The organism is Pseudomonas guariconensis (genome assembly GCF_040822035.1).
In the GTDB taxonomy this organism is placed as follows: domain Bacteria; phylum Pseudomonadota; class Gammaproteobacteria; order Pseudomonadales; family Pseudomonadaceae; genus Aquipseudomonas; species Aquipseudomonas guariconensis.
The window spans coordinates 3,231,190-4,131,193 of record NZ_CP162012.1 but is presented as its reverse complement, the minus strand read 5'-3'; the positions used below and the strand labels follow the sequence as shown (position 1 = coordinate 4,131,193).

Below are 900,004 nucleotides of genomic sequence, written 5' to 3'. Positions count from 1 at the left end.
CTCGGAGTTCCAGTTCGGCTCGCGCGATCGTGGACCGTTCTGGCCGGGGCCGGTGGAGGTCGCAAGGGAGGAGGACCGTGGGCCGGCCTATGGCAACTTCCTCAAGGCGGCTCTGGGCCAGCCGATGATCGTCGGTGCGCACTGGTTCCAGTACCTTGATCAGCCAGCCAGCGGGCGCCTGCTCGATGGGGAAAACGGCCACCTTGGCCTGGTCGCCATCACCGACGTGCCGTATCCGGGGTTTGTGGAGGCGGTGCGCAAGAGCAACCAGCAGGCGCTCGAGCACCTACGCAAAGGCCTGGAGCAGCCTGTGCAATGAGGGCAGGGCCGCTAGGCGGCTATATGGCAGTACCAACAGAGCGTAGCGGCCCCGTGCCACGTATGACCATCCGGCCACATTCAGTTTGCAAATTGGCCAACTACTGGAACAATGCACAACTTTCGTTGAGATGAGTCGTACGGAGAGCTGTCGGGTGCAGATCCAGGGTCACTATGAGCTGAAGTTCGAGGCGGTGCGAGAAGCCTTCGCCGCGTTGTTCGACGATCCCCAGGAGCGTGGTGCGGGACTGTGCATCCAGGTTGGCGGCGAAACCGTGGTGGATCTGTGGGCCGGCAGTGCCGACAAGGACGGCCGCGAGGCCTGGCACAGCGACACCATCGCCAACTTGTTCTCGTGCACCAAGACCTTCACTGCCGTCACCGCGTTGCAACTGGTCGGGGAGGGCAAGCTCAGCCTGGATGCTCCTGTGGTGCGCTACTGGGCTGAGTTCGGCCAGGCCGGCAAAGCGTCCGTGACCTTACGCCAATTGCTCAGCCACCGGGCTGGCCTACCGGCCATTCGCGAACTGCTGCCGGCCGAGGCGCTTTACGACTGGCAAGCCATGGTCGACGTCTTGGCAGCCGAAGCCCCCTGGTGGACGCCGGGCACCGAGCACGGTTATGCCGCTATCACCTATGGCTGGCTGATCGGTGAGCTCATCCGGCGTGTCGATGGGCGTGGCCCAGGCGAGTCGATCGTCGCCCGTACTGCTCGTCCCCTGGGGCTGGATTTCCATGTCGGTCTGGCCGACGAAGAGTTCCATCGCGTGGCGCACATCGCCCGCGGCAAGGGTAACCCCGGCGACGCGGCGGCCCAGCGCCTGCTACAGGTGACCCTGCGTGAGCCCGAGGCCTTGTCCACTCGTGCCTTCACCAATCCCCCGGCCATTCTCACCAGCACCAACAAACCTGAGTGGCGACGCATGCAGCAGCCAGCGGCCAATGGCCATGGCAATGCCCGTAGCCTCGCGGGGTTTTACGCCGGCCTGCTCGACGGCAGCTTGCTGGAGTCGGAACTGCTCGATGAGCTGACCCGTGAGCACAGCCTTGGCCAGGACCGAACCTTGTTGACCCAGACACGCTTCGGCCTGGGTTGCATGCTCGACCAGCCTGATGTGGCCAACGCGACGTTCGGATTGGGCGCCCGGGCCTTCGGTCACCCAGGGGCCGGCGGTTCGGTCGGATTTGCCGATCCGGAGTACGACGTAGCCTTTGGTTTCGTGACCAATACGCTGGGCCCCTATGTGCTGATGGACCCTCGTGCCCAGAAGCTGGTACGCGTTCTTGGCACTTGCCTTTGATCGGGTAGTGCGGGTAATGCCCAGGCCCTTTGACTATCCTCAATGCCAACGCCTGATGTGTGTTGGCAAAATTTCTTTCTATTTCATGGTGTATCGCTGATGTCTTCACATAAAACCTTAGCACTCGCTCTGTGCCTGGCCGTTACCGGCTGTGCCCAGCATTCGCAAAATGCGTCGAGCGACGCAGGCCACAGCTGGTGGCCGTTCGGCTCGGACAAAGTGGCCGAGCAGGAAGTGAAGGAAGCCGTGACTGAAAAGGTGGCCAAGGCCGATGCCAAGTCCGAGAGCGGCAGCCGCTGGTGGTGGCCGTTTGGCGGGGACGACAAGCAGGCCAAGGGCCCGGTTGCACCCAAGATCGACCAGAAGGCCACCCAGGCCTGGCTCGATGAATACGAGCCAAAGCTGCGTGAAGCCATCAAAGACAGCAAGTTCGAGTTGGAACGCCGTGACAACGTGCTCGCGGTGACCATCCCCGTGGACGGCTCCTACAACCCGGATCGCCCTAACATGCTGCTACCGATGACCCTGGGCCCGATCACTCGCGTGGCCAAGACCGTCGAAACCGACCCCAAGACCGCCGTGCTGATTCTCGGTCACGCCGACACCAGCGGCGCCGCCGCAGCCAATCAGAAGCTCAGCCTGGAGCGCGCAGCTTCGGTATCGGCGATTTTCCGCCTCAGCGGCCTGCAGCGTGACCGCTTGACCCTCAAGGGCATGGGCTCGGTAATGCCACGTGCTGCTAACGACAGCGCCGAAGGCCGCGCTCTGAACCGCCGCGTTGAAATGCTGCTGACCCCGCAGAACACCATGGTTGCGCTGCTGGCCAAGTACCAACAGGCAGCGCCTGCACCTGCGCCTGCGTCGATGGTTGCCACCCAGGACGCTCCGGCTCCCGCAGCCAAGGCAGCCGCCGGCAAGCCTGCGGCGAAGGCAGCCGCCAAGCCGGCCGCCAAAAAGCCAGCCGCCAAGGCCAAGGCTCCTGCCAAAGCTACTGCGAAAAAGAAAGCCGCACCGGCCAAGCCGGTTGCAAAGAAGGCCACGACTGAAAAGAAAGTAGCCTCTGCGAAGACCAATTGATCGTCAAGGAAACGCAGTCATGACCCAATCTCTGGCCGATATGCGGCGCGACTACACCCGTGATGGCCTGGCCGAAGCCCAGGCACCGGGTGAGCCGTTCGCCTTGTTCCACCAGTGGTTCGGCGAAGCCGTGAAAACCGAGCAGGCACCGGTTGAGGCGAACGCCATGACCCTGGCCACTGTCGATGAGCAAGGGCGTCCCCATTGCCGGGTGCTGTTGCTAAAGGGGCTCGACGAGCGTGGTTTCACCTTTTTCACCAACTACGACAGTGCCAAAGGCCAGCAACTGCTGGCCAATCCATACGCTGCCATGACGTTTTTCTGGCCGGCGCTGGAACGCCAGGTGCGTATCGAGGGGCGGGTGGAAAAGGTTACGGCCAAGGAGTCTGACGACTATTACCAGGTGCGTCCGCTGGGGAGTCGCCTGGGGGCCTGGGCTTCGCCGCAGAGCCGAGTGATTGCCGGTCGTGAGGAACTCGAAGGCCTGGTCAAGGCTACCGAGGCGCGATTCTCCGATACTCAGCCCCACTGTCCCGAGCATTGGGGGGGGTATCGCCTGCTGCCTGAGCGTATCGAGTTCTGGCAGGGGCGCGCCAGCCGGCTGCATGATCGTTTGAACTATCGATGGGTAGAGGGTCAGTGGCTGCGTGAGCGCCTGGCGCCTTAACCTGTGTAAGCGGCGGCCTGGCGTTCAAGCCAGGCTGCCAATTCCTTCCGCTTGATCTTCTGTCCCCGCGCCTGCTCCAGGCAATCAAGCATGTAGGCCCGTTTGACCGGGTCCTCGCCCGCCAGTGACAAGGCCAGGTCGCGGTCCATCCAGCGGCGCATGCGCACATACAGCCACCAATGGAAGTACAGGCCTGTAACAGTCACCACAACGACGATGAAGTAATCCATGGCTATCCTTGGTTTTCGATAGTCGAGCCCGCAATGGGGTGTGCAGGCTGTACTGCAGCTGAATAAAAGCAAATTTGTAACGTCTGTGTCGTGACAGTCATCAACGCGCGGGGTCTAATGGACACCTGACTTATGGAGAGTTTCCCATGCGTAAATCCGTTTTGCTGGTGGCGAGTTTCACCACCATGTCGCTGCTGCTCGGCGGTTGTGCTTCCAGTCTGACCGGCGACAGCTATTCCCGAGATGAGGCCCGTCGCGTACAGACCGTGCGTATGGGCACCATCGAGTCCCTGCGTCCGGTGAAAATCGAAGGCACCAAGACCCCTATCGGTGGTGGTGCAGGTGCCGTGGTCGGCGGCGTGGCGGGTAGCGCCATTGGTGGCGGTCGCGGCAGCATCGTCGCCGCCGTGATCGGTGCCGTGGCCGGTGGCCTGGCAGGCTCCGCCGCCGAAGAAGGCCTGACCCGCACCCAGGGTGTGGAAATCACCGTTCGTGAAGACGATGGCAGCATGCGTGCCTATGTGCAGCAAGTGCAGCAGAACGAAATCTTCCGTGTGGGTGAGCGCGTGCGCATCATGACCGTCGATGGCACTAGCCGTGTGACGCACTGATCGTTCTGTGGCAATGAAAAACCCCGACTCGGTTTACGCCGGTCGGGGTTTTTTATTGCCGTAGTGTTCAGTTGATGGGCTTGCGACTGGCCATCGCAGTCATTGCGTAACCGATCAGGGCCGCGAACAGGGAGCCGGTCAGGATGCCCATGCGGTCCATGCCGGCGAACTCGCTGTCCCCAGGTACGAAGGCCAGGGAGCCGACGAACAAGCTCATGGTGAAGCCGATGCCACACAGGGTCGCAACACCCAGCACCTGCCCCCAGTTTGCGCCTGCAGGCAGCGCAGCCAGGCGCAGCTTGACCGCAAGCCAAGTCAGGCCGAACACGCCGACCGTCTTGCCCAACACCAGGCCGACGGCGATACCCATGGGAACCGGATGAGTGAAGCTGTCCAGGTTCATGCCCGCGAGAGAGACACCGGCATTGGCAAAGGCGAACAGAGGCAGGATGGCATAGGCGACCCAGGGATGCAGGGCGTGCTCCAGTCGCAGCAGTGGCGAGGAGGCGGCGTGGCGAGTGCGCAGTGGAATGCACAGGGCCAGGGCCACTCCGGCCAGGGTCGCGTGGACGCCGCTCTTGAGCACGCAGACCCAGAGGATCAGGCCCACCAGCAGGTAGGGTGTCAGCTTGATCACGCCCAGCCGGTTCATCGCCAGCAGGGTCAGCAGGCAAGCACCCGCCAGCATCAGCGAAACGTTCGACAGGGTACCGGAGTAGAACAGGGCGATGATGACGATGGCGCCCAGGTCGTCGATGATCGCCAGGGTCATCAGGAACAGTTTCAGCGACACCGGTACCCGCTTGCCGAGCAGCGCCAGCACGCCCAGGGCGAACGCGATATCGGTGGCGGTGGGAATGGCCCAGCCGGCGATGGCAGCCGGGTTGTCCCGGTTGATCAGCCAATAGATCAGCGCGGGCACCACCATGCCGCCAATGGCTGCGGTGGCCGGGAGGATCACCTGGGAAGGTTTGGACAACTGTCCCTCGATGACTTCGCGCTTGACCTCCAGACCGATCAGCAGGAAGAACAGCGCCATCAGGCCATCGTTGATCCACAGCAGCAGAGGCTTGGCGATCTGCAGGGCGCCGACCTGCACGGCGACCGGCACGTCGAGCAGGCCGCCATACAGATACGAAAGGGGAGAATTGTTGATGATCAGGGCAAGGACCGCCGCGGCGATCAGTAGCAGGCCACCGGCGGCCTCCAGCTGGAGAAAACGGGTAATGAGGGTACGCACGGCCTGACGGGTCTCCATGAACGGGCTCGGATGAAAAAGACGTACACCCTAGCGTGGGGGCGTGGGGTATTGGAACAAAAACGCCCTGCGCTTTTGTTATAGGTTTTTACGGCTCGATCTGCGAAGCCTAAAGGGCTTTTGCCGGACACGGTGATGGAAAAAGTCTGGCGGGTGTGAGGGTTCTTTCTGATCTTTGAACTCAGTTGAGGGCTGTGCTGCAGCCCTCGTTTCCATTTGAGTCAGGCATCGAGACCGAGCATGTCCCGTGCCACGGCTTCGGCGATACGAATGCCATCGACGCCTGCGGAAAGGATGCCGCCGGCATAGCCTGCGCCTTCACCTGCCGGGAACAACCCCTTCAGGTTGAGGCTTTGGTAGTCCGCACCTCGCGTGATACGCACCGGCGAGGACGTGCGTGTCTCGATGCCGGTCAGCACGGCGTCGTGCAGGTTGTAGCCCTTGATTTGGCGATCGAACGCCGGCAGCGCTTCGCGGATGGCCTCGATGGCGAAGTCCGGCAGGCTCGGCGCCAAGTCGCCCAGGGTCACACCTGGCTTGTAGGAAGGTTCAACGCTGCCCAGTTCAGTAGAGGGACGGCCGGCGACGAAATCGCCTACCAACTGCGCAGGCGCCTGATAATTGCTGCCGCCCATCACGTAGGCATGGGACTCTAGGCGTTCCTGCAGTTCGATACCCGCCAGCGGGCCGCCCGGGTAATCGCGCTCCGGATCGATGCCGACAACGATGCCGGAGTTGGCGTTGCGCTCGTTACGCGAGTACTGGCTCATGCCGTTGGTGACCACTCGGCCCGGCTCGCTGGTGGCGGCGACCACGGTGCCGCCCGGGCACATGCAGAAGCTGTAGACCGAGCGGCCGTTCTTGGCATGGTGCACCAGCTTGTAGTCGGCAGCGCCCAGCTTCGGGTGCCCGGCATATTTACCCAGGCGCGCCTTGTCGATCAGTGACTGCGGGTGTTCGATGCGGAAGCCGACCGAGAACGGCTTGGCTTCCATGTAGATGCCTTTGGCATGGAGCATGCGGAAGGTATCGCGAGCACTGTGGCCCAAGGCCAGGACCACATGGCGCGAGTGCAGTTGTTCGCCGCTCTCCAAGACCACGCCGGTCAGTTGACCGTCATCGATCAGCAGGTCGGTGACCTTTTGCTCGAAGCGGACTTCCGCGCCCAGGGCAATCATGTCCTGACGCATCTGCTCGACCATGCCGGTCAGTCGGAAGGTGCCGATGTGCGGTTTGTTGATGTAGAGGATTTCTTCTGGCGCACCGGCCTTGACGAATTCTTCCAGGACCTTGCGGCCATGGTGGTTCGGATCCTTGATCTGGCTGTACAGCTTGCCGTCGGAGAAGGTGCCGGCGCCGCCTTCACCGAACTGGACGTTGGACTCGGGGTTGAGCACGCTCTTGCGCCACAGGCCCCAGGTATCCTTGGTGCGCTGGCGTACTTCCTTGCCACGCTCCAGGATGATCGGGCGAAAGCCCATCTGCGCCAGCAAAAGGCCTGCGAAGATGCCGCAAGGGCCGAAGCCGACCACGATCGGCCGTTCCTGCAGGTCGGTAGGTGCATGACCGACGAACTTGTAGCTGACATCGGGGGCAACGCCGATGTTGCGATCGTCAGCGAACTTGCGCAGCAGTTGCGCTTCGTTGCTCGCTTCCAGGTCGATGGTGTAGATGAACAGCATTTCGCTGTTCTTCTTGCGGGCATCGTAGCTGCGCTTGAACAGGGTGAAGCTGAGCAGTTGTTCATCGGTGATGCCCAGGCGCTCGACGATCGCGTCACGCAGGGCTTCATCGGAGTGGTCCAGGGGCAGCTTCAGTTCGGTGATTCGTAGCATGGCAGGGTCCAGTATCCCGGCCATGGGGCGGCCGGCGGCTTTACACAAACCGCCAAGTATAAGCTGTTAGCCTTCCTGACTGGAGGATAAAAGCGCCCCGGTGATCAGTTGTCGCGGGCACCGCCGTAGTAGCCGCAGCCTTGCAGTGTCTGGCCATCGATACGCAGCTCGGCGCGCAGATGGCGAACAGCTCCGGTGGCGCCATCGATGCAGCGTTGCGGGGCGACCCACAGCTCGATGCGTTGGCCGTTGGCTTCGCTGGACAGGCTCAAGCCACCGCCAGGCATCTGCTCTTCCAGGTAAGGTAGAGGCAGTGGGTCCTTGCCGACACGCTCCAGCACCATGCCCTTGCCGCTGGCCTTGATCGCCCAGTCCGGCTCGTGGCCGTCGGCGCGCAGGGTCAGTTGCTTGAAGTTGGGGTCTTCGCAGGCCTGTGTGGAAGGTTCGAGGCGATACAGGCGTTGCACTTCCAGGCGGCCGTCGTTGTTGGCCTGCTTGGTGCCGGTCAGGCTGCCGCGCACATCGGCGAACAGCTTGTCGCCTGCGTCGTCGGCCAGATTGGCAGCCTCCTGCAGGATGCCGGTGCCGGCAGCATCGCTGACCACGAAACGGCGGGCTTCATTGCAGGGTTTGAACAGCAACTGGCCGCCCCCGGCGCTCAGCTCGCCCTGCATGCGGGTGGTGCCGATATTCGGATCGACCGGCTTGTCCGCCATGAGCTGACAGCCGGCGAACAGCGGCAGCAGGGTGACGAGCAGCAGGGGAGGGGTCAGACGCATGGGGCGGGCTCCGAAAACGTTGCAAAAGAGCTGGCCACGTTACTCAGGCTGGACGTCTATCACAAGCGTGGGGTTGATTGTGCCGGCTCGTTCGTGGGTAAAACGGGAGGGCATGCCCGGTGGATGAGGCGCCTGCCTTTCAGTGTCTAGTCCTGAAATAGGTTTACACCTGTTCAGGTAGGCCGGTAGGCCTCAAAACGCCCGATGCACCGCATCGGGCGTTTTGTGTTTCAGGGCCATGTGAGGCCGCTCCGTGTTATAGATCTGCACGGCCTCATCAACCATCTTCCGTGCCTGCTCCAGATCTTCTGGGTTACTCAGCAACAGCTCTGTTTTGAGGATTCCGTTGATGCGCTCGGCTAGAGCGTTCTGGTAGCAGTCGTACCCGTCAGTCATCGAGCAATGAACTCCGTGCCTTGTATGCAGCGACTGGTATAGCGCTGAGCAGTATTGAATACCGCGGTCGGAGTGATGGACTAACGGCTGGTGGCGCCGCCGCTTGCGCAGGGCCTGTCTAAAGGCTTGTGCAACCGACTCGGCATGTAGGCTTTCATGGACATGATGGCCAACAATCTTTCTGGAATATGCATCCGTTACCAGGCTCAGGTACAGCGGGCCGCTTCTGGAGGGCAGGTAGGTAATATCCGCCACCCAGACGTGCTCTGGCCCTGACGGAACTACCTGATTTGGGCCTGCTTTGAGAAGATTGGGATGACGGTAGAAGCGATGATAGCTTTGGGTTGTCTTGTGATACGCCCGCTTGGGCAGCACCAGCAAGCGGCGCTCGCCCAAAACCTCAAACAGCCGGTCTCGGCCAACTTGGACTCGTTTATCAGGCTGGCAATGCAGCAGATAGTGCAGTTTCCGTGTTCCCAGTCGCGGCTGACGCATCCGGATTTTCTGAACAAACTCGACAACCCGATCTGCCTGATGCGCTTTACTGTCGGCAGCTCGATTGCGCTTGTAATAAGCCTGCCGGCTAATGCCTAGAAACTGACAAGCCCTGGCAATGCTCAGTCCTGCGACTTGACCTTGCGAGAGGACTTGCCGGATCGCTTTTTTACGACCGATACACCGTAGTCATTCTTCAGGACATCAACGACGGTCTCAAAGAACTGAGCCTTCTGGCTCATCAGCTCAAGCTGCTGCTCAAGCTCTTTGATCCGCTGCTCTGGAGTGAGCGTTTTGGGGTCGGACATCGCGAAGCTCCTCTCGGCCCGGATCGACGCCCCTTGGCTCCAATCCTGCCGACCATGCTTACGCAACCATACCAGAACTGTAGATTTGCCCTGGATACCGTACCGCTCCTGGGCCTGAGTACAGGTCAATTCACCTTTTTCGACCTGATCCACTACAGCCAATTTAAAAGTCAGCGAGTAATCACGCTGTGTTCGCTTCACACCATGCACCATCGAGGTCTCCAGATTCTCGGGGGAAAGGTGTAAACCTTATTCAGGACGGGACACAGGCATGAAAAAAGGGCCCGAAGGCCCTTTTTCAATCGTAGGTCGATCAGCCGCCCAGATAGGCGTCGCGCACCTTCGGGTCGACCAGCAGCGCTTCACCGGTACCCTGCATCACTACCTTGCCGTTCTCCAGCACATAGGCGCGGTCGGCGATCTTCAACGCCTGGTTGGCGTTCTGCTCGACCAGGAACACCGTCACGCCGTCACGGCGCAGTTGTTCGATGATGTCGAAGATCTGCTGGATGATGATCGGCGCCAGGCCCAGCGAAGGCTCATCGAGCAGCAGCAGCTTGGGCTTGCTCATCAGCGCCCGGCCGATGGCCAGCATTTGCTGCTCGCCACCGGACATGGTGCCGCCTCGCTGTACGTAGCGTTCCTTCAGGCGCGGGAACAGCTGCAGAACCTTGTCCAACTGCTCCTGGTAATCGCCCTTGTTGGTGAAGAAACCGCCCATTGCCAGGTTCTCCTCCACGGTCAGGCGGGCGAACACACGGCGGCCTTCCGGCACCACCGCGATGCTCTTGCGCATGATGTGCGAGGAGGGCTGGCCGACCAGTTCCTCACCCAGGTACTTGATGCTGCCGCTGTGGGCCTGGGGCGAGCCGCAGAGGGTCATCAGCAGGGTGGATTTGCCGGCGCCGTTGGCGCCGATCAAGGTGACGATCTCGCCCTGGTTGATCTCCACGTTGACGCTGTGCAGCGCCTGGATCTTGCCGTAGAAGGTGGAAACGTTCTCGAACTTCAGCATTTACGCCTCCCCCAGGTAGGCCTTGATCACATCAGGGTTGCCGCGAATTTCTTCCGGCGTGCCATCGGCCAGGGGCGTGCCCTGGTTGATCACCACGATGTGGTCGGAAATGCTCATCACCAGTTTCATGTCGTGCTCGATCAGCAGCACGGTCACGTTATGGGATTCGCGCAGGTAGGCGATCAGGGCCTTGAGGTCCTCGGTCTCCTTGGGGTTCAGGCCGGCGGCTGGTTCGTCGAGCATGATGATCCGAGGCTGGGTCATCATGCAGCGGGCGATCTCCAGCCGGCGTTGCTGGCCGTAGGCCAGGGTGCCGGCGGTACGGTTGGCGAACTCGGTCAGGTTGACCTTCTCCAGCCAGTACTGTGCGCGCTCCATGGCCTCCTTCTCGCTGCGGCGGAAGCTCGGGGTCTTGAACAGGCCTGCGAAGAAGTTGGTGTTCAGGTGGCGGTGCTGGGCGATCAGCAGGTTTTCCAGGGCGGTCATTTCCTTGAACAGACGCACGTTCTGGAAGGTCCGTACCACGCCTTTGCGAGCGATCTCATGGCCGGCCAAGCCCTGGATCGGCTGGCCGTCGAGCAGGATGGTGCCACCGCTGGGCTTGTAGAAGCCGGTCAGGCAGTTGAAGACGGTGGTCTTGCCGGCGCCGTTCGGGCCGATCAGCGCCACCACTTGTTTCTCCTTGACGGTCAGGCCCACGCCGTTGACCGCCAACAAGCCGCCGAAGCGCATGCTCAGGCCGCTGACTTGCAGAATTTCGCGGCTCATCGACGCAGCTCCATATGGGGACGTTGCATAGGCAGAAGGCCTTGCGGACGCCAGATCATCATCAACACCATCAGGGCACCGAACATCAACATCCGGTACTCGCTGAACTCACGCATCAGCTCCGGCAGCAGGATCATCACGATGGCCGCGAGGATCACGCCCAGCTGCGAACCCATGCCGCCCAGCACGACGATGGCGAGGATGATCGCCGACTCGATGAAGGTGAACGACTCCGGTGTCACCAGACCCTGACGGGCGGCGAAGAAGCTTCCGGCGAAACCTGCGAAGCACGCGCCGAGGGTGAAGGCCGACAGCTTGATCACGGTCGGGTTCAGGCCCAGTGCACGGCAGGCGATCTCGTCCTCGCGCAACGCTTCCCAGGCGCGGCCGATCGGCATGCGCAGCAGGCGGTTGATGACGAACAGCGCCAGCAACGCCAGCAGCAGGGCCACCAGGTAGAGGAAGATGACCTTGTTGATCGAGTTGTACGGCAGGCCGAAGAACTCATGGAAGGTCTGCATTCCCTCGGCGGCGCGGCGTTCGAAGGTCAGGCCGAAGAACTCCGGCTTGGGGATGTTGCTGATGCCGTTGGGGCCGCCGGTCCAGTCGGTGAGGTTACGCAGGAACAGGCGGATGATCTCGCCGAAGCCGAGGGTCACGATCGCCAGGTAGTCACCGCGTAGGCGCAGCACCGGGAAACCGAGCAGGAAGCCGAACGTGGCGGCCATCAAGCCGGCGATCGGCAAGCATACCCAGAAGCTCCAGCCCAGATAGTGCGAGAGCATGGCGTAGCTGTAGGCGCCGACGGCGTAGAAGCCGACATAACCCAGGTCGAGCAGTCCAGCCAAGCCGACCACGATGTTCAGGCCAAGGCCCAGCAACACGTAGATCAGGATCAGTGTGGCGATGTCGACCGCGCCGCGCGAGCCGAAGAACGGCCATACGAGCGCCGCGACGATCAAACCCATGATCACATAGCGCTGGGTTTTGGGCAGGGTCAGGTAGTTGCTGACGGCCGGAGGGATCAGTTTGCGATCCGAGCGGCGGCCCATCACCGAGTTCCATTGCTTGTCGAACAACACGCGCAGGAACATCAGTACCGAGCACACGGCGATGATGCTGATGGTGAACGAGCCCTGGCTGTGCACGGCCAGGCTGATGCCGTCGATGCTCAGTTTCAGGCCCAGTACCGGGAAGGCCACCGCCCATACCAGCAAGGCGCTGAAGAACGCCTGTTTGAGATTTCTGTTCATACTTTTTCAACCTCCGGACGGCCCAGGATGCCGGTCGGCCGGAACAGCAGGACAAGAACCAACAAGCCGAACGCCACGACGTCCTTGTACTGGTCGCCGAAGATATCGGCACCAAACGCTTCGGCCACGCCCAGCACCAGCCCGCCGAGCATGGCGCCCGGGATGCTGCCGATGCCGCCCAGTACCGCCGCGGTGAAGGCTTTGAGGCCCACCAAGAAGCCGGCGTTGGGGTTGATAACCCCGTACTGCATGCTCAGCAGCACGGCCGCCACCGCCGCCAGCGCGGCGCCGATGACGAAGGTCAGGGCGATGATGTTGTTGGTGTTGATGCCCAGCAGGTTGGCCATCTTGATGTCCTCGGCGCAGGCACGGCAGGCGCGCCCCAGACGGGAACGGGAGATGAACAGGGTCAGGCAGGTCATGGCCACCAATGTGACCACGAACACCAGGATCTGCATGTAGGACACCAGGACTTCCTCCGCACCGCCCGGCCCGAACGAGAAAGCGCCCGGAATCAGGTTGGGGATAGATTTGTCCTTGGAGTCCTGGGAAAGCAGGACAGTGTTTTGCAGGAAGATCGACATACCGATGGCAGAGATCAGCGGGATCAGGCGGTTGCTGTTGCGCAGCGGCCGGTAGGCGACCCGTTCGATGCTATAGCCATAGGCACTGGTGACGAAGATCGTCGCGACGAAAGCGACGGTCATCAGGATCGGCAGCGAATGGATACCCATCATGGCCAGGCCCGCAAGGGCGATGAAGGCCACGTAGGAACCGATCATGTACACCTCGCCGTGGGCGAAGTTGATCATGCCAATGATGCCGTACACCATCGTGTAGCCGATGGCGATCAAGGCATAGGTGCTGCCGATGGTCAATCCATTAACCAGTTGTTGGAAGAAATGGTAGATCTCAGGCATTACAGCGCTCCTAAAAACCTGATTTGCATTCGCTGGCGGGTGGTGAACCCGTCCCGCATCGTGGGCTTGGCAACGATGACAGGCACGGCCAGGGAACCGCGGGTGACGGTTTTAAGATTTTCAGGTGAACCCCCTCCCGGATCGCGGGAATCGGGCCCATGAACCTCGTAAAACAAAGCCCACTGCTCACACAGTGGGCTTTCGGTTAGCTAGTCACGCTGTTACTGGGGGGAGACTTCGGTCTTCGGCTTGCCGAAGTGCCATTCGTAAACCACGAACTTGAAGTCCTTCAGGTCGCCCTTGTCGTCGAACGACAGGTCGCCGGTCGGGGTCTTGAAGGTGCCTTTGTGGATTTCGGCCGCGACTTTCTCGGCGTCGTCGCTGGTGCCGGCGGCCTTGATGCCGTCAGCGATCACCTGGACGGCGGAGTAAGCCGGGAACACGAACGGGCCGCTCGGATCCTGGTTCTTGGCCTTGATGCCGTCGACGATGGCCTTGTTCGCAGGGTCGGCGTCGAAGGACTTGGGCAGGGTGACCAGCAGGCCTTCGGAGGCATTCTGGGCAATCTGCGAGATGGAATCGTTGCCGACGCCTTCTGGACCCATGAACTTGGCTTTCAGGCCTTTTTCCTGGGCTTGGCGCAGGATCAGGCCCAGTTCTGGGTGATAGCCACCGTAGTAGACGAAGTCGACGTTGTTCTGCTTGAGCTTCTGGATGATCGAGGAGAAGTCCTTGTCACCAGCGTTCAGGCCTTCGAAGACAGCGACCTTGACGTTCTTGCCTTCCAGGGTCTGCTTGACCGCGGTGGCGATGCCTTCGCCGTACTGCTGCTTGTCGTGCAGGACCGCGACGACCTTCGGTTTGACGTGGTCGGCAATGTAGTTGCCGGCGGCAGGGCCCTGGGCGCTGTCCAGGCCGATGGTGCGGAAGATCAGCTTGTAGCCACGGGCGGTGATTTCCGGGCTGGTGGCAGCCGGGGTGATCATGATCACGCCTTCGTCTTCGTAGATATCCGACGCAGGCTGAGTGGAGCTGGAGCACAGGTGGCCGACCACGAACTTGACGCCATCGTTGACCACTTTGTTGGCGACCGCAACGGCCTGTTTAGGGTCGCACGCGTCGTCGTATTCCTTGGCCTCGAGCATCTTGCCGTCGATACCGCCTTTGGCGTTGATGTCCTCGATGGCTTTTTTCGCGCCGATGAACTGCATGTCGCCATACTGGGTGACCGGACCGGTCTTAGGGCCGGCGATACCAATCTTGATGGTGTCGGCGGCAAACGAATGGCTGGCAACCCCGGCCAGAACCATTGCGGCGAACAGCTTGGAAATCTTGATCATAGTGCTCCACTCATTCTGTTGTAATTCTTATAGTCCTGGCGGCCAGGGCTACAGATCGGGCGGCTCCGGCATGGCCACGCCATGTCGCAAGCCTACCTTCCCCCGGAACATGTCCCGGAACTGTACCGGTACAGTGTAGAGCGCCCTTCGAGCGCTTGAAAAGCGGGCGAAAAGCGCGACTTTCTCCGGGTGTCGCCTGATCGAAACAAAGATACAGAAAAGCGCCATTACTTTGCCTGCATCCTTGGCCCCACCCCACAACTTCGGGACTGATCGACCAATTTACGTATTTGAAACCGGGTTTTTCTGCAAAAATGCCGGCCTTTTCAAATGCCACATTTCTGCCGGTAGGAACCCATGACTGATCAAGCAAGCACCCTCTATGCCAAATTGCTCGGCGAGACGGCAATCATCGAGTGGAAAGCATTGGAGCGTTTCTGGGCCAAAGGTGACCTGATTTGGGTCGACCCCAGCCTGGACCTGATCGCTGTTGCCGAGGCGATGGCCGAGAATCGCAGCGAGATCTTTGCCAAGTGGCGCAATGATGGCACTGTGGCGCCCGTCACCGCAGAGCAGGCGCTGGACCTGCAAAGCCGCGATCCAGAGATCTGGGCGGTGGTCGTTTCGCCGTTTATCGTGATCCAGGTAAAAAAACCGGAATAAGCACGGGCGTTTTTAGTGCGCAAAAACGCACAGCGCGCCACAAGGGTGCGCATTGACGCTCACGTAAGGTGGAAACAAGTAACAACGGCGCCGTGGTTCGGCGTGGCGGTAACAGTTTACGGCATGCGTAATGCACATCCCGCTTCAGCCTTGGCCAGCGCCAGTTGAATCCCTGGAGCTGGCCAAGCCTGCGATGGGCCGCGACGCGGCCCCAAGCGGTCCGTTAGTAATCTACCCGCCCGGTATGGTTGTTCAGAGAGATGACCCGGGTCTTGCCAATCCGGTGGCGGAAGATCTCGCGCAGGTATTTCACTGCTTTCTTCACGCACTCGCGTGACAGGCGGATGTCGTTGATCGAGACGAAGCGGCTCTTGTCGTTGATCAACTCGCGGTACTTCTTCTCGTACATCGGTTTGATCGCGTACCAGTTGGTGTCGAGGATCTTGGCCGGGTTTTCGAACTCGTTGAGCAGGTCGTCGATGCGTTCTTCGGCGAAGTGCTCGCTGGTGATGAATTCGAGGATGGCGTTGTCCAGCGTGTCGTCGAAGCGGTACGGGGTACGCGCGAAGCAGCGCTTGATGAAGGCCACGATCAGTGTCAGGAAGTCGTCCGACAGGCACGGACTCTTGGCGATCAGGGTGGTCAGCGACAGATTCGCCGAGGCGCCGATGACCAGCGCGTAGCGCTTGAGCGTGGTATTGGGGAACAGGCTGTTGAGGTGGGTCTTGAGCCGGTTCAGGTCCATGTACGACAGCTTGTAGTCCTTGGGCAGCGACACGATCGACACCACCGAGGAGCAGTTCTTGAAGAAGTGCAGGTCATGCAGGGCCGCGGCGTCATAGCCGGAGGCTTGGTATTGCTCGAGCGCCGCGCGGTAGCGACGCGATTCGATCGGCAGCAGGCTGATCCCTTCGATGGCTTGGGTCTGCTTGTTGAAGTGCGGCAGGTCGATGGAGCGGAAGAACAGATCGTCGATGTCCAGCCGCGGGCTTTCTTTCTCGAACACCTTGAACTTGTCCGAAGCCGGCGCAGGGCGCTCCGGCACCACCGACTCGGCATAGGCGATGGCGACCGGGCCTGCCAGGCTCATGAACAGGTCGTTGGCGTCCAGGCGAATGGTTTCGCCAATGTCGATGCCGGCGCGACGGAAGTAGTTCTGGTCGTAGTCGGTGGTCACGGCCTGGGCCGTAAGGATGTTGAAGATCTGCTGGGAGATGTACTGGTTGGCGTGCTTCTCCATGGCGTTGACGTCGATGTTCTGGATCGTGCCGTCGTCGCTTTCCTCGGCGTAGCGCATGATGTCGTTGGAGATGAGCATCATGGCATTCCAGGGGCGGATGCGCCCCATGACGCTGGCTTCGCTGCTGTCTTCGTTATCGAAGTTGTACGAGAAGTCCCATTCTTCCGACAGGTACTTGCACAACAGGCGCCCGGCATTGATGTGCAATGCCTCGGACATCTCGCTGCGGTGGTCGGAGATATTCGGCAGCACGCAGATGCCGCTGGTGAAGATCGGTTCGAAGACGAACGAGTGACCGCTCTTGCCGTCGTTCTCGTCGGCTGGCTTGGTATCGAAGGTCTTGTTCATGTACGAGTACTGCTGGGCCAGGCCGAATTCCGAGGCCATGCCCGAGCCGGTACCGCCGCCGGCGCTGAAGATGTAGAAATACAGGCGCGACTGGTTGGCTTTGATGCCGCAGGAGTCGATCAGGTACGAGTGGATCAGTTTCCAGTCGGCGCTGGAGAAACGCTGGGTGTCCTTGTTGAGGATGATTTTGGCCAGGTACTGGCCTAGGATCGGCGCATTACCGGCCCCGCCGGCGTGGACCTCGGACAGATCCATGATTTTCATCTTGCTGTAGTCACGCAAGAATCCACCGCGCTCGCCTTGGCGGGAGAAGCGGATGCGCCCGGCAATGTCCTTGTCCAGGTCACCGAGCATCACCAGCGGCTCCACCAGAAACACCGGCTTCATGGCCTTGTTCTGTACCAGACGCAGGTTCTGGCGGATCCAGCGCGCTGGGCTGTAGCCAGTTTCGCCTTTGTGCCGATCCTCGTTGTTGAACTCGTTGAGGAAGAATGTCCGGGCGTTGTAGACCAGCTCGGCCACGTCAAGGGCGATGTTCGAGCCACAGCGGCCCAGGCCGATCAAGCACACCGAAGGGAACTGCTGCTCCAGGCGCAGCTGGTTCTCATCCTCGGCATGCAGGTTCTGCGGAAACACCAGATCGCGCAGGCCATCGAGATTATCGAGGATGCGTTGGATGTCCGGTTCGGTGTAGTACAGGTATTGCTGCGTGGGCACACTGCGCAACGGCGCGAGGTCCCGGGCGGCACCCGTGGGCAGGGGGGAGGGGATCGACGACTCGGGCACCGCATTGGCAGAAGTAGTTGTTAGGGTCATAGTGCGCCATTTGCCTTGGGTGGTGGGCCGTCGGACAAGTTATGTCATCTAGCCATCACGGGTGGGATTACGCGACTGTATCGTCTGTTTGTCATGCTTCTTTAATCGTCTGCTTGGAGTAGTTCATGAGTACTGCATTGCCTTCGCTGGGGTTCGCCGGAATCGGACTGATGGGATTGCCGATGTGCCAGCGCTTGCTGGCGGCGGGTTACCCGTTGACGGTCTGGAACCGCAACCGGCAAAAGTGCGCCGAACTGGTGGCGGCCGGTGCGCGCCAAGCCGCCAGCCCCGCCGAGTTGTGCCGCGACACGGATATCGTGCTGCTGTGTCTGGCCGATACGGCTGTGGTGCGGGAGGTGGTATTCGGCGAGCAAGGTATTGCCCAGGGCGGACGTGCCGGCCAGCTATTGGTGGATTTCTCCAGCCTGGAGCCGACCGCTACCCGTGAGATGGCGGCCGAGCTTGCCGCGCTGTGCGGCATGGCCTGGCTGGATGCGCCGGTCTCCGGCGGTACTCCGGGCGCCGAGGCCGGCACGCTGGCGATCATGGTGGGAGGCGAGGCGCAGGATCTGGAGCGCGTGCGCCCAGTGTTGTTGACCCTGGGGCAGCGGGTCACGCACATGGGCGGTGTGGGGGCAGGCCAGGTGACCAAGGCCTGCAACCAGATGATCGTGGCGTGCAACGCGCTGGTCATCGCCGAGGTTGTCGCGCTGGCCGAGCAATCGGGCGTTGACGCTCGCCTGATCGCCGAGGCCCTGGCCGGGGGCTTTGCCGACTCCAAGCCACTGCAGATCCTGGCGCCTCAAATGGCTGAGAGTCGGTTCGAGCCGATCAAGTGGCATGTGCGCACGCTACTCAAGGACCTGGATACCGCAGTGAAATTCTCGCGCGAGCAGGGTTCGGCGACACCGGTCAGTGGCCTGGCTGCGCAACTGATGCGCTTGCACGGTAGCCAGGGGTATCTGCAAAAAGATCCGGCGACACTGGTAGAGCTGTATCGCAACAAGGACTGAACGTTGGCGCTTGGCCGTCGAGGCGCTCGAGGATCGGCTGAAGTTCGGCCAGGGGCACCGGGCGGCTGAGCAGGTAGCCCTGCAGGAAATCACAACCGTGGGCGGCGAGGAAGGCATGCTGCTCGGTGGTCTCGACGCCCTCGGTGACGACCTGCAGGTGCAGGGTGTGGGCCATGATGATGATCGCCTGGACAATCTCGCGATCCTTCTGGCTCCCCGGCACGTCCTGGATAAACGACCGATCGATCTTGAGTACGTCCAGCGGCAGGCGCCTGAGGTAGGCCAGTGATGAATATCCAGTGCCGAAATCATCGATCGACAGGGCTACGCCTTGGGCGCGGATGCGCTTGAGCAGGCTGACGACCCGCTGGATATCGCCCATCAAGGCATTCTCGGTAACTTCCAGCTCCAGTTGACGAGCGGACACGCCGGCCTGGAACAGCGCCCTTTCCACTTCATTGGGCAACTCCTCGCGGCCAAGGGTCACCGCCGAGCAATTGACCGTGACCTTGAGGTTGCTATAGCCGTGGTGATTGAGCTGCGCCAGGTCATGACACGCCCGGCGCAGTACCCACAAGTCCAGGTCGGCGATCAAACCGTTGGTTTCGGCGATACCGATGAAACGGTCCGGGCTGAGCAGGCCGTGCTGGGGGTGCTGCCAGCGCACCAGGGCTTCGAGCTTTGCGACCTGGCCATTGTGCAGGTCGAAGATCGGCTGGTAGTGAACGCACAGTCCTCGCTCTTCGAGCAGGGCCACGCGCAGCTCTTCTTCCAGTTGCAACTCCAGTGTCGCGCGCGTCTTCAGGCTGCTGTTGAAGAAGTTCAGGCTGTTGCGCCCGCAACCCTTGGATTGGTACAGCGCCAGATCGGCATTCTTGAGCAGCTCTTCGGCCGTGCGTCCGTCATCAGGGAAGATGCTGATGCCGATGCTGGTGGTCATGACCATGCGCCGGCCGCCTAGGTCGATCGGGTCCTTCATTCTCTGCATGATGCGCTGGGCCAGGTGGCGTGCTTCGTCGCGGTTGTTGAGGCTGGTGACGATGCAGAACTCGTCTCCGCCAAAACGGGCTACCAGATCCTGGTTACGGGTTGCGGCCTTGATGTGGCCGGCGATGACCTTGAGCAGCTCGTCGCCTGCGGCGTGGCCAAGGCTGTCGTTGATCCGTTTGAAATGATCGATGTCCAGGAACATCACCGCCAGCCGGTTTTCGCTGTTGGCGTGTTCACACAGGCGTTCGGCGAAGACTTGGTTGAAACCGCGGCGGTTGACCAGGTTGGTAAGGGCATCGTAATGGGCGGCCTGCTGCAGGGAGGCGCGCGCCTGGTCCAATTGGCTGAGCAGGACATTGACCCGACGCAGGTCGTGCTCTTTGCTCTGCAGTTTTCTGTCGGACAAGGCGGCGCTGATGCTGCTACCGCTGATCAGAAGGGTAATCAAGGCGACGGTCAGGCCCAATTGCAGACTGTTGTCGGCCGAAGGCAGACGCAAGGCAGTGTCGACGGGAACCACCAGCGTCATGGCAGCCATGTTGATGAAATGCGTGCCGATCAGGCCGCCTGCTATCAGCAGGCTGGCGGCGTACTTGCTGGCCAGATGCAGGGTGCCGCTGCCTCGGCTGAAAAAACGTCCCATCGACAGCACCAGCAGGCTGGCGCCGAGGGTGACGGCCAGCGCCAGGAACGTCAGGACGGGTTCGTAGAATTGGTTGGCGTTGATCTTAAGGCCCGCCATCCCCGCGAAATGCATGAGCACGATGCCCAGCCCGGTCAGCAGGGCGCTTTGCACGTAATGGCCCAGACGCATTTCGTCCCGATCGAGACTGTTCATCGCGAACCAGGCGGTGAGCAGGGCGATCAGCAGTGACAAGCCGGTCATCGGCACGTCGTAGCGAATATCGACCGGTGCCTGCAAGGCCAGTGTGCTGATGAAGTGCAGCGCCCAAATGCCGGCGGCCAGACAACAGGCGCCCAGCACACGCCATTGCCGTCGGGCCATGGGGTCTTCGCTCTGGCTCTGGCGTTCGGCCATGTCCAGCGTCGCGAAACAGGCAATGCAGGCCACCCCATAGGCCAGCAGAACCAGCAGGGGGTCATGGCGGCAGTCCAGGAAGATCTGGCCGGTAGTTGGCAGCTTGGCGAACAATTGCAGTCCCAACCACTCCATTGCATGCCTCTTCGTCGAGTTCGCACTCGTCCCCAAAAAAGCCGGTGGAGACCGTTCTGCAGCAGTATAGAAATGAGTGGTTAAGCCTTCCTGATTAATGGCACTTTGATTTCAACCATTTGGATATTGGCTTAATAGCGCGCGGATCTAAGCTTGGCGGTGAGCGCCAGCGCCTACAGGTCGTCGAAACACGGTAGGCGCTGGCGAAGCCTGCGCGAGGATGCAGATCAGCCCGCGACCAAGACGCGGATCGCCTCCAGGCGCAGGGCGGCTTTTTCCAGCATGGCCAGGCCTTCTTCGCGCTGCTTGCGCAGGGCGTCGATTTCGCTGTCGCGTACGCTCGGGTTGACGGCCTTGAGTGCGGTCAGGCGGGCCAGTTCTTCGTCAGCTTCGGCGGCCAGGCGGCGCTGCGCCTCGGCCACGCGCTCTACATGGCTAGGCATGACCTTGGCTTCGCCGCTGGCGATGCGCTTGGCCAGTACATCGCGCTGGGCTTGGACGAACTTGTTGGCGCTGGCCTTGGGCACGCTTTCCAACTGGTCATTGAGGGTTTCGAAAGCCACACGAGGGCTCAGGTCGTTGCCGTTGGCATCGAGCAGGCAGCGCAGGGCCGCCGAAGGCAGGTAACGACCCAGCTGCAGGCTGCGAGGGGCGACCACTTCACTGACATAGAGCAGCTCGAGCAGCACGGTGCCAGGCTTGAGCGCCTTGTTCTTGATCAGCGCCACCGCGGTATTGCCCATGGAACCGGACAGCACCAGATCCATGCCGCCCTGGACCATCGGGTGTTCCCAGGTCAGGAACTGCATGTCCTCGCGCGAGAGCGCCTGGTTGCGGTCATAGGTGATGGTCACGCCTTCGTCGTCGCCCAGCGGGAAGCTGGCGTCGAGCATCTTCTCGCTCGGCTTGAGGATCAGCGCGTTTTCCGAGTGGTCTTCGCTGTCGATGCCAAAGGCGTCGAACAGGGTTTCCATATAGATCGGCAGGGCGAACTGGTCGTCCTGTTCGAGAATCGCCTCCACCAGCGCCTGACCTTCGCCCGCACCACCGGAGTTGAGCTCCAGTAGCCGATCGCGGCCGCTGTGCAGCTCGGCTTCCAGACGCTCGCGCTCTGCACGGGCTTCATCTACCAGCGCCTCCCAGGCCTTGCTGTCGCCCCCTTCGAGCAGCTGCAGCAGGCGCGGGCCGAACTGGTGCTGCAAGGCGTTACCCGTCGGGCAGGTGGCCAGGAAGGCGTTAAGGCCCTGGTGGTACCACTGGAACAGGCGCTCCTGCGGGCTGTCCTGCAGGTAGGGGATGTGCAGCTCGATGGTGTGTTTCTGGCCGATACGGTCCAGGCGGCCGATGCGCTGCTCGAGCAGATCGGGGTGGGCCGGCAGATCGAACATTACCAGGTGGTGGGCGAACTGGAAGTTGCGGCCTTCGCTGCCGATTTCCGAGCAGATCAGCACCTGGGCGCCAAACTCTTCGTCGGCGAAGTAGGCAGCGGCGCGGTCGCGCTCCAGGATACTCATACCCTCGTGGAACACCGTGGCCGGAATGCCGGAGCGCACGCGCAGAGCGTCTTCCAGGTCCATGGCGGTCTCGGCGTGGGCGCAGATCACCAAAACTTTGGTGCGCTTGAGCATCTTGAGGGTGTCGATCAGCCAGTCGACCCGCGGATCGAAGCGCCACCAACGCTCGTCGTCGCTGGTTTCGCCCTGGGCCTGGAAGGCCACTTCCGGATAGAGCTCGGCACGTTCGCCGCTCGGCAGATCGTGGTATTGCGCCGGATTGGCCAATGGGTAGGGGTGCAGCTGGCGCTCCGGGAAGCCCTGGATCGCCGCGCGAGTGTTACGGAACAGCACGCGGCCGGTACCGTGGCGATCGAGCAGCTCACGGATCAGGCGTGCGCTGGCCTGGCTGTCGCCGTCGGTGACAGCGGCCAGCAGCGCTTCGCCCTCGGCACCGAGGAAGCCTTCGATGGTGGCGTGGGCCTTGGGTGACAGACGGCCTTCGTCGAGCAGTTCCTGAACGGCTTCGGCAACCGGGCGATAGTGCTCGCTCTCGGCGCGGAAGGCGGCCAGGTCATGGAAACGGTTGGGGTCGAGCAGGCGCAGGCGGGCGAAGTGGCTGTCCTGGCCCAATTGCTCGGGAGTGGCGGTGAGCAGCAGCACGCCCGGGATGACTTGGGCCAGTTGCTCGACCAAGGCGTACTCGGGGCTTGCCTGTTCTTCGTGCCAGACCAGGTGGTGCGCTTCGTCGACGACCATCAGGTCCCAGCCAGCGGCGAACAGAGCGTCCTGGGCCTTCTCGTCTTCGACCAGCCACTCCAGCGCCACCAGCGCGAGCTGGGCGTCTTCGAACGGGTTGCTGGCGTCGCTTTCGATGAAGCGCTCCGCATCGAACAGCGCCACTTGCAGGTTGAAGCGCCGACGCATTTCCACCAGCCACTGATGCTGCAGGTTTTCCGGCACCAGGATCAGCACGCGGCTGGCGCGCCCGCAGAGCAGCTGGCGATGGATCACCAGGCCTGCTTCGATGGTCTTGCCCAGGCCTACTTCGTCGGCCAGCAGTACCCGTGGCGCAATGCGGTCAGCCACTTCACGGGCGATGTGCAACTGGTGCGCGATCGGCTGGGCGCGGCAGCCGCCCAGACCCCACAGGGTCGAGAGCATCTGTTTGCTGGTGTGCTGCAAGGTGTTGTAGCGCAGGGAGAACCACGACAGCGGGTCGATCTGCCCGGCGAACAGGCGGTCGCTGGCCAGACGGAACTGGATGAAGTTGGACAGCTGGGTCTCCGGCAGGACTCGCGCTTGGTTCTGGCCGTCGAGGCCGTGGTAGACCAGAAGGCCATCGGCGTCCTCGACCTCGCGCACGGTCAGCTTCCAACCCTCGAAATGAGTGATCTGGTCGCCAGGCGAGAAGCGCACGCGGGTCAGCGGCGCATTGCGCAGGGAATACTGGCGGGTGTCGCCAGTGGCCGGGTAGAGCACGGTCAGCAGGCGGCCATCCTGCGCCAGGATGGTCCCCAGGCCGAGCTCGGCTTCGCTGTCACTGATCCAGCGTTGCCCCGGTTGATACTGCTGCGCCATACTGCCTGAACTCCCGCGATGAAAAGCCGGCTATGTTAACGGATAGGGCCGGTTAGACCAAAGAGTCTAGCTGTTCATCGACGAATACCGTTGCACAACGAGGGCCCCACGCCACCATGCTTGCCAAGCACCGCTGGTTGTATGCCTCCCTGGCCCTGAGCAGTTTGTTGCTGGCTGCCTGTGACCAGAAAAACTTCGAGACCTTGCCGCCGATTCCCGCCGAGCAGCTGGAAGTGCTGGGCGTGCAGACCCCGATCAAGAGCGTGCATTTCCGTGACCGTGACGGCGAAGGCCTGCTGGTGCTCAGCCGAACCGACGGCCAGGCCACCGACGCCGAAACCGAGCAGGAAGTCGACAAGGTGGTGCTCAAGGCCACCCTCTATGGGCGTAGCGCGCAGGCGGATGCGTTCAAGTCCCGCTGGCAGATTGAACAGGAGACCAGTTGCCCGGGGTTGGATCTGGACGTGGACTTCTACACCGATGTCAGTGATGTCAGCGACCTGAACAAAGATGGCGTCGCCGAACTGACCGTGGCCAGCCATGCCTTCTGTGGTGGCGGTATCGATCCCCATGACATCGCCATCGAGATGCGCGAAGGGCAGGCGGTCTACAGCATTACCGGCCAGTCACTGATCACGCCGGCCGGTGAGGAACCAGTCGGCGGCGAGCGCGAGGACAGCGCCTCGCTCAAGAGTGCGCCGCAGGTGTTGCGCGATCATATGGATGCGGTGTGGCAGCAGGTCTACAAGCGGCCCTGGAGCGAAACCAGTCCATCGGCCGATGAGCCGACCGAAGATGACGTCGAGGTCCAATGAAGGCGGTGTCCTATACTCCGGGCACCTGACCATGAAGGGGCTTGCGAGCGGTCGCTCAAGGCGGCCGGGCGTTGGCCGATACAAGGGTAACAGGAGACGATTTCCATGCTGCCGCCCATCATTCCGCTCAGCGCCGCACCGGTGACTTCGCAACAGGATCCGGTCAAACAGACCCCGCCCATTCCGCCGGTGGTCCCCGCGCAGCCCAGCTCGAGCGACGGCACCATCGATCTGCGTCACCAGCGCGACCCGCAGGAGCAGGCCCTGTTGTTGCGCGAAGAGCAACGCCGGCAACAACAGCAGCGTCAGCAAAAAGGTCAGGACGAGCCGTTCAGCGCCGTGCCGGATGATGAGCTTAACGCCGACAACACTGTACCGGTATCGCCGCTGGGCGAGCGACCGCGCCAGGGGCTGCTGGTGGATATCGAAGTCTGAGCTGGTCAGCATCGGCGTCAGGCTTCATCATGCAAGCCTCTGCTGTCAGTCGAGCCTGCCATGAGCCAAGACAACCTGATCGATTTCGATGCCGAGCGCAGCAAGCGCATCCATGACCTCAAGGAAAAGCGCCTGAACGAAGTGCGCCAGGCCTTCGAACAGGCCATGCCGTTGGGCAAATCCAAGAAGAAGCCCAAGGGCAAGCCGAAAAAACGCTGAAATTTGACGCATGTCAAATCTGTACACGCCTCGCGTGCCCGCCCCCGGGCACCATTGACGCCCGTCAATTTTTTCCACTCCCGCATTCGTTACCTTGCATCCATCGGACAACGGCAAACGAACGGGAGGCCGACATGTTCTTCGACAACGTGGTTATCGCCGGTGTGGTAACGGTCGGGTTGATGTTGGTGTTCTTCGCCGGTCTGGGCATTTTCATCTGGAAGGACTCGAGCAAGCGCAAGTCGCGCTGATCCTTCCCGATTCACGAGCACGCAAGGCATTTAGGGCGACTTCGGTCGCCCATTTTTTTGCCTGTGTTTTCGCTATCCGCGTAACTGCTGATGCAGATGGAGCGGGAGTGGATCCAGAATGATGCTTAGCTAGCTAATCAAACGATTCCGCTTTATCCTTGCGCCGTTGTCTATCTTTCATCCATTACCGCTGCGCAAGGCCCGATTCCGTGCCCATCACCCTCACGGCCCTTTTTGCTCCCACCCCCCTCGCTGTCAAGTTCGCCATCAAGACCTTGCTCGGTGGGGGGCTGGCGCTGTGGCTGGCCATGCGTTGGGGCCTGGAGCAGCCTTCCTGGGCGTTGATGACGGCTTTCATCGTGGCCCAGCCGCTGTCTGGCATGCTGGTGCAGAAGGGCTTGGCCCGGTTGGCCGGGACCTTGGTAGGCACGTTCATGTCGGTGGTGTTCATGGGGCTGTTCGCCCAGACACCGTGGTTGTTCCTGCTCACTTTGGCGTTGTGGCTGGCGCTGTGTACGGCGGCGTCCACTCAATTACGTAGCGCCTGGGCTTACGCCTTCGTGCTGGCCGGCTATACCGTTGCGATCATCGCCTTGCCGGCGATCAACCATCCGCTGCAAGTGTTCGACCAGGCGGTGGCACGCTGCACGGAGATCTGCCTGGGGATCGTCTGCGCCACCGCCACCAGCGCCTTGCTCTGGCCGCTGCGGGTCGAACAGCAGCTCGCAGGCCAGGCACGCCAGGCCTGGCAGAACGGCCTGCAGGCGTGCAGTGCCATGCTCGGTGGCGAAGACGAAGCGCGTAAGGGGCTGTTGGAAATTCTGGGACGAATCGTTGCCATCGATGCCCAGCGCGAACACGCCTGGTTCGAAGGACACCGCGGCCGTCAGCGCGCCCGGGCCATTCGTGGATTGAGCCAGAAATTGATGATGCTGCTGCGTATTTCGCGATCGGTGCGGCGCCAATGGAGCCAGCTTGACGAGACCGAGGCCGGTCGGCTGGCGCCATGGCTGGATGAGGTTCGCGCACAGTTGATCACGCCTGAACCCGCGAACCTGCTGCTGTTGCGCCAGCGCCTCTGGGATGCAGCTCATGACGGGCAGATCAGCTCTGCCGAGCATTACTGCCTGGCGCGCCTGACTCTGTTGCTGGATTTTGCCATGGCTGCGACCCAGGCTTTGCAGGACGTGGAGCAGGGCAGGGCTCCCAAAGAAGTGTCCCAGAGCCTGGCCGCTCACCGGGATTTGCCGTTGGCGCTGTTGTTTGGGTCGCGCAGCGCCTTGGCGTTCCTGGCCATGAGCAGTTTCTGGCTGGCCACTGCATGGCCGGCGGCACCGGGTGGATTGGTGCTCACTTGTGTGGTCTGCAGTTTGTTCGCCAGCCGTGAGAACGGTGCGCAGATCGGGCTGAGTTTCCTGCGCGGGATTCTCCTGGCAATCCCAGTGGCGTTTCTGGTGGGACAGATCCTCCTGCCACAGTGGAGCAGCTTCGCGATGCTATGCCTCGGGATGGGCGTGCCGCTGTTCTTCGGTGCTTTGGGCATGGCGCACCCGCGCACAGGCGCCACGGCGACCTCTTATTGCCTGCATTTCATCGTGCTGGTGGCGCCACTGAACACCATGCATTTCGATGTGGCTGCCATGCTCAACAGCGCCCAGGCCATGTTGATCGGTGTGGGGGCGGCGGTGTTGGCGTTTCGGCTGCTGGTGCTGCGTCATCCGGCCTGGCTCGGTCGGCGCCTGCGCAAGGCGACTCAGGGCGATCTGGTGCGCCTGACCCGCCGTGACCTGCGGGGAGCCGATAGCTGGTTCGGCGGGCGCATGGCCGACCGTCTGATGCAGCTGGCGCGACACGCCAGCGAGCTGCCGGAGGCTGAGCGCAAGCGTTGGGACGATGGGTTGCACGGCCTGGATATCGGCGATGAGCTGGTGCATCTGCGCATGTGCCTTGCCGTCGCTCAGGCGCCGTTGGCTGCAGCCGAGCGTCATTACTTGCAACAGTTGGAAGCAGTGCTCGCCAGCGGCCCGGCGCCGGGCCGTGGTCAGCGCCTGGACGCGGCCAGCGAGCAATTCATCGAGGCCCTGCGTCGCCAGCCGCCAAGCGACCCGCTGCACCTGGCTATTGGCGCGGTGCTGCAACTGCAAAGAAGCTGGGGCAAGTGGTGCCGCCGGCAGGAGGAAATCCATGGGCTTGCGTGAGTGGGCGCTGGGCGGCGTGTTGCTCAGCCCGTTTCTGGTCTATGTGCTGATGGCCCTGGCGCTTACCGGATTGCTGCGTCTGGTGGTGCAGGCCACGCCTTTGGGGCGCTGGATCTGGCACGAAGCATTGTTCGATGCCGCATTGTTCGTTTGTGTTCTGTCCCTGGTGGTGCACCTGCTAGGGCCTTTGTAAGGAGTGAAGTCCATGCGTACAGCCGTACGTACCCTGGTCACCCTGTGTGTGGTGGCGCTGGCGGTGTTCGCCGGTTACCAGCTCTGGCAGTACTACATGCTCACCCCCTGGACGCGGGACGCACGGGTCCGCGCGGACGTGGTGGTCATCGCCCCGGACGTCTCCGGATGGGTACGCGAGCTGAAGGTCCATGATAATCAGCAGGTCAAGGCCGGCGATGTGCTAATGAACATCGACCGCGAGCGCTTCCAGGCCGCCTACGACCAAGCCAGCGCTGTGGCCGAAACCCGTGCCCAGCAATTGCGCCTGCGTGAGCGCGAGGCGGCCCGGCGTACTGCGCTCGGCCCAGAGGCCATCAGCGCTGAGCTGCGCGAGAACGCCCAGATCAACGCGGCGATCGCCCGTGGTGAACTGCACGAAGCCCAGGCACAGCTGCAGGTGGCCAAGATAAACCTGGACCGCAGCGAAGTGCGTGCGCCGCGCAGCGGGCACATCACCAACCTGCGTCTGGCCCAGGGCAACTACGTTAACACCGGGCAATCGGTGATGGCCTTGGTGGACGACTCGACTTTTTATATCCAGGCCTATTTCGAGGAGACCAAGCTGCCGCGCATTCGCGTGGGCGACCCGGTCAAAGTCTGGTTGATGGGCGCAGGTGAGTCGATCGATGGGCACGTGGAAAGCATCAGCCGCGGCATCACCGACAGCAACAGCAATCCCGACAGCCAGTTGCTGCCGGAGGTCGAGCCGACCTTCAACTGGGTGCGCCTGGCCCAACGGATCCCGGTGCGCATTCGTCTTGACCAGATCCCGGAGGGCATGAACCTGAGCGCGGGCATGACGGCCAGCGTGCAGGTTCATGAGCAGGCGCAGCGCTGAGCGCCGGCTTAGAGGAACATGCCGCCGGATACTTCCAGCCGTTGGCCGGTAATCCAGCCGTTGCCGTCTTCGAGCAGCAGGGCGATTGCCGCGCCGATGTCATCGGGCAGACCGACCCGGCCCAGGGCTGTGTTACCGGCAATGAAGTCATTGACCTGCTGGTTGTCGCGAACCACGCCACCGCCGAAGTCTGTCTCGATCGCCCCAGGGGCCAGGATGTTCACACGAATGCCCCGGGCTCCTAGCTCCTTGGCCTGGTAGCGGGTGAGCACCTCCATCGCACCTTTCATGGCCGCGTAGGCGGCATAGCCAGGCAGGGCGAAGCGGGTCAGGCCGGTGGAGATATTGACGATGCGCCCGCCATCGACCATCAGCGGCAACAGGCGCTGGGTCAGGAAGAACGGCCCTTTGAGCTGGATGTTGAGCAACTGGTCGAACTGGGCCTCGCTGGTCTCGGTGAACGGCACGTTCAGCCCGATGCCGGCATTGTTCACAAGAAAGTCGAAACGCTCCCGGCCAAAGTGCTGTCGCAGGGTCTGGTCTACACGCTCGGCGAAGGTCGCGAAACTGGCGTTGTCACTCACATCCAATTGCAGCATGGCGGCTTTCACTCCGGCCTGTTCCAGGCGGCGTGCGAGCGCTTGGGCTTCGTCGGCCTTGCTGTGGAAGGTGCCGATGATGTCGATGCCTCGCGCGGCCAAGTGTTCTGCGGTGTTCTTGCCCAGGCCTCGGCTGGCGCCGGTGATCAAAGCGAGTTTGCGGGTCATGTCGGTTACCTCGTTGATGGCTGTGGGTAACAGACTATTGGTCTGCACAGGGGTGATAAATCCGGTATTTATGGAAATACTGTTCGAATGTTTTGGACAATGAGCGACGTTTCAATGAACAAGCTGGAGCTGCTGCGCACTTTCGTCAGGGTCAGTGAACTGTCCAGTTTCACCCTGGCCGGCGACAGCCTGGGGTTGCCGCGATCAACAGTGTCTGAGCAGATTCGGGCGCTAGAGCATCTGCTGGGCACCCGGCTGTTCAACCGCACCACCCGACGTGTGCAGGCCACTCAGGACGGCATGCTGTTGTATGAGCGCAGCAAGAATCTGCTGTCGGGCATGGAAGAAATCGAGGGGCTGTTTCGTGCTGACGATGTTGATCTGACGGGGCGTTTGCGCATCGATTTGCCGACCATGATGGCCAGGCAAGTGATCATTCCGGCGCTGCCTGGGTTCCTGGATCGCTACCCGCGTCTGGAGGTCGAGATCAGTTGCACCGACCGGCGGGTTGATCTACTGCGCGAAGGCTTCGACTGTGTGCTGCGAATTGGTGTGCTGAACGACCTGGACGTGGTGGCGCGACCGGTTGGCCAATTGAGCATGCGCAACTGCGTAAGCCCAGGGTACCTGGCGCGTTACGGTGAGCCGCGCAGCCTCGAGGATCTGGCTGAGCATCGCCTGGTTCATTACGTCGGCACCCTGGGCGCGCGCAGCCCAGGGTTCGAATACGAGCGCAACGGACAAGTGCATGTCCAGGCCATGACGGGTGCCGTGACCGTGAACAACGCCGAAGCCTACTCGGCGGCCTGTCTGGCAGGCCTGGGGCTGATCCAGGTGCCCGCTGTGGGCGTCGCCAACCATCTGCGCAGTGGTGCGCTGGTCTGTGTGCTGGAAGGGTTTCAGGCCCAAGCCATGCCGGTGTCGTTGCTGTACGCCCGGCAGCGGCATGTACCGCGCCGAGTCCAGGTGTTCATGAACTGGCTGGCCCAGGTGCTGGCGTCCCAGGTCGATCCACAGGCAGACGAAAACTGAACAGCGTCCCCGTCTGCGGGTTGGACACGACGTCCATACGCCCACCGTGGGCCAGAGCAATCTGGTTGGCGATGTACAGCCCAAGGCCCAGCCCTTGTTGCGGCCTGTTGGAGAGCGGCCGGGAAAACGGCTGGAACAATTGCGCCAGGGTATGCGCCGGGATCGGCTCGCCCAAGTTGTGCACGCTGAGCACGAAATTGCCGTCACGTACGGCGGCGGTGATGGTCACCGGCCCATCGGGGGCGCCGTGGGTCAGGGCATTGGCAATCAGATTGGAAAGTAGCTGCATCACTCGTTCCCGGTCGCAATACAGTCCGCCCAGATCGCCGATGTTCAGCACCATCTGGCGCTGCGGATGGACACGCTGCAATTCCGAGGCGACGTGGCTGAGCGCGCCATGCAGATCGTGGCAGGGCTGCACGTTAAGTGTGATGCCGGCACCGAGGCGACCACGGGCAAAGTCCAGCACATCACGCACCAACTGCGAGGCACGTTTGCCGGAGGTTAGGATGTGTCGTGCGATGACACGGTTACGCTCATCCTGCAGGCGCTGGATGAGCAGTTCGGCACCGGCGGTGATGGCGAACAGCGGATTGCGCAGATCATGACCGAGGACGGCGATGAACTGCTCGCGCACTTCGGCCATGGCCCGTTCCTTCTGAAGGGCGCGCTCGGTGCGCTGGGCGCTTTGTTCGCTTTCTATCTGGATCGCCAGCAGCCGGGCAAAGGACTCCATCATGGGCTGGATTGCGCTGCCTTTGAGCGGTGCGGGCTGTGAGTCGAAGGCGATGATGGTGCCGAAGAAACTGCCATCGGTGCGCAGCACCGGCACCGAGATGTAGCTTTCGAAGCGGTAGATCCGCGGTGCGTGATGCTGGCAGTACTGCTCGTCCAGGCTGGCTTGGTCGATCACGATGGTCTGCTGGCTGCTGCGGGTTTCCTGGCACAGGGTAGTGGTCACGTCCAGTTCATCACCAGGTCGCAGGCCCATGCCCAGGTTGTCCAGCACGGCGCAGGCGACCCAATTGTTCTCGGTGACCCGTGCTACGGCAGCAAAACGCAGGCCTGTGGTCTCGCAGATCACTTGCAGGATGGCCGGAACGGCGTTGATGCGGCCAATGATGGCGATGTCGGCACTGAGGTCGATGGCCATGACGGTCCGATGTCCGTGGCGGTAGGAAGATCAGTCTAGCGGGCCGATGGTGGGAGCATGGAAAAACTTGGCGAACGGTCTGCCACTTGCGCTAGGCTGGCCGTGCGCGTCGCCCGAGAAGAGGCGACCGCTCCCGCCCGGCGTGCGTCCTTTCGACATCAATTGCGAGGTACGTATGACCATCACATCCCTGGATATCTGCAATGCCGCCGACCAGCTCATCGGCTTCGTCGGCTACCACGGCAAGCGCGGCACCCATATCGTGCGCTTTAGCGAAGACGCCTTCGGCATGGATGTGGCCGATGAAAGCATCACACCCTGCAGCGAATTCGTCTGGCGCCCTGTGCAAGGCGCCCGCATGGCCCTGTGCCGCGAGCGCCTGGCACTGTTGTTGGCCCAGCATGTGGATGATCGGCTTAATATCGGCGAGCCGCTGCGCCTCTACCTGCGTCGTGGGGATCTTCCGGAGATCATCGCCGAGCGCCGGTTGCGTTGAATGCAAGGCTCAGAGCGCGCCACGCTGGTCGCTGCGCGCCTTGAGCAAACACTCGAAATGCTGGCGATCCAGCGGGCGGCTCAGGTAGTAGCCCTGGACTTCGTCACAGCGATCCTTGGCCAGCAGCTTGAGCTGTTGCTCGGTTTCCACTCCTTCGGCGGTCACCTCCAGGCCCATGGCCCGGCCCAGGTTGATGATTGCCTGAACCACGGCGCGATCGTTGCCGCTCGGGTTGCCTAGGCCTGCGATGAATCGCTTGTCGATCTTGATGCTGTCGAACGGGTAAGTCCGCAAGTAGCCCAGGGAAGAATAGCCGGTGCCGAAATCGTCCATGTTCAGGCGTACGCCGAGCTCCTTGAGGGCGAGCATGGTGCCTAGGGCGCCCTCGATGTCGTTGAGCATGACGTTTTCGGTGATTTCCAGCTCCAGGCGCTGGGCCGGAAAACCCGTGTCCAACAGGATTTCGCGTACATCCGCCACTACGTTGCTACGGGAAAACTGCGCCGGCGAAAGATTGACCGAAACCAGCAGGTCCTGGGGCCAGTCTCGGGCGCTTTGGCAGGCCTCGCGCAGTACCCATCGGCCGAGGGCGACAATGAGATCGCTTTGTTCGGCTAGAGGAATGAAGGTATCCGGGCCGAGCAGACCTTCCTGGGGATGCTGCCAGCGCAGGAGCGCTTCGACCGAAACGATCTGAAGGTCCCGCAGGCGATACCGGGGTTGATAGTGAAGCACGAATTCTTCGTGTTTCAGGGCGCGGCGAAGGTCGTTCTCCAATTGGCGGCGATACTGGATCTGCTGATTCATCTGCGCATCGAAGTAACGCCAAGTGTGCTTGCCTTCGCCTTTGGCCTGGTAAAGGGCGATGTCGGCGCAGCGTATCAGCTCCCCGGCATCGTAGCCTTGGGCGCGGCTCTGGGCGATGCCGAGGCTGGCGCCGATGTGCAGTGCTTGGTCTTCGAATAGGATGGGCTGCTGCAGCAGATCGATCAGTCGGGCACAGAAGCGATCGACTTCGCTGTGATTGTCCAGTCCACTGAGTACCAATACGAACTCGTCTCCGCCCAGGCGTGCTACCAGGTCACCTTCGCGGGTGGTATCGCGCAGGCGCGTGGCGACTTCCAGCAGCACGGCATCGCCAGCGGCATGGCCAAGGGCGTCGTTGATCGGCTTGAAGTTGTCCAGATCCAACAACAGCAAAGTCAGTGGCGGCGCGTCGCTGCCACGCAGCAGCGCCTGTTCCAGGTGGCGGGCGAGCTTGTTGCGATTGGCAAGGCCGGTGAGGGCATCGTGCATCGAAAGGTGCTGGATACGCGCATGGGCGTCCACTTCGTCGGTGATATCGCTGGCGGTACCGCGAAAACCGTTGTGCTTGCCCTCGAACAGGATCGGCCGAGCCGAGATCCGGCAATAACGGTTCTGGCCGTTGTGATCCCGGTAGGCGCAACGCAGGTTGGCCAGCTGCTGCGGGTCGGCCTGCGCCTGGCTGTCCAGCCAGGAGGAGAGGGGAGTGGTGTCGCAAGACAGTAGTTGGTTCAGCGGCTGGCCCAGCCAATCTTCGACGGCGTAGCCGGTGACTCGCACGAAGCGTTGGGACAGGTAGGTCAGGCGCTGTTGGCGATCGGTTTCCCAGATCCAATCGGACGCTGCCTCAGCGACGGCGCGAAAACGCTGCTCGCTGGCCTCCAAGGCCTGGTTGCTCTGCTGCAGGCGTTGCAGGCTCAGCTCGACGGCACGCGAGCCCTGCAACACCTGGCGAAACAGGTAGAGCATCACCAGCCCCAGTACCAGCAATGCCCCAGACAGAGGTGGGAGTACCGCCCAGAGCAATTGCCTGCCCGGTTGCGGGCTGCTCCAAGCCAGGCTGTAGCCGGTGTCGCCCAGCGTGATGCGAGGATGGCTGCGGGCATCGATCGCGTCCTTTTCCAGGTGCAGGTCGGTCAGGCCGGCGCCTTTACCGAGCTGGGAGAGCTTCGGTCCGGTCAGTTCATCGACGAACAGCATCACCGGTGCGTCGTCCACCTCGCTTGGCTCGACGTCTTTGTCCGGGCGTACGGCGGCGGCGCTGAGCACGGCCGGTGAACCGTCGAGCAACACAAACTGGGTCACCTGTTCCCGAGCAGGGGCCGCCGCGCGGGCCTCGGTGATAATCGCCGCCAAAGGTCCATCGATGAGGGCGCTGGCCGGCGAGTCGGTCGGCTTTCCTCTGAGCAGGGCATAAGTGGTGCGCTGGTCGTCCACCACGAAGACACCTTCGTAACCACTGGCGGTGTACAGTGAATCGCCGATGTTCTTCTCTTCGTAAGCCCAATGCCAATCGACCTGGCCGGCCAAGTGCTGGTAGGCGGCATCCCACACCGCATAACTGGACAGGAACTGACGCGAAGCCTGCAGTCGTTGTTCCAAGGCCTGGGTAGCCTGGAACGTGCTGCGTTCCTGCTCCTGTCGATCGAGAATTCGGGCAATGTTAAACAGTGCGCCTAGAGTGACCAGAGCGGCGAGTATAAACAGCAGGGAAAAACCAATGATCAGGCGACGAACCTGCAAGCGCGGAGCAGGGGTGCTGGGCGAAGAGTCGACATGCCTGTCCATGCGCGAGAGCTCCTTGATGAACTGCATCCCTGGTGCGCGGCGGCCTGGGGCAGGTTCAGTCAGGATAGGCCAGCTTGCGCGTGGCAGCGCCGTCCTGGGAGAAATTCACTTGGTCACGTTTTTCGCGCTTGGCTGCACTGTTCGGGAGACTTGGGGTCGGCTGTACAGGGGCCCAGCCCGCTACTGTTGTGTGTGGGGCACGTTTATCGCATAAGCCGCATTAATGTTGTTCAGCATCAATTCATCGATGAAAAATGGCCTCGCAGGCTATTTCACGGTTAAGCCAATCACTGTGGAGTACCATGAACGCCTTGCTTTTGGTCGGAGTGCTACTGCTCATGTTGCCCCTTGACTCTAACGCTGGTGGGGCGGCGCCCCATCGGGATGGGCGTTTTCATAACCAGGCCATCCTGCCTCAGGACGGCGCTCTGAAAAAACTGCGTATTGGCTTGAAGTACCTGTTCCTGCGCAAGCCCCCCGGAACACGCCCGACCGCATCCATCAGCCTGCAGCCGATGACCCGTCAACAAGTGCTTGATGCGCCGGACCACAGCCTCTGGCGCCTAGGGCATTCGACGGTACTGCTCAAGCTGCGCGGACGCTTCTTTATTACTGACCCGGTGTTCGCCGAGCGCGCCTCGCCCGTGCAATGGGCTGGGCCGCTACGTTTCCATGCTCCGCCCCTGAGCCTGGAGGAGCTGCCGCCGTTGACCGCAGTGATTCTTTCCCATGACCACTTCGATCACCTCGATGAACAGACGATTCGCCAGCTGGCGCCACGTACCGGGTTGTTTCTGACACCGCTTGGCGTGGGAGATCTCTTGATCAGTTGGGGGGTGCCTGCAGCCAAGGTGCGTCAGCTGGATTGGTGGCAGGAAATCGAGGTTGAAGGCATTCGCTTGGCGGCAACCCCGGCGCAGCACTTTTCAGGACGTGGTCTGTTCGACAGCAATCGCAGGTTGTGGGCGTCCTGGGTGGTAATGGATGAAGCGTTGCGTCTGTTCTTCAGTGGAGATACCGGCTATTTCGACGGCTTCCGTCGGATTGGCGAGCGCTACGGGCCGTTCGATCTGACGTTGATTGAAACCGGTGCCTACAACCTGGCCTGGCCCAACGTGCACATGCAGCCGGAGCAGAGCTTACAGGCCCACCTTGACCTGCGCGGGCGCTGGTTGCTGCCAATTCATAATGGAACCTTTGACTTGTCCATCCATGGATGGCAGGAGCCATTCGAGCGCATTGTTGCCCTGGCCTCGCAAGCGCAGGTGCGTTTGTCCACGCCACAAATGGGTGAGCGGGTCAGCCTGGATTCCCCGCATGAGGGACAGAACTGGTGGCAGCCGCGGCCGGTTCGTGAGCGGGGCAGGATGATCGAACGAGATGTTGTGACACGCTAAGGACATTGTTTTGAAGTTTTTGTGAAATAACTGTTGACGGGGTTTCGAATCCCCTTATAATGCGCCCCACTTCCGACGCAGTCGAAACGCAAAACTCCTTGATAATCAACGAGTTGAACGCTTCAGGTAGTATCGGAAAGGGCTTCGGTCTTCTGATCGGTAGCGGTGAAAAAGGCAGTTGACAGCAGGTTTTAACGCTGTATGATTCGCCTCCCGCTACGAGAGATCGCAGCGAGTTAAGCGGTTGAAGTTGAACGGGTTTCTCGGAAAAAACTTCAAAATAAACGCTTGACAGACTTAGAGGAAAGCGTAGAATGCGCGGCCTCGGTTGAGCAAAGCGCTTAACCAAATCGCTCTTTAACAATCGAATCAAGCAATTCGTGTGGGTGCTTGTGAGTATGGACTGATCGTCGCCAAGATTATCAGCATCACAAGTGGCCATGCGAGAAATCACATAGTCATTTGAGATTGCTGAGCCAAGTTTAGGGTTTCTTAAAAACCCAAGCAGTATTGAACTGAAGAGTTTGATCATGGCTCAGATTGAACGCTGGCGGCAGGCCTAACACATGCAAGTCGAGCGGATGACGGGAGCTTGCTCCTTGATTCAGCGGCGGACGGGTGAGTAATGCCTAGGAATCTGCCTGGTAGTGGGGGACAACGTTCCGAAAGGAGCGCTAATACCGCATACGTCCTACGGGAGAAAGTGGGGGATCTTCGGACCTCACGCTATCAGATGAGCCTAGGTCGGATTAGCTAGTTGGTGAGGTAAAGGCTCACCAAGGCGACGATCCGTAACTGGTCTGAGAGGATGATCAGTCACACTGGAACTGAGACACGGTCCAGACTCCTACGGGAGGCAGCAGTGGGGAATATTGGACAATGGGCGAAAGCCTGATCCAGCCATGCCGCGTGTGTGAAGAAGGTCTTCGGATTGTAAAGCACTTTAAGTTGGGAGGAAGGGCAGTAAGTTAATACCTTGCTGTTTTGACGTTACCGACAGAATAAGCACCGGCTAACTCTGTGCCAGCAGCCGCGGTAATACAGAGGGTGCAAGCGTTAATCGGAATTACTGGGCGTAAAGCGCGCGTAGGTGGTTCGTTAAGTTGGATGTGAAAGCCCCGGGCTCAACCTGGGAACTGCATCCAAAACTGGCGAGCTAGAGTATGGTAGAGGGTGGTGGAATTTCCTGTGTAGCGGTGAAATGCGTAGATATAGGAAGGAACACCAGTGGCGAAGGCGACCACCTGGACTGATACTGACACTGAGGTGCGAAAGCGTGGGGAGCAAACAGGATTAGATACCCTGGTAGTCCACGCCGTAAACGATGTCAACTAGCCGTTGGAATCCTTGAGATTTTAGTGGCGCAGCTAACGCATTAAGTTGACCGCCTGGGGAGTACGGCCGCAAGGTTAAAACTCAAATGAATTGACGGGGGCCCGCACAAGCGGTGGAGCATGTGGTTTAATTCGAAGCAACGCGAAGAACCTTACCAGGCCTTGACATGCAGAGAACTTTCCAGAGATGGATTGGTGCCTTCGGGAACTCTGACACAGGTGCTGCATGGCTGTCGTCAGCTCGTGTCGTGAGATGTTGGGTTAAGTCCCGTAACGAGCGCAACCCTTGTCCTTAGTTACCAGCACGTCATGGTGGGCACTCTAAGGAGACTGCCGGTGACAAACCGGAGGAAGGTGGGGATGACGTCAAGTCATCATGGCCCTTACGGCCTGGGCTACACACGTGCTACAATGGTCGGTACAGAGGGTTGCCAAGCCGCGAGGTGGAGCTAATCTCACAAAACCGATCGTAGTCCGGATCGCAGTCTGCAACTCGACTGCGTGAAGTCGGAATCGCTAGTAATCGCGAATCAGAATGTCGCGGTGAATACGTTCCCGGGCCTTGTACACACCGCCCGTCACACCATGGGAGTGGGTTGCACCAGAAGTAGCTAGTCTAACCTTCGGGGGGACGGTTACCACGGTGTGATTCATGACTGGGGTGAAGTCGTAACAAGGTAGCCGTAGGGGAACCTGCGGCTGGATCACCTCCTTAATCGAAGACATCAGCCTGCTGATGAGCTCCCACACGAATTGCTTGATTCCTTGAAGAAGACGATGCTGTAACGCGACCCTGTTATAGGTCTGTAGCTCAGTTGGTTAGAGCGCACCCCTGATAAGGGTGAGGTCGGCAGTTCAAATCTGCCCAGACCTACCATTAGCTTGGTGCAGATGACTACGGGGCCATAGCTCAGCTGGGAGAGCGCCTGCCTTGCACGCAGGAGGTCAGCGGTTCGATCCCGCTTGGCTCCACCACTTGCCGTTACCTGCAGAACTTAGAAATGAACATTCCAATGTGAATGTTGATTTCTGACTTTTGTCAGATCGTTCTTTAAAAATTCGGATATGTGATAGATAGACTGATGACCACTTTCACTGGTGGGCCATCAGGCTAAGGTAAAATTTGTGAGTTCTGCTCTTTATTGAGCAACATGCGAATTTTCGGCGAATGTCGTCTTCACAGTATAACCAGATTGCTTGGGGTTATATGGTCAAGTGAAGAAGCGCATACGGTGGATGCCTTGGCAGTCAGAGGCGATGAAAGACGTGGTAGCCTGCGATAAGCTTTGGGGAGTCGGCAAACAGACTGTGATCCAGAGATCTCTGAATGGGGGAACCCACCTAGGATAACCTAGGTATCTTGTACTGAATCCATAGGTGCAAGAGGCGAACCAGGGGAACTGAAACATCTAAGTACCCTGAGGAAAAGAAATCAACCGAGATTCCCTTAGTAGTGGCGAGCGAACGGGGACCAGCCCTTAAGTTGATTTGAGATTAGTGGAACGCTCTGGAAAGTGCGGCCATAGTGGGTGATAGCCCCGTACACGAAAGTCTCTTATCAATGAAATCGAGTAGGACGGAGCACGAGAAACTTTGTCTGAACATGGGGGGACCATCCTCCAAGGCTAAATACTACTGACTGACCGATAGTGAACCAGTACCGTGAGGGAAAGGCGAAAAGAACCCCGGAGAGGGGAGTGAAATAGAACCTGAAACCGTATGCGTACAAGCAGTGGGAGCCTACTTTGTTAGGTGACTGCGTACCTTTTGTATAATGGGTCAGCGACTTATATTCAGTGGCGAGCTTAACCGAATAGGGGAGGCGTAGCGAAAGCGAGTCTTAATAGGGCGTTTAGTCGCTGGGTATAGACCCGAAACCGGGCGATCTATCCATGGGCAGGTTGAAGGTTAGGTAACACTGACTGGAGGACCGAACCGACTACCGTTGAAAAGTTAGCGGATGACCTGTGGATCGGAGTGAAAGGCTAATCAAGCTCGGAGATAGCTGGTTCTCCTCGAAAGCTATTTAGGTAGCGCCTCATGTATCACTCCAGGGGGTAGAGCACTGTTTCGGCTAGGGGGTCATCCCGACCAAACCGATGCAAACTCCGAATACCTGGAAGTGCCGAGCATGGGAGACACACGGCGGGTGCTAACGTCCGTCGTGAAAAGGGAAACAACCCAGACCGTCAGCTAAGGTCCCAAAGTCATGGTTAAGTGGGAAACGATGTGGGAAGGCTTAGACAGCTAGGAGGTTGGCTTAGAAGCAGCCATCCTTTAAAGAAAGCGTAATAGCTCACTAGTCGAGTCGGCCTGCGCGGAAGATGTAACGGGGCTCAAACCATGCACCGAAGCTACGGGTATCACTTAGGTGATGCGGTAGAGGAGCGTTCTGTAAGCCTGTGAAGGTGAGTTGAGAAGCTTGCTGGAGGTATCAGAAGTGCGAATGCTGACATGAGTAACGACAATGCGAGTGAAAAACTCGCACGCCGAAAGACCAAGGTTTCCTGCGCAACGTTAATCGACGCAGGGTTAGTCGGTCCCTAAGGCGAGGCTGAAAAGCGTAGTCGATGGAAAACAGGTTAATATTCCTGTACTTCCAGTTATTGCGATGGAGGGACGGAGAAGGCTAGGCCAGCTTGGCGTTGGTTGTCCAAGTTTAAGGTGGTAGGCTGAAATCTTAGGCAAATCCGGGATTTCAAGGCCGAGAGCTGATGACGAGTTGCCTTTAGGCGACGAAGTGGTTGATGCCATGCTTCCAAGAAAAGCTCCTAAGCTTCAGATAACTGGGAACCGTACCCCAAACCGACACAGGTGGTCGGGTAGAGAATACCAAGGCGCTTGAGAGAACTCGGGTGAAGGAACTAGGCAAAATGGCACCGTAACTTCGGGAGAAGGTGCGCCGGCGAGGGTGAAGGACTTGCTCCGTAAGCCCATGCCGGTCGAAGATACCAGGCCGCTGCGACTGTTTATTAAAAACACAGCACTCTGCAAACACGAAAGTGGACGTATAGGGTGTGACGCCTGCCCGGTGCCGGAAGGTTAATTGATGGGGTTAGCGCAAGCGAAGCTCTTGATCGAAGCCCCGGTAAACGGCGGCCGTAACTATAACGGTCCTAAGGTAGCGAAATTCCTTGTCGGGTAAGTTCCGACCTGCACGAATGGCGTAACGATGGCGGCGCTGTCTCCACCCGAGACTCAGTGAAATTGAAATCGCTGTGAAGATGCAGTGTATCCGCGGCTAGACGGAAAGACCCCGTGAACCTTTACTATAGCTTTGCACTGGACTTTGAGCTTGCTTGTGTAGGATAGGTGGGAGGCTTTGAAGTGGGGACGCCAGTTCTCATGGAGCCATCCTTGAAATACCACCCTGGCAACCTTGAGGTTCTAACTCAGGTCCGTGATCCGGATCGAGGACAGTGTATGGTGGGTAGTTTGACTGGGGCGGTCTCCTCCCAAAGAGTAACGGAGGAGTACGAAGGTGCGCTCAGACCGGTCGGAAATCGGTCGCAGAGTATAAAGGCAAAAGCGCGCTTGACTGCGAGACCCACACGTCGAGCAGGTACGAAAGTAGGTCTTAGTGATCCGGTGGTTCTGTATGGAAGGGCCATCGCTCAACGGATAAAAGGTACTCCGGGGATAACAGGCTGATACCGCCCAAGAGTTCATATCGACGGCGGTGTTTGGCACCTCGATGTCGGCTCATCACATCCTGGGGCTGAAGCCGGTCCCAAGGGTATGGCTGTTCGCCATTTAAAGTGGTACGCGAGCTGGGTTTAGAACGTCGTGAGACAGTTCGGTCCCTATCTGCCGTGGACGTTTGAGATTTGAGAGGGGCTGCTCCTAGTACGAGAGGACCGGAGTGGACGAACCTCTGGTGTTCCGGTTGTCACGCCAGTGGCATTGCCGGGTAGCTATGTTCGGAAGAGATAACCGCTGAAAGCATCTAAGCGGGAAACTTGCCTCAAGATGAGATCTCACTGGGATCTTGAATCCCCTAAAGGGCCGTCGAAGACTACGACGTTGATAGGTCGGGTGTGTAAGCGCTGTGAGGCGTTGAGCTAACCGATACTAATTGCCCGTGAGGCTTGACCATATAACACCCAAGCAATTTGCTTCTGCAGATTGCGGTGGTGAAGACGAAAGAACCGAAAGTTCGCAACCACAACGATCACATATCCGAATTGGCTGGAGTGTCATAAGACAGTCTGGCAACAGAATTTCTTGACGACCATAGAGCATTGGAACCACCTGATCCCATCCCGAACTCAGCAGTGAAACGATGCATCGCCGATGGTAGTGTGGGGCTTCCCCATGTGAGAGTAGGTCATCGTCAAGATTCATTTCGCAAAACCCCTATCTGCGCGAGCAGGTAGGGGTTTTGTCTTTGCGCTGCTGCACATGTACCACCTAAGGGTTCGCATAAGGCCCGCTCCTACAGGTGCTAACTCTGTCCTCACAGCAAATATCTTTTGCTCGTCGGCTACCTCACGTCGCTTCATTGTAAGTGCGACAATATTGCTGCCACATTAAGTGACTTCCCCGTACCTACCCTGCGTCAAGGCTTAGGTTCGGGGCAATCCTGGCACCCGGACCGAGCGATGCCAGCGCACCGTGCTGCGCATTCCTGGACTTCACCACCGTCCTATCACTTGAGGTAGCAAGCAAGATGGCCAAGGCCGCCGATGTCGTTGTGCAATGCCTGGAAAACGAAGGCGTCGAGTATGTGTTCGGCATTCCCGGCGAGGAGAACCTCGACCTGCTGGAATCCCTGCGCAAATCGAAGATCAAGCTGGTTCTGACCCGCCATGAGCAGTCCGCGGGCTTCATGGCCGCCACCTACGGCCGCCTGACCGGCAAGACCGGCGTCAGCCTGTCGACTCTCGGCCCAGGTGCCACCAACCTGGTGACCGCCAGCGCCTACGCCTACCTGGGCGGTATGCCGATGATGATGATCACCGGCCAAAAGCCGATCAAGAAGTCCAAGCAGGGCCGCTTCCAGATCATCGATGTGTGCGGCATGATGGACCCCATCACCAAGTACACCCACCAGTTCGCCTCGGCCGACAACATCCCGGCCCGCATGCGCGAAGCCTTCCGCCTGGCTGAAGAAGAAAAACCCGGCGCTGTGCACCTGGAACTGCCGGAAGACATCGCCGCCGAGCAGACCGATGCCATGCCGATCCAGCCCAGCCTGCACCGCCGCCCGTTGGCCGAGCACGTGGCCATCGAAGCGGCCATCGAGAAGCTGCGCAACGCCCGCAGCCCGATCCTGGTGATCGGTGCCGGCGCCAACCGCAAGATGACCGCCAAGGTCCTCAAGCAACTGATCGACAAGACCGGCATTCCATTCGTCACCACCCAGCTGGGTAAAGGTGTGGTGGATGAGCGCCATCCGAGCTTCCTGGGCAACGCCGCGCTGTCGTCCGGTGACTTCGTGCATCGCGCTATCGAAGCGGCCGATCTGATCATCAACATCGGCCACGACGTCATCGAGAAGCCGCCATTCTTCATGGTGCGTGGCGGTACCGAAGTCATCCACGTCAACTTCCGCTCCGCAGAAGTCGACGCCGTGTACTTCCCGCAGATCGAAGTGATCGGCGACATCGCCAATGCCGTCTGGCAGATCGGCGAAGGCTTGGGCGACACCTCGCACTGGGACTTCACCCGCCTGCTGGCGATTCGCGAAGCCAATGAAGCGCAGATCGCCGAAGGCAAGGACGATGACCGCTTCCCGGTCTACCCGCAGCGTCTGGTCGCCGACATCCGCCGCGTCCTGCCGTCCGAAGGCATCGTGGCCCTGGACAACGGCATCTACAAGATCTGGTTCGCCCGCAACTACAAGGCCCACAAGCCCAACACCGTGCTTCTGGACAATGCCCTGGCGACCATGGGCGCCGGTCTGCCGTCGGCCATGGCGGCGCATCTGGTGTACCCAGACCGCCCGGTCATCTCGGTGTGCGGTGATGGCGGCTTCATGATGAACAGCCAGGAGCTGGAGACTGCAGTACGTCTGGGCATGCACATCACCGTAGTGATCCTGCGTGACGACGGCTACGGCATGATCCGCTGGAAGCAGGCCAACATGGGCTTCACCGACTTCGGCCTGGACTACGGCAACCCGGACTTCGTCAAATACGCCGAAGCCTACGGTGCCAACGGTCACCGCGTCGAAAGCGCCGAAGGCCTGCTGCCGCTGCTCGAGCACTGCATCAAGACCCCGGGCGTACACGTGATCGACTGCCCGGTGGACTACAGCGAAAACGACCGCATCCTGAACCAGGAACTGCGTGAACGCGCACTGGCGGTCTAACGACTGACGGTCTGCCGCGGGCAAGCCCCGCTCCCATGGCATTACAGCTTTTGGGAGCGGGATTGACCCGCGATTACTGTCGTTCTGCCCACAATTCCCGCTATACCTTTCCCCATGTGCTAGGGTGCACCCAGACTTCTGCCCTAGGACACTCATGATGCTCCCCGCCCTCAGCGAAAAAGAACTCGACCGTCTCGAAGATCTGTTGATCACCTACGGCAACGACTATTCGGTACTCAACCTGGCTGAACTCAACGGCTTTTTCACCGCCCTGGCCAGCTCACCGAATGCCGTCATGCCTGAGCAGTGGCTGCCTTCGGTCGCTGGTGGAAAAGTCCCCAAGTTCAAGAAACCCGCCCATGAGGAGGCCTACACCGCACTGATGCTGCGTTACGCCAACCAGGTGGCTGAATCCTTGGCCGATGATCTTGAGCACTTCGAGCCGCTGTTCGAAGAGAGCGAAGGCGAAGAGGGGTCGTCGATCATTCTCGAGGAGTGGTGCTTCGGCTACATGCGCGGTACCCAGGTGGCCGAGTGGAGCGAGTTGCCGCCGGAGCAGGACCGCCTGCTCAAGGCCATTTCCCTGCATGGGTTGGAGGATAATTTCGAGCTGCTCGACGCGATGAGTTTCGACGAGCTCCAGGCATGCGTGCCACAGGTGGTCGAGGCGGCGCGGGGGTTGTATCTATATCAAAAGCGACAGCGGCACTGAGCATGGATCTATCCGACGCCTGCGATAGCGCGGTTCCCACGATTATTCCACCAGCCGAAATACTGGATTGCTCACAGCACTGATTCTGCTGCTCACCGATCAGGTGCAGCATGTCCTCCAGCAGCGCCACTCCCGGCGCTGATCCGGAGCCCAGAACATGCCAAGCCCGATCAAACTCTACAACTTTCCAAAGTCCGGCCATGCTCACCGCATCGAGCTGATGCTGTCGCTGCTCGAACTGCCCACCGAACTGGTCTTCGTCGACTTGGCCAAGGGCGAGCACAAGCAGCCCGATTTCCTGGCCATCAACCCATTCGGCCAGGTGCCGGTGATCGACGACAACGGTACTGTCATCGCTGACTCCAATGCCATTCTGGTGTATCTCGCCAAGGCCTATGGTGGTTCGCGTTGGCTGCCTGAGGATCCGGTCGGTGCCGCTCGCGTGCAACGTTGGTTGTCGGTAGCGGCCGGTCCTCTGGCCTTCGGCCCAGCGGCTGCGCGCCTGGTGACCGTGTTCGGTGCTTCGTTCAACACCGATGAAGTCATCGGCCGCGCCCACACCCTACTCAAGGTGATCGATGCCGAGCTGGCCAAGGGCCCGTTCCTGGTCGGCGACCAGGCGACCATCGCCGATATCGCCAACTACTCGTACATCGCCCATGCACCGGAAGGTAACGTGTCGCTCGAGCCGTACCCCAACGTGCGTGCCTGGCTGGCCCGTATCGAGGCGCTGCCAGGCTTCGTGCCGATGCCGCGCACCGTTATCGGTTTGCAGACCACTCTCTGAGTCCAGAGGAATGCCGCCATGCGATCACCCTGGCATGCAGGTGAGAAACGGCTGCAGGAGCAAGCCGGTGTTGCAGAGCGCATGGAGGTATTTGGGCAAAAAGTCATCCGCGACTACATGCCCGACCAGCATCGCGCGTTCTACCATCAGTTGCCGTTCATGGTGGTCGGTGCCGTGGATGCCGAGGGCAAACCCTGGGCGACGCTACTCGAAGGCCCCGAGGGCTTCGTCAGCTCGCCTGATCCGCGGCAGTTGCTGATCGGCACCGAGCTTGCCGCCGACGATCCGGCAACGCCGGGATTGGTGGCTGGCGGTGCCGTCGGTCTGTTGGGGATCGAGTTGCACACCCGCCGGCGCAATCGCCTCAATGGCATGATTCGCAGGGCCAGTGCCGGCCAGTTGGAGGTGGAGGTCGAGCAGTCGTTCGGCAACTGCCCGCAGTACATTCAATTGCGCGAATACACCCGTGTCGACGTACCGTCGCAAGGGCGTCAGGATTCAACGGCGATCGATGCCAGGGCTCGCGCCATGATCGAGAGCACGGATACATTCTTCGTGGCCAGCTACGTCGAACATGAAAGCGGCCAACGCTCGGTGGATGTCTCCCACCGCGGTGGTCGGGCCGGATTCGTGCGGGTCGAAGGCAACCGCCTGACCGTCCCCGATTATGCCGGCAATCTGCATTTCAACACCCTCGGCAACTTGTTGGTGAACCCTGTCGCAGGCCTGCTGTTCGTTGACTTCGCCACTGGCGACATGCTTCAGGTGGTCGGGCAGGCCCAGGTCATTCTCGACAGCCCACTGATCAGTGCTTTCGAAGGTGCCGAGCGAATCTGGACCCTGGATGTCGAACAGGTAGTGTTGCGTCCAGCTGCCGTGTCGCTGCGCTGGGCATTCCATGAGTACGCCCCCACCAGCCTGGCGACCGGCACCTGGGCCGAAGCCGAGCTGCGCCTGCAACAGCGTGAACGGCAACGTCAATGGTTGAGCTGGCGAGTATCGCGGATCGAGCAGGAGAGCCGTGATATCCGCTCGTTCTACCTGCAACCTGGGGACGGCGCCGCCGTAACCTTTGCGCCCGGCCAGCATATTCCCGTGCGTTTGCGGACCGAAGGGCAGACGCCACTTATCCGCACCTATAGTTTGTCCAGCGCGCCGTCCGACGGTTACTTGCGTATCAGTGTCAAGGCGCAGGGGCCGGCTTCATGGCATCTGCACCGAGCGTTGAAGGTCGGTGATCTTTTAGATGTACGCCTGCCTATGGGCAGCTTCACGCTGGACCAAGACAGCGAACGCCCCCTCGTGCTGATTGGCGCGGGCGTCGGCATCACGCCGCTGATCGCCATGCTCCGTGAGCAACTGGCCAGCGGGCAGGGCCGGCGCATTTATCTGTTCCATGGCGGACGTACCTTGGCTGACCTGCCGTTCCAGCAGGAGCTAGGCGCACTCCAAAAGCAATCCGCTGGCCTGCTGAATATCCATCGTGCCCTGAGTCAGCCGGAAGCGCATGCGGTGCAGGGCCGTGACTACACCTTCGCCAGCCGCCTGGGCATCGACCAGATCAAGACCACACTGGCACTGGACGACTACGACTTCTACCTCTGTGGTCCGGCCAGCTTCACCCAGGATCTGTACGAAGGCCTGCGCAGCGTGCATGTGCCCGATTCGCGCATTCATGCCGAAGCCTTTGGCCCTTCGACCTTGCGTCGCCACACCGACGACAATCAGCCCACGCTGCAACAGCCTCCGCCCGCCAAAGAACCTGTGCCGGTGTACTTCGCCAGCTCTGCCAAGGAGGCCCGCTGGGCACCGGACAGTGGCACGCTGCTAGAACTGGCGGAGCGCCGTGGCCTGTCGCCGGAGTTCAGTTGCCGAGGCGGCTCCTGCGGCACCTGCAAGACCCGACTGGTCAGTGGGCAGGTCCACTACCCGAACCCGCCCGCCGAACTGCCTGAACCTGGTAGCGTACTGATCTGCTGCGCCATTCCGGCTCAGGCTGAAGAAGGTGTGCAGCCCTTGGTGCTGGAGCTCTAGCGTCAGCGCTGGAATAATCGCCCTATGACAACGCATGGGGCGCGGCATGGACCAGATTCACCTAATGAAAGTGTTCGTGGCCGTGGGCGAGCAGGAAAGCTTCGCCGCCGCTGCCCGCCGCCTGGCGATTTCGCCTGCTGCCGTGACCCGGGCGGTCACCGCGCTGGAGGAGCAACTTGGCGTCAAGCTGCTCTTGCGCACCACCCGCAGCGTGCGTCTGACCGAGGCCGGTGGCCGTTACCTGGAAGATACGCGGCACATTCTGGCCAGCATCGTCGAAGCCAATGAAGCCGCTGCCGGCATCAACGCCGCGCCCAAGGGCGACCTGGCGGTTACCGCGCCGATCCTGTTCGGCAAGAAGTTCGTCATGCCCTGCATCGTCCGTTACCTGCAGCAGTACCCCGAGGTGGACGTGTCGGCGTATTTTCTCGACCGTGTGGTGAATCTGGTGGAGGAGGGCCTGGACGTGGCTGTACGCATCGGGCAGTTGCCGGATTCTGGGCTCAAGGCACTGCGCGTGGGCCAGATGCGCCGCTTACTGTGCGCCTCGCCGGAGTATCTGGAGCGCCACGGCACACCGCGCCATCCTTCGGAATTGCACAGGCATCAGATCATCGCTGCCGGGGCGCTGTCGCCGCGCACGGACTGGCGCTTCGGCGCGATCGACGAGCCGACGCTGGTACGCATGAAGCCGCGCCTGACCGTGACCAGCAACGACGCTGCAATCGCCGCCGCCAGCGCTGGCCTCGGCATCGCCCGGCTGCTGTCCTATCAGGTGGCTGATGAACTGGCGGACGGGCGCCTGCAGGTGATCTTGGCCGAGTACGAGGAGGCGTCCTGGCCGATCCACATCCTGCACCGCGAAAGCAAATACGGCTCGACCAAGGTGCGCACCTTCATCGACATGCTGGCCGAGCATCTGCGCAGCCAGTCGCATCTGGCCTGACTGTTGGCACGCGAGCGGTCCCAGAGGTATCAACTCAAAATAAAAAGGCTGCCCGGAGGCAGCCTTTTCTAAGTGGCTGGACAATCAGTCCCAGCTCAGCGCACCACCGGTCTGGTACTCGATAACGCGAGTCTCGAAGAAGTTCTTCTCCTTCTTCAAGTCCATGATCTCGCTCATCCACGGGAACGGGTTGGTGGTCCCTGGATATTCTTCTTTCAGACCGATCTGGGTCAGGCGACGGTTGGCGATGAACTTGAGGTAGTCCTCCATCATCGCGGCGTTCATGCCCAGTACGCCGCGTGGCATGGTGTCACGGGCATATTCGATCTCCAGCTGGGTCCCTTGCAGGATCATCTGGGTCGCTTCTTCCTTCATCGCGGCATCCCACAGGTGCGGGTTTTCGATCTTGATCTGGTTGATCACGTCGATGCCGAAGTTCAGGTGCATGGATTCGTCACGCAGGATGTACTGGAACTGCTCGGCGACGCCGGTCATCTTGTTGCGGCGGCCCATGGAGAGGATCTGGGTGAAACCGCAGTAGAAGAAGATGCCTTCCAGGACGCAGTAGTAGGCGATCAGGTTGCGCAGCAGTTCTTTGTCGGTCTCGACGGTGCCGGTGTTGAACTCGGGGTCGGAGATGGCGCGGGTGTACTTCAAGCCCCAGGCTGCCTTTTTAGCGACCGATGGGATCTCGTGGTACATGTTGAAGATCTCGCCTTCATCCATGCCCAGCGACTCGATGCAGTACTGGTAGGCGTGGGTGTGGATCGCCTCTTCGAAGGCTTGGCGCAGGATGTACTGGCGGCACTCGGGGTTGGTGATCAGGCGGTACACGGCCAGGGCCAGGTTGTTGGCCACCAGGGAGTCGGCGGTGGAGAAGAAGCCGAGGTTGCGCATGACGATGCGGCGCTCGTCTTCGGTCAGGCCGTCCATGCTCTTCCACAGGGCGATGTCGGCGGTCATGTTGACCTCTTGCGGCATCCAGTGGTTGGCGCAGCCGTCGAGGTATTTCTGCCAGGCCCAGTCGTACTTGAACGGAACCAGCTGGTTGAGGTCGGCGCGGCAGTTGATCATGCGCTTTTCGTCAACGCGCACGCGGGCGGAGGAGCCTTCGAGTTCGGCCAGGCCTTCGGCGATGTCGAGCTCGTTCAGGGCGGCCTTGGCGCGCTTGACGGCGTCGGAGTCGTCGGCGGTCGCTGCGCGGGCTTCCTGGGCGGCGGCGTCACCGGCGCTGTCGAGTTTGTCGAGGGTGGCGGCGGCGTTGGCCTGTGCGGGGGTGGCGCCTTTGGCGGCGACTTCACCGTCTTCCTTGTCGAATTCGTCCCAGCTCAGCATGGTCCTGGCTCCTGCTAGAGGGTTGCGCGGGGCAACCGATTGGATTTTAAAAGGTGACGCCTGCAAGGCCCCAAGGGTGATACGGCAGGCAGTGAGCGCGCGCGCTCGTCACGTTTGAAGGTGTCGGATCAGCGCCTGTCCATGCCTCGCAGGAGGGGCCAGGACGCCTGAATACAGTGTGGCAACGATAAAACGTGCGGGCTGGCCAAGCGGTTGGGTACGGCTTGTGTCACGCAGTCGATCATTGGCTAAACCCTTTTTCGAGGGGGGCGAAGTATAACGGAATTCGCTACCGATCGGAGCGACGCTAGGCCGGTCTGCTGTAATTTTTCGACCGGTATCAGGCGCGTCCGTTCACGAATCACGCGTCGTTTCCACGGGGAAGGAGTTTAGCGGAAAAATCGCAGATGTGGTGTTTGATTTTTTGATCTAACACAAAATATTGTGTTTTCGAGGTGGGATTGTCAGCGTCGAAAAACCGCACCCGGAGGGCCTTGGCCTTCCGGGCGGGTCTTAGCGGCAGCGGTTGCGCAGCGTCTGGACGATGTGCGTCCTGGGGTTGTTGCGCGCCTCTTCGACCGTGGTGAAACGGCCGGTTTCGGCATTGCGGCCAATCTTGCGAGTTGCAGGTTTCTTCCGAGCCATCGTGATGTCTTCCGTGTGGGTCAGTGAAGCCCGTGTCCTGGCGTCCAGGGCACGGAGCAGTACTGTTTTATCCCTTCGCGAAAGCGACGTGCAGAGGGCAGAGTCTCTCGATGACGCGGATACAAAAATGCCGCAAGCGGCGCCTTAAGGCGCCTCCCACGGCATGGGGTGTTACTGGCAGGCTTCGCAGTCTGGCTCGTCGATCGCGCAGGCCTTAGGTACCGGGGCTGGGCCCGCTGCCTGGACCGGGGCGCTGTCGCCGCCGCTGGAAACAGCGTTGAGCTTGCCGGTGTTGATGGTCGACTTCTCGGTGCTGGTGGCGGCCAGGGCACGGAGGTAGTAGGTGGTCTTCAGACCACGGTACCAGGCCATGCGGTAGGTCACGTCCAGCTTCTTGCCCGAGGCGCCGGCGATGTACAGGTTCAGCGACTGGGCCTGGTCGATCCACTTCTGGCGACGGGAGGCGGCATCGACGATCCACTTGGTCTCGACTTCGAACGCGGTGGCGTACAGGTCCTTGAGCTCTTGCGGAATACGCTCGATCTGCTGCACAGAACCGTCGTAGTACTTCAGGTCATTGATCATGACCGAGTCCCACAGGCCGCGAGCCTTGAGGTCACGGACCAGGTACGGGTTGATCACGGTGAACTCGCCCGACAGGTTCGATTTGACGTACAGGTTCTGGTAGGTCGGCTCGATCGACTGCGAAACGCCGGTGATGTTGGCGATGGTCGCGGTCGGCGCGATGGCCATGATGTTCGAGTTGCGGATGCCTTTCTTGACGCGCTCGCGGACAGGGGCCCAGTCCAGGGACTCTTCCAGGTTGACGTCGATGTACTTGGCGCCACGGGCTTCGATCAGGATCTGCTGGCTGTCCAGCGGCAGGATGCCCTTGGACCACAGGGAGCCTTCGAAGGTCTGGTATGCGCCGCGCTCGTCGGCCAGGTCACAGGATGCCTGGATGGCGTAGTAGCTGACCGCTTCCATCGACTTGTCGGCGAACTCGACCGCAGCGTCCGAGCCGTAGGGGATGTGCTGCAGGTACAGTGCGTCCTGGAAGCCCATGATGCCCAGGCCGACCGGACGGTGCTTGAAGTTCGAGTTCTGCGCCTGGGGCACCGAGTAGTAGTTGATGTCGATCACGTTGTCGAGCATGCGCACGGCAGTCTTGACGGTACGCGCCAGTTTCGCGGTGTCCAGCTTGCCGTCGACGATGTGGTTCGGCAGGTTGATCGAACCCAGGTTGCACACGGCGATTTCATCGGCGTTGGTGTTCAGGGTGATCTCGGTGCACAGGTTCGAGCTGTGGACCACGCCCACGTGCTGCTGCGGCGAACGCAGGTTGCACGGGTCCTTGAAGGTCAGCCATGGGTGGCCGGTCTCGAACAGCATCGACAGCATCTTGCGCCACAGGTCTTTGGCCTGGACAGTCTTGAACACCTTGATCTTGTTGTACTCGGTCAGGGCTTCGTAGTACTCGTAGCGCTCTTCGAAGGCCTTGCCGGTCAGGTCGTGCAGATCAGGCACTTCCGAAGGCGAGAACAGGGTCCACTTGCCGTCGTCGAAGACGCGCTTCATGAACAGGTCCGGGATCCAGTTGGCGGTGTTCATGTCGTGGGTGCGACGACGGTCGTCACCGGTGTTCTTGCGCAGCTCGAGGAATTCCTCGATGTCCAGGTGCCAGGTTTCCAGGTAGGCGCAGACCGCGCCCTTGCGCTTGCCGCCCTGGTTGACCGCGACGGCGGTGTCGTTGACGACTTTCAGGAACGGCACGACGCCTTGCGACTTGCCGTTGGTGCCCTTGATGTACGAACCCAGGGCGCGTACCGGAGTCCAGTCATTGCCCAGGCCACCCGCAAACTTCGACAGCATGGCGTTGTCGTGGATGGCTTTGTAGATGCCCGACAGGTCATCCGGCACGGTGGTCAGGTAGCAGCTCGACAGCTGCGGACGCAGGGTACCGGCGTTGAACAGGGTCGGGGTCGAAGCCATGTAATCGAACGAGGAGAGCAGGTTGTAGAACTCGATCGCACGGGCTTCTTTGTCTTTTTCCTGCAGCGCCAGGCCCATGGCCACGCGCATGAAGAACACCTGTGGCAGCTCGAAACGTACGCCATCCTTGTGGATGAAGTAGCGGTCGTACAGGGTCTGCAGGCCCAGGTAGGTGAACTGTTGGTCACGCTCGTGCTCGATGGCCTTGCCCAGACGCTCCAGGTCGTAGCCTTTGAGGGCAGGGTCGAGCAGCTCGAACTCGACGCCTTTCTCGACGTAGGCCGGCAGGGCCTTGGCGTACAAGTCGGCCATTTCGTGGTGGGTGGCGCTGTCGGCCACGCCCAGGAAGCCCAGGGCCTCGGCACGCAGGGTGTCCATCAGCAGGCGCGCGGTGACGAAGGAGTAGTTCGGCTCGCGCTCGACCAGGGTACGGGCGGTCATAACCAGGGCGGTGTTGACGTCCTTGATGGCCACGCCGTCGTACAGGTTCTTCAGGGTGTCGCGCTGGATCAGCTCGCCATCGACTTCGGCCAGGCCTTCGCAGGCTTCGCTGATGATGGTGTTCAGGCGCGCCATGTCCAGCGGCGCCAGGCTGCCGTCGGCCAGGGTGATGCGGATGCTTGGGTGCGGCTCGACCACGGATTCGGTGTTGGCGCGGGTGGCACGCTCCTTGGCGCGCTGTTCGCGGTAGATCACATAGTCACGGGCGACTTTTTGCTCGCCGGCGCGCATCAGGGCCAGTTCGACCTGGTCCTGGATTTCCTCGATGTGGATGGTGCCACCCGATGGCATGCGACGTTTGAAGGTCGCGGTGACCTGCTCGGTCAGGCGAGCGACGGTGTCGTGGATGCGCGACGAGGCAGCGGCGGTGCCGCCTTCAACTGCGAGGAACGCCTTGGTGATGGCCACGGTGATCTTGTCGTCGGTGTAGGGAACGACAGTACCGTTACGCTTGATCACGCGCAGTTGACCGGGTGCGGTCGCGGCCAGATCCTGGTTCGAATCGGCGGCCTGCGGCACCTTGGCCTGCGGGTTCTCGCGAGTTGTGTCGGTTTGCATGGGTGGGTGTCTCCACAGTTTCTATATTGTTCAGGCGCCTTTGGGGCGCCCACCGTTCCATCCACTAGCCTGATGGCCACGCGCGGGGACGCGCATGCACGCGCATCCGCCCGCTCGGGCGTACCGACTTCGGGACAGACTCAGGAATAAGGGGCAATAACCTGCCGCTCCCTGGCCGAAGTCAAAGGTTTTGGGCTGAGCCCAAAAACTGTTGCTGATGAGTGCCAGGCCTGGCCTGCAACACCCATGCCCGAACAAGTCCCTGGATGGGCTTGCCTCGGTCGCCTCCGCAGGAGCGGTTTGGCTGTTGGAATCACGTTAAGTTCAGCCAGACAAATCGCTTGAACTTCTCTGTTGACTTGTGTTTGTGATTTTGCTCGAACCCCAATATCTAGTGGTTCGCTGCGATGGGGATACAAGATAATGCGGTATCAGGGGCTTTGCAAGGTGAGCGCCTGTGGATAACTTGTGCGTACTTTGTGTGTGATCCGTGGGTATTCGCTGTAGGCCTTGTCCTAGCTGGCCTTCACTTTTTTTCTGCGTTCCCATGCCCTGTCGCTGATTTTTTCGGGCGCGAACCCTATCACAAAAATCGTCTTGGCCGAGGGCCTGCGACAGGCGGCTTGGCGTGGTTGGCAGGGGCGAGGGTGGGACGTAGTATCCGGGGGCAATGTTGCCTTTTGGTGAACGGTGGCTGACGGGCCCGATGCCATCGCCGGTTGTACACTGCAACGCCAGCAGGCGGCTCCAGAACAAGAATAATCAGTGAAGGCGGACCATGGACCAGCCCAACAATCGGATTTTGATCGTCGAGGACGACCAGCGACTGGCGGAACTCACCGCCGAGTATCTGCAGGCCAACGGCTACGAGGTGGCAGTGGAGGGCGATGGCGGTCGGGCGGCGCGGCGTATCATCGACAGCCAGCCGGACCTTGTGATCCTCGACCTGATGCTGCCCGGCGAAGATGGCCTGAGCATCTGTCGACGCGTCCGCGGGCAATACGCCGGCCCCATCCTCATGCTCACCGCTCGCAGCGATGAACTCGATCAGGTCCAGGGCCTGGACATGGGCGCCGATGACTATGTGTGCAAACCGGTGCGTCCACGCTTGCTGCTGGCGCGCATCACCGCCTTGCTGCGGCGCAGCGAAGCCCCGCAGAGCAAGCGTCAGGAGCTGCAGTTCGGTGCATTGCGCATCGACAGCCGCGTGCGCGAGGCCTGGTTGGGCGAGCAGGCGATCGAACTGACCGGCGCCGAGTTCGACCTGCTCTGGTTGTTGAGCAGCAATGCCGGGCGGGTGTTGTCTCGCGAAGAGATCTTCACCTCCTTGCGTGGCGTCGGCTACGACGGCCAGGACCGCTCGATCGATGTGCGTATTTCCAAGATCCGCCCCAAGATAGGTGATGACCCGATCCACCCGCGTCTGATCAAGACCCTGCGTAGCAAGGGCTACCTGTTCGTCGGCGAGACCGCCCAGGCAGCGGCCCCGTGAATTCGATCTTCTTGCGCATTTACGGTGGCATGCTCGCCGTGCTGGTGCTGGTGGCAGTGCTTGGGGTGCTCAGCCTGCATCTGGTCAACCAGGTGCGCGCTGAACGGCACCGCGAGGGACTGGCCCAAGGCACCTTCAGCCTCATGGCGGACAACCTGGCCCTGCAAGATCCGGTCGAGCGCAAGCGCTCGCTGTTGATCTGGGAGCGCTTGCTCGGCGTGCCGCTGGACTTGCAGCCGGCCTCGGCCTTCACCTTGGATGGTGGCCAGCGCACGCGCCTTCGTCGGGGCCTGGTGGTGGTGGAAAAGACCGGCCCGCATGCCGTGCGCGTCTTGCGCCAGATCGGCGATGAAGACCAGCTGTTGGTGGCCCAGGTCAAGCAGGTCAGTGAACAGTTGGCCCGCGCGACGCTCTATCTACTGGCCGATGAGCTGGTGCGCTACCCGGTCGCCGAACAGCAGCGACGTCTGGCCGAGATCAGCAAGAGCAAGGGCTTTGGTTTCGACATCGCCCTGCAGCGCCTGGAGCGGGCAGGGCTGGACGACGACCAGCGGCGCCGGGTGGAGGAGGGCGACACGGTGATGGCGTTGGGCAAAGATGGCGATTCGGTGCGGGTGTTTTCCGGATTGACTGGCTCGCCCTGGGTGCTGGAGATCGGGCCGTTGCATCAGCTCAACCCGTATCCGCCGCAGTTGCTGGTCCTCATCGCCTTCCTTGGTTTGTGCCTGATCGGCCTGGTGGTGTACCTGCTGGTGCGCCAGCTGGAGCGACGCCTGTCGGGGCTGGAGGTCGCGGCCACGCGCATTGCCCAGGGCAGCCTGGAGACCCGCGTGCCCGAGGGGGACGCCGACTCGGTGGGGCGCCTGGCCGAGGCCTTCAATGGCATGGCCGAGCATCTGCAGCGTTCCTTGACCATGCAGCGCGAGCTGGTGCGGGCGGTGTCCCATGAGTTGCGTACACCCGTGGCGCGCCTGCGCTTTGGCCTGGAAATGATCGAAAGCGCCAGCAACGAGCAGGCCAGGGCCAAGCACCTGGCTGGGATGGACAGCGACATCCAGGACCTGGACAAACTGGTGGACGAGATGCTGACCTACGCCCGCCTGGAGCAGGGCACACCGGCCTTGAAATTCCAGGCGGTGGACCTCGACGCCCTGCTCGAGCGCGTGATCCAGGAGCTGTCGCCGTTGCGGGTCGAGGTCAAGGTGGTACGCGGCGACTGCCAGGGTGCGGATGCGGCAGGCGCCTGGGTCGATGCCGAACCCCGCTACCTGCACCGGGCGCTGCAGAACCTGGTGGGCAATGCCATGCGGCACGCCGAATCCCAGGTCAGGTTGAGCTATCAATTGGGCCTGGAGCGCTGCCGCATTGATGTGGAAGACGATGGGCCCGGAATTCCCGAAGGGGTCTGGGATCGCATCTTCACCCCTTTCACCCGCCTCGACGACAGCCGTACCCGCGCCTCCGGCGGGCATGGCCTGGGGTTGTCGATCGTGCGCCGGATCATCTACTGGCACGGGGGCCGGGCAATGGTCGGACGCAGCGAGGCGTTGGGCGGGGCCTGCTTCAGCCTGATCTGGCCGAGCCACCGGCCGTAGGTCTAGGGGTTATACGTTGATCAGGCTGAGCAGGTAGCCATCCTGGACACAGAACTGACCTTCCAGCTCGCGGCCAGCCTGCCAGTCGGCTGAAAGGTCGGTGAGCAGGCGCAGGCGGGCATAACCCTCGACAGACCATTCCAGCAGCTCGGCGTGTTCGAAGTAGAAGCGCTGCCGGGTCAAGGGGTAGAGCGCTTTGAACAGGCTTTCCTTGAGTGAGAACGTCAACGTCACGCCCAGGCCGAGCTGGCTATAGTCCAGGCGCTGGAGCTCGGCGGGGGTGAGGATCTCGCCAGCCAGGCGTTCGGCGCGTTCGTCGTTCAGCAAGGATTCCTGGTCCAGGCCCAGGCCAGCGCTGTCGCCATCGGCCGCAACCACAGCGGCGGCCCAGCCTTTGCCATGGGTGATCGAGCCGTGAATGCCGGCCGGCCAGATCGGCGAACGGTCCTCATGGGTGGCGGGCACGTAGTCGCGTCCATCCAGCGCATGCAGCGCCGCACGTGCGCAGACCCGGCCTGCCAGGTACTCGGCCTGGCGCTTGGCCACCGAGCGCTGCAGGCTGGCGCTTTGTTCGATGCCGGCGCGCTGGAAGTCGTCCGGCGCCAGGCGCGCGGGGTCGAAGGTGCAACTGACCAGCACCGCGCCGGGAACCGGGCGGGGCAGGGGCCAGTGGTGCTTGAGGGGGGAGCAGCAGGTGGGGTGTCTGGTCATGGTGAGTATTGTGCCAGTGGCGCCCTGATGCGCAAACCAGGCGAGTGCCGCACCCTTGACTGCCACCCCGACAGTCTTCAGTCGAAGGATTTCTTGAGGAAGGCCTGCATGTCCGCCCACGAGCGGTCATCCGCCTCTTTGTTATAGCCAATGTCCGGCCCGCCATGGTCGCCGTGGCTCAAGCGGTCGGCATCGGGGTTGGTGAATCCATGCTTGGCTCCGGCAATGGAGACGAATGTCATGTCGGCGCCGGCGCTTTGCATTTCCTGCTTGAACGCTGCCACTTGCGCTGGCGGGATCATGCTGTCGGCCTCGCCGTGCTCTACCAGGATTTTCGCCCTGATCACACCCGGCTTGGCTGGCGTCTGAGTGGCCAGTGGGCCATGGAAGCTCACCACGGCGTCGAGTTTCTCGCCTCGGCGCGCGGCATCGAGCACTACCTTGCCGCCGAAGCAGTAACCCACCGCCGCCAACTGATGTTTATTGGTGTTGGGCTGGATTTTCAGCAGCTCAAGCCCCGCATCGAAGCGCCGTGCAGCAGCCTTGGGGTCCTTCGTCGCCGCCGCCATGAACGCTTGGGCGTCCTTCGGATGTTCGGTGTGCTTGCCATCGCCATACATGTCGATGGCCAGGGCGTTGTAACCCAGCGCCGCCAGGTCCCGGGCCCGGCGCTTGGCATAGCCGTTCAGCCCCCACCATTCATGCACCACGATAATGCCGGGGCGCTTGCCCTCGACTGCATCGTCGTAAGCGTAGTAGCCCACCAGGCGCTGGCCATCGGCGTCCTGATAGGGAATTTCGCGGGTCTGCACCGCCGCCTGGGCGACGGCAGCGCTGCACAACAGGGCCAGGGCAAGCAGGGAACGCATGGTCGGTACTCCTTGGGCAAAGGGTGCGATTCGTTCAGCCGGGGTTCAGTCAGGGTTCAGCCGCGGTTCAGGGCTCACTCCCTACTCTAGCCACCAGACACAGACATCGCATCCAACTGGAGTATCCCACCATGAAAACACTCAATACCTTGATGGTCGCCATGGCCGTATGTGCCGCCAGTCTCACCGCCCAGGCCGCCGATGACACCTTCGCCAGCCTCACCTATGGCCAGACCAGCGACAAGGTCCGCAAGTCCGGCCTGCTGCAACGCAACACCGATCACCTGAACGCCGACGGCATCATCGGCAAGGACGGCACCTGGGGCGTGCGCGTGGGCAAGATCAATGACGATGCCCGCTATTACCTGACCTACGACAATGTCTCGGGCGACCACAGTGGCATCAAGCTGCGCCAGGAAAACCTGCTTGGCAGCTACGATGCGTTCTTGCCGGTGGGCGACACCACCAAGCTGTTCGGTGGCGGCAGCCTGGGCTTGACCAAACTGTCCCAGGAATCCTCCGGTTACAGCCGTGACACCGATGTGGGTTATGCCGTAGGCCTGCAGGCCGGCGTTCTGCAGCAGATCACCAACAACGCCTCGGTGGAGCTGGGCTACCGTTACCTGCGCAGCAACGCCAGCACCGAACTGGCCGAACATGGCGGTCCCAAGGCAGGCACCCTGCGTCTGACCAGCAGCGCCCAGACCTACCTGTCGGCCAACTACACCTTCTGACCCACAGGAGGGGCCAGGGCAACGCTGGTATGCTGCACCGGTCCCTCCGCGACCAAGCCCGCTCCTGCCGCCAGGCGTCGTGCAGAAGCGGGCTTGACCGGCACGGGAGGCGGATACAGGTATGAATCAAGGAGAGTGACATGAAGCTGCTGGTGGTCGAGGACGAGGCGCTGCTACGCCACCACCTGTACACGCGCCTGGGCGAGAGCGGGCATGTGGTCGAGGCGGTGGCCAATGCCGAAGAGGCGCTCTACCAGGCCGAGCAATACAACCACGATTTGGCCGTGGTCGACCTCGGGCTGCCGGGCATGAGCGGTCTGGACCTGATCCGCCAGTTGCGCAGTCAGGGCAAGACCTTCCCGATCCTGATCCTCACCGCCCGCGGCAACTGGCAGGACAAGGTCGAAGGCCTGGCTGCCGGGGCCGACGACTATGTGGTCAAGCCGTTCCAGTTCGAAGAGCTGGAGGCGCGCCTGAATGCCTTGCTGCGCCGCTCCAGCGGTTTCACCCAGTCGACCATCGCGGCAGGGCCCCTGGTGCTGGACCTCAATCGCAAGCAGGCGACCTTGGACGAGCAACCGCTTGCCCTGACCGCCTATGAATACCGCATCCTCGAATACCTCATGCGCCATCACCAGCAAGTGGTGGCCAAGGATCGTCTGATGGAGCAGCTCTACCCCGATGACGAGGAGCGCGATCCGAATGTCATCGAGGTGCTGGTCGGTCGTCTGCGACGCAAGCTCGAGGGCGACCGTGGTTTCAAACCGATCGACACGGTGCGTGGCCTGGGTTACCTGTTCACCGAGCGCTGCCGATGATCCGCTCCCTGCGGGTGCGCCTGATGCTGGCGGCGGCGCTGTTGGCGTTGTTGTTCATGCTGGCGCTGCTACCGGCCCTGCAAAAGACCTTCAGCCTGGCGTTGCAGGAGTCGATCGAACAGCGCTTGGCCTCGGATGTGACCACCTTGATTTCCGCCGCGCGGATCGAGCAGGGGCGGCTGCAGATGCCCGAGCAGTTGCCCGACGAGCGCTACAACCTGCCCTACACCGGCCTGCTCGGCTACATCTTCGATCGCCAGGGTGCTCTGGTGTGGCGTTCGCGCGCCACCAACGGGCAGAACATCAACTACCGCCCCCGATATGACGGGCGCGGCAATGAGTTCGCCCGGATCCACCAGGATGACGGCGAGGAATTCTTCGTCTACGACGTGGAGGTCAAGCTGCTCGGGGGCAAGAGTGCCGCATTCAGTATCGTGGCGCTGCAGCCGGTGCGTGAGTACCAGCACACCCTCGATGGCCTGCGTGAAAAACTCTACTTGGGTTTCGGGGCGGCCCTGCTGGCGCTGATGGTGCTGTTATGGGCCGGCCTGACCTGGGGGCTTCGTTCGTTGCGCAGGCTGAGCCTGGAGCTTGACGAAGTGGAAGCGGGTGCGCGTGATGGCCTGAGCGGCGAGCACCCGCGTGAACTGCTGCGCCTGACCGGCTCGCTCAACCGCCTGCTGCGCAGCGAACGTGAGCAGCGCCAGCGCTACCGCGATTCGCTCGATGACCTGGCGCACAGCCTCAAGACGCCCCTTGCGGTGCTGCAGGGCGTCGGTGAAAGCCTCGGCCAGGGTGACAGCGAACGCGAGCAGGCGCGGGTGCTGCAAAGCCAGATCGAACGCATGAGCCAGCAGATCGACTACCAACTGCAGCGCGCCAGCCTGCGCAAGAGCGGTCTGGTCCGTCATCGGGTGCAACTACGACCGGTGCTCGACAGCCTGTGCAACACGCTGGACAAGGTCTATCGCGACAAGCGCGTGGCCGTCAGCCTCGACATGCCCCCGGATGCTTGGGTGCCGATGGAGCAAGGGGCAGCGCTGGAGCTGTTCGGCAACCTGCTGGAGAACGCTTATCGGCTGAGCCTCGGCCAGGTGCGTGTGAGCCTGCAACAAGCGCCTGGGCAGTTGGTGCTATGCGTCGAAGACGATGGCCCTGGCGTACCGGGCAGTCAGCGTGAGCGCATTCTCAAACGGGGCGAACGGCTCGATCGGCAGCATCCGGGGCAGGGCATCGGCCTGGCGGTGGTCAAGGACATCATCGACAGCTATGACGCCGAGCTGAGCCTGGATGATTCGACACTGGGAGGCGCGGCGTTCCGGATCGTGTTCCATCTGGACTGAAACCCACTGAGGCGCTACGCGGCACGTCCCAAGGCCTCACCCACCCTGGGGCTTGTGGATCCTGTGGGATTTACTCCGAAGTTAACGCCACAGGGCGAGCCGGCCGGGGTACGTTCTCCCTTCCTGGGCGGATTCCCGCCAACAGCCTTGTTCCAAACCCGCCAATGGGCGGAAATCCGCCAACCTCAAACTGCGCGCCTGCCCCGCCATGGGGCGCCGAAAGCCCCGAAATCCGCGGGCTGCACTGATTGCGAGCATTTTGGCATCGGCCTTGCTATCGACCTGGCAGAGGCCTGTCACAAGGCAGCTCGAACACAACGACAAATCCCTCCAAGTGCAGGAGGGTTCGCGCTTTAGGTGCCCCAACGCCCTGGGAAGGGTGGGCTCGGCACACTTGAGGAAAAACTAGCCATGACGACACGTCAGCCGTTGTACAAATCCCTGTATGTCCAGGTGTTGGTCGCCATCACCATCGGTATCCTGCTCGGTCACTACTACCCGGAAACCGGCGTAGCCCTCAAACCCCTGGGCGACGGGTTCGTCAAACTGATCAAGATGGTCATCGCCCCGATCATCTTCTGCACCGTCGTCAGCGGCATCGCTGGCATGCAGAGCATGAAGTCGGTCGGCAAGACCGGTGGCTATGCGCTGCTGTACTTCGAGATCGTTTCCACCATCGCCTTGATCATCGGCCTGGTCGTGGTCAACGTGGTCCAGCCCGGTGCCGGCATGCATGTCGACGTCAGCACCCTGAACGCCAGCAGCGTCGCCGCCTACGCCGCCGCAGGCGCGCAGCAGACCACCGTGGGCTTCCTGCTCAACATCATCCCCAACACCGTGGTGGGCGCATTCGCCAATGGCGATATCCTGCAGGTGCTGATGTTCTCCGTGCTGTTCGGCTTTGCCCTGCACCGCCTGGGCAGCTACGGCAAGCCGGTGCTGGACCTGATCGACCGCTTCGCCCATGTCATGTTCAACATCATCAACATGATCATGAAGCTGGCTCCGGTCGGCGCTTTCGGCGCCATGGCCTTCACCATCGGCCAGTATGGTGTGGGCTCGTTGGTGCAGCTGAGCTACCTGATGATCTGCTTCTACGTCACCTGCCTGCTGTTCATCCTGGTGGTGCTGGGCGGTATCTGCCGGTTCCATGGCTTCAGCGTACTCAAGCTGATCCGCTACATTCGTGAAGAGCTGATGATCGTGCTCGGCACCTCCTCCTCGGAATCGGCCCTGCCACGCATGCTGGCCAAGATGGAGCGCCTGGGTGCCAAGAAGTCGGTGGTCGGCCTGGTGATCCCTACCGGCTACTCGTTCAACCTGGATGGCACCTCGATCTACCTGACCATGGCTGCGGTGTTCATCGCCCAGGCTACCGACACCACCATGGATATCACCCACCAGATCACCCTGCTGCTGGTGCTGCTGATCGCCTCCAAGGGTGCAGCAGGCGTCACCGGTTCCGGCTTCATCGTGCTGGCCGCGACCCTGTCCGCCGTGGGCCACCTGCCGGTGGCAGGCCTGGCGCTGATCCTGGGTATCGACCGCTTCATGTCCGAGGCGCGTGCGCTGACCAACCTGATCGGCAACGCCGTGGCCACGGTAGTCGTGGCCAAGTGGGTCAACGAGCTGGACACCGACACGCTGCAGGCCGAGCTGGCCTCCGGTGGTTCGCCGCTGGTCGACCCTCGTCCGGTCGATGACTTGGGCGTGGCTGAAGGCCCGGCGCGCTGATTGCGTTGTGAAATCGAAGAAGGCGACCCTCGGGTCGCCTTCTTTATTTGTAATGCCTGCCGGCCTGTTCGCAGGTAGACCCGCTTGCACAGGTTTGGCGCAAGCCTTGTGGGGGCGGGGTTAGCCGCGAATGCTGTTTGTCATTCGATGCGGGTCTCGCCGCTGTAAACCAGGATCTCACGACACCGCCTGCACAGATAGCGTCGCCCCTGGCGCACCAGCTTGTGCCGCTGGGCAGTGAACGGGAAGTCACTTTCCGGGCAGGGGCAGCGGTAGATGTAGCGGGTGGCCACGCGCCGCTTCACTTCATAGTTGTGGCAACGGTTCGGTGGCAATTCATACACGCCCCGCATGATCAGTTGCCATTCCTCGCCATGGGCCTGGATCTTGTCGCCGAACAGCTGGTGCGCCACCAAGTGTGCCACTTCGTGGGCAACGGTCTGACGCAGGAAGTCTTCCTGGTTCTCCCGGTACAGCTGCAGATTGAAGCGCAGCAGGTTTTCGTGCAGATGAGCGACGCCGGCCTTCTGGCCGCGCAGCTTGAAGCTGACTTGCGGGCGAGGGAAGGTGCGTTTGAAGAAGGCTTCAGCTTGCTGGTAACAGGTTTCGACGCGTTGTTTGAGCAGCTCGGGCATGGCGGGGTGGTTCTCCTGAGCGGGCAATTATGCCGCAAGCGCCAGGTGCCTGCCGGGCCATCTGTCAGCACACAGCCAGAGGCCGCCTTGCGGCGGCCCCGGGGTGACGCTCCTATGTTGCGTTGGATCTAGTTGGTATAGACAGGCCCCACACCCAGCCCCCAGATGATCACCGTGGAGGCCATGATCGCCACCAGCACCACCAGGCCTACCGCCAGCACGGAGCTGGAGAACAGGAAGCCTTCGTCGGTGGGGATATTCATGAAGGTCGGCAGGCCGACATAGAGCAGGTAGACCGTGTAGCAAATGGCCGCCGTGCCCACCAGCATGCCAAGCCAGAGGTGCGGGTAGAGCGCCGCCAGGCCGCCGATGAACAGCGGGGTGGCGGTGTAGGTGGCAAACGCCACGCATTGCGCCATGGATGGGGTGGCATCGTAGGTGCGGGCCATCCAGTGGATGAAAGCCCCCATGACCGCGACCCCGGCGAGCATCGCCAGGTAGGACATGATGCTCATCCATAGTGCGCTTTCCATCGTCAGCATCACCGCCGGTCGATCGCCTATGACCCAGCCGACCTGGGTGGTGCCGATGAACGCCGACACAGCCGGGATCGCGGCGAGTATCAGCGTGTGGGTCAGGTACATGTGGCTGATGCTTTCGTCCTCGCCACGAATCTCCTTCCACTCCTGGTCAGGGTGGGTAAACAGCCCCAGAACGTGATGGATCATGCCGGTCACTCCTATCGTCGTTGTCAAACGCCCCCCAAGTGGAGCGCTTGCGGCCCGAGGCCTGGACACCGATGCAAGCGGTCGTGTGGCCTTATCTCGCAGTATAGGAAGCCGTTACCTACATAAACCTGGGTTTTTAGAGCAAATTGCGCTGTCAGATGCGCGCTTGATTCTTTATCGGAATGGCCTACGCCCCCGCTCGGTTTGTGCGTAAAATAGCTCGCTTTTGTCACACCTCGCGGATCCAAGCGCTATGGGCACCCTCTCGGTCAACCAGAACAAACTGCAAAAACGCCTGCGTCGCCTCGCTGGCGAAGCCATCACCGACTACAACATGATCGAGGATGGCGACAAGGTCATGGTCTGCCTGTCCGGCGGCAAGGACAGTTACACCATGCTCGACGTTCTGTTGCACCTGCAGAAGGTGGCGCCGATCAAGTTCGAGATCGTCGCTGTGAACATGGACCAGAAGCAGCCAGGCTTCCCTGAGCACGTGTTGCCGGCCTATCTCAAGGAGCTGGGCGTCGAGTACCACATCGTCGAGAAGGACACCTACTCGGTGGTCAAGGAGCTGGTTCCGGAAGGCAAGACCACCTGCTCGCTGTGTTCGCGCCTGCGCCGCGGCACGCTGTACACCTTCGCCGACGAGATCGGTGCGACCAAGATGGCCCTCGGGCACCATCGCGACGACATCGTCGAGACCTTCTTCCTCAACATGTTCTTCAACGGCTCGCTCAAGGGCATGCCGCCGAAGCTGCGCGCCGACGACGGTCGCAACGTGGTGATCCGCCCGCTGGCCTACTGCAGCGAGAAGGACATCCAGGCCTACTCGGACATGAAGGGCTTTCCGATCATCCCTTGCAACCTGTGCGGCTCTCAGGAAAACCTGCAGCGCCAGGTGGTCAAGGACATGCTGGTGGAATGGGAACGCAAGCACCCGGGCCGCACCGAGAGCATCTTCCGCGCTCTGCAGAACGTCGCGCCATCGCAGCTGGCCGATCGCAACCTGTTCGATTTCACCAGCCTCAAGATCGACGAAAGCGCCACTCCGCGTTTTCTCGATGTACTGAACATCTGACCCATGCGCGACTACCAATGGCTGCATGAGTACTGCCTGAACCGCTTCGGCTCGGCACAGGCCCTGGAGGCCTTCCTGCCGCAGCCGCGCACGCCAGCGCAATTGCGTGACATCAGCGATGACCGCTACCTGTCGACGCTGGCCCTGCGGGTGTTCCGTGCAGGGCTCAAGCACAGCCTGGTGGACGCCAAGTGGCCGGCCTTCGAGCAGGTGTTCTTCGGCTTCGATCCGGAAAAGGTCGTGCTGATGGGCGCCGAGCACCTTGAGCGGTTAATGCAGGACGAGCGGATCATCCGCCATTTGGGCAAGCTCAAGAGCGTGCCACGCAATGCGCAGATGATTCTCGATGTGGCGAAGGAGCGGGGCAGTTTCGGAGCGTTCATCGCCGATTGGCCGGTGACCGACATCGTCGGACTATGGAAGTACCTGGCCAAGCATGGCAATCAGTTGGGCGGGTTGTCGGCGCCGCGTTTCTTGCGCATGGTCGGCAAGGACACGTTCATTCCCACCGATGACATGAGCGCAGCCCTCATCGCCCAGGGCGTGATCGACAAGCAGCCGACCAGCCAGCGCGATTTGGCGCTGGTGCAGCAGGCGTTCAATCAGTGGCATGAGCAGAGCGGGCGACCGCTGTGCCAGCTGTCGGTGATGCTGGCGCATACCGTCAATCATTGAGAGGTGCGACGCGTGCTTCGCGGCTAAACCCGCTGCCACAGGGGCGGTGCAGTACTTGTGGCAGCGGGTTTACCCGCGAAAAGGCCGCCGCTTCTACTGCCCTTCACCGGCCACACGCCGCTCATGCTGGAACTTCCAGCGCACATACAGCAGGGCACTGACGAACAGCCCCAGGCTCACCAGCACCTCCATCCAGCCGAACACCGCCCGTGCCGGGTCGAACGCCGCCAGCACTCCCTTGATGAAATAGATATTCACCACGAAGCACGTCCAGGCATGGGCCCGGGCGCTGCCCGTCAGCATGCCCGGCACCAGCAGCAACAGAGGGATCAGCTCGATGGCCAGGATCACTTCGACCCGTGCCCCATGCAGGTCCGCGAACCACAGGTTGTTGACCGCCAGCAGGGCGATCAGGCCAAAAAAGCAAGCCAGGCTCAGCGCCCGGGTGACGCGCACCCGTGGCGTGAGCCATTCCAGCGGTGGCAATACCTTGGGCTTTCTAGCCACGCTCGCCCCCCAAAGCCTTGGCGGTGCTCGCCAGGCGTTGGCCCAGGGCGCGGCACAGGGCGATTTCGTGCGGGTCGAGTTCGCGCTTGCCATCAGCTCCAGCGTGGTGGCTGGCGCCATAGGGGGTGCCGCCGCCACGGGTCTCGAGCAGCGCCGACTCACTGTATGGCAGGCCAAGCACCAGCATGCCGTGGTGCATCAGCGGCAGCATCATCGACAGCAGCGTGGTCTCCTGACCGCCATGCAGGCTGGCGGTCGAGGTGAACACTGCCGCGGGCTTGCCGACCAGCTCTCCGCCCAGCCACAAGCTGCTGGTGCCGTCGAGGAAGTACTTGAGCGGCGCGGCCATGTTGCCGAATCGGGTCGGGCTGCCCAGCGCCAGGCCCGCGCAGTGGCGCAGATCGTCGAGGGTGGCGTAGAGCGCGCCGCTGGCCGGGATGTCCGGGGCCACGGCTTCGCATTCGGTGGAGATCGCCGGCACAGTGCGCAGGCGCGCCTCCAGGCCGGCCATCTCGACGCCGCGGGCGATATGCCTGGCCATCTCGCTGGTCGAGCCGTGGCGGCTGTAATAGAGCACTAGAACGTAGGGATCGCTCACGGCAGGATCTCCAGTACTTTCTCCGGCGGACGGCCAATCACCGCCTTGTCACCGGCGACCAGGATCGGACGCTCGATCAGCTTGGGGTGCTGGACCATCGCGTCGATCAGTTGCGCGTCGCTCAGGGCGGGGTTGGCCAGATCCAGGGCCTTGTATTCTTCTTCACCGGTGCGCAGTAGCTGGCGCGGGGCGATGCCCAGCTTGCCGAGCAGGGTTTTCAGGGTGACGGCATCCGGCGGGGTGTCCAGGTAGCGCACGATGGTCGGGGCCAGGCCGCGCGCTTCGAGCAGTTCCAGGGCGCCGCGGGATTTCGAACAGCGCGGGTTATGATAGAGGGTCAGATCAGTCATGACGGGTCGCATCCAGCTGGGTGTGGCGGCTATTCTAACCGCAGCGACTGTGTCGTTTGCTTGAAACTTCTAGAAGGATTGACCCATGGCAAGGCGTTTGGCAGCAGTACTGGCCATCACCGCGAGCCTGTTGCTCGGCGGTTGCGGTGCGGACTACGGCGTGGACCAGCACGGCAACACGGTAAAGGCCGAGCAGATCGACGGGCACTGGCTGGTGCTCAACTACTGGGCCGAGTGGTGCGGCCCGTGCCGTACGGAAATTCCCGAGCTCAACGCTGCGGCCAAGCAGTGGGAGGCCCAGGGTATCAAGGTGGTCGGGGTGAACTTCGATGGGTTGCAGGGCCAGGATCTCAAGCAGGCCGCCGAAACTCTCGGCATCGCCTTTACCGTCCTCGCCCAGGACCCGGCCGAGCGCTACGAGCTGCCGCGCAGCGAGGCGCTGCCGGTGACCTACATCATCGATGACAAAGGCAAAGTGCGTGAGCAGTTGATGGGGGAGCAGACCCTCGAAGGACTGCAAGCCAAGATCAAGGCCCTCAAGGGCGCTTAAGCGCTTCGAGCTGCAAGCTTCAAGAAAGAGCGGACCGTGTCGGGCTTGCTTTTCTTGCAGCTTGCAGCTGCTCTTAACCTTCCTCAGGCCAGAAGCGCAGTGGCTTGCCCTCGGCCGGCCAGAAGCGAATCTGCTCGATCGATGAGACGTCCCAGCGTTGCACGGTCTCCAGCGCCTGAAGGAAGCGTTTTTCCTGGTCCATCAATGCAGGGGCGCACAGTTTGCGGGTCTTGCCGACCTTGCCGAAGCTGATGCGGTCGCCTTGCAGGGTGTAGGACGCGAACCAGTGATTGCAGCCAGCATTGCCATAAGCACGGCCGTCCTCGCCGAGGATCAGGGTCAGGTGGCTGTAGTCGATCAACGGGCGCTCGCCGATCCACTCCAGCACATAGCTTTGCTCCGGTTGCAATTTCGAAGGCTCCGATGCGCAGCCGAGCAGGCCGACGGCAATCAGTGCACCGGTCAACAGATGCTTCACTGCGCGCTCCCTTGGCAGGCCGGGCACAGGTGCTGGTCGCCACGGCTGGCCCAACCCAGCTCGGCGATGCGGGCGCTGGCCGCGGGCTGGCGGGCCTTGTTGCCGAGCTTGCCGTCGACGGCGAACTCGAAGTCCAGCTCAGCCTGGCAACTGTTGCACTTGACCTTCCAGTTGAGGATCTCCAGCTCGTTGAAGATCGGGCCGCTGGCCACGGCGACCCATTGGCCGCGCGGGTTGATCAGGTGGCGCACGCTCTCCACGGTAAGGCGCATGGAAAGATCCTTGCTGCCTTTTAGAGTCACAAGCAGGACATCGTCCTTCTGGATCGAGCCACCGTTGCCAGTCACCTGATAGCGGCCCGGCACCAGGGCGCGGCATTCGATCAGGGTGTGTTGCGGGTTGAAAAGGGTGTAGCGGAAATCGTGTTCGACCATGGGTCCTCCAAAATTGCCGCGTATCCTAGCATCAACCGTTCACCAGATTCTGCGGATCGCCCTCCGTCCAGCGGATGATGTTGTCCAGGGTGGTCGAGGCGATGGCCGCCAGCGCTTCATGGTTGAGAAACGCCTGGTGTGCGGTGACGATCACGTTGTGGAAGGTCAGCAGCCGTGCGAGCACGTCATCCTGCAGCGGCAGGTCGGAACGGTCCTCGAAGAACAGCTGCGCCTCCTCTTCATAGACATCCAGCCCCAGGTAGCCGAGCTGGCCACACTTGAGCGCGTCGATCAGGGCCGGCGTGTCGACCAGCGCGCCGCGCCCGGTATTGATCAGCATGGCGCCGGGTTGCAGGGTGGCCAGGCTCTGGGCGTTGATCAGATGGCGGGTGTGCTCGGTCAGCGGGCAGTGCAGGCTGATGATGCGGGCCTGGCTCAGCAGTTCGGGCAATTCCACGTAGCGGGCGCCCAGGGCAAGCAGTTCAGGGTTGGGGTAGGGGTCGTAGGCCAGCAACTGGCAGCCGAAACCGGCCATGATGTGGGCGAAGGCGGCGCCGATCTGGCCGGTGCCGACCACGCCGACCGTCTTGCCGTGCAGGTCGAAGCCGGTCAGGCCATGCAGGGTGAAATCACCTTCGCGGGTGCGGTTGTAGGCCCGGTGCAGGCGTCGGTTGAGCGCCAGGATCAAGGCCACGGCATGCTCGGCCACGGCATGGGGTGAATAGGCCGGTACCCGCACCACCGACAGTCCCAGGCGCCGGGCGGCGGCCAGATCGACGTGGTTGTAGCCTGCTGAGCGCAAGGCGATCAGACGGGTCCCGCCGGCAGCCAGGCGTTCGAGCACCGTGGCATCGAGCTCATCGTTGATGAACGCGCAGACCACCTCGAAATCCTGGGCCAAAGCGACGGTGTCCTGGGTCAGCCGGGCCGACTGGTAGTGCAGCTCCAGGCTACTGTCGCGGGAGGCCTGGGTGAAGCTTTCCTGGTCGTAGTGCTGGCTGCTGAACAACAGGACACGCATGGTGTGAATCTCCAGGTTTCGTCATCGCGGCAGTGTAGACAGCCTGCGAAGAAGGACGTTGATCTTGCTCAGTGGCGTCACTGTTCGGATAGTGCAACGCCCCCGATTTTGGGGCCGTCCTGCGGCCCCAGGGCTTTGCGCTCAGGCGCTCAGCCGAGCCTGAGCCGCGAGCCGCACGATGGCCCGGTCCAGCTCGTCCAGGGCTTGCGCCGCCTGGGGGCTGTCCTGTTTGAGCAAGGTCTCGCTGCGCTGGCAGGCCGCGCGCAGTTGCGGCACGCCACAGTAGCGCGATGCGCCGTTGAGGCGATGGACCCGTTCGATCATCGCCGTGCGATCACCCAGCTCGCGGGCGACGCGGATCGATTCACGGTCGGTCTCAAGAGACGCCAGCAGCATGGCCAGCATGTCCGCGGCCAGGTCCGGCTTGCCGGCGGCCAGGCGCAGGCCTTCCTCAGGGTCGAGCACCTTCAGCTCGTTACTGTCGATGGCCCGTTCGCTGCCGCGCTCCTGCATGGACGGCACCAGGCTCATTCCGGTCCATTTCATCACCACCTGGGACAGCTGGCGCTCGCTGATCGGCTTGGTCAGGTAATCGTCCATGCCGCTGTGCAGCAAGGCCCGTTTCTCGTTGGCCATGGCGTGTGCGGTGAGCGCGACGATGGGCAGCGGGCTGCCGCTCTGGCTGGCTTCCCAACGGCGGATCTGCTCGGTGCAGGCGCGTCCGTCCATTCCCGGCATCTGCACATCCATCAGCACCAGGTCGAAAGGCTCGTCCTGCACTGCCTTGACTGCGGCATAGCCGTTGTCCAGCGCCAACACCTCGGCGCCCAGGCCTTCGAGCAGGGTCTGCACCAACAACAGATTGGCAGGGTTGTCGTCCACGCAGAGAATCCTCGGCGCCCGGGTATTGCCGCTGGCGCGCGCGTCGTTGGTCGCTCGGCGCGGTTGCACCAGTTCGAGCAGCAGGCGGCGCAGTTTGCGCGTGCAGGTGGGCTTGGACAGCAACTGGCCATGGGGATTGGGCAGGTAGGGGTGATAGAGCGCCTGCTCGGTAGTCGGGCAAAGCACCACGCACAGGCAGCCCAGGCGTTCCAATTGCTGGTGATAATGGCCCAGTTGCTCCGGCGAGAGCGTGCTCAGGTTGGCCCCCAGCACCGCGAACTCGAAGGGTTGGCCTGCCTGGCTCGCCGCCTGCACGCCTTGCAGCAACTGGTCGAAGGAGGCGAACAGGCTGACGCTCAGACCGCAATCTTCCAACTGGTGCTCCAGGGCTTGGCGCGCCAGCTCGTGGCCATCGACGATGGCGGCGCGGCGCCCGAGCAACGGTTGCAGCGGTTGCTCCTGCGCGTCGTCATGAGCGCGCGGCAGGCTGAGGCTGATCCAGAACTGCGAACCTTCGCCTGGGGTGCTGTCCACGCCGATCTCGCCACCCATCTGCTCGATCAGGCGCTTGGAGATCACCAGGCCCAGGCCGGTACCGCCGGGCTGGCGTGACAACGAGTTATCGGCCTGGCTGAAGGCCTGGAACAAGGTGCGCACATCCTGGGGCGAGAGGCCGATGCCTGTGTCTTGCACGCTGATGCGCAGTTGTACGCTGTCCTCCTGTTCATCCTCGATCATGGCACGCACGACGATGGTGCCTTCGCGCGTGAACTTGATGGCGTTGCTCACCAGATTGGTGAGGATCTGCTTGAGCCGCAGCGGGTCACCGATCAGCGACAGCGGGGTATCGCGGTAGACCAGGCTGAGCAGCTCCAGCTGCTTGGCGTGGGCCGCAGGGGCGAGGATGGTCAGCGTGTCCTGGATCAGATCGCGCAGGTTGAACGGGATGCTGTCGAGCACCAGTTTGCCGGCCTCGATCTTGGAGAAGTCGAGGATCTCGTTGATGATCCCCAGCAGGTTGTCGGCGGACTTCTCGATGGTATTGAGGTAGTCGAGCTGGCGCGGGGTCATCTCGCTGCGTTGCAAAAGGTGGGTGAAGCCGAGGATGCCGTTGAGCGGTGTGCGGATCTCGTGGCTCATGTTGGCCAGGAACTCGGACTTGATGCGGCTGGCCTCCAGCGCCTCCTTGCGCGCCATGTCCAGTTCGATGTTCTGGATCTCGATGGTTTCTAGGTTCTGGCGCACGTCTTCGGTGGCCTGGTCGATACTGTGCTGCAGTTCCTCATGGGCATTTTGCAGGGTCTCGGCCATGCGGTTGATGCCCGCCGCCAGTTCATCCAGCTCATGGCTGCCCATCGCCGGCAGGCGCTGTTCCAGGTTGCCTTCCTTGAGTTGGGTGACGGCGTGCTTGATGCGACTGAGCGGATCGTTGATCGTCCGGCTCATGCGCAGTGCGAGCAACACGGTGAGCGACAGGCAGCCGAAGATTAACAACAGGCTGGTGAACAGGTTGCGATAGCCGCGCAGCAAGGTGCCGTCGTGGGACAGTTCGATTTCGACCCAGCCGAGCAGGCGCTCGGCTTCGGCGGGGACCGCCTGGGAGGCCAGGTCACGATGATGGCCGAAGACGGGCATCAGGTAGCGAGTAGCGTCATTGCCGGTGCGTTGCAGCAATTGAGTGCCGGTGCCCCCGGTCGGCGCCTGGTTGAGCATGCTCGGGCCGGCATGGGCCAGGCGCGAGCGGTCGGGGGCCAGGAATGCCACGGCGCGCACATCGGCTTGCTCCAGGGCTTGGGCGGCGATGCGTTCGAGCAGCTCCTGGGCTTGGGCCGGGTTGGCCAGGGAGGGCGCTGCCAAGGGCGCGAGCTGCTCGGCGAGCATCTTGCCGCGCTGGAGCAACTGAGTCCGCAGCTCGTTTTGCTGTAGCCAGTTGAAATAACTTCCCAGCACCAGGGCCATCAGGCTGGCTGGCAGCAGGGCCAACAGCAGGACCCGGCTTCTGATTCCCAAACGATCGAGCACATTTGTCTCCTGTCATGTGCTTGCCTGCCGTCAGCATAAAGACGGCCCCAGGCGGAACGTTACTCTCCAGGGCCGTCTGATGCACTTCTTTGTAACTCTTTTTGCGGTTCCCAGCCTTGGCGGCCTGAATCATCAGTGGCGCCTGCGTTGGCCTCAGGTCATCGGCGAGCGCGACCCGGTTGCCTTGGCCGGATGCATGGCCAATAATCGCGCAGTTGAGAATTAATGTCAGAAGCCAATGAATCCCGAAGCTATTCACCCGTCTACCATTCTGGCCATCGAGGACGACCCGGTGCTGGGTGCCTACCTGCACGACGAGTTGCAGCGCGACGGCTTCCTGGTGACTTGGTGCCGTAACGGCCTCGAAGGCCTGGAGGCCGCCAGCCGCCAGGCCTTCGATGTGGTGTTGATGGATATCCTGTTGCCCGGCCTCAATGGTCTGGACGCCTTGGCCCGGCTGCGCAAGCACAGCAGCACCCCGGTGATTCTGATGTCCGCGCTGGGCGCCGAGTCCGATCGCATCAGCGGTTTCAAGCGCGGCGCCGATGACTACCTGCCCAAACCCTTCAGCATGGCCGAATTGCGGGTACGCATCGAAGCGATCCTGCGACGGGTGGCGCTGGAGCGCCGGCACCAGGCGCCACGGGAGGTGGTCAGCGGGCAGCTGCGTTTCGACGAAGCGGCTTGCGATGTCTGGCTCGACGGCCGTTCGGCAGGGCTCACACCCAGCGAGTACCGCCTGCTCGAGACGCTGCATCGCAGCCAGGACGAAGTGCTCAGCAAACCCTTCCTTTATCAACAGGTCTTGCAGCGGGGTTATTCCCGCCATGACCGTAGCCTTGACATGCATGTCAGCCAGATACGTCGCAAGCTCAAGGCGCTCGGCTATCACGAACGGCAAATCCGTACTGTCTGGGGCAAGGGCTATACCTTGTGCGCCGGCGAGGCCGAATGACAGTGCTGGATCGGCATTCGCTGTTCTGGAAGCTGGCCATTCTGCTGGTGGGCTTCTGCCTGTTGATGATTGGCCTGAGCTACACCTGGGGCCGGCACATGGAAACCCGCAACGCCTTCCTCGACGCGCCGGCCCAGGCACAGCTGATCGGTTATGCCGCCGAAGCCGAGCAGGCCTGGCGCCAAGAAGGCAGGGCGGGGGTGGACCGCTGGCTAGCCGGCATGCACCAGCGCGAGCCCGGCTGGGCGAATGTGCTCGATGCCCAACTGCGCCCTTTGGGCAGCGCCACGCTGTCCACCGATGAAATCCAGCAACTGACACGTCTGCGTGGAGTCGACTGGCCCATGAGCCGACGCAGCATCACCCAGCCTTGGCTGCGCCTGCCGTTTCCCGAGGCGCCGGAGCAGGGCATGTTGGTGATCGAGTTGCCGCAGCGGCTGAATCCCGGGCGGTACCTGCTGTTCTGGCAGATCCTGACCAACGGCGTGATTCCTGGCCTGTTCACCTTGTTGTTGTGTGTCGGTCTGTACCGGATGCTGATCGTGCCGCTGAACCAGTTGCGCGAGCAGGCCAACGCCTGGCGTGCCGACCAGCTGTCGGCCCGTCTGGATTCGCGTACCGTTGGGCGGCATGACGAGCTGGGCGAGCTGGCCAGGGCGTTCGATCAGATGGCCGAGCGCCTGCAGGAGAGCGTGGCCATGCAACAGCAGATGCTGCGCGACCTTTCCCATGAGATGCGCACGCCCTTGAGCCGCTTGCGCGTGGCCTGCGACGGCGAGACCGATCATCAATGCCTGCGCGAGCGGGTGGCGCGGGAAATCGACTGCATGCAGCAATTGGTCGAAAACACCCTGCAACTGGCCTGGCAGGATGCCGAGCGGGCACCGATGAACCTCGAGCCGATCCAGCTCCAGGCCCTGTGGGACATGCTCGCCGAGGATGCCTGCTACGAAAGCGGCTGGCCGCCTGAACGCTTGCGCTGTGAATTGCCCGTCCAATGCTGGGTGCAAAGCAACCTCAACCACCTGGCCCAGGCACTGGAGAACATGCTGCGCAATGCGATCCGCCATTCGCCCGAACACGGGCTGGTGCGCTTGGGCGGTTACCGCGAAGGCAATTATTGGCGGCTATCGCTGGAAGATCAGGGGGGAGGCGTGGACGAGGCGGATCTGGATCGGATCTTCGCGCCGTTCTCCCGCCTCGATGGCTCCCGACCCGGGGATGGCGGCTTCGGCCTGGGGCTGAGCATTGCTCGCAGTGCGATTCAGCGCCAAGGTGGCACGTTGTGGGCCGAAAATGGCAAGCAAGGGCTACGCCTGTGCATGCGTTTGCCGGCGCATGTGGCGTCGGATCGCGAGGCAGGTCCGCGCGTTCAGGTTTGGACCGGTACGAGCTTATAGCTTGTAGCTATAGCGACTACAGATTGCGTGATATGGCGAGCAAAGGTTTGCCGGTATGATAGTCGCCCCTGCCGTCCGGATTGCGAACAACGCCATGACCTTGCAGTACCCAACCATCGCCGATTGCGTCGGCAATACGCCTCTGGTTCGCCTGCAGCGTATCGCCGGCGAGACCACCAACACCCTCCTGCTCAAGCTCGAAGGCAACAATCCCGCGGGTTCGGTCAAGGACCGCCCAGCGCTGTCGATGATCACCCGCGCCGAGTTGCGTGGCCAGATCAAACCGGGCGACACGCTCATCGAAGCCACGTCCGGCAACACCGGCATCGCCCTGGCCATGGCGGCGGCGATCAAGGGTTACAAGATGATCCTGATCATGCCGGACAACTCGACCGCCGAGCGCAAGGCGGCGATGACCGCCTACGGTGCCGAACTGATCCTGGTCACCAAGGAAGAGGGCATGGAAGGGGCGCGAGACTTGGCCGAGAAGCTGCAGGCCGAAGGTCGCGGCCTGGTGCTCGACCAGTTCGCCAACGGCGACAACCCGATTGCCCATTATTCCAGCACTGGCCCTGAGATCTGGCAGCAGACGCACGGCACCATCACCCATTTCATCAGCTCCATGGGCACCACCGGGACCATCATGGGCTGCTCCCAATACCTCAAGGAGCAGAACCCGGCAGTGCAGATCGTTGGCCTGCAACCGATGGAAGGCTCGGCCATCCCTGGCATTCGCCGCTGGCCCGAGGAGTACCTGCCGAAGATCTTCGACGCCACCCGGGTCGACCGCGTGGTCGATATGTCCCAAGACGAAGCCGAGCAGACCACCCGTCGTCTTGCTCGTGAAGAAGGGATTTTCTGCGGCGTTTCTTCCGGTGGTGCGGTCGCGGCAATGTTGCGCCTGTCCCGCGAGGTCGAGAACGCGGTCATGGTGGCGATCATCTGCGACCGTGGCGACCGCTATCTGTCCACTGGCCTGTTCGACGCAACCTGATGTCCAGAAAGAAAAGCAACAGCGGCCTGCGCTTCCAGCCGGCCGGCGGCAATCGTGCGCCACAAGTGCCGGTCGGCAAGAAACAACGCCTGCAAATCGAGCGCCTGGCCGGTGACGGTCGTGGCATCGCCTTTGTCGAGGGACGCACTTGGTTCGTCAGTGGCGCTTTGGCTGGGGAGTCCGTCGAGGCCCGCGTGCTGGGCGCCCGTGGCAAGGTGGTCGATGCACGCTTGGAGCGGGTGCTGCAGGCCAGCCCCGAACGGCGCGAGGCGCCGTGCCAGTATTATGAGCGTTGCGGAGGCTGCAACCTGCAGCACCTGCCTCACGACGGTCAATTGACACTCAAGCAGCGGATGCTCGCCGAGCAACTGCAGCGGGTGGCCGGCGTACAACCCGAGCAATGGGCCACGCCACTGGTCGGCCCTGAATTCGGCTATCGGCGCCGGGCCCGGATCGCCGTGCGCTGGGACCCGAAGGCGCGTCATCTGGACGTGGGCTTTCGGGCCGAGGCCAGCCAGGACATCGTCGCCATCGACGAATGCCTGGTGCTGGTACAGCCCTTGCAGGCGATTTTCCGCCATCTGCCGACGGTGCTGCGCAGCCTGAGCAAACCTCAGGCGTTGGGGCATGTCGAGCTGTTCAGCGGCACCGCGCAAGCGGTTCTGGTGCGGCATGTGGCGCCGTTGCCGGCGGAGGATCTGGCGCGCCTGGAGGCCTTCTGCAAGCAGGCTGACGCCCAGCTGTGGTTGCAGGGCGACGGCGAACCGGCGCCGGTCGAGGCCGGTCAGACACTTGGTTTTGCACTCGAGCCTTGGGGGCTGGAGTTGGCCTGGCGGCCGGGGGATTTCGTCCAGGTCAATGCTCAGGTCAATACGTTGATGATCGAGCAGGCGCTGGCGTGGCTGGCCCCTCAACCCGAGGATCGGGTGCTGGATTTGTTCTGCGGCTTGGGCAACTTTGCCCTGCCGCTGGCCCGGCGGGCCCGGGAAGTGGTGGCCGTGGAAGGTGTACAGGCCATGGTCGAACGGGCCGAGGCCAATGCCCGTAGCAACAATGTGCATAATGCACGGTTTTTTCAGGCCGATTTATCGCAGCCTTTGGCGGGCGCCGGATGGGCCGCCGAGGGCTTTTCTGCGGTACTCTTGGATCCACCGCGCGACGGTGCTTTCGAGGTGGTGCAAGGCATCGCACGCCTCAAGGCCAAGCGGCTGGTCTATGTGTCCTGCAACCCGGCCACGCTGGCGCGAGACGCCCAGGTTCTGGTCGGGCAGGGGTACCGGTTAACAAGGGCCGGGATCCTCGACATGTTTCCTCAGACGGCACATGTCGAGGCCATGGCGTTATTCGAAGCGGGCTAGCCAGGCTGGCCCCTTGGTGCGGCGTCCAGGGACTGGGCGGCGTACGGTGATTGCCAGCGCACCCGCGTGGTGCGCTGTATGGAAAGGTAAAAGAAAGATGGTACAGGTGAGAGTGCACCAGCCGGTCAATACCGACGGTAGTATCAATCTCGAAGCATGGCTGGATCATGTGGTGAGCGTCGACTCGGCGCTGGACCGCAAGGCGCTCAAGGAGGCCTGCGATTTCGCCCAGGAGGTCGAGAAGAAGGGCAACCCGGCCAAGCATTCCTGGGCCGACGGTACGTCCAGCTTCCAGGCGGGTCTGGAGATCGCCGAAATCCTCGCCGACCTCAAGCTCGACCAGGATTCCCTGGTGGCTGCGGTGATCTATCGCTCGGTTCGCGAGGGCAAGGTGACCCTGGCCGAGGTCGGCCAGCGCTTTGGCCCGGTGGTGTCCAAGTTGATCGACGGCGTGCTGCGCATGGCCGCCATCAGCGCCAGCCTCAGCCCGCGCCAGTCGCTGGTGCTCGGTTCCCAGGCGCAAGTCGAGAACCTGCGCAAGATGCTGGTGGCCATGGTCGACGACGTGCGCGTTGCCCTGATCAAGCTGGCCGAACGTACCTGCGCCATTCGGGCGGTCAAGGCCGCCGATGACGAGAAGCGCCTGCGTGTGGCGCGCGAAGTGTTCGACATCTATGCTCCGCTCGCCCACCGCCTGGGCATCGGTCACATCAAATGGGAGCTGGAGGACTTGTCCTTCCGCTACCTCGAACCCGACCAGTACAAGCAGATCGCCAAGCTGTTGCATGAGCGCCGGCTCGACCGCGAGCGCTTCATCAGCGACGTGATGAACCAACTGCAGAACGAGCTGCTGGCCACGGGCGTCAAGGCCGACATCAGCGGCCGGGCAAAACACATCTATTCCATTTGGCGCAAGATGCAGCGCAAGGGCCTGGAGTTCAGCCAGATCTACGACGTGCGCGCCGTGCGTGTACTGGTCCCGGAGATCCGCGACTGCTACACCGCGTTGGGCATCGTCCATACCCTGTGGCGGCACATCCCCAAGGAATTCGACGACTACATCGCCAACCCCAAGGAGAACGGCTACCGCTCCCTGCACACCGCAGTGATCGGCCCCGAGGGCAAGGTGCTGGAAGTGCAGATCCGCACCCATTCCATGCACGAGGAAGCCGAGCTCGGTGTGTGCGCCCACTGGCGCTACAAGGGCACCGACGTCAAGTCCAGTTCCAACCACTACGAAGAGAAGATCTCCTGGCTGCGCCAGGTGCTCGAGTGGCACGAGGAACTGGGCGATATCGGCGGCCTGGCCGAGCAACTGCGGGTGGACATCGAGCCGGACCGGGTCTATGTGTTCACCCCCGATGGCCATGCCATCGACCTGCCCAAGGGCGCCACGCCGCTGGACTTTGCCTACCGTGTGCACACCGAGATCGGCCACAACTGCCGCGGCGCCAAGATCAACGGGCGTATCGTCCCGCTCAACTACAGCCTGCAGACCGGCGAGCAGGTGGAGATCATCACCAGCAAGCACGGCAGCCCGAGCCGTGACTGGCTGAACTCCAACCTCGGCTACGTCACCACGTCCCGCGCACGGGCCAAGATCGTCCACTGGTTCAAGCTGCAGGCCCGCGACCAGAACGTCGCTGCCGGCAAGACCCTGCTCGAGCGTGAGCTTAGCCGCCTGGGCCTGCCCCAGGTGGACTTCGAACGCCTGGCCGAAAAAGCCAACGTCAAGACCGCCGAGGACATGTTCGCTGCCCTGGGCGCAGGCGACCTGCGCCTGGCGCATATGGTCAACGCGGCCCAGCAGTTGCTCGAGCCGGAGCGCAGCGAGCAGATCGAACTGATCCCACGCAAGGCCAGCGGTACCCGCTCCGGCAAACGTGGCGATATCCAGATCCAGGGTGTCGGCAACCTGCTCACCCAGATGGCCGGCTGCTGCCAGCCGCTGCCGGGCGACGCCATCGTCGGCTATATCACCCAGGGTCGCGGGGTGAGCATTCACCGCCAGGACTGCGCCTCGGTGCTGCAATTGGCCGGCAAGGAGCCGGAGCGGATGATCCAGGTCAGCTGGGGGCCGATCCCGGTGCAGACGTATCCGGTCGACATCATCATTCGCGCCTATGACCGTCCGGGGTTGCTGCGCGACGTGTCGCAGGTGCTGCTCAACGAGAAGATCAACGTGCTGGCGGTCAACACCCGCTCGAACAAGGAAGACAATACCGCGCTGATGTCCTTGACCATCGAGATCCCAGGCCTGGACGCCCTCGGGCGTTTGCTGGGCAGAATCTCGCAGTTGCCGAACATCATCGAGACGCGGCGTAACCGTACCCCTTGAGATCGAGGCGCCTTTTTCGCGGGTGAACCCGCTCCCACAGCGATTTCACCCCGCTTGTGGAAGCCGGTTCAACCGCCAGAAGCCGCCGCCGAAGGACCTGCCCGATGACCTACACTGTCGATGACCTGCTGCACCTGATGGCCCGTCTGCGCGACCCGCAATACGGCTGTCCGTGGGACCTGAAGCAGGACTACGCGAGCATTGTCCCGCATACCCTTGAAGAGGCCTACGAGGTCGCCGACACCATCGAGCGTGGCGATTTCGAGCACTTGCAGGGCGAGCTGGGCGACCTGTTGTTCCAGGTGGTCTACTACAGCCAGCTGGCGCGGGAGGAGGAGCGTTTCGAGTTCGCAGGCGTGGTCGACGCGATTACCCGCAAGCTGATTCGCCGTCACCCCCATGTGTTTCCTACCGGCGACCTGTATGCCCCGCTGGACACTCCGCGTCTGGACGAGGCGCAGGTCAAGGCGCGCTGGGAAGAGATCAAGGCCCAGGAGCGTGCCGAAAAGAGCGAGCCCGAACAGTTGTCGTTGCTCGACGACGTGCCGGCGGCCCTGCCGGCCTTGTCCCGTGCGGCCAAGCTGCAAAAGCGCGCGGCCACGGTCGGTTTCGACTGGCCGGATGCCCTGCCGGTGCTGGACAAGGTCCGTGAGGAACTGGACGAAGTGCTGCAGGCCATGGCCGATGGCGAAGCTGATGCACTGGAAGATGAAATCGGCGATTTGCTGTTCGCCGCGGTCAACCTGGCCCGCCATCTCAAGCAAGACCCGGAAAACGCCCTGCGCCGGGCCAACCGCAAGTTCGAGCGGCGTTTTCGTTTCATCGAACAGGCATTGCGCGACAATGGCCGGCCGATCGAAGATTGTACCCTCGATGAACTGGACGCCCTGTGGGGCGAAGCCAAGCGTCAGGAAAAGAACCTGCCCAGCTGCGGCTGAGCTGTTGCATAAGTGAGTGAATACATGAGCCTTTCCCTTCGCGACCAATTGCTCAAGGCCGGTCTGGTCAACCAGAAACAGGTCAAGCAGGTCAACAAAGCCGAGAAGAAACAAAAGCGTCTGGAGCACAAAGGCCAGGCCGAGGTCGACGACACCCAGCAGCGCCTGGCCAAGGAGGCCATGGCCGAAAAGGCCAAGAAAGACCAGGAGCTGAACCGCCAGCTTCAGGAAAAGGCCGAGCAGAAGGCCCGCGCCGCGCAGATCAAGCAACTGATCGAGGCGACCCGTCTGCCCAAGCTCAATACCGAGGACTACTACAACTTTGTCGACGACAAGAAGGTCAAGCGCATCGCCGTCAACGCCTTGATGCGCAGCAAACTGAGCAACGGCGCCCTGGCCATCGTGTCTTTCGGCGGCGGTTACGAAGTGATCCCGCGTGAAGCGGCGGTGAAGATCCAGGAGCGTGACCCCAATCGTATCCTGCTGCTCAACACCCATGTCGAAGAAGCGGACGAGGACGATCCGTACGCGGCCTACAAGATCCCAGACGATTTGATGTGGTAAAAGACGAAAACCCCGCTCAGGCGGGGTTTTTCGTGGGCAGTGCGGTCATTGCGGGCTGTGCTGGTTCTCCAGGCATTCCAGCTCGCTGCGGTACTGTTGGGCTTCGTGTTCGGAGTGGAACATCCCCACCAGCTCGCCCTGCTGATGCACATCCCAGATCCGCAGGCCGTGGGCCTGGCTTTCGTGGGACATTTTCGATTCGTCGCGTTCGGTTACTTGGACAGTCATCGTTAAACTCCACTTTCGGTTGGCTGCGGCAACATGTCGCAGGCCTTCTTTATAGAGTTAGTTAGCAGGCTAAGTAAATAAAACGACGATGAAACAAAGTTCATGAAGGGCTGTTTGCGGCTAAACCCGCTCCCCTAGGTAAACAGTGTTTATAGGAAGCGGGTTTGCCCGCAAGCCGGCGGGACAGGCAACAAAAAGCCCCGCACTAGGCGGGGCTTCGGGGGCTCACAACGGTGATCAGTTGCCCTTCACCGACTTGCCGTCGACCGTGCCATCCTGCAGCACGATCACGTATTCCTTGCCATCGGTCTCGACCTGGCGCAGTTGCACCAGCAAATAGTCCCACTCTTTGGCGAACCACAGCTCGGTGATGCGCTTGCTCTGGCTCGGGTCGCGGACGCGCTCGACCTTCACGGCATCGACCTGGCCGGTCTTGGTGGTGACTTTCTCGGTACCGAGCACGCGGAAGTCATAGGTGTCGATCTCGTCACCGTCGACGACCTGGTAGGTCATGCTCTTCTTGCCTGCGGCCACGTCATGCTGCAGGGCCAGCTGATAGGACGATTTGTCCAGCACGCCGCGGTTGAGCGGCAGGTTGATCGCATCGCCACGGTCGGTGCCGGTGACCTTCTTGCTGTTCCAGTCGAAATCCAAGTCGACTTTCTTCGCCTTGCCCAGGCCGCCGCGTTCGAAGTGATACTTCTGCGGCAGCAGGGTGTCGTTGTCCAGGCGCAGGGTACTTTGCTCGGTCAGGCTGGCGATCATCATGGACGCCTTGAAGTTCAGGCTCCAGGTACCGTTGGCGTTTTTTTCCAGGCTGCGCTCGGCGGTGCCGCTCATGGGCAGCTGCTTCCAGTCGGCGGTGTAGCTGGCCGAGAAAGGCTTCAGATCAGCTGCCTGGAGGGGCAGGGCGAGCACGGCGAGAGCCAAGAGCAGGGCACGACGCATAAATTCTCCTAGGGTCGAATCAAGTGACCGCTGGCCGCCAGGGGCTGGCCATCCAGTAGTGCACCTTGTTCGCCCAGACGCAAGCGTCCTTCGGCGAACCAGCGCACCGCCAGCGGGTAGATCTGGTGTTCCTGGCGATGAACGCGCTGTGCCAGGCTGTCGGCTGTATCGCCTGGCTCCACCGGTACCACAGCCTGTACGACCAGAGGGCCGCCATCGAGTTCCTCGGTGACGAAGTGTACGCTGCAACCATGCTCCGCGTCGCCCGCCTCCAACGCACGCTGGTGGGTGTGCAGGCCCTTGTACTTGGGCAGCAGCGACGGGTGGATGTTCAGCAGGCGGCCTTGGTAGTGGCGCACGAAGCCGCCGCTGAGGATGCGCATGAAGCCCGCCAGCACCACCAGATCGGGCTTGAAGCCGTCGATCAACGCCATCAGCGCCGCGTCGAAGGCTTCACGGCCATCGAAGCCACCGTGCGCGAGCACGGCGGTCTCGATGCCCGCTGCCTGGGCCCGTTGCAGGCCATAGGCATCGGCGCGATTGGAGATCACGCCACGGATGCGCACCGGGCTGTCTTCGCCACGGCTGTTGTCGATCAGCGCTTGCAGGTTGCTGCCGGAGCCCGACAGCAGTACTACGACATTGCAGGTCTTGCTTGGCATCAGTGCGCCTTGAGGTTCTGCAATTCGACCTGGGCGGCGCCAGCCGGCGCTTCGGCGATGCGGCCGATGACCCATGGCTGTTCGCCGGCGTCACGCAGCACTTGCAGGGCGCTGTCGACTTTGTCCTGGGCCACGCAAATGACCATGCCCACGCCGCAGTTCAGCACGCGGTGCATCTCGTGCTCGTCGACGTTGCCTTTTTGCTGCAGGAAGTCGAATACCGCCGGGCGCTGCCAGCTGGCCACGTCGATGATGGCCTGGGCGTTGTCGGGCAGGACGCGTGGGATGTTGTCCAGCAGGCCACCGCCGGTGATGTGGGCCATCGCCTTGACTGCGCCGGTGTCCTTGATCAGCTTGAGCAGCGGCTTGACGTAGATGCGGGTCGGAGCCATCAGCAGATCGGCCAGAGGCTTGCCGTCGAGCTGGGTATTCTCGATGTCGGTGCCGGAGACTTCGAGGATCTTGCGAATCAGCGAGTAACCGTTGGAATGCGGGCCGGAGGATGGCAGGGCGATCAGGGCGTCGCCGGTGACGACCTTGGAGCCGTCGATGATTTCGGATTTTTCCACCACGCCGACGCAGAAGCCGGCCAGGTCGTAATCCTCGCCTTCATACATGCCAGGCATCTCGGCGGTTTCGCCACCGACCAGCGAGCAGCCGGCCAGTTCGCAGCCGGCGCCAATGCCGGTGACCACGGTGGCGGCCACGTCGACGTTGAGCTTGCCAGTGGCGTAGTAATCGAGGAAGAACAGCGGTTCGGCACCGCAGACCACCAGGTCGTTGACGCACATGGCGACCAGGTCCTGGCCGATGCTGTCGTGCTTGTTCAGGTTCAGCGCCAGGCGCAGCTTGGTGCCGACGCCGTCCGTGCCGGAGACCAGAACCGGCTGCTTGTAGCCGGCCGGGATCTCGCAAAGGGCGCCGAAGCCGCCCAGGCCACCCATGACTTCAGGGCGTGCGGTGCGCTTGGCCACGCCCTTGATGCGTTCGACCAGTGCTTCGCCGGCGTCGATGTCTACACCGGCGTCCTTGTAGCTCAGGGAGGGTTGCTTGCTCATTGATCCAGGCCTTTAAGAGGGAGGGATTCGGGAAAACGACCGCGACGGCCAAGGCCGGCTCGAAGGGCGGCGGCTGCCTGTACGTCACTGGTCTGCGAAGGCGCGCGATTTTATCAGGGTTGCCGGGCAGCGGCCATCCTCAGGCCGACGGGCAGGCCGCGAATCTGGCAAAAAACATCCTTTCACAGGCCGCGACTGGTTGCCGCGCCAGTGCCTGTATAAGGTAATAGCAATGGCGGCGGGCCGAATCTGTCCGGCATGGCGGAGCGTTTTGCGCGGTGTCGTGGTCACAGCAGCAGATTCGGGGCTCGGTGCCCCTTGGTCATCTGGACAGGAATCCTCCATGCGTTTTCTCAATTACCTGGCTGCCGCCTGCCTGATCGCGGGCAGTGTCGTCGCACAGGCCGAGCCGGTTTCCGGGCTCTACCAAGTCCGTGAACCGATCGAAGGGCAGGGCAGCGACGCCCGCGCCCAAGCCACTGGCAAAGCTTTGGACACACTGGTGCTGCGTTTGACCGGCGATCCCAAGGCCGCGCAAAGCCCAGCCCTGGCGGCCCTGCGCAAGGACCCGCAACAAATCATCAACCAGGTGGGCTCCGAAGCCGGTCCGCCTGAAACCCTGTTGGTGGAATTCGACCCCGGCAGCACCGAGCGTGCCCTACGCCAGGCTGGCCTGGCACTGTGGGGCAGCAACCGTCCCTCGATACTCGGCTGGTGGCTGAACGACAGTGCCGAGGGCAGCAACCTGGTCGGCGACGGCCAGTCGACAGCTGCGCCACTGCGCCGCGCCGCCCAGCACCGAGGTTTGCCGCTGCGCCTGCCTTTGGCCGATCTGCAGGAGCAACTGGTCGCCAACGCCAAGCAGCTCGAAGGCAGCGACCCTGCGCCGCTGCGCGAGGCATCCGAGCGCTACGGCGCCGATGCGTTGCTGGCTGTGCATGCCCACGAGGCCGATGGCAAGTGGCAGGGCAAATGGCAGTTGTGGCTGGGCGACCAGCGTGAGCAAGGCACTGCCGAAGGCGCCGACCAGGCCGCCCTGGCCGATGCGGTGATGCTGGCGATCAGCACGCGTCTGGCGCCGCGCTACGTCACCCGCCCGGGCGCCAGCAGCGAGCTGCAACTGCAGGTGCAGGGCATGAACCTGCAGCATTATGCAGAGCTCAGTCGGGTACTCGAACCCTACGCCCCGCGTTTGCGGCAAGTCGACGGCGGTACCCTGACCTACAGCGTCACCGGTAACCGCGAACAGTTGCGTGCTCAGCTGGGGCTGGCCAAGTTGCAGGAGTTGCCCCCTGAGCAGTCCTCTGCTCCGGCACCTGCTCCGGCGGCAGATGGACAACCCGCCGCCGCCCAGCCGGCTGCGCCCAAGCCGTTCGACGGCCTGCGTTTTCGCTGGTAAGGAGTGCCAGGCATGATCGAGGTTCGCCGTTGGGCGTGGCTGGGTGTGGCGCTGCTGGTCGCTGCGCTGCTTTATTTCCTGCACAACATCTTGTCGCCGTTTTTGGTAGGCATTCTTTTAGCGTATCTGGCCGACCCGCTGGTCGATCGGCTGGAGCGCATGGGGCTGTCGCGCACCTGGGGCGTGGTGGTGGTGTTCAGCCTGTTCACGCTCATTTTCCTGGCCTTGCTGCTGGTGCTGGTTCCGATGCTGGCCAAGCAGCTGGTGCGCCTGTACGAACTGACACCACAGATGCTCGACTGGTTGCAGCATGTCGCCTTGCCCTGGGTGCAGAGCCGCCTGGGCCTGGCCGATGGGTTCTGGAAGTTCGACAAGATCAAGGCCGCCATCGGTGCGCACATGGGCCAGACCACCGATATCGTCGGCATGCTGTTGTCCCAGGCCACTGCCTCGGGCCTGGCATTGCTCGCCTGGCTGGCCAATCTGGTGCTGATTCCGGTGGTGGGCTTCTACCTGCTGCGCGATTGGGACCTGATGATGGCCAAGCTGCGCAGCCTGCTGCCGCGTCAGCGTGAGCGCCAGGTGATGGGGCTGGCGGGCGAGTGCCATGAAGTGCTGGGGGCGTTCGTGCGTGGCCAGTTGCTTGTAATGCTGGCGCTTGGTTTGATCTATGCAGGAGGTCTGATGCTGGTAGGCCTGGAGCTGGGCCTGTTGATCGGCCTTCTGGCAGGGCTTGCGGCCATCGTGCCATACATGGGCTTCATCATCGGTATCGGTGCGGCCTTGATCGCCGGTCTATTCCAGTTTGGCGGCGACCTGTACCCGATGTTGGGCATCGTTGCGGTGTTCATGGTCGGCCAGGCTCTCGAGGGGATGGTGCTTACGCCACTGTTGGTGGGCGATCGAATCGGGCTGCACCCGGTAGCGGTGATTTTCGCCATCCTGGCCGGGGGCGAGCTGTTCGGCTTTACCGGTGTGCTGCTCGCGCTGCCAGTGGCGGCGGTGATCATGGTGCTGTTGCGCCATGTGCACGACCTCTACAAGGAGTCGGACATGTATGCGGGGGATATCGATCCGCAGCTTTGATGCGAGAGGGCTGCTTTGCGGCCCTTTTCGTAGGCAAGGGGGGCGATGGGCTTCAAACGGTAAAATGCTCTCGCAACTCCTTGATTTTCCTTATGCTCTTACCCTCGCGCATTGTGCCGCCCGCGCTGCGGGTATAGACTTTGCACACTGTTCACCAAAGGCCCCCTGTGGTCCTCGCGACCGCCCGCCAGCATGAAACCGATCCAGTTGCCCCTGGGTGTGCGCCTGCGCGATGACGCCACCTTCATCAACTATTATCCGGGCGCCAATGCCGCGGCATTGGGCTACGTCGAGCGGCTATGCGAAGCCGACGCCGGCTGGACCGAGAGCCTCATCTACTTGTGGGGCAAGCAGGGCGTGGGTCGTACCCATCTGCTCCAGGCCGCCACCCACCGCTTCCAGCAGTTGGGTGAACCTGCGGTCTACCTCCCTCTGGCACAACTGCTCGACCGAGGCGTGGAATTGCTCGATTACCTTGAGCAGTACGAGCTGGTGTGCATCGACGATCTGCATGTCATCGCGGGCAAGGCGGATTGGGAAGAGTCCATGTTCCATCTGTTCAACCGCCTGCGCGATAGCGGTCGACGCCTATTGCTCGCGGCCTCCGCCTCGCCGCGCGAGCTGCCGATCAAACTCCCTGACCTCAAATCCCGGCTGACCTTGGCGCTGATCTTCCAGATGCGCGGATTGTCCGACGAGGACAAGCTGCGCGCTTTGCAACTGCGCGCTTCCCGGCGCGGTCTGCACCTTACCGATGAGGTCGGTCATTTCATCCTGACACGCGGTGCGCGCAGCATGAGCGCGCTGTTCGACCTGCTCGAGCGTCTCGACCAGGCTTCGCTTCAGGCCCAGCGCAAGCTGACCATTCCGTTTCTCAAGGAAACCTTGGGCTGGTAACCCCCGAAAAGCGCGGGCCAGAGCCCGAAAACAGAAAAGTCACATTTTTTTCGATAAAATTTGCAAATGGCCATGATAGAGGGCATAGTTTCACCCTTCTAAAGGATTACAGACACGGTCGTGCCCATGCTGAAGCGCTTCGCACCCCTCGTGCCACTTGCACTCGTGACCCTGCTTTTTGGCTGCGCCTCCCAAGGCCCCGTTTCCCAGCCGCAGGATCAACACTCGATCGCCGCGCACTCCGCGAGCCTGATCAAACCCTCTGCCTCTTCCGTCTTCGGTGAAGAGCCGCTGGCCACTGAAGAAGACCTGGAAGCCTTTTCCAGCAACAGCAAGCCCTACGAGCTGCCAGCCCTGGCCGACAGCATCCTGGAGCGTGGCATGTCGCTGATCGGCACCCGTTACCGTTTTGGCGGTACTTCGGAGAAGTCCGGCTTCGATTGCAGTGGTTTCATTGGTTATCTGTTCCGCGAAGAAGCCGGTCTGAACCTGCCGCGCTCGACGCGTGAAATGATCAACGTCGATGCGCCGAAGGTGTCCCGCAACAAGCTCAAGCCTGGCGACCTGCTGTTCTTCAGCACCAACGGCCGTGGCCGTGTCAGCCATGCCGGCATCTACCTGGGTGACAACCAGTTCATCCACTCCAGCAGCCGCCGCAGCGGCGGTGTACGCATCGACAGCCTTGGCGATCGTTACTGGAGCAAGACCTTCATTGAAGCCAAGCGCGCCTTGGCGATGGCGCCGACCACAATCTCGCGCAACTGATATTAAAATGATGTACCCTGCCGCGGCGGCGATGCTGAAAAGCTCGCCGCCGTGCGCATTTACAGAAAGCGTCTAATCTAAATTCTCACCACTTTTGGCTTCGGCTGCGGCCGAACGGTTCCAGACAGGATGTTCTGACCATGGCGATGTTGGCGCGCTTCGCATTCCTTTCCCTGGCGGCACTGCTCGCGGCCTGCTCCAGCCATGCTCCGGCACCGGCTCCGGTGGTCAAGCCGAAGGTCATCTTCAATCAGCAAGGGTCGTCTTCGCCCATGGCCGAGGACGTGCTGTTCCGTGCGATCGGCCTGGTAGGCACGCCGTATCGCTGGGGCGGCAACACGCCGGATTCGGGGTTCGATTGCAGTGGCCTGATCGGCTACGTCTATCGGGACGCCGCCGGGATCAGCCTGCCGCGTTCGACCCGCGAGATGATCGTCATGCGGGCGCCCAATGTGGACATCAACGCCCTGCAGTCCGGAGATCTGGTGTTCTTCGCCACCAGCGGCGGGTCGCAGGTCAGCCACGCCGGGATCTACGTGGGGGAGGGGCGTTTCGTGCATGCGCCATCCACAGGCGGCACGGTGCGCTTGGATTACCTCTCCAACAGCTACTGGTCCCGGGCCTATCTGCAGGCCAAACGCGTATTGCCAACCGGGCATCTGGCTCAAAATCCCTGAGCTGCGCTCACTTTCGGCTCACGCGCCAAACCACATTGCCCACATCATCTGCCACCAAGAGCCCGCCTCGGTCATTGACCACGCCCACCGGGCGTCCCATGGCCTTGCCCTTGCCATCGAGAAAACCGGTCAACAGGTCGATCGGTTTGCCTGCGGGCTTACCCTCGCTGTCGAACGGCACGAAGATCACCTTGTAGCCACTGTGCGGCTTGCGGTTCCAAGACCCATGCTGGCCCACGAAGGCTCCCTGCTCGAAGGGCGGCGGCAACGCGCCGGCCTGGGCAAACGCCAGCCCCAGCGATGCGGTATGGGCCCCCACTGCGTAGTCTGGGACGATCGCCTGGGCGACTTTGCCAGGATCCTGCGGCTCGACCCGTTGATCCACATGCTGCCCGTAGTAACTGAAAGGCCAGCCATAGAAGCCGCCGTCCTTCACCGAGGTGATGTAGTCGGGCACCAAGTCGCTGCCGATCTCGTCGCGTTCATTGACCGCCGTCCATAGCGCGCCGGTACGGGGCTCCCACGCCAGCCCGTTGGGGTTGCGCAGGCCTGAGGCGAAGATGCGGTGTTCACCGCTGGCCGGGGCCACCTCCCAGATCGCGGCGCGGCCTTGTTCCTTTTCCAGGCCGTTCTCGCCGACATTGCTGTTGGAACCCACGGTAACGTAAAGCTTCTTGCCATCGGGGCTGGCGATGACGTTTTTGGTCCAGTGGTGATTCAACGGGCCGCCGGGCAGGTCGGTGACCGGGCGTCCTTCGGCGCGGATCTGCATCGCGCCTTCCTCGTAGTGAAAGCGCAACAGCCGGTCAGTGTCGGCCACATAGAGGTCCTTGCCTACCAAGGTCATGCCGAAGGGGGAGTTGAGCCCTTCGATGAACGTACTGCGCACCTCGGCGACACCATCATGGTCGGCATCGCGCAGCAGGGTGATGCGATTGGCGCTGGGGACCCCGGCACCGGCACGCTCCATGACTTTGCCCATTACCCAGCCGCGCAGGCCCTTGCCGTCCTCGGGCTTGGGCGGGGCATTGGTTTCGGCCACCAAGACATCGCCATTGGGCAGTACGTAGAGCCAGCGTGGGTGATCGAGGTCCCTGGCGAAGGCCACCACTCGGGTGCCCGCGGCGGCCGTCGGCGTGGCGCCGTCCGGCCAGCCGGTCGCCGGGGCGATGTTGACGGTCGGGATCAGGGTCTTGTTGGGCTCGGGCAGGCGAGGCGAGGGGCCGAAGCCGTCGCTGACCTCCAGGCGCGCGGACTCGCCGCAGGCGCTTAGGCTGGCACTCAGGGCCAACACCATCGCGATACGCATCCTGTCCATGCTCGCAATCCTCATTGGCTTGTGAGAATTGAGAGTCGGATGCGTCGGGGTAGGTTCACTCCAGGCGAATGGGCCTAGCGACCGCCGGATGGCTTCCGCGTGGGCTCATCGGCTTGCCTACGCCTGCTTGAGCAACAATGCCACCCCAGGGAAATACTGCCCCAGTTCGTTGTGCAGCGAACGGTAGGCGTAGGGGAAATGCCAGGCGATGGCGCAGGCTGTGTGTTTTTGCAGGTCGTCGACCAAGTCTTGCAGCTCCTCGGGACTGGCGTGCTGCCCGGCCTTCCAGGGGCTGACGAACAACGCGCCGGCCTTGAGCTGGCTGGGGTAGGCGATCGGGCGGGCGAGAGTGGCGGTTTCCTGCAGGGCAGTGGCCAGGTCCAGGCGGGCGATGCGCGGCCAGCGTTGGCTGACATGTAGATGAACGGATTGCTCGGCGGTGCTGATCGACAGGTCGCAGCGGCCTTCGCGTTCGCCTTCGTCGCGTTGCTTCTTGCTGGGATAGTGCGCCAAGGCGACCTGTTCGGCCTGCCAGGCGGCGGCTGCGAGCAGTCCGCTGTTGGTGGCCGCGCCGTGCCAGTAGGGCGCCTCGCTATCGCCATGTACCTGGTTGAAGCGGTCGATGCACTCGATCCAGCCTTCCAGGGCCGGTCGCAGGAATTCCAGGTTCTGGTTGTTGATGATCAGGCCTCGCATGCTGCGCTCTCCTTATAGTTTCGATCGCATTGCCGAACACTGATGGCTATGTGATATCACTGCTGCACGTCCGGCACAAGCCATGAAGTCGAGCATTGCCTCGGGCGCGCTTCATTGACGCTCCCGCCCCAACCCTCTAACCTTCGCGGCGTGTTTCAGGTGCTCTGCCAGCCTTCGGTTGGGCAGGGTGAAACTGGGAAGCCGGTGGGCGCCAGCAAGGCGCGAATCCGGCGCTGCCCCCGCAACGGTAGGTGAGTCAAAGGTCGTGCAGGGCCACTGGATACAGGTATCCGGGAAGGCGCGCGATCCATGGGCCAAGGCCCTGCTCACGAGCCCGGAGACCGGCCTGTCACTGCCAACGGCATCACGGAGGGTGATGCGCGGTGCACCGTGGCCTTCTGCCGCGGCCTCTGCGCGTTCTCCGTCTGCCTGTCTATCGACCTGTCGTCGCCTTCCGTGCGCGTCGACAGCTTGCGGAGAATCCTGATGAGCGAATCCACCGAACGCGACGAACGCCACCTGGCGCGCATGCAGCGCAAGAAGGCGATCATCGACGAGCGCATCGCCAATGCCCCCAATGAATGCGGCCTGCTGCTGGTGCTCACCGGCAATGGCAAAGGCAAGAGCAGCTCGGCCTTCGGCATGCTCGCCCGCGCCATGGGGCATGGCATGCAGTGCGGCGTGGTGCAGTTCATCAAGGGCCGTGACAGCACAGGCGAAGAGCTGTTCTTCCGCCGCTTCCCCGAACAGGTGCGCTACCACGTCATGGGAGAGGGCTTCACCTGGGAGACCCAGGATCGCCAACGTGACATCGCCGCCGCCGAAGCCGCCTGGGCGGTGTCGCGCCAGCTGTTGCAGGACCCTTCGGTACAGTTCGTGGTGCTGGACGAGCTGAACATCGCCCTCAAGCACGGCTACCTGGACCTCGACCAAGTGCTGTCGGATCTGCAGGCCCGCCCGCCGATGCAACACGTGATCGTCACCGGCCGCGCCGCCAAGCCCGAAATGATCGAGCTGGCCGACACCGTCACCGAGATGGGCGTGATCAAGCACGCCTTCCAGGCTGGCATCCGTGCCCAGAAGGGCGTGGAGCTATGAGCCAGCCCCGGTATTGTCCGGCGGTGCTGATCGCGGCACCCGCTTCTGGCCAGGGCAAGACTACTGTCACCGCTGCCCTGGCGCGCCTGCACCGCAACCTTGGCCGTAAGGTCCGAGTGTTCAAGTGCGGGCCAGATTTTCTCGACCCGATGATCCTCGAGCGCGCCAGCGGCGCGCCGGTGTACCAACTCGACCTGTGGATGATCGGGGCTGACGAGAGTCGGCGTCTGCTCTGGGAGGCGGCAGGCGATGCCGACCTGATCCTGATCGAAGGGGTCATGGGGTTGTTCGATGGCACGCCATCGAGCGCGGACCTTGCGCGCCACTTCGGCGTACCAGTGCTCGCGGTGATCGATGGCACAGCCATGGCGCAGACCTTCGGTGCCCTGGCCCTGGGCCTTGCGCACTACCAGCGCGACCTGCCCTTTGCCGGCGTGCTGGCCAACCGGGTCGGCAGCCTGCGTCATGCACAGTTGCTCGAAGGCAGCCTCACTGAAGGCTTGCGCTGGTATGGCGGGCTGTCCCGCGAGCGCGGCATCGAGCTGCCCAGCCGTCACCTGGGATTGGTCCAGGCCAGTGAACTCAACGATCTGGACCTGCGCCTGGACGCCGCTGCTCAGGCCCTGGGCGAAAGCTGTGATGCCGCCTTGCCGCCCCCGGTGGTATTCGCCGCCCCCACAACTGCACAGGCGCTGCCGTGCATGGCGGGTGTGCGCATTGGCGTGGCCCGGGATGAAGCCTTTGCCTTCACCTATGGCGCCAACCTCGATTTGCTGCGTGCGCTGGGTGCGGAGTTGGTGTTTTTTTCTCCTGTACACGATCAGGCGTTGCCGTCCGTGGACAGCCTTTACCTGCCTGGCGGCTATCCCGAACTGCACCACCACGCCCTGGCCAGCAACGCGCCGATGCGCGAGGCGATCCGCGCCCATCACGTCCAGGGCAAGCCTTTGCTGGCCGAATGCGGCGGCATGCTCTATTTGCTCGACGCCCTGACTGATGTGGCAGGCGAGCGCGCCGAGTTGCTGGGTCTGCTGCCGGGTGAAGCGGTGATGCAAAAGCGCCTGGCTGCCCTTGCCCTGCAAGCGGTGGAATTGCCGGAGGGCACCTTGCGCGGCCACACCTATCATCACTCCTTGACCGAGACGGCGCTCGAGCCGATCGCCCGAGGCCAGAGCCCCAACGGTGGGCGCGGCAACGAGGCGGTCTATCGGATCGGGCGCCTGACTGCGTCGTACGTACACTTCTATTTCCCCTCCAACCCCCACGCGACGGCGGCGCTGCTGCGACCATGAGCGAACATGCCTTTTCCGCTGCCGAGCGCGCCGCGGTCTACCGCGCTATCGGCGAGCGTCGCGACATGCGCCATTTCGCAGGCGGCGAGGTCGCGCCCGAGCTGCTCGCCCGCCTGCTGGCCGCTGCCCATCAGGCGCCCAGTGTCGGATTGATGCAGCCTTGGCGCTTCATCCGCATCAGTGATCGCGCCTTGCGTGGCCAAGTCCAGGCGCTGGTGGAACAGGAGCGAGCCTGCACCGCCCAGGCCCTTGGAGAGCGCTCCGATGAATTCATGAAGCTCAAGGTCGAAGGTATCCAGGATTGTGCCGAGGTATTGGTGGCGGCACTGATGGACCACCGCGAAGCGCACATCTTCGGCCGCAGGACCTTGCCGGAGATGGACCTGGCATCGCTGGCCTGCGCCATTCAGAACCTTTGGCTGGCAGCCCGTGCCGAGGGCCTGGGCATGGGGTGGGTGTCGTTGTTCGACCCGCAGGCACTGGGCGATCTGCTGGGCATGCCGGCGGGCGCCAAGCCGATGGCCGTGCTGTGCCTGGGGCCAGTGGTCGAGTTCTACCCGGCGCCAATGCTGGTGCTGGAGCAATGGGCCCAGGAGCGGCCGCTGAGTGAAATGCTCTATGAGAACCATTGGGGAGAGCGGCAATGAGCGTGGCTTTGCTGACTGTGGCCGGGGTGGCCCTGGATGCCTTGCTGGGCGAGCCGAGACGGCGTCATCCGCTGGTGGGGTTCGGCAACTTCGCCGCGCGCCTGGAGCAGCGGCTGAACGCGGGCGGTCGGGGTTGGCGCAGCCATGGCGTCAGTGCCTGGCTGCTTGCCGTGGTGCCGTTGACTCTGCTGGCGCTGGTGCTCTCCTGGTTGCCCTTTATCGGCTGGCTGGTGGATGTGCTGGCGCTGTATTGCGCCCTGGGGCTACGCAGCCTGGGCGAGCATGTTCAGCCGGTGGCTGAAGCTCTGCGTCGGGGGGATCTGGACGAGGCGCGGCGGCGGGTGGGGTATCTGGTGAGCCGTGAAACCCGCGAGCTGGATGAGCCCGCCGTGGCCCGCGCCGCCACCGAATCGGTACTGGAGAACGGCAGTGATGCGGTCTTTGCGGCGTTGTTCTGGTTTGTCGTGGCCGGTGCGCCCGGGGTGGTGCTGTATCGCCTGAGCAATACCCTCGATGCCATGTGGGGCTATCGCAATCAACGCTTCGAACGCTTCGGCTGGGCCGCGGCGCGTATCGACGATGTCCTGAACTACATTCCAGCCCGGCTGGTGGCGCTGACCTACGCGCTGCTGGGCAAGACCCGCCTGGCCCTGGCCTGCTGGCGCAACCAGGCGCCGTTGTGGGACAGCCCGAATGCCGGCCCGGTGATGGCAGCGGGTGCAGGTGCCCTGGGTGTCGAGCTGGGCGGACCTGCGGTGTACCACGGCGAGTTGCACGAGCGTGCGCGCCTGGGGGAGGGGCCTGTGGCCGACGCCGAGGCCATCGAACGAGGTTGGAGCCTGGTGCAGCGCGGGGTATGGCTGTGGTTGCTGGTGATCTGCCTGGGAGCGTATTGGAATGCTTGAACATGGTGGTCGTCTGCTGCGCGCAGTGCGGCAGTACGGCATTGCCCGTGAACACTGGCTAGACCTTTCCAGCGGCATCGCCCCGTGGCCCTACGCCATCCCGGCGATTGCGGTGGAGGCTTGGGCGCGCCTGCCCGAGGTCGAAGATGGCCTGGAGCAGGCAGCGCGCACCTACTATGGCGTCGACAGCCTGCTGGCGGTGGCCGGCTCCCAGGCGGCGATCCAAGGCTTGCCGTCCCTGCGGCCCGCCGGACGGGTTGGCGTGCTCGCGCCTTGCTATGCCGAGCACCCTCACGCCTGGCGGCGTGCAGGACACCAAGTGGTCGAACTGGCCGATGAGCAGGTCGAACAGGCCCTGGACAGCCTCGATGTGCTGGTGCTGGTCAACCCCAACAACCCTACGGGGCGGTGCGTACCGCGCGAGCGCTTGCTCGACTGGCACGCTCGCCTGACGCGTCGTGGCGGTTGGTTGTTGGTCGACGAAGCCTTCATGGACAACACCCCCGCCCAGAGCATCGTTGATTGCGCCGATCGCGCGGGCCTGATCGTGTTGCGCTCGTTCGGCAAGTTCTTTGGCTTGGCGGGGGTGCGACTAGGCTTCGTCATGGCCGAGCAGGCCCTGTTGCAGCGCTTGGCCGAACTGCTCGGCCCCTGGACCATCAGCGGACCGACGCGGGTTTTGGGGCAGTCTTGCTTCAATGACGCAGCGGCCCATCGCACCCAGACCAGCCGTTGTGCTCAAGCCAGTCAGCGTCTGGCGGCGCTGCTCGAAGAGGCGGGGCTGATGCCCAGCGGCGGCTGCGATCTGTTCCAGTACGTGCGTACGCCGCAAGCCGCGCACCTGCATGAGTTTCTCGCCCGTCGGGGCATCCTGGTGCGGCTGTTCGAACAGCCTCAGGCCGTGCGTCTGGGGCTACCGGCCAACGAAGCGGACGAACAGCGCCTGCGCCAGGCGCTGGCGCAATACCAGAAGGAATCGGCATGACCACGCTCATGGTGCAAGGCACCACCTCCGATGCCGGCAAAAGCACGCTGGTCACCGCCTTGTGCCGCTGGCTGTTGCGCCAAGGCATCGGTGTGGTGCCGTTCAAGCCGCAGAACATGGCGCTCAACAGCGCGGTGACTGCCGACGGCGGCGAGATCGGTCGCGCCCAGGCGGTACAGGCCCAGGCCTGCCGCCTGGCGCCACACACCGACATGAACCCGGTACTGCTCAAACCCAACAGCGACACCGGGGCCCAGGTAATCGTCCATGGCCGTGCCGTCACGTGCATGAATGCCGTGGCCTACCACGACTACAAGGCCATCGCCATGCAAGCGGTGCTGCAATCCCACCAGCGCCTGAGCTCCGCCTATCCGGTGGTGATGGTCGAGGGCGCGGGCTCGCCGGCGGAAATCAACCTGCGTGCGGGTGATATCGCCAACATGGGCTTTGCCGAAGCGGTGGACTGCCCAGTGATTCTGGTGGCGGATATCAATCGTGGCGGTGTGTTCGCCCACCTGGTCGGTACCCTGGAGCTGCTGTCGCCGAGCGAGCAGGCGCGGGTCAAGGGCTTCGTCATCAATCGTTTTCGCGGTGACATCGCCTTGCTGCAGCCGGGCCTGGACTGGCTGGAGCAGCGCACCGGCAAGCCGGTACTGGGCGTGTTGCCGTACGTGACCGACCTGCATCTGGAAGCCGAGGATGCCATCGATGCACGGCAGGCGACCCAGGCCGGGCGCCTGTTCAAGGTGATCGTCCCGGTGTTGCCGCGCATCAGCAATCACACCGACTTCGACCCGCTGCGCCTGCACCCGCAGGTCGACCTGCAGTTCGTCGGCCCTGGTCAGCCGATCCCTGCGGCGGACCTGATCATCCTGCCCGGCTCCAAGAGCGTGCGGGGCGATCTGGCGCAATTGCGCGCGCGCGGCTGGGACACTGCCATCGCCCGGCACCTGCGCTATGGCGGCAAGCTCATCGGTATCTGTGGTGGGCTACAGATGCTCGGCCGTGAAGTTCACGATCCGCTTGGCCTGGAAGGCCCGGCAGGCTCGAGCCCGGGGTTGGGTCTGCTGGATTACGTCACGCAGCTGGAGGCTGAAAAGCAACTGCGTAACGTACGCGGCACCCTGAGCCTGGAGCAGGCTGAGGTAGGGGGATATGAAATCCACGCAGGCGTCACCCGCGGCCCGGCCCTGGAGCACCCCGCCGTGCACCTGGAAGATGGCCGTTGTGACGGCGCGATCAGCGCCGACGGACAGGTGCTCGCTACCTACCTGCACGGCCTGTTCGAGGGCAGCCACTCGTGTGCGGCGCTGCTGCGTTGGGCCGGGCTGGAAGACGCCCAGACCATCGACTACGACGCCCTGCGCGAGCGGGACATCGAGCGCCTGGCCGACCTCGTGGAACAACATCTGGACACCGCGCGCCTGCGCCAACTGTGTGGAGTCGCCTGACATGCGCAACCTGATCCTGGGCGGTGCCCGCTCCGGCAAGAGCCGCCTGGCCGAGCAATTGGCCCAGGCCAGCGGCCTGCCGGTGACCTACATTGCCACCAGCGAGCCGCTGGACGGTGAGATGAACGAGCGCGTGCAACTGCATCGCCAACGTCGCCCCGCCGATTGGGGGCTGATCGAAGAGCCCTTGGCCTTGGCCAGCGTGCTGCGTGCCGAAGCCGCCGAAGGGCGCTGCCTGCTGGTGGACTGCCTGACCCTGTGGCTGACCAACCTGCTGATGCTGGACGACCACACACGCCTGGCCCAGGAGCGCGATGCGCTGCTCGAATGCCTGCAGACACTGCCAGGCACCATCATCCTGGTCAGCAACGAAACCGGCCTGGGCGTGGTGCCTATGGGCGAGCTGACCCGTCGCTATGTCGACCAGGCCGGCTGGCTGCACCAGGCGGTGGCCGAGCGCTGCGAGCGCGTGGTACTGACGGTGGCTGGCCTTCCTCTCATGCTCAAAGGACCCTCCCTATGACTCAACCTTGGTGGCGTGACGCCTGCCAACCCCTCGACAGCGCCGCCATGGAGCAGGCCCGTGCCCGTCAGCAGCAACTGACCAAGCCGGCCGGCTCGCTCGGTCAACTGGAAGGCCTGGCTGTGCAACTGGCGGGCCTGCAAGGCTGTGAACGGCCGACCCTGGAACGGGTGGCCATCACGATCTTCGCAGGTGACCACGGGGTGGTGGAGGAGGGCATCTCCGCGTATCCACAAGCGGTGACCGGCCAGATGCTGCGCAATTTCGTCGGGGGGGGCGCTGCGATCAGCGTACTGGCGCGCCAACTTCAGGCCACTTTGGACGTGGTCGATCTGGGCACCATCGACCTTGAGCTTGCCTTGCCTGGGGTACGCCATCTGCGCCTGGGCGCCGGCACGGCCAACTTCGCCCGCCAACCGGCGATGACCGAGGCGCAATGGCAGGCGGCGCTCGCTGCCGGGCGCGACAGTGCGTTGCGTGCCGCCGAACAGGGCGCCACGTTGTTCATCGGTGGCGAAATGGGCATCGGCAACACCACCGCCGCAGCTGCGTTGGCCAGTGTCCTGTTGGAGTGCTCGGCGCAGGCCCTGAGCGGTCCAGGTACCGGTCTGGATGCTGTCGGCGTGCGGCACAAGGCGCAGGTGATCGAGCGTGCCCTGGCGCTGCACGGCTTGCGTGCCGACGACCCGCTGCAGGCCCTGGCCTGCGTCGGTGGTTTTGAAATCACCGCGCTGGTCGGTGCTTATCTGGCCTGTGCCCAGCAGGGGGTGGCGGTGTTGGTGGACGGCTTCATCTGCAGTGTCGCTGCCCTGGTGGCGGTGCGCCTGAACCCTGACTGCCGACCTTGGCTGCTGTTCGCTCACCAGGGCGCGGAACCGGGACATCGGGCCTTGCTCGAAGCGCTGCAAGCGACCCCCTTGCTCGCCCTCGGCTTGCGGCTGGGCGAGGGCAGCGGTGCGGCATTGGCCGTGCCGCTGATGCGTCTGGCCTGCGCCTTGCACGGGCAGATGGCGACCTTCGCCGAAGCCGCCGTGGCGGATCGCTCGGTATGAGGCTCGACCTGCTGCGCCACGGCGAAACCGAATTGGGCGGTGGCCTGCGCGGTAGCCTGGACGACGCCTTGACCGAGCGCGGTTGGGCACAGATGCGCGAAGCGGTAGCCGAGGCGGGGCCCTGGGACGTGCTGGTCAGTTCCCCCCTGCGTCGCTGCGCACAGTTTGCCGATGAGCTCGGCACGCGACTGGCGCTGCCGGTGCAACGCGAAGCTGGCGTGCGTGAGCTGCACTTTGGGGATTGGGAAGGGCGCAGTGCCGCGCAGATCATGCAGGAACAAGCGGATGACCTGGGGCGCTTCTGGGCCGACCCGTATGGCTACACGCCGCCCAATGGCGAGCCAGTGAGTGCATTTGCCGAGCGGGTGCTCGCGGCCGTCGACGACTTGGCCAGGCAGCATCAGGGCAAGCGCGTACTGCTGATCACCCATGGCGGCGTGATGCGGCTGCTGCTGGCACGTGCCCGCGGCCTGCCGCGTGAACAGCTGCTTCAAATCGAGGTCGGGCACGGGGCGTTGCGGCGCCTGAACCTGGCGAGCGATGGCCAACTGCGAGAGGAGGGCTGAAGTGCTGCCGTTCTGGATCGCCCTGCAGTTTCTCAGCAGTTTGCCGGTGCGCTTGCCGGGGATGCCGGAGCCTCGGCAGATGGGCCGTTCGTTATTGTTTTACCCGGTGATCGGCCTGCTGTTCGGCCTGCTGCTATGGTTGGCCAGTCAGTGGCTCGCAGGTGTCGCCGCGCCCTTGCACGCGGCCTTGCTGCTCACACTGTGGGTGCTGCTCAGTGGTGCGCTGCACCTGGATGGCCTGGCCGACACCGCCGACGCGTGGCTGGGGGGCTTTGGTGATCGCGAGCGCACCTTGCAGATCATGAAGGACCCACGCAGCGGACCGATTGCTGTCGTTACTGTGGTGTTGGTGCTGTTGCTCAAGTTCTGCGCTCTCTGGGTGCTGGTGGAGCGCGACGCAGGTGCCTGGCTGGTATTGGGCCCGGTGGTCGGGCGCGCTGCCTTGCTGGGGCTGTTCATGGGCACCCCTTATGTGCGCCCGGGAGGGCTTGGACAAGCGCTGGCCGATCACCTGCCCAGACAGGCGGCGGGTTGGACGCTGGTTGGCAGTGCGCTGGTCTGCGTGCTGCTCGGTGGCTTGACGGTACTTTGGGTGCTGCTGGTGTCGGTCGTGGTCTTTTTCTGGATTCGTCACCTGATGTGCCGGCGCCTGGGCGGGACAACAGGGGACACCGCCGGAGCCCTGTTGGAGCTATTGGAGCTGACGGTGGTATTGGGGCTGGCGTTGTCTGGGCATTGAGGTCTCTGTTGTCAAAGCTGGACTTTTCGCGTGCAAAGGCCTGACACAACGACACCATGCAACTTCCCGCAATGTTGCTGAACGGTTTCCCTGGCGAGGCGGGCGTATGCTCACGGGCCGACCCATGCATCAGGGAGCCCTCGCATGCGCCACTGGATGTTCGCCAGCCTCTTGGCGCTGGCAAGCCTGCCGGCCAACGCTGCAGACCTCATCGATTTCTGGAACAGCCCCCGCCATGGCGGCAACAGTTTCAACCGTTTGCCTCCCGATCGATCCTACTTCCAGGCATTGAGTGGCTACGGCGCCACCTGGGTACGGTTGTCTTACGACAAGTGGAAGCCTCAGGGGCGTGATTTCCTGCTCGGCGATGCTGACGCCTACAAGGGGCTTTCGCCCCAAGACCTGGCGCAGTTGAAGACCGTGCTGGACAACGCCCACGCCGCGGGACTGAAGGTTGTGATCGCCCCGCTTTCGTTGCCGGGCATGCGCTGGTCACAAAACAACCAAGGCCAGTTCGACGACCGGCTCTGGCGGGACAAACGCTACTGGACCCAGGCGGCAACCTTTTGGCATGACCTTGCCCAAGAACTGAAAGATCACCCCGCCGTGGCGGCCTACAACTTGATCAACGAGCCGGCGCCAGAGCGCCATGGCGGCCTGGCCGAGCATGCCGAGCTGCAACGTATGCAGCAGTGGTACGCCGGTGAGCAAGGCGGCCCGCGTGATTTGCCGGCCTTGTATCGCGAGCTGGTCGCGGCAATTCGTGAGGTGGATGCGACCACCCCGATCATGGTCGATGCCGGCTGGTACGCAGCAGCCGATGCCTTCGGTTATTGGCCGACGGCGTTGCCAGATCGGCGAGTGCTCTACAGCGTGCATATGTACGAGCCCTATTCGGCTACCAGTGCGCCGAATATGGCGCGCAAGCAGCCGATTCCCTATCCGGGGCCGGCACCCTTCGGCGGCAAGCGTGAACGATGGGATGGTGAACGGGTAGCGGCTTATCTTCAAAAGCCGCTGGAATGGGCGGATGCGGTGGGGGTTCCCCGCTCTCGTCTGGTGGTGGGGGAGTTCGGCTGCATGCGACGACTGGCCGGGTGCAAGCAATACCTCGAGGATGTCCTCACTGTCTTGGACAAGCAGCAACTGCACTGGGCCTTCTACAGCTTCCGGGAAGACAACTGGGACGGCATGGACTACGAACTGGGCGCGGCCAAGGTGCCCTGGCGCTACTGGCAGGCGATCGAAAAGGGTGAGCCTGATCCGCTGGCGCGCCAGGCTACGGCTGAGTTCGAGCCGATTCGCCGGCGGTTGGCGCCATAACATCAGATTTGAAATTTATTGCAACATTTCGGTTGCGGGTATATACACGCATTCATGCTGACCAGTGAATGCATCTGTACCCATCTTCGCCGAGCCGCCCGTGGGGTGAGCCGACACTACGACGAAGCCCTTGCCGGCTTCGGCGTCAATGTCGCGCAGTTTTCCCTGCTACGTCACCTGCAGCGGCTCGATCGGCCAAGCATCACCACCTTGGCCGAAGCCATGGGCCTGGATCGCAGCACCCTAGGGCGCAACTTGCGCGTACTGGAGGCTGAAGGGCTGGTGAAACTGTCCGATGGCGACGACCAGCGCAATCGCCTGGTGCTCCTGAGTGCGGCGGGCGAAGCGTTATTGCGCGCTGCGCATCCCGCATGGGAACAGGCTCAGCGGAAATTGATCGAGCGATTGGGCGAAGGGCAGCGGGACGTGCTGATTGCGCTGCTGGAACGCCTGGCCTGATGTTTTACAACTAAAAGTGGGTATATACCCGCATGAACCTTGCGATGTGCTGGAGAGAACGACGATGACCTCGGTATGGCGAACCAGCGGGTGGGTGTTGTTGGGGGCGGCGCTGATTCTGGCGTTGTCCCTGGGGGTGCGGCATGGCTTTGGCCTGTTCCTGGCGCCCATGAGTGCCGAGTTCGGCTGGGGGAGGGAAGTGTTCGCCTTTGCCATCGCCCTGCAGAACCTTATCTGGGGTCTGGCCCAGCCGTTTGCCGGAGCCTTGGCTGACCGCTTGGGCGCCGCGCGGGTCGTGATCATCGGCGGGATTCTCTACACCGTTGGGCTGGTATTGATGGGCATGGCCGACTCGGCTTGGTCGCTCTCGCTCAGCGCCGGTCTGCTGATCGGCATTGGGCTGTCTGGCACATCCTTCTCGGTCATTCTCGGTGTTGTGGGACGCGCAGTCCCGGCGGAAAAACGCAGCTTGGCCATGGGTATCGCCAGTGCCGCCGGCTCATTCGGCCAATTTGCCATGCTGCCGGGGACGCTCGGCCTGATCCAGTGGTTGGGTTGGTCGGCGGCCTTGCTGGTACTGGGCTTGCTGGTGGCCTTGATCGTGCCGTTCGTGGGCCTGTTGCGTGATCGACCACTTCCGAATCACGGTACCGAGCAGACACTCGGCCAGGCGCTGCGCGAGGCGTGTTCGCATTCAGGGTTCTGGTTGCTGGCGCTGGGCTTTTTCGTCTGCGGTTTCCAAGTGGTGTTCATCGGCGTACATCTGCCGGCCTACCTGGTGGACCAGCATCTGCCGGCGACCACCGGCACCACCGTGCTGGCGTTGGTCGGGCTGTTCAATATCGTCGGTACCTACACCGCCGGTTGGTTGGGCGGGCGCATGTCCAAACCGCGTTTGCTCACGGGCTTGTACCTGTTGCGGGCGGTGGTGATCGTGTTGTTCCTATGGGCGCCGGTGACTCAGGTCAGTGCTTATCTGTTTGGCGTCGCCATGGGGCTTTTGTGGTTGTCCACGGTCCCGCTGACCAATGGCACCGTGGCCACAGTATTCGGTGTACGTAACCTGTCCATGCTCGGTGGCATCGTCTTCCTGTTCCATCAGTTGGGCGCCTTCCTCGGTGGTTGGCTGGGCGGCGTGGTGTACGACCGTACCGGCAGCTACGAGCTGGTCTGGCAGATCTCGATTCTGTTGAGCGTGTTGGCTGCTGCCTTGAACTGGCCCGTGCGCGAGCGTCCTGTGGCACGCCTGCAGGCCCAGCCGGCATGAACCGCTCCCTGACGCGTGGGTTGCTGGCAGCGGGCGCGCTCGTGCTGCTGGCGCTGGCGTGGTGGGGCTGGCATGAGGGTGGTCTGGCGTTGATGCAGTTGGGCATGGGTGTTTGTTAGGCGCTACCCTGCAGGTAACGGATTTTCATCTTGCAGGAGTGCCGTACGATGTCTTTACGCAGGTTTACCCTTTCGTTACTGGTTCTTGCCGCCGCTTCGTCCAGTTGGGCGGCCGATTGCCCCGCCTTGCTGCAAGGTAGCCTGCCCGAACTGCGTGGCAAGGAGCAGATCGATTTGTGCGAGCGCTTTGCCGGCAAACCGCTGGTGGTGGTCAATACCGCCAGCTATTGCGGTTTTGCCCCGCAGTTCGAGGGCTTGGAATCGACCTACAAGGCTTACCACGAAAAGGGCCTGGAAATGCTCGGCGTGCCTTCGAACGACTTCAAGCAGGAAGATGCCGACAGTGAGAAGACCGCCAAGGTGTGCTACGCCAACTATGGCGTGACCTTCACCATGACCAAGGCCCAGGCTGTGCGTGGCAAGGATGCGGTGCCCTTGTTCGTTGAGTTGGCGCGTCAGAGCAGTGCGCCGAAATGGAATTTCTACAAATACGTGATCGATCGCCAGGGCAAGGTGATCGCCAACTTCTCCAGCCTGACCAAGCCTGACGACCCCGCCTTCCAGGCAGCGATCGAAAAAGCCATCGCTTCCCAGCCATGATGTTCAGTGCGCGTGGGGTCGTTGATCCCACGTTGGCCGAGCCTTGGTTGGTACAGGCATGAAAAAACCGCCACGAGGGCGGTCTCTTCATGTAGCGGGTGCAACTCAGAAGCGGTAGGTGAGGGATGCACCGATGCCGTGAGCGCTGTTTTCGTACTTGGCCTGGTAGCTGCCCTTCAAAGCGCCTTCCTGCAGGGAGTCCGGACGATTGTTGACCTTGGTGTCTTCTTCCCACAGGTAGGAGTAAGCCACGTCGATGGTCATGTCGTCGTTCGGGCTCCAGCCAGCACCGAAGCTGACCGCCTTGCGATCGCCAGTCGGGATACGTGGCGAACGGTCGTGGTTGTTGGTTGGCGACTGGTCGACGGAGAAGCCTGCGCGCAGGGTCCACTCCTTGTTCACCTTGTAGGCTGCGCCAATGGCGTGGGCCCAGGTGTCGTGCCAGTTCTGCTCTTCGGTGATGGTCTTGAGCGGATAGCCTGCGGGAGCCTCGTTCTCGACGGTAATGTTTTCCAGACGGCTCCAACGAGTCCAGGTGCTACCGGCATACAGCGTCCAGTTGTCATCCAGTTCGTGAGTAATCGAGAAATCTACCGACTCAGGGGTCTTGATCTTCAGACTGGCGTCGAACTTGCCGCTCAGGCCGATGGGCAGAGGGTATGAAACGCGGGTGTTGCCTTCGAGCTTGTAGTCGACCATCGAATGGTAGGTCAGGCCCAGGCGGGTGCGATCAGTGGCCTGTACCAGTACACCGATGTTGTAGCCCACGGCGGTATCGTCGCCCTTGATCTTGACTTCGCCATCGCGAGAGCCCGGGCCAGCAAAGGCCTGGCTGCTGAGGTTCGAACCCAGTTCACCCTTGATGCGGTTGATGGTCGGGCCAAAGCCAATCGACACCTTGTCGTTGAATGCATAGCTGACGGTCGGCTGGAATGTTACGACCTCGACTTTGCTCTTCTTGCCCCAGTAACGTGCGGCATCATCTCCACCGTAGTCGGTGATCAGGCCGAAGGGTACATACACACCGAAGCCTACGCTCCAGTGGTCATCGATCGGCTTGACGTAGTAACCCATTGGTACGCCGACGGTTGGCACCATGTCACCGTCAGTCTCACCCCCGTAGTTACTTCCGCGACCCGAGATATCGGTCTTGGCGATGACGGCAGCACCGCCGACGGTAACTTGTTCACGCTTCAGGCGCGACATGCCGGCAGGGTTGCCATAGACAGTGCTGGCATCTTCGGCAGAAGACGAACGCCCTGCGAAACCTGTCCCCATACCGCTGACGCTTTGTTCGTTGAGGGCGAAACCTGCTGCGAACAGTTGGCTGGATGCGAGGGCGACAGCTACACCGAGGGAGGTTTTGAGCATTGCTTTTTTCATTATTGTGAAACTCCTTGGGTTCTCCGGGGCGAAAAGCTACCAACAATTTACGTGCTGCGCTATAGGCTCAATCGCAGCAGTTCGTGTAGTTTTGTAGGACAATCCGACCAAAATTCCCTTTTTTCCGGTTAATTTGTAAGGCACCTCTTAAGATGCTTCCGAAAGAATGGGGTTCACACAAAGATGCCAAGCGTGGGTGAAATCGCGCAGGCGCCCTTGGGGGTGGAAGATTTGGCGCCAGACGCGCGCCAGTCCCAACAGGTCATCGGCAGCTGGCAATCGAGGGGCCTGCTCTTCGATGAGCATCCAGGCGATCGCGGTGGAATAACGCAGGTTGACTGCAAGTTCTAGGTGAGGACCGCGAAGGAATGCATGCTGGCTGGCCAGGCCGCGGACCAGGCTCGCCAGATCCGGATCGCGTGCCAGGTAGTCGTCCCAGAGGGCCTGATGGCGAGTTTCGCCGATTCGGTAGAGGCCGTGACCACGCCTGTCGTGCAATGCCGAGCCGAGTGCCGACTGGCTAGCGGCCACGCCCAGCAGCAAGGCTTCGGCGCTTTCGCAATGACGATCCAGGTAGATCAGGGTCGGTCGGATCACATACTGACACAACTCTTTCGCTGCGATGCCCATGATGCCCTCGATCAGTTAAGGGCCGACGGGCGCTGGAGCTTGGCAGCTGGTGAATTGATCAGGCCCGCCGGAAGCGGCTCGCACCGCTCGAGTTGAAGTGTAGTGTGATAATCGTGGTGTAAAGGGCTGTTTTTAAATCGATTGCTGCCGGACGCCCCGGCGTATATGCCTTGTAGCAATTACGCCAAGAACGATCAGGCTGGCAAGCGAAGGGGTTACCGAGCGTGTGAATACATGGGTATATGTCGTTCACGCGGCCAACGACTGGCGAGTGCGCTCGATGATGGCCTGCAGCGGCGCGCTGCGGTTGTACTGCTCAGGGTACAGGCGTTCGGTATGGCATGCGACGCCATGCTCGTCGACCAGAGTGAAACTGAAGCTGCCCTTGCGAGGTGCGACGATGAGGCACTTCAAGGGTGCGAAGGCCTGGGACAGGGTGCCGATGGCGGATTGGATCTGATGATGAGTATTCATATTGTTTGGATGTTCCTGCATTTAACACGGGGTTCGATCCGTGCATCTTAGAAACGTTCCAGTGACGCCTTTATTAAGGGACGAAGAACCTGACTGGAACAGGGCAGCCAGAGGAGGCGCAAGCAAATATGGGCGCTGGGCTGACTGGTAGGTACATCAGAAGGCGGGCAAGGCACGCCAGGGCCAAGGTTCGAGGCCTCTGGGTGAAAAATCCCGATCAATCTGTTACGTGATTCGTGATGGAGCAGCGGGGCTGCCTGGGAATCATCGAAAGGGCCGGTCCTGGTTTCAGCAATGGCTACTCGTTGGGTCGAGCGAGGCACTGCAAGGACACTGTTGGCCAGAATTGACTTTCAGCTGGGTACTAACGGTGAGCACCCTACCCTAAACATCTGTACCTGGCAAGCGATTTCGTGTTTTACCAGGCTAGCCGAGCAGTATGGCGTTTAATTGATTGACTGTGAAGTGGGGCGCAGACCGGCAGTGGGGACGATGCCTACACCGGTGGCATCCAAATGGCTGTAAATCGCTCACTTGTGCACACACTGACAACGACTTGTAACAACTTGGCAACAGCCTACGGGAGCCTCGCCAATGACTTGACTGTGCGCTTAAGTCAATGAAAAAAAACACTAATTTTTGCTGGTGAAAAAATCGACAGTTTGACCAAAAGCCCCATTTCATGGGGCTTTGCGGCCACGTCGGGGGGGTTGTCCACCGAGTTATCCACAGCTTCTGTGGATTGTCCCGAGCGCTTGCTCTAGGACGGGCGTGCCAGCTGTTTTTCGAATTGTCCGACAATCATGAGGCAGCCCAGAAGCGATACCATGGCTTCAAAAAACGTCAAGAAAAGATCGTAGAAATTTTTTTTACTTCGCCCCAAAAGCACCGGGTCATCCGAATAAAAAAAGAGTACAGTGGCGCGCCTCTCGAGTTGCCTTCGCTGTTGGTCATGAAGTTTCGCGGTAAACACCTCGCCAGTCCCCCTGTCTCTTCGTCAGAGCCTTATTCCAAGCGCTTTTCCTTGAAAGTCGCCCTGTGGCTGCTCGACAGTCCACGCCTGGGGGACAAGACGCACGTCAAGCACCTGGCCGGCCGCCTGTTAAAGCAACCCGCGCGCCAGGGTGTGGTAGTGGCCCAGAGCCGCCTGGGGCAGATGCTTTGCCGGGAGTGCGGCAATGCCCGCGACCGGCGCATCGGTCATGACCTGTTGCGCCAGGCTGCGCGCGCGGGCGATCGTCGTGCGCAACTCGAATATGGTCGCCTGTGTCAGGCCAGCGAGCCGGAGCAGGCCCGTTATTGGTTGGAGTTGGCGGCAGGGCAGGGGTCGCAAGAGGCGCGGCGGTTGCTCCGACAGCTGCTTCCGGTTTGAGTGCCTATCGCAGGAGAGTCCTGCTACGCCCGCGATGGAGCAGGCTTTACCCTTGTGGCAGGAGCGGTAAAGCCACCCAAAGCATCAACTGGTAAGCTCACGGCATTGTCGAACATCGATTGGAGTCGCTATGGCAGTGGATCTTGCCAGTATCCTGCTGGGCCTCGTCGCCGCAGCCGTCCCTTGCCTGGGTTGGGCATTGCAGTTGCAGCGACAACTGTCGGCCAGGCAATCGGAGCTGGCGTTGGTGCAAGAGCGCCTATCCAGCGCCCAACTTGCCCACGAAGGTCTGCAAGCGCAACTGGAGGCTTGCCGTGATGAGATCAGCGACCTGAGCGAGGCGAACGTGGTCAAGCAGACCACTTTGGCGGCCCAGGCCCGAGAACTCGAGTTATTGCAGATCGATCGCGACAACGCCCGTGATGCCGCCCACGCCTGGCAGCTCGAGCGGGCCAATCGGGAAGCCGAGCAGCGTCGCCTGGAGGCCCAGGCCGCACGCCTGGAGGCAGAGCTGCGGGAACAGCAGGAAAGCCACCAACAGCGTCTCGAAGACCTGCAGGAGGCGCGCGATTCCTTGCGTGCCCAGTTCGCCGAGATGGCTACCAAGATCTTCGATGAGCGTGAACAACGTTTCACCCAGACCAGCCAGCAGCACCTGGGCCAGTTGCTCGACCCACTCAAGGAACGCATCCAGGCGTTTGAGAAGCGCGTTGAGGAAAGCTACCAGCAAGAGGCGCGCGAGCGCTTTTCCCTGGGCAAGGAGCTCGAGCGCCTACAGCAGCTCAACTTGCGCCTGTCGGATGAAGCCACGAACCTGACTCAGGCCTTGAAGGGCCAGAAGACCCAGGGCAACTGGGGGGAGCTGATTCTCGAGCGGGTGCTGGAGCATGCGGGGCTGGAGAAGGGGCGGGAGTACCAAACCCAGGTCAGCCTCAAGAGTGCCGACGGGGAGCGTTACCAGCCCGATGTGCTGATCATGCTGCCAGGCAACAAACAGGTCGTGGTCGATGCCAAGGTCAGCCTCACGGCCTACCAACAGTTTGTGGCTGACACCGATGCCGAACGCGCCCAGGCTGCCCTCAAGCAGCACGTTCAATCCCTGCGCAGTCATGTCAAAGGGCTATCGAGCAAGGATTACAATCGTTTGGACGGTTTGCACAGCCTGGATTTCGTCCTGCTGTTCGTGCCCATAGAAGCGGCGTTCTCGGCAGCCTTGCAGGCCGAGCCCAACCTGTTCCAGGAAGCCTTCGATCGGCAGATCGTGATTGTCAGCCCGACCACCTTGCTGGCGACTTTGCGGGTCATAGACAGCCTGTGGAAGCAGGAGCGCCAGAGCCAGAATGCGCGGGAAATCGCCGAGCGAGCCGGGTGGCTATACGACAAGTTCGTCTTGTTCATCCAGGACCTGGACGAGCTGGGCAGTCGCCTGCAGCAGGTGGACAAGGCCTATGCCGCTGCGCGCAACAAACTGTGCGAAGGTCGCGGCAACCTGGTCAGCCGCAGCGAGCAACTCAAGCTGCTTGGCGCCCGGGCCAGCAAAAGTCTGCCGGGCGAATTGCTCGAGCGGGCGCTTGCCGAGGGCGTGCCGGCTGGCGAAGCGCTTACTGAACAAGGCTCAGATGGCGATTGAGCAAGGCGCGCAAGGCCGCCGGCTTGACTGGTTTGGCCAGGTAATCGAGGCCGGCGGCGTGCACCATGGCGATGGTTTCGTTGCGCCCGTCCGCGCTGATCACCACGCCAGGCACCGGCTCGCCCAGGCGGGTGCGTAGCCAGGCCATCAGCTCGGTACCGGTCTCGCCATCGTCCAAGTGGAAATCCACCAGCGCCAGGTGCGGGCGCATGCCTTGGGCCAGCAACGCTTCGCATTCCTCGCGGTTGCGCGCTGTCCAGACCTGGCAGCCCCAGCGGCTGAGCAGGCTGTTCATGCCCAGGAGAATGCTGTCTTCGTTGTCCACGCACAGCACCTGCAAGCCGGCCAGGGGCTGGCTGACCTGTTCCACGGGCGTGCGGGTCTCGGGCGCCGGGGCCCGGGCGATCGGCACGCTGACCCTGAAGACACTGCCCTTGCCTGGCCAGGAGCGCACTTGCAGTGGATGCCCCAGCACCCGGCACAGGCCATCGGCGATCGCCAGGCCCAGGCCCAGGCCTTTTTCAGCGCGGGTCTGGTGGCTGTCCAGGCGCTTGAATTCTTGAAAGATCACCTGCAACTTGTCGTCGGCGATACCCGGGCCTCGATCCCAAACCTCCAGCCACAGGCGCTCGCCCTGGCGGCGCACGCCGAGCAGCAGCGGACTCTTGCCGTATCGTAGGGCGTTGGTCAGGAAGTTCTGCAAGACCCGTCGCAGTAGTTTCATGTCGCTCTCGACCCGCAGCCGGCTGCCCCGCAGGCGGAACTCCAACCCCTTCTCCGCCGCCAGCACCTTGAATTCGGTACCCAGGGTATCGAACAGTTCGTTGAGGGCGAACGGCTTGGGATCGGGCGTGATCTTGCCGTTTTCCAGCCGTGAGATGTCCAGCAGGTCGCTGATCAGTTCCTCCGCCGAGCGCAGAGAGCTGTCCATGTGCTGCACCAGTTGCCGGGCCTCTTCGTTCATGCCTTCAGCCTGTTGCGACAGGGCGGCGGAGAACAGCCGCGCAGCATTGAGCGGCTGCATCAGGTCATGGCTGACCGCGGCCAGGAAGCGGGTCTTGGACTGACTGACCGCTTCGGCACGGCTCTTGGCTTCCGTTAACGCCTGGTTGAGCTGGGAGAGTTCTTGGGTCCGTTCGGCTACCCGTTGCTCCAGGCTTTCGTTGGCATCCTTGAGCGCCTGTTCGGCTTCGCGGAAGGGCGTGATGTCGGTGAAGCTCATGACAAAGCCCCCGCCTGGCATGGGGTTGCCGATCAACTCGATGACCCGGCCGTTGGGGAACAACCGCTCGGAGGTGTGTGCTCGGCCCTGGCGCATCCAGTGCAGACGGCGTGCGACATGCACCTGCGCCTCGCCAGGGCCGCACAGGCCGCGTTCGGCGTTGTAGCGGATGATGTCGGCAATCGGCCGACCCACGCTGATCAGCCCGTCGGGGTAGTTGAACAACTCCAGGTAGCGGCGGTTCCAGGCCACCAAGTGCAGGTTCTGGTCCACCACGCTGATGCCCTGGTTGATGTTCTCGATGGCGCCTTGCAGCAGGGCGCGGTTGAACTGCAGCACCTCGCTGGCTTCGTCGGCGATGCGCACCACGTCTTCAAGCTGCATCTCTCGGCCTTCGATGGCCGCCTTGACCACTGCGCGGGTCGAAGAGGTGCCAAGCACACCCGCCAACAGCCGCTCGGTGTGCTCGATCCAGTCGCCGTCGGCGTTCTGGTTGGGGTTGAAGCCCTTGCCCTGGCGATAGGCGAAACGAATGAAGCTCTGTCGCGCCCGCTCTTCGCCCACAAAGCGCGCAGCCAGCTTGAGCAGATCGTCGATCTGTACCGCCAGCAGCGACCGGTTGCTGGGCCTGGCGCTGCTCTGTTGACCGATGAAGCGGCCTGCCTGCCAGTGCTCCGAGACGCGTGTGCGCGACAGGATCGAGACCCAGGCGAACAGGATGAAATTACCCGCCAGGGACAGCACCACACCCTGGGTCAGTGGGGTGATCGGCAGGTTCAGCGGGTTGCCGTGCAGCCAGGCAAGGCCGGGGAACAGTTGCAGCGACCATCCCAGGCTGTGGGCGGCGATCGGCAACACCAGGGTGTAGAACCATAGGAATATCCCGGCCGCGAGGCCTGCGAATACGCCGCGGCGGTTGGCCTGCTTCCAATACAGCGCCCCCAGCATGGCTGGCGTCAATTGGGTTACGGCGGCGAAGGCGATCTGGCCGATGGTCGCCAGGCTCGCGGTGGAACCCAGCAGACGGTAGCTGACATAGGCCAGCAGGAGAATGGCGACGATGGTCACTCGGCGCACCGAGAGCATCCAGTGGCGGAACGCCTCGAACGGCCGTTCGGCGTTCTTGCGACGCAGCAGCCACGGCAACAGCATGTCGTTGGATACCATGGTCGACAAGGCCACCGCCTCGACGATCACCATGCCGGTGGCGGCCGATGCACCGCCGATGAACGCCAGCAATGCCAGGCTCGGGTGGGCCTCGGCCAAGGGCAGGCTGATGACGAAGGAGTCGGAGATCACCGTGCCTGGCAGCAACATCTGCCCGGCCAGGGCGATCGGTACCACGAACAGCGCGGCCAGGGCCAGGTACAGGGGGAACACCCAGCGGGCCATGCGCATGTCCTGGGGCTCGATGTTTTCCACCACAGTGACATGGAACTGGCGGGGTAGGCAGATGATGGCCATCATCGCCACGGCAGTCTGCACCACCATCGAAGGCCAGTTGACGGTTTCCTGCCAGTAGGTTTCCAGATGCACCGACTGTCGCGCCTGAGTGAACAGATCATCGAAGCCGTCGTACAGATTGAACACGACGAACGCGCCAACGGCGAGGAAGGCCAGCAGCTTGACCAGAGATTCGAAGGCAATCGCCAGGACCATCCCCCGGTGGTGTTCGGTGACGTCAAGGCTGCGCGTGCCGAAGACGATGGCGAACAATGCCAGCACCAGCGAAATCACCAGTGCGGTGTCCTGCACTCGGGGGCCAGTGGCGTCGGCGTTGGCACCGATCAGCAGATTGACACCGAGCACGATGCCCTTGAGCTGCAAGGCGATGTAAGGCAGCACGCCGACCAGGCAGATCAGCGCCACCACCACCGCCAGCGACTGTGACTTGCCGTAACGTGCAGCGATGAAGTCGGCAATCGAGGTGATGTTCTCTTGCTTGCTGATCAGCACCATCTTCTGCACCACCCAGGGCGCGAAGACCAGCAGCAGCACAGGCCCCAGATAGATGGGCAGGAACGCCCAGAGCTGTTCGGCAGCCTGGCCGACCGCGCCGAAGAAGGTCCAGCTTGTGCAGTACACCGCCAGCGACAGGCTGTACACCCAGGCGCGCAGGCGTGGCGGCAATGGCGTGCTGCGACGGTCGCCATAGAAGGCGATGGCGAACATGATGGCCATATAGGCCAGGGCGACCACGGCGATCAGCCCACTGGACAACGACATGCAAACTCCGGAGCAAAAAAGGAAACGCGGTCCCGATCAATCAGTCTGGCACGCAGTCTGGGGTTCGTCAGCGCAGACGATGGTCGCAGTGGCAGGACGCCGCAGGCCTGGGCTTTGTCACGACCCTGTCGGCGCCGGCTTGGCGCAGCAGGGGGCGTATTAAGGCGTCATGGCCGCTCCATCGCACCCCTTGTCCCCAGGTAATAGAACCCTGCCGCCAGTATCACCGACAACACCAGCAGGTAGAAGATCGCCACCGGCACCATCAGCCCCAGGGCGAATCCGACGAGCACAGGTCCCAGGGCCGCGCCGAGGTTGGAGAGGTTCTGCGCGCCATAATAGACCCCGCGCAGGTGCTCCGGCGCGATCAGGTCGATGAACATGTATTCGGCCGGAATCACGATGATCTCGCCCAAGGTGAACACCAGCATCGCCAGGCACCAGGCCATGACCGAGCCTGCCAGGGAAAAGCCCAGCAGACCGAGAACGAACAGTGTCATGCCGGCCATCAGCCAAGGCATCAGGCGCTGGCGGTCGATGCGGCGGCCCACCAGGTACTGCAGTGCGATCACCGTGGTGGCGTTGGTGGTCACAAGGTACCCCACCAACCTCGCTGCCTCGCTGGCGCTGGCGGTGACCACCAGGTATTGGGAGAGGTAGGCGGTGAACTGCCCGAACACCACGGCACTGAGCACGCCGCCTAGGGTGAAACACACCAGCCGACGGTCCCGCGCCAGTTGCAGACCGACCTGGGCAAAGCCGGCGCCGGGCTGGCGTGGCTCGCTTATCTTCAGTTGTCGCTCGCCCAGGCGCTGGTACAAAAGGGCCATGCCCAAGCCGATCGCTGCGGACATTACAAAAGGCAGGTGATCATTCAGCTCGAGCAGGGCCACCCCGAGCAGAGGGCCTGCTGCATAGGCGATGTTGCTCAAGGTGTACTTTATGGCGAATACCTCGGCCCGCTCGGACACTGGCAGTAATGTGCAAAAGCCTGCCTTGGCGGCGATGTCGACCACCGCCAGGGCCAGGTTGATCAGCACCAGGCACAGGAAGAACAATGCTGCCCAGCGGCTGGCGATGGCGCCGACGAAGGCCAGGGCGAACGTCAGCATGGCGCCGATCAGCAGGGCATAGTTGCTCAGGGTGTCGACCAGATGTCCGCCATACAGGCTCAGCAATGACGCCAGGATCAGCGCGCCGCCGATCAGCAGCCCGATGTGGCTGACCGGCAACTGGAAGTTGTCCGCCAGGTAAACCACCAGGTAAGGCAGGGTGATCGCCCGGGCCAAGGTCAGTGCGAACGTGATCGCAAGCAGCAGGCGCACAGGGGGGGGGTAGCGATGGAGGGCGGCGAGCATCGGACATCCTTGTTGTCGAGTAGTGCCAGTGGCCAAGCATAAGGACAGGCACACGGTTTGTCGTGTGTCCGGTGGAGGAGGGCGTGGCGGTCGCAAATAGCCGCACGCATTCTTCCGGTTGCCAGCGAGCCCCATTCCCATGCAGATTTGTGGCTTCTCGCGCTGTGCGTGCCTCCAATGAAAAAGCCCAATCAGGTACACGGACGATGAGTCACCCCTCGCAATTCACCCTGCTCGGCAAGCGGCGTTTTCTGCCGTTCTTCATTACCCAGTCGTTGGGTGCCTTCAACGACAATCTGTTCAAACAGTCGCTGATCCTGGCGATCTTGTACAAGCTCAGCCTGGAGGGCGATCGCTCGATTTGGGTCAATCTCTGCGCGCTGCTGTTCATCCTGCCGTTCTTTCTGTTCTCGGCACTGGCCGGGCAGTTCGGCGAGAAGTTCGCCAAGGATGCGTTGATCCGCGCGATCAAGTTGGCAGAGATCGTCATCATGGCCATTGGCGCGACCGGATTTGTCACCGGACACCTGCACCTGATGTTGCTGGCGTTGTTCGCGATGGGCACCCATTCGGCGCTGTTCGGCCCGGTGAAGTACTCGATCCTGCCCCAGGCTTTGCGTGAAGAGGAACTGGTCGGCGGAAATGGCCTGGTGGAAATGGGCACCTTCCTGGCGATCCTGGCCGGAACCATCGGGGCTGGGGTGATGATGTCCTCTGGCAGTTATGCTGCGGTGGTCGCAGGGGGAGTGGTCGGCACCGCGGTGCTCGGCTACCTGGCCAGCCGCTGGATCCCTCGGGCGGCCGCCGCTGCCCCGCAGATGAAGCTGGACTGGAACATCTTCAAGCAATCCTGGGCCACCTTGCGCCTGGGGCTGGGGCAAACGCCAGCGGTGTCGCGCTCGATCGTCGGCAACTCCTGGTTCTGGTTCGTCGGTGCCATTTACCTGACCCAGATCCCGGCCTATGCGAAGGACTGGTTGCACGGCGATGAGACCGTGGTGACGCTGGTGCTGACGTTGTTCTCGGTGGGTATCGCCTTGGGGTCGCTGCTCTGTGAGCGTTTGAGCGGGCGCAAGGTGGAGATCGGCCTGGTGCCGTTCGGCTCCTTCGGCCTGACCCTGTTCGGCCTGCTGTGGTGGTGGCACTCGGGCGATGTGCCGGCAGGGGAGGTGCCCCATGACTGGCTGGCGCTGCTTGGCATGGGCCAGGCTTGGTGGATCCTGCTTTCGATCGTGGGCCTGGGGGTGTTCGGTGGCTTCTATATCGTGCCGCTGTACGCCTTGATCCAGGCGCGTACGCCCGAAGACCAGCGGGCCCGGGTGATCGCTGCCAACAACATCCTAAATGCGCTGTTCATGGTGGTCTCGGCGATCATCACCATCGTGCTGTTGAGCGTGGCAAAACTGAGTATCCCTCAGCTGTTTCTGGTGGTGTCGTTGCTCAACGTCGCGGTCAACGCCTATATCTTCCGCATCGTGCCCGAATTCACCATGCGTTTCCTGATCTGGCTGCTCAGCCACTCCATGTACCGCGTCGAACATCGGGACCTGCAGTGCATCCCCGATGAGGGCCCGGCGTTGCTGGTGTGCAACCATGTGTCTTTCGTCGATGCACTGCTCATCGGCGGCGCCATTCGCAGGCCGATACGCTTTGTCATGTACTACAAGATCTATAACCTCCCGGTGCTCAATTTCGTGTTCCGCACCGCCGGGGCCATCCCCATCGCCGGACGCAGCGAAGACGAGGCCACCTATGAGCGCGCCTTTGCGCGAATTGCCGAGTACCTGGCCGATGGCGAACTGGTCTGCATCTTCCCTGAAGGAAAGCTGAGCGCCGATGGCGAGATAGATGTATTCAAGGGAGGGGTGAGCCGCATCCTGCAGGAAACACCCGTGCCGGTGATTCCGCTGGCCTTGCAAGGGCTCTGGGGCAGCTTCTTCAGCCGCGATCCGAACAAGGGCTTTTTCAAGCGTCTTTGGTCGAGGGTGACGTTGGTGGCTGGCGCCGCCATCCCGGTGGAGGCGGCGCAGCCCAATGCACTACGCGAGAAGGTCAGTGCCCTGCGTGGCGATGTGCGTTGAGTGATGAGGGCGCAAGGTCAGCTAGTGCTGACCTTCAGGCCGATCAGGCCAGCGATGATCAGTGCAACACTGATTAGGCGCATGATCGCCATGGATTCGCCGAACAGGATGATGCCAGCGATGACGGTGCCGACGGCGCCGACGCCGGTCCATACGGCATACGCCGTGCCCAGCGGCAGCTCCTTCATGGCCAGACCCAGCAGGCCCAAGCTCACGGCCATGGCGGCAACAGTCAGTGCGGTGGGGAGTGGACGGGTGAAACCGTCGGTGTACTTCAGGCCTACGGCCCAGCCGACTTCGAACAGGCCAGCGAAGAACAGGATGATCCAGGACATGGTGGGTCTCCATCGTTGTTAAGGATGGGGCCGTCCCCCTGAATGATCACGCAGAGCGTCGTGAGGTCGTCCTCACAGTGCGCACTATACTGCCCATTTCCAGAAAACAGGGCAAGTCCGACGGACTCACGGTGTCGCAGCTTCAAGCTCCAAGCCTTAAGTGAAGCAGCACGGTGCTGGCCGCACCGCGCTGTCGCTTTTGACTTTCTTCTTGCAGCTTGTGACCGCTCTTAGACCCCCTGCGGGATCTCCTCGCCACCCAGGGCTTCGAACAGCGCCGGCAGGAACTCGGTGAAGGTCATCATCATCAGGGTGAAGCTGGCATCGAACTGTTGCTGAGCTTCTTCCCCTCCATCCTGCTCGGCTTGCTCTTGCAGCAACTCCTCGAATTTCAGGCGCTTGATCACGGTCTTGTCGTCGAGCACGAACGACAGCTTGTCCTGCCAGGCCAAGGCCAACTGGGTGACTACCTTGCCGGTGCCCAGATGGAGCTGGATCTCTTCGCTGGCCAGATCCTGACGCTTGCAACGAACGATGCCGCCGTCCTCGTGGGTATCGCGCAGCTCGCACTCGTCCAGGACGAAGAAGTCTGGTGCAGGTGCTTGAGACTTGACCCAGTCGGTCATGGTCGCGCTCGGGGCGATCTTCACGGTGACCGGACGCACCGGCAGCGAACCCATGACTTCACGCAGGGTCGACAGCAGGTCTTCAGCGCGCTTGGCGCTGGCCGAATTGACCAGGATCAGGCCTAGGCGCGGGGCGATGGCGGCGAAGATCATCGAACGGCGGATGAAGGCACGGGGCAGGAACGATTGGATGATGTCGTCCTTGATCTGGTCGCGCTCCTTCTTGTAGACCTTGCGCATCTGTTCGGTCTCGATCTCCTCGATCTTTTCCTTGACCGCATCGTTGACCACGCTGCTTGGCAGGATGCGCTCTTCCTTGCGCGCGGCGATCAGCAGGAAGTCACCGCTGACGTGCACCAGAGGAGCATCCTCGCCCTTGCCGAATGGGGCGACGAAACCGTAGGTGGTCAGCTCCTGGCTGGCACAAGGGCGGGCCGGCTTGCTGGCCAAGGCGGCCTCCAGCGCCTCGGGTTCGAACGGGATGTCCTGGGTCAGGCGGTAGGTCAGCAGGTTCTTGAACCACATGAGGGGGAATCTCTCCTTAATGCATAAGGCGGGCATTATTCTCCGAGGGGCGGTCACAGGCCAACCCTGTCAGAGGGCCACCAGACACTTATTCATAAGGAAAAGCCTGGTTGTGCTAGGTCTTTGAAAGATCTGAAAAATTTTTTTAAAAAAGTGCTTGCCAGGGTGGCAGGTCCTCCGTAGAATGCGCGCCACACCGAGACGTTGGGTGATTAGCTCAGCCGGGAGAGCATCTGCCTTACAAGCAGAGGGTCGGCGGTTCGATCCCGTCATCACCCACCACTTCTCGATGTTTAGCGCAGCGGTAGTTCAGTCGGTTAGAATACCGGCCTGTCACGCCGGGGGTCGCGGGTTCGAGTCCCGTCCGCTGCGCCATATTCCAGCTTCCAGGGCCCACTGAACACCCGGAAGCCACAAAAAAAGCGACCTTAGGGTCGCTTTTTTTGTTTCTGCTCTTCTCATCCAGGCTTCGCGAGCGTTGGCGCTCGGCATCGTGATTGGGGCGCCCCTTACGCCCCTTCCCGGTCAAGCCATCGCGGTTGCCCAGGCCTTTTCTTCCTCGCGCAGCGTCAGCACTTCCACGCCAGTCTCTGTCACGGCCACGGTATGTTCCCACTGGGCCGACAGCGAATGATCGCGGGTAATCACGGTCCAGCCATCGCGCAATGTACGCGTACCACGCCCACCCTGGTTGATCATCGGTTCGATGGTAAAGACCATGCCAGGCTTGAGTTTCATGCCCATGCCCGGCTGGCCGAAGTGCAGCACTTCAGGGCCTTCGTGCATTTGCTGGCCGATACCATGGCCGCAGTACTCCCGGACCACGCTGTAGCCTGCCGCCTCGGCATGAACCTGGATGGCATGGCCAATATCGCCGAGGGTTGCGCCGGGGCGTACCTGGGCGATACCTTTCCAGAGCGCCGCATAGGTGGTATCCACCAGGCGCCGGGCGTCATCGCTGACCTGGCCGAGACAGTACATTTTCGATGAGTCGGCAATATAGCCGCCCTGTTCCAGGGTGATGTCGACGTTGATGATCGACCCCACCCTAAGCACCTCATCGGCCTTTGGCATGCCATGGCACACCACATGGTCCACGGAGGTGTTCAGCGCATAGGGAAAGCCGTACTGCCCCTTGCTCGCCGGCCGCGCTTTGAGCGTCTGGACGATGAAGGCCTCGGCGCGGTCGTTGATCTGCAGGGTGGTCACGCCAGGGCGAATGAAGCTGTCCAGGTCAGCGAACACCTGGGCCAGCAGTTGACCTGCCCGGCGCATGAGGTCGAGTTGGGCCGGGGTCTTGAAGATCACTTGGGACATGGGCAGGGCTAGGATCACAATGGCAAAGAGTCGCCAGAATAGCCCTGCGGACGATACATGCGCCACCGCTTGCCAGGGAGGGCGAACAGGTGCTTGAAGCGCGAGGCCCGAAGCTGCAAGCTGCCGGGCATGAACCTCGATACCCGCATCAAGTACCGCCATCTGTTGTGTTTTCTGGAGATTGCCCGCCAGGGTAGCCTGGCCAGGGCTGCCGATGTATTGGCGATCAGCCAGCCGGCGATATCCAAGACGTTGCGCGAGCTCGAAGAGCTGCTCGAAACCCGCCTGTTCGAGCGCACCCGGCAAGGCGTCGAACTGACCGCAGCTGGCACCTTGTTCATGCGTTACGCCGGGCCCAGCGTCCACGCTCTACGCGAAGGCGTGGGAAGTGTGCGCGGCGAGGCGCGGGCGCCGTCGCAGGTGCGCATCGGTGTGTTATCGACGGTCGAGAGCCTGCTCATGCCGGAGGTGCTTTGCCGGCTACACCAGCGGCATTCGGCATTGGTGATCGAAGTGGTGACTGGTGCCAGTGCTCAGCTGCTTGGGCAGTTGCGTCTGGGTGAGCTGGAGCTGGTCGTAGGGCGTATGACCGACAGCCCCCAGATTCAGGGGTTGTCCTTCGAACATTTATACAGCGAGTCGATGAGTTTGGTGGTACGGCCCGGCCATCCTTTGCTGGCGCGCCACCCCGTCGAACGCGCGCGGGTTGGCGACTACCCGCTGGTCCTGCCGCCCCAGGGCACGACCATCCGCCAGCACGCCGACAGCTTGTTCGTGCAGTGCGCGATCCAGATGCCAGCCCAGCGCCTGGAGACCTTGTCCTTGGCCTTGAGCCGTCGTTACCTGCTCGGCAGCGATGCGGTCTGGGTGGCGCCGCGTGACGCGGTCTTGATCGACCTGGGGCGTGGCGAGCTGGTCGAGCTCGATCTCGGTGTACGCGAGCCTGGTGGTTCGGTGGGTATCTGTCGTAATGCCGCGTTGCCCCAGGGTGTGCCTGGACAATGGGTATGCGAGGTGATGCGTGAAGTCGCAGGGCAGTACCGGGATGGCCTGTATCCGTGAGCGTGCAGGCCTTTGGCCATGCCGGAGGTGCACGGGCAGCTCGAATCTGACGTACGTAGGGACAATGACACCTTCAATTGATCGGAAATATCCGTGAACTTATCGGACATTCCCTGCTCTCATGCCGGTAGCCATTGGTCACGGCCGCCTGCTAAGCTCGCGGCTTTACCTGATTGCCCTTATGGCGCATGAACAAGGAACTAGCATGAAACAGCATCGTTTGGCGGCTGCGGTTGCCCTGGTTGGCCTGGTCCTGGCGGGCTGCGACGCTCAGACCAGCAGCGTCGAGCTGAAGACTCCGGCACAGAAAGCCTCCTACGGTATCGGCCTGAACATGGGCAAGAGTCTGGCTCAGGAAGGCATGGAAGACCTTGATTCCAAAGCAGTAGCTCTCGGTATCGAGGATGCGGTTGCCAAGAAAGAGCAACGCATCAAGGACGAAGAGTTGGTCGAGGCGTTCACCGCGCTGCAGAAGCGCGCCGAAGAACGCCTGGCCAAGGCCAGCGAGGAAGCGGCTAGCGCCGGCAAGAAATTCCTCGAAGAAAACGCCAAGAAGCCAGGCGTGGTCACCACTGCGTCGGGCCTGCAGTATGAAGTGGTCAAGAAAGCCGACGGCCCGCAGCCCAAGCCTACCGACGTGGTGACTGTCCACTATGAAGGCAAGCTGATCGATGGCAAGGTCTTCGACAGCTCCGTCGAGCGCGGCAGCCCGATCGACCTGCCTGTCAGCGGTGTGATCCCAGGCTGGGTAGAAGGCCTGCAACTGATGCACGTCGGCGAGAAGTACAAGTTGTACATCCCGGCTGACTTGGCTTACGGCGCCCAGAGCCCGAGCCCGTTGATCCCGGCCAACTCGGTCCTGGTGTTCGACCTGGAACTGATCGGTATCAAGGATCCGTCCAAGGCAGAAGGCGAGGCCGAGGCTCCGGAAGCTGAAGCACCTGCCAAGTAATCGCGCTGTTCACAACGCCCCGTCTCGACGGGGCGTTGTCGTTTCTGGGGTTTGACGAAGGCGAACCTCGGCGCGGCTGTACGGTCGTAGCAGGAGTAGGGCAGCCCCGTAGCAAAACGTTTGCGGTTATGAAACGACTGTGTAAAAAACGCCCGATCTGAGCGAGACCCTTGCCCAGTGGGCGCCTCGCGTCGGAAACTGCACCCTGTTCACAAGGTTATCCACAATAAATGTGGATAACCTTCCCTGCCGATATGGAGGCCTCATGAGCGCACCCTGGAATTTTGCCCGCTTCCTGCCCTTGGCGGAGCGTCTGCTCAGCCGTGGCCGTCTGCCAGCCCTGTTGTTCGCCGTCGCGCGCAAGGGGCCGAAGCTGGGCCAATTGCGTGAGGATGTGCGTCTGCTGCAGGCCCTGTGCCTGGCGTGGTGGCGTGGTGAGTACCGGGCCATCAGCCCCAAGGCGCTGGTCACGGTGGTGGCTGGCCTGCTGTATTTCGTAAGCCCGCTGGACGCCATTCCCGATTGGCTGGTGGGCGTTGGTTTTCTCGATGACATCGCCGTGCTCGGCTGGGTGCTCAAGACCGTGGCCGATGAGTTGAACCGCTTCAAGGCCTGGCGCGACAGCCAGGCGCCCGAGCGGCTGAGGGTGGTGGAACGGCTGCCGGATTCCCCTGAAAGCCTGCGCCTGGAGCGTCGCGCCCCCTGAGGATGGCACCGGATTCCTTGCCTGAACCTATTTCGTCATGCAAAACGCTGATCTGCCCGACCTGCACAGACGCCCGCGCTTGGACATATAATTGGCATAAGGATTATGCCTACGGATTACATGCTGTAATCCTACGTAAAGGGGGTTGTAATGGGTATTCAGGTCATCAGCCGGGACGGTCAACCCGAGTACGCCGTAGTTCCCTGGGAGCAATATCAGGCGTTGCTCAAGGCGGCCGGGCAGGCGCCTGCCAGCGTTGAACCAAAAGCCACTGTGGCTGCCCAGGCGCCGAGCCTGGCATCGTTGAGCGATTTGACGCGATTGCGTGAGGCCAAGGGGCTGGCGCCGGAACAACTGGCACGCAATGTCGGTATCAGCCCGGCCTATCTGGGCATGATCGAGTCCGGCGAGCGCCAACCAGACGCTGCGATCCTGCGCAGCCTGGCCTGGCATCTGGGTATCGCGGGCTGGAGCGAGCCATCATGAGCCAGGTCAGGATCAGCCGACAGCATTGGGAGAGCCTGCTGGGCGAACTGGATGTGGCCCGGCGTCAACGTCACCTGCTCACGTACCGTGCCTTGATCGAACGCCTGCAGCTTCCCAGCCCGGCCATGCAGACCTTGACCGCTGCTCTGGAGTACCTCGCTGTCCTCGATGCCCGTGCCGATCAGCCATTGCGCAGCTCGTTGGTGATCAGCCAAGGTGCTAGCCGCCTACCGCGTACCGGCTTTTTCGAGTGTGTCGAGCGCCTGGGGCGTTTCTCCGGGCCAGTCGATGGTCTGGAAGCGGCGTCTTGGCATGCCTCCGAAGTGGTACGGGTGTTCGAGTACAGCTATCCGGAACACGCCTGACGCAGCAGCACGTTCAGGCTGCGGTCTGTTCGGTGATCAACCTCAGCAGGTCCAGTACGCGTCCTATGCCCTGATAACGGCCGTTGTGGGTGATGACGAAGTCCTCATCGAGGCGTTGGCGAACCCGGCTGGTGATCAGGCGGCTGGCCTGGCGTAGTGAGTGCAGACGCTCCATGGCCAGAAACTCTACGCTCATCAGTTGCGTAACCGCCTTGCCCGGAGTGATCAACAAGTCCTGGCGATGGATAAGGCCGCAGGGTCTGCCATGATCATCCAGCACAGCCAGGGAATTGACCCCGGCGCAGGCCTTGAAGGCATCGAGCACCTCTTCAATCTCGCTATCAACCCTCACTGCCCGCTGCTCGATCAGCAACGCGCGCAAATCGTCAGGCCTGGCCCTGGCGGCAGGCGCCTCGCTGTCCTTCTGCAACAGCGGCTGGAAGTCTTCGCGTAGCGGATACTCCTGTGGGCGGCCGAGCAGATAGCCCTGAACCAGATCCACGCCCATTTCCCCAAGTACCGTCAGTTCTTCGGCCAGCTCGATGCCTTCGGCGATCACTTGGGCCTTTGAGGCGCGGGCGATCTGCAGGATGGAACCAACGAATTCGCGCTTGAGCGAGTCCAGGTGGATACCGTCGATGAAATGCCGATCGATCTTCACGTAGTCCGGGCGCAGCTCCGACCACAGCCGCAGGCTCGAATAGCCTGCGCCCAAATCGTCCAAGGCGATGGAGAAGCCCATGTCGCGGTAGTGGTGCAAAGCGTTGGACAACAACTGGAAATCGTCGGTCGGGGTGTGTTCGGTCAGCTCGATGACCACTCGGCTCGGCGGCAACCCGACTTGCTCCAATAGCTTGAGGGTGCGACCGGAGGGGTAGTTGGGTTCGAGCAGCGACTCGGGTGAGACGTTGAGAAACAGCTTGCCCTCCAGTGCCTGGTCGCAGAACCGCCGGCAGGCACTGTCGCGGCAGGCTTCTTCCAGTTCAGTGAGGCGACCGGCCTGATGGGCGATGGCGAACAGGTTCAGGGGCGCGTGCAACGGGCTGTTGGAGGGGCCGCGACTGAGTGCCTCGTAACCAAGGACGCGGCGTTCGGAAAGACAGATGATCGGCTGGAACAGGCTGTGGATGCTGCGTTGAGCCAGGATGGCGCTCAATGCGCTGAGCTGTTCGGTGACGGTCATGGACTGCTTCCTGAAAGAAAAAGGGCCGGGCGCTTGCGCGTCCGGCCCTTCTATTTCACGACAACCGAATGACTATTTGATGACAGGTCGCATTATTCTGCCATCACGCTCTCAGTGCTTGGCCACCTGCGAATTGAGGCTCAGGTAGTCGAGCAGGATGCGCCCTGTCTCGGACAGGTAGGCATCGTCTTCCGGCTTGGTGTCCTCGTCCTCGGTGGGCAAGGCGTCCTCGTCTTCCTTCTTGAGCTCTTTGAGTGGCTCTTCGCCCTTGGCTTTGCGACGGATGTTCTCCAGTGCCAGTTGCTTGGCTTCGATCTCGTCGTGGCGGGCGCGGCGCTCCTGCTCGTTGAGGCTGACGGTCTTTTCGTTCATCAGCTTCTGGGTCAGGGCCAGGCGATCGCGGATATAGGCGAACTCTGGATCCTTGGCGCTACGCGCATCGTGACGTGCCTTGAGCTCGGCCAGGAACGGCTTGAACGGGTCCACGGCCGGGCGCACGACAGGGCGGATGGTATCCCACGGCATGGCTTCGGGCAGGGCGCTTTCGCCGATTTCCTTGGTGTCGATGATCGACGGGTAGTCGATGTCCGGCAGCACTCCTTGGTGTTGAGTGCTCTGCCCGGAAACCCGGTAGAACTTGGCCAAAGTCAGTTTCAGCTCGCCATGATTGAGCGGCTGGATGGTCTGTACGGTGCCTTTGCCGAAGGTCTGGCCGCCGATGATCAAGGCGCGATGGTAGTCCTGCATGGCACCGGCGAAGATTTCCGAGGCCGACGCCGAGAGACGGTTGACCAGCAGGGCCAGCGGGCCTTTGTAGAAGGCGCCGGGATTTTCGTCCTCGAGCACGTCGACACGGCCGTCGCTGTTGCGCACCAGCACCGTCGGGCCTTTCTCGATGAACAGGCTGGTCAGCTCGGTGGCTTCCTGCAGGGAGCCGCCACCGTTGTTGCGAAGGTCGATGACCACACCGTCGACTTTTTCTTTCTGCAGCTCAGTGAGCAGCTTCTTCACGTCGCGGGTCGTGCTCTTGTAGTCCGGATCGCCTGCGCGATAGGCCTTGAAGTCCAGATAGAAGGCCGGAATCTCGATGATGCCCAGCTTGTACTCGCGCCCATCCTGCTTGAGTTTGAGCACCGACTTCTTGGCGGCCTGCTCCTCGAGCTTCACCGCCTCGCGGGTGATCGACACGATCTTGCTGGTCTGGTCGTTGGGCGCGTTGCTGGCCGGGATGATCTCCAGGCGCACCACCGAGCCTTTCGGGCCGCGGATCAGCTTGACCACTTCGTCAAGGCGCCAGCCGACCACGTCGACCATTTCCTTGTTGCCTTGGGCCACGCCGATGATCTTGTCGGCAGGTGCCACCTGCTTGGTCTTGGCTGCCGGGCCTGCTGGTACCAGGCGCACGATCTTGACCTGGTCGTTGTCGCTTTGCAGCACGGCGCCGATGCCTTCGAGCGACAGGCTCATGTTGATATCGAAGTTTTCGGCGTTATCTGGCGACAGGTAGTTGGTGTGCGGATCGTACGACTGGGCGAAGGTATTGATGTAGGCCTGGAAGATATCCTCGGCACGGGTCTGGTCCAGGCGCGAAAGTTGGTTCTTGTAGCGCTTGGTCAGGGTTTCCTGGATCTGCTTGGGATCTTTGCCTGCGATCTTCTGACGCAAGACTTCATCTTTGACGCGCTTGCGCCACAGGTCGTCGAGCTCGGCCTCGTTCTTCATCCACGGGGCATCCTTGCGGTCGACCAGCAAGGTTTCGCGGGTGGTGAAGTCCATTTTGTCGACGCCCTTGTCCAGCTCTGCGAGCGCGAAGTCCAGGCGCGATTTCACGCGGTCCAGGTAGCGCTTGTAGATGGTGAAGCCAGGCTCCAGGTTGCCGCTTTTGAGGAAGTCGTCGAACTGGGTCTTCCACTTGTCGAACTGGGCGATGTCGGCGGCGGTGAAGTAGCTGCGCGAAGGATCGAGCAGCTTGATGTAGCTGTCGTAGATGATGATCGAACGGGCGTCGTCCAGCGGCGGCTTGCTGTAGTGGTGGCGCTTGAGCAGCTCCACTACGTTGAGACTGGCGACGATCTCGTCGCGGTCAGGTTGCAGGCTGTCCCACTTGTTGGCGGCCGATGCATTGCCGCCGAGCGTGAGACTGCCGAGGCCGATCATGAGGGCGAGGGCTGTGCTGGGCAGGAAATGCTTCATGCTGATTCGACGTAAAGGCAATTGATCACGCATAGTAGGCCGTCTTTTCCGTTCGCCGGCTCCAGGAGAGCCGGACGCATACTGCAAAAAGCCCGGGACATGGCGATCCCGGGCTCAGTCATGACTCAACTATGGAGGCACTGTGAAGGCATTGCAAGGCGTTGACGGACATGTGGCCTGGGTAGAAGCCGAGCGCCCGGCCTGTGATGCGGGTCAGGTCCGGATCCGTGTGGCTGCAGCGGGACTCAACCGTGCCGACCTGCTCCAGCGCGCAGGCTTGTACCCGCCGCCCCCCGGTGCCAGCCCGTACCTTGGCCTGGAATGCGCGGGAGTGATCGCGGAGGTCGGCCCGGGCGCCGACTGGCGTGTTGGCGACCGGGTTTGCGCATTGCTCGCAGGTGGGGGCATGGCCGAAGAAGTGGTGGTCGATGCCCGCCATGTCCTGCCGGTCCCAGAAGGCCTGAGCCTGCACGAGGCGGCGGCGATCCCCGAGGTGTATGCCACGGCATGGCTGAACCTGTTCCAGCTGGCAGGCCTGCGGGCCGGTGAAAAGGTCTTGGTGCATGCCGGGGCCAGCGGAGTGGGCTCGGCGGCGATCCAGCTGTGCAAGGCGTTCGGCAACCCCGTGTGGGTCAGTGTCGGCTCGCAGGATCGTCTGGCCTACTGCCAGGCGCTGGGGGCGGCCGGTGGCGTGGTGCGCAACGAGAATCTGGAAACACTGGAAGGTTTCGGCCCGTTCGATGCGATCCTCGATCCGGTGGGGGCCAGCTACGGGCCACTCAACCTCAAGCTACTGGCCCGGGACGGGCGTTGGGTGATCATCGGCCTGATGGGCGGGCGCAAGGCCGAGCTGGACCTGGCGCAACTGCTGGCCAAACGGGTGCAAGTCACAGGCTCCACGCTGCGCAACCGTGACGATACCTTCAAGGCTGAACTGTTGCGAGACCTGGGCCAGCAGGTGTGGCCGCTGTTCAGCGAAGGTCGGCTTTCACCGCAACTGGTGGACACCTACCCGGTGGCCTTTGCCGAGGCGGCATTTGCGGAGCTGGCGAGCAACCAGGTGTCGGGCAAGCTGGTGCTGGTGATCGATCCTGCCTTGGTGTAAGCCGGGCTGGCCTGTTCGCAGGTAAGCCGCTCCCACTGGTGTTGTGGGAGCGTTTTTACCCGCGAACAGGCTGAAAATCAGCTCCAGCTCAGGATCGGCCACCCATTGATCTGCGCATGCTCACGCAACACCGGGTCCGGGTTGACCACATGCGGGTAGTCGACTTTCAGCAGCAGCGGCAGGTCATTGCGCGAGTCCGAATAGAAGCTGGCGCCTTCGAGGTTCTCCTGCTCTTGGTCCAGCCACTCCAGCAGGCGGGTGATCTTGCCTTCACGGTAGGTCAGCACCCCGTGGGTCTTGCCGGTGTACACGCCATTCACCGCTTCCAGCTCGATGGCCAGGTATTCGTCCACGCCCAGACGCGCCGCGATCGGTCCCACCAGGTGAGTTCCCGAGGCGGAGATGATCAAGATGCGGTCGCCACGCTTGCGGTGTTCGGCGATGCAGCGGCAGGCGTCGCCAAAGATGATCGGTTCGATCACGTCTTCGACCCAGGGCTCGATCAGGTGTTCGACCTCCTCGAGGGTACGTCCTGCTATCGGCTCCAGGCTGAAGGCCATGTACTCCTCCATCTGCAGGTGGCCTTTGCCATAGGCTTCCATCAATTCCTGGTCGCGTCGCAGGAATTCCTTGCCGTCGACCCAGCCCAACTGAGCCATCTGCTTGCTCCACAGCGAGGCGCAGTCACCGTGGATCAGGGTTTCGTCCAGATCGAATATTGCCAATGCCATTGTTGTTCTCCTTAGGCCACTTCTCGTAGCGCCGTGGGGTCGATCGACAGGGACACCCGCTGGCCATCGGCATGCAGGTCGGCCGATGAGCGGTTGAGTACGTCCACCACCAGTTCCACGCCACGCACCTGCACCCGGTAGCGGATGACGTTGCCCAGCAGGCTGTGGCTGCGAACCTGGCCTTCGAGCTCGCCGTCCAGGTGCAGGCTGATGGCTTCCGGGCGGATCGCCAGGCGGGCGGCCACCGGGCGTTGCAACAGGCGGCTGGCGGCGTCCGGGTCGAGCAGGTTGTAGTTGCCGATGAAACCTGCGGCGAACAGGTCCACGGGTGCTGTATAGAGGGTTTCGGCATCGCCGCTCTGGACAATGCGTCCTTGGTTCATCAGGAAGATTCGATCGGACATCGTCAGCGCTTCTTCCTGGTCGTGGGTGACGAAAATGGTGGTCAGCCCCAGCTCGCGCTGGATCGCGCGGATCTGCTCGCGCAGGTGCTTGCGGATACGCGCGTCCAGGGCCGACAGTGGTTCGTCGAGCAACAGCAGACGAGGGCGGGTCACCAGCGATCGGGCCAGGGCCACGCGCTGGCATTGACCACCGGAGAGCTGGTGCGGATAGCGCCCGGCAAAACTGCCCAGCTCCACCAGCTCCAAAGCCTCGAGAACCCGGGCCTTGCTCTCGTCGGCCTTGGTCTTCTGCATGCGCAGGCCGAAGGCGACATTCTGCTCCACGGTCATGTTGGGGAACAGCGCGTAGCTCTGGAAGACCATGCCGATGCCGCGCTTCTGCGGGCTGACGGGCACCAGGTCTTGGCCATCGAGCAGGATCCGGCCACTGTCCACGGGGGTGAGGCCGGCGATGCAACGCAGCAGGGTCGACTTGCCGCAGCCGGATGGACCCAGCAGTGTGACGAACTCGCCGCGTTCGATCTGACAGTCGATGTCGTGGAACACCGGGCTGCCGGCATAGCTTTTGTGCAGTTTCTGTACGCTGACGAAGCTCATGTCAGGATTTGTCCTTGTTCAGGCGATTGGCGACCCAGGTCAGCACCAGCACGAAGGCGAAGTAGGAGATTACCAGTGCACTGTTGAAATGGCCGCTGCTGTTGCGCATGTTGTTCAGGTACACCTGCAAGGTCTCGTAGCGTGTACCCACCAGCAGGTTGGCGAAGACGAACTCGCCGAACAGGAAGGAGAACGACAGCAGCAGTGCCACCATCAGGCCCTTGCGCAAGTTCGGCAGCACCACCAGGAACGCTGCCTGCCAGGTGCTGGCACCGAGCAGTTGGGCGGCGTCCATCAGGTCGCGCAGGTTGATCGCCTGCAGGTTGTTGGTGATCGCCCGGTACATGAAGGGCAGGGCGATGGTGAAGTAGCAGCCGATCAGGATCCAAGGCGTACCGACCATGGCCATCGGGCCGCTGCCATACAGCTGCAGCAGGCCCACCGAAGACACCACCGGTGGCACGGCGAACGGCAGGAGGATGAGGATATTCATCAGCGCGTCCAGCCGCGGAAAGTGGTAATGCACCACGAACAGCAAAGGCAGGATCAGCACCACCGATAGCACCAGCGCACCTACGCACACCAGCAGCGACTGGCCGAAGGCCGCGAGAAAGCGCGGCTCGCTCCACAACGCCAGGTACCACTTGAAGGTCAGGCCGCTGGGCAGCAGGCTCGCCGACCAACTGGTGGCCAAGGAGTAGAGCAGGGTGCCGGCCAGCGGCAACAGCAGGATGATGAACAACAGGTACACCACGACCCGGTGATAGAGGCTGGTTCGAGGTTCAGCGCGCATGGTAGCTCCTCTTGAGCAGCCATTGATGGACCACGGTGACCAATGTCATCAGCCCCACCAGCACCATGGCCAGGGCGCTGGCCAGGTTCGGATCCAGGGTGATGTCACCGGCCACCAGGGCGGCGATGCGGATCGGCAGTACGTTGAAGTTGCCGGTGGTCAGGGCGTAGACGGTGGCGTAGGCGCCCAGAGCGTTGGCCAGCAGGATCACGAACGTGCCCAGCAACGCCGGAGCCAGCACCGGCAGGCCGATGTGCCGCCAGAACTGCCAATGACTGGCACCCAGCAGGGCTGCCGACTCGCGCCAGTCTTCCCGCAGGGCGTCGAAAGCCGGGTAGAGCAGCAGCACGCCGAGGGGAATCTGGAAGTAGGTGTACACCAGGATCAGGCCGCTCTTGGAATAGATACTGAAATCCTCGAGCAGGCCCACCTGCTTGAGCAGCAGGGTCAGGGCGCCGTTGAAGCCGAGCAGGATGATGAAGGCGAAGGCCAGCGGTACGCCAGCGAAGTTACTGGTCATGTTGGCGAAGGCACTGACGAAATCACGCAAGCGTGAATCCACCTGGCGCAGGGAGTAGGCGCCGAGGGTCGCGATGACGATGCCGAACAGGCTCGACCAGAAGCTGATTTCCAGACTGCGTTGCAGCGCCTGCAAGTAGAACTTCGAGGCGAAGACCTTGCTGAAATTGGCAAGTCCCCAGCCGCTTTCACTCTGCAGGCTGTTGATGGCCACCCAGGCCAAGGGCGCGATCTGGAAAACAATGAAGAACACGGCAAACGGGAGCAGGCAGAGCAGGGCCAGGTAGCGGCCACGTTGGCTGGCATTCACTTGAGCAGCTCCCGGCAGACTGGCTTGTCATGCGGCGCGCCGAGCAGCTCGCAGATCGTGCCGCACAATTCGGTCTGCAGGGGCGTGGCCGCAGGGTCCAGGCTGAATGCCTCGCCGAACACGAACAACGGCACTTCGCGCTCCTCGGCCAGCAAACCATTGTGCGAGCGGTCGTTGTTCATGCCATGGTCGGCGGTCACCAGCACCTGATAGCCCTCCTGCAGCCACAGCGGTAGGTAGTCGGCCAGCAGGATGTCGGCGCTGCGAGCGGCATTGCGGTACTGGCTGCTGTCCAGGCCATGGCGGTGCCCGGCGTCATCGATGTTCATCGGATGGACCAGCAGGAAGTTCGGCGCATGGCGCCGACGCAGGTATTCGGCATCGGCCAGCAAATGCGAGTCAGGGTAGTGGTCGGCGTAGTAGAACAGGCCGTGTTGGATCGGCAGCTTCGGCGCGTGGGTGTGACGGTCGCGCAACGGGTCGAAGGGCGAGCGGTTGTACAGCTCGCTAAACCAGTGATATGCCGCCGCCGCGGTCCCTAGGCCCGCTTCTCGGGCATAGTGGAAGACACTGCGCTGGGTGGACAGACGATTGATGTTGTTGTGCACGATGCCGCTGTCGATGGGCGGGACACCGGTGAGAATGCATTCGTACAGCGGGCGTGACAGCGATGGCAGCTCGCACTCTACGCGGTACAGGGCGGCACGGTCGGCCTCGACATAGGCATGCAGATGACCCATGGCGTGGTGGGCCACCTGATGGTTGAGGCCGTCGAGCAGGACCAGGATGACGTTGTGTTGCATGGTGGCTCCCAGTGGAGCTGCAAGCTGCAAGCTACAAGCGACAAGAAGAAGCAGGCATGTCGATCACCTGCTTTGACTTGAAGCTTGCAGCTTGGCACTTGAAGCTTTTTATTCCATCTCGATGATCACTTGCTCTTGCCACATCTGCGGCAGCTTTTTGGAAGTGGCCTCCCAGGCCTCGGCATTCTTGATCGGTTGGGCGGCGCTGTACTGCTCGTTCGGCAGCAGCTTGGCCTGCACCTCGGCCGGCAGCTTCAGGTGCTCGGCGCGAATCGGACGGGCGTGCCCGATGGCCAGGTTGGTCTGGCCGGCGTCACTGAAAATGTACTCACGCGTCAACTTGGCCGCGTTGGGGTGCTTGGCGTACTTGTTGATGATAGTGGTGTAGCCGGAGATCACTGAGCCATCGGACGGGATCAGCACCTCGAAACGCTTGGGATCGATCTGCTCCCGGTAGCTCAGACCGTTGAAGTCCCATACCACGCCGACTTCCACTTCACCTTTTTCCAGAGTCTGGATGGTCGGGTTGGCCAGCGACAGGCGCTTTTGCTGGGCGAGTTTGGTGAACAGTTGCAGGCCGGGTTGCAGGTTGCTCTCGTCGCCCTTGTAGGCGATGGCTGCGGCGAGCACGCCATTGGCGGCCTGGGCGGCGGTGCCTACGTCGCCGATGGCGACCTTGTACTTGCCTTTTTCCAGGTCGTGCCAGGTTTTCGGGCGTTCACTTTCCTTGACCAGGTCCTTGTTGATGATGAACGCGATGGTACCGGTATAGGCCAAGGCCCAGTGGCCATCCTTGTCTTTGGCCCATTCTGGAACTTGATCCCACGTACTGGGTTTGTACGGTTGGGTCACACCTTTGGTGGCGGCGATGGGGCCGAAGGCGGCGCCCACGTCACCGATGTCGGCACTGGCGTTGTCCTTCTCGGCATCGAACTTGGCGATCTCCTGGGCCGAGCTCATGTCCGTGTCGCTGTGCTTGAGCCCGTATTTGCTGGCAAGGTCCGCCCAGGTGCCTTTCCAGTTAGCCCAGGCATCGGGCATGCCCACGCTATTGACGGTGCCTTCCTTGCGAGCGGCCTCTTCCAGGGCCTTGAGATCGGTATCGGCGGCCATGGCCGAGGTGCACAGGGCGATGGCCGAGCCCAGCAGTGACGCCATGAAGAACTTTTTCATCCGAAGCTCCTTTGGTGGGGCCTTGCAGTGTTGTTGTAGGAAAACCGTTCGTTTGCGAACCTTTGGTCTAGGTCAGCAATCCTCGAGCCAAGGTAGGCCGGTTGCGTGACAGTTTGATGTACGAGCAGGCCCGCAACCCTGCGATGCAGGCCCTGGCACTACAGCGTAGACCAGATCGCAGGCCTTTATTCGCAAGGCCTTGCTCGTTTCCCAGGCCAGCACTGGTAGTCTTTGTCACAGGATGTTCATCAGCCCTCCCTAGGCTTGCACTATTCTCCAATTGCCCAACATTGGGGCTGGACTAGTCCATACAGGTAACCTTGATGCACTCGACGCCACCGCGCGCGGTAACAGCCATCTGCCATGCCCTGCAGGAGCAGATCGAACACGGTCTGCTGGCGCCGGGCGGCAAGCTGCCGGCCGAACGCAAGCTCAGTGAGGTGTTCGACACCACACGTATCACCCTGCGCGAGGCCTTGGTGCAGCTGGAGGCACAGGGGCTGATTTATCGCGAGGAGCGGCGGGGTTGGTTCGTGGCGCCGGAGCGGCTGACTTATGACCTGATCGAGCGCAGCCACTTCCATGCCATGGTCCGAGAGCAGGGGAGGGTGCCCAGTACCGAGCTGCTGTCTGCTCGGTTGCAACCGGCCTCGGCGGCGATCTGTGCGCGGTTGCGCTTGCCGGCGTTGTCCAGCGTGGTGCAGATCTGCCGCTTGCGGCGTATCGACGGGCGCGCGGTGCTGTATGCCGAGCATTATCTGAACCCTAGGTATTTTCCTGGGATCCTGGAGTTGGATCTTGGTCAGTCGCTGACCGAGATCTATGCCAGAGCCTATGGGATCGCTTATGGCCGGGTATGCTTCGAGATCCTGCCGACCGCGTTGCCGGCTCCGGCTGCCGCAGCCCTCAAGGTCTCGGCGGGTAGTCCGGGGTTACATGTCACCCGGGTCAACAGCGACCAGCATGGGCATCTGATCGACTGTGACCTGGAATATTGGCGTCATGATGCGATACGGATTCGGGCTGAGGCGGGGTGAGTTCAGGCATTGGGGTACCGCCGGTCTTGCATGCAGCAGACCGGCGGGGCCGGTTGTTGAGATCGCTTAAGTACGAAATTTTTTTTCGTACTTAACGTACAGTTCGTTAAGTTTATCCAGTTCGGCCAAGGCTGCCTGGTAAGGCTTCTCGACCTCCGATCTTCCCACCCATGCATCAGGGTTGAACGGGTCATTATTCAATGTAATGGAAAGCTCTCGTGGGCCATCGGGTATGAACGGCCTCAACAGGCTTTTACGGCTGCGCATGCTGCTGAGCTTACCGAATTGCGCGTCTATCTTTGAGTAAATGGCATGAAGGGCACCTTTTGCATTCTCTACTTGAGCAGGTATTGCCCCGGCTACTGCATGTTTTGTGGTAACGGTTATTGATTTTTCCACTTCTGTGGCGACTTTTATCGCTTTTGATACGGGAAGGGTAAGAGGGTATTGTGGTAAACCCACGCCTGTCGCCACTTTGTTTGCATCGTTGGTCATTTGATCATCGGTTATTTTTTCACGGAGCTTTTCCATGGTTATTTCTTTTTCTAGGAAATGTTTGATTTTATGCCCAAGGCCGCCTTCGGCCGTTTCGTTTATTTTTTTTGTCATGTCGAGGTCTGGCGTCAACTCAGCCTGCGGGAGTATTTTCTCTGCCGCTTTCTTTACAACGGTTTTCCCGACGAGCCCTCCTACGCTAGCCCCCCAGGTTGCGCCTACAGCGGCTCCTGGAACGTTGGCGATAACCCCTCCTACAGCGCCTCCTATAGCCCCTCCCGCCGCACCGCCCAGGAGGCCGCCGGCCATGCCAATGGTCGTAGCGAGCGCTTCCAAAACGATCGACATCAACACGTAAATAATCCGGCTTTCGGTTTGGCTTCGCATATAATCTTGAATTTGAAGCCTGGTGTTACGGATCATACTGGGTGCGCTCTTCAGCGCTTGGAACTCATGGTAATACCCTTCGGCATTCAATCCGTTGTTGTCTTTTAAGGCAATGGGGTTGTTTCGTACCATTCGATAAAGATTAAGTCCATCGACCGTACCGGCAGGGTCTGCACTGAGCCAGCGCCCGACCCAGGGTTGGTAATACCGGTGACCGTAATAATAGAGCCCCGTGCCATCGCGTTCTTTCCCTGAATAACGCACGGTCTTGTAATCGGCTTCTGTCTGGCTGCGAGCGGCCCATACCGCAGAGCCGCCGTAGGGGTAGTACTCTTCATAGCTGATGATTTGACCGTCGCTATCGAGTTCGAGCCCGACGCTGTCTATGAGATTGGAATAGCCGTAGCGCAGCGAGTCATTGCTGACACTTGGCGGTGTGCCGGTTTCCCAGTGCAGTAATCGCACTTGAGCATTACCGGCTTCGCCGATGGTGATCACGTGAAGCAGTTCTTTTATCGCATCGTCCCTGAAACGGGCGCGCACCTCCAACCCTGGCAAATAAAGTACGTATCCCGTTTGGGCGCCTGCCTGTTGGGAGTTGTATTTGGCGATCCGTTGGCCGTCTGCACCGTAGCGATAGCTTTCCTGGTCAACAGCGCTGTCATCACCTGCCTGTGACACGAACTTGCCGAGCTGCCCGCGCGGTGTCCAATGAAGGGATTGGCCAGGTTGCAGTTGTAACTGATTGCCCGCTGCATCGAAGAGGGCATCGACCTTGGCAGGATCGTCGGCGAGAGTATGCAATACCGCCCGATTGCTGCGGTTGGACACTGTCATGTCCAGGGTATAGCTGTTGTTGGAGGCGGGTGCGCTGTGTGAGATACGCGTCAGGTTGCCAGCGCGATCGTATTGGTAACGACGTGTGTAGTTGGTGTAGGCCCCGTCGTTGGTCGGGAGTGGAATGGTGGGGGAGGGAGGCTTAGGGCCTTGGCGGGGCATATCGGCCATTTCACGGCCGCTGGCTGAGATCAGTTGATAGAGGCTGTCATATGCATAGCGATTGACCGGTACGATCTTCTGATTACGCCAGAACCGCGTCGCCTCCGCATCATTGTGCACACTCAGGATATTACCGACTGGGTCATATTCGTACCGTATGTCTTGCAGGACTTTCGCCTCGCTGCGCCCGGCACGTCGTTCGATCTTGCTGCCTAGGAGGCGCTGAGTCCGCTGTTCGTAGGTGTAGGTGGTAATGACGCCGTTGCCCTGTTCTTCCCGCAGCTTTTGTCCGAACGCGGAGTATTCCACAGCCTTCAAGATAACCCGCGTCGTTCCACCTTTCATGATCAGCCGAGTGCTACGCAGCATGCCCGCTATGTCATAGGCCTGGCATTGGGTATGGCCGAGCGCATCGCGTTGCTCGATGGAAGCTCCCGTCGCGTCGATACGATATGAGGTCGTGAACGCATCCGGTGCTAGTAGCTTGTCCCAGACTGCCGCGTCTTCTCCCTGCCAATCGGCTTCGGTGCCTTCCGCCAGCAACTTTTGGGTGGCGGAAAGTACGCTTGCGGCCAAGCCGGCGCTGTCCATCTGCCAACAACCTGCCGTGTCATAGTGGCGCACGCATCGGCCTGCAAGATTCTGATCCTTCGCAGTCTGGGTGTTGTCGCCCCAGACCAAGCGTTCTGTGATGCGCGGATTTGCTTCGGCGATATGCTCACTCACGTGTAGCAATCGCCCTGCAAGCGGTGGGGTTTCATAGTGCCAGCGATGGAGCACGCCTGTGGCGCCAATGCTCAGGCACTGGCGGCCGTGAACATCGTTGAGCGAGAGCGTGACGCCCGCGTCGGCACTGTCGCTACGCAGGACATCGCCCGTCAGCGAATTATGAAATTTGTAATTGGGTTGGGTCGTCGCGTCCACGGCTTGGCGTTCATGGAGGCGAGGATCGATGCTTTGCTCAAGCTGCGCAAGGGCGTTAAACCGGTGGCGGGTGATGCGTTCGTCGAGTTGTTCGGGTGTATCGGGATGGCGATGATAAGCGATATCGCGGATGCCTAATCCTCGGTTGTCTCGGACGGTGACCGTAGGCGTTCCGTTATGAAGTGAAAAGTCTATGTGTCCCAACTTGCAGTTACCTTGATCATGTTGATTTTTCGCCACCCCCAGAGGGGAGTGAAGAATCAGCTTGATTTGGCTGTATGGCTGACTGCTAGTCGGAAAGCGCTGTTTGACGTATCGGAAAAGCCGCCAGGCATGGCGGCATCCCTGTCGTACTCAGATGAGTATCAATCGGCGGTCGTGCCTCCACCCGCCGTCACCACCTGCACCGACAACCGTGGCGTCGCCAGATCCAGCCCGGCTTCATCGAGCTGGCGCTTCAAGGCCAGATTGAATGCCCGCGACACCTCCCATTGCTTGATAGGCGCCGTCTTGAACCGCGCCCGCAAGATAGCCGACCCTGATTCGAAGCTCTCTACCCCCTGCAGCTCCAGAGGGGACCAGATGTTGCGCCGCATCAGCGGGTCGTTGCGCAGCTTCTGCCCGACCTCGCGAATCAAGGTGATCGCTTGGTCGATCGCCATGCTGTGGGGAATGGCCACCCTGAAGATCGCATAGCCGAATTCGCGCGAGTAGTTCTTGATGCTCTTGATCTCGCTGAACGGAATCGTATGCACGATGCCGTCAATGTCTCGCAGCCGCACGGTGCGTATGGTCAGGCCTTCGACCGTGCCCAGGTGACCACCGACATCCACATAGTCATCGATGGCCAAGGAGTCCTCGATGATGATGAACAGGCCGGTGATCAGATCGGCTACCAGCGACTGGGCGCCGAAACCGATCGCCAGGCCGATGACACCGGCACCGGCGAGCAGCGGAGTGACATTCATGCCCATGTTCGCCAGGGCGACGATCACTGCGATGATGAAGATCGCCACGAACATCACGTTGCGGATCAGCGGCATCATGGTTTGTGCGCGAGCGTTGGCCAGGCCCCGGCGTGAGCGCACCAGAGCGTGGTGTACCGCCGTGTCGGCCAGGATCCACACCAGCCAGGCTGCGATCATGGTTCCTGCCAGACCCACCAGGCGCATGCTCACTTCATGGCCATCGCCCTCGGCGAAATTGATCATCGACAGCCCCCAGACCCGCAGGCCCAGTTCGATGAACACCAACCAGATGAACAGGTGCACCAGAGCGTAGCCAAAGTTGCGCAGGCGCTCGGCGTATACCTCCTGGCGTCGGTTGGCGCGCTTGGGGTTGGCCGCGTGACGACGCACCAGGCCGTTGAGCACCATGCACACCACCACCAGCACGGTGCACATCAGCGACTGGCGCAGGGCCGTGCTGGTGTCACCGGCCGAGACGAACGTGGCGAACAACGAGACAGCTACCAAGAGCAGCGCCGGTACGAACCAGAAGCTGCCGAGGATCTCGATGGTGTCGCTCAGGGTTCGCCGGGTCAGGCGTCGGGACAACGGCTGGTTGCGAATCAAGTGAGCGATGGGGCGGCGAAAGCGCAGGATGAACAGGCCGGTGCACATCGCCGCCACCACATTGGCCAGTGTTGCCAGGGCATGGGCCAAGTGGCTGCCCAGGGCGGTCGTCATGCGCGGGTCGCTCATCGCCTCGCCGAACGCAGCGAAGCTGCCGATCAGCCACAGCGGGCGGAACGCCTGATGGCGCAGGATGTACAGGGCGCGATGACGGTGTGGGCCGTCGAGCAGTGAGAAGGCGATCACGCAGATCGCCGAGAACAGGGTGCCGACCACCAAGGCGTAGGCCAGGACCATGGCCAGTGATTTGCCCAGGGAAGAGGGCAGGGCGAAGCTCAGGTAGACCGTGAACACCAGTGCAACCATCCAAGGCCCCAGCTTGCGCAAGGCAAAGCGGACCAAGTCCCAGGTGCGCGGGTGTTGGGGCAGTTCTTCGGTCAGGCCGAAGCGCAGGCGCACGCGATGGCCGATCCAGTTGAAGGCATACGCCAGCAGGCTCCAGACCGCGATGATCGCCGCGAAGCCGAACAGGATCGCCGGCCATTGATGCACGGGAACGATCAGGGCCGCCAGCTCCTGCTGGGCCTGGTCGATTTCCAGGGACCAGCGCCGGAATGGGCTGGCGTCGCCGCTGAATTGCTTTTCCAGGTCGTGCAACGCGCCGCCGATCAGCCCGAGCACGCCCTGTTCGACGGTCGGTTGCGACTGTTTGGTGGCATCGCGCAGTTTTTTCAGGTCGGCCAGCAGCTTGGCGCGTTGCTGGTCGTTTTCCAGGTTCTTGATCACCTCATCGAGCGACTTGCCCAAAGGCTCGGTCGCCTCCGGCTGCGCTGGCGCGCTCGATCCGAGCAGACTTGGCAGGCCCGCGGCCTGGACCGGGGTGATGAACAGGAACAACAGCAGGAACAGGCAACGCAGGAGTGCAGGCACCGGGAAATCTACCTCAGGTCAAACGATTGACCGAGTGTAGAGGTTTATGAGGGCAGTTGCTCCAGGATCTTCCAGCAAGTGAGGCCGAAGATACCCAGGGTTCCGATCCACATCATCAGCACGCCGATATTGCGTTCGCGCAGGCTGAAACCAATGGTTAGCAGCAGCAGGAACAGGAAGACCGGCAGGAACAGCGACAGGAACGTCATGGACAGGAATCCTTCTGAAAGATAGGGCCATGCTTTAAGCATAGCGGCTCGGGACGCAGGCGAGATTGATCAAGGACAGGCATCGAGCATGCCGACAGGGCATCGGTGGGTGCTGGCGATGCCGGGAAAAGGGCCGCAAAGCGGCCCTTGGGCCACTCAGGGCAGTTCGCGGCTACGGTAGAACGCGGTGAGCACCTTCACCAGGTGCGCCAGGTCATGGCTGCCGCATAGCTCGCGGATCGAGTGCATGGCGAAGGTCGGCAGGCCGATGTCCACCGTGCGCACGCCCAGATGGCTGGCGGCGATCGGGCCGATGGTCGAGCCACACCCCATGTCGCTGCGTACCACGAAGCTCTGCACCGGCACTTCCTCGGCCATGCACAGGTGGCGGAAGAAGCCTGCGGTTTCGCTGTTGGTGGCGTAGCGCTGGTTGTTGTTGACCTTGATGACGGGGCCCGCGTTGAGCTTCGGCCCATGGTTGCCGTCGTGCTTGTCGGCATAGTTGGGGTGCACGCCGTGGGCGTTGTCGGCCGAGACCATCAGCGAGCGCTGGATGGTTCGCACATAGTCGTCGCCATCGGGTAGCAGGCGCTGCAGGGTCTGTTCGAGCATTGGACCGTCGGCGCCGCAGGCTGAGCAGGAACCGACTTCCTCGTGGTCGTTGCATACCAGCACGCAGGTTTCGTCGCTGTCCGCCGCCAACAGGGCCTGCAGACCGGCATAGCAGGAAAGCAGGTTGTCCAGGCGGGCAGCAGCGATGAAGTCGCCATTGAGGCCGATCAGCGCAGCATCCTGTGTGTCGTAGAAGCTCAGCTCGTAATCCAGCACCACGTCGGCATTGAGGTCGTGCTCGCGGGCCAATTGCTCGGTGAGCAGGGCCCGGAAGTCCACGCGCTCGTCACCGGCCACCTGGGCCAGGATGGGGGGCAGTTCGAGCTGAGGGTTGATCGCCCAGCCTTCGTTGGCGGTGCGGTTGAGGTGGATAGCCAGGTTCGGGATCACCGCGATCGGCAGCTTGAAGTCCACCAGTTGGCTCTCGACCTTGCCGTCGCGACGGAAGGTGACCCGGCCGGCCAACGACAGGTCGCGGTCGAACCAAGGCGCGAGCAGCGCGCCGCCGTAGACCTCGACGCCCAGTTGCAGAAAACCGTGGCGCTGCAGTTCAGGCTGCGGCTTGACGCGCAGGCACGGGCTGTCGGTATGGGCGCCGACCATGCGGATACCGCCGAGCAATGGCGATTGCTTGCCCAGCTTGATAGCGATGATCGAGGAGTCGTTGCGGGTCACGTAATAGCGGCCACCCGGCACCGTCGCCCAGCTGTCGCGCTCGTCCAGGCGCTGATAGCCGGCGGCCTCCAGGCGTTGGGCGAGGCTCGCGGTCGCATGAAAAGGCGTTGGGGAGGCCTTGAGGAAATCGATCAGGCCAGCATTCAGGGAATCGCGCATAACTCACTCCGGTTCGAGCTTCAAGCTTTAAGCTGCAAGCTTCAAGCAAGAGCGGCAGCTTGGGCAAGTTCCACGCCATCCGCTTTGGCTATTTCTTGCAACTTGTCGCTTGAAGCTTGTAGCTCAAAAAGGTGCCGGGCACTCGAACTTCAACCGCTCGCCCGTCACCGGGTGGGTGAAGCTCAGCATGCTCGCATGCAGGCACAGTCGATCGTGGGCGGCCAGGGCTTGGGGGTTGGCGTACAGGCGGTCGCCCAGCAGTGGGTGGCCGATCGAGAGCATGTGCACGCGCAATTGGTGCGAGCGCCCGGTGATTGGGGTCAGCTCCACCCGGCAGTGATCGCCGCAACGCTCGAGGATGCGCCAGAAGGTCAGGGCATGCTTGCCCTGTTCGTGGTCCACCACATGACGGGGTTTGGTCGGTGGGTCGTAGCGCAGGGGAAGATCGATGCTGCCGCTGTCCAGCGCCGGTTGACCCCAGCACAACGCGGTGTAGGCCTTTTCGGTCTCGCGGTCATGGAACTGTCGCGAAAGCTCGCGGTGGCTGTCGGCATCGCGGGCCAGCAGGATGATCCCGGAAGTTTCCCAGTCCAGTCGATGAACGATCAGCGCATCAGGATAGCCGTTGTGCTGCAGGCGGGTGATCAGGCAGTCCTTGTTGTCCTCGGCGCGACCTGGCACCGACAGCAACAGTGTCGGCTTGTTGACCACCAGGATGGCAGCGTCTTCATGGAGGATCTGGACGTTCGACAGCGGCATTGCAAAGTCTCTTTGGAAAGCACTGTGGGAGCGGCTTGTCCAATGGTTGCGTCAGCCTGGGCTGGCACGATCATCGGACAAGCCGCTCCCACAGGGGCGACCCGAAATAGCTGGATCAGCGATCGGGCAGGGTGATGTTCAGCTCCAGGATCGAGCAGCTACCCTGGTTCTCAAGCTCGATATGCACGTCGTCGCTGCCGATGTTCACGTACTTGCGGATCACTTCCAGCAGTTCTTTCTGCAGGGCTGGGAGGTAGTCCGGCTCGCTACGCTGGCCGCGTTCGTGCGCCACGATGATCTGTAGACGCTCTTTCGCTACCGACGCGCTGCTTTGTTTCTGTCTGCCACGAAAGAAGTCAAAAAGGTTCATGGTTTACTTGCCTCCAAACAGGCGCGCGAAGAATCCTTGCTTCTGCACATCGATGAACCGCAGTGGCTTCTCTTTGCCCAGCAGGCGGTCGACAGTGTCGCTGTATGCCTGACCGGCATCGCTCTGGTCATCCAGGATCACTGGAATACCTTGGTTGGAGGCCTTGAGCACGGCTTGGGATTCAGGGATCACACCCTTGAGCTTGATCGCCAGGATCTCTTCGACGTCGGCGATGCTGAGCATTTCGCCCTTTTCGACGCGCTCAGGATGGTAACGGGTGATCAGCAGGTGTTCCTTGATCGGCTCTTCGCCGTTCTCGGAGCGGCGCGACTTGCTCGACAGGATGCCCAGCATGCGGTCGGAGTCACGAACCGAGGAAACTTCCGGGTTGGTCACCACGATGGCTTCGTCGGCGAAGTACATCGCCAAGTGAGCGCCCTTCTCGATGCCGGCCGGGGAGTCGCAGATAACGAAGTCGAAGGACTCCTTGAGCTCCATCAGGACCTTCTCGACGCCTTCCTGGGTCAGGGCGTCCTTGTCGCGGGTCTGGCTGGCAGCCAGCACGAACAGGTTTTCCAGGCGCTTGTCCTTGATCAGGGCTTGCTGCAGGTTGGCTTCGCCGTTGACCACGTTGACGAAGTCATACACTACGCGGCGCTCGCAGCCCATGATCAGGTCGAGGTTACGCAGGCCCACGTCGAAGTCGACGATGACAGTCTTGTAGCCACGCAGTGCGAGGCCGGTACCGATAGCGGCGCTGGTGGTGGTCTTGCCCACACCCCCCTTGCCGGAAGTAACCACGAGAATCTTGGCCAAGGTGTTTCACCCCTAAATAAACGGGACGCGTGTCCCTGCAAATACAAAAAACGGCAACGGGAAAAAAGTTGCGCTAAAAATGCCGGCAAGTATCCGTTAAAGACGGGTGATGTTCAACACATCGCCGGACAGGCTGATCTGCACGCCAGCCCCCCACAGCGGGTCGCGACGCAGGTCTTCGCACACCTTGTACTGACCGGCGATGGAGACCATCTCCGCCGTCATCTGCTGGCAGAAGATACGGGCCCGGGTGTTGCCCTTGATGCCTGCAAGCGCGCGACCGCGCATGGCGCCGTACACATGGATGTTGCCATCGGCGAGAAGTTCCGCGCCGGGGCTGACCGAGGCAGTGACGATCAGGTCGCCGCCTTGGGCGTAGATCTGCTGGCCGCCGCGTACCGGCGTCGTGATGATGCGGGTGGGGCGCACTTCCGGTTCGGCCGGTGGTGGTGGCGGAGCTGGTGCGGGTTCGGGTTTCTTCACCTCGGGCTCCGGCTCCAATGGCCGCTCACGCGCACCGGAGGGCGGCAACACGGGCAGATCGATGGCGATCGCCGCGGCGATGTCCTCGATTCGGCTGGCGCGCACGGCCAGGGTACGCAGGCCATGGTGGCGACAGACGCGCATCAAGCCGGGCAGGTCGATCGTCCCACAGTCGGCCGGCAGCTTGTCCAGGGCCAGTACCAAGGGGGTATTGCTGAAGAAATTGGGGGCCTGGGCCACTTTCGCCGCCAGTTGCCGGTCGAGGGCTTCGAGGTCGTTGCGCGCCAGTTCCAGCACAGTGATGGCAAGCATGCTGCCTTTGAGCTGGAAGACGGGTGCGGTATCGGAGGTCGGGTTGAGGCTCATGGTCTGCATAGACGGCTTGTTGCGAAAAAAGTGCCCTGACTTATAACGATAAGACCCGTTGGCCGCAACCGCAGCCGAACCGATGTAGAATGGCCACCTTTGTCTTGCCGGAAGCTTCAATGGAACGCCCGCGTTTTCGTCCGTATTTTCTTCACCCACGATTTTGGGGCCTTTGGTTGGGCCTTGGCCTGCTGTGGCTGGTCGCCCAGTTGCCATACCGTGCCCTGTTGGCCTTGGGCCGTGCCTTGGGCGCGCTGATGTACCGGGTCGCCGGTGAGCGCCGGCGTATTGCCGCGCGCAACCTGGAGCTGTGTTTTCCGGAGCTGTCGCGCGACGAACGGCAACATCTGCTCAAGGAAAACTTCGCTTCGACCGGCATCGCCTTCTTCGAGATGGCCATGAGCTGGTGGTGGCCCAAGCCGCGTTTGGCACGCCTGGCCCATATCGAGGGCCTTGAGCACCTGCAGGCCGCCCAGCGGGAGGGGCAGGGTGCCATCCTGATGGCTGTGCATTTCACCACTTTGGAGATCGGCGCCGCCCTGCTGGGCCAGGCCCATACCATCGATGGCATGTACCGAGAGCACGGTAACCCGCTGTTCGACTACATCCAGCGCCGTGGTCGCGAGCGCCACAACCTCGATTCGCTGGCGGTGGAGCGCGACGATGTGCGCGGCATGCTCAAGCTGCTGCGCGGCGGCCGCGCCATCTGGTACGCGCCGGACCAGGACTACGGCGCCAAGCAGAGCATCTTCGTGCCGTTGTTCGGCATTCAGGCCGCAACCGTCACGGCGACCACCAAGTTCGCCCGCCTGGGCAAGGCCCGGGTGATCCCTTTCACCCAGAAGCGCCTGGAGGATGGCAGCGGCTATCGTTTGGTCGTTCACCCACCACTGGAGGACTTCCCCGGCGAGACCGAAGAGGCCGATTGCCTGCGTATCAACCAATGGGTCGAAGGTGTGCTGCGGGAATGTCCGGAGCAGTACCTGTGGGCCCACCGGCGTTTCAAGTCGCGTCCGCCGGGAGAGCCGCGGCTTTATGACAAGAAAAAGCGCTGATCGCGAGTGACAACGATGGCGCCACTCCCCACCACAGGCCTGATTCTCTCCGGCGGCGGCGCCCGTGCTGCCTACCAGGTGGGGGTGCTGGCTGGTATCGCCGAGTTGCTGCCGCCGGGCGCGGCCAACCCGTTCCCCGTGATCGTCGGGACCTCGGCTGGCGCCATCAACGCCGTCACCCTGGCCAGCGGGGCTACGCGCTTCACCGAGGCGGTACAGCGGCTGACGACCTTCTGGCAGAACTTTCGCAGCCACCTTGTGCTGCGCAGCGACTGGCCCGGTGTCATCCGCCAGGCCAGCCGCTTCGTCAGCCACAATTTGTTGGGGGTCGGCGGTCAGGTCCCGGTGGCGCTGCTCGACAGCAGCCCCTTGCGGGGCCTGCTGCAATCACATCTGGATCTTGATGGAATCGGCCATTCCCTGGCTGCCGAGCAACTCAGGGCGGTGGCCATCACTGCCTTCGGCTATGAGTCCGGCCAGGCGGTGACGTTCTATCAGGGGCGCGGCACCATCGAGCCCTGGTTGCGCCATCGGCGCATTGGCGTCCCGACTTCCCTGACCATCGAGCACCTGTTGGCGAGCTCGGCGATTCCGTTGCTGTTCGCCCCGGTCAAGCTCGACGAGGAGTACTTCGGCGATGGCGCGGTGCGCCAGTCGGCGCCGATCAGCCCAGCGCTGCATCTTGGCGCCAGCCGGGTGCTGGTGGTAGGGGTCAGTGGCAACCCGCAGCGGCCTTCGGCACCGATGCCAAACCAGCGGGTATTCAGTGGCCAGCAGCCCAGCCTTGCGCAAATCGGCGCGCACATGCTCAACAGCACGTTCATCGACAGCCTCGAGGATGACATCGAGCTGCTCCAACGCCTGAACCACCTCAGCCACCTGCTGCCGGCACACCTCAATGCCCGGCGCCTGGGTCTGGCACCGATCGATGTGTTGGTGGTAGCGCCCAGTCAGCCGCTGGACGAAATCGCAGCGCGCCATCGCCGCGAACTGCCGGCGGCGCTGCGTCTGTTCCTGCGTGGGCCGGGGGCGACCCGTACCAGTGGCGCGGGAGTGTTGAGCTACTTGTTGTTCGAGGCCAGCTATTGCAGTGAACTGATCGAGCTTGGGCGTAAAGATGCTTTGGCCAAGCGGCGGGAACTGTGTCAATTCCTGGGGTTGAATCCGCCTTGATGCCGACGAGGGCCGCGCCCACCAGTTTCCTACGTGTGGGCGCGGGTTTGCCCGCGAAGGGGTGAAGGATCTACTCGGCGATCTGCAGCTTGCGTGCCTGGGTGTATACGTAGCGCACCTTCTCGTACTCGAAAGGTGAGTTCAGCTGCCCGTAGCGGAAGTTGGTGGTGTAGCGCTTGTCCACTGCCCGCAGCACAGTGATTTCCGGGTGATCGCTGCTGGCATCGGCAACATTGAGGAAGTTCGCCTCCCGTTCACCCACATAGTCCACCGCCAGCCCGGCAGTGTCGCGCAGGTTCGACGGCCCCAGGATCGGCAGCATGATGTAAGGCCCGTCAGGCACCCCATAGAACCCAAGGGTCTGGCCGAAGTCTTCGCTCTGGCGCGGCAGGCCCATCTTGGTCGCCGGATCCCACAACCCACCTACGCCTATGAGGGTGTTGAACATCAGACGTGCGGTGATCTCGGCCGAGCGCTTGGCCTTGAGTTGCAACAGACTGTTGAACAGGTTGGGCACATCGCCCAGGTTGTTGAAGAAGTTGCTTACCCCGGTGCGTACGAAGCGTGGAGTGACGTAGCGATAGCCGTCGACCACCGGCAGCATCACCCACTGGTCGAAGCGGTAGTTGAAGTGATACACGCGCCGGTTCATCGACTCCAGCGGGTCATAGACATTCAGCGCGGTCAGGGTGGAGCGTTCGAACTCGCGCTGGTCGAGCCCTGGGTTGAATTTCAGTTCGCGCAGCGGGTCGAGGAAGCCGTCGGGCTCGACCGTCGGGGAGTCGGCCTTGTCGGCTTCCACCACGCTGGTGCGGGGCGCTGTCTCGGCTGCCAGGGCGTTGCCGGCGACGAGCAGGGCGGTGACGAGCAGCAATTTGTTAACCACGGAAGAACTCCAGCATCGCATCGCTGTTGACGCGGTAGTTGAGGTTGCCGCAATGGCCGCCATGAGGGTAGAGCGTCAGGCGATCACCGAACACCTTGCGCAGGAAGCCGATATCGCCAGGGCCGAGGATGACGTCGTCGGCGTTGTGCATCACGGCGATCTTGGGGCTCTCCCGCAGGTAGTCGGCCAGTGCGTAGAGGCTCACCTGGTCGATCAGTTGCAGCACGCTGCCGCCATCGGTGCGGGCTCGCCACATCGGGATCACCTGCTCGGTGATGTAGCACTCGAAATCGCACTGCAGCGCACGCTTGAAGAACGGCGTGAGGCTGCTGCCTTCGGTGATCGGGAATTTCGGCGGAGTGATCAGACCACGGCGGTTGACCAAGTCGGAGGTGAAGGCGATGTCGGCCGCCGAGAAGCGGAACGAGGTGCCGATCAGCATGGCCATCTGCTCGTTGGACAAGTGTTGGCGCGACTTCTGGAAGTCGTAGAGTAGCGCCTCGTTGAGGTCGATGTAGCCCTTCTGCTGGAAGTACAGGGTGAGCTTTTCGAGCATCAGCTCATAGAACGTGGTGCTGCGATCGATGCCTTTGACCCGGGTTTGCACCAGCTTGTCCAGGTTGCTGACCGAGGTGTAGAGGTTGACCGGGGGGTTGAGCAGCAGCACCCGCTTGAAGTTGAAGCTGCGCCGGGTCTCGTCCAGGTGGCTGACGAAGGCTGCGTCGAGGGCTCCGAGGCTGTACCCGGTGAGGTAGAACTCGCTCACCGGCAGGCGCGGGTGTTGGGCACGCACGGCCTGCATGACGCGATACAGATCCTCGGCATCGTCCTTGCTCACGCCCGGCGTGGCAAAGCGCGAGGCAGCGCTCATGAAGTCCCAACTGGTGGGCGAGGACAGTTGCACCACATGGAAGCCCGCCTGGTAGAAGAGCTTTTTGAGGTATTCGTTGATGCTGCTGGAATAGGGCGCGCCGGTGCCGGCGATGAGGAAGATCAGCGGTGCTTCGTGATCCTGGCGGGCCAGACGGTACTTGAGCTTGCGCACGGGCCAGAAGTTGTCCGGCAGCGTGAAGGCTCGCTCCGGTCGCAGGTTGAGGCTGTAGTCGGATTGGCTGATGTCCTCGTCGTTGGGCAGCGTCGGGCGCTGCTCTGGCGGCGTGGTGGCGATGGTGGCCTCGAACGGATTGGTCAGCGGATAGCCATAGCTCGCGGCGTCGATATCCCGCGCCGAGGCGGCTGTGGCCAGGAGCAGGCCGCAGAGCGAGGCGACGAGGCACAAGGGTCGAAGCATGGGATCCCCCAAGAAAGTACGTAAGGCAAATCGCTACCTAGGACCATGATAGGCAGGGCAAAGTTGCCTGCCGCAGTGTTCTTTGTCGTGCCAGATGTTGCCGCGACAGTCTACGGCGCGGCAAACGGTCATCCTTGGAACATAGCCGTCATGCGCGGATTTTGCCTTGCAAGGTAGGCACGGGCGTTTATGCTGGCGTTTGTTTTCAACCCGTTGGAGTTCCCATGGCCCGCTCGTTGCCCATCGCCCTGTTCCTGCTGTTGCTGTCGGCGTGGCTGGCGGCCAGCTATGGAGTGCGTTACGGGCTGATGGAGGATGCCCGCTGGGTCGGGCTGTGCAGCGCGGCGCAGGGGTACTGGCAATGCCAGGCCCGCTCGTTGCTGGGATTGGGCATCCATCATCAGGTGCTGGCCTGGGGCGCGCTGGGTATTTCGCTGCTGGCGCAGTGGGTGCCGGGGCGGGGCGGGTGGGGGCTGGCGGTGCTGGGGCTGTTGTTCGGGATTCCTGCTTTGGTGTTGTATACCGCGAGCATTGCAGTATTCGCGGTGGTGCTGGCGGGGTTGCGGTTGGTTCGGCAGCCTGCGAACTAGACCCGGGATTTTGTTCGTGGGTAAACCCGCTCCCGTACGAATCACCGCGGGCGTTGCGGGAGCGGGTTTACCGTGAAGGCACCTCTTGGTTTTTGCGCAGACTGCGCCACAACGCTGCGACCATCGCCGCGCTGACAACCGCCCAGCCCCACGCCTGGACATTGTTCACTCCTTCTATGAACAACTGCGGTGCGATCCCGGCCCCTACAATGAGCGCCAGCAACGCGATCTCAGCCCTGGGCGCCGCCACGGGGCGCGCCAGGTAGACCACTGCCGGCAGCACCAGTGCCGCCGTTGGGAAGCTGCGATAACGCGGGTCGAACACCATCGCCAGCATGCTCACCGCCGCCGCGAAACCCGCCGCCAGCAGCCACCATCGGGCGTGACGTTCCAGCCAGGCGAACAGACGCTCGCGCCAGCCGCCGCGAGCGGCCAGTGCCAGCGCGCCATGGGCCAGCACTACCAGGTTGAGCCCGGCCAGCCATCCTGCCCACACCCACTCGCCGGTGAAGCGTGCGTTCGTGCGCACCAGCTCGCCCCACAACCCCAGGCTTGCCGCGCCCAGCGCGGCCAGCAGCGGCAGCAGCGTGGCCGCGTGCCGATTGCCAGGTCGTCCAGCCAGCAGCAAGGTGGCCGCAAACAGCAGCACACCTGCCAGCCACCACTGCGGCCAGTACGGCAGGTTGCTCACCGGTCCTTCGAGCACGCCCTTATCCTGACGGTCGGCGTCGTACAGCCCCCAGTAACCGCCAACTGCTCCCTCGCTGGCGCGCTTCCAGGGCTGGTCAAAGGCTTCGATCAGGTTGTAGCGCCAACCGTTGGCTTCGGCCAATGCAACGAAACCACGGATGAAGCGTGCTTCGTTGGCTCGGCTTGGTGTGGCGGTTTCACGCTGGCGCCCTTCGCTGGGCCAGCCGGTCTCGCCGATGAGAATGTCCTTGGGGGCAAAGCGTGCGCCGAACTGTCGGCGCACATCGGCCACATGGGCCAAGGCATCGTCGATGCCGCGGGGGTCGTCCTCCCAGTAGGGCAGCAGGTGGATGGTGAGAAAATCCACCTCCGGTGCTATCTGCGGATGCTGCAGCCAGAATTCCCAGACGTCGGCATAGGTCACCGGTACCTTCACCTGGCTTTTGACCCGAGCGATCAAGCCAGCCAGGCGGTCGCCGGTCACTTCCTTGCGCAGTAATGCCTCGTTACCAACGATCACGGCGCTGACCACATCCGGATTGGCGTTGGCCGAGGCAATCAGCGCGTCGACTTCCTTATCGGTGTCCACCGGGTTGGCATTGACCCAGGCGCCAAGCATCACCTTCAGCCCATGTTTGCGCGCCAGGCCCGGAATCGCCTCGAGACCGGTCATCGAGTAGGTGCGGATGCACTCAAATCGCTCGGCCAGCAGCGCAAGGTCCGCGTCCATGCGGGCCGGACGCAAGCGGAAGGGGTGGTCAAACGGCGACTGGTCCTTGTCGAACGGCGTATAGGAGGCGCACTGCAATTTGTGTGTAGGGCTGGCCGCATCGGGCAGGTGCACAGGCTTGCCAAGCCCGTACCAGAGCGACCCGAGCCCGATCAGGGCGAACAAGCAGGCGATCAGATAGAGGGGCAGAAGGCGTGTGCTGCTGGGCATCGGGCGGTCCGTCGTCAGGTGCAAAGGGCTAGATGATAGCCGCAAACGCTCTAGATCAAGCATTCACCATGCAAGGATCACGCAGGGCGCATGATGGCTCAGTGATTGATGGCGATTTGCTGTCGTTTATCGGTCGGTAAAGGTCGTGCTCAGAGCAGGTCGGCTATGGTGTGAGGATGATGATGCAACTTCCGAGACCTGACGAGGGGATGCTTTGATGGCTACGTTTACAAAAATGCGACGTTTCCTGGGTGTGGGGACAGCCCTGGTTTTGGCCGTGAGCGCTGCACAGGCAATGGCCAAAGAAGTAAGCATAGGTTACGTGGATGGTTGGTCCGACAGTGTGGCAACCACCTATGTGGCCGCCGAAGTGATCAAGCAGAAACTCGGTTATGACGTGGACCTCAAGCCCGTCGCCACCGGCATCATGTGGCAGGGTGTGGCCACCGGTAAGCTCGACGCCATGCTGTCGGCCTGGCTGCCGGTCACCCATGGGGAATACTGGGGCAAGAACAAGGACAAGGTGGTCGACTACGGCCCTAATTTCAAGGATGCCAAGATCGGCCTGATCGTGCCGGAGTACGTCAAGGCTGCCAGCATTGCCGACCTCAAGACCGATGAAAGCTTCAAGCACAAGATCGTTGGCATCGACGCCGGTTCCGGCGTGATGCTCAAGACCGACCAGGCCATCAAGGACTACGCCCTGGACGGTTACAAACTGCAGGCCAGCTCCGGCGCGGCGATGACTGCCGAACTGGGCCGCGCCTACGCCAAGCAGCAATCCATCGCCGTGACCGGCTGGGTGCCGCACTGGATGTTCGCCAAATGGAAACTCAAGTTCCTTGAAGATCCGAAAGGTGTGTACGGTGCCGCCGAAACCGTCAACAGCATCGGCAGCAAGGAACTGGCGACCAAGGCGCCAGAAGTGGCCGAGTTCCTGAAGAACTTCCACTGGCAGTCCAAGGATGAGATCGGCGAGGTCATGCTGGCCATCCAGGAAGGTGCCAAGCCCGATGCCGCGGCCAAGGATTGGGTTGCCAAGCACCCAGAGCGCGTGAAGGAGTGGACCGGCAAGTAATCAGACTCTGTAGTCGACTCTGCTGTTTTCGCGGGTAAACCCGCTCCTACAGGTATTGCACAGGCCTGTATGAGCGGGTTTACCCGCGAATTTGTTACGCAATCTGTAAAACACCGTTGCATCTAAGACTAAGGTCGTCTGGTTGGTGTCCATCGGCAGAATAAAGTAAGGGCGGGTTCTCCCTTATTTGCGTTGCTGCTAGGACAAAAACAATGAACGACAGCATCTACCAATCGATACAGAACAGTCCGCGCTTCAAGGAACTGGTCACCAAGCGCGAGCGTTTCGCCTGGATTCTTTCGGCGATCATGCTCGGTCTCTACTGCGGCTTCATCCTCCTCATCGCCTATGGCCCGCAGATCCTGGGCTCCAAACTCAGCCCTGACTCGTCGATCACCTGGGGCATTCCCTTGGGCGTCGGCCTGATCGTTGCGGCATTTGTCCTGACCGCTATCTACGTGCGTCGCGCCAATGGCGAATTCGATGAGCTGAACAAAGAGATCCTCAAGGAGGCGCAACAATGATCCGCCAAGCCAAAGCCCTGGCCGTCCTGGCCTGCGGCGCTTTCGCACCCGCCGTGTGGGCCGCCGATGCCCTGACCGGCGAGGTGCACAAGCAGCCGCTCAACGTCTCGGCGATCGCGATGTTCGTCGCCTTCGTCGCCTTTACCCTGGGTATTACCTACTGGGCCTCCAAGCGCAACAAGTCGGCCTCGGACTACTATGCCGCGGGCGGTCGCATCACGGGCTTCCAGAACGGCCTGGCGATTGCCGGTGACTACATGTCGGCAGCCTCCTTCCTGGGGATTTCCGCGCTGGTGTTCACCTCCGGCTATGACGGCCTGATCTACTCGATCGGCTTTTTGGTCGGCTGGCCGATCATCCTGTTCCTGATTGCCGAACGCCTGCGCAACCTGGGCAAGTACACCTTCGCCGACGTGGCTTCCTATCGCCTCGGGCAGAAGGAAATCCGCACGCTGTCGGCTTCCGGTTCTCTGGTGGTCGTGGCGTTCTACCTGATCGCCCAGATGGTCGGTGCCGGTAAGCTGATCCAGCTACTGTTCGGCCTGGACTACCACGTCGCGGTGATTCTGGTGGGTATCCTGATGTGCCTGTATGTGCTGTTCGGCGGCATGCTGGCCACTACCTGGGTACAGATCATCAAGGCCGTGCTGCTGCTCTCCGGCGCAAGCTTCATGGCGCTGATGGTGATGAAGCACGTAGGCTTTGACTTCAATACCCTGTTCTCCGAGGCGATCAAGGTCCACGCCAAGGGCGAGGCGATCATGAGCCCGGGCGGACTGGTCAAGGACCCGATTTCGGCGTTCTCCCTGGGTCTGGCGCTGATGTTCGGCACTGCCGGCCTGCCGCACATCCTGATGCGCTTCTTCACCGTCAGCGACGCCAAGGAAGCGCGCAAGAGCGTGCTCTACGCCACCGGTTTCATCGGTTACTTCTACATCCTGACCTTCATCATCGGCTTCGGCGCGATCCTGCTGGTGAGCACCAACCCGGACTTCAAGGACGCTGCTGGCGCCCTGATCGGCGGCAACAACATGGCGGCGGTGCACCTGGCCAATGCCGTAGGCGGCAGCGTGTTCCTGGGCTTCATCTCCGCAGTGGCCTTCGCCACCATCCTGGCGGTAGTGGCGGGTCTGACCTTGGCCGGCGCCTCGGCGGTGTCCCATGACCTGTACGCCAGCGTATGGCGCAAGGGCAAGGCCAACGACAAGGACGAGATCCGTGTGTCGAAGATCACCACCATCGCCCTGGGCGTACTGGCGATCGGCCTGGGCATCCTGTTCGAGAACCAGAACATCGCCTTCATGGTGGGCCTGGCCTTCTCCATCGCCGCCAGCTGCAACTTCCCTGTGTTGCTGCTCTCGATGTACTGGAAGAAGCTGACCACCCGCGGCGCCATGATCGGTGGTTGGATGGGCCTGGTCAGCGCGGTCGGCTTGATGATCCTTGGCCCAACCATCTGGGTGCAAATCCTCGGCCATGAAAAAGCCATCTACCCGTACGAGTACCCGGCGCTGTTCTCCATGCTCATCGCCTTTGCCGGTATCTGGTTCTTCTCGGTGACCGACAAGTCCAAGGCTGCCGAAGACGAGCGCGCGCTGTTCTTCCCGCAGTTCGTCCGTTCGCAGACCGGTCTGGGGGCCAGTGGCGCGGTTTCCCACTAAGGTCTTGCTTCTGCCAATGACGCCCCGCCAGTCGGGGCGTTTTTATTGGCTATGAGAAATTTCACAATCCCATAGGACGTTTCGCAGTTTCATTGGGACCAGTCTCGTTAAAAAGGTAAGCCAGATTGCCCACACTTCCCGCTTCGACCCCGTACTTCCGGCAAGGCCGATTGACGACCTCATGGGGCGCTTTTACACGTTGAAGCCCGTTGCATGACTGATGCTTGGATGTAGGTTTCGTCTGACACGCCAAGCGGATGTTTCCTATTACGTTTGGGAGGTGGCCGAGGCGCATGAACAGCAGGTGATGGTCCATGCCCACGTCGATGCGATGTGCGTGGCGCATGTGCTTTCGGGCTGGACCGGAATCCCACTTGGCAAGCTCAAGGAACGCACGCAAGCCAGCGAAACGACGTTGCTCGGCCAGCTGCAAACCTACGTGGCCGGTCAGGAACCGGCATTGAAGGCGCTGGCCCGCAAACTGTTCATCACCCGAGCGGGGCTGCAGGCACCGGACAAGCCGGCTGGAGTGTTCATGCTGGCCGGCCCCTCGGGGGTGGGCAAGACAGAAACGGCATTGGCATTGGCACAGGTGTATGGCTCAGGGCCAGAGAGCCTGATCACGCTGAACATGTCCGAATTTCAAGAGGCGCATACGGTCTCTGCACTCAAAGGGGCACCGGCCGGCTACGTAGGCTATGGCAAAGGCGGAAGATTGACCGAAGCGGTCAGGAAGAGACCGCACTGCGTGCTGTTGCTGGACGAATTCGAAAAAGCTCACCCCGACGTACGCGAGATGTTCTACCAGGTCCTGGATAAGGGCTGGATGGAAGACGCCGAAGGGCAACGCGTGAGTTTCCATGATGCCTGGGTGGTGATGACCACTAATGTGGGATCGGAACTGCTGACTGAATGTCGTGCGGACGATGAGGTGATGTCGCATGTTCGCCAAGCCTGTGCCCAGGTGTTCAAGCCGGCCTTCATGGGGCGTGTGAATCTACAGGTCTATCAACCGCTGTGCCTCGAACAGTTAATGGCAATTGCCCGGCTCAAACTGGACAAGATCGTTGATCGCGTCGGTGAAGCCTCCCGAGGGCATATACAGTGAAGTTCTCGTCGTGGGCAGGCCGGGATTCAAGTTGCACTACGCAATGACCAAGCCCATCAAGGTCGTCGGTATTCTCCACCATCAGAATTGCGAGTTGTCTTTGCGTGACCTGCCTTGGGAAAGGGTTGCGTTACTGCGAAGGTTGTGTGAGTTAAATCCGACGTTGCCGCTTAGTGTTGTTTAAGACTGTCGAGACGTGATCAATCGCCGATCAATCGAAGTGGCGAATGGTCGAATATTATCTGTTTGAACAAAATCTGAAAGTGAGAGACTCATGACTGATTTGAAGTCCAAGTTGGCAACTGCTACGTCGTCTTTGCTGCGGCGGCGCCCCGCCAATACCAAGGTCAATATGCATGGCAAGGCATGCACGCCAAAATATTCCCTCGACCCCAAATTGGAACAGCGATTGACAACGTGGGAAGACCTGGATGATCGCGACCTTTTCTTGGCACATCCCGTGACGCTGGAGTGTTTCTTGAGCAGTGATCTGAGTCGGCGAACAGCGGAGGATGTTATCGGGGAGTGCGATGTGTTTTCCACCTCATTGGCTTCGTATGGCAACCCTGCCTCGGTACCGTGGACTCGCGGGGTTGGCCTGATTCTGGACATAAATCCTCAAAATATTCTCGGGACGTTTACTCGGCCTGTCGGGCTGCCGTTTCATGGACGGACCTCTAAGTATCAGTTGGCCCACAGCATAGAGGCGGGTATTAGCCAGAGCGGAAAGATAATCAAAGGCGGGTATCGCAAAATTATGACGCCGGAGGAGCTGCTCAAGTACAAAAATGTTGGCAATGAAGTACTGGTCATTGGTCGGCCCAACACGCATGTGCATTTTGCCCAGACGCGCAAAATCAACGTAAAGGGTGTGGTAATTGTCAATCGGAACGATAGTGAAAAACTGCGTGAAGATTTTAATTTGATTAGGCTGCTGCGAGTGCAGAATCCAGGCCTTGAAGTCTATTCCATGTAAGACCTTGTTGAGGAATTGTAGAGGTGCGGTGCGTTCATACATGCTGACGTGCCATCATATACGAACGGGCACTTGAACTATCGATGGGCAGGTTGAGCGACGTGGGGCGGCTGCACCCCAAATACTCTTATGATAAAAGTGTCGAGCACGCCCTGGGTCAATGGGAGCGACTGGCGGAGCAGAACAGATTTCTCGTGCATGCTTTCGACCTGGATAAGTTCGAAAGAGGCGACCTTTCAAAGAGACGGGCCGAAGACGTTTTCAAGTCGTGGGATGTCTTCTCCACCAGTCTGGTGGACTCCCTGCGGGTCTTCAGGTACAGACGCCGCTATAACAATACAGGATCAGCCATTCCAACCCAGGTGTTCGGCGAGCTGGGTTTCATTCTGGAAGTGCCGCCGCAAAATATTCTGGGAACCTTCCCGGAAGATGTCATGTTTCCGACGCACCTTCCCAGTAAGGATTTTAAGTTTGCCGATGCAATACTCAATGGTGTCTCCAAGCTATTTTCGCAAAGGCTGGTGGAGAAATATAATAAGGTCGTTCCGCCAAGCGACATCATTGGGCGAACGGCGTTTCATAATGAAGTGCTGGTCGTCGGCAAACCTAATGTGAATATATATTGCACGATGACGCAACCGATCAGGGTGCGCGGTATTCTTTATGCGCCTAAATTCGAGGTTGCGGAAAATAATCGGGACCGATCGAGTTTCGAACGGTTGGATTTTATAAGTCGCCTTCGTCAGTTGAATCCAGGGCTTGGTGTTGTACAGGTCTAAGGCGTGGGCTAATACGAGGTGTCATGTGGGGTGGTTGAATAAAATACGCGTCAGTTCGAGATTCGAAGCGCTATCGGGAAAGGATTCCAAAGCTGCTTTTACCTTCAAACCGGCGACTGCCTATCCAGCATATTCTTTTGACAAGAAAGTCGAAAAAAATTTGCAAAAATGGGGGCGTATTTCCGAGATGGGGCTGTGCTTGGTGCATGCCGTGGGCGAGCACGCGCTGGACGACAGTGAGCTGTTCCAAGGGCGCGCACAGCACGTCTTGAGCGGGTGGGATGTCATTTCAACGTCGTTGATCAGTCGCAGACGGCCATGGGCGCAAGTGCAGATCCGCAATCGGGATCCAAAGATCGCCCGGCTGCTAAGGAAGCCTCCGACGATGTATGCAAATGTCGCGTTGATTCTACAGGTACCGCCAGAAAATATTCTGGGAACCTTCCCAACGGACGTCTTCTTCCCAACGCATGAACCGGCAAAAGACTACAGGTTTGCGAGTGCAGTTTTAGGCGACAGAAGTACAGCGCGTCCGGTATTAGGAGGGGCATATACTCAGATTGAGTCGCCGCGCAGGATAATGGAAAGGACCGGGAAAGAGATGCCGGGTACTAAGTATAACGAGATTCTCGTGGTGACCCGCCCTCATGTCAGGTTGCACTTTTCGGAAACGAAGAACGTTGAAGTGAAGGGTATTATTTACACTCAAGGAAGTTGTGGTCTCAGTCCGTCGGAAGCCGAGGTGCTTCAGCGCTTGCGCGAATTGAATCCCGATCTTCCAGTCGAGGAAGGGTAAGCCTGACTTGGCGAGCAGTGTGAATCTGAGCGATGGTTTCAAAAGCGAAAGAGCGAAAACTATATTCCAATCACACCGCGATGCAGCAGGTTTTATCGCAGTGGGAGAATCTCGACCGCCAAGGCATGATGCTGGTGTGCCCCTTCACCTCCATCACGGCTTTATGTGGCTATGAATTGCCAGTCATCCAACAGTGGATTGATCGTCATTGGGTACTGTCCACGTCATTGGTCAATCCGAGCGACATCGAAAAGCAACGGAAAAGCTATCGGCGAATGAATAGGGACGGGCATTTATTTTCCGGTATGCCGGAGGAACTTGGTATTGTGCTCGACGTGCCGCCGCAAAATATCCTACGTGCTGCGGCGGCACCGATGATGACTCGTACCCGAATCAATCAGCAAAAATTCATATTGGCAAACAATGGGTTATTCAGTGTTGAAGGTCCAGATATCACGTCTCAGACGGATGCCTCCTTCAACGTTGTTACACCCAAAACGCTAATGAAATCGACCCGTTGGCAGCATAATGAAGTTTTGATCATGGGCAAACCCAACCAACATGTACATGGTGTTGTCACGCAGAGAGTCATCGCCAAAGATATCGTGGTGCTTTCGAAGGACACGCAGTCCGAGTTTTCCCATGAAAATCGGAAGTTGTGGTTGGGTTTTCATACGGCGAATTACTTCAGGGGGCCCTATGCGCCAGCGAGGCGTTAAAGGTCGGAAGAAAGCTAATGATGGTGCGGGGCGCCGTACTGCCGCCTGAAACTCCGGTGTGGACATTGTGTGTTTGAAGTTTGGGCACGTTTGATGCCTTTGCATAGTATTCTTGAGAGGTTGGATGAAAGTATCCCAGGTTATACGAAGACTGAATTGCCTTTCGGTTGCAGAGCCCAAGACGGCTTTCAGTTCAACGCGAGCATCCTTTACGCCTAGATTCTCTTTCGACGAAAAAGTGGAAAGTGATTTGGAGGCGTGGGGGGATATTTCGAAATATGGGCTGTGTCTGGTGCATGCTTTGGGCATTAGCTCTTTTGGGGGCGAGTTATTCCAAAGAAGAGCGCAGGATGTGTTGAGGGGGTGGGACGTAATTTCCACGTCCATGATTGCACGTAATCGTATCCGGCGACAGGCCCAAGCACACAATCTCCCAAACCGGATTCTTCGACAGATCGATAGCTGCAATTGTCTGTACGCCAACCTGGGGCTGATTTTAAAAGTACCTCCCCAAAATATATTAGGTACTCACGAGTATGATGTTTTCTTTCCGACTCATGCGCCGGCGGCACACTACGAATTTGCATCTCGAATACTGGCAAGGCGAACGGCAAAAGGAAAACTTTTCAATGAAGACCTGTTTACCAAGATTGAGTCACCTGCCGAGATCCTGAAGAAAACCATCACGCCAAGTGCCGTGTACAACGAGATATTGGTCGTTACCCGACCCAATGTCAGGGTGCACTTTTCGGCGACGGAAGAGGTTAGGGTGCAAGGCATTATTTACTCGCAGCATGGAAACGCTTTCATCCGAGACAAAAGGCGGGATCAGTTTATGCTAGACAGGTTGTGTCAGGTTAATCCGGATTTAGCTGTCGAATACATATGAGTCTGGTTGTCGGCCTCGATTTTCCTCGCCGCTGGTTGTTTTCATACACCGCCATACTCGATCTGTCAGTGTACATACCATTTGCGCAAAATCTTGCTAGTAGGCTCTTCGCATGGGATGTTTCAGATTTCGATCGCGCGCAGAGTCTCTCTCTGCGGGCTTGGCGAAGGCGGCATTCAAGCCACGGTCGTCGTGTTCATCGCCGTTGTATTCCTTCGACGAGCAGGTCGAGCGCGATTTACGTGAGTGGGGACGGCTTTCAGAATATGGCCTATGCCTGGTTCATACGCTCTGTTTGAATGGATTTCAGGCAGGCGCGCTGTCAGCGGGCAGGGCACAGGATGTCTTTAGATCCTGGGATGTGATTTCAACGTCTTTGGTCATACGCAGGCGTCTGTGGGCACACAGTATGATGCGCAGGAACCGTGCAGGCTTTGTGCAGATTTCGTCTCAGGTGACACCCATGTGTCATTCGGTGGGTTTTATATTGGATGTGCCGCCTGAAAATATCCTCGGCACGTTCTCGCGGGATGTACTTTTTCCTACCCATGCATCAGCCGATGGATACGAGTTTTCCGATGCAGTGCTTAATGGGTTCGAACAAAACATGATGTGGGCGGGTGGCTTCAGACACATCGAGCCGCCGTTCGAGATATTGCACCATACCCGAGGTCACGGTGTTTTTTCGGATTATAACGAAATCCTTGTGGTGACCCGACCGTGCGCCAAAATACATTTTACGATGACGAAAGAAGTTGGCGTCACCGGGATCTTGTATTCCCCAGACAATAGAGGCGCTGATGCCACTGATGACATCAGACTATTACATGCAATGCTTGCATTGAATCCTGAATTACAAATCGAGCTGGCCTGAGAACTTCTGCGGTTGCGATGGAACGGTAACCCCTGAGAGCCCTCCATGCTTTGCTTCCGCCTCCGTTATGCTATGCGTCGTTCAAATGGGCTGGATGACCGGTGTGATCAATTACCTATGGTTTTTCTTGGCGGCGCTGTTCGAGATTGGCGGCTGCTATGCATTTTATCTCTGGCTGCGCCTGGGCAAGAGCGCTTGGTGGGTAGCGCCTGCGCTGGCCAGCCTGACGGTGTTCGGGCTGATTCTCACCCGTGTCGAAGCGGCGTATGCCGGCCGTGCCTATGCCGCCTATGGCGGTATCTATATCGTTGCCTCATTGCTATGGCTGGCGCTGGTGGAGCGGGCTCGGCCGATGGCCAGCGACTGGCTAGGGGCACTGCTCTGCGTGGCCGGTGCAACCCTCATTGTGTTCGGGCCGCGGTTGCAGCAAGGGTGATGCAGACAAGGCTGTAGGTGGAATCGCGTGTTTGTGTGGGATGCGTCTATTTCACCTGCGTAACGTTGTGCGGTTGAAGGCGCCACAGGCAGTCTCTGGTTTTCCGTTGGATTGGAGGGTCAGACATGTTGGTGATAGGGCGTCAGGTGGGGCAGGCGATCAAGATCCGGGACGACATCACGATTCGGGTGTTGTCCGTGCAAGGGAGTGAACAGGTGCGTCTGGGCATCAAGGCACCTGCTGATATCACGGTAAACCGGGAAGAGATCAGCGACAGCGTCAAACAAGCCCTGGCGCAGCGGCGCCAGGGCAAGCAGTCAGTCGAATAGCTCCCTGGGCACTTCGTGCTTGGCCAGCAATTGGCATTGCTGACTTTCAAGATCGAACAAAATGAACGCCTGACCTTTGGCCAGTGCCTGGCGGACCCGCAGTACGCGGGTTTCCAAGGGCGTGTCGTCGCCGTTATCGGTGCCGTCGCGGGTTACGAAGTCCTCGATCAAACGGGTGAGGGTTTCGGCTTCGAGTTGGTCGTAGGGGATCAGCATGGTCACAAAGTCTTGGCTGGGATGGGGGCATGCTACGCCAATCGCGCAGGGCTTGCCTCAGGTGCTGTGCCTCCTCGCGCCAAGCGCTCAAGGCTTGTTGCCAACCAGGCTGTCCACCGCCGGCACCCTTGTCTCGCTTTCCATCTGGGCATCATGCTCCAGCTGATGGCTGAAGCGCTCGAGCGATGCATTTGCAGGGTGCGAATCGCTGGCGAATACCGGTGGACTGAGCAGATAAGCCGCCAACAAGCGGCTCAGGGCAGCCAGGCTATCGATGTGGGTCCGCTCATACCCGTGGGTGGCATCGCAACCAAACGCCACCAGCGCGGTGCGGATATCGTGGCCGGCCGTGACGGCCGAATGGGCATCGCTGAAGTAATAGCGGAAGAGGTCACGACGCACCGGTAGGTCGTGGTCGCCAGCCAGTTTCAGAAGGTGCCGTGAGAGGTGGTAATCATAAGGGCCTGAGGAGTCCTGCATGGCCACGCTCACGGCATGTTCGCTTGAGGCCTGCCCGGGTGCCACCGGAGCGATGTCGATGCCGACGAACTCGCTCACGTCCCAAGGCAGCGCTGCCGCGGCACCAGAGCCTGTTTCTTCGGTGATGGTGAACAGCGGGTGGCAGTCGATCAACGGTTGCTGGCCGCACTCCACCACGGCCTTGAGTGCTGCCAGCAGTGCTGCCACGCCAGCCTTGTCGTCCAGGTGACGCGCGCTGATATGACCGCTTTCAGTGAACTCCGGTAGCGGATCGAAGGCGACGAAGTCGCCGATGGCTATCCCCAGTGCCTCGCAGTCGGCGCGGGTAGCGCAGTAAGCGTCCAGACGCACTTCCACATGCTCCCAACTGATCGGCATCTGATCGATGGCCGTGTTGAAGGCATGCCCGCTCGCCATCAGCGGCAGCACACTGCCGCGGTACACGCCTGTATCGGTGAACACGCTGACGCGACTGCCTTCGGCGAATCGACTGGACCAGCAGCCCACCGGGGCCAGGGCCAGACGGCCGTTATCGAGCAGTTGGCGCACGCTGGCGCCGATGGTGTCCAGATGCGCCGAGACGGCGCGGTCGGGCGTGTTCTGACGGCCTTTTAGCGTCGCGCGGATGGTGCCGCGGCGGGTCAGTTCGAAGGGGATGCCCAATTCGTCCAGGCGTTCGGCCACGTAGCGTACGATGGTGTCGGTAAAACCGGTGGGGCTAGGAATGGCGAGCATTTCCAACAGCACGCGTTTGAGGTACTCGAGATCGGGTTCGGGGTGTCCGTTAGACATCAGGTACTCCTTGGGTTAACGCTGTTCTCTCGCGGGTAAGCCCGCTCCCACAGAGCTGCGCCGAGCCCAATGGGAGCCGGTTTACCTTGTGCACGGTTTCATGTCGGTGCTTGGCTGTGGGGAAAGAGCAGGTCGACGAAGCGCTCGGCGGTCGGTTGCGGTTCGTGGTTGGCCAGGCCCACCCGCTCGTTGGCTTCGATGATCACGTAGTCCGGCTGCTCGGCATCGCGCACCATCAGGTCCAGGCCCACCACAGGAATGTCCAGGGCGCGCGCGGCGCGCACGGCGGCGTCTGCCAGCACCGGATGCAGGCGCTCGGTGACGTCTTCGAGCGTGCCGCCGGTGTGCAGGTTGGCGGTGCGGCGCACGGCAAGGCGTTGTCCAGCCGGCAACACGCTGTCGTAGTCCAGGCCCGACGCACGCAAGGTGCGTTCGGTCTCCTCATCGAGCGGGATACGGCTTTCGCCTCCGGTGGCAGCCTGGCGCCGTCTGCTTTGGGCTTCGATCAAGGCCTGAATGCTGTGTTTGCCGTCTCCAATCACCTGGGCCGGGTGACGGATCGCTGCCGCCACCACTTCGAAGCCGATCACCACGATGCGCAGGTCCAGACCAGGGTGATAGCTTTCGAGCAGTACCCGGCTGTCGAAGCGTTGAGCCTGCTCGACGGCCTGGTTGATCTCCTCCAGAGTGCCCAGGTTGACTGCGACACCTTGGCCTTGTTCGCCATCCACCGGCTTGACCACCACCGCGCCGTGCTCTTCGAGAAAAGCCAGGTTGTCATCGGCATTACCGGCCAACTGTTGAACCGGCACGCGCAGACCGGCGGCGTCCAGAACGTGCTGGGTGAGACGTTTGTCCTGGCACAAGGTCATGCTCACGGCACTGGTCAGATCGCTCAAGGATTCGCGGCAACGGACACGGCGCCCGCCCAGGCTCAGGGTGAACAGGCCTGCGCTGGCGTCGTCGACTTGCACGTCAATGCCGCGCCGGTAGGCCTCGTCGACGATCAGACGGGCGTAGGGGTTGAGCGAAGCCTCTGGGCCAGGGCCGAGGAACAGTGGCTGGTTGATGCCGTTCTTGCGCTTGACTGCAAAGGTCGGGAGGTTGCGAAAGCCCAGCTTCTTGTACAGGCGCTTGGCTTGGCGGTTGTCGTGCAACACCGACAGGTCCAGGTAGGCCAGGCCGCGGCTCATGAAGTGCTCGACCAAATGACGCACCAGGACTTCGCCTACGCCTGGGCGGGTGCATTGCGGGTCGACGGCCAGGCACCACAGGCTGCTGCCGTGTTCAGGGTCATCGAAGGCCTTGCTGTGGTTCAGCCCCATGACGCTGCCGATCACAGCGCCCGTGTCCTCGTCCTCGGCCAGCCAGTACACCGGCCCGCCCAGGTGATGGGGGGTGAGCAGCTCTGGGTTGACCGGCAGCATGCCGCGTCCTTGGTAAAGGGCGTTGATGGCATGCCAGTCAGCGTCGGCCTGGGCCCGGCGGATGCGAAATCCGCGGAACACGCGTTGCGCAGGGCGGTAGTCGGTGAACCACAGGCGCAGGGTGTCCGAAGGATCGAGGAACAACTGTTGCGGGGCCTGGGCCAGCACTTGTTGGGGAGCGGCCACATACAGAGCGATGTCTCGCTCGCCGGGGCGCTCGTCGAGCAATGCCTCGGCGAGCACGGCCGGGTCCGGGTAGGTGTGGCCGATCAGCAGCCGGCCCCAGCCGCAATGTACCGCACGGGGTTGGCCGTGGGGTTCGCTGCCGTCACCGGCCAATTGCGCCTGCAGGCGCTCGTAGGAGGGGGCTTGTCCGCGGAGCAGGCGCTGGCCATAGGCTGTTTGCGCTTTCATCGGTCAGATTCCTTGTTCGCTGAGCCAGAGGTTCAGGGCGGCCAACTGCCAAAGCTTGGAGCCTCGCAGCGGCGTCAGTTGACCCTGAGGATTGCTCAGCAGGCGATCGAGCATGGCCGGTTTGAACAGACCTCGGTCTTGGCTTGGGTCGGTCAGCAGTTCACGAACCCAGTCCAGCGTGGCGCCTTGCAGGTGCTTCAGACCCGGCACCGGGAAGTAGCCCTTCTTGCGGTCGATCACCTCATGTGGGATTACCCGTCTCGCCGCGGCCTTGAGCACGTGTTTGCCACCGTCGGGCAGTTTGAATCGGGCCGGGATGCGCGCCGACAGTTCCGCCAGTCGGTAATCGAGAAACGGTGTGCGGGCTTCCAGGCCCCAGGCCATGGTCATGTTGTCGACGCGTTTGACCGGGTCGTCGACCAGCATCACGGTGCTGTCCAGGCGCAGGGCCTTGTCCACAGCCTCGCTGGCGCCAGGGCGGGCGAAGTGTTCGCGAACGAACTCGCCGGCCGCGTCGCTTTCCAGCAGCCACGGGGCCTGGACCGTGTCGCGATACTCGGCATGGTCGCGGTCGAAGAACGCGGTGCGATAGGCCTCATACGCATCGTCGGCGCCGTCCACCTGCGGGTACCAATGGTAGCCGGCGAACAATTCGTCGGCGCCTTGGCCGCTCTGCACCCCCTTGCAGTGCTTGGCCACTTCCCGCGAGAGCAGGTAGAAGGCGATGCAGTCATGGCTGACCATCGGCTCGCTCATGGCGCGGAACGCCGCCGGCAGCTGTTCGAGGATCTCGCGCTCGTCGATACGCAATTGATGGTGGCGCGTGCCATAGTGGCGGGCGATCAGGTCCGAATACTGGAACTCGTCCCCGCGCTCGCCGCCGGCATCTTCGAAACCGATGGAGAAGGTCGACAGATCGTCCACCCCTACTTCGCGCAGCAGGCCGACCAACAGGCTGGAATCGACGCCGCCGGAGAGCAGCACGCCGACGTCCACCGCCGCCCGTTGGCGGATGGCTACGGCGTCGCGGGTGGCGTCGAGCACGCGTGTGGTCCAGTCTTCCAGGTCCAGGTGCTGTTCATCCGGACGCGGACCGTAGTGCAACTGCCACCAAGTCTCACGCTGCACCTCGCCGTGGCGGTCGATGCGCATCCAGGTCCCGGGTTCGAGCTTCTGCACGTTGGCCAGCAGGGTACGAGGCGCGGGCACTACGGCGTGGAAATTCAGATAGTGGTTGAGCGCCACCGGGTCGATCACCGGATCGATATCGCCGCCCTTGAGCAGCGCCGGGAGTGTGGAGGCGAAGCGCAGACGCTCACCGTTGCGCGACAGGTACAACGGTTTGACGCCGAGACGGTCGCGGGCCAGGAATAGGCGCTGGGCGTCGCGTTCCCAGATGGCCAGGGCGAACATGCCGTTGAGCTTGGGCAGCAAGGCTGCGCCCCAGGCGTGATAGCCCTTGAGCAACACTTCGGTGTCGCCGTCGGAGAAGAAGCGGTAGCCCAGGGCTTTGAGCTCTTCGCGCAGTTCGGGATAGTTGTAGATGGCGCCATTGAAGACCATCGACAGGCCCAAAGTGTTGTCGACCATGGGCTGAGCCGAGGCGTCGGACAGGTCCATGATTTTCAGACGCCGGTGGCCGAGGGCGATCGGGCCCTGGCTGTGGAAGCCCCAGGCGTCGGGGCCGCGAGGCGCCAGGTGATGGGTGATGCGCTCTACCGCGGCGAGGTCCGCCGGGCGAGGGGCTTGGTCGATGGGGGTGAAACGTAACTCTCCTGCTAATCCGCACATAGGTCCTTACCGGTTTTGCCGTTGGGGAATATGCGCCCCGAAATGGGGCACATAAGGAACTGACCCATGGGGGTTGTGAGAGTTTTAGATCAATCCGTTATATAGGTTGAGCGGCCCCGTTGCCGGTGAACCCGGCCTATCTATTTGCCGCGAATCAACCGACGCAACGCAAACCGGTTCGGATGACACGCCTGCGCCACCGTGCGCGGCAGCGGCAGCGGTTCACCGCACACCCAGGCTGCGACCAGCTCGCCGCTCAAGGGCGCGGTGATCAACCCTCGCGAACCATGGCCGCTGTTCACGTACAACCCGTCGAGCCAAGGACAGGGCGTGTCCGGGACTTGTCGAGCGTCTTTAGCGAGCACCGCATAGGCGTCGGTGAACGCTTGCGCATCCGCCACGGGCCCTACGATCGGCAGGTAGTCTGGACTTGTGCAGCGGAACGCCGCTCGGCCTCGCAACCGGGCGGGGTCCAGCACGCTGGTATTGAGCCGCTCGGCCAGGTCCGTGGAGATTTCATCGAGCAGGGACAAGTTGCCCTGGTGTTCGGCGACAGTCGGTGCTAAGTCGTCGTTATGGAAGTCGAAGCTTGCGCCCAAGGTGTGCTCATCGCCACGCGGCGGCGCGACGTAGCCTTCGGCACACACCACGGTGCGCAAGGCGCGGCTGGCCTCGGTGGCTGGCAGGCGGGTGATCTGCCCGCGGATGCGCTTGAGCGGCAGCTCGGCGCAGGCCTCGAAGCGGCGGATCTCGGCGGCACCGGCGAGCACCACCACTGGCGCGCTCGCCAGCAGGCGCTCACCGTCCCACGCTTGCCAACGGCCATCGACTTTGCGCAGTTCGATTACCTCCTGGTGGGTCAGCAACTCGATGTGCGGATGTTGCAGCTGCGCCTGGCACAGCGCTGGCGGATGCACCCAGCCGCCTTCGGGATAGAACAACCCACCGGCAGGCAGTGCCACACCTGCGACCGACTCGGCCTGGGCCTGATCGAGCACGTGCAGCAATGTGCTGTCGAAGGCCTCGGCCAGCTTGGCCTGGCGCTGTGCTTCCTTGTCGTCGAAGGCCAATTGCAGCACACCGCAGTCGTCCCAGTCCTGTCCGCGTTGCAGCTGTTGCAGCCAACGGCGGGTGTAGCCGAAGCCCGAGAGGATCATCTGCGACAGCGTCGTGCCGTGGGCCGAGAGTTTCAGGTAGAGCACGCCCTGGGGGTTGCCCGAGGCTTCCTGGGCCGGGGCGTCGTGGCGCTCCAGCACGCTGACCTGCCAGCCACGGGCCGCGAGGCTGGCAGCCGTGGCGCTACCGGCAAGGCCGGCACCGATGACCACGGCATGCCGCGGGCCTTGCACAGGGGCAGGGCGGGCATACCAAGGTTCGGGTTCGGCTGGGGCGGGTTGCTCAGCGGGCCAGCCCTGGAACTGGCCGTGCATGACCTCCCATTTTTTACCGATACCCGGCACCTTGCGCATGGCAAAGCCTGCAGCGATCAGGCCACGACGCACCCAGCCGGTGGTAGTGAAGGTGCCCAGTGTGGTGCCGGGCCGGGACAGCCGGGCCAGTTGCGCGAACAGCTCCGGCGTCCACATGTCGGGGTTCTTCGCCGGGGCGAAGCCGTCGAGGAACCACACATCGACCTGCGCATCGAGCGTAGGCAATTGCGCCAGGGCATCGCCCACCATCAGGGTCAGGGTCACCCGCCCATGGTCGAAGCTGAACTGCTGGAAGCCGCCATGCACCGCCACGTACTGTGCCAGCAGCGGCTGCCAGTAAGGTTCGAGTTGCGGCCACAGCTGTACCGCGCGGGCGAGGTCTTCGCGGGTGAGCGGGTACTTTTCGACGCTGACAAAATGCAGGCGCGCACCCCGCGGGGCGTGTTCGGCGAACAACTGCCAGGCACAGTAGAAATTCATGCCCGTGCCGAAGCCGGTCTCGCCGATCACCAGGCAGTCCTGGGGCGTCAGGGCGGTGCAGCGTTCACGCAGGCGGTTCTGTTCGAGGAAGACATGCTGGGTTTCCTCGATGCCTTCGTTCTTGGAAAAGTAGATGTCGTCGTACTGCCGCGAGTGAGGGCGGCCCTGGTCGTCCCAGTCGATCTGGGCGTGCTGTAAGAAGGTGTCAGGCATGGTTGGCTCAGCATGTCGCGGGAGGACGATTTTAAGCCATTTACGCACCTGTCGCTGCGCCAACCGAACAGAACCGAACGTGGCCAGCGATTGGACCTGAAGCCTGGCGCACAATCCGCTAGTCTTGGTTATCCATTGAAGGAGCCAAGGCAACTCATGTTCGAATCCGCCGAAATTGGTCACAGCATCGACAAGGAGGCTTTCGAGGCCGAAGTACCCGCCCTGCGCGAGGCGCTGCTCGAAGCCCAGTACGAACTCAAGCAGCAGGCGCGCTTTCCGGTGATCGTGTTGATCAACGGCATCGAGGGCGCCGGCAAGGGCGAGACGGTCAAACTGCTTAACGAGTGGATGGACCCGCGTCTGATCGAGGTACGCACCTTCGACCAGCAGACCGATGAGGAACTGGCCCGTCCGCCGGCCTGGCGCTACTGGCGGGCGTTGCCGCCCAAAGGGCGCATGGGTGTGTTCTTCGGCAACTGGTACAGCCAGATGCTGCAGGGACGGGTCCATGGTCTGTTCAAGGATGCGGTGCTCGACCAGGCCATCACCGGGGCCGAGCGTCTGGAGCAGATGCTTTGCGACGAGGGCGCGCTGATCATCAAGTTCTGGTTCCATCTGTCCAAGAAACAGATGAAGGCGCGTCTTAAGGCGCTCAAGGACGACCCTTTGCACAGCTGGCGCATTAGCCCGCTGGACTGGCAGCAATCGCAAACCTATGACCGCTTCGTGCGTTTCGGCGAGCGTGTGTTGCGTCGCACCAGCCGCGACTACGCGCCCTGGCATGTGATCGAGGGGGTCGATCCGTACTACCGCAGCCTGGCGGTGGGGCGCATTCTCCTGGAGAGCCTGCAAGCGGCGCTGGCCAACGATCCGAGTAGCAAGCACAAAGGCAACGTGGCGCCATTGGGGCGCAGCATCGACCAGAAGAGCCTGCTCGGCGCGTTGGACCTGAGCCGGCGCCTGGACAAACACGATTACCAAGAGCAACTGGTCACCGAACAAGCCCGCCTTGCAGGGCTGCTGCGCAACAAGCAGATGCGCCGCCATGCATTGGTGGCGGTGTTCGAAGGCAATGACGCGGCAGGCAAGGGCGGCGCTATCCGCCGGGTGGCCGCGGCGCTCGACCCCCGTCAGTACCGCATCGTACCGGTCGCCGCGCCCACCGAGGAGGAGCGGGCCCAGCCTTACCTGTGGCGTTTCTGGCGGCATATTCCGGCGCGAGGCAAGTTCACCATCTTCGACCGTTCTTGGTATGGCCGGGTGCTGGTGGAGCGGGTGGAGGGCTTTTGCACCCCGGCCGACTGGATGCGTGCCTATGGCGAGATCAACGATTTCGAGGAGCAACTGACCAACGCGGGCGTCGTGGTGGTGAAGTTCTGGCTGGCGATCGACCAGCAAACGCAGCTGGAGCGCTTCGAGGAACGCGAGCAGATCCCGTTCAAGCGCTACAAGATCACCGAGGACGATTGGCGCAACCGCGACAAGTGGGACCTATACGTAGAGGCGGTGGGGGACATGGTCGACCGCACCAGTACCGAGATCGCGCCCTGGACCTTGGTCGAGGCCAACGACAAGCGTTGGGCACGGGTGAAGGTGCTCAAGACCATCAACGAGGCGCTGGAAGCGGCATTTCATAAATCCCGCAAGTAAGTGCTTGGCTGTCACCTATTTTGGCGAGCGAACCCGCTTCCACAGACTAGCGGTGCACTTGTGGCAGCGGGTTTGCCGGCGAAAAGGCCAGCGTAGGCGACAGGGGAAATCCTGGCATGCCCGCAAGGAATGACCCGATGAATTCTTTTCCCGCGACTTTTCCCCAGCCCTGTACTCCAAGCCCTTAGAATTTCCAGTACCCCCACCCGCAGGGCCTGATTCGAGGACGCTATGCACATTTCTTCCGGACGCTGGGGCTACGGCCTGTTCCTGGCACTGCTGACCGCGTTTCTCTGGGGCATTCTGCCGATCAAGCTCAAGCAAGTCCTGCAGGTGATGGACCCGATCACCGTCACCTGGTATCGCCTCACGGTTTCTGGCTGCCTGCTGTTCGCCTGGCTGGCGGTCAATCGGCGCTTGCCGGCTGTCGGCAAGCTTGGACGCAAGGGCGCAGGCCTGATCGCCGTGGCGGTGTTCGGCCTGATGGGCAATTACGTGCTGTACCTGATCGGGCTCAACCTGCTCAGCCCTGGCACCGCACAATTGGTGGTGCAGATTGGCCCGGTGTTGTTGCTGGTGGCCAGCGTGTTCGTCTTCAAGGAGCGCTTCAGCCTTGGACAGGGGCTTGGGTTGTTGGTGCTGCTGGCTGGATTCGGGCTGTTCTTCAACCAGCGGCTCGAAGAGCTGCTGACCTCGTTGGGCGTTTATACCACCGGCGTGTTGACCATTCTGCTGGCCACGAGCATCTGGGTGTTCTATGCCCTGAGCCAGAAGCAACTGCTCACGGTGTGGCATTCACAGCAGGTGATGATGGTGATGTACCTGAGCTGTGCGCTGTTGCTGATGCCCTGGGCGCATCCATTGGAGGCATTGCAGTTGAGCCCGCTGCAAGGCTGGCTGTTGCTGGCGTGTTGCCTCAATACCCTGGTGGCGTACGGAGCGTTCGCCGAGGCGCTGGCCCATTGGGAGGCCTCGCGAGTGAGCGCGACCTTGGCGCTCACACCTTTGGTGACTTTCCTCGCCGTGGCCGCGGCGGCCGTGCTGTGGCCGGATCATGTCCAGGCCGAAGACATCAACGCCCTGGGATACGTCGGGGCGGTGACGGTGGTGGTGGGGTCGGCCCTCGTGGCGTTGGGACCTTCATTGATGGCCGGCTGGCGTGCGCGGCGTGCGCGATTGGCACAGGTTCAGTGAACCAGACGTGGCTGCGCCAGCTCCCGTAAAAGAGCTGGCGCAAACGGGGCTGCATGGACTGACGGTCAGCCTTTTGCACCGGGCGCCAGCATGTTCTCTGGCCGCACCCATTGGTCGAACTGCTCGTTGGTCAGGTACTTGAGCTCAAGCGCCGCCTCACGCAGTGTCTTGCCCTCGCTGTAGGCCTTCTTGGCGATCTCGGCAGCCTTGTCGTAACCGATGTGCGGGTTGAGCGCGGTGACCAGCATCAGCCCTCGCTCCAGATGCGCCGCCATCTGCTCTGCATCCGGCTCGATCCCGGCCACGCAGTGCTGCTGGAAGTTGCGGCAGCCGTCGGCCAGCAACTCGATCGATTGCAGCAGGTTGTGGATGATCACCGGCTTGAACACGTTCAACTGCAGATGCCCTTGGCTGGCGGCAAAGCCGATCGCCGCGTCGTTGCCCAGCACCTGGCAGGCAAGCATCGACAAGGCCTCGCATTGGGTCGGGTTGACCTTGCCGGGCATGATCGAACTGCCCGGTTCGTTGGCCGGCAGGCGTACTTCGGCGAGCCCCGCCCGTGGGCCGGAGCCGAGCAGGCGCAGGTCGTTGGCGATTTTCATCAAGGCCACGGCCAGGGTCTTGAGGGCGCCGGCCAGGGTGGTCAGCGGCTCATGGCCGGCCAGGGCGGCGAACTTGTTCGGTGCGGTGACGAAGGGCAGGCCCGAAAGCGCCGCCAGCTCTGCGGCGATGGCTTCGGCGAAGCCGTGCGGAGCATTGAGCCCGGTACCGACCGCAGTCCCGCCCTGGGCCAGCTCGCACACTGCCGGCAGGCTGGCACGAATGGCGCGCTGGGCATAGTCAAGCTGGGCGACGAACGCCGAGACTTCCTGGCCGAAGGTGATGGGTGTGGCGTCCATCATGTGGGTACGGCCGGTCTTGACCAGGTGCTGGTGACGCGCCGACAGCTCGGCCAGTCCCGCCGAGAGTTCGGCGATCGCTGGCAGCAGTTTGTCGTGCACGGCCTGTGCAGCGGCGATGTGCATGGCGGTGGGGAAGCAGTCGTTGGAGCTCTGCGAGCGGTTGACGTGGTCGTTGGGGTGTACCGGCGCCTTGCCGCCTCGACCCTTGCCGGCCAGCTCGTTGGCGCGCCCGGCGATGACTTCGTTGACGTTCATGTTGCTCTGGGTGCCGCTGCCGGTCTGCCAGACGACGAGCGGGAACTGGTCGTCATGTTCGCCTTGGAGCACTTCATCGGCGGCCTGTTCGATAAGACGGGCGATGTCGGCCGGCAGGTCGCCATTGCGGTCGTTGACCCGCGCTGCAGCTTTCTTGATCAGCGCCAGGGCGTGCAGTACAGCCAGGGGCATGCGCTCCTTGCCGATGGCGAAGTTGATCAGCGAACGCTGGGTCTGCGCGCCCCAGTAGGCGTCCTCTGGAACTTCGACCGGGCCCAGGCTGTCTGTCTCGATACGGCTCATGCTGCGTTCACTCCTTTGTCAGTCCGAAACCGCAGTTTAGGCCCTGATTCGCTCGAGCGGTTCCGTCGCTCGTCATGCCACTTGAGCACTATGGCGCCACGGCGCAGAATGCTCTCCCCGAGGTACCCGCCTCCCTTTCTTTCATGAAGGAAATGCAATGACTCGTCTTCGCGTCCTCTGTGCCGCCGTCGTCCTGGCTTGCGCCAGCGGCCAGGTACTCGCCGCCACTGCCAGCCACAACGCTGCCGCCGAGAAATTCCTGACTCTGGTCAATGCCGACAAGCTGGGCACCCCGGTGTACATGCAAGTCCAGCAGATGTTCGCCCAGCGTTTCGCCCAGACCAAAGCGCCTGAGTCCAAGAAAAACGTGCTCGACAGCTACCAGGCCAAGGCCAATGCCGCCCTGGACAACGCCATCGGCTGGAAGAAGATCAAGCCGAAGATGGTCGACCTGTATACCCAGACCTTCACCGAGCAGGAGCTCAAGGACCTGGTCAAATTCTACGAATCGTCGCTGGGCAAGAAGGTCCTGCGCGAGATGCCCCGCGTGACCCAGCAGTCGGCCCAGCTGACCCAGCAGAGCCTGGAGCCGGCGGTGCCAGTGGTCAACAAGCTGCTTGACGACATGACCAAGGAACTGGACCCGAACGCCGGCAAGGCCCCAGCCAAGAAGTGAGTGACGCCCCGATGAACATGCAGCAACGCATCGAACAGCAGTTGGCCGCCCTGGCCCCGGCGCACCTTGAGGTGCTCAACGAGAGCCACATGCATAGCCGTGGCCAGGAGACCCACTACAAGGCGGTGATCGTCAGCGAGCAGTTCGCCGGACTCAATAGCGTCAAGCGCCACCAGAAGGTCTACGCCACCATGGGTGAGCTGATGGGCCAGATCCACGCCCTGGCGATCCATACCTATACATCCGAGGAATGGGCCAAAGTCGGTGCGGCGCCGGCCTCCCCGGTCTGTGCCGGCGGGGGGCACTGAATCCCTTCCGTCGTTCTGGTACAATCCGCGTCATCCGGGGGCCGCTACAGCGGCCCCCTGCTTTTTGTCAAACCCGGTCCGCCCCTTACGAGGGTGACCACCTGGAGAGTTGTTTCATGTCCCAAGCTATCGTCGTGGCGGCCTTGTACAAGTTCGTCACTCTGGAAGACTACGTCGAGCTGCGCGAGCCGCTGCTCCAGACCATGGTCGACAACGGCGTCAAAGGCACCTTGCTGTTGGCCCTGGAAGGCATCAACGGTACTGTCTCGGGCACCCGTGAAGGTATCGACGGGCTGCTCACCTGGCTGCGCAACGACCCGCGCCTGGTCGATATCGACCACAAGGAATCCTACTGCGACGAGCAGCCGTTCTACCGCACCAAGGTCAAGCTCAAGAAAGAGATCGTCACCCTGGGCGTGCCGGGCGTGGACCCGAACCACAAGGTCGGTACCTACGTCGAGCCCAAGGACTGGAACGCCCTGATCAGCGACCCGGAAGTGCTGCTGATCGACACCCGCAACGACTATGAAGTGGCCATCGGCACGTTCAAGGGCGCCATCGACCCGAAGACCGAGACCTTCCGCCAGTTTCCCGACTACATCAAGGCCAACTTCGATCCGAGCAAGCACAAAAAGGTTGCGATGTTCTGCACCGGCGGCATCCGTTGCGAAAAAGCCTCCAGCTACATGCTCGGTGAAGGCTTCGAGGAGGTCTATCATCTTAAGGGTGGGATCCTGAAGTACTTCGAGGAAGTGCCTCAGGAGCAGAGCCTGTGGGATGGCGACTGCTTCGTCTTCGACAATCGCGTCACGGTGCGTCATGACCTGACCGAGGGCGAATACGACCAGTGCCATGCCTGCCGCCACCCGATCAGCGTGGAGGACCGTGCGTCCGAGCACTATTCGCCAGGCGTGAGCTGCCCGCATTGCTGGGACAGCCTGAGCGAGAAGACCCGGCGCAGCGCCATCGACCGGCAGAAGCAGATCGAACTGGCCAAGGCGCGCAACCAGCCCCACCCGATCGGTTACAACTACAAAGCCGAGGCTTGATGCATGTCCGCACGCCTGCTGTATGTGATGGACCCGATGTGTTCCTGGTGCTGGGGCTTCGCCCCGGTGGCCGAGGCGTTGATCGCCCAGGCGCGTGAGGCTGGCGTGCCGACGCGCCTAGTGCTGGGTGGCCTGCGCTCGGGCAGCAGCGCCCTGGATGCCTCGACCCGTCGCTACATCCTCGAACATTGGCAGGCGGTGGCCGAAGCCACCGGCCAGGCGTTTCGCTTCGAAGGTGCCATGCCGGACGGCTTCGTCTACGACACCGAGCCCGCTTGCCGCGCCCTGGTGGCAGCGCGCGAGCTGGACGCCGAGCGGGTCTGGCCTCTGCTGGGATTGATTCAGCGGGCGTTCTACGAGCAGGGGGTGGACGTTACCCGCGCTCCGCAACTGGTGGAGCTTGCCGAGCAGGCAGGTTTTGACCGAGGTCATTTCGCCGAGGCGTTTTCCCGGGCCGATACCCGTGCCGCCACCGCGGCCGATTTCAGTTGGGTGCAGGACCTGGGCATTGCCGGCTTTCCGACGCTGCTGGCCGAGCGCAACGGCCAGCTGGCCTTGCTGACCAACGGCTACCAGCCGCTGGACCGGCTGCAACCCTTGCTCGGCCGCTGGCTGCAGCAGGCCGCCTGTGCTTGACCTGCCAGGGTCATCCGACCCTGTGCCGGGGAAGGCCCCCGCCGTGGCCGATCGTCTGAGCTGGGCGGAGATCCGCCGCCTGGCGTTGCATCACAAGAAGGCCCTGTGGTCCGCCAACCTTGTGGCCGTGCTCGCGGCTTTGTGCAGCGTGCCGATCCCTTTGCTGCTGCCATTGCTGGTGGACGAAGTGTTGCTCGGCCATGGCGATGCGGCGCTCAAGTGGATGAACCGCTTCCTGCCGGACAACTGGCAGGTGGCGGCCGGCTACATCGGCCTGATGCTGATCGCGACCCTTGGCCTGCGCCTGGCTGCACTGGCCTTCAACGTGTTGCAGGCCAAGTTGTTCGCGGGCCTTGCCAAGGACATCGTCTACCGCCTGCGCATTCGCCTGATCGAACGGCTCAAGCGGATCTCCCTCAAGGAATACGAAAGCCTGGGCAGCGGCACCGTGACCACGCATCTGGTGACTGACCTGGACACCCTGGACAAGTTCGTCGGCGAGACCTTGAGCCGCTTCCTGGTGGCCGTCCTGACCTTGACCGGTACGGCCGCCATCCTGATCTGGATGCACTGGCAGCTGGCACTGTTGATCCTGCTGTTCAACCCACTGGTGATCTACTTCACCGTGCAACTGGGCAAGCGGGTCAAGCACCTGAAGAAGCTCGAAAACGACAGCACCGCACGCTTTACCCAGGCTTTGGCCGAGACCCTGGACGCCATTCAGGAGATCCGCGCCGGCAACCGTCAGGGTTATTTTCTCGGTCGCCTCGGGCTGCGTGCCCGGGAAGTGCGCGACTATGCCGTGGCCTCGCAGTGGAAGAGCGACGCCAGCGGTCGTGCCAGCGGGCTGTTGTTCCAGTTCGGTATCGATATCTTCCGCGCCGCGGCCATGCTCACGGTGCTGTTCTCCGACCTGTCCATTGGCCAGATGCTGGCTGTATTCAGCTACTTGTGGTTCATGATCGGGCCGGTGGAGCAACTGCTCAATCTGCAATACGCCTACTATGCCGCCGGCGGCGCCCTGAGCCGGCTCAATGAGCTGCTGGCGCGGGCCGACGAGCCGCAGTATCCGGCGGCGGTCGACCCCTTCGCCGGGCGCGACACGGTCGGCATCGAAGTGCGCGACCTGCGCTTTGCCTATGCCGACGAGCCTGTGCTCGAGCATCTGGATCTTTCCATCGCCCCGGGCGAGAAAGTGGCTATCGTCGGGGCCAGCGGTGGCGGCAAGAGCACCTTGGTACAGCTGCTGCTGGGCCTGTACAGCGCCCAGGCCGGGACCATCCGCTTCGGTGGGGCGAGCCTTCAGGAGATCGGCCTTGAGGCGCTGCGCGAGAATGTCGCGGTGGTGCTACAGCACCCATCGCTGTTCAACGATAGCGTGCGCGCCAACCTGACGCTGGGCCGTGACTGCACCGACGAGGCCTGCTGGCAGGCTCTGCGCATCGCCCAGCTCGATGCCACCATCGCCGCGCTGCCCCAGGGCCTGGACAGCGTGGTGGGGCGCTCCGGCGTCCGTCTGTCCGGTGGCCAGCGCCAGCGCCTGGCCATTGCCCGAATGATCCTCGCCGAGCCCAAGGTGGTGATTCTCGACGAGGCCACCTCGGCCCTGGACGCTGCCACCGAATACAACCTGCATCAGGCCATGGCGCGGTTTCTCAATGGCCGTACCACATTGATCATCGCCCACCGGCTGTCGGCGGTGAAACAGGCAGACCGGGTGCTGGTGTTCGATGGCGGGCATGTGGCCGAGGATGGCGGTCACCAGCAGTTGATTGCCGAGGGCGGGTTGTACGCCAAGCTGTATGGGCATTTGCAGCAGAGCTGAACGTGCCTGGGGGCGCTGCGGGAAAGCGCGCCTCGTCGCGAGCACTGCCACGGCCGGTGCCATTGCCCAGCAACGCTTGATCCAGGCCAGTACCGGTAACGCGGTAATCCACTTCAATTCCCATCAAAAACCCCGTCGTCCCGCTGGCAAATGACCTACGCTGTGCTTGTCTGGGTCGACATGCGCCTTTCTGCTCAGTGACAGGGATTACATGAAGGGAAATCGGACTCTCGAAGCGCCAAGGCTGCTGGGCATCATCTGGCCCTTCATCGCCGTTGTGATTTTCCAGATGCTGTTGGGCAGCATGAGTCTCTACGCATTGTCTGCCGTACGCGCCTATGTGGCAGGCGAAAGCCTGTGGTCCAAGGCCCAGAAGGACGCCATCTACTACCTGAGCCTGTACGCCGATACCCGTGACGAACGTTCTTACCAGCGTTACCTGCAGGCAATCGACGTGCCCAAAGGTGACTACCAGCTGCGTCTGGCGCTGGACCGACCCGATCCTGACATTGAGGCGGCGCGCAAAGGTGTCCTGCAAGGCGGCAACCACCCGGACGATGCCTCCCGGATCATCTGGTTCTACCGCAATTTTCGCCACGTCAGCTATATGGAAACCGCCATCGCCTATTGGGACATCGGCGATAACTATCTGCGCTTGCTCGATGACGTGGCTCGGGAGATGCGCGAGGGGTTTGTCACTGGAGAGGTCACTGCCGGCGACGTGGACCGCTGGCGTGCGCGCATCGTCTCCATCAACGAGGGTGTGACCCCGGCGGCCAAGGCCTTCAGCGATGCACTGGGCGAAGGGTCGCGGATGTTGCTCAGGATGCTGATGATCACCAACCTGGCGACGGCGCTGTTTCTCATCAGTATCGCCTGGCGTCGTTCGAGCAAGCTGCTGGCCCAGCGCCAAGCGTTTGCCCAGGCCCTGCAGGCCGAACGGGAGCGGGCGCAGATCACCTTGCAGTCCATTGGCGATGCGGTGATTACCACTGACGTCGAAGGCTGCATCGTCTACATGAACCCGGCCGCCGAGCTGCTCACCCACTGGCAGGCCAGCCAGGCCCAGGGCATGCCGCTGGCGGCGTTGTTCAGCCTGGTGGACGAGCATGCCGAGCACGACAACCGCACCCTGGTCGAGCAGGTGCTCAGCGGCAGTCTCAAGGGTGGCTCCGAGCATGCCCGGCTGATACAGCGGCTTGATGGCAGCACGGTGTCGATCAACCTAGTCGGCTCGCCGATCGTCAGCGATGGCCAGGTCAGTGGCCTGGTGCTGGCGTTGCATGACATGACCCAGGAGCGCCAGTACATCGCCAGCCTTTCCTGGCAGGCGACTCACGACGCTTTGACGGGCCTGGCCAACCGCCGCGAGTTCGAGTATCGCCTCGAGCAGGCCCTCAACAGCCTGGCACGCCAGCCCGGGCGGCATTCGCTGATGTTCCTGGACCTGGACCAGTTCAAGCTGGTCAACGACACCAGCGGCCATGCCGCTGGCGATGAGTTGTTGCGCCACATTTGCGCGGTATTGCAGGCTGGCCTGCGTGAGGGGGACACCTTGGCGCGGCTGGGGGGCGACGAGTTCGGCGTGCTGCTGGAGAACTGCCCGCCCGAACAGGCCGAGCGTATTGCCGAGCAACTGCGCCAGACCGTGCAGAGCCTACATTTTGTGTGGAAAGGCCGGCCGTTCGTCACCACCGTGAGTGTGGGCCTTGTGCATATCGCCCAACCGGCCGGCACCCTGGAAGCCTCGCTGCGTGCGGCCGACATGGCCTGCTACATGGCCAAGGAGAAAGGCCGCAACCGGGTCCAGGTGTACCACGCCGACGACACTGAACTGTCCCTGCGCTTTGGCGAAATGGCGTGGATCCAGCGTCTGCACGTAGCCTTGGAGGAGAATCGCTTCTGCCTCTATGCCCAGGAAATCGCGCCGCTTTCGTCTATGGAAGGGCCTGGCCATCTGGAGATCCTGCTGCGCCTGCACGATGAAAGCGGCCGCACCATCCTGCCCAGCACCTTTATTCCGGCCGCCGAACGCTACGGCTTGATGACTGCCCTGGATCGCTGGGTGGTGCGCAACGTGTTCCAGGTCATTCGCCAATGCCTGGACGAAGGCAGGGAAGGGCCGCTGGCCATGTGCGCGATCAACTTATCCGGATCGAGCATTGGCGACGACAAGTTCCTGGAGTACCTGCGCTCATTGTTTGGCGAGTATTCGATTCCACCGCGGCTGGTCTGTTTCGAGATCACCGAAACCAGCGCCATCGCCAACCTGGGCAGTGCGATTCGTTTTATCAACGAGTTGAAGGGGCTGGGCTGCAAGTTCTCGTTGGATGACTTCTGCGCGGGTATGTCGTCATTCGCGTATTTAAAACATTTGCCTGTAGACTTCCTGAAGATCGACGGAAGTTTCGTAAAAGACATGCTCGACGATCCGATCAACCGCGCCATGGTCGAGGTGATCAATCATATCGGGCATGTGATGGGCAAACGGACCATTGCCGAATTCGTCGAAACGCCGTTGATTGAACAGGCGTTGCAGGAGATCGGCGTGGATTATGCCCAGGGTTACCTCATCGAGCGGCCGCAGGTGTTCACCTGCGACAGCCTGCAACGCCAACGAATAGCCGCAAGGCCCCTGTTGCACCGGGCGCCTGGGACCTTTCGTTGAAGAAGGTGTCGTCCGGAAATCACATGGATTCAAGGAGCAGAAAGTGATTGATACCTTCGTACGAATCGGCCCATTGATGGATGCCGCCAGTTACCCCGATTGGGCTCAGCAATTGATCGAAGAGTGCCGCGAAAGCAAGCGGCGGGTGGTGGAGCATGAGTTCTACCAGCGCTTGCGAGACGGCCAGCTCAAGCAGGCCACTATCCGCCAGTACCTGATCGGTGGCTGGCCGGTGGTCGAGCAGTTCTCCCTCTATATGGCCCACAACCTGACCAAGACCCGCTTTGCCCGGCACCCAGGCGAAGACATGGCGAGGCGCTGGCTGATGCGCAACATCCGCGTCGAGCTCAACCACGCCGACTACTGGCTGCACTGGTGCCAGGCCCACGGGATCACCTTGGCTGACCTGCAGGCCCAGGAGGTCCCGCCGGAGCTCAATGGCCTCAATGACTGGTGCTGGCGGGTTTGTGCCACCGAGTCGCTGGCGCTGTCGATGGCCGCGACCAACTATGCGATCGAAGGCGCGACAGGTGAGTGGGCGGCGCTGGTGTGTTCCACCGACACCTATGCCTTGAGCTTCCCCGAGGACATCCGCAAGCGCGCGATGAAATGGCTGAAGATGCATGCTCAATACGATGATGCGCATCCGTGGGAGGCGCTGGAGATCATCTGTACGCTGGCTGGCGAGCACCCGACTCCGGGCTTGCGGGCCGAGCTGCGCAGGACGATCTGCAAAAGCTATGACTGCATGTTCCTGTTCCTGGAGCGATGCATGCAGCTGGAGCATCGTCAGCCAGGGCGTCTGCGGCCGGCGCTGGCGATAGGGTAAGGTCTGGGGCCTTGCGCCCCATCGCAGGCTGCGCCAGCTCTTACAGGGGCAACACGTTACCTGTAGGAGCTGGCCTGGCCTCTGATCGTGTCAGGCTGGACGGCCCTGTTACTGGGCGTCGAACGCCTGCCCGTTCACCCCGGCACTGTCCGGACCCATCAGATACAAGTACAGCGGCATGATCTCTTCGGGCAGCGGATTGTTCTGCGGGTTCTCGCTCGGGTAGGCCTGGGCACGCATCGCGGTGCGGGTGGCGCCAGGGTTGATGCTGTTGGCGCGCACCGGCGCTACGCCGTCCAGTTCGTCGGCCAGGGTCTGCATCAGCCCTTCGGTGGCAAACTTCGAGACACCATAGGCGCCCCAGTATGCGCGGCCCTTGCGCCCGACGCTGCTGGAGGTGAACACCACCGACGCGTCCTCCGACAGTTTGAGCAGCGGCAACAGCGTGCTGGTCAGCATGAAGGTGGCATTGACGTTTATGTGCATCACGCGCATGAAGTTTTCGCCCGAAAGCTGCTCCAGCGGCGTGCGCGGGCCAATGATCGAGGCATTGTTGAGCAGGCCGTCGAGGCGGCCGAACTGCTCTTCGATCATCACGGCCAGTTCGTTGTACTGGTGGGGCAGGGCGGTCTCGAGGTTGAACGGGATCACTACCGGTTGCGGATGGCCGGCCGCCTCGATCTGGTCGTAGACCTCGTTGAGGTTGGCCTCGGTCTTGCCCAGCAACAGCACGGTCGCCCCCAGGGCGGCATAGGCCTTGGCGGCGGCAGCACCGATACCACGGCCAGCGCCTGTGACCAGAATGATCCGGCCTTTGAGCAGGTCGGGGCGGGCGGTGTAGTCGTACATCGGTCGGTCCTTTGAAGTCAGTTGCGATCAACGGGGAGCGCTATGCCCTCCCCAAACCCGGTTGTATCAGGTCAGCAGCCGCACAGCGCGCTGTCGATCACCTTGCGCAGTTCCAGGGGGTGGTCCACCACCACGTCTGCTCCCCAGTTGTTGGGATTGTCCTGAGGATGAATATAGCCATAGCGCACCGCCGCCGTGCGGGTACCGGCATCACGGCCGGACTCGATGTCGCGCAGGTCATCGCCGACGAACAGGACACTGGCCGGGTCCAGGTTCAGGGTCTTGCAGGCGAGAATCAGCGGCTCGGGGTCGGGCTTGCTGTTTTTCACGTGGTCCGGGCAGATGAGCAAGGCCGAGCGCTCGGCCAGGCCCAGGCGCTGCATGATCGGCTCGGCGAAGCGCACGGGCTTGTTGGTGACCACGCCCCACAGCAGGTTGCCTTTCTCGATGTCCTCGAGCAGCTCGGCCATGCCGTCGAACAGCTTGCTGTGCACCGCGCAGTCGCGCTGGTAGCGCTCGAGGAATTCCAGGCGCAGGGCTTCGAAGCCTTCTGCGTCCGGGTCCATGGCGAAGGTGGCCGCGACCATGGCCCGGGCGCCGCCGGAAATCACGTCGCGAATGCGCTGGTCATCGATGGCCGGCAGGCCACGGTCGGCCAGCATGGCCTGGCAGATGGCAATGAAATCCGGCGCCGTGTCCAGCAGGGTGCCGTCCATGTCGAAGAGTACTGCTCGCAAACGCATGCTCATTCCTCGCGCAGGGTCTGGATCATGTAGTTGACGTCGACGTCGCTGCTGAGCTTGTAGTGCTTGGTCAGCGGGTTGTAGGTCAGGCCGATGATGTCTTTCACCTCGAGGCCCGCGACGCGGCTCCAGGCGCCCAGCTCCGACGGGCGGATGAACTTCTTGAAGTCGTGGGTGCCGCGCGGCAGCATCTTGAGCACGTACTCGGCACCGATGATCGCCAGCAGGTAGGCCTTGGGGTTGCGGTTGATGGTCGAGAAGAAGACCTGGCCGCCCGGCTTGACCAGGCGATGGCAGGCGCGAATCACCGAGGAGGGGTCAGGCACGTGTTCGAGCATTTCAAGGCAGGTGACCACGTCGAACTGCCCGGCCATTTCCTCGGCCATCTCTTCGGCGGTGATGCGGCGGTATTCGACCTCGACGCCGGACTCCAGCTGGTGCAGTTGGGCCACGGCCAATGGTGCCTCGCCCATGTCGATGCCGGTGACGCTGGCGCCACGCAGGGCCATGGCTTCGCTGAGGATGCCGCCGCCGCAGCCGACGTCCAGCACCTTCTTGCCGGCCAGGCCCACGCGCTCGTCGATCCAGTTGACCCGCAGCGGGTTGATGTCGTGCAGCGGCTTGAACTCGCTCTCGCGGTCCCACCAGCGGTGAGCCAGGGCTTCGAACTTGGCGATTTCGGCGTGGTCGACGTTGCTCATGGAACAATCCTCTGAATCTTCGATAAAAGTGTTACAGGCGCAAACCCAAGGCTTGCGGCCGTCATTCGTGGCCTGCGATGCGCGCGCCCCAGGCGCGGGCCGTGGTCGTCAAAGCTTGTTCGTCCATCTGCGTCAGGCGTCGGTCGTCGAGCAGTTGGTGGCCGGCGACCCAGACATGCCGTGCGCAGTCGCGGCCTGTGGCGTAAATCAGTTGCGAAACCGGGTCGTGCACGGGCTGCTGGGCCAGCCCCGAGAGGTCGAAAGCCACCAGGTCAGCGGCCTTGCCCAGCTCCAGCGAGCCGGTGACCGCCTCAAGACCCAGGGCGCGGGCACCATTCAAGGTGGCCATGCGCAGGGCTCGGTGGGCATCCAGGGCTGTGGCGGAGCCGGCGACCGCCTTGGCCAGCAGGGCCGCGGTGCGGGTTTCGCCGAGCAGATCCAGGTCGTTGTTGCTGGCCGCCCCGTCGGTGCCCACCGCCACGTTGACCCCGGCCTGCCATAGCCGTTCCACCGGGCAGAAGCCACTGGCCAGCTTGAGGTTGGATTCGGGGCAATGGACAACGCTGGTGTCGCTTTCTACCAACAGAGTGAGGTCATCGTCGCTGATCTGGGTCATGTGCACCGCCTGCAGCCTTGGGCCCAGCAGGCCGATACGGGCCAGGCGCGCCAGCGGGCGCTCGCCGTTCTCGGCCAGGGCTTGTTCGACTTCGCCGGCGGTCTCGTGGATATGCATGTGCAGCGGGGCGTCGAGCTGGTCGGCGATGACGCGGATCTTCTCAAGGCTCTGATCGCTGACCGTATAGGGCGCGTGAGGCCCCAGGGCGACACTGATGCGTGGGTGGTGGCGCAGGTCATCGAACAGCTCGATGGCCAGGTGCAGGCCTTCGTCGGGCGTGCGGGCGCCAGGGACGGGGAAATCCAGCAAAGGCACGGCGATCTGGGCGCGAATACCGCTGCGGTGCACTCGGTCGCAGGCCTCCCGCGGGAAGAAATACATATCGGCAAAGCAGGTGATGCCGCCCTTGAGCTGCTCGGCGATGGCCAGGTCCGTGCCATCGCGCACGAAGGCTTCATCCACCCGGCGGCCTTCGGCCGGCCAGATGTGCTCTTTGAGCCAGGTCATCAACGGCAGGTCGTCGGCCAGCCCGCGCAGCAGGGTCATGGCGGCGTGGCCATGGGCGTTGATCAGGCCGGGGCACAGCAGACAGTCGGGCAGCTCGCGTATTTCCCGTGCAGCCGGTGCCCGTTCACGCGGGCCGAGCCAGGCGATCAGCCCGTCACGGATGCCCAGGGCGTGCTCCTTGAGTACCACGCCGGCCGGCTCCACGGGGACCAGCCAGCCCGGTACGAGCAGCAGGTCGAGGGGGGAGGGGGCTGTGGGCATGCGAAGGGCACCTGGTTCGGTTGAGTCAAGCGCGCAGTATACCCGAGCGTCCAGGGCTGAGGCTCGCTATAATCGGCCGCTTTTGATCAGCGAACGACGGGGAGAGGCGATGCGCGAGCGACTTTTGGCGGCGGAGAAGGTGACCGGCATCCAGTGGCGTAATGGCACCTTGCATCTGCTCGACCAGCGCCTGCTGCCTGTTCGTGAGCATTGGTTGGCCTGCACCGACGTGACGGCGGTGGTCGACGCGATCCGCCAGATGGCGGTGCGCGGTGCGCCGGCCATCGGTATCAGCGCCGCCTATGGCCTGGTGCTTGCCCTGCGCCAGCGCCTGGCCGAGGGAGAGGACTGGGAGCACGCGCTGGAGGAAGATTTCCTTGCCCTTGCCGAAGCCCGGCCTACGGCGGCCAACCTGTTCTGGTCGCTCAACCGCATGCGCGAGCGTCTGCAGCGTCTGCGTGCGGATGAAGACGTGCTGGCGGTCATGGAGGCCGAAGCGGTGGCAATCCATGAAAGCGACCGCGAAGCCAACCTGACCATGGCCCAGCACGGCCTGGAGCTGATTCGCCGCCAGCAGGGCAACGCGCAGACCATCCTCACCTACGGCAACGCTGGTGCCTTGGCCAGTGGCGGCTTCGGCACTGCGCTGGGGGTGATCCGCGCGGCCTACCTCGAAGGCATGGTGGAGCGGGTCTACGCCGGCGAAACCCGGCCCTGGCTGCACGGCTCGCGCATCACCGCCTGGGAGCTGGCCCACGAAGGCATCCCGGCGACCCTGTGCGCGGATTCGGCGATGGCCCACCTGATGAAGACCAAGGGCATCACCTGGGTGGTGGTGGGCGCTGACTGCATCGCCGCCAATGGCGATGTGGCTGGCAAGATCGGGACTTACCAACTGGCGGTCGCGGCCATGCACCATGGCGTGCGCTTCATGGTGGTGGCGCCGAGCACCACCATCGACCTGAACCTGGCTACCGGCGAGGACATTCCCCTCGAGGAGCGCGAGGCCGACGAGCTGCTGGATGTGGCGGGTAACCGTGTGGCAGCCGAGGTGGAGGTGTTCAATCCGGTATTCGATGTGACGCCAGCGGACCTGGTCGATGTGATCGTGACCGAGCGAGGCGTGGTAGAACGGCCTGATACCGCCAAGATTGCCCAGTTGATTTGTCGCAAGCGTTTGCACTGATCGTTCAGGATTTTACGATGGCCTCATCGTGGGGCAGGAAAAACGGCGTTTTTACAGGCGCAGCGGCAACCTGCCATATCTCCCACGCCCCACGCCTTTGTGATACCATCCGGCAGTTTCCAGGGCCGCTCGTTGAAGCGGCCTTCATTGCGCAGATCCATGGCTCAACTCATTGATTTGTCGTAAGTCGTCGCACCCCTTTGCGTGCGGCGGCGAGCTTCGTTCGTCCTACGAGGGAAACGACGAAGTTTCACCAGAAAAAGGAATCAGGCTTCTCATGGGCGAACTGGCCAAAGAAATCCTCCCGGTCAATATCGAAGACGAACTGAGACAGTCTTACCTCGACTACGCGATGAGCGTGATTGTCGGGCGTGCGCTGCCCGATGCGCGTGACGGCTTGAAGCCCGTGCATCGCCGCGTTCTCTACGCGATGAGCGAACTGGGCAACGACTGGAACAAGCCGTACAAGAAGTCCGCGCGTGTGGTCGGTGACGTCATCGGTAAGTACCACCCCCACGGCGACACTGCGGTCTACGACACCATCGTGCGTATGGCCCAGCCCTTCTCGCTGCGTTATCTGCTGGTCGATGGCCAGGGCAACTTCGGTTCGGTCGACGGCGACAACGCCGCAGCCATGCGATACACTGAAGTGCGCATGGCCAAGCTGGCCCACGAGCTGCTGGCCGACCTGCACAAGGAAACCGTCGACTGGGTGCCCAACTATGACGGCACCGAGCAAATCCCGGCGGTCATGCCGACCAAGATCCCCAACCTGCTGGTCAATGGTTCCAGCGGTATCGCCGTGGGCATGGCAACCAACATCCCGCCGCACAACCTGGGCGAGGTCATCGACGGCTGCCTGGCGCTGATCGACAATCCCGAGGTGTCGATCGATGAACTGATGCAGTTCATCCCCGGTCCCGACTTCCCCACTGCCGGCCTTATCAACGGCCGCCAGGGCATCATCGAGGCCTACCGCACCGGCCGTGGCCGCATCTACATGCGCGCCCGCTCCGAGATCGAGGACATCGACAAGGACAAGACCGGCGGTCGCCAGCAGATCGTCGTCACCGAGCTGCCGTACCAGCTGAACAAGGCGCGGTTGATCGAAAAAATCGCCGAGCTGGTCAAAGAGAAGAAGATCGAAGGCATCACCGAGCTGCGTGATGAGTCCGACAAGGACGGCATGCGCATCGTCATCGAGCTGCGTCGCGGCGAGGTGCCGGAAGTGGTGCTCAACAACCTCTATTCGCAGACCCAGCTGCAGAGCGTGTTCGGCATCAACATGGTCGCGCTGATCGACGGCCGTCCGCGTCTGCTCAACCTCAAGGACCTGCTCGAGGCGTTCGTCCGTCACCGTCGTGAAGTGGTGACCCGCCGTACCGTGTTCGAGCTGCGCAAGGCGCGCGAGCGTGGTCACATTCTTGAAGGCCAGGCCGTTGCGCTGTCCAACATCGACCCGGTGATCGCCCTGATCAAGGCCTCGCCGACCCCTTCCGAGGCGAAGGAAGCCCTGATCAGCACGGCCTGGGAGTCCAGCGCCGTACAGGTCATGGTCGAGCGTGCCGGTGCCGACTCCTGCCGTCCGGAAGACCTGCCGGAGCAGTACGGCCTGCGTGATGGTAAGTACTACCTCTCGCCGGAACAGGCCCAGGCCATCCTCGACCTGCGCCTGCACCGCCTGACCGGCCTTGAGCACGAGAAGCTGCTGGCCGAGTACCAGGAGATCCTCGAGCAGATCGGTGAGCTGATCCGCATCCTGAGCAGCGCTGAGCGCCTGATGGAAGTGATCCGCGAAGAACTCGAAGCGATCCGCGCCGAGTACGGCGATGCCCGTCGCACCGAAATCCTCAACGCCACCCACGACCTCAGCTACGGCGACATGATCCCGGAAGAAGAGCGCGTGGTGACCATTTCCCACGGTGGCTATGCCAAGACCCAGCCGCTGTCCGCCTATCAGGCACAGCGCCGTGGCGGCAAAGGCAAGTCGGCCACTGGCGTGAAGGACGAGGACTACATCGAACACCTGCTGGTCGCCAACAGCCACGCCACGCTGCTGCTGTTCTCCAGCAAGGGCAAGGTTTACTGGCTCAAGACCTACGAGATTCCCGAAGCGTCCCGCGCCGCCCGTGGCCGTCCGCTGGTCAACCTGCTGCCATTGGAAGAAGGTGAGCGCATCACCGCCATGCTGCAGATTGACCTCGAAGCCCTTCAGCAGAACGCCGATGGCGACGAAGAACTGGAGGATGCCGACGACACCGTGCTCGAAGGGGAAGTGATCGAGGCCGAGGAAGTCGACGAAGAAGACGGCGACACCCCGGAATGGGTGGCAGAGCCGACCGGCGCGTACATCTTCATGGCGACCGCCTCCGGTACCGTTAAGAAGACCCCGCTGGCCCAGTTCGCCCGTCCGCGTTCCAGCGGTCTGATCGCCCTGAAGCTCAAGGAAGGTGACACCCTGATTGCCGCGGCCATCACCGACGGCGCCAAGGAAGTCATGATGTTCTCCGACGCCGGCAAGGTGATCCGCTTCGCCGAGAGCGTGGTGCGCGAAATGGGCCGTACCGCCCGTGGTGTTCGCGGCATGAAACTGGGCAAAGGGCAGCAGGTGATCTCCATGCTGATTCCTGAGTCCGGCGCGCAGATCCTCACGGCTTCCGAGCGTGGCTTCGGCAAGCGTACCCCGCTGTCCAAGTTCCCTCGTCGCGGCCGTGGCGGCCAGGGCGTCATCGCCATGGGTACCAAGGGGCGTAACGGTCTGTTGATCGGTGCGATCCAGGTGCAGGAAGGCGAAGAGATCATGTTGATCTCTGACCAGGGCACCTTGGTGCGTACCCGTGTGGGTGAGGTCTCCAGCCTGGGCCGTAACACCCAGGGTGTGACCCTCATCAAGCTGGCGACCGACGAGACGCTGGTGGGGCTGGAGCGGATTCAGGAGCCGTCCGAAGATCCCGACGAACTGATCGACGGGGACGAGGAGGGCGTCGAGGTCGATGCGCTGGACGCAGTCGACGACGACGGTGGTGTCGCCGAAGAGGCGCCACAGGAGTAACTCAGCGCAACACCCCCGAACGGGGCGACCATGGTCGCCCCGTTTGACTGATTACGGCAGGCAGCGTCCTCAAGGACGGTGCACTACCTGTGGAAGCGGGTAAACCCGCTTCCCAGGGTGCTCGGCAGTATCGAAGATTGTAGATTTGTACTATTTGGCAGAGCGAGAGTGGATGTGAGCAAACGAGCCTTTAACTTCTGCGCAGGCCCTGCCGCGCTTCCTGACGCTGTCCTGCAGCGTGCCCAGGCCGAAATGCTGGATTGGCGTGGCAAGGGCTTGTCCGTGATGGAGATGAGCCATCGCAGCGATGACTACGTGGCCATCGCCGAAAAGGCCGAGCAGGACCTGCGCGACCTGCTGTCCGTCCCCTCCAACTACAAAGTCCTGTTCCTGCAGGGTGGTGCCAGCCAGCAGTTTGCTGAGATCCCGCTGAACCTGCTGCCGGAAAACGCTACGGCCGACTACATCGAGACTGGCATCTGGTCGAAGAAGGCCATCGAAGAGGCGCGCCGCTTCGGTCATGTCAACGTCGCCGCTAGTGCCAAGCCCTACGATTATTTGGCTATTCCGGGACAGAACGAGTGGAACCTGACCAAGAACGCTGCCTATGTCCATTATGCCTCCAACGAGACCATTGGTGGCCTGCAGTTCGACTGGGTTCCGCAGACCGGTGACGTTCCTCTGGTGGTCGACATGTCGTCCGACATCCTGTCGCGCCCGATCGACGTCTCCCAGTACGGCCTGATCTATGCCGGTGCGCAGAAGAACATCGGTCCGAGCGGCCTGGTGGTGGTGATCGTGCGCGAAGACCTGCTCGGTCGCGCCCGTAGCCATTGCCCAACCATGCTCGACTACAAGGTCGCGGCCGACAACGGCTCGATGTACAACACTCCTGCCACCTATTCCTGGTACCTCTCGGGCCTGGTGTTCGAATGGCTCAAGGAGCAGGGCGGCGTCGAGGCCATGGAGCAGCGCAACCGCGTCAAGAAGGACCGCCTGTACGGTTTCATCGATGGTAGCGAGTTCTACACCAACCCGATCAGTCACAATGCCCGCTCGTGGATGAACGTGCCGTTCCGCCTGGCCGACGAGCGCCTGGACAAGGCCTTCCTGGCCGGCGCCGATGCCCGTGGTCTGCTCAACCTCAAGGGCCATCGTTCGGTCGGCGGCATGCGCGCCTCGATCTACAACGCCCTGGGCCTGGAAGCGGTCGATGCCTTGGTGGCCTACATGGCCGAGTTCGAGAAGGAGCACGCTTGATGTCCGATCAGGAACTCAAGGCGCTGCGCGTACGCATCGACAGTCTCGACGAGAAGATCCTCGAGCTGATAAGCGAGCGCGCCCGTTGCGCCCAGGAGGTGGCGAAGGTCAAGACCGCCTCCCTGGCCGAAGGCGAGAAGCCGGTATTCTACCGGCCCGAGCGTGAGGCTGCTGTGCTCAAGCGCGTCATGGAGCGCAACAAGGGCCCGCTGGACAACGAAGAGATGGCGCGGTTGTTCCGCGAAATCATGTCCTCCTGCCTGGCCCTGGAAGAGCCGCTCAAGGTTGCCTACCTCGGCCCTGAAGGCACCTTCACCCAGGCCGCGGCCATGAAGCACTTCGGTCATGCCGTGGTCAGCCGTCCGATGGCTGCCATCGATGAAGTGTTCCGTGAAGTGGCGGCAGGTGCCGTCAACTTCGGTGTGGTGCCGGTGGAAAACTCCACCGAAGGCGCGGTGAGCCACACTCTGGACAGCTTCCTCGAGCATGACATGGTGATTTGCGGCGAAGTCGAGCTGCGCATCCACCATCATCTGCTGGTGGGCGAGAACACCAAGACCGACAGCATCACGCGCATCTATTCCCACGCTCAGTCCCTGGCCCAATGCCGCAAGTGGCTGGACGCGCACTACCCGAATGTCGAGCGCGTGGCGGTGTCCAGCAACGCCGAGGCCGCCAAACGGGTCAAGGGCGAGTGGAATTCGGCGGCCATCGCCGGCGATATGGCGGCCAATCTGTACGGCCTGACCCGCCTGGCCGAGAAGATCGAGGACCGCCCGGATAACTCCACGCGCTTCCTCATGATCGGCAACCAGGAAGTGCCGCCGACCGGCGATGACAAGACCTCGATCATCGTCTCGATGAGCAACAAGCCAGGTGCCCTGCACGAGCTGCTGGTGCCTTTCCATGAAAACGGCATCGACCTGACCCGTATCGAGACCCGCCCGTCGCGCAGCGGCAAATGGACCTACGTGTTCTTCATCGATTTCGTCGGCCATCACCGCGACCCGCTGATTAAGGCGGTGCTGGAGAAGATCAGCCAGGAGGCTGTGGCGCTCAAGGTGCTGGGGTCCTATCCGAAGGCGGTCCTTTGATCGAAAACCTTTGGTTTTCGCGCGGTACCTGTGGGAGCGGCCTCGTGTCGCGATGGGCTGCCCGGCAGCCCCCTGCGGTCTCACTGACTGGCATAGTTTCTAAACAGGGTTCGCACTCGTGCTAGATGCAGTTACAACCAAACCCGCGCCGATCATCGGCCGCCTGGTCGTCGTAGGCCTAGGCCTGATCGGCGGGTCATTCGCCAAGGGCCTGCGCGAAAGCGGCCTGTGCCGGGAAGTGGTCGGCGTCGATCTGGATGCCCAGTCGCGCAAGCTGGCCGTTTCGCTCGGCGTGGTCGATCGCTGCGAGCAAGACCTCGACGTGGCCTGCGTCGGCGCCGACGTGATCCAGTTGGCCGTGCCCATCCTGGCGATGGAAAAGGTCCTGGCCCATCTCGCGCGCCTGGACCTGGGCGATGCAGTGATCACCGATGTGGGCAGCGCCAAGGGCAATGTGGTGCGTGCCGCACGTGAGGCCTTTGCCGGACGTCTGTCGCGTTTCGTCCCGGGCCACCCGATCGCAGGCTCCGAGCAGAGCGGCGTGGAGGCCTCCAACGCCGCACTGTTCCGCCGCCACAAGGTCATCCTCACGCCACTGCCGGAAACCGATCCGGCCGCCGCGGCCGTGGTCGACCGCCTGTGGCGCGCGCTGGGTGCCGATGTGGAGCACATGCCGGTGGAGCGCCATGACGAAGTCCTGGCCGCCACCAGCCACCTGCCGCACCTGCTGGCGTTCGGTCTGGTCGATTCCCTGGCCAAGCGCAATGAAAACCTGGAGATCTTCCGGTACGCTGCGGGAGGCTTCCGCGATTTCACGAGAATCGCCGGCAGCGACCCGATCATGTGGCACGACATCTTCCTCGCCAACCGCGAGGCTGTCCTGCGCACCCTGGATACATTTCGCAGCGATCTCGACGCCTTGCGCGACGCGGTCGATGCAGGGGACGGGCACCAGCTGCTGGGTGTATTCACCCGCGCCCGGGCTGCCCGCGAGCATTTCAGTAAAATCCTGGCCCGCCGGGCCTATGTGGACGCTATGAACGCCAACGATCTGATTTTCCTGGCCCAACCTGGTGGCCGCCTGTCCGGACGGATCCGCGTTCCGGGCGACAAATCGATTTCCCATCGCTCGATCATGCTTGGCTCGCTGGCCGAAGGTACCACCGAGGTCGAAGGTTTCCTCGAAGGCGAGGACGCCTTGGCGACCTTGCAGGCCTTCCGGGACATGGGTGTGGTCATCGAAGGCCCGCACCATGGTCGTGTGACCATCCATGGCGTCGGCTTGCACGGCCTCAAACCGCCACCTGGCCCGATCTACCTGGGTAACTCCGGTACCTCGATGCGCCTGCTGTCGGGCCTGCTGGCCGGCCAGCCGTTCGATGTCACCATGACCGGCGATGCCTCGCTGTCCAAGCGCCCAATGAACCGTGTGGCCAACCCGCTGCGCGAGATGGGTGCAGTGGTCGAGACCGGTCCTGAAGGCCGTCCGCCGCTGACCATCCGTGGCGGCCACAAGCTCAAGGCGCTCAACTACACGCTGCCGATGGCCAGTGCCCAGGTCAAATCCTGCCTGCTGCTGGCTGGCCTGTATGCTGAAGGCACCACTACCGTCACCGAGCCTGCGCCGACCCGCGACCATACCGAGCGCATGCTGCGCGGCTTTGGTTATGCGGTCGAGACCAACGGCCCGGTCGCTTCGCTCAAGTCGGGTGGCAAGCTCAGTGCAACCCGCATCGAGGTGCCGGCGGATATCTCCTCGGCGGCGTTCTTCTTGGTCGCGGCTTCGATCGCCGAGGGTTCGGAGCTGGTGCTCGAGCATGTCGGCATCAACCCGACCCGTACCGGCGTCATTGATATCCTGCGCCTGATGGGCGGCGACATTACCCTGGAAAACCAGCGTGAAGTTGGCGGTGAGCCGGTCGCGGACCTGCGCGTGCGCGGTGCCAAGCTCAAGGGGATCGAGATCCCCGAGCACCTCGTGCCGCTGGCTATCGATGAATTCCCGGTGCTGTTCGTGGCTGCCGCCTGCGCCGAAGGGCGTACCGTGCTGCGCGGCGCCGAGGAACTGCGCGTCAAAGAATCCGATCGCATCCAGGTCATGGCTGACGGCCTGCTGACCCTGGGCGTGAAGTGCGAGCCGACCCCCGATGGCATCATCATCGATGGCGGCCAGATCGGCGGCGGCGAAGTGCACGGTCACGGTGACCACCGGATCGCCATGGCCTTCAGCGTTGCCTCGCTGCGTGCTAGCGCGCCGATTCGCATCCATGACTGCGCCAACGTCGCCACGTCCTTCCCGAACTTCCTGGCGCTGTGCGCCGAGGTTGGCATTCGGGTCGCAGAAGAGGGCAAATCGTGAGTTCGCAAGCGCCAGTCATCACCATCGATGGGCCAAGCGGTTCGGGCAAGGGTACGGTCGCGGGCATTCTGGCCCGCGAGTTGGGCTGGAAGCTGCTTGATTCCGGCGCCCTGTACCGCCTGCTGGCGTTCAATGCCGTCAACCACGGCGTCGACCTGACCAACGAAGAGTTGCTCAAGGCCTTGGCCGCCCATCTGGATGTGCAATTCGTCGCCGCGGAACCGGGTAAGCTGCAACAGATCATCCTCGAGGGTGAGGATGTCAGCAACGTGATCCGCACCGAAACCGTCGGCGCCGGCGCCTCCATGGTCGCTTCGCTGCCCGCAGTGCGCGAAGCGTTGCTGCAGCGTCAGCGCGCCTTCCGCGAAGCGCCTGGCCTGATCGCTGACGGTCGCGACATGGGCACCGTGGTCTTCCCGGACGCGCCCTTGAAAGTGTTCCTCACCGCCAGCGCGGAGGAGCGGGCACGGCGTCGCTATTTGCAGTTGAAGGGCAAGGGCGATGATGTTAGTCTGGCGAGTCTGCTAGATGAGATTCGTGCGCGCGATGAGCGCGACACCCAGCGCGCGGTGGCCCCGCTGAAACCAGCGGCCGATGCCATCCAACTGGACTCCACCGAGTTGTCCATCGAGCAGGTGTTGCAACGTATCAGGAGCGAGCTCGCCCAGCGCGATCTGCTCTGATAGCCAGGAGAACAGGCAGGGGCACCAGTCAACGTCCTGCCGGTTTTCCTTTATATGAACGAAACCCACATTGTCTGGAATGTGGCTATGGGCGTCTGTTTCGCCCGAATCTACAGGAATTAAAATGAGCGAAAGCTTTGCAGAACTCTTTGAAGAAAGCCTGAAAACCCTCAATCTGCAGCCGGGCGCGATCATCACCGGTATCGTTGTCGACATCGACGGCGACTGGGTTACCGTTCACGCTGGTCTGAAGTCCGAGGGCGTCATCCCGCTCGAGCAGTTCATCAACGAAGCTGGCGAGCTGACCATCAAGGTCGGTGACGAAGTTCACGTTGCGCTGGACGCGGTCGAAGACGGCTTTGGCGAAACCAAGCTGTCCCGTGAAAAAGCCAAGCGCGCCGAGTGCTGGATTGTTCTGGAAGCAGCTTTCGCCGCCGAAGAAGTGGTCAAGGGCGTTATCAACGGTAAGGTTAAGGGCGGCTTCACTGTCGACGTTAACGGCATCCGTGCGTTCCTGCCGGGCTCCCTGGTTGATGTCCGCCCAGTGCGCGACACCACCCACCTGGAAGGCAAAGAGCTGGAATTCAAGGTCATCAAGCTGGACCAGAAGCGCAACAACGTTGTTGTTTCCCGTCGCAGCGTGCTGGAAGCCGAGAACAGCGCCGAGCGCGAAGCCCTGTTGGAAACCCTGCAGGAAGGCCAACAGGTCAAGGGTATCGTCAAGAACCTCACCGACTACGGCGCCTTCGTGGACCTGGGCGGTATCGACGGCCTGCTGCACATCACCGACATGGCTTGGAAGCGCATCAAGCACCCGTCGGAAATCGTCAACGTTGGTGACGAAGTCGACGTTCGCGTCCTGAAGTTCGACCGTGAGCGCAACCGCGTTTCCCTGGGTCTGAAGCAAATGGGCGAAGATCCGTGGGTTGCCATCACCTCGCGCTACCCAGAAGGTACTCGCGTACAGGCTCGCGTTACCAACCTGACCGACTACGGCTGCTTCGCTGAGCTGGAAGAAGGCGTTGAAGGTCTGGTACACGTTTCCGAAATGGACTGGACCAACAAGAACATCCACCCGTCGAAAGTCGTTCAGGTTGGCGACGAAGTGGAAGTCATGGTTCTGGACATCGACGAAGAGCGTCGTCGTATCTCCCTGGGCATCAAGCAGTGCAAGTCCAACCCATGGGAAGACTTCTCCAGCCAGTTCAACAAAGGTGACAAGATCACCGGTACCATCAAGTCGATCACCGACTTCGGTATCTTCATTGGCCTGGACGGCGGCATCGACGGTCTGGTTCACCTGTCCGACATCTCCTGGAACGAGTCCGGCGAAGAAGCCGTACGTCGCTTCAAGAAGGGCGACGAGCTGGAAACCGTCATCCTGTCGGTTGACCCAGAGCGCGAGCGCATCTCCCTGGGTATCAAGCAACTGGAAGACGATCCGTTCTCCAACTTCGTTGCTCTGAACGACAAGGGTGCAATCGTCAAGGGTATCGTCAAGGAAGTTGACGCCAAAGGCGCCATCGTTACCTTGGCCGACGACATCGAAGCTACTCTGAAAGCTTCCGAAATCAGCCGTGACCGCGTTGAAGACGCGCGTAACGTCCTGAAGGAAGGCGAAGAGATCGAAGCCAAGATCATCAGCGTCGATCGCAAGTCCCGCGTTATCAGCCTGTCCATCAAGTCGAAGGACGACGCTGAAGAGCGCGAAGCTATCCAGAGCCTGAAAAACGCCGCTCCGGAAGCTGCTGCCGACACCACCATGGCTGCGCTGCTGCGCGAAGCGATGGCCAAGCAGAACTAAGTTCTGTTTGATCGGTAAAAAAGGGCGACTTCGGTCGCCCTTTTTTGTGCCTGTTTGAAAACAAGCAGATACCGCCCTCGCGTCGCGTGCCGCTTCTGTAGGCGCTGACGAAGCCTGCAAAGCGGCGCTAGCTCCCCCTGAATCAATTCACTGCGTCTCGCCTGGTTATTCGGCCATTCCCTACTGCTCATCTCGCTTCCCAGTCTCCTGCAATCTTGAATTTTTTTATTAAGTCAAGATCCACCCTGTTCAAATCCGTCGGGGCGTGCTACAAACTGGTTAAGCAATGATCTAGCTGCTTGATAACGAAGGGAAAAATATGACGAAGTCGGAGCTGATCGAACGTATTGTCACCCATCAAGGGCTGCTCTCGTCCAAGGACGTGGAGTTGGCCATCAAGACCATGCTTGAACAGATGTCACAATGCCTAGCCACCGGTGATCGCATCGAAATCCGTGGTTTTGGCAGCTTTTCCTTGCACTACCGCTCACCACGGGTAGGGCGTAACCCCAAGACCGGCCAGTCGGTGAATCTTGAAGGCAAGTACGTACCGCACTTCAAGCCCGGCAAGGAACTGCGCGATCGCGTCAACGAAGAAGACCAGGTCCCGCACTGATAAAGGAACAGCCTGATGCGTAACCTCAAGCGTGCCTTGGCGGCACTCTTCGTGCTGCTGCTGGCGGCGGTGGTCCTGTTCTTCGTTCTGGAGAATCAGCAAGCCGTCTCCTTGGTCTTGTTCGGTTGGACTGCACCGGCGGTCCCTGTAGCGATACTGGTGATCGCCGCATTGGTCGTTGGCCTGGCTGTCGGTCCGCTGCTCGGCGCTTACGGCGTGCTGCGCAGCAAGCGCAAGATCCGTGCTTCTGCCCGCCAGGCGGCCCTCTCTGGCAACTGAGGATTTTTCCTTCCAGGGGCGGCGAATCCTGCCCTGTATCCTCCAGCTGAATGAATGAAGTAATAGCGCGCTTCAATTCAGACTTTGGAGGTTCAGCAGCATGCAATTCCCTACGCTTTCACACCACGGTGCTATCCGTGGTGTGACCGGCTCATGCCATCAACTTCACCTCGACAGCGCGACCAGCCTGTTGATCGACTGCGGCCTCGAGCAGGGCGGTGATGCCGCTCTGAAAGGTGAGAGCGCTTCGCTCGGTTTCGCCATCGATGGAATCCAGGCGCTGATCGTTACCCATGTGCACCTGGACCACGTCGGGCGTATTCCCGCCTTGCTCGCCGCCGGCTACCGCGGCCCGATCATTTGCAGCGAGCCCTCTGCGCGCTTGTTACCTTTGGTGCTGGAAGATGCCTATAAGCTCAGCGTCACTGCCGAGCCTACCCAGGTCGAGCGATACCTGGAATTCCTCGAGAAATTGATAACCCCCGTACCCTTCGAACAATGGCACACCATCGTAGATCGAGAAGGACTCGTATGCCGCATCCGGCTGCAGCGCGCCGGGCATCTGCTCGGTTCTGCCTATGTCGAGTGCGATGTATGTAAAGCGGATTCGCCCAGCAGCACGCGTGTCGTATTTTCCGGAGACCTGGGTGCTGCGCATAATCCATTGCTCAAGCCCGTACAGCCACCAGAGCGAGCGGACGTGTTGGTGCTCGCAAGCACCTACGGCGATCGCCTGCACGCGGACCGCAGCGAACGCCAGCAACGACTGGAAGCGGCCATCGATCGCGCGTTGTCCGATCACGGCACCCTCATGATCCCCGCCTTCAGCCTCGGGCGTACCCAAGAGTTGCTCTACGAGCTCGAAGACATCCTGCACCGCAAAGCCCTGCTCGCGCCCCGCAGCGAGAATACCGGGAGTGATCCCCTTGATTGGTCGCAACTCCCCATCATCCTCGATTCGCCCCTGGCCCAGCGCATTACCCGCGCGTACCAAGACCTGCATCAGTTCTGGAACGCCGAAGCCCGGCAACGTTTATATGAAGGCCGCAACCCCTTGAGCTTTGAACAACTGATATGCGTGGATACACACGCTAAACATCAGCAAGTGGTCAATTACCTTAAAAGTACGGGACGTCCCGCTATTGTGATCGCCGGTAATGGCATGTGCTCCGCCGGGCGCATCGTCAATTACCTCAAGGCTATGGTGGGCGATCCCAGACATGAAGTGATGTTTGTCGGTTATCAGGCAAAAGGTACACCCGGTGCCGTCATCCAAGCGAGTCAGGGGGCGGAAGGTTTTGTGCAAATTGACCTAGACGGCAGAATGTATGAAGTGCGGGCGAAAGTGATGAGTTTGGAGGGTTATTCGGCTCATGCGGATCAGGTGGGGTTGATCAGGTTTGCGTTGGGGTGCAAGGCGCGGAGGGTAGTGTTGGTGCATGGGGAGAGGCGCTCGAAGCAGCTGTTGGCTCAAGTCTTGGCCAGTCTTTTCAAGCAAGCTGATTATGATGCTGAGGTGGAGGTTGCGGGGTAATCGGTGCGCGCCGTGAGCGCATTAGTCGAGGTTGCCAGGTCCGCCTGGCACCCTGGCTGATGGGCGGGTATGGCTGGGCGTTGTTGTCAGCTACGTTAGGTGTAACAATGTATGCCCGTCGCCTAGGTAACAACATGGGTTTTTCATCTCCCTCCGAGGCTTTTCTCGGCTATCGTCAGGGATCCGAATTTCCCCGTGGCTCGCTTCTGCTTGCTATCAAATGCCAAAAAATTGAGGTCAGTGCGGATGTATCGTTCCGTGCGAACAAATGTCTGTCGGTTGTTTGGCGCTCCCGTCTGTCTATCGGGTGATGTTCCGAGTCGTATCGTTACCGATAGTTGAACGAGCGATTTATGATAGCTCACTCGTCCGGAGTCAGTACCTAGAGAGGAAAAATTGATATTTTTAGCCGTCTTCAGGGCTTGGTGTTGGTGTCAGCTGCAGAGCTTTTGGTTAGGGATTGCATGGCTCTTGGGGCGGTGCGTTGAGTGAGCGCAGAGCATCTTGGGTGTATCTCTCGGGTTGAAAACTTCGATGGATCCGTGAGGCCTAACCGCCTATGATTGGTCGGCCTTTCCACATCGGCAGCTGGCTGCTCTCCAGATGGGGTGGGTGAGCGCTTTTCGACAGAGTGGGAGCTTCCACGTTGTTATTAATGGATTCACTCGTTGGCGAATGAATCGTGAAGGATCAATAACCCGTTGTGCCGTCATGGAACGGGCATGTACATCAAGGTGAGTTGGAAAGCATGACAGATATAAACACGGTGGTAGAAAAGTATAAAAGCCGGCAGGCCTTGATTGGTATCGTAGGGCTCGGATATGTCGGGTTACCACTGATGCTGCGTTATAATGCGATTGGCTTTAATGTTTTAGGTATTGATATTGATCAATCCAAGGTCGATAAACTTAACGCTGGCCAAAGCTATATCGAGCATATCCCGGCTGCCAATATCGCCAAGGCTCGTCAGTCGGGCTTCGAGGCAACCATTGATTTTGAGCGTGCCAGTGAGTGCGACGCGCTGATTCTGTGCGTGCCTACGCCGCTGAATAAGTATCGCGAGCCGGACCTGAGCTTCGTGATCAACACCACCGATGCGCTCAAACCTTACTTGCGCGCTGGCCAAGTGGTTTCCCTCGAAAGCACCACTTACCCAGGTACTACCGAAGAAGAGCTGCTGCCTCGCGTGCAGGAAGGCGGTTTGGTTGTCGGCGAGAATATCTTCCTCGTTTACTCGCCGGAGCGTGAAGATCCGGGTAATCCGAACTTCGAAACCCGCACCATCCCGAAAGTGATCGGCGGACATACACCGAAATGCCTTGATGTGGGTATCGCACTTTACGAGCAGGCCATTGATCAGGTTGTTCCGGTAAGCTCCACCAAGGCTGCTGAGATGACCAAGCTGCTGGAGAACATCCACCGAGCGGTCAACATTGGCCTCGTCAACGAGATGAAGATCGTCGCAGATCGCATGGGTATCGACATCTTCGAAGTGGTTGATGCCGCCGCCACCAAGCCGTTCGGCTTCACGCCCTATTACCCAGGTCCCGGTCTGGGCGGTCACTGCATTCCAATCGACCCCTTCTACCTCACCTGGAAGGCACGTGAGTACGGTCTCCATACTCGGTTCATCGAATTGTCTGGAGAGGTCAACCAAGCGATGCCCGAATACGTGCTGGGCAAGCTTATGGACGGCCTGAACGAATCGGGGAAAGCGCTCAAGGGAAGCCGGGTGCTGGTCCTCGGTATCGCCTATAAGAAGAACGTCGACGACATGCGTGAGTCGCCTTCCGTGGAAATCATGGAACTCATTGAAGCCAAAGGCGGTATGGTTGCCTACAGCGACCCGCATGTACCGGTGTTCCCGAAGATGCGTGAACACCACTTCGAGATGAGCAGCGAACCGCTTACCGCTTCGAACCTGGCTGGTTTCGATGCCGTGGTGCTTGCCACTGATCACGACGATTTCGACTATGCCCTCATCAAATCCAACGCCAAGTTGATCGTCGATAGCCGCGGTAAATACCGCACGCCTGCTGCGCATATCATCAGGGCCTGATTGGCGTACTAGCAAATTGATCCGCCTGTGCCCTCCGGCCAGGCGGATTCATTCGTTTTTCAAAGGAAGCTTCATGAAAAATTTTGCTCTCATCGGTGCTGCAGGCTACATCGCCCCTCGTCATATGCGCGCCATCAAGGATACCGGCAACCGCCTGGTTTCTGCGTATGACATCAATGACTCGGTAGGCGTCATCGACAGTATTTCGCCGCAGAGCGAATTCTTCACCGAGTTCGAGTTTTTCCTCGACCATGCCCATGGTCTCAAGCGTGACCCAGCCACGGCTCTGGATTACGTGGCAATCTGCTCGCCGAACTACCTGCACCACCCGCACATCGCGGCAGGCTTGCGTCTGGGGTGCGACGTGATCTGCGAAAAACCGCTGGTTCCAACCCCCCAGCAGTTGGATGAACTGGCCTTGATCGAGCAGGAAACCGGCAAGCGCCTATTCAACATCCTGCAGCTTCGCCATCACCAAGCGATCATTGCCCTGAAGGACAAGGTTGCCCGTGAAAACAACCCGCACAAATACGAAGTCGATCTGACGTACATCACCTCCCGCGGCAAGTGGTACCTGCAAAGCTGGAAAGGCGATCCACGCAAGTCGTTCGGTGTGGCGACGAACATTGGCGTGCATTTCTACGACATGTTGCACTTCATCTTCGGCAAGCTGCAGCGTAACGTCGTGCACTTCACGTCCGAACACAAGGCGGCTGGCTATCTTGAGTATGAAAAAGCGCGTGTGCGCTGGTTCCTGTCCGTAGATGCCAACGACTTGCCAGAGTCTGTGAAGGGCAAGAAACCCACCTATCGCTCGATTACGGTCAACGGGGACGAAATGGAGTTCTCCGAAGGCTTCACCGACCTGCACACCACCAGCTACGAAGAAATTCTGGCTGGCCGGGGTTACGGTATCGAGGACGCACGCCATTGCGTGGAAACGGTAAACACGATTCGTAGCGCGGCCATCGTTACAGCGGCCGACAACGAAGCGCACCCGTTTGTGCAGGCTCTTTATCGCTGAACAGTTGGATGTGACTTGGGTGGCATTGGGCCACCCATTTTTGTGTTTTTGCAGGATCGTGAGCCAGCGTGTCGACTGATAATTACAGCAAGCCAAACGATACCGATGCGATGACTTCAGCCCGTGGTATCCGCCTCGATGTACAAGGCTTGCGCGCCATCGCTGTGTTCGCGGTCATGCTCTACCACGCGGATGAACGCTTTCTGAAAGCAGGCTTCATCGGGGTCGACGTCTTTTTTGTCATTTCCGGTTTTATTATCACTGCGTTGCTGACAGAATGGACCGAGAAGTTCAGTCTGCCCGGGTTCTACATCAGTCGAGCCAAGCGAATCCTTCCTGCTTATTTCGTCATGTTAGTGGTGGTGTGCTTACTCTCGGCCGTCCTCTTCCTGCCGTATGACTTCAATGTCTTCCAGAAGAGCTTGAGCTCGGCAGCCACGTTCACCAGTAATCATTATTTCTCAAGTTTTGGCAGTTACTTCGCACCACGGGTCGACGAGTTGCCGCTTTTGCATACATGGTCACTGGCCATTGAAATGCAGTTTTATCTGTTTTTCCCAGTATTGGTCATATGTGTGCCTACACGCTGGCGGTGCTGCGTGTTCGCTTCCCTCGCGGTCGGCTTCTTTATGCTGAGCGGCTACCAAGCGTTGGCTGCAACCCCGGATAAACTCTATTTTTCTTTGATAGCCAGGATCCCGGAGTTCATGCTGGGTGCCGTGGTAGCGTTGCTGATCCGTCAACGTGAACTGCCCATGGCGCTTGCAACCGCGCTGGGAGCGCTGGGCGCGTCGATGCTGGTCGTGTCACTGGTAACGATAGACAAACGGTATTTCCCAGGCTTTTGGTCTGCCGTGCCTTGCGTGGGGGCGGCGCTGCTGATCGCTGCTCGAAGAGGTCCAGTCAACGCGGCCCTTGCCACCCGGCCGATGGTCTGGTTTGGGGGGCTGTCCTACTCGCTCTATCTCTGGCATTGGCCGGTCCTGGCGTTTCTGCGCTATTACTCCGGGCACTACACACTCCCCACCCTCTGGCTGGTTGCATATGGGGCCAGCTCGTTGGTGCTGGCGTGGCTTTCTTACCGTTTCGTGGAGACACCGGCAAGAAACGCTACCGGTATGTGGCGCCAAGCGACGGCGTGGACTGCAGCGGCTGCTGTGGTCGGCCTGGCGATGTGGGGCGGGCAACGGCTTAACGCGTCTCTGGTTGCGCCTCTACCCGTTGAGATGACCCGCTATGCCAACCCGAAGTTGATTTGCCATGGCGTTCAAGTTGGGGGCTGCAAGCGCGGTAATCCGGATGCCGAGCCATCCGTGCTGGTCATTGGTGACAGCCATGCGGCCCAGTTGAACTACTTCTTCGATGAAGTCGGTAAACGTCAGGGAACTGCTTATCGAGTGCTGACCGCCAGCAGCTGCGTACCGATACCGGGTTTTGACGTGGAGCGACTACCCGCTTGGGCGCATGCGCCTTGCCGGGCACAAATCGAAGCAGTATCCCGTGAGCTGCCCAATGTCGACCAAATAATTATTGCCGGTATGTGGCAATATCAAATGCAAAGCCAGGCGTTCGCCAAAGCATTTGCCGAGTTTCTTTCTGACAGCATCAAGGCCCATAAGCGGGTGCTCGTCCTTGCGCAGGTGCCCATGTTCGAAACGGATGTGCAGCGAGTCAGACGTTTCACCGAGATCGGCCTGGCGGCACCTTTGGAATTCAACCGTGAGTGGCAGGCCACCAATCAGCAAGTCAGAGAAATAACCCAGCGCATGCCTGGAGTGCAGTTTCTCGATTTTTCCGACAGCGAATTCTTCGGCTCTGCTCCTTATCAGCAGGGCACGCTCATCTACCGTGACAGGCATCACCTCAACGAGGTGGGTGCCATTCGTTACGGGCAATACGCTGCGAACGAGCTGCTGCGTACTTTCGATCAACCTCAGTCCAATGTGAGTCTGAAGCCATGAATTACTATCAACATCCAAGTGCGATTGTCGATGAGGGTGCGCAAATAGGTGCGAACTCCCGTGTGTGGCATTTCGTTCATATTTGCGGTGGCGCGCGAATCGGAGCGGGCGTTTCGCTCGGCCAGAATGTGTTCGTTGGCAACCGGGTGTTGATAGGCGACCACTGCAAAATTCAGAACAATGTGTCGGTCTACGATAACGTGACCCTCGAAGAGGGCGTGTTTTGTGGGCCAAGTATGGTTTTCACCAATGTCTATAACCCACGTTCGCTTATCGAACGCAAAGATCAATACCGTGACACGTTGGTGAAAAAGGGCGCGACCTTGGGTGCCAACTGCACGATCGTCTGCGGCGTCACCGTAGGTGAGTATGCGTTTGTCGGCGCAGGTGCGGTAATTAACAAGGACGTGCCGGCCTATGCGCTCATGGTCGGTGTGCCGGCGCGTCAGATCGGTTGGATGAGTGAATTCGGTGAGCAACTGCAGCTTGACGAACAGGGCCAAGCTGTCTGCACGCATACTGGGGCGCGCTATGTGTTGCGCGAAAATACTTTGATCAAAGAGGCTGTTTGACCATGATTGAATTCATTGACCTAAAGAGCCAGCAGTCTCGCATCAAGGACAAGATTGATGCCGGCATCCAGCGTGTGCTTTCTCACGGCCAGTACATCCTTGGTCCTGAAGTACAGGAGCTGGAGGATCGGTTGGCCGAGTTCGTCGGCGCCAAGTACTGCATCACCTGTGCGAATGGCACCGATGCCTTGCAAATTGCGCAAATGGCCTTGGGCATTGGGCCAGGTGATGAGGTCATCACCCCTGGCTTCACTTACATTGCAACTGCCGAAACCGTTGCGCTGTTGGGTGCAAAGCCGGTCTATGTGGATGTTGACCCGCGTACCTACAATATTGATCCCGCACTGCTCGAGCAAGCGATCACTGACCGTACCAAGGCGATCATCCCTGTATCGCTTTATGGGCAGTGCGCCGATTTTGATGCAATTAATGCCATTGCTGCCAAGCACGGTATTCCAGTGATCGAAGATGCTGCGCAGAGCTTCGGCGCCTCGTATAAAGGCAAGCGTTCCTGCAACCTGACAACCATCGCCTGTACTAGCTTCTTCCCGAGCAAACCTCTTGGATGCTACGGCGATGGCGGTGCCATCTTCACCAACGACGAAGAGCTGGCGAAAGTGATTCGCCAGATTGCTCGTCATGGTCAGGATCGCCGCTATCACCACGTTCGCGTAGGTGTGAACAGCCGGTTGGATACGCTGCAGGCAGCCATTCTTCTACCAAAGCTTGAAATTTTCGCTGAAGAATTGAGGTTGCGTCAGGGAGTTGCCCAGCGTTATTCCGATATGTTAGCCGACGCGGGTATTACGCCACCGTTCATCGAAGCGCACAATCAAAGCGCTTGGGCGCAGTTCACTGTGCAAGTTGATGACCGCGACCTGGTTCAAGAAAAACTCAAAATCGCCGGCGTACCGACCGCCGTGCATTATCCAATCCCCCTGAACAAGCAGCCAGCGGTGGCGGATGGGTCGGTTGACTTGCCGGTAGGTGATGCTGTGGCGCAGCGTGTGATGAGTCTGCCGATGCACCCGTATCTGGGCGAGGCGGACAGCGAGAAAGTGGTTAGCGCATTGAGGGACATGTGGGTTTAAAACCCACTTGCATCTCGGTCAGCGACACAAAATTATAGAGCGGCCGAGATGAATTAGGAGCGTTGTAAGGATCAACAGATGAAAAATATTGGGTATCGTTACAGAAAAAAGTTGGGGCTCACCCGCACCGATTTGGTGAAGCTTTTCCAAGGGATCGTCCGCGGCGATGCTCGATTAGTTGCTATTAAGGCTAAGCTTGAAGCCTTGGAAGCTTATTCGACCAAAAAAAACCATAAAATCGAAAGTCTTCAGGAGTATGTCGAACGGAACCGTTCAAAAATTGAGCGGCTTAAACAGGCGGCCAAAGAGCGCCACGGAAAGTTAACAGCACTTCAGACTTCGCATAAGCTAAAAGTCGAGGCGTTGAGAAAGATGGCGCAGGAGCATCGTGGGAAGTATGAAGCACTACAGTCACTGTATCGAACTAAAATTGACGCACTGAAAGAGAGTGCTGTTCAACGTCATCAGAAACTTCAGCAGATTCAAAGATTCTATCGGGCAGCGCGCACCTATTTCGCGCTGTACTTCCAAGGGTTTTTGGCAGAAGCTGTTGCCCGGCGTTCGGAAGAGCTCAAGTCGGAATGTTATATCGCGTTGTTGCCGAACAGTTTGCCCGCGGCTTATGAACTGAGAAGGCTGAACGGCGAAGGTACCGTTTTCTGTGATAACGTCGAAAATGTTGACGTTCACAGACGGTCCGCTGCTCCTCGCTGGTCACCCGTTACATTGGGGATGGTGAACCACGCAGCCTATGGGGCAATGATGGATGCCGATGGCTTGCTGACCATTGGGGACGCACTTGCTAAAACCTTGACCCGTTTTGGGCCTCCTGTGCATGTTGTAAAAAATTTCCGTGAGTACGCGACGACAGAGCGCAACTCGGAACTTAGGGAAATGTGCAGTATTTCAGATGATGCTACACTGCTGTTTGCCAGTGGTAACGTCGTCATTGGATTTGAGCCTGTGATGCAGGCGTTGGCAGCGCTTCCTGAGAGTTATCACCTCGCAGCGTTTGTAAGGCTGAAGCCAGTCGAGTACCACCAGCGAATCCTCACGTTGATTGAGGAGTTGGGTATCGCTGATCGAGTACATCTTTTCGAATTTGTAAACTACGAACGTCTTGCCCATCTCGCGGCGGGAGCCGATATCGGTCTGATTACCAGCGATATTGCCAATCCAAACGGTGCAGTTGGTCTGCCAAACAGATGCTTTGATTACATAGCCGCCGGTTTGCCTGTTGTTGCGCCTGCGATGCCGGATGTCAAAGCATTGGTCGATACCTACGGGTTCGGCCGGATTCTTGACAGCACTACGGCTGAGTCGTGGATCGAATGCATCTTGGATGTTAAAGCAAAAATTAACGAATACCGTTCGAAGTCAGACTACGCTCGCAGTGCATTAACGTGGGAGAGCCAGGAGGATGCGCTCTATAAATTCCTGGGTGAACCGAAGTCCGTGACGTTGATCGCATTCCGTGACTTGACGCGATATCAGCGTTACAAGCGGCTCTCTAGGACGTTGATCAGCCGTGGGTGTCGCGTAAAGGCGGCATTTGTTTCTATCGATCCTGATCTCGATCATCTGGTGAGCGGAGTAGAGTACTACGTTACCGGTGAGCGGCACTTTGTGGACGTCGGTTTGCAGAAGCTCTGAGTCGAAAAGGATAAACAATGTTTTTGAATGATCAGCCTGTTCTAGTTCTCGCTCCCCATACGGATGATGGTGAGTTGGGATGTGGTGCCACTATCTCCAAGCTCGCCAGGCTAGGATATAAGATTAATTACGTCGCTTTCTGTAGCTGTGACGAGAGTCTCCCGAGGAATTTTGAACCCGGCTCGTTGCGGCGAGAGCTTTTTGAAGCTACCGGCGTCTTAGGTATCCCGCCTGAGAATGTTACAGTGCATGACTTTGCTGTAAGAAAGTTGTCTTATAGTCGTCAGGATGTGCTTGAGGAATTGGTTAGATTAAACAGAAGTTTGCAGCCTCAAATGGTGTTCTGCCCGACTTTAGGTGATCTGCACCAAGATCATTCGGTGGTGGCTCAAGAAGCCCTTCGTGCATTCAAAACCAAAACGATTTTGGGCTATGAGGTACCTTGGAATACGATCGAGTTTCATGCGAATTATCTGATCACAGTTGAAGAAAGCGACATCGACTTGAAGATTGAAGCTTTACGTAAATATACCTCTCAGACAAGTAGGCCTTATTTTAGCGAGAGGTTCATACGGGCGCATGCGCACTCACGCGGCGTAACCGTCGGCGCTGAGTACGCTGAAGCATTCACTCTCTATCGTGCAGTTTATTGAGTACACTTTCGGTCCTGGAAGATGACGACGAACATTCTGGAATTTCAGTTACTCACCGCCGACAGGACAGGATCAATATGGCCTGAATTGGAAGCCTTGTCTGCTGATCAGGCATGGATGGCCTGGGGGCGAGATAGTTACCTAAAGGAGTTACCACGTAAGTGGGATGTATCGCGCTCAGCCCGACTGGATGGTCATCTAGTGGGATACTGCCTCGGATCGGTACGCGGTGGCATGCTCTGGATTCACCGTTTTGTGGTGAGCGATCAAGCTCGAGGTCGTGGAGTAGGTGCAGCAATCCTTGGCGAAATGATCAGGGTGGCAGAGCGCGCCGAACTTAACGGCCTTATCTTGAAGACACCACTCGAAAACACTGGTGCCGTCAACTTCTACACAACTCACGGGTTTCGCCAGATCTGTCACAAAAACAAATATCTGACCTTGATCAAAAACTTTAATCGAGAGCTCGTAGTAGGTATTCATCAGCCTAATTACCTGCCTTGGCTTGGCTATTTCTATAAAATGGCAATTTCTAATGTTTTCATTTTTCTTGACGATGCAGAATTTCCTAAGGGTAGTTACGTCAATCGTAACAAGATCGCCATCAATGGCGAAAGCAAATGGTTGACTGTTCCTACTGGGCGAAGCTATCAGGCCGCGATTATGGACTCATCCCCCTCCGGAGATGACTGGGTGGCCAAGCACTTACGCTCAATGGAGTCGTCGTATAAACGCTCGCCCTATTTTTCAAGATATTTTGATGAAATAGCCAAATTGCTGGTCGAGAAAAGTACTTGTAACTTTGCTGATCTCAATATTGCTTTGATCGAATACGTAGCGTCACAAATCGGCATCGACTGTGTCTGCCTACGTTCATCACAGATGAATATTACGGGGAAAAGTGATGCCAGGTTGGCTGACTTGATAACTTCCGTGGGCGGAGGCACGTATGTTTCAGGTGGGGGCGGCGCCAATTATCAGTCTGAGGAGACCTTCGCAAAGAAAAATATCCAGCTCGTATATACAAATTTTGTGCCTGAAGCCTATCCTCAAAAAAATAGCACTGAGTTCATACCTGGGCTAGGTGTGTTTGATGCGTTGTTTAACATTGGTGCGGATCAGATTGGCGAAATGTTCAAGGCTCTGGGGGGCCGTCGATCAGGCTGAAAATATGAATAAAAAAGATTGGGCTATCTTTCTTGATAGTGCTTCAGATAACAAACGGATGGTAGCGCTACATGCGCTATCAGGTGTGGTGGTGATAGGGGCGACTGTTACCTTCAGTGCCTTGATAGCGCTGTATTTTGGGATGGATGTCTTCCAACTGCACGAACGAGCAGCTGGCTTGGTTTTCTTGAAAAGCAAAGGAATGTTGATTCTTTCTGCGCTGGCGGTTTCGCTGGCACTTCTCTGTACCCGTGTTTTTCAGATAGTTTTAGAAGCGCGGGTTGTCACGCACAGGGAAAAGTGGTTTGCAGAAAAAATCAGGCGAAAGGGGTCAGTAGTCGGCGCGAATATCAGTAGGGCTTCGAATTATTACGGCCGCTTATCATCTGCTAGCATGAAAGCTGCAAGTACGACGCTTTTGCTCATCATTAGCTTTGTAGTCATGATTGTGCTCCTGCCGTTTATTTACCTAGCGGTTGTAATCGGCCTGCTGGCAGTCAGTTCAGTTGGGTTGTATCTCGCGATGCAAAGCCTTTCATTGTTCATGTCAAACGCCTCTCATGGGCTGGCAGAGCACGGAAAGAAAATGGCGCAATGGAAGCTAGATAATTCTATTCCCTATGGTGATGAAGTTGAGAAGTATTACAAATCTTACTTCAATCGGATTTTAATTTCCTCCATATTCGGATTGACTCCAGCTGTTTTCTCTTTTTTATTTTGTATTGTGATGGTTTTTATTCAGGAGTTTGGGCTTCTGGATATTGGATTCAAGGAGGTTTTCTTAGCCCTGATACTGCTGCAATCCTATGTGGGTATCATGGGCAAGTTCTTTGGTTCATTTGTACAGGCTTCGGCGTTTTTGCCGGCCATTCGGGCGTGTATAGAAGGTAGCCAAGTTCCTTCCAAGGTAGAGCCGTATGATGAACCCGAAAGTTTCTGATGCGTGTAGGCGCAATTAAACAGGATGATGAGGTAGCAATGGGTACATTTTCTTATAAAGTGCTTCACGGCTTTGGCCCCTCGGCGGGCCAGCCAGCAATGATGGCATCCGCATTGCGAAGCATCGGCATCGATGCATCCAATGTGGTGATGGGATACAACAAGTTTGCCTATCCTTCGGACCACACCATACCTAGCGCAGGCATAGTTGATAAATGCAGGGTTTTGGGTGGGCTCGGCGCCGAGGCTGATGTGGTCCACATCCATGCGATCACGCCGTTTTTTAACAAGGGCATGCCTAAGTTTCCAATGGGGGTGGACCTGCTGGCGCTGAAGGCTGCGGGCAAGCGCGTAGTGGTGCATTTCCGCGGCAGCGAAATCCGCATGGCCAGTTTGTTCGCTGCGAACAATCCCTATCACTACGTCGATGATGATCCGGAGCGCTTGATTGCCAAGTTTTCCGAAGAAAGTCAGGTGGCGTACCTGGCGATGTGTCGAGCGCTGGCTGATGAGTTGGTTGTTTCCGACCCGGAACTGGCGACCTATGTTCCAGATGCCAGTGTCATTCCTCGTATCATCGATTTCAATACTTGGAAATATGTCGGCCCTACCAACACCACCCGCCCGCTGATAGTCCATGCGCCCAGCCGCCGTGGCGTGAAAGGCACCGAGCACGTCATCAATGCGGTTGAGGCATTGAAAGAGGAAGGGCTCGATTTCGACTTTATGTTGGTCGAGAACCTGTCGCAGGCAGAGGCGCGGGCAATCTTCGAAAAGTGTGATGTGATTGTCGATCAGCTTCGCATTGGCTGGTATGGCGTTCTGGCAGTTGAAGCCATGGCACTGGGTAAAACGGTCGTTTCCTATGTTCGTGATGACATCGTCCACACGCTGGGAGATGAGCCGCCAATCGCGGTGGCCAGTCCCGATACGATCAAGGATGTGCTGCGCGATCTGATCAAATCTCCAGCATTGCGTCAGAAGATTGCAGCGAACGGCTATAAGTATTGCTGCGCGACGCATGATCCTAAGGTCGTCGCGAAAAAGTGTGAAGCTATGTATCAGCGCGTACTTGCCAAGCCACAGTCCATTGACTTGCCTGCCTACATGGCTTTTTGCGAGCAACAATTGTCTTCGCAGCATAAAATTAAAGTGGCTAAGGTGATTATCGATAACTCCAAGGACGCTATGCGTAGATCGTACTGGCGCGAGGTCTATTTTTTCTACAAACGGGTGGGGTTCCGGCGCTTCGTTCGGCGGGTACTTGAAAAAGTGGGGGCGGTTTGACGCTTGCGTCCGTCAAGGTCTTACGTTTTCAAATAATATGGGCGCTGTTCAAGGTGCCTTTTTGAGCGACTAAGGAAGTTGATACATTGGTTGGCACGCCAAACGGTAACAAAGTAGCATCCGATGATTAGAGCATAGACGGTAGTTTTACCTCTTTAAATGAGAATCTAAATGAGAATCCTCACGTTAGTCGGCGCCCGTCCCCAGTTCATCAAAGCGGGTATGGTATCCAAGGCTTTCGGAAAATATCCGTCGCTCAGCGAGGTTATCGTACATACCGGCCAGCATTACGATGAGAATATGTCGGCTGTTTTTTTTGAACAGCTCGCTATACCCAAGCCTGACTACCAGTTCGACATCCACGGCGGCACCCACGGACAGATGACGGGCCGCATGTTGATGGAGATCGAGAATGTAATCCTCGCCGAAAAGCCTGATCGCGTCCTGGTCTACGGAGATACCAACTCAACACTCGCCGGCGCGCTTGCCGCCTCCAAGGTGAATGTGCCGGTCGCCCACGTCGAGGCAGGGCTGCGTAGCTTCAATATGCGCATGCCCGAGGAGATCAACCGGATTTTGACTGACCAACTCAGTGACATTTTGTTTTGCCCTACCAAGGCCGCAGTGTGCAATCTGGAGAAGGAGGGCTTCAACGGGAAGCCGGTCCAAATCCTCGATGTTGGGGACGTGATGCAGGACAGTGCTAAGTACTTCGCACCGTTCAGTACACCACCGGCCGGGGTGAGTGAGAAGCAATGCTTTGTCCTCGCAACCGTACACCGTGCCGAGAACACCGATGACCCGCTTAGACTGGCAAATATTGTCGAGGCGCTGAACGAGATCCACCGCAACGTGTGCCCCGTGCTGCTGCCGTTGCATCCGCGTACCCGTGCGGCCTTGAAGCGCATCGGGTTGAAACTTCACGGTCAGATCGTGGAGCCGGTTGGATACCTGCAAATGGTGTGGTTGCTGAAGAACTGCTCCATGGTGATGACGGATAGCGGGGGCCTGCAGAAAGAAGCGTTTTTCTTCGGTAAACCGTGCGTCACGTTGCGTGACCAAACCGAGTGGGTAGAGCTTCTGGCATGCGGGGCGAATGTCTTGGCAGGGGCGCAGCGGGACAAGATCGTGAGCTGCGTGCGGCAGAGTATGGGTAGGGTGGTGGAAGATGATCAGCAGCTCTACGGCGGTGGACAGGCAGCGTTGAAGATTGCTGAGTATCTGGCGATGGTATGATGCGGCCCTGCCCGCTAAAAGGTTCGTTTAGCTAAATGAATGTCTGGTATGTACACCCCTACGCTGGCGGACCTGGGATCGGTCGATACTGGCGACCGTTCTATTTTTCATATTACTGGAACCGATCAGGGCATCGATCAACTGTCTTGTCTGCGAGCTACCATCACCTGATGGAGCCTGATGAACAGCGCCGAAGGGGCACGACCGTAGACGGCGTGAACTATGCGTATGTTCCTACGCTCGCCTACCATGGCAATGGTCTGGGGCGGATGTTTTCCATGTTGCTGTTCGCTGTGCTGCTGACCCCCAGTTGCCTGGTGCTCGCTATGCGCCGCGGTTGCCCGGATGCAATCATCTATTCGTCACCGCATCCCTTTGCAGCTATCAGCTGCTGGTTCGCCGCGCGAATGTTGCGAGCCAAATTCGTATTCGAAGTGCGTGATATATGGCCGCTGAGCCTGGTCGAGCTGGGGGGGTGGAAGGCCACTGGCTTGATGACTCGTCTTACTGGCTGGATAGAACGCTTCACCTATGCACGTTCCGACAAGGTGATCTCGTTGCTGCCTTGCGCCGAACCTCATATGCGCAGCAAAGGGCTCGAGCCGGGAAAGTTTTTGTGGATACCCAACGGCGTCGATGTCAACGGCCCGGAACCAGCCAGGGAGGCGAGCAAGAGTTCGTTTGCCCGGCATATTCAAAGCCTCAGGAGACAGGGCTTTTTTGTGGTGATTTATGCTGGGGCCCACGGTGAGCCGAACGCTTTGGAAGGGCTGGTTCGGTCCGGGGCCCTTCTAAAAACGCGTGGGACAAAGGTAAAAATTGTCCTGGTGGGGAAAGGCGAACGCAAAGCATACCTTCAAGGCATCGCCGAGCAGTTCGGTGGTGGCGTTGTCGAATTTCATGAGCAGCAGCCCAAGGAAGACATCATGGCTGCCTTGTCGCTGGCCTCTGCTGGCTATATTTCGCTCAAGTTTCAACCACTTTTCCGATTCGGCATCAGTCCCAACAAGCTTTGGGACTATATGCTGGCGGGCCTGCCGGTTATTTTTGCTTGCAAAGCTGGAAATGACCCAGTGGGTGACTATGGCTGTGGCATATCCGTTGATCCTGAGTGCCCAGAGCAAATTGCAGACGCGGTAAAGCGGCTGTCCCTCATGAGAGAGGACGAGCGGCGCAGACTTGGGCGCAAGGGATATGAAGCGGTGATAGCCCATTACACCTATGAGGTACTGGCCAACAAGGTTCTTCAGGGGATTGATCACGAGCAGTTAACATGAAGCGTGTCTTAGTGACGGGGGCCTCGGGATTCGTGGGGGCGGCACTCACCACTCGACTCGTTAAGTCCGGCTACAGTGTCGTTGGGATGGCCCGGCACAGACGTGAGGGTTGTACTGCCCAAACGTTTATCGAAACCGACCTGACGTGCTCAGGCGCTTTTGATGATCGCATTGTGCAAGTTGATTGCATCGTGCACCTGGCTGGACGTGCCCATGTTCTGGGTCACTCTAATGAGAGCCAGCTGGCCGTGTTTCGCGAAGTCAATCGGGATGCGACGATCTGCCTGGCGCGCGCTGCTTTGATCGCGGGTGTGAAGCGGTTTGTATTTGTGAGCTCAATTGGTGTGAATGGAAGTTCCACTACCTATGAACCCTTTCGGGAGAGTAGCCAGGCTGCCCCACAGGCGGATTACGCCGTTTCGAAATGGGAAGCGGAAACCGAATTGAAGGCGTTGCTAAGCGGCACCTCAATGGAGTTGGTCATTGTCAGGCCGCCTCTGATCTACGCTGCTGATGCACCCGGTAACTTCCGCCGTTTGCTCAAACTGGTCGACAGCGGGGTTCCGCTGCCGCTGCAAAGCGTCACCAACTTGCGCAGTGTGATTTCGCGAGACAACGTCGTCGCATTCCTTGAATTATGCATGCACCACCCAGCCGCCGCAGGTGAGCTGTTCTTGATTGCAGACGCACAGGCTGTTTCGACGCCAGACATGATCAGGGCCATCAGTTCAGGTTTGGGCAAACCCCCAAGGCTGTTTCCTTTTCCGCTTGCATGCCTGAGGGTAGCCCTGCGGTGCCTGGGGAGGAGGGCGATGTACGGGCAGCTATGTGGCTCTCTTCAAATCGATGACTCCAGAGCTCGAACTGTGCTTGGCTGGGCACCCCAGGGCACGACGGTAGAAGGGCTGCGCAGGGCGGGACTCGAATACCGAGCGCTGGACAATCAAGCCCGTGACAACGTCGATTGATATAACCCACGAGGATACTAACCAATGTTGATCTGGTGTTTGGCGTGCGTCCTGGTTTTCATCGCTTCATACGCCGGTACCTCAGGATTGAGGCGATACGCACTGGCCAGGCAATTGCTCGATGTGCCCAACGCACGCAGTTCTCATAGTCAGCCGACCCCCCGTGGCGGTGGTGTGGCGATCGTTTTGGCTTACCTGCTTGCGCTGGTGGGGTTACTGGTTACAGGCACTCTGAACAGTGGTTGGGCCTGGGCGATGCTCGGAGCGGGTTGTGCAGTGGCGGCGCTTGGCTTCCTGGACGACCACGGACATATTCCTGCTCGTTGGCGTTTGTTGGGGCACTTCCTGGCCGCAGGGTGGTTGATGAGTTGGGTGGGGGGACTGCCTGGTCTCGAGGTTTTTGGCCACGTGCTGAACTTGGGTTGGGTAGGTTACTTGCTCGGTGGGCTTTATCTGGTCTGGATGTTGAACCTCTACAACTTTATGGATGGTATTGATGGTATTGCCAGCGCAGAGGCAATAACCACCTGCCTGGGAGGCGCGCTGGCCGCACTGATCGGCGGTCATACAGCATTGATTGCGCCTGCATCGTTGCTCGCTGCTGCGACCAGCGGATTTCTGCTGTGGAATTTTCCTCCTGCGCGGATATTCATGGGTGATGCCGGCAGCGGATTTCTTGGGTTGATGCTGGCGGCCTTGTCGATCCAGGCATCTCAGGCGGCACCGGAACTGTTTTGGAGCTGGCTAATTCTGCTGGGGGTGTTCGTGGTGGATGCCACCTACACGTTGGTGCGGCGGATGGTCAGGGGCGAGAGATTTTACGAAGCTCACCGGAGCCATGCGTACCAGTTCGCTTCGCGCCGGCATGGCCGCCACCTACCTGTCACCGTTGTTATAGTTGCGGTTAATGTCCTATGGCTGTTGCCGCTATCGCTGCTAGTTGCTGGCGGCTGGCTGGATGGTTTTATGGGCATATTGATAGCGTATTTTCCTCTACTACTTCTTGCGATCAAATACAATGCTGGTGGTCAAGAGCATGGGTGAGGGTGTCCCCTTGGCTGCACGGGCTCGAGTAAGAGCTAAAGCACTACGCCTGGAAGAAAGATAGAGCGGGTCGCAAAGAGAGGTTCAGTTGGTATATGAGTCCAATTAAAGCACGGTTGCAGTCCTTGCCTCGGCGCTACAAGCGAGCGATCCAGGTAATGACTGATATCCTACTTGTCTGGGTATCCGTCTGTCTTGCGTTTGTGATCCGTCTAGGCATCGAAAAGGCCCACGTGGTATTTGATCATATATGGCTTTTGGCAGTTGCACCTTTGATTGCTATTCCTATCTTCATCCGTTTCGGCATGTACCGTGCAGTGATGCGCTATTTTGGTAATGATGCGTTAATTACCATATTCAAGGCCGTTAGCCTCTCGGCTCTCATCCTTGCGCTGATTGTTTACTGGTACAGCAATCATAAAGTTGTAGTGCCCCGTTCGATCATCTTCAATTACTGGTGGGTAAGCTTGGTGTTTATTGGTGGTCTGCGTCTGCTGATGCGCCAGTATTTTCTAGGTGATTGGTTCGCCGCTACCCAGCATGTGCCATTTACCAATCGAGACAGCGGATTACCAAAGGTGGCAATTTACGGTGCTGGCGCAGCAGGTAATCAGTTGGCGGTAGCATTGCGAATGGGCCGGATGATGAGGCCGGTAGCATTTATCGATGATGACGCTAGTCTGACCAACAGCGTTATCTCAGGCCTGCAGGTTTATCACGGTTCGGATATCCAACGTATGATCGAAGTGACGGGAGCCGAGGAAATCTTGTTAGCAATTCCCTCTGCAAGTCGATCCAGGCGTAAAGCGATTTTGACGTCCCTAGAGAGTTTTCCGTTGCATGTCCGTAGCGTGCCGGGTTTCATGGATCTTGCGAGTGGGCGCGTCAAAGTTGACGATATTCAAGAGGTTGACATTGCTGACCTATTGGGTCGGGACCCTGTTCCTGCGCAGCAAGAGCTTTTAGCTCGATGCGTCACTGGGCAGGTTGTGATGGTGACAGGGGCTGGAGGGTCAATAGGTGCTGAATTATGCCGGCAGATCTTATCCTTGCAACCTACTATCATTCTGTTATTTGATCATAGTGAATTTAATCTTTACAGTATTCATGCGGAGTTGGAACAGCGCCTGCGCCGTGAAGCGTTGCCGACTAAAATATTACCTTTCCTTGGTACCGTTTGTAATCAGAGTAAACTGTTCAATTTGATGCGGCTGTGGCGCGTTAATACTGTTTATCACGCGGCTGCTTATAAGCATGTGCCAATGGTTGAGCACAATATTGCTGAGGGAATATTGAACAACGTGATGGGGACCATTAGTACAGCACAAGCAGCGTTGCAGGCAAGCGTCGATAGCTTTGTTCTGATTTCTACCGATAAAGCCGTGCGCCCTACTAATGTGATGGGCAGTACCAAGCGACTTTCCGAAATGGTACTGCAGGCATTGAGCAAAGAGATGGCGCCGGTGCTGTACGGTGATGCTGCCAATATCGCAAGTGCCAACAAAACTCGCTTCACAATGGTGCGTTTTGGTAATGTTCTTGGCTCTTCGGGTTCGGTTATCCCGCTTTTTCACAAGCAGATCAAGATGGGGGGGCCACTGACCGTCATGCACCCTAAAATTACTCGGTACTTTATGACCATTCCTGAAGCAGCGCAGCTTGTTATCCAAGCAGGTTCTTTGGGGCTGGGGGGAGACGTTTTCGTGCTTGATATGGGCGAGCCGGTGATGATTGCCAAACTCGCCGAAAAAATGATCAATTTATCTGGCTTAACCGTCAAGTCTGATAAAAATCCGCAAGGTGACATTGCGATCGAGTTCACTGGATTACGTCCAGGTGAGAAGCTTTATGAAGAGCTTCTGATTGGCGACAAAGTTTACGAAACGCCTCATCCGATGATTATGTGTGCAGATGAGTTATTTTTAAGTTGGGGGGAGCTTAAGTCTAAACTTGATTCGTTGTTTGGTGCCCTGTCTGCTAACGATTTTAATCGAGTGAGACAAGTTTTGCGGGAAGTCGTGGTGGGTTATGGGCCGGATGGCGAGATCGTTGACTGGCTGTATCAGAAATATATTTCGGGTCAATAGCGAATAATTGATTTCAACTCGGCGCCGGTTCGCCAAAGAGCGAGTGGTGTTGTTCGCGCGTGGTTTGTCGTCTAGGGTGATATGAGGCTGTGAAAGTTTTTGGAATCGGTTGTCTCGAGCGCCTTGGAGTCAAGTAAGTCGAGTTTTATAATTGGGCTGGCTGGATTCGATTGTAGGTGTAGATTCAAGGTATTAATGCGATTCAAGAATGCTAAGTCGCGGCTGTTTCCGTATTAATGTTTTTTACAAGTTCGTGCTTTCCTGCAGAGGGTGTCAGAAATTTTGTGTTCGGGCATAACATGAGTAAGAGGTGCATGTATGCCAACCAAAAAGAACCCCCTGCGTGACCTGCCCAAAATCCCCAAAGAGCTGCTGGAGCAGTTCGGTGAGGGCCTGATGACCGCAGAAGCTATCGAGGATGCCTCTGCGGCGTTTAAGTCAGGGCCTGCCTGACGGCAGGCCATTACCGGCCCGCACACAAAAAATCTGACACTTCCTTCCTGCAGCACTATACAACGGATCTGATCTGATAGAGTTCTTCCATTCCTACTACGGCTGACGGTAAATAAAACGTTAGTTGACCAATTCAGTAACTATTTTCAAACCTATCACCCCTTCCAACGTCCTCCTGCGACCCTTTAGCCTTATCACGGCAGCACCGGAAACGCTGCCCCCTAAACCCGCATTTCACAGGAGTGCCCAAAATGCGCAACACCATCCTTTCCTACCTCCTCCTCCCCCTGTTCACCGGCCTGTCCTTCTCGCTCAGCGCCGCCCCTAATCCAGCTATTCCCCCAGCCACCGAGCTGGCCGCAACCAAGGTGACCACCAGCGCCACCGCTACCCAACCCGCCAAGCTCGACCTCAACACCGCCGATGCCCTGACCCTGCAAAAGGAACTCAACGGCATCGGCCGGGCCAAGGCCGAGGCGATCGTGGCCTATCGTGAGGCCAACGGGCCGTTCGCGTCGGTGGATGAACTGTTGGAAATCAAGGGCATCGGCAACGCGCTTCTGGAGCGAAACCGGGACAAGCTGGTCGTGACAGAGTAACCAGTAGGGGAGTGGCCGATCCGCCAGGGTCGGCCATCAGGCATCAACGGTCCTGCGCATCCTTGGCATCGGCCTCGGCATTTCGCTCATGGATCTTCTTCAGTTGCTCTTCGGTCAATGGCAGTTTCTTTGCCGTGTCGCGCAACAGCAGCAACCCGCCGACGATCGAGCCAAGGGCTATGATCAGTATCAACCAGGCGTACCAGGGCATGACGTTCTCCTTGTAGACCATGGATGGCAAACGCTCGCTTAGTTTCGAGCCGTTACCGTCTCCGTTGGTTCAATTATAGGAGTGACCGGGTGCCGGGCCAATTCTCCTGATCCGCGGCCCCAAAGCCTGGGCCACATCGTTTACAATGCGCGCCGATTTCGACTTGCCAAGAGACTCTGCCCATGCCCGCCTGCCAGACGCCCCTGATTGTCGCCCTGGATTTCCCTACCCGTGAGGCCGCTCTGAAGCTGGCTGACCAGCTCGATCCGGCGCTGTGCCGGGTGAAGGTCGGCAAGGAGCTGTTCACCAGCAGCGCTTCGGGGATTGTCGAGACCTTGTGCGAGAAGGGTTTCGAAGTGTTTCTCGACCTCAAGTTCCACGATATCCCCAACACCACGGCGATGGCAGTGAAGGCCGCAGCCGAGATGGGGGTGTGGATGGTCAACGTGCATTGCTCCGGTGGCCTGCGCATGATGTCGGCGTGCCGTGAGGAGCTGGCCAAGCGTAGCGGGCCGCAGCCGTTGCTGATCGGTGTGACGGTGCTGACCAGCATGGAGCGTGAGGACTTGGCAGGGATCGGCCTGGATGTGGATCCGCAGGAGCAGGTGCTGCGTCTGGCGGCGTTGGCGGAGAAGGCGGGGATGGACGGGCTGGTGTGCTCGGCGCTCGAGGCGCCTGCACTGAAGGCGGCGCATCCGGCGCTGCAACTGGTGACGCCGGGGATTCGTCCTGCTGGCAGTGCCCAGGATGACCAGCGCCGGATCCTTACTCCACGCCAAGCACTGGACGCGGGTTCGGATTACCTGGTGATCGGGCGTCCGATCAGCCAGGCGGCGGACCCGGCGCAGGCGTTGGCGGCCGTTGTGGCCGAGATTCGCGGCTGATAGTCGCTCGTCTGGGGCTGCTGTGCGGCCCTGCGCGGGTGAACCCGCTCCCACAGGGTTTTCGGGGTGCTCAATAGCACCGCCGTACCTGTTGGAGCGGGCTCAGGGCCGCAGCTTTTAGGCTGGATTCAAACCTTCAACACCAATTTCCCGAAGTTTTCTCCGCTGAACAGCTTGAGCAGCGCCTCCGGGAACGTCTCCAACCCCTCCACCACATCCTCCTTGCTCTTCACCTGGCCACTGGCCAACCACCCGGCGATCTCCTGTGCGGCTTTGCCGTACTCCTTGGCGTAATCCATCACCACGAACCCTTCCATTCGCGCGCGGTTGACCAGCAGCGACAGGTAGTTGGCCGGGCCTTTGACGGCGTCCTTGTTGTTGTACTGGCTGATGGCGCCGCAGATGACCACGCGGGCCTTGAAGTTCAGGCGGCTGAGCACGGCGTCGAGGATGTCGCCGCCGACGTTGTCGAAGTACACGTCCACGCCTTTCGGACATTCGCGTTTGAGGCCAGCCAGGACGTCTTCGGCTTTGTAGTCGATGACGCCGTCAAAGCCGAGCTCGTCCTTGAGGTATTGGCATTTCTCCTGGCCACCGGCGATGCCGATGACGCGGCAGCCTTTGAGTTTGGCGATTTGCCCGGCGATGCTGCCCACGGCACCGGCAGCGCCGGAGAGGACAACGGTTTCACCGGCCTTGGGTTGGCCGACGTCGAGCAGGGCGAAGTAGGCGGTCATGCCGGTCATGCCCAGGGCTGAGAGGTAGCGGGGCAGGGGGGCCAGGCGTGGGTCGATCTTGTACAGGCCTTGGGGCTCGCCAACGAAGTAGTCCTGTACGCCGAGCGGGCCGTTGACGTGGTCGCCGGGCTTGAAGTCAGGGTGCTTTGAGGCGATCACTTCGCCGACGCCCAGGGCGCGCATCACCTGGCCGAGAGCGACGGGGGCGATGTAGGACTTGCCTTCGTTCATCCAGCCGCGCATGGCGGGGTCCAGGGATAGGTAGAGGTTTTTCACCAGCACTTGGCCTTCGGCGGGCTCGGTGACGGGGACCTGCTCGTAGGTGAAGTCGTCGCGGCGCACGGCGCCGACGGGGCGTTTGCTGAGCAGGAAGCGGCGGTTGGTCTGGGGCATGGCGGTTCCCTTTGGGAATGGGGTAGGCAGCTTGAACGTTCAAGATAGACCCCTTTGATAGCCCGAGGGCCGGTGGCGATCAAGTTTCACTGCTTGCGCAAATACACCTCGATACACCTGGATGATCGTGCTGCCCAGCGCGCGGCTGTCATGACTAGACTCAGCCTTCATAACGAATCAGCGTTCAGGAGCCCGTAATGAGCATGACGTTTTCCGGCCAGGTAGCCCTGGTCACCGGTGGTGGGGCGGGGATTGGCCGGTCGACGGCACAGGCGTTCGCTGTCGAGGGTTTGAAGGTGGTGGTGGCCGACCGGGATGTGGAGGGCGGCGAGGCGACGGTGGCGCTGATTCGCCAGGCCGGTGGTGAGGGGCTGTTCGTGGCCTGCGATGTGACCAAGGACGCCGAGGTGCGCCATTTGCACGAGCGCATCATCGAAGCCTACGGTCGCCTGGACTACGCCTTCAACAACGCGGGCATCGAAATCGAGCAGGGCCGTCTGGCAGAGGGCAGCGAGGCGCAGTTCGACGCGATCATGGGCGTGAACGTCAAAGGCGTGTGGCTATGCATGAAGTACCAACTACCGCTGATGCTTGCCGCAGGCGGCGGGGCGATCGTCAACACTGCGTCGGTCGCGGGGTTGGGGGCGGCGCCGAAGATGAGTATCTACAGCGCCTCCAAGCACGCGGTGATCGGCCTGACCAAGTCGGCGGCGATCGAGTACGCCAAGAAGGGCATTCGGGTGAATGCGGTGTGTCCGGCGGTAATCGATACCGACATGTTCCGCCGGGCCTATGAGTCCGACCCGCGCAAAGCGGAGTTCGCTGCCGCGATGCACCCGGTGGGACGCATCGGCAAGGTCGAGGAGATCGCCAGTGCGGTGCTTTATCTGTGCAGCGATGGCGCGGCCTTCACCACCGGTCATAGTCTGGCTGTCGATGGTGGGGCCACGGCTATTTGAGGCCAATTGAAGCTGCGTCGGCCTTTTCGCGGGTTAACCCACTCCCACAGGTTCTCCGGTGTTCTCATCAACATCGCTGTGCCTGTGGGGCTGGTATTTGCACGGCTGAAAAGTGCAGGCAGTCCGCTAACGCGAGCCCTGTGGGAGCGTGTTTACCCGCGAATGGGCCCGTGCTGACAACCATAGTGCCAAGGCAACCACTCCACACCCCGCGAGTAACACGGCGCCAAACACCACCAACGCTGTTCGTGAGCCAAGACGGTCACTGAGCAGCCCCGTGAAGATCACCGGCAGGCTGAACCCCAGGTACGCCAGCAGGAAGAAACCCGCGCTGGCCCGGGTCTTCTCAGGCCCTGCCAACTGGTTCACTGCCGCCAGTCCACCCAAGTAAATGAACCCGTAGCACGCGCTGCTGGCAGCGACCGCGCCCAGCAGCACGGCAGCCAGCCGCCCACTGTCGGCGCCCCAGGCGAGCAGGGCGTAGCTACACGGAAGAATCGCCAATCCGAGCAAGGTTGCACGTACGCTGGACATGCGACGTGCCATGGGCTGGAACAACAGGCCGCAGCTGATCACGCAGAAGGTCGAAAAACCGGACCAGGCGCTCAGCCCGTGTTGACGCAAGACCCCCGGCAACAGGGCTATCACCAGGCCTACGCAGGCCCAGGCGAGCAGGATGGCCAAGCCATAGGCCAGGCTGCCCCTGGGGTAGAAGGGCAGGCGCAGCATGGCGCCGCGCTGCGCAGGACGCGGCTCGGGCAGGCGCCAGACCAACACCAGCGCGACGGCGGCGAGCAGCAGTTGCAGGTGGAAGCTGCCCGGCGTCAGGGTGGGGCCGCGCAGCAGGAAGAGGCTTGTCAGTGCAGCGCCCAGGCCAAAGCCCAGGGATGTGCTGGCGGTCACCCAGGTGGCAGCGCGCCCGCTGTCGTGGCCAGGCATCAGCTCACTCATGTAGGCGGTGGCGGTCGCTGAGGCCAGGCCTGTGCCCAGTCCAAGGAATAGCCGCGCCAGGCCCAGCGTCTGCAGGCTCGGGGCGAGCAGCATCAGTCCCGTGGCGATCATGGACAAGGCGAGGGCCGTGAGAATCAGCGGCCGTCGGCCGACTCGGTCCGCCAGGCCGCCCAACGCCAGCAGCACGGGCAACACGCCCAGCACATAACCGGAGAAGGCCACCGCTGTGGCGGCCGCGCCTTGGCCGGAGAGGTCGGCGTAGGCGATGTACAGGGGCGCCTGCAGGTTCACCGCGAGGGTGATCAGGCACAGGGCGAAGGCCAGGCGGGCCGGGGCTGAGCGGGTGGGCATCTGGGCATCCTTAGGTCATTCGTAGCGGCTGCTCGCGGGTTGCCCGCGAATGAGCCAGTACGACCAACAGTGGTCTGCTCCCCTTGCATCAACAAGGCACACTCCCGGCGCATTTGTGATTAACTGTTCGGCAAAAATCAGCGAACACTTCCCATGCCTATCGTTTTGGATCGTGACTGCGCCACCCCGCTGGTCCAGCAACTGACCGAGCAGTTGCAAGCCTGGATCGAACAGCAACGCCTGCGCCCTGGCGCGCGGCTGCCGTCGATCCGCACTCAGGCGAGCAACCTGGCTGTCAGCCCGGCCTGTGTGATCGAAGCCTATGACCGCCTGGTGGCCAGCGGCTGGCTTCAGGCGCGCCACGGTACGGGCTTTTTCGTCGCCGAACGCAAGCCAGGCCTGCCGCTGGAAGAGGAGCAAGCCTGGGGCGAAGCGGTGGATGGCAGTTGGCGACAGTTTCGTGAAGGCCATGACGAACTGCTCAAGCTCGGCTGCGGCTGGCTGCCCAGCGCATGGCGTGCCAACACCGAGGTGGCCCAGGCCGTGCGCCTGGTCAGCCGTGGCAAAGTGGAGGATCTGTTCGATTATTGCCCGCCCCTGGGCCTGGCCAGCCTGCGCCAGCAACTGCACAAGCGCCTGGCGCGCATCGATATCGCCGCTGGCCCCGAACGCATCCTCACCACCCAAGGTGCCAGCCATGCCCTCGATCTGCTGGTGCGCACCCTCTTGCGCCCAGGCGACGTGGTATTGGTGGAAAGCCCGGGGTACTACAACCTGTTCAACCTGCTACGCCAGCACCAAGTGCGCATGCTGCCGGTGCCGCGTACGGCCAGTGGGCCGGACCTGGACGAGCTCCAACGCTTGCTCGTCGAACACAGCCCGCGCGTGCTGTTCACCAACAGCCTCTATCACAATCCCACCGGCACCAGCCTGACGCCGAAGGTCGCCTATCGCCTGCTGGAGCTGGCCCGCGAGCACGACTTGCGCATCGTCGAGGACGATATCTACGCAGATTTTCAGGATGGCCCGGCCACGCGCCTGGCCACGCTCGACAGCGAGCAGCGGGTGATCTACATGGCCAGTTTCTCCAAGACCCTGAGCAGTTCGCTGCGGGTGGGCTACCTAGTGGCCGATGCGGCGCTGATCGGCCGCTTGGCGGAACTGAAGATGGTCACTGGCATCGGTACGTCGCGCTTTGCCGAACAGGTAGTGGGGCAGATGCTTGCCAATGGCAGTTACCGCAAGAGCGTGCAGCGTCTGCGGGTGCGACTGGGGCAGCACATGGCCAAGCTGCTGGGGCAACTGGAGGCGTTCGGCTGGGAGGTGTTCTGCGAACCCTATGGCGGGATGTTCGTCTGGGTACGCTCGCCCGGGCGCGACTTTGCTGCCCTGGAGCGCGTAGCCCTGGATAACGCGGTGCTGCTGACGCCGGGCAGTGCGTTCGATCATCAGGGCGCGCCGAGTGACTGGCTGCGGATCAATGTCGCGTATGGGCAGGACCAACGGGCTCAGGCGTTCTTTCGGTACGCAGGGCGACCTTCAGCACGCTGAAGGCGACACGCTCATAGCTATTTGACACCATTGTGACGGGTGGGGCTTGTGGGTGGGGTTGCGCAGTTGCCACTCTTGGCTGAAAAAGGGCTGTCGTGCAGCCTGAAAACAGCGATGGACTGGCAGGGGGAATGGGCGATGCGGGCGACCAAGCACGGTGTTCTGGCCAACCTGGGCATGGCCCGCAAGCTGGGGCTGGGCTTTGCCCTGGTGCTGTTGCTGACCCTGGCGGTGGCCGCCATCGGCGTCTTCGCCTTGCAGGGCCTGGGCCAGCGCTTCGATGGCCTGCGCCAGATGAGCCAGTTCAACACCGACCTGCTCACGTTGCGTCAGCACGAACAGGGTTTTGCTTTGCGCTCGGACATCAAGGAAGCCGAAACCTTGCGCAAGGACCTGCAAAGCCTGATCGAGCGTGCCCGCACGCTCCCGGCCTTGGCTGCCACCGAAGGCGACCTGACCGCCTATGGCCAGGCCTTCGATGTCTTCGTCGAAGCGGTGCAGGCCAAGGAACTGGCCTTGGACATGGCCAGCTGGTCGGTCTCCAGTGTCTCCAATAACCTCGATGTGCTGCAGTCAGGTCTTACCGACGATGGCACCTACACCCTCAAACAGTCCCAAGGCCAGCAGGGCAGCGAGTTCCTCGAGCAGGCCGGCCAGGTGGCGCAGGTCTCGCGTCTGATGCTGCAGGCCATGGACGAGGCGCGGGTGCGCCTGGAGCAGGGGCGCAAGGGGGAGGAGGCGGTCAACGAAGGGCGCATCGCCCAGACCGTGGAAGCGGCGAGCCTGGTCGATCAGCTCAAGGCGTCGGTGAGCGACACCGGTTATCAGAGTGTGTTGGGCGAGGTGGCAGGGCACATCGCCAGTTTCTCCGACAAGCTCAACGAATATACCGATCTGCTCGCCAAGGAGCAGGGCATCAAGGCTCAGTTGCAGGCCCAGGCCGAGCGGGTCACCCAGCGGGTCAACCAGGCCTATGCGAACCAGGAGCAGGTCATGCAGGGCGAACTTGCCCGCAGCACGGTCGCCATCGCCCTGGCCACCGCGCTGGCCTTGCTGGTTGGTGTGCTCGCCGCCTGGTTGATCACCCGCGCCGTGGTCGGGCCGCTCAAGCGTGTGATCGCCCGGGCCCAGCGCATCGCTGCGGGCGATCTGGTTGTCGAGGCCGAAACCACGCGGCGCGATGAGGTCGGCCAGCTTACCTTGGCCATGCAGCAGATGGCCGCCGGGCTTGCCGGCATTGTCAGCGGCCTGCAACAGGGCATCGAGCAACTAGCCGGCAACGCTCAGGCGCTGTCGGCCGTCACCGAGCAGACCAACCGTGAGGTGGGCAGCCAGAAGGAAGAAACCGAGCAGGTGGCCACTGCCATGCAGCAGATGACAGCCACCGTGCACGATGTGGCGCGCAACGCCGAGGAGGCTGCCCAGGCGGCCCAGAGCGCCGACGACAAGGTCGAGTCAGGCCAGCAGGTGGTGCGCCAGAGCATGCAGCGCATCGAGCAACTGGCTGCCGCGGCGGAAACCGCCAGCGCTGGCATCGACAGCTTGAGCGCCGAAATCCATACCATTGGCGACGTACTGGAAGTGATCAAGAGCGTCGCCGAGCAGACCAACCTGCTGGCGCTCAACGCGGCGATCGAGGCTGCCCGGGCCGGCGAACAGGGACGCGGTTTTGCCGTGGTGGCCGATGAGGTGCGGGCCCTGGCGCGGCGCACCCGGCAATCCACCGAAGAGATCGAGCGCCTGGTTGCCAGCCTGCGCGGCAACGCCCAGCAGTCGGTGTCGCAGATTCGTGGCAGTACCGAGCTGGTGCGTCTGGCGGTGGCCGATGCGCTGCACACCGAAAGTGCGCTGGGCAGCATCGCGGCTGCGGTGTCGTTGATCCAGCAGATGAACCAGCAGATCGCCGCGGCGGCGGAGCAGCAAAGCTCGGTGGCCGAGGAGATCAGTCGCAGCGTCACGCAGATCCGCGGCAGCGCCGATCAAGCTGCCTTGGCCATGCAGGACAACGCCCGCTCGAGCGTCGAGCTGGCGCAGTTGGGCACGGATCTCAAGGGCATGGTCGGCCATTTCAGATTGTGATCGAGTGTGTCGGCCCTTCGCGGGTTAACCCGCGAACAGGCCGGCACTGGCAACAAGACATCCTCAGCCTTTGCGCGGGCTCAGGATCAGCAAGGTCAACACCCCCGCCACGATCCCCCAGAACGCCGAGCCGATCGAGAACAAAGTGAACCCCGAGGCCGTCACCATGAAGGTGATCAGGGCCGCCTCGCGTTCACGGGCTTCTCCCATGGCCACGCTCAGGCCATTCATGATCGAGCCGAACAGCGCCAGTGCAGCAATGGACAGCACCAGCTCCTTGGGCAGCGCCGCAAACAGGGCCGCTAGCGTGGCGCCGAACACCCCGGCGATGCCGTAGAAAATCCCGCACCACACCGCTGCGGTGTAACGCTTGCTCGGGTCTTCATGGGCATGGGGCCCGGTGCAAATTGCCGCGCTGATTGCCGCCAGGTTCACCCCGTGGGAGCCGAACGGCGCCAGCAGCAGCGAGGCGAAGCCGGTGGCCGAGATCAACGGCGAGGCCGGCACCTGATAGCCATCGGCCCGCAGCACGGCGACGCCTGGCATGTTCTGTGAAGTCATCGCCACCACGAACAGCGGGATGCCGATGCTGATGGTCGCCGCCAGCGAGAAGCTCGGGGTGGTCCACACCGGCTTGGCCACCTCCAGGTTGAAGCCGCTGAAATCCAGCAGGCCCAGGGCGCCCGACAGGGCGGTGCCCACCAGCAACGCGGCCAGTACGCAGTAGCGTGGCGACAGGCGCTTGACCAGCAGGTAGCTGAAGAACATGCCCAGCACCAGCACGGTACGGTGCTGGGCGGCGACGAAGATTTCGCTGCCGATCTTGAACAGGATACCGGCCAGCAGCGCCGAGGCCAGGGACGCAGGAATGCGCCGCACCAGGCGCTCGAAGCTGCCGGTCAAGCCGCAGATGAGCACCAGCACCGCGCAGGTGATATAGGCGCCGATGGCCTCGCCATAGCTGACCCCGCCAAGGCTGGTGATCAGCAGTGCAGCGCCTGGAGTCGACCAGGCAATGGTGATCGGCGTGCGGTAGCGCAGCGACAGGCCGATGCTGCACACCGCCATGCCGATCGACAAGGCCCAGATCCACGAGGAAATCTGCGCGCTGGTCAGCCCAGCAGCCTGGCCCGCCTGGAACATCAGCACCAATGAGCTGGTGTACCCCGTGAGCATGGCGATGAAGCCGGCGACGATCGCCGACGCAGAACTGTCTGCCAGGGGGCGCAGGCGCGCGGAGGTGGCATCGGTCATTGAAAAGTCCTTGTAAAGGTGTAAGCAGTTTTTTCAGACTACCGTGACCTGGCGCAATCGATGCGATACAGCAGCCATTGCATTTAGCCGTACAGTCGCCAACTATTGGGCGCGATTGCGCAACTGCACGAGAGGGGAGGGGCGATGTACAAGGTTTATGGGGATTACCAGTCCGGCAACTGCTACAAGGTCAAATTGATGCTGCACCTGCTGGATCGCCCTTACACGTGGCAGCCGGTGGACATACTCAAGGGCGAAACCGAAACGCCGGAGTTCCTCGCGATGAACCCCAACGGCAAGGTCCCGGTGCTGCAGCTCGAGGATGGCACCTGCCTGTGGGAGTCCAACGCGATCCTGAACTTCCTGGCCGATGGCAGTGGGTTTTTGCCCACCGAGCCACGTCTGCGCACCCAGGTGCTGCAATGGCAGTTCTTCGAGCAGTACAGCCATGAGCCGTACATTGCCGTCGCGCGGTTCATCCAGTTCTACCTGGGGCTGCCTGATGAGCGCGTGGAGGAATACCGCAAGCTGCACAAAGGCGGCTACAAAGCGCTCAAGGTCATGGAGAGGCAACTGCAGATGACGCCGTATCTGGTTGGTGACCAGTATTCGATCGCCGACGTGGCGCTGTATGCCTACACCCATGTGGCGCATCAGGGCGGCTTCGACCTGACGGACTACCCCGGCGTGCGGGCGTGGTTGGCGCGGGTGGCGAGCCATCCGCGGCATGTGCCGATGGTGGACTGATCCAGGCTTTTTGCTAGCTGCTCCGGCTCTTTCGCGGGTAAACCCGCTCTGACAGGGTTCTTGGTACCTGTGGGAGCGGGTTTACCCGCGAAAAGGCCGGAGCAGCCTGGGTTTCAAACTGCCGCGAAGCGTTTGTCCAGGTAGGCGATGATGGCCTTGGATTCGTACATCCAGGTCACCTCGCCGGCTTCCTCGATCCGTAGGCATGGCACCTTCACCCGGCCACCGCCTTCAAGCAAAGCCTGGCGGTGTACCGGGTCGTTCTTGGCGTCGCGCAGGGCCACCGGCACGTTGAGGCGGTGCAAGGTGCGGCGGGTCTTGACGCAGAACGGGCAGGCATGGAACTGGTACAGCGCCAGGTTCTGGGCGTCTTTGGCGACCTGCGCCTGGGCTGCGGCATCACGCTTGCGCTTGGCCGGGCGGCTGATCCAGTCACCGAACACGATAAGCTGGCCGAGGCCGACCCGCAGGGCTTTGACGATCATGGACAACTCCTGAACAAAAGAAAAAGCCGACCCCTAAGGGTCGGCTCGCAGTCACACGCCGATCACTTGATCAGGCTGAGGAACTCGCTGCGGGTGGCGGCATTGGAGCGGAACTCGCCAAGCATCACCGAGGTGATCATGGTGGAGTTCTGCTTCTCGACACCGCGCATCATCATGCACATGTGCTTGGCCTCGATGACCACGGCCACGCCAGCGGCGCCGGTCACCTTCTCCACGGCTTCGGCGATCTGGCGGCTGAGGTTTTCCTGGATCTGCAGGCGGCGGGCGAACATGTCGACGATGCGCGCGACCTTGGACAGGCCCAGGACCTTGCCCTTGGGCAGGTAGGCCACGTGGGCCTTGCCAATGAAGGGCAGCATGTGGTGTTCGCACATCGAGTAGAGCTCGATGTCCCGGACCAGCACCATCTCGCTGTTGTCGGAGGTGAACAGCGCGTCGTTGGTGACTTCTTCCAGGGTTTGTTCATAACCGCGGCAAAGGTACTTCATGGCCTTCGCGGCCCGCTTGGGCGTGTCGCGCAGGCCCTCGCGGGAGACGTCCTCGCCGAGCTGGCTGAGGATCGCGGTGTAGTTCTGTTCCAGGGACATGGATCTACCTGTGGGGGATTAATCGCAAAGACGAAGGGTACGGCGGCGAGGGCGAGGCTGCAAGCCTGGCGTCACTCGTCGCGTCCTTCGAGCATGGTGCGCTTGAGCATCACATAGACCGCACCTGTGCCGCCATGGCGGGCCTGGCAGGAGGTGAAGCCGAGCACCTGCGGGTGCTGGCGCAGCCAAGTGTTGACGTGGCTCTTGATCATCGGCCGCTTGCCGTCCAGGCGCGCAGCCTTGCCGTGGGTGACGCGCACGCAGCGCACTTCGAGCTTGGTGGCCTCAGCGATGAAATCCCAAAGGGTCTCGCGGGCTTTTTCCACGGTCATGCCGTGCAGGTCCAGGCTGCCTTCGAAGGCGATCTGGCCGAGTTTGAGCTTGCGGATCTGGCTTTCCTGTACGCCGTCACGGCGCCACATCAGTTCGTCCTCGGCGCCGACGTCGATGACGAACTGGTCGGACATGCCATCGACCACGAGGGGTTGGTCGCTGTGCACGGTCGCGGCCATGCGCAGGCCGGCCAGCTTCTTGCGGTCGGCCTTGGGTTTGCCGACATCGGCGCGGTCGTGCTTGATCGGCTTCACGCCGCGCATCTGGGCGCTGAAGAGGGAAAAATCGTCGTCTTGCATGGTGCCTCCACGTAGGGGGCATATTTTACGTGAGTGGGCGGTGTTGTGTCGCCTGTTGGCCTTTTCGCGCCGAACCGATCCGCCAGGTACAGCGACACCCTTTGAAACGTGAACGCAGATGTCGGAGGAAGCGGCTAGCAGCACACGCTGCTAATCGTGCTTTTTCATCAGGTGCGGCGAGAGGTTCAACCCATGCCCGCGGCGCAGGCGAATCCGGCTGCGGCGCCAGAAGCGCACGCCCAGGTAGAGCAATAGCAAACCGACCACCACCAGGATCACCGACAGTGGGCGGTTGGCATTGAGTTCGGCCAGGGCACTGTAGTTGCCCAGAAGGCCTGCGACGCCGGCCATGGCCAGCAGCACGCCGAGGGTGGCCACCAGGGCGGACAGGCCGGCGGCCAGGCGCGCACCCCAGTTGCGCGGTTCGCGCTGGCGCAGGCGTTTGGCGTCGAAACTGCCTTTGAGCTTCATTCCGATTTCCTCTGTAGGTATCCGGAATTCGACCTAGGGTCGGCCCTGGGGTTCCGCCCGTCTGCCGGGCGGTCGTGGCTCAGATCAGGCTGGCGGTCGGGGCGACGCAGGCGAAGTTGTCGGCCATCACGGCCATTTCACACTGATGAATCTGCGCAGCCGGAATGACCGTGTCCTTGAACGCCAGGTCGCGGGTGGTGGAGGCATCGGCGACCAAGGTGCAACGATAACCATAGTCCTTGGCGCGGCGAACGGTGGTGCTGACGCTCGAATGGCTCATGAAACCGCAGACGATGAGGTCCAGATGGCCCAGCTCCTGCAGCGTTTCGTGCAGCTTGGTGTTCTTGAAGGCGTTGGGCATGCGCTTTTCGATGATGATCTCACCCTCGCGAGGCTCCAGCCCCGGGATGAACTCGCCGCGGCTACCCTGCGGGTCGAACAGGCCACCGACGGTGCCCAGGTGGCGTACATGGATGATCGGACGGCCGGCCTTGCGCGCGGCGTCGAGCAACCGGGCGATGTTGGCCACGGCCTCGTCCATGCCCGACAGCGCCAGGGGACCGCTGAGGTACTCCTTTTGCGCATCGATGACAATCAGGCTGGCTTGGCCCAGCTTGGCCGGCGGATAGTCGCGGCCGCTGAGGCGGAACATCGTGGTTGGAACGGACATCAAGGGCTCCTTGGGTAGGGCTTTTGTATACCTATTCTCCCTTGCCTCGGCGCCAATGTGAATGGTTGACATTGCAGACAGCATGGTTACTGGCCTCTGGCTACCGACCGGGCAATCGAAGGGAACATTTGTGTCGGTGGGCTGTTAGACTTTTGTCCTGTCTTAAAAGGAGTCACCCGTGATCACATCCCGCCTGCGCACCCTGCGCGACCATATCCGCTGGGCGGTCAGCCGCTTCCATGAGCACGACCTGTTCTTCGGCCACGGTGCCGACAACGCTTGGGACGAAGCCCGACTGCTGGTGCTGGGCGCCGTGCACCTGCCGTGGGAGGTGGCCGACAGCTACCTGGACTGCCAGCTGGAAGATGACGAGCGCGTGCGCCTGCAGCACCTGCTCAAGCGCCGAATCGAAGAGCGGGTGCCCACCGCCTACCTACTGGGCGAGGCGTGGTTCTGCGGCATGTCGTTCGTGGTCGATGAGCGTGTGTTGGTGCCGCGCTCGCCCATCGGCGAACTGATCGAAAAACGCTTCGAGCCCTGGCTGGCCACGCCGCCTGCGCGCATCCTTGACTTGTGCACCGGCTCCGGCTGCATCGGCATCGTCGCCGCCGACGTGTTCCCCGAGGCCGAGGTGGTGCTGGCCGACCTGTCCTTCGATGCCTTGGAAGTCGCCAACCACAACATCGAGCGCCATGGCCTGGAAGAGCGTGTATACACCGTGCAGGGTGATGGCTTCGCCGGCCTGCCCGGGCAGCGCTTCGATCTGATTCTGTCCAACCCGCCGTATGTCGACGCCGAAGATTTCGCCGACATGCCGGCCGAGTATCACCACGAGCCCGAGCTGGGCCTGGCCTGTGGCAACGATGGCCTGGACCTGGTGCGGCGCATGCTCGCCGAGGCGGCTGACCACCTGAATGAAAAAGGGCTGCTGATCGTCGAGGTGGGTAACAGCCAGGTGCATGTCCAGGCGCTGTATCCAGAGGTGGACTTCGCTTGGCTGGAGTTCGAGCGGGGTGGGCATGGCGTGTTCATGCTGACTGCCGAGCAGTGCCGTCAGCACCAGGAGCTGTTCCGCTCCCGCGTCTGATCAAGACAGAGGGCTGCGCGCTGCAGCCCTTTTCGCGGGTAAACCCGCGAAAAGGGCGCCACGTCTCTAGCGCGTGGCGATCCAGATCAGCAGTCCCGCCTGGAACACGGCAAACGCCACCAGGCACGTGATGGTAAAGCGCAGGCCGCTGTCTTCGCGGCGGTACTTGGCGACCCGTTCATCCCGCTCGCGCAACTGCGCCTGCTTCTCCAGCAGCTGTTGCTCGGCCTGTTGCAGCATTCCGGCAGCCTCGAGGATGTCGACGCGCTGGACCTTTTCATTGTTCCAGCCGCCCTTGAGCTGGCCTACCGTGGTATCCACGGTGCGCCCCTTGAGCAGTTGTCCGCCTTCGTATTCCACCTCAAGCCCTGCACTGCGCAGTACATGGTCGCGGCGCAGGCGGTTGTCTTCGTTCAGGGCATCCTTGCTGGGCAGGGCTACGCCTTCGACTTGGTAGTTCGACCAACGCTGTTGCAGCCACTGCACCGCCTGTCCCAGGAGGAACCGCCCCAGGCCGCGGTTCGCCGGCTCGAGCTGCAAGCCACCGTCACCGCCGATACGCACCTGGCGCTGTTCGTGATCGACACGGATGTCCAGCTGGTTCTGCTCTTTGCGCACTTTCTGACCTGGCAGGCGGATTTCCAGCCGCAGCAGGCTGTGCGTCTTGCTATGCCGCTCGGCATGGCCGAACTCGACGAAACGCAGCGGACGGGCGCCGCTGTTGCGGTCGGTGGGCAGGGCTACCAGGCGCAGCAGTTGGAAGTGTTCAGGGGCCAGGTCTTCCCATGGCAGCGGAGCGCTTGCTGGGGCTTGTGGCTCTTCGTCCGCCTCAACGGCGGCGGGGGCGTCGGTCATCGGAAGTGTCCTCGAATGCACGGCGGGCAGGACGGTGGAAAGGGGCTGATGCGTTGCCCAATCGCGAGGCAAGGCCACTCCTACATTCAATCAGTGGGAGCGGGTTTGTCCGCGATGGAGCGCAAACGGCCTCAAAAACACCGATCACTGCCTCGATCAACCGGTTATCGGCAGCAACGAAGACTTCCTGAGGACAATCTAGGCCGGCGGCAGCTGGCGAATGAACGCCACGATCCGCTCACCCAGTTCACGGGCCAGCGGCAGCCCCGGGTTGCGGTAGCTGTCGCGCTGCTGGCTCATGTCCCGAGGGGTGATACGCAGCATGTGGTTCATGCCATCGATCAGGGCCAACTGCGCGTCGGGCTTGGCGGCCTTGAGGCGTTCGGCGTCGGCGACGTCCACCTGCACGTCGTTGCGGCCCTGGATGATCAAGGCGGGCATCTGCAGACGAGCGAACGCTGCTGCCGGGTCCTGGCGCAGCAACGAGATCAGGTAAGGCTGCACGCTCGGGCGAAACACATCGCGCAGCGGCCCCGGCACATCCAGAGAGGTCTGTCCGGCCTGCAGGCGGCCGATCAGCGCATTGCCGCGCGCCAGTTCTGCCGGCGGCAGGCGCTGGGCCAATTGTTCGCGCAGCACCTCGGCCACGGGGCGACCGCTGCCGGCCACGGTGATCACCGCGCTGGCGCCGGCCTGTTCAGCGGCCAGCGTCGCAATCAGCGCGCCTTCGCTGTGGCCAAGCAGGATCAGCGGACCGAAGCGTGGGTCAGCCCTGAGTTTGCGGCCCCAGGCCACGGTGTCGGCCACGTAGCGCTCGACGCTCAGGTCCCGCTCATCGGGCGTGGCCAGTTGGCTTGCGGCAACGCCGCGCTTGTCGAAACGCACGCTGGCGATGTGCTCGCCGGCCAGCAGCAGGGCCAGACGCTTGAGGTTGTCCAGGCGACCACTGGCGGGGTTGTTGCCGTCGCGGTCGGTGGGGCCGGAGCCGGCAATGATCAGCACTACCGGCGGCGGGGTGGCTTGTTGCGGCAGCAGCAGGCTGCCATGGAGCACGCCCTGGCCGGTGTCCAGGTCGATGGGGCGTTGCAGTACGGTCGGGGCGGCGGCCTGGGCGAGGCCTGAGCACAGCAGCAGAAGCAGGGCGGCGAGGCGCAACATCATAGGGCTACTACTTGGTGGGATGTCGGTTGGACCGGGTGGCTGACCGAAGGTTCTCTCATGCCCCTTCGCCGATGAACCCACTCCCCTAGGTTTGAGCGTGATCGAAGGGGCTGAACCGACCACCCGAATAAAGGGAATTTCCGTATACTGCCCGCCTCCCTCACATTCAGGCAGATTCGCGGAGCGTCCATGTCCGGCAATACCTACGGCAAGCTGTTCACTGTCACCACCGCAGGCGAAAGCCACGGCCCGGCGTTGGTCGCCATTGTCGATGGATGCCCTCCGGGTCTGGAAATCTCCCTGGCCGATCTGCAGCACGACCTGGATCGCCGCAAGCCGGGCACCAGCCGGCACACTACCCAGCGCCAGGAACCGGATGAGGTCGAAATCCTCTCGGGTGTGTTCGAAGGTCGTACCACCGGCTGTTCCATCGGTCTGCTGATCCGCAACACCGACCAAAAATCCAAGGACTATTCGGCGATCAAGGACCTGTTCCGCCCAGCCCACGCCGACTACACCTACCACCATAAATACGGCATCCGCGACTACCGCGGCGGCGGCCGCAGTTCGGCCCGCGAGACCGCCATGCGCGTGGCTGCCGGCGCCATCGCCAAGAAGTACCTGGCCACCCAAGGCATCCGCGTGCGGGGCTACATGAGCCAACTGGGCCCGATCGAAATCCCGTTCAAGACCTGGGAGTCGGTCGAGCACAATGCCTTCTTCAGCCCTGATCCTGACAAAGTGCCGGAGCTGGAGGCCTACATGGACCAGTTGCGCCGTGACCAGGACTCGGTCGGCGCGAAGATCACCGTGGTCGCCGAGGGCGTGATGCCTGGCCTGGGCGAGCCGATCTTCGACCGCCTGGACGCGGAGCTTGCCCATGCTTTGATGAGCATCAACGCCGTCAAGGGCGTGGAGATCGGCGCCGGTTTCGCCAGTGTCGCCCAGCGTGGCACCGAGCACCGCGATGAGCTGACGCCTGAGGGCTTCCTGAGCAACAACGCAGGCGGCATCCTGGGCGGGATCTCTTCCGGCCAGCCGATCGTCGCCCACCTGGCGCTCAAACCGACGTCGAGCATTACCACCCCGGGCCGCTCCATCGATGTCGACGGCAACCCGGTCGAGGTCATCACCAAGGGCCGTCACGACCCGTGCGTGGGCATCCGTGCCACGCCGATCGCCGAGGCGATGATGGCTATCGTGCTGATGGATCACCTGCTGCGCCACCGTGCGCAGAATGCCGATGTGAAGGTGAATACCCCGGTGCTGGGCCAGCGCTGATTCGTCCGCACGGGTCACTTCGCGGGTAAACCCGCTCCTAGAGGACTACCGCAGGTCCTGTGGGAGCGGTCCCCCGTGAAGGAGCCGGCACAGGCAACCAAAGGCCCCGCCCATGCCCCCGATTCCCTACTGGCGCCTATCCAGCTTCTACCTCTTTTACTTCGCCTTGCTCGGCTCCACCGCGCCGTTCCTGGCGTTGTACTTCGACCATTTGGGCTTCTCGCCGGCACGCATCGGCGAACTGGTGGCCATTCCCATGCTGATGCGCTGCATCGCACCTAACCTGTGGGGCTGGCTGGGGGATCGCAGCGGCCAACGGTTGCTGATCGTGCGCCTGGGCGCTTTGTCGACTCTGGCCACCTTCTCGCTGATCTTCATCGACAAAAGCTACGCCTGGCTGGCACTGGTGATGGCGCTCCATGCGTTCTTCTGGCATGCGGTGCTTCCGCAGTTCGAGGTGATCACCCTGGCGCACCTGCACGGGCAAACCTCGCGCTACAGCCAGGTGCGCCTGTGGGGCTCGATCGGTTTCATCCTCACCGTGGTCGGCCTGGGACGGCTGTTCGAGTGGCTAAGCCTGGATATCTACCCGGTGGCGTTGGTGACCATCATGGCCGGGATTTTCATCGCGAGCCTCTGGGTGCCCAATGCCCAGCCGATGGAGCATGCCGAGCGCAAGGGGGCAGGGGGCTTCCTGCGGCAACTGGCGGCGCCGGGTGTAATGGCGTTCTATGTGTGCGTGGCGCTGATGCAGCTCAGCCACGGCCCTTACTACACCTTCCTCACCCTGCACCTGGAACATCTGGGCTACACCCGTGGCGCCATTGGTTTGCTGTGGGCGCTGGGGGTGGTGGCCGAAGTGCTGGTATTCATGGCCATGAGTCGAATCTTCGCCCGGGTTTCAGTGCGCCATGTGCTATTGGCGAGCTTCCTGCTGGCGGCGCTGCGTTGGCTGTTGCTGGGGAATCTTGCGGATATTCCAGCGGTGCTGGTGTTTGCCCAGCTGCTGCATGCGGCGACCTTCGGCTGTTTCCATGCCGCAGCCATTGCCTTCGTCCAAGGTAGCTTCGGCGCGCGTCAGCAAGGGCAGGGGCAGGCGTTGTATGCGGCCTTGTCTGGCACCGGCGGTGCCCTGGGCGCACTCTATTCGGGCTACAGCTGGAAACTGCTGGGCCCGTCCTTCACCTTTGGTATGGCCAGCGTCGCGGCGCTCGCGGCAGCCGTTATCATTGCCCTTTGTTCGAAACAGACCAGGACCAGCCCCTGATGAGCATTCTCAGCGTTTTCCATCTCTACACCCCCGAGTTGCCGAACAAGGTGCTGACCCACCACGACGATATCGCCGCCACCCTCGCCGAGCAGGGTGTGCGCCTGGAGCGCCGTACCGATGAGCTGCGCATCCGCCCGGGCACAGCTCATGAGCAAGTATTGGCCGAATGTCATGGGCTGTTGGACCAGCTGATGACCACACATGGCAGCGTCGCGTTCGGCCTGCTCAACCGCGATGGCCTTGACCCGAGCCAGGCTGACCTTCGCGATGAGCATGTGCACGAAGCGGTTGAAGTGTTTGCCGTGATTGGCGGACGCGGACAGGTCAGCTTGCGCCTGGGCGACTACGTGTATGCGGTGTTGTGCGAGAAGGGCGACGTGTTGGTGATTCCCGCCGGCGTGCGCCGTTGGGTGGACTTGGGGGACAACCCGTTCTGCCTGGCGTTGCGCCTGTTTGGCAGCGAATCGGGGATGCAGCCGCAGTTCACCGGCGATTCGATGGCCCGGCAGTTTGCCGGCATGGATGAGCTTTGAGGTACGTTTTTCACGGATAAGCCGCCCCCACAGCCACTCCACCGCCTTTGGAACGATGGAACACCTGTGGGAGCGGGTTTACCCGCGAAAGTCGCGCCGCATCAGCGATAGGTCGGCAGGGCAAAACGCTGCTGGCTCTGCAACATCGAGATCACTGGAAGCTCACTGGCCTGTTCGGCCAAGTCGCGGCGGATGGCGCTGATCGCCCAGGACAACTGCTCGGCGCTGTGCAACTGTGCGTAGGTCAATGCACGGCGAGTCACCTTGCCATCGGCTGCCCGCAGGGTCAGCTGGATACCGCCGTCGGGGCGAGGCTGGGTTTCGACTTGATAGGCGCAGAATACCGAGGCGAACTTTTCCTGGATGAGGTCCATATCTCAACTCCTGACTGTTGTATGGGCAGACGTGAGTTGAGTGTTGCAGTGACCGTGCCATCCTCGCCGATTTGAAAAATACCTTTAAAATCAATTAGTTGTGAATAAACTAAATCTGGGCAACCGTGCATTTCGCATGGTCGTGCATTTTGCACAGTGCAATTTGCAAGAGTCATAAGGTTTGTCTTTCGAGCCGATAGTATCTGAACCTTTGACCGCCTGGCAGTGCCTGACGAAGACTTGGGCTCTTTTCTTGCCAGGAGGTTCCAGATGTCCGACCAACAGCCCACCGCCATGACTGACGAAGAGACGGCCGCATTTGCCGAAGAAGTCTTCGAGCGTGCCCGGCGCGGCGATGCGCCGATGCTCGAGCGCCTGCTACAGAGCGGTCTGCCCGCCAACCTGCGCAATCACAAGGGCGACACCTTGCTGATGCTGGCCAGCTACCATGGCCACATCGACGCGGTGCGTGTGCTGCTGGCCCATGGCGCCGACCCGCTGATCGCCAACGACAACGGTCAACTGCCCATCGCGGGAGCCGCATTCAAGGGTGACCTGGCCATGATCCGCTTGCTGATCGAACATGGCGTGCCAGTGGATGCCGCCGCCGAGGACGGTCGTACCGCCCTGATGCTCGCGGCGATGTTCAACCGCAGCGAGATACTCGAGTTCTTGTTGGCTCAAGGTGCCGATCCTGCACGCCAGGATGCCCGTGGCGCCACTGCCTTGGTCGCCGCCCAGACCATGGGCGCACCGGACACTGCCGCGCGCCTGCAGACGCTGGCCGGCTAACCCTCAGGGGGCATTTGCGGCTATCCTTGGCGACTTTTTCGCCAGCGCAGGGGCCCCCCATGAAAAACCAGTTGTCCGAACTCATCAGCCTCATCGGCGCCGGCTGCATGCGCGAGCAAGACATCGAGCGCATCGCCGACGAAGCAGCCCAGGCCTACGCCGATCCCGCCGCCTTCCTGGCCGCCAACCCAGACATCAACTACGACGACAGCTTCCCCATCCCACTGGGTGAATGGGTGGTGGTCGGCAGCCTGCCGGACACCGTGCTGTTCCAGGCCGATAGCTACCAAGAGCTGTTCGAGCGCATCACCGACTCATTCGACAAGAGTGTGCCGTTCAACCTCAAGCCCAAGCAGCTGGCGCGCACCGAGCCGCTGACCGCGCTCAATCGCATCCAGGTCCAGATGGGGGCCCTGAACAAGGAGGCCGGCGGTTATGTGCTGGTCAACTTCAGCCAGTTGCTCGATGACGAGTTGCAGATGGTGATGGTGGGGCAGAACGACCTGGCCCGAGTGCTGGAGTTGGGCGCTGAGGTGGGGATCAAGGTCGAGCCGGCGTTGGAAGCATTGAGGGTCGCTGTTCACGTCTGATGGGCTGCTCGTTCGGGGGTGGTCCCGCTTCCGCAGGTATCGATGCGGACCTGCCGGGAGCGGGTTTACCCCTGATGAGGCGGTAGCGTCAGCCCAACGCGGTATCGAGGAACATCATCACCGCGAATCCGCCCATCAGGCCCAGGGTTGCCGACGTTTGGTGCCCATTGCGGTGGGTTTCGGGAATCACTTCATGGGACACCACGAAGATCATCGCACCCGCCGCCAAGCCCATGCTCACCGGATACGCCAGTGCGAAGCCGGTAGAGATACCCAGGCCAATCACCGCACCCAGCGGCTCCATCAGGCCGGAGCCGACCGCCACCAGCGCCGCCTTGAGGTTCGACAGGCCTGTCGCGCGCAGAGCCAGGGCCACGGCCAGGCCTTCGGGGATGTCCTGGATGGCAATCGCGCTGGTCAGCGGCAGGCCGATGTTCATGTCGCCGTTGGCGAAGCTCACGCCGATGGCCATGCCTTCGGGCAGGTTATGCAGGGTGATCGCCAGCACGAACAACCACACCCGGTTGATGCGCTCCGCCTCTGGGCCGCAAGGGCCAGTGCTTTCATGTTCGTGCGGGGTGAAGCGATCAAGGCCAAGCATCAACAGCACACCCAATCCCATCCCCAGCACCACGGTGAAGGCCGCTGCCGGGCCATTGCCGGTGATTTCCCGGGCAGCGTCCAGGCCTGGCAGGATCAACGAGAAGGAACTGGCCGCGAGCATCATCCCGGCGGCAAAGCCGAGCATCACGTCCTGGCTGCGCGTGCTGACATCGCGCAGCACCACTGCCAGCACCGCGCCCAGGGCTGTGGCGCCGAACCCTGACAGCCCACCCAGCAGCGCCAAGTGCAGGTTGTCGGCATGGTCGCCATGGATGGCATTCCACAGGCTGGCCGCGAGCAGGCCGAGCACGACCAACAGGCTCAGGCCCAGGCCGGCGCTGAGCCATGGGGTGGTAGCGGCTTGTTGCCGCCAGGCGTTGAACAGCGAGGCGGGAGCAGGACTTTCAGGAGCGTGGGCAGGGGGCATGCGGACCTCGTGACAATGTATGAACGCAGTCTAGCCATTGACCTATTCCAGCGGCCAAGCATTCCATTCTATCGACGCAATAGCCGGCTATGCTTGGCAGCAAATCTTTTGCCAGGAGCAGTCGCATGGGGTCCACCTTCAACAGCCTTGTCGGGCTCATCATTCTCGCCCTGGACATCTGGTCGATTCTTCACGTGCTCAAGAGCGGCGCCGAGGTGGGCATCAAGGTGCTCTGGATCTTGTTGATCGTATTGCTGCCGGTGATCGGGCTGATCATCTGGGCCATCGCCGGGCCCAGGGGCAACCTGAAATTCTGAAGGCAGCGGTACCAATCCGGCCCATTGGCAGGTTTATCCGCCAATGGGCCTGCTAGACACCGCAAACGCCGGCTCGTGACGAAATTTTCACACTGGATTATCGAAAATCCGCGCCGCACAATGCTGCGTTGGCCCAATAGCCGTGCTTTGATGGCCGGGCCCTTCAGGTAGCAGGGCGATTTCGCCTTTCCGCAAACCCGCAATCCTAGGATCCCCTCATTCATGGCTAACACGGATGCCTTAAAGCAACGGGCCGTGCCGGCTCCGTTCGCGCCGACCCTCAAATCGCACCTGGCCTATACGCTGCTCAGCGGCCTGGTGATCATGCTGATGCTGAGCCTGGTTCGCCTGGCGTTGCTGATCTACAACAGCGACATGATCGGCGACACCCCATCTTCCACCGTCGCCGAAGGATTCCTCAACGGCCTGCGCTTCGACCTGCGGGTGGTGGTGTACCTGAGCATTCCGCTGTTGCTGGCGTTGCTCAGCCCGTGGGCGATGGCCCGTCGCGGGTTCTTCCGCCTTTGGCTGACCTTGACGTCCAGCGTGGTGATGTTCCTTGGCCTGATGGAAATGGACTTCTACCGCGAGTTCCACCAGCGCCTGAACGGCCTGGTGTTCCAGTACATCAAGGAAGACCCCAAGACCGTCCTGAGCATGCTGTGGTACGGCTTCCCGGTCGTGCGCTACCTGCTGGCCTGGCTGTTCGGGACCTGGCTGCTGAGCCTGCTGTTCAAGGGTATCGACCGCCTGACCCGCAATGGCGGAGCCTCCCAGAGCCTGGCTCCACGTCGGATCGCCCCTTGGTACCACCGCCTGGCAGTGTTCATGGTGGTACTGCTGGTAGCCGTCGTGGCTGCCCGTGGCACCCTGCGCCAGGGCCCGCCGATGCGTTGGGGGGATGCCTTCACCACCGACTCGAACTTCGTCAACCAGCTTGGCCTGAACGGCACCTTGACCCTGATCGACGCGGCCAAGAGCCGTTTCGGTGAGGACCGTGCCAATATCTGGAAGCCCACCGTCGAGCAGGACGTGGCCACGCAAACCGTGCGTGATCTGTTGCTGACCCCTCACGACACCTTGGTCGATGCCGACGAAGCGGCTGTGCGCCGTGACTTCCAGCCGCCCGCTGACCGCACCCTGCCGGTCAAGAACGTTGTCGTGATCCTCATGGAAAGCTTCGCCGGTCATTCGGTGGGCGCCCTCGGCAGCCCGAATAACATCACGCCGTACTTCGACAAGCTGGCCAAGGAAGGCCTGCTGTTCGACCGTTTCTTCTCAAACGGCACCCACACCCACCAGGGCATGTTCGCCACCATGGCGTGCTTCCCGAACCTGCCTGGTTTCGAATACCTGATGCAGACCCCGGAAGGGGGGCACAAGCTGTCTGGCCTGCCAGCGCTACTGAGCGCTCGTGACTACGACGATGTCTACGTCTACAACGGGGATTTCGCCTGGGACAACCAGTCCGGTTTCTTCGGCAACCAGGGTATGACCACTTTCATTGGCCGTAATGATTTCGTCGATCCGGTGTTCTCCGACCCGACGTGGGGCGTGTCCGACCAGGACATGTTCGACCGGGGCAACGAGGAATTGGCCAAGCACGATGGCAAAAAACCGATCTACGCGCTGCTGCAGACGCTCTCCAACCACACCCCGTATGCGCTGCCCAAGGACCTGCCGGTCGAGAAGGTCACAGGCCAGGGCCGCCTGGACGAACACCTCACGGCCATGCGCTATTCCGACTGGGCACTTGGCCAGTTCTTCGAGAAGGCGCGCAAGGAGCCGTACTTCAAGGACACCCTGTTCGTCATCGTCGGCGACCATGGCTTCGGCAACCAGCAACAGGTCACCGAGCTGGACCTGGGCCGCTTCAACGTGCCGTTGCTGTTGATCGCCCCGGGGATCCAGGAGAAGTTCGGTGCGGTCAACCACACCGTGGGTACCCAGGTCGACATCGTGCCGACCATCATGGGCCGCCTGGGTGGCCAGACCCGCCACCAGTGCTGGGGCCGTGACCTGCTGAACCTGCCTGAGGGCGACCCGGGCGTGGGCATCATCAAGCCGTCGGGCAGCGAGCAGATCGTTGGCTTGGTCAAGGGTGACCGCATCCTCATCGAGTCCAAGGACATGACCCCGCGCCTGTATCGCTACCAGCTGGGTCGCGAGTTCAAGGCCGAGCTGATCGAGAGCCCCGACCAGCCTGAGCTGCTGAAGAACCTCGAGTCCTACATCCAGACGGCGACCAAGAGCCTGATGGACAACACCGCCGGTGTCGTCCATGGCGTGCCCAAGGACTGACGCCCTCGCGCGCTCCCTCCCACAGGTGATGGCCAAGCCTTCACTTGTGGGGCGGGCTTTCCCACCACTGCGGTGAACTGAACAAACGCCCTCGTCGACGGTCAAGGATACTGGCAGCACATACCCGGTATTCTTTGATTGAGAGGACAATTCAATGAAAGAGTGGGAAGTCACCTTCGTCGACCAGAATGGCGTACAGAGCTCACTGCTCTACAACGGCGATCAACGCCCAAGCGATGAGCAAGCCGCCCGCCTGATCCGCTCGCATTTGTTCCCGGTCATCGATGAACTTGACCTCAATGACTTCCAGGACCGCAGTCCATTCCCCACCGTGCGCTGGCTCAAGGAGCAGAGCGGCGTCTCCATCACCCGCATCGAAGAAAGACCCTGAACGCGCTGCGCTGGCGTTGTGAGCCAGCAGGCACTACGCTCAGACGAGGCCCGGATCTTTCTGCGGATCCGCGTCGGCTCCATTCGCGTCTCTCATTAGCTCGATCTGCCAGGCACTCGATTGTGCAAAGCAGGTGCGTTGTGCACGGAAAGTCTATCCATTGCGTTTGTAGGAGGACGTTTCATGAGCAGCCAGAACGACGATATCAGCAGCAATGTCCTTCGCCAGATGAAAGCTGGCGGTTTCGACTTCACCCGAATCCATCCCATCGAGTTCTATGCGGTGTTCCCTGACGAGGCTGGTGCCCGGCGTGCGGCCGGACAGTTCCGCGGTGAATCCCTCAATGCCCAGGTACGTGAGCTGGACGACGGCGCTTGGCACCTGGAGCTGAGCAAAATCATGTACGCCACCTACCGAGGGATCGGGGCCTTCGAGGAGGCCTTCGAGCAGGTCGTCTCGCCCTTTGGGGGCGAGGTCGAGGGATGGGGCGTGAAGCAGGAGCGGCCAGTCGCCTGAATACCCTAGGCCAGGGGCCGCTGTGCGGCCCTTTGCAGGCTGCGCCGGCGGCACAACCTTTCAAGGCTTGCGCTTGGCCATGTGCGCCAGGTAAGCGATCAATGCGTCGAGCTCTTGCTCGCTCAGCACGTTTTCGGCAAACCCTGGCATTTTCGCCTGGGGCCACTGCCGTAGGCTTTGCGGATCACGAATGTAGCGGCGCAAAAAGCCCGGCTGGAAGTACTCGGTGGGGTTGTGGGGCACGTTCAAGTCTGGTCCGAACTGGGCATCGCCTGCGCCATTGAGGCGGTGGCACGCCAGGCAGTTCTGCTGGAACAGGGCAAAGCCCTGGCGTACCGGATCGTTCGCTGCGAGCGTGGGGTCGGGCAGTAGGGCAGGGAAGCGCTCCTGCACCGGTGCCAGGCGACGAATCGTGGTGATCTGGAACGGCCATTGCTCTGGGCGGATGTTCCCGGCTTGAGGATCGGTCCACACCAGGTAGAACGGCCCGGCACCCGGTTTGCCGTTCCCCAGCGCCGGCCAGGGTTTGGCCGGGTCTTCCACGGCCAGCCAGGCCCGTGCGGGGCCGGCCTGGAGCAAGGGCGCGGCAGGCATTTCGGCGGCGAAGCCATCCAGCGCGACGGCTTGCAAATGATCGTTGGGGCCCACCCCCTCGAGCAGTGCACTCAATGGCACAGCGCGGTAGTGCATGGGGCGCTTGTAGGAGACATCCTGCTCGATACTGATGTCCTGGGCCTGTGGGTGTGCCAGCAATGCCTCGCTTTGCCACTGGCGCGCGGTATGACCGAATTCCAGATGCAATTGCGCCGCCGATAGCGGCAGACAGAACAGCAAGGTCAATAGGGCAAAGCAATTGCGCATGGGTAATCTCCAACCTTGAGTGGTCGGCAGATTACCTGTGCAATGCCAACAATGGCCACGGCTGCGTTTATCCGAACAAGCGTGTCAGGTTCGGCAGGATGAGCAGCAAGGTCGTGGCGAAGAGAATGAGCCCGGCTTGGCGTACTTTCGATTGTCTGAACATGGCGGACCGCCTTCTTGTTGTTATTCCTGAATAGCCCTTGGCTTCCTTGTCTTGCTTCGGGTCGATCGCAACGGCGCTCGGTGACGCCGGTCGTGCATGCCTCGTGTGTCTGGATATACAACCAACAGTAGGGTGTGCGTTATCCATGTTTGAGAACCCTTTGTTCTATTGGCAGATTCGTTGATTTCTTTCGTTTATGAGGCCAAGGGCTATCACGCTGGCATCCTCTGGCTAGACAGGTGCGGCATGAACGAGCGCCCCGGTGAAATTAGTGACCGTTCGTCAGTGCATCCTACTTGCTTGTAGGTAGGTTTCGCGTCAGTCTCTACAGCAAAAATCCCACACACGTCGTTCAGGACTATCCCTATGTCGTTACGCATCTGCATCCTGGAAACCGATGTCCTGCGACCGGAGTTGACCGCGCAGTATCAGGGCTACGGAAGGATGTTCGAGCAGCTGTTCTCGCGTCAGCCGATCGCAGCGCAGTTTCACGTCTATAACGTGATGAACGGCGAGTACCCTCCCGAGGGCGAAACCTTCGATGCGTACCTGGTGACCGGCAGCAAGGCGGACTCGTTCGGCTCCGATCCGTGGATCCAGACGCTCAAGGCCTACCTGCTCAAGCTCTACGAGCGTGGCGAGAAGCTACTGGGTGTGTGTTTCGGCCATCAGGTGCTGGCGCTGGTGCTCGGCGGCAAGACCGCGCGGGCCGATCAGGGCTGGGGCCTGGGTATCCACCGTTATTCCTTGGCGGCCCATGCGCCGTGGATGGATCCTGAAGTGTCCGAACTGACCCTGCTGATCAGTCACCAGGATCAGGTGACCGAGCTGCCTGAGGGCGCTACGGTCATCGCCTCCAGCGATTTCTGCCCCAATGCGGCCTACCACATCCGCGACCAGGTGCTGTGCTTCCAAGGGCATCCGGAGTTCGTCCATGACTACTCACGCGCCTTGCTCGACGCGCGCCAGGATGTGTTGGGCGAAGAGGTCTACCGGCGAGCGATCGCCAGCCTGGAGCAAGACCACCAGGGCGATCTGGTCGGCAAGTGGATGCTGCGGTTCATCGGGCACTCGGACAAGGCCAAGGAAAACGCGGCATAAAGAGCCCTGTGGGGGCCGCTTTGCGGCCTCTCACAGGCTTCAAAGCAGCTCGAAGATCGGCCCGTGCGGCAAACGGCTACAGCCAGCCCGAGCGCTTGAAGCTTGCGTACAGCGCACTGCATCCCACGCCAATCACGCCTAGAACCCCAAAGTACCCGTAATGCCAGCCAAGCTCCGGCATGTTCTGGAAGTTCATCCCGTAGATGCCTGCAATGGCGGTGGGGAACGCCAGGATCGCCGCCCAGGCAGCGAACTTTCGCTGCACGATGCTCTGGCGTGACGACTCCAGCAGCATGCCGATCTCGATAGTCTGACTGGCGATGTCGCGGATACTGGCCAGATCTTCCATCTGCCGAGTGACGTGGATCTGCACGTCCCTAAAGTACGGGCGCATGTTCTTGTCGATGAAGGGGAAGTTCAGGCGCTGCAGCTCCTCGCTGACCTCGACCATCGGCGCCACGTAGCGGCGCAGGCGCAGGATGTTCCGGCGCAGGCTGTGCAGGCGCTGGATGTCCTCTTCTTGGAGCGAATTGCTCAGCACGCTCTGTTCCAGCTCCTCGATCTCGCCGTGGATGGCCTCGCTGACCGGCTGGTAGTTCTCGGTGACGAAGTCGAGCAAGGCGTAGAGCACGAAATCTTCGCCATGCTCGAGCAACAGCGGGCGCGCCTCGCAGCGTTGGCGCACCAAGGCATAGGATTTGGAATGGCCGTTGCGGCAGGTAATGATGTAGCCGTTGCCGGCGAAGATGTGCGTCTCGATGAACTCCAGCTTGCCTTCATGGCGCACCGGGGAATAGGTGACGATGAACAGGGCGTCGCCAAAGGTCTCGAGCTTGGGGCGGCTGTGCTTTTCCAGGGCGTCTTCGATGGCCAGTTCATGCAGGCCGAACTGGCGCTGCAGGTTGGCCAGCTCTTCGGCATTGGGCTCTTCCAGGCCGATCCAGACGAAGTGCCCTGGCTTGCGGGCCCACTCGCTGCCCTCGTCGATACTGATATTGGTGACCTTCCTGCCGGCGCTGTACACCGCCGATGCCACGACTCGCCCCATGGTTGTCCGCTTCTTCGGTTGAACACCCGATACAGCTTGGGCTCAGTCACGTCATAGAGCAACCATCGCCTGTGCCGCTGAGGGCGTCGAGCGCATTGCCGAGCGAATCAGCTTTGCGCCAGCTCGCCCTCCATGCGGTCGATGCACTGCTGCATCTGCGTGCGGCATTGCTCGATCAGTACCGGCAGATCCTGCTGGCTCAGGCCGGCAGTAGCGATCGGTGGCAGCGAGCGCACGATCACTGTGCGCTGGCGCCAGCTGTTCAGGCCCAGGCGCTTGGAGTAGCGACTGACGCATACCGGCACGATGGGCACACCGGCCTCGACGGCCATGTGGAACGCGCCTTTCTTGAAGGCCAGCAAGTGCTCGCCGGGGTTGCGGGTGCCCTCGGGGAAGATCCAGATCGAGGTGTCGTTACGCAAGATGCGGGTGGTCACCTGCATGGCCTTGCGCGCCTGGTAGGCATTCTTGCGATCCACCAGCACGTTGCCGCCAAGCCAGAACAGCTGGCCGAACAGGGGGATCCAGCCCAGGCTCTTCTTGCCGATGGCCACGGTGCGTTGCGGTACCACTTGGCCGAGGATGAACAGGTCGAAGTTGGACTGATGATTGGCAACGATGACGCAGCCGGGTGGTTGGTCCCACAACGGGCCGACCTCGGCCTTGACCTTGATCCGCATCAGCCAGGCGGCAGGCAGGCTGTAGAGGCGGGCGAACAGGCGGCTGTTATCGGGGTTGAACGGCCGGCACAGGCCGATGACCAGACCCGCCACGCCGACGAACAGAAAATGCAGCGCCAGAAGGAGCATGCGGAGCATATAGAGCATGGGACGACTCACACACCAGACAGTCGCGGCGCAGTGTACGGGTGTGCACTGCCTGGGGCAAACCTTTGGGTGTTGTGTCATGGCAAAGCCCGCGGCTAGAGGCGCGCGGGCTCGCGTTTGTGAAAGGCGCTGTCGACTCAACCCATTTGTTGCTGGTCCAGCAAGATGGCGTTGTCCAACGTCTCGAGCAGGTCTTTGCGCACCTTCAGCTTGGTGTTTTTATGCGCCAGCATGTTGATCTTCTTCAACTCGCGGGCGGCAGCCAGGGCAGCCTCCTGCAGTTGTTCAGCGGGCACCACTTTGTCGAGGAAGCCTGCATCCACCGCGGCATGCGGGTCGAACACTTCGGCATTGATCACCGCACGATGGAAGGCCGAACGGCGTAGACGGTCACGGGCCAGCTCGATGCCGGCGTGGTGCATGGTCATGCCGATCTGCACTTCGTTCAGGCAGATCTTGTAGGGGCCTTCGACACCGATACGGTAGTCCCCTGACAACAACAGGAACGCGCCCTTGGCCACGGCGTTGCCCGGGCAGGCGACCACCACCGGGAAGGGGTGGCTGAGCAGGCGACGGCTCAGGGTGGAGCCCAAGGTGACCAGGCCGACGGCTTCCTTCGGGCCGCTGGTCATCACCTTGAGGTCGTAGCCGCCGGAGAGAATGCCCGGCTGGCCGGTGATGATCACCACGGCGCGCTCTTGCACGGCGCGGTCCAAGGCGGCATTGAAGGCGGCGATGAGATCCGGCGAGATGGCATTGACCTTGCCGTTGTTCAGGGTCAGGGTGGCGATGCCGTCTTCGGCATGGTAGGTAATCAGCTCGCTCATGACAGAGTCCTTTGGGTGACGTGGCGACGACGGTACCCAGCGACGCCGGTCAGGTAAAGCGATAAGGCTGACCGGTCGGTCAGCGTCTGGGCCGCGCCCCTTGCCGCGACGGGGCAGGGGCAACATGGGCTGTAAAAGCACTGGCCAGATTGGCAGCATTGCCCTGGCAGGCCCGTTGTTTTGGCCAATTGGCTTAAGCGCATGAAAATTCTGAAAAAAATACTTGCCAAAGGAAAAGGCTTCTACTAAATTAGCGCGCCTCGACAGGCTGAACTGCTTGAAGAGATCCGGTGAAGTGTCCGAGTGGTCGAAGGAGCACGCCTGGAAAGTGTGTATACGAGAAATCGTATCAAGGGTTCAAATCCCTTCTTCACCGCCACATTCCACAAGAAGCCCCCGCGCAGAAATGCCGGGGGCTTTTTGTTTATTCGTCTTTTGGCTCAGGGCTGCTGTGCAACCCGTCCTGTCCCGCAATGGGGCTGCCAGGCAGCCCCTGATCTCTCAGAAGCTGACCGAAGCCGACAGTCGCGCTGTGCGTGGTGCGCCCTGGAATAGGTAGTCGTCGCCCAGGTAGTTCCCCACATCCCGCCAGTAGCGTTTGTCGAAGACGTTATCCACCGTCAGGCGCAGCACAGTCTCATAGCCGCCGATGCGAGTGCGATAGCGGCTGCCGAGATCGAACACCGTATAGCCACCCACCTCCACGTTCCCCGCCTGGCTTGCATACTTGCTGGCGCTGTAGCGGGCGCCGCCGAGCAGGGCCAGGCCTGGGACCGGCAGGCTGTAATCGGCCTGCAGTGCGGCGCGCAGACGCGGGACGTTGATCGCCTGGTGCCCTTCGTAGTCATCGGTGCCACTGTTCTGCACCCGGGCATGAATCGCCGCAGCGCTGGCCTGGATTTGCAGGCGCGAGGTCACCCAGCCGCTGGCACCCAGTTCCAGGCCGGTATTCTTCTGCTGGCCTTGCTGCACATAGGTGAAGCCGCCGTTTTCCGGGCGTGCGTATTGATAGGCCTGGCGGATCTGGAACAGCGCGGCGCTGAAGCTCATGCCCTGCCAGTCATGCTTGATGCCCAGCTCCGTCTGGTGCGACAGAGTGGGGGCGAGGATTTCAGAGGCATTGCTGGCGAACCAGGGCGCGGTACCGCCGGCGGACAGGCCTTTCGAGTAGCTCGCGTAGAGCGTGGTGTCCGGCTGCGGCTTGTAGATGAGCGCGGCGTTGGGCAGCAGCTGGTATTGCTGGGTATGGCGACCGGCATCGCCGTTCTCGTTCCAGGTTTTTTCGTCCAGACGCACTTCGCGGGCACCGATGACGCTTTGCCACCGTTCGTTGAAGGTGATCGTGTCGTTGATGAATAAACCGTATTGGCGGCTGTCCAGGCGGCGTTCGCTGGAACCGACGGGAGCGGTGGCCGGAGGGACTGCAGGTACATCTTCGTTGATGTTGCCGCTTCCGACGCCAATGTTGTAGTAAGGGCGTTGATCCAAGGTGCGACGCTGTGCACTGGTTCCCACCGTCAGCTCATGACCCACGCCCAGGGCGTCGAAGCGGCCATTGAGCATGGCCTGTGCTTCGTCGATGCGACGGGTGTCGTCCGGGCTTCGGAAGTCATAGATGTCGTAGTCGCCTTCGGGGCTGAAATAATTGGGTACCGCGGCACTTGCACAACTGGCTGCGCCGTAGCAACCCCAGGCGAATGCGCTGTAATCATCGATCACTACCTTGCTGCGCGAGGCGCTCAGGGTGCCGCTCCAGGCATCGCTGAAGCGGTACTCGAACCGCCCACCCACGTTCAGCGAGTCGTTCTGCACAGGCTTGGCCCAACGCTGATAGGCCAGATGGTCGTCAGGGTCCACGCCATGGGGCACTTCGGTACCGCCCAGCAGTTGATACCCTGGAACCGACAGTTGCTCGCGATGTTGGTACTCGGCATCGAGTTGCAAGATGGCATCGGGGTTGATCTGCCAGTCGAACGCCAGGGAGGCGAAATCGCGCTTGCCGTCGGCATGCTCCACGTAGGAGCGGATGTCTTCATGGGCCAGGTTGGCGCGCAGGCCAAACTGGCGCTCGCTGCCGAACCAGCCCCCGAGGTCGGTGGCCAGGTAGCGCTCGCCTTGCTCGTTGGTCGATACGCTGACGCTGCGCACGTCCTCCGGGCGCTTGGTCACGTAGTTGATAAGGCCGCCAGGCGCCGACACACCGCTCTGCAGGCCCGACAACCCCTTGAGCAGTTCCACTTGCTGCTTGTTCTCCAGAGCCACGTTCTGCTCGCCAGCGATGGTCTGACCGTTGATGCGGTAGCTGCTGGCAGCGTTGAGCTCGAAACCCCGCACATTGAAGTTCTCGTAATAGCCGACCGGGGCGTAGCTTTCACCGACCGAAGCATCGCTTTGCAGCACTTCGCTGAGCGTGCGGACCTGGCGATCATCCAACAACTGGCGACTGAACACGCTGACCGAGGCTGGTGTGTCGAGCAGCGGGCCTGGTTGCAAGCCGCCGACCTGGGCTTCGCGAGCCTGATAACCCTCGTCGCCGTAAACCTCCGATACGCGCAGCGGCGCCAAGGTCACGCTGTCATCGGCTAGCCCCTGGGCGCTGTGCAGGGCAAGGCCCAGGCCAAGCAGGCTGAGGGGCAGACGAGGGCGAAGCGGGGTCATGCAGGGCTCCTTGAAGGCTGGGCGCGGGGGGGGCGCAGATGCCGGGATGTCAGACAGGATGGGCGCCGTCGGCGTTGCGTCGGACGGGCAAAAGGGCGCCATGGTAGCAGGCGCGAACGCCCCAGGCGCCAGCATTTCGCAGGCACCTGGGGACTGAAACGATTGGGTGAAGAAAAAAGATCAGCGAGCGGCGGAGCGCTGATGTTTTCGCCAGTTGTCGTCGATCTTCGACCAGGTCTTGCCGTCGGTAATGGCCATCAGTTTGCGGCCGTCCTTGAAGGTGGCCAGGAAGGTAGCCTCTTCATCCTTGCCGCCTAGCCAGAGCCCGGCAAGCAGGCCGACGGGCCCTGCTACCAAGGCACCGGCCACTCCCCAGCCGATGGCGCTGCCCAGGCTGCGACTGGGCTCGAGGCTGGCGAGCCTGAGGTCCTTGATGCGTGTGAGGGAAATCCGCTCGCCTGGGGATGGGCTGCGCGGGGTCTTGAGTGTGAGCGATCCATTGCGATACTCGCCTTCACCTTGCAAGAAATCGCCGGATTGCACCGTGAGTCTTGTCATTGTGTCGTCCTGTCCGGGAAAGGGCTTTGACCAGCGCCTACTGAGCGCTGTGGCGCTCGGCAAGTCAACGGGCAGGCGACGGAGGGTTGGTGGCGCACTGCCGCAGGATTTTTGCTGTAGCCCACGGGCAGGTACAACGATGTTCGTCTGCGCCGGCTCTTTCGCGGTTAACCCCCCACAAGGCTTGCGTAGGCCCGATGGGAGCGGGTTTACCCGCGAAAGATCAGACCGTCACGCCGACTGCATGGCCAGCTTGCGCTTGCGTTCGGCCAGCGCCCATACCACCAGGGCCAGTGTGCCGATGACCAGGCCGGCCACGACGATCCCCATCCAGCCCTGGCGTTGGAACAACTGGGTGCCCAGCAACGAGCCCAGCGCACCACCGATGAAGTAGCAGGTGATGTACCCGGCGTTGAGCCGTGTGCGGGCTTCTGGGCGCAAAGCGATCACCGCGTTCTGGTTGCTGACGTGTATCAGCTGCACCGCAAGGTCCAGTACCAGCACTCCGATCAGCAACGCCATCAGCGAGCTCTGGGCAAAGCCCAGCGGCACCCACGACAGCAGCAGGGCGACCAGCCCGACGGTAGTGCCCAGCGAGCCCTGGCCACGGTCGGCCAGGCGTCCGGCCCAATTGGCCGACAATGCACCGGCCGCCCCCGCCAGACCGAACAGGCCGATCACGGCATCGGAGTACTGGTAAGGCTCACGGGCCAGGAGGAAGGCCAAAGGGGTCCAGAACAAGGCGAACAGACTGAACGCCAGCAGGCCCAGCAGCGAACGCAGGCGCAGTACCGGTTCTTCGACGAACAGGCGGAACACCGATCCGATCAGGGCCGGGTACTTGAGTCCCGCGTGGGAGTGGTGCTGCGGCAGGCTGCGATACAGGGCGATGGCGGTCACCGCCATCAATACCGCGGCCAGTACATAGATGCTGCGCCAGCCGCCGATCTCCGCCATGAACCCTGCGGCAGTACGTGCCAGAAGAATGCCCAGCAGTAACCCGCTCATCAGCGTGCCCACGGCGCGGCCGCGTTGCTCTGGGGCGCTGAGGGTGGCGGCCATTGGCACCAGCACCTGGGCCACCACTGAGAACAGTCCGGTCAGCGCCGTGCCGAGCAACAGCCAGGGCAGGCTCGGCGCGCAGGCGCTGATCACCAGGCCCAAGGTGGCGATGGCGACCATGCACACGATCAAGCGGCGCTGTTCGAACAGGTCGCCGAGCGGCGCCAAAAGCAACAGGCCAGCCCCGTAGCTGAGCTGGGCGGCGATGACGATGGTCCCGGCGCTGGCAGTGTCCAGGCCAAATTGTTCGGCGATGCTGTGTAGCAGCGGTTGGGCGTAGTAGTTGCTGGCCACGGCCAGGCCGGTGGCGGTGGCCATCAGCAGGATCAAGGCGCGGCTCAGGGAGGGGGTGTTCATGGTTGCTCTCATTGCGGGCAATCGGAAGTGAAGGCAAGTATCGGGAAGTGCACGGCATGACGCCAATGTATAGTTTTCAACTTATCTATCTCTAAAACAGATCAATCATGAACTTCAAGCAGCTCGAATATGCCTTGGCCGTGGCCGACACCGGCAGTTTCACCCGCGCGGCCGAGCGCTGCCATGTCGTGCAGTCGGCACTCAGCCATCAGGTGGCCCGGCTGGAGGCGCAACTGGGGGTGAACCTGTTCGAGCGAAGTTCGCGGCGGGTGCGGCTCACGCCAGCCGGTGAGGCCTTCGTGCGCAGTGCGCGGCCGGCGGTGGAAGCGGCGCTGCGCATTCCAGAGGACGTCGCGGCGGCCTGCGGCCAGGTGCGAGGACGCTTGGCGATCGGTGAAATCAGTTCGCTCACAGCGCTCGATCTGGTTGATCTGCTGGCGGTGTTTCACCAGCGCTACCCAGACGTGGACATCCGCTGGTTGACCGCCAAGAGCGAATGGCTGGTGGCCGATGTCAATGAGCGGCGCCTGGATGTCGGCTTCATCGGCCTGTGGCAGGGCGAGACGTTGCAGGGCGTGCAGCATCGTTTGCTGGCCCGTGAGGCCTTGGTGGCGGTACTGCATCCGGATCATCCTTTGGCAAATCGTGGGCAACTGGCCCTGGCAGCGCTCTCGGACCAAGTGTTGGTGGACTTTCCCGAAGGGACCGGTGCGCGCCGGCAGACCGATGAGGCGTTCCTGGCAGCGGGTGTGCAGCGTCGGGTGCAGTTTGAGATCGGTCATATCCGCCTGGTGGAAAAATTCGTCCAGCGCGGCATGGCCGTGGGCTTGGTCCCCGAGCGCATCGCCCAGGGTTTTCAAGGCGTGGCCATGGCGTACCTGGACGAGGCGCCTGTGCGTCACTTGTACGCGGTGTGGTCGAGCAGCCCGACGCCGGCGGCGCGGGCGTTCCTCGAGTTGCTCCAGGCGCATCTGCAGCCACTGTGAGATGTCGCCTCTTCGCGGGCAAATCCGAGAAGAGGCGACACGACTCAGGCGGCAAAGCCGCCGTCGGCCGTCAGGCTTGCGCCGGTGATATAACCGGCTTCAGGGCCAGCCAGGTAGGCAACGAAGCTGGCGATCTCTTCGACTTTCCCGTAGCGCCCGATGGCCATCAGTGGGATCAGGCTGTCGGCGAACTCGCCCGACGCCGGGTTCATGTCGGTGTCCACCGGCCCGGGCTGCACGTTGTTCACGGTAATGCCCTGTGGGCCCAGGTCGCGAGCCATACCCCGGGTCAGGCCGACCAGTGCCGATTTGCTCATGGCATAGGGCGCGCCGCCTGCGAACGGCATGCGCTCGGCGTTGGTGCTGCCGATGTTGATGATCCGTCCGCCTTGGCCCATATGACGTGCCGCCGCCTGGCTGGCGACGAACACGCTGCGCACGTTGATGGCCAGCATACGGTCGAACTCGGCCAGGTCGAACTCGGTCACCGGCGCCACGGCGAGCACGCCGGCGTTGTTCACCAGGATGTCGAGGCGGCCAAAGGCTTCGACGGTCGCCTGCACGGCCTGCTGCACGGCGGCGGCATCGGCGCTGTCGGCGCGCAGCGCCAGTGCCTGGCCGCCTTCGGCGTGGATGTCGGCAACCAACGTGGCAGCGGTCTCGGTAGCGCTGACATAGGTGAAGGCGACCTTGGCGCCTTCCTTGGCCAGGCGGCGGACGATCGCCGCGCCGATGCCGCGAGAACCGCCCTGGACCAGAGCTACCTTGCCGTTGAGGTTGAATGTGTTGGACATGCTGATCTCCTGCTTCTAAGCAAGGCCCGATGCCTTGGATGGACGCAGTATCGACCCTGGATTACCTGCTGATAAGATGGCAATCACGATTAGCAGAGTAAACCTTAGGTTGATAATCATGGCCATGGAATCGTTCAGCACACTGGAGTGCTTCATTCGCAGTGCCGAGGTGGGCAGTTTCGCTGAGGCGGCCCGACGCCTGTCCCTGACCCCGGCGGCCGTCGGCAAGAACGTCGCCCAACTGGAAGCACGATTGGGCGTGCGGCTGTTTCAGCGCAGCACGCGCAAGCTCACCCTGACCGAAGCAGGGCAGCGGTTTCTGGGCGAGGTCAGCGACAGCTTTCGCACCATCCAGTACGCCATGGCTAACCTGGCCAGCGCCGAAGGCCAGCCGGCCGGGGCCTTGCGGGTGAGCATGGGCACGGTGTTCGGGCGCCTGTACGTATTGCCATTGCTGGGAGAGTTTTTGCAGCGATACCCGGCGATCATCCCGGATTGGCACTTCGACAACCGCCAGGTCGATCTCATAGGTCAAGGTTTCGATGCAGCCATCGGCGGCGGCTTCGAGCTGCCGCCGGGCGTGGTGGCGCGCAAACTGACGCCTGCGCATCGGGTGCTGGTGGCTGCACCTGACTACTTGCAACGCCACGGGCCGATCGAGGCACCTGAGGCGTTGCCGCGCCATACCGGTATTCTCATCCGTTCGCCCCAGACCGGCCGCGTGCGTTCCTGGCCGCTGACCAGCCGCTGGCAGGAACAGCGGCCTTTGCAACTGTACCAGGCGATGACCATGAGCGATTCGGACGCCGCCTGTGTGGTGGCCGAGCAGGGATTGGGCATTGCCTTGGTCAGCCTGCCGTTCGCAGTGCCCTATCTGGTGGCCGGGCGTTTGCGTAGAGTGCTGCCGGATTGGTACGTCGACGATGGGCATATCAGCTTGTACTACGCCGAGCACAAGCTGCTGCCGGGCAAGACCCGGGCGTTCATCGATTTTGTGGTGCAGCGGTTTGCCGTACAGGGGTTGGCGAGGCGGTTCAATGCTCTGGAAACGCTGTAGATTTGCGGGTTTGGCGTGTGTGGATTCACCCCGCCGATGGGCCCGCTCAGACCACCTCGACTACCACCTGAACCTGAGCCACGCCGGCCACCACCAAGCTCACTTCGTCATCGACCTTCTTGCCCAGCAACTGCTGCCCCAAGGGCGAGCGCGGGGTGATGACCGTTACCTGTCCATCCCCTGCATCGATCTTGAGCCCGGCGGCCTCGGGACCTAGGAACAGCAGACGTTGCTCACCGCTTTTGTCTTCCAGAGTGACAAGGTTGCTGATCTGGATACCGCGCGCCGGATCATAGTCGCGTAGCAGCAACTGCTGGTACGCCAGCAGCGACTGGCGGATCTCGGCTGTGCGTCGGGCCTGGCCGGTGGCGAGATACGAGGCCTCGAGACTCAGGGTGTCGTATTTGTTCTCGGCGATGTTCTCCTCAGCGGTAGCCGCTTCGTAGGCGGTCTGGGCCGCGCGACGGAGCACATCCTCATCGCGTGCGAGGGTCTCGACGATACGGGCGAGCAGGGCAGTCTTGTCCATGGTCAGTAGCAGAATTCCAGCACGTTGGCCTGGCTCTTGTCGGTGGGGGCGGTGCGGTTCTGCTGCAGCCAGAACTGGCACTTGGGGTTGTTCAGGTTGCGCGGGTTGCCCTGTGCGGCATCGGCGGCCTGGCGGGCCTGTTGCTCCTGCAGGATCACCTTGTAGCGTTCGAACATCTCGGCCTGGGCATCGGCGGGCTGGGCGGGTGCTGGCGCAGCGGGGTAGAGGGCCGGTGCAACGGTCTGGGCCACCGGCTGCGGCCACCACCGCCAGGCCAGCCATAGGCTCAGGGCGATGGCCACGGCGCCGAGCCATAGGCCAAAGGCCACGCAGAGGATCAGCTGCGCAGGCTTGAGGGTAATCTTCAGTTCGCGGTGACGGGGCATGAGGGCCTCCTGGCAGGCAGTTCTTGGCCTGCATTGTCGCATGGCGGCGGTCGATATTTTCAGCTTCGCGCTTTCGTCTGCGACAATTTATCCGCAGAATCCGCGGTTTTTCCGCGGTGAGGGGAGTGGGCATGAAAGCCACCTGGGACATCTTCTGCACAGTCGTGGACAACTACGGCGATATCGGCGTGACTTGGCGCCTGGCCCGGCAACTGGTGGCCGAACAGGGCCTGGCCGTACGCCTGTGGGTGGATGATTTGACCGCGTTCGTGCGCTTGTGTCCGCAAGCTGATGCCGGTGCCTCGCAGCAATGGCAGGCAGGTGTCGACGTGCGGCACTGGCCGGCTCCGTGGCAGCCGGTGGAGCCCGCCGATGTGGTGATCGGCGCCTTTGGTTGCCGGCTGCCTGCGGACTACGTCGAGGCCCTGCGGCTGCTTCCCCAGCCTGCGTTGTGGCTGAACCTCGAATACCTCAGCGCCGAAGACTGGGTGGAGGGCTGCCACGGGTTGCCTTCGCCACAGGCCAATGGCCTGCGGACGGTGTTTTTCTTCCCAGGCTTCACCGACAAGACCGGCGGCTTGCTGCGCGAGGGCTCGCTGCTGGCTCGGCGTGAGGCCTTCGAGGCGGATCCAGCGGCACGCCGGGCGTTTCTCCAGCGCCTGGGTGTGCAGGTGGAGGATGGCACTCGGTTGATCTCGCTGTTCGCCTACGAGAACGCGCAACTGGGGAACTGGCTCGAGGCGCTGGCCGAGGATGCCCAACCCAGCCACCTGCTGGTGCCAGAGGGACGCATCCTGGCCGATGTGCGTCGTTGGCTCGACGCGCCAACCCTGGGCATTGGCGATGTGCGGCGCAGAGGCGCGTTGACCGTGCAGATCCTGCCTTTCGTCAGCCAGGATGACTACGACCGGTTGCTCTGGGCTTGCGACTTCAATGCCGTGCGTGGCGAAGATTCGTTCGTGCGCGCCCAGTGGGCCGGCCGGCCCATGCTGTGGCACATCTATGTCCAGGAAGAGAACGCCCATTGGGAAAAACTCGAGGCGTTTCTCGCACTTTATCGCCAAGGCCTATCAGAAAAAGCAGGGGATGCGCTGGTCGATCTTTGGCGTGCCTGGAACAAGGATCAGGACATGGGCGCCGCCTGGCGCGGGGCGCTTGGGCACTGGCCGGAGCTCGTGGCCCATGCCCGCCAATGGAGCGCCGCACAGGCCGCTCGGCCGGACCTTGCCACGACGCTGGTACAGTTTTACCGAAATTGGCTATGATACGCGGCCTCGATTTTTATAAATCCATCCAGATTCGGATACTTCGTAATGAAAACTGGTAAAGAACTGAAACCCGGTACCGTACTGCGGATCGACAACGACCCGTGGCTAGTACAGAAAGCCGAATTCACCAAGTCCGGTCGCAACAGCGCGATCATGAAGACCAAGCTCAAGAACCTGCTGACCGGCTACAAGACTGAAACCGTCTACTTCGCCGACGACAAGCTGGACGACGTGATCCTCGATCGCAAGGAAGTCACCCTGTCCTTCATCAGCGGTGATGCCTACACCTTCATGGACACCACCGACTACACCATGTACGAACTGAACGCCGAAGACATCGACGCCGTTCTGCCGTACATCGAAGAAGGCATGCAGGACGTCTGCGCCCTGACCATGTACGAAGAGAAAGTCGTATCGGTCGAACTGCCGACCACTATCAGCCGTCAGGTCACCTACACCGAGAACGCCGCCCGTGGCGACACCTCGGGCAAGGTCATGAAGCCGGCCAAACTGGCCAACGGCACCGAAATTCAGGTTGCCGACTTCATCGAGATCGACGAGTGGATCGACATCGACACTCGCGACGGCAGCTTCAAGGGCCGTTCCAAGAAGTAATCCTTCTTGCGATCGCAAAAAACCCGGCCTCGGCCGGGTTTTTTTATGCCACTGCAAAATCTTCATGTGATGCCTGGCAGTGCCTTTTACGGGGATGAACCCGCTCCCAGGAGGACACCGTGGCCCTGTAGGGGCGGGTTTCGCGCGAAGAGGCTCAGACGGTCACATGCAGCCTGACATCCACATTGTTGCGGGTGGCGTTGGAGTAAGGGCACACGTGGTGCGCCTTCTCGACCAGGTCCTCGGCTTCGGCCTGGGCCAGGCCTGGCAGGTTGATGTGCAGATCGATGTCCAGACCGAACCCGCCGGGGATCTGGCCGATGCCGACCTTGGCCGTGATCGAGCTGTCTGCTGGCAGTTGCTTCTTGGCCTGGCCTGCGACGAACTTCAAGGCGCCGATGAAGCAGGCCGAGTAGCCGGCGGCGAACATCTGCTCAGGGTTGGTGCCTTCGCCGCCTGCGCCGCCCAATTCCTTGGGAGTGCTCAGTTTGACCTCGAGCTTGCCGTCGCTGGAGCGGGATTTACCATCGCGACCGCCGGTGGAGGTTGCTTCAGCGATGTACAGGGGAGTGACCTTTTGCATCTTGAGCCTCGCTTGTGTGCTGTGCGCAATGGCGCTGGGGTGGGTACGGGACTTAAATTAGCGCTCAATTATTTTGCGCGCAAGATAAATTTGCCACCGCTCATCGGAACGGCCCTACCAGCATAGCCCTCAGAGGTTTTTTTGCAGGCTGGCGCGCAACTCCAACAGGTCGGCTTGCAGTTGTTGCAGACGTTCGACGCTACGCCCGCTGGCTTGCAGGATGCACGGGGGTACGCGCTTGGCCTCGTTCTGCAGGGCGCGGCCCTTGTCGGTGAGTTCTACCAGTACCACCCGTTCATCCTCACGGCTGCGGGTGCGCTTGAGCAGGCCTTCGCTTTCCAGGCGTTTGAGCAAGGGTGTGAGAGAACCGGGATCGGTGAGCAGGCGTTGGCTGATCTCGCCCACGGTCAGGCCGTCCTGCTCCCAGAGCACGAGCATGGCCAGGTACTGCGGATAAGTCAGGCCCAAGGCTTGCAACAGGGGCTTGTAGACCTTGGTCATCAGCAACGAGGTGGAGTGCAGGGCGAAACAGACCTGGTTGTCCAGCAGCAGCTCGTCGCAGGGGGCTTTGGTGGTGGCGTTCATGCAGGTCCTTCAATGAGTTCAAGGTGAAAATCTAGCACGCTGATGGTTAGCGCGCTTACTACCCGCGCAGTTCGCTGCGCAGGGCCAAGTCCCATGGTGGTATCGGGCTGAATCGGCTCTTGAGGAATTCGAGCAGCAAGCGACTGCGAGAGTTCGTTTCATGTGCCAGGCGCATTGCATAGATGCCGCTGCTTTCTGCTGGCGGCAGGCCGTTGTCGCAGAACAACGGCACCAGTTCACCCCGCAGCAGGTAGTCGCTGATCAACCACGTGGGCAGGTGCGCGATGCCGAGCCCGGCCAGGGCGCCGAACAGCAGGGTTTCGGCATTGTTGGCTGCCATGCGCATGCGCGCGGGGCGGTACAGGCGTGCCTGGCCATTTACCGTGAAGCGCCAGGCGAAGGGGGGAGCCAGTCCGTCCCAGTCCAGGCCGTGGTGCTCCGGCAGTTCGCTGGGGCAGGCCGGTACGCCGCGGCTGGCCAGGTAGGCGGGGCTGGCACAGGCAATGCGCACCATGTACGCCAGGGGTGTGGCCACCAGGCGGGTGTCGGCCAGGGGGCCTGCACGCAGTATCAGGTCGACCTCTCCCAGGTGGCTGCCGTGCAGGTCGACGAAGCTGTCGATCAAGCGCAGTTGCACATCCAGGCCCGGGTAGACCGCCAGGAAATCGGCAATCGCTGGGGCCAGGTGGCGACGCCCGAAGGCAGCCGGGGCATCGACGCGGATCAGGCCTTCCGGCGCGCTGCTCAAGGACACTGCTTCGGCCCGCGCCAGGCGCAGCTCCTCGATGATGCGCCTGGCACGTTCGGCGAAAGCCTTGCCGGCGGGCGTGGCTCGAACCGCGTGGGTGCTACGGTCGAACAGGCGGCTGCCCACCGCCTGTTCGAGATTGTCGATGCGCCGCGCCACGGCCGAAGGCGTCAGCGGGTGACGCCGGGCGGCGGCGGAAAAACTGCCGGTTTCCAGTACATCGAGGAACAGGCTCAGTTGTTCGGTGAGAATATCGGGGCTCATGGTGGCTCTGCTTGTGCGAATAACGCAAAGCCATTGTGCGCTGCTGTGCGTTTCCGTGCCAGGCATCAATCGCTAGCATGCGGATAATCGTTGAATGTGGATGAGGCCCTGATGATCGAGTGGTTGATGAACATAGCGCTGGGCGCGGCCCTGGGTACTCTGGGTGGTCTGTTCGGCATCGGTGGCGGTCTGATCGCCATTCCGGCCCTTGGAGTGCTGTTCGGCCTCGACCAGCAACTGGCCCAGGGCACGGCCTTGGTCATGGTGGTGCCGAACGTGTTGCTGGCGCTGTGGCGCTATCACCAGCGCAACCGCATCGAACTGCGCCACGCGCTGCCGTTGGCGGCGTGCAGCTTTTTGTTCGCTTGGCTTGGGTCGATCTGGGCGGTGGGCATCGACGCCCATTCCATGCGCCTGGGCTTCGTGGGCTTTCTGGTGGCGCTGGCGGTGTGGAATGTGGCGCGGATGTTCCTACCGGTCGCCCCGCCGAGCACCGAGCTGCGCTACCCCTGGCCGTGGCTGGGCGTGCTGGGCAGTTTTGCCGGTGCCATGGGCGGGTTGTTCGGGGTAGGCGGGGCAGTGGTGGCCACGCCGATCCTGACCAGCGTATTCGGCGCCACACAAGTTGTGGCGCAAGGGTTGTCCCTGGCCTTGGCCGCGCCCAGCACACTGGTGACACTGGTCACTTACGGCGTGCACGGGAGTGTTGACTGGCACGCGGGTATCGCGCTGGCCATCGGGGGCCTGCTCAGCATCAGCTGGGGAGTGAAGCTCGCCCACGCGCTCCCGGAAAAAGTACTGCGTACGCTGTTCTGTGCCTTCCTGGTGGTCTGTGCGGTGATGCTGGCGTACGAGCTGTAGTTGCCGGCCTTACTTGAATCCTTCCACGATGTAATCGGCCATGCAGTCGGTGATGGGCGACTGATGCTGGGTATTTCGCAGCAGCATCACGTTGGCCAAGGGCAGTTGCGGCAGGCCTTCCTGCTCACCGAGGGTGCGCAGGTTGCCGCTGATCAGGCTCTGCAGTTGCGCTGTCACCGCCAAGCCAGCGGTGACGATGGCGAAGATCGCCGCGAGGCTGGGGCTTGTGTAGGCGATGCGGTAGTCGATGCCTTGGCTTTCCAGGGCATTGCAGGTCCAGGCGCGGCAGAAGCAATCGGTGTTGAACAAGGCCAGAGGCATGGGCCGCTGCTCTTGCGGGCAAAAGCCCTGGGCTGCGGCCCAGACCAGCCGCTCCTGGCGCAGCAACTGGCCAATCTCGTTGCCAGGCTCGCGGGTGACGATGGTCAGGTCCAGATCCTGGCGCAGCATCAGTTGCTTGGACGAGTCGCAGTGCACCTCCACCTGGATCAGCGGATACGCCTGGGCGAAGCTTGAAAGAATGGTAGGCAGAAAGCGCATGGCGTAGTCGTCCGGCGTGCCGATGCGCACCACGCCGACCATGTGCGGCATGCGCAGGGTGTTGAACACCTCGCCCTGCAGCTTGAGGATGCGCCGGGCATAGCCGAGCAGGACCTGGCCTTCGGCGGTCAGGCGGACTTGGCGGCCGTCGCGCTCGAACAGCTGGCGTTGGAGGATGTCTTCTTCCAAGCGTTTCATCTGCATGCTCACCGCCGACTGGGTGCGGTTGACCACCTCGCCGGCGCGGGTGAAGCCGCCTTGCTCGGCAATTGCAACGAAGGTGCGCAGCACATCCGAATCCAGGTTCTGGTACTGGGACATTGCATCAATCTCCGAGATGCATGGCATTAGAAACATTCGTTGGATTGATCTTAAGCCTGGCGAGAGACTGAAGCCATCTTCACGGAGGGCTTCAAGATGAAAGGTCAGATCACTTCCCTGTACGTCAAACCTGCCTTTTCGATCACCCATCTGGGAGAGGCCGCACTGGCGCGGATCCTTCGCTGGTATCAGCTGTACCGTCAGCGCCGCGAGCTGCTGAGCCTGAGCGATGCGACCTTGCATGACCTGGGGTTGAGCCGGGCGGATATCCAGCAGGAGGCCGAGCGGCCATTCTGGGATGACCCACTGCGCAAATGACCGGGTGTTGCGGTAGTTTTTTGCGGGTAAACCCGCTCCTACAAGGGTATTGCCACCCTTGCGGTAGCGGGTTTACCCGCGAAGCCGCGACGCGATGCGCCCTTAGCGACGCACTTGCTTGAGCGTTTCGGCAATCAGGAAGGCCAGTTCCAGCGACTGATCAGCGTTGAGCCGTGGATCGCAATGGGTGTGGTAGCGATCCGACAAGCCATCCTCGGTGATCGGGCGCGCTCCGCCAATGCACTCGGTGACGTTCTGTCCGGTCATCTCGATGTGGATACCGCCGGCATACGAGCCTTCGGCCTGGTGCACCTGGAAGAACTGGCGCACCTCATCGAGAATCTGCGCGAAATCCCGCGTCTTGTAGCCGCTGCTGGCCTTGATGGTATTGCCGTGCATCGGGTCGGAGCTCCACAGCACTTTGCGACCTTCGCGCTCGACGGTGCGGATCAGCCCGGGCAGGTGATCGCCTACCTTGCCGGCGCCCATGCGCACGATCAGGTTCAGGCGGCCGGGGTCGTTGGCCGGGTTGAGGGTGTCGATCAGGCGGATCAGTTCCTCAGGGTTCATGCTCGGGCCGACCTTGACCCCGATCGGGTTGTGCACCCCGCGCAGGAACTCCACATGTGCGCCATCCAATTGCCGGGTACGGTCGCCGATCCACAGCATGTGCGCCGAGCAGTCGTAGTAGTCGCCGGTCAGGCTGTCGCTGCGCACGAAGGCTTCCTCGTAGTTGAGCAGCAAGGCTTCGTGGGCGGTGAAGAAGCTGGTTTCGCGCAATTGCGGCGCGCTATCCAGGCCGCAGGCACGCATGAAGGCCAGGGTTTCGTCGATCCGTCCGGCCAGTTGGTGGTATTTCTCCGACAGCGCCGAGTTGGCGATGAAGTCCAGATTCCATTTGTGCACCTGGTGCAGGTCGGCAAAGCCGCCCTGGGCGAACGCGCGCAATAGGTTCAGGCTGGCGGTGGCCTGGTGGTAGGCCTGCAGCAGGCGCTCGGGGTCCGGAACGCGGCTTTGCTCATCGAAACCGATGCCGTTGACGATGTCGCCCCGGTAGGCCGGCAGTGTCACCTGACCGATGGTCTCATCGCCTGCGGAGCGCGGCTTGGCGAATTGCCCGGCCATACGCCCGACCTTCACCACCGGGCAGCCGGCAGCGAAGGTCATGACGATCGCCATCTGCAGCAATACCTTGAAGGTGTCACGGATCTTGGCTGCCGAGAATTCGGCGAAGCTTTCGGCGCAGTCGCCACCCTGAAGCAGAAACGCCCGGCCCTCAGTCACCTCGGCGAACTGCCGGCGCAGCTCCCGGGCCTCACCGGCGAACACCAGGGGCGGGTAACTGGCCAGGGTCTGCTCGACCTTGAGCAGGTGCGCAGCATCGGGGTAGGTCGGTTGCTGCTGGATCGGCAGGGCGCGCCAGCTATCGGGACTCCAGGGTCGGTTCATCACAGGCTCGGTGTTGTCGGCTATAGGCATGATCGCCATGGTATCAGTTGGCGACGCGCTTGTTGCACCGGGGGCATTGGCGGAGAATGTCGGCTTTTGCGCGCACAGGTGTCGGTCATGGGGACGGAGCGGGAAGAGCGGTTGTTGGCCCGGGTCGAGGACGCCTTCGGGGTCATCAGCGTCTATGAAGTGGACGACTACCGCTTCCTGGAGTTTGGCGATGCCATCGAGCAAAGCTGCACGTTTACCGCCGACCCCAGCTGGCTGGAGTACGACTACACTCGCGCCATGCTGGTAGGCGCACTGTGCCATGAGCAGCCCGAGAGCGCGTTGTTCCTCGGCTTGGGGGCCGGCACCCTGACCCAGGCGTGTTTGAAGTTCCTGCCCTTGGACGATGTCGAAGCCATCGAGCTGCGGCCGGATGTGCCGCGCCTGGCCATGGAGTACATGGGCCTTGACGATGATCCGCGGCTGTACGTGCGGGTTGGCGATGCCCTGGAACTGCTGCCGACCGCCGAAAAGGCCGATCTGCTGTTCGTCGACCTGTATACCGACCACGGGCCGGGCGTCGGTCATCTGGCATGGGGCTTTTTGGAAAACTGCCAGAAGCAGCTAAACCCTGGCGGCTGGCTGGTGATCAACCAGTGGGCTGGCGATGATGGCAGGCCGCTGGGCGCGGCCTTGCTGCGTGGGCTGTACCATCGCCATTACTGGGAACTGCCGGTGAAGGAGGGCAACGTCATCCTGCTGGTACCGGCCGATCTCGAGCAAGTACTGGACCTGGACGGCGTGGGTGAGCGCGCCGCGGCCCTGGCGCCGCGTCTTGGGTATTCGCTGGAGTATCTGATCAAGGCGATCCGGCCCGCGACCTGATGGTTGACGAGCGTCTGGGGGGCGTCGCTGTCCATCGCGGCTGTAGAAACGATTCAGCGGCGACGACGCGATAGCGGCAAGGTGGCCCTCTCCACTGAAAAAAATCTCACGGTCGGGCACGGATTCGGGTATAGTACGCGCCGGTCTTTTAGCGGACCTCAAAATCAGGTGGTGCAAACCCTCCGAGTCCAGCTTCGGCTGCACGTCCGCTAGGCGGACCTCCCCAAGACGTTCCTTTTTCAATCGTTTTCGCAAATCCCCGCCGCCAAAGCTGCCTGGGTGACCTTTTGGTCTTTCAAGGCATGTGCAGCTTTGGAGCATGGGTCTTTGCGGATGCACATAGAGGCAGACCCATGACCCAGGAAACCGGCGGATTCGCCGCTCTCGATCTTCATCCGAACATCGTTGCCGCCGTGCTGGCCACAGGCTATGAAGAGCCATCGGCCATCCAGCAACAATCGATCCCGATCATCCTCGCCGGTCACGACATGATCGGCCAGGCGCAGACTGGCACCGGCAAGACCGCTGCCTTCGCCCTGCCGATCCTCAACAAGATCGATGTGAGCAAGCGCGAACCGCAAGCCCTGATCCTAGCGCCAACCCGCGAGCTGGCGCTGCAAGTAGCCACCGCCTTCGAAACCTACGCCAAGCAGATGCCTGGCGTGAACGTGGTGGCTGTCTACGGTGGTGCCCCGATGGGCCCACAACTGCGCGCCATTCGTAACGGCGCACAGATCGTCGTCGCCACCCCGGGTCGCCTGTGCGACCACCTGCGCCGCGACGAGAAAGTCCTGTCCACCGTCCAGTACCTGGTACTCGACGAGGCAGACGAAATGCTCAAGCTCGGCTTCATGGACGACCTGGAAGTCATCTTCAAGGCCATCCCGGAGTCGCGCCAGACCGTACTGTTCTCCGCCACCCTGCCGTCTTCGATCCGCTCCATCGCCGAGCGTCACCTGCGTGAACCGAAGCACGTCAAGATCCAGAGCAAGACCCAGACCGTCACCGCGATCGACCAGGCCCACCTGATGGTCCATGCCGACCAGAAGATTCCGGCTGTGCTGCGTCTGCTGGAAGTGGAAGAGTTCGACGCGCTGATCGCCTTCGTACGGACCAAGCAAGCCACCCTGGACCTGGCCGCCGCGCTGGAAGCCAAGGGCTACAAGGCCGCCGCGCTGAACGGCGACATCGCCCAGAACCAGCGTGAACGTGTCATCGACTCGCTCAAGGATGGCCGCCTGGACATCGTCGTCGCGACCGATGTCGCCGCCCGAGGCCTGGACGTACCGCGCATCACCCACGTGTTCAACGTCGACATGCCGTACGACCCGGAGTCCTACGTGCACCGTATCGGCCGTACCGGTCGTGCCGGTCGCGATGGTCGCGCACTGCTGCTGGTCACCCCACGTGAGCGTCGCATGCTGCAGGTCATCGAGCGCGTGACCGGGCAGAAGGTCGCTGAAGCCCGCCTGCCGAACCCGCAGGCCGTGCTCGATGCACGTATCAAGAAGCTGACCGCAAGCCTGGCACCGATGGTTGCCGAGGCAGAAGCCAGCCATGGCGAGCTGTTCGACCGCCTGACCGCAGACCTGGGCTGCAGCCCGCGTGCCCTGGCTTCGGCCCTGCTGCGCAAGGCCACCAACGGCCAAGCCTTGGACCTGGCTTCGGTCGAGCGTGAGCAGCCTCTGGTGCCGACCTTCACCCCGCGTGAGCGCGGCGAGCGTTCCGATCGCGGTGAGCGCAGCGAGCGTGGTGATCGCGAGCGCCGTGCGCCAATGCCGCTGGCCGAAGGCCGCGTGCGTTGCCGTACCGCCCTCGGTGCCCGTGACGGCATCGCCGCCAAGAACCTGCTCGGCGCGATCCTCAACGAAGGTGGCCTGGCGCGTGACGCCATCGGCCGTATCCAGGTACGTGACAGCTTCAGCTTGATCGAGCTGCCTGAAGACGGCCTGGAGCGTCTGCTGTCCAAGCTCAAGGACACCCGTGTGGCTGGCAAGCAGCTGAAGCTGCGCCGCTACCGCGAGGATTGATCCTGGCGCAATGAAAAAATCCCCGGCCTAGGTCGGGGATTTTTTTTGTCGGTGCATTGGCTTGATGGGCTGTACAGGGCCGCACAGGCCTGGGGACGTGAACGTTCCTCAGTCGAACCGATAGATGTCCATCCCAAGCGCCCCCAAGGTGAATCCTTGATGGACGACACCAAACCGCTCGCCAGCCCCCAGGGCAAAGAACAACGGCAACAGGTGTTCGTCGCTGGGGTGATTGCGCACGGCAAATGGCGCCTGTTGTCGGTAGTCGAGCAGCGCCTGCCGGTCATTCTGTGTCAGCTTTTCCACTACCCAGTCCCGAAACGCCAGCGCCCACGGCTCGATCACATCCGGCCCGGCGTGCCAGTCTAGCTCGCTCAGGTTGTGAGTAATGCTGCCGGAGCCGATCAGCAGTACGCCTTCGGCGCGCAACCCGGCAAGCGCTTCGCCAACTTTGAGCTGCAGGGCTGGGCCAAGTTGGCTGGGCAACGACACCTGGATGACGGGAATGCTGGCATCCGGATACATCAGCGACAGCGGCACCCAGGCGCCGTGGTCGAAGGGGCGGTGGGTATCCAGGCGGGTGGGCAGGCCTGCTGCCGTCAGGCGGTCGCTCACCTGTCGGGCCAGTTCCGGCTCACCGGGGGCGGGGTATTGCACGGCATACAGCGCGGCAGGAAACCCATGAAAGTCATGCCAGGTTTGTGGCTGTGGATTGCCCGTCACCAGCAACTCGCGGCTCTCCCAGTGCGCCGATACCACGATGATCGCCTTCGCAAGCGCCAGGTCATTGGCCAGCTTGGACAATGCGGGCCCGCTGGCGCCGGGTTGCAAGGCGAGCATGGGCGAACCATGGGAAATGAACAGGCTGGGCAGCATGGCGATGTCCTGGCGGGTAAGATGCGTTCATCTTCGATCAGTTACCGATCGATATCCAATATAAGTTTTCAGCGCATTTCATCGAAAAACCGGGAGGAAGCATGGAGCCGGCGTTCTGGCACAAGCGATGGGCGGACAATCAGATCGGCTTTCATCAGGCGCAGGTCAATCTTTATCTGCAAACCTATTGGCCTGCATTAGGCCTGGCGCAGGCTAGCCGCGTGCTGGTGCCCTTGTGTGGCAAGAGCCTGGACCTGGCCTGGCTGGCGGGGCAGGGGCATCAGGTTCTGGGCGTTGAGCTGTCCCGGCGTGCAGTAGAGGACTTTTTCAACGAACACGGCTTGGCGCCGCAGGTGACCCAGCAGGGCGCCTTCGAAGTATGGCGCAGCGGTGATGTGGAACTGTGGTGCGGGGATTTCTTTGCGCTGACGGCGCAGGATGTGGGCGATTGCGTCGGCCTGTATGACCGTGCGGCGGTCATTGCCTTGCCCCCTGCCATGCGTGAACGTTACCTGGCGTTGCTGTCGCGGCTGTTGCCGGATGCCTGCAAGGGCCTGATGGTGACGCTCGATTACGATCAGGCACGGCTCGACGGGCCGCCGTTTTCGGTAACGGATGACGAGGTACGGACTGGGTTCGCTGGCTGGCGGGTGGAAACGCTCGAAGAGCGGGAGATCATTCAGGAGAGCCCAAAATTCGAACAGGCCGGAATCACGAGCCTGATCGAGCGGGTATATCGACTGGTGCGCTGAACGAGCGTCCAGCGTGCACGAAAAAGGGCGACCGAAGTCGCCCTTTTTCGTGCACTTGGATCAACCGCGGCGGCGCAGCGCCTCGATGCGGTCTTCCAGTGGCGGGTGGCTCATCAGCAGGCCTGCCAGGCCGTGCTTGAGGCCACCATTGATGCCGAACGCCTTCAAGGTGTCGGGCATGTGCACAGGCATACCTTGCTCCACGCGCAGGCGCTGCAGGGCGCCGATCATCGCGCCGGTGCCGGCCAGCTGGGCGCCGGCTTCGTCGGCACGGTATTCGCGGCGGCGCGAGAACCACATGACGATCATGCTGGCCAGGATACCCAGGATCAGCTCGGCGACGATGGTCGCCACATAGTAGGCGATGCCTTGGCCTTCTTCGTTCTTGAAGATCACCTTGTCGACGAAGTTGCCGATGATGCGGGCGAAGAACATCACGAAGGTGTTCACCACGCCTTGCACCAGCGCCAGGGTGACCATGTCACCGTTGGCCACGTGGCCGATTTCATGGGCCAGCACGGCACGCACTTCATCAGGCGAGAAGCGCTCGAGCAAGCCCTGGGATACGGCCACCAGAGCGTCGTTGCGGTTCCAGCCGGTGGCGAAGGCGTTGGCTTCGTAGGCTGGGAAGATACCCACTTCCGGCATCTTGATGCCGGCCTCGCGGGACAGTTCCTCGACCGTCTGCAGCAGCCACTGTTCGTGGCGGGTGCGAGGTTGGCTGATGATCTGGGTGCCGGTGGTCATCTTCGCCATCCACTTGGAGATGAACAGCGAGACCAGCGAGCCGGCGAAGCCGAACACGGCGCAGAAGACCAGCAGTTGGCTGAGATTGAGGTCAACGCCGTTGGCCGCCATGAACCCGTTGAAGCCGAACAGGCTCAGGGTAATGCTTGCAACCAGCACCACCGCGAGGTTGGTGGCTACAAACAACAGAATGCGCATCATGGTTGTTACGTTCTCCTGACGGATGAAAATGTCGCGTACTGCGGGCTATATAAGGGGCGGGTCACACTGATTCAACCGGCCGACTATTTCAAACTGTGTACGGCGGAGTATGGCAGAGGATAGGGCGTGGGCTGTGGGATAGAGCGTTGCAGGATGTAAGAACTCTCCTGCAGAAAACGCTCCATGACGGCGCTGCGAATCATTGAGGACTATCGCCGACACCGAAGGCAGTCGGGCGACGGCGATAGCCTGGGAAGGGACACAGTCCCCCTCCGATAGCTTACTGCTGGTAAGTGCGCAGGAAGTTGCCGATCCGTCCGATGGCCTGCTCCAGATCGTCCACCCGTGGCAAGGTCACCACGCGGAAGTGGTCCGGCCAAGGCCAGTTGAAGGCCGTGCCCTGGACGATCAGCAGTTTTTCCGACAACAGCAGGTCGAGGACGAACTTTTCGTCATTGTGGATCGGACAGACTTTCGGGTCGATCTTGGGGAAAGCGTATAGCGCGCCCATGGGCTTGACGCAGCTCACCCCGGGAATGTCGTTGAGCAACTCGTAGGTGCGGTTGCGCTGCTCGAGCAGGCGGCCTGGCGGCAGCACCAGGTCGTTGATGCTCTGATAGCCGCCCAGGGCAGTCTGGATCGCGTGCTGGGCCGGCACGTTGGCGCACAGACGCATGTTGGCCAGCATGTCGATGCCTTCGATGTAACTCTGGGCGTGCTGCTTGGGCCCGGAGATGATCAGCCAGCCGGAGCGGAAGCCCGCCACCCGGTACGACTTGGACAGGCCGTTGAAGGTCAGGCAAAGCAGGTCCGGGGCCAGCGACGCGGTGCTGATGTGCACGGCTTCGTCGTAGAGGATCTTGTCGTAGATCTCGTCGGAGAACACCACCAGGTTGTGCTGGCGGGCCAGCTCCAGCATGCCCAGCAGCAGTTCCTTGGAGTACACAGCGCCGGTCGGGTTGTTCGGGTTGATGATCACCAGGGCCTTGGTGTTCGGGGTGATCTTGGCCTTGATGTCTTCCAGGTCCGGGAACCAGTCGGCCTGTTCGTCACACAGGTAGTGCACAGGCTTGCCGCCCGCCAGGCTGACGGCGGCGGTCCACAGCGGGTAGTCCGGGGCCGGGATCAGCACTTCATCGCCGTTGTTGAGCAGTGCCTGCATGGACATCACGATCAGCTCGGACACGCCGTTGCCGAGGTAGATGTCCTCGATGCCCACACCCTCGATCTGCTTTTGCTGGCAGTACTGCATGACCGCCTTACGCGCGCTGAACAAGCCTTTGGAGTCGCTGTAGCCCTGGGCGGTGGGCAGGTTGCGGATCACATCCTGGAGGATCTCGTCCGGCGCCTCGAAGCCAAACGGCGCCGGGTTGCCGATGTTCAGCTTGAGGATGCGATGGCCTTCCTCTTCCAGGCGTTTGGCGTGCTTGAGCACTGGGCCGCGAATGTCGTAGCAGACATTGGCGAGCTTGTTCGATTTGCTGAACTGCATGATGTGATCCCGATTGAGAAGTCGCGGCGCGCCGCCGTCAAAAGGTTTGAAAAGGGCGGAGTGCATGCCAGACTGGCTGGCAAAAGAAGCCAACTAATATACGTGTCACCCCCGCCATAAAGAAAGACGGCGCGAGTGAAATTCAGCCTGCCGAGGTTCCCCCATGCAAAAGATCGACAAAACCCTGGAAGAATGGCGCCAGATGCTGGATCCGGCCCAGTATGAGGTGTGCCGTTTGAAGGGCACCGAGCGCCCCTTCAGTGGCAAGTACAACAGCGAGCGTCGCGATGGCATCTACCACTGCATCTGCTGCGACCTGCCATTGTTCGACTCGCGAGCCAAGTTCGACTCCGGCTGCGGTTGGCCCAGTTTCTACGAGCCGATCGAGCAGAGCGCCATGATCGAGATACGCGACACCTCCCACGGCATGATCCGTACCGAAGTCACCTGCGCGCGTTGCGATGCCCACCTGGGCCACGTGTTCCCCGATGGCCCGCCACCGACCGGCCTGCGCTACTGCATCAACTCAGTGTGCCTGGACCTCAAGCCGCGTGACTGACCGGAGACCTGGTATGGCCGATACGCTGAAGAACATCCGCTGCGTCACCTTGAAGGGCGAGCAAAAGGTGCTGGGCGACTTTCCGGGCAAGGCGCTGCTGGTGGTCAACACCGCCAGCCAGTGTGGTTTCACGCCCCAGTACAAGGGCCTGGAGCAGCTGTGGAAGCAATACCGCGAGCGCGGGCTGGTGGTCCTCGGGTTCCCCTGCAATCAGTTTGGCAAGCAGGAGCCCGGGGATGCCTTGGACATCGCGCAGTTCTGCGAGCGCAACTTCGGTGTGAGCTTCCCGTTGTTTCGCAAGATCGAGGTCAATGGCCCGGATGCCCATCCCTTGTTCGTCGAGCTGAAAAAGCGCGCACCCGGCATCCTGGGCACGCAGCGGATCAAGTGGAATTTCACCAAGTTCCTGGTCGACCCTGCCAGCGGCAAAGTCACCCGCTACGCCCCCAACACCAAGCCTGAGGCGCTCAAGGCGTCGATCGAGGCCTTGCTCAGCCGCTGATCGGCACCCAGTGGTCGACCAACGCCAGCAACTCCTCGCGACGAAACGGCTTGGCCAGGTAATCGTTCATGCCGGCGGCGCGGCAACGCTCGCGCTCCTCGGGCATGGCGTTGGCGGTCAAGGCAACGATCGGCAGTGCTGGCCATCGCCCGTCCTGGCGGATGCGCCGGGTGGCCTCGTAGCCGTCCATCACCGGCATGTTGCAGTCCATCAGCACCATGTCCACCGTCTCCTGCTCCAATTGCGCCAGGGCCTCGGCGCCTTGGGTGGCGAGCAGCACCTGGCAACCGAGTTTGACCAGCATGCCTTTGGCCACCAGTTGGTTGACCGGGTTGTCCTCTACCAGCAGGACGCGAGCCCGTATTGGCTGGTGCTGGGCCTGCAGGTGGCGCCGGGGGACGTCGGCCTCGACACCCTCCAATGCGCGGCGCAGCGTCTGATACAGGGTGTTGCGTGCCAGGGGGCGCGCCAGTTGCAGCAGGGGGGCCAGTTGCGTGGCGTGCTCCTGGGTGAGGAAGTTGCCATACGCAGTCACCAGCAGAATCGGCGCCTGCAGGCAGGAGCGCAAGGTGTCCAGGTGGGCCACATCGTCGGTGATTACCAAGTCGGGCGTGGCGTCGGCGGCCTGCGCTGCATCATCGAAGCCGTGATAGGACAGTCCCCAGCCAGGCAGCAGCTTGTGCAACAGTTCGGTCAGGCCACTGGCGGCGTTGCTCAGAACGACGACGCGCCCATGCAAAGGGGCGGGCGGGATGGCTTCGGTGTGCGCGAGCAGCGGCAGCTCAGCCGTGAAGCGGCTGCCAAAGCCTGCCTCGGAGTCGATATGCAAGTGACCTTGCATGGCCTTGCACAGGTTGCGGGTCAGGGCAAGGCCTAGCCCCGTGCCGCCGTACTGGCGGGTGATGCCGGCGCCGGCTTGGGTGAAGGGCTGGAAGATGCGCGCTTGGGCCTGTTCTGGGATGCCGATGCCGGTGTCGCACACTTCCAAGCGTACGCCCCCGACGATCGGCGTCAGGCGCACATCGACCCGGCCAAAGCGGGTGAATTTGAGAGCGTTGGACAGCAAATTACTCACAATCTGCCTTACCCGGGTCGGGTCGCCCAGCACCGTGCTGGGAAAGTCGGGGCTGATCAGGCAGGTCAGTTCGACGTTGGCTGCCGCGTTCTGCGACAGCAGATTGGCGGTGTCCTCGACCATCGCGCCCATGTCGAAGGGGATGCGCTCAAGCTCCAGTTGCCCGGCATCGAATTTGGACAGGTCGAGAATATCGTTGAGCAGTTCTACCAACACCTTGCCCGAGTCGTGTGCGATTGATAGCTGCTGGCGTTGTTCGGCGGCCAGCGGGCTGTCCAAGGCCAGGGAAATCATGCCGAGCATGCCGTTGAGCGGCGTGCGGATTTCATGGCTCATGTTGGCCAGGAATGCGGCTCTGGCCTGGGCCATGTCCAATGCCTGTTGGCGGGCGTGCTCCAGCTCTTGGTTGGACTGGCTGAGGCGGTTGTTGCTGGCCTTGAGCTCGTCGGTACGGGCCGAGACGATATCCTCCAGTTCGTTCAGGTACTCGGTCAGGCGGTTTTCGGCATTGCGGCGTTGCTGGATCTCGGTGGACATGCTGACGAACTGCTGGTTGGCGACTTTGACCAGCACGCCGATCTCATCCTGTTCATGGCCATGGGGGCATGTCAGGCGTCCTTGGTGGGGATGGCGCGGGTCGCTACTGCTCAGAGCGGCGATCACCGTTACCAGCGGCTTGGTCAGCATCATATAGAACAACGCCAGGAGAATGCCGGCCAGCACCAGGCTGCGGGCGAAACCATTGACCAAGGTGACGCCTGCGCGGTCCAGAAAGCGACCGCCAAAGGCATAGGTGTCGATGTCCAGATACAAAGTGCCGAGGTATTCATTGGGCAGGCTGGACAGAAACAAGCGTTCCTGAAACTGGCGCTGTTCGCCAAACAGGAAATCGCTCAGTGGCCGGTAGCGGTCTTCCTGGCGAGGGCGGCTGGCGTCGGCCAGCACGGTGTCGTTGTTGTCGACCAGGCGCGCGCGGATCACCGCCGGCGATTGCAGCAGGCCACCGATCAGCTCTTGGGCAAGCTCTGCGTCGATGTTGTAAGTGATGCGCGACAGCGGATCGTGGCTGATTTGCAGCAGCGCCTGCACCTCGCGGTTGATGGACGCGTCTTCGCTGGCATAATCGATGCCGATCTGCACGAGGCTGAGCAGCGCCCCCAAGATGAAGCCGACCATGACTGTCAACCGGGCTTGCTTGTATGACAGGCGATTGGTGAACTTGATATCCATGGAGTCCGAGCCGGTTTACGTCCATTGCGCTGCGCAAGCATAGTCGATACAGCCAAGCTGCTCGCGTTGGTGTCAGGTTCTTTACCGCTCGATCATGGGCTTTGGCGGCACCTCTAGCCCGGGGGCGGCATCGTGCGAAGCCTTGGACAAACTCGTCGTGCGCCGGTCGTCCGGCTGCGGCATCCGTAATGGCCGTTGTGCCTATCAGTTCGCCCGCTATTGGTTCGGGCGGCAATTGTTGGAGCAGAAACAATGATCGACCTCAACGCCAGCGGCTCCGGCCTCGATGGCTACGACCTGCTGGCCGCGCAAGTGCAGGCGCTGTTTGCCGACGAACGCGACTTCATCGCCAATGCCGCGCAGTTTTCTGCGTTTCTCTATCATCAGATCGAGGACCTGAACTGGGCTGGCTTCTATCTCAACCGCGACGAGCAATTGGTGCTCGGCCCGTTCCAGGGCCAGGTGGCCTGCGTACGCATCCCCTTCGGCAAGGGTGTGTGCGGAGCGGCCGCGGCATCGCGTCAGACCCAGCGGGTCGAGGATGTGCATGTCTTCCCAGGCCACATCGCCTGTGACAGCGCATCCAATAGCGAGCTGGTGATTCCACTGGTGAAGGCGGGCAGGCTGATTGGTGTGCTGGACCTGGACAGCCCGAAGCTGGCGCGGTTCAGCGAGGCGGATCAAGCCGGGCTGGAACGCCTGACGGCGATTTTCCTTGAGTTGACAGACTGCTGAAAACGACAAGGGGCCTATGAAAGCCCCTTGTCTTTGCTGCGTTTTCTGTGGGAGCCGTTGCCTGGCCCCGTGGCGGTGCCTTCACGGCTAAACCCGATCCTCCAGGATTTGCGCCGATTCTGTGGGAGCGGGTTTGTCCGTGCACACTGGCGTAGCGCGTTATCTGCTTCGCGCAACGAGCAGTTTGACGAAGTGGTCGCGAGGATCAGCCCTCAGTCGTAGAGCGCTTTCTTTTTCCAGTTTTCGCTTTCGTCGGTCTTCAGACCTTGGGTCAGCGCATTTTCGTCGTTTTCCGCAGGTTCCATCTTGTCCTTCACCAGTGCGTCGGCACGGGCCAGGAGCTTTTCCAGGTAGATGCGCTGTTCGTCGTATTGCTTGGGGTCCTGCTGTTTGCGCAGGTATTGCACACCCCGGTCGAAAGCCAGCCGCGCCTGGCCGGGTTGGTTCTGCTGCAGGGCTTGCTGGCCCAGGTTGTTGAAGAACTCGATGTGCAGCAGGACCAACAGGTGGCGAATCTCCTTGACCCAATACTTGCCTTCATTGGTTTGCAGGAAACCTTCCTGAGTGGCGCGTACGATCTGGTTGTGCAACGACTCCAAGAGAAAACGCACTTCCTTGGCTTTGGCCTCGGTCTGGATCGGGCTGGGCGGGTTGTTGATCGCAATGCCGTCGCCTTGGGCAACGAGGCTTTCCAGCTCGCTGATACGTCCCTTGATCTCGGCGTTGTGCTTGTCCAGTGCCAATTGACGTTGATAAAGGTTGAGCTCCAGGCGGGTCAGCAGCACCTTGAGGGCTGGCGTCATGAGTTGCCGGGGGAAGGTTTCGCTGATTTCGCCGCAGCGACGCAGGCGTTCTGCCAGTTCTATTTTCAGGCGAGCGCGCTCAAGCTTGGCGTTTTCCACGACATTATTGAGGTAGCCGATCACGATCAGTAGCGCGATACCTGCCACGATGAGCAAGGTGATCAGAAGTGGTGTCACCGTTAACGCCTCGTCAAATAGATAATTTCCGACTTGAGTGTAGGAGAGTTCGCCTATGGCCGGGTAGGGCTATCCGACAGGATTGCGAATTGCTCTGCTAGCACTTTGCCACGAGCTTGCCGACCTGCTGTCAAAAAATCAACGCCAGCCGTTGGGCGCATCATGCCTGTTGTCTTTCTAAAGCCGGAAGTCATTGATTTAAATAAATTTCCAGAAAGGGGTTGACGCCCCCTCAAGGCATCCATAGAATGCGCGCCACTTGCAGCGTAAAGCTCACAGCAAAGCGCGGCAGGGAGTGAAAAGTTGTAGTGTGTGTCCCCTTCGTCTAGTGGCCTAGGACACCGCCCTTTCACGGCGGTAACAGGGGTTCGAGTCCCCTAGGGGACGCCAATGCGGGAATAGCTCAGTTGGTAGAGCACGACCTTGCCAAGGTCGGGGTCGCGAGTTCGAGTCTCGTTTCCCGCTCCAGTTTTCCTGAGTTCTGCCTCTGGCAGAGCTTGAAAATCCAGTCGCTGTCGAAAGGCATTGAGCTGGTGCGCTGAAAAGCGTTGGGTATGTCCCCTTCGTCTAGTGGCCTAGGACACCGCCCTTTCACGGCGGTAACAGGGGTTCGAGTCCCCTAGGGGACGCCATTTGCGGGAATAGCTCAGTTGGTAGAGCACGACCTTGCCAAGGTCGGGGTCGCGAGTTCGAGTCTCGTTTCCCGCTCCAATTCAAAGCTGTATCGTCCATGGCGATGCAGTGGCGATGAAGGCCAGTACGGCGCTTCATGCCAAATAGCGGTTTGCTTCATATTTGCGGGAATAGCTCAGTTGGTAGAGCACGACCTTGCCAAGGTCGGGGTCGCGAGTTCGAGTCTCGTTTCCCGCTCCAAATCGAAAACGCCCTCTCAGACGAGAGGGCGTTTTTTTTTGCCGTTTCTGGCGTCGGCACCCGCGCTCCCGTTTTTTTGGGGGCAGGGCAAGCCTGTGCTTGCCCTGCTGGGGCATCAATGCTTCGGTGTCTGTTCAGGCAGGCTCAGCAGTTGCTTTTGCTGGTTCCAGTCGAAGGCTTCACCGTTCTGTTCGGCTTCGTAGCGCAGGTCTTCGAGTTGCTGGTACACGGCCAGTTCTTCATCGGGCATGAAGTGCAGGCAGTCGCCGCCGAAGAACCAAAGCAGGTCCCGTGGTACCAGGTGGGCAATCTGAGGGTAGCGCTGGATTACCTGACAAATCAGGTCTTGGCCCAGGTACTGGCTTTCCAGTGGATCCTGCGGCAGCAGGGTGAGCAGTTCATCGAAGCGTTCGAGGAACAGGGCGTGGCTCTCTTCCGGCACCTGCTCGGCTTCACCCAGGGCGACCAGAATGGTGCGCAGGTGCTGAAGCAGTTGCAGGTGATACTCCAGGTGCGGGTTGGCCATGGAAAGGGTCCTCGGTATGGCTGAAACGGGGGCGGAGTATACGCCGGTTGCGCGGGCTGTGCTGAGCGTGTCAGCACAACCCGATCGCCAGGAGTCAGCGTATCGCGTCTTTGATCGGGCGCAGCGCCTCCTTGTCGAATGCGTCCACATCGATCACCCGTCGCCGAGCTGCCTGCGCCTCATGCAAGCGCTGCCCCTCGGCAGCTTGCAGTACGCCAGCCTCGACGGCAGCGTCTATCGCTGACTGCCCGGGTGCGGGATGGACCTTGCCGTGCCTGATCGCCTCGTGCAGCGCCTTGTGCAGAGGGGCGCACTCTACCAATAGGTCGCTGGCCCGTTGCAAGGCTGCCACCGGGTCGGCTTCTGCCTGCGGACGGAAGCAGCCGCTCAGCAGCTCTTCAAGCGCAGGGTCTCCCTTGCGCCGCCCAATCAACTCCGCCACCTCGGCATCCAATTCATCGCTTGGCCCGGTGTGGCGACGTCCCAGAGGGAAGACCAGCACACGCAAGGCGCAACCGACGAAGCGGTTAGGGAAATTGTCGAGCAGGCGATCCAGTGCGGCCTCCGACTGGCCCAGGCTTTCCTCCAGGGCCCAGCGCAGCAATGGTTGCAGGTGCTCCGGTGAGCCCAAGTCGTGGTAGCGCTTGAGAGACGCCGAAGCCAGGTACAGATAGCTCAATACATCGCCGAGGCGCGCACTGAGGCGTTCCCGGCGTTTGAGTGCACCGCCGAGCATCATCATCGACAGGTCCGCCAGCAGTGCAAATGCCGCAGCTTGTCGGTTCAGTGCGCGGAAATAGCCTTGGCTGAGGGCATCACCTGGTACCTGCTCGAAGCGACCCAGGCCGAGCCCCAGTACCAGGGTGCTGGCGGCATTGCCGGCGGCGAAGAGGATATGTTTCATCAACAAGTCATCGAACTCGGCGAGCGCCTGCTCGTGGTCCTCGCGCCCGGCAAGGGCCATTTCCTCGAGCACGAACGGATGGCAGCGGATCGCGCCCTGACCGAAGATCATCAAATTGCGTGAAAGAATGTTGGCCCCTTCGACGGTGATGGAGATCGGTGCGCCCATCCAGTTGCGTGCCAGGTAATTGTTCGGGCCCAGGATGATGCCTTTGCCACCATGTACATCCATGGCGTGCTGGATGCATTCGCGACCTCGCTCGGTAAGGTGGTACTTGAGAATCGCCGACAGCACCGAGGGTTTTTCGCCGAGGTCGACGGCCTGGGCGGTCAGTATCCGGGCGCTGTCGGCCAGCCACGCGTTGCCGCCAATGCGGGCCAGGGAGGCTTGGATGCCTTCGAAGGCGGCCAAGGGAACATTGAACTGTTCGCGAATGCGTGCGTACTGACCGGTCACCAGGCTGCTGTACTTGGCTGCACCTGTGCCTCCCGCGGGCAGGGAAATGGAACGGCCCACGGACAGGCAGTTCATCAGCATCATCCAGCCTTTGCCGAGCATGTCCTTGCCGCCGATCAGGTAATCCAGCGGTATGAAGACATCTTTGCCGCTGTTGGGGCCATTCATGAAGGCCGCGCCCAGCGGGAAGTGGCGCCTGCCGATTTCGACACCCGGTGTATCGGTGGGCACCAGCGCCAGGCTGATGCCCAGATCCTGCGTGTCGCCCAGCAGGTGCTCCGGGTCATAGGCCTTGAAGGCCAGGCCCAGCAGTGTCGCGATCGGACCAAGGGTGATATAGCGCTTCTCCCAGTTCAAGCGCAGGCCGATCACTTCTTCACCTTGCCATTGGCCTTTGCAGATCACGCCGGTGTCTGGCATGGCGCTCGCGTCCGAGCCGGCCAGTGGGCCGGTGAGGGCGAAGCAGGGGATTTCCTCGCCGCGAGCCAGGCGAGGCAGATAATGATTGCGTTGTTCCTCAGTGCCGTAGTGCAACAGCAGCTCGGCCGGGCCCAGGGAGTTGGGCACCATCACCGTCGAGGCCAGGTCGGCGCTACGGGTAGCCAGTTTCATCACGATTTGAGAGTGGGCATAGGCCGAGAAACCTTTGCCGCCGTATGCTTTGGGGATTATCAGAGCGAAGAAGCCATGGGCCTTGATATGCGTCCACGCTTCTGCTGGCAGGTCCAGGTCCTGACTGATCTGCCAGTCGCTGACCATGGCGCAGAGGGCCTCGGTGGGGCCGTCGATGAAGGCCTGTTCTTCGTCGGTCAGCGTGGCTGCCGGATAGTCGAGCAGGACATCCCAGTCGGGGCGGCCGCTGAACAGTTGGCCATCCCACCAGACCGTGCCGGCGTCGATGGCCTCGCGTTCGGTTCGTGACATCGGCGGCAGCGTGCGCCGGAACCATTGGAACACAGGGGTCGTGAACAACTTGCGCCGCCATTGCGGCAATACCAGAAATGCGGCCTTGAAGGCCAACACCAGCCATATCAATGCCAGCAGCCAGGCAGGGGCGTGCCCCCAGATGCCCATCAGTAACACATATACCGCGACGGCCCCCAGGATCTTCAGGGGGGCCAGGCGCCGATGCGTGAGGTACGCCGCACCGATCACCAACACCACCAACCACAGCAGCAACATAATCCTTCCTCCATGGAACATTGGGTACGAGCTATCCCACAGAGCTTAGACCTGCCTGGCGGGACGGCCTGACCTGAACAGTGACAGGGTATGGCGGCGAGCGTTCAGCGCAGTCCGGTGTTTCACCAACCAGGCCGGCGGATTGGAGTAGACTATCGGGCCTCTGCATACCAAAGGACGCTGTCATGCTGAAGATCTGGGGCCGCAAGAACTCGAGCAATGTGCGCAAGGCACTGTGGATTGCCCATGAACTGGGCCTGGACTTCGAATCGATCGACGCTGGCGGCGCCTTCGGTGTGGTGGACGAGCCGCATTATCGGGCGCGCAACCCTAATGGCTTGGTGCCGATGCTCGAAGATGACGACTTGGTGCTCTGGGAGTCCAACGCCATCGTTCGCTACCTGTGCGCCCAATATGGCCGCGACCAAGGCTGGTATCTGGACGATCCGCGCCAGCGCGCCTTGGCGGACAAATGGATGGATTGGACCACCTCGTCCTTCGCTACGCCATTCCGGCCGTTGTTCTGGGGCCTGCTGCGCACGCCGGAGGACCAGCGCGACTGGGTGGCCATCAATGCTGCCCACAAGCAATGCGCGCAGTTGCTGTCGATCGCCGACCAGGCCCTGGCGGACCAGCCTTACCTGTCCGGCCAGCAGATTGGCATGGGCGATATCCCCCTGGGCTGTTTTATCTACGCCTGGTTCGAAATGCCGATCGAGCGCCCGCAGATGCACCATCTGAGGGCCTGGTATGAGCGCCTGCGCCAACGCCCGGCCTACCAAGCAGCGGTAATGACGGCATTGACCTGAACACCGTGGTCATTTCGATAGTCATTATCGATACACATGACTGTACTTGCGCGGCCAGGGCTTGCACCATTGGCCGCACTCACTGCGCCAGTGATCAGCCCTGGCGTGTCCTGAACCCTTTTCTCGGTACCTGACCCGCTATGAGTTCCGCCCTGTCCATACGACAGCTGACCAAGACCTACGGCAACGGCTTCCAGGCCCTCAAGGGCATCGACCTGGATGTCGCCGAGGGTGACTTCTTCGCTTTGCTTGGCCCCAACGGCGCCGGCAAGTCCACCACCATCGGCATCCTCTCCACCCTGGTCAACAAGACCAGCGGCACGGTGAATGTGTTCGGCCATGACCTGGATCGCGACCCTGCCGCGCTCAAGCGTTGCCTGGGCGTGGTGCCGCAGGAGTTCAACTTCAACCAGTTCGAGAAAACCTTCGATATCGTGGTCACCCAGGCGGGCTACTACGGCATCCCGCCCAAGCTGGCCAAGGAGCGCGCCGAACAGTACCTGACCCAACTGGGCCTGTGGGATAAGCGGGATGTGCAGTCGCGCTCGCTCTCCGGCGGCATGAAGCGCCGCTTGATGATCGCCCGGGCGCTGATTCACGAACCGCGCTTGCTGATTCTCGATGAGCCGACCGCGGGTGTGGACATCGAGCTGCGCCGTTCGATGTGGAGCTTTCTCACCGAGCTGAACCAGAAAGGCATCACCATCATCCTGACCACCCATTACCTGGAAGAAGCTGAGCAGCTGTGCCGCAACATCGGCATCATCGACCATGGCACCATCGTCGAGAACACCAGCATGCGCAAGCTGCTGAGCAAGCTGCACGTGGAAACCTTCGTTCTCGACCTCAAGCAGGATCTTGCCCAGGCGCCGGTGCTTCAGGGCTACCCGTGCCGGCTGATCACGCCGCACACCCTGGAAGTGCAGGTGGACAAAGCGATGGGCATCACCGCGCTGTTTGGCCAACTGGCATTGCAGCAGATCGAAGTGCAGAGCCTGCGCAACAAGACCAACCGACTCGAGGAGCTGTTCGTGTCACTGGTAGAAAAAAACCTGTCGAAGGTGGCCGTATGAGTCTGGACCTGCGCACCAACTGGGTCGCCCTCAACACCATCGTCTACCGTGAAGTCCGGCGCTTTTTGCGCATCTGGCCGCAAACCCTGTTGCCGCCGGCGATCACCATGGTGTTGTATTTCGTGATCTTCGGAAATCTCATCGGTCGACAGATCGGCGACATGGGCGGCTTCACGTACATGGAATACATCGTGCCGGGGTTGATCATGATGTCGGTGATCACCAACTCCTACGGCAACGTGGTTTCGAGCTTCTTTGGCAGCAAGTTCCAGCGCTCGATCGAAGAGCTGATGGTCTCGCCGGTATCGCCGCACACCATTCTCGTCGGCTATGTGCTCGGAGGCGTGTTGCGTGGCCTGGCTGTCGGGGTGATCGTGACCATCCTGTCGATGTTCTTCACCCATCTGCAGGTGCATCACCTGGGTGTCACTGTCGCGGTGGTGCTGCTGACCGCGACCATCTTCTCGCTGCTGGGCTTCGTCAACGCCGTGTTCGCGCGCAATTTCGACGATATCTCGATCATTCCGACGTTCGTGCTGACGCCGTTGACCTACCTCGGCGGGGTGTTCTATTCGATCAGCTTGCTGCCGCCATTCTGGCAGACCGTGTCGTTGGCGAACCCGGTACTGCACATGGTCAACTCGTTCCGCTACGGCATCCTAGGGGTGTCGGATATCCGTATCGGCACTGCGATCACCTTCATGTTGGTGGCCACTGCAGTGCTTTACCTGCTGTGCGTTCGTCTGCTGGTTAGCGGCCGTGGCATGCGTGCCTGAGGCGTGCCTGGCTGCCCCCTGGGCCTTGCGCCGGCGCCATTGCCGGCCTACCCACCAGCGCCAGTACAGCATGGTGGCGAAGTAGGCGAACAGGCCCAGCACCAGCCCACACACCACCGAGCCCAGCAGGAAGGGCTGCCAAATCGTCGACAGTTGATCGGTGACCCACTGGACGGTGATTTCGTCCGGCAGCGTGCGGGGCGGCACCTGCATCAGCCAGGCGCCGGTCATGTAGGTGACGAAGAACACCGGCGGCATGGTCAGTGGATTGGTCAGCCAGACCAGGCTGACCGCGATTGGCAGGTTGCCCCGCAGTGGGATTGCCAGGCTGGCGGCCAGCAACATCTGCATGGGCATGGGAATCAGTGCCGCAAACAGGCCGACGCCCATGGCCCGCGCCACCGAATGGCGGTTCAGGTGCCAGAGGTTGGGATCGTGCAGCAATCTGCCGAAAAAGCGTAAGGACTTGTGTTCGCGGATGCTGGTTGGATCCGGCATGTAGCGTTTGAAGAGACGGCGCGGCATGTACGCTCCCGGCAGGTGAATGAGGGCAGTATGCCTTTTTTGCCTGACGACCTTGTTCAGAGTTTGTGACAATTATTGAGCAAGGTCGGCCGACTTTATCAGCTAAGCCTCAGAGGGCTGTTTCGCTTCTGGAGCTCTATCTCATGCGCACAGGGATGTTCGCGCTCGCACTCGGGCTGTTGAGCCTGCGTTTTCTGCCTGCATTGCCATCGGTCGGCGCGATGCTGACGATGCTGTTGCTCGGCGTGGTTTGTCTTCCTGGCAGAGCCAGGGCTGTAGGTTGCTTTCTCCTCGGAATGAGCTGGGCCTGTTGGTCGGCGCAAAACGCCTTGGATGATCGTCTGGAATCCGCGTTGGATGGGCGAACCGTGTGGCTGGAGGGGCGGGTGGTGGGATTGCCCGCACTACGAGGGCAATCCGTGCGCTTCGAGCTTGCGGAGCCTACCTCGCGTCGCACCGCCTTGCCGCGTCGGCTTCAGTTGAACTGGTTCGAGGGGCCACAACTGAGCGCCGGCGAGTACTGGCGCCTGGCTGTCACGCTCAAGCGACCCCATGGCCTGCTCAACCCCCATGGTCCCGACTGGGAGGCGCTTTTTCTCGCGCGGCGGATCGGCGCCGTGGGCACCGTCAAGGCTGGGCAGTTACTGGCACCCGCCACGAACAACTGGCGCGACGCGGTGCGCCAACGCTTGCTGGCAGTCGATGCCCAGGGGCGCGAAGGTGCCCTGGCGGCGCTGGTCCTGGGGGATGGCTCGGGGCTTGCGCGCTCGGAATGGCAGGCGTTGCAGGCCACCGGTACGGTGCACTTGATGGTGATTTCCGGCCAGCACATCGGCTTGGTGGCCGGGCTGGTCTATGGCTTGGTGGCGTGGCTGGCGCGCCTGGGCCTGTGGCCCCAGCGTCTGCCATGGTTGCCTTGGGCGTGCGCGCTGAGTCTGGTTTCAGCGTTGGGGTACGGCGGGCTCGCAGGGTTCGGTGTGCCGGTGCAGCGAGCTTGCCTGATGCTGGCGATGGTCCTGCTCTGGCGTCTGCACTTCAGTCATCTGGGGGCGCTCCTGCCGTTGCTGGCTGCCCTGTGTGGCGTGCTGCTGATCGAACCGTTGGCGAGCCTGTTGCCCGGGTTTTGGCTATCGTTCGCCGCAGTCGCCGTTCTGGTGTTCTGCTTTGCCGGGCGCCTCGGCGGCTGGCGGCCGTGGCAAGCCTGGAGCAGGGCGCAATGGGTGGTCGCGGTGGGCTTGTTGCCGGCCTTGCTGGCGCTGGGTTTGCCGATCAGCCTGACAGCGCCGCTGGCCAATCTGTTGGCGGTACCCTGGATCAGTTTTGCCGTGTTGCCGTTGGCGCTGCTGGGCAGTGCGCTGTTGCCGCTGGGCCAGCCCGGTGAGCTGTTGCTGTGGTGGGCAGGCGGGTTGCTGGAAATATTGTTTCAGCAGTTGGCGCTGTTGGGGCAATGGCGTCCGGCCTGGGAGCCCCAGGCATTGACGCCGTGGGCGGGACTGCTGGTCGGATTGGGGGCGGCGTTGCTGTTGCTGCCCCGGGGTGTGCCGCTGCGTGGACTGGGGGGCGTGATGCTGATGGCTCTGTGGGCTCCACGGGAGCCAGTGCCGCAGGGGCAGGTTGAAGTCCTGCAACTGGATGTGGGGCAGGGCCTGGCCGTGCTGCTGCGAACCCGCACGCACAGCCTGCTTTACGATGCCGGCCCCGCCAAGGGTGACATGGACCTGGGGGACCGGGTGGTGTTGCCGACCTTGCGCAAGCTTGGCGTCAAGCACCTGGATCTGATGCTGATCAGTCATGGCCACGCCGATCATGCCGGCGGCGCAGCGGCCATCGGCCGCGGTCTGCCGCTGGGTAGGGTGCTTGCGGGGGAGCCTGAACAATTACCGGAGGCTTTGCGGGCACGCCGGTGCGTCAGTGGCGAGCGCTGGCACTGGGATGGGGTGGACTTCATGCTTTGGCAGTGGGCAGGGGGGCCGGCCGGTAACGAGCGTTCCTGTGCGCTGCTGGTACAGGCCCAGGGCGAGCGGTTGTTACTGGCCGGCGATATGGAGGCTGGTGCCGAGCGGGCTTGGCTGGCAGCGACCGATGCGCCGCGCATCGACTGGTTGCAGGCGCCGCACCATGGCAGTCGCAGCTCGTCCACCGAGCCGTTCATCCGCGCTACGTCGCCAAGGGGCGTGATGATTTCCCGGGGGCGTTACAACAGCTTCGGTCATCCGCATCCGCAGGTCGTGGAGCGTTACCGGCGGTACGGGTTGAGCGTTCATGACACCGCGATCGAAGGCGCTTTGCGCCTACGCCTGGGCACCCATGGAGAGGTCGAGGGACTGCGGGCGCAGCGGCGGTTCTGGCGACAGGGGCAATGAATGGCCCATGCGCAGGTCACAATGTGAACGGCCGACTCCCTGACCTTCGGCAGATGAGCCCCCCACGGTCCTATGGTAGAGTGGCGGCCTTTTTCAAGGGGATGCTTACTGTGTGGGAATTGGTCAAGTCCGGTGGTTGGATGATGCTGCCGATCATTCTGAGTTCCATCGCCGCCATGGCTATCGTCGCCGAGCGCCTGTGGACCCTGCGCGCCAGTCGCGTGACCCCACCGCACCTGCTGGGCCAGGTGTGGATGTGGATCAAGGACAAGCAACTGACCAGTGACAAGCTCAAGGCCCTGCGCGCCGATTCGCCGTTGGGCGAAATCCTCGCTGCGGGCCTGGCCAACTCCCGCCATGGTCGCGAGATCATGAAAGAGTGCATCGAGGAGGCCGCCTCCCGGGTCATCCATGAGTTGGAGCGCTATATCGGTACATTGGGCACCATCGCCGCGATGGCCCCCTTGCTCGGCCTTCTGGGTACGGTGCTGGGCATGATCGATATCTTCAGCGCCTTCATGGGCTCGCAGATGACTGCCAACCCGGCCGTTCTCGCGGGTGGTATTTCCAAGGCCCTGGTCACCACGGCCGCCGGCCTGATGGTGGGGATCCCGGCGGTCTTCTTCCACCGGTTCCTGCAGCGACGCATCGATGAGCTGGTCGTCGGCATGGAGCAGGAGGCAATCAAGCTGGTCGAGGTGCTGCAAGGCGATCGCGAAGTGGAAGTGGCCGGAGGCAAGGCGTGAAGTTCCGGCGCAACCGGCAACGGGAGAACGTGGACATCAACCTGGCGTCGTTGATCGACGTGGTGTTCGTTCTGCTCCTGTTCTTCGTGGTCACCACCACCTTTACCCGCGAGACCCAGTTGCGCGTCGAGCTGCCCGAAGCCGCCAGTGCCACCCAGGCACCGGCAGAGGAGGGCAAGGTTGTGGAAATCACCATCAGTGCGGACGGCGTGTATTCGGTCAACAACCACTTGCTGCCCAAGAGCGATCTGGCGACCTTGACCGAGGCGCTCGAGCGCGAATCGGGCGGGGACATCACCCTGCCGCTGGCGATCAGCGCGGACGGCAAGACGCCGCACCAGGCTGTGGTTACCGCAATGGATGCGGCCGGCAAGCTCGGCTTCAGCAAGTTGCGCATGACCACCGTCGAGGCCGCGCAGGGTACTCCTTGATGGCTTTCGCTGACCGTCTGCTCGCGGCCTGGTATGCCGGGCATCCGGCGCTTGCGCTGTTGCGCCCGCTCGAGGCCCTGTACCGGCGGGTGGTGACGCGCAAGCGTGCACGTTTTCTCAGGGGTGACAGCGCCAGCTACCGAGCGCCGGTGCCGGTGATCGTAGTGGGCAACATCACGGTCGGCGGCACCGGAAAGACGCCGATGATTCTCTGGTTGATCGAGCACTGTCGTCTGCTTGGGCTCAAGGTCGGGGTGGTCAGTCGGGGTTATGGCGCAGCGCCGCCCAGCCTGCCTTGGCGTGTCCGGGCAGACCAGAGCGCGCAGCACGCCGGTGACGAACCGCTGTTGATCGTTCAACGTACAGGCGTGCCTCTGATGATCGACCCCGACCGTTCCTGCGCCGTGCAGGCGCTGCTGGCCAGCGAGCCGCTAGACCTGATCCTGTGCGATGACGGCATGCAGCACTACCGCCTGGCGCGTGACTTGGAGCTGGTGCTGATTGACGCCGCCCGCGGCCTGGGCAATCGCCGTTGTCTGCCGGCGGGCCCGTTGCGGGAGCCGGTCGAGCGTCTGGCCGAGGCCGATGCGGTGCTGTACAACGGCGCAAAGGTGGACCTGGACGACGGCTTCGCTTTCGGCCTGCGGCCCTCGGCACTGGTCAATCTGCGCAGCGGCGAGCGTCGCCCACTCGATCACTTTCCGGCTGGCCAGGCGTTGCACGCCGTGGCTGGCATCGGCAATCCACAGCGTTTCTTCAATACATTGCAAGGGCTAAACTGGCAGCCGATACCGCATCCCTTTGCCGATCATGCGCAGTTCAGCGTCGAGAACCTGGCGTTCAGTCCGGCGCTGCCGCTGGTGATGACCGAGAAGGATGCAGTGAAGTGCCGGCCCTTTGCGGCCGACGACTGGTGGTACCTGGCGGTCGACGCCGTGCCATCCCAGGCCTTTGCCAACTGGTTCGACGGGCAGTTGCAGCGTCTGCTGCCTGAACGTCTCCAGCCCTGAGCCTTTTTCTTTTTTCCGGCCTTTGGCCTCAAGGAAGCCTCCATGGACACCAAATTGCTCGATATCCTGGCCTGCCCGATCACCAAGGGCCCGCTCAAGCTCAGTGCCGACAAAACCGAGCTGATCAGCAAGGGCGCGGGCCTGGCTTATCCGATTCGTGACGGCATCCCGGTGATGCTGGAAAGTGAAGCGCGCACCCTGACCGACGACGAGCGCCTGGACAAATGAGCTTGAATTTCACCGTGGTGATTCCTGCCCGCCTGCGCTCGACCCGCCTGCCGGGCAAGCCACTGCTGGCGATTGCCGGCAAGCCGATGGTCCAGCATGTCTGGGAACAGGCCCGCAAAAGCGGCGCCAGCCGCGTGGTCATCGCCACCGACGATGCCAGCATCGTCGAGGCTTGCCAGGCATTTGGCGCCGAGGTCCTGCTGACCCGTGCCGACCACGAGTCCGGCACTGACCGACTGGCCGAAGTGGCCTCGCATCTGGGCCTGCCGGCTGACGCCATCGTGGTCAATGTGCAGGGCGACGAGCCTTTGATTCCGCCGGTGATCATCGATCAGGTGGCCGCCAACCTTGCAGCCCATCCGGAAGCGGGCATCGCGACGTTGGCCGAGCCGATCGCCGAGCCTGAAACCGTGTTCAATCCCAATGCGGTCAAGGTGGTCAGCGATAAGCATGGTCTGGCCCTGACCTTCAGCCGTGCACCGCTGCCTTGGGCGCGAGATGCGTTCGCCAAGCGCCGCGACAGCATCCCCGAAGGCGTTCCTTACCGCCGTCATATCGGTATGTATGCCTACCGTGTGGGTTTTCTCCAGGACTTCGTCAGCTGGGGCCCTTGCTGGCTGGAGCAGACCGAAGCGCTGGAGCAACTGCGCGCCCTATGGCATGGCGTGCGCATTCACGTAGCAGACGCCATCGAGGCCCCGGCCGTCGGCGTGGATACTCCTGAAGACCTGGAGCGCGTTCGGCGCTTGCTGGAGGCCTGATGCGCGTTCTGTTCGTCTGCCTGGGCAATATCTGTCGTTCACCGACTGCCGAAGGTGTATTGCGCCACCAATTGCAGGCCGCAGGACTTGCCGAGCTGGTGCACGTGGCCTCGGCCGGCACCGGTGACTGGCACGTCGGCAAGGCGCCCGACAGCCGTACCTGCCGCGCGGCCTTGGCGCGTGGCTATGACTTGTCCCGTCAGCGTGCCCAGCAGGTCAAGGCAGAGCATTTTGCCGAATACGACCTGATCCTGGCGATGGACAAGAGCAACCTGGCTCATCTGCACGCCATGCGTCCCCACGCCGCGCCCGGTGAACTGGATCTCTTTCTGCGCCGCTATGGCGCAGCCTTGGATGAGGTACCGGACCCGTACTATGGCGGCGCCGAAGGTTTCGAGCAGGTCTTGGACCTGATCGAAGCTGCATGCCAGGCGCTGGTCGTTGAAATCAAGGGGCGGCTATGACGAGCTGGCAGGAACGGGTCTCGCTCAAGCCCTACAACACCTTTGGCATTGACGTGAAGGCACGCTATTTCACCCAGGCCCATGACGATGCGCAGGTCCGTCAGGCCCTGGCTGAGGCCATCGAGCGGCAAGTGCGTGTGCTGGTGATCGGTGGCGGCAGCAACCTGCTGCTGACTGGTGACATCGATGCCTTGGTGTTGCATATGGCCAGCCGAGGCCGTCGGGTGTTGCAGGACGATGGTGATCGGGTCGTGGTGGAGGCCGAGGCAGGCGAGCCTTGGCATCCCTTCGTGCAGTGGAGCCTGACACAGGGCTTTTGCGGTCTGGAGAACCTCAGCCTGATCCCGGGCACCGTTGGCGCCGCGCCCATGCAGAACGTCGGTGCCTATGGCGTAGAGATCAAGGACGTATTTGCCGGCCTAACCGCCTTGGATCGTGAAACCGGCGAGTTGCGGGACTTTGCTCTGGAGGAATGTGCCTTCGCTTATCGGGACAGCTTGTTCAAACGCAACCCTGGGCGGTGGCTGATCCTGCGGGTGCGTTTTGCTCTGAGTCGAACCCTGCATGCGCATCTGGATTACGGCCCGGTTCGCCAGCGTCTGCTGGAGCAGGGCGTTCATGCGCCGACCGCCATGGCCATCAGCGAAGCTATCTGCAGCATTCGCAGGGAAAAACTGCCTGACCCGGCCGAGCTTGGCAACGCCGGCAGCTTCTTCAAGAACCCTGTGGTAACGGCGGCGCTGGCCGAGCAGATTCGCGAGCGCTTCCCGGGCGTGGTGGCTTATCCGCAGGCAGATGGGCAGGTGAAGCTGGCTGCAGGCTGGCTAATCGAGCAGGCGGGGTGGAAAGGGTACCGGGACGGGGATGCCGGGGTGCATCGTCTGCAATCGCTGGTCCTGGTGAACTATGGCCGGGCAAGCGGGGCACAGGTGCATGACTTGGCGCGCAGGATACAAGCCGATATCTACGAGCGCTTCGGGGTCGAGCTGGAGATGGAACCGAACCTGTACTGATCCTTGGGGGCTGCCACACAGACCATCGTTCAAGTCAGTCTCGCGGTAAATGTTCCCGAAATGAAAAAGCCCCGCCAGTTCACACTGGCGGGGCTTTTTCATTCAACCGATGGCATCAACCGTGATTAGGTTTCTGCTCATCGGTGGTCGCCAGCGCTTCGGCAGCCTGTGCCTCGGCGGCAGCCTTGGCAGCGGCTTCGGCTTCGCGCTTGCGGCGACGCACTTCACGTGGGTCGTTCGGTGCGCGGCCGTTTGGCAGCATCACAGTGGCAGGCTCGGCCGGAGCCGGGGCTTGCTCTTGTACGCTGGCCTGGACAGCTACCGGAGCGGGCTCGGCCACTTCCGGCTTGGCCTCGGCAGCCTCGGCAGGCTGCTCGGCAACCGGTGCTGGTGCGGCTTGCTGCTCAAAGGCAGGGGCTTGCTCAGCTTCGCCGGATTTCACGACAGCAGCTTCTGTAACCGCTTCGGTAGTTGGCGCTTCGACGACCGGTTGTGGGACCACTTCGACCACGGGCTCGGCGCTTGGCTCGGTCACCGCGACCGGCTCGCTGAGCGGTTGTTCGACCACGGGTGCGATGGCGAGCTCTTGAGCCTGGTCGATCTGCTCGACGACCTGCTCGGCAGGCTGGGCAGCTTCCTGGGCTTGGGCAACCACGTTGGTAGCCTGTTCGGCCTGCTGGTTGGCCTGGGCTTCGGCTTCGGCACTGATGTTGCTGGAGGCAACGGCAGCGGTGACGGCAAGGCCAGCGGCCAGCTCTGCACCCAGCTCGGTAGCCTGGTGTTGCTGTGCTGGTTGCTCTTCGCCGGTGGCTTCGTCTTCACCACCTTCGATCAGCTCGCCATTGGCATTGCGTTGGCGCTCGCGACGGTTGCTGCGACGACGCTGGCCGCGGGAGCGACGACGTGGGCGTTCGCCATCGGCGCCGTCCTGTTGCTCTTCCTGCAGCAGCTCTTCGTTTGGCAGTTGTTCCTCGGTGGCCTCGGCGACCTCGGTACCTGCGCGAGGCTGACGCTCTTCACGAGGTGCGCGTGGTTGACGCTCTTCGCGTTCGGCGCGCTCTTCGCGTGGTGCGCGTTCTTCGCGCGGGGCACGCTCTTCACGAGGTGCACGCTCTTCACGTGGCTGACGTTCTTCACGAGGCTGACGTTCTTCGCGCGGTTGGCGCTCTTCACGTGGCGCACGTTCCTCGCGGGCTACACGTTCTTCGCGCGGGGCACGTTCTTCACGTGGCTGGCGCTCTTCACGGGCGGTAGGGGCGGCATCCAGAGGTTCACGCAGTTCGCGCACGCGCTCTTCACGGTTGCCGCGGCGGTCTTCGCGCGGCTGACGTGCTTGGCGCTCTTCGCGTGGAGCACGCTCCTCACGGGGGGCGCGTTCTTCACGCGGGGCACGCTCTTCACGTGGCTGACGCTCTTCGCGCGGGGCGCGCTCGCTGCGTTCTTCGCGTGGTTTGCGGTCTTCGTCGCGACGGCCGTTGCGATTGCGGCTCTGCTGACGACCGTTGCGGCGCTCTTCGTTGCGCTGTGGGCGCTCGGCAGCCGGTTTCTCGGTGTTGGCGACCGGTGCGGCTACAGGTTCGTCCTTACCGGCGAACAGGCTTACCAGCGATTTGACCAAGCCTTTGAACAGGCTTGGCTCCGGAGCGCTTGGTGCCGGTGCGACTGGTGCGGCCGGTGCCGGCTCGGGTGTGCTGGGTACCGGCGCGTTGGCGCGGGCCGGGGCGGTCTTGACCGCGGCTTCCTGGCGAACCAGGGTACGGGTGGCAGTCGGCTGCGGCGCTTCTTCGGTTTCGGCGGCGGCGATCTCGTAGCTGGACTGGTTGTTCAGCACGTCCGGATTGTCGTCGCGCAGGCGCTGGACTTCGAAGTGCGGCGTTTCCAGGTGATCGTTCGGCAGGATGATGATGCGGGCGCGGGTGCGCAGTTCGATCTTGGTGATCGAGTTGCGTTTTTCGTTGAGCAGGAAAGCTGCAACCGGGATCGGTACCTGGGCGCGTACCTCGGCGGTACGATCTTTCAGGGCTTCTTCCTCGATCAGGCGCAGGATGGCCAGGGACAGCGACTCGACGTCACGGATGATGCCGGTGCCGGAGCAGCGTGGGCAGACGATGCCGCTGCTCTCGCCCAGGGAAGGACGCAGGCGCTGACGGGACATTTCCAGCAGGCCGAAGCGCGAGATGCGGCCAACCTGGACGCGGGCGCGGTCGGCCTCGAGGCATTCACGCACGCGCTCTTCAACGGCGCGCTGGTTCTTGGCCGGGGTCATGTCGATGAAGTCGATGACGATCAGGCCGCCGATGTCACGCAGACGCAGTTGGCGGGCGATTTCCTCGGCCGCTTCCAGGTTGGTCTGCAGGGCGGTTTCTTCGATGTCGCTGCCTTTGGTGGCGCGCGCCGAGTTGATGTCGATGGAGACCAGGGCCTCGGTCGGGTCGATGACGATGGAGCCACCGGAGGGCAGGTCGACCACACGCTGGAAGGCGGTCTCGATCTGGCTTTCGATCTGGAAGCGATTGAACAGCGGGACGCTGTCTTCGTACAGCTTGACCTTGCTGGCGTACTGCGGCATGACTTGGCGGATGAAGGTCAGGGCTTCTTCCTGGGCGTCAATGCTGTCGATCAGCACTTCGCCGATGTCCTGGCGCAGGTAGTCGCGGATGGCGCGGATGATGACATTGCTTTCCTGGTAGATCAGGAAAGGTGCGGCGCGATCTTGGGAGGCCTCCTTGATGGCGGTCCACAGTTGCAGGAGGTAGTCGAGGTCCCACTGCATTTCTTCGCTGCTGCGGCCAAGGCCGGCAGTGCGCACGATCAGGCCCATGTCGCCTGGGACGGTCAGGCCGTTGAGGGCTTCGCGCAGCTCATTGCGCTCTTCGCCTTCGATGCGACGGGAGATGCCGCCGGCACGTGGGTTGTTGGGCATCAGCACCAGGTAGCGACCGGCCAAGCTGATGAAAGTGGTGAGGGCGGCGCCTTTGTTGCCGCGCTCTTCCTTCTCGACCTGGACGATGACTTCCTGGCCTTCGCTCAACACTTCTTTAATGTTGACGCGGCCTTCTGGCGCCTTCTTGAAGTATTCGCGGGAGATTTCCTTGAGCGGCAGGAAGCCGTGACGTTCGGAGCCGAAATCGACGAAAGCGGCTTCGAGGCTGGGTTCGATCCGGGTGATCCGGCCTTTGTAGATGTTGGCCTTCTTCTGCTCGCGCGCCCCGGATTCGATATCCAGGTCGTAGAGACGTTGGCCATCCACCAGGGCTACACGCAACTCTTCGGGTTGAGTTGCGTTAATCAGCATTCTTTTCATGTTGTACCGTCGGTTTCCGGGCTGCCGGAAACGGCGTTCGGCACACACGACTTCTCATGGTCGGTGCCAAGGTGCGCAAAGGGTGGCGGGCCACCCCCGTGTCCAACGACATTCGGCACCAGCCGGTTGCCCAGCCTGCCGTGGTCGCGACGACGCGTCCTGTTTTGCGGTGCCTGGCGGCCGGTGTGGTCGAACCGAGTACTTCATCTCGGTGCCTGGGCTTGCCTCGCTGCATTGCCATTGCTCGGCGTAGCTTGGCTACGACGGGGCGTGGCGCCTTGCCTGGCAAACCCTGGCACTCGAAGGTGAATCCTCGAACAACCGTACAGGCCACTTGCACTCAGTCAGGAGGAGGAATCAGCCGTGGGCCGTGGACACTTTCGGGGGTGTCTGCGAAGCCCGGGTCCGCTTGCCAGGCCAGCCTGGGGCTGGTGGCCGGATGCCGTGCTACACGGTCCGAGGTCTGTGCATCTCCACCCTGCACGTATCCCTGATAGTTCGGGTGCTGCCGCGCGCTGAATCCGCAACGGGTTGCATTTTTCGTCAGTTCCGATTCGGGAACTGGCGCCATTTATGTCCAAGGCAGGTATTTCCGAAGCATTCGCCGGGCGATGCGTGCAAGCGCCAAGGGGCGGGCAGAGGTACGGCGAAAAGAAGCGGGTAAGCAGGTGAAACACCGCACTTGTCGTTTTTTTTCGGTCTTCTCTACACGGCGCTGGTGGCGATTCCAGGCATTTCGGTAAACTGGCGAAAACCCCGTCGGACGGCCTCGCGTCCTCGAGAATTGCGATGGTCAGGGGCGGGCCTGGAGCCTGCTGCCGCTGGCCTGCCGCTTTTGGCGGCGTTCGCGACTATAGCAGCAATGATTAAGTGCTTCAATTCCATAAAAAATTGTTATGATTCCTCCATGACGACCAATACCCCTCCGACTTCCGGCGTTCAGCTGATCGAAGTCGCGCCGGAGCTTGCCGGCCAACGCATCGACAATTTCCTCATCACGGCCCTCAAAGGCGTGCCCAAGACCTTGGTTTACCGCATCCTGCGTAAAGGCGAGGTGCGGGTCAACAAAGGGCGGATCAAGCCTGAGTACAAACTGCAGGCTGGCGACATCGTACGAGTGCCGCCTGTCCGTCTGCCTGAGCGCGACGAGCCGGCGCCGGTGGCCCAAGGCCTTTTGCAGCGTCTGGAGGCGGCTATTGTCTATGAAGACAAGGCGCTGATCGTGCTCAACAAGCCAGCCGGCATTGCCGTGCATGGCGGCAGTGGTCTGAGCTTCGGCGTGATCGAGGCACTGCGTCAGCTGCGTCCGGATGCCAAGGAGCTGGAGCTGGTGCATCGCCTCGATCGTGACACCTCCGGGCTGCTCATGATCGCCAAGAAGCGCAGCATGCTGCGCCATCTGCATGCCGCGTTGCGTGGCGACGGTGTCGACAAGCGGTACATGGCGTTGGTGCGTGGCCACTGGCCAACGTCCAAGAAGCAGGTCAGCGCGCCGCTGCAAAAGAGCAACCTGCGCTCCGGCGAGCGCATGGTCGAAGTCGATGAGGAGGGCAAGGAAGCGCTGACGCTGTTCCGCGTCCTGCGTCGCTTCGGCGACTTCGCGACCATGGTCGAGGCGCGTCCGGTGACGGGGCGTACCCACCAGATTCGTGTCCATACCTTGCATGCCGGGCATAGCATCGCCGGGGACAGCAAGTATGGTGACGAAGACTTCTCCAAGGAGATTCGCGATCTGGGTGGCAAGCGTCTGTTCCTGCATGCCTATGCCCTGACCGTGCCGCTGCCCGATGGCGGTGAGCTCAAGCTCGAGGCTCCGGTGGATGAGGTCTGGTCCAAGACTGTGGAACGCTTGAGTGCGACTTGATCGTTCATGAATAAACCCTATGAGTTGTTGATCTTCGATTGGGACGGCACCCTGGCCGATTCCATTGGGCGTATCGTCGAGGCCATGAATGCCGCGGCTGAGCGTGCCGGCGAAGCCTCCAGCAGCGATGCTGCGATCAAGGGCATCATCGGTCTGGCGCTGGGGGAGGCGATCTCCACGCTATATCCTCACCTGGATGCCGTTCAGGTCGAGGTTTTCCGGCAGCACTACGCCGATATCTACATGGCCCTGGATCAACAGCCTTCGCCGTTGTTCGATGGCGTGGCCGAGTCGTTGGAGGCTTTTCGTGCCGACGGCTACCGTCTGGCGGTAGCCACCGGCAAGGCGCGTCGTGGTCTGGATCGGGTGCTCAAGGCCAATGGCTGGGAACGTTACTTCGACATTACCCGTGCCGCCGACGAGACGCGCGGCAAGCCACATCCGCTGATGCTCGAGCAGATCCTGGCTCACTGCCAGGTCGAACCCCATCAGGCGCTGATGGTCGGAGACTCTGCATTCGACTTGCAAATGGCCAGCAACGCCGGGATGCATTCGGTTGCGGTGGGATATGGTGCTATGTCGTTGCAGGCCTTGAGCGAATTCGGTCCACAGGTGTGCATCGATCATTTTTCACAGTTGCGCGAGTGGCTCGCTTGTTCGCGCACGGTCAATTCCAAGGTAGGTAAGCATGGCTGATGAGTGGCGGGCGCCCGAGCCCGAAGAGTCGGAAGGACGTGAGGAGCGCAAGAGCTGGAAGTTGCTGGAAAAAACCCTGCTTGCAGGTGTCCAAGAGCAGCGTCGGGCGCGGCGCTGGGGCATTTTCTTCAAGCTGCTGACCTTCGTTTACCTGTTCGGGCTGTTGGTGCTGTTCACGCCCATGATGGATGTGGACAAGGCTGCGTCGCGCAGTGCCAACCATACAGCGCTGGTAGAGGTGCGTGGCATGATTGCCGACGAGGAGCCAGCCAGTGCCGACAATATCATCAAGAGTCTGCGAGACGCCTTCAAAGATGCCAAGACCAAGGCTGTGATCATGCGCATCAATAGTCCTGGCGGCAGTCCTGTGCAGTCGGGTTACGTTTACGACGAAATCCGCCGACTGCGTGCTGAATACCCTGCGATCAAGCTTTATGCGGTGATTGCCGACCTGGGCGCGTCGGGGGCTTATTACATTGCCAGTGCGGCTGATGAAATTTATGCCGACAAGGCGAGTCTGGTGGGCTCCATCGGTGTGACCGCTGCAGGTTATGGCTTTGTCGGCACCATGGAAAAACTGGGTGTGGAGCGGCGGACCTACACCGCAGGCGAGCACAAGGCGTTCCTGGATCCGTTCTCGCCGCAAAAGCCAGAAGAGACCGCGTTCTGGCAGGGCGTGCTCGATACCACGCATCGTCAGTTCATCGCCATGGTCAAGCAGGGGCGCGGCGATCGCCTGAAGGACAAGGAGCATCCAGAGCTGTTCAGTGGCCTGGTCTGGTCGGGCGAGCAGGCCAAGGAACTGGGGCTGGTGGATGGGTTGGGCAGTGCCAGCTACGTGGCGCGTGAGATCGTGGGCGAGAAGGAGTTGGTGGACTTCACTGTCCAGGAGTCGCCGTTCGATCGCTTCTCCAAGCGCTTGGGTGCCAGCGTGGCTGAGCGCCTGGCTATGTGGATGGGTTTCCAAGGGCCATCGCTGCGCTGACATCAAGCCCACTCCAGTCATTGGGCATCGCTCGCGCATGTGAGGCGATGCCCCCAGGGGCTGGGTTACTTCGTTCAGACCTTCAGGGAATCTGCACGCCTTCTTTCAAAAGCATGTCGACCAGTCGGATCAGCGGTAGCCCGATCAGGCTGGTTGCATCGCAGCCGTGGGTGCTCTGGAACAAGCTTACCCCCAGGCCTTCGGCCTTGAAGCTGCCTGCGCAATCCAGGGGCTGTTCCGCTGCCACATAGCGTTCCACGCTTTCGCGATCCAGTTCGCGCAAATTTACGGTAAAGGGCACGCAATCCACCTGGCATTGGCCTGTGGTGCTGTTGAGTAGCGCCAGGCCGGTGAGAAAGGTGACCTGCTGGCCGCTGGCGGCCAGCAGTTGTTCGCAGGCGCGTTCGAAGGTATGTGGCTTGCCCAGGATCTGCTCGCCGAGCACCGCTACCTGGTCGGAGCCGATGATCAGATGGTCGGGGTGGCTGGCCGCAAGCGCCTCGGCTTTCTGGCGGGCCAGGCGACGAACCAAAGTGGTGGCCGGCTCGTCATCCAGGCGCCGCTCGTCTATATCGGGGCTTGCCCAGCTGAAGGGCAGGTGCAGGCGCTCAAGCAGTTCGCGCCGGTAGGGGGAGCTGGAAGCCAGTAACAGGGGAAGCATGGTAGACTCCTGGGCAGATGAACCAAATTCTAACATGTGAGATGCCGCCGAATTTCCTTTGACAGGGGCGGGGGGCATCCCTAGAATGCTGCGCCTATGTTGAATGACCCGATTCCACCTCACGTTGACCCGCGCAAATTGGCCGATCGTGGCGTAACCATCCAAGGTTCGCTGCAACTCGCTGATTTGGAAAGACTCTGCGACCCGCTGTCCGACGATGTCGGTACGGTGCAGGCGAAGTTCGATTTTGAGCGAGACGAGCAAGGCGCTGTGGTGTTTCACAGCGAACTCGATGTCGAAGTCAAGATGGTTTGCCAGCGTTGTCTTGAGCTGGTCACCCTGCCGATTCACAGTGAATGTACGTACGCTGTGGTGAAGGAGGGTGCGAATACCCAGTCGTTGCCGAAAGGCTATGACGTGCTGGAACTGGGCGAAGATCCTTTGGATCTGCAGGCGTTGATCGAGGAAGAGCTCTTGCTCGCCTTGCCTATCGTGCCTGCTCATCATCCGGAAGAATGCCAGCAGCCGGCGGGCGCAGATGAGCCCGAATCGAGCAAGGACGAGGTATCGCGGTCCAACCCGTTCAGTGTTTTGGCGCAGTTAAAGCGTGACCCAAACGTTTAGGAGTTAATCAATTATGGCTGTTCAGCAGAACAAAAAATCCCGCTCTGCCCGTGACATGCGCCGTTCCCACGACGCCCTGTCGGAAAACGCGCTGTCCGTAGAGAAGAGCACCGGTGAAGTGCACCTGCGCCACCACGTTTCGCCAGAAGGCGTATACCGTGGTCGCAAAGTGATCGACAAGGGCGCTGACGAGTAATCCTTGTCCGCTCAGATCATCGCGATCGACGCAATGGGCGGGGACTTCGGTCCCCGCAGCATTGTTCAGGCAAGTATTGCTTGCCTCTCGGCTACCCCCTCGTTACATCTGACCCTCGTCGGTCAACCCTCCCTCCTCGAAGATCTTGTCAGCAGTCTGCCGGCTGCGGATCGCGCGCGCCTGCAAATCGTAGCGGCAAGCGAAGTGGTGGGTATGGACGAGCGGCCATCACAGGCATTGCGGGGTAAACCTGACTCGTCGATGCGCGTCGCCCTGGAACTGGTGCGTGATGGCAAGGCGCAGGCCTGCGTGAGCGCCGGAAATACCGGTGCGCTCATGGCGCTGTCGCGCTTCGTGCTCAAGACGCTGCCGGGCATCGACCGGCCGGCGATGGTGGCGGCGATCCCCACGCAGGCAGGGTATTGCCAGCTGTTGGATCTTGGCGCCAATGTCGATTGCAGCGCCGAGAACCTCTACCAGTTCGCCGTGATGGGATCAGTGGCCGCCCAGGCGCTGGGAATCCATCGTCCGCGGGTAGCGCTGCTCAATGTTGGCACCGAGGACATCAAAGGCAATCAGCAGGTCAAGCTTGCAGCGAGCCTTTTGCAGAATGCTCGCGGGCTCAACTACATTGGTTTCGTCGAGGGCGATGGCCTCTACCGTGGTGAGGCCGATGTGGTGGTGTGCGACGGTTTCGTCGGCAATATCCTGCTCAAGTCCAGCGAAGGTCTGGCCACCATGATCGGTGCGCGCATCGAGGCGCTATTCAAGGGGAGTGTGTTGGCCCGGGCCGCTGGTGCCATGGCCATGCCCCTGCTCAAGCGACTGCAGGCCGACCTGGCCCCGGCGCGGCACAATGGCGCGAGCTTCCTCGGTCTGCAAGGTATCGTCATCAAGAGCCATGGTTCTGCCGGAGTGCAGGGCTTCCAGAGCGCCATCCAGCGTGCGCTGATCGAAATCCAGGAGAACCTGCCGCAACGCCTGCATGGTCGCCTGGAAGATCTCTTGCTTTAATTCCCGCCGTGAAATGGTTAAATGTGACCGCTTGGTCTCTTTTCCCATCCAAGTTTTCAGTTTCCGCGTCCAGCCCTGGGCTCGACGCACCCTATCCGACGACAAGATCATAAGGGCTTGTTCAATGTCTGCATCCCTCGCATTCGTCTTTCCCGGTCAAGGTTCCCAGTCGCTGGGCATGCTCGCCGAACTCGGCGCAGAGAAACCGGTAATCGTCGAGACCTTCAAGGAGGCTTCCGAGGCTCTGGGCTATGACCTGTGGCAGCTGGTCCAGCAAGGTCCGGAGGAACAACTCAACCAAACCGACAAAACCCAGCCGGCGATCCTCACTGCATCCATTGCCCTGTGGCGCCTGTGGCTGGAAGAGGGTGGTGCGCAACCGGCCTTCGTTTCCGGCCATAGCCTGGGCGAGTACAGCGCGTTGGTCGCTGCTGGCAGCCTGAGCCTGAAAGATGCCGTTCGCCTGGTCGAGCGTCGTGGCCAGCTTATGCAAGAGGCCGTTCCTGCAGGTCACGGTGCGATGGCGGCAATCTTGGGCCTGGATGATGCCGATGTTGTGGCGATCTGTGCGGAAGCGGCTGAAGATGAAGTGGTCAGCGCGGTCAACTTCAACTCGCCAGGCCAGGTGGTCATCGCCGGCAACAAGGCCGCGGTGGATCGCGCTATGGAACTGTGCAAAGCCAAGGGTGCCAAGCGTGCGCTGCCGCTGGCGGTCAGCGTGCCGTCGCACTGTGCATTGATGAAGCCTGCCGCCGAGCGCTTCGCCGAGGCGGTCAACGCCATCGAGTGGAAGGCCCCGCAGATTCCGGTCGTGCAGAATGTCACCGCCGCGATCGCCGCCGACCTGACTGCCCTAAAGCAGGACTTGCTGGCCCAGCTGTACCAGCCTGTGCGTTGGGTCGAGTGCGTGCAGACCCTGGCCGCCAATGGTGCGGTCAACCTGGTCGAGTGTGGCCCTGGTAAAGTCCTGGCTGGTCTGAACAAGCGGTGCGCCGATGGCGTGACCACCTACAACCTCAATACCCCTGACGCCGCCGCCACCCGTGCGGCGCTGGCCTGAAACTGGAGAAGCTTGCATGAGCCTGCAAGGTAAAGTTGCCCTGGTCACCGGCGCCAGCCGCGGTATCGGCCAGGCTATCGCCCTGGAACTGGGCCGCCAGGGCGCGACCGTGATCGGCACCGCTACCTCGGCCTCGGGTGCCGAACGTATCGCCGCGACCCTGAAGGAACACGGCATCAATGGCACCGGCATGGAGCTGAATGTGACCAGCGACGAGTCGGTCAGTGCCGTGCTCGCAGCCATCGGTGAGCAGTTCGGCGCACCGGCCATCTTGGTCAACAACGCGGGTATCACCCGCGATAACCTGATGCTGCGCATGAAGGATGATGAGTGGTTCGACGTGGTCGACACCAACCTCAACAGCCTCTACCGTCTGTCCAAGGGCGTGCTGCGCGGCATGACCAAGGCACGCTGGGGTCGTATCATCAGCATCGGCTCGGTCGTCGGTGCCATGGGTAACGTCGGTCAGGTCAACTATGCTGCCGCCAAGGCCGGTTTGGAAGGCTTCAGTCGTGCCTTGGCGCGTGAAGTGGGCTCGCGCAACATCACCGTCAACTCGGTGACTCCGGGCTTCATCGATACCGATATGACCCGTGAGCTTCCAGAAGCACAGCGCGAAGCTCTGCAGTCGCAGATTCCGCTGGGTCGTCTGGGTCACGCCGACGAGATCGCCAAGGTGGTTTCCTTCCTGGCATCCGATGGCGCGGCCTACGTGACGGGCGCCACCGTGCCGGTCAACGGCGGGATGTACATGTAAAAACCTGCAGCATCAATGTGACGGATTGCTTCAAAAAAGTGTCATACACGGAGCCTAAAATCCGTTATAAAGCTGCAACCAGATTCCAGGCAGAGGGTCAGGTGACTTCGAGATCGGCGCGTTCCGCTTGAAAAGCAGGCGTCTTTCTATAAACTTGGTCACCGGCCAGCTGCCTGACATATGTCCATTAGGAGTGAAAACTAGGTATGAGCACCATCGAAGAACGCGTCAAGAAAATCGTCGCCGAGCAACTGGGCGTCAAGGAAGAGGAAGTGACTGCTGAGAAGTCCTTCGTCGATGACCTGGGTGCCGATTCGCTTGACACCGTTGAGCTGGTGATGGCTCTGGAAGAGGAATTCGAGACCGAAATCCCTGACGAAGAAGCCGAGAAGATCACTACCGTTCAAGCTGCTATCGACTACGTCAAAAGCCACCAGGCCTAAGACGCAGTAGTCGACGCTTCTTGTCGGGAAAAACCGCACTGCCTTTGCCGGCGTGCGGTTTTTTCTTTGCGAGTGCCGAGAGCCTGTTGCCATTTCATTCCATTGCCTGAATGCAATGGCAAGAGACTCTGTTATTAGAAGAGGAGAGTACTGTGTCGCGTAGACGCGTCGTGGTCACCGGTATGGGTATGCTGTCGCCACTGGGTACCGATGTACCGAGCACTTGGCAGGGCATTCTGGCTGGCCGCAGTGGCATTGGGCCGATCGAACACACGGACCTGTCTGCCTATACCACCCGTTTTGGCGGCTCGGTGAAGGGCTTTGAGGTTGAGCAGTACCTGTCGGCCAAGGAAGCTCGCAAGCTCGACCTGTTCATCCAGTACGGCCTGGCGGCCGGTTTCCAGGCGGTACGCAATGCCGGCCTGGAAGTCACCGACGCCAACCGCGAGCGTATCGGCGTGGCCATGGGCTCGGGCATCGGCGGCCTGACCAACATCGAAGAAACCAGTCGCACCTTGCATGATCAAGGGCCGCGGCGGATTTCGCCGTTCTTCGTGCCGGGTTCGATCATCAATATGATCTCGGGCTTCCTGTCGATCCACCTGGGTCTGCAGGGACCGAACTACGCTATCGCCACTGCATGCACCACCGGCACCCACTGCATCGGCATGGCCGCGCGCAACATCGCCTACGGTGAAGCCGACGTGATGATCGCCGGCGGTGCCGAAATGGCAGCCTGTGGTCTGGGCATGGGGGGCTTTGGCGCCTCCCGTGCACTGTCGACGCGCAATGATGAGCCGACCCGCGCCAGCCGTCCATGGGACAAAGGCCGTGATGGCTTCGTGCTTTCCGATGGTGCTGGTGCCCTGGTTCTCGAAGAACTCGAGCATGCCAAGGCCCGAGGCGCGACGATCTATGCCGAGCTGGTTGGCTTTGGCATGAGCGGGGATGCCTACCACATGACTTCACCGCCCGACACCGGTGATGGCGCTGCGCGCTGCATGACCAATGCCCTGCGTGACGCTGGCATTCAGCCGGAAGAGGTCAGCTACATCAACGCCCATGGTACCTCGACCCCGGCGGGCGACATCGCCGAAGTGGCCGCGATCAAGCGGGTGTTCGGCGAGCACGCCTACAAGCTGGCCGTGAGCTCGACCAAGTCGATGACCGGCCACCTGCTGGGCGCCGCCGGTGCGGTGGAAGCGATCTTCAGCGTACTGGCGATCAACAGCCAGATGGCGCCGCCGACCATCAATCTGGACGAGCCGGACGACGGCTGCGACCTTGACTTCGTGCCTCACGAAGCCCGCAGCATGCCTATCGATGTAGTGTTGTCCAACTCCTTCGGCTTTGGCGGGACCAACGGTTCGCTGGTGTTCCGCCGGTTCGTCGGCTGATGCACAGTTGGATCGACGGCCAGGCCGCGACTGCACTCAATCTGCAGAACCGCGGCTTGGCCTATGGCGATGGCCTGTTCGAGACCATCGCCGTGCGTGCGGGCAGGCCTAGCCTGCTCACGCAGCACCTTGATCGCCTGGCATTGGGTTGCCAGCGACTGGCGATCGAGGCTGACCTGCCACTGATCCGCGACGAAATCATCGCTTACGCCAGCCAGCTCGGTGAAGGCGTGGCCAAGCTGATCCTCACCCGTGGCGACAGCCTGCGTGGCTATGCACCTGCTGCCGGTGCCGCGCCCCGTCGTATCCTCCAGGGCAGCCCGTTGCCTGCCTATCCTCGGGAAAACGCCGAGCACGGCATACGGCTGTTCGACTGCCAGACCCGCCTGGCGGAACAACCGCTGCTGGCCGGGCTCAAACACCTGAACCGCTTGGAACAGGTATTGGCCCGCAGTGAATGGCAAGGCACCGATCACGCCGAAGGGCTGATGCGCGACATGCAAGGGCGGCTGATCGAGGGGGTGTACAGCAACCTGTTCCTGGTGCGCGACGGTGTGCTGCTGACGGCGGACCTGAGCCGCTGCGGTGTCGCGGGCGTGATGCGTGCGGCGTTGCTCGAGCAGGCCGCAGCACTCGGTGTCCAGACCCAGGTGCGCGACCTCGCGTTGGCGGAGTTGGAGCAGGCTGACGAAGTGTTCCTGTGCAATAGTGTGTATGGCCTCTGGCCGGTGCGCGAATTCGCGGCACTCAAGCTTAACTGGCCGCCAGGCCCGCTCACCCGTAAACTGCAGGCCGTTGCCCGTACGTTACTGGAAACCTGATTCGTGAGACGCAAATTCCTGCTGCTGCTGGAAATGGGGTTGATCCTGGCTGGCCTTGCTGTGGGCTGGTCGGCCTGGAAGGTCAACTCGGTTCTGGAGCAGCCTCTGCACGTGACGCAGGAGCAACTGCTCGACGTGCCCAGCGGCACCACCCCTAATCGTATGTTCTATCGCATGCAGAGCGAAGGACTGCTCGATGATGCCGTCTGGCTGCGCCTGTACTGGCGTTTCAACATGGCCGGCACCCCATTGCACACCGGCGAATATCGTCTGTCTCCGGGCATGACCGTGGCCGAACTGTTCGAGGCCTGGCGCCGGGCCGATGTGGTGCAGTACAACCTGACCCTGGTCGAGGGCTGGACCTTCCGCCAGGTGCGCGCCGCAGTGGCCAAGCACGAAAAGGTCAAACACACCCTTGACGGCCTGTCCGACGCCGAGGTGATGGAAAAGCTGGGGCATACCGGCGTGTTTCCTGAAGGTCGTTTCTTCCCCGACACCTACCGTTTCGTGCGGGGCATGAGCGATGTCGAGCTGCTGCAGCAAGCCTACATGCGCCTGGAGGAAGTCCTGGCCAAGGAATGGGCCGAGCGGGCCACTGACTTGCCTTATCGTGACCCATACCAAGCGCTGATCATGGCATCGCTGGTGGAAAAGGAAACCGGTATTCCCCAAGAGCGCGGGCAGATCGCCGGTGTGTTCGTGCGTCGTCTGCGCCTGGGCATGATGCTGCAGACCGACCCGACCGTGATCTACGGCATGGGTGAGCGCTATAACGGCAAGATCACCCGGGCCGACCTACGTGAGCCGACGCCCTACAACACCTACACCATGACGGGCTTGCCGCCGACACCGATCGCCATGGTCGGTCGCGAGGCGATCCATGCCGCGCTGAACCCCTCCGATGGCACGAGCTTGTATTTCGTCGCCCGCGGCGATGGCAGCCATGTGTTCTCGGATGACTTGGATGATCACAATAGCGCGGTGCGTGAGTTCCAGCTCAAGCGCCGCTCCGATTACCGCTCCAGCCCCGCGCCGCAGACGCAGCCGGATGCGAGCGAGCAGGCGCCGACCGAGTCGGGTCAGAACCCGATCCCTGAGGGCGATGCACCTGCCAGCGACCCTGCGCCGGGCGATGCGCCGGCACCTGACGAACAACAGTAAGGACTGCCAGTGAGCGGCTTGTTTATTACCCTGGAAGGCCCCGAAGGCGCGGGCAAAAGTACCAATCGCGAATACCTGGCCGAGCGTTTGCGCGAGCAAGGGCTGGACGTGGTCATGACCCGCGAACCCGGTGGTACGCCGCTGGCCGAGCGGATCCGCGAACTGTTGCTGGCGCCCAGTGACGAGATCATGGCGGTCGATACCGAACTGCTGCTGATGTTCGCCGCCCGCGCTCAGCACCTGGATCAGGTCATTCGTCCTGCTCTGGCGCGTGGTGCGGTGGTGCTTTGCGATCGCTTCACCGACGCCACCTATGCCTATCAAGGCGGCGGCCGGGGGCTGCCCCAGGCGCGTATCGCTACCTTGGAAACCTTTGTCCAGGGCTCGTTGCGTCCGGATCTGACTCTGGTGTTCGACCTGCCGGTCGAGGTCGGCCTGGCGCGCGCTGCTGCCCGTGGTCGCCTGGACCGCTTCGAGCAGGAAGGCCAGGCCTTCTTCGAGGCTGTGCGGCAGGCGTATCTGCAGCGAGCCCAAGGCGCCCCTCAGCGCTATAGCGTGCTGGATGCCGCACAACCGCTGGAGGCTGTGCAGCGTGCCATCGACGCACTGTTGCCTGGCATTTTGGAGCGGTGCCGTGGCTGAAGCCTATCCCTGGCAGCAGGGGCTTTGGGAGCAACTGTCTGGACGTGCTCAGCACGCCCATGCCTACCTCCTGCACGGGCCGCAGGGCATCGGTAAACGCGCCTTGGCCGAGCGCCTGATGGCGCGCCTGCTATGTCAACAGCCCCAGGGGCTGGATGCCTGTGGCCAGTGCAAGTCGTGTCTGCTGCTCAAGGCGGGGAGCCATCCGGACAACTTCGTGCTAGAGCCCGAAGAGGCCGACAAGCCGATCAAGATCGACCAGGTGCGTGAGCTGGTGTCCTTCGTGGTGCAGACTGCCCAACAGGGCGGGCGCAAGGTGGTGCTGATCGAGCCGGTCGAGGCAATGAACGTCAATGCATCGAACGCCTTGCTCAAGAGCCTGGAGGAACCCTCCGGCGACACCGTGTTGCTACTGGTCAGTCATCAGCCGAGCCGCTTGCTGCCGACTATCAAGAGCCGTTGCCAGCAGATCGCATGCCCGCAACCAAGCCTGGCTCAAAGCCAGGCTTGGTTGGCCGGTGCCTTGCCCGAGAGCAGCGCTGAGGAGCGCGATGAGCTACTGGCCCTCGCTGCTGGCTCGCCGTTGATGGCTGTCAGTCTGCAGGCACAAGGCGTGCGTGAACAGCGTGCGCTGGTCACCGAAGGGGTCAAGAAGCTGCTCAAGCAACAGCAATCGCCCAGTCAGCTCGCCGAGGCCTGGAGCAACGTCCCTTTGCTCTTGTTGTTCGACTGGTTCTGTGACTGGTCGCACCTGATTCTGCGTTATCAATTGACCCAGGACGAAGAGGGGCTAGGCTTGGCCGATATGCGCAAGGTGGTTCAGTATCTGGCGCAGAAGAGCCGACAGGGCAGGGTGCTGGAGGTCCAGGCGTGGATTCTCGAACAGCGCCAGAAAGTACTGGCCAAGGCCAACCTCAATCGTGTCCTGCTGCTGGAAGCCTTGCTGGCCCATTGGGTCCAGTTGCCTGGCGCCCGCTGATACTTTCGTTTTCTCCATGTGTGCCGTCATCCCATGCTCGTAGATTCCCATTGCCATCTTGATCGTCTGGACCTCAGTGCCCACCAGGGCTCCCTCGATGCGGCGCTGCAGACCGCCCGGGAGCGGGGTGTCGGGCATTTTCTGTGTATCGGGGTGAGCGCCGAGAACGCCGCTGCCGTCAAAGCGCTGAGCGAGCAATACGCCGATGTGGATTGCTCGGTGGGGGTGCACCCGTTGGACCTTGCACCCGGTGAAACACCCGCGCTGGAGTGGCTGCTGCGTGAGCTGGCCCACCCCCACGTCGTCGCTATTGGCGAAACGGGTTTGGATTACCACTACGAGCCGGAGGCGGCAGCTTTGCAGCAGGCATCCTTCCGTCTGCACCTGGAGGCGTCGCGCCAGACCGGCAAGCCGGTGATCGTTCATACTCGCGCGGCACGGGCCGACACCTTGGCGTTGCTGCGTGAGGCCAACTTGCCCCAGGCCGGTGTGCTGCACTGCTTCACCGAAGACTGGGACATGGCCCGCCAAGCCTTGGACCTGGGTTATTACATCTCTTTGTCGGGCATTGTCACCTTCCGCAATGCCGATGCCCTGCGTGACGTCGCCCGTCAGGTGCCTGCCGACCGGCTGCTGGTCGAGACCGACTCGCCATACCTTGCGCCGATTCCATACCGGGGCAAGCCGAATCTGCCGCAATACGTGCGTGAAGTGGCCGAGTACGTGGCGTCGCTGCGAGGTGTCAGCTATGCCCATTTGGCCGAGCAGACCACAGCCAACTTCAAGCGACTGTTCCCGCTGGCGCGGGTGGCTGGTTGATCCGAGTGCCCTGACCCTGCAACGCGCATGGGGATCCGGGCAAAAAAAACCCGGGTTCTGGGGGGGGAATCCGGGTTAAGACCATTAGGAGTAAAACAAAGGTACCGCGGTCCCTGGGCACCTTTATTGACGCGCCACTTGGGGGGATGCGCCGCGCCAACACTCCAAGTATTGGTCAGGTTTGGCACAGTGCCAGCGACAACTGGTCGTTTTTTAAACAGATTTGGAATACGCCTTGGAACCATTGGGCCATCCCTGTATGGCTGGGCGTATTTTCCAAAGGCTTGAGGGCTTCCTTGCACGTATCGTGATACACAGATGCTTGGATGATCCGTGCAATTTCCTGCAAGTTAGGCATAATAATCCGCTTCGATTGTCATCCAGTCCTTCCTATGCAGAAAGAACCTCGTAAGGTCCGTGAGTTTCGCCGCCGCGAACAAGAGATCCTCGATACCGCGCTCAAGCTGTTTCTCGAACAAGGGGAAGACAGCGTCACCGTCGAGATGATCGCCGACGCCGTGGGCATCGGCAAAGGCACGATCTACAAGCACTTCAAGTCCAAGGCGGAGATATACCTGCGCCTGATGCTCGACTATGAGCGTGACCTGAACGCGCTGTTGCATTCGGACGACGTCGACCGTGACAAGGAGGCCCTGTCGCGCGCCTATTTCGAGTTCCGCATGCGCGATCCGCAGCGCTACCGGCTGTTCGACCGCCTGGAAGAGAAAGTGGTCAAGGGCAACCAGGTGCCGGAGATGGTCGACGAACTGCACCGCATCCGTGCCTCCAATTTCGATCGCCTGACCCTCTTGATCAAGGGGCGCATCAGCGAGGGCAAGCTCGAGGACGTGCCGCCATACTTCCACTATTGCGCCGCCTGGGCGTTGGTGCATGGCGCCGTTGCGCTGTACCACTCACCCTTCTGGAGCAATGTACTGGAGGATCAGGAAGGTTTCTTCCAGTTCCTCATGGACATCGGCGTACGCATGGGCAACAAGCGCAAACGCGACCCGGAAATCGCAAACTGAAGGTCTGACCGGCCTTTCCCTGCACCGTCCGGCATTGAGGCTTGCAAAAACCTGATTTTTGAGTCAGGTTTTGCAGGCCCGATTCTTCCATGCCGGAGTCATTCATGATCGTCGATCGTCAAGGTAGGCGTTTTCGCAACCTGCGTGTCAGCCTGACGGCTGCTTGCAACTACGCCTGTACCTACTGTGTGCCTGATGGCAAGCGCCTGGTGGCGGCACAGGATGAACTCCCGGCGCAAACCCTGGCCCGCGGCGTAGCCTACCTGGTCGAGGCGGCTGGCATCGAGCGACTACGGATTACCGGGGGGGAGCCCTTGGTCAGTCCCCGCTTGGAAGGTTTTCTGGAGTCGGTGGCCAAGCTGGGGCTGGCCGAGATCGGACTGACCACCAATGGCCAGCTGCTTTCACGCAAGCTGCCGCTGTTGCTAGATGCTGGTATTCGCCGCCTGAATGTTTCCCTCGATACCCTCGATCCGCAGGCGTTTCGCCGAATTGCGCGCGGAGGTGACCTGCAGAGCGTGTTGACCGGCATGGCGCAAGCCAGTGCCGCTGGTATGAGCATCAAAGTGAACATGGTGCCGATGCGTGGGCAGAACCTCGATCAGGTGTTGCCGCTACTGGATTATTGCCTGGAGCGAGGATACGAGCTGCGCTTCATCGAGCTCATGCGCATGGGGCATCTGGCCCGCGATCACAACGCTTTTCTGCAGCAGTTCGTGAGCCTGGAGCAACTGCTTGGGTTGATCGGCCAAGTTCATGCCTATCAACAGGCGAGTGCCCCTATCGATGCCACTGCGATGCGTTATCGCATTCCCGGCAAAGGGCATTTCGGCGTGATTGCCAACGAGAGCGTGCCATTTTGCCGAACCTGCTCACGCCTGCGCTTGTCCTCCACGGGCTGGCTGCATGGCTGCTTGTCATCGGGCAATCGGCATTTTGTCGGCGATTTGCTCGACAAGCCGCGTCACCAGGCGCTTCCCAGCCTGCAGCGGTTATTGGTCAAGGCTTTGGCGGACAAGCAGGATGTGGCGTTTTCCGGTGGGGTGACGATTATGAAAGTGATCGGCGGTTGATTCTGGCGCAAAAGCTGCATCTGGCGGCTATTCGCCGGTTTTTCGTCGCCGGGTTCTGGAGGAATGATGCGTAGCCTGGTCTTGTCGCTCGCCCTGATGGCGTTGGGCGGCTGCATGAATGTCAGTGATATGGGAGAAGGCGTTCGGTACCACATGAGCGATGCTGGGCTGCTGGATCACAGCGAGACTCGGCGCAGCCTGTCGGTGCGTCTGCAACCAGATTCGTTCATCTTCATCGGCCAAGGCCACTTCGTACCGCCGGCCAAAGGTCCGGTTCCACGCCAGAACGCTGTGGCCGAGGAAGCCTACAAGAATTTTGTCGAGTACTTCCCGCTGGTACGTCGTGCACAGGGGCCGTTGGGGCTGGAGGAGGCGATTGCCGAGGCGCGCTCGGTTGGGGCCGATTACGTCCTGTACACTCGCTTCGCTCGTAGCGACGACCGCATCGGCAATGGGGACGAATGGTATGACGAGCAGGCTGTGGATCGTTTGGGCGTGGACACTGGCGTGGTACAGATGATGCTGATCGAGACTAGCACTCGCTATCTGATCGACACCGTACGTATCAAGAGCCGTGGCGGTTTGTTGACGTTCCACGACAATGCGCCGGAAGATTTGCTTGCTCAGCCCATGCGCGATTACGCTCGTAGTCTCGTGGGTATGAGTCGTTGAGGGCAGGGGCATGACAGGTAGCGGCAAGGCCAACGATCTTCTGGCGCAGATCCCCAAGGAGAAGGGCTTGCCGCCGGTGCATCTATGGAACCCGGACTTCTGCGGCGACATCGACATGCGCATCGCCCGGGATGGCACGTGGTATTACCTGGGCACACCTATCGGGCGCAAGCCGATGGTGCGGTTGTTCTCCACCATCATTCGCCGCGACGGCGATGACTATTTTCTGGTTACCCCGGTGGAGAAGGTCGGCATCCGCGTCGATGACGCACCGTTCGTCGCTGTCACGCTGGATGTGGAAGGCAGCGGCGAGCAACAGGTGCTGCGCTTTACCAGTAACGTCGACGATCAGGTCGCTGCTGGCAAGGACCATCCCCTACGTGTCGAAATCGATTCGCGAACCCAGGAACCTTCGCCTTATATCCTCATGCGCAGCAACCTCGAGGCGTTGATTCACCGCAACGTATTCTACCAATTGGTCGAGTTGGCGGTGCCGCGCGAGATCGACGGACAAGTGTGGCTGGGTGTCTGGAGTAGCGGCGAGTTCTATCCGATCGGTCGGCCTTGAAGAGCTGAAGGTTGATATGGGGCGCACAGCGGCCCAGGATCGACGCCGATCGGCCTCCTGCTTTTTCGCTGAATTGGCCATTTGCCCCTAGCGCATCGGGACATAACCTGCTGGCAATCGCCCATCAGGAGAAACCCATGAAAACCCTCCATCACTCCCTCGTCTTGCTGCTGTCCTGCGGCCTTTGGGGCCTACAAGCGCCAGCCTGGGCCCACGGTGAGCAGCCCAATCAGGTCAAGATCCTGCAAGAGCGGCTTCCCAGCAATGCGCCTGGCAAAAAAGCCGTCATGCTCACCGTCAGTTATGCACCGGGACAGGCCTCGCCGGCCCATCAGCACCCTGGCGCGGTTATGGCCTATGTACTCGAGGGGGCGGTGGCTTCCAAGCTCAATGATGAGCGAGAAAGGATCTACAAGGCAGGGGAGTACTGGTACGAGGCACCGGGTACCGTGCACAGTGTGTCGCGTAACGCCAGCCAGAGCCGGCCCGCCAAGCTGCTGGTTTGGAGTCTGGTCGATGAGGGCAAACCTGTCACCGAGCCACTGAAATAGAACGCAACGGCAGAAACGAAAAAACCTCCAGTGCTTGCGCGTCTGGAGGTTTTTTCAATGTTTGGCTCCGCGACCTGGACTCGAACCAGGGACCCAATGATTAACAGTCATTTGCTCTACCGACTGAGCTATCGCGGAATCTGCGCGTATCTTACTGATCGCCAGGGGGAAGTCAAGCTTCCCCCTGAGCAATCAATGAGTTACAGCACTTCGACGATGGCCTTGGTGACGACGTGGATGTTGCTCTGGTTCAACGCGGCAACGGCGATACGGCCAGTGTCCAGGGCATAGATACCGAAGTCGTTCTTCAGGCGGGCCACTTGTTCAACGGTCAGGCCCGAATAGGAGAACATGCCCACCTGGCGGCCCACGAAGCTGAAGTCGCGCTTGGCGCCGTACTGGGCCAGCAGCTCGACCATCTGCTTGCGCATGCCGTGGATACGCTCGCGCATCTCTCCCAGCTCCGCTTCCCACATTTGGCGCAGTTCAGCGTTGTTGAGCACGGTGGCGACGATGGTCGCGCCGTGAGTCGGCGGGTTGGAGTAGGTGGTGCGGATGACACGCTTGACCTGCGACAGCACACGGGTGCTTTCGTCTTTCGAGGCGGTGACGATCGACAGCGCACCAACGCGCTCGCCGTACAGCGAGAACGACTTGGAGAACGAGCTGGAAACGAAGAACTCCATGCCCGACTCGGCGAACAGGCGCACCGCGAAGGCGTCCTCAGCGATGCCGTCACCGAAGCCCTGGTAGGCCATGTCCAGGAAGGGCACGTGGCCCTTGGCTTTGACGACGTCCAGAACGTTTTTCCAATCGTCCAGGGTCAGGTCGACGCCGGTCGGGTTATGGCAGCAGGCGTGCAGCACGACGATGGAGCCGGAAGGCAGATTGTTCAGGTCCTCGAGCATGCCAGTGCGGTTGACGTCATTGCTCGGCGCATCGTAGTAGCGGTAGTTCTGCACCGGGAAGCCAGCGCTTTCGAACAGGGCGCGGTGGTTTTCCCAGCTCGGATCGCTAATGGCTACGACGGCGTTGGGCGAAATACGCTTGAGGAAGTCGGCGCCGATTTTCAGAGCACCGGTACCGCCAACGGCCTGTACGGTGACCACGCGGCCAGCGGCCAGCAGTGGCGACTCGGCGCCGAACAGCAGCTTCTGTACGGCCTGGTCGTAGGTGGCGATACCATCGATCGGCAGGTAGCCGCGCGAGGCGTGCTGGGCAGCACGCTGGGTCTCGGCTTCGATCACGGCGCGCAGCAGCGGAATGCGGCCTTCCTCATTGCAGTACACGCCTACACCCAGGTTGACCTTGTCGGTACGTGGGTCGGCGTTGAATGCTTCGTTGAGGCCCAGGATGGGGTCGCGGGGTGCCAGCTCGACAGCGGAAAACAGGCTCATTGTTACCTTGGCTCTGATTGGAGAGTGATAGGACGCGCACACTCCGGCCGAGTGCACAGAAGTGGTGCGCAAACGGGGAGTCAGTATAGTGATACCCATCGGTCACCGCGACAGTCTGGCGCAGGTTTTCCGGGCTTTTGTGCGAATATTTTTCAACCATTGGTCGAATTGCCCGGTCCACTGTAATGCGCGTTCGCAGCTTGACCTTGATTCTGGTCCCGGGCGAGCGCATTTGGGTATAGACTACTGGCTAAATTTACAGTTGCTGCGTTACCGCGAGGTCCGTCATGTCCGAGTTCCAACTCGTCACCCGTTTCCAGCCGGCCGGCGACCAGCCCGAAGCCATCCGACTGATGGTCGAAGGCATCGAGGCTGGGCTTTCGCACCAGACCCTGCTGGGCGTGACCGGCTCGGGCAAGACCTTCAGCATCGCCAATGTCATCCAGCAGGTGCAGCGTCCGACCCTGGTACTGGCACCGAACAAGACCCTGGCGGCGCAGTTGTACGGCGAGTTCAAGGCGTTCTTTCCGAACAACGCAGTGGAGTATTTCGTCTCCTACTACGACTACTACCAGCCTGAGGCCTACGTGCCCTCGTCCGACACCTTCATCGAGAAGGACGCCTCGATCAACGATCACATCGAGCAGATGCGACTGTCGGCTACCAAAGCCTTGCTGGAACGCCGCGACGCGATCATCGTCACCACGGTGTCCTGCATCTACGGCCTGGGTAGCCCCGAGACCTACCTGAAGATGGTCCTGCACGTCGATCGTGGCGATAAACTCGACCAGCGCGCACTGCTGCGCCGCCTGGCGGACCTGCAATACACCCGCAACGAGATGGACTTCGCCCGTGCCACTTTCCGCGTGCGTGGGGATGTGGTGGATATCTTCCCGGCCGAATCGGACCTTGAGGCCATCCGCATCGAGCTGTTCGACGATGAGGTGGAGAACATCGCCGCATTCGACCCGCTCACCGGCGAGGTCTTCCGTAAGCTGCCGCGCTTCACCTTCTACCCCAAGAGCCACTACGTCACGCCACGCGAGACCTTGCTCGAGGCAGTGGAGGGCATCAAGGAAGAACTCAAGGACCGCCTGGACTACCTACAGAAGGCGAACAAGCTGGTAGAGGCCCAGCGTCTGGAGCAGCGCACCCGCTTTGACCTGGAGATGATCCTCGAGCTTGGTTACTGCAACGGCATCGAAAACTACTCGCGCTACCTGTCCGGCCGACCGGCCGGCGCGCCGCCACCGACCCTGTACGACTACCTGCCGGCGGACGCGTTGCTGGTTATCGATGAATCCCACGTCAGCGTTCCCCAGGTCGGTGCGATGTACAAGGGCGACCGCTCGCGCAAAGAAACTCTGGTGGAGTACGGCTTCCGTCTGCCATCGGCCCTGGACAACCGCCCCATGCGCTTTGACGAGTGGGAGGCCGTCAGCCCGCAGACCATCTTTGTCTCGGCCACCCCCGGTCCGTACGAGGCCGAGCACGCCGGGCGGGTGGTGGAGCAGGTGGTGCGCCCCACCGGCCTAGTGGATCCGCAGGTGGAGGTGCGGCCGGCCCTGACCCAGGTCGATGACCTGCTGTCGGAAATCCGCAAGCGCGTGGGTGCTGGCGAGCGGGTGCTGGCCACCACCCTGACCAAGCGCATGGCCGAGGACCTTACCGACTACCTGGCCGATCACGACGTGCGGGTACGCTACCTGCACTCGGACATCGATACTGTCGAACGGGTCGAGATCATCCGTGACCTGCGCTTGGGTACATTCGACGTGCTGGTGGGCATCAACCTGTTGCGCGAGGGCCTGGACATGCCCGAGGTGTCTCTGGTGGCCATCCTGGATGCCGACAAGGAAGGTTTCCTGCGTTCGGAACGCTCCCTGATCCAGACTATCGGCCGCGCCGCACGTAACCTCAACGGCAAGGCGATCCTTTATGCCGACCAGGTCACCGGCTCCATGCAACGGGCCATCGACGAGACCGAGCGACGCCGGGCCAAGCAGATCGAATTCAACCTGGCCCACGGCATCGTGCCCAAAGGCGTGGTCAAGGACATCACCGACATCATGGAAGGCGCAAGCGTTCCGGGCGGACGCAGCAAGAAGCGCAAGAGCATGGCCAAGGCAGCGCAAGAGAGCGCCCGCAACGAGGCTGAGTTGCAGACGCCGGCGCAGATCACCAAGCGCATCAAGCAATTGGAAGAGAAGATGTTCCAGTACGCCCGCGACCTGGAGTTCGAGGCGGCCGCCCAATTGCGCGACGAGATCACCCAACTGCGCGATCGATTAATAGTGAGTTGATCGCTCGAGTGCCTGTAAGACTTCTTCGCGGATTTGCCCGCGAAAAGGGCAGGCGACACCCATTCAATGGGCCTCGCCCGGCTTCATTCCCGGTGGCAACTTGCGGGTCAGCAACACGGCCACCATGCTCACCACCAGTCCCAAGCCAACCCAGTGGAAGGCGTCGTTGTAGGCCATGATCAGCGCTTGCTGGTGGGTGATCTCGCTCAGTTTGCCCAGCGCCGCGTTATCGCTGCCCAACCGCTCGGCCAACTGCGATAGCCGTTCGGCCACCTGTGGATTGCTTGGCACCACTGATTCTCGCAGGTAATCGAAATACACCTTGGTTCGCGCGTCCAGCAGTGTCGCCAGCAGGGCGATACCGATCGCCCCGCCCAGATTGCGCAGGATGTTGAACAGGCTCGACGCTGAGCCGGCGTCTTCCGGCAGAATGTAGGCGGTGGCGATAAGCGAGATGGTCACCATGATCATCGGCTGCCCCACGGCACGGATGATCTGGATTTGATCGAATTGCGGCCCGGCAAAATCAGGGTTCAATACGCCTGAGCCGAAGCTGGCCAGTCCGAACAGGCAAAAGCCCAGTGCGCAGAGGACCTTGGGCGGAATCACCTTCATCAGCAGCGGCACCAGCGGAATCAGGAACAGCTGCGGCAACCCCATCCACATGATCACCTCGCCGATCTGCAAGGCGTTGTAGCCCTGGACCTGCGCCAGGTACAGCGGCAACAAGTAGATCGAGCCATACAACCCTACGCCCATCCCCAAGCTTGCCACGCTGCTGAGCCCGAAATTGCGGTTGCCGAGGATGCGCAGGTTGATCAGCGGGTGAGGTCTGGAGAACTGCAGGATGACAAACGTGATCAGGCTTATCAGTGCTACCGTGCCGAGGCTGACGATCAGGTTCGACTCTAGCCAATCCTTGCGATGGCCTTCCTCTAGAAACACTTGCAAGCAGCCCAGGCCCAGCCCCAGCGTGACGATGCCGGCGTAATCGGTGCGCTTGAGCAGGTCCCAATGGGCCTCTTTCTTCTCAAGACCATAGAGTAGGCCCGCGATCATCACAATGCCTGGTGGCACATTGATATAAAAGATGTACTCCCAGCCCCAGTTCTCGGTCAGCCAGCCGCCCAGTGTCGGGCCGATCGACGGGGCGAACGTGGCCGTCATGGCAAACATGGCCATGCCCTTGGCGCGTTGGTGCTCCGGCAGCTTGATGAGCGTAAGGGTGAACGCCAGGGGGATCAGGGCGCCGCCGGTGAAACCCTGAAGAGCGCGAAAAAGGATCATGCTCTCCAGGTTCCAGGCCATGGAGCACAGCAGCGAGGAAGCGAGAAATCCCAGTGACACCCAGACCGCCAAGCGCCGGGCCGAGAGCAGCTGCACCAGCCAGGCGGTAAGAGGGATCATGATGATCTCCGCCACAAGGTACGAGGTGGAGATCCATGAGCCTTCCTCAAGGGTGGCCGAAAGCGCGCCCTGAATGTCTTTGAGCGATGAGTTGGTGATCTGGATATCCAGCACCGCCATGAAGGCCCCGAGCATCGCGCTCATCACCGCGATCCAGTCGCGGCGGCTTGGCTCCGCAGTGGGGCGTATCAGCGCGTCACCGGCCATCTTGGCCTTCGTCCGCATCGCGCAGGTCAACGGTCACGGTTACCGACATGCCCGGACGGATACGTCCATGCAGCGGGTTGTCCGCGGCAAAGGTGAGCTTCACCGGGATACGTTGGACCACCTTGGTGAAATTGCCGGTGGCGTTGTCCGGCGGCAGCAGGCTGAACTGTGCCCCGGAGGCGGCGAACAGGCTGTTCACCTGGCCTTCTATTGGGGTATCCGGGTAGCTGTCGAACACCAGCTCTGCGCGTTGCCCTGGGTGCATGCGGCCAATCTGGGTCTCCTTGAAGTTGGCCTGCACCCAGATGTCTTCATCCGGAACGATCGATAGCAGGTAGGCACCAGCTTGCACTACCTGTCCATTGCGTGCGTTGCGTTGGCCGATGGTGCCGCTGATCGGCGCGCGGATTTCGCAGCGGCTCAGGTTCAGCTCGGCCTGGGCCAGGTCGGCACGAGCATTGGCGATCTGCGCATCGAGGCGCTTGAGGTCAGCGCTCAAGGCATTGACCTGCTGGCGCTGGCTTTGCAGATCGGCCTGGGCCTTGTCGACTTGGGAGCGGGCCACGTGACTCTCTGCCGAGAGAGTAGTGACACGTTCCTCAGAGACAAAACCCGGCTTACGCAAGGCTTGGGCGCGGTTGAGGTCTAGTTGCGAGCGGTTGAAGGTCGCCTGGTTGGCGGCCACCTGGGCTTGGCCGGCCGCGATCAGGCTGCCTTGCTGGGTCAGCCGGCTTTGCGCCTGCTCACGTTCGGCTTCGCGGGTGGCCAGGGCTGCCCGGGCGCGCTCGACGGCCAGTTCGAAATCGGCCCGTTCCAGGTGAACCAGGAGCTCGCCCTTGGTCACATGCTGGTTGTCCTCGACCAGGACGTTGTCGATGCGGGCACCGAGCTGGCTTGAGATGCGCGTGATTTCACCTTGGACATAGGCATTGTCGGTGCTCTCGTAGAAGCGGCCCTTGAAGTACCAATGGGCCAGGAAGGCGAGGGCGACGAGCAGGACCAGGGTGAAGAAGATCAACAGGCGACGTTTGAGTTGGGCGGGCATGGGTACTATGGTTCCAGAAATGTAAGTAAATTTAACAGCCAGTACTGGCGCCCTCACAAGTGACAATCGCGCCATTGCTGGAGCCGGACGCCCGCTCCCTGCTAACATCCCGCCTTTGTTTCATCTTTCGTTCGAGACTCTCCATGACCACCGTTCGCACGCGCATCGCGCCATCGCCCACCGGCGATCCCCATGTCGGCACCGCCTACATCGCCCTGTTCAACTACTGCTTTGCCAAGCAGCACGGCGGTGAGTTCATCCTGCGTATCGAAGATACCGACCAGTTGCGCTCGACCCGTGAGTCTGAGCAGCAGATCTTCGACGCCCTGCGTTGGCTCGGCATCGAATGGAACGAAGGCCCGGACGTCGGCGGCCCCCACGGTCCATACCGGCAGAGCGAGCGCGGTGAGATCTACGCCAAGTACGCCAAGCAACTGGTCGATGCCGGCCACGCTTTCTATTGCTTCTGCACCGCTGAAGAGCTGGAGCAGATGCGTGCCGAGCAGATGGCCCGGGGTGAGACCCCGCGCTATGACGGCCGCGCGCTGTTGCTGAGCGCCGAGGAAGTGCAGCGACGACTGGACGCCGGCGAACCCCATGTGATCCGCATGAAGGTGCCGAGCGAAGGTGTCTGCGTGGTTCCTGACATGCTCCGTGGCGACGTCGAGATCCCATGGGATCGCATGGATATGCAGGTGTTGATGAAAAACGACGGCCTGCCGACCTACTTCCTGGCCAACGTGGTCGATGACCATCTGATGGGCATCACCCACGTCCTGCGTGGTGAGGAGTGGCTGCCGTCGGCGCCGAAATTGATCAAGCTGTACGAGTACTTCGGCTGGGAGCAGCCCAAGCTCTGCTACATGCCGCTGCTGCGCAACCCCGATAAATCCAAACTGTCCAAGCGCAAGAACCCCACCTCGGTGACGTTCTACGAGCGCATGGGCTTCATGCCTGAAGCCATGCTCAACTACTTGGGCCGCATGGGCTGGTCGATGCCGGACGAGCGCGAGAAGTTCTCCCTGGCCGAGATGGTCGAGCACTTCGACCTGTCGCGCATCTCCTTGGGTGGTCCGATCTTCGACATCGAAAAGCTGTCCTGGCTCAATGGCCAGTGGCTGCGCGAGCTGCCGGTGGAAGAGTTCGCCGCACGCGTGCAGAAGTGGGCCTTCAACAGCGACTATATGATGAAGATCGCGCCACACGTGCAGGGCCGGGTCGAGACCTTCAGCCAGATCGCTGCGCTGGGCGGCTTCTTCTTCGAAGGTGCCCTCAAGCTCGATGCCAAGCTGTTCGAGAGCAAGAAGCTGTCCGCCGATCAGGTGCGCCAGGTCATGCAATTGATCCTGTGGAAGCTTGAAAGCTTGCGCCAGTGGGAGAAGGACCGTATCACCGGCTGCATCCAGGCGGTGGTCGATGCCCTTGAGTTGAAACTGCGTGACGCCATGCCGCTGATGTTCGCGGCCGTCACGGGCCAAGCCAGCTCGGTATCGGTGCTTGATGCCATGGAAATCCTCGGCCCTGACCTGACCCGTTACCGTCTGCGCCAGGCGTTGGACTTGCTCGGTGGCGTGTCGAAGAAAGAAAACAAGGAATGGGAAAAACTGCTGGCGAGCATCGCCTGACAGCTTTCCGAGGCTCGTCGTTGAGCTGTGGGGGCGGGTTGGCCCGCGTATACGAAGGTGCATTCACCTCGGCATTCGCGGACAAACCTGCTCCTACGGGCGCGGCGTTGCGGGTTCCTCAGGGCAGGGCGGTAAGTGATTGTTATCTGTGAAAAAATTTTTGGGTATTTTCAAAAATTTGTTTGACAGCCCTGCAATCGGAACTTAATATGCGCCCCGTCCACAGCGATGAGCAAAACGAAGCGCAAGGCACCCAGCCAGCACTTCAGCTCAGCGCGACATCGTGGGGCTATAGCTCAGCTGGGAGAGCGCCTGCATGGCATGCAGGAGGTCAGCGGTTCGATCCCGCTTAGCTCCACCAAATTCCGCTTCACGATCAAGGTAATTGATCGGGAAGAAAGATCGGTTCCAGCAATCCGGTCTTTGAGGTAGAAGGTTCGTCCCCTTCGTCTAGTGGCCTAGGACACCGCCCTTTCACGGCGGTAACAGGGGTTCGAGTCCCCTAGGGGACGCCAGTTTTGCACAAGCGATATTTCGATGTCGCTGGGCCGAGAGGCTAGAAATCCGGGGCTATAGCTCAGCTGGGAGAGCGCCTGCATGGCATGCAGGAGGTCAGCGGTTCGATCCCGCTTAGCTCCACCAATTTGCCGCGGTCCGTGGAAACGGATCGGCACGAAGGTTGTTGTCCCCTTCGTCTAGTGGCCTAGGACACCGCCCTTTCACGGCGGTAACAGGGGTTCGAGTCCCCTAGGGGACGCCACTTTTACCCGCGCTTTGCGGGAGTTGAAAGGCTCATTCTCATGTTTGGATGGGCCTTTTGTTTTCACTTTGGGGCTATAGCTCAGCTGGGAGAGCGCCTGCATGGCATGCAGGAGGTCAGCGGTTCGATCCCGCTTAGCTCCACCAATTCTGCCAAGGTCTGCATCAGCGGATCTGCACGAAGGTTCACGTCCCCTTCGTCTAGTGGCCTAGGACACCGCCCTTTCACGGCGGTAACAGGGGTTCGAGTCCCCTAGGGGACGCCACTTTTCCCCGCGTTTTGCGGGACTTTAAAGGCTCATTCGCTTATTGAATGGGCCTTTTGTTTTTCTGCCTCGAAAAAAACAGTCCTCCAGACGGGATGGCGGTTTTCTGCTTGCAAAAAAATATTATGGGAATAATATTCCGATCATAATATTTCCGAGGTTGCCATGAGTGACAAGAAGAGCAAGACCCGCGAGCGCATCCTGGCGGCAGCCCGCAGTGCCTTGATTCAACAAGGCCCCGCCGACCCTAGCGTAAGTCAGGTGATGGGGGCCGCCGGGCTGACAGTCGGGGGCTTCTACGCCCATTTCGACAGCAAGGACGAGCTGATGCTCGAGGCATTTCGCCAGTTGCTTTGTGAGCGCCGAGCCTTGCTTGCCCAAGTGGACCCGAGCGTCGATGGGGCAGGGCGACGTGCGCTGGTGGCAGCGTTCTACTTGTCGCGCAAGCACCGCGATGCCCATGAGCACGCCTGTCCACTGCCCACTGCCCTGAGCGAGATGCAGCGCCTGCCCGAAACCTTCCGTGAGGTGTTGGCCGAGCACCTCGAGTTGATGACCGCGCAAATGGTTGATCGCCCAGAGGACATCGACAAGGCCTTTGCCGATCTATCCCTGATGATTGGCGGATTGACCTTGGCGCGGGCCTTGGGTGATAGCGAGCTGTCCGACCGTATCCTGCGCGCCGCCAAATCGGCGGTGATCTGAGCTAACCGACCTCTGGAGCAAGGTGATGACTACTCTGAGCTGGATTCGTGGCGTCAATGGCACTCTGGGTCGCCTGGCCCCAGAGCATGTCGCCGGCAAGATGCGTCGCGCATTCATGACCCCGCGTCCTTTGCCGCCTCGGCAATGGGAACTGCCCCTGTTGTCCAGGGCCGAGCGCATCACCCTGCGTTTTGGGCTCTCGGCCTTGCGCTGGGGTAAGGGGCCGACCGTGTTGATGATGCACGGTTGGGAAGGTCGGCCCACTCAGTTCGCAGCCCTGATCGAGGCACTCGTAGCGGCCGGGCACACCGTGGTGTCACTTGAGGGGCCGGGTCACGGGCGGTCTCCCGGGCAGCATGCCCATGTAGGGCTGTTTGCCCGCGCCTTGCTGGAGGCGGCTGCCGAATTGCCGCCGCTGCGTGCGGTGGTGGGGCATTCCATGGGCGGGGCCAGTATGCTGCTGGCTCTGCAATGGGGGCTGCGTGCCGAGGCCGCGGTGAGCATCGCTGCGCCGGCGCAATTGCTTGGTGTATTGCGAGGTTTTGCCCATCGCCTGGGGCTACCGGCGCGGGCTAGAGCAGCGTTCATCCGCCAGGTCGAGCAGGAAGTTGGCGTGCAGATCTCGCGGCTGGATGTCAGCGGCTACCAGTTGGACGTGCCTGGCCTGGTGGTGCATGCCTGCGACGATATCCTGGTGCCGGTCAGTGAGGCTCAGGCCATCCACAACGCCTGGTTCGACAGCCGCCTGATGTTGTTGGAGGAGGGTGGCCATCAGCGTGTGCTGGCTGATCCGCGGGTGAATCAGGCGGTGCTTGAGCTGCTGGCGCGCACGTCACAAGGAGCACGGCAAAGCGCCTGAGCATCCGGTACACTCTGCCCGATCACTGACCAAGGGGAGCGGGCATGAGCTGGGATCTGGCATCGCCATTCATCATTGATCTTCGCGTCGGCACCGAGGACATCGACGGCCTCGGCCATGCCAACAATGCGGTCTACGTCACCTGGCTGGAGCGTTGCGCTTGGCGTCATTCGCAGCGGCTGGGGCTGGATCTGGCCGAGTACCGCCGCCTGGACCGTGCCATGGCCGTGGTCCGCCACGAGATCGACTACCTCGCCGCCGCCTATGAAGACGACGAGTTGCAATTGGCCACCTGGATCATCGACTGGGACCAGCGCCTACGCATGACCCGCCGCTTTCAGCTCAAGCGCCCGCGTGACGGCGTCACCCTATTGCGAGCGCAAACCACCTTTGCCTGTATCGAGTTGTCCAGCGGCAAGCCCAAGCGCATGCCTGCAGAATTTATCGAAGGCTACGGCCCGGCGCTGGCCGGTGCCTGATCCGGCAGTCTTTTTTGCTAGACTGCCGCCTTTTTCGCCGAGACCCTGACATGCAAATTGCCCTGGCCCCCATGGAGGGGCTGGTAGACAACATCCTGCGCGACGTCCTGACCCGGGTGGGCGGCATCGACTGGTGTGTCACCGAGTTCATCCGTGTCTGTGATCGCCTGCTGCCGGCCTCGTCGTTCGACAAGCTGGCGCCTGAGCTGCGCCAGGGCGCGCGGACGGCAGCCGGGGTGCCGATGCGCGTGCAATTGCTGGGTTCGGATCCGGCCTGTCTGGCCGACAACGCCGTGCTGGCCTGCGAGCTGGGCGCGCCGGTGATCGACCTGAACTTCGGTTGCCCGGCCAAGACGGTGAACAAGTCTCGAGGTGGCGCGGTGCTGCTCAAGGAGCCCGAGTTGCTGCATGCCATCGTCCACGAGGTTCGTCGTGCGGTACCGGCCCACATTCCGGTGACCGCGAAGATGCGGCTAGGCTTCGACAGTCCGGACGGTGCCCTGGAATGCGCCACTGCGCTGGCCGAAGGTGGAGCCGAACATCTGGTGGTGCACGCCCGGACCAAGGTTGAGGGCTACAAGCCGCCGGCCCATTGGGAATGGGTGGCGCGGGTGCAGGATGTGGTGAAAGTGCCGGTGTTCGCCAATGGTGAAATCTGGACCGTCGATGATTGGCGGCGTTGCCGCCAAGTCAGCGGGGCCGAAGACATCATGCTCGGCCGTGGTCTGGTGTCGCGGCCGGACCTGGGCTTGCAGATCGCCGCGGCTCGCGACGGGCGGGACTACCGACCGATGACCTGGGACGACCTGATGCCGCTGCTGCATGAATTCTGGCGTCAGGCTCAGGCCAAACTGTCGCCGCGTTATGCGCCCGGGCGCTTGAAGCAGTGGCTGGCCATGCTGACCCGTAGTTATCCCGAGGCAGTGGTGTTGTTTGCCGAACTGCGGCGTGAGGATGATTGCCAGCGCATCAGCCGGTTGCTAGGCGTAGAGCAGGCGCTAGCGCTGGACGCCTGCGTTGCCTGAGCATGCAATGCCGGCTGGTCCCGTGCCAGCCGACGCTGGCATGGCTTCGAAAAAATTTTTGGATGACCTCTTGAAACCCTCTTGTCGGGCCCTATCTCTTGAGTACGCGATGCCGAAGCCGGGTCGCGTAGTGACTTAACTTGCTGAATCTCAGGAGTTCATGACCATGACTACCGCTTTCTCTCTCGCTCCACTGTTCCGTCATTCCGTTGGTTTCGACCGTTTCAACGATCTGTTCGAATCCGCGGCACGTAACGAGGCGGGTAGCAGCTACCCTCCCTACAACGTGGAAAAACATGGCGATGACCACTATCGCATCGTGGTTGCCGCAGCCGGTTTCCAGGAGCAGGACCTCGACCTGCAGGTCGAAAAAGGCGTCCTGACCGTTATCGGTGGCAAGCGCGACAACAGCACCGAAGGCGTCACCTATCTGCACCAGGGCATTGCCCAACGGGCCTTCAAGCTGTCTTTCCGCCTGGCTGACCACATCGAAGTGAAGTCCGCGGGCCTGGCCAACGGTCTGCTCAGCATCGATTTGCTGCGCATCGTGCCGGAAGAGGCCAAGCCAAAGCGCATCCCGATCAATGGCGAGCAGCCAGCGCTGAACTAAGTTCGGCAGAGTGAAGAAAGGGCACCTTCGGGTGCCCTTTTTTTGTATCTGATGATGCGTGCAGGGAAATCAATAATCCGCCGGTGCCTCCATCAACATCTGGCGAAACTCTGGCAAGGGCAGCGGGCGGCTGTGCAGGTAGCCCTGGTAGAGGTAGCAACCCTGGCGCTCGAGAAACTCTAGCTGATCGGACTGTTCGACCCCTTCTGCGATCACCGCCAGATCCAGGCTACGGGCCATGGCCACGATGGCGCGGACGATCTCGGCATCGTTGGGGTCGATCGGGGCGTCCCGCACGAAGGTCTGGTCGATCTTCAGGGCATCGACGGGTAGGCGCTTGAGGTAGGTCAGAGAAGAATAGCCGGTGCCGAAGTCATCCATGGCGAAACTCACCCCGTAACGCTTGAGTTCGCGCATCTTGCTGATGGTGTCCTCCAGATTCTGGATAACGATGCCTTCGGTAATCTCCAGCTTCAGCATGCGCCGTGGCAGGCGGTAGTCGTCGAGGCTGCGCAGCACCCGTTCGACGAAATCGTTCTGACGGAACTGCCGGGGGCTGATATTCACGCACAGGCTGAAATCATCGGCATCGATCAGTCCATCCTCGAGCATGCGCGCGCAGGCATCGCAGGCTTCGTCAAGGATCCAGCTGCCCACTTCAAGGATCAGGCCGCTCTCTTCAAGCACCTGGATGAATTGCGAGGGTGGCTGCTGGCCCAGTTGCGGGTGATGCCAGCGCAGCAGTACCTCGGCACCGACGATGCGATTGTCGCGGGCGTCCACTTGCGGCTGGAAGTGCAGGGCGAGTTCGCCGCGGGCCAAGGCCAGGCGCAGGTCGGTTTCCATGCGCAGGCGTTCGCTGGCGGCCTTTTGCATGCTGGTGTGGAACAGTTGTGTGGTGTTGCGCCCGGAGTCCTTGGCTCGATACAGGGCGATGTCGGCGCGTTTGAGCAGGTCGGCGGGGGTCGCGCCATGGTCGGGTATCAGCGCCACGCCGATACTGGGTGTGACCTGCAGGCGCTGGCCATCGAGGGACATAGGCTCGGCGAGTAGTTCGCGCAGGGTATCGGCCAGGTCGCGGACTTTCGCTTCCACTTGATCGCGACTGCCCTCCAGGCCGCTGAGCAGTACCACGAACTCGTCGCCACCCAGGCGGGCCACTGTGTCCTCCAGGCGTACGCTAGCCTCCAGGCGCGCGGTGATGATCTTGAGCACCGTATCGCCCACCGGATGACCGAGCGAATCATTGATGTGCTTGAAATGGTCAAGGTCCAGGAACAGCAGCGCGCCGCGCAGATTGTGGCGTTTGAGCAGGGCGATCTGTTGGCTGAGGCGGTCCATCAGCAAGGCACGGTTGGGCAGGTTGGTCAGCGGGTCGTGATAAGCCAGGTGGCGGATCTGCGCCTGGGCGTTCTTCAGTTGACTGACATCGCGGGCAGTGAGCAGCAGGCAATCGGCCTCGTTGAGGCTCAGCGGCTCCACCGAAACCTCCACGGTGAGGATGTCGCCGCGTTTGTTGCGGCCCAGCATTTCACGGTGGTGCACCCTGCCACGTTCGCGCAGCTCGGTGAGCAGGGCGGCGCGTTGCTTGTCGTCAGCCCAGATGCCGATCTCATAGACCGTGCGTCCGATCACTTCCGCGCTGCTGTAACCGGTCAGTCGGCAGAAACCATCGTTGACTTCGAGGTAGCGGCCTGTCGAGCGCTCGGTCAGGGTGATGGCGTCGGGGCTTGAGTGGAAAGCCTTGGCGAATTTCTCTTCGCTGGCCTTGAGGGCCGCCTCGGCGCGCTGCTGTTGGGTGATGTCGCGCAAGGTCGTGACGCTGCAGGGCTGGTTGTCGACGGTGATCTGGCAACTGGAGATGACGCATGTCAGCGACGAGCCGTTGTGGTGATTGACTACCACCGCCACATTGCTCAATGCCCGTTCCCGGATCACTTGCTCGATGCGTTGTGCCCGTTTCGCCGACTCCGCCCACAGACCGATCTGTTCGGCAGTGCGGCCGATGACCTGTTCGGCGCTCCAACCGAAAGTCTGGGTAAAGGCGCGGTTGATCTCGATGAACTGGCCATTGTCCTGGCGGGTGACGCAAATCGGGTCAGGGCTGACCTGGAACAGGCTGGCGAATTTTTCCTCAGAGGCGCTCAAGCGCTGTTCGCGTTCCACTTGGTCGGTGATGTCGAGCAACGTGCCGGCCATGCGTAGGGGGTTGCCCTGTTCGTCGCGATAGAGGCGGGCGCGGCTTTCGATGTAACGCGACTGGCCGTTGTCCAGTTGCACGCGGTAGGTGACCTGATAGTTGCCCGCCGGTCCCTCACGCAGGCTGCGATAGGTCTGGCGCATGACGCTGCGTTCGTGCTCCGAGACCCCTTCGAAGAAGGCCTCGAACGACTCGTGGAAAGGCACCGGGGGCAGGCCGTGCAGCTGTGCGGCGCGGGCCGAGCCGTAGAGCATGCCGCTGGGGATGTGCCAGTCCCAGGTGCCCAGTTGCGCCGAATCCAGGGCCAGGTCCAGGCGTTCCTGGCTGTCTTTGAGGGCTTGTTCAGCGCGCTTGCGTTCGCTGGTATCGACGAAGGTGCTGAGCAGGTAGGTCACGCCTTCGAGCTCGATACTCTGGGTGCAGAGGATGCCGTCGTGAAGCTTGCCGGTGCTGGCGCGAAACTGGACCTCTAGGGTCAGTGGGCCGCCATTGCTGTTTCGGGTGTTGTCCAGCACCTGATGGCGCAGTTCGGGGTTGACCCACAACCCCAGCTCCAAGGTGGTCTTGCCGATGACCTGGTGTCCGGGCCAGCCGAACATGTCTTCGAAATGCTGGTTGACCTCGAAGATCATGCCGTCCTGGCGACGGGTCAAGAGAATGACATTAGGGCTCAGGTGAAAGAGCGTGGCGAAGCGCTTCTCGGAGTTGATCAGTGCGGTTTCCCGATCGTGTTGACGGGTGATTTCCCGTACGACCCCGATCATTTGAGGGCGACCGTCAGGGGCGTGTGTCAGGCTGCCTGTGACTTCCAGCCAATGCACGCTGCCATCGGGCCAGCGTATGCGATGGCGCATCGCCGGTTCCACGGGTTCGCCATTGACCACGGCCTGGAACATCTGGCGCGTGCGGGCCCGGTCCTCCTCGGGCAGCAGGTCGAGGTAGTCGATGTCGTTGGGCAGGGGCCGATCGGGTTCGAAGCCGAACAGCGCCTGGGTGGCCCGCGACCAGCTGATCCGGCCACTGTCGATATCCCACAACCACGCCCCCAGACGCGCGCCATTGAGCGCGGCCAACAGTTGCGGAGCGTTCTGCCAAGTCTGCTCCGACTCCTGGGGGGCTGCCGCGTGGATGCGCGGCAGGCGCGGAAAACGGTTTGCTGATTTGGGCATCGGTACCAGACCTTTGGCGGATGACGCGTCCCTGTAGTGTGGAAGACCGGCCGACTGCGCTCAGGCGGTCGCTGCGTGGCTGTCGAGCAGCGCCATGAAGGCCTTGGCCGCGTTCGACAGCGTGCGTTCCGTATGCAGAATGTAGCCTAGCTGGCGCGACAGCTGTATGCCGGGCAAGGCGATGGGTGCAACCTGCTCGTCGAGCATGGTGCGCGGTAGCACGCTCCAGGCAAGCCCAATGGAAACCATCATCTTGATGGTCTCCAAGTAGTTGGTGCTCATGGCGATGTTCGGCGTCAGGCCCTGACTTTCGAACAGCCGCTGGACGATATGGTGGGTGAAGGTATTGCCGCCGGGGAATACCGCCGGGTGACGGGCGACATCGGCCAGGCTGACCTGCTGGTTGCTGGCCAAGGGGTGTTCCGGTGCGGCGACGAAATCCAGTGCATCGTCCCAGACGGGCACGGCACGCACCAGATGGTGGGGTTCGGGAGCCAGGGTGATAACCGCGATCTCTGCGCGCCCATGCAGAATCTCGTCGTAGGCCGCTTCCGAATCCAGGAACTGAATATCCAACGCCACCGCCGGATGCTCGCGGGTGAAAGCCCGCAATAGCGGGGGCAAGCGGTGCAAGCCGATGTGGTGACTGGTGGCGAGGGTCAGGCGACCACTCACCTCACCGGTCAAATTGGTCAGGGCTCGTCGGGTATCATCCAGGACATTGAGGATCTGGTAGGCGCGGGGCAACAGGGCGCGCCCTGCTTCGGTCAAGGTCACTTCCCGACCCAGGCGATCGAACAGGCGCACATCCAGTTGCTGTTCGAGCCCGGCAATGCGTTTGCTGACAGCCGGCTGGGTCAGGTGCAGGCGTTCCCCGGCACCGGAAAAACTTCCGGTTTCGGCAATGGCGATGAAGGCACTGAGGTTGGCCAGGTCCACGGCTTAGAATTCCTATTGGTTATCCAAAGCATAAAAATTATGAATTTGAGTTATTCAATCTAACCCCATAGCATCGACCGTACAAGCCAAGGGGTTATTGGCATAGAAATACGCTGATGAGGAATAGTCAGATGTCTGGCAAAACGCTCTACGACAAACTCTGGGATGCGCACGAAGTCAAGCGGCGCGACGACGGTTCGTCCTTGATCTACATCGATCGTCACATCATTCACGAAGTGACTTCGCCCCAGGCCTTCGAAGGCCTGCGTCTGGCCAACCGCAAGCCATGGCGTATCGATGCCAACATCGCGACCCCTGACCACAACGTGCCGACCACGCCAGAGCGCAAGGGCGGCATCGCAGCCATCGCCGACGAAGTGTCGCGCCTGCAGGTGCAGACCCTCGACGAGAACTGTGACGAATACGGCATCGTCGAATTCAAGATGAACGATGAACGTCAGGGCATCGTGCACGTCATCAGCCCCGAGCAGGGCGCCACCTTGCCAGGCATGACCGTCGTCTGCGGTGACTCGCATACCTCGACCCACGGCGCCTTCGGCGCGCTGGCCCATGGCATCGGCACCTCGGAAGTCGAGCATGTGCTGGCCACCCAGTGCCTGGTTGCCAAGAAAATGAAGAACATGCTGGTACGCGTCGAAGGCGAGTTGCCTGCAGGCGTGACCGCCAAGGACATTGTCCTCGCTGTGATCGGCAAGATCGGCACCGCCGGCGGCAATGGCCACGCGATGGAGTTCGCTGGCAGCGCCATCCGCGCGCTGTCCATGGAAGGCCGCATGACCATCTGCAACATGTCCATCGAAGCCGGTGCCCGTGTGGGGCTGGTCGCTGTGGATGACACTACCATCGCTTATGTCGAGGGTCGTCCGTACGCGCCCAAGGGCGAGCAGTGGAAACAGGCGGTGGCGGCTTGGAAGGGGTTGGTTTCCGATGCCGATGCCGTGTTCGACACCATCGTTGAGCTGGACGCTGCCCAGATCAAGCCGCAAGTGAGCTGGGGCACCTCGCCGGAGATGGTCCTGGCCGTCGATCAGCGTGTGCCGGATCCGGCTGCCGAGCCTGACCTGATCAAGCGTGGCTCCATCGAGCGCGCCCTCAAGTACATGGGCCTGGCCGCCAATCAGGCGATCACCGACATCAAGCTCGACCGTGTGTTCATCGGTTCGTGCACCAACTCGCGCATCGAAGACTTGCGCGCCGCCGCCGAGATCGCCAAGGGCCGCAAGGTCGCGGCGAACGTCAAGCAAGCCTTGGTGGTGCCAGGCTCGGGCCTGGTCAAAGCCCAGGCCGAGCGCGAAGGGCTGGACAAGATCTTCATCGAGGCAGGTTTCGAATGGCGTGAGCCCGGCTGCTCCATGTGCCTGGCGATGAACCCGGACCGCCTGGAGAGCGGCGAACATTGCGCCTCGACCTCTAACCGCAACTTCGAAGGCCGTCAGGGCGCAGGAGGTCGTACCCACCTGGTCAGCCCGGCCATGGCCGCCGCCGCCGCGGTCACCGGCCACTTCATCGATGTCCGCGAGTTGATCCAAGGGAGCGCAGCATGAAAGCCTTTACCCAGCACATCGGCCTTGTCGCTCCATTGGATCGCGCCAACGTCGACACCGACCAGATCATTCCCAAGCAGTTCCTGAAATCGATCAAGCGCACCGGTTTCGGTCCGAACCTGTTCGATGAGTGGCGTTACCTGGACGTAGGCCAGCCCTACCAGGACAACAGCAAACGTCCGCTCAACAAGGAGTTCGTGCTCAACTACGAGCGCTACCAGGGTGCCAGCGTGCTGCTGGCGCGGGAGAACTTCGGTTGCGGCTCGAGCCGCGAGCACGCGCCGTGGGCGTTGGACGAATACGGTTTCCGTAGCGTCATCGCACCGAGCTTCGCCGATATCTTCTTCAACAACAGCTTCAAGAACGGCCTGTTGCCGATCATCCTCAGCGACGAAGAAGTCGATGAGTTGTTCAAGCAGGTCGAAGCCAACCCGGGCTACCAACTGACCATCGACCTGCAAGCCCAGGCCGTGACACGTCCAGACGGCAAGGTGCTGCATTTCGAGATCGATGCCTTCCGCAAGCACTGCTTGCTCAACGGCCTCGATGACATCGGCCTGACCTTGCAGGACAGTGACGCCATCCAGGCGTTCGAGGCCAAGCACCGGGCCAGTCAGCCTTGGTTGTTCCGCGACGCCTGATACGCGGATTGCCCGGCTAGGCGGCTCCTGTAACGATGTAGGCAGGGGCCGGTTCGCCGGGCCGGTTTTTTTCGGTGGGCCGAGCAGGCGCGCCGTTCGAATGGATAGAGGAAAGCATGAGCAAGCAGATTCTGATTCTCCCAGGTGATGGTATCGGCCCGGAAATCATGGCCGAGGCGGTCAAGGTGCTGGAGCTGGCCAACGACAAGTTCCAGCTCGGCGTCACCCTGGAGCACGACGTGATCGGCGGCGCCGCCATCGACAAGCATGGCATTCCGCTGGCCGACGAGACCCTGGAGCGCGCACGCAAGGCCGATGCCGTGCTGCTCGGCGCGGTCGGCGGGCCCAAGTGGGACAAGCTTGAGCGTGATATCCGTCCAGAGCGCGGCCTGCTCAAGATCCGTTCGCAGCTGGGCCTGTTCGCCAACCTGCGCCCGGCCATCCTCTATCCGCAATTGGCCGATGCCTCCTCGCTCAAGCCGGAAATCGTCGCGGGCCTGGATATCCTCATCGTCCGCGAGCTGACCGGCGGTATCTACTTCGGTGCGCCACGTGGTCAGCGCGAGCTGGAAGGTGGCGAGCGCCAGGCCTACGACACGCTGCCGTACAGCGAAAGTGAAGTGCGCCGCATTGCCCGCGTCGGCTTCGACATGGCCCGCGTGCGCGGCAAGAAGCTGTGCTCGGTGGACAAGGCCAACGTGCTCGCTTCCAGCCAACTGTGGCGTGAAGTGGTCGAGGAGGTGGCCAAGGATTACCCGGACGTCGAACTCAGCCACATGTACGTCGACAATGCCGCCATGCAGCTGGTCCGCGCGCCCAAGCAGTTCGACGTGATGGTGACCGACAACATGTTCGGTGACATTCTGTCGGATGAAGCTTCCATGCTGACCGGTTCCATCGGCATGCTGCCGTCTGCGTCCCTCGATGCCAACAACAAAGGCATGTACGAGCCTTGCCACGGTTCGGCGCCGGACATCGCAGGCCTTGGCATTGCCAACCCGCTCGCGACCATTCTGTCGGTGTCGATGATGCTGCGCTACACCTTCAACCAGGTGGTTGCCGCCGACGCGATCGAGAAGGCTGTCAGCGTGGTATTGGATCAGGGCCTGCGTACTGGCGACATTTGGTCGGCCGGCTGCAGCAAGGTAGGTACGCAGGAAATGGGCGACGCAGTAGTCGCAGCGCTGCGGAATCTGTAATCTCTCTGGCCCGCCATCGTCTTCCCTTCGATGGCGGCCCACTTTTAGCAAAGGTGTAGTTGCGATGAAACGTGTAGGTCTGATCGGTTGGCGAGGTATGGTCGGTTCCGTGCTCATGCAGCGGATGCTGGAGGAGCAGGATTTCGACCTCATCGAGCCGGTGTTCTTCACCACGTCCAACGTGGGTGGCCAGGGTCCGAATGTGGGCAAGGACATTGCTCCGCTCAAGGACGCCTATAGCATTGAAGAGCTCAAGACCCTCGACGTCATCCTGACCTGCCAGGGTGGCGACTACACCAACGAAGTCTTCCCCAAGCTGCGTGAAGCCGGCTGGCAGGGTTACTGGATCGACGCTGCTTCGTCCCTGCGCATGCAGGATGACGCCGTGATCATCCTTGATCCGGTCAACCGCAAAGTCATCGACCAGCAGCTCGACGCCGGCACCAAGAACTACATCGGCGGCAACTGCACTGTCAGCCTGATGTTGATGGGCCTGGGTGGTCTGTTCGAAGCGGGCCTGGTCGAGTGGATGAGCGCCATGACCTATCAGGCCGCCTCCGGCGCCGGTGCGCAGAATATGCGCGAGCTGATCAAGCAGATGGGGGGTATCCATGCGGCGGTCGCTGATGACCTGGCCAACCCGGCCAGTGCCATCCTTGACATCGACCGCAAGGTTGCCGAGACCATGCGCGGCGAAGCCTTCCCGACCGAGAACTTCGGCGTACCGCTGGCAGGCAGCCTGATCCCCTGGATCGACAAGGAGCTGCCGAACGGCCAGAGCCGTGAGGAATGGAAAGCCCAGGCCGAGACCAACAAGATCCTGGGACGCTTCAAGAACCCGATCCCGGTCGACGGCATCTGCGTGCGCATCGGCGCCATGCGTTGCCACAGCCAGGCGCTGACCATCAAGCTGAATAAAGACGTGCCGCTGGCAGATATCGAAGGCATGATCAGCCAGCACAATCCATGGGTGAAGCTGGTGCCGAACCAGCGTGAGATCAGCATGCAGGAACTGAGCCCGACCAAGGTGACTGGCACCCTGAACGTGCCGGTTGGCCGTCTGCGCAAGCTGAACATGGGTTCTCAGTACCTGGGGGCCTTCACGGTCGGTGACCAACTGCTGTGGGGCGCTGCCGAGCCGCTGCGTCGCATGTTGCGGATCCTGCTCGAGCGTTGATCGCACCTTTGCTTTGACCGAGAACCCACGCCTGGCGTGGGTTTTCTGTTTTTGGGGCGGGTGTTGGTGTTGCGAGGTGGAAGGTATATCCACTTGATAGGGTGACGCTAGTTCACCATTGCGCCGTAAAGGCGCAAAGCGCCAGTGGCGCCCCCACAAAAAATGGATATGCTCAAAACTCCAAGCGCCCAAGCCCAAGCAAAACTACTCCCCATCGCCCAATCCAAGTAAAGTGCCGCACCCTAAGTTCCACCAGAAGGACCCAACCATGCCCCAGCCCATAGACATCGCCATCATCGGCGCCACCGGCAGCGTCGGCGAAACCCTCGTCCAGATCCTCGAGGAACTCGAATTCCCCGTCGCTACCCTGCACTTGCTGGCCAGTATGGAATCCGCTGGCAGCAACATGATGTTCGCGGGCAAGAAACTGCGCGTCCGGGAAGTCGACAGTTTCGACTTCTCTCAGGTCAAGTTGGCGTTCTTTGCCGCAAGCCCCGCAGTCACCCGTAGTTTTGCTCCCAAGGCCCAGCAGGCCGGTTGCTCTGTGATCGACCTGTCCGGAGGACTGGAGCAGGCATTGGCTTTGGTCCCGGAAGCCAACGGGGACAAGGTTGCCCAGCTCAAGCATCCCGCGCTGATTGCCAGCCCCAGTGCAGCGGCCGTCGCGCTGGCGGTGGCGCTGGCCCCGCTCAAAGGCTTGCTCGACATCGAGCGGGTACAGGTGATGGCTAGCCTGGCCGTGTCGGCCCAAGGCCGGGAGGCGGTGAGCGAACTGGCCCGACAGACAGCCGAACTGCTCAATGCCAGGCCGCTGGAGCCGCGCTTCTTCGATCGTCAGGTCGCTTTCAATGTGTTGGCGCGGGTCGGTGCCGCCGACGAGCACGGTCATACCAGCCTGGAGCGGCGCTTGGTCGATGAGTTGCGTGTGCTGCTCGACCTGCCGGCGCTGAAAATCTCCGTGAGCTGCGTTCAAGTCCCGGTGTTTTATGGCGATAGCTTCAGTGTGGCGGTGCAGAGCCGTCGCCCGGTCGACCTGGTCGCGGTCAATGAGGCGCTCGAGGCTGCACAAGGTATCGAGCTGGTCGAGCCGGATGATTATCCGACGGCTGTCGGCGACGCAGTGGGGCAAGACGTGGTCTATGTTGGTCGTGTACGCCATGGCATCGACGAGCAGGAACAACTCAACCTTTGGCTGACGACCGATAACGTGCGCAAAGGGGCCGCCCTTAACGCCGTGCAAGTGGCCGGATTGTTGATAAAAGACATGGTGTAAAAGATACTGGCGCGTACTTTTGTCCTACACCACACGCAGGTCTAGGGACGATTCTTAGAAGGGAAGAGGTCATGCTTCGAATTCGCAAACTGGTTCTGGCCATGGCAGCAGCCTCGGCGCTGTCGTCGGGCATGGCCAATGCCCTCGGGTTGGGTGAGCTGACCCTCAAGTCGGCGCAGAACCAGCCGCTGGACGCCGAGATCGAACTGCTCGACGTGCGTGACCTCACCACTGCCGAAGTGGCGCCGAGCCTGGCACCGCCGGAAGAATTCGCCAAGGCTGGGGTGCCTTACCCTTCCTACCTCGAAGACCTGACCTTCACGCCGGTGATCAACCCAAACGGTAAGAGTGTGTTGCGGGTGACTTCCAGCCAGCCGCTGCCGGCACCGGTGGTGAAATTCCTGGTCCAGGTGATGTGGCCTCAAGGTCGCCTGCTGCGTGACTACAACATGCTGCTCGATCAGCCCAAGGCTCAGGGCGAGGCGGCTTCCGCCGCTGGTATCGCGCCGGCGGTCAGTGGCGCGGGTCGCTACACCACCAAGCGGCGCGATACGCTTTGGCAGATTGCCGCGCGTAACACCCAGGGCGGCTCGGTCCAGCAGACCATGTTGGCTATCCAGGCCTTGAATCCGGATGCTTTCATCGGCAACAACATCAACCAGCTCAAGGTCGGGCAGGTGCTGCGCCTGCCTGACCAGCAGCAAATCCAGAACATCCCACAGGGCGAGGCCATTCGCGAAGTTGCCGAGCAGTACGCTGCCTGGCGTGAAGGTCGACGCCTGGGCCCGCGGGCCCGTCAGCTGGACGCGACCCGCCGAGGCGCTGCCGAGGCCGCACCGGCGCGCATCGCCCAAGGTGACAACCTGCGCCTGGTCAGCCCGGATGCCAAGGGCGCTGCGGGCGATGCCAAGGCGCTCAGCGACAAGCTGGCCGTGGCTCAGGAGAGCCTCGACACCAGCCGACGTGACAACGAAGAACTCAAAAGCCGCATGGCAGACCTGCAGAGCCAGTTGGACAAGCTGCAGCGTCTGATCCAGCTCAAGAACGATCAACTGGCCCGCCTCGAAGCCCAGGGTGCTGCAGCGCAGCCCCCTGCTGCAGCGGCCTTGCCAGGCGAGCCAGCTCCTGCGCAGCCTGCGGTCAGTGCCCAGCTGACGCCGGCCGAGCCCGTGGTCGAGCCGGCGCCGGCAGCGGTGGACACGGCGCCTGTGGTCAAAGAAACCCCTTATCAAGGCGTGCTCGACGAGCTGCTTGGCAACCCGCTGTTGCTAGGGTTGCTGGCCGGTTCGACTTTCCTGGTGTTGCTGTTGTTGCTGCTGCTTCTGGCGCGCAAGCGCAAGGCTCAACAGGAAGCCGAGAAACACCTGCGCATGGCGCGGGCTCTGGCTGAGGAAAATGAGCGCGGCCCTGACCTGAACATGCCGCCGGGCAGCTTCGATGACCTGGAGGTGTCGGCACCTAGCGTGACGCTGTCTCCCGCCGTGGTCGCAGCCTCCGCAGCGGCTGCCGTTGCCGCGGAGAAACCGGCTGCACCGGCACCGGAGCCCGCCCCTGCAATTTCGCCTGCGCCAGTGACCGATCCATTGGCCGGCCTGCTGGTCGAGGTCGACCAGAGCTTGGCGCAAGGCCGTCTGAACCACGCCGCTGACTTGCTCGAGCCGGCGCTGGCCGCTCACCCCGAGCGTGGCGACCTGCGTCTTAAGCTGATGGAGGTCTATGCCCGCCAGGGCGATCAGAACGCGTTCGCCAACGAGGAGCGCCAACTGGCGCCGACCGAGCAGAACAAGGCCGAAGTCGAGTCGCTCAAAGAGCGTTTCCCGGCGATGGTTGCAGTGGCCGCTGCAGGCCTTGGTGCCGCAGCCCTGGCTGCCGAAATGGACGCGCAGTACGTTCAGGACCTGCTGCAGGAAAGCACGGATGATGTCGCTGAAAGCAAACCTGCGCCAGAGCCCGAGCCAGAAGCCGTTACCCAGATCGAGGCGGAGCCACAGCCGGAGCCTGAGCAGGACGCGATCATCGAGGCGCCAGCTATCGATGAAAGCGATCTGGACAGCGCCTTCGATCTCAGCTTGGATGATGACCTTCCTGAGGATGCGGCGCTTGAGCTGCCGCAAGAGTCCGTGGTCGCCGAAGAACCCGTTCTGGACAGTGCCGAACCTGTCGCACCCCAGACCGATGCCGACGAAGATTTCGAAGCCTTGCTCGAGCAGGCCCAGGTCCAGACCGAACCACAAAGCCTGGACGATCTGGCCGACTTCGATCTGGACATTGGCGAGGCGCAGTCGCCGGAGCCTGCTCCAGTGGAGGCCGAAGAGGCACCGGTGGATGTGGCGGCTGAGTTGGCGGCCTTCGACGAGATTCCAGAGTTCGATCCAATCTCCGAACTGGAACTGCCGGAAGACTTCGACCTGTCCCTGTCGCTGGACGATGAGTCGCCTGCGGCCAAGAGTTTTGCCTCGGAGCTCGACGACGTCAACGCCGAGCTGGACAAGCTTTCCCAGAGCCTTGAGTCGCCTTCGCTCGAGCCGCATTTCACCGCCGAAGATGCCGCCCAGGAGCTTGATCCGCTGGATGACCTGGACTTCGACTTCTTCTCCGGCGCTGACGAAGTGGCGACCAAGCTGGATCTTGCTCGCGCTTACATCGACATGGGCGACCACCAAGGCGCGCGGGACATCCTCGACGAAGTGGTCAAGGATGGTGATGACAACCAGCGCCAGGAAGCCGAGGAAATGCTTTCGCGCCTGGTGTAGTGACCTTCCCGAGGCCTGGCCCATTCCCACGCGCGCAGCACAGGTGGGGTGGGCCCGCCTGTCAAGATAGCGCCGCTGTAATACGGCCGGTCCCCCGATAACGGCAGCCCTTGTGGCTGCCGTTGCCGTTATAATGCCGGCCTTTCGTTCCATCCACAGGTTTCAGGTTCTTGGACATCAACGACATCGAGGCAGCCGAATCGGCAGCCGAAGGCTACTCCCGCATCGCCTTGGGCGTGGAATACAAAGGCTCGCGCTACCGTGGCTGGCAGCGTCAGGCCAGTGGCGTGCCAAGCGTCCAGCAAGCCTTGGAGCAAGCGCTGTCGACGGTGGCCAACGAGCCAATCTCGGTGATCTGTGCCGGGCGCACCGACGCCGGAGTGCATGGCTGTGGCCAGATCGTTCATTTCGATACCCGCGCGGTGCGCGATGAGCGCGCCTGGACCATGGGCACCAATTTCAATCTGCCCAACGACATCAGTGTCACCTGGGCACGGCCGATGCCTGCGAATTTCCATGCCCGGTTCAAGGCCGTGGCACGGCGCTATCGTTATGTCATCTACAACGACCCGATCCGCCCCGCGCACCTGGCCGAGGAGGTCACCTGGAACCATCGGCCGCTGGATGTCGAGCGCATGGCCGAGGCGGCGCAGTTCCTGCTGGGGACCCATGACTTCAGCGCGTTCCGGGCCAGCCAGTGCCAGGCCAAGTCGCCGATCAAGCACATCTATCACCTGCGCGTCACTCGCCACGGCAAGATGATCGTGCTGGACGTTCGCGCCACGGCGTTCCTCCATCACATGGTGCGTAACATCGCCGGTGTGCTGATGACCATCGGTGCGGGCGAGCGCCCCGTGACCTGGGCGCGCGAGGTGCTCGAAGGACGCAATCGTCGCGAGGGCGGGGTAACGGCCCACCCCTACGGCCTGTATCTGGTCCAGGTGGAATACCCCGAGGTCTTCGCCTTGCCGCAACGTTACATCGGTCCACACTTTCTCACCGGGTACGAAGCATTGGCAGACTGACGGGCGAAACGTCATTTGCTACCATCCGGCCTTTAACCGCCCACTCAAGGTCCGCCGTCCATGAGCAACGTTCGCAGCAAGATCTGCGGGATTACCCGCATCGAGGACGCCCTGGCGGCCGCCGAAGCCGGTGCCGATGCTATCGGCTTCGTCTTTTATGCCAAGAGCCCGCGTGCGGTGGATGTGCGCCAGGCGCGTGCGATCATCGCCGAGCTGCCACCATTCGTGACTACGGTGGGCTTGTTCGTCAATGCATCGCGGTGCGAGCTCAACGAGATTCTCGAGGTGGTGCCGCTGGACCTGCTACAGTTCCACGGCGACGAAACCCCGGCCGATTGCGAGGGTTACCATCGGCCCTGGATCAAAGCGCTGCGGGTGCGCCCTGGCGATGACCTGCATGCTGCCTGCCAACACTATGCAGGGGCTCGAGGTATTCTCCTGGACACCTACGTGCCGGGCGTGCCGGGCGGCACTGGCGAGGCCTTCGACTGGTCGCTGGTACCTGCTTCGCTGAGCAAGCCGATCATCTTGGCCGGTGGCCTGTCCGCGGATAACGTCGGTCAGGCCATCGCCCAGGTGCGCCCCTACGCCGTGGATGTCAGCGGCGGGGTTGAGCAGGCCAAGGGCATCAAGGACGCGGCGAAGATCGAAGCCTTCATGCGTGCGGTGAAACAGGCGTGACGATGGATGTGACGGCTGCCCGCGCGGCATCGTCCATAGCTTTCGCAGCCCGGTGCTGCCAAGCCTGTTCCTTGGACAGGTGGTGCGGATCGCCGGCATGACAGATTGACGATGGCCCGACCGCCAGGTCGGCTCCGCTTCAATGCGGGCCCCGGACCGGGTCATCATCGTTTCATTGAAGAACATGAGCTCAAGGGCAGGGCATGGCCGGCCAGACCGGCCCCCGCCCACCGATACTGGAGAAAGAAAGCATGAGCAACTGGTTAGTCGACAAACTGATCCCTTCGATCATGCGTTCCGAGGTGAAGAAGAGCTCGGTGCCTGAGGGCCTGTGGCACAAGTGCCCGGCATGCGAGTCCGTGCTGTATCGTCCGGAGCTGGAAAAGACCCTGGATGTCTGCCCCAAGTGCAACCACCACATGCGCATCGGCGCCCGTGCTCGTATCGACATCTTCCTCGACCCCGAGGGGCGTGCCGAGCTGGGGGCTGACCTCGAGCCTGTGGATCGCCTTAAATTCCGTGACGGCAAGAAGTACAAGGATCGCCTGACGGCAGCCCAGAAGCAGACTGGCGAGAAGGACGCGCTGATTTCCATGAGCGGCACCCTGATGGGCATGCCGATCGTGGTCAGCGCCTTCGAGTTCTCCTTCATGGGGGGCTCCATGGGCGCCATCGTGGGCGAGCGCTTCGTACGTGCCGCCAACTACGCCTTGGAAAACCGCTGCCCGATGGTCTGCTTCTCCGCTTCGGGCGGCGCGCGCATGCAAGAGGCCCTGATTTCGCTGATGCAGATGGCCAAGACTTCGGCTGTGCTGGCCCGCCTGCGGGAAGAAGGCATTCCGTTCATCTCGGTACTGACCGATCCGGTCTACGGCGGTGTTTCCGCAAGCCTGGCGATGCTCGGCGACGTCATCGTCGGTGAGCCGAAGGCGCTGATCGGCTTCGCCGGTCCTCGCGTGATCGAGCAGACCGTCCGCGAGAAGCTGCCGGAAGGCTTCCAGCGCAGCGAATTCCTGCTCGAGCACGGTGCCATCGATCTGATCATCTCCCGTGGCGAGCTGCGTCCGCGTCTTGCCCGCCTGCTGGCCCAGATGACCGGCCAGGCGACTCCGGCGCAAGCCCTTGAGGCGGCTGCCGTCGCGTGATGAGCACTCGCACTCTGGGTGACTGGCTCGCCTACCTCGAACAGTTGCACCCATCGGCCATCGACATGGGGCTGGAGCGTTCGCAGCAGGTGGCGGCGCGGCTCGGGTTAGGCAAGCTGGCGCCCCGGGTGGTGACGGTTACCGGTACCAACGGCAAAGGCTCGACCTGCGCATTTGTGGCATCACTGCTCCGGGCGCAGGGGCTTAAAGTCGGCGTGTACAGCTCGCCTCACTTGTTGCGTTACAACGAGCGTGTGCGCATCGACGGAGCCGACGCCAGCGATGAACGCCTGTGCGAGGCGTTCGCTGCCGTGGAGGCAGCCCGTGGCGAGATCTCCCTGACCTACTTCGAGATGGGTACGCTGGCGGCGTTCTGGCTGTTCCAGCAGTCCGCGCTGGATGCCGTGGTGCTCGAGGTCGGCCTGGGTGGCCGTCTGGATGCGGTCAACCTGATCGACGCGGACCTGGCGTTGGTCACCAGCATCGGCGTGGATCACGCCGATTACCTGGGCAATACCCGCGAATCCGTTGCCTTCGAAAAGGCGGGGATCTTCCGTCAGGGCAAGCCGGCCCTGTGTGGCGATCTGAACCCGCCACAGCCTTTGCTGGACAAGGCGCGTGAACTTGCTTGCCCGTTCCTGCTGCGGGGTCGCGATTTCGATCTTGCAACCACTGACCAGCACTGGCAGTGGCGTGGCAGCCGGCTCGACGGCAGCAGCGTGGAACTGCATGACCTGCCTTTGCTTGACCTGCCGATGGAGAATGCCGCCCTGGCGCTGCAGGCCTACTTGCTGATGGGCTTGCCTTTCGAGGCTGGGCAGATACGCCAGGCGCTGCTCGATACCCAGGTTACCGGTCGTCTGGACCGCCGCACGGTGCAGTGGCAAGGCCGGCGTCTGGAGCTGTTGCTGGATGTGGGGCACAACCCCCATGCTGCCGAATACCTGGCTGCCCGTTTGGCCGCGCGCCCGATCAAGGGGCGTCGCCTGGCGGTGTTCGGCCTGCTCGCCGACAAGGATCTGGAGGGCGTGATCGCGCCGCTCAAGGGCGTTGTCGATGAATGGGCGGTGGCACCGCTGCAAACGCCACGCAGTCGTCCGGCCGCGGAGCTGGTAGCAGCCTTGACGAACGTCGGTGCAGCGGTGAAGTCTTATGCCAGCATCGATGCGGCCCTTGAGGGGCAATGCGCGCAGGCGACGGCGGACGATCAGATCCTGCTGTTCGGTTCGTTTTTCTGTGTTGGCCAAGCCCTGGAATGGCTAGAGCGGCAAGCTCCGGAGGAGTAGATGGCAGTGCTGGATAAAGGGATCAAGCAGCGCATGGTGGGTGCGTTGGTGCTGGTGGCGCTGGCGGTGATTTTCCTGCCGATGCTGTTCACCCGCGAAGACGAGATGCGTCAAGTGCGTGTCGAGGCGCCTGAGGCGCCTGCCATGCCGAGCTTGCCGCAGGTGCAGGTCGAGCCTGTGCAGGTACCGGAGCCCCAGCCATTGCCCGACGTGTCGGAGCCGGTGCCGGAGCAGCCACCTGTGGTGGTCAACGAATCCAGTGCGCCGATGACCACGCCGAGCCAGCCGATCACGCCATCACCGACCCAGGCCGCCCAGGCACCAGCTCCCAAGCCTGCACCAACGCCCACGCCGAAGGCCGAGACGCGTCCGGCCGCCACGCCTGCACCTGCAGCGACAGCCAGCACTACCAAGCCAGCCGCGCCCTCCAAGGTCGATGTCAATGGTCTGCCGGTGAGCTGGTCGATCCAGTTGGCCAGTCTTTCCAATCGCGCTGGCGCCGACAATCTGCAAAAAACCCTGCGCAGCCAGGGCTACAACGCCTATATCCGTGCTGCCGACGGCATGAATCGTGTCTATGTCGGGCCACTGATCGAGCGGGCCGAGGCTGAGCGCCTGCGGGATGTGATCAATCGCCAGCACAACCTCAAGGGCTTTGTGGTGCGCTTCCAGCCAGAGCGCAACTGATCCAGAATGCCTGCGCAGCCTGTCCCGGCTGCGCAGGCTTGCACCCGGACCTGCGTCGCCAGAGGCAAAGTCGCCCTAATGGGCTGACATTCCGCTTACCCCAAACCCGCCGCTCTGGTAAAATGCGCCGCCTCAAACGTCGGCAGGCAACACCGTGGCATTTACCTGGGTCGATTGGGCGATCATCGCGATCATCGCCATTTCCTCACTGATCAGTCTCAAGCGCGGCTTCGTCAAGGAAGCCTTGTCCCTGCTCATCTGGATCATTGCCGGTGCGGTCGCCTGGATGTTCGGCGGCTCCCTTTCGCAGTATCTTGAAAGCTATATCCAGACGCCATCGGCACGCATCATTGCCGGCTGCGCCATTCTTTTCGTCGCCACCTTGCTGGTGGGGGCCATGATCAACTTCCTTATCGGCGAGCTTATTCGCGTGACCGGGCTGTCCGGCACCGATCGTTTCCTCGGCATGGCCTTCGGAGCTGCGCGCGGGGCCTTGCTGGTGGTGGTGGCCATTGGGCTGTTGAGCCTGGGGCCGGTACAACAGGATCCGTGGTGGCAGGAGTCGCGCCTGATACCACAGTTTCTATTGGTCGCTGACTGGTCCAAGAACCTGATTCTGGGATTCACCGGTCAATGGATGTCCAGTGGGATCAGCGCACCGGCTGATCTTCCGTTCAAGGAACAGTTGCTCGGGCCTACCAGGCCTTGAGCGCTTTTCAATCAAGTTTCATCAAAGTAGGGGTTGCGTCGCATGTGTGGCATCGTCGGTATCGTCGGTAAGTCGAACGTCAATCAGGCGCTGTATGACGCGCTAACCGTGCTCCAGCACCGCGGCCAGGACGCTGCCGGTATCGTGACCAGCCACGACGGCCGGTTGTTCCTGCGCAAGGATAACGGCCTGGTACGTGATGTCTTCCAGCAGCGCCACATGCAGCGCCTGGTCGGTCACATGGGCATTGGCCATGTCCGCTACCCGACCGCGGGCAGCTCCACCTCGGCCGAGGCTCAGCCGTTCTATGTCAACTCGCCCTATGGCATCACCCTGGCGCACAACGGCAACCTGACCAACGTCGAGCAACTGGCCAAGGAGATCTACGAATCGGATCTGCGCCACGTCAACACCAACTCCGACTCGGAAGTGCTGCTCAACGTGTTCGCCCATGAGCTGGCCGTGCGCGGCAAGCTGCAGCCGACCGAGGAAGACGTGTTCGCCGCGGTCTCCCACGTGCACAGCCGCTGTGTCGGTGGCTACGCTGTGGTGGCGATGGTTACCGGCTATGGCATCGTCGGCTTCCGTGACCCCAACGGTATCCGTCCGGTCGTGTTCGGTCAGCGTCATACCGACGAGGGCGTCGAGTACATGATTGCCTCCGAAAGCGTTGCCCTGGATGTGCTCGGTTTCACCCTGATCCGTGACCTGGCGCCGGGCGAAGCGGTGTACATCACCGAGGAAGGCCAGCTGTTCACCAAGCAGTGCGCCAACAACCCTAAACTTCAGCCGTGCATCTTCGAACATGTCTACCTGGCCCGCCCGGACTCGATCATGGACGGCGTCTCGGTGTACAAGGCGCGCCTGCGCATGGGTGAGAAGCTGGCCGAGAAGATCCAGCGTGAGCGCCCCGATCACGACATCGACGTGGTCATCCCGATCCCAGACACCAGCCGTACCGCTGCCCTGGAGCTGGCCAACCACCTGGGTGTGAAGTTCCGCGAAGGCTTCGTCAAGAACCGTTATATCGGCCGGACCTTCATCATGCCCGGCCAGGCCGCACGCAAGAAATCGGTGCGCCAGAAGCTCAATGCCATCGAGCTGGAATTCCGCGGCAAGAACGTGATGCTGGTGGACGACTCCATCGTGCGCGGCACCACCTGCAAGCAGATCATCCAGATGGCCCGCGAAGCCGGTGCCAAGAATGTCTACTTCTGCTCCGCGGCCCCCGCGGTGCGCTATCCCAACGTCTACGGCATCGACATGCCGAGCGCTCACGAACTGATCGCCCACAACCGTACCACCGAACAGGTGGCCGAGTTGATCGGCGCCGACTGGCTGGTCTACCAGGACCTGCCTGACCTGATCGAATCGGTCGGTGGCGGCAAGATCAAGATCGAGCACTTCGATTGCGCGGTGTTCAATGGTGAATACGTCACCGGCGACATCGACGAAGCCTACCTTGAGCGTATCGAGCAGCAGCGCAACGATTTGGCCAAGGCGAAGAATCAGGCTGTCAGCGCGATCATCGACCTCTACAACAACTGATTTGGGAGCGACGGCATGACCGATCAATGGGATGCCGGTCGACTGGACAGTGACCTCGAGGGTGTCGGTTTCGACACCCTGGCGGTGCGCGCCGGTCAGAACCGTACACCGGAAGCCGAGCACAGCGAAGCGCTGTTCCTGACCTCCAGTTATGTCTTCCGCACGGCCGCCGATGCGGCTGCGCGCTTTGCTGGCGAAACACCCGGCAACGTCTATTCGCGTTACACCAACCCGTCAGTACGCGCTTTCGAGGAACGTCTGGCGGCCATGGAAGGCGCCGAGCAGGCCGTGGGGACCTCTACCGGCATGGCCGCGATCCTGGCCGTGGTGATGTCCCTGTGCAGCGCCGGTGATCATGTGCTGGTGTCGCAGAGCGTGTTCGGCTCGACCATCAGCCTGTTCGAGAAGTACTTCAAGCGTTTCGGCGTGCAGGTGGACTACGTGCCGTTGGTCGACCTCAGCGGGTGGGAAAAGGCCATCAAGGCCAACACCAAGCTGCTGATCGTCGAGTCACCGTCCAACCCGCTGGCCGAACTGGTCGATATCGCCGCACTGGCCGAAATCGCCCACGCCCGCGGCGCGATGCTGGTCGTGGATAACTGCTTCAGTACCCCGGCATTGCAGCAGCCACTCAAGCTCGGTGCCGATATCGTCTTCCACTCCGCGACCAAGTTCATCGACGGCCAGGGCCGTTGCATGGGTGGCGTGGTGGCTGGGCGCAGCGAGCAGATGAAAGAAGTGGTGGGCTTCCTGAGGACCGCCGGCCCGACGCTCAGCCCGTTCAACGCCTGGATCTTCACCAAAGGTCTGGAAACGCTAAAGCTGCGTATGCGCGCCCACTGCGAAAGTGCCCAAGCGTTGGCAGAGTGGCTGGAGAAGCAGGAGGGTGTGGAGAAGGTTCATTACGCCGGACTACCTAGCCATCCGCAACACGAACTGGCTAAGCGCCAGATGAGTGGTTTCGGCGCGGTGGTCAGTTTCGAGGTCAAGGGGGGCAAAGAGGGCGCGTGGCGCTTCATCGATGCGACCCGCGTGATTTCCATCACCACCAACCTGGGTGACAGCAAAACCACCATCGCTCACCCTGCTACCACCTCCCATGGGCGTCTGACGCCGCAGGAGCGTGAAGCCGCAGGCATCCGCGACAGCCTGATCCGCGTCGCTGTCGGCCTGGAAGACGTGGCTGACCTGCAAGCCGATCTGGCCCGCGGTCTGGCGGCGCTGTGATCGACTGGAAGGGCGGTGAGCCGGGCCACAATGGTCGGGTCGCCTTGGTCACCGGTGCCGCTCGCGGCATCGGACTGGGCATCGCCGCTTGGCTGATCTGCGAAGGTTGGCAGGTGGTGCTCAGCGACCTGGACCGCGTGCGGGGTTCCAAAGTGGCCAAGGCCCTGGGCGACAATGCCTGGTTCGTGTCTATGGATGTCGCCGACGAGGCCCAGGTCAGCGCTGGCGTCTCTGAGGTGCTGGCGCAGTTCGGCCGTCTGGATGCCTTGGTCTGCAATGCGGCTATCGCCAATCCACACAACCAGACCCTGGAGAGCCTGTCGTTGTCCCAGTGGAACAGGGTGCTGGCGGTCAACCTCAACGGGCCGATGCTGCTGGCCAAGCATTGTGCGCCCTACCTGCGCGCCCATGGCGGGGCCATTGTCAACCTGACATCGACCCGGGCCCGGCAGTCAGAGCCGGACACCGAGGCCTATGCGGCGAGCAAGGGTGGCCTGTTGGCGTTGACCCATGCACTGGCCATGAGCCTTGGGCCGGAGATTCGCGTCAATGCGGTCAGCCCTGGCTGGATCGACGCCCGGGACCCTTCCCAGCGCCGTGCCGAACCGCTGACCGAGGCTGATCATGCCCAGCATCCTGCGGGCAGGGTAGGGACGGTGGAGGATGTCGCGGCGTTGGTGGCCTGGCTGTTGTCACGCCAGGCAGGGTTCGTCACCGGCCAGGAGTTCGTGGTCGATGGCGGGATGAGCCGCAAAATGATCTACACCTGAGCTGCAGGCTTTTAGCCACAAGCTGCAAGAGGGGACCGTGAGGTCCCTTCGTCATTTGTGGGACAGGACTACTTGCTACAGCGGCAGGCGTTTCCTTGTCGCTTGCCACTCGCAGCTTGTAGCTTTTTCGGCCTTTTTGAAAAAAAATCCAATGGGGCTATTGACTTAGCTTCGGTACCTGCGTAAATTTCGCGGCCTCAGCGAAGCAAACGCACCAAGCAACACTGCGAGGGTGATTAGCTCAGCCGGGAGAGCATCTGCCTTACAAGCAGAGGGTCGGCGGTTCGATCCCGTCATCACCCACCACTTCCTGAGATGTTCCTGACCCAGGAGACTTCGTAAGAAGCTTCCTAATTGAGAGGAACCGGACGCAAGTCCATATGCGCAGCGGTAGTTCAGTCGGTTAGAATACCGGCCTGTCACGCCGGGGGTCGCGGGTTCGAGTCCCGTCCGCTGCGCCACTTTTTCTTCAGATGGGTGTCATCACCGGTCTGAGGTCTGAAGGCCAAGAGCACTTCAGGCCGATCCCAGTTTCAATCAGGTGAAAGCCTGAACGATACGCAGCGGTAGTTCAGTCGGTTAGAATACCGGCCTGTCACGCCGGGGGTCGCGGGTTCGAGTCCCGTCCGCTGCGCCATCTTCGCTTCGAGGTCCCATGAACACCTTGAAGCAACAATCAAAGCGATCAGCGTGTCGCTTTTTTTTTGCCTGCCTTTCGAGCCGTGATCGAAAGGGGGATCCCAGTTTCAATCAGGCGCAAGCCTGAGCGATACGCAGCGGTAGTTCAGTCGGTTAGAATACCGGCCTGTCACGCCGGGGGTCGCGGGTTCGAGTCCCGTCCGCTGCGCCATCTTCGCTTCGAGGCTCCATGAACACCTCGAAGCAACACGAAAGCGACCTTAGGGTCGCTTTTTTGCTTTCTGGGCCCGCCTCACTCAAGTGGGCCTGCTTGTCGATTATATGAATTTTGCCCAGCCAAGCGTGCAACGCGGTTTCAGTGATGAGCCATGTGTTGCACAATAGGCGCAGTTTGTCCTACCCGGAATCCATGATGTCCAGAACCTCCGTCTTCGGTGCGCTCGGGCTAGCCCTTGTGCTGGCGGGCGTATCCGGTTGCTCCTCGAAGAAGCCCGCCATCTACGAGCACGAAAACTTCGACGACTCGGGCACGTTTTCGCGCAGCTTCCCGGTCAGCGAAGCTGGCTCGTGCGAGGCAGCCCGGCGTGCGCTGCTCAGTCAGGGTTACATCATCACCAGCAGCGGTGCCAACCAGATCGCGGGTAACAAGAGTTTCCAGCAGAACGCCGAGAATCACCTGCAGATCAGCTTCAACATCACCTGTGTCCCGGACAGCGGTGATGAGCAGCGCTCCACCATGTTCGCCAACGCCCTGCAGGATCGTTATGCGCTGAAGAAATCCAACACCTCTGCGAGCCTTGGCGTGGGCGTGCTGGGTTCGGTATCCATGCCTATCGGTTCGACTGACGATTCCATGGTCAAGGTGGCCAGCGAGACAGTCACTGCGCCGCAGTTCTACGAGCGCTATTTCGCCTTGGTCGAAAGTTACCTGCCAAAGCCTAAGAAAGTGAAAAAGGCCGAGCCCAAGGTCGAGACGCCCAAGTCCGAAAAGCCGGCTGCTGATCTGGGGCTGCCAGAGCAGACCTCTGCACAGCCTGTGGCCGCGCCGCTCGCGGTCAGCGCACCGGCTTCGACAGCTGAGCCCGTACCGCCCCCAGCCCCCGTGGCAGGCCCAGTTGCAGCCCCAGTTGCACCCGCAGCCCTCGCGGCGCCTGCCAGCGAAGTACCGGCGGCCCCCATGGTCGATGATAGCCAGGGCTCGCAGCCTGTCACCCCGCCTGCCGAACCTGCGCCGATCCAGGTGCAGCAGGAGGCTCCTGTAACCGAGGCGGCGCCTGCGCCTTTGTAAAGGCGATCACCTAACTTCCCGAATGTCGGCTACGTTTACCTTTCATAAACCTGTCATGAAACCTTCATCCGTCCCGCTTAGCGTGACGGCATGACCGAACAGATGAATGAGAAGAGGAAGCAAGCCAATGGATGACTATCAGGAAGAGCTGCTCGAATACCAGGCCTATGAGCTGGACCCTATGGAGCCGGCGGACGACGCCACCGAGCTCTAGCATTTCACACAGGCCTTAGCCCACCCGCCGCTGATTGCGGCGAAACTCCCCCGGCGTCAGGCTGGTCCAGCGCTTGAATGCGCGCTGGAAGGCCTCCGCCGAGGCAAACCCCAAAAGATAAGCGATTTCACCGAAGGCCAGCTCCGTATCGCGGATGTAGGTTTCGGCGAGGTCGCGGCGTGTGTCATTGAGCAGGCTGCGAAAGCGCGTGCCTTCCTCGGCCAGCTTGCGACGCAAAGTCCAAGTGGGTAGTTGCAGGTGACGCGCCACGGCTTCAAGGTCCGGTTCCTGTCCACCATTGAGCAACGGGCCGAGCAGATGAGTGATGCGTTCACCCAGGCTGCGCACGCGGGTGCGTTGGGCCAATTCCGCTTCGCACAGCTGCAACAGGTGCTGCCAGGTGCTAGGGCAATGCTGGAGGTTGGGCAAATCCAGGGTGGCGCGGTCCAGGCGCAATTGGTTGCTGGATGCGCCAAACTGCACCGGGGTTGCGCTCAACGCCTGGTATTGGGCCGCATAGCTGGGCGCCTGGAATTCGATCTCCATGCGCTCGGCCTGCACCGAGTGGCCTGCCAAGTGCGAGAGTTGGGCCAGCCAGCCAGCCAGCAACGAGTCGACCACGAAACGGTTGTAGGCATTGTAGGGGCTGATGGAGTAGAAGCGCAGCCAAGCGCCGTGGGCGTCCTCCTGAAAGCTCGACTGGCCCCGGTAATTGGCGGCATACAGCGGCTCGAAGTGCAGCAGGACACGCGCGGCCTCGCCCAGGGTCGGGGCCTGGGCTGCCGTGACGCCAGCCAGCCCTGCCTGGGCCAGACGACTCAAGCGGCCCATGTGCAGGCCTAGGGCTGGTTCGCCGCACAGCTCGATGGCGGCATGACCCAAATGCATGTAGCGGGGAATCGACAGGCGTGCGCCCGCTTCGGCCAGGCGAGGGTGGTCCAGTCCATAGCGGCGTAGGAGAGGAGCCGGGTCGTGGCCCAGTTGCTGGAGTGCTTCGCCCAGCGGTTGGACGAAGCCCACCGAGAGGTCGCCCAGGCGTACGCGAGGCCGGGTCATGGGGTTACAACCAAAGGTTCAGCAGGCGCGCACCCTGGCTGGAAGTGCCGGCCAAATGGGTGCCTGCCTGGTTGGCAAAGCCCTGTCCGTCACTGCCTTGTTCCCAAAACTGGCCACGCAGGAATACGCTCAGGCTTGGGGTGATGCTGTTGGCGGTCAGGGTCAGTTGTTGCCAGGCCGTCTGTTCGCTGACTTCGCCACGTTGCAGTGGCAATTCGGCCGTCGCGTCTTGGTGGCGGTTGCCGCGCCAGGGTGTATTCCAGGTGTCCTTGCCGCTGAGGAAAACAGGATTGGCGATCAGATCCACCGACTGCTGCGCCAATTGCCGGTAGTTTTCCGGGTACCAGCTGTCGCTGCCCACCAGCACGCCGAGGCGGCCAGCCGGGGTCTGAATGACCTGCAAGGGAAACTTGCGTCCGTGATGGACGTAGCGGCGTACTTCGCTGTCCGGATACTGTTGGCGTTGGGGTTGGCCCAGTACCGAACCGTCACCGCCGAACACCAGGCTGCTGTTGAACAGAGGGCCGCTGCCGGGGCGCAGCACGCCGTTATCCAGGTAGGGCGCGGGCAGGACGATGGAGCCTGCCACCAGCGTCACGCCGAACTCCTTGGCCAGGCCACCGAACAGTTGCTGATAGTCGCTGGCCATCTGTTCGGCCTTCATTCGCAGGTGGGCGTCGGAGCGGCGATCGTCACCGGTGGCGGTGAGCATGGCCAAGCCGTAGCGCAGTGGGTTGCTCACCTCCAGCCACTGCCAGGCTTCGTGGCGCTGGGTGACCTGGTACAGCTCGTTCTTTTCGCCCCGGGCCCAGAGCCAAGTACCGATGTGTTCCGGCAACACCACCACTGTACGCGGGCTGACCAGACCTTGGGCGCGAGCCTGTTCCAGATAGGCTGACAGCTTGCGGTGCAGACGTTGCAGGTTCTGGTAATCGCCCGGGTAGAGCACCGGTTCGATTCCCAGCAAGTTGCCGTGTTCGCCCGGTACGCCGTGATTGAGCGCCAGTTCGATTCGCAAATCGGAAAGGTAATGGCCTTCCGGTCGCTGCATCGTCCAGAAGCCGTAGCCGCAGAGGGCGGCGATCATCACCAGCGCTAGAGCGCCTGCCAGGAGTTTTCGCATGAAGCGCCAAGGCACCTTCACTGTATAGGGTGTCCTAGGGTAGACCTGCTGTGCAGGAGGATCAATAAGTTGTCAGTTTCGATCATTGAGCCTGTTCAAACGGCTGTTTAATGTCGCTGTCTATAAACGACGGGGCCTGCGAGGCACCCGCGCTCCGTGATCCTGCCACCTGGGAGTTCATCCATGGCCGCCACCCTTTATCCGCACCTGCTGGCCCCGCTCGACTTGGGCTTTACCACCTTGCGCAATCGGACCTTGATGGGCTCGATGCACACAGGCCTCGAGGAGCGCCCAGGTGGTTTCGAACGCATGGCCGCCTATTTCGCCGAGCGGGCTCGGGGTGGTGTCGGCCTGATGGTCACCGGTGGCATCGCGCCGAATGACGAAGGCGGGGTGTATTCCGGCGCGGCCAAGCTCAGTACCGAGGAGGAGGCCGACCAGCACCGGATCGTCACCGAGGCTGTGCATGCCGCCGGTGGCAAGATCTGTCTGCAGATACTGCACGCCGGGCGTTACGCCTATAGCCCACGCCAAGTCGCGCCCAGCGCCATCCAGGCGCCGATCAACCCGTTCAAACCCAAGGAGCTGGACGAGCAGGGCATCGAGAAGCAGATCGCCGACTTCGTCAACTGCGCCACGCTGGCCCAGCGCGCGGGCTACGACGGCGTCGAAATCATGGGGTCGGAAGGCTACTTCATCAACCAGTTCCTCGCCGCCCATACCAACCAGCGTACCGACCGTTGGGGCGGCAGCTACGAGAACCGCATGCGCCTGGCCGTTGAAATCGTGCGCCGGGTGCGTGAGGCAGTCGGGACCGATTTCATCATCATCTTCCGCCTGTCGATGCTCGACCTGGTGGAAGGAGGCAGCACGTGGGACGAGATCGTGCTGCTGGCCAAGGCCATCGAGCAGGCCGGGGCTACCTTGATCAACACCGGAATCGGCTGGCACGAGGCGCGCATTCCAACCATCGCCACCAAGGTGCCGCGCGCGGCTTTCACCAAAGTGACCGCCAAGCTGCGGGGCGCTGTGAGCATTCCGCTGATCACCACCAACCGTATCAACACGCCGGAAGTGGCCGAAGCCGTGCTGGCTGAAGGCGATGCCGACATGGTGTCCATGGCCCGACCATTCCTGGCTGACCCGGAGTTCGTCAACAAGGCCGCCGCAGGCCACAGCGAAGAGATCAACACCTGCATCGGTTGCAACCAGGCCTGCCTGGACCACACCTTCGCCGGCAAGCTCACCAGTTGCCTGGTCAATCCTCGTGCCTGCCACGAGACCGAGCTCAACTACCTCCCAGTCACCCAGATCAAGCGCATCGCCGTGGTCGGTGCGGGCCCCGCGGGCCTGGCCGCGGCTACTGTGGCCGCCGAACGTGGTCACCAAGTGACGCTGTTCGACAGTGCCAGTGAGATCGGCGGGCAGTTCAATGTTGCCAAACGTGTCCCAGGCAAGGAAGAGTTCCATGAAACCCTGCGTTACTTCCGCAACAAGGTGGCGCGCACCGGTGTCGACCTGCGTCTGAATACTCGGGTCGGGGTCGATCAGCTGGTGGCGGGCGGTTTTGACGAGATTATTCTCGCCACCGGCATCAGCCCTCGCACACCGGCCATTCCAGGCATCGAGCATGCGAAGGTGTTGAGCTACCTGGACGTGCTGCTCGAGCGTAAACCGGTCGGTAAGCGCGTGGCGGTGATCGGAGCGGGCGGCATCGGTTTCGACGTATCCGAGTACCTGGTACATCAGGGGGTGGCTACCAGCCAGGATCGCGAGGCGTTCTGGAAAGAGTGGGGCATCGATACCCATCTCGAGGCCCGTGGTGGTGTGGCAGGCATCAAGGCCGAGCCGCATGCGCCAGCGCGGCAGGTGTACCTGTTGCAGCGTAAGAAAACCAAGGTCGGCGATGGCCTGGGCAAGACCACAGGCTGGATTCACCGCACAGGCCTGAAGAACAAGCGGGTACAGATGCTCAACAGCGTGGAATACCTGGCCATCGACAATGATGGTCTGCATGTGCGTATCGGCGAGGGCGAGCCGCAGGTGCTGGCAGTGGACAATGTCGTCATCTGCGCGGGCCAGGAGCCGCTGCGTGAGCTGTACGACGGGCTGGTCGCGGCGGGGCAATCGGTGCACCTGATCGGTGGGGCGGACGTTGCGGCGGAGCTCGATGCCAAGCGGGCAATCAACCAGGGGTCGAGGTTGGCTGCTCAATTGTGATCGTCTCGAGGGTGCGGGGGCTTTGCATCCCCCGCAGTCTGTTCCGCTTCCCGTGATCTCGGTCTTGGGAAGTTTCTTCAAAGACGCTCGGAAACGTCGCCTGTAGGGATGATCGGGATTACGCGTACGCTCCTGAAAGCTATCCAAGCTTATGAGAGCGTTGCATGTTTTCCACCAAAATCATTAGTGCATTTACAGCCTCGCGTCTATTCAGCACGAGCGTGTTGTTGTGGTTGTTAACTGCGCCGCTTGATGGTCAGACAGCAGAGGTCACTGTCAGTGCTCGTTACAAGGGGAATGTGACCGGAGCGTTTGAGAACACCACACCCCAGGCCAGCTTCTGCAGTATCTGGGTCGGTGTGTGCAAGGACTTCCAGGCGTTCACGGTGAGCTTGCCGCTAACCTACGACAAGGTGTCGACCCATCAAGCTGCGAATGCACGGGAACAGTTCTACATAAAGTTACCGGCACGTCGTACTGTTCAGGTGGTCCATGAAAAGGGCATCGACACCCATCAGCTGGTTTTCGAGATCACTCACAGCAGTCAGAAAATACAAGGCGACACAAATTTTTCCAATACGGCAAATCCTGTGTTCACGGCTTATCCTCAGGGCGGCTGCAGTTATCTGAGAACCTATCTGACTGCGCATCGGGCTTATTATCTTTGGGCAACGCGGTCACCCGAAAGTCCCTCGCCCTGTTATTCCAGCGGTCAGGGGGGGCAGCCAAAAGAGGTGTATTTCACCCCGGTGAGTGACATGGGGATCGGCTATAGACTGACCATGCCTTCAGCTTTGCGCATGAAGCAGGGCCTCTATCGAGGCAGTGCAAGCTTCACGGTGGGGCCGGGAGGTGATTTTGATCTGGGCGATGGCGTCAGCAATCTCAACTCGCCGACTCTCACAATCAACTTTGAACTGGACGTGCAGCACGCCTTCGTCCTGAACTTCCCCGCAGCGAGTGATCGTGCCGTGCTGGAACCTCCAGGGGGCTGGTCGCGGTGGCTCGGGGGTGGCACGCCGCCTTCTCGCCTGGAGCGCAGCCTGCGCTTGAACCTGTGGTCCACTGGCCCGTTCAAGGTCTATAAGACGTGTCAGTACGATCAAGGGACGAGCTGTGGCATTCGCAACGGCGCGGGGCATCAGGTGCCGGTAGACGTGGCCTTGACGCTGCCCTCAAGCGTGCAGCATGCCAATGCGCCTGTGCAGCGACTGACTATTCCGACCGGCCGCGCTAGCGCCCTGGCGTTTGACATGGCCATGCCCGTGGCTGGCCAGTCGGGGCAGTTGCACTTCGATGTCGTCTCCCAGCATGTCAAATCCATGCTCGACTATCCCGGCAGTGTGTATCAGGGCGATGTGACGGTATTGTTCGATGCCACGCTCTGAGCGGGTGCCCACCGGGTGCAAAGGCGCAGGACGGGGTGCACAGGAGCCTCCTGATCTCGATACACTCGCCTAATGTCTTACGCCTTTGCCGACCTTCCCCAAGCACCTTTGCAGCCGTTGTCCTTGCCCTGGCTCGAGGACGCCGGTGTCCAGCTCGCCGTGCTGCGGCTGGACTTGATCGACCCGCTGATCAGCGGCAACAAAGGCTTCAAGCTTCGCCACCACCTGCGCGACGCCCATGCCATGGGCGCCCCCGGGCTGATCAGCCTCGGCGGCAATCACTCCAATCACCTTCACGCCCTGGCGGCGGCGGGCAAGCGCTTTGGCTTCGCCACCGCGGGGCTGCTGCGTGGGCATCCGCAGGACACTGCCACCGTTCGTGATCTGCAGGCCTTTGGCATGGAGCTGCACTGGTTGGGTTACGGCGGCTACCGGGAACGTCACCAGGTAGGTTTCTGGACGCCTTGGCTGGCGCGCTATCCTGGGTGGTACTGCATTCCCGAAGGCGGTGGCGGGCTGGCGGGCGCCGAGGGTTGTCGACTGATCGTGGAGCAGGCGAGGGCGCAGCTACCGATGCTGGGTTGGACGGATTACCACGGCTGGTGGCTGGCGGTGGGGACCGGGACCACGTTGGCAGGCCTGGTGATGGCAGAGCAGGGCCGTCGTGGGGTGCATGGCGCCTTGGCGGTGCCACCTGGGCATGGCGTCGAAGAAAACCTCTCGGCCTTGGTGCAGGGCGGCTATGAACTGCATGGCGCGTGCCGTGGCGGATTCGCCCGGATCGACGATGAGCTGCTGGCGTTCATTGACCAGAGCGAGAGCGAAAGTGGCCTGCCGCTGGAAGCGGTGTACACCGGCAAGGCCTTGTTGGCCCTGCGCGATCAGGTCGTGGCCGGGCGTTTTGCGCGCGGCACACGCCTGATCTTCCTGCACACCGGCGGGCTGCAGGGACGTCGCGGTTACTTGTAGGGCAGCATGCGCAGCAGCGTGTCGTCGCGGCGCACATAGTGGTGATAGAGGCCGGCCACGGCGTGCAGGCCGATCAGCCAGTAGCCCCAACTGCCGACTCGCTCATGCCAGCCTTTGACGAATTTGGCCAGGTCTTGATCGGGCGCGACCAGTGCAGGCAGGTCGAGGCCATAGAAAGGGATCGGTTTGTCGGCGGCGCTGAGGATGATCCAACCGGCGATTGGCAGGCCGATCATCATCACATACAGCAGCAGGTGCACCAGGTGCGCCAGCCCCGTCTGCCAGGCCGGTGGCTTGGGGACGATCGGTGGCGTCGGGCGGCTCAGGCGCAGGGCCAGGCGCAGCCAGACCAACACGAACACCGTCAGGCCAAGCATGAAGTGCAATTCTTTCGTCAGGTCGCGCTCGGCGCTGCCTTTGGGAAACAGACCGCGCAGCTCGATGGTGGCGTAGACCGCAGCCAGTAGCACCAGCATCAGCCAGTGCAGGGTGATGGACAGACGCGCGTAATGCGCCGTGGGCGTGGGTGAAGCCATGGTGGTTCCTCATCATCAGGTCGCAATTGCGCTCTTGAGTGGCGCGTGAGAGGTATTTTAATGGCAGGCTGGATTTTTTCTTTGCGCCAGGTCGATGAAATTTGTTCTTGGTGTGGCCCCGACGCGAGGTCGGGGCGCTTTGATTATCAAGCCGAGAGTTGCGGCCAACTGTCGGCGACCAGGAACACCCGCTCGGTCTCTTGCCAGGTACCGTCCCCGGCCACCTCCAGCCTGACCAGCAATTGCGCGCGCGCCTGATCGTCCAGTTCGCCCAGCCAGGCCTCGAACTGCAGGGGCGACCAGCACGCCGTGGCCTCCACCCGCGCCGGTGCCAGCCAGGCATGGCGGGGCAGGGGCTGCCAGCGTCCGGTTGGATTGGCCTGCTGGTAATCAGGCCAGTCGCTTCGACGCAACCAGCGCCCGCGCAGATGCTGTGCGTTGGCGCCGACCGGTGATTCGGCAAGCACTGGCCAAGGGTAGAACAGGTAGCCGCCGAGCCAAGCATGTGCCCGTGCCTCGTGCACCCCTAGCGATGCCAGGGCCTGGCGGCTCTGGGGCCAGGATGAGATCGTCAACTGATGGCGGGCCAGGTGGCCCAGTTTGCGGTCCAGGCGGTCATGGCAGCCCGGGCCCAGCCAGTGCGCCGGATCATGGCCGTCCCCGCCGGATGGCCCCAGGTAGAGCTTGATGGCCAGTTCCAGATGGTGAACGCCTTCCCGGTCACGTAGGACGATATCCAGCTCTCCCAGGGTGTGTCCGCCTTCGCGGATCGGCAGGTTGGCTGCCAGCAGCTCGACGCCGGGCGCTTGGCCCAGGGCGAACTGCCACAGGCTTTCGTAGTACAGCCCGAGGCGGTGGCTGGTGAGGCGGGCGAGCCAGTCGAGCAGCGCCTGTTCGTCTTGGTCCAGCGCCAGTAGCCACTGTCGCAGGCGTTCGGGGTCGTCCGCCCAGGCGCTGGCCGTCAACGGGTGACGTTGCGCACAGGGCGGTTGGCTCAGCAGGGCAGGCGACAACACTGTCCACGCCAGGTCGCGTACGGCGGGGCGGCGCAACTGGCCAGGGAGGTCGTGAAGATCGGCGAAAGGCGTCATCCAGCGAGCATAGCCGGTTTGCCGCTGGCTGGTCGTTTCGCCCATAATCCCAAGGGCCACACTGGCCATCCGTCACCCCGCCGCAGAGCCTTGCAGGAGCACCATGGAGCAATTTCGCAATATCGGTATCATCGGTCGCCTTGGCAGCTCCCAGGTGCTGGACACCATTCGCCGACTGAAAAAATTCCTGATCGAGCGCCACCTGCATGTGATCCTCGAGGACACCATTGCCGAGGTGCTGCCCGGCCATGGCCTGCAAACCTCCACACGCAAGCTGCTGGGCGAGGTCTGCGACCTGGTCATCGTGGTCGGTGGCGACGGCAGTCTGCTCGGCGCGGCTCGCGCCCTGGCTCGACACAACATCCCGGTGCTGGGGATCAACCGCGGCAACCTGGGCTTTCTCACCGACATCCGTCCCGACGAGCTGGAGACCAAGGTCGCCGAGGTGCTCGACGGCCACTACCTGGTGGAAAACCGCTTCCTGCTGCAGGCGGAGGTACGTCGTCACAACGAGGCCATCGGCCAGGGCGATGCGCTCAATGACGTGGTGCTGCACCCAGGCAAGTCGACGCGGATGATCGAGTTCGAGATCTACATCGATGGCCAGTTCGTCTGCAGCCAGAAGGCCGACGGCTTGATCATCGCCACCCCCACCGGCTCCACCGCCTACGCGCTCTCCGCGGGTGGGCCGATCATGCACCCCAAGCTCGATGCCATCGTCATCGTGCCGATGTACCCGCACACTTTGTCCGGGCGGCCGATCGTGGTGGACGGCAACAGTGAACTCAAGATCGTCGTCTCCCAGGACCTGCAGATCTACCCGCAGGTCTCGTGCGACGGCCAGAACCACTTCACCTGCGCCCCAGGCGACACCATCACGGTAAGCAAGAAACCGCAGAAGCTGCGCCTGATCCATCCGCTGGACCATAACTACTACGAGGTGTGCCGCACCAAGCTCGGCTGGGGCAGCCGTCTGGGGAGTGGAGGCGACTGATGTTCGATCCGGCACGCAGTTTCGACATCATCGGCGATGTACACGGTTGTGCCCTGACCCTGGAACGCCTGCTCGACGCCATGGGCTACAAGCGCCAGGGGGGCGTGTGGCGCCATCCTCGCCGCCAGGCGCTGTTCCTCGGCGATATCGTCGATCGCGGCCCGCGCATCCGCGAGGCCTTGCACATCGTCCATGACATGGTCGAAGCCGGGCAGGCCTTCTGCATCATGGGCAATCATGAGTACAACGCCCTGGCCTGGGTCACTCCGGCGCTGCCAGGCAGTGGCAAGACCTACGTGCGCGAGCACACCCCGCGCCACGCTCGGCTGATCGACGAAACCCTGACCCAGTTCGCCCAGCACCCAGGTGACTGGCACGATTTCCTGCAATGGTTCTATGAGCTGCCGTTGTTCGTCGACGCTGGGCGCTTCCGCCTGGTCCATGCCTGCTGGGACCCGGGGCTGATCGAGCCGCTGCGTCGGGAGTACCCGAACGGGTGCATCGATGAGCATTTCATCCAGGCCTCGGCGGTCTCCGGTAGCTTTGCATCTACCGTGTGCAACCGCCTGCTGCGCGGTACCGACATGCGCCTGCCGGACGGTCTGACGCTGACCGGTGGCGATGGTCTGACTCGCGCCTTCTTCCGCACCAAGTTCTGGGAAGAAGACCCTCAAACCTATGGAGACATTGTGTTCCAGCCCGACGCCCTGCCCGAGGACGTGGCCCGCACGCCCCTGAGCCACAGCCAGAAAAACGCCCTGCTGCGTTACGCCGAAGACGAGCCGTTGCTGTTCGTCGGTCACTACTGGCGCAGCGGCCGCCCGGCCCCGATCCGCGGCAACCTGGCCTGCCTGGATTACAGCGCCGTGCTCTACGGCAAGCTGGCGGCCTACCGCCTGGATGATGAAACCCGCATCGACCCCCACAAGTTCGTCTGGGTCGACGTCGAACGCCCGCAGGCCAGCCAATGAACGTGATCGCCGCAATGCGCCTGCCGCTGTCGGTCGACCTGGGCGGATTCGTCAAGATGTTGCGCCGGTTGCAGGTCCCGCACCGGGTAGTCGAGCAGGGACAGGAGCAGATCCTCTGGGTGCCGGAGTCGCTGGCCGAGGACGTGCGCGAGCTGTATCAGCGCTATCCTGAGGGCAACGACGAAATCCAGTTGCCCGAAGAAGTGCTCGCGGGCATGGCCCAGCGTCCCTCCCTGGCTGAGCAGGCCCGGGCCTGCAAGATCACCGCCGGGATGCTGCTGGCGTGCCTGGTCGTCGCCGTGCTGACCGGTCTGGGTGACAACCTGTCGACGGTTGGCTGGTTCACCTTCCTGGATTTCCGAGTGCAGGGCCAGTACCTGTACTTCACCTCGCTGGAACAAGGCTTGGCCGAGGGGCAGTGGTGGCGGCTGGTGTCGCCGATGCTGTTGCATTTCGGTGTGCTGCACCTGGCCATGAACGCCCTTTGGTACTGGGAGTTGGGGCGGCGCATCGAGTTGCGCCAGGGCCCTTGGGCGTTGCTGGGCCTGACCTTGCTGTTCAGCCTGGTGTCCAACCTGGCCCAGCATTACACCAGCGGCCCCAGCCTGTTCGGCGGCTTGTCCGGTGTGCTCTACGGTTTGCTCGGGCATGTCTGGCTGTACCAGTGGCTGGCGCCCAGCCCGTTGTTCAGCCTGCCCAAGGGCGTACTGGTGATGATGCTGGTGTGGCTGTTGATCTGCCTGACCGGCGTGATCGGCCAGCTCGGCTTCGGCCAGATCGCCAATGCCGCCCACGTCGGTGGACTGCTCATCGGATGCCTGACCGGGCTCTTGGGCGGGGCCCTGGCACGGCGTAAACTGTCGGCTTGATTTAGGAGATGTTATGTCCACCTTTGCGCAAATGATCGAAAACATCACCCCCGAGATCTACGAGAGCCTGAAACTGGCCGTGGAAATCGGCAAATGGGCTGACGGCCGCAAGCTGACCCCGGAGCAGAAAGCGCTGTCGCTGCAGGCGGTGATCGCCTGGGAGATGAAGAACCTGCCCGAGGAGCAGCGCACCGGCTATATGGGCCCACAGGAGTGCGCGTCGAAATCGGCACCGGTCCCCAACATCCTGTTCAAGTCGGACTCGGTACATTGATCGAACTCGCTCGTGGCTCTCTGAGCAAAATGGCGGTGCGCCTGGAAGCACCGGTTGTCCAATACGCCTTTCGCCTCGGTGAGGAGCAGGTGCCGGTCAATCCACTGATCGGCAAGACCCTGCGCCTGGAGTACCTCGGCGCCATCCACTGCACCCACTGCGGCAAGCGCACCAAGACCAGCTTCAGCCAGGGTTACTGCTACCCCTGCATGACCAAGCTGGCCCAGTGCGATGTCTGCATCATGGCCCCGGAAAAATGCCATTACGACGCCGGCACCTGCCGTGAGCCGTCCTGGGGCGAGCAGTTCTGCATGACCGACCATGTGGTGTACCTGGCCAACTCCTCGGGTATCAAGGTCGGTATCACCCGCGCCACCCAGCTGCCCACCCGCTGGCTCGACCAAGGCGCCAGCCAGGCCTTGCCGATCCTGCGCGTGGCCACCCGGCAACAGTCTGGCCTGGTCGAGGATCTGCTGCGCAGCCAGGTACCGGACCGTACCAACTGGCGAGCGCTGCTCAAGGGCGACGCCGACGTGCTCGACCTGCCAGCCATCCGCGAACAGATCTTCGATGCCTGCGCCGAAGGCCTGCAGGGCTTGCAGGCGCGCTTTGGCCTGCAGGCGATCCAGCCGCTGGCCGACGCCGAAGTGGTCGAAATGCGCTACCCGGTCGAGGCCTATCCGAAAAAGATCGTGAGCTTCAACCTGGACAAAGACCCTGTGGCTGAAGGCACGCTGCTGGGCATCAAGGGCCAGTACCTGATCTTCGACACCGGTGTGATCAACATTCGCAAGTACACGGCCTATCAATTGGCCGTGCACCAGTAAAAGGACCAGCACGATGCGTACCGAACAACCGCAAGTGATCTACCTCAAGGATTACCAGGCGCCTGAGTACCTGATCGACGAGACGCACCTGACGTTCGAGCTGTTCGAGGACCACAGCCTGGTCCATGCGCAGTTGGTCATGCGCCGCAACCCGGCCCGGGGCGCTGGTCTGCCGCCGCTGGTGCTCGACGGCCAGCAACTGGAGCTTCTGAGTGTGCAGCTGGATGACCAGACGCTGGCCACCGGCGACTATCAGGTCGATGACGACAGCCTGACCGTGCAGCCCAAGGCCGAGCGGTTCACCCTCGACACCAGCGTGAAGATCCATCCAGAGAGCAATACCGCGCTCGAAGGCCTGTACAAGTCCGGCAAGATGTTCTGCACCCAGTGCGAGGCCGAGGGTTTTCGCAAGATCACCTACTACCTCGATCGCCCGGACGTGATGAGCAAATTCACCACCACCGTGATCGCCGAGCAGCATCGCTACCCGGTGTTGCTGTCCAACGGCAACCCGGTCGGCAGCGGACCGGCCGAGGACGGTCGTCACTGGGCAACGTGGGAAGACCCGTTCATGAAACCGGCCTACCTGTTCGCCCTGGTGGCCGGTGACCTGTGGTGCGTCGAGGACACCTTCACCCGCCAGTCCGGTCGTGACGTGACCCTGCGTATCTACGTGGAGCCGGAGAACATCGACAAGTGCGACCACGCCATGGTCAGCCTGAAGAAGTCCATGCGCTGGGACGAGGAGGTCTACGGCCGTGAATACGACCTGGACATCTTCATGATCGTCGCGGTCAATGACTTCAACATGGGCGCCATGGAAAACAAGGGCCTGAACATCTTCAACTCCAGCTGTGTGCTGGCGCGTGCCGAAACGGCCACCGACGCCGCCCACCAGCGGGTCGAGGGGGTGGTGGCCCACGAGTACTTCCACAACTGGTCGGGCAACCGGGTGACCTGCCGCGACTGGTTCCAGCTGTCGCTCAAGGAAGGCTTCACCGTGTTCCGCGACGCCGAGTTCAGCGCCGACATGAACTCGCGCACGGTCAAGCGCATCGAGGACGTAGCCTACCTGCGCACGCACCAGTTCGCCGAGGACGCAGGTCCCATGGCCCATCCGGTTCGCCCGGACAGCTTCATCGAGATTTCCAACTTCTACACCCTGACCGTGTATGAAAAGGGTGCCGAAGTGGTGCGCATGGTCCGTACCCTGCTGGGCAGCGAAGGCTTCCGCAAGGGCAGCGACCTGTACTTCGAACGTCATGACGGCCAGGCCGTGACCTGCGATGACTTCATCAAGGCCATGGAAGACGCCAACGGCGTGGACCTGACCCAGTTCAAGCGTTGGTATAGCCAGGCCGGCACGCCGCGCCTGGAGGTCAGCGAAGCCTATGACGCTGCCGCGCAGACCTACAGCCTGACTTTCCGCCAGAGCTGCCCGCAGACCCCGGATAAAGCCCAGAAGCAACCGTTCGTGATCCCTGTGGAACTGGGCCTGTTGGACGCCCAGGGCAACGACCTGCCACTGCGCCTGGCCGGCGAAGCTGTACCGCAGGGCACCAGCCGCGTGCTGTCGGTGACCGAAGCCGAGCAGACCTTCACCTTCGAAGGCATCGCCGCCAAGCCACTGCCGTCGTTGCTGCGTGGTTTCAGCGCGCCGGTCAAGCTGAGCTTCCCCTACGATCGCGACCAGTTGATGTTCCTCATGCAGCACGACAGCGATGGCTTCAACCGCTGGGAAGCGGGTCAGCAGCTGTCGGTGCAGGTGTTGCAGGAGCTGATCGGCCAATATCAGCGCGGCGAGGCCCTCAAGCTCGATCAGCGGCTGATCACTGCCCTGGGCACGGTACTGGGCAATGCGGCGCTCGATGCAGCGATGGTCGCCGAGATGCTGTCGCTGCCCGGTGAGGCGTACCTGACCGAGATCAGCCAGGTGGCCGACGTCGATGCCATCCATGCAGCCCGTGAATTCGCTCGCAAGCAGATCGCCGAGCAGCTGTTCGACGCCCTGTGGGCGCGCTACCAGGCCAACCGCGAAGTCTCCAGCAAGACCCCTTACGTCGCCGAAGCCGAGCACTTCGCGCGCCGCAGCCTGCAGAACATCGCCCTGTCGTACCTGATGCTCACCGGCAAGCCGCAGGTGTTGCAGGCGACATTGGAGCAGTTCGAGCACTGCGACAACATGACCGAGCGTCTCACCGCCCTGGCGGTGCTGGTCAACTCGCCGTTCGAGGCCGAGCGCGCCAAGGCCCTGGACGCCTTCGCCGAGCACTTCAAGGACAACCCGCTGGTCATGGACCAGTGGTTCAGCGTGCAGGCCGCCAGCCCCCTGCCGGGTGGCCTGGCGCGGGTCAAGGCGCTGATGCAGCACCCGGCCTTCACCCTGAAGAACCCCAACAAGGTGCGTGCGCTGATCGGTGCCTTCGCCGGGCAGAACCTGGTGAACTTCCACGCCGCCGACGGTTCGGGCTACCGCTTCCTGGCGGACCTGGTGATCGAGCTCAACGCCCTCAACCCGCAGATCGCTTCGCGCCAGTTGGCGCCGCTGACCCGCTGGCGCAAGTACGACGATGCGCGCCAGGCTCTGATGCGTGGCGAGCTGGAGCGCATCCTGGCTTGTGGTGCGCTGTCCAGCGATGTGTATGAAGTGGTGAGCAAGAGTCTGGCCTGAACCGGACTGACAGGGGCTGCTGGGCAGCCCCATTGCAGGCTTCGTCAGCCCCTATCAACCTAGGTGGGAGCTGGCGAAGCCTGCGATGGGGCGCAGCAGCCCCTTTCTTTTGCTTAACAAAACATAACGTCCCGCTCGTTGTTTTCCCGCCGATATCCCCGATAGGATGGCCCCAAAGCCATTGCAGTGCTCTGGAACAGGGTTTTCGCAGCACCTGCCAATAGGCTCACCCACTACAAGAACACAAAAGGGGAGCGGTCATGAGAGACCGGATTAGGGCGCGTGCCCGGCGTGGTGCCTGGCCACTGGCGGCCAGCATGTGGCTGGCGCTGGCCATCTCGACAGCAGCAGGTGGTGCCCAGGCCGCCGCTGCCGAGGAGTACTCGGTGGAGTCGGCCAGGGCCAGCCAGAGCCTGTTGATCGATGCCGCCAATCTCGGTAAACGGCTAGTGGTGGTCGGCGACCGTGGCCATATCCTGTTCTCCGACGACCAGGGCAAGACCTGGACCCAGGCCCGGGTGCCCACCCGGCAGTTGCTCACGGCAGTGTTCTTCCTCGACGACAAGCGCGGCTGGGCGGTCGGCCATGACGCCCAGGTGCTGACCACCAACGATGGCGGCGCCACCTGGAGCAAACAGTTCGAAGACCTCGCGCGCGAAGCACCATTGCTCGACGTGACCTTCCTCGATGCCCAGCATGGATTTGCCGTGGGTGCCTATGGCGCCCTGATCGAGACCACCGATGGCGGCCAGCACTGGCAGGACATCGCCGAGCGGCTGGACAACCCCGATCAGTTGCACCTCAACGCTATTGCCAGCATCAAGGATGCGGGCCTGTTTGTCGTCGGCGAACAGGGCAGCATGTTCCGTTCCAGCGACAACGGCCAGAGCTGGTCGCGCGTCGAAGGCCCCTACGAGGGGTCGCTGTTCGGCGTGATCGCCACTGCTCACCCCCGCACGCTGCTGGCCTACGGCCTGCGCGGCAACCTGTTCCGTTCTACTGATTTCGGCGATACCTGGCAGCCGATCGCGCTCAAGGCTGCCCGTGGCTCGCTGGAGTTCGGCCTGGCGAGCGCCACCTTGCTCAAGGATGGCAGCCTGGTTCTGGTGGGCAATGGCGGCACGGTACTGCGCAGCCGCGATGACGGCCAGAGCTTCACGGTCTACAACCGCGCCGACCGTCTCGCCCTGTCGGGCGCCGCGGAGCTTGCCAATGGCGGTCTGCTGTTGGTGGGCCAAGGGGGCGTGCACCTGGCCACCGCTGAAGGCGCAGAGGAGGGGCAGCAATGACCAGCCGGGAGAGTTTCGATATGCACCAGCACCATCATCAAGACAAGGCGACCTTGCTCGAACGGCTGATCTTCAACAATCGGCCGGCCGTCATCGCCCTGTGCCTGCTGGTGAGCATCTTCCTGTTCTGGCAGGCCACGCAGATCCGCCCGTCTACCAGTTTCGAGAAGATGATCCCGCTGCAGCACCCGTTCATCGAACAGATGCTCGAGCACCGCAATGACTTGGCCAACCTCGGCAACACCGTGCGCATCTCGGTGGAAGCGGTCAATGGCGATATCTTCGACAAGGACTACATGGAGACCTTGCGCCAGATCCATGACGAGGTCTTCTACATTCCGGGCGTCGACCGGGCTGGGCTCAAGTCGCTGTGGAGTCCGAGCGTGCGCTGGACCGAGGTGACCGAAGACGGCTTCGCCGGCGGCGAGGTGATCCCCAACACTTACAATGGCTCGGCCGAAAGCCTCGACGAGCTGCGCGACAACGTGCTCAAGTCCGGCCAGGTCGGGCGTCTGGTGGCCAACAACTTCAAGTCCAGCATCGTCGACGTGCCGTTGATGGAGAGTTACCCGGACCCTCAAGACCAGAGCAAGCAGGTCAAGCTCGACTACCAGCAGTTTTCCCATCAGCTGGAAGAGAAGATTCGCGACAAGTTCCAGGCCCAGAATCCCAACGTGAAGATCCACATCGTCGGTTTCGCCAAGAAAGTCGGTGATCTGATCGACGGTCTGGTGATGGTGGTGATGTTCTTCGGCGTGGCCCTGGCCATCACCTGGGCACTGTTGTACTGGTTCACCTGGTGCATCCGCAGCACCATCGCCGTGCTCATCACCACCTTGGTGGCCGTGGTCTGGCAGTTGGGGCTGATGCATGCGGTCGGCTTCGGGCTGGATCCGTACTCGATGCTGGTGCCGTTCTTGATCTTCGCCATCGGCATCTCCCACGGGGTGCAGAAAATCAACGGCATCGCCTTGCAGTCGAGCGGAGCCGACAACGCCCTGACCGCTGCTCGGCGCACGTTCCGGCAGCTGTTCCTGCCGGGCATGATCGCCATCCTGGCCGATGCCGTGGGCTTCATCACCTTGCTGGTGATCGACATCGGCGTGATCCGTGAGCTTGCCATCGGTGCGTCGATCGGCGTGGCGGTGATCGTCTTCACCAACCTGATTCTGTTACCGGTAGCGATTTCCTACGTAGGCATCAGCCAAAAGGCCATTGCCCGCAGCAAGAAGGACGCCACCCGCGAACACCCGTTCTGGCGCCTGCTGGCCAACTTCGCCAGCCCCAAGGTGGCGCCGGTGTCCATCGCCCTGGCCCTGGCGGCCTTTGCCGGCGGCCTGTGGTACAGCCAGAACCTCAAGATCGGCGACCTTGACCAGGGCGCGCCGGAGCTGCGTCCTGACTCGCGCTACAACCAGGACAACAACTTCATCATCAGCAATTACTCCACCAGCTCCGACGTGTTGGTGATCATGGTCAAGACCCCGGCCGAGAGCTGCTCGATCCATTCGACCATGGCTCCGATCGACGAGCTGATGTGGACCATGGAGAACACTCCCGGCGTGCAGTCGGCGATCTCCTTGGTGACCGTGTCCAAGCAAGTGATCAAGGGCATGAACGAGGGCAGCCTGAAATGGGAGACCCTGTCGCGCAACCCGGACGTGCTCAATAACTCCATCGCCCGCGCCGATGGCCTGTACAACGCCGATTGCTCCTTGGCGCCTGTGCTGGTGTTCCTCAACGATCACAAGGCCGAGACGCTGGAGCGGGTGACCGCGGCAGCCCAGGCCTTTGCCGACAGCCATAACAAAGAGGGCCTGCAGTTCCTCCTGGCGGCCGGTAACGCGGGCATCGAGGCGGCCACCAACGAAGTGATCAAGTCGGCCGAGCTGACCATCCTGGTGCTGGTGTACCTGTGCGTGGCAGTGATGTGCCTGATCACCTTCCGCTCGTTCGCTGCAACGCTGTGTATTGTCCTGCCACTGGTGCTCACCTCGGTGCTGGGCAACGCCCTGATGGCCTTCATGGGCATCGGCGTCAAGGTTGCCACCTTGCCGGTGGTGGCCCTGGGCGTGGGGATCGGCGTGGACTACGGCATCTACATCTACAGCCGTCTGGAGAGCTTCCTGCGGGCAGGGCTGCCGCTGCAGGAGGCCTACTACGAAACCTTGCGCTCCACCGGCAAGGCGGTGCTGTTCACCGGCCTGTGCCTGGCCATCGGGGTGTGCACCTGGATCTTCTCGGCGATCAAGTTCCAGGCGGACATGGGCCTGATGCTGACCTTCATGTTGCTGTGGAACATGTTCGGCGCGCTGTGGCTGCTGCCGGCGCTGGCGCGGTTCCTGATTCGTCCGCAGAAGCTGGCGGGCAAGGCGGGTGGGTCGATCTTCGCACATTGATCCGGAGGGGGGCCGCTTTGCGGCCCTTCGCACGCGTGACTCGCGGCCACAGCTCTCGCGTCGCCGAGGCTATAATGCCGGTCCATTTCTCTGCGGACCTTTCCATGACCACCCTTGCCACTGCCCTCGAATCCTGTGACATGCTGCTGATCGATGGGCTGCATGCCTTCGATTTCACCTTCGACGCCGATGGCCTGTCGGTCGAATGCATGGACGGCCGTCAACTGCGCCGTTGGCGCTTCACGCCAGAGCAAGTCGCCGCCGCAGTCGCCGAGGGCGATCAATGGCTGCTCGACGATGCCGACGGTGAGCATCGGCTAGTCTGTATGGATGCCTTGCGCGCCTCGGAAGATGACGACGATGAAGATCTGGAAGAGCCTGCTGACCGCTAGTCTCATGGGCCTGACGTTCAACGCACACGCAGGCGTGCTGTTAGTCGGTAGCTATACCGATGGCGCCAGTCAGGGGCTCTATCGCTATAGCTTCGATACCCGCAGCGGCCAGATCGACCCCACGCCGCTGCAGGTGGTCAAGAGCGTGAGCCCCTCGTGGCTGGTGCTCTCGGCTGACCAGCGCTTGCTGTTCGTGGTCAACGAAACGCCCCAAGGCCACGTGAGCAGTTTTTCGCTGGGCACCCAGGGCCAGATCAAGCCGCTCAACCAGGTGGCCAGCCGTGGCGACGAGCCGACCCATGCCAGCCTCAGTCATGACCAGCGCTACCTGTTCATTGCCAACTACGCTGTCGCACCTGTGCCGGGGGGGAGCCTGGTGGTGATCCCGGTGACACGGGACGGCACGCTCAAGGAGGCGGTCCAGCAGCTGCGCCATGCCCCGAGCAAGGTCAATCCCGAACGTCAGTCCGGTGCCCATGTGCACTCGGTGGTGCTTTCGCCCGACGGTCGCCACCTGTACGCCAGTGACCTGGGCGCCGACAAGGTATTCATCTACCGCTACGACGGTGCCAGCCCCCAGCATCCCTTGAGCCCGGCGATCCCCGCTTCGGTGGCCTTGCCTGCCGGCAGCGGCCCGCGTCATCTGTTGTTCGACGCCAAGGGCCGGTACGCCTACCTGACCTTGGAAATGAGCGGCGAGGTGGTGACGTTCGAGGCCCAGGACGGCAACCTGATCGAACGCCAGCGCCTGCCCCTGACCGAGCAGCAGGATGCTGCGGCCAAGGCGTCCGGAGGGCTGCACTTGTCGGCCGACGGCCGATTCCTCTATGTCAGCAACCGCGGCACTGCCAACGAGATCGTGGTGTATGCGGTGGGCAAGGATGACGGCCAGTTGAGCCTGTTGCAGCGCCGCTCGGTGGAGGGAGACCACCCCCGGGAGTTCGCCCTCGATCCGAGTGGCAACTTCTTGCTGGTGGCCAACCAGAAGAGCAACCAGATCGTGGTCATGCGCCGCGACCCACGCAGCGGCAAGCTCGGCGAGACCGTCCAGACCCTGTCCCAGGACGCGCCGTCGGACCTCAAGTTTCTCGAGTGACTATCAATCGGCTTGATAATCGCTACTGGCGCAATGAATTTCTGCGGGCCTCCCTGGCGGCGTAAGTTTGACCCAAGGCCAACAACGGCCATCGTCAAACCATCGAAGTCGAGGACAGCCCGCATGAACTTCAATCTCTTCCCGGTCATTGCCGCTTCCGCCATTTCCGCCTCTGTCGTCCTGCCTGCCCATGCTCAGGTCGAAGTGCGCGGTAAATCGTCTGTCACCCAGAGCTATACCGAAAAGTACCTGCAGCAAAGCGCGCATTTCCATGCAGCCCTGGGCGGAAAACACGCACATTGATTCGTAGAAGGGGTGGTAGTAGCACAACGCCATATGTTTAAATTTGACGCTGTATTTTTGACTCCGGAGGTGGAGCATGATGTGGCGTATCGCGGCGGTGGTGCTGTTGCTGTTCTCTTCGCCGATCCTGGCTATCTGAAAGATACAAACGCCGGTCTCGGGTCGCTGCGCCGGCCTCTTCGCGGGTGAACCCGCTCCCACAGGTCCTTCGGTGCTCTCAAGCACACCGCTGTACCTGTGGGGACGGGCTTATCGAGGCGTCGAGCCGCCGCGAATGGGCACCCTGCAGACACAGGGCCTCAGCGGGCCATGATGGCCTTGAACAGGTCTGATTCCAGCCAGCCCTGCAACCAAGTGCGCACACGTGGGTATGGTGCCCCGGCAAACCAGGCCGGTTCCACCCCCGCAAACTGACGCATCAAGGGGAGCAGGGCGGCATCGGCCAGGCTCGGGTGCTCTGCCAGCAGGTACGGACGGCCTTCGAGCAATCCTTCCAGCTCCGCCAGCCAGGGTTCGGCCTGCTGGCGGTAGTGCTCGCGCGAATGTTCAGGGTAACGTTCGGCGTACTTGTACAGATTCACCTGGGCCTTGAAGGTGTGGTCGTTGCGCGCAATCAGCTCCAACGCCTGGGCCGCCGCCGCGGGGGCGGCCTGCAGACGCCAATCCTGTGGATCGTTCTGCTCCAGGGCCCAGCGCATGATGTCCAGGCTTTCTTCAAGCACGTGGTCACCGGTGTCGAGCACCGGCACCGTGCCCTTGGGCGACAATGCCAGGAGTTCGGCGGGCTTGTTCTTCATCGCCACTTCGCAAATCTCCACCGGGCAGCCGGCATAACGCAGGGCCAGGCGTGCGCGCATGGCCCAGGGGCAGCGGCGGAACGAATAGAGCCTCACCCACACACCTCCACATCGCTCAGGCCATTGCCCTGGCGGCGGACCTGGATTTGCACCGGGATGCGCTCGTGCATCTCCTGCACATGGGAGATCACCGCCACCTTGCGCCCCTGTGCCTGCAGGCCGTCGAGGGCATCCATCGCCAGTTGCAGAGACTCCGGGTCCAGGCTACCGAAGCCCTCATCGATGAACAGCGATTCGATGCGCAGGGTACTGGAGGCCATGGACGCCAAGCCCAGGGCGAGGGCCAGGGACACCAGGAAGGTTTCGCCGCCGGAAAGCGAATGCACCGAGCGCAGCTCGTCGCCCATCTCGGTGTCCAGTACCAGCAGGCCCAGGGCACTGCCGCCGCGCTTGAGGCGATAGCGCTTGGCCAGTTGGCGCAATTGGCTGTTGGCGTGATGCAGCAACAAGTCCAGGTTGTAGCCTTGGGCAATCTTGCGGAAGACGTCGCCCGAGGCCGAGCCGATCAGGGCGTTCAGACGTGCCCAGCGCTGCCACTGGTGATAGGCCTGCTCGATCTCGCTGGCCAACGCCTGGTGCGCTTGCTGGCGACGCTGATCGTCGGCCTGACGGGCGCGCAGTTCGGCGCACTGCTGCTCCTGGCTGGCCAGCGCTTGCTCGAGGGTGGTCAGCGCTTCTTCCAGAGACTCGGGGTCCACTTCGCCGGTGGCTTGGGCGACGTGCTGCTGCAGGCGCTGCTCACGCTCCTGCAACAGCACGCGGCCTTGCTCGATGGCTTTTTCCGCCGTTTGCAGACGCTGGCGCAGTTCGCCGAGCTGGGCATCGTCGATGGCCAGCAGGCGGTCGAGGCCGGTGTCGTCCAGTTCGGGATGTTCGCTGCGCCATTGGGCGATCTGGCCTTGCAACTGCTGGCACTCCTGCTCCAGCGCCTGCTGGCGCTGGCGGCTGGACTTGAGCTCGCCGGCCAGTTGCACACCTTGGGTGCGCAGCGCCTGCAAGCGCTCGGCGGTCTCGGTCTCGGCGAGGCGGGCATGTTCCAGTTGCGCGTCCATGTGCTGTTGCCAGGCCTCGGCACTGGGCTGTTCGCCGAGCAGTTCAGCCAGGGTGGCCAAGGCTTGCAGGCGCTGTTCATCCAGGGTGGCGAGCTTGTGTTGGAGTTGCTGCTGGGTGTTCAGGCGCAATTGCTGCTGGTCGCGCAGCTTGTCCAGCTGAACCTGGCGTGCCTGTTGTTCTTGTTGCTCGTCCTTGCGCTGGTCGAGCTGCTGGCGGCGCTGGGCGATCTGCTGGTCGAGGCCGAGGAAGGCGTTGGCCGGATCGTCGCGCAGGGCCTGGAGGATGTCCGCGGGCAGGACGTTGGTCAGATCGTTGATACCTTGCTCAAGCTGTTGCTCATCGGTCGCCAGGGCCTGGTGTTGTTGCTCGAGATGACGCTGGGCCTGCTGCTGGGCTTCGCTGGCAGCCTGCAACTGCTGGTTCAGGCGGGCAGCGTCTTTTTGCAGGGCGAGCAGGGTGCCCTGGCGCTTCTCGTCGCGGGTGATCTCTTCATCCAGGCGGCGCAGCTGGCCGTCGAGCCAGGCACTGCGGCCTTTGTCGTCCTGCGGTGCGAGGGCGGGCCACAGGGCATGGGCCTGGAGCTGCTCGAGGAGCGGTTGCAGTTGCTCGCCCAACTGTACCTGTTGTTGCTGGTAGTCCTTGAGCTGGGCGTTGACCACGCCCAGTTGGGTACGCAGTTCCATCAACTGGTTGTTGAGGGCCTCGACCTGGGTGCGGGCGGCGTCTTCTTCGGCCTGGTCATGGCGGCCCAGGCTCTGTAACAGGGCTTCGGGCTGGTGGAAGGGATGCTCGGCGCTGCCGCAAACAGGGCAGGGCTCGCCGTCGCGCAGTTGCGCGCGCAGCTCCTCGACACTGCTGGTTCGTGCCAGGCGCTGGCGTTCCAGTAACTGGCGGGTCAGGGCGAGGGCCTGTTCGGCGGCTTCCAGCTCGGCCTTGGCGGCGGTGCCTTGGCCGATGAGCTGTTGGCGCTGTTGCATGGCCTGCTGCTGGCGTTCGCGCAGGCTGGCCAGGGTATGACGCAGTTCCTGTTCGCGGCCGTGCAAGCGTGACAAGTCTTCGACCACGCGTTGCTGCTTGCGGTTGTCCTGAAGCATTGCGCCCAGCAGGTCGATCTGCTCGGCCAGCGCCTGGGGTTCGGCACCGGCTTCGCGGAACAATAGCTCGAAGCTGTCGCGTTGGGACTGCAATTGGGCATTGGCCTGGCTGACCTGGGCCTGCAGGCCCGGCAGCTCTTCACGGCCCTTGGCCAGGCGGCCGCCTACCAGCATCACTTGCTTCAACTGCGGCAGATAAGCCTGCCAGGCATCGGTCAGCCCGGCCAGTTGTTCACTGTGCGCGAGCGCCGCGTCGATCTGCGCCAAGGTGTGCAGACTGCGTTGCTGGTTTTCCTCCAACTGCTGCAATTGCTGCTGGCCGTCAGCGACCTCCTGGGCCGCCTGCTCGGCAGCGGCGCGTTGGGCGGCCAGTTCTTCGCTCAGGCGCGCCAGGCTGTCCTGGGCAGCGAAGGCCTGGCGCAGGCGTGGGGCGTTTTCGCTGTGCTGGGCTTGGCGCTGGGCAAGCGCTTGGCGCGCGCCTTCAAGCGCCTGCTCGAGTTCGCCCATGCGGGCTTGCAGTTCGTCTTGCTGGCGGGCTTGGTCGGCGAGCTCCGCAGCCAGTGGGGTCAACTGTGCGGTCAGCACTTGCTGGCGATGGAACTGATGGCGCTGCGGCGCGAGGCGTTCCAGACGCTGCAGGTCCAGGCGCTGCTCGGCCAGTTGCTGCCACTGTTGCTCGGCCGCGTGCAGCGCCTGTTGGGCCTCAGTGTACTGGGCCTGTAGCTGGCGCTGCTCCTGAAGCCAGGTGCGTTGTTGCTGCAGTTGCCGCTGGCGCGCCTGGTCGGCCTTGAACTGTTGCTGGGCCTGCTCCAGTTGCTGGTCGAGTGCGGCGCGGGCTTCGGTGTCCATGGGCAGCAGGTGCTCGGCCTGTTTCTGCAGGTCGTTGTGCCGTTCGCCGGTTTCCTTGGCCTTGGTGAAGGCGCGTTGGCCCAGGCGGGTGTAGATGGCGGTGTTGGTGAGCTTTTCGAGCAGCTCGCTGCGTTCTTTGTCGTCGGCCTTGAGGAAGGCGCCGAATTCGCTCTGGGCCAACATCACCGCGCGGGTGAACTGCTCGAAGTTCAGGCCCAGGCGTGCTTCGACCAAATGCTTGTATTCGTTCTTGCCGCTGCCAAGCAGTTGCTCGCTGTCCAGGTCGTACAGGCTCTGGCGGCTGTGTTGCAGCTTGCCATTGGCTTTCTCGCGGGCGCGGTTGGCTTCCCAGCGGGCGCGGTAGCGGCGCCCGTCGATGCCGACGAAGTCCACCTCGGCATAGCCGCTGCCGGTACCTCTGCGCAGCAGGTTGCGTGGGTCGGAGGTCGGGATCTCGCCATCGGCGTCGGGCACCTTGGCCTCCCGGCCGATGTCGTCCAGGCGGGGGACTGCGCCGAACAGCGCCAGGCACAGGGCATCGAGCAGGGTGCTCTTGCCAGCGCCGGTGGGGCCGGTGATGGCGAACAGGCCGGCGCTGGCCAGGGGCTCGGCGGTGAAGTCGATGTCGATCGGGCCTGCCAAGGAGGCGAGGTTTTTCAGGCGAATGGCAAGGATCTTCATGGCTGAGCCTCCTCCAACTGGACGTCTTGCAGCAGCTGGGCGAAATCAGCCAGAGCCTGCTCATCGACCGGGTTGCCATAGGCCTGTTCCCAGGCGCGACTGAACAGGTCTTGCGGGGTCAATTGCGACAGCTCGACGAAGGGTTGCTCGTCCTCGTCCTGCCTGTCGCGCCCAGCGTATTCGGCGCTGATGCGCACCAGACGCACGGCCTTGCCTTGCAGGGCACTCTCGATCTGCTGGCGCAGGTCTGGCTGCGGCTCGTCCAGGTGCACCCGCACTTCCAGCCAGCTCTGGCGGTTGGGATCGTCCAGAAGATCGATCACCGGCAGGTCGGCCAGCTGTTGCAGCAACTCGCCCAAAGGTGCCGGACCGATACGTTGCAGGGCCACGGCCCGTGGTATCGGGCGAGGCTCGACGCTGACCAGCTCGGCGCCGTCGAGCTCGATTTCCAGTACCTGGTGCGGATAGTTGATTTCAGCGAACGACAACGGAATCGGTGAGCCGCTGTAGCGGATGCGCTCCTCACGGTTGACCCGTTGCGGTTTGTGCAGGTGGCCCAGGGCGACATAGCTGATGGCTTTGTCGAACAGCCGCGCCGGCAGGGCCTCGGCGTTGCCGATGATCAGGCTGCGCTCGGAGTCTTCCGAGACTGCGCCGCCGGCCATGTGCGCATGGCTGATGGCGACCAGGGCCTGGTCTTTCTTGCGCTTGGCCTGGGCAGCGGCGATCAGTTGCTGGTGCACCTGGGTGATGCCTTGCAGGTAGTCGTCGCCCAGCTGTGGGCCGGTGACTTCCGCCGGGCGCAGGAATGGCAGGGCCAAACACCAGGCGCAGACCTTGCCGCGGGCATTGGTCAGCGGAATCAGCAGGCGCTCGGCGTCCAGCTGGCCTTCATCGAGCCAATGCACACGGCCCAGCGCGTGAGTACGCAGGCGCCGCATCAAGGCAGCCGGCAGTTCGATCCGCGAGCCGGAATCGTGGTTGCCGGCGATCATCACGATGTCGAGCTTGGGCTGTTGCTCATGGGCCTGGACGATGAAGTCGTAGAGCCGCTCCTGGGCTTTGACCGGTGGGTTGACCGTGTCGAAGATGTCGCCGGCGATCAACAAGGCGTCGGGTTGGCGCAGGCGCAGCTGGCCGAGCAGCCAGTCGAGGAAGCAGGCATGTTCGAAGTCGCGTTCCTGGCCGTGCAGGCTTTGGCCCAGGTGCCAGTCGGAGGTGTGAAACAGACGCATTGAAATTTCCGCAAGCATGCAGGCGTGGAGTCGAGGACCACGCGCTGAAGGTTATTTGGGGTAAAGCGGCGGCAGGCTGCCTGTTTCGCCCGAAGGCGTCAGGACCTGCTCGGCCGGTGGGATGGTGCCGATGGCGCGCCACAGCTCGTCGCCTTGCCAATACTGGCCGCTTTCGCTGTACAAGGCGCCATTGAGCCCATCCAAGGCATCGGACAAGGGTACGAAACGGGCGGCCATCTCGGCCAGGGTTTCCGGCTGCTGGCGTGCCCAGGCGTCAAGCGCCTGACGAGTGGCCTGGGGGTCGTTGGCCTGGCAGGCGCGCTTGAGGTCGTCCAGCAGGCTGCGCGGGCTCGGACCGCTTTGGGTGGCCCGCAGCACCGCCGGCTGCGAGCGGGCGCGCCACCACAGGGCGAAGCCCAGCAGGGTGGTCAGCGCCAGCACCAGGGTCGCGAGCTGCCAGGGCCACACGCGAGCATTGCTGGCACTGCTGTCGCCGACCGGCGTGTCGGCGCTCAGGGCCGGGTTGTCTTCCACTTGCAGGGTGCGCGCCGGCAGGCTGCTGTGCTCCAGATGGTCTTCGCGGGTATTCCACCAAGTAATTTCCAGTGCAGGCAGGGCCAGGGCGCCGCTGTGGGTCGGGACCAGTGCCTCGCGCTCCTCGCGATTGGCGGTCATGCCCCGTTCGCTGATTTCATTGCGCAGTACAGGTTGGTCCGGATAACGGCGCAAACCGTGGATCTCGGTGGCTGGCAAAGGCGGTAGCTGGGTGCTGGACAGCCCCTCGGCGCGCAAGGTGATGCTGCGGGTCAGGGAGTCGCCGATCTGCGTCTGCTGGTTGCTTGGGTCCGGGCTCCAGTGTTCTTCCAGGGTCAGGCTTCGCGTCGGCAGCCAGGGTTGATCGGCAGGCCAGGCGCCGGGGATCGGCCGCACCTTCAGCTGCAGTGGCAACGAGCTGACCTGGACCTGGCGACCCACGCGCGGGGTGCCGGCCGGCTGCTCGCCATTGTCGGCGGCGGTGGCGGTGAAGGTCAGTGCCGGGAGCTCCAGGGTGCCGCTTTGTTGCGGGTAGATCGCATAGCGGGTCTCGATCACGCCGTGGCGTACGCCGTTGATTTCCTTTTCATAGGTGCGCGATTCGCCCAATGGCTCGACCTTGGCGTTGTCCAGTTGCAAAGGGCTCAGGCTGCTGTCGTCGTACAGCGACACCGAGTGATAGATGCGCAGCGTCAACACGGCCTGGGCCTGGACGTACACCTCTGGGCTGTCCAGGCTGGCCTCGACGAAGACTTTGGAGGCGCTTTCGGGACGGCTGGCATCGGCTTGCAGTACTTGCAGCTCGATGGCTTGGCTCTGCGACTGGCCCAGTTGCAGCTCGGGGATACGCAAGCTGCCACTGCGCTTGGGCAGCAGGGTGATGATCCAGCGGGTGCTCGCGCGGGTCTCGCCGTCAAGGGTGTGCAGGCTGTTGAGCTGGCGGGTGCCACGCACTTCGAAGTCGCCTTCCAGGGCGCGCAGGTCGGGCTTGCCGAATTGTGTGACGTCCTGGCTTTCCAGGGTCAGCTCCAAGGTTTCGCCGGCCTGCAGGCGAGTGCGGTCGACGCTGGCCTGCAGGGTCGGTTGGGCCTGGGCCTGGAGAAGCCACAGCAGGCTGAATAGTAAGACGCCGAGGCGACTCATCGTGAGGTGTCCTGATGCAATTGCTGTTCATACCAGAATTTGCGCCGCAGCAGCTGGGCCGGGTTGTCGGGGATTTCCCGCAACCATTGCTCCAGGGCCTGGCGCTGTTCGGCATCCAGGCTGGTGGAGACCGGCCGCTGCGGCGGCTGGGTGGTGCTGTCGTCATCGCCAGGTTGCGAGCTGCCTGGCCCTTGCGCATTGCTTGCGTTCTCGCCCTGAGCCTGGGAGGAGGCCTGCTCATCGCTGCCAGGTGTGCTTTGGGCTGGGCTGGACGCTGAGCTGCTGTTGCCCTCGGTCTCGTTGCCGGGGGTACCTTCGGACTCGCTGCCGGCCGGTTGTTCCTCGGCCTTGGCCTGGCGTTGCTGCAACAATTGCTGGACCAACGCCTGGTTGTCCAGGGCCGGCTGCAGGTCGGGTTGACGTTCCAGGGCCTGCTCATAGGCATCCAGCGCGGCTTCCAGCTCCCCGGCGCGGGCCAAGGCATTGCCTCGATTGTAGTGGGCTGCGGCGCTGCTGCCTTGGGCGAAGGCCTTGGCTGCTGCTTCATAGTCGCCCGCCTGGTACAGCGCCATACCGCGCCACTGCGGGTCTTCGAAGTGCCGGGCAGCGTCGGCAGGGTGTTGTTGCTCGAGCAGGCGCTGGCCTTGCTGGTCCGGGCGCAGCCACAGGTCGTTGAATTCGAAGGCCTGGCTCGGTTGCGGCAAGGCCAGCAGTAGCGGCAGGCAGAACAACCAACCGCGCCGACCGGCGCAGGCGGCCAGCACGAGCAAGGGCAGCAGCAGCCAGTAGCCTTGGTCCGCCCAGCTGTCCAGTTGCACGGTCTGGCCGTTGCTGCGCAGGGCGTGAGGGTTATCGAACAGCCCCAGGCCACGCAGGTCCAGGTCGTCGATGCGGGCGTGGCGGTAACGTCCACCGGTGCCGTTGATGAAGGCTTTGAGACTGGCGCTGTCCAGGCGGGGCAGGAGAATGCCGCCCTGATCGTCCTTGAGGTATTCGCCGTTGGCCTGACGCACCGGTGCGCCCTCGCTGCTGCCGATCCCGAGCATCAGCAGGCTGGGGCCCTGACGGCCCAGGGCCTTGAGTATGCCGCTGCGTTCGGCGTCGCTCAGCGCCGAGCCGATCAGCAACAGACGCCCCTGGCCCAGGCCGCTCTGGGCGAGCAGGGCAAGGCCTTTCTGCACGGCCAGGTCGGCCCGTTGGCCGGGCTGCGGCATGATCGACGGATCGACCGCCTCCAGGAGGTTGCGGGTGGTGCCCAGGTCGTCGGACAGCGGCACCAGGGTATGCGCGCTGCCGGCATACACCACCAGGGCGGTCTGGCTGTCGCGACGGTGCTCGAGCAGGTCGAAGATCTTGCGGCGGGCCTGCTCCAGGCGGTTGGGCGTGCTGTCTTCGGCGAGCATCTGTGGAGTCAGCTCGAGCAGGATCACCAGCGGGTCGGCGGGGCGCTGGCGGGTTTCTTCCAGGCGTTGCCAGCTTGGGCCAAGCAAGGCCAGGACCACCAACAGCCAGGCCAGGCCCAGGGCGATCCACGGCAACTTGCTGGTCTGGCCGTTGCCGCCGCCGAGCAGCACACCATGGAATTGCACGGGAAGGATCAGCTGCCAGCGCCCGGCGCGTTTGCGCCGGTGCCAGAGCTTGAACAGCAGCCAGCCGAGCAGAGGGATCACCAGCAGCCAGAGAGGGCGCAGCCATTGCGGCCAGAGTTCGATCATCGCCGCCTCCTCAGACGCAGGCGCTTGAGGCGCTGGCGCCATTCCGGGTGCGGCTGTAGAAAGCGCGGTCGGCGCAGTAGGCGTTGGAAGAGGTTGTCCGGCCATTGCACGGCGACCACCAGCAGCACGCTCAAGAGCAATGCCAAGGCCAGCGGCCAGGCGTAGAGGGCTTTGGCGGTGCGTGCCTGGGTCGGTTGCTGGGCCACCGGTTCGAGCTGGTCGAGGGTATCGCCGATCGCGACCAACTCGGCGCCGTCATGGGCGCGGAAGTAGGCCCCCTGGGTCAGTTCGGCGATCTCTTTGAGCGAGGCTTCGTCCAGGTCCAGGCTCGGGTTAAGGCCCAGCAACCCTGGCGTACCGCTGGCTTCGGGGTTGGCACCGATGCCGATGGTGTAGATGCGCACGCCTTCCTGGGCGGCCAGGCGGGCGGCGGTGAGCGGGTGGATCTGCCCACCGTTGTTGGCTCCGTCGGTGATCAGCACCAGCACCCGGCTCTGCGCCGGACGCTGGCGCAGGCGTTTGACCGCCAGGCCAATGGCGTCGCCGATGGCGGTGTTCTTACCGGCGATGCCGATCTGCGCCTCGTCGAGAAAGGTGCGCACGGTGCGTCGGTCAAAGGTCAGCGGCGCCTGCAAGTAGGCTTCGCTGCCGAACAGGATCAACCCGACCCGGTCGCCCTCGCGGTCCTGGAGAAAATCGCCGAGCAGCGCCTTGACCAGGTCCAGGCGGCTGATTTCGTCGTCCTTCCACTGCATGTCGGGAAAGTCCATCGAGCCGGACACATCCACCGCCACCAGCAGGTCGCGACCGCTGGCCGCCACCGGCACCGGATCGCCGAGCCATTGGGGACGGGCAGCGGCCAGCAGCAGGAGCAGCCAGATCGTCACGAAGGGCGCCTGCTGGCGCCAGGTCGGCAGATTCAGGCGGGCACGGCGCCCGGCCAGGCCTTCGAGTTCATCGAGAAAGCCCACCTTGAGCACCGGCTCGCCGCTGTCGGCAGCCGGCAGCACCAGGCGCGCGAGCCACGGCAACGGTAACAGCAAGAAGACCCACGGCCAGGCCAGCTCAAACATGCTTGCGGATCCAGATTTCGACCGCCTGGGCGAGCCCGGCGATGGCCTTGTCGTCGAGCTTGCACTCGGGTTTGTAGGCGCCTTCGACCAGCACCATCCAGCGGGTCAGGCCTGCGGCCGGGCAGCGGTTGTCTAGAAACGCCAGCCACTGACGGCCGTTGAGCGTGTGGCTGTTGGCGCCGGGGTAGTGGTTGCGGCACAGGCGTTTGAGCAGCGCGTTGATGTGCTGCAGCCAGGCGCCGGCAGGTGCGCCGTCGTAGGGGCGGGGCAGGCGAGCCAGTTCGGCCAGTGCTTCCAGGCGGATGGGGTCCAGCGGCTGCTCGGCGCGCACCACTCGGGGTTTGGCCGGACGCCAGTGGCGCAGTCGCCACAGCCCCCAGCCGAGCAGGGGCAGCAGGGCGAGCAGGCCCCACCAGCCCGGCGCGGGCGGCCACAGGCTCACGGCCGGCGGCGCGATCAAGGGTTGCAACTGGTCCAGCGGGTTCATTGACCGCTCCCCGGGCGCTGGGCGTTGAGGTACTCACGCAGTTGCTCGATCATCTCGCTCTGGGTGCTCAAGGGCATCAACAGTACCCGCAGCTTCTGCGCCAGCAGCTCCCAGCGCTCGATGCGCGCCTCGGCCTGCTGGCGGTAGGCCTGGCGCAGGTTGGCATCGAGGGTGTCGAGCTCCAATTGGGCACTGCGTTGGGCAAAACGCAGCAAGCCGGCGGCCGGCAGCGCGTGGTCGAGCGGGTCGGAGACGGGCATCAGCAACAGATCGCAGTGGCGCGAGAGCATGCTCAGGTGCTGCTCGACACCAGGGGTCAAGGCGCGTTCGTCACAGATGATGATGGCCAGGCTGCCTGGGCGCAGCACCTCGCGGGCGCGGCGCAAGGCAAGGCCCAGGCTGTCGGGCTGGGGCACGGCCTCGGTGTGCAGCGACTGGTTCACTTTGGCCAGTCGGTTGAGCAACTGCAGCAGGCTTTGTTTGCTGCGCCGGGGTTTGATCTCGTGGTGTTCGTTGTCGCCGAACACCAGTCCGCCGATGCGGTCGTTGTGGCCCAGCGCGGCCCAGCCGAACAGGGCCGCAGCCTGGGCCGCCAGGACTGACTTGAACATCAGTCCGGAGCCGAAGAACAGGCGTTGGCTCTGCTCGACCAGGATGAAGATCGGCCGTTCGCGCTCCTCGTGGAACAGCTTGGTATGCGGCTCCTGGGTGCGCGCGGTGACGCGCCAGTCGATGTTGCGCACGTCGTCGCCGGCCTGGTAGACCCGCACCTGGTCGAAGTCCACGCCGCGTCCGCGCAGCTTGGAGTGGTGCAGGCCCACCAGCGGGCTGCGCTGGCCGGGCCGGGAAAACAGCTGGATTTCGCGCACGCGGTGACGCATGTCGATCAACTCGGCAAGGCCGATGCGGATGCCGGGTTCGGTCAGGTGCGCGGTGGGCATGGGGTCAGGCGACAGCGACAACGTCGAGGATGCGCTGGACCACCCGGTCCTGGTCGATCCCCGCCGCTTCCGCCTCGAAGGACAAGATGATGCGGTGGCGCAGCACGTCGAACAGCACTGCCTGGATGTCCTCGGGGCTGACGAAATCACGCCCGGCCAGCCAGGCGTGGGCGCGGGCGCAGCGGTCCAGGGCGATCGAGCCGCGCGGGCTGGCGCCATAGGCGATCCAGTCGGCCAACTCGGCGTCGAACTTGGCCGGTGTGCGGGTGGCCATCACCAACTGCACCAGGTATTCCTCCACGGCGTCGGCCATGTACAGGCCGAGGATTTCCTTGCGCGCGGCGAAGATCGCCTGCTGGCTGACCCGCCGCTCCGGCTTGACCTCGCCGCCGAGCGCCTCGCCGCGGGCCTGCTGGAGGATGCGTCGTTCCACGGCGGCATCCGGGAAGCCGATCTTCACGTGCATCAGGAAGCGGTCGAGCTGGGCCTCGGGCAGGGGATAGGTACCTTCCTGCTCGATCGGGTTCTGGGTGGCCATGACCAAGAACAGCGGCGACAGCTCGTAGGTGCTGCGCCCGACGCTGACCTGGCGCTCGGCCATGGCTTCGAGCAACGCTGACTGCACCTTGGCCGGAGCGCGGTTGATTTCGTCCGCCAGCACCAGGTTATGGAAGATCGGCCCCTGCTGGAACACGAAGCTGCCGGTTTCCGGGCGATAGATTTCGGTGCCGGTGATGTCGGCCGGGAGCAGGTCGGGGGTGAACTGGATGCGGTGGAACTGCGCTTCGATACCTTCGGCCAGTTCCTTGATGGCCTTGGTCTTGGCCAGGCCCGGTGCGCCTTCGACCAGCATGTGGCCGTCGGCCAGCAGCACGATCAGCAGGCGTTCGACCAGCTTCTCCTGGCCAAGTATCTGGGAGGAAAGAAAGGTGCGCAGCGCGATCAGCGCCTCACGGTGTTCCATCGTCGACGGTTCCTGGAAATGGGCCTGGCGTGCTGGCACAGCGGCGTCCGGGCAGGGGGTGATACTTTAATCCATCCAGGCCCATGCCGACCAATGGCGGCGTGGATTTTTCTTGCAGGGCTGGTCCGGTGAAGCCGGGGCAGTTCAACGGGGTGGCTCGGCCCGATCGTGGGTTGGCTGCGATCGGGCCGCCAGTGCGCGTCAGTTCTTCGCGCTGGAATGCTTGCGCCCTTGGTCGAACAGGGCAAAGACCACCACCAATACGCCAGAGATCGCCAAAATCAGTGCCACACCGTCAGTGGAATGGGTGGCCGATCCGGCCACCAGGGCCAGTCCGCCCAGTGGCGCCAGGCCGCCGGCCACGGCCGTGCCGATCTCGCGGCCGGTACCAAAGCCCGAAGAGCGCGTCTGGGCTGGGAACTGTCGACTGAGGAACGAGCCCTGAGGGGCGAACATCATGGGCGCGAGGATGCCGGTACCGATCGCGATGGCGATGTAGATCAGGGTCGGCTCGCCCGTGCTCAGCAATTGCAGGAAGGGGTAGGCGAACACTGCCGACAGCACACCGCCAAGCATCAGTACGGTCTTGCTGCTCCATTTGTCGCACAGCCAGCCGAACAACGGCACGGTGAAGATCGCCACCAGGCTGGCAATGGTCACCGATAGCGAAGTGACATGGGCCTCGACGCCCTTGAATTGGGTCAGGTAGGCCAGGGAAAAGGTCTTGAAGATGTAGCTCAGTGCGTTGTAGCCGATGGCTACGAAGAACACCACCGCCAGGCCCTTGAGGTCATGTTTGAACAGCAGCTTGAGCGGCGAGACCTGGGGTTTATCCTTGGCCTGGTCGAGCTTCTTGAAGTCCGGGGTCTCAGGGATGCTCTTGCGCACCCACAGGCCGATGCCGACCAGTGCGATGCTGGCGATGAACGGGATGCGCCAGCCGCCGGCGAGCAGGAATTCATTGCCGTTCATGGTCAGCAGATACACGGTCAGCGACGACAGCAGCAGGCCCAGGTTCAGGCCCAGTGCCGGCCAGGCACCCTGGCTGCCGCGCTTGCCTTCGCTGGCGTGCTCGTAGGAGGTGACCGCCGCGCCGGACAATTCGGCGCCCGCGCCCAGACCTTGGATGATGCGGATCACCACCAGGATGATCGGGGCCCAGATGCCGATGCTGGCGTAACTGGGGATCAGGCCGATCAGGGCCGTGCAAACGCCCATCATGCAGAAGGTGATCACCAGCACCTGTTTGCGCCCGAAGCGGTCGCCCAGGTAGCCGAACAATACGCCGCCGAAGGGGCGGGCGATGAAGCCGATGGCGAAGGTGGAGAACGCCAGCAGCGAGGCCACGGCCGGGTTGCTGGCATCGAAGAAGATCTTCGAGAAGACGATCGCTGCCATGGTGGCGTACAGGTAGAAGTCATACCACTCCAGCATCGAGCCGAAGATGGTCGCTGCTGCCACCTTGCGCAGGCGTTTGCGCTGCTGGTCCGGGGTTTCGGTCGCGGCCAGGGCCGCCTCGTGTACCGACATCTGAGGTTTCCTTATTGTCTTTGTAGTGGGCTATGCAGGGGTTTCAGCGGGCCTTGAGGATCTTCGCGGCGATCATCTGGCCAATAGGGATGGCGGAGGTGGCTGCAGGCGAGGGTGCGTTGCAGACATGCACCATGCGTGGGGTCTCGGCGAACAGGAAGTCGTGCACCAGGGTGCCGTCGCGCATGACCGCCTGGGCGCGGATGCCGGCCTCATACGGCAGCAGGTCTTCTACCTCCAGCTGCGGGCAGTACTTGCGGCACTGCTCCAGGTAGCCTCGCTTGAACAGCGAGTTCTTCATTTCAGTGGTGCCCGAGCCCAGGTTATTCCAGATCGTTTTCCAGAAGCCCGGGAAGCGCGCGTACTCGGCCACATCGCGCCAGTTCACCGAGAACTTGCGGTAGTTCTCCCGGCCCAAGCCCAGCACCGCGTTGGGGCCGACGGTGACGCTGCCGTCGATCATGCGTGTCAGGTGCACGCCAAGGAACGGCAGGTCCGGGTCAGGGATCGGGTAGATCAGGTGGTTGACGATCTGGTTCTTGCTCGCTGGCAGGCGGTAATACTCACCGCGGAAGGGGATGATCTGGTGGTCGATCTTCACTCCGGCCAGGCGCGCCAGGCGGTCGGACTGCAAGCCGGCGCAGGCGACCAGCTGGCGGGCGCGCCAGCTTTGGCTGTCGCTGCTCACCTCGACGTAGTCGCCCTGTTCCTGGATCGCCCGCACGGTGGTGGCCAGACGAACGTGACCGCCGGCCTTCTGGATGACCCGGGCCATGGCGTCGCACACCTGCTTGTAGTCGACGATGCCGGTGGCATCGAGAAACAGCGCGCCCTTGCCGACGATGTTCGGCTCGCGGCGCTTGAGTTCGGCGGCGTCCAGGCGCTCGACCTTCAGCCCGTTCTGCTGCGAGCGCTCGTACAGCGCGTGCATGCGCTGCATTTCCAGATCGTTCGAGGCCACCAGCAGTTTGCCGCAGACCTCGAAAGCGATGCCGTGCTCGGTGCAGAAGTCCTTGGTGGCTTGGGCGCCGCGTTTGCACAGGTCGGCCTTGAGACTGCCTGGTGCGTAGTAGATGCCTGCATGGATCACGCCGCTGTTGTGGCCGGTCTGGTGAAGACCGAGGCTGGTTTCCTTCTCGAGGATCAGCAACGAGGCGCCGGGGCGCTGTTCGAGCAGGGCCATGGCGGTGGCGAGGCCGACGATGCCGCCGCCGATGATGCAGTAGTCGTAAGTCATGCAGGGGATACCTTGGTGATCTTGTCGGTGAATCTGCTTATCAGGTTGTCAGACTAAGTAGGGCGTACGAAAGGTCGCCAGGCCGTATGCGAAGGCTCCGAAATCAGTCGAGGTCGGGAAGGTCGATCTTCAGGCGTCTGGCCGATGCCCGTAGGTGGGCTTCAGCGCAGGCGGCAGCCGCCTGGCGGTCACCGTCGGCAATGGCTTGGTACAGCGCCTGGTGTTCACGGTTGGCATCGGCTGCACCGCCTTGGGGAAGAGCCGCGGAGTTCTCCCAGGCGTTGCGGCGCGCGGTGGCTAGCTGGCCACCCAGAAAATCATGGAAGGCCACGAAATAATCGTTCTTGCTGGCTTCGGCAATGGCCCGGTGGAAGGCCACGTCGGCGGCAGAGGCTGTGGCCAGGTCGCTGCGCCCGTCGAGCATCGTCTGCAGAGCCTGGGCCATGCGGGCGAGGTCCGCGTCGTCGCGGCGGCGGGCCGCAACGGCGGCAGCTTGGGTTTCGATCCACAGACGCATCTCGAACATCTGCACGAGGTCTGGCTTGCGCCCGTTGCTCCCGGGGAAGCGGAAAACCGTGCCGCAGGGCGTTTGCGAGATATAGGAGCCGAGCCCGCGCCGGGCGATGAGCACGCCGTCCGCCTTCAGTTGCGCCACTGCCTCGCGCACCACCGAACGGCTGACATTGAGCTGTTCGGCCAGTTGCTGTTCGGTGGGCAGGCGCGATTCGGCGGCCAGGCGGCCGGAATCGATTTCTGCGCGGATGGCGCTGACGACCCGTTCGACCAAGGTGTCCGGGCGCTGAAGCTCTAGCATGGGTATGCCGCCTTTTGATCAGGTTGTCAGACAATGCCTGGGGTGAGGATCGCCTGTCAACGATTTCAAGGGGTTATGAGAGCGGGCCCTTGAGAAAGCAAGCCTGCCGCTACCGCGTTCAGAGCTCGCTGACGTAGGTCCCGGTGCCGTCGAGAATGTTGCGCAAAGTCAGCTCGACCTCCTCGAGGTCCGTGCCCGCTGAGGTTAGTAGGATCTCCAGCTGCTCCGAGCCCTTGAGCGCATCTCGGTCGCCGGCGGCCACCTCGATCAGCAGGCGGTCGGCGCTCAGCGTGACCTTCAGCCCGTCTAGCGTCGAGGGCTCGTCGTCCAGGGTCAGGTCCACGGTGTCTTCGTCGGGGTAACGGGTGAGCAGGAACATCTGCCCCTTGTCGCTGTGGCAGCACAAGGTCGCCATGTTGTCTTCCTCTTCGTCGCAGGGTGTGGCGAAGAGCAGGGCGGTTTTCAGTTGCATGGGCAGGCTCAGGTCAAAGAAATGAGCGGGAATTCTGACAGCCTTGGGCATGGACATAAACGTAAAGTTACCGCCCCTTGACCGAAATTGTCGCAGCGCTGCAAGCCGTGGTGACCGCTCAGTCGTTAAGCTGCCCAGTCGATGGACACCCGTAAAGCCACAGCCCTGAGGGGCAGTCGTCTTTGCAGGTGCCCATCCATGGAACGGATGGACGTGCAGATCGCGTCCAAACGCCTGGTTTTCACCGCCCTGTCGTCACGGTTTGACTATCGTTGACCGTGAACGGCGGACGCACGCGACGCTTCACCTAATAACAAAGCCCAAGCGGAGTACCACAGATGGCGTTCTTCACCGCAGCCAGCAAAGCCGACTTCCAGCATCAACTGCAAGCGGCCCTGGCGCAGCACATCAGCGAGCAGGCACTGCCACAAGTGGCGCTGTTCGCCGAACAGTTCTTCGGCATCATCTCTCTGGACGAACTCACCCAGCGCAGGCTTTCGGACCTGGCCGGTTGCACCCTCTCTGCCTGGCGCATCATCGAGCGCTTCGACCCCCAACACCCGCAGGTGCGGGTCTATAACCCCGATTACGAACGCCACGGCTGGCAATCGACCCACACCGTGGTCGAGGTGCTGCACCATGACCTGCCGTTCCTGGTCGACTCGGTGCGTACCGAACTCAACCGTCGCGGCTACAGCATCCACACCCTGCAGACCACCGTGCTCAGCGTGCGCCGCGGCGCCAAGGGCGAGCTGCTGGAGTTGCTGCCCAAGGGCACCCAGGGCGAGGGCGTGCGCCATGAATCGCTGATGTACCTGGAGATCGACCGCTGCTCCAGCGCTGCCGAGCTGACCACCCTGACGAAGGAAATCGAGCAGGTGCTGGCCGAGGTGCGGGTGGCTGTCGCCGACTTCGAGCCGATGAAGGCCAAGGTCCGCGACCTGGTGGAGTTGGTAGAGCAGACCGCATTCGGTCCGGCACAACATGACAAGGCCGAGGTGAAGAGCTTCCTGTCGTGGCTGCTGGACAACCATTTCACTTTCCTCGGTTACGAAGAGTTCGTGGTCGAGTCCGACGCCGATGGCGGCCACCTGGTCTATGACGAAGGTTCGTTCCTCGGCCTGACCCGCCTGCTGCGCGCAGGGCTGGGCGCCGATGACCTGCGCATCGAGGACTACGCCGTCGCCTACCTGCGCGCGCCTGAGCTGCTGTCGTTCGCCAAGGCCTCGCAGCCGAGCCGTGTGCACCGCCCGGCGTATCCGGACTACGTGTCGATCCGTCAGATCGACGCCGACGGCAAGGTCGTCAAGGAGTGCCGCTTCATGGGTCTGTACACCTCGTCGGTGTACGGCGAGAGCGTGCGTACCATTCCGTACATCCGTGGCAAGGTCGCTGAAGTCGAGCGCCGCTCGCACTTCGACGCCAAGGCACACCTGGGCAAGGAGCTGGCCCAGGTGCTCGAGGTGCTGCCTCGTGACGATCTGTTCCAGACGCCAGTGGACGAGCTGTTCACCACGGTCATGTCGATCGTGCAGATCCAGGAGCGCAACAAGATCCGCGTGTTCCTGCGCAAGGACCCGTACGGCCGCTTCTGCTACTGCCTGGCCTATGTGCCGCGTGAAATCTACTCCACCGAGGTGCGCCAGAAGATTCAGCAGGTGCTGATGGAGCGCCTGAAGGCCAGCGACTGCGAGTTCTGGACGTTCTTCTCCGAGTCGGTGCTGGCGCGTGTTCAGCTCATCCTGCGCGTCGATCCGAAGAACCGCATCGACCTGGACCCCCAGCAGCTGGAAAACGAAGTCATCCAGGCCTGCCGTTCCTGGCAGGACGACTACTCCGCCCTGGTGGTGGAGAATTTCGGCGAGGCCCAGGGCACCAACATCCTGGCCGACTTCCCCAAAGGCTTCCCGGCCGGCTACCGCGAGCGCTTCGCTGCCCACTCGGCGGTCGTCGACATGCAGCATGTATTGGCGCTGTCCGAGAGCAAGCCGCTGGCGATGAGCTTCTACCAGCCGCTGACCCGTCTGGGCGACCGCCTGCTGCACTGCAAGCTCTACCACGCCGACACCCCGCTGGCGCTGTCGGATGTGCTGCCGATCCTGGAAAACCTGGGCCTGCGCGTGCTCGGCGAGTTCCCGTACCGCCTGCGCCATGCCAGTGGTCGCGAATACTGGATCCACGACTTCGCCTTCACCTACAGCGAAGGCCTGGACCTGGACATCCAACAGCTCAACGACATCTTGCAGGATGCCTTCATCCACATCGTCAAGGGCGACGCCGAGAACGACGCCTTCAACCGCCTGGTACTGACCGCCGGCCTGCCATGGCGTGACGTGGCGCTGCTGCGCGCCTACGCACGCTACCTCAAGCAGATCCGCCTGGGCTTCGACCTGGGTTATATCGCCAGTACCCTGAACAACCACACCGACATCGCCCGCGAGCTGACCCGGTTGTTCAAGACCCGCTTCTACCTGGCACGCAAGCTCACCGTCGAGGACCTGGACGACAAGCAGCAGCGCTTGGAGCAGGCCATTCTCACTGCGCTGGACGAGGTCCAGGTACTCAACGAAGACCGCATCCTGCGTCGCTACCTGGACCTGATCAAGGCCACCCTGCGCACCAACTTCTACCAGCCGGACGCCAACGGGCAGAACAAGTCGTACTTCAGCTTCAAGTTCAACCCCAAGCTGATCCCCGAGCTGCCCAAGCCGGTGCCGAAGTTCGAGATCTTCGTCTACTCGCCGCGGGTCGAGGGTGTGCACCTGCGCTTTGGCAACGTTGCCCGCGGTGGCCTGCGCTGGTCGGACCGTGAAGAAGACTTCCGTACCGAAGTGCTCGGCCTGGTCAAGGCCCAGCAGGTGAAGAACTCGGTGATCGTGCCGGTGGGAGCCAAGGGTGGTTTCCTGCCGCGCCGTCTGCCGTTGGGCGGTAGCCGCGACGAGATCCAGGCCGAGGGCATTGCCTGCTACCGGATCTTCATCTCGGGCTTGCTCGACATTACCGACAACCTCAAGGACGGCGGCGTGGTACCTCCGGCCAACGTGGTGCGTCACGATGACGACGACCCCTACCTGGTAGTGGCCGCGGACAAAGGCACCGCGACCTTCTCCGACATCGCCAACGGCATCGCCAACGACTACGGCTTCTGGCTGGGCGACGCCTTCGCCTCCGGTGGTTCGGCTGGCTACGACCATAAAGGCATGGGCATCACCGCTCGCGGCGCCTGGGTCGGCGTGCAGCGCCACTTCCGCGAACGCGGCATCAATGTGCAGGAAGACCCGATCACCGTGGTAGGTATCGGCGACATGGCCGGCGACGTGTTCGGCAACGGCCTGCTGATGTCGGACAAGCTCAAGCTGGTGGCGGCATTCAACCACCTGCACATCTTCATCGACCCGAATCCTGACCCAGCCACCAGCTTCGTCGAGCGCAAGCGCCTGTTCGAGCTGCCGCGTTCGGCCTGGAGCGACTACGACACCAGCATCATGTCCGAAGGCGGCGGGATCTTCCCGCGTAGCGCCAAGAGCATCGCCATCAGCCCGCAGATGAAGGAACGCTTCGCCATCGAAGCCGACCGCCTGACGCCGACCGAACTGCTGCACGCACTGCTGCAGGCCCCTGTGGATCTGCTGTGGAACGGTGGTATCGGCACCTACGTCAAGGCCAGCAGCGAAAGCCATGCCGATGTCGGCGACAAGGCCAACGACGCATTGCGGGTCAACGGCAATGAACTGCGCTGCAAGGTGGTGGGCGAGGGCGGCAACCTGGGCATGACCCAGCTTGGCCGGGTCGAGTTCGGCCTCAACGGCGGCGCGACCAACACCGACTTCATCGACAACGCCGGTGGCGTGGACTGCTCCGACCACGAGGTCAACATCAAGATCCTGCTCAACGAAGTGGTGCAGGGTGGCGACATGACCGAGAAGCAGCGTAACCAACTGCTCGGTAGCATGACCGACGAAGTCGCCTCGCTGGTGCTGGGCAACAACTACAAACAGACCCAGGCCCTGTCCCTGGCGGCCCGCCGTGCCTTGGAGCGGATCGCCGAGTACAAGCGCCTGATGGCTGATCTGGAGTCGCGTGGCAAACTGGACCGGGCTATCGAGTTCTTGCCGTCCGAGGAGCAACTGGCCGAGCGTTTGGCCGCAGGCCAGGGCCTGACCCGCGCCGAGCTGTCGGTGCTGATTTCCTACAGCAAGATTGACCTCAAGGAGCAACTGCTCAAGTCGTTGGTGCCCGATGACGACTACCTGACCCGCGACATGGAGAACGCGTTCCCGCCGTCGCTGGTCAGCAAGTTCGCTGACGCCATGCGCCGTCATCGCCTCAAGCGCGAAATCGTCAGCAACCAGATCGCCAACGACCTGGTCAACAACATGGGCATCACGTTCGTCCAGCGTCTGAAGGAATCCACCGGCATGAGCCCGGCCAACGTCGCCGGTGCCTATGTGATCGTTCGGGACATTTTCCACCTGCCGCACTGGTTCCGTCAGATCGAGGCGCTGGACTACCAAGTCCCGGCCGAGATCCAGCTGACCCTGATGGATGAGCTGATGCGCCTGGGGCGTCGCGCGACCCGTTGGTTCCTGCGCAGCCGCCGCAACGAGCAGGATGCCGGTCGCGATGTCGCGCACTTCGGGCCGAAGATCGCCCAATTGGGCCTGAAGCTCGATGAGCTGCTCGAAGGCCCGACCCGCGATCGCTGGCAGCAACGCTACCAGGGCTTCGTCGAAGCCGGGGTGCCGGAGTTGCTGGCGCGCATGGTCGCAGGCACCACCCACCTGTACACCCTGTTGCCGATCATCGAGGCCTCGGATGTCACCGGTCACGATCCGGCCCAGGTGGCCAAGGCGTTCTTCGCCGTGGGCAGCTCGCTGGACCTGACCTGGTATCTGCAGGAGATCAGCAACCTGCCGGTGGAGAACAACTGGCAGGCCCTGGCCCGCGAGGCGTTCCGCGACGACATCGACCTGCAACAGCGAGCGATCACCATCTCTGTGTTGCAGATGGCCGATGCACCGGAAGACATGGACGCCCGTGTCGCACTGTGGTGTGAACAGCACCGGGTGATGACGGAGCGCTGGCGCGCCATGCTCGATGACCTGCGCAACGCCACGGGCACCGACTACGCGATGTATGCGGTGGCCAACCGTGAGCTGGTCGACTTGGCCATGAGCGGGCAGGCGGCGGTGATACCGTCCTGAGCGTAAGCTGAAAACAAAAAGCCCCGGCAGCGATGCCGGGGCTTTTTTCATTGGGGCTGTCGAGATTCGTGACGGCGGCGGGCACGTCTGCGGGAACGGATAGGCCCGCGAAACAAACGGCGCGGATGTTACTTGAAACGCCGCTCTACACCCTTCTCAACCAGAATCTTCGCCGAGATTTCCTCCACCGAGAAATGCGTGGAGTTGATGTGCGGGATGTTCTCCCGGCGAAACAGGCTCTCCACCTCGCGCACCTCGAACTCGCACTGGGCGAAGCTCGAATAGCGGCTATTGGGCTTGCGCTCGTGGCGGATGGCGGTGAGGCGGTCGGGGTCGATGGTCAGGCCAAACAACTTGTGATGGTACTTTTTCAGTACCGCCGGCAATTGCAGGCGTTCCATGTCGTCTTCGGTCAGTGGGTAGTTGGCCGCACGGATGCCGAATTGCATGGCCATGTACAAACACGTCGGCGTCTTGCCACATCGCGACACGCCCACGAGGATCAGGTCGGCTTTGTCGTAATAATGGGTGCGCGCGCCATCGTCGTTATCCAAGGCGAAGTTGACTGCCTCGATGCGCTCCATGTAGTTGGAGTTGCCGCCAATCGAGTGGGACTTGCCCACGGAATACGACGAATGGGCGGTCAATTCCTGCTCGAGCGGGGATAAAAACGTCGAAAAGATGTCGATCATGAAGCCGTTCGACGTTGCCAGGATTTCCCGAATGTCCTGGTTGACGATGGTGTCGAAAATGATCGGCCGCATGCCGTCCCGTTCGGCGGCAGCATTGATTTGCTGCACCATGCTCCGGGCTTTGTCCGGGGTGTCGATGTAGGGGCGAGTGAATTTATTGAAAGGAATGCTTTCGAATTGTGCCAGCAGGCTTTGGCCCAGTGTTTCTGCAGTGATACCGGTACCGTCGGAGATGAAGAACGCGGATCGTTTCATTTGCACCCTGGGCCTTAAGCTGCCGAAGTTTTCTGGAGTATGATAGGTTCGGTTTGCCGAACTTGACTGTTTGGCATTCTCACTTATTTTCCAGGTCCAGGCCACAAGCGTCCGGCCAAGTCAGTGTGACAGGCGGCCGCCCTTGAGCTTTTCCAATACAGTTAGTGGAGAGATCACCTTGGTAGAGTACGTAGTTTCCCTCGATAAGCTCGGCGTCCATGATGTAGAGCATGTGGGGGGCAAGAACGCATCCCTGGGCGAGATGATCAGTAACCTCGCAGGTGCCGGCGTATCGGTGCCGGGCGGCTTTGCCACTACGGCTCAGGCGTACCGCGATTTTCTCGAGCAGAGTGGCCTGAACGACCGTATCCACGCAGCCCTGGACGCGTTGGACGTCGATGATGTCAACGCCCTGGCCAAGACCGGCGCGCAGATCCGCCAATGGGTAATGGAAGCCGAGTTCCCGGCGCGTCTGGATGCCGAAATCCGCACCGCCTTCGCCGAAATGTCCCAAGGCAACGACAACATGGCCGTGGCCGTGCGCTCCTCGGCCACCGCTGAAGACCTGCCGGACGCCTCCTTCGCCGGACAGCAGGAAACCTTCCTGAACATCCGTGGCGTGGACAACGTGATCCGCGCCGCCAAGGAGGTGTTCGCCTCCCTGTTCAACGACCGCGCCATCGCCTATCGCGTGCACCAGGGCTTCGACCACAAACTGGTCGCCCTGTCCGCCGGCGTGCAGCGCATGGTCCGTTCGGAAACCGGCACCGCCGGTGTGATGTTCACCCTCGACACCGAGTCGGGCTTCCGTGACGTGGTGTTCATCACCGGCGCCTACGGCCTGGGCGAAACCGTCGTACAGGGTGCGGTCAACCCTGACGAGTTCTACGTCCACAAGCAAACCCTGCAGGCCGGCCGCCCGGCCATCCTGCGCCGCAATCTGGGCAGCAAGGCCATCAAGATGATCTACGGCGACGAGGCCAAGGCCGGTCGTTCGGTCAAGACCGTCGATGTCGACCGTGCCGACCGCGCGCGCTTCTGCCTGACCGACGCCGAGGTCAGCGAGCTGGCCAAGCAGGCCATGATCATCGAGCAGCACTACCAGCGCCCGATGGACATCGAGTGGGCCAAGGACGGTGACGACGGCAAGCTGTACATCGTCCAGGCACGTCCCGAGACCGTGAAGAGCCGTTCCAGCGCCAATGTCATGGAGCGCTACCTGCTCAAGGAGAAGGGCACTGTCCTGGTGGAAGGTCGCGCCATCGGCCAGCGCATCGGCGCCGGCAAGGTTCGCGTGATCCACGACGTCTCCGAGATGGACAAGGTCCAGCCGGGCGACGTGCTGGTCTCGGACATGACCGACCCGGACTGGGAACCTGTCATGAAGCGCGCCAGCGCCATCGTCACCAACCGCGGCGGGCGCACCTGCCACGCGGCGATCATTGCCCGTGAACTGGGCATTCCGGCGGTCGTCGGTTGTGGCAATGCCACTCAAGTGCTCAAGGACGGCCAGGGCGTGACCGTCTCCTGCGCCGAAGGCGACACCGGCTTCATCTTCGAAGGTGAGCTGGGCTTCGACGTCAAGCAGAACTCGGTCGACGCCATGCCTGAGCTGCCGTTCAAGATCATGATGAACGTCGGCAACCCGGACCGAGCCTTCGACTTCGCCCAACTGCCGAACGCAGGCGTGGGCCTGGCGCGCCTGGAGTTCATCATCAACCGCATGATCGGCGTGCACCCCAAGGCGCTGCTCAACTACGCAGGCCTGCCGGCCGACCTCAAGGAAAGCGTCGACAAGCGCGTGGCCGGTTACTCCGACCCGGTCGGCTTCTATGTCGAGAAGCTGGTCGAGGGTATCAGCACCCTGGCCGCGGCGTTCTATCCGAAGAAGGTCATCGTGCGCCTTTCGGACTTCAAGTCCAACGAATACGCCAACCTGATCGGCGGCAAGCTGTACGAACCGGAAGAAGAGAACCCAATGCTGGGCTTCCGTGGCGCCTCGCGTTACATCAGCGAGTCGTTCCGTGACTGCTTCGAGCTCGAGTGCCGCGCCCTCAAGCGTGTGCGCGACGAAATGGGCCTGACCAACGTCGAGATCATGGTGCCATTCGTGCGCACCCTGGGCGAGGCGAGCCAGGTGGTCGATCTGCTGGCCGAAAACGGCCTGGGCCGTGGCGTCAATGGTCTGCGTGTGATCATGATGTGCGAACTGCCGTCCAACGCCTTGCTGGCCGATGAGTTCCTCGAGTACTTCGACGGCTTCTCCATCGGTTCCAACGACCTGACCCAGCTGACCCTGGGCCTGGACCGTGACTCCGGCATCATTGCCCACCTGTTCGACGAGCGTAACCCGGCAGTGAAGAAGCTGCTGGCCAACGCCATCGCCGCGTGCAACAAGGCCGGCAAGTACATCGGTATCTGTGGCCAGGGCCCTTCGGATCACCCAGACCTGGCCAAGTGGCTGATGGAGCAGGGCATCGAGAGCGTATCGCTGAACCCAGACTCGGTGCTCGAGACCTGGTTCTTCCTGGCTGAGGATCAGGGCGCGGCATGATGCAATGAACGCGGGAGCGCTTCACGGCGCCCCTGCCTGGTTTCTTCCAGGGCGAGTTCCAGCGATGGATCCCGCCCTTTTTTGTGCAATCGACCTATGCAAAGCAGCAGTACCCTGTTTCCCGTGGCCTTGCTCAGCGCCGAGCGCCGGGGTGATCTGAGCGAGGATGTGTACCGGATCAAGGCCGGCAACAGCCCCGACCCCAGCGTCGAGTTGGCCGTTACACGCCTGGGGCTGGCCGACCAGGCCGTAGCCCAAGGCGTGCCGGTGATTCTCCTGCACGGCAGCTTCTCCAATCGCCGCTTCTGGTATTCGCCCAAGGGCGTCGGCCTAGGCGCCTTTCTGGCGCGCGCCGGGTTCGATGTGTGGATTCCGGAAATGCGCGGCCATGGACTTTCTCCCCGCAACCGCCACTGGCGTCACAACCGGGTGGCCGACTATGCCCGCTTCGACTTGCCGGTGATCGGCGCATTCATCCAGGAGCAGGTCGGCCAGGCGCCGCACTGGATCGGCCATTCCCTGGGTGGCACCATCCTCGCCGCAGCCCTGGGCGGCGCGTACTTGGCAGCCGAGCAGGTGGCCAGCGCGGCGTTCTTCGGTACCCAGGTCAGTCGGGTCTATTGGCCGTTGAAGGTTCCGCCTGTGGCCTGGAGCGCGCGTTTGCTGCTCAAGCGTCTAGGTCAGCTGTCCGGGTCGCGGCTCAAACGTGGGCCGGAGGACGAGCCGATCGGTCTGGCCTTGGAGACCCTGGGCTGGCACGGCCTGTTCGGGCGTTTCGGCGACAAGCAGGACGACTGGTGGGCGGGGCTGGCGACCGTGAACGTGCCGGTGCTGGCAGTGGCCGGTGCGGCAGATTACCAGGACCCGGTCTGGGCCTGCCGCAAGTTGTTCGAGCAGTTGGGTGGCCAGCGCAAGCAGTTTTTACGGCTTGGCGCTGAAGAAGGCTTCGACGCATTCGGGCATGTGGACATGTTGGTTAGCAAGGCGGCCCAGGTGCAGGTATGGCCACTGGTGGAGCGCTGGCTGAGGGCCCCTGAATCACCGTTGCCGGGGGCTACGGTGGCCGCCGAATCCGCCGAAGAGCAGTAGCGGCTGACTGAGTAGTCTCGGATGACTGCAAGGCCCTCCCCGGTGTAGCCTTGCTCAAACCCGCTTTCGTTGTGACTGACAGGAGTTTGCCATGCAGCATTACGTAACGCCCGACTTGTGCGACGCCTACCCGGACCTGGTCCAGGTCCTGGAGCCCATGTTCAGCAACTTCGGTGGCCGCGATTCCTTTGGTGGCCAGATCGTCACGATCAAATGCTTCGAGGACAACTCGCTGGTCAAGGAGCAGGTCGAGCTCGATGGCAAGGGTAAGGTCCTGGTGGTGGACGGCGGTGGTTCGCTGCGCCGCGCGCTTCTGGGTGACATGCTGGCCGAAAAGGCGGCCAAGAACGGCTGGGAAGGCCTGGTGATCTATGGCTGTGTGCGTGACGTGGACGTGCTGGTGCAGACCGACGTCGGTGTCCAGGCCCTGGCCAGTCACCCGATGAAGACCGACAAGCGCGGTATTGGCGATCTCAACGTGGCCGTGACCTTCGCTGGGGTGACCTTCCGTCCGGGCGAATATGTGTATGCCGACAACAATGGCGTGATCGTCTCGCCAAGCCCGTTGAAAATGCCGGAGTGATGCGCCGCGCGCGCTGATGGAGCAGGAATGTTCGAGGAAGACAACGCGCAGTGGGGGCTGGTCCATGCCCTGGTGCTCGATGGTAAAGGCGGTGCGCGCTCGATTGCCCGGACAGCGCTGGATGCGCTCCAGTTGCAACCAGAGGAAAGCCTTTGGTTGCACTGGGATCGCAGCCATCCCCAGACGCGTACCTGGTTGCTCCAGGAGAGCGGCCTGAGCACCTTCGCCTGCGACTTGCTGCTGGAAGAGAACACGCGTCCGCGTCTGTTGCCCTTGGCCAACGAGCAGATGCTTTTGTTTTTGCGGGGCGTGAATCTCAATCCCGGCGCCGAGCCCGAAGACATGGTCTCGGTGCGGATCTTCGCCGAGGCCCGGCGAGTGATTTCGTTGCGCCTGCGACCACTGCGCGCCAGTGATGAAGTGCTTCAGCAATTGGACGAGGGCAGGGGGCCGAAGTCGGCCTCCGAGCTGTTGCTGCTGATGGGGGAGCTGCTTACCGAGAAGGTCCAGGCGTTGGTTAGCGACCTGTCGGAAGTGGTCGATCTCGAAGAAGAGAAGGTGGAAACCGATGAACGGTATTCGCCGGTGCAAGGCAGCCTGCAACAGATCCGCCGTCGTGCTGCTGGGCTACGGCGTTTTCTCGCCCCACAGCGGGAACTCTATGCGCAACTTTCGCGCAACAAGTGGAGCTGGTTCGGCGAAGGGGATGCCGACTACTGGAACGAGCTGAACAACAGCCTGATCCGCTATCTCGAAGAGCTCGAGCTGACCCGCGAGCGGGCCGCTCTGGTGCTGGAAAGCGAGGATCGACGGCGCAGTGAGCGGATGAACCGGACCATGTACCGCTTCGGCATCATCACCTGCATTTTCCTGCCGATGAGCTTCGTCACCGGCCTGCTGGGCATCAATGTCGGGGGCATTCCGGGCGCCGAGAGCCCGTATGGCTTCCTGTTCGCCTGCGCCGTGGTGCTGGGGTTGGCGGCGGGGCAATGGTGGCTGTTCCGACGGTTACGCTGGGTATGATGGGCTGTCCGGCCGGGGGATGCATGAGGCATTTTGAAACATCCGTCCCATATTCATGTGTGACCCGTAGTCCCGAGCCCTCGTCTTTGACAGACATTGCGCGAGGTGCCTATGCACGATCCGTTTGAAGAATCCTTGCGCGACCTGCTCAAGGCATCGCCGTCCGGCCAGGACCGAGACGATGCCGCATGCCTGGGTCGCGTCCTCAAGACCGCCAACCGCCAGGTCGGCGCGGGCGATCTGTTCAGCTTGCTGGGGCGCTGGAGCCAGGCGCTGATGATCGCTGTGAACAATGGCTCGGCGCATGTCGCGCCGGTGCGTCGCAACCCTGCCGCTGGCAGAAAAGCAGATAAGGCCGATTGAATATGGAACTCGATCTCTGGACCCAGAGCCTGGTCACCGCCATGACCGCCCTTTGGACCAAGGTGGCGAACTTCATCCCGAACCTGTTCGGCGCCCTGGTCGTGGTGTTGCTCGGCTTCGTGGTAGCCAAGCTGCTCGATACGTTGTTGTCCAAACTGCTGGCCAAGTTCGGCCTGGACCGCCTGATGAGCGGTACCGGTCTGACCAAGATGCTCAGCAGGGTGGGCATCCAGGTCCCGATTTCTACCTTGATCGGCAAGATCGTCTATTGGTTCGTGTTGCTGATTTTCCTGGTTTCGGCCGCCGAGTCCTTGGGCCTTGAGCGTGTCTCGGCCACCTTGGACATGCTCGCCCTTTACCTGCCCAAGGTATTTGGCGCAGCTCTAGTGCTGCTGGCTGGCGTGCTGTTGGCGCAGTTGGCCAATGGCTTGGTACGTGGCGCTGCCGAAGGCGTCGGTCTGGAGTATGCCGCAGGCGTCGGGCGTATCGCCCAAGGCCTGGTGATTATCATCAGCATCTCGGTTGCGATCAGCCAGTTGGAGGTCAAGACCGATCTGCTCAACCATGTCATCGTCATCGGCCTGATTACCGTTGGTCTGGCCGTTGCGTTGGCGATGGGGCTGGGCAGCCGGGAAATTGCCGGGCAAATACTGGCAGGCATCTACGTGCGCGAACTCTATCAAGTGGGCCAGCAGGTGCGGATTGGAGAGGTTGAAGGGCATATCGAGGAGATCGGTACGGTCAAGACGACCCTGCTGACCGATGATGGCGAATTGGTGTCGCTTTCGAATCGAGAATTGCTCGAACAGCGAGTCAATAGCCGCTAACCGCACAAAAGCTGTTAATGTATGCCGCCGCGAAAACGGCCCAAGGGGGCCGCGCGGCGACATTGACCTGACTGTCGGCCAGATCCGTTTTGAATAAAGTTCACTCGCCGCCCATGCGCTATGACCCCCGTGAGCTCACCGATGAGGAGTTGGTGGCGCGTTCGCATGAGGAGCTGTATCACGTAACGCGCGCCTATGAAGAACTCATGCGGCGCTATCAGCGGACCCTTTTCAACGTCTGCGCGCGTTATCTGGGGAACGACCGGGATGCCGACGATGTCTGCCAGGAAGTGATGCTCAAGGTGCTCTACGGTCTGAAGAACTTCGAGGGTAAGTCCAAGTTCAAGACCTGGCTCTACAGCATCACCTACAACGAATGCATTACCCAGTACCGCAAGGAGCGTCGCAAGCGACGGTTGATGGATGCCTTGAGTCTGGACCCTGTTGAAGAGGCGTCCGAAGAGAAGGCACCCAAGGCCGAAGAGAAGGGCGGACTGGACAGATGGCTGGTGCATGTGAACCCGATCGACCGGGAAATCCTAGTGCTTCGATTTGTCGCAGAGCTGGAATTTCAGGAGATCGCCGACATCATGCACATGGGCCTGAGCGCCACGAAAATGCGCTACAAGCGTGCGCTCGACAAGCTTAGAGAGAAATTTACGGGGCTGGCTGAAACTTAGCACCGCGTAAATATCTCTAACCAACCGGCAAGTTCTGCTAGACTTGCCGTCGAGTTGTCCCCCGGATGTTGGTGGGACTGCTTAACTATCACCAGATGGGGATTTAACGGATGAAATTGAAAAACACCTTGGGCTTGGCCATTGGTTCGCTTGTAGCCGCCACTTCGTTTGGCGCTCTGGCACAAGGTCAAGGCGCCGTCGAGACCGAACTCTTCTACAAGAAAGAGTTCTTCGACAGCCAGCGCGACTTCAAGAACGACGGCAACCTGTTCGGTGGCTCGATCGGTTACTTCCTGACCGACGACGTCGAACTGCGTCTGGGCTATGACGAAGTTCACAACGCTCGTGGCGAAGACGGTAAGAACATCAAGGGCTCCAACACTGCCCTGGACGCCGTTTACCACTTCAACAACCCGTACGACGCCATCCGTCCGTACGTTTCGGCTGGTTTCTCGCACCAGAGCCTGGGCCAGACCGGCCGTGGTGGTCGTAACCACTCCACCTTCGCCAACGTTGGCGCTGGCGCCAAGTGGTACATCACTGACATGTTCTACGCCCGTGCTGGCGTTGAAGCTCAGTACAACATCGACCAGGGCGACACCGAGTGGGCTCCTAGCGTCGGTATCGGCATGAACTTCGGCGGTAGCCCGAAGCAAGCTGAAGCTGCTCCGGCTCCTGTTGCTGAAGTCTGCTCCGACAGCGACAACGACGGCGTTTGCGACAACGTCGACAAGTGCCCTGACACCCCGGCCAACGTTACCGTTGACGCCGACGGCTGCCCGGCTGTTGCCGAAGTCGTACGTGTTGAGCTGGACGTCAAGTTCGACTTCGACAAGTCGGTCGTCAAGCCAAACAGCTACGGTGACATCAAGAACCTGGCTGACTTCATGAAGCAGTACCCACAGACCACCACCACCGTTGAAGGTCACACCGACTCCGTTGGTCCAGACGCTTACAACCAGAAGCTGTCCGAGCGTCGCGCCAATGCTGTCAAGCAGGTCCTGACCCAGCAGTACGGTGTTGAATCCAGCCGTATCGACTCGGTTGGCTACGGTGAGACCCGTCCGGTTGCTGATAACGCCACCGAAGAAGGCCGCGCCATCAACCGTCGCGTTGAAGCTCAGGTCGAAGCCCAGGCCAAGTAATTTGGTTTGATGCTTCATGAAAAACCCGGCCTCGGCCGGGTTTTTCTTTTTTCGGGGGACGCCCGGTGAGGGTCCCAGGAGAATTGCTGCACGCCTGTTTTCCAGGGATTCTCGTCCGCTTAGGGCACGCGATGTGGAACTGACAAGCAACCCATGAGCCTAGAGCCCTGTCGTCCGAGCCGCGCGGTGGCTATAATCGCCCCCTCACTCACCGCGAGTCTTGCCCGCCCATGTATACCCTGGCCCGCCAGCTGTTGTTCAAGCTTTCCCCGGAAACCTCCCACGACCTCTCCCTAGACCTGATCGGCGCCGGTGGCCGCCTCGGTCTCAATGGCCTGCTGTGCAAGCAGCCGGCGGCGCTGCCGGTGACAGTCATGGGCTTGAACTTTGCCAATCCGGTGGGCCTTGCCGCAGGTCTGGACAAGAACGGCGCCGCCATCGACGGCTTCGCCCAGCTCGGTTTCGGCTTTGTCGAAATCGGTACCGTGACGCCACGCCCGCAGCCTGGCAACCCCAAGCCGAGACTGTTCCGGCTGCCAGAGGCCACTGCGATCATCAATCGCATGGGCTTCAACAACCTGGGTGTCGATCATTTGCTGACGCGGGTACGTGCGTCGCGCTTCGACGGCGTGCTGGGCATCAATATTGGCAAGAACTTCGATACCCCGGTCGAGCGCGCGGTGGATGACTATCTGATCTGCCTGGAAAAGGTCTACACAGCCGCCAGCTATATCACCGTCAACGTCAGTTCGCCCAATACCCCAGGTCTGCGTACCCTGCAGTTCGGCGACTCGCTCAAGCAACTGCTCCAGGCGCTGGCCGTGCGCCGCGAACAACTGGCCAGTGAGCATGGCAAGCGTGTGCCGCTGGCGATCAAGATCGCCCCGGACATGACTGATGAAGAAACCGCCATGGTGGCCTCTGCGTTGCTCGAGACAGGCATGGACGCAGTGATCGCGACCAATACCACCCTGAGCCGCGAAGGTGTCCAGGGCCTGCCGTACGGTGAAGAGGCGGGCGGGCTGTCCGGCGCGCCAGTGCTCGAAAAAAGCACCCACACCGTGAAAGTTCTGGCAGGCGAGCTGGCCGGTAAGTTGCCGATCATCGCCGCAGGCGGTATCACCGAGGGGCGTCATGCCGCCGAGAAGATCGCTGCCGGCGCGAGCCTGGTGCAGATTTACTCGGGCTTCATTTATAAAGGGCCGGCGCTGATCCGTGAGGCAGTGGACGCGATTGCTGCCATGCCTCGGCCGTAAAAAGGCAGGCATAAAAAAGGGCCCCTTGAAGGGGCCCCTGGGCCTCAGCCCGCCGCCCGGATAGGGCGCGCATGGTGACTCGAATTCAGTGTCCTCGTCTCAGCCAACGGCGTGATTTTCGTTGAGTCTCTGGATGCCTGCGGTGCCGGTCATACCATCCCAGTTATCGCCCCGGCCCTCCCGCCAGCCATTGATCCAGGCTTGACGAACGGATGGCAGATTGAAGGGGCAAAGTTCGCGGGATTTGCCGGTAACCCCGTATTGGTAGCCACGTGAATATGCTCTTTCCAACGGATCACGCTTAAGTCTTCTCATAGGGTGTTGCCCTCACTTGTTGACTGTAATGTCCCGTCGGCCTCTCCGAGGCCGGGCAGAATCGTTCTGCCGGTGTGCGCTCGCTGCCGGCGTGGCGAGCAGAAAGTGTTGCCTCGTTGCGAGACAACCTGAGACCAGTTCTAACCAAAGCGGGTCACAGTGTGAATGATCGATTTGTCATAAGGACGTAACGTTTCATAGGGTCAAAGGATAAGTAAATAATTGCGACTCAACGTGATTTGTCCTTAAGCCCGCTATGATCAGGGTTTAATGCCCTTTGCAGTCATCTGGCCAGCGTCGTGGTCGGGTGTGCAGTAATAATTTGAAATGCGACGAAGGGTCACATGCGTGGCCGCGTTGCTGGAAATTTTCATACTGCCTGACGATCTAATCCACTTTCGCAGGGTGCGAAGGGGCTTGTCGTTCAGGTGGCCCGGCTTTCCCGGACTGCGGGCAAGGCCACCCGGACGCCTGCTGGAAGGGCGTGCGGGCAAACATCGGCGGGACGATGCGTCGGCCCGTCACTCAATCAGCCCAAGGCTCTGGATTGCTCATGTCGGACCGTTTCGAACTTTATCTCACTTGCCCCAAAGGTCTTGAAGGCCTGCTCGCCGAGGAGGCCCGTAGCCTGGGCCTGGACGATGTGCGGGAGCACACCTCTGCCATCCGTGGCTCGGCCGACATGGAAACCGCTTACCGCCTGTGCCTGTGGTCGCGTCTGGCCAACCGCGTGTTGTTGGTGCTCAAGCGCTTCGGCATGAAAAACGCCGATGAGCTCTACGACGGCGTGCATGGGGTCGAGTGGCAAGATCACTTGGCTGCTGACGGCACCTTGGCCGTGGAATTCAGTGGTCATGGCTCCGGAATCGACAACACCCATTTCGGTGCCCTTAAGGTCAAGGACGCGATCGTCGACAAGCTACGCAACCGCGAAGGACAGCGCCCGTCCGTGGACAAGATTGATCCTGACGTGCGTGTGCATCTGCGCCTGGATCGTGGCGAGGCGATCCTCTCCCTGGACTTGTCCGGACACAGCCTGCATCAACGCGGTTACCGTCTGCAGCAAGGTGCTGCGCCCTTGAAGGAGAACCTGGCGGCGGCGGTGCTGATCCGAGCCGGCTGGCCACGCATCGCCGCCGAAGGCGGCGCGTTGGCCGACCCGATGTGCGGTGTGGGCACGTTCCTGGTAGAAGCCGCGATGATCGCCGCGGATATCGCGCCCAACCTCAAGCGTGAGCGGTGGGGCTTCACGGCCTGGCTTGGCCATGTGCCGGCGTTGTGGCGCAAAGTTCACGAGCAAGCCCAGGCCCGCGCCCAGGCGGGTCTGGCCAAGCCTGCGCTGTGGATCCGCGGCTATGAGGCCGATCCGCGGCTGATCCAGCCGGGGCGTAACAACGTCGAGCGCGCAGGTCTGGGCGACTGGGTGAAGATCTATCAGGGCGAAGTCGGCAGTTTCGAACCGCGTCCGGACCAGAACCAGAAAGGCCTGGTCATCAGCAACCCACCCTACGGTGAGCGTCTGGGTGACGAAGCCAGCCTGCTGTACCTCTACCAAAACCTTGGGGAGCGTTTGCGTCAAGCCTGCCTGGGCTGGGAGGCGGCAGTGTTCACTGGCGCCCCCGAGCTGGGCAAGCGCATGGGTATTCGCAGCCACAAGCAGTACGCCTTCTGGAACGGCGCCTTGCCGTGCAAGCTGCTGCTATTCAAGGTTCAGCCCGACCAGTTCGTTACCGGCGAGCGTCGCCCGGCCGAGCCGGATGCAGGCGCTGCGCAGCGTCCGGCAGCCGTGGCCAGTGAACCGGCGCGCCTGTCCGAAGGCGCGCAAATGTTCGCCAATCGCCTGCAGAAGAACCTCAAGCAGTTGGGCAAGTGGGCCCGTCGCGAGCAGGTCGATTGCTACCGCTTGTATGACGCCGACATGCCCGAATATGCCCTGGCGGTGGACCTTTACCAAGAATGGGTGCACGTGCAGGAGTATGCCGCGCCACGCTCTGTCGATCCGGACAAGGCTCAAGCGCGTCTGCTCGATGCCTTGGCCGCCATCCCGCAGGCCCTGGGTATCGACCCACAGCGTGTGGTGCTCAAGCGCCGGGAGCGCCAGAGTGGGACGCGTCAGTACGAGCGCCAAGGTGCCGAAGGCCGCTTCCAGGAGGTGAACGAAGGGGGTGTAAAGCTGCTGGTGAACCTCACGGACTATCTGGACACCGGCTTGTTCCTCGACCATCGTCCGATTCGTCTGCGCATCCAGCGCGAGGCGTCGGGCAAGCGCTTCCTCAATCTGTTCTGCTATACCGCGACGGCCACGGTGCACGCCGCCAAGGGCGGGGCCCGCAGCACCACCAGTGTCGATTTGTCCAAGACCTATCTGGACTGGGCGCGTCGCAACCTGGCGCTCAACGGTTTTTCGGACCGCCATCGCCTGGAGCAGGGCGAGGTGATGGCCTGGCTGGAAGGCAACCGGGACAGCTACGACCTGATCTTCATCGACCCGCCGACCTTCTCCAATTCCAAGCGCATGGAAGGGGTGTTCGATGTGCAGCGCGATCATGTGCAGTTGCTGGACTTGGCCATGGCACGCCTGGCGCCAGGCGGGGTGCTGTACTTCTCCAACAACTTCCGCAAATTCCAGCTCGATCCGAGTCTGGTCGAGCGATATGCCGTCGAGGAGATCAGTCATCAGACCCTGGATCCTGATTTCGCGCGCAACAATCGAATCCACCGGGCGTGGCGCATTCAGGCGCGATAAGCGGCGTGTATGAGGTTGCGTGGCTAGTGGCCAATAGCTATAACTGACGCGAAGGGCCCGACAATTCGCAGGACGCTGACGTGATGAGATTGCTTTATGTCGAAGTGTGGCGTTCGTGCGAAGGTGCTCGGCATGTTCCGCGAAGCGCTGCCCGCCTGGGGGGTGGCGTTGGTGGTCCTGGTCGCTGGCGGTCTGTTGACGGCGGCCTTGGCCATTGCCACGCAGAGCTTCTACACGCAGCAACTGCGTCAGCGCTTCGAGCTGTTGGCTAACGAGCGGTACAGTCGCATCGCCGAACGTTTCGACGACCAGGAGCAGCGCTTGGATGGCCTGCGACGGTTTTTCAGTTATTCCAACGAAATCACCCCGCAGGAGTTTGACGGTTACGCGCGGCCACTGTTGTACCGGACCCAGGCGTATTCCTGGGCGCCCCGGGTCGATGCTGGACAACGCGCCGATTTCGAGCGACGTGCCAGTGCCTGGCTTGGGCAGGCGTATCAGATTCGTGATCAGGACGCACAGGGTATCTGGCATCCTGCGCCCACGCGTGACTATTACTATCCGGTGCTCTATACCCAGGCGGCGTCCCTGCAAGGGCAGCCTTACGGCCTGGACTTGCGTGGACAGCCCCTTCGCGAGGCCACCCTTGTTCGGGCTAAGTCACCCGGCAGCATGGCGGTCTCTGCGCCGCTGGACATGATCAATGTCGAGCCTACCTATGCCCGTGGGGTGCTGGTCGTGGCGCCGGTGTTCGCTGATGGTGATCCCGGTGGGTTGCCTTCTGGCTATGTCATGGCGTTGCTGAGCATGCAGCGCTTGGTCGCCGAAGGGCTGCCGCCTGCCGCGGATGACAACCTGGTGGTGCGCATTATCGATACCTCCGGAGCCAAAGGGCCGGAGGTGCTGTTCGACTCACGCAACACCGTCGCCCAGGTGCCATTGGCCAGCACCCACCTTTTGCATCTGGCCGATCACCATTATCAGCTCGATATCCGTCCCAGCCGGGCTTTTCTCCAAGCCAACCGCTCCTCCGCGGTGGTGGTGGTCAGTTTGCTGGGTGGTTTGCTCAGCGTCTTGCTCAGTGCCTTGCTCTACAGCCTGTTCAGCCAGCGTCAGCGTGCCCTGGCACTGGTCGATCAGCGCACTGGCGAATTGCGGGTCAGCGAGCAGTCCTTGCGCGATACCCACAATCAGCTGCGCAGCGTATTGGACGCCGCGACACAGGTCGCCATCATCGCCACCAGCCTCAAGGGCCTGGTCAGTACCTTCAATGCCGGTGCCGAGCGCATGCTGGGCTATTCGGCAAGCGAAGCCATTGGTCAGTTGCGGCTGGAGGATCTGGTCCCCCCTGAGGAACTCAGCCAGCGCGCCCACGCCCTGAGCGTGCGCTATGGACGCGAGATCGGCGGTGGCCAGGCGATGTTTGCCGAGACCGTGCAGGAAAAAGGGACCGAGGCAGGGGAGTGGACCTTGGTGCGCAAGGATGGCAGCCGCCTGCTGGCCAACATGCTGGTCACTGCGGTACTGGACGAGCAGGGGTTGTGGGTTGGCTACCTGGCCATCTGCATCGACGTCACCGAACGGCGGCGCGTCCATGAAGCGCTGGCGGCCCGTGATCGGTTGTTGGAGAAGCTCAGCGCCGAAGTGCCCGGTGGGATCTACCAGTACCGCCTGGATGCCGACGGACACTCTTGTTTCCCCTATGCCAGCCAAGGCCTGCACGATATCTATGAAGTCGATCTGAAGACGCTGCGTGAGGATGCATCGGCGGTGTTCGAACGCATCCACCCCGATGACCTGGAGCGCGTCCGTCGCTCGGTCCGTTATTCGGCCTTGCACCTGACACCCTGGCGTGAGGAGTACCGCGTGATACTGCCTCAGGCGGGCCTGCGCTGGGTGCGCGGGGAAGCTACCCCCGAAATCGGTGAGGGAGGATGCACCTTGTGGCATGGCTACCAGACGGACATCTCCGACCTCAAGCGGGTGGAGGAAGAGCTTCGGGCGCTTTCGGTCACCGATGCCTTGACCGGCATCCATAACCGGCGACATTTCCAGGAACGATTGCAGAACGAGCTGGAGCGTGCACAGCGTGACGGATTGGAGCTGGCGGTGATCATGCTGGATATCGATCATTTCAAGCGGATCAATGACCAGTACGGCCATGCGGTGGGCGATCATGTGTTGCGCAGCCTTTGCCAGCGGATCGGCAGTCGCCTGCGGCGTACCGATGTGTTTTGCCGTTTGGGGGGCGAGGAGTTCATGGTGCTTTGCCCGGGTAGCAATGCCGAGCAGGCACGATCATTGGCATTGGAGCTGTGGCAGGGGGTTCGCAGTGTTCCGGTCGATGGAGTGGGCCGGGTGACGGCGAGCTTTGGAGTGGCGGGTTGGCGACCGGGGGAGGGAGCTGATGCGTTGCTGTTGCGGGCTGACGCCGGGGTGTATGCGGCCAAGCAGGCGGGGCGGGATCGGGTTGAGGCGGAGTTGCGCTGAGGGTGGGATTGCCTGTAGGCGCGGCGGTTCGGCGCTCTGATTTACCCGCGAATTGGCCGGAACAAACAACACATTAATTAGCTTGTTTGCCTTTGGTGCGCTGTAGTTCAGTCGCCGCCGATCGTGACCTCAGGAGGCCGGAGGTGGGAGCCAGCGGTTTTGCCTACTTTGCTTGCGAGCAAAGTAGGTCGCCGTAAAGGCGAAAAGCGCCGGTGGCGCCCCACCCAGAATGGATATCACACTATCTGAAAGCCCAAGCCGATCAAGGCACCCCAGCCGCCGCAGTACTTCCCACCTTCGGCTGCCGGTAAAGATCCAGCAACACCTGATCCAACACCTGCGATGCCCCCCAGGGCTTGGGATCATTCAGAATCGCCGCCACCGCCCAGGTGTTTCCATTGCTATCCCGGCTGAACCCGGCAATCGCCCGAACGGTGTTCAGGGTGCCGGTCTTGATGTGCCCTTCACCGGTCATGGCCGTGCGCTTGAGCCGCTTGCGCATGGTGCCATCCATGCCTACCAGCGGCATGGAACTGATGAATTCGGCGGAGTAGGGGCTCTTCCAAGCTGCCTGCAGCAGCGCCGCCATCTCGCGAGTGCTGACCCGCTCTGCACGGGACAGGCCGGAGCCGTTTTCCATGATCAGGTGCGGCGCGGTGATGCCTTTTTTCGCCAGCCACTGACGTACCACACGCTGGGCTGCGCGGGCGTCGTCGCCGTCGGCATCCGTGCGGAACTGCGCACCCAGGCTCAGGAACAGCTGCTGGGCCATGGTGTTGTTGCTGTACTTGTTGATGTCGCGGATCACCTCGACCAAGTCCGGCGAGAATGCCCGTGCCAGCAGGCGTGCACCTTTGGGCACGTTCTCGATGCGATCGCGGCCCTGAATGCTACCGCCCAGTTCGTTCCAGATCGCTCGCACCGCACCGGCGGCATAGGTCGGATGATCGAGCAGCGACAGATAGGTCTGTGAGTTGCAGCCTTCGCCAAGCTGGCCACTGACGACTACGCTGACGCCGTCGGCCTGGGTGACCGGGTTGTAACGTACATCACCTGCACATTTTCTGGAGGCGACGGCCTTGACCTGGTTGTCGATGCGCACGTTCGCAAGCGGCGGCTCCATGGCCACAGTGACTTTTCCGCCATCGTTGCGGGCCACGAAGCGCAGGGCCTTCAGGTTGACCAGCAGCGAGTCGGGGCGGACCAGGAACGGCTTGTTCACATCACCGCCGTCGTCATTGAACTGCGGCAGGTTGGGCTGAACGAAATGGCTGCGATCCAGCACCAGGTCGCCCGTCACCGTGCGCACGCCGTTGGCGCGCAGGTCACGCATCAGCAGCCAGAGCTTTTCCATGTTCAGTTTCGGATCGCCACCGCCTTTGAGGTACAGGTTGCCGTTGAGTACGCCGTTGCTCAGGGTGCCATCGGTGTAGAACTCGGTTTTCCACTGGAAGGTGGGGCCCAGCAGTTCCAGCGCCGCATAGGTGGTCACCAGCTTCATGGTCGAGGCCGGGTTGACCGAGACATCGGCGTTGAACACGGTGGGCGTGCCGGGACCGTTGAGCGGCAGCATCACCAGGGACAGGGCTGAGTCCTGCAGTTTGTTGGCTTTGAGCGCCTGTTGCACTTTCGGCGGGAGGGTAGTGTTGACGGGCGCGGCCTGGCCAGGCATGGCGAAGGGCAGGAACAGGCTGGCGAGAATCAGGGGACGGAGCGTTTTGATCATGTGCAATTTGAACCCTGCGGACGAGGGAAAGTGACATTGGGGCTGTACAAGATGATGGCCCCAGGACGAAATATAGTGCGCATTATGCCCCAAGCGCATCCTCCATGGGCCATGTTCGACGGAAAAGCGCCGCAGCCGCCCGGAAACTGGTAAAGTGCCGCGCGTTAATACTCAAGAGGATAGTTTCATGGCCACCAACCGTTCCCGTCGCCTGCGCAAGAAACTGTGCGTGGACGAATTCCAGGAGCTGGGTTTCGAACTGAACCTGGAATTCAAGGAAGACCTGTCCGACGAAGCCATCGATGCCTTCCTCGATGCCTTCCTCGCTGAAGCCATGGATGCCAACGGCCTGGATTACGTCGGTGGTGATGACTTCGGCCTGGTTTGCCTGGCCAAGCGTGGCTCGGTCAGCGAAGAGCAGCGCGCCATTGTCGAAGCGTGGCTCAAGGGCCGCAGCGAACTGACCAAAATCGAACTCAGCCCGCTGCTGGACGCTTGGTATCCGGACAAGCCAATCAACACCCAGGCTTCCTGATCCGCCCCGAGCAGCGTATTTACGCGCTGCTCATCCAGCCCTGGCCGGGTGTTGCAAATGCCTGGCCAGCGCTTTCTCCGTTCGGCGCATATGCCGTGCCAATACCTGCCGTCGCAGTTTCAGCTGTGCCAATGGCAAGGTTTCCTGCTCCAGTGCTTCACACGCCTCCATCAGATCCCTGGCTTCCAGCATCCTGGCCGTGCTGAGGATCTTGTGTGCCTGAGCGGCAATGGCCCGTGCATCTTTCGGGTCGATGGCCATCAGCGTGGCCAGGTCTTGTATCAAACTTTCCAGTAAGGCGTTGAGGAGTCGAGTACGGCTGTCCGGGTCGTCACCAACGATGGCGGACAGGCCCTCAAGGGCGAGACGTTTGCTTGCCCTGCGCCTTGGCGACGCATGCCAACTCGGTTCGATGCCTGCCAGGCGCTGATTCAGCGTGTGCAGGCCTATCGGCTTGAGGAGACAGTCGTCCATGCCAACGTCCAGGCAACGCTGACGGACTTCCGGCTGGGCGTTGGCGGTGTAGCCAAGGATCAGGCAGCGTGGCCAGTCGCGTTGGCGCTCTATCGCGCGGATGGCTTCAGCGACTTGGTAGCCGTTCATTTGCGGCATGTTGCAGTCGAGAATCACCACATCGAAACCGCCCGCGCGCCATTTTTCCAGCCCTTCACGGCCATCGCTGGCGACGGACAGGCTCAGCCCCAGGAAACTCAACTGCTGTTCCATCAACAACAGGTTGGCCGGGTGGTCATCGATGACCAGTACGTTCAGCCCGCTGTTCGGTGTCTCCACGTCCTGCACCAGTGGGGTGGTCACCGGTGGCGCTTCGACGCGTTGCAGGGGCATTACCAGGGTCACCTGAGTGCCGACGCCAGGCAGGCTCTTGATGCTCAGCGTCCCTCCCATCATCTCGCTCAGGCTATGACTGATCGCCAATCCCAAACCGGTTCCAGCCCTTGCTCCCTCGCTGTGTGGATTGGCCTGGACGAACGGGTTGAACAGCTCCTTGAGTGCCTCCTCGTGGATCCCGATGCCGGTGTCGCGGACTTTGAGTTCCAGACACGGGCCATCGCGATCGGTGTCCTCGTTCACGAGCAAGTTGATCTGGATCTGGCCTTGGTCGGTGAACTTGATGGCATTGCTGACCAGGTTCGACAGCACCTGCTTGAACCGCAGTGGATCGAGCAGCGCGTGGCAACGGGCGTTTGGCGCGATGACCACTTGCAAGGCCAGGTCTTTCTGTCGCGCCAGGCCAGCGAATAGCCTGGCCACTGACTCGACCAGAACGCTGGGATCGACCGACTCCGGGGAAAGGCATAAATGGCCGGACTCGATCCTGACGATGTCCAGGATGTCGCCGATGAGCCCGAGCAGGTCTTTTGCCGAATGGTAGGCGACCTCCAGGGATGGCCGGTCCAGTTGCCCGCGATCCGCCCGGCGCACTGCCAGCTCCAGCATGCCAATGACTGCATTCATAGGCGTGCGGATCTCGTGGCTAATGGTCGCCAGGAAGGTGCTTTTAGCACGGTTGGCGTCGTCGGCACGTTGTTTGGCCAGGCGCAGCTCCTGGACCAGCTCGCGACGGTCACTGATGTCGATCCAGCCACCGATGATCCCCTGGACTTCACCTAGGGAGTCGCGATAGGGCAGGATCCAGTGGTAGATGGTCAGCTCCCGTCCTCCCATGCGCAGTGGACGGTCCAGGATCAAGGGGGTGCCGGCGGCCATGACTTGCTCGTAGTCGGCCTCCATCTGTTGGGTATATTCCCGATCAGCACCCGGGCTTTCATCCAGTCGCTTGCCCATGACCTCGTCGGTTTGGGCATCGACAGCCTGCAAGTAGCTGTCATTACAGCTTTGCAGCCGCCCTTCACGATCCCGCACATACATCGGATGAGGGGTGCCGTTGAGCAAGGCTCGCATGAACTCAAGCTGGTCGTTGAGTGCCCGCTCGGCGCATTTGCGTTGCCTGATCTGCCACCGTAGGTGCGCGTTCCAGATCAGTGCCAAAAGCAACAGCAAGCCGACTGCCAGCAAGAACTTCAGCGCCAGGCGACGAAACTCCCGCCAATACACGTCGTCATGCAGCCGATAGCCTCCCCAGCGATTGTTGATCACGCCAAGCTCCTCCGGCGAGATGCTTTGCAAGGCTTTGTCCAAGATCGACGCCAGTGCATGGGCCTGGCTGTTGGTGGCCATCGCGACTGTGGCCGGCTCGCTGCCGATCGTACTGCGAATGACCAAGTCCGGGTTTCCGGCCAGGGCATGGTTGGCGTCGATCAGGGTGGTGATGGCCGCATCGACTTCACCACTGCTTAGCAGCGCAATGGAAAAGAATGGGCTGTCGGTCTCGATCTTGCTGATCTTCGGGTAACGGGCCGAGAGCAAGCCGGCCATGATGCTGTCGCGGGTGATCGCGACCTGCCGGTTCTGCAGGTGCTCCAGGGACGCCGCCTGGTCACTGCCTGCGCGGGTGACCAGTACATAGGTGCTTTCCAGGTACGGCCGGCTGATATGCAGGGCACCATCGTGCTTTTCGTCGCTGGAAATGGCGGCGATGACATCGGCCCGGCCGTCCTTGAGTCGGGCCAGCATGTCCCGGATGCCGCTGGCCCGCTCGATCTCGAAGCGCAGACCCGTGCGCAGCCGGATCAGGTCCAGCAGATCGGCGGCGATACCGCGAAAGTTGCCGTTGCTGTCGAAGTAGGAAACCGGAGCGGCGGTCTCGTTGATCGCCACGCGCATCACCGGATGTTCCCGCAGCCATTGCTCTTCGCCGGCCGAGAGCTGAAGCTTGCGATCAGTCAGCAGATAATCGCTTCCCGCCCCCCAACGCTTGAAGATGCTGGCGGCCATGATGGGTGTCTGGCTCTCTAGGGTCGCATCGATCACCTCCTTGAGAATGGTGTCCTGGCGGCGCAGGGCGAAACTAAAGCCAATGGCCTCGTGCTTGCCGAAGCTCGCCATGCGCAAAGGCGGGAGATGGCCGCGATTGAGTTGGTAATGGGTCGAAATGGTATCGCCAATGAACACGTCGGCCTGGCCGAAAGCGACAGCATTCAGCGCCAATGTGGAGGAGCGAAATGCCAGCAGTTCGGCCTTCGGATAGGCACTGAGTACTTCTTTGGGCGAGAGATAGTGATAGAGCATGCTCAGGCGCAGCCCTTTGAGTTCGTCATCCAGTACGCGGCGCTCATGTTCTCGCGTCACCAGCACTGGCTGGTCGATCGCATAAGGACGAGAGAGCGCAAGGCCTGCGACGGCTTCATAACCATTGGCGCTGCCAAGCAAGTCGATCCGGCCATGCTTGAGCGCTTCGATCGCTGACTGGCGGCTGTCGAAGCCCAGCACGCGGACCTTCAATCCCAACGCAATGCCGATCAGGCCAGCGTATTCAGCGGTGAGCCCCTGGTAGTCGCGCCCGCCTGTGGTGATATCGAAAGGTGGGTAGTCCGGGAAGGATGTACCGATCACCAACTCTTGTTTTTCAGCGAGCCATTGGCGCTGGGTCGGTGTCAGCATTGGCAGAACCGGCTTTAGCGACGAGCGCGTCAGGAGGTTAAGTGCTTTGGGCCTGTTTTGGTGGGCGTGCGCTGGATGGCAAGCCAGCGCAAGGGCAACGATAAACAGGCAGGTTAGGTACCGCCCCATGTCGCACCTCAAACCAGCGCGTTGCGTTTGGCGACATCAATCAGGTCGACCAGCGTCTGGACCTGAAGTTTTTGCATCAAGCGCTTTTTGTAGGTGCTGACGGTTTTGTTACTCAGAAACATGCCCTTCGCAATTTCCTTATTGCTCTTTCCTTGGGCGAAAAGTTGCAAAACCATAAGTTCTCTGTCGTTAACGTGTCGGAAAAGTCGTATCTCGTGGTCTGGAATAATCTGGCTGGTGTTAACCGCTTGGCTGGGGAAATAGTTGTAACCGGAGAGCACGGCTTTTATTGCACTAAGCAGTTCGCTCAGGTCCTCTTGTTTGCCGACATATCCGGCGGCTCCCGATTGCATGCAACGCACCGCGAAAAGGGCGGGGCATTGTGCTGTCAGTACCAGCACTTTCAAGGGCAAGGCCATGCTCTGGAAGCGGGACAGGATTTCGAGGCCATCGAGCTTGGGAATGGCAATGTCGAGGATCACCAAGTCGGGACGTGTCTCTCGGACCATCTGCATGGCATGGACGCCATTGTCCGACTCACCGACGACCTTGTAATTCTGGTTTTCCAGCAACATGCGAACCGCCATGCGGATAACGGGATGATCATCGACAATATATACAGAGTGCATATTCAACTTCCATGCGGCGGGTGTCGGAAATAATGCGCACCTTAGCTCAGTTGGAAGTCGTCGGACATGCGAGGAGCTGCCACGACTCGCATATGGGAAAATGCCTACAGTAAAAAGCTACGCGCGCTACGAATTGAGCGTGTTGACGTCACCAAAGGCACCTGGTTTAGTAACTTTTTATTTTTAGATATTGATAAGTGTTTAATTCTGTTGAGGGCTAATAAGAAATTTCCTTCAATTACTAGCCCTCAAGACTATTGGGTACCCAGCCCTCAGGGAGGGCTGGAGCGTCCGGTCATTTCACTGGCCATCTCGCTGGCATAGCTGTCGGTCATGCCGGCGATGAAATCGATCATGCGCAGGAAGGCTGTATGCAGCGAGTCGTGCGGGTCTGGAGCGTGATTACCGATCAAATCCAGTACACGTCGGCTCTTGAAGGAAGGTGTACGCCCGCCGTGCTGCTCCAATGCCGCTCCACAAAATGCATTGAGGAGAATCTCGAGGGTAGTGTAGGCACCGATCTCGTGCAGGGTCTTGCGTTTGTCCTGGAAGATTTTCTTGCGGGCCATGTCCTTGGCCTGGAGCACGCAACGCTTGGCTGGACCGTGCATGTGTTCGACCAGATCGCCAGGCAGGTGCCCGGCAAGCAAGGCGGTCTGTTGTTCAACGAAGGCCTGGGCTGCCGCGTTGGTCAAATGCTCGATTGCCTTGCCACGCAGAATCGCCAGTTTGCGCCGCCGTGAGTCCGTGGGCCCCAGTTGACGGTAGGTTTCGGGCAAATCGTCACCTACCAGGTCGAGCAGCAGGGCCTCGACCTCGGCGTACTGCAGCAACTCCATCTCCAGGCCGTCTTCGAGGTCGATCAGGGCGTAGCAGATGTCATCTGCCGCCTCCATCAGGTATACCAGCGGATGGCGCGCCCAACGCTGCTGTTCGAGCTGCGGCAGGCCGAGCTTGCGGGCGATCTGCTCGAGCAGCGGCAATTCGCTCTGATAGCTACCGAATTTGTGTTTCTTATAGCCCAGGGCGTCGGCGTGGCGGGCGCTCCATGGATATTTGAGGTAGGTACCCAAAGTGGCGTAGGTCAGGCGGGTGCCGCCATCGAACTGGTGGTATTCGAGTTGGGTCAGTACACGAAACCCCTGGGCGTTGCCTTCGAAGTTGAGAAAATCTGCGCGCTCGTCATCGCTCATGTCGTCCAGCCAGCCACGTCCGGCGGCCTGCTGGAACCAGTGGCGAATGGCATCTTCGCCGGAATGGCCAAAAGGCGGATTGCCGATGTCATGGGCCAGGCACGCCGACTGCACGATCATGCCAAGGTCGCTGGGCTCGCACCAGGCCGGTAAGCGCTCGCGCAGGGTTTCGCCAACGCGCATGCCCAGCGAGCGACCGACGCAGCTGACCTCCAGTGAATGAGTCAGGCGGGTGTGGATGTGATCGTTGCTCGAAACGGGGTGGACCTGGGTTTTGCGCCCCAGGCGGCGGAAGGCACCGGAGAAGATGATGCGGTCATGGTCTTTGTGGAAGGGGCTGCGCCCCAGTTCCTCGGGGCTGTACAGGGCTTTGCCCAGGCGTTCGCGGGTCAGCAGGGTGTGCCAGTCCAAGGCTCGATCTCCCGTCAGGTGGACGCCATAGCTTCCCGTGTCGGGCGCGCCCGTGCAAGCAGCGGGCGCGATCGATCAGGGGCGTCGACTGTTGCGCAGGAACAATCGCACCAGCGGTGCCAGGCTAGTCCCCAGGCGCACGAGTCTGCCGAGGTTGCCGCTGCGCACGCCTTTGCCGGTGAGAAATCCCAGGGCGACCACAGCGCCCAGGCCCCAGAGCGGCGCATGCTTGATCCCCAGCCCATCTTGCAATGAATCGCCCATGCCACGCAGGCGGCGGACCGGCTCGAGCAGTTGCGCCGATTCGTGGTGGATCTGTTGGCGATGCATTTCAAGGCGCAGGCGCAGTAACGCCTTGCGCAGTTCACGGGGATTACGGGTGTTGGGCAGTTCGGGCAGGCTCATGGCAATAGGCGCTCCCTGTCCTTGGCGAGTTCTTCGAGGGTGGCACTGAAGGGGGACGACTCATCGAATACCGCCGCTTTCAGGCGCAGCCCACAGTACAGGGCGGCGATGCCGTAGAACACGCACAAGCCGATGATGCCGGCCAGGCGATAGCTGTCCCACAGCAACACCAGCACCAAGCCCGACAGGGCCGTCAACAGCAGGAGGGCGAAGACCAGGGCGAGGCCTGCGAACAGCAGCAGGCTCAGGGTGCGGGATTTTTGTTCCTGCAACTCGATGCCGAACAGCTCGATGTGGCTGTGCAGCAGGCCGAGCAACGCCGCGCCGAGGCGCTTGCCGGATGCGCTGGTGCCGGGGGCGTCGTTTTCCATGCTCACCCCTTAGCGTCGACTGGCCAGCAGGCCGATCAACAGGCCAACGCCGGCGGCAATGCCGATGGCCTGCCAAGGGTTTTCCTGGACGTATTGCTCGGCGCTGCCCAAGGCTGCCTGGCCACGTTCGCGGACCGAGTCCTGTGTCAGTTGCAGGGTTTCGCGGGCCTGGGCCAGACGGTCATGAAGCTGTTCACGCAGTTCGTCGGCCTGGTCGCCTGCCAGGTTGGCGGTGTCGGCGAGCAGCTTTTCGGTGTCGCGCACCAACGCCTGGAAGTCAGCCATCAGTATCTCTTGAGCAGTCTTTGCCGGTTTGCTGGCCATGGAGGCTCTCCCTGTAAAAGTGTGTGGCTATTTCGAGTGATGGGGTTGGCGGAAGGTTCAGTATGGCCGCTGGTACGGCCCTTGCTACCTCACGGAGCGTGGCCGCGCCGAATGCGTGCGCGGGCCATGCGATACCGATAAACCTTAACCCAATCCACGACAAACCCAAGAAAAAACCACGCAGGTCGCGCCCGGCTCACCGAAATAGGGCAAAGGCCTGGCACCGAATCGGTGCAGGGATGCGGGCTCTTGAACTGTCCTGGTGCCTTTTCAGCAGGTCTGCCTATTCATGGAAAACATGCACAGCGCGATGGACTCCCTCGTTCACGGCTCCAATACCTTGTTCCTCCTCATGGGCGCCATCTTGGTGCTCGCCATGCATGCGGGATTTGCCTTTCTGGAGGTCGGGACCGTACGTCACAAGAATCAGGTCAACGCTTTATCGAAGATCCTCAGCGACTTCGCGGTCTCGGCCTTGGTGTACTTCTTCGTGGGTTATTGGGTGGCCTATGGCGTGAGCTTCTTCCAGCCCGCCGCAACGCTGGCCGACGACCACGGTTATGCATTGGTCAAATGCTTCTTCTTGCTGACGTTTGCGGCGGCGATCCCGGCGATCATCTCCGGCGGCATTGCCGAGCGCGCTCGCTTCGTGCCGCAGCTGTGCGCCACGGCCTTGATCGTGGCGGTGGTCTATCCGCTCTTCGAAGGCGTGGTATGGAACGGCAACTTCGGGCTGCAGGCTTGGTTGCAAGCGCGCTTCGGAGCACCGTTCCATGACTTTGCCGGCTCGGTGGTGGTGCATGCCATGGGCGGCTGGCTGGCGCTGGCGGCGGTGCTGTTGCTCGGTGCACGCCGTGGGCGCTATCGCGAAGGGCGCCTGGTGGCCTTCGCACCGTCGAGCATTCCATTCCTGGCATTGGGGTCATGGATCCTGATCATCGGTTGGTTCGGCTTCAACGTCATGAGCGCCCAGACCCTGCAAGGGGTCAGTGGGTTGGTGGCGATCAACTCGCTGCTGGCCATGGTCGGCGGCACCTTGTCGGCCTTGCTGGCCGGGCGTAACGACCCGGGCTTTCTGCACAACGGCCCGCTGGCCGGATTGGTGGCTGTGTGTGCCGGTTCGGACGTCATGCACCCTGTCGGAGCGCTGGCCACGGGTTTGATCGCTGGCGTGCTGTTCGTCTGGTGCTTCACCGCGGCGCAGAACCGCTGGAAGATCGACGATGTCCTCGGGGTCTGGCCGCTGCATGGCCTATGCGGCCTCTGGGGCGGTATCGCCTGCGGCATTTTCGGGCAGATGGCCCTCGGCGGGATGGGGGGCGTCAGTCTGGGCAGTCAGTTGGTGGGCAGCCTGGCGGGCGTCATCGTGGCGTTGGCTGGTGGTTTTGCGGTCTATGGCCTGATCAAGCGGGTACACGGGCTGCGTCTTAGCCATGAGCAGGAATTCCAAGGCGCAGACTTGTCGCTGCACCGCATCGGGGCGACCAATCAAGATTGACGCGCGTCAGATGCGCGGGAGCAAGCATGGTCCTAGAATGGGTATCCCGTTCCCGCAGACTCGAGGCGTGTCCATGCTGCCTGAATGCCAACTGTTCGGCACCTTGGGGTGCCACCTGTGCGAAGTCGCCGAGGCCATGCTGATGCCGTTCATCGAGCATGGCTTGTTGGTGGAGCTGGTCGATATCGCTGAAAGCGAGGCGCTGTTCGAGCGCTATGGGCTGCGCATTCCGGTACTTCGCCGGTGCGATACCGGCGTCGAGCTGGGCTGGCCGTTCGATGCCGAGCAAGTCGTGGCGTTTCTGGGGTGAGCCGTTGACGCAGGCTTGGGCGAATCCGTATGCTGTATATAAATACAGTATACGGATTCGCCCATGTTCAACGTCGAGCAACTGAAGTACAGCGTCAATCGCATGCCGCCCGAGCAGGTATGCGAGGCCGTGCTGGAACTGCGCCTCGAAGGCTTGGTGACCGACGACCGGACTCCGTTCGGCAAAGTCCATTTCAACACCTGTTTCGCTGAGATCGAGGCGTTGTTCCAGCGCGCGGGTTATCACCGTGCGCTGGATGTGGTGGGTTACCAGGGGCTGATCTATGCCCTTTACGATCCCGCCCGCTGGGAGCCAGTGCAAGTACTGCGCTGGCTCAAGGAGCGCACTGAACTGCAGGCCAAGGCTGGTTGAGCCTGTAGCCATGGGGGATAATGCCCGCCTTTGAATTCCCGAGCCCTGTCATGACCGCACCTTTCGACCCTGCCCATCAGCAAGCCAGTACTGTCTGCCTGCCTCCGGGCTCCTGGCAAACCGTGCTCGATTGCCTGTGCGAGCACTTCAAGGGGATCGATCGTGAACAGTGGTTGGACCGCTTCGCCCGGGGGCGGGTGCTGGATGCACAAGGGCAGCCCATTGCGGCGGACTTTCCCTACCGTCGGGGCATGCGCTTGCACTACTTTCGCGAAGTGCTCAATGAAAAGCCGATTCCCGTACAGGAGTCGATCCTGCATGTCGATGAGCATCTGGTGGTCGCGGACAAACCGCATTTTCTGCCAGTCACGCCGACCGGCGAATACGTCGAACAGACCTTGCTGCGCCGCCTGATCCGCCGTCTGGATAACCCGCATCTGGTGCCGTTGCACCGCATCGACCGGCATACCGCGGGCCTGGTGCTGTTTTCCGCCAATCCGCAGACCCGCAGCGCCTATCAACGGCTGTTTCCCGAGCGGCGTATCGACAAACGCTACCAGGCCATAGCGGCGGCACTGCCTGAGCGCGAATTCCCTTTGGTGCACCGTAGCCGCCTGGTGCATGGCGAACCCTTCTTCCGCATGCATGAGGTGGACGGTGTGGAGAACAGCGAAACCCTTGCCGAAGTGCTGGAGAAGAACGGCAAGCTGTGGCGCTACGGGCTCTCACCGGTGACAGGCAAGACGCACCAATTGCGGGTGCATATGGCGGCGTTGGGTGCCGGTATCTGCAATGACCCGTTCTATCCGCAGCTTTCGAAGGATGAGGACGACTACCAACGCCCCTTGAAGCTGCTGGCGCACAGTTTGCGTTTCCAGGATCCCCTGACTGGGGAGATGCGTTACTTCGAGAGCCGACTCTCGCTGGATTGGTGAAATCTGTCGGGGTGAGGGCAAGCCCGCGCCTACAGGTTGGTAATGCACCTGTAGAGACGGGCATGCGCCGACGTGCATCAGCGGTTGAAGCGTTCCACCAGTGAGTACTGACTACCGGCGGTGCTGGTCAGCTCTTCACTGAGCAAGGCAGAGCGCTGGGCCTGTTCGGCAGTCTGGTCGGCCAGATCGGCAATGGTGCTGATGTTGCGGCTGATCTCGTCGGCCACAGCGGTTTGCTCCTCGGTGGCCGCGGCGATCTGGGTGGCCATGTCGGTGATGTTGGCCACTGCTTCGCTGATACCTATTAGGGCCTGGTCAGCCTCCATCACCCGCTCCACGCCTTCCTGGGCCTGACGATGGCCATTCTCCATGGTCTGCACCGCATTGCTGGCGGTCTGCTGCAACTTGGCGATCAGGTTGTGGATTTGCCCGGTGGACTCTGCGGTGCGCTGAGCCAGCTGGCGGACTTCATCGGCCACGACCGCGAAGCCACGACCCATCTCACCTGCACGGGCAGCCTCGATGGCGGCGTTGAGGGCCAGCAGATTGGTCTGATCGGCGATGCCTTTGATCACATCGACTACGCCGCCGATCTCGTCGCTGTCCTTAGCCAGTTGGGTGACGGTCTGCCCGGTTTCGCCGACGGCTTGGGAAAGGCGAGAAATGGCCTCGCGGGTTTCTCCGGCGATCTGCCGACCCTGGCTGGTCAGTCGATTGGCCTCTTGGGTCGCATCGGCGGTGCGCTGCACATGGTTGGCCACCTCCTGGGTGGTGGCAGCCATCTGGTTGACTGCGGCGGCGACCTGCTCGGTCTCGACTCGCTGACGCTCCAGGCCGGTGGAGCTCTGATGGGCCAGAGTGTCGGACTCGCGTGCCTGGTCGCTGAGTTGCTCGGCGCTGTCCTGCAGGCGAGTCAGGCAGGTCTTCATGCGGGCGTCCTGGCTGAGCATGGCCATTTCCAGGCGCGCCTGTACACCCCGGCTGTCGGTGTACATCTGTGCAATCAATGGATCGGAAGTGGTCTGTTCGGCCAGGCGCAGCAGGCGCTTGAGGCCGCGCTGTTGCCAGCTCAGGCCGAGCAGGCCCAGCGGCACCGACAGGCCGGCAGCCAGGGCGAACCCCCAGGAGTGGCCGAGCCAGTTGCCGATCAAGAAGCCGATCTGGCTGACCAGGATGAATGGCAGCCAATCCTGTAGGACAGGCAGCCACTTGTCGCGGCGTGGAATCGCGGGCTTGCCTTGGTTGATGCGTTGATACAACGCCTCGGCGCGGCGGATCTGCTCGGCCGTGGGCTTGACCCGCACCGACTCGTAACCGACTACCTGGTTATTGTCGAAGATGGGCGTGACGTAGGCGTTGACCCAGTAGTGATCGCCAGACTTGCAGCGGTTCTTGACGATCCCCATCCACGGCAGGCCCTGCTTGAGGGTTTGCCACATGTGGGCGAACACCGCCGATGGCACATCGGGGTGGCGGACCAAGTTGTGAGGCGCTCCCGTCAGTTCCTCGCGGGAGAAGCCGCTGATATCGATGAACGCATCGTTGACGTAGGTGATCACCCCCTTGGCGTTGGTGGTGGAGATCAACCGCTGTTCAGCAGGAAACGTCCGCTCTCTCTGGGTAATCGGTTGGTTGTTACGCATGAGGTTCAATCCGCAAGGCTTTGAATCCGTATCGGCCAGCCGCCGGTTTTATTGAATGTTTATTTAATTTACTTGATCTGGCGCAATGAATGGCCCCCAGGCTTGAGTAAAGAAATTCGGTTTTTTCCAATCAATTGGCGTCTATATTACCGATTTTTTACGGTTTTGTGACGCGCTGGTCCGATCATGACCGATTGTTTAGCCAAGTGCCAGCATCGGATAGCTAAAGCCTGCAAAGTGGACAAGGTTCAGACCGAAATGGCAAAGCACCGCCGCCATCAACCCGCCCCGGCGGTAAGCCAGGCCGTAACCGATGCCGGCGAGACTGGCCAGGCAGAACCACTGCCATCCCGCTCCCAGGTGGGCCAGGCCAAACAGTAATGCGGCGGCGAACAGCGCCAGAGACTCATGGCCCAATAGCCGTTGCAAGCCACCTTGGATGTAGCCACGGAACAGCAACTCCTCAGTGAGGCTGACCAGGAGCAGGTTGTTCAGTAGCCAGAGCCAAGCCTGATCCGGCCATTTCGGTGCCCAGGTCACTACACCTAGCGCCCAAGCGCCGCCGAGGCACACGAGCACGGTAGGCGGCAGGATGAATGCCAGACTGGTGCTCCAAGCGGCCCCGCGCCAGGCCAGCACCCATGGGCACGTCAACAACAGCCAGAAGCCGATCAACGGCTTGTCGAGATTCAGGTACATGGAAAAGGGCAGGGCGCCGTCGCTGAAGGTCGCTTGGTCGATCACCTTGGCGCCCTGGAAGCCAGGTAGCCAGTGCACTGCCAAGGCGATGGCCAGGACGATGAACAGCACGTGCCCCGCCACTTGTTGCCAGCGCACCGCACGGTGCGCCAGCAGGGCGGCGCAGATCAGGGCGCCAAAGGTGGGCAGACTGGACAGGCCCAGGCTGCCATGGATCAAGGCCAGGCCGTAACCGAAACAGAGCGGGATCAGTGCGGGCCAGGAAAGCGGATACATGGGAATTCCTTGTCATGACGTCGTCGAAATCCTTTCGACTGCCCAGGTGGCGCTCAGGACACCACCTGGGTTCGCGTCGGTGATGGGGCTCAGGCGCCCCGATGTCCGATCAGGCTGCGATCAGCTGGCGCAGCACATAGTGCAGGATGCCGCCTGACTTGAAGTACTCCACTTCGTTCAGGGTGTCGATCCGGCACAGTACTTCGGTTTGCTGCTGCTGCCCGTCCTCGCGGGTGATACGCAGCGCCAGAGTCATGCCGGGGCGCAGCTGCGCGTCGGTGAGGCCCTGTACGTCGATGCGCTCCTTGCCGGTCAACCCAAGGGTCTTGCGGTTTTCGCCGGCCCTGAACTGCAACGGCAACACGCCCATCCCCACCAGGTTGGAGCGGTGAATACGTTCGAAACTCTCTGCCAGCACAGCCTTGACACCCAGCAGGTTGGTGCCCTTGGCGGCCCAGTCGCGGCTGGAGCCTGTGCCGTACTCCTGGCCGGCGATCACCACCAGCGGGGTGCCTTCGTCCTGGTAGCGCATGGCCGCGTCGTAGATCGACAGCTTCTCGCCGCTGGGTACATGCAAGGTGTTGCCGCCCTCTTCGCCGGCGAGCATTTCGTTGCGGATGCGGATGTTGGCGAAAGTACCCCGCATCATGACCTCATGGTTGCCGCGTCGTGAGCCGTAGGAGTTGAAGTCCCTTGGCTCCACGCCCTTGCTGCGTAAATAGCGACCGGCGGGGCTTTCGGCCTTGATGTTGCCTGCCGGGGAGATGTGGTCGGTGGTCACCGAGTCGCCGAGCAGCGCCAGGATGCGAGCGCCCTGGATATCGCGGACCTGTGGCAGCGGGCCGCCGATCGTGTCGAAGAACGGTGGATGCTGGATGTAGGTGGAGTCGTCCTGCCAGACATACGTGGCCGCCTGAGGCACTTCGATGGCTTGCCATTGGGCATCGCCGGCGAAGACTTCGGCGTATTCCTTGTGGAACATGGCGGTGTCGACCTTGGCCACGGCCTCGGCGATTTCCTGCTGGCTGGGCCAGATATCGCGAAGGAATACCGGTTGGCCATCCTTGCCGATGCCCAGTGGGTCACGGGTCAGGTCGGTGCGCACGCTGCCGGCCAGGGCGTAGGCCACCACCAGGGGCGGAGAGGCCAGCCAGTTGGTCTTGACCAGCGGATGCACACGGCCTTCAAAGTTGCGGTTGCCCGAGAGCACCGAGGCCACCGTGAGGTCGGCGCTGCCGATGGCCTGCTCGATGGCGTCATCCAATGGGCCGGAGTTGCCGATGCAGGTGGTGCATCCGTAGCCGACCAGGGCAAAGCCGAGTTGGTCGAGGTAAGGCGTAAGGCCGGCTGCCTTGAAGTAGTCGGTGACCACTTTGGAACCCGGAGCCAGGGAGCTTTTCACCCAAGGCTTGCGGGTGAGGCCTTTCTCGACGGCTTTCTTGGCTACCAGGCCGGCCGCCATCATCACGCTGGGGTTGGAGGTGTTGGTGCAGGATGTGATGGCGGCGATCACCACTGCGCCGTCACGCAAGGTGTGGGTCTGACCGTCATGGGTATAGTCGATTTCCCCGGCCTGGTCGGCATTGCCCACGGCCACACCGCCGCCTCCTTCGCTTTCCAGACGTCCGACCTCCTTGGCCAACGGTTTGGGCTGCAGTTCGATGAAGCCCTCGAAGGCCTGGCTGACCTGCGACAAGGCCACCCGGTCCTGTGGGCGCTTGGGTCCGGCCAGGCTGGCTTCGACATCGTGCATGTCCAGCGACAGGGTATCGCTGAAAGCCGGTTCATGACCGGGCACACGCCACAGGCCCTGGGCCTTGCAATAGGCTTCGACCAACTGCACTGCCTCTTCCGGACGCCCCGAAAGACGCAGGTAATCGAGCGTCACCTGGTCCACCGGGAAGAACCCGCAGGTGGCGCCGTACTCCGGAGCCATGTTGGCGATGGTGGCGCGGTCGGCCAAGGGCAGGTCGGCCAGGCCATCGCCGTAGAACTCGACGAATTTGCCCACCACCCCCTTCTTGCGCAGCATCTGGGTGACGGTCAGCACCAGGTCGGTGGCGGTGATGCCCTCGCGCAGCTTGCCGGTCAGCTTGAATCCGATCACCTCGGGAATCAGCATCGACACCGGTTGGCCAAGCATCGCCGCTTCGGCCTCGATGCCGCCCACACCCCAGCCGAGCACGCCCAGGCCGTTGATCATGGTGGTGTGGGAGTCGGTGCCGACCAGAGTGTCGGGGAAGGCATAGGTACGGCCGTCGGCTTCACGGGTCCAGACGGTGCGGCCCAGGTACTCCAGGTTGACTTGGTGGCAAATGCCGGTGCCCGGTGGCACCACGCGGAAATTGTCGAAGGCGCTCTGGCCCCAGCGCAGGAAGGCGTAGCGCTCACCGTTGCGCTGCATCTCGATGTCGACGTTCTGGGCAAAGGCGGCGGGACTGGCGTAACGGTCGACCATCACCGAGTGATCGATCACCAGATCCACCGGGGACAACGGGTTGATCCGCTGCGGATCGCCACCGGCCTTGGCCATGGCGGCGCGCATGGCAGCCAGATCGACCACCGCGGGCACGCCGGTGAAGTCCTGCATCAGGACCCGTGCGGGGCGGTACTGGATTTCCCGATCCGAGTGACGCTCGCCCAGCCAGCCGGCCAGGGCGCGTAGGTCATCGCCGGTGACGGTCTTGCCGTCTTCCCAGCGCAGCAGGTTCTCCAGCAGTACCTTGAGCGACATGGGCAGACGCTGCAGGTCGCCGAGCTGCCGGGCAGCCTCGGCGAGGCTGAAATAATGATAGGTGTGGTCGGCCACCTTGAGGGTCTTCAGGGTCTTCAGGCTATCGAGCGAGGGCATTGCCAACTCCTTCTGCGCCGGTGTCCGGTCATTCCCGCTTCGAGTGTGCGGACTTGCCACACAAGCCAGTGGATGCCGGTATCACCGCTCTGTAACGGCCCGTACGCAACGGACCTGGCTGAATGGTCAGGGTAGACTGGTTTGCCGGTCCTGACCCACTTCTGGACAGGTGGGGCATGTCGCAGGTTCCGATCTTCCTTTATCATCGCCGCCCTGCCGGCGCCTGCTTTGCGCCGGATCAAGGCTGGCGATCCAGGCCAGCGACGTGGAGTGAAAGATGAATACCCTGTTCATGCATTGCCGGCCCGGTTTCGAGGGCGAGGTCTGCGCCGAAATCAGCGAACACGCCGCCCTCTTGGGCATTGCCGGCTACGCCCGGGGCAAGCCGCAGAGTGCCTGCGCCGAGTTCGTCTGTGCAGAGCCCGATGGCGGCGAGCGCTTGATGCGTGAACTGCGTTTCGAGCGACTGATCTTCCCCCGCCAGTGGGCACGGGGCGCGTTCGTCGAACTGCCGGAGAGCGACCGGATCAGCGTCTTGCTCGAACACTTGGCCGATTACCCGGTGTTCGGCAGCCTGTGGCTGGAGGTGCTCGACAGCAACGAGGGCAAGGAGCTCTCGACCTTCTGCCGTAAATTCGAAGTGCCGTTGCGCAAGGCCCTGCACAAGGCCGGGCGCCTGGTCGAGAATGCCGCAGGGCCGCGCCTGCTGTTGACCTTCATCAGTGGGCGCCGGGTGTTCGTTGGCCTGGCCGAGTCGAACAATTCGGCCCTGTGGCCCATGGGTATCCCGCGGTTGAAGTTTCCTCGCGAAGCGCCCAGCCGCTCGACCCTCAAGCTGGAGGAGGCCTGGCACCAGTTCATCCCACGCGAGCAGTGGGACCTGCGGCTGAACGACGACATGACCGGCGTGGACCTGGGTGCCTCGCCGGGCGGCTGGACCTATCAGCTGGTCAAGCGGGGCATGTTGGTGACGGCCATCGACAACGGCCCAATGGCAGAAAGCCTGATGGAAACCGGTCTGGTCCAGCACCTGATGGCCGATGGGTTCACCTGGCAGCCCAAACACACCGTGGATTGGATGGTCTGCGACATCGTCGAGAAGCCTGCGCGCACTGCCTCGCTGATCGAGACCTGGCTGGGGGAGGGGCTGTGCCGCGAGGCGGTGGTCAATCTCAAGCTGCCGATGAAGCAGCGCTATGGCGAAGTACGCCGCCTGCTCGACCGGATCGAGGCAGGCTTCAAGGCGCGCAAGGTCAAGGTATCGATCGCCTGCAAGCAGCTCTACCACGACCGCGAAGAAGTCACTTGTCATCTGCGCCGGCTGGACCTCAAGTCGCGTTGATCGACCACAGGGCTGGCCAGCGCCCACCGTCGTGGAGCTGGCTCGGCCCTCTTGGACCCCGTCGTCCGATGCGCGACAATGCCCCATCATTTGTGGAGCCCCCCCATGACCGAATTCACCCCTGACGCCATCCTCGATGCCACCGGCCTGAACTGCCCGGAGCCGGTGATGATGCTGCACCAGCACGTGCGTGACCTGGCGGCCGGTGGCCTGCTCAAGGTCATTGCCACCGATCCCTCCACCCGCCGCGACATCCCCAAGTTCTGCAACTTCCTGGGCCATGAGCTGCTGGAGCAGCAGGAGCAGGCCGGCACCTACCTGTACTGGATCCGCAAGAAGGCCGACTGAGCCTGGATCGCGCACCGCAATAGGGCCTACACTGCGCTCCCCTCACAGGAGAGCGCCATGCTGATAGTTGCCGACGAGAATATCCCGCTGCTCGATGCTTTCTTTGCCGGGTTCGGCGAGATTCGCCGCTACCCAGGCCGCAGCATCGACGCCGCCTGCGTCAAGGACGCCGATGTGCTGCTGGTGCGTTCAGTGACCCAGGTCGACCGGCGACTGCTCGAAGGCAGCCAGGTGCGTTTCGTCGGTACCTGCACCATCGGCACCGATCACCTGGACCTGGACTACTTTGCCCAAGCAGGCATTCACTGGAGCAGTGCACCAGGTTGTAACGCCCGTGGCGTTGTGGATTACGTGCTGGGCAGCTTGCTGACCTTGGCCGAGCTCGACGGTGCCAAGCTCAGCGAGCGGGTTTATGGCGTCGTCGGCGCAGGGCAGGTCGGTGAGCGCCTGGTGCGGGTGCTGCATGGCCTGGGCTGGAAAGTGCTGGTCTGCGATCCACCTCGCCAGGCGCGGGAAGGTGGGGACTTCGTCAGCCTCGACACTCTGCTGCAAACCTGCGATGCAATCAGCCTGCACACTCCACTGCAGCGCGATGGCGAGTACCCCACCTGGCACTTGCTGGGCGCCGATCAGTTGGCGCGCCTGCGCCCTGGTACCTGGCTGATCAATGCCAGCCGTGGCCCGGTGGTGGACAATCAGGCCCTGCGCGAGCTGCTGCTCGATCGCGAGGACGTGCACGCGGTGCTCGATGTGTGGGAGGGCGAGCCGCAGGTGAGCCTCGACCTGGCCGACCTGTGCACCCTGGCCACGCCGCACATCGCCGGCTACAGCCTGGACGGCAAGCAACGGGGTACGGCGCAGATCTATCAGGCGTTCTGCCGCTGGCGGGGGGAGCCGGAGCAGGTGCAATTGTCTGAACTACTGCCTGCCCCGGCGCTGGCGCAGATCGATCTGGACGCCAGTTGTGACCCGGCCTGGGCATTGGCGACGCTGTGCCGTGCGGTCTATGACCCGCGTCGGGACGACGCCGATTTTCGTCGAAGCCTGAGCGAAGACCCCGCTCAACAGCGCGCCGCATTCGACCTGTTGCGCAAGCACTACCCACAGCGGCGGGAGATCGAAGGGCTGGCGGTACACCTGCGTGGCGAGGCGCCGCAATTGGCGCAGATGGTCTGCGCGCTGGGTGGTGTGCTGGTCTGATTCGGCAGGTTGAAACTGCGGCGTTTCCATTGCCAGAGGGAGGCTTTCGAAGGGGGCTTTTCCTTCAAGCGGGTTTCGAGCAGACACCAACGGGCGTGCAAATAAAAACCCGGCGCATGCGCCGGGTTGTAAGGAATGCTTGGCTCAGGCCTTTTTAACGCGTTCGACCCGGCTTTGCTCCAGGTCCTTGCAGGCCTTCTGGATCATCTGCTCGGTGATCGGGATTTCCCGCCCCTGTGCATCGATGATCGAACCACAGACCTGAGGTTGTGGTGGGTTGGGGGCCTTGGGTGTTTCACTGCCATGTTGCAGGCTCATTTCCTGTCTCCTCATCAGGTTCAAGCTCAGGATAAACCGTTGCCGTGACTGCCTTGTGACATATCCCTTGCGTCGCGGCAGGGGTAGTCCACCAGAAAGTTCATGAAAGCTCCAGCTTCGTTTTAGAACGAAAGCGCATAGGGACTGATCTATGCTCCCTTGCACGGCGTCTCGCTTGTTAACGATGGCTGCAGACGCTGTACAGTTCCGCATTGTCCGATGAGTGGTAGGCTGCAGGCTCTTCGCAGTGGATGGCCCCTTTCATGCCTGAACCGGTTTCCGTGCGTCAACGTCGGGCTCTGCGCCTGGCCTGGCAGTTCATCCGTCCTTACCGCAAGCAAGTCGTGTTGGCATTGCTGGCTTTGATCGTGACGGCTGCCATCACCTTGTCCATGGGGCAGGGCATTCGCCTATTGGTGGACCAAGGCTTCATGACCGGTTCACCGCATCAGCTCAACCAGACCATCGGCCTGTTCCTCGTGTTGGTGCTAGCCCTGGCAGTGGGCACGTTCAGCCGCTTCTACCTAGTTTCCTGGATCGGTGAGCGCTGCGTGGCGGATATCCGCAGGGCGGTGTTCGATCACCTGCTCGGCCTGCATCCGGGCTTTTTCGAGGACAATCGCAGCTCGGAGATCCAGTCGCGGCTGACGGCAGACACCACTTTGCTGCAATCGGTCATCGGCTCGTCGTTGTCGATGTTCCTGCGCAACGCCTTGATGGTCGCCGGCGGTGTGGTACTGCTGTTTGTCACCAACCCCAAGCTCACCAGTATCGTGGTGCTGGCCTTGCCGCTGGTGCTGGCGCCGATCCTGCTGTTTGGCCGGCGGGTACGCAGCTTGTCGCGCCAGAGCCAGGATCGGGTCGCCGATGTCGGCAGCTATGTCGCCGAGACCTTGGGCCAGATCAAGACCGTACAGGCCTATAACCACCAGCCGCTCGATCGCGAACGCTTCGCCGAGACCGTGGAGGCGGCCTTTACCGTGGCCCGGCGGCGTATCGCCCAGCGTGCTTGGTTGATCACGTTGGTGATCGTGTTGGTGCTGGGCGCGGTGGGGGTGATGCTCTGGGTCGGCGGCATGGACGTGATAGCAGGGCGCATCTCCGGTGGCGAGCTGGCCGCGTTTGTGTTCTACAGCCTGATCGTCGGCAGCGCCTTCGGTACCCTCAGCGAAGTCATCGGCGAGCTGCAGCGCGCAGCGGGTGCGGCTGAACGTATTGCCGAACTGCTGGCAGCACGCAGTGCGATCCTTACGCCGGCCCAGCCCAGTGAGCAGGTGGCGGGACGGGCGAGCGGGCACATCGAACTGCGTGAGGTGCACTTTGCCTACCCGTCGCGCCCGGGCGTGGCGGCCATTGACGGCCTGAGCCTGATCATCGAGCCGGGGCAGACCGTGGCTTTGGTCGGACCGTCCGGCGCCGGGAAGTCGACCCTGTTCGACTTGCTGCTGCGTTTCTACGAGCCCCAGCAAGGGCAAATCCTGCTCGATGGGCAGGCGATCACTGCGCTGGACCCCACTTGCTTGCGCCGGCAGTTCGCTCTGGTGGCGCAGACCCCGGCGTTGTTTCGCGGCACGGTGGAGGCCAACATCCGCTATGGCCGACCCCAGGCCAGCCTGGCCGAAGTCGAGGCAGCGGCGCGCAGTGCCTATGCCCATGAGTTCATTGAGCAACTGCCTCAGGGCTACCAGACACCACTGGGTGAGGCAGGGATCGGCTTGTCCGGTGGACAGCGCCAGCGCCTGGCAATCGCCCGGGCCTTGCTGGTGGATGCGCCGATCCTGCTGCTCGATGAAGCCACCAGTGCCTTGGATGCGCAGAGCGAATACCTGGTCCAGCAGGCCTTGCCGCAGCTCATGGCCGGGCGCACCACGTTGGTCATCGCCCATCGCCTGGCCACCGTGCAGCATGCTGATCGCATCGCGGTGATCGACAAGGGGCGAGTGGTGGCGGTGGGCAGTCATCGTCAGCTCATCGAGCAAAGCCCACTTTATGCGCGCCTGGCTGCGCTTCAGTTTGCAGCGGTATAGCGCGCAATGCGCTTGTAACATTTCTGTAGCAATTGCCTGAGACTATCTAGCTCAACTGTTGCGTAAGTGCTCGACCTGGCTGCTATCGATCGATGGCAGCTTTTTTTTGGCCTGCGAACGAAGACAAGGACGTCTTGTGCGGCAGCCTTCGGCCTGTCGTTTCCCCAAGCCTTGCTTGCGAGATCTCCCGATGTTGCATAAATCCCTCAGAGTGCAAATTCTCACCCTGCTTGGCGGCAGCCTGGTGGCGATGCTGCTGATCGCCTTGGTGTGCTTCCAGTTCCTGTCCGCCAACGTGCGCGGCTATGCCGCGCTGGTCGATGGCCCGTTGCGTGATTCGCAGTTGATCGACGAGGCCAACCTGCAGTTCAAGATCCAAGTGCAGGAATGGAAGAACGTGTTGCTGCGTGGTCGTCAGAGCGCCGAGCTGGACAAGTACTGGCAGCAGTTCCAGGCCCGCGAACAGCAGGTACACCAGTTGCTTGAGCAGTTGGTCGGCGCCAGCGACGGTGAGCTCAAGGCGCGATTACAGCACTTGCGCGACAGCCACCGGCAATTGGGCAAGGCCTATGCCCAGGGGCGTGAGGCGTTTCTGGCCGCAGGTGGTGATCCGGTTGTGGGTGACCAGGCGGTGAAGGGCGTGGACCGCGCCGCCAGCGAGCAAATGAGCGAGTTGGTCGAGCATTTGCGAGCCGACGCCCACGAGCGTTCGACAGAACTCAGCGCTGCTGCCCAGCGTACGGTGTGGCTGGGCATGTTGGTGATGCTCGCATCGGCGGTACTGGTGGGCCTGTTCAGCCTGTGGCTGGTCAACCGCAGCCTGGTCGAGCCGATCCGTGGTTTGATCGAATATGTGGCGCAATTGAGCCAAGGCCGCTTCGGCGCTCGGGTTGACGGCCGTCGACAGGACGAACTGGGCCGCCTGGCCCGTGCCGCCAATACTTTGCGAGACTTCCTGGCCGAGACCGTTGGCCGGCTCAAGGACAACGCCGATGAGCTGGAAACCGCCAGCGGTCAGTTGCGCACCCTCGCCGGGGGAATGGCCCGGGGCACGGATGATCAGTTCCAGCGCACCGACCAAGTGGCCACGGCGATGCACGAGATGTCCGCCACCGCGCAGGAGGTGGCGCGCCACGCAGCCGAGGCTGCGCGGGCGGCAGACGATGCCGACCACAGCGCCCAGGCCGGGGAGCAAGTGATGCAGGCAACCATCGACATCATTGGCGTGGTCAACCGTGAAATTGCTGGCACCGCCCAAGTGATCCGCGAACTGGAAAGCGACAGCACACGTATCGGTAAGGTTCTGGAAGTGATTCGTGGTATCGCCGAGCAGACCAACCTGCTGGCGCTAAATGCCGCCATCGAGGCGGCCCGCGCTGGTGAAGCCGGACGTGGTTTCGCAGTGGTGGCCGACGAGGTCCGCAGCCTGGCCCAGCGCACGGCTGCGTCGATCGCTGAGATTAATCAGATCATCGACGCCGTGCAGTCCGGCGCGGTACACGCGGTCAAGGCTATCGAAAGTGGCCAGCGACGCAGCGAGGAAGGCGCCGAGCAGGTCGAGCAGGCAGGGCAGATGCTGCAGCGCATCACCACGGCGGTGGAGGCGATCCGCGACATGAACCGGCAGATCGCAACGGCAGCTGAGGAACAGACCAGCGTTGCCGAAGATATTTCCCGCAACTTGGTGGAGATCACCCGCATCGCCACGGCCAACCAGCAGGCCGTGCAGCATACCGAGCAGGCAGGCCAACGCCTGCATGGTCTTTCCGGGCAGCTGGCTGAAGTCACCTCCCGGCTCAATGCCTGACCAGGTTCTGGGCCGCTTGGCGGCCCAATCGCCACACAATGCCGTTCACACCGGTTTCGAACCTCTCCCACAATCTTGAGGGGGAAACCCGCCATTTCTCTTCTGGCGACCTGTCCCATGTGGCGGATTGTCGCCAGCGAAACCGCTAAAGATGGCCTGCGACCAAACGTCCTGGCTATTAGTCGTTGGTCTTGGCGTAACTGGCACAACTTCTGCTTAAGGGCGAGCGGGGCCAAGGCCCACGGCAATCCTGTCCCGATCCTTCGAAACCCCAGGCGTTGACCTTCAGCGGTCCTGCTGGCCAGTTGCCGCAGGATGTAGCGTCGCTGACGCGAAGGTCACGTGAGTCAGAACAACAACCGGGCGTGCACAGCAAGGGCAGCGAAAGGCCAGTCACTTCACTTCAATTGGATTGAATCATGAAAAAAATCCTGCTGACGCTCCTGTGCCTGAGCGTCATCGGTTGCTCCAAGCCCGGTGAACCGGAAAAAACGGTCGACGTCCTGCTGATTGGCGGCGGCATCATGAGTGCGAGTCTGGGGACCTACCTCACTGAGCTTGAGCCGGACTGGAAGGTCGATGTGTACGAGCGCATGGACCAAGTCGCCGAAGAAAGCTCCAACGCCTGGAACAACGCCGGTACCGGCCATTCGGCCTTTTGCGAGCTGAACTACACCAGCGAAGGCAAGGACGGCAAGATCGACATCAGCAAGGCGGTCAACGTCAACGAGCAGTTCGAGGTGTCCAAGCAGTTCTGGGCCTATCAGGTCGAGCAGGGCGTGCTGAGCAACCCGAAATCGTTCATCAACAACGTACCGCACATGAGCTTCGTCTGGGGGGATGAGAACATCGCTTTCCTGCACAAGCGCGTCGAAGCACTGCAGCACAGCTCGCTGTTCCGTGGCATGGAGATTTCCGAGGACCACGAGCAGATTCGCAAGTGGGTGCCGATCGTGATGGAAGGCCGCACGCCCGAGCAGCGGGTCGCGGCCACCCGTATGGCCATTGGCACTGACGTGAACTTTGGCGAGATCACCCGCCAGCTGTTCGCATCCATGACTCGCAACCCGAACGTGCAATTGCACCTGCGCCACGAAGTGCGTGACATCGTGCGCAACGATGACGGTACCTGGAATGTGGTGGTGGCAGACCTGGCCGATGGCGGCAAGCAAACCCGCGTCAATGCCAAATTCGTGTTCATCGGTGCCGGTGGTGGCGCGCTGAAACTGCTGCAGAAGTCCGGTATTCCGGAGGCCGAAGGCTATGCAGGCTTCCCGGTAGGCGGACAATTCCTGATGACCGACAATCCGGACATCGTTGCTCGTCACAAGGCCAAGCTGTATGGCAAGGCTTCGGTCGGCGCGCCGCCGATGTCGGTGCCGCACCTGGACACTCGGGTGATCGATGGCAAGGAGGTGCTGCTGTTCGGCCCGTTCGCGACCTTCTCCACCAAGTACCTGAAGAACGGCTCGCTGCTGGACATGTTCGCGTCGCTGACCAGCCACAACATCATGCCGATGATGCACGCCGGTATCGACAACATCGACCTGAGCACATACCTGATGGGGCAACTGATGCTCAGCTTCGATGACCGCATGAACGCCCTGCGCGAATATTTCCCCAACGCCAAGAACGAAGACTGGAAGTTGCTCCAGGCTGGTCAGCGCGTGCAAGTGATCAAGAAAGATCCTGAGCACGGCGGCATCCTGCAGTTCGGTACCGAAGTGGTCGCCTCCGAGGATGGCACTATCGCAGCGCTGTTGGGCGCCTCGCCAGGTGCTTCCACTGCCGCGCCGATCATGCTGACCGTACTGGAAAAGACCTTCAAGGATCGCATCAAGAGCCCGCAGTGGCAGGCCAAGCTTCAGCAGATCGTGCCGACTTACGGCCAGAAGCTGAACAACAACCTGGAGCTGACCAACAAGACGCGCGAATGGACCAGCTCGCGTCTGCAATTGCTGTACGTACCTGTGCAGCCCGAGCAAGCGCTGGCCGAGGCGCAGTAACGATGGATTGAAGAACGCCCTGCGGGGCGTTTTTCTGTCATGGCGGGACCAACCTCTTCGCGGGTGACCCGCCTCCACAAATGCAGCGTTGTGCAGGAATGCAGTGTCGGCCGGTGGGGGCAGGGTATATTCGAAAAGGCTGCACCGTTATTTTTTCGGGCACAACAAAAAGCCCGCGCAAGGCGGGCTTTTTGAAAATTAGGATTTGGTCGGAGAGACAGGATTCGAACCTGCGGCCTTCTCGTCCCGAACGAGACGCGCTACCTGGCTGCGCTACACTCCGATGAACAAAATCCTACTGCATCGTATTTTTCAACGCAAGCCCTTGTTGCGAAAAGGGGGTTTTGCAAAAAGGGCCTGTCAGATCACAGCTCTTTGACCGTGCGGATCTGGTCTTTGTTGATGCGTGTACGCTTGCCATCGAGCTGTTCAAATTCGTAGAAACCGGAGTCCTCATCATAAGAGGGGGTATCCACTGCCTGGATCTCGCGGCCGTCGTTCAGCGTGATGACGGTTGGCGATGCGCAACCGGCCAAGGCACCCAGGCCGAGGGCGAGCAGGAAGGCGGGAAGGGTCCGTTGAATCATTGCTTTTCTCCAGTACGATCGTGCTTGATAAGTAGTAGGACGCTCGGTGTCCATGCAAGTTCCTTCTCAGTGCAGCATAGCGGCATTACGCCGGCATTGACGGAGAACAATGCCGGCGTCGCGGCGTGCTGGGCTGTGATATAACAACCGCCATCTTTTCCTCCTGCGACGCACTCTCATGAAAGCCAAGGCAGACATCCCCTTCGTTGCGCTGAATATCGCGGTGCTCACCGTCAGCGATACCCGTACTTTCGAGACCGACACGTCTGGCCAGCTGTTCGTCGACCGCCTGAGTGCGGCCGGGCATCGACTGGCAGAGCGTGTGCTGCTCAAGGACGACCTCTACAAGATTCGCGCGCAAGTCGCCACCTGGATCGCCGATGAGCAGGTGCAGGTAGTGCTGATCACCGGCGGTACCGGCTTTACCGGCCGGGATAGCACGCCGGAGGCCGTGGCGTGCCTGCTGGACAAGCAGGTCGAAGGTTTCGGCGAGCTGTTCCGACAGATCTCCGTGGCGGACATCGGCACCTCTACCGTCCAGTCCCGCGCTTTGGCTGGCTTGGCCAATGGCACCCTGGTGTGCTGCCTGCCGGGCTCGACCAACGCAGTGCGCACCGGATGGGACGGCATTCTTGCCGAGCAGCTCGATGCGCGTCACAGGCCGTGCAACTTCGTGCCTCACCTGAAGCAGGCAGCGGCCTGTGACAGCCGTGGTTGAGGTCAAGCAGGCCCGGCCCCTGATGCCGGTTGAAGAAGCCCTGGAGCGCTTACTGGCGCTGGCCGAGGCCGCGCAGATCAAGGACAGCGAAGCAGTGGCCCTCGCGGACGCCGAAGGCCGGGTATTGGCCCGCGACGTGGTGGCCGGCCTGGACCTGCCGCCTTGGCCGAACAGTGCCATGGACGGCTATGCGTTGCGCCTGGCCGACTGGCAAGGCGAACCTCTGCCGGTGAGCCAGCGCATTTTTGCCGGCCATGCCCCGGCACCGCTGCAGCCGGGCACCTGTGCGCGGATCTTTACCGGGGCGCCACTGCCTGAGGGCGCCGATTGTGTGCAGATGCAGGAAAACGCCGAGGTCCTGGAAGACGGGCGGGTGCGCTTGCTCGAGCCGCTCAAGATCGGCCAGAACGTGCGCCCGCAAGGGCAGGAGACCCGCATTGGCGAGCACGTGATCGCTGCCGGCACGCGTCTGGGGCCGATCGCGTTGGGCCTGGCGGCCACCCTGGGCCATGCTCGGCTTGAGGTGGTACGCAAGGTCCGTGTGGCTGTGCTGTCCACCGGCGACGAGCTGGTGGAGCCGGGCCTGCCGCTAGGGCCAGGGCAGATCTACAACAGCAACCGGCGTCTGCTGGTCAGTTGGTTGCAGCGCCTGGGCTGCGAAGTGCTGGACGTGGGGATTCTCGCCGATGACCTGCAGGGTACTCGTGACTGCTTGGCCGGACTGGGCGAGGTCGACTTGATTCTGTCCACCGGTGGTGTCTCGGTGGGCGAGGCGGACTACCTTGGCATGGCCCTTCGCGAGGCCGGCGAGCTTGCGTTGTGGAAGCTGGCGATCAAACCGGGCAAGCCCCTGACATTCGGGCACTTCCGTGGTGTGCCGGTGATCGGCCTGCCGGGTAACCCGGCTTCGACCCTGGTGACCTTCGCCTTGCTGGCCCGCCCGTATCTGTTGCGCCGCCAAGGCGTCGAGAAGGTCACGCCGCTGCGCTTCACCGTTCCAGCGGGGTTCGAATGGACCAAGCCCGGCAGCCGCCGCGAATACCTGCGCGCGCGAATCGAAGAGGGCACGGTGCGAATCTACAAGAACCAGAGCTCCGGTGTGCTGCGCAGTGCAGCTTGGGCCGAGGGGCTGGTGGAAGTGCGAGAAGGCACCACGGTGCGCGAGGGCGACAACGTGGTGTTCATTCCCTTCAGCGAGCTACTTGGCTGACCGACCAAGCCACACGTTGCCCAGGGGCGAGGCATCTGCCGGCCCCAACTGGCTCAAGCGCATGTGCACGTTCATCAGCTGCTGCGCCGCGACGCTCCAGTCGTGGCGCTGGCGTGCGAACTGCCGGCCAGCCTCGCTCAACTGGCACATGCGCCAGGGCTGGTTGAGCAGTTGAGTGATCAGCAGCGCCAGTTGGCCACTGTCATCGCTGCCCAGGTAATGCTCGCCATTGTTGGCTGCCAGGCCTGACACACCTTTGCTGGTGGTAATGACCGGCAGCCCGGCGGCCATGGCTTCAAGGATTTTCACCTTGGAGCCACCTGCGTAGCGCAGCGGTGCAAAGAACAGCGCCGAGCGCCGCTGCAGTTCGCGCAGGTCCGGGCGATAGCCGATCCACTCGATGCGCGGGTCGTTCCAGTGCAGTTTCCAGCTCGCTGGCAGGGCATGCCCGGCGATGGCCAGGCGCACGGCCGGGTTGCTCATCCAGACCTGAGGCAGGATTTCTTCGAGTGCCCATTCGATGGCTTCGAGGTTGGCGCCGTATTCGAAATTGCCAACGAACAGTAGGCGCTGGCTGTGGTAGGCAGGGTGCACGTCCTGGTAGAAGTCACAATCCACGCCATTGACCACCACGTTCACCGGCCGGCCGCTGATGTGGCTGATCAGCTCGGCATCGTGGGCGCTGACGGCAACCACTTCGCTGGGTTGACGTAGAACGCGCTGCTCCCAGCGCCGATAGCGCCAGCGGTCGAAGGCATTGAGGGGACGCAACCACAGTGGCAACCGGTCATGACAGGCCGCGCCCATCACCGATTCCAGATTATGCTCACTGAGCACAAAGGGCAGGCGGCGGGTCTGCAGGGCCTTTTCGAAGGGCTGGAAGCTGTAGCTATGTTCGATCTGGATGATGTCCCAGGGCTCGTCCAGCAATTGCTCGAAGCGATGGCGCAGACAAGGCGCTAAACCGTTGATGATGGCACGCATCGGGTAATCGATGATGGGGGAGGCCAGCAGGTTGAGCGGGCTGTGCAGCGGGCGCCTGGGCAGGACGATCAGACGTTCGACCACCGCCTCCAGTGCTTGCCGGGCGGCGTCACCAAGCGGGACTTTGGACTGCACCAGCAAGGTGATCCGGTGGCCTTGGCGCGTCAGTTCGCGCATGAGGTGATATTGCCGGGTCTTGCTGCCGCTGGTGGTGGGCCAGGGCAGGTAGGGCAGTGTCCAGAGTATACGCATGGCCCCGCTACCTCATCGTCGGCTGGTGTGGTCGGTTCGGTGTATTGCAGTAGCTTAGTCAATAAAATGGCCTGGTGGCCGTGCAGGTGGTCAGATAGCCAAGTATCTGGCGGAAGCTGCATGCAGCAATGAAGCGCTGCCGATGGTCGAGATTGAAAACCGCAGGTTTCAAGGAGTGGCGTGATGGGCGAACGCAAGGCGATGTTGATCCTGCATGGCAAGCAAGCCATGAACGAGGAGGTGCGCAGCGCCGTGGGCGGGCTGCGCGAGCGCGGTTGGACGCTGGACGTGCGCCTGACCTGGGAGGCCGGAGATGCCCAGCGGTGGGTCGCACAGGCATTGGCCGCAGGTTTTCGGCAGGTGGTGGCCGGTGGTGGAGACGGCACCTTGAGAGACGTGGCCGAGGCCATGGCGCAGGCTCGCTCGGATGCCAGCCTTGCACTGCTGCCCTTGGGCACGGCCAATGACTTCGCCAAGGCCGCAGGTATACCGCTGGAGCCTGCGGCGGCTCTGGACTTGCTCGAGCAGCCGGCACGGCCGGTGGATCTGGGCAAGGTGGGTGATCAGATGTTTCTCAACATGGCCACCGGTGGGTTTGGCAGCCAAGTTACGGCCAATACATCCGAAGATTTGAAGAAAGTACTAGGCGCCGCGGCCTACCTGTTCACTGGTCTGTCTCGTTTCAGCGAGCTGCAGGCGGCATCGGTGGAGCTTCAGGGGCCGGATTTTCATTGGCAGGGCGAGTTGCTGGCGCTGGGTATCGGCAATGGTCGTCAGGCGGGCGGTGGGCATGTGCTGTGCCCCGATGCTTGGGTGGACGATGGCTTGCTGGATATCGGTATCTTGCCTGCCCCCCAGGAAATGATCGGTGCTTTGCGCGATCTGCTTGCCGGAGAGGGGTTGTTCGTGAGGGCTCGGCTGCCTTGGGTCGAGATCAAGAGCTCACAGGGGGTGGACATCAACCTCGATGGCGAGCCGTTGCAGGCCGACAGTCTGCGCTTCGAGGCGTGTCCGGCCGCGTTGCGCCTGCATTTGCCGGCGGACTCGCCCTTGCTCAGTCGTCCAGGCTGATGATCTTCTCGCGAACGGCGAACAGCACCAGGCCGGCCACGTCATAGATCTGCAAGCGTTTCATGATCTGCGAGCGGTGGGTTTCGACTGTCTTGATCGATAGGCCCAGGCCGTTGGCGATTTCCCGGGTCGACTTGCCGCGCACGATCAGACGCAGGATCTCCAGTTGGCGAGCGGTCAGGTTGTGGCGCTCGCCCGCCGTTTGCTTACCGTCCTGGGCGTGAAGCAAGGCTTGGTTGATCACGGTATGGGCAATCGCCGGGCTCAGGTAGCGCTCGCCGTTGTGCAGGGCGGCCAGGGCTTGTTCCAGTTCGTTGGCCGTGGTGTCCTTGAGCAGGTAGCCATGGGCGCCGCTTTCCAAGGCGCGCATGATCAGATCCGGATCGGTGTGCATGGAGAGGATCAGTACTTTGCACACGAAACCGTTTGCGCGCAGTTGGCTGAGAGCGTCCAGGCCGCTGGTCGAGCGCATGGAGATGTCCAGCAGGACAATGTCTGGCGTCACGCGCTGCACCATCTCCAGTAACTGGCTGCCATCATCGGCTTCGCCTACTACCGAATAGCCAGGAATATCGGTCACCAGCGCGCGGACGCCCGCGCGGATCAGCGAGTGGTCGTCCACCAGCAGCAATCTACAGGTCATGGGAGGCGGGAGTCCTGGCGCGCTCTTCGGTGCGCGGTGGCCATGGGAACAGCGCGTCGATCCGGGTGCCCTGACCCGGTTGGCTGGAGATGCTCAGCGTGCCTTGCAGGGCCGCCGCGCGTTCCAGCATCCCAGCCAGGCCTCGTTGGCCGGCTTCGGCCGGGTTGGCGGCGGGCTCGAAGCCCTGGCCGTCATCCTGGATCGACAGGCTCAGGCCCGCAGGCGTGCGGCGCAGGCTGATCGTGAGATTGCACGCATGGGCGTGACGCAGCATGTTGGTCACCGCTTCCTGGGTGATCCGGAATGCGGCCATGGAAACCGCTTCGTCGATACCGCCGAGGCGCTGATGGCACTCCAGGCTCCAGTGAACATCGCTGCTCTCCAGGGTGCGCACCAGATGGGCCCGCAGGCTCGCCTCCAGTCCCAGACTGGCCAGTTGACGCGGGTTGAGAATCGCCGAGACGTCCCTGACATTGCTCAATGTGCTTTCGAGGGTCTTGCGCAGGGTCTGGCAGTGCTCTTGAAGCTCTGCCGGAATGCGCCGCTGTAGCCAGTCGAGCTGAAGCTTCGCGGCCGTGAGCGATTGGCCTATATCGTCATGCAACTCTCGGCTTAGGCGCTGGCGTTCGCCTTCCTGGACCTTGAGCATACGGTCGGCCAGTTCCGCTGGGCGCAGGCTGATCGATCTTGCCCACTGGCGCCAGTGCCAGAGGATCCCGATCAAGGCAATCGATTGCAGCAGTAGCAGGCTGGCGGGCAGGGGGAGGGCGCGTACGGCAAACGTTAGGTTGGCGAGCAGTGATCCCACGCACAGCAACGCGGTCGCCCAGCGCAGCAAGGTGGCGCGGGAGCGGCAATGCTGAGGGAGTTTCAAGCGTGGAAGCATAGATAGAAAAGCCACTGAATTGTTGCTGTTGGAGGCCTTGCATGGGACTGGTCAGAGGCTTTGGCGTCCTGCTTTCAAGCACTTGCCGACGACGGTTCACTCAATTGAACAATACCTGCGGCGCGTGCATTCAACTGCGTGCATGGTATCACTTCAAGTTGATTTGGTCGCGGTGGCCGGTGGCTTGAAACCTCAGGTTTTTCGGGGCCATGCAGGGGCATAGCCCAAATCGACAGATATCAAAACGCCATTATTCATTGAAATGGTTTTTCTTCAAGCGCAACTAATACGTACATGCCTGCTAGAGCGTTTTCCGAACTAAGAAAAACTTTGCGCTTTGTATTTTTTATTGTTTGTTCGTCACAAACGCTCAGTGCCGGTGACCGGGCACCACGACGGACGAGGCAAGATGGGTTTGGGACAGGTGAGGGTGGGTGCACAGGTCGCCGCGCGACTGGCAGGGCCCGCACAGTTCCGGACGAGGTTGCCCCAGGGCGTTCGCCAGTTCTTCGAGCAACAGGGACTGCTCGGCGGTGTCCAGGTTCAAGCGGCCTGTCGTCGCATCGACCAGCTCCAGCTGCCAAGCCAGTAGATTCATGCAGGCATGCAGCGTGCTCAACGCCTGCTCGCCCAGATGATGTTGCTGCTGGCAGACGGGGGCCAGCAGTTGCTGGAGCGCGGCGGTGTAGCGGGCGACTTCAAGCAGCCCAAGCGCGTCAGCACGACGGGCTAGGGTGTCGAGCGTCTCGTTCAGGCATTGGCATGCATCGGGATCGTTATCGATCAGCTCCAGATGCTGAAGGCATTCCTGGGTTTTGGTCAGCCATACCTGTGCATCCAGCAGGAAATCCTGCAGGGCGCCGTTGTTCAGTGGTGCGCTGTCCATCATGAAACGCCTGCGCACGGGGCAGGAGGATCTGCGCTTGGCAACACCGAGACCGTCGCTAGCAAAGCCTGACTCCATTCATGCATTGAGAATGGCGTCACATTAATGGCTATTGGATACGGGGAACATCAGGTCGCACCCGATTGCTACTAGGGGATTCCCTGATGGCGGTCGGATAAATGATGAGTCGGCAACGGATATGTCCGCGCAGGCAGTAAAGCATGATGTTAAAGTGATATCAAATGTCGGCAATACAATTTCCCTGAGGGGTCAAGCTGCGCGCAGTTGCGCCGATACAAGACAGATGAATTCACATTCCTGACTCAAGCCTGGGGGTTTTCCAATGGCTGGTATTCTCGATACGGTCGATCAACGTACACAACTGGTAGGTGAGAACCGCCTGGAAATCCTGATGTTCCGACTGGCGGGGCGCCAGTTGTTCGCCATCAACGTGTTCAAGGTTCAGGAAGTGCTGCAACTGCCGAAGCTGACCTTGATGCCGCAGCGCCACGCCTTCGTGTGTGGTGTGGTCAATCTGCGTGGCCAGACACTGCCGGTGATCGACCTCTCTCAGGCGATCGGTATGCGGCCCCTACAGCCCGGCCCGGACAGCACCATCATCGTCACCGAATACAACCGCTCGGTGCAGGCCTTTCTGGTGGGCGGCGTCGACCGCATCGTCAACATGAACTGGGAAGCCATCATGCCGCCGCCGTCCAGCGCCGGTCGCCAGCACTACCTGACAGCGATCACCAAGGTCGATGAGCAGTTGGTGGAGGTGATCGATGTGGAAAAAGTCCTGGCCGAGATCGTGCCCTACAACACACGCGTCTCGCGGGACAAGCTCGATGACCCGGTCCTGGCGCGCGCCCGCGGTCGTGAAGTGTTGTTGGTGGATGACTCCAGCGTGGCCTTGGTTCAACTGCGCGAGACTCTGTCTCAGCTCGGCATGAAGCTGCACGTGGCAAGCGATGGCCTGAAGGCATTGCGCATGCTCAAAGGCTGGGCGGATGCCGGAGAAGATGTCTGCGAGAAACTGCTGATGGTGTTCACCGACGCGGAAATGCCCGAGATGGACGGTTACCGCCTGACCACCGAGATCCGTGGCGACGCGCGCCTGCGTGGGCTTCACGTGGTGCTGCATACGTCGCTGTCGGGCAGTTTCAACGAATCAATGGTGAAGAAGGTTGGCTGTGACAACTTCCTTTCCAAATTCCAGCCTGACCGCCTGGTGGATGTGGTGCGACAGCGCCTGATGCTGGATCACGCCACAGCCTAGTGGCCTGCCGTGGCCGGGTATAAGCTTGGCATTTTCGGCTGGCTCGAGGCGGGCAGGGATGTTTTTGAGTGCGTTGTATCGATACCCGGTGAAATCGGGGCAGGCCCAGAGCCTGGTGGACTCGCCGGTTGACCTTCTGGGGTTGCGGGGTGACCGGCGCTGGATGGTGGTGGAGCAGGACAATGGACGCTTCCTCACCCAACGCGCCTGGCCAGGCCTGGGACAAATCAATGCCAGCTACGACGAGCATGGGCAACTCTTGCTCCAGGCCCCAGGGCAGGCGCCTTTGGCCGTTCCCGTACCCGGAGTCGATGACGACCTGCGTGGTGTTACCATTTGGCGTGACACACTGCGAGTACCGGACGCCGGCGATGCCGCCGCAGCCTGGTTGAGCGAACTGCTCGGCAAGTCGGTTCGCCTGGTGTATTGCCCAGAGCAGCGGGCGCGTTATCTACCTAATGGCTATGGCCTGAACAGCGACCGGGCGGCGTTCCCGGACGGGTTTCCGTTGCTGCTGATCGGGCAAGGGTCGCTTGACGAGCTGAACCGGCGGATCGGACGCCCCATGGAGATGTTGCGGTTTCGCCCGAACCTGGTGGTGGAAGGGGCTGCGCCTTTTGCCGAGGACGGCTGGAAGCGGATTCGCATTGGCGAGTTGACCTTTCGGCTGCTCAAACCTAGCGTGCGATGCATCTTGACCACGCTTGACCCTGCCACGGGGGAGCGCAGCGCGGATCGTGAGCCTTTGACGACACTGAAGACGTTCCGGGAGAAAGAAGGGGACGTGTTGTTTGGGCAGAACGTGGCGGCCGATGGACCTGGGGCGTTGCGGGTCGGGATGGCGGTCGAGGTGATCGAATAATACGTTGTGGCTGGCTTGTTTGTTCGTTGGTGATGGTTTGAGGGGCGTGGGTGTATCCGTTTGATTTATTGACGGTTAGTCACCTTTGCGCGTACGCCCCGCAAGACACCGCAGCGAGGGGACTCCGGAGCGTGGCGCAGGGGCCGGATGTGGGAGCCAACGGTTTTTGCCTACTTTTGCCCAAGAGCAAAAGTAGGTCGCCGTAAAGGCGAAAAGCGCCGGTGGCGCCCCACCCAGAATGGATATTCACACTATCTGAAAGCCCAAGCCCTCACATATCGTCGAAATACCGTTCGTGCCAATCCACCAACGGCTGCGGCGAGTTCAGCTTCTGCCCGTAGATCACCGAATAAGACAACACGTTCTGCACATACTGGCGTGTTTCGTCGAATGGGATCGACTCCACCCACACATCGAAGCTCAGATGCTTGGCCCCTTTGAGCCACTGCCGCACCCGCCCGGGACCTGCGTTGTACGCCGCCGAGGCCAAGACCCGATTGCCATTGAACTGCCCATGCACCTGGCTCAGGTAAGCCGCACCAAGCTGGATGTTCTTGTCCGGATTGAGTACCTGCGAAGGCGAGGCCAGCGGAATGTTGAATTTGCGCGCTGTCTCCTTGGCCGTGGCCGGCATCAGCTGCATCAGACCACTGGCTCCCACACTGGAGCGGGCGTCTTCCATGAAGGCGCTTTCCTGGCGGGTGATGGCGAATACCCAGCTCGAATGCAATCCGCGCACCTTGGCTTCGCGCACCAGCGTGTCGCGGTGAGCCATGGGGAAGCGGATGTCCAGATCATCCCAGTACTGGGCCTGACTGATCGTACGGATCGCTGGGAAGTACCAGCGCAGATCGTAGGCCAGGCGGGCCTGGGCGACCATCTCGTCGCGGTTGAAGTGGCGGCTGACGTGGTACCACTCACGACGACCCTCGACGATCTGGCCGCGAGCATGGAACTCCAAGGCGCGACGCACTCCGGGGGTGTTGCGTACCTTGTTGATCACCTGCTGGCTCAGCATCAACGGCTTGTTGTTGAGCTGGTAGGGCGTCTGTGCCCGATCGGCGGCGAGGAATCCATAGAAATCACGCTCGCGGGCCACTGTCTTGTACAACAGTGGGATTTGGGGGTTGTTCGGCTGCGCCAGCTCCAGGCTACGGGCCTGCCAATAACGCCACCGGTTGCTGCTGGCCAAGTCCTGAGGCAAACGCTTGGTCAACTCGTAGGCGTCTTCCCAGCGACCCAGGCGCAACAGCAGGCGCAGGCGCCACTCACTGACGGTATTGTCACGCAGCTCGGGGTCGTATCGGGTCATCAGGTCCAGGGCGCGCGGGTCGTAACGGCGTGCCAGGGTCAGGCCGATTTCGCGGGCGATGGCGACCTTCTCGTCGCGCGAGAAGTGCATGCGCTGGGCGTAGTCGTCGAGCAGTGACATGGCCCGCTCTGGGTCCTGACGCGCCAGGCGACGCAGGCCCAGGCTGACCACATCGGACATGGCTTCGTTGACGGGCGTAAAACGCGACGGCTGGTTGAGCAGCTCCGGCTTTTGCGCCACATCGATCAGCAGTCGGCCCTGGGGGGCGAGGGTGGTCAGGGTCTTGACCAGGTTATTGGCCAGGCTGTAGTTGCGCGCCTGGGCCGCGAGCTTGGCCCGTTGCCAGCGTTTGGCCTCGGTCAGCTGGCCTTCGGCCGCCCACAGGCCGAACAGGGTGTCGCAGGCGGCAGGTTGCGACTTGCCGACGTTCCACAGTTTTTCGGCGCTGGCAAAACCTTCGGCGCGCAGGCCGTGGGTGAGCTGGTACTGGCCGTTCAGGCAATCCAGTTCTGTGAAGTTGAGCTTGGGGTCGTAGTATTTGACGAAGGTGTTCCATTCGCCGCGTTCGGCCAGCCAGCGTAGCCAGCGCAGTTTCATCCAGTTGGCCTGGGGCAGGTCGCCATGCCGGGCGAGGAAGCCTTCGATTTCTTCGTTACTGGCGCTCTTGAGGCGGGCGGTGAGCTCGTCATAGGCCAGGTAAGGTGTCAGCGGATAATCACGAAGCGCATTGGCGTAGCGCAGGTAAGGCCCCTTGTCGCCCTTGGCCAGGGCGCGCTTGGCCTCATCGTAATATTGACGCTGCTGAGTGATATCGATGGCCTGTGCCGCGCTCGCGGTGGTGGCGGTGAGCAGCAGGCAGGAAACGAGTTGGAACAGGCGGCTGCGCATGAGACGTCCGGGCAAGTGAACCAAGGAAAAGTGACGGCGAAGCCAGCACTGTTGGGATCTATTGCCTTAGCTTAGCCGTTTGCCGGCAGCGGGTGAAAGCACTGTGCTTGTATCCAATCATTATCTTCGACCGGATGTCGCAACGTCTGCGGGGTGCAGTCTGGCTAATGCCCGCAAGGGGCAAGTCAGGTAGAATGCGCGCCCGGTTTTTGGAGAAGATTATGACCCTGCTCAAATTCAGCGATGTGTCCCTTGCGTTCGGCGCCATGCCGCTGCTGGACAAGGTGTCCTGGCAGATCGCGCGTGGCGAGCGGGTGTGCATCATCGGCCGCAACGGCACTGGCAAGTCGAGCATGCTGCGCCTGGTCAAGGGCGAGCAGAAGCCTGACGACGGCGAAATTTGGCGTGCTCCGGGCCTGAAGATCGGCGAATTGCCGCAGGAATTGCCGGTTGCTGACGAGCGCACAGTGTTCGATGTGGTGGCCGAAGGCCTGGACGGCGTCGGCGCGCTGCTGGCCGAGTATCACCACTTGAGCCAGAACATTCAGGGCGATGCCGACCTCGAGAAACTGATGCACGTCCAGCATGAACTCGAAGCGCGCGATGGATGGCGACTGCAGCAAGTGGTGGAAAGCACCCTGAGCCGTCTGCAGCTGCCCGCTGACAAGACCCTCGCCGAGCTGTCCGGTGGTTGGCGTCGGCGTGTGCTGCTAGCCCAGGCGCTGGTGTCCGAACCGGACCTGCTGCTGCTCGACGAGCCGACCAACCATCTGGACATCGGTGCCATCGCCTGGCTCGAGGAGGCCCTCAGCGGGTTCAACGGGGCTGTGCTGTTCATCACTCACGACCGTTCCTTCCTGCAAAACCTGGCTACCCGCATCCTGGAACTGGATCGCGGCGGTCTGATCGACTGGAACGGCGATTACGCCAGCTTCCTGGTACACAAGGAGGCCATGCTGGCCGCCGAGGAAACTGCCAATGCGCTGTTCGACAAGCGTTTGGCTCAGGAAGAGGTTTGGATTCGCCAGGGCATCAAGGCCCGGCGTACCCGTAACGAGGGTCGTGTGCGCGCCCTGAAGGCATTGCGTGTCGAGCGCGGCGAACGTCGCGAGCGCCAGGGTAAGGCGAACATCCAGATCGAGGTTGCGGACAAGTCCGGCAAGCAGGTCATGACGCTCGAAAATGTGAGCTTCGCGCACGCCGATGGCCCGATGCTGGTCAAGAACTTCTCCATGGTCCTGCAGCGCGAGGACCGTATTGGCCTGCTGGGCGCCAACGGTACTGGCAAGACGACCTTGCTCAAGCTGATGCTGGGCGACTTGGAGCCCACTTCGGGCAAAGTCGAGCGCGGCACCAAGCTTGAGGTCGCCTACTTTGACCAGTTGCGCCATCAACTGGACCTGGAGAAGACGGTAATCGACAACCTCGCGCAAGGGCGGGACTTCATCGAGATCGACGGCCAGAGCCGGCACGTGCTCAGCTACCTGGGCGATTTCCTGTTCAGTCCACAACGTGCCCGTACGCCGGTCAAGGCGTTGTCCGGGGGCGAGCGGGCGCGGCTGTTGCTGGCCAAACTGTTCAGCAAGCCGGCCAACCTGCTGGTGCTGGACGAGCCGACCAACGACTTGGATGTGGAGACCCTCGAGCTGCTCGAGGAAGTGCTCTCCAACTTCAAGGGCACCGTGCTGATGGTCAGCCATGACCGGGCATTTCTCGACAACGTGGTGACCAGTACCCTGGTGTTTGAAGGCGAAGGCCGGGTGCGTGAGTATGTCGGTGGCTATGAGGACTGGATCCGTCAAGGTGGCTCGCCGAAGTTGCTCGGCGTTGCCGAGAGCAAGGGCGGCAAGGCCGAGCTGGGCAGCGCCGTAGTGGAAAAGCCTGCGGAGCAGGCGGCACCGGCTGCAAACCTTGCGGCTGCTGCGTCGGATCCGGCCAAGAAAAAGCTGAGCTACAAGCTGCAGCGTGAGCTGGAGGCGCTGCCAGGGCTGATCGATGAATTGGAGCAGCGCATGGCTACGGTGCAGGAAGAGGTCAATGCCCCGGGCTTCTATCAACGACCGATCGGTGAGACCTCGGCGGTGCTGGCCAAACTTGAGCAGATGCAAAGTGAGCTGGATACGCTGGTCGAGCGCTGGGCTGAACTGGAAGGGTAAGGCTGTCTCAGGCCATCAGGGCGCCTGGCGCCCTGCCGCAGGCTTCGCCAGCCCAGGACCAAGCTGGTGAAACCTGCGAGTGGCTGTTGGATGCCCCTGGGGGCGTTTAGCCTTCTTTTTTCTGCAGGCGTACGGCCAGGACGTCACAAGGCGCGCCATGCAGCACATCGTTTGCGGTGGAGCCAAGCAGCAAGGCAAGACCGTGGCGGCCATGGCTGCCAACTACGATAAGGTCGCAGTTCTGGTCCTTGGCCAGTTGATGGATTTCCTGACGTGGCTGACCGTAGGTCAGGTGCGAGTCGCCACGGTTGATGGTCGGATACTTGTTGAACAGGCGATCCATGCGCTCCTTGGCCTGATCGAACTGTTGCTGCTGCAATTGCGACAAGTCCATCGGCACGTCGCCACCGAAGGCCATGGCCATGGGTTCGACGATGTGCACCAGCGAGACCTTGGCTCCAGTAGGTTCGGCGAGCTTCATGGCGCGCTTGATCACCGGGTCGCATTCTTCGGTCAGGTCGACAGCAACCAGAAGATGTTCGTAGGACATGGTGGTACTCCTGACATTTGCGATAGTAGAAGTATGGTCGCTTTCGGGCCGAGTGCCGAGAAACCTGGCTAACCAGCTCATTTGCAACGCTTTATGGAATCTACAGATATGACGGTATGGCTGGTGGTGTCAATCCTTGCGCTGATTCTGAGCCCTATGGCCTGGTTGCGCCCTTCGCGAAAACAGAGCGAGCAGATGAATCTACGTCTGGAAGGCCGGCGTATGGGGTTGGCCATGCAGCTGGCGCCTCAGCAGTGGCCTCATTGGCTGGAAAAAGAGCCTCCCAGCCCCTGTCCGCAATACCATCGAGCCCGGCGCAAGGGGAGCGACGATACCTGGTGTTATTGGCAGGTCACGCCGGGGGTTTGGTGGAACCAGTGGCGCGAGCCCTGCGCAGACCCGCGCCTGAATGAAGCCTTTGCGCGCCTGCCGGCAACGGTCTACAAAGTCGAAGCCGACAGTCGCATGCTGGCCCTGTACTGGAGCGAGCGGGGCGACAAGACTGTTTTGCAGGATATTGCCCGCGTGCTCGAAACCCTCGCTTGATCTCTACCCTCCCTGGGCCGCTTTTCGCGGCCCCAACAGCGTAACGCCTCTGCCTTGTGCCCCATTTTCCTCATTTACCAGTGCATTTCTGGGTGTATGGGGTGTCTATCTTCCCGATGAATGTGCCGCAATCACCGTCATCATGTTTGGTACCTGTGCGGTGCAAAATGACCGGAAAGTCGCGTTTTAAGGGTGCTTTCGAGCATTTGACAACGCCGATCTTTTCGGTGAATGTGTGCATACCCAAATCAAACGGGCGTATGAATTGAGCGTTTGTATGTCAGATCGCTCTTACAGAATCCCGACTATCGCGCTGACGGGTGTGCCTGGAAAGAAGGCTTGATCGGCCTTCGCACCAGCGATCGGCGTGTACAGTTCAGCTTCCATATCGTGGAGATCAGTTGATGATTTACGAAGGTAAAGCCATCACGGTTAAGGCTCTTGAAAGCGGCATCGTCGAACTGAAGTTCGACCTCAAGGGTGAGTCCGTCAACAAGTTCAACCGCCTGACCCTGGAAGAGCTACGCCAGGCCGTAGACGCCATCAAGGCCGACGCCGCCATCAAGGGCGTGATCGTCAGCAGCGGCAAGGACGTGTTCATCGTCGGCGCCGACATCACCGAGTTCGTCGACAACTTCAAGCTGCCCGAGGCCGAGCTGGTCGCCGGCAACCTGGAAGCCAATCGCATCTTCAACGACTTTGAAGACCTCGCCGTGCCGACCGTCGCTGCCATCAACGGCATCGCCTTGGGTGGCGGCCTGGAAATGTGCCTGGCGGCCGATTACCGCGTCATGTCCTCGAGCGCGAAGATCGGTCTGCCCGAAGTCAAGCTGGGCATCTACCCAGGCTTCGGTGGCACCGTGCGCCTGCCGCGCCTGATCGGTTCGGACAACGCGATCGAGTGGATCGCCTCCGGCAAGGAAAACCGTGCCGAGGACGCGCTCAAGGTCGGCGCCGTCGACGCCGTGGTTGCCCCTGAACTGCTGCAGTCCGCTGCTCTGGACCTGATCAAGCGTGCCATCAGCGGTGAGCTGGATTACAAGGCCAAGCGCCAGCCAAAGCTTGAAAAGCTCAAGCTCAATGCCATCGAACAGATGATGGCCTTCGAGACCGCCAAGGGCTTCGTCGCAGGTCAAGCCGGCCCGAACTACCCAGCACCGGTCGAAGCCATCAAGACTATTCAGAAAGCCGCCAATTTCGGTCGTGACGAAGCGTTGGAGGTCGAGGCCGCAGGTTTCGCCAAGCTGGCCCGCACTTCGGTCGCCGAAAGCCTGATCGGCCTGTTCCTGAACGATCAGGAGCTCAAGCGCAAGGCCAAGGCCCATGACGAGATCGCCCGTGACGTGAAGCAGGCTGCCGTGCTCGGCGCCGGCATCATGGGTGGCGGCATCGCCTACCAGTCCGCCGTCAAGGGCACGCCGATCCTGATGAAGGACATCCGTGAGGAGGCCATCCAGCTGGGCCTGAACGAGGCCTCCAAGCTGCTCGGCAAGCGTGTCGAGAAGGGGCGCTTGACCCCGGCGAAGATGGCTGAGGCGCTCAATGCCATTCGTCCGACCCTGTCTTACGGTGATTTCGGCAACGTCGATATCGTCGTCGAAGCGGTGGTAGAGAACCCGAAAGTCAAGCAAGCGGTGTTGGCGGAAGTGGAAGGGCAGGTCAAAGAGGACGCGATTCTCGCCTCCAACACCTCCACCATCTCCATCAACCTGTTGGCCAAAGCCCTCAAGCGTCCCGAGAACTTCGTCGGCATGCACTTCTTCAACCCGGTGCACATGATGCCGCTGGTGGAAGTCATCCGTGGCGAGAAGTCCAGTGAAGTCGCGGTCGCTACCACCGTCGCCTACGCCAAGAAGATGGGCAAGAACCCGATCGTGGTCAATGACTGCCCGGGCTTCTTGGTCAACCGTGTGCTGTTCCCGTATTTCGGCGGTTTCGCCAAGCTGGTCAGCGCCGGTGTCGACTTCGTGCGCATCGACAAGGTGATGGAAAAGTTCGGCTGGCCGATGGGCCCGGCCTACCTGATGGACGTCGTCGGTATCGACACCGGCCACCATGGTCGCGACGTCATGGCCGAAGGCTTCCCGGACCGCATGAAAGACGATCGCCGCTCCGCCGTCGATGCCCTGTACGAGGCCAATCGCCTGGGCCAGAAGAACGGCAAGGGCTTCTACGCCTACGAAACCGACAAGCGCGGCAAACCGAAGAAAGTCGCCGATGCCTCGGTGCTGGATGTGCTCAAGCCGATCGTCTTCGAGCAGCGTGAAGTGACCGACGAGGACATCATCAACTGGATGATGATCCCTCTGTGCCTGGAAACCGTCCGCTGCCTGGAAGATGGCATCGTCGAGACCGCCGCCGAAGCCGACATGGGCCTGGTGTACGGCATTGGCTTCCCTCCCTTCCGTGGTGGTGCGCTGCGCTACATCGATTCGATCGGGGTCGCTGAGTTCGTCGCCCTGGCCGACCAGTATGCCGATCTGGGGCCGCTGTACCACCCGACCGCGAAGCTGCGCGAAATGGCCAAGAACGGTCAGCGCTTCTTCAACTGAGCGCCCAACGAGTTAGAGCGAGAGTATTGATATGAGCCTGAATCCAAGAGACGTGGTGATTGTCGACTTCGGTCGCACGCCGATGGGTCGTTCCAAAGGTGGCATGCACCGTAACACCCGTGCCGAGGATATGTCCGCGCACCTGATCAGCAAGCTGCTGGAGCGCAATGACAAGGTCGATCCGAAAGAAGTCGAGGACGTGATCTGGGGCTGCGTCAACCAGACCCTGGAGCAGGGCTGGAACATCGCCCGCATGGCGTCGCTGATGACCCAGATCCCGCACACTTCTGCGGCCCAGACCGTGAGCCGCCTGTGCGGCTCGTCGATGAGCGCGCTGCACACCGCCGCCCAGGCGATCATGACTGGCAACGGTGATGTGTTTGTCGTCGGTGGTGTCGAGCACATGGGTCACGTCAGCATGATGCATGGCGTGGATCCCAACCCGCACCTGTCCCTGCATGCCGCCAAGGCGTCGGGCATGATGGGCCTGACTGCGGAGATGCTCGGCAAGATGCATGGCATCACCCGCGAGCAGCAGGACCTGTTCGGCCTGCGTTCGCACCAGCTGGCCCACCAGGCGACGGTCGAAGGCAATTTCAAGGACGAGATCATCCCGATGCAGGGCTATGACGAGAACGGTTTCCTGAAGGTCTTCGACTACGACGAGACCATTCGCCCGGAAACCACCCTTGAAGGCCTGGCGTCGCTCAAGCCGGCGTTCAACCCGAAAGGGGGTACCGTCACCGCTGGTACTTCGTCGCAAATCACTGACGGCGCTTCGTGCATGATCGTCATGTCCGGCCAGCGTGCCATGGACCTGGGGATCCAGCCTCTGGCGGTCATCCGCGCCATGGCGGTGGCCGGCGTCGACCCGGCAATCATGGGCTACGGTCCGGTGCCGTCGACCCAGAAAGCCCTCAAGCGTGCCGGCCTGACCATGGCCGACATCGACTTCATCGAGCTCAACGAAGCGTTCGCCGCGCAGGCCCTGCCGGTACTCAAGGACCTGAAAGTGCTCGACAAGATGGATGAGAAGGTTAACCTGCACGGCGGCGCGATTGCGTTGGGTCACCCGTTCGGTTGCTCGGGAGCGCGGATTTCCGGCACCCTGCTCAACGTCATGAAGCAAAAAGGCGGTACCCTCGGCGTCGCCACCATGTGTGTCGGCCTGGGTCAAGGCATCACCACTGTCTTCGAACGCGTCTGATCGCGTCGATGACAGCAACCGGGGCCTTGTGCCCCGGTTTTTGTTTTTTACAGGATTTGTTTCAAGAGGTGGGCGACATGCAGATACAACCCGGTGTGTACCGGCATTACAAAGGGCCTGAGTACCGTGTGTTCGGCGTTGCGCGGCACTCCGAGACCGAAGAATGGGTCGTGTTCTACCAGGCGTTGTATGGCGAATTCGGGCTTTGGGTAAGGCCGTTGTCGATGTTCCTGGAGTCTGTCGAGGTTGACGGCGAGCAGGTGCCACGCTTTGCTTTGGTCAAGGCCGAAGAGGGACGGTTCGAGCAGCCTGGTGTAGCGCAAGGCTGAACCTGAGCGCTTGACCTCACCCTGTTGCCACTATATATAGCGGTGCCGCGTCTGGCACCTGACGCGTTTTTCATCTTCAGATTCAGGAATACTCCGATCCATGGGCAAATCGCTGGTCATTGTGGAATCCCCGGCCAAGGCCAAGACCATCAACAAGTACCTGGGCAGCCAGTACGTGGTGAAGTCGAGTATCGGCCATATCCGAGACCTCCCCACCAGCGGTTCGGCCAGCGCCACCAAGGAGCCGGCGGCCAAGCGCGGTAAGACCGCGTCCGAGGCCCCCGCGCTGTCGCCGAAGGAGAAGGCGCGCCGCCAGCTGGTCGCCCGCATGGGGGTCGACCCGGAAGCCGGCTGGAAAGCCAAGTACGAAATCTTGCCCGGCAAGGAAAAGGTCATCGACGAACTGCGTCGCCTGGCCAAGGATGCCGACACCATTTATCTCGCAACCGACTTGGACCGCGAAGGGGAAGCCATCGCCTGGCACCTGCGCGAGGCTATCGGTGGTGATGACAGCCGCTACAAGCGCGTGGTGTTCAACGAGATCACCAAGAAGGCCATTCAGGAAGCCTTCTCCCAGCCAGGCGAGCTGGACATCGATCGGGTCAACGCCCAGCAGGCCCGGCGCTTCCTCGATCGCGTGGTCGGTTACATGGTCTCGCCGTTGCTGTGGGCCAAGATCGCCCGTGGCTTGTCCGCCGGTCGGGTGCAGTCGGTGGCCGTGAAGCTGGTAGTGGAACGTGAGCGGGAAATTCGGGCCTTCAATCCTGAAGAATACTGGGAAGTGCATGCTGACCTGGGGACCGCCAAGAACGCCAAGGTGCGCTTCGAAGTGGCACGTGAGAAGGGCGAAGCCTTCAAGCCGTTGAACGAAGCCCAGGCCATGGCGGCGCTTGAGAAACTCAAGGCTTCCAGCTACAGCGTTGCCAAACGCGAAGACCGCCCGACTAGCAGCAAGCCGTCGGCGCCGTTCATTACCTCGACGCTGCAACAGGCCGCGAGCAACCGCCTGGGCTTTGGTGTGAAGAAAACCATGATGATGGCCCAGCGTCTCTACGAGGCGGGCTACATCACCTACATGCGTACCGACTCGACCAACTTGTCGGTCGATGCGCTGGATATGGCGCGCAGCTACATTGAGCGCGAGTTCGGCAAGCAGTACCTGCCGGAAAAGCCAGTGGTGTATGGCAGCAAGGAGGGTGCCCAGGAAGCGCACGAAGCGATTCGCCCTTCTGATGTCAACACTCATCCGACCAAGCTCAGTGGCATGGAGCGTGACGCCGAGCGCCTGTACGAATTGATCTGGCGCCAGTTCCTGGCGTGCCAGATGCCTCCTGCGCAATACCTGTCCACCAGCGTCACGGTCAATGCCGGTGACTTTGAATTGCGTGCCAAGGGCCGCATCCTCAAGTTCGACGGTTATACCCGTGTACTGCCTCAGCAGAGCAAGCCGGGCGAAGATGACGTGTTGCCGGAAATGGCCCAGGGCGAGTCGCTCAAGCTCATCCAGCTCGACCCGAGCCAGCACTTCACCAAGCCGCCGGCGCGCTACACCGAAGCCAGCCTGGTCAAGGAAATGGAAAAGCGTGGGATCGGTCGACCATCGACTTACGCGGCGATCATTTCTACCATCCAGGACCGCGGCTATGTGACTTTGCACAATCGCCGCTTCTACTCCGAGAAGATGGGCGACATCGTCACTGAGCGTCTGTCGGAAAGCTTCTCCAATCTCATGGACTACGGTTTCACCGCCGGCATGGAAGAGAACCTCGATGACGTCGCCCAGGGCGAACGCGACTGGAAGAACGTTCTGGACGAGTTCTATGGCGATTTCAGCAAGAAGCTGCTGGCTGCCGAATCCGCCGAGAACGGTATGCGTGCCAACCAGCCGACCCTGACCAACATTCCCTGCAAGGAATGTGGTCGACCCATGATGATCCGTACCGCCTCCACTGGCGTGTTCCTGGGATGCTCGGGTTACAGTCTGCCACCCAAGGAGCGCTGCAAGGCCACCGTGAACCTCGTACCGGGCGATGAAATCGCTGCCGACGATGAAGGTGAGTCCGAGTCCTTGGTCCTGCGTGGCAAGCACCGTTGCCCGATCTGTTCCACGGCGATGGATGCCTACCTGCTGGATGAAAAGCACAAGCTGCACATCTGTGGCAACAACCCGGACTGTGCCGGTTACGAGATCGAGCAGGGCAGCTATCGCATCAAAGGCTATGAAGGGCCTAGCCTGGAATGTGACAAGTGCGGTAGCGAGATGCAGCTCAAGACTGGCCGTTTCGGCAAGTTCTTCGGTTGCACCAATCCTGCGTGCAAGAACACCCGCAAGCTGCTCAAGAGCGGTGAGGCAGCGCCACCGAAGATGGACAAGGTGGACATGCCCGAGCTCAAGTGTGAGAAGGTCGATGACACTTATGTGCTGCGCGACGGCGCCTCGGGGCTGTTCCTGGCTGCCAGCCAGTTCCCGAAGAACCGCGAAACACGCGCGCCACTGGTGCTGGAGATCATCCCGCACAAGCACGAGATCGATCCGAAGTATCACTTCTTGTGCGATGCCCCGCAGAAAGATCCCGACGGGCGTCCGGCGGTGATTCGCTATAGCCGCAAGACCAAAGAGCAGTACGTGCAGTCCGAGGTCGACGGAAAGCCGACCGGCTGGAAGGCATTCTTTGACGGCAACAGCTGGAAAATCGAAGACAAGCGCTGATCCAAAGTGCTGAAAGGGGGCCGCGAATCGGCCCCTTTCTTTTTGACATTGAGCTTGCGGCGGGGCAGGGCAATCCCTGACACTGGGATATCGCCTTGCAGCCTCAGGGAGGCCACTGAAGATGGCCCAGGAACTCTACACCCGCACCAATCAGAAACTCTTCTTCGCCGGGCTTGCCCTGGAGTCCATGGCCAAGGCTGAAGGTAGCCAGGCGATGAATGCCCAAGGCCTGGTACAGGCCGAGCGCGAGTCCGCGCTGTTCCACTTGTATGGCGCTTTACTAGGGCTGTGCCATGAAATTGCAGGTTTCTACCGCTTGCCTCAGGCTGGGGCGTCGCGGGTCGAGCTATTGCTCAACGACGAGGCGCTGAACAGCATCGCCATTCCTGAGGTGGCCGAGTTGCTTGAGCTGGTGCGTCAGCCAGAAACCTGGCTTGCCCAGATGCTGAGTGCTTATGCCGATTTGTTCCGACCGCCGGTCGCCAAAAAAGCCCCTAAATCCGATGTCACCCAGCCGCTGATCCAGGCCGTCAATTTGGACGAGCCCGAGCAATCAGCGCTTTCCCGGCAAGAGCTGGAAAGTTGGCGGGCCAACCTCAAGGACGTGGTTCGGCGCTTTCGTGACGCGTTGAGTGAGTGCTGATAGCGCTGGCGGCTGGTACAATAATCGCCTTTCGTGAAAAGCAGGCCCTATATGTCAACGTCCTTTCTAGAAATTGTCGAGTTGCCTGATGGCCGGATCGAACTGCGCCGCGCCGAGGACGAGGGTTCCCTGGTGACCCTGGATTTCTCCGAGGACGCCAAGGCCTTCCTGCAGGGCCAGCATGTTGAAGTGGCCAAGGCCATGTTGAGCGTGGGTGTGCAGATGGCAGGTCGCCTGGTAGAGGGCGATTTCGAGCGTGACGAAGGACCGCGCGTTTTGCACTGAGCACCGCGCTCCGATTCAGGGATTGGATTGAGACAGGCAAAGCCTGAACATCAGCCGAGGCGGATGTTCAGGCTTTGTGCGTTTCCGGTATTGGCGGCGCGGATCAATTGCTGGCGTGCATTGGCATTGACGTTGCCAAGCCAACTGACGACGGTGTGACTGTGGCCCAGGCGTAGCGCTTCACATGCCAGTTGCAAGGCGCTCTGGTTTGCGCCTGGTTGCAATAGCAGAATACGTTCGCGGTTCAGGCCGGCATCACGCAACCAGGCCTGGGTCAGGCTGACAGGGGGCGCGATGAGCGTCAGCCAACGGGTTTCGTCCTCTTCGCTCAGCTCGCGCAGGATCGGGGCCAGCAGGCCCTGGCAATGACCTGGAGCGCCGCGCAAAGACAGTTCGCTGAACAACTCCGGCTGGGTGCCCTTGCGCGGCTTCTCACCGGCAGAGTCTCTAGGCTTGAGACCTGGCAGCGCCGGCTGGGCCAGGAAGGCTTCGAACAGCGGCAACTGGGCTTGCTGGGGTGTTTGGATGAACTGCTGCATGACGCCTCCTGGATCAGCGGCGAATGACGCCGACACTCAAGCCCTCGATCACCAGCTCCTGTTCTTTCAGGTCGACTTCGATGGGGGCGAATTCGGGATTCTCGGCGATCAACCAGACCTTGCTGCCTTCGCGCTTGAAACGCTTGACGGTCACTTCGTCACCGATGCGGGCGACCACGACCTGGCCGTTGCGGGCCTCCCGGCAGGTGTGGACCGCCAACAGATCGCCGTCGAAGATGCCGATGTCCTTCATGCTCATGCCGTGGACACGCAGCAGATAGTCGGCGCGAGGATGGAAGAAGGCTGGGTTGATGTTGCAGGATTCTTCGATGTGTTGCTCGGCGAGGATCGGTGCGCCGGCAGCGACCCGGCCGATGATAGGCAGGCTGTTCTCTTCTGCCTTGGTCTCAAGCCCTGGGATGCGAATGCCGCGGGAGGCGCCCGGGGTCATTTCGATCGCTCCTTTGCGGGCGAGCGCCTTGAGGTGCTCTTCGGCGGCATTGGGCGATTTGAACCCAAGCTCCTGAGCGATTTCCGCGCGGGTCGGCGGAAAGCCGTTGTCTTCCAGGCAGCGTTTGATGAAGGCCAGGATTTCAGCTTGGCGTGGCGTCAGTTTAAGCATGGCAAGCGCTCTGTCTTTTTATACAGTGACTGGGATTATATACAGTGGCTGGCCAGCTGCAAGCACTGTGGGCCGGGAAAACACGTCACTGTGTCGTGCACATAGGGCGAAGCCTGCGCCAACCGTGGCTTGCAGCGAATGTTTCAATGCTGTGGTTAAATGGCGACTGGCGGGTCACGTGTCTTGACAGATGAAAGCTTGAAACGTATGTTTCAAACAACTGTTTGTCAGGCGGAGTAGTCATGGCCCAATCGGAAACCGTTGAACGCATTCTCGATGCTGCAGAGCAGCTGTTTGCGGAGAGGGGGTTCGCGGAAACCTCGTTGCGGCTGATCACCAGCAAGGCCGGGGTCAACCTGGCGGCGGTCAACTACCATTTCGGCTCCAAGAAAGCCCTGATCCAGGCGGTATTCTCGCGTTTTCTCGGCCCGTTCTGCTCCAGTCTCGAACGTGAGCTGGATCGTCGTCAGGCGCGCCCCGAGCCCAAACCGAGCCTGGAGGAGTTGCTCGAGATGCTGGTCGAGCAAGCGCTGGCCGTGCAGCCTCGCAGCAACAACGATCTGTCGATCTTCATGCGCCTGCTTGGCCTTGCCTTCAGCCAGAGCCAAGGTCACCTACGTCGATACCTCGAAGACATGTACGGCAAGGTGTTCCGCCGCTACATGCTGCTGGTCAACGAAGCCGCGCCACGTATCCCGCCGCTGGAGCTGTTCTGGCGCGTGCACTTCATGCTTGGGGCTGCCGCTTTCAGCATGTCGGGCATCAAGGCGCTGCGTGCCATCGCCGAAACCGACTTCGGCATCAATACCTCGATCGAGCAAGTGATGCGCCTGATGGTGCCGTTTCTCGCCGCTGGCATGCGTGCCGACAGTGGGGTCACCGATCCGGCCATGGCCACCGCACAATTGCGTCCACGCAGCAAAAGCAGCGTCGCGCCAGCGCCTGCCAAGGCCTGACACTGTGCGCTAAGAGGCGCTTGGGCTAAGCTAGCGCCCATGCCTGACCTCGACTACCTACATATCTCTCTTGCCGACCAGCGCCTCTACGGATTCACCCGTGGGGCGCTGCGTGTGCGCCTGGAGGTATCCACGGCGCGAAACGGTGCCGGGGAGCTCAATGGCTCCGGCTGTACGCCGCGAGGCCTTCACCAGGTCCGCGCCAAGATCGGTGCCGGCCTGCCGCAGGGCGCTGTACTGCGCAGCCGGCGCTGGACGGGCGAGGTCTGGTCCCTGAAGCTGCATGAGCAGTTTCCCGGGCGCGACTGGATCCTGAGCCGCATTCTCTGGCTCAGTGGTTGTGAACCTGGGGTCAATCGGCTTGGCAAGGTCGACACCTTTCGCCGCTACATCTACCTGCACGGTACGCCGGACACTGAACCTATGGGCATCCCGTTGTCCCATGGTTGCATACGTCTCAGGAACAGCGACTTGATCGCGTTGTTCGATCGGGTACCGGACCATTGCGCGGTGCGGATCGATGAGTCTGCCTGCCCGCACTGGGGCGTGCTGCCCCTCCCATGAAGGAATCCAATATGACTGCCCGCCTGCAAGGCTCCCTGATGGTGGATATCGCCGGTAAATGGCTGACCGCCGAAGACCGTCATCTCCTGCGCCAGCCCGAAGTGGCCGGCCTGATCATTTTTGCCCGCAACATCGATAGCCCTCGCCAGGTGCGTGAGCTGTGCGCCTCCATCCGCGCTGTGCGCCCCGACCTCATCCTGGCTGTCGACCAGGAGGGTGGACGGGTCCAACGCCTACGCCAGGGGTTCGTACGTCTGCCGGCCATGCGTGCGATCGCCGACAATGCCAACGCCGAATACCTGGCCGAGCAGTGTGGTTGGCTGATGGCGACCGAAGTGCAGGCTGTAGGCCTTGACCTGAGCTTCGCCCCGGTGCTTGACCTGGATCATCAGCGCAGCGCTGTAGTCGGCAGCCGTGCCTTCGAGGGCGACCCGGCGCGCGCCACCCAACTGGCGGGGGCGTTCATCCGCGGTATGAATGCCGCTGGCATGGCTGCTTGTGGCAAGCACTTCCCGGGGCATGGCTGGGCGGAAGCCGACTCTCACGTGGCCATACCTACGGATGAGCGCAGCCTTGAGCAGTTACGCCAGGCGGACCTGCTGCCTTTCATTCAGCTAAGAGGCCAATTGGCGGCTGTGATGCCTGCGCATGTGATCTACCCGCAAATCGATAACCAGCCGGCCGGGTTCTCGCGTCGCTGGCTGCAGGACATCCTGCGCGGTGAGATGGGGTTCGAGGGGGTGATTTTCAGTGACGACTTGTCCATGGCCGGTGCCCATGTGGTGGGTGATGCTGCCAGCCGGATCGAGGCGGCCCTGAGTGCTGGTTGCGACATGGGGTTGGTGTGCAATGACCGGGCAGCGGCGGAGCTGGCATTGAGCGCGGCCCAGCGGCTGAAGGTCGAGCCATCGCCGCGGATCGCGAGGATGCGCGGACGTGGCTTCGCCCGCACCGATTACCGCCAGCAGCCGCGTTGGCTGGAGGCGCTGGGTGCTTTGAAGGAAGCACAGTTGGTCGATTGATTTGGGGTGCCTTGATTCGGTGCGATCTGGTGGAGCGACGAAAGCGTCCTCCACAGATCAGCGACTGCGCTTGCCAGGCAGTGGCGCAAACAGTGCCTCGATCTCCTCATCGCCCAAGCGCCATTGGCCAGCCGATCCGCCATCGAGCAGGCCGGCTGCCAGCGCTGCCTTTTCCTGTTGAAGCTGCTGGATCTTTTCTTCTACCGTGCCTCGGGTGATCAGCTTGAACACAAACACCGGCTTGTCCTGGCCTATGCGATAGGCACGGTCGGTGGCCTGGCTTTCGCTGGCTGGATTCCACCACGGGTCGTAGTGGATCACCGTGTCGGCAGCCGTCAGGTTCAGGCCCGTGCCGCCGGCCTTGAGGCTGATCAGGAATACCTCGCTTTCGCCGGTCTGAAACTGCTGCACAGGGGTGCGTCGGTCACGGGTGTCACCGGTCAGTAGGCTATAGCGGACATTGCGCTTGGCAAGTTCGGTCTCGATCAACGCCAGCATCGAGGTGAATTGCGAAAACAGCAGCACCCGGCGCCCCTCGCTGAGCAACTCCTCAAGCATGTCCATCAAACTGCCGAGCTTGCCCTTGTCGGCCTGGTTGCCCTTGGCCTCCACGCCCTTGACCAGGCGAAGGTCACAGCACACCTGGCGCAGCTTGAGCAAGGCATCGAGGATGACGATCTGACTGCGCGCCGCCCCATTGCGGGCTATCTCGTCACGGACTTTCTTGTCCATGGCCACGCGCACGGCTTCGTAGGTGTCGCGCTGGGCATCGCTGAGCTCGACCCAGTGGATCATCTCGGTTTTGGCCGGCAGCTCGGTGGCCACCTGTTCCTTGGTCCGGCGCAGCAGGAATGGTCGGATGCGACTGGCCAGATGCGCCATGCGTTCGGTATCGCCGTGGCGTTCGATCGGTGTGCGGTAGTCCTGGTTGAAGCGCTTCAGATCGCCCAGCCAGCCAGGCATCAGGAAGTGGAACAGCGACCATAGCTCGCCCAGGTTGTTCTCCATCGGGGTGCCGGTCAGGCACAGGCGCTGGCCTGCCTTCAGATCGCAGACCGCTTGGGCTGCCTTGCTGGTACTGCTCTTGATGTTCTGCGCCTCGTCGAGAATCAGCAGGCTCCAGTGCACTGAACGCAGGTGCTCCAGATCCCGCGGGAGCAGGGCGTAGGTGGTCAGGATCACATCGTAGTCGTGCAGCGCGGTGAAGTGCTTGCTGCGGCCCGGGCCATGCAATGCCAGGACGCGAAGTGCGGGAGCGAAGCGTTGGGCTTCATCGAGCCAGTTGGGCACAAGGCTCGTGGGCATCACCACCAGGGCCGGTTGCTCCAGGCGTGCGCTTTGTTTCTCAAGCAGCAGGTGAGCAAGGGTCTGCAGGGTCTTGCCCAGGCCCATGTCATCGCCCAGGATGCCGCCGGTGCCCATTTCGCGCAGGGCCTGCAGCCAGTTCAGACCTTGCTGCTGGTAGGGGCGCAGCTCGGCCTTGAGCTCCTTGGGCGGCTCGATCTGCAAATCACGCGCATCGCGCAGTTGTCGGCCCAGCTCACGCACATGCTCGCCGCCTTCCCAGTGCAGGGGCAGGTGCTCGATATCGTTCAGTCGCGCCGCATCGGCACGCTCCAGGCGCAGGGATGGGCCGACAGCATCTTCATGCAGGTAGAGCTCGCCGAGGGTGCCCATCACCGCTTTGATCCGGCCGTAGGGCAGGGCGACACGCAGGGCAGGGCTGTCCTGGCGGCCGCGGTTGAGGTCGATGAGCAGGTGTTCATCGTCGCTACGTCGGGCCAGTTCGCCGGCGCGCAGCAGTTCAGGACTGCTGCGCAACAGCTGCAGCACGATCGGCAGCAGGCTGTGGCGTTGCCCATCGACCACGATACCCAGCTCGAGATCGAACCATTCATGGCCCGGCGCTTCTTGGACGGTGGCGTACCAGTCGTCCACCTCCTGTAGATCGAAGGCGAAATCCCGAGGAATGTCGATCTCCCAGCCGGCCTGACGCAGTTTGGGCAGCCCTTCGCGGGCAAAGCGCAGCCAAGCCTCATCGTCGGGTAGCTGGAGCATCTCGCCTGCGCTGTCCGGCAGAGCTTTGCTCTGTCGGGTGGCAGGCTTGAAGCCCAATTCGCGCAGGGTTTGGCGAAAGGCTTGCTCGGTCTTGGGCTGGCGACGGATGCGCTGGCTGGTTTCGCCTACCAGGCGGCTCAGGGGCTTTTCATCGGTGCCGCTGGCAAGCAGGCCGTCATAACTGAACGCCAGCGCAGCGCGATGCTGCATCTGACGCTGCATACGCCCGGTCTTGGGCATGTAGGCACTGAATTCCAGGCTGCCCAGGGTCAGGTGCGGACGTGGCTGGATGTCATCGTGCTCTTCGCTACGCACGGCGGTAGGGGTGGGGACTTGGCGGTTCAAGGCATTCAGGCGGTGACTCAAAGGGACAACCAGGTGTTCGGGTACGATGGGCGCGCGCGCCAGCTGGCTGGCGATGAATGGGTCCAGGTTATGTTGCAGCCTGCCGGTTTGGCGGGTCTGCGGATTGACGTAATACAGCGGGTCGAGCGGCAGGACCTGCAGCGGTGTGTCGCTGTCGTGATGCCAGACGCCCCGGTACGCGCCGTCCTCCAGTCGGACCCAGCGAAACTCGGCGGCCTGATCCGGGCCAGGAGTCAGCGGCTCCTGCTGCTGGTCGAACAGCAGGTGACCGCTTGCCAATGCGTACTCGAGGAGTTCGGAACCCTTTTTCCCCTCCAGGCGGGTTACCGGCGAGACGACGTTGCTGTTCTGGGCGCTGATCAGGCGCAGCAGCCGCGCATCGGCTTCGGTTACATAGCGTGGCGTGTAGTAGATCATTTCCGGCAGCGAGGTGATCCTGCTCAGCTTCAGTGTGCCGTCGTTCTGGCGTGTGCCTTTCACCGCCTCCAGCCGACATTGCGCCTGGTTCAGGCTGATCTGGTAGTAGATGGCCGGCCCTTTGCGTGAAGGGCTTGGATTGGCCGGCGCAGACTCGGGCGTTTCCAGTGCCTTGACCCACTGGCTCAGCTCCGGGGGAAGGGACAGCCCGTCGCTGGCGTCATGGTCATCGAGGGACGCGTGCAAATGGAAAAGTGTCGCAGCGCAATGTTTGCAGTTGACGCCCACAGGACAGCTGCAGCGGCCCAGTACCCGCAGCCTGCCAGCGTTCGGCTCGAGAAGGATCTTCTGAGTGTAGCGCTGGCCTGCCGAGCCCAGGCAGGCAGCTTCTATCGTTCTGTCATGGATCGAAAGCGTTTTTGTCCGGCCCTGCGCCGCGTAGTTCTGTCCACGGGCGAGCGCTCCGTCGTCGAAGTCCGCCTTCCAGCTTTCATCGCGCTGAAGCAGGCGCCGCACATCGCTCTCGCTCACCTCACTGCTCCATCATCTCCGGATCCATCACCGGCATCTTGCGCATGCCAGCGGGTGTCACCTTCAGCAGTACGGCAAGGTGCCCGCCGTCGAGGAAGGTCAGCTGGTTGCCTTTCATGTTGCTGTTGCTCTGCTTGAACTGCTCGCTGCGCACCACGGCACCATTGCCATCGAGCTGGTTCACCCAGAAGTTGGCCTGCACGGCGATGAAGCGGCCATCGGCGATGCTCAGGTTGCCCTCGATGGGGAAATGACCGAACTGCTCCTGGCCTGCACTCAGGGCGATACGGCTCGGTTCGCTGCCCACTTCCTGCTGCCAGGCCTTGTGCATCAGCACGGTGTAGTCGGCGGTGGCTTGCAAGCGGGTGACTTCGTCCTCCAGCGCCAGTGGGCGCTCGGCGCCCTTGTCCAGGCGGGGGGCGCCGGCGCTCCAATCTTCGGGGGCGAACGGGCTGGTTACCGCAGGTACGGCGTTCTGCCGCACCAGGATCATTTCCACCTGATAAAGGCCTTCGGCGAAGGCGGCCGGCGCGAACAGCGTCAGCATCAAGGTCAGGCAACGAATGGCACGCATGGATCTTCCTTAGGCAGGCTGTGGGGTCAGGCGCTCGAACAGCGCCTCCAGGGTGTTGAAACGTTCATCGGGGCGCTCCATCGGCACGAGGAAGCGGAACTGCGTGGCGCCCTCGAATTTGTAGCGCTTGGGCTGGCCCTGGATCAGCTTGATCAGGGTCAGCGGGTCGACCGGGGTTTCGGCCTCGAACTCGAGCTTGCCGCCATTGGGGCCGGCATCGACTTTCTTGATGCCGAGTTTTTCCGCCTGCAGCTTGAGCAGGGTCAGGCGCATCAGGTTCTTGGTCGGTTCAGGCAGCAGGCCGAAGCGGTCGATCATTTCCACTTGCAGGTCCTTGAGGCCCTCTTCGTCGGCGGCCGAGGCGATGCGTTTGTAGAGAATCAGACGGGCATGCACGTCCGGCAGATAGTCCTCGGGAATCAGCGCCGGTAGACGCAGGTTGATCTCCGGGCCGCCACCAAGCGGTTGCTCGAGGTTCGGCTGGGTGCCCTTGCGGATGGCCTTGACGGCGCGCTCGAGCATTTCCATGTAGAGGGTGAAGCCCACGGCCTGAATCTGCCCGCTCTGGCCTTCGCCGAGCAGCTCGCCGGCACCGCGAATCTCCAGGTCGTTGGTGGCCAGCACGAAACCTGCACCCAGGTCCTGGGTGTTGGCGATGGCCTCGAGGCGTTTTTCGGCATCGGCGCTGATCTGCTGGCGCGGCGGCGTCAGCAGGTAGGCGTAGGCCTGGTGGTGGCTGCGTCCGACCCGGCCGCGCAACTGGTGTAGCTGGGCCAGACCGAACTTGTCTGCGCGTTCGATGACGATGGTGTTGGCGCTCGGCACGTCGATACCCGTCTCGATGATGGTCGAGGCAACCAGCACGTTGAAGCGCTTGTGATAGAAGTCGCTCATCACCTGCTCGAGTTCGCGCTCGCGCATCTGGCCGTGGCCGATGCCGATACGTGCCTCGGGTACCAGTTCGGCCAGCTCGGCGGCGCATTTTTCGATGCTCTTGACGTCGTTGTGCAGGTAGTACACCTGGCCGCCACGCAGCAATTCACGCAGCAGCGCCTCTTTGACCGTGCTCTTGTTCTGCTCCATGACGAAGGTGCGCACCGACAGGCGTCGCGCCGGCGGGGTGGCGATGATCGAGAGGTCCCGCATGCCCGACACGGCCATGTTGAGGGTGCGTGGAATAGGCGTGGCGGTCAGGGTAAGGATGTCCACCTCGCTGCGCAGGGCCTTGAGCTGTTCCTTCTGACGCACACCGAAACGATGCTCCTCATCGATGATCACCAGGCCTAGGTCCTTGAAGCGCACGTCGTCCTGCAGCAGCTTGTGGGTGCCGATGAGGATGTCGATCTTGCCTTCGGCCAGCTCTGCGGCGGCGGCGCTGACTTCCTTGGCCGACTTGAAGCGGCTCATCACCTCGACGGTCACCGGCCAGTCGGCGAAACGGTCGCGGAAACTGTTGTAGTGCTGCTGGGCGAGCAGAGTGGTAGGCACCAGTACTGCCACCTGGCGGCCACTGTGCACGGCAATGAACGCTGCGCGCATGGCCACTTCGGTCTTGCCGAAGCCGACGTCGCCGCACACCAGGCGGTCCATCGGCTTGCCGGCGAGCATGTCGGCGCGCACTGCCTCGATGGCCGATTGCTGGTCCGGGGTTTCCTCGAACGGGAAGCCGGCACTGAAGGTGGCGTAGTCTGCGGCCGGATCGGCGAATGCATGCCCCTTGCGGGCGGCGCGCCGGGCATAGATGTCGAGCAGTTCGGCCGCCACGTCACGGACTTGCTCGGCGGCTTTGCGCTTGGCCTTTTGCCAGGCTTCGGAGCCAAGGCGGTGCAGTGGGGCCAGGGCATCGTCGCTGCCGGTGTAGCGGGCGATCAGGTGCAGGTTGGCCACCGGTACGTAGAGCTTGGCGCCCTCTGCATATTCCAAGGTCAGGAACTCGGCGGCCTGGCCTTCGATTTCCAGGGTGGCCAGGCCCAGGTAACGTCCCACGCCGTGGTCGATATGCACCACGGGTGCACCTTCGCGCAGTTCGGTGAGGTTCTTGATGACGGCATCGTTGGCCGCCTCACCACGTTTTTCACGACGCCGGCGCTGCATCACGCGCTGGCCGAACAACGGGCTCTCGGCGATCAGGGCCAGGCCTGGGTCATCCAGCAGCAGGCCGTCGTCGAGCGGGGCGATGGTGATGGCCAGGCGGTCCTTGCCGGTGACGAAGTCGGCCCAGCCTTCGACGGTTTGAGGGCGCAGCTTCAAGCGCTCGAGCAGTTCCAGCAGCACTTCGCGGCGGCCGGCCGATTCGGCGGTGAACAGCACGCGTCCGGGGAACTGCTCGAGGAAATTCGACAGCTCCGCCAGTGGCTGGTTGGCCTTGGCTTCGATCGCCAGATTCGGCAAGGCTCGCGCCGGGAACCGTAGACGACCCGCGCCGGTTTCGATCTCGTCGCTGCTGACCACGACCCGGGGCCACTGCTTGAGCTGGGCGAAGCAGTCCTCGACCGGCAGGAACAGCTCGGCCGGTGGCAGCAGGGGGCGGGACAGGTCGCCGCGGCGCTCTTCGTAGCGTCCGCGCACATCGTTCCAGAAATGCTCGGCTGCCTGTTCGACACCCGGCAGGGAGAACACCTGGGTGTCGGTCGGCAAGTAGTCGAAGAGGGTCGAGGTTTCTTCGAAGAACAGCGGCAGGTAGTACTCGATACCGGCGGGAATGATGCCGCTGGTCAAGTCCTGGAAAATCGCGCTGCGCCGGAAATCCACGTCGAAACGCTCACGAAAGCGCGCCTTGAAGCGGGTGACCTCGTCCTTCTGCATCGGGAACTCGCGGGCCGGCAGCAGGCGGACCGAGTCGACCTTGTCGATCGAGCGCTGGGTCTCGGGATCGAAGGTGCGCAGGGTCTCGATCTCATCGTCGAACAGGTCGATCCGGTAGGGCAGCTTGCTGCCCATGGGGAACAGGTCGATCAGGGCGCCACGCACGGCGAACTCGCCATGCTCGTAGACCGTGTCGACGCAGCGGTAGCCGCTGGCTTCCAGGCGCGTGCGCATTTGTTCGACGTCGATCGTCTGGCCCACATCCAGCACCAGGCTGCTGCCCAGCAGGAAGCGGGTCGGGGCCAGGCGGTGCAGGGCGGTGGTGATCGGCACCACGAGGATGCCGTGATCGAGCTCAGGCAGCCGATAGAGACTGGCGATGCGCTGGGAAATGATGTCCTGGTGGGGCGAGAACAGGTCGTAGGGCAGGGTTTCCCAATCGGGGAACGGCAGCACCGGCAGGTCGGGCGCGAAGAAGCGCAGCTCCTGTTCCAGGCGGTCGGCAGCCTGGCTGTCGGCGGTCAACAGCAGGGTGAAGCGACCGGCGCTGCTGGCGGCTTCGGCGATGGCCAGGCTCAGGGCGGCCCCGGGCAGGTTTCCCCAGGTTTGTTTGCCGGCCGTGGCCGATAATTGCGGTAGGCGCAGAACTGACACGGGAGATTGGACTCCAAGCGTTGCGGCAAAGAGGACAATTGTACCGGTGCTGGTGCGCGCTGTCAGGCTCGGAAGGGCTTGGCGACGGGCTCGAGCGGCGGCGACAGGCGCTCATTGCCCGATACGTCGAGGGGCGTCATAATGTAGCCCCTTTTTTCTCCCCCTACATGTGGAAGGTTCCCGTGACTCAGAAGCCCGACCAGTGTCTTGGTGAGTGGATCGATCGTGAAGCCCTGGCTGAAGCGATGATCCCGCTTATCGGTCAGCTCTACCGCAACAATAACGTGGTGAGCTCGATCTATGGCCGCAGCCTGATCAATCGTTCGGTTATCTCGATCCTCAAAGCCCACCGCTTTGCCCGTCACCGTCAGACCGACGAAACCGAGCTGTCCGTCCACGAGACATTCCCCCTGCTCAAGGCCATGAGCGAGCTGAAACTGGGCGCCGCTTCGGTCGACCTGGGCAAGCTGGCAAACAAGTTCAAGCTCGAAGGCAACGGCCGCAACGTCGAGCAGTTCGTGCGTGAAGAACTGGCCGATGTCGTCGGTCAGCAGAACCTGTCCGCCCGCAAGGGCACCGACGTCGTCCTGTACGGCTTCGGTCGCATCGGCCGCCTGCTGGCGCGTATCCTGATCGAGAAGACCGGTGGCGGCGACGGCCTGCGCCTGCGTGCAATCGTCGTGCGCAAGGGCGCCGAGAACGACCTGACCAAGCGTGCCAGCCTGCTGCGCCGCGACTCGGTACATGGTCCGTTCGACGGCACCATCGTCATCGACGAAGAGCACAACACCATCACCGCCAACGGCAACCTGATCCAGGTGATCTACTCCAACGATCCGGCCTCGATCGACTACACCCAATACGGCATCGACAACGCCCTGCTGGTGGACAACACCGGTAAATGGCGTGACGCCGAAGGCCTGGGTCAGCATCTCAAGTGCCCTGGCATCGATCGCGTGATCCTCACCGCTCCGGGCAAAGGCGCGCTGAAGAACATCGTTCACGGCATCAACCATGGCGATATCAGCGCCGATGACAAGATCATCTCCGCTGCGTCCTGCACCACCAACGCCATCGTGCCGGTGCTCAAGGCCGTCAATGACCAGTACGGCATCATCAACGGCCACGTCGAAACCGTTCACTCGTTCACCAACGACCAGAACCTGATCGACAACTTCCACAAGGGTAGCCGCCGCGGCCGCGCCGCACCGTTGAACATGGTCATCACCGAGACCGGCGCAGCCACCGCTGCAGCCAAGGCACTGCCTGTGCTCAAGGGCAAGCTGACCGGCAACGCCATTCGCGTGCCGACGCCGAACGTCTCGATGGCCATCCTCAACCTGAACCTGGAAAAGGCCACCAACCGCGACGAGATCAACGAGTACCTGCGCCAGACCGCCATGCACTCGGAACTGCACAAGCAGATCGATTACGTCAGCTCCCAGGAAGTGGTCTCCACCGACTTCGTGGGCTCGCGCCACGCCGGTGTGGTCGACGCCGAAGCGACCATCTGCAACGACAACCGCGTTGTCCTGTACGTCTGGTACGACAACGAGTTCGGTTATAGCTGCCAGGTGGTGCGTGTGATGGAAGAGATGGCTGGTGTGAACCCGCCAGCGTTTCCACGCTGATCCGCTTGTAATGCGTTGAAGAAACGGGAACCTTCGGGTTCCCGTTTTTTTATGCCGTGTGCGGGCATTCATGGGTAAGCCTGCGAAGAGGTCAGTACGGCCAGTCGAGAAACTTGAAATTGTGTAAAGGTCTTCTGCTCACCCTGATGTTCCTGGTTGGCTGCGACCAGGCTCCGAGCCTGGAGCGCTTTGGCGGCCCGACCATGGGCAGCAGCTACAGCATCCAGTATGTCCGCGAGCCGGGTGGACCATCGCGCCTCGAGGTGCAGGAGGCAGTGGAAGCCATCCTGCGTGATGTCGACGAGCACTATTCAACCTACCGTGGCGATTCTGCGGTCAGCCGCTTCAACCAGTTGCAGGCAGGCCAATGCCAAGCGCTGGGAAAGGACATGCTGGCGTTGGTCGGGTTTGGTCAGCAGTTGGCCGAACAAAGCCAGGGCGCTTTCGACCTGACCGTCGAGCCATTGCTCGATCTCTGGGGCTTCGGCCCTCAGGCGCGCCAAGAGCAGGTGCCTGACCCGTTGCAGTTGGCCCAGGCCCGTCAGCGCGTCGGCTATCACCACTTGCGCATCGATGGCGACATCCTGTGCAAGGGCGCTGCAGTGGAACTGGATTTCAACAGTATCGCCGCAGGCCACGCCGTGGACCTGATCGCCGAGCGCCTAGGGGCGATGGGCGTCGCAAGCTTTCTTGTCGAAGCCACGGGCGAACTCAAGGCTGTGGGTCGCAAGCCCGATGGCGGTCCGTGGCGGGTGGCTCTGGAACTGCCGCGCGAAGACCGTCAGGTCGCGCGCCAAGTCATCGCCGTGGATGGTCTGGCTGTATCGACCTCGGGTGACTATCGGCACTATTTCAAGGACAATGGCCGGCGCTATTCGCACACCTTCGATGCCCGCTTGGGGCGTCCGGTCGAACATGACCTGGCTGCTGTCACCGTGCTCGATGCCTCGGCGCTCCAAGCCGATGGCTACTCGACCCTGTTGTTGATCCTGGGGCCGGAACAAGGCTGGGACTTCGCTGTCGCCCATGGTATTGCCGCGGTGCTGGTGACCCGGGCCGAGGGTGGCTTCGTCTCTCGTGTTACGCCTGCGTTCGAGCGGGCACTGAAAGGCGAGTGAAAGCGCAAACACGGATGATCGTCGCCAGGGAATCGGTGAATGACATGTAGTGCAGGCAAAATTGGCCTACGACGCGACCAAGGGTTAATGTGCGCGGCGTTCACGCTTGATTAGACTGCACCCGAATTTTCTCATGGCGCCCCGGCGACATGATCGTGCCCCGCGGCCATCCGGTCGGCGGGCCAGTTCTGAAGGAGTACGCATGGCTGTCTATAACTACGACGTAGTGGTGCTGGGTTCCGGCCCGGCCGGAGAAGGTGCGGCAATGAATGCCGCCAAAGCAGGACGCAAGGTGGCCATGGTCGACAGCCGTCGCCAGGTCGGCGGCAACTGCACTCACTTGGGCACCATCCCGTCCAAGGCCCTGCGTCACTCGGTGCGCCAGATCATGCAGTTCAACACCAACCCGATGTTCCGCGCCATCGGTGAGCCGCGCTGGTTCTCCTTCCCCGATGTGCTCAAGAGCGCCGAGAAGGTGATCTCCAAGCAAGTGGCCTCGCGCACCGGCTACTACGCGCGCAACCGCGTCGACGTGTTCGTCGGCACCGGCAGCTTCGCCGATGAGCAGACCGTCGAAGTGGTGTGCTCCAACGGTGTGGTCGAGAAACTGGTCGCCAAGCACATCATCATCGCCACCGGCTCGCGTCCGTACCGTCCGGCCGATATCGACTTCCACCACCCGCGCGTCTACGACAGCGACACCATCCTCAGCCTGAGCCATACCCCGCGCAAGCTGATCGTCTATGGCGCTGGCGTGATCGGTTGTGAATACGCCTCCATTTTCAGTGGCCTGGGCGTGCTGGTCGAGCTGGTGGATAACCGCGGCCAACTGCTGAGCTTCCTGGATTCGGAAATCTCCCAGGCGCTGAGCTACCACTTCAGCAACAACAACATCACTGTACGCCACAACGAGGAGTACGAGCGGGTCGAAGGCTTGGACAACGGTGTGATCCTGCACTTGAAGTCGGGCAAGAAGATCAAGGCCGATGCCTTGCTGTGGTGCAACGGCCGTACCGGCAACACTGACAAGCTGGGCCTGGAGAACATCGGAATCAAGGTCAACAGCCGCGGCCAGATCGAGGTCGACGAGGCCTACCGTACCAGCGTGCCGAACGTCTATGGCGCCGGTGACGTGATCGGCTGGCCGAGCCTGGCCAGCGCTGCCCACGACCAGGGGCGTTCCGCCGCTGGCAGCATCGTCGACAATGGCAGCTGGCGTTTCGTCGATGACGTGCCGACCGGCATCTACACCATTCCGGAGATCAGCTCGATCGGCAAGAACGAGCAGGAGCTGACGCAGGCCAAGGTGCCGTATGAAGTGGGTAAGGCCTTCTTCAAGAGCATGGCCCGTGCCCAGATCGCCGGTGAGCCTCAGGGCATGCTGAAGATCCTGTTCCACCGCGAGACCTTGGAAATCCTGGGTGTACACTGCTTCGGCTACCAGGCCTCGGAGATCGTCCACATCGGCCAGGCGATCATGAACCAGCCCGGTGAGCAGAACAATCTGAAGTACTTCGTCAACACCACCTTCAACTACCCGACCATGGCCGAAGCCTATCGGGTAGCGGCCTACGACGGCCTGAACCGGCTTTTTTGAGCGGCTCCGGCCGGTGGCCTGAGCCGGTCGGGGAGTCCGGATTCAGCCCTTCCCAAGGGTGGTCATGGCCAAACCGGGAAAGTCTGTAATCAGGCTGTCTACGCCAAAGTCGGCGAGCCGGCGCATCAGCGCCGGTTCGTTGACCGTCCACACCGATACGTGCAACCCCTGACGCTGTGCCTTGATCAGGCGCTCGGGCGTGCACAGTGTCCAGTTCAAGGCCAGCATCTGGCAGCCATAGTTCTGGGCCACCTTCAGCGGGTCGAGCCAGGCGTACTCGGCGACCAGTCCGCGAGACACATCCGGCACCAGTTCCAGCGCGGCGCCAAGCACCTCCCGGGAGCTCGAGGTAATGGTGATCTTGTCCAGCAGGCCGTACTGCTGCGCCAGCTCGCGAATCGCCAGCACGGTACTGGCGGCGCGGGTACGCGAGGCGCTCTTGACCTCCAGTTGCCAATGCGCGAAAGCGCACTTCTCGAACAGCTCTTCCAGGCGTGGGATGGGGCAGGGCTGCACCCAGCCCGGGCCGCCCTTACGTGCATCGTAGGTGACCAGCTCGGCGGCGGTGTGCTCGACCACCTTGCCGCGCCGACCGGTGGTGCGCTTGAGCGTCGGGTCGTGGATCACCATCAGCTCGTTGTCGGCCGACAGGTGCAGGTCCAGTTCGCAGCGATCGACGCCATGTGACAAGCACTGGCGGAAGCTGTTCAGGGTATTCTCGGGCGCTTCGCCCTTGGCGCCGCGATGGCCATAGATCAGGGTCACGTTCGTTCCTTCAGGTCAAAATGGAAAAGGCTCAAGAGGCGGGGTCGTTCTGTTCCAGCGCCTGGCGTCGTTGTTGTTGCTGGCGCTGCAGGATGTACCGGGCCAGCAGTTGGCGCTGGGCGTCGGTCATGTCGATGAATTCGGTGCCGACCTCGTGATTGCCTTCCGGGCGTGGGTCGCAGTGGGTGACCCGCGCGCGCAGCAGTAGGCCGAGGGCACGGGGCATGAGGATCATCTTCACTGCCAGTCGCGTACCGGGGGCGATGGGCGTTGCATGGGCGAACTCGATGCCGCCTTCGGAGAGAATCACCCGCCGGGGCTTGCCGATTTCACCCAGCAGGGTCTGGGCGAGCACCGCGCTGAGCAGGTCGATGCGTTTGTTCTGTACCCGCAGGAAGGCCGCGAGGGTGCGGTCCTTCTCGCTCAACTGGCGCATCAGGTGCTGGGACTCGAAGTCGGCCAGGTGCAGTTCGCTGAGCAGATTGAACAGCGGTGAAGCATCCTGCAACAGGTCTGTCTCCTGGCCTTGGGCCGTGTCCAAGGCGTTGATTTCAAGTGCGATACTGTCTTCGATGCGGTAGTATTCGCGGCGATCTTCTTCGTCTAGTGTCGTCATGGCGAACCCATGGTTACGGCGGTGGTCCGAGTGTAAAGCCGCTGCAGGCGCCCTGCCACAAGGACGTTCCCTTTCATCCGAACAAGCCCCGACATGTTCAGACCTCTTTTCGTATTCATTGGCACCCGCTACACCCGTGCCAAGCGTCGCAACCACTTCGTCTCGTTCATTTCGCTGACTTCGATGATCGGCCTCGCCCTTGGCGTGGTGGTGATGATCGTGGTGCTGTCGGTCATGAACGGCTTCGACCACGAGATGCGTACCCGCGTGCTGGGCATGATCCCCCATGCCACGCTCGAAACCGGCCAACCGCTGGACAACTGGTCGGGTCTTGCCCAACAAGTAAAGCAGAATCCACAGGTGCTGGCGGTCGCGCCCTTCACCCAAATGCAGGGGTTGCTGACTCATGACGGCAAGGTGCAGAAGGTGCTGCTCAACGGCATCGACCCTGCGCTGGAGCGGCAGGTATCCATCATCGAGAATTTCGTCCTGGAGGGCAGCCTCGACAAGCTGGCGCCGGGCGAATGGGGCATCATGATCGGTGACAAAGCCGCGGCCAAGCTGGGCGTGGGTATCGGCGACAAGCTGACCTTCGTCGCCCCGGAGGTCAGCGTGACCCCGGCGGGCATGTTCCCGCGCATGAAGCGCTTCACCGTGGTCGGCACCTTCCACGTTGGCGCCGGCGAAATCGACGGTTACCTGGGCCTGACCAACATCAGCGACCTCTCCCGCCTGCACCGCTGGAAGGCCGACCAGGTCCAGGGCCTGCGCTTGAAGTTCGACGACCTGTTCCAGGCCCCGCGTGTGGCCTGGGATATCGCCCAACGCCTGGGCGAGCAGGAGTTCTACACCCGCGACTGGACTCGCAGCCACGGCAACCTGTACCAGGCCATCCGTATGGAGAAGGCCATGATCGGCCTGTTGCTGCTGCTGATCGTGGCGGTGGCGGCGTTCAACATCATTTCCACACTGGTGATGGTGGTCAACGACAAGCGTGGCGACATCGCCATCCTGCGTACCCTCGGCGCCACGCCGGGGCAGATCATGGCCATCTTCATGGTCCAGGGGACGGTGATCGGCGTGGTCGGCACGTTGATCGGTGCCGTCGTCGGCATCGTCGCCGCACTCAATGTCAGTGCGGTGATCGCCGGCATCGAGAAGCTGATCGGGCACAAGTTCCTGAACGCGGATGTGTACTTCATCGATTACTTGCCGTCGCAGATCATGGCCGAGGACGTCTGGATGGTCTGCGGTGCGGCGTTAGTCCTTAGTTTCTTCGCCACCCTGTATCCGGCCTGGCGTGCGGCCCGCACCCAGCCAGCAGAGGCGCTACGTTATGAGTGAGTCGCGCATGAATAAAGCCGTACTGAGCTGCCGCAACCTGGGCAAGTCCTACGAGGAAGGGCCGGAGTCGGTGAAGGTGCTGTCCGGGTTGAACCTGGAGCTGCATGCAGGTGAGCGGGTGGCCATCGTCGGCAGCTCCGGCTCCGGCAAGAGTACCTTGCTGAACCTGCTTGGCGGCCTCGACACTCCCACCCAGGGCAGTGTCTGGCTCGCGGGCGAGGAGCTGTCTGCCCTTGGCGAGCGCGCCCGTGGCCTGCTACGCAACCGTGCGCTGGGCTTCGTCTACCAGTTCCACCATCTGCTGCCGGAGTTCACCGCCCTGGAGAACGCCTGCATGCCGCTGCTGATCGGCCGCACGCCGATCCCCGAAGCGCGTGAGCGCGCCGAGGCCCTGCTCAAGCGGGTGGGCCTGGGTCATCGTCTGAACCACAAGCCGGCCGAACTTTCCGGTGGCGAGCGCCAGCGCGTGGCAATCGCCCGTGCCCTGGTCAACCGCCCGGGCCTGGTGATGCTCGACGAGCCCACCGGCAACCTCGATCACCACACCGCCCTTGGTATCCAGGAATTGATGCAGGAGCTGTCCAGCGCTTCGCAGACGGCGTTCCTGGTGGTCACCCACGACTTGAACCTGGCGCGTCAGATGGACCGCGTGCTGCACCTGGAAGACGGCCGTCTGGTGCCGATCTGAGTCGATTGCACGGCGCGGCACGGGCTGCGCCGTAACCTTTTTTCATTGGGTGTTCTCGTACATGTTCAGACCCTTGCCCTTGTTCATCGGTGCTCGCTACACCCGTGCCAAGCGCCGCAACCAATTCATCTCGTTCATCTCCATGACCTCGATGATCGGCCTGTCCTTGGGCGTGCTGGCGATGATCGTGGTGCTGTCGGTGATGAACGGTTTCCAGCGTGAGATGAGCTCGCGCATCCTGGGGCTGGTGCCACACGCCAGCATCCTGGGGGTGCAGCCGCTGAATGACTGGCGCAAGGTGGCCGATGCGGCGCTGAAGAATCCTGCCGTGGTCGCAGCTGCGCCCATCACGGAAATGGAAGGCATGTTGTCCTATAAGGGGGCGATGCAGCCGATCCAGGTCAGTGGCATCGACCCGGCCGAGGAGGGCAAGGTCTCCATCGTCGGTCAGCATATCGTTCAGGGGCGCCTGCAGGACCTGGTCCCCGGCGAGTATGGCGTGGTCATCGGTGAGCTCACCGCGCGGCGTTTTCGTCTCAATACCGGCGACAAGCTGACGCTTATCGTCCCTGAAATCAGCAAGGCCCCTGGCGGTATCACGCCGCGCATGCAGCGCCTGACCGTGGTCGGCATCTTCAAGGTGGGCGCCGAGCTCGACGGTTCCCAGGCTTACATCCATGTTGCCGATGCCGGCGACATGCAGCGCTGGGCGTCGGGTAGCGTGCAGGGGGTGCGCCTGAAACTGCAGGACCTGTACGCCGCACCCCAGGTATCCAAGGCAATTGCCGCAGGCCTGGGCGATGCCTATCGCGCCGATGACTGGTCCCACACACAAGGCAGCCTGTTCAGTGCCATGAAGATGGAAAAGACCATGATCGGCCTGTTGCTGATGATGATCATCGCGGTGGCCGCATTCAACATCATCGCCACCTTGGTGATGGTGGTGAACGACAAGGGTTCGGACATTGCCATCCTGCGCACCATCGGTGCGACGCCTGCGCAAATCATGGGGACCTTCATGGTCCAAGGCTCGCTGATCGGTATCGTCGGTACCTTGGTCGGTGGTGTGCTAGGCGTGATCGCGGCCCTCAATGTCAGCCAGATCGTGGGCTGGCTGGAGCGGATCAGCGGGCAGCACATCTTCACGTCCGACGTGTACTTCATCAGCAGCCTGCCCTCTGACCTGCAATGGGGAGATGTGGCGATCATCTGCACCGCGGGGCTGGTCATGAGCTTCCTGGCCACCCTTTATCCCGCGTATCGGGCTTCCCAGGTGGAGCCGGCGATGGCGCTGCGTTACGAGTGATCTGAAGGGGCCATGGCGGCCCCTTCACAACGTTTCGGGCAGCTCGATCACGAACCGCGTCCAACCCTGCGCGCACTCGGCGCGGATGCTTCCGCCATGGGCCTGGATGATCGAACGGGTAATCGCCAGACCCAATCCCGCATGTTCGCTGCTGCCTTCCCGTCGGGCGGGGTCTGCCCGATAGAAACGGTCGAAAAGCCTGGGCAGAACAGCCGGTTCAATTGCAGGACCGGTGTTGGCGACGACGATGTGAGCCCCGGGCTGCAGCGACACGCGGATCTCCCCACCTTGCGACGTGAAACGCAGGGCATTGTCCAGCAGATTGGACAATGCCCTGCGTAGCATATGTCGGTCGCCCTCCAGCCGCGCCTCGCCTTCGCGCACCAGGCGCACCTCGGCGTCCTCGGCCAGCGGCGCGTAGTATTCCAGCAAGGCATCCAGCTCCACCGCCAGGTCCAACGCCTCGCGGTTGGGCATCAGCAGGCCGTGATCGGCCTTGGCCAGGTAGAGCATGTCATTGACCAGCTGGGCCATCCATTGCAGTTCCTCCAAATTGCCGTGCAACGCCTCGCGATACTCGTCGAGGCTGCGTGGACGGGTAAGGGTGACCTGGGTGTTGGTCAGCAGGTTGGACAGCGGTGTGCGCAGCTCATGGGCGATGTCGGCGGAAAACGCCGACAGGCGCTGAAAGGCATCATCCAGGCGTTGCAACATGGCATTGACGGTGGTGGCCAGCTCGGCCAGCTCCTCCGGCATTTGGGCCACGGGCAATCGGGTGGTCAGGGAACGGGCATTGACCCTGGCAGCCACTTCGCCCATTTGGCGCAAGGGCCGCAGCCCGCGCCGAGCAGCCCAGGCGCCGAGCAGGGCCGTGGCCAAAGCCGAGAAGCCGACGGTCAGCCAGATCAGACGCTGCATGCCTTGCAGGAAGTGTTGGTGGTGGGTGATGTCCAGCAAGAGGGTCAATTGGGCCGAGTCTGGGCTGCCTTCGTCCAGTTGGATGCACAGGCTGCGGTAGTCAACGCCATCGGCATGCAGGGTGGTAAGCCCGGTGTGGCTGGGGGTATCTGGCAAGTCGTTGCGGCTGTCGAACCACAGCGCGCCATCCGCACCGCGGATGCGCAAGGCCAGATCGGCCTGGTGGCTCAGTTCGTTGCGAAGGGCGGGCAAGCGCGACGCCAGGTCGGCAGGGCGGGTGACGCCTTCGAGCAAGGTGCGCATCAAGGACAGCCGGCCATTGAGCAGTTGCTGGTCCAGTTCGATGAAGTGCCGTTCGCTGGCGCGGCTGAACAGCAGGCCGGCGGTCAGCGAGACGGCCGCCGTGCAGACGGCGAACAGCAGGGCCAGACGCCCGCCTAGGGACACGCGCGGCATCAGTCGTGGCGCTCCTCGAGTACGTAGCCCATGCCGCGCACGGTATGGATCAGCTTGTTGTCATGGTGATCGTCGATCTTCAGGCGCAGGCGGCGGATCGCCACCTCGATGACATTGGTGTCGCTGTCGAAATTCATGTCCCAGACTTGCGAGGCGATCAGCGATTTGGGCAGTACCTCGCCCTGGCGGCGCAACAGCAGTTCGAGCAGGGCGAACTCCTTGGCGGTCAGGTCGATACGTTGGCCGGCGCGTTCGGCGCGGCGGCGGATCAGGTCCAGGCGCAGGTCGGCCAGACCCAGTTGCGTATCCTGGCTGGAATTGGCGCCCCGGCGAAGCAGCGTGCGCACCCTGGCCAGCAGCTCGGAGAAGGCGAAGGGTTTGACCAGATAGTCGTCCGCGCCCAGCTCCAGACCATGGACCCGGTCTTCCACGGCATCGCGGGCGGTGAGGAACAGTACTGGAGTTTCCAGGCCAGCCTGGCGTACTGCCTGGAGGATCTGCCAGCCGTTGCGCCCCGGGAGCATGACATCGAGAATCAGCAGGTCATGATCGCCAGTCAAGGCCAGGTGCTGGCCGGTGTCGCCATCACAGGCGAGTTCGGTGGCAAAGCCGGCTTCGCTGAGCCCTTGGCGCAGGTATTGGCCGGTCTTGACCTGGTCTTCGACGATCAGCAGTTTCATGTCCTGTCCATAATTCGAAAAGTACGCACCTGCCTCGGTGGGGCGGGGAAGCCCGCGTTCGCAGGAGGTGACGGCTGAAATGATACGTGACTCCGGCAAGCGGCAACCAAGCTGACAAAGTTGTAATCCGACTGTCAGCTAAGCGCCAGCGGAGCCTTATAGAGTGAGTCTCATCCTGCTGCATCTGTTTGGAGACTTCATGAAGCACCTGTTCATCGCCGCCGCCCTGGCCCTGGTCAGCCTGCCCATATTGGCAAGCGAAGCAAAAACCTTCGCGTTCGGTGAACCAGCCCCGGCATCCAAGGCCACTCGCACCGTGGAAGTCATACTCAAGGACATCGCCTTCGAACCGGCAGGCCTGGAGGTCAAGGCAGGCGAAACTGTGCGCTTCATCCTGACCAACCAGGGCAAACTGCCCCACGAGTTCAACCTGGGCGACGCGGCCATGCATGCCGCGCATCAGCAACAGATGCTGGCCATGGCCGGCATGAGCATGAACCATGAAGGCATGGACCACGGCGCGATGGGCGGGCATGGTCATGATGGCGGCAACACAGTGTTGGTACAGCCTGGCCAGCGTGCCGAACTGACCTGGACCTTCCGCAAGTCTGCGCCTATCGAGTTCGCCTGCAACGTGCCGGGCCATTACCAGGCCGGCATGGTCGGGAAACTGACCATCGAGTGACTTCGACCCCAAGGCGGGATGCAAAACCGGTAGAATGAGGGCCATCACGAGTCTTCAGGTCAGGTCCATGCATCCCGCCGCCGAACATTCCCCGCTGGGCAAGTCCAGCGAGTACATCGCCACCTACACCCCTTCGTTGCTGTTCCCCATTCCGCGCGCGGCCAAATGGGCCGAGTTGGGCGTGACCGCCCAAACCCTGCCGTGGCAGGGCGTGGACTACTGGAACTGTTTCGAGCTGTCCTGGTTGCTGCCTTCGGGCAAGCCGGTGGTGGCCATCGGTGAGTTCGCCATTCCGGCCGATTCGCCCAACATCATCGAATCCAAGTCGTTCAAGCTTTACCTCAACTCCTTGAACCAGACTGTCTTCGCCTCCACCCGCGAACTGCAGGCTTGCCTGGAGAAAGACCTGTCCACCGCCGCGGGCAAGTCTGTCACTGTTCGGGTTCGTACCTTGGCGGATGTCGAGGCCCAAGGCGTGGTAGCGCTGCCAGGCCATTGCATCGATGATCTGGATGTAAGCATCAGCAACTACGAGCAGCCCCGGCCTGAACTGCTGCAATGCGACCCGCAGCGCGTGGTCGAGGAGGCAGTGCACAGCCATTTGCTCAAGTCCAACTGCCCGGTCACCGGGCAACCGGACTGGGGAAGTGTCGTGGTGGCGTACAAAGGCCTGGCACTGGATCATGCGAGTCTGTTGAGCTACCTGGTGAGCTTCCGCCAGCATTCGGACTTCCATGAGCAGTGCGTCGAACGCATTTATCTGGATCTCTTGCGCCTGCTCAAACCGGAGCACCTGACCGTGTATGCGCGCTATGTGCGTCGTGGTGGCCTGGACATCAACCCTTACCGCAGCACCGGGGCGATCAGCCCAGACAATCAGCGGCTCGTTCGTCAGTAAGTTTGGCGTGGTCCGCGGCGGGCTCTGTTCGCGACACAAGGCCGCTCCTACAGCACGATGTCCGTAGGAGCGGCCTTGTATCGTGAGAGGGCTGCGCAGCAGCCCCGGATGAGCAGGGTCAGATACCCATGCTGTGGAGATAGTTGGCAATATTGCGCAGTGTGGCGGTCAGGTCGGGGTGGTCGACCTCGAAGCGTTCAATGGCGAGGTTCACACCGTCAACCAGGTTGTTGTCGGGGGTGGCTTCCTCAAGCTTGAGTTGCGCCTCTATCTGCCTCGCTTCCTCGTGCAGACTGGCCAGTTCTTCGTCCGACAGCGGTACATTCCGATCCAGTTGCTCGCGCAGGCTATTGAGTCGCTCTTGCAGTTCGCGGGCGGGCATTGGGTGTTCTCCCTCTATGGCTTGGCAAGGCATGGACCTTCGCGGTGGTGCAAAGGTTCTGGCCTGTTTCCAAGCGTAATCCACCTGCAGGCGCTTTGCATGATCGGTGTCAACGACCCTGTATCAGGGCTTTTCGCCCTTGCGCCGGCGCAGGGCGATGTCCGCCAGGCATGTATCCAGTGCTTCCAGATGGTCGATCACCGAGTGTACGCCGAGTCCGAACAGCTCCAGGGTGGCCTTGCCGCGGGCCAGTTCGCGCGCCTGCTCGGTCATGGCTTGCCACTGGCTGGAGCCGACCTCGCATGATGGGCTGCTGTTGGCCAGGCCTACCGTCCATAGCCCCGCGTTGAGGGCCGATTGCAGCAGGCGCGGCTCCCCGCTGACCAGCACACAGCCGTCCAGGCGGGTGCTGCGCAGGGTCATCAACGCCTGCCAACAGGCGTTCGGCGCGGGCCAGGGGCAATCATTGAGCGCTTGCCCGGGCAGCCAGTCCGGCAACACGTTGGCCAAGCGTTTGCCCTGGCTGGCGCCCAGTTCATCGAGCCACATGCACGGTACCTGGCGTTCACGCAGGACCGACAGGATGTCCAAGGCCCCAGGGGCGGGGTGGGGAGTGCCGTTGACCGCCTGGACCAGGCAGCCACGCAGTCCGAAGAGTACGGCGGTGAAGGCAGATGCAGCTTCCATGGCAGCGTCCCTCAAATACTCCGCAGGCTAGCGGGCGCTTGTTACCGGTGGATGACATCGCAACGGTTGTTCACATAATCTTGATTAAAAATGTGTAAAGCTGCTTATCAGCCGATGAGCCTTTATACTGGCGTCTTAATTTCGCAGCGCACTCATGTGCCTGCTGCCGTCAAATCCGATGGAGAAACATCTATGCGTAGGATCGGTGCCGGAGTGATCGAGCGATTCACCCAGGCCTGTGTCTGCGCCAGCCTGCTGCTGGCGCCCGTGGCAGCCACCCAGGCGGCCACCGAGGAAGATCCCTGGGAATCGGTCAACCGACCGATCTTCAAGTTCAACGATACCCTCGACACCTATGCCCTCAAGCCATTGGCCAAGGGTTATCAGGCCGTCACCCCGCAGTTCCTCGAAGATGGTATCCACAATATCTTCCGCAATCTGGGCGATGTCACCAACCTGGTCAATGATGTGCTGCAGCTCAAGCCCCATGCCGCGGGCGTCGACACAGCGCGCCTGATCGTCAACACCACGTTCGGCCTGGGCGGCTTCTTCGACGTCGGTACCAAGATGGGGCTGCAGCGCAACGACGAAGACTTCGGCCAGACCCTTGGCTATTGGGGCTTGGGCAGCGGTCCTTATGTGGTCATTCCATTCCTCGGTCCAAGCACCGTGCGCGATGGCTTGGCCAAATACCCGGACACCTACACCGAACCCTACCGCTATATCGACCACGTGCCGACCCGCAACTCTATCTTCGCCCTGGACGTGATCGACACCCGGGCCAACCTGTTGTCGGCAGAAAAACTGATCACTGGCGACAAGTACGTGTTCATCCGCAACGCTTACCTGCAGAACCGTGAGTTCAAGGTCAAGGATGGGGAAGTCGAAGACGACTTCTGATTCGTGCGGGTATGTCAAAAGGCGACCTTCGGGTCGCCTTTTTTCGTCTTTGCTTCAATGCAGGGCCAGGATGCGCAAACCGAACTTCTGCTCGCCGCCGGGTTGATCGGCGATCCACACTACCTCGGTGCTGGCTTCCAGGCCCTTGAGGGCAGGGTGGTCGGATTCGATCCGTGCCTGTACTTTGTCACCGACCTCGAAATGTTGCTCGGCCTGTACCTGCATGCCGCCACTGGAGAGGTCGAGGCAGACGGCCGAGATCACCTGGCCCGCATGCAGGAGGGTGACGCCGGCATCGATACGCATGCGAATGAAGTCGCGTTTCTCGCTGTGGTTGGTGGGGGTCTGAGGCATGCTGCATCCTTCCCATTGGGTTGCACGGATCGGCTTTCTTATAACTCTCGGTGATTTGCCCTGTAAAGTGCGGGGAACTCGACCGTCGCATGGCTTGAAACGCTTGGCGGATGGGAGTACCGTCTGCGCCTTACAAGGCACCTCTGCCAGTTGCCGGGCCAGTTTTCTTGTCCTACAACTCAAGTAGAGAGTCACCACAGAGTATCCCTGTAGCCGCCGTCTGCCTTGCTGACGTCGCTACGCCAACCAATCCGGCGCCGTTCGCCCACATGCAGAAAACCAGTGCAACGCTGCTGATCATCGATGACGACGACGTGGTCCGTGCCAGCCTCGCCGCCTATCTGGAAGACAGTGGCTTCAGCGTCCTCCAGGCCGGCAATGGCCAGCAGGGGCTCCAGGTCTTCGAAGAACACCAGCCCGACCTCGTGATCTGCGATTTGCGCATGCCGCAGATGGGTGGCCTCGAACTGATCCGTCGGATCAGCGAGCGGGCGCCGCAGTTGCCGGTGATCGTGGTCTCCGGAGCCGGTGTCATGAACGATGCGGTCGAGGCCTTGCGCCTGGGAGCCGCCGACTACCTGATAAAGCCTCTGGAAGACCTGGCCGTGCTCGAACACTCGGTTCGCCGCGCACTTGACCGTTCGCGCCTGGTGCTGGAAAACCAGCGCTACCGCGACAAGCTCGAGGCCGCCAACCGTGAGCTGGAAGCCAGCCTGCACCTGCTCCAGGAGGACCAGAACGCCGGTCGCCAGGTGCAGATGAACATGCTGCCGGAAAGCCCGTGGACAGCTGGCGATTTGTCGTTCGAGCACCAGATCATTCCGTCGCTGTACCTGTCGGGTGATTTTGCCGATTACTTCCGGGTCGATGAGCGACGTATCGCCTTCTACCTGGCCGATGTCTCCGGTCACGGCGCGTCTTCGGCGTTCGTCACCGTGCTGCTGAAGTTCATGACCACCCGCTTGCTGTTCGAATTCAAGCGCAGCGGCAAGATGCGCGAATTCAAGCCTTCCGAGGTGCTCAGCCACATCAACCGTGGTCTGATCAACTGCAAGCTGGGCAAGCACGTGACCATGGTGGGTGGGGTGATCGACGAGGAAACCGGGTTGATGACCTACAGTGTTGGCGGCCATCTGCCGCTGCCGGTGCTTTACACCCCGGGACAGGCTCGTTACCTGGAAGGCCGTGGCCTGCCGGTGGGGTTGTTCGAAGAGGCCAGTTACCAGGACCAGGTGCTGGAGCTGCCGTCGCGCTTCAGTCTGACCCTGATGTCCGATGGCATTCTGGACCTTTTGCCAGGGGATACACTCAAAGATAAGGAAGCGACCTTGCCGGAAATCGTCAAGGACGCGGGGGGCAGCCTGGACGGGCTGCGCCAACGATTTGGATTGGCTACGCTTGGGGAGATGCCGGATGATATCGCCCTATTGGTGTTGAGCAGGAACCTTGAATGAGTACCGGTAGAATCCAGTTCGCCGAGCAGAGCGGGACCTTTGTTCTGAAGTTCGTCGGTGAAGTGCGCCTGACCCTGTGTTCGGCGCTGGATGCAACGATCGAAAAGATCTTCACCGCGCTGAACTTCTCGGCCATCGTCATCGATCTGACCGAGACCGAGAGCATCGACAGCACCACGCTTGGCCTGCTGGCCAAACTGTCGATCCTGTCCCGGCAGAAGGTCGGCCTGTTGCCGACCGTGGTCACCACCAACCCGGACATTTCTCGGTTGCTGCAGTCCATGGGCTTCGATCAGGTGTTCAACATCGTCGATCGTCCGGTGCCGTGCCCGGAGTGCCTGACCGACCTGCCATCCCAGGACCAGAACGAAGATGTCGTGCGTTCCAAGGTGCTGGAGGCGCACAAGATCCTCATGGGGCTGAACGATTCCAACCGTGAGGCCTTCCACGATCTGGTCAGCGCTTTGGAGCGCACCTGATTCTTATCCTGTGTCGATCCCTTGGCGGGTGAACCCGTTCCCCTATCCTTCACAAGCTTTGCGGCTCGCGGTATTCCAGTGGGAGCGGGTTTACCCGTGAAGCGCCCAGCGCAGGCCGCCGCTGTCATTTGCGCTGCGTAAATTCCGTAGCTTCGTTCCCCGCGGCGCTCAGCTGGAACACCCGCGTCGGTCGCCCCTGCTCATCGAACCACACCTGCCCCAACCCTGCGCCATTCCACAGTCGCTCACCCGCCTGGCTGCGGCTGGGCGTGCGCGGCACCACTTCCATCTGTCGGCGCTTGGTGAACCAGTTGAGTGGCGAACGCGGGGCATAGAGCCAGCGGTTAAGGCGGTCCAATACGTCCAGTAGGCGCTTGGGAAACTGGTTCTTGATGCCGCTGCTGGTGATCTGCCACAAGTGCGGGCTGCGCTGACGGTGGCGGATCAACACCTCATAGACGAACGAATAGTGCACGTCGCCCGACAGGACTACATAGTGCCCTGGGGTACGCGAATGGCTGAAGATGTTGAGAATCACCTGTGCCGCGCCCCGATGGGCCATCCAGTTTTCCGCATCCACCAACAACGGGTAGCCCAGCCAGCTGAACACGCGCTGGACCGTTTCGATCAGCTTGACCCCGAAGATCGGTGCCGGCGACACGATGATCGCCGAAGGATGATCCAGCAGTGCCTGCTGCAGTTCGCACAAGGCTTCCCAGTCGAGCAGGCCTGAAGGCTTTTTCAGGCTGCTCTCGCTGCGCCAGCGACGGGTGCGGGTGTCCAGCACCAGCAGTGGTGGCTCGGTGGCCAGGCTGAATTGCCAGCCCTGAAAGCTTAGCAACTGGTCGATCAGCGTGTCCTGGGCCTGGGCGTCCAGGCATTGTTGCAGGCTGCGTTCGCCCAGGGCCTTGCACGGCTCGATCAGCTCCCGGCAGCTGTCCGGATCGTTGCCCCAGCCCTGGCAGAGCAGGTAACCGAGCAGCGCATTGCCGATGATCCGACGCGAGAAGGGATGCCCATAGGCGGTCTCTTCCCATTGCGCCGACAGGTTCCAGTCGTCGGTGATGTCGTGGCAGAAATAGTCGAACCTTGTCTGCTAATGGACATGCTTCAAATAGCTGTTTTAGATAGCTTTTAAGGTGGTGGCAGAAAATCCATATGGACAAACGTTTTGTATGGACATGCTAGCGAAAAATGTCCATATCCCAGTAGCTGCTCGGACCCTCACCTGCGGCACAGGTGTGGTATTTGTTGAGTTGATCGTTGATCAATTTGCAGTGCTGGCAATTGGTATCGTCCCTTCCAAGCGCCCAGCCAAGTCGTAGACCGCGAATGTTCTGAAAAGCGATCGATGACTTCCGCAAGCTTTTGTGCGTTCACGGGGAGCGCCTTCTGGATATTTGTTTGCCTACCCATGGGGTTGTCCACTGTGCGGTCCTCGTCGTCCACTGCCGAGCTGTCATAGCCCAGGCCCATGCTCCAGCGCAGGGGCGTGGCCTGGTATTGGGCGCCGAGCGAGGCGTGCCAGGTGTCCTTGTATTTGCGGTCGACGGAGCGGCTGATACCACCGTTGTTGGCATCGACCTCCACGCCCACATCGCCGAAGTCGCTCCAGTCTTGCCAGCCGAGGCTGCCCAGCAGCGTCCATTGCTCGTCCAGCTCGTGGGCCACGCTGAAGGTGGCGGTTTGCGGGACGTTCAGGTCCAGCTCCAGGGTATCCACATCAAGCCTGCGCAAACCAGCGTTGAGGATCGGGTTGCTGATGTTGTGCACGTGGGGGCTGTCTTCGAACTCCAGCTTGATCTTGCTGGTGTAGGCAAAGCCGAGTTTGGTGCGTGGGCTGAGCTGGTAGAGCACCCCTAGGTTGACGCCGGTGCCGACGTCAGTGTCCTTGTATTCCAGCTGGCCATCGGGACGGTCGCGCAGGCCCAGCAGGTTGTTGTTGATGGCCATTTCGGTGCGGTAGTAGCCGTACATGATGCGCGGGCCGATGCCCACGGAGAGGTCATCGGTGAACTTGTACGCCAGCGTCGGCTGGAAGGAGACGCCGATGATCGCCGCCTCCTGGGTGAAATAGGGCCGTGTGTCTGCGCTGCGCTGGCGTGCTCGACCGGCACACGGCCCTGAGCGTGCAGCAGCGCTTGGCCCTGGGGGTGACCGGTGCAATCCTGCTGGCCTTCGCCAACCTCTACCCGGTGATGACCATCAGCATGCAAGGCCTGAGCAACAGCGCCACGCTGTGGGACTCGGTGCTGATCCTCAGCCATGGCACCATCACCTTCATCGCCCTGGTAGTGGCGCTGGCGGTGATCCTCGCCCCGACGTTGCAGGTCGGTTTGTTGATCTGGGTGCTGGCCTTCGCTGTGGCGGGCAGGCGTGCGCCGGCGTTCGCCGTGTGCATGCGCGGCCTGGAGGCATTGCGGCCGTGGAGCATGCTGGAGGTGTGCCTGCTGGGCGCCCTGGTGGCGGTGATCAAGCTGGCGGGCCTGCTGGACGTGATCCCGGGCATCGGCCTGCTGGCGATGGCGGCGCTCAGCGTGTTGCTGATCGCTATCGCCGGACGCGACATCCGTGACCTGTGGAGGCTGGTATGAACCTGCCGCCGCGGGCATCCGAGCTGGACCTGTGCCTGTGCCATGGCTGCGGCCATGCCTGCGACCTCAGCCTGCGCTTGCACCATTGCGACCGCTGTGGCGCGCCGTTGCATGCGCGCAAGACCCAGGCCGTCACGCGTGCCTGGGCCTACCTGCTGACGGCCCTGGTGTTCTACGTGCCGGCCAACCTGTTGCCGGTGATGCACACCGAGATGCTGGGGCAGGGCAGCGACAGCACCATCGGCGGTGGCGTCCTGGAGTTCTGGGAAAGCGGCGCCTGGGACATTGCCCTGATCATCTTCATCGCCAGCATCGGCGTACCGGCGATCAAGTTCATCGCCATGCTGATGCTGCTGGTCACCGTGCAACGCCACAGCGCCTGGGCGTGCCGGCAACGTACCAAGCTCTACCGTTTCGTCGAGCTGATCGGCTACTGGTCGATGCTCGATGTGCTGGTGGTGGCCCTGGTGGCGGCCTTGGTGCAGATGCGCGAACTGGGCACCATCGAGCCGCGTGCTGGCATCCTGTTCTTCGGCCTGGTGGTGGTGTTCACCATGCTCTCGGCCATGAGTTTCGATCCGCGACAGATCTGGGACAACGCTTCACACACGGAGGACTCCTGATGGAGCAAGGCAGCGAACGGCAGGCCACGGCGGGGCCGGCAGACATCCATACCCGACGCTGGAATGTCTCGTTGGTATGGATCGTGCCGATCATCGCGCTGTTGATAGGCGCGTCCCTGGTCGTGCGCAGCTGGATGCAGGAAGGGCCGGTGATCACCCTGTCCTTCAAGACCGGCGAAGGCCTGGTGGCACACAAGACGCCGGTCAAGTACCGCAGCGTGGTGATTGGCGAGGTGACTTCCGTCGAGCTGGCCGAGGACAAGAAGGGCGTGGTCGCCAAGGTGCAGCTGTCCAAGGAAGCCGAGTCGTTCGCCACCGAGGGTGCGCAGTTCTGGGTGGTCAGGCCGCGCATTGGTGCCGGCGGCGTCACGGGGGTCGATACCTTGTTGTCGGGCAACTTCATCGGCGCCGACGCCGGCCAGTCGACCAAGCCGGCCAAGGTGTTCACTGGGCTCGAGTCGCCGCCGCCGATCACCTACGGCGAGAAAGGCAAGCGCTTCACCCTCCACGCCAAGGACCTGGGGTCGCTCGACATCGGCTCGTCGATCTACTACCGCAAGATCCCGGTGGGGCAGGTGATTTCCTATGCCTTGCAGCCGGACGGCAAGGGGGTTGACATCGGTATCTTCATCCAGGCCCCCAACGATGCCTTCGTCACCCAGAACACGCGGTTCTGGAATGCCAGCGGCATCGATGTGGACCTGGGCGCCAATGGCCTCAAGGTCAACACCGAGTCCCTGTCGTCGATCCTGGTCGGCGGCCTGGTGTTCGGTGAACCGGAGTCGGCCGGCCAGGCCGAGCCGGCCCAGGACCAGCAGGCGTTCGAGCTGTATGCCGATCGCGGCACCGCCCTGGCCCCGCCGACCGGCAAGCAGCAGTTCCTGCGGCTGCGCTTCGACCAGTCCATGCGTGGCCTGGCGGTGGGAGCCCCGGTGGAGTTCATGGGCGTGGAGTTCGGCAGGGTCACGGCGGTGGAGCTGGACTACGACGAGCAGAAGCAGAGCTTCCCGGTAATGGTCGATGCGGTGGTCTACCCGCAGCGGCTGGGGGCGGTCTACCAGAAGATGTTCAAAGGGCTCAAGCGCCCGCCGGGGGGCGAGGAGGCGGGCAACCACCTGATCGGCCGCTTCGTCGAGCATGGCCTGCGGGCCCAGGCACGTACGGGCAACCTGCTGACCGTGCAGCTGTACGTGTCGTTGGATTTCTATGCCGATGCGCCCAAGGTCACGTTCGATGCCTCGCAACGCCCGCTGCGGATCCCCACCGTGCCCGGCAGCCTGGACAAGCTGCAAGAGCAACTGCAGCGGGTGATCGCTCGCCTAGGCGAACTGCCGATCGAAAGCATTGCCGGCAACCTGGACGCCAGTCTGCGTGAACTACAGGCCAGCCTCAAGCAGTTCAACGGCCAGACCCTGCCAGGCATCAGCCGTACCCTGGAAGAAGTGCGCAGCACGCTCAAGCATGCGGACTCGGCGTTCGCGCAAGGATCGCCGCAGCGCGAAAAGATGAGCGACACACTCAACGAACTGGAGCGTATGTCGCGTTCGCTGCGTGACTTGTCCGACTACCTCGGCCGGCACCCCGAGTCGCTGATCCGCGGACGCCCCAAGGCCATCGACGCCACCCAACTGCGGAACTGAACCAAGGAGTGACCTGATATGCGCAAGATGCCAAAGCCGTTGTTGGCCTTGATGGCCATCACCCTGCAGGGGTGCAGCAGCGCGCCGATCAACTACCACACCCTGGTGCCGGCCGAGCCTGCGGTACGCCCGGCAGGGGTGAACATCGAGATCGACAAAGTACTGATGCCACCCCAGGTCGATCGCGCCCAGCTGGTGGTGCGCCAAGGCGATAGCGGGCTGGCGATTCTGGAAACCGAGTGGTGGGGCGCCAACCTCGTCGACGAGTTCCGCAACGCGCTGGAAGATCAGTTGGGCGCGCCGACCGGCGCCTCACCTCGAACGGCGCTGCGTGTGGAGGTGCAGCGCTTCGATTCGGTGCCCGGACGCTATGCCTTGCTGGACTTGACCTGGCGGCTGAGGCCTGCGGGCGCGAACACCGGGTTGACCTGCCACAGCACGTTGCAGGCCCCGGCGGACACCACGATCAGTGGGTTGGTCGCGGCCCACCAGGCCAACCTAAGGCAGTTGGCCGCGACGATCGCGCACACGAGTCGGACGGGCGCCACAAGTTGCCCGGTACCGGCCGGCTAGCGGCAGGCGTGCGAAGAAACAGGGCAGGGGCCATCGATGACGCCACGCAAAAGGTTGTTCTGGTTGTTCGGGCCACCGCTGGCCGTGGCGCTGCTGGTGGTCTACCTGCTGGCGCATGGCTTGATCCTGAACCGCCTGGACCGTGAAGACAACACCCTGCTGGTCGCCGAGGCGGGGCAGGTGCGGGCGTTGTTGAACAACTTGTTCGAGCGCGACCATGATCGGCTGCAAAACTGCCTATGCTCGCTGACGTCTTCAGCGAGGGATAGCCTGCCGGTGACGCCTCGGCTACCTGGGCGGCAAGCTGGTCGAGCCGGTTAGTGGCGATGCGGTAGTCGTACTTAGAACCTGATCAAAGCAGCTCCGCGAGATAGAGGCGGTGTGTCTGCTCGATTTGGGAGATGAGATCCTCATCCGTCATACCGGCCAGGCTCGCAAATTCCCGCCACCGGCTGACAGCATCGGCTACTTCCCGAATGATCTTTTTCCCGTTCAGTTTGGGGATGTGTTTGGCCACTGCCAGCAGATCTTCAACGGTGAAATTGTCACGCTTACCGTTGACTGTCATCTGGTGAGTGGAAACCCACGGGGAATCGGCCCGGTAAGCCCAGCACATGTCATACGCCGGCGTCAGATGCCAAACGCCATCCCGCCACACCTGGAAGGCGATGTTGCGAGTGTGGTCATCTTGGTTGCGGGCCACAACGTTGAACACCATCCTTCTGTACAGCTCGATCTGCTCGACGCGATCAAGACCGAGGTCCCGGCAGACCTGCAGCGCCTGCTCATAGCTGTACGCGCCTGGCATTGTGTAGTCAGCTGTGTCCATGGCACAGAGTGTCTGGATGTGCAGCTTGTCACCATCATCCTTCCTGTCGAATCGGCGGGTCATGAAGTGCGCTCGTGGCCCGTCGATGTGCAGGCGGCACTCTGTCATCTGCACGCCTGCGGCGACGGCCATCAGGTGATAGGCATACTCCACTCGGCCAAAGCCGGCTGGATCTCCAAGGGTATTGGCCCCATTACTCACATCGAACTTGAACAACCAGTAACTGAAGCCTTCCGGCGCTTCAACCTGGCCAGAGCAGATTTCCCCAGTGACTTCATTGATCGCAATGATCGCTTTCGGGCGCTGGCCGCCCGCCGAGGAACCGACCTGGAACAGACGCTTGAGGGCTGCGTCTTCCTCTTTGGAGTGCAGCTCCAGGTGCAGGCCGTCGAACTGCGTCTTCCGCTCTTCCAAGATGCGCCCGGCCAGGTCCACCAGCGACTCAAGCTCAAGCTTCTCGACCTTGCTGCCGGCCTGTTCCAAAGCTGGGCGGAACTCCAAGGCCCCCATAGCTCGCCGACCTATGTAAAGAAGCCTCTCGACGGGGGAGAACTGGCGAGGGTCTCGACCATTGGCCGCCAGCCAGGCATCGATCACCGCGTTACCGAAATCGTCCGGAAGGCTGTCAGAGAGACATGGCGGTAGGAATTTGAATGCTCGGGGGTTGAGCGATGGGAACGCGTACACCTCACCCGGTACCGCGGGCATTGTTAGTGGGGCAATTTGCAGGCCGATCTCAGTGAAGGCGGCGTCAAATTCAAAGGTTCCGGTCGCAGGCGATTGGGTTTCATCCCAGAAAACAGCCCCAACCAGAGTATCCCAGAGGTACACCTTAGCAATCTTTGCCACGTCACTTCCTCGGTATTAACAAGGGTTTCTCCCCTTGCTTGGTTGCCTTGACGTCAAGCGTCCGTTTGCCGACCAGCTGATTGCGGATAGTGCCAACTGCACGTAGCCGGACAGCCTTGCCGGATTTGGCCACAGCCAGGGGACTGACGCGGGGAGGGGCCGTGAGGCTACTGAGCAGATCAAGGCTGTTGAGCTCACGTAGGACGGCGATGAGCAGCTGCAGTGTACCCCGGCCCTTCTCCAACTTCTGAATGGTAGGAGTACTCACCCCTACCAGATTTGCCAGCTCGTCCTGCGTGATGTCCTTGCGCAAACGCCGCGTGCGTAGGGCATCGCCCAATTGCTCCGCAATCGCTTCGTCGCTCAATCGTTGGATTCGCATAATACAAACCTTTCTTTGCTTTACAGGGCAGGTCATTACCTAAGGCAAAAAATACTTTGCCTTATGAGGAATTCTAGCACAAACCATTCGTGGGTCTCGTAAGGCAAAATATTGTTTGTGTTAGCAGTGAAAAGTCCACTCAACAAAAAGTTTTCTTTGCCTTATGAAGAAGTCGTCCGCTTCAGAATATGGCCCCGATCGCTGGGCCAGGCGCGGACGCACGGAGGTCGGATCAACCGAGCGCACGCATGGGTGGCCGGGATAAGCAGCGCCTCAATGAACAGTTCGGCGTCTGAAATCAGGGCTGCCAATAGAACAAAGGATACGCAGATCTATAGGCAGGTCACCAGCACGTCGAACAGCATTACCTGAACCGACCAGTCGGCAGTCAGACCCAGTGCGATCAGCGTAGGCAATTGGGTTAGGGCAAGAGCCCACATGAAGGCCGCTCGGCCACCGAGCAGCTAGAAGTCCAGCCAGCATGATCGAGAATGACAGTTGGTCTACTTGAAGATCGGGATTGAATGGGGCTGTACAATGGGTGTCTCTTGACAGAAACCCATACAAACCAGGCGAGACCTGTGCGCCGGTTACCTGATGGTGGTTTGTGATGCGGGTGCTACCGCTTGCCGGGCAAAACACAAATTGAAGCAGGTTCTGGATGACGTACGGGCTTGGTTGGACCAGCTTCGGTCCGGAACTCCAACTTCAAGGTGGTGGACCTAGACGACAGTAAGGCCCTGCTTTTCGTCGAGAACATTATGCATTCGGCGTGGAACGCAGAATGTGACGTAATGATGAACGTCTCTGGGCGAGTAGAAATTGAGTCAATTACCTCCTGACAAGCTGGGTGTCAAAGATGAACGATGATGTGTATTTGCATGTAGGCCGCCCGCCAAGCTATAGGTCTTGCTATTGGACCATTCTCCGGAGTCTGGACGACCGGTACGATATTCGCGGCTATATCTTGGCGGAAATGGTGAAAGCCTGCCTCCAACACCGTGGCGTCTTACCGTCCATGCATCGCTCCTTTTTTTCGTTATATGCATCATCGGAGGCGATGATTTACTTGGAAAAACGTACGGCCAGTCTGCTTTTTGGTCCGAAAGGACGTTTTTCGCCAGAGGAATACCGGTATTCAGTGGATGAGCGCGGTTAAGTCCCTGCCAAAGGCAGGGAGGGCTGTCGATTCGGGCAGGTGCGCCGCTGCCTCGCTAGTCTGGTTTATTGTCATGAGGTCAGTATCAATGAAGCGAACGCTAAAGGGGATAGTCGAAGCAGGCGAGGTACTGATACAGCAGGCCATCGATGCCCAGCGGGCTTATCAAGAAGCTGAAGCTGCGGGCAGCCCTTCGGAAGACGTTGAGCGGCTTCGACTTCTCGCCGAGTCGCTATATCAAGCGGTGACGGACTATCAACTGCGATCACATGACTGTGCTGCAGTCACTCTGCATTAGGTCCTATGCTTCGGATATCGGGAAAAGCAAGAGTTTGTACCCTCTACCACTGGAAACCTAAACCCTGCGGTGCCGGTTCTCTGGATGAGCTAGTTCATTTCGGTCTTCCTATTGTCGGGATTGGTTGCTTTGGTTCGCTCTGGCGTGACGGCCTGAAGTACAGTGCATCCGATAGCTGATTTCGCGAGCCTCACTGAGAGGATGAAGTCCATGAGAACAGTGACTCAACAACAGGCGCAAAGCCTAGAGCGTGCTCGGAGAGAAATACTACAGAGCGGCGATTGGCTACTCGCGGATGAACTGTCGGTGCTCGCTTCGCAAAGAGACCAGGCCAGTGAGTCAAACCCTTACAGCTGGCTTCGTGACGATAAGATCTTTGCCATAAGTTACGACGGAAAAGATTATTTTCCGCGATACGCCTTGGACGTTGGGCGTGGTTATCAACCTGTCCCTAGCCTCCTAGATGTCATCCGCATACTCAAAGTCATGAAAAATGGCTGGGAGATGGCATTCTGGTTCGCGTCGCCCAATAGCCACCTGGCAGACCAGCGACCCCAAGATGTGATGTGCAACCACATCAAAGATGTGGTTGACGCCGCCCAGCAAGAGGTGGCTTCTATCAGTCATGGCTAGGGTTGGGCATAAACAGATCGTGCGCCAAGAGCCTGAGATTGCTTGCTAGCTTGAGCTTACATTGAAGGGAGAACGCCAGTGTCTCTGATTGACGATGTTGATGCCTTGCAGTCAATTTAAATCAACCGTGCGACCGGTAACGGTAATAACGATGATGAGCGTGACTATCCACTTTATCGGCAGAGTATCTTGGATGATCCGCATGCGGCCTCCCTTGTTCCCTCTTGGGTGAAGCGACATCGGAGTCTGGATCAGTTCTGGGGCTTCATAAAGCCAAAATTTGGCTCGTACGCCGAGCGTAGGGCGAGGTTGGTCTCTTTTAACCACTTCCTTGTAGTCCGGCTACCCAATTTGCATAATACTTCGAATAGGTCGCGACACGGCCTTCCATGGCTAAACTAGGCGTTAGACATCTCAAAATGCATCTTCCTAAATCCATTCGCACAGTAGGCAGCCTTTATACCCAGCGGCCATTATCAATTCCTGATGGGCCTGGCGTATATGCGTTCTGGTGGGTTGCAGATAAAGCCACGCTCCTAGCGTCAAACCGTACAGTAGTGCTTAAAGGACCAAATGAGGCTCGGGTAAAAGTCGAGTATCGAGATTGGTGGCCGGCCGAGCTAACGTATCCCTGCCTTTATGTCGGCAAGACCACAAACCTCCGGAAACGATTTGGTCTTCACATAAAGCGCAAGAGCGGAGGTCGTTTACACGCGGCACATCCGGAGCATCATAAGGCGGAGCCAAGCACCACCTCATGTCAGCTCCGCTGGGGCATCGAACACATCTTTCCCAACGAAGTCGACCCGCTGCACCTCATTTCAAATTCAGTTGGCTTCTCCTATAAAAATGATTTCGCTGAAAACGCAATCGCAGAGCGCTTCTTCGAGGAGGATCGGCTTGTCGGAACTTGGCGGCCGTGGTTCAACATCGACTCCGAGCGTTGAAACTCCACCTAAGGATCAACTGGTTTCCAACGCTTCGACTGCAACGCTCAAGGTTGCGAATGTGACTGCTTTTATCCATAGATGTCTGTCGTAGAGGGCAGCTAACGGTCAGAGGCAGCCATTGAGTATCCTAGGCGTCTTAGGTGATGCCGGTCATGAGAGCCGGAATCTAGCTGCGTTCAACAAGATCTATCAGGCGCAGATAATGTGGATCTGATGTCAGGTTAGGTTCGGTTTCCGCAATCAATGCTAGCACCTTCGGTAGCTCATATGACGGACGGGTGAGAACCGGAGGTGTAGCTCTGTTCATCAAATTCAGCGTCGTTTTAGGGAATAGAACGGTAATCGGCTTTTCATCACGAATTTCTCGGGTGAACCGGTAGAACGGATACCTGGAGCAGAGGGTAACGCAGAGCTTCTTACATACAGACGTGATCAACGCTTGCGTGGCCTGGTATGTACGCCCACCCAAGCCAATCCCAGCATGGATCATGGTGGGGGATATGAAAGGAAAAACCGCGAAGGTGAAGCTGAAAGAGGCATCGGTCGCCGGCGCCTGGTGAGCTGCTACCCTCCTAGGCACCGCGATCCTCAGCCAACTACGCATAGACATCGGTACGCTCAAAAACTGGACCACTCGTGAATATGGCTCGACACCTAAGCAAACAGATGGAGGAATACAAGTATACTTGGGCCTGTACCCCACCCCTGCGCAGCAGAATCTTAAGTCGGAGAGGATGTAAGCAGATACCCGTCCAACTCTTCGATCACGCTCATTGACAGCGTCATCTCCGCATCAATGCGCGTATCCAGCGAGCCGATCATCTGTTTGTCCCGCTCAGCACGGATGGCACCGAACAGATCAATCTTGTCGAGCAGGTAGCAGACAAAAGTCATGCTCAGCGCGGTCGCCGCACCCACTAGGACAGCCGTCAGCACCCCAGCAAACGGTGCAAACAGGGGAACCCCGAGAATAAGCTTCTCGGCAGCCTCTTCTAGAGCCACACCACCAATCACGACGCCACCTGCAACAAGCAGCTTCAAAGCTTCATGCGCCGCCTGGGCGAAGGTCATTTCCTCCGGCGGGAACAAGAAGGTCTTAAGTGCCTTGAGCAGCGAGAAGACTCCTTCGCGGATCATTCGCACAGCGCGTTTGCCGGTGGTGACGAACAGGTTGATCATCACGGTCACGGCATTGGACACGAAGCCCGAAATGAAACCGCCGCTGAAACTGTGTAGCATTTGTTCCCATCGCCCCGCTACCTTGACGCCAACACGCTTCAGGCGCTCGCCCAGTTCGGCAAGAATGGTGTCGCTCTGGCGGCCGTTGCGGTACAGGTCCTTTATCTCGTCCAGAGCGCCGCTGAACAGTTCAACCATGAGCATGCCGAAGGCCTGCTGGCTGCCCATCTTTAAGCCTTCGGTCATGCCGGTTTGGGCTGCGTGGGTGGTGTAGTAGGCGGCTTTTTCCGAGGTGCTGGGACCGTGGCGGTCGGCGGTTTCTTGTCCACGCTTCAAAGCTTTTTCGACAAGCTTTCGATCAACCTTGTAATACTCCTCATTGGTCACCTGCCTTCCATTAGACTTTTTCTCCAGCCACTCTAATTTTTCATCATCACTCATCGAGTTATTTATGTGGCGCTGGGTGGATATCAGGTTCTCGGTATCAGTCCCAAAATCGGCGCGTTGGATTTTAGACTGCATGAAGCCACCATTCTGGTGGTATGTCTTCAGCGGTATGATGTGGTCGGGGCTGGTCTGATCGCCTTTGACCGTTTCACCGGTGTAGCCATCACGGAGCTTCTGTTCTTTGTCCAGTTGGCCTCTGGTAAAAGTCGATCCCACCGATTTTTCACTGGCCCCAGCGAATCTCTTACCTTGGCTGTTCAAACCCCTGTCATAGTCATCGCGGTTGTATTTTTCTTCGTCAGAATTGGCGTAGATGTCCTGCCGGGCATTGTGAACGGTCGTCACATTGCCTCCCTGCTTGTCATACACTGCCAGGAACTTACCCAGCCCCAGTGGACCGGCAATGGCGCCGATAATGTCGCGCTGTGCCTTGGCCAACAGATCGTTCACCCGGGCCTGTTCGAACTCCTGGTCAAGCTCTCTGAGTAACTCGTGAGCATCCCGTGGGGCGGCCTGCAGCGCGAGGCTCAACGAGGAGTGATAGTCCAAGCTGGCGAGACGTGCACTGTCGGTCTGCTTGGTCAGCAGCGCCGCTACATCTTCAGGTGCGGCAGCGACGTGAAGCAGCGGACGGTTGGCCAGTTGCTCGCGCAGGGCCTGTTGTTTTCTGAACTGTTCGAGCTTGCTCATCGGGTGCTTTCCTCACGCGGTTTTCAGGCTGTTCCAAGCTTGCATGAAGGCTGCTTCCTGCGGGTGCACGGCATCGTCCGAGTACACTACCAAGTTGATAATTTCGTCGAAGATGGACAGGTTCATGCCCGATTTTATTGCCAGTTCGAAGGCTTCCTTCACCGTGGGCGGTTGCTGGTAGAGCGACTCTATTTTGGCTTTAACTGCTTCTGGGATGACGTCGGCCGAGAGGCCATTGATGAACAGCTCGATGTTTGTCCGTTCGGCGGGTGTGATATCGCCGTCGCATTGGGCGGTCGCGACGGCCACTGCGTTCAGGGCGATAATTGCATTGAAGTGTTCGCCGGCTGCCTTGAGGCTTTCCATGGCTTTCTCGAGGCGCTCTTTGAGCATCGAGATCTCAGCCAACTGCTCGGCTTTGGCTTGCTTGACGCCAGCATCATACCCGGCCTTACGTGCTTCCTCGTCTCCGTCCAGGTTCGCGGCTACCACGGCCCCGGCAACACCAGCGCCCACGGCAGCAGCGATGGTGCCAGCGCCGGCGAGTGAGCCCAGCAGACTAGCGCCACCGATCAGCGATCCGCCGCCGGTAAAGGGAGCTGCCGCGACGGCACCCACGCCGATCGCAGCACCGCCGAGCACTTTCAGGTAGTCAATTTCCTTATCACCGGAGACCACGTCGCCGACGTAATCGCGAGTGGCGTCATAGCCGTTAGATACGGTTTCGCAAGTCGCGTCGTAGGCGTCGGAGACGACGTCACCCACTGTTTCTGCCGCGTCGGACAGCGTTTCGACAGTGGAGCTGTAGACATTGGAGGCGGTTTCGGACACTGCATCGGCCACATTGCCGACCGTTTCGCGGGTAGCGTCGTACGCATCGGAGACTGTATCGGCCACTTTGTCAGCCACGTCGCTGACGGTTTCCTTGGCCGAGTCGTAAGCGCGAGACAGGGCGTCGCCGATGGACGAGAAAATAAAAGTGCAGCCCAATGTGTCACGGGCCATCGGTTCGCTCTCGTAGCTAACCAGGTTGGCAGTGAAACCTTGAGCCGATTGCAGGAAGATACGTCGATACATGGGCAGGCCATCCATGGTGGACAAAAGTGCATGCGATTCTCCATAGGAGGTACATGATGTCAATATGCCTGCATAATTTACGAGTGGCCTCTGTTCATGCGGTACGAAGGCCTTCCTAAATTTCCTGGTAAGGACCTTCCGGTGAGCGTCCGCTTCGGGGTGTAAGCAGCCGGTCGCGTCTGGCCGCTATCGACATAGCAGACGGTCAATTGTTTACTTCAAAGCACGGATTTAGGCGGGCGCTCATGCGCCTCGGCCTCCGCCCGAACTATTGCCGTAGAAGCTTTTCCGGCAGCACTGTCTGCTCCACCTGCTCCTCAAACCACTTCAACACCGCCTGGCACGCGGGGTGCGCAACGCCGCTGTCCCGTAGCCACAAGGCATACACACCACCGGTTCTCAACGGTTCGCCGAAGGGCACCACCAGGTCGCCGCGCGCCAGCGCGTCGTGGGCGAGCATCTGGTCGGTCATGGCGATGCCCAGGCCACGGGAAGCGGCGTCCAAGGCTAGGTCGTCAAGGTTGAACAGCAGATGCTGATAGTTGCGCCCGGGCGGGTCCTGTTGTGCCTTGAGCCACAGGTTCCATTCATAGCGTGAGATAGAGCCATGGATCAGCGAATGCCCGGCCAGTGCCTCGGTCGAACTGGGTGGGGCGCGGCCGTCGTTTAGCTGCGGGGCGCACACGGGGATTAAGTATTCGTCAAACAATGGCGTCAGCCGACGATCGTCCAGACCACCGGGCAGGTACAGCACATAGGCATCGCAATCGCCGCCTTCGTCCACCAGTTCTCCGCTGACGGTCTCGATGGACAGGGTGAGCTCGGGGTTCACCGCATAGAAAGAGCTCAGCCGCGGCAACAGCCAGCGCACCGCAAGAGATACGAAAATACGGATGCGGAAAGGGCGGTCGGGAGCCGGTGCCAGCCGCTGCTCCAATGTGCGCAGGACCTTGAGCAGTTCCCCCGCCACCTTGTGCACCTCGCGGCCGTGCTCGGTCAGCGCGACCTTGCGGCTGGTGCGGTCAAACAGCACGGTCTGGTAGTGCTCCTCCAACTGCTGGATCTGCCGGCTGATCGCGCTCTGGGTCAGGTGCAACTGGCGGGCGGCTTCGGTGAAGCTGTGGGTATCAGCCACTCGGACCAGCGCCTGCAGAGCTTGCAGTGAGGGCACGCGAAAGTTTTTATCCATGCAAATACCGAATAGATGGATGAATTAATAGCGTTAGAAAGCTCGACCTGATGCCCGTAGATTAAAGGCACATGGCGGGTTTGCGGAGATCCGGTCAATCACGCCTGCGCATCGATTGTGAAGGAGTGACAGACAATGAACAACCACTGTGGCTGGATCGCCCTGGCCGGTGAGTCGCCGGTAAAACCGCGCCTTGAGGGCGTCCAGCAGGTCGACTGGCTGATCATCGGCGGCGGCATCACTGGCCTCTCGGCAGCCCATACCCTGGCGCGGCGCTTCCCCTCGCAACGCGTGGTGTTGCTCGACCGCCAGCGCGTCGCCCAAGGAGCTTCGGCGCGCAATTCCGGGTTTGTGGTCAGCCATGAACTGCCGGGGACGGGTGAGCTGATCGGTACGGCGGGATTCGCCGGTTACCAGATCGCTTCGCGGATCGGCGTGGCTGCGGGGGAAGAGGTACGTCGGCGCATCGCAGAACTCAAACTGGACTGCGAACTCAGCGAGAACGGCTATCACTTTGCAGTGCATGAACCAGCGCATCTGCAGCAGGTCGAGCAGACCTTGGAAACCCTGGCCGCCGTGGGTGCGCGGGTGCAGTTCTTGGATGGCCAACCGTTGCAGCAACGGTTGGGCACGTCGTTCTATACCCGCGCTATCCACTGCGCAGGCGGCAACGGCCTGATGCAACCGGCGCGCTATGTCAAAGGTCTGGCTGAAAGCTTGCCGGAGCAGCTGGAAGTCTTCGAGCACAGTGCCGTCACCGACCTGCGCCGTCGGCCCGGCAAAGGCTGGACGGCGCTAACCGAAGCAGGTGAGGTACAGGCCCGCCAGGTGCTGGTGTGTGTCGGTGCGTTCCTGCCCAGGGTCGGGCTCAAGCGCAGCGGTACCTTCCCGCTGGAGCTAAGCGCCAGCATCACCCGCCCGCTGACTGAGGGAAACTGGCAGCGCCTCTTCGACGACCAGGGCTGGGGCGTGCTGTCCACCTTGCCGGGGGGCTGCACTTTGCGGTTGTTGCCAGGGCGCCGGCTGCTGATTCGCAACACCGTGGAGTACCGCCGGCGCGACATCGATGCCGCGGGCCTCGCGCTGCGCCAGCGCGAGCACCTGCTGGGCTTGCAAAAGCGCTTCCCCGACATTAGGGCGCACGACCTCCAATACACCTGGACCGGCCACCTCAGCGGCACCCGCTCCGGCGAGCCGTACTTCGCCCGGATCGAGGACGGCCTGCATGCTGTGGCCGGTTGCAATGGCTCCGGTGTCGCCCGGGGCACTTTGTGGGGCCGCTTGTTGGTGGAGATGGCTATTGGCGCCGACTCGGCCTTGCTGGGTGATGTGCTTGGCCAGGCCCGTCCGGGTTTCCTGCCACCACGGCCGTTTTTCGACCTCGGCGCCAGCGTTCGCATGGCCTGGGAAGTGCGCCGCGCCCAGGGCGAACGCTGATATTTCAATTACCTTGCAAACAAGAACAAGAGAGCAAACCCATGATCAAGCACACGTGTATGGCCCTATTGTCCTCGGCGTTGCTGGCCGGTGTGGTGCATGCTGAAGAGCGGGTCAATATCGCCAACTGGAGCGGTTACATAGCCGATGACACCCTGGCTGAGTTCACCCGGCGCACCGGTATCCACACCACCTACGACCTGATCGACAGCAACGAGACCACAGAAGCCAAGCTGATGACAGGCAACAGCGGTTACGACCTGGCGAGCCCGTCGAACCACTTCCTGCCGCGCCTGATCAAGGCGGGAGCCATCGAGGAACTGGACCGCAGCCAGCTGCCCAACTGGCATAACCTTGATCCGAAGCTGATGAAAATCTTGGAGGCCAGCGACCCTGGCAACCGATACGCGATCCCGTACATGTGGGTGACCACCGGCATTGGCTATAACGTGGAGAAGATCAAGGCGATCTTCGGCAGCACCGAGGTGACGCAGTCCTGGGACCTGTTGTTCAAGCCGGAAAACGTCCAGAAGCTAAGCCAGTGTGGCGTGGCTTTCCTCGACAACCCGACGCAGATCGTATCCATCACCCTCAAGACATTGGGTCTGGATCCGCACAGCGAGAAGCCAGAGGACCTGAAGAAGGCCGAAGCGGCGTTACTGGCGGTGCGGCCTTACATCAGTTACTTCCACCAGTCCAAGTATGTGAGCGACCTGGCCAACGGCAATATTTGCGTGGCCATCGGTTTCAGTGGCGATGTATTACAAGCAATGAGCAGTGCCAAACAGGCCGGGAACGGAGTGGATGTGGGCTACAGCATTCCACGTGAAGGCTCGACCGTGGCGGTGGACATGGTGGTGATGCCCAAAGGGGCTCCGCACCGGCAGAATGGGTATGCGTACCTGAACTACCTGTTAGAGCCGAAGGTGATCGCCAGCATCAGCAATGCGGTGAAGTACCCGAACGGGAATGCGGCAGCGCTGGAGTACATCACGCCTGATCTGCGCGACAATCCAGCGATTTACCCGTCGGAGTCGGTACTCGATACGTTGTTCCCGATAAAGACCTTGTCGCCGGCGGGGATGCGCTTGAGTACACGGCTATGGACCAGAGTGACAAGTGGGAAGTGAAGATGATTTCAACTATCAGAGATGATGGCGACGGCACCATGTACTGAACGCGGGCGAGCGTCTGCTATGGGTCGTTAGCAGCCTTTCGCTGCTGACCACTAACGACCCATAGCGGACCCGGGCCAGAATAGGCGCCGGGCTTCACAGTAGCTTCAATAATTCCAGAACCCCGCGATCCAGCGGAACCCTTCACCGTCGACCGCGACCCGCCCTACGGACGGGAACGGCAAGTGGGTTGCCACGAACAGCTCGCCACTGGCGGCGGCGGCTTGCAACAGCGCCACCCGTACCCGTACCGACTCCTCGGGGTCGTGCTCGAAGCCGTTGTGCCACTCGGGGTGGTCAAAGGCAACCGGGAACAGCGCGTCGCCGGCGAAGGTCAGCCGCTCACCACCCGAATGGACGTACACCACGCAATGCCCCGGGGTATGGCCGCCGGTCAGGCTGGCGACCACGCCGGGCGCCACTTCATGCTGGCGCTCAAAGGTGCGGATCCTGCTGCCATAGGCTTGCATGAACGCCGTGGCCGTGGACCGCAGCACGTCCGGTACCGGTTGTGGCATATCGGTTTGCGAGAAGTCCGGTGCGGCCCAGAACGCGACTTCGGTCGCGGTGACATGGATCTTCACGTCCTCACGCAAGCGGTTTTTCACCTCATCCACCAGCAGGCCGCCGATGTGGTCCATGTGCATGTGGGTGATTACGATGTCGGTGATCGATTCCAGCGCGATGCCGGCAGCCGCGAGGCGTTTGGGGAACTGCCCGGCCCGTGGGAAGCCGGGGAACTGCCCGCCCAACCCGGCATCCACCAGGATCACCTGTTCGCCGCTGCGCACCAGCAGGACGTTCAGGGCCCAGTCGAAGTTCTCCGGCCCCAGGAACATGTCCTTGAACCAGGCCGCGCGGGCGGCCGGGTCGGCGTTGGTCGACATGGTCTGGGTGGGCAACGGCAGTACACCGTCACTCACCACCATTACATCGATGTCGCCGACTTTCACGGCATAGCGCGAGGGCACCAGTTCATCGGTTTCGCTCGGGACGACTGTGTTCATTGGCATTGTCATGGTCGTTCTCCTGCTTGAAGGGATAGGCTCATGCCACGGGAATCGACGGGTCGGCAGCGGCCAGGGCGGTGGCGCGCTCGGCGGCCGGTGGGTAGATCCACACGGTGTTGATCTGGGTCTTGAGTTCCTTGGCTTCGCCTTTCACCAGTTTCAGCTGGCGGTCCCAGCCTTCGCTGTACACGGCGCCCCAGGCCCCCAGGTCCAGGCAGGTCACGTACTTGGGCTGGCGATAGGTGGTGGGGGCCACGCCCAGCAGGTCGGCGGCAGCGTTGTTGCCGGCATGGCGACCGAGGCTGATCGCGTGCTGGCAGGACATCACCGCGAAATTGCCGATATCGTCGGTGGCGGCGTAGGCCACATCGCCCGCGGCGAATACATGGTCCAGGCCGCGTACCTTGAGGTTGCCGTCCACGTGCAGGCGGCCCTGGTGGTCACGTGCACTGGTCAGCTGTTCGGTCAGCGGGCTGGCGCGCATGCCGGCGGTCCAGACCACGGTCTGGCTTTCGATGTGCCGGCCATCCGCCAGGGTGACGCCATCGGCATCCACCGCCGTGACCGTGGCACCGACGATCCATTCGATCCCCAGTTCGTCCGAGGCTTCGATGATTGAAGGCCGGATCCCTTCGCCCAGGGCTGCGCCGATGCGCTCGCCACGGTCGATGAGGACCACCCGGATCTGCTCGCCTTCGCCCAGGGCTGCCCGCAGGCGGGCGGGCATTTCGGTCGCGGTCTCGATGCCGGTGAAGCCGCCGCCGGACACCACCACGGTGTTGCGGGCGGCGCTGGCGGGCCGATTGCCCAGGGCCATCAGGTGCTGCTCCAGGCGCGCGGCCGACTCGATCTTGTCAACGTCGAAACTGTGCTGGTTCAAGCCAGGCACCGGTGGCCGTGCCAGCTGGCTGCCGCTGGCCAGGATCAGCCGGTCGTAGGCCAGTTGCGCCGGCTGGCCCGCTTCGTCGCGGTAGCTGACGCGGCGGGCCTGTTCGTCGATGCTCTCGGCGCTGCCCTTGACGAAGCGAACGTCCACGGCGTCGAACAGCGCCTGCAGCGGGGCGAACATGTTGTGCACGTCGGCTTCATAGAAGCGCGGGCGGATGCGCAGTTCGGCTTGTGGGGCCAGCACGGTGATCTGTACGTCCTGACGGTCGTGCATATCCAGCAGGCGTGCGGCGCTCAGGGCGCTCCAGAGACCGGCGAAACCTGCACCAATAACCAGAAGTTGCTGTTTCATGATCGTGCTCCTGACGTGAACGGGTAAGGGTTCTGAACTTCAGCCTTGGCGAGACGCTGTAGGGCCAGTCGTTCGCTGTAGGTTGATGCTAATCAGGGGCAGGGGCGGGAACACTTCTCCATGGGTGTGCAACGGATTACGCATGGGGCGTAAGCGGGTATACCAAGGTATCGAAAGGGCCGTTCAGTGGTGCAGGCTCGGCGGTGAGGCTCAGCGGTGCAGGGCAGAGGCGATGCAGTCCAGCAGCTGCTGGGCTTCGAAGGGCTTGGGCAGGCAGCTGACCACGCCCGGCATGCCTGGGGTGATCCGCGAGCGCTGGCCTGGGTGGGCGCTGATGAAGATCACCGGGATGTCGAAGCCCCGTACCTGCAGTTGCGCCAGCAGCTCGACGCCGCACATGCCGGGCATCTGGATGTCGGAGATCAGGCAGCCCGCCTGGCCCGGGCCATCGGAGGCGAGGAAGTCACTGCCGCTGGCAAAGGTGCGGGCACGGTAACCGGTGGCGCGCAACAGGCCGTCGAGGGCATCGCGCAGGGACTCGTCGTCGTCGACGACGGCAATCAGCGTTGCGGTGGGCTGCTTCATGCGCGGTCTGCTCCTGGCGGCCTGTGCCATAGCTCCAAGATACCCCGTCGCGCAGGTGGCAGAAGTATACCTAGGTATACCCGGGCAATACCTGCGTCTGGTATTGCCAATTTCCAGTGGCCAAACCCGTGAACCTTGCCCAACAATAGGCTAGATTTTTCATCTGCCAACGACGCGGCGTCACGGCTCAAGGAGCACACATGGCCTTACAGAGCACGCACGGCTCGCATGAGCCGGTGGTGTACATCGTCGATGACGACGAGTCCATGCGCCTGGCCCTCGACGGCCTGTTCCGCTCGGTCGGCCTGCAGGTGCAAAGCTTCGGCTCCACCCAGGACTTTCTGGCCTTCCCGCGCAAGGCTGGGCCCGGCTGCCTGGTGCTCGACGTGCGCCTGCGCGGCGAGAGCGGCCTGGCCTTCCAGGCGCAGATGGAGCAGGGCGGGGTGCACATGCCGGTGGTGTTCATGACCGGCCATGGCGACATCGCCATGTCGGTGAAGGCCATGAAGGCGGGCGCGGTCGATTTCCTCGCCAAGCCGTTCCGTGACCAGGACATGCTCGACGCGGTGGCCAATGCCCTGGCGCGCGACCGCGAGCGGCTGGCCGGCGAGCAGGCAAGCCTGGCACTGCGCAGCGCGTTCGAGGCACTCACGCCCAGGGAACGCCAGGTGCTGGCCTTCGTCACCGCGGGCCTGATGAACAAGCAGATCGCTGCCGAGCTGAACCTCAGCGAAGTCACCGTGAAAGTGCACCGCGGGCAGATGATGAAGAAGCTTGGCGCGCGTTCGGTCGCCGAGCTGGTGCGCATGGCCGAGACGCTGGGTGTCGAGCCCCTGCGGCGCACGGTCTGACGCTGCCCGCATTCTTCCCACTCGATGACGGGGCCCGGACCCATGCCAGGCAAACAGCAAGTCCTGTGGAACGATGGTGATCGGCTGTTTTGCCGGCTGAAGCGCCCGGACGGCAGCCGCGTGCTGCTGATGCGCCCGGCCAGTGAACAGCCGTTGCCCGCCACCGTCGACCGCCTGGCCCATGAATACGGCCTGCGCGATCAGCTTGATGCTGACTGGGCGCTGCAGCCACAGGCATTGGAGCGGATCAACGGCAAGCCGCGGCTGGTGCTGACCGACCCTGGCGGGCAACCCTTGTCGACGTTGCTGCTGGCGCCGCTGGGTGTCGAAGCCTGCCTGCAGCTGGCGGTTGAAATCAGCGTGGCCGTGGGCCGCCTGCACCTGGCCGGGCTGGTGCACCGCGATCTCAAACCCCACCATATTTTGGTCGGCTGCGACGATGGCAAGGTCCGCCTGACCGGCTTTGGCCTCGCGTCGCGCCTGCCCCGTGAGCGGCAGGCCCCCGAACCGCCGGAGACCATCGCCGGCACCCTGGCGTACATGGCCCCTGAACAGACCGGGCGGATGAACCGCTCCATCGACTCGCGCAGTGACCTCTACGCGCTGGGGGTAAGCCTGTACCAGATGCTCACCGGCGCGCTGCCGTTCAACGCCACAGACCCCATGGAGTGGGTGCACTGCCACATTGCGCGCAAACCCTTGCCACCTTGCGAGCGCGTCGCCAGCGTGCCGCCACTGCTGTCCCAACTGGTGATGAAGCTGCTGGCCAAGACCGCCGAAGATCGTTACCAGAGCACCGCCGGCCTTGAGCACGACCTGCGCCGGTGCCTTGCCGAGTGGCGACAGAACGGCAACATCATGGCCTTCAGCCTAGATGAGCAAGGCACCCCCGACCGCCTGTTGATCCCGGAAAAACTCTACGGCCGCGAACGCGAAGTGCAGGTGCTCGAAGATGCATTCACCCGCATGGTGCGCAGCAGCGTGCCGGAGCTGGTGCTGGTCTGCGGGTACTCGGGGATCGGCAAGTCTTCGGTGGTCAACGAGTTGCACAAGGTGCTGGTGCCGCCGCGCGGTTTGTTCGCCAGCGGCAAGTTCGACCAGTACAAGCGTGATATCCCCTATGCGACGCTGGTGCAGGCGTTCCAGGGGCTGGTGCGTACGCTGCTCGGCAAAAGCAGCGAGGTGCTGGCCGAATGGCGCTCGGCATTGCTGGCGGCGTGCGAGCCCAACGCACGGCTGTTGACCGACCTGATTCCCGAGCTGCGCCTGATCATCGGCGAGCCCGCGCCCGTGCCGGAGCTGGACCCGCAACAGGCGCAGCGGCGGTTTCTGCTGGTGCTGCGCCGCTTCATCTCGGTGTTCGCCCGCGCCGAGCACCCCCTGGCGCTGTTTCTCGACGACCTGCAGTGGCTGGACGCGGCGACCCTCGACCTGCTCGAAGACCTGCTCACCCACCCGGAGCTGCGCTACCTGATGGTGGTTGGCGCCTACCGCGACAACGAGGTGGACGCCCACCACCCGTTGACCGCCAGGCTCCAGGCGATCCGCAAGGCTGGGGCGCCGGTGCACGAGGTGCGCCTTGCGCCCCTGGCCCGCCCGCATATCGAACAGCTAATCGCTGAGGCGCTGCACTGCCCGGCGCCCAGCGTGATGGGCCTGGCCCAGTTGGTGCAGGACAAGACCGCCGGCAACCCGTTTTTCGTCATCCAGTTTCTCCAGGCCCTGGCCGAGGAATCGCTGCTCGCCTACGACCACGCGGCGCGGCGCTGGCGCTGGGAATCGCAGCGCATCCATGCCAAGGGCTACACCGACAATGTAGTCGACCTGATGGTTGGCAAACTGGCGCGGCTGCCGCTGGCGACTCGCCAGGCGCTTCAGCACTTGGCCTGCCTGGGCAACGTGGCGCACACGCAGACCCTTGCCCTGGTACTCGACCTGCCGCCCGAGCGCGTGCAGGCGGTCTTGTGGCCGGCAATCCGCCTGGAACTGGTGGCGCATCAGGACGGTACCTGCGCCTTCGTGCATGACCGCATCCATGAAGCCGCTTACTCGCTGATCGCCGAACAGGACCGCGCGGTCATGCACCTGCGCATCGGCCGCCTGTTGGCCGAACAGGTGTCGGCCCAGCACCGCGAGGAAGCCATTTTCGAGATCGTCGGGCAGCTCAACCGGGGCGTGGCGCTGATCGATGCCTGTGCCGAACGCGAGCAATTGGCCGCGCTCAACCTGCTGGCCGGGCGCCGGGCCAAGGCCGCGTCGGCCTACGGTTCGGCACTGGCCTACCTGAGCGTGGGCGAGCATTTGCTGGAGGGGCCCGCTGCAGCGCATCCGCATGAGTTGAGCTTTGCCCTGGCGCTGAACCTGGCGGAATGCGAGTTTCTCACCGGCCAGCTCGGGCACGCCGACCAGCGCCTGATCGGCCTGGCCCAGCGCGCCAGGACCGCGGCTGAAGGCGTTGCGGTGGCGTGCCTGCATATGGATGTGTACCTGATGCTCGACCGCAGTGACCGCGCGGTAGCGGTGTGCCTGGCCTGGTTGCGCCAGGTGGGCATTCATTGGCGCACGCAACCGGACGATGATGAGGTGCGTGGCGAGTATGACCAGATCGCGCTGCAGGTGGGCACGCGCAGCATCGAGCAGTTGATCGACCTGCCCCTGATGGAAGACGCGACCTCCCTGGCCACCCTGGATGTGCTGTGCAAGCTGTTTGCCCCGGCCGTGCAAACCAATGCCAACCTGGCCTGCCTGACCATCTGCAAGGCCGTGAACCTGAGCCTTGAGCATGGCAACTGTGATGCCTCGTGCATGCTCTACGCCAATATCGGGCGGGTCTCCCGGCGTTATGGCGACTACCAGACCGGTTACCGTTTCGGGCGCCTGGCCTGCGAGCTGGTCGAGCGGCGCGGCCTGCAACGCTTCGAGGCCAATACGTTCCTGTGTTTCTCGATGTTCGTGGTGCGCTGGACGCGGCCGGTCAGCGAGTGCCGCGAGCTGCTGCGCCGGGCCTTCGTCGCGGCCAACCGGGTTGGAGACCTGCCATATGCCGCCTACGTAGGCAACGGGCTGATCTCTGATCAGCTGTTCAGCGGCGAACCGCTGGGCAGCATGCAGACGGAGGCGGAGCAGGGCCTGGCCTACGCCGAAAAGGTGCATTTCGGGCTGGTGATCGACTTCATGAATACGCAGTTGGCGCTGATCCGCACGCTGCGCGGGCAAACGCCGCTGTTCGGTTGTCTGGATGACGACCACTTCAGCGAGGCGCGTTTCGAGCAGCACCTGGCCGCGGTTCCAGATCTGGCCTTGGCGGCCGGCAAATACTGGGTGCGCAAGCTACAGGCGCGATACCTGGCAGGCGATTATGCGGCGGCCGAAGCCTGCGCGGCGCAGGCCAAGGCACTGAAGTGGGTGATCGCCTCGTTTTTCGAGGAGGCGGAATACCACTTCTTTGCTGCCCTGACGCTGGCAGCCGGGCAGGGCGTTGGCGAAGCGGCGTTACAAGCGTTGGCCGAGCACCATGACGCGTTGCAGACCTGGGCCCGCCAGTGTGCAGAAACCTTCGCCAGCCGGCAGGTATTGGTGGGGGCGGAAATCGCACGTTTGCAGGGGCGCCTGGTCGACGCCGAGCACCTCTACGAGCAGGCCATCAAGCTCGCGCGTGACAGCGGTTACATGCATGTCGAGGCGCTGGCCAACGAACTGGCCTCGCGCTTCTATGGTAGCCGCGGGCTCGCCAGGATTGCCCGGGTCTACCTGCGTGATGCGCGTTATGGCTACCTGCGCTGGGGGGCCGACGGCAAGGTTCGTCAGTTGGACAACCGTCATCGTTATCTGCGCAGCGCCGACCCGGAACCGGGCCCCACAACCACCATCGCCACCCCGGTCGAACACCTGGACCTGGCGACGGTGCTCAAGGTGTCGCAAGCCGTCTCCGGCGAAGTCGACCTGCAGAAACTGATCACCCAGGTGCTGCGCACGGCCATCGAGCAGGCCGGCGCCGAGCGTGGCGTGCTGGTGCGTGCCCGGGGGGAGGCACCGCGTATCGTTGCGCAGGCCAGTGTGGGGGAGGGCGAGGTGGTGCTCTGCAACGAGCCGGTGAGCGACTCGCTGCTGGCAGAATCGGTGCTCTACCAGGTACTGCGCACCGGCGAAAGCCTGTGCTTGGAGGATGCCATCGTTGACCCTGCGTTTATGGCTGACGACTACATCCGCCGCTGCCGGGCCCGCTCCCTGCTGTGCCTGCCGCTGACCAACCAGGCGCGCTTGGTGGGGGCGCTGTACCTGGAGAACAACCTCACTGCGGGGGTGTTCGACTCGGCGCGTATCGCGGTGCTGCGGCTGGTCGCGTCACAGGCCGCCATCTCGCTTGAAAACGCCAGGCTGTATCACGCGGTTGCCGAACGTGAAGCCAAAAATCGCCAGATACAGGCCGAACTGGCCCATGCCAACCGTGTCGCCACCATGGGCCAGCTGGCCGCCTCGATCGCCCATGAAGTCAACCAGCCGATCGCCGCCACGGTCACCAATGCCAATGCCGCCATCCGCTGGTTGGGTGCCCAGCCCCCGCAGCTGGATGAGGTGGCGCTGGGCTTGGGGCGGATCATCAAGGATGCCAACCGCGCAGCGGAGGTGTTGGGCCGTATTCGCGAGCTGATTCGCAAGGCCCCGCCGCAGAAGCAGGCGGTGGACGTCAACGCCGTGGTGCTGGAGATGGTCGACTTCACCCGTGGCGAGGCTGTAAAGGGGCGGGCACAGGTGCAGACCGAGCTCGCCGAGGGCTTGCCGCAAGTGCTGGCCGACCGCGTGGAGTTGCAGCAGGTGCTGCTGAACCTGATCCTCAACGCGCTGGAAGCCATGTCGGAGGTGGAGCGCGCCCGCACGCTGCACATCAGCACGGCCATCGACCAGGGCGATGTGCGGGTGACAGTGGCCGATAGCGGGCCCGGATTCGTCGCCGAAAACGTCGAGCAGGTGTTCGAACCGTTCTACACCACCAAGGCGACCGGCCTGGGCATGGGGCTGTCGATCTGCCGCTCGATCATCGACAGCCAGGGCGGGCGTTTCTGGGCCAGCGCCAGGCAAGGGCCGGGCGCCGAAGTGCAATTCACCTTGCCGGCGCATCCCGCGCCGGGCGCCTGAAGGTTTAGGCGTTAATCAAAAGGGGCTTGACCTTGACACTAGCGTCAAGCCCTTAGGGTTCTCTCCATCGGAGGTTCATATGCAAATCGGAGAGCTGGCCGTGCGTGCCGGCGTCAGTACACGCGCGCTGCGCCACTATGAGTCGCGCCAGCTGCTCGAATCGACGCGGCTGGACAATGGCTACCGCGACTACGCGCCGTCCATGGTGCAACGCGTGCTGTGGGTTCGCGAGCTGCTCGAATGCGGCTTCAGCACCCGGCAGATCCACGGCCTGCTGCAGTACCTGGCGGAGGAAGAGGACAGCGAAGGCTTCCTTGCCTGCCTGCAGCAGCACATGGAAAAGCTGGTCGCCCTGGACGCGCTCCAGGCTCAGCTGAGCGAGCGTCGTGAACGCCTGGCCGAGAAGATCGGGCGTTATCTGCCTCTGCACCCAGGCGTGCTGCGCGCCCCTGATTTGCGGCCTCCCGAACGGGTTCATTCGCAAGTCACATTGGAGAGATGATGGGAAAGCTGACAGACAAGGTCGCCCTGATCACCGGCGGCAACAGCGGTATCGGCCTGGCCACCGCACAACGCTTCGCCTTGGAAGGCGCCAAGGTGGTCATCACCGGGCGCCGCCAGGACGTGCTGCAGGACTCCGTGGGGCTGATCGGTGAAAATGCCGTCGGCCTGTGCGCCGACGCCAGCCGGCTGGAGGACCTGGATGCCATGTACCGGCAAGTGGGCGAGCGCTTCGGCCACCTTGACGTACTGGTCGCCAACGCCGGTGTCATCCGCCCGGCGCCGGGCGACCAGGTCGATGAAAAGCAGTTCGACGAGCAGTTCGACATCAACGTCAAGGGTGTCTTCTACACCATTCAGAAGGCGCTGCCATTGCTGCGTGATGGCGGTGCCATCGTGCTGGTATCGTCCATTGCCCACCAGAAGGCGCTGGAGGACCATGTGGTCTATGCGGCGACCAAGGCTGCGGTGCGCTCGTTCGCCCGCAGCTGGGCGGCGGAACTCAAGGGCAGACAGATCCGCGTCAACTGCCTGAGCCCCGGGCCGGTGCTGACCCCGATCATCGGCAAGATGGGGATTGGCGAGGCGCAGTTTGGCGCATTCGAAACGCACGTGGCGGGGCTGATACCGCTCGGTCGCCTGGGCCGGCCGGAAGAGTTGGCGAACGCAGCGCTGTTCCTGGCTTCGGATGAGAGCAGTTTCATCACTGGGGTCGACCTTTGTGTCGATGGCGGGTTGTCGCAGCTTTGAGTGGTAAAAAAGCCCGAGGCGCATGCTCCGGGCTTTTATGCTGGCCATAATGGATGCATGGGATCCACAGCCCGCGCCCCTACGATAGCCCTAGGAGATATAAGCACCATCCCCTCCGTATCAGCCGTGCTTCTTGCCATGTGGCTATACCTGATTGGGTCACTGGTCATGTTGCCGTGCGAGATCGTTGGCCTGAAGCGGCGATCCGAGGACCCCTCGGAGGTTTCTGACGCGGCGGCGACTTGTCTTTCTTGGCGTGCTTTATCTGATCACTGCACCGTTGCTAGGAGCGGCCCGAAATTCCGGCGGCTGCTATGTGGCGCGAGCGGTCGCTCGCCAATGACTGCTAACGACCCAAAGCGTCCGTTCGCGACAGGCAGCTACCGGCCAATAGCTGCCTTTGAGGGGCGGCTGCTGCTAGCAGGGCGCAAGTAGTAAAAGTTTCTCCCTTTCGGATTCCCATCTAGACATGCTAGTGTCAAGTTGCCATCCTGGGGCAGTAAAGGAGATGCGTAGGACTACGCCAAGGAGGAGGCAGGATGTCGATCATTCAGGAAATTCACGCATGGTCTACTCGGTAGTCGTAATGCCGGAGTAGCCCCAGTTATCAGTGTCGACTTCTTCGATCACGATGTGGGTCAGCTTAGGGTCTTTATGAAGCACGCGCTCCATAGTTTCAGTAATTTCCTTTATTACCTGAGCCTTTTGCTCTCGGGTAACACCATCACGAGTGATGCGGACGCTGATGAATGGCATGGGAAGTTCCTCTATCAAGTGTGCATTTGGGTGATGAGCAGTTGATGGAGAAACTTTAAGAATTCAGAGCAAACTGATAAATATGCCCTGAGGTACTTCATTTGTGACCTCGTGTATCGAATCACAAGCACTGGGTAGGATTTTCTGGCCTGGTACCTGCCTGGGCCCAGCTATGGCAGGCTATAGCTGCCAGTCGTGCTTCGCACAGAAGAAGGGGTTGGGATGGATCGTTTGCAAGCAATGCAGGTTTTTGCCCGAGTAGTGGAGACCAACAGCTTCAATAGAGCAGCTGAAGCCTTAGGGATCATGCCGTCATCGGCCACCCGCATGATCAAGAATCTTGAGGATTACCTGGGGGTCCGCTTGCTCAATCGAACGACACGGCAGCTGAGCCTGACGGCGGATGGTGAGCATTACTACCGTCACTGTCGCCAGGTGCTGGCGGACATTGATCGTGCGGAATCCACCTTTCCGGGCGGGAACGCCACGCCGCGAGGCAGATTGCGTGTGGATATCTCGAATTCTTTAGGTCGTCTTTTCGTTCTACCTGCAGTGCGCGAGTATCAGCAGCGATTTCCTGAGGTCGAATTGGTTATCGGCCTGAGTGACAGGACCGTAGACCTGGTGCAGGAAGGCATTGATTGCGTGATCCGAACCGGAGTGCCGCTCGACTCTGCAAGCCTGGTAGCTCGGCAAATTGGCAGTTTCGACTGGGTAACGTGCGCCTCTCCACAGTACCTTGAAGCGTATGGCGTACCCAGGTCCTTGGACGATTTGCAGAAGCATCAGTCAGTGGGTTACCTGTCTAGTAGGACTGGGCGATCCATCGAATGGCACTATTTGATCAACGACGATCCTGTCTTCGTTCGAGTTCCTGAAAAGCTAACCGTAAATGACACAGACGGCTATGTGACATGCGGGCTGGAAGGCCTCGGCCTGATACGGGTGGGCAGCTACATGGTTTGGCCCCATTTGGATTCCGGCAGACTAGTTTCAGTGCTTGAGGGTTATACCGCGCCGCCCGTGCCGATCTCAGTAATGTATCACCACAGTAGCTACCATTCACCGACGCTGAGGTCGTTTGTAGACTGGGTCATTGAGCTGTTCAAAAACTCAAAATTAGGAATAGGCAATTAATCCATCACACCTCCTCACTGCATGCCAAGCATTGAAAGCCAAATGGGGGTAGTGGTCGACGGTCATAATTCGTTTTTTTGCAATTGTGAAATCGAGTTTCGGCACAGACATCATGAATGCTTTTAGCCAAAATCGTTAACTGGCTAGCGACTGCAAGAGTCGCCGACTGCTCATACTGAGATTTTTCAGTTCTAACGAGGTGGCTTTATGACTAACGAGACTACTTTTAACAAGCGCAAGATACTCGTGCTCGGCGCAGGTGAATTGGGGCTAGAGGTTCTGAGAGAGTTATCTGCACAAGGGGTGTCCATCGGAAAGGCAGATGTTTCGGTAATGCTGAGGACATCATCCAGCAGTTCTTCAAGCCAACGGAGTCAACTGCTCACTGAACTGGATGCTCTTGGGGTTAGCGTGATTGCGGGGGATGTGGTGGGTGACACTCTGGAAACCATCGCCGAAACTTTTGCCAAATTTGAGATAGTGGTTAGTTGCGTAGGCTTTGCTGCTGGTCCAGGCACTCAGCTAAAGCTGGCCTTGGCAGCTATCGAGTCAGGTATCAGAAAATACTATCCTTGGCAGTTTGGTGTTGACTACGATGTGATCGGCCGCGGTAGCGCTCAGCCACTCTTCGACGAGCAACTTGATGTTCGTGATCTATTGCGCTCACAAAGCAGGATCGACTGGACGATTATTTCTACTGGTATGTTCACAAGCTTTCTCTTCGAGCCAGCCTTTGGCGTCGTAGATCTCGAAAACAGGACAGTTAATGCACTTGGCGACTGGGATACGTCCGTTACTGTCACCACGCCTCAAGACATTGGTAAGTTGACAGCGAAAGCAGTACTTTCCGAGCCTGAAATTACCAGCAAAGTAATCTACACTGCGGGCGATACCGTTTCCTATCGTCAGCTGGCAGATCTCGTAGATGAGGCGCTGGATTGTTCCGTTGCAAGGAATGTTTGGACGATTCCTTTCTTGCAGGACGAGCTCAAAAAGGATCCCACCAATGTTTTGAAAAGATATCGACTGGTATTCGCGCAAGGCAACGACAACGGCGCTGGTGTAGCGTGGAAAAAAGAAGCATCTTATAACTATATAGAAAATGTAAAAGTTTCTACCATAGCAGATTGGCTTAAATCCAACGCTGCGGTATAGCTCACCTTATGACTGCTATCGCTTGCCAAATACAACAATCAAAGCTTTTTTGCTTAAAGCGGTAGCAGTCGCCGAATTCTATTCCCGCTTTTTCTAAATTTAGCGTTTGGACTGCAGAGCGATCCGTGATACGGAGAAGAAACCGTTCGCATTAGTAACAATTTTAAAATCGTAACCCAGCTGCTGTGCCATATGTCGAAATGCGGCCATTTCACGTCGCGCTGGATTGCTTTCGTTGTCATCCTCAATGGTGGCACTCAGCTCGACTAAATGCTGCTCAATCATCGCTAAAACGCTATCGACGTAAGGGGATGGAATCGTGATCTGCCTGTCGCCCAGTATGCTCATCGAGTTAGCCTTCCTTTATTCCTAACTTCTGTCATAGAGAAAAAATTTTCGAATATTCAGTTGATGGAGCCTGAAGAATGACGACCCATAGCTCTGAACTGGTACTCGTTTACAGCTCGTAAATGCGACTCCGCTATTTGACGTAGCCGCTCGATTTCATTCCCGGGTCGAGCCGAAGCTTGAGCCTCATGGTACCGTTTCATCGCATCGACAGCACTGTACAGCTGATGGTCGGGAGCAAGTATGGGCATTTTATAATCATTACGAGGGCACCTTACTAGATGATCGAAGATGGCTGACCGGCGTTCACAAGCTGAACGTTAATGACAGCCTGATAAAGCGAGTCCGCCAATAGCTGTAGGCGCTCTATTTCATGCATTGCCAAGCCTGTGGCCTCCACTGCTTGGGCATTCCAGATGGCTTTAAGCGCTTGTCGGATCAGCGGCTCGCCTGCTTCGACCACTCCTACGAATTTGCGCTTCACAGCCTGGTGCTTATTCCCTGATACCGAATGATAGATCAGGGCCAGAGCGACCCATCGATGACAAGCTCACTCAAAAGGTACGGACTGGGGATAATCATGAGGCCTGCACGGACACCAGAGCTTTGGATCAGTGTCCGCTTTGGGTCGAAAGCGGCCGTTCGCCAGTGTCCGCTTTCGACCCATAGCGGTCGTTCGGAAAGGTCAGCAAATGGCCTGAAGCAGACGGTACGCGATAGGAGCGAGGTGCCGTCTTCGAAGTATTACCTCTCCAGGCCGAGTCACTAGGTCATCAAGCCCTAGCCGCAGGTTTGAGTCGGAAGCTGACGCCCATACGGTTGAACGCATTCATTGCGGCAATCGCCGCTGTCAGGTCAACAAGATCCTTTTCTGCAAACATCGCCGATGCGGCTGCATAAGCTTCGTCGGATACCTGTGTCTCGCTTACCCTGGTGACTTCTTCCGCCCAAGCCAGTGCTGAGCGCTCCTGATCCGAGAACAAATATTGCGCTTCATGCCATACCGGCACTAACAGCACCTTGTCCACTGACATACCTGCTTTGATCAGATCGCGTGAGTGAAGATCAATGCAATGAGCGCAGCCGTTGATTTGAGACACTCTGAGAAACACGAGGTGGATCAACGAGGCTGGCAAATTTGTCGCGGTGGTCACGAAATGATGCAGGCCGCCGAGGGCCTTAGCTGCACCAGGCGAAGCTTCAAACCAATTGAGACGATTCATGATTTCTTTTCCTTTGTATGAGCGATGAAGAGCGTGGCCGCTTGTTGGCATACGGCCCAGTTGAGATGCAAACCTTAACGCTTGGAGTAGATGTCGGCCCTGAAGCGGACTTTAGACTTGATCCACTCGACGGCTATGCCTAACAAAGTACGCCTGCACATCACCGTACCCTGTTGCCCTTCCAGTATTCAGTGACTCCCCCCCCTTGGCGGTACCCTCAACGGTGAAGTAATGCACCTGAGTGAGACCGATGGTGGCAAGGACGGCGGAGAGGTAAGGGCGCAGAAAGTCCGGTTGACGGGCCTGTGGGCCGCTGATATAGCCCCCGCTAGCGATTGCGACGTAAACCGGACGATCCGTCAGATTTCCGACTTTGCCTTTGGCGGTGCCCAAAAACGTTTTGCCCACGCGTACCACGTGGTCGATCCACATCTTGAGTGGGGCGGGCACGCTATAGTTGTGCATCGGCGTGGCAATCAGCAGTACGTCGCATGCCTGTAGTTGGTCGATCAACTCGTCGGAACGGCTCAACGTACCCTTCTGACCGCTTGCTATGACTACGCGCTGATTGGCCAACGCCTGGGCGTAAGGCGAATCAACTGGGGCCAAGGTGTTGAGGTCTAAATCGGTCAACTGGATACCCCTTCTGCCGGCCTGACTGGCCAAGGCAAATAGGATCTGCTGGGACAGTTTCAGACTTTCCGAAGCCTCTGCATTGGGGCTGGCGACCAGGCGAAGAATGCGCAAGGGAGCAAGTGGCTGTTGGGACGATGTCATGAGGTTTGCCTCCTTGGGTGTGCATGCGGGTTATGGCGTATCGAACTGTTTTTGAAAGCGCAGTGCACCCGTCAACAGGCCTTCACGGAAGTAGAAACGTTGCGCGCGGGCGTTGGCCAAACCCGTGTCGAGCACCAGGCGTGCACAACCGCTGGCGCGCGCCAGTCGTTCCAAGGCTTGCAATAAGCGCGACCCCCACTGGCCACCCCGCTGAGCCTCGGCGGTTACAAGGTCATCGACATACAGGAATGCGCCGTAGACCAGGTTTTCCTGTAAGCGATAACCAGCCAGTGCTACAAGAACGCCTGCGTCATAAGCGCCAATCAGGCGATAGCCTTCAAGGCGCATACGCTCGATGCGGCGGACGAAGTCGGCTTCGCTCGTTAGATGAGGGCGCAATTGCTGCATTACCGGGAATGCGCTGCACAGGTCATGGGTGCTGTCCAAGGGACGCAGGGCGGTGTCGGCCAGGTCGAGCACGCTGGGTATGAAGTTGTGCAAAGGGAATTTCATGGGAGTTGCCCTCGTCAGTAGGTGATGGCGCTATATTGGACTACCATTGACCCACTTGATTGAGCCAAGAAATGGGATATGAACTAGGCCATGATGACCTCCCCCAAGCCGCCTTTTGCTCCCTTGGAAGAGCAGTCCGCCTTGCCCCTGTATCGTCAACTGTACGACCGCGTGCTGGCCGCCGTTGCCGCTGGCACGTTGTCCCCCGGTGACCGCTTGCCGTCGGCGCGCGCCATGGCTAAGGAGCTGGGGGTGGCACGTGGCACCGTCGAACTGGCCTATTCGCTGATGGCCAGCGAAGGGTACCTCCTGGCGCTCGGGCAGAAAGGCACCGTAATCAATCCTGAACTGCAGAAGCCTGTGTCAGCGGCCACCGTATTACCAGTCAGCAGCCAAGTGATCGAAGAAGCGCCTGATTCGCTCTGGCGCCCACCGCAGCTGTTGCCGTTCCAGATGGGGGTACCGGCGCTGGATGCATTTCCGCGCAAGATATGGGCGCGTCTCGGTGCTCGGTATCTCCGTGGGATGCGTCTGGGAGATCTGGACTATCCAGCACCCCACGGCCTGGCAGCGTTGCGCAGCGCCATTGCTTCGTATCTGCAGGTGTCCCGAGGTATCGATTGCGGTGCCCATCAGGTGTTTATCACCAGCGGTTGGCGCAATAGCCTGTCTTTAGTCGCACATACCCTGTTGCAGCCAGGCGAGTGCGCCTGGGTGGAAGACCCGGGCTATCCCACTACGCGCCAGGTGCTTCGCCAGTTCGGCCTGGACCTGGAAGCGGTGCCGGTTGATGCCGAAGGCATGAACGTAGAACACGCCATCGCGGGTTCTCGGGCTGCTCAGGTCGTCATGGTGACACCAGGGCATCAGAGCCCGCTGTCGATGGCACTGTCGCTGCCACGCCGACAACTGCTACTCGATTGGGCTGCCCGCACCGGTGGCTGGATTGTCGAGGACGATTACGACGGCGAGTACCGCTACGTCAGCCGTCCACTTCCAGCGCTGGCCAGCTTGGATCGCCATGGGCGCGTGCTGTATGCCGGCACCTTCAGCAAGGTGCTGTTTCCCGGTATTCGCCTGGCTTATCTGGTGGTGCCGCAGGCGCAGGTGGCAGCGTTCGAGCGCGTCGGACGGGCCTTGTTTGCTGCCGGGTCACCGTCAATTACCCAGGCTTTGGTGGCGGAGTTCGTTGCCGAGGGACACTTCGCTCGGCACATCCAACGCATGCGCCGCCTCTACAACGAACGACGGGCATTGACCATCGAAGCACTGGAGCGGAGTTTGCCGAAGGGTATGCAGGTGGAACGCTCGCCAGGCGGTATGCACCTGGTACTGCGTTTGCCGGAGGACGTAAGCGACACCGCCCTGGCCGAGCAGGTGCTGGCGAGGGGCATGTCGGTACAAGCGTTGTCGCGCTGGGCTGCCTCATCGCAGCGTCAGTCAGGTCTGCTCCTGAGTTTTACCAACTGCGCCACGACTGCTCCAGGCGAGCAGCTTGGCGCGTTGATCAGCAAGTTACTCAGTTGAGGTTGGCCTTGTTCAGGCCGAACAGTTCATCGGACGAGCCCGGGATCGCCTGGAAAGCCACATTGAGGCGATTCCAGCCATTGATGGCGACGATCAGGAACGACAAATCCGACAGCTCCTGCTCGGAAAACTGCTCACGCGCACTCGCATACAGGCTGTTGGAGATACCATGAGGCGGCAGTTGGGTCAGGGCTTCAGTCCACTCCAGCGCCGCCCGCTCTGCTGGCGAAAACAGCTGTGACTCACGCCAGACGGCCACGTGGTGAAGACGCAGCTCGCGCTCGCCATGGATCTTGGCCTCTTTCACATGCATATCCACGCAGAACGAACAGCCGTTGAGCTGCGAAGCGCGCAACATGATCAGGTGGGCGAGATCGGCCAGTAGCGGCTTCTTGCTCAGTTGCAGGGTGAGCTCCACCAGTTTGTTGGACGCTTGGGGAGACAGTTTGAAGTAATCAAGGCGGTTGTTCATGGGTAGTTGCTCGTAGTGGGTGGATGGTTGATGGAGCCCACTGTAGCAACGCTTGGAATAGCCCCACAGGGCCAAGATAGTAGCTTCGAACTAGGCCATATCTGTATCGAAGTGCGCCATGATCACCTATCGAGCGATAGGGTCGAAGGGGCGCAATAGGCCGTTTATTGGCCTCCGCGAATGGCCGCAATGGGTCGTTAGCTGCCGGTCGTGGATGCTGCTATTGTCCCTCAGCCATGCGTGCGACTGGTCAGATCGAATGCAAGTGACCGGTCACGTCGAATGCAAACGGCTGGTCAGCATCAATGAAAATCACTGGTCAAGTGCGGTGCAATTGCCCATGCGGTGAATCTCGCGGGTTCCTTGGCGCTTTTTCTGCTTGCGACGTGGGAGGCCAAGTGCTCCCGGTAGAGCTGGGAGCACCGATCAGTTCAGTGGCGGACTACCGCCTGTGATTACCGAAGAAAAACTTAATCCGGTGCCTGGAATTAGTTGACCACTACATTTTGTCCAAAATGTGGCAAGCCAATCGACCCACAGTTGCGTGGCTGGGAGGCAAAGGGCCGGTTTTACAACGGGCATCATCCATTTCTTTGCGGCTGTTGTCCCCGCTATCTGTGATGCGGAGCAGGTAAGGCAGCACGGTATCGAAGGCTCGCTTTCACCTTCTCCGAAAGGGGATAGCCCTGAACATCGAACCGTTAATCCAAACCGCGAAAGAGGTTCAATAGCACGACCGATAGCGTGGGGGACGCTCGGCCAGTGGATAGCTGTCGTTGCTCATGTTTGACTCTCAGCGGATCAGCCCCATGACCCTTTGGGTTTAAAGGTCAACCACAACCGATGAGAAGTACAGAAAGGATCTCGAAAAGCTGTTTGAAGAAGATCCTCGGTACACAACAGCTTGTGCCTGCTCGGTAGATTTGTGAGGAGTAGTCGCAGCGATCCTTTAGCTCCCGGCCTTGAGACCTTGGGTTCAGGATCCGACCGGCTACGCCAGCCGTCACTACTTCAGAGAAACCAGCTTTCTCTGCTGCCGAAATTGCGGGGGGTGCTTGCTGGTAACCAGTCCCGACGGATGCGCAGTTGCAGTCCTCAACTACGATCCTATACCCAGTGACGCGTGTGTCAATTATTTGATGACAGGCGTAATCCCTAGTACGGGACAAAGGTAGCCCAGCCAGAAGGGTGACGGTTAGAACATTACCGCCATGGCTCAGCTAGACAGCACTAGCGCAATAAGGCGTGGCAGTACATTTTCAGCTTCACCTATCAGCATGATCTCGTTCGGCCCGTTCATGGACACATCCATGACATTGACGTGAATGACCACCGCACCAGATGCCAACGCTATGACTGGTAAGTCAGCAGCAGGTCTGACCACGCCGGAAGTTCCGACAGAAAGTAAAACGTCACACTGTCGTGCTGCTCGGTTGGCTGACTTCCATGCACCAGGCGGGAGATCCTCACCAAACCAGACCATAGCTGGACGCAAGCGACCGTTGCACCGACGGCAGCGGGGCGGTTCTACCATTGCGCCTTCCGCTGGGATGGTCGGAAACTCCAACGCCTCCGCAACAAACCGGTGACAGGCGAAACACTTGGGGCGCATCAGACTTCCATGGAGATGAAGCACCTCCTGATTGCCCGCCCGTTCGTGCAGATCATCAACGTTTTGAGTGACCACAGTCACACTCAGTTTGCTGCCAGATAGCCGATGGATCGCCCTGTGTGCCGCATTGGGCTGAGCCTGCAGCACCTGTTGGCGCCGCCATAGGTACCAGCCCCAAACCAGCGCTGGATCTTCTCGGAATGCCTTCGCAGTTTCTAAACGCTGGGGATCTTGGCGCTCCCACAGCCCAGTCAGTCGATCGCGGAAAGTCGGAATCCCGCTTGCGGCAGAAATCCCAGCACCGGTAAACACCATTATCTGCTGCGCACTCCGCAGTGCCTCAGCGGCTTTCGCCAGGGTGTCCATTCGTGTTCATCATCCTAAAGCGGAAAAGGAGGAGGCGGTTGAGGAACGCTTGTGAGTGTCATCGGGCCTATCTCGACGTAGCGGACACCCATTATCGCCTCCCGAGCGTGCTTGAGCTGCAACTGACGGTGTGCGATTCTGCATCAAAAGTGCGCGTACAACTGCGCTTCACCAGTAGATTTAAGTGGAATGGCAGCGCTTGCAATTCGCGCTTTAAGGCTACCTGCGGAGTACAACGCATGTGACCGTTTTCGCAGGCGTAAATCGAGATCTCCTAATTTGTAGGTGGCCACCGCTGTCTCGTAAATCACTGCGGTCTGCGAGGACTCAAGCCCACGGTGGATCACAACCTTACGAAGCTCTTCCAGGCTCCAATGCGGGCGTCCGGTGATCGATGGAGGACATAGCATTTGTACCTGCGCGATCTCGACGCCCGTTGCCTGGGAGAGGAAAACGTTGAGCTCATAGGCATCTTCAACAACAGCTGCTCGCTCGCTTTCACCGTTGAAAAGCGACCGCAACGTCACCCAAAAGCACATCCCCTCAATTTCACAATAAGAACCCGTACGGACAGTGCGGGTGTGAGATTCAGACAAGTAGATCAAAACGGGCTCCACTGAGCGCTACATACCCAGGCGATCAGTCGCCAGGGCGGGAAAACTCAAATTATCCCACAATGAACACTATAGGTTGTAGCCCTATCGTGTTCGATGGCGCTTCATCATTCCTTTTGTGAGGAGTGATGATGGAAATCCGTGCATCCTTGGGTGAGGCACTGCGGCGCATGCGCATTCTTCACGACCTGACCCAGGAAGATTTCGCAGTAGTCAGCAGTCGGACCTACGTGAGCGCACTCGAGCGAGGGCTCAAAGCGCCAACTATTCAAAAAATAGAAGACCTGGCCGGCCGAATTGGTATCCACCCACTCAGCCTCATCACTTCTGCGTACCTCATCCAGGATCCCGATGTTGGCTTAGAGGAGCTGATCAATCGACTGAGAGAAGAAGTTATCGAGCCGTGCCGAGAGACCTAGCGACCATAGTGAGCGCTATAGTGTTCATGGCGATTTGAATCGATTACCATCTCGCTGCTCTGCCTGAACATGCTTCGGGAAGCAGCGTAGACATGCGTAGATCATTCCATGGCTAAGGTGGTCCCTTCTACATCCAAATGCCTATGGCCACCGCCGCTGCTTCTCGTTCTTCGATTCTCCGATACATGCAGCCGACTTCAAAATCGTAGAGAAATGCTTACTAGGCTCTGCACGAAATCCCGAGAAGCCCAATCGCCGTCCTTTGATGTCTGAGATTTTGTACAGTCACCTGGCTTTCGGTGGAAACGTGTTCTGTGACGGCAAATCGACCCGAACCATTGGACGAGGCCTGGGGTGTGATCTCCGATCTCCTCATTGAGCCCATGGCCGGGAGGGCTGTTGAGCTAGCGACTAATGCTGGATGGAATATTTTGGGGACTCTACTGCAATGAGGATTCCCGGCTATCTCGTCGTATCCAGAGCATGAGTGCCTGTCTCATCCGCTTCAGAAGGCTTTCACCCTTTAATTCACTCCATTAATTATTGTAATTTGAGCGGGCTAGAAATTTTGCCTTAAAAAATAAAATGGCCAGGGATCATTTGGCTTGGCCTTTCAGTAAGGGTGAGTGAGAAGGTTGGTCGTGCCATTTCACTTATTTCTTGCGTGCTTTAGTAGTGCTAGGTTTTTGTGGGGGGTTAATCCCGCTGAATTCGCTCTTGAGCACTATCGTATATTTACATGCTTGCATTTAATGAGCTCTTTTTTCAGACTTTTAATTTCTTGCTGCAAGGCATGGTTCTCATGTACTAGTGAGACAATTTTAATTAAAGCTATTTCATACGATTCTCTAGTTTTGTCTAAGCGATCTTGCGCAGCTTTCTTTAGTATTTTTTGCTTTTCAATCTTCTGAGCAGTCGTTGGTTGTGCTTGCGCCTGCTGAGCGGCGGCGGCAGCTTCAATTTCGGCGATTAGCGGCGTGTTTGCAGTGCGACTCTTTTTGATTGAGCCGCGCTTGCGACCTGCTTCAAGGGCTACCGTATCTTTGTTAATTGCTGAGTCTTTAGGGACAACTTGCGGCTTGTTTTCAATTAAGCGGTGCAGCGCTGCGCGGTAATCTTGAAGGGTGTTCATACTAACTCCTCCATTTTTTTCAGTAGTCCGCGTTTCTCTAATTTTTCATGTATTGCTCTAATCTCGGACTCGATCTGTTCATACTGAGGATTCTTCGAGGTGAAGAGCGATTGCCCGCGTTTTAGATTGTTTACGCTGCGTTTAATGTTTTTCAGTGTTCGATTGTCATCGAGGATGGACTTTTCGCAATCCAGGCAAGCGAAAATACTGGTGAAAGAAATCTTGTCACATGGTTCGAGATTTGTGCAGCCACCAATTGGGCCGAGTTTGTAAACCATCTCGCCTCTCTCAAACTTTTTCTGCGTGGTCGCGCGATCTGTGGTGATAACAAGTGGTCGACCTTTGTCGTGTGCTGTTTGAATGCGATTACCCTCTCCCCCCCAAAGACGGCTCGTACTGTTGATGACATTTGCTTCGTAGTCGATAAACTGGGCTTTGCGGCGTTCGTGCTCTAGTTCATCGAGCCAAGTCTGCAGTTCCTCGGTCTGAAGAAAGTTTACGGCGAAGGCGTTGTCTCTGCGGTAATATGAGGTCATAACCTCTGTCAATTGCTTGAATTGAAGCCCCAACGAGCCTACGGAAACTAAACCAGATCGCGCTGAATAAACAGCTAGTGAGCGCCTGCACTGATGAGTTGCCAGAGGCCACGGCTTGCCGATTCTAACGTTAGGATCACTGCGCCAATTTCGAAATCCGTCAAATTGCTCTAGTTCACGAATATCTATTTCCAGAACATCCATGCTGGACCAGCGAGCCATAATCCTATTCATTCGAAAAGCTACATTTGCCGCTGCAACGGGAGCACCCTGAAATACTTGATAAACGCCTCGCCGACCAAGAGTCGGGAAAAGCGGGTATTGGCTAAGATCAGATTCATCATATCCAAGTCGCAGGGCAGCGATTTTACCCACATAACGGGCCGCAGTAATGCCTTTCTCAATAATAGGTGTCGTAATCCAAAATGTTTCTGTCTGATTAGCTCCTGCGAACTTGGATGTATAGCCGCGTAAAATTGTAATGTCTACGCCGGCTGAGCTTATCGTCATCAATGTGTTAGCGGGTAGGTGGCGAGCCTCATTGTCTCGCATTCCTGAAAATAAATGAATCCAGTATTTGGCGGCGGTTTGAATTTGACCTAGGTAGCCATACAATTCCCGCCAGTTTGTAATTGACAGCGCCTTAAGGTTTGGGGTTAGTTCGATTTGTGAAACTGCATCATCCCATTTAACTGTTCTTCTATAACGTGAGGCGTCACGGGGAGATGAGCCGAAGTATGGGTTGTCCTTACGTCGTTGGCAGAACTCGATGAGAGCTTCACCGATAGCGTTGAACGACGTTAACTCAGTTTCGAGCGAAGTAATAAGAGCGGCGTAAATTCGAGAGGGAATAAGCTTTGTTTGTTTTGAATCGTCTTTTTGCGATTTTGGGTGGTTGTCATAAAGGGCTTGCATGCGTTCAATAAGTGAATTTGATGTCGGGGCAAACTCAAAATCCGGGTGCTTTTGTCGCGCCTCGAATAGCTCTTTTATCAGCTTGAGCATATTGCGCATCTTGGTTCGGCCTAGTTCGGCGTAGCTTGGTAACAGCACGCGATCGACGTTCAAGTCCTCGAATAAATGTTTGAGTGATAAATCATTATTGAGCGCTAGTCTTGCCAGATCATGGATTTCAGTCAGTTTAATGGAGGAGGGCTTGCGTGGCCTGCGATACAAATACATTCGCACAATCTGTATGCGCTTCATCTCTTCGATGATGGCTGAAATCTGATGCTTGAGTGTAGGGGTTTTGGTCCATCCAGCAAAGTTGTAAACGCACTGCCCTTTTGCGTCGTACTCTTTCATGCTCCAGAGGTTGTCTTTGTAGCGTGAATTTACAGATCCATCCGGCGCTCGAGAAATAACAAAGTCATCGTCAATAGCAAGGTATAGCGACGGGCTGGCTAAGGTGTCAGGTAACTGATGCTCTTGCCATTGGTTAAGTTGGAGGCTGGTGATGATGCTCATGACACGGCTCCTAGCGTAACCAAAGAATCGAAGTGAATAGCCCAGAAGTCATCAAGCTCACCGCGTTCCACTTCTAGGCGAACCCGTTTGATTGTATCTGCATTGTCAGGGTAGGTGTCTTGGATAGCTGAGATAACTTCGTCAATTCGATGGATAGTCGGACTGAATTTGTTTTGCCAATGTTCAATAGGTTGTTTTGCTTTTATCGCATGAATTAGGTAGCGAAGCGAGAGCAGGCGACGTATATCCTCTTCATCTGCGTGAACGGCATAGTGCGTGCAAAACAAGCAGGTTTCTGGATTACGGCAAGCGGGGGCAGGTGCCAGTGCGGAAAAACCCCGGGCGCGCTCTGGGTGCGATTCAGATGTTTTTTCACATAGTCCCATACCTGTTATGGCCTCTAGCTTCTTATCATTGAGAACGCGCACGGGAATGCGCTTCATCGTGCGCGTGCGATCAATCGCTGCTTGGTGCATCAACTCCAAGAAATTGGCTATTTCCGCTGCGAAGTCTTCTAATGCGGGTCGGCTGTATGCGTGGCGAACTGTATCCTCGGTATTACCCAGCTTTTCGGCAGTCAACGCTATGTCGCCGCCACTGAGCTTCACATAGTGATAACTGACGTTTTTCCGCCACTGCATTGGCGTGACCCAGGCAGTCTTCGGTAATGCTTTGGAGAAGCATGCCTTCAACTGAGAAATCTGTTGGTTACCCAGCGATGAAATGCTCTCTCCCCGTAAGATCATCGGAAAAACTAGTATGCTGTCACTACCGTTCAGAACCCATTGGCGTAACTTGAGATATTTCTTAAATACCGGTACGAACTGAGCGCCGAATTCCGGGTTGACGGTTTTATGGCCAGCCCGTGCTTTGGTTCCAGAAAAGCGCTTGCCTTGTGTGCTGGGTACAAACTCAAGCGTATCAATTTCAAGATTTAGGGCGACACTAAGGTTACAACCTGTGGCGGCGATGAATGCCATCATTCCTGCTGTCACAGCTTGAGCTCCTATCCATTGTCTTAGGTTGGATCGTAAGTCTATATCGCTCTTGTTAAAGCGTTTTCTTGCGTTGTCATAAATGGCTCTTTCGATTTCCAAAGATGCGCTGTTGCCCGTTAGCTTGAAGTGTGACTTTACATTGTCCCAGGTGGGGAATTTCGGAGAGTGTGCCAGTATTGATGAAAGGCTAAAATTTGCGAATTTACATTTATCGCTAAAAGTAAGCCGTGCATACTGGAAGCAGGACTCGCCGTTGGGTGAGGAATAATGCAGGGGAAGAGCGCCGTCATTAATCAAAAGGCGATGAGCTTCATTGATGAAGTGTACAAGCGAGGCAAATGTACGTGCCTGTATATCGGCACTCGGCAACTTCAGGTTTACATGGTTCTCGTGAACAGCTTTGCGAGGGATTAATGTGGCGACGCCACTTATTTCCGATTCGCTCAGGCCGGTTGCGCATATTAACGCTGTTCTTGCAGCAGCTTGCTAGCTGCATGCAGTGCTTTGTTTGATTTGTCGGCCACGGATGCCTGAACTATTCAATCGGTGCAGCAGATATTGAGTGTAGCCACTGTAGGCATGTTTCATATCTGACGTGTTGTCGAAAGCGTAGAGGTTATCTTGACTGTCAATCCAGTTAATGAAGTTGCAAGTTCTTTGGAATAGCTGGGTTGCAGATGACGGACTGCGCTTTGCACTTAGAGTCTCGATAAGGGCTTGAGCGAAAGCGATTCTTGCTTTATCGAGTGAAAATAATAAGACTGTGCAGCCGACTTTATGCGGTCCAGGTCTACCCCGACGCCTATAGCACAGTGACCCTATATCAAGGTATCGTTTTCCTGCATTGGTTGGGTTGTCAATCATCAGTACTGCGTACTGTGGTTGGAGCGATTTAATGTTTGTATTCTTCACGTCGACAATCACGATTGGGCGCTGAGTGTAATCACTGCTCATGCGTTTACATCCATGATTGTCATTGTGTTGATATGCTTAAACAATTTGCTCTCAAACTCGTGCTGGATGCTTTGCTTCCATTTTAGTCGGGACTTGTGCTGTAAGTACTGCATTGTGGTTTTTACATTGGCGTGTCCCATGCGTTGCCGAACATATTCCAAGGCGGCCGTAATGCTTTGCTCACCCAGCTGGCGCAGCTGGCTTTCGAGCAGATTCATGCCGAAAGTTGCGCGCAGGTCATGGAATGTGAAATCTTGAAAACTCGGGATCTCCCTTCGAATGCGCGGTAGTAGCATCTCTCTAATGTGTTTACGAAGAGATCCGCCATCCTGGGTTATAGAACTTTGGGTGCGAAAGACAGCTACGTCGTGCTCATTTGTGCGCGCTTTACTTCGTTCAAATATTTCCTGCTTGCTTGTGTAGTAGGGGGCGCCGCTATTACTAAGAAATACATAATTCTCAGCAGAATCACCATAGAATGACCGCGCACGACGCTTTTTTGCCTCTTCGCTGCTGACATAGATTCGAAGATCTTTAACTAGCCAAGCGGGAACAAGAAGAGTCATACGCTTGCCTCGCTTGGTATCAATCTGGGTGCCTGCGCCAATGGGTACTCGCAAGTGGTCGCTACTGTCTAATGCACCATCTAGATGCCTTATTCTAAGAGTGCCGACTGTTTGAATTCTCGCGCCTGTGAATAGGGAAAAATATAGCATTAGTTGGTATTCGCGCGGCGATTTAAGTAATGCGGTTAACATGCTTGATTGTTCTTCAAGACTCAAGGGGCGCAGGTTGCCTCCGTCATTGATATATTCAGCTTGTAGTTGATTTTTAGGATTTTGAATGGCTAGGTTGTGGGAGTTGATTCGCAGGCTTTTTGGGGTGCCGTGGACTGTAGTGACGCTGATGTACTTCTTGATCTCGGTAAATGCAACTTTCTCAATCTGAATGTCATCGACGAGATTCCAATGAACAATCCCTCGATAGAAGTTGATGACGGCATTGATTCGAGCGCTTGCCGTGCTTGAAGACAACTGGCCGCTCGATGAGAAGTCAATCAAGCGTTGACGGTAACGATACGTGACTTTTAGGCGATCATTTGTGGGGAAATAGAGGTAGTCTAAGCTTTCTTCTTCGAGAAAGCGTAAGTAGTCGAGCAGGTGATCGGCAATCCCTCGAAATGTTCTGGGCTCGTAATCAACTTCGCGTTGCAACTTTGTGGTTAAGTATAAGTTGCCAATGTCCCACGGCTCACCGTCACTCTTAATGAGTACGGGAAAGTTTTGAACGTAATTAGGGTCGATCGGATCGAATTCATAGCTAGGGAGCTTTTGAGAGTGCTCCTCTTTTAGAGTTTCGAGGAATTTCAGGCTGAGTAGTCGGAACTCTGGAATAAGAATTCGCCTAGCGGTGGAGTCATAGCGTGCCTGGCCTGTTTGGCTCCTGACCCGATTTCGCATCATTCCGGTCTCTCAAGAATCTCCATTTTGTCCATATGATAGCTGGCGCGGATTGCGCGTCCATTTCAATCAGTACGGATTATCATCGAAGATCATCAGGCAGGGCAGGTGTGCCATCACCCGTGCGACCCGATCGAGGTGGGCGGCGAACGCTTCGATCTGTGGCAATTCCTGCCGGTAGCGCGCCTGGCGCTTGTCGGTCAGGCCCTCGGGCATGTCCAGGCGTACCAGCGCCCAGGGCACGGGGGACCAAACCAGCAGGTACATGGCCATGACTTCGGCGAAGGTCACCAGATGATTGTCGGCGTTGCTGCTGGAGAAGATCGGTTTGCGCTTGCCGCCGAAGAAGCGCTCGCGCAGGGTTTCGTTGCCCTGCTGGGCGGGTAGCAGGTCCGCGCGGTGGTAATAGCTGGCAGGGTGACGATACAGCGCAGCGCTGTCGGCGACCAAAGCACCTTCCAGGGTCTCGCCGAACAGGCCCAGGCGTTCGATCAGCGTGTGGATGGCGCGCAGCATGGGCCCGGCGACATCATCGGCATAGACCTGGTCACCGCTCATCAGCAGCAGCGCCGGGCGTTCCTCGGGTAGCGGGCACTGCTGCAGGAGCCGGTCCGCGCACAGCAAGCCGTCGGCAGCCGGGTAGTGAGGCTTGCGGCAGGAACCATGGAGCAACTGCTCGAGGCGCTCGCGCAGCACGAAGCTTGGGCGTTGGCTGCCGGGGTAGAGCAGGTGAGGAGCCCAGTCGGCGATCCCCTGGCCATCCTCGAGCAACAGGTCATAGGGGATGGCGGCGTTGCGCGGCAGCGGCTGGTCGAAGTGGATATCCAGCAGGTGAACGAAGGCCTGCGTGCCGATGGGGATCACCTCGCAGGTTAGGTTTGCCGTGAGAGATGGCGCATCGAGAACGAACGTGGGGCGAAGCGGCTGCGTTGCGACCAGCCAGATTGCCAGGCGTTGAGGCTCCAGCCGGCGCAGGACGGGGCCTGCAAGGACAAGGGGAAGTGCGGTGTTAGGTGGCATCGATTGGTTTTCAGTCGTGTGTGCCCAGGCGCTTGCGGGCAAGGCAGTTTGAAGGTGCCGCAAATGAAAACGGGCGGAAAATGCTCGGCATCTCCCGCCCGTAGGGCAACCAAAATGTGTATCAGGCTTTTTCAGCCATCAACGCTTCCAGCTTTTCCTGATCACGGGCGAACTGACGGATGCCTTCGGCCAGTTTCTCGGTGCCCATGGCGTCTTCGTTCATCGCCCAGCGGAACTGGCTTTCGCTCAGATGCTGTTTGGCCTCGCCGGCGTTGCCTGGCTTGAGGATTCGCGGTAGTTGGCCTTGGTCATCGCTCAGTTGCTGCAGCAATTCGGGGCTGATGGTCAGGCGGTCGCAGCCGGCCAGTTGCTCGATCTGGCCGATGTTGCGAAAGCTTGCGCCCATCACCACCGTGTCGTAGCCGTTGGCCTTGTAGTAGTTGTAGATCCGCGTCACCGACTGCACGCCTGGGTCTTCGGCGCCGACATACTCCTTGCCGGTGCTTTTCTTGTACCAGTCGTAGATGCGGCCCACGAACGGCGAAATCAGGAACACCCCGGCATCGGCGCAGGCCTGGGCCTGGGCGAAGGAGAACAACAGGGTCAGGTTGGTCTGGATGCCTTCTTTTTCCAGCTTCTCGGCGGCGCGGATACCCTCCCAGGTGGAGGCCAGCTTGATCAGCACGCGATCACGCGGCACGCCAGCCTGCTCGTACAGGCCGATCAGTTGGCGGGCCTTGGCCAGCAGCGCGGGTTCGTCGAACGACAGGCGAGCGTCGACCTCGGTGGAGATACGCCCGGGAATGGCCTTGAGGATGCCCGCGCCCACGGCCACGGCAAACTTGTCGCAGGCCAGGTCCACATTGCCCTTGGCATCGCTCTTGACCTGCTTGAGCAGGTCCGCGTAACCCGGGATCGCCGCGGCCTTGAGCAGCAGCGATGGGTTGGTGGTGGCGTCGACTGGCTTGAGGCGGGTGATGGCGTCCAGGTCCCCGGTGTCGGCGACCACGGTGGTGAACTGCTTGAGTTGTTCCAGCTTGGAGGTCATGGGCGTGCTCTGTCCTGTGCAATGACTCGACATTACCCGAGCCCCGACGGCCACTCAAGGGCCGGCGGGGCAGGTCGGGCGAGGGAATGAAGGTTCGAGTCGAAAGCGCGCCGGGGGTTCCCTCAGCGGCCTTGCAGCAGCTCGGCGGCCTGGTCGAAGATCGCCAGGGGCTCCGGGGCTTTGTGGATGTCCGCCGACAGCAGTTGGCGGAAGCGTCGGGCGCCAGGGAAACCCTGGCCCAGGCCGAGGATATGGCGGGTGATGTGATGCATGGCGCCGCCGCTTTGCAGATGCGCGACGATGTACGGGCGCAGCTTCTCCAGCGCCTCGCTGCGGCTGACCACCGGGGCGGTGCTGCCGAACAGCTGCTGGTCCACTTCGGCCAGCAGGTAGGGGTTGTGGTAGGCCTCGCGGCCCAGCATCACGCCGTCGAAGGTCTGCAGGTGCGCATGGCATTCTTCCAACGTCTTGATACCGCCATTGAGCACCAGCTCCAGATCCGGAAAATCGGCCTTCAGTCGCGCAGCAACGTCATAGCGCAGCGGCGGAATTTCGCGGTTCTCCTTGGGCGACAGGCCTTCGAGGATGGCGATACGCGCATGCACGGTGAAGCTGCGGCAACCCGCGTCACGCACCTGACCCACGAAATCGCACAGTTCGGCGTAGCTGTCACGGCCATTGATGCCGATGCGGTGCTTGACCGTGACCGGAATAGCCACCGCATCGCGCATGGCCTTGACGCAATCGGCCACCAGCGCCGGATGCCCCATCAGGCAGGCACCGATCATGTTGTTCTGCACTCGGTCGCTCGGGCAGCCGACGTTGAGGTTCACCTCATCGTAGCCGGCATCCTCGGCCAGCCGCGCGCACGCCGCCAGCTCCGCCGGCACACTGCCGCCCAGCTGCAAGGCCAGCGGATGCTCTGTGTCGTCATGGCGCAGGAAGCGATGGGCATCGTTGTGCAGCAGCGCACCGGTGGTAACCATTTCGGTGTAGAGCAGGGCGTGCTTGGAGAGCAGACGCAGGAAGAACCGGCAATGGCGATCGGTCCAGTCCATCATCGGTGCAACGCTGAAGCGGCGGGAGGGCTCAGGGCGCATGGTTTCTGGCTTAGAGCCTAATTTTACTGTCATTTCGTTCAACGTGTTTTGTACCGATTTTCGGGGGTTTTGGGGCGTTTTTACCAAGCGCTTGGTACAATGTACCAATCGACCAATGACGTGTACCAATTCAGACATGGCAACCATCAGAACGCGCAAGAAAGCCGATGGCTCCCTTAGCTATCTCGTCCAGATCCGCATCAACCGCGATAAGGTCACAGTTTACCAAGAGAGCCAGACGTTCGCCCGCAAACAGGCAGCGGTGGCCTGGGCGAAGCGACGGGAAACCGAGTTGGCAGAGCCTGGCGCAATCGAGCGAGCGAGTCGGGTAGGGCACACGATCAAGCAGATGATCGACCGCTACCTGGTCGAGGCCGAGAAAGCCCGGCCGCTGGGCGAGACGAAGCGGCGCACGTTGAATGCCATCAAGAACAGCTACCTGGGGGAGAAGCTGGATTCTGATATCAGTCAGCAGCTGCTGGTGGACTATGCCCTTTGGCGGATGAGTCCCGAAGGGGGAGGGATCAAACCCCAGACGGCGGGCAATGACCTAGCGCACCTGGGCTCTGTGTTGTCATTGGCCAGAGCGGCATGGGGGTATGAGATCAATCCGCAGGCGATGCCTGATGCACGGCTTGTCCTGAAGAAGTTCGGCTACAACATGCGGAGCAGGGAGCGAGATCGGCGCCCTACGCTTGATGAACTCGATAAAGTGATGGATCACTTCTTCGAAATGCTGCAGCGGCGCCCCAGCGTAATTCACATGCCAAAGGTGGTTGCGTTTGCGATTTATTCCACGCGGCGGATGGACGAGATAACACGCATCCGTTGGGAGGATCTGGACGAGCATCAGCAGGCTATAAAAGTCCGGGATATGAAAAACCCTGGTCAGAAGCTCGGGAACGATGTGTGGTGTTACTTGCCCGATGAGGCCTGGATTATTGTGCAGAGTATGCCTCGGGAGTGTGCCGAGATCTTCCCATACAATACAGATTCAATCGGTACGGCCTGGTCCAAGGCGTGCAAGATGACCGGCATCGTGGATCTGCACTTTCATGACCTGCGCCATGAGGGGGTAAGCCGGTTGTTTGAAATGGATTGGGACATCCCCAGGGTGTCTAGTGTTTCAGGCCATCGAGACTGGAATTCGCTCCGACGTTACACCCATCTGCGTGGTCGTGGTGATCGGTATAAAGGATGGGGATGGTTAGAGAAAATTATTCAAGCTTCAGTTAGACTCGGCGCCCGAGTTAAATAATTGTATGGTTTTTCTATGGAATTTCCTTGATTTCTCTTTCTCTTGACTAGCCGTTAGCTTTCCAGTAACCGGCAAAATTGAATTTGCCACGGCGGCTAGCTAGCAGCGACTAATGAGCCCATGCCTGGAGTTTCCCCTTGACCGCTGATTTTGATGAAGGTTCTTTCCCGAAGGCGCGTGGATGGCTTCTCGCATTCTCGTCCTCCCTTATTGCTCTATGGTTTTTTGGCGCGGATCTAACATCCGTATCTGTGTTGGGAACAAAAATGGAGTTCACAAGGAATACTGAGCACATCTGGCTCGTAGCCCTTGCAATTAACGCCTATCTGTTGCTGCGATTTTACCAGCATCAACCGGATATTTCGTATTCCGGCTCGGGGGTTTACAAAAGATATTATGAAAACTACATGTTGAGAATAATTATTTGGCTCAGCAAAAAAGACATTGAAAAAGAGGTTTTTGAGCTAGGAAAGAGGGATTTTCCCTCTGTGTTTCAGCATGCCATGGTTAAATGTGTAATTGAAACTTTTGAGTTTAAACGTGTAACTGAACCATCCGAAAAGCGTAGTCGAATCCGAGGCATGAAGGAAATGGTCATCATCTGGGCTCACTGTGCTGCAACCGGAGAAAAAATGGAAAGGTCCGAAGTGACACCAGCTTACCGGGTCGACCGTGTCTGTCCGTACTGGGTAATCTGTCTCTGTGGCTGGCTCTCCAAGCTTAAACTCTGGATCAAAACTTCGTACGCTACAGAACATCTGTTGCCTTACTTATGGAGCGGGTTCGCGGCATTGATCTGCCTTATTCGTTGGATTTCGGCTATTATCCCGTAAAGGCTTGAAAATTTCGAAGTTGCACGGATTGGCGCCGAATCGTGGATGAAAATAAACGTTCCATGATTGCGAGATAGTCTGTGTTAGGAAAAGACTACATATTTGTTGGGTCTACAAAACTATGACGGCTAGAAATCTAATGCAGGCTACGATCAATAAAAACGCTAACGAAGTAGCAGTGGTTGATCTCATTGCGATTTTATGTGTCACCTCTTGCTCTTTTGTAGCGCCAATAGTTGCGATTTTCATTTGGGCAGACAAAAAAGATTGGGCGGCTTGGATTCAGGCGATTGGTAGTGTTGAGGCTATCGTAGCTGCTACTCTTATTGCGGTCGGTACTCATCGAATGAGTATCAAAGCTCAACGTGCTAGGCAGGCCGCAGAACATGTGCGCGTTCTCTCTAACCTAAAAAGTTTGGTTGAGGAAACATACTCGTATCTCGCTTATGTTCGTGAGCATGCTCGGGCAGGGCTTGATAAATGTGATTCGGCGAAGCTATTTCCTCCTACTATCGGTAGTAATAAAAATAAATGGTCTGATTATAGTTGGAAGGCTTCTGACATACGAAGAGGTATGTCGTTATTTGAAAAAAATATTGAGCAGTTGTCAACGGTTGGCTTTGATAGCGTGGGTGATCCTTTCGTTGCGAGAAAACTATTGCTATTTATCTCCTATAGCAGAACCCTTTTTGATGAGATATATGCTGCTTGGGATTTGACGGGTATAGAGCAAAAGGACCAAGACGTGCCTCAAATTTCTGACCCCCTCGACTCATTTAAATATCCGCCGGGGACACCAAATCTGTCACCCACTCAAAAGCGAATTGGATTGTCTCATTCAATAGCGCGAGGTTATATGAATTTTTATTTTAATGAAGATTTACCCGTTCTAATTCGTGCGGTCTATAAAGATCTTATGACTCGGTTGGATGTGGAATGTGATGCGTAGGAACTTCCCCAGAAGTAGATGGGGAGTTTGTGAGCGCCCGCAAGAGGTTTAGCAGCCACCCCGTCTAAGACCAATTGCGCGAAAGCCGCAGATTATCGACGGCCATTGAACAGGGTGGCTGAGTTGGTTAAGTGCACAAACACGGTTAGCTTACGCGACAGAAGCTGGCGTGTTGAGATGCAAGCTGCAGGTTAGCCAGTCCACAACGTTTTGTTCAACTGCGCGCATTCTTGATGTGCAGCGTCCCTTTGCTGATCCAAATAGTGCGCAAGATCGGCAATATGAATGCCTCGGGCGCTTTTCTGGCTTGTCTCAAGTCGGGTGATGGGCAGCTTGATTTGGCCGGCTAGCACTTTGCGCTGAAACATGTCAGGCGTAAGGTGGGTGAAATAATCATTACAAACTTCCTCCAGCGGGATGATCGCTCTCGCGTTGTACTGTGCCATTAGCATGAAAGCTGTATTCATGCGTGTCTCCCCATTGCTCGTTTTGCGGCCACATTGGCCATGTAAGCTGCCCATTTGCCGTTCTCGCGCTTCTGTCGGATCTGGCTACATTTTGTGTGTCGGCGGGTCGATCTGCCTTCGCCGCAAACATCACAGACTGCGGGCAGGTCGAGGCTGTGAGATGCTATGCATGGCCGGATGCGTTCAGTCACGGCGTACCTCGCGATCTGCTATTTCGGCGGTCTGATATCTGCAGAGGACGTTGTTGCGGGCCGACTGAAACAATTGGTCCATGGAAACAGGCCGAAGACGCTGCTCTCCGTTCTCTGCGCCTTCAAGCCGTGTGCGGTACAGCCCAGCCTGGCCGAGCCAGGCTACGGCGCGGTGCTCTTCGTCTGAAACGGGACAGTCGTTGGTTACTGGGCGCTCGCCTTGAGCCCAGCGGTCGCACTTCTGGCAGTAGTGCAAGCCGCCATCGTATGGATCTGCTGTGCGCCAGTGATGCTTGTGTGTGCTCATGGGGCCACCTCAGTGGGTGCGATAGTGGTTGCGGTGCTGCGCAGTTGGGCATGGATCCGCTTGGCGAGTCCGGACAGTCCCTCGGCTTGGATGCCTGCGATTTCTGCTTGTGTCTGTGACTTCAGAGCCTTTAGCGTGCGCTGGCTCAATTGCAGCGTGTCGCTGGCCTTGAGCACCAGCTCATAGTCGGTTCGGGTCACTGCCAGGCCGGTGTAAGACAATATCCGCGCCTCGAGCTCGGCGATGATGCGTTTGAGGTTGACGACGATGTGGTGTTGCTTGCGCTGCTCCGCCTCGCGGTCGACCAGCGATTCGTCCAGGCGGGCACGGACGACCTGCCAGGACTCGTCGGTTGGGCTCAGGAACCCCGCTTGCTGCAGGGCGGCTTCAATCGCCTGCGCCATCTGCTCCGAGCTGGCGTAGGTTCCGGCCTGTTTGGCCAATGTCGCATCCATAGCGGCAACGATGCAGCTAACTGCGGAAGGGTGTGTATACCCCTTGGCAGGCTGCGCGTGCGGGCGATTTTTAGCGATTAGCGTTGCATCAACGGGTGCTGCCTCGCGCAGCTTGTCGTGGGGTATCAGCGCCTCGGCGGGGCTGCTGAGGGGATGAATAATGCCTGCTGCTTCGCAGCAGAGACTCTTTGTTTTCTGCGCGTCGATGCTGGAAACCTCGCGGAGCGAAGCGGGAATGGCATCGCGGATCGCCTGCGTCATATCGTGCCCGCTTCCCTCCGATGCAGAGATCTGCAGCGATACCGAAGTGGGGCGGCTATGTCCTGCGCGAGGCGGGGAATCGAAAAGCAAGCCGGTTGGGTGGTGGGCACGACCTGCTTTTTTGCCCAGGAAATAGGCGTAGGTAAACAGCCCGATGATGAACAGGCAAATGACTAAGAGGGCGACGACCTGTTGGGTGGTCATGGGTCTTACTCCTTGTGGTGTGCGGGCCAGTGGTGGCGGCCCTTGTTGGTCAGGGTGCTACTTGTCTTGCTCGGTGGGGCGGGACTGCTTTTCGTCCGCCAGGTAGGCCCTGCTGTCGATCAGGGCGGCAACATGGCGGATGTGGGCGAACTTCAAGGCCTTCTGGCTGTTATCCAGCGTGGTGACGGGCAAGCAGATCCTTCCGACCTTCAGTTGCTCGGCAAAGGTGTCTTCGTTGAGGTTGCGGAAGTACTGCACGCGCACCTTGTCGAGTGGGATGAGCACGTCGCCAAAGGTGCGGTACAGCAGCTCCACGGTGGTTGCATCAGGTGCGTGCGGAAGGCGCAGCGCGAGTTGGTCGGTAGTGCTCATCAGGCTTCGGGCTCTCCCTGAGCTTGTGGCGTGACGGATGGTTCCAGTTGATTTCGCAATGCTTGCGTACCAGGTCGCGCCATTCTTCTGGGACCTGCAGGAGCGCTTCGTTGCGCTCCGCACGGGTCTTGAGCTGGAGGATCTGGGCCGCGTACTGCCTAGGCCGCATGGCGCTTGTCTTCCGGTGGTGTCGGAAGTTGGAGCGCGAGACGTTCCGCCAGCCAGGGGATCCCGGCCTGCTTCACGCGAGTCGATTCGCTGTACTGCATGCCCGAGGTAGGGTGATACCACTTGCCCTCCTTGGTGCGCACGTACTCGCGGTCACGGGTTGGGTAGCGGGGCAGGTTGCCCTCGGTGAGCAGGTCGTGCTCGCGCATCCGGCTGATCAATTCGGTGCGGCTGATGCCGAAATACTTGGCGGTCTGTGCAAGGGTGCGTTCCATGATCACCTCCTACGCCGCATCGGCGAGCACAGGCTCGGCCGGTGGCAGGTCAGCGGTATCCAGCTTGCCGTTGGCGATGGCCTCGAGGTGTGCCGCGATCTTTCTTGCGCTGCCGAGGTTGTTCGCGGGCACGGTCAGGCTGTTCACCGTGGAACCCATGCGGATCGTCACGGTGAGCTGTTCGAGATAGACCTCGGTCTGCAGGATGGCCTTGGCACGGGCACCGTTCGCCTCGTCGCGGAGGATGTGTGTGAACTGCCCGGACAGATTGGTCTGCGCCTTGAGGCAGGCAAAGGAGTTTTGGCTGAGTGCATAGCTCATGCTGCGTGCCCCCCGGTGCTGGGAGAGACCTGGCGGAATGCAGAAACAGATGGTGCTCGTTTGGTGGCGACAAACGCGCAGCCATGTTTTAGAGCTAAACGGCGGATCTTGAAGATGAGATCGGTGGTAGCTGCGGCCGGATGGATGTGCAGTGATGCTGTGGTGTGCATGGTGTTGCCTCACTCTGTGGTGGAAGAGTGAGGCAAATATCACGTAACGTGCTTTTGTTTGTCAACACGTAACGTTTTATTTTTTGGCGTTGTGCATGAACCGTGATGATTTGAGGATGCCGCCTACCAAGTGAATGTGTTCAATGTCTTCTTCGTCTACATGGATCGGGGCATGGTCGGCGTTGACGCTATCGAAGCGATACATGCCATCCCTTAAGTAAATGTATTCCTTGATCATGGTCCGGCCGTTGGTTGTTCTTACTAAAACCTCGTCGCCCGTGTAAAAGCGCTTGCTAGGCTCTACAAGCACATATTCACCATTCTTGATCCTTGGATGCATGCTGTCGCCGGTCACCTTCAAGCCATATGCGTTAGGGTCGTCGCTATGGATGTTTAGATAACCATCCCCATGACCAGGGGGGAAATCTAAGGCTTCGAAGTATCCATCGACCCCTAGTTGTGCATAGCCTACTACCGGCACCGCGCCCTCCAAGGCTCGTCGCGCAAAAGTCACGTTGACGCTTGCCGGTGTATCGGCGAGGTCAGAATCCAGCACTAGCTCACCTAGGGTTATGCCCAGAGCGGTCGCTATTTTCTCTAGGTCTGCCAAATTGGGCTCTCGTATGCCCCGCTCGTAGTTGCCGATCCGGGATTGAGATTCCCAGCCGCAGGCGTTGGCAAGAGCCTGTTGGTTCAGGCCCTTTGCCTTGCGGAAATGCTTAATGCGCTGTGAGAGTGTCTTCATTCCTGATTTTTAACACGATATGAAATATTTCTTTTGCACTTTACGTGTTGATAAATCCACGAATCGTGATATCTTTTAGCGAGTCAAACGGAGTCATCGTTATGAATCGCATTGCTGAATTGAGAAAAAGCGCAGGCATCAAGCAAAGAGACCTGGTTGCTCGGTTGGGATGGACCCAGGCCCGATTGAGCAACTATGAGTCAGGGCTGCGCATGCCAGGCTTGAGCGAGTGCCGCGCTATCACTGCGGCCCTGAATGACCTGGGCGCGGAATGTGGGCTTGATGATGTTTTCCCGCCCGAGTTGGATGAGTGGCGAGCGGCCTAGGCCGCCCATAAAGAAAAAAGGCGACCGAAAGGTCGCCCAGTTTCCCCCAGTGGTACCACCACAGTGCTACTGGGCCGTGTTTAAGGTAAGCGGGCACACCACATGCAACCGAGTCCCTTGAACACGTACTCCGGGCACGGAGCCTGGAGGCCGCCATCTCCACCACAGATCAGGCGGCAATTTTGCCAGGGGTAGTCGACGGATCGACACCCCGGCTTGGTGCCGGTATCCCTTTGAAGGTTTAACCGGCGTATGGCCTACTCAAGCCACGCGGCAAATGTATCACCACGACACGCCGCTGGCACTGGCAACCTAAAAGGATTAATGCCATGAGCCGAACCGCAATGAGCTGCCTCGAGCGCGCCAAGCGCGAAGTGCTGCCGCTCGAACTCGCGCTTTACCACGCTGTACGTGACTACCCAGGCGGTGCTGCCGCCATCGCCGCCACCACTGGTCGCAACGCCACCACCCTCCAGCACAAGCTGTCTCCCACCCATCCGACCCACATCGTCAACGTCCAAGAGTTCGGCGAGATCCTCGAGCTGACCAAGGATCCGCGCATCCTCGATTCCGTGCACGCTCTCGTCGGCGACACCATCTGGCAGGAACTCTCGGGCGCCTACAGCCATGACGTGCCTGAAACCCTGACCATGGGCCTTGCGGAGTTCTTCCGCCAGGTCGCCAACCTGTCTGAAACCTGGGCGCGCAGCATCGGCGACGGCAAGGTCGACGATCAGGAGCTCGCTGAGATTCAGCAGCAAGTCTTCCGGGGCATCCAGGGCTTGCTCGGCATGTATCGCCGCGCCGAATACGTCAACCAGACCACTCGGGGGGCGCGTCGTGGCTGATATCGCGGATATGGCAAATGACGTTGTACAGCAGCGCTTGGAGGAGGCGCTGGCCGCTCGGACTGGAGTGCCCGTGCGCGAATCCCGCATGGACTGCATCGATTGTGACGACCCGATCCCAGAGTCGCGCCGGGTAGCGGCCCGTGGCTGTGTGCGTTGCGGGGCCTGCCAGACCGTCCATGAGGATCGGAGGGCGCAGTATGCTCGATAAGGTACTCGACCAGCTGCACGACTACGGCCTGCAGCCTGATCAGCCCCTGATCTTCGGCAAGCTGACCCGCTGCCGCACCCAGGATGACAAGGGCAAGGAAAAGAACGGCTGGTATGTCCTGCATGAGCATTTGACCGAGAAGGGGCAAACCCTGATCTTCGGCAGCTTCGGTGACTGGCGTCTCGGCGAAACGCAGAAGGTCAAGACCGACGGTCGCGGGCTGACCCCGGACGAGCGTGAAGTGATGCGCGCCCGGCAGGCCGAAGCCAAGCGGAGGGCGGCGGAGATCGCCGCCAACGCGGCGCGCCGTGCTGCCAAGCGTGCGGAGGCGTTGTTCAGGCGCATGCCCGAAAAAGGGCGTAGCGCTTACCTTGATCGCAAGCAAGTGGTCGGCTTCGGCGTTCGCTATGCACCGGAGTCGGGCGCGGTGCTCGTTCCGATGCAGAATGCCCAGAACGCTATCGTCGGCTTGCAGGTGATTTACCCAGAGCCCCAGGCGGACACCGGGCGCGACAAGTCCTACTGGCCGCATGGCATGGCGAAGGAGGGGGCGTTCCACATGATCGGTGGCCACCCTGAGCCTGGCGAGCCGGTGCTGGTGTGTGAGGGCTACGCCACCGGCGCTAGCCTGCACATGGCGACCTCCCAGGCGGTGGCCATCGCCTTCGACGCGGGCAACCTGATGGCGGTCGCCAAGCACATGCGCGAGCGCTTCCCGGGTCGGTCCATCATCATCTGCCGCGACGACGACTGGAAGACCAAGCGGCCTACTGGTGAGCCCTGGAACCCCGGCGAGGAAAAGGCCAACAACGCGGCGGTAGTGGTCGGCGGTCAAGTGGTAGGTCCCATCTTCTCGGGCGACCGCGAGGTCAAGTGGACCGATTTCAACGACCTGCACTGTGCCGAAGGCCTCGAAGCGGTGCGTCGGCAGGTCACGGCGGTGATCAAACCACCGGCCACTGGGGGCTGGAAAGACATGCTGGCCAGGACCGAGAGCGGTGCCCTGATCGCCCACATGCAGAACGTCGAGCTGATCCTGGCGAACGATGAGCGGTGGAGCGGGGTGATCGGCTATAACGCCTTCAGCTCGAAGATCATGCGCCTCCGTGCGGCGCCCTATGGCGGCGTGCCGGGAGAGTGGAGCGACATCGACGACATGCGCGTGATGAAGTGGCTGGCCCAGCAGGGCCTGCGCGTGAAAGCTTCCCACGTCGTCGAAGCGGTCAGCGTCGTTGCGCATGACAACGCCTTCCATCCGGTCTGCACCTACCTGGCCAAGCTCGAATGGGATCGTGTGCCGCGCCTGGAGCGCTGGCTCCATGAGATCTTCGGCGTTCCCCGGAATGAATACAGCGCCAAGGTTGGCAAGCGCTGGATGATCTCGGCGGTGGCCCGTGTGATGAAGCCCGGCTGCAAGGCGGATGCGGTGATGATTCTCGAGGGAGCGCAGGGCGCGGGTAAGTCCACCGCGCTGGGCATCCTTGGTGGCGAATGGTTCATGGACACGCCGTTTACCTTGGGCGACAAGGACGCATTCCAGGCGATCCGGGGCAAATGGATCGTCGAGCTGGGTGAGCTGGACAGCTTCAACAAGGCGGAGAGCACCAAGGCCAAGCAGTTCTTCTCAGCTTCCATCGATACCTACCGCGAAAGCTATGGGCGAAGAACGAGCGATGTGCCACGCCAGTGTGTTTTCGCGGGCACCACCAACCAAGACGAATACCTCAAGGACGCCACCGGTAACCGGCGTTATTGGCCGGTCGCCTGCGTCAAGGTCGATCTGGAGGCGTTGCGCCGAGTCCGTGACCAGCTGTGGGCCGAGGCCATGTTCTGCTATCAGGCCGGTGACATCTGGTGGGTCACCCGTGAGGAAGAGGAACTGTTCACCAAGGAGCAGGAGGAGCGCTTCGTGGTGGATGAATGGGAAGGGCCGATCCTTGACTGGCTGGAGAAATCGCAGGTCGGTGAGACGGTTACCGGCAGTGAGGTGCTGGGCCAGGCGCTCAACCTGGATCCTGGCCACTGGGGCAAGCCCGAGCAGATGCGTGTGGGGTCGATCATGCACCGCCTGGGTTGGCGGCGTCGGCGGCTCGCCGCGCTGCCGAAGAGCGGCAAGCGCCCCTGGGCATACCAGAAGCCCGAGGGCTGGGGGCGCACCAGCGCCCTGGAGCAGCAGTCCCCAGTGCCGAAGGAGGACTGCTTTTGATCAAGCATATCGATGAGATGCTGAAGCTGTGGGCGCAAGAGCTGCACACGCCATGCGAGCGCTTCGGCGGTTCGGGTGGTGGTAGCATGCTTGGGCTTCTCATGGACTGTCAGGGCGACCTGATCCGAGGCACCAGAGGAAGCCGGGTGCTGCTTGATGAGTCTGCCGACATCGAGATCATCGTGAACAAGCACCTGGAGCCCCAGTTGTACGTCATTGTCCGTGAACACTACTGCAACCATGACAGCCTGCTCGAGCAGAAAATGGCGTATTGCAGGTGCAGCAGAAAGACGTACTATGAGCGCCTGCACCAGGCCCATGTGGCTATTCAAGGGCTGTTGAAGGGGAAGAAGGCTGCATGATCCGCCACCTTTGGTCCTACCGTCCCGCTGTGGTCCTGCCGCATTTTTTGCAGGTCAGCCCAGCTCCAGCCCGCGCAGTTCGCGGGCTGTCCCACCGTCCCGCCACCTACACGAAGGCGCGCACGTAGGGCGCATGCAGCGCGTTACGCGCGCATTGCGCGCAGCGTGCTTTTAATCTCTCTCTTTACACGGGAAAGGGTTAAAAATAGTTAGACAGTGGGACAGCCCTTGATTTTCAAGGGCTCCATAAGTCCCACCGTCACCGCCCCCTTTGAGACCTTTGGGGCAGCGCCAAAGTGAAGCTAAGCCGTGGTGGTGTATTCCCCCGACATTTGCCAGACATTCCCCAGGCGTTTACCCCTTATTGCGGGGTGGCATTAAAACTTGCTTGCTGCCAGGAAACTGGACCTGTAAAAAGTACCCATCTTCGAGACGTGCGGGCGCACAAAGCAGCCCGCCAAACACTGAAAACCCCGGCCCTGGCGCCGGGGTTTTTGCATTTGGGGGATTCGATGAACAGCGAACAACAAGCGTTGGCCGAAGCACCGATTTGGTTGGTGGTCGTGCTGGCACTGGTCGGCGGCGTGTCCGGCGAGATGTGGCGTGCCGACAAGGCGGGGGCACGGGGCTGGCCTTTGCTGCGCCGAATTGCCCTGCGGTCAGGGGCCTGCGTGGTGTGTGGCTTGTCCACGATCATGTTGTTCTACTCGGCGGGCATGTCGATCTGGACGGCGGGCGGGATTGGTTGCCTGACCGCGATGGCGGGTGCCGATGTCGCCATCGGCTTGTACGAGCGCTGGGCCGCCAAGCGCCTGGGCGTCTGCGAGATGCCGCCGCGCAGTGGCGAGCCGGGTCAGTGACCGGCAGGGGGTGGGGGTGGGGTGCTGCGGATTTTATGGGTCCTCCCCCTGGCCCGCCCCCTACACGGGTGCTGGAACTCGCGATTTCTCTGCAGCTGAAAAAAGTGCAGGGATGTCCGTCTTTTCAAGGGCTTAGGAATGGGAAGGACCGTTAGCAAAGCCGAGCTGGGTGAGATAGTTGGCCGTGATGAGCGCACTCTCAGTCGCTGGCAGAAGAGTGGAATGCCGGTGATTGAGTTCGGCGTGGGGCGTGGCAACGAAAACCAGTACGACACCCAGGCGGTGATCGAATGGCTGATGCAGCAGGCCGCGTTGAACGGCAAAAAGGAATCTGCCCGCGACAGATACGACCGATTGCGGGGCGATGATCTTGAGGTGGAGCTGGCGAAAAAGCTCGGGCAAGTGGTGTTGGAAGCGGAAATGGTCGAGCGCTTCGAGGGCGTGATCACCGCTGCCAAGATCGAGCTGCTGAACACCTTCCCCGATGAACTCGCCGCGACACTGTCCGCGCAGTACGGCGTGGAGGTCGACGATCAACTGATCCGCGAGCCCATCGAGGCGATACTGAGGAGATTGTCCGCGTATGACGAGGACGACGATGATCCCGAGTGGGATGTTGACGAGTCGGACGACGAAGAGAGCTTTGCGGGCGACGGCGATTAAGGGTATCCGGCGGGCGTGCCGAAAGTGGGCGCCTGCACCGCGCATGACCATCATCGAATGGGCCGACCGGTATCGTTACTTATCGACGGAGGAGGCGGGTAAGCCGGGCAAGTACCGGTTCGATGTGACGCCACACCTGATATGGCCAGGTGGCCCGTTGGAAGCGTTGGATGATCCGAACGTTTTCGAGATCGTCGGTCGCAAGTCTGCCCAGGTGGCGTGGACGTCGGGCGTGATGGGCAACGCGCTTGGCAAGTGGATCGACCTTGATCCTTCGCCCATCCTGATCCTGTTCCCCAAGGCTGAAGCGGCCAAGCAGTATGTGGCCGAAAAGCTGGAGCCGATGATTACTGCGACCAAGCGCCTGCGTAAGAAAATCGACCTGCGTAGTCGCAAGAAGCAGCAGCGTCAGGACTTCAAGCGCTTTCCTGGCGGATTCCTCAAGATGGTCGGCTCGAACAGCCCGGCCAGCGTGAAGTCGACGCCGGTACCACGCGTCGCCATCGAAGAGCCAGACGACTGCAACCTGAACCTGCGGGGGCAGGGGGACAGTATCAAGCTGGCCAAGGAGCGTCTGAAGACGTTTCGCCGGTCCAAGATCATCATCGGCGGTACACCCACCATCAAAGGGCTGTCGGCCATTGATGCCGAGCTGGAGCTGTCGGATAAGCGTGTGGGCCTGGTTCCCTGCCACGGCTGTGGGCAATTACATCCGCTGAGCTTCGACCATCTGCACTGCGACGAGGATCCCGCCTACTTCCATGAGGTGTACGGCAAGCGGCGCCCGGAAACAGCGTTTTACGCCTGCCCACACTGCGGCGAGATGTGGGACGACCACCAGAAGAACGCCAACCTGGCCGACCCCCGCTGTCGTTGGGAGGCTACAGCGGAGTTCCGTGGGATTGCTGGTTACATCCTCAACGAGTTGTACGCCACGTTCCATGGCTCTCGCTTTGAAGTGTTGATGGAAAAGAAGCTGCAGGCTGAGCACGCTGCGCGGCAGGGCAACATCGGCCCGATGATCGCCTTCACCAACAGCTCGATGGGCGAGAGCTATGAGTACAAGAGCGACGCACCCAAGACGGACGAACTTGAAAAACGTGCCGAGCCGTATGCCGAGCTCACTGCTCCCAAGGGCGTGCTGCTGGTGACGGTCGGCGTTGACGTCCAAGGTGACCGCCTCGCGCTGATCATGGTCGGTTGGGGGCGGGGCGAGGAGTCATGGCGCCTGTACTGGGGCGAGTTGCCCGGTAACCCCATTGATCCGCATGACCCTGTGTGGACCGAGCTCGACAGGATCATCTCCACACCGATCCCGACCGAGAGCGGTGCCATGGTCGGGGTGTCGGCGGTCAGCATCGACAGCTCGGACGGCAACACCAGCGATGCGGTGTACACCTACGTGCGTGATCGCCAACGCTTCAACATCATGGCGATCAAGGGCGCGTCCATTGACAGCCGGGACCGGGAGATCTTCACCAAGCCAGCCCAGTCGGCCGACACCACGCAGGACAATACTAAGGCTGCGAAGTATGGCCTGCGGGTATTCATCGTTGGTACCCACAAGGCCAAGACGCTGATCGATGGCCGAATGAAGCTCAAGGGTTCGGGGCCGGGTCGCATGCACTGGTACAGCGAGATCCGGGCTGACTACTACGAGCAGGTGACCAACGAAGTGCTGGCGCCGCACCCGCGCACCCCCAGCAAGATGGTCTGGCAGAAGAAGGCGGGCCGTCGCAATGAGGCGCTGGACTGTGAGGTGTACGCCTTGCACGCCGCTCGTAGCCTCAAGACGCACCTGCTGCGCGATCACGAATGGGACCAGCTCGAGCAGCAACTGCTCCAGCCCACCCTTTTCACTACTGAGCAGGCGGTGGCGCCGATACCTCGCCGCGTCGTTTCTCGCGGCCGCGGTACTCGGAGCCGCGTCGGCTAACTGAGGTTCACCATGACAGAAGCACAACAACGCCTCGCGGAGGTCCGGGCGGCGATTTCGGCCGTCCTGAAGAATGGCCAACGCCTGCGCCGGACAGATCGTGAGCTGCAGCTGGCCGAGCTGAACAGCCTTCGCCTGCTGGAGCGGCAGTACGTCGCCGATGTCGCCGCCGAACAGGCTGCGCTGAAAGGGCGTGGTCGCAACCGCATTTCCTATGCGGGGATTTGAGCATGTGGCCCTTCGGTAAACGAGAGTCGGCTGCCGAGCAGCTGATGGCTGAAGCAATCCGCGTTGCCAGGGCTGCTGCGGATGATCGACCGATTGTCGCCCAAGGCGGTGGCGGTGGGGTTGAGACCCGTTGGCGCGGTGCGTCGCGGGTTCTGCGCAGCATGGCCAGCTGGATCCCAGGCCTGGGTAGCCCTCGGCGCGACTTAAACCAGGGTGAGCGTCGCATGCTGGTGGCGCGCTCCCGTGATGCTATGCGTAACCACCTGATCGCTCGAGCGGCGATCTTGCGGATGCGGACCAACGTTGTGGGCACGGGCCTGGTTTGTCGGGCTCAGGTCGACCATGAGGCGCTGGGCCTTTCCGAGGAACAGGCCGAGCAGCTCAATGCGCAATTGGATCGGCTGTGGTCGCTGTATGCCGACGACCCCAATGAATGTGATGCCGAAGCAACGCTCAACCATTACCAGCTGCAAGCGTTGGTGCTGGTCTCGTCGTTGGTGGCGGGGGACGTGTTCGTGGCCAGCCCGGATCAGGAGCGTCCTGGCTGCATCTTCAGCACCCGGCTGCAGCTGATCGAGTCCGACCGTGTCGGTAATCCAAGCGGCGGTCTGGATCGTGCCGACCTGATCGAAGGCGTCGAGTTCGACGGCCTGGGTGCGCCAGTGGCCTATCACGTCTGCGCGGGATATCCCGGCGAGCATCTGCAAGGCAAGGCACTGAACTGGGAGCGGCTGCCCGTTTTCGGGGCTGTGACCGGGCGACGGCGTGTATTGCACGTCATGGCCGACAAGGAGCGACCAGGCCAGAAGCGCGGTGCACCGTACCTCTCACCGGTACTCGAACCATTGCAGAAGCTGGAGCGCTACAGCAGCGCCGAACTGATGGCGGCCGTGATTTCGGCCATGTTCACGGTGTTCATCAAGAAGGGCAGCGACTTCAACCAGGGCAGCCTGCCCATGTCGGCGCTGGTCAATGAGACACCCGATGGTGACGATACCTCGGACGGCGGGATATCACTGGGCGAGGGGGCGATTGTAGACCTCGCACCTGGTGAGGAGCCGATGGTGGCCAACCCCGGTCGGCCCAATGCCCAGTTCGATCCGTTCTTCACCGCCGTCGTGAAGGAGATCGGCGCGGCGCTGGAGCTGCCGCTGGATGAGCTGTTGTTGCACTACAGCAGCAGTTACAGCGCCGCTCGTGCGGCCATGCTCCAGGCCTGGCGCGTCTACAGCCTCCGTCGTTGGTGGCTGGCGTGCGACTTCTGCCAGCCCAGCCGGGAACTGGTGATCGATGAGGCGGTGGCCCGCGGGTTGATCAACCTGCCTGGATACAGCGACCCCTCCAAGCGAAAGGCCTACTGCCAGGCCATCTGGATTGGCCCTGCCCGTGGCGCGATTGATGAGCTGAAGGAGGCCAACGCGGCTGGTAAGCGCATCGAGATTGGCGTCAGCAACGAAACCCTGGAGACGGCCGCCATGACCGGTGAGCCCTGGCAACAGGTGATTCGTCAGCGCACCCGCGAAGTCGAGTTCCGACGGCAGCACAACATGCAGCCGCTGCCCAAAGGTGGCCTCGAAAACCCACCTGAACCCAACCCCAAAGAGGAATAACCATGCCTCGCGCACTTGAGCTGGCTGCATCGCAGCCCTGGCTGATGCTGCCCGACGCCCTGGATAACCTGCTGACCATCTCCGACCGCATGGGCGATCCGGTGGCGCTGGCGACCAAGCGCGGCGAGCGGCTGGAGGATACCCGGCGCGTCACCATGCGCGGCAATGTGGCGGTGATTCCGGTCACCGGCCCCATTTTCCGATACGCCAACTTGTTTACCGAGATCAGCGGTGCCACCAGCACCCAAGTCTTGGCCACCGATATACAACGTGCCCTGGACGATCCCAAGGTCAAGTCCATCGTGCTCAACATCGACAGCCCTGGTGGCGTGGCGTCGGGCATCAACGAACTGGCCGAGATGATTTACGAAGGTCGGTCGCGCAAAAAGATCGTCGCCTACATCGGCGGTATCGGTGCCAGTGCGGCCTACTGGATCGCGTCTGCGGCGGGCGAGATCGTCATCGACGAAGCCAGTCTGGCTGGCAGCATCGGTGTCGTTGTCGAGGCCGTGGTCGAGAACGAGAAGGCCAGCGGTCGTACCCGTTATCAGATTGTCAGTCGCAACGCTCCCAACAAGCGCCCGGACCTCGGTACCGAGGAGGGGCGCGCCAAAGTCGGTGAAACCATCGACGCCATGGCGGTTGTTTTTGAAACCAAGGTTGCCCGCAACCTCGGCGTCGATGCCAGCAAAGTCCCCGAGATGGGTGACCACGGCGGGCTGCGCGTGGGTGCGGATGCCGTCCAGCACGGCCTGGCCCATCGCATGGGCTCGCTCGAATCCCTCATCACTGAACTGGCCAAACCGGCCATCAACTCCCCAAGGATCCACACCATGACCACCGTCAAGACCACGGCTGAACTGCGTACCGCCCTTGCTGCTGGCACCGACCCCAACACCATCGAGATCGCCCAGGCCGAACAGGTCGACACTGCTGCGATCCGCACCGAGGCGGCCGCGGCCGAACGTGAGCGTATCAAGGGCATCAATGCGCTGGCCGCCCAGGGTTTCGAGAAGGAAATCGCCGCTGCCATCGACGATGGCAGCTCGGTTGAGGCAACTGCCTTGTCACTGCTCAAGGCTTCGCAAGATCGCGGTATCTCCCTCGCTGGCATCAAGAGTGATGCCCAAGGCGTGACCGGTACCACCCCACCCGCAGGCGGCAAAGAAGGTGAGCGTAAGGCCGTCGTCAGCGCAATCGTTGCAGGCGCCTCGCGCCGCTAAAAGGAGGCCTCCATGGCAAACCCCGAACGTAATTCCTACCTTCCTCGCCAACTGTCGGCGGGCGACTTCCCCATCGTGATGGAGTCCGGCGTCATCGCTGCGGGCCAGAAGCTGTCCCGTGGCGCTGTCCTGGGTCAGGTCGCGGCCAGCAAGGAATACCAGCTGTGCAAGGCCGCCGCTGAGGACGGCTCGCAGGCCCCCTGCGCAATCCTCGACCAGGACGTCGACACCACCGAGGGCGCCAAGAGCGTGCCAGTTCGCCTCACCGGCCAGGTGCTCGGTGATCAACTCACCCTTGGCGATGGGCTGACTCTCGCCGCCGCGAAGGCCGCGCTGCGCCCCCTCTGCATCTTCATTCGTTAACGGAGCCCCTATGGATATCTTTGACACCCTGACCATGATGGAAGCTATCGAGCAGATGCCGACGCCGCGTCGCTTCCTGATGGATACCTTCTTCAACGCTGCCAATCCTGAGACCTTCGGGACTGAGTCGGTGACCATCGACATCGTGAAGGGGCAGCGCAAAATGGCGCCGTTCGTTCACCCGACCCTGCCCGGCAGCGTCTCGCAGCGTGGCGGCATCAGTTCGTCGACTTACAAGCCGCCTTATATCCAGCCGAAGCGCGTCACCCGTGCCGAGCTGATCCTGAAACGGGGTGCTGGCGAGAGCCCGTTCTCGACGCGTACCCCTCTGGAGCGAGCGGGCGAGCGGCTCGGCCGGGACCTGGTCGAACTCGACAACGAGATCACCCGCCGGGAAGAGTGGATGTGCGCCCAGGCGCTGACCACTGGTCGCGTCCGCGTTATTGGTGAGGGTGTGGACGACACCATCGACTTCCTCATGGAAGACACGCACAAGGTGACCTTGGCGACTGGGCGCTGGAACACCGCTGACTCCGACCCGATTGCTAACCTGCGCCAGTGGCGTCGCCTGATCGCCAAGGACTCGGGCCGTTCGGCCAACGTCGCGGTGTTGAGTGCTGAGGCTCAGGACTCCTTCCACAACAACGATGCAGTGCTCAAGCAACTGAACAACCGTCGCGTTGACCTCGGCTTGATCAAGCCGGAACTGCTGCCGGACGGGGTGACCTACCTGGGTTACCTCAACGATCCTGGCATTGATCTCTACGCCTATGACGAGTGGTACCTGAACGACGAGGGCGACGAGCAGCCCTTGGTACCAGCCGGTGGCTTGATCCTGGGCTCGACCGGGGCGGCCAATGCCATGCTGTATGCGGCGATTCAAGACATGGAGGCCATCGAGAGTGGTCTGGTCGAAGCGGCTCGTTTCCCCAAAAGCTGGGTGACCAAAGAGCCAAGCCAGCGCTGGCTGAAGCTTCAGGCCGCCCCTCTGGCTGGCCTGCTGGAACCCAACGCCTTCCTCTTCGCCAAGGTGGTGTGACATGGCAGCGAAAATTGAATGGGTGGTTGTGGACGGTTGCATCCAGGACGGCGGCAAGGTTTTCAAATCGGGGGATGTGTACGTTCCGCCGAGCAAGGCTGTTCAGGAGGCGCTGGAGGCGGAAGGCAAGATCGTGGCACGCGGCAAGCTTCCGAGCGCCGGTGCCCGTAATCGCCCACAGCCAACGCCAGGCCCGGGCGGTGTGCCTACGCCGACCCCGGACGAAGGCGATGATGACGATGATGACGACGACAGCGGTGACTGACCGTGGCCTTCCGTGAGCAGTCGGCCTTCATGGATGGAGCGCTGCTGGAAGTCCTGGGCGACGAGGCCCAGATCGAGGGCATTGACCATCCGGTGCCGGGTTTCTTCTCGGCACCTTGGTTGGCCCCACGCTTCGGTGGTGTTCAGACCGACTTACGTGAGCCGATCTTCTCGGTTCGAATTGCCCATGCGAACGGCATCAAGGAAGGCGCAAAGCTGGTAATTGGCCTGACGCCGGAGGACGGCGGTGGCCAGTACGTCATTGCTGGCCGAAAGCCTGATGGCACTGGCTGGATCAACTTTACCCTGCGGGAGGTGCGTGAATGTCCGTCGGGAGTTACCACAAACAGTCGGCCTCTAGTGGGCTGATCTCGTTACGAGCGGATCCGCAAGACGTTGTAGGTTTTCAATCGTTCGTCCAGTTGGTGCCCAAGGCGGTCCAGGCGGCTCAGAAGCGGGCTATCAACAGGACATTGCGCTGGCTGGCTACGCGGGTTGCCCGTGAGGTTGGTCTTGCAGAACGCATTGCCATTTCGGCAGTGCGGAAGCGCTTGAAGGCCTATCCTATGTCCAGCAATGGTCAGGGGCGTCTCTGGTTCGGCATCAACCCTATCGAAGCCAGCCGGGCCGGCCGCCCGCGTCAATCTCGCTCGGGCGTATCTGTCGCAGGGCGCCGATACCAGGGCGCGTTTTATAAGCGGGTCTATGGCGGCAGCCCGGATATCTGGATCCGCACGGCCAGCAAGCATTTCGATGCGAACGACTATCCCGATACCCAGGCTTCTGGTGGGGGAGGACTCAGTTCTGGCTGGATTTCGGAGAACGACAGCCGCTTTCCATTGGCAAAGGCCAAGATATCGCTCGATGACGCCCGGCCTCACTTCGAGGCCTGGACCAACCAAGCCCATGATCGACTGTTGCTTGAGATGGAGCGTGAGTTGAACTTTGAACTACAGAAATACCTGCGGAGGACGGGCAATGGATGATTCGATTCCGCTCGGTCAGGTATATGCCGCAATCGAGGCACATATAAAGGAAGCGATTCCGAGCTTGGCCTATGTCGGCACGATGCCGGAGAAGATCGAGCATATTCGTGTACCCGGAGCAGTAATTGAGCTCACTGGCTTCGAGGCGGCAGACAAGGACCCCGGCACGGGTGAGGTCGCTGTCGAGACTCGCTTCGAGACGCGGATCATCATTGGTCGGGAGCAGGCGGAGTGTTTGGCGGTTGCCGCTCACTGTGCGGCCCAGCTGACCGTCCTATTACGCATGCAGCACTGGGGCTTGCCAGTCGAATTCGCAGAGTTCATCCGTGCCGAGCGTGATTGGACCCACCCTCAACTGGATTCTTGCGTGGTCTGGGTGGTCGAGTGGAGCCAGGTCATTTACCTCGGAAAGGAGGAATGGCCTTGGCCGAACCAGCCGCCCGGTAGTTTGGTGATCGGGTTCAGTCCGAACACCGGGCCAGGCAGCGAGGACGCTTATCAACCACCGGAGGCCATGGGATGAGTTATGCCGGAACACAACATGACCGCATGATCGCCGGCCTGGTCATTCCCTGTTACGTCGTTGCGGTGGATCTTGCCGCCGCGAAGGTCCGTGTATCAGATGGAGGTGATTGGACCAGCGCCTGGTGTCGTTGGCATAGCCAGGCGGCGGGCAAGACCCGGCACTGGCGCGCCCCGAGCCTGGGGGAGCAAGGCGTCCTGATCAGCCCTAGTGGCAACCCGGCACAGGGCACGTTCATTCCTGGTCTGTACGGTAACGCTGGTAACCAGCCAGACAACCGGGACCATGTGGAAGTCTGGCGCTTCCCTGATGGCGGCTCTTTGGTCTATGACTGGCAGGCCAGCAGTTACACCATCAAGGTGCCCTCCGGCACCGTGACCGTTGAGGTAGGTGGCACCAAGGTGGTTGCTACTGATGATGCCATCGCCGCTCAGTCAACCAACATTACGCTTACTGGCAACGTCCGTATCGTTGGTCCGCTGCAGGTGACCGGCGACATCAATGGCGGTGGCCGGATCATCGATACGGCCGGCAACACGGCCAACCATAAACACTGAACCAAGCCCGCCATCGCGGGCTTTTTTATGCCTGGAGCACACAGCATGGCCAAGCCAGAACAAGGCGCCCCCGAGGCGGGGCAGGCGGTCGAGTCGGTACCGGCAAAACCGATCACGTTCTATGACAAGCAGTACACCTCGCGCACGTTGATCCTGCCGGATCGCCGGCAAGTGAGCGTGGAGCGTCGGCTGGTGACGGTCGAGGCTGATGATACGGTCGCCGTTGCCTTCTTCCGTAAGCGCAGCGACTTCGAGCAGCTGCAGGAGTAACTCCCCATGATCGGAATGGATCGCCGCACGGGGCAGCCGCTGGCCGGCCAGGAACATCTGCGGCAGTCCATCGAGGACATCCTGACCACGCCCTTGGGCAGTCGCCGCATGCGGCCGGAGTACGGCAGCAACCTGCGCCGCTACGTCGACCTGCCCGTCAATGAGGGGTGGAAAAGCGCGGTGCAGGCCGAGGTGGCCCGTGCCTTAGGGCGCTGGGAGCCTCGCTTGAAACTGGAGCGCGTCCTGGTGGTGGCGGTGGTCGATGGGCAAATCAGCCTGAAGGTCACCGGCCATTACCTCGGTGACAGCACGGTGCTGGAGGTGAGCGCGTGACAACGGATCTATCCCAACTGCCAGCGCCGCAGGTGCTGGAGGACTTGGACTACGAGTCGGTGTACCAGGCCGATCTTGAAACGTTCCGCGACTTCATGGGTGACAACTGGGATGCGGTGTTGGAGAGCGACCCGGTGACCAAGCTGCTCGAGGTCGGCGCCTACCGCAAGGTGCTGAACCGCGCCCGGATCAACGACGCGGCCAAGGCGCTGCTGCTGGCCTATGCCTCGGGCAGCGACCTCGATCAGCTGGCTGCCAACGTGTCGCTGCAGCGCCTGGTCATCCAGGCCGAAGATCTGCAGGCGGTGCCGCCAGTGCCGGCGGTGCTGGAGGCTGACGACGCCCTGCGCGAGCGGGTGCAGTTGGTCTACGAGGGGCTGACCACGGCCGGCCCCCGTAACAGCTACATCCTGCACGCCCGCAACGCCTCGGGCCTGGTCGCGGACGCCACGGCGGAAAGCCCGGCCCCGGCCGAGGTGGTGGTGACGGTGTTGGGCTTGGACGGTAACGGCGCGGCGCCGCCCGAGCTGCTGGAGACAGTGCGGCAGTACCTCAATGATGACGACGTGCGCCCTGTGGCGGATCGCGTCACGGTGCAGTCGGCGGAGATCCTTCCGTACCGCATCGACGCGGTGGTGTACATGGCCGGTACCGGGCCAGAGAACGAGGCGTTACTGGCCGAGTGCGAGCGTCGCCTGGTGGCCTGGGTCAACCCGCGTCGTCGTCTCGGATTGGAGGTGTCCCGCTCGGGCGTCGACGCTCAGTTGCACATCAATGGTGTCAGTCGCGTGGAGCTGGTCGGCTGGTCGGACATTCGCCCGACTAAGGCCCAGGCGGCCTGGTGCGAGGGCTTTACTGTGACGCGGGGTGGCTAACATGACAGGCCTTCTGCCGCTCAACAGTACGCCCCTGGAGCGCGCCCTCGACGCTGCCGCCGCCGAGGATCTGCGGTCGACCTTGCGCACGCTCTATAACCCGGACACCTGTCCACCGCACCTGCTGTACCAGCTCGCCTGGGCCTGGTCGGTCGACCGCTGGGACGACGCATGGCCCGAGGCTACCAAGCGCCAGGTCATTCGCTCGGCGTTCTTCGTGCACGCCCACAAGGGCACCATAGGCGCCTTGCGGCGTGTGGTCGAGCCGTTTGGTTACCTGATCGAGGTTACGGAGTGGTGGCAGACCGACCCGCCCGGTGTGCCTGGCACCTTCGCGCTCAAAGTGGGCGTCTCGGACTCGGGAATCAGCGAGGAAACCTATCAGGAACTGTCGTGGCTGATTGATGACGCCAGGCCGGTGAGCCGGCATATGACCGGGCTCGCCATCAGCCTGGAAACCATCGGCCGGGCGTACCTAGCGCCGTCGGTCTACGACGGCGACGAAATCGACGTGTACCCGCCACAGGCCGCTGAGCTGGAGATTTCCGGCGAGATTGGCCGTGGTGGCCGTGAACACATCATTGACTATCTGGACGTTTACCATGGTTGACCAGAACTCCCAGTTTTACGCGATCCTGACCAACATCGGGGCAGCGAAACAGGCCAACGCGGATGCCTTGGGCATTCCGTGGAAAATCACCCACATGGCCGTGGGTGACGGCAACCCAGCGGGGCTCGAAAGCCCGCCGCTGCCGATGCCGAGCGCGAGCGCTACGGCCCTGCTTAACGAGTGGCGGCGGGCGCCGCTCAATCAGCTGAAAGTCGATGAGGCGAACAGCGCCATTATCGTGGCTGAGCAGGTCATCCCGGCCGATGTCGGCGGTCGCTGGATTCGCGAGCTCGCCCTGTTCGACGCCGACGGCGACATGGTGGCCGTGGCCAACTGCGCGCCGACCTACAAGCCCCTGCTCAATCAGGGCTCGGGGCGCACCCAGGTGGTGCGCATGAATCTGATTGTCAGCAGCTCCAGCAACGTGGAGCTCAAGATTGACCCGAGCGTGGTCCTAGCCACTCGCGAATGGGTGACCAACGAGCTGCTCAAGCAGGACTTCAAGCATTCCGTAGTGGTGGCCACCACGGCGGCTATTGTCTTGAGCGGCCTGCAGACAGTCGACGGTGTTGCGCTGACGGCAGGGGCTCGGGTGCTGGTCAAAGATCAGGCTGCCGCCAAGGACAATGGCCTGTATCAGGTGGTGGCAGGTGGCCCCTGGACGCGCTGTGCTGACGCCGATATCAGCGGTGAGATGACGCCGGGATTGCTGGTTCCGGTGGAGCGCGGTACGGCCAACGGTGACAGTGTTTGGCAATTGGTCACTGATGCGCCTATCACCCTCGGAGTAACGGCCCTGACCTTTGAAATGGCCATCGGGCGCACGGGCGTTGCCGAAAACACCTACCGGAGTGTGACCGTAGACAAATACGGTCGTGTTATCGCTGCGACCAACCCCACCACTGTGGCTGGCTACGGTCTAACCGATGTCTACACCAAGACGCAGATCGATCAGGCTTTGGGACTCAAGGCGCCGCTCGATAGTCCGATCTTTACTGGCGATGCCAAGGCGCCGACGCCGCCCGTTGGAGATAACGATACGTCGATCGCCACGACTGCGCATGTCAAAGGCGTACTAGCGCTGTATGGCATCGGACAGGCGCTTGAACCGACCGAAACGGACCTGAACAAGTACACGACGCCGGGCAACTTCATCACGCCCCAGGGTGGAATGACGAACCTGCCGCAAGGCTGGTCGCCAAACACCCGTTACAGTCTGGTAGTGGATGGCTACGGCGCGTCTCGCTATCTGGTCCAGACTCTCACCACGGGGCTGCCGCAGGGGGTATCGATTGCTCAGGCGCAGCGCACCATGTCGGCCGCTGGGGTGTGGTCACCCTGGCATTCGGTGTGGAATAGCAACAACACCCCGCGCCAAACAGACCCGCTGGATCTGACGGCTGCGGCTTTGCTCAATCCTGGGTCGTTTGGGGTTGGCTCAGCCATCGTGACCACGGAAGTGGACATGAATAACTTTCAGATCCCTGGAAACTATCTGACTGCCGCCAGCGGGTTGTTGAACATGCCGCCAGGCTGGAACGCTTCGCAGCGGCATAGCATGGTGGTCGACGGGCTGGGCCCCTCTGGCCATTTGGTGCAAACCCTCACAGCCGGTCTGGCTGGGGGAGAGCCAAAACAGGCCATTCGCACCTTCACGTCAGGAAAAACTTGGACGGATTGGGAGGAAGTCGCGACGGGGCGGCATCTGCCTATCAGGGGGCGTGTCATGTATCGGAACGCTGGTGTTTACCAGTGGACTGTCCCGCCGGGGGTGACGAAGGTTGACGTAGAGGTACGTGGAGGCGGCGGCAGCGGCGGGTTTGGCTCCCAAGATACCGGGTCTGGTGGTGGCGGTGGTGGCGGCATCAGTAAGCGCCTGTGCACGGTTACGCCGGGCGCTGTCATCACGGTGACTGTGGGCGCAGGTGGTGCAGCAGTGTCGACTGTGGGCGCCACAGGCAACGCGGGAGGTGCCTCGTCATTTGGTTCTTTCTGTTCCGCCACAGGCGGGTCAGGAGGTAGCTCTGGTAGCGGGGCGGGTGGTGGCTATGGAGCAGGCGGCGACTTCAATGCCTCGTTGGGCAGTGGCAATCCTGCTTTGCGCAACGCCCCTGGCACTTATGCCTTGGGTGGTTCTGGAGGTGGAGGCGAAAGTATTTTCGCCACGAACAACTCCACAGCCCCATCTCAACCCGGCATGGGCGGTGGCGGGCGGACAAGTACCCAATCCCAGCCCGGCGCAGACGGTTGCGTGATCATCACCTATTGAGGACAACGTATGTGGGCATTGATTGTCGATGGCGTCGTTGTTGAGACGACGGATATTGACCCGGTGGGGCGATTCCATTCCGATTTGACCTGGCTGCCATGCGGGGAAGCGGTCCAGTCTGGCTGGCTGTGTCAGGGCGACGAATTCTCGGAAAAAGTCGTCACCCTGGAAGAGCGTATGGCCGCCGAACGGCAGTGGCGTGACAGCGAGCTGGAGGCGCGGCAATGGCTGCGTGATCGGCATCGCGATGAGCAGGACCTGGGGCGGCCTACCACGCTCAGTGATGAGCAGTTCATCGAATTCCTAACCTACCTGCAGGCACTGCGCGATTGGCCGGTCGCGGGCAGCTTCCCCGATCCGCAACAGCGGCCCGCGCCGCCCGATTGGATCGATCAGTACACCCAATGACGCCCCGCACTGACGGGGCGTTTTCTTTTCTGCTGTACCCATCCTGGCCTCGCTTCGCGGGGCCTTCTCGTTTCTGGAGTCTCTATGAGCGGATTTTTCCACGGCGTTACCGTAACGAACGTCGATGTCGGCGCCCGCGTGATCGCGCTGCCGTCGTCCTCGATCATTGGCCTGGTCGATACCTTCATCCCTGGCCCTGACGTCACGGCCAAGGCCAACGAACTGGTCGTGATCACCAACGAACGCGAGGCGGTTGCGGCGTTCGGAGCGAACGCGGCGATCACCAAGGCGTGCCGGGCCATCTATACCCGTGCCAAGGCCGTTATCGTGGCGTGCGGCGTGGCCCAGGTCGCGGACGCGGCCGAGCTGACTTCGGCCATCATCGGTGGGGTGCTGGCAGACGGTAAGCGCACCGGCCTGCAGGCACTGCTCGACGGCAAGAGCCGTTTCAACGCGCAGCCCCGGTTGCTGGTTGCGCCCAAGCACAGCGCGACCCAGGCCGTCGGTACTGCGCTCGTCGCCCTGGCTGACAAGCTGCGCGGCATCGCCATCATCGACGGGCCGAACACCACCGACGAAGCGGCCATTGCTTACGCGGGTGAGTTCGGTGCCAAGCGCGCTTTCCTGGTCGATCCCGGTGTGCAGTTCTGGGATACCGATGCCGATGCGACAGTCGACGCGCCCAGCTCGGCCTGGGTGGCCGGCCTGTTCGCCTGGACCGACAGCGAGTACGGTTTCTGGGCCTCGCCGTCGAACAAGGAGTTTGTCGGCATCACCGGCACCACGCGCTCTGTGGAGTTCCTCGACGGCGATGACACCTGCCGGGCCAACCTGCTGAACAACGCCAATGTCGCCACGATCATCCGCGACGACGGCTACCGCCTGTGGGGCAACCGTACCTTGTCGAGCGATCCCAAGTGGGCGTTTGTCACCCGTGTACGGACCATGGACATTGTCATGGACGCGATCCTCTACGGGCACAAGTGGGCGGTCGACCGCTCGATCACCGCGACCTATGTCGAGGACGTGACCGAGGGCCTGCAGGCCTTCATGCGCGACCTGAAGAATCAGGGCGCGATCATCAACTTCGAGGTCTACGCAGACCCGGTGTTGAACACCGCCAGCCAGCTCGAGCAGGGCAAGGTGTACTGGAACATTCGTTTCACCGACGTTCCGCCTGCCGAAAACCCCAACTTCCGCGTCGAGATCACCAACCAGTGGCTTACCGAAGTCCTCTCGTCCGCCGCTTAAGGAGCGCAACCGATGGCAATGATTCCTCAAACCCTGGCCAACCTGAACCTGTTTGTCGATGGCGTCAGCTTCCAGGGCGAGTGCACCAGTCTGACCCTGCCCAAGCTCACCCTGAAGATGGAGGAGCATCGGGCCGGTGGCATGGACATCCCGGTCGAAATGGACCAGGGCATGGAGAAGCAGGAGGCGGCATTCACTACCACGGGTGTGCGTCGAGAGTCACTCAAGTTCTTCGGCCTGGCCGATGGGACGGCGTTCAACGGCACGTTCCGGGGCGCCTTCAAGGGCCTCAAGGGCAAGATCACTCCGGTGGTCGTCACCCTGCGTGGCTCGCTCAAGGAAGTCGACATGGGCGACTGGAAGTCGGGCGACAAGGCCGAGTTCAAGCACAGCGTTGCTGTGACCTATTACAAGCTCGAGGTGGAAGGGCGCGTGATCTACGAGATTGACCCGCTCGGCATGAAGCGCGTTATCGACGGCGTAGACCAGCTCGCTTCGCAACGCCAGGCCCTCGGCCTGTAATCCCTCTTCAAACAAAGGTACTGGCACATGAGCAAGAAAATCCCCGCCTGGATGACTCTGCAGGCTGATCGCGTGATCGTCAAACTTACCAAGGCGAGTGAGATGAATGGGGTGGAAGTCGACACGTTAACCCTCCGTGCCCCGACCGTGCGCGATGTTCGCAACGCTCAGAGCACAGCCAGCAGCGACGAAGACCAGCGCGAGCTGAACCTGTTTGCCAGCCTGTGCGAGGTCGGCGTCAAGGATCTCGAGGGTCTGGTCCTGAAGGACTACAACCGCCTGCAGGCCGGCTATTTTCGCCTGGTGCAGGACGACGAGCTTTGATCCCTGGCTCCAAAAACAGCTGGCCAAGCGGCTAGCTCGGGATCTCGGCTTTTCGGCGAAGGAAATCATGACCATGGCCTGGGAGGACATGGTCTGGTGGCTCACAGATTGAGCCAACTGAGGGATAGCGCATGGCAAAAAGTAAGCTTTCGATAGCGCTGGAGCTCGGTGGGGCCGTTTCCTCCTCGTTGGGGGCAGCGTTCAAAACCGTTGATGGTCACATCTCCAAGCTCGAAGCAAAAGGCAACAAGGCCAAAGTGCTCAAGGGCATGATTGGCGACACGCAGCGTCTGCAGGCCGAATGGAAGAAGGCGCACGATACCGGTGCTGCCGGCGCTGACAAGCTGCAGCGTAAGCTCGACAGTAACCTCGACTCCCTGCGAAAGCAGGGGGTGGAGGTGGGGCGGCTTTCGCGGGAGTATCAGCGTCTGAGCCATGAGGCAAAGGGTGCAGATCTGCAGTTGAAGGGCCACCAGCAGATCCAGCAGGGCAGGGCCGGACTCAAAACGAGCCTTGGCCAGGCCGCTGTCGGTGTCGGCCTGACGGCCGTGCCGACCACCATCAGTGCCAATTACCAAGCGATCATCCGCGACATCGCGATCAAGGCGGACGTGGTCAACAAAGCCGAAGAGGCTCAGTTGACGCGAACGGTGATCGACACCTCGGCGGATACGGGAATGTCGCGTAACGATGTGGCCGACCTGGTCAACCAATTGGTCGGCGCCGGCATGGAGCTGGACAAGGCCTTGGCCTACGCACCGACGGCTGCGAAGTTCGCCATTGGTCAAGGCTCCTCGGGTGTCGATACCGCATCGATGATCATGGCGCTGCAGCAGAACGCGAAGATCACGGATCCGAAGGTGATGCAGCAGGCGCTTGAGGCCATTGCGTACCAGGGCCAGGCGGGCTCTTTCGAGGCCTCGGACATGGCCAAGTGGTTCCCGCAGTTGTTGGCCAGCATGGAGAAGAATGGCAGTACCGGCATGGACGCAGTCACCTCGCTCGGCTCAATGCTGCAGGTGCAGATGAAAACTGCAGGCAGTTCCGATGATGCGGCGAATAACCTGAAAAACTGGATCGAGAAGATCGGCTCCGGTGACGTGGTCAAGGCCTACAAGGATGCAGGAATCGATTATCAGGCCTCGTTGAACACCGGCCTGCAGAAGGGTATGTCAACGCTGGAAGCCTCCATGGCTCTGGCCATGCAGTACGTCGAGGCCACCGATCCGGCGAAGGCTAAGAAGATCAAGGAAGCTCAGGCATCAATCAGCAAGGAAGCGGACCCCGAGAAGGCCAAGGCCGCCCTGGAGGCGTTGGAAAAGACGCTGCGAACCGGCGACCTGTTCGCCGACATGCAGGTCAAGGCCGCGCTGACCGCTTACTCGCAGAATCGGGAACTCTATACCCAGCTCAAGAACGACTCGCAGAAGGCGACCGGGATCTTGGACAAGAACCTGGCCGAGCGGCGTGAGACATCGCAGCAGCGATGGAGCGAGATGTCACAGGCGTTCAACGACAGCATGCGCAGTCTGGGTGACGCCATTCGTCCCGTGACTGATGGGGTGGCCCAAGGCTTGACCTCCCTTTTTAGAGGGCTGACTCGGCTGTCCGATGGATCGCAGGCCGTGGTGCTGGGCATTGCCGGTGTGACGGCCGGCTTCATGGCGCTGCGGACCGTGGTTAACGCGGTGAAGATCGGCCGTGGTGTATTCAACGTTGCCCGAGGATTGCGGATGGCGCGCGGTCAGGGCGGTGGTGGGGCGGTCGAGTTGCCCAAGACCGGCAACAAAGCGGTTGACGCTGGCCTGGGTGTGCTCGGCAAAGTGTTGGGCGGTCCAGCCAGCAATGACTCGGGCCGCACGGATGAGCCGCAGCGGGTCTTTGTCGTCAACGCCAATGCGTTCGGCGTGGCCGGCGGTGGAGCATCCGGCTCGGCACCTGTCGAGTCATCTCGGCGCCGACGTAACCGGCGTCGGCGTGATCGTCCGGCCGGGGCGCCGCTCACCCGTACGCCGGTCGCGACGCCTCCCATTGCTCCTGCAGCAAGCCGCTTGGGCAATCTTGGTAAGGCTGTGCACGGTCTTCGTGGTGCCACCCGGCTGGCCAAGCGCCTCCCTGGTGGCAACCTAATCGATTCCGGCCTTGGTGTGATCGACACCGCAATGAACGCCACGACCAGGGAGGAAAAGGCGGAAGGCTATGGAGGCGCTGCGGGTGGCCTGGCCGGCGCCCTGGCGGGTGGCGCAGCTGGCGCAGCGATTGGCTCGGTAGTACCGGTAATCGGCACAGTCATCGGCGGCGCGATTGGTGCTGCCATCGGCGGGATGGGGGGCGAGTCCTTGGGTGGCTTCCTGGGTAAAAAGTTGTTCGCCGATGAGCCTTCGAAGGTCCCAGCGAAACCCAAGGAACCACCCACCCTAGCCAGACCGACCAAGCCGGTAGACCAGATGACCGATGAAGAGATCGAGCAGGCTTATTCCAAGCTGCCAGCTTTCGCACAGCGGGATCTGTTCCAGGGCGTGGGTGGCTTCGCTGGCACCGGTGCTGGTCTCGGTGAGGACTTCGCCCCTGGTCTAACCCTCGATCCGCCTCCCGGTAAAGCGCGGCCAACTCCTGCGGTGGGCGACGTGGTACGCGACATGACCAAGGCTTCGCCCCCGGCGCCGAGTGTGCCGGAGATTGCCAAGGCGGCCGCGCCCAAGGTGGAGCCGCCGAAGGTAGATCAGTCGTTCGCGTTCTCGCCGAGTATGGCGATCAACGTGCAAGGGGATGTGAAGGATCCGGCACAACTGGTCCGTGAGATGGAAGGGCCGCTGCGAGCGATGTTCGACACCTTCAGTCGGGAGCAGGCGGCTCGTCAGTCTTCCACCCAGCTGTTCGATCCTGCTCACGTTTAAGGAGGTGGTATGGGCTACATGGAATCAATGGGGTCGGCGCTCAAGTCGGTTGTTGCAGCCGGCGAGGCGGGCCGGACGAGCCTTGACGGCATGCTTGGCCCCCTCAATGGTGCGGTCAGCGACATGACCGGTGCGGCATCAGAGCTGGAAGATCTGCCGATCATTGGCCCGGCCGTGGGTGCCAAGCTGCAGCGGACCATGCGGGCGATCAACGCCGCGCAGGCCAGAGTGGGGCAGGTGGCCTCGATGTACAGTCGGGCCGTCTCGGCGGCCAGTCAGGTGCAGGAGCGCATCGGTGCGCTCAAAGAACAGGCTGCCAGGGCTGGAGCCGCCATCAACCGGATCGCGGGCAAGGTCAGCCCGTCGCTGGCCAACATCCTCCCCACTGGGGCATTGGGCGGCGAACTGACTCCCGCGGCTGAGGCGGTGAAGCCGTTCCCGCACCTGCTGATCCTGCAGCCGCTGGACCCCAAGGCGAAGCCGTATTACTTCAACCTTGATACGGCCGCGTTTGATGAACTGCGCCGGCAAACCAGCTTCCGCTGGGCCTCGCAGGAACGCCTGACGCGAAGCCCTGCGCAGCAGGCAACAGGGCAGGGCGACGACAAGATCTCGCTCAAGGGGGCGATTTACCCCCTCTTCAAGGGCGGCCTGGGTCAGCTGCAGACGCTGCGCAGTATCGGTCGGCAGCTTCAGCCGTTGAGCCTGATCACCGGCTACGGCGAAGTGCTCGGCACCTGGTGCCTGACCAGCATCGATGAGGAGCAAGCCAGCTTGCTGGCCGGTGGGATTCCTCGGAAACAAGGCTTCAGTCTGGAGTTTGTGAGCTATGGCGACGACCTGCAGAACGTCTGATGGGGATCTGCTCGACACTCTCTGTCAGCGCTATTACGGCCATTTGACCGGCACCGTGGAGATGGTGCTGCGGGCCAATCCAGGGCTGGCGGATGAGCCTCAGCCCTACCGTGCGGGGCTGTTGATCCACTTCCCGGATCTGCCGCCCACGACAGTCGAGACGATCATGCTGTGGGATTGACCCCGCATTGTGCCCCGAGCCCCGCCGTGTGCGGGGCTCATCATTTCTGGAGGATGCATGAAACCCAGCTTTCGTATCGTGGCTGATAGCCGGGACATCACGGCGCTGATCAATGACCGCCTGCTGTTGCTGCGCACTTCCGACAAGCCCGGCATGGAGTCGGATGAGTTCGAGCTGCGCATCGATGATCGCGATCAGGCGGTGTCGTTGCCGGTGCGCGGTGCCAAGATCGAGGTGTACCTGGGCTATGACCAGAACCTGGCTCGCCTGGGTAGCTATACCGTCGATGAGGTCGAGGTGACCGGCCCGCCCGACACCATCACCATTCGCGGCAAAGCTAGCGATATGCGAGGCAGCGGCAAGACCACGCGCAGCGGTAGTTGGGAAGGCGTGCCACTGGCGCAGATCGTGCGTGACGTGGCCGCCCGTAACGGCTGGACGCCGGTCTGTTCGGTGCAGACCAAGGTCGCCCGCATCGATCAGAACAACGAATCCGATTTCAACTTCATCACGCGCCTGGCTCGGCAGTACGACTGCACGGCGAAGGTGGCCGACGGCAAGCTGCTGGTCATGCCGCGTCAGGCTGGCCAGAGCGCGAGCGGCAAGGCCCTGGCCGTGATCACGATCACCCGGGCGGATGTCAGCCGGTACTCGTTCAAGTTCGGTGATCGCAGCTCGCAGAAGGCGGTCAAGACCAAGCATCAGGACAAGAAGTCGGGTGCGCTGGCTGTGATCGAGCTGAGCAACGATGAAGCGCCTGCAGGCTTGCCGGCTGTCCACACCGACCGCCACATCTACCCCGACAAGGGCGCCGCCGAACAGGCCGCCAAGGCGCGTCTGGCAGCGTTCAACCGCAGCACTGCAGGGGTGCGCCTGGAGATGGTCGGGCGTACCGACCTGTTTGCCGAGCGCCGCATCAACGCTCAGGGGTTCAAGGCCGGCCTGGACGGTGAGTACCTGGTCGACAGCGTGGAACAGGTGTTCACGCAGGCCGGGTGGACCACCACGGTCGAGTGCAATGGCGGCAAACAGGGCAAGGCCAAGGCCGCTGGCAAGAAGAAAAAGGAGAAGAAGCCCCTCAAGGTGGTGGAAGTCCAACCTCGATAACGCCGGCAGTCGCCGGCTTTTTTATGTCCACACGAAGGAATACACGCAATGCCCATCACTGAAAAACAGCTCCTGCAGATCCTCCCCAACGCCGGCCGCCAAGCCGGCGTTTTTGTTCCTGGCCTCAATGCCACCATGGGCAAGTTCGCCATCATCACCCGGCTACGCATGGCCGCCTTCATCGCCCAGATCGGACACGAGTCGGGGCAGCTGCGCTACGTGCGCGAACTGGGCAACGACAAGTACCTGGCCAAATACGACACCGGCCGTCTGGCCCAGCGCTTGGGGAACACCCCCGAAGCCGATGGCGATGGCCAGAAGTACCGGGGTCGTGGCTGTATCCAGGTCACCGGCCGGGCGAACTATGAGGCCTGCAGCGAGGCCCTGTTCGGTGACAGTCGCTTGCTCAACACACCGGAGTTGCTCGAGCAGCCGGTCTACGCCGCGATGTCGGCGGGCTGGTTCTGGCAGAAGGAAGGGTTGAACACCCTGGCCGACAAGGGTGATTTCCTGGCCATCACCAAGCGCATCAACGGCGGCACCAATGGCCTCGAGGATCGCGAGGCGCTCTACAAGCGAGCGCTCGAGGTGCTGCAGTGATGCGGGGTGCGCTGGCGGCGCTGTTGCTCGGCGCTGTCATCGCCGGCAGCGCTGCCTGGGTGTGGCAGGACAACGCTTATCGAGCGCTGCTCGCTGATCAGGCTGCGGACTATGGCAAGCAATTGGCGGATAAGGACCGCGTCCATGCCCGCGAACGTGAGGAAGCCGCTGCGGCGGCTCTCGATCAGATGGCGGTGCAGCAGGCTGCCCGCCGCGACCTGGAGGTGCGTCTGCAGGCGCAGGACCAGGCACATTGGAAGGAGATGAACGATGCACAACAAGCTCAGGCTCGCCTGCGCGACCGCCTGGCTACTGCTGACCTGCGGTTGTCAGTCCTTCTCGACGTCGGATCCGTTGCCGCCCAGGGTTGTGACGGTGGGCTGCGAGAAGCCCCCGGCGCCGGAGGCGTGGTTCATGGAGCCGTACGCGCCGAACTTGACCGAGCGCATGCTCAACGAATTGTCGCCATCACCGATGAAGGCGACCGAGGACTGATCGCACTGCAGGCCTGCCAGGCTTACGTGCGCTCAGTCACCCAGTAAAAAAGAGGCGAGCCGGGTGGATGCGCCAACATCCAGCCCGGCCCGCCGAACCCGCAGACCCTTCCTGCAAGTCCAGCCGTGGCCCCTGCCTTGTGCACAAAGCGCGGCGAGCCTAACACCTGTTTATCCATACAGTAAAGACTTGCAAATCATGACCTCTCCTATCATCCCCTGGATGGGCGGCAAGCGCCGCCTGGCCGACCGCTTGATCCCTCTCTTTCCCCCACATGAATGCTATGTGGAAGTCTTCGCAGGCGGTGCCGCGTTGTATTTCCTCCGACCTCAACCCGCACCTGTGGAGGTGCTCAACGACCTCAACGGCGACCTGGTCACCCTTTACCGTGTGGTGCAGAACCATCTGGAGGAATTCGTGCGCCAGTTCAAATGGGCGCTCAGCTCCCGCCAGATCTTCGAGTGGCAGAAGATGACGCGCCCCGAGACCTTGACCGACATCCAGCGTGCTGCCCGGTTCTTCTACCTGCAGCAGCATGCCTTCGGTGGCAAGGTGACTGGGCAGACGTTCGGTACCGCGACGACGGGGCCGGCCATCAACCTGTTGCGCATCGAGGAGAACCTGTCCGCCGCTTGGCAGCGCCTCGCCGGTACCTACGTCGAGAACCTGTCTTGGCTCACCTGTGCCGAGCGATACGACCGGGCGCACACGTTCTTCTACATGGACCCGCCTTATTGGCAGACCGCTGGCTATGGGCTCGACTTCCCGTTTGAGGAGTACGAGCGCATGGCCGACTTCATGCGGCACTGCAGGGGCAGGGTGATGGTGAGCATCAACGACCACCCGGACATCCGTCGAGCGTTTGCCGGCTTCCACTTCGAGTGCCTGGACATCCGCTACAGCAACACGAACCAGCGGCAAGGCAAGGCCGAGGTGACGGGCGAGCTGGTGATCCTCAACTGGGTGCCGGATCAGCTCGGGCAATTATTCTGACAATGGCAACGGGACCGGCTCGATGAGTTCCGGTCCTTGGTTGCGCACGTTCCCCACCAGCTTGCTGACAGCGTGCCACTTGAAATCAGCGGCAGGACGGCAGCCGTCCCGTGCGATTTCTTCGGCGCGTTCTGCCGTTGTGGTGGGGGCCATCCACTCCCTGGCCAGGTCGGGAGTCAGGACCAGTGGTTTGCGGTCGTGAATGTCCACCATCCCCTCGTCCGCTGCAGCGGTAATGATCACAAAGCCGTCGCGGTCGTCAGGCTCGAGTCCGCCATGGACTTCTGCCAGGGCTGCGAAGAACAGCGGCTCGTTGTTGGCGGCTGTGATGTAGTAGGGCTGCTTGCGCTTCGGATCAGCTGGATCGGGTATCCACTCGAACCAGCCGTTCGCCGGGGCCAGGGCGCGCCCTACTGGCCATAGCGCCTTGAAGAATTTTCCCGTCATCACCGTTTCGGCTCGCGCATTGATCGGGTCGGGACGCTTCCCTTTCGCCCAGAAGGGCGCCCATCCCCACTTCACGCGATCCACCCGCAGGCCGTCGCCAGTCTGCCGGATCAGCTCAACTCGGGTTGAGGGTGCGACGTTGAAGCGGTTAATCCGCTCATAGTCGTAGCCGTTGATCACCGTCCGATCCGCAGCCAGATGGCGCAGGTAGTCGTCCATAGCGTCGTAGATCGAGTACCGCCCACACATAGTCCACCTCAAGCGTTTATCGGGATCTGCAAGCTCGGGCATTGACCGGAGCCCGATCTACCAGTTAACTGTATGTTTATACAGTTTTGCTGGGTCAGTCCATCATGTCCATCACAATCCTGGGAACGCCAACCGGTGGCCCTACCAAGTTGCCCGTCTACTCGTTCCGCGTGCCCGCCGGTTTTCCCTCGCCTGCAGCGGATCATATGGAGCGGCAGATTTCCCTGGATGAGCTGTTCGATCTGCGTGCGCCGCATGTGTATCTGGTCCAGGTCGAGGGCGACAGCATGCAGGGAGCCGGCATTTTTTCCGGTGACCTTCTGATCGTAGACCGTAGCAGCGATGCCGAGCACGGCGACATCGTGATCGCAGCCATCAACACTGAGCCCGTGTGCAAGCGGTTGTACCGCCGCAACGGCGTGGTGATCCTGCAGTCGGAGAATCCTGCCTACCCGCCCAGGCACGTCATGGAAGGTGATGACCTGGTGATCTGGGGCGTGGTTCGCTACAGCGTGCGCGATCATGCCCAGTGAGCCGGTGTTCGCCCTGATCGATTGCAACTCGTTCTATGCGAGTTGTGAGCGCGTGTTCCGGCCGGATCTGGCCAAAACCCCTATCGTAGTGCTGAGCAATAACGACGGCTGCGTGATCGCCAGGTCCTATGACGCGAAGCCGTTCGTCAAAATGGGCGAACCCTTCTTCCAGATCAAGGACAGGCTGCGTCGGCATGGGATCGTGGCGTTCTCCTCGAATTACGCACTCTACGGTGACATGAGTGAGCGGGTCATGGCCCTGATCGAATCGATGGTGCCGGCTGCAGAGGTGTATTCGATCGATGAGTGCTTCGCAGACCTGTCAGGTATCCAGGGTGATTTGACTCAGCTCGGCCGGCAGATCCGCGCCAAGGTGCTCAAGTGCACCGGCATCCCGGTAGGTGTGGGCATTGCTCGCACCAAGACCCTGGCGAAGCTGGCCAACCACACGGCGAAGCGCCTGCAGCAGCAAACCGGAGGTGTGGTCGACATCTGCGACCCGTTCAAGCGGGACTGGGTCTTGCGCAACACGGAGGTCTGCGAGGTGTGGGGCATCGGTCGGCGGATGACTGCTCACCTCGAGGCGATGGGGATCCGCACGGCGATGGATCTGGCCAAGGCGGACCCTTGGACGTTGCGCCAGAAGTTCAGCGTGGTCGTGGAGAAGACAGCTAGGGAGCTCGCGGGAACGCCTTGTCTCGAGCTAGAGGAGGCTGCTCCGCCCAAGCAGGAGATCTGCTGCAGCCGGATGTTTGGTAAGCGGCTGACCGAGTTGCCGCCGATCAAACAGGCGGTGGCCACCTACACCGGGCGAGCGGCGGAGAAACTCCGGGCGCAGGGCTCGGTGTGCAAGCGCATGCGGGTGAGCATCCGTACTGGCATGTTCAACCCGGACGAAGCCAAGTACGCCAAGGGCGCCCTGGTGGAGTTGCCTTACCCCACCAACGATACGCTGCTGCTCACCAGGGCGGCCACCGAGGCTGTGGAGCAGGTCTACCGGCCGGGGTTTCGTTACAGCAAGGCCGAGGTGTTGCTGATGGATCTGCGGCAGCCGGGGGAGTTCACCGATGATCTATTCGCCATGACACAGCCGGTGGCCTGTGACCGGCTGATGTCGGTGCTGGACGAGATCAATGGGAAGTACGGGCGCGGCACAATGCGCACTGCCAGCGTCCCCCGCACCCCCGACTGGGGTATGCGCCGCGAGATGATGAGCCGCTCATACACGACACGGATCGATCAACTATGGCGGGTGCGCTGAGCGCGGCCGTCACTCGAGCAGGTGATAGTCGTCCCGTGTCCTAGGGTCGGGTGTAGCCCCTCGGCAATTGCCAGCGCGCAGAGGAGGGTGGCCGGGGAAGAACACCAGGCCCTCCGCTTCCATAGCAAATGCGAGCGCTTGCATCGTTACGCGGCGCAGCTCGGCCCCGTTCTCGATGCTGCGTATGGCTCGAGGGGACACGCCGGATCGGAATGCCAAGGCTTCTATGCTCCAGCCAAGCATGGTGCGCGCCTCGGCGCAGTGACAGGGCAGGAAGCCGAGCGGCAATTGCTCCATCAGCCACTCCATGGCCTCGAGCTGTTCGTCATCCAAGACTAATCGAATGGGTTGCGGGTCGATTACGTCTGCAGACATGGGTTGGATTACCTTATGTGTATATCCATACAGTATAGGGGTTGGATATCCCCATGCAAAATCGTTATGTCGGTAGGCTCAGGTAGTAACATGCAGCGTGAACGCAGGCTGGAGCGACGGGTGAAAAAGACACTGGAAGGGGTAGTTGAGGCCGGCGAGCAGTTGATACGAGAAGCTATAGAGGCCACACGTGCGTATCACCAAGCTGAGGCTGAAGGGCGGCCAGCGGTTGAGATTGAGCGGCTGCGTCTGATCGCGGATTCGTTGTACCAAGCGGTGACGGAATATCAGCTCAGATCGGCGGATGACCGCACGCGGCACTAACGATACCGTGGGGCAAAAATGGGGCAAACCGAGCGCCATTCTATGCCCCTCTATGCCCTTTGGGCGATCTCGCAGCAGGCATAAAAAAGCGCCCAAGCCCTTTGTACACGGGGCTTGGGCGCTTTTTCTGGTTAATACCCCAGCACAATTGGAGTATGTGATAGTGACAATTAGGATACCGTTGCGCTCCCCTTTATCGCCGGAGGAGCATTTAGACTTATGGGATTAACTTATGAAGAGCATTCTGTGCGTTAGACGCAGTTATGCCTGGAAGCGAACTGTGTGCAAGTAGCTTAAAATCGGTCGCTTGCAGAGGGGCGAATGGATTGCCAGTGAGAACAATTTCGTAGTGGTCAAGTCGTGAGCCGAATTTACCCAATGCAATGCCAGTGATGCTGGCTGCGCCAGCGGCTGTCAAAAAGGCTGCTGCGACCCCGAATGACAGACCATAGGTAGTGCAGTCATCAATCAGGAACACATCCTTACCTCGAATGCTTGTTGCATATTTTGGGTTAAGGTGCAGGGTCACGATTTGAGAGGTAGGGTCTGTGCGGCTGCCACCTTGACCATGTGATCTTTTTGGCGAAAGTGAATGCCTAACGAAAAGGGGCTCTTCACGGCTTGCGTGCTGTGCTCGCGAAACTGTGGTGCGAAGGCGGTGGGTGAAATCAGTGAGGACTTCATTATTATGATTGGCAGGGTTGGATGATGGGAATACCCCAAAAAGCACTCCTTTTTTTTCGCCTCCCCACTCAAGTAAAAGAGATCTTGCAGTGATAGCAAGTAGCGCATTTAGAGGGCCGGCGCCTTGTTTTACGGCTGCGGTAACTTTTTGGGAGAATTGCACTTGGGTTGTGCCGGCCCCATAGCTGGATAAGTCTGCCAGCGCGCGAACTCCATAATTAGGTCCAGTTCCAGAGAACCACCAGCTGCCAGGCCAGTTATTGGTTAAATCGAATACCTCTTTGAGTTCTGAAGGAGTTGCGACTTGAATACCAAGACTTTTGGCTTTAGCGTTGCTAGACCAGCCCGCGGCAATCAGAATGGCTTGTCCATTCTTTCCCATCATATAATCTTCATCTGAAGCTGTCAGACAAAGGAAATTGGATGTGGGTACACTGTTGTTTTTAGAGATATCTTTCAGGTATTGACCGCTTTGGCGGCCAATCACCTGTTGAAATTGGACCTTGGAGTTCTTGAAAGTTTTGGTGAACCAATCGGGTTCTTGCTTGTTAGAGACTATGACAACAGGATTGTTGTTCGCGATGTCAATCATTACGTCAGCAACAGCTTGGTCGACATTGAGGGTGGCGTCTAAAATCGAGCTTGGTGAGGCGATAAGTACTAGCATCATTGAATCCCTTGCGATGAGCTTGCTGAGTGATGGTGTGGCTTATAAAAGTTCTTGTTGTGACGGAGCCTTAGGTTTGAAAGCAAAACCAAGTAGGCTCACGATGCTGATTGGCATTTCAAAAGACAGAGCCCCATGCTCTAGTTCTGAAAATGCTAATTCCGGTCTGAGGTGGTAAGTTTTCGGTAGGAAAATATTGGCGATGTTTTTGTTGTATTTCTTGGCGAAGCCGACGGTGTGAGCTGTGCCGCTTTTAATTTTCCATTCCACAGGCACGAGCGTGTCACACAGAGCGGCTTGTATACGGTTTCTTCTGACAAAAGTTTCAGCGCTTGACCGCTGATGGGGTAAATATTCACTGATTACGCAGCCGCCGCATTCAATTATGCGTTGGCGGATTTTCTCTGATCCTTTCGGGTAGTCGAGAAAAATTCCTGTGCCAAGCACGGCGACTGTCTTGATTCCATATCTGATTGACTCAAGGTGTGCGAGTTGGTCGATTCCAGCAGCCAAGCCACTAATCGTTATGATGTTGCTCTCGCTTAGTGATGAAACAAGAATTTTGGTGAGGAGTGTCCCATCTTCGGTAGCGTTCCTTGTTCCAACAATGGCGATTGCATATTCATAAAGGCAATGAGGGTTGCCTTGAATGAAAATCCATTGAGGTGAGTCTTTGATTGATCTTAGTTTTAGCGGGAAGCCATCCTCGTCTTTGAAAATAAGAATAGTTCCAGACTCTTTTAGTTGTCTTGCTAGCTCAAGCCCTTTTTGCCAAAGATTTTCCTGGGCAAAGACGAGATTTTGAGTCGATAATTCCGCATTGAGATCACTACAGATGACCTGAGCTAGCTCCTCGTTGGGGGTTCTAAGTGCATTATTAAAGCCGAGGCCGCTGGAGGCGATTTTGTGGAGGCCCCAGAAGCCCATTCCTTCTATGGAGCTTAAAGCTAAGAAGGCAATTTTTTCATTTCGCCAGTAATTACGTCGGTCTGGGGGCGGAAGGTTTCTGTCCATAAAATCAAGTCCTGAATTAGCTGGCTCATGGTAATGAATGCCAATGGCCATCAATCACTCTATCAGCAGCTAGCTTTGGCAGCTAGCATCGAAAATCTTGACTTAAAAGGTAGGTTTTGACTGCGAAGGCTTGCTCGTCGGTCAAGCCCAGGTTGGGCGTGTAGTCCCTTTACAAAAAAAATCTATTTTAGCCATCGATAGGCAAGCCGGAGGCCACTCCATTCTTCAGGTCTGAGGGGGTAGTTGGTACAAAAATGGTACAGCCACTAATCCAGATCTCTGGAGGCCTCGTAGGAAGCGGTATTCAGGAAACATCAGCCCAATCCATCATCGGTGCAACGCTAAATCGCCGAGAGGGCTCAGGGCGCGTGGTTTGTGATGTTAAGGCTGTTTCTAAGGGCATTCTGGTCTACGCATTTTTGTACCATCTTCCGGGGTTTTGAGGGCGTTTTGGGTGTGACAGGGGTGGGATGTACCACCGCCAATCACGCTCGTACCACCGAAAATAGGGCAACGATCAGAGCAAGGAAAAAGGCCGATGGTACGGTGAGCGATACCGTCCAGATCCGCCTCGAGAAAAACGGTGCCCTAGTCTACCAAGAAGCCCAGGCGTTCGCCCGCAAGCAGGCAGCGCAGGCTTGGGTGAAGCGACGGAAGACCGGGTTGGTGGAGTGGTTGTCTCTGAGGTGTCTCTGCAGGTGCCGGTGGACGCGAGCAGTGGTAGGCCATCGACCAATCAGGGCTTGCCCACCCGTTGTTCATTCGGATGCAAACGACGGTCTTTCCGCGAACCAGGCCACCGCCAACTCCTTGAACGCCTCAGCCGAAGGCGTCAGCGGATAGCGCTGATCATGCGCCAGCACGATGCTATGCGTTGGCAGTTTTTCCTCGGTCGGCCGACATACCAGCGCTTGACCGTCATAACTGCGGTCACCAAACGGCCGGGTGTAGATCAGCGCAACGCCAAACCCATTTGCGACGAGGCTACGCTGCAACTCGAACGTGCGCACCCGGTGCACGACCGCGGGTGACAGATCGTAAAAGCTGAACAGGTCTAGCACATGCTGCCAACTTTGGGCCTGATCGGTGACGACCAAGGTGTATTCGGAGAGCGCCTTGAGACTGACACGCGACTGTTTGGCCAGTGGGTGATCGGCCGAGAGCAGTACCTGAGCGGTCAACTGACACAGTTGAGTGCATTGAGTGTTCGGCGGTAAACCCAGGTCGTAGGTGATCGCCAACTCTATCGCCCCCTCAGCCAGCCGCTTGCCAACATAATCGAAGCTGCCATCGCGCATATCGACAGTGACCCTTGGGCAGGACTCCTGCATCCGTCGCACGATTTGTGGCAGGCAGTAGGGCGCCAGGTCTTCAAAGCATCCCACCACCAATTCCCCGACGCACTCGCCTGCATTGGTATTGATCTCGGCAAAGGTCTGAGCTTCTGCCAGAACGCGACGGGCCTGGACCATGACGGTACGACCAAAAGGGGTCAGCGATATGCCAAGGCCACGTTGGCGTATGAAGATGGATTGACCCAGCACCTCCTCCAGTTCGGTGATAGCCGCCGAGATGGAGGGTTGTGAAACATGAAGTTCCATGGCGGCAGTGGTCAGGTTTCCGTGCTTGGCTGCTGCGAGCGCATAGCGAAGTTGCCGCAGTGTGAACTTCATAGGTTTTACCTTTGTGATGCATCAGTACTTATTATTTTATCCTTTTTTTAGGTTATGAAATATTTCGCCCACGCAGTGCTCACCAAGGCAAGGGTCCTCAGCCAGTCTGGCGTCCCTCTTTGGGCCGGATGCCCTCGACTACTGCAATCAATGTTCTTGTTTGGGAGCGTCACAATGACAATTACAAAGGCTCTGCTGACTACGACACTTTCTTTCGGGCTGCTGGCGTCCGCTGGCGTCAGCCAGGCGGCCGGCTGGTGCGAGTCTGGCAAACCGGTGAAATTCGCCGGCTTGAACTGGGAAAGCGGGATGCTGCTCACCGACGTGATGCAGTTCGTGCTGAAAAATGGTTATGGCTGTGATACCGACAGCCTGCCGGGTAATTCCATTTCCATGGAAAACGCCTTGAGCAGCAACGATATCCAGGTGTTTGCTGAAGAGTGGGTAGGGCGCAGCGAGGTCTGGAACAAGGCTGCGGCGGCCGGCAAGGTCGTCGGCATCGGCTCGCCGGTGGTTGGTGCGGTCGAAGGCTGGTATGTGCCGCGTTATGTGATCGAAGGCGATGCCGGGCGCAATCTCGAAGCCAAGGCGCCAAACCTCAAGAGCATCGCCGATCTCAAGCAATACGCCCAAGTCTTCAAGGACCCGGAGGAGCCGGACAAAGGGCGCTTCTACAATTGCCCGGCTGGTTGGACCTGTGAGCTGGACAACAGCGAAATGCTCAAGCGCTATGGTCTGGAAAACGCCTATACCAACTTCCGCCCGGGCACCGGCCCGGCACTGGATGCCGCCGTTCTGTCGAGCTACAAGCGCGGCGAGCCGATCCTGTTCTATTACTGGTCGCCGACCCCGCTGATGGGCCAGGCCGACCTGGTCAAGCTGGACGAGCAACCCGGTGTGGATAAATCCGTGACCATCAAGGTTGGGGTGTCGAAGGCCTTCCACGAGCAGGCGCCGGAACTGGTGGCGGTGCTCGAAAAGATTAATCTGCCGATCGACCTGCTGAACCAGAACCTGGCGCGCATGAGCAAGGACCGTATCGAGTCGCCCGAGCTGGCCAGGTTGTTCCTCAAGGAACACCCCGAAATCTGGCACAGCTGGGTCAGCGAAGACGCTGCCAAAAAGGTAGGCGCAGCACTCTGAGCCTGTGGGGTCGTCCGGCTCCTGCCGGACAGGCCACGCGACGGTCCGCTCCATGCACTTGCTCGAGACAATTCCATGTTTCCGAAAAACTTCACGTTTTCCATTGCCGACTGGGTCAATGGCTGGGTCGATGCGCTGGTAAGCAACTACGGTGACGTGTTCCGGCACATTTCCGACACTCTGTTGTGGGCCATCGTCAACCTCGAAGGCCTGCTACGCGCAACTCCTTGGTGGCTGGTCCTGGCCATCGTCGCGGGCATCGCCTGGCACTCCACCCGTAAAGTCGTGACCACGGTGGTGATCGTCGGCTTGCTGTTCCTGGTCGGTGCGGTGGGCCTGTGGGACAAGCTGATGCAGACCTTGGCGCTGATGCTGGTGGCCACGCTGATCTCGGTCCTGGTCGGTATTCCGCTGGGTGTCCTTTCGGCGCGTAACGATCGGCTGCGGGCGGTGCTGATGCCATTGCTCGACATCATGCAGACCATGCCCAGCTTCGTGTACCTGATTCCGGTCCTGATGCTGTTCGGCCTGGGCAAGGTGCCGGCGATCTTTGCCACCGTCATCTATGCCGCTCCGCCGCTCATTCGCCTGACCGATCTAGGCATTCGCCAGGTGGACGGCGAGGTCATGGAGGCGATCAATGCCTTTGGTGCCAATCGCCTGCAGCAACTGTTCGGCGTGCAGTTGCCACTGGCATTGCCGAGCATCATGGCCGGGATCAACCAGACCACCATGATGGCCCTGTCGATGGTGGTCATCGCCTCGATGATCGGTGCTCGTGGCTTGGGTGAAGATGTGCTGGTCGGCATCCAGACCCTGAACGTGGGCCGCGGCCTCGAAGCGGGCCTGGCCATCGTGATTCTGGCGGTCGTGATCGACCGTATTACCCAGGCCTATGGCCGGCCACGGCATGGGGTGGGCAAATGAGCGACAAGCCGATGATGAACAAGATCGAAGTCAAGCATGTCTTCAAGGTTTTCGGTGCTCGCGCCGAAGATGCCCTGCAAATGATCCGCCAGAAAAAAGCCAAGGATCAGGTGCTGGCCCAAACCGGCTGCGTGGTCGGGGTCAACGATCTCTCGCTGTCCATCGGCAGCGGCGAGATCTTCGTGATCATGGGGCTGTCGGGTTCGGGCAAGTCGACCCTGGTGCGTCATTTCAACCGCCTGATCGAGCCGACCAGCGGCGAGATCCTGGTCGATGGCGAGAACATCCTGCAATACGACATGCAAGCCCTGCGCGAATTCCGCCGGCACAAGATCAGCATGGTGTTCCAGAGCTTCGGCCTGTTGCCGCACCGCACCGTGCTGGACAACGTCGCGTATGGCCTGAAAGTCCGTGGTGAGAGCAAGGCCATGTGCGCTGAGCGAGCGCTGCACTGGATCAACACCGTGGGCCTCAAGGGCTACGAAAAATCGTACCCGCATCAGTTGTCAGGTGGCATGCGTCAACGCGTCGGCCTGGCCCGAGCCTTGGCCGCCGATACCGACATCATCCTCATGGACGAAGCCTTCAGTGCGCTCGATCCGCTGATTCGCGCCGAAATGCAGGACCAGTTGCTTGAGCTGCAGAAAACCCTGCACAAGACCATCGTCTTCATCACGCACGACCTGGATGAAGCGGTGCGTATCGGCAACCGCATTGCCATTCTCAAGGACGGTCGCCTGATCCAGGTCGGCACACCGAAGGAAATTCTCTACCAGCCTGCGGACGAATACGTCGATCGTTTCGTGCAACGCCGCGTAGCTTCGCTTTAAGGAACCGCGTGTATGTCGATTGCCGAAAGAATCATCATCGCCGAAGCGCCTATGCGCTGGCAGGATGTGGTAGCCGTGGCGCGGCATGGGGCGAAGCTTGAGCTGGCCCCATCGGCCTGGGCGCGGATCGAGAACGCCCAGGCGATCGTCCAGCGCATCGTTGCCAGCGGTGAGCGCGCCTATGGCGTCAATACCGGGCTTGGCGCCCTGTGCAATGTGTCGTTGCAGGACGAACAACTCAGCCAGCTGTCGCGCAACACCTTGCTCAGCCATGCCTGCGGCGTGGGTACGGCGCTGTCGGACGAACAGACCCGGGCGATCATGTGCGCGGCGATCATCAATTTCTGCCAGGGCCGTTCCGGCTTGCAGCGCAAGGTGGTCGAGGCGCTGCTGACGCTGCTCAACGAGCACATCACCCCGCAGGTGCCGAAACAGGGTTCGGTGGGCTACCTGACCCACATGGCCCATATCAGTATCAGCTTGTTGGGCGTCGGCCAGGTCAGTTACCGTGGCCAGATCGTGCCGGCGCAGCAAGCCTTGGCCGAGGTCGGCCTGTCACCGCTGAAACTGGGAGCCAAGGATGGTCTGTGCTTGGTCAACGGCACCCCGTGCATGACCGGCCTGGCCTGCCTGTCCCTGGACGACGCCACGCGCTTGAGCCAATGGGCCGATGTCATCGGCGCCATGAGCTTCGAGGCCCTGCGTGGCCAGTTCGATGCCTTCGACCCTGAAATCATCGCGATGAAACCGCACCCGGGCATGCAGCGTGTGGGCAGCAACTTGCGCCGCCTGCTGGACGGCAGCGAGATCATTGCCAGCAGCCGTGGCATTCGCACCCAGGATGCCTTGAGCATTCGCTCGATTCCGCAGGTGCATGGCGCCGCGCGCGATCAGTTGGCACACGCGGCGCGGCAGATCGAGACCGAACTCAACTCCTCTACCGACAACCCGATGTTGCTGGGTACACCCGAGTCGTACCGGGTGGTTTCCCAGGCCAACCCGCACGGCCAGTCCGTGGCCATGGCGGCCGACTTGCTGGCCATCGCGGTGGCCGAGATCGGGGCCATTGCCGAGCGTCGTCTCGATCGCCTGATCAACCCGTTGGTAAGCGGTTTGCCGGCTTTTCTGGTCAGCCAACCGGGTGTGAATTCGGGCATGATGATTGTTCAGTACGTGGCCGCTTCACTCTGTGCTGAAAACCGTCAGCTGGCACAACCGGCAGTCATCGACAACTACGTCACCTCCGGGCTGCAGGAGGACCACTTGAGCATGGGCACCAATGCCGGGTTGAAGCTGCACCGGGCTCTGGAGAACTGTACGCAGATCCTCGCCATCGAATACCTGTTGGCGGCCCAAGCGTTCGAGTTCCTCAAGCAGCAACGCTTTGGCGCCGGTACCCACATTGCCTGGCGGTTGTTGCGCGAACGGGTCCCGGCCTATGCCCAAGACCGTTGGCTGGCCCCGGATATCGCCAGCAGTGCATCGATCCTGAAGGATCCGGTCCTGCTTGGCGCTGCGTTCCCCGACCTGTTGTGACAGATGTAAGCGCCTGACGCTCCCATGGCTTCGAATCGTGCAGGTCACATGCCGATGCAATGTCGGCAAAGTGCCAGCTGAGAGAGCGTTGGGCGTGACAATCGTTCTTCTGCTTGGCGGCGTTGTGCTTTGGCTTTGGAAAACCAAGGCGCCGCAAGACGCCAGGCAGATTCGATCGCAGAGGTACCATCCCCGCGTCGGTTTCAGAATGAGCCCTGTCGCTTGGGCGCAACCTTCCAGCGCCAGGGGTGCCATGCTTGCAGGATGCCTACGGACCCACTGCGCGCAGACGCAGGGCCTAGGTACGGAGGGCGCCCGGTGACCATGTGACCGTGACATGGACGGTGCGCCGCAGCAGAAGACGCCGGACGCTTGCCCTGCAGCGGTCCGTGATGCCGAGGTCCGCTGTATGCCTGAAGAGACGCTTCACCTGCCATTGATCCAGCGCGTGCTGGAGCGCTACAAGGACACCGCCGGTGCCTTGCTGCCGGTCCTCCATGCCATCCAGGAAGACGTAGGCTACGTGCCTGACGTCGCCGTCCCTGAAATCGCCCATGCCCTGAACCTCAGCCTGGCTGAGGTGCGCGGGGTGATCAGCTTCTATCACGATTTCCGTACTTCGCCCCCGGCGCGCCATACCTTGCGCCTGTGCCGGGCCGAGTCCTGCCAGAGCCGGGGCGCCGAGGCGCTGGCCGCGCAATTGCGTGAGCAGTTGGCGCTGGACGATCACGGCACCACCGCCGATGGCGCCATCAGTCTGCGGCCGGTGTATTGCCTGGGTGCGTGCGCCTGTTCGCCAGCCTTGGAACTGGACGGGCAACTGCACGCGCGCCTGACCCCTGAGCGCCTGAGCGCCTTGGTCAACGGCTGCCGGGAGGAAGAAGCATGCTGAAGCTATTCGTTCCGTGCGATTCGGTCGCCCGCGCGGTAGGCGCCGACCAGGTCGCCGACGCACTGGCCCGCGAGGCCGAGCGCCGACAGCTGCCGGTGGACATTCAACGCACCAGCTCTCGCGGCCTCTATTGGCTGGAGCCGCTGGTCGAAGTGGAACAAGCCGGCGAGCGCCTGGGCTTTGGCCCGGTTGCCGCCGAAGATGTGCCGAGCCTGCTGGATGCCTTGGTGAGCGAGCCGGCGGGCCATTCGTTGGCCCTTGGGCCGGTGGCCGAGATCCCTTATCTGAAAACCCAGCAGCGCCTGCTGTTCGCCCGTGCCGGTATCACCCGGCCCTTGTCGCTCGAGGACTACCGCGCCCACGGGGGCTTCGAAGGCCTGACCCGGGCCGTGGCGCTCGATGGCGCGGACGTGGTCGCGGCTGTGCTCGACTCTGGCCTGCGTGGCCGGGGTGGTGCGGCATTCCCGGCAGGTATCAAGTGGCGCACCGTACGTGACGCGCAGGCTGCGCAGAAATACGTAGTCTGCAATGCCGACGAAGGTGACTCCGGCACGTTCGCCGACCGCATGCTGATGGAAGGCGACCCCTTCCTGCTGATCGAGGGCATGGCCATCGCCGGCCTGGCCGTCGGCGCCACCAAGGGCTACATCTATGTGCGTTCGGAGTATCCGGATGCGATCCGTGCACTGAATGCCGCTTTCGACATCGCCCGCGCGGCAGGCTACCTGGGCGATGACGTCGCCGGCAGCGGCCTGGCCTTCGACCTGGAAGTGCGGGTCGGCGCCGGCGCCTATATCTGCGGCGAGGAAACCGCGCTGCTCGAGTCCATCGAGGGCAAGCGGGGGATCGTGCGGGCCAAGCCACCGTTGCCAGCCCTCGAAGGCCTGTTCGGCCTGCCAACCTTGGTGCACAACGTGCTCACCCTGGCCTCGGTGCCGGTGATCCTGGCTAAGGGTTCGGCGTTCTATCGCGACTTTGGCATGGGCCGCTCGCTGGGCACCATGCCGTTCCAACTGGCTGGCAACATTCGCCACGGTGGGCTGGTGGAGCGTGCCTTCGGTCTTACCCTGCGTGAGTTGGTGGAAGGCTACGGTGGCGGCACGGCCAGTGGCCGGCCGCTCAAGGCCGCACAGGTGGGCGGGCCGTTGGGCGCCTGGGTGCCGCCCAGTGGCTTCGACACGCCGCTGGACTACGAGGCCTTCTCTGCCATGGGCGCGATGCTGGGTCATGGCGGTGTGGTGGTAGCTGACGACACGCTGAACATGGCCAGCATGGCCCGCTTTGCCTTGCAGTTCTGCGCCGAGGAATCCTGCGGCAAATGCACCCCTTGCCGGATCGGCTCGACCCGCGGCATGGAAGTGGTGGATCGGCTGATCGCCAGCACCGACATGGCCGAGCGTGAAGACCAGGCGCTATTGCTGCGCGACCTGTGCGATACGCTGCAGTACGGCTCTCTCTGCGCCATGGGCGGGATGACCTCGTATCCGGTGGCCAGTGCCCTCAAGTATTTCCCTGCTGACTTCGGTCTGACCACCACGGAGGCCGCCCAGTGATCAATTTCTTCGACCCCACCAACGACCTCGACCTGGGAACCCCCGCCCGCGAAAGCGACGTGCAGGTCAGCCTGGTCATCGATGGCCGTGAGATCAGCGTGCCTGCCGGCACCTCGGTGATGCGCGCCGCGGCCTTGCTTGGCACCACCATTCCCAAACTGTGCGCCACCGACAGCCTGGAAGCCTTCGGCTCCTGCCGCATGTGCATGGTCGAAATCGAGGGCATGCGCGGCTACCCGGCTTCGTGCACGACGCCGGTGAGCGAAGGCATGGTGGTGCGGACCCAGACCTCGCGCCTGGCCGATCTGCGGCGCAATGTCATGGAGCTGTACATCTCCGACCACCCGCTGGACTGCCTGACCTGTTCGGCCAACGGCAACTGCGAATTGCAGACGGTCGCGGGCCAGGTCGGCCTGCGCGAGGTGCGCTACGGCTACGACGGTGCCAACCACCTGAAGGAGAAGAAGGACGTCTCCAACCCGTACTTCGACTACGAGCCGAGCAAGTGCATCGTCTGTAGCCGCTGCGTGCGCGCCTGCGAAGATATCCAGGGCACCTTCGCCCTGACCATCACCGGTCGTGGTTTCGAGTCCCGCGTGGCGGCGGCCGGTGGTGACGACTTCCTGAGCTCCGAGTGTGTATCCTGCGGCGCCTGCGTGCAGGCCTGCCCGACCGCGACCCTGAGCGAGAAGAGCCTGATCCAGCTGGGCCAGCCCGAGCGCGCGGTGATCACCACCTGCGCCTACTGCGGCGTGGGCTGTTCGTTCCGCGCCGAGATGAAGGGCGACCAACTGGTGCGCATGGTCCCGGACAAGAACGGCGGCGCCAACCACGGCCACGCCTGCGTCAAGGGCCGCTTCGCCTGGGGCTATGCGACCCACCCGGATCGCGTCACCAAGCCGATGATCCGCAAGCACATCAACGACCCGTGGCAAGAGGTCAGCTGGGACGAGGCGGTCAACTATGCCGCCAGCGAGTTCCGGCGTATCCAGCTCAAGCATGGACGTGACTCCATCGGCGGCATCACCTCCAGCCGTTGCACCAACGAAGAAGCGTACCTGGTGCAGAAGCTGGTACGCGCCGCCTTCGGCAACAACAACGTCGATACCTGCGCGCGGGTGTGCCATTCGCCGACCGGTTATGGCCTCAAGCAGACCCTGGGCGAATCCGCCGGTACCCAGAGCTTCGACTCGGTGATGCAGGCCGATGTGATCCTGGTGATCGGCGCCAACCCCACCGACGCCCACCCGGTGTTCGGCTCTCAGCTCAAGCGCCGGCTGCGCCAGGGCGCGCGGCTGATCGTCATCGACCCACGGCGCATCGACCTGGTGGATTCGCCCCACGCCCGCGCCGAGTTGCACCTGCAACTGCGTCCGGGTACCAACGTGGCCATGCTCAATGCCCTGGCCCATGTGATCGTCACTGAAGGCTTGGTGGACCAGCCGTTCGTCGATGCTCGCTGCGAGGCGCAAGACTTCGCCCGCTGGCGTGATTTCGTCAGCCTGCCGGAAAACGCCCCGGAGACGCTTGGCCCGGTGTGCGGCGTGCCTGCCGAGCAGATCCGTGAAGCCGCCCGCTTGTACGCCACCGGCGGCAACGCGGCGATCTACTACGGCCTGGGGGTCACAGAGCACAGCCAGGGCAGTACCGCGGTGATGGGCATCGCCAACCTGGCCATGGCCACCGGCAACGTCGGCCGTGAAGGCGTGGGCGTGAACCCGCTGCGGGGACAGAACAACGTGCAGGGCTCCTGCGACATGGGCTCGTTCCCTCACGAGCTGCCGGGCTACCGGCACATCTCCAACGAAACCGTGCGCGCCGAGTTCGAACAGGCCTGGGGCGTGACCCTGCAGCCTGATCCGGGCCTGCGCATCCCCAACATGTTCGAGGCGGCCCTCGATGGCAGCTTCAAGGCGCTCTACTGCCAGGGCGAAGACATCGCCCAGAGCGACCCCAACACCCAGCACGTCACCGCGGCCTTGATGGCCATGGAGTGCGTGGTGGTGCAGGACATCTTCCTCAACGAGACGGCCAAGTTCGCCCACGTGTTCCTGCCGGGCAGCTCCTTCCTGGAGAAGGACGGCACCTTCACCAACGCCGAGCGCCGCATCTCGCGGGTGCGTAAGGTCATGGACCCGCTGGCCGGCAAGGCCGACTGGGAAGCCACCGTCGCCCTGGCCAACGCCCTGGGCTATCGGATGGACTACCGTCATCCGTCCGAGATCATGGACGAAATCGCGCGCCTGACGCCGACTTTCCACCGGGTCAGCTATGCCGAGATCGACCGCCATGGCAGCTTGCAATGGCCGTGCAACGACGCAGCGCCCGACGGCACCCCGACCATGCACATCGACCAGTTCGTGCGTGGCAAGGGGCGCTTCATGCTCACCGGCTACGTGCCTACCGACGAGAAGGTCAACAGCCGCTTCCCGCTGCTGCTGACCACTGGCCGTATCCTCAGCCAATACAACGTCGGCGCCCAGACCCGACGTACCGGCAACGTCGCCTGGCACGCCGAAGACCGCCTGGAGATCCACCCCAACGACGCCGAGGCTCGTGGTATCAGCGATGGCGATTGGGTGGGCGTGGGCAGCCGGGCAGGGCAGACCGTACTGCGCGCCAAGGTCAGTTCCCGCGTAGCACCGGGGGTGGTGTACACCACCTTCCACTTCCCCGAATCCGGCGCCAACGTGATCACCACCGACAACTCCGACTGGGCCACCAATTGCCCTGAGTACAAAGTGACGGCGGTAGAGGTGGTCAAGGTGTTCCAGCCCTCGGAATGGCAGAAGCGTTACCAGGCGTTCAGTGACGAGCAACAGCGCCTGCTCAAGGAGCGTCGCCAGGCCGAGAAATCCGAGAAAGTCGAGGTGCGTCGATGAGCGGTCATGACAGCCTGGTCAAGATGGCCAACCAGATCGCCCAGTACTTTGCCAGCGAGCCTGACCGGGCGCTGGCAGTGCAGGGCGTGAGGCAGCATATGCAAAGCTTCTGGACGCCGGCGATGCGTCGGCAGTTGGGGGAGCGACTGCAGGCTGATGGCGGGGAGGGGGTGGATCCGTTGGTGAAGGAGGCGCTGCAGCAGGCGGCGTGACGCCTCAGGCGAGCAGGGCTGCTTTACAGTCCGATCGCGGGGCAAGTCGGGGCGCAGGTTAGGCGCTTCGACGTGTCCCGCGATTGGCGCCTGGCAAACATGAAAAGTCCGTCATGGATGCCAGATAAATCGTCGGGGAATGCTACGCTCGCAAAAACCTCGCAAATGGATACCCCGCTATGGACATGAACTGGCACCAGGCCCTGCAAGAAAGCCTGAGCTGGCTCGCAATCGCCTCCATCATCACCCTCATCGGTTTCACCGCCGCTGGCGCTTTGGCGGTGCGTTTTACGCGTTGGGGGCGTCAATTCTGGTCCCTCGCCGGGCCTTACTTCAGTTTCAGACGCAGTTGGCGCCCGCTGTTGGTGTTTGCCCTGTTGCTGGTGCTGACGCTGTTCTCGGTGCGCCTGAACGTGCTGTTCTCGTTCTGGTACAACGGCTTCTACAGCGCCTTGCAGGCCCTGGACCAGACAGCCTTCTGGTACCTGCTGGGCGTGTTCGCGGTGCTGGCCACCATCCATGTGCTGCGCTCGCTGTTCACCTATTACGTCACCCAGGCGTTCAACATTGATTGGCGTGTCTGGCTCACCGAGCGCCTGACCGCAGACTGGATGAAGGGCGATGCCTATTACCGCGGGCGGTTTCTCGCCGAGCCGGTGGACAACCCTGACCAGCGTATCGAACTGGACGTCAACGCGTTCGTCACAGGTTCGGTGTCCTTGGCCTTGGGCGCCGTCAGTGCGCTGGTCTCGCTGGTGGCGTTCACCGCGATTCTGTGGGGGCTGTCGGCGCCCTTGACGCTGGGTGGGGTGGAAATCCCCCGGGCGATGGTATTTGCGGTGTACCTGTATGTGATCGTCGCCACGTGGATCGCATTTCGCCTCGGGCGGCCGCTGATCCGCCTGAATTTCTTGAATGAAAAACTCACCGCGAACTTCCGTTATGCCCTGATGCGCCTGCGTGAAAACGCCGAGAACATCGCTTTCTACCAGGGTGCTCAGGTCGAGCGGGGGACCTTGCTGGGACGCTTTGGCGCACTGATCGTCAACGTCTGGGCGCTGGTCTATCGGAGCCTGAAGTTCAACGGCTTCAACCTGGGCATCAGCCAGGTCGCCGTGGTGTTTCCGTTCATTCTCCAGGCGCCGCGGTTCTTCAGTGGGGCGATCAAGCTTGGGGATGTGATGCAGACCTCCCAGGCGTTCGGCCAGGTTCAGGATTCGCTGTCGTTCTTCCGTGAGTCCTACGACACGTTTGCTCAATATCGCGCCACTCTTGACCGTCTCACCGGGTTTCTCGACGCCAACCAACAGGCCAGCACGCTTCCTCGGGTCACCACCCAGGAGCAGGCGCAGGGGCTGGAGATCGCCGGCTTGCAGGTATTGCGCCCGGACGGCCATACGCTGATCGCCGACTTGGACCTGCGTCTGCGTGCCGGCCAGGCGCTGTTGATCAAAGGGCCTTCGGGCAGCGGCAAAACCACCTTGCTGCGCGCCCTGGCTGGCCTGTGGCCTTACGCCGAGGGTGAGGTCAGACGGCCGCTGGGCAACCAGGCGTTGTTCCTGTCGCAGCGCCCATACGTGCCGTTGGGTGACTTGCGGACCGCTATTGCTTATCCCGCGCCTGCGACAGCCGCAGACGATGCGCGCATGCAACAGGCCCTGCGTCAAGTCAACCTGGCCCACCTGGCCGAGCGCCTGGAGGTCAGCAACGATTGGTCGAACATTCTCTCGGTGGGCGAGCAGCAGCGCCTGGCCTTCGCACGGTTGTTGTTCAACCGGCCACAGGTCGTGTTCCTCGACGAGTCCACCTCAGCGATGGATGAAGGGCTGGAGCATGCGTTGTATTCATTGCTGCGCTCCGAAATGCCTGACACCTTGCTGGTCAGTGTCGGACACCGCAGCACGCTGGCGACGTTCCACACTCACCGCCTGGAAATGGATGGGCAGGGTGCTTGGTCGTTGCTTGAACAGCAGCCGACCCAAGACGTGCTGGCTTAGCGGGGCTCAGCCCGCGCTCGCGCCACGCAGCAGCGCCACCCCGGCGAGGGTGGCGCTGGCGAACGCGGCGCCGACCAGAAACGTCGCCTGGTAGCCGACCCCATCCCACAGCAGGCCGGCCATCACGCTGGCAATCAGCAGGGCCACACCCGACAGCAGATTGAACAGGCCAAATGCCGTGCCGCGTAGGTTCGCCGGTGCGCTGTCGGCGATCAAGGCACTGAAGATGCCTTGGGTGAAGCCCAGATGCAGCCCCCACACCACCACTCCCAATGCCAGCCCGGCCCAGCCCGGCAACAAGGCCAGCGCCAGGTCGGCGGCAATCAGCAAGCCCAGCCCCATCATCAGCACGCCCCGGCGGCCGACGCGGTCCGACAGCGCACCCGCGGGGTAGGCCGACAGCGAATAGGCCAAGGCCATCAGCACCAGCACCGCCGGTGCCCAGAGTGGCGCCAGGCCCATGTCCTGGGCGCGCAGGAGCAAGAAGGCCTCGCTGAAACGCGCCAGGGTGAACACCATGACCAGACCGATCAGCCGCCAGTACGCCGGGCCCAGTCGCGCCAGTTCGTCCAGTGCCAATGGCGAGCGCACCGCCCGCCCAGGGGTAGGGGCGTCGGGCTCGTGGACGCAGGCGATCAGCACGAAGACGGCGAAGAACGCTGGAATCACCGCCACCCAGAACACTATCTGGAAGTGGCTGGCGGTCAGCCACATCAGCGCGATCGCCAGCAGCGGCCCGACAAAGGCGCCCACGGTGTCCAGCGCCTGGCGCAGGCCGAAAGCCGCGCCGCGCAGCCCAGTCGGCGTGATATCGGCGATCAGTGCATCACGCGGTGCTCCGCGAATTCCCTTGCCGATACGGTCGACGAAACGCGCTGCGGTCAGCCATTCCAGGCCTGAGGCCAATGGAAAGACCGGTTTGGTCAAGGCCGCCAGGCCATAGCCGAGCACAGTGAGCAGCTTGCGTTTGCCCAGCCAGTCGCTGAGCGCGCCGGAAAACACCTTGGTGATCGACGCCGTCGCCTCGGCCACGCCCTCGATTAACCCCACCGCCACCACCGATGTGCCCAGCACCGACACCATGTACAGCGGCAGCAAGGCGTGGATCATCTCCGACGAGATGTCCATGAACATCGAGACGAAGCCCAATGCCCAGACGCTGCGGGGGATGGAGGGGAGTGCCCGGCTGGGCGGTGATGAATCGAAGTCGTCAGCGCCACGCATCGCAGACCTCGGAATCCGTGCCGCGTCCGAATGGACGCGACCGTATTCACTGTAGGACATGGGGACTGGCGATTGAGATAACGTGAGTGGCCAAGGCGCAGGTGTGCTGCCACGTGAGCCGGCGGCATCGCAGGACTTTCGGGCTCAGAGGCTTAGCCGCAAGGCCAATGCCGAGAGGGTGACAAGCAGCACCGGCAGGGTCAGCAGGATGCCGACCTTGAAGTAGTAGCCCCAGGTGATACGCACGCCTTTGCGCGCCAGCACATGTAGCCACAGCAGGGTTGCCAGACTGCCGATCGGGGTGATCTTCGGGCCCAGGTCGCAGCCGATGACGTTGGCGTAGATCATCGCCTCGCGCACTACGCCTTGAGCGTCGCTGGCATGGATCGACAGGGCGCCGATCAGTACGCTGGGCATGTTGTTCATCACCGAAGACAGCAGCGCTGCGACCAACCCGGTGCCCAGAGTGGCAGCCCACAGGCCTTGGGCGGCCAGGCGATCGAGCAGGGCGGTGAGCGAGTCGGTCAGCCCGGCGTTACGCAGGCCGTAGACCACCAGGTACATCCCCAGGGAAAACACCACGATCTGCCAGGGCGCTTCGCGCAGCACGCGGCGGGTGGCGATCACATGACCGCGGGCGGCCACGATGAACAGCACGGCGGCGCAGGCTGCCGCCACGGCACTGATGGGGATACCCAGCGGCTCCAGGACGAACAGGCCTGCCAGCAGTGCGACCAATACCCACACGCCGACGCGGAAGGTGGCGCGGTCGCGGATGGCCATGGCCGGGGGCTTGAGGTCGTCGAGCGCATAGTGCGCCGGGATGTCTCGCCGAAAGTACAGAAACAGCACCAGCAAGGTGGCGAGCACCGCAGCCAAGTTGACCGGAAGCATCACCGAGGCATAGGTCGAGAAGCCCAGGCCGAAATAGTCGGCCGAGACGATGTTCACCAGGTTCGACACCACCAGTGGCAGGCTCGCCGTATCGGCAATGAAACCTGCGGCCATCACGAAGGCCAGGGTGGCCGCGCCGGAGAAGCGCAAGGCCATCAGCATGGACATGACGATCGGGGTGAGGATCAAGGCGGCCCCATCGTTGGCGAACAGCGCCGATACCGCCGCTCCCAGCAGCACGATGAACATGAACAGGCGTCGCCCGTCGCCGCGCGCCCAGCGCGCCACGTGCAAGGCAGCCCATTCGAAGAAGCCCGCTTCGTCCAGCAACAGGCTGACGATGATGATGGCAATGAAGGTGGCAGTGGCGTTCCAGATGATCGCCCAGACCGTGGGGATATCCTGCAGCGATACAGCACCCACCAGCAAGGCGAGCAACGCGCCGAGGCTGGCGCTCCAGCCAACACCCAAGCCTTTGGGTTGCCAGATGACCAGAATCAAGGTGAACAGAAAGACAGCGGCGGCAGCTAGCATCGTGCGCGCTCCTTGGCAGCAGGTGACGCACTGGCGGTTTCGTCTGCCAGGCGCTGGGGGAAATAGGACGGCGTGAGCATGCAACAACGATCGCTTCAAAATATGCGGAAAAACAAATATATGGAATTTCATATATTCGGGCAACGGCCTTGCCGCCGCGACGCCTCTTAGGAGAGTGGATTACCCCGTCGTAGAGCCATCGGCTGAGGCGTTTGAAAGTTCCTCGGCAATCTGTAAATTTCGTAAATAAGATTTAAACCCATTTGAGAATCATTATATTCAGCCTCCCTGTGGACCCGGCAATTTGCCTGCAAGGTCGGTGGGCGATGGCTCGTCGGCTGGCGGGCCGGGTCGTGCCTTTGCCCATGAACCGCAGGAGATGCCCCATGCAACCCAGAACTTCACCCAACAGCCTGGCCCTGGCCTTCGTCGCGCTGGCCTCGCCAGCCATGGTGGCGACCGCGGCCCAGGCCGAGGAGAGGCCGGCCGGTGAAGTACTGGAAGTGCCGATCGACAGCAATGCGCTGGTGATCCAGGACACCCTGGTCACCGCCGAGCGCGAGGCTCGTCAGGCGCTGGGTTCGTCGATCATCACTGAGGAGGACATCAAGCGTCATCCGCCGGCCAATGACCTGTCCGAGCTCATCCGCCGCGAGCCTGGGGTCAACCTGACCGGCAACAGCGCCAGCGGCGCGCGTGGCAACAACCGCCAGATCGACCTGCGCGGCATGGGCCCGGAAAACACCCTCATCCTCATCGACGGCAAGCCCTCCAGCGCCCGCAACTCGGTGCGTTACGGCTGGAACGGCGACCGTGACACCCGTGGCGAGACCAACTGGGTGCCGGCAGAGGCCGTCGAGCGCATCGAAATTCTTCGTGGCCCGGCCGCAGCACGTTATGGCTCCGGTGCCATGGGTGGTGTGGTGAACATCATCACCAAGCGCCCCACCGAAGCATTCAAGGGCAACGTCAGCCTGTTCACCCAGTTGCCTGAGGACAGTGCAGAAGGCGCCAGCCGACGGGCCAACTTCAACCTCAGCGGCGGCCTGACCGAGAACCTGGGTTTTCGCCTCTATGGCGGCCTGGCCAAGACCGATGCCGACGACCTGGACATCAACGCCGATCACGCCAACAGTGCCTTGGTGGCCGGCCGGGAAGGGGTGCGCAACAAAGACATCAACGGCCTGTTGAGCTGGAGGCTCAACGACGAGCACCGCCTTGAAGTCAGCGCCGGCTACAGCCGCCAGGGCAACCTCTTTGCCGGCGATACCATGAACAGTAACGGGGGTGGCAACCTGGAGCTTATGTCCGAGCTGTATGGCCATGAAACCAACGTCATGCAGCGCGGCACCTATGACCTGACCCACCTGGGCGACTTCACCTGGGGGACCAGCAAGACCGTGCTGGCCTACGAGTACGTGCGCAACTGGCGCCTGAACGAAGGCCTGGCCGGCAGCGTCGAGGGGGCGCCCAACGATGCCGGCTCGGCGATGTCGCGCCTGCGCAACACACGCTTGAGCAGCGAAGTGAACCTGCCGTTCGCCCTGGGCAGCACCGAGCATGTGCTGACCCTCGGTGGCGAGTACCTCTATGAGTCGCTCAACGACCAAGGCTCGTTCCGTCCGCAGAGCTTCGACCCCAGCGGCGGCGGCGACGACACGATCATTGGCTTCGACCGCAGCGACACCAAGATGACCGCCCGTAGCTATGCGTTGTTCGTCGAAGACAACATCATCGTCGGCGATACCACCATCACCCCGGGCCTGCGCTTCGACCATCACGAGCGCTTCGGTGACAACTTCAGCCCGAGCCTGAACCTGTCGCACAAGCTCACCGATGCGCTGAGTGTCAAAGGCGGTATCGCCCGGGCGTACAAGACCCCGAACCTGTACCAGTCCAACCCGAACTACTTGCTCTACAGCCGCGGCAACGGTTGCAGCACGCAGCAGAGCAACTCCGGTGGCTGCTACCTGCAGGGCAACGACGACCTCAAGCCCGAGATCAGCGTCAACAAGGAAATCGGCCTGCTGTACGACCGTGGCACCTGGCGCACCAGCGCGACCTACTTCCGTAACGACTACCAGAACAAGATTATCGGTGGCACCGACGTGGTCTACGACATCAATGGCGGGCGCCGCGTGACCCAGTGGGAGAACGCGGGCAAGGCGCGGGTGGAAGGGATCGAGGGCAACTTCTTCATGGCACTGACGCCGAGCCTGGACTGGAACACCAACCTGACCTGGATGCTCGACAACGACAACCGTGACACCGGCGAGCCGCTGTCGGTGATTCCCGAGTACACCGTCAACAGCACCCTAGACTGGCGCGCGACCGACAAGCTGTCGTTCCAGGTGGCGGGTACCTACTTTGGCAAGCAGAAGTCACCGACTTACAACTACCGCACTCAACAGGACTACGACAAAACTGCCCAGCAGGACGTGGACGCCTACGGCCTGGTGGATGTGAGCGCAGGCTACAAGTTCAACGCCAACTACGACGTGCGCGTGGGCGTGAACAACGTCTTCGACAAGCAGATCCTGCGCGGCGGCAACGCCAGCAGCTCGGGGGCCAACACCTACAACCAGCCAGGGCGTGCGGTGTTCGCGGCGCTGAACATCTCGTTCTGATACGCAAGAGGGCCGCTGTGCGGCCCCTCGCGGCGCGTCAGTCCCATTTCGACCTGAGCGGCGTTAGGAGCTATCGATGAACACCTACCCCACCTGGCTGGCCATTCTCTCGCGCAGCGCCGCTGCACTGCTTGGCGGCTACGCCTTCACCTATGCCGCCACGGCCTGCCTGGCACGGTTGCTACCGCTGGCGCCGGGCGATGCGGTAATCGTCGCCACGCTGGCGTCGTTCATGTTCTACACCGCTGCGATCCTGTGGGCCTTCGCCAGCCGCGACGCCCTGCATGCCTGGGCGCCGCTGGGGCTGGCCGCGCCTCTGGCGCTGGTGGGCTTCTGGCCCCAGGCGATGGAGTGGCTGGCATGAAGAACAGCTTCACCCAATCCATGTCCTGGCTGCACACCTGGGCCGGGCTGGTCTTCGGCTGGTTGCTGTTCGCCATTTTCCTCACCGGCACCTTGGCGGTGTTCGACAAGGAGCTCAACCACTGGATGCAGCCGGAGATCGCTGCCAGTGAGGTGTCCCAGGCCGATGCCGCCGAGCGGGCCATTGCCTACCTGCAGGCCCATCAGCCGAAGGCCGACAACTGGGGGATCAGCCTGCCGACCGAGCGCTCGCCGGGCCTGCGTGTGTCCACCGGCGACCGGCGCCATGGTGTCGGCGTGCAACTGGACCCGCAGACAGGCGAGCCGATCAACGTGCGTGACAGCGTCGGCGGCAACTTCTTCTTCCGCTTTCACTTCACGCTGGATTTGCCGCGCAACTGGGGCATCTTCGTGGTCGGTGCGCTGGCCCTGGTGATGCTGGCGGCGTTGGTCACTGGCATCGTCATCCACAAGAAGCTCTTCAAGGAGTTCTTCACCTTCCGCCCGAACAAGGGACAACGGTCCTGGCTGGATTTCCACAACGCCAGTGCGGTGCTGTTGCTGCCGTTCCACCTGATGATCACCTACACCGGGTTGGTGATCTTCATGCTGATCTACATCCCGGCCGGGATCGATGCCTTGTTCGAAGGCGACCCTCGTGCCTACTTCCAGGCCCAGGGCAGCGGCCGCCAGGAGGCGCCGCAGCGCGCGGCCAGGCAGCCGGCAGAGCTGGTCGAGATCGCCCCGTTGCTGGCCCAGGCCCAGGCGCGTTTGGGGCCGATCGGGGGGCTGAACATCCGCCATCCGAACACCACCGGTGCTCGGATCGAGATCCGTCCCGAGCTTGGCAACCGCATTGCCCTGACCAAGGGCCAGGCCATGGTTTTCGACGGGGTGAGCGGCCAACTGCTCAGCGATGTCCCTGAGCTGCGTCCGGCGCCTTTGACCCAGCGGGTAATGATCGGCCTGCACTTTGCCCAGTTCGGCGGCTACCCCATGCGCTGGTTGTACTTCGTTTGTGGCCTGGTCAGTTGCGCGATGATTGCCAGCGGCCTGGTGCTGTTTTGCATCAAGCGTGGGCGCAAATACACCAATGCGACGGCCGAGGCCTCAGCGCGCCGGTGGTATCGGCTGGCCGAGGTGTGCAATGCCGGGTTCATCAGCGGCTTGTTGCTAGCCTGCGCCGGTTTGTTGTGGGCCAGTCGCCTGTTGCCGGTCGAACTGCCCCAGCGCGAAGCCTGGGAGGTGCGGGTGTTCTTTGCCGGCTGGTTGCTGGCCCTGCTGCATGCTGGCTTGCGCCCGGCCAAGCGCGCCTGGGTCGAGCAGTTGAGCGCGGCGGCGCTGTTGTGCATGGGGCTCGGTGTGCTGGGGGCATCTGCCGGCACGGCGGATCATCTGCGGCTGGGCGTGGAGGTGACCGGCATGGTGCTGGGCGTGGGACTGGGCCTGGTGGCCTTGCGTGTTGCGCGGGCCACGCCGGCACCGGTCAAGGCGAAGGCAGGGCGGGCCATGGAGGCCGAGGGATGATGAGCATGATTCTCGGCGCGATGCTGTTCGCCTACGCGGGCATGACAGGCCTGTGCCAGGGGCTGGAGCGACATTACAAGCAGGTATGGGGGCGCACGTGTCCCCGCGTGCTGCGCCTGGGCTTGCGAGGGGGCGGTTGGGCAGGGTTGTCAGCCAGCCTGTTGTTGTGCGCACAGACATGGGGATGGGCCATGGGGCCGGTGGCTTGGTTCGGGATGATCTCCCTGGCGGCGGTGTTGCTGGTGATGCTGCTGCCTTACTGGCCACGCATGTCGGTCTGTCTGGTGGGGCTGCTGCCGCTGTGGGGGCTGGGGCAGGCATTTGTCTGATAGGCTAGCTGGCCCACCTCATGTCGAGAGCCCTTGGTGAAAGCCGCGCGCCTGACCCTCATCTGCCATGCCCTGACCTCAGCCCAGAAGGTCGGGTGTTTCCCCAGCCCTGACGAGCACATTTTGCCGGTAGCTCAATGGCCCTCGCTTCCAGCCTGCACCGGCTTTCTGAGTGCGCCGGAGCGCCGGGCGCAAGAAACCTGTGCAGGCCTGGGGGCGCGCCCGATGGTCGAGCCCGTCCTGGCGGACTGCGACATGGGGGCCTGGCAAGGCGTGGCGCTCAAGGCATTGCAGGCCGAGCAGCCGCAGGCGCTGGCTCAATGGCTGCAAGACCCCCATTGCGCGCCCCCTGGCGGTGAGTCCGTCGCGCATCTGTGCCAGCGCGTCGCGAGCTGGCTGGAGGCGTTCGATACGCCGGGAGAGTGGCTGGCGGTGACGCATCCGCTGGTGATGCGGGCAGCGATGGTGCATGTGCTTGGCTGTCCGCTGGCGGCCTTTGCGCTTATCGACGTGCCAGCGCTTTCACGCATGCACTTGAGCCGGGCGGGGAAGTGGCGGTTGCGTTTGGGTTGAACGCTTGCCAGTGCCTACGAATATCGCCGGTGTCTGAGGATCCTGCGAAACGGGCGCGACGCGCGCCCATCCTTTCAAAACGCGAGCTTGTAGCCGATCAGCAGCAGCATCCCCGCCAGGCACGGGCGTAGCAAACGGTCGGAAATACGCCCGGTGAGATGGCTGCCCAGGTAGATGCCTGGCAGCGAGCCGAGCAGCAGGTAGCCCAGCAGCGACCAGTCCATATTGCCCATGCCCGCATGGCCAAGGCCGGCCACCAGCGTGAGCGGTACGGCATGGGCGATCTCGGTGCCCACCAGGCGGCGAGTGACCAGGAAGGGATATAGCAGGAACAGCGCCACGGTACCCAGGGCGCCGGCGCCGATGGACGTCAGGGTGACCATCACGCCCAGCACCACGCCCGTGAGCACGGTAAGGGTATTGAGGCTGCGGTCGCTGAGGTGGTAGTGATCGCCCGCGTGGCGGCTGGCGAAGGCCTGCAGGCGTGATTTGAACAGGATGGCCAGGGCGGTGAGGATCAACACCACGGCCAGGCCTTGCTTGATCACCGCGTTGAGCGCGGAGGTGTCGGCATGCAAGGTGTGGAGGAACCACAGCGTCAACGCCGCCGCGGGCACGCTGCCCAGGCTCAGCAGGCCGGTGATCTTCCAGTCGACGTTCTTGTTGCGCGCATGGACCCAGACGCCACTGGCCTTGGTGATCGCCGCATACAACAGGTCAGTGCCGACGGCAGTGGCAGGGCTTATGCCGAACCAGAGCAGGATGGGGGTCATCAGCGAGCCACCGCCGACGCCGGTCATGCCGACGATGAAACCTACAACCAGCCCCGCGATGGTGAAACCGAAAGAACCTACATCCATACGCTACTCGACGCCCAAGCTTGCCCGTGATCGGATGGCTGCCAGCATAAAGGTTTTTTTATAACCGAATAGACTTGTTCGTTATTAGGTTATAACCGGGCGTCTTTTGCTTCGTCCGGACGGATGAACCGGGGGGCCGTTCATCGGTCGGTCATGACCACCATCACCTGTGCATCCCCACCGTCTTCGCTTTCAGACAGATAAATGTGCCCGACCTGGCTGTCGAAATAGGCGGTTTCCTGCGGGCCTATGCTCACCGCTTCACCCGTTTCGAACAGAATGCGCACTCGACCGCGCAGCACCAGGACGAACTCCTGGCCCGGATGGCGGATGAAATCATCGAACTGGCCACGTTCGCGCGCAATGATGCGGGCGTAGGCGGGCGTCATGCGGCGCTCAGGGAAGGCGCCAGCGATGGGATGGTAGTCATAGGTGCCGGTGGAGTAACCGGGGGCCGCGGGCAGCGAGTCGACCACCACGGTCGCCGGCACCGGCGTCTCCACCGGGCCGCTGGCACGAAACAACTGGGCGATATCCAGCTTCAAGGCGCGGGCGGCGGCAGCCAGTTTTTCGTAGCTCACCGAAACCTGCGCCAGTTCCATTTTCGACAAGGTGGAGACCGGTACGCCACTGAGCGCCGACAGTTGTTTGAGTGTCATGTGCTGCGCCTTGCGTACCTGGCGCAGGCGCGCGCCGACCTCGGCGCGATCGAGCAGGGGGAGGGCGCCAGCGCGCTGGGCGGCGGACGTGCGGTCTTCGGGCATCGGGACTCTCGTGTGCGGCTTTGGTCGGCATCTTACCTTGGACGCTTGCGCGAACCGAAATTCTCATATATTAGAATTCTCATAAATGATAATTCGCGCGACAGGAGCGCCCATGGCACAGATCTACGACACCTTGATCATCGGCGCGGGCATTGCCGGTGCCTCCCTGGGCTACCGCCTGGCCGGTCAGGGCCGGGTACTGCTGCTCGAACGGGAAATGCAGCCGGGCTATCACGCCACCGGCCGTTCGGCCGCCATGTTCATGGAGGCCTACGGAACGCCGCAGATCCAGGCCCTGACCCGCGCCAGCCGTGCGTTCTACGAGCATCCGCCGGAAGGCTTCTGCGAGCATCCGCTGCTCGAGCCACGCGGCTGTTTGTATGTCGCCAGTACCGAGCAACGCGAACTGCTCGAGACCACCTACGCACAGAACCTGGCCAACGGGACCGACGTCAGCCTGCTCGACCGTGAGGGCGCCTTGGCCCTGGTGCCGAGCTTGCGCGAGGGCATCCTCGCCGGTGCAGTGCATGAACCCGGTGCCATGGACCTGGACGTGCATGCCTTGCACCAGGGCTTTTTGCGCGGCTATCGCGCTGCCGGGGGCGAGCTGCGTTGCAATGCCGAACTGGCCCGGGCCTATCGCCTCGACGACCTCTGGGAGGTGGAGCTGGCCGATGGCAGCCATCTGCAGGCCCGGCAGTTGGTCAACGCCGCAGGCGCCTGGGCCGATCAAGTGGCCGAGCTGTGTGGCGTGGCCAAGGTTGGTCTGCAGCCGTGCCGGCGCAGTGCCTTTACCTTCCCGGGCCCGGATGGGCAGGACTTCAGTCGTTGGCCAGCGGTGATCGGGGTCGATGAAAGTTTTTACTTCAAGCCTGATGCCGGACAGTTGCTCGGTTCGCCTGCCAACGCCGATCCGGTCGAGCCGCAGGATGCCGCGCCCGAGGAGCTGGACGTGGCCCTGGGCATCTACAACATCGAAGCCATGACCACGTTGCACATCCGACGTCCGAACCACAGCTGGGCGGGGCTGCGTTCGTTCGTCGCCGATGGCGACCTGGTGATCGGTTTCGACCCACGCACGCCCGCGTTCTTCTGGCTGGCGGCGCAAGGCGGCTACGGCATCCAGTCGGCCGCCGGTGCGTCGCGCCTGGCGGCTGACCTGCTGCTGGGCGTGCCCCTGTGCCCAAGCCTAGTGGCGCAGGGCGTTTCACCGGAGCGTTTGTCTCCGGGCCGTTTTTCCACAACCGTGATAGGAGATTCCCATGAGCAATGACATCCAGCGTTTTCCCAGCAGCCTGCCGTTCCCGTTCTCACGCGCGGTGAAGGCCGGCGGCTTTTTGTTCCTGTCCGGGCAGGTGCCGATGAGCGCCAGCGGTGAAGTGGTCCGCGGTGACATCCAGACGCAGACCCGCGCGGTCTGCGAGCGCATCGGCGAAAGCCTGGCCGCCTGTGGCGCACGCTTCGATCAGGTGGTGAAGGCCACGGTATGGCTGTCGGACATGGCTCACTTCGCGGGGTTCAACGAGGTCTACAAAGAAGTCTTCGGCGACGCCTTGCCGGTACGCTCGACCGTGGCCTCGGCCTTGGCGCTGGGGGTGGATGTGGAGATCGAAGTGCAGGCGTTCATCGGCCAGGACTGAGGCGAGCCGGGGCACGACACCCCTTTGTACGACAACAACAATAAAGCCAGAGGTTCACATGCAAGAGCAGCTGAAGATCGCCGGTGCCTTCATCGGCGTGATCGTGGGGGCGGGCTTCGCGTCCGGACGGGAACTGTTGCTGTTCTTCGTCGATTTTGGCATCTGGGGCTTGGTCGGGGCGTTGGTCAGCGCCGCGTTGTTCACCTTCCTGGGCATGGCCCTGGCGGGGCTGGGCAATCGCCAGCAGGCAACGTCCCACAAGGACGTGATACAGGCCATTTGCGGGCGTCACCTGGGGTTGTTCGTCGATTGGCTGATCACCTTTTTCATGTTTGCCGTCACCGTGGTCATGTTGGCTGGTGGTGGCGCCTTGCTCGAGCAGCAGTTCGGCGTGCCGGCCCTGGCGGGCAGTGTGCTGGTGACGGTGCTGGTGGTGGCCATCGTGTGCCTGGATGTGCAGAAGGTGATCGTCGCCATTGGCGCCATCACCCCGCTGTTGATTCTGGTGGCCTCGGCGATTGCCTTGTACGCCGTGCTCTCGCGCGAGCAGAGCTTCGCTGAACTCGACCACTTGGCCAGTCAGCAAGAGGCCGGCACCCGGCACTGGTTGCTGGGGGCATTCCTCTATGTGTCCTACAACATCGTGGCCGGTGCGCCAATCCTGGCCATTCTCGGTGGGTCGGCCAAGGGTGAGAAGACGGCCATCTGGGGCGGTCTTATCGGGGGCGCGGCGCTCGGGGGGCTGATGTTGGTGATGAGTGCAGGGCTGCTGTCGCGCCTGGATAGCGTGGCCGAACTGCCCATGCCGATGTTGTCGATCGCCAATGAAGTTTCGCCGCTGCTGGGGATGGTGATGTGCCTGATCATCTTCGGAATGATCGTCAACACGGCCGTGGGGACGTTGTTTTCCTTCCTGTCGCGACTGTTGCCAGCCGGGACGACGACGTTTCGCTGGGGGGCGGTATTGACCGGGGTGGCTGCGTTCGTGTGCAGCCTGGTTGGGTTCATCAGCTTGGTGGGCGAGGTGTATCCCTTCTTCGGTTACCTGGGCTTCGTGCTGATGGCCGCGGTGCTATTGGGCTGGGTGCGTCGGGGCAAGGTGCGCAAGGTGGCGCTGGCCTGACGAGGGGCTGCTGCGCAGCCAAAACCCATTCCCACAGGTTTTGCGCAGAATCGGTAGGAGCAGGCGAGGCCGCGCCGGCTCCCACGGGTACTGCGCCGAGCCTGAGAACGGCGCGATACCTGTGGGAGCGGGTCTACCCGCGAAGGACCCGCCTCAGATCCTGAAGCTGCCCACCAGTTGCTTCAACCGCCCCGCCTGCTGGCTCAGGGCATCGCAATGGCGCAGGGTTTCGTTGAGGTTCTCTACCCCTTGCTGGTTGAGGCTGTTGATCTGGGTGATGTCCAGGTTCAGGCTCTCGACCACTGCGCTCTGCTCCTCGGTGGCGGTGGCCACCGACTGGTTCATGCCGTCGATCTCGCCGATGCGCTGGGTCACGCTGGCCAGGCGTTCACCCGCCTGGTTGGCCACCTGCACGGTCTGTTCGCTGGACACCTGGCTTTCGTTCATGGTGTACACCGCCTCGCGCGAGCCCACCTGCAGGCTGGTGATCATGCGGTGAATCTCTTCGGCCGACTCCTGGGTGCGGTGGGCCAGGTTGCGCACTTCATCGGCCACCACGGCGAAACCGCGCCCGGCCTCGCCAGCGCGAGCAGCCTCGATGGCGGCGTTGAGTGCCAGCAGGTTGGTCTGCTGGGAAATGCCCTTGATCACGTCGAGGATCTTGCCGATCTCGTCGGTGCTCGCGTTGAGCGTCTCGATCTGCTCGCACGACTCGCTGATCTTCTGCGAAAGCGCGGTCATGGCGTTGATCGCATCGTCCACCACCTGACGCCCGTCGTTGGCCTGCTCGCTGGCGCCGCTGGCGTGTTGCGAGGCGTCGGCGGCATTGCGGGCGATTTCCTGGGTGGCTGCGCCCAGCTGGTTGATCGCCGCGGCGACGCTGTTGGTGCGCATGCTCTGCTCCTCGGAGCCGATGATCGAAGCATTGGAGGCGTGAACCACCTTCTCCGACAGGTCATGCACCAGGCGGGTGGCCGAGGACACCTCGCTGATCGAGGCGTGGATGCGCTCGACGAAGCGGTTGAACGACGTGGCCAGCTCGCCGAACTCGTCCTTGTGCTGCACCGCCAGGCGGCGGGTCAGGTCGCCTTCGCCTTCGGCGATGTCCTGCATGGCGCGGCCCATGGTGGTCAGCGGACGCATGAGCACCGGGATGAGCAGGCCCAGCAGGCCGGCGATGGCAGCCACGGCGATGAGCATGGCGATGATCGCCGAGGTACGGAACTGGCTCAGTGCGGCGTAGGCTTTGTCTTTGTCGATGGACAGACCGATGTACCACTGCGCCGAAGGCAGGCCTTCGACCGGAGCGAAGGAGATGATTCGATCCTGGCCGTTGAGGGTGACGTCCTGCATGCCTGGCTCGACCTTCAAGGCGGCATCGGGGTAGATGTCCTTGAGGTTCTTCATCAACTGATCCTTGTCGGGGCTGACGATGACCTGGCCGTTGCGATCGGCGAGGAAGGCGTGGCCGATGCCGCCGAAGTCCACGGCGTTGATGATGTCCACCAGGGTGTTGAGGCTCAGGTCACCGCCGACCACACCCAGCAGCTCGCCGGTGCTCTTGGCCTTGACCGGCATCGCGATGGTGACCACCAGACCACCGACGGACGCCTGGTAGGGCGGGGTCAGCATGGTCTGGTTGGCGGCCACCGCGGCGCTATACCAAGGCCGTTGGCGCGGGTCGTAGCCATCAGGCATCTTGGCGTCCGGACGCTGGGTGAACACGCCATTGTTCTGACCGAAGTAGGTGAACTGGAAGTTATTGGTGTAGGAAGGCTGGTCGACCAGGCCGGGCAGTGTTTCGCCGGCGCCCTGCTGGGCGATGTCCTGGGCGAGGTTCTCAAGTACCAGGATGCGTCCGGACATCCAGTTCTGCACGCTGCTGGCAGTCTGCGCGCCGGCCTGGCGAACAGACGACTCGATGTTCTGGCGGATGATGTTGCGTTGCAGGTAGTCGTTGTAGAGGGTGAACAGGGCAAATGCCAGGACGACCACGGCGCAGGCGCTGAGCAGGATCTTGTGGCGGAATTTCAGGTTCATGTTTCGAGACCTTGGACCAATGAAGGGAGGACGCCGCACGCTTTTGGCGCGATGGGCGGTACCTGTCACCTCGGTATCGGCCGGTTCCTACAAAAATTGATGAACCATACGTCGTAGAGCCGACGAATCGCGCAGAACATGGCCGCACTCAGCGTGTCGCCAATAGCTCCACCAGAATGCGCGCCGCCTGGCCTAGGGGCTGTTGCTTGAGCCAGAACACCCGCACTGGCAGTTCCAGGGCGTTCTGGGTGTTGCGAAAATCCAGGCGCACCAACCGGCCGGCTGCGAACAGCGGGGCGGCGCGGGCCAATGGAAAGTCCCCCCAGCCAAGGCCGGCTTCGACGATCTGCATGGCCAGGTCGAGGCTGTTACAGCGCCAATGGGTTGCACTGATCAGCGAGCGCGGGTCGGACAACGGCAGATCGCGGCTGCACACCAGTATCTGGCGCACATCGAACAGGTCCTCCAGATTGTGGATGCGCCCACTGCGCAACGCCGGATGGTGCGGGGCCAAGGAGGCGACCAAAGGCTCCACCGCAACGTGCTGGAAGCTGCGGCGAGGGTCGACCTGCAATCCGGCGAAGGCCATGCACAGGCTGACCCGGCCGCTATCGAGCAGGTGCAACGCTTCTTCTTGGGGAGCGGCAAGCAGTTCGATGTCCAGCAGGGGATAGCGCTCGCTCAAGGTGGCGATGGCGGTGAGCAATCGGCGCTGGTCGATGTTCGGCACCACGGCGATGGCCAGGCGGCTTTCCAGCCCTTGGGACAATTCCAGCGCATGGGCTTGCAACAACCCCAACTGCTCGGCGATCAACCGCGCATGGGGCTCCAGGGCACGGGCCTGCGCGGTGGGACGTGCTTCGCGGGCACCCCGCTCGAACAAGGGGTAGCCCAGCTCCGCCTCAAGATTGCCGATGGCCATGCTCACCGCCGATGGGACGCGCTGCAAAGCTCGCGCGGCGGCCGAGAAGGAGCCGCGATCGAGCACGGCGAGAAACAGCTGGATGTTGTCGCTGGAAAAATTCATAGGCAGCCTCCTGTCAGTAAATCTGAAAGCTGCCGACTTCTACTGTCAAGTCGATTGATTCATCCTTTGGCCACTTCGTGATTCACCAGGGGTAGAAAACCGTGCAAGGATTCAAACGAAAACTGGTCTATGTGACCTTCTATGAACTGATCGGCCTGTGCATGTCGACCCTGGGGCTGGCCTATCTTTCCGGTACCCAGGCCAGCCACACCGGGCCGTTGGCGGTGATGATCACCACCATCGCGATGATCTGGAACCTGATTTTCAATACCCTGTTCGAGTGGTGGGAAAGCCGCCAGGCCAAACGCGGCCGCAGTGTGGCACGGCGCATCGCCCATGCCGTCGGTTTCCAGTTGACGCTGATCGTGTACCTGATCCCGCTCATCGCTTGGTGGCTGGACATGACTTTGCTCGAGGCCTTCTTGGTGGACCTGGCCTTCATCATCCTCATCCCGTGCTACACCTTTGCCTACAACTGGGCCTTCGATCGGGTATTCGGGTTACCGACCTCGGCGATGGCGACTGCTTGAGCGAGCGATTGCGTCAGGGCGGCAATCGAATCAGCAGGGGCTCCTGCTCTTGCACCGGCGCTTGCTGCAGTTGTTGTTCTTGCGGCTTCGGGGCGCTGGCCAGCAGGCTGTCCTCGACTTGGCCGGACAGGTAGTACACGCCCGACATCGCACCACTCTGGCGATTCTCCATCAAATCGTGCCATTCCTCGTTCAGCGCCACATTCAATATCACCCGCAGTTGTTCGACCATCTGCGGGTGCTCCTGGTCGTGGGTGACCATGCCGTAGCCGGCCGCCGCCAGGGAAATCAAGGTCCCGGCTGCCTTGCCCACGGCCGCGGCGACGGCACTGGCGATACCTCGTGGCGCCAGGGTGGCGCCGAGTTTCTCGCTGGCCCGGTTGGCCACCGAAGACAACCCGGCCTCGGTTTGCCCAGGCGCTTTGGCCGCTTGTTGGTGCAAGTGCTGGCGCAGCGCCTGCCAGGCAGGTTGCTGAGCCAAGGATTGGGCCCTGAGCAATTGATAGAGGGTGGCATCGCGGGCAGCCGGTGGTCCCAGGGCGATGATCTTGATGCGGTTAAGCCGCTGGCTGACCTGGTCGGGCGGCGCGTTGTAGCGCTGGATGATGGTCGGCAGTTGCTGGCCGAACAGCTGCAGGTACAACTCGCTGGCGCGGTCGCGGATCCCCTCGGGGTTGATCTGTTCGGCGACCGGTTCTATCACCCGCTTGTGGTATTGCTCCTGCAGGTACATCGCCAGGCGCCGTTCGGGCGGCTCGGCACCCTTGCCGCTGTTCATCTTGTACCAGGCGACTTTGAGCGTCAGCCATTGCTGCGTCCAGTAGCCGGTGAACCAAGGGATGAAATCGCTTTCGGTGCGTCGTTGCACTTGGTCTTTCCAGACCCGCATCGAACGCCTTGCATAGTCATTTGCCGAGCCGGTAGCGGCCACCGAGGCTTCGATCAGTTCCTGGTCGATCCGTTGCCACAGGGCCGGCGTCATGGTCACAGGCGGTGGCGGGGCAGGGGGGCGCTTGACCGCGCACCCGGCGAAGGTCAGCAGTAGGCACGACAGCAGGAGCAGGGTACGCGTGTTCACGCGGCTGGCCTTCCTGGGGCAAAGGCGGGTTTGTTACCGAAGTATAGGCAGGGGCAACCAGGGGCCGCTGTGCAGTCCATCGTGCAGCCCTGCAATGATGGGAGCGGGTCTACCCGCGAGGCGGCCTCTACCGCATCCGCGGGTGAGCCCGCTCCCACAGCGATCGCCACTCGCGCTGTACGAGCGGCCGGGAGAAGAAGGGCTGGTGTCAGGTTGGGGCGCCCAGGTCAAGCTTGGCTTCCAGATGGTCCAGGTGTTCATTCATCAGGGCCAGGGCGGCATCGATATCGCCGTTTTCCACGGCATCGATGATCGCGGCGTGCTCCTGCCAGGCGCAGTGCTCGCAGCAGGGCGACTCATAGCGGGCGATGATCAGCGAGGTCATGGGCACCAGGCCGTTGAGAAAGCGCGCCAGCGGTGCGTTGGCGGCCATTTGCGCAAGCTTGAGGTGGAATTCGCCGCCCAGGCGGATCGCCGTGCAGCGCTCGCCGCGTTCATGGTGCAGGCGCTCGCGCTCGACCAGTTGACGTAATTGGCGGATCTGCGTGGGCCGGGCGCGTTGGGTGGCCAGGCTGATCAGCGTGGTTTCGGCCAGACGCCGGGCGCTGAGGACCTGGCGCGCCTGCTGGGGATCGGGGGTGGCTAGGTGGGCGGTATGGCTGGGGCGCTGCACCACCACCTGCTGGTCGGACAGGCGCCCGAGCACCCGGCGGATCACCGTGCGGCTAACGCCGAAGGCATTGCCCAGCGCCTGCTCGGGGAGGGCGCTGCCGGGCGGCAGGCGCTGCTCGAGGATGGCATCGAACAGACGTGGATAGATCTGCTCGGCCGAAAGACGGGTTTCTCCGTTGGCGAGCAGGGCTGGCAGGCGAGGGGCGGCGTGGGCGCAGGCAGTCATGGTCGCTCCTTGGGTCATTGACCCGGGTGTTCGTCGGGAATGTTCAGCTCGATGCCCATGCGCTGGCCTTCTTCGAGGATATGCCGGCGCATCTGGGCACTGGCCTGGGCGCTGTTCTTGTCACGGATGGCGCGTACCACCGCTTCATTTTCAGTCAGTCGTGCGGCCAGGTGCTCCGGAGAGTTGCGCAGCATTTCTGTGCTCTGCTTGAGCGCATTGCCGGTCTGCTGCACCACGCTCTGGAAGATCGGGTTGGTAGTCAGGCCGAACAACGCCTCGTGGAAGGCGATGTAGGCGTTGACACCGGCTTCGCTGTCGCCGGCTTCCAATGCCTCGCGCATATCCATCAGGGTCAGGCGCAGTTGGCCGATGTCCTGGCTGTTGGCTGACTGGGCGACCAGACCGACGATGAACGGCTCGAGGGTGTAGCGCAGCTCCAGCACATCGGCCAGGCTTGCGGCTGCCACGGTATCGCTGGCCGGCTCTTGCCCGGCGGCCTCGGCATCGAGTACGAGCACGCCTTTGCCTGGCATCGAGCGCACCAGGCCAAGGGTTTCCAGCACAGTCACGGCTTCGCGCAGGCTGGGACGGCTGATGCCCAGCTGTTCGGCCAGCTCGCGCTGGCCGGGTAACATTTCGCCAGTGCGCCACTGACCGCTGGCCAGGGCCTGGCGGAGTTTCTCCACCACTGAGTTGACGACGGTTGATGAGCTGATCACGGTTCGCTCCCTAGTTGCATCATGTCTCCTGGCGGCCGGCTCAGTGCCGGCCGCTGCGGTTTTCAAAATTCCTGCTGGTGTGCATGAGGGGGTTGCTTGCGCGGGGTCGGGGCGAAGCCCGGCTTACCGGCCAGCACGTTGTTGGCACGCTCCAGGTCGATGTCTCGCTCCCAGCGGGCGATGGCCACGGTAGCGACGCAGTTGCCGATCAGGTTGGTCAATGCCCGGCCAATGCCCATGAACCAGTCCACCGCCAGCACCAGCACCAAGCCCACCACAGGAATGGCCGGTACCGCGGTGAGGGTGGCTGCGAGGATCACCAAGGCTGAGCCTGGGATGCCGTGTGCGCCTTTTGACGTCACCAGCGATACCAGCAGAATGGTCAGCAGGTCGGTCATGGCCAGCGGCGTGCCCGTGGCGTTGGCGATGAACACGATTGCCAGGGTCAGGTAGATGGAAAAACCATCGAGGTTGAAGGAATACCCGGTAGGGATCACCAGACCCACAGTGGAGCTGCCGATACCCAAGTGTTCGAGCTTGCGCATGATCTGTGGCAGCACGGCGTCGGAGGAGGCGGTGCCCAGCACGATGGTCAGCTCTTCACGCAGGTATTTGATGAACGGCAGCAGCTTCAGGCCCGACAGGCGCATTACGGTGCCGAGGATGATCAGCACGAAGCCCGCACAGGTGAGGTAGAACAGCGCGACCAGGCCGCCCAAGTGCTGCAGCGACTCCAGACCGTACTTGCTGGTGGTGAAGGCGATGGCGCCGAACACGCCCAGCGGTGCCAGGCGCACGATCATGCCCATGATGCGGAACACCACATGGCTGAGTTCGTTGATCAGCCGCGATATGCCGGAGGCGGATTCGCCCACCAGATTCAGTGCGCTGCCGAACAGTACCGAGAACAGCAAGACTTGAAGGATGTTGTTGTCCGCGAAGGCGCCGATCACCGAGGTCGGGATCAAATCCATGAAGAAGGCCGTGGCGCCGTGGATGTGCTGGCTGCGTTCGGCCAGGCTGGCGGCGTCGGCGCTGGACAACTGTTCAAGATGGATGTTGGCGCCGCTGCCGATACCGCTGGTGAAGGCGAACACCAACCCGATCACCAAGGCGATGGTGGTGAGCACTTCGAAGTAGATCACTGACTTCAAGCCAATGCGCCCGACCTTCTTGAGATCGCCCGCGCCGGAGATGCCGCTGACCACCACGCAGAAGACGATCAGACCGATGAGCATCTTGATCAGTTTGATGAAGCCGTCACCCAAGGGTTTTAGCTGCAGGGACACTTCGGGGAAGCTGAGGCCACAAGCGATGCCAAGGGCGAGGCCTAGCACGACTTGGAGGAAGATCGAACGCGAGCACCATTTGAGCATGGGAGGGATCTCTGATCGGTGTCCTTGCTTCGGTGCCGGCGACGGCGAAAGAGCGCAGGACTTAATTATTGTGGTCTTACCGGTATGGTCAGTGCGGGATCATAAAACCGCGAAAAAAGCCCTTTTGCAAGGTTTTTTGGCCTTACCGGTCTGACCAGTTGGCGCTTTTCGGCGCCCATAGCTCTAACTCGGGGTTTGAAGGGCTGGGGTGGAGTGCGCCGGCACTCCACCGGTGTCGTCAGGCCAAATACGTCTTGGCCAGGGTCTCGGTAAGTTGGCGAATCAATGCCGTGTCGGCATCCCTGCGCGTTTGCAGCAGCAGTTGGGCTGCGCGGTTATAAAGGGCGCCTTCGTCGCGATAGCGGCTGGAAACCAAGTCGATACGTTGCACCGCGCCGTTTTGCCGCCAGGCAATGTCCGGGCGTTCACGCTCCAGCGCATCGATGAAGCTCGGGGGTACCTGGGGACCTGTGTAGGTGCTGACTTCGCCTGGTTCGCTGAGCGTGTCGAAATAGGCGCTGGCACCATCCCATTCGTTGGCCAGATGTTCGAATACCTGGTGGCGCAAGCGCTTGATCCAGTCTCGCCAGAACGGTTGCTCGTCGGCCCATTGGACCAGTCGAGGAATATCCGCTTGGGTCGTGATCATCTGAGCGAGTTGGTCCAGCGTGGCCGGGCTCAGCTGTGCAAGGTAGTCGAAACTGATCTCGCCGGGTTGTAGAGGGAGTTCCAGGCGCTCGCGCAATCGCATCCTGGCATGCAGTGCCATTTCCAGTTCGTCGAGTAGAAAGGTGGGTTCGCGCAATTGCGTGTCACTGATATCGTCTACAGCGTGCAGGGGCGTCTCGTCGGCGGAGCGTCCCGCAATGAGCGCCTTGCGCCTGGCAACCCGTGCGTCATAGAGATCACTGATGCGCTCGTCCAGCAGCTGTTGGCGCAGCAGTGAGCGGCAAATGGAAATGGCCACCTTGTCGCTGGCATCCCCTGGGGCGGCGTTGAGCGACTGCTGCCATACCAGGACCTGCGTCTCGACTTGCTGGAACAGCAGACTGGCCTGGTCGACGCAGCCGTGAGCGGCTTCGTTGATCAGGTCGATGATGCGTTCATGGACTTGGGCCTGGCCCCAGAGATTGTCGCCTTCGCGTGCAGATAGCCGCTCGACGATGACGTGCATGCGTCGACGCATGGCGTTCGGGCTGGCTTGATAGTCCCGGGTGTCTTCGACACGTCGAAAGAGCTCATACAGCGGTCGCCACTCAGGCTCCTGCAATGTGGCCGCGACATGATCGCCGACGGCTTGCGGCACTGCGGCAAGCCAATCCAAATGATCGACCCGCGCAGCGGTTGGCAGGCCGGCATCGTTGAGTCGTTGCAGGGCCTGCTCACTGAAGGGATTGTTCTGGAAGGCATGGTACATCTCGGCTTCACCTGCCCTGACCGCAGTAGCGAATGCGCTATCGCGAAGATCAGGTGCGTCGTGCAACTGATTGTTGCTCAGGTCCACGGCGCGCAGGGTCAACGGTCGCTGCCCGAGCAACGCTTCGATGCCGGCTGGCCATTCAGCAATGCCGGTCTGCTCCAGGTCCAACCGTTCCAGATGCGTCCAGCCGGTGATGTCTGGCGCAAGATCCAAGGGATTTTCCTGCAGGAACAAGATGCGCAACCGGCTCAACTGCGCCAAGGCTGCACGACTTGCGTTATCCAGGGTGATGTCGTTGTGGCCAAGGCTCAGTTCGACCAGTGCGGGCCAGCGTTGCAGTGCCTGGAAGTGCTCGGCGCCGAGGAACAGCTCGTTCATTTCGGCCTGCAGCCCCATCAGGTTGGGCAGTTGCGCAAGCTGCTCCAGCGCGGCTACCGGTAGGTCTCCAATAGCGCTGCTCAAGTTCAGGGCGCGAAGCTTGGTCAGTCGGCCCAGGATGGACAGATTGGCGTCAATGGACAGGTCGAGGTTGTTCTCCGAAAGGTCCAGCAACTGGACGTCCGTCAGCCCGCCCAATTGCTCTGGCAGCGTGTACAAACCGTTTTCGCTGAGCTCCAGTTCGCGAACCTGGGGAAAGGCGGCAAGGAATGCGCCCAGGCTGTCGGTACCGCCCCGCCACAAGCCGGTTACGTTCAGCTGGCGAACCTGTGGCAGTTGTACCGGCAGGGATGGCAAGGCGCCCAGGTACTCTGCATCGATGCTCAGGATGACCTCGTCGAGGCTCCCATTGGCGTCGTTGTTTTCTCGTCGCCACGCCCGGCGGATGCGTTCGGCCGTGGCTTGGCGCGCAGTCCTGCGTTCCTGGGCTTCATCGGCGGCGATGCCGTCGGTGTCATGAACCCAGCCTTGCAAGGTGCTATCCAGTTGTCGGTATTGGTCACGCAGATTCTGCATCAGACGGTTGAAGGCGATGGGGTCGTGACCGGTCTGTTCACGCAGCCGGGCGCGTAGTGTTTCCCGATCATTGTCCAGGTTGGAAGGGAACAATTGATCGAACTGCTCATCAGCGGTCAACCAGCCCCGGCCACGACCACTCAAGGCATAGCCAAGGCGAGGGCTGCCCGGCAGTCGTGTGGGCAGGCGGTACCAGGGGCGGACAGGCTGCATGCCAAGGTCACGGGCGGCCTGCTCCCGGTCTGCGGTCGCCAGATCGAAAAGTCGGTCGCGCAAAGTCTCCGACTCATGGATCTGCAGGCCCAGATTGTCGCGTTCGCTGTCGGGGAGGGCCTGGAGGATCGCTCGGAACAGGTTGTCTCGGTTGGCCAGGCTCTGGCCGTCCTTGTCGAACGGCTCATAGCCATCGGCGCGGCGTACGAGGATCTTGAGTGGAGCTTGTGCTGCACCTGCCGTCTCCAGCAGTGAACCACCCAGACGACCTTCGCGCAGCTCGAGATGTACTTGGCCAGACCATCCGCAAAGCCGTTGCAGCGCACCGAACACCAATGCATCGCGATCTTCGAGGCTGTCGCTGGCCTGATGAAAGGCCACCAGCGCGCGGTTGATGCGTGAGGCCCGCAGGTAAAGGCGAGCGGTTTCGGACACATTGAGCGGTATCCGGCCAGTGCGCTGCATCTGGCTCAAGTCACGGGGCCGGGCTTGGGCCAGAATTTCCCGACGCAGTGTTGGGCTCAGTGAAGGAAAGTCCTGGGCGAGGAGCGCATCCTCCTGGGTAAAGACAGCTGGTCTCGGCTCGATAGCGGCGCCGAAGGCTTCCAGACTCTCCAGCAGCAACGCAGGCAGCGGGCGGTGCTCGACCAAGGTCTGGCGTAAGTCGGCCGTTTCATAGCCACTGCAGCGTAGGGCCTTTCGGAGTGTCGAGGTGTCCAGGCTGTCGATGGGCGGGCCGAGTCGGCGCAACAGTGTGTCGTCGTCCCAAGCCAAAGGTCGCTCGTGGTCCAGCAGCCAGGTCCCTTCGCCATTGCCCAGCAGTGAAGGTTGATGGCGATGTCCCTTGGCTGCGCACAGTCGCCAACCGCCCTCTGGAGTGGCCTCGACCGGGTAGTGCCGGCCGTCCAGCGTGATCCAATGACGGCCTTGGAAGAGGTAGGGGTCAAGGTTGGGCGGCAATTGTGGAGGGGAAGTACGTGCAAACGGCTCCAGATTGCCATGCCAAAGACGTTGCTGATCGCCATGGCCGATGCGGGACCAAGCGTGCAGGGTGCCTTCGGGCTCGATGAACTGCCCGGCAGCGCCAAGCGCCGCTACCTGAAGAAGGTTCTCCACGACCGAGAACAGATGACCGATGGCCGCATCGGCATCTGACTCGTTTGCCGCATGTACGCCTTCGAGAAACTCATCGACCAGTTGCGCGCCGCCAATCACTAGCATGACCTCGGCGAGCCCGGGAACAAAAAAACCGGCCATGTTCAGTACCGACAAACCGACCCCTAGCCAGCCTTCGATGCGGGCCAGTTGGGCTGCGGCGTCTCGCTGGGCGACCGGCACGGCGATGTCGGCGGCGTTGCGTAGCATGAGCTCGACCCGGGTCCGTGCGCGGGCGCTGAAACATTCGTCAGGCCATTGCTTGAACGCAAGCGGCAAGCGGGCGTTCTTGTCTAATGTCGGCTGCCATAGGTCGCGCGGAGCGGGGAACAGGCGCTTGAGCCAGTTGAAGGAGTGACCCTCTTCAAGTACCGGCGTGACCGTTTGCAGATCTTTGTAGGGATATCGCGGAAACAAGGTCTGGCGTAGTTGGGTCGCCAATCCAGGTTGCTCGGCATGGGCGACATAACGCATGAAGAAGCGCCGCTCGTTGTCTTTGCGCAGCAGTCGAGTCAGCGCCTTGCCTGCTGCTCGCAGCGAGCCATATTGACGCAGTGGCTGGCGTGGGTGGCCAGGCAAATACAATAGACACGGTTCTACACCCGCGATGGGCTGCTGGCGGATCAGTAAGGGGCCATACAAAGGCGTCCCGCACAGCTCCAGGTACCCGCACTCCAGTGGCCAGGGTTTGCCATCGCTGTGAAGCAGGAACGATTCGCCGGCCAGCGCGGCATCTGCCAGCATCCGGCCTCGGCTATCGAGATGCTTTTGCAGCTCGGCCATTGTCGTATCGGCTTCGAAGGCTGTGCGATCCTGCTGAAGTACCAGGCTGCGAAACACTGGGGTATCGACATGTTCGGCCAGATGATTGCGGTAGCGTTGTCCCAGGTCCAGGTTCCGGGCGCCTTTCACGAACAATGTGCTGTCCACGGCCATCGGGCCGGGGGCGTTCTTGGAAAGATACAGCGTCACTGATGTGTCGCTGTCGAAGTTCTGCAGGGCCGCTTCGAGCCACGACATGTCGCGCTTTTCGGCGTTGTTCCAGAGCCACCCTTGGTCAGGCGCGGGCAGCTCTCGGTCGGGGTACCAGTGGGACATGGCATCGTCGAGCAACGGACGGCAGAAGTCGTCGATGGGCTGCACCTGTTTCAGTGCCCGATCCAGCGCGCGGGTGGCCTGATGGCTCTGGCGTATCTGTTGTTCAAGTCGTTGGCGTTGGGCTGGGGTAGCTGATTTCAGCCAGCCTGGCAGGCGGGCGTCTATGAAGCTGAAGTGCGATAGGCTCATGGCGGTACCTCTGATATCAGAAGCGGCGAGCCTAGGGCGATGCGAGGAAGCGCAAGGGTTAGATAAGTACCGCGGACCGGTCGTGCCCGGAAAGAAAAACGGCACCTCGAGAGGTGCCGTTGGTGCAGAGGGCGAACTACTTGTGCAGTTCTTCTGCCGCGTAAAGCGTGTTTTCCAGCAGGCAGGCACGAGTCATCGGGCCTACGCCGCCCGGTACAGGCGTGATCCAGCCGGCGCGGGGCAGGGCGGTCTCGAAGACCACGTCGCCCACCAGCTTGCCATCTTCCTGGCGGTTGATGCCGACGTCGATGACGATCGCACCTTCCTTGATCCATTCGCCCTTGACCAGGCCCGGTTTGCCGGCGGCGACTACCACCAGGTCAGCACGGCCTACGTGGCCAGGCAGATCTTGGGTGAAGCGGTGGCAGACGGTGACGGTGCAGCCGGCCAGCAGCAACTCCATGGCCATCGGGCGACCGACGATATTGGAGGCGCCGACGATTACAGCGTTCATGCCGTACAGGTCCTGACCGGTGCTTTGCAGCAGGGTCATGATGCCTTTTGGCGTGCAGGGGCGCAGAAGCGGAATGCGCTGGGCCAGGCGGCCGATGTTGTAGGGGTGGAAACCGTCGACGTCTTTATCTGGGCGGATGCGTTCGAGCAGCAGCGAGGCATCCAGATGCTCCGGAAGTGGCAATTGCAGGAGAATGCCGTCGACGGCCGGATCGTCGTTGAGGCGGTCGATCAGGTCGGTCAGGGCTTGCTGCGAAGTCTCGCTGGGCAGGTCGAAAGCCTGGGAAATGAAGCCGACCTCTTCGCAGTCCTTGCGCTTGTGCGAAACATAGACTTGGGAAGCAGGGTCGGTACCGACCAGGATCACCGCCAGGCCTGGGGTACGCAGGCCCTGCTGGCGACGCTCCACGACACGTTGAGCGATCTGCTGGCGCAGGTTGGCGGCGATCGCCTTGCCATCGATTAGGTGTGCAGTCATAGACGCGTGATTAACCATCGAGAAGGGAACATAAAAGAGGGCGCATTCTCGCACGACACGGCCCGAGGGCAAAGGCGGGTGGTCGGCCAAATCCCCTAACCCCTTAAATAAACTAAATTTTTTTGAAAAAAGTGTTGACGACCTTCCGGCTCGTCTATAACATTCGTCGCACTTGTCGGGCAGAGCCTAGCACTGGTTAGCAAGGTCAGGCAGAATGAGCGGATTTGCTAGCTTGTTCGGTACGGCTGAAAGTTGATTTGCAATCGTAACAGAAAGCAGATTGAATATGCGCCCGTAGCTCAGCTGGATAGAGCATCCGCCTTCTAAGCGGATGGTCGCAGGTTCGAGTCCTGCCGGGTGCGCCATTAGGCAGCTTTGGCACAGCAAGTGATGTTTTGACGCAATACCGCAATATGGTGGGCGTAGCTCAGTTGGTAGAGCGCTGGATTGTGATTCCAGTTGTCGTGGGTTCGATTCCCATCGTCCACCCCATATTCTCGAAGGCGCCTTGATTGTATAATCTGGCGCCTTTGCTTTAAGTGCTCCACGCGGACGTGGTGAAATTGGTAGACACACTGGATTTAGGTTCCAGCGGCGCAAGCTGTAAGAGTTCGAGTCTCTTCGTCCGCACCATCTAAAGGCCTGATTTCAAAGGGTTCTCCCCAAGCCAGCCATCAAACTGGGAGCGCGCTGGGAACACTTTGGGAATCAAGGCACGAAAAAAGGCAGCCATTTGGCTGCCTTTGTCGTGTCTGGAGGTTGGCTTTACAGCTTGAGCGCATGTTCGAGCATGCCGATCATGTCCGGCCCATCTTGGTGAATCCACTTTCCGTAATGCTTCCAGATCATGGCAGTGGATGTGTGCCCCATCTGATCAGCGATCCAGTCGAGTGGTACCACGCCTGCACTGAGCGTCTGGCTGGCGAACGTGTGCCGACAGTTGTTGGGACCCCGATACCGAACCCCGACCTTATCCAGATGACCGCGCCACCACGTTTTTACCAGAACGTCAGAGCTGCTCCAGGCTGCGTCGGTGGTTGTCTTGTGGAAGACAAAGCGCAGCTTCTGCCGCTTGACCGTCCGGTTGTCACGGTCAGTGACGTCAACGTCTACCGGTGAGCGGCCCCTTGTGAATCGCACCTGCGCTTTGAGCGCCTCCAAAGCGGGCTTCAGCAAGCGCACCTCTCGCGTCGATCGACGGGTCTTGGTGACTCGGTAATTGCTGCGCACCTGTGACCGGCGGAACTTCACTGTTCCGGCCTCAAGGTCTACGTCCTCCCAGGCCAACGACATCGCTTCGGACACGCGGCACCCGGTCCAGATCATGAATTTGATGAGGTTGATCTCCTGCAGGAAGTCCAGGTCCTCCGTGAGGATGAGATCGATCTCGCTTCGTTCAAACGGGTCAGGGTCATCGGCATCAGGTAGGCGCACGGTGATGCCCTCAGTGGGGTCGTGAGCCGTCTTGTTGCGGGTGCGGTACAGAGTGAAGATCTGCCGCATGATGCTGAGGATCTCGCGCACCGTCTTGTTGTGCAGCTTAGGCATCAACGTTTTTTGGACCCAGGTCTGTAGGTCGAGGTGGTCAATCTGATCGGCCTGGCGATGGCCCCACATCGGCCGGACATGGTTCTCGACCTTGCTGACGTATGCCAGAAAGCCAGAGGTGGCCATCTCATTGCGTTTGATGTCGGTCCACAGATCGATGTAATGCCCAAAGGTGTTGCTCTTGACCCTGGGCGAGTCAGGAAAGTGCCGCGCATAGCTGAAGGTGCCGGCCTGAATCTCGTAGTTGATGATTCCGACCAGGCGCTCGGCATTGGCCACGCTGGCGGGGGAGGCGTCGCCTGGGATTGACTCCCGGCATAGTTCGCCCTGGTAACGGAAGTACACGCGGACACGATTTCCGCGCACTTCGACTCCATCTGCCATTGCAATTCACTCAGAAACGAAGAAACGGCCCAGTGTATGGGCCGTTGTAAGACATTGGCTTGTCACCGGATCTAGAAGATCAGGGCCTTAGTTCTACCTGGCCAGCGGTCATGTATTGGCCAACTCTCGCTGTGCCACGCTGAGGCCAACTGCAACGGGTCGAACCCAGATTGGCATGCTGCTGAGCATGAATGTTTCACCCTGTGCGGCCAGTAGCAGGGTGGTGCCCATCACATGGGCTATGGCTTCTGCCGCAGCCGGCGGCACTGCGTTGCCGATGCGCTCGCGCCAGGCCTGATCGCTCAGCCCATCCAGTTCCAGCTGTTCCTCGGGCTCGACCAGGCTTTGCAACGCGGCCAGCTCCAGGGTGGTGAAGGGTCGGTGCCAAGTGCCGTCAAGCGATTCGATTACGCAGGTGAGCCGGTCGTTGGCCTCAGGCAGGCGAGGGTCTGCGATGCTCCAGCGCCCGTTGTCGTGCATGGCGCTGGCAGAAACGGCGCCGGCCTGGCCATTCCAAGGCACCACGCCATAATGCCCGCCGGTAAGGTAGGCATCGCCCTTGCAGCGGCGCATGCCCGGGCGAGGGTCAGCGATCGACAGGGCGCCACTGGCCACCTGCTGCGAGCCGGTAACGGTGCCAGCGGTCTGGTTCATTGCGACCACGTTAAGCTTGCGGCTCGACGCGCCTGGGTGCCAGTTGTGATAGCGCGGGTCCTGCACGGCAAAGGCACCTTGGCCTGTGGTGCTGCCGGCAATCACCGTGTTGGCGGTACCAGCGAACGGTGTCACCTGGTACTTGCCGAAGCCTTCACCACCGCGGCGCGGGTCTGCAACGCTGAATGTGCCTTGCCCTGGGCTCTTGACGCCGATGACCGCGCCGCTGGTGTCCTGCCAGCGGCGAACCCCGTATTGCTGGTATTGCAGGGCCCCTGCCTTCGCGCGCGGGTCGGCGACTGAGAACTTGCCGTTGGTTGGGCCGCTGCGGGCTACAACGGTGCCGGCTGCCTCCTGCCAGTCGTGCACACCCAAGAACCCGTCGCGGAACTGCGGAACGATGATCAAGTCACGCAGGTAGCCATCCTCGATCGCCAGGTCGTTCAGGCTGCGCCAGTCCTTGCCTGCCTCGACCAGTGCAAGGCGAACCCAGGTCTTCCACTGCAGGGCGGGCACCCGGTGCATGGGGCCGGCCTGTTCGATATTGCCGGCCAATGGCATGCGGCCGAGGATGTCGCCAACGGCGCGGAGGCTCTTCTTCTCTGGCTCGTACAGGAACGGCGGGACTTTCTCGACATGGCGAGCCACCAGCAGGAAGCGTTTACGGCTCTGGGCCAAGCCGCCGATAACGCCGCAGTCGTGGGTGGTTTCGGCAACCGCGTAGCCGAAGTGGCTGAGCAGGGCACCGATCTGGTCCAGCAAATGCCGGCCACGGCTGGCCAGGCGGGGTACATTCTCGAATACCAGCAGCGGTACGGGGTCATCGCGCCAGGCCTCGCCGAACAGCCAGATGCAGCGCAGCGTCAGCTCGTTCAGGGCCTGGTACTTCGGGGTCATGCTCATGGTTTCCGACAGCAGCCCGCTGGCGCCCTTGCATGGGGAACTGATGAACACCGCATCAGGGCGGCGACCACCAGCAGCCCGCTGGATATCTTCCGGGGTTGCTTCGCACCATCCAGGTGGCGGCTCCTTGCCGTGGAAACGGATGTACTGGTCACGGGTAAACAGATCGATCAACGTGCCTTTCACGCCGCTCAGCCTTTCGAAGTCGGCCAGGCCAGCCGGATCGACGTCGACTCCGCCGATGCACTCCCACTCCGCCTGTATGTTGCCTACGATGGGCTTGGCGCGGTTGAAGCCTTTCGCTCCACCGCCTAGGCCACAGCAGAAGTGGAAATGGGTGAGTTTATGCTTAACGAGCATTGCGGCCACCTCCTTGTGCCCGTTTCGCATTGACGTTGGCCATGTAGGCGTCCCAGAACGCGGACTGACGCTGCTGGCGAATCTTGCTGCACCGTTGATGGTTGCCGTGGGAGCGGGCCTTATTGCAGATGTCGCAATGGTTCGGCAGGTCGAGCGAATGGCTGGCCAACCTCGGGCGCGTCCCTGTGGTAGCCTTCTGCGCGCCGACTTCGGGGGTTTCTACTTGCATGTCGTTTCTCCTTGGGGTTGGTCGGCGCCGGGGAGTTGCAGCTCTCCGGCGCCTCTTTTCGAATTACTTGAGGCGGTACTGCTTGCCGTCTTCGATGACGTAGAACTCCACGTCGCTGAGGCGATACACACCACCAGGTCCGCCATGCACGGCGTAGTTGCCGTAAGGAGGTGTGCCGACCCGAACTGGAAAAAGTTGGTCGGTCTGGTGGGCGTACTCGCTGGACTTCTTAATACGTGCATGCAGTTGTTGACCGGATGGGCCGCAGCCAGCTGGCCCATGGGCAGCTTCGTAACCAAGCCAAGCTGCGCGGGTTTCCAGATTGAAGAAGGTCCCGTCGGTGCCGACCGTTACGTCAAACCCGCGATCTTCAGCCCAGCTGATAAAGCCCAGGGCAATATTGAGGCTGTCCAGGTCGCTCATAGCTGCCCACCAGTTTTGGCGAGGCGCGCTGCCTCGTACTCGCTTGGCAGGATTTCTACTGCGCCGATGATCCAGCCAGAAGTGGGTTTGCCTGCCGAGATTCTCTCTTCGTGGTCGGCCTTGTTGATCTCGAAGCCGAGGACGAAGTAGGCAACGTCCTGGTGCTCGAATAAGGCGCCGCCGGATAGCATCAAGTTGCCGGTGTTCACGTTCAGTCGTTCCCAGTATTCATGGCGGTCTAGGCGAGGTGGACAGTGCGCTTTCCACAGTTCGCACAGACGCTCGTGCTCGGCCCGAATCGCAATGCGCTGCTCCTTGGTGATGCCCTTCGGCGGTACCGCCTTATGACGAAGGCTTCGGTAGCCATACTCGTCGGGGCGGCGCCAGTGGACGTCCAACTCACGACTGGCGGAAAGCTTCACTCCGCCGGCGAAATGCGAAGTGATGTCGTGCATTGGCGCAACGGTGCTGCCGAACTGCTCGCCCAAGGCAATCAGGCGCTCATTCAGTAGGTCTTTCGCCTGGTAGAACTCCTTGACTATGGCCACCGCCTCGGGCGCCTCGGACTTGTAGTAGTGGTGCATGTCGTTTCTCCTTGGTGTCGCCGAGCAGTTGCAGCTGCTCGGCGCTTTGGTTACTGGCTGGCCATGGTGGCCTGCATGTCGTTCGTGATGATCTCGATCACTTGGTCGCGGTTATCGGCATAGGCGAAGGGCAGCGAGGCACCTGGCCGAGTCACTGGGTAGCGCGAATGAGGAAGGCGACACTCGGCAACCGTGTAACCGCTGTCGGTAATCCAGCAGCGAGGGACGACTTGCCCGTCCTGGTTCCGCTTGGCCTTCCACTTCACCCCCAGTACTCGCGCACTTGGTTGAAGATCAGCCGGCCACGCGGCAGATAGTCGTGGAGCTCCTTTTCGTGGGGGAAGTCCAGAAAAAGCACGGATAGACAGTCTTCGAACGTGCCGATATCGAGGGTCCGAAGGTCAGTGAGGGCGAAAGGATGTGACTGGGCGTCGTACAGACCGAGCAGGAATCTGGCTACCACGCGGCTGTGGCCGGTTTCGCGCAGCGCCACAGGGACTAGGCGAGCGAGAGCCTGGATACCAGCCTCCCGAAGGGCCGGGCGCTCTTGCTCGTACTGGTACTGCACCAGGGCGTCGAATAAGGTTTTCTCGCCTGCAGGCTGGGCTTGTTGCATGTCGTTTCTCCTTGGGGTTGTGCGTGGCGTTGCAGCGCCAATCAGGTCAGTGCAGGGCGATGGCCAGCAGGGACGGAGCGAAGTAGCCCGCCATGCAAAGCACCGCGAGGGTGAGTCCGCTGATGCCCAGGGTTGCGAGCAGTTCGCCACGGCTGGGTTGGTGAAAGGTGTCGTTGTCGTCTTGCATGTCGTTTCTCCTTGGGGTTGTGCCTGGCGTTGCAGCGCCGCGGCGGTCAGCCGGCCTTGAAGGTCCAGCACTTAACGGTGGTTGGTCGCAGATTCACCGAGGTTGTTCGGCTGTTGAAAACAGCCCGAACGGCGCTATCTACGGCGCGGTTGGCGTCGACGAACGGGCGGGATTTGCTGTTGCGGAGCAGGGTGCGCAGGGTGCTCACATCCGCGAGCTTCTGTTTGTGCTCGGCAGCCCGCTCGCAGAACTCGTTGAGGTGGATGGCGATCAGGTCGGCGTTCTTGCTGTGGTCGACCACCGGGTCGTCGCTGAGCGACTCCAGGTAGTCGAACACTTCCCAGAATTCGGCCACTTCTTTTGGGTCGGCATTGACGGCCAGCTGGCGACCTACCGCCATGGCGCGCAGCTCGCGCAAAGTGCCTTCGTGCTGGCGGTCCGTCATCGGCACAACCACCCGTAGGGCGTCGACCAGGGCCATCATTTGGGCGTGGTTCTTGATGATCCGCTCGATGCGGATTTCGCGCGCCTCGCGCAGAGCCTGCTCATGCACCTTTACCTGGGCGCGGAAGATCTCCATGACCTTCTGCTCGGCTTTGGCCGCCATCAACAGGAAGTGGCTCACCTCGCTGGCCTGAAGGTGGTTCAGGTTGTCAGCTGCTGTCCGGCTGTCGGTGGTGACCTCCGGCCGCACGAAGTGCAGCTTGACGATCCGGGTGAGGATCGCCTCGGACGCAACTACAGAGGCGTTCTGGCTGAAAACCAACGTGGCGCGGAAGGGCGGGGCATTGGTGTCGTTGCCGCCGTTCTTCACACCAGTCAGGCCCAGGCCGCGGCCGTTGAACAGCGGTTTGAACTGGTCGAAGTCAAAGGACTTGGCCGCACCGGTTTCGGCATCGCTGCGGTCGGCCTCGAGCATGACGACTGGCATGCCCGAGGTCTGGCTCAACCAACGGCGCAAACCAGCCTTGGTCATCTTGATCGGGTCGTCGCCTTCCTCGTCCTGGCGCCCCATTAACTTCCACAGGAACATCAGCAACGTGGACTTACCGGCGCCGGCCTCGCCGGTCACTTCCAGGAACGGGAATGACTGGAACTCGGCACGGATCTGCTCGGCGAACAGCGAACCGAACCAGAAGGCGAGGGCAATGACGCCCTGAGTGTTGAAGCACGTCCACAGCCACTTGAACCAGTCCGGTCGGTATCCCGAGGCGTCCTGGTTGATCTCTAGCTTGATTGACTTCTGCAGCGTCTTGAGGCGTAGACCCTTGAACTCGAAGTAGTCTTCGGCGTTGGCCTTCTCTAGCACGCCGCCACGAACGGCCAGATCGCCAAACACGTAGCAGCCGTGCTCCTTGCTGTAGCCAACATAGTCGATGGTTTTGACTGTTTTCAGGGCGAACAGCTGCTGCTGCATGATCCGATCGAGCTGGGAGCCGCTACCTGTGAAAACAGCGCCGGCCGCCATACCGAGCAGTCGCTTCTTGAATTCACTGGCAGCCGCTACTTGGCCACCGGTGAAGGTGTTCAGGACGCTCGGTTCGTCATGCGGGAAGTCGACGCGGAAGTAGTACCAGGACTCATCGGTCACTTCGTTGCGCTGGAAGTAGAGCGCCTGCGGATAGCAGTTGGCGATTTCGATTACCGCACCGCACTGGCGCAGCGCCTTGTCACGGCGTTGGCGGTCGGTGAGGACCAGGTCCTCCTGCCGCTCGGACTCGTCGAGCTGTTGCAACGCCTTGTTGAACTTCTCCACGTCCATCTTGAACCAGTAGAGGCGGTTCTCGAACGAGAAGTGAAATTCCTGGCGCTCGCGCCAGTCATACATCAGGACGCCCTTTTCTGCGGCACTGTCGGCCAGCAGCAGGCTGCCGTGGTAACGGGCCTCGCGTAGGTCACGATCTATCTTTTCCTGCCGCTTGTCCGCATCGATGAAATTCCAGCGCTGGTGCAGGTCGTTCCAATCGACCTTGCGACCGTTTTGCGGGATCTGCGCCGCCTCGCAGTTGAAGCCCAGCTCGCGGGCCAGGGCTGCGTGCTTGCGAGTGAAGCGGTGAGCCCCAGGCTCATTGTCCAAAGCCCAGACCAGTCGTGGCAGCTTTTTGCCGTGGTCGCGGCGGAGCTGGGCCAGCGCCTTGAGCGATTCGAATGGGAATGCCCCCGAGCTCATAGCCGACACAGCGCTGATGTCGTGATGCAGCAGGGCGATGGCATCGAAGATGCCCTCAACGATCCACAGCTCGTCTACTTCCTCCAGGTCGATGGAGGACGGGCACCACCAATACCCTTTCGGTGATTGACCTGTCGCGAAACGGGCCTTCTTTTTCCCAAAGCGATGAGGCTGGTCAATCAGGCGCTCCCAATAGCCGCCGTGCTCCAGAGGAAAACGTACTGTGGCGCTGCCGATCCCAAGTTTCGGGTCCCAATGGTTGTCTTGGGTGTACCAGCCTTTGATGAGGTCCAGGTCGAAGCCGCGGGCGTTCTGCAGGTAGGCGTCGGCTGAGGCGCGAGGTGTCTCCGGGGTGGCTGGATACCGTTTGCTGTAGTCATCGAACAGGTCGTCGAACAGCTCCTTGACGTGCCATTGCTCGCCGCACTTGCTCTCGCGGCCGCACTTGATGAACCACGGCTCGTCCTGGCGGGAGTACAGCTCTTTCTTGTTGCAGTTTGGGCAGGTGCCTTTGCGCAGATACTGGGTACCCGAAATTGGCTTGAGGCCGTAGATGTCTTGCAGGCGCCGAAGTACCTCAGTGCGCAGGCTGTGCTCCATGGGCTTGCGGTTCACTTGGCACGCTCCATTAGAACAGGGCCAAGCTTCTCAGCGAGCGCTTTGCGTGTGCGGCAGATACCCATTAAGTGGGGCACGTCTACGAACACCTTCGGACCGCGCTCACCAGCGGGCACATTGCGGTACCGGTCGGAGTACCAGACATCGGCCATGGTCAGGTTGTATTGGCTTTCGAGCCATTGCTGGTAGTGCTTTGCCTGCCCGGCATCCAGCTCAATTTCGAGGGTGATCTTGCTCATATCGCCACCAATGGAGTGCAGTTTCCCCTTACCCACGCGAAACGGGCATCGGGAAGGGGTTGGTTCGGAGTTACTTCGAGGTGTTACGGGGTTGCAGCATGTGTCGCGGTAGATAGCGCGCCGGCACCGGGTACCGCTGTTGGGTGGTGGTATCCAGCAGGATCAGCCGCGGCCGAAAGATGCCGCTGGTTGGGCAGATGCCCAGGAGCTTCAAGCGACCACGGGTCTTGCTCTCGAACTCTGCGACAGCCAGTTCGGCGATGCGCTGTACCAGGTGATCAGGAACCTCCAAGGACTGCGTCAGGAAGCGGCAGCAGTTCTCCAGCACCTGGTTGTCACCAGCAAGGTGCAAACCCTCTCGGCGATAGAGGAATGCCACAGCAGCCTCCTGCATGGCCGCGCGGTAGTGGGTTTCATGGCTGATGGTCGGGGCAGGGGCGTTCATGCGGGCGTTACCTCCATGTCCAGTTTGTCCAGCATGTCGAGCTGGTTGGTTTTCTCTGCGCTGTCGCGGATTGCCTGCATCCGCTTCACGGATGGGGCAACGGGAAGTCGGACTCGGGGCCGGTCAACGCCAGAGGTGTTCAGCTCGTACTCCCACGACAACGAACCGCTGTAGGTCGCGCCGCAGCCGAGGTTCGTGCATTCCCCGTACATCGTCTTGAAGATCGGTGTTTGCTCCGCGGAGTTGCGGATACGCATCCGGCTGCCGCAGGCAGGACACAAAGCCTTGTATCCACCACCATGGTTGGTGCTCATCGGTTCTCCCCAGCCGCCAACGCGGCCATGGCTTTCGCCAGAAATTGCGGCGCGCCTGCGCCTTACTGCGGATCCTGTCTGCCCGGATTTTTCCGATGCAGGGTGATAACGGCGCCAACTTCGGCGTGTCGCGCTGCGATGTGTTCTCTGTGCGCGGCGACGATGTCGGCAAGCTCGGATTCATCGAGGCGACCGTCTTCCAGAGCCTTGGCGATGATCTGATCGACCTTGCCCTCTGCCACATCAGCAACCAGCGAGCGTGCATAGAGGTCGATGTTGTCGAGCGGCGTGTCTTCCGGCATGGCGACAAAGACACCGTTGTAGAGGCCAGACAGGTAGTCAGGCAGGAAGCTGGAACCGGCGACCAGCTCCAGCTGGCGTACCTGGTCGTCGCTCAAGGGGCGGCTACCGGCGTTCTCGTACAGCTTGTTGTCGAACTGCTTGAGGTCCAGGCCCAGGTGAGTGGCGGCGCATTCGCGGCCACCTGGAAAGGCGGCTACGGCAGCCATTACGGCTTTCCGGCGGCTATCAAGAATCGGACGCTTCATCTTCTCGTTTCCTCCATGGCCACACCGCACTACTGTGCGACCGTGCCTTCCTTGATGCCCAAGAGAACGGCAGCGCGGTGTGCCTCACCTCGGAGACACTTTTTCTGGCCCGTGAGCACCGCATACACAGTGCTGGGATGAAGGTTGTGTTGGATGGCAAAGGTCTTGGCCGAAATGCCCTGATCTTCAAGGCGTTTGCGGGCGTCTTTGCAGGCTTGCTCGGGTACGCAGGGGGCGTGCATAGTTCGTAATCGTGCAATTTCGTGTAGTGGTACGCGAAGGATGATGCACGAATGTTCATTTGTAAATAGGTAGAGGGAACGTTTGTGCATCTTTCAGAGGAAATAGGTGCGCGCCTCCAGTCCGAACGCAAGCGTCTGAATCTCAATCAAGAACAATTGGCGAATATTGTCGGCGTATCCAAACGCACGCTGGCGAGCTACGAAAGTGGGGCTCGCGAGGCTGGATCGTTGCTGCTGAATATTGCTGCCACAGTCGGCGTCGACATTTTGTATGTCGTCACTGGGCAGCGTTTGCCAGTTGGTGAGAAGACCTTGTCAGCGGAAGAGCTGGAAATGGTGCAACACGTCCGGGCTCTCGGGGCCGAGGACAAAGGAGCAGTCCAGCGGCTGCTACGGGCTTTCAGCATCAAACAGGAGTAGAGAATGCTCAAAGGGATTTTGATAGGGGCTATTTCAGCAGCCATCGTAGTGATCGCCGGCTGCGATGCGGATGAGAAGAAAGAAACTGTCTCGGGCAGGGATTTCGGTGCAGCTTGGCCGTTCACTGTCGATCAGGTCGACCTGCTCTGTGATGGGGCGCCTCCAAAAGCTCTGGCCAGGACAGCCGATGGGACTATCTATGCCTTGAGTGGAAGTGCCCGCACGCAAGCTAAGGACAGAGGTTGGGCGGATGGCCAAGACATTACCAAGCCCGACCCCGCTCTCCCTACGATCAAGATGGACTACAGCGACTTCGTGAAGCGCGCCCAGGCGCTATGCAATACCTGATTCCGACGAAATCACGTCGCAGGGGCTGGTGGCACGCTTTTTCGTGCTGACAATCGCTCATTCCCCGGGTGCTTTGGTCGGCGCCGATGTTGGTGCCGGGTACCCGAACGTGTGGAGTGGAGTGAAACATGTCGGTGAAGAAAGAGGTCGAGAGCAATCAGGGCAAGGCGCTTGAACTGTCCAAACTGAGCCAGTGCGAAAGGATGGTACTGCAGATGTTCAGGCAGCTCGACGAACAAGGCCGGAAGGACATCATCCGGTTCTTGGACGTATTGCTCGCCTCTAAATGACGAAAACCCGGCCTGGTGCCGGGTTTTTTGTCCTCCGAAAAGTGGCCGTGACTTTTGTCGGATGTGAAAAGGCCCCACCAAATGGCGGGGCCTTGTTTTAGGCTTTAGGGTCTTCCCAATGATCCAGCAACCAGACAAATGCCCGGTACGCGTAGATTAGCTTCGTGCATGTGCAAATGCCCCGCCAAATGCGGCGGGCAAACGAAACGAAATCCATAGCTATGGTTCCTCTGTTGGGGAACCCTGGCACCGCCCGCCATACCGGCCAGGGCGAACGGCTTGCTGAAGAGTGTCGACTGTTCAGTACGCCAGGGAGACTATCGGCCCTTCCTTGCCGGCACGTTTCTCAGGCGTGGCGAAGGGTCCCAAGGCCATGGTTGGCCTTTGATGCACTACATACCATTGATCAGATGACCAAAAAAAGTTTTTTTACCTAAATAAGAACTTTTCTTTTCATCTTCGAGCAGTTCACTTGACAGAAGACTTTCGGGGTTATCTTCGTTTCTTGTAGTTCCTTGTATAAGCCGCCCTAATCGGAGCAATTTCGCGTAATTTCGGGTTAGTTAACGAGTGGGACTCTTGCTCATTTTGATCAGTTCGGAGCAAATCCGTATCAAGATGCAGCAGATCCCCGCATATTGCGGTTCCGTGGCGCGGTATATACTATGCCCCTGTCGACTGTTTCAGTACGCCGTCGGTGAACCCTCAATTCATCGACCAAGAAAGCCGCCCTCTCAAGGCGGCTTTTTTGTGTCCGCGATTCACTTCCGTCAAATCGCTTGCTGGCTACTTTATCACGGTGCTATTCACCAGTCCGCGCAAGTTGTGACGCCACTGCCAGAGGGATCAGTGTTTCTCGACCACGGGCCGCTGTGCTCAGAGTCTATCCTCCTAATCGCCGTGGATGATGAACGGAATCAGTGCAAAAAATGATACGTCGGCCCCGAACTGCCCACCGGCAACGGGCGTCAGGCCGTCTTCTTTTCTTGCATCCGCTTCCATTCACGCTCCAAGGCACGCTTCGCACTGGCCTTGCTTTGGTAGAGGTGCGTGAGGCGCCGTGGCTTGGTCTGGTCGCCCTCAGTAAGCTTGTGCTGCTGGCCGGTTTTCGGGTCGCGGTACCAGGCGACAAGACCTGTGTAGTTCTCCTTGGTCGCGTTCTTGTCGGCCAGGTCCGAAACATCGCCCTCGGGCAACTGAGATTCGAGCTCCAGCGAGGTGGTGAAGCTGTCCGGGGTGAAGCTGTGTCGGATGTTGCCGCCCAGCCAGATGATTTCACCGATCTCAAACTTTACCCCCACCAGGCTGTAAGTCATGTCCGGCACCAGGTCAGGGCGCCCGCGGGCAAGGGTGTAGCTCAGCGTGGCGGTACCGCGCTGCAGGCGGTTGAGCTCGGCCCTGGCGGCCTTCAGCGCGCTGGCCTGGTCGGTGTAGCTGTGGCGCAGTTCCTTGATGTTCTCACCCTCGCCGGCAATGGCCTCTTTCTTCTCGGCGCTGTTCACCTCGTAGTAGTAGGCCTTCACGCCCGTGTAGGCGTCCCGGTTGGCTTGCAGGAATCGGTGTTGGTCGCCGTCCGCGCGGGTGAGGGTGATGTGGGGCAGTTCCAGACCGCTGGCAGTGACCGCTTTGCCTGTGGGCATGAACAGCAGCCGACCGGCCTTGATGGCTGCAATGGCGTCATGGTCCCGGCCGAGGCGGGTGAGTAGATTGGCGTCCGACTCGTTGGCCTGGTCCAGGTGCGCGATGTTGATCGCTGCCAGCGCGGCACTGATCAGCGGGCTGAGGCCGTAGGCCGCGGCGATTGCGCTGAGGATGGTGGCCAGCGGGGTCGAATCCCAGGAGCGTTCGCGTTTGACTTTGAGTCCGCCACTGAGGTCTGCGCTGCGGGCCCGGATGCTGAGCGTGTCCGGTGCGCCGCTGTGCTCCGTTTCGTCGACGTTATAGCGGCCCTTGTAGATGAGCCCCGTATCGTCCCACCCGAGCCACAAGTCGATAGCGGCGTCCCGCGGCGGGATGTTCAACATGCCGTCATGGTCGCTGAGGGTGATGTCCAGCTGGTCGGCCTCCATGCCGCGGTTATCCGTGAGCTCGATGCTGATGAGTCGCTGTTCGAGCATGGCGGTGATGTCGTTGCCGGCGACCACCACCCGACAGATCGGCTTGGGATAGGCCGTGATATCGCGGTAGCGCTGCGCGGCGTTGTCGAGCATGCCCTCCGCTTGGTTGATGACGTTCACAGGATGCGCCCCAGCACACCGCGCAACGCGCCTCCTGCCATGCCGGCGAGGCTGCCGAGCATATCGACTCGTCCGTCATCGATGCGCTTGAGGTTGATCGTGAACTCGTAGCGCCGCGGCGTCCCGTCGTCAAAGAAGATCTGTTGCGTTTCGTTGATCGAGGTAATGACCCAGATGCCATAGATCCGGCCGGTGCCGCCGATGAGTGGCCAGGCCTTGCCGGTGTCCGCCATTTTGCGCAGCAGGTCGAGGCTGACGGGTGACCCCGCGAGGCCAGGGAGCATGGTTCCTGGGAGGCTGATGGTGTCTTCACCTCGGCCCAGGAACTGGCTGGCCGGATTGGTACCGATGCGGCTGGTTGAGGCGTGCCGCCATTCTGTCGATCGCTGGAGCTCCTGGTAGGCGATCGTCGGCAGGCCGAATATGAAAACCCCGAGGGCCATCATCATGTTGAGTTACTCCTGGTCGCTGAGGGCGCTGCGGCCGCGGGCTTGTTTCTGGCGTTGAATCTTGTCGACTTGAACGGCGACCAGTTGCGCGAGCTGCTGCTCGTCCATGCCGGGAGCCGCATGCACCTGGATGATGATCGGGGCCGGCGCTTGACCTCCTGGTGCACTTGCAGGAGCCGCAGCAGACAGCGGCGGACGGTTGTCCATCGTCATGGGCCGCTCGGTACCGATCCCGATTGCTCCGGCGCCCGCGGCCGCGAGCTGCTTGGTCATGCCGGTCACGGCGTCAAGGGGGCCTTTCTGGCCCTGCAGAAGTCCCTCTTCAAGGCCAGCCATCGTGAACCCGCCCAGACTGGCGAACACGCGCGACGGAGAGTGAATGCCGAGTTTTTCCTTGAACCAGCCGATGGTGCTGTCGCCAGCGCCGGTGATGGCAGCCTTTACCGCAGCAAGGCCGTTTGTGATGCCGGCAACCATGCCCTGCATGAGCATGGAGCCGAACTCGGTGAACTTGCCGGGCAGTTCAACACCGAAGTAACTCATCACGCCGGCAAAGACCTGGTAGAACAGGCCTAGCGGGTTGAAATTGACGATCAATGCGGCGATTCCCATCAGACCGCCGTTGAAGCCCGCCTTGATTTGGGCCCACAGCCCAAGGAGGTAGGTCTGCACAGCAGCCATGCCGGTGGATAGGCCTGCGACCATGCCCTGCATGAGCATGCCGCCGAACTCGCTGAACTTGCCCGGCAGCTGCACGCCGAAGTAGCTCATCACCCCCGCAAAGATTCGGTAGAACAGGCCGAGAGGGCTGAAATTGAGGATCAGCGCCGCGATTCCCAGCAGGCCCCCGTTGAAGCCCGCCTTGATCTCGGCCCACAAGCCCAGGAAGTAAGACTTGATCGGGTCCCAGTACTTGTAAATCAGGTACGCGGCGGCGGCGATGGCCATCACGGCTAGGCCGATGGGGTTCATCATCAGCGCGCGGCCGAGCCACAGCACCGCTTTACCCGCCCACATGAAGGCACCGCCCAGGCCTTTCAGTGCAGAGACTGCGCCGAGGCTCTTGATGCCAAACAGGGTCAGGCCGTAACGCGCCATTGCGAACGGCCCCATGAAACTGGCCAGCATGACCGTGAGGCCGCCGCCGACTGCCAGCAGCAGCGCCAGGCCGCCTACGGTCTTGACGATGGCCGCTGTCAGCGCGGGGTGTTCCCCCACCCAGGTCTTGACGCTGACAGCCAGCTCGCCGATGCCGTTGATCAGGTCCTTGAGCTCGGGCGCAATGGTCGCGCCGATTTCGCTCATGGCGTTGGTCCAACTGCCCTCGGCGGCTTCGATGGTGTTGGTCAGGGTGCCGAGCTGCTCGTTGACGCGGGTGCGCAGGTCGGCTTGGTCCTTCAGCTTGGCCGCGACTTCGTCATAGCCAGCGATGCCCTTGGTCATCATTGTGTTGAGGACTTGGAGCGTTTCGGCGTCGTCGCCGTAAATGTCCTTGATGACGCTGAGCCGATCCTCAGTGGTCAGTCCCTTGAACTTGTCCAACTGCTTGAACAGGTTCTCGATGCCGGCGAATTCGCCCTTGCCGTCCGTGAAGTTCAGCTTCAGCTTGATGCCTTTCTCGGCCTTCAGGTCGTCCAGCACCTTCTGAATCTTGGCGGTGTTCATCGAGCTCTGGAACACCTTGCGGAAGGCGTTACCGGCAGACTCACCGGCCATGCCGGTCTGGTCCATCATCACCAGCAGCGGTGCGAAGGTGTTCGCGGCTTCAAGGCCCGATTTGCGGATGATGTCCATCACTGGGCTGATCTTGCTGAAGCCCTGGAGCATGTTGGTGGGGTCGACGCCCGTATAGAAACCACGCTGGATGGTGTCCATCAACGCCATCATGTCCTTCTCGGACGTCCTGGTAGCGTCCTGCATCTTCGCCGCGAACTCTGCGGCCGACTCCACGGGCATTTTCAGCTGCACGCCCAGGTAAGCGGCAGCCTCACCGGTACCGCCCAGGATGCTCTGTGCGCTGATGCCCTGGCGGCGCAGCATCGTCATCATGTTCTGGAAGTCCGCCGTGGTACCGGGCAGGCGGTCGCCCAGGCCGGTAGCCAGATCGGCAATCTTCTTGAAATCCTCCGGCACAGTGCCGGTGCTGTTCATCATGGACACTTTCAGCTGGGTCGCCGCGTCTTCGGCGGGGGCGAAGGCGTCCACGATGCCTTTCAACGGGCGGGAGAGGGCGTAGCCGGTACCGAGGCCGGCGGCGCCGCCGGCAGCCATGCCGCCCGCTACCTGCTGGGCTCGGTCGAACTGGGCCCGCGCAGCAGCCAGGCGCTTTTGCTGCGCCACCAGGGCCTGCATGCGACGGGTCTGCGCGCTGATCGCCTCGTTCGTCTCCTGGATGCGTGCCTTCAGGTCGCGAGAATGCTGACTCAGCGTTTTGGTGCTGATGCCGGCCGCGCCAAGCCGTGCGCGCAGGCCCTGGAGCTGCGTCTGTTGCTCCTGGTGCTGCCGTTTGAGATCAGTGGCAGCCCGGATTGCCGATTGCATTTCGTCGGCCATCTTCCGCGTCGGTTCGCCGGCTGCTGCCATCTGCCGCCCGAGCTCTTTAACGCGCGCTCGGGCGTCATCGAGCTCGGTTTGCGTTTTGGCACTGGCGTTGCGAAGGATCGACCAACTGCGGATGTCGGCTTGCTGAGCTTGCAGGGTCTTGAGCTGGTCGCGCGACTCTTTCAGCGCTCGGCCCAGGCCGATGCTGCCCTGAGTGATGGCGCGAATCGGGCGTGTGGCGCGGTCGATGGCCTGGAGAATCACCTCCATCTTCAGGTCATTGGCCATTGTTCCTCTCCCAGCGGCTTCTGGCCCGCTCGCGCCATTCCATCAGTTCGGAAAGGCCCAGCGGGTCCATGTCCGCCGGTCCCCAGTGAAAGACCATGGCCAGGTCAGCCATGGCGTCATCTACGCAATGAGGGCAGCTTCCTTCGCCGACTTCGTCAGCAAAAAACTGCCCACCGCAACGCCGCACTGCAGCAGATCGGCTGGGTCCATGCGGCCGATTTCATGGTCTGTGAGGCTCGGGGTACTGATACGCGGCAGTACCTTGCGCAGTGCCAGCACGTCCATCTGGGCGAGATCAGACAGGGTCACGCCGCGCAGTTCGCCGCTCATCGGCTTGCGCAGGATGATTTCCTTAATCTCCTGCTCACCGCGGAGAATCGGAGTATCGAGGGTGATGACTTCCTGGTTAGGGTTTTTGGTCGGTTCTGGTGCAGCGGTGTCAGTGACGTTGTCTTTCATGAAGTGCTCCTGAAACTAAGGAAAAGGCCGGCGATGGCCGGCAAGAAAGGTCAAAGGCCAATGGCCTGGCGATGAGCAGCGAGCGTGTCCTCGCCGTCGACGATGAACACGAAGTTCAGGAAATCGATCTCGATGATGACCTCACCATCGACCGTCAGCTTGTAATAGGTGAGAGCGGTGTTGATCTTGTGCTCGGTATCCTCGCCCGGCGTAGCTTCACCGAAGTCGATCTCTTCGTGACGCCCGCGCACCGCAATCTCCACGGCGCTGACGCTGCCGTCATCGTCACGCTGAACAGAGCCAGCGAAGCGCATGGCCACACCATCGGCGCGCACTGCACCGAACTGGCGGAGGGCGATCAGGTCCCAGCCACCGAGGGTCCACTCCATGGACAGGCCATCGTCGCTGAAGCCAAGGTCGACCTTGGCCGGGCCATCCATACCGCCCCCCCGGTAGGCTTCGAGCTTGCGGCCGAGCTTGGGCAAGGTGACGGTCTTGGCGACACCCAAGTAGCTCTGGGCGTCGTTGAACAGGTTCATGTGTTTGAGCTTCTTGGGCAGGGCCATTCTGGGGCTCTCCTATGGCGCGGCCGGGGCCGCGCGGATGAATGAGGTCAGACCTTGACGCTGTCGGCGAAAGTCATGAGGTAACGGTCGGTGATGCGCTGGCGGAACAGCAGGTTTTCCAGCGGCGGCACGGGCGTGTAGTCGTAGTCCAGGAACAACTTGCCCGCCTTCAAGGTGTCTTTGTCGTTCGCGGCCGGGTCGTACCAGCACTGGCCGTCGATGATGTAGCCGGCGGTCTTCAGCTCGCGAAACTTGGCGTTGACGCCCTCGATGATGTCCCGCACCAGGCTGCCGTGCATTGGCTTGTCCACGGCCCAGAAATGAGCGTCGGCCATCGTGTCAGCCAGGACTTGAGCGGTACGTGTGTAGTTCTCGAAAGCGAACAGCGGGTCAGCGCTGGTGGTGCGGTTGCCCCAGAAGCGGAACCCGTCGCGACGAATCAGGGTGGTGACTTCGGAGGCGTTGAGTAGGCCGGCGTCGGTATTCGGGTTCTGCAGGTCAAAGAAGATGTCGCGAGACAGTCCGGTCACGCCATTGACCGGAACGTTGGACAGAGTTTTGTGCCAGCCGATTTGCTCGTCGATCTTCGAGCGCAGGCCCAGGGCGCGGGCAGTGGCGGCCGCAGGCATGCTGCTGCTGGTCGCGGTATCCCAGTTCACGAAGTCAGGCCAGATGAGCATCAGCTCGCGGGAGCCGAAGCCTTCGCGGTAGGCAATGGCCTCGGAGACGTTCTCGCAGTCCCAGGCGCTGGCATAGGCGAAGGCGCGCATCTTCTCGGCGACGGCAGCCAGTTCGGTAGTCACCGCGAGATTGTCCAGGCCAGGCACGCCCAGGATGCGCGGGCGCACGCCCAGCTGAGCCTCGGCAGCCAGCAGGGCCTTGAGGCCGGTGTACTGGCCGCCGGCGGTGACGCCGCCGATGATCTTGGTGGTCTGGTCGGCTTCCTTGGCTGCGGCATCTTCGCCCTCGCCATCGGCCACACGCACCACGACGGTGACGGGGCTGGCTTGGTCGGCGATGGCATCCAGGCTGCGGGCCAGGGTGCCCAGCTCACCGGCCTTGCCGGAAGCGGTGAGCACGTCGGTGAGCAGCACGGGCTTATTGAGTGGGAAGGTGGCGGCATCGGCATCGCTGCCGGTGCAGACCATGCCCACCACGGAGGTGGCCATAGTGCGAATGGGGCGGGAGCCCTCGTTGATTTCGAGGACCCTTACGCCATGGTGAAAGTCGTTGGCCATTGGGCAGCTCCTGGTGGGCGTGGTGCCGGTTCAGTGAGCCTTGAGGGTGACGCGCGCGCGCAAGCGAGGCGAGCGGTTGGCGGTGTAGCGGCGGGGGCTACAGCACGCACAAGAAAAAGCCCCGGCTAGCGGGGCTTGGGTTATTGAATCTGCTCCGCCACCCAGGCCGGAGCTGTAGGTCGTAGCGCGCTGTCGGGGAAGGTTCCGGCAGCAGGCCAATCGCGCAGGGCTTGCAGATAGAGCAGGAGCTCCATGAATTGTTCACTGCTCAGCGTGGTAGGCCGCCCCAGGTCCTGCTCATCGCGATGCCGATCACGCAGCCATTGCCGTGCCTCCAGCTCGCTGTCACGCCACTGCCGCTCGGCGGCCATACGCTCCTCCAGGGTGACGACCTTTTCCGAGAATTCGTCGCCCTGACACAGCCAGCCAGGCTGGACCGCTTCCCCGCATGGCAGCCAGGTCAAATCGGGATGGAATCGCCCCACCGGGTCAATATCCGTCGTCTCAACAACGACTCCATCGACAATCAATGCCCACATACGTTGTCCTCAATAGGTGATGATCACGCACCCGTCTGCGCCGGGCTGGGATTGGGTACTTGTCCGCCCGCCACCGCCCATGCCGGGTTGAGATGGGGCGGTGGAGTTGTTAGTGGCGAAAATACTTTCGCCTCCACCTCCAGAACCACCCAAGGCATAAGTGCCAGGGGCGTTGCGCAAAGCAGGATTGCCACTGCCCAACGAGGCATTGAAGTCGCCGCCCGCTCCATAGCCACCACCCGCCCCGCTACCAGAGCTACCTCCTGACCCGCCTGTGGCGGAACAGAAAGAACCAAATGACGAGGCACCACCCGCGTTGCCTGTGGCGCCCACAGCCGACACTGCTGCACCACCTGCGCCCACAGTCACCGTGATGACAGAGCCTGGCGTAACCGTACACAAGCGCTTACTGATGCCGCCACCGCCACCACCGCCAGAACCGGTATCTTGGGAGCCGAACCCACCGCTCCCGCCGGCGCCTCGTACCTCTACGTCAACCTTGTATACCCCTGCCGGAACAGTCCACTGGTAAACGCCAGCGTTCCGATACAGAACCCGTGCTCGGAAGGGCAAAGCCTGATCGATCTGCGTCTTGGTGTAGACATCGGTCAAGCCGTACCCGGCAGCCGTGGTTGGGTTGGTCGCAGCGACGACGCGACCGTACTTATCGACCGTCACGCTACGATAGGTGCCCTCGGCCACGCCCGTGCGTCCAAAGGCCATTTCGAACGCGAGAGCGGTAACGCCCAGGGTGATCGGCCCGTCTGTGACCAACTGCCAGGCGCTATCGCCGTTGACCGCACCGCGCTCGACCAGAACCAGCAAGCCCGGTGTCACTTCGGCGCTAATATCGGTGTCAGCACAGCGCGTCCAGGGGCCACCTGCCACCACCTGATACAGGCCATTATCCTTGGCGGCAGCCTGATCCTTGACCAGCACCCGAGCCCCCGCCGTCAGCGCCACGCCGTCGACGGTTTGCAGGCCGCTCAAGGCAATGGCCGCCGTGGTGGCCACCAGCACCGAATGCTTGAAGTCCTGCTTGGCGAGCTCATTGGTTACCCATTCTCGGGTGGCCAGTACGACACTCGGGTCGATCTTCAGCTCCACATTGCTGGAGCTGCTGACTACCAGATTCATCCGCACGACCTGGGTACGGCCCGAGCCCTGGTTGAGCAAGGGCTTGTAGGTTGGCGGACAATTGGCCACCGCGACCATATCGCCATCGGCGTCGTAGAGCGCAATCTCGCGAATCCAGCGGCCCCCGACTTCGGCCGGGATGACTTGTTCGGCAACGATAATCGAAATGTCTTTTTCGTCGACCTTCAGCTGATTGAGTGGCGCTCGGCGCCATTCGTTGATCAGACTGACCTGGCTGGCGTTGGGCGTGGGGTCGAGGCCGTTGGCGTCGCCCACGCCGAGCTGGGTGATTTTCCACGGAATGCCCAGGGCGTCCGCGTTGGCCTGTTTTGCTGCCCCCACGTTGGTGAGGATGGCGTAGAACTGCGAGTTCTGGTCAACCATGTGCGATATCCAGTGTGTCTATGGTGTGTTCGCGACCGCCCCGACCGATCGAGCCGGTGACATCGATGTCGCGCAGGGCAGGTGGGTAAATGTCGAGCTCGTCGCCGTCGTAGAGACCGCCGCCAATGTGGAAGGCCCCCGTGGTTTCAAGGCTGATGGCCAGGCCTGTCAGGTGTCGGCTTACCGGCCGTGCGTCATCGATGAGCCAAGTCAGCTCCTGGTACGTCTCTTCGCTGATGCCCGCGTCGGACACGCCAACCTTGATCGCAAAGGTGCCTGGGACGCCCTTCGGTTCGGTCTGGAACCACTCGATGACCTCGATCAGGTAGCCCAGGGGCTCCACCACACGCCGAAGTGCGCCTATCGTCCCTTTCCGCGAGTGGATGTAGAACGACGACCGGATCGCGCCGCGTTTGGCGAGCTCTGGCCATCGACTGTCCCAACGGTCTACCGAAAAGGCCCAGGCCAAAAACGGCAGCAGCGCGACCGGGCAGCGATCCGGGTTCATCAAGTCTCGAATGGGGACGGGCACCCGCTCGATCTGCGCAAGGACTTCGGCGGCCTGGCGCTCCAGTTCCGTGGCGTTGCCGGGCAGCAGCCTCATGGCTCGGTACCCTGGACGAGCGTGATGGCTGTGCAGTAGGGGGCTTGGCTGAGCGTGGCGTTGATGTCCGCCCAGTCCAGTAGCTCAACCTTGCGCACGCCCTCGACGTGCAATGCGGCGTGGATAGCGGACTCGGAGACCTGCATACCCAACCGGCGGCGCTGGCCGACGAAGGCCCTTAGGTTCTGCTCAGCAGCAGCAAGGATCGGTTCCGCCTCAGGCCCCAGCGTCTTGAGGTACAGCGTGGCGCTAACCTGGTAGGGCAGGATCTGGGCGCCCTGAACGGTCAGGCGGTCGGCCACAGGCCGGCGATCCTCATCGTTGAGATAAGCGCGGACGGCGTCCAACAGATCTGCCGAGGCTGTGCCGTCGCCCAGGACAGACTGGATGGTGACCACCACCTCAGCAGGGGATGGGCTTTCTGCGGTGGCATCAGCCACCTGGCCGTTGGCTGCGCGGGCATGGAACACGTAGGAGTTGCGTGGTCCGGCAGTGCTGAGCCCTTCGAAGGCCATCTGGGCCCGCTCGCGCAGGGCATCGTCGCTTTCCAGCACCTCGGGCACGGGTGGAACCGCCTGGGGTTGCGCCGGCTGGATGACCAAGCGCTTGACGTTGAAGTTGCCTGCGAGCTGGTCCAGGTCGTTGCCCCCGGTCGAGCTGAGCATCACCGCAAGCGAAGCCTCGTTCACCCGCTGGCGCCAGACCATTTCGCGGTAGGCGTTCTCCTGGAGCAGCTTCGTGATTGGCTCGGACTCCAGCTCAAGCGTGGCGGCAACCTCGGCCTGCTTTTCGACAGGGAAAAGGCCGATGAAATAGGCCTTGCGATCGGCGAGGATCAACTCGTAATCGATCAGCTCGACGACGGACGGCGCCGGCAGACGGCTCAGGTCGATGGGGGTAAAGGTAGTGTTCATGCGGCCCCCAGGTGCAGCGGCACGCGCAGGTTGAGCGCTTCGTTGGTGTCGGTAACGGTGCCCTCGATGTCCAGCAAGGCTCCGCCGGGAACGTCCGTCGGCGCGAGCTCCACCCGACTGAGCTGGATTCTCGGCTCCCATCGCATGATGGCCATGGTGATGGCGGAACAGGCTTGCAGCCTTGTGGCGCTATTGAGCGGCCAGTCCTGGAGGTCGGCCATCGGGCAGCCGTACTCACGGCGCATGATGCGGCTACCAAGCGGCGTGGTAACGATGTCCGCAATGGACTGGGCCAGATGCTGACGTGACGCAATCGTGCGTCCGGTCTTTGCGTTCATCCCGATCATGACGTCGGCTCCGGTACGCTGGTTTTGCCAGGGCCGGACATGACGCCGCCGTGCGGGTGCTTAACCAAGCTGATGCGGTTGGCGCCCGCAACCACGTCCTCGCTGACGGTGACCTTGCCGGTGACCTGCTGGTTGCCCGTTTGGGTGTAGTCGCCTTCGTGGTTGATCGGACCCTTGATATAGATGCCGCCAGTGCTCACCAAGTTGGTGACGCCGCCCTCGGGGAGGGTGGCACTCAGCACGTGGTCTACGAAGTCATACTCAATGACCGCGCCGTCTGGGTAGGTGCGGCGGTGCAGGCCGGATCGGTCGCCGTTGGCGGGGTTAGCATCGCTGTACAGGCCGACCAGTGCCACGGCCTGGCCAAGCTGGCCCGATGGGCTGAACAGGACCACCTGCTCGCCGGCAGTGGGCGGGTCCCAGTCCTTGGAGGTACCGGCGCGCAGAGCCAACCAGGGAATCCAAGCGGTGCTGATGCTGCCGGTTTTCACCCGAACACGGGGCGGCTGCATCTGCACCGCGGCAACAGTGCCAAGGCGGATGAGGTTTTCGATCAGGCGGGCAAGTTCGGCGGTCTGGTTCATACCGCTGATGCTGCGGCTCGCGCGCGCGGGGCGCATCTTGGGCGCACTGTAGCGGGGCACGCTACAGCACGGAATCAGCCTGCCAGATGCTGCAACAACCGATCCCGAATCACTTCGAGGTCGGCATCGGTGAAGCCGAGTAGCTCCCGGCGCTCGTATTGAACATCGGCTTGGCCTGGGGCAGGGCGATCCCGCAGGCCGTATTGGTGAACACGGGCGATCCTGGCAACACGACCGGCGAAGGCAATCGCGATGGCGTCGGGTGTGCTACGCAACCGCAGGTACTTGGCCTGACGCAGCTTGGCGAACATCTGGCGCTTGACACGACCAGCCTTGTCGCGCAGCCGGCGGGGTTTGCGAGTGGCGTATGGGGTGCCGTCTGGGTTGCGTTGGGTGGCGACTCGCTGTTGCTGGCTCCGGCGGAGCTCGCGGCCGATGGTGTTCCCGAGCTTGCGCCGCTCCCCTGGCGAGAGCTTGGTTAGCAGCAGGCCGGCCCATTCCTCCAGGGCGTTGAGATTGTCGCTCAAAGCTCGAAGTCCGGCTCGTCGGGATGGGTGACGTCGAGTGTCCCATCATCCTGTTGCTTGACGATCACGCGCTCGGTCAGTGGCAGGCTGAGCGACATGTCGACCTTGCCCCCGTCGAGAATGTCAGCCTCGAAAGCAATGGCGTCTTTGCCACGCTCCAGGTTCGTGAGCAGCTCCGGTTGATTCCGGCGCAACCACTCCAGCACGGGAATAAACACGCTATCAGGATGGCCGGCATAGTCGGTCAGGATCACTTGCAGGGTATAGGAATACTCGAACGACAGCCCAGTCGCCGCGGTGCAGCGGGTGGTGCCTGAATCGATGAAGATAAGCATCCGATCCGGGTTCTTCTTGAGCCCCGCAACGCTATTGAGCAGGTGCTCGCGCAAGCTGTTGGGTTTGTTCACGGCGCCTCCTGGAGAGGACGGGTGCGGTACCGAATAACGCTGTCGACCTTGGCCGCGCACTCTGCCCAGGCGCCGAGCAGATAGTCGCTGTCGTCGCTCAGCCCATCATTGTTTGTTGGTGCTGCTGGGCTCAGCGTGCAGGGCGTGACGACCGGACAGCCACTGACGGTAATCGTCGGCTCCGGTGAAGGCAGGTCTCTGGTGCAGCCGGCGAGCAGCGTCAGGGAGAGGCTGAGCGCCCCAATCGCGGAATTGCGGGTCATTGCGTCGGGTCTCCTGTTTCTGCTGATGATCCTTGACTGTGGCTAGGCGTAGGTCAGCGATGGTGGTCTGCAGGCTCTCTTGCGCAAGCTGCTGCGAGGCCAGCTCGGCGCCCATGCGGATGATGGTGGCGGACTGGCGCTCGCTGCGCTCCTGGGCGGTGGCCAGTTTCTCCTGGGCCAGGGCCGTGCGGCCTTTCTCGACTTGAACGAGTTCGTAGCCACCCCAGGCCAGAAGGGCGGCGGTGATGAGCAGCGCTAGGACCGCCGCCCGGCTCATGCTGCCTCCTGCCCGCAGCCGCAATTGGCATGCCGCTCATATGCTCTTTCGAGCTTCACGTCGTAGAGGTTCCTGGCGTAGGCCGGGCCGTTGTAGCCCTTGGCGAAGGCCGCCCACTTCTTGCCCTTGAGTGCCTTGTGGAGGGTCGAATCCGCTTCAATGAATCGGATGAACGCCTCGAACTGCTGGTTTTCGTCCTGGCTCATGAGCTGGACGAACTCATCGACACTGGCATAGCCCAGCCGCGGAGCGTGGTAGCCCATGATCTGGAACGCGCCCCAGCTGGCCGACTCATTGGCGCACAGCGGATCGATCATGCGGGCCTGGGCCAAGCGTTGGTGTTCTCCAGCACCGCCGATGTACCCGCCCGGCGCGGTGTTGACCAGGTTAGGGAATTGCAGGGCCAGCGCATCGGCGCGGCGTTGCCGTGCGGCTTTGTCATCGCTTTCGGAGCGGGGCAGGGCCAGCCGCTCGTGCATGACGTGCCGCTCGAAGAGGATCTTGGGGCGGCCGTTGGCGAGAAAACCTTCTCCTAGGCTCTCCACCTCATTCACGGCATAGACGATGGCCAGCTCGACACCCAAGCGCTCTGCCGCTGCAACTAGGCTCGCATTCTTGAGCAGATGACCGCAGCCGGTGCCGCTGAGAGAGGCGAGCGTCTTCGGGCCGGCTATACCATCAGCGACCAGGCCGGCTTTGCGCTGGTAGGCACGCACAGCGTTTTCTGTCGAGACGCCGTAGTCACCGTCGGCGACCAGCTTGGCGCCATTGGCGTTGAGCTTGCGTTGCAAATCGCGGACGGCGCTGGAGCGGTCGCCATGGCGGAGCGTAGTCACAGGGTTTCCTCCTTGCGCATGAATGTCTTCTGAGCGGCCGCTCGCACGAACTCGACGCCCAGGAGGCCAATCAGCCCCCCAAAGAAAGGGGCTGCACTGAGCGGAATGCCGATAAGCGATAGTCCATGGCTTGCTGATAGGGCTAGGGCACCGCAAAGCGGCGCCTCGATGAACAGTTGACGAAGCTTTCCGCCACCGTAGATCACCCGCAGCGCAGCGATAATGGCAGCGAGCACACCGGAATAGAGCCCCGGCCAGTTATGCTCCAGCCATGTGGCAACGAAGGCCCACGTTTCTGGACGATCAGGCATGTTTGTCCTTCCTTGGTTTGGGGTAGTTACAACGGGTCAATCCCATAGGTTCACCACTTGGCGCTGTTCGGGTTGTGGGGCAGCGTCCGGCAGGGTGACGGACGTGCCGTGAGGGATGATCGGGCCGAGGTCGGAAAGTCCTGGATTGGCTTCGAGCACGGCCTCGGTGACGCCAGCAGTGCGGCCGTAGTACTGCCAGCAGAGACTGTCCACGGTGTCGCCCTGGGCGGCGATCACGGTGGCCACTACAACAACTCCACCGTGGCGTGACTGATTCCCAGGATGGTGCGCAGTGCCTTTCGAGCATCTCGCCGAAGCTGATCCGGGCTGGCTTCTTCCTCGGTGACCTTCTGGCTACCGCTATTGGTCGCGTCGTAGCTGTTGTAACGCTCGATCAGTTCGGCCAGGGCGCCGCAGTAGATGACGCGCCGGTAGAGGTGCAGCCATTGGCTTTCGCCTTTGATCTGTTCGGCTGGCACATCCGCCAAGGTTGCATAGCCCTCGGCCTGGCGAGCGGCGCGGTAGGCAGCGAGCTCGCGGTTGGCCTCAATCATGGCGTTTACGGTGGCTACTTCGAGCCGGTCGTCGGTGACGCTGGAGTCGATACGCATAGAGGCGCGCAGTTGCTGGCCGTCGATACCTGGCCAGAAGCCCGCGTTGCTGATGGGGTAGGCGGCGCTGGTGTCGCCGCCTGCGATAAATCCGCTCATGCCTATCACTCGAATGGGTCGGCGGTGGTCGGGGCGTTACAGCGAGGCCAAGGAGAAAACCTGCTGATCAGCCCCGAGCCGCCGGGGTTGCGGGGGACCGCTCGGTTAGCTGGCTGGGCCAGCGTGTTTCTTAAGGAGGCGCTCTGCGCGCTCCAAGTCTTTTTTGCCGCCGCAGCTGTTGTGCCGCTGGATAGCCTCTTTCAGCAGATCAATGCCTGCCTGAAGCTGGCCGGGCTGACCGGGGGTGTTCTCGTCCAAGCCCGTCAGGGTGGCGCGCCCCAGGGCGAGGGTGAGCTTGGCTCGGGCCTCGTCCGGCATGTCCTGTTCTGCAGTGAGCACCGCAGTCCGGGTGAGGATGTCAATCGGGAACTCGCTGCCGGCCTTCTGAGCCGTCAATGCGGCTTCTGCTACTTCCTCGGCCACCAGGCAGCCGGTGGTGCGGTTGAAGCGGTTGGGCGTCTGCAGGTTGTGACGGATGGCGTACTCGGCAATGTCGAGGCCGCCGGAATAATCGCCCGCATCGAAGCGCCATACCATGATGGTGACCAGTACGTCGTCTTGGGCACCCTGGCCTGCAGCGAGGATGCCGTCGACGTAGGGCAGGTACTCCGGGAGCAGCGTGGCTTTGACTTTCCCCTTGTCCCGCTGCGACTGGACCTGTTTGAGGCGCTGCTGATCCTGCTGGAGCTTCGCGAGCATGAGCTCGTAGCTGGTAAGTCCATCCATGAGCGCGGCAGGCGCGGTGCGTGCTGCCTCCTGGGCTGCACGCTTGCGCAGCTGAGTGCGTTGGGCAAGGGTCAGGCTCATGGCTTAGACCTTCTCGATATTTTCGACCAGGGCTACGGCGCCGAAGTCTTCGATGACATAGGCCTCGTTGGAGGACTGGTAGTCGGCGATCTGATCGAAATCCGGTTCGTCGCGGATGTGGCGTCGACGCTTGCCGTTCTGGTAGTAGATCGACAGGTTGCTCAGCGGAGTGATAAGCACGCCGCCATCGATGAAGAATGGTGCGTCGAGTTCGATCGGCAGGCCGCCCAGGCGGCCTTTGTTGACGATTTCGTCGGCGGCGTTTTCTTCCTGGTTGGAGGCTGCACCTTTTTCGACGGCCTTGAGCTGTTTCTCGTGCAGCAGGGCCGGGTCAACGATGACAACCAGGTCTTTGCGCTTGCGGTGCCAAGGTTCCAGCAACTGGATGGCATCGAAGACCAGACCGTCCAGCGTTTTGTAATCGCCGGTAGCGCCGATGGTGACCTTGCCGGAACCTGCTACGCCCTCTTCGATCACACGGTCTGGCGCGCTGGTGCGAATCTTTTGCAGCCAGCCGATATTGACGTCTTGGAGCATCGGGTTGGCCGCCAAGTCAGTAGTTTCGGCCGCGCTGGTGCCGTTGAAGCCGATCATGATTCGATCCAGACCTTGCTGCTCGGCGATAGAGCCGGACAGAAGAGTTTGGAATTCCGGGAACTTGGCCCAGGCGTCTGCTTTGGCGTAGGGGATAGCTGTGTCGAAGTCGGTTTTCTTGCAGGAGTAAGTGTCCTTACTCAGCGAACTGACATCGCGCGGTTTGCGCTTCACTCCGGTGGCAGGGTTGGTCTTGGTGCGCCCGGCGGTTGGGCCATTGACCCCAAGCATGATGGCTTCGCCTTCAGGCTCATCGACCCCGATGATGTTGATTTTCTTAAGGAAGGCGCTGGATTCTTGGATCGCTTTTTCCAGCTTCTGCGCCGGGGTTGCGGCGACGGTATAGGTCACCGTAGCCGAGTCAACTTCGTTGATTTTCGCCTGTTGGCCCAGGTAGGCGTTGAAGGCGATGCGGGTGTGCTTCTGCATGGTGTTTCTCCGAACTGGTTTTGTAGTGGCGGCTGGGGATCAATACTCGGCGACGACTTGGCCATCACCCCCGGTAACCGGTGGGCGGTGCTGCTGGCTGTGGTCCTCGGTGTCGCCCAGGCGCTTGACCAACTCGTTGAAATCGCTGGAAAGCTTGTCGTGGTCGGCCTGGAGCTTCTCGCGGGCTTTCTTTTCCGCTGCGAAGGCTTCGGCCTGCTCTGCGCCGTGGGTAGCGATCTGCTCGATCAGCTCGCCCAGGGCGCTGAAGTTGGCGGCGTCCTTGCCCTCTTTGTCCTTGCTCTTGCCAAGGAGGTCGCTGACCTTTTCGCGTAGGGTGGCGAACATGCTGGGGGTCTCGGCGACTTCCTCGAATTCGAGAAGAGCCTCTTCGGCGGCGGTGAAGAGGTTGTCTTTGTCCTGCTTGCGATTGGCCAGGGTGCCGTTCTTGGCACTGAACTGCAGCGCTTCGGTACCCAGGCTGGCCGGGGTGTCGGTGATTGCAAGGCCGACTAGGTAGGCCTTGCCGGTGTCGGCGAAGTTGGGGTTGACCTCGATGGAGGTGTAGACCTTCTGGCCTGCCTTGTTCAGGGCCAGCAGGGCGTCGTTGGGCTCCAGTTGGGTGAACAGGGCAAGCTTCTTACTGCCGTTGATTTCGATCTCTTCGGCCTTGCAGGCCAGCACATCGCCATAGGCGCCGAACTCACCACCAGGCCATGCCCACTTGATGTGCTCGCAGTTAATACGGGCACCGTAAGTGTTGGGGCTGTACAGAGCGGCCATCTGCTCGATCCAGGCGCGCTCGATGTTGCGGCCATCAGTGGTGGCGCCTTCGACGGCGACGCGGAACCACTTGGAGCGAAATTTCTTGGTGGGGGTGTTGGTTGCGGCCATGCGGGCTTTCCTCAATCCGGGGCGGTGGGCCTTTCGTTGAGGGCATGGTCGGCAGCCAGCACATGAGCGGCAACGCGCTGAGGCTGTAGCGGGGCGCGTTACAGGGCTTGGCGGTGGGGCCACGCGCGCGCGAACGGCAGCATCGGCGCCATGAATGCCATCGTCGATTTGCCTACTGATCACCGCCGCCATGCCAAGCACCTGTACTGGCAAGGCTATCGCGTGTGCGAGATCGCCGAGCTCATCGGCGAGAAGGAAAAGACTCTGCACAGCTGGAAGGCCCGCGACGAGTGGGACCGGGCCACGCCGCTGGAGCGGATTCAAGCCGCGACGGAAGCCCGGCTTGTCCAACTGCTGTTGAAGGACCCGAAGTCAGGCACCGATTTCAAGGAAATCGACCTGCTGCACCGGCAGCTGGAGCGGCAGGCCAGGATTCAACGCTACCAGGGCGGTGGTACCGAGACGGAGCTTAATCCGAACATCGCCAAGCGCAACGAGGGACCGAAGAGGGCTCCCAAGCGCAACGAGCTGAACGAAGAACAGATCGAGACGCTTGTCGAGGCGTTCCGCGACAGCTGTTTCGACTACCAACTCGACTGGTACCGCGCGGGGAACATGCGCACCCGCATGATCCTGAAAAGCCGCCAGATCGGCGCGACCTTCTACTTTGCACGCGAGGCGTTGATCGACGCGATCACCACCGGGCGCAACCAGATTTTTCTGTCCGCCAGCAAGGCGCAGGCGCACCAGTTCAAGACTTACATGCAGTCATTCGTCAACGAGGTGCTGGGGGTGAAGCTGACGGGCGACCCTATCGTCCTCTGGAACAACGCCGAGTTGCACTTCCTGGGCACCAACTACCGGACAGCGCAGGGGCGCAGCGGCAACTTCTACTTCGACGAATTTTTCTGGGTCCACGGGTTTGCCGAGATCAATAAGGTGGCCTCGGGTATGGCGCTACAGAAAAAGTGGCGCAAGACCTACTTCTCGACACCGAGCAGCATGGCGCACCCAGCGTATTCCTACTGGACCGGGGAGCGGTTCAACAAAGGCAAGCCGAAAGCGAAGCATATCCAGCTGGACGTGAGCCATGAGGCGCTGCAACAGGGCCGGCTGTGTGAGGACCGTATATGGCGGCAAATCGTCACGATCCTCGACGCCGAGTCCCGCGGCTGCGACCTGTTCGACCTGGACGAGCTGCGGGACGAATACGACGCCGCCGCCTTCCAGAACCTACTGATGTGCCAGTTCGTCGACGACGGGGCGAGTATCTTCCCCCTGGCCATGCTGCAGCCGTGCATGGTGGAAAGCTGGGACTGGCCGGACTACAGCCCTTTCGCGGAGCGTCCGTTCGGCGAGCGTCCGGTCTGGGTGGGGTACGACCCAGCCGAAAGTGGCGACTCGGCCGGCCTGATCGTGGTGGCCCCGCCGCTGGTACCGGGCGGCAAGTTCCGCATCTTAGAACGCCACCAATTCCGGGGCATGGACTTCACAGCCCAGGCTGAGACGATCCGGCAGGTTACCCGCCGCTACAACGTCGCCTATATCGGGATCGACACGACCGGCCTCGGTGGAGCAGTGGCGCAGTTGGTTCGCCAGTTCTTCCCGGCGCTGAAGACATTCTCCTACAACCCGGAGGTCAAGACCCGCCTGGTGATGAAGGCGTGGGACGTGATCAGCAAAGGCCGTCTGGAGTTCGACGCGGGCTGGACGGATGTTGCGCAGTCGCTCATGGCCATCCGCAAGACCATTACACCAGGCGGGCGCCAGTTCACCTATACGGCAGGACGCAACGACAGCACCGGCCATGCCGACCTGGCCTGGGCGCTCTTTCACGCACTGCACAACGAACCGCTGGAAGGTCAGACCCCGGCCAATACCGGCATCATGGAGATTTATTGAATGAGCACTATCGACCAGGGCGGCAACTTGCCGGCGAACACTGTGGAACCGGTGGCCGCGACTGCCGGCCGCGCCGAGGCCTTCACCTTTGGGGAGCCGGTGCCGGTGCTGGATGGGCGGGAGATCCTCGATTACCTGGAGTGTTATGACAACGGCCGCTGGTACGAGCCGCCCGTATCGCTCGATGGCTTGGCCCGTTCGTCCAGGGCGAGTGTGTACCTTCAGTCTGGCCTGGTGTTCAAGCGTAACGCGCTGGCCAGGACCTTCGTGCCACACAAGCTGCTGAGCCGTCAGGCGTTCGAACAGATCGTCATGGACATGGGCTGGTCTGGCAACCTGTACCTGGAGAAGCGCGACAACATGCTCAAGCAGGCGCACGGCCTGTTGCCTTGCCTGGCGAAGTACATGCGCCGGGGCAACCAAGCTGGCAGCTTCTACCAGGTGCGCGGCTGGAGGGACGAACACGAGTTCAAGCGCGGGAGCATCTGCCATCTGCGTGTGGCCGACATCAACCAGGAAATCTACGGTCTGCCGGAGTGGCTGCCGGCGCTTCAGAGCGCGCTGCTCAACGAGGCGGCAACTCTGTTCCGGCGGAAGTACTACCAGAACGGGTCGCACGCTGGGTTCATCCTGTATATGACGGACGCCGCCCACAACGAGGACTTCGTCAACGATCTGCGCAGCGCAATGAAGAACAGCAAGGGGCCGGGCAACTTCCGTAACCTGTTTATGTACGCGCCTGGCGGCAAGAAAGAAGGCCTGCAGCTGATTCCTATCAGTGAGGTAGCAGCCAAGGACGACTTCGGCGCCATCAAGAACATCAGCCGCGATGACCAACTCGCAATGCTGCGCATCCCGCCTCAACTCATGGCGGTGGTGCCGCAGAACGCTGGTGGGTTCGGCTCGATCCGCGATGCGACTCAAGTGTGGGCGGTCAACGAACTGGAGCCTGAACAGGCCCGCTTGCGTCAGATCAACGATTGGCTGGGTGAAGAGGTGGTGCGATTTACGCCGTATGAGCTACCGACCGCAGCTAACTGACTGAACGCGCATACGAAAAAGCCGCCCATGAGGCGGCTTTTTTTGTCCCGAGCAACTGAAAACGTGCGGGGCGACAGAATGAAAAACCCCAGTAAATCCTATCATTTATGGTCTCGGCAAGCCACTGTTAAAACCCATTCAGCCCAATAAACACGGGGCTTTCAGAGTAACGGGTAGACCGGTGCTACCTCGCGCCATATGCGAGCATCAGGCAAGCAGCCCCAAGTCGAGAATGGACCTGGTCGCGTAACGGTTTCAAAGTGAAGCCGAGCACGAAGCTGGGTCACTTCTCGTTGCAGCGCCATAACCTGTTTGTTCAAGCCCTCATTGATCATGGTCAGCTTGAGAATGTCTCGGTTCGCCTTAGCCAGGTACAGCCAGGCTTGCTCACCCTCATGTGTCAGCAACAGGATCTGGTGCTCAAGCGTTTCCTCTCGCGTGGGCATGCCCAAGTCGAACCCGTCCTCATCGATCAGCACCGCACTGTCCTCCCCATACAGTCACTGTATGAGCATACAGTATCAGCAAGTGGGGCCATTTGCCGAGCTGTCGGCTGGGCGGTGCTGTTTGACCCCGGCGCGCGCGCTCGTCCCCCCGCCACGCCCGCGGGCTAAATGTGTGGGAATTTCTGCATGCCTGCGTCAATGCCAAGGCAGCGCAGTCACTTAGGGGCGAGGGAGGTATAGGGGAGGGTGGCGTTCTGCGAATCCCTGCAGCAAGGCCTATTCCTGGAGCGTGTACGGCATCAGTCAGCTCGTTTCAGGTTGACCCTTCAAAAGAGGTAATTTTGGTTAGGGGGTGGTTGATACACCTCTGCAGGCCTTCTAGCACAAGGGTTTCAGCGATTACCAAAAAAGGTAATTTAAGGTAAGGCGAAAGGTAATTTATTCGTAAGTGATTGATTTTAAAGGATATCGCTTTTCCCGATGCCAACCCTTAAGAGAGGTAATCCGGTTACCTTTCGATTACCAAAAAATTACCTTTTTCAAAATCGCTACAGCCCTTGAGTTACGTGGCCTCCAGAGCATTTCAGAAATCAAATTACCAAAATTACCTTTTTTTGATGGGTCAACCTGAAACGGCGATTCCCTATAGGGGGGCGCGCTGGCAGGGCGACGTCCACATCCGCACTGGGAACACTCTGGGAACAAAAACGCTTGCACACTCACCCTCACAACCACGAAACTCGCGGCCTCCAGAGCAGCTGTCGGTGTGGCGATGAGTTCGAGTCTCTTCGTCCGCACCATCCTTGGTTTTGCCGCCTTTCGTTGAGTCGCGCTAAACCCATAAAGAAGCCGCCTGGAGCGGCTTTTTTATTGTCTGCAGTTTCTTCAAGCATCAGTGCCCGGCGTGTGGTACTGGTGCTGCTCGGGCAAAAATTGTTAGATTTCAGCCGGTTGAAATAGGGCAAGCGGGCCCGATATAGGAGCTGTCGCATGATTGCAAAAGAAGCTCGCCAGGCATTGGCACTGCAGCGTTTCGCTGAGGCCAATCCGCAATTGCTCGAGGAGATCCGCGAGCTTGGTGCGCATGAACAGGCCCAGCAGATCCAGTGGGCGTTCGAGGATGCTGCGCAAGAGCAGGGTGTCGAGCCTTGGGAGCTGGCATTGCAATTGATCGCTCAAAGCCCCGAGGAGCTGCAAGTCATGCGCTTGGAGGTGCACCGTGAGGTGGCCGAGGCGCTAGGGATGAGCTGGGAAGAGTATTGCCAGTTCAACGAGATCGACTCCGACTGAGCTCTGCCTTTATATAGCTGCATTGTTTGACAAGTTTTTACAGCGCAAGCGACGTGCAACCGCCGTTGCGTGCAAGCGATACGCGGGGGCTTCGGCGGCGCGCCGTGCGGGGCCTTCAATGAAATTGACCGGTGTGGTTCTCCGTCATCTGGGGTGGGGTGACTTCTGATGCGCGAGTCACTAGAATGCTTGCCCTTGATTCTGGAGTCGGGCTATCGCCGGCTAACGTCTGTGCAACGAGGAATATCCATGCAAGTTTCTGTTGAAAACACTTCCGCTCTCGAGCGCCGCATGACCATCGCCGTTCCGGCCGAGCGCGTCGAGAACGAAGTCAACAAGCGTCTGCAGCAGACTGCCAAGCGCGCCAAGGTCGCCGGCTTCCGCCCAGGCAAGGTGCCGATGAGCGTCATTCGTCAGCGTTTCGAGGCCGATGCCCGTCAGGAAGCGTTCGGTGACCTGGTCCAGGCTTCCTTCTACGAAGCCATCGTCGAGCAGAAGCTGAACCCGGCTGGTGCTCCTGCTGTCGAGCCCAAGTCCTTCGAGAAAGGCAAGGACCTGGAATTCGTCGCCATCTTCGAAGTCTTCCCAGAGTTCACCGTTAGCGGCCTGGAGTCGATCAAGGTCGAGCGCCTGAGCGCCGAAGTCGCTGACGCGGACCTGGACAACATGCTGGAAGTGCTGCGCAAGCAAAACGTACGTTTCGAGGCCGTTGAACGTGCCGCCCAGAACGACGATCAGGTCAATATCGATTTCGTTGGCAAGATCGACGGCGAAGCTTTCGCGGGTGGTTCGGCCAAGGGCACCCAGCTGGTGCTGGGCTCCGGCCGCATGATCCCAGGCTTCGAAGACGGTCTGGTTGGCGCAAAAGCGGGCGAAGAACGCGTTGTCAACGTGACCTTCCCTGAGGACTACCAGAACCTGGACCTGGCCGGCAAGGCTGCCGAGTTCACCATCACCGTCAACAGCGTTTCGGCACCTCAGCTGCCTGAGCTGAACGAAGCCTTCTTCGCCCAGTTCGGCATCAAGGAATCGACCCTGGAAGGCTTCCGCGCCGAAGTTCGCAAGAACATGGAGCGTGAGCTGCGTCAGGCAATCAAGGCCAAGGTCAAGAACCAGGTCATGGACGGTCTGCTGGCCGCCAACCCGATCGAAGTGCCGAAGGCTCTGCTGGAGAACGAAGTCAACCGTCTGCGCGTGCAGGCTGTTCAGCAGTTCGGCGGCAACATCAAGCCAGAGCAACTGCCGGCCGAGTTGTTCGAAGAGCAAGCCAAGCGCCGTGTGGTCTTGGGTCTGATCGTTGCTGAGGTGGTCAAGCAGTTCGAGCTGAAGCCGGACGACGCCAAGGTCCGCGAAATGATCGAGGAAATGGCCTCGGCCTACCAAGAGCCGGAGCAGGTCATCTCCTGGTACTACAAGAACGACCAGCAACTGAACGAAGTCCGTTCGGTTGTGCTGGAAGAACAAGTTGTAGATACTGTCCTGCAGAAAGCGACTGTGACCGACAAGTCGGTCTCGTACGAAGAAGCTGTCAAGCCAGCACAGGCTCCTGCCGCCGCTGAGTGATAGGTCTTCTCTCGTAGGAAACCCCCACAAGCCAGCCTTCGAGCTGGCTTGTGCGTATTCAAGCCATGACTATTTGGGAGTGAGTGCAGGACATGTCCCGCAATTCTTATATTCAACAGAGCTCCGACATCCAGGCCGCGGGCGGTCTGGTCCCGATGGTTATCGAGCAGTCCGCCCGTGGCGAGCGCGCCTACGACATCTACTCGCGCCTATTGAAGGAGCGTGTGATTTTCCTGGTTGGTCCCGTAGAGGACTACATGGCCAACCTGGTGGTGGCACAACTGCTGTTCCTTGAAGCGGAAAACCCGGACAAGGATATCCATCTGTACATCAACTCGCCGGGTGGTTCGGTCACCGCCGGCATGTCGATCTACGACACCATGCAGTTCATCAAGCCGGACGTCTCGACCATCTGCATCGGTCAGGCCTGCAGCATGGGCGCATTCCTGCTGGCGGCCGGCGCTGCAGGCAAGCGTCACTGCCTGCCGAACTCGCGCGTGATGATTCACCAGCCATTGGGTGGCTTCCAGGGCCAGGCGACCGATATCGAGATCCATGCCCAGGAAATCCTCAACATCAAGGCGCGTCTGAACGAGCTGCTGGCCCATCACACTGGCCAGGATCTCGAGACCATCAAGCGCGACACCGAACGCGACAACTTCATGAGTGCCGCGCGCGCGGCCGAGTACGGCCTGATCGACTCGGTCTACGACAAGCGGCAACTGGCGTCCTGAACCAAGGTGCCAGAGCGGGTGGGCGCCGTTGGCGCCTACCTGCGGACTTGAAAAAGCCCGCAATTGCCTTCATCTTGTGTTTCATGCCTACCGGATTGGATCGATCGAATGACTGACACCCGTAACGGCGAGGACAGCGGCAAATTGCTCTATTGCTCCTTCTGCGGCAAAAGCCAGCACGAAGTGCGCAAATTGATTGCCGGGCCCTCGGTATTTATCTGCGACGAGTGCGTCGACCTGTGCAACGACATCATCCGTGAGGAGGTGCAGGAAGCCCAGGCCGAAAGCAACGCGCACAAATTGCCATCGCCGAAAGAAATCAGCGGTATCCTGGACCAGTACGTCATTGGTCAGGAGCGCGCGAAAAAGGTGCTGTCCGTAGCGGTGTACAACCACTACAAGCGCCTGAACCAGCGTGACAAGAAGGGCGACGAAGTCGAACTCGGCAAGAGCAACATCCTGCTCATCGGGCCGACTGGCTCGGGCAAGACCCTGCTCGCCGAAACCCTTGCACGCCTGTTGAACGTACCGTTCACCATCGCCGACGCCACCACCTTGACCGAAGCCGGTTACGTGGGTGAGGACGTCGAGAACATCATTCAGAAACTGCTGCAAAAGTGCGACTACGACGTGGAAAAGGCCCAGATGGGCATTGTCTATATCGATGAGATCGACAAGATCTCGCGCAAGTCGGACAACCCGTCGATCACTCGCGACGTGTCGGGCGAGGGCGTGCAGCAGGCGCTGTTGAAGCTGATCGAAGGGACTGTGGCTTCCGTGCCGCCTCAGGGTGGTCGCAAGCATCCGCAACAGGAATTCCTGCAGGTTGATACCCGCAATATCCTGTTCATCTGCGGCGGTGCGTTCTCGGGCCTGGAAAAGGTCATTCAGAACCGCTCCACCAAAGGTGGCATCGGTTTTGGCGCTGAAGTGCGCAGCAAGCAGGAAGGCAAGAAGGTCGGCGAGTCCTTGCGTGAGGTCGAACCGGATGATCTGGTCAAGTTTGGCCTGATTCCGGAGTTCGTCGGCCGTCTGCCGGTGCTGGCAACCCTCGACGAGCTGGATGAGGCTGCACTGATGCAGATCCTCACCGAGCCGAAGAACGCCTTGACCAAGCAGTATGCCAAGCTGTTCGAGATGGAAGATGTGGACCTCGAGTTCCGTAGCGACGCGCTCAAGGCGGTTGCTCGCAAGGCGCTCGAGCGCAAGACCGGCGCCCGGGGCCTGCGTTCGATCCTCGAAGGCGTGCTGCTTGACACCATGTACGAGATTCCTTCGCAGAAGGATGTCAGCAAGGTGGTGATCGACGAGAGCGTCATCGATGGCACCTCGCAGCCTTTGCTGATCTACGAGAACAGCGAGCCGCAAGCCAAGGCCGCACCTGACGCCTGAGTCGGGTAAGCCAAGTCGAGCAAGAAAGGGGCCTATGGGCCCCTTTCTGCTTTTCCGATCTCAACGCTTGTAATTTTATGGACCTGCCCCCACATTAGGTCCAAGCATCATTTCCACCGGTTTCCGGCCATAAGGCCGCTGTAGAGGCGAAATCATGAAGACCACCCTCGACTTGCCTCTTTTGCCATTGCGCGATGTCGTTGTTTATCCGCACATGGTCATCCCGCTGTTCGTGGGACGCGAGAAGTCCATCGAAGCCCTTGAGGCGGCGATGACGGGCGAGAAGCAGATCCTCCTGCTGGCCCAGAAGAATCCTGCCGACGATGACCCGGGCGAAGATGCCCTGTATCGCGTCGGTACCATTGCCACTGTCCTGCAATTGCTGAAGCTACCCGACGGTACCGTCAAGGTGTTGGTCGAGGGCGAGCAGCGCGGCGCCGTCGAGCGTTTCACGGAAGTGGAAGGGCATGTCCGTGCCGAAGTCACCCTGATCGATGAAGTCGAGGCCGCCGAGCGCGAGTCGGAAGTCTTCGTGCGCACGTTGCTGTCGCAGTTCGAGCAGTACGTCCAGTTGGGCAAGAAGGTCCCGGCTGAAGTCCTGTCCTCGCTCAACAGTATCGAAGAGCCCGGCCGCCTGGTCGACACCATGGCCGCCCATATGGCCCTGAAGATCGAGCAGAAGCAGGAAATCCTCGAAATTGTCGATCTACCGACCCGGGTCGAACATGTCCTGGCATTGCTCGATGCAGAGATCGACCTGCTGCAGGTCGAGAAGCGTATCCGTGGCCGGGTCAAGAAGCAGATGGAGCGCAGCCAGCGCGAGTACTACCTGAATGAGCAGATGAAGGCCATTCAGAAGGAGCTCGGCGATGGCGACGAGGGCCACAACGAAGCCGAGGAGCTGAAGAAGCGTATCGAAGCTGCTGGCCTGCCCAAGGACGCCTTGGCCAAAGCCCAGGCCGAGCTGAACAAGCTCAAGCAGATGTCGCCGATGTCCGCAGAGGCCACTGTGGTTCGCTCCTACCTGGACTGGCTCGTGCAGGTGCCTTGGAAAGCCCAGAGCAAAGTACGTCTGGACCTGGCCAAGGCCGAGGAAATCCTCGATGCCGATCACTATGGCCTGGAAGAGGTCAAGGAACGCATCCTTGAATATCTCGCTGTGCAGAAGCGCGTGAAGAAGATTCGCGGCCCTGTGCTTTGCCTGGTAGGTCCACCTGGCGTTGGTAAAACCTCCCTGGCCGAATCGATCGCGGCTGCTACCAACCGCAAGTTCGTGCGCATGGCCTTGGGCGGTGTGCGTGACGAAGCCGAGATCCGAGGCCATCGTCGCACCTACATCGGTTCCATGCCGGGTCGTTTGATTCAGAAAATGACCAAGGTGGGTGTACGCAACCCGCTGTTCCTGCTCGACGAGATCGACAAGATGGGCAGCGACATGCGCGGCGATCCCGCCTCGGCATTGCTGGAAGTGCTCGACCCTGAGCAGAACCACAACTTCAACGACCACTACCTGGAGGTCGACTACGACCTCTCGGACGTGATGTTCCTGTGCACCTCGAACTCGATGAACATTCCGCCGGCGCTACTCGACCGGATGGAGGTCATCCGCCTGCCGGGCTACACCGAGGACGAGAAGATCAACATCGCGGTCAAGTACCTGACGCCCAAGCAAGTGAAGGCCAATGGCCTGAAGAAGGGTGAACTGGATATCGATGTCACGGCGATCCGCGACATCATTCGTTACTACACCCGCGAAGCCGGCGTGCGCGGTCTGGAGCGCCAGATCGCCAAGGTCTGCCGCAAGGTGGTCAAGGAGCACACCGGCGAGAAGCAGCTCAAGGTCAAGGTGACCGGCGAGCAGCTCGAACATCTGCTGGGCGTGCGCAAGTTCCGCTACGGCCTGGCAGAGCAGCAGGATCAGATCGGCCAGGTCACCGGCCTTGCCTGGACCCAGGTGGGCGGCGAACTGCTTACCATCGAAGCCGTGGTCATCCCCGGCAAGGGCCAGTTGATCAAGACCGGCTCTTTGGGCGACGTCATGGTCGAATCGATCACCGCCGCGCAGACCGTGGTACGCAGCCGTGCCCGCAGTCTGGGCATCGCCGCCGATTTCCACGAGAAGCACGATGTGCACATCCACATGCCCGAGGGCGCTACGCCTAAGGACGGCCCAAGTGCGGGTATCGGCATGTGCACGGCGCTGGTCTCGGCACTTACCCAGATTCCGGTGCGCGCCGATGTGGCCATGACCGGTGAAATCACCCTGCGTGGCCAGGTTCTGGCCATCGGTGGCTTGAAGGAAAAACTCCTCGCGGCACACCGCGGTGGGATCAAGACGGTGATCATTCCAGAGGAAAACGTTCGTGATCTGAAGGAGATTCCGGAAAATATCAAACAGGATCTTCAGATCAAACCGGTCAAATGGATTGACGAAGTCCTCCAAATTGCGCTGCAATACGCCCCGGAGCCCTTGCCAGATGTGGCTCCGGAGATTGTCGCGAAAGATGAAAAGCGCGACGGCGATGCTAAGGAAAGAATTAGCACGCACTAGTACGTATTTCGCTGGGGGGCTTTCCTTGACAGTTTTTTCGGGGCCTTGCTATAAAACGGCACGCCAGTGTCAATAGGCCGCCCAGTGCTCGTTTCATAAGCTTTTCATTACATACTTAGAAACAAACTCAATAGAGATATAAGGGGACTTAGAGTGAACAAGTCGGAACTGATTGACGCTATCGCCGCATCCGCTGACATTCCGAAAGCTGTAGCTGGCCGTGCGCTGGACGCAGTCATCGAATCCGTCACCGGCGCCCTGAAGCAAGGTGACGATGTTGTACTGGTTGGCTTCGGTACCTTCTCGGTCAAGGAGCGCGCTGAGCGCACCGGCCGTAACCCGCAAACCGGCAAGGCGATCAAGATCGCTGCTGCCAAGGTTCCAGGCTTCAAGGCTGGCAAAGGCCTGAAAGACGCCGTCAACTAAGTCGTCTCTTTCAGCCGGACCTGGTCACACCAGGCCCGACCGCGTGACGGCGGGGCCGCAAACGTTCCCGTTGGCACGCTCGCTTTGAAAAGGCGCATCCCACAGGATGCGCCTTTCTTCTATCAGGACTCTACCCACGCTCCACGGTTGTCGACGCAGTGGTACAACCGTTTCTGGGGGACGCATGCTGCAGAATATCAGGGACAATTCACAAGGTTGGATTGCCAAGACCATCATCGGCCTTATCGTCGTGCTGATGGCGCTGACCGGCTTCGAGGCCATTTTCCAGGCCACCAGCCATAGCCAGGACGCCGCCAAGGTGAACGGCCAGACCATCAGTCAGAACGAGCTGAGCCAGGCCGTCGACATGCAGCGCCGCCAGCTGATGCAACAGCTGGGCAAGGATTTCGACCCAGCACTGCTGGATGAAAAGATGCTGCGCGAAGCTGCGCTCAAAGGGCTGATCGAGCGCAAGCTGCTGTTGCAGGGTGCCGAGGACGCCAAGTTCGCCTTCTCCGAGGCCGCGCTGGATCAGCTGATCCTGCAGACACCGGAGTTCCAGGTCGACGGCAAGTTCAGCGCCGAACGTTTCGATGCGGTCATTCGCCAGATGGGCTATGGGCGCATGCAATTCCGCGAGATGCTCGCCGAGGAAATGCTCATCGGGCAATTGCGCACCGGCCTTGCCGGCAGCAGCTTCGTCACCGACAAACAAGTCGAAGCCTTCGCTCGCCTGGAGAAGCAGACCCGTGATTTCGCTTCGCTGACCTTCAAGGCCGACCCGGCCGCCGTCAAGGTGAGCGACGACGAGGTCAAGGCGCACTACGACCAGCACGCCAAGGAATTCATGACACCCGACCAGGTGGTCATCGATTACATCGAGCTGAAGAAGTCGGCCTTCTTCGACCAGGTACAGGTCAACGAGGACGAACTCAAGGCCCTGTACGAGAAGGAAATCGCCAACCTGGCCGAACAGCGCCATGCCGCGCATATCCTCATCGAGGTCGACGACAAGGTTTCCGATGCACAGGCCAAGGCCCGTATCGAAGAGATCCAGCAGCGTCTGGCCAAGGGAGAGGACTTTGCCACACTGGCCAAGGAATTCTCCAAGGACCCAGGTTCGGCCAGCAATGGCGGTGATCTCGGCTTCGCAGGCCCAGGCGTCTACGACCCAGCCTTCGAGGATGCCCTGTACAAGCTGAACAAGGACCAAGTATCGGCACCGGTGCGCACCGAGTACGGTTACCACCTGATCAAGCTGCTAGGTGTGCAGGCACCGGAAGTGCCGACCTTTGCAAGCCTAAAAGACAAGCTGACCCGCGAACTCAAGACCCAACAGGTCGAACAGCGCTTCGTGGAAGTGACCAAGCAGCTGGAAGACGCCGCGTTCGAGGCCTCTGACCTGGCTCAGCCGGCCCAGGACCTGGGCCTGAAGGTTCAGACTTCGGCCGCATTCGGTCGGGAAGGCGGTGAGGGCATCACGGCCAACCGTTCGGTCGTCCAGGCCGCTTTCAGCGAAGAAGTGCTGGAAGAGGGCGCCAACAGCAATGCCATCGAGCTGGATCCGGAGACCGTGGTCGTGCTGCGTGTCAAGGAGCATCGCAAGCCGGAGCAGTTGCCGCTGGAGGCTGTGGCCAAGAACATCCGCGAGCACCTGGCCAAGGAGAAGGCGACTGCCGAGCTCAAGGCCAAGGCTGACAAGCTGATCGCTGGCCTGCGCGATGGCGCCATCCCGCTGACCTCCGAACAGGAAGGCCAGAAGTGGAAGACCCAAGAGGCCGTTACGCGTGGCCAGGACGGTATCGATCCGGCCGAACTGCAAGCGGTATTCCGCCTGGCCAAGCCTGCCTCCAAGGACAAGCCGGTCTACGGCAGTGTGGTCCTCGGCGATGGCAGCCTGGTGGTGTTGCAGCTCAAGGGGGTCAACGAAGGCGCTGCAGCCACTGACGAGGAGAAAGCGCAGATCCGCCGTTACCTCGCTTCGCGTGCAGGCCAGCAGGACTTCGCGGCCTACCGTAAGCAACTAGAAGCCGCGGCTGACGTCACTCGTTACTGAGTGCTATCGCCGCAACAAGACAGGCCGCTCATGCGGCCTTTCTTGTTTTTTGGGAGGGGCTAACGCCGCTCACCTTCGTAGATGTCCATCGTGTCCCGGGCAATTTCCCGTCCCAGGGCGATCAGTTCCGGCGCCTTGTAGAACTCGAAGAAGCGGCACACCCGCTTGGGCACGTTGATCAGCACGTCTGGCGGATAGCCAGCGATCTTGTACTGAGCGAGGGAGGTCTGCATGACTTCGAAGCTCTGGTTGATCAAGTCGAGCAAGGACGCAGGCCCTACGTTATCGACGATGAAGGAACCGGTGGCGGACCTGGGCGCGCCGCCACGTTCGGGGGCCGCTGCCGGCTGCTGGCCTTCCGGGTCGGCAGACTCGCCAAGCCAGGGGTCGCTGGCGTTCAGTCCCTCGGCGACGATTTCCTGTTCGATGCGCATCAATTGTTCGGCCGGTTTGCGGCGAAAGGGCAGACGTGAGCCCAACGAGCTGATGACCGCGTCGAACCGCATCTTGAACGCTGCAGGCCGCTCGATCACCGGCAATTGGTATTGTTTCTGGTTGGTGGCATTGAGGTTGACGGCGATGATCAGGTCGCAATGGCTGGACACCACCGGCACGATCGGCAGCGGATTGAGAATGCCGCCATCGACTAGCATGCGGTTACCCTGCATCACCGGTGTGAACAGGCTGGGGATCGCCGCCGAGGCCCGCATGGCCTGGTGCAGGCAGCCTTCCTGGAACCAGATCTCCTGCTGGTTGGTGAGGTCCGCTGCCACCGCCGTATAGGGAATGGACAGTTGTTCGATGTTCACCTCGCCGACGATCTTGCGGATCTGGCCAAACACTTTGTCGCCGCGGATCGCGCCTAAGCGAAAGCTCACATCCACCAGGCGCAGCACGTCGAGGTAGTCCAGGCTCTCGATCCAGCTGCGGTATTCATCCAGTTTTCCGGCAGCATAGATCCCACCGATCACCGCACCCATCGAACAGCCGGCGATGCAGGCGATTTCGTAGCCGCGTCGCTCTATCTCCTCGATCACGCCGATATGCGCATACCCGCGTGCGCCCCCCGATCCCAGTACCAATGCCACGCGTTTGCTCATGACTGTCCCCCTACTGCTGTGCAACCATGGTCCAACAATGCACCCATTGTTGCCTGTGCTTCAATGTAGACCGTGCTGGGCTACGCTGAGCAGGGCACTTTTCGCTTGCCTGAGCGTCGAACGGCCACTCTTTTTGTTCAAACTTGAGGTTACTGACTGATGAAAGCCTGGATCTGCCTTCCCCTGATCGCCCTTGCCCTCACCGGTTGCGCGGGCAAGACGGCGTACCGTGACAGCTGTGCGACTCAGCTCGATGCTGCATGGAAGGAGCTGGACCTGGCCAAGGCCGAAGGGTTTGCCGGCACCGTCAGCTATTCCAAGGCCCTGTCGCTGTTGACCGGCGCCAAGACGCAGCAGCAGTTCGAGGCCTTCGAAGGCTGTAGCCGCAAGGCCGAGAAGGCGCGTTTTTACATCCGTGAGTCCCGCGCGGGTCGTTGATCCAGGAGGGCTGTATGGCCGCCATGCTCGATCATGTCATCGCCCAGGTGCTGGCCTTGCAGGTCCGTCTGCTGGCATGCCGGGAGCGGCTGGCGGCCGATGTCGACAGCGAAGCCTTGCACGACCTGCGTACAAGCCTGCGGCGCCTGCGGAGCCTGCTGCGGCCTTTGCGGGGGCTGCCCGGTGTCGAGCAGTTGGAGGACGCCGCGCGCTCGCTGGGGGCGCTCACGACCCCCTTGCGGGACCGTGAGGTGCTAGCGGCCCACCTGATCGGCCAAGGGCACCAGCAGGCTGGGGCGCGTCGTCTGGAGGGCAGGGCGGGCATCTTCGCCAGTGTGGCCGTGAGCCGTCAGCTCGCCCGGGTGCTGGCGATCATCGACACCTTTCCGTTATTCCTGCGGGCCTGCGCGCGCGAAGGCTTGGCCAGTGGCCTGGACAAGCGCATCGACAAGCGCCTGAACAAACAATGGCGCAAGCTCGAGAAAGCGCTTGACGACCCCAGCCACGACCGTCATCGCCTGCGTTTATTGATCAAGCGGGTGCGCTATGGCGACGAGGCGTACCCACAGCTGGAGCACGCCGGAAACAAACTGCAACGCCTGCTCAAGCGCACCCAGGCCGACCTGGGCGATTGGCACGACCGTGTGCAATGGCTTTTGCTGGCGCGTGATCACGCCGATCTGGCGCCCTTCAAGAAAGCCTGGGAACGCGAGCTGCATGAGGCCGAGCAGAAGGCCGATGCCACCCTTGAGGCCTTGCGGGCATCCGTGGCGCGTCGATAGCCATAGGGAATGGCCATTATGCGGGCTGTCAGCCAGACACTCGCTGGCTAATATCGGGGCACGTCCTGACGCGGGCACGTCCCGTGGCAGCCAATCAAGCCCCGGTGCAGGAGCCGAACATGAATTTCACGCAATTGCTCAGCGCCGTGCGCGAGTGTCCCGAATCTGTCAGTGTGCCGGCCAGTTGGGGCCAGGGGCGCGCGGTATTTGGCGGGCTGATGGTCGCGCTGATGCATGAGGCGATGCGTGCCAAGCTTGGTGAGGGACGTCCGGTGCGGTCGTTGGCTGTCACCTTTGTTGGGCCAGCGACGCCGCAGGTGCCGATCAGTTTCGAGGTCGAGGTGTTGCGTGAGGGCAAAGCTGTCAGCACGCTGCTGGGACGCGCGGTGCAGGAGGGGCAGGTGGTGACCCTGGTACAGGGCAGCTTCGGAGATGGCCGTCCTTCGGCAATCGAGGTCAAGGCTCAGCCTGCCGTGGACATGAAGCCGCTAGAGCAGTCTGCCGCCGAATTGCCCTATATCAAAGGCGTGACGCCTGAGTTCATGCGTCATGTGGCTTTGCGTTGGGCCATTGGCGGCCTGCCGTTCAGCGGTAACGATGATCGACGGATGGGCGGTTGGGTACGCCTGCGCGATATGGCCGACGGGCCGGCGAGCGAAGCGCATCTGCTGGCAATGGTCGATGCCTGGCCGCCCAGTCTGCTACCGCATCTTAAACAACCTGCCGCAGGCAGCACCCTGACCTGGACGATCGAGTTCATTCAGCCAGCGCCCAAGCTGTCGACCTTGGACTGGTGTCGTTACTGTGTCGAGACCGAGCACGCCCGCGATGGCTATGGGCACGCTTCGGCCGCCCTGTGGACAGCCGAGAACGAGCTGATTGCCTTGAGCCGACAGACCGTGACGGTGTTCGCCTAGATCTGGGCAGCTAGCGGCGATGCTTGTGGCGCTCGCGCCAGGCACGCCACCAGGCACCGCTCAGCAGAAAGCGCGGAAAGGTGATGAATTGCTCGGTCAGTACACGCTGAACGGCGTCCTTGCGGCTGGCGAAGGGTTCGGATTGCTCGGTTTCCAGACGATGGCCGTGGCGCTGCAGTCCAAGGCCAGCGGCCAGGGCGATCAAGCCGATGGCCAGTTGGCCGAGGTCCAGGCCAAATACCCCGCCGAGCATCAACAGGGCGCCCAGGATGAACAATGGGACGGCGATCAGATGCAGCACCAGGTTGGTCGGATGCCGGTGATTGTGATGGTAACCACGCCATTGCCAGGCGTGCAGATTGGGCAGGCGTTTGCTCATGGGCATTTCCTCTCGGTCATGCCCAAAGCTTAGTGTGGCCCTACGGCGAGGGCCAATCGAGGCGGGATATCGGCCTTATAGCTTGAGCTGGCCGATGGCTTTGTTCAGCTCGGCCGCCAGGGTCGCCAGCTCGTTGCTGGTGGTGGCAGAACCGACGGTCTGCTGGACCGTTTCCTCGGTGACGTCACGAATGCTCACCACCGCCCGGTTCATCTCTTCGGCCACCTGGCTTTGTTGTTCGGCGGCGACGGCGATCTGCGTGTTGCTCTCGCGCATTTGCGCGACGGCACTGGTGATCTCCAGCAACGCCTCGCCTGCCTCTTGGGCCTGTTTGACACAATCGTCGGCCTTGTAGGAGCTCTCCTGCATGAAATCCACGGCATCACGGGTACCTGCCTGCAGGGCGGACACCATGCCGGTGATTTCATCGGTGGAGGTCTGCACGCGCTTGGCCAGGTTGCGCACTTCGTCCGCCACCACGGCAAACCCACGTCCCAGGTCGCCTGCCCGGGCCGCCTCGATCGCAGCATTGAGGGCCAGTAGATTGGTTTGCTCGGCGATGCTATGGATGACGCCGACTACGCCGTTGATGCGCTGGCTGTCCTCGGCGAGCTGGCGAATCATTTCGGCGGTTTGCTGAACACCGCTGGACAGGCCGGCGATGGAGTCCTGCACACGTGTGACCACCGCCTGGCCGCTGCCGGCCAGGGTATCGGCGGTTTGCGACAGGTCACGGGTGGCGCCGGCATGCTGGGCAATGTGATGGACCGTGGCGGACATCTCGTTGATGGCGGTGGCAGCCTGGTCGGTCTCGCTTTGCTGGCCGATCATGCCGTGGCGCACCTCGTCCATGCTCGCTGCCAGGCGTGCTGCGCCGCTGTCCAATTGCGCTGCGGTACGAGCTACCGTGCTGACCACCCGGTGGTAGGTGGCTTGCATTGCATTGAAGGCGCCTGCCATCTGGCCGACTTCATCGCCACAGGACAGCGGGACACGGGCCGACAAGTCGCCAGTCTTCTCCACATGCAGCATCACGTCTTTGAGCGTATTGAGCTGGCTGAGCAAGAAACGGATCAGCAACTGCGAAGCGCAGAGCATCGCCAACATCAGAATCAGCACGCAGACCGCGTATTGGGTGAAGCGCTCGAAGAACACCTGGCGCAGGCTGGGGGATTCGGCCAGCACAGCGATGCGCTGCTCTGCCCGGTGGATCACTTGGGCGCCCTGCAAGGGATTGTTGCCCAGGACCCAGGCATTGGGCAGGGCGACCCAGCCTTGTGCATCGACCAAGGCCTCACGCGGCTGGTTGGCGATGACCGGCGTCTGCCCGGACTGCCACATCACGGCCTGGGAGGGTTGGGGCAGTGGTTGCCCTTCAGGCCAGGCCGCGATCAGCTCGGCCTGGGCAATGGCCTGGTTGCGCGCGCCTTCTGCACGGGCTTGCTGCTCCAGGTAAACCGCGTAGAGCACCAGGAGCAGGGTCGTGACGAAGGCCACCGCATTGACGGCCCAGAACTTGTACTTCAGGGAAATATTGCTAAGCCAGGCACCCATGGATAGGTCTTCTCTGAGTTGAGCGGAAACATTATTGGCAAGGTGCCATCATTGTGTCCGCTCGTCCCAGCGCCTGCCTTGATATGCGTCAACAAACCCCAGCCCGGCTTCAGGGCAGCTGGAAGAATGCTTTGGCGGTGGCAGTGGTGTGCGCGGCTGTCTGTTCCAGGGATTCTCCCCTGTGCAGCGCAACCTCTCGCAGGACTTCGGGCAGGAAAGCAGGCTCGTTGAGGCCCTTCTTTGGCTTCGGACGAAGGCTGCGCGGCAGCAGATAGGGTGCGTCGCTTTCGAGCATCAGGCGGCCTTCGGGAATATTGCCTACCAGCGGGTGAAGATGGGTGCCGCGGCGCTCGTCGCAAATCCAGCCCGTGATACCGATGTGCAAGTCCAGATCCAGGTAGGCGAACAAGGCTTGGCGCTCGCCGGTGAAGCAGTGCACCACGGCCGCTGGTAGGTGGTCACGATAGACTTTGAGGATCGCCAGCAGCCGTGCGCTGGCCTCTCGCTCATGGAGGAACACGGGCAAGCCCAGCTCGGCGGCCAACGCCAACTGAGCCTCCAGCGCTTTCTCTTGTTGCGGGCGGGGGGAGAAGTCGCGGTTGAAATCGAGCCCGCACTCGCCCACGGCCCGCACCCGCGGCTGGGCCAGCAGTTCACGCAGCAAGCGCTCGCTGGCGTTGTCCCAATGGCTGGCATCGTGGGGGTGGATACCGGCTGTGGTGAACAAGCGCAGGCTTTCCGGATCGAGCTGCGAAGCGAGCGTCAGGGCCTGTTCGCTGACCTGGAGGCTAGTCCCGGTGAGCACCATCTGGACCACGCCCGCCTGTACGGCCCGCTCGACGACAGCGGCCTGCTGGTCATGGAAACTGCTGTTGGTCAGGTTGACGCCAATATCGATCAGTTGCATCTTTCTACCTCGTGCCGCGGGCCGGCCAGCATAGCAAAAAACGGGAAATTCGTAAGAAATCCCAGAACTTCAAGTGGTTGTCGTGGTCTTTTAGCGTCATTTGTCATGGACGGACCTCGCTGTATGACACCCGCTCCCAGCCCCCGGACAGGTTCTCGCATGCTGCGATCACTGCTGATACCGCTGCTTGTCGGCTTGACCCTGGCCCCAGCGGCCAATGCGCGGCTGCCGGGGCCCCAGCAGCATGTTCCGGCCAGCCAGGTTCGCGACCTAGCACAGATCCGCAGCAGCAAAGTCCTCAGGGTTTTGGTCAACCAGAGTCGCAACAGCTCGGGTGAAGTCAAAGGCGAGCCGGTGGGTGTGGAACACCACCGCTTGCGAGGTCTCGAGCACTACCTAAATGCTCGGGCCCGGGACGGTCAGCAAATCCGCCTCAAGCTCATCCCCCGCGCCAAGGAACAATTGCTTGCCGCCCTGCAGCGTGGCGAGGGCGATTTGGCGGCCCCTGGCGAGCTGCTCGATCCTGCGCTGGTGCGTGGGGTCAGTGGCAGCGTAGCGGTCCAAGACCAGGTGCAATTGATGCTGGTCGGACGCAAAGGGGAGCGCGGCTTCACCCGGGTGGATCAGTTGTCCGGACGAACTGTCGCGTTGACCAGTGCCAGCGCCGCCGGCGCGGTGATCACCCAGATCAACCAGCAACTGGCGTTGCGCAAGCGTGCACCGATCAAGGTGGAGTGGGTCGATGCCAGTCTGGCGGTGGAAGATGTGCTGGAAATGGTCCAGGCAGGCATTTATCACCTGACCGTGGTGGAGCGCCCGATTGCCCAGCGCTGGGCTCGGGTGATGCCGCGCTTGCGGCTGGATTCGCGCGTGAGCCTGGGCCAGCCTCAGGCGATGCGCTGGTATGTGCGACGTGACGCCAGCATGTTGCTCGCCACGGTGGATCGCTTCCTGGAAGGCTACCGAGCACCGGCGAACCAGGACGCAGCCTTCGAGCGTATCTACCGGCGTCAATACCGTGTGCATGACCCGCTGGCGAGAAAGGACCGCAAGCGTCTGGAGTCGTTGCGCACGGTGCTGCAGAAGCATGGCGCTGCGCAGCAGATCGACTGGCTGAACCTGGCGGCGCTGGCGTTCAAGGAATCCACCTTCAACCCGGCGGCTCGCGGAGGTGGTGGCGCGCATGGGCTGATGCAGATCACGCCGGCAGCGGCTCGCCGCGTGGGGGTGAGTGATATCGCCTCGGTCGACGGCAATGTGCAGGCGGGCGCCCGGTATCTGGCATTGATCCGCCGCAAGTTTTTCGCCAGCCCCCAGCTCAACGAGCGTGAGCGCATGGCGTTTGTCCTCGCCGCCTACAACCTTGGACCGGAACGGGTCCAGGCCATGCGCGCCGAGGCGCGGCGCCGCGGGCTAAATGGCAATCAGTGGTTCTTCCAGACCGAGCGCATCGCCATGGAGCAGGTAGGCATGGGGCCGGTCAACTTCGTCAATAGCGTCAATAAGTACTTCTTGGCTTTCAATCGGCAGCGGGAATCGCTGGAGCGCGTCGCGAACCGCTAACAAATCGAATATATAGATGTAAATAGGCCGTTTATTGCGCTTTTTGTATCTATTTGGGTGATTAGAATGGCGCCATCTGCACACATCATCCCTTGATTCAGGAAGCATCGAAATGAACAACACACTCAACGCCCTGTTCGTTACCCGCGCCGGCACTGGTCTGAGCGTCATCCGTATCCTGGTAGGCATCATCTTCTTGGCCCACGGTGCCCAGAAGCTGTTCGGCCTGTTTGGCGGCTACGGGCTGGAAGGCACCGGCCAATGGATGGAAAGCATCGGCCTGGCCCCAGGCTACCTGATGGCTCTGTTGTCGGGCAGCGCCGAGTTCTTCGGTGGCCTGGCCCTTGTGATTGGCTTGCTGGCACGGCCTGCGGCACTGGCGCTGTCCGTGACCTTGGTGGTAGCGATCCTCTCGGTGCACATCAACAATGGCCTGTTCATGGCGAACAATGGCTACGAGTTCGCCCTGGCGCTACTGGCGGGTACGGTCGCGGTGTTGATCGAAGGCGCAGGCCGCTTCTCCCTGGACCGGCTGATCGCTCGCCACTGATCTGCGGCTAACATCGAACCCGCTTTCCAGGTGTACGGGTAAGCGGGTTTTTTCATGTGAAGGGGCAGACCTGCGAAAGTCTTAGCGTTTAGCTGCTATCGGTATCTTGTAACTTATCGCGTCACGCTCTAGCATACCGACTGCGCCGATTTAAACAGCTACTTGCGGGGCGCGGGATAACTCTTTTGGGTCATCCGAAATACCGCTAAAGCGCTGGTTCGGTGACGCCTCCCACCGCTGCCCAGCGGGATTTGCGAGGCGCAGAGATATCTCCATGAGTTGTCCACGTACCAGTGTCTGCTTGAGTCCATTGCCTGCCAGCCAGGCTTCCCGTACACCGCGCATCCTGCTCGGTGGCCAGCATCAACCCACACTTTTACGCAACCTTGACGGCTTGTCGCGGCGCAAGGGGCAAGCGCGTGCATTTCTCGTACAGTTTGCCGAAACCTGTGACGGCTTTGCCCAGTTTGGCAATGACCGTTTCGACCTTGCGGTGATCCAGGCGCCCTTGGCCGCCGACGCCGCCGAAGTCATCGGCCAGCTGACACGTATCGCGCGCCAGGGGCTAATCACCCGCCGCTGAGCTGCGTGTCGTCCACGGGATTTTTCGCTAAGCTCGGAGCCCTCCGCTGGTGTGCGTCAGCGGAGGATGCACTGAGGAGAATGCCGCTTGAGCACCAACATCATCACCACTGAAGGTCATGAGGCTCTGAAGAAAGAGCTCGATCACCTGTGGCGAGTCTATCGTCCCGAGATTACCCAGAAGGTCACCTGGGCCGCCTCCCTGGGCGACCGCAGCGAGAACGCGGACTACCAGTACAACAAGAAGCTTTTGCGAGAGATCGACCGCCGGGTCCGGTACCTGCGCAAGCGGCTTGAAGACGTCAAGGTGGTGGCCTATTCGCCGCAGCAAGAGGGCAAGGTGTTCTTTGGTGCCTGGGTGGAAATCGAAAATGACGAAGGCGAGGTGCTCAAGTTTCGGATTGTGGGGTATGACGAGATCTATGGGCGCAACGACTATATTTCCATCGACTCACCCATGGCGCGGGCGCTGCTCAAGAAGGAAGAGGGTGATGAGGTGGTGGTGAAGACACCTACGGGGGAGGCGATCTGGTACGTCAATCGTATTTGTTATGGGATTGATGGGTAGTCGGGTTGTGCTGTTTTCAAGAGGCTTCGCGCGAACGCATCTCATACAGACCTTCGATTGAGGGACATTTCCCAGAGGGCCGCTGTGCGGCCCATCGCAGGTTTCGCCAGCGCCACAGTTCCTGCGCGGCCTTCGCCAGAATCAGATAGCCACACCCTCTGAAAGCCCAAGCCTACCCCTCCCGCAATACCACCAACGGACTTGCATTCAAGGCCCGCCGCGTCCCGACGACTCCAGCTCCGCCTACCACGACAGCTCCCACCACCGGCACCACCAGCAACCAGGGATGTGGCCCCCACGCCAGATCAAACGCATATCGGTAGAGCACCCAAGTAATCAGCTCGCACCCTAGCGCAGCCAACAACCCACTCACCGCTCCAAGCAAGCCGAACTCGATCCGCCTTGCCTTGACCAGTAACGGCCTGGCGGCCCCTAGCGCGCGCAACAACGCCCCCTGGCGAATACGTTCGTCCAATGTCGCCTGGAGCCCGGCGAATAGCACCGCCAGCCCCGCCGCCAGGACGAACAACAGTACGTATTCGACCGCCCATGTCACCTGCGCCAGGATGCTGCGCAACTGCGCCAGCAGCGCATCGACCTGGAGAATGGTCACCGCCGGAAACGCCCGTGACAGAGCAACGACTTCCTGGTCGTGCCCTGGCGCCAGGTAGAAACTGGTCAGGTAGGTCGCCGGCAGCCCTTGCAAGGTTCCAGGCTGGAAGATCATGTAGAAGTTGGGCTGGAAGCTGTCCCAGTGCACGGCACGCAAGCTGGTCACCCGCGCCTGGCGTTGCTGGCCGCCGATATCGAAGTCAAGCAGATCTCCGAGCTTGAGTTTCAGGCTGTCGGCAAGCTGGGCTTCCACCGAAACCCCAGGCAACTCGTCTGCAGCAGGTGATGCTTGCCACCAGTGGCCGGCGCTCAGGGTGTTGCCTGGAGGCAGTTCGGCGGCCCAGGTGAGGCTGAGGTCACGCTGCACGGCGCGCTCGGCGGTGGACTCCTTGCTGACCAACTGGCGCACCGGCTGACCGTTGATGTGCGTCAGACGTCCCGGTATCACCGGATACAGGGGAGCTGAGCTGGCGTTGATCGCCTGCAGTCGCTGGGCGAAAGGGTCGCGCTCGTCAGGCAGGATATTGAGGGCGAAGTGGTTGGGGGCGTCATTGGGCAGTTGAGCTTGCCAGGTATCGAGCAATTCACCTCGCAGCAGTGCGACCAAGGCCATGGCCAGCAGGATCAGGCCGAAGGCTAGCGTCTGGCCGGCGGCAGCCAGTGGATGGCGCAGCAGTTGACCCAGGCCCAGACGCCAGGCCAAGGGAGCACTGGCCAGCACTCGTCGCAGGCTGCGCAGGCCTAGCAGTAGCAGGCCACCAAGCAGCAAGGCGGCGAAGACGCCCCCGGCGAGCAAGGCCGAAGTGAGTAAAAGGTCCAGGCTCAAACGCCACATGATCAGCCCCAGGGCAAACAGGGCTGCGCCGTATACCAGCCAGCTGCTCGGCGGCACGGGTAACAAGTCGCGGCGCAATACACGCAAGGGTGGGACGCGGCCAAGGGCGGCCAGCGGCGGCAGGGCGAACCCGGCCAAGGCCACCAGGCCAGTGCCTATGCCGGCCAGGGCTGGGGTCATGCCGCCAGCCGGCACCTCGCTCGGCATCAGCCCTTGCAACAAACGGAACAGCCCCAGCTGCGCCAGCCAGCCGAGCAAGGCGCCGGTGGTCGCGGCAATCAGGCCGAGCGCGGCCAATTGCAGGCAGTACATGCCCAGTGCCTGATGTCGGGAAAGCCCCAGGCAACGCAACAAGGCACTGGCATCCAGGCGGCGGGCCGCATAGCGACTGGCAGACAGCGCGACGGCAACCCCGGCCAGCAATACCGCCACCAGGCTGGCCATGTTCAGGTAGCGCTCAGCCTTGCCCAGCGCACCACCGACTTGCTGGTTACCATCGCGTGTGTCGAGCAGGCGCTGGTTGGCGGCCAAGGTCTTTTTCACCTCCCCACGGTACTGCGCCAGCGCCTCGGGAGTACCGCGCCACAGGTCGCGGTAGCTGACCCGGCTTCCCGGCTGGATCACGCCGGTGGACTGCAGGTCCGCTATGTTCATCAGCACGCGTGGTGTGAGGCTATAGAAGTTGTTGGCGCGATCGGGTTCGTAGGTCAGCACACGGCTCATACGCAAGGTCTTCATGCCGACGTCGATGCTGTCGCCAATCGATAGCCCCAGCGCCGCCAGTAGACGTGCCTCGACCCAGGCTTCGCCAGGTGCGGGGCCGCCGCCAGGGGTTTCCTCGGCATAGGGCGTGGCGGCACTGCGCAGCTGGCCGCGAAGAGGGTAGGCGGCGTCGGCGGCCTTGATGCTCGATAGCTGGATGCCGCTGTCGCCGCCGACCACGCTGGTGAACTCCACCACATGAGCGTGCTGCAGGCCGGCCGCCTTGCCTGCGCTGATTTGCTTGTCTCGGGCCGGCGAGCCGCCTTGCAGCACCAAGTCAGCACCGAGGAATTCGCTGGCGCGTAATTGCATGGCACCGTTTAGGCGCGCGCCGAAGTAGCCGATGGCAGTGCTGGCTGCCACCGCCACCAGCAGGGCGAAAAACAGCACCCGAACTTCCCCGGCGCGGGCATCGCGCAGTAACTGCCGCAGGGCCAGGCGACAGAAGAGGGAGAAGGGCAGGCGGCTCATCAGGACTCCACCAGGCGGCCGGCATCCAGGCGGATCAGACGTCGGCAGCGTTGGGCCAGGCGCTCGTCATGGGTGACCAGAACCAGTGTGGTCCCACGCTCCTTGTTCAATTCGAACAACAAGTCGCTGATGCGTTCGCCGGTATGGCTGTCCAGATTTCCGGTCGGCTCGTCGGCGAACAGCACCGCAGGCTGGGCTGCAAAGGCGCGGGCGATCGCCACCCGTTGTTGTTCGCCACCGGAGAGTTGGCGTGGGGTGTGGCTCAGGCGTTTGCCCAGGCCGACCCGCTCCAGCAGGGTCCGGGCTTGCTCGCGTGCATCGCGGCGGCCATCGAGCTCCAGCGCAAGCATGACGTTTTCCAGAGCGTTGAGGCTGTCGAGCAACTGGAACGACTGAAACACGAAGCCCACATGCTCGGCGCGCACCCGGGCACGCTGATCTTCATCGAGAGGGCCCAGGTCATGGCCGGCGAGTATGACCTTGCCCGCACTGGGGCGGTCGAGGCCGGCGAGCAGACCGAGCAGGGTCGATTTACCCGAGCCCGAGGCGCCTACGATGGCCAGGCTGTCGCCTTGCGCAAGGGACAATGACAGGGCGTGGAGGATGGTCAGGTCACCTTCCGCGCTGGGGACCACTTTGCTAAGGTTCTGCGCAACGAGAATGCTGGGGCCCATGGAGAATCCGATGCGAGTGTGGTGGTTGAGTGCCGGTCTGGCCCTGTATTGCCTGGCCCAAAGCGCGGCGGCAGGTACACTGCTGGTCGTTGGGGATAGTATCAGCGCCGGTTTTGGCCTGGATAGCCGCCAAGGATGGGTTTCCCTGCTGCAGCAGCGCCTTAAGGAGGAGGGTTATACCGACCAGGTGGTCAATGCCTCGATCAGTGGAGACACCAGTGCCGGTGGCCAGGCGCGGCTGCCGGCGCTGCTTGCGGCGCACAAGCCGAGCCTGGTGGTACTGGAGCTTGGCGGCAACGACGGACTGCGAGGGCTGCCGCCCCAGCAATTGCAACAAAATCTTGCTTCGATGGTCGATCAGGCGCGTGAGGCGGGCGCCAAGGTGGTTCTGCTGGGTATGCGGCTGCCGCCCAACTATGGTGTGCGTTATACCAGCGCCTTCGCTCAGGTCTATGAGCGCTTGTCGGCTCAGAAACAAGTCCCCTTGGTGCCTTTTTTTCTTGAAGGGGTCGGCGGTGTGCCGCAGATGATGCAGGCCGATGGTATCCACCCGACCGTAGAGGCCCAGCCGCGCTTGCTGGAAAATGCCTGGCCGGCGATAAAACCCTTGTTGTGACGCTTTTATCGGGGCCGGCTTTCGGCTAATGTTGCGCCCCCCGCTTCGAGAGCCCCCAATGCCGCGCCCTGCCTGGTCTTTGTACGCCTATCAACTGATCGAGCCCGATGAACAGCTCGACCTGTTCGCTTGCCAGGAGGTTCGCGTTCACCTGGTGGCGCGTCAGCTCGAGCTTGGCGTGCCCGTCGATCGCACGCTGTGCGGTGGGCTGTTGCCAGCGCAACCGCGCTGGTCCGCAGTGGAGCGGTCGGTCTACCGCGATGGTCGCCTTTGTGCGTTGTGCCGAGCGATTCTCGATGCCCAGCGCCGTGGCATGCGTCCGGTGTGGCCGGAACTCTGAGCACCTTTCATCATCTGAAATGCCAGCATGAACCCGATGCCTCCCGCTTGTCCTGGGGTAGGTGTACAATCGATCCTCTTGACCCATCTTTCGAAGGATTTACCGGATGTTGCCGCGCCTTCCCGCCGTCACCCGTAGCTTGTCCCTGGCCGCCCTGTTGGTGGCCGGTCCAACCGTTGCGCTGGAATTGCCGTTGCCACCTGCCGGTGAAGATATCGTCGGCCAGGTCCAGGTGATCAAGGCCAAGTACGAAGACACCTTTGCCGACATCGGCACCGCCAATGACCTGGGCTACCTCGAAATGATCGCGGCCAACCCGGGCGTGGATCCATGGCTGCCGGGCGCTGGCACCGAGATCATCCTGCCGACCCGCTACATTCTGCCGCCAGGTCCGCGTGAAGGCATCGTCATCAACCTGGCCGAATACCGCATGTACTACTACCCGAAAGGGCAGAACGTGGTGCACACCTTCCCGCTGGGTATCGGTCGCGAAGGGTGGGGCTCGCCCATCGCCAACACCAAGATCACGGCCAAAACCCCTAATCCGACCTGGACGCCACCCGCCTCGATCCGTGCCGAACACGCCGCCGACGGTGACATCCTGCCTGCCGTGGTGCCGGCCGGCCCGGACAACCCACTGGGGCCGTTCAAGTTCACCTTGGGTGTACCGGGTTACCTGATCCACGGTTCGAACAAGAAGTTCGGTATCGGCATGCGTACCAGCCATGGCTGCTTCCGTATGCTCAACAACAACGTGCTGGAACTTTCCAAGATGGTCCCGGTGGGTACGCCAGTACGTATCATCAACGAACCCTACAAGTTTGGCATCAGTGGCGGAAAGGTCTATCTCGAGGCTCATACACCGCTCGATGATCATGGCAATCCATCGGTGGTGGATAAACATACTGCGGTCATCAATGCTCTGCTCAAGCGCGAAGACCTGGCCAACAACTTGCGCATGAACTGGGACATGGTGCGCGACGTGGTGGCTGCCGAAGATGGCATGCCAGTGGAAATCGCGGTGCCAGTCAATGGTGGGACAGCGCCGATGGTTTCGAGCATTCCCCCGGAGCTGCAGTAAGGGGGATGTCTCTTTCGGGAGGTGCTCCCGTTAACCCGAATCGAGGCCTGCCTTAGTGCAGGCCTTTTTCGTTTTTGCCGTTTGCTTTTCAGGCGGGAATAAAAAAAGCCGACCCACTAGTGGGTCGGCTCCATAACAATCCGTGAGGATTATTACTTGCGGCTGGCTTTGTCCAGCATGCGCAGAGCGCGCTCGTTGGCTTCGTCAGCGGTCTGCTGAGCCTTCTGAGCGGCAGCCAGAGCGTCATCAGCCTTACGGTAGGCTTCATCAGCACGAGCTTGAGCGCGAGCTGCTGCGTCTTCAGTCGCAGTCAGACGAGCTTCGGTTTCTTTGGATACGCTGCTGCAACCGGTAGCCAGAACTGCGGCCAGAGCCAGAGCAGAGAATTTCAGAACGTTGTTCATCGTGTTCCCCTTCAAGGACTTTCTATTAAAGAGCCATCTCTCGGAAAAGAGAAACTGGCCGGCGTACATAGTACCCATTACTTGTAGTAAGTAAACTGACTAAGCGCAAGAACTGCAAAAAAAATGTTGCCGCCCCCAAAAGGTGACAACCTTTGTATGGCATTTGTGAAAATTTTGCGCAGCGGCTGCAAGCATTTGTAGAGCGGGAACTTTTTGGTGAACTAATGGTGACTTTAACTGTCGGTCAGCGTCATAGGCCTAGAACACTGTGTACGCGGCCGCGAAGCGACCGGCAGGGGTTATCTCGTACTTTTTCCCCGAGCCACCTTGAGCAATCCCGCTTCCGGCGCCTACTATTTGTAGGGTGCCCGCGCAGCAGAACGATTCGGATCGCCTTATGGTCCAAGGGGCAGGGGTGGCGTAGAGGTTCCTCCGCCGGAAACACCATCGGTTAAGGTAAGGGTCTGCCGACAGACCTGCGAGGAGTAGTGATGAGCGAAGCGTTGACCATCCACCATGACCAGGCCGGTCATCAGTTCGAGACCAATGTGGACGGTCACCGTGCCTATCTGACGTACATGGACTTGGGCAAGCAGACGCTGGATATCTACCGTACCTTCGTGCCCAATGCCCTACGGGGGCGAGGCATCGCTGCAGCGTTGACCGAGAAGGCGCTGGAATACGCCGAGGAGATGGGCTACACGGTGATCCCCTCCTGCTCCTACGTCGAACGCTACATGGAGCGTCAGCAACGTCAGTCGAGCAAGGCCTGAACGGTACAATCGAACACCGAACATGAAAACGCCGGGCATTGCCCGGCGTTTTCGTTTGCTCCCGATTGTCAGCCGCGCTGACGCTGAGGCAGGACGTCCTTGAGCTTGGCGCGCATGCTGCGCAGGGCCTTCTCGGTGGCGCTCCAGTCGATGCAGGCATCGGTAATGGAAACACCGTATTGCAGCTCGTTCAGGTCCTTCGGAATTGCCTGGCAACCCCAGTTCAGGTGGCTTTCGACCATCAAGCCGATGATCGACTGGTTGCCTTCGAGGATCTGGTTGGCGACGTTCTCCATTACCAGCGGCTGCAGGGCCGGATCCTTGTTGGAATTGGCATGGCTGCAATCGACCATGATGTTGGCCTTGATCTTGGCCTTGGCCAGATCTTGTTCGCACAGGGCAACGCTGACCGAATCATAGTTGGGCTTGCCGTTGCCACCGCGCAGCACCACGTGGCCATAGGCGTTGCCCTTGGTGGTGACGATCGACACGCCACCTTCCTGGTTGATGCCCAGGAAGCGGTGAGGCTTGGAGACCGACTGCAGGGCATTGATAGCCACGGTCAGGCCGCCGTCGGTGCCATTCTTGAAGCCGACTGCCGAGGACAGACCGGAGGCCATTTCCCGGTGGGTCTGGGATTCGGTGGTGCGGGCGCCGATGGCCGACCAGCTGATCAGGTCCTGCAGGTACTGCGGGGAGATCGGGTCGAGTGCCTCGGTGGCGGTGGGCAGGCCCATTTCGGCCAGGTCCAGCAGCAACTTGCGACCGATGTGCAGACCGTCCTGGATCTTGAAGGAGTCATCCAGGTAAGGGTCATTGATCAGGCCTTTCCAGCCGACGGTGGTACGCGGCTTCTCGAAGTACACGCGCATCACCAGGTAAAGGGTGTCGGAAACTTCTTCGGCCAGCACCTTCAGGCGTTCGGCATACTCGTGGGCGGCTTTGATGTCGTGGATGGAGCAGGGGCCCACCACGACGAAGAGTCGATGGTCCTTGCCGTCGAGGATGTTGCGCACCACTTCTCGGCCGGCAGTCACGGTCTGCAGGGCCTTGGCGCTGAGGGGGAGTTCCTTCTTGAGCTGATCGGGGGTGATCAAAGTCTCGTTGGAGGCAACGTTAAGGTCGTCGATCGGTAAATCAGCCATCGTGTTACTCGTCAGGTCACGGGTGCCGGCCGCCAGCAATCCCCGTGCGGCCCAGCAGCAAGATTGTTCGCAACGGGGAGCCGAACCTTAGCGCGTTACAAGGTGGCTCGACAATGGGCTGCTCCCCGCCGGTACTGGGTTTTTACGACCAAGGCGTGATTTATTTGCAAGGTGGTACGGCCAGCTCAGGGGCGAGCGGATGCTTCTGCGTTCGAAAACCGAAGGGTTTAGGTGTAAAACCAAGTACCAGATTTCGGACAAGGAGCGCGTGTGGACACTTGCAACCCACGTATCGGCATTATCGGCAGCGGCGCCATCGGCGGTTTCTACGGGCTCATGCTTGCGCGGGCCGGTTTCGATGTGCATTTTCTGTTGCGCAGTGAATACCGCATCGTGCATGAGCATGGCATGGCCGTGGACAGCGCGGTTCACGGCCAATTGCACATGAAAGTGCAGGCCTACGCCTCGGCCGCCGACATGCCGCCCTGCGACTGGTTGCTGGTAGGCGCCAAGGCCACCAGCAACCGGGAGCTTGCACCGCTCATCCTCCAGGCCGCAGCCCCAGGTGCCAGGGTCGTGTTGTTGCAAAATGGCCTGGGCGTGGAGGAGCAGTTACGGCCGTCACTGCGCGCCGATATGCACCTGCTTGGCGGACTGTGCTTCATTTGCGTCAACCGCCAGGCACCTGGAGTGGTGTGCCATCAGGCGCTGGGCACGGTCAATCTGGGATACCACAGTGGTCCGGCCGAGGATCGAGGTGCCGCTATCGTTGCCCAAGGGGTGGCGCTGTTCCGGGCGGCGGGCATCGACTCCCAGGCCATGGATGACCTTGCTCAGGCCCGTTGGCAGAAGCTTGTATGGAATATGCCTTACAACGGTCTTTCGGTACTGCTTCAGGCCAGCACCACGGCACTGATGACGGACCCCGACAGTCGTGATCTGGTACGCGCGCTGATGGCTGAAGTGGTGCAGGGAGCCCAGGCTTGCGGCCATGACTTGCCGAATGGTTACGCCGAGCAACTGTTTCGCCTGACCGAAAAGATGCCTGATTACTGGCCAAGCATGTACCACGATCATGCCCAGCGGCGACCGCTCGAGTTGCAGGCGATCTATGCCGAACCGCTGGCACGTGCGCAAGCGGCTGGGTGTCATTTGCCGCAACTGCAGATGCTGTATCAGACCCTGGCCTTCATCGACCGTCGCAATCGCAGCGGCTGACCCCTCCAGGCCGGGCGCCGGCAGCGCGCCGGACGGCCAAGCGGTCGTACGCGGCGCTGCTAAGCTGAACCTTGCTCTGTCGTAACGGCAGTCGAGGAGGTCGAATGATTCATTCCATGCTGTATGCCACCGACCTCGGTGTATACGCGCCTTTTGTCATGCAGCACGCCTTGGCCCTGGCCCGGACATTCAACGCAGAGCTGTACGTGATCCATGCGGTGGAACCCATGGGCCAGTTCGCCGAGTCCCTGCTCCAGAGTTACCTCGACGAGCAGACCCTGGACGAGCTGCACAGCGAGGGTGTGAATACGGTCATGGCCAACATCGAGCAGCGGGTGTTGGAAAACTTTCGTGACGAACTAGGTGAAGAAGCGGACCTGGCCTTGATCCGGGCGGTGAGGGTGCGTCAGGGGGATCCGGCCCAGGTGATCATCGAGCAGGCTAAGCGCTTGAGCGTCGATCTGCTGATTTTCGGCAGTCACAGCCAGGGAGCAGGGGTGGATGTGCCGATCGGCCGCACTGCGGCGCGGTTGCTGCAACTGTCCCCGGTTCCGATCTACATGGTGCCGTTGGCGCAGCATTTGGGGCGTAGGAAAGGCTGAAACAGGGGGTAGGTCAAAACGAGGGCGCGTAACAAAATAGTTCTAGTTTTATTTCGGGAACCACTAATATAGTTATATCTCATCGCTGCCTGCTGCCGGTGACCTACCGCTGATCCGAGGGAAACCTATGAAGCTTCAACAACTGCGCTATATCTGGGAAGTAGCGCACCATGACCTCAACGTCTCCGCGACAGCGCAGAGCCTCTATACCTCCCAGCCCGGGATCAGCAAACAGATCCGTCTGCTCGAAGACGAGCTCGGCGTCGAGGTCTTCGCCCGCAGCGGCAAGCATCTGACACGCGTCACTCCCGCCGGTGAGCGCATCATCAATACCGCCGGTGAAATCCTGCGAAAGGTCGAGAGCATCAAGCAGATCGCCCAGGAATTTTCCAACGAGAAAAAGGGCACCCTGTCCATCGCCACCACCCATACCCAGGCACGCTACGCGCTCCCGCCGGTGATCAGCAGTTTCATCAAGCAGTACCCTGAAGTCGCCCTGCACATGCATCAGGGTTCGCCCATGCAGATCGCCGAGATGGCTGCCGACGGCACCGTCGATTTCGCCATCGCCACCGAGGCGTTGGAGCTGTTCGGCGATTTGATCATGATGCCTTGCTACAAGTGGAACCGCTGCGTGGTGGTGCCTCAGGGGCATCCGCTGACCAAGCTGCCGAAGCTGACCCTCGAAGCGGTCGCCGAGTACCCGATCGTGACCTACGTGTTCGGTTTCACCGGACGTTCCAAGCTGGACGAGGCGTTCAATCACCGTGGCTTGACGCCGAAAGTGGTATTTACCGCCGCCGACGCCGACGTCATCAAGACATACGTGCGCCTGGGGCTGGGCGTGGGCATCGTGGCCAAGATGGCTGTGGACACCAAGCTCGACAGCGACCTTGTGGCCCTGGACGCCAGCGAACTGTTCGAGGCCAGCATCACCAAGATCGGCTTCCGCCGTGGCACCTTCCTGCGTGGTTTCATGTGCGACTTCATCGAGAAATTCGCGCCGCACCTGACCCGCGAAGTGATGGCCAAGGCCATCCAGTGCCATAACAAGCAGGAGCTCGAAGAGCTGTTCGAAGGGGTCGAGCTGCCGGTGCATTGAGCTACAAGCTACAAGCCACAAGAAAAAAGCGGTCCTCATGAGGGCCGCTTTTTTCTTGTGGCTTGTAGCTTGGAGCTTGTAGGGTCAGGCCTTGGTGATCAGGTTGCCGGCGTGCAGGCCGCATTCCTTCTGGGTCGACTCTTCCCACCACCAGCGACCTTCACGTTCGTGCTGGTTGGGCAGCACAGGGCGTGTGCACGGCTCGCAGCCGATGCTGATGAAGCCGCGCTCATGCAGGCTGTTGTAGGGCAGCTCGAGCATGCGGATATAGCCCCAGACTTCCTCGCTGGTCATCTGCGCCAGGGGATTGAACTTGTAAAGGGTGCGCTCGGGTGTGGAAAACGCTGTGTCGATTTCCAGTGCTGCCACCTGGCTGCGAGTGCCGGGACTTTGATCGCGGCGCTGGCCGGTTGCCCACGCGCTCACGGTGGCCAGCTTGCGGCGCAGCGGCTCGATCTTACGGATGCCGCAGCATTCGCCATGGCCGTCCTTGTAGAAGCTGAACAGGCCTTTTTCCTTCACGAAAGGGTCGAGCAGGGCGCGGTCGGGGCTGAGGATCTCGATCGGCAGGTTGTACTGCTCGCGGACCTGGTCGATGAAGCGGTAGGTCTCCGGGTGCAGGCGACCAGTGTCGAGACTGAACACCTTGACCTGCTTGTTCAGCTTCCAGGCCATGTCGACCAGCACCACATCCTCGGCGCCGCTGAAGGAAATCCACAGGTCATCGCCGAAGTGCTCGAAGGCAAGCTTGAGGATCTCCTGGGGGGACTTGCTGGCATAGGTCGCGGCCAGGGCGGCGACGTCGAAGGGTTGGCTCATCAGGCGGTTTCCATCGTGTGTGTGGCGCTGTGCGCTCGTAGTGAGCCGATGGTAACAAAAAATGGCAGGTAGACGTTTGCCTTGAGGCGCCTCTTCGCGGTTCGGCCCGTGAAGAGGCGCCAACGGTCACAAGCTTTGCAGGGTTTCCATCAATACCCGCACCTTGGCGATGGACTCTTCGTACTCGGCCTGCCATTCGGAGTCGGCCACCACTGCGCCACCGCCCCAGCAGCAGACCTGACCTTTCTTGACCAACAGGCTGCGAATGGCGATGGAACTGTCCATCTCGCCCCGTACGTCCACGTACAGCAGCGAGCCGCAGTACAGCGCGCGGCGCGTCGGCTCGAGCTCGTCGATGATCTGCATGGCGCGGATTTTCGGGGCGCCGGTGATCGAGCCACCGGGGAAGCTGTCGCCGATCAGGTCCAGGGCATCCTTGCCGGCGGCTAGGCGCCCGGTGATGCTACTGACCAGGTGGTGGACGTTGGGGTAGCTTTCCAGGCTGAACAGCTCAGGCACCTTGACCGAGCCGATCTGGCAGGTGCGCCCCAGGTCGTTGCGCAGCAGGTCGACGATCATCAGGTTTTCCGAGCGATCCTTGGGGCTGTTCTGCAGCTCGGCGGCGTTGCGTGCGTCCTGCTGCGGATCGGCGGAGCGAGGGCGGGTGCCTTTGATCGGCCGGGTTTCAACCTGGCCCTGGCTTACCTGGATGAAGCGCTCCGGCGAGAAGCTCAGCAAGGCGCTGCCGTCGGCCAGCTGCTGATAGCCGGAGAACGGCGTCGGGCAGGCCTTGCGCAGCGCCTGATACGCCCGCCACGGGTCGCCTTGGCAGGGGGCGCGGAAACGCTGAGTCAGGTTGATCTGGTAGCAGTCGCCTGCCTGAATGTACGCCTGTACCTGATCGAACGCGTCTCGGTATTGCGTAGGATGCAGGTCACCGCGCATCGGCGCGAGCAAAGTGAAATCGCTTGCCTCATCGGCCTCAGGCGTTTCGAACAGCTCGATCAGGCGGGCGCGTTCGCCGGCCTCGAGGCTGGGGTGGAACACCAAGTGTGTCGTGCAGCGCAAATGATCACTGACCATGGCCCAGGCATACAGGCCCAGCTGCGCGTCCGGCAGGCCAAGGTCATCCTTAGCCTGGCTGGGTAAGTGCTCCAGGCGTCGACCGAAATCGTAGCTCAGGTAGCCGATCAGGCCGCCGGCGAACGGCAGTTCGATGCCGTCGGGCAACGTCGCGTGACCCAGATGAGCAAGAGCATCGCGAAGGCGTTGCAGATAGGCTCGGCCATCTTCTCCCGCCTCGGCTTGCAAATGCTGCAACGGCCAGGCGCTGAGCAGGTCGAAGCGACCACGCTCGGCGCCGGGGCGGGCACTGTCGAGCAGGATCGCGCCCGGCGCCTGACGCAGGCGGGCGAAATGGACAGCGGGGTCGATCTGATAGGGCAGGGGGTGAAGCGTACAGGTTGGCATCAGAGTGGACGGCGATGACAAAGCGAGGAGGGGGATTGTATTCGCCTGTGGGAGAAGCGCAAAGCTGTCGGGCGGAGAAGATGGCAGATGGCGAGGCTAGGCTCGTTCGCGACTGAGCCGGCTCCCACAGTAAAAGCGCTTGCACTGTGGGGGCCGGCGAAGCCTACGATGGGCTGCAGGGCAGCCCTGGGTTTATTGCGGGTGAACGTGCCCGAAGAGGCCTTGGGACACGCGTACGCGTTGCTCGGCGGTTTCCTTCACGCCGTCTTTGGCCAGCGCTTCCAGGTGCGCCTCGATGGCGTGGGTGCGCTGGGTCAGGCCGCAGTCGTTGGCGATCTGGATATTCAGACCCGGGCGGGCGTTGAGCTCGAGAATCAGCGGGCCTTTGTCCTGGTCCAGGACCATGTCGACCCCGATGTAGCCCAGGCCGCACAGTTCGTAGCAGCTGGCTGCCAGCTTCATGAAGCCATCCCAGTTCGGCAACTGCACACCATCCACCGCGTTGGTGGTGTCCGGGTGCTTGCTGATGATCTTGTTCAGCCAAGTGCCACGCAGGGTCAGGCCGGTGGCCAGGTCCACGCCCACGCCGATCGCACCCTGGTGCAGGTTGGCCTTGCCGCCGGACTGGCGGGTGGGCAGGCGCAGCATGGCCATCACCGGGTAGCCCATCAGCACGATGATGCGAATGTCCGGCACCCCTTCATAGCTGATGCTCTTGAAGATCTGGTCCGGGGTGACTCGATACTCGATCAGCGCGCGGTCGCGGTGCCCTCCGAGCGAATAGAGCCCGGTGAGGATGCTGGAGATCTGATGCTCGATCTCCTCGTGGCTGATGATCTTGCCCGACACCGTGCGGTAACGGTCCTCGAAGCGGTCGGCGATCACCATGATGCCGTCACCACCGGCCCCCTGGGCCGGTTTGATGACGAAATCGTTGCGGTTGCCGATGATCTGGTCGAGTTTCTCGATCTGCTTTTCGGTCTCGATGATGCCGTACATCTCCGGCACATGGATGCCGGCCTTGATCGCACGCTCCTTGGTGATGATCTTGTCGTCGACGATCGGGTACAGGTGGCGCTTGTTGTACTTCAGGACGTAGTCCGCGTTGCGCCGGTTGATACCCATGATGCCCCGGGCCTCCAGGGCTTTCCAGGTCTTGATCAGTCCGAACATCAGGCGTCAGCCTTCACGAAAGCCTTGAAGCGAACGAGCTCGGTCAGGCGGTAGCCGCGGTAGCGACCCATCGCCAGCATGAAGCCCACCAGGATCAGCAGTACGGCCGGGAAGGTGAAGACGAAGTACACCAGCTCCGGCACCATCATCAGCAGATGCGCCAGCGAAGCAGCGAACAGGGTGCCGATGGCCACCTTCATGGCATGGCCGCCGCCACGCTCTTCCCAGGTGATCGACAGGCGTTCGATGGTCATGGTCAGGATCACCATTGGGAACAGGGCCACCGAGAGGCCGCGTTCCAGACCCAGCTTGTGACTGAACAGGCTGATGGCGGCGATCAGGACCACGACGAAGGTCAGCACCACCGACAGGCGCGGGAGCATCTGCAGCTTCAGGTGTTCAAGGTACGAGCGCAGCGACAGACCCAGGGCGGTGATCACCGTGAACAGCATGATGCCAAAGCCCAGCTGGGTTTCGCGGAAGGCCAGGGCGATCAGGACCGGGGTGAAGGTGCCGAGGGTCTGGATGCCGATCAGGTTGCGCAGCACCAGGATCACCAGCACACCGATCGGGATCATCACCATGATCATGAAGGTCTGCTGGGTCTGCAGGGGCAGGCCGTACAAGGAGTATTCCAGGAAGTCGGCGTCGGTGTTCTCGTCGGTCAGCTTGGCCAGGCGGATGGCGTTCATCTCGCTGTTGTTCATGCTGAAGGTGACGTTGGCTTTCTTGCCGCCATCGACGGTGATCAGGTTGTCATCACCGGTCCACCACAGCAGGCGATCGCTGGGCAGACCCTGTTCGCCGGTATCGGGATTGAAGTACAGCCAGTCGTTGCCGTTGAAGCTGCGCAGCCACAGTTCGGGTGTTTGCGGGGTGTCGGCAACCAGGCGGATGGTGTGGACTTTCTCCATCGGCACGTGGGCGATGGACAGCAGCAGGTCGATGACTTGGGCTTTCTTCATCGACGAGGTATCGCCGGCCAGCAGCAGCTTGACGTTGTCGTCGTTGAGGTTGTTGACCCGCTTGATGGTCTCGCTGACGAAGGTCTCGACATCGGCCGAATGCTGGCGGATCGGTGCCATCAGCGCTTCAGCGGCGATCTTCTCAGGGCCTTCGACCGCCAGGCTGTCGCGGAAGGTCGGGCCTTTGACCGTGGTCTTCTCGTTGCTGTAGCGCTTGGTCAGCACCAGGCGGTAGTAAAGGGTCTGGTTGCCGCTGGCTCGGCGGGCCGACCAGGTCACCTTGCGGTTGCCGTCGGCGCGGTTGACGCTCACCCCATAGTTGTTGGAGATGAAGCTCTCGTTGAGGCTGACATAGTCACGGTTCAGGGGGGGCACGAACATCTGCACCTTGACCGGGTCCTTCGAGTTGGCGACGAACTCGACCTTGGCGTCGATGTTCCACAAATCGTCGGTTTCATCCTCGGTCACCGGGATGCCAAGGATGAAGATCTGATAGGCCGTGACCAGCACGCCCAGGAGCACCAGGACGGTGATCAGGACTTTCAGGTGAAGGGTAAGAGAGCGCATCGGAATTACTCTGCGGTGGGAGCTTTGGTGGCGCAGGCAGGTTTGCCGGCCGCGTATTTAAGGCTTGGGTCGACCAGCGCGTCAAAGTGCTTGAGCGCCTCGGAACCAATGAGCAACGGGAACTGGAAGGCACTGCGGTCGGTGAGGTTGACCTCGATGGTGCGCCTGGCCTGACCCATGCAGATATCCAGTTCGATGACCGGGCGGGCGGTGTAGGCCTTGCCTTCGTCGGGGTTGTAGTCGCCTGCCCGGCGCTTGATCTTGCTGACGCGGGCCAAGGGACGCTCGATCGGATGCGAATGGGCAGCATCGATGGCCAGGTAGAAACGTACCCAGCTTTCGCCGTTGCGCTTGAAGCGCTTGATGTCTCGGGCACTCAGGGACGCGGTCTTGGCGCCGGTGTCGAGTTTGGCCGCCACCTCCAGATCAAGATCGGAAAGGCGTGCATATTCATTCAGGCCGTACACGGTCTTTTCTCCCGCCTGGCCAAGGGCCGGCAGCAGGGCGAGGCAGAACAGCAATGAAGCGGGTGTAAGTCTCATAAATCCTGGCGCGGTGCTGTGCGGGTTCGGGGCAAGGCGACTGGCAAGTACTGCGCAAGCTTCCTCGTTCATCTGTCAACACGCTGAAAAGGTTGGCAGACACACTATCCATACTCCCTTGGGAGGCGCGGCATTCTATCACGCCGACAGTTGGACGCCAGCGCGCCGCGATCTGACAGCAGGTGTATCGGGTAAGTTCGTTCTTAGACGATTGTCGACAATATTGATTTTGTCTTTGACTCCATTGCTCCGTTTAGCTAGCTTTGGCGCTATTGAAACGCAAGGTGTCGACAATATGTTGGATGCAAGCCAAGCGCTCCTGTCTGCGTCGGATGAGTCGGAAACGCTCTCGGAGAACGTCTTCCGGCGTATCCAGGCGGCCATCGTCAAAGGCGAGATCGCCCCGGGCAGCAAGATCTCCGAACCGGAACTGGCTCGCACCTATGGGATAAGCCGTGGCCCGTTGCGCGAGGCCATTCACCGTCTGGAAGGCCAGCGCTTGCTGGTTCGGGTTCCGCATGTCGGCGCCCGGGTGGTGTCGCTCAATCACGCCGAACTCATCGAGCTGTACGAAATCCGTGAATCGCTTGAAGGCATGGCTTGTCGTTTGGCTGCCGAGCGTATGAGCCTAGTCGAGATCGATGAGTTGCGCCGGGTACTGGACACCCACGAGCGCGACGCGGCGTTCCAGGCCGGCGTCGGCTACTACCAGCAGGAAGGCGATTTTGACTTCCACTACCGGATCATCCAGGGCAGCGGCAACCAGACCCTGGTCAAGATGCTCTGCGGCGAGCTGTACCAGCTGGTGCGCATGTACCGCATCCAGTTTTCCGCCACGCCCAATCGTCCACGCCAGGCGTTCGCCGAACACCATCGCATTCTCGATGCCATTGCCGACCGTGACGGCGAGCTGGCCGAACTCCTGATGCGTCGCCACATCGGCGCATCCAAGCGCAACATCGAGCGTCACTACCAAGGCGCCGACAACAATAGCCCACGAGGTGAGTCATGACTTTGAAGAGCACGCCCGGCCAGCGTTTCCGTGACGCGGTTGCCGCCGAACATCCGTTGCAGGTGGTCGGGACCATCAATGCCAATCATGCCCTGCTGGCCAAGCGTGCCGGCTTCAAGGCCATCTACCTCTCCGGCGGCGGTGTCGCGGCGGGCTCCCTGGGCCTGCCTGACCTGGGCATCAGCGGCCTGGATGATGTGCTGACCGACGTGCGCCGGATCACCGATGTGTGCGACCTGCCGTTGCTGGTGGATGTCGACACCGGTTTCGGTGCATCGGCTTTCAACGTGGCCCGTACCGTGCGCTCGATGATCAAGTTCGGCGCGGCGGCCATTCATATCGAGGACCAGGTCGGTGCCAAGCGCTGCGGCCACCGCCCGAACAAGGAAATCGTCACGCAGCAGGAAATGGTCGACCGCATCAAGGCCGCGGTGGATGCCCGCACCGATGACAGCTTCGTGATCATGGCTCGTACCGACGCTCTGGCCGTCGAAGGCCTGAACGCCGCCCTGGACCGCGCCGCCGCCTGCATCGAGGCCGGTGCCGACATGATCTTCCCCGAGGCGATCACCGAGCTTTCGATGTACAAGACCTTCGCTGACCGCGTGAAGGCGCCGATCCTGGCCAACATCACCGAATTTGGCGCCACGCCGCTGTACACCACCGAAGAGCTGGCCTCGGTCGATGTCTCGCTGGTGCTGTACCCGCTGTCGGCCTTCCGGGCCATGAACAAGGCAGCCGAGAACGTCTATACCGCACTGCGCCGCGACGGTACCCAGAAGAACGTTGTCGACACCATGCAAACGCGCATGGAGCTCTACGATGCCATCGGCTATCACGCTTTCGAGCAAAGCCTCGATGCGCTGTTCGCCCAGAAGAAAGGCTGAAGGTTCGAGGCTGTGCAGGAGTGAGCGGCCGGTTCGCAGGTAAGACCGCTCCCACAGGGTTTTCGCTGATGCTCGATGATGCGCCGGACCTGCAGGAGTGGGTTTCACCCCACGAATGAGGCCGGCACAGGCAACCGAATTAGCCAGCAAGATTTCGATAACAAATTCAAGAAAGGAGAACACACCATGGCCGAAGCAAAAGTACTCAGTGGCGCAGGCCTGCGTGGCCAGGTGGCCGGCCAGACCGCGCTGTCGACCGTTGGCCAGGCCGGTGCCGGCCTGACCTACCGTGGCTACGATGTCCGCGATCTGGCGGCCGGTGCCGAATTCGAAGAAGTCGCCTACCTGCTGCTGTACGGCGAGCTGCCGACCAAGGCAGAGCTGGCTGATTACAAACGCAAGCTCAAAGGCCTGCGCGAGCTGCCCCAGGCCCTCAAGGAAGTGCTCGAACGCATCCCCCGCGACGCCCACCCGATGGACGTGATGCGCACCGGCTGCTCGGTACTGGGCACCTTGGAGCCTGAACTGACCTTCGAGGCCCAGCGCGAGAAGACCGACCGCCTGCTGGCCGTCTTCCCGGCGATCATGTGCTACTGGTACCGCTTCACCCACCATGGCGTACGCATCGATTGCACCAGCGACGAAGACACCCTGGGCGGCCACTTCCTGCACCTGCTGCATGGCAAGAAGCCGAGCGAGCTGCACGTCAAGGTGATGAATGTCTCGCTCATTCTCTACGCCGAGCACGAGTTCAACGCCTCGACCTTCACCGCCCGTGTCTGCGCCTCGACCCTGTCGGACCTGTATTCGTGCATCACTGCAGCCATCGGTTCGCTGCGCGGCCCGCTGCACGGCGGCGCGAACGAAGCGGCCATGGAGCTGATCGAGCGCTTCCAGAGCCCGCAGGAGGCCGTTGCCGAGCTGCTGCGCATGCTTGAGCGCAAGGACAAGATCATGGGCTTTGGCCATGCGATCTACAAAGAGTCCGATCCGCGCAACGAGGTCATCAAGGGCTGGTCGAAGCAGTTGGCCGATGAAGTGGGTGACACCGTGCTGTACCCGGTCTCCGAAGCGATCGACAAGACCATGTGGGAGCAGAAGCGCCTGTTCCCCAACGCCGACTTCTACCATGCCTCGGCGTACCACTTCATGGGCATCCCGACCAAGCTGTTCACTCCGATCTTCGTCTGCTCGCGCCTGACCGGCTGGGCTGCGCACGTCTTCGAACAGCGCGCCAACAACCGCATCATCCGTCCGAGTGCCGAGTACGTTGGCGTCGAGCAACGCAAGTTCGTGCCCATCGAGCAGCGTTGAAACAGAGCGCTCCGCGTTCCCTGCAGGAGAGGAGCAAGCCCGCTCCTGCAGGGGTGGTGCCCGCTTAGGTAAACCGTGACCGAGCCTGATAACGATATGAACACCGCATTTCGCAAGAACCTGCCAGGCACCGACCTGGACTACTTCGACGCCCGCGCGGCCGTCGAGGCGATCAAGCCCGGCGCCTACGATGGCCTGCCGTACACTTCCCGCGTGCTCGCCGAGAACCTGGTGCGCCGTTGCGATCCGGCTACCCTCAACGCTTCCCTGGAGCAGTTGATCGAGCGCAAGCGCGATCTGGACTTCCCATGGTTCCCGGCGCGCGTGGTCTGCCACGACATTCTCGGACAGACCGCCCTGGTCGACCTGGCGGGCCTGCGTGATGCCATCGCCGAAAAAGGCGGTGACCCGGCCCAGGTCAACCCGGTGGTGCCGGTGCAATTGATCGTCGACCACTCCCTGGCGGTGGAATGCGGTGGTTTCGACCCGCAGGCATTCGAAAAGAACCGCGCCATCGAAGATCGCCGCAACGAAGACCGTTTCCACTTCATCAACTGGACCAAGAAGGCGTTCAAGAACGTCGATGTGATCCAGCCGGGCAACGGCATCATGCACCAGATCAACCTGGAGAAGATGTCCCCGGTCATCCACAACGATCATGGCGTGGCCTACCCGGACACCTGTGTCGGCACCGACAGCCATACTCCGCACGTCGATGCGCTGGGCGTGATCGCCATCGGCGTCGGTGGCCTGGAAGCCGAGAACGTCATGCTCGGCCGCGCCTCCTGGATGCGCCTGCCGGAAATCGTCGGCGTCGAACTGACCGGCAAGCTGCAACCGAACATCACCGCCACCGACCTGGTCCTGGCGCTGACCGAATTCCTGCGCAAGCAGAAGGTGGTCGGTGCCTACCTGGAGTTCCATGGTGAAGGTGCCCGCGCCCTGACCCTGGGGGATCGCGCCACCATTTCCAACATGGCGCCGGAGTACGGCGCGACGGCGGCGATGTTCGCCATCGACCAACAGACCATCGATTACCTCAAGCTGACCGGCCGTGAAGAGCAACAGGTCAGGCTGGTGGAAACCTATGCCAAGACCGCCGGCCTGTGGGCCGACAGCCTGGCCAAGGCCGAATACGAGCGTGTCCTGAGCTTTGATCTCTCGAGCGTGGTGCGCAACATGGCTGGCCCGTCCAACCCCCACGCCCGCGTCGCGACCAGCGACCTGGCCGCCAAGGGGATCGCCGGTGCCTGGGAGCAAGTCCCCGGGCAGATGCCAGACGGTGCGGTGATCATCGCTGCCATCACCAGCTGCACCAACACCAGCAACCCGCGCAATGTGATCGCTGCAGGCCTGCTGGCGCGCAATGCCAACAAGCTGGGCCTGACCCGCAAGCCGTGGGTCAAGTCCTCCTTGGCGCCAGGCTCCAAGGCCGTGCAGCTGTACCTGGAAGAAGCCGGGCTGGAGAAGGAGCTGGAGCAACTGGGCTTTGGCATCGTCGCCTTCGCCTGCACTACCTGCAACGGCATGTCCGGTGCGCTGGACCCCAAGATCCAGCAGGAAATCATCGACCGCGACCTGTATGCCACCGCCGTGCTGTCCGGCAACCGCAACTTCGATGGGCGCATCCACCCGTATGCCAAGCAGGCGTTCCTGGCTTCGCCGCCCCTGGTCGTGGCCTACGCCATCGCCGGCACCATCCGCTTCGACATCGAGAAGGATGTGCTGGGTGTGGTCGATGGCAAGGAAATCCGTCTGAAGGATATCTGGCCGAGCGATGCGGAAATCGACGCCGTGGTCCAGGCAGCGGTCAAGCCGGAGCAGTTCCGCAAGGTGTACATCCCGATGTTCGCCATCGAGCAGGACACCGGGCCGAAGGTTGCGCCGCTGTACGACTGGCGTCCAATGAGCACCTACATCCGTCGCCCGCCGTACTGGGAAGGTGCCCTGGCTGGCGAGCGTACGCTGCGTGGCATGCGCCCGCTGGCGCTGCTGCCGGACAACATCACCACCGACCACCTGTCGCCGTCCAACGCCATCATGCTCGACAGCGCTGCGGGTGAGTACCTGGCGAAAATGGGCCTGCCGGAAGAGGACTTCAACTCCTACGCCACCCACCGCGGTGATCACCTGACCGCCCAGCGCGCCACCTTCGCCAACCCCAAGCTGTTCAACGAGATGGTGCGCAAGGAAGACGGCAGCGTGAAACAGGGTTCGCTGGCGCGCATCGAGCCGGAAGGCAAGGTGACCCGCATGTGGGAAGCCATCGAGACCTACATGGAGCGCAAGCAGCCGTTGATCATCGTTGCCGGCGCCGACTACGGCCAGGGCTCATCCCGTGACTGGGCGGCCAAGGGCGTGCGGCTGGCCGGGGTCGAGGCGATCGTCGCCGAAGGCTTCGAGCGCATCCACCGCACCAACCTGGTGGGTATGGGCGTGTTGCCGCTGGAGTTCCTGCCGGGCACCAACCGCAAGACCCTGGACCTGGATGGCAGCGAGACCTATGACGTGCTTGGCGCGCGTACCCCGCGTGCGACCCTGACCCTGGTGGTGACCCGTCGTAACGGCGAGCGCCTCGAGGTGCCGGTGACCTGCCGTCTGGATACCGCCGAGGAAGTGTCGATCTACGAGGCGGGTGGTGTGCTGCAGCGCTTTGCCCAGGACTTCCTGGAAGCGACCGCCTAAACAGGAGCAGCACGGTCCTTGTGGGAGCGGGTTTGCCCGCGAAGCGTTCGATCAGGCAACACTGTTGCCCGTGCTCACGCTTTGGCGAGTAAACGTGCTCTCACAGGGGCGTGCAAACAGGAATTCGAACATGGCACATGTACCGCAAGTCAAGATTCCCGCAACGTACATCCGTGGCGGCACCAGCAAAGGCGTGTTCTTCCGTCTGCAAGACCTGCCCGAGCGCGCCCAGCAACCGGGCCCGGCGCGCGACGCGCTGCTGCTGCGGGTGATCGGTAGCCCCGACCCCTACGGCAAGCAGATCGACGGCATGGGCGGCGCCACTTCCAGCACCAGCAAGACGGTCATCCTCGCGCGCAGCACTCGCCCTGAGCATGACGTCGACTACCTGTTCGGCCAGGTCTCCATCGACAAGGCGTTCGTCGACTGGAGCGGCAATTGCGGCAACCTGTCGGCCGCTGTCGGTTCCTTCGCCATCAGCGCAGGCCTGGTGGATACGGCGCGCATTCCGCGCAACGGCATCGCCACCGTGCGCATCTGGCAGGCCAACATCGGTAAGACCATCATCGCCCATGTGCCGATCACTGACGGCGAGGTGCAGGAGACTGGTGATTTCGAGCTCGACGGCGTGACCTTCCCGGCCGCCGAGGTGCAGCTGGAGTTCCTCGATCCGGCTGCCGACGAGGAGGGCGGCGGTGGTTCGATGTTCCCCACCGGCAATCTGGTCGATGATCTGGAGGTACCGGGTGTCGGGACCTTAAAGGCGACCTTGATCAATGCCGGGATCCCGACCATCTTCGTCAATGCTGCCGATATCGGTTACACCGGCACCGAGCTGCAGGATGCCATCAACGGCGATTCTGCCGCGCTGATGCGCTTCGAGACACTCCGCGCCTATGGCGCAGTGCGCATGGGGCTGATCGAGCATGTCGACCAGGCGGTGGGGCGCCAGCACACGCCGAAGGTCGCCTTCGTCGCGCCGCCGGTGTCGTACACCGCGTCCAGCGGTAAGCCTGTCGAGGCGGGCGATGTCGACCTGCTGGTGCGCGCGCTGTCGATGGGCAAGCTGCACCACGCCATGATGGGGACTGCAGCGGTGGCGATTGGCACTGCCGCGGCGATTCCGGGCACGCTGGTCAATCTCGCCGCTGGCGGCGGCGAGCGCAGCGCTGTGCGGTTCGGTCATCCCTCTGGCACCTTGCGGGTTGGGGCCGAGGCGCGCAAGGTGGACGGTGAATGGACCGTGACCAAAGCGATCATGAGCCGCAGTGCTCGCGTGTTGATGGAAGGCTGGGTGCGCGTGCCTGGCGATAGCTTCTAGCACGTCGTTGGCGCTCGGCTTGCGTTGAGAAGGGGCTGCGCTGCGGCCCCCTATTCAAGGGAGCAGACAATGAGCGCCAACGTAGACCTCAACGACCGCCCGGACTACGACCGGGTCCTGCAGACCATCGCCGACTACGTACTCCACTACCAGGTCGAGTCGGTCGAAGCCCTGGATACCGCCCGCAACTGTCTGATGGACACCCTGGGCTGTGGCTTGCTGGCGCTGCGCTTTCCTGAATGCACCAAGCACCTCGGCCCGCTGGTGGAGGGCACCGTGGTCCCTCATGGCGCAAGGGTGCCCGGTACGACCTACCGGCTGGACCCGGTCAAGGCTGCCTGGGACATCGGCTGTACCGTGCGTTGGCTGGATTACAACGACACCTGGCTGGCCGCCGAATGGGCCCATCCCTCCGATAACCTGGGCGGCATCCTTGCGGTTGCCGACCACCTTTCGCAAAAACGCGTGGCCAACGGTGAATCGCCGCTGACCATGCGAACGGTGCTCGAAGCCATGGTCATGGCACACGAGATCCAGGGGGTGCTGGCCTTGGAAAACGCCTTCAATCGCGTCGGCCTCGATCACGTGGTACTGGTCAAGGTTGCCTCCACGGCAGTGTGCGCCAAACTGATGGGCGCCAATCGGGCGCAATTGCTCTCGGCCTTGTCCCATGCCTTCGTCGATGGCCAGGCGCTGCGGACGTACCGTCATGCGCCCAATGCCGGCTCGCGCAAGTCGTGGGCGGCGGGCGATGCGTCCAGTCGGGGAGTTCGCCTGGCCGATATCGCCATGCGTGGCGAGATGGGCGTACCGGGCGTACTCACGGCGTCGCAGTGGGGCTTTTACGATGTCTCGTTCAGCCATACCAACAAGGACTTGGCGCTCAAGCCCGTCGACCAGCGCACGTTGCGTCTCCCTCAAGCGTTCGGCACTTATGTCATGGAGAACGTGCTGTTCAAGATCAGCTTCCCGGCCGAATTCCACGCGCAGACGGCCTGTGAGGCTGCCGTGACGCTGCACCCGCAGGTGCGCAATCGCCTGCACGAAGTCGATCGCATCGTCATCACCACCAACGAGTCGGCGATCCGCATCATCTCCAAGGTCGGCCCCTTGGCCAATGCGGCCGATCGTGACCACTGCCTGCAATACATGACTGCAGTACCGCTGATCTTCGGCAACCTGGTAGCTGAGCACTACGAGGACGCATTCCATGCTGCCCACCCCAGCATCGATCGCTTGCGCGAGAAGATGGAAGTGGTCGAGGAGCCGCGCTTCAGCCGGGAATACCTGGAGGCGGACAAGCGCTCCATTGCCAATGGGCTGCAGGTGTTTTTCAAGGACGGGACCCATACCGCCCAGGTGGTGGTGGAGTACCCGATCGGCCATCGGCGGCGGCGCGGGGAGGGCATACCGCTGTTGGAGGCCAAGTTCAGGGAGAACCTGGCGACGCGGTTCGTGCGTCAGCGCTGTGATGAGATCTTTGCCTTGTGCAAGGATCAGGCGAGGCTGGAAGGCACAGCGGTGCAGCGGTTTGTCGATCTCTTTGTGATGTGAGCGCGCCTTGCCAGCCTCTCGCGGGTAAACCCGCACGTTGTTCCATCTGCTTGTGCCTGCCAGGCGTCCAGGGCAGTCAATGCAAGGCCCACAAAAAAGCCCCGGCATCTCTGCCGGGGCTTCTTATTACAGCTTGTAGCTTACAGCTTGCCGCTCATTACGCCTGGACCACTGGGATCTTGGCGTTGGCCGCCGCTTCGCGGAACTCGGCGATTTGGTCGAAGCTCAGGTAGCGGTAGACGTCGGCAGCCATGCTGTCGATGTCCTTGGCGTACTGCAGGTACTCTTCAACGGTCGGCAGCTTGCCGAGGATCGAGGCAACTGCGGCCAGCTCGGCCGAAGCCAGGTAGACGTTGGTGGCGTCGCCCAGACGGTTCGGGAAGTTACGGGTCGAGGTGGAGACCACGGTCGAACCGGTCTGTACACGTGCCTGGTTACCCATGCACAGCGAGCAGCCTGGCATTTCCATGCGCGCACCGGCTTTGCCGTAGATGCCGTAGTAGCCTTCCTCGGTCAGCTGGTGGGCGTCCATCTTGGTTGGCGGGGCCAGCCACAGACGGGTTGGAATGCCACCCTTGACCTTGTCCAGCAGCTTGCCGGCAGCGCGGAAGTGACCGATGTTGGTCATGCACGAACCGATGAACACTTCGTCGATCTTGTCGCCGGCGACGGTCGACAGCAGACGGGCGTCGTCCGGGTCGTTCGGCGCGCAGAGCACAGGCTCCTTGACGTCGGCCAGGTCGATCTCGATGACCGCAGCGTACTCGGCGTCGGCATCGGCGGACAGCAGCTGAGGCTTGGCCAGCCAGGCTTCCATCGCCTGGGCGCGGCGCTCCAGGGTACGGGCATCACCGTAGCCTTCGCTGATCATCCAGCGCAGCAGGGTGATGTTGGACTTCAGGTACTCGGCGATCGACTCTTCCGGCAGCTTGATGGTGCAACCGGCGGCGGAACGCTCGGCCGAGGCGTCGGACAGCTCGAAGGCTTGTTCGACGGTCAGCTCATTGAGGCCTTCGATCTCCAGGATGCGACCGGAGAAGATGTTCTTCTTGCCCTTCTTCTCGACAGTCAGCAGGCCCTGCTGGATGGCGTAGTAAGGGATGGCGTGGACCAGGTCACGCAGGGTGATGCCAGGCTGCAGCTTGCCCTTGAAGCGAACCAGTACCGACTCTGGCATGTCCAGCGGCATGACGCCGGTGGCAGCGGCGAAGGCGACCAGGCCGGAACCGGCCGGGAAGGAAATGCCGATCGGGAAGCGGGTGTGCGAGTCGCCACCGGTGCCGACGGTGTCAGGCAGCAGCATGCGGTTCAGCCAGCTGTGGATGATGCCGTCGCCTGGACGCAGGGACACGCCGCCACGGGTACGGATGAAATCCGGCAGGGTGTGGTGGGTGTTGACGTCGATCGGCTTCGGATAGGCCGCGGTGTGGCAGAACGACTGCATGACCAGATCGGCGGAGAAGCCCAGGCAGGCGAGGTCTTTGAGCTCGTCGCGGGTCATCGGGCCGGTGGTGTCCTGGGAACCGACGGTGGTCATCTTCGGCTCGCAGTAGGCACCTGGACGCACGCCCTGGCCTTCTGGCAGACCGCAAGCGCGGCCGACCATCTTCTGCGCCAGGGTGAAGCCCTTGCCGGTGTCGGCAGGCTGCTCTGGCTTCTTGAACAGATCCGAAGCGCCCAGGCCCAGTTCGGCACGGGCTTTCTCGGTCAGGCCACGGCCGACGATCAGCGGGATACGGCCGCCAGCGCGGACTTCATCCAGCAGGACTTCGGTTTTCAGCTCGAAGGTGGTGACCAGCTCGTCGCTGCCATGGCGGCGTACTTCACCTTTGAACGGATAGACGTCGATGACGTCGCCCATGGCCAGGTTGGTGCAGTCGAATTCGATCGGCAGGGCGCCGGCGTCTTCCATGGTGTTGTAGAAGATCGGGGCGATCTTGGTGCCGAAGCAGAAGCCGCCGGCGCGCTTGTTCGGCACGTACGGGATGTCGTCGCCGAAGAACCACAGCACCGAGTTGGTGGCCGATTTACGCGAGGAACCGGTACCGACCACGTCACCGACATAGGCGACCGGGAAGCCCTTGGCCTTGACCGCTTCGATCTGGGCCAGTGGGCCGACCGAGCCAGGCTGCTGCGGCTCGATGCCGTCACGGGCCATCTTCAGCATGGCAAGGGCGTGCAGTGGGATGTCAGGGCGCGACCAGGCGTCCGGGGCAGGGGACAGGTCGTCGGTGTTGGTTTCGCCAGGCACCTTGAACACGGTCAGGGTGTACTTGTCGGCGATGGCCGGGCGGGCGGTGAACCATTCGCCGGCAGCCCAGGATTCCAGGACGGCTTTGGCGTGAGCGTTGCCGGCCTTGGCTTTTTCAGCCACATCGTGGAAGGCATCGAACATCAGCAGGGTGTGCTTGAGCTGTTCGGCCGCGACGGCGCCCAGTTCGGCGTCATCCAGCAGCGCGACCAGCGTCTCGATGTTGTAGCCGCCCTGCATGGTGCCCAGCAGCTCGGTGGCATGCTTGCGGTCGATCAGCGGGGATTTGGCTTCGCCCTTGGCGATGGCGGAGAGGAAAGCGGCCTTGACGTAGGCGGCTTCGTCGACTCCTGGGGGAACGCGGTGGGTGATCAGGTCTACGAGGAAGGCTTCTTCGCCGGCCGGCGGGTTTTTCAGCAGCTCGACCAGGCCTGCAGTTTGTTCGGCGTTAAGCGGCTGGGGCACGATGCCCAGGGCGGCACGCTCTTCGATGTGTTTGCGGTAGGCTTCAAGCACAGTTATTACCCTCATCAGTGGTCCCTAAAGGGGAGTCCGGGACGCTCATCCAGCATTCTTTGCACCCATGCGCAATCACGGCTTTGTGGGCCGCCCAGCCAGGGTCGCAGAGAATCCTTACAGAAGCTGCTTTCAAAGTTTTACGCCTGTAGAACGGTGAGCTGATGAGGGCTGGCGCGGGCCATGCACGGTGGCATGCCCCGGCCAACGCCGTTCTACCGGATGAACTGTGCTCGTGACGCTTTGAAAACAGCTTCCAACGGACATTGGTGCCTTGAAAAGGCGGTGTGATTCTACGGGAAAAAAAGGGCGAACGTAAGGCGGCGCATACGACTTTAACGAGTGACCCTGCTTAGACAAAGGGCTAACATTGACGGGTGTTCCACCGCCAGGCTGTTGTCTGTACATGTCCAACCACTCCATCAAAACCCCTTGCGTAGGGCTCTGTTCCACGGTCTATGGCGACCTGGTATGCCGGGGTTGCAAGCGCTTTCATCATGAAGTGATCCACTGGAACGGCTACGACGAGGACGAAAAACGTGCCGTCTGGCAGCGCCTGGAGCAATTGCTGGTGCAGGTGATGATGGCCAAGCTGGAAGTGTTCGACAAACAACGCCTGCGCCAGCAACTGGAGCAACGTTCGATTCGTTTTCTGGCGCACCAGTCCGAGTATTGCTGGGCCTATCAGTTGATCGCCCGCGGCGCGCGCATGATCCGGGACCTGGAAGCCTACGGCATGGCCTTGCTGCCAGAGTTTCGCGACTGGGAGCTGCCGCAGTTGCGCGATGCCATTGACCGGGAGTTTTTCTTGCTTTCCGAAGCGCACTACCAACGCTACATCGCGCCGTCCTTTCTCAAGCAGGCGCTGGGTTAGCCCGCCGACCGCGAGCAGGGGCGCCGCGCAGGCGCCCGTCCAGCGAACTCAGTCGCCGCTGTATTCGCAGCCGCTGGTGCAGGTTTCATGGATGCGGACCTTCGACAGCTCCGGCAGCAGGGGCTTGACCTGGTCCCAGATCCACTTGGCGATCACTTCGCTGGTGGGGTTCTCCAGGCCTGGAATGTCGTTCAGGTAGTTGTGATCCAACTGTTCGTAGATCGGCTTGAAGATCGCCTTGATCTCGGCGAAGTCGCGGATCCAGCCGGTGTGAGGGTCGAGCGGCCCGGTCAGGTGCAGACCGACCTTGAACGAATGGCCGTGCAGGCGACCGCACTTATGCCCGGCGGGAACGTTGGGCAGGCGGTGGGCCGATTCGAAAGTAAATTCTTTGAAGATTTCCACGCTTTAGAGACTCTTGAAAACAATGCTGGCATGCAGTTTATCAGCATGCCCGTTACAAGGCTTGCAGCTGTTCATGCAGCCGCCCGGTGGTGATCAGCTCCAGCAGTTCGTCGCCCAGGCGCCGGCTCTCGGCAATGGCCTTGTACCAGTAACGCTTTCGCGCAGGTGCATCGTCCATGAAGCGTTTGAAGTCGTTGCGGTCTGGCAGCTTGCCGTAGGGCAGAGCGGCCAGGTACTGGGGCGATGGCGTCATCAGCAGCACGTTCTGCAGACGCGTGGCATCGCCGCGGCGCCAAGGCAAGGCTTTATCGAACCAGCCGGGCACCACTTTGTCAGTGAAGTGCGGGTAGAGCACAAGGTCGTCGCCCTGGTAGGGCAGGTCCAGGTGATAGTCGAGCAGGCCGCCGTCGCGGTAGGTGCCGGCGCCTGCGCCGGGAATGTCACGTACGCCTTCCATCACCATGGGGATCGAGCCTGAGGCGAGCAGGGCTTGGCGCAAGTTGGCCAGGTCCAGTGGCAGGCAGCGCGACGGGAAATCGGTCAGGGCGTCCAGCGGCGGCGCGGCACGCCCGTCGTGCAGGATGACCCGCTCGAAGTGCCGCGCCAGGCGCGAGCGGCCCAGCAGGTTGTTGGCGATCACCGAGGACAACCCCATGCCCAGGCGAGCGCGATGGTCGTCGGCGAGCAGGCCGTGGCTTTTGACCACCATGATGTTCAGGCGGTAATGCGGGTTGGCGAGTATCTGCCCATCGCGGCCTTGCAGCAGTTCATCGAGCATGCGCGTGCAGCTCTGGCTGACTTCGGTCGGCGTCACGCCTTTGGCAAAATTTTGCTCGGTGTACAACTCACCCAGGCGGCGCAGGCCATCGACGGGGTCGCTCAGGCAAGCACTGGCGAAGCGCCAGGCACCGATCGAGGCACCGATCAGTGCGCGTTGGCGCGGGGCCGAGGGCAGCCACTCACCAAACAGCGCCAGGTCCAGCCCTTGGATGCCCAGTGGCTTGGGGCCACCAGCGGCGCCTGGCAATACGCCCACATCGGCTGCCCGCAGGCCGCGCTCGCGGATCTGGCGCAAGGCGCGTTGGCCTGCCTTGAAGGTCAGGGCGGGGTACTTGATATGGATGGCGCTCATGACAGATCTCGCAGGCAACAAGCGGGTGATTATAAAGGGGATTTTCTGTATCGGCCTTTTCGCAGGCAAGCACGCGCCCACAGGTGTGGTCTGCGGGAGCGGGTTTACCCGCGAAATGGGAGACAAAGCTGCGCTATCATGCGGCCAGCTGTTTTCAGGTTGGATTAAGGACCGCGGGGTAATCTTAACCCCGTAGACAACTTGCTGATCTCGATGGAGAGAGAACCCATGAAAACTTTGACTGCCCTGTTCACTGCCGCCGCCCTCGCTTTCGGTGCCAATGCTGCCTTCGCCAAGGACGTTCAGCCCGATGAAGTGGTGAAGCTGGTCAATGCCAAGACCATCAAGTCCCTGGACGAGCTCAAGGCTGCCGCCGTAGCCAAGCACCCGGGTGCCACCGTGACCGACTCCGAGCTTGAGAACGAGTACGGCCGCTACATCTACAAAGTCGAGCTGCGCGACACCCAGAACGTCGAATGGGACGTGGACCTGGACGCCAAGACCGGTGAAGTCCTCAAGGACGAACGAGACAACTGATGAGTGATCTACCGCGAACGGCGCGCTACCTGGCCTTGGCCCTGATGGCCGCCTGTTCGCTGGCCGGTGCTAGAGATCTGGACCAGGATGAAGCCCTCGAACTGCGTCAGAAGGGCATCATCCTGCCATTGGAACACCTGCTCGAATCCGCCCTGGGACGTTATCCCGGGGCGCGTTTGCTGGAGGCGGAGCTCGAAGAGAAACATGACCGATACGCCTACGAGGTCGAGTTGCTGACCCCGGCCGGCGTGGTCCGGGAGATCAAGCTCGATGCCCGCACCGGTGAGCTGCTCAAAGACGAGGAAGACGACTGAATGCGCCTGCTGCTTGTCGAGGACAATGTCCCCCTGGCCGACGAATTGATCGCCGGCTTGCAGCGCCAGGGGTATGCCGTGGACTGGCTGGCCGATGGCCGTGACGCGGTGTACCAGGGCCAGAGCGAACCTTACGATCTGATCATCCTTGACCTGGGGCTGCCCGGCCTGCCGGGGCTCGAGGTACTGAGCCAGTGGCGCACCGCCAACCTGGCCACGCCGGTGCTGATCCTCACCGCGCGCGGCTCCTGGGCTGAACGTATCGAAGGGCTCAAGGCCGGCGCCGATGACTATCTGACCAAACCTTTCCACCCCGAGGAGCTGCAACTGCGTATCCAGTCGTTGTTGCGTCGTGCCCGGGGGCTGGCCAATCAGCCGACGCTGGAGGCCGCTGGCCTGCACCTGGATGAAGGCCGTCAATGTGTGATCCGCGAAGGTGTCGACATTCAACTGACTGCTGCGGAGTTTCGCTTGTTGCGCTACTTCATGCTGCACCCGCAACAGGTGTTGTCCAAGAGTCACTTGGCCGAGCACCTGTATGACGGCGAGACCGAGCGCGACTCCAACGTGCTGGAAGTGCATGTCAACCACCTGCGTCGCAAGCTGGGTCGCAGCGTGATCGAGACCCGCCGCGGCCAGGGTTACGTGTATGCCGGGAGCGCGGCGTGAGGTCGATCCAGGCACGCTTGAGCCTGGGTCTGGTGGCCGTGCTGGTGGTGGTCGGCCTGGTCCTGGCCCAGCTGAGTCTGTGGCTGTTCGAGGTCGGCTTGCAGCGTTACCTGGAGGCCGGCCTGCGCAAGGAGAGCGAAAACCTGCTGGTGGCCCTGGTGCGCGGGCCGTCAGGGCTGCAGCTGGACGAGCGACGCATATCGGCGGCCTATCAGCGCCCTTTTTCGGGCTATTACTTTCGCATCGACTTCGACCAAGGCACGTGGCGCTCACGCTCGCTATGGGACTTGGACATGCCCAAGCCTGCGGCTGCGGGGCTCGAGGATGGCCTTGAGCTAGGGCCGGAGGGTCAGCAATTGTTGACCCTGCGTGCAGACTACCGACGCCTGGGCCAGGACATCTCGATCAGCGTGGCCCAGGATTACTCCCCGGTGCGCGAGGGCTTCAGGCGCATGCAACAGATCGGTCTTGGCATGGGGCTGGTGGCGTTGGTGTTGGTGCTGGTGCTGCAGCGCCTGACCGTGACCCGCTCGCTACGCCCGCTGGAGCGGGCACGCCAGCAGATCGCTCAGTTGCAGCAAGGCCAGCGCTCCCAGCTCGATGCCCAAGTGCCCAGTGAGCTGCAACCTTTGGTGGACCAGATCAACCACCTGCTGGCGCACACCGAGGACAGCCTGCGCCGCTCGCGTAACGCCTTGGGTAATCTCGGCCATGCCCTGAAGACGCCGCTGGCGGTCCTGCTGAGCCTGGCGGCCAGTGAACGCCTGAAGGGCTTGCCGGACGTACGTGAGCAACTGCGCGAGCAACTCGAGCAGATCCAGCAACGCCTGGCCCGTGAACTCAACCGTGCGCGTCTGGCCGGCGACGCGCTGCCCGGTGCGCAGTTCGACTGTGACACCGAGCTGCCGGGCTTGCTCGGCACCCTGGGCATGATCCATGGCGAAGGGCTGCTGCTTGAACGCGACGTGCCACCGGGACTGTTGTTGCCATGGGACCGCGAGGATCTACTGGAACTGCTCGGCAACCTGCTGGACAACGCCTGCAAATGGGCCGACAGCGAGGTGCGCCTGGGTATCGCGCCGACGGTCGAGGGTTATCAGCTGTGGGTCGACGATGACGGCCCTGGCATTCCCGAAGCCGCGCGTCTGCAGGTTCTGGAGCGGGGCTCGCGCTTGGATGAGCAGGTCGATGGGCATGGCCTGGGCCTGGGTATCGTGCGCGATATCGTCGAGGCTTGGGGCGGGACGTTGGCGCTGCTGGAAAGCCCGTTGGGCGGTTTGCGGGTGAGTATCGCGCTGCCGCGCAAGGGGCGTTGAAGGCGCCACGGGCAGCACCTCGATTGGTTCACTGTGGGGCCTGCCACGGCCCATCGCAGGCTTCGCCAGCGCCCATGAGGACCACCGTCAGCCCTGTATTGGCCGGTAAATCCACTTCCACGAGGCCACCGTAACGCCTGGCACTGCAAAAAAATTGCAGTACAGCGGCACTTTTTTGAATTGGCCCGCTTGCTATCACACCCGGCACAATCGCCGCGATGAAACTTCGTGTTTCCATCTCCAGGGACGGAGCCATTAAGCTATTGCATTGGCAATACAAGCCCAGGCCCGTTCGGCTGGGCTTTCTTTTCAAATCAAGAAGAACACGATCGACTGCCCTGATGTCTGCCTCGCGTCCCGAAAACCGTCTGCAGCGCTTATTGCCTGCGCCCCTGAACATCCCTCCCAAAGAATGGTTGCGTGCTGGCCTTGGCGCGCTGCTTGGCCTGCTGCTTGCCGGAACCCTCGTCAGCCTGGCCTATGGTCCCTCGGTCGCCCTGCACCTGCTCGGCCCCCTGGCCGCCTCGGCAGTGCTGGTGTTCGCGGTGCATTCCGGGCCGTTGGCCCAGCCGTGGCCGGTGCTGGGCAGCTATGCCGTGGCCTGTATCGTGGGTTTGGTGATGCGTCATTACCTGGGCACTGAACTGTGGGTCGCAGCCAGCGCCCTGGGCCTGTCGATCGTGATGATGTGCCTGTTACGCTGCCTGCACCCTCCAGGTGGCGGGGTGGCGGTAGGTGCCGTGCTGGCGGACCCGGGGCTGACGGCGCTGGGCAACCATCTGCTCGAGCCGATCGTGCTCGATGCTTTGATCCTGATTGTCGTGGCGGTGCTCTACAACCGTCTCACCGGCGTGCGCTACCCCAAGGGCCCGTTGCCGCGCAAAGACCTGCACCACACCCACGATCCGCTGCCCAGCGAGCGGGTCGGGGTGAACAGCGAAGACCTGGATGTCGCCTTGGAAGAATTGGGCGAGTTCGTCGATGTTACGCGCGATGAGCTCGAGCGCATCATCCTGGCCACCGAGCAGCATGCCCTGCAACGCAGCCTGGGCGGTATCACCGCGGCCTCGGTGATGTCCCGTGACGTGCAGTTCGCGTCGCCGGCCACCACCTTGGAGCAGGCCTGGAAGATGCTTGCCAACCACCAGCTCAAGACCCTGCCTGTACTGGAAGGAGGGCGTTTGGTGGGCATTGTCAGCCTCAGCGACCTGGTCGGCCCGGCCATGGCCCGAGCACGTTTCAGTTGGCGTGGGCTGTTCCGTCGCCCGGTGGTGCATATGGAGCAGGTGATGAGCCGCCGGGTCATCAGTGTCAGCAGCCAGCATCCGCTCGATCGCCTGTTGCCATTGCTCAGCGAGCAGGGCCTGCATTGCCTGCCGGTGCTCGAGGATGACAAGTTGGTCGGCGTGATCACCCAGACCGATCTTATCGCCGGGCTCAAGCGGCACCTGCTCAACGCCGCCGCGCAACGTTCAGATAATCGGGTCCCAGCGCTGTGACCAATCGCTATCGCCGGTGGCCACCAGCCGGCGCAGCACATTGAAGGCTTGCTGCAAGGCCTCGCTGTCGCGCTTGCGGGCGTAGACAAGAAAGGTCGGGTAGGTGAATTCCGGCGCCTGTGGAACCCGCTCGACCACGCCTTTTTCCAGGTAGGCCTGCACCACCCGCGTCCGGAAATAGCCGCTACCCCCTTGCTCGAGGATGAACTGTAACGCCAAGGGGCCCAGGTTGAAGCTCAGCGCCGGGCGTGCGCAGTCGGGCAGGGCGGCATCATGCTGGCGACGGAAGGCCTCGCCCCAGTCGATGTAGATATAGGGCTCGGGTTGACCGACCCGGCGCACGCGGATCAGCTTTTCCTCCATCAATTGCTCCACCTGCAGCCCAGGGCCGTAGGTCGGCTGGTACACCAGCGCGGCATCGAGCAGGCCCATTTCCACCTTGCGCAGCAACGACTCGCCATCGCTCACCTCGCTGCGGATGGCGTGGCTGGGCAATTCCCGGTGCAGGGCGCTGACCCAGGCGAGCATCATCGGGTTGGCCAGGCTCACCTCGCCCCCCACGTGCAGCACTTGCTGGCACCCTTGGGGCAGCGGCAGGTCGCGGCGGGCGGCCTCCCAGGTCTGCACCATCTGGTTTGCGTAGATGATGAACGCCTCGCCGTCGCTGGTGAGGGTTGCGCCGTTGCGGCTGCGGATGAACAACTGGCAGCCCAGTTGCTGCTCGAGGCGTTGTACCCGCGCGCTGATGGCCGTCTGCGATACGAACAGGCGTTCGGCGGCGGCGACGAGGCTGCCGCAGCGCACGATTTCTAGGAAGGTACGGGCCTGGTCGATATCCATTGAAACGGCTCTTTGGCTCACGAGAAGCCCTATTCTAGGCCTCGTGCTGTAGCGGGGCGACAACCCCGTGCAATCTTGCATATCGGTTGCGACTTAAGTCCGATGGCGGGCGCGGGGTACCGGTCCATACTCGGGGTTCGCCCTTCAATAACAACAAGTACCGGGTTGCAAATCGCCATGACCTACCAGCACAGCTACGCCCACTCCATCGCCGACCCCGCTGCCTTCTGGGCCGAACAGGCCGAACACCTGGCCTGGCATCGCAAGCCTTCGCTGACCCTGCAGGAGAACCCCGACGGCACCCACCGTTGGTTCGCCGATGGCCGCCTGAACAGCTGCCACCTGGCCCTGGACCATCAGATCGAGCAGGGCCGCGGCGACCAGCTGGCGTTGATCTACGACTCGCCGGTGACCGGCGTGCAACAGACCTTCACCTACCACCAGTTGCGAGATGAAGTGGCCCGCCTGGCCGGCCTGCTCCGGCAGCTGGGCGTGGGCAAGGGCGATGGGGTGATCATCTACATGCCCATGGTGCCCCAGGCCGCCATGGCCATGCTGGCCTGCGCGCGAATCGGTGCCGTGCACTCGGTGGTGTTCGGCGGCTTTGCCGCCAACGAACTGGCCCTGCGCATCGATGACGCCCGACCCACGCTGCTGCTCACCGCCTCCTGCGGCCTGGAGTTCGACCGGGTGATCGAATACAAGCCGCTGGTCGATCGCGCTTTGCAACTGGCCAGGCACCAGCCGCGTCATGTCCTGGTGCTGCAACGCCCGCAGGCCCACGCCACCCTGCAGCCGGGGCGCGATCTGGACTGGCAGCAGGCGCAGGCCGGTGTCGACCCGGTGCCCTCGGTGGAGCTGGAGGCGGGTGATCCGCTCTACATCATGTACACCTCCGGCACCACCGGAAAACCCAAGGGCATCGTGCGCGAGAACGGCGGTAACGCAGTCGCCCTGTGCTATGCCATGCGGCACATCTACGGTATGCAGGCTGGGGACGTGTGGTGGGGCATTTCGGACGTGGGTTGGGTGGTCGGGCATTCGCTGATCGTCTATGGGCCGTTGATGAATGGCTGCACCACAGTGTTCTACGAAGGCAAGCCCATTCGCACCCCGGACGCCTCGGCCTATTGGCGCGTGGTTGAGCAGTACCAGGTCAATGGCCTGTTCTGCGCCCCCACCGCCATGCGGGCGATCCGCAAGGAAGACCCGGACGGAGCGCTGATCCGTCGTCATGATTTGAGCTCGCTGCGCCAGTTGTTCCTGGCCGGGGAGAAACTGGATTCGAGCACCCATCAATGGCTGGAGCGGGTCAGCGGCAAACCGGTGCATGACCATTGGTGGCAGACCGAGACGGGCTGGCCGGTCACCGCGCCCTGCGTCGGCCTGGAGGGCAGCGCGGCGCGGCCAGGCTCGAGCAATCGTGCGGTGCCGGGGTACAACGTGCAGGTGCTCGATGACGAGGGCCGACTGTTGGGGCCGAACGAGCAGGGCGCGATCGTCATTGCCTTGCCCTTGCCGCCCGGTTGCAGCCAGACCCTTTGGGGTGATCACGAGCGTTACCTGCAGGCTTACCTGCACCCCCACCCGGGTTACTACCACACCGGTGACGGCGGTTACCTGGACGATGACGGCTTTGTCTACATCATGGGGCGCACTGACGATGTCATAAACGTCTCGGGCCATCGCCTGTCCACGGGTGAAATGGAAGACCTGGTCGCCCGCCATCCGGCGGTGGCCGAATGCGCAGTGATCGGCGTTCATGACGAGATCAAGGGCCAGGTACCGCTGGCGCTGGTAGTGCTCAAGGACGGCGATGGGATCGGCGAGCAGCAGTTGCAGGCAGAGCTGGTGGCCAGCGTGCGCGAGCACATTGGCGCCTTGGCGTGTTTCAACCGCGTGCGTCTGGTCAAGCGCCTGCCCAAGACCCGTTCGGGCAAGATCCTGCGCGCGGTGCTGCGCAAGATCGCCGATGGCCAGGACTACGTGCCGCCTTCGACGCTGGACGATCCGGCGGTGCTCGTTGAAATCGAAGGGGTATTGGCGGATCTGCCCAGGGCGAGTTGACTGGGCAGTGCGAAGCGTGCGCTCAGTCAGGCCCGACCTGATGCAGTTGCCCCAGGCGGCTGCGGGTACGCATCAGGTCGGCGAGTGAGCCGCCCAGGCTCTCTGCCAGCGGCCGCGTGCCGATCACTGTCACGGTCTTGTCCTGGTCGTACAGCACGTCCACCAGATTGACGAAGCGTTGCTGCGCGGCCAGCGAGCATTCGGACAGGTCGTCCAGCCCGTCGATGATCCACGCGTCGAATCGTTCGGCCAACGCCAGATAGTCGATTACCGCTGTGGCCTGTTCGCACAGGTCGGCAAAGGCGAACATCACCGCTCGTCCCTGGCTGGCCAGGGCGCGCAGGTTGCGTTTGTTCACCTCCAGCAGGACTGGCTGCGCGACCGGAAGCGCCAGGCTCTGGCGCTGGTTGGCATCGCCAGGCCACAGGTAATGCCCTTGGGTGAAGCGCTGATGCGCGCGGTTCGCCGGCAGGCTGCGAAAGTCCGTGTCACCGCCGACTTCCAGCACCTGCATGCGGCTGTGGATCAGGCGGATCACCGGCAGGAAGCGCTCGTGATACAGCGGGTTGGGCAGCAGCCCCTCGGGGGCGTAATTGGAGGTCACCAGCAGGCACACGCCGCGGTCGAACAGAGCGTTGAACAGGCGGGTGAGGAGCATGGCATCGCCGATGTCATGGACATGGAATTCATCGAAACACAGCACTTGGCAGTGATCGAGCAGTTCGTCCAGCGTTGCGCCCAAGGCATCATTCAGCGCTCGGTTGCGGTGCATGCCCTGGTGCAGGCGGGCGAAGAAATCGTGAAAGTGCAGGCGGCGCTTTGCCTCGACCGGCACGGCCTGGAAGAACCCGTCGAGCAGCCAACTCTTGCCACGCCCCACCGAGCCATGCAGGTAGAGACTGCGCGCCTGGCCTTGTTCCAGCAGGGCCAGTTGTTCGGCCATGGCCTGGATGACGCGACGTTGCCCGTCGCTCAGCTGGTAGCCGCGGCTGTCGGCCTTGTCCTGAAAGAACGCCAGGAGTCTGTTGTCAGTGGGCGACTCGTTGCGCAAGCGCTGCTTGAAATGACGTAGCGGCATCGGAAGCCAGGCGGACACGTGCGGGTTCCTCGTTGCGAAGGCGGGCAGGGCAGCTTGCAGGAGGCTGGCGCTGTGAGCAATCGAGAATATGCCTAGGGATGATCGTGAAATGCGATGGGTCTAGGCGCTGGAGGCGTTGGAAACTGCGATAAATAAACAAAGCTTATTTGTGAAATACGATAAATCGATTTTTCTTATCCAGTGCAAATTGCTTCCATGCGCTCATGCATCACTCCTTCACAAAAACAAAACCGCCGGAGAAGATCATGACCAAAGCCGAAGCCCTCCCGCTCGCCCCGCCAGCCCTGGGTGAGCCCTACCTGCTGACGCCAGGCCCGCTTACCACCTCCAAGGCCACCAAAGAGGCCATGCTGCGCGACTGGGGCTCATGGGACGGTGATTTCAATCGGGTCACGGCCGAGGTTCGTCAGCAACTGTTGAGCATGGCCGGCGTGGAGGATGACAGCTTCGCCTGCGTCCCGCTGCAAGGCAGCGGCAGTTATTCGGTCGAGGCGGCCCTGGCCACGGCCATCCCCAAGGACGGCAAGGCCCTGGTCCTGATGAATGGTGCCTACGGCCAGCGCGCCAGCAAGACCCTCGAATACCTCGAGCGCGCCTACATCACCCTGGACAAGGGCGACTACCTGCCGCCCCAGCCGGATGAAGTCGATGCGCTGCTCAAGGCCAACCCGGACGTCACCAACGTCTTCATCGTCCACTGCGAGACCAGCTCCGGCATCCTCAACCCGCTGCGCGCCATCGCCGACGTGGTCAAGTCCCATGGCAAGAGCCTGATCGTCGATGCCATGAGTTCCTTCGGCGCCGTGCCCCTGACCGTTCAGGACATCACCTTCGATGTGCTGGTCTCGTCTGCCAACAAATGCATCGAAGGCATCCCGGGTTTTGGCTTCGTGATTATCCGTCGCAGTGTGCTGGAGGCCGCCAAGGGCCGCGCCAACTCCCTGAGTCTGGACTTGTTCGAGCAGTGGGCCTACATGGAGCGCACCGGACAATGGCGCTTCACGCCGCCGACCCACAGCGTGGTGGCCTTCCACAAGGCCTTGGAGCAGCACCGTGCCGAAGGTGGCGTGGCGGGCCGGCAAGCGCGCTACACGCGCAATCGCGATGTGCTGGTGGCCGGCATGCGCGAGCTAGGCTTCAAGACCTTGCTTGAAGACTGCTGGCTGTCGCCGATCATCACCACGTTCTTCAGTCCTGAGCATCCGAACTTCGACTTCAAGCGCTTCTACGACGAACTCAAGGCCCGCCAGTTCATCATCTACCCCGGCAAGCTGACCGTGGCCGAAAGCTTCCGCATCGGCTGCATCGGCCAGATCGACGAACACATCGTTCACCAACTGCTGCGTGCCATCGCCGACGCTCTTCTGGCGATGGGCGTGGACATGCAACGTCCAGCTGCCTGAGTCGGCCCTGTCGAGGCGGCACGCTTAGCTGCCTCGACGCTTTCCCATACCGTTGACCTGGATTCCTTGCGCGGATCTTGGGTGCCTGTTAGCGATTTCCGGAGCCACCACGATGCACTACGAACAGCCTTCCTCGTTGCAAGCCGCGATTCTCGACTGGGCCGGTACCGTCGTCGATTTCGGCTCGTTCGCGCCCACCCAGATCTTCGTCGAAGCCTTCGCCGAATTCGGTGTGAGCGTTTCCCTGGACGAAGCCCGTGGCCCGATGGGCATGGGCAAGTGGGATCACATCCGTACCCTGTGCGATGTGCCCGAGATTGCCGAGCGCTACCGCAAGGTGTTCGGTCGTACACCGACGGACGACGACGTCACAGCCATCTACGAGCGCTTCATGCCCCTGCAGATCGAGAAGATCGCCATGCATTCGGCGCTGATCCCAGGTGCCCTTGAGGCCATCGCAGCGGTGCGTGACAAGGGGCTCAAGATCGGCTCCTGTTCCGGCTACCCGAAAGTGGTGATGGACAAGGTTGTGGAACTGGCCAAGCACAACGGTTATGTCGCCGATCATGTGGTGGCCACTGACGAAACACCCAATGGCCGACCATGGCCCGCCCAGGCTCTGGCCAACGTGATTGCCTTGGGCATCGATGACGTCGCCGCCTGCGTCAAGGTCGACGACACCTGGCCGGGCATCCTCGAAGGCCGTCGCGCCGGCATGTGGACCGTAGCCCTTACCTGCTCGGGCAATGCCCTGGGCCTGTCCTACCAGGCCTACAAGTCGTTGCCGGCGGCCAAACTGGCCGAGGAGCGCGCGCGCATCGTCAAGATGTTCGAGCCGTCCCGTCCACACTACCTGATCGACACCATCGCCGATTTGCCAGGGGTGATCGACGACATCAACCAGCGTCTGGCCCGGGGTGAAACACCGCAAGCCTATTGAGCGGCGCACAACGACACCACACTCACAACCCCTACGAGCTAGAGCCAGGAGACACACCATGCGTTACGCACATCCGGGTACCGAAGGCGCGAAAATTTCCTTCAAGAGCCGCTACGGCAACTACATCGGCGGTGAGTTCGTTCCTCCGGTCAAGGGTGAATACTTCACCAACACCTCCCCGGTGAACGGCCAGCCGATCGCCGAATTCCCACGCTCCACTGCCGAAGACATCGACAAAGCCCTGGATGCCGCCCACGCCGCCGCCGACGCCTGGGGCCGCACCTCGGTGCAAGAGCGCTCCAATGTGCTGCTCAAGATCGCCGACCGCATCGAGCAGAACCTGGAGATCCTGGCCATCACCGAAACCTGGGACAACGGCAAGCCGATCCGCGAAACCCTCAACGCCGATATCCCGCTGGCGGTCGATCACTTCCGCTACTTCGCCGGCTGCATCCGCGCCCAGGAAGGCGGCGCCGCCGAAATCAACGAAAACACCGTGGCCTATCACATCCACGAGCCGCTGGGCGTGGTCGGGCAGATCATCCCGTGGAACTTCCCGCTGCTGATGGCCGCCTGGAAGCTCGCGCCGGCGCTGGCCGCCGGTAACTGCGTGGTGCTCAAGCCCGCCGAGCAGACCCCGCTGGGCATTGCCGTGCTGATGGAACTGATCGGCGACCTGCTGCCCAAGGGCGTGCTCAACGTGGTGCAAGGCTTCGGCCGCGAGGCCGGCGAAGCCCTGGCCACCAGCAAGCGCATCGCCAAGATCGCCTTCACCGGCTCCACCCCGGTCGGCTCGCACATCATGAAATGCGCCGCCGAGAACATCATCCCGTCCACCGTGGAGCTGGGCGGCAAGTCGCCGAACGTCTATTTCGAGGACATCATGCAGGCCGAGCCTGCCTTCATCGACAAGGCCGCCGAAGGCATGGTGCTGGCGTTCTTCAACCAGGGCGAGGTGTGCACCTGCCCATCGCGCGCCCTGGTGCAGGAGTCGATCTACCCGCAGTTCATGGAAGTGGTGATGAAAAAGGTCCTGCAGATCAAGCGCGGCGACCCGCTGGACACCGACACCATGGTCGGCGCCCAGGCCTCCCAGCAGCAGTTCGAGAAGATCCTCTCGTACCTGGACATCGCCCAGAAGGAAGGCGCCGAGCTGCTGACCGGCGGCAAGGTGGAGAAACTCGAAGGCAGCCTGGCCACCGGCTATTACATCCAGCCGACCCTGCTCAAGGGCAACAACCAGATGCGCGTGTTCCAGGAAGAGATCTTCGGCCCGGTGGTCAGCGTCACCACCTTCAAGGACGAAGCCGAAGCCCTGGCGATCGCCAACGACACCGAGTTCGGCCTCGGCGCCGGCGTATGGACCCGCGACATCAACCGCGCCTACCGCATGGGCCGCGGCATCAAGGCCGGTCGCGTATGGACCAACTGCTACCACCTGTACCCGGCTCACGCTGCGTTCGGGGGCTACAAGAAGTCCGGTGTCGGCCGTGAAACCCACAAGATGATGCTCGACCACTACCAGCAGACCAAGAACCTGCTGGTGAGCTACGACATCAATCCGCTGGGCTTCTTCTAAATCGCGTTGCCTTTTTCGCGGGTGAACCTGCTTCTGCAGTGCTTGTGCTGTGGGGCTGGGTTTACCCGCGAAAAGTTATCACCGCCTTAACGATTTCTCGTGGAGTCTTGATGAAAATCCGGTACAAGGTCAGCCTCGCCGCTGCCTGTGTGTTGTTGATCACCACCAGCCTGTTGTCCTTGGCCCAGGTCAGCCAGGTGCGCACGGTGCTGCGCACGCAAGCGGGAGAAAGCATCCTCGAATCAAGCACGGCCGTTGCAAGGCAGATCGAGAACTGGCTCAACGGCAAGCTGCACCTGATGGATTTGACGGTCCAATCCATCGCCAGCCCCGTCAGCCAGCAAACCGTCCAGCGCATCACCGATTCACCTTTGTTGAAGCAGGAGTTCGCACTGGTGTTCGGTGCCCTGCAGGTCGATGGCAAACCCATTGGCGACCTGGATGCCTGGAAACCCAAACCAGGTTATGACGGTCGCACGCGTCCTTGGTATGCGACCGGGGAGGGGAGCAGCCAGGCAGTGCTGACCGAGCCCTATCAGGATTCCTCAACGGGGAAAGTGTTGATCTCGGCTGTCAGCAGAATCACAGACGATGGGCGGTTTGCCGGTGTGCTGGGCGGCGATATCCATCTCGACACCGTCACCGAGGCCATCAATACCCTGGACTTCAGCGGCGCGGGCTATGCCTTCTTGCTGAACCAGAACGGCAACATCATTTCCCACCCCGATGCCCAGCTCAACGGCAAGCCCTACAGCGCGTTGTTCGGCGGCGCACAGCCGCCTTTGGAAAGCCAGCTTCAGTCGATCGAGGTGGATGGCAAGTCCTTGCTGGTGTCGTTCATTCCGTTGTCCAACCTCCAAGGCATGCACTGGTACATCGGCGTGGTACTGGATGAAGGCATCGTCATGGCCGCCAGTCATCAACTGACCTGGCGAGCGGCAGTCGGCACCGGATTGGGTGTGCTTCTGAGCCTGCTGGTGCTGGGCCTGTTAGTGCGGCGCTTGTTGTTACCCTTGGATCGGCTCAAGGCCTCGCTGGCCGACATGAACCGTGGTAACGGCGACCTGACGCGTCAACTACCGGTGTCCGGCAACGATGAAGTGGCGCTGGTGTCGGTGGAGTTCAATCAATTCCTGGGCAACCTCAAGACGTTGATCGGCGATGTGCAGCAGACCTCGCAACAGGTGCGCGAGAGCACCTCGGCTACTTCCCACGAGGCAAACCAGGCGGCCAGCCGCGTGCAATTGCAGTTGCAGGAGCTCGATCAACTCGCCGCCGCCATGAACGAAATGGCCTCCACCGCCGAGGACGTGGCGCGCAATGCCCAGGCCGCTGCCCAAGCCGCGGTGGCCGCACACGATCAGACTGAGAGCGGCGTGGCGCTGGTGTTGCGCTCGACCGGGGCCATCAACGGCCTGGCCGAGGAAATGAACACCACCGGGCAGGCCATCAACGAGTTGTCCACCCTAAGCCACAGCATCGAGTCGATCCTCTCGGTCATCACCAGCATTGCCGACCAGACCAACCTGCTCGCACTCAACGCCGCGATCGAGGCCGCGCGTGCCGGGGAGTCCGGGCGCGGATTCGCCGTGGTGGCCGATGAGGTGCGTTCGCTGGCTTCGCGCACCCAGCAATCGACCCAGGAGATCCGCCTGATGATCGACCAGTTGCAAGCGGGTGTGCGCCAGGCCCAGATGCGCATGCAGCAAAGTCGTGATGCCGCCAGCAAGACTGCCGAGGATGCCAATGCGGCCAATGAGACCCTCGGCCGCATTCGCGAGGCGATCTACCGCATCAACGACATGAACCTGCAGATCGCCGCCGCTGCCGAGCAGCAGAGCGCCACCAGCGAAGAGATCAACCGCAACACCACCAACATTCGCGACATCGGCCTGGAAGTGTCCGGCGGTGCGCGGCAGCAAGTCAGCCAGTGCTCGGTGATGGTCGACCATGTAAGTCAACAGGACCGCCTGCTCAGCCGCTTCCGGATATGAGCGGCCTGACAACTCTCTGCATCGTGTAAGGAGCACGGTGCGACCGTCTTCAACTGGCAGGGACTGCGAAGCAGCCCCACAGGGCTCACGCCTTACGCTCGAGTTGTCGCTCTATCATGTATTTGACCGCCAGGCGCCTTTCCTTGAGGCGCCGCAGGTCGTCGTCATCGGCAATGCCTGCCGAGATCGATTCGGCCGCCAAAACCTGATTGTCGATATCCACATATTCATCCAGCAGCCGGTCCAGCTCTTTGTCCTGTTGGCGCCGCTGCTGGACGATTTCGCGGGGATAGTGCAGGTCCTGGTACAGGTCGTGGGAAACTGGCATGGGGCCCTCCTTGTAATGCGCAGGTTTTCTTACCTGATTGGAAGGGGCGAACACGCGGTTGTTAAAGCGAGGCGCAAAAAATACGACGGATGGCCAGGGCAGGAATCAGCGGGGAAGACTAACTTGCTGTTTTAAGGCAATTTTTTTCATTCCGGGGGTTCCCAGGTGAATCGAGTGTTGGTATAGTGCCGGCCATTCCAGCACAGCGGCTCAACGTCGTTGTCAGCGAACCGTCAGAACGACAGTGCTCATGCACTCGTCGCATCCGATACAGGGGCGTCGCCAAGCGGTAAGGCAGCAGGTTTTGATCCTGCCATGCGTTGGTTCGAATCCAGCCGCCCCTGCCATTTCTTCACATCTCTTCTCGATATTCCTCTTCGCCTTGGCGCACTGTCTTCTAGTGTCTTTCGCTCGTATAGCGATTGAGCCTCGTAGCGCTTATCCGGCTGCCATCGCGGAACAAGCACAAGGCTGCTCCCTGTAGGAGCGGGCTCGTCCCGCGATAGGGCCAGAATGCTTCAGCGCAATTCCTTGACCATCTTCTCCAAGGTTTCCAACACGGCGCCAGCCAGCGCTTTGGATCGCTCGCCCGACCAGCCGGTAATGGCGTTGGGCGCATCGTCGTGATCCTTGAACGGCATCTCCAGCGTCAGTGAAAGGCAATCATAGGCTTGGCCGACGGCGTTGCAGGCCAGTGTCATGTTGGCCTGACCGGGCTCGTCGCGGGTATAGCCGTGCACGGCCTGGAAGTCCCGTGTGATGCTGCACAGTGTGGAGCGGAACTGCTCCTCTAGCTTCGCCAGGCGGGGCGTGTAGCCCGGGTTGCCTTCGCAGGCGGCGGTGAAGACATGTGGGATTTCCTCGTCGCCATGCACATCGATGAACGCATCCACCCCGTGCTGTTTCATCTGGCTCTGGGCGAAGAAGACCTCGGGGCTGAGCTCGACGCTGGCGTCCTGCCAGGCGCGGTTGAGGTCCTTGCCCTTGAAGTTGGTGCGCAGATGTCCGAGGAAGGCGCCATCAGGGTTCATGTTCGGGATCAGGTACAGGTCGGCGGCCGCGAGCAGTGACTGGACGGTGCTGTCGTTGGCTTGCAGGCGGTCTATGACGCCCTCCATGAACCATTCCGCCATGTGCTCGCCAGGGTGCTGCTGAGCGATCAGCCACAGCTTGCGCTTGCCTGGTGCGCCGTCGCCTGCGCGCAACAGCGGGATATCGCGGCCTTGCACGCTACGACCGCAGGCCAGCAGCTCGACGGCCGGCAGTTGCTTGGCTCGTTCGATCAGTTGGTTGTGGCGGGCGCGGGGGTAGGGTTCGAAATAGGCGAACCAGGCCTGCGGAGCCTTGGCTTGAAGTTCGAACACCAGGGCTTGGCCGTCGAACTGGCTGGGGATGCGAAACCAGTGCTGTTGATCATAGGATGCCACGGCCTGATAGCCGTGCCAGGCCTTGTTGTAGGAGGACTGGCTGGCGTTATCGAGGCTGAAGCGGTGGGTCTGGCCCGGGGTCAGGCCGCTGGCCTTGAAGTGGAACCACTGGAAATGGCCACTGTTGGTATCGGGGCGGATGGCCAAGCGCACGCGGCTCGGGTCGCGGGTGTCCAGTACCTGGATATTGCCGGAATCGAAATCGCAGTCGATCTGCAGCGGGGACAGCGTCACGGTCATTGCCAGACTCCTGTGGCTTTGTTGTGGCGTTACTGTACACCGCTTGGCCAGAAGGCTGGGCGACTAAATCCTGTAGGAAAGAACTGCTTGCCCAATGGCCTGGAATTCAGGTCAAGAAGCCGAGCAAGGCCAAGGCTGCCACACCCAACCCGACCACGATCGTACAACCGCCCAGCGACAGTGCTGCCCGGCCATGGCGGTACCAGCCGTCATGGCCCAATTGGCGCGCAGGGGCGAGCAGGCTGCGCCATCGCATTTCGGTCTCGTGGAAAGCCTGCAGGTGTTCCGGGGCGGCGTCGAGCCAGCGGCGAAAGTCGATGCGTTCGCAGGCGGTGGCCTCGGGGTTCTGCAAGTGGATGTACCATTGCCCCGCAGTGCGAGCGAGGGCGTCGCCTGGAGTGCAGGTGGTTTGCAAGGCCTGATTCAGGTGGCGCTCGATGGCCAATAGCGGGAGGTCGAGACGCTGGGCGATGTTCGCAAGGTCCAGCTGGTCGAGGCGGTTGAGCAGAAAGACCTGTTGCACGCGCCGTGGCAAGCGCTGCAGGCCATGGAGCAGGGCGTCGCCGGTTGGCGTCTGCAAGGCGGTGTCATGTTCCAGAGGCAGCAATAGACGGTTCATGGACAGCTCCTTGCTCAAAATGGAGTAGGGGGCATCTTCCGTGATGCGCGAATAGATTAATCTTAACGATATTGATTCTCAAGTGCTGATTCCGTAAAACGCTGCAACACCCGTTCACGATTTGACATACCTTTGCTATCCTCGCGGCCATCAAGCGGTACCGACCTTCATTAGCCTGAAGAGCCAAAAAAAATGACCCGGCAAAAAGCCGGGTCAAAAACCGTGATTAGCCTGATGAGGAGATAATCTGAGAGTCCGACCTAAGGGCTTCCAGGTTATCCAGCAGGTCTTGCGACCAGCTGAGTGCAATAATAATCGTTATCATTTGCCAGTCAAATGAATTTTCCCCTTCCTGGTAAAAAAATATTACCGGGCGGCTCCCTGATAGCCGGAATACGGGCTCTTCACCGCTCGTCGGCCATCACGTCTTGCTCATCTCTCGGTCTTTCCTGACGCTTGCTCGTGCTCCAGCAACGCCCTGGCCATGTTCATCATGTGCATCAATGCGAACATCACCTCCCGGGTCATGCCCTGGGGCTGGTGAGTGGCTGTTTCGTGCGCGGTGGCCGCCGCGCAGCGCAACAGCGCCAGGGCATGATCCCGGGCCTGTGCGGCGCTTACGCCTTCATGTAGCGTCCAGATCTTGTTGTCCAGATTGGGGCGGGTCGGCGTGGGATTAAGGTAGTAGTCCAGGGCGCGGCGGGCTGCTTCGCTGTCGAGATCTGTTTCGTCGTTTTTCGATGGTTTCATCCTGATACCTGTTGATATTCACTTGGGAGTGGTGAATACGCAGCATAGGACAGTGTGTATTATTTATCTCATTGAAGATAATTCAGGATGTGTATTGATGCGGCAGATGCAGTCCGTATTGTTCTCCGCCATGGAAAACTGGAACGAATTTCTTGCGCGCTACAAGCGTGAACACAAGCTCAACCAGCTCAAACTCGCTGAACGTCTGGGCATGACCCAGGGCGGCGTAGGCCATTGGTTGCGCGGTACCCGAAAACCCACGCTGGCGACCATCAACGAAAAATTGGAAAAACTCGGGCTGGTGTATCTGCAAGCCCAAGTCATGGTGGTGGAGCGCAACCTGTTGCGTGAAGCACCTGGGGTCTACGCGCCAGGGCGGCCAATATCGGGCGAAGCGTTGCGCTATGCCAGTTTTCGGCTTCCGGTACTGGCCTGGAGCGATCTACAGGGCAAATTGCCCGAAACCGCCGAAGTGCACGAGCAGAGTGACTACATGCCAGCCGGTAATGCATTCTGGCTGCCGGTTGAAAACGATTCGATGAATGCCGCAAGCGGTGTGAGTGTGCCCCAGGGAATGCTCATCCTCGTGGATACGGGACTTGAGGTGGCGCCTGGAAAGCTGGTGATCGCTCGTCAGCCGGGCAAGGCCGCGGTGTTGAGGCAATTGATCGAAGAAGGCGGAGAGCGGATGCTCAGGCCGCTCAATACCCGGTATCCCACAGTGCTGTGCGAAGAGGGCTGCGAATTTCTCGGCGTCGTGGTTCGCGTGCACGGCAAGTTCTGATCGGCAGGGGCCGCTGCGCAATTCATCGCGCAGCGGCCCCTTTGTGTTTACTCAGCCAATTCCACCAGCACCGCCCCTTCGCTGACCATGTCACCCTCCTGACAAAACAGCGCCTTGACCGTGCCGTCATGCGGTGCGCGGATGCTGTGTTCCATCTTCATCGCTTCGAGCACCATCAGCGCGGTGCCAGCCTCCACGGCCTGGCCCGGCTCCACCAGCACACGTACGATACTGCCGTTCATGGGGGCGCTCAGGCCGCCTTGATGGCTATGGCTGGCTTCGGCCTCGGCGATCGGGTCGAAGGCGTTGACCCTATGCATTTCGCCATTCCATTGCAGATACAGCGCGTCACCTCGGCGTATGGCCAGGTAGCGGCGACGCAGGCCGTCCTGCTCATGGCACAGCTGCTCGCCCTGAAGTTGCCAGGCGGACGGAGCGCTGGATTCCAGCGCCACGGCCTGGTCCTGTCCGCCACTGCTCAGATGCAGGCTGCTACGCGCCGGCAGGCCCAGGCGCAGGCCGTCATGCCGGGCCCAGGGCGAGCCGGGATCGTCCTGACGCTGGTGCGTGGGACTGCCCTGCAACCAGGCCTCGGCGGCGGCTTGCCAGAACGCCGCAGGCAAGGCAGCGGGGGCCGGCAGCAGCTCGGCCTGGTGGCGTGGAATGAAGCCCGTGTCCAGCTCGGCCGCGGCGAAGGACGGGTGCGCCAGGATGCGGCGAAGGAAGGCAATATTGGTCTTCAATCCGCCAATGGCGAACTCGTCGAGCATGGCCAGCAGGCGCAGACGGGCCTGTTCGCGGTCTTCGCCCCAGGCGATCAGCTTGCCCAGCATGGGGTCGTAGAACGGCGAGACGGCATCCCCCTCGCTCACGCCGCTGTCCACTCGGCGGCCTTCGCCTGGGGCCGATTCGCGGTACAGCGCAAGGGTGCCGGTGGCCGGCAGGAACTCGTTGGCGGGGTCTTCGGCATACAGCCGCACCTCGATGGCATGACCGATCAGTGGCACCTGAGCCTGGGTGATCGGCAGAGGTTCGCCACAGGCCACGCGGATCTGCCAGGCCACCAAGTCCAGGCCGGTGATGGCTTCGGTGACCGGGTGCTCGACTTGCAGGCGGGTGTTCATCTCCATGAAAAAGAACTCGCCACGGGCATCGAGCAGGAATTCCACGGTACCGGCACCGACATAGCCGATGGCCTGAGCGGCGCGCACCGCCGCCTCGCCCATGGCCCGACGCAGCTCAGGCGACAGGCCTGGGGCGGGGGCTTCTTCGACCACTTTCTGATGACGGCGCTGGATCGAGCAGTCGCGCTCGTTGAGGTACAGGCAATTGCCGTGCTGGTCGGCGAACACCTGGATTTCCACATGACGCGGCTTGAGCACGTACTTTTCCACCAGCATGCGCGCATCGCCGAACGACGATTGCGCCTCGCGCTGCGCCGAGGCCAGGGCGTCGGCCAGTTGGCTTTCTTCCTCGACCACTTTCATGCCTTTGCCGCCACCGCCGGCACTGGCCTTGAGCAGTACCGGATAGCCGATGCGCTCGGCGGCGGCGCGGAAGGTTTCCAGGTCTTGGGCATCGCCGTGGTAGCCGGGCACGAGCGGCACGCCGGCGCTTTCCATCAGCGCCTTGGCCGCCGACTTGCTGCCCATGGCATCGATAGCGCTGGCCGGTGGGCCGAGGAAGATCAGGCCGGCCTGCTCGACGGCGCGGGCGAAGCCTGCGTTCTCCGAGAGGAAGCCATAGCCTGGGTGAATGGCCTGGGCGCCGCTGGCCTTGGCGGCGGCGATGAGTTTGTCGATCACCAGGTAGCTTTCGGCAGCCTTGGTGCCGCCCAGGTCGATGCGGATATCTGCCTCGCGACTGTGGCGGGCATCGCGGTCTGTGGCGCTGTGCACGGCGACCGTGGTCAGACCGATGGCTTTGGCGGTGCGCATGATCCGGCAGGCGATCTCGCCGCGGTTGGCGACCAGCAGGGTGGTCAGGGTGGGACGGCTCATGGGCGCGGTTCCTTCTCGTTGGCTTGCCAGGCGGGGCGGCGTTTTTCCAGGAAGGCGCGCAGGCCCTCCTGGCCTTCCGGGCTGACGCGGATGCGGGCGATGGTGTTTTCGCAGTAGCGGCGCAGGGCCGGGCTCAGCTCGCCGTCGTCGACTTCGCGCAGCAGATCCTTGGTGGCGCGCAGGGCCTGTGGGCTGTTGAGCAGCAGGTTGTCGACCCAGGCCTCGACCTGAGCGTCCAGCTCGTTGGCCGGGTAGACCTCGGCCAGCAAACCCAGCTCACGGGCGCGCACGCCGCTGAAGCGCTCGGCGGTCAGGGCATAGCGGCGGGCGGCGCGCTCGCCGATGGCCTTGACCACGAACGGGCTGATCACCGCTGGCGCGAGGCCGATGCGCACTTCCGAGAGGCACAGTTGTGCGTCCTCGGCGCCGATGGCCATGTCGCAGCAACTGATCAGGCCCAGGGCACCACCGAAAGCTGCGCCTTGCACCACCGCCAGGGTTGGAGCCTTGAGCCGGTGCAGGGCGTACATCAACTCGCCCAGCTCACGGGCGTCGTCCAGATTGGTGTTGAAGTCCAGCTGTGCCGATTGTTGCATCCAGGCCAGATCGGCACCTGCGCTGAAATGCCGGCCGCGGCCGCGCAGCAGCACAAAGCGCAGGCTGGCGTCCTCGGCGAGCTGGTCCAGGGCGACGATCAGTTCGCGGATCATCTGCGCGTTGAAGGCATTGTTCTTGTCTTCGCGGCTCAGCCACAAGGTGGCGAAGCCGCGAGGGTCCTTGATGACTTCCAGGGTGCTGAAATCGTTCATGGTCACATCCGGAAAATGCCGAAGCGGCTCTGTTCGATCGGGGCGTTCAGCGCGGCGGACAACGCCAGGCCGAGCACATCGCGGGTCTGCGCCGGGTCGATGACGCCGTCGTCCCATAGCCGTGCGCTGGAGTAGTAGGGGTGGCCCTGGCGTTCGTACTGGTCGAGGATCGGCTGCTTGAGCTTGGCCTCTTCCTCGGCGCTGAAAGCCGTACCGGCGCGTTCGCTCTGTTCGCGCTTGACCTGGGCCAGTACGCCAGCAGCTTGCTCGGCCCCCATCACGCCGATGCGTGCGTTGGGCCACATCCACAAAAAGCGCGGGTCGTAGGCGCGACCGCACATGCCGTAGTTGCCGGCACCGAAGCTGCCGCCGATGATCACGGTGAACTTCGGCACTTGGGCACAGGCCACCGCGGTCACCAGCTTGGCGCCATGCTTGGCGATGCCGCCTTCTTCATACTTCTTGCCGACCATGAAGCCTGTGATGTTCTGCAGGAACAGCAGCGGGATGCCGCGTTGGCAGGCCAGCTCGATGAAGTGCGCGCCTTTTTGCGCGGCCTCGGCAAAGAGGATGCCGTTGTTGGCCAGGATCGCCACCGGGTAGCCATGCAGGTGGGCGAAGCCGCACACAAGTGTGGTACCGAACAAGGCCTTGAACTCATCGAACACCGAACCATCGACCAGACGTGCGATAACTTCGCGCACGTCGAATGGTTGCTTGGCATCGGCGGGGACCACCCCGTACAGCTCCTGGGCGTCGTACAGCGGGGCGATCGGTGCCTGGCGCTGCACGTGGCCGAGCTTGCGCCAGTTGAGATTGGCCACGCTGCGCCGGGCCAAGGCCAGGGCATGTTCATCGTTGTCGGCGTAGTGGTCGGCCACGCCGCTGGTGCGGCAATGCACGTCGGCGCCTCCCAGGTCTTCGGCGCTGACCACCTCACCGGTGGCAGCCTTCACCAAAGGGGGGCCTGCGAGGAAGATCGTCGCCTGCTGGCGCACCATGATCGCTTCGTCGGCCATGGCCGGTACATAGGCGCCGCCTGCGGTGCACGAGCCCATGACCACGGCGATCTGCGGGATACCTTGCGCGCTCATGTTGGCCTGGTTGAAGAAAATCCGTCCGAAGTGCTCGCGGTCCGGGAAGACCTCGTCCTGGCGGGGCAGGTTGGCGCCGCCGGAGTCCACCAGGTAGATGCAGGGCAGGCGGTTCTGCAATGCGATGGTCTGGGCGCGCAGGTGTTTTTTCACCGTCAGCGGGTAATAGGAGCCGCCTTTGACCGTGGCGTCGTTGGCTACGATCATGCACTCGACCCCTTCGATACGACCGATGCCGGCGATCACGCCCGCGGCGGGTACGTCTTCGCCGTAGACCTCATGGGCGGCCAACTGGCCGATCTCGAGGAAGGGCGAGCCTGGGTCGAGCAGGCGATCGATGCGCTCGCGTGGCAACAGTTTGCCTCGCGAAGTATGCCGCTCCTGGGCCTTGGGGCCGCCGCCTTGGTTGACCTGGGCGAGCAGGGTGCGCAGAGCCTGGACCTGGGCCGCCATGGCGTTCCAGTTCTGCGCGAACTCTGGTGATTTAACGTTCAACTGTGACTTCAGGATCATCATGACTCCTCGCGCAGAATCAAGCCTCAAGCTTCAAGCTGCAAGAATGTTCGGTGTTGTGACTGCAAGCGCGCATCGCTGTTTGTCTTGCTGCTTGAAGCTGCTTCAGCGGGTTTCGTTGAACAGTTCGCGACCGATGAGCATCCGGCGGATCTCGCTGGTGCCAGCACCGATTTCGTACAGCTTGGCGTCGCGCAGCAGTCGACCTGCCGGGAATTCATTGATATAGCCATTGCCACCGAGGATCTGGATCGCCTCCAGGGCCATCTGAGTCGCGCGTTCGGCGGTATAGAGGATCACCCCGGCGGCATCCTTGCGGGTGGTCTCGCCGCGGTCGCAGGCCTGGGCCACGGCATACAGGTAGGCGCGGCTGGCGTTGAGCTGGGTGTACATGTCGGCGATCTTGCCCTGGATCAGCTGGAACTCGCCGATGCTTTGGCCGAACTGCTTGCGGTCATGGATATAGGGCACCACCAGGTCCATGCAGGCTTGCATGATGCCGGTCGGGCCGCCGGAGAGGACTACGCGCTCGTAGTCCAGGCCGCTCATCAGCACACGCACGCCGCCGTTGAGCTGGCCGAGGATGTTTTCCTCCGGGACTTCCACACCATCGAAGAACAGCTCGCAGGTATTGGAGCCGCGCATGCCGAGCTTGTCGAACTTGTTGCTGCGCGAGAAGCCTTTCCAGTCGCGCTCGACGATGAACGCGGTGATGCCATGGGCGCCCTTGTCCAGGTCGGTCTTGGCGTAGATCACATAGGTGTTGGCGTCAGGGCCGTTGGTGATCCAGGTCTTGCTGCCATTGAGTACGTAGTGATCGCCGCGCTTCTCGGCGCGCAGCTTCATCGATACCACATCGGAGCCGGCGTTGGGCTCGCTCATGGCCAGGGCGCCGATGTGCTCGCCGCTGATCAGCTTAGGCAGGTACTTGAGCTTTTGCTCATGGGTGCCGTTGCGGTTGATCTGGTTGACGCACAGGTTGGAGTGGGCGCCATAGGACAGGGCCACCGAGGCCGAGCCGCGGCTGATTTCTTCCATCGACACCACGTGGGCCAGATAACCCAGGCCGGCGCCGCCGTATTCCTCTGGCACGGTGATGCCCAGCAGGCCCATGTCGCCGAACTTGCGCCACATGTCGGCGGGGAACAGGTTGTCCTGGTCGATCTGAGCCGCGCGGGGGGCCAGTTCGGCGGCAACGAAGGTGCGCACCTGGTCGCGGAGCATGTCGATGGTTTCGCCCAAAGCGAAGTTCAGGGTGGGGTAATGCATGCGGGGGCACCTTCTTGTTATTGACGTTGGGTTACACCGTAGCTCAAGGGCTATCCACCGCTCCCTCGGGATGGGTGTCACGCCGACAAGCCGGTTGTCATTTTTCACCTTTACGTTAACGTAAACCTGCCGACTGAGGGTGTCAATCAGCTAGTGACCTTTACGTTAACGTAAATCTGCGCCAGAGTAGCGTCGCTTGCTTCAGTCATGCCCAGAACAACCACAAGAAGGGACATCCATGAGTCAACCAAGCTACACCCGCGGTCGCCAGGACCGCCCGTTGTTGACCCTGACCATCGGCCAGGCCTTCGATGCGACTGTGGCTCGCTATCCCGACGGCGAAGCCCTGGTCGTTCGCCACCAAGGACAGCGCTACAGCTGGCGGCAGCTGGCCGAGACTGTCGATGAGCACGCCCGGGCACTGATGGCGTTGGGTGTGCAGGTCGGCGACCGGGTCGGGATCTGGGCGCCCAACTGTGCCCAGTGGTGCATCCTGCAACTGGCCAGCGCCAAAGTCGGCGCGATCCTGGTCAACATCAACCCGGCCTACCGGGTCGGTGAACTGGAATACGTACTGCGCCAGTCAGGCTGCAGCTGGCTGGTGTGCGCCGACGCCTTCAAGACCTCTGACTACCACGCCATGCTGCTGGACCTGGCCCCAGAACTGCGCACCGACGCGCCCGGCCAACTGGCCAGCGAGCGGCTGCCGGCGCTGCGCGGGGTGATTAGCCTGGCCGTCAACCCGCCGGCCGGTTTCCTGCCTTGGACTCGGCTGATCGAGCGGGCAGGGCAAACCGACCTTGCGGCCTTCGACGCCCGCCAGCGCAGCCTGCAATTCGACCAGCCGGTAAACATCCAGTACACCTCCGGCACCACCGGCGCGCCCAAAGGCGCCACGCTCAGCCACTACAACATCCTCAACAACGGCTACATGGTTGGTGAAAGCCTGGGCCTGACGGCACAGGACCGCATGGTCATCCCGGTGCCGTTGTACCACTGCTTCGGCATGGTCATGGCCAACCTGGGCTGCGTTACCCATGGCAGCACCATGATCTATCCCAACGATGCCTTCGACCCGGGCCTGACCCTGCACGCCGTGGCCGAGGAGCGCGCCAGCATTCTCTATGGCGTGCCGACCATGTTCATCGCCATGCTTGACCACCCCGGTCGCGCCGAGCTGGACCTCTCCAGCCTGCGCAGCGGCATCATGGCCGGGGCCACCTGCCCGATCGAGGTAATGCGCCGGGTGATCGGGCAGATGCACATGGCCCAAGTGCAGATCGCCTACGGCATGACCGAGACCAGCCCGGTGTCGTTGCAGACCGGTCCTGACGACGAGCTGGAGCTGCGCGTGACCACGGTCGGGCGTACCCAGCCACAACTGGAAAGCAAGCTGGTGGATGAGCACGGCAACATCGTCCCGCGTGGCGAAATCGGCGAGCTGTGCACTCGCGGCTACAGCGTGATGCTCGGCTACTGGAACAACCCGCAAGCCACTCAGGATGCCATCGACCCGGCTGGCTGGATGCATTCGGGTGATCTGGCGGTAATGGATGAGCAGGGCTATGTGCGCATCGTCGGGCGCAACAAAGACATGATTATCCGCGGAGGCGAGAACATCTACCCGCGCGAGCTGGAGGAGTTCTTCTATACCCACCCGGCGGTCGCCGATGCCCAGGTGATCGGCATTCCCTGCAGCCGCTATGGCGAGGAGGTAGTGGCCTGGATCAAGCTGCACCCCGGGCACAGCGCCACGGCCGAGGAGCTACAGGGTTGGTGCAAGGCGCGTATCGCGCATTTCAAGGTGCCGCGTCATTATCGCTTCGTCGAGGAATTCCCGATGACGGTGACCGGGAAGGTGCAGAAGTTCCGCATGCGCGAGATCAGCATCGCCGAGATCAATCTCTGAACAGTCCTCGGTATCACCTGGTTGCGAGGGAGTCATGGTCTTGCTGCGGTGACCTTCGCGTGTAAACCCGCTCCCACAAAAAACGCGCTTGCGAAGACACAAGCGGGCTTACCTGCGAAAGGGGCGGCAGTTTCGCTGCCGCTCCCACTGTCCATCCCGTGCTTGTCACGGTCCTTGTCTATCCTTTGCCTTTCACCGGTGGCTCCTCGCTCGGCGGATCCCCCACGGTCGGCGGCACGGTCGGCTTGATCGGCAGCTCGTCCGGCTCCTCCTCTGGCACGCCCGGCGGCAGGGTAGGGTCGTCGATGTTCGGGTCGGGCGTCTCCGGTGGAATGGGAATGTTCATGGCCAGGCCTCCCTTGGGATTCAAGCGTCTTTGCAGGCTTTGACTTGGCCCTGCACCGTTCGCTCATTTTTTTTGAACCCCAGGCAGCGCCCACGGCTCTGAACCCTTACCGCCACCGCAAAAGGGAGCAAGGTTCGATGTCAGGAAATGAGCCGTTCGACAGCGTGCCCATGGCCAATGATCACCCGGACCAGGCCATCAGCCTGTCCCAGGCGTTGCTGGCGCCGCGGATCGTGGTCGAAGATACGCAACCGGTGCTCGACGCTGGCACCTTCGCCACCAAGGCGGTACGAGGCCAGCGCGTGGCGGTGAGCAGCAAAGTCTACAGCGACGGCCATGACCGCTTGGCGGTGGTCCTGCACTGGCGCCAGGCCCACAGCCGCCGCTGGCATACCGTGCCCATGCACTCGCCTGGCAACGACCTGTGGCTGGCCGAGTTCACGCCGCTCGAACTGGGCCTTCACCTGTTCAGCATCGAGGCCTGGATCGACCCCTTCGCCACCTACTGCCACGACCTCGAGAAGAAGTACCACGCCGGTGTCGACGTCACGCTCGAGCTGGAGGAGGGCAGGCTGCTGCTGGGCAAGGGCGCCGAGCGCAGCAACGGCCAACTGCGTGGGCAACTCGAGCAGCTCCAGCAACGCCTGCCGACGCTCGCCACCGATGATCAGGTGGCACTGTTGCTCGAGCCGGGCACCGCGGCGCTCATGGTCGATGCCGAGCACCGCAGTTACCTCACCCGCAGCGCAGAGTTCCCGGTGGATGTGGACCGCGAGCAGGCGCTGTTCGCCAGTTGGTACGAACTCTTTCCGCGTTCGATCACCGACAGCGCCGAGCGTCACGGCACCTTCAACGACGTGCACCAGCGCCTGCCGATGATCCGCGACATGGGCTTCGACGTGCTGTACTTTCCGCCGATCCACCCCATCGGCACCAAGCACCGCAAAGGCCGCAACAATGCCCTGCAGGCCGAGCCGGGAGACCCAGGCAGTCCTTATGCAATCGGTAGCCCCGAAGGTGGCCACGATGCCATCCATCCGCAGTTGGGCAGCCGCGAGGATTTTCGCCGCCTGGTCGCCGCCGCCGCAGAACATGGGCTGGAAATCGCTTTGGATTTCGCCATCCAGTGCTCCCAGGATCACCCCTGGCTGACCGAGCATCCCGGCTGGTTCAGCTGGCGCCCGGACGGCACCATCCGCTACGCCGAGAACCCACCGAAAAAGTACCAGGACATCGTCAACGTCGACTTCTATGCCGCCGAGGCCGTGCCCTCCCTGTGGTTGGCCCTGCGTGACGTGGTGATCGGCTGGGTCGAGGAGGGCGTGCGCACCTTCCGTGTCGACAACCCGCACACCAAGCCGTTGCCGTTCTGGCAATGGCTGATCGCCAATGTTCGCAGCCGCTACCCCGATGTGATCTTTCTCGCCGAGGCCTTCACCCGCCCGGCGATGATGGCCCGCCTGGGCAAGGTCGGCTATGCCCAGAGCTACACCTATTTCACCTGGCGCAACACCAAGCAGGAGCTGCGCGAATACTTCCTCGAACTCAACCAGCCGCCCTGGTGCCACTGCTACCGGCCGAACTTCTTCGTCAACACGCCGGACATCAACCCCTATTTCCTGCAGACCTCTGGACGCGCGGGGTTCTTGATTCGCGCTGCCCTGGCGACCATGGGGTCCGGGCTGTGGGGCATGTATTCGGGTTTCGAGTTGTGCGAGGGCACGCCGTTGCCGGGCAAAGAGGAATACCTGGATTCGGAGAAGTACGAAATCCGCCCGCGGGACTTCACCCAACCCGGCAACATCATCGCCGAGATCGCCCAGCTCAACCGTATCCGCCGGCAGAACCGCGCCCTGCAGACCCACCTGGGCGTCGCATTCTTCAACTGCTGGAACGACAACATCCTGTATTTCGCCAAACGCACGCCGGAACGGGACAACTACATCCTGGTGGCGATCAGCCTCGATCCGCACAACGCTCAAGAGGCGCACTTCGAACTGCCGCTGTGGGAGCTGGGCCTGGACGACAACGCCGACACCCTCGGCGAAGACCTGATGAATGGCCACCGTTGGACCTGGCACGGCAAGACCCAGTGGATGCGCATCGAACCCTGGCACCTGCCGTTCGGCATCTGGCGAATCGAAAAAGCCCGTTAGAACGGCGTCCCCTGTGGGAGCGGGTTTACCCGCGAATGCGTCAGTGGGGTAAACCCCTCCCACAGGTCTTAGCGCTACCGGACAACACCGTTGCACGCTGAAATCGAATTGAAAGGAGTCGCCCATGGCCAAGCGTTCCCGCCCACAAGCCTTCATCGACGACCCGCTGTGGTACAAGGACGCAGTGATCTACCAGCTGCACATCAAGTCCTTCTTCGACTCGAACAATGACGGCATCGGTGATTTCGCCGGGCTGATCGGCAAGCTCGACTACATCGCCGAGCTGGGCGTCAACACACTGTGGCTGCTGCCGTTCTACCCCTCGCCACGGCGCGATGACGGCTACGACATCGCCGAGTACAAGGCCGTGCACAGCGACTACGGCACTCTGGCCGATGCCCGGCGCTTCATCGCCGAGGCTCACAAACGCGGCCTGCGGGTGATCACCGAGCTGGTCATCAACCACACCAGCGACCAGCACCCTTGGTTCCAGCGCGCCCGCCACGCCAAACCTGGGAGCAAGGCGCGGGACTTCTACGTGTGGTCGGACACCGACCAGAAATACGACGGTACGCGGATCATCTTCCTGGACACCGAAAAGTCCAACTGGACGTGGGATCCGGTCGCCGGCCAGTACTTCTGGCACCGTTTCTATTCGCACCAGCCGGACCTGAACTTCGACAACCCGCAAGTGATGAAGGCCGTGATCGGCGTCATGCGCTTTTGGCTCGATCTTGGCGTCGACGGCCTGCGCCTGGATGCGATCCCCTACCTGATCGAGCGCGACGGCACCAACAACGAGAACCTCCCCGAAACCCACGCGGTACTCAAGGCGATCCGTGCCGAGATCGACGCCAACTACCCCGACCGCATGCTCCTGGCCGAGGCCAACCAATGGCCCGAGGACACCCGCCCCTATTTCGGCGAGGGCGATGGCGACGAATGCCACATGGCGTTCCACTTCCCGCTGATGCCGCGCATGTACATGGCCCTGGCCATGGAAGACCGCTTCCCGATCACCGACATCCTGCGCCAGACCCCGGAAATTCCCGCCAACTGCCAATGGGCGATCTTCCTGCGCAACCACGATGAACTCACCCTGGAAATGGTCACCGACCGCGAACGTGACTACCTGTGGAACTACTATGCCGAGGACCGCCGCGCCCGCATCAACCTTGGCATCCGCCGTCGCCTGGCGCCGCTGCTGCAGCGTGACCGTCGGCGTATCGAACTGCTCACCAGTCTGTTGCTGTCGATGCCTGGCACTCCGACCCTGTACTACGGCGATGAATTGGGCATGGGCGACAACATCTACCTGGGCGACCGCGATGGCGTGCGCACGCCCATGCAGTGGTCGCCGGACCGCAACGGCGGGTTCTCCCGCGCCGACCCGCAGCGCCTGGTTCTACCGCCGATCATGGACCCGCTCTATGGCTACCAGACCGTCAACGTCGAGGCCCAGTCCCACGATCCGCATTCGCTGCTCAACTGGAACCGCCGCCTGCTCGCCGTGCGCAAGCAGCAAAAAGCCTTTGGCCGTGGCACCCTGAAAATGCTCACCCCCAGCAATCGACGCATCCTCGCCTATTTGCGCGAGTACACCGATGGTGAGGGCAACACCGAGATCGTTCTGTGCGTGGCCAACGTTTCGCGTGCAGCCCAGGCTGCCGAGCTGGAGCTGTCGGCCTACGCCGACAAAGTACCGGTGGAGATGCTCGGCGGTAGTGCCTTCCCGCCCATCGGCCAGTTGCCGTTCCTGCTCACCCTGCCGCCCTATGGTTTCTACTGGTTCCTGCTGGCTTCGCGCGATCGCATGCCCAGCTGGCACATCGAGCCGAGCGAAGGCTTGCCGGAGCTGACCACCCTCGTGCTGCGCAAGCGCATGGAGGAACTGCTCGACGCACCCTCGAGCGAGACCCTGGAAACCACCATCTTGCCCCAGTACCTGCCCAAGCGGCGCTGGTTCGCCGGCAAGCAGGGGCCGATCGACCAGGTGCGCCTGAGCTATGGCGTGCGCCTGGCCACGGCCACCACGCCGGTGCTGCTCAGTGAGCTGCAGGTGCACAGCGAGGGTGTGATGCAGCATTACCAGCTGCCGTTCGGCCTGCTGCCCGAAGAGCAGATCAACAGCGCCTTGCCCCAGCAGCTGGCGCTTTCGCGGGTGCGCCGTGGCCGCCAGGTGGGGCTGATCACCGACGCCTTCGTGCTCGAGCCGTTCATTCGCGCCGTGCTCAGCAACTGCCAGGCCCGCACGCGTCTACCGTGTGGTGCGGGGGAGCTGCGTTTCGACTGCACCGAACAACTGGCCAGCCTTGCGCTCAATGAAGAAAGCGAAGTGCGTTACCTGAGCGCCGAGCAGTCCAACAGCTCGGTGGTGGTAGGCGGCAGCCTGGTGCTCAAGCTGATCCGCCGGGTCAATCCAGGCATTCATCCGGAGCTCGAGATGAGCGCGTATTTGACGGCCGCGGGCTTTGCCAACATTTCGCCGTTGCTCGGCTGGGTCAGCCGGGTCGATGATCAAGGCACGCCGCATCTGCTGATGATTGCCCAAGGCTATCTGAACAACCAGGGCGACGCCTGGGATTGGACCCAGAACACCCTGGAGCGCGCCGTGCGCGACGAGATGGAGCCGGCCAGCGTCGAGCCCGAGGCGCACACCGACGCCTTGGTGGAGCTCACAGGCTTTGCCGCGTTGCTGGGCCAGCGACTGGGCGAGATGCACCTGTTGCTGGCCGCACCCAGTGATGACGAGGCTTTCGCGCCGCGCCCCAGCGCCACCGAGGACAGCACCCGCTGGAGCACGCAAGTCAGCGCGCAACTGGACCACGCCCTGGACCTGTTGGCCCGGCACCGCGACAGCCTGGACCCTGACAGCCAGGCCCTGGTCGACGACCTGGCGCAACAACGCGAGGGCTTGGCCCAGCACATCGACACCCTGGCCCGCCAGGCCCAAGGCGGTCTGCTGATGCGCGTGCACGGCGACCTGCATCTGGGCCAGGTCTTGGTGGTGCAGGGCGATGCGTACCTGATCGATTTCGAAGGCGAGCCTGCCCGGCCGCTGGAGGAGCGACGGGCCAAGCACAGCCCGTACAAGGATGTCAGCGGCGTGTTGCGCTCCTTCGACTATGCTGCAGCGATGATCTTGCGCAGCGCCTCGGCGGTAGACCTCTCCGACGCTGCACGCCAGGCTCGGCAGCGAGTTGCCCGGCAGTACCTGCATCAGTCGCGTCATGCCTTCGTCGAAGCCTATGGCCTGGCCACCGCCGCCATGCCCCACGCCTGGGAGCAGGCCGAGGGCGAGCGCGCCGCACTGGAGCTGTTCTGCCTGGAAAAAGCCGCCTACGAAATCATCTACGAAGCCGAGAACCGGCCAGGCTGGTTGGCTGTGCCCTTGCATGGACTGCATGGGCTGATCAGTACGTGGGGGGAGGGCTAGGCCTCATGACAGGCGATAGGCCTCCTCTGTGGGAGCGGGTTATTTACTTCAAACAACAACGGATAGGGGCAGTGAGATGAATGCAACCACGCGTGATAACGGCGGCCTTCGGCAACGGGATCTGGACGCCCTGGCCCGCGCCGAGCACGCCAATCCCTTTGCGGTGCTGGGGCCCCACGCCGATGGTGCAGGAGGGCTGTTCGTCCGGGCCTTCCTGCCCACTGCGCTGAACGTCCAGGTGCTGGCGCGCCATGATGGGCGTGTGCTGGCCGAAATGGTGCAGGGCAGCCTGCCGGGGCTGTTCACCGCGCACCTGGACGAAGCCCATCCGTACCTGCTGCGCATCGGTTGGGCCGGAGGTGAGCAGATCACCGAGGACCCCTACAGTTTCGGCCCGCAACTGGGCGAAATGGACTTGTACCTATTCGCCGAAGGCAACCACCGCGATCTCTCCGGGCGTTTCGGCGCCCAGCCGATGTGTGCCGATGGCATCGATGGGGTGTGCTTCTCGGTTTGGGCACCCAATGCCCGGCGCGTGTCGGTGGTGGGCGATTTCAACAACTGGGACGGGCGCCGCCATCCCATGCGCCTGCGCCACGACGCCGGCGTGTGGGAGCTGTTCGTGCCACGCCTGGGTATCGGTGAGGCCTACAAGTTCGAGGTGCTCGGCCAGGACGGTGTGCTGCCGCTCAAGGCCGACCCGCTGGCCCGCGCCACCGAGTTGCCGCCGAGCACCGCGTCCAAGGTGTCAGGCCCCCTGCAGCACGCCTGGCAGGATCACGACTGGATGCAACAGCGCGCCGCGCGTCACGCCTACGACGCGCCGCTGTCGATCTACGAGCTGCATGCCGGCTCCTGGCGCTGCGAGCTGGACGACGCCGGCGAGGTGTCGCGCTTTTACAACTGGCGTGAACTGGCCGAGCGCCTGGTGCCCTATGTGCAGGATTTAGGGTTCACCCACATCGAGCTGCTGCCGATCATGGAGCACCCGTTCGGGGGCTCCTGGGGCTACCAGCCACTGTCGCTGTTCGCACCCACCTCGCGCTACGGCAGCGCCGAGGACTTCGCGGCGTTCATCGATGCCTGCCACCAAGGTGGCATCGGCGTGCTGCTGGACTGGGTTCCGGCGCATTTCCCCACCGATGAACATGGCCTGGCGCGCTTCGACGGCACCGCACTCTACGAATACGACAACCCCCTGGAGGGCTACCATCAGGACTGGAACACGTTGATCTACAACCTGGGGCGCAACGAGGTGCGCGGTTTCATGATGGCCTCGGCGTTGCACTGGCTCAAACACTTCCACATCGATGGCCTGCGGGTCGATGCCGTGGCCTCGATGCTGTATCGCGACTACTCGCGCAAGGCCGGCGAGTGGGTGCCTAATCGCCACGGCGGCCGTGAGAACCTCGAAGCCATCGATTTCATCCGCCACCTCAACGGCGTCGCCGCCGTCGAGGCACCGGGCGCCTTGATCATCGCCGAAGAGTCCACCGCCTGGCCCGGGGTCAGCCAGCCGGTGCAGCAGGGCGGGTTGGGCTTTGCCTACAAGTGGAACATGGGCTGGATGCACGACACGCTGCACTACATCCAGAACGACCCGGTGCACCGTGCGTATCACCACAACGAGATGAGCTTCGGGCTGATCTACGCGTACTCAGAGCATTTCATCCTGCCGATCTCCCACGATGAAGTGGTCCATGGCAAGCATTCGCTGATCGACAAGATGCCCGGCGATCGCTGGCAGAAGTTCGCCAACCTGCGCGCCTACCTCACCTTCATGTGGACCCACCCCGGCAAGAAGCTGCTGTTCATGGGCTGCGAGTTCGGCCAGTGGCGCGAGTGGAACCACGACCACCAGCTGGATTGGTACCTGCTGCAGTACCCCGAGCACCAAGGCGTGCAGCGCCTGGTGAGCGACCTCAACCGCCTGTACCGCGAGCTGCCCTCGCTGCACGAACAGGATTGCCAGCCTCAGGGCTTCCAGTGGCTGATCGGCGATGACGCGCACAACAGCGTGTATGCCTGGCTGCGCTGGAGCAGCGCCGGGGAGCCGTTGCTGGTAGTGGCCAACTTCACCCCGGTGCCACGTGAGGGGTACCGCATCGGTGTGCCGTTCGGCGAGCGCTGGCAGGAGTTGCTCAACAGCGATGCCGAGCTGTATGCCGGGTCGAATGTGGGCAATTTGGGAGCGGTGGCCAGTGAGCAGGTGGCCAGCCATGGGCAGCCGCTATCGCTGGCCTTGAACCTTCCGCCGTTGGGGGTTCTGGTGATGAAACCGGCCTGAGCTGTACCGGGGGCCGCAAAGCGGCCCCTTAAGTCTTGAGGTGTTCCATCGATTGAGGACATGGGGCTGCAAGGCAGCCCCGAAGTCTCACCAGCGCATTCTCACGCCCAGGCTGCCAATCAGGCCATTGAGGTCATTGCCGTCCACATCGCTGCTGTAGTCGGCACTGACGAAAAGCGCTACTTTCGGCGTTACCCGCGCCACCAATCCCAAGCCAAGGTCCACGGTGGTCGAGTACCGGGAGCTGGAGATCTTGTCGACCTGGTCCAGCTTTACGGTGTCCGAGTCGGTGAAGTCGTACCACACGTTGGTCCGCACGTAGGGTTCGATGGGCATCCCGCGTACGGTGTAGCGCCCCGACAATTTGGCACCGACCCGGCCGCTCCAGCTCGGCTGGCTGTCGAATGCCTGCAGGGTTTCTTCCTGTGCCCGGTTGCCGGGGAAGAACTGCTGGTTGATCAACTGCGCCTGGGGCTCGATGACCCAGCCACCGCCCAGGCCGATGGGGTATCCACCTTCAACCGAAAAGGTCATCGCATGGCCGCTGTCGTCCAATCGCTGGCCGCTCTCCCCACGGCCATTGACGTCGATGCGGGTGCCCATGGCCACGGCATCGACGTGCCAGCCTTGCTCATGGGTCATGCTCCAGTACACCCCCAGGCTTTCGCCGCTGAGGTTAACGGCATTCTTCTGCTTGTCGCCGAGCAACCGGCGCATGCCGTTGAAGCTGCTTTGCAGGTTGTTGTGGCCCACGAAAATCCCCGCCCGATGCACATTGCCGTTGGTTTCACGCACGAACAGGTCCGGGCCGATCGTCAATTGTTGGCTGGGCGCCTCCAGTTGCGCGGGCACTTGGGCGCCGGGTCTTGTGGCATCCGGGAAGAACTGCGACCACTGGCTGGCGACCAGGTCCGGGGCCGCCTGGCCGTGGCGTTCGCTCATGCGCTCGGAAAATGCACTCAGGGTGCCCAGGCTCAGGCCGCTGGCGTTCACCGGATCGAGGGAGAGCTGCGGCACGGCCGGCGGCTGCAACAGGCCAGCGAAGGAGGCCTGTTCCTGCAGTTCGAACGCGAAGGTTTCCACCGGGGTTGCCAGGAGCAGCGACGTGGAAACCGCACAGAAAATCGCGTCGAAGCGCCAGGGGTTCGAGGTTCTTTTCATGGCGGATCTCCTCTGTTGTGTTGGTGTGTGTTGGTACAGCCCAAGGATCTGGCCTGATGTCACGAGCTGTACGACACAAAAACAGAGGGCGACCCAAACCAGCACGCCTGGGCTCGCAGGTACGCACAAAGGTGCACGCTAGAGGCCCGGCGCGAATTTTTTACGACACGTTGTAGAGTTCAGCTAAGGAGACGTCGCCGCCTGCGTCAAGAAAGCGTGAAAGACTTGTCGGTATGTCGATGAGAGGCGTAAGCGAATGATTTGGCTCGAAATTCAGCTATCGATATCGAGGTTGGTTCTTTACCGAGGTTGGACTATGCCGAATCATTGCTAAAGACGCACCTCCACCGCCAAGGGCAGATGATCGGACAGATGCGTCCAAGGCTTGTGCCCGAGGATTCGCGGGGCATGACTCTCGGCGTTGCGCAGGTAAATGCGGTCCAGGCGCAGCAGCGGCAGGCGGGCCGGATAGGTGCGTGCCAGCAGGCCGTGGTGGCGCTCGAATGCTTCGTGCAGATCACGCTGAGCCCCCAGGGTGCGATTGCCGCGCAGCTGCCAGTCGTTGAAGTCGCCTGCGATGATCACCGGGGCGTCGGCCGGCAGGCTGTCGAGCAAACGGCGCAACAGGTGCAGTTGCTTTTGCCGATGGCTTTCCAGCAACGACAAGTGCACACAAATGGCATGCACCTGGCGTTGGCCGGGCACGTCGAGGATGCAATGCAACAGGCCCCTGCGCTCGGGGCCCGTGATCGATACGTCGAGGTTGCGGTGTTCGAGAATCGGGTACTTCGACAGCAAGGCATTGCCGTGGTGGCCATCGGGATAGACCGCGTTGCGACCGTAGGCGAAGTCGCTCCACATGCTGTCGGCAAGAAACTCGTATTGGGACGTCTGTGGCCAACCCGGGTAGCGCGCGGCGTGGCGGTCATGGCTGCCGAGCACTTCCTGGAGAAACACGATGTCGGCCTGGGTACTGCGCACAGCCTCGCGCAGCTCTGGCAGGATGAAGCGCCGGTTGAAGGCGGTGAAGCCCTTGTGGGTATTGACCGTCAGCACCCGCAGCCGATGAACGGCTGGGGCTTGGCTGACGCTGGCGAAACCTGGACTACCGGCTTCGGGGCTCACGATGGCTCCTCAAGGACTGCGGGGTTGAATGCCCCATCGCAGGCATGCCGACGTCAGGGCCACTCGCACAAACAGACACTGATTCGGACAGATCTTGCTCGCCTGGGTTCACTCTCCAAGAGGCATCAGGTGTACATACTTATGCAACTCTTTTCGCAAGCCAGTGAGACAGGCCTATCACTCTTCTTCGCGCTGTAGCGCCATCAGCAGCAATGAGCGCCCTTTGACCTCGAACAGCGTATCGAAGGCCAGGTGCTGAGGCTTACGCATCTGTGGCCGGTCGGTGTCGACCAGGCAGCTCCAGTAGTCGCCCTCGGGCACCGAGGGCAGCTGGAAGGGCACCGTGTCATGGTAGGCGTTGACGATCAGCAGCAAGGTCGCCTCGCCGCCGGGCCGGGCAATGCCACTGACTTGGGCGCGGCCGTCCATGAGCATGCCCAGGCAGCGGCCATGGGGATCTTCCCACTGCTCCACGCTCATTTCATTGCCATCGGGCGCCAGCCAGGTGACGTCCTTGACCCCGATCGCCTCGTTGTAGTCGCCCACCAGGAACCGCGAACGGCGCAGCACCGGGTAGGCCAGGCGCAGCCGGGTCAGGCGTTTGACGAAGGCCAGCAGTTCGGTGCCTTCCTGGTCCAGATCCCAGTTGATCCAGCCGATCTCGCTGTCCTGGCAGTAGGCATTGTTGTTGCCGTGCTGGGTGCGGCTGAACTCGTCGCCGGCGACGATCATCGGCGTGCCCTGGGCCAGCAGCAGGGTGGCGAAGAAGTTGCGCATCTGGCGCATGCGCAAGGCGTTGATCTGTGGGTCGTCCGTAGGCCCTTCGACACCGCAGTTCCAGGACAGGTTGTTGTCGGTGCCGTCCTGGTTGTTCTCGTCGTTGTCCTCGTTGTGCTTGTCGTTGTACGACACCAGATCGCGCAGCGTGAAGCCATCGTGGGCGGTGACGAAGTTGACCGAGGCATAGGGCCGCCGGCCACGGTTGTTGAACAAGTCGCCCGAGGCGGTCATGCGTGAGGCGAAGTCCGCCAGCTGGCCTTCATCGCCTTTCCAGAAGGCGCGCACGGTGTCGCGAAAGCGATCGTTCCATTCTGCCCAGCCGGGGGCGAAGTTGCCGACCTGGTAGCCACCCGGGCCGCAGTCCCAGGGCTCGGCGATCAGCTTGACCTGGCTCAGCAGCGGGTCTTGGCGGCAGGCCACCAGGAAACTGTGACGCTCGCTGTAGCCATCGTGATAGCGCCCCAGGATGGTCGCCAGGTCGAAGCGAAAACCATCGACATGCATCTCGCCGGCCCAGTAGCGCAGTGAGTCGGTGACCAGTTGCAACACGCAGGGATGGCTCAGGTCGAGGGTATTGCCGGTGCCGGAGTCGTTGATGTAGTAGCGCTTGTCGTCGGGCATCAGCCGGTAGTAGGAGGCGTTGTCGATGCCGCGCATGGATAGCGTCGGCCCCAGCTCGTTGCCCTCGGCGGTGTGGTTGTAGACCACGTCCAGGATCAGCTCCAGGCCAGCATCGTGCAGGTGCGCGACCATCTCCTTGAACTCGGCGACCTTGCCGCTGGCCAGGTACTTGGGGTGAGGCGCGAAGAAGGCGATGCTGTTGTAGCCCCAGTAGTTGTTCAGGCCCTTCTGCAGCAGGTGCTGGTCGTTGACGAAGGCGTGGATCGGCAGCAGCTCGATGGAGGACACGCCCAGGTCCTTGATGTGCTTGAGCAGCTCATCGTTGGCCAGGCCCGCGAAGGTGCCGCGCAGTTCTTCCGGTACCGCCGGATGGCGCATGCTGATGCCACGGGTATGGGCTTCGTAGAGAATGGTGCGCTCCCAAGGGATCTGCACCCGCTGGTCGCGGCCCCAGGTGAAGGCCGGGTCGATGACCTTGCACTTGGGTACGAAGGGCGCACTGTCGCGCTCGTCGAAGGACAAGTCGCCATCGGGATGGCCGATGGTGTACCCGAACAGTGCCTCGGACCATTTCAGATTCCCCACCAGTTGCTTGGCGTAGGGGTCGATCAGCAGCTTGTTGGGGTTGAAGCGGTGACCTTTCTCCGGTTCGTACGGGCCATGGACCCGGTAACCGTAGACCAGCCCGGGATGCGCGTCGGGCAGATAGCCGTGGTAGATCTCATCGGTGTATTCGGGGAGCTCGATGCGTTCGATCTCCTGTTCGCCGGTGGAGTCGAACAGGCACAGCTCGACCTTGGTGGCATTGGCCGAGAACAGGGCGAAGTTGACGCCCAGACCGTCCCAGGTGGCACCAAGAGGGAAGGGCAAGCCTTCGCGGATGCGTGAGGGAGCGACGGAGCGGGTTTTCTTCGGGGTGCGGGGGCTCATGACAGTCCTCGTTGGCCTGGTGGACGGATGTACCGATGCATCTATGCCAGCCCTTTCGCGGGCAAACCCGCGAAAGGGTTCGGTACAGGCTCAGCCTGCAGTGGGTTTCTTCACAGCCTTTGGCTTTTTCGCCGCAGCCGGCTTGACCCCCGGCAAGGCAGCCACTTTCGGCTCGGCCGGCGCTTTGGGTTCAGCCGCTGCCTTGGGCTTGGCCGCCGCCTTCTTGCGCGGGGTCGCCTTGGGCGCCAGCGCCTCGGCCTCGGCCAGTTTGCGCGCCATCTCCCAGTGGCGTTCTTCCTGACCTACGGGTTTACCCTCCGACTCCCAGATCTGGTAGGCGAATTCGCGAATACGTTTTTCATCGGCACTCATCATGACGCTCCTGGTGTTCAAGATTGTTGTATCAGCAGGTTGACCGGAAACTCCGCCAGCACAGTATTCAAATACAGCTCCTTTGAAGGGCTGACAGCCGCACTGGAAAAAAGTCCCAAGCAAGTGGCAGACGACAAGGCAAACGGCAAGATCAGCCGTGTATCGTCCCAGTTCTGCGCTGGGATCAAGGGCACAGGGGCGTCGCCGAGCAGGGGGGCGCACAGGCGCGGCACTACCACGATGGCCCGGGCATCCTCGCCCAGGCGTGCGAACGCCAGCACCTTGTCGGCGTGCCGGCCATGCACGGTCAAAGGCAGGTAGGCGCCGCGTTGGAACAGCTGCGGATGGGCCTGGCGGGCATCTAGAACCCGGGCGATCAGCGCCTGCTTGACACGCCCATCGCGCCAATGCGCCAGCAGCTCGGCCAGCGGCACGCTGTCGTCCAGGCTCGCGCGGCGCGCGGCGTAGTCCACCGGGCGACGGTTGTCCGGGTCGACCAGGCTCAGGTCCCAATACTCGTTGCCTTGGTAGAGATCCGGTACGCCGGGGCTGGTCATGCGCAGCAGGCACTGAGCCAGGCCGTTGAGTGCGCCGGCAGAGGCGATGTGCTGCGCGGCGTCGTGAAGCGAGCGGCGCAACTGTTGGTTTTGCGGCCCCAGCAACAGCTCGTCAACGTAGGTCGCGCAGGCTTGCTCGTAGGCGTCGTTCGGTGCGCTCCAGCTGCTGCGCAGCTTGGCCTCGCGCAGGGCCTTCTGCTGCCACTGGCGGACCCGCTCGGCATAACGGCCCAAGGCTCCGAGGTCCTGCAGGTCCAGCTCCAGCGGCCAGCTGCCGAGCAGCGTCTGGTACAGCAGCAGTTCGTCCGCCGGGCTCGGTGCCGGGCCGTCGTTCAATGACTGGCGCAGTGGTGTGGCGAGCTCGCGCCAGTGCTCCACCCGGCTGGCCAGCCAGGGGCCGTGTTCGCTCAGCACCGCCAGGCGCGCGCGGCAGTCCTCGCCGCGCTTGTGGTCGTGGGTGGCGGTGGCCAGCAGGTTGTCGGGAAAGTCCCGCAGGCGCCGCTGGGCCTCGTTGTGGAACCAGGTGGCATCGGCGCTGAACCGTTCGGCTTCGAAGCCCACATCGTTGCGCGACAGCAAGCGTCCTGAGCGATAGAACGCAGTGTCTTCCACGGCTTTGGCCGCGCTCGGTGCCGTCAATTGCTGAAAGCGCACGCAGGCATGGCGCAGGTGCTTGCGGGGCAGGCCACGGGGCAGTTGGCGCCAGGGTTGGCCGCCCAGCCAGTGCTGCAGATGTTCGAGCAGTGGCCAGTCGGCTTCAGCCAGGCTCTGCCGGGCGCCGGCCAGGGCGTGTTGGAAGAACGCTTCGTCTTCGGCCGGACGGCCGCAGGCATTGATGTAGGTGCGGTACACCGGGTAATGCTCGACCAGCGCCTGCAGCGCCCGCCGGATCGCGCCGAGGGTCAGGTCGCGGGTCATCAGGTCGCCACGGGCCACCTGCAACAGGGCCTGGGCCACGGACTCACAATCGCCGGCCAAGCTGGCATTGAGCACCAAGTGGCGAGCCTGGCGCACTTCCTCGGGAAAGTCCGGGCGTTCGCTGATACTGCTCCACAGCTCGGTCAAAGGGGCTTCGCCGGCCGGGTCGTGCTGCAACAGCGAGACTTGGTTCATGAACTCGTAGCCGGTGGTGCCGTCGGTGCGCCAGTCCAGATGCAGGTGCTCGCCTGCCCCGAGGATCTTCTCCACATAGATCGGAAAATGCGCTACGGCGGCCTGCACAGGGCGGCGGGCGAGCAGGCGCTCGACCCGTCGGCGCAGCTTGCGGCAGTACTGGCGAGGATCGGCCAGGCCGTCGATATGGTCGATGCGCAGGCCGTCCACCAGGCCTCGTTCGATCAGCTCGAACAGCTTGGCGTGGGTTGCCTCGAACACCACCGCACGCTCCACGCGTAGCCCGCCCAATTCGTTGATGTCGAAAAAACGCCGCCAGTTGATGTCATCGGCCGCAGTGCGCCAGCTGGCCAGGCGATAGGTCTGGTGTTCGAGCAGCAGGTGCAGGCGTTTCAGACCCGCTTCGGTGCGGCTGTCGAACGCGGCCAGGGCGCCGTCGAGGCTCGCGCCTTCGCCAACCAGGCGCGCCAGCTCGGCCTGCAGGGGCAGGGCGTCGGTCAACGGATCGGCGGCCTCGCGCAAGGCACTGAAGTGTTGAGCCAATGCTTGCAAAGCGGGGTGTTCGCTCTGGCCGAGGATTTGCCCGTAGTCCAGCGGGCAGATGGGGAAACGGTGCTCGTAATGGGCGACTTGCAGCACGCCTTGGTCGCTGTCGAACGTCAGCGGGATCTCGCCGTTGTGCAACGCCACGCCGTAGTCAGTGCCCAGGAACGGCAGCAACAGTTGCCCGGCCAGCAGCGGGTCGCTGGAGTGCCACTGAATGTCGAAGAATTCTGCGTAGGGGCTGCGCCGGCCCCAGGCCAGCAGGCTCTGCCACCAAGGGTTGTCGGCGCCGCCCACGGCCATGTGGTTGGACACCGTGTCCAGGATCAGCCCCATGCCATGCTGGCGCAGCGCGGCGACCAGGCGTTCGAGCGCCGCTTCCCCCCCCAGCTCCGGATTGACCTGGGTCGGGTCGACCACGTCGTAGCCGTGGCGCGAGCCCGCCCGGGCCTTGAGAATGGGCGAAGCGTACAGGTGGCTGATCCCTAGGCGGGCGAAGTAGGGCACCAGGGGCACCGCATCGTCCAGGGTGAAGTCACTGTGCAATTGCAGGCGCACCGTGGCGGTCAAGGGTTTCATCGGTCACGCTCCCAGGCTTGTTCGCGGGCTTGGGCCAGCAGCTCCAGGCGGCGGGCGGCGTCTTCGTCGTCAAGCAGCTCGCGCACCGGGCGGGCGAAGCGGCGACGCCAATTGGGGTGGCCATCGGTGGTGCCGGGCAGGTTGGGCTGTTCGTCGCAGCCCAGCAAGTCTTCCAGGGGGACCAGCACCAGGGGGGCACGGGTATGTCCGACGTAGCGGATCGCCGCGTCGATCAACGCATCGTCGTCAGCCAGGGCGCCATAGTTCTGCTCCAAGGTGCGGCGCAGGCCATCACGCTCCCGTTGGCGGGTGTGGCGCCAATGCAGCTCGGCGGCCGCGTCCACCAGTTGCAGGCGATGGCTCCAGTCGATGTCGCGCGCTTGCAGCCAGCCGGCCAAGGGGGCGAGATCGTGGGTGCCGGTAGTGGCCAGGGCGTTGTCCGGCCAGTCGAGAATCGGTTTGAAATGCCCCGGCGGTTGTTGCTCGAACGGCAGCACGCGCATGCCCAGCACGGCCTTGGCCGCCAGGGTTTCGCGCAGGCCTTCGGGCACCGTGCCCAGGTCTTCACCCAAAATCACCGCCCGGTGGCGCACCGACTCCAGGGCCAGCAGGCGCAGCAGGTCGTCCAGCGGGTAGTTCAGGTAGGCGCCCTCGCTGGGCCGCGCCCCCCGCGGGATCAGCCACAGCCTGCGCAGGCCCATGACGTGGTCGATACGCAAGCCGCCGGCGTGGGCAAGGTTGGCGCGCAGCATTTCGATGAAGGCGCGGTAGCCGTTGCGCTTGAGGCCTTCCGGAGAGAAGGCGCAGATACCCCAATCCTGGCCCTGGCGGTTGAGGATATCGGGAGGGGCGCCGACCTTGAGATCGGCCAGCAGTTCGTCCTGGCGGCTCCAGGCCTGGCTGCCGGCGCCGTCGGCGCCCACGGCGAGATCCGCGATCAGGCCCACGGCCATGCCGTTGCCGCGCGCGGCCTCCTGGGCGCGTTGCAGGCCGCGTTCGGTGAGCCACTGGCAGAAGGCATGGAACTCGACCTGGGCCGGGCAGGCGCTGGCAAAGGCTTCCACCTCCGGGTGATAAGGGTCGTGCCAGGCCGATGGCCAGTTGCGCCAGTCAGCGCCCAGGCCTCGGGCTACCGCTTCGGCCTGCAGCACCTGGAACCAACAGTGGTGCAACAGGGCCTGGCCACCGGCCTCACGGTAGCTGTCGAAGTCCTTTTGCAGGGGGTGAGCGCCCCGGCTGAAGTCCTTGTACAGCGCCTGCAGCAGCTGTTGCCTGGCTTCGGCGGCGCGGGGCCAGTCCACCAGCGGCAGTTGCTCGAGCTCATCGAGCAGCGGCTGCAACTGGCACGCCTCGATCGCCATGCGCACTTCCCGCTCGCCCAGCAGTGCGGCGGGGCTGGCGTACAGCGTGTTGAGCAGCAGGCGGCTGGAGGGGGAGTAGGGGCTGTAGTGGCGCTGGTCGATCGCCGACAAGGCGTGAATCGGGCTGATCGCCAAGGCGTCGGCGCCTCGTTCCGCGGCGGCTCGGGCCAGTTGCTCCAGGGCCAGGCAGTCGCCGTAGCCGCCGTCACCGGGGCGGCGCAGACTGTACAGTTGGACCGCAAGGCCCCAGCACCGAGGCGGTGATTGCTCGGTTGCCTCGTCCAAGGCATGGCAGCGCGCAGGCGCGACCGCCAGGGTGAACGGGCGGTCGTCGATGTTCAGTTGGTGATAGCCCACGGGCAGCTCCCCCGGCAGCTGTGCCTGGCCATCGAGGGCCAGGGTCAGCGGGTCACCGTTATCGAGGGTGCACTGCACCGGGCTGCCAGGGGCGAAATAGCGCGCAAGGTCCAGCGGCAGGCCCACATCGGCGGTGAGCATCGGCGGCAGATGGTCGGCATCGTCGGCCTCATCGAGCGCCTGGAGGCTGGCGGCGATAGCGGTTTCGTCTTCGGCCGGGTGGCCAAGGCCTGCCAGCACCTGGCGCAGGACGTCATCGCTGACCCGTTGGGGGCGGTCGTTGGCATCGACCCAATCGCGGGCCAGGCCCACCCGCGCGGCCAGTCGGTGCAAAGGCAATTCGCTCATGGAGCCTCCTGGTCGGGTGGCAGCAGGCTGACCACGCAACTGTGCGCGGGCAGGGTAGTGTCGAGATGCGCGGTGTCGCTGCTGTCGAACAACCAGCGCTCGACTGGAGGCAGTGCTACCGATTGCGGCTCGCTGGCCAGGTTGAGGTCGATCCGCAATTGGCTTCCATCGCCCAGGCGCCAGCGTGCGGTCAGGGCCCGTTCGCCCAGTACCGTGGCGCCTAGGGCGCGACTGCCAGGCAGGCGTGGGGTGAGATGCAGGCGGCGCAGGGTCAGCAGGCGCTGGTACAGCCCGTGCCAGCCGGCCACCACCTCCTGCGCTGCGAGCTGCGAGGCGTCGAAGGTGGCCTGGGCGTTGGGGTCGGGGATGCGTTCGCGCTGCGCAGGGTCGGCGAACGCAGCGAAGTGGGCGAACTCGGCACGGCGACCTTCGCGCACCGCGTCGGCCAGCTCATCGTGATGATCGGTGAAAAACAGAAATGGCCGGCGGCTGCCTTCTTCATCGCCCATGAACAGCAGTGGAATCATTGGCGCCAGCAGCAGCAAGCCGGTGGCCGCGCGCAAGGCCGGGGGCGGGCAGAGGCGGGTCAGGCGTTCACCCATTGCCCGATTACCGATCTGGTCGTGGTTTTGCAGAAATAGCACGAACGCACTGGGCGCTAAGTGCCCGCTGGGCTCGCCCCGTGGCGTGCCATGGCGGTTGGCCTGGCCCTGGAAGACAAACCCCTCGCTCAGGCTGCGGGCCAGTTTTTCGATCGGACGATCCTTGTAGTCGGCGTAGTAGCCTTCCGTTTCGCCGGTCAACAGGACATGCAAGGCGTTGTGGCCGTCGTCGTTCCACTGGGCGTCGAAGCCCTGCTCGAGCAGCGAGGCCTGGTTGTGTTCGTTCTCCAGCACCAGCCATACCTGACGACCTGGGGCCACGGCGGCACGTACGCGCTGGGCCAGTTCGATGAGAAAGTCCGGCTGGTCGATGGCATGCACCGCGTCCAGTCGCAGGCCGTCGAAGCGATAGTCGCATAGCCACATCAGGGCATTCTGGATGAAGAACTCGCGCACCTGGGGCCGGCGAAAATCGATGGCAGCGCCCCAGGGCGTCTGCCGGTCTTCGCGAAAGAACGTGCTGGCGTACTGGTGCAGGTAGTTGCCGTCGGGACCGAAGTGGTTGTAGACCACATCGAGCAGCACCATCAGGCCATGGCCATGGGCCTCGTCGATCAAGCGGCACAGTTCGGTCGGACTGCCATAGGTGTGCTGCGGGGCGAACGGCAACACGCCGTCGTAGCCCCAATTGCGCGTCCCCGGAAACGCCCCCAGCGGCATCAGCTCGATGGCCGTGATGCCTATCTCGGCCAGGCGCGGCAGTTCGCGCATGACTCCGGCATAGCCGCCCAGCAAGCCGACATGCAGCTCCTGGATCACCGCCTCGTGCCAAGGTCGGCCTTGCCAGGGGTGACGCCAGGGATAGCTGGCGGTGTCCACCACTTGGCTGGGTCCCTGCACGCCCTCGGGCTGGTAGCGCGACGCGGGGTCGGGCACCTGCAGGGTGTCATCGATTCGGTAGCGATAACGGTCGCCCGCCTGGCAAGGCGCCAGGCCGGTGAACCAGCCATCTGCTTCAGGCAGCAGTTCGACCGCAGGTTGTTGCTCCAGCTGCAAGCTCACGCTGCGCGCATCGGGCGCCCAGAGGGCGAAGCGCGCCGACGTGGCGTCCAGCAAGTGTGCGCCATGCCTTTGCATCTTCGGTGCCCTCGTTCAGTAGTGGCCAGCGTGGGCCTGACAGACCAGCTCCTCGTACAGCTTGGCGTAGGGTTCCACGGCCTGGCACCAGTTGAAGGGCTGGGTCATGGCCAGGCAGCGCATGGCATTGAGCAGGTCTTTCTTGCCGTGCACGTAGAACGCCCGGCTCAGGGCCTCGCGGTAGCTCTCGACAGTGGACGCGTCGAACAGGAAACCGGTGACTCCGTCCTCGATGGTGTCGGCCAGCCCACCGGTGTTGCGCGCCACCGGCAGCGAGCCGAAGCGCTGCGCGTACATCTGGCTCAGGCCGCAGGGCTCATAGCGCGACGGCATCAGGAGGAAGTCGCTGCCTGCGAACATGCGTCGTGCATCGGTTTCGTTGAAGCCGATGCGCACGCCGATGCGCCCCGGGTAGCGCAGGGCCAGCTCGCGCATGGCCTGTTCTTCCTCAGGTTCGCCTCGACCGATAATGGCGATCTGGCCACCTTGTTTGACGATGTAGTCGGCCACGCCCAGCGTCAGGTCCAGGCCTTTTTGGTACACCAGGCGCGAGACCACGGCGAACAATGGCCCCTGCGATGCCTCGAGTTGGAACAGCGTGCGCACTTCTTGTGCGTTGCGCGCCTTGCCGTCCCAGTCGTTGAGGCTGAAATTGTGCTGCAGGTGCTTGTCGGTGGCCGAATCCCAGCTCTCGTCGATGCCATTGGGAATGCCGCCGAGCAGGCCCTGCTGCGCCTTGCTGGCCAGGAAGCCATCCAGCCCGCAGCCGAATTCGGGCGTGGTGATCTCCCGGGCATAGGTGGCGCTCACGGTGGTGATATGGCTGGAATAAGCCAGGCCCGCCTTGAGGAACGACAGCTTGCCGTAGAACTCCATGCCTTCCTGCTGCAGGGCATGGTCAGGGATGGCCAGCTCCGGGCAGCAGGCACGGCTGAACACGCCCTGGTAGGCCAGGTTGTGGATGGTGAACAGGGTCGGGGTGTTCAGGCCGCGCCAGTGCATGTACGCCGGGGCCAGGCCTGCCGGCCAGTCGTGGGCGTGCACCAGGTCGGGGCGCCAGTGGATCATGCCTTCGCCGGCGGCGATTTCCGCAGCGGCCAGGCCCAGTCGGGCGAAGCGGATGTGGTTGTCCGGCCAGTCGCGGCCATTGTTGGCGCCATAGGGCGTGCCGTCGCGCTCGTACAGTTCGGGGCAGAGCAGGACATAGATGACCAAGCCGTCGGCCAGATCCATGCGGCCGATCTTGCAGGGTGGCAGCGCCGCGTGCCCACCCAGTTCGCCGACGATATGGATGGGGTTGTCGCTGTCGACCACCTGGCGGTAGCCAGGAATCAACACACGGACATCGTGCAGATGGGACAGGGCCCGGGGCAGGGCCGAGGACACGTCGCCCAAACCCCCGGTCTTGACCAGGTCGGCGATTTCCGATGTGACGAACAGGATTTTGCGTTTGTGCGGGTTGTGACGGCGCTGGGCGCCGGGTGCCTTGGCTGTCGTGGCGAATCCTGGCGGCAGCGGTTCGCGGTTGTCCGGGGTGAATGTATCTACGTGAGGTTCGACAGCGGCACTGATCATACTTCTCTCCGTCCCTTGTATCGGGTGGCTGGCACCCTTTGGCGTTATGTCGTGTTGGTTCTCTCTAGTTCAAATCTTCGTAGTGCGGTCCATGCCCCAGAGTGGTGCGCACAAGCACCGTGCAATCGGCGTTCCAGCCGAAGGCAGTTGAGCTGTTTGGGGTGTGGGTGGGCCGAAGCGGGGAGGTCCCCTGTGCATTGGCCTACTTAGTTCCTGACCTGCCGCTTTGTTGGAAAGTTTCTTTTTTTTTCCGTCCGGTTACCCAGACGGTTTGGCGGGCAGAATCCCGAGTGTAGGAGAGGTTGCGTTACATTTGTGACCCGCTGGTCATTTAAATGATGACCGTGGGTCCGCGCAAACGTTGGCGGGTTGTCACAGGATGTTAATGCCGAAGGTAGAGGGGCCGCCTGAAAGGCAGCCCAGGACGCGAAAGGGTGCCTAGGCACTCCAGCGATCAATCGGTGGGCAATAGTGAGGAATGGTGCTGGCTGATCAACCAGCGTTCGCCGTCCCAGCGATAGGTGAAGGTGTAACGTGCCGCCACTTGTTGGCCGCTGGCGGCAAGATCAAAGGTATACAAACCGGCCAGGGTCGCCTCGTTGCAGCTTTGGCGTAGGTGATAGGTGTCGAGTTTGCCGCTGGGGCGCTTGGCCAAAAAGTGTTCGAAGTAGTCAATGCGCGCCTCACGGGTCTGGCGAGGAATCCTGGAAACGGTCGGCAGCAGCAGGGCGTCGTCCTGATAAAGGCTGGCGACCTGGTGTGGATCGCCGCTTTTGAGGCTGTCGTTCCATTGCGTGAACAGCCCCAGCACTTCCCTTTCGCTGGCGGTCTTGCACAGAGCTGCCGTGGCAGGGGCCGACAGGCCGACAAGCCCGATGAAAGTCAGGATCAACCTGTATTTGGATGAGGTCATGCGCGATCTCCGCTCAAAGCAGGCAACACAAGCCTGCGACGCGGCCACTGTAGGAAGGGCGGCGACAGCGAACTATCGGAATCCGGTACGGAGAATGAAGGGAGAATCTTGTCGAGTGGGAGCCATCAGCTCCCACCAGTAGCGATGAAAGATCAGATGCGAATGGCTTTGTCGTCTTCGCAGCGGGCCTGCTCGAGCAACTGATTCAACTGGGCGACCTGCTGGCGCAATTGGTCGCGTTCGTCCTTCAGGCGGCGCAGCTCGTCACGGCGCACGGTGACATAGAGGGTCTGGGTGGGAGTGGAAGGCATCAGGGTACCCATTGGAACACCTCGCGGTTCTGGCTGGTGACAATTTCAAGCGTAGACGCTTGGCGCGGCGCGCATTCTGAATTCTTTTCCTGGCCTTGGGAACTTTTTTGTTTATCGTTGTCGCCCCGTTCGTCGGTGAACCCTCGAACGGAGCACTGGACTAATCTGAAAACCTGAACCGCGTTGTCATCCATTTCGTAAGGGGAGCATCGACACATGCAACTGGGAATTGTCGGGCTGGGCCGCATGGGCGGCAACATCGCGAGGCGTCTGATGCTCGCAGGGCATCGGACCGTGGTCCACGACCGCAACCGCGACGCGGTGATGACGCTGGAGAGCGAGGGCGCCCAAGGGGCACACGACCTGGGAGCGCTGGTGCAGAAGCTCGAGGCACCTCGCGCGGTGTGGGTAATGCTGCCTGCCGGTGAGCCCACCGAGCAGACCATCGCCCAGCTGGCCGAGCTACTGGAGCCGGGCGACGCGATCATCGATGGTGGCAACACCTTCTATAAGGACGACATGCGCCGGGCCGCCGAGCTGGCCAAGCTGGGCCTGCATTATCTGGACGTCGGCACCTCCGGTGGCGTGTGGGGCCTGGAGCGCGGCTACTGCATGATGATCGGTGGTGAGAAGGACGTATTCGAGCGCCTCGAGCCGCTGTTCAAGGCCCTGGCCCCTGGCGTAGGCGACATCCCCCGCACCCGGGGCCGCGAGGGTGAACATGGCCGCGCCGAGCATGGCTATATCCATGCAGGGCCTGCCGGAGCCGGGCACTACGTGAAGATGGTGCACAACGGTATCGAGTACGGCTTGATGCAGGCCTACGCCGAAGGCTTCGACCTGCTGCGCAGCAAAGGCGGCAACGAACTGCCCGAAGACCAGCGCTTCGACCTGGACGTGGCCGAGATCGCCGAGGTCTGGCGTCGCGGCAGCGTGGTGACCTCCTGGCTGCTGGACCTGACCGCCGACGCCTTGGTGGCTGACCCGCAATTGGCTCAGTTCAGTGGCTCGGTGTCCGACAGCGGCGAAGGCCGTTGGACCATCGATGCCGCCGTCGAGCAGGCCGTGCCGGTGCCGGTGCTGTCCAGTGCGCTGTTTGCCCGTTTCCGTTCGCGCCAGCAGCAGGGCACCTATGGGGACAAGATCCTCTCGGCCATGCGCCTGGGCTTCGGCGGCCACGTCGAGAAAGGCAAATGACGGCACAGCGCATCCCGGCCGCGCCGCCCTGCACGTTGTTCCTGTTCGGCGCCAACGGCGATCTGGTCAAGCGCCTGCTGATGCCGGCGCTGTACAACCTCAGCCGCGACGGCCTGCTGGACCGCAACCTGCGCATCGTTGGTGTCGACCACAATCCAGCCACGGCCGAGGCGTTCGCAGAGCGCCTGCATGCCTTCATGGTCGAGCGCGACAAAGGCGGGGAGGGCTCCAACAAGTGTCTGGATGACAAAGTGTGGGCGCGCCTGGCCAAACGTCTGGACTACCAGATCGGCGATTTCCTGAACCCGGCCACCTATGAGGCCATCGGCAAGCGCATCGACAAGACCGCCCATGGCAATGCCATCTTTTACCTCGCCACCTCGCCGCGCTTCTTCCCGGAAGTGGCGCAGCGTCTGGGAGATGCCGGGCTGCTCGATGAGTCCGGCGGCGGTTTTCGCCGGGTGGTGGTGGAAAAACCCTTCGGCACCGACCTGGCCAGCGCCGAGGCGCTCAACGCCTGCCTGTTGGGGGTGATGAGCGAGCGGCAGATCTACCGGATCGACCATTACCTGGGCAAGGAAACGGTGCAGAACATCCTGGTCAGCCGGTTCTCCAACGGGCTGTTCGAGTCGTTCTGGAACAACCATTACATCGACCACGTGCAAATCACTGCGGCCGAGACCGTCGGTGTCGAAACCCGTGGCGCCTTCTACGACAACACCGGCGCCCTGCGCGACATGGTCCCCAATCACCTGTTCCAGTTGCTGGCCATGGTCGCCATGGAACCGCCGGCGGCCTTCGCTGCCGATGCGGTGCGCAGCGAGAAAGCCAAGGTGATCGGGGCCATCCGCCCCTGGTCGCAGAAGATGGCCCTCAAGCACTCCGTGCGTGGCCAGTACGTGGCCGGCAAGCAGGGCCGCAAGCGCCTGGCCGGGTATCGTCAGGAGCCGAACGTCGACCCTCAAAGCCGCACCGAGACCTATGTTGCCCTCAAGGTGATGATCGACAACTGGCGCTGGGCCGGGGTGCCGTTCTACCTGCGCACCGGCAAGCGCATGAGCGTGCGCGACACCGAGATCGCCATCTGCTTCAAGCCGGCGCCGTATGCGCAGTTCCGCGAGTCGGAACTGGAACGGCCCAAGCCCAACTACCTGAAGATCCAGATCCAGCCCAACGAAGGCATGTGGTTCGACCTGCAGGCCAAGCGTCCCGGGCCTGAGTTGGTGATGGAAAACGTCGAGCTTGGTTTTGCCTACAAGGACTTCTTCAAGATGACCCCGGCGACCGGTTACGAGACCTTGATCTACGACTGTCTCACCGGCGACCAGACCCTGTTCCAGCGCGCCGACAACATCGAGAACGGTTGGCGCGCCGTGCAGCCGTTCCTGGATGCCTGGGCCAGCGGTGGGGAGGTCCATGAATACCCCGCCGGCGAAGATGGCCCCGCGGCGGGCGACGAGCTGCTCACGCGTGACAAGCGGGAGTGGCACACCTTGGGATAAAGGGCTGCGATGGGGCGCAAAGCGCCCCAAACCGACCGTCTTGCAAAGGAGCGCCCATGCCAGCCCCGATCGAAGACTACGCGTTAGTGGGCAACTGCCGCAGCGCCGCCTTGGTCAGCCGCGACGGCTCCCTGGATTGGCTGTGCGTCCCGCGTTTCGACGCCCCGGCGGTGTTCGCCGCGCTGTTGGGCAATGAAGAGAACGGCCGCTGGCGACTGGCGCCCAGCGACCTGGTCGAAACCGTCACCCGCCGCTACCTCGATGACACCTTGGTGCTCGAAACCACCTACACTACTGCCAGCGGCCGCGCCCGGGTCATCGATTGCATGCCCCTGGGCGAACACAACGCCGTGGTCCGCATCGTCGAAGGCTTGGCCGGCGAAAGCGCCTTCGAGATGGATCTGGTACTGCGTTTTGACTATGGGCGCAGCGTCCCTTGGGTAGAGAAGCTCGACCCGCACACCCTCAGTGCGGTCGCCGGCCCTGACCGGATGATCCTGCGCAGCACGGAGCCTGTGCACTCGCGCGACTATCACAGCGTCAGCCGCTTTCGCGTTCTGGCCGGTGAGCGCCAGGTGTTCAGCCTGCGTCACCAGCTCTCGCATCTGCCGCCACAACCGGACTTCGACGTCGACCAGGCCTTGGAAACAACCATCGCCCAGTGGCAGGCCTTCGCCGCCCGCTGTCCGGATGTCGGCCCTTGGACGCCCTTGGTCCGCCGTTCCTTGCTCACCCTCAAGGCCCTGACCTACGCCCCCACCGGTGGCATTGTCGCCGCCGCGACCACTTCCCTGCCCGAGCGTGTGGGTGGCGAACGCAACTGGGATTACCGCTACTGCTGGCTGCGCGATGCCACCATGACCCTGTTGGCGCTGATGAACCTCGGCTACTTCGATGAGGCCCAGGCCTGGCGGGAATGGCTGCTGCGTTCGGTCGCCGGCAATCCCGAGCAGATGCAGATCATGTACGGCCTGGCCGGTGAGCGCGACCTGCAAGAGTTCACCCTGCCGTGGCTGAGCGGTTACGAGCACTCCCGCCCCGTGCGTATCGGCAACGCCGCCTCGGGGCAGTTGCAGCTGGACATTTATGGCGAGCTCGCCGATGCCATGACCCAGGCCATCCGCGGTGGCCTGCCCCGGCATCCGCGCAGCTCGGCCATTGCCCGCGCGATCCTGCCGTACCTGGAGCGCATCTGGCGTGAGCCGGACGAAGGCATCTGGGAAGTGCGCGGCGGGCGGCAGCACTTCGTGCATTCCAAGGTCATGGCCTGGGTCGCCTTCGACCGCGCCGCAAGCCTGGCCGACACCACCGAGGAAGACCGCGAACGAGGCCGGCACTACCGCCAAGTGGCCGATCAGATCCACCGCGAAATCTGCGAACAGGGGCTCGACCCTACGCGCCAGTACTTCGTCCAGGCCTATGGCTCCCGGGAAGTGGACGCAAGCCTGTTGCAGATCGCCCTGACGGGCTTCCTGCCTGCAGACGATCCACGCTTTCTGCGCACCCTGGCGCAGATCGAGCAGCGTCTGCTGCGCAACGGCTTGCTGCTTCGCTACGACAGCGACCGCTGTAGCGACGGCCTGACGCCGGGGGAAGGGACGTTCCTGGTGTGTTCGTTCTGGCTGGCGGACGTGTACGTGTTGCTCGGGCGGCAGCAAGAAGCCCAGGCCTTGTATGAGCGACTGGTCGGGCTATGCAACGACGTGGGCCTGCTGGCCGAGCAGTACGACCCGGTGGGTAAGCGGATGCTGGGCAATTTCCCGCAGGCGTTCAGCCATATCGGGATCATCAATACGGCGTTGAATCTGCACCGGGCGCAGTGTCCGGTGCGGGATCGGGCGGAGTTTTTCGACGCCAGTGTCACCCCTGTGGAAGCGGGCTCAACCGCGATGGGCGCGCGTAGCGCGCCCAAATAGCCGGTGGTGCCCCATGGGGTTACCAGTCGTGCGTATAACTGGCCGTCAACACCATGCCGGGTGCTGGCAGATGGCTGGTGTTGTTGTTATTGCGCAACAACTGGCTGTAGAGCGGGTAGTAGTCGCGATTGAACAGGTTCTGGATGCCCACGCTCACCTTGTCGTCAGGGGAGACCTGGTACTGGCTGATCAGATCCACGGTCGTGTAGGTGTCGACCTGGTGCCGGCCGAAGCTGTCCATGCCATCGAGGCGATAGTCCTTGGAGTCGAAGAAGGTGGCTTGCAGTCGGTTGCTCCAGTCGAAATTCGGCTTGTACTGCAGGTAAGCGGTCAGTTTCAGCGGAGGAACGCGGTAGCCGGTCATGTCTTGCCAGTCTTTGCCGTCTGGCTTTTCTCGTCCTTGCATCCAGGTCGCGCTGCCGCCGGCGCCCCAGATCTCATCGTCCGACAGCCAGTCGGCGCTGGCTTCGACGCCATAGATGCGCTCTTTGGTCCGGGTCAGGATCAAGCCGTTGTTGAAGCTTTGCACATCGCCCAGCTTGGACGTGGTGTAGAACAACGCCAGGGTGCCTAGCGTGTTGCTGCCCAGTTCCCCTCGCCAGCCAAGCTCATAGTTGTTGGTTTTCACAGGTTCCAGGTTCGAGGCGCTCAGATCGAAACCACGGCGTGCGTTTCGCAGTTGGATACCCACATCAGGCAGCTGGAAGCCCTGGCTGAAGGAGGCATAGATCTCCTGGCCGAGCACTGGCGAATAGACGATGCCAAGGTTCGAAAGCACCGCATCGTAGTGGATCCGCCCCCCTTCGACTGCCACGGGCGAGGTGGCCCGGGATTCGGACAGTGGAACGAAGTCATCGAACTGGGCGGTGGAGTATTCGTATCGCAGCCCGCCGTCGATCGACCAGTGCTCGTCGAAACGATGCTGAAGTTGGGCGAACGCGCCTGCGCTTCGGGTCTTGAGCGGCGGCATGTAGGTGAGCTTGCCGATCTTGTCGAAGACAAGGCCACCACTGGCGTCATAAGCCGCGGGGTCGAATACATCCAGTGGCATGTCGCTGCGCTCCTGGTTGTAGTCGCCGCCCCAGACCAATTCGGTATTGCCACTTTGCCCGAGCGGGGTGCGCAAGGTCAGGCGGCTGCCGAACACTTCGCTGTTCTGCATCACCTGGTCCACGTTGCCGCCACGGGTGGCGACGGCGCGGGCGTCGAATGGCGTGAAGCGCGTGAAATAGTCCCGGTAGTACAGCTGCGCGGAAAGCCGGCTCGAGAGGATATCGAGATGCTCGTATTCCAGATTCACCAGGGTGTTGCGAATGCGGTTCTGCTCGTCCAGATCCAGTCCCTTGATCGCGTTGGCCGGTACCGAGCCTGCTGGCAGTTTGGCGACGCGTGGGTCGGTGGCGTAGTCGGTGTCCTGGCGCGCGTCGTAGTGGCTGACACCCAGCTGCACCCGTTGGTTTTCGTCGATGTGCAGGCCAAGCTTGCCGCCGATGTTATAGATGTTGGCGTCGAACAGGTCCCCCTGGCTGGGCTCAGGCGCAATGCGGTCGCCGTGGGCATCGTACGAAGCACCGATGTGGCGGGTGCCGAAATCGAAGGCATAGTCCACCGCGCCTTGGGCGCCTGCGACATACTGCTGGAACTGCCCGCCCAGGCCATCGCTGCCCAGCCGGGTGAGGGGCGAGGTGGCGCTCAGGCTGGTCTGCGCGCGGTTCTCGCCACCGGCAGGGCGGGTAGTGATGGAGATGATGCCGCCTGTGGCGCCGCTGCCATAAATGGCGCTGCTGCCGCGGATGACTTCGACCTGTTCGATCAGTGCCGGGTCGATGTTGGCCAGGTTGCGCGAGGAGTCGCGGTTGGTGTTGAGCGGTACGCCGTCGACCATGATCAACATGCTGCGCCCGCGCAAGGTCTGGCCGTATTCGGTGACGGTGCGGCTGGAGTCGGACATGCCAGGAATCGCCTTGGCCAGTACCGTGGCCAGGCTCTCGGAGCCTTGGCGTAGTGCCTGTAGCTGGTCGTGGTCGATCAGTGTCGATTGCCGAGTTGCCGAGACTAGGTCGCTGCGGGTACGCGAAGAGGTGATTTCCATCTGCGCCATTTCAACAGGTTCGCTGCGGGTGATCGGCGAGGGGGTGGCCTGGATTTGCTCGGAGGGGACGATGATGAAGGTATGCGCATCCTTGGCCTGTACCTGCAGCCCTGAGTGCTCGAGCAGTTTTTGCAGTGCTTGCTCTGGCGTGAATCGCCCCTTCAGCGCAGGCGCCTGTTGGCCTGCACCCAGGTCGCCTGCAAAGATGATCTGTACCGAGGATTGCTGTGCCAGGGTGTTGATGGCCTGGCCAAGCGGGGCGGCCGGCAGGTCGATGTTCACCAGTTCCTGGCCTTGAGCCGATATCGCGATGAACAGGCTGCTGGCGAGTAACGACAAGCGTAGAGAGCGACCGCGCAAGGAAGAATGCACTTCTCGAGTTCCTTTGTAGTTGGCTTTTTCAACTAGCCGTCTGGGGAATCGAAAAACCCTACCTTCGCTTGAGTATTTATTTTCCGGGCGCCCGGCGTTCGACATGGACGCTGCCGTCTTCCTGGCGCGACAGGGAAACAGGCAGGATGCTTGGGAGCAGATCCAGCAGCAGATCGACGTTGTGCGCCTGGAACACGCCAGTCACCTTGAGCGCCGCCAGGCTTGGGTCACCCAGCTCGATGGGCGCCGTTCGATAGTGGCGAAGCACGGCAACGGCCTCGTCCAGCGGTGTTTGCTCGAACACGATGCGATCATGTTTCCAGGCCATCGCCTTGGTCGCGTCAACCTTCGCTACCGTCGTGAGCTGTCCACCGATCGCATCGACCTGTTGCCCTGGCGCCAGGATGACCGGCGTTTGCACGGTTGCCGGTGTATCGACTTCCACACGGCCCCGCGCCAACGTCACCCGAACATTGTCGTCATCCAGTCGACGGACATTGAACAGTGTGCCAAGCACCTGGACCCTGGCCGAACCTGCCGACACCACGAAGGGGCGGTAAACGGCCGAAGACACCTCGAACAGGACCTGGCCGGCGCGAAGATCCACATCGCGACTGAACACACGCCAGCGGACATCGATAGCGCTGGCGCTGTCGAGCAGCAGTTCGCTGCCATCGGCAAGCGCAACAGCGCGCCGCTCGCCGACCGCAGTGGTGAATCGCTCTTGCTTGTAGGCAGGGTTCAACCAGCCCAGGGCACCGATGGCCAGCGCGGCCAACAGCATGAGCGCGGCGGCCTTGGCTGGTTTGCGCGCTGTCGGCTTGGCTGGCGGAACGGGAAACAGCCGCTTGAGGTCTTCACGATGCCGTCCAAGGGCCTCATCCAATCGCCCCTTGTCGGTGTCATGGGTCATGGATGCACCTCGTCACGTCCGAGCGTTGCCCTGCATGCGGCAAGCCCCAGGCGAAGATGCTTTTCCACTGTCTTGATGGAAATACCAAGGTGCTTTGCCACTTCTGCTTGAGGGATTTCGTGGATTTTATGCAGGACGAACACCGCCTGACAGCGCGCAGGCAGTGCGGCGATCGCATCGACGAGCAATTGAAACTCACGCTCGGCCTCGTATCGGTTCACGGGGGTGGCAGCGGTACAGGGGATCTCGGGCAGTTCGCTGGCGGCCTCCACCCAGGCGGCTCGACGGCGCTCGCCACGGTAGCGGCTGATGGCGGTGTCGTGGGAGATTTTGCGCAGCAGGGCGAGGGGGCTGCGGACTTCTTCCTTTTCGCCTCGCTCGAGCAACTGCACGCACACGTCATGCACCACGTCGCGCGCTGAGCTTTTGTCACCGAAGCGTCGGCGAATGTGCTCCACGAGCTCGTCGTAGTGCCGGACCAGTGTGGTCAGCAGCGTCGGTTTGGCGGGATCGAACGACACGATGCACCCAGGAAGAAAGCTTGCTTTCGAAGCGAGTGGGCGAGTGTAAATGAGAAGTAATTGCGAATAAATACCATCTTTCACAATGGTAATCGTCGAACGAAGGCGGGGGTCGAGCTTGGTTGGAGCTTTGGCGCCACAAGGGACGCGTTGCGTCGTCCCCTGTGGGAGTGCCCAAGCGATCAATCGTGATGCTTGTGCTTCTTGTGCTTGTGTTTCTTGCCGGAGTTGTGGCTGTGATGGTGATCGTCATCGGCCATGCTGTTGCCGATGGCACTGCCCGCCGCGCCGCCCAGGCCGGCACCGATGGCGCCGCCGGTGGAGCCGCCAACCTTGTTGCCCAGCACCTGGCCACCTGCGGCGCCCAGGCCACCGCCGATGGCGGCTTCGGTTTTCTTGCCGTGCTTGGCCGACACCGCACCGCCTGCCGCGCCGCCAACGCCGGCGCCGATCGCGGCACCCGTACTACCACCAATGGCCTGACCGACCACACTCCCCAGAGCTCCGCCGACACCACCGCCGACCGCGGTGTTGGTGGTTTCGCCGGCGATGGCATACGAGCTGGCCATCAAGGTGAACAGTGCGATTACAGGAAATGACTTGCGCATGTTTTACAGATCTCAGGATGAATCACGAGCGCGAAGTCTGCGGCCCGGCGTGGGCACGGTCAACGAAAAACCGATGGGCTCTGGACTCAGGTCAAGCATTCGACGAGTGCTATGGCCGTTGGTCGGGGCGTTTCATGCCAGGCGCCCGTCGCGCGCCATGTGATAACGCCGCAGGTCTTGCGCCAGGATCAGGTTGCCGCGGTAGTGTGCCAGGGCTTCCTGATGCACGTCTGCGATGGACGGGCTGCGCTGGGGGTTGGGCTGATAGCGGGCACTGAAGTGGGTGAGCACCAGGTTCTTCACCCCCGCCTGTTCGGCGAACTGCGCCACCGCCGCGGCCGTGCTGTGGCCGAAGGTGGCCTGGGTGCGCTCGATCTGCGGTTGGGTGAAGGTCGCCTCGTGCACCAGCACATCCACGTCCTTTGCCACCTCGGCGAGCAGGCCTGGGGTGTCGTTGTCGCCACAGACGATGATGCGCCGGGCAGGGCGGGACGCGCGCAGGTAATCCTGGGGGTTGAGCCTGCGGCCGTCGTGTACGACCGGATTGCCATGGGCCAGCTCGCCCCACAAAGGACCCCGCGGTATCCCCTCGGCGTCCAGGCGCTGGATGTCCAGGCGTGGTTCGGGGTTGATTTCGGTGAACACAAAGCCGTGGCTGGGGACGCGGTGAGACAGCGCCACGGTGCTCACCTGGATATTGTCGTTGTGCCAGGTGCCGAGTGCTTCCACCGCCAATAAGCGCAGTTCGAAGGTCAGGAAGGTCTGGCTGACCGCAAGGCTCAGGCGTATCCAGTCGTGCAGCGCCGCCGGTGTGATCAGATCCAGGGGCTCGGTGCGCCCGGACATGCCTGCGCTGGCCAGCAGGCCTGGGAGGCCGAAGCAGTGGTCGCCGTGGACGTGGGTGATGAACACGCCTCGCAGGTCGCGGATCGACAGCGAGGTATGGAGCAATTGGTGCTGGGTGGCTTCTCCGCAGTCGACCAGGTACCAATGGCTTCCAGTCGCTTCGATGACGGCGGTGCCGGTCACGTTGCGCGCCTTGGTGGGCACACCGGCTGAAGTGCCCAGAAACTGCAGATCCATGGGTGGGCTCCTTAGGGGGATAGCGGCATTTTCACGGGTGACCCTGCCGTGAGGCAAGCCGGTGGCCCGAGGATCGAAAAGATGCGTCCCACGCGCCGATCAGTAGGGTATTTCTGTAAGATTCAGTCTTCATTTTGCTTAGAGCTTTGGCTATGGACGTTCATTCGATTCTCGCCTTCACCGTGGTCGCCGCGATTGCCATTGCCAGCCCCGGGCCCGCCACCTTGATGGCCATCAATAACAGCCTGGCGCACGGACAGCGCAGCGCGGTGTGGTCCTCGATCGGCAATGCCAGTGGCCTGTTCTGCCTGTCTTCGGCCGCAATGCTTGGCCTGGGGGCGCTGCTGGCCAGTTCCGAATGGCTGTTCAACGCGGTGAAGATTCTCGGCGCGGGCTATCTGTTCTATCTGGGCGCCAGGCAGTTGCTCAAGAAAGGTCCGATGCTGGCGCAAGGCGTCGAAGCGAGTGCGCAGAAGGCCCGCCCCACACGCTGGAAACTCTACAAGTCCGCCTTCCTCACGGCGGTGACCAACCCCAAGGCGACGATGTTCTTCACGGCCTTGTTCCCACAGTTCATCGACCAACAAGCGGCACTGCTGCCGCAGTTCCTGATCCTCACTTCGATCTTCATGGCTTTGTCGCTGGTGTCGTTGAGCCTGTATGCCGCTCTCGCGTCGCGGGCCAAGGGAGTGCTGACCCGTCCTGCGTTGTCGCGGTGGGTCAGTCGGGTGGTGGGGTCGACGTTCATCGGTTTTGGCGCTGCCATCCTGACCATGCGCCGGCAGGCCGCGTGAGGCACCGAGCGGTGCTTTGCAGACGAAAAGGGGGGCGCTTGGCGCCCCATTTCGTTAACCCAACACTTTTCCGGCCACCTCATCCACGGCGGCCTTGGTGATGGCCACGATGCGCTCGGCATCCTGCTTGTCCAGCACCAGCGGTGGCGCAAAGCCGAGGATGTCGCCGTGGGGCATGGCTCGCGCGATCATGCCACGCTCCAGACAGGCCGCCGACACCTGCGGGCCGACCTTCAGGGCCGGGTCGAACGCAGTACGGGCATCACGGTCGGCCATGAACTCGACCGCGCACAGCATGCCATCGCCGCGCACTTCACCGACCAGCGGATGGCCTTCGAAGGTCTCGCGCATGCGCTGGTTGAGGTAGGCGCCGACCACGGCTGCATTGCCGGTCAGGTCTTCGCGCTCGAGGATGTCCAGGTTAGCCAGCGCCGCTGCCGCGCAGATCGGATGGCCGGAATAGGTCCAACCGTGGCCCATGGGGCCGGCCTTGCGCGAGCCTTCTTCGATCACGTTCCACACCTTCTCTCCGACGATCACCGCCGACAGCGGTGCATAGGCGCTGGTCAGGCCTTTGGCGGTGGTGATCAGGTCCGGGCGGATGCCGTAGCGCTGGCTGCCCATTTTGGAGCCCAGGCGGCCGAAGGCGCAGACCACTTCGTCGGCGATCAGCAACACGTCGTAGCGGTCCAGCACGGCCTGGATCGCCGTCCAGTAGCCCTTGGGCGGGACGATGATGCCGCCGGTGCCCATCAACGGCTCGCCGATGAAGGCTGCCACGGTCTCCGGGCCTTCGGCGAGAATCAGTTTCTCCAGCTCATCGGCGCAGTACTGCACGAAGGCTTGCTCGTCCATGCCGGCCGGGGCCTTGCGGTACCAGTGCGGGCAGACGGTGTGCTTGACGCCTTCGACCGGCAGGTCGAAGTGCTGGTGGAAGCTGGACAGGCCGGTGAGGCTGCCGGTCATGATGCCCGATCCGTGGTAGCCACGATCACGGGAGATGATCTTCTTCTTGTTCGGGCGACCGAGGATGTTGTTGTAGTAGCGCACCAACTTGACTTGGGTCTCGTTGGCGTCGGAGCCGGAGAGGCCGTAATAGACCTTTTTCATGCCCGCCGGCGCCCAGTCGATGATCCGGCTGGAGAGCTCGATGATCGCCTCGGTCGAGTGGCCCACATACGTGTGGTAGTACGCCAGCTCCTTGGCTTGGCGGTGGATGGCGTCGGCCACCTCGGTGCGGCCGTAGCCGATGTTGACGCAGTACAGGCCGGCGAAGGCATCGATCAGTTCGCGCCCTTCGTGGTCGCGCAGGCGAATGCCTTCGGCGCCGGTGATGATCCGCCCCTTGAGTGCGCCGCTGGCATGGTCATGGGCGTGGGTCGAGGGGTGCATGAAGTGGGCGCGGTCTTGTTCGAACAGCTGGTTGTATTCTGGGTTCATGGCAAACACTCCTTAGAGTTGACCTTGATGGTGCAGGCAAAAGTATTTGGTTTCGACGAAAGGCTCGAAGCCTTCGCTGCCGCCTTCGCGGCCAAGGCCTGAGGCCTTCATGCCGCCGAAGGGGATGGGGTGGCCGGTGAATTTCACGCCGTTGACCGCGACCATGGCGTGGTCCAGCCGTCGGATCAGCGGGTGGACCACGTCCAGGCGGTTGGAGCAGATGTAGGCGGCCAGCCCGTACTCGGTGTCGTTGGCCATCTCGATGGCCTGCTCCAGGGTGTCGAAGGGCATGACCCCGGCAATCGGTGCGAAGTTCTCTTCCTGGTAGATGCGCATGCCAGGGGTCACGTCGGCCAGCACCGTTGGCTGGTAGAACCAGCCGCCCAAGGCGTGGGTTTCACCGCCCACCAGGCGGCGGGCGCCTTGGGCGATGGCGTCGTCGACCCGTGCCACCGTGGCGTCGAACGCGCCCTGGTGCATCAGGGGGCCGACGTCGGCCGGGGTTTCCTGGCCGTCCACCATCGCCGGCCCTACCCGCAGCGCCCGCACCGCCTCGGCGAAGCGCGCCAGGAAGTCCTCGTACAGTGGGCGCTGGACCATGATTCGGTTGGCCGCGCAGCAATCCTGCCCGGAGGTCTGGAACTTCGCGGCCACGGCCACCTTCACTGCCAGGTCCAGGTCGGCATCGGCGCAGACGATGAATGGCGCGTTGCCACCGAGCTCCAGGGCGACCTTCTTCACGTCTTGCGCCGCCGCCTGCAACACCAGCTTGCCGACCCGGGTGGAGCCGGTGAAGCTGACCGAGCGCACCCGTGGATCACGTACCAGGGTCTCCATCGTCATCTGCGGTTCGCCGATCACCACGTTGAACACCCCGGGCGCAAAGCCCGCCGCCTCGGCCAGCGCGGCCAAGGCCAGCGCCGAGTAGGGCGTCTCGTGGGCGGGCTTGACCACCACGGTGCAGCCTGCCGCCAGGGCGGCGGCGGCTTTGCGGGTGATCATCGCGCTGGGGAAGTTCCACGGGGTAAGCAGCGCGCACACGCCCACCGGCTCCTTTACCGTGCCCAGGTCTGCGCCGGGGATATGGCTGGGGATGGTCTGGCCATACAGGCGTCGGGCCTCTTCGGCGAACCAGGGAATGAAACTTGCGGCATAGGCGATCTCGCCGCGGGCCTCGGCCAGCGGTTTGCCTTGCTCCTGGCTGAGGATGCGCGCCAGGGCCTCCTGGTGTTCGATGATCAGTTCACCCCAGCGGCGCAGCAGGGTCGCACGTTCCTCAAGGCGCAGCTTGCGCCAGGGGCCGAAGGCACGCTGGGCGGCGTCCACCGCGGCGACGATCTGCTCGTGATCGAGCAGCGGCACATGGCCGATGGTCTGGCGGTTGCCGGGGTCGAGCACGGCGATGCTGTTGCCGCTGGTGCTGTGCACCCATTGGCCGTCGACGTAGCACAGGGATTTGAATGGGTATTCGTTCGACATGATGTTTCCCCTACCTCTCGTTGTCGTCGCGTGCGTGCCGTCTATGCCAGTACGTCTGCGATCACCGCCAGGGTGTCGCCGCACTGCACCAGTCCGGGAAAATGCCGGGCGGCCAGCAGGCCGTCGCGACGGGCGCGGTACTCCACCGGCGCGCTGCCGGTGCGGCGGATGTCGTGGATGCGGGCGATCACTTCGCCCTGGCTGACCTGTTCGCCCAGGTCGCGGCACATCTCCAGCAGGCCGTCGTGCTCGCTGGCGATGAAGCAGTCGCCATCGGGCATGTCGAGCATGATCGATTCGTCGGGCGTGACCTCGCCTTTCAGGATGCCGGCATGCACCAGCAGGTTGTGCACGCCACGTTCGGCCAGGGCCACGCTGCGCGCCGTAGCGGTGCCGCCACCCCCCAGCTCGGTGGTGACGAACACCTTGCCCTGGGCCTCGGCAGCGGTGTCGTACATGGCCTGGGCATCGAGCTCGAGCATGCGCATGGCATAGGGCGCTGCGAACGCCCGCATGCCCGCTTCGCAGCGTGCCTGCTGGGCCTTGTCGGGCAGTACGTGGCAGGCGGCGAAGGGCAGAAAGTCCAGGGTGCGGCCACCGGAGTGGATGTCCAGCACCACATCGGCCATCGGCAGCAAGGTGCGTCGGAAGTAATCGGCGATTTTCTGTGTGACTGTGCCATCGGGCTTGCCCGGAAAGCTGCGGTTGAGGTTTCCCTGGTCGATCGGCGAGGTGCGGGTGCCGGCATGGAACGCCGGGGTGTTCATGAACGGCACGATAATCACCCGTCCGCTGACCTGGTCGGCGCGCAGCCGCTGGGCCAGCTTGCTGAGCGCCACAGGTCCTTCGTATTCGTCGCCATGGTTGCCGCCGGTGAGCAGCGCGGTCGGGCCGTCGCCGTGCTTGACCACGGTGATCGGAATCATCACCGCGCCCCAGGCCGAGTCGTCGCGCGAATGGGGCAGCTTGAGAAACCCGTGTTGCACGCCATCGCGGGTGAAGTCCACCGTGCTGCTGATCGGGTTGGCCACTTCGGTGTCTGTGAATGCGTTCATGGCATCAGTCCTTGACGAACAACTGGCGTGGCACGTCGCACAGGGTCTGGACCCCGGTCTCGGTGATCAGGATGCTTTCGGTGATCTCAAGCCCCCAGTCGTCCATCCACAGCCCTGGCATGAAATGGAAGGTCATGCCCGGTTGCAGCACGCTGGTGTCGCTGGGGCGCAGGCTCATGGTGCGCTCGCCCCAATCCGGCGGATAACTGAGGCCGATCGGGTAGCCGCACCGGCTGTCTTTGTGAATGCCGAACTTCTCCAGCACCTTGAAGAACGCCTTGGCGATGTCACCGGTAGTGTTGCCGGGGCGGGCGGCCTCAAGGCCGGCGGCGATGCCTTCGACCACGGCTTTCTCGCCTTCGAGAAAGTGCCGTGGCGGCTTGCCGAGGTACACCGTGCGCGACAGCGGGCAGTGGTAACGCTTGTAACAGCCAGCGATCTCGAAGAAGGTCCCGGCGCCTTTGACGAACGGGGAGTCGTCCCAGGTCAGGTGCGGGGCGCTGGCGTCGGCGCCGGTCGGTAGCAGGGGCACGATGGCCGGGTAATCCCCACCATGGCCGTCCACACCGAGAATGCCGCTGCTGTAGATCTCGGCCACCAGCTCATTCTTGCGCATGCCTGGTTCGATGCGTTCGAGGATGCGCGCATGCATCTTCTCGACGATGCGTGCGGCGATGCGCATGTACTCGATTTCCTGCGGGGACTTCACCGCCCGCTGCCAGTTGACCAGCCCGGCGGCATCGCTGAAGGTCGCCTGGGGCAAATGGCGGCACAGGGCCTGGTAGGCAGCGGCGCTGAAGTAGTAGTTGTCCATCTCCACGCCGATGTTGAGCGCGCCCCAGCCCTTGGCCAGGATCACTTCCTGGCACAGGTAGTCCATCGGGTGACGCTCGCGCGACTGCACGTAAATGTCCGGGTAGCCGACGATGTTGTCGTGGTCCATGAATACCGTGCGCTTGGCGCCGTTGGCGTCCTGGCCGCGGCCGAACCAGATCGGTTCGCCTTCCTGCGCCAGCAACACGCACTGATGGACGTAGAACGACCAGCCGTCATAGCCGGTTAGCCAGGCCATGTTCGACGGATCGGTGACCAGCAACAGGTCCAGGCCCTGCGCCTGCATGGCGGCGCGGGTCTTGGCCAGGCGCTGGGCGTATTCCTGCCGGCTGAATGGCAGGTTGACCACTGACTGAGACATTGCAATGCCCTCTGATGAGTGGGGTGGGTTCAGCTGTTGAATGCCAGGCCTTTGCCGGCAGCGCGGGCGCGCTCGAAGGCGAGGTTGGCGATGGCAGTGTCCTGGGCGCCGGTGCCGGTCAGGTCGCACAAGGTGATCTGAGCGGCGCTGAGGCGACCTGGCTGTTGGCCGGCGATGACCTGGCCGAGCTCGCAGAAGCGGCTTTCGTCTTTCACCACCCCAGCGCGCAGGGCGTGGTGCAGCTCGCCGAGCAACCGGGTCTGGCCAAGGCGGTCGGCGACATAGCGCTCCACCTGGGCCACCACTTGCGGTGCGATCTCGTTCTTGTGCTCGGCATCCGAGCCCATGGCGGTGATGTGCAGGCCAGGTCTCAGGTGCCTGGGATGGATCAACGGCTCGCGGCTTGGCGTGCAGGTGATGGCAATGTCCGCGCCGTGCATGGCCTGGTCGACACTGTCGCAGACTGCGACCTGCAAGTGGCCGTCGCGTCCCAGCTCATCGCCCAGCGCCGCGGCCTTTGCTGCATCGCGTGCCCACAGTTGCACCCGCTCGATCGGGCGTACCAGGCGCAGCGCCTGCAATTGCAGGCGAGCCTGTTCGCCGCTGCCGATCAGGGCCGCGCAGCGGCTGTCTTCGCGGGCCAGCCAGCGCGCCGCCACCGCGCCGGCGGCAGCGGTGCGCACGGCGGTGAGGTAGCCGTTGTCCAGCAACAGCGCATCGAGCAGGCCGGTGCGGGCTGAAAGCAGCATCATCATGCCGTTGAGGCTGGGCAGGCCAAGGCTGGGGTTGTCGAAGAACCCCGGGCTGACCTTGATCGCGAATCGCTCGATGCCCGGCAGGTAGGCGGTTTTCACGTCCACCTCGCCGTTGTGCTCCGGCACGTCCAGCCGAAGAATCGGCGGCATGGCCACCTTGGCCGTGGCCAGCAGGGCGAATGCCTGCTCGACAGTATCGATCGCAGCGTGGTCGAGGGTGATGCAGTCTCGCAGGTCGGCTTCGTTGAGCAAGGTGATGGCCGGCATCGGTGAACCTCCAGTGAGCGAAAAAAAGACCTCAGGCAGCGGCGCCGTTGATCACCCGCAGGTGTTGTGCGGTGTCGACATTGCGTCCGCTGACCACCACCACGATCGGCCCGCGAGCGGACACCCGGCCCTCGAGCAGGGCGGCGATACCCACTGCAGCGGCGCCCTCGAGCACCAATCGCTCCTGCTGATACGCGTGACGCAGGCCATTGGCGATGGCGGCTTCGTCGAGCAGATGGACTTGGTCGAGCAGGCGTTGGGTGAGGACGAAGGTGTGGCGGTTGTCCAGGCCGATACCGCCGCCGAGGGAGTCGGCCAGGGTCGGCAGTTCTTGCACCTCGACCGGGTGGCCGGCCTGCAGACTGGCGTGCATGGCCGCGCCGCGGTGCATGCTGATGCCGTGGGTGGTGATGGCCGGGTTGATGCTTTTGACGGCCAAGGCGACGCCGGCGAACAGACCACCGCCGGAAAGCGGTACAAGCACCTGGGCGACCTCGGGCAGTTGTTCGAGGATTTCCAGGCCCAGGGTGCCTTGGCCTGCGATCACGTCCGGGTGGTCGAACGGCGGAACCAGCGTCGCGCCTTGTTCCTGGGCATGGCGCAGGGCGGCGTGCTGGGCGTCGTCCTGGGAATGGCCGACGATGCATACTTCGGCGCCTAGGTCACGGATGGCCTGGACCTTGTTGGCGGGCACCAGATCGGACAGGTAGACGGTCGCCGGCACGCCCCGTTGCGACGCGGCGTAAGCCAATGCCCGACCGTGGTTGCCAGTGGAGGCGGTCACCACCCCCAGTGCCCGCTGTTCATCGCTGAGGCAGGCGATGGCGTTGCTGGCGCCGCGCAGCTTGAAGCTACCGGTGAGCTGCTGGGACTCGAGCTTGAGGTAGACCGGCACGCCGACCTGGCGGGTCAGGGCAGGGGAGTGCTCCAGTGGCGTGCGGCGCACGAGCCCCTGGATGCGCTGATGGGCAAGGTAGATATCGTGAAGCGAAAGCACTGACATGACCGCATCCCAACCTGTGACCTTGTGTTGGGCGGAGTCTAAGAGCGGCAAATTGTCGTGATGAATGTACTAGGTCAATTTGCCGGACATTTTTTTCATGGCGGGGATTCGGGGCGGCTTTGCGGCCTGTCGCAGGCTTCCAGTCCTGCTTCAAAGCTCATGGATCTGCGGGTATTGGCCGAACAGTTCATGCATGTCGGCCAGGGCCTTGCGCATCTTGGTGTCCGAGCATTCAGCGCCAACACACAACCTGACCGCCCGTGGCCGTGGCGTACCGCGCACCAGGAACGGTTCCGGGGGCGTCACGGCGATATGCCGACGGCGCAGTGCCCTGACCAGGCTGTCGACTTCCCAGTGCGCGGGTATGCCCAGCCAGGCACCGAGCGCCTGCGCCGGGTTGCCCAAAAGGTACTCGCCCAGGTGTTCGCGCACCATCGCCTGGCGGGCGCTGATCAGCTTGCGCTGCAGTTCGGCCAACTGCGCCGCGCGGCCGTCGTTGATCCAGCGGGTGGCGATCTCCGCCACCAGCGGGGTAGCCATCCAGCTGTTGACCCGCAGGATGCTCTCGGTGCGTAGCGCCAGGCGCTTGGGCATCGCCAGGTAGCCGACCCGCAGCCCGGTGAGCACCGACTTGGTCATGCTGGTGCAATAGAACGACAGCTCCGGCGCGTAGTGGCTGATCGGCGGCGCATGCCGCTCGCCCAGCAGGGGGCCGTAGACGTCGTCCTCGATGATGTGCACGCCAAAGCGCCGAGCGATGGCGGCGATCTCCCGGCGCCGGGCGTCGGGCATCAGGCTGGTGGTGGGGTTGTTGAGGTTGGGCGTGCACACCAGAGCCGTGACCCGCTCGTTGCTGCACAAGTCCTCGAAGTGCTCCGGGTCGATGCCGTCGCGGTCCATCTCCAGGCCCTTGAGAGTGAACCCCAGCACCTGCGAATTGCCGATCACGCCGTGGTCGGTCAGCCCCTCGCAGAGCACCACATCATCCGGCCCGGCCAGCGACGCCAAGGCCAGGAAGATGCCATGGGCCGCGCCGTTGGTGACCAGCACGTCGTCGCGCTCCACATTCATGCCCAGTCCGGCCAGCCAGCGCACCGCGGCCTCGCGATGGCTCTCGAACCCGGCGATCGGGCGGTAGGCATGGATCCAGGGTTGGTCCTCTTCCACGCTGAGCTCGGCGCAGGTGTCGCGCCAGATGCGCTCGTGCGCCTGGGTATGCAGGATGCGGGTGATGGAAAAATCCACCAGGGTACGCTCGGGCAGGTCGATGATGTCGTCAGCCACCCGGTCGCTCATGCGTCGGCTGACGAAACTGCCACGGCCAATCTCGCAGCGCACCAGGCCTTGGCGCTCCAGTTCCTTGTAGGCATTGGTCACTGTCTGCACGCTGATTCCCAGGGCATCGGCCACCTGGCGCTGCGGTGGCAGGCGCTGGTCATGGACCAGCTCGCCGCGCTCGATCTCCCCGGCGATGGCCTGCACCAGCAGCTTGTACTTGGACTCGCCGATGCGCGCAGAGTCGAGGACGTTCTTCCAGTTCTTCATGTGTATCGCTTCGCTGACCGGGACTGCACACAGCATCGCCCGCGCAGGATCTTCGGGCAATTGTCCTAGTGCAATCCCATCGGCTGCGGGGCTTTTGTATGCTCCGGCCCAAGGTCGACACCCGTAAGTAACAAGACTACGTCGGCCCGCCGGAACGCTCGGGCTGTGCACCGATCGAACGACACACCCGGCCTTCGCTGTTTTGCTCCACTGCCTCCTAAACACAGAGCCGTCGCCGACGGTTTGATAACAAAACAGGAGATTCATTGATGAGCCAGCCTTCCCCCAACGCGGTTTCTTCCCTCAAGCGCCTGCTGGTGGCCTGTGCGGCCATCGGCCTGGCAGCCAGCGCCCAGGCGACGACCCTCGACACCATCAAGGAAAACAGCCGTATCCGCATCGGATATGCCAACGAAACCCCGTTCGCTTTCACCGAGACCGATGGTCGAGTCACGGGCGAATCGCCCGAGATCGCCAAAGTCATCTTCCAGAAGATGGGCATCAAGCAAGTCGATGGCGTGCTGACAGAATGGGGCTCGTTGATCCCTGGTCTGCGGGCGGGGCGCTTCGATGTGATCGCCGCCGGCATGTACATCACGCCGGCGCGCTGCAAACAGGTGATCTTCACCGACCCGCAGTACGCCTTGCCCGACACCTTGCTGGTGGCCGCCGGCAACCCCAAAGGCCTGCACAGCTATGCCGACATCGCCAAGAACCCCGACGTGAAGCTCGCGATCATGGCCGGTACCGTCAACCTCGCCTACGCCCGCGAATCCGGGGTCAAGGACGAGCAGATCCTTCAGGTACCCGACACCACGGCGCAGTTGCAAGCCGTGCGTGCCGGTCGCGCGGACGCCGCCGTGGGCACTCAGCTGACCATGAAGGGCTTGGCGAAAAAGGGCGGCGACAAAGTCCAGGCGATCACCGACTTCACCGACGATCCGTCCCATACCGGCTATGGCGCTCTGGCGTTCCGCCCAGAGGACAAGGACCTGCGTGATGCGGTCAATGCCGAGCTCAAGCGCTGGCTGGGCAGCGAGGAGCACCTGAAGACTGTCGCGCCGTTCGGCTTCGACCGCTCCAACGTGACCGACAAGACCGCCGCCGAGCTGTGTGCCCAGCAATGAATCGAGGTGGCATGGCGCTTGCCATGCCGTTCCCTGCGTAATCCGATTATTCAGGTCGAACCATGGGTGAATTGATACCGCTGTTACTGCAAGGCGCCTGGATCACTGTCCAGGTCACATTCTTCGGCTCGCTGCTGGCCATTGTCGCCGCGATACTCGCGGCCCTTGGCAGGCGCTCGTCCTGGCGACCCTTGAGCTGGTTCTGCGTGGCGTACATCGAGCTGTTTCGCGGCACGTCGCTGCTGGTGCAGCTGTTCTGGCTGTTCTTCGTCCTGCCGCTGCCGCCGTTCAACCTTGAGCTGAGCGCCTACACGGTGGCCATCGTCGGCCTGGGGCTGCACATCGGTGCCTATGGCGCCGAAGTGATGCGTGGGGCCATCGGCTCGGTGGCCAAGGGGCAATATGAAGCCTGCGTCGCCCTCAACATGCCGCCGGCCACCCGCTTTCGCCGGGTCATCCTGCCCCAGGCACTGCTGGCGGCGATCGCTCCGGGCACCAACCTGTTGATCGAGCTGCTCAAGAACACCTCGCTGGTGTCCTTGATCACCTTGTCAGACCTGAGCTTCCGCGCCCGCCAACTGGATCAGGCGACCTTCCAGACCCTGGAGATCTTCAGCCTGACCCTGCTGCTGTACTTCGTCTTGGCGCAAGTCATCAACTTCACCATGCGCGGCGTCGAACGGCGCCTGGGCCGTGGTCGCCTGCGGGGGAGCCTGTCATGAATATCTGGGACTGGAACTACGTCGCGCAGATCCTGCCACAGTTGCTGCAGGCCTCGATCAAGACCCTGGGCATCACGCTGGTGGGCTTTTTGATCGCGATCGTTCTGGGGCTGTTCCTGGCGATCGGTCGACGTAGCCGGCAAGTGGTCATCGCCTGGCCGGTGACCTTGCTGATCGAGTTCATCCGCAGCACACCGCTGTTGATCCAGGTGTACTTTCTGTACTACGTGCTGCCCAACTATGGCGTGAACATGAGCGCGATGCAGGCGGGCATCCTCGGCATCGGCCTGCACTACGCCTGCTACCTCGCCGAGGTCTATCGCGGGGGCCTGGACGCCGTGCCGCGCAGCCAGTGGGAGGCGGTGGTGGCGCTGAACTTCGCGCCCTGGACGGCCTACCGCACGGTCATCCTGCCCCAGGCGGTGCGACCGATCCTACCGCCATTGGGCAACTACCTGATCGCGATGCTCAAGGACACCCCGGTGCTCTCTGCCATCACCGTGGTGGAAATCATGCAGCAGGCCAAGAACGTCGGCTCCGAAAGCTTCCGCTACCTGGAGCCGATCACCCTGGTCGGTCTGTTCTTCCTGGCCTTGAGCGTCGCTCTGGCCTATCTGGTTCGGCGCCTCGAAGTGCGCCTGGAGTTACGCTAATGATCGCGCCTGTCTCGAACCTCGCCACCCTCACCACCAGCCCCCTGCAGCGGGACCACGCCATGCCGGAACCGGCCATCGCCCAGCCGATCGTCGCCTTTCGCGACGTGACCAAACGCTACGGCAACTTCACCGTGCTCGATGGCCTGAACCTGGAAGTCGCGCCGGGCGAGAAGGTGGCGATCATCGGCCCCAGCGGCTCGGGCAAATCGACCTTGCTACGGGTACTGATGACCCTGGAGGGTATCGACCAGGGCATGATCGAAGTGGACGGCGAATCGCTGACCCACATGCCAGGACGCAACGGCACCCTGGTGAGCGCCAACGACCGCCATGTGCGCCGCGTGCGCTCGAAGATCGGCATGGTGTTCCAGAGCTTCAACCTGTTCCCGCACATGAGCGCCTTGCAGAACGTCATCGAAGCGCCAGTGCAGGTCCTTGGCATCAAGCCCGCCGAAGCCCGAGAGCGCGCCGCTGAACTGCTGGAAATGGTCGGGCTGGGCAACAAGTTCGACCATTACCCTTCGCAGCTCTCAGGTGGCCAGCAACAGCGGGTGGCCATCGCCCGGGCCTTGGCCATGCGGCCCAAGGTGATGCTGTTCGACGAGGTCACCTCGGCCTTGGACCCGGAGCTGTGCGGTGAAGTGCTCAATGTCATCCGCAGGCTCGGCAGCGAGCACAACCTGACCATGCTCATGGTCACCCACCAGATGGGATTTGCCCGCGAGTTCGCGGATCGGGTGTGCTTCTTCTACAAGGGGCAGATCCACGAACAGGGCGCGCCCGCCCAGCTGTACGAGCATCCTCAGCAGGAGCGGACCCGGGCGTTTCTGAGTGCGGTCAGGGAAGCCAACTGAAGGCCATCCTGTGCCATTTTCCATGGCCCGTTCGCGGCGTCGAACCGCCGCGAAGCAGGCGGCGCGGTGGAGCAGGGCAATCGCTCCCACACGCACCGCGCTGGGTGGCCTCAGGTCTCTGTGGCCTGTGCCTCGGCGTGGGTGCGTTTGACGGCGGATTTCTTTTCCTGGACGACGATGTAGAACTCCTCGCCATGCTTGACCGCGCCATACAGTACGGCTTTCTCGATCAGCTCGTTGCCGCGCAGGTGACGCAGCATCATCGGATCGCGGCGCAGGTCGCGGTAAAGCGCCAGGCACAGCAGCACCATCACGATCACGAACGGCAACGCCACGACGATCGTGAGGTTTTGCAGCCCGGTCAGGGCCTCGCCTGGGTTGGCCGGGTCACCGATCGCCAGCATGATCGCCGCTACCGTGCCGGTCAGCGCGCCCCAGAAGATCACTGTGGCCCGGGACGGCTCCGTGGTGCCGTGCTCGGACAGCGTGCCCATCACCAGGGAGGCGGCATCGGCGCCGGAGACGAAGAAGATACCCACCAGGATCATGATCAATACCGAAGTCACCGACGCCCACGGGTAGCTTTCCAGCAGCTCGTAGAGCGCGTGGTTGCTGTTCACGGCGCCATTGACCAGGGTGAAGGTGCCTTCTTGCAGGGCATCGATACCGGCACCGCCGAAGATCGTGAACCAGATCAAGCTCACCAGGCTAGGCACCAGCAGCACACCGGTGACGAACTGGCGAATGGTGCGCCCGCGGCTGATGCGCGCGATGAACATGCCGACGAAGGGCGTCCAGGAAATCCACCAGGCCCAGTAGAACACGGTCCAGCCGGCCAGCCAGTTGTCCATCTGCTCGCCACCGCTGGCGCTGGTGCGCGCCATCATTTCCGGGAGCATCTTGATGTACACGCCGATCGAGGTCGGCAGCAGGTTGAGCATCAGCAGCGTCGGGCCGACCATGAAGGTGAACAGCGCCAGCACCAACGCCAGCACCATATTGGTGTTGGACAGCCACTGGATGCCCTTGCCGATACCGGACACCGCCGAGGCGACGAAGGCCACGGTCAGCAGGGTGATGATCGAGATGTAGAAGATTTTGCCGGGATGCTCGATCCAGCCGTTGTACTCCAGGCCGCCGGCGATCTGCAGGGCGCCCAGGCCCAGGGAGGCGGCGGAGCCGAACAAAGTGGCGAAGATCGCCATCATGTCGATCACGCGGCCGATGGGGCCGTTGGCATGGCGGCCGATCAGCGGTCGGAACGCCGTGGAAATCAGCTGCGAGCGCCCGCGCCGGAACGTGCCGTAGGCGATCACCAGGCCGACGATGGCGTACATGGCCCAGGGGTGCAGCGTCCAGTGGAACAGGGTAGTGGCCATGGCCACCTGCATCGCCTCGCTGGTTTGTCCGGCGGCAGTTCCTGGAGGCGGGGAGACGTAATGCGACAGTGGCTCAGCCACGCCGAAGAACATCAGACCGATGCCCATGCCGGCGCTGAACATCATCGCTACCCAGGACACGGTGCGAAACTCCGGCGCCTCGCCATCGCGCCCCAACGGGACTTTTCCATAGCGGCTTGCGGCCAGCCACAGCACGAAGACCACGAACAAGGTCGAGGTGAGAACGAAGAACCAACCGAAATGGACGATGACCCAGGACTGGGCGGTGGAGGCGCTTTTGGCCAGGCTCGCTTGGCTGACGAAGCCCCAGATGACGAATGCGACTGCGAGGATGCTGGTGATGCCGAAGACAATCCAGTCGATCTTGCCTTCGAGGTGACGATCCTTCTTGGCTTCTTCGGTCTGCGAAGGATCTGTCACGCCAAGGGCGAGTGTTTCAACGTTCTCTTCCTTTGCCATGTGTCGTAATGCCCCTTTTGTGGGTGCCTGGCCGCTGCAGGTTTGTTGTTGTTGTGCTTGCCGCTACGCGACGACGTGCGACCCGGTCAGGCCGAGCCGCCAAGCGGCGATTATCCTGCCGGCCAAAGGGGGCTTCCTATTCCCAGACCGTCCTGGCACGTCCTTGTTACGACGCCATGGCGGGCTGCCGATTTGGCCGTTGGGCCAGAAGATGAGCCGGAACACCTAGTGAAATCTTCGTAGGACTATCCTTTTCAGCGACATCAAGATCACGACCAGAGGAGGTTAGGTATGCACCTGTTCACAGGCGGTTGCCTTTGCGGTCAGGTCCGCTTCGAGGCTTCGGGGCAGCCCTATAGAGTGGGGCTTTGTCATTGCCTCGATTGTCGAAAACACCATGGGGCACTGTTTCACGCGTCGGCGATTTTCCCCGAAGAGGCGGTGAAGGTCGAAGGCCGGACGGGTGACTATGCCGGACGGTTTTTCTGCCCGCGCTGCGGTTCGTCGGTGTTTTCGCGAAGCGGGGATGAGGTGGAGGTCCACCTCGGAGCGCTGGATGCGCCAGATCAGTTCACGCCAACTTACGAAAGTTGGACCGTTCGGCGTGAAGCGTGGTTGCCGGCGTTCCCGTTCGCCCGACATTACACGGGCGATCGGGAAGGGACGGGGCGTACCGAGGGCTGATTTCGACCCGACAGTCTCGCTTGCAAAGCCATCGCCTCTCGCCCGCGCTAGCCGCTCAGAGCCAGTAGGTCACCGCCCACCAGCCCAGCCCGCCCATGACCACGGTATAAGGCAATGCCATCCATACCATCCGCCCGTACGACAACCGCACCAGCGGTGCGATCGCCGAGGTCAGCAGGAACAGGAACGCCGCCTGCCCATTGGGCGTGGCCACGCTGGGCAGGTTGGTGCCGGTGTTGATCGCCACCGCCAGGGTCTCGAAGTGCTCACGGTTCATGGCGCCGTTGAGAAACGCCTGCTTCACCTCGGTGATGTAAATCGTGGCGACGAACACGTTGTCGCTGATCGCCGACAGCAAGCCATTGGCCAGGTACAGCATGCCCGGCTGCTGGTCGGCCGGCAGAGCCAGGACCCACGTGATCAATGGACTGAACAACTGCTGCTGATGGATCACCGCGACCACCGCGAAGAACACCACCAGCAGTGCGGTGAACGGCATCGCATCCTGGAACGCACGGCCCAGGCGGTGCTCGTCGGTGATGCCGGTGAAGGCGGTGATCAGCACGATCACCAGCAGGCCGATCAGGCCGACCTCGGCAACGTGCAGGCCTAGGCAGACAATCAGGATCAGTGCGGCGATCCCCTGTACCAGCAAAGCGACGCGCTGGGCCGAGGTCCGCGCGGCATCGTCTTCGGCCGCATAGCTGGCCAGCACCTGGCGCACGCGCTCGGGCATCAGCGTGCCGTAACCGAACAACCGCAGCTTCTCCAGCAACACGCACGTCACAAGGCCTGCCGCCAGTACCGGCATCGACACCGGCGCCACCTTGTAGAAGAAATCGGCGAAATGCCAGCCCATCTCATGGCCGATCAGCAGGTTCTGTGGCTCGCCTACCAAGGTGCACACCCCGCCCAGGGCCGTGCCCACCGCGCCATGCATCAACAGGCTGCGCAAAAAGGCGCGGAACTGGTCCAGGTCTTCACGGTGCAGTTGCGGCACCTGGTGGTCGCTGTCGAGTTCGGACTCCTCGCGCGGGTTGGCGCCGGAAGCGACGCGGTGATAGACCGCATAGAAACCCACTGCGGCGCTGATGATCACCGCCGTGACGGTCAAGGCATCGAGAAACGCCGACAGGAATGCCGACAGCACGCAGAACAGCAGCGCCAGGATGGCCTTCGAACGCACGCCTAGCAGGATCTTGGAGAACAGGAACAGCAGCAGTTCCTTCATGAAGTGAATGCCGGCGACCATGAACATCAGCAGCAAGATCACCGGAAAATTGTGCTGCAGCTCTTCATAGAGGGCCTGGGGCGTGGTCATCTCCAACAGCAGCGCCTCGATCAGTAGCAAGCCGCCGGGCATCAACGGGTAGCACTTGAGCGCCATGCCCAGGGTGAAGATGAACTCGATCACCAGCACCCAGCCGGTGACCACCGGACCGAGGGTTGCCAGCAGCACGGGGTTGAGCACGAGGAACAGGCAGATGACGGCCTTGTACCAGAGCGGCGACTGGCCCAGGAAGTTATGGGCGAGAGCGCCGGTCAGGGAGCGGGACATGAATTTGTATCCTTTTGATTCAGCAGTCGCGCAAGGTGCCCGATGCGGGCGTCAGGTGCAAGGCGTTCAGTCCCGCTTTTGGCACAAGCACGGCCTTGAGGGTGCGTTATAGTCCGGCGCGTGAACCTTTTACCTACAGGAGTACTGCCCGTGACCGAGTACCGCGCATTCAAGGTTGAGTTGACCGACAACATTGCCCATGTGCAGATCAACCGTCCGGAAAAGCTCAATGCCATGAACGGCGACTTCTGGAAGGAAATCATCGACATCTTCCAATGGATCGACGACACCGACGCGGTGCGCGTGGTGGTGCTGAGCGCCGCGGGCCAGCACTTCAGTGCAGGTATCGACCTGGCCTTGCTGGCTCAGCTGGCCGGGCAAATGGGCAAGGACGTGGGCCGCAATGCGCGCCTGCTTCGGCGCACCATCCTGGGCCTGCAGGCCTCGTTCAATGCCGTGGACAACTGCCGCAAACCGGTGCTGGCGGCGATCCAGGGCTACTGCCTGGGCGGTGCGATCGACCTGGTCTCGGCCTGTGACATGCGTTACTGCAGTGCCGATGCGCAGTTCTCGATCAAGGAAATCGACATGGGCATGGCCGCCGATGTCGGGACCTTGCAACGTTTGCCGCGTATCATCGGCGACGGTGTGATGCGCGAAATGGCCTACACCGGACGCCATGTCGTGGCGCACGAGGCCCAGCGCATCGGCCTGGTCAATCAGGTGTTCGACGATCAGGCCGCACTGCGTGAAGGAGTCTTTGCCTTGGCAGCGCAAATCGCGCAAAAATCTCCGATTGCGGTGAGCGGCACCAAAGAGATGCTCAATTACATGCGCGACCATCGCATTGACGATGGCCTGGAGTACATCGCCACCTGGAACGCCGCCATGTTGCAGTCCGAAGACCTGCGGGTCGCCATGGCGGCGCACATGAGCAAACAGAAACCGACCTTCGCCGACTGACCGGGGCGGGGGGACGCGCTTTTAAGGATCCCGAAATGTCAGCACGTTGGACTACCGCAGTACTCGACCCGCAGATCACCGGCGGCCTGGCCGTCGCCCGTGGCCCGGAAGGGTTCCTGATGGATGACAACGGCGCGCTGTTCCCCCGCGATTGGCTCAAGGAGCAAGACCTGGACGTGCTCTGCGAGCATGGCATCGGCCACCTGGACGGCCAGCCGGTGTTCCTGCTCGAGCTGCGTGGCAGTGCCGAAGTGTCCGGCTGCAGCTGGCGCGGCCTGCGCCAGTTCATGCTCGAAGGCGACATGCTGACCTACACCCTCTTGGGGTATGCCGCGCAGATCGGCACCTGGGCGCGCGAACATCGCTTCTGCGGCAGCTGCGGCCAGCCGATGACCCAGATCCGCTGGGAGCGGGCGATGTACTGTCAGCCGTGCGACCTGCGCAGCTACCCGCGCATCTCGCCGAGCATGATCGTGCTGATCACCCGGGGGGATGAAGTGCTGCTGGCGCGCTCGCCGCGTTTCGTCACGGGCGTCTATAGCACCCTGGCCGGCTTTGCCGAGCCAGGCGAGTCGGCCGAGGACTGCCTGGTACGGGAGGTGCGCGAGGAAGTGGCGGTGGAGGTGAAGAACATCCAGTACGTGGGCAGCCAGTGCTGGCCCTTCCCGCACTCGATGATGCTGGGCTTCCATGCCGAGTACGCGGGCGGCGAGATCGTCATGCAACCGGACGAGATCGAGGACGCCCAGTGGTTCAATGTGCACGATCTGCCGCCGCTGCCTGCCGGGCGCTCCATCGCCCGTTACCTGATCGACCTCTACGTGGCACGTCGCCTGGGCCTACCCGACCCAGTGCTGCCACACTAGGCGTACAGTCAACGCCAGCACCACGGCGATGAACACCGGGCGGATGAACTTGCTGCCGCCGCTGATCGCCGTGCGTGCGCCGAAGAAGGCGCCGACCATCACCGACAGGCCCATGCACAGGCCGACGATGTAATCCACCTGCCCGGAAATGATGAACACCGTCAGTGCCGCGATGTTGCTGACGAAGTTCATGCTGCGCGCCACGCCGCTGGCACGCACCAGGTCGATGGGGTAGAGCAGCAGGGTACTGACCGTCCAGAACGCCCCGGTGCCGGGGCCGGCCACGCCGTCATAGAAGCCCAGGCCAAAGCCCTGGGGGAACTGCCACTTCTTCTTGATCGGCGCGTCGGCATCCAACGGTGCCTTGGGCGTCCCGCCGAACAACAGGTAGACGCCACAGGCGAAGACGATCACCGGCAGCATCTTGTTCAGCCAATCGGCCGGCATGTAGTGGGCGGCCAGCGCCCCCAGCAGCGCGCCGACCAAGGTACCGACCAACGCCCGGCGCCACTGCGCGGGGTGGAACAGCTTGCGTCGGTAGTAGGTGAAGCTGGCGGTGGCCGAGCCGAAGGTGGAGCTGAGTTTGTTGGTGCCCAGCACCAGATGGGGCGGCATGCCGGCGGTGAGCAAGGCCGGGGTAGTGAGCAGCCCCCCGCCGCCAGCGATGGCGTCGATGAAACCGGCCACGAAGGCGACCAGGGCGAGGATGAGCAGGGTGAGCGGTTCTACGGTGAGTTCGAAAGGCATGGGGCTTTTACAGACAGGGCGGCGAGTGCGGCAAAAGGCCGCGCTAGAGGCGGTACAGGGTAGTCCTCAAGGACGGGGAATACCAGTCATGCCATGGAGTAGGTGAAGCCCCAGGGATCCGGGGGCGCTTTGCGGCTCCTTGCAGGCTACGCCAGGCCCCAGATCCCCTCCTGCCTGTTCCCGTCAGACGTAGTCGCGCAATCGGTACCACGCCTTCGCCGCCGCCTCCAGGGGCGCGGCCATCAGCTCGCCGCCTGGGAAGCGGCCATTGTCGATGCCTTGGTACAGCCCCAGCAGGTCTTCGTCGCCGAGGATCGCATCGCTCACCGCCCGGGCCGCGGCCAGGGTCGGCAGCACGCCATGCCCCGAGAAGCCCTGCAGCCAGTAGCGTTGGCCCAGACGGCCGATATCCGGGGTGCGCTGGATGCTGCAATCCAGATGACCGCCCCAGGCGTAGTCCAGGCTCACCCCAGTGAGCTGCGGGAACACACGCTCCAGGTAGGGGCGCGTGGCGCTGGCGACGTCCTTGGGGATGCCTCCGAGGTAGGTGCAACCGCCGCCAAACAGCAGGCGATGGTCTGGCGTGAGGCGGAAGTAGTCGGGGACGAACTGGTTGTCGATCACGCAACTGTTGCGCGGCAGCAGCGACTGGGCCATGGCCGGATCCAGCGGCGCGGTGGCCACTTGGTAGGAGCCGACCGGCAGCAGACGGCGCGACAGGTCGCGGTCGAGGCGGTCGATGTAGGCGTTGCAGGCCAACACCAGCACCTGGCTGCGGACTTCGCCCAGGCCTGTACGGGCGACGAAGCCGCTCGAGCTTTCGTGGTAGTCGAGCACCTGGCTTTGCTCGAAGATCTGTCCGCCCGCGGCTTCGATGGCGGCGGCCAGGCCCTGGGCCAGCTTGAGGGGGTTGAGGTGGGCACCGTTGGGATCGTACAGGGCAGCCTGGTAGCGGGGGCTGTCGATCCAGTCGGGCAGCTCGTCACGGCCGATCAGGCGCAGGCAGTCGTAGCCCCATTTCCGTTCGGCTTCGTGCTTGGCTTCTTCGAGTATTTTCACGCGGCGAGGCATCACTGCGGTCCACAGGCTGCCGACCCGGTAGTCCACGTCGAAGCCGTGGCGTTCCGGCAGCTCGCGCATCTCTTCGGCGGCCCAGCGCATGCTGTCCCAGAGGCGCCGGGCGCGTTCGACGCCCAAGGCCTTTTCCAGCGGCGGCATGTCACAGGACCAGCCCAGCAACGCCTGGCCACCGTTGCGCCCGGAAGCGGCCCAGGCCACCCTGCTGGCCTCCAGCACGACCACGCGCTTGCCGGCCAGGGCCAAGCGCAGTGCCGTGTGCAGGCCGCTGAAGCCGGCGCCGATGATCAACACGTCGGTGTCCAAGGCGCCTTGCAGGGCAGGGCGCAGCGGGATCGTGGTGGGGTAGGTCTGGGCGTAGTAGCTGGCAACGTGCTGCGCGGACTGTTTGAACATGCGGGCCTCGTGAAATTTGTTGTTATTAATTTCATGAAAAAGTAACAGAAAAAATTCACGACGCCAGCCCCTTCATGGGTAAAGGCTTAACGGGAGCCTGAAAATGCCCTATATGATTCGGCTCCGATTACCTCGACCCGCGGAATACCTCGATGCGCCGTCTGCCTTCCCTGACTGCCCTGCGCACGTTCGAATGCGCCGCCCGCCATGGCCACTTTGGCCGTGCTGCCGCCGAGCTGTGCGTGACCGACAGCGCGGTCAGCCACCAGATTCGCCAACTGGAGGATCAGCTTGGCGTGGCCCTGTTCGAACGGGCGGGGCGCCAGGTGCGTCCGACCACCGAGGCCGAGCGCCTGCTGCACCATTTACAACAGGCCTTCGAGCTGATCGGCAAGGCCTGTGACGAGCTGCGCGACCCTGCCTCCCAGGCCGTGCTGCGGGTCGCGGTCACGGCGGAGCTGGCGCAGAAATGGTTGGTCGCACGGCTTGCCGACTTCAGCAGCCGTTATCCGCACATCACCTTGCACCTGCACGAACAGCCCATCAACGCGGGGGCTCCGGCTTTGGATATCGACATCGCCATCACCTACGGCACCAGTGCGCTGGATGCCAGCACCCACTTCGTACGCCCGTTGCCGCTGTTGCAGTTCTTCCCCGTGTGCAGCCCGGGCCTGTTCAACCAAGGCGGGCTCAAGCGCCCACGGGACTTGGTACGCCATTGTCTGCTGCACGATGATCAGGACGGACGCACCTGGACCACCTGGCTGGCCACGCACGCCGAGGACGCTTTGCCCACCCGCCAGCTGTACTTCCCCCATGCGGCGCTGGCCCTGGAGGCGGCGGTACTGGGGCAGGGCGTGGCGATGGGCGACAACCTGACCTGCCAGGCCGACCTGCAAAGTGGCCGCCTGGTGCGCCCGTTCAGCGCTAGCGTGACCGCTCAGGGCCAGTACGCGTTGGTGTGTGAGCGCCTGCGTCTGGAGCGGGGCGCGGTGGCCGAATTCATCGACTGGTTCACCGAACAGATCACCGAACCTTGAATTGAATTCAGCTATTGGCAAGTTTTCATCGTTGGAAGCCTGAGCCCGCGCGGCGTAGCGTGCAGTCATCACTCACCGATGACGAGGTTGACCCATGGCACGTTCGCTCACCACCACCCCCAAGGCCGATGGTTTCCGCCTGCCTGGCGAATTCGAGCGCAAGACGCGCTGCTGGCTCGGCTGGCCGGAGCGTCCGGATGTGTGGCGCAACGGCGGCAAGCCTGCGCAGAAGGTCTGGGTCGACATCGTCACCGCCATCGCCTCCAGCGAGCCGGTGACCGTGTGCGCCTCCGCCGCCCAATACGCCAATGCCAGGCGCCTGCTGCCAGCTCATGTGCGGGTGGTGGAGATGACCTGCAACGACACCTGGTTCCGCGACAGCGGCGCCTGCTTCGTGGTCAATGACGGTACCGGCGAAGTGCGCGGCGTGGATTTCGAGTTCAATGCCTACGGCGGTTTGGACGGCGGCCTCTACTATCCCTGGGACAAGGACGATCAGATCGCCCAGAAGATGCTCGAAATCGAGGGCCTGGACCGCTACCGCGCCCCCCTGATCGCCGAGCTGGGTGGCATTCAGAGCGATGGCCAGGGCAGCCTACTGACCACCGAACAGTGCCTGCTCAACCGCAACCGTAACGCCCACCTGGGCAAGGAGGAAGTCACCCGCAGGCTCGAGGATTACCTGGGCGCCGAGCAGGTGATCTGGCTGCCGCGTGGCTGTAAGTTCGACGAGACCGATGGCCACGTCGACGACCTGGCCTGCTTCGTGCGCCCAGGCGAGGTGGTGTTGCAGTGGACCGATGATCGCAACGATCCGCAGTGGGAGATCTACCAAGAGGCTTATGACATTTTGCGCAGCACCCGTGACAGCCGTGGCCGCGAGCTGAAGGTACACAAGCTGCCGCAGCCCCAGGTGCTGGAATGGACCGCCGAGGAAGCGGCCGGGCTGGACCAGGTCGACGGCACCCACCTGCGCCAGGCCGGCACCCGGATCTGCGCCTCCTACATCAATTATTACGCCGGCAACTCGGCCATCGTCGTGCCGCTGTTCGGTGATCGCAATGACAGCGTGGCGCAGGCCACCTTGGCCGAGTTGTTCCCTGATCATCGCATCATCGGTATCGAGAACTCGCGGGAGATCCTGCTCGGTGGCGGCAACGTCGCCTGCATCACCATGCCGCAATACGCCGCTGGAGGTCGCTGATGAAACTCGCCCCGCTGGTCTTGGCGGTCGCCCTGGGTTGCGCAGCGTCGGCGGCCCAGGCAGCCGACGCACAACAGCCGACCGTCAATCTTTACATCTGGGGCGAATACCTCGCCCCGGACACCTTGGCCAACTTCCAGAAGCAGACCGGCATCCGCGTGGTGGCCGACCACTTCGACTCCCTGGAAACCGCCGAGACCAAGTTGCTCACCGGTGGCAGTGGCTACGACGTGGTGCTCAGCGCCGGCCAGCACCTGAGCCGGGCGATTGCCAGCGGTGCCCTGCAGCCGCTGGACAAGAGCAAGTTGCCGCACTTGGCGGGCATCGGCGAGGAGTTTCGCCAGCACATGGCGGTGTTCGACCCGGGCAATCGCTATGCCGGCACCTACGCCTGGGGCACCACGGGCGTGGGCTATCAAGAGCAGGCGGTGGCGGCGCGGCTCGAGGATGCGCCGCGCGACAGCTGGGCGATGCTGCTCGATCCGCAGGTGGTGGCGAAGTTCGCCGATTGCGGGGTGAGTTTCCTCAACGACCCTAACGAGGTGTTCGCCGCGACGATGCGCTACCTGGGGCTGGACATCAACCAGCAGCGCCTGGAAGACCTCAAGACCGCCGAGGCGCACCTGCGCAAGGTGCGTCCGTATATCCGCTATTTCGACAACGACCGCAATATCAACGACCTGGCCAACGGCGAGACCTGCGTGGCAATGTCGTGGAACGGCAACGTGGCCATCGCCCAAGCCCAGGCCGAGCAGGCGGGAAAACCGTTCACGCTGGATTACAGCATTCCCAAGGAAGGCACGTTGATCTGGCTGGATGCGCTCGTTGTGCCTAAGGATGCGCCGCATCCGGAGGCGGCGTGGAAATTGATGGACTACCTGATGCGGCCGGAGGTGATCGCGCCAATCACCGACACCATTCACTATGCCAACGCGATCACGGCGGCCGACGCTCTGGTGGACCCGAAGATCCGCAATGCGCCAGGGACCTATCCACCCGCCGACGTGAGGGCGCGGTTGTACAGCAAGAACGACAATGCCAAAGCCTTCAACCGGGAGCTGACCCGGGCGTTCAGCCGGCTCAAGAGCGGGACCTGACAGAGGGACGTTTGCCTATTCCGGCCCTTTCGCGGGTAAACCTGCGAAAGGGCCGGAATAGGCGACGCATCAACGCGAAGCCTTGCGTCGTGGTTGCCTCGGCTTGCTGCCCGTAGCTTTGGCGCTGTCGCCAGAAGCCTTGCCTTTCCCGCCACTGCGCCGTTTTTTCTTCCAAGGCGCCCCCTTGCTCCCCGCCGGCACCGGCGGCCCGCTGATGGTCAGGCGCATGCCGCTGCAGCGCTGCACCAGCTTGCCCATCCAGGCCGATTGTCGGGCGACGAACTCTTCCAGGCTCATCTCGCCGCTCTGCACCATGTCCAGCGCCTGCTCCCAGATGGCGGTGGTACCGGGGTCGGCGATGGCGCGGGGTACGGCGTCGATCAGGCTGAAGGCAGCCGGTGTGGCGGACAGGGCCTTGCCGTTCTTAACCAGGTAACCGCGGTCGAGCAGGCCCTGGATGATGCTGGCCCGGGTGGCCTCGGTGCCGATACCGGTGGTTTCCTTGAGCTTCTGCTTGAGCAGTGGGTCGTCCACCAGCTTGGCGACGTTCTTCATTGCCTTGATCAGATCGCCTTCGGTGAAGGGTTTGGGCGGTTGGGTCCACAGGTCCTTGAGTTGCAGGTCATGCACGGCGCAGGCCTGGCCTTGGTTCAAGGTCGGCAACACCTGAGGCGGTGGCGCTTCGCGGCCTTTGGCCGGGGTCAGCGCCTCGGGCAGGGCCCGACGCCAACCAGGCTCGACGATCTGCTTGCCTACCGCGCGCAGGGCGTGGCCGGCGCAGTCGAATTCGGCCTGGGTGCGATCGTACTCGTGGTTGGGCAGGAACTGCGCCAGGTAGCGGGCACGGATCAAGGTGTAGACGGCCTTGTGCTTGGGTGGCAGGCGCGAAGGGTCGCTGGCGGCGGCGGTGGGGATGATGCCGTGGTGGGCGCTGACCTTGGCATCGTTCCAGGCCCGCGAGCGGCGCTGGGGCTCCAGGTGCGCTTGCAAAGGCGCAAGACTGCCGTCGGCGCGTTGCAGGGCGGCCAGGATCCCCGGCGCCTCGCCATGCTGGCTGAGCGGCAGGTAGCCGCAGTCGCTACGTGGGTAGGTGATCAGTTTGTGAGTTTCGTACAGGGCTTGGGCAATATCCAGGGTCTCCTGGGCGCCGAGGCCGAGCTTCTTGGAGCAGACCTCCTGCAGGGTGCCCAGGTCGAAGGGCAGGGGAGCCGCTTCGCGCACGCGTTCGGTGGCCACCTTGGTCACCTGGGCGCTGCCGGCGGCCTGCATGTCGACGGCGGCTTGCTGGGCCAGTGCCGGGTTCAGGCAGCGGCCCTGATCGTCACAGTTATCTTCGGGCGCTCGCCATTGAGCGGTGAAGACGCTGCCGCTGCTCTGGAGTTGCACATCGATAGCCCAGTAGGGCACCGGCACGAAGTCAGCGATGCTGCGGTCGCGGTCGACCACCAGGCGCAGGGTCGGTGTCTGTACCCGGCCCACCGGCAGCACGCCCTGGTAGCCGGATTGGCGGCCCAGCAGTGTGAACAGGCGGCTCATGTTCATACCGATCAGCCAGTCGGCGCGGGAGCGGCCGAGGGCCGAATGGTACAGGCTGAAAGTCTCCTGCCCTGGCAGCAGGCGGGCCAGGGCCTTGCGGATCGAGGCGTCGTCCAGGGCCGAGAGCCACAGGCGTTGGATCGGGCCGCGGTAGCGACAATGCTCCACCAGCTCGCGGGCGATCATCTCGCCTTCGCGGTCGGCGTCGGTGGCGATCACCAGTTCCCGGGCTTCACCGAGCAGGCGCTTGACGGCCTTGAACTGGCTAGCGGTCTTGGGCTTGACCAGCATCTTCCATTTTTCCGGAATGATCGGCAGGTCCGCGAGGTTCCAGCGCTTGTAGCGCTCGTCGTAGCTGTCGGGCGGGGCGGTTTCGAGCAGGTGGCCGATGCACCAGGTCACGCAGACGTCGGAGCCTTGCCAGCAACCGTCGGCCTTGCGGGTGGCGCCGAGGACTTTGGCGATGTCCTTGGCCTGGGAGGGTTTTTCGCAGAGGAACAGGCGCATGGCCGGGAACGCTTCATCGCAAATGAGGGCGCTAGAATGCGCAAGCCAGGGCGCGGAAGCAAGCTTTGTCTGGATGGATATACAGCTTTTTGTCAGGGCGCGTTTCAGCGTCCTCCTTGACTGTTCGCGGGTAAACCCGCTTCCACAGGTGCTTCGCTGAGCCCTGTGGGAGCGGGGGTTACCCGCGAATAGGTCCGTCGAATCAGACGACTTGCGGGTCAGGCCGGTTCGCGGGAGTCGCGCACCATGTCCACATGCGGGATGCCGGCCTCGAGGAATTCCTCGCTGACCACGCGGAATCCCAGGCGCTCGTAGAATGGCGTGGCGTGTACCTGGGCGCTGAGCATCTGCTGCTTGAGGTCACGGTTCTGCGCTTCGACGATCACTGCGCGCACCAGGGTGTCGCCGACCTTCAGCCCGCGCCAGTCCTTGAGCACCGAGATCCGCCCGATGGTGCCATCGGGCAGCAGGCGTGCGGTGCCGATCGGGTAGTCCCCTTCCAGGGCCAGGAAGTGCAGGGCGTCCTGGTCTTCAGCGTCGAACTCCAGCTCTGGTGGAATGTGCTGCTCGGCGACGAACACCGCCTCGCGGATGCGGCGGATATCGGCGTTGTCTTTATGCCAGTCGGCGAGGCGAACGCTGATCTTATTCATTGGCAAATCCCAGGCTTCCTTGTTTGACCAGCTGGCACAGCAATGTCAGACCTTCTTCGTCTTCGAGCCACTGAGAAAGGTTTTCGATGTGCAGCGCGTCGGCGGCGCAGATCAGCTTGAGCAGCTCACGCAGATGGCCCGAGAGCAGGCGGCTCTGGCCGCTGGCGAACAGCAGCAGGTTGTCGTCGACTTCCGACCAGGCCATGCGCGCGCTCGGGTTGCGGATCAGGATGGCGCCTTGCTCCAGGCTGTCGATCAGGTCTTCTTCGCTCAGCTCTTCGCCGGTCACCAGCTCCGGATAGCGCGGCTCGGTCATGAACTGGCCGAACCAGGTCAGCAGCAGGCGCTCGTCACCCATGTGCTCGGCCAGCAGGGCCTTGAGGCGGTCCAGGGCATCGTGCTGGATCTGGTGAGGATCTGCGGCAGGCTGGGCGTCGGCATCGCTGTAACGCTCCTCGTCCGGCAGGAACTGGCTGAGGAAATCGGTGAAGTGGGTCAGCACTTCAGCGGCGCTCGGGGCGCGGAAGCCCACCGAATAGGTCAGGCAGTCGTCTTCGGCCACGCCGTAGTGGGCCAGGCGCGGCGGCAGGTAGAGCATGTCGCCAGGCTCCAGGGTCCATTCGCTGCTCTGTTCGAATTCGGCGAGGATGCGCAGGTCGGTGTGTTCCAGCAACGGGCTGTCGCTGTCGCACATCTGGCCGACTTTCCAGTTTCGCTTGCCGTGGCCCTGGAGCAGGAACACGTCGTAATTGTCGAAGTGCGGGCCGACGCTGCCGCCTGGCGCGGCGAAGCTGACCATCACGTCATCGATACGCCAGCTTGGCAGGAAGCGGAAATGCTCCAGCAGCTCGGCGACTTCCGGGACGAACTGATCCACTGCCTGGACCAACAGGGTCCAATCGCGCTCTGGCAGGGTGGCGAAAGTGTCTTCGGCGAAGGGGCCGCGGCGCAGCTCCCACGGGCGCTCGCCGTGCTCGAGCACCAGGCGAGACTCGACTTCCTCTTCCAAGGCAAGGCCGGCCAGTTCGTCAGGGTCGATCGGGCTTTCGAAGTCCGGGAAGGCCTGGCGCACCAGCAGGGGCTTCTTCTGCCAGTAGTCGCGAAGGAATTCACGGGCCGTCAGGCCGCCCAGCAGCTGCAGTGGAGTATCAGGATTCATGTTCAACCTATTGAAAAAACGTAATTTTCATCCGGGAATAAAAACGCCCGGCCAGGCCGGGCGTTGATCACGGGGCGCAGGTCAGATGCGTTTGGCCTGGGCCGCCGCGTTGCCGATGTAGGTAGCTGGGGTCAGCTGCTTGAGCTCGGCCTTGGCTTCAGCTGGCATGTCCAGCCCATCGATGAACGCCTGCAGCGCTTCGGGGCTGATGCCCTTGCCGCGCGTGAGCTCCTTGAGCTTCTCGTAGGGGTTCTCGATGTTGTAGCGGCGCATGACGGTCTGGATCGGCTCGGCCAGGACTTCCCAGCAGGCGTCCAAGTCTTCGGCGATGCGAGCGACGTTCACTTCCAGCTTGCCGATGCCCTTGAGGCTGGCCTCGTAGGCGATGACGCTATGGGCGAAGCCCACGCCCAGGTTGCGCAGCACGGTGGAGTCGGTCAGGTCACGCTGCCAGCGGGAGATCGGCAGTTTGCTGGCCAGGTGCTGGAACAGGGCGTTGGCGATACCCAGGTTGCCTTCGGAGTTCTCGAAGTCGATCGGGTTGACCTTGTGTGGCATGGTCGAGGAGCCGATCTCGCCGGCGACGGTCTTCTGCTTGAAGTAGCCCAGGGAAATGTAGCCCCAGACGTCGCGGTCGAAGTCGATGAGGATGGTGTTGAAGCGGGCGATGGCGTCGAACAGCTCGGCAATGTAGTCGTGCGGCTCGATCTGGGTGGTGTAGGGGTTGAACTGCAGGCCCAGTTCGTCTTCGATGAAGGCGCGGGCGTTGGCTTCCCAGTCGATCTGCGAATAGGCCGACAGGTGGGCGTTGTAGTTGCCCACGGCGCCGTTGATCTTGCCCAGCAGCGGCACGGCGGCGACCTGGGCGATCTGGCGCTCCAGGCGGTAGACCACGTTGGCCAGCTCTTTGCCCAGAGTGGTCGGCGAAGCCGGCTGACCGTGGGTGCGCGAGAGCATCGGCACGTCGGCGTGGGCGTGGGCCAGGGCGCGGATGGCCTGGGCGATCTGGCGCATCAGCGGCAGCAGCACTTCGTCACGGCCGGCGCGCAGCATCAGGGCGTGGGACAGGTTGTTGATGTCCTCGCTGGTGCAGGCGAAATGGATGAATTCGCTGACCTTGGCCAGTTCCGGCAGGGTCGCGGCCTGCTCCTTGAGCAGGTATTCGATGGCCTTGACGTCGTGGTTGGTGGTGCGCTCGATTTCCTTGACGCGCTCGGCGTGCTCGAGTTTGAAATCGGTGGCCAGGGTGTCCAGCAGGGCATTGGCTTCGGCGGAGAACGCCGGCACTTCGCCGATCTGCGGGTGGGCGGCCAGACGCTGGAGCCAGCGCACCTCGACCAGGGCGCGGAAACGGATCAGGCCGTACTCGCTGAAGATGGGGCGCAAGGCCTGGGTTTTGCCGGCGTAGCGGCCGTCTACAGGGGAAACCGCAGTGAGCGAGGAGAGCTGCATGGGGTGTTCTCGGACAGTCAGGCTTTTGGAAGGGCGCATATCATACATGAAAAAGGTAGGCGGCGAGCTTCTAGCTGCAAGCAGCACGTAAAAGCCGACGTGCTGCTTCTGCTGGACGCATGCAGCTTACCCTCGCATCATGTCGTACAGTTCGTTGAGCAATTTGCGACGGCTGAACACCAGCTGCCAGCGGTGCCCACCCAGCTGACGCCACAGACGCGCAGCGCGGATGCCGGAGAGCAGCAGGGCGCGGATCTTCGAGGCATTGCCGGCCTGCTGAAGGAAGCGCATGTCGCCATGCACTTGGATGCGCTGGCGCAAGGTGCTGAGGGTGTCCTGGTACAAGGCTCCGCTGGATGCGATGACATTATCGTGAACCAGGCCGAAATGATCGGCCTGGGCCTGGATCTGGGGCAGGCGCTTGCCGATGGTCTCGAGCATGTCGTCCCGTTTGGCCAGCTGGCGCTCCAGGCCGAGCATCGACAGGGCATAGCGCAGCGGCTCGCGCTGAAGGCTGCTGGGGTCGCGCTCCAGGGCGCCGACCAGGGCGCGGTAGCCGTCGCGCAGGTTCAGGTCATCGCCGCCGAACACCTCCAGGGTGTCCTTGGGGTCACGCACCAACAGGCTACCCAGCATGCAGCCGATATTGGCCTCGCTGGCCTGGCCGGTCCGGGCGATGCGGTCGACCAGCACTGCGGCCTGGAACACGCCGCCCAAGGCGACCAACTGCTCCTGGAGAGTATTCATTGGCGAGGGCTCCAAGGCTCGGCGGTCTCGATCACACCGCCGCCCAGGCATACCTCGCCGTCATAGAACACCACCGACTGCCCCGGAGTGACAGCGCGTTGCGGCTCGTCGAAGACCGCGCGATAGCCATGCTCGGTGCGCTCCAGGGTGCATTGCTGGTCGCTCTGGCGGTAGCGCACCTTGGCGGTCAGCCTGCGCGGGCTACTCAGGTCGATCGGGTTGACCCAGAAGATCTCCGAGGCGAGCAGGGCGCGGGAGAACAGCCAAGGGTGTTCGTTGCCTTGACCGACCACCAGTACGTTGCGGGTCAGGTCTTTGTGCAGCACGTACCACGGCTCGTCGCCGGCGTCCTTCAGGCCGCCGATGCCCAGGCCCTGGCGCTGGCCGATGGTGTGGTACATCAGGCCGTGGTGACGCCCGATGACTTCTCCGTCGGTGGTCTCGATGTCGCCCGGCTGGGCGGGCAGGTACTGCTTGAGGAAATCGCTGAAGCGGCGCTCACCGATGAAGCAGATCCCGGTGGAGTCTTTCTTCTTGGCCGTGGCCAGGCCGTGCTTCTCGGCAATGGCACGTACTTCGGGCTTTTCCAGCTCGCCGACCGGGAACAGGGTGCGGGCGATCTCCTTGCCGCCGACAGCATGCAGGAAATAGCTCTGGTCTTTGTTCGGGTCCAGCCCCTTGAGCAGTTCGGTGAGCTCGCCGGTGTCGCGGCGGCGCACATAGTGGCCGGTAGCGATCAGGTCGGCGCCCAGGGACAGGGCATAGTCGAGGAAGGCTTTGAACTTGATCTCGCGGTTGCACAGGATGTCCGGGTTCGGTGTACGTCCGGCCTTGTACTCCTCCAGGAAATGCTCGAATACGTTGTCCCAGTATTCGGCCGCGAAATTGGCGGTATGCAGCTTGATACCGATGCGATCGCACACGGCCTGGGCGTCGGCCAGGTCCTCGCGGGCGGTGCAGTATTCGGTGCCGTCGTCCTCTTCCCAGTTCTTCATGAACAGACCTTCCACCTGGTAGCCCTGCTCCATGAGCAAAAGGGCGGAGACGGAAGAGTCCACGCCGCCGGACATGCCGACGATAACGCGGGTCTTGGCGGGGTCTTTGAGTGCTGGGCTGGTCATGGCTACCGGTGTGTATCAGGGGGAAAAATTCCGATTCTATCAGGCCAAGGGCCGGACGTCAGTCGCGCAGCAAGGCGAGGCTATGCAGTGGACCGGCCAGGTAATCGTCGATGCAGCGCGGTACCAGCTCGCTGCGCCAGCGTGCGGGGTCGGCCAGCAGTTGCTCGCGGGTCAGCCAGACGGCACGGACAATATCGCTGTCCAAGGGGCGGGCGGCGTGGTGATGCACGGGGCGCGCGGCGAAACAGATGCGCTGGTAGGTAACGCCATTGCTGGGGGCGGTATAGAGGTAGATGCCAACCACGCCAGTGAGTTCGACTTCCCAGGCGGTTTCCTCCAGGGTCTCGCGCAGGGCGGCCTGGGTCAGGGTCTCGTTGGGCTCAAGATGCCCGGCAGGTTGGTTGAAGACGTGTTGGCCGGCCTTGAACTCTTCGACGAAGAGAAACTTGCCCTCGTGTTCGACGATGGTGGCGACGGTGATGTGGGGTTGCCAGGACACGGTCGGTGCTCTCCCTAAGTGACAAGCTCCAAGCTGCAAGCCACAAGTCAAGATGCTATGCAGACTGCGCTTGCTTGTGGTTTGCAGCTTGAAACCTGCGGCTGAAAAAGCACAAACCCCGGTGCGTGGCCGGGGTTTGTGGTGTTACATCAGAACCTTACAGTGCGGCAATGGCGCTGTTGAGGGTCTGGCTTGGGCGCATGACCTTGGCAGTCAGCTCGGCATCCGGCGCGTAGTAACCACCGATGTCGGCCGGCTTGCCCTGGACGGCAGCCAGTTCGGCGACGATGGTCGCTTCGTTCTCGGCCAGGGTCTTGGCCAGCGGTGCGAAGCGCGCCTGCAGGGCGGCGTCGTCGGTCTGGGCAGCCAGAGCTTCGGCCCAGTACAGGGTCAGGTAGAAGTGGCTGCCGCGGTTGTCGATACCGCCGACTTTGCGCGATGGCGACTTGTTGGTGTCGAGGAACTTGCCGGTGGCCTGGTCCAGGGTATTGGCCAGGACTTTGGCGCGTGGGTTGTCGTAGGTGTTGCCCAGGTGCTCCAGGGAAGCGGCCAGGGCCAGGAACTCACCCAGCGAATCCCAGCGCAGGAAGTTCTCTTCGACCAGCTGCTGCACGTGCTTCGGAGCCGAACCGCCGGCGCCGGTTTCGAACAGGCCACCGCCATTCATCAGCGGGACGATCGACAGCATCTTGGCGCTGGTGCCCAGCTCCATGATCGGGAACAGGTCGGTCAGGTAGTCGCGCAGGACGTTGCCGGTCACCGAGATGGTGTCCTTGCCTTCGCGGATGCGGGCCAGGGAGAACTTGATGGCATCGACCGGCGCCAGGATGCGGATGTCCAGGCCGCTGGTGTCGTGGTCCTTCAGGTACTTCTGGACCTTCTCGATCATCACGCCGTCGTGGGCGCGGGCAGGGTCCAGCCAGAACACCGCCGGGGTGTTGCTCAGGCGGGCGCGGTTGACGGCCAGCTTGACCCAGTCCTGGATCGGCGCGTCCTTGGTCTGGCACATACGGAAGATGTCACCGGCCTCGACGCTCTGTTCCAGCAGCACCTTGCCCTTGCCATCGACCACGCGCACGACGCCGTCGGCCTTGATCTGGAAGGTCTTGTCGTGGGAGCCGTACTCTTCGGCCTTCTGAGCCATCAGGCCGACGTTCGGCACGCTGCCCATGGTGGTCGGGTCGAAGGCGCCGTTGGCCTTGCAGTCCTCGATCACGGCCTGGTAGATGCCGGCGTAGCAACGGTCCGGGATGACGGCCTTGGCGTCCTGCAGTTCACCGGCGGTGTTCCACATCTTGCCCGAGTCGCGGATCATCGCAGGCATCGAGGCGTCGACGATGACATCGCTCGGTACGTGCAGGTTGGTGATGCCCTTGTCGGAGTTGACCATGGCCAGGGCCGGGCGGACGGCGTACAGGGCCTGGATGTCGGCTTCGATCTCGGCCTGCTTGTCAGCTGGCAGGTCCTTGATGCGGGCGTACAGGTCGCCGATGCCGTTGTTGGCGTTGAAGCCGACTTCGGCGAGGGCTGCGGCGTGCTTGGCCAGCACGTCGTTGTAGAACTCTTCGACGATGACGCCGAACATGATCGGGTCGGAGACCTTCATCATGGTGGCTTTCAGGTGGACCGACAGCAGCACGCCGGAGGCCTTGGCATCGGCGATCTGCTCGGCGATGAAGGCTTTGAGGGCCTTGCGGCTCATGACGGCGCAGTCGATGACTTCAGCGGCTTTGACGGCGGTCTTTTCTTTCAGGACGGTGGTAACGCCGTCTTTGCCGACCAGCTCGATGCGCAGGCTGTCATCGCCTTCGATCAGTGCGGCTTTTTCGCTGCCGTAGAAGTCGCCTTGGGTCATGTGGGCGACGTGCGACTTGGAGTCGGCAGTCCAGGCGCCCATCTTGTGCGGATGCTTGCGGGCATAGTTCTTGACCGACAGCGGAGCGCGGCGGTCGGAGTTGCCTTCGCGCAGAACCGGGTTCACGGCGCTGCCTTTGATGCGGTCGTAGCGGGCGCGGGATTCTTTTTCTTGCTCCGTGCTCGGCTCGTCAGCGTAGTCGGGGATGTTGAAGCCCTTGCCTTGCAATTCCTTGATCGCGGCCTTGAGCTGCGGTACCGAGGCGCTGATGTTCGGCAGCTTGATGATGTTGGCTTCCGGGGTGGTGGCCAGCTGGCCCAGCTCCGCCAGGTGATCGCCTACGCGCTTCTCGGCGCCCAGTTGCTCCGGGAACGCCGCGAGGATACGGCCAGCCAGGGAGATGTCACGGGTTTCGACGGCGATGTCAGCCGAAGCGGTGAAGGCTTCGATGATCGGCAGCAGGGAATAGGTGGCGAGGGCGGGAGCTTCGTCGGTGAAGGTATAGATGATCTTGGAACGGGTGGGCATGCGGGTTAACTCTCTGTTTTGCTGAGCGTGCTCGAAGTCTCGAGATGCGCAGGGTAGGCGCTACGCCCTGGCAGCGCCATGGGCAATTGGTCGAGAGGCTTGCGAGCGGTGATGGTGGATGCATCAGTCGAGCGTCAAACGGCTGGGCGGCGGTAACAGCCCAGGCTTTTTGGCCATTCTTGGCCGAGGGCGAGCCGCGTTTTTCCAAGGGGTCGCCCCAATGACCCTACGGTCAGGGCCGGAGTATACCAAACCCTTCGGGCTAAGTGATATCGGACCGCCTATAAGACGAAAGGCGTAAGGGCAATGTGGCGCGATGCCGCATCCCTCGGCGTCTGCGCGCGGCCAAACTGTGAGTGGGCTTGTCAGTGGTCGCTGCCGGTCAGCTTGCAACTTGCAGCGTGAAGCTTGCAGCTCAGGAAAGCTGGTTTAGGCTCATTGGATCGCAGGATGTCCAATCACACTTGGAAAAGCGGAGTAGTGCAGCATGGGATACCAGAAAATCAAGGTTCCAGCAGACGGCGCGAAGATCACCGTCAATGCAGACCATTCGCTCAATGTTCCCGACAATCCCATCATCCCGTACATCGAGGGCGACGGTATCGGTGTCGATGTTTCGCCGGTGATGATCAAGGTAGTGGATGCTGCCGTGCAGAAGGCCTACGGCGGCAAGCGCAAGATCGCCTGGATGGAGGTGTATGCCGGCGAGAAGGCCACGCAGGTCTACGACCAGGACACCTGGCTGCCCCAGGAAACCCTCGATGCCGTGCGCGATTACGTGGTGTCGATCAAAGGGCCACTGACCACGCCTGTCGGTGGGGGTATCCGTTCCCTGAACGTGGCCTTGCGCCAGCAGTTGGATCTGTACGTGTGCCTGCGTCCGGTGCTGTGGTTCCAGGGCGTGCCGAGCCCGGTGAAAAAGCCTGGTGATGTCGACATGGTGATCTTCCGCGAGAACTCCGAGGACATCTATGCCGGCATCGAATGGAAGGCCGGCTCTGCCGAGGCCAACAAGGTGATCAAGTTCCTCAAGGAGGAAATGGGCGTCACCAAGATCCGCTTCGACGAGAACTGCGGCATCGGCGTCAAGCCGGTCTCCGAGCAGGGCACCAAGCGCCTGGTGCGCAAGGCGCTGCAGTACGCCGTGGACAACGACCGCGAGTCGGTGACCCTGGTGCACAAGGGCAACATCATGAAGTTCACCGAAGGGGCCTTCAAGGATTGGGGGTACGAGGTGGCGCGGGACGAATTCAAGGCCGAGCTGCTCGATGGCGGCCCGTGGATGAGCTTCAAGAATCCCAAGACCGGGCGCCAGATCGTGGTCAAAGATGCGATTGCCGACGCCATGCTCCAGCAGATTCTGCTGCGACCGGCCGAGTACGATGTGATCGCCACCCTGAATCTCAACGGCGACTACCTTTCCGACGCCCTGGCGGCCGAGGTCGGGGGCATCGGTATCGCCCCGGGCGCCAACCTGTCCGACACCGTCGCGATGTTCGAGGCGACCCATGGTACGGCGCCTAAGTATGCCGGGCAGGACAAGGTCAATCCGGGCTCGGTGATTCTGTCGGCCGAAATGATGCTGCGCCACATGGGCTGGACCGAGGCAGCCGACCTGATCATCAAGGGCACCAACGGCGCCATCGCGGCCAAGACCGTGACCTACGACTTCGAGCGCCTGATGGACGGCGCCAAGTTGGTCAGCAGCTCCGGCTTTGGTGATGAGATGATCAAGCACATGTGAAGGCAATGAAAACCGGCCAGCCCTTGCGGGGCTGGCCGGTTGCCGATGTGCCTGCAGAAGGTCAGGGGTGGATCAGGCCTGGACGATGCTCTCGACCGGCTGGACTTCGACTTTCGATGCCGTGGCGCCGGCGCCGCAGATGTTGACGGCGTGCAGCCCCTTGGGTCCCTGGACGATGTCGAAGGTCACGGACTGGCCAGCCTTGAGTGTCTTGTAGCCGTCCATCTGGATATGCGAATAGTGGGCGAACAGGTCTTCGCTCTTGCCCTCCTCGTTGACGAATCCATAGCCCTTGGCATTGTTGAACCACTTGACTTTACCGCTCGCCATCCTCATGTCCCTCTGCAAAGGACTCCATCACTGGAGTATCATCCACGTCATCCGCATACGAACCATGCGAAAAAATCTGGTTGACTGCGCGGATCTTTATCGACCACGGTGGGTTCTTATTGGTTGTAACACCGTTTTGCCGATAGTCAAGGTCAGACGGCCCCCGCGCCGGCAGCGGCCTACGCGGTCAAACCATCACCTTAACTTGTCGTTATGATGAAATTCTTTCCATGCAACCACTCAGCCAGATTCGACTAACATTCAATCAGGATCGCCCGCAATCTAACGAGGACGACGGCTCCGGTCTGGCGGTACAGGAAGCCAAGCCGATCCTGCAGGCGCCACCGATGTACAAGGTGGTTTTGTTCAACGATGACTACACGCCAATGGATTTCGTCGTCGAAGTGCTCGAGACGTTCTTCAATCTGAACCGCGAGCTGGCGACCAAGATCATGCTGACCGTCCATACCGAAGGGCGGGCAGTGTGCGGATTGTTTACCCGTGACATCGCCGAGACAAAGGCCATGCAGGTCAACCAATACGCCAGGGAAAGCCAGCATCCGCTACTCTGTGAAATCGAGAAGGACGGTTAATCGCCGACCACTTGGGTATGAGGTGAAGCTATGTTAAACCGCGAGCTCGAAGTCACCCTCAATCTGGCCTTCAAGGAGGCTCGTTCGAAGCGTCATGAGTTCATGACCGTCGAGCACCTGCTGCTAGCACTCCTTGACAATGAGGCCGCCGCGACCGTTCTGCGCGCCTGTGGCGCCAATCTCGACAAGCTCAAGCACGACCTGCAAGAGTTCATCGATTCCACCACGCCGCTGATCCCTGTCCATGACGAGGACCGCGAGACTCAGCCGACCCTGGGCTTCCAGCGCGTGCTGCAGCGTGCCGTGTTCCATGTGCAGAGCTCCGGCAAGCGCGAAGTCACCGGCGCCAACGTGCTGGTGGCGATCTTCAGCGAGCAGGAAAGCCAGGCCGTGTTTCTGCTCAAGCAGCAGAGCGTGGCACGTATCGACGTGGTCAACTACATCGCCCATGGCATCTCCAAGGTGCCGGGCCACGGCTCGCACAGCGAAAACGATCAGGACATGCAGGACGAGGAGGGCGGCGAATCTGCTTCCTCGAGCAATCCGCTGGATGCTTATGCCAGCAACCTGAACGAATTGGCCCGTCTGGGCCGCATCGATCCGCTGGTGGGGCGTGAGCAGGAAGTCGAGCGCGTCGCGCAGATTCTTGCTCGTCGGCGCAAGAACAACCCGCTGCTGGTCGGCGAGGCTGGCGTGGGCAAGACGGCCATTGCCGAAGGTCTGGCCAAGCGCATCGTCGACGGTCAGGTGCCGGATCTGCTGGCACAGAGCGTGGTGTATTCCTTGGACCTTGGCGCATTGCTGGCCGGTACCAAGTACCGCGGCGATTTCGAGAAGCGCTTCAAGGCGTTGCTCGGTGAGCTGCGCAAGCGTCCGCAGGCCATTCTGTTCATCGACGAGATCCACACCATCATCGGTGCAGGTGCTGCATCCGGTGGCGTGATGGATGCCTCCAACCTGCTCAAGCCGCTGCTGTCGTCGGGCGACATCCGCTGCATCGGCTCGACCACCTTCCAGGAATTCCGTGGCATTTTCGAGAAGGACCGCGCCTTGGCGCGGCGCTTCCAGAAGGTCGACGTCACCGAGCCGTCGGTCGAAGATACCGTGGGCATCCTGCGGGGCCTGAAGGGCCGCTTCGAGAGTCATCACAACATCGAATACAGCGACGAAGCTTTGCGCGCCGCCGCCGAACTCGCTGCGCGCTATATCAATGACCGGCACATGCCGGACAAGGCTATCGACGTGATCGACGAGGCGGGTGCCTATCAGCGCCTGCAGCCAGAGGGCAGTCGCGTCAAGCGCATCGATGTGCCTCAGGTCGAGGACATCGTCGCCAAGATCGCGCGGATCCCGCCCAAGCATGTCACCAGCTCCGACAAGGAGCTGCTGCGCAACCTCGAGCGCGATCTCAAGCTCACCGTGTTTGGTCAGGATGCCGCCATCGATTCGCTGGCCACTGCCATCAAGCTGTCCCGTGCCGGGCTCAAGTCGCCGGACAAGCCGGTCGGCTCGTTCCTGTTCGCAGGCCCCACGGGTGTGGGCAAGACCGAGGCGGCCCGTCAGTTGGCCAAGGCGCTTGGGGTGGAGCTGGTGCGCTTCGACATGTCCGAGTACATGGAGCGGCATACCGTATCGCGCCTGATCGGTGCGCCTCCTGGCTATGTCGGGTTCGACCAGGGTGGTCTGCTGACCGAAGCGATCACCAAGCAGCCGCATTGTGTGCTGTTGCTCGATGAGATCGAGAAGGCCCACCCGGAAGTGTTCAACCTGCTGCTGCAGGTGATGGATCACGGAACCCTGACCGATAACAATGGGCGCAAGGCGGACTTCCGCAACGTGATCCTGATCATGACCACCAACGCCGGTGCTGAAACTGCCGCGCGGGCCTCGATCGGGTTCACTCAGCAGGACCACACGTCTGACGCTATGGAGGTGATCCGCAAGAGCTTCACGCCGGAGTTCCGCAACCGTCTGGACACCATTATCCAGTTCGGCCGCCTGAGCCACGAAACCATCAAGAGCATCGTCGATAAGTTCCTCATCGAGCTGCAGGCGCAGCTGGAAGACAAGCGCGTGCTGCTGGAAGTCAGTGATGACGCCCGCGGTTGGCTGGCGGCTTCTGGTTATGACGTGCAGATGGGGGCGCGGCCGATGGCGCGGCTCATCCAGGACAAGATCAAGCGGCCGCTGGCCGAAGAGATCCTGTTCGGCGAGCTCTCCGAGCATGGCGGCGTGGTGCATGTCGACCTGCGTGATGGCGAGCTGGTGTTCGACTTCGAGACCACGGCTGAGGTTGCATGAGGTCTGGGCTGCTTGCAGCCCCTTTCGCGACATTAAGGCTTCTCCTGTGGGAGTGGCCTTCTGTCGCCAAAACAGCAGAAAGCGACCTTCTGCATTCGAGCGAGCACAAAAAAGCCCGGCACATTGGCCGGGCTTTTTATTGGCTGAGACTCAGCGGGCGCGATAGGTGATGCGGCCCTTGCTCAGGTCATATGGCGTCAGTTCGACGCGGACCTTGTCGCCAGTGAGAATGCGGATGTAGTTCTTGCGCATCTTTCCGGAGATGTGCGCGGTTACGACGTGCCCGTTTTCCAACTCCACGCGGAACATGGTGTTGGGCAGGGTGTCGACGACAGTACCTTCCATTTCGAAGCTGTCTTCTTTCGACATGCAGTAAAGCCCTCGGTATCCAGTGAATGGCCCGATACGCAACTGCACCGGGCAAAAAAGTGGCGTGGATTATGCCCGAAAACTGTGTTTCAAGCCAATGCTTTCAATTGAGGGTAACCCAGCGCTGGTTGATCAGCAGTTCAATGGGCCGGTACTGGGTCTTGTAGTTCATTTTCTTGCAGTTCTTGATCCAGTAGCCGAGGTAGACCGCATCGAGGTTTTGCCGCAGGGCTTCGGTGATCTGCCAGAGGATGGCATAGCGCCCAAGGCTGCGGCGCTCCTGCTCGGGCTCATAGAAGGTGTAGACCGCAGACAGGCCGTTGGGCAGCAGATCGCTCACGGCCACCGCCATGAGTTTGCCTTCCAGGCGGAACTCATAGAACCAGCAGAACGGCAGGTCGCGCACCAGGAAAGTGGAGAACTGGTCACGGCTGGGGGGGTACATGTCGCCATCGGCATGGCGTTGCTCGATGTAGCGGCGGTACAGGTCGAAATATTCTTCGCGAAACGCCGGGCGCGCGGCGGTGACGGTCAGATCGGCGTTGCGTTTGAGGATGCGCCGTTGCTGGCGGTTGGGGATGAAGCGCGCAGCCGGAATGCGCGCGGGCACGCAGGCGTTGCAGTTCTGGCAATGAGGGCGGTACAGGTGATCGCCGCTGCGGCGAAAGCCCATTTCCGACAGATCGGCATACACATGCACGTCCATCGGTTGGCTGGGGTCCAGGAACAGCGTAGTGGCCTGCTCCTCTGGCAAATAGCTGCAGGAGTGGGGTTGAGTGGCATAGAACTTCAACCGCGCCAGCTCTGTCATGATCAACCCCTCGGTAAGACTTTGACTTAAGTGTAAGCCAGCTGGCAGAACTCGCCTAGCGAGCCCAGGTCGCCGTGTTTGGGGTATCGAGATAGCGTGCCAGGTGCTCTGCAAAGCAGGCCCGGCTGATGGCGCGGGCGCCGAGGCTGTGCAGATGGTTGGTCGGCATCTGGCAGTCGATCAGCACGAATCCGGCGGCTTTGAGGTGCTCGACCAGGGCTACGAAGCCGACCTTGGACGCATTGTCGGCGCGGCTGAACATAGACTCGCCGAAAAACAGTCGGCCCATGGCCAGGCCATATAGCCCGCCCACCAGTTGACCGTCGCGGCGTACCTCGACCGAGTGGGCGATGCCACGTCGGTGCAGTTCGCAGTAGGCCGCCTGCATGTTGTCGGTGATCCAGGTGCCGTCGGCATAATCGCGTGGCGCGGCGCAGGCGGCGATGACGGCGGGGAAGTCGGTGTCGAAGCTGACCTGGTAATGGCCTTGGCGGATGAACTTGGCCAATGAGCGCGATACGTGCAGCTCGTCCGGGAAAAGCACGGTGCGAGGGTCCGGTGACCACCACAGGATCGGTTGGCCATCCTGGTACCACGGGAAGCAGCCATGGCGATAAGCCTGCACCAAGCGTTCCGGCGTCAGGTCGCCGCCTGCGGCCAGCAGGCCGTTGGGGTCGTGCAGGGCTTTTTCCAGGGGCGGGAAGTTCAGCGAGTCGCGGGTCAGCCAGGTGAGCATGGTCTTTCGGCGGTGGGGGAGGGGAGGGCAACCAGCATGGCGCGCTGGTGGTGTGAGGTCAATGTGTGGCCTTGTGGTGTCAGCCGTTGGCGCGTCTGGGCGCAGGCTGGCACTTTGCGAGGTAATTTCCTGACCATTCAGGCGTCCATTGGCACCATCCGGCACATTTGCTGTCATACCTGTGCAAAAACACAGCATAAGCCTTTGTCACAAAAGAAAATGCGTGCTCAAATTGCACCCATAGGAAATCCGCGCCGCTCCAGCCTCACCTGGCGTGCCGCCATGGCGGCTGGCGGGCAGTAATGTTAAAAGTAGTGGTTCATTGACCGGACACCGGGTCGATCACTACTGGACGCGCAGCAAGCGCAGGAATAGACGCGTTTTGAAGAAATCCACCGCAACCCCGCCCCCTTTGCCCGTGCCCCTGTGGCGACAGCAGCTGCATTACCGCCTCAAGGAAGGTGCGCTGATCGCTGTCGGCGCCCTGTGCCTGTACCTGTGGATGGCACTGCTGACCTACGACACGTCGGACCCAGGCTTCAGTCACACCAGCAATGCCGAACAGGTGCAGAACGCCGCTGGCCGCGCCGGTGCCTACTTTGCCGATATCCTGTTCATGGTGCTGGGCTACTTCGCCTATATCTTCCCGTTGCTGCTGGCGATCAAGACCTGGCAGATCTTCCGCGAGCGTCACCAGCCCTGGCAGTGGAGCGGCTGGCTGTTTTCCTGGCGGTTGATCGGGTTGGTATTCCTGGTGCTGTCGGGCGCGGCGCTGGCGCATATCCATTTCCATCCACCGGCGAGCATGCCGTTCTCTGCCGGTGGTGCCTTGGGCGAAAGCCTGGGCGATCTGGCGCGCAACCTGTTGAACGTGCAGGGCAGCACCTTGATGTTCATCGCCCTGTTCCTGTTCGGCCTGACGGTCTTCACCGACCTGTCCTGGTTCAAGGTGATGGACATCACCGGCAAGATCACGCTCGATCTGTTCGAACTGGTGCAGAGCGCGGCCAACCGTTGGTGGGAAGCGCGCAACGAGCGCAAGCGCCTGGTGGCGCAACTGCGCGAGGTGGATGAGCCGATCCTCGATGTGGCGCCGATGGCCGCCGAGAAGCGCGAGCCGATCAAGCCTCAGCCGCGCGAACGCATCAGCGAACGTGACGAAGCGCCCGCCCGGCCTGTGCTACCACGCGAACCTGTGGTGCCACGCGAGCAACCGGTCGCGCCGGTGATCATGCCGCCAACCCCGGTCAAGGCGCCTGAACCGAGCAAGCGGGTGATGAAGGAGAAGCAGGCACCGCTGTTCGTCGATAGCGCCGTGGAAGGTACCTTGCCGTCTATCTCCATTCTCGACCCGGCCGAGCAGAAGAAGATCGAGTACTCGCCAGAATCCCTGGCCGGTGTCGGCCAATTGCTGGAAATCAAGCTCAAGGAGTTCGGCGTCGAAGTTGCGGTGGACTCGATCCATCCGGGTCCGGTGATCACGCGTTACGAGATCCAGCCGGCCGCCGGCGTGAAGGTCAGCCGCATCGCCAACCTGGCCAAGGACCTGGCGCGTTCGCTGGCAGTGACCAGCGTGCGCGTGGTTGAAGTCATCCCGGGCAAGACCACCGTGGGTATCGAGATTCCCAATGAAAACCGGCAGATGGTGCGCTTCTCCGAGGTGCTGTCCACGCCGCAGTACGACGAGCAAAAGTCGCCGGTCACCCTGGCCCTGGGCCATGACATCGGCGGCAAGCCGGTGATCACTGACCTTGCCAAGATGCCGCACCTGCTGGTGGCCGGTACCACCGGTTCCGGTAAGTCGGTGGGTGTCAACGCCATGATCCTGTCGATCCTGTTCAAATCCAGTCCTGAAGATGCGCGGTTGATCATGATCGACCCGAAGATGCTCGAGCTGTCGATCTACGAGGGTATTCCGCATCTGCTCTGCCCGGTGGTCACTGACATGAAGGACGCCGCCAATGCACTGCGCTGGAGCGTGGCCGAGATGGAGCGGCGCTACAAGCTGATGGCCGCCATGGGCGTGCGGAACCTGGCGGGCTTCAACCGCAAGATCAAGGATGCCCAGGAGGCCGGCGAGGTCATCCACGACCCGCTGTACCGCCGCGAGAGCATGGACGACGAGCCGCCTGCGCTGAAGACGCTGCCGACCATCGTGGTGATCGTCGACGAGTTCGCCGACATGATGATGATCGTCGGCAAGAAGGTCGAAGAGCTGATCGCCCGTATCGCCCAGAAGGCACGGGCCGCCGGTATTCACCTGATTCTTGCCACCCAGCGTCCGTCGGTGGATGTGATCACCGGCCTGATCAAGGCCAACATTCCGACCCGCATGGCGTTCCAGGTGTCCAGCAAGATCGACTCTCGGACCATCATCGACCAGGGTGGCGCCGAGCAGTTGCTCGGTCACGGTGACATGCTCTACATGCCGCCGGGCACCAGCCTGCCGATCCGTGTGCATGGTGCGTTCGTCTCCGACGACGAGGTGCACCGGGTCGTCGAAGCCTGGAAGCTGCGCGGCGCGCCGGACTACAACGACGACATCCTCAACGGCGTCGAGGAAGCCGGTAGCGGCTTCGAGGGCGGCGGTGGCGGCGGCGGCGATGGCGACGATCCGGAAGCCGATGCGTTGTACGACGAAGCCGTGCAGTTCGTACTGGAAAGTCGTCGGGCGTCCATTTCCGCGGTGCAGCGCAAGTTGAAGATCGGCTATAACCGCGCCGCGCGGATGATCGAGGCGATGGAGATGGCCGGTGTGGTCACCCCCATGAACAGCAACGGCTCGCGGGAAGTGATTGCCCCGGGCGGCCCACGCGATTGATGATCACCTTGCCGGACGTCGAAGGCGGCGCCCGGCCCATTCACTGTTCAACGAGGATTCCCATGCGCGCGATTCGCATGCTGTTGGTTTCTGCCCTGGCCCTGGGCGCTGTGTCGGCCCAGGCCGATGAGAAGGACGTTGCACGCCTGACCCAGTTGCTGGAGAAGTCGCAGACCATCTCGGCTCGTTTCTCACAACTTACCCTCGATGCCAGCGGCACGAGCTTGCAGGAAACCAGTGGCGAGATGTCCGTCAAGCGCCCAGGCCTGTTCTACTGGCACACTGATGCGCCTCAGGAGCAGGTGGTGGTGTCCGACGGGCAGAAGGTCACCCTGTGGGACCCGGACCTGGAGCAGGCCACCATCAAGAAGCTCGACGTGCGACTGAACCAGACCCCGGCGCTGTTGCTGTCCGGTGATGTGTCCAAGATCAGCCAGAGCTTCGATATCACCTCCAAGGAACAGGGCGAAGTCATGGACTTCACCTTGAAACCCAAGACCAAGGACACCTTGTTCGACTCTCTGCGTGTGTCGTTCCGCCGCGGTCTGATCAACGACATGCAACTGGTCGACAGCGTGGGTCAGCGCACCAATATCCTGTTCAACGGGGTCAAGGCCAACGAGGCGATCCCGGCGAGCAAGTTCCAGTTCAAGATCCCGGAAGGCGCCGACGTCATCCAGGAGTAATGAGAGCGCATCATGGACCTGTTTCGAAGCGAACCTGTCGCCCAGCCCCTGGCCGCCCGGCTGCGTCCGTCCAACCTGGACGAGTACGTCGGCCAGGAGCACCTGCTGGCGCGTGGCAAGCCGCTGCGTGAGGCGCTGGAACAGGGCGCGCTGCACTCGATGATCTTCTGGGGGCCGCCTGGAGTGGGCAAGACCACCCTGGCGCGGTTGTTGGCGCAGTTCTGCGACGCTCACTTCGAGACGGTGTCGGCGGTGCTGGCCGGGGTCAAGGAGATCCGCCAGGCGGTAGAGGTGGCCAAGCAGCAGGCGGGCCAGTATGGTCGCCGGACCATCCTGTTCGTCGATGAGGTGCACCGCTTCAACAAGTCCCAGCAGGATGCCTTTCTGCCTTATGTGGAAGACGGCACGCTGATCTTCATCGGTGCCACCACCGAGAACCCCTCGTTCGAATTGAACAACGCCTTGCTGTCTCGGGCTCGGGTGTATGTGCTCAAGAGCCTGGACGAAGCGGCCTTGCGCAAGTTGGTCAACCGCGCCCTGACCGAGGAACGCGGCCTTGGTGCACGCCAGCTGAGTGTCGGTGACGACGCTTTCAAAATGCTGATGGCGGCAGCTGACGGCGATGGCCGGCGGATGCTCAACTTGCTGGAGAACGCTTCGGATCTCGCTGAGGACGGCGGCGAGATCGGCGTCGATCTGTTGCAGAGCTTGCTCGGCGACAGCCGGCGTCGCTTCGACAAGGGGGGCGAGGCCTTCTACGACCAGATCTCGGCGTTGCACAAGTCTGTGCGGGGCTCCAATCCCGATGCGGCGTTGTACTGGTATGCGCGTATGCTCGACGGCGGCTGCGATCCGCTGTACATCGCTCGTCGAGTGGTGCGCATGGCCAGCGAGGACATCGGCAACGCCGATCCTCGCGCCTTGAGCCTGTGCCTGGCTGCCTGGGATGTGCAGGAGCGTCTGGGCAGCCCCGAGGGGGAGCTGGCGGTGGCTCAGGCCATTACCTACATCGCCTGCGCGCCGAAGAGCAATGCCGTGTACATGGGCTTCAAGGCCGCCATGCGCGAAGCCGCCGAGCACGGTTCCCTGGAGGTGCCGTTGCACTTGCGCAACGCTCCGACCAAGCTGATGAAGCAGCTGGGGTATGGCGAGGAATACCGCTACGCCCACGACGAGCCTGATGCGTATGCCGCAGGTGAAGACTACTTCCCCGAACAGCTCGAGCCACGCCAGTACTACCAGCCGGTACCCCGGGGCCTGGAGCTCAAGATAGGGGAGAAACTGCGCCACCTGGCCGAGTTGGACCGCACCAGCCCCCGGCAACGGAGAAAGCCATGATCGGCCTCATCGCCGCGGTCAGCGCGGGCGGTATCGCCGGAACCCTGTTGCGCTTTGCCACGAGCAATTGGGTGGCGGCACACTGGCCACGCCACTTCTATCTCGGTACGCTGGCGGTCAACCTGATCGGCTGCCTGCTGATCGGCCTGCTCTATGGCTTGTTCCTGCACAAGCCGCTGGCGCCGGTCGAGCTGCGCGCCGGGCTGATCGTCGGCTTTCTGGGTGGCCTGACGACTTTTTCTTCTTTCTCGCTCGATACCGTGCGCCTGATGGAAAGTGGGCAAGTTCCGCTGGCCTTGGGCTATACCGGTATTAGCGTAATCGGCGGGCTGCTTGCCACTTGGGCCGGCCTGTCGCTGACCAAATTCTGAACCAACACTCACATAACGAGAGAACGATATGCTCGATTCCAAACTGTTACGCGGCCAACTTCAGGAAGTGGCGGATCGCCTGGCCTCCCGTGGCTTCAGCCTGGATGTCGCGCGCATCGAATCCCTGGAAGAGCGCCGTAAGGCCGTGCAGACCCGCACCGAGCAACTGCAGGCCGAGCGTAACGCCCGTTCCAAGTCGATCGGCCAGGCCAAGGCCAAGGGTGAAGACATCGCGCCGCTGATGGCGGATGTCGAGCGCATGGCTGGCGAGCTGGCCGAGGGCAAGGCAGAGCTGGATGCCATCCAGGCCGAACTTGACGCTATCGTGCTGACCATCCCCAACCTGCCGGACGCCAGCGTTCCAGTCGGCCCGGACGAGGAGGCCAACGTCGAGGTGCGCCGTTGGGGAACGCCGCGTGACTTCGATTTCGAGATCAAGGACCACGTGGCACTGGGCGAGATCAGCGGCGGCCTGGACTTCGAGACCGCGGCCAAGCTCTCCGGCGCACGCTTTGCCCTGCTGCGTGGCCCGATCGCCCGCATGCACCGCGCCCTGGCCCAGTTCATGATCAATCTGCACACCAGCGAGCACGGCTACGAGGAGGCCTATACCCCGTATCTGGTGCAAGCGCCGGCCCTGCAGGGCACCGGCCAGTTGCCGAAGTTCGAGGAAGACCTGTTCAAGATCGCCCGTGAAGGCGAGGCGGACTTCTACCTGATTCCGACCGCCGAAGTGTCGCTGACCAACATCGTCGCCGGCGAGATCATCGATGCCAAGCAACTGCCGATCAAGTTCGTCGCCCACACTCCGTGCTTCCGCAGCGAAGCCGGTGCTTCGGGTCGCGATACCCGCGGCATGATCCGCCAGCACCAGTTCGACAAGGTCGAGATGGTGCAGATCGTCGAGCCGTCCAAGTCGATGGAAGCGCTCGAAGGCCTGACCGCCAACGCCGAGCGCGTGCTGCAGGCCTTGGAGCTGCCGTACCGTGTCCTGGCCCTGTGCACCGGCGACATGGGCTTTAGCGCCGTGAAGACCTACGATCTGGAAGTCTGGGTGCCGAGCCAGGGCAAGTACCGCGAGATCAGCTCCTGCTCGAACTGCGGCGACTTCCAGGCCCGCCGCATGCAGGCCCGCTGGCGCAATCCGGAGACCGGCAAACCTGAGCTGGTGCATACCCTCAACGGCTCAGGCCTGGCGGTCGGCCGCACCCTGGTGGCGGTGCTGGAGAACTATCAGCAGGCCGATGGCTCGATTCGGGTGCCGGAAGTGCTCAAGCCCTACATGGGTGGTGTCGAGGTCATCCGCTAAATGGATTACCTGCCGCTGTTCCACAAGCTGCAGGGTGGTCGGGTACTGGTCGTCGGTGGCGGTGAGATCGCCCTGCGCAAGGCGCGTCTGCTGGCCGACGCCGGCGCCGCGCTGCGGGTAGTGGCACCGGAGGTCGACGGCCAGCTGGCCGCGCTGGCCCGCGAGGGTGGCGGTGAGGTCTTGGTGCGCGGTTACCAGCCAGGCGACCTTGACGGTTGCCGGTTGGTGATCGCCGCCACCGACGACTCCGTGCTCAATGCCCAGGTCTCTGCCGATGCCCAGGCGCGTAGCCTGCCGGTCAACGTAGTGGATGCGCCGGCCCTGTGCACGGTGATTTTCCCCGCGATCGTCGATCGTTCGCCTTTGGTGGTGGCCGTGTCCAGTGGCGGCGACGCGCCAGTGCTGGCGCGGCTGATCCGCGCGCGACTGGAGGCCTGGATTCCAGCCGCCTATGGCGAGTTGGCCGGTTTGGCCGCGCGTTTTCGCGACAAGGTCAAGGCGTTGTATCCGGACGTCAACCAGCGTCGCGGTTTCTGGGAGGATGTCTTCCAGGGGCCGATCGCCGAACGCCAGTTGGCCGGGCAGGGCAGCGAGGCCGAGCGCCTGTTGCAGGCGAAGGTCGATGGTGCGCCGGTGCAGCAAGGGGGCGAGGTGTATCTGGTCGGTGCCGGCCCGGGTGACCCGGACCTGCTGACCTTCCGTGCCTTGCGCCTGATGCAGCAGGCCGATGTGGTGCTGTATGACCGATTGGTGGCGCCGGCGATCATCGAGATGTGCCGACGTGATGCCGAGCGGATCTACGTTGGCAAGCGCCGCGCCGATCATGCGGTGCCGCAGGAGCAGATCAATCGCCTGCTGGTGGACCTGGCGCGCCAGGGCAAGCGAGTGTTGCGCCTGAAGGGCGGCGACCCGTTCATCTTCGGCCGTGGTGGTGAGGAGATCGAAGAGCTGGCCGAGGAGGGTATCCCGTTTCAGGTGGTACCGGGCATCACCGCGGCCAGTGGTTGCTCAGCTTATGGCGGAATTCCGCTGACCCATCGGGATTATGCCCAGTCGGTTCGCTTCGTCACCGGGCATCTGAAGGATGGCACCAGCAACTTGCCTTGGGATGATCTGGTGGCGCCTGCCCAGACCCTGGTGTTCTACATGGGCCTAGTCGGCCTGCCGACCATCTGCGCCGAACTGATTCGCCATGGCCGCGCGGCCAGTACCCCGGCGGCGTTGGTGCAACAGGGGACCACACGTAACCAGCGGGTGTTCACTGGGACCCTGGCGGATCTGCCAGCGCTGGTGGCGCGTCATGAAGTGCATGCGCCGACCCTGGTGATTGTCGGGGAGGTGGTGCGGCTACGCGAGAAGCTGGCGTGGTTCGAAGGATCACAACAAGGGTGACATGATTGGGGCCGCTAAGCGGCCCCAGCTGTTTCAAGCCTGCCAGATGCCTTTGCCCGCCAGCCGCTCGCGGTCATGCGGCTGGTTGAAATCCTGCAGCGGCCCTTTGGGCACGATGCCATTCGGGTTGATGGTCTTGTGGCTCATGTAATAGTGCTTCTGGATGTGCTCCATGTTCACGGTCCCGGCCACGCCCGGCCACTGGTACAGCTCGCGCAGCCAGTTGGACAGGTTCGGGTAGTCGGCCAGGCGACGCAGGTTGCACTTGAAGTGGCCGTGGTACACGGCGTCGAAGCGCACCAGGGTAGTGAACAGACGTACGTCGGCCTCGGTGAGATATTCCCCCGCCAGGTAGCGTTGACGGCCCAACAGGGTCTCGAGGTGATCCAGTTCAGCGAACACCTGATCGAACGCCGCCTCGTAGGCCTCTTGGGTGGTGGCGAAGCCTGCACGGTACACGCCGTTGTTCACCGCCGGGTAGATGCGTTCGTTGAGTGCATCGATGGTCGGGCGAAGCGGCTCGGGGTAGAGGTCCAGCCGGTTGCCTGTCAGCTCATCGAAGGCGCTGTTGAAAATGCGGATGATCTCTGCCGACTCGTTGTTGACGATGCGCTTTTGCTGTTTGTCCCACAGCACCGGTACCGTCACGCGGCCGGTGTAGTGTGGGTCATCCTGGGTATAGCGCTGGTGAAGGTACTGCAGGTCGTCCAGGTGGTCGCCGGTGGAGCCGTGCTGACGATCGAAGGTCCAGCCATGCTCGCCCATCAGCCAACTCACTACAGAGACATCGATCAGCGGTTCCAGGCCCTTGAGGGCACGGAAGATCAAGGTGCGGTGAGCCCAGGGACAGGCCAGGGAGACGTACAAGTGGTAGCGCCCGGCTTCGGCGGCAGGTAGTTGATTACGGCGTTGGGCGTTCTCGCGCTGGAATGCGCCGTCCTTGCTGTTCTGGTACCACTGGTCATGCCAGCGGCCGTCGATTAAAAGGCCCATGGTGAGCTCCTCGGAACATAGTCGTTTGTCGTTGGAGCTCAGTCTAGGCAACTCTGTTCGAATAAATAGCGCAAAGACTGCGGCGATCGGATCGATTTATTCGATGTTTTTACGTTGCGTCCAGTAGTTGCGTGCGGTTTCGAAGGCCTGCTCACGGCTTTGCCCAAGCCCACGCAGGGCCATCGCCATGGTCGCCAGCACTGCCAGTTCGCCATAGCTGTCCTCGGCTTCGCCGCGCCATACCTTCAACAGGTGCTCAGGTTGCAGGGTGGCTGGTTTGACGTGGCGCTGGGCACTCAGCGCCGGCCATTCTTCGTCCCAGGCTGCGCCGGCGGTGGTGCCATAGAGATGGCTGATCACATCGGGGTTGACCTCGATCTCCCCGCCGTCGCCCTTGATCACCACGGCATGGTCGCCCAGTAGACGGCTCGCCTCGCGATGCACAGCCTGGTAGCCGGGATGGAAGATGCTTTGCAGGCCGCAGCGTGCGCCCAGCGGATTGAGCACCCGGGCCAGCGAGTGAATCGGCGAGCGCAGCCCCAAGGTGTTGCGCAGATCGATCATGCGCTGCAGTTGCGGGGCCCAGTCCTGCAGCGGTGCGAAGGCCAGGCAGCGCTCTTCCAGGGCCTGGACTACAGCGGGCCAGTCGCGGCACAGGGGGATGTCCAGCAAGTCCAGCAATTGCTCGGTATACAGGCGCCCGGCGGTGTGCGCACCGCCGCCATGCAGGATAATGCGCACACCGTTACCCGCCAGGCATTTGACCGCAAGCAGGTACCAAGGCAGATGGCGCTTCTTGCCGGCGTACGTGGGCCAGTCCAGGTCCACGTTGATGGTAGGGGGCTGCAGGTGAGCGCGTAAGGCCTCGGTGAAGCCGGCGAGCTCCTCGGCGCTTTCCTCCTTGTGCCGCAGCAGCATGAGGAAGGCGCCCAGTTGGGTGTCTTCGACCTTGCCCTCAAGCAGCAGAGTCATGGCCGTGCGGGCCTCCTCACGGGTCAGGCCACGGGCGCCGCGCTTGCCTTTGCCGAGGATGCGCACGAATTCAGCGAAGGGATGTTCGGCCGGGGTTTGCAAAGTGAGTGGACGAGCGATGGTCATATGCAGTTGGTTGGCTTGGGCAGGCCCGCCAGCTTGGCAGCGAGTTTGGCGGGAGTGCCGTTGAACAGACGATTGAGGTGCGGACTGTTGCCTTTTTCCGGGCCTAGCTTGAGGGCGGTGTACTTGATCAGCGGGCGGGTGGCCGGTGACAGCTGGAACTCGTCGTAGAACTGGCGCAGCACTTCCAGTACCTCCCAGTGCTCAGGCGTCAGCGCAATATTCTCGCGTGCGGCCAGCGCTTGGGCGACCTCAGGGGACCACGCTTGCAAGTCGGCCAGAAAGCCGTCCTTGTCCAGGGCGATCTGCTGATCGCCGACAGTGAGCTTGCTCATAGCCAGCTGTTGACCTTGTGGTAATGCAGTGACAGTTCGACGAAGGCCGGATAGTCCACAGGCTCGGCTAATGCGCTGTCGATGGCGCGGGCCTGCAGATCCTCGGCGAGGGCGTAAAGGCGGTTACCTAAGGCGGCGGCTTCGAGCTTGCGCCATGGCTCACTGCCGGCGCGCAGGGCATAGACAGCGTCGCCGCACAGCAGCAGAGCATCATCCGTGCCCAGCAGGCGTAGGCAGCTGTCCAGACGATTGTCGCCGAAGGGCGAATGGCTGATTACATGCAAGGTCGTCATCAGAGTGTCACCACCTGGTCGAAACGGGCAATCAGGGCGGTCAGGCCTGCATCATCCAGCACCTCGACCGCCAGCTCCAGCGCGTCACCCGCCAGGCCGCGCTCGGCCAGGCTGTGGCCGCAGGCGAACAGTTCCTCGACACCGAACATCGGCAGCGCCTGGAGATTGGCAGCGAGATTTTTCTGTTGCAGTGCGCCAGGCTGCTGGCCGGGAGCGAGTTGGAATACGCCATCATCGAGAAAGAGCATGCCCAGGGGCAAATCGAAGGCGCCGCCGGCCAGGGCGATATCCAGGGCCTCACGGGCGCTGGGGCCGTTCCAGGGCGCCTGGCGGCTGATGATCAACAGGGATTTGGCCATCTCAATCACCTCCGAAGCAGACCAGGCGGTCGGCCACTTGTGCCGCCTCATGCAACTGGCCGAGGCCCGAAAGCTCCCAAGGGGCCGGCAGGTTCACGGCCGGGCGCTGGTAGCGGTTGGCTTCGCTCTCATCCAGCACGCCTCGACGCAGGGCTGCGGCGATGCAGACCACGGCATCCAGCCGATGGCTATCGATGAAGTCGCGCCATTGGGCGGCAACGTCCAGTTCATCTTGGGGGGCAACGATATTGGCCGAGGCGCTGTGTACCCCGTCCTGGTAGAAGAACAGCCGGGCAATCTCGTGCCCAGCGGCCAGCGCTGCCTCGGCGAAACGCAGGGCGCGACGCGAGGAGGGCGCATGGGCCGGGGAAAAAACCGCGATGGCGAATTTCATGGAAAGCTCGTGCAAAGGGATGGGGCCATGATAAAGCAAAAAGCCCGCACCTGTCGGCGCGGGCTTTTTGGGCCAACGCAAGCATGCGTCAGGCCTGGCCCTTGCTCTCTGGCAGGAACCAATTCAGCACCAGGGCGCAGATGCCGCCGGTGGCCACGCCCGACTCCAGCACGTTACGCAGCGCCGCCGGCATGTGCGCGAGGAACTCCGGCACTTGTGCCACGCCCAGGCCTAGGGCCAGGGATACCGAGATGATGAGCAGTGCCCGACGGTCCAGGCGGGTGCTGGCCAGGATGTTGATACCCGACGCTGCTACCGCGCCGAACATCACCATGGCTGCGCCACCGAGCACTGGTTCAGGCACTGCCTGGATCACACCGGCAACGCTGGGGAACAGGCCCAGCAGCACCAGCATAAGGGCAATCCACACACCGATATGGCGACTGGCGATGCCGGTCAGCTGAATGACGCCGTTGTTCTGCGCAAAGATAGAGCTGGGGAACGTATTGAACACGCCGGCTAACAGCGAGTTGGCACCGTTGACCAGCACGCCACCCTTGATGCGCTGCATCCACAGCGGGCCTTCGACCGGCTGGCGCGAGACTTTGCTGGTGGCCGTGACGTCACCGATGGCTTCCAGCGAAGTCACCAGATAGATCACCAGCATCGGAATGAACAGGGCCCACGAGAAGCTCAGGCCAAAGTGCAGCGGCATCGGCACTTGGAACAGCGCGGCTTCATGCATGCCGGTGAAGTCCAGGCGGCCGAGGTAGCCGGCCAGGGCATAGCCCACGGCGAGGGCGATGACGATGGCGCAGCTGCGCATCCACACCACCGGAATGCGGTTGAGGATCACGATGATCGCCAGCACAACGCCCGACAGCAGCAGGTTCTCGCCGTTGGCGAAAGTGCCGTTACCCATGGCGGTGAAGCCGCCTCCCATGCTGATCAGGCCCACCTTGATCAGCGTAAGACCGATCATCAGCACCACGATGCCGGTCACCAGAGGGGTGATCAGGCGTTTGACGAACGGGAGGATGCGTGACACGCCCATCTCCACGAAGGAGCCGGCGATCACCACACCGAAAATTGCAGCCATCACGCTCTCTACCGGGGTGCCCTGCTTGACCATCAGCGCACCGCCTGCGATCAGCGGTCCGACGAAGTTGAAGCTGGTGCCCTGCACGATCAACAGCCCAGCGCCAAACGGCCCGAAGCGCTTGCACTGGACGAAGGTCGCGATACCGGAAATCACCAGCGACATGGAGACGATCAGGTTGGTATCACGCGGGGAAACCCCCAAAGCCTGGCAGATCAGCAGGCCAGGAGTGACGATCGGGACGATGATCGCCAGCAGGTGCTGAAGTGCAGCCAGCAGGCCGATCAACGGCCTTGGCTTGTCCTCTAGACCGAGGACCAGTTCATTGGCAGGCGCCGTCGCGCCCGGCCCGTGTTCGATGGAACTCATGGGAAGCTGCCCAGGATGAAAAAAGGAGCGCATTCTACGGGGCAAGACTGGATTGGGGTAGGGGGAAATGCGTGAAGGCGGCCGTACCTGAGGCCTGACAGGTTATAGCAGGATAACGCGTTGTCCATGTATTCGCAGGGCACTAGGCTGGCTGGCCCGCGGTGGGGTGTGCAGGAACTCGAAAGTCACCCATGAAAAAGCCCGCCGAAGCGGGCTCTTTCTAGTAGCAGGGCTATCAGTCGTCACGGCCCATGATGCCGAACAGCTGCAACAGGCTGACGAACAAGTTGTAGATCGATACATACAGGCTGATGGTCGCCATGATGTAGTTGCGCTCACCGCCGTGGATGATCGCACTCGTCTGGAACAGGATGCAGACCGACGAGAACAGCACGAAGCCCGCGCTGATCGCCAGTTGCAGACCGCTGATCTGGAAGAAGAAGCTGGCCACGACAGCGCCCAGCAGCACGAAGAAGCCAGCGGTGATGAAGCCGCTGAGGAAGCTCATGTCCTTACGGGTGACCAGCACGTAGGCCGACAGACCACCGAATACGAGGGCGGTCATCGCGAAGGCCGAGCTCACCACTTCGGCGCCGCCGCTCATGCCCAGATAACGGTTGAGGATCGGGCCGAGGATGAAACCCATGAAGCCGGTGAGTGCGAAGGTGGAGACCAGACCCCAGACCGAATCACGCAGCTTGGCGGTGAGGAAGAACAGACCGTAGAAACCGATCAGTACCACGAACACGTTCGGGTAACCGACTCGCATCTGTTGGGCCACGAATGCCATGACGCCGCTGAAGGCGAGGGTAAGCGCCAGCAGACTGTAGGTGTTGCGCAGGACGCGGCTGACTTCCTGCTGCTCGGCCTGCTGGCCGTGGTGGACGGCATAATCCTGTTCGCGCATGGCGACACTCCTGTGGTGTGAATCTGTGGTTTCGAAACGAATGGTTGCAATGAGGATACCAGAGCAGCTGCAAGCCGCGACACAGAGAGTTTGACAGCTTGTTTCATTACGGTATGATTGCGGCCGCAAAATTGATCCTGGAAGCGTGGCCGAGTGGTTTAAGGCAACGGTCTTGAAAACCGTCGATGGGCAACTATCCTAGAGTTCGAATCTCTACGCTTCCGCCACTTCTAAAGCCCTGATTATTCAGGGCTTTTTGCGTTTTTGAGGCGTAGAAAACCTACCCATACGAATGGGCTTGGTAATGGTTCGATTTGTCAGCGCTGGCAATACTTCTGCTATTTGGTGGGTTTCGCCAAGGCTCCAACTCGGCGATATACCCGCTCGGTGATGTCGCCTTTGGTGTGGCCCAGCAGAAGACTGGCATGGTCGACGTCGGTGATTTCCGAAGCCGCTTTTGGGCGGATATCGCGGAACTGGAACTGGCTGATTCGGCCGGCCAGCACTTGGTCGCCAGCAGCGACTGCCTCCTTAACCGCTTCCTCCCTAGCGTCGTCCCAGCGGTGGCGAAGCATCGGCGCCGTAACCCGCTTTCCGTTTTCGGTCAGGAGCAGGTACGGCGAGCTATGCGGCCTGTTCCGCTCCAGTATCTTCCTGATGAGCGCGCCCAGGCTGCTCTCCACGCCATCCACCTCGAGCATGATCCGCAGCTTCTTGTGGGTCTTCTTCTGCTTCACGCCAAGGGCATTGCCCTCGATGTCATCCCTTCTCATCACCAGCACGTCCGCCGGCCGCTGGCCTGTCAAATACGCCAAGTCCATGGCGTCCTTCAATTCGTCCACCGCTTTGGCGTAAACCGCATTCCAGATGGCATCGTTTGCGTAGAAGTCCCGCGGCAACTCCTTGTTTTTGCGAACACCTTGGCATGGGTTTTCGTTGGTCGTAAGGCCCCATTCCCGGGCGATGTTGAAGATGTGGGAGAGGGTAGCGATCTCCCGATTCGCCCGGACCGGGGCCGTTCTCGCATCGCGGTACTTAGCTACGTGAGCTGGAGTGATTCCGTCAATTGGCGCCTTTTCGAAGTAGTTGCGCAGCTGGCGTATCTCGGCCAGGTTGTCCTTCTGCGTGCGAGGCGCCTTTTTCGGGATGATGTCGCGTATGTACCGGTCAAAGATTGCTCCCATGATGACCAGGTCCTTTGGCTTTTCCTTCGCTTCCAACTCGGCCCACTTCAGTCTGGCCAGGTTCAGGTCGTTGCCTAGAGGTATCGGTTTGCCGGACTTGTCCAGGTAGAAATAGCTGATCCATTCCTTGTGCGGGTTCTTCTTGCTCTTGCTGGTGCGCTTGCGTCGGTACATGCCGGGCGGCAGATCCCTGTTCTCGGTCTTCCTTGGGCGCATTTCACCTCACCTTCGAAATATCTGGTGTCCACGCGGGGATAGTTGGAGGGGGCGGCGCCAATGGCACGACTTCGAGGGTCACGCCAAGCTTCATACGGGCGTACTGGCGGCCCACCAGGGGGCGTCCGCCACGGCTCTCTACAAAGTGCCAGCCGCGTTCATTGAGCCAGCGGCGCTGCCAGCCACTGGCCTTGTAACCGGTCAGGTCGGCCAACTCTTCGTCCGAAAGGATCTCGGTTTCCATGGGATGGTCTCCAAGGCCGCCGGTGGCGGCAGGTTGGGCTATGGATAATTCATCGGCTCGCGGGTAATCTCCGGCTTCTTTTCCAGAGCCAGGGGGCCGCATGTCAAATGGTGTGCAGCCATCCTGCTCAGTCTTCTAGTGGCAGGCTGCGGTAGCCAACGTTTGAGTTATGCGCCGTCTGCTGCACATTTCAGTGATCGCCAGCAGGCTGCCGAGGTGGTCGAGCAGGCATTTTTTGAGGATTACGGAAAGAAATTCCGACCTCGGTCTGTTTTGATCACGGACAAGGTCATCATCTTGTCAGACGGCTTGATTTCAGAGGCTTCGGGTTTTGCTTCTGCTGCTCCTCTTGGCGCGGGGGCTATCGCTGCCGGCAGCACCAGAAGTGTTACAAAAGACGTCAATAGGCGTATCTACCTGAATTCCATCGACAATATCTCTATCTACCAGAAGCGAGCCAGGTCTAGCCGCTTCACGGTGATTATTCGCGGGCATGATGGTAGGGAGCTCGGCTCGATCCGGACCGGAAGCCTGGAGCGAGCACAGCGATTCAGCGATGCGTTGGTTTACCTGAAAACCATCAAGCCGTGACCGCCATCTAGGTATGTCGGCGGGCTTGAGTAGTTGGGGGAGGGGTTATTTGCTGTACTGGTTGCGGATACGACGGGCGACGGCTCGCAGTTCGCCGTCCATCTCGAACATCTCATTGTTGTCCCGGCGCGAGACGACCCCGGACCTGGTAACGTTGCGGCCACCCAGAATCCAGGCAGCCAGTAGGATCAGCGCCGATTCCAACTGACGCCGTAGCCAGCCCGTATGCGGGATCATGGCATCAGCTCCTTCGGCACCTGGACGGTATCGCCGAGCTTGGCGGAAACGATGGCGCGGCAGGCGGCGACCAGAGCGGTGTCACCCGGCTGGCAAAACTCGCCTTTGTCAGTGATTACCCAAGCTGCCCAAACATCGTCGGTGCTCTGCGGGCAATGGAGGCTGACCATGTTTTTCTCGATCAGCAGCCCTCCCAGCGCCCAGTCCTCGTGCGGGTTGTAGAGCACATCCCACTGCAGTGCCTGGCCGCGCTTCTTACAGAACACCCGCCACGGCACGTGGTACTGAGGTCCTACCAGGAAGACCTCAAGCCCTTCGGCCTGGGCACGGCCCAGTCGAGCGCGTAGCCGGTGAGGTCTGCCGTCTTCACTTCGATCAGGTCGGTCATGGCTGCACCTCACTGTTGTAGAGCTTGTAGTCTTCGCCGAACTCCCAGCAGTAGGTCGCCGGCCATGCACCACGGGTACCCTGCGGCACGATGTTGTACATCCGGTCGTAGGTGCCGTGACCCGGAGTTGTCTTGATCCAGACATGTTCAGGGCCACCCAGGCACCAGCCAGGGTGATCCGCAACGGCAGCCTTCATGAACTCTTCCAGGTTGTGATGCCCCTTGCTCATGACGATGTAGGTGTCTTCGCCAACGCTTTTCACCTCCAGCGGATACTGTTTCGGTCTCATGGCGTCACCACTCGGCGAACCCAGCTCACGCACGGCCCGTCCTCGGTATCAAATATTCCCAGCAGGAACCATTCAGGCCCAGGCCGTTTCGGCTCCCAACCAAGGCAATGGCATTCGCCGTCGTCATAGGGATGGTGGTCGGAAATGTCTGCCTCCATATGCCACTGGGTCAGCTCCAGTCCCTGCTGCTCTAAGCACGCTTTGAAGGCTTCCAGATCTTCGTCGAAATCGGGCTCGTCCGGATGCTCCACCACCCATTCTCGTCTCTCCGCACCCAGGCGGGCTGAATCAGCTGCTGGCGGTCAAGGCGTTCAATTTCGGCAAGGATCAGCGCACCAGCCTTCACCAAGTCACGGCGCCGATCCGCACTTGGCTTGAATGTACCCTGGCCCCATGGCCAGGCGGTGCTCATGCTTCCTGGCCGACCAGCAAGGTCGGCGTAGACGCTTCCTGCCATGGCCAGCTCGCCGTTCGCGTAGCCATCATCGCGATATAACGAGTAGCCTTCGTCGCTAACCTGCCGCTGGCGCTCGAGCACGACATCCTGCGCGTTTAAGGGTGATTCCACTTTTTTCAGGCATGACTTCGTCCTTGGCCGCCATATCGCGGCAGTGAATAGAGGGAGAGGGGTTACAGCTGTAGCGTTTCCGGGTACGTTCTCCTTTTTCTGGAGGGCTCCCGGTGACAGTTCATGGAATCGAGTACACGTTCAGCAGGGCTTCCAGCGTCACCGAAGGGCACGATGGCTTGGGCCTTGATGCTCACGTGGCAACCAAATAATTTTCGAGATTTTCCGAAACGACGAGACGCTCAAGTTCGAAGTGACGTTCTTCGAGCGGGACGTTCCTTTGGAGCTGCTCGAATACGCCGTGCCTGTCGCTCGCGAGCTGCTAGGTGACTTCATGCCCTACGTCCCAGAGTGATCGATTTTCTGTGGGCATGGGTATACCTCGCAGCTATAGTTGCCGTTTCGAAAGGAGGGGAAATGTGGCTGGAATGAAACGGTTGTACCACTTCAATGACTCAGCCTATGGGCTGCAAAATCTTGAAAGACAGCGGCTTAAAGTGGCGACGATCATGGAGCTGAACGACCCGTTTGAGCTGCTGGCGCATAACTCACAAGACAAGACTATTAGAGCAGCCCTCAAAAGTTTCAAACAGGAAGCCCATGATAGGTTTGGTTTCTTGTGCTTCAGTCGTTCTTGGAAAAGCCCAGTGCAGTGGGGGCACTATGCTGATAAACACAGAGGCATATGCATTGGCTTCGATGTTCCCGAGGACGACGTCTACCCGGTCCAATACTGCAACTATCGACTCGGGTTCGATCCTGCTCAAGTGCTAACCGAAGATCAGAGGTATCGATGGTCTCTCGGCTTGCTGACCACGAAGCACGAGCATTGGGGATACGAGCAAGAAGAGAGGTTAATCACTGCGCTTGATTTGCTGCCAAAGGAGAAAGGCTTGCACTTTGTGGGTTTTGATCAAATAGGAATTATCGTGCGAGAAGTAATAGTTGGATGTAATTCGAATGTCTCAAGAGCTGAATTGAGGAAGGCCCTTGGCGATCATGCTGGCCGGGTTAGTATTTTCAAATCAAGGCCGAGCTTTGGTCAATTCGAGATGGTCAGAAATAGAAACGAAGGACTTTGGCGCTAGAGTATTTCGGCGGCGTTAACCTTTTGAAGAGACTGGGCTAGCTCAGGAATTAGGTCGGAGTTCAAGGTCATCCACTTCCTAGCCTGAACTCTTCTTGACCACCCGTAGCCAACCCCGCGTTTAGCTCGACACGCTGCCCGGCAAGCGTCCCGGCAATCTGAGCTGCCATGTCCAGCTCGATATGGCGCGCCTTGCTTTCCACCTGCACGAGATCGCGACCACTAGAGCGCTGCTCGATAGCTGGATCTTCTTCGCCCTGCGGCACCAGCTCGTGGATCTTGCCGTGCACCACTGAAACCCACGCGAGTACGAAGTGATCGCCAGCAGTCTCAGGTGAGTATGCGCTGCGGCGTTTACCGCTCCTTACCGAGGCCACATAGTCGCGCCGAGCCTGCGTCAGCTTGGTGAGCAAAGTCTCGTAGGCGTATATCGCGATCTGTGGTGCAGGCATACACCTACGAACAAAGCCCGCTCAACCATGCGCCCGGACGACTCACACCAGTGCTTATACGAGAGGGGGCGGCAGCCGAACACTCTGGTCACAATTCCGCTTAAGTGCCAATCCCAGGTTGGCCGCCGGTTCGCCCTGGACTTCTCCGACTGAACCTCGGCCACATCGCTCAGGCGGACATCCACTCGGTGAGGCGGTACTCGCACATCAGCGCTTGAGCCTGGCGCATTGCCGTGGCTGCCTCGTTCTCGTTCGAGCTTTTGGAAAGGGCCAGGCAGCGCTTGATCTTGCGGATGACCCGCTCGAGCTTGCTCTCGTCGTGCTGTTGTTCGGTCATGTTGTGGTCCTTGCGTGCAGGCGCCGCCCTCGCCGGGGTGGCGTGATTCGTTGAAGTGAGGTATTAAGATTTCCCGCTGATGTCGTTGTGCTACCTCGTGGGCGCTTTGAGGGTTACCGAATGGCCAAAAAGAATGATGAAACGATAGATAGTCCAGAGTTGACGTGTGGCCTAGTTATGCCCATTTCGGCCATTGAAGGGTGCTCAGCAGAGCACTGGGTGGAAGTAAAAAACATTATATGCGATGCTGTTTCAGCGATTGAAAATTTTGTATTTATACCTCGCTTGGTAAGTGAGCAAGACGATGTCGGCGTGATCCAGAAGCGAATAGTTCAAAATATTTATTCTTCGGATATTGTTGTTTGCGATGTTAGCTGTAAGAATTCCAATGTTATGTTTGAGCTTGGTATGAGGCTTGCTTTCGATAAGCCTACTATTCTGATCAAGGATGATAAAACTGATTTCTCCTTTGATACTGGTGTAATTGAGCATTTGGTATATCCGCGGGATCTTCGTTTTTCACGTATAGTCGCATTCAAAAAAGCACTCGCTGAAAAGGTTCTTGCAACATACACTGCGTCGAAAAGCGATCCTAATCATTCTACATTTCTAAAAAACTTCGGGAGCTTTAAAGTTGCTTCTGTTGATCAGACAGTGGGTACTCCTGACCAAGTAATGCTGGATATGATGCAAGATTTAACTAGAGAGGTTGCTCGTATTGGTCGTAAAGTTAGTGCGTTTGGAAGCGCTAACTCGCCAGAGGCATCAACTAGTGAGTTTGTAGCTGATATACTTTCAGCTATTAATAGTTATAAGGAGGCGAACCCCGGCGCCTCAGCCGATACCTGCGTGAATAATGAGCAATTTTACAATCATGTCCTGGAGAATTCCAGGATCGGCAATCGGTATAAAACTTATTCGCAGTTTATCAGGGCTGTAGACGAGTTCTGCAAAACCAATCCTCACTTGTTCAATTAGGTGGTGGTTGCGCCATTCGCACCGCTGGCAAATTGCAGAATTGATTTGGGATGGGGTATTACGAGTGACCGGCATGGTGCTGGCTTGTAAGGTGACGGCTTGATGGAAAAAATTTCTTCAGTACCTATTTCGAGCTTATTAATGTCCCGGCATATAGCTGCCCTGTATGCGAGCTAGGTGTGCTTACAAACGTAAACCAACTTGCAGGCTCGACCGCTGCGAGAAAAAGACAGATTGAAGAAGGAGTTAGTGAGGGTTGGTGGGAACCAGAATATGACGAGCTAACTTTCAGGATGGATTTAAAATGCTCACATTGCGATGAGCGAGTAGATGGTGCAAGACGTTGGTGGACGTGATGTGCAGTGGAGGCCAGTAAAACCGGGGTCTCCATGGAAGTATGTGGATGTTGATGGATATTGCTCGCGCCGACTACGCTTCCGCCACATTCAAAGCCCTGATTATTCAGGGCTTTTTGCATTTCTAGGGTAGGCAAATCATTGCTGAGCCCATGCCGCCAGTCATCCCCTGAAGGCCCCGGACCAGGGTCGGCACCTCGAATCCTTGACCGACCCAGCATGACGCTCGGCCACGATGGCCTAGCGCTCGTGTGCAGTCGTGAAGATCAGACTGTTTTCGAAATTTTCCGCAACGATGAGTCCTTGGTTCGAGGTCATGCTGTTCGAGCGTGATGCGCCGCTTGAGTTGGTGGATTACGCCCGCTAATTGCTTGGGTAGATCGTGCCGTATATTCAAGAACGAGTGCCATTCGTTGTATAGAACGAGGTGATTTCGTTTCTATAGCGAATTGAAATAGATGAGCTTTTTTACGCGCCAAACACCAACGGAGGGTGTAGGCTCGAAAATCGAACCGCAGTAATTATTTCAAAAAAGGGGCAGTGTGGGTCCGAACCTATCCATTTCAGTGGGGTGGCCGGAGATTTCACATGAACAGTTCCATAACGCCTAGAACGCTGGCGCATGGCGCGCTGCTGTCGGTCCTTGCGGGTTTCTTCGTTGTTGGCTGTACACACGATCCTGATATCCGCATGGGGCACGACAATTCCTCGGGCTACACGGGGAAAAACCCATCGGCTTACTTAAGTTGTGTGAAGAGTGAGCTCCCGGCAAGCGCGAAGACGTATACGCAAGAGCATCAGGACGTGCTCGCGCTATATGTCGACAGTACCGACCCGAACCAGGCAACTGGCCTTGTCGAAGTCAAGGGTTCAGGGCAGGAGCATCAATATCTGGCATACCAGCGAGATGCCTGGTACGACCAAGGCCGTTTGCTCGATGCGGCGCTGATGTGTTCTAGAGCCAGTCTCTGAATATCCTCCCCCTCATCAAGCCCAGCCTGAGCTGGGCTTTTTGTATCGCCGTTGCGCAGCGTCAGGGCAACGGCTTTCTCTGAACGAAGAACTTGATGACTGCGGCACGTATGCCTTCGACGCCGAGCAGTCCGATCACGCCGCCAAAGAAGGGTGCGGTTTCGCTTGGCACGCCGATCAGCGAAAGGCCGTGACTTGCAGCGAGTGCGAGGGCGCCGCACAAGGGGGCTTCGATCAGCATTCGTCGCAGCGAGCCGCCCCCATAAATTACGCGTAACGCTGCGATGATTAAGGCCAATAGGCCTGCGTACAGCCCTGGCCAGTTATCTTGAAGCCAGCGTTCGAGCCAGGCCCAGGCCTCAGGTCGATCAATCATGATTGCACACTTCCTCATGGCCATTCGGTTGTGGCTGGTCTGGGCAATCAAGACCGGCAATGTTTTTCGTGAAGCTACAGGCAGGGCGGGGCATGGAGGTGTCCTTTTAACGGCGCGATATCGCCTTGATGTCGGCATGGTCTGCAGCGGCTCGAAAATCGACAATCCGCAGATGTTCTAGGACTGGCGCTTCATGGCGCGCTTCATGTCTTTCCGTTTGTGTACATCGACGGCACACTCTGCGTTCGTTTGCCCTCAGATGAGCCAACCATGATCGATATTCACAATGTGACCGCCTTCCAGCAGCAGACCCGCGTGCTCGATGGGTTTTCCCTGCACATCGGCGAAGGCGAGAAAGTCGCCATTCTGGGCCCCAACGGTGCCGGCAAGAGCACGTTGCTCAAGCTGATCACCCGAGAGCTCTACCCGGTGGAGCGCGAAGGCAGCCACTTGCGCCTGTTCGGGAGCGAGACGGTCAATCTGTGGGCGCTGCGAAGCCGCATCGGCTTCATCTCTCAAGACCTGCAGGATGATTACACACCCTATACCCAGGCCCTGGATGTGGTGGTTTCCGGTTTCTTTGGTGCCATTGGCGCCCATGGCCATCTGCAGCCGAGCGATGAGCAGCGCGAGCGGGCGCGTCAGTTGCTATCAGTCGTCGAGATGGCCGAATACGAGCAGACCATGTTCCAGCGGCTGTCCACCGGCCAGCGACGCAGGCTTCTGTTGGCACGGGCGTTGGTCCATCAGCCGCGAGCGCTGATTCTCGACGAGCCGGCCAATGGCTTGGACATGGGCGCCAGCCTGGGCATGCTCAACCTGTTGCGGCGCTTCTGCGGTGAAGACCATGCGATGATCATTACCACTCACCATATCGACGAAATCATTCCCGAGATCGAGCGTGTGGTGTTGCTCGAGAAGGGACGCATCATCGCCGATGGTCCCAAGGCCGAAGTGCTGACCAGCGAACGCTTGTCCGCCCTCTACCAGACGCAGCTGCGCATCACCGAACAGGATGGCTGGTACCGCTGCTGGCATGCGTGAGCTCCACTGGCCTGTCTTACCCGCGCCCTTTGTAGCCACCTCTGGCATTTCCCGAAGGGCGGGGCTTCCCCTGACCGATCTCTGCACCCAATAACCGGATAACCGGTCATTGACTCTCCAGTGTGGAAAACTAATCTCATGACGTGGGAAAAATTCCCACAAAATAAAAACGCTGACTGGCATAGAAGGGAACGTGCACGAGTTACTGCACCTTCATCACCAAGGAGCGGCCGCTGGTTGGCTGGTTGCCCGCGAGGCAGCTGGAGTTCATTGGTTGTTGCGTTCGATTTGAGTACGGAAATGCAACTCTGAAGCGGAGATTCGTCATGCTGCTCAAAAAATGCTTGTTGGCGCTGGCCATCGGTGGCGTCCTTTCGGCATCGCTGGCATTGGTGCCTGACTCGATTAGTGATTTCTCCAGCGCATACGCCAAGGATGGCGGCGGAGGTGGCGGTCATGGTGGCGGCGGTGGTGGCCACGGCGGTGGTGGTGGTGGCGGTGGCCATGGCGGTGGCCATGGCGGAGGTGGTGGCGGTCATGGCGGCGGTGGCCATGGCGGAGGTGGTGGCGGTCATGGCGGCGGTGGCCATGGCGGAGGTGGTGGCGGTCATGGCGGCGGTGGCCATGGCGGAGGTGGTGGCGGTCATGGCGGCGGTGGCCACGGTGGCCACGGTGGCGGCGGAGGCGGTCATGGTGGCGGCAGCGGTGGGGGCCATGGTGGTAGTGGTGGTGGCCACGGTGGCTCAGGTCACGAGGGCGATGGAGGCCATAGCGGTAACAGTGGCCATGGCAATTCGGGGCGTGGCAGCGATGACGGTGGTACCCATGGTGTCGGCCACGGTGCCGATGATGGTGCCAACCACGATGCTGGCGGGCCTCATGGTGTCGGCCATGGCGCAGATGATGGTCCTAACCACGACGTGGGCGATGATCACGGTGTAGGCCGCGGCGCCGATGATGGCCCCGATCATGATGTTGGTGATGATCGTGGCGGTGCCTGACCGCTGAACCTCGGAAGCCGAAACCCGGAGCGATCCGGGTTTCGCATCGACGAGGCGGGTCCTGAACGGTTGTGATGTGCAGGGCAAGGTGCTCGAATGTACCGCCCATGAACACCGTGCGCTCCCCCTTGGTTAAGGAAGCTTTGCAATGCATCTGCCCACTCTACCGCCCTCCCTGTTACCGGCATTGCGCTCTGTGATGCGGCCATTGGTGCGGTTGATGCTGAGAAAGGGAGTGACCTTCAGTAGCTTCGTCAACCTGCTCAAGGAGGTCTTCGTAGAGGTTGCTGAGCGCGAGTTCCGTCTCGATGGAAAACCGCCCAGCGACAGTCGGATCAGTCTGCTGACAGGGGTTCACCGCAAGGACGTCCGGCGCTTGCGGTCCCAGGTCCTGGAGGACGAGGCCAGCCTGCCGGAAGCAGTATCTTTTGGCGCGCATCTGGTGAGTATCTGGCTGAACCACGAGCCATTCTGTGAACAACCCGGCGAACCTCGGGCATTGCCGCGTTTGGCCAGTGTGGGCGGCGAACGGTCATTCGATGCCTTGGTCGCGTCGCTGAGCACGGATATCCGCGCCCGTGTCGTGCTGGATGAGTGGCTCCGCCTAGGGGTCGTGAGCGTCGATGAAGACGATCAGGTCCATTTGCAGACCCGAGCATTCATCCCTCAGCGCGGCTTAGAGGAAAAGATCGCCTATTTTCGGCACAACTTGCATGACCATGCCTGCGCCGCTGTACATAACCTGACCGATGCAGGCGAGCCGTTCTTCGAGCGCAGCGTGCACTACGACAGCTTGTCCCAGGCGGGTGTCCAGCAGCTCAGAGACGCCGTGCGTACCGATGGCATGCAGCTCCTGCTCACGCTCAACCAGCTGGCCGCCGAGCTCGAGGAGCGCGAACAGCCGCCGGCTGAGGTCCGTCAGCGCATCACCGTCGGCCTTTATTTCTACGCCGAACCCAGCCCGCCCGAGGCCGCGTCCGCGACCAAGGCCAGTAAGCCATGAACATGACGTCGCACCTGCTGAGCTCGCTCGCAGCGCTGTGCTGCGCGCTTACCCTGTCGGCGCCGCTGAGTGCCGCGCCTGCCTGCCTCGAGCCGGGTGGCAGCGGCGGTACAGGCATGATGGCGCCGGGCGGCGTCGGTGGGACAGGCGCGCCTGACAATGGAGGCGTCGGTGGGACCGGTGCGCGTCCGGGCGGTGGCGGCATCGGGGGTACCGGTGCGTCGCAGGACGAAGGTGGTGTGGGCGGCACGGGCATCGTCGGCACCATCACAGGATTCGGTTCGATCTGCGTCAATGGCGTGGAGGTTCATTTCGACAACAAAGTGGCGCTCAGCGAGAACGGCCAGCCTGCCAGCAGTCAACGATTGGCGATCGGCCAGGTGGTGGCCGTCGAGGCCCAGCCGTCCCGTCGGGGTCTGGAAGCGCGCAGCATCGCCATACTCAATGCCTATGAAGGGCCGGTGACTGGGCTTGCATCCGGCGATACGCCGATGCGCGTCATGGGCCAACCGGTGCGGGTGGCGGCAGGTGCCCGGGTAGCGCCGGGCCTGCGCATTGGCGAGCCGGTGCGTGTCAGCGGCATGCGCAATGCGCAGGGCGAGGTGGTAGCCAGCCGCGTAGATCGAGCGCCGGGTCTGGTCCAGGTCAGTGCCATCGGTGATATCGGCAAACCGGGCGACTTGCATGGCCTGGCCTTGAATAAGGTGTTGCCACCCACGGGTGAGGTACTGGTGCGCGGCGCCTGGAACGGTCAACAATTGAATGTGGCGCAAACCCTCCGGGATCCAAGCTTCCCCTTCGCTGGACGAGTGCGTAACGCCTTGGTCGAAGGGCTGGTACGTGGACAGCAGGGTAATCGCATCGAAGTCGGTGGTTTCACAGCCAATGTCGACCGCGCCACCGAGGGACGGGTCGAGACGCTTGCCATCGGTCAACGCGTCCGCGTCAGCGGTGTGTTCGACACTGGGCGCATCATTCACGCGCAGCGAGTGGAGGTGGTGCATGAACATCACGGCGACAGTCACTGGCATGGCGTGCAGCCCCGTCAGTCTCAGGGGGGCGAGTCCGATGGGCCTCGGGAAGTCGAATCGGGAACGTCTACAGCCGTCGAATCCGCAAAGCAAGCTGGCCGTGGCTCCAGCTATGAACAGGGGCACACCCGCGAGCGCATCGAGAGTGGCGCAGCCCGAGAAAAGGTGGAGCGCACAGACGTATCTGAGTCGGGGGGCGTAGAGCGTCGAGAACGCATCGAAACGCGCGAATCCGGTGATCGGGTGGAAACGCGCGAGCGCATTGAGGTCTTCGAAAATGGCGTGCGTGTTGAGCGGATCGAACGGATTGAGAAGATCGAGCGTTCGGACCGGCCAGACAAGCCTGACCGCATCGAGAAGATCGAGCGCATCGAGAAAGTCGAGCGTCCTGAGAGGGTAGAGCGGCCGGACAAAGTCGAACGCCCTGAGAAGGTCGAGCGTCCGGAAAAAGTCGAGCGGCCCGAGAAGGTCGAGCGCCCTGAGCGCCCTGAAAAAGTGGAACGGCCTGAGAAGCTCGAGCGCTCTGAACATTCTGGTTCTCATTAGGCTCGGTTTGCCTGCGCCCGGCTATGCTTCAAAGCATCCAGACCAGGCTGTACCGCACCTGATGGAATGTCCTGATCGCAACGAGGTAGGCATGATTTCGATGCGTGGGTTGTTTCCCTGCCTGATGGCCCTGGCCTGGCCAGCCCTGGCCGATGAAGTGACCTTGTCTACGGGGATGGATTACTCGCGGGGGGACTACGGCACGGCGGCCACCAGCGAGACCTGGTATGTCCCGGTCATTGGCAAGTACGAAACCGGTCCGATGATCTACAAGATGACCATTCCCTATCTACGCATCACCAATCCTGCGGTAGGGCCGGGTGGTGAACCGCTGGCGGGTGACGACTGTGGCCGCGTCGAGAGCGGGCTCGGCGATACGGTGGCCAGTGCCGATTACGCACTGCTCGATGGCCGCGACGGCGGTAATCTGCTTGTGGATCTGGTTGGAAAGATAAAGCTGCCTACCGCCGATGAAGACCATTGCCTGGGCACCGGCAAGACCGATTATTCAGCCCAGGTGGATCTGGTTCGGGCATTCGGTGCGGTGAATGGCTTCGCCACATTGGGTTGGAAGAAGTTCGGCGATCCGGCCGACTCGGATTTCCATGATCCGGTTTTCACTTCCATCGGCCTGCTCAGCCGGATCGCAACAGCCACATCGATAGGGGCGGTGTACGACTGGCGACAGAAAGTGTCATCAGACGGCGATGAGATCCAGGAACTCACCCTGTTTCTGACCCAAAAACTCAGCGAGGGTTGGAAGGTCCAGCTGTATGCGCTGAAAGGCTTTTCCGACGCGAGCCCTGATTCAGGCGGCGGGCTGCTGCTCAACCATTCGTTTTGACCCCGCACCGGTGCGATTGCCTCAGAGCTGCCTGCCGCCTGGCCCGCGAAACCAGGCGGTTTTGGCATCAGGTGTTACTGCAGGGTAGGGGTGTCCGGTATCTCGCGCAGTGTCGCCTCTATGCCGGCGATGGTTCTGGCGAGCTTGTCGGCTTCCTGGTCGCGGCCTTGGGATTTGAGCAGGTCACGCTGTTGACGCAGGTTGAGAAGCGTCTTCTGCAGGGCCAGGGCGGAGGTTCGATAGGGGTCCATGTCGCTCTCGTGCATTCCATGCTGGGGTAGGAGGCCGCGACCGTATCAGCTCGTTCAAACAGGTGAAACTGATGTTTCATACAGCAGCGGCCAAGCTCGTAGTCTGGAAGCTACTAGCACATAGGAACCCTCCTACAGGAAAGGTGGTAGGAGTGTTTCAGGTGATGTACCGCCTACGGCCTAGCACTCAATGTTCATGGGGGTTGCACGGGCTCCAGTCCGCTCAGTGTCGCGCTCAGGCGCGCATGGCCAGTGTCGATCCACTGAAAAGTTATGTTGCAAATGGGGCTCGAAATCACGCGTCGCGCATGGCCTGTCGCTCCAGAGATCGCGTGGCCACGGCTGCCGTCGATCCCGGTTCCGAGCGCTGGACGCAGAGCAGGTGAAAGCCTGCCGCGCTGGGTAGCTGCTTCATTGGGCAGAACTTACGGGTGAATGCTGGCATTACTCATTCGGTGTGCGCACAGACTTGCGCTAGCATGTCGTTCCGTTTTTGTATTTCGGATATTGCCCCCATGAGTACCCCGCATTTGCGCCAGGCCACGTCCAAGGATGTGGATCGTTGCTATCAGATCGAGATCAGCGCCTACGAAGGTGACGAGGCCGCCACCCGCGAGAAGATCGCCACGCGCATTGCTCAGTACCCGGAAGGGTTCCTGGTGCTGGAACTCGAGGGGGTGGTGATCGGGTTCATCAACAGTGGTTGTGCCTTTGACGTGGTGATGTCCGACGAGTCCTTCAAGGAATTGGTCGGCCATGACGCCCAGGCGCCGAATGTAGTGATCATGTCGGTAGTGGTCGATCCTGCCTTTCAGGGGCGAGGGTTCGCTGGCCTGCTCATGAGCCATTTCGTCGATCAGATGCGTCAGCGCGGCAAGGCCACCATCCACTTGATGTGCAAGGACCGCCACGTGGGGCTGTACGAAAAAATGGGCTACCGCTATGTGCAGCCTTCGGCCTCCGACCATGGCGGGATGGCTTGGCACGAGATGGTCATGGCTTTGTGACGTTTGCTCTGCGACTGTGCCTGCGGCCCCATCTGATATGCTTTTTTTCCATGAACCTGAATCTGTAACCGTATCAGCCTGCATCAGACAATACCCATCAAGCCCAGCCTTCCGAACCGGCGTGCGCTGGGCAAGCTGCGCTGCTCTGCAACAGCACCGGCCAGCCTCGCCGTTTCGCCATTATCTATAGAGGTTCCGATGGGCAAGCTCGCACTTTTCCTGGGTGGATTCCTGTTGCTGACAATCCTGGTCGGCCTGTTAGGCACCATTCCGCCAAGCTGATACGTTCGTGCCGGCCCGCCGCCTCAATAGGCGGGCTTGTTCTCTTGGGCATGGCCCGCTTCCAGACGCTGCAGAGCGATGCCCTGCGGCGTTGTCGTGCGTACGATAAGTCATTCTCGGCGTTGAGAAATCTGTCCACAAAAAACGTGGGTAGGTCTGTGGATAAATCGCTGCAACCCAAGCCGGCGGCGGGCTCTGTTAAATTGAACAGAATTTGAGCAGCGCTGTCGGTAAGGGGCTATACGCATGCGTACGCTCACTGACCTAGTGCTGAGGATAGGCGCGGCGCACCCATTGCAATAGCTCGCGCACCCGCACGGGCAGTTCCCCTGCGGGATACAGCGCATGCATCTGCGGATCCTGGCCGCTGCTCGAAGTCAGGCGGTAGTCGGTGCAGACGCGAACCAGGCGCCCGGCATGCACCATTGGCTCGGCCACCCAATCAGCCAGGCGGGCGATTCCCGCACCGGCTAACGCGCTTTGCAGGATCGCCCCCCCAGCACTCAGACGCAGCCGCGGATGTGGGCGCAGGCTGCTGATCTGCCCATCGCGATAGAAGTGCCAGGCCTTGAGCACGCGCGGCGCGGTATGCAGGATCAGGGCGTGCCCATGCAATGCCTCAGGATGCTCGGGCATGCCGTGGCGGGCCAGGTAATCGGGGCTGGCGTACAGGTAGCGCCGATAGGACCAAAGGGGATAACCGATCAGCTCGCTGGACTGCGGAAAGGCGCCCCGGATGACGAAGTCGAACTTGCCTTGCAGCGGATCGAGGGCCTGGTCGCTGAACTGCACGTCCAGGGTGACCTGCGGATATTGCTGGGAGAATGAAGCGAGCACCGCGGGCAATAGCTGTTGGCCGAGCAGCTCGGGCGCGGCGAAGCGAATCCAGCCTTGGGATGAGCCGCTCAGCGCCGCCAGCTCGTCGACGGCATCCCGTTGCACATCCAGCAAGCGCTCGGCATGAGGTAGCAGGCGTTCACCGGCCTCGGTGAGGGTCACGGTACTGGCGCTACGATTGAGCAGCTTGGCCCCGGCATTGTCTTCCAGCGCCTGCACGGCGCGGGTGACGGCGCTTGGCGAGCGCCCCAGGGCGCGGGCGGCGGCAACGAAGCTGCGCTTGTGGGCGACGGTGACGAAGGCCTGGATTTCTCGCAACATGTCCAATGCCATGGACGCTCCTGATTGCAGTTTTCGCAACGTCGCATTTCAACATAAGCGCCACCATTTGGTTAGCCTTGGGGCTCTGCTTTTCGTTCCGGAACCTGCCCCATGATGGATATCGCGCTGCTTTCGTTGTTCGCCTTCGCCGCCGGGCTGATCGATGCCGCTGTTGGCGGTGGCGGGTTGATCCAGATTCCGGCGCTGTTCAACGTACTGCCGAACGCGCAACCGGCCGCGCTGCTGGGCAGCAACAAACTGGCCTCGGTCTGTGGCACCTCGTTCGCGGCTCGTTCGTTCCTGCGCAAGGTGCATCTGGACTGGGGCCTGATCGTGCCAGCCGCTGCCAGTGCCTTCGTCATGTCGTTCGCCGGCGCCGCCACGGTTTCGCTGGTGCCACCCAGCGTGATGCGCCCGGCGGTGCTGGTGCTGATCGTGCTGATGGCCATCTACACCTTCTGCAAGAAGGACTTCGGCACCCTGCACAAACCCGCCCGGATCGGTCGCAAGGAGCAGTGCCTGGCGGTGCTGATCGGTGGCGCGATCGGCTTCTACGATGGTCTGTTCGGGCCGGGCACCGGAAGCTTTCTGATCTTCCTGTTCATTCGCTTCTTCGCCTTGGATTTTCTCCATGCCTCGGCGTCAGCCAAGCTTGTGAACATCGCCACCAACCTGGCCGCACTGGTGTTTTTCATCCCATCTGGAAATGTACTTTGGGCCATCGCATTGCCGATGGCGGCCTTCAACATTCTGGGGGCGCTGACGGGCACTTGGCTTGCGGTGCGCAAGGGGGCGGGGTTCGTTCGCGGACTGTTCCTGGTGCTGTTGTGCGTGCTGATTGCCAAGTTGTCCTGGGACTTGCTGGCGGTTTGAGTCAGACGACTTGGCGCTGCGCCTCGGCCTGTACGATGCGATTGCGGCCCGCAGCCTTGGCACGGTAGAGCGCCTGGTCAGCCTGTGCCAGCAAGCTGTCGAGGTTGGGCGCCAACTGCTGGGCGCGGCAACCCGCCAGGCCGATGCTGACGGTGATCTGCAGGCGGCGGTCGAGCACCACCACGCGCAAGTCCTGCACGGCGCGACGCAGACGCTCGGCAGTGAATGTGGCCTGCTCCGGCGCAAGCCCTGCAACGATGATCACGAACTCTTCGCCCCCGAGGCGGGCGAACAGCTCGCCTTCGTGCAATTGGTCCTGAATGGTATGGGAGAACTGACGCAGCACCTGGTCGCCTACGGCATGGCCGTATTGGTCGTTGATGTTCTTGAAGTGATCGATATCCAGCATCATCAAGGTCAGGGGCATCGCTTGGGCATGCTGCTGACGGCTCTCGAGCAGGGCGTTGGCACGACGGGTGAAGGCGCTGCGGGTCAGGGCGCCGGTGAGATGGTCGATGGTGGCTTGGTGCGCCAGGCGTGCCAGCAGACTGCGGTTGGCATTGCTGACGCAGGCCACCACCAGCGGACCGAGCACGAGCATGGCGATGCCCAGGCGCGCCGACATCAGTGTGTTCACCCCAGGCATGCTCTGCGGGAGACTGAAATGCATGAGGCTCAGCGCCACGGCGACGATCAGCGTAGTGCCGGTGGTGAAGGTCAGCAGCGACACCATGAATGACGAGTATGTCCAGGCGCACCACAACAAGGCGGCGATGGGGAAGGCGATGGCGCCTGGCCCGCCGAAAGCGATGCTCAGTGCCAGGGAGCCTAGCAGGATCAGCAGCGGCATCAGACGAATCGCCTGGCCACCGCCTCGAGTCAAGGAGCGTAGGTTCGGTGCGGTGAGTAGCATCGGCAACACCAGCACATTGGTCGAGAACTGTTCGCTGAACCAGGCCAGCCAAGTGGCCTTGAGCGATTCCTGGAACCAAGGAGCGGCCACTACACACGCCATGCTCGCCGCGACGACGGCTCCGGCGGCGCTGGCGCCGAATACACGCAGCACGCCTTCCGGCGTGCGCATGCGGCGATGCACCCGCGGCAAATGCGACAACACCCGCCAGAGGGTGATGATCACCCCCAGATTGCATAGGTTGAACCACAACGCAGGCTTCCAGGCGCTGCCGGTGGCGAGGTCGGCGGTGACCATGGCCAGCCAGACCAGGCCGAACCCTGCGAAGGTGGCCTGCCGTGGATAGCGCAGCAGCACGCCGGCAAGCACCGCATTGACGGGCCAGAACAGCGACAGGGATTCGATCGGTCGGGCCAGGATACCGCCCAGCGTCAGGGCGAGGGACAAGCCGAACAAGGCAAGAAGAGGAAGCAGGCGCGACGGGGCTGGGAACACCATGGGCTCGACCGGCTAGCGGAGACGGAATCCAGGAAAACGCCTGTAAGCACCTGGGGTAATGAGGCGTCAGTGTGTTTCCTGAATGGAGGGATGTCAATTAGCTGGTGTCTGGGCGGCTTTCTATGTGGCAGCGGCCATTTTCGTCGACTTATTGACGCCGGCTACAGACCAAAAAACCACGGCACCATGAAAACAGTCACCAGCATCACCACCATCGTGAACGGCACCCCAACCTTGACGAAGTCGCCGAAGCGGTATTGGCCTGGCCCCAAGACCAGTGTGTTGACCGGCGAGGACACTGGCGTCATGAACGCCGCCGAGGCCGCCAGGGCGACGGTCATGGCGAACGGGTAGGGCGACATGCCTAGCTGCTGTGCGGTGCTGATAGCAACCGGTGCCATCAGCACCGCCGTGGCGGTATTGGAAATGAACAAACCGATCAGCGCGGTGACGGCGAACAGGCAGCCGAGGATAGCGTAAGGCCCCGCATCACCGAGCAGGCTGACCAGGCCGCTCACCGCCAGGTCGATGCCACCCGTTTTCTGCAGGGCCAGGGCGAAGGGCAGCATGCCCACGATCAGCACCAGGCTTTGCCAGTGGATGGCGCGATAAGCGCTGTCCATGTCGATGCAGCGTCCGGCACCCATCAGCACGCAACCGATCAGCGCGGCAACGACGTTGGGCACCATGCCGCTGACCATCAAGCCGACCATCACCATCAGGCTGATCAGTGCAAAGGGGGCTCGGGTCCGGGCCGGAGCCACTTGATCGATTTCCGCAGGCAGGCTCAAGACCAGAAAGTCCTTGGGCTGGCTTTGCAGCTGGCGTATGGCCTTCCAAGGACCGACCACCAGCAGGGTGTCGCCCAGGCGCAGTTTCTCTTCCACCAGTTGCTCATCAATGGCGGTCTGCTCACGGCGCAGGCCGACGACATTCAGCCCAAAGCGGCTACGGAAGGCCAGCTCCAGGATGCTCTTGCCGAGCAATTGCGACCCGGGCGGCAGGGAAACTTCGGCCATGCCCAGGTCCTGGGACTGGTCGATGAAATAGGCAGCCTTGAAGTGCAAGGGCTCAAGTTGCATGGTCTGGCACAGGCTGCGCAAGTCATCGCGATTGGCGAACAGGTCGAGTAGCAGCACGTCACCTTGGTGCAGCACCGTGCTCGAATCGGCGACCATCACCCGGGTGGTGAACTTGTGCTGGCGCTCGATGCCGATCACGTTGGCGCCGTGGCGGGTGCGCAGCTCCAGCTCGCCCAAGGTGTGCCCGATCAGCGGAGAGTGAGCGCGGATGCGCAGACGGCGCTCGCGGCCGTTGAGTTTGTAGTCGAGCACCAGGTCAAGGAGGGTGCGGCGGGTTTCCACCCGGCCATCCTTGCGCACCTCGCCATTGAGCCAGCGGCGGGCGAACAGCATGTAGCCGATGCCGAGCACCAGCACCACCAAGCCGAACGGGGTGAAACTGAAGAAACTGAAACCCGCGCTGCCATGACGCACCAGTTCGCTGTGCACGACCACGTTGGGCGGTGTGGCCACCAGGCTGAGCATGCCACTGATCAGGCCGGCGAAGCTCAGCGGCATCATCAGCCGACTGGGCGACAGGCTAAGGCGCGCAGCGATGCTCAGCACCACGGGGATGAAGATCGCCACCACTCCCGTCGAACTCATGACCGAGCCCAGGCCGGCCACTGCAATCATCAGCAATACCAGCAGGCGTGCCTCGCTGTTGCCGGCCCGTTCGCTCATCCATTCACCGATGCGGTAGGCGATGCCTGTGCGTACCAGGCCTTCGCCGATCACGAACAGCGCTGCGATCAGCACCACGTTGGGGTCGCTGAAGCCTGCCAGCGCCTGCTCGATGGTGAGGATTCCCGAAAGCGGCAGGGCCAGGATCACTAGCAGGGCGACCACATCCATGCGCGGGCGGTTGATGACGAAAAGTGTGACGACGATGGCCAGCAGGCAGAGGACCCAGAGCAGCTCATGGTTCATGGGGAGGGGGTGTTCCTTCACTCAAGGGGCACGGTAGAGAGTAGCGCCGAGTGTGGCACCGTGCAGTGAAGGTGGTGTTGATATGTTGCAATGTTTGTTGACAAGAAGGGGCTGCAAGCAGCCCCTCAGGTGTAGCGGCAATCAGTGGCGGTGACGACGGTGATGCCTGTGGCCGCCGTCGTTGTCACCCATGTGATTGCCCAACGCGCCACCTGCTGCGCCACCCAGGCCCGCGCCAATGGTCGAACCGGTGGAACCGCCGACCGCGCGGCCCAGGATCGAGCCGCCCGCCGAACCCAGGCCACCGCCAATAGCGGCTTCGGTACGATTGCCCTTGCGTGCGCCAACCGCACTGCCGGCAGCGCCGCCCAGGCCTGCGCCGATGGCGGCACCGGTACCGCCGCCGATCTGTTGGCCAACAATGTTACCAAGGGCGCCACCCAGGCCGCCGCCGATGGCAGCGGTGCCGTCGCCGGCAAATGCGCCCTGGCAGAGCAGCAGGCCGAGGGCAAGGGAAGGCAGAGTCAGACGCATGATGTGAACCTCAAACGAATCATCAGGGTAAGGTGCCGCGGCACGGGCGGCGGGTCAGGGGAAAAAAGGCGTTGCAGTATCAGTCGTCGTCATCGTCGTCGCGGTCGCGATAACGGTGGTAGCGATCACGGCGGTCGCGGTCTCGATAGCGATAGCCGTCATCATCACGGTCACGGTAGTAGCGATGGTCCCGGTCACGATCCCGCCAGCCATCATCATCGTCGTGGTAGTGGTGGTAGCAGCCACTGAGGGTGAGCACGGTGGCAATCAACGCAAAACTCGCAATGCGCTTCATCACGATATAGGTCCTTGATCCGCAAAGATTTACGGGGTACCTCCTGAGACCGGAAGCGCTCGATTTGGTTTCTTGGGCGCGCAAAAATCTGCCGCTCCAGCGATGAGTGGCATGTCGGACGTATATTGATCCGGCCGCGCTTGGCGGCCGGCCTGTCCGCGCCTTGCTAGTTCGAGGCGGGCTCGATGGCGAGAATCACCCCATTGGTGGTCTGCACCAGTACGTAGTGGTCAGCCAGGCGTACCCAGTGACTTTCCTTTTCCGGAGGCTGCAGGCCCTTGGCCTGCCAATCGTGGATAACCAAGTCGTCGCGCTTGTACTGATCCGGGGCTTTATCGCCCACTTTAAGTTCGCGTTGGCTGTGCGGGGCGGTGACGCTCTGTTCTTTCGTGTCCGCTGCTGAGGCGGCCAGGGGGAGGGCGACAGTGAAAGCTAGGACATAGAGCAATGGCTTCATGGGGGCTCCTTGAAAACAGGACATGCCCTATCTGCGACCCTCGCCTGCGCGGGATAATTCATTTGCCGTCACTGCAATGCTAGAGTCGCGTTCTTTTTTGTCTCGAGGATGGAAAAATGCGAGCACTCGTGCCGATGGTCGCCGCTCTGGTGTTGGTCGGTTGCGCCTCAGCCACCATGGAAGCTGCACGTGGCAACGCGCCGACCGCGCAACTCGACTCGCACAAGGCGCCGGAGATCGTCGCCCAATGCATTCAGTTCAGCTGGCAGGAAGAAGCGGCGTTCGGGGTCGATGCCAGCGGTTATCTGGAGCCACGCAAGCAAGGTGGTTTCACGGTCTATACCCGCGAAGCCGAGTCGTTCGCCGATATCTATCCGCAATCTGGCGGCACTCGTGTGGATTACTACGCGCAGAACAACGACACCATGGCCCTGCGCCGCCGCGCCGCGGCAGCGACCTGCCTATGATTCAACGGGGCATGTAGCGAAGCTGCCAGCGCCTAGGGATTTTCAGCGAAGCCAGGCCCAGCAAGGCTGCCAGCAGGGCGCTGGCGAGCAGGGCTAAGCGGTCGAATTGCTGTTCGAGCAGGACGCCCGCGATGGCGCCCAGGAGCATGCCACACCAGGGGATCAACTGCACCCGCCAACCCAGCTTGCGCTGGCCGAGCAGGGTGCGGCCCAGCCCACGCCCGAAGCGCGACAGGGCACCGGTGACATAGGTCAGGCCGATGGGCAGGCCGTTCACTTCCTCCACCACCGCATTGATCATGCCCATGGCCATGACTGCCGCCAGCAAGGCGGGCAGTTGAAGTAGCTCGGGCATCAGGCCGGCCAGGGCCAGCAAAGTGGCGATCAGGCTCAGCAAAGGCCAGGGACGACGGCCTGTCATTGCTGCAACGACCACGCCCAAGGCGTTGCCCAGAACGAACGCACCGATCACCAGCACCAGGCGCAGCACAGGGCCCAGCTCGGCGCTGCCCAGCGACACCGCCAGGCGTGTGGTGTTGCCACTCATGAACGAAACGAAATCGCCTGTGGCCATGAATCCGATCGCATCGGTCATGCCGGCCAGCACGGACAAGCCGGCGACGAAATAAAGGCCCACCGTGCCGCGGCGCTGCACGTGTCGATGGCAGTGACCATTAGCCGATTGGCTTCCTGGTAGCATCGTCGTTTCTCCGGTTCAGTTCAGGCGGGCTTGCAACCCGGCGATATGGGCTTGCAGGCGTTCGTGCTCGTCGCGTTCGGCTGTGATGTCTTCGAACACACTGATCAGATGCTCTGGTCGGCCGTCGGCGTGTCGCTGCAGCGAAGTGCGTGCGCGCACCCAGAGGTAGTGGCCTTCCTTATGGCGCACGCGCTTTTCCACTTCGTAGCGGTTGATTTCGCCTGCCAGCATACGTTCGAGGAGCACCAGGTTGTCTGGCAGATCGTCGGGGTGCGTGAGCTGCTGGAAGGTCATGCCATACAGCTCCTGCTCGCTGTAGCCGAGCATTTCGCAGAAGGAGCTGTTGACCCGCTGCCAGCTGCCATCAGGGCCGATGTAGGCCAAGGCGCCCCAGGCCAGCTCGAAAATGGTGCGAAAGCGCTCCTCGCTCTGGCGCAGTTCCGCCTCGGCGACTTTGCGCTCGGTGTCGTCCATGCTGATGCCGACCATCTTCACCGAGCGCCCGGCGCTGTCCTGCAGCACGGTGGCGCGCGACGCGATCCAGCGTTGGCTGCCATCCGGGCGGGTAATGCGAAAATCGCACTCGCATGGAGTGCCGGTAGCCACCGCGCGGGTGTACATGGCATGCATCTGCTGGGCGTCTTCGGGCGCCACATGGGCCCAGAAGTCCTCGTTGCGCCGCACGGGCCAGCCATACACGGCCTCGACGTTGGGTGAATAGGTCACCTCATCGCTGACCAGGTTCCACTCCCAGGTGACAATTCGCGCGCCTTCCTGGGCCAGCTTCATACGCGTCTCGCTTTCCATGATTTCGGCGGTGTAGCGTCGGCGTAGATCGGTCATCGGCAGCTCCACCACCTCGGCGTGCTGCACGCTTTGCAGCGCTTCTTCGCCATAGCGCAGCCAGATCCAATTGACGTTGAGGAAGTCCGCCAGCTTACGCAGGTTGTCGTAGTCGATCTCGCCGCCCCGGGTCCACTTGTGCACGGCTGTGCGAGAGATGCCCAACGCAGTGCCTACAGCCTGTAGCGTCAGTTTGTGGTGTTCGAGCAGTTCCTTGAGGCGAAAGGCGAAGCTGTTTTCCGTCATGTTCAGGGTCCTGGCAGAAGCGCGAGCTGCGAGTATACCTGAGCTGTCAACTTGAAGTTGACGAGGTGCAAGCGTGCGTTCGAGCTGAAGGGCGCCTGCCGCTGAGGTACAGGGCAGGCGCTCAAGCTCTGGTCAGGAAAGAAAACCGCCGTCCACGTTGAGTGCAGTGCCGGTGGTGTAACTGGAGGCGTCGCTGGCCAGGTACAGCACCGCGCCGGCCATTTCGCCGGGATCGGCCACGCGCTTGAGGGGGATTTGCTGCAAGGCGGCATTGCGGATGGCGTCGTTCTTGACCAATGCCGAGGCGAACTTGGTATCGGTCAAGCCTGGCAGCAATGCGTTGCAACGAATGCCGAATTGCGCACACTCCTTGGCGAACACCTTGGTCATGTTGATGACTGCGGCCTTGGTCACCGAATAGATGCCTTGGAACAATCCGGGCGATACGCCATTGATCGAGGCGACGTTGATGATGCTGCCGCCGCCGTGTTCACGCATCAGCTTGCCGGCCTCCACCGACATGAAGAAGTATCCGCGAATATTCACATCCACGGTTTTCTGGAAGGCGCCGAGGTCGGTGTCCAGCACATTGCAAAACTGCGGATTGGTGGCCGCATTGTTGACCAGGATGTCCAGGCGTCCGAACTGTTCACGGATACTGGCGAACACCTGCTGGATCTGCTCCATTTCACCGATGTGGCAAGCCATGGCAGTGGCCTTGCCGCCAGCGGCGGTGATGGCGTCGGCGACCGCTTGGCAGCCCTCGAGCCTGCGGCTCGAGACGATCACATGGGCGCCTTGCTGGGCTAGCAGATGGGCGATGGCCTCACCGATGCCGCGGCTGGCGCCGGAGACGAAGGCGATTTTGCCGTCGAGGTCGAACAGCGTGGTCTTGGACATGCCGGATTTTCCTTGTTATCAGAGTGAGGACTTATCGATCACTTGCAGGGCCATGTGTTCCAGCAGCCGGTTCATGTGGATGAACTGGGCAAAGCGTTTGTCCTGGGTCTGGCCATGGTGGAAGCGGTAGTAGATCTGCTGGACGATTCCGGCCAGACGGAACAGGCCGTAGCAATAGTAGTAATCGAAATTGTCCAGGTGGATACCGGCGCGTTCTGCGTAGTAATCGACGAACTGGCGACGGGTCAGCATCCCAGGGGCATTGCTCGGCTGACGTCGCATCAGTTGCACCGGTGGTGGGTCGTTGGCCTCGATCCAGTAGGCCAGGCTGTTGCCCAAGTCCATCAACGGATCGCCCAGGGTGGTCATCTCCCAGTCCAGTACACCAATGATGCGCATGGGGTTCTCGGCATCGAGGATGACGTTGTCGAAGCGGTAGTCGTTATGCACGATGCCTGGACGTGGATGATCGGCGGGCATCTTGTCGTGCAGCCAGGCGATCACCTGTTTCCATAGCGGGGCATCCGGGGTCAGGGCTTTTTCGTAGCGGCTGGTCCAGCCTTCGATCTGACGCTGTACATACCCTTCTGGCTTGCCCAGGTCGGCCAGGCCGCATGCGGTGTAGTCGACCTGGTGCAATTCCACCAGGCGATCGATGAAACTTTTGCACAGCGCCTCTGTGCGGCTGGCATCCAGGCCCAGCGAAGGCGGAATGTCCGAACGCAGGATGACGCCCTTGACCCGCTCCATGACGTAGAACTCAGCGCCTATCAGCGACTCGTCTGTGCAGTGCACATAAGCTTTGGGGCAGTACGGGAAGCCATCGTTGAGCTGATTGAGGATGCGGAACTCCCGCCCCATGTCATGGGCGGACTTGGCCTTGTGGCCGAACGGCGGACGACGCAGGACAAACTCTCGATCCGGGTAGGCGAGCAAATAGGTGAGATTCGACGCGCCGCCAGGGAACTGGCTGATCGAGGGCTTACCCTGCAAGCCTGCGATATGAGCTTTCAGATAGGGATCGATGACGGCCGCGTCGAGCTCTTCGCCGGGGCGTACCTGGGTGGATTGATCGGTGAGCGTCATGCGTTTTCCTTATTTTCCAGCGCAATAACTATTGGCTAATCTAATTTCGCTACGTCACTGGCACAAGCGTACCAAGGGGCTTATAGGCAAGGGTGTTGCCGCTCAATCACTCATCTTGATGGGCCTTGCATGGCCGCCGGCAAAAAAAAACCGAAGCCAGTTGGCCTCGGTTTTTTCATCGGCAATCGCTCGAGCCACTCAGGCGGGGAACAGCTCGCTGAGTTTCATCGACAGCATCATGTCGCCTTCGACGCGCAGCTTGCCGCTCATGAAGGCCTGCATGCCATCGGTGTCACCGCTGACGATGCCTTTGAGGGTTTCACTGTCCATGACCAGGGTGCAGTTGGCGTCCGGGTTCTCGCCTTCCTGCAGGTTGCAGGTACCGTCCTTGACGATGAGTGCATAGTGCTTGTCTTCGTCGGTGATGTTGAAACCGAACACCAGGTCCAGGCCGGCGGCAGCGGATGGGTTGAACTTCTCTTGCATCTTCTTGACGGCATCAGCTACGGAGGTCATGGCGCATTCCTTATAGAGTGATATTCACGTCCCCGGTGGGGACAACAGGCCGGGCTCATCGATAGGTGACAAGCTCCGGCGTCCTCAACAGCTGCACATGGGCTTGGCTGTTGAAGGAAGCCAGTGTCACGTCGTTGCCCCGAAATTTCAGGTGGCTGAGCGACGTGTTGATGATCTGCCAGTTCAGCGCGAAGGCTTGGCCGGGCGTGATCCGAGTAACCAGGTGGAGCAGGGCGGCGATGGTTCCGCCGGACGTAAAGATGGCAATGTTGTCGCCTCGGCTTGCGCTTTGGAGCACTCGAGCAAGGCCGCCCTGGACTCGGGCAGTGAACGCCTGCCACGTCTCCAGGCCATCGCTTTGGTGTTCGCCATCGTGCCAGCGTTGCACCATCAGCGCGAACAGGCGCTGGAACTCGCTGCGATGGGTCGTGCCGTTGCGCAGGATATGCAGCGCGTCGGGCTCTTGCGGCAGCAGGTCGGGAAGCAATGCACGGATAACGCCATCGGCATCGAACTCGTTGAACGCCGCGTCGGTCTCAATGGCCGGCGTCGAGCAGCCTTGGGCCTGCATGGCCTCAAGCGTAAGGCGCGCAGTGTCTTGCTGGCGGCGCAGGTCGCCGGCCAGGCACCGATCCAGACGCAGACCGAGCTGGGCAAGATGCTCTCCCAACGCGTGGCTCTGGCGTGCGCCGACGGGTGAGAGGACGTCGTAGTCATCGGCACCGAAGGAGGCTTGGCCATGTCGGATCAGGTAGATATTGCCCACGGAGAGGTCCGGTCCAAGGGAGTTGCTGCGAGGTTAGGATGCGACAGACAGGCTGTCAACGAAAAAACATACAAGCGTTTGAAAAGGTTGTTTGAACTATGTTGCCAGCGTTTTCCCCAGCTGGCAGCGCCTGTGACGCAACGGTATGCTTGATGCAGTTCGCGCCTTCAGGCGCTGGTCTATCAAGGAGTCAATGTGGAGTTTCTTGCCGAATACGCAAGCTTTCTCGCCAAAACCGCCACCCTGGTGATCGCCATCCTGGTGGTCTTGTCGGCCATTGCCGGCTTGCGGGGCAAGGGGCGGCGTAAATCGGGCGGGCATTTGCAGGTCACCCGTCTCAACGAGTTCTACAAGGAGTTGCGCGAACGCCTCGAAGCAGGCGTGTTCGACAAGGCCCAGCTCAAGGCGCTACGCAAGCAACAAGCCAAGACGGAAAAACAGCAAAAGAAGAGTAAGGCCGAAGAGAAAAGCCGTGTGTATGTCCTCGATTTCGATGGGGACATCAAAGCATCCGCCACCGAAAGCCTGCGCAACGAAATCACCGCGCTGCTGAGCCTTGCCACCCCCCGTGACGAGGTCGTGTTGCGTCTTGAGAGTGGTGGTGGTCTGGTGCACAGCTATGGTCTGGCTGCGTCGCAGCTGGCGCGCATCCGTCAGGCCGGCATTCCGCTCACCGTGTGCATCGACAAGGTTGCCGCCAGCGGCGGCTACATGATGGCCTGCATCGGCGAAAAGATCGTCAGCGCCCCCTTTGCCGTGCTCGGTTCGATCGGCGTGGTGGCTCAGCTGCCCAACGTCAATCGCCTGTTGAAGAAGCACGATATCGATTTTGAGGTGCTCACCGCCGGCGAGTACAAGCGCACGTTGACGGTGTTCGGCGAGAACACTGAAAAGGGCAGGGAGAAGTTCCAGGAAGACCTGGATATAACGCATCAGCTGTTCAAGGATTTCGTCTCCCGCTACCGCCCTCAGTTGCACATCGATGAGGTCGCCACAGGCGAAGTCTGGCTGGGTGTCGCCGCGCTGAACCGAAAACTGGTCGATGAGCTGCGCACCAGTGATGAATACCTGAGCGAGCGCGCCCGTGAAGCGAATCTGTTCCACTTGCGCTTTGCCGAGCGCAAGAGCTTGCAGGAGCGAATCGGCGTGGCGGCCAGCGGTACCGTAGAGAACACATTGGTCGGTCTCTGGAGTAAACTGAGCCGCCTGCGCTAACACCTTGAGCCCCTTGAATATTTTTTCTAATCAGGGGGTTGCAAGGATCAACGAATGTAGACATAATGGCGTCCATCGAAACGCAGCAAGCTTTAAAAATCGCTGAAGTTTCAAGGAGATAGCGACGCGAAAGCAGCTAAATCCGAACTTTGAGGCCGAGTAGCAAAGTGGTTATGCTCCGGATTGCAAATCCGTCTACGCCGGTTCGATTCCGACCTCGGCCTCCACTATTCAAAACCCCGCAGATCTAGGTCTGCGGGGTTTTTCGTTATGGGGCGGAAAAGGCAGGAGTTCCGAAACAAAAGGGTTGGAGTTCCGAAACATCAGCCTTTCGAGGGCTTTGCGATCGCGCCGACGCGACGGTAAACCCGCTCGGTGATGCCCTCTTTCGAGTGACCCAGCAGCACGCTTGCATCGCTCAGATCGTTGATCTCCGAGGCCGCTTTCGGTCGGATATCGCGGAATTGGAACTGCGCGATTCGGTTGGCCAGATCCGGCTTCTTTTCCAACTCAGCTTTCACTCGGGCCGCCTCTCGGGCGTCTGCCCACCGGTTGCGTAGCATGGGCCAGCTCATGCGCTTGCCATGCTCGTTGACGATGAAGAACGGCGACAGGTGTTGGCTGGTGCTGCGCATGATTCTCTCGAGCAACAGACCTAAGCTGTTTTTCACCCCGTTCGCCTCCAGGACGATCCTCAGTCGCTTGCCGGTTTTGCCTTGGCTGACCAGCAGGTAGATTCCCTCCATATCGTCCTTCCGCATGGACAGCACATCCGACGGCCGCTGGCCTGTCAGATACGCCAGGTCCATCGCGTCTTTCAGCTCCGGTGGAGCCTCCTCATATACAGCCCGCCACACCGTTTCGTTGGCGTAGAAGTCGCGCGGTTTCTCCTTGTTCTTTCTCACGCCCAGGCACGGATTGTCCCGGGTGGTTAGCCCCCATTCCCTCGCGGTGTTGAACACGTGGGAGAGAAGGGCGATTTCCCTGTTGGCTCTGGTCTTCGCCGACCGGGAATCGCGGTACTGCGCGATCATGGCCGGCGTGATGGCGTCGATCGGCGCCGAGTCGAACACGGCGCGCAGCTGCTTGAGCTCGTAGATGTTGTCCTTCTGGGTCCTGGCGGCCTTGCCCGGGATGATCTTGCGCTCATACTCATCGAAGATTCCCTTCATCGTCTTCAGCTCGGCCGGAGTGGCCTTGGCCTCGAAGTCGGCCCACTTCAGCTTCGCCTGCACCAGGTCGGTACCGAGAGGGATTTCCTTGCCGGCCTGGTCGCGGTAGTAATACCCAACCCACACTTTTCCGTTCTTTCTGGTGCGCTTGCGCCGGTACATGCCCGGCGGCAGGTCGCGGTTCTCGGTACTTCTGGGTCGCATATCACTTTACTCGGGAGAAGTCAGGGGTCCAGGCTGGCGCCGGGGGCGGGGCTGCTGCTACCGGCACGGTGTCGATCACCACGCCGCTGAGCTTCTGGCGGGCGTATTGGCGGCCTACCAGTGGACGGCCGCCTCGACTTTCGACGAAGTGCCAGCCTTTTTCTGTGAGCCAACGGCGCTGCCACGCCCGGGGTTTGTAGCCGGTGATCTCAACCAGCTCTTCGTCTGAAAGGATCTCGGTTTCCATGGGATGGTCTCCACGCCGCCGGTGGCGGCAGGTTGGTGGTCAGGCTGGGATTTTCTCAAGCGCTGCGTCAGCGACCTTGATAGCTGCCTGAGCATCATTCACGTAGGCCGGGTCGAAGCCTCCGGCGTAGTGGATGACGCGCTGGCAGGCGTCCAGTTCTTTGCGCGCCAGGCGGAGCGCCTGGGTAAGCTCTTCCTGCAGCGCACCCTCGGCGCGGCCGATATCCCAGAACTCTTTGCCCCAATGGCCTTCCGGCGGCGGGTTGCTGTTCTGCTTGCCGAAGGCCATGGCGCCGATGATTGCGTCACAGAGCAGCCGCTTGTAGATGTTCTCGCCATCCAGGCCCAGGCCACCGCGCCGACGCAGAGTGTTGATGACCTCGTCAATGTTCAGGCCGCTGTCCTTGAGCACGATGTCGAGCTCTGGCTTACCGGCGGTGTAGATCACCAGGGCGAGCTTGGCTTCGGGCCATAGGTCGGCTGAGATTCGCTCCAGGCAGTCATTGGCGGTTTGATGAAATTGCTGAGTTGCGGACATAGGGAATCCTTCGCCCGCGCATGTCGGCGGGCTTTGAGTAGTTGGGGGAGGGGTTACTTGCTGTAGTGGTTGCGGATACGGCGGGCGATGGCTCGCAGTTCTCCGTCCATCTCGCACATCTCGTTGTTGTCCCGGCGCGAGACGACCCCGGACCTGGTGACGTTGCGGCCACCCAGAATCCAGGCAGCCAGTAGGATCAGCGCCGATTCCAAATGACGCCGTAGCCAGCCCGTATGCCGGATCATGGCATCAGCTCCTTCGGCACCTGGACGGTATCGCCGAGCTTGGCGGAAACGATTGCGCGACATGCGGCGACCAGGGCGGCGTCACCCGCCTGGCAAAACTCGCCTTTGTCAGTGATTACCCAAGCTGCCCAAACATCGTCGGTGCTCTGTGGGCAATGGAGGCTGACCATGTTTTTCTCCATCAGCAGCCCTCCCAGCGCCCAGTCCTCGTGCGGGTTGTAGAGCACATCCCACTGCAGTGCCTGGCCGCGCTTCTTCCAGAACACCCGCCACGGCACGTTGTACTGAGGTCCTACCAGGAAGACCTCAAGCCCTTCCGCCTGGGCAACGGCCCAGTCGAGCGCGTGGCCGGTGAGGTCTGCCGTCTTCACTTCGATCAGGTCAGTCATGGCTGCACCTCGGCGTTGTAGCGCTTGTAGTCCTCGCCGAACTCCCAGCAGTAGGTCGCCGGCCATGCGCCACGGGTACCCTGTGGCACGATGTTGTACATGCGGTCGTAGGTGCCGTGACCCGGAGTTGTCTTGATCCAGACATGCTCAGGGCCACCCAGGCACCAGCCAGGGTGATCCGCAACGGCAGCCTTCATGAACTCTTCTAGGTTGTGGTGTCCCTTGCTCATGCAGATGTAGGTGTCTTCGCCGACGCTACGCACATCAAGCGGATAGGTTTTGGATGGCATCGTTCTGCACCCTTTCGAAGTAGAAGACGACCTCGGCCCCGGTCTCGGCGATCAAGCCGTAGGCCTTGGCCAGGCGGTAGATGGGGTGGTAGTGGTTGAGGCTGTTGACGTGACCGGCCAGCCAGCGGCGCCAGTCCTCCAGCTGCATGCGGTGCTTGCTCAGATTGCAGGGCACGCAGGCCGGCATCATGTTGGCCATGTTGTGATTGGCTGGCCGAAGGGCCGGGACCGTCTTCGCCGCTTCGCCAGTGTTGCGGACGACTGGCTCGAAATGGTCGGCGTGCCAGCGCTCGCCCAAGGCGTTGCCGCAGTAGGCGCAGCGGCCGCCGTATTTCAGGCGGATCTGCTCACGCTCAGCTTTCTTCAGGCGCACGGGTGCTCCTTGGCCGCCATATCGCGGCAGTAAGTTGTACAAGTGATTGAAATTGGTACAAGAAAATCGGCCGGCGGTCCGATTCATTTCTCAAAACGCGATTCCAAGATTGCGGGCCGCCTCGCTTTCGCTATGGTGAAATTTCACCAATGGCATACAACTAAAATCGTAGGAGGCCGACATGAGGATTCGCGGTGAAGTTTTCTGGGAGTGGGCTGATCCAACGCTTCACCACCGAACTCATGACGAAGAACTCGAGGATGGAACGGTCATTGATGTTCAGGTGCGCCTGTCGCGAACGGGTAAGACGCAGATGTTCATTGGGGTATATGCCGCGAGTGGCATGGCCCTTCACGAAGAGGCTTTCGATTCCCGACCTGGCGAGTCAATGACCAGGGCGCTGGCCTGGGGAGTGGGGCGGGCTCGCCGGATCGCCACCGATACCCAGCCGAAATTCGATAAAGTCGCCTGCTCGAAATAGAGGGGACAGGGGCTACAGCTGAGAGGAGTACTTTTGTACTCCAGCTGTCAGGAAGGCTTGTCCTCCAGGACTGCGCGGGCAACGGCGCCATCTTCGATGAAGTCCGGTTCGTCGCCGCACCAAAGTATGTTCAATGGCTCGCCGCTCACTGTGTCCCATTTCCCACTCTCGAAGTGGTAATGCTCGCGGTCGGCATAGAACTTCAATGCAGCGCGCAGCCGCTCAACCTCGCCAGGATCTGCGTGGGTGTAGAGCTGCCCCAGCTTGGCGATTTCGTCGAGGCAGGCGTTCCATCCCTTATCACCATCATGAAGGAATGACGGGTCGAGGTGGTGCACCTTGCGCGCAGGCAGCGCCACCGGCTCGCCCTGGTGCTGAGGGGCGCGTAGCGCTCGGATAGCGCTGAGGATGATGGCCTTGTTCCCAATCGGCGTGCCACTCCAGTCGCAAGCTTCAAGCGCTGCCGCTACCTGATCTGGTCGTTGCTCGCGGCCAAGCATGGTGCGGATCTGCGTCATCGCTGCGCCGGCGGCTTCAATTTGCTGGAGTTCGGGGTTGCTGGATCGGTTTTCTGTGGGCATGGGATACCTCTGCAAATTCATCTACAGTTTTGGAGTCTTGTGGGAGGGAATTGAAATGGAATGTTTCATTTGCAAGAGCGATGCAACACAGCTTGATCCAACCGGGGATCATCAGCGGTTAGCATGCCCAGCGTGCGGCGAGTACAAGATCAGCAACACAGCGCTTGACCGTATGAAAAGAGATGGCCTGCAGTTCAACGCGGATGTCGCCAGGGAGTGGCTGCGAAACCATCAAGGAAGTGGTGTCATTCCGCTGATAAATGACACAACGGCCGCAAATCTGGTTTAGGCCGCTTTAATCAGCGCCTCGATAACCCGCTGGCCGGCCAGCGGCGGTACCGCATTACCGGCCATATGCATAGTCAGCCGGTGATTGTCTGGACGCAGGGTATCGGCCGGAAAGGACATCGCGGCTAGAGCCTCGCTGGCGCTGAGCATCCGCATGCGGCCACCGTCGACCAACGCCCAGCGGTCCAAGGTGGTGATGGTGCCGATCGGGCGGCTGATGTCGCGCCCGGTGAGACCGGAACCCTTGCCGTAGTAGGGCATGATGAAGCGATCGCCGAAGCGCTGGCGGCCGTTGCTCACCCGGTCGAGCGTGGCCTGGGCCCGGCCTGGTTTTTCGATTTGCGACCAACGCCCGGCGTCGAAGTCGAGGAAACTGGTGGCCGGTACGTGCCGCTCGCGGGGCAGCTGCAACATCAGCGGCGCCTTGCTGCGCGTCAGCACCATGAACAGGCGCACCCGGTGCTGCGGCACGCCGAGGTCAGCGCAGTCCACGATGTGCGGCGCTGCCTGATACCCCAGCGCCTGGATGGCTTGCAGCCAGGCCGGGTAGAGCACCCAGTCGGTGAACTCCGGCACGTTCTCGATCACCGCCGCCTGCGGTTTATGGAACTCAAGGGCTGCTACCGGCGCCCAGGCCGTAGAGCGCGATGCGTCGTGCTCAGGGTTGCCCGACTTCTTGCCGCGGGCCTTGGCGTGTCCTTGGCAGCAGGGCGAGGCAAGCAGGATGTCGTGTGCCGGCACCTGCTCCCATCGGGCCTGGTGCAGGTCCTGGCAGACGTGCTCGGTATTGGGGTGGTTGGCTGCATGCCACTTCACGGCATCAGGCCAGTGGTTTGCCGCCCAGAGAACCTGGACGCCTGCGGCGCGAGCGCCGGTGCTCCATCCGCCGAGGCCGGCGAACAGGTCGATTGCTGTGGTCATGTGATCCTCAGATTCAAGCAGCTGGCGATTGGTCCAGAAGGAAGTCCATTTGCGCGGCGCCTTCGATCCAGGCTGTATCCAGACGCTGGCGGGCGAGGACGGCGTATTCGGGGTTCAGCTCGCAGATGACCGATTGCCGGCCTTCCTGCATGGCAACGAGTGCGGTGGTACCGGCGCCGCCGAACGGGTCGAGCACCATCCCGCCGCGCGGCGATCCGGCCAAAACGCAGGGGCGGATCAGGTCGGGCGGGAAGGTGGCGAAGTGCGCGCCTTTGAAGCTGGCGGTGGCCACCGTCCAGACGCTGCGCTTATTCCGGGTCTCGTCGTAGTCCACATCATCACGGCCTGTCCGGTGCTGCGCTGTCTGCCCGTGCTCGCCATCGGTGTACTTCGTCTCCCTGGCGAAGCTGTTGCGCCTGCTGGCGCTTTCTGGGGCCGCCTGGGCTCGGGCAGGCTCGCGTATGGCGTCCTGGTCGAAGTGATAGCGCGGGCTCTTGCTCAGCAGGAACAGATACTCGTGCGCTTTGGTGCACCGGTCCTTGATCGATTCAGGCATCGGGTTCGGCTTGTGCCAGATGATGTCTTGTCGCAAGTACCAACCATCATCCTGCAGCGCGATCGCCAGGCGCCATGGGAGTCCCAGCAGATCCTTGTGCTTCCAGCCGGCGGGGGCTGATCGCCAACCGGTGGCATCGCCTTTTCCCTGCCACGCACCGTCGCCGCGCTCGGCCATGTACCGGCCCCCGCCGCCTCGGCCGCCACTGGCGTAGCTATCCCCCAGGTTCACCCACAGGGTTCCGTCATCCCGCAGCACGCGGCGCACTTCACGGAACACAGCGACCAGGCTCTCGATGAATTCGCGGGGAGAGGCCTCCAGCCCGATCTGGCCGTCGACCCCGTAGTCGCGCAGCCCGAAATAGGGCGGGCTGGTGATGCAGGTGTGCACTGACTGATCCGGCAGCGTCCGCATCATCTCGATGCAGTCGCCCACCAGGATGCGGTGCTGCTGGGTCATGTCGTTGTCCTTGCGTGCAGGCGCCTCCCCCGCCGGGGTGGCGCTAGTTGTTGATCCGGAGTGGTATGCTCGCCTGCATGTTTGCAAGGAGAACAAAATGGACAGAGTCGTACTGGGCGGATGCCTACTGCTGGTGATGTTTGGCATTGCGGTTGGATTTGGAGTCCAAACATCGCCAGACACGCAAACTCGAATCAGGTCGGCTCTTGAGTTGCTGAGTTTTCTCGCAACGTCTGTGACTGCTGTGGTAGCAGTTGTTGCGTTAACCGGCTGGCGCATGCAGTTCAAGCACACCGAGAAGTTCAAGGCGCTCCGAGAACTCAAAGACGCAGCTACGACTTTGCATAAGTTCAGAGGGTATCTATTAGCACTGCAGAACAGATGCCAAGGTCTACTTCAGGGAGCATCTCCTGAGGTGATAGCGGATCTTCAGCAGGCGGAGGACGAAGCTCGCCAAAATTGGTTAGAAGCGCTGGAGCTTTACAATCGGGCGTGGAGCACTGCTTTAGTATTTCTAACCAGTGATGAATCAGATAGCTTTGTTGGCTCTTCTAACGTGTTTAATAAGAGGTCCATAGATGACCCGGTAAGAATCACCATGCTGTTCGCCAATGCAGCGCAAGATGGGGGTGTTCCCAGATTTCTCTTAGAGGCCCGCGAAATCACTGACTCTGCTAAGCATCTTTACGCATCCACTCGCTCAGCGCTTGAAGTCATGCTTATGGAGAAATTTCGCCCTTAGCGACTCCATCACAGAGAGGAAGGCGCTGGCGGGCAGCGCGGGAGGGTCAGGCGGCGCGCACCTTGAAGGTCAGCATTGCTGTGGCATCGTCGTTGAAGCACTCGGCCAGCTCTTGATAGGCCCGGTATTTGGCCTGGCTGCGGGTTGCTGCCCACACGCGCTGCACATAGTGGCGCGCATCGCCCAGCATGTACCGAACGTCATCCCAGTCGTACATGCCATTGGTGAGAACTTCCCACTGTTTGAGTGGCAGCGTCTCGGCCATTTCGCCGTACTGCATTTCCCAGGTGGGGTGGTAGTTGCGGATGCGCTTCTTCGGGTCGCTGTCGAGGATTACGCCGATATAGTGGCCGCGGTCGGCCATGATCACGCCTGGCTCGCCGTTGGCGATCACCCGGCGCCCGATCTCGGCGGGCACATCGTAGTGGCGGCGAACGTAGTCGCAGTTGTAGTTGCTCATGGCTTTCTCCATGCATGCGCCGCCCTCCGTGCTGGTGGCGGCATGGTGGCAATTTGGGGTGGGATGGGGTATTACGGGTGACCGGCATGGGGCCGAAAGGAGAGCTTGATGAAGCGCTTTACTAAAAGCTTGAGAAGTTCTGTTCAGAATCAAGATTGGTATGTGGCACTTGCTTCCGCTCTAACGCTACCTGATGTTTGCGGTCGCTTAATCAATCCCAACCAAGGTAGTGCAGTTCGGTACGCTGCTTGGTTCGACTCTTGGGTGGCCCCCGGTTATACATTCGTGATTCCTGGAGTCGGTGCGCACTGCTTTCTTACCGGCTCGGATTGCTACGCGTTGAGATGCAGCTACCTGCATGAGGGTGGAGGTGAAATCGCCCACCAGCGAGCCAGGAAAGCACTAGACTATTTCCATTTTATTGTTCCGCCAGAAGACGAAAATATAATCCACAAAAATCTACTTGGAGACACGCTTCAACTTCAGGTGGATAAATTCTGTTTGGAATTAGCTGATGCGGTAGATAGATGGGCTCATAGTGTTGAGGGAAATGAAGAAGTACAGATTCGTATGGAGTCGCTACTTCAAATTCACAGCCATGTCCCAGGAATCATTTACTCTTGAAATTCTGGCGAGATTATCTCGTCCCCAGGCATTCGCTTCAGTTCTGCCAAGCTGGCTTCGTTGAACTGACGCGATAGTTTTGGCGAGATATAAAAAGCTGGCGCGTCAGGTCGTTCAAGCCGGCGCGCTCGTTCTTCTGGTACCTGCGAAATCCACGACAAGGCCAGGTCCTGCCAGAGCTCCTGCACCTGCTCGTAACCATGAGCCTCGACCTCTGCAGCCATGGCCTTCTTGATTCCAGCAGGCATGTTGAAGAACACCTTCTCGATGCCCAGGCGCTCGGCTTCTGCCTTCTTCCTGTCGCGGTAGTTCGCCGAATGTTTGGCGGCCCCCGTCTTCTGTTCGGCCATTGCCGATACCTCCCAAGCCGCTGGGCGGCAGATTGATGTGTTGCTGGCGCCGGCCGTGCCGGACGCGGGCGGTGATGCGCTTCATGCTGCTTTCTGCTGATTCCAGGCGCCGACGGCGGCAAAGATCTTGGCAGCCTCTGCTTCGTCGACCGTTGTGTCGGTAGGGATGGCAATCCAGCCGGCCGCTACCAGGTGATTAGGATTGGCCTTGGACCGTAGGTCTAAGTAGGTCGCCTCGATCACGTCGGTCAGATGCTCGGCCAGGTAGTTGCCTTGCGGCGCGACCTCAATCGACTTGTGGTAGCGCTGGCCAAAGTGGTCCAAACACAGAACGCTGAGATAGATAGTCCAGCGGTGCGGGATGTCGCAGACGGCGTCGACGACCTGGCGCACGCGTATCTGCTTGAGGTTCTTCCAGTTGATCAGAATCTGCTGACCGCTGGGGTCGATGTTCACCACCGCGGCGTGATTGGCCGAGACCAGAGCCCGGCAGGTCCGCTCTAGGCGAGCGCGCATATTGTGTGGCTTGCGCTTGCTCATTGCAGGCCGCCTCGCTTGCTCGCCGCACCTGCCTCCATCGCATCCACGAAGCGCATAGCGGTCCGGTAGCTGAAGGCGAAGCCCTGGACGGCGCCGGTGGCGATCTCCACCACATCCCAATTACCGCCCGTGTTGGACGCCTGGAAGCGCGGCGCCGGCTGATCAACCTTGGCCTGGGCCTCGGTCCTGGCTGACTTGCTACGCTCGAGCAGGGCTGCGAGCACGGCAAGCTTCTGCTGGAAAGCAGGGTGCATTGCTGTCTGCATGGGATGGTCCTCGATGGGATCAGGCGTGGAGCTCGAAGGACTCGGCCTTGCGAACGATTCGAACTTGGGCGGTGCGGCGCTCCGGTGCGCGGCGATCACGTCGCATCGGGTCAGCGTCATCGATGACCGCATGCATGGCGATGAGGCCGGCGAGGGCGATGCACAGGGGGCTGATGATCTGGCGGCGCATGGCCTTGGTGACCGCCTCAATGCGACGGCCAGCCTCCAACTTGAACAGGGCGCCTTCGATGCGGTTGGCCACGGTGCCTGGGCTGACCGCCATCTGGCGGGCGATTTCTTTGGTGGTGAGGCCTTGGGCAACCCACAGCAATGCTTCAAGCTCGCGGGGAGCCAGCGCCTTGCCGAGCTGGCCAATCCATGAGCCGCAGGTGATCGTTTCCATGAAATGTCCTCGGTGGGCTGCATTGGTGTGCGATCTGGCCGGCGCTGCGTTCTCTCCGGCTTGGCGGCCTAACTCTCTGATGTCTCAGTAGCTCGCCAACGAGACTAGGTTTGCGCATCAGCCTGCGCATTCAGACCACACACCGATGCAGCCTGGTGATTGGGAATCAGGTGGATCGGGCAGTTAACGTCAGGCTGACGTGGCGCAGGCTTCGAAGGCGGCGCGCTCCAACTCCATGCATTGCTCGTAATGAGCCATCGCGATCGGCATGTGGTAACTATCCAGAGGCCATTTACTGACCTTGCAGCCTTGACCTGCCGGGCAGTGAAAGACGAACAGCTCGCTTTCGTTCTTGTCCATCTCCATGCTCACCTGGGCACCGCTATCGAAGCGGTCTTGGATAATCGTGGTCATCTTCAGTTGCTCCGCTACCAGTTGATTTCCCGTCTGGCCCTGTCGCCAAGGCCAATCAGTGAAATCGCCCCGGCCTCGCTACTGGCGACAGGCCGGGGATGCTGCATCAGCGGTGATTCGTCGTTTCGGGTGGGCTACCGGATATCCGGCCAATGCGCGGCGACATCGACGCCACAACTTGCCGCTGCCTGTCAGGGTTCCGGGTGCAGCCTTCAGGCTTCCTGCACCTCACGGGCGAATCGCTAATTACTTCATGGCGAGGGTTCTCCTCTGTCCGTGGTTAAGGGTTTGCCACCAAGATCCGAGGTCGATACGGCATCGCTCAGGGAGGCTCCTGCCTATGAGCGTGCTAGCTACCTTTCCCACCTGGTGGAGTGTTGCACCGAGTTGTGTAAAGAGCGGTGGCTGCCTGGGCAGCCTGGCTCGATGCATATGCAAGCGAACTTGCAATAATAAAAGCATGCTTGTTTTTTAAATGCAAGCACGCTTGTGTTAATTTTTCGTACTGTATGAATATCCAGTAAGTAGGAGGTTGCGGATGTCGGCGCAGGAAAGAGCAGTTCGGGTCGCGGAATTGACTAGCCTTGAGCGACTGGGCCTGAGGGTTTCGGCAATGATCAATTCCCCGCTCGCGCAGCTGGGAAGGAAGGTATTAATCCACCGTCTGGACACGGACAACGATCAGGATTGGGATGCGATCATGGAGCTCCTATCCGAAACCGACGGTCTGGACATGACCTTCTGTGATGACGGATCGGTGATCTTGCAATGGGAGAAGCCGAACGATGACGACCAGGTGATTGAGCGGGAGGAGGGTGGCGAGCCAGCTGAGGTTAGCGACGAGGAACCGCCATTCTGAAAGGCACAAAAAAGCCCGCTCATGGCGGGCTCTCTGTGAGCTCTGAATCAAGCTTTTGATGTATCCCAGTCAAACCATTGGGCAGTGGTTCGCTTGAACCATCCAAGCTTGCTCACGTATTTGGCGGCCTCTTCCTTCGAGTACATGGATCTTATTACGTCGTCACGAGCCAAAAGCTCAAGAGCTGGCAGTGTAGGTGGCTCATCAGCCTCGATTCGACGAATTCTGCTCTTCATTTCTCGGATTTTGTCCGCAGGCGTATTCACCCCTGAAGCGAGCAGCTCAGCCTCTATGTCAAGATATCTCTTCCGCAGGTCGTTATGCAGCCATGCCCGTTGGCCCGTGCCGACTACCAAATCAACTGACGAAGCGAGCGTAACTAACAGGGCTGATCCTCCAACCAGAATGTCGGATGATCCAGCAATTAGCGACGTAACAGTAGCAGAACCGAAAACTACACCGACAAAGGCTGTGAACCGGCCCCATCGGAGAAAGAAAGCTCCCCGGCGCATGTGATAGCGGACATTGCGCTGAACATAAAATTCAAGCTCATGAATCTCCTCGGCAATGTCGGCATCATTCATATTCATGGGTCTCTTTTGGGGCGCGGAGGTACAGGCCTACTTTCAGAAATTGTGTTTGGACCGCCACCATGGTCTTTTCTTCCCCATCCGTCTCGCGTCGGAGTGGGTCGAGAAGGAATGGTTACAGGCTTTGGTTGAGGTGGCGCTTTGGACTTGTCGTTCACTCTAGCACAGCTCCATTTTCGTTATGTTATGGCTCTACAAGCTCGCTTCTGGCTACACCAGGTGTGCATTCCACACCAGCAGGACCCTAGCCTGAATGTAGGTCTCCTCCCGCCGGATCATCCTGTCTTTGTGCTTCGGGTTGTCCGAGATCATCTCGAAGTGGTCTTCGTCCGCGATCTGTAGCCGCTTGATGTACAGATGGTCGCCCCAGGAGAACAGGTAGATGCCGTCACCGACGAACTCGCGGATGCTCACATCGACGATCAGGGGGTCTCGGTGCTTGATCGTTGGCTCCATCGACTGACCCCAGCCGGTGACCAGCTTGAGGTGGTAATGCTCGGTGAACTCCACCCCCAGTTCGCGCAGGTGTTTTGGGCTTACTCGGATGTCCTGAAGCATTTCGGGATAGTCGGGGGCCACCTGACCGCCACCCATGGCTCCGCGAAGGTCGTAGCGAGCGATGCAGACCTCATCGCCGACCACTCCTGGTCGAGAAAAATCAACGGTCACAACGTTGCTCATCGACACTGCGGCAGCCGTCTCCTCGACTGCGCTTGCGATCTTCTGGCGGGCTTCCTCGGTCAGGCTTTTTCCGTGCTTGGCAAGCATCTGCTGAACAAGATCCGCAGCTGATCGCGAGTGTTTTTCCTCCGCCTTGGGCGCTGGCGCATCTTTGCGCCTTGGTGGCTCCCCTTTGCCGGCAAGTAGCCAATCCACAGTCGTGTCATAGCCGTCCGCAAGGGCTACGAGATTCTCGTTTTTGATGTTCTCGGTATCCCCCGCAAACCACTGACGAACAGCCTCATAGCTGATTCCACACGTGTTCGCGATGTCCCGTTTGACGTTACGGACACCCAGTTCGGGACGGCGGGCCAGGACGAGCTTGGTTATTCGGTCTGTGGTTTTCATGTGCGCAATCTACAAGGTTGCTTGTCAAGCATGCTTGTTTTGCAAATACAAGCATGCTTGAATATCAAGACGAGCAAAGGAGGTCGCCATGACCAAAAGCCAGGCAATCAATCATTTCGGGTCGATATCGGCGCTCGCTAAGGCGCTTGGGGTGACCTATGAGGCGGTCCGCCAATGGGTGGATGTGCCTGAGCTGCGCCAGTACCAGATTGAGCGAATCACGAAGGGAGCGCTTAAGGCCGGGAAGGCGGACGCAGCTGCGTGACCGTGAAGACATTTTCAACGGTCCGGCCATGCGCCAGTAGATGACTAAAACACCTGCTGATCCATCCAGTACCTGAATCGCAGGCATAAAAAAACCGGGTGGCAGCCCGGCTTCTTCAACAACACATCGAGGTCGATTATGCACCGCACAGTCGATGCAGGCAATACCGCGCATTCCACGTCAGTTTCCAGGTTCTCGCCGAATCTGACGCGTCAGGCTTTCAGTCATGGAGGGCGTCTGTAATGGCTCGTATCCGCACCATCAAGCCGGAGTTTTGGACCAGCGAGCAAGTCATGGAATGCTCGGCGATGGCTCGACTCCTCTTCATCGGCCTCTGGAACTTCTGCGACGACGCCGGTAACCACCCGATGTCGCCGAAGACCATCAAGGCTCTGGTTTTTCCCGGTGATGACATCACAGCGATTGCGGTCGAAGGGTTGATCGGTGAACTCGTGGCGAACCGCCTGATCAGTCTCTATGAGGCATCGTCGAAGCAGTACCTTCACGTCAACGGATGGCACCATCAAAAGATCGACAGACCAACCTTCAAGCACCCCAATTTCGTCGAGTCCTCGTCGAGTGATCGTCTAGAGGATGGCGAAGGCTCGTCTAGCGATGATCGAGGACTCACCCCCGGAATGGAAGGGAAGGGAAGTAATACACACTCACCGCGCGAGCCCTTCGCGATGCACCTCGAATGGGTTCCAGATCAATCGCAGCTGGAGGCCTATGCCAAGCGCTCAGGTGTTCCGATCGCAGAGTTCACGAGCGAGGCCATCGGCGGGTTTGTCGTTCATCACGATGCCAAGGGTGTAGCGCAGACAGAAAGCCAGTGGATTGCAGCCTTGGTCGGCTGGATCAAGCGCGATTTCACGAAGGCGGCCAAGGTCGTCCCGCTGCGAAGCGGTGGCGGTGCGGCGACGTTTGACGATGAAGACACGTCCTGGTTGAGCCAGGAGGTCGGCCAATGAACCAGGTATCTGTCGTCACCCACGGCCTGTGGGCCAAGATTCAATCGGGTCAACGCATCCCAGTCGGCTTCGAACTGCCAGCGGACGTGAAGGCTGAGCTCAACCGCAAGACCGCCGCAGTGATTAACGACCTGTTCCGCGATCTGCGCTCGATCTGCACCGCCTGGAAGCAAGCCTGGCCCGATCAGGCGACCTATAGCGCGTCGAAACAGCAGTGGTTGACCGCATTCCTTGAGGCCGGAATCAACAGGGCCGATCAGTTGCAGTTCGGGCTGATGCGCTGCCGACAGTCGGGCACCCCATTTATCCCTCCGCCTGGTGAGTTCATCCAGTGGTGCCAACCCTCGCCAGAAATGCTTGGCCTCCCAGCGCTGAAAGCCGCCTTCCGCGAGGCCTGCCGTAACGCTCACCCGGCCATGGCTGGCCAGGGCAAGTGGAGCCACGACGCGGTATGGCACGCCGCCAAGGAGTGTGGCTTCGAGAATCTGAACAAGCTGCCCGAGGACGCCAGTTCGAAGCTGTTCGAGCGCAACTACACCATCGCTGTCCGCCGGCTGATGGCTGGCGAGCCTCTGCAGAAAATGCCGCTGGCATTACCGGCCAAAGTCGCCGCCCGGCGAACACCGCAGGTTGGCAACGCCGCACTGGCCGCCATCCGCGCGGCAAGGAGACATGCATGAGCACGCTGCTCACCCCGAACCCCGCCGAGTACCGCTACGCGCTCTACTGCCGCAGCGACCAGCTCGACATTTCCTATGGTGCCCGGCAGCCCGTGGCGCTGTACCGCGAAGAGGCGTTGGCACAGGCGCACGGCGCCCGAATGTGGCCCGGCGCCTTCACCGTCATCGACCTGCAAGTAGGCGATCCATGCGCCAATCCAAACTGACCAAGGCCGCCCGTGGCCGCGACTGCCAGGTACGTATCCCAGGCGTGTGCAACGGCAACCCAGAAACCACCGTCCTGGCCCACTACCGCATGGCTGGGACCTGTGGCGTAGGCATCAAGCCGCACGACATGCAGGGCGCCTGGGCGTGCAGCGCCTGCCACGACGCGTGCGACGGTCGCAGCGGCAACATTGATCGCGACACCGCCCGGCAGTTCCACGCCGAGGGCGTGATGCGCACCCAGGCCATCCTGATCGGCGAGGGGGTATTGGTCGCATGAGTGCCCCAGCCTTTCGACCTTTCAAGGCCAAGGCCGCCCGCGCCAAGCGCGTCGACCGCGAGGGGCAGGAGCAAGCGGCGCTGATGCAGGAGCTGCAGCTGCGCTACCCGGAGGCCTACGCGCTGATCTATCACGTCCCGAACGGCGGGCACCGGGTCAAGGCCGTGGCCGCAAAGTTGAAGGGGCAGGGCGTCAAGGCCGGCGTGCCTGACCTGGTTCTGCCGATGGCCCGCGGTGGCTGGTTCGGGCTGTACATCGAGTTCAAGGCCCAGCCCCCGTTCGACGCACCGGTCTCGCCGAGCCAGGATGCCTACCTGCAGGCCCTGCACCGGCAAGGCTACCTGGCCATTGTGTGCCGGGGCAGCATTGACGCGGTGGAGGCCATCCGCGCCTACCTGCTGCAGCCCGCCACGGTGGCCGCATGAGCGCGACTCGGGAAGTTAAGTTCAGCGAGGCCGAGGTCCGCCGGCAGGCTGCCGACAAGTCGGTGCGCGACTTGCGCGACCCGCGTCACCCCGGCCTGTACCTGCGCTTCTGGAGCACTCGCGACCGTGGCACCTGGCATCTGGTGCGCGGTAAGCGCTGGGTGCCTATCGCCCGCTGGCCCGACCTGAGCGCGTCGGCGGTGATCGCCGAGTTGCCCGCGCTGCGGCAACGCCTGCTGCGCGACCCCGGCACGGCGCCGGTGGCATCGGGCATGATCAGCGCAGGCCAGTTGCTGGACTGGTACGGTGACCGCCTGACCCGTGATCGCTCGCTGTCGATGAAGCGCAAAGCCGGGGCGCGCTCCGTCATTGCCCAGCACCTGAAGCCACGCCTGGGTGGCCTGGCCATTGTCGACGTGAATGCCGAATCGCTGGACAAGCATTTGATGTGGCCCTGCCAGGCCGAGGTGTCGCTGTCCTACCTGCGGCAGATGTTCACGCTGCTGCTGACCGCGTTCCGCCAGGCCCTGAAGCTGGGCCTGATCGACCACAACCCCATGGCTGGGATGCGCTTCAGCGACTTCACCAAGGCCAAGATCGTGCCCAAGGCCGCCCGTCTGCGCGACGTGCAATTGCCCGCGCTGATGCAACAGCTGATCGCAGTCTTCGAATCCACCCCGAATGACGCCATGCTGGCCCTGATGATGCTTGCTCACGGTACCCGGATCGGCGAAACCCGCATGGCCCGCTGGAGTGACATCAGCCTGGCTGCTGCCGAATGGTTCATTCCAGCGGCCCACACCAAGACCCGCACCGAGCACCGCCTGCCACTGACCGCTCAGCTCAAGGCGCTGCTGACTCGGTACCGGGCGATTCAGCAGGCGCAGGGGTACGAGGGCGTTTACCTGTTCCCGAACCGCCGTGGCCACTGCCTGAGCGAGGCCCAGGCCAGTCAGGTGTTCACGCGCCTGGGGCAGGGCGAGTGGACCAGCCACGACCTACGCAAGGTCTCCCGCACCACCTGGACCGATCTCGGAATCGACGGCCACATCGGCGAGATGCTGCTGAACCACACGCTGGGCAAGATCGCCAGCACCTACATCCACACGCAGGCCATGGAGCAGCGCAAGTTGGCGCTGGAGAAGTGGCATGCGTGGCTTGATCGGATCGGTTTCGCGGCCATCCACGGCCTTAAAGAGGCCTTATTTGAAATCCCGCAGAAATCGCCACAAGCCAATGGTGACGAGACCTCGGGCGACCTTAACGAATTAGTAATAGGCGAGGATTCAAAGCGATGAGGAAGAGCCACGGCCCCGCCTTCAAGAAGGCTGTGATCGAGTTGGCTCAGTGCCCTTTGTGCCGTGGGAGAGCGGTCATCAAGGGTGTGTTTCACGAACTGCCATGCGACCACTGCAACGCCTCGGGCTGGGTGGTGGCTGCAACCGGCGAGGCCTTAGCCCTGGATGAACTGGTGACCCAGCTCAGCATGAGGCTTCGGGCAGCGATGCGGCAGATCGAGCAGTTGAAGAAGCCCCGGGCGACTGGCCCGGAGGCGCTGTATCAGGAAGGCAACCGGCTGGGCGCCGGTGGCAGCAACTACACGGGCGATTGAGGGGGAAGGACATGATCTACAACAGCGTATCGGGTGCAGTGGTGGCCGCTCTGGCGGCTGGGGAGAAGGGCGCCGCGAAAGGGCAGGCCTGGCAGAAACTTTACAAGGCGGCAGAGGAGGAGGGTGGTTGCCTGGCTTCGCTCGGCGGGCAGTCGGGTGGTTTTGATCGGGCCCAGGTGGACTACTGGCTATCCGCTCGGCTGCACCATTTGTTGATCCCCCGGCACTGGCAGGCGTTGAATGCCAAGTACGCCACCAACAAGGGCAAGAAGCTGCAGGGTATCTCGGCCATTGCGCCACTGATCGCCAGCCCAGCACCGCAGCTGTTCATCTACAAGGCGGTCACCGCCTGGGCTGTGCCGAAGTTGAAAGGAGCTCGTCGGAAAGGGCCGCGCTCCGTGTCCGTGGACATTCCATTGGATGCACCGGAGTGGCGTCGCAACAACCTGGTCGATGCTGCACTGGCGGCTGGTCAGGCTGAACGGAAAAAAGCCGAGGCGATTGCCGAAGACCTGATCGTCCTGTCTGACAGCTTCTACGACATGAACACCTGGGATCTGGACGGCACACCGGAGCCAACCCGCTATCGCTGGCGGTCCGGGATCAAGGAGAAGCTGGATGGGATGGTTGATGACGCGCTGATCGAAGTGCGGGCGATTCTGGAGGCCGAGGGATTGCTCATCAAAGAAGCAGCGTAATTGCCTGTTGACATCGGTGAGAGAGTGAGAGAAATTATCGCCATCCTGTCATTCCTGCGCGTGTTGAGGACTGACCAGAAAAAGCCCGACCATTGAGTCGGGCTTTTTGTTGCACGACCCCTAAAGGTCATGTTTCCACTGCCGATAGTGTCACGTAGCCATCAATTTCTGCATGGCGCTTGCCGCTAGAGGGAAAAATGTCGGAAGCCTCCTGGTATTACGCACTCAATGGATCGAGACAGGGACCGTTTACGCTTGAGCAGATGCACGGGTTTGTATCTACCAATGCTATCCAGTCAGACACGAAGGTCTGGTCGGGCGCGGGGGACTGGGTTTCGCTTAAGGAAACAGAGTTGGTATCCAGCGTCCCGAAGCCTGCTGGTCCGCCGCCTCTCGCTGCTACGGACGTCGACAACCGGTTTGTCTGGGCATTAGTAGGCGTCCAGCTGGTCGGCGGTGTGCTTGAGCTGATTTCAGGGGTGACCATCTGGTGGGCTTTCTTGATTCTGAATATTGGCCTGTGTATCGCAGATGAGAAGCGTCTCAAGGCTGCCGGGCATTCCGCCCCAGAGACGTGGTGGGCATTGATCGTTCCTGGGTATCTGTGGAAAAGGGCCACGCTCCTCGGTCAAAACAAGAATTACTTCTTTGCCTGGATCGCTGCCTTTGTGGTTTCCATTGGGCTGTCTGCCGCCGGTGGCGAATCTGCCATCGAAAAAGCGGCCTGCCCAGTCGTCACGGACATCATCCACAAACAGTTTTTCCAGACATCCTCCTGCATAGCCGTGACCATCGATGATGAGCCTCGATCCGGCTTCTACCGCGCAACAGCGCTACTGGACAACGGCAACGAGCTTGACATCACCATCGAACAGAAGGACGACAACATTTACGTCCGAGTGCCTCGTCAGTAGTCGGCGTAGCTTACAAATCAACAGAGGCCTCGGCATTCGCCGGGGCTTTTTTGTTTCTGGAGTTCTCCAAATGAACGCCATCCGAGACTACTACCGCCGCCATGTGTACGTTTCGAGCCTGATTGATGAAATCCACTATCTCTTGAACCGGGTAGAGCCGCATGAAGATGTGAAGGTTAGACCGGTGCGGGTGAGGCACCTCAACAAACTGCTGCGGTATAAACGCCGCGCCAAGGGCGTAAGCCTTTCGTACAACTGAACCTATCCATACAGCCCTGGCATTCGCTGGGGCTTTTTTGTTTCCGCTCCCCGCAACGGGAGGAACCGAGATGCCGAACATGCCTGAGAAGGATCCTGGCCTGTGGGCCGCTGTGCTCGCATGGTTGATCGCGCATCAGCCACAGCTCTATACCGGCGGCATTGCTGCTGCGGTGGCGATGTGTCGCGTCATTTATGGCGGAGGCCGAGGTCGCAAGATCTTCTTGGAAGGCGCGATCTGCGGCTTGATCGCGATCAGCCTGTTGCCGGTGCTGGAGTACTTCGCGCTGCCGCCAAACCTCTCCGTATTCGCCGGCTGCATGGTCGGCTTCATGGGTGTAGAGAAGCTGCGCGACTACTCCGACCGATTCATGAGCAAGAAGGTGGAGGGCTGATCAATGAAGAACGCCGAGCAATCTCGTCTCAACTACCTGATGACATCGCGTCCTCTCATCGTCAAACGCAATGGGTTGCACTACTGCCTTCACGATGCCTTCAGCGGCGAAGTGCTGGCAGGTCAAGCCCAGGTCCGCCTGGTGCAAAACCCCAACGAGGTCGCGCGGCTGATCGTCGAGTTCAACTGTGATGGCGCTCACGTCCGACTGGATGGCGAGTGATGGCCTGCAGCGGATGCGCCGCCCGGCGCGAATGGATCAACAAATGGATGAAGGTGGCACGTGAACGAGCAAGCAATCTCTTTGCTCCAGCAGATCCTGGACCAGCAACAGAAGCAGACCAGCCTGCTCGAACAGATCGCGACCCAGAACCTCGCACTGATCGAAGCGCTGGCGGATGAAGGCGGCGTCGATCCTGACGCCCCGCCTCAGACTTACCTGAATGGTGCGCCATGCCGATGAGACCTCAGCGCCCGTGCCGGGCCTCAGGGTGCAGAGCACTGCACCGCAACGGCAATGGATACTGCGATGGTCATGCCGACCTGGCTGCCGAGCAGGCCAAGGCTTGGGCGACCCGCAAGGGATCAGGCCGTGGCGGTCGCCCCTGGCGCCGCAAGCGTGAGCGAATCCTGAAGCGAGATCAGTACCTCTGCCGGTGCGACGACTGCGCCAAGCTTGGCCGCATCCGAGAAGCGCATGAGGTTGACCACATCGTGGCTCTGGCCCATGGCGGCACGGACGATGACGATAACCTTCGGGCGATCAACCGCGACTGCCACAAGGAGAAGACGCAGCGGGAATCGCGACGAGGGGGAGGGGTATAGCAAAAGTTCCAGCCTTTTCGCTCGGACACCGCGCCCTCAGTCGTTTTTTTACACCCGCGAAATATAAAGTTTAGTGGAGGCGCCGATGCCAGGGGTTGCCGGGCGCTCCGGCCGTCGCCCAAAACCCACGGCCCAGAAGGCGCTGGCCGGTAATCCCGGCAAGCGCAAGCTCAACATGGACGAGCCTGACTTTGCTCTGGTGACCAATGTCGACCCGCCCGAGTGGCTGTGCGAACACGCCACTAGGGTCTGGGAAATGCTGGTGCCGGAATTGCTGCGAGCCAAGGTTCTGGCTCTGACCGATATGCACAATGTCGAGGCGTTCTGCACTGCGTACGGTAACTGGCGGCTTGCTCAAGACTCTGTCCGGGAACATGGCGTCGTAGTCGCGGGAGCCACAGGCGGGCCGGTGAAAAACCCGGCGCTCACCGCGGCCAACGAAGCGATGCGCCAGATGGTCACCTTCGGCTCCATGCTGGGACTCGATCCCGCGAGCCGCACGCGCATCATCGGCGGCAACAAGCAGAAGACAACGAACCCATTCGCAGGCTTGCTCGAGTGACCAATGGCCAGGACCAAGTACACCAACGTCGACAAGGCGATGGCGTGGGCAAGGTCCGTCCTGAAAGGCAAGTTCCCGGCCTGCCGCTATATACACCAGGCGATCGAGCGGCACTTTGACGACGTAGCGGCCAGCCGCTCCAAGAGCTACCCATACAAGTTCGACCCGGCCAAGGCCGAGAAGAAGCTGCGCCTGATGCAGCTGCTGCCCCACACTAAGGGCGAGTGGGCGTTCAAGCGGCAGTTAATCACGCTTGAGCCCTGGCAGCTTTTCGGCCTGGCCTGCACTTTCGGCTGGATCCGGAAGAAGGGCGGGTACCGGCGTTTCCGCGAAAGCTACTGGGAAGTGCCGCGCAAGAACGGCAAATCAGTGATTGCCGCCGGCGTCGGCATCAGCATGTTCACCGCCGACAACGAGTTCGGCGCCGAGGTCTACTCCGGTGCGACCACCGAGAAGCAGGCGTGGGAGGTATTCCGACCTGCAAGGCTGATGGTCAGCCGGTCGCCCATGCTGATCGAGGCCGCAGGCATCGAGGTTAACGCCTCGAACTTGAACATCCCGTCCAACGGCAGCCGCTTCGAGCCGTTGATTGGTAACCCGGGTGATGGTGCTTCGCCGTCCTGCGCGATCATCGACGAATACCATGAGCACGACAGTGCGGCGCAGTACGACACGATGCTTACCGGCATGGGCGCACGCCGCCAGCCGCTGATGTTCATCATTACCACCGCCGGGGCGAACATCGAGGGGCCTTGTTACGACAAGAGGCGCCAGGTCGTCGAGATGCTCAATGGCACCGTCCCAGACGACGAACTGTTCGGCTACATCTGGACCCTTGACGAGGGTGATGACTGGACTGATCCGAAGAACCTGGCCAAGGCGAACCCCTGCATGGGCGTGTCCGTGTTTCAGGAGTACCTGGAGAGCCAGCTGGCGAGGGCGATCCGCTCGGCGCGTTTTACCAACACGTTCAAGACCAAGCATCTGAACCTGTGGGTGAGTGCCAAATCCGGCTTCTTCAATATGGAGAGCTGGAAGGCCTGCGAGGACAAGACGCTCACCCTTGAACAGTTCGAGGGCCAAGAATGGGTTGCCGGCTTCGACCTGGCGCGCAAGCTGGACATGAACTCCAGAGCCAGGCTGTTCTGGCGTGAGATCGACGGGAAGGTCCACTACTACAGCGTGGCTCCGGCCTTCTGGGTTCCTGAGGACACCGCTAACGATGTGGACAACAAGCGAATGGCCGAGCGCTTTCAGGCCTGGATCAATACCGGCCACCTGACTGCTACACCAGGCGCAGAGGTGGATTACCGCGAGATCCTCGAAGACACCAAAGAAGCCAACAAGCTGGCACCGATCAGGGAGTGTCCGATCGACCCGCACGGCGCCACTGGCCTGAGCCATGACCTGGATGACGAGGGTTTCAACCCGATCACCATCACCCAGAACTACACCAACATGTCCGACGGCATGAAGGAACTGGAGGCGGCGATCGAGGCTGGGCGTTTCCACCATGACGGAAACCCGATCATGACCTGGTGTATCGGCAACGTGATCGGTAAATACCTGCCCGGCAATGATGACGTGGTCCGTCCGATAAAGCAGGGCGATGACAACAAGATCGACGGCGCAGTAGCGCTGATCATGACGATAGGCCGGGTACTCGCGAATGCGGACACTCAGGGCTCTGTCGACGACTTCCTTTCCAGACCGATGAGCATGTGATGGCAGACACCGACTACAGCATTGACCTGCGCACCCGCAGCCCATTCTGGGCGCGCATGGCGAGCTTCTTCGTCGGCGGCCGCCTGGTTTCGCCGGAAAAGGGCTCACAGAACGGGCCTGTCTCTGCATCAGGGGTGGTAGGCGATTCAGTCGTGAGCGACGAACGCTCGTTGCAGATATCGACGGTTTTCGCATGTGTCCGTTTGATCTCCACGGTCACGGCCGGCCTGCCGCTGGATGTTTTCGAGACCACTGGCGACAACCGAAGAAAGGTCGGTGTCGATAACCCTCTGGCCCGTTTGCTGCGATTCAGCCCAAACCAGTTCATGACCGCGGTGGAATTCCGCGAGGCCATGACCATGCAACTGTGCTTCTACGGCAACGCCTATGCCTTGATCGAGCGGAACAGCATCGGAGATGTGATCAGCCTCACGCCTCTCCTGTCGGTCAACATGGACGTACGCTTGGAGAGCAAGCGCGTGGTCTATCGGTACCGTCGCGACAGCGAGTATGCGGATTTCAAAGCGTCTGAGATCTTCCATCTCAAGGGGTTCGGGTTCAACGGCCTCGTGGGACTGTCACCGATCGCTTTTGCGGCCAAGACCACCGGGGTCGCCGTAGCCATGGAAGATCAACAGCGCGACTTCTATGCCAACGGAGCCAAGTCACCTCAATTGCTGATGACCGGCGAGGGCAAGGTGCTTAACAAAGAACAGCGCGCCCAGGTTGAAGAAAACTTCAAGGAGATATCCGGCGGGCCGGTCAAAAAGCGGTTGTGGATTCTGGAAGGTGGATTCACCACTCAGCCCATTGGCGTCAGTCCCCAGGACGCAGAGACCATGTCCGCTCGTAAATTCCAGGTCAGTGAGCTGGCCCGGTTCTTCGGGGTGCCGCCGCATCTGGTGGGCGATGTCGAGAAGTCGACCAGTTGGGGCACCGGCATCGAGCAGCAGAACCTCGGATTCTTGCAGTACACCCTGTCGCCTTACTTAAACCGCTGGGAGTACGCCATCGAGCGATGGTTGCTGAAGCCTGGCGACGTTGGGCGGTACCACGCGGAGCACAACATTGATGGCCTGCTGCGGGGCGATTCAGCTGCCCGAGCGTCCTTCATGGGTACCTTGGCAGATAAAGGCCTCCGGACCATCAACGAGCTTCGGCGGCTGGACAACATGCCGCCTCTGGCTGGAGGTGATGTCGCCACCCGGCAATCACAGAACGTGCCAATCACACAACTCGGTAATCCAGACCCCGCTTAAGGCGGGGTTTGATCTTTCTGGAGGCAGCAAATGCCAAGCGTTTGCAAAACCCTGGCCTTTGATCAGGCCGCAATCAAGTTCGCCAACGGTGGCGCCCAGGGCGTTTTCGAAGGCTATGCCAGCGTCTTTGGTGTGGTCGATAGCGATGGCGACATCATTGAGCCCGGTGCTTTCGCCCACGCTTTGAAAACACAGTCTCGCGCAGTGGCTATGTTCTTCAACCATCGTCGCAACGAGATACCTGTGGGCAAGTGGCTTGAGCTATCCGAGGACAGTAAGGGCCTGTATGTGCGCGGTGAGCTCACGCCAGGCAACCCCCAATCCGAAGCGCTCAAGGCCGCCATGGTACACGGCACGGTCGGTGGGATGTCCGTCGGCTTCAGTGCGGCCAAGGGTGATGTTGTCTCGATCGCCACCGGTTACTCCTTCCGCAACGTATCGCGCTTGAGCGAGATCAGCGTGTGCACCTTCCCGGCCAATGAAGCGGCCACCGTCTCCACGCTCAAGAGCATGGAGACCATTGAAAGTATCCGCGATGCGGAGAACTGGTTGAGGGAATCCGCCGGCCTCTCCAAATCCGAAGCGCAGGCGTTGATCGCCCGCATCAAGTCCGCGGTTCGGAGCGATTCCGAAAGCGGCGACCCCACTGAAATCGCCGCGCTCCTGGAGCGCTTGAAAACCTTCCCGCAACTTTGAACCGAGGATCTACCCATGTCAGAACTGGCCCAAGTCCAGAAGGCGATCGAAACCGCGCAGACCCGCATGCAGGAGCTGTTCGATGCCCAGAAAGCCGAAATTCAACAGAACGGTGCCGTGAGCAAAAAGCTGCAAGAAGACCTCACGACCGTTCAAGAAGAACTGAAAACCGCCGGCACTCGTCTGTTCGACATCGAGCAGAAGCTGGCCGGCAACAATCCTGATGACCCGTCTACCAAGAAGAGTTTCGCGGCCCAGACAGCCGAAGACCTGAAGAAGTCCTGGGACGGCAAGTCCTCGGGCAAGGTTGATGTGAAGAGCTTCGACAAGCAGCTTGGCAGCGGCGCGGCCTCTGCTGGCGCGCTGATTCAGCCGCAGGTGAACCCAGGCATCTTGATGCCAGGCCTCCGCCGTCTGACCATCCGAGACCTGCTCGCTCAAGGTCGTATCAGCTCGAACTCGTTGGAATACGTTCGCGAGAACGTGTTCACCAACAGCGCTGCTCCGGTGGCAGAAGGCACTCTGAAGCCTGAATCCAACCTGACCTTCACCAAGGAAACGGCGAACGTCAAAACCATCGCTCACTGGATCCAGGCATCCCGGCAGGTGATGGACGATGCGCCGATGCTCGAGTCCTACGTCAACAACCGCCTGCTGTTCGGCCTGGCCCTGGTTGAAGAAGGCCAGTTGCTGAATGGCGATGGCACTGGCGATAACCTCACCGGTTTGAACCAGGTGGCTACTGCGTACGACACCGCGCTGAATGCCACCGGCGACACCCGTGCGGACCAAATTGCCCATGCGATCTTCCAGACCAGCGAGTCAGAGTTCGAGGCCTCGGGCATCATCCTGAACCCTCGCGACTGGCATGCCATCGCGCTGCTGAAGGATGCGGAAGGACGCTACATCTTCGGCGGTCCGGCAGCGTTCGCCGCGAAGGTTATGTGGGGGCTGCCGGTGGTGGCCACCAAGGCGCAAGCACTCGGAACCTTCACCGTCGGCGGCTTCGACCTGGCGTCCCAGGTCTGGGATCGCATGGATGCCACCGTCGAGATCAGCCGCGAAGACCGTGACAACTTCGTGAAGAACATGCTGACCATCCTGTGCGAAGAGCGCCTGGCGCTGGCCCATTACCGTACCAGCGCGATCATCAAGGGCACCTTCACCGTCCCAACTCCATAATCCAGCCAAAGGGCCGGGGCAGGTAACTGCCCCGCTTTGATCATGAAGAAAATTCGCGCACTGCGTCAGTTCTCGCACTACCACGCCGGCAACTTCGACCAGCACGAAACCCGTGCTGTGTTGGACGAGTATGCAGAAGCCCTGATCGGGATGGGGCTTGCCGAGGAGGTGCTCGACCCCGAGCATCTGCCAGAGCCAGAGCCAGAGCCAGAGCCAGAGCCAGAGCCAGAGCCAGAGCCAGAGCCAGAGCCAGAGCCAGAGCCAGAGCCAGAGCCAGAGCCAGAGCAGAAAGCGGGTAAGAAAAAATGACCGTGACCGCGCTGGAGCTTCTTCCGATCGAAACGATCAAGCAGCACCTGCGTGTCGATCATTCAGCCGAAGACGCATTGATCGAGCTGTACGCGGAGTCCGCTCTGGCCTGGGCTTTGTGGTACTGCGATAACCCTAAGCTTATTGATGCGGCAGACTTCCCGGCTAGCTTCAAGGTCGCGCTACTGCTGTTAATCGGTCACTCCTACACCAATCGCGAAGCTATCGTCACGGGGACTATTGCGACGGAACTACCGTTGGCCGTCAATTCTCATCTGTGGTCGTGTCGTAACTGGAGTGGACCTCCCGATGAGGCCCTGCCATGAAAGCCGGTGCACTTCGTCACCCCATTGAAATCCAGAAGCTAGTCAAAGTTCGAGATCCTGAAACTGGCGAGTTTGGAGATCCAGAGTGGCAAGTCTTCGCGAACACCTGGGCATCGGTTGAACCGCTTTCTGCCAAAGACCTGATTGCCGCGCAAGCAGCCCAGTCCGAAGCCACAGCGCGGTTCGTGATCCGCTATCGCTCTGGTGTTCTTTCCACGATGCGAATTATTCATCGCGGCGAGGCGTACAGCATCGAAGGCCCACCCCTGGAGGACGACAAGTCCGGCCTGGAGTACCTGACGCTTCTGGTGTCGAAGGGGGTAAAGGATGGCTGATGGCGTCGAGTTCAGCATCACCGGCCTGGAAAGCCTGCTGGGGAAGTTGGGCGCCGTCAGCTACGACGTTCGCCGCAAGGGTGGCCGGGCCGCACTGCGCAAAGCTGCCCAGGTGGTGGTGCAGAAGGCCAAGGAGGGCGCCGAGCGGATCGACGACAAGGAAACCGGTCGCTCTATCGCCGACAACATCGCCCTGCGCTGGAATGGCCGCCTGTTCAAGCAGACCGGTGACCTGGGCTTCCGCATCGGCGTGCTGCACGGCGCGGTGCTGGCCAAGAAGGGGGAAGCGGTCGACCTCTCGACCAATGCGCCGACCCCTCACTGGCGCCTGATTGAGTTCGGCACCGAGAAGATGGCCGCAGCCCCGTTCATGCGTCCGGCCCTGGCCAACAGCATCGCGGAGGTGACCAACACCTTCGTCTCCGAATATGAAAAGTCGATCGATCGCGCCATCCGGCGCGCTGCGAAGAAGGCTGCATCCTCATGACACCACCGATTGTTCAGGCCTGTTTGGCTTCTCCAGCGGTTACCGCTTTGCTGGGGGCTGGCGCTGATATGAGGCTCTATTCCTTTGGCGAGGCGCCGGATGCCGTGGCCAAGCCCTATGCCGTGTGGCAACTCGTCAACGGAACGCCGGAGAATTTCCTCGCCGGACGCCCGGATGTCGACGGCTTCACGCTGCAAGTCGACGTGTACGGCACCACCGGCACCGCTGTGCGCCAGGTGCGCGATGCCATCCGTGATGCCATCGAGCTACGCGCCTACGTCACCCGGTGGGGCGGCGAGAGTCGCGACCCCACTACCAATAATTACCGAGCCAGCTTCGACGTGGACTGGATAGTCCGCCGCTGAGCCAACCGAGCCCGCTATGTGCGGGCTTTTCTTTGCCCGACAGGAGACCACCATGTCGATTTTGACCCAAGGCACCCAGGTCTTTGCCCTGGTCCCGCCTGCCTCTGGCACTGGCCCACTCACCGTAATGGAGGTGGAATGCGCCACCGCGTTCAACCCTGGCGGGTCTCCGAAGGAGCAGATCGAGGACACCTGCCTCAGCTCCAAGGAGCGGACCTACAAGCCAGGCCTGCGCACGCCCGGCCAGGCATCTCTGACCATCAACGCCGACCCAAACAGTCCCAGCCATATCCGGCTGCATCAGCTTTCTGAGGCCGATGGTGATACCACCATTCGCTGGGCGGTGGGCTGGTCCGATGGCCCTCTCGATGCGGACGGCAACCCGACCGCGCTGCCAACCCTCAACACTGAGGGGGATGATTTCGAGCTGCCGACGACCCGCACCTGGTTTGTCTTCCAGGGCTATGTCGCCGACTTCCCGTTCGACTTCGCCGCCAACTCCGTGGTCAGCACTGCGGTTTCCATCCAGCGTTCGGGCGGCTCCGCCTGGATCAAGAAAGCTGCGTGAGGCACTGATGAAGCTCACTATCGACTCGCTGCAACAGCTCGGCTCCTTCACCGGCCGGCCTGTGGAGAAGGAAATCAGCTGGCGCCAAGGTGAAGACACGCTGAAGGCGACCGTCTACGTTCGCCCGCTGGGCTACCAGTCCGCCGTCAGCGATGTCCTCGCCGCGGCTGGCCACCAAGACAGCATTGCCGGCCGCATCGCCGCCGCGATCTGCAACGAAGAAGGGCAGCCCGTCTTCACGGTCCTGGACATCACCCATGGACCGCTCGACAAGGTCGAGCTGGCCAAGGACCCGAAGAGCACCAAACGCCTTGGCGCGCTGGATGGAAACCTGACAGTTGCACTGCTCGCGGTTATCCATGAGGTGAACAACCTGGGAAAGACGACGAGCTCACCGACCTCGACGAGTTCTGGCACGAGCTCGTCCTCGCCGGTGTCGGCGGCAGCACCATCGCGCAGGCGCAAGAAAACCTGAGCCTGCGCGAGTTTCACTCCTGGGTGAAGTACTGGCGTAAGCGCGGCTCTTTCCATTTGGGCATGCGCATCGAGAGTGGCTTCGCCCTGATTGCTTCCATCCTGGCCAACCAGACTCGAGACCAGAAGAAGCGGCCGGAGCCTTACACGCCGGCGGACTTCATGAGGCATGGTGATCAGGAGATTGTCAGTTTGGATCTGGCTATGGAGACGTGGAGGTAATGGCTTTGGCATAGCTTGGCTAGATGGTAGATTCCCACCCTTTATAGGAAGGGATTTCAGGGAGCCCAAGTCATGTCCGCAAACTCAGCACCATTTGATGCAGCGCCCACGTTTATAGCAATGGTCGTGTTGTACTTCGTGCCGTTCATCATCTCCGTGGTTCGAGGTCATCACAACAAGGTTCCGATCTTCTTTGTAATCCTACTTCTTGGCTGGACGGGAATAGGATGGATTGCAGCCTTCATCTGGTCTGTTAGCGCCGTAAAAAAATCCGCTCCAGAGCAGTTGGTTAAATCCTCAAAATCCGTTCCCGATGACCAGGCTTCTTATAAGGAGCTTGAAAAGTTGGCCGAACTTAAAGAACGCGGCCACCTTACTGCCCAAGAGTTTGAGGCGGCGAAAGCCAAAGTCTTAAGTCGATAGATATCACCTATTAATAAGCCCGCTTTGCGGGCTTTTTTTTGCTCGGAGAAAAAGATGGCCTCAAAGTCGTTAGGCACTTTGACTCTGGACGTTATTGCTCAAGTTGGCGGTTTTGTAGCCGGCATGACCAAGGCCGAGCGAAGCTCGCAGAAATGGCGTAAGGAGGTAGAAAAAAACGCCAAGGCGGCTGGCGTAGCTATTGGTGCCGGTATCGCAGCAGGGGTTGCGGCATTGGCCACGTTCACAGTGTCTACCGTCCAGGCTGCAACGGAGATCAGTCGCTTTTCTGCTGTCGCCGGATCAAGTACGACAGAGTTTCAGAAATATGCTGCTGGCGCGAAGACTGTTGGAGTTGAAAACGAAAAACTTGCAGACATCTTCAAAGATGTAAACGACAAAGTCGGCGACTTCCTTTTGAATGGTGGCGGCGAGCTGCAGGACTTCTTTAAAACTATCGCCCCAAAAGTGGGGGTGACGGCTGAGCAGTTTCGCAACCTGTCCGGTCCTCAGGCTTTGCAGCTATTCGCAAACAGCTTGCAGAAGGCAGGCCTCAGCCAGGCCGAAATGACCCAGCAGATGGAATCGCTGGCGAACGATGCGACCCTATTGCTGCCACTGTTGCGGGACAACGGAGCCGGTTTTGCTGTGCTTGGCGATGCTGCCGAGAAGGCTGGCGCAATCATGGATGAGAAGACCATCGCCGCCACTCAAAATTTGGCGGCGGCCGGGTGGCTTGCCGAGCAGTCTATGACTGGCATCAAGAACCAGGTCGCGAGTGCGCTAATGCCTACACTCAGCGATTACTCGGATATTCTATTTGACCTGAGCCAAGACACTGAATCGATGACCATCCTTTCGGATGGTCTCAGGGCTATCCTCGACTTCACTGCCAAGGCTGGGTTAGCGGTTGCTTATGCAATCGAACTAACTGGCCGCTCCGTGACAGGGTTGGTGACCATCGTCGGCGGAGCCTTTGACGGCGTTGATCTTTCGAAGCCCACGGAGGTGCTCGGAAAAATTCGGGAGAACTCGTCCAAGCTCGCGGCCGGAGTGGCCGATGACTTAGACCAGATGGATGCCCGCTACAACAAGCTTTGGGTGAAGATAGATCAGGCTGGATCTTCCGGTCAGGCTAGCGGAAGGATCAAGAAGATCGCTGACGCTCTAGCGCTACTGAATAAAGAGGGTGCCAGCGGAACATTCAAGGCTCCCACTGCCGATGCGCAAGCAGCTGCTAAGGCCGCTGAAACTGCTGCAAAGCAACTTCTGGCACAATTCGAAAGTAGCGAGGAAGGCTACCGCCGCCAGATCGCCCTGATCAACACCGAGGTCGACAAGCGCAAGGACGCCACCGAGGCGGCCAAGCTGCAGTTCGAAGTCGAATCAGGAAAGCTCAAAGGCCTGAGCGCTCAGCAGCAAACCCGCTTGAAGGACCTGGCCGCCGAGCTGGATAAGCTGAAGCAACTGAAGGTGGCCAACGAGGAGAATGCGAAGGCCGCCTCCTACGCGGCTACTTTGGCGGCGGCCAACGCTACGGCCAAATCCGGCCTCGACATGGAATTTGTTGGCGCCGGCATGGGCAGTCAAACCCGCGAACGCCTGCAAGGCATTCTTGAGATCCGCCAGGAGTTCGACCAGAAGTTCGCGGACCTGCAGGCCCAGCGTAACGCCGGCGACATCAGCGAAAGCCTGTTCAAGCGCGAGGCTGAATTACTGCAGTCGTCGTTGAGCGAGCGGCTGTCCATGCAGATGGACTACTACGACCAGCTCGACGAGGCCCAGACCAACTGGTTGGATGGCTCCAAGGACGCCTGGCAGGACTATGCCGACCACGCGCGGGACCTGTCGTCGCAGATGTATGACGTTACCAGCAATGCCCTGGGCAGCCTGGAGGATGAGCTGGTCAGCTTCGTGAAAACTGGCGAGTTCAACTTCAGCAGTTTCGTTGAGGGTATCGCCGATGACTTGCTGCACATGCTCGTCAAGGTCGGACTGCAGATGCTGGTCAACGCCGCGATTGGCGACAGCGCGGCGGCCTCGTCGGCTGCGCTGGCTGCTGCAACCGGTACCGCAATGGCCGCCGCCTATGCGCCAGCGGCCGCCATGGCGTCTCTTGCATCGTTCGGTGCCAACGCCGCGCCGGCCTCCGCTGCGATCACCAGCACCACCGGCCTGGCCAGCAGCCTGGCACTGGTGGGTATGGCTCATGACGGTATCGACAGCGTGCCGCGCGAGGGCACCTGGTTGCTGCAGAAGGGTGAGCGCGTCACCACTGCCGGAACCAGCGCCAAGCTGGACCGGACATTGAGTGACATCCAAGCCCAAGGCGGAAGCAGAGGGCTTCCCGGCAACCTGCCGCCCATTCAGCAGCATTTCCAGATCCAGGGTAGTGCTGACGATGCAACGCTTGCGCGGATCAGGGAGGCGGCTAGTCAGGGCGCCCAGGCCGGGTATCAGATGGTGCTCAAGGACTTCAAGAACAACGGCCCAGCCCGGCAACTGCTGCGTAAGGGCTGATCGACCACCAGGAGTGACTACATGGCAATCGCATGGCCAGATGGCCTGTGCCCGACAGAAATGACCTGGGGCGTCGTCTACAACAATCGGGCGTTCACCTCGACGCTGTCGAACGCTCAGCAGATCGTCGGCTACCCGGGCGCCTACTGGCAGTGCCAGATGACCTTCGGGGCGTTGTCGCGGGAAGAAGAGCGGATCCTGACTGCGTTCATAGGCCGCCTGCAGGGCATGTTCGGCACGTTCAATCTGCCAGCGTTCACCCGGACGCGATCCGACTCGATCGGCGCGCCCAAGGTGGTCACCGCCAACGCCCAGGCCTCCGTGATGCGCCTGAGCGGGGTGACGGCCAACAAGAAGGTTTTCTCCATGGGGGACTACATCACCATCGGCGGGGTGATGTTCGAGGTGGTCGACGATGCGTCTTCTGACGCATCTGGGCAGGTGTTGATCAACGTGAACAAGCCGATTCGCAAGACGATCGCCGCCGGCACTGCAGTTGAGTACCAGGCGCCCTATGCCGAGATGCGGCGCGTCAGTGACAACCATGCCCTGACGCTTCGGCCTTTGGTGGCCAACGGTTCGCTTGAGTTCAGGGAGGCCTTCTGATGGCGGGCGCATTCCCATTCAGTCAGCGGGTGGTGGACATCATCGCCCAAGGCCGATTCATGGCCGTGTACGCCTGCCAGCTCGATTTCCCTGATGGCATGGTCTTCGCCCATACCGGCACGGGTGAGCTGGTGCTGGGCGGCATCACTTACCAGGGCGTGGGCACCTTCGGGGAAGTTGGCCAGGCACAGGAGAGCAGTAACTCCAGTTCGCCCATGAGTGTCGAACTCACCCTCAACGGCCTGGACACCACGATCATCACCGAGACCAGCCTGAAGGGCTGCCGAGGGCGCAATGCGAAACTGATGTTCGTGGTCATCGACCAGGCCGGCGATTACGCCGCCGACATCCTGTTCAGCGGGCGGATGGATGCGGCCCAGTTCGCGTACAGCGGCAATGGCAGCGATGGCAATGCCATCAAGGTGCCGATCATCGACCGCATGGCCGAGTGGAGCCGGACTTCCACCGAGCGCTGGACCGACGAGAACCACCGTGCCCGGCACCAAGACGACCGCTTCTTCTATGCCGTGGCCCAGATGGCCGACTGGCCCATTTACTGGGGCGCCTCCAAGGACGCCCCGAAGTTCACCTACGAGAAGTGACTATGCGAACCCGCGACTGGACAACTCAACTCGCCAACACGATCAAGGCCGCCACTGAGCGGCCTTTTTCATGGGGCGAATTTGACTGCTGCCTGTTTGCCGCGGACTGCGCGGTGGCGGTGTGCGGGACTGATCCGGCGGCGCTGTATCGGGGGCGGTACACCACGGAGACGGGGGCCAAGCGCCTGCTGAAGAAGATCCACGGTTCGCTCGATGCGGCCTGGGATGCCTGCTTCGCGCGGGTCAACCCGGCGTTCATCCAGCGCGGTGATGTGGCGATGTACGACGGCCCTAACGGGCGCGGGGTGGCGGTGTACTGGGCCGGTGAGTTCTGGTCTGTGGCGGAGGATGGGGCAGGGCGGATCGCCTGCGAGCCTCTGGTGGTGTGGAGGGTTGAATGAGCAAGGCAGTCAAAAAGGTTGCCCTGGTCGCTGCTGGCGCCGCCCTGGGCTTTGTCACCGGCGGCGTGGGCTTCGCGATCATCGGCGGCGCCGTTGGCTTGTTCGTTGGCTCGCAGCAGGACGCAGCGCTCAAGGGCGGTCGAGGCGGTACCGGCGAGCCGTCCGCCCAGACCGTGCGGTCGTCGAAGGCGCCGGCACGCTTCATTCTTGGCCGGGTCAGCACTGGCGGTGTCCTGGTATGGGCGCAGGAGCAGACCGGCAACCAAGGCAATGGCGAGTGGGTGCACCTGGTCTATGTGCTGAGCGAAGGCGCGGTCGATGGGCTGGAGAAAATCTACCTCGGCGAGGAGGAGATCGGTACCTATGGGGAGTACGCCTCGTATGAGTTGATCGTGAACCCCACTCAGGTCAACGCCTTTTTGAAGGCAAACTGCCGGGACTGGAAGGATTCGCAGATTGGCCGGGGCCTGTCCTTCGTTCGGCTGTCGCTCAAGCACAATGCGGAGAAGTTTCCCTCGGGCATCCCCAATGTGCGCTTTGTCGTCCGTGGCCGGCGGGATTTGTACGACCCTCGCACCGGCATGACCGGATACAGCGAGAACACCGCCCTTCACCTGTTGTGGTTCCTGCGCGCGCGCTGCAAGGTCCCCGATGACGAGATTGTCTTCGAATCGTTCGCCAGCGCTGCGAACGTGTGCGACGAGGCTGTCGGAAACGCCGACGGCACGACCGGCGTACGCTATCGCACGGGCTGCGTGATCGGCGCCGATGAGCAGCGCACCTCTGTTCTCCAGAAGCTGGAAGAGTCATGCGCTGGGCAATTGATCCGCGTGGGCGGCAAGTGGATGCTGCAGGCTGGCGCCTACTATGGCCCGTACGACTTCGAGATCACCGAGGACATGGTGATCGGCACTGTGTCCGGCTCCACCGAGGTGGGCAATGACGCAGCGATCAACATCGTTACCGGGACCTTCATCGACCCGTCCCAGTCCTGGGCGGAGACCGACTTCCCTGAGGTGCGGGTCCAACAGTGGGTTGACCAGGATGGCGGAGAAGCGTCTGAATCGATGTCGCTTGGTTACGTGACCGATGCCTACCAGGCCCAGCGCCTGGCTAACATCAAGCTGCGTCGCGCCCGCGCTGGCGGCTCTCTGCAAATCCCGATGAACTTCGCTGGCTACAACTGCCGGCCTGGCCGCGTCGTGCGGGTGAACCTGCCGTCGCTGAACATCGTGGGCGAGTGCATCGTTACCGACTGGAACATGGCGTCGGATGACGGCTGCACCGTCACTGTCTCGCAGTACGAGGCAGCGATCTTCGACGATGCGGTGGGCAAGCCTTACAACCCGATTGGCTTCATCAACCTTCCAGCCGGCGGCCTTGGCTCGCCCACGGGCCTCACCTGGACGCAGGACGAGACGGCGGAGATCACCCAGGGGGTGTTGAGCTGGGTGCCGCCATTCGGTGTCGTCACCGGCTACGCCGTGACGGTTCGGCGGGGCGGCGTAGCGGTACAGGCCCGCCAGGTTCCGGAAACCACCATGCAGCTGCCGTTCTCGGGGCTACCCTCCGGCAACTACACGATGAGCGTGGCCGCTCTGGGGCCGCTGGCGCGGTCGGGCGAGGCCAGCATCACGGTTAACATCGACGGCCCACCCGTGCCCGAGGCCTGCGTTGTGCAGTCAACCATCGAGAGCATCTCGCTGTTCCCGAGTAACGTGCAGCATGGCTTAAACGGGGGAACCTATGAATATTTCTACACCATGGACCCGCAGGCCGCTGCAGATCAGGCCGAGTACTTGGGGCAGGGGCTCAGCCTGACGCACACCGGCCTGGCGTTCTTCACCAACTACTACTACTTCATCCGCTCGCGCAACGCATATGGGGTGAGTGGATTCCTGAAGATTGCTGCATCCACGTCCAACGACGTTACGGCAATGTTGGCAGCGCTCGCGGGGCAGATCACGAAAACACAACTCGGTCAGGACCTGCTCGAGGAGATCCAGAAGATCCCCGGCCTTCAGGACCAGATCGATGCGTTGGGCGGCCTGACGGCCTACGACAAGGATTCGGCCTACATCAAGGACCAGATGGTTGTCGCCGACGGAAAGATCTACCAGGCCAAGCAGGCTGTGCCGGCGAACTCGTCCGGGGCGAATGCGCCGCCGAACACCACCTACTGGATCGATGTGGGCCAATCCCTGGTCACGGCCAATGGCTTGGCCCAACAAGTGGCCACCAACACCGTGGACATCAGCACTGTCGACGGAAAGGTCACGGCCCAGGTGGCGTCCTTTGAAGCGCTGCGCGCTTCGACCCGGGATGACGACGGCTCGGGTGCCATGGCAGATGCGCTCAAGGGCTGGGAGAGCACCGCGGCGATCGCCACAGAGAAGCGGGTCCGGTCCACCGAAAACATGGCCATGGCCGAGCGGCTGACCACCTTCGATGCCAGGGTGGCCACGAATGAGGCAAACATTACGTCGCTCGAGCGCGTGGTGGCGACCAACGAATCTGCAACTGCGCAGAAGATCGACCAGCTCAATGTGTCGGTGGGCGAGAACTCGGCCGCCATCCAGCAGACATCGACGGCCTTCGCGGATACCTCCGGGAAGCTGTCGACTATGTGGTCGGTGAAGATGCAGCTGAATGCCCAGGGGCAGTATGTGGCCGCTGGTATTGGCCTTGGTATCGAGAATGGGCCGGCCGGTTTGCAGAGCCAGTTCATCGTCTCGGCAGATCGGTTTGCGGTCACGAGCAACGTCAACGGTGTAGCCAAAGCATTCTTCGCAGTCCAAGGCGGCCAGGTGTTTGTCGATCAGGCGTTCATCAACACCGCGTTCATCCAGCAGATCATCCTCGGCATGACCTTGAGGTCTCAGGCTGTGGATTCGCAGGGCAGGCCGCTGATCGAGCTGAACATGGTCACCGGCGCCGTCACGATCCGAGGCCAATCGGTCGATGGCTCAACCTTGCTGAACAACAACGGCCTGTATGTCTATGACAAGAACGGGGTCGAGCGTACGGCAGTAGGGGGGCTGACCTGATGGCGGCGCAATATGGATTCAGGACGCGGGATGCGTCCGGTGCGATCACGCTGGATACATCGGTGACGCCACTGCGGTCGATCTACACGACCCAGGTGCAGGGGAATGGCGCCTGGGACCAGTACTTCTCGATCCCGCAGATAAAGGCTGGTTCGTTTGTTGTTGTGCAGTCGCCTACAGTGAATATGTCCAGCGGTGTTGAGGCGTGGTGGAGCCCGGGGACCCTTCATTTGAGGCGGGCGCAGAGTTTGAAGTGGACCGTCAAAGTCCTTTCATACGGCGATGCGCCAGACGCAACGACCAAGTATGGGATCAGGGCGCGAAACGACAACAACCTGGTGCAGATCGACAACGTCAACAAGGTCATGAGCGTTGCCGGATCTGGATCGTTCCAGATTGGTCGGCGCGGCCCAGGCGACTACATCACTACCGGACGCGGGAATTTCCCGGCGCCGATAACCACCATTGAAGAGCCATACGTCTTCCTGCGTTCCGATACCGGAATGATGGTCTGCAAGTATCGCGTGCTCGGTTCTCCAGGTGCTTGGACAGGCTTCACCGTAGATGGCTGGTTTGGAGGGTCATTCGCCAACCTTCTCTACACCGTCCACTGGATGGTTGGCTCGGCCAACCCCAGCGGGGACGAAGGCGATTATGGCATCAGGATTCGAAACGGCTCAGGGGAACGGACCTTCAACAGCAATGACAACCTCATCCTGTTGAGCGGTGGAGCTCCATCCTCAGATCGCTTCAGCGTCGCCGGATCGGATGTGGTGACTGGGTCGGTGTTGTGGTCGAGCTTCCAGATGCCCTGGACCGGCAGTGCCAATGACTACTTCCTGGCCTCAACGCTGCTTTCAACCTTCGATGACGGCGCCAATGTTTATGACAACCCTGCCGGGTTTCTCGTCGGCAACCGAAACGTCCTTCAAGCCTACTCAGGCTCATACACCTCAAGCACGAATGCCTCTGGCGTGAACGGACGGACCTTATTCGCCGGGCGCCCAATGCGTCCTCTTTGATTTTCAGGAGCAATCCATGCCTTGGTACAGAACAGGCCAGGTGGCGATCACGGCTGGCCAAACGACGGTGACCGGTACCGGTACCAGCTTTTCAGCGAATGGCAGGGTAGGTGATGGTTTTCTCGGCCCGGACGGTCGTTGGTATGAGATCACCAACATCGCCAGCAATACCGTGCTGAGCATTCTTCCGGCCTATCAGGGCGCCACGGTAAGCGGCGGTAGCTACGCCGTTGCTCCGCTGCAGGGCTACCCTAAGACCTTGGCCGATAAGTTCAACGATATCGCCAACCAGTGGGGCTCAACGCTGGCTGGCCTGGGCACTGTTTCGACTGAGAACGTGGTACCGGTGGCGAAGGGTGGCACCGGGGGAACGACCCAGGCAGATGCTCGTCTGGGCCTGGGTTTGGGTACAGCCTCAACGACAGACTCAACGACATCGACTGAAGATGCCACGCTTGGGCGATCTTTGAGGGTTGGCGACCATGGTGTCGGCCGTACCAATAACGCGACGGGCAACCTGCCGGCGGGCGCCCTGATTGGAGCCATTGCAGCAAACAGCTTCTTTGCGGCAGCTGATTCTGCGCCAAGTGACTGGCCCGGCGGAGCCGGCAACTTACCGATGGGTTTCAACATTTCGCGCTCGGCAAACGTGGGCGCGCAGTTCGCTATGTCTTCCGGTGCTGCGGCCGGCGCCTATCGCCGCGCCCGAATCTCGTCTGCCTCATGGGGTGCATGGGCGAAACTGCTTGAGGCGACCGATTTCGTGACGGTAACGAACGCCAATGGCACAGCCATTCGGCTTCCAGACGGAACTCAAATTTGCCTGCTGAATATCAGTGTCACTGACCAAGCCATCGATTCTTCGTACTCATCCGGCTCCGTACAGCTGTACCAGGGCGTCCGGTCTTGGACTTTTCCGGCGGTATTCACAGCTCCGCCGACAGTAATCCCAGGCGCATTCCGGCACGGTAGCGGGGCATCTTGGTCTGCTCTGGGTGGCACAGTCACAACCAACGCCGCACCTCTGCGCGGTATTGACATCATTTCCCGCGCCGCTGGCCCCACGGTGGTGATCAGCGCCGCCGCTATCGGAAGGTATATGTAGATGATCATCAAACTATCCCCTGGCCTCTCTGACCACACGCTCTCCGTATCCCGGCTGGGCGACATGCTCACCCTGAACAACGTTGCGCTGGATTTTGCGCAGCTGCCGGAGGGGGCGACATTGCCAGCTGAGGCCGTCTCGAGCGAATGGGTGCTCGACCCGATAAAGCGGGAGGGCGGGAAACTCATCGTGTCCTTGCGATTGCCGCATGCGCTCGACGCTCCTCAATCGGCGCTGTTCCCGGACGACATCATCGATCCTCCGGATGGGCCAGTGACTTTGCCGGGTCTTGAAGTAACAGCGCCGCAGCCTTCGGCCACGGGTGTCATCGATTGGTCGCAGCTGATCACCGCGGAGGACAAGGCGCAGGCTGCCGCTGAACAGCTGCTGTCCCATGTGGCGGTAGAGGTGGCGCGGCTTCGTGCTGTGGCGGATTCGGCGATTGCTCCGCTGCAGGACGCTGTTGATCTGGATGAAGCCACTGAGGCTGAGGCCGCGCTGTTGAAGGAGTGGAAGCGCTACCGCGTTGCACTGAACCGCTTGCCAGACCAGCCAGGCTACCCCGGCGAGATCACCTGGCCAGCGCCGCCGGCCTGAGACGCACCACACGAAAGCCCGACCGCCGCCTGGCGGTATTTTTTTGCCTGGAGAAAACCCAATGCGTACATCGCAACGCGGCTTGAGCCTCATCAAGTCGTTCTAGGGTCCGCATCAGGACGCCTTCGATATAGACTCGGTTGAAAACTCTTTTCCTGGTGATGGCGTATTGCTACATTTCGCGCCGAAAAACACCCAAGGATAGAGGTCCGCATGAAACATCTGATTCTTATGTCAATTATTGCCGCCAGCACTGCTTTGAGCGGCTGTGTTGTTCAAAGCTCTTACAGCAAGACAGTCGCCGTAACCAAGGACGCTGACGGGAAAATCGTGCAGACCATTGAAACTGAGACAGTTGTACAGCCTGCCCAAGGCTACCCAATGCGCCTTCAGTTGATCAAAGGCATTCAGCCAAACTGACGAGCGCCTCGTTTAGAGCCCGCCTTGAGCGGGCTTTTTTTTGCCTGGAGAAAACCATGGCTCGACTAACTGAAGCCCAGGTCGGTGGCGCCAATGTGCTCCGGTTCCTAGATCTGATCGCCTTCTCGGAAGGCACCTCGCCCGTCAGGGGCAGCGATGACGGCTACAACGTCCTGTACGGGGGCGGCCTATTCACCAGCTTCCAAGACCATCCCCGCCAGAAGCTTACCTTCCCCATCAACGGCAAGCCGGTGACCAGCACCGCGGCGGGCCGGTATCAGCTGCTGGCGCGCTACTGGGACGCCTACCGCGTGAGCCTGCGCTTGCAGGGCGGATTCACTCCGGAGAACCAGGACCGTGTTGCGCTGCAGCAGATCCGCGAGTGTCGGGCGCTGGAGGACATCAAGGCCGGCCGCATTGCCGATGCGATCGCCAAGTGTTCGAACATCTGGGCCAGCTTCCCGGGCAACACCTACGGGCAGAACCCGCACCGCCTGGACAAGTTGCTGGCGCAATGGGCGAAGCTTGGCGGGGTGTTGGCGTGAGCGGCTGGGGGCTGCGTGCGCTGGCACTCCTGCTGGTGGTGGCCTCCTACTGGGGCGCCTACCAGCACGGCCGGTCTGTCGAACGCGCTGAGGCCGCCACAGCATCGGCTCAGCGCGACAGCGGTGACCGCCTGGCCGAGGTATTGGGCGAGCGCAGCGCCCGGGAGGAAGAACAACGACGCGCCCAGGCGCAGGAGGAGGCGAGAGCCCATGCAAGAGAAGAACATCAGGTGGCTGATGCTGGTGATGCTGGCGCCGATACTGCTGGCCAGCGGTTGCAGCACGACGCAGCCAAGTTCGCCGCCACCGTCCGTTGCCCCGCCACGGATACCGCCGCTATCGCCCGAGGCCAGGCAGCCACCCGCGCCGCCATGGTGCTCTCCGACCTGCTCACACGGGCTGATGCTCGAGCGGGAGAGCTGGCGAAAGCGTATGACCGAGCCCGAATAGCTGGCCAGCAGTGCGAGGCGGAGTATGACGCTATGGTCAGAAGGCCTGCGTCTAGATAGCCATTTCACTCCTCGGCCTCCTTCAGCTCCTTCTTACTTAGATTCTTCCGTGGGTCAAGGTCGTAGCCATCCCTGGTCAGGTCTATGCCGTACCGACACCTCGCCATGTTCATGAGGTGCACATACTCGACGTAGGCACCGTTCGCGCGGCGGAACTCGACCGCGATCTGCTCCTGCAGCCTCTGGTTGATCGCCACCAGCTTCTCGATATTGCGCTTGGCCTTGGCCAACTCGCGCCTGAGCTGGTCGTTTTCATTGCAAAGCATGTGGGATTGGTGCTCGAGCATTTCCTCTCGGGTGGGCATGCCGAGCTCGAACCCAGTTGTGTCGATGTCCATTGGGCACCTGTAGCGATACTGTTTGCATATACAGTATTTGGATTCGCTTGATTCGGCCAGAACCCGGCGACGAGATGTTGCTCTGTTGGGTGTGGGATTGGTGTCGGCAGAGCGCCGGAGGAGGGGTGTTTGGCTGTCTAAAACTGCGTGGAATCTTCTCGGCTTTACTGGGCGAAAATCGCCGAAACCAGATGAAAAGTATTAGACGCTATGAAGGCGAAGGCCGCTGAATGCGCGGCCTTGAGGGAGATTTGAACGCTACTGCTGCATTACCGGGATCTTCGATCTTAGCCGATTCAGTTTCGGCCCATGTCGTCACTTGTTTCGAATTCCTTTACAGCGCGGATAGGTTGAGCAGCCCATGAAACTGCGTCCCGCATACCGTCCGGTTTTTGCAGTTCGCGATCGCATTGAGCTTCCGCAGCGGGGGCAAAGTCCTAATTCGTCCCATTTCTCACGGGGAGGTCTAATAGGAACACTTGGCGGTACCGCGCGAGGTGCAGTTCCTGAGAACCCAGTAGCATTCGGGATAGCTGGCTTGCGATCGGCGGTGTCAGCCTTACGGCCAAATAGCTTGCCAATTGCCCACACTCCGCCCCAAACAATACCTATGAGCAGCAAGACGGCGAACCCGCCTGCGCCACCTCCTCGCCCACCTCGCCCTCCGCCTCTACCACCCCCTCTGCCACCGCCTCTGGCGACCGCTCGGTTGCTAATTAGACCAACCGCCAAGAGCAAGAGTGCGCGCCGCGGCAACTCATTTCGATCCATCGTAAGGTACCAAACTGATATTGGCTAAGCGCCATCATCTTCGATCCGTGCCGATCCCGCAATCTTCAAAGTAGTGAGGTGTCGCTGCAGGGCGACGGTTGGCTAGCGCATCAAATCGCCAGGAAAATCGGTTCCAAAACTAAAACGGCGACCCTTGTACAATGCGGGCTATAGACAAGCGACTCCCGTTTCGTTTTGGAACTGATTTTCTAGTTCGAGCCGCATGAAGCGGCGATTCTTGTATAGGATTGCAAATCCGTCTACGCCGGTTCGATTCCGACCTCGGCCTCCACCATTCAAAAGCCCCGCAGATTAACGTCTGCGGGGTTTTTATTTGCGCGCAAAAAATATCGAAGCCCTAGAAAAATCACACCAGTCCCAAACCTCCTCATTTGAAGGTTTGGCAATGGCCCGACGCTTCAACGTATCGACGGGTGTGCTGGCCAGCCAGGTACTCCGGGCGCATGGAAGCCTTGTTCCAGATTTCGTCTGCCGCATAGAAGTCGCGAGCCTTTTTCTGATTGCGACGCACTAACAGCGCGGCTTGTAGGTCGCAAAAGTCCATGGCGCTCCCCTTGGTTGATGCACGAGGGCGGGAACTAGGATGTCTTTATGTGCCCGAAGTCTGACGCTTAAGCCGTAGAACCCCGAGCAACTGCTCAGCCCTTGGCGTGATGTTTGCTGTTGGTGTTTCGTCCCAGGCAGTGATCACAAGTAGTTCATAATGAATGTGACCTCGCTGTTGGCGGAGCCGGCGCTCATCCCTTTATCATATTGACCAGCATCAGCATTCGGTAGTGTACGGATATATTTTGCATTCAAAGGTAAGGAAAAGCTTCCGCCGTCGCTTGAATATTCGTTAAACACATAGGTTGTGTCTAGTTGTATGGGGGTGTAGTGATCGTCTAGTAATTGAAGGGCAATGCCTTTGGCGGTAGAGCTGTTATTTAGCTTTATAATGCCGAGTGCGCTATTCACCGCCGGGGAATCTGCAGTGGCGGATAAGCTGTAGTTGACTTTCTGGATCCCGCTTGGGCAATTATTGAGTTTTATATAAAATTTTTTGGGCGGGGTGGAGTTTCCGTTGCTCGAGAAAGTGCTTAGATTGTGTTCGCCCATATCTACAGCAATGTTCGGTGTCTCGCATGATTGGAGTATGATGGATGAGCTTTTATCAGTAATCATTGCCAGGGGCCTTACAGTTGCTGACTCGACCTGAATAAAACCCAGGGTTCCGGCCGGTATGGTTGCGCCTGGTGATATACTGCCTGTTTTAATGATGCGTAGGGCATTTGTTGTGGTGTTGAATCCATATCCGCCCGGATTCCTAGTGCTTCCGCCGCCGAATCCTATATAGGGTGAGCCTTGGTATATCCATTGCCAGGACAGTCCTGTATTACCAATCGGGAAATAGGATGTCGTTGCGGAATCGCTTCCTACATTGTTTTTTATTCCTGTTGTGAATGTAGTGGAACATGTGTATGAGGCGTTTCCATAGAAGGTTTGCGGTGGGGACTCATAGATAATGGTGTTGTTTGCTGCGTCCCTGGGGATGGATAGGCTTGAAGGAATACTTATCGATATTTGTTTTTGCGAGTGGCCTTCAAAAAAGTTGCAGGCTGCAAATGAAGACGGTGGTGCAATTATTAGTAAGGCCCAAGTGGCCAAGAGTCTGAGGGACTTCATTATTTGCCAAACCTCTCAGGGTGTTTTCAATTAAATGCTAGGTGCTCGGTTTTTAAGCGAAGGTAAAGCGTTCTTCAGCGCTGGGCTGATGAACTAGGTTGTATGGCGTACTCTAGGCGGCGTAGCAGGTTACAAAGCTTGCTTGGTTATTAAGCGTTGTATATTGGCTCGATGAATGAATCGTCTAAGTTATGCTGTGTCCGCCCTCAGCTTAATCAGACAATTCTGATAAAGCCGCTACTGTGTGTCGCCCGTGGCTTGCTCATCTATCTACGGTGCCGTTACCTGCGTGCTGCATGCCGCGTTGTAATGTGCTCGGGGCGTCGAATGGAAGGCGCTCCCGAGAGTTGGATGCGGCCCTGGCCGCGTTCGGCGCTACCGAATCGGAGAGATTGAGATGTTGGATCCGGAGCAGGCGAAGCTCTACCCAGGTGCGGGTTAGTCTGATTCTCCACTACGGAAATGATGTGTGGAGGTTATTTGATTAGTGATGAAGGGGAGGATGTGGCCACTGAGGCTGGTCGGTATCGCCTTCAGATGATCTAGGCCTGTCAGCTGATCGTAAGGCAACAAAAAGCCCGCTCCATGGCGGGCTCTCTGTGACGGGTGCTGATCCTTCAACTGCGTAGGATTGTAGGGCCAGTGGGTGACGGAATGCTAGAAAAAAGGCCCGCCGGAGCGGGCTGAATGTCCCAACATGAACAAAGTTGACTTTACAGTCAGCTTTGTGAAGAAATCGTGAAAGCGCGCGTTCAAACCATCCCCTTGGAAATCCGCTAGTCGTGCTGTGCTACCTTCGTGGATTGGTGTCCTTTCGATGTTGATTGCTAGAATCCCTTAGTCACTAGGGATCTATCGTAAATGTATCGACTTCCTGTCCTCGTTTGTTCCGCCGTGCTCGTTACGCTGGCTGGGTGCGCATCGCCAGGTCAGCCAACTGGCACCAAGCTAACCCGCAAAACCCCCGAGGTATACGCAGCATGCGTTCTGCCAAAATGGCAGGCCATGGCGCCGCTCACCACTCAAAAATCCATCTCCAATGGTTACCGCATCACAGCGCCCAGCGCAGTGACTTCCGATGATGTGCTTGAGATCGTCAAGTACCATGAGGGAAGCCGCGCAACGTTCTACAAAGGCAGTTTCCTGTCGACCGATAAGCTGCGCACAGCGGCACGAGAGTGTCTGGATTGATGCCCTAAGTCACAGCATTGTGCACCAATGCAAAACCCCGGCACTGCGCCGGGGTTTCGGTAGACGGGGCCAAGTCCCTTTGGCTCGATCGATAATGATCACGTTGCGTGACAAGGGTGTGACAGACTCCCCAGTGGTTACCAATGCATTGGTGGCTACTAACGCGCACCACCCTCGCCACCCATGTGGCGATGTCACGGCATCGGGTTCAAAGTTTGGATACGTCAGTTGTGGGCGCGTCGGCTGGTGTCTCGTCGGTGCTGACCACCTTTGTGGGCAGGGTGGAGAAGGTCACCGCATATTTGCCGAGGTCTTTTTCCTGACGCTGGAAATTGATCGACACTTTTTCGCCTTGCCACGAAAGCACTTCGGCCAAATAGGAGGCCCCGGAAGTCATCTTGATCCAATGGCTATCCTGCTTTGTGGGTTGGCCGAATTGCTCGGTCAGCAGGTCCGTTACCAGATTCAAGCTATTGGCATTGCCACTGAAGACCAGTTCCTGCACCCGGCCACCTGCCAACGTGGCGACCAGCTCGTAGCCTGGGGAAATGGGCAGGTATGGCAAGCCTCGGACCTCGAAGCGGTTCGGGTCGGCGGTAGCGACCCGGCAGGGTTTGTCTGGCCTGGCAACATCGGCGGGGCAGGGAGCAACTTGATTGAGGAAGTCGCCCTGAAGATCGATACCCAGAAACGAGGTCGGCTCCAGTTCCCATGCAGGGCTGTTCTGCTGTGCGTTCGTCCACAGAGGAAGCATGGCGAGCAGGCCCGCCGAAACAGTTAAAAGAGGTAGAGGCTTCATGGAGTCCATTCTTCGAAGAAGATTCAACAAGGGGTGTAGATTACCCACATGCACAGCACATTCAATGCTGTCAATAGGCCTGCTTCGCAGGTGCCCTGCGGAAAAGGAGCAAAACGTTTCTGAAAAGTTCCATACGAAGCGAAAGGGTGTGACGCAGGTCGCGTTTTAGGCGTGGTCGCGCGATGGATCAGAAAAAGAAAAACCCGCCAGGAAGGCGGGTTGAAAGAACGTACGAAGCGGTTTCAGTGTGCCCAGTCGATTGTCAGAAATTCGTGAAGCGCCTGTTCACAGACTGTCGATGACTCTCAAAAATGGGTCAGTTCAAGGCGACTGATCACGCAAACCGAGCCGTCTTCAGCGGGCGTTGAGTCGGTAAAGTCAATCTGGTTGTACACGCCGCCATGGAAGTTAAAGTTCCTTGCGTTCCATGTGCTCGCCAACTGAAGTGCTGGAGAGCGGCCTGTACGGCCATTGCAGGTTGCGCTGAGGATGACTACGCCGCTGGATGAAACTTCGATGATGATCTCGAACGGTGCTCCCAGCGGCACCTCGGTCAGAAAGGTGGTCGTGGGTGCGGTTGCCTGGTTGAATTCGGAGCGAAAGCCGTAAGTGAGCTTGCCTTTGTTCCAGAACACTTTGATGGGTGGGCTGTCATCGTCCTTTACGTGCAGTTGTGAAATCACCACTTTTTGTAACGAGTTGACCTTCTGCAGCGTGAACGTTTGGTGGTTACGGTGGGTAGCGGCGCTGCCCAAGCCCCAATAGACAGGTTCCTTCCATTCGCAACGGGTACGGTGTGTGCTTTTGCTGGCCGCGCCCTTGGTAGGGGCGTTCAGGCGAATGGAACCATCGGGCAATCGCGCGACAAACTCACTCAACGTAGCCAGGGCAACGGCACCGGTGACTTCCAGGGCCACGGGGTTGGTTTCTGATTTAGGGGCAGGCGTGGTGATGATCAGGTTGTCGATGTTCACAGTCATGCGGGTTCTCCTTGATGAAACACAGGTCCACATAGTTGCGAGCATCGAAGCAGGGCATATGGTTCCCACAAAGATTGCGCCGGGAGACCGAATGGGCAAAAAAAGCCCGCCAAGGTGGCGGGCAAGAACGTTTGAAGGGAGAGATTGGAGACTAGCGGTTGAGCGGTTAAGCCAGCGTTAAGCTGTCAACAATTGACCGCGACTGTTGATCGGCCTATACAGGCCTGTTTTGACCTTGGGAGCCCAGCCATGCACGACGAAGACGACCTGCACGAACCCGAGCACGATCATCTGCTCGACCACGAGTTTCTGGAGGAGGATGTCGATCCGGAAGCCGACGCTCATGGAGTACTGGACGAAGCCGAGGAAGATGAAGAGCTTCGGGATGACTTCGATGACGAGGAGCATCCCGCCTGGCACGACGACATCGACGATTGAGTCGTCGTGCCAGTGTTGTGGCCGTCAGCGACGGTCCAGGGAGAAGCGTCCTGCGCCGCTCACCGCCAGTAGTAACAGCCCGCCGACGATGCTCATGTTTTTAAGGAACTGGGTCATGTTGGCGCTGCGCTCCGGGTCGACCATGTTCCAGTATGGATGCCCGATCAATGCAGTGCCCAGAACGAACAACGCGAACAGGAAGGCCAGCGGGCGCGTATAGAAGCCCAGGATCAGCAGGATGCCAACGGCGAACTCCATGATCACTGCAATGGCCGCCGCGAGCATGGGCGCAGGGGCTCCGAGGGAGCTCATGTAATTGACCGTTCCTTCAAAACCGGTCAGTTTGCTCCAACCGGACAGGATGAAAAGGATCATCAGCAATACACGGGCGAGCAGGATGATGATGTCGCGTTGACCATCGAAGAGGGAGTAGCGCATGGTGGCATTCCAGTGAGCGGGGACATGTTCCACTGTAGCAGTCGGTACACGTTCTGCTGGGCATGAAAAAGGCGCCGCAAGGGCGCCTTTTCAGAAGGAGATGGTGCGAGTGGCGGGACTCGAACCCGCAAGGCTCACGCCGACAGATTTTAAGTCTGCTGTGTATACCAATTCCACCACACTCGCACGCTTGAAAGGGTCGTCACGACCGGCGCGCTTCAAGGCAGAAGGGCCTGACAATCAAGCGCGCTTTATAACCCACCGTTATAGACAAGTCAACCGCACCTGCCGTTTCAGGGGGTTAATGCGTGGGCGATCTGACGCAGCGTGCAGGCAGAGGATTTCAGGCCCTGGGTATGGCCATCCATTGCCTGGGCATCGTGTCCGTGCACACGATGGCGAAGGTACCGGGCGTGTCCGGAAAGCCCGCGGCAGACAACTTCCAATTCGTTGGCGGTGCGTTGGAGATCATCTTGCAGGCGCTGCATGCGCAAATTGACGAGCATTTTCGTTCCTGGCTTTGCAAAGGCCGGAGCACTATAGGCCAAGGGCTATCTTGCTGTCATTGAGCCTTGCAAGTCCGTGCTCAGGCCCAACGCGTTGCAACTCTTTGCTGGCCGAACGGGAACCATGACGCGTCCAGGCTTGTCTGTGGCTTACATGGGTGCCGGTCTTTTGACTACGCTCAGTGGATGGCCCTGGTAGTGCCTGCGGAGTCTGCATGGTTTCCAATGAGCGTTCCGATCAGCCGCAAATGCCGCCCAACCGTTATGAGCAGCTGGTTCAATCGGTGGTGGACTATGCCATCTATATGCTCGACCTGTCGGGCACGGTGGTGTCCTGGAACCCAGGCGCCGAACGTATCAAGGGCTACCGTGCCGAGGAAGTGATCGGCCAGCATTTTTCGCTGTTCTTCACCGACCAGGACCGGGCCGAAGGCCGTCCGGAGCATTTGTTGCACCAGGCTTTGGAACAGGGTGTGGCTCAGGATGAAGGCTGGCGCGTGCGCAAGGACGGCACGCAATTCTGGGCCCTGGCAGCACTGGATGTGGTAAGGGACGAAACGGGGCAGGTCATCGGACTGGCCAAAGTTACCCGGGACATCACCGACCGACGTGAGTCGGCCCTGCAATTGGATGCCATCCGCGCCCAGCTATTCCAAGCCCAGAAACTCGAGGCCCTGGGGCAACTCACCGGTGGCCTGGCCCATGACTTCAACAACCTGTTGACCATCATTCTCGGGGCCGCCCGGCTCGCCATGAGTAGCGATGATTTGCAGCGTATCCGCCGGCTGCTTGAACACGTTGTCGATGCCGGGGAACGGGGCACGCAATTGACCCGGCAACTGCTGACGTTCGCCCGTCATCGCCAATTGACCGCGGCGCGTATCGCCCCCGCTGAACTGATCGAGGCCACGCGTGGTCTTCTGCAGCATGGACTGACCCAAGGCATCGTGCTAGAGGAATACCTGCAGCCGGACCTGCCATCGATTGAAGCGGACGCGGGGCAACTGCAGATGGTCTTGCTCAACCTGTTGCTCAATGCCCGTGATGCCATTGACGGCGAGGGACGCATTCGTCTTGCCGTCACCTGTGTCGAGCTGTCCGGCGAGGTGGAGGGGCTGCGGGGACGTTTTGTGCGGTTCGATGTGCAGGACACAGGCCAAGGCATCGATCCGAAGGTGCTGCCGCGAATCTTCGAGCCTTTTTTCACCACCAAGCCCTTCGGCCGGGGCACTGGTCTGGGACTGAGCCAGGTCTATGGCTTTGCCAGGCAGTGCAACGGTGCTATCTGCGTGGACAGCCGGTTAGGCGAGGGTACCTGCATGAGTCTGTACCTGCCCGCATGCCCGGACGTCACCGACCCTGGGTCTCAATGAGTAACCACCATGGCAGAATCACTCAAGCGATTGGCGACAGGCATCGATGGACTGGACGTGCTCCTCAAAGGCGGCCTGATCGCCGGGGCCTCCTATATCGTCCAGGGACCGCCGGGTGCGGGCAAGACCATTCTGGCCAACCAGCTGGCATGCAATCATGTGCGCAGCGGCGGTCGCGTGTTGGTGGCGACCTTGCTCAGCGAGTCCCACGAGAGGTTGTTTCAATACTTGTCGACGCTGGACTTCTTCGATCCTGCGCTGGTCGGCGACCCAATCCAGTTCGTCAGTGCCTTCGATACCTTGGAGCAGGAAGGGCTCGATGCGGTGGTCAGGTTGTTACGCCAGGAGATCGCTCGTCAGCAGGCCAGCCTGCTCATCGTCGATGGGCTGCTCAACGCTCGGGTCCTTGCGGAAACCAGCCTCGATACCAAGAAGTTCGTCTCCGAACTGCAGGGGCACGCCGCCTTTGCCGGATGTACCGTGCTGTTGTTGACCAGCGCCCGACTGCAAGAGGGCAGTCCAGAGCACACCATGGTCGATGGGGTGATCGAGTTGGGCGAACAACTGCTAGGCAGCCGGGCGGTGCGCCAGGTCCAGTTGCGCAAGACGCGTGGCAGTGGCGCACTTTCCGGGCTGCATGAGTGCCTGATCGACCAGGCCGGTCTGCAGGTGTTTCCTCGCCTGGAAGCGCTATACAGCCACCCCAGCCAGACGGGAAGCGATACGCTGACGCGGGTCGGTACCGGTATCGCCACGTTGGACGAAATGCTCGGCGGTGGTGTGGCCAAGGGCTCGGTCAGCCTGGTCATGGGGCCTTCGGGGATCGGCAAGACATCGTTAGGCCTGGCGTTCCTCGGGCCCTGCACTCCCCAGGCCCCGGGCCTGCACTTTGGCTTCTACGAAACACCGGCCCGGCTGCGCCTGAAGGCCGCTGCGCTGGGGCATGACCTCGCCAAGCGTGAACGCGAAGGCAGCCTGGCGTTCTGTTGGCAAACCACCACCGAAGGGCTATTGGACCAGCTTGGCGGATACTTGCTCGAGCGTGTCGAGACACTGGGCGCCCAGCGGGTGGTGATCGACAGCCTGGGCGCGTTCAGTCGCCTGGCGTTCGACCCTGCCCGGCTCAATGCCTTCTTCCGTGCCCTGACCGGCGAGTTGCGTGCCCGTGACGTCAGCGTGCTGCTGACCTGGGAGATGCGCGATATCTTCGGCTCGGAGATCACTGCACCAGCGCCAGATCTTTCGAGCCTCGTCGACAACCTGCTCTTGATGCGTTTCGTCGAACTGGATTCGCAGCTGCGGCGCATGGTCTCGGTGCTCAAGGTGCGCGATAGCCATCATGACCCGGCGCTGCACGAGCTGTGCATCGGTCCTCAGGGAATTGTTTTGCGCAAGGCCTTCGAAGGTGCATGCGGCGTGTTGAGCGGCACGCCCGTGCCCCAGGGGAGCGACTGATGGAATAGGACGATGAACACGATCCTGATCGTCGACGATGAATACCTGATAGCCGATATCCTCGGATTCGCGTTGGAGGATGAAGGCTTTCTGGTGGAGAAGGCGAGCAATGGCCGCAAGGCTTTGGAGGCGCTCAAGGAAAAGCGGGTAGAGTTGGTGATCACCGACTACATGATGCCGCTGCTCAACGGCGAGGAACTGGTCAAGGCGATCCGCGATGAACTGCAGCTACCTGACCTGCCAGTGATTCTCATGAGCGGCGCACAGGCCAACCAGGGACGCATTTGCCCCGAGTTGTTCGTTGCGGTTTTCGACAAACCCATCGACATGGACAGGATGATCGCCAAGGTGCGGGAACTGCTAGACACCTGAGGCGTGGCCGCCCGCGTGAGCGGGCTGAACGGTCAAGCGCGTCCGTGCGACTTGAAGCAAGGTTGTTCAGTGCTGGTCGTCGTTCTTCTCCGGAGCAGGGTTGCCGGCCTGGATACGCTTGAAGATCTCTTCACGATGAACCTGTACATCCTTTGGCGCATCGATGCCGATCCTCACTTGCATCCCTTTGACTCCCAGAATGGTTACTTTGATGTCATCGTCGATGACGATGCTTTCGCCAACCTTGCGGGTGAGTATCAGCATGTAGTTCTCCTTGGTAATGATGAAATCCGCGCGGCCATTTACCGCGGCGGCGGGAGCGTGTCCCTCTTCCTTCTCATTAAAGACGCTTTCCGCGAAGAGTAATTCCCGCGCAGATAAATTCTGTTATCTGTCTTTAGTCGCAGGTGCCGAAACGACCAAGGCGGCCGATCAGCGAAGGTGCTCGCTGGCAAGGATAGGGGGCTTACGCCCAGATGGGAAATTTCTCTGTTTGATAGCGCAAATAGAAGCGAGTAATCACCGATTAATCCCCTAGTAATTGCAGGAAGCGAAGTAAGGCGGCTTCCTCCGCCTCCAGGCCTTGGCGCGCCCTGGCTTTGGGCAAGGTGGCCAGTCGGCCGAGCTGATAATGCTCCAGCACCGCCGGGTGGATATAGCAGCGTCGACACACCGCAGGTGTATTGCCCAGGCGCGTGGCCACCTGCCGGACGATAGCGGCAACCTGGCGGCGGGCCTCGCTTTCCGGTTGCCAGGCCAGGGGGCGCAACAGGTCCAGGGCAAGTGCGCTGCCAGCCCAAGTGCGGTAGTCCTTGGCGGTGAAGTCAGCACCCGTTAGCTGCTGCAGGAACTGATTGACCTCGCTCGAACCCACGGCATGTCGCTGGCCCTGTTCGTCCAAGTACTGGAACAAGGTCTGTCCCGGAAGCTCCAGGCAGCGCTTGATCAGCCGCGCCAGGCGTCGGTCGCGCAGGCTGACATCGTGTTCGACGCCCCGTTTGCCGCGAAACTGAAAGCGCACGGTACTGCCTTGGACCTGTACATGCCGGTTGCGCAAGGTGGTCAGGCCGTAGGAATTGTTTTCCCGCAGGTACTGGCGGTTGCCGATTCGGATCAGCGTGGTGTCGAGCAGGCTGACCACCAGGGCCATGACTTTTTCTCGGTCCAGGCCGGGTCGCGCCAGATGGCTATCCAGTTGCCGGCGCAGCCTGGGCAACGCTTGGGCAAAGGCCAGCATGCGATCGTACTTGTGCTGGTCGCGCAGTTCACGCCATTGGGCGTGGTAGCGATACTGCTTGCGTCCTCGGGCGTCGCGCCCGGTGGCTTGCAAATGGCCCTGGGGATCGGGGCAGATCCAGACGGCGGTATAGGCTGGCGGGATCGCCAGGGCGGCGATGCGGGCCAGCGTCTGGGCGTCGCGTATGCGTTTGCCATCGGTGTCGAAGTAGTGAAAGCGGTCGCGCCAGCGACGCCGAGTCAGCCCCGGTTGGCTGTCATCGACATAGTGCAGGGCTTGGGGCAGTGGGCAATCGAGCATGGGGCAATGTCCATCGACCAGTCACAGGACAATGGACAACGGCTGTCCGGTCAATGCTCAGCCCAGCAGCGCCACCGACTTGATCTGAGCCCACAGTGTCTGCCCGGGGTGCAAGTCAAGCTGGTCTGCCGAATAGCGGGTGATACGCGCCAGCAGGGCATTGCCCGCCGCGTCCAGGCTCACCAGTACATGGGCCGGATTGTCGGCAGCGCGGCATTGAACGACCTGGACAGGCAGGCGGTTGAGAATGCTTGAGGTGCTGTCGGCGGCCAGCGCCAGGCTGACATCGCGTGCCTGCACCTTGAGCCTCAAGGTGCTGCCGATCACCAAGGCGGGATGGGCGATGCGCAGTGTGGGCGCGCAGTCGCCCATCAGGCGCAGATCGAACAGCCCATAGTGCGGGTCATGACCGGCGACCATTCCGTCGAGCACTACACCGGCATCCTCGCCTTGAGCCAAGGGCAGGTCGAGCCTTGCCAGGGTTTCGCTGATCGAGCCGCTGGCCAGTGCCTGGCCCTGTTCCAGTAGCACAAGATGGTCGGCCAGGCGCGCCACTTCATCCTGGGCATGACTGACGTACACCACGGGGATCTCCAGTTCATCGTGCAAACGCTCCAGGTACGGCAGGATCTCGCGTTTGCGCGCAGCGTCCAGGGCGGCCAGCGGCTCGTCCATCAGCAGCAGGCGTGGGCTGCTGAGTAGGGCGCGGGCGATGCCGACCCGTTGAGCCTCGCCTCCTGAGAGGGTCGCGGGACGGCGCTCGAGCAGAGCAGCGATGCCCAGCAGCTCGCAGGCATGAGCCAGGCTGACCTTTCGGTCGGCGCTGGGGACGCGTCGCCAGCCGAACTCCAGATTGCCGCGCACCGATAGATGAGGGAATAAGCTGGCCTCCTGGAACACGTAACCCACCGCTCGTTTGTGCGGTGCCAGGAAATAGCCTTTGGCGCTGTCTTCCCAGACTTCGCCGTTGACTTCGATGTAGGCGTGCTGGGCGCGCTCGAGGCCCGCCAGACAGCGCAGGCAGGATGTCTTGCCCGAGCCTGAATGGCCGAACAGGGCACTGACGCCGCGTCCAGGCAGATTCAGGTCGACGTTCAGGTTGAACTCGCCGCGCGCCAGGTCCAGGCGCGCCAGGATCGACGAAGGCATCTCAGCTCCAGCCTGCTCTTGCACGGCGACCTGCATAGAGCATCAGTAGCACCAGGAAGGAAAACACCAGCATGACGCCTGCCAGCCAATGCGCCTGCGGATAGGCCATGGCCTCGACATGATCGAAGATCTGCACCGAGACCACGCGGGTCTTGTCGGGGATGTTGCCGCCGATCATCAAGACCACGCCGAACTCACCGACAGTGTGGGCGAAACCAAGGACACTGGCGGTGACAAAACCGGGCCGGGCGAGCGGCAATACCACATGGACGAAGGTGTCCCAGGGGCTGGCGCGCAAGGTCGCGGCAACTTCCAGCGGACGCTGGCCGATGGCGGCGAAGGCATTTTGCAGCGGCTGGACCACGAAGGGCATGGAATACACCACTGAGCCGATCACCAACCCGCTGAAGCTGAATACCACGCTGCCCAACCCCAATGCCTGGGTAGCCTGGCCTAGCCAGCCGTGCGGGCCGAGGGCGATCAGTAGATAGAAGCCGATCACCGTGGGCGGCAGTACCAGCGGCAGGGCCACCACCGCACCGATAGGACCACGCAGCCATGAGCGTGTCCGCGCCAGCCACCAGGCGATGGGCGTGCCCAGCACCAACAGGATCAAGGTGGTCAGGCTGGCCAGTTTGATGGTCAGCCAGATCGCACCCAGGTCGCTGGCGTCCAGTGGCATCAGAGGTCATACCCGTAGGACTTGATCACCGCAGCCGCTTTCGGGCCCTTGAGGTAATCGAACAGGGCCTTGGCGGCCGGGTTGTCCTTGCCCTTTTCGAGAATCACCGCGTCCTGGCGGATCGGCTCGTGCAACGGCGCCGGCACGATCCAGGCCGAGCCGCTCTGCAACTTGCCATCCTTGTAGATCTGCGACAGGGCGACGAAGCCGAGCTCGGCATTGCCTGTGGAGACGAACTGGAAGGCCTGGGTGATGTTCTGGCCCTCGACCAGCTTGGCCTGGGTGGTTTCGGTCAAATTGAGCTTGTCCAGCACTTGGGTGGCGGCCAGGCCATAGGGGGCGGTCTTGGGGTTAGCGATGGCCAGGTGCTGAAAGGTGTTCTGCTTGAGGATCTCGCCTTTGTCATCCACATATCCAGGTTTGGCCGACCACAGAGCCAGGGTGCCGATGGCATAGGTGAAGCGCGAGCCGGGGACAATGGCCTTTTCCTGCTCGAGCTTGGCCGGCGTGCTGTCGTCGGCGGCGAGGAAGACGTCAAAGGGGGCGCCATTCTTGATCTGTGCATAGAACTGGCCGGTGGCGCCGGAGGCGACCACCAGCTTGTGGCCGGTGTCTTTCTCGAAATCCTTGGCGATGGCCTGGAGGGGCGCGGTGAAGTTGGCTGCGACGGCCACTTGGACTTCATCAGCCCAGGCGCTATTGAGCGTAATCAGGCCGGCCAGGACGCCAGCGGCCAAGGTGGACAGGCGGATGAGCATGCAGAGGGGCTCCTTGGGGGTATCGTTATGGTGCTGACTATATAGCGATAGGCCGCCGGACAGGAAGAGGCACGATGCAGGAGCGGGCTTTGCCTCGCGATGGCGTCAATCAGGGGGCAGTTCAGCGCCCGAGCTGCTCCAGCGCTTTGTTGGCGATCTCTAAGGTCAGCTCGCTGGCCGAGCGGTGCCGACCCAGGCGCAGTGCCTGGCCGGCCCACAGGTTGCTGAAATCGCTGTTGCCCTGTGGGTCACGGATCGCCCTGAGCGGCATCAAGGCGCCGCCGGCGAGTGGGAAGCGCGGCGCCAGCGGGCTCATCGGCCCCAGCTCGCGCATGATACGGTTGTTGATGCCTCGCGCTGGACGTCCGGTGAACAGGTTGGTCAGGGCTGTATCGCTGGCCGGCGCGTTGTCCAGCGCATGGCGATGGGCTGCTGATACCTTGGCTTCGGGGCAGAACAGGTAAGCGGTGCCGATTTGCACCGCCGAAGCGCCCAGTGCCAGGGCGGCGACCAGTCCGCGATGATCACCGATGCCGCCTGCCGCGATCACCGGGATGCGCACGGCATCCACCACTTGGGGCACCAACGCGAAGGTACCGATCTGGCTGGTGATGTCGTCGCTCAGGAACATGCCTCGATGCCCGCCGGCCTCGTAGCCCATGGCGATGATCGCATCGCAGCCATTGGCCTCCAGCCAGAGGGCTTCTTCCACCGTGGTGGCGCTAGACAATACCTTGGCACCGCTGGCCTTCACTCGTTGCAGCAGTTCGACCTGGGGCAGGCCGAAATGAAAGCTCACCACCTCAGGACGCAATTGCTCCACCCACTGGCAACTCTGCTCGTCGAATGGCGCCCGGTTGGATACCGGCGTCGGCGCCTCGAAATCCGCCCCGACCTCGTCGTAATAGGGCTTGAGCGCTTGTTTCCAGCGCGCGTCGCGCACCGGGTCAGGCATTGGCGGCTGATGGCAGAAGAAATTGAGATTCAGTGGCCCCTGGCAACTGGCACGAAAGGCTTGTACTTCGCCGTGGAGCTGCTCGGCGGTGAGCATGGCACAGGGCAGGGCGCCCAGCCCGCCGGCATTGCCGACGGCAATGGCCATGGCCGAGCCGCTGGCACCGGCCATGGGCGCTTGGAGTATGGGCAACTGGATGCCCAGTAGGTCGAGGATACGACGGTCGGGCCAGGTGCTCATGCGCTGCTCCTTGATGACGGTGGGGCGGGTTTACAGGGCCTTGCTGACTTGAATGTCGCTGATCTTCTCGGCATCGTCGCCGTGGATCTTGCGCAGCGCTTCGAGCGCCTGCTCATGGGAGGCGTCAGGCATCAGGGCAAAGTCCCAACGGCGCTCGCCGTCGAGCTTGTACTTGATCACGTATTTGATGGTTTGAGTCATGACGGGCCTTAGACGAGTTTGGACGACGAGCGGCGGATGATCTTGATCTTGTGGGTGAAGGTCGGCTTGCGTGTCACCGAGATCGGGCGCGGGCTCACGGTGTCGATGGTGATATTCCAGAAGCCGGTGCTGGGTACGGTGATCTTGGCTGGGAACTTGATGAAGTGGCCACCGTGGTAGGTGTGCCGGCCGCCGTTCTTGAAGCTGCGGAAGTTGGCGTCATTCATCAGGCGGATGTTGCAGCGCTGGGAGCACTCGATGACGACCACGTCGTCCTCGTTCAGGTGCTCGCGCTGGTGTACGAATTTCATGAGGTGCTCCGCAAGGTTTGGTTCTGCAAACATGAACGATACCACGATGTCAGGGTAGACTTGCGCGCGAGATGGTCGGGCCCAAGATAAATCTGCCAAAGCAGGGAGCAAATCAGCCCGACAGTGGTCGAAGCGTTTCTCGATGAAGGAAGGGGTAATGCGAATGAAGTGGTTGGTGCCCGCGATGCTGTTGGCATTGGGCGGCTGTGTCAGTGTTTCGGAGCTGGAGCAATCGCGCGAAACCTTGGATGTCATCTCCGGCAAGACGCCGCGCCAATACGCCGATTGCGTCAAGAGCAAACTGGCAGATAGCCGTGACCCACTGGTCGAAGAGGCGCGTGGCGAGGGCCTGCGCTTGATCGTTCCACAAAAAGTGCCGACAAGCGTCGGTCCTGCTGCCCTGGTGGACATCGACAAACGTGGCAGTGGCAGCAGCATCAAACTTCACGAGCGGCTGAACAATTTCCCGCTGCGCCTGGGCGATGTGCGCACCGCTGCGACCCAGTGCATCTCCGGAACTTGATCCAGCTCAGCAAATGAGCAGTTAGCAGGCGCAATGCCATTTTCTTGCCCGGTGATCGTTGTCGGTATCCGGGGATAGGCCTACTCTTCATGGGCTTATATCGTTTAAGCCTAAGCTTATAACAAGGAAATGGAGCGTCCCGTGAACACACCGTTGAGTCGCGTCGTGATCGGCAGTTTGCTGATCCTGGCCTGGCCTTCGGCGCATGCCGTCGATGGCCAGAAGATCTTCACCCAAGGTGGGCACAACCCCGCCGCCATGGCTTGCCTGGGCTGCCACGGACCGGATGGCAAAGGCATCGCCGCCGCAGGCTTTCCGCGCCTGGCCGGCCTGCCAGCGAGTTATCTGAGCAAACAACTGGCCGATTTTCGCAGTGGTAGTCGCAAGCAAGCGGTCATGGAGCCGCTCGCCAAGGCGTTGGACGAAGACGAAATCACCGCCGTCAGCACCTACCTGGCCAGCTTGCCGGCCGACCCGGCCCCCGACTTTCGCCGCCAGCAGATCGCCAATGATCCAGTGTCCCGCCTGGCCCTCTATGGCGATTGGAGCCGGCAGATACCCGGTTGCGTGCAATGCCATGGGCCTGGTGGCGTTGGTGTCGGCGAGCACTTCCCGCCGCTGGCCGGACAACCGGCAGGCTACTTGACCGCACAGCTCAACGCCTGGCGCGACGGTAGTCGCAGCAACGACCCCAACCAATTGATGGTCGGCGTGGCCAAGGCCATGACCGAGGAGGAGGTCAAGGCCATCGCCGCGTTCTTCGCCCAGCCCGTCCGTCAGGAGGCCAAGCCATGAAGCCGATGATCCCGAGCCTGTTGCTGTTGGCCTTGGGCAGCGCCCAGGCTGCACCTATCGCGATGGAAGATCAGTCCCAGCTCAAGGTTCCAGGCAGCCACGCGCCTGCGATGTTCACCCCGCCGTCCGAAACTGATCTGCCGGACAACGCCTTTGGCAAGATGGTCCGTGAAGGCCACGCGCTATTCGTCGACACGCGCCGGCTGATGCCTGAAGCGGTCGGCAACGGCATGAACTGCAGCAACTGCCACCTGGACCAAGGGCGCCTGGCGTATTCCGCGCCGCTGTGGGGGGCGTATCCGATGTATCCGGCGTATCGCAAGAAGAACGACAAGGTCAACACTTTTGCCGAGCGTATCCAAGGCTGTTTCCAGTTCAGCATGAACGGCAAGCCGCCGGCGGCCGACAGCCCACAGATGACAGCCCTCAGCGTCTATGCCTACTGGCTGTCGACCCAGGCGCCTACGGGTGTGGAAACACCGGGGCGCGGTTATCCCGAAGTAGCGCCACCGGCTGGCGGCTATGACTTCAAGCGTGGCGAGCAGGTCTACGGCGAGCAATGTGCGATCTGCCACGGTGACCAGGGCCAGGGGCAGAAAGTGGCAGGCGAGTATGTGATGCCACCATTGTGGGGGCGCGATTCCTACAACTGGGGGGCCGGCATGCACCGGATCAATACGGCCGCTTCGTTCATCAAGCACAACATGCCCCTAGGCCGCCCCGGCAGCCTGAGCGATCAACAGGCCTGGGACGTGGCAGCCTGGATCAACCGCCATGAGCGGCCACAGGATCCGCGGCTGGTGGAAGGCTCCATCGAGAAGACCCGGCTGAAGTTCCATGCCAACGATGGCGTGAACCTTTATGGGCAAAAAGTCGATGGCGTGTTGATCGGGCAGGGCACCGGAGGCTGACGGCGGCTCTTGTCACACGCGTGACCCTGTGCTGTCACTGCCCTGCAACGGTGCCTGGTGTGCAATGGCCGCACTCTTGGACAAGGGGTGCGGCCATGGAACTCTGTGTGATCGGGGCGGGGTATGTGGGGCTGGTCACGGCAGCCTGTTTCGCCGAAATGGGCAACCACGTGGTGTGTCTGGAGCGTGACCAGGTGCGCCTGGCGCAACTGCGTCAGGGCCAATGCCCGATCTACGAACCCGGCCTGCAAGCGCTGCTACAGGCCGGGCTGGAGAATGGGTCGTTGAGTTTCAGCGACCATTGGAGCCACGCTCTGGCGCGCGCCGAGGTAGTGTTCATCGCGGTCGGTACGCCCAGTCTGGAGGCTCTGCTGACCTTGGACACGTGTTGGCAGTTGCCGACAGCCTCGCACGCCATCTTTCTCGCGCGTGTCTGGTGGTGAACAAGTCGACCGTCCCGGTGGGCACGGCCGAGCGGGTCGCTCGACACATCACCAATGGCTTGCGCGAGCGCGGTGCGCGGTTCGCCGTGCAGGTGGCGAGCAATCCTGAATTTCTCAAGGAAGGCAGCGCCGTCGAGGACTTCATGCGACCGGACCGTGTCATCATCGGCAGCGACAGCGAACAGGCCAGCCAGTGCCTGCAGCGCCTCTACAGGCCGTTCGTGCGCAACCGCGAGCGCGTGTTGCTGATGTCGCCGCGTGCGGCCGAGTTCAGCAAATATGCGGCCAATGCCTTCCTTGCCACGCGTATCTCTTTCATCAACGAACTGGCCGGGCTTTGCACGCACCTGGACGTGGACATCGAGCAGGTACGTCGCGGCATCGGCAGCGATACGCGTATCGGCAGTCACTTCATCTATGCCGGCTGCGGCTATGGCGGCTCGTGCTTCCCCAAGGACGTGCGTGCACTGATCCATAGCGCCGAGCAGGCCGGATACCAGCCTGCCATCCTGCAGGCAGTGCAGGCGCGCAACGAGGTGCAGAAGACCGTGTTGTTCGAGGCGCTGCATCAGCACTTCGGTGGCTTTGTACGGGGGCGCACCGTAGCGATCTGGGGGTTGGCCTTCAAGCCCGGTACCGATGATGTGCGCGAGGCGCCCAGCCTGGTGCTGCTCGAGGCGCTGTTGGCGGCAGGCGCGCATGTCCAGGCCTGCGACCCGGCAGCGACGGCGGGGGTCGCCGAGCGCTACCGGCACGCGACGGCCAGCGGCCAGCTGCGCCTTACGCAGGATCCCTACGTCTGTGTCGAAGGCGCGGACGCGTTGGTGCTGGTGACTGAATGGAAACTGTTCCGCCAGCCGGATTTCCGCCGTGTGCGGGGGTTGATGCGCATGCCGGTGCTGTTCGATGGCCGCAATATTTACGATCCATCGGAACTATCTACACTGGGTTATCTCTATCATGGCATCGGTCGGCCAGGGGCGGGGCATTGTAAGGTGACCGCCGCCTGATTAGACTGCGCCGAACTCCACAGGCCCAGCCTTTGTTTAAGGATGTATATGATCAAAAAATGCTTGTTCCCGGCAGCCGGCTACGGCACCCGCTTCCTGCCTGCTACCAAAGCCATGCCCAAGGAAATGCTGCCGGTGGTCAACAAGCCACTGATCCAGTATGGCGTCGAAGAGGCGTTGGATGCAGGTCTGAGCGAGATCTCCATCGTCACCGGTCGCGGCAAGCGCGCCCTGGAAGACCACTTCGACATCAGCTACGAGCTGGAAAACCAGATCAAAGGCACCGACAAGGAAAAATACCTGGTTGGCATCCGTCGTCTGCTGGATGAGTGCTCCTTCTCCTACACCCGTCAGACCGAGATGAAAGGCCTGGGTCACGCCATCCTCACGGGTCGTCCACTGATCGGCGACGAGCCGTTCGCCGTGGTGCTGGCAGACGACCTGTGCGTCAACCCGGAAGGCGACGGCATCCTTACCCAGATGGTCAAGCTGTACAACCAGTTCCGTTGCTCGATCGTCGCCATCCAGGAAGTCGATCCGCAGGAGACCAACAAGTACGGCGTGATCGCTGGCGACATGATCCGCGATGACATCTATCGGGTGACCAACATGGTCGAGAAGCCCAAGCCGGAAGACGCCCCGTCGAACCTGGCGATCATCGGCCGCTATATCCTGACTCCGGATATCTTCGACATCATCCAGAACACCGAACCCGGCAAAGGCGGCGAGATCCAGATCACCGACGCGCTGATGAAGCAGGCCCAGGATGGCTGCGTACTGGCCTACAAGTTCAAGGGCAAGCGTTTCGACTGCGGTGGCGCCGAAGGCTACATCGAGGCGACCAATTTCTGCTTCGAGAATTACTACAAGACCGGCAAGGCGTACTGATTCGCCACTGTTGGTACGAAAGCCACCCTCGGGGTGGCTTTTTTGTTCCCGGCGGGTAACGGCGTTATGCTGGTCGCCAGCCAAGGAGACTGAATACATGGCCTACGATTTTGATCTGTTCGTGATTGGCGCCGGTTCCGGCGGTGTACGCGCGGCGCGTTTCGCCGCAGGCTTCGGTGCCAAGGTGGCGGTGGCCGAAAGCCGTTACCTGGGCGGCACCTGTGTCAACGTCGGTTGCGTGCCAAAAAAACTGCTGGTGTATGGCGCCCATGT

At 61.6% G+C, this 900,004-nt stretch carries 853 protein-coding genes, 29 tRNA genes, 3 rRNA genes, 13 pseudogenes and 1 riboswitch (2 of these 899 running past the window's edge); of the genes and pseudogenes, 514 read left to right on the top strand and 384 right to left on the bottom strand.

The features are described from left to right. The 4 genes from AB1N67_RS19150 to pdxH form a co-directional block, all read left to right on the top strand. On the top strand, positions 1 to 319 hold the end of the coding sequence (locus AB1N67_RS19150; protein WP_102081842.1) for a beta-galactosidase. It extends 1,907 nt beyond the left edge of the window; 319 of the gene's 2,226 nt are visible here — the last part of the coding sequence; the start codon falls outside the window, past its left edge; it ends in the stop codon at positions 317 to 319. Between the two features lie 154 nt (positions 320 to 473). After that, positions 474 to 1,619: a serine hydrolase domain-containing protein gene (locus AB1N67_RS19145; RefSeq protein ID WP_102081843.1), complete on the top strand. Its 1,146-nt coding sequence runs from the start codon at positions 474 to 476 to the stop codon at positions 1,617 to 1,619. 99 nt (positions 1,620 to 1,718) lie between these two features. Next, positions 1,719 to 2,696 carry an OmpA family protein gene (locus tag AB1N67_RS19140; RefSeq protein ID WP_043213109.1) on the top strand — a complete coding sequence of 326 codons (978 nt, stop codon included), beginning with the start codon at positions 1,719 to 1,721 and terminating at the stop codon, positions 2,694 to 2,696. Between the two features lie 19 nt (positions 2,697 to 2,715). Continuing rightward, positions 2,716 to 3,363 carry a pyridoxamine 5'-phosphate oxidase gene (pdxH, locus tag AB1N67_RS19135; protein ID WP_043213110.1) on the top strand — a complete coding sequence of 216 codons (648 nt, stop codon included), beginning with the start codon at positions 2,716 to 2,718 and terminating at the stop codon, positions 3,361 to 3,363. Here the strand turns inward: pdxH and AB1N67_RS19130 are convergent. Continuing rightward, positions 3,360 to 3,593, bottom strand: a complete 234-nt coding sequence (locus AB1N67_RS19130; RefSeq protein WP_043213111.1) for a hypothetical protein — start codon at positions 3,591 to 3,593, stop codon at positions 3,360 to 3,362. The genes pdxH and AB1N67_RS19130 overlap by 4 nt on opposite strands. A gap of 146 nt (positions 3,594 to 3,739) precedes the next feature. On the opposite strand from AB1N67_RS19130, the gene AB1N67_RS19125 reads away from it, so the two are divergent. Beyond that, positions 3,740 to 4,204: a glycine zipper 2TM domain-containing protein gene (locus tag AB1N67_RS19125; protein WP_043213112.1), complete on the top strand. Its 465-nt coding sequence runs from the start codon at positions 3,740 to 3,742 to the stop codon at positions 4,202 to 4,204. Between the two features lie 67 nt (positions 4,205 to 4,271). Here AB1N67_RS19125 and nhaA read toward each other — a convergent pair whose 3' ends face one another. The 9 genes from nhaA to AB1N67_RS19080 all read right to left on the bottom strand — a co-directional run bounded on the left by nhaA (position 4,272) and on the right by AB1N67_RS19080 (position 14,571). Continuing rightward, complete coding sequence (gene nhaA / locus AB1N67_RS19120) at positions 4,272 to 5,462, bottom strand: Na+/H+ antiporter NhaA (RefSeq protein ID WP_102081844.1); 1,191 nt, start codon at positions 5,460 to 5,462, stop codon at positions 4,272 to 4,274. A 221-nt stretch (positions 5,463 to 5,683) separates the two neighbouring features. Further along, positions 5,684 to 7,297 carry an NAD(P)/FAD-dependent oxidoreductase gene (locus AB1N67_RS19115; RefSeq protein WP_043213115.1) on the bottom strand — a complete coding sequence of 538 codons (1,614 nt, stop codon included), beginning with the start codon at positions 7,295 to 7,297 and terminating at the stop codon, positions 5,684 to 5,686. A 104-nt stretch (positions 7,298 to 7,401) separates the two neighbouring features. Further along, on the bottom strand, positions 7,402 to 8,076 hold the full coding sequence (locus tag AB1N67_RS19110) for a COG3650 family protein (RefSeq protein WP_102081845.1): 675 nt from the start codon (positions 8,074 to 8,076) through the stop codon (positions 7,402 to 7,404). 192 nt (positions 8,077 to 8,268) lie between these two features. Continuing rightward, positions 8,269 to 9,488, bottom strand: a protein-coding gene (locus tag AB1N67_RS19105; RefSeq protein WP_102081846.1) for an IS3 family transposase whose coding sequence is annotated in 2 segments (ribosomal slippage) — positions 8,269 to 9,140 and positions 9,140 to 9,488 — 1,221 coding nt in all. Because the reading frame shifts where the segments join, the coding sequence is not laid out codon by codon here. Positions 9,489 to 9,588: 100 nt separating this feature from the next. Beyond that, positions 9,589 to 10,290 carry an ABC transporter ATP-binding protein gene (locus AB1N67_RS19100; protein WP_043215137.1) on the bottom strand — a complete coding sequence of 234 codons (702 nt, stop codon included), beginning with the start codon at positions 10,288 to 10,290 and terminating at the stop codon, positions 9,589 to 9,591. Then, positions 10,291 to 11,058, bottom strand: coding sequence for a high-affinity branched-chain amino acid ABC transporter ATP-binding protein LivG (gene livG, locus AB1N67_RS19095; protein WP_043215134.1), 768 nt, complete (start codon positions 11,056 to 11,058; stop codon positions 10,291 to 10,293). It abuts the gene before it with no gap. Continuing rightward, positions 11,055 to 12,311, bottom strand: a complete 1,257-nt coding sequence (locus AB1N67_RS19090) for a high-affinity branched-chain amino acid ABC transporter permease LivM (RefSeq protein WP_043215133.1) — start codon at positions 12,309 to 12,311, stop codon at positions 11,055 to 11,057. The genes livG and AB1N67_RS19090 overlap by 4 nt, the downstream gene beginning before the upstream one ends. Beyond that, positions 12,308 to 13,231 carry a high-affinity branched-chain amino acid ABC transporter permease LivH gene (gene livH / locus AB1N67_RS19085; RefSeq protein WP_043215131.1) on the bottom strand — a complete coding sequence of 308 codons (924 nt, stop codon included), beginning with the start codon at positions 13,229 to 13,231 and terminating at the stop codon, positions 12,308 to 12,310. The genes AB1N67_RS19090 and livH overlap by 4 nt, the downstream gene beginning before the upstream one ends. 221 nt (positions 13,232 to 13,452) lie before the next feature. Beyond that, positions 13,453 to 14,571, bottom strand: a complete 1,119-nt coding sequence (locus AB1N67_RS19080) for a branched-chain amino acid ABC transporter substrate-binding protein (protein ID WP_043215128.1) — start codon at positions 14,569 to 14,571, stop codon at positions 13,453 to 13,455. A 357-nt stretch (positions 14,572 to 14,928) separates the two neighbouring features. On the opposite strand from AB1N67_RS19080, the gene AB1N67_RS19075 reads away from it, so the two are divergent. Further along, positions 14,929 to 15,234, top strand: coding sequence for a DUF2288 domain-containing protein (locus tag AB1N67_RS19075; protein WP_043215123.1), 306 nt, complete (start codon positions 14,929 to 14,931; stop codon positions 15,232 to 15,234). Positions 15,235 to 15,457: 223 nt separating this feature from the next. On the opposite strand, the gene AB1N67_RS19070 is transcribed toward AB1N67_RS19075, so the two are convergent. Then, positions 15,458 to 17,638: a hypothetical protein gene (locus AB1N67_RS19070; RefSeq protein ID WP_043215121.1), complete on the bottom strand. Its 2,181-nt coding sequence runs from the start codon at positions 17,636 to 17,638 to the stop codon at positions 15,458 to 15,460. A 125-nt stretch (positions 17,639 to 17,763) separates the two neighbouring features. Here AB1N67_RS19070 and AB1N67_RS19065 point away from each other — a divergent pair, with 125 nt between their 5' ends. Further along, positions 17,764 to 18,651, top strand: a complete 888-nt coding sequence (locus AB1N67_RS19065) for an NAD(P)-dependent oxidoreductase (RefSeq protein ID WP_043215117.1) — start codon at positions 17,764 to 17,766, stop codon at positions 18,649 to 18,651. Here the strand turns inward: AB1N67_RS19065 and AB1N67_RS19060 are convergent. Then, complete coding sequence (locus AB1N67_RS19060; RefSeq protein WP_102081847.1) at positions 18,551 to 20,815, bottom strand: bifunctional diguanylate cyclase/phosphodiesterase; 2,265 nt, start codon at positions 20,813 to 20,815, stop codon at positions 18,551 to 18,553. The two genes, AB1N67_RS19065 and AB1N67_RS19060, sit on opposite strands and share 101 nt — an antisense overlap. A 227-nt stretch (positions 20,816 to 21,042) precedes the next feature. Then, positions 21,043 to 23,889, bottom strand: a complete 2,847-nt coding sequence (gene rapA, locus AB1N67_RS19055; protein ID WP_043215113.1) for an RNA polymerase-associated protein RapA — start codon at positions 23,887 to 23,889, stop codon at positions 21,043 to 21,045. Positions 23,890 to 24,005: 116 nt separating this feature from the next. On the opposite strand from rapA, the gene AB1N67_RS19050 reads away from it, so the two are divergent. The 7 genes from AB1N67_RS19050 to AB1N67_RS19020 all read left to right on the top strand — a co-directional run bounded on the left by AB1N67_RS19050 (position 24,006) and on the right by AB1N67_RS19020 (position 28,879). Beyond that, positions 24,006 to 24,704 carry a M949_RS01915 family surface polysaccharide biosynthesis protein gene (locus tag AB1N67_RS19050; RefSeq protein ID WP_090345079.1) on the top strand — a complete coding sequence of 233 codons (699 nt, stop codon included), beginning with the start codon at positions 24,006 to 24,008 and terminating at the stop codon, positions 24,702 to 24,704. A 105-nt stretch (positions 24,705 to 24,809) separates the two neighbouring features. After that, a complete protein-coding gene (locus AB1N67_RS19045; RefSeq protein ID WP_102081848.1) occupies positions 24,810 to 25,139 on the top strand; it encodes an aspartate-semialdehyde dehydrogenase in 330 nt (109 codons plus the stop codon). A 60-nt stretch (positions 25,140 to 25,199) separates the two neighbouring features. Next, positions 25,200 to 25,358 (top strand): hypothetical protein, encoded by a 159-nt coding sequence (locus AB1N67_RS19040; protein WP_090345081.1) that lies wholly within the window; start codon positions 25,200 to 25,202, stop codon positions 25,356 to 25,358. Positions 25,359 to 25,492: 134 nt separating this feature from the next. Then, positions 25,493 to 25,609 carry a cytochrome c oxidase subunit CcoM gene (gene ccoM, locus AB1N67_RS19035; protein WP_043215106.1) on the top strand — a complete coding sequence of 39 codons (117 nt, stop codon included), beginning with the start codon at positions 25,493 to 25,495 and terminating at the stop codon, positions 25,607 to 25,609. Positions 25,610 to 25,818: 209 nt separating this feature from the next. Next, positions 25,819 to 27,807 carry an FUSC family protein gene (locus AB1N67_RS19030; RefSeq protein WP_102081849.1) on the top strand — a complete coding sequence of 663 codons (1,989 nt, stop codon included), beginning with the start codon at positions 25,819 to 25,821 and terminating at the stop codon, positions 27,805 to 27,807. Further along, on the top strand, positions 27,794 to 28,000 hold the full coding sequence (locus AB1N67_RS19025) for a DUF1656 domain-containing protein (RefSeq protein WP_043215762.1): 207 nt from the start codon (positions 27,794 to 27,796) through the stop codon (positions 27,998 to 28,000). Before AB1N67_RS19030 ends, AB1N67_RS19025 begins: the two co-directional genes overlap by 14 nt. A 12-nt stretch (positions 28,001 to 28,012) precedes the next feature. Then, a complete protein-coding gene (locus AB1N67_RS19020; protein WP_070575119.1) occupies positions 28,013 to 28,879 on the top strand; it encodes an HlyD family secretion protein in 867 nt (288 codons plus the stop codon). A gap of 8 nt (positions 28,880 to 28,887) precedes the next feature. On the opposite strand, the gene AB1N67_RS19015 is transcribed toward AB1N67_RS19020, so the two are convergent. Further along, positions 28,888 to 29,646 (bottom strand): SDR family NAD(P)-dependent oxidoreductase, encoded by a 759-nt coding sequence (locus AB1N67_RS19015; RefSeq protein WP_102081850.1) that lies wholly within the window; start codon positions 29,644 to 29,646, stop codon positions 28,888 to 28,890. A gap of 114 nt (positions 29,647 to 29,760) precedes the next feature. Here AB1N67_RS19015 and AB1N67_RS19010 point away from each other — a divergent pair, with 114 nt between their 5' ends. After that, positions 29,761 to 30,678, top strand: a complete 918-nt coding sequence (locus tag AB1N67_RS19010; protein ID WP_102081851.1) for a LysR family transcriptional regulator — start codon at positions 29,761 to 29,763, stop codon at positions 30,676 to 30,678. Here the strand turns inward: AB1N67_RS19010 and AB1N67_RS19005 are convergent. Next, a complete protein-coding gene (locus tag AB1N67_RS19005) occupies positions 30,617 to 31,831 on the bottom strand; it encodes a GAF domain-containing sensor histidine kinase (RefSeq protein WP_102081852.1) in 1,215 nt (404 codons plus the stop codon). The genes AB1N67_RS19010 and AB1N67_RS19005 overlap by 62 nt on opposite strands. A gap of 175 nt (positions 31,832 to 32,006) precedes the next feature. Here AB1N67_RS19005 and AB1N67_RS19000 point away from each other — a divergent pair, with 175 nt between their 5' ends. Beyond that, a complete protein-coding gene (locus tag AB1N67_RS19000) occupies positions 32,007 to 32,327 on the top strand; it encodes a DUF2025 family protein (RefSeq protein WP_043215770.1) in 321 nt (106 codons plus the stop codon). Between the two features lie 9 nt (positions 32,328 to 32,336). Here AB1N67_RS19000 and AB1N67_RS18995 read toward each other — a convergent pair whose 3' ends face one another. Beyond that, the gene (locus AB1N67_RS18995) at positions 32,337 to 34,919 is read right to left on the bottom strand and encodes an EAL domain-containing protein (RefSeq protein ID WP_182816216.1); all 2,583 of its coding nucleotides are present in this window, start codon (positions 34,917 to 34,919) and stop codon (positions 32,337 to 32,339) included. Positions 34,920 to 35,221: 302 nt separating this feature from the next. On the opposite strand from AB1N67_RS18995, the gene AB1N67_RS18990 reads away from it, so the two are divergent. From AB1N67_RS18990 to AB1N67_RS18940, 11 genes are all read left to right on the top strand, one after another. Beyond that, on the top strand, positions 35,222 to 36,316 hold the full coding sequence (locus tag AB1N67_RS18990; RefSeq protein WP_090345095.1) for an MBL fold metallo-hydrolase: 1,095 nt from the start codon (positions 35,222 to 35,224) through the stop codon (positions 36,314 to 36,316). A gap of 512 nt (positions 36,317 to 36,828) precedes the next feature. Continuing rightward, positions 36,829 to 38,365: ribosomal RNA gene (locus AB1N67_RS18985) — 16S ribosomal RNA — on the top strand. Positions 38,366 to 38,450: 85 nt separating this feature from the next. Next, positions 38,451 to 38,527: transfer RNA gene (locus AB1N67_RS18980), tRNA-Ile, on the top strand. A gap of 22 nt (positions 38,528 to 38,549) precedes the next feature. Further along, positions 38,550 to 38,625: transfer RNA gene (locus tag AB1N67_RS18975), tRNA-Ala, on the top strand. A gap of 234 nt (positions 38,626 to 38,859) precedes the next feature. After that, a 23S ribosomal RNA gene (locus tag AB1N67_RS18970) occupies positions 38,860 to 41,746 on the top strand. A 127-nt stretch (positions 41,747 to 41,873) separates the two neighbouring features. Beyond that, a 5S ribosomal RNA gene (gene rrf / locus AB1N67_RS18965) occupies positions 41,874 to 41,989 on the top strand. The 16S, 23S and 5S rRNA genes sit together here with 2 tRNA genes alongside, the layout of an rRNA operon. 330 nt (positions 41,990 to 42,319) lie before the next feature. Continuing rightward, the gene (locus tag AB1N67_RS18960; RefSeq protein WP_090343556.1) at positions 42,320 to 43,963 is read left to right on the top strand and encodes an acetolactate synthase large subunit; all 1,644 of its coding nucleotides are present in this window, start codon (positions 42,320 to 42,322) and stop codon (positions 43,961 to 43,963) included. Positions 43,964 to 44,120: 157 nt separating this feature from the next. Then, entirely contained in the window at positions 44,121 to 44,675 is a 555-nt protein-coding gene (locus tag AB1N67_RS18955) for a UPF0149 family protein (protein WP_043214580.1), read from the top strand. 157 nt (positions 44,676 to 44,832) lie between these two features. After that, entirely contained in the window at positions 44,833 to 45,462 is a 630-nt protein-coding gene (locus tag AB1N67_RS18950; protein ID WP_043214578.1) for a glutathione S-transferase family protein, read from the top strand. An 18-nt stretch (positions 45,463 to 45,480) separates the two neighbouring features. After that, on the top strand, positions 45,481 to 47,496 hold the full coding sequence (locus AB1N67_RS18945; RefSeq protein WP_367863332.1) for a pyridoxamine 5'-phosphate oxidase family protein: 2,016 nt from the start codon (positions 45,481 to 45,483) through the stop codon (positions 47,494 to 47,496). Between the two features lie 46 nt (positions 47,497 to 47,542). Then, positions 47,543 to 48,442, top strand: a complete 900-nt coding sequence (locus AB1N67_RS18940) for a LysR family transcriptional regulator (RefSeq protein ID WP_043214582.1) — start codon at positions 47,543 to 47,545, stop codon at positions 48,440 to 48,442. Between the two features lie 84 nt (positions 48,443 to 48,526). On the opposite strand, the gene AB1N67_RS18935 is transcribed toward AB1N67_RS18940, so the two are convergent. The 3 genes from AB1N67_RS18935 to AB1N67_RS18925 all read right to left on the bottom strand — a co-directional run bounded on the left by AB1N67_RS18935 (position 48,527) and on the right by AB1N67_RS18925 (position 53,473). Next, on the bottom strand, positions 48,527 to 49,777 hold the full coding sequence (locus tag AB1N67_RS18935; RefSeq protein WP_043214574.1) for a ribonucleotide-diphosphate reductase subunit beta: 1,251 nt from the start codon (positions 49,775 to 49,777) through the stop codon (positions 48,527 to 48,529). Between the two features lie 513 nt (positions 49,778 to 50,290). Further along, positions 50,291 to 50,422: a hypothetical protein gene (locus AB1N67_RS18930; protein ID WP_256544354.1), complete on the bottom strand. Its 132-nt coding sequence runs from the start codon at positions 50,420 to 50,422 to the stop codon at positions 50,291 to 50,293. A 171-nt stretch (positions 50,423 to 50,593) separates the two neighbouring features. Further along, the gene (locus AB1N67_RS18925) at positions 50,594 to 53,473 is read right to left on the bottom strand and encodes a ribonucleoside-diphosphate reductase subunit alpha (protein ID WP_043214572.1); all 2,880 of its coding nucleotides are present in this window, start codon (positions 53,471 to 53,473) and stop codon (positions 50,594 to 50,596) included. Between the two features lie 778 nt (positions 53,474 to 54,251). Between AB1N67_RS18925 and AB1N67_RS18920 the strand changes: the two genes are divergently transcribed. Beyond that, on the top strand, positions 54,252 to 54,965 hold the full coding sequence (locus AB1N67_RS18920; RefSeq protein ID WP_043214569.1) for a response regulator transcription factor: 714 nt from the start codon (positions 54,252 to 54,254) through the stop codon (positions 54,963 to 54,965). 29 nt (positions 54,966 to 54,994) lie between these two features. Continuing rightward, complete coding sequence (locus AB1N67_RS18915; protein ID WP_102082305.1) at positions 54,995 to 56,560, top strand: ATP-binding protein; 1,566 nt, start codon at positions 54,995 to 54,997, stop codon at positions 56,558 to 56,560. 9 nt (positions 56,561 to 56,569) lie between these two features. Here the strand turns inward: AB1N67_RS18915 and AB1N67_RS18910 are convergent, their stop codons facing one another. Together AB1N67_RS18910 and AB1N67_RS18905 are read right to left on the bottom strand one after the other, a co-directional pair. Next, positions 56,570 to 57,271 carry a 4'-phosphopantetheinyl transferase gene (locus tag AB1N67_RS18910; protein ID WP_043214567.1) on the bottom strand — a complete coding sequence of 234 codons (702 nt, stop codon included), beginning with the start codon at positions 57,269 to 57,271 and terminating at the stop codon, positions 56,570 to 56,572. Between the two features lie 77 nt (positions 57,272 to 57,348). Further along, the gene (locus AB1N67_RS18905; protein ID WP_102082302.1) at positions 57,349 to 58,140 is read right to left on the bottom strand and encodes a dienelactone hydrolase family protein; all 792 of its coding nucleotides are present in this window, start codon (positions 58,138 to 58,140) and stop codon (positions 57,349 to 57,351) included. A gap of 131 nt (positions 58,141 to 58,271) precedes the next feature. On the opposite strand from AB1N67_RS18905, the gene AB1N67_RS18900 reads away from it, so the two are divergent. From AB1N67_RS18900 to AB1N67_RS18885, 4 genes are all read left to right on the top strand, one after another. Then, positions 58,272 to 58,874: an outer membrane beta-barrel protein gene (locus AB1N67_RS18900; protein ID WP_043214562.1), complete on the top strand. Its 603-nt coding sequence runs from the start codon at positions 58,272 to 58,274 to the stop codon at positions 58,872 to 58,874. 140 nt (positions 58,875 to 59,014) lie between these two features. After that, positions 59,015 to 59,692: a response regulator gene (locus AB1N67_RS18895; protein ID WP_043214559.1), complete on the top strand. Its 678-nt coding sequence runs from the start codon at positions 59,015 to 59,017 to the stop codon at positions 59,690 to 59,692. Further along, complete coding sequence (locus AB1N67_RS18890) at positions 59,689 to 61,035, top strand: ATP-binding protein (RefSeq protein ID WP_102082301.1); 1,347 nt, start codon at positions 59,689 to 59,691, stop codon at positions 61,033 to 61,035. Before AB1N67_RS18895 ends, AB1N67_RS18890 begins: the two co-directional genes overlap by 4 nt. 411 nt (positions 61,036 to 61,446) lie before the next feature. Beyond that, on the top strand, positions 61,447 to 62,769 hold the full coding sequence (locus AB1N67_RS18885; protein ID WP_043214554.1) for a dicarboxylate/amino acid:cation symporter: 1,323 nt from the start codon (positions 61,447 to 61,449) through the stop codon (positions 62,767 to 62,769). A 140-nt stretch (positions 62,770 to 62,909) separates the two neighbouring features. Here the strand turns inward: AB1N67_RS18885 and AB1N67_RS18880 are convergent, their stop codons facing one another. Both AB1N67_RS18880 and AB1N67_RS18875 read right to left on the bottom strand, forming a co-directional pair. Continuing rightward, positions 62,910 to 63,404 (bottom strand): SprT family zinc-dependent metalloprotease, encoded by a 495-nt coding sequence (locus AB1N67_RS18880; RefSeq protein ID WP_043214551.1) that lies wholly within the window; start codon positions 63,402 to 63,404, stop codon positions 62,910 to 62,912. Between the two features lie 128 nt (positions 63,405 to 63,532). Then, positions 63,533 to 64,132, bottom strand: coding sequence for a Yip1 family protein (locus tag AB1N67_RS18875; RefSeq protein ID WP_043214549.1), 600 nt, complete (start codon positions 64,130 to 64,132; stop codon positions 63,533 to 63,535). Positions 64,133 to 64,385: 253 nt separating this feature from the next. Here AB1N67_RS18875 and ttcA point away from each other — a divergent pair, with 253 nt between their 5' ends. After that, entirely contained in the window at positions 64,386 to 65,210 is an 825-nt protein-coding gene (gene ttcA / locus AB1N67_RS18870; RefSeq protein ID WP_043214547.1) for a tRNA 2-thiocytidine(32) synthetase TtcA, read from the top strand. A gap of 3 nt (positions 65,211 to 65,213) precedes the next feature. Beyond that, complete coding sequence (locus tag AB1N67_RS18865) at positions 65,214 to 65,885, top strand: DNA-3-methyladenine glycosylase I (protein ID WP_090343573.1); 672 nt, start codon at positions 65,214 to 65,216, stop codon at positions 65,883 to 65,885. 93 nt (positions 65,886 to 65,978) lie between these two features. Here AB1N67_RS18865 and AB1N67_RS18860 read toward each other — a convergent pair whose 3' ends face one another. The 3 genes from AB1N67_RS18860 to arsC are packed head-to-tail and all read right to left on the bottom strand — an operon-like array spanning position 65,979 to position 67,340. Continuing rightward, entirely contained in the window at positions 65,979 to 66,392 is a 414-nt protein-coding gene (locus AB1N67_RS18860) for a DUF2069 domain-containing protein (protein WP_043214543.1), read from the bottom strand. Further along, entirely contained in the window at positions 66,385 to 66,990 is a 606-nt protein-coding gene (wrbA, locus tag AB1N67_RS18855; RefSeq protein WP_070572948.1) for an NAD(P)H:quinone oxidoreductase, read from the bottom strand. The genes AB1N67_RS18860 and wrbA overlap by 8 nt, the downstream gene beginning before the upstream one ends. Beyond that, positions 66,987 to 67,340, bottom strand: coding sequence for an arsenate reductase (glutaredoxin) (gene arsC / locus AB1N67_RS18850; RefSeq protein WP_043215202.1), 354 nt, complete (start codon positions 67,338 to 67,340; stop codon positions 66,987 to 66,989). Before arsC ends, wrbA begins: the two co-directional genes overlap by 4 nt. An 85-nt stretch (positions 67,341 to 67,425) precedes the next feature. Here arsC and AB1N67_RS18845 point away from each other — a divergent pair, with 85 nt between their 5' ends. Then, positions 67,426 to 67,890, top strand: a complete 465-nt coding sequence (locus tag AB1N67_RS18845) for a TlpA disulfide reductase family protein (protein WP_043215201.1) — start codon at positions 67,426 to 67,428, stop codon at positions 67,888 to 67,890. 73 nt (positions 67,891 to 67,963) lie between these two features. Here AB1N67_RS18845 and AB1N67_RS18840 read toward each other — a convergent pair whose 3' ends face one another. The 4 genes from AB1N67_RS18840 to AB1N67_RS18825 all read right to left on the bottom strand — a co-directional run bounded on the left by AB1N67_RS18840 (position 67,964) and on the right by AB1N67_RS18825 (position 72,727). Then, positions 67,964 to 68,368, bottom strand: a complete 405-nt coding sequence (locus AB1N67_RS18840) for an META domain-containing protein (RefSeq protein ID WP_043215199.1) — start codon at positions 68,366 to 68,368, stop codon at positions 67,964 to 67,966. Further along, a complete protein-coding gene (locus AB1N67_RS18835) occupies positions 68,365 to 68,802 on the bottom strand; it encodes a hypothetical protein (RefSeq protein WP_043215198.1) in 438 nt (145 codons plus the stop codon). The genes AB1N67_RS18840 and AB1N67_RS18835 overlap by 4 nt, the downstream gene beginning before the upstream one ends. 31 nt (positions 68,803 to 68,833) lie before the next feature. Continuing rightward, the gene (locus AB1N67_RS18830; RefSeq protein WP_367863331.1) at positions 68,834 to 69,823 is read right to left on the bottom strand and encodes a 2-hydroxyacid dehydrogenase; all 990 of its coding nucleotides are present in this window, start codon (positions 69,821 to 69,823) and stop codon (positions 68,834 to 68,836) included. 141 nt (positions 69,824 to 69,964) lie between these two features. Further along, a complete protein-coding gene (locus tag AB1N67_RS18825) occupies positions 69,965 to 72,727 on the bottom strand; it encodes a response regulator (protein WP_043215194.1) in 2,763 nt (920 codons plus the stop codon). Between the two features lie 238 nt (positions 72,728 to 72,965). On the opposite strand from AB1N67_RS18825, the gene AB1N67_RS18820 reads away from it, so the two are divergent. From AB1N67_RS18820 to AB1N67_RS18790, 7 genes are all read left to right on the top strand, one after another. Further along, positions 72,966 to 73,682, top strand: a complete 717-nt coding sequence (locus tag AB1N67_RS18820; protein WP_102082299.1) for a response regulator transcription factor — start codon at positions 72,966 to 72,968, stop codon at positions 73,680 to 73,682. Between the two features lie 2 nt (positions 73,683 to 73,684). Next, on the top strand, positions 73,685 to 75,082 hold the full coding sequence (locus tag AB1N67_RS18815; RefSeq protein ID WP_367863876.1) for a histidine kinase sensor domain-containing protein: 1,398 nt from the start codon (positions 73,685 to 73,687) through the stop codon (positions 75,080 to 75,082). Positions 75,083 to 75,176: 94 nt separating this feature from the next. Continuing rightward, positions 75,177 to 76,076 carry a cysteine synthase CysM gene (gene cysM / locus AB1N67_RS18810; RefSeq protein ID WP_043215206.1) on the top strand — a complete coding sequence of 300 codons (900 nt, stop codon included), beginning with the start codon at positions 75,177 to 75,179 and terminating at the stop codon, positions 76,074 to 76,076. Beyond that, the gene (rlmD, locus tag AB1N67_RS18805; RefSeq protein ID WP_182816201.1) at positions 76,076 to 77,434 is read left to right on the top strand and encodes a 23S rRNA (uracil(1939)-C(5))-methyltransferase RlmD; all 1,359 of its coding nucleotides are present in this window, start codon (positions 76,076 to 76,078) and stop codon (positions 77,432 to 77,434) included. The genes cysM and rlmD overlap by 1 nt, the downstream gene beginning before the upstream one ends. Before the next feature lie 97 nt (positions 77,435 to 77,531). Then, on the top strand, positions 77,532 to 79,772 hold the full coding sequence (gene relA / locus AB1N67_RS18800; protein WP_043215189.1) for a GTP diphosphokinase: 2,241 nt from the start codon (positions 77,532 to 77,534) through the stop codon (positions 79,770 to 79,772). A gap of 104 nt (positions 79,773 to 79,876) precedes the next feature. Continuing rightward, positions 79,877 to 80,710 carry a nucleoside triphosphate pyrophosphohydrolase gene (gene mazG, locus AB1N67_RS18795; RefSeq protein ID WP_043215186.1) on the top strand — a complete coding sequence of 278 codons (834 nt, stop codon included), beginning with the start codon at positions 79,877 to 79,879 and terminating at the stop codon, positions 80,708 to 80,710. Between the two features lie 24 nt (positions 80,711 to 80,734). Beyond that, complete coding sequence (locus AB1N67_RS18790) at positions 80,735 to 81,274, top strand: DUF2058 domain-containing protein (RefSeq protein ID WP_043215184.1); 540 nt, start codon at positions 80,735 to 80,737, stop codon at positions 81,272 to 81,274. 45 nt (positions 81,275 to 81,319) lie between these two features. Here AB1N67_RS18790 and AB1N67_RS18785 read toward each other — a convergent pair whose 3' ends face one another. The 4 genes from AB1N67_RS18785 to purM form a co-directional block, all read right to left on the bottom strand. Beyond that, the gene (locus tag AB1N67_RS18785; protein WP_043215180.1) at positions 81,320 to 81,502 is read right to left on the bottom strand and encodes a hypothetical protein; all 183 of its coding nucleotides are present in this window, start codon (positions 81,500 to 81,502) and stop codon (positions 81,320 to 81,322) included. 237 nt (positions 81,503 to 81,739) lie between these two features. After that, the gene (locus AB1N67_RS18780) at positions 81,740 to 82,450 is read right to left on the bottom strand and encodes a DUF3108 domain-containing protein (RefSeq protein WP_043215178.1); all 711 of its coding nucleotides are present in this window, start codon (positions 82,448 to 82,450) and stop codon (positions 81,740 to 81,742) included. A gap of 8 nt (positions 82,451 to 82,458) precedes the next feature. After that, positions 82,459 to 83,112: a phosphoribosylglycinamide formyltransferase gene (gene purN / locus AB1N67_RS18775; RefSeq protein ID WP_090343586.1), complete on the bottom strand. Its 654-nt coding sequence runs from the start codon at positions 83,110 to 83,112 to the stop codon at positions 82,459 to 82,461. Further along, positions 83,112 to 84,170, bottom strand: coding sequence for a phosphoribosylformylglycinamidine cyclo-ligase (purM, locus tag AB1N67_RS18770; RefSeq protein ID WP_070572965.1), 1,059 nt, complete (start codon positions 84,168 to 84,170; stop codon positions 83,112 to 83,114). The genes purN and purM overlap by 1 nt, the downstream gene beginning before the upstream one ends. Positions 84,171 to 84,513: 343 nt before the next feature. Between purM and AB1N67_RS18765 the strand changes: the two genes are divergently transcribed. The 5 genes from AB1N67_RS18765 (at position 84,514) to AB1N67_RS18745 (ending at position 88,994) form a co-directional block, all read left to right on the top strand. Then, positions 84,514 to 85,569, top strand: coding sequence for a DUF2066 domain-containing protein (locus tag AB1N67_RS18765; RefSeq protein ID WP_090343588.1), 1,056 nt, complete (start codon positions 84,514 to 84,516; stop codon positions 85,567 to 85,569). A 12-nt stretch (positions 85,570 to 85,581) separates the two neighbouring features. Then, a complete protein-coding gene (locus AB1N67_RS18760) occupies positions 85,582 to 86,655 on the top strand; it encodes an AI-2E family transporter (protein ID WP_043215674.1) in 1,074 nt (357 codons plus the stop codon). 192 nt (positions 86,656 to 86,847) lie between these two features. Next, the gene (gene hda, locus AB1N67_RS18755) at positions 86,848 to 87,552 is read left to right on the top strand and encodes a DnaA regulatory inactivator Hda (RefSeq protein ID WP_070091725.1); all 705 of its coding nucleotides are present in this window, start codon (positions 86,848 to 86,850) and stop codon (positions 87,550 to 87,552) included. A gap of 126 nt (positions 87,553 to 87,678) precedes the next feature. Next, entirely contained in the window at positions 87,679 to 88,317 is a 639-nt protein-coding gene (locus tag AB1N67_RS18750) for a C40 family peptidase (RefSeq protein ID WP_043215669.1), read from the top strand. 140 nt (positions 88,318 to 88,457) lie between these two features. Beyond that, on the top strand, positions 88,458 to 88,994 hold the full coding sequence (locus AB1N67_RS18745; protein WP_043215667.1) for a C40 family peptidase: 537 nt from the start codon (positions 88,458 to 88,460) through the stop codon (positions 88,992 to 88,994). A gap of 7 nt (positions 88,995 to 89,001) precedes the next feature. Here AB1N67_RS18745 and AB1N67_RS18740 read toward each other — a convergent pair whose 3' ends face one another. Next, entirely contained in the window at positions 89,002 to 90,312 is a 1,311-nt protein-coding gene (locus AB1N67_RS18740; RefSeq protein WP_102082296.1) for a sorbosone dehydrogenase family protein, read from the bottom strand. A 117-nt stretch (positions 90,313 to 90,429) separates the two neighbouring features. After that, the gene (locus tag AB1N67_RS18735; RefSeq protein ID WP_043215665.1) at positions 90,430 to 91,008 is read right to left on the bottom strand and encodes a hypothetical protein; all 579 of its coding nucleotides are present in this window, start codon (positions 91,006 to 91,008) and stop codon (positions 90,430 to 90,432) included. Positions 91,009 to 91,148: 140 nt separating this feature from the next. Further along, positions 91,149 to 91,373: riboswitch (cobalamin riboswitch) on the top strand. A gap of 121 nt (positions 91,374 to 91,494) precedes the next feature. Here AB1N67_RS18735 and cobO point away from each other — a divergent pair. The 15 genes from cobO to AB1N67_RS18660 all read left to right on the top strand — a co-directional run bounded on the left by cobO (position 91,495) and on the right by AB1N67_RS18660 (position 104,034). Further along, positions 91,495 to 92,106 (top strand): cob(I)yrinic acid a,c-diamide adenosyltransferase, encoded by a 612-nt coding sequence (cobO, locus tag AB1N67_RS18730; protein ID WP_043215681.1) that lies wholly within the window; start codon positions 91,495 to 91,497, stop codon positions 92,104 to 92,106. Continuing rightward, entirely contained in the window at positions 92,103 to 93,398 is a 1,296-nt protein-coding gene (locus tag AB1N67_RS18725; RefSeq protein ID WP_102082295.1) for a cobyrinate a,c-diamide synthase, read from the top strand. The genes cobO and AB1N67_RS18725 overlap by 4 nt, the downstream gene beginning before the upstream one ends. After that, positions 93,395 to 94,045: a 5,6-dimethylbenzimidazole synthase gene (gene bluB / locus AB1N67_RS18720; protein ID WP_043215661.1), complete on the top strand. Its 651-nt coding sequence runs from the start codon at positions 93,395 to 93,397 to the stop codon at positions 94,043 to 94,045. The genes AB1N67_RS18725 and bluB overlap by 4 nt, the downstream gene beginning before the upstream one ends. Then, complete coding sequence (cbiB, locus tag AB1N67_RS18715; RefSeq protein WP_090343599.1) at positions 94,042 to 94,950, top strand: adenosylcobinamide-phosphate synthase CbiB; 909 nt, start codon at positions 94,042 to 94,044, stop codon at positions 94,948 to 94,950. The genes bluB and cbiB overlap by 4 nt, the downstream gene beginning before the upstream one ends. Then, positions 94,943 to 95,935: a threonine-phosphate decarboxylase CobD gene (gene cobD, locus AB1N67_RS18710; RefSeq protein ID WP_090343601.1), complete on the top strand. Its 993-nt coding sequence runs from the start codon at positions 94,943 to 94,945 to the stop codon at positions 95,933 to 95,935. The genes cbiB and cobD overlap by 8 nt, the downstream gene beginning before the upstream one ends. Further along, positions 95,932 to 97,386, top strand: a complete 1,455-nt coding sequence (locus AB1N67_RS18705) for a cobyric acid synthase (RefSeq protein WP_043215724.1) — start codon at positions 95,932 to 95,934, stop codon at positions 97,384 to 97,386. Before cobD ends, AB1N67_RS18705 begins: the two co-directional genes overlap by 4 nt. 1 nt (position 97,387) lies before the next feature. Beyond that, a complete protein-coding gene (gene cobU / locus AB1N67_RS18700; protein WP_102082294.1) occupies positions 97,388 to 97,909 on the top strand; it encodes a bifunctional adenosylcobinamide kinase/adenosylcobinamide-phosphate guanylyltransferase in 522 nt (173 codons plus the stop codon). Next, the gene (gene cobT, locus AB1N67_RS18695; protein ID WP_102082293.1) at positions 97,906 to 98,961 is read left to right on the top strand and encodes a nicotinate-nucleotide--dimethylbenzimidazole phosphoribosyltransferase; all 1,056 of its coding nucleotides are present in this window, start codon (positions 97,906 to 97,908) and stop codon (positions 98,959 to 98,961) included. Before cobU ends, cobT begins: the two co-directional genes overlap by 4 nt. Continuing rightward, complete coding sequence (gene cobC / locus AB1N67_RS18690; RefSeq protein ID WP_102082292.1) at positions 98,958 to 99,527, top strand: alpha-ribazole phosphatase family protein; 570 nt, start codon at positions 98,958 to 98,960, stop codon at positions 99,525 to 99,527. The genes cobT and cobC overlap by 4 nt, the downstream gene beginning before the upstream one ends. Before the next feature lies 1 nt (position 99,528). After that, positions 99,529 to 100,266 (top strand): adenosylcobinamide-GDP ribazoletransferase, encoded by a 738-nt coding sequence (locus tag AB1N67_RS18685; RefSeq protein ID WP_102082291.1) that lies wholly within the window; start codon positions 99,529 to 99,531, stop codon positions 100,264 to 100,266. A 210-nt stretch (positions 100,267 to 100,476) separates the two neighbouring features. Further along, the gene (locus AB1N67_RS18680) at positions 100,477 to 101,589 is read left to right on the top strand and encodes a cellulase family glycosylhydrolase (protein ID WP_332107711.1); all 1,113 of its coding nucleotides are present in this window, start codon (positions 100,477 to 100,479) and stop codon (positions 101,587 to 101,589) included. A 54-nt stretch (positions 101,590 to 101,643) separates the two neighbouring features. After that, positions 101,644 to 102,048, top strand: coding sequence for a MarR family winged helix-turn-helix transcriptional regulator (locus tag AB1N67_RS18675; RefSeq protein ID WP_102082290.1), 405 nt, complete (start codon positions 101,644 to 101,646; stop codon positions 102,046 to 102,048). A gap of 64 nt (positions 102,049 to 102,112) precedes the next feature. Beyond that, a complete protein-coding gene (locus AB1N67_RS18670; protein WP_102082289.1) occupies positions 102,113 to 103,315 on the top strand; it encodes an MFS transporter in 1,203 nt (400 codons plus the stop codon). After that, positions 103,312 to 103,434, top strand: coding sequence for a hypothetical protein (locus tag AB1N67_RS18665; RefSeq protein WP_256664366.1), 123 nt, complete (start codon positions 103,312 to 103,314; stop codon positions 103,432 to 103,434). The genes AB1N67_RS18670 and AB1N67_RS18665 overlap by 4 nt, the downstream gene beginning before the upstream one ends. Positions 103,435 to 103,482: 48 nt before the next feature. Continuing rightward, entirely contained in the window at positions 103,483 to 104,034 is a 552-nt protein-coding gene (locus AB1N67_RS18660) for a glutathione peroxidase (protein WP_043215731.1), read from the top strand. A 105-nt stretch (positions 104,035 to 104,139) separates the two neighbouring features. On the opposite strand, the gene AB1N67_RS18655 is transcribed toward AB1N67_RS18660, so the two are convergent. The 3 genes from AB1N67_RS18655 to AB1N67_RS18645 all read right to left on the bottom strand — a co-directional run bounded on the left by AB1N67_RS18655 (position 104,140) and on the right by AB1N67_RS18645 (position 106,521). Further along, entirely contained in the window at positions 104,140 to 105,417 is a 1,278-nt protein-coding gene (locus AB1N67_RS18655) for an OmpP1/FadL family transporter (RefSeq protein ID WP_043215732.1), read from the bottom strand. Between the two features lie 147 nt (positions 105,418 to 105,564). Next, positions 105,565 to 106,047, bottom strand: coding sequence for a hypothetical protein (locus tag AB1N67_RS18650; RefSeq protein WP_102082288.1), 483 nt, complete (start codon positions 106,045 to 106,047; stop codon positions 105,565 to 105,567). Positions 106,048 to 106,296: 249 nt separating this feature from the next. Then, the gene (locus tag AB1N67_RS18645; protein ID WP_043215552.1) at positions 106,297 to 106,521 is read right to left on the bottom strand and encodes a hypothetical protein; all 225 of its coding nucleotides are present in this window, start codon (positions 106,519 to 106,521) and stop codon (positions 106,297 to 106,299) included. A 952-nt stretch (positions 106,522 to 107,473) separates the two neighbouring features. On the opposite strand from AB1N67_RS18645, the gene AB1N67_RS18640 reads away from it, so the two are divergent. After that, the gene (locus AB1N67_RS18640; protein ID WP_043215564.1) at positions 107,474 to 107,893 is read left to right on the top strand and encodes a tetratricopeptide repeat protein; all 420 of its coding nucleotides are present in this window, start codon (positions 107,474 to 107,476) and stop codon (positions 107,891 to 107,893) included. 244 nt (positions 107,894 to 108,137) lie between these two features. Further along, positions 108,138 to 109,523: a DNA recombination protein RmuC gene (gene rmuC, locus AB1N67_RS18635; RefSeq protein ID WP_180962737.1), complete on the top strand. Its 1,386-nt coding sequence runs from the start codon at positions 108,138 to 108,140 to the stop codon at positions 109,521 to 109,523. Here rmuC and AB1N67_RS18630 read toward each other — a convergent pair. Further along, on the bottom strand, positions 109,495 to 112,971 hold the full coding sequence (locus tag AB1N67_RS18630; RefSeq protein WP_102082286.1) for a PAS domain-containing hybrid sensor histidine kinase/response regulator: 3,477 nt from the start codon (positions 112,969 to 112,971) through the stop codon (positions 109,495 to 109,497). The genes rmuC and AB1N67_RS18630 overlap by 29 nt on opposite strands. 167 nt (positions 112,972 to 113,138) lie before the next feature. Next, positions 113,139 to 114,329, bottom strand: a complete 1,191-nt coding sequence (locus AB1N67_RS18625) for an MFS transporter (protein WP_102082285.1) — start codon at positions 114,327 to 114,329, stop codon at positions 113,139 to 113,141. Positions 114,330 to 114,535: 206 nt separating this feature from the next. Here AB1N67_RS18625 and AB1N67_RS18620 point away from each other — a divergent pair, with 206 nt between their 5' ends. After that, positions 114,536 to 116,410 (top strand): MFS transporter, encoded by a 1,875-nt coding sequence (locus tag AB1N67_RS18620; RefSeq protein WP_090343623.1) that lies wholly within the window; start codon positions 114,536 to 114,538, stop codon positions 116,408 to 116,410. A 17-nt stretch (positions 116,411 to 116,427) separates the two neighbouring features. On the opposite strand, the gene sugE is transcribed toward AB1N67_RS18620, so the two are convergent. Further along, complete coding sequence (gene sugE / locus AB1N67_RS18615; protein WP_043215559.1) at positions 116,428 to 116,745, bottom strand: quaternary ammonium compound efflux SMR transporter SugE; 318 nt, start codon at positions 116,743 to 116,745, stop codon at positions 116,428 to 116,430. A gap of 230 nt (positions 116,746 to 116,975) precedes the next feature. Further along, the gene (gene rdgC, locus AB1N67_RS18610) at positions 116,976 to 117,896 is read right to left on the bottom strand and encodes a recombination-associated protein RdgC (RefSeq protein ID WP_043215562.1); all 921 of its coding nucleotides are present in this window, start codon (positions 117,894 to 117,896) and stop codon (positions 116,976 to 116,978) included. Positions 117,897 to 118,102: 206 nt separating this feature from the next. On the opposite strand from rdgC, the gene AB1N67_RS18605 reads away from it, so the two are divergent. Then, positions 118,103 to 118,178, top strand: a tRNA-Val gene (locus AB1N67_RS18605). A 16-nt stretch (positions 118,179 to 118,194) separates the two neighbouring features. Further along, positions 118,195 to 118,271, top strand: a tRNA-Asp gene (locus AB1N67_RS18600). A 150-nt stretch (positions 118,272 to 118,421) separates the two neighbouring features. Here the strand turns inward: AB1N67_RS18600 and map are convergent. Further along, positions 118,422 to 119,213 (bottom strand): type I methionyl aminopeptidase, encoded by a 792-nt coding sequence (gene map / locus AB1N67_RS18595; RefSeq protein WP_043206668.1) that lies wholly within the window; start codon positions 119,211 to 119,213, stop codon positions 118,422 to 118,424. A 129-nt stretch (positions 119,214 to 119,342) separates the two neighbouring features. Between map and pcaQ the strand changes: the two genes are divergently transcribed. From pcaQ to AB1N67_RS18570, 5 genes are all read left to right on the top strand, one after another. Next, positions 119,343 to 120,275 (top strand): pca operon transcription factor PcaQ, encoded by a 933-nt coding sequence (gene pcaQ / locus AB1N67_RS18590; RefSeq protein WP_090344020.1) that lies wholly within the window; start codon positions 119,343 to 119,345, stop codon positions 120,273 to 120,275. A gap of 205 nt (positions 120,276 to 120,480) precedes the next feature. Beyond that, entirely contained in the window at positions 120,481 to 121,227 is a 747-nt protein-coding gene (locus AB1N67_RS18585; protein ID WP_043206667.1) for an FKBP-type peptidyl-prolyl cis-trans isomerase, read from the top strand. Between the two features lie 265 nt (positions 121,228 to 121,492). Then, positions 121,493 to 121,933, top strand: coding sequence for a YkvA family protein (locus tag AB1N67_RS18580; protein ID WP_043206666.1), 441 nt, complete (start codon positions 121,493 to 121,495; stop codon positions 121,931 to 121,933). A 150-nt stretch (positions 121,934 to 122,083) separates the two neighbouring features. Then, entirely contained in the window at positions 122,084 to 122,419 is a 336-nt protein-coding gene (locus AB1N67_RS18575) for a helix-turn-helix transcriptional regulator (protein ID WP_043206665.1), read from the top strand. After that, complete coding sequence (locus AB1N67_RS18570) at positions 122,416 to 122,784, top strand: hypothetical protein (RefSeq protein WP_043206664.1); 369 nt, start codon at positions 122,416 to 122,418, stop codon at positions 122,782 to 122,784. The genes AB1N67_RS18575 and AB1N67_RS18570 overlap by 4 nt, the downstream gene beginning before the upstream one ends. 28 nt (positions 122,785 to 122,812) lie before the next feature. Here the strand turns inward: AB1N67_RS18570 and AB1N67_RS18565 are convergent. After that, positions 122,813 to 123,967, bottom strand: a pseudogene (locus AB1N67_RS18565) (EAL domain-containing protein); the annotation flags it as partial. 111 nt (positions 123,968 to 124,078) lie between these two features. Beyond that, a complete protein-coding gene (locus tag AB1N67_RS18560; RefSeq protein ID WP_167358065.1) occupies positions 124,079 to 126,160 on the bottom strand; it encodes a carboxy terminal-processing peptidase in 2,082 nt (693 codons plus the stop codon). 142 nt (positions 126,161 to 126,302) lie between these two features. Between AB1N67_RS18560 and AB1N67_RS18555 the strand changes: the two genes are divergently transcribed. Next, positions 126,303 to 127,265, top strand: coding sequence for an NAD(P)H-quinone oxidoreductase (locus tag AB1N67_RS18555; RefSeq protein WP_043206662.1), 963 nt, complete (start codon positions 126,303 to 126,305; stop codon positions 127,263 to 127,265). Positions 127,266 to 127,342: 77 nt separating this feature from the next. Here AB1N67_RS18555 and AB1N67_RS18550 read toward each other — a convergent pair whose 3' ends face one another. From AB1N67_RS18550 to AB1N67_RS18525, 6 genes are all read right to left on the bottom strand, one after another. Next, entirely contained in the window at positions 127,343 to 127,996 is a 654-nt protein-coding gene (locus AB1N67_RS18550; RefSeq protein WP_043206661.1) for an HAD family phosphatase, read from the bottom strand. Positions 127,997 to 128,007: 11 nt separating this feature from the next. Then, a complete protein-coding gene (locus AB1N67_RS18545; protein ID WP_043206660.1) occupies positions 128,008 to 128,997 on the bottom strand; it encodes an ABC transporter ATP-binding protein in 990 nt (329 codons plus the stop codon). A gap of 1 nt (position 128,998) precedes the next feature. After that, on the bottom strand, positions 128,999 to 129,790 hold the full coding sequence (locus AB1N67_RS18540) for an ABC transporter permease (protein ID WP_043206658.1): 792 nt from the start codon (positions 129,788 to 129,790) through the stop codon (positions 128,999 to 129,001). Beyond that, on the bottom strand, positions 129,780 to 130,619 hold the full coding sequence (locus tag AB1N67_RS18535; protein WP_043206657.1) for an ABC transporter permease subunit: 840 nt from the start codon (positions 130,617 to 130,619) through the stop codon (positions 129,780 to 129,782). The genes AB1N67_RS18540 and AB1N67_RS18535 overlap by 11 nt, the downstream gene beginning before the upstream one ends. Beyond that, positions 130,616 to 131,422, bottom strand: coding sequence for an alkaline phosphatase family protein (locus tag AB1N67_RS18530; protein ID WP_043206656.1), 807 nt, complete (start codon positions 131,420 to 131,422; stop codon positions 130,616 to 130,618). The genes AB1N67_RS18535 and AB1N67_RS18530 overlap by 4 nt, the downstream gene beginning before the upstream one ends. Before the next feature lie 108 nt (positions 131,423 to 131,530). Then, positions 131,531 to 132,595 (bottom strand): ABC transporter substrate-binding protein, encoded by a 1,065-nt coding sequence (locus AB1N67_RS18525; RefSeq protein WP_090343631.1) that lies wholly within the window; start codon positions 132,593 to 132,595, stop codon positions 131,531 to 131,533. Between the two features lie 323 nt (positions 132,596 to 132,918). On the opposite strand from AB1N67_RS18525, the gene phnR reads away from it, so the two are divergent. Further along, positions 132,919 to 133,632 carry a phosphonate utilization transcriptional regulator PhnR gene (phnR, locus tag AB1N67_RS18520; RefSeq protein WP_102082282.1) on the top strand — a complete coding sequence of 238 codons (714 nt, stop codon included), beginning with the start codon at positions 132,919 to 132,921 and terminating at the stop codon, positions 133,630 to 133,632. A gap of 66 nt (positions 133,633 to 133,698) precedes the next feature. Here phnR and AB1N67_RS18515 read toward each other — a convergent pair whose 3' ends face one another. From AB1N67_RS18515 to minC, 8 genes are all read right to left on the bottom strand, one after another. Continuing rightward, positions 133,699 to 136,641 carry an RHS repeat-associated core domain-containing protein gene (locus tag AB1N67_RS18515; RefSeq protein WP_090343635.1) on the bottom strand — a complete coding sequence of 981 codons (2,943 nt, stop codon included), beginning with the start codon at positions 136,639 to 136,641 and terminating at the stop codon, positions 133,699 to 133,701. A 161-nt stretch (positions 136,642 to 136,802) separates the two neighbouring features. Beyond that, complete coding sequence (locus AB1N67_RS18510) at positions 136,803 to 138,941, bottom strand: mechanosensitive ion channel family protein (protein ID WP_043206653.1); 2,139 nt, start codon at positions 138,939 to 138,941, stop codon at positions 136,803 to 136,805. Between the two features lie 44 nt (positions 138,942 to 138,985). Continuing rightward, on the bottom strand, positions 138,986 to 139,150 hold the full coding sequence (locus AB1N67_RS18505; RefSeq protein WP_167358066.1) for a hypothetical protein: 165 nt from the start codon (positions 139,148 to 139,150) through the stop codon (positions 138,986 to 138,988). A gap of 156 nt (positions 139,151 to 139,306) precedes the next feature. Continuing rightward, positions 139,307 to 140,596, bottom strand: a complete 1,290-nt coding sequence (locus tag AB1N67_RS18500; RefSeq protein WP_043206652.1) for a M18 family aminopeptidase — start codon at positions 140,594 to 140,596, stop codon at positions 139,307 to 139,309. Positions 140,597 to 140,719: 123 nt separating this feature from the next. Then, complete coding sequence (locus AB1N67_RS18495) at positions 140,720 to 141,355, bottom strand: RluA family pseudouridine synthase (protein WP_043206651.1); 636 nt, start codon at positions 141,353 to 141,355, stop codon at positions 140,720 to 140,722. A gap of 115 nt (positions 141,356 to 141,470) precedes the next feature. Next, positions 141,471 to 141,725, bottom strand: coding sequence for a cell division topological specificity factor MinE (minE, locus tag AB1N67_RS18490; RefSeq protein ID WP_043206650.1), 255 nt, complete (start codon positions 141,723 to 141,725; stop codon positions 141,471 to 141,473). Between the two features lie 3 nt (positions 141,726 to 141,728). Next, entirely contained in the window at positions 141,729 to 142,541 is an 813-nt protein-coding gene (minD, locus tag AB1N67_RS18485; protein ID WP_043206649.1) for a septum site-determining protein MinD, read from the bottom strand. Positions 142,542 to 142,637: 96 nt separating this feature from the next. Beyond that, entirely contained in the window at positions 142,638 to 143,399 is a 762-nt protein-coding gene (minC, locus tag AB1N67_RS18480) for a septum site-determining protein MinC (protein WP_043206647.1), read from the bottom strand. 110 nt (positions 143,400 to 143,509) lie between these two features. Here minC and AB1N67_RS18475 point away from each other — a divergent pair, with 110 nt between their 5' ends. Continuing rightward, the gene (locus AB1N67_RS18475) at positions 143,510 to 144,445 is read left to right on the top strand and encodes a lipid A biosynthesis lauroyl acyltransferase (protein WP_043206646.1); all 936 of its coding nucleotides are present in this window, start codon (positions 143,510 to 143,512) and stop codon (positions 144,443 to 144,445) included. A gap of 15 nt (positions 144,446 to 144,460) precedes the next feature. Continuing rightward, positions 144,461 to 145,618: a patatin-like phospholipase family protein gene (locus AB1N67_RS18470; RefSeq protein WP_043206644.1), complete on the top strand. Its 1,158-nt coding sequence runs from the start codon at positions 144,461 to 144,463 to the stop codon at positions 145,616 to 145,618. Positions 145,619 to 145,688: 70 nt separating this feature from the next. Here the strand turns inward: AB1N67_RS18470 and AB1N67_RS18465 are convergent, their stop codons facing one another. Together AB1N67_RS18465 and AB1N67_RS18460 are read right to left on the bottom strand one after the other, a co-directional pair. Beyond that, on the bottom strand, positions 145,689 to 146,504 hold the full coding sequence (locus tag AB1N67_RS18465; RefSeq protein WP_090343639.1) for a VacJ family lipoprotein: 816 nt from the start codon (positions 146,502 to 146,504) through the stop codon (positions 145,689 to 145,691). Further along, entirely contained in the window at positions 146,497 to 147,795 is a 1,299-nt protein-coding gene (locus AB1N67_RS18460; protein WP_043206642.1) for a serine/threonine protein kinase, read from the bottom strand. The genes AB1N67_RS18465 and AB1N67_RS18460 overlap by 8 nt, the downstream gene beginning before the upstream one ends. Positions 147,796 to 148,019: 224 nt before the next feature. On the opposite strand from AB1N67_RS18460, the gene AB1N67_RS18455 reads away from it, so the two are divergent. Continuing rightward, the gene (locus tag AB1N67_RS18455; RefSeq protein ID WP_043206640.1) at positions 148,020 to 148,385 is read left to right on the top strand and encodes a hypothetical protein; all 366 of its coding nucleotides are present in this window, start codon (positions 148,020 to 148,022) and stop codon (positions 148,383 to 148,385) included. Between the two features lie 67 nt (positions 148,386 to 148,452). Here the strand turns inward: AB1N67_RS18455 and AB1N67_RS18450 are convergent, their stop codons facing one another. Then, positions 148,453 to 150,015 (bottom strand): beta (1-6) glucans synthase, encoded by a 1,563-nt coding sequence (locus AB1N67_RS18450; protein ID WP_102082281.1) that lies wholly within the window; start codon positions 150,013 to 150,015, stop codon positions 148,453 to 148,455. A 217-nt stretch (positions 150,016 to 150,232) separates the two neighbouring features. Here AB1N67_RS18450 and AB1N67_RS18445 point away from each other — a divergent pair, with 217 nt between their 5' ends. The 12 genes from AB1N67_RS18445 (at position 150,233) to AB1N67_RS18390 (ending at position 160,184) form a co-directional block, all read left to right on the top strand. Beyond that, positions 150,233 to 151,093 (top strand): glycine betaine ABC transporter substrate-binding protein, encoded by an 861-nt coding sequence (locus AB1N67_RS18445; protein ID WP_043206638.1) that lies wholly within the window; start codon positions 150,233 to 150,235, stop codon positions 151,091 to 151,093. A 212-nt stretch (positions 151,094 to 151,305) separates the two neighbouring features. Then, entirely contained in the window at positions 151,306 to 151,617 is a 312-nt protein-coding gene (locus AB1N67_RS18440) for a DUF485 domain-containing protein (protein WP_043206637.1), read from the top strand. Next, positions 151,614 to 153,278, top strand: coding sequence for a cation acetate symporter (locus AB1N67_RS18435; protein WP_043206636.1), 1,665 nt, complete (start codon positions 151,614 to 151,616; stop codon positions 153,276 to 153,278). The genes AB1N67_RS18440 and AB1N67_RS18435 overlap by 4 nt, the downstream gene beginning before the upstream one ends. 280 nt (positions 153,279 to 153,558) lie before the next feature. Further along, the gene (locus AB1N67_RS18430) at positions 153,559 to 154,386 is read left to right on the top strand and encodes an AAA family ATPase (protein ID WP_367863330.1); all 828 of its coding nucleotides are present in this window, start codon (positions 153,559 to 153,561) and stop codon (positions 154,384 to 154,386) included. Positions 154,387 to 154,660: 274 nt separating this feature from the next. Next, positions 154,661 to 155,362 (top strand): hypothetical protein, encoded by a 702-nt coding sequence (locus AB1N67_RS18425; RefSeq protein WP_102082278.1) that lies wholly within the window; start codon positions 154,661 to 154,663, stop codon positions 155,360 to 155,362. An 83-nt stretch (positions 155,363 to 155,445) separates the two neighbouring features. Next, positions 155,446 to 156,141 (top strand): hypothetical protein, encoded by a 696-nt coding sequence (locus AB1N67_RS18420; RefSeq protein WP_102082277.1) that lies wholly within the window; start codon positions 155,446 to 155,448, stop codon positions 156,139 to 156,141. A 34-nt stretch (positions 156,142 to 156,175) separates the two neighbouring features. Then, entirely contained in the window at positions 156,176 to 156,937 is a 762-nt protein-coding gene (locus AB1N67_RS18415; protein WP_139205737.1) for a hypothetical protein, read from the top strand. Between the two features lie 32 nt (positions 156,938 to 156,969). Next, a complete protein-coding gene (locus AB1N67_RS18410) occupies positions 156,970 to 157,656 on the top strand; it encodes a hypothetical protein (protein ID WP_145997245.1) in 687 nt (228 codons plus the stop codon). Between the two features lie 124 nt (positions 157,657 to 157,780). Beyond that, the gene (locus tag AB1N67_RS18405; RefSeq protein ID WP_197853331.1) at positions 157,781 to 158,545 is read left to right on the top strand and encodes a hypothetical protein; all 765 of its coding nucleotides are present in this window, start codon (positions 157,781 to 157,783) and stop codon (positions 158,543 to 158,545) included. Between the two features lie 463 nt (positions 158,546 to 159,008). Next, positions 159,009 to 159,419 (top strand): hypothetical protein, encoded by a 411-nt coding sequence (locus AB1N67_RS18400; RefSeq protein WP_043206616.1) that lies wholly within the window; start codon positions 159,009 to 159,011, stop codon positions 159,417 to 159,419. Positions 159,420 to 159,522: 103 nt separating this feature from the next. Beyond that, complete coding sequence (locus tag AB1N67_RS18395; protein ID WP_090344022.1) at positions 159,523 to 159,855, top strand: YnfA family protein; 333 nt, start codon at positions 159,523 to 159,525, stop codon at positions 159,853 to 159,855. 125 nt (positions 159,856 to 159,980) lie between these two features. Continuing rightward, positions 159,981 to 160,184, top strand: a complete 204-nt coding sequence (locus tag AB1N67_RS18390; RefSeq protein WP_043206614.1) for a carbon storage regulator — start codon at positions 159,981 to 159,983, stop codon at positions 160,182 to 160,184. Here the strand turns inward: AB1N67_RS18390 and AB1N67_RS18385 are convergent. From AB1N67_RS18385 to mnmC, 5 genes are all read right to left on the bottom strand, one after another. Further along, positions 160,173 to 160,400, bottom strand: a complete 228-nt coding sequence (locus AB1N67_RS18385) for a YheU family protein (protein WP_043206612.1) — start codon at positions 160,398 to 160,400, stop codon at positions 160,173 to 160,175. The genes AB1N67_RS18390 and AB1N67_RS18385 overlap by 12 nt on opposite strands. An 87-nt stretch (positions 160,401 to 160,487) precedes the next feature. Continuing rightward, on the bottom strand, positions 160,488 to 161,672 hold the full coding sequence (locus tag AB1N67_RS18380; RefSeq protein WP_043206611.1) for an osmoprotectant NAGGN system M42 family peptidase: 1,185 nt from the start codon (positions 161,670 to 161,672) through the stop codon (positions 160,488 to 160,490). A gap of 98 nt (positions 161,673 to 161,770) precedes the next feature. Continuing rightward, on the bottom strand, positions 161,771 to 163,513 hold the full coding sequence (gene ngg, locus AB1N67_RS18375) for an N-acetylglutaminylglutamine synthetase (protein WP_043206610.1): 1,743 nt from the start codon (positions 163,511 to 163,513) through the stop codon (positions 161,771 to 161,773). A 3-nt stretch (positions 163,514 to 163,516) separates the two neighbouring features. Continuing rightward, on the bottom strand, positions 163,517 to 165,304 hold the full coding sequence (locus AB1N67_RS18370; RefSeq protein ID WP_102082658.1) for an N-acetylglutaminylglutamine amidotransferase: 1,788 nt from the start codon (positions 165,302 to 165,304) through the stop codon (positions 163,517 to 163,519). A 140-nt stretch (positions 165,305 to 165,444) separates the two neighbouring features. Next, positions 165,445 to 167,427: a bifunctional tRNA (5-methylaminomethyl-2-thiouridine)(34)-methyltransferase MnmD/FAD-dependent 5-carboxymethylaminomethyl-2-thiouridine(34) oxidoreductase MnmC gene (gene mnmC / locus AB1N67_RS18365; RefSeq protein WP_102082350.1), complete on the bottom strand. Its 1,983-nt coding sequence runs from the start codon at positions 167,425 to 167,427 to the stop codon at positions 165,445 to 165,447. 156 nt (positions 167,428 to 167,583) lie between these two features. Between mnmC and pap the strand changes: the two genes are divergently transcribed. Continuing rightward, positions 167,584 to 169,077 carry a polyphosphate:AMP phosphotransferase gene (gene pap / locus AB1N67_RS18360; protein ID WP_043206607.1) on the top strand — a complete coding sequence of 498 codons (1,494 nt, stop codon included), beginning with the start codon at positions 167,584 to 167,586 and terminating at the stop codon, positions 169,075 to 169,077. Positions 169,078 to 169,308: 231 nt separating this feature from the next. After that, positions 169,309 to 170,271: a DMT family transporter gene (locus AB1N67_RS18355; RefSeq protein ID WP_102082351.1), complete on the top strand. Its 963-nt coding sequence runs from the start codon at positions 169,309 to 169,311 to the stop codon at positions 170,269 to 170,271. A gap of 65 nt (positions 170,272 to 170,336) precedes the next feature. On the opposite strand, the gene AB1N67_RS18350 is transcribed toward AB1N67_RS18355, so the two are convergent. Continuing rightward, positions 170,337 to 171,731 (bottom strand): class II fumarate hydratase, encoded by a 1,395-nt coding sequence (locus AB1N67_RS18350; RefSeq protein WP_070573107.1) that lies wholly within the window; start codon positions 171,729 to 171,731, stop codon positions 170,337 to 170,339. A gap of 157 nt (positions 171,732 to 171,888) precedes the next feature. Here AB1N67_RS18350 and AB1N67_RS18345 point away from each other — a divergent pair, with 157 nt between their 5' ends. The 7 genes from AB1N67_RS18345 to AB1N67_RS18315 all read left to right on the top strand — a co-directional run bounded on the left by AB1N67_RS18345 (position 171,889) and on the right by AB1N67_RS18315 (position 179,722). Then, complete coding sequence (locus AB1N67_RS18345) at positions 171,889 to 172,407, top strand: DUF2059 domain-containing protein (protein WP_043206604.1); 519 nt, start codon at positions 171,889 to 171,891, stop codon at positions 172,405 to 172,407. A gap of 11 nt (positions 172,408 to 172,418) precedes the next feature. Further along, positions 172,419 to 172,715 carry a BolA family transcriptional regulator gene (locus AB1N67_RS18340; protein ID WP_043206603.1) on the top strand — a complete coding sequence of 99 codons (297 nt, stop codon included), beginning with the start codon at positions 172,419 to 172,421 and terminating at the stop codon, positions 172,713 to 172,715. Between the two features lie 116 nt (positions 172,716 to 172,831). Continuing rightward, positions 172,832 to 173,764 carry a rhodanese-related sulfurtransferase gene (locus tag AB1N67_RS18335; protein WP_043206602.1) on the top strand — a complete coding sequence of 311 codons (933 nt, stop codon included), beginning with the start codon at positions 172,832 to 172,834 and terminating at the stop codon, positions 173,762 to 173,764. 3 nt (positions 173,765 to 173,767) lie between these two features. Then, positions 173,768 to 174,400: a DsbA family protein gene (locus AB1N67_RS18330; protein WP_102082352.1), complete on the top strand. Its 633-nt coding sequence runs from the start codon at positions 173,768 to 173,770 to the stop codon at positions 174,398 to 174,400. Continuing rightward, positions 174,393 to 176,225 (top strand): ABC transporter ATP-binding protein, encoded by a 1,833-nt coding sequence (locus AB1N67_RS18325; protein ID WP_043206600.1) that lies wholly within the window; start codon positions 174,393 to 174,395, stop codon positions 176,223 to 176,225. The genes AB1N67_RS18330 and AB1N67_RS18325 overlap by 8 nt, the downstream gene beginning before the upstream one ends. A gap of 211 nt (positions 176,226 to 176,436) precedes the next feature. Then, positions 176,437 to 178,893, top strand: coding sequence for an EAL domain-containing protein (locus tag AB1N67_RS18320; protein WP_043206599.1), 2,457 nt, complete (start codon positions 176,437 to 176,439; stop codon positions 178,891 to 178,893). 43 nt (positions 178,894 to 178,936) lie between these two features. Continuing rightward, on the top strand, positions 178,937 to 179,722 hold the full coding sequence (locus AB1N67_RS18315) for a TenA family transcriptional regulator (RefSeq protein ID WP_043206598.1): 786 nt from the start codon (positions 178,937 to 178,939) through the stop codon (positions 179,720 to 179,722). Between the two features lie 108 nt (positions 179,723 to 179,830). On the opposite strand, the gene AB1N67_RS18310 is transcribed toward AB1N67_RS18315, so the two are convergent. The 4 genes from AB1N67_RS18310 to AB1N67_RS18295 all read right to left on the bottom strand — a co-directional run bounded on the left by AB1N67_RS18310 (position 179,831) and on the right by AB1N67_RS18295 (position 183,399). Further along, positions 179,831 to 180,571 (bottom strand): YciK family oxidoreductase, encoded by a 741-nt coding sequence (locus tag AB1N67_RS18310; RefSeq protein ID WP_043206597.1) that lies wholly within the window; start codon positions 180,569 to 180,571, stop codon positions 179,831 to 179,833. Between the two features lie 71 nt (positions 180,572 to 180,642). Next, positions 180,643 to 181,314, bottom strand: coding sequence for an N-acetylmuramic acid 6-phosphate phosphatase MupP (gene mupP / locus AB1N67_RS18305; RefSeq protein WP_043206596.1), 672 nt, complete (start codon positions 181,312 to 181,314; stop codon positions 180,643 to 180,645). A 2-nt stretch (positions 181,315 to 181,316) separates the two neighbouring features. Continuing rightward, complete coding sequence (gene ubiG / locus AB1N67_RS18300) at positions 181,317 to 182,015, bottom strand: bifunctional 2-polyprenyl-6-hydroxyphenol methylase/3-demethylubiquinol 3-O-methyltransferase UbiG (RefSeq protein ID WP_043206595.1); 699 nt, start codon at positions 182,013 to 182,015, stop codon at positions 181,317 to 181,319. Positions 182,016 to 182,076: 61 nt separating this feature from the next. After that, a complete protein-coding gene (locus tag AB1N67_RS18295) occupies positions 182,077 to 183,399 on the bottom strand; it encodes a TRZ/ATZ family hydrolase (RefSeq protein ID WP_102082354.1) in 1,323 nt (440 codons plus the stop codon). Between the two features lie 109 nt (positions 183,400 to 183,508). Here AB1N67_RS18295 and mtnA point away from each other — a divergent pair, with 109 nt between their 5' ends. The 27 genes from mtnA (at position 183,509) to AB1N67_RS18160 (ending at position 217,336) form a co-directional block, all read left to right on the top strand. After that, positions 183,509 to 184,585, top strand: coding sequence for an S-methyl-5-thioribose-1-phosphate isomerase (mtnA, locus tag AB1N67_RS18290; RefSeq protein ID WP_043206593.1), 1,077 nt, complete (start codon positions 183,509 to 183,511; stop codon positions 184,583 to 184,585). Between the two features lie 277 nt (positions 184,586 to 184,862). Beyond that, on the top strand, positions 184,863 to 187,637 hold the full coding sequence (gyrA, locus tag AB1N67_RS18285; RefSeq protein WP_043206592.1) for a DNA gyrase subunit A: 2,775 nt from the start codon (positions 184,863 to 184,865) through the stop codon (positions 187,635 to 187,637). A 174-nt stretch (positions 187,638 to 187,811) separates the two neighbouring features. After that, entirely contained in the window at positions 187,812 to 188,897 is a 1,086-nt protein-coding gene (serC, locus tag AB1N67_RS18280; protein WP_180962739.1) for a 3-phosphoserine/phosphohydroxythreonine transaminase, read from the top strand. Further along, positions 188,897 to 189,991, top strand: a complete 1,095-nt coding sequence (pheA, locus tag AB1N67_RS18275; protein WP_023379266.1) for a prephenate dehydratase — start codon at positions 188,897 to 188,899, stop codon at positions 189,989 to 189,991. Before serC ends, pheA begins: the two co-directional genes overlap by 1 nt. 151 nt (positions 189,992 to 190,142) lie before the next feature. After that, entirely contained in the window at positions 190,143 to 192,350 is a 2,208-nt protein-coding gene (locus AB1N67_RS18270; RefSeq protein ID WP_241502469.1) for a bifunctional prephenate dehydrogenase/3-phosphoshikimate 1-carboxyvinyltransferase, read from the top strand. Beyond that, entirely contained in the window at positions 192,347 to 193,033 is a 687-nt protein-coding gene (gene cmk / locus AB1N67_RS18265) for a (d)CMP kinase (protein WP_043206590.1), read from the top strand. The genes AB1N67_RS18270 and cmk overlap by 4 nt, the downstream gene beginning before the upstream one ends. Before the next feature lie 124 nt (positions 193,034 to 193,157). After that, positions 193,158 to 194,837 carry a 30S ribosomal protein S1 gene (gene rpsA, locus AB1N67_RS18260; protein ID WP_043206589.1) on the top strand — a complete coding sequence of 560 codons (1,680 nt, stop codon included), beginning with the start codon at positions 193,158 to 193,160 and terminating at the stop codon, positions 194,835 to 194,837. A 319-nt stretch (positions 194,838 to 195,156) separates the two neighbouring features. Further along, a complete protein-coding gene (gene ihfB, locus AB1N67_RS18255; RefSeq protein WP_043206588.1) occupies positions 195,157 to 195,453 on the top strand; it encodes an integration host factor subunit beta in 297 nt (98 codons plus the stop codon). A gap of 15 nt (positions 195,454 to 195,468) precedes the next feature. After that, positions 195,469 to 195,732 (top strand): LapA family protein, encoded by a 264-nt coding sequence (locus AB1N67_RS18250; protein WP_043206587.1) that lies wholly within the window; start codon positions 195,469 to 195,471, stop codon positions 195,730 to 195,732. A gap of 100 nt (positions 195,733 to 195,832) precedes the next feature. Next, on the top strand, positions 195,833 to 197,266 hold the full coding sequence (locus AB1N67_RS18245; RefSeq protein WP_102082357.1) for an MBL fold metallo-hydrolase RNA specificity domain-containing protein: 1,434 nt from the start codon (positions 195,833 to 195,835) through the stop codon (positions 197,264 to 197,266). A 748-nt stretch (positions 197,267 to 198,014) separates the two neighbouring features. After that, the gene (gene wbpA / locus AB1N67_RS18240) at positions 198,015 to 199,325 is read left to right on the top strand and encodes a UDP-N-acetyl-D-glucosamine 6-dehydrogenase (protein ID WP_102082358.1); all 1,311 of its coding nucleotides are present in this window, start codon (positions 198,015 to 198,017) and stop codon (positions 199,323 to 199,325) included. 73 nt (positions 199,326 to 199,398) lie between these two features. Next, positions 199,399 to 200,349: a UDP-N-acetyl-2-amino-2-deoxy-D-glucuronate oxidase gene (wbpB, locus tag AB1N67_RS18235; protein WP_102082359.1), complete on the top strand. Its 951-nt coding sequence runs from the start codon at positions 199,399 to 199,401 to the stop codon at positions 200,347 to 200,349. Positions 200,350 to 200,459: 110 nt separating this feature from the next. Beyond that, a complete protein-coding gene (locus AB1N67_RS18230; RefSeq protein WP_102082360.1) occupies positions 200,460 to 202,310 on the top strand; it encodes an acyltransferase family protein in 1,851 nt (616 codons plus the stop codon). Beyond that, complete coding sequence (wbpD, locus tag AB1N67_RS18225) at positions 202,307 to 202,882, top strand: UDP-2-acetamido-3-amino-2,3-dideoxy-D-glucuronate N-acetyltransferase (RefSeq protein WP_102082361.1); 576 nt, start codon at positions 202,307 to 202,309, stop codon at positions 202,880 to 202,882. The genes AB1N67_RS18230 and wbpD overlap by 4 nt, the downstream gene beginning before the upstream one ends. Before the next feature lie 2 nt (positions 202,883 to 202,884). After that, on the top strand, positions 202,885 to 203,973 hold the full coding sequence (locus tag AB1N67_RS18220; RefSeq protein WP_102082362.1) for a DegT/DnrJ/EryC1/StrS aminotransferase family protein: 1,089 nt from the start codon (positions 202,885 to 202,887) through the stop codon (positions 203,971 to 203,973). 78 nt (positions 203,974 to 204,051) lie between these two features. Next, a complete protein-coding gene (locus AB1N67_RS18215; RefSeq protein WP_367863329.1) occupies positions 204,052 to 205,626 on the top strand; it encodes a glycosyltransferase in 1,575 nt (524 codons plus the stop codon). A gap of 17 nt (positions 205,627 to 205,643) precedes the next feature. After that, the gene (locus tag AB1N67_RS18210) at positions 205,644 to 206,279 is read left to right on the top strand and encodes a PIG-L deacetylase family protein (protein WP_102082364.1); all 636 of its coding nucleotides are present in this window, start codon (positions 205,644 to 205,646) and stop codon (positions 206,277 to 206,279) included. A 21-nt stretch (positions 206,280 to 206,300) separates the two neighbouring features. Further along, a complete protein-coding gene (locus AB1N67_RS18205) occupies positions 206,301 to 207,446 on the top strand; it encodes a WbqC family protein (RefSeq protein ID WP_102082365.1) in 1,146 nt (381 codons plus the stop codon). Positions 207,447 to 207,450: 4 nt separating this feature from the next. Beyond that, entirely contained in the window at positions 207,451 to 208,386 is a 936-nt protein-coding gene (locus tag AB1N67_RS18200) for a hypothetical protein (protein WP_102082366.1), read from the top strand. After that, entirely contained in the window at positions 208,386 to 209,672 is a 1,287-nt protein-coding gene (locus AB1N67_RS18195; protein WP_102082367.1) for a glycosyltransferase family 4 protein, read from the top strand. The genes AB1N67_RS18200 and AB1N67_RS18195 overlap by 1 nt, the downstream gene beginning before the upstream one ends. 171 nt (positions 209,673 to 209,843) lie before the next feature. Then, complete coding sequence (gene wecB, locus AB1N67_RS18190; RefSeq protein ID WP_102082368.1) at positions 209,844 to 210,908, top strand: non-hydrolyzing UDP-N-acetylglucosamine 2-epimerase; 1,065 nt, start codon at positions 209,844 to 209,846, stop codon at positions 210,906 to 210,908. A gap of 35 nt (positions 210,909 to 210,943) precedes the next feature. Next, the gene (locus AB1N67_RS18185; RefSeq protein ID WP_102082369.1) at positions 210,944 to 212,185 is read left to right on the top strand and encodes a glycosyltransferase family 4 protein; all 1,242 of its coding nucleotides are present in this window, start codon (positions 210,944 to 210,946) and stop codon (positions 212,183 to 212,185) included. Continuing rightward, the gene (locus AB1N67_RS18180) at positions 212,182 to 213,153 is read left to right on the top strand and encodes an NAD-dependent epimerase/dehydratase family protein (protein ID WP_102082370.1); all 972 of its coding nucleotides are present in this window, start codon (positions 212,182 to 212,184) and stop codon (positions 213,151 to 213,153) included. The genes AB1N67_RS18185 and AB1N67_RS18180 overlap by 4 nt, the downstream gene beginning before the upstream one ends. Positions 213,154 to 213,177: 24 nt before the next feature. After that, the gene (locus AB1N67_RS18175) at positions 213,178 to 214,197 is read left to right on the top strand and encodes a glycosyltransferase family 4 protein (protein WP_102082371.1); all 1,020 of its coding nucleotides are present in this window, start codon (positions 213,178 to 213,180) and stop codon (positions 214,195 to 214,197) included. A 95-nt stretch (positions 214,198 to 214,292) separates the two neighbouring features. Then, positions 214,293 to 216,284 (top strand): nucleoside-diphosphate sugar epimerase/dehydratase, encoded by a 1,992-nt coding sequence (locus AB1N67_RS18170; protein ID WP_102082372.1) that lies wholly within the window; start codon positions 214,293 to 214,295, stop codon positions 216,282 to 216,284. 318 nt (positions 216,285 to 216,602) lie between these two features. Next, complete coding sequence (locus tag AB1N67_RS18165) at positions 216,603 to 216,737, top strand: hypothetical protein (RefSeq protein WP_275094153.1); 135 nt, start codon at positions 216,603 to 216,605, stop codon at positions 216,735 to 216,737. 251 nt (positions 216,738 to 216,988) lie between these two features. Further along, positions 216,989 to 217,336 (top strand): ComEA family DNA-binding protein, encoded by a 348-nt coding sequence (locus AB1N67_RS18160; protein WP_102082373.1) that lies wholly within the window; start codon positions 216,989 to 216,991, stop codon positions 217,334 to 217,336. Positions 217,337 to 217,379: 43 nt separating this feature from the next. On the opposite strand, the gene AB1N67_RS18155 is transcribed toward AB1N67_RS18160, so the two are convergent. Further along, positions 217,380 to 217,547, bottom strand: a complete 168-nt coding sequence (locus AB1N67_RS18155; RefSeq protein WP_070573170.1) for a DUF2897 family protein — start codon at positions 217,545 to 217,547, stop codon at positions 217,380 to 217,382. Positions 217,548 to 217,729: 182 nt separating this feature from the next. Between AB1N67_RS18155 and pyrF the strand changes: the two genes are divergently transcribed. Then, on the top strand, positions 217,730 to 218,431 hold the full coding sequence (gene pyrF, locus AB1N67_RS18150) for an orotidine-5'-phosphate decarboxylase (protein ID WP_102082374.1): 702 nt from the start codon (positions 217,730 to 217,732) through the stop codon (positions 218,429 to 218,431). A 128-nt stretch (positions 218,432 to 218,559) separates the two neighbouring features. On the opposite strand, the gene AB1N67_RS18145 is transcribed toward pyrF, so the two are convergent. After that, positions 218,560 to 219,561, bottom strand: coding sequence for an NADP-dependent oxidoreductase (locus AB1N67_RS18145; protein ID WP_102082375.1), 1,002 nt, complete (start codon positions 219,559 to 219,561; stop codon positions 218,560 to 218,562). A 197-nt stretch (positions 219,562 to 219,758) separates the two neighbouring features. Between AB1N67_RS18145 and AB1N67_RS18140 the strand changes: the two genes are divergently transcribed. Further along, the gene (locus AB1N67_RS18140; RefSeq protein ID WP_070573175.1) at positions 219,759 to 220,520 is read left to right on the top strand and encodes an SDR family oxidoreductase; all 762 of its coding nucleotides are present in this window, start codon (positions 219,759 to 219,761) and stop codon (positions 220,518 to 220,520) included. Between the two features lie 126 nt (positions 220,521 to 220,646). Here AB1N67_RS18140 and AB1N67_RS18135 read toward each other — a convergent pair whose 3' ends face one another. Next, on the bottom strand, positions 220,647 to 221,822 hold the full coding sequence (locus AB1N67_RS18135) for an MFS transporter (RefSeq protein WP_102082376.1): 1,176 nt from the start codon (positions 221,820 to 221,822) through the stop codon (positions 220,647 to 220,649). Positions 221,823 to 221,975: 153 nt separating this feature from the next. Between AB1N67_RS18135 and AB1N67_RS18130 the strand changes: the two genes are divergently transcribed. Both AB1N67_RS18130 and AB1N67_RS18125 read left to right on the top strand, forming a co-directional pair. Continuing rightward, positions 221,976 to 223,373, top strand: a complete 1,398-nt coding sequence (locus tag AB1N67_RS18130) for a PLP-dependent aminotransferase family protein (RefSeq protein ID WP_090343731.1) — start codon at positions 221,976 to 221,978, stop codon at positions 223,371 to 223,373. Between the two features lie 138 nt (positions 223,374 to 223,511). Next, positions 223,512 to 225,452 carry a methyl-accepting chemotaxis protein gene (locus AB1N67_RS18125; RefSeq protein WP_043209880.1) on the top strand — a complete coding sequence of 647 codons (1,941 nt, stop codon included), beginning with the start codon at positions 223,512 to 223,514 and terminating at the stop codon, positions 225,450 to 225,452. Positions 225,453 to 225,515: 63 nt separating this feature from the next. Here AB1N67_RS18125 and AB1N67_RS18120 read toward each other — a convergent pair whose 3' ends face one another. Next, complete coding sequence (locus AB1N67_RS18120; RefSeq protein WP_043209751.1) at positions 225,516 to 226,706, bottom strand: benzoate/H(+) symporter BenE family transporter; 1,191 nt, start codon at positions 226,704 to 226,706, stop codon at positions 225,516 to 225,518. A 144-nt stretch (positions 226,707 to 226,850) separates the two neighbouring features. Here AB1N67_RS18120 and AB1N67_RS18115 point away from each other — a divergent pair, with 144 nt between their 5' ends. Then, positions 226,851 to 227,453 carry a glutathione S-transferase family protein gene (locus AB1N67_RS18115; RefSeq protein ID WP_090343734.1) on the top strand — a complete coding sequence of 201 codons (603 nt, stop codon included), beginning with the start codon at positions 226,851 to 226,853 and terminating at the stop codon, positions 227,451 to 227,453. 113 nt (positions 227,454 to 227,566) lie between these two features. On the opposite strand, the gene AB1N67_RS18110 is transcribed toward AB1N67_RS18115, so the two are convergent. The 5 genes from AB1N67_RS18110 to AB1N67_RS18090 form a co-directional block, all read right to left on the bottom strand. Beyond that, positions 227,567 to 227,938, bottom strand: a complete 372-nt coding sequence (locus AB1N67_RS18110) for a glutaredoxin (RefSeq protein ID WP_043209755.1) — start codon at positions 227,936 to 227,938, stop codon at positions 227,567 to 227,569. Positions 227,939 to 228,000: 62 nt separating this feature from the next. Then, positions 228,001 to 228,546, bottom strand: a complete 546-nt coding sequence (folE, locus tag AB1N67_RS18105) for a GTP cyclohydrolase I FolE (RefSeq protein WP_043209757.1) — start codon at positions 228,544 to 228,546, stop codon at positions 228,001 to 228,003. A gap of 71 nt (positions 228,547 to 228,617) precedes the next feature. Then, positions 228,618 to 229,178, bottom strand: coding sequence for a Smr/MutS family protein (locus AB1N67_RS18100; RefSeq protein ID WP_043209758.1), 561 nt, complete (start codon positions 229,176 to 229,178; stop codon positions 228,618 to 228,620). 150 nt (positions 229,179 to 229,328) lie between these two features. After that, complete coding sequence (locus AB1N67_RS18095) at positions 229,329 to 229,649, bottom strand: hypothetical protein (protein WP_043209760.1); 321 nt, start codon at positions 229,647 to 229,649, stop codon at positions 229,329 to 229,331. Between the two features lie 79 nt (positions 229,650 to 229,728). After that, positions 229,729 to 230,319 carry a cysteine hydrolase family protein gene (locus AB1N67_RS18090; protein ID WP_043209762.1) on the bottom strand — a complete coding sequence of 197 codons (591 nt, stop codon included), beginning with the start codon at positions 230,317 to 230,319 and terminating at the stop codon, positions 229,729 to 229,731. A 178-nt stretch (positions 230,320 to 230,497) separates the two neighbouring features. Here AB1N67_RS18090 and prmB point away from each other — a divergent pair, with 178 nt between their 5' ends. Further along, the gene (gene prmB / locus AB1N67_RS18085; RefSeq protein WP_090343736.1) at positions 230,498 to 231,406 is read left to right on the top strand and encodes a 50S ribosomal protein L3 N(5)-glutamine methyltransferase; all 909 of its coding nucleotides are present in this window, start codon (positions 230,498 to 230,500) and stop codon (positions 231,404 to 231,406) included. Between the two features lie 66 nt (positions 231,407 to 231,472). Here prmB and AB1N67_RS18080 read toward each other — a convergent pair whose 3' ends face one another. Both AB1N67_RS18080 and AB1N67_RS18075 read right to left on the bottom strand, forming a co-directional pair. Then, positions 231,473 to 232,261 (bottom strand): hypothetical protein, encoded by a 789-nt coding sequence (locus AB1N67_RS18080; RefSeq protein ID WP_102082377.1) that lies wholly within the window; start codon positions 232,259 to 232,261, stop codon positions 231,473 to 231,475. A gap of 198 nt (positions 232,262 to 232,459) precedes the next feature. After that, positions 232,460 to 233,422 (bottom strand): alpha/beta hydrolase, encoded by a 963-nt coding sequence (locus AB1N67_RS18075; protein ID WP_367863328.1) that lies wholly within the window; start codon positions 233,420 to 233,422, stop codon positions 232,460 to 232,462. 189 nt (positions 233,423 to 233,611) lie between these two features. Here AB1N67_RS18075 and aroC point away from each other — a divergent pair, with 189 nt between their 5' ends. From aroC to AB1N67_RS18060, 3 genes are all read left to right on the top strand, one after another. Then, the gene (gene aroC / locus AB1N67_RS18070; protein ID WP_043209772.1) at positions 233,612 to 234,703 is read left to right on the top strand and encodes a chorismate synthase; all 1,092 of its coding nucleotides are present in this window, start codon (positions 233,612 to 233,614) and stop codon (positions 234,701 to 234,703) included. Between the two features lie 112 nt (positions 234,704 to 234,815). After that, entirely contained in the window at positions 234,816 to 235,970 is a 1,155-nt protein-coding gene (locus AB1N67_RS18065; RefSeq protein WP_102082379.1) for an MFS transporter, read from the top strand. Beyond that, positions 235,970 to 236,506, top strand: a complete 537-nt coding sequence (locus AB1N67_RS18060) for an oxidase (RefSeq protein WP_102082380.1) — start codon at positions 235,970 to 235,972, stop codon at positions 236,504 to 236,506. The genes AB1N67_RS18065 and AB1N67_RS18060 overlap by 1 nt, the downstream gene beginning before the upstream one ends. 101 nt (positions 236,507 to 236,607) lie before the next feature. Here AB1N67_RS18060 and AB1N67_RS18055 read toward each other — a convergent pair whose 3' ends face one another. Further along, entirely contained in the window at positions 236,608 to 236,880 is a 273-nt protein-coding gene (locus AB1N67_RS18055) for a DUF3509 domain-containing protein (protein WP_043209779.1), read from the bottom strand. A 270-nt stretch (positions 236,881 to 237,150) separates the two neighbouring features. On the opposite strand from AB1N67_RS18055, the gene AB1N67_RS18050 reads away from it, so the two are divergent. Continuing rightward, on the top strand, positions 237,151 to 237,672 hold the full coding sequence (locus AB1N67_RS18050) for an ankyrin repeat domain-containing protein (protein WP_090343742.1): 522 nt from the start codon (positions 237,151 to 237,153) through the stop codon (positions 237,670 to 237,672). 59 nt (positions 237,673 to 237,731) lie between these two features. Continuing rightward, positions 237,732 to 238,262: a hypothetical protein gene (locus AB1N67_RS18045; protein ID WP_102082381.1), complete on the top strand. Its 531-nt coding sequence runs from the start codon at positions 237,732 to 237,734 to the stop codon at positions 238,260 to 238,262. 88 nt (positions 238,263 to 238,350) lie between these two features. Here the strand turns inward: AB1N67_RS18045 and AB1N67_RS18040 are convergent, their stop codons facing one another. After that, positions 238,351 to 239,292 carry a ZIP family metal transporter gene (locus AB1N67_RS18040; RefSeq protein WP_043209787.1) on the bottom strand — a complete coding sequence of 314 codons (942 nt, stop codon included), beginning with the start codon at positions 239,290 to 239,292 and terminating at the stop codon, positions 238,351 to 238,353. A gap of 125 nt (positions 239,293 to 239,417) precedes the next feature. On the opposite strand from AB1N67_RS18040, the gene AB1N67_RS18035 reads away from it, so the two are divergent. The 4 genes from AB1N67_RS18035 (at position 239,418) to AB1N67_RS18020 (ending at position 242,817) form a co-directional block, all read left to right on the top strand. Continuing rightward, positions 239,418 to 239,609 (top strand): PLDc N-terminal domain-containing protein, encoded by a 192-nt coding sequence (locus AB1N67_RS18035; RefSeq protein WP_102082382.1) that lies wholly within the window; start codon positions 239,418 to 239,420, stop codon positions 239,607 to 239,609. A gap of 222 nt (positions 239,610 to 239,831) precedes the next feature. Next, positions 239,832 to 241,910 (top strand): LTA synthase family protein, encoded by a 2,079-nt coding sequence (locus AB1N67_RS18030; RefSeq protein ID WP_043209792.1) that lies wholly within the window; start codon positions 239,832 to 239,834, stop codon positions 241,908 to 241,910. 154 nt (positions 241,911 to 242,064) lie between these two features. Then, positions 242,065 to 242,301, top strand: coding sequence for a hypothetical protein (locus AB1N67_RS18025; protein ID WP_043209794.1), 237 nt, complete (start codon positions 242,065 to 242,067; stop codon positions 242,299 to 242,301). Positions 242,302 to 242,484: 183 nt separating this feature from the next. Beyond that, a complete protein-coding gene (locus AB1N67_RS18020) occupies positions 242,485 to 242,817 on the top strand; it encodes a ribonuclease E inhibitor RraB (protein WP_043209796.1) in 333 nt (110 codons plus the stop codon). Positions 242,818 to 242,877: 60 nt separating this feature from the next. Here AB1N67_RS18020 and AB1N67_RS18015 read toward each other — a convergent pair whose 3' ends face one another. After that, a complete protein-coding gene (locus AB1N67_RS18015; RefSeq protein ID WP_043209799.1) occupies positions 242,878 to 243,678 on the bottom strand; it encodes a cytochrome c in 801 nt (266 codons plus the stop codon). 529 nt (positions 243,679 to 244,207) lie between these two features. Between AB1N67_RS18015 and AB1N67_RS18010 the strand changes: the two genes are divergently transcribed. Next, positions 244,208 to 244,942 (top strand): amidotransferase, encoded by a 735-nt coding sequence (locus tag AB1N67_RS18010; RefSeq protein WP_043209801.1) that lies wholly within the window; start codon positions 244,208 to 244,210, stop codon positions 244,940 to 244,942. A gap of 76 nt (positions 244,943 to 245,018) precedes the next feature. Here the strand turns inward: AB1N67_RS18010 and AB1N67_RS18005 are convergent, their stop codons facing one another. The 3 genes from AB1N67_RS18005 to AB1N67_RS17995 form a co-directional block, all read right to left on the bottom strand. Continuing rightward, entirely contained in the window at positions 245,019 to 245,990 is a 972-nt protein-coding gene (locus AB1N67_RS18005) for a magnesium and cobalt transport protein CorA (protein ID WP_367863327.1), read from the bottom strand. 107 nt (positions 245,991 to 246,097) lie between these two features. Beyond that, complete coding sequence (locus AB1N67_RS18000; RefSeq protein ID WP_043209806.1) at positions 246,098 to 246,817, bottom strand: 1-acyl-sn-glycerol-3-phosphate acyltransferase; 720 nt, start codon at positions 246,815 to 246,817, stop codon at positions 246,098 to 246,100. Between the two features lie 137 nt (positions 246,818 to 246,954). Beyond that, on the bottom strand, positions 246,955 to 247,644 hold the full coding sequence (locus tag AB1N67_RS17995; protein WP_043209808.1) for a crotonase/enoyl-CoA hydratase family protein: 690 nt from the start codon (positions 247,642 to 247,644) through the stop codon (positions 246,955 to 246,957). Positions 247,645 to 247,933: 289 nt separating this feature from the next. On the opposite strand from AB1N67_RS17995, the gene AB1N67_RS17990 reads away from it, so the two are divergent. Next, positions 247,934 to 248,023, top strand: a tRNA-Ser gene (locus AB1N67_RS17990). A 122-nt stretch (positions 248,024 to 248,145) separates the two neighbouring features. Here AB1N67_RS17990 and AB1N67_RS17985 read toward each other — a convergent pair. The 3 genes from AB1N67_RS17985 to AB1N67_RS17975 all read right to left on the bottom strand — a co-directional run bounded on the left by AB1N67_RS17985 (position 248,146) and on the right by AB1N67_RS17975 (position 252,279). After that, positions 248,146 to 250,302 carry a TonB-dependent siderophore receptor gene (locus AB1N67_RS17985; RefSeq protein ID WP_102082383.1) on the bottom strand — a complete coding sequence of 719 codons (2,157 nt, stop codon included), beginning with the start codon at positions 250,300 to 250,302 and terminating at the stop codon, positions 248,146 to 248,148. 180 nt (positions 250,303 to 250,482) lie between these two features. Continuing rightward, entirely contained in the window at positions 250,483 to 250,860 is a 378-nt protein-coding gene (locus AB1N67_RS17980) for a hypothetical protein (RefSeq protein WP_043209812.1), read from the bottom strand. Positions 250,861 to 251,091: 231 nt separating this feature from the next. Continuing rightward, complete coding sequence (locus AB1N67_RS17975) at positions 251,092 to 252,279, bottom strand: MFS transporter (RefSeq protein WP_090343751.1); 1,188 nt, start codon at positions 252,277 to 252,279, stop codon at positions 251,092 to 251,094. 107 nt (positions 252,280 to 252,386) lie between these two features. Here AB1N67_RS17975 and AB1N67_RS17970 point away from each other — a divergent pair, with 107 nt between their 5' ends. Further along, positions 252,387 to 253,265 carry a LysR family transcriptional regulator gene (locus AB1N67_RS17970; protein WP_090343753.1) on the top strand — a complete coding sequence of 293 codons (879 nt, stop codon included), beginning with the start codon at positions 252,387 to 252,389 and terminating at the stop codon, positions 253,263 to 253,265. A gap of 44 nt (positions 253,266 to 253,309) precedes the next feature. Here the strand turns inward: AB1N67_RS17970 and AB1N67_RS17965 are convergent, their stop codons facing one another. Then, the gene (locus AB1N67_RS17965) at positions 253,310 to 254,059 is read right to left on the bottom strand and encodes a 3-oxoacyl-ACP reductase family protein (protein ID WP_043209818.1); all 750 of its coding nucleotides are present in this window, start codon (positions 254,057 to 254,059) and stop codon (positions 253,310 to 253,312) included. A 118-nt stretch (positions 254,060 to 254,177) separates the two neighbouring features. Between AB1N67_RS17965 and AB1N67_RS17960 the strand changes: the two genes are divergently transcribed. Then, a complete protein-coding gene (locus AB1N67_RS17960; RefSeq protein WP_102082385.1) occupies positions 254,178 to 255,116 on the top strand; it encodes a LysR family transcriptional regulator in 939 nt (312 codons plus the stop codon). Between the two features lie 46 nt (positions 255,117 to 255,162). On the opposite strand, the gene AB1N67_RS17955 is transcribed toward AB1N67_RS17960, so the two are convergent. Together AB1N67_RS17955 and AB1N67_RS17950 are read right to left on the bottom strand one after the other, a co-directional pair. Next, positions 255,163 to 255,645: a GreA/GreB family elongation factor gene (locus AB1N67_RS17955; RefSeq protein WP_182942590.1), complete on the bottom strand. Its 483-nt coding sequence runs from the start codon at positions 255,643 to 255,645 to the stop codon at positions 255,163 to 255,165. A 2-nt stretch (positions 255,646 to 255,647) separates the two neighbouring features. After that, positions 255,648 to 256,031, bottom strand: coding sequence for a hypothetical protein (locus AB1N67_RS17950; protein WP_102082387.1), 384 nt, complete (start codon positions 256,029 to 256,031; stop codon positions 255,648 to 255,650). Between the two features lie 131 nt (positions 256,032 to 256,162). Between AB1N67_RS17950 and earP the strand changes: the two genes are divergently transcribed. Together earP and efp are read left to right on the top strand one after the other, a co-directional pair. Next, positions 256,163 to 257,296, top strand: coding sequence for an elongation factor P maturation arginine rhamnosyltransferase EarP (gene earP, locus AB1N67_RS17945; protein WP_102082388.1), 1,134 nt, complete (start codon positions 256,163 to 256,165; stop codon positions 257,294 to 257,296). Between the two features lie 48 nt (positions 257,297 to 257,344). Continuing rightward, positions 257,345 to 257,914, top strand: coding sequence for an elongation factor P (gene efp / locus AB1N67_RS17940; RefSeq protein ID WP_043209827.1), 570 nt, complete (start codon positions 257,345 to 257,347; stop codon positions 257,912 to 257,914). Positions 257,915 to 258,068: 154 nt separating this feature from the next. Here efp and AB1N67_RS17935 read toward each other — a convergent pair whose 3' ends face one another. The 3 genes from AB1N67_RS17935 to AB1N67_RS17925 all read right to left on the bottom strand — a co-directional run bounded on the left by AB1N67_RS17935 (position 258,069) and on the right by AB1N67_RS17925 (position 260,094). After that, entirely contained in the window at positions 258,069 to 258,497 is a 429-nt protein-coding gene (locus AB1N67_RS17935) for an organic hydroperoxide resistance protein (RefSeq protein WP_043209829.1), read from the bottom strand. Positions 258,498 to 258,626: 129 nt separating this feature from the next. Next, positions 258,627 to 259,082 (bottom strand): MarR family winged helix-turn-helix transcriptional regulator, encoded by a 456-nt coding sequence (locus AB1N67_RS17930; protein ID WP_043209831.1) that lies wholly within the window; start codon positions 259,080 to 259,082, stop codon positions 258,627 to 258,629. A gap of 58 nt (positions 259,083 to 259,140) precedes the next feature. Then, a complete protein-coding gene (locus AB1N67_RS17925) occupies positions 259,141 to 260,094 on the bottom strand; it encodes a LysR family transcriptional regulator (protein WP_367863326.1) in 954 nt (317 codons plus the stop codon). 111 nt (positions 260,095 to 260,205) lie between these two features. On the opposite strand from AB1N67_RS17925, the gene AB1N67_RS17920 reads away from it, so the two are divergent. Beyond that, complete coding sequence (locus tag AB1N67_RS17920; RefSeq protein ID WP_182819132.1) at positions 260,206 to 260,955, top strand: sulfite exporter TauE/SafE family protein; 750 nt, start codon at positions 260,206 to 260,208, stop codon at positions 260,953 to 260,955. A gap of 9 nt (positions 260,956 to 260,964) precedes the next feature. Here AB1N67_RS17920 and AB1N67_RS17915 read toward each other — a convergent pair whose 3' ends face one another. Next, positions 260,965 to 261,816 (bottom strand): LysR substrate-binding domain-containing protein, encoded by an 852-nt coding sequence (locus tag AB1N67_RS17915; RefSeq protein WP_052352446.1) that lies wholly within the window; start codon positions 261,814 to 261,816, stop codon positions 260,965 to 260,967. Between the two features lie 96 nt (positions 261,817 to 261,912). Here AB1N67_RS17915 and AB1N67_RS17910 point away from each other — a divergent pair, with 96 nt between their 5' ends. Continuing rightward, positions 261,913 to 262,134 carry a DUF1127 domain-containing protein gene (locus tag AB1N67_RS17910; protein WP_043209839.1) on the top strand — a complete coding sequence of 74 codons (222 nt, stop codon included), beginning with the start codon at positions 261,913 to 261,915 and terminating at the stop codon, positions 262,132 to 262,134. Between the two features lie 102 nt (positions 262,135 to 262,236). Here AB1N67_RS17910 and AB1N67_RS17905 read toward each other — a convergent pair whose 3' ends face one another. Then, complete coding sequence (locus AB1N67_RS17905) at positions 262,237 to 263,583, bottom strand: class II 3-deoxy-7-phosphoheptulonate synthase (RefSeq protein WP_043209841.1); 1,347 nt, start codon at positions 263,581 to 263,583, stop codon at positions 262,237 to 262,239. 117 nt (positions 263,584 to 263,700) lie between these two features. Between AB1N67_RS17905 and AB1N67_RS17900 the strand changes: the two genes are divergently transcribed. Continuing rightward, on the top strand, positions 263,701 to 264,456 hold the full coding sequence (locus AB1N67_RS17900) for a spermidine synthase (protein ID WP_043209843.1): 756 nt from the start codon (positions 263,701 to 263,703) through the stop codon (positions 264,454 to 264,456). A gap of 319 nt (positions 264,457 to 264,775) precedes the next feature. Beyond that, positions 264,776 to 266,486: pseudogene (locus AB1N67_RS17895) on the top strand (DEAD/DEAH box helicase). Positions 266,487 to 266,594: 108 nt separating this feature from the next. On the opposite strand, the gene AB1N67_RS17890 reads toward AB1N67_RS17895, so the two are convergent. Further along, complete coding sequence (locus AB1N67_RS17890) at positions 266,595 to 267,362, bottom strand: class III extradiol ring-cleavage dioxygenase (protein WP_043209848.1); 768 nt, start codon at positions 267,360 to 267,362, stop codon at positions 266,595 to 266,597. Positions 267,363 to 267,463: 101 nt separating this feature from the next. Here AB1N67_RS17890 and AB1N67_RS17885 point away from each other — a divergent pair, with 101 nt between their 5' ends. Then, complete coding sequence (locus tag AB1N67_RS17885; protein ID WP_043209850.1) at positions 267,464 to 268,114, top strand: thiopurine S-methyltransferase; 651 nt, start codon at positions 267,464 to 267,466, stop codon at positions 268,112 to 268,114. 60 nt (positions 268,115 to 268,174) lie between these two features. Here the strand turns inward: AB1N67_RS17885 and htpX are convergent, their stop codons facing one another. Both htpX and AB1N67_RS17875 read right to left on the bottom strand, forming a co-directional pair. Beyond that, positions 268,175 to 269,062 carry a protease HtpX gene (htpX, locus tag AB1N67_RS17880; RefSeq protein WP_043209852.1) on the bottom strand — a complete coding sequence of 296 codons (888 nt, stop codon included), beginning with the start codon at positions 269,060 to 269,062 and terminating at the stop codon, positions 268,175 to 268,177. A 280-nt stretch (positions 269,063 to 269,342) separates the two neighbouring features. After that, the gene (locus AB1N67_RS17875) at positions 269,343 to 270,554 is read right to left on the bottom strand and encodes a pyridoxal phosphate-dependent aminotransferase (protein WP_043209854.1); all 1,212 of its coding nucleotides are present in this window, start codon (positions 270,552 to 270,554) and stop codon (positions 269,343 to 269,345) included. A 163-nt stretch (positions 270,555 to 270,717) separates the two neighbouring features. On the opposite strand from AB1N67_RS17875, the gene msrB reads away from it, so the two are divergent. Both msrB and AB1N67_RS17865 read left to right on the top strand, forming a co-directional pair. Further along, a complete protein-coding gene (msrB, locus tag AB1N67_RS17870; protein ID WP_043209856.1) occupies positions 270,718 to 271,113 on the top strand; it encodes a peptide-methionine (R)-S-oxide reductase MsrB in 396 nt (131 codons plus the stop codon). A 13-nt stretch (positions 271,114 to 271,126) separates the two neighbouring features. Beyond that, positions 271,127 to 271,615: a glutathione peroxidase gene (locus tag AB1N67_RS17865; protein ID WP_070573232.1), complete on the top strand. Its 489-nt coding sequence runs from the start codon at positions 271,127 to 271,129 to the stop codon at positions 271,613 to 271,615. On the opposite strand, the pseudogene AB1N67_RS17860 reads toward AB1N67_RS17865, so the two are convergent. Continuing rightward, positions 271,605 to 273,961: pseudogene (locus AB1N67_RS17860) on the bottom strand (response regulator). The gene AB1N67_RS17865 and the pseudogene AB1N67_RS17860 overlap by 11 nt on opposite strands. A 95-nt stretch (positions 273,962 to 274,056) precedes the next feature. Between AB1N67_RS17860 and AB1N67_RS17855 the strand changes: the two are divergent. Together AB1N67_RS17855 and AB1N67_RS17850 are read left to right on the top strand one after the other, a co-directional pair. Then, positions 274,057 to 274,176, top strand: a pseudogene (locus AB1N67_RS17855) (AAA family ATPase); the annotation flags it as partial. After that, on the top strand, positions 274,173 to 274,655 hold the full coding sequence (locus AB1N67_RS17850) for a GAF domain-containing protein (protein ID WP_090343767.1): 483 nt from the start codon (positions 274,173 to 274,175) through the stop codon (positions 274,653 to 274,655). The pseudogene AB1N67_RS17855 and the gene AB1N67_RS17850, both read left to right, overlap by 4 nt. A gap of 212 nt (positions 274,656 to 274,867) precedes the next feature. Here AB1N67_RS17850 and AB1N67_RS17845 read toward each other — a convergent pair whose 3' ends face one another. After that, positions 274,868 to 275,635 (bottom strand): hypothetical protein, encoded by a 768-nt coding sequence (locus AB1N67_RS17845; RefSeq protein WP_090343769.1) that lies wholly within the window; start codon positions 275,633 to 275,635, stop codon positions 274,868 to 274,870. 314 nt (positions 275,636 to 275,949) lie between these two features. Here AB1N67_RS17845 and AB1N67_RS17840 point away from each other — a divergent pair. The 5 genes from AB1N67_RS17840 to AB1N67_RS17820 all read left to right on the top strand — a co-directional run bounded on the left by AB1N67_RS17840 (position 275,950) and on the right by AB1N67_RS17820 (position 276,508). Beyond that, positions 275,950 to 276,025 (top strand) — tRNA-Glu (locus AB1N67_RS17840). 2 nt (positions 276,026 to 276,027) lie between these two features. Further along, a tRNA-Gly gene (locus AB1N67_RS17835) sits at positions 276,028 to 276,103 on the top strand. An 88-nt stretch (positions 276,104 to 276,191) separates the two neighbouring features. After that, positions 276,192 to 276,267, top strand: a tRNA-Glu gene (locus AB1N67_RS17830). Positions 276,268 to 276,270: 3 nt separating this feature from the next. Continuing rightward, a tRNA-Gly gene (locus tag AB1N67_RS17825) sits at positions 276,271 to 276,346 on the top strand. Between the two features lie 86 nt (positions 276,347 to 276,432). Beyond that, positions 276,433 to 276,508 (top strand) — tRNA-Gly (locus AB1N67_RS17820). A 115-nt stretch (positions 276,509 to 276,623) separates the two neighbouring features. Here AB1N67_RS17820 and AB1N67_RS17815 read toward each other — a convergent pair. Further along, positions 276,624 to 277,034, bottom strand: a complete 411-nt coding sequence (locus AB1N67_RS17815; RefSeq protein ID WP_043209867.1) for a PA2817 family protein — start codon at positions 277,032 to 277,034, stop codon at positions 276,624 to 276,626. Positions 277,035 to 277,128: 94 nt separating this feature from the next. Further along, on the bottom strand, positions 277,129 to 279,576 hold the full coding sequence (locus AB1N67_RS17810) for an acyl-CoA dehydrogenase (protein WP_367863325.1): 2,448 nt from the start codon (positions 279,574 to 279,576) through the stop codon (positions 277,129 to 277,131). Between the two features lie 185 nt (positions 279,577 to 279,761). Here AB1N67_RS17810 and AB1N67_RS17805 point away from each other — a divergent pair, with 185 nt between their 5' ends. From AB1N67_RS17805 to AB1N67_RS17795, 3 genes are all read left to right on the top strand, one after another. After that, on the top strand, positions 279,762 to 280,385 hold the full coding sequence (locus AB1N67_RS17805; protein WP_043214375.1) for a glutathione S-transferase: 624 nt from the start codon (positions 279,762 to 279,764) through the stop codon (positions 280,383 to 280,385). Between the two features lie 140 nt (positions 280,386 to 280,525). Further along, positions 280,526 to 281,458 (top strand): ABC transporter ATP-binding protein, encoded by a 933-nt coding sequence (locus AB1N67_RS17800; protein WP_070573244.1) that lies wholly within the window; start codon positions 280,526 to 280,528, stop codon positions 281,456 to 281,458. Further along, positions 281,455 to 282,234 (top strand): ABC transporter permease, encoded by a 780-nt coding sequence (locus AB1N67_RS17795; protein ID WP_043214381.1) that lies wholly within the window; start codon positions 281,455 to 281,457, stop codon positions 282,232 to 282,234. Before AB1N67_RS17800 ends, AB1N67_RS17795 begins: the two co-directional genes overlap by 4 nt. Here AB1N67_RS17795 and AB1N67_RS17790 read toward each other — a convergent pair. Beyond that, positions 282,118 to 282,759: a DUF2062 domain-containing protein gene (locus tag AB1N67_RS17790; RefSeq protein WP_139205743.1), complete on the bottom strand. Its 642-nt coding sequence runs from the start codon at positions 282,757 to 282,759 to the stop codon at positions 282,118 to 282,120. The genes AB1N67_RS17795 and AB1N67_RS17790 overlap by 117 nt on opposite strands. 143 nt (positions 282,760 to 282,902) lie before the next feature. Between AB1N67_RS17790 and AB1N67_RS17785 the strand changes: the two genes are divergently transcribed. The 8 genes from AB1N67_RS17785 (at position 282,903) to murB (ending at position 289,775) form a co-directional block, all read left to right on the top strand. Continuing rightward, entirely contained in the window at positions 282,903 to 285,122 is a 2,220-nt protein-coding gene (locus AB1N67_RS17785) for a DNA internalization-related competence protein ComEC/Rec2 (RefSeq protein WP_289717676.1), read from the top strand. Positions 285,123 to 285,232: 110 nt separating this feature from the next. Next, the gene (locus AB1N67_RS17780; protein WP_043214385.1) at positions 285,233 to 285,868 is read left to right on the top strand and encodes a MotA/TolQ/ExbB proton channel family protein; all 636 of its coding nucleotides are present in this window, start codon (positions 285,233 to 285,235) and stop codon (positions 285,866 to 285,868) included. Then, a complete protein-coding gene (locus tag AB1N67_RS17775; protein ID WP_043214387.1) occupies positions 285,865 to 286,299 on the top strand; it encodes a biopolymer transporter ExbD in 435 nt (144 codons plus the stop codon). Before AB1N67_RS17780 ends, AB1N67_RS17775 begins: the two co-directional genes overlap by 4 nt. Then, positions 286,299 to 287,309, top strand: a complete 1,011-nt coding sequence (gene lpxK, locus AB1N67_RS17770) for a tetraacyldisaccharide 4'-kinase (RefSeq protein ID WP_090343775.1) — start codon at positions 286,299 to 286,301, stop codon at positions 287,307 to 287,309. The genes AB1N67_RS17775 and lpxK overlap by 1 nt, the downstream gene beginning before the upstream one ends. A 42-nt stretch (positions 287,310 to 287,351) precedes the next feature. After that, the gene (locus tag AB1N67_RS17765) at positions 287,352 to 287,537 is read left to right on the top strand and encodes a Trm112 family protein (RefSeq protein WP_003247142.1); all 186 of its coding nucleotides are present in this window, start codon (positions 287,352 to 287,354) and stop codon (positions 287,535 to 287,537) included. Beyond that, entirely contained in the window at positions 287,534 to 288,298 is a 765-nt protein-coding gene (gene kdsB, locus AB1N67_RS17760; protein ID WP_070573253.1) for a 3-deoxy-manno-octulosonate cytidylyltransferase, read from the top strand. Before AB1N67_RS17765 ends, kdsB begins: the two co-directional genes overlap by 4 nt. After that, complete coding sequence (locus tag AB1N67_RS17755; RefSeq protein WP_043214393.1) at positions 288,298 to 288,762, top strand: low molecular weight protein-tyrosine-phosphatase; 465 nt, start codon at positions 288,298 to 288,300, stop codon at positions 288,760 to 288,762. Before kdsB ends, AB1N67_RS17755 begins: the two co-directional genes overlap by 1 nt. Beyond that, complete coding sequence (gene murB, locus AB1N67_RS17750; protein ID WP_043214395.1) at positions 288,759 to 289,775, top strand: UDP-N-acetylmuramate dehydrogenase; 1,017 nt, start codon at positions 288,759 to 288,761, stop codon at positions 289,773 to 289,775. The genes AB1N67_RS17755 and murB overlap by 4 nt, the downstream gene beginning before the upstream one ends. Positions 289,776 to 289,890: 115 nt before the next feature. Here the strand turns inward: murB and rne are convergent, their stop codons facing one another. Beyond that, entirely contained in the window at positions 289,891 to 293,079 is a 3,189-nt protein-coding gene (rne, locus tag AB1N67_RS17745) for a ribonuclease E (protein ID WP_367863324.1), read from the bottom strand. Between the two features lie 907 nt (positions 293,080 to 293,986). On the opposite strand from rne, the gene rluC reads away from it, so the two are divergent. Genes rluC through AB1N67_RS17730 form a run of 3 tightly spaced genes read left to right on the top strand, consistent with a single transcriptional unit; the run spans position 293,987 to position 296,624 of the window. Further along, complete coding sequence (gene rluC, locus AB1N67_RS17740; protein WP_043214399.1) at positions 293,987 to 294,943, top strand: 23S rRNA pseudouridine(955/2504/2580) synthase RluC; 957 nt, start codon at positions 293,987 to 293,989, stop codon at positions 294,941 to 294,943. A gap of 6 nt (positions 294,944 to 294,949) precedes the next feature. After that, positions 294,950 to 295,639 (top strand): HAD family hydrolase, encoded by a 690-nt coding sequence (locus AB1N67_RS17735; protein ID WP_043214401.1) that lies wholly within the window; start codon positions 294,950 to 294,952, stop codon positions 295,637 to 295,639. Beyond that, a complete protein-coding gene (locus AB1N67_RS17730) occupies positions 295,632 to 296,624 on the top strand; it encodes a S49 family peptidase (protein WP_090343782.1) in 993 nt (330 codons plus the stop codon). The genes AB1N67_RS17735 and AB1N67_RS17730 overlap by 8 nt, the downstream gene beginning before the upstream one ends. An 82-nt stretch (positions 296,625 to 296,706) precedes the next feature. Here AB1N67_RS17730 and AB1N67_RS17725 read toward each other — a convergent pair whose 3' ends face one another. Then, complete coding sequence (locus AB1N67_RS17725) at positions 296,707 to 297,285, bottom strand: nucleoside triphosphate pyrophosphatase (RefSeq protein ID WP_070573263.1); 579 nt, start codon at positions 297,283 to 297,285, stop codon at positions 296,707 to 296,709. Between the two features lie 96 nt (positions 297,286 to 297,381). Here AB1N67_RS17725 and AB1N67_RS17720 point away from each other — a divergent pair, with 96 nt between their 5' ends. The 17 genes from AB1N67_RS17720 to AB1N67_RS17640 all read left to right on the top strand — a co-directional run bounded on the left by AB1N67_RS17720 (position 297,382) and on the right by AB1N67_RS17640 (position 311,090). Then, the gene (locus AB1N67_RS17720) at positions 297,382 to 297,909 is read left to right on the top strand and encodes a YceD family protein (RefSeq protein WP_043214407.1); all 528 of its coding nucleotides are present in this window, start codon (positions 297,382 to 297,384) and stop codon (positions 297,907 to 297,909) included. 13 nt (positions 297,910 to 297,922) lie between these two features. After that, positions 297,923 to 298,105, top strand: coding sequence for a 50S ribosomal protein L32 (gene rpmF, locus AB1N67_RS17715; protein ID WP_008096416.1), 183 nt, complete (start codon positions 297,923 to 297,925; stop codon positions 298,103 to 298,105). 3 nt (positions 298,106 to 298,108) lie between these two features. Beyond that, positions 298,109 to 299,119: a phosphate acyltransferase PlsX gene (plsX, locus tag AB1N67_RS17710; RefSeq protein ID WP_090343783.1), complete on the top strand. Its 1,011-nt coding sequence runs from the start codon at positions 298,109 to 298,111 to the stop codon at positions 299,117 to 299,119. 124 nt (positions 299,120 to 299,243) lie between these two features. Beyond that, entirely contained in the window at positions 299,244 to 300,179 is a 936-nt protein-coding gene (fabD, locus tag AB1N67_RS17705; RefSeq protein ID WP_367863323.1) for an ACP S-malonyltransferase, read from the top strand. Positions 300,180 to 300,195: 16 nt separating this feature from the next. Continuing rightward, on the top strand, positions 300,196 to 300,936 hold the full coding sequence (fabG, locus tag AB1N67_RS17700; RefSeq protein ID WP_043214411.1) for a 3-oxoacyl-ACP reductase FabG: 741 nt from the start codon (positions 300,196 to 300,198) through the stop codon (positions 300,934 to 300,936). 206 nt (positions 300,937 to 301,142) lie between these two features. Further along, positions 301,143 to 301,379 (top strand): acyl carrier protein, encoded by a 237-nt coding sequence (gene acpP / locus AB1N67_RS17695; RefSeq protein ID WP_043214413.1) that lies wholly within the window; start codon positions 301,143 to 301,145, stop codon positions 301,377 to 301,379. Positions 301,380 to 301,531: 152 nt separating this feature from the next. Next, complete coding sequence (gene fabF / locus AB1N67_RS17690; RefSeq protein WP_043214415.1) at positions 301,532 to 302,776, top strand: beta-ketoacyl-ACP synthase II; 1,245 nt, start codon at positions 301,532 to 301,534, stop codon at positions 302,774 to 302,776. After that, positions 302,776 to 303,597 (top strand): aminodeoxychorismate lyase, encoded by an 822-nt coding sequence (gene pabC / locus AB1N67_RS17685; protein ID WP_182815983.1) that lies wholly within the window; start codon positions 302,776 to 302,778, stop codon positions 303,595 to 303,597. Before fabF ends, pabC begins: the two co-directional genes overlap by 1 nt. A gap of 3 nt (positions 303,598 to 303,600) precedes the next feature. Further along, positions 303,601 to 304,758 carry an endolytic transglycosylase MltG gene (gene mltG / locus AB1N67_RS17680; RefSeq protein WP_182815981.1) on the top strand — a complete coding sequence of 386 codons (1,158 nt, stop codon included), beginning with the start codon at positions 303,601 to 303,603 and terminating at the stop codon, positions 304,756 to 304,758. Positions 304,759 to 304,767: 9 nt separating this feature from the next. Then, entirely contained in the window at positions 304,768 to 305,400 is a 633-nt protein-coding gene (tmk, locus tag AB1N67_RS17675; RefSeq protein ID WP_090343787.1) for a dTMP kinase, read from the top strand. Continuing rightward, the gene (locus AB1N67_RS17670; RefSeq protein ID WP_324725170.1) at positions 305,393 to 306,379 is read left to right on the top strand and encodes a DNA polymerase III subunit delta'; all 987 of its coding nucleotides are present in this window, start codon (positions 305,393 to 305,395) and stop codon (positions 306,377 to 306,379) included. Before tmk ends, AB1N67_RS17670 begins: the two co-directional genes overlap by 8 nt. 33 nt (positions 306,380 to 306,412) lie before the next feature. Next, positions 306,413 to 307,198, top strand: a complete 786-nt coding sequence (locus AB1N67_RS17665; protein WP_090343791.1) for a TatD family hydrolase — start codon at positions 306,413 to 306,415, stop codon at positions 307,196 to 307,198. A gap of 392 nt (positions 307,199 to 307,590) precedes the next feature. Beyond that, on the top strand, positions 307,591 to 308,226 hold the full coding sequence (locus AB1N67_RS17660) for a TetR/AcrR family transcriptional regulator (protein ID WP_043215450.1): 636 nt from the start codon (positions 307,591 to 307,593) through the stop codon (positions 308,224 to 308,226). A gap of 104 nt (positions 308,227 to 308,330) precedes the next feature. After that, positions 308,331 to 309,299: a GTP 3',8-cyclase MoaA gene (locus AB1N67_RS17655; RefSeq protein ID WP_043215448.1), complete on the top strand. Its 969-nt coding sequence runs from the start codon at positions 308,331 to 308,333 to the stop codon at positions 309,297 to 309,299. Positions 309,300 to 309,365: 66 nt separating this feature from the next. Beyond that, positions 309,366 to 309,971 carry a DUF4823 domain-containing protein gene (locus tag AB1N67_RS17650; RefSeq protein WP_043215446.1) on the top strand — a complete coding sequence of 202 codons (606 nt, stop codon included), beginning with the start codon at positions 309,366 to 309,368 and terminating at the stop codon, positions 309,969 to 309,971. A 10-nt stretch (positions 309,972 to 309,981) separates the two neighbouring features. Continuing rightward, on the top strand, positions 309,982 to 310,539 hold the full coding sequence (locus AB1N67_RS17645; RefSeq protein ID WP_090343793.1) for a DUF1285 domain-containing protein: 558 nt from the start codon (positions 309,982 to 309,984) through the stop codon (positions 310,537 to 310,539). 137 nt (positions 310,540 to 310,676) lie between these two features. Further along, positions 310,677 to 311,090 (top strand): cupin domain-containing protein, encoded by a 414-nt coding sequence (locus AB1N67_RS17640; RefSeq protein WP_317847185.1) that lies wholly within the window; start codon positions 310,677 to 310,679, stop codon positions 311,088 to 311,090. 62 nt (positions 311,091 to 311,152) lie between these two features. Here the strand turns inward: AB1N67_RS17640 and AB1N67_RS17635 are convergent. Further along, positions 311,153 to 311,228, bottom strand: a tRNA-Asn gene (locus AB1N67_RS17635). A 62-nt stretch (positions 311,229 to 311,290) separates the two neighbouring features. Then, positions 311,291 to 312,487, bottom strand: a complete 1,197-nt coding sequence (locus tag AB1N67_RS17630) for an amino acid aminotransferase (protein WP_102082656.1) — start codon at positions 312,485 to 312,487, stop codon at positions 311,291 to 311,293. 287 nt (positions 312,488 to 312,774) lie between these two features. On the opposite strand from AB1N67_RS17630, the gene uvrB reads away from it, so the two are divergent. After that, positions 312,775 to 314,790: an excinuclease ABC subunit UvrB gene (gene uvrB, locus AB1N67_RS17625; RefSeq protein WP_043215438.1), complete on the top strand. Its 2,016-nt coding sequence runs from the start codon at positions 312,775 to 312,777 to the stop codon at positions 314,788 to 314,790. Between the two features lie 63 nt (positions 314,791 to 314,853). On the opposite strand, the gene AB1N67_RS17620 is transcribed toward uvrB, so the two are convergent. Beyond that, the gene (locus AB1N67_RS17620) at positions 314,854 to 316,344 is read right to left on the bottom strand and encodes a DHA2 family efflux MFS transporter permease subunit (RefSeq protein ID WP_178113778.1); all 1,491 of its coding nucleotides are present in this window, start codon (positions 316,342 to 316,344) and stop codon (positions 314,854 to 314,856) included. A 49-nt stretch (positions 316,345 to 316,393) separates the two neighbouring features. Then, positions 316,394 to 317,449, bottom strand: coding sequence for an HlyD family secretion protein (locus AB1N67_RS17615; protein ID WP_043215434.1), 1,056 nt, complete (start codon positions 317,447 to 317,449; stop codon positions 316,394 to 316,396). A 143-nt stretch (positions 317,450 to 317,592) separates the two neighbouring features. Between AB1N67_RS17615 and gltX the strand changes: the two genes are divergently transcribed. The 12 genes from gltX (at position 317,593) to AB1N67_RS17555 (ending at position 323,777) form a co-directional block, all read left to right on the top strand. After that, positions 317,593 to 319,074, top strand: coding sequence for a glutamate--tRNA ligase (gltX, locus tag AB1N67_RS17610; RefSeq protein WP_043215431.1), 1,482 nt, complete (start codon positions 317,593 to 317,595; stop codon positions 319,072 to 319,074). Positions 319,075 to 319,359: 285 nt separating this feature from the next. Beyond that, positions 319,360 to 319,435, top strand: a tRNA-Ala gene (locus AB1N67_RS17605). Positions 319,436 to 319,513: 78 nt separating this feature from the next. After that, positions 319,514 to 319,589 (top strand) — tRNA-Glu (locus AB1N67_RS17600). A gap of 51 nt (positions 319,590 to 319,640) precedes the next feature. After that, positions 319,641 to 319,716, top strand: a tRNA-Ala gene (locus AB1N67_RS17595). Between the two features lie 42 nt (positions 319,717 to 319,758). Next, positions 319,759 to 319,834: transfer RNA gene (locus tag AB1N67_RS17590), tRNA-Glu, on the top strand. Positions 319,835 to 319,904: 70 nt separating this feature from the next. Next, positions 319,905 to 319,980, top strand: a tRNA-Ala gene (locus AB1N67_RS17585). Between the two features lie 43 nt (positions 319,981 to 320,023). Continuing rightward, positions 320,024 to 320,099 (top strand) — tRNA-Glu (locus tag AB1N67_RS17580). A gap of 165 nt (positions 320,100 to 320,264) precedes the next feature. Next, positions 320,265 to 320,804 carry a TetR/AcrR family transcriptional regulator gene (locus AB1N67_RS17575; RefSeq protein ID WP_043215808.1) on the top strand — a complete coding sequence of 180 codons (540 nt, stop codon included), beginning with the start codon at positions 320,265 to 320,267 and terminating at the stop codon, positions 320,802 to 320,804. Positions 320,805 to 320,829: 25 nt separating this feature from the next. Next, a complete protein-coding gene (locus tag AB1N67_RS17570) occupies positions 320,830 to 321,663 on the top strand; it encodes an alpha/beta fold hydrolase (RefSeq protein ID WP_043215806.1) in 834 nt (277 codons plus the stop codon). Positions 321,664 to 321,707: 44 nt separating this feature from the next. Further along, positions 321,708 to 322,142 (top strand): thioesterase family protein, encoded by a 435-nt coding sequence (locus AB1N67_RS17565; protein WP_043215805.1) that lies wholly within the window; start codon positions 321,708 to 321,710, stop codon positions 322,140 to 322,142. Between the two features lie 50 nt (positions 322,143 to 322,192). After that, the gene (locus AB1N67_RS17560) at positions 322,193 to 323,167 is read left to right on the top strand and encodes a tRNA-dihydrouridine synthase (RefSeq protein WP_197853108.1); all 975 of its coding nucleotides are present in this window, start codon (positions 322,193 to 322,195) and stop codon (positions 323,165 to 323,167) included. A gap of 166 nt (positions 323,168 to 323,333) precedes the next feature. Beyond that, on the top strand, positions 323,334 to 323,777 hold the full coding sequence (locus tag AB1N67_RS17555; protein WP_043215803.1) for an Hsp20 family protein: 444 nt from the start codon (positions 323,334 to 323,336) through the stop codon (positions 323,775 to 323,777). Positions 323,778 to 323,846: 69 nt separating this feature from the next. On the opposite strand, the gene AB1N67_RS17550 is transcribed toward AB1N67_RS17555, so the two are convergent. Beyond that, a complete protein-coding gene (locus AB1N67_RS17550; protein ID WP_090343801.1) occupies positions 323,847 to 327,146 on the bottom strand; it encodes a PAS domain S-box protein in 3,300 nt (1,099 codons plus the stop codon). Positions 327,147 to 327,206: 60 nt separating this feature from the next. After that, positions 327,207 to 328,085 carry a LysR family transcriptional regulator gene (locus AB1N67_RS17545; RefSeq protein WP_090343803.1) on the bottom strand — a complete coding sequence of 293 codons (879 nt, stop codon included), beginning with the start codon at positions 328,083 to 328,085 and terminating at the stop codon, positions 327,207 to 327,209. Between the two features lie 131 nt (positions 328,086 to 328,216). Here AB1N67_RS17545 and leuC point away from each other — a divergent pair, with 131 nt between their 5' ends. The 20 genes and pseudogenes from leuC (at position 328,217) to AB1N67_RS17445 (ending at position 347,698) form a co-directional block, all read left to right on the top strand. Beyond that, the gene (leuC, locus tag AB1N67_RS17540; RefSeq protein WP_102082773.1) at positions 328,217 to 329,650 is read left to right on the top strand and encodes a 3-isopropylmalate dehydratase large subunit; all 1,434 of its coding nucleotides are present in this window, start codon (positions 328,217 to 328,219) and stop codon (positions 329,648 to 329,650) included. After that, complete coding sequence (gene leuD / locus AB1N67_RS17535; RefSeq protein WP_367863322.1) at positions 329,647 to 330,291, top strand: 3-isopropylmalate dehydratase small subunit; 645 nt, start codon at positions 329,647 to 329,649, stop codon at positions 330,289 to 330,291. Before leuC ends, leuD begins: the two co-directional genes overlap by 4 nt. Before the next feature lie 116 nt (positions 330,292 to 330,407). Next, positions 330,408 to 331,490 carry a 3-isopropylmalate dehydrogenase gene (gene leuB / locus AB1N67_RS17530; RefSeq protein ID WP_043206840.1) on the top strand — a complete coding sequence of 361 codons (1,083 nt, stop codon included), beginning with the start codon at positions 330,408 to 330,410 and terminating at the stop codon, positions 331,488 to 331,490. A gap of 64 nt (positions 331,491 to 331,554) precedes the next feature. Then, positions 331,555 to 332,667, top strand: coding sequence for an aspartate-semialdehyde dehydrogenase (gene asd / locus AB1N67_RS17525; protein ID WP_043206838.1), 1,113 nt, complete (start codon positions 331,555 to 331,557; stop codon positions 332,665 to 332,667). Positions 332,668 to 332,935: 268 nt separating this feature from the next. After that, positions 332,936 to 333,940, top strand: a complete 1,005-nt coding sequence (locus AB1N67_RS17520) for an aspartate-semialdehyde dehydrogenase (protein ID WP_182815970.1) — start codon at positions 332,936 to 332,938, stop codon at positions 333,938 to 333,940. A gap of 71 nt (positions 333,941 to 334,011) precedes the next feature. Continuing rightward, positions 334,012 to 336,693, top strand: coding sequence for a FimV/HubP family polar landmark protein (locus AB1N67_RS17515; RefSeq protein WP_367863321.1), 2,682 nt, complete (start codon positions 334,012 to 334,014; stop codon positions 336,691 to 336,693). Positions 336,694 to 336,869: 176 nt separating this feature from the next. After that, positions 336,870 to 337,718 carry a tRNA pseudouridine(38-40) synthase TruA gene (truA, locus tag AB1N67_RS17510; RefSeq protein WP_167358074.1) on the top strand — a complete coding sequence of 283 codons (849 nt, stop codon included), beginning with the start codon at positions 336,870 to 336,872 and terminating at the stop codon, positions 337,716 to 337,718. Between the two features lie 60 nt (positions 337,719 to 337,778). After that, positions 337,779 to 338,399: a phosphoribosylanthranilate isomerase gene (locus AB1N67_RS17505; RefSeq protein WP_367863320.1), complete on the top strand. Its 621-nt coding sequence runs from the start codon at positions 337,779 to 337,781 to the stop codon at positions 338,397 to 338,399. Positions 338,400 to 338,650: 251 nt separating this feature from the next. Then, positions 338,651 to 339,544 (top strand): acetyl-CoA carboxylase, carboxyltransferase subunit beta, encoded by an 894-nt coding sequence (gene accD / locus AB1N67_RS17500; RefSeq protein WP_043206823.1) that lies wholly within the window; start codon positions 338,651 to 338,653, stop codon positions 339,542 to 339,544. Continuing rightward, positions 339,544 to 340,847: pseudogene (gene folC / locus AB1N67_RS17495) on the top strand (bifunctional tetrahydrofolate synthase/dihydrofolate synthase). Before accD ends, folC begins: the two are co-directional and overlap by 1 nt. Beyond that, complete coding sequence (locus tag AB1N67_RS17490) at positions 340,831 to 341,517, top strand: SPOR domain-containing protein (RefSeq protein ID WP_090343813.1); 687 nt, start codon at positions 340,831 to 340,833, stop codon at positions 341,515 to 341,517. The pseudogene folC and the gene AB1N67_RS17490 overlap by 17 nt, the downstream one beginning before the upstream one ends. Before the next feature lie 154 nt (positions 341,518 to 341,671). After that, complete coding sequence (locus tag AB1N67_RS17485) at positions 341,672 to 342,226, top strand: CvpA family protein (protein WP_043206819.1); 555 nt, start codon at positions 341,672 to 341,674, stop codon at positions 342,224 to 342,226. Positions 342,227 to 342,268: 42 nt separating this feature from the next. Next, positions 342,269 to 343,774, top strand: coding sequence for an amidophosphoribosyltransferase (gene purF, locus AB1N67_RS17480; protein ID WP_043206817.1), 1,506 nt, complete (start codon positions 342,269 to 342,271; stop codon positions 343,772 to 343,774). Positions 343,775 to 343,789: 15 nt separating this feature from the next. Next, positions 343,790 to 345,001 (top strand): O-succinylhomoserine sulfhydrylase, encoded by a 1,212-nt coding sequence (locus AB1N67_RS17475; protein ID WP_043206813.1) that lies wholly within the window; start codon positions 343,790 to 343,792, stop codon positions 344,999 to 345,001. Further along, positions 344,998 to 345,771, top strand: coding sequence for an SDR family oxidoreductase (locus AB1N67_RS17470; RefSeq protein WP_043206810.1), 774 nt, complete (start codon positions 344,998 to 345,000; stop codon positions 345,769 to 345,771). The genes AB1N67_RS17475 and AB1N67_RS17470 overlap by 4 nt, the downstream gene beginning before the upstream one ends. A gap of 230 nt (positions 345,772 to 346,001) precedes the next feature. Next, positions 346,002 to 346,077: transfer RNA gene (locus AB1N67_RS17465), tRNA-Val, on the top strand. Between the two features lie 78 nt (positions 346,078 to 346,155). Further along, positions 346,156 to 346,232 (top strand) — tRNA-Asp (locus AB1N67_RS17460). Between the two features lie 99 nt (positions 346,233 to 346,331). Continuing rightward, positions 346,332 to 346,408: transfer RNA gene (locus AB1N67_RS17455), tRNA-Asp, on the top strand. Between the two features lie 136 nt (positions 346,409 to 346,544). Then, positions 346,545 to 346,621 (top strand) — tRNA-Asp (locus AB1N67_RS17450). A 201-nt stretch (positions 346,622 to 346,822) separates the two neighbouring features. Continuing rightward, positions 346,823 to 347,698, top strand: a complete 876-nt coding sequence (locus AB1N67_RS17445; protein WP_197853104.1) for a DUF2242 domain-containing protein — start codon at positions 346,823 to 346,825, stop codon at positions 347,696 to 347,698. A 229-nt stretch (positions 347,699 to 347,927) separates the two neighbouring features. Here the strand turns inward: AB1N67_RS17445 and AB1N67_RS17440 are convergent, their stop codons facing one another. Further along, on the bottom strand, positions 347,928 to 348,968 hold the full coding sequence (locus tag AB1N67_RS17440; RefSeq protein WP_090343817.1) for an AraC family transcriptional regulator: 1,041 nt from the start codon (positions 348,966 to 348,968) through the stop codon (positions 347,928 to 347,930). 4 nt (positions 348,969 to 348,972) lie between these two features. Next, complete coding sequence (locus AB1N67_RS17435) at positions 348,973 to 350,091, bottom strand: carbon-nitrogen hydrolase family protein (RefSeq protein WP_090344033.1); 1,119 nt, start codon at positions 350,089 to 350,091, stop codon at positions 348,973 to 348,975. 183 nt (positions 350,092 to 350,274) lie between these two features. Here AB1N67_RS17435 and AB1N67_RS17430 point away from each other — a divergent pair, with 183 nt between their 5' ends. The 3 genes from AB1N67_RS17430 to AB1N67_RS17420 all read left to right on the top strand — a co-directional run bounded on the left by AB1N67_RS17430 (position 350,275) and on the right by AB1N67_RS17420 (position 354,668). After that, a complete protein-coding gene (locus AB1N67_RS17430) occupies positions 350,275 to 352,311 on the top strand; it encodes an NADPH-dependent 2,4-dienoyl-CoA reductase (protein WP_090343819.1) in 2,037 nt (678 codons plus the stop codon). 164 nt (positions 352,312 to 352,475) lie between these two features. After that, complete coding sequence (locus tag AB1N67_RS17425) at positions 352,476 to 353,699, top strand: hypothetical protein (protein WP_090343821.1); 1,224 nt, start codon at positions 352,476 to 352,478, stop codon at positions 353,697 to 353,699. Positions 353,700 to 353,771: 72 nt separating this feature from the next. Then, positions 353,772 to 354,668, top strand: coding sequence for a 1-aminocyclopropane-1-carboxylate deaminase/D-cysteine desulfhydrase (locus AB1N67_RS17420; RefSeq protein WP_367863319.1), 897 nt, complete (start codon positions 353,772 to 353,774; stop codon positions 354,666 to 354,668). Here the strand turns inward: AB1N67_RS17420 and AB1N67_RS17415 are convergent. Further along, positions 354,659 to 355,204: a cytochrome b gene (locus AB1N67_RS17415; protein WP_367863318.1), complete on the bottom strand. Its 546-nt coding sequence runs from the start codon at positions 355,202 to 355,204 to the stop codon at positions 354,659 to 354,661. The two genes, AB1N67_RS17420 and AB1N67_RS17415, sit on opposite strands and share 10 nt — an antisense overlap. 146 nt (positions 355,205 to 355,350) lie before the next feature. Beyond that, positions 355,351 to 356,340, bottom strand: a complete 990-nt coding sequence (locus AB1N67_RS17410; protein WP_090343825.1) for a DUF1853 family protein — start codon at positions 356,338 to 356,340, stop codon at positions 355,351 to 355,353. Between the two features lie 58 nt (positions 356,341 to 356,398). Here AB1N67_RS17410 and AB1N67_RS17405 point away from each other — a divergent pair, with 58 nt between their 5' ends. The 11 genes from AB1N67_RS17405 (at position 356,399) to AB1N67_RS17355 (ending at position 368,380) form a co-directional block, all read left to right on the top strand. Beyond that, positions 356,399 to 357,289 carry an NAD(+) kinase gene (locus AB1N67_RS17405; protein ID WP_043206793.1) on the top strand — a complete coding sequence of 297 codons (891 nt, stop codon included), beginning with the start codon at positions 356,399 to 356,401 and terminating at the stop codon, positions 357,287 to 357,289. Beyond that, positions 357,289 to 358,260: a metallophosphoesterase gene (locus AB1N67_RS17400; RefSeq protein ID WP_090343828.1), complete on the top strand. Its 972-nt coding sequence runs from the start codon at positions 357,289 to 357,291 to the stop codon at positions 358,258 to 358,260. The genes AB1N67_RS17405 and AB1N67_RS17400 overlap by 1 nt, the downstream gene beginning before the upstream one ends. After that, positions 358,257 to 359,129, top strand: coding sequence for a rhomboid family intramembrane serine protease (locus tag AB1N67_RS17395; RefSeq protein WP_102081944.1), 873 nt, complete (start codon positions 358,257 to 358,259; stop codon positions 359,127 to 359,129). The genes AB1N67_RS17400 and AB1N67_RS17395 overlap by 4 nt, the downstream gene beginning before the upstream one ends. Positions 359,130 to 359,142: 13 nt before the next feature. After that, positions 359,143 to 359,403 (top strand): YeaC family protein, encoded by a 261-nt coding sequence (locus tag AB1N67_RS17390; RefSeq protein WP_043206786.1) that lies wholly within the window; start codon positions 359,143 to 359,145, stop codon positions 359,401 to 359,403. Continuing rightward, positions 359,400 to 360,230, top strand: a complete 831-nt coding sequence (locus tag AB1N67_RS17385) for a DUF2797 domain-containing protein (protein WP_043206785.1) — start codon at positions 359,400 to 359,402, stop codon at positions 360,228 to 360,230. The genes AB1N67_RS17390 and AB1N67_RS17385 overlap by 4 nt, the downstream gene beginning before the upstream one ends. A gap of 13 nt (positions 360,231 to 360,243) precedes the next feature. Next, complete coding sequence (pepN, locus tag AB1N67_RS17380; protein ID WP_043206782.1) at positions 360,244 to 362,901, top strand: aminopeptidase N; 2,658 nt, start codon at positions 360,244 to 360,246, stop codon at positions 362,899 to 362,901. Between the two features lie 260 nt (positions 362,902 to 363,161). Beyond that, entirely contained in the window at positions 363,162 to 364,190 is a 1,029-nt protein-coding gene (locus AB1N67_RS17375) for a YCF48-related protein (protein WP_090343833.1), read from the top strand. After that, positions 364,187 to 366,589 (top strand): RND family transporter, encoded by a 2,403-nt coding sequence (locus AB1N67_RS17370; protein ID WP_090343835.1) that lies wholly within the window; start codon positions 364,187 to 364,189, stop codon positions 366,587 to 366,589. Before AB1N67_RS17375 ends, AB1N67_RS17370 begins: the two co-directional genes overlap by 4 nt. A gap of 104 nt (positions 366,590 to 366,693) precedes the next feature. Continuing rightward, positions 366,694 to 366,981 carry a DUF5629 family protein gene (locus AB1N67_RS17365; protein WP_043206779.1) on the top strand — a complete coding sequence of 96 codons (288 nt, stop codon included), beginning with the start codon at positions 366,694 to 366,696 and terminating at the stop codon, positions 366,979 to 366,981. A gap of 4 nt (positions 366,982 to 366,985) precedes the next feature. Beyond that, positions 366,986 to 368,077, top strand: coding sequence for a lactonase family protein (locus AB1N67_RS17360; protein ID WP_052352365.1), 1,092 nt, complete (start codon positions 366,986 to 366,988; stop codon positions 368,075 to 368,077). Between the two features lie 123 nt (positions 368,078 to 368,200). Beyond that, positions 368,201 to 368,380 (top strand): hypothetical protein, encoded by a 180-nt coding sequence (locus tag AB1N67_RS17355; RefSeq protein WP_043206774.1) that lies wholly within the window; start codon positions 368,201 to 368,203, stop codon positions 368,378 to 368,380. A gap of 299 nt (positions 368,381 to 368,679) precedes the next feature. Here the strand turns inward: AB1N67_RS17355 and AB1N67_RS17350 are convergent, their stop codons facing one another. The 13 genes from AB1N67_RS17350 to AB1N67_RS17290 all read right to left on the bottom strand — a co-directional run bounded on the left by AB1N67_RS17350 (position 368,680) and on the right by AB1N67_RS17290 (position 385,059). After that, positions 368,680 to 369,273 (bottom strand): glutathione S-transferase, encoded by a 594-nt coding sequence (locus AB1N67_RS17350; RefSeq protein ID WP_043206773.1) that lies wholly within the window; start codon positions 369,271 to 369,273, stop codon positions 368,680 to 368,682. Beyond that, positions 369,270 to 372,914: an AAA family ATPase gene (locus tag AB1N67_RS17345; RefSeq protein WP_367863317.1), complete on the bottom strand. Its 3,645-nt coding sequence runs from the start codon at positions 372,912 to 372,914 to the stop codon at positions 369,270 to 369,272. Before AB1N67_RS17345 ends, AB1N67_RS17350 begins: the two co-directional genes overlap by 4 nt. Continuing rightward, a complete protein-coding gene (locus tag AB1N67_RS17340; RefSeq protein WP_102081940.1) occupies positions 372,911 to 374,149 on the bottom strand; it encodes an exonuclease SbcCD subunit D C-terminal domain-containing protein in 1,239 nt (412 codons plus the stop codon). The genes AB1N67_RS17345 and AB1N67_RS17340 overlap by 4 nt, the downstream gene beginning before the upstream one ends. 51 nt (positions 374,150 to 374,200) lie before the next feature. After that, complete coding sequence (locus AB1N67_RS17335; RefSeq protein ID WP_043206767.1) at positions 374,201 to 375,826, bottom strand: BatD family protein; 1,626 nt, start codon at positions 375,824 to 375,826, stop codon at positions 374,201 to 374,203. Continuing rightward, a complete protein-coding gene (locus tag AB1N67_RS17330; protein ID WP_043206766.1) occupies positions 375,823 to 377,541 on the bottom strand; it encodes a tetratricopeptide repeat protein in 1,719 nt (572 codons plus the stop codon). Before AB1N67_RS17330 ends, AB1N67_RS17335 begins: the two co-directional genes overlap by 4 nt. Then, positions 377,538 to 378,614, bottom strand: coding sequence for a VWA domain-containing protein (locus AB1N67_RS17325; RefSeq protein ID WP_043206765.1), 1,077 nt, complete (start codon positions 378,612 to 378,614; stop codon positions 377,538 to 377,540). The genes AB1N67_RS17330 and AB1N67_RS17325 overlap by 4 nt, the downstream gene beginning before the upstream one ends. Then, a complete protein-coding gene (locus tag AB1N67_RS17320) occupies positions 378,607 to 379,101 on the bottom strand; it encodes a DUF4381 domain-containing protein (protein ID WP_070573355.1) in 495 nt (164 codons plus the stop codon). Before AB1N67_RS17320 ends, AB1N67_RS17325 begins: the two co-directional genes overlap by 8 nt. Next, a complete protein-coding gene (locus AB1N67_RS17315; RefSeq protein ID WP_043206852.1) occupies positions 379,098 to 380,042 on the bottom strand; it encodes a DUF58 domain-containing protein in 945 nt (314 codons plus the stop codon). Before AB1N67_RS17315 ends, AB1N67_RS17320 begins: the two co-directional genes overlap by 4 nt. A gap of 4 nt (positions 380,043 to 380,046) precedes the next feature. Beyond that, on the bottom strand, positions 380,047 to 381,006 hold the full coding sequence (locus AB1N67_RS17310; protein WP_043206762.1) for a MoxR family ATPase: 960 nt from the start codon (positions 381,004 to 381,006) through the stop codon (positions 380,047 to 380,049). A 201-nt stretch (positions 381,007 to 381,207) separates the two neighbouring features. After that, the gene (locus AB1N67_RS17305; RefSeq protein ID WP_043206760.1) at positions 381,208 to 382,536 is read right to left on the bottom strand and encodes an MFS transporter; all 1,329 of its coding nucleotides are present in this window, start codon (positions 382,534 to 382,536) and stop codon (positions 381,208 to 381,210) included. Positions 382,537 to 382,579: 43 nt separating this feature from the next. Next, entirely contained in the window at positions 382,580 to 383,773 is a 1,194-nt protein-coding gene (gene lhgO, locus AB1N67_RS17300) for an L-2-hydroxyglutarate oxidase (RefSeq protein WP_070573359.1), read from the bottom strand. Positions 383,774 to 383,876: 103 nt separating this feature from the next. Continuing rightward, entirely contained in the window at positions 383,877 to 384,587 is a 711-nt protein-coding gene (locus AB1N67_RS17295) for a FadR/GntR family transcriptional regulator (protein ID WP_043206755.1), read from the bottom strand. Between the two features lie 118 nt (positions 384,588 to 384,705). Further along, a complete protein-coding gene (locus AB1N67_RS17290) occupies positions 384,706 to 385,059 on the bottom strand; it encodes a hypothetical protein (protein WP_367863316.1) in 354 nt (117 codons plus the stop codon). A gap of 338 nt (positions 385,060 to 385,397) precedes the next feature. Between AB1N67_RS17290 and AB1N67_RS17285 the strand changes: the two genes are divergently transcribed. Continuing rightward, positions 385,398 to 390,263, top strand: a complete 4,866-nt coding sequence (locus AB1N67_RS17285; RefSeq protein ID WP_070573361.1) for an NAD-glutamate dehydrogenase — start codon at positions 385,398 to 385,400, stop codon at positions 390,261 to 390,263. Between the two features lie 128 nt (positions 390,264 to 390,391). On the opposite strand, the gene AB1N67_RS17280 is transcribed toward AB1N67_RS17285, so the two are convergent. After that, positions 390,392 to 391,210 carry a pyruvate, water dikinase regulatory protein gene (locus AB1N67_RS17280; RefSeq protein ID WP_043206750.1) on the bottom strand — a complete coding sequence of 273 codons (819 nt, stop codon included), beginning with the start codon at positions 391,208 to 391,210 and terminating at the stop codon, positions 390,392 to 390,394. A 178-nt stretch (positions 391,211 to 391,388) separates the two neighbouring features. Here AB1N67_RS17280 and ppsA point away from each other — a divergent pair, with 178 nt between their 5' ends. The 9 genes from ppsA to AB1N67_RS17235 all read left to right on the top strand — a co-directional run bounded on the left by ppsA (position 391,389) and on the right by AB1N67_RS17235 (position 400,730). Next, entirely contained in the window at positions 391,389 to 393,764 is a 2,376-nt protein-coding gene (gene ppsA, locus AB1N67_RS17275; protein ID WP_070573363.1) for a phosphoenolpyruvate synthase, read from the top strand. A 96-nt stretch (positions 393,765 to 393,860) separates the two neighbouring features. Then, positions 393,861 to 394,853 carry an alpha/beta fold hydrolase gene (locus tag AB1N67_RS17270; RefSeq protein ID WP_182815949.1) on the top strand — a complete coding sequence of 331 codons (993 nt, stop codon included), beginning with the start codon at positions 393,861 to 393,863 and terminating at the stop codon, positions 394,851 to 394,853. A gap of 91 nt (positions 394,854 to 394,944) precedes the next feature. Next, a complete protein-coding gene (rraA, locus tag AB1N67_RS17265; RefSeq protein WP_043206744.1) occupies positions 394,945 to 395,436 on the top strand; it encodes a ribonuclease E activity regulator RraA in 492 nt (163 codons plus the stop codon). Positions 395,437 to 395,463: 27 nt separating this feature from the next. Next, the gene (locus tag AB1N67_RS17260) at positions 395,464 to 396,459 is read left to right on the top strand and encodes a zinc transporter ZntB (protein ID WP_043206743.1); all 996 of its coding nucleotides are present in this window, start codon (positions 395,464 to 395,466) and stop codon (positions 396,457 to 396,459) included. A 111-nt stretch (positions 396,460 to 396,570) separates the two neighbouring features. Next, the gene (locus AB1N67_RS17255) at positions 396,571 to 396,822 is read left to right on the top strand and encodes a hypothetical protein (protein WP_043206741.1); all 252 of its coding nucleotides are present in this window, start codon (positions 396,571 to 396,573) and stop codon (positions 396,820 to 396,822) included. Positions 396,823 to 396,824: 2 nt separating this feature from the next. Continuing rightward, a complete protein-coding gene (locus AB1N67_RS17250) occupies positions 396,825 to 397,649 on the top strand; it encodes a mechanosensitive ion channel domain-containing protein (protein ID WP_043206740.1) in 825 nt (274 codons plus the stop codon). A 113-nt stretch (positions 397,650 to 397,762) separates the two neighbouring features. Further along, positions 397,763 to 398,329, top strand: a complete 567-nt coding sequence (sigX, locus tag AB1N67_RS17245) for an RNA polymerase sigma factor SigX (protein WP_043206738.1) — start codon at positions 397,763 to 397,765, stop codon at positions 398,327 to 398,329. A gap of 110 nt (positions 398,330 to 398,439) precedes the next feature. Then, entirely contained in the window at positions 398,440 to 399,474 is a 1,035-nt protein-coding gene (locus AB1N67_RS17240; RefSeq protein ID WP_043206737.1) for an OmpA family protein, read from the top strand. A 230-nt stretch (positions 399,475 to 399,704) separates the two neighbouring features. Then, the gene (locus AB1N67_RS17235) at positions 399,705 to 400,730 is read left to right on the top strand and encodes a quinone-dependent dihydroorotate dehydrogenase (RefSeq protein ID WP_043206735.1); all 1,026 of its coding nucleotides are present in this window, start codon (positions 399,705 to 399,707) and stop codon (positions 400,728 to 400,730) included. A 99-nt stretch (positions 400,731 to 400,829) separates the two neighbouring features. On the opposite strand, the gene AB1N67_RS17230 is transcribed toward AB1N67_RS17235, so the two are convergent. Then, positions 400,830 to 401,045 carry a ribosome modulation factor gene (locus AB1N67_RS17230; protein WP_080642046.1) on the bottom strand — a complete coding sequence of 72 codons (216 nt, stop codon included), beginning with the start codon at positions 401,043 to 401,045 and terminating at the stop codon, positions 400,830 to 400,832. A gap of 553 nt (positions 401,046 to 401,598) precedes the next feature. Between AB1N67_RS17230 and rlmKL the strand changes: the two genes are divergently transcribed. Further along, complete coding sequence (gene rlmKL, locus AB1N67_RS17225) at positions 401,599 to 403,791, top strand: bifunctional 23S rRNA (guanine(2069)-N(7))-methyltransferase RlmK/23S rRNA (guanine(2445)-N(2))-methyltransferase RlmL (RefSeq protein WP_367863315.1); 2,193 nt, start codon at positions 401,599 to 401,601, stop codon at positions 403,789 to 403,791. 96 nt (positions 403,792 to 403,887) lie between these two features. Further along, positions 403,888 to 406,281: a diguanylate cyclase gene (locus AB1N67_RS17220; RefSeq protein WP_317847199.1), complete on the top strand. Its 2,394-nt coding sequence runs from the start codon at positions 403,888 to 403,890 to the stop codon at positions 406,279 to 406,281. 262 nt (positions 406,282 to 406,543) lie between these two features. Here the strand turns inward: AB1N67_RS17220 and dacB are convergent, their stop codons facing one another. Further along, entirely contained in the window at positions 406,544 to 408,007 is a 1,464-nt protein-coding gene (gene dacB, locus AB1N67_RS17215) for a D-alanyl-D-alanine carboxypeptidase/D-alanyl-D-alanine-endopeptidase (RefSeq protein WP_043206731.1), read from the bottom strand. A gap of 187 nt (positions 408,008 to 408,194) precedes the next feature. On the opposite strand from dacB, the gene AB1N67_RS17210 reads away from it, so the two are divergent. Further along, positions 408,195 to 408,542 carry a YggL family protein gene (locus tag AB1N67_RS17210; protein WP_043206729.1) on the top strand — a complete coding sequence of 116 codons (348 nt, stop codon included), beginning with the start codon at positions 408,195 to 408,197 and terminating at the stop codon, positions 408,540 to 408,542. A 30-nt stretch (positions 408,543 to 408,572) separates the two neighbouring features. Here AB1N67_RS17210 and AB1N67_RS17205 read toward each other — a convergent pair whose 3' ends face one another. The 6 genes from AB1N67_RS17205 to AB1N67_RS17180 all read right to left on the bottom strand — a co-directional run bounded on the left by AB1N67_RS17205 (position 408,573) and on the right by AB1N67_RS17180 (position 415,526). Beyond that, positions 408,573 to 412,193: a transporter substrate-binding domain-containing protein gene (locus AB1N67_RS17205; protein WP_367863314.1), complete on the bottom strand. Its 3,621-nt coding sequence runs from the start codon at positions 412,191 to 412,193 to the stop codon at positions 408,573 to 408,575. 8 nt (positions 412,194 to 412,201) lie between these two features. Then, positions 412,202 to 412,822 (bottom strand): response regulator transcription factor, encoded by a 621-nt coding sequence (locus tag AB1N67_RS17200; protein ID WP_043206726.1) that lies wholly within the window; start codon positions 412,820 to 412,822, stop codon positions 412,202 to 412,204. Between the two features lie 272 nt (positions 412,823 to 413,094). Beyond that, complete coding sequence (locus tag AB1N67_RS17195) at positions 413,095 to 414,426, bottom strand: deoxyguanosinetriphosphate triphosphohydrolase (protein WP_090343858.1); 1,332 nt, start codon at positions 414,424 to 414,426, stop codon at positions 413,095 to 413,097. A gap of 75 nt (positions 414,427 to 414,501) precedes the next feature. After that, entirely contained in the window at positions 414,502 to 414,831 is a 330-nt protein-coding gene (locus AB1N67_RS17190) for a hypothetical protein (protein WP_043206724.1), read from the bottom strand. Continuing rightward, positions 414,828 to 415,202, bottom strand: a complete 375-nt coding sequence (locus tag AB1N67_RS17185; RefSeq protein ID WP_043206723.1) for a phage holin family protein — start codon at positions 415,200 to 415,202, stop codon at positions 414,828 to 414,830. Before AB1N67_RS17185 ends, AB1N67_RS17190 begins: the two co-directional genes overlap by 4 nt. Before the next feature lie 9 nt (positions 415,203 to 415,211). Beyond that, complete coding sequence (locus AB1N67_RS17180; protein WP_043206722.1) at positions 415,212 to 415,526, bottom strand: YqjD family protein; 315 nt, start codon at positions 415,524 to 415,526, stop codon at positions 415,212 to 415,214. A 289-nt stretch (positions 415,527 to 415,815) separates the two neighbouring features. On the opposite strand from AB1N67_RS17180, the gene AB1N67_RS17175 reads away from it, so the two are divergent. The 4 genes from AB1N67_RS17175 to AB1N67_RS17160 all read left to right on the top strand — a co-directional run bounded on the left by AB1N67_RS17175 (position 415,816) and on the right by AB1N67_RS17160 (position 418,641). Then, positions 415,816 to 417,024, top strand: a complete 1,209-nt coding sequence (locus AB1N67_RS17175; RefSeq protein ID WP_090343860.1) for an ammonium transporter — start codon at positions 415,816 to 415,818, stop codon at positions 417,022 to 417,024. Positions 417,025 to 417,097: 73 nt separating this feature from the next. Then, a complete protein-coding gene (locus AB1N67_RS17170) occupies positions 417,098 to 417,334 on the top strand; it encodes a glutaredoxin family protein (protein ID WP_367863313.1) in 237 nt (78 codons plus the stop codon). A gap of 63 nt (positions 417,335 to 417,397) precedes the next feature. Beyond that, the gene (locus AB1N67_RS17165; RefSeq protein WP_070573380.1) at positions 417,398 to 417,706 is read left to right on the top strand and encodes a transcriptional regulator; all 309 of its coding nucleotides are present in this window, start codon (positions 417,398 to 417,400) and stop codon (positions 417,704 to 417,706) included. A 50-nt stretch (positions 417,707 to 417,756) separates the two neighbouring features. Then, a complete protein-coding gene (locus AB1N67_RS17160; RefSeq protein ID WP_102081933.1) occupies positions 417,757 to 418,641 on the top strand; it encodes a pseudouridine synthase in 885 nt (294 codons plus the stop codon). 77 nt (positions 418,642 to 418,718) lie between these two features. Here AB1N67_RS17160 and AB1N67_RS17155 read toward each other — a convergent pair whose 3' ends face one another. The 3 genes from AB1N67_RS17155 to acnA form a co-directional block, all read right to left on the bottom strand. Then, positions 418,719 to 420,284 (bottom strand): PAS domain-containing methyl-accepting chemotaxis protein, encoded by a 1,566-nt coding sequence (locus AB1N67_RS17155; RefSeq protein ID WP_043206714.1) that lies wholly within the window; start codon positions 420,282 to 420,284, stop codon positions 418,719 to 418,721. A gap of 198 nt (positions 420,285 to 420,482) precedes the next feature. Then, the gene (locus tag AB1N67_RS17150; RefSeq protein WP_043206713.1) at positions 420,483 to 421,259 is read right to left on the bottom strand and encodes a CPBP family intramembrane glutamic endopeptidase; all 777 of its coding nucleotides are present in this window, start codon (positions 421,257 to 421,259) and stop codon (positions 420,483 to 420,485) included. Positions 421,260 to 421,368: 109 nt separating this feature from the next. Beyond that, positions 421,369 to 424,110 (bottom strand): aconitate hydratase AcnA, encoded by a 2,742-nt coding sequence (acnA, locus tag AB1N67_RS17145; RefSeq protein ID WP_090343865.1) that lies wholly within the window; start codon positions 424,108 to 424,110, stop codon positions 421,369 to 421,371. Between the two features lie 277 nt (positions 424,111 to 424,387). On the opposite strand from acnA, the gene rlmM reads away from it, so the two are divergent. The 3 genes from rlmM (at position 424,388) to pdxB (ending at position 427,000) form a co-directional block, all read left to right on the top strand. Then, positions 424,388 to 425,452 (top strand): 23S rRNA (cytidine(2498)-2'-O)-methyltransferase RlmM, encoded by a 1,065-nt coding sequence (gene rlmM, locus AB1N67_RS17140; protein WP_043206711.1) that lies wholly within the window; start codon positions 424,388 to 424,390, stop codon positions 425,450 to 425,452. A 105-nt stretch (positions 425,453 to 425,557) separates the two neighbouring features. Next, the gene (gene tusA, locus AB1N67_RS17135) at positions 425,558 to 425,800 is read left to right on the top strand and encodes a sulfurtransferase TusA (protein WP_043206710.1); all 243 of its coding nucleotides are present in this window, start codon (positions 425,558 to 425,560) and stop codon (positions 425,798 to 425,800) included. A gap of 57 nt (positions 425,801 to 425,857) precedes the next feature. Beyond that, entirely contained in the window at positions 425,858 to 427,000 is a 1,143-nt protein-coding gene (gene pdxB, locus AB1N67_RS17130) for a 4-phosphoerythronate dehydrogenase PdxB (protein WP_102081932.1), read from the top strand. A gap of 144 nt (positions 427,001 to 427,144) precedes the next feature. Here pdxB and AB1N67_RS17125 read toward each other — a convergent pair whose 3' ends face one another. Further along, entirely contained in the window at positions 427,145 to 427,318 is a 174-nt protein-coding gene (locus AB1N67_RS17125; RefSeq protein WP_167358070.1) for a PA1571 family protein, read from the bottom strand. Positions 427,319 to 427,581: 263 nt separating this feature from the next. Here AB1N67_RS17125 and AB1N67_RS17120 point away from each other — a divergent pair, with 263 nt between their 5' ends. The 3 genes from AB1N67_RS17120 to mqo all read left to right on the top strand — a co-directional run bounded on the left by AB1N67_RS17120 (position 427,582) and on the right by mqo (position 433,158). After that, a complete protein-coding gene (locus AB1N67_RS17120) occupies positions 427,582 to 429,345 on the top strand; it encodes an ABC transporter transmembrane domain-containing protein (RefSeq protein WP_090344035.1) in 1,764 nt (587 codons plus the stop codon). Between the two features lie 190 nt (positions 429,346 to 429,535). Then, positions 429,536 to 431,152, top strand: a complete 1,617-nt coding sequence (locus tag AB1N67_RS17115; protein WP_367863312.1) for a methyl-accepting chemotaxis protein — start codon at positions 429,536 to 429,538, stop codon at positions 431,150 to 431,152. 419 nt (positions 431,153 to 431,571) lie between these two features. Further along, positions 431,572 to 433,158 carry a malate dehydrogenase (quinone) gene (gene mqo, locus AB1N67_RS17110; protein WP_367863311.1) on the top strand — a complete coding sequence of 529 codons (1,587 nt, stop codon included), beginning with the start codon at positions 431,572 to 431,574 and terminating at the stop codon, positions 433,156 to 433,158. 206 nt (positions 433,159 to 433,364) lie between these two features. Here mqo and AB1N67_RS17105 read toward each other — a convergent pair. Together AB1N67_RS17105 and AB1N67_RS17100 are read right to left on the bottom strand one after the other, a co-directional pair. Further along, positions 433,365 to 433,441, bottom strand: a tRNA-Pro gene (locus tag AB1N67_RS17105). Between the two features lie 82 nt (positions 433,442 to 433,523). Then, complete coding sequence (locus AB1N67_RS17100) at positions 433,524 to 433,745, bottom strand: YgdI/YgdR family lipoprotein (RefSeq protein WP_043206706.1); 222 nt, start codon at positions 433,743 to 433,745, stop codon at positions 433,524 to 433,526. Between the two features lie 178 nt (positions 433,746 to 433,923). Between AB1N67_RS17100 and moaB the strand changes: the two genes are divergently transcribed. Together moaB and glp are read left to right on the top strand one after the other, a co-directional pair. Continuing rightward, on the top strand, positions 433,924 to 434,463 hold the full coding sequence (gene moaB / locus AB1N67_RS17095; RefSeq protein ID WP_043206705.1) for a molybdenum cofactor biosynthesis protein B: 540 nt from the start codon (positions 433,924 to 433,926) through the stop codon (positions 434,461 to 434,463). Between the two features lie 22 nt (positions 434,464 to 434,485). Further along, positions 434,486 to 435,673 carry a gephyrin-like molybdotransferase Glp gene (glp, locus tag AB1N67_RS17090; RefSeq protein WP_367863875.1) on the top strand — a complete coding sequence of 396 codons (1,188 nt, stop codon included), beginning with the start codon at positions 434,486 to 434,488 and terminating at the stop codon, positions 435,671 to 435,673. On the opposite strand, the gene AB1N67_RS17085 is transcribed toward glp, so the two are convergent. Next, positions 435,662 to 436,909: a glycosyltransferase family 4 protein gene (locus AB1N67_RS17085; RefSeq protein ID WP_043206704.1), complete on the bottom strand. Its 1,248-nt coding sequence runs from the start codon at positions 436,907 to 436,909 to the stop codon at positions 435,662 to 435,664. The genes glp and AB1N67_RS17085 overlap by 12 nt on opposite strands. Before the next feature lie 183 nt (positions 436,910 to 437,092). Here AB1N67_RS17085 and yegS point away from each other — a divergent pair, with 183 nt between their 5' ends. Further along, positions 437,093 to 437,980, top strand: coding sequence for a lipid kinase YegS (gene yegS, locus AB1N67_RS17080; protein WP_043206703.1), 888 nt, complete (start codon positions 437,093 to 437,095; stop codon positions 437,978 to 437,980). Here yegS and AB1N67_RS17075 read toward each other — a convergent pair. The 3 genes from AB1N67_RS17075 to AB1N67_RS17065 all read right to left on the bottom strand — a co-directional run bounded on the left by AB1N67_RS17075 (position 437,964) and on the right by AB1N67_RS17065 (position 440,395). Next, positions 437,964 to 438,623, bottom strand: a complete 660-nt coding sequence (locus AB1N67_RS17075) for a response regulator transcription factor (RefSeq protein WP_043206702.1) — start codon at positions 438,621 to 438,623, stop codon at positions 437,964 to 437,966. The genes yegS and AB1N67_RS17075 overlap by 17 nt on opposite strands. After that, positions 438,613 to 439,509, bottom strand: a complete 897-nt coding sequence (locus AB1N67_RS17070; RefSeq protein ID WP_043206701.1) for a sensor histidine kinase — start codon at positions 439,507 to 439,509, stop codon at positions 438,613 to 438,615. Before AB1N67_RS17070 ends, AB1N67_RS17075 begins: the two co-directional genes overlap by 11 nt. A 370-nt stretch (positions 439,510 to 439,879) precedes the next feature. Next, positions 439,880 to 440,395: a hypothetical protein gene (locus AB1N67_RS17065; protein ID WP_043206700.1), complete on the bottom strand. Its 516-nt coding sequence runs from the start codon at positions 440,393 to 440,395 to the stop codon at positions 439,880 to 439,882. 343 nt (positions 440,396 to 440,738) lie between these two features. Here AB1N67_RS17065 and AB1N67_RS17060 point away from each other — a divergent pair, with 343 nt between their 5' ends. Together AB1N67_RS17060 and AB1N67_RS17055 are read left to right on the top strand one after the other, a co-directional pair. After that, on the top strand, positions 440,739 to 441,674 hold the full coding sequence (locus AB1N67_RS17060; RefSeq protein ID WP_043206699.1) for a chemotaxis protein: 936 nt from the start codon (positions 440,739 to 440,741) through the stop codon (positions 441,672 to 441,674). A gap of 58 nt (positions 441,675 to 441,732) precedes the next feature. Then, positions 441,733 to 442,536, top strand: a complete 804-nt coding sequence (locus AB1N67_RS17055) for an MOSC domain-containing protein (protein ID WP_102081928.1) — start codon at positions 441,733 to 441,735, stop codon at positions 442,534 to 442,536. 271 nt (positions 442,537 to 442,807) lie between these two features. Here the strand turns inward: AB1N67_RS17055 and AB1N67_RS17050 are convergent, their stop codons facing one another. Further along, a complete protein-coding gene (locus AB1N67_RS17050) occupies positions 442,808 to 444,736 on the bottom strand; it encodes a transglycosylase SLT domain-containing protein (protein ID WP_090343871.1) in 1,929 nt (642 codons plus the stop codon). 221 nt (positions 444,737 to 444,957) lie between these two features. Here AB1N67_RS17050 and AB1N67_RS17045 point away from each other — a divergent pair, with 221 nt between their 5' ends. After that, positions 444,958 to 446,892 (top strand): ATP-binding cassette domain-containing protein, encoded by a 1,935-nt coding sequence (locus AB1N67_RS17045; protein ID WP_043206696.1) that lies wholly within the window; start codon positions 444,958 to 444,960, stop codon positions 446,890 to 446,892. Between the two features lie 106 nt (positions 446,893 to 446,998). Here the strand turns inward: AB1N67_RS17045 and AB1N67_RS17040 are convergent, their stop codons facing one another. Then, a complete protein-coding gene (locus tag AB1N67_RS17040; protein WP_043206695.1) occupies positions 446,999 to 447,442 on the bottom strand; it encodes a universal stress protein in 444 nt (147 codons plus the stop codon). A 108-nt stretch (positions 447,443 to 447,550) separates the two neighbouring features. Here AB1N67_RS17040 and AB1N67_RS17035 point away from each other — a divergent pair, with 108 nt between their 5' ends. From AB1N67_RS17035 to AB1N67_RS17005, 7 genes are all read left to right on the top strand, one after another. Then, entirely contained in the window at positions 447,551 to 447,988 is a 438-nt protein-coding gene (locus tag AB1N67_RS17035) for a hypothetical protein (RefSeq protein WP_043206694.1), read from the top strand. Between the two features lie 404 nt (positions 447,989 to 448,392). Beyond that, on the top strand, positions 448,393 to 450,540 hold the full coding sequence (gene fadB, locus AB1N67_RS17030) for a fatty acid oxidation complex subunit alpha FadB (protein WP_367863310.1): 2,148 nt from the start codon (positions 448,393 to 448,395) through the stop codon (positions 450,538 to 450,540). 31 nt (positions 450,541 to 450,571) lie between these two features. Continuing rightward, entirely contained in the window at positions 450,572 to 451,747 is a 1,176-nt protein-coding gene (gene fadA, locus AB1N67_RS17025) for an acetyl-CoA C-acyltransferase FadA (RefSeq protein WP_043206692.1), read from the top strand. Positions 451,748 to 451,824: 77 nt separating this feature from the next. After that, a complete protein-coding gene (locus tag AB1N67_RS17020; protein WP_043206690.1) occupies positions 451,825 to 452,076 on the top strand; it encodes a DUF1653 domain-containing protein in 252 nt (83 codons plus the stop codon). Positions 452,077 to 452,176: 100 nt separating this feature from the next. Next, a complete protein-coding gene (gene topA / locus AB1N67_RS17015) occupies positions 452,177 to 454,786 on the top strand; it encodes a type I DNA topoisomerase (protein WP_070571021.1) in 2,610 nt (869 codons plus the stop codon). A gap of 121 nt (positions 454,787 to 454,907) precedes the next feature. Next, positions 454,908 to 455,429 carry a DUF6586 family protein gene (locus AB1N67_RS17010; protein ID WP_367863309.1) on the top strand — a complete coding sequence of 174 codons (522 nt, stop codon included), beginning with the start codon at positions 454,908 to 454,910 and terminating at the stop codon, positions 455,427 to 455,429. A gap of 51 nt (positions 455,430 to 455,480) precedes the next feature. Continuing rightward, positions 455,481 to 455,714, top strand: coding sequence for a hypothetical protein (locus AB1N67_RS17005; RefSeq protein WP_043215749.1), 234 nt, complete (start codon positions 455,481 to 455,483; stop codon positions 455,712 to 455,714). A gap of 50 nt (positions 455,715 to 455,764) precedes the next feature. Here the strand turns inward: AB1N67_RS17005 and sulA are convergent, their stop codons facing one another. Together sulA and lexA are read right to left on the bottom strand one after the other, a co-directional pair. Then, positions 455,765 to 456,253 carry an SOS-induced cell division inhibitor SulA gene (gene sulA / locus AB1N67_RS17000; RefSeq protein ID WP_182815917.1) on the bottom strand — a complete coding sequence of 163 codons (489 nt, stop codon included), beginning with the start codon at positions 456,251 to 456,253 and terminating at the stop codon, positions 455,765 to 455,767. Positions 456,254 to 456,266: 13 nt separating this feature from the next. Then, positions 456,267 to 456,875 carry a transcriptional repressor LexA gene (gene lexA / locus AB1N67_RS16995; protein WP_043215752.1) on the bottom strand — a complete coding sequence of 203 codons (609 nt, stop codon included), beginning with the start codon at positions 456,873 to 456,875 and terminating at the stop codon, positions 456,267 to 456,269. A gap of 242 nt (positions 456,876 to 457,117) precedes the next feature. On the opposite strand from lexA, the gene AB1N67_RS16990 reads away from it, so the two are divergent. The 3 genes from AB1N67_RS16990 to nagZ are packed head-to-tail and all read left to right on the top strand — an operon-like array spanning position 457,118 to position 459,417. Beyond that, on the top strand, positions 457,118 to 457,831 hold the full coding sequence (locus tag AB1N67_RS16990) for a TetR/AcrR family transcriptional regulator (protein WP_043215753.1): 714 nt from the start codon (positions 457,118 to 457,120) through the stop codon (positions 457,829 to 457,831). A 39-nt stretch (positions 457,832 to 457,870) separates the two neighbouring features. Beyond that, a complete protein-coding gene (locus AB1N67_RS16985; protein WP_090343877.1) occupies positions 457,871 to 458,395 on the top strand; it encodes a L,D-transpeptidase in 525 nt (174 codons plus the stop codon). A gap of 23 nt (positions 458,396 to 458,418) precedes the next feature. Beyond that, positions 458,419 to 459,417: a beta-N-acetylhexosaminidase gene (gene nagZ, locus AB1N67_RS16980; protein WP_177343680.1), complete on the top strand. Its 999-nt coding sequence runs from the start codon at positions 458,419 to 458,421 to the stop codon at positions 459,415 to 459,417. A gap of 57 nt (positions 459,418 to 459,474) precedes the next feature. Here nagZ and AB1N67_RS16975 read toward each other — a convergent pair whose 3' ends face one another. From AB1N67_RS16975 to mfd, 3 genes are read right to left on the bottom strand one after another with little or no spacing between them, the layout of a single operon-like run. Continuing rightward, complete coding sequence (locus AB1N67_RS16975; RefSeq protein WP_367863874.1) at positions 459,475 to 462,774, bottom strand: SNF2-related protein; 3,300 nt, start codon at positions 462,772 to 462,774, stop codon at positions 459,475 to 459,477. 16 nt (positions 462,775 to 462,790) lie between these two features. After that, on the bottom strand, positions 462,791 to 463,363 hold the full coding sequence (locus tag AB1N67_RS16970; protein WP_090343881.1) for a peptidoglycan binding protein CsiV: 573 nt from the start codon (positions 463,361 to 463,363) through the stop codon (positions 462,791 to 462,793). A 9-nt stretch (positions 463,364 to 463,372) separates the two neighbouring features. Beyond that, on the bottom strand, positions 463,373 to 466,822 hold the full coding sequence (gene mfd / locus AB1N67_RS16965) for a transcription-repair coupling factor (protein ID WP_090343882.1): 3,450 nt from the start codon (positions 466,820 to 466,822) through the stop codon (positions 463,373 to 463,375). Between the two features lie 167 nt (positions 466,823 to 466,989). On the opposite strand from mfd, the gene AB1N67_RS16960 reads away from it, so the two are divergent. The 3 genes from AB1N67_RS16960 to sthA all read left to right on the top strand — a co-directional run bounded on the left by AB1N67_RS16960 (position 466,990) and on the right by sthA (position 471,168). Continuing rightward, the gene (locus AB1N67_RS16960; protein WP_367863308.1) at positions 466,990 to 468,453 is read left to right on the top strand and encodes a glyceraldehyde-3-phosphate dehydrogenase; all 1,464 of its coding nucleotides are present in this window, start codon (positions 466,990 to 466,992) and stop codon (positions 468,451 to 468,453) included. A gap of 119 nt (positions 468,454 to 468,572) precedes the next feature. Beyond that, the gene (locus tag AB1N67_RS16955; RefSeq protein ID WP_367863307.1) at positions 468,573 to 469,571 is read left to right on the top strand and encodes an FAD:protein FMN transferase; all 999 of its coding nucleotides are present in this window, start codon (positions 468,573 to 468,575) and stop codon (positions 469,569 to 469,571) included. 202 nt (positions 469,572 to 469,773) lie between these two features. Beyond that, complete coding sequence (sthA, locus tag AB1N67_RS16950; RefSeq protein ID WP_043212867.1) at positions 469,774 to 471,168, top strand: Si-specific NAD(P)(+) transhydrogenase; 1,395 nt, start codon at positions 469,774 to 469,776, stop codon at positions 471,166 to 471,168. A 42-nt stretch (positions 471,169 to 471,210) separates the two neighbouring features. On the opposite strand, the gene AB1N67_RS16945 is transcribed toward sthA, so the two are convergent. Both AB1N67_RS16945 and AB1N67_RS16940 read right to left on the bottom strand, forming a co-directional pair. Then, positions 471,211 to 471,933 (bottom strand): glycerophosphodiester phosphodiesterase, encoded by a 723-nt coding sequence (locus AB1N67_RS16945; RefSeq protein WP_043212869.1) that lies wholly within the window; start codon positions 471,931 to 471,933, stop codon positions 471,211 to 471,213. A 31-nt stretch (positions 471,934 to 471,964) separates the two neighbouring features. Beyond that, complete coding sequence (locus AB1N67_RS16940) at positions 471,965 to 472,549, bottom strand: PilZ domain-containing protein (protein ID WP_043212871.1); 585 nt, start codon at positions 472,547 to 472,549, stop codon at positions 471,965 to 471,967. A 93-nt stretch (positions 472,550 to 472,642) separates the two neighbouring features. On the opposite strand from AB1N67_RS16940, the gene AB1N67_RS16935 reads away from it, so the two are divergent. The 3 genes from AB1N67_RS16935 (at position 472,643) to AB1N67_RS16925 (ending at position 475,887) form a co-directional block, all read left to right on the top strand. Further along, positions 472,643 to 473,893: a lipoprotein-releasing ABC transporter permease subunit gene (locus AB1N67_RS16935; RefSeq protein WP_043212874.1), complete on the top strand. Its 1,251-nt coding sequence runs from the start codon at positions 472,643 to 472,645 to the stop codon at positions 473,891 to 473,893. Between the two features lie 7 nt (positions 473,894 to 473,900). Continuing rightward, entirely contained in the window at positions 473,901 to 474,581 is a 681-nt protein-coding gene (gene lolD / locus AB1N67_RS16930) for a lipoprotein-releasing ABC transporter ATP-binding protein LolD (RefSeq protein WP_170831790.1), read from the top strand. Positions 474,582 to 474,642: 61 nt separating this feature from the next. Further along, positions 474,643 to 475,887, top strand: a complete 1,245-nt coding sequence (locus tag AB1N67_RS16925) for a lipoprotein-releasing ABC transporter permease subunit (protein ID WP_043212881.1) — start codon at positions 474,643 to 474,645, stop codon at positions 475,885 to 475,887. A 24-nt stretch (positions 475,888 to 475,911) separates the two neighbouring features. Here the strand turns inward: AB1N67_RS16925 and AB1N67_RS16920 are convergent, their stop codons facing one another. Beyond that, positions 475,912 to 477,264, bottom strand: a complete 1,353-nt coding sequence (locus tag AB1N67_RS16920; RefSeq protein WP_367863873.1) for a heavy metal sensor histidine kinase — start codon at positions 477,262 to 477,264, stop codon at positions 475,912 to 475,914. Continuing rightward, a complete protein-coding gene (locus AB1N67_RS16915; protein ID WP_043212887.1) occupies positions 477,261 to 477,941 on the bottom strand; it encodes a heavy metal response regulator transcription factor in 681 nt (226 codons plus the stop codon). The genes AB1N67_RS16920 and AB1N67_RS16915 overlap by 4 nt, the downstream gene beginning before the upstream one ends. Before the next feature lie 199 nt (positions 477,942 to 478,140). Between AB1N67_RS16915 and AB1N67_RS16910 the strand changes: the two genes are divergently transcribed. Both AB1N67_RS16910 and queF read left to right on the top strand, forming a co-directional pair. Continuing rightward, positions 478,141 to 478,626: a plastocyanin/azurin family copper-binding protein gene (locus AB1N67_RS16910; RefSeq protein ID WP_043212889.1), complete on the top strand. Its 486-nt coding sequence runs from the start codon at positions 478,141 to 478,143 to the stop codon at positions 478,624 to 478,626. A gap of 67 nt (positions 478,627 to 478,693) precedes the next feature. Next, positions 478,694 to 479,524: an NADPH-dependent 7-cyano-7-deazaguanine reductase QueF gene (queF, locus tag AB1N67_RS16905; protein ID WP_367863306.1), complete on the top strand. Its 831-nt coding sequence runs from the start codon at positions 478,694 to 478,696 to the stop codon at positions 479,522 to 479,524. A gap of 118 nt (positions 479,525 to 479,642) precedes the next feature. Here queF and AB1N67_RS16900 read toward each other — a convergent pair whose 3' ends face one another. Next, positions 479,643 to 479,906, bottom strand: coding sequence for a DUF4404 family protein (locus AB1N67_RS16900; RefSeq protein WP_043212894.1), 264 nt, complete (start codon positions 479,904 to 479,906; stop codon positions 479,643 to 479,645). Positions 479,907 to 480,029: 123 nt separating this feature from the next. Beyond that, entirely contained in the window at positions 480,030 to 480,593 is a 564-nt protein-coding gene (locus tag AB1N67_RS16895; RefSeq protein WP_043212897.1) for a phosphonoacetaldehyde phosphohydrolase-related protein, read from the bottom strand. Between the two features lie 192 nt (positions 480,594 to 480,785). Here AB1N67_RS16895 and AB1N67_RS16890 point away from each other — a divergent pair, with 192 nt between their 5' ends. Beyond that, positions 480,786 to 481,493 (top strand): VacJ family lipoprotein, encoded by a 708-nt coding sequence (locus AB1N67_RS16890; protein WP_043212899.1) that lies wholly within the window; start codon positions 480,786 to 480,788, stop codon positions 481,491 to 481,493. A gap of 54 nt (positions 481,494 to 481,547) precedes the next feature. Here the strand turns inward: AB1N67_RS16890 and AB1N67_RS16885 are convergent, their stop codons facing one another. Then, positions 481,548 to 481,847, bottom strand: coding sequence for a PilZ domain-containing protein (locus AB1N67_RS16885; protein ID WP_043212901.1), 300 nt, complete (start codon positions 481,845 to 481,847; stop codon positions 481,548 to 481,550). Positions 481,848 to 482,116: 269 nt separating this feature from the next. Between AB1N67_RS16885 and rssB the strand changes: the two genes are divergently transcribed. Together rssB and rssC are read left to right on the top strand one after the other, a co-directional pair. Next, on the top strand, positions 482,117 to 483,301 hold the full coding sequence (gene rssB, locus AB1N67_RS16880; RefSeq protein WP_043212903.1) for a two-component system response regulator RssB: 1,185 nt from the start codon (positions 482,117 to 482,119) through the stop codon (positions 483,299 to 483,301). Next, entirely contained in the window at positions 483,298 to 483,780 is a 483-nt protein-coding gene (rssC, locus tag AB1N67_RS16875) for an anti-sigma factor antagonist RssC (protein ID WP_008099230.1), read from the top strand. Before rssB ends, rssC begins: the two co-directional genes overlap by 4 nt. 124 nt (positions 483,781 to 483,904) lie before the next feature. Here the strand turns inward: rssC and AB1N67_RS16870 are convergent. Then, positions 483,905 to 484,852: pseudogene (locus tag AB1N67_RS16870) on the bottom strand (alkaline phosphatase family protein); the annotation flags it as partial. A gap of 338 nt (positions 484,853 to 485,190) precedes the next feature. Beyond that, positions 485,191 to 485,856 (bottom strand): annotated as a pseudogene (locus tag AB1N67_RS16865) (OmpP1/FadL family transporter); the annotation flags it as partial. On the opposite strand from AB1N67_RS16865, the pseudogene AB1N67_RS16860 reads away from it, so the two are divergent. From AB1N67_RS16860 to AB1N67_RS16840, 5 genes and pseudogenes are all read left to right on the top strand, one after another. Next, positions 485,856 to 486,374 (top strand): annotated as a pseudogene (locus tag AB1N67_RS16860) (paraquat-inducible protein A); the annotation flags it as partial. The pseudogenes AB1N67_RS16865 and AB1N67_RS16860 overlap by 1 nt on opposite strands. Next, on the top strand, positions 486,371 to 486,997 hold the full coding sequence (locus tag AB1N67_RS16855; RefSeq protein ID WP_367863305.1) for a paraquat-inducible protein A: 627 nt from the start codon (positions 486,371 to 486,373) through the stop codon (positions 486,995 to 486,997). The pseudogene AB1N67_RS16860 and the gene AB1N67_RS16855, both read left to right, overlap by 4 nt. Next, positions 486,997 to 488,637, top strand: a complete 1,641-nt coding sequence (locus AB1N67_RS16850; protein WP_367863304.1) for an intermembrane transport protein PqiB — start codon at positions 486,997 to 486,999, stop codon at positions 488,635 to 488,637. The genes AB1N67_RS16855 and AB1N67_RS16850 overlap by 1 nt, the downstream gene beginning before the upstream one ends. Positions 488,638 to 488,655: 18 nt before the next feature. Continuing rightward, positions 488,656 to 489,210, top strand: coding sequence for a membrane integrity-associated transporter subunit PqiC (locus AB1N67_RS16845; RefSeq protein WP_367863303.1), 555 nt, complete (start codon positions 488,656 to 488,658; stop codon positions 489,208 to 489,210). Between the two features lie 36 nt (positions 489,211 to 489,246). Continuing rightward, positions 489,247 to 489,531, top strand: coding sequence for a hypothetical protein (locus AB1N67_RS16840; protein ID WP_367863302.1), 285 nt, complete (start codon positions 489,247 to 489,249; stop codon positions 489,529 to 489,531). 31 nt (positions 489,532 to 489,562) lie between these two features. Here the strand turns inward: AB1N67_RS16840 and AB1N67_RS16835 are convergent, their stop codons facing one another. Both AB1N67_RS16835 and AB1N67_RS16830 read right to left on the bottom strand, forming a co-directional pair. Then, the gene (locus tag AB1N67_RS16835; protein ID WP_367863301.1) at positions 489,563 to 490,888 is read right to left on the bottom strand and encodes a type II toxin-antitoxin system HipA family toxin; all 1,326 of its coding nucleotides are present in this window, start codon (positions 490,886 to 490,888) and stop codon (positions 489,563 to 489,565) included. Position 490,889: 1 nt separating this feature from the next. Beyond that, complete coding sequence (locus tag AB1N67_RS16830) at positions 490,890 to 491,255, bottom strand: helix-turn-helix transcriptional regulator (protein WP_367863300.1); 366 nt, start codon at positions 491,253 to 491,255, stop codon at positions 490,890 to 490,892. Positions 491,256 to 492,517: 1,262 nt separating this feature from the next. Between AB1N67_RS16830 and AB1N67_RS16825 the strand changes: the two genes are divergently transcribed. From AB1N67_RS16825 to AB1N67_RS16810, 4 genes are all read left to right on the top strand, one after another. Then, positions 492,518 to 492,727, top strand: coding sequence for a hypothetical protein (locus AB1N67_RS16825; RefSeq protein WP_367863299.1), 210 nt, complete (start codon positions 492,518 to 492,520; stop codon positions 492,725 to 492,727). A gap of 210 nt (positions 492,728 to 492,937) precedes the next feature. Then, entirely contained in the window at positions 492,938 to 493,360 is a 423-nt protein-coding gene (locus AB1N67_RS16820) for a hypothetical protein (RefSeq protein WP_367863298.1), read from the top strand. A gap of 419 nt (positions 493,361 to 493,779) precedes the next feature. Beyond that, on the top strand, positions 493,780 to 494,307 hold the full coding sequence (locus tag AB1N67_RS16815) for a GIY-YIG nuclease family protein (protein WP_367863297.1): 528 nt from the start codon (positions 493,780 to 493,782) through the stop codon (positions 494,305 to 494,307). 392 nt (positions 494,308 to 494,699) lie between these two features. Next, positions 494,700 to 494,870 (top strand): DUF2026 family protein, encoded by a 171-nt coding sequence (locus AB1N67_RS16810; protein WP_367863872.1) that lies wholly within the window; start codon positions 494,700 to 494,702, stop codon positions 494,868 to 494,870. Positions 494,871 to 495,030: 160 nt separating this feature from the next. On the opposite strand, the gene AB1N67_RS16805 is transcribed toward AB1N67_RS16810, so the two are convergent. From AB1N67_RS16805 to AB1N67_RS16795, 3 genes are all read right to left on the bottom strand, one after another. Further along, complete coding sequence (locus AB1N67_RS16805; RefSeq protein WP_367863296.1) at positions 495,031 to 496,626, bottom strand: hypothetical protein; 1,596 nt, start codon at positions 496,624 to 496,626, stop codon at positions 495,031 to 495,033. A 12-nt stretch (positions 496,627 to 496,638) separates the two neighbouring features. Then, positions 496,639 to 497,703, bottom strand: a complete 1,065-nt coding sequence (locus AB1N67_RS16800; RefSeq protein ID WP_367863295.1) for a hypothetical protein — start codon at positions 497,701 to 497,703, stop codon at positions 496,639 to 496,641. A 268-nt stretch (positions 497,704 to 497,971) separates the two neighbouring features. Next, positions 497,972 to 498,892, bottom strand: coding sequence for a LysR substrate-binding domain-containing protein (locus AB1N67_RS16795; protein ID WP_367863294.1), 921 nt, complete (start codon positions 498,890 to 498,892; stop codon positions 497,972 to 497,974). 135 nt (positions 498,893 to 499,027) lie between these two features. Between AB1N67_RS16795 and AB1N67_RS16790 the strand changes: the two genes are divergently transcribed. Both AB1N67_RS16790 and AB1N67_RS16785 read left to right on the top strand, forming a co-directional pair. Beyond that, positions 499,028 to 500,329: an NAD(P)/FAD-dependent oxidoreductase gene (locus AB1N67_RS16790; protein WP_367863293.1), complete on the top strand. Its 1,302-nt coding sequence runs from the start codon at positions 499,028 to 499,030 to the stop codon at positions 500,327 to 500,329. A gap of 41 nt (positions 500,330 to 500,370) precedes the next feature. Further along, positions 500,371 to 501,459: a polyamine ABC transporter substrate-binding protein gene (locus tag AB1N67_RS16785; protein ID WP_367863292.1), complete on the top strand. Its 1,089-nt coding sequence runs from the start codon at positions 500,371 to 500,373 to the stop codon at positions 501,457 to 501,459. Positions 501,460 to 501,611: 152 nt separating this feature from the next. Here the strand turns inward: AB1N67_RS16785 and AB1N67_RS16780 are convergent, their stop codons facing one another. From AB1N67_RS16780 to AB1N67_RS16770, 3 genes are all read right to left on the bottom strand, one after another. Then, positions 501,612 to 502,523 carry an MBL fold metallo-hydrolase gene (locus tag AB1N67_RS16780; RefSeq protein ID WP_367863291.1) on the bottom strand — a complete coding sequence of 304 codons (912 nt, stop codon included), beginning with the start codon at positions 502,521 to 502,523 and terminating at the stop codon, positions 501,612 to 501,614. 28 nt (positions 502,524 to 502,551) lie between these two features. Continuing rightward, positions 502,552 to 503,754, bottom strand: a complete 1,203-nt coding sequence (locus AB1N67_RS16775) for an NAD(P)/FAD-dependent oxidoreductase (RefSeq protein WP_367863290.1) — start codon at positions 503,752 to 503,754, stop codon at positions 502,552 to 502,554. A 210-nt stretch (positions 503,755 to 503,964) separates the two neighbouring features. Continuing rightward, on the bottom strand, positions 503,965 to 504,339 hold the full coding sequence (locus tag AB1N67_RS16770; RefSeq protein ID WP_367863289.1) for a response regulator transcription factor: 375 nt from the start codon (positions 504,337 to 504,339) through the stop codon (positions 503,965 to 503,967). Between the two features lie 200 nt (positions 504,340 to 504,539). On the opposite strand from AB1N67_RS16770, the gene AB1N67_RS16765 reads away from it, so the two are divergent. The 4 genes from AB1N67_RS16765 to AB1N67_RS16750 all read left to right on the top strand — a co-directional run bounded on the left by AB1N67_RS16765 (position 504,540) and on the right by AB1N67_RS16750 (position 511,577). Then, positions 504,540 to 505,190 carry a response regulator transcription factor gene (locus tag AB1N67_RS16765; RefSeq protein ID WP_367863288.1) on the top strand — a complete coding sequence of 217 codons (651 nt, stop codon included), beginning with the start codon at positions 504,540 to 504,542 and terminating at the stop codon, positions 505,188 to 505,190. A gap of 42 nt (positions 505,191 to 505,232) precedes the next feature. Then, entirely contained in the window at positions 505,233 to 510,326 is a 5,094-nt protein-coding gene (locus AB1N67_RS16760; protein ID WP_367863287.1) for an AAA family ATPase, read from the top strand. 79 nt (positions 510,327 to 510,405) lie between these two features. Further along, positions 510,406 to 510,828 carry a MerR family transcriptional regulator gene (locus tag AB1N67_RS16755; RefSeq protein WP_367863286.1) on the top strand — a complete coding sequence of 141 codons (423 nt, stop codon included), beginning with the start codon at positions 510,406 to 510,408 and terminating at the stop codon, positions 510,826 to 510,828. Next, on the top strand, positions 510,828 to 511,577 hold the full coding sequence (locus tag AB1N67_RS16750) for an SDR family NAD(P)-dependent oxidoreductase (RefSeq protein ID WP_367863285.1): 750 nt from the start codon (positions 510,828 to 510,830) through the stop codon (positions 511,575 to 511,577). The genes AB1N67_RS16755 and AB1N67_RS16750 overlap by 1 nt, the downstream gene beginning before the upstream one ends. Before the next feature lie 570 nt (positions 511,578 to 512,147). On the opposite strand, the gene AB1N67_RS16745 is transcribed toward AB1N67_RS16750, so the two are convergent. After that, on the bottom strand, positions 512,148 to 512,333 hold the full coding sequence (locus AB1N67_RS16745) for a 4-oxalocrotonate tautomerase family protein (RefSeq protein WP_367863284.1): 186 nt from the start codon (positions 512,331 to 512,333) through the stop codon (positions 512,148 to 512,150). 222 nt (positions 512,334 to 512,555) lie between these two features. Here AB1N67_RS16745 and AB1N67_RS16740 point away from each other — a divergent pair, with 222 nt between their 5' ends. Both AB1N67_RS16740 and AB1N67_RS16735 read left to right on the top strand, forming a co-directional pair. Further along, positions 512,556 to 513,470: a LysR family transcriptional regulator gene (locus AB1N67_RS16740; protein WP_367863283.1), complete on the top strand. Its 915-nt coding sequence runs from the start codon at positions 512,556 to 512,558 to the stop codon at positions 513,468 to 513,470. Between the two features lie 207 nt (positions 513,471 to 513,677). Continuing rightward, positions 513,678 to 514,625 carry an aromatic alcohol reductase gene (locus AB1N67_RS16735; protein ID WP_367863282.1) on the top strand — a complete coding sequence of 316 codons (948 nt, stop codon included), beginning with the start codon at positions 513,678 to 513,680 and terminating at the stop codon, positions 514,623 to 514,625. Positions 514,626 to 514,724: 99 nt separating this feature from the next. On the opposite strand, the gene AB1N67_RS16730 is transcribed toward AB1N67_RS16735, so the two are convergent. From AB1N67_RS16730 to AB1N67_RS16705, 6 genes are all read right to left on the bottom strand, one after another. After that, complete coding sequence (locus AB1N67_RS16730) at positions 514,725 to 514,973, bottom strand: hypothetical protein (protein ID WP_367863281.1); 249 nt, start codon at positions 514,971 to 514,973, stop codon at positions 514,725 to 514,727. A gap of 56 nt (positions 514,974 to 515,029) precedes the next feature. Further along, a complete protein-coding gene (locus AB1N67_RS16725) occupies positions 515,030 to 515,224 on the bottom strand; it encodes a hypothetical protein (protein WP_225786854.1) in 195 nt (64 codons plus the stop codon). 26 nt (positions 515,225 to 515,250) lie between these two features. Next, positions 515,251 to 515,457 carry a hypothetical protein gene (locus tag AB1N67_RS16720; RefSeq protein ID WP_225786853.1) on the bottom strand — a complete coding sequence of 69 codons (207 nt, stop codon included), beginning with the start codon at positions 515,455 to 515,457 and terminating at the stop codon, positions 515,251 to 515,253. Between the two features lie 289 nt (positions 515,458 to 515,746). Next, positions 515,747 to 516,196 carry a carboxymuconolactone decarboxylase family protein gene (locus AB1N67_RS16715; RefSeq protein ID WP_012314951.1) on the bottom strand — a complete coding sequence of 150 codons (450 nt, stop codon included), beginning with the start codon at positions 516,194 to 516,196 and terminating at the stop codon, positions 515,747 to 515,749. Between the two features lie 111 nt (positions 516,197 to 516,307). Continuing rightward, on the bottom strand, positions 516,308 to 516,973 hold the full coding sequence (locus tag AB1N67_RS16710; protein ID WP_225786852.1) for an FMN-dependent NADH-azoreductase: 666 nt from the start codon (positions 516,971 to 516,973) through the stop codon (positions 516,308 to 516,310). Between the two features lie 30 nt (positions 516,974 to 517,003). Next, the gene (locus AB1N67_RS16705) at positions 517,004 to 517,486 is read right to left on the bottom strand and encodes a GNAT family N-acetyltransferase (protein WP_012314953.1); all 483 of its coding nucleotides are present in this window, start codon (positions 517,484 to 517,486) and stop codon (positions 517,004 to 517,006) included. A gap of 90 nt (positions 517,487 to 517,576) precedes the next feature. On the opposite strand from AB1N67_RS16705, the gene AB1N67_RS16700 reads away from it, so the two are divergent. Beyond that, the gene (locus AB1N67_RS16700; protein WP_367863280.1) at positions 517,577 to 519,013 is read left to right on the top strand and encodes a PLP-dependent aminotransferase family protein; all 1,437 of its coding nucleotides are present in this window, start codon (positions 517,577 to 517,579) and stop codon (positions 519,011 to 519,013) included. Here the strand turns inward: AB1N67_RS16700 and AB1N67_RS16695 are convergent. The 3 genes from AB1N67_RS16695 to AB1N67_RS16685 all read right to left on the bottom strand — a co-directional run bounded on the left by AB1N67_RS16695 (position 519,006) and on the right by AB1N67_RS16685 (position 522,068). Then, complete coding sequence (locus AB1N67_RS16695; protein WP_012314955.1) at positions 519,006 to 519,485, bottom strand: carboxymuconolactone decarboxylase family protein; 480 nt, start codon at positions 519,483 to 519,485, stop codon at positions 519,006 to 519,008. The two genes, AB1N67_RS16700 and AB1N67_RS16695, sit on opposite strands and share 8 nt — an antisense overlap. Positions 519,486 to 520,701: 1,216 nt before the next feature. Beyond that, positions 520,702 to 521,463 carry an NAD-dependent deacetylase gene (locus AB1N67_RS16690; RefSeq protein WP_367863279.1) on the bottom strand — a complete coding sequence of 254 codons (762 nt, stop codon included), beginning with the start codon at positions 521,461 to 521,463 and terminating at the stop codon, positions 520,702 to 520,704. A 143-nt stretch (positions 521,464 to 521,606) separates the two neighbouring features. Then, positions 521,607 to 522,068: a hypothetical protein gene (locus tag AB1N67_RS16685; RefSeq protein ID WP_367863278.1), complete on the bottom strand. Its 462-nt coding sequence runs from the start codon at positions 522,066 to 522,068 to the stop codon at positions 521,607 to 521,609. A 140-nt stretch (positions 522,069 to 522,208) separates the two neighbouring features. On the opposite strand from AB1N67_RS16685, the gene AB1N67_RS16680 reads away from it, so the two are divergent. After that, positions 522,209 to 522,496, top strand: coding sequence for a helix-turn-helix domain-containing protein (locus AB1N67_RS16680; protein ID WP_367863277.1), 288 nt, complete (start codon positions 522,209 to 522,211; stop codon positions 522,494 to 522,496). Positions 522,497 to 523,220: 724 nt separating this feature from the next. Here the strand turns inward: AB1N67_RS16680 and AB1N67_RS16675 are convergent. From AB1N67_RS16675 to dusA, 7 genes and pseudogenes are all read right to left on the bottom strand, one after another. Then, the gene (locus AB1N67_RS16675; RefSeq protein WP_367863276.1) at positions 523,221 to 523,628 is read right to left on the bottom strand and encodes a hypothetical protein; all 408 of its coding nucleotides are present in this window, start codon (positions 523,626 to 523,628) and stop codon (positions 523,221 to 523,223) included. Beyond that, positions 523,625 to 525,631 carry a hypothetical protein gene (locus AB1N67_RS16670; protein WP_367863275.1) on the bottom strand — a complete coding sequence of 669 codons (2,007 nt, stop codon included), beginning with the start codon at positions 525,629 to 525,631 and terminating at the stop codon, positions 523,625 to 523,627. The genes AB1N67_RS16675 and AB1N67_RS16670 overlap by 4 nt, the downstream gene beginning before the upstream one ends. Further along, on the bottom strand, positions 525,628 to 526,998 hold the full coding sequence (locus AB1N67_RS16665; RefSeq protein ID WP_367863274.1) for a hypothetical protein: 1,371 nt from the start codon (positions 526,996 to 526,998) through the stop codon (positions 525,628 to 525,630). The genes AB1N67_RS16670 and AB1N67_RS16665 overlap by 4 nt, the downstream gene beginning before the upstream one ends. 581 nt (positions 526,999 to 527,579) lie before the next feature. Next, entirely contained in the window at positions 527,580 to 529,046 is a 1,467-nt protein-coding gene (locus AB1N67_RS16660; protein ID WP_367863273.1) for a tyrosine-type recombinase/integrase, read from the bottom strand. 75 nt (positions 529,047 to 529,121) lie between these two features. After that, positions 529,122 to 530,063 (bottom strand): annotated as a pseudogene (locus AB1N67_RS16655) (alkaline phosphatase family protein); the annotation flags it as partial. A 121-nt stretch (positions 530,064 to 530,184) separates the two neighbouring features. Then, positions 530,185 to 531,111, bottom strand: coding sequence for a transaldolase (tal, locus tag AB1N67_RS16650; protein WP_090343898.1), 927 nt, complete (start codon positions 531,109 to 531,111; stop codon positions 530,185 to 530,187). A 122-nt stretch (positions 531,112 to 531,233) separates the two neighbouring features. Beyond that, complete coding sequence (gene dusA / locus AB1N67_RS16645; RefSeq protein ID WP_167358071.1) at positions 531,234 to 532,211, bottom strand: tRNA dihydrouridine(20/20a) synthase DusA; 978 nt, start codon at positions 532,209 to 532,211, stop codon at positions 531,234 to 531,236. Positions 532,212 to 532,347: 136 nt separating this feature from the next. On the opposite strand from dusA, the gene AB1N67_RS16640 reads away from it, so the two are divergent. From AB1N67_RS16640 to AB1N67_RS16630, 3 genes are all read left to right on the top strand, one after another. Then, positions 532,348 to 533,469, top strand: a complete 1,122-nt coding sequence (locus tag AB1N67_RS16640; RefSeq protein ID WP_367863272.1) for a tyrosine-type recombinase/integrase — start codon at positions 532,348 to 532,350, stop codon at positions 533,467 to 533,469. 137 nt (positions 533,470 to 533,606) lie between these two features. Further along, entirely contained in the window at positions 533,607 to 534,302 is a 696-nt protein-coding gene (locus AB1N67_RS16635; protein ID WP_367863271.1) for a hypothetical protein, read from the top strand. A gap of 178 nt (positions 534,303 to 534,480) precedes the next feature. Beyond that, complete coding sequence (locus AB1N67_RS16630) at positions 534,481 to 535,251, top strand: hypothetical protein (protein ID WP_367863270.1); 771 nt, start codon at positions 534,481 to 534,483, stop codon at positions 535,249 to 535,251. Between the two features lie 191 nt (positions 535,252 to 535,442). On the opposite strand, the gene AB1N67_RS16625 is transcribed toward AB1N67_RS16630, so the two are convergent. From AB1N67_RS16625 to AB1N67_RS16595, 7 genes are all read right to left on the bottom strand, one after another. Next, positions 535,443 to 535,718 carry a pyocin activator PrtN family protein gene (locus tag AB1N67_RS16625; protein WP_367863269.1) on the bottom strand — a complete coding sequence of 92 codons (276 nt, stop codon included), beginning with the start codon at positions 535,716 to 535,718 and terminating at the stop codon, positions 535,443 to 535,445. Then, on the bottom strand, positions 535,715 to 535,909 hold the full coding sequence (locus AB1N67_RS16620) for a hypothetical protein (RefSeq protein ID WP_367863268.1): 195 nt from the start codon (positions 535,907 to 535,909) through the stop codon (positions 535,715 to 535,717). Before AB1N67_RS16620 ends, AB1N67_RS16625 begins: the two co-directional genes overlap by 4 nt. A gap of 303 nt (positions 535,910 to 536,212) precedes the next feature. Then, a complete protein-coding gene (locus tag AB1N67_RS16615) occupies positions 536,213 to 537,136 on the bottom strand; it encodes a hypothetical protein (protein ID WP_367863267.1) in 924 nt (307 codons plus the stop codon). Positions 537,137 to 537,193: 57 nt separating this feature from the next. Next, positions 537,194 to 537,508: a pyocin activator PrtN family protein gene (locus AB1N67_RS16610; RefSeq protein WP_102081911.1), complete on the bottom strand. Its 315-nt coding sequence runs from the start codon at positions 537,506 to 537,508 to the stop codon at positions 537,194 to 537,196. 158 nt (positions 537,509 to 537,666) lie between these two features. Continuing rightward, entirely contained in the window at positions 537,667 to 537,951 is a 285-nt protein-coding gene (locus AB1N67_RS16605) for a phage antirepressor KilAC domain-containing protein (RefSeq protein WP_367863266.1), read from the bottom strand. Between the two features lie 9 nt (positions 537,952 to 537,960). Further along, a complete protein-coding gene (locus AB1N67_RS16600; protein WP_367863265.1) occupies positions 537,961 to 538,272 on the bottom strand; it encodes a hypothetical protein in 312 nt (103 codons plus the stop codon). A 246-nt stretch (positions 538,273 to 538,518) separates the two neighbouring features. Beyond that, positions 538,519 to 539,187, bottom strand: coding sequence for an XRE family transcriptional regulator (locus AB1N67_RS16595; RefSeq protein ID WP_367863264.1), 669 nt, complete (start codon positions 539,185 to 539,187; stop codon positions 538,519 to 538,521). Between the two features lie 101 nt (positions 539,188 to 539,288). Between AB1N67_RS16595 and AB1N67_RS16590 the strand changes: the two genes are divergently transcribed. The 35 genes and pseudogenes from AB1N67_RS16590 (at position 539,289) to AB1N67_RS16420 (ending at position 567,382) form a co-directional block, all read left to right on the top strand. Next, positions 539,289 to 539,513, top strand: a complete 225-nt coding sequence (locus AB1N67_RS16590) for a helix-turn-helix domain-containing protein (RefSeq protein WP_367863263.1) — start codon at positions 539,289 to 539,291, stop codon at positions 539,511 to 539,513. 329 nt (positions 539,514 to 539,842) lie between these two features. Further along, entirely contained in the window at positions 539,843 to 540,361 is a 519-nt protein-coding gene (locus AB1N67_RS16585; RefSeq protein WP_367863262.1) for a phage regulatory CII family protein, read from the top strand. After that, positions 540,354 to 540,572 carry a TraR/DksA C4-type zinc finger protein gene (locus tag AB1N67_RS16580; protein WP_367863261.1) on the top strand — a complete coding sequence of 73 codons (219 nt, stop codon included), beginning with the start codon at positions 540,354 to 540,356 and terminating at the stop codon, positions 540,570 to 540,572. Before AB1N67_RS16585 ends, AB1N67_RS16580 begins: the two co-directional genes overlap by 8 nt. Continuing rightward, positions 540,562 to 542,778, top strand: coding sequence for a VapE domain-containing protein (locus AB1N67_RS16575; RefSeq protein ID WP_367863260.1), 2,217 nt, complete (start codon positions 540,562 to 540,564; stop codon positions 542,776 to 542,778). Before AB1N67_RS16580 ends, AB1N67_RS16575 begins: the two co-directional genes overlap by 11 nt. After that, positions 542,775 to 543,140: a hypothetical protein gene (locus tag AB1N67_RS16570; protein ID WP_102081903.1), complete on the top strand. Its 366-nt coding sequence runs from the start codon at positions 542,775 to 542,777 to the stop codon at positions 543,138 to 543,140. Before AB1N67_RS16575 ends, AB1N67_RS16570 begins: the two co-directional genes overlap by 4 nt. 512 nt (positions 543,141 to 543,652) lie before the next feature. After that, positions 543,653 to 544,000 carry a phage holin family protein gene (locus AB1N67_RS16565; protein ID WP_367863259.1) on the top strand — a complete coding sequence of 116 codons (348 nt, stop codon included), beginning with the start codon at positions 543,653 to 543,655 and terminating at the stop codon, positions 543,998 to 544,000. A 138-nt stretch (positions 544,001 to 544,138) separates the two neighbouring features. Next, on the top strand, positions 544,139 to 544,663 hold the full coding sequence (locus AB1N67_RS16560) for a terminase small subunit (protein ID WP_367863258.1): 525 nt from the start codon (positions 544,139 to 544,141) through the stop codon (positions 544,661 to 544,663). Positions 544,664 to 544,706: 43 nt separating this feature from the next. Continuing rightward, positions 544,707 to 546,599 carry a phage terminase large subunit family protein gene (locus AB1N67_RS16555; RefSeq protein ID WP_367863257.1) on the top strand — a complete coding sequence of 631 codons (1,893 nt, stop codon included), beginning with the start codon at positions 544,707 to 544,709 and terminating at the stop codon, positions 546,597 to 546,599. A gap of 12 nt (positions 546,600 to 546,611) precedes the next feature. Then, positions 546,612 to 546,827 (top strand): hypothetical protein, encoded by a 216-nt coding sequence (locus tag AB1N67_RS16550; protein WP_256815660.1) that lies wholly within the window; start codon positions 546,612 to 546,614, stop codon positions 546,825 to 546,827. A 2-nt stretch (positions 546,828 to 546,829) separates the two neighbouring features. Beyond that, positions 546,830 to 548,437: a phage portal protein gene (locus AB1N67_RS16545; RefSeq protein WP_367863256.1), complete on the top strand. Its 1,608-nt coding sequence runs from the start codon at positions 546,830 to 546,832 to the stop codon at positions 548,435 to 548,437. A gap of 2 nt (positions 548,438 to 548,439) precedes the next feature. Continuing rightward, on the top strand, positions 548,440 to 549,660 hold the full coding sequence (locus tag AB1N67_RS16540; RefSeq protein ID WP_367863255.1) for a S49 family peptidase: 1,221 nt from the start codon (positions 548,440 to 548,442) through the stop codon (positions 549,658 to 549,660). Positions 549,661 to 549,672: 12 nt separating this feature from the next. Further along, complete coding sequence (locus tag AB1N67_RS16535) at positions 549,673 to 550,023, top strand: head decoration protein (protein WP_256815663.1); 351 nt, start codon at positions 549,673 to 549,675, stop codon at positions 550,021 to 550,023. Positions 550,024 to 550,033: 10 nt separating this feature from the next. Then, complete coding sequence (locus AB1N67_RS16530; protein WP_367863254.1) at positions 550,034 to 551,062, top strand: major capsid protein; 1,029 nt, start codon at positions 550,034 to 550,036, stop codon at positions 551,060 to 551,062. A gap of 1 nt (position 551,063) precedes the next feature. After that, positions 551,064 to 551,327 carry a hypothetical protein gene (locus tag AB1N67_RS16525; protein WP_367863253.1) on the top strand — a complete coding sequence of 88 codons (264 nt, stop codon included), beginning with the start codon at positions 551,064 to 551,066 and terminating at the stop codon, positions 551,325 to 551,327. A gap of 2 nt (positions 551,328 to 551,329) precedes the next feature. After that, positions 551,330 to 551,695 (top strand): hypothetical protein, encoded by a 366-nt coding sequence (locus tag AB1N67_RS16520; protein ID WP_367863252.1) that lies wholly within the window; start codon positions 551,330 to 551,332, stop codon positions 551,693 to 551,695. Continuing rightward, positions 551,650 to 552,312, top strand: coding sequence for a hypothetical protein (locus AB1N67_RS16515; RefSeq protein ID WP_367863251.1), 663 nt, complete (start codon positions 551,650 to 551,652; stop codon positions 552,310 to 552,312). Before AB1N67_RS16520 ends, AB1N67_RS16515 begins: the two co-directional genes overlap by 46 nt. Then, on the top strand, positions 552,305 to 552,835 hold the full coding sequence (locus tag AB1N67_RS16510) for a hypothetical protein (protein WP_367863250.1): 531 nt from the start codon (positions 552,305 to 552,307) through the stop codon (positions 552,833 to 552,835). Before AB1N67_RS16515 ends, AB1N67_RS16510 begins: the two co-directional genes overlap by 8 nt. Further along, entirely contained in the window at positions 552,832 to 553,392 is a 561-nt protein-coding gene (locus AB1N67_RS16505; protein WP_367863249.1) for a phage baseplate assembly protein V, read from the top strand. Before AB1N67_RS16510 ends, AB1N67_RS16505 begins: the two co-directional genes overlap by 4 nt. Positions 553,393 to 553,437: 45 nt before the next feature. Continuing rightward, entirely contained in the window at positions 553,438 to 553,662 is a 225-nt protein-coding gene (locus tag AB1N67_RS16500; protein ID WP_102082811.1) for a hypothetical protein, read from the top strand. A 6-nt stretch (positions 553,663 to 553,668) separates the two neighbouring features. Then, entirely contained in the window at positions 553,669 to 553,995 is a 327-nt protein-coding gene (locus AB1N67_RS16495) for a GPW/gp25 family protein (protein ID WP_367863248.1), read from the top strand. Continuing rightward, positions 553,992 to 554,870 (top strand): baseplate J/gp47 family protein, encoded by an 879-nt coding sequence (locus tag AB1N67_RS16490; RefSeq protein ID WP_367863247.1) that lies wholly within the window; start codon positions 553,992 to 553,994, stop codon positions 554,868 to 554,870. The genes AB1N67_RS16495 and AB1N67_RS16490 overlap by 4 nt, the downstream gene beginning before the upstream one ends. Position 554,871: 1 nt before the next feature. Continuing rightward, positions 554,872 to 555,480 (top strand): phage tail protein I, encoded by a 609-nt coding sequence (locus tag AB1N67_RS16485; RefSeq protein WP_367863246.1) that lies wholly within the window; start codon positions 554,872 to 554,874, stop codon positions 555,478 to 555,480. Further along, a pseudogene (locus AB1N67_RS16480) lies at positions 555,473 to 556,288 on the top strand (phage tail protein); the annotation flags it as partial. The gene AB1N67_RS16485 and the pseudogene AB1N67_RS16480, both read left to right, overlap by 8 nt. After that, on the top strand, positions 556,289 to 557,749 hold the full coding sequence (locus tag AB1N67_RS16475) for a glycine-rich domain-containing protein (protein WP_367863871.1): 1,461 nt from the start codon (positions 556,289 to 556,291) through the stop codon (positions 557,747 to 557,749). It abuts the pseudogene before it with no gap. 9 nt (positions 557,750 to 557,758) lie between these two features. Beyond that, positions 557,759 to 558,157, top strand: a complete 399-nt coding sequence (locus AB1N67_RS16470; protein WP_367863245.1) for a hypothetical protein — start codon at positions 557,759 to 557,761, stop codon at positions 558,155 to 558,157. An 84-nt stretch (positions 558,158 to 558,241) separates the two neighbouring features. Next, on the top strand, positions 558,242 to 559,408 hold the full coding sequence (locus tag AB1N67_RS16465; RefSeq protein ID WP_367863244.1) for a phage tail sheath subtilisin-like domain-containing protein: 1,167 nt from the start codon (positions 558,242 to 558,244) through the stop codon (positions 559,406 to 559,408). A gap of 12 nt (positions 559,409 to 559,420) precedes the next feature. Continuing rightward, positions 559,421 to 559,930 carry a phage major tail tube protein gene (locus AB1N67_RS16460; protein WP_367863243.1) on the top strand — a complete coding sequence of 170 codons (510 nt, stop codon included), beginning with the start codon at positions 559,421 to 559,423 and terminating at the stop codon, positions 559,928 to 559,930. Positions 559,931 to 559,957: 27 nt separating this feature from the next. After that, a complete protein-coding gene (locus tag AB1N67_RS16455) occupies positions 559,958 to 560,254 on the top strand; it encodes a phage tail assembly protein (RefSeq protein WP_334280246.1) in 297 nt (98 codons plus the stop codon). A gap of 131 nt (positions 560,255 to 560,385) precedes the next feature. Next, entirely contained in the window at positions 560,386 to 563,151 is a 2,766-nt protein-coding gene (locus tag AB1N67_RS16450) for a phage tail tape measure protein (RefSeq protein WP_367863242.1), read from the top strand. Positions 563,152 to 563,160: 9 nt separating this feature from the next. Further along, complete coding sequence (locus AB1N67_RS16445) at positions 563,161 to 564,006, top strand: phage tail protein (protein ID WP_367863241.1); 846 nt, start codon at positions 563,161 to 563,163, stop codon at positions 564,004 to 564,006. Continuing rightward, positions 563,981 to 564,187, top strand: a complete 207-nt coding sequence (locus tag AB1N67_RS16440) for a tail protein X (RefSeq protein WP_367863240.1) — start codon at positions 563,981 to 563,983, stop codon at positions 564,185 to 564,187. Before AB1N67_RS16445 ends, AB1N67_RS16440 begins: the two co-directional genes overlap by 26 nt. Positions 564,188 to 564,244: 57 nt before the next feature. Then, positions 564,245 to 565,294: a phage late control D family protein gene (locus tag AB1N67_RS16435; RefSeq protein ID WP_367863239.1), complete on the top strand. Its 1,050-nt coding sequence runs from the start codon at positions 564,245 to 564,247 to the stop codon at positions 565,292 to 565,294. Between the two features lie 48 nt (positions 565,295 to 565,342). Further along, the gene (locus AB1N67_RS16430) at positions 565,343 to 565,894 is read left to right on the top strand and encodes a glycoside hydrolase family 19 protein (protein WP_367863238.1); all 552 of its coding nucleotides are present in this window, start codon (positions 565,343 to 565,345) and stop codon (positions 565,892 to 565,894) included. Continuing rightward, complete coding sequence (locus AB1N67_RS16425; RefSeq protein WP_367863237.1) at positions 565,894 to 566,436, top strand: lysis system i-spanin subunit Rz; 543 nt, start codon at positions 565,894 to 565,896, stop codon at positions 566,434 to 566,436. Before AB1N67_RS16430 ends, AB1N67_RS16425 begins: the two co-directional genes overlap by 1 nt. 151 nt (positions 566,437 to 566,587) lie before the next feature. Beyond that, complete coding sequence (locus AB1N67_RS16420; protein ID WP_367863236.1) at positions 566,588 to 567,382, top strand: DNA adenine methylase; 795 nt, start codon at positions 566,588 to 566,590, stop codon at positions 567,380 to 567,382. Here AB1N67_RS16420 and AB1N67_RS16415 read toward each other — a convergent pair. Continuing rightward, positions 567,374 to 568,078, bottom strand: coding sequence for an SOS response-associated peptidase family protein (locus AB1N67_RS16415; RefSeq protein ID WP_367863870.1), 705 nt, complete (start codon positions 568,076 to 568,078; stop codon positions 567,374 to 567,376). The two genes, AB1N67_RS16420 and AB1N67_RS16415, sit on opposite strands and share 9 nt — an antisense overlap. Before the next feature lie 104 nt (positions 568,079 to 568,182). Here AB1N67_RS16415 and AB1N67_RS16410 point away from each other — a divergent pair, with 104 nt between their 5' ends. Both AB1N67_RS16410 and umuC read left to right on the top strand, forming a co-directional pair. After that, the gene (locus AB1N67_RS16410) at positions 568,183 to 568,611 is read left to right on the top strand and encodes a LexA family transcriptional regulator (RefSeq protein WP_102082623.1); all 429 of its coding nucleotides are present in this window, start codon (positions 568,183 to 568,185) and stop codon (positions 568,609 to 568,611) included. Continuing rightward, positions 568,601 to 569,872: a translesion error-prone DNA polymerase V subunit UmuC gene (gene umuC / locus AB1N67_RS16405; protein WP_367863235.1), complete on the top strand. Its 1,272-nt coding sequence runs from the start codon at positions 568,601 to 568,603 to the stop codon at positions 569,870 to 569,872. The genes AB1N67_RS16410 and umuC overlap by 11 nt, the downstream gene beginning before the upstream one ends. 9 nt (positions 569,873 to 569,881) lie before the next feature. Here the strand turns inward: umuC and AB1N67_RS16400 are convergent, their stop codons facing one another. After that, the gene (locus AB1N67_RS16400; protein WP_367863869.1) at positions 569,882 to 570,181 is read right to left on the bottom strand and encodes a helix-turn-helix domain-containing protein; all 300 of its coding nucleotides are present in this window, start codon (positions 570,179 to 570,181) and stop codon (positions 569,882 to 569,884) included. 156 nt (positions 570,182 to 570,337) lie between these two features. Between AB1N67_RS16400 and AB1N67_RS16395 the strand changes: the two genes are divergently transcribed. Beyond that, on the top strand, positions 570,338 to 570,571 hold the full coding sequence (locus tag AB1N67_RS16395; protein ID WP_367863234.1) for a hypothetical protein: 234 nt from the start codon (positions 570,338 to 570,340) through the stop codon (positions 570,569 to 570,571). A 217-nt stretch (positions 570,572 to 570,788) separates the two neighbouring features. Here the strand turns inward: AB1N67_RS16395 and AB1N67_RS16390 are convergent, their stop codons facing one another. Together AB1N67_RS16390 and AB1N67_RS16385 are read right to left on the bottom strand one after the other, a co-directional pair. Next, a complete protein-coding gene (locus AB1N67_RS16390; RefSeq protein ID WP_367863233.1) occupies positions 570,789 to 571,922 on the bottom strand; it encodes a hypothetical protein in 1,134 nt (377 codons plus the stop codon). Positions 571,923 to 571,964: 42 nt separating this feature from the next. Then, positions 571,965 to 572,987, bottom strand: coding sequence for a DNA-processing protein DprA (locus AB1N67_RS16385; RefSeq protein WP_367863232.1), 1,023 nt, complete (start codon positions 572,985 to 572,987; stop codon positions 571,965 to 571,967). Positions 572,988 to 573,401: 414 nt separating this feature from the next. On the opposite strand from AB1N67_RS16385, the pseudogene AB1N67_RS16380 reads away from it, so the two are divergent. Then, positions 573,402 to 573,602, top strand: a pseudogene (locus tag AB1N67_RS16380) (hypothetical protein); the annotation flags it as partial. Between the two features lie 92 nt (positions 573,603 to 573,694). Here AB1N67_RS16380 and AB1N67_RS16375 read toward each other — a convergent pair. Continuing rightward, complete coding sequence (locus AB1N67_RS16375) at positions 573,695 to 574,609, bottom strand: LysR family transcriptional regulator (protein ID WP_043212912.1); 915 nt, start codon at positions 574,607 to 574,609, stop codon at positions 573,695 to 573,697. A 174-nt stretch (positions 574,610 to 574,783) separates the two neighbouring features. Here AB1N67_RS16375 and AB1N67_RS16370 point away from each other — a divergent pair, with 174 nt between their 5' ends. The 9 genes from AB1N67_RS16370 to AB1N67_RS16330 all read left to right on the top strand — a co-directional run bounded on the left by AB1N67_RS16370 (position 574,784) and on the right by AB1N67_RS16330 (position 586,581). Next, positions 574,784 to 575,752 carry an ABC transporter substrate-binding protein gene (locus AB1N67_RS16370; protein WP_043212914.1) on the top strand — a complete coding sequence of 323 codons (969 nt, stop codon included), beginning with the start codon at positions 574,784 to 574,786 and terminating at the stop codon, positions 575,750 to 575,752. Between the two features lie 75 nt (positions 575,753 to 575,827). Further along, positions 575,828 to 576,679, top strand: a complete 852-nt coding sequence (locus tag AB1N67_RS16365) for a proline/glycine betaine ABC transporter permease (RefSeq protein ID WP_070571041.1) — start codon at positions 575,828 to 575,830, stop codon at positions 576,677 to 576,679. After that, the gene (locus AB1N67_RS16360) at positions 576,676 to 577,509 is read left to right on the top strand and encodes a glycine betaine/L-proline ABC transporter ATP-binding protein (RefSeq protein WP_052352479.1); all 834 of its coding nucleotides are present in this window, start codon (positions 576,676 to 576,678) and stop codon (positions 577,507 to 577,509) included. The genes AB1N67_RS16365 and AB1N67_RS16360 overlap by 4 nt, the downstream gene beginning before the upstream one ends. A 12-nt stretch (positions 577,510 to 577,521) precedes the next feature. Beyond that, a complete protein-coding gene (gene hutH, locus AB1N67_RS16355) occupies positions 577,522 to 579,045 on the top strand; it encodes a histidine ammonia-lyase (RefSeq protein ID WP_043212919.1) in 1,524 nt (507 codons plus the stop codon). A gap of 409 nt (positions 579,046 to 579,454) precedes the next feature. Next, a complete protein-coding gene (locus AB1N67_RS16350; protein WP_102082767.1) occupies positions 579,455 to 579,937 on the top strand; it encodes a formate dehydrogenase subunit gamma in 483 nt (160 codons plus the stop codon). After that, positions 579,931 to 581,490, top strand: a complete 1,560-nt coding sequence (locus AB1N67_RS16345; protein WP_102082759.1) for an NADH-quinone oxidoreductase subunit NuoF — start codon at positions 579,931 to 579,933, stop codon at positions 581,488 to 581,490. The genes AB1N67_RS16350 and AB1N67_RS16345 overlap by 7 nt, the downstream gene beginning before the upstream one ends. Next, positions 581,487 to 584,372: a formate dehydrogenase subunit alpha gene (gene fdhF / locus AB1N67_RS16340; protein ID WP_367863231.1), complete on the top strand. Its 2,886-nt coding sequence runs from the start codon at positions 581,487 to 581,489 to the stop codon at positions 584,370 to 584,372. The genes AB1N67_RS16345 and fdhF overlap by 4 nt, the downstream gene beginning before the upstream one ends. Then, a complete protein-coding gene (locus AB1N67_RS16335) occupies positions 584,369 to 584,584 on the top strand; it encodes a formate dehydrogenase subunit delta (RefSeq protein WP_043212926.1) in 216 nt (71 codons plus the stop codon). Before fdhF ends, AB1N67_RS16335 begins: the two co-directional genes overlap by 4 nt. A gap of 179 nt (positions 584,585 to 584,763) precedes the next feature. Beyond that, positions 584,764 to 586,581: an ABC transporter ATP-binding protein/permease gene (locus tag AB1N67_RS16330; RefSeq protein ID WP_090343998.1), complete on the top strand. Its 1,818-nt coding sequence runs from the start codon at positions 584,764 to 584,766 to the stop codon at positions 586,579 to 586,581. A 6-nt stretch (positions 586,582 to 586,587) separates the two neighbouring features. Here AB1N67_RS16330 and AB1N67_RS16325 read toward each other — a convergent pair whose 3' ends face one another. Both AB1N67_RS16325 and AB1N67_RS16320 read right to left on the bottom strand, forming a co-directional pair. Further along, entirely contained in the window at positions 586,588 to 587,805 is a 1,218-nt protein-coding gene (locus AB1N67_RS16325) for an MFS transporter (RefSeq protein WP_367863230.1), read from the bottom strand. Between the two features lie 144 nt (positions 587,806 to 587,949). After that, positions 587,950 to 589,233, bottom strand: a complete 1,284-nt coding sequence (locus tag AB1N67_RS16320; RefSeq protein ID WP_090344002.1) for an arsenic transporter — start codon at positions 589,231 to 589,233, stop codon at positions 587,950 to 587,952. A 386-nt stretch (positions 589,234 to 589,619) separates the two neighbouring features. Between AB1N67_RS16320 and AB1N67_RS16315 the strand changes: the two genes are divergently transcribed. From AB1N67_RS16315 to AB1N67_RS16295, 5 genes are all read left to right on the top strand, one after another. After that, on the top strand, positions 589,620 to 591,860 hold the full coding sequence (locus AB1N67_RS16315) for a TonB-dependent siderophore receptor (RefSeq protein WP_148921632.1): 2,241 nt from the start codon (positions 589,620 to 589,622) through the stop codon (positions 591,858 to 591,860). Positions 591,861 to 591,936: 76 nt separating this feature from the next. After that, entirely contained in the window at positions 591,937 to 592,224 is a 288-nt protein-coding gene (locus AB1N67_RS16310) for a hypothetical protein (protein ID WP_043215894.1), read from the top strand. Then, complete coding sequence (locus tag AB1N67_RS16305) at positions 592,221 to 593,750, top strand: PepSY-associated TM helix domain-containing protein (RefSeq protein ID WP_367863229.1); 1,530 nt, start codon at positions 592,221 to 592,223, stop codon at positions 593,748 to 593,750. Before AB1N67_RS16310 ends, AB1N67_RS16305 begins: the two co-directional genes overlap by 4 nt. Then, positions 593,747 to 594,079: a DUF3325 domain-containing protein gene (locus AB1N67_RS16300; RefSeq protein WP_043215896.1), complete on the top strand. Its 333-nt coding sequence runs from the start codon at positions 593,747 to 593,749 to the stop codon at positions 594,077 to 594,079. Before AB1N67_RS16305 ends, AB1N67_RS16300 begins: the two co-directional genes overlap by 4 nt. Before the next feature lie 36 nt (positions 594,080 to 594,115). Then, positions 594,116 to 594,652, top strand: coding sequence for a histidine phosphatase family protein (locus AB1N67_RS16295; RefSeq protein ID WP_367863228.1), 537 nt, complete (start codon positions 594,116 to 594,118; stop codon positions 594,650 to 594,652). A 74-nt stretch (positions 594,653 to 594,726) separates the two neighbouring features. On the opposite strand, the gene AB1N67_RS16290 is transcribed toward AB1N67_RS16295, so the two are convergent. Further along, the gene (locus tag AB1N67_RS16290) at positions 594,727 to 595,512 is read right to left on the bottom strand and encodes a sulfite exporter TauE/SafE family protein (protein ID WP_043215886.1); all 786 of its coding nucleotides are present in this window, start codon (positions 595,510 to 595,512) and stop codon (positions 594,727 to 594,729) included. A gap of 140 nt (positions 595,513 to 595,652) precedes the next feature. Next, positions 595,653 to 596,276, bottom strand: a complete 624-nt coding sequence (locus AB1N67_RS16285) for a helix-turn-helix domain-containing protein (protein WP_090344011.1) — start codon at positions 596,274 to 596,276, stop codon at positions 595,653 to 595,655. Positions 596,277 to 596,388: 112 nt separating this feature from the next. Between AB1N67_RS16285 and AB1N67_RS16280 the strand changes: the two genes are divergently transcribed. From AB1N67_RS16280 to AB1N67_RS16270, 3 genes are read left to right on the top strand one after another with little or no spacing between them, the layout of a single operon-like run. Then, the gene (locus AB1N67_RS16280) at positions 596,389 to 597,549 is read left to right on the top strand and encodes an FAD-binding oxidoreductase (protein ID WP_289717626.1); all 1,161 of its coding nucleotides are present in this window, start codon (positions 596,389 to 596,391) and stop codon (positions 597,547 to 597,549) included. Then, positions 597,539 to 597,916, top strand: a complete 378-nt coding sequence (locus AB1N67_RS16275) for a RidA family protein (protein WP_043215883.1) — start codon at positions 597,539 to 597,541, stop codon at positions 597,914 to 597,916. Before AB1N67_RS16280 ends, AB1N67_RS16275 begins: the two co-directional genes overlap by 11 nt. 58 nt (positions 597,917 to 597,974) lie before the next feature. Then, positions 597,975 to 599,039, top strand: a complete 1,065-nt coding sequence (locus tag AB1N67_RS16270) for a membrane protein (protein WP_043215880.1) — start codon at positions 597,975 to 597,977, stop codon at positions 599,037 to 599,039. Between the two features lie 153 nt (positions 599,040 to 599,192). Here AB1N67_RS16270 and mcpA read toward each other — a convergent pair whose 3' ends face one another. Together mcpA and AB1N67_RS16260 are read right to left on the bottom strand one after the other, a co-directional pair. Then, positions 599,193 to 601,079 carry a methyl-accepting chemotaxis protein McpA gene (gene mcpA / locus AB1N67_RS16265; protein ID WP_182815879.1) on the bottom strand — a complete coding sequence of 629 codons (1,887 nt, stop codon included), beginning with the start codon at positions 601,077 to 601,079 and terminating at the stop codon, positions 599,193 to 599,195. Positions 601,080 to 601,227: 148 nt separating this feature from the next. Next, on the bottom strand, positions 601,228 to 602,106 hold the full coding sequence (locus AB1N67_RS16260) for a LysR family transcriptional regulator (protein WP_043213461.1): 879 nt from the start codon (positions 602,104 to 602,106) through the stop codon (positions 601,228 to 601,230). A 101-nt stretch (positions 602,107 to 602,207) separates the two neighbouring features. Here AB1N67_RS16260 and AB1N67_RS16255 point away from each other — a divergent pair, with 101 nt between their 5' ends. Further along, the gene (locus tag AB1N67_RS16255; RefSeq protein ID WP_043213463.1) at positions 602,208 to 602,636 is read left to right on the top strand and encodes a PACE efflux transporter; all 429 of its coding nucleotides are present in this window, start codon (positions 602,208 to 602,210) and stop codon (positions 602,634 to 602,636) included. Positions 602,637 to 602,649: 13 nt separating this feature from the next. Here AB1N67_RS16255 and AB1N67_RS16250 read toward each other — a convergent pair whose 3' ends face one another. The 6 genes from AB1N67_RS16250 to folD form a co-directional block, all read right to left on the bottom strand. Next, positions 602,650 to 603,714 carry a hypothetical protein gene (locus tag AB1N67_RS16250; RefSeq protein WP_102082778.1) on the bottom strand — a complete coding sequence of 355 codons (1,065 nt, stop codon included), beginning with the start codon at positions 603,712 to 603,714 and terminating at the stop codon, positions 602,650 to 602,652. A gap of 208 nt (positions 603,715 to 603,922) precedes the next feature. After that, entirely contained in the window at positions 603,923 to 604,612 is a 690-nt protein-coding gene (locus AB1N67_RS16245) for a GntR family transcriptional regulator (RefSeq protein WP_090346903.1), read from the bottom strand. A 14-nt stretch (positions 604,613 to 604,626) separates the two neighbouring features. Further along, complete coding sequence (locus AB1N67_RS16240) at positions 604,627 to 605,331, bottom strand: FadR/GntR family transcriptional regulator (RefSeq protein WP_070573979.1); 705 nt, start codon at positions 605,329 to 605,331, stop codon at positions 604,627 to 604,629. A 62-nt stretch (positions 605,332 to 605,393) separates the two neighbouring features. After that, positions 605,394 to 606,707: a C4-dicarboxylate transporter DctA gene (locus AB1N67_RS16235; RefSeq protein ID WP_043213472.1), complete on the bottom strand. Its 1,314-nt coding sequence runs from the start codon at positions 606,705 to 606,707 to the stop codon at positions 605,394 to 605,396. A gap of 238 nt (positions 606,708 to 606,945) precedes the next feature. Next, on the bottom strand, positions 606,946 to 611,736 hold the full coding sequence (locus AB1N67_RS16230; RefSeq protein WP_367863227.1) for an NEL-type E3 ubiquitin ligase domain-containing protein: 4,791 nt from the start codon (positions 611,734 to 611,736) through the stop codon (positions 606,946 to 606,948). A 136-nt stretch (positions 611,737 to 611,872) separates the two neighbouring features. Next, positions 611,873 to 612,727 (bottom strand): bifunctional methylenetetrahydrofolate dehydrogenase/methenyltetrahydrofolate cyclohydrolase FolD, encoded by an 855-nt coding sequence (gene folD, locus AB1N67_RS16225; protein ID WP_043213476.1) that lies wholly within the window; start codon positions 612,725 to 612,727, stop codon positions 611,873 to 611,875. A 288-nt stretch (positions 612,728 to 613,015) separates the two neighbouring features. Between folD and AB1N67_RS16220 the strand changes: the two genes are divergently transcribed. The 3 genes from AB1N67_RS16220 to AB1N67_RS16210 all read left to right on the top strand — a co-directional run bounded on the left by AB1N67_RS16220 (position 613,016) and on the right by AB1N67_RS16210 (position 613,360). Next, positions 613,016 to 613,092: transfer RNA gene (locus AB1N67_RS16220), tRNA-Arg, on the top strand. 51 nt (positions 613,093 to 613,143) lie between these two features. Further along, positions 613,144 to 613,219, top strand: a tRNA-His gene (locus tag AB1N67_RS16215). A 56-nt stretch (positions 613,220 to 613,275) separates the two neighbouring features. Then, a tRNA-Leu gene (locus AB1N67_RS16210) sits at positions 613,276 to 613,360 on the top strand. Between the two features lie 132 nt (positions 613,361 to 613,492). On the opposite strand, the gene AB1N67_RS16205 is transcribed toward AB1N67_RS16210, so the two are convergent. From AB1N67_RS16205 to AB1N67_RS16145, 13 genes are all read right to left on the bottom strand, one after another. Next, positions 613,493 to 614,659 (bottom strand): Arm DNA-binding domain-containing protein, encoded by a 1,167-nt coding sequence (locus AB1N67_RS16205; RefSeq protein WP_367863226.1) that lies wholly within the window; start codon positions 614,657 to 614,659, stop codon positions 613,493 to 613,495. A 108-nt stretch (positions 614,660 to 614,767) separates the two neighbouring features. Continuing rightward, complete coding sequence (locus AB1N67_RS16200) at positions 614,768 to 616,576, bottom strand: DNA cytosine methyltransferase (RefSeq protein ID WP_367863225.1); 1,809 nt, start codon at positions 616,574 to 616,576, stop codon at positions 614,768 to 614,770. Further along, entirely contained in the window at positions 616,566 to 616,805 is a 240-nt protein-coding gene (locus AB1N67_RS16195) for a hypothetical protein (RefSeq protein WP_367863224.1), read from the bottom strand. The genes AB1N67_RS16200 and AB1N67_RS16195 overlap by 11 nt, the downstream gene beginning before the upstream one ends. Positions 616,806 to 616,868: 63 nt before the next feature. Next, positions 616,869 to 617,228: a hypothetical protein gene (locus tag AB1N67_RS16190; protein ID WP_367863223.1), complete on the bottom strand. Its 360-nt coding sequence runs from the start codon at positions 617,226 to 617,228 to the stop codon at positions 616,869 to 616,871. Beyond that, positions 617,225 to 617,812 (bottom strand): hypothetical protein, encoded by a 588-nt coding sequence (locus AB1N67_RS16185; RefSeq protein WP_367863222.1) that lies wholly within the window; start codon positions 617,810 to 617,812, stop codon positions 617,225 to 617,227. Before AB1N67_RS16185 ends, AB1N67_RS16190 begins: the two co-directional genes overlap by 4 nt. A 262-nt stretch (positions 617,813 to 618,074) precedes the next feature. Further along, a complete protein-coding gene (locus AB1N67_RS16180) occupies positions 618,075 to 618,428 on the bottom strand; it encodes a hypothetical protein (RefSeq protein ID WP_367863221.1) in 354 nt (117 codons plus the stop codon). A gap of 46 nt (positions 618,429 to 618,474) precedes the next feature. Beyond that, on the bottom strand, positions 618,475 to 618,615 hold the full coding sequence (locus AB1N67_RS16175) for a hypothetical protein (RefSeq protein WP_367863220.1): 141 nt from the start codon (positions 618,613 to 618,615) through the stop codon (positions 618,475 to 618,477). A 46-nt stretch (positions 618,616 to 618,661) separates the two neighbouring features. Continuing rightward, positions 618,662 to 621,385 (bottom strand): toprim domain-containing protein, encoded by a 2,724-nt coding sequence (locus tag AB1N67_RS16170; protein WP_367863868.1) that lies wholly within the window; start codon positions 621,383 to 621,385, stop codon positions 618,662 to 618,664. A gap of 11 nt (positions 621,386 to 621,396) precedes the next feature. Then, positions 621,397 to 621,642: a hypothetical protein gene (locus tag AB1N67_RS16165; protein WP_367863219.1), complete on the bottom strand. Its 246-nt coding sequence runs from the start codon at positions 621,640 to 621,642 to the stop codon at positions 621,397 to 621,399. A 70-nt stretch (positions 621,643 to 621,712) separates the two neighbouring features. Further along, positions 621,713 to 622,087, bottom strand: coding sequence for a hypothetical protein (locus AB1N67_RS16160; RefSeq protein WP_367863218.1), 375 nt, complete (start codon positions 622,085 to 622,087; stop codon positions 621,713 to 621,715). Continuing rightward, a complete protein-coding gene (locus AB1N67_RS16155) occupies positions 622,084 to 622,401 on the bottom strand; it encodes an ogr/Delta-like zinc finger family protein (protein WP_367863217.1) in 318 nt (105 codons plus the stop codon). The genes AB1N67_RS16160 and AB1N67_RS16155 overlap by 4 nt, the downstream gene beginning before the upstream one ends. Before the next feature lie 62 nt (positions 622,402 to 622,463). Then, positions 622,464 to 622,949: a YmfL family putative regulatory protein gene (locus tag AB1N67_RS16150; RefSeq protein ID WP_367863216.1), complete on the bottom strand. Its 486-nt coding sequence runs from the start codon at positions 622,947 to 622,949 to the stop codon at positions 622,464 to 622,466. A 29-nt stretch (positions 622,950 to 622,978) separates the two neighbouring features. Further along, the gene (locus AB1N67_RS16145) at positions 622,979 to 623,191 is read right to left on the bottom strand and encodes a DNA-binding protein (protein WP_367863215.1); all 213 of its coding nucleotides are present in this window, start codon (positions 623,189 to 623,191) and stop codon (positions 622,979 to 622,981) included. Between the two features lie 84 nt (positions 623,192 to 623,275). Here AB1N67_RS16145 and AB1N67_RS16140 point away from each other — a divergent pair, with 84 nt between their 5' ends. From AB1N67_RS16140 to AB1N67_RS16130, 3 genes are all read left to right on the top strand, one after another. Further along, complete coding sequence (locus AB1N67_RS16140; protein ID WP_367863214.1) at positions 623,276 to 623,611, top strand: helix-turn-helix domain-containing protein; 336 nt, start codon at positions 623,276 to 623,278, stop codon at positions 623,609 to 623,611. A gap of 3 nt (positions 623,612 to 623,614) precedes the next feature. Next, positions 623,615 to 623,959 (top strand): DUF2511 domain-containing protein, encoded by a 345-nt coding sequence (locus tag AB1N67_RS16135; RefSeq protein WP_367863213.1) that lies wholly within the window; start codon positions 623,615 to 623,617, stop codon positions 623,957 to 623,959. A 128-nt stretch (positions 623,960 to 624,087) separates the two neighbouring features. Beyond that, on the top strand, positions 624,088 to 624,249 hold the full coding sequence (locus AB1N67_RS16130; protein ID WP_367863212.1) for a hypothetical protein: 162 nt from the start codon (positions 624,088 to 624,090) through the stop codon (positions 624,247 to 624,249). Positions 624,250 to 625,217: 968 nt separating this feature from the next. Here AB1N67_RS16130 and AB1N67_RS16125 read toward each other — a convergent pair. From AB1N67_RS16125 to lysC, 16 genes are all read right to left on the bottom strand, one after another. Continuing rightward, on the bottom strand, positions 625,218 to 626,486 hold the full coding sequence (locus AB1N67_RS16125) for a phage late control D family protein (protein ID WP_367863211.1): 1,269 nt from the start codon (positions 626,484 to 626,486) through the stop codon (positions 625,218 to 625,220). Next, the gene (locus tag AB1N67_RS16120; RefSeq protein ID WP_367863210.1) at positions 626,483 to 626,935 is read right to left on the bottom strand and encodes a phage tail protein; all 453 of its coding nucleotides are present in this window, start codon (positions 626,933 to 626,935) and stop codon (positions 626,483 to 626,485) included. The genes AB1N67_RS16125 and AB1N67_RS16120 overlap by 4 nt, the downstream gene beginning before the upstream one ends. A gap of 6 nt (positions 626,936 to 626,941) precedes the next feature. Further along, positions 626,942 to 629,764, bottom strand: a complete 2,823-nt coding sequence (locus AB1N67_RS16115; RefSeq protein ID WP_367863209.1) for a phage tail tape measure protein — start codon at positions 629,762 to 629,764, stop codon at positions 626,942 to 626,944. After that, entirely contained in the window at positions 629,754 to 629,876 is a 123-nt protein-coding gene (locus AB1N67_RS16110) for a GpE family phage tail protein (protein ID WP_367863208.1), read from the bottom strand. The genes AB1N67_RS16115 and AB1N67_RS16110 overlap by 11 nt, the downstream gene beginning before the upstream one ends. Before the next feature lie 8 nt (positions 629,877 to 629,884). Next, positions 629,885 to 630,223: a phage tail assembly protein gene (locus AB1N67_RS16105; RefSeq protein ID WP_367863207.1), complete on the bottom strand. Its 339-nt coding sequence runs from the start codon at positions 630,221 to 630,223 to the stop codon at positions 629,885 to 629,887. 50 nt (positions 630,224 to 630,273) lie between these two features. Continuing rightward, positions 630,274 to 630,789 (bottom strand): phage major tail tube protein, encoded by a 516-nt coding sequence (locus tag AB1N67_RS16100; RefSeq protein WP_367863206.1) that lies wholly within the window; start codon positions 630,787 to 630,789, stop codon positions 630,274 to 630,276. Positions 630,790 to 630,836: 47 nt separating this feature from the next. Further along, complete coding sequence (locus tag AB1N67_RS16095) at positions 630,837 to 632,027, bottom strand: phage tail sheath protein (protein WP_367863205.1); 1,191 nt, start codon at positions 632,025 to 632,027, stop codon at positions 630,837 to 630,839. Positions 632,028 to 632,167: 140 nt separating this feature from the next. After that, positions 632,168 to 632,566, bottom strand: a complete 399-nt coding sequence (locus tag AB1N67_RS16090) for a phage tail assembly chaperone (protein WP_367863204.1) — start codon at positions 632,564 to 632,566, stop codon at positions 632,168 to 632,170. A gap of 9 nt (positions 632,567 to 632,575) precedes the next feature. After that, positions 632,576 to 634,087, bottom strand: a complete 1,512-nt coding sequence (locus AB1N67_RS16085) for a phage tail protein (protein ID WP_367863203.1) — start codon at positions 634,085 to 634,087, stop codon at positions 632,576 to 632,578. Next, the gene (locus tag AB1N67_RS16080; RefSeq protein WP_367863202.1) at positions 634,080 to 634,691 is read right to left on the bottom strand and encodes a phage tail protein I; all 612 of its coding nucleotides are present in this window, start codon (positions 634,689 to 634,691) and stop codon (positions 634,080 to 634,082) included. The genes AB1N67_RS16085 and AB1N67_RS16080 overlap by 8 nt, the downstream gene beginning before the upstream one ends. Then, a complete protein-coding gene (locus AB1N67_RS16075; RefSeq protein WP_367863201.1) occupies positions 634,688 to 635,605 on the bottom strand; it encodes a baseplate assembly protein in 918 nt (305 codons plus the stop codon). The genes AB1N67_RS16080 and AB1N67_RS16075 overlap by 4 nt, the downstream gene beginning before the upstream one ends. Continuing rightward, the gene (locus tag AB1N67_RS16070) at positions 635,602 to 635,952 is read right to left on the bottom strand and encodes a GPW/gp25 family protein (RefSeq protein WP_367863200.1); all 351 of its coding nucleotides are present in this window, start codon (positions 635,950 to 635,952) and stop codon (positions 635,602 to 635,604) included. The genes AB1N67_RS16075 and AB1N67_RS16070 overlap by 4 nt, the downstream gene beginning before the upstream one ends. After that, positions 635,949 to 636,536 (bottom strand): phage baseplate assembly protein V, encoded by a 588-nt coding sequence (locus AB1N67_RS16065; protein WP_367863867.1) that lies wholly within the window; start codon positions 636,534 to 636,536, stop codon positions 635,949 to 635,951. Before AB1N67_RS16065 ends, AB1N67_RS16070 begins: the two co-directional genes overlap by 4 nt. Before the next feature lie 74 nt (positions 636,537 to 636,610). Beyond that, positions 636,611 to 637,063, bottom strand: coding sequence for a phage virion morphogenesis protein (locus AB1N67_RS16060; protein ID WP_367863199.1), 453 nt, complete (start codon positions 637,061 to 637,063; stop codon positions 636,611 to 636,613). Next, positions 637,060 to 637,470: a phage tail protein gene (locus AB1N67_RS16055; RefSeq protein ID WP_367863198.1), complete on the bottom strand. Its 411-nt coding sequence runs from the start codon at positions 637,468 to 637,470 to the stop codon at positions 637,060 to 637,062. Before AB1N67_RS16055 ends, AB1N67_RS16060 begins: the two co-directional genes overlap by 4 nt. Further along, positions 637,467 to 637,733, bottom strand: a complete 267-nt coding sequence (gene lysC, locus AB1N67_RS16050; RefSeq protein WP_367863197.1) for an Rz1-like lysis system protein LysC — start codon at positions 637,731 to 637,733, stop codon at positions 637,467 to 637,469. Before lysC ends, AB1N67_RS16055 begins: the two co-directional genes overlap by 4 nt. Before the next feature lie 79 nt (positions 637,734 to 637,812). Between lysC and AB1N67_RS16045 the strand changes: the two genes are divergently transcribed. Next, positions 637,813 to 637,992: a hypothetical protein gene (locus tag AB1N67_RS16045; protein WP_367863196.1), complete on the top strand. Its 180-nt coding sequence runs from the start codon at positions 637,813 to 637,815 to the stop codon at positions 637,990 to 637,992. A 14-nt stretch (positions 637,993 to 638,006) separates the two neighbouring features. On the opposite strand, the gene AB1N67_RS16040 is transcribed toward AB1N67_RS16045, so the two are convergent. From AB1N67_RS16040 to AB1N67_RS16010, 7 genes are all read right to left on the bottom strand, one after another. Further along, positions 638,007 to 638,846, bottom strand: a complete 840-nt coding sequence (locus tag AB1N67_RS16040; RefSeq protein ID WP_367863195.1) for an N-acetylmuramidase domain-containing protein — start codon at positions 638,844 to 638,846, stop codon at positions 638,007 to 638,009. Continuing rightward, complete coding sequence (locus tag AB1N67_RS16035) at positions 638,843 to 639,157, bottom strand: phage holin, lambda family (protein ID WP_367863194.1); 315 nt, start codon at positions 639,155 to 639,157, stop codon at positions 638,843 to 638,845. Before AB1N67_RS16035 ends, AB1N67_RS16040 begins: the two co-directional genes overlap by 4 nt. Positions 639,158 to 639,193: 36 nt before the next feature. Continuing rightward, positions 639,194 to 639,403 (bottom strand): tail protein X, encoded by a 210-nt coding sequence (locus AB1N67_RS16030; protein WP_367863193.1) that lies wholly within the window; start codon positions 639,401 to 639,403, stop codon positions 639,194 to 639,196. After that, the gene (locus tag AB1N67_RS16025) at positions 639,403 to 639,867 is read right to left on the bottom strand and encodes a head completion/stabilization protein (RefSeq protein WP_367863192.1); all 465 of its coding nucleotides are present in this window, start codon (positions 639,865 to 639,867) and stop codon (positions 639,403 to 639,405) included. Before AB1N67_RS16025 ends, AB1N67_RS16030 begins: the two co-directional genes overlap by 1 nt. A gap of 105 nt (positions 639,868 to 639,972) precedes the next feature. Further along, on the bottom strand, positions 639,973 to 640,674 hold the full coding sequence (locus AB1N67_RS16020; protein ID WP_367863191.1) for a terminase endonuclease subunit: 702 nt from the start codon (positions 640,672 to 640,674) through the stop codon (positions 639,973 to 639,975). Between the two features lie 3 nt (positions 640,675 to 640,677). Further along, on the bottom strand, positions 640,678 to 641,697 hold the full coding sequence (locus AB1N67_RS16015; RefSeq protein WP_367863190.1) for a phage major capsid protein, P2 family: 1,020 nt from the start codon (positions 641,695 to 641,697) through the stop codon (positions 640,678 to 640,680). Positions 641,698 to 641,736: 39 nt separating this feature from the next. Further along, a complete protein-coding gene (locus tag AB1N67_RS16010) occupies positions 641,737 to 642,588 on the bottom strand; it encodes a GPO family capsid scaffolding protein (RefSeq protein WP_367863189.1) in 852 nt (283 codons plus the stop codon). Between the two features lie 150 nt (positions 642,589 to 642,738). Here AB1N67_RS16010 and AB1N67_RS16005 point away from each other — a divergent pair, with 150 nt between their 5' ends. Continuing rightward, entirely contained in the window at positions 642,739 to 644,490 is a 1,752-nt protein-coding gene (locus AB1N67_RS16005) for a terminase ATPase subunit family protein (RefSeq protein ID WP_367863188.1), read from the top strand. Continuing rightward, positions 644,491 to 645,531: a phage portal protein gene (locus AB1N67_RS16000; RefSeq protein WP_367863187.1), complete on the top strand. Its 1,041-nt coding sequence runs from the start codon at positions 644,491 to 644,493 to the stop codon at positions 645,529 to 645,531. A 161-nt stretch (positions 645,532 to 645,692) separates the two neighbouring features. On the opposite strand, the gene AB1N67_RS15995 is transcribed toward AB1N67_RS16000, so the two are convergent. Further along, positions 645,693 to 646,010, bottom strand: coding sequence for a hypothetical protein (locus AB1N67_RS15995; RefSeq protein WP_367863186.1), 318 nt, complete (start codon positions 646,008 to 646,010; stop codon positions 645,693 to 645,695). Between the two features lie 957 nt (positions 646,011 to 646,967). On the opposite strand from AB1N67_RS15995, the gene AB1N67_RS15990 reads away from it, so the two are divergent. From AB1N67_RS15990 to AB1N67_RS15960, 7 genes are all read left to right on the top strand, one after another. Further along, positions 646,968 to 647,267: a DUF6388 family protein gene (locus AB1N67_RS15990; protein ID WP_043213478.1), complete on the top strand. Its 300-nt coding sequence runs from the start codon at positions 646,968 to 646,970 to the stop codon at positions 647,265 to 647,267. A 249-nt stretch (positions 647,268 to 647,516) separates the two neighbouring features. Beyond that, a complete protein-coding gene (gene tig, locus AB1N67_RS15985) occupies positions 647,517 to 648,830 on the top strand; it encodes a trigger factor (protein WP_070573986.1) in 1,314 nt (437 codons plus the stop codon). A 92-nt stretch (positions 648,831 to 648,922) separates the two neighbouring features. Further along, positions 648,923 to 649,564 (top strand): ATP-dependent Clp endopeptidase proteolytic subunit ClpP, encoded by a 642-nt coding sequence (clpP, locus tag AB1N67_RS15980; protein ID WP_043213484.1) that lies wholly within the window; start codon positions 648,923 to 648,925, stop codon positions 649,562 to 649,564. Between the two features lie 108 nt (positions 649,565 to 649,672). After that, positions 649,673 to 650,956 (top strand): ATP-dependent Clp protease ATP-binding subunit ClpX, encoded by a 1,284-nt coding sequence (clpX, locus tag AB1N67_RS15975; RefSeq protein WP_043213487.1) that lies wholly within the window; start codon positions 649,673 to 649,675, stop codon positions 650,954 to 650,956. 154 nt (positions 650,957 to 651,110) lie between these two features. Beyond that, a complete protein-coding gene (gene lon, locus AB1N67_RS15970; RefSeq protein ID WP_090346869.1) occupies positions 651,111 to 653,507 on the top strand; it encodes an endopeptidase La in 2,397 nt (798 codons plus the stop codon). Positions 653,508 to 653,660: 153 nt separating this feature from the next. Then, positions 653,661 to 653,933, top strand: coding sequence for a nucleoid-associated protein HU-beta (gene hupB / locus AB1N67_RS15965; RefSeq protein ID WP_011533117.1), 273 nt, complete (start codon positions 653,661 to 653,663; stop codon positions 653,931 to 653,933). Positions 653,934 to 654,117: 184 nt separating this feature from the next. After that, positions 654,118 to 655,989 carry a SurA N-terminal domain-containing protein gene (locus AB1N67_RS15960; protein ID WP_043213490.1) on the top strand — a complete coding sequence of 624 codons (1,872 nt, stop codon included), beginning with the start codon at positions 654,118 to 654,120 and terminating at the stop codon, positions 655,987 to 655,989. Between the two features lie 59 nt (positions 655,990 to 656,048). Here AB1N67_RS15960 and AB1N67_RS15955 read toward each other — a convergent pair whose 3' ends face one another. Next, positions 656,049 to 657,089 (bottom strand): patatin-like phospholipase family protein, encoded by a 1,041-nt coding sequence (locus tag AB1N67_RS15955; protein WP_043213492.1) that lies wholly within the window; start codon positions 657,087 to 657,089, stop codon positions 656,049 to 656,051. A 159-nt stretch (positions 657,090 to 657,248) separates the two neighbouring features. Here AB1N67_RS15955 and AB1N67_RS15950 point away from each other — a divergent pair, with 159 nt between their 5' ends. From AB1N67_RS15950 to AB1N67_RS15940, 3 genes are all read left to right on the top strand, one after another. Then, a complete protein-coding gene (locus AB1N67_RS15950) occupies positions 657,249 to 657,527 on the top strand; it encodes a hypothetical protein (RefSeq protein WP_043213493.1) in 279 nt (92 codons plus the stop codon). A gap of 14 nt (positions 657,528 to 657,541) precedes the next feature. Then, positions 657,542 to 658,309, top strand: a complete 768-nt coding sequence (locus AB1N67_RS15945; RefSeq protein WP_367863185.1) for a CHAD domain-containing protein — start codon at positions 657,542 to 657,544, stop codon at positions 658,307 to 658,309. Between the two features lie 119 nt (positions 658,310 to 658,428). Further along, positions 658,429 to 659,226: an acyl-CoA thioesterase II gene (locus AB1N67_RS15940; protein ID WP_043213497.1), complete on the top strand. Its 798-nt coding sequence runs from the start codon at positions 658,429 to 658,431 to the stop codon at positions 659,224 to 659,226. 10 nt (positions 659,227 to 659,236) lie between these two features. Here the strand turns inward: AB1N67_RS15940 and AB1N67_RS15935 are convergent, their stop codons facing one another. From AB1N67_RS15935 to AB1N67_RS15925, 3 genes are all read right to left on the bottom strand, one after another. Continuing rightward, entirely contained in the window at positions 659,237 to 659,605 is a 369-nt protein-coding gene (locus AB1N67_RS15935) for an Mpo1-like protein (protein WP_090346867.1), read from the bottom strand. A gap of 75 nt (positions 659,606 to 659,680) precedes the next feature. After that, complete coding sequence (locus tag AB1N67_RS15930; protein WP_102082611.1) at positions 659,681 to 661,159, bottom strand: methyl-accepting chemotaxis protein; 1,479 nt, start codon at positions 661,157 to 661,159, stop codon at positions 659,681 to 659,683. 109 nt (positions 661,160 to 661,268) lie between these two features. Beyond that, positions 661,269 to 662,066 carry a TatD family hydrolase gene (locus AB1N67_RS15925; RefSeq protein WP_090346865.1) on the bottom strand — a complete coding sequence of 266 codons (798 nt, stop codon included), beginning with the start codon at positions 662,064 to 662,066 and terminating at the stop codon, positions 661,269 to 661,271. A 159-nt stretch (positions 662,067 to 662,225) separates the two neighbouring features. Here AB1N67_RS15925 and AB1N67_RS15920 point away from each other — a divergent pair, with 159 nt between their 5' ends. The 4 genes from AB1N67_RS15920 to greB all read left to right on the top strand — a co-directional run bounded on the left by AB1N67_RS15920 (position 662,226) and on the right by greB (position 665,329). Beyond that, positions 662,226 to 663,629, top strand: coding sequence for a transglycosylase SLT domain-containing protein (locus AB1N67_RS15920; RefSeq protein WP_367863184.1), 1,404 nt, complete (start codon positions 662,226 to 662,228; stop codon positions 663,627 to 663,629). Between the two features lie 112 nt (positions 663,630 to 663,741). Then, entirely contained in the window at positions 663,742 to 664,179 is a 438-nt protein-coding gene (locus AB1N67_RS15915) for a DoxX family protein (RefSeq protein ID WP_043213508.1), read from the top strand. A gap of 274 nt (positions 664,180 to 664,453) precedes the next feature. After that, positions 664,454 to 664,762, top strand: coding sequence for a hypothetical protein (locus tag AB1N67_RS15910; protein WP_043213510.1), 309 nt, complete (start codon positions 664,454 to 664,456; stop codon positions 664,760 to 664,762). Between the two features lie 87 nt (positions 664,763 to 664,849). After that, positions 664,850 to 665,329, top strand: a complete 480-nt coding sequence (greB, locus tag AB1N67_RS15905) for a transcription elongation factor GreB (protein WP_043213512.1) — start codon at positions 664,850 to 664,852, stop codon at positions 665,327 to 665,329. A 172-nt stretch (positions 665,330 to 665,501) separates the two neighbouring features. Here greB and AB1N67_RS15900 read toward each other — a convergent pair whose 3' ends face one another. Both AB1N67_RS15900 and AB1N67_RS15895 read right to left on the bottom strand, forming a co-directional pair. Next, positions 665,502 to 668,009, bottom strand: coding sequence for an ABC transporter permease (locus AB1N67_RS15900; protein ID WP_289717617.1), 2,508 nt, complete (start codon positions 668,007 to 668,009; stop codon positions 665,502 to 665,504). Further along, positions 668,009 to 668,683 carry an ABC transporter ATP-binding protein gene (locus AB1N67_RS15895; RefSeq protein ID WP_043213513.1) on the bottom strand — a complete coding sequence of 225 codons (675 nt, stop codon included), beginning with the start codon at positions 668,681 to 668,683 and terminating at the stop codon, positions 668,009 to 668,011. Before AB1N67_RS15895 ends, AB1N67_RS15900 begins: the two co-directional genes overlap by 1 nt. Positions 668,684 to 668,693: 10 nt before the next feature. On the opposite strand from AB1N67_RS15895, the gene AB1N67_RS15890 reads away from it, so the two are divergent. The 3 genes from AB1N67_RS15890 (at position 668,694) to AB1N67_RS15880 (ending at position 670,720) form a co-directional block, all read left to right on the top strand. Further along, complete coding sequence (locus tag AB1N67_RS15890) at positions 668,694 to 669,299, top strand: arylesterase (protein ID WP_332774445.1); 606 nt, start codon at positions 668,694 to 668,696, stop codon at positions 669,297 to 669,299. Between the two features lie 58 nt (positions 669,300 to 669,357). Next, complete coding sequence (locus AB1N67_RS15885) at positions 669,358 to 669,639, top strand: hypothetical protein (protein WP_043215816.1); 282 nt, start codon at positions 669,358 to 669,360, stop codon at positions 669,637 to 669,639. Between the two features lie 106 nt (positions 669,640 to 669,745). Next, positions 669,746 to 670,720, top strand: a complete 975-nt coding sequence (locus AB1N67_RS15880; RefSeq protein ID WP_043215815.1) for a L,D-transpeptidase family protein — start codon at positions 669,746 to 669,748, stop codon at positions 670,718 to 670,720. 152 nt (positions 670,721 to 670,872) lie between these two features. Here the strand turns inward: AB1N67_RS15880 and oprI are convergent, their stop codons facing one another. Further along, positions 670,873 to 671,124 (bottom strand): outer membrane lipoprotei OprI, encoded by a 252-nt coding sequence (gene oprI, locus AB1N67_RS15875; protein WP_003259780.1) that lies wholly within the window; start codon positions 671,122 to 671,124, stop codon positions 670,873 to 670,875. A gap of 491 nt (positions 671,125 to 671,615) precedes the next feature. Between oprI and AB1N67_RS15870 the strand changes: the two genes are divergently transcribed. Further along, on the top strand, positions 671,616 to 671,897 hold the full coding sequence (locus tag AB1N67_RS15870; protein ID WP_043215814.1) for a GNAT family N-acetyltransferase: 282 nt from the start codon (positions 671,616 to 671,618) through the stop codon (positions 671,895 to 671,897). A 68-nt stretch (positions 671,898 to 671,965) separates the two neighbouring features. Here the strand turns inward: AB1N67_RS15870 and AB1N67_RS15865 are convergent, their stop codons facing one another. Continuing rightward, positions 671,966 to 673,042 (bottom strand): 3-deoxy-7-phosphoheptulonate synthase, encoded by a 1,077-nt coding sequence (locus AB1N67_RS15865; RefSeq protein ID WP_043215813.1) that lies wholly within the window; start codon positions 673,040 to 673,042, stop codon positions 671,966 to 671,968. A gap of 270 nt (positions 673,043 to 673,312) precedes the next feature. Between AB1N67_RS15865 and AB1N67_RS15860 the strand changes: the two genes are divergently transcribed. From AB1N67_RS15860 to cysB, 3 genes are all read left to right on the top strand, one after another. After that, positions 673,313 to 674,260, top strand: a complete 948-nt coding sequence (locus tag AB1N67_RS15860) for a putative 2-dehydropantoate 2-reductase (RefSeq protein WP_182942685.1) — start codon at positions 673,313 to 673,315, stop codon at positions 674,258 to 674,260. Between the two features lie 104 nt (positions 674,261 to 674,364). Further along, positions 674,365 to 674,862, top strand: a complete 498-nt coding sequence (locus AB1N67_RS15855) for a universal stress protein (RefSeq protein ID WP_043215810.1) — start codon at positions 674,365 to 674,367, stop codon at positions 674,860 to 674,862. Positions 674,863 to 674,989: 127 nt separating this feature from the next. Beyond that, positions 674,990 to 675,964, top strand: a complete 975-nt coding sequence (cysB, locus tag AB1N67_RS15850) for an HTH-type transcriptional regulator CysB (protein WP_027593928.1) — start codon at positions 674,990 to 674,992, stop codon at positions 675,962 to 675,964. Positions 675,965 to 676,048: 84 nt separating this feature from the next. On the opposite strand, the gene AB1N67_RS15845 is transcribed toward cysB, so the two are convergent. The 5 genes from AB1N67_RS15845 to AB1N67_RS15825 form a co-directional block, all read right to left on the bottom strand. Further along, on the bottom strand, positions 676,049 to 676,783 hold the full coding sequence (locus tag AB1N67_RS15845; RefSeq protein WP_043214017.1) for a phosphoadenylyl-sulfate reductase: 735 nt from the start codon (positions 676,781 to 676,783) through the stop codon (positions 676,049 to 676,051). A 126-nt stretch (positions 676,784 to 676,909) separates the two neighbouring features. Beyond that, complete coding sequence (pabB, locus tag AB1N67_RS15840) at positions 676,910 to 678,253, bottom strand: aminodeoxychorismate synthase component I (protein ID WP_090346859.1); 1,344 nt, start codon at positions 678,251 to 678,253, stop codon at positions 676,910 to 676,912. A 192-nt stretch (positions 678,254 to 678,445) separates the two neighbouring features. Further along, entirely contained in the window at positions 678,446 to 679,426 is a 981-nt protein-coding gene (locus AB1N67_RS15835; protein ID WP_043214012.1) for an alpha-L-glutamate ligase-like protein, read from the bottom strand. Next, entirely contained in the window at positions 679,426 to 680,958 is a 1,533-nt protein-coding gene (locus AB1N67_RS15830; protein WP_043214010.1) for an inactive transglutaminase family protein, read from the bottom strand. Before AB1N67_RS15830 ends, AB1N67_RS15835 begins: the two co-directional genes overlap by 1 nt. A 5-nt stretch (positions 680,959 to 680,963) precedes the next feature. Then, positions 680,964 to 681,500: an ATP-dependent zinc protease gene (locus tag AB1N67_RS15825; RefSeq protein WP_043214007.1), complete on the bottom strand. Its 537-nt coding sequence runs from the start codon at positions 681,498 to 681,500 to the stop codon at positions 680,964 to 680,966. Positions 681,501 to 681,795: 295 nt separating this feature from the next. Between AB1N67_RS15825 and AB1N67_RS15820 the strand changes: the two genes are divergently transcribed. The 6 genes from AB1N67_RS15820 to prpD all read left to right on the top strand — a co-directional run bounded on the left by AB1N67_RS15820 (position 681,796) and on the right by prpD (position 690,273). Beyond that, on the top strand, positions 681,796 to 682,512 hold the full coding sequence (locus AB1N67_RS15820; RefSeq protein WP_090346858.1) for a GntR family transcriptional regulator: 717 nt from the start codon (positions 681,796 to 681,798) through the stop codon (positions 682,510 to 682,512). Beyond that, complete coding sequence (gene prpB, locus AB1N67_RS15815; RefSeq protein ID WP_043214002.1) at positions 682,509 to 683,399, top strand: methylisocitrate lyase; 891 nt, start codon at positions 682,509 to 682,511, stop codon at positions 683,397 to 683,399. Before AB1N67_RS15820 ends, prpB begins: the two co-directional genes overlap by 4 nt. A 186-nt stretch (positions 683,400 to 683,585) precedes the next feature. Beyond that, the gene (gene prpC / locus AB1N67_RS15810) at positions 683,586 to 684,713 is read left to right on the top strand and encodes a 2-methylcitrate synthase (protein WP_043214001.1); all 1,128 of its coding nucleotides are present in this window, start codon (positions 683,586 to 683,588) and stop codon (positions 684,711 to 684,713) included. Positions 684,714 to 684,809: 96 nt separating this feature from the next. Further along, positions 684,810 to 687,398, top strand: coding sequence for a Fe/S-dependent 2-methylisocitrate dehydratase AcnD (gene acnD / locus AB1N67_RS15805; protein WP_043213999.1), 2,589 nt, complete (start codon positions 684,810 to 684,812; stop codon positions 687,396 to 687,398). Between the two features lie 130 nt (positions 687,399 to 687,528). Continuing rightward, positions 687,529 to 688,719, top strand: a complete 1,191-nt coding sequence (gene prpF / locus AB1N67_RS15800) for a 2-methylaconitate cis-trans isomerase PrpF (protein ID WP_043213997.1) — start codon at positions 687,529 to 687,531, stop codon at positions 688,717 to 688,719. A gap of 69 nt (positions 688,720 to 688,788) precedes the next feature. Then, entirely contained in the window at positions 688,789 to 690,273 is a 1,485-nt protein-coding gene (gene prpD / locus AB1N67_RS15795) for a 2-methylcitrate dehydratase (RefSeq protein ID WP_367863183.1), read from the top strand. 157 nt (positions 690,274 to 690,430) lie between these two features. Here prpD and acnB read toward each other — a convergent pair whose 3' ends face one another. Then, complete coding sequence (acnB, locus tag AB1N67_RS15790; protein WP_043213992.1) at positions 690,431 to 693,040, bottom strand: bifunctional aconitate hydratase 2/2-methylisocitrate dehydratase; 2,610 nt, start codon at positions 693,038 to 693,040, stop codon at positions 690,431 to 690,433. Positions 693,041 to 693,446: 406 nt separating this feature from the next. Here acnB and AB1N67_RS15785 point away from each other — a divergent pair, with 406 nt between their 5' ends. After that, entirely contained in the window at positions 693,447 to 693,914 is a 468-nt protein-coding gene (locus tag AB1N67_RS15785) for a DUF1289 domain-containing protein (protein WP_043213991.1), read from the top strand. Positions 693,915 to 693,962: 48 nt separating this feature from the next. Here the strand turns inward: AB1N67_RS15785 and queD are convergent, their stop codons facing one another. Together queD and AB1N67_RS15775 are read right to left on the bottom strand one after the other, a co-directional pair. Next, entirely contained in the window at positions 693,963 to 694,319 is a 357-nt protein-coding gene (gene queD, locus AB1N67_RS15780; RefSeq protein ID WP_043213989.1) for a 6-carboxytetrahydropterin synthase QueD, read from the bottom strand. Between the two features lie 52 nt (positions 694,320 to 694,371). Next, positions 694,372 to 695,451 carry a hypothetical protein gene (locus AB1N67_RS15775; protein WP_043213988.1) on the bottom strand — a complete coding sequence of 360 codons (1,080 nt, stop codon included), beginning with the start codon at positions 695,449 to 695,451 and terminating at the stop codon, positions 694,372 to 694,374. A gap of 228 nt (positions 695,452 to 695,679) precedes the next feature. Between AB1N67_RS15775 and AB1N67_RS15770 the strand changes: the two genes are divergently transcribed. The 5 genes from AB1N67_RS15770 (at position 695,680) to AB1N67_RS15750 (ending at position 699,786) form a co-directional block, all read left to right on the top strand. Next, positions 695,680 to 695,988: a PepSY domain-containing protein gene (locus AB1N67_RS15770; RefSeq protein WP_043213984.1), complete on the top strand. Its 309-nt coding sequence runs from the start codon at positions 695,680 to 695,682 to the stop codon at positions 695,986 to 695,988. Beyond that, positions 695,988 to 696,302, top strand: coding sequence for a PepSY domain-containing protein (locus AB1N67_RS15765; protein ID WP_090346855.1), 315 nt, complete (start codon positions 695,988 to 695,990; stop codon positions 696,300 to 696,302). The genes AB1N67_RS15770 and AB1N67_RS15765 overlap by 1 nt, the downstream gene beginning before the upstream one ends. Then, on the top strand, positions 696,303 to 696,971 hold the full coding sequence (locus tag AB1N67_RS15760; protein ID WP_070574033.1) for a response regulator transcription factor: 669 nt from the start codon (positions 696,303 to 696,305) through the stop codon (positions 696,969 to 696,971). Further along, a complete protein-coding gene (locus AB1N67_RS15755; RefSeq protein ID WP_043213977.1) occupies positions 696,968 to 698,287 on the top strand; it encodes a sensor histidine kinase in 1,320 nt (439 codons plus the stop codon). The genes AB1N67_RS15760 and AB1N67_RS15755 overlap by 4 nt, the downstream gene beginning before the upstream one ends. Positions 698,288 to 698,628: 341 nt before the next feature. Continuing rightward, complete coding sequence (locus AB1N67_RS15750; RefSeq protein WP_317847532.1) at positions 698,629 to 699,786, top strand: HPP family protein; 1,158 nt, start codon at positions 698,629 to 698,631, stop codon at positions 699,784 to 699,786. On the opposite strand, the gene AB1N67_RS15745 is transcribed toward AB1N67_RS15750, so the two are convergent. Next, positions 699,760 to 700,626 (bottom strand): LysR family transcriptional regulator, encoded by an 867-nt coding sequence (locus AB1N67_RS15745; RefSeq protein WP_090346853.1) that lies wholly within the window; start codon positions 700,624 to 700,626, stop codon positions 699,760 to 699,762. The two genes, AB1N67_RS15750 and AB1N67_RS15745, sit on opposite strands and share 27 nt — an antisense overlap. Before the next feature lie 177 nt (positions 700,627 to 700,803). Here AB1N67_RS15745 and AB1N67_RS15740 point away from each other — a divergent pair, with 177 nt between their 5' ends. Beyond that, the gene (locus tag AB1N67_RS15740) at positions 700,804 to 702,693 is read left to right on the top strand and encodes a propionyl-CoA synthetase (RefSeq protein ID WP_090346905.1); all 1,890 of its coding nucleotides are present in this window, start codon (positions 700,804 to 700,806) and stop codon (positions 702,691 to 702,693) included. Between the two features lie 22 nt (positions 702,694 to 702,715). Here the strand turns inward: AB1N67_RS15740 and zapE are convergent, their stop codons facing one another. Beyond that, positions 702,716 to 703,789, bottom strand: coding sequence for a cell division protein ZapE (zapE, locus tag AB1N67_RS15735; protein ID WP_043213971.1), 1,074 nt, complete (start codon positions 703,787 to 703,789; stop codon positions 702,716 to 702,718). A 248-nt stretch (positions 703,790 to 704,037) separates the two neighbouring features. Between zapE and AB1N67_RS15730 the strand changes: the two genes are divergently transcribed. From AB1N67_RS15730 to AB1N67_RS15715, 4 genes are all read left to right on the top strand, one after another. Then, positions 704,038 to 705,195: a 2-aminoethylphosphonate--pyruvate transaminase gene (locus tag AB1N67_RS15730; RefSeq protein WP_289717608.1), complete on the top strand. Its 1,158-nt coding sequence runs from the start codon at positions 704,038 to 704,040 to the stop codon at positions 705,193 to 705,195. A 112-nt stretch (positions 705,196 to 705,307) separates the two neighbouring features. Then, on the top strand, positions 705,308 to 706,135 hold the full coding sequence (gene phnX, locus AB1N67_RS15725; protein ID WP_090346850.1) for a phosphonoacetaldehyde hydrolase: 828 nt from the start codon (positions 705,308 to 705,310) through the stop codon (positions 706,133 to 706,135). 58 nt (positions 706,136 to 706,193) lie between these two features. Continuing rightward, positions 706,194 to 707,714: an aldehyde dehydrogenase family protein gene (locus tag AB1N67_RS15720; protein ID WP_102082827.1), complete on the top strand. Its 1,521-nt coding sequence runs from the start codon at positions 706,194 to 706,196 to the stop codon at positions 707,712 to 707,714. A 110-nt stretch (positions 707,715 to 707,824) separates the two neighbouring features. Then, positions 707,825 to 709,708 (top strand): methyl-accepting chemotaxis protein, encoded by a 1,884-nt coding sequence (locus AB1N67_RS15715; protein ID WP_253132593.1) that lies wholly within the window; start codon positions 707,825 to 707,827, stop codon positions 709,706 to 709,708. Between the two features lie 85 nt (positions 709,709 to 709,793). Here the strand turns inward: AB1N67_RS15715 and AB1N67_RS15710 are convergent, their stop codons facing one another. Beyond that, positions 709,794 to 710,036 (bottom strand): DUF465 domain-containing protein, encoded by a 243-nt coding sequence (locus tag AB1N67_RS15710; protein ID WP_043212077.1) that lies wholly within the window; start codon positions 710,034 to 710,036, stop codon positions 709,794 to 709,796. Positions 710,037 to 710,308: 272 nt separating this feature from the next. On the opposite strand from AB1N67_RS15710, the gene AB1N67_RS15705 reads away from it, so the two are divergent. Next, positions 710,309 to 710,383, top strand: a tRNA-Gln gene (locus AB1N67_RS15705). A gap of 171 nt (positions 710,384 to 710,554) precedes the next feature. On the opposite strand, the gene AB1N67_RS15700 is transcribed toward AB1N67_RS15705, so the two are convergent. The 3 genes from AB1N67_RS15700 to AB1N67_RS15690 all read right to left on the bottom strand — a co-directional run bounded on the left by AB1N67_RS15700 (position 710,555) and on the right by AB1N67_RS15690 (position 713,072). Beyond that, on the bottom strand, positions 710,555 to 711,703 hold the full coding sequence (locus AB1N67_RS15700; RefSeq protein ID WP_102082447.1) for a M14-type cytosolic carboxypeptidase: 1,149 nt from the start codon (positions 711,701 to 711,703) through the stop codon (positions 710,555 to 710,557). A gap of 106 nt (positions 711,704 to 711,809) precedes the next feature. Next, positions 711,810 to 712,322: a DUF4880 domain-containing protein gene (locus AB1N67_RS15695; protein ID WP_367863182.1), complete on the bottom strand. Its 513-nt coding sequence runs from the start codon at positions 712,320 to 712,322 to the stop codon at positions 711,810 to 711,812. A gap of 432 nt (positions 712,323 to 712,754) precedes the next feature. Then, entirely contained in the window at positions 712,755 to 713,072 is a 318-nt protein-coding gene (locus AB1N67_RS15690; RefSeq protein WP_197852945.1) for a hypothetical protein, read from the bottom strand. Positions 713,073 to 713,202: 130 nt separating this feature from the next. Here AB1N67_RS15690 and AB1N67_RS15685 point away from each other — a divergent pair, with 130 nt between their 5' ends. After that, the gene (locus AB1N67_RS15685) at positions 713,203 to 713,856 is read left to right on the top strand and encodes a LexA family transcriptional regulator (RefSeq protein WP_043212082.1); all 654 of its coding nucleotides are present in this window, start codon (positions 713,203 to 713,205) and stop codon (positions 713,854 to 713,856) included. Positions 713,857 to 713,903: 47 nt separating this feature from the next. On the opposite strand, the gene AB1N67_RS15680 is transcribed toward AB1N67_RS15685, so the two are convergent. From AB1N67_RS15680 to AB1N67_RS15665, 4 genes are all read right to left on the bottom strand, one after another. Further along, a complete protein-coding gene (locus tag AB1N67_RS15680) occupies positions 713,904 to 715,856 on the bottom strand; it encodes an acetyl/propionyl/methylcrotonyl-CoA carboxylase subunit alpha (RefSeq protein WP_367863181.1) in 1,953 nt (650 codons plus the stop codon). After that, positions 715,853 to 716,665 carry a gamma-carboxygeranoyl-CoA hydratase gene (locus tag AB1N67_RS15675; protein WP_043212070.1) on the bottom strand — a complete coding sequence of 271 codons (813 nt, stop codon included), beginning with the start codon at positions 716,663 to 716,665 and terminating at the stop codon, positions 715,853 to 715,855. Before AB1N67_RS15675 ends, AB1N67_RS15680 begins: the two co-directional genes overlap by 4 nt. Before the next feature lie 2 nt (positions 716,666 to 716,667). Further along, positions 716,668 to 718,275 carry a carboxyl transferase domain-containing protein gene (locus tag AB1N67_RS15670; RefSeq protein ID WP_367863180.1) on the bottom strand — a complete coding sequence of 536 codons (1,608 nt, stop codon included), beginning with the start codon at positions 718,273 to 718,275 and terminating at the stop codon, positions 716,668 to 716,670. A 102-nt stretch (positions 718,276 to 718,377) separates the two neighbouring features. Beyond that, entirely contained in the window at positions 718,378 to 719,541 is a 1,164-nt protein-coding gene (locus AB1N67_RS15665) for an isovaleryl-CoA dehydrogenase (RefSeq protein WP_367863179.1), read from the bottom strand. A 238-nt stretch (positions 719,542 to 719,779) separates the two neighbouring features. On the opposite strand from AB1N67_RS15665, the gene AB1N67_RS15660 reads away from it, so the two are divergent. Beyond that, positions 719,780 to 721,450, top strand: a complete 1,671-nt coding sequence (locus tag AB1N67_RS15660; protein ID WP_090344421.1) for an AMP-binding protein — start codon at positions 719,780 to 719,782, stop codon at positions 721,448 to 721,450. 178 nt (positions 721,451 to 721,628) lie between these two features. On the opposite strand, the gene AB1N67_RS15655 is transcribed toward AB1N67_RS15660, so the two are convergent. Further along, positions 721,629 to 721,796 carry a hypothetical protein gene (locus AB1N67_RS15655; protein WP_167358084.1) on the bottom strand — a complete coding sequence of 56 codons (168 nt, stop codon included), beginning with the start codon at positions 721,794 to 721,796 and terminating at the stop codon, positions 721,629 to 721,631. Between the two features lie 137 nt (positions 721,797 to 721,933). On the opposite strand from AB1N67_RS15655, the gene AB1N67_RS15650 reads away from it, so the two are divergent. The 3 genes from AB1N67_RS15650 (at position 721,934) to glgB (ending at position 729,675) form a co-directional block, all read left to right on the top strand. After that, the gene (locus AB1N67_RS15650) at positions 721,934 to 723,952 is read left to right on the top strand and encodes an alpha-1,4-glucan--maltose-1-phosphate maltosyltransferase (RefSeq protein ID WP_090344423.1); all 2,019 of its coding nucleotides are present in this window, start codon (positions 721,934 to 721,936) and stop codon (positions 723,950 to 723,952) included. A 124-nt stretch (positions 723,953 to 724,076) separates the two neighbouring features. Further along, positions 724,077 to 727,388: a maltose alpha-D-glucosyltransferase gene (treS, locus tag AB1N67_RS15645; RefSeq protein WP_367863178.1), complete on the top strand. Its 3,312-nt coding sequence runs from the start codon at positions 724,077 to 724,079 to the stop codon at positions 727,386 to 727,388. Between the two features lie 76 nt (positions 727,389 to 727,464). Then, a complete protein-coding gene (gene glgB / locus AB1N67_RS15640) occupies positions 727,465 to 729,675 on the top strand; it encodes a 1,4-alpha-glucan branching protein GlgB (RefSeq protein ID WP_043212061.1) in 2,211 nt (736 codons plus the stop codon). Between the two features lie 87 nt (positions 729,676 to 729,762). On the opposite strand, the gene AB1N67_RS15635 is transcribed toward glgB, so the two are convergent. From AB1N67_RS15635 to AB1N67_RS15590, 10 genes are all read right to left on the bottom strand, one after another. Further along, a complete protein-coding gene (locus tag AB1N67_RS15635; RefSeq protein ID WP_367863177.1) occupies positions 729,763 to 730,836 on the bottom strand; it encodes an autotransporter domain-containing protein in 1,074 nt (357 codons plus the stop codon). Between the two features lie 330 nt (positions 730,837 to 731,166). Further along, complete coding sequence (locus AB1N67_RS15630) at positions 731,167 to 731,961, bottom strand: endonuclease/exonuclease/phosphatase family protein (protein WP_043212059.1); 795 nt, start codon at positions 731,959 to 731,961, stop codon at positions 731,167 to 731,169. A gap of 177 nt (positions 731,962 to 732,138) precedes the next feature. Then, positions 732,139 to 734,292 carry a glycogen debranching protein GlgX gene (gene glgX, locus AB1N67_RS15625; protein WP_182815563.1) on the bottom strand — a complete coding sequence of 718 codons (2,154 nt, stop codon included), beginning with the start codon at positions 734,290 to 734,292 and terminating at the stop codon, positions 732,139 to 732,141. Between the two features lie 90 nt (positions 734,293 to 734,382). After that, positions 734,383 to 734,667, bottom strand: coding sequence for a DUF2934 domain-containing protein (locus AB1N67_RS15620; protein ID WP_043212056.1), 285 nt, complete (start codon positions 734,665 to 734,667; stop codon positions 734,383 to 734,385). A gap of 14 nt (positions 734,668 to 734,681) precedes the next feature. Further along, positions 734,682 to 737,456 carry a malto-oligosyltrehalose synthase gene (locus tag AB1N67_RS15615; RefSeq protein WP_367863176.1) on the bottom strand — a complete coding sequence of 925 codons (2,775 nt, stop codon included), beginning with the start codon at positions 737,454 to 737,456 and terminating at the stop codon, positions 734,682 to 734,684. Further along, complete coding sequence (gene malQ, locus AB1N67_RS15610) at positions 737,453 to 739,522, bottom strand: 4-alpha-glucanotransferase (RefSeq protein ID WP_253132598.1); 2,070 nt, start codon at positions 739,520 to 739,522, stop codon at positions 737,453 to 737,455. The genes AB1N67_RS15615 and malQ overlap by 4 nt, the downstream gene beginning before the upstream one ends. Beyond that, positions 739,519 to 741,261, bottom strand: a complete 1,743-nt coding sequence (gene treZ, locus AB1N67_RS15605) for a malto-oligosyltrehalose trehalohydrolase (RefSeq protein ID WP_090344439.1) — start codon at positions 741,259 to 741,261, stop codon at positions 739,519 to 739,521. Before treZ ends, malQ begins: the two co-directional genes overlap by 4 nt. A 15-nt stretch (positions 741,262 to 741,276) precedes the next feature. Beyond that, entirely contained in the window at positions 741,277 to 742,836 is a 1,560-nt protein-coding gene (glgA, locus tag AB1N67_RS15600) for a glycogen synthase GlgA (RefSeq protein ID WP_043212048.1), read from the bottom strand. Between the two features lie 454 nt (positions 742,837 to 743,290). Then, complete coding sequence (locus AB1N67_RS15595; RefSeq protein WP_043212046.1) at positions 743,291 to 743,749, bottom strand: SgcJ/EcaC family oxidoreductase; 459 nt, start codon at positions 743,747 to 743,749, stop codon at positions 743,291 to 743,293. 152 nt (positions 743,750 to 743,901) lie between these two features. Continuing rightward, the gene (locus AB1N67_RS15590) at positions 743,902 to 744,072 is read right to left on the bottom strand and encodes a DUF6026 family protein (protein ID WP_167358085.1); all 171 of its coding nucleotides are present in this window, start codon (positions 744,070 to 744,072) and stop codon (positions 743,902 to 743,904) included. Positions 744,073 to 744,276: 204 nt separating this feature from the next. On the opposite strand from AB1N67_RS15590, the gene gnd reads away from it, so the two are divergent. From gnd to AB1N67_RS15575, 3 genes are read left to right on the top strand one after another with little or no spacing between them, the layout of a single operon-like run. After that, positions 744,277 to 745,257 (top strand): phosphogluconate dehydrogenase (NAD(+)-dependent, decarboxylating), encoded by a 981-nt coding sequence (gene gnd / locus AB1N67_RS15585; protein WP_367863175.1) that lies wholly within the window; start codon positions 744,277 to 744,279, stop codon positions 745,255 to 745,257. After that, positions 745,254 to 746,759, top strand: a complete 1,506-nt coding sequence (zwf, locus tag AB1N67_RS15580; RefSeq protein WP_043212043.1) for a glucose-6-phosphate dehydrogenase — start codon at positions 745,254 to 745,256, stop codon at positions 746,757 to 746,759. The genes gnd and zwf overlap by 4 nt, the downstream gene beginning before the upstream one ends. 56 nt (positions 746,760 to 746,815) lie before the next feature. Next, positions 746,816 to 748,675, top strand: coding sequence for a glycoside hydrolase family 15 protein (locus AB1N67_RS15575; RefSeq protein ID WP_367863174.1), 1,860 nt, complete (start codon positions 746,816 to 746,818; stop codon positions 748,673 to 748,675). 19 nt (positions 748,676 to 748,694) lie between these two features. Here the strand turns inward: AB1N67_RS15575 and AB1N67_RS15570 are convergent, their stop codons facing one another. The 5 genes from AB1N67_RS15570 to AB1N67_RS15550 form a co-directional block, all read right to left on the bottom strand. After that, positions 748,695 to 751,139, bottom strand: coding sequence for a TonB-dependent receptor (locus AB1N67_RS15570; protein ID WP_090344448.1), 2,445 nt, complete (start codon positions 751,137 to 751,139; stop codon positions 748,695 to 748,697). A gap of 76 nt (positions 751,140 to 751,215) precedes the next feature. Beyond that, entirely contained in the window at positions 751,216 to 752,052 is an 837-nt protein-coding gene (locus AB1N67_RS15565) for a FecR family protein (RefSeq protein ID WP_367863173.1), read from the bottom strand. Continuing rightward, positions 752,049 to 752,573 carry an RNA polymerase sigma factor gene (locus tag AB1N67_RS15560; protein WP_043212039.1) on the bottom strand — a complete coding sequence of 175 codons (525 nt, stop codon included), beginning with the start codon at positions 752,571 to 752,573 and terminating at the stop codon, positions 752,049 to 752,051. The genes AB1N67_RS15565 and AB1N67_RS15560 overlap by 4 nt, the downstream gene beginning before the upstream one ends. Positions 752,574 to 752,755: 182 nt before the next feature. After that, positions 752,756 to 753,181 (bottom strand): glycine zipper domain-containing protein, encoded by a 426-nt coding sequence (locus tag AB1N67_RS15555; RefSeq protein WP_070572586.1) that lies wholly within the window; start codon positions 753,179 to 753,181, stop codon positions 752,756 to 752,758. A 132-nt stretch (positions 753,182 to 753,313) separates the two neighbouring features. Next, positions 753,314 to 754,264 carry a ribonuclease Z gene (locus AB1N67_RS15550; protein WP_367863172.1) on the bottom strand — a complete coding sequence of 317 codons (951 nt, stop codon included), beginning with the start codon at positions 754,262 to 754,264 and terminating at the stop codon, positions 753,314 to 753,316. 152 nt (positions 754,265 to 754,416) lie between these two features. Between AB1N67_RS15550 and AB1N67_RS15545 the strand changes: the two genes are divergently transcribed. Next, positions 754,417 to 755,058 carry a LysE family translocator gene (locus tag AB1N67_RS15545; RefSeq protein WP_043212034.1) on the top strand — a complete coding sequence of 214 codons (642 nt, stop codon included), beginning with the start codon at positions 754,417 to 754,419 and terminating at the stop codon, positions 755,056 to 755,058. 54 nt (positions 755,059 to 755,112) lie between these two features. Here AB1N67_RS15545 and AB1N67_RS15540 read toward each other — a convergent pair whose 3' ends face one another. From AB1N67_RS15540 to AB1N67_RS15510, 7 genes are all read right to left on the bottom strand, one after another. Then, positions 755,113 to 756,498 (bottom strand): aspartate aminotransferase family protein, encoded by a 1,386-nt coding sequence (locus AB1N67_RS15540; protein ID WP_367863171.1) that lies wholly within the window; start codon positions 756,496 to 756,498, stop codon positions 755,113 to 755,115. Positions 756,499 to 756,510: 12 nt separating this feature from the next. Beyond that, a complete protein-coding gene (locus tag AB1N67_RS15535) occupies positions 756,511 to 757,977 on the bottom strand; it encodes an NAD-dependent succinate-semialdehyde dehydrogenase (protein ID WP_367863170.1) in 1,467 nt (488 codons plus the stop codon). Positions 757,978 to 758,018: 41 nt separating this feature from the next. Continuing rightward, positions 758,019 to 759,032, bottom strand: a complete 1,014-nt coding sequence (doeB, locus tag AB1N67_RS15530) for a N(2)-acetyl-L-2,4-diaminobutanoate deacetylase DoeB (protein ID WP_043212028.1) — start codon at positions 759,030 to 759,032, stop codon at positions 758,019 to 758,021. 4 nt (positions 759,033 to 759,036) lie between these two features. Further along, positions 759,037 to 760,227 (bottom strand): ectoine hydrolase DoeA, encoded by a 1,191-nt coding sequence (gene doeA, locus AB1N67_RS15525; RefSeq protein WP_043212026.1) that lies wholly within the window; start codon positions 760,225 to 760,227, stop codon positions 759,037 to 759,039. 29 nt (positions 760,228 to 760,256) lie between these two features. Next, a complete protein-coding gene (gene eutC / locus AB1N67_RS15520) occupies positions 760,257 to 761,249 on the bottom strand; it encodes an ectoine utilization protein EutC (protein ID WP_367863169.1) in 993 nt (330 codons plus the stop codon). Between the two features lie 31 nt (positions 761,250 to 761,280). Continuing rightward, positions 761,281 to 762,252, bottom strand: coding sequence for a hydroxyectoine utilization dehydratase EutB (gene eutB, locus AB1N67_RS15515; protein ID WP_367863168.1), 972 nt, complete (start codon positions 762,250 to 762,252; stop codon positions 761,281 to 761,283). A 150-nt stretch (positions 762,253 to 762,402) separates the two neighbouring features. Beyond that, a complete protein-coding gene (locus tag AB1N67_RS15510) occupies positions 762,403 to 763,797 on the bottom strand; it encodes a PLP-dependent aminotransferase family protein (protein ID WP_043212184.1) in 1,395 nt (464 codons plus the stop codon). A 269-nt stretch (positions 763,798 to 764,066) separates the two neighbouring features. Here AB1N67_RS15510 and ehuB point away from each other — a divergent pair, with 269 nt between their 5' ends. The 4 genes from ehuB (at position 764,067) to ehuA (ending at position 767,156) form a co-directional block, all read left to right on the top strand. Next, on the top strand, positions 764,067 to 764,924 hold the full coding sequence (gene ehuB / locus AB1N67_RS15505) for an ectoine/hydroxyectoine ABC transporter substrate-binding protein EhuB (protein WP_043212186.1): 858 nt from the start codon (positions 764,067 to 764,069) through the stop codon (positions 764,922 to 764,924). Positions 764,925 to 764,986: 62 nt separating this feature from the next. Next, a complete protein-coding gene (gene ehuC / locus AB1N67_RS15500) occupies positions 764,987 to 765,646 on the top strand; it encodes an ectoine/hydroxyectoine ABC transporter permease subunit EhuC (RefSeq protein ID WP_043212187.1) in 660 nt (219 codons plus the stop codon). Beyond that, complete coding sequence (gene ehuD / locus AB1N67_RS15495) at positions 765,643 to 766,299, top strand: ectoine/hydroxyectoine ABC transporter permease subunit EhuD (protein WP_102082432.1); 657 nt, start codon at positions 765,643 to 765,645, stop codon at positions 766,297 to 766,299. Before ehuC ends, ehuD begins: the two co-directional genes overlap by 4 nt. Positions 766,300 to 766,361: 62 nt before the next feature. Then, the gene (ehuA, locus tag AB1N67_RS15490; protein ID WP_102082448.1) at positions 766,362 to 767,156 is read left to right on the top strand and encodes an ectoine/hydroxyectoine ABC transporter ATP-binding protein EhuA; all 795 of its coding nucleotides are present in this window, start codon (positions 766,362 to 766,364) and stop codon (positions 767,154 to 767,156) included. Positions 767,157 to 767,266: 110 nt separating this feature from the next. On the opposite strand, the gene AB1N67_RS15485 is transcribed toward ehuA, so the two are convergent. Beyond that, on the bottom strand, positions 767,267 to 769,015 hold the full coding sequence (locus AB1N67_RS15485; RefSeq protein ID WP_043212194.1) for a BCCT family transporter: 1,749 nt from the start codon (positions 769,013 to 769,015) through the stop codon (positions 767,267 to 767,269). Between the two features lie 291 nt (positions 769,016 to 769,306). Here AB1N67_RS15485 and AB1N67_RS15480 point away from each other — a divergent pair, with 291 nt between their 5' ends. Further along, complete coding sequence (locus AB1N67_RS15480) at positions 769,307 to 769,699, top strand: GFA family protein (protein ID WP_070572581.1); 393 nt, start codon at positions 769,307 to 769,309, stop codon at positions 769,697 to 769,699. A gap of 55 nt (positions 769,700 to 769,754) precedes the next feature. Here AB1N67_RS15480 and nhaB read toward each other — a convergent pair whose 3' ends face one another. After that, positions 769,755 to 771,257 (bottom strand): sodium/proton antiporter NhaB, encoded by a 1,503-nt coding sequence (gene nhaB, locus AB1N67_RS15475; RefSeq protein ID WP_367863167.1) that lies wholly within the window; start codon positions 771,255 to 771,257, stop codon positions 769,755 to 769,757. 150 nt (positions 771,258 to 771,407) lie between these two features. Between nhaB and AB1N67_RS15470 the strand changes: the two genes are divergently transcribed. Then, complete coding sequence (locus tag AB1N67_RS15470; RefSeq protein ID WP_317847047.1) at positions 771,408 to 772,220, top strand: crotonase/enoyl-CoA hydratase family protein; 813 nt, start codon at positions 771,408 to 771,410, stop codon at positions 772,218 to 772,220. Positions 772,221 to 772,255: 35 nt separating this feature from the next. Then, positions 772,256 to 773,086, top strand: a complete 831-nt coding sequence (nudC, locus tag AB1N67_RS15465) for an NAD(+) diphosphatase (protein ID WP_070572574.1) — start codon at positions 772,256 to 772,258, stop codon at positions 773,084 to 773,086. Here the strand turns inward: nudC and AB1N67_RS15460 are convergent. Continuing rightward, a complete protein-coding gene (locus AB1N67_RS15460; RefSeq protein WP_043212203.1) occupies positions 773,060 to 773,833 on the bottom strand; it encodes a TSUP family transporter in 774 nt (257 codons plus the stop codon). The genes nudC and AB1N67_RS15460 overlap by 27 nt on opposite strands. A gap of 183 nt (positions 773,834 to 774,016) precedes the next feature. Further along, the gene (locus tag AB1N67_RS15455) at positions 774,017 to 775,306 is read right to left on the bottom strand and encodes an FAD-binding oxidoreductase (RefSeq protein WP_043212205.1); all 1,290 of its coding nucleotides are present in this window, start codon (positions 775,304 to 775,306) and stop codon (positions 774,017 to 774,019) included. Positions 775,307 to 775,458: 152 nt separating this feature from the next. Here AB1N67_RS15455 and AB1N67_RS15450 point away from each other — a divergent pair, with 152 nt between their 5' ends. From AB1N67_RS15450 to AB1N67_RS15440, 3 genes are all read left to right on the top strand, one after another. Continuing rightward, positions 775,459 to 776,346 (top strand): LysR substrate-binding domain-containing protein, encoded by an 888-nt coding sequence (locus AB1N67_RS15450; RefSeq protein WP_043212206.1) that lies wholly within the window; start codon positions 775,459 to 775,461, stop codon positions 776,344 to 776,346. Positions 776,347 to 776,440: 94 nt separating this feature from the next. Continuing rightward, positions 776,441 to 777,550, top strand: coding sequence for an agmatine deiminase (gene aguA / locus AB1N67_RS15445; protein ID WP_043212208.1), 1,110 nt, complete (start codon positions 776,441 to 776,443; stop codon positions 777,548 to 777,550). Then, a complete protein-coding gene (locus AB1N67_RS15440) occupies positions 777,550 to 778,647 on the top strand; it encodes an extracellular solute-binding protein (protein WP_090344487.1) in 1,098 nt (365 codons plus the stop codon). Before aguA ends, AB1N67_RS15440 begins: the two co-directional genes overlap by 1 nt. Before the next feature lie 69 nt (positions 778,648 to 778,716). On the opposite strand, the gene AB1N67_RS15435 is transcribed toward AB1N67_RS15440, so the two are convergent. The 8 genes from AB1N67_RS15435 to AB1N67_RS15400 form a co-directional block, all read right to left on the bottom strand. Beyond that, a complete protein-coding gene (locus AB1N67_RS15435; protein WP_182942721.1) occupies positions 778,717 to 780,690 on the bottom strand; it encodes a DNA topoisomerase III in 1,974 nt (657 codons plus the stop codon). Positions 780,691 to 780,908: 218 nt separating this feature from the next. Then, positions 780,909 to 781,343, bottom strand: coding sequence for a GNAT family N-acetyltransferase (locus tag AB1N67_RS15430; protein WP_043212214.1), 435 nt, complete (start codon positions 781,341 to 781,343; stop codon positions 780,909 to 780,911). After that, positions 781,336 to 782,502 carry a cupin domain-containing protein gene (locus tag AB1N67_RS15425; protein ID WP_043212218.1) on the bottom strand — a complete coding sequence of 389 codons (1,167 nt, stop codon included), beginning with the start codon at positions 782,500 to 782,502 and terminating at the stop codon, positions 781,336 to 781,338. The genes AB1N67_RS15430 and AB1N67_RS15425 overlap by 8 nt, the downstream gene beginning before the upstream one ends. 81 nt (positions 782,503 to 782,583) lie before the next feature. Further along, on the bottom strand, positions 782,584 to 783,954 hold the full coding sequence (purB, locus tag AB1N67_RS15420; RefSeq protein ID WP_043212220.1) for an adenylosuccinate lyase: 1,371 nt from the start codon (positions 783,952 to 783,954) through the stop codon (positions 782,584 to 782,586). Between the two features lie 126 nt (positions 783,955 to 784,080). After that, a complete protein-coding gene (gene hflD, locus AB1N67_RS15415; RefSeq protein WP_043212222.1) occupies positions 784,081 to 784,701 on the bottom strand; it encodes a high frequency lysogenization protein HflD in 621 nt (206 codons plus the stop codon). Beyond that, the gene (gene mnmA / locus AB1N67_RS15410) at positions 784,698 to 785,822 is read right to left on the bottom strand and encodes a tRNA 2-thiouridine(34) synthase MnmA (protein ID WP_043212224.1); all 1,125 of its coding nucleotides are present in this window, start codon (positions 785,820 to 785,822) and stop codon (positions 784,698 to 784,700) included. The genes hflD and mnmA overlap by 4 nt, the downstream gene beginning before the upstream one ends. 58 nt (positions 785,823 to 785,880) lie before the next feature. After that, on the bottom strand, positions 785,881 to 786,321 hold the full coding sequence (locus AB1N67_RS15405; RefSeq protein WP_090344495.1) for an NUDIX hydrolase: 441 nt from the start codon (positions 786,319 to 786,321) through the stop codon (positions 785,881 to 785,883). A 157-nt stretch (positions 786,322 to 786,478) separates the two neighbouring features. Continuing rightward, positions 786,479 to 788,704: an NADP-dependent isocitrate dehydrogenase gene (locus tag AB1N67_RS15400; protein ID WP_043212228.1), complete on the bottom strand. Its 2,226-nt coding sequence runs from the start codon at positions 788,702 to 788,704 to the stop codon at positions 786,479 to 786,481. A 487-nt stretch (positions 788,705 to 789,191) separates the two neighbouring features. Between AB1N67_RS15400 and icd the strand changes: the two genes are divergently transcribed. Next, complete coding sequence (gene icd, locus AB1N67_RS15395) at positions 789,192 to 790,448, top strand: NADP-dependent isocitrate dehydrogenase (protein WP_070572558.1); 1,257 nt, start codon at positions 789,192 to 789,194, stop codon at positions 790,446 to 790,448. Positions 790,449 to 790,520: 72 nt separating this feature from the next. On the opposite strand, the gene cspD is transcribed toward icd, so the two are convergent. Continuing rightward, positions 790,521 to 790,778, bottom strand: coding sequence for a cold shock domain-containing protein CspD (gene cspD / locus AB1N67_RS15390; RefSeq protein WP_043212231.1), 258 nt, complete (start codon positions 790,776 to 790,778; stop codon positions 790,521 to 790,523). 230 nt (positions 790,779 to 791,008) lie between these two features. Between cspD and clpS the strand changes: the two genes are divergently transcribed. Together clpS and clpA are read left to right on the top strand one after the other, a co-directional pair. Continuing rightward, positions 791,009 to 791,371 carry an ATP-dependent Clp protease adapter ClpS gene (gene clpS / locus AB1N67_RS15385; RefSeq protein WP_043212233.1) on the top strand — a complete coding sequence of 121 codons (363 nt, stop codon included), beginning with the start codon at positions 791,009 to 791,011 and terminating at the stop codon, positions 791,369 to 791,371. Between the two features lie 30 nt (positions 791,372 to 791,401). Next, a complete protein-coding gene (clpA, locus tag AB1N67_RS15380) occupies positions 791,402 to 793,672 on the top strand; it encodes an ATP-dependent Clp protease ATP-binding subunit ClpA (protein ID WP_043212236.1) in 2,271 nt (756 codons plus the stop codon). A 150-nt stretch (positions 793,673 to 793,822) separates the two neighbouring features. Here the strand turns inward: clpA and infA are convergent, their stop codons facing one another. The 3 genes from infA to aat all read right to left on the bottom strand — a co-directional run bounded on the left by infA (position 793,823) and on the right by aat (position 795,588). Next, entirely contained in the window at positions 793,823 to 794,041 is a 219-nt protein-coding gene (gene infA / locus AB1N67_RS15375; RefSeq protein ID WP_002553999.1) for a translation initiation factor IF-1, read from the bottom strand. Between the two features lie 103 nt (positions 794,042 to 794,144). Then, positions 794,145 to 794,852: an arginyltransferase gene (locus tag AB1N67_RS15370; RefSeq protein WP_043212238.1), complete on the bottom strand. Its 708-nt coding sequence runs from the start codon at positions 794,850 to 794,852 to the stop codon at positions 794,145 to 794,147. 55 nt (positions 794,853 to 794,907) lie between these two features. Continuing rightward, the gene (gene aat, locus AB1N67_RS15365) at positions 794,908 to 795,588 is read right to left on the bottom strand and encodes a leucyl/phenylalanyl-tRNA--protein transferase (protein ID WP_043212240.1); all 681 of its coding nucleotides are present in this window, start codon (positions 795,586 to 795,588) and stop codon (positions 794,908 to 794,910) included. A 382-nt stretch (positions 795,589 to 795,970) separates the two neighbouring features. On the opposite strand from aat, the gene AB1N67_RS15360 reads away from it, so the two are divergent. From AB1N67_RS15360 to cysG, 6 genes are all read left to right on the top strand, one after another. Beyond that, entirely contained in the window at positions 795,971 to 798,409 is a 2,439-nt protein-coding gene (locus AB1N67_RS15360; protein WP_090344501.1) for a DNA translocase FtsK, read from the top strand. Between the two features lie 62 nt (positions 798,410 to 798,471). Beyond that, positions 798,472 to 799,095, top strand: coding sequence for an outer membrane lipoprotein chaperone LolA (gene lolA, locus AB1N67_RS15355; RefSeq protein ID WP_043212241.1), 624 nt, complete (start codon positions 798,472 to 798,474; stop codon positions 799,093 to 799,095). A gap of 12 nt (positions 799,096 to 799,107) precedes the next feature. Beyond that, entirely contained in the window at positions 799,108 to 800,433 is a 1,326-nt protein-coding gene (locus AB1N67_RS15350) for a replication-associated recombination protein A (protein WP_043212243.1), read from the top strand. Then, positions 800,430 to 800,804 carry a fluoride efflux transporter CrcB gene (gene crcB, locus AB1N67_RS15345; RefSeq protein WP_043212246.1) on the top strand — a complete coding sequence of 125 codons (375 nt, stop codon included), beginning with the start codon at positions 800,430 to 800,432 and terminating at the stop codon, positions 800,802 to 800,804. Before AB1N67_RS15350 ends, crcB begins: the two co-directional genes overlap by 4 nt. Before the next feature lie 28 nt (positions 800,805 to 800,832). Continuing rightward, the gene (gene serS, locus AB1N67_RS15340; RefSeq protein WP_043212249.1) at positions 800,833 to 802,113 is read left to right on the top strand and encodes a serine--tRNA ligase; all 1,281 of its coding nucleotides are present in this window, start codon (positions 800,833 to 800,835) and stop codon (positions 802,111 to 802,113) included. Continuing rightward, positions 802,114 to 803,505: a siroheme synthase CysG gene (gene cysG / locus AB1N67_RS15335; RefSeq protein WP_043212251.1), complete on the top strand. Its 1,392-nt coding sequence runs from the start codon at positions 802,114 to 802,116 to the stop codon at positions 803,503 to 803,505. A 33-nt stretch (positions 803,506 to 803,538) separates the two neighbouring features. Here cysG and AB1N67_RS15330 read toward each other — a convergent pair whose 3' ends face one another. From AB1N67_RS15330 to AB1N67_RS15295, 8 genes are all read right to left on the bottom strand, one after another. Further along, the gene (locus AB1N67_RS15330) at positions 803,539 to 804,498 is read right to left on the bottom strand and encodes a glutathione S-transferase family protein (RefSeq protein ID WP_090344510.1); all 960 of its coding nucleotides are present in this window, start codon (positions 804,496 to 804,498) and stop codon (positions 803,539 to 803,541) included. Positions 804,499 to 804,594: 96 nt separating this feature from the next. Continuing rightward, the gene (locus tag AB1N67_RS15325; RefSeq protein WP_090344513.1) at positions 804,595 to 805,596 is read right to left on the bottom strand and encodes a glycosyl transferase family protein; all 1,002 of its coding nucleotides are present in this window, start codon (positions 805,594 to 805,596) and stop codon (positions 804,595 to 804,597) included. After that, a complete protein-coding gene (locus tag AB1N67_RS15320; protein ID WP_102082427.1) occupies positions 805,593 to 805,928 on the bottom strand; it encodes a TusE/DsrC/DsvC family sulfur relay protein in 336 nt (111 codons plus the stop codon). Before AB1N67_RS15320 ends, AB1N67_RS15325 begins: the two co-directional genes overlap by 4 nt. Then, positions 805,925 to 806,221 carry a sulfurtransferase complex subunit TusB gene (gene tusB, locus AB1N67_RS15315; RefSeq protein WP_043212260.1) on the bottom strand — a complete coding sequence of 99 codons (297 nt, stop codon included), beginning with the start codon at positions 806,219 to 806,221 and terminating at the stop codon, positions 805,925 to 805,927. Before tusB ends, AB1N67_RS15320 begins: the two co-directional genes overlap by 4 nt. Continuing rightward, entirely contained in the window at positions 806,221 to 806,580 is a 360-nt protein-coding gene (gene tusC, locus AB1N67_RS15310) for a sulfurtransferase complex subunit TusC (protein ID WP_043212262.1), read from the bottom strand. The genes tusB and tusC overlap by 1 nt, the downstream gene beginning before the upstream one ends. A 1-nt stretch (position 806,581) precedes the next feature. Continuing rightward, positions 806,582 to 806,974, bottom strand: a complete 393-nt coding sequence (gene tusD, locus AB1N67_RS15305; protein ID WP_043212264.1) for a sulfurtransferase complex subunit TusD — start codon at positions 806,972 to 806,974, stop codon at positions 806,582 to 806,584. Between the two features lie 88 nt (positions 806,975 to 807,062). Next, on the bottom strand, positions 807,063 to 808,442 hold the full coding sequence (locus tag AB1N67_RS15300; protein WP_043212265.1) for a nucleobase:cation symporter-2 family protein: 1,380 nt from the start codon (positions 808,440 to 808,442) through the stop codon (positions 807,063 to 807,065). A gap of 235 nt (positions 808,443 to 808,677) precedes the next feature. Beyond that, positions 808,678 to 809,349: a Bax inhibitor-1/YccA family protein gene (locus tag AB1N67_RS15295; RefSeq protein WP_043212266.1), complete on the bottom strand. Its 672-nt coding sequence runs from the start codon at positions 809,347 to 809,349 to the stop codon at positions 808,678 to 808,680. A 139-nt stretch (positions 809,350 to 809,488) separates the two neighbouring features. On the opposite strand from AB1N67_RS15295, the gene AB1N67_RS15290 reads away from it, so the two are divergent. Beyond that, positions 809,489 to 809,576 (top strand) — tRNA-Ser (locus tag AB1N67_RS15290). 111 nt (positions 809,577 to 809,687) lie between these two features. On the opposite strand, the gene AB1N67_RS15285 is transcribed toward AB1N67_RS15290, so the two are convergent. Further along, positions 809,688 to 810,749 (bottom strand): tyrosine-type recombinase/integrase, encoded by a 1,062-nt coding sequence (locus AB1N67_RS15285; protein WP_367863166.1) that lies wholly within the window; start codon positions 810,747 to 810,749, stop codon positions 809,688 to 809,690. A gap of 1 nt (position 810,750) precedes the next feature. Continuing rightward, positions 810,751 to 810,993 (bottom strand): DUF4224 domain-containing protein, encoded by a 243-nt coding sequence (locus tag AB1N67_RS15280; RefSeq protein ID WP_367863165.1) that lies wholly within the window; start codon positions 810,991 to 810,993, stop codon positions 810,751 to 810,753. A 162-nt stretch (positions 810,994 to 811,155) separates the two neighbouring features. Between AB1N67_RS15280 and AB1N67_RS15275 the strand changes: the two genes are divergently transcribed. Then, entirely contained in the window at positions 811,156 to 811,584 is a 429-nt protein-coding gene (locus tag AB1N67_RS15275; RefSeq protein ID WP_367863164.1) for a hypothetical protein, read from the top strand. Between the two features lie 45 nt (positions 811,585 to 811,629). Here AB1N67_RS15275 and AB1N67_RS15270 read toward each other — a convergent pair whose 3' ends face one another. The 4 genes from AB1N67_RS15270 to AB1N67_RS15255 form a co-directional block, all read right to left on the bottom strand. Next, positions 811,630 to 811,821 carry a hypothetical protein gene (locus tag AB1N67_RS15270; RefSeq protein WP_070572525.1) on the bottom strand — a complete coding sequence of 64 codons (192 nt, stop codon included), beginning with the start codon at positions 811,819 to 811,821 and terminating at the stop codon, positions 811,630 to 811,632. Next, positions 811,818 to 812,087 (bottom strand): phage protein NinX family protein, encoded by a 270-nt coding sequence (locus AB1N67_RS15265; protein ID WP_367863163.1) that lies wholly within the window; start codon positions 812,085 to 812,087, stop codon positions 811,818 to 811,820. The genes AB1N67_RS15270 and AB1N67_RS15265 overlap by 4 nt, the downstream gene beginning before the upstream one ends. Before the next feature lie 118 nt (positions 812,088 to 812,205). Then, positions 812,206 to 812,499: a hypothetical protein gene (locus AB1N67_RS15260; protein ID WP_367863162.1), complete on the bottom strand. Its 294-nt coding sequence runs from the start codon at positions 812,497 to 812,499 to the stop codon at positions 812,206 to 812,208. Further along, positions 812,496 to 812,750, bottom strand: a complete 255-nt coding sequence (locus AB1N67_RS15255; protein WP_367863161.1) for a hypothetical protein — start codon at positions 812,748 to 812,750, stop codon at positions 812,496 to 812,498. The genes AB1N67_RS15260 and AB1N67_RS15255 overlap by 4 nt, the downstream gene beginning before the upstream one ends. A 745-nt stretch (positions 812,751 to 813,495) precedes the next feature. Between AB1N67_RS15255 and AB1N67_RS15250 the strand changes: the two genes are divergently transcribed. Continuing rightward, positions 813,496 to 814,155, top strand: coding sequence for a DUF2971 domain-containing protein (locus tag AB1N67_RS15250; RefSeq protein WP_367863866.1), 660 nt, complete (start codon positions 813,496 to 813,498; stop codon positions 814,153 to 814,155). 67 nt (positions 814,156 to 814,222) lie between these two features. Here the strand turns inward: AB1N67_RS15250 and AB1N67_RS15245 are convergent. Next, positions 814,223 to 814,943 (bottom strand): annotated as a pseudogene (locus tag AB1N67_RS15245) (DUF2786 domain-containing protein). A gap of 120 nt (positions 814,944 to 815,063) precedes the next feature. Between AB1N67_RS15245 and AB1N67_RS15240 the strand changes: the two are divergent. Then, a complete protein-coding gene (locus tag AB1N67_RS15240) occupies positions 815,064 to 815,921 on the top strand; it encodes a hypothetical protein (RefSeq protein WP_367863160.1) in 858 nt (285 codons plus the stop codon). Between the two features lie 944 nt (positions 815,922 to 816,865). Then, positions 816,866 to 817,249, top strand: coding sequence for a hypothetical protein (locus tag AB1N67_RS15235; protein WP_043212267.1), 384 nt, complete (start codon positions 816,866 to 816,868; stop codon positions 817,247 to 817,249). Positions 817,250 to 817,310: 61 nt separating this feature from the next. Here the strand turns inward: AB1N67_RS15235 and AB1N67_RS15230 are convergent, their stop codons facing one another. Next, entirely contained in the window at positions 817,311 to 817,625 is a 315-nt protein-coding gene (locus AB1N67_RS15230) for a phage holin, lambda family (RefSeq protein ID WP_102082249.1), read from the bottom strand. Between AB1N67_RS15230 and AB1N67_RS15225 the strand changes: the two genes are divergently transcribed. The 6 genes from AB1N67_RS15225 (at position 817,624) to AB1N67_RS15200 (ending at position 823,094) form a co-directional block, all read left to right on the top strand. Next, entirely contained in the window at positions 817,624 to 817,806 is a 183-nt protein-coding gene (locus AB1N67_RS15225; protein ID WP_080642114.1) for a hypothetical protein, read from the top strand. The genes AB1N67_RS15230 and AB1N67_RS15225 overlap by 2 nt on opposite strands. Positions 817,807 to 817,895: 89 nt before the next feature. After that, positions 817,896 to 818,669 carry an ABC transporter ATP-binding protein gene (locus tag AB1N67_RS15220; RefSeq protein ID WP_090344520.1) on the top strand — a complete coding sequence of 258 codons (774 nt, stop codon included), beginning with the start codon at positions 817,896 to 817,898 and terminating at the stop codon, positions 818,667 to 818,669. 326 nt (positions 818,670 to 818,995) lie between these two features. Next, positions 818,996 to 819,670 (top strand): hypothetical protein, encoded by a 675-nt coding sequence (locus AB1N67_RS15215; protein WP_367863159.1) that lies wholly within the window; start codon positions 818,996 to 818,998, stop codon positions 819,668 to 819,670. A gap of 148 nt (positions 819,671 to 819,818) precedes the next feature. Further along, positions 819,819 to 820,673, top strand: coding sequence for a DUF6502 family protein (locus AB1N67_RS15210; RefSeq protein WP_182942731.1), 855 nt, complete (start codon positions 819,819 to 819,821; stop codon positions 820,671 to 820,673). Beyond that, on the top strand, positions 820,670 to 822,250 hold the full coding sequence (locus AB1N67_RS15205; RefSeq protein ID WP_367863158.1) for a DUF5666 domain-containing protein: 1,581 nt from the start codon (positions 820,670 to 820,672) through the stop codon (positions 822,248 to 822,250). Before AB1N67_RS15210 ends, AB1N67_RS15205 begins: the two co-directional genes overlap by 4 nt. 91 nt (positions 822,251 to 822,341) lie before the next feature. After that, on the top strand, positions 822,342 to 823,094 hold the full coding sequence (locus AB1N67_RS15200) for a hypothetical protein (RefSeq protein ID WP_367863157.1): 753 nt from the start codon (positions 822,342 to 822,344) through the stop codon (positions 823,092 to 823,094). Between the two features lie 74 nt (positions 823,095 to 823,168). On the opposite strand, the gene AB1N67_RS15195 is transcribed toward AB1N67_RS15200, so the two are convergent. After that, complete coding sequence (locus AB1N67_RS15195) at positions 823,169 to 823,345, bottom strand: hypothetical protein (protein ID WP_167358086.1); 177 nt, start codon at positions 823,343 to 823,345, stop codon at positions 823,169 to 823,171. A gap of 515 nt (positions 823,346 to 823,860) precedes the next feature. Here AB1N67_RS15195 and AB1N67_RS15190 point away from each other — a divergent pair. Next, positions 823,861 to 824,352: a GNAT family N-acetyltransferase gene (locus AB1N67_RS15190; RefSeq protein WP_043211682.1), complete on the top strand. Its 492-nt coding sequence runs from the start codon at positions 823,861 to 823,863 to the stop codon at positions 824,350 to 824,352. Between the two features lie 546 nt (positions 824,353 to 824,898). Here AB1N67_RS15190 and AB1N67_RS15185 read toward each other — a convergent pair. After that, entirely contained in the window at positions 824,899 to 825,804 is a 906-nt protein-coding gene (locus tag AB1N67_RS15185) for a LysR family transcriptional regulator (RefSeq protein WP_090344534.1), read from the bottom strand. Positions 825,805 to 825,903: 99 nt separating this feature from the next. Here AB1N67_RS15185 and AB1N67_RS15180 point away from each other — a divergent pair, with 99 nt between their 5' ends. After that, positions 825,904 to 826,665 carry a TSUP family transporter gene (locus AB1N67_RS15180; protein ID WP_090344535.1) on the top strand — a complete coding sequence of 254 codons (762 nt, stop codon included), beginning with the start codon at positions 825,904 to 825,906 and terminating at the stop codon, positions 826,663 to 826,665. Position 826,666: 1 nt separating this feature from the next. Here the strand turns inward: AB1N67_RS15180 and AB1N67_RS15175 are convergent, their stop codons facing one another. From AB1N67_RS15175 to AB1N67_RS15155, 5 genes are all read right to left on the bottom strand, one after another. Continuing rightward, positions 826,667 to 828,076, bottom strand: a complete 1,410-nt coding sequence (locus AB1N67_RS15175; RefSeq protein WP_043211689.1) for a GGDEF domain-containing protein — start codon at positions 828,074 to 828,076, stop codon at positions 826,667 to 826,669. Positions 828,077 to 828,237: 161 nt separating this feature from the next. Continuing rightward, entirely contained in the window at positions 828,238 to 830,067 is a 1,830-nt protein-coding gene (locus AB1N67_RS15170; RefSeq protein WP_043211691.1) for an SLC13 family permease, read from the bottom strand. A gap of 141 nt (positions 830,068 to 830,208) precedes the next feature. After that, complete coding sequence (locus tag AB1N67_RS15165) at positions 830,209 to 830,601, bottom strand: glycine zipper domain-containing protein (RefSeq protein ID WP_043211693.1); 393 nt, start codon at positions 830,599 to 830,601, stop codon at positions 830,209 to 830,211. A gap of 79 nt (positions 830,602 to 830,680) precedes the next feature. Continuing rightward, positions 830,681 to 830,899, bottom strand: coding sequence for a hypothetical protein (locus AB1N67_RS15160; RefSeq protein ID WP_232092072.1), 219 nt, complete (start codon positions 830,897 to 830,899; stop codon positions 830,681 to 830,683). Between the two features lie 163 nt (positions 830,900 to 831,062). Continuing rightward, positions 831,063 to 831,353, bottom strand: coding sequence for an RcnB family protein (locus tag AB1N67_RS15155; RefSeq protein ID WP_090344541.1), 291 nt, complete (start codon positions 831,351 to 831,353; stop codon positions 831,063 to 831,065). Positions 831,354 to 831,469: 116 nt separating this feature from the next. Between AB1N67_RS15155 and AB1N67_RS15150 the strand changes: the two genes are divergently transcribed. Continuing rightward, complete coding sequence (locus AB1N67_RS15150; protein ID WP_090344543.1) at positions 831,470 to 831,820, top strand: hypothetical protein; 351 nt, start codon at positions 831,470 to 831,472, stop codon at positions 831,818 to 831,820. 1 nt (position 831,821) lies between these two features. Here AB1N67_RS15150 and AB1N67_RS15145 read toward each other — a convergent pair whose 3' ends face one another. The 6 genes from AB1N67_RS15145 to AB1N67_RS15120 all read right to left on the bottom strand — a co-directional run bounded on the left by AB1N67_RS15145 (position 831,822) and on the right by AB1N67_RS15120 (position 836,877). Further along, positions 831,822 to 832,520: a YoaK family protein gene (locus tag AB1N67_RS15145; protein ID WP_102082256.1), complete on the bottom strand. Its 699-nt coding sequence runs from the start codon at positions 832,518 to 832,520 to the stop codon at positions 831,822 to 831,824. A gap of 15 nt (positions 832,521 to 832,535) precedes the next feature. Then, positions 832,536 to 833,609: a helix-turn-helix transcriptional regulator gene (locus AB1N67_RS15140; protein ID WP_043211706.1), complete on the bottom strand. Its 1,074-nt coding sequence runs from the start codon at positions 833,607 to 833,609 to the stop codon at positions 832,536 to 832,538. 132 nt (positions 833,610 to 833,741) lie between these two features. Continuing rightward, the gene (locus AB1N67_RS15135) at positions 833,742 to 834,509 is read right to left on the bottom strand and encodes an SDR family oxidoreductase (RefSeq protein WP_043211707.1); all 768 of its coding nucleotides are present in this window, start codon (positions 834,507 to 834,509) and stop codon (positions 833,742 to 833,744) included. A gap of 18 nt (positions 834,510 to 834,527) precedes the next feature. After that, a complete protein-coding gene (locus AB1N67_RS15130; RefSeq protein WP_043211709.1) occupies positions 834,528 to 835,595 on the bottom strand; it encodes a phosphotransferase family protein in 1,068 nt (355 codons plus the stop codon). Positions 835,596 to 835,793: 198 nt separating this feature from the next. Continuing rightward, the gene (locus AB1N67_RS15125; protein WP_043211712.1) at positions 835,794 to 836,111 is read right to left on the bottom strand and encodes an SCP2 sterol-binding domain-containing protein; all 318 of its coding nucleotides are present in this window, start codon (positions 836,109 to 836,111) and stop codon (positions 835,794 to 835,796) included. A gap of 55 nt (positions 836,112 to 836,166) precedes the next feature. Then, entirely contained in the window at positions 836,167 to 836,877 is a 711-nt protein-coding gene (locus AB1N67_RS15120) for a histidine phosphatase family protein (RefSeq protein ID WP_070572818.1), read from the bottom strand. Positions 836,878 to 837,072: 195 nt separating this feature from the next. Here AB1N67_RS15120 and sohB point away from each other — a divergent pair, with 195 nt between their 5' ends. Both sohB and AB1N67_RS15110 read left to right on the top strand, forming a co-directional pair. After that, positions 837,073 to 838,092 (top strand): protease SohB, encoded by a 1,020-nt coding sequence (gene sohB, locus AB1N67_RS15115; RefSeq protein ID WP_043211716.1) that lies wholly within the window; start codon positions 837,073 to 837,075, stop codon positions 838,090 to 838,092. 153 nt (positions 838,093 to 838,245) lie between these two features. Further along, positions 838,246 to 838,319, top strand: a tRNA-Cys gene (locus AB1N67_RS15110). A gap of 96 nt (positions 838,320 to 838,415) precedes the next feature. Here the strand turns inward: AB1N67_RS15110 and AB1N67_RS15105 are convergent. The 7 genes from AB1N67_RS15105 to AB1N67_RS15075 are packed head-to-tail and all read right to left on the bottom strand — an operon-like array spanning position 838,416 to position 841,549. Further along, the gene (locus tag AB1N67_RS15105; protein WP_070572823.1) at positions 838,416 to 839,468 is read right to left on the bottom strand and encodes a site-specific integrase; all 1,053 of its coding nucleotides are present in this window, start codon (positions 839,466 to 839,468) and stop codon (positions 838,416 to 838,418) included. Between the two features lies 1 nt (position 839,469). Then, a complete protein-coding gene (locus AB1N67_RS15100; protein WP_070572826.1) occupies positions 839,470 to 839,715 on the bottom strand; it encodes a DUF4224 domain-containing protein in 246 nt (81 codons plus the stop codon). A 39-nt stretch (positions 839,716 to 839,754) separates the two neighbouring features. Continuing rightward, complete coding sequence (locus AB1N67_RS15095) at positions 839,755 to 840,252, bottom strand: hypothetical protein (RefSeq protein WP_367863156.1); 498 nt, start codon at positions 840,250 to 840,252, stop codon at positions 839,755 to 839,757. A 53-nt stretch (positions 840,253 to 840,305) separates the two neighbouring features. Beyond that, positions 840,306 to 840,497, bottom strand: a complete 192-nt coding sequence (locus AB1N67_RS15090; protein ID WP_367863155.1) for a hypothetical protein — start codon at positions 840,495 to 840,497, stop codon at positions 840,306 to 840,308. After that, positions 840,494 to 840,886 carry a DUF2591 domain-containing protein gene (locus AB1N67_RS15085; RefSeq protein ID WP_367863154.1) on the bottom strand — a complete coding sequence of 131 codons (393 nt, stop codon included), beginning with the start codon at positions 840,884 to 840,886 and terminating at the stop codon, positions 840,494 to 840,496. Before AB1N67_RS15085 ends, AB1N67_RS15090 begins: the two co-directional genes overlap by 4 nt. Next, positions 840,883 to 841,176 carry a hypothetical protein gene (locus AB1N67_RS15080; protein WP_054912489.1) on the bottom strand — a complete coding sequence of 98 codons (294 nt, stop codon included), beginning with the start codon at positions 841,174 to 841,176 and terminating at the stop codon, positions 840,883 to 840,885. The genes AB1N67_RS15085 and AB1N67_RS15080 overlap by 4 nt, the downstream gene beginning before the upstream one ends. Then, positions 841,151 to 841,549, bottom strand: a complete 399-nt coding sequence (locus tag AB1N67_RS15075; RefSeq protein WP_070572521.1) for an HNH endonuclease — start codon at positions 841,547 to 841,549, stop codon at positions 841,151 to 841,153. Before AB1N67_RS15075 ends, AB1N67_RS15080 begins: the two co-directional genes overlap by 26 nt. Positions 841,550 to 841,730: 181 nt before the next feature. On the opposite strand from AB1N67_RS15075, the gene AB1N67_RS15070 reads away from it, so the two are divergent. Further along, entirely contained in the window at positions 841,731 to 842,030 is a 300-nt protein-coding gene (locus tag AB1N67_RS15070; RefSeq protein ID WP_367863153.1) for a hypothetical protein, read from the top strand. A gap of 47 nt (positions 842,031 to 842,077) precedes the next feature. Here AB1N67_RS15070 and AB1N67_RS15065 read toward each other — a convergent pair whose 3' ends face one another. From AB1N67_RS15065 to AB1N67_RS15055, 3 genes are all read right to left on the bottom strand, one after another. Then, entirely contained in the window at positions 842,078 to 842,611 is a 534-nt protein-coding gene (locus AB1N67_RS15065) for a hypothetical protein (RefSeq protein ID WP_367863152.1), read from the bottom strand. Between the two features lie 285 nt (positions 842,612 to 842,896). Further along, entirely contained in the window at positions 842,897 to 843,820 is a 924-nt protein-coding gene (locus AB1N67_RS15060; RefSeq protein WP_367863151.1) for a DNA cytosine methyltransferase, read from the bottom strand. Between the two features lie 13 nt (positions 843,821 to 843,833). After that, entirely contained in the window at positions 843,834 to 844,835 is a 1,002-nt protein-coding gene (locus AB1N67_RS15055; protein ID WP_367863150.1) for a site-specific DNA-methyltransferase, read from the bottom strand. 97 nt (positions 844,836 to 844,932) lie between these two features. Here AB1N67_RS15055 and AB1N67_RS15050 point away from each other — a divergent pair, with 97 nt between their 5' ends. Continuing rightward, entirely contained in the window at positions 844,933 to 845,577 is a 645-nt protein-coding gene (locus AB1N67_RS15050; RefSeq protein ID WP_367863149.1) for a hypothetical protein, read from the top strand. Between the two features lie 46 nt (positions 845,578 to 845,623). On the opposite strand, the gene AB1N67_RS15045 is transcribed toward AB1N67_RS15050, so the two are convergent. After that, on the bottom strand, positions 845,624 to 846,037 hold the full coding sequence (locus AB1N67_RS15045; RefSeq protein WP_367863148.1) for a hypothetical protein: 414 nt from the start codon (positions 846,035 to 846,037) through the stop codon (positions 845,624 to 845,626). A 108-nt stretch (positions 846,038 to 846,145) separates the two neighbouring features. Between AB1N67_RS15045 and AB1N67_RS15040 the strand changes: the two genes are divergently transcribed. Next, positions 846,146 to 846,661 (top strand): hypothetical protein, encoded by a 516-nt coding sequence (locus AB1N67_RS15040; RefSeq protein WP_367863147.1) that lies wholly within the window; start codon positions 846,146 to 846,148, stop codon positions 846,659 to 846,661. Here AB1N67_RS15040 and AB1N67_RS15035 read toward each other — a convergent pair. The 5 genes from AB1N67_RS15035 to AB1N67_RS15015 form a co-directional block, all read right to left on the bottom strand. After that, positions 846,652 to 847,011, bottom strand: coding sequence for a hypothetical protein (locus tag AB1N67_RS15035; RefSeq protein ID WP_367863146.1), 360 nt, complete (start codon positions 847,009 to 847,011; stop codon positions 846,652 to 846,654). The two genes, AB1N67_RS15040 and AB1N67_RS15035, sit on opposite strands and share 10 nt — an antisense overlap. Before the next feature lie 81 nt (positions 847,012 to 847,092). Continuing rightward, complete coding sequence (locus AB1N67_RS15030) at positions 847,093 to 847,551, bottom strand: hypothetical protein (protein WP_367863145.1); 459 nt, start codon at positions 847,549 to 847,551, stop codon at positions 847,093 to 847,095. Beyond that, positions 847,548 to 847,817 (bottom strand): hypothetical protein, encoded by a 270-nt coding sequence (locus AB1N67_RS15025; protein WP_367863144.1) that lies wholly within the window; start codon positions 847,815 to 847,817, stop codon positions 847,548 to 847,550. Before AB1N67_RS15025 ends, AB1N67_RS15030 begins: the two co-directional genes overlap by 4 nt. A 19-nt stretch (positions 847,818 to 847,836) precedes the next feature. After that, the gene (locus AB1N67_RS15020; RefSeq protein WP_367863143.1) at positions 847,837 to 848,220 is read right to left on the bottom strand and encodes a response regulator transcription factor; all 384 of its coding nucleotides are present in this window, start codon (positions 848,218 to 848,220) and stop codon (positions 847,837 to 847,839) included. A 189-nt stretch (positions 848,221 to 848,409) separates the two neighbouring features. Then, positions 848,410 to 848,634, bottom strand: a complete 225-nt coding sequence (locus tag AB1N67_RS15015) for a hypothetical protein (protein WP_349738455.1) — start codon at positions 848,632 to 848,634, stop codon at positions 848,410 to 848,412. Between the two features lie 538 nt (positions 848,635 to 849,172). Between AB1N67_RS15015 and AB1N67_RS15010 the strand changes: the two genes are divergently transcribed. Then, entirely contained in the window at positions 849,173 to 849,493 is a 321-nt protein-coding gene (locus AB1N67_RS15010; RefSeq protein WP_367863142.1) for a DUF1654 domain-containing protein, read from the top strand. 47 nt (positions 849,494 to 849,540) lie between these two features. Here the strand turns inward: AB1N67_RS15010 and AB1N67_RS15005 are convergent, their stop codons facing one another. Together AB1N67_RS15005 and AB1N67_RS15000 are read right to left on the bottom strand one after the other, a co-directional pair. Beyond that, entirely contained in the window at positions 849,541 to 850,083 is a 543-nt protein-coding gene (locus AB1N67_RS15005; RefSeq protein ID WP_323115115.1) for a hypothetical protein, read from the bottom strand. A gap of 210 nt (positions 850,084 to 850,293) precedes the next feature. Further along, on the bottom strand, positions 850,294 to 851,151 hold the full coding sequence (locus AB1N67_RS15000; protein WP_367863141.1) for an XRE family transcriptional regulator: 858 nt from the start codon (positions 851,149 to 851,151) through the stop codon (positions 850,294 to 850,296). An 88-nt stretch (positions 851,152 to 851,239) separates the two neighbouring features. On the opposite strand from AB1N67_RS15000, the gene AB1N67_RS14995 reads away from it, so the two are divergent. From AB1N67_RS14995 to AB1N67_RS14805, 39 genes are all read left to right on the top strand, one after another. Further along, positions 851,240 to 851,416, top strand: coding sequence for a Cro/CI family transcriptional regulator (locus AB1N67_RS14995; RefSeq protein ID WP_367863140.1), 177 nt, complete (start codon positions 851,240 to 851,242; stop codon positions 851,414 to 851,416). 242 nt (positions 851,417 to 851,658) lie between these two features. Next, positions 851,659 to 852,387 (top strand): DnaT-like ssDNA-binding domain-containing protein, encoded by a 729-nt coding sequence (locus tag AB1N67_RS14990; RefSeq protein WP_367863139.1) that lies wholly within the window; start codon positions 851,659 to 851,661, stop codon positions 852,385 to 852,387. Beyond that, positions 852,384 to 853,067 carry a replication protein P gene (locus tag AB1N67_RS14985; RefSeq protein ID WP_367863138.1) on the top strand — a complete coding sequence of 228 codons (684 nt, stop codon included), beginning with the start codon at positions 852,384 to 852,386 and terminating at the stop codon, positions 853,065 to 853,067. The genes AB1N67_RS14990 and AB1N67_RS14985 overlap by 4 nt, the downstream gene beginning before the upstream one ends. Continuing rightward, positions 853,064 to 853,273 (top strand): hypothetical protein, encoded by a 210-nt coding sequence (locus tag AB1N67_RS14980; RefSeq protein ID WP_367863137.1) that lies wholly within the window; start codon positions 853,064 to 853,066, stop codon positions 853,271 to 853,273. Before AB1N67_RS14985 ends, AB1N67_RS14980 begins: the two co-directional genes overlap by 4 nt. Then, on the top strand, positions 853,255 to 853,551 hold the full coding sequence (locus AB1N67_RS14975; RefSeq protein ID WP_367863136.1) for a DUF1364 domain-containing protein: 297 nt from the start codon (positions 853,255 to 853,257) through the stop codon (positions 853,549 to 853,551). The genes AB1N67_RS14980 and AB1N67_RS14975 overlap by 19 nt, the downstream gene beginning before the upstream one ends. Continuing rightward, positions 853,548 to 853,976, top strand: coding sequence for a VRR-NUC domain-containing protein (locus AB1N67_RS14970; protein WP_367863135.1), 429 nt, complete (start codon positions 853,548 to 853,550; stop codon positions 853,974 to 853,976). Before AB1N67_RS14975 ends, AB1N67_RS14970 begins: the two co-directional genes overlap by 4 nt. Continuing rightward, on the top strand, positions 853,973 to 855,274 hold the full coding sequence (locus tag AB1N67_RS14965; RefSeq protein ID WP_367863134.1) for a tyrosine-type recombinase/integrase: 1,302 nt from the start codon (positions 853,973 to 853,975) through the stop codon (positions 855,272 to 855,274). Before AB1N67_RS14970 ends, AB1N67_RS14965 begins: the two co-directional genes overlap by 4 nt. Continuing rightward, complete coding sequence (locus AB1N67_RS14960; RefSeq protein WP_367863133.1) at positions 855,271 to 855,588, top strand: hypothetical protein; 318 nt, start codon at positions 855,271 to 855,273, stop codon at positions 855,586 to 855,588. Before AB1N67_RS14965 ends, AB1N67_RS14960 begins: the two co-directional genes overlap by 4 nt. An 11-nt stretch (positions 855,589 to 855,599) precedes the next feature. Continuing rightward, positions 855,600 to 856,286 (top strand): hypothetical protein, encoded by a 687-nt coding sequence (locus AB1N67_RS14955; RefSeq protein ID WP_367863132.1) that lies wholly within the window; start codon positions 855,600 to 855,602, stop codon positions 856,284 to 856,286. A gap of 197 nt (positions 856,287 to 856,483) precedes the next feature. Then, positions 856,484 to 857,200 (top strand): DUF4339 domain-containing protein, encoded by a 717-nt coding sequence (locus AB1N67_RS14950; RefSeq protein ID WP_367863131.1) that lies wholly within the window; start codon positions 856,484 to 856,486, stop codon positions 857,198 to 857,200. A gap of 70 nt (positions 857,201 to 857,270) precedes the next feature. Then, positions 857,271 to 857,459 carry a hypothetical protein gene (locus AB1N67_RS14945; protein WP_367863130.1) on the top strand — a complete coding sequence of 63 codons (189 nt, stop codon included), beginning with the start codon at positions 857,271 to 857,273 and terminating at the stop codon, positions 857,457 to 857,459. A gap of 70 nt (positions 857,460 to 857,529) precedes the next feature. Beyond that, entirely contained in the window at positions 857,530 to 857,853 is a 324-nt protein-coding gene (locus AB1N67_RS14940; RefSeq protein WP_023379832.1) for a phage holin, lambda family, read from the top strand. Positions 857,854 to 857,856: 3 nt separating this feature from the next. Continuing rightward, positions 857,857 to 858,075: a hypothetical protein gene (locus AB1N67_RS14935; RefSeq protein WP_367863129.1), complete on the top strand. Its 219-nt coding sequence runs from the start codon at positions 857,857 to 857,859 to the stop codon at positions 858,073 to 858,075. A 60-nt stretch (positions 858,076 to 858,135) separates the two neighbouring features. After that, on the top strand, positions 858,136 to 858,315 hold the full coding sequence (locus AB1N67_RS14930; protein WP_367863128.1) for a hypothetical protein: 180 nt from the start codon (positions 858,136 to 858,138) through the stop codon (positions 858,313 to 858,315). Further along, a complete protein-coding gene (locus AB1N67_RS14925; RefSeq protein WP_367863127.1) occupies positions 858,306 to 858,677 on the top strand; it encodes an HNH endonuclease in 372 nt (123 codons plus the stop codon). The genes AB1N67_RS14930 and AB1N67_RS14925 overlap by 10 nt, the downstream gene beginning before the upstream one ends. An 85-nt stretch (positions 858,678 to 858,762) precedes the next feature. After that, the gene (locus AB1N67_RS14920; RefSeq protein ID WP_043206542.1) at positions 858,763 to 859,239 is read left to right on the top strand and encodes a phage terminase small subunit P27 family; all 477 of its coding nucleotides are present in this window, start codon (positions 858,763 to 858,765) and stop codon (positions 859,237 to 859,239) included. Between the two features lie 3 nt (positions 859,240 to 859,242). Next, positions 859,243 to 860,964 carry a terminase large subunit gene (locus AB1N67_RS14915; protein WP_367863126.1) on the top strand — a complete coding sequence of 574 codons (1,722 nt, stop codon included), beginning with the start codon at positions 859,243 to 859,245 and terminating at the stop codon, positions 860,962 to 860,964. Further along, positions 860,964 to 862,223, top strand: coding sequence for a phage portal protein (locus AB1N67_RS14910; protein WP_182817464.1), 1,260 nt, complete (start codon positions 860,964 to 860,966; stop codon positions 862,221 to 862,223). The genes AB1N67_RS14915 and AB1N67_RS14910 overlap by 1 nt, the downstream gene beginning before the upstream one ends. 30 nt (positions 862,224 to 862,253) lie before the next feature. Beyond that, positions 862,254 to 862,919 (top strand): HK97 family phage prohead protease, encoded by a 666-nt coding sequence (locus AB1N67_RS14905; RefSeq protein WP_367863125.1) that lies wholly within the window; start codon positions 862,254 to 862,256, stop codon positions 862,917 to 862,919. 15 nt (positions 862,920 to 862,934) lie between these two features. Next, positions 862,935 to 864,101: a phage major capsid protein gene (locus AB1N67_RS14900; RefSeq protein WP_367863124.1), complete on the top strand. Its 1,167-nt coding sequence runs from the start codon at positions 862,935 to 862,937 to the stop codon at positions 864,099 to 864,101. A 42-nt stretch (positions 864,102 to 864,143) separates the two neighbouring features. Then, positions 864,144 to 864,410: a hypothetical protein gene (locus AB1N67_RS14895; protein ID WP_182816068.1), complete on the top strand. Its 267-nt coding sequence runs from the start codon at positions 864,144 to 864,146 to the stop codon at positions 864,408 to 864,410. Next, a complete protein-coding gene (locus AB1N67_RS14890; RefSeq protein WP_182816066.1) occupies positions 864,407 to 864,736 on the top strand; it encodes a head-tail connector protein in 330 nt (109 codons plus the stop codon). The genes AB1N67_RS14895 and AB1N67_RS14890 overlap by 4 nt, the downstream gene beginning before the upstream one ends. After that, positions 864,733 to 865,071, top strand: coding sequence for a phage head closure protein (locus AB1N67_RS14885; RefSeq protein WP_367863123.1), 339 nt, complete (start codon positions 864,733 to 864,735; stop codon positions 865,069 to 865,071). The genes AB1N67_RS14890 and AB1N67_RS14885 overlap by 4 nt, the downstream gene beginning before the upstream one ends. Beyond that, positions 865,064 to 865,558 (top strand): HK97-gp10 family putative phage morphogenesis protein, encoded by a 495-nt coding sequence (locus AB1N67_RS14880; RefSeq protein ID WP_367863122.1) that lies wholly within the window; start codon positions 865,064 to 865,066, stop codon positions 865,556 to 865,558. Before AB1N67_RS14885 ends, AB1N67_RS14880 begins: the two co-directional genes overlap by 8 nt. Continuing rightward, positions 865,555 to 865,923 carry a DUF3168 domain-containing protein gene (locus AB1N67_RS14875; RefSeq protein WP_367863121.1) on the top strand — a complete coding sequence of 123 codons (369 nt, stop codon included), beginning with the start codon at positions 865,555 to 865,557 and terminating at the stop codon, positions 865,921 to 865,923. The genes AB1N67_RS14880 and AB1N67_RS14875 overlap by 4 nt, the downstream gene beginning before the upstream one ends. 52 nt (positions 865,924 to 865,975) lie before the next feature. After that, entirely contained in the window at positions 865,976 to 866,491 is a 516-nt protein-coding gene (locus AB1N67_RS14870; RefSeq protein WP_367863120.1) for a phage tail tube protein, read from the top strand. A 7-nt stretch (positions 866,492 to 866,498) separates the two neighbouring features. Beyond that, entirely contained in the window at positions 866,499 to 866,966 is a 468-nt protein-coding gene (locus tag AB1N67_RS14865; RefSeq protein ID WP_367863119.1) for a phage tail assembly chaperone family protein, TAC, read from the top strand. 293 nt (positions 866,967 to 867,259) lie between these two features. Further along, positions 867,260 to 867,610 carry a superinfection immunity protein gene (locus AB1N67_RS14860; protein WP_367863118.1) on the top strand — a complete coding sequence of 117 codons (351 nt, stop codon included), beginning with the start codon at positions 867,260 to 867,262 and terminating at the stop codon, positions 867,608 to 867,610. Between the two features lie 54 nt (positions 867,611 to 867,664). Beyond that, entirely contained in the window at positions 867,665 to 870,127 is a 2,463-nt protein-coding gene (locus tag AB1N67_RS14855; RefSeq protein ID WP_367863117.1) for a phage tail tape measure protein, read from the top strand. Positions 870,128 to 870,148: 21 nt separating this feature from the next. Next, positions 870,149 to 870,733, top strand: coding sequence for a hypothetical protein (locus AB1N67_RS14850; RefSeq protein ID WP_250033850.1), 585 nt, complete (start codon positions 870,149 to 870,151; stop codon positions 870,731 to 870,733). After that, positions 870,733 to 871,335: a hypothetical protein gene (locus AB1N67_RS14845; protein ID WP_250342646.1), complete on the top strand. Its 603-nt coding sequence runs from the start codon at positions 870,733 to 870,735 to the stop codon at positions 871,333 to 871,335. Before AB1N67_RS14850 ends, AB1N67_RS14845 begins: the two co-directional genes overlap by 1 nt. A 2-nt stretch (positions 871,336 to 871,337) precedes the next feature. Beyond that, positions 871,338 to 871,736, top strand: a complete 399-nt coding sequence (locus AB1N67_RS14840; RefSeq protein WP_250033631.1) for a hypothetical protein — start codon at positions 871,338 to 871,340, stop codon at positions 871,734 to 871,736. Next, positions 871,733 to 874,783 carry a DUF1983 domain-containing protein gene (locus AB1N67_RS14835; RefSeq protein WP_367863116.1) on the top strand — a complete coding sequence of 1,017 codons (3,051 nt, stop codon included), beginning with the start codon at positions 871,733 to 871,735 and terminating at the stop codon, positions 874,781 to 874,783. Before AB1N67_RS14840 ends, AB1N67_RS14835 begins: the two co-directional genes overlap by 4 nt. Continuing rightward, complete coding sequence (locus AB1N67_RS14830; protein WP_367863115.1) at positions 874,783 to 875,805, top strand: hypothetical protein; 1,023 nt, start codon at positions 874,783 to 874,785, stop codon at positions 875,803 to 875,805. The genes AB1N67_RS14835 and AB1N67_RS14830 overlap by 1 nt, the downstream gene beginning before the upstream one ends. Positions 875,806 to 875,821: 16 nt before the next feature. After that, positions 875,822 to 876,910, top strand: coding sequence for a hypothetical protein (locus AB1N67_RS14825; protein WP_367863114.1), 1,089 nt, complete (start codon positions 875,822 to 875,824; stop codon positions 876,908 to 876,910). Further along, positions 876,911 to 877,507, top strand: coding sequence for a tail fiber assembly protein (locus AB1N67_RS14820; RefSeq protein WP_367863113.1), 597 nt, complete (start codon positions 876,911 to 876,913; stop codon positions 877,505 to 877,507). A 240-nt stretch (positions 877,508 to 877,747) separates the two neighbouring features. After that, a complete protein-coding gene (locus tag AB1N67_RS14815) occupies positions 877,748 to 877,927 on the top strand; it encodes a hypothetical protein (protein WP_367863865.1) in 180 nt (59 codons plus the stop codon). A 56-nt stretch (positions 877,928 to 877,983) separates the two neighbouring features. Further along, entirely contained in the window at positions 877,984 to 878,472 is a 489-nt protein-coding gene (locus tag AB1N67_RS14810) for a glycoside hydrolase family protein (RefSeq protein ID WP_367863112.1), read from the top strand. Next, on the top strand, positions 878,442 to 878,981 hold the full coding sequence (locus tag AB1N67_RS14805) for a DUF2514 domain-containing protein (RefSeq protein WP_367863111.1): 540 nt from the start codon (positions 878,442 to 878,444) through the stop codon (positions 878,979 to 878,981). The genes AB1N67_RS14810 and AB1N67_RS14805 overlap by 31 nt, the downstream gene beginning before the upstream one ends. Before the next feature lie 5 nt (positions 878,982 to 878,986). On the opposite strand, the gene AB1N67_RS14800 is transcribed toward AB1N67_RS14805, so the two are convergent. From AB1N67_RS14800 to AB1N67_RS14785, 4 genes are all read right to left on the bottom strand, one after another. Further along, positions 878,987 to 879,319: a hypothetical protein gene (locus AB1N67_RS14800; protein ID WP_367863110.1), complete on the bottom strand. Its 333-nt coding sequence runs from the start codon at positions 879,317 to 879,319 to the stop codon at positions 878,987 to 878,989. 315 nt (positions 879,320 to 879,634) lie between these two features. Beyond that, on the bottom strand, positions 879,635 to 880,090 hold the full coding sequence (locus tag AB1N67_RS14795; protein ID WP_367863109.1) for a topoisomerase DNA-binding C4 zinc finger domain-containing protein: 456 nt from the start codon (positions 880,088 to 880,090) through the stop codon (positions 879,635 to 879,637). A 388-nt stretch (positions 880,091 to 880,478) separates the two neighbouring features. Continuing rightward, entirely contained in the window at positions 880,479 to 880,655 is a 177-nt protein-coding gene (locus AB1N67_RS14790) for a hypothetical protein (protein ID WP_182815486.1), read from the bottom strand. Positions 880,656 to 880,798: 143 nt separating this feature from the next. Beyond that, the gene (locus AB1N67_RS14785) at positions 880,799 to 881,776 is read right to left on the bottom strand and encodes a fimbrial protein (protein WP_182815484.1); all 978 of its coding nucleotides are present in this window, start codon (positions 881,774 to 881,776) and stop codon (positions 880,799 to 880,801) included. Positions 881,777 to 882,637: 861 nt separating this feature from the next. Here AB1N67_RS14785 and AB1N67_RS14780 point away from each other — a divergent pair. Continuing rightward, entirely contained in the window at positions 882,638 to 882,967 is a 330-nt protein-coding gene (locus AB1N67_RS14780; RefSeq protein WP_090344558.1) for a hypothetical protein, read from the top strand. A gap of 208 nt (positions 882,968 to 883,175) precedes the next feature. Here AB1N67_RS14780 and AB1N67_RS14775 read toward each other — a convergent pair whose 3' ends face one another. Together AB1N67_RS14775 and AB1N67_RS14770 are read right to left on the bottom strand one after the other, a co-directional pair. Continuing rightward, a complete protein-coding gene (locus AB1N67_RS14775; protein WP_139205749.1) occupies positions 883,176 to 883,766 on the bottom strand; it encodes a hypothetical protein in 591 nt (196 codons plus the stop codon). 305 nt (positions 883,767 to 884,071) lie between these two features. Further along, on the bottom strand, positions 884,072 to 884,746 hold the full coding sequence (locus AB1N67_RS14770) for a polysaccharide lyase family 7 protein (protein WP_090344561.1): 675 nt from the start codon (positions 884,744 to 884,746) through the stop codon (positions 884,072 to 884,074). A 249-nt stretch (positions 884,747 to 884,995) separates the two neighbouring features. Here AB1N67_RS14770 and AB1N67_RS14765 point away from each other — a divergent pair, with 249 nt between their 5' ends. Next, complete coding sequence (locus AB1N67_RS14765) at positions 884,996 to 885,184, top strand: hypothetical protein (protein ID WP_043211724.1); 189 nt, start codon at positions 884,996 to 884,998, stop codon at positions 885,182 to 885,184. 24 nt (positions 885,185 to 885,208) lie between these two features. On the opposite strand, the gene AB1N67_RS14760 is transcribed toward AB1N67_RS14765, so the two are convergent. The 3 genes from AB1N67_RS14760 to AB1N67_RS14750 all read right to left on the bottom strand — a co-directional run bounded on the left by AB1N67_RS14760 (position 885,209) and on the right by AB1N67_RS14750 (position 886,128). Then, complete coding sequence (locus AB1N67_RS14760; protein WP_043211726.1) at positions 885,209 to 885,622, bottom strand: DoxX family protein; 414 nt, start codon at positions 885,620 to 885,622, stop codon at positions 885,209 to 885,211. A gap of 101 nt (positions 885,623 to 885,723) precedes the next feature. Continuing rightward, positions 885,724 to 885,808: transfer RNA gene (locus AB1N67_RS14755), tRNA-Leu, on the bottom strand. Between the two features lie 107 nt (positions 885,809 to 885,915). Beyond that, positions 885,916 to 886,128, bottom strand: coding sequence for a hypothetical protein (locus tag AB1N67_RS14750; protein WP_090344564.1), 213 nt, complete (start codon positions 886,126 to 886,128; stop codon positions 885,916 to 885,918). Positions 886,129 to 886,343: 215 nt separating this feature from the next. Here AB1N67_RS14750 and AB1N67_RS14745 point away from each other — a divergent pair, with 215 nt between their 5' ends. From AB1N67_RS14745 to AB1N67_RS14735, 3 genes are read left to right on the top strand one after another with little or no spacing between them, the layout of a single operon-like run. Then, positions 886,344 to 887,501: a nitrogen regulation protein NR(II) gene (locus AB1N67_RS14745; protein WP_043211728.1), complete on the top strand. Its 1,158-nt coding sequence runs from the start codon at positions 886,344 to 886,346 to the stop codon at positions 887,499 to 887,501. 9 nt (positions 887,502 to 887,510) lie between these two features. Continuing rightward, positions 887,511 to 888,956: an ATPase domain-containing protein gene (locus tag AB1N67_RS14740; protein ID WP_367863108.1), complete on the top strand. Its 1,446-nt coding sequence runs from the start codon at positions 887,511 to 887,513 to the stop codon at positions 888,954 to 888,956. 12 nt (positions 888,957 to 888,968) lie between these two features. After that, positions 888,969 to 889,328, top strand: coding sequence for a response regulator (locus AB1N67_RS14735; protein ID WP_367863107.1), 360 nt, complete (start codon positions 888,969 to 888,971; stop codon positions 889,326 to 889,328). Positions 889,329 to 889,394: 66 nt separating this feature from the next. On the opposite strand, the gene csrA is transcribed toward AB1N67_RS14735, so the two are convergent. The 8 genes from csrA to AB1N67_RS14695 all read right to left on the bottom strand — a co-directional run bounded on the left by csrA (position 889,395) and on the right by AB1N67_RS14695 (position 895,161). Next, positions 889,395 to 889,592 (bottom strand): carbon storage regulator CsrA, encoded by a 198-nt coding sequence (csrA, locus tag AB1N67_RS14730; protein ID WP_043211735.1) that lies wholly within the window; start codon positions 889,590 to 889,592, stop codon positions 889,395 to 889,397. Between the two features lie 262 nt (positions 889,593 to 889,854). Then, positions 889,855 to 890,865 carry a DNA topoisomerase IB gene (locus tag AB1N67_RS14725; RefSeq protein ID WP_043211737.1) on the bottom strand — a complete coding sequence of 337 codons (1,011 nt, stop codon included), beginning with the start codon at positions 890,863 to 890,865 and terminating at the stop codon, positions 889,855 to 889,857. A gap of 57 nt (positions 890,866 to 890,922) precedes the next feature. Continuing rightward, the gene (gene modC, locus AB1N67_RS14720) at positions 890,923 to 892,014 is read right to left on the bottom strand and encodes a molybdenum ABC transporter ATP-binding protein (RefSeq protein ID WP_367863106.1); all 1,092 of its coding nucleotides are present in this window, start codon (positions 892,012 to 892,014) and stop codon (positions 890,923 to 890,925) included. Position 892,015: 1 nt separating this feature from the next. After that, positions 892,016 to 892,696 carry a molybdate ABC transporter permease subunit gene (gene modB, locus AB1N67_RS14715; protein WP_043211743.1) on the bottom strand — a complete coding sequence of 227 codons (681 nt, stop codon included), beginning with the start codon at positions 892,694 to 892,696 and terminating at the stop codon, positions 892,016 to 892,018. After that, the gene (gene modA, locus AB1N67_RS14710) at positions 892,696 to 893,454 is read right to left on the bottom strand and encodes a molybdate ABC transporter substrate-binding protein (protein ID WP_043211745.1); all 759 of its coding nucleotides are present in this window, start codon (positions 893,452 to 893,454) and stop codon (positions 892,696 to 892,698) included. The genes modB and modA overlap by 1 nt, the downstream gene beginning before the upstream one ends. Before the next feature lie 121 nt (positions 893,455 to 893,575). Continuing rightward, positions 893,576 to 894,649 (bottom strand): nitronate monooxygenase family protein, encoded by a 1,074-nt coding sequence (locus tag AB1N67_RS14705; protein ID WP_043211749.1) that lies wholly within the window; start codon positions 894,647 to 894,649, stop codon positions 893,576 to 893,578. Positions 894,650 to 894,679: 30 nt separating this feature from the next. Continuing rightward, complete coding sequence (locus AB1N67_RS14700) at positions 894,680 to 894,850, bottom strand: hypothetical protein (RefSeq protein ID WP_090344575.1); 171 nt, start codon at positions 894,848 to 894,850, stop codon at positions 894,680 to 894,682. An 8-nt stretch (positions 894,851 to 894,858) separates the two neighbouring features. Continuing rightward, positions 894,859 to 895,161, bottom strand: a complete 303-nt coding sequence (locus AB1N67_RS14695) for a DUF1883 domain-containing protein (RefSeq protein WP_043211751.1) — start codon at positions 895,159 to 895,161, stop codon at positions 894,859 to 894,861. Positions 895,162 to 895,324: 163 nt separating this feature from the next. On the opposite strand from AB1N67_RS14695, the gene AB1N67_RS14690 reads away from it, so the two are divergent. The 6 genes and pseudogenes from AB1N67_RS14690 to gorA form a co-directional block, all read left to right on the top strand. Next, the gene (locus AB1N67_RS14690) at positions 895,325 to 895,684 is read left to right on the top strand and encodes a hypothetical protein (protein WP_090344578.1); all 360 of its coding nucleotides are present in this window, start codon (positions 895,325 to 895,327) and stop codon (positions 895,682 to 895,684) included. A 141-nt stretch (positions 895,685 to 895,825) separates the two neighbouring features. Further along, positions 895,826 to 896,479, top strand: coding sequence for a cytochrome c (locus AB1N67_RS14685; RefSeq protein ID WP_232092076.1), 654 nt, complete (start codon positions 895,826 to 895,828; stop codon positions 896,477 to 896,479). Next, complete coding sequence (locus AB1N67_RS14680) at positions 896,476 to 897,390, top strand: c-type cytochrome (protein WP_289717475.1); 915 nt, start codon at positions 896,476 to 896,478, stop codon at positions 897,388 to 897,390. The genes AB1N67_RS14685 and AB1N67_RS14680 overlap by 4 nt, the downstream gene beginning before the upstream one ends. A gap of 95 nt (positions 897,391 to 897,485) precedes the next feature. After that, positions 897,486 to 898,843: pseudogene (locus AB1N67_RS14675) on the top strand (UDP-glucose/GDP-mannose dehydrogenase family protein). Between the two features lie 48 nt (positions 898,844 to 898,891). After that, the gene (galU, locus tag AB1N67_RS14670; RefSeq protein WP_043211760.1) at positions 898,892 to 899,731 is read left to right on the top strand and encodes a UTP--glucose-1-phosphate uridylyltransferase GalU; all 840 of its coding nucleotides are present in this window, start codon (positions 898,892 to 898,894) and stop codon (positions 899,729 to 899,731) included. Positions 899,732 to 899,828: 97 nt separating this feature from the next. Then, positions 899,829 to 900,004 carry the 5' portion of a glutathione-disulfide reductase gene (gorA, locus tag AB1N67_RS14665; RefSeq protein ID WP_289717474.1) on the top strand. Its footprint extends 1,180 nt past the window's final position, so 176 of the gene's 1,356 nt are visible here — the first part of the coding sequence; its start codon is at positions 899,829 to 899,831; the stop codon falls past the right edge of the window.

Bases quoted from the DNA above. Each gene is read 5' to 3' on its own strand.
- AB1N67_RS19140 (WP_043213109.1), top strand. From the start codon at position 1,719: ATGTCTTCACATAAAACCTTAGCACTCGCTCTGTGCCTGGCCGTTACC.
- pdxH (WP_043213110.1), top strand. From the start codon at position 2,716: ATGACCCAATCTCTGGCCGATATGCGGCGCGACTACACCCGTGATGGC.
- AB1N67_RS19130 (WP_043213111.1), bottom strand. From the start codon at position 3,593: ATGGATTACTTCATCGTCGTTGTGGTGACTGTTACAGGCCTGTACTTC.
- AB1N67_RS19125 (WP_043213112.1), top strand. From the start codon at position 3,740: ATGCGTAAATCCGTTTTGCTGGTGGCGAGTTTCACCACCATGTCGCTG.
- nhaA (WP_102081844.1), bottom strand. From the start codon at position 5,462: ATGGAGACCCGTCAGGCCGTGCGTACCCTCATTACCCGTTTTCTCCAG.
- AB1N67_RS19115 (WP_043213115.1), bottom strand. From the start codon at position 7,297: ATGCTACGAATCACCGAACTGAAGCTGCCCCTGGACCACTCCGATGAA.
- AB1N67_RS19110 (WP_102081845.1), bottom strand. From the start codon at position 8,076: ATGCGTCTGACCCCTCCCCTGCTGCTCGTCACCCTGCTGCCGCTGTTC.
- AB1N67_RS19100 (WP_043215137.1), bottom strand. From the start codon at position 10,290: ATGCTGAAGTTCGAGAACGTTTCCACCTTCTACGGCAAGATCCAGGCG.
- livG (WP_043215134.1), bottom strand. From the start codon at position 11,058: ATGAGCCGCGAAATTCTGCAAGTCAGCGGCCTGAGCATGCGCTTCGGC.
- AB1N67_RS19090 (WP_043215133.1), bottom strand. From the start codon at position 12,311: ATGAACAGAAATCTCAAACAGGCGTTCTTCAGCGCCTTGCTGGTATGG.
- livH (WP_043215131.1), bottom strand. From the start codon at position 13,231: ATGCCTGAGATCTACCATTTCTTCCAACAACTGGTTAATGGATTGACC.
- AB1N67_RS19080 (WP_043215128.1), bottom strand. From the start codon at position 14,571: ATGATCAAGATTTCCAAGCTGTTCGCCGCAATGGTTCTGGCCGGGGTT.
- AB1N67_RS19075 (WP_043215123.1), top strand. From the start codon at position 14,929: ATGACTGATCAAGCAAGCACCCTCTATGCCAAATTGCTCGGCGAGACG.
- AB1N67_RS19070 (WP_043215121.1), bottom strand. From the start codon at position 17,638: ATGACCCTAACAACTACTTCTGCCAATGCGGTGCCCGAGTCGTCGATC.
- AB1N67_RS19065 (WP_043215117.1), top strand. From the start codon at position 17,764: ATGAGTACTGCATTGCCTTCGCTGGGGTTCGCCGGAATCGGACTGATG.
- AB1N67_RS19060 (WP_102081847.1), bottom strand. From the start codon at position 20,815: ATGGAGTGGTTGGGACTGCAATTGTTCGCCAAGCTGCCAACTACCGGC.
- rapA (WP_043215113.1), bottom strand. From the start codon at position 23,889: ATGGCGCAGCAGTATCAACCGGGGCAACGCTGGATCAGTGACAGCGAA.
- AB1N67_RS19050 (WP_090345079.1), top strand. From the start codon at position 24,006: ATGCTTGCCAAGCACCGCTGGTTGTATGCCTCCCTGGCCCTGAGCAGT.
- AB1N67_RS19045 (WP_102081848.1), top strand. From the start codon at position 24,810: ATGCTGCCGCCCATCATTCCGCTCAGCGCCGCACCGGTGACTTCGCAA.
- AB1N67_RS19040 (WP_090345081.1), top strand. From the start codon at position 25,200: ATGAGCCAAGACAACCTGATCGATTTCGATGCCGAGCGCAGCAAGCGC.
- ccoM (WP_043215106.1), top strand. From the start codon at position 25,493: ATGTTCTTCGACAACGTGGTTATCGCCGGTGTGGTAACGGTCGGGTTG.
- AB1N67_RS19025 (WP_043215762.1), top strand. From the start codon at position 27,794: ATGGGCTTGCGTGAGTGGGCGCTGGGCGGCGTGTTGCTCAGCCCGTTT.
- AB1N67_RS19020 (WP_070575119.1), top strand. From the start codon at position 28,013: ATGCGTACAGCCGTACGTACCCTGGTCACCCTGTGTGTGGTGGCGCTG.
- AB1N67_RS19015 (WP_102081850.1), bottom strand. From the start codon at position 29,646: ATGACCCGCAAACTCGCTTTGATCACCGGCGCCAGCCGAGGCCTGGGC.
- AB1N67_RS19010 (WP_102081851.1), top strand. From the start codon at position 29,761: ATGAACAAGCTGGAGCTGCTGCGCACTTTCGTCAGGGTCAGTGAACTG.
- AB1N67_RS19005 (WP_102081852.1), bottom strand. From the start codon at position 31,831: ATGGCCATCGACCTCAGTGCCGACATCGCCATCATTGGCCGCATCAAC.
- AB1N67_RS19000 (WP_043215770.1), top strand. From the start codon at position 32,007: ATGACCATCACATCCCTGGATATCTGCAATGCCGCCGACCAGCTCATC.
- AB1N67_RS18995 (WP_182816216.1), bottom strand. From the start codon at position 34,919: ATGGACAGGCATGTCGACTCTTCGCCCAGCACCCCTGCTCCGCGCTTG.
- AB1N67_RS18990 (WP_090345095.1), top strand. From the start codon at position 35,222: ATGAACGCCTTGCTTTTGGTCGGAGTGCTACTGCTCATGTTGCCCCTT.
- AB1N67_RS18960 (WP_090343556.1), top strand. From the start codon at position 42,320: ATGGCCAAGGCCGCCGATGTCGTTGTGCAATGCCTGGAAAACGAAGGC.
- AB1N67_RS18955 (WP_043214580.1), top strand. From the start codon at position 44,121: ATGCTCCCCGCCCTCAGCGAAAAAGAACTCGACCGTCTCGAAGATCTG.
- AB1N67_RS18950 (WP_043214578.1), top strand. From the start codon at position 44,833: ATGCCAAGCCCGATCAAACTCTACAACTTTCCAAAGTCCGGCCATGCT.
- AB1N67_RS18945 (WP_367863332.1), top strand. From the start codon at position 45,481: ATGCGATCACCCTGGCATGCAGGTGAGAAACGGCTGCAGGAGCAAGCC.
- AB1N67_RS18940 (WP_043214582.1), top strand. From the start codon at position 47,543: ATGGACCAGATTCACCTAATGAAAGTGTTCGTGGCCGTGGGCGAGCAG.
- AB1N67_RS18935 (WP_043214574.1), bottom strand. From the start codon at position 49,777: ATGCTGAGCTGGGACGAATTCGACAAGGAAGACGGTGAAGTCGCCGCC.
- AB1N67_RS18930 (WP_256544354.1), bottom strand. From the start codon at position 50,422: ATGGCTCGGAAGAAACCTGCAACTCGCAAGATTGGCCGCAATGCCGAA.
- AB1N67_RS18925 (WP_043214572.1), bottom strand. From the start codon at position 53,473: ATGCAAACCGACACAACTCGCGAGAACCCGCAGGCCAAGGTGCCGCAG.
- AB1N67_RS18920 (WP_043214569.1), top strand. From the start codon at position 54,252: ATGGACCAGCCCAACAATCGGATTTTGATCGTCGAGGACGACCAGCGA.
- AB1N67_RS18915 (WP_102082305.1), top strand. From the start codon at position 54,995: ATGCTCGCCGTGCTGGTGCTGGTGGCAGTGCTTGGGGTGCTCAGCCTG.
- AB1N67_RS18910 (WP_043214567.1), bottom strand. From the start codon at position 57,271: ATGACCAGACACCCCACCTGCTGCTCCCCCCTCAAGCACCACTGGCCC.
- AB1N67_RS18905 (WP_102082302.1), bottom strand. From the start codon at position 58,140: ATGCGTTCCCTGCTTGCCCTGGCCCTGTTGTGCAGCGCTGCCGTCGCC.
- AB1N67_RS18900 (WP_043214562.1), top strand. From the start codon at position 58,272: ATGAAAACACTCAATACCTTGATGGTCGCCATGGCCGTATGTGCCGCC.
- AB1N67_RS18895 (WP_043214559.1), top strand. From the start codon at position 59,015: ATGAAGCTGCTGGTGGTCGAGGACGAGGCGCTGCTACGCCACCACCTG.
- AB1N67_RS18890 (WP_102082301.1), top strand. From the start codon at position 59,689: ATGATCCGCTCCCTGCGGGTGCGCCTGATGCTGGCGGCGGCGCTGTTG.
- AB1N67_RS18885 (WP_043214554.1), top strand. From the start codon at position 61,447: ATGACGACACGTCAGCCGTTGTACAAATCCCTGTATGTCCAGGTGTTG.
- AB1N67_RS18880 (WP_043214551.1), bottom strand. From the start codon at position 63,404: ATGCCCGAGCTGCTCAAACAACGCGTCGAAACCTGTTACCAGCAAGCT.
- AB1N67_RS18875 (WP_043214549.1), bottom strand. From the start codon at position 64,132: ATGATCCATCACGTTCTGGGGCTGTTTACCCACCCTGACCAGGAGTGG.
- ttcA (WP_043214547.1), top strand. From the start codon at position 64,386: ATGGGCACCCTCTCGGTCAACCAGAACAAACTGCAAAAACGCCTGCGT.
- AB1N67_RS18865 (WP_090343573.1), top strand. From the start codon at position 65,214: ATGCGCGACTACCAATGGCTGCATGAGTACTGCCTGAACCGCTTCGGC.
- arsC (WP_043215202.1), bottom strand. From the start codon at position 67,340: ATGACTGATCTGACCCTCTATCATAACCCGCGCTGTTCGAAATCCCGC.
- AB1N67_RS18845 (WP_043215201.1), top strand. From the start codon at position 67,426: ATGGCAAGGCGTTTGGCAGCAGTACTGGCCATCACCGCGAGCCTGTTG.
- AB1N67_RS18835 (WP_043215198.1), bottom strand. From the start codon at position 68,802: ATGGTCGAACACGATTTCCGCTACACCCTTTTCAACCCGCAACACACC.
- AB1N67_RS18830 (WP_367863331.1), bottom strand. From the start codon at position 69,823: ATGCGTGTCCTGTTGTTCAGCAGCCAGCACTACGACCAGGAAAGCTTC.
- AB1N67_RS18820 (WP_102082299.1), top strand. From the start codon at position 72,966: ATGAATCCCGAAGCTATTCACCCGTCTACCATTCTGGCCATCGAGGAC.
- cysM (WP_043215206.1), top strand. From the start codon at position 75,177: ATGACCTTGCAGTACCCAACCATCGCCGATTGCGTCGGCAATACGCCT.
- rlmD (WP_182816201.1), top strand. From the start codon at position 76,076: ATGTCCAGAAAGAAAAGCAACAGCGGCCTGCGCTTCCAGCCGGCCGGC.
- relA (WP_043215189.1), top strand. From the start codon at position 77,532: ATGGTACAGGTGAGAGTGCACCAGCCGGTCAATACCGACGGTAGTATC.
- mazG (WP_043215186.1), top strand. From the start codon at position 79,877: ATGACCTACACTGTCGATGACCTGCTGCACCTGATGGCCCGTCTGCGC.
- AB1N67_RS18790 (WP_043215184.1), top strand. From the start codon at position 80,735: ATGAGCCTTTCCCTTCGCGACCAATTGCTCAAGGCCGGTCTGGTCAAC.
- AB1N67_RS18785 (WP_043215180.1), bottom strand. From the start codon at position 81,502: ATGACTGTCCAAGTAACCGAACGCGACGAATCGAAAATGTCCCACGAA.
- AB1N67_RS18780 (WP_043215178.1), bottom strand. From the start codon at position 82,450: ATGCGTCGTGCCCTGCTCTTGGCTCTCGCCGTGCTCGCCCTGCCCCTC.
- purN (WP_090343586.1), bottom strand. From the start codon at position 83,112: ATGCCAAGCAAGACCTGCAATGTCGTAGTACTGCTGTCGGGCTCCGGC.
- purM (WP_070572965.1), bottom strand. From the start codon at position 84,170: ATGAGCAAGCAACCCTCCCTGAGCTACAAGGACGCCGGTGTAGACATC.
- AB1N67_RS18765 (WP_090343588.1), top strand. From the start codon at position 84,514: ATGCGTTTTCTCAATTACCTGGCTGCCGCCTGCCTGATCGCGGGCAGT.
- AB1N67_RS18760 (WP_043215674.1), top strand. From the start codon at position 85,582: ATGATCGAGGTTCGCCGTTGGGCGTGGCTGGGTGTGGCGCTGCTGGTC.
- hda (WP_070091725.1), top strand. From the start codon at position 86,848: ATGAAACCGATCCAGTTGCCCCTGGGTGTGCGCCTGCGCGATGACGCC.
- AB1N67_RS18750 (WP_043215669.1), top strand. From the start codon at position 87,679: ATGCTGAAGCGCTTCGCACCCCTCGTGCCACTTGCACTCGTGACCCTG.
- AB1N67_RS18745 (WP_043215667.1), top strand. From the start codon at position 88,458: ATGGCGATGTTGGCGCGCTTCGCATTCCTTTCCCTGGCGGCACTGCTC.
- AB1N67_RS18740 (WP_102082296.1), bottom strand. From the start codon at position 90,312: ATGGACAGGATGCGTATCGCGATGGTGTTGGCCCTGAGTGCCAGCCTA.
- AB1N67_RS18735 (WP_043215665.1), bottom strand. From the start codon at position 91,008: ATGCGAGGCCTGATCATCAACAACCAGAACCTGGAATTCCTGCGACCG.
- cobO (WP_043215681.1), top strand. From the start codon at position 91,495: ATGAGCGAATCCACCGAACGCGACGAACGCCACCTGGCGCGCATGCAG.
- AB1N67_RS18725 (WP_102082295.1), top strand. From the start codon at position 92,103: ATGAGCCAGCCCCGGTATTGTCCGGCGGTGCTGATCGCGGCACCCGCT.
- bluB (WP_043215661.1), top strand. From the start codon at position 93,395: ATGAGCGAACATGCCTTTTCCGCTGCCGAGCGCGCCGCGGTCTACCGC.
- cbiB (WP_090343599.1), top strand. From the start codon at position 94,042: ATGAGCGTGGCTTTGCTGACTGTGGCCGGGGTGGCCCTGGATGCCTTG.
- cobD (WP_090343601.1), top strand. From the start codon at position 94,943: ATGCTTGAACATGGTGGTCGTCTGCTGCGCGCAGTGCGGCAGTACGGC.
- AB1N67_RS18705 (WP_043215724.1), top strand. From the start codon at position 95,932: ATGACCACGCTCATGGTGCAAGGCACCACCTCCGATGCCGGCAAAAGC.
- cobU (WP_102082294.1), top strand. From the start codon at position 97,388: ATGCGCAACCTGATCCTGGGCGGTGCCCGCTCCGGCAAGAGCCGCCTG.
- cobT (WP_102082293.1), top strand. From the start codon at position 97,906: ATGACTCAACCTTGGTGGCGTGACGCCTGCCAACCCCTCGACAGCGCC.
- cobC (WP_102082292.1), top strand. From the start codon at position 98,958: ATGAGGCTCGACCTGCTGCGCCACGGCGAAACCGAATTGGGCGGTGGC.
- AB1N67_RS18675 (WP_102082290.1), top strand. From the start codon at position 101,644: ATGCTGACCAGTGAATGCATCTGTACCCATCTTCGCCGAGCCGCCCGT.
- AB1N67_RS18670 (WP_102082289.1), top strand. From the start codon at position 102,113: ATGACCTCGGTATGGCGAACCAGCGGGTGGGTGTTGTTGGGGGCGGCG.
- AB1N67_RS18665 (WP_256664366.1), top strand. From the start codon at position 103,312: ATGAACCGCTCCCTGACGCGTGGGTTGCTGGCAGCGGGCGCGCTCGTG.
- AB1N67_RS18660 (WP_043215731.1), top strand. From the start codon at position 103,483: ATGTCTTTACGCAGGTTTACCCTTTCGTTACTGGTTCTTGCCGCCGCT.
- AB1N67_RS18655 (WP_043215732.1), bottom strand. From the start codon at position 105,417: ATGAAAAAAGCAATGCTCAAAACCTCCCTCGGTGTAGCTGTCGCCCTC.
- AB1N67_RS18650 (WP_102082288.1), bottom strand. From the start codon at position 106,047: ATGGGCATCGCAGCGAAAGAGTTGTGTCAGTATGTGATCCGACCGACC.
- AB1N67_RS18645 (WP_043215552.1), bottom strand. From the start codon at position 106,521: ATGAATACTCATCATCAGATCCAATCCGCCATCGGCACCCTGTCCCAG.
- AB1N67_RS18640 (WP_043215564.1), top strand. From the start codon at position 107,474: ATGAAGTTTCGCGGTAAACACCTCGCCAGTCCCCCTGTCTCTTCGTCA.
- AB1N67_RS18630 (WP_102082286.1), bottom strand. From the start codon at position 112,971: ATGTCGTTGTCCAGTGGGCTGATCGCCGTGGTCGCCCTGGCCTATATG.
- AB1N67_RS18625 (WP_102082285.1), bottom strand. From the start codon at position 114,329: ATGCTCGCCGCCCTCCATCGCTACCCCCCCCCTGTGCGCCTGCTGCTT.
- AB1N67_RS18620 (WP_090343623.1), top strand. From the start codon at position 114,536: ATGAGTCACCCCTCGCAATTCACCCTGCTCGGCAAGCGGCGTTTTCTG.
- sugE (WP_043215559.1), bottom strand. From the start codon at position 116,745: ATGTCCTGGATCATCCTGTTCTTCGCTGGCCTGTTCGAAGTCGGCTGG.
- rdgC (WP_043215562.1), bottom strand. From the start codon at position 117,896: ATGTGGTTCAAGAACCTGCTGACCTACCGCCTGACCCAGGACATCCCG.
- map (WP_043206668.1), bottom strand. From the start codon at position 119,213: ATGTCCCAAGTGATCTTCAAGACCCCGGCCCAACTCGACCTCATGCGC.
- pcaQ (WP_090344020.1), top strand. From the start codon at position 119,343: ATGAACCTCGATACCCGCATCAAGTACCGCCATCTGTTGTGTTTTCTG.
- AB1N67_RS18585 (WP_043206667.1), top strand. From the start codon at position 120,481: ATGAAACAGCATCGTTTGGCGGCTGCGGTTGCCCTGGTTGGCCTGGTC.
- AB1N67_RS18580 (WP_043206666.1), top strand. From the start codon at position 121,493: ATGAGCGCACCCTGGAATTTTGCCCGCTTCCTGCCCTTGGCGGAGCGT.
- AB1N67_RS18575 (WP_043206665.1), top strand. From the start codon at position 122,084: ATGGGTATTCAGGTCATCAGCCGGGACGGTCAACCCGAGTACGCCGTA.
- AB1N67_RS18570 (WP_043206664.1), top strand. From the start codon at position 122,416: ATGAGCCAGGTCAGGATCAGCCGACAGCATTGGGAGAGCCTGCTGGGC.
- AB1N67_RS18560 (WP_167358065.1), bottom strand. From the start codon at position 126,160: ATGAAGCATTTCCTGCCCAGCACAGCCCTCGCCCTCATGATCGGCCTC.
- AB1N67_RS18550 (WP_043206661.1), bottom strand. From the start codon at position 127,996: ATGGCATTGGCAATATTCGATCTGGACGAAACCCTGATCCACGGTGAC.
- AB1N67_RS18545 (WP_043206660.1), bottom strand. From the start codon at position 128,997: ATGAGCTTCGTCAGCGTACAGAAACTGCACAAAAGCTATGCCGGCAGC.
- AB1N67_RS18540 (WP_043206658.1), bottom strand. From the start codon at position 129,790: ATGCGCGCTGAACCTCGAACCAGCCTCTATCACCGGGTCGTGGTGTAC.
- AB1N67_RS18530 (WP_043206656.1), bottom strand. From the start codon at position 131,422: ATGCAACACAACGTCATCCTGGTCCTGCTCGACGGCCTCAACCATCAG.
- AB1N67_RS18525 (WP_090343631.1), bottom strand. From the start codon at position 132,595: ATGAAAAAGTTCTTCATGGCGTCACTGCTGGGCTCGGCCATCGCCCTG.
- phnR (WP_102082282.1), top strand. From the start codon at position 132,919: ATGCACTCGACGCCACCGCGCGCGGTAACAGCCATCTGCCATGCCCTG.
- AB1N67_RS18505 (WP_167358066.1), bottom strand. From the start codon at position 139,150: ATGACGTTCCTGTCGCTGTTCCTGCCGGTCTTCCTGTTCCTGCTGCTG.
- AB1N67_RS18500 (WP_043206652.1), bottom strand. From the start codon at position 140,596: ATGCGCGATTCCCTGAATGCTGGCCTGATCGATTTCCTCAAGGCCTCC.
- AB1N67_RS18495 (WP_043206651.1), bottom strand. From the start codon at position 141,355: ATGCCGCTGTCGAACGTCCAGATCCTCCATGAAGACGCTGCCATCCTG.
- minE (WP_043206650.1), bottom strand. From the start codon at position 141,725: ATGAACCTTTTTGACTTCTTTCGTGGCAGACAGAAACAAAGCAGCGCG.
- minC (WP_043206647.1), bottom strand. From the start codon at position 143,399: ATGCAGACCATGAGCCTCAACCCGACCTCCGATACCGCACCCGTCTTC.
- AB1N67_RS18475 (WP_043206646.1), top strand. From the start codon at position 143,510: ATGGAACGCCCGCGTTTTCGTCCGTATTTTCTTCACCCACGATTTTGG.
- AB1N67_RS18470 (WP_043206644.1), top strand. From the start codon at position 144,461: ATGGCGCCACTCCCCACCACAGGCCTGATTCTCTCCGGCGGCGGCGCC.
- AB1N67_RS18460 (WP_043206642.1), bottom strand. From the start codon at position 147,795: ATGCTTCGACCCTTGTGCCTCGTCGCCTCGCTCTGCGGCCTGCTCCTG.
- AB1N67_RS18455 (WP_043206640.1), top strand. From the start codon at position 148,020: ATGGCCCGCTCGTTGCCCATCGCCCTGTTCCTGCTGTTGCTGTCGGCG.
- AB1N67_RS18450 (WP_102082281.1), bottom strand. From the start codon at position 150,015: ATGCCCAGCAGCACACGCCTTCTGCCCCTCTATCTGATCGCCTGCTTG.
- AB1N67_RS18445 (WP_043206638.1), top strand. From the start codon at position 150,233: ATGGCTACGTTTACAAAAATGCGACGTTTCCTGGGTGTGGGGACAGCC.
- AB1N67_RS18440 (WP_043206637.1), top strand. From the start codon at position 151,306: ATGAACGACAGCATCTACCAATCGATACAGAACAGTCCGCGCTTCAAG.
- AB1N67_RS18435 (WP_043206636.1), top strand. From the start codon at position 151,614: ATGATCCGCCAAGCCAAAGCCCTGGCCGTCCTGGCCTGCGGCGCTTTC.
- AB1N67_RS18425 (WP_102082278.1), top strand. From the start codon at position 154,661: ATGACTGATTTGAAGTCCAAGTTGGCAACTGCTACGTCGTCTTTGCTG.
- AB1N67_RS18420 (WP_102082277.1), top strand. From the start codon at position 155,446: ATGGGCAGGTTGAGCGACGTGGGGCGGCTGCACCCCAAATACTCTTAT.
- AB1N67_RS18410 (WP_145997245.1), top strand. From the start codon at position 156,970: ATGGTTTCAAAAGCGAAAGAGCGAAAACTATATTCCAATCACACCGCG.
- AB1N67_RS18405 (WP_197853331.1), top strand. From the start codon at position 157,781: ATGAAAGTATCCCAGGTTATACGAAGACTGAATTGCCTTTCGGTTGCA.
- AB1N67_RS18400 (WP_043206616.1), top strand. From the start codon at position 159,009: ATGTGTCATTCGGTGGGTTTTATATTGGATGTGCCGCCTGAAAATATC.
- AB1N67_RS18390 (WP_043206614.1), top strand. From the start codon at position 159,981: ATGTTGGTGATAGGGCGTCAGGTGGGGCAGGCGATCAAGATCCGGGAC.
- AB1N67_RS18385 (WP_043206612.1), bottom strand. From the start codon at position 160,400: ATGCTGATCCCCTACGACCAACTCGAAGCCGAAACCCTCACCCGTTTG.
- AB1N67_RS18380 (WP_043206611.1), bottom strand. From the start codon at position 161,672: ATGTCTAACGGACACCCCGAACCCGATCTCGAGTACCTCAAACGCGTG.
- ngg (WP_043206610.1), bottom strand. From the start codon at position 163,513: ATGAAAGCGCAAACAGCCTATGGCCAGCGCCTGCTCCGCGGACAAGCC.
- AB1N67_RS18370 (WP_102082658.1), bottom strand. From the start codon at position 165,304: ATGTGCGGATTAGCAGGAGAGTTACGTTTCACCCCCATCGACCAAGCC.
- mnmC (WP_102082350.1), bottom strand. From the start codon at position 167,427: ATGCCTGACACCTTCTTACAGCACGCCCAGATCGACTGGGACGACCAG.
- pap (WP_043206607.1), top strand. From the start codon at position 167,584: ATGTTCGAATCCGCCGAAATTGGTCACAGCATCGACAAGGAGGCTTTC.
- AB1N67_RS18355 (WP_102082351.1), top strand. From the start codon at position 169,309: ATGCACATTTCTTCCGGACGCTGGGGCTACGGCCTGTTCCTGGCACTG.
- AB1N67_RS18350 (WP_070573107.1), bottom strand. From the start codon at position 171,731: ATGAGCCGTATCGAGACAGACAGCCTGGGCCCGGTCGAAGTTCCAGAG.
- AB1N67_RS18345 (WP_043206604.1), top strand. From the start codon at position 171,889: ATGACTCGTCTTCGCGTCCTCTGTGCCGCCGTCGTCCTGGCTTGCGCC.
- AB1N67_RS18340 (WP_043206603.1), top strand. From the start codon at position 172,419: ATGAACATGCAGCAACGCATCGAACAGCAGTTGGCCGCCCTGGCCCCG.
- AB1N67_RS18335 (WP_043206602.1), top strand. From the start codon at position 172,832: ATGTCCCAAGCTATCGTCGTGGCGGCCTTGTACAAGTTCGTCACTCTG.
- AB1N67_RS18330 (WP_102082352.1), top strand. From the start codon at position 173,768: ATGTCCGCACGCCTGCTGTATGTGATGGACCCGATGTGTTCCTGGTGC.
- AB1N67_RS18320 (WP_043206599.1), top strand. From the start codon at position 176,437: ATGAAGGGAAATCGGACTCTCGAAGCGCCAAGGCTGCTGGGCATCATC.
- AB1N67_RS18310 (WP_043206597.1), bottom strand. From the start codon at position 180,571: ATGTACGACTACACCGCCCGCCCCGACCTGCTCAAAGGCCGGATCATT.
- mupP (WP_043206596.1), bottom strand. From the start codon at position 181,314: ATGCGTTTGCGAGCAGTACTCTTCGACATGGACGGCACCCTGCTGGAC.
- ubiG (WP_043206595.1), bottom strand. From the start codon at position 182,015: ATGAGCAACGTCGACCACGCCGAAATCGCCAAGTTCGAAGCCCTGGCT.
- AB1N67_RS18295 (WP_102082354.1), bottom strand. From the start codon at position 183,399: ATGCCCACAGCCCCCTCCCCCCTCGACCTGCTGCTCGTACCGGGCTGG.
- mtnA (WP_043206593.1), top strand. From the start codon at position 183,509: ATGCGCGAGCGACTTTTGGCGGCGGAGAAGGTGACCGGCATCCAGTGG.
- gyrA (WP_043206592.1), top strand. From the start codon at position 184,863: ATGGGCGAACTGGCCAAAGAAATCCTCCCGGTCAATATCGAAGACGAA.
- pheA (WP_023379266.1), top strand. From the start codon at position 188,897: ATGTCCGATCAGGAACTCAAGGCGCTGCGCGTACGCATCGACAGTCTC.
- rpsA (WP_043206589.1), top strand. From the start codon at position 193,158: ATGAGCGAAAGCTTTGCAGAACTCTTTGAAGAAAGCCTGAAAACCCTC.
- ihfB (WP_043206588.1), top strand. From the start codon at position 195,157: ATGACGAAGTCGGAGCTGATCGAACGTATTGTCACCCATCAAGGGCTG.
- AB1N67_RS18250 (WP_043206587.1), top strand. From the start codon at position 195,469: ATGCGTAACCTCAAGCGTGCCTTGGCGGCACTCTTCGTGCTGCTGCTG.
- AB1N67_RS18245 (WP_102082357.1), top strand. From the start codon at position 195,833: ATGCAATTCCCTACGCTTTCACACCACGGTGCTATCCGTGGTGTGACC.
- wbpA (WP_102082358.1), top strand. From the start codon at position 198,015: ATGACAGATATAAACACGGTGGTAGAAAAGTATAAAAGCCGGCAGGCC.
- wbpB (WP_102082359.1), top strand. From the start codon at position 199,399: ATGAAAAATTTTGCTCTCATCGGTGCTGCAGGCTACATCGCCCCTCGT.
- AB1N67_RS18230 (WP_102082360.1), top strand. From the start codon at position 200,460: ATGACTTCAGCCCGTGGTATCCGCCTCGATGTACAAGGCTTGCGCGCC.
- wbpD (WP_102082361.1), top strand. From the start codon at position 202,307: ATGAATTACTATCAACATCCAAGTGCGATTGTCGATGAGGGTGCGCAA.
- AB1N67_RS18220 (WP_102082362.1), top strand. From the start codon at position 202,885: ATGATTGAATTCATTGACCTAAAGAGCCAGCAGTCTCGCATCAAGGAC.
- AB1N67_RS18215 (WP_367863329.1), top strand. From the start codon at position 204,052: ATGAAAAATATTGGGTATCGTTACAGAAAAAAGTTGGGGCTCACCCGC.
- AB1N67_RS18210 (WP_102082364.1), top strand. From the start codon at position 205,644: ATGTTTTTGAATGATCAGCCTGTTCTAGTTCTCGCTCCCCATACGGAT.
- AB1N67_RS18205 (WP_102082365.1), top strand. From the start codon at position 206,301: ATGACGACGAACATTCTGGAATTTCAGTTACTCACCGCCGACAGGACA.
- AB1N67_RS18200 (WP_102082366.1), top strand. From the start codon at position 207,451: ATGAATAAAAAAGATTGGGCTATCTTTCTTGATAGTGCTTCAGATAAC.
- AB1N67_RS18195 (WP_102082367.1), top strand. From the start codon at position 208,386: ATGCGTGTAGGCGCAATTAAACAGGATGATGAGGTAGCAATGGGTACA.
- wecB (WP_102082368.1), top strand. From the start codon at position 209,844: ATGAGAATCCTCACGTTAGTCGGCGCCCGTCCCCAGTTCATCAAAGCG.
- AB1N67_RS18185 (WP_102082369.1), top strand. From the start codon at position 210,944: ATGAATGTCTGGTATGTACACCCCTACGCTGGCGGACCTGGGATCGGT.
- AB1N67_RS18180 (WP_102082370.1), top strand. From the start codon at position 212,182: ATGAAGCGTGTCTTAGTGACGGGGGCCTCGGGATTCGTGGGGGCGGCA.
- AB1N67_RS18175 (WP_102082371.1), top strand. From the start codon at position 213,178: ATGTTGATCTGGTGTTTGGCGTGCGTCCTGGTTTTCATCGCTTCATAC.
- AB1N67_RS18170 (WP_102082372.1), top strand. From the start codon at position 214,293: ATGAGTCCAATTAAAGCACGGTTGCAGTCCTTGCCTCGGCGCTACAAG.
- AB1N67_RS18165 (WP_275094153.1), top strand. From the start codon at position 216,603: ATGCCAACCAAAAAGAACCCCCTGCGTGACCTGCCCAAAATCCCCAAA.
- AB1N67_RS18160 (WP_102082373.1), top strand. From the start codon at position 216,989: ATGCGCAACACCATCCTTTCCTACCTCCTCCTCCCCCTGTTCACCGGC.
- AB1N67_RS18155 (WP_070573170.1), bottom strand. From the start codon at position 217,547: ATGCCCTGGTACGCCTGGTTGATACTGATCATAGCCCTTGGCTCGATC.
- pyrF (WP_102082374.1), top strand. From the start codon at position 217,730: ATGCCCGCCTGCCAGACGCCCCTGATTGTCGCCCTGGATTTCCCTACC.
- AB1N67_RS18145 (WP_102082375.1), bottom strand. From the start codon at position 219,561: ATGCCCCAGACCAACCGCCGCTTCCTGCTCAGCAAACGCCCCGTCGGC.
- AB1N67_RS18140 (WP_070573175.1), top strand. From the start codon at position 219,759: ATGAGCATGACGTTTTCCGGCCAGGTAGCCCTGGTCACCGGTGGTGGG.
- AB1N67_RS18135 (WP_102082376.1), bottom strand. From the start codon at position 221,822: ATGCCCACCCGCTCAGCCCCGGCCCGCCTGGCCTTCGCCCTGTGCCTG.
- AB1N67_RS18130 (WP_090343731.1), top strand. From the start codon at position 221,976: ATGCCTATCGTTTTGGATCGTGACTGCGCCACCCCGCTGGTCCAGCAA.
- AB1N67_RS18125 (WP_043209880.1), top strand. From the start codon at position 223,512: ATGCGGGCGACCAAGCACGGTGTTCTGGCCAACCTGGGCATGGCCCGC.
- AB1N67_RS18120 (WP_043209751.1), bottom strand. From the start codon at position 226,706: ATGACCGATGCCACCTCCGCGCGCCTGCGCCCCCTGGCAGACAGTTCT.
- AB1N67_RS18115 (WP_090343734.1), top strand. From the start codon at position 226,851: ATGTACAAGGTTTATGGGGATTACCAGTCCGGCAACTGCTACAAGGTC.
- AB1N67_RS18110 (WP_043209755.1), bottom strand. From the start codon at position 227,938: ATGATCGTCAAAGCCCTGCGGGTCGGCCTCGGCCAGCTTATCGTGTTC.
- folE (WP_043209757.1), bottom strand. From the start codon at position 228,546: ATGTCCCTGGAACAGAACTACACCGCGATCCTCAGCCAGCTCGGCGAG.
- AB1N67_RS18100 (WP_043209758.1), bottom strand. From the start codon at position 229,178: ATGCAAGACGACGATTTTTCCCTCTTCAGCGCCCAGATGCGCGGCGTG.
- AB1N67_RS18095 (WP_043209760.1), bottom strand. From the start codon at position 229,649: ATGAAGCTCAAAGGCAGTTTCGACGCCAAACGCCTGCGCCAGCGCGAA.
- AB1N67_RS18090 (WP_043209762.1), bottom strand. From the start codon at position 230,319: ATGTCCGTTCCAACCACGATGTTCCGCCTCAGCGGCCGCGACTATCCG.
- AB1N67_RS18080 (WP_102082377.1), bottom strand. From the start codon at position 232,261: ATGACCGACGCCCCCGCCGCCGTTGAGGCGGACGAAGAGCCACAAGCC.
- AB1N67_RS18075 (WP_367863328.1), bottom strand. From the start codon at position 233,422: ATGATGTTGCGCCTCGCCGCCCTGCTTCTGCTGCTGTGCTCAGGCCTC.
- aroC (WP_043209772.1), top strand. From the start codon at position 233,612: ATGTCCGGCAATACCTACGGCAAGCTGTTCACTGTCACCACCGCAGGC.
- AB1N67_RS18065 (WP_102082379.1), top strand. From the start codon at position 234,816: ATGCCCCCGATTCCCTACTGGCGCCTATCCAGCTTCTACCTCTTTTAC.
- AB1N67_RS18060 (WP_102082380.1), top strand. From the start codon at position 235,970: ATGAGCATTCTCAGCGTTTTCCATCTCTACACCCCCGAGTTGCCGAAC.
- AB1N67_RS18055 (WP_043209779.1), bottom strand. From the start codon at position 236,880: ATGGACCTCATCCAGGAAAAGTTCGCCTCGGTATTCTGCGCCTATCAA.
- AB1N67_RS18050 (WP_090343742.1), top strand. From the start codon at position 237,151: ATGTCCGACCAACAGCCCACCGCCATGACTGACGAAGAGACGGCCGCA.
- AB1N67_RS18045 (WP_102082381.1), top strand. From the start codon at position 237,732: ATGAAAAACCAGTTGTCCGAACTCATCAGCCTCATCGGCGCCGGCTGC.
- AB1N67_RS18040 (WP_043209787.1), bottom strand. From the start codon at position 239,292: ATGCCCCCTGCCCACGCTCCTGAAAGTCCTGCTCCCGCCTCGCTGTTC.
- AB1N67_RS18035 (WP_102082382.1), top strand. From the start codon at position 239,418: ATGGGGTCCACCTTCAACAGCCTTGTCGGGCTCATCATTCTCGCCCTG.
- AB1N67_RS18030 (WP_043209792.1), top strand. From the start codon at position 239,832: ATGGCTAACACGGATGCCTTAAAGCAACGGGCCGTGCCGGCTCCGTTC.
- AB1N67_RS18025 (WP_043209794.1), top strand. From the start codon at position 242,065: ATGAAAGAGTGGGAAGTCACCTTCGTCGACCAGAATGGCGTACAGAGC.
- AB1N67_RS18020 (WP_043209796.1), top strand. From the start codon at position 242,485: ATGAGCAGCCAGAACGACGATATCAGCAGCAATGTCCTTCGCCAGATG.
- AB1N67_RS18015 (WP_043209799.1), bottom strand. From the start codon at position 243,678: ATGCGCAATTGCTTTGCCCTATTGACCTTGCTGTTCTGTCTGCCGCTA.
- AB1N67_RS18010 (WP_043209801.1), top strand. From the start codon at position 244,208: ATGTCGTTACGCATCTGCATCCTGGAAACCGATGTCCTGCGACCGGAG.
- AB1N67_RS18005 (WP_367863327.1), bottom strand. From the start codon at position 245,990: ATGGGGCGAGTCGTGGCATCGGCGGTGTACAGCGCCGGCAGGAAGGTC.
- AB1N67_RS18000 (WP_043209806.1), bottom strand. From the start codon at position 246,817: ATGCTCTATATGCTCCGCATGCTCCTTCTGGCGCTGCATTTTCTGTTC.
- AB1N67_RS17995 (WP_043209808.1), bottom strand. From the start codon at position 247,644: ATGAGCGAGCTGATTACCTACCATGCCGAAGACGGCATCGCCACCCTG.
- AB1N67_RS17985 (WP_102082383.1), bottom strand. From the start codon at position 250,302: ATGACCCCGCTTCGCCCTCGTCTGCCCCTCAGCCTGCTTGGCCTGGGC.
- AB1N67_RS17980 (WP_043209812.1), bottom strand. From the start codon at position 250,860: ATGACAAGACTCACGGTGCAATCCGGCGATTTCTTGCAAGGTGAAGGC.
- AB1N67_RS17975 (WP_090343751.1), bottom strand. From the start codon at position 252,279: ATGAACACCCCCTCCCTGAGCCGCGCCTTGATCCTGCTGATGGCCACC.
- AB1N67_RS17970 (WP_090343753.1), top strand. From the start codon at position 252,387: ATGAACTTCAAGCAGCTCGAATATGCCTTGGCCGTGGCCGACACCGGC.
- AB1N67_RS17965 (WP_043209818.1), bottom strand. From the start codon at position 254,059: ATGTCCAACACATTCAACCTCAACGGCAAGGTAGCTCTGGTCCAGGGC.
- AB1N67_RS17960 (WP_102082385.1), top strand. From the start codon at position 254,178: ATGGCCATGGAATCGTTCAGCACACTGGAGTGCTTCATTCGCAGTGCC.
- AB1N67_RS17955 (WP_182942590.1), bottom strand. From the start codon at position 255,645: ATGGACAAGACTGCCCTGCTCGCCCGTATCGTCGAGACCCTCGCACGC.
- AB1N67_RS17950 (WP_102082387.1), bottom strand. From the start codon at position 256,031: ATGCCCCGTCACCGCGAACTGAAGATTACCCTCAAGCCTGCGCAGCTG.
- earP (WP_102082388.1), top strand. From the start codon at position 256,163: ATGAAAGCCACCTGGGACATCTTCTGCACAGTCGTGGACAACTACGGC.
- efp (WP_043209827.1), top strand. From the start codon at position 257,345: ATGAAAACTGGTAAAGAACTGAAACCCGGTACCGTACTGCGGATCGAC.
- AB1N67_RS17935 (WP_043209829.1), bottom strand. From the start codon at position 258,497: ATGCAAAAGGTCACTCCCCTGTACATCGCTGAAGCAACCTCCACCGGC.
- AB1N67_RS17930 (WP_043209831.1), bottom strand. From the start codon at position 259,082: ATGAACGCCACCACCAAAGCCCCCTGCGACGAGCTGCTGCTGGACAAC.
- AB1N67_RS17925 (WP_367863326.1), bottom strand. From the start codon at position 260,094: ATGAGCCCCGATATTCTCACCGAACAACTGAGCCTGTTCCTCGATGTA.
- AB1N67_RS17920 (WP_182819132.1), top strand. From the start codon at position 260,206: ATGATCGAGTGGTTGATGAACATAGCGCTGGGCGCGGCCCTGGGTACT.
- AB1N67_RS17915 (WP_052352446.1), bottom strand. From the start codon at position 261,816: ATGTCCCAGTACCAGAACCTGGATTCGGATGTGCTGCGCACCTTCGTT.
- AB1N67_RS17910 (WP_043209839.1), top strand. From the start codon at position 261,913: ATGAAAGGTCAGATCACTTCCCTGTACGTCAAACCTGCCTTTTCGATC.
- AB1N67_RS17905 (WP_043209841.1), bottom strand. From the start codon at position 263,583: ATGAACCGACCCTGGAGTCCCGATAGCTGGCGCGCCCTGCCGATCCAG.
- AB1N67_RS17900 (WP_043209843.1), top strand. From the start codon at position 263,701: ATGGGGACGGAGCGGGAAGAGCGGTTGTTGGCCCGGGTCGAGGACGCC.
- AB1N67_RS17890 (WP_043209848.1), bottom strand. From the start codon at position 267,362: ATGCTGCCCAGCCTGTTCATTTCCCATGGTTCGCCCATGCTCGCCTTG.
- AB1N67_RS17885 (WP_043209850.1), top strand. From the start codon at position 267,464: ATGGAGCCGGCGTTCTGGCACAAGCGATGGGCGGACAATCAGATCGGC.
- htpX (WP_043209852.1), bottom strand. From the start codon at position 269,062: ATGATGCGCATTCTGTTGTTTGTAGCCACCAACCTCGCGGTGGTGCTG.
- AB1N67_RS17875 (WP_043209854.1), bottom strand. From the start codon at position 270,554: ATGCAGTTCAGCAAATCGAACAAGCTCGCCAATGTCTGCTACGACATT.
- msrB (WP_043209856.1), top strand. From the start codon at position 270,718: ATGCAAAAGATCGACAAAACCCTGGAAGAATGGCGCCAGATGCTGGAT.
- AB1N67_RS17865 (WP_070573232.1), top strand. From the start codon at position 271,127: ATGGCCGATACGCTGAAGAACATCCGCTGCGTCACCTTGAAGGGCGAG.
- AB1N67_RS17850 (WP_090343767.1), top strand. From the start codon at position 274,173: ATGATCGACCTCAACGCCAGCGGCTCCGGCCTCGATGGCTACGACCTG.
- AB1N67_RS17815 (WP_043209867.1), bottom strand. From the start codon at position 277,034: ATGGCCAACCCGCACCTGGAGTATCACCTGCAACTGCTTCAGCACCTG.
- AB1N67_RS17810 (WP_367863325.1), bottom strand. From the start codon at position 279,576: ATGTTGCTGCTGTGGTTGGTGGTGTTGGTGATCGGTGCGGCGTACCTC.
- AB1N67_RS17805 (WP_043214375.1), top strand. From the start codon at position 279,762: ATGCTGAAGATCTGGGGCCGCAAGAACTCGAGCAATGTGCGCAAGGCA.
- AB1N67_RS17800 (WP_070573244.1), top strand. From the start codon at position 280,526: ATGAGTTCCGCCCTGTCCATACGACAGCTGACCAAGACCTACGGCAAC.
- AB1N67_RS17795 (WP_043214381.1), top strand. From the start codon at position 281,455: ATGAGTCTGGACCTGCGCACCAACTGGGTCGCCCTCAACACCATCGTC.
- AB1N67_RS17790 (WP_139205743.1), bottom strand. From the start codon at position 282,759: ATGCCGCGCCGTCTCTTCAAACGCTACATGCCGGATCCAACCAGCATC.
- AB1N67_RS17785 (WP_289717676.1), top strand. From the start codon at position 282,903: ATGCGCACAGGGATGTTCGCGCTCGCACTCGGGCTGTTGAGCCTGCGT.
- lpxK (WP_090343775.1), top strand. From the start codon at position 286,299: ATGGCTTTCGCTGACCGTCTGCTCGCGGCCTGGTATGCCGGGCATCCG.
- AB1N67_RS17765 (WP_003247142.1), top strand. From the start codon at position 287,352: ATGGACACCAAATTGCTCGATATCCTGGCCTGCCCGATCACCAAGGGC.
- kdsB (WP_070573253.1), top strand. From the start codon at position 287,534: ATGAGCTTGAATTTCACCGTGGTGATTCCTGCCCGCCTGCGCTCGACC.
- AB1N67_RS17755 (WP_043214393.1), top strand. From the start codon at position 288,298: ATGCGCGTTCTGTTCGTCTGCCTGGGCAATATCTGTCGTTCACCGACT.
- murB (WP_043214395.1), top strand. From the start codon at position 288,759: ATGACGAGCTGGCAGGAACGGGTCTCGCTCAAGCCCTACAACACCTTT.
- rne (WP_367863324.1), bottom strand. From the start codon at position 293,079: ATGAAAAGAATGCTGATTAACGCAACTCAACCCGAAGAGTTGCGTGTA.
- rluC (WP_043214399.1), top strand. From the start codon at position 293,987: ATGACGACCAATACCCCTCCGACTTCCGGCGTTCAGCTGATCGAAGTC.
- AB1N67_RS17735 (WP_043214401.1), top strand. From the start codon at position 294,950: ATGAATAAACCCTATGAGTTGTTGATCTTCGATTGGGACGGCACCCTG.
- AB1N67_RS17730 (WP_090343782.1), top strand. From the start codon at position 295,632: ATGGCTGATGAGTGGCGGGCGCCCGAGCCCGAAGAGTCGGAAGGACGT.
- AB1N67_RS17725 (WP_070573263.1), bottom strand. From the start codon at position 297,285: ATGCTTCCCCTGTTACTGGCTTCCAGCTCCCCCTACCGGCGCGAACTG.
- AB1N67_RS17720 (WP_043214407.1), top strand. From the start codon at position 297,382: ATGTTGAATGACCCGATTCCACCTCACGTTGACCCGCGCAAATTGGCC.
- rpmF (WP_008096416.1), top strand. From the start codon at position 297,923: ATGGCTGTTCAGCAGAACAAAAAATCCCGCTCTGCCCGTGACATGCGC.
- fabD (WP_367863323.1), top strand. From the start codon at position 299,244: ATGTCTGCATCCCTCGCATTCGTCTTTCCCGGTCAAGGTTCCCAGTCG.
- fabG (WP_043214411.1), top strand. From the start codon at position 300,196: ATGAGCCTGCAAGGTAAAGTTGCCCTGGTCACCGGCGCCAGCCGCGGT.
- acpP (WP_043214413.1), top strand. From the start codon at position 301,143: ATGAGCACCATCGAAGAACGCGTCAAGAAAATCGTCGCCGAGCAACTG.
- pabC (WP_182815983.1), top strand. From the start codon at position 302,776: ATGCACAGTTGGATCGACGGCCAGGCCGCGACTGCACTCAATCTGCAG.
- AB1N67_RS17665 (WP_090343791.1), top strand. From the start codon at position 306,413: ATGCTCGTAGATTCCCATTGCCATCTTGATCGTCTGGACCTCAGTGCC.
- AB1N67_RS17660 (WP_043215450.1), top strand. From the start codon at position 307,591: ATGCAGAAAGAACCTCGTAAGGTCCGTGAGTTTCGCCGCCGCGAACAA.
- AB1N67_RS17655 (WP_043215448.1), top strand. From the start codon at position 308,331: ATGATCGTCGATCGTCAAGGTAGGCGTTTTCGCAACCTGCGTGTCAGC.
- AB1N67_RS17650 (WP_043215446.1), top strand. From the start codon at position 309,366: ATGCGTAGCCTGGTCTTGTCGCTCGCCCTGATGGCGTTGGGCGGCTGC.
- AB1N67_RS17645 (WP_090343793.1), top strand. From the start codon at position 309,982: ATGACAGGTAGCGGCAAGGCCAACGATCTTCTGGCGCAGATCCCCAAG.
- AB1N67_RS17640 (WP_317847185.1), top strand. From the start codon at position 310,677: ATGAAAACCCTCCATCACTCCCTCGTCTTGCTGCTGTCCTGCGGCCTT.
- AB1N67_RS17630 (WP_102082656.1), bottom strand. From the start codon at position 312,487: ATGAGCCTGTTTTCCGCTGTCGAGCTGGCACCCCGCGACCCCATCCTG.
- uvrB (WP_043215438.1), top strand. From the start codon at position 312,775: ATGTCCGAGTTCCAACTCGTCACCCGTTTCCAGCCGGCCGGCGACCAG.
- AB1N67_RS17615 (WP_043215434.1), bottom strand. From the start codon at position 317,449: ATGCCCGCCCAACTCAAACGTCGCCTGTTGATCTTCTTCACCCTGGTC.
- gltX (WP_043215431.1), top strand. From the start codon at position 317,593: ATGACCACCGTTCGCACGCGCATCGCGCCATCGCCCACCGGCGATCCC.
- AB1N67_RS17575 (WP_043215808.1), top strand. From the start codon at position 320,265: ATGAGTGACAAGAAGAGCAAGACCCGCGAGCGCATCCTGGCGGCAGCC.
- AB1N67_RS17570 (WP_043215806.1), top strand. From the start codon at position 320,830: ATGACTACTCTGAGCTGGATTCGTGGCGTCAATGGCACTCTGGGTCGC.
- AB1N67_RS17565 (WP_043215805.1), top strand. From the start codon at position 321,708: ATGAGCTGGGATCTGGCATCGCCATTCATCATTGATCTTCGCGTCGGC.
- AB1N67_RS17560 (WP_197853108.1), top strand. From the start codon at position 322,193: ATGCAAATTGCCCTGGCCCCCATGGAGGGGCTGGTAGACAACATCCTG.
- AB1N67_RS17555 (WP_043215803.1), top strand. From the start codon at position 323,334: ATGACTACCGCTTTCTCTCTCGCTCCACTGTTCCGTCATTCCGTTGGT.
- AB1N67_RS17550 (WP_090343801.1), bottom strand. From the start codon at position 327,146: ATGCCCAAATCAGCAAACCGTTTTCCGCGCCTGCCGCGCATCCACGCG.
- leuC (WP_102082773.1), top strand. From the start codon at position 328,217: ATGTCTGGCAAAACGCTCTACGACAAACTCTGGGATGCGCACGAAGTC.
- leuD (WP_367863322.1), top strand. From the start codon at position 329,647: ATGAAAGCCTTTACCCAGCACATCGGCCTTGTCGCTCCATTGGATCGC.
- leuB (WP_043206840.1), top strand. From the start codon at position 330,408: ATGAGCAAGCAGATTCTGATTCTCCCAGGTGATGGTATCGGCCCGGAA.
- asd (WP_043206838.1), top strand. From the start codon at position 331,555: ATGAAACGTGTAGGTCTGATCGGTTGGCGAGGTATGGTCGGTTCCGTG.
- AB1N67_RS17520 (WP_182815970.1), top strand. From the start codon at position 332,936: ATGCCCCAGCCCATAGACATCGCCATCATCGGCGCCACCGGCAGCGTC.
- AB1N67_RS17515 (WP_367863321.1), top strand. From the start codon at position 334,012: ATGCTTCGAATTCGCAAACTGGTTCTGGCCATGGCAGCAGCCTCGGCG.
- AB1N67_RS17505 (WP_367863320.1), top strand. From the start codon at position 337,779: ATGAGCAACGTTCGCAGCAAGATCTGCGGGATTACCCGCATCGAGGAC.
- accD (WP_043206823.1), top strand. From the start codon at position 338,651: ATGAGCAACTGGTTAGTCGACAAACTGATCCCTTCGATCATGCGTTCC.
- AB1N67_RS17490 (WP_090343813.1), top strand. From the start codon at position 340,831: ATGGCAGTGCTGGATAAAGGGATCAAGCAGCGCATGGTGGGTGCGTTG.
- purF (WP_043206817.1), top strand. From the start codon at position 342,269: ATGTGTGGCATCGTCGGTATCGTCGGTAAGTCGAACGTCAATCAGGCG.
- AB1N67_RS17475 (WP_043206813.1), top strand. From the start codon at position 343,790: ATGACCGATCAATGGGATGCCGGTCGACTGGACAGTGACCTCGAGGGT.
- AB1N67_RS17445 (WP_197853104.1), top strand. From the start codon at position 346,823: ATGTCCAGAACCTCCGTCTTCGGTGCGCTCGGGCTAGCCCTTGTGCTG.
- AB1N67_RS17440 (WP_090343817.1), bottom strand. From the start codon at position 348,968: ATGACCCGGCCTCGCGTACGCCTGGGCGACCTCTCGGTGGGCTTCGTC.
- AB1N67_RS17435 (WP_090344033.1), bottom strand. From the start codon at position 350,091: ATGCGAAAACTCCTGGCAGGCGCTCTAGCGCTGGTGATGATCGCCGCC.
- AB1N67_RS17430 (WP_090343819.1), top strand. From the start codon at position 350,275: ATGGCCGCCACCCTTTATCCGCACCTGCTGGCCCCGCTCGACTTGGGC.
- AB1N67_RS17425 (WP_090343821.1), top strand. From the start codon at position 352,476: ATGTTTTCCACCAAAATCATTAGTGCATTTACAGCCTCGCGTCTATTC.
- AB1N67_RS17420 (WP_367863319.1), top strand. From the start codon at position 353,772: ATGTCTTACGCCTTTGCCGACCTTCCCCAAGCACCTTTGCAGCCGTTG.
- AB1N67_RS17415 (WP_367863318.1), bottom strand. From the start codon at position 355,204: ATGGCTTCACCCACGCCCACGGCGCATTACGCGCGTCTGTCCATCACC.
- AB1N67_RS17410 (WP_090343825.1), bottom strand. From the start codon at position 356,340: ATGGGCGAAACGACCAGCCAGCGGCAAACCGGCTATGCTCGCTGGATG.
- AB1N67_RS17405 (WP_043206793.1), top strand. From the start codon at position 356,399: ATGGAGCAATTTCGCAATATCGGTATCATCGGTCGCCTTGGCAGCTCC.
- AB1N67_RS17400 (WP_090343828.1), top strand. From the start codon at position 357,289: ATGTTCGATCCGGCACGCAGTTTCGACATCATCGGCGATGTACACGGT.
- AB1N67_RS17395 (WP_102081944.1), top strand. From the start codon at position 358,257: ATGAACGTGATCGCCGCAATGCGCCTGCCGCTGTCGGTCGACCTGGGC.
- AB1N67_RS17390 (WP_043206786.1), top strand. From the start codon at position 359,143: ATGTCCACCTTTGCGCAAATGATCGAAAACATCACCCCCGAGATCTAC.
- pepN (WP_043206782.1), top strand. From the start codon at position 360,244: ATGCGTACCGAACAACCGCAAGTGATCTACCTCAAGGATTACCAGGCG.
- AB1N67_RS17375 (WP_090343833.1), top strand. From the start codon at position 363,162: ATGAGAGACCGGATTAGGGCGCGTGCCCGGCGTGGTGCCTGGCCACTG.
- AB1N67_RS17370 (WP_090343835.1), top strand. From the start codon at position 364,187: ATGACCAGCCGGGAGAGTTTCGATATGCACCAGCACCATCATCAAGAC.
- AB1N67_RS17365 (WP_043206779.1), top strand. From the start codon at position 366,694: ATGACCACCCTTGCCACTGCCCTCGAATCCTGTGACATGCTGCTGATC.
- AB1N67_RS17360 (WP_052352365.1), top strand. From the start codon at position 366,986: ATGGGCCTGACGTTCAACGCACACGCAGGCGTGCTGTTAGTCGGTAGC.
- AB1N67_RS17355 (WP_043206774.1), top strand. From the start codon at position 368,201: ATGAACTTCAATCTCTTCCCGGTCATTGCCGCTTCCGCCATTTCCGCC.
- AB1N67_RS17345 (WP_367863317.1), bottom strand. From the start codon at position 372,914: ATGAAGATCCTTGCCATTCGCCTGAAAAACCTCGCCTCCTTGGCAGGC.
- AB1N67_RS17340 (WP_102081940.1), bottom strand. From the start codon at position 374,149: ATGCGTCTGTTTCACACCTCCGACTGGCACCTGGGCCAAAGCCTGCAC.
- AB1N67_RS17335 (WP_043206767.1), bottom strand. From the start codon at position 375,826: ATGAGTCGCCTCGGCGTCTTACTATTCAGCCTGCTGTGGCTTCTCCAG.
- AB1N67_RS17330 (WP_043206766.1), bottom strand. From the start codon at position 377,541: ATGATCGAACTCTGGCCGCAATGGCTGCGCCCTCTCTGGCTGCTGGTG.
- AB1N67_RS17325 (WP_043206765.1), bottom strand. From the start codon at position 378,614: ATGTTTGAGCTGGCCTGGCCGTGGGTCTTCTTGCTGTTACCGTTGCCG.
- AB1N67_RS17320 (WP_070573355.1), bottom strand. From the start codon at position 379,101: ATGAACCCGCTGGACCAGTTGCAACCCTTGATCGCGCCGCCGGCCGTG.
- AB1N67_RS17315 (WP_043206852.1), bottom strand. From the start codon at position 380,042: ATGCCCACCGCGCACCTGACCGAACCCGGCATCCGCATCGGCCTTGCC.
- AB1N67_RS17310 (WP_043206762.1), bottom strand. From the start codon at position 381,006: ATGGAACACCGTGAGGCGCTGATCGCGCTGCGCACCTTTCTTTCCTCC.
- AB1N67_RS17305 (WP_043206760.1), bottom strand. From the start codon at position 382,536: ATGTCGGTACACGAGGCGGCCCTGGCCGCGACCGAAACCCCGGACCAG.
- lhgO (WP_070573359.1), bottom strand. From the start codon at position 383,773: ATGACTTACGACTACTGCATCATCGGCGGCGGCATCGTCGGCCTCGCC.
- AB1N67_RS17295 (WP_043206755.1), bottom strand. From the start codon at position 384,587: ATGCTAGAGCTTCAGCGCCCGGACACCTTGGTCGAACGGGTCGTCAGC.
- AB1N67_RS17290 (WP_367863316.1), bottom strand. From the start codon at position 385,059: ATGCAACTGAAAACCGCCCTGCTCTTCGCCACACCCTGCGACGAAGAG.
- AB1N67_RS17285 (WP_070573361.1), top strand. From the start codon at position 385,398: ATGGCGTTCTTCACCGCAGCCAGCAAAGCCGACTTCCAGCATCAACTG.
- AB1N67_RS17280 (WP_043206750.1), bottom strand. From the start codon at position 391,210: ATGAAACGATCCGCGTTCTTCATCTCCGACGGTACCGGTATCACTGCA.
- AB1N67_RS17270 (WP_182815949.1), top strand. From the start codon at position 393,861: ATGCAAAGCAGCAGTACCCTGTTTCCCGTGGCCTTGCTCAGCGCCGAG.
- rraA (WP_043206744.1), top strand. From the start codon at position 394,945: ATGCAGCATTACGTAACGCCCGACTTGTGCGACGCCTACCCGGACCTG.
- AB1N67_RS17260 (WP_043206743.1), top strand. From the start codon at position 395,464: ATGTTCGAGGAAGACAACGCGCAGTGGGGGCTGGTCCATGCCCTGGTG.
- AB1N67_RS17255 (WP_043206741.1), top strand. From the start codon at position 396,571: ATGCACGATCCGTTTGAAGAATCCTTGCGCGACCTGCTCAAGGCATCG.
- AB1N67_RS17250 (WP_043206740.1), top strand. From the start codon at position 396,825: ATGGAACTCGATCTCTGGACCCAGAGCCTGGTCACCGCCATGACCGCC.
- sigX (WP_043206738.1), top strand. From the start codon at position 397,763: ATGCGCTATGACCCCCGTGAGCTCACCGATGAGGAGTTGGTGGCGCGT.
- AB1N67_RS17240 (WP_043206737.1), top strand. From the start codon at position 398,440: ATGAAATTGAAAAACACCTTGGGCTTGGCCATTGGTTCGCTTGTAGCC.
- AB1N67_RS17235 (WP_043206735.1), top strand. From the start codon at position 399,705: ATGTATACCCTGGCCCGCCAGCTGTTGTTCAAGCTTTCCCCGGAAACC.
- AB1N67_RS17230 (WP_080642046.1), bottom strand. From the start codon at position 401,045: ATGAGAAGACTTAAGCGTGATCCGTTGGAAAGAGCATATTCACGTGGC.
- rlmKL (WP_367863315.1), top strand. From the start codon at position 401,599: ATGTCGGACCGTTTCGAACTTTATCTCACTTGCCCCAAAGGTCTTGAA.
- AB1N67_RS17220 (WP_317847199.1), top strand. From the start codon at position 403,888: ATGTCGAAGTGTGGCGTTCGTGCGAAGGTGCTCGGCATGTTCCGCGAA.
- dacB (WP_043206731.1), bottom strand. From the start codon at position 408,007: ATGATCAAAACGCTCCGTCCCCTGATTCTCGCCAGCCTGTTCCTGCCC.
- AB1N67_RS17210 (WP_043206729.1), top strand. From the start codon at position 408,195: ATGGCCACCAACCGTTCCCGTCGCCTGCGCAAGAAACTGTGCGTGGAC.
- AB1N67_RS17205 (WP_367863314.1), bottom strand. From the start codon at position 412,193: ATGGGGCGGTACCTAACCTGCCTGTTTATCGTTGCCCTTGCGCTGGCT.
- AB1N67_RS17200 (WP_043206726.1), bottom strand. From the start codon at position 412,822: ATGCACTCTGTATATATTGTCGATGATCATCCCGTTATCCGCATGGCG.
- AB1N67_RS17190 (WP_043206724.1), bottom strand. From the start codon at position 414,831: ATGAGCCTGCCCGAACTGCCCAACACCCGTAATCCCCGTGAACTGCGC.
- AB1N67_RS17185 (WP_043206723.1), bottom strand. From the start codon at position 415,202: ATGGAAAACGACGCCCCCGGCACCAGCGCATCCGGCAAGCGCCTCGGC.
- AB1N67_RS17180 (WP_043206722.1), bottom strand. From the start codon at position 415,526: ATGGCCAGCAAACCGGCAAAGACTGCTCAAGAGATACTGATGGCTGAC.
- AB1N67_RS17175 (WP_090343860.1), top strand. From the start codon at position 415,816: ATGGAAAACATGCACAGCGCGATGGACTCCCTCGTTCACGGCTCCAAT.
- AB1N67_RS17170 (WP_367863313.1), top strand. From the start codon at position 417,098: ATGCTGCCTGAATGCCAACTGTTCGGCACCTTGGGGTGCCACCTGTGC.
- AB1N67_RS17165 (WP_070573380.1), top strand. From the start codon at position 417,398: ATGTTCAACGTCGAGCAACTGAAGTACAGCGTCAATCGCATGCCGCCC.
- AB1N67_RS17160 (WP_102081933.1), top strand. From the start codon at position 417,757: ATGACCGCACCTTTCGACCCTGCCCATCAGCAAGCCAGTACTGTCTGC.
- AB1N67_RS17155 (WP_043206714.1), bottom strand. From the start codon at position 420,284: ATGCGTAACAACCAACCGATTACCCAGAGAGAGCGGACGTTTCCTGCT.
- AB1N67_RS17150 (WP_043206713.1), bottom strand. From the start codon at position 421,259: ATGTATCCGCTTTCCTGGCCCGCACTGATCCCGCTCTGTTTCGGTTAC.
- acnA (WP_090343865.1), bottom strand. From the start codon at position 424,110: ATGCCCTCGCTCGATAGCCTGAAGACCCTGAAGACCCTCAAGGTGGCC.
- rlmM (WP_043206711.1), top strand. From the start codon at position 424,388: ATGAATACCCTGTTCATGCATTGCCGGCCCGGTTTCGAGGGCGAGGTC.
- tusA (WP_043206710.1), top strand. From the start codon at position 425,558: ATGACCGAATTCACCCCTGACGCCATCCTCGATGCCACCGGCCTGAAC.
- pdxB (WP_102081932.1), top strand. From the start codon at position 425,858: ATGCTGATAGTTGCCGACGAGAATATCCCGCTGCTCGATGCTTTCTTT.
- AB1N67_RS17125 (WP_167358070.1), bottom strand. From the start codon at position 427,318: ATGAGCCTGCAACATGGCAGTGAAACACCCAAGGCCCCCAACCCACCA.
- AB1N67_RS17120 (WP_090344035.1), top strand. From the start codon at position 427,582: ATGCCTGAACCGGTTTCCGTGCGTCAACGTCGGGCTCTGCGCCTGGCC.
- AB1N67_RS17115 (WP_367863312.1), top strand. From the start codon at position 429,536: ATGTTGCATAAATCCCTCAGAGTGCAAATTCTCACCCTGCTTGGCGGC.
- mqo (WP_367863311.1), top strand. From the start codon at position 431,572: ATGAAAAAAATCCTGCTGACGCTCCTGTGCCTGAGCGTCATCGGTTGC.
- AB1N67_RS17100 (WP_043206706.1), bottom strand. From the start codon at position 433,745: ATGATTCAACGGACCCTTCCCGCCTTCCTGCTCGCCCTCGGCCTGGGT.
- moaB (WP_043206705.1), top strand. From the start codon at position 433,924: ATGAAAGCCAAGGCAGACATCCCCTTCGTTGCGCTGAATATCGCGGTG.
- glp (WP_367863875.1), top strand. From the start codon at position 434,486: ATGCCGGTTGAAGAAGCCCTGGAGCGCTTACTGGCGCTGGCCGAGGCC.
- AB1N67_RS17085 (WP_043206704.1), bottom strand. From the start codon at position 436,909: ATGCGTATACTCTGGACACTGCCCTACCTGCCCTGGCCCACCACCAGC.
- yegS (WP_043206703.1), top strand. From the start codon at position 437,093: ATGGGCGAACGCAAGGCGATGTTGATCCTGCATGGCAAGCAAGCCATG.
- AB1N67_RS17075 (WP_043206702.1), bottom strand. From the start codon at position 438,623: ATGACCTGTAGATTGCTGCTGGTGGACGACCACTCGCTGATCCGCGCG.
- AB1N67_RS17070 (WP_043206701.1), bottom strand. From the start codon at position 439,509: ATGCTTCCACGCTTGAAACTCCCTCAGCATTGCCGCTCCCGCGCCACC.
- AB1N67_RS17065 (WP_043206700.1), bottom strand. From the start codon at position 440,395: ATGGACAGCGCACCACTGAACAACGGCGCCCTGCAGGATTTCCTGCTG.
- AB1N67_RS17060 (WP_043206699.1), top strand. From the start codon at position 440,739: ATGGCTGGTATTCTCGATACGGTCGATCAACGTACACAACTGGTAGGT.
- AB1N67_RS17055 (WP_102081928.1), top strand. From the start codon at position 441,733: ATGTTTTTGAGTGCGTTGTATCGATACCCGGTGAAATCGGGGCAGGCC.
- AB1N67_RS17050 (WP_090343871.1), bottom strand. From the start codon at position 444,736: ATGCGCAGCCGCCTGTTCCAACTCGTTTCCTGCCTGCTGCTCACCGCC.
- AB1N67_RS17045 (WP_043206696.1), top strand. From the start codon at position 444,958: ATGACCCTGCTCAAATTCAGCGATGTGTCCCTTGCGTTCGGCGCCATG.
- AB1N67_RS17040 (WP_043206695.1), bottom strand. From the start codon at position 447,442: ATGTCCTACGAACATCTTCTGGTTGCTGTCGACCTGACCGAAGAATGC.
- AB1N67_RS17035 (WP_043206694.1), top strand. From the start codon at position 447,551: ATGACGGTATGGCTGGTGGTGTCAATCCTTGCGCTGATTCTGAGCCCT.
- fadB (WP_367863310.1), top strand. From the start codon at position 448,393: ATGATTTACGAAGGTAAAGCCATCACGGTTAAGGCTCTTGAAAGCGGC.
- fadA (WP_043206692.1), top strand. From the start codon at position 450,572: ATGAGCCTGAATCCAAGAGACGTGGTGATTGTCGACTTCGGTCGCACG.
- AB1N67_RS17020 (WP_043206690.1), top strand. From the start codon at position 451,825: ATGCAGATACAACCCGGTGTGTACCGGCATTACAAAGGGCCTGAGTAC.
- topA (WP_070571021.1), top strand. From the start codon at position 452,177: ATGGGCAAATCGCTGGTCATTGTGGAATCCCCGGCCAAGGCCAAGACC.
- AB1N67_RS17010 (WP_367863309.1), top strand. From the start codon at position 454,908: ATGGCCCAGGAACTCTACACCCGCACCAATCAGAAACTCTTCTTCGCC.
- AB1N67_RS17005 (WP_043215749.1), top strand. From the start codon at position 455,481: ATGTCAACGTCCTTTCTAGAAATTGTCGAGTTGCCTGATGGCCGGATC.
- sulA (WP_182815917.1), bottom strand. From the start codon at position 456,253: ATGCAGCAGTTCATCCAAACACCCCAGCAAGCCCAGTTGCCGCTGTTC.
- lexA (WP_043215752.1), bottom strand. From the start codon at position 456,875: ATGCTTAAACTGACGCCACGCCAAGCTGAAATCCTGGCCTTCATCAAA.
- AB1N67_RS16990 (WP_043215753.1), top strand. From the start codon at position 457,118: ATGGCCCAATCGGAAACCGTTGAACGCATTCTCGATGCTGCAGAGCAG.
- AB1N67_RS16985 (WP_090343877.1), top strand. From the start codon at position 457,871: ATGCCTGACCTCGACTACCTACATATCTCTCTTGCCGACCAGCGCCTC.
- AB1N67_RS16970 (WP_090343881.1), bottom strand. From the start codon at position 463,363: ATGCGTGCCATTCGTTGCCTGACCTTGATGCTGACGCTGTTCGCGCCG.
- AB1N67_RS16960 (WP_367863308.1), top strand. From the start codon at position 466,990: ATGTGGAAGGTTCCCGTGACTCAGAAGCCCGACCAGTGTCTTGGTGAG.
- sthA (WP_043212867.1), top strand. From the start codon at position 469,774: ATGGCTGTCTATAACTACGACGTAGTGGTGCTGGGTTCCGGCCCGGCC.
- AB1N67_RS16940 (WP_043212871.1), bottom strand. From the start codon at position 472,549: ATGACGACACTAGACGAAGAAGATCGCCGCGAATACTACCGCATCGAA.
- AB1N67_RS16935 (WP_043212874.1), top strand. From the start codon at position 472,643: ATGTTCAGACCTCTTTTCGTATTCATTGGCACCCGCTACACCCGTGCC.
- lolD (WP_170831790.1), top strand. From the start codon at position 473,901: ATGAATAAAGCCGTACTGAGCTGCCGCAACCTGGGCAAGTCCTACGAG.
- AB1N67_RS16925 (WP_043212881.1), top strand. From the start codon at position 474,643: ATGTTCAGACCCTTGCCCTTGTTCATCGGTGCTCGCTACACCCGTGCC.
- AB1N67_RS16915 (WP_043212887.1), bottom strand. From the start codon at position 477,941: ATGAAACTGCTGATCGTCGAAGACCAGGTCAAGACCGGCCAATACCTG.
- AB1N67_RS16910 (WP_043212889.1), top strand. From the start codon at position 478,141: ATGAAGCACCTGTTCATCGCCGCCGCCCTGGCCCTGGTCAGCCTGCCC.
- queF (WP_367863306.1), top strand. From the start codon at position 478,694: ATGCATCCCGCCGCCGAACATTCCCCGCTGGGCAAGTCCAGCGAGTAC.
- AB1N67_RS16900 (WP_043212894.1), bottom strand. From the start codon at position 479,906: ATGCCCGCCCGCGAACTGCAAGAGCGACTCAATAGCCTGCGCGAGCAA.
- AB1N67_RS16895 (WP_043212897.1), bottom strand. From the start codon at position 480,593: ATGGAAGCTGCATCTGCCTTCACCGCCGTACTCTTCGGACTGCGTGGC.
- AB1N67_RS16890 (WP_043212899.1), top strand. From the start codon at position 480,786: ATGCGTAGGATCGGTGCCGGAGTGATCGAGCGATTCACCCAGGCCTGT.
- AB1N67_RS16885 (WP_043212901.1), bottom strand. From the start codon at position 481,847: ATGCCTCAGACCCCCACCAACCACAGCGAGAAACGCGACTTCATTCGC.
- rssB (WP_043212903.1), top strand. From the start codon at position 482,117: ATGCAGAAAACCAGTGCAACGCTGCTGATCATCGATGACGACGACGTG.
- rssC (WP_008099230.1), top strand. From the start codon at position 483,298: ATGAGTACCGGTAGAATCCAGTTCGCCGAGCAGAGCGGGACCTTTGTT.
- AB1N67_RS16855 (WP_367863305.1), top strand. From the start codon at position 486,371: ATGAACCTGCCGCCGCGGGCATCCGAGCTGGACCTGTGCCTGTGCCAT.
- AB1N67_RS16850 (WP_367863304.1), top strand. From the start codon at position 486,997: ATGGAGCAAGGCAGCGAACGGCAGGCCACGGCGGGGCCGGCAGACATC.
- AB1N67_RS16845 (WP_367863303.1), top strand. From the start codon at position 488,656: ATGCGCAAGATGCCAAAGCCGTTGTTGGCCTTGATGGCCATCACCCTG.
- AB1N67_RS16840 (WP_367863302.1), top strand. From the start codon at position 489,247: ATGACGCCACGCAAAAGGTTGTTCTGGTTGTTCGGGCCACCGCTGGCC.
- AB1N67_RS16825 (WP_367863299.1), top strand. From the start codon at position 492,518: ATGAAGCGAACGCTAAAGGGGATAGTCGAAGCAGGCGAGGTACTGATA.
- AB1N67_RS16820 (WP_367863298.1), top strand. From the start codon at position 492,938: ATGAGAACAGTGACTCAACAACAGGCGCAAAGCCTAGAGCGTGCTCGG.
- AB1N67_RS16815 (WP_367863297.1), top strand. From the start codon at position 493,780: ATGCATCTTCCTAAATCCATTCGCACAGTAGGCAGCCTTTATACCCAG.
- AB1N67_RS16805 (WP_367863296.1), bottom strand. From the start codon at position 496,626: ATGAGCAAGCTCGAACAGTTCAGAAAACAACAGGCCCTGCGCGAGCAA.
- AB1N67_RS16800 (WP_367863295.1), bottom strand. From the start codon at position 497,703: ATGTATCGACGTATCTTCCTGCAATCGGCTCAAGGTTTCACTGCCAAC.
- AB1N67_RS16795 (WP_367863294.1), bottom strand. From the start codon at position 498,892: ATGGATAAAAACTTTCGCGTGCCCTCACTGCAAGCTCTGCAGGCGCTG.
- AB1N67_RS16790 (WP_367863293.1), top strand. From the start codon at position 499,028: ATGAACAACCACTGTGGCTGGATCGCCCTGGCCGGTGAGTCGCCGGTA.
- AB1N67_RS16785 (WP_367863292.1), top strand. From the start codon at position 500,371: ATGATCAAGCACACGTGTATGGCCCTATTGTCCTCGGCGTTGCTGGCC.
- AB1N67_RS16780 (WP_367863291.1), bottom strand. From the start codon at position 502,523: ATGACAATGCCAATGAACACAGTCGTCCCGAGCGAAACCGATGAACTG.
- AB1N67_RS16775 (WP_367863290.1), bottom strand. From the start codon at position 503,754: ATGAAACAGCAACTTCTGGTTATTGGTGCAGGTTTCGCCGGTCTCTGG.
- AB1N67_RS16770 (WP_367863289.1), bottom strand. From the start codon at position 504,339: ATGAAGCAGCCCACCGCAACGCTGATTGCCGTCGTCGACGACGACGAG.
- AB1N67_RS16765 (WP_367863288.1), top strand. From the start codon at position 504,540: ATGGCCTTACAGAGCACGCACGGCTCGCATGAGCCGGTGGTGTACATC.
- AB1N67_RS16760 (WP_367863287.1), top strand. From the start codon at position 505,233: ATGCCAGGCAAACAGCAAGTCCTGTGGAACGATGGTGATCGGCTGTTT.
- AB1N67_RS16755 (WP_367863286.1), top strand. From the start codon at position 510,406: ATGCAAATCGGAGAGCTGGCCGTGCGTGCCGGCGTCAGTACACGCGCG.
- AB1N67_RS16750 (WP_367863285.1), top strand. From the start codon at position 510,828: ATGGGAAAGCTGACAGACAAGGTCGCCCTGATCACCGGCGGCAACAGC.
- AB1N67_RS16745 (WP_367863284.1), bottom strand. From the start codon at position 512,333: ATGCCATTCATCAGCGTCCGCATCACTCGTGATGGTGTTACCCGAGAG.
- AB1N67_RS16740 (WP_367863283.1), top strand. From the start codon at position 512,556: ATGGATCGTTTGCAAGCAATGCAGGTTTTTGCCCGAGTAGTGGAGACC.
- AB1N67_RS16735 (WP_367863282.1), top strand. From the start codon at position 513,678: ATGACTAACGAGACTACTTTTAACAAGCGCAAGATACTCGTGCTCGGC.
- AB1N67_RS16730 (WP_367863281.1), bottom strand. From the start codon at position 514,973: ATGAGCATACTGGGCGACAGGCAGATCACGATTCCATCCCCTTACGTC.
- AB1N67_RS16725 (WP_225786854.1), bottom strand. From the start codon at position 515,224: ATGCCCATACTTGCTCCCGACCATCAGCTGTACAGTGCTGTCGATGCG.
- AB1N67_RS16715 (WP_012314951.1), bottom strand. From the start codon at position 516,196: ATGAATCGTCTCAATTGGTTTGAAGCTTCGCCTGGTGCAGCTAAGGCC.
- AB1N67_RS16710 (WP_225786852.1), bottom strand. From the start codon at position 516,973: ATGACATCGTCCCAACAGCCACTTGCTCCCTTGCGCATTCTTCGCCTG.
- AB1N67_RS16705 (WP_012314953.1), bottom strand. From the start codon at position 517,486: ATGAAATTCCCTTTGCACAACTTCATACCCAGCGTGCTCGACCTGGCC.
- AB1N67_RS16700 (WP_367863280.1), top strand. From the start codon at position 517,577: ATGATGACCTCCCCCAAGCCGCCTTTTGCTCCCTTGGAAGAGCAGTCC.
- AB1N67_RS16695 (WP_012314955.1), bottom strand. From the start codon at position 519,485: ATGAACAACCGCCTTGATTACTTCAAACTGTCTCCCCAAGCGTCCAAC.
- AB1N67_RS16690 (WP_367863279.1), bottom strand. From the start codon at position 521,463: ATGGACACCCTGGCGAAAGCCGCTGAGGCACTGCGGAGTGCGCAGCAG.
- AB1N67_RS16680 (WP_367863277.1), top strand. From the start codon at position 522,209: ATGGAAATCCGTGCATCCTTGGGTGAGGCACTGCGGCGCATGCGCATT.
- AB1N67_RS16675 (WP_367863276.1), bottom strand. From the start codon at position 523,628: ATGAACACCCTTCAAGATTACCGCGCAGCGCTGCACCGCTTAATTGAA.
- AB1N67_RS16670 (WP_367863275.1), bottom strand. From the start codon at position 525,631: ATGAGCATCATCACCAGCCTCCAACTTAACCAATGGCAAGAGCATCAG.
- AB1N67_RS16660 (WP_367863273.1), bottom strand. From the start codon at position 529,046: ATGATGCGAAATCGGGTCAGGAGCCAAACAGGCCAGGCACGCTATGAC.
- tal (WP_090343898.1), bottom strand. From the start codon at position 531,111: ATGACCTCCAAGCTGGAACAACTCAAGCAGTTCACCACCGTGGTCGCC.
- dusA (WP_167358071.1), bottom strand. From the start codon at position 532,211: ATGCGCCCTGAGCCCTCCCGCCGCTTCAGCGTTGCACCGATGATGGAC.
- AB1N67_RS16640 (WP_367863272.1), top strand. From the start codon at position 532,348: ATGGCAACCATCAGAACGCGCAAGAAAGCCGATGGCTCCCTTAGCTAT.
- AB1N67_RS16625 (WP_367863269.1), bottom strand. From the start codon at position 535,718: ATGAATACAGCTTTCATGCTAATGGCACAGTACAACGCGAGAGCGATC.
- AB1N67_RS16615 (WP_367863267.1), bottom strand. From the start codon at position 537,136: ATGACCACCCAACAGGTCGTCGCCCTCTTAGTCATTTGCCTGTTCATC.
- AB1N67_RS16610 (WP_102081911.1), bottom strand. From the start codon at position 537,508: ATGAGCACTACCGACCAACTCGCGCTGCGCCTTCCGCACGCACCTGAT.
- AB1N67_RS16605 (WP_367863266.1), bottom strand. From the start codon at position 537,951: ATGGAACGCACCCTTGCACAGACCGCCAAGTATTTCGGCATCAGCCGC.
- AB1N67_RS16600 (WP_367863265.1), bottom strand. From the start codon at position 538,272: ATGAGCTATGCACTCAGCCAAAACTCCTTTGCCTGCCTCAAGGCGCAG.
- AB1N67_RS16595 (WP_367863264.1), bottom strand. From the start codon at position 539,187: ATGAAGACACTCTCACAGCGCATTAAGCATTTCCGCAAGGCAAAGGGC.
- AB1N67_RS16590 (WP_367863263.1), top strand. From the start codon at position 539,289: ATGAATCGCATTGCTGAATTGAGAAAAAGCGCAGGCATCAAGCAAAGA.
- AB1N67_RS16585 (WP_367863262.1), top strand. From the start codon at position 539,843: ATGAGCCGAACCGCAATGAGCTGCCTCGAGCGCGCCAAGCGCGAAGTG.
- AB1N67_RS16575 (WP_367863260.1), top strand. From the start codon at position 540,562: ATGCTCGATAAGGTACTCGACCAGCTGCACGACTACGGCCTGCAGCCT.
- AB1N67_RS16565 (WP_367863259.1), top strand. From the start codon at position 543,653: ATGAACAGCGAACAACAAGCGTTGGCCGAAGCACCGATTTGGTTGGTG.
- AB1N67_RS16560 (WP_367863258.1), top strand. From the start codon at position 544,139: ATGGGAAGGACCGTTAGCAAAGCCGAGCTGGGTGAGATAGTTGGCCGT.
- AB1N67_RS16555 (WP_367863257.1), top strand. From the start codon at position 544,707: ATGACCATCATCGAATGGGCCGACCGGTATCGTTACTTATCGACGGAG.
- AB1N67_RS16550 (WP_256815660.1), top strand. From the start codon at position 546,612: ATGACAGAAGCACAACAACGCCTCGCGGAGGTCCGGGCGGCGATTTCG.
- AB1N67_RS16545 (WP_367863256.1), top strand. From the start codon at position 546,830: ATGTGGCCCTTCGGTAAACGAGAGTCGGCTGCCGAGCAGCTGATGGCT.
- AB1N67_RS16540 (WP_367863255.1), top strand. From the start codon at position 548,440: ATGCCTCGCGCACTTGAGCTGGCTGCATCGCAGCCCTGGCTGATGCTG.
- AB1N67_RS16535 (WP_256815663.1), top strand. From the start codon at position 549,673: ATGGCAAACCCCGAACGTAATTCCTACCTTCCTCGCCAACTGTCGGCG.
- AB1N67_RS16530 (WP_367863254.1), top strand. From the start codon at position 550,034: ATGGATATCTTTGACACCCTGACCATGATGGAAGCTATCGAGCAGATG.
- AB1N67_RS16525 (WP_367863253.1), top strand. From the start codon at position 551,064: ATGGCAGCGAAAATTGAATGGGTGGTTGTGGACGGTTGCATCCAGGAC.
- AB1N67_RS16515 (WP_367863251.1), top strand. From the start codon at position 551,650: ATGTCCGTCGGGAGTTACCACAAACAGTCGGCCTCTAGTGGGCTGATC.
- AB1N67_RS16510 (WP_367863250.1), top strand. From the start codon at position 552,305: ATGGATGATTCGATTCCGCTCGGTCAGGTATATGCCGCAATCGAGGCA.
- AB1N67_RS16505 (WP_367863249.1), top strand. From the start codon at position 552,832: ATGAGTTATGCCGGAACACAACATGACCGCATGATCGCCGGCCTGGTC.
- AB1N67_RS16500 (WP_102082811.1), top strand. From the start codon at position 553,438: ATGGCCAAGCCAGAACAAGGCGCCCCCGAGGCGGGGCAGGCGGTCGAG.
- AB1N67_RS16495 (WP_367863248.1), top strand. From the start codon at position 553,669: ATGATCGGAATGGATCGCCGCACGGGGCAGCCGCTGGCCGGCCAGGAA.
- AB1N67_RS16485 (WP_367863246.1), top strand. From the start codon at position 554,872: ATGACAGGCCTTCTGCCGCTCAACAGTACGCCCCTGGAGCGCGCCCTC.
- AB1N67_RS16475 (WP_367863871.1), top strand. From the start codon at position 556,289: ATGGCCATCGGGCGCACGGGCGTTGCCGAAAACACCTACCGGAGTGTG.
- AB1N67_RS16470 (WP_367863245.1), top strand. From the start codon at position 557,759: ATGTGGGCATTGATTGTCGATGGCGTCGTTGTTGAGACGACGGATATT.
- AB1N67_RS16465 (WP_367863244.1), top strand. From the start codon at position 558,242: ATGAGCGGATTTTTCCACGGCGTTACCGTAACGAACGTCGATGTCGGC.
- AB1N67_RS16460 (WP_367863243.1), top strand. From the start codon at position 559,421: ATGGCAATGATTCCTCAAACCCTGGCCAACCTGAACCTGTTTGTCGAT.
- AB1N67_RS16455 (WP_334280246.1), top strand. From the start codon at position 559,958: ATGAGCAAGAAAATCCCCGCCTGGATGACTCTGCAGGCTGATCGCGTG.
- AB1N67_RS16450 (WP_367863242.1), top strand. From the start codon at position 560,386: ATGGCAAAAAGTAAGCTTTCGATAGCGCTGGAGCTCGGTGGGGCCGTT.
- AB1N67_RS16445 (WP_367863241.1), top strand. From the start codon at position 563,161: ATGGGCTACATGGAATCAATGGGGTCGGCGCTCAAGTCGGTTGTTGCA.
- AB1N67_RS16440 (WP_367863240.1), top strand. From the start codon at position 563,981: ATGGCGACGACCTGCAGAACGTCTGATGGGGATCTGCTCGACACTCTC.
- AB1N67_RS16435 (WP_367863239.1), top strand. From the start codon at position 564,245: ATGAAACCCAGCTTTCGTATCGTGGCTGATAGCCGGGACATCACGGCG.
- AB1N67_RS16430 (WP_367863238.1), top strand. From the start codon at position 565,343: ATGCCCATCACTGAAAAACAGCTCCTGCAGATCCTCCCCAACGCCGGC.
- AB1N67_RS16425 (WP_367863237.1), top strand. From the start codon at position 565,894: ATGCGGGGTGCGCTGGCGGCGCTGTTGCTCGGCGCTGTCATCGCCGGC.
- AB1N67_RS16420 (WP_367863236.1), top strand. From the start codon at position 566,588: ATGACCTCTCCTATCATCCCCTGGATGGGCGGCAAGCGCCGCCTGGCC.
- AB1N67_RS16415 (WP_367863870.1), bottom strand. From the start codon at position 568,078: ATGTGTGGGCGGTACTCGATCTACGACGCTATGGACGACTACCTGCGC.
- AB1N67_RS16410 (WP_102082623.1), top strand. From the start codon at position 568,183: ATGTCCATCACAATCCTGGGAACGCCAACCGGTGGCCCTACCAAGTTG.
- umuC (WP_367863235.1), top strand. From the start codon at position 568,601: ATGCCCAGTGAGCCGGTGTTCGCCCTGATCGATTGCAACTCGTTCTAT.
- AB1N67_RS16400 (WP_367863869.1), bottom strand. From the start codon at position 570,181: ATGGAGTGGCTGATGGAGCAATTGCCGCTCGGCTTCCTGCCCTGTCAC.
- AB1N67_RS16395 (WP_367863234.1), top strand. From the start codon at position 570,338: ATGCAGCGTGAACGCAGGCTGGAGCGACGGGTGAAAAAGACACTGGAA.
- AB1N67_RS16390 (WP_367863233.1), bottom strand. From the start codon at position 571,922: ATGCTAGTACTTATCGCCTCACCAAGCTCGATTTTAGACGCCACCCTC.
- AB1N67_RS16385 (WP_367863232.1), bottom strand. From the start codon at position 572,987: ATGGCCATTGGCATTCATTACCATGAGCCAGCTAATTCAGGACTTGAT.
- AB1N67_RS16375 (WP_043212912.1), bottom strand. From the start codon at position 574,609: ATGAAGTTCACACTGCGGCAACTTCGCTATGCGCTCGCAGCAGCCAAG.
- AB1N67_RS16370 (WP_043212914.1), top strand. From the start codon at position 574,784: ATGACAATTACAAAGGCTCTGCTGACTACGACACTTTCTTTCGGGCTG.
- AB1N67_RS16365 (WP_070571041.1), top strand. From the start codon at position 575,828: ATGTTTCCGAAAAACTTCACGTTTTCCATTGCCGACTGGGTCAATGGC.
- AB1N67_RS16360 (WP_052352479.1), top strand. From the start codon at position 576,676: ATGAGCGACAAGCCGATGATGAACAAGATCGAAGTCAAGCATGTCTTC.
- hutH (WP_043212919.1), top strand. From the start codon at position 577,522: ATGTCGATTGCCGAAAGAATCATCATCGCCGAAGCGCCTATGCGCTGG.
- AB1N67_RS16350 (WP_102082767.1), top strand. From the start codon at position 579,455: ATGCCTGAAGAGACGCTTCACCTGCCATTGATCCAGCGCGTGCTGGAG.
- AB1N67_RS16345 (WP_102082759.1), top strand. From the start codon at position 579,931: ATGCTGAAGCTATTCGTTCCGTGCGATTCGGTCGCCCGCGCGGTAGGC.
- AB1N67_RS16335 (WP_043212926.1), top strand. From the start codon at position 584,369: ATGAGCGGTCATGACAGCCTGGTCAAGATGGCCAACCAGATCGCCCAG.
- AB1N67_RS16330 (WP_090343998.1), top strand. From the start codon at position 584,764: ATGGACATGAACTGGCACCAGGCCCTGCAAGAAAGCCTGAGCTGGCTC.
- AB1N67_RS16325 (WP_367863230.1), bottom strand. From the start codon at position 587,805: ATGCGTGGCGCTGACGACTTCGATTCATCACCGCCCAGCCGGGCACTC.
- AB1N67_RS16320 (WP_090344002.1), bottom strand. From the start codon at position 589,233: ATGCTAGCTGCCGCCGCTGTCTTTCTGTTCACCTTGATTCTGGTCATC.
- AB1N67_RS16315 (WP_148921632.1), top strand. From the start codon at position 589,620: ATGCAACCCAGAACTTCACCCAACAGCCTGGCCCTGGCCTTCGTCGCG.
- AB1N67_RS16310 (WP_043215894.1), top strand. From the start codon at position 591,937: ATGAACACCTACCCCACCTGGCTGGCCATTCTCTCGCGCAGCGCCGCT.
- AB1N67_RS16305 (WP_367863229.1), top strand. From the start codon at position 592,221: ATGAAGAACAGCTTCACCCAATCCATGTCCTGGCTGCACACCTGGGCC.
- AB1N67_RS16300 (WP_043215896.1), top strand. From the start codon at position 593,747: ATGATGAGCATGATTCTCGGCGCGATGCTGTTCGCCTACGCGGGCATG.
- AB1N67_RS16290 (WP_043215886.1), bottom strand. From the start codon at position 595,512: ATGGATGTAGGTTCTTTCGGTTTCACCATCGCGGGGCTGGTTGTAGGT.
- AB1N67_RS16285 (WP_090344011.1), bottom strand. From the start codon at position 596,276: ATGCCCGAAGACCGCACGTCCGCCGCCCAGCGCGCTGGCGCCCTCCCC.
- AB1N67_RS16280 (WP_289717626.1), top strand. From the start codon at position 596,389: ATGGCACAGATCTACGACACCTTGATCATCGGCGCGGGCATTGCCGGT.
- AB1N67_RS16275 (WP_043215883.1), top strand. From the start codon at position 597,539: ATGAGCAATGACATCCAGCGTTTTCCCAGCAGCCTGCCGTTCCCGTTC.
- AB1N67_RS16270 (WP_043215880.1), top strand. From the start codon at position 597,975: ATGCAAGAGCAGCTGAAGATCGCCGGTGCCTTCATCGGCGTGATCGTG.
- mcpA (WP_182815879.1), bottom strand. From the start codon at position 601,079: ATGAACCTGAAATTCCGCCACAAGATCCTGCTCAGCGCCTGCGCCGTG.
- AB1N67_RS16260 (WP_043213461.1), bottom strand. From the start codon at position 602,106: ATGAATTTTTCCAGCGACAACATCCAGCTGTTTCTCGCCGTGCTCGAT.
- AB1N67_RS16245 (WP_090346903.1), bottom strand. From the start codon at position 604,612: ATGACTGCCTGCGCCCACGCCGCCCCTCGCCTGCCAGCCCTGCTCGCC.
- AB1N67_RS16235 (WP_043213472.1), bottom strand. From the start codon at position 606,707: ATGCTCAAATGGTGCTCGCGTTCGATCTTCCTCCAAGTCGTGCTAGGC.
- AB1N67_RS16230 (WP_367863227.1), bottom strand. From the start codon at position 611,736: ATGAGCCTATCGCACTTCAGCTTCATAGACGCCCGCCTGCCAGGCTGG.
- folD (WP_043213476.1), bottom strand. From the start codon at position 612,727: ATGACTGCACACCTAATCGATGGCAAGGCGATCGCCGCCAACCTGCGC.
- AB1N67_RS16205 (WP_367863226.1), bottom strand. From the start codon at position 614,659: ATGGCAGATGGAGTCGAAGTGCGCGGAAATCGTGTCCGCGTGTACTTC.
- AB1N67_RS16200 (WP_367863225.1), bottom strand. From the start codon at position 616,576: ATGCTCGTTAAGCATAAACTCACCCATTTCCACTTCTGCTGTGGCCTA.
- AB1N67_RS16195 (WP_367863224.1), bottom strand. From the start codon at position 616,805: ATGCAAGTAGAAACCCCCGAAGTCGGCGCGCAGAAGGCTACCACAGGG.
- AB1N67_RS16190 (WP_367863223.1), bottom strand. From the start codon at position 617,228: ATGAGCGACCTGGACAGCCTCAATATTGCCCTGGGCTTTATCAGCTGG.
- AB1N67_RS16185 (WP_367863222.1), bottom strand. From the start codon at position 617,812: ATGCACCACTACTACAAGTCCGAGGCGCCCGAGGCGGTGGCCATAGTC.
- AB1N67_RS16180 (WP_367863221.1), bottom strand. From the start codon at position 618,428: ATGCAACAAGCCCAGCCTGCAGGCGAGAAAACCTTATTCGACGCCCTG.
- AB1N67_RS16175 (WP_367863220.1), bottom strand. From the start codon at position 618,615: ATGCAAGACGACAACGACACCTTTCACCAACCCAGCCGTGGCGAACTG.
- AB1N67_RS16170 (WP_367863868.1), bottom strand. From the start codon at position 621,385: ATGGAGCACAGCCTGCGCACTGAGGTACTTCGGCGCCTGCAAGACATC.
- AB1N67_RS16165 (WP_367863219.1), bottom strand. From the start codon at position 621,642: ATGAGCAAGATCACCCTCGAAATTGAGCTGGATGCCGGGCAGGCAAAG.
- AB1N67_RS16160 (WP_367863218.1), bottom strand. From the start codon at position 622,087: ATGAACGCCCCTGCCCCGACCATCAGCCATGAAACCCACTACCGCGCG.
- AB1N67_RS16155 (WP_367863217.1), bottom strand. From the start codon at position 622,401: ATGAGCACCAACCATGGTGGTGGATACAAGGCTTTGTGTCCTGCCTGC.
- AB1N67_RS16150 (WP_367863216.1), bottom strand. From the start codon at position 622,949: ATGAAGCGTCCGATTCTTGATAGCCGCCGGAAAGCCGTAATGGCTGCC.
- AB1N67_RS16145 (WP_367863215.1), bottom strand. From the start codon at position 623,191: ATGCACGCCCCCTGCGTACCCGAGCAAGCCTGCAAAGACGCCCGCAAA.
- AB1N67_RS16135 (WP_367863213.1), top strand. From the start codon at position 623,615: ATGCTCAAAGGGATTTTGATAGGGGCTATTTCAGCAGCCATCGTAGTG.
- AB1N67_RS16130 (WP_367863212.1), top strand. From the start codon at position 624,088: ATGTCGGTGAAGAAAGAGGTCGAGAGCAATCAGGGCAAGGCGCTTGAA.
- AB1N67_RS16120 (WP_367863210.1), bottom strand. From the start codon at position 626,935: ATGATGATGGCCCTCGGGGTTTTCATATTCGGCCTGCCGACGATCGCC.
- AB1N67_RS16115 (WP_367863209.1), bottom strand. From the start codon at position 629,764: ATGGCCAATGACCTGAAGATGGAGGTGATTCTCCAGGCCATCGACCGC.
- AB1N67_RS16110 (WP_367863208.1), bottom strand. From the start codon at position 629,876: ATGGCTGACCTGGCCATGGTCTTTCACTGGGGACCGGCGGACATGGAC.
- AB1N67_RS16105 (WP_367863207.1), bottom strand. From the start codon at position 630,223: ATGAAAGACAACGTCACTGACACCGCTGCACCAGAACCGACCAAAAAC.
- AB1N67_RS16100 (WP_367863206.1), bottom strand. From the start codon at position 630,789: ATGGCCCTGCCCAAGAAGCTCAAACACATGAACCTGTTCAACGACGCC.
- AB1N67_RS16095 (WP_367863205.1), bottom strand. From the start codon at position 632,027: ATGGCCAACGACTTTCACCATGGCGTAAGGGTCCTCGAAATCAACGAG.
- AB1N67_RS16090 (WP_367863204.1), bottom strand. From the start codon at position 632,566: ATGTGGGCATTGATTGTCGATGGAGTCGTTGTTGAGACGACGGATATT.
- AB1N67_RS16085 (WP_367863203.1), bottom strand. From the start codon at position 634,087: ATGGTTGACCAGAACTCGCAGTTCTACGCCATCCTCACCAACGTGGGG.
- AB1N67_RS16080 (WP_367863202.1), bottom strand. From the start codon at position 634,691: ATGAGGCTGCTGCCCGGCAACGCCACGGAACTGGAGCGCCAGGCCGCC.
- AB1N67_RS16075 (WP_367863201.1), bottom strand. From the start codon at position 635,605: ATGAACACTACCTTTACCCCCATCGACCTGAGCCGTCTGCCGGCGCCG.
- AB1N67_RS16070 (WP_367863200.1), bottom strand. From the start codon at position 635,952: ATGATCGGGATGAACGCAAAGACCGGACGCACGATTGCGTCACGTCAG.
- AB1N67_RS16065 (WP_367863867.1), bottom strand. From the start codon at position 636,536: ATGAACCAGACCGCCGAACTTGCCCGCCTGATCGAAAACCTCATCCGC.
- lysC (WP_367863197.1), bottom strand. From the start codon at position 637,733: ATGACCCGCAATTCCGCGATTGGGGCGCTCAGCCTCTCCCTGACGCTG.
- AB1N67_RS16035 (WP_367863194.1), bottom strand. From the start codon at position 639,157: ATGCCTGATCGTCCAGAAACGTGGGCCTTCGTTGCCACATGGCTGGAG.
- AB1N67_RS16025 (WP_367863192.1), bottom strand. From the start codon at position 639,867: ATGAGCGGATTTATCGCAGGCGGCGACACCAGCGCCGCCTACCCCATC.
- AB1N67_RS16020 (WP_367863191.1), bottom strand. From the start codon at position 640,674: ATGAGCCTGACCCTTGCCCAACGCACTCAGCTGCGCAAGCGTGCAGCC.
- AB1N67_RS16015 (WP_367863190.1), bottom strand. From the start codon at position 641,697: ATGCAGAAGCACACCCGCATCGCCTTCAACGCCTACCTGGGCCAACAG.
- AB1N67_RS16010 (WP_367863189.1), bottom strand. From the start codon at position 642,588: ATGGCCGCAACCAACACCCCCACCAAGAAATTTCGCTCCAAGTGGTTC.
- AB1N67_RS16005 (WP_367863188.1), top strand. From the start codon at position 642,739: ATGAATGCCATCGTCGATTTGCCTACTGATCACCGCCGCCATGCCAAG.
- AB1N67_RS16000 (WP_367863187.1), top strand. From the start codon at position 644,491: ATGAGCACTATCGACCAGGGCGGCAACTTGCCGGCGAACACTGTGGAA.
- AB1N67_RS15990 (WP_043213478.1), top strand. From the start codon at position 646,968: ATGATTGCAAAAGAAGCTCGCCAGGCATTGGCACTGCAGCGTTTCGCT.
- tig (WP_070573986.1), top strand. From the start codon at position 647,517: ATGCAAGTTTCTGTTGAAAACACTTCCGCTCTCGAGCGCCGCATGACC.
- clpP (WP_043213484.1), top strand. From the start codon at position 648,923: ATGTCCCGCAATTCTTATATTCAACAGAGCTCCGACATCCAGGCCGCG.
- clpX (WP_043213487.1), top strand. From the start codon at position 649,673: ATGACTGACACCCGTAACGGCGAGGACAGCGGCAAATTGCTCTATTGC.
- lon (WP_090346869.1), top strand. From the start codon at position 651,111: ATGAAGACCACCCTCGACTTGCCTCTTTTGCCATTGCGCGATGTCGTT.
- AB1N67_RS15960 (WP_043213490.1), top strand. From the start codon at position 654,118: ATGCTGCAGAATATCAGGGACAATTCACAAGGTTGGATTGCCAAGACC.
- AB1N67_RS15955 (WP_043213492.1), bottom strand. From the start codon at position 657,089: ATGAGCAAACGCGTGGCATTGGTACTGGGATCGGGGGGCGCACGCGGG.
- AB1N67_RS15950 (WP_043213493.1), top strand. From the start codon at position 657,249: ATGAAAGCCTGGATCTGCCTTCCCCTGATCGCCCTTGCCCTCACCGGT.
- AB1N67_RS15945 (WP_367863185.1), top strand. From the start codon at position 657,542: ATGGCCGCCATGCTCGATCATGTCATCGCCCAGGTGCTGGCCTTGCAG.
- AB1N67_RS15940 (WP_043213497.1), top strand. From the start codon at position 658,429: ATGAATTTCACGCAATTGCTCAGCGCCGTGCGCGAGTGTCCCGAATCT.
- AB1N67_RS15935 (WP_090346867.1), bottom strand. From the start codon at position 659,605: ATGAGCAAACGCCTGCCCAATCTGCACGCCTGGCAATGGCGTGGTTAC.
- AB1N67_RS15930 (WP_102082611.1), bottom strand. From the start codon at position 661,159: ATGGGTGCCTGGCTTAGCAATATTTCCCTGAAGTACAAGTTCTGGGCC.
- AB1N67_RS15925 (WP_090346865.1), bottom strand. From the start codon at position 662,066: ATGCAACTGATCGATATTGGCGTCAACCTGACCAACAGCAGTTTCCAT.
- AB1N67_RS15920 (WP_367863184.1), top strand. From the start codon at position 662,226: ATGCTGCGATCACTGCTGATACCGCTGCTTGTCGGCTTGACCCTGGCC.
- AB1N67_RS15915 (WP_043213508.1), top strand. From the start codon at position 663,742: ATGAACAACACACTCAACGCCCTGTTCGTTACCCGCGCCGGCACTGGT.
- AB1N67_RS15910 (WP_043213510.1), top strand. From the start codon at position 664,454: ATGAGTTGTCCACGTACCAGTGTCTGCTTGAGTCCATTGCCTGCCAGC.
- AB1N67_RS15900 (WP_289717617.1), bottom strand. From the start codon at position 668,009: ATGAGCCGCCTGCCCTTCTCCCTCTTCTGTCGCCTGGCCCTGCGGCAG.
- AB1N67_RS15895 (WP_043213513.1), bottom strand. From the start codon at position 668,683: ATGGGCCCCAGCATTCTCGTTGCGCAGAACCTTAGCAAAGTGGTCCCC.
- AB1N67_RS15890 (WP_332774445.1), top strand. From the start codon at position 668,694: ATGCGAGTGTGGTGGTTGAGTGCCGGTCTGGCCCTGTATTGCCTGGCC.
- AB1N67_RS15885 (WP_043215816.1), top strand. From the start codon at position 669,358: ATGCCGCGCCCTGCCTGGTCTTTGTACGCCTATCAACTGATCGAGCCC.
- AB1N67_RS15880 (WP_043215815.1), top strand. From the start codon at position 669,746: ATGTTGCCGCGCCTTCCCGCCGTCACCCGTAGCTTGTCCCTGGCCGCC.
- oprI (WP_003259780.1), bottom strand. From the start codon at position 671,124: ATGAACAACGTTCTGAAATTCTCTGCTCTGGCTCTGGCCGCAGTTCTG.
- AB1N67_RS15870 (WP_043215814.1), top strand. From the start codon at position 671,616: ATGAGCGAAGCGTTGACCATCCACCATGACCAGGCCGGTCATCAGTTC.
- AB1N67_RS15865 (WP_043215813.1), bottom strand. From the start codon at position 673,042: ATGGCTGATTTACCGATCGACGACCTTAACGTTGCCTCCAACGAGACT.
- AB1N67_RS15855 (WP_043215810.1), top strand. From the start codon at position 674,365: ATGATTCATTCCATGCTGTATGCCACCGACCTCGGTGTATACGCGCCT.
- cysB (WP_027593928.1), top strand. From the start codon at position 674,990: ATGAAGCTTCAACAACTGCGCTATATCTGGGAAGTAGCGCACCATGAC.
- AB1N67_RS15845 (WP_043214017.1), bottom strand. From the start codon at position 676,783: ATGAGCCAACCCTTCGACGTCGCCGCCCTGGCCGCGACCTATGCCAGC.
- pabB (WP_090346859.1), bottom strand. From the start codon at position 678,253: ATGCCAACCTGTACGCTTCACCCCCTGCCCTATCAGATCGACCCCGCT.
- AB1N67_RS15835 (WP_043214012.1), bottom strand. From the start codon at position 679,426: ATGTTCGGACTGATCAAGACCTGGAAAGCCCTGGAGGCCCGGGGCATC.
- AB1N67_RS15830 (WP_043214010.1), bottom strand. From the start codon at position 680,958: ATGCGCTCTCTTACCCTTCACCTGAAAGTCCTGATCACCGTCCTGGTG.
- AB1N67_RS15825 (WP_043214007.1), bottom strand. From the start codon at position 681,500: ATGAGACTTACACCCGCTTCATTGCTGTTCTGCCTCGCCCTGCTGCCG.
- AB1N67_RS15820 (WP_090346858.1), top strand. From the start codon at position 681,796: ATGTTGGATGCAAGCCAAGCGCTCCTGTCTGCGTCGGATGAGTCGGAA.
- prpB (WP_043214002.1), top strand. From the start codon at position 682,509: ATGACTTTGAAGAGCACGCCCGGCCAGCGTTTCCGTGACGCGGTTGCC.
- prpC (WP_043214001.1), top strand. From the start codon at position 683,586: ATGGCCGAAGCAAAAGTACTCAGTGGCGCAGGCCTGCGTGGCCAGGTG.
- acnD (WP_043213999.1), top strand. From the start codon at position 684,810: ATGAACACCGCATTTCGCAAGAACCTGCCAGGCACCGACCTGGACTAC.
- prpF (WP_043213997.1), top strand. From the start codon at position 687,529: ATGGCACATGTACCGCAAGTCAAGATTCCCGCAACGTACATCCGTGGC.
- prpD (WP_367863183.1), top strand. From the start codon at position 688,789: ATGAGCGCCAACGTAGACCTCAACGACCGCCCGGACTACGACCGGGTC.
- AB1N67_RS15785 (WP_043213991.1), top strand. From the start codon at position 693,447: ATGTCCAACCACTCCATCAAAACCCCTTGCGTAGGGCTCTGTTCCACG.
- AB1N67_RS15775 (WP_043213988.1), bottom strand. From the start codon at position 695,451: ATGAGCGCCATCCATATCAAGTACCCCGCCCTGACCTTCAAGGCAGGC.
- AB1N67_RS15770 (WP_043213984.1), top strand. From the start codon at position 695,680: ATGAAAACTTTGACTGCCCTGTTCACTGCCGCCGCCCTCGCTTTCGGT.
- AB1N67_RS15765 (WP_090346855.1), top strand. From the start codon at position 695,988: ATGAGTGATCTACCGCGAACGGCGCGCTACCTGGCCTTGGCCCTGATG.
- AB1N67_RS15760 (WP_070574033.1), top strand. From the start codon at position 696,303: ATGCGCCTGCTGCTTGTCGAGGACAATGTCCCCCTGGCCGACGAATTG.
- AB1N67_RS15750 (WP_317847532.1), top strand. From the start codon at position 698,629: ATGTCTGCCTCGCGTCCCGAAAACCGTCTGCAGCGCTTATTGCCTGCG.
- AB1N67_RS15745 (WP_090346853.1), bottom strand. From the start codon at position 700,626: ATGGATATCGACCAGGCCCGTACCTTCCTAGAAATCGTGCGCTGCGGC.
- AB1N67_RS15740 (WP_090346905.1), top strand. From the start codon at position 700,804: ATGACCTACCAGCACAGCTACGCCCACTCCATCGCCGACCCCGCTGCC.
- AB1N67_RS15730 (WP_289717608.1), top strand. From the start codon at position 704,038: ATGACCAAAGCCGAAGCCCTCCCGCTCGCCCCGCCAGCCCTGGGTGAG.
- phnX (WP_090346850.1), top strand. From the start codon at position 705,308: ATGCACTACGAACAGCCTTCCTCGTTGCAAGCCGCGATTCTCGACTGG.
- AB1N67_RS15720 (WP_102082827.1), top strand. From the start codon at position 706,194: ATGCGTTACGCACATCCGGGTACCGAAGGCGCGAAAATTTCCTTCAAG.
- AB1N67_RS15715 (WP_253132593.1), top strand. From the start codon at position 707,825: ATGAAAATCCGGTACAAGGTCAGCCTCGCCGCTGCCTGTGTGTTGTTG.
- AB1N67_RS15710 (WP_043212077.1), bottom strand. From the start codon at position 710,036: ATGCCAGTTTCCCACGACCTGTACCAGGACCTGCACTATCCCCGCGAA.
- AB1N67_RS15700 (WP_102082447.1), bottom strand. From the start codon at position 711,703: ATGACCGTGACGCTGTCCCCGCTGCAGATCGACTGCGATTTCGATTCC.
- AB1N67_RS15695 (WP_367863182.1), bottom strand. From the start codon at position 712,322: ATGAACCGTCTATTGCTGCCTCTGGAACATGACACCGCCTTGCAGACG.
- AB1N67_RS15690 (WP_197852945.1), bottom strand. From the start codon at position 713,072: ATGAAACCATCGAAAAACGACGAAACAGATCTCGACAGCGAAGCAGCC.
- AB1N67_RS15685 (WP_043212082.1), top strand. From the start codon at position 713,203: ATGGAAAACTGGAACGAATTTCTTGCGCGCTACAAGCGTGAACACAAG.
- AB1N67_RS15680 (WP_367863181.1), bottom strand. From the start codon at position 715,856: ATGAGCCGTCCCACCCTGACCACCCTGCTGGTCGCCAACCGCGGCGAG.
- AB1N67_RS15675 (WP_043212070.1), bottom strand. From the start codon at position 716,665: ATGAACGATTTCAGCACCCTGGAAGTCATCAAGGACCCTCGCGGCTTC.
- AB1N67_RS15670 (WP_367863180.1), bottom strand. From the start codon at position 718,275: ATGATGATCCTGAAGTCACAGTTGAACGTTAAATCACCAGAGTTCGCG.
- AB1N67_RS15665 (WP_367863179.1), bottom strand. From the start codon at position 719,541: ATGCATTACCCCACCCTGAACTTCGCTTTGGGCGAAACCATCGACATG.
- AB1N67_RS15660 (WP_090344421.1), top strand. From the start codon at position 719,780: ATGAGTCAACCAAGCTACACCCGCGGTCGCCAGGACCGCCCGTTGTTG.
- AB1N67_RS15655 (WP_167358084.1), bottom strand. From the start codon at position 721,796: ATGAACATTCCCATTCCACCGGAGACGCCCGACCCGAACATCGACGAC.
- AB1N67_RS15650 (WP_090344423.1), top strand. From the start codon at position 721,934: ATGTCAGGAAATGAGCCGTTCGACAGCGTGCCCATGGCCAATGATCAC.
- treS (WP_367863178.1), top strand. From the start codon at position 724,077: ATGGCCAAGCGTTCCCGCCCACAAGCCTTCATCGACGACCCGCTGTGG.
- glgB (WP_043212061.1), top strand. From the start codon at position 727,465: ATGAATGCAACCACGCGTGATAACGGCGGCCTTCGGCAACGGGATCTG.
- AB1N67_RS15635 (WP_367863177.1), bottom strand. From the start codon at position 730,836: ATGAAAAGAACCTCGAACCCCTGGCGCTTCGACGCGATTTTCTGTGCG.
- glgX (WP_182815563.1), bottom strand. From the start codon at position 734,292: ATGAGCCCCCGCACCCCGAAGAAAACCCGCTCCGTCGCTCCCTCACGC.
- AB1N67_RS15620 (WP_043212056.1), bottom strand. From the start codon at position 734,667: ATGATGAGTGCCGATGAAAAACGTATTCGCGAATTCGCCTACCAGATC.
- AB1N67_RS15615 (WP_367863176.1), bottom strand. From the start codon at position 737,456: ATGAAACCCTTGACCGCCACGGTGCGCCTGCAATTGCACAGTGACTTC.
- malQ (WP_253132598.1), bottom strand. From the start codon at position 739,522: ATGAGCGAATTGCCTTTGCACCGACTGGCCGCGCGGGTGGGCCTGGCC.
- treZ (WP_090344439.1), bottom strand. From the start codon at position 741,261: ATGCAAAGGCATGGCGCACACTTGCTGGACGCCACGTCGGCGCGCTTC.
- glgA (WP_043212048.1), bottom strand. From the start codon at position 742,836: ATGATCAGTGCCGCTGTCGAACCTCACGTAGATACATTCACCCCGGAC.
- AB1N67_RS15595 (WP_043212046.1), bottom strand. From the start codon at position 743,749: ATGACCTCATCCAAATACAGGTTGATCCTGACTTTCATCGGGCTTGTC.
- AB1N67_RS15590 (WP_167358085.1), bottom strand. From the start codon at position 744,072: ATGGGTACCCTGATGCCTTCCACTCCCACCCAGACCCTCTATGTCACC.
- gnd (WP_367863175.1), top strand. From the start codon at position 744,277: ATGCAACTGGGAATTGTCGGGCTGGGCCGCATGGGCGGCAACATCGCG.
- zwf (WP_043212043.1), top strand. From the start codon at position 745,254: ATGACGGCACAGCGCATCCCGGCCGCGCCGCCCTGCACGTTGTTCCTG.
- AB1N67_RS15575 (WP_367863174.1), top strand. From the start codon at position 746,816: ATGCCAGCCCCGATCGAAGACTACGCGTTAGTGGGCAACTGCCGCAGC.
- AB1N67_RS15565 (WP_367863173.1), bottom strand. From the start codon at position 752,052: ATGACCCATGACACCGACAAGGGGCGATTGGATGAGGCCCTTGGACGG.
- AB1N67_RS15555 (WP_070572586.1), bottom strand. From the start codon at position 753,181: ATGCGCAAGTCATTTCCTGTAATCGCACTGTTCACCTTGATGGCCAGC.
- AB1N67_RS15550 (WP_367863172.1), bottom strand. From the start codon at position 754,264: ATGGATCTGCAGTTTCTGGGCACTTCAGCCGGTGTGCCCACCAAGGCG.
- AB1N67_RS15545 (WP_043212034.1), top strand. From the start codon at position 754,417: ATGGACGTTCATTCGATTCTCGCCTTCACCGTGGTCGCCGCGATTGCC.
- AB1N67_RS15540 (WP_367863171.1), bottom strand. From the start codon at position 756,498: ATGAACCCAGAATACAACCAGCTGTTCGAACAAGACCGCGCCCACTTC.
- AB1N67_RS15535 (WP_367863170.1), bottom strand. From the start codon at position 757,977: ATGTCGAACGAATACCCATTCAAATCCCTGTGCTACGTCGACGGCCAA.
- doeB (WP_043212028.1), bottom strand. From the start codon at position 759,032: ATGAACGCATTCACAGACACCGAAGTGGCCAACCCGATCAGCAGCACG.
- doeA (WP_043212026.1), bottom strand. From the start codon at position 760,227: ATGTCTCAGTCAGTGGTCAACCTGCCATTCAGCCGGCAGGAATACGCC.
- eutC (WP_367863169.1), bottom strand. From the start codon at position 761,249: ATGCCGGCCATCACCTTGCTCAACGAAGCCGACCTGCGAGACTGCATC.
- eutB (WP_367863168.1), bottom strand. From the start codon at position 762,252: ATGTCAGTGCTTTCGCTTCACGATATCTACCTTGCCCATCAGCGCATC.
- AB1N67_RS15510 (WP_043212184.1), bottom strand. From the start codon at position 763,797: ATGAAGAACTGGAAGAACGTCCTCGACTCTGCGCGCATCGGCGAGTCC.
- ehuB (WP_043212186.1), top strand. From the start codon at position 764,067: ATGAGCCAGCCTTCCCCCAACGCGGTTTCTTCCCTCAAGCGCCTGCTG.
- ehuC (WP_043212187.1), top strand. From the start codon at position 764,987: ATGGGTGAATTGATACCGCTGTTACTGCAAGGCGCCTGGATCACTGTC.
- ehuD (WP_102082432.1), top strand. From the start codon at position 765,643: ATGAATATCTGGGACTGGAACTACGTCGCGCAGATCCTGCCACAGTTG.
- ehuA (WP_102082448.1), top strand. From the start codon at position 766,362: ATGCCGGAACCGGCCATCGCCCAGCCGATCGTCGCCTTTCGCGACGTG.
- AB1N67_RS15485 (WP_043212194.1), bottom strand. From the start codon at position 769,015: ATGGCAAAGGAAGAGAACGTTGAAACACTCGCCCTTGGCGTGACAGAT.
- AB1N67_RS15480 (WP_070572581.1), top strand. From the start codon at position 769,307: ATGCACCTGTTCACAGGCGGTTGCCTTTGCGGTCAGGTCCGCTTCGAG.
- nhaB (WP_367863167.1), bottom strand. From the start codon at position 771,257: ATGTCCCGCTCCCTGACCGGCGCTCTCGCCCATAACTTCCTGGGCCAG.
- nudC (WP_070572574.1), top strand. From the start codon at position 772,256: ATGTCAGCACGTTGGACTACCGCAGTACTCGACCCGCAGATCACCGGC.
- AB1N67_RS15460 (WP_043212203.1), bottom strand. From the start codon at position 773,833: ATGCCTTTCGAACTCACCGTAGAACCGCTCACCCTGCTCATCCTCGCC.
- AB1N67_RS15455 (WP_043212205.1), bottom strand. From the start codon at position 775,306: ATGTTCAAACAGTCCGCGCAGCACGTTGCCAGCTACTACGCCCAGACC.
- AB1N67_RS15450 (WP_043212206.1), top strand. From the start codon at position 775,459: ATGCGCCGTCTGCCTTCCCTGACTGCCCTGCGCACGTTCGAATGCGCC.
- aguA (WP_043212208.1), top strand. From the start codon at position 776,441: ATGGCACGTTCGCTCACCACCACCCCCAAGGCCGATGGTTTCCGCCTG.
- AB1N67_RS15440 (WP_090344487.1), top strand. From the start codon at position 777,550: ATGAAACTCGCCCCGCTGGTCTTGGCGGTCGCCCTGGGTTGCGCAGCG.
- AB1N67_RS15435 (WP_182942721.1), bottom strand. From the start codon at position 780,690: ATGCGCCTGTTCCTCTGCGAAAAACCCTCCCAGGCCAAGGACATCGCC.
- AB1N67_RS15430 (WP_043212214.1), bottom strand. From the start codon at position 781,343: ATGAATAAGATCAGCGTTCGCCTCGCCGACTGGCATAAAGACAACGCC.
- AB1N67_RS15425 (WP_043212218.1), bottom strand. From the start codon at position 782,502: ATGAATCCTGATACTCCACTGCAGCTGCTGGGCGGCCTGACGGCCCGT.
- purB (WP_043212220.1), bottom strand. From the start codon at position 783,954: ATGCAGCTCTCCTCGCTCACTGCGGTTTCCCCTGTAGACGGCCGCTAC.
- hflD (WP_043212222.1), bottom strand. From the start codon at position 784,701: ATGAATACTCTCCAGGAGCAGTTGGTCGCCTTGGGCGGCGTGTTCCAG.
- mnmA (WP_043212224.1), bottom strand. From the start codon at position 785,822: ATGACCAGCCCAGCACTCAAAGACCCCGCCAAGACCCGCGTTATCGTC.
- AB1N67_RS15400 (WP_043212228.1), bottom strand. From the start codon at position 788,704: ATGCCCACCCGTTCCAAGATCATCTATACCTTCACCGACGAAGCTCCC.
- icd (WP_070572558.1), top strand. From the start codon at position 789,192: ATGGGATACCAGAAAATCAAGGTTCCAGCAGACGGCGCGAAGATCACC.
- cspD (WP_043212231.1), bottom strand. From the start codon at position 790,778: ATGGCGAGCGGTAAAGTCAAGTGGTTCAACAATGCCAAGGGCTATGGA.
- clpS (WP_043212233.1), top strand. From the start codon at position 791,009: ATGCAACCACTCAGCCAGATTCGACTAACATTCAATCAGGATCGCCCG.
- clpA (WP_043212236.1), top strand. From the start codon at position 791,402: ATGTTAAACCGCGAGCTCGAAGTCACCCTCAATCTGGCCTTCAAGGAG.
- infA (WP_002553999.1), bottom strand. From the start codon at position 794,041: ATGTCGAAAGAAGACAGCTTCGAAATGGAAGGTACTGTCGTCGACACC.
- AB1N67_RS15370 (WP_043212238.1), bottom strand. From the start codon at position 794,852: ATGACAGAGCTGGCGCGGTTGAAGTTCTATGCCACTCAACCCCACTCC.
- aat (WP_043212240.1), bottom strand. From the start codon at position 795,588: ATGCTCACCTGGCTGACCCGCGACTCGCTGAACTTCCCGCCCCTGGAA.
- lolA (WP_043212241.1), top strand. From the start codon at position 798,472: ATGCGCGCGATTCGCATGCTGTTGGTTTCTGCCCTGGCCCTGGGCGCT.
- AB1N67_RS15350 (WP_043212243.1), top strand. From the start codon at position 799,108: ATGGACCTGTTTCGAAGCGAACCTGTCGCCCAGCCCCTGGCCGCCCGG.
- crcB (WP_043212246.1), top strand. From the start codon at position 800,430: ATGATCGGCCTCATCGCCGCGGTCAGCGCGGGCGGTATCGCCGGAACC.
- serS (WP_043212249.1), top strand. From the start codon at position 800,833: ATGCTCGATTCCAAACTGTTACGCGGCCAACTTCAGGAAGTGGCGGAT.
- cysG (WP_043212251.1), top strand. From the start codon at position 802,114: ATGGATTACCTGCCGCTGTTCCACAAGCTGCAGGGTGGTCGGGTACTG.
- AB1N67_RS15330 (WP_090344510.1), bottom strand. From the start codon at position 804,498: ATGGGCCTTTTAATCGACGGCCGCTGGCATGACCAGTGGTACCAGAAC.
- AB1N67_RS15325 (WP_090344513.1), bottom strand. From the start codon at position 805,596: ATGACCATCGCTCGTCCACTCACTTTGCAAACCCCGGCCGAACATCCC.
- AB1N67_RS15320 (WP_102082427.1), bottom strand. From the start codon at position 805,928: ATGAGCAAGCTCACTGTCGGCGATCAGCAGATCGCCCTGGACAAGGAC.
- tusB (WP_043212260.1), bottom strand. From the start codon at position 806,221: ATGACGACCTTGCATGTAATCAGCCATTCGCCCTTCGGCGACAATCGT.
- tusC (WP_043212262.1), bottom strand. From the start codon at position 806,580: ATGGCCAAATCCCTGTTGATCATCAGCCGCCAGGCGCCCTGGAACGGC.
- tusD (WP_043212264.1), bottom strand. From the start codon at position 806,974: ATGAAATTCGCCATCGCGGTTTTTTCCCCGGCCCATGCGCCCTCCTCG.
- AB1N67_RS15300 (WP_043212265.1), bottom strand. From the start codon at position 808,442: ATGAGTTCCATCGAACACGGGCCGGGCGCGACGGCGCCTGCCAATGAA.
- AB1N67_RS15295 (WP_043212266.1), bottom strand. From the start codon at position 809,349: ATGCGCGAACAGGATTATGCCGTCCACCACGGCCAGCAGGCCGAGCAG.
- AB1N67_RS15285 (WP_367863166.1), bottom strand. From the start codon at position 810,749: ATGCGCCCAAGGAAGACCGAGAACAGGGATCTGCCGCCCGGCATGTAC.
- AB1N67_RS15280 (WP_367863165.1), bottom strand. From the start codon at position 810,993: ATGGAAACCGAGATCCTTTCGGACGAAGAGTTGGCCGACCTGACCGGT.
- AB1N67_RS15270 (WP_070572525.1), bottom strand. From the start codon at position 811,821: ATGATCCCGCATACGGGCTGGCTACGGCGTCAGTTGGAATCGGCGCTG.
- AB1N67_RS15260 (WP_367863162.1), bottom strand. From the start codon at position 812,499: ATGAGACCGAAACAGTATCCGCTGGAGGTGAAAAGCGTTGGCGAAGAC.
- AB1N67_RS15250 (WP_367863866.1), top strand. From the start codon at position 813,496: ATGAAACGGTTGTACCACTTCAATGACTCAGCCTATGGGCTGCAAAAT.
- AB1N67_RS15240 (WP_367863160.1), top strand. From the start codon at position 815,064: ATGGCCAAAAAGAATGATGAAACGATAGATAGTCCAGAGTTGACGTGT.
- AB1N67_RS15235 (WP_043212267.1), top strand. From the start codon at position 816,866: ATGAACAGTTCCATAACGCCTAGAACGCTGGCGCATGGCGCGCTGCTG.
- AB1N67_RS15225 (WP_080642114.1), top strand. From the start codon at position 817,624: ATGATTGCACACTTCCTCATGGCCATTCGGTTGTGGCTGGTCTGGGCA.
- AB1N67_RS15230 (WP_102082249.1), bottom strand. From the start codon at position 817,625: ATGATTGATCGACCTGAGGCCTGGGCCTGGCTCGAACGCTGGCTTCAA.
- AB1N67_RS15220 (WP_090344520.1), top strand. From the start codon at position 817,896: ATGATCGATATTCACAATGTGACCGCCTTCCAGCAGCAGACCCGCGTG.
- AB1N67_RS15215 (WP_367863159.1), top strand. From the start codon at position 818,996: ATGCTGCTCAAAAAATGCTTGTTGGCGCTGGCCATCGGTGGCGTCCTT.
- AB1N67_RS15210 (WP_182942731.1), top strand. From the start codon at position 819,819: ATGCATCTGCCCACTCTACCGCCCTCCCTGTTACCGGCATTGCGCTCT.
- AB1N67_RS15205 (WP_367863158.1), top strand. From the start codon at position 820,670: ATGAACATGACGTCGCACCTGCTGAGCTCGCTCGCAGCGCTGTGCTGC.
- AB1N67_RS15200 (WP_367863157.1), top strand. From the start codon at position 822,342: ATGATTTCGATGCGTGGGTTGTTTCCCTGCCTGATGGCCCTGGCCTGG.
- AB1N67_RS15195 (WP_167358086.1), bottom strand. From the start codon at position 823,345: ATGGACCCCTATCGAACCTCCGCCCTGGCCCTGCAGAAGACGCTTCTC.
- AB1N67_RS15190 (WP_043211682.1), top strand. From the start codon at position 823,861: ATGAGTACCCCGCATTTGCGCCAGGCCACGTCCAAGGATGTGGATCGT.
- AB1N67_RS15185 (WP_090344534.1), bottom strand. From the start codon at position 825,804: ATGGCATTGGACATGTTGCGAGAAATCCAGGCCTTCGTCACCGTCGCC.
- AB1N67_RS15180 (WP_090344535.1), top strand. From the start codon at position 825,904: ATGATGGATATCGCGCTGCTTTCGTTGTTCGCCTTCGCCGCCGGGCTG.
- AB1N67_RS15175 (WP_043211689.1), bottom strand. From the start codon at position 828,076: ATGGTGTTCCCAGCCCCGTCGCGCCTGCTTCCTCTTCTTGCCTTGTTC.
- AB1N67_RS15170 (WP_043211691.1), bottom strand. From the start codon at position 830,067: ATGAACCATGAGCTGCTCTGGGTCCTCTGCCTGCTGGCCATCGTCGTC.
- AB1N67_RS15165 (WP_043211693.1), bottom strand. From the start codon at position 830,601: ATGCGTCTGACTCTGCCTTCCCTTGCCCTCGGCCTGCTGCTCTGCCAG.
- AB1N67_RS15155 (WP_090344541.1), bottom strand. From the start codon at position 831,353: ATGAAGCCATTGCTCTATGTCCTAGCTTTCACTGTCGCCCTCCCCCTG.
- AB1N67_RS15150 (WP_090344543.1), top strand. From the start codon at position 831,470: ATGCGAGCACTCGTGCCGATGGTCGCCGCTCTGGTGTTGGTCGGTTGC.
- AB1N67_RS15145 (WP_102082256.1), bottom strand. From the start codon at position 832,520: ATGCTACCAGGAAGCCAATCGGCTAATGGTCACTGCCATCGACACGTG.
- AB1N67_RS15140 (WP_043211706.1), bottom strand. From the start codon at position 833,609: ATGACGGAAAACAGCTTCGCCTTTCGCCTCAAGGAACTGCTCGAACAC.
- AB1N67_RS15135 (WP_043211707.1), bottom strand. From the start codon at position 834,509: ATGTCCAAGACCACGCTGTTCGACCTCGACGGCAAAATCGCCTTCGTC.
- AB1N67_RS15130 (WP_043211709.1), bottom strand. From the start codon at position 835,595: ATGACGCTCACCGATCAATCCACCCAGGTACGCCCCGGCGAAGAGCTC.
- AB1N67_RS15125 (WP_043211712.1), bottom strand. From the start codon at position 836,111: ATGACCTCCGTAGCTGATGCCGTCAAGAAGATGCAAGAGAAGTTCAAC.
- AB1N67_RS15105 (WP_070572823.1), bottom strand. From the start codon at position 839,468: ATGCGACCCAGAAGTACCGAGAACCGCGACCTGCCGCCGGGCATGTAC.
- AB1N67_RS15100 (WP_070572826.1), bottom strand. From the start codon at position 839,715: ATGGAAACCGAGATCCTTTCAGACGAAGAGCTGGTTGAGATCACCGGC.
- AB1N67_RS15095 (WP_367863156.1), bottom strand. From the start codon at position 840,252: ATGTCCGCAACTCAGCAATTTCATCAAACCGCCAATGACTGCCTGGAG.
- AB1N67_RS15090 (WP_367863155.1), bottom strand. From the start codon at position 840,497: ATGATCCGGCATACGGGCTGGCTACGGCGTCATTTGGAATCGGCGCTG.
- AB1N67_RS15085 (WP_367863154.1), bottom strand. From the start codon at position 840,886: ATGACTGACCTGATCGAAGTGAAGACGGCAGACCTCACCGGCCACGCG.
- AB1N67_RS15080 (WP_054912489.1), bottom strand. From the start codon at position 841,176: ATGCCATCCAAAACCTATCCGCTTGATGTGCGTAGCGTCGGCGAAGAC.
- AB1N67_RS15070 (WP_367863153.1), top strand. From the start codon at position 841,731: ATGAGGATTCGCGGTGAAGTTTTCTGGGAGTGGGCTGATCCAACGCTT.
- AB1N67_RS15065 (WP_367863152.1), bottom strand. From the start codon at position 842,611: ATGCCCACAGAAAACCGATCCAGCAACCCCGAACTCCAGCAAATTGAA.
- AB1N67_RS15060 (WP_367863151.1), bottom strand. From the start codon at position 843,820: ATGACCACAGCAATCGACCTGTTCGCCGGCCTCGGCGGATGGAGCACC.
- AB1N67_RS15055 (WP_367863150.1), bottom strand. From the start codon at position 844,835: ATGACCCAGCAGCACCGCATCCTGGTGGGCGACTGCATCGAGATGATG.
- AB1N67_RS15050 (WP_367863149.1), top strand. From the start codon at position 844,933: ATGGACAGAGTCGTACTGGGCGGATGCCTACTGCTGGTGATGTTTGGC.
- AB1N67_RS15045 (WP_367863148.1), bottom strand. From the start codon at position 846,037: ATGAGCAACTACAACTGCGACTACGTTCGCCGCCACTACGATGTGCCC.
- AB1N67_RS15040 (WP_367863147.1), top strand. From the start codon at position 846,146: ATGAAGCGCTTTACTAAAAGCTTGAGAAGTTCTGTTCAGAATCAAGAT.
- AB1N67_RS15035 (WP_367863146.1), bottom strand. From the start codon at position 847,011: ATGGCCGAACAGAAGACGGGGGCCGCCAAACATTCGGCGAACTACCGC.
- AB1N67_RS15030 (WP_367863145.1), bottom strand. From the start codon at position 847,551: ATGAGCAAGCGCAAGCCACACAATATGCGCGCTCGCCTAGAGCGGACC.
- AB1N67_RS15025 (WP_367863144.1), bottom strand. From the start codon at position 847,817: ATGCAGACAGCAATGCACCCTGCTTTCCAGCAGAAGCTTGCCGTGCTC.
- AB1N67_RS15020 (WP_367863143.1), bottom strand. From the start codon at position 848,220: ATGGAAACGATCACCTGCGGCTCATGGATTGGCCAGCTCGGCAAGGCG.
- AB1N67_RS15015 (WP_349738455.1), bottom strand. From the start codon at position 848,634: ATGACCACGATTATCCAAGACCGCTTCGATAGCGGTGCCCAGGTGAGC.
- AB1N67_RS15010 (WP_367863142.1), top strand. From the start codon at position 849,173: ATGTCGGCGCAGGAAAGAGCAGTTCGGGTCGCGGAATTGACTAGCCTT.
- AB1N67_RS15005 (WP_323115115.1), bottom strand. From the start codon at position 850,083: ATGAATATGAATGATGCCGACATTGCCGAGGAGATTCATGAGCTTGAA.
- AB1N67_RS15000 (WP_367863141.1), bottom strand. From the start codon at position 851,151: ATGAAAACCACAGACCGAATAACCAAGCTCGTCCTGGCCCGCCGTCCC.
- AB1N67_RS14995 (WP_367863140.1), top strand. From the start codon at position 851,240: ATGACCAAAAGCCAGGCAATCAATCATTTCGGGTCGATATCGGCGCTC.
- AB1N67_RS14990 (WP_367863139.1), top strand. From the start codon at position 851,659: ATGGCTCGTATCCGCACCATCAAGCCGGAGTTTTGGACCAGCGAGCAA.
- AB1N67_RS14985 (WP_367863138.1), top strand. From the start codon at position 852,384: ATGAACCAGGTATCTGTCGTCACCCACGGCCTGTGGGCCAAGATTCAA.
- AB1N67_RS14980 (WP_367863137.1), top strand. From the start codon at position 853,064: ATGAGCACGCTGCTCACCCCGAACCCCGCCGAGTACCGCTACGCGCTC.
- AB1N67_RS14975 (WP_367863136.1), top strand. From the start codon at position 853,255: ATGCGCCAATCCAAACTGACCAAGGCCGCCCGTGGCCGCGACTGCCAG.
- AB1N67_RS14970 (WP_367863135.1), top strand. From the start codon at position 853,548: ATGAGTGCCCCAGCCTTTCGACCTTTCAAGGCCAAGGCCGCCCGCGCC.
- AB1N67_RS14965 (WP_367863134.1), top strand. From the start codon at position 853,973: ATGAGCGCGACTCGGGAAGTTAAGTTCAGCGAGGCCGAGGTCCGCCGG.
- AB1N67_RS14960 (WP_367863133.1), top strand. From the start codon at position 855,271: ATGAGGAAGAGCCACGGCCCCGCCTTCAAGAAGGCTGTGATCGAGTTG.
- AB1N67_RS14955 (WP_367863132.1), top strand. From the start codon at position 855,600: ATGATCTACAACAGCGTATCGGGTGCAGTGGTGGCCGCTCTGGCGGCT.
- AB1N67_RS14950 (WP_367863131.1), top strand. From the start codon at position 856,484: ATGTCGGAAGCCTCCTGGTATTACGCACTCAATGGATCGAGACAGGGA.
- AB1N67_RS14945 (WP_367863130.1), top strand. From the start codon at position 857,271: ATGAACGCCATCCGAGACTACTACCGCCGCCATGTGTACGTTTCGAGC.
- AB1N67_RS14940 (WP_023379832.1), top strand. From the start codon at position 857,530: ATGCCGAACATGCCTGAGAAGGATCCTGGCCTGTGGGCCGCTGTGCTC.
- AB1N67_RS14935 (WP_367863129.1), top strand. From the start codon at position 857,857: ATGAAGAACGCCGAGCAATCTCGTCTCAACTACCTGATGACATCGCGT.
- AB1N67_RS14925 (WP_367863127.1), top strand. From the start codon at position 858,306: ATGCCGATGAGACCTCAGCGCCCGTGCCGGGCCTCAGGGTGCAGAGCA.
- AB1N67_RS14920 (WP_043206542.1), top strand. From the start codon at position 858,763: ATGCCAGGGGTTGCCGGGCGCTCCGGCCGTCGCCCAAAACCCACGGCC.
- AB1N67_RS14915 (WP_367863126.1), top strand. From the start codon at position 859,243: ATGGCCAGGACCAAGTACACCAACGTCGACAAGGCGATGGCGTGGGCA.
- AB1N67_RS14910 (WP_182817464.1), top strand. From the start codon at position 860,964: ATGGCAGACACCGACTACAGCATTGACCTGCGCACCCGCAGCCCATTC.
- AB1N67_RS14905 (WP_367863125.1), top strand. From the start codon at position 862,254: ATGCCAAGCGTTTGCAAAACCCTGGCCTTTGATCAGGCCGCAATCAAG.
- AB1N67_RS14900 (WP_367863124.1), top strand. From the start codon at position 862,935: ATGTCAGAACTGGCCCAAGTCCAGAAGGCGATCGAAACCGCGCAGACC.
- AB1N67_RS14895 (WP_182816068.1), top strand. From the start codon at position 864,144: ATGAAGAAAATTCGCGCACTGCGTCAGTTCTCGCACTACCACGCCGGC.
- AB1N67_RS14890 (WP_182816066.1), top strand. From the start codon at position 864,407: ATGACCGTGACCGCGCTGGAGCTTCTTCCGATCGAAACGATCAAGCAG.
- AB1N67_RS14885 (WP_367863123.1), top strand. From the start codon at position 864,733: ATGAAAGCCGGTGCACTTCGTCACCCCATTGAAATCCAGAAGCTAGTC.
- AB1N67_RS14880 (WP_367863122.1), top strand. From the start codon at position 865,064: ATGGCTGATGGCGTCGAGTTCAGCATCACCGGCCTGGAAAGCCTGCTG.
- AB1N67_RS14875 (WP_367863121.1), top strand. From the start codon at position 865,555: ATGACACCACCGATTGTTCAGGCCTGTTTGGCTTCTCCAGCGGTTACC.
- AB1N67_RS14870 (WP_367863120.1), top strand. From the start codon at position 865,976: ATGTCGATTTTGACCCAAGGCACCCAGGTCTTTGCCCTGGTCCCGCCT.
- AB1N67_RS14865 (WP_367863119.1), top strand. From the start codon at position 866,499: ATGAAGCTCACTATCGACTCGCTGCAACAGCTCGGCTCCTTCACCGGC.
- AB1N67_RS14860 (WP_367863118.1), top strand. From the start codon at position 867,260: ATGTCCGCAAACTCAGCACCATTTGATGCAGCGCCCACGTTTATAGCA.
- AB1N67_RS14855 (WP_367863117.1), top strand. From the start codon at position 867,665: ATGGCCTCAAAGTCGTTAGGCACTTTGACTCTGGACGTTATTGCTCAA.
- AB1N67_RS14850 (WP_250033850.1), top strand. From the start codon at position 870,149: ATGGCAATCGCATGGCCAGATGGCCTGTGCCCGACAGAAATGACCTGG.
- AB1N67_RS14845 (WP_250342646.1), top strand. From the start codon at position 870,733: ATGGCGGGCGCATTCCCATTCAGTCAGCGGGTGGTGGACATCATCGCC.
- AB1N67_RS14840 (WP_250033631.1), top strand. From the start codon at position 871,338: ATGCGAACCCGCGACTGGACAACTCAACTCGCCAACACGATCAAGGCC.
- AB1N67_RS14835 (WP_367863116.1), top strand. From the start codon at position 871,733: ATGAGCAAGGCAGTCAAAAAGGTTGCCCTGGTCGCTGCTGGCGCCGCC.
- AB1N67_RS14830 (WP_367863115.1), top strand. From the start codon at position 874,783: ATGGCGGCGCAATATGGATTCAGGACGCGGGATGCGTCCGGTGCGATC.
- AB1N67_RS14825 (WP_367863114.1), top strand. From the start codon at position 875,822: ATGCCTTGGTACAGAACAGGCCAGGTGGCGATCACGGCTGGCCAAACG.
- AB1N67_RS14820 (WP_367863113.1), top strand. From the start codon at position 876,911: ATGATCATCAAACTATCCCCTGGCCTCTCTGACCACACGCTCTCCGTA.
- AB1N67_RS14810 (WP_367863112.1), top strand. From the start codon at position 877,984: ATGGCTCGACTAACTGAAGCCCAGGTCGGTGGCGCCAATGTGCTCCGG.
- AB1N67_RS14805 (WP_367863111.1), top strand. From the start codon at position 878,442: ATGGGCGAAGCTTGGCGGGGTGTTGGCGTGAGCGGCTGGGGGCTGCGT.
- AB1N67_RS14800 (WP_367863110.1), bottom strand. From the start codon at position 879,319: ATGGACATCGACACAACTGGGTTCGAGCTCGGCATGCCCACCCGAGAG.
- AB1N67_RS14795 (WP_367863109.1), bottom strand. From the start codon at position 880,090: ATGGATCGAAATGAGTTGCCGCGGCGCGCACTCTTGCTCTTGGCGGTT.
- AB1N67_RS14790 (WP_182815486.1), bottom strand. From the start codon at position 880,655: ATGGACTTTTGCGACCTACAAGCCGCGCTGTTAGTGCGTCGCAATCAG.
- AB1N67_RS14785 (WP_182815484.1), bottom strand. From the start codon at position 881,776: ATGAAGTCCCTCAGACTCTTGGCCACTTGGGCCTTACTAATAATTGCA.
- AB1N67_RS14780 (WP_090344558.1), top strand. From the start codon at position 882,638: ATGTATCGACTTCCTGTCCTCGTTTGTTCCGCCGTGCTCGTTACGCTG.
- AB1N67_RS14775 (WP_139205749.1), bottom strand. From the start codon at position 883,766: ATGAAGCCTCTACCTCTTTTAACTGTTTCGGCGGGCCTGCTCGCCATG.
- AB1N67_RS14770 (WP_090344561.1), bottom strand. From the start codon at position 884,746: ATGACTGTGAACATCGACAACCTGATCATCACCACGCCTGCCCCTAAA.
- AB1N67_RS14765 (WP_043211724.1), top strand. From the start codon at position 884,996: ATGCACGACGAAGACGACCTGCACGAACCCGAGCACGATCATCTGCTC.
- AB1N67_RS14760 (WP_043211726.1), bottom strand. From the start codon at position 885,622: ATGCGCTACTCCCTCTTCGATGGTCAACGCGACATCATCATCCTGCTC.
- AB1N67_RS14750 (WP_090344564.1), bottom strand. From the start codon at position 886,128: ATGCTCGTCAATTTGCGCATGCAGCGCCTGCAAGATGATCTCCAACGC.
- AB1N67_RS14745 (WP_043211728.1), top strand. From the start codon at position 886,344: ATGGTTTCCAATGAGCGTTCCGATCAGCCGCAAATGCCGCCCAACCGT.
- AB1N67_RS14740 (WP_367863108.1), top strand. From the start codon at position 887,511: ATGGCAGAATCACTCAAGCGATTGGCGACAGGCATCGATGGACTGGAC.
- AB1N67_RS14735 (WP_367863107.1), top strand. From the start codon at position 888,969: ATGAACACGATCCTGATCGTCGACGATGAATACCTGATAGCCGATATC.
- csrA (WP_043211735.1), bottom strand. From the start codon at position 889,592: ATGCTGATACTCACCCGCAAGGTTGGCGAAAGCATCGTCATCGACGAT.
- AB1N67_RS14725 (WP_043211737.1), bottom strand. From the start codon at position 890,865: ATGCTCGATTGCCCACTGCCCCAAGCCCTGCACTATGTCGATGACAGC.
- modC (WP_367863106.1), bottom strand. From the start codon at position 892,014: ATGCCTTCGTCGATCCTGGCGCGCCTGGACCTGGCGCGCGGCGAGTTC.
- modB (WP_043211743.1), bottom strand. From the start codon at position 892,696: ATGCCACTGGACGCCAGCGACCTGGGTGCGATCTGGCTGACCATCAAA.
- modA (WP_043211745.1), bottom strand. From the start codon at position 893,454: ATGCTCATCCGCCTGTCCACCTTGGCCGCTGGCGTCCTGGCCGGCCTG.
- AB1N67_RS14705 (WP_043211749.1), bottom strand. From the start codon at position 894,649: ATGAGCACCTGGCCCGACCGTCGTATCCTCGACCTACTGGGCATCCAG.
- AB1N67_RS14700 (WP_090344575.1), bottom strand. From the start codon at position 894,850: ATGACTCAAACCATCAAATACGTGATCAAGTACAAGCTCGACGGCGAG.
- AB1N67_RS14695 (WP_043211751.1), bottom strand. From the start codon at position 895,161: ATGAAATTCGTACACCAGCGCGAGCACCTGAACGAGGACGACGTGGTC.
- AB1N67_RS14690 (WP_090344578.1), top strand. From the start codon at position 895,325: ATGAAGTGGTTGGTGCCCGCGATGCTGTTGGCATTGGGCGGCTGTGTC.
- AB1N67_RS14680 (WP_289717475.1), top strand. From the start codon at position 896,476: ATGAAGCCGATGATCCCGAGCCTGTTGCTGTTGGCCTTGGGCAGCGCC.
- galU (WP_043211760.1), top strand. From the start codon at position 898,892: ATGATCAAAAAATGCTTGTTCCCGGCAGCCGGCTACGGCACCCGCTTC.